This window comes from Kineococcus sp. R86509 (assembly GCF_042466365.1).
In the GTDB taxonomy this organism is placed as follows: Bacteria; Actinomycetota; Actinomycetes; order Actinomycetales; family Kineococcaceae; genus Kineococcus.
This window is the reverse complement of sequence record NZ_JAXHCE010000001.1, coordinates 3,712,603-4,635,348: the sequence shown is the minus strand read 5'-3', so window position 1 is coordinate 4,635,348 and position 922,746 is coordinate 3,712,603. Positions and strand designations below refer to the sequence as shown.

Below are 922,746 nucleotides of genomic sequence, written 5' to 3'. Positions count from 1 at the left end.
CGTCGCGAGCGAGCGGGTCCCGGGGGGCTTCTCCGCGGTGTACCGGGTGCTGGCGGCGTTCGAGGAGGCCGGCCGGGCCCGGCGCGGGTACTTCGTCGAGGGTCTGGGGGCGTCGCAGTTCGCGACGACGGGTGCGGTGGACCGGTTGCGGGACAGCGCCCGTCCCGTCGGGGGGTCGAGTCCGTCCCAGCGTCGCGACGCGCGCAAGGACGTGGGGCCGGGGGCGGTCGTGCTGGCCGCGACGGACCCGGCGAACCCCTACGGGGCGGCGCTGCCGTGGCCGGAACGTCCGGAGGTCACCGCGGGCGCCACGGGGCACCGTCCGGGGCGGAAGGCGGGTGCGCTGGTCGTCGTCGTTGACGGTGACCTCGTCCTCTACGTCGAGCGGGGTGGTCGCTCGGTGCTGTCCTGGACCCAGGAGCTGGAGGCGTTGCAGCCTGCGGCGGACGCGCTGGCGTTGTCGGTGCGCGAGGGGGTCCTCGGACGGCTGACGGTGGAGAAGGCCGACGGCAGCGGGGTGCTGGCCGCGGACTCACCGCTGGGGGCCGCGCTGGAGTCGGCGGGGTTCCACGCGACCCCGCGCGGGTTGCGGATCAGGACGTGACCCGTGCCCGAAGGTGACGTCGTCTGGCGCACGGCCCGGCGCCTGCACCGGGCGCTGGCCGGGCGGGAACTGCTGGAGAGCGACCTGCGGTGGCCGAGCCTGGCGACGGTGGACCTGTCGGGTCGGCGGGTGCTGGAGGTCGTGAGCGCCGGCAAGCACCTCCTGACCCGGGTGGAGGCCGGCGGTGACGACCCACCGGTGACCCTGCACAGCCACCTGCGGATGGAGGGGTCCTGGTACGTCGAGCGGACCGGGGACCCAGGCGGGCGGCGCTCGGCGTCGGGGATCCGGGCGGTGCTGACCACGGCGGAGTGGACGGCGGTCGGGCACAAGCTGGGGATGCTCGACCTGGTCCCGAGCGACCAGGAGGACGACCTCGTCGGTCACCTCGGTCCGGACCTGCTGGGGCCCGGCTGGGACCCCGCCGAGGCGGAGCGCCGCCTGCTGGAGCGCCCCGACCGGGAACTCGGCGCGGCGCTGCTCGACCAGCGCGTCCTCGCGGGGGTCGGGACGTTCTACCTGGCCGAGGCCTGCTTCCTGGCCCGGGTGACCCCGTGGTCGCCGGTGTCCGCGCTGGAGGACCCCGCGCAGTTCGTCGCGCTCGTGCACCGGCTGCTGGACCTCAACAAGGACCGCGCGGACCAGGTGACGACGGGTGACCTGCGCCGGGGCCGGCAGAACTTCGCGCACGCCCGTTCCGGGTTGCCGTGCCTGCGGTGTGCGGGAACCGTCCGGGTAGCCCCCATCGGCACCCCACCGCAGGACCGGACGGCCTTCTACTGCCCGGGCTGCCAGCGCGGGCCGGCCCCGACGGACGACGGCCGGCCGCAGCGCCCGTTGGGGAGCTCCGGCCGGCCGGGGTCGGCGCGCACGTACCGCACGCGACGCTAGGTCAGGCGGCGCTGACCAGACGTCGGCGCAGGATGAGTTCGAGCTCGTCGGGGAGGCCTTCGAGCTCGACGGCGAACTCGCTGCCGGACTCCTCCGTCAGTCCGTCGAGGGCGGAGTCGAGGGCGTGGTCGACGAGGGTGTCCAGCTCGCTGTCCTCGACCGGCGCGTCGGGGACGGCCTCGACGACGGGGACGGTCGGCTCGACCACGGGGGTGGGGACGATGCCTTCGGCGGCGTAGCGGCGGGCGACCGTGGAGACGCCCTCCTCGCGGGCGATGCGACGGGTGACCTCGCCGAGCAGCTGCGAGAGCGGCACGTCGAGAGCGGTGCAGATGGAGGCCAGGAGCTCGCTGGAGGCTTCCTTCTGACCGCGTTCGACCTCGCTCAGGTAGCCCAGGGACACCCGGGCGGTGGAGGACACCTCACGCAAGGTCCGCTGCTGACCGCGCCGTTCGTCACGCAGAACATCACCGATCGTCCGGCGGAGCACGACCATGCGGCGGCCTCCCTCAGGGAGTCGAACTGGCGCGAGGTGGCTGCCAGTAGTGGAGTCACTACCGTACCCCGCCCGGGGCTTGAGGGTCGTGGTGGGAGCAGAGTTGCGCACGTCAGACTCAACTCCCGACGGGACGCGTGTGTTCCGCGAGGGCCGAGAGGATCTCGTCCAGCGCCGCGGCCACCACTCCGGCCCGCACCGCCGGCCGGTCCCCGGGGACCAGCAGCCGCACGTGCCGGGCACCACCCTCGATCCAGTCCCCGGCGATCCCCACGAAGGCCGTCCCGGCCGGGAACCCGTCCGCCGGGCCCGGACCGGCGACCCCGGTCGTGGCGATCCCGACGGCGGCCCGCAGGCGCGAGCGCGCCCCCCGGGCCATCTCCTCGGCCACGAAGCCGTCGACGGGCCCGGTGCGCGCGAGGGCGACCGCATCCACCCCGAGGACCTCGGCCTTCAGCTCGGTCGCGTAAGCCACGACCCCGCCGCGCACGACCGCGGAGGCCCCGGGGACGTCCACGAGCGTCGCGCAGAGCAACCCACCGGTGAGCGACTCGGCGGTGGCGATCGTCGTACCGGCCGCGATCAGCGCGGCCACCACCTCGGGCGCGGAGGTCACCGGCGCAGCAGCTTCGCCCCGGCCACGAAGTAGGCCCAGGCGCTCCAGAGGGTCAGCACGACCGCGACCCCCATGACCGCGAGGCACAACGGGTCCCACGCGGCGGGCAGGGGCAGCACGAAGAGGCCCACGGCGATGATCTGGACCACCGTCTTGATCTTGCCGCCCCGGGCGGCGGGAATGACCCCGCGCCGGATGACGATGAAGCGCAGCAGGGTGACCAGCAGTTCGCGGGCCAGGATGACCACGGTCATCCACCACCACAGCCGCCCCTGCAGCGACAGGACGACCAGCCCGGCGCCGATGAGCGCCTTGTCGGCGATGGGGTCGGCGATCTTGCCGAAGTCGCTCACCACTTCCCACCGACGGGCCAGGTGCCCGTCGTAGCGGTCGGTGATGCTGGCGGCGACGAAGACGGCCAGCGCCGCGGCGCGCCAGCGCCAGTCGGTGCCCCCGTCCATCGCCAGGAACCAGACGAAGACGGGGACGAAGACGATGCGCAGGACGGTCAAGGCGTTCGGCAGGTGCATCTTGTGCCACCCGTGGGAAGAACCGACCTGCCCCTCGACGCTCGTCTTGCTCATGGTCAGACCGTAGTCCTCACCAGCGGTTCCGCCAGCAGGTCCGCCCCGGCGACGCCGGTCACCCGGGCGGTCACCAGGTCCCCCACGTGGACGACGAACCCCGGCGGCAGCTCCAGCTCCGTCTCGCCGTCGACGTCGGGTCCCTGGTGGGCCGCGCGACCGACGACGTGCGGGTCGCCGTCCTCGTCCACGACGCTCTCGACGAGGACCTCGACGACCTCACCGAGGCGTTCCTCGGCGCGCTGGGCGATGAGTTCCTCGACGAGGCGGCTGACCCGCTCGTAGCGGGCGGCGACGACCTCGTCGGGCAGGTGCCCGTCGAGGGTCTCGGCCTCGGTGCCGTCCTCGTCGGAGTAGGCGAAGACCCCCACGACGTCGAGGCGGGCCCGCTCCAGGAACGAGCACAGCTCGTCGACGTCCGCCTCGGTCTCACCGGGGAAGCCGACGATGACGTTGGAGCGGATCCCGGCGAGCGGGTTGCGTTCGCGGACCTGCTCGAGCAGCGCGAGGAAGGGTTCGGTCCCGCCGAAGCGGCGCATGCGGCGCAGCACGGCCGGCGAGGAGTGCTGGAAGGAGAGGTCGAAGTACGGCACGACCCCGGGGACCTTCGTCAGCGCGTCGAGCAGGCCGGGACGCACCTCGGCGGGCTGCAGGTAGGACACCCGGACCCGCTGGATCCCCTCGACGGCCGCGACCCGGGGCAGCATCGCCTCCAGCGCCCGCAGGTCGCCGAGGTCCTTGCCGTAGGAGGTGGTGTTCTCGCTGACGAGGAAGACCTCCTTGACGCCCTGCTCGGCCAGCCACTGCGTCTCGGCGATCACCTCGTCGGCGGGACGGGACACGAACGACCCGCGGAAGGCCGGGATGGCGCAGAAGGTGCAGCGACGGTCACAGCCGGCGGCGATCTTCACCGGCGCCCACGGGCCGGAGCCCAGGCGACGACGGATGACCCGGGGGCCGCTGGCCGGGGCCACGCCCTCGGGCAGGTCCGGCTCCACGATCTTCGCCTTCGCCGCCTGCCGCTCGGCCGGGGCCAGGGGCAGCAGCGTGCGGCGGTCGCGCGGCACGTGGGACTCGCGCTTCTCGCCGTTGAGGATCGCCTCGAGGTGGCTCGAGAGGTCGTTGTAGGAGTCGAAGCCGAGGATCGCGTCGGCCTCGGGCAGCGACTCGGCGAGGTCCTTGCCGTAGCGCTCGGCCATGCAGCCCACGGCCACGACGGCCTGGGTGCGCCCGGCCTCCTTGAGGTCCGCGGCGGCCAGCACGGTGTCGATGGAGTCCTTCTTGGCCTGCTCCACGAACCCGCAGGTGTTCACGACGGCGACGTCGGCACCGTCCGGGTCGTCCACGAGCGTCCAGCCGGCGTCGGCGAGGCGACCGGCCAGTTCCTCGGAGTCGACGTCGTTGCGGGCGCAGCCGAGGGTGACGAGCGCGACGGAACGCGACGGAACAGAGGTGGGGGGCACCGCACCAGGGTACGTGCCCCGGAACCTCAGGCGCTGCGCACCCGCTGGGCCTGCGGCACGGGGACCCGGCCCACCTCGCCGACCTCCGGGGGCTGCGGGTGCGGGCTGTCGTCCGCCTCCGCGGGGTGGGGGTGCTCCAGGGCGACGGCGTCCTCGAGCAGGGCCCGCATCGGCCGGGTCGGACGGAACCACCCGCCGTCGGGCGGCAACGCCGTGAGCCGGGTGCGGCCGAGGGAGACCTGGAACGCGCCGGGCACGTCCTCGAGGTCGACGAACTCGATGAGCGGGGACTCCTGGGCGTACCCGGCGACCTCCGCGAAGGACAGCACCACGCAACGGACCCCGGCGCGGTGCAACTCCTCCAGCGGCTGCAGGAAGTTGCGCCCGTCCCCGCTGGCGACGACGACCCGCCGCAGCCGGTGCGTCGCCTGGCGGGAGGCGATGTGCTGGAGCATCGCGTCGTCGACGTCGTCCTCGGGGTGGACCTTGGGACGGGCGAAGACGGAGTACCCGAAGCTGCGCAGGGCCTCGATCCACCCGCGCAGCGAGACCGCGCTCGTGGGGTGCACGTTGGTGAAGACGGACCCCTCGACCTCGTGGTCGGCCGCCTCGGAGAGGAACCACCGGGCGATCGCGTCGAAGCGCGGTCGGTCCGAGGACGCCGGGCGTGACCCCAGGATCGAGGACAGCGTCATGTCGATGTTGGGCGCGTCCCAGATCAGCAGGTCGAGGTCGCGACGCTCCGTCGGAGTCGGCTGGTCCCGCCGGACCGGCTCGTGGGGGCGCGGCGAGTCCATGTGCACAAAGTTACACGGAGAGTCACCATTGTGCGACGTTGTGCTTGCTCTCCGTGACGTGTCGTGCGCCGCAAGGATTCAGCGCCGGTCGAGCAGTTCCCAGGCGTCCTCGCCGCCCTCGTCCCCGTCCACGACCTCGAGCTCCGCCCCGACCTTCGGCTCCGGCGCCGTCGGCGGTTCGTCGCCGCGCATGAGGGCCAACGTCCCCGCCAGGTCGTCCGGACGCACCAGGACGTCGCGCGCCTTCGACCCCTCGCTCGGGCCGACCACCCCCCGGGACTCGAGGAGGTCCATGAGGCGACCCGCCTTCGCGAAGCCGACGCGCAGCTTGCGCTGCAGCATCGACGTCGACCCGAACTGCGTCGTGACGACGAGTTCCGTCGCCTGCAGCAGCACGTCGAGGTCGTCGCCGATCTCCTCGTCCACCTGCTTCTTCTGCGCCGTGACCACGACGTCGTCGCGGTAGGTCGGCTGCAGCTGCGACTTCACGTGCGAGACGATCGCCTCGATCTCGCTCTCGGTGACCCACGCCCCCTGCACGCGCATGGGCTTCGACGCGCCCATCGGCAGGAACAACGCGTCGCCCTGCCCGACGAGCTTCTCGGCCCCCGGCTGGTCCAGCACGACCCGGGAGTCCGCGAGCGAACTCGTCGCGAACGCCAGCCGCGACGGCACGTTGGCCTTGATGAGCCCCGTCACGACGTCGACGGAGGGACGCTGGGTCGCGAGCACCAGGTGGATGCCGGCGGCCCGGGCGAGCTGGGTGATGCGCTGGATCGAGGCCTCGACGTCGCGCGGGGCGACCATCATCAGGTCGGCGAGCTCGTCGACGACCACCAGCAGGTACGGGTAGGGCTGGATGACCCGCTTCGAGCCCTCCGGCGGGTGGACCTTGCCCGCCTTCACGGCCTTGTTGAAGTCGTCGAGGTGCTTGAACCCGTACTGGGCGAGGTCGTCGTAGCGCAGGTCCATCTCGCGCACGACCCACTCCAGCGCCTCGGCGGCCTTCTTCGGGTTCGTGATGATCGGGGTGATGAGGTGCGGGATGCCCTCGTAGATCGTGAGCTCGACGCGCTTGGGGTCGACGAGCACCATGCGGACCTCGTCGGGGGTCGCGCGCATGAGGATCGAGGTGATCATCGAGTTGACGAAGCTCGACTTGCCGGCGCCGGTCGCCCCGGCGACCAGGAGGTGCGGCATCTTCGCGAGGTTCGCGATGACGAAACCGCCCTCGACGTCCTTGCCGACCCCCATGACCATCGGGTGCTCGGTGCGGGTCGCGACGTTGCTGCGCAGCACGTCACCCAGCGAGACCGTCTCGCGGTCGGAGTTCGGGATCTCGATGCCGATCGCGGACTTCCCCGGGATGGGCGACAGGATGCGGACGTCGGCGCTCGCGACGGCGTAGGCGATGTTCTTGCTGAGCGCCGTGACGCGTTCGACCTTCGTCCCGCGGCCCAGTTCGACCTCGTAGCGGGTGACCGTCGGGCCGCGGGAGAACCCGGTGACGGCGGCGTCGATGTCGAACTGGTTGAGGACCTCGCTCAGCGCCTCGACCACGCGGTCGTTGGCGGCGCTGCGTTCCTTGGGGACCGTGCCCGGGACCAGCGCGGCCGGCTCGGGGAGCGTGTAGGTGACGTCGCCGGCGAGCGCGAGCTGCTCGATCCGCGGCGGCATCGGCGTGTGCGGCGGGGCGGGCAGGTCCTTCGGCGTGCTCGCCGGGACGGAGGCCCCGTCGACGATCGGCGTGTCCCGGGCCTCCAGCGACTCGCGCACGGACGGCGGGTCGGAGGGGACGACGCGCCGCTGCCCCGGTCGGGGTCGGGAGGCGGCCTCCTCCTCGGCGGCCGCCAGCTCCGCCTCGGTGATCGCAGCACGGTCGAAGGCCTCGTCGCCGACGCGCGCCTCGTCCTTCTTCGGACGCCGGCGCTTCGGCTTGTCCTCGGCGGTGTCCCCGGTGGTGTCCCCGGACTCCGGGCCCTCGAGGGCCCGGGCCGCCCGCTGGCGGGCCAGCGCCGTGGCGGGCAGGTCCCGACGGGCGGCCGCCCGCTCCGCGTCGCGCGCGGCGCGCTCGGGGTGGTGGGTGAGACGTTCGTAGGCCTCGTGCACGCGGGTCGGGATGGCGTGCACCGGCGTCGCGGTGAGGACGAGGACCCCGAAGAACCCGAGCAGGACCAGGATGGGAACCATCACGTACGGCGTCAGCGCGGTCGTCAGGGGCCCTGCGACGAGGAAGCCGAGCATCCCGCCCGCGTCGGTGACGACCCCCGCGCCCTCCGGACCGGTCGGCGAGGGCGCCCCGGTCGCGAGGTGGACCAGACCGGCCGCGGACAGCGTCAGCGCGATCGACCCGATGACGGCCCGCGAGGTGGCCTGGGTCTGGTCGGGGTGGCGCAGCAGGTGCACGGCCAGCCCGACGAGCACGACGGGCAGCGCCAGCGCGACCTCACCGAAGGTGCCGGCGACGACGGTGTGGATGACCCGACCGGCCGTTCCGGGCAGTCCCCACCACTCCCGGGCGGCGACGACGATGGCCAGGGCGAGCAGGAAGAACCCGGCACCGTCCCGGCGCAGCTCGGGGTCGAGGTCACGCGCGCCGTCACCCACGCGACGAGCCGTGCCGCCCACGAGGTGCGCGCACCCCATCCAGACGGCGGAGACGGCCCGGACCGGCCACGACGGACCGGAACGCACCGGGGCGGCAGCGGGTCGCTTGGCGACCGCCCTGGCCGGGGCGCGGTTGGCCGCCGGCCGGCTCGTGCTGCTGCGTGCGGGTGCCTTGGCGCCCGCCTTCGTGCCACCCCGTGTTCCGCCGGTCGCCACCTTGGTGGAACCTCCCCTACCGCTGGTCGTGCGCGCGTTCGTCGGGGAGGCCATGCGATCACGGTACCGATGACACGCTGGTCCAGCCCGCGGCGGGCGCGACTGCTCCGACCGAGCGGACGCCCAGCCGGTCCTCAGCGTCCCCCGGCCCGCGGGCGGACCGACGCCGACACGCCGCGCGCACCCGACACACTGGGGCGGTGGGCAGCGCGCGGATCGTCGGAGTGGACCTCGCCCGGGCGATCGCCATCGTCGGGATGATGGCGATCCACGTCTTTCCCGGCGAGGAGACCCCGGGAGCCGGTGGGGTCCTCTACGCCGTGGCCCACGGCCGGGCCTCGGCCCTGTTCGGCGTCCTGGCCGGGCTCTCCCTCGGCCTCTCGACGCGAGCACGCGGCGACCGGCGCACCGCGGCACGAACGTCGGTGGTGGTCCGCGGCCTGCTCGTCGCCCTGCTCGGGTTGCTGCTCGTGGACGCGGGGAGCCGCATCGCGATCATCCTCCCGTACTACGGCGTGGCCTTCGTGGTCGTGCTGCCCTTCCTCTGGTGGCCGGCCCGGCGCCTCGCCGTCCTGGCCGGTGGGTGGCTCGTCCTCGCACCGGTGGCCTCCTTCGCGCTGCGGGCCGTCTACGAGCTCCCGGCCCGCTACGAGCAACCGACCCTGGGCTGGCTGTCCCGGCCGGGGGACCTGCTGCAGACCCTCACCCTCACCGGCTACTACCCCGTCATCGGCTGGGCGGGGTACCTGCTGCTCGGCCTGGCCGTCTCGAAGCTCGACCTGCGAAGCACCGTGGTGGGCACGCGGCTCCTCGGAGCGGGCGCCCTGACCGCCGGCGGGTCCTGGATCGCGAGCGCGCTGCTGCTCGGTCCGCTCGGCGGCCGCACCGCGCTGAGCCAGGTCCAGGACTTCTACGGCACCGTCCCCACCGACACCCGGTGGTGGCTCGCGGTCGCGGCCCCGCACTCCGGAACCCCGTTCGACCTGCTGCACACGGCGGGGACGGCGCTGGCCGTCGTGGGCGCCCTGTGCCTCCTCCCGGCGGCGGTCACCCGCTTCCTGCAGCCGGTCGCGGCGTTCGGCGCCATGCCGCTGACGATCTACACCGCCCACGTGGTCGCCCTGGCCGCCTGGCCGGCGGAGACGACGACCGTGCTCGTCGTCCACGTGTTCGTCGGTGTCGTGTTCGCGACCGGCTGGCGGTTGGCCGTGGGGCGGGGGCCGCTGGAGATCGTCGTCGGCCGGGTGGCGTCCGGGGCCGCGGCGCTGGTGCGGGCCCCGCGCCTACCCTGGGCTGCGTGAGCACCCCCGGCGATCCCGGCCCGTTGTTGCGCAGCCTCCTCGCCGCGCTGGAGGCCACCCCCGACGACGCTCCCCTGCGCCTGCACGTCGCCGAACTCCTGCTGAGCGCCTGTGACGCGGACGCCGCGCTGGCCCACGCGTCGCGCGTCCTCGCCCAGGACCCCACGTCGGGACCGGCCCGCGACCTCGTGCAGCGCTCGCTGAGCCTCCCCGCCCCTCCCCCGGCACCCGTGGCCAAGCACGCCTTCGACTGGGCCAGCGCCGAGGCCGACCTCGGCCCCCTCGACACCAGCGGGCTCACGGCCCACGACGACGAGGTCGACCCCGGGACGACGGCCGAGGTCCAACGCCCCCGCGTCACCCTCGCCGACGTCGCCGGGATGGCCGAGGTCAAGGAACGCCTCGACCTCGCGTTCCTCGGCCCCCTGCGCAACCCGGAGCTGCGGGCCCTCTACGGCAAGAGCCTGCGCGGCGGTCTGCTGCTCTACGGCCCTCCCGGGTGCGGCAAGACGTTCATCGCCCGGGCCGTGGCGGGTGAGATGGGCGCGCACTTCCTCTCCGTGGGGTTGTCCGACGTCCTGGACATGTGGATCGGGAACAGCGAGAAGAACCTGCACGCCCTCTTCGAGGAGGCCCGTCGTCACGCCCCGTGCGTGCTGTTCTTCGACGAGGTCGACGGACTCGGCATGTCCCGCACCGGCAACCGGTCCTCGGGGATGCGGACGACCGTGCAGCAGTTCCTCGGGGAACTCGACGGCATGGACGGCGACAACGAGGGCGTGTTCGTGCTGGCGGCCACCAACGCCCCGTGGGACGTGGACCCGGCGTTGCGCCGGCCGGGACGCTTCGACCGGATGCTGCTCGTCCTGCCCCCGGACGAGGCCGCCCGGATCGCGGTGCTGGAACACCACCTCCGCGACCGCCCCACGCAGGACCTGGACCTCGCCGGGGTCACCGCCCGCACGGACGGTTTCTCCGGGGCCGACCTCGCCCACGTCGCCGAGACCGCGGCGGAACACGCCCTGCGCGACTCGATGCGTTCCGGCACGGTCCGGCCCATCACCACCGCGGACCTCCGGCAGGCCCTCACCCAGGTCCGGCCCTCGACCGGTCCGTGGTTCGACTCCGCCCGCAACGTCGCGACCTACGCCAACGCCGACGGCAGCTGGGACGAACTCCAGGCCTACCTGCGGCGCCGTCGGCGCTGAACTCAGCCGGCCCTGGGTCGGTCGCCGCGTTCGACGGTGATCTCGACCTCCGCCTGGTCCGGCGCCGGGGCCCCGACCTCAGCGGTGACCGTCACGGGGTCGGGCAGGGGGATCCGTACGCTCGTCGAGCCCGTCGGTACGTCCCACCCCGGGGGCAGGTCCGGCAGCGGAACGGTCCCGTGCAGCAGCACGCGCCCCGGCCCGGCTTCCGGCGCCGTGCGCGCAACCGGCGGCGGGGTCCGGCTCGTCGCCGGCGCGGGATCGGGGTCGGGAGTGGGGGCGACGACGGGCGCCGGACCCGGCGCCGACGTGGTCGTCGACGAGACGGCAGGTGCGGGGGCCGACGGGGCCGAGGTCGTCCGGGTCGGGACCGGTTGCGCCGCAGAGCTTCCCGACGGGACCACCGTGGCGAGAACACGTGGCGCCACGGAGGCGGTCACCGTCCCGGTCCCCGTCACGGGCGGGCTGGCTGTCGCGACGACGGCCGCGGTCGGCGCGCTGCTCACCGCGGACGGCAGCACCTGGACCTGTCCGGGGCGGTCGCGCCCCCCGGGCCACACCACCCCGACGACACCGGCGGCCACCACCGCTCCGGCGGCGACGACCCGCACGGCACGGCTGCCGAAGATCCCGCCCGTGGAATGACGCGGGGAGTAGGGAGCGTCGCCGCGCGAGGGGCGGCGGATCGGCACAGCAGGAAACCTAGCACCGCGCCCGCGACGTACCCTGCTCGAGTGACCGACTGGACCCCCGACGTCCGGTTGCGTCGGGCCGAGGCCCTCGCCGACGCGGGACGCTGGGACCAGTCGTTGCGGGCCGTGCACGACGTCCTCGCGAGCGACCCGCACCACGGCGAGGCCCTGCGGTTGGCGGCCATGGCCGAACTCCAGCTCGACCGCCCGGAAGCCGCCGCGCAGGCCGCCACCGCGGCGATCGCCGCGGAGCCCCAGCACGAGCACGGCCACCGGCTGCTCAGCGTGGCGCTGCAACGTCTCGGCCACCACGACGCCGCGCTGCAGGCGGCGCGCGACGGCGTGCGCGCCAACCCGCACCACCCCTACGCCCTGGCCCAGCTCGCCACCGTCCTCAGCGACCGCCGCAGCACCCGCCGCGAGGCCGTCACCACGGCCGAGCGGGCCGTGGCCGCGGGACCGGGGATGGCGCACCCGTTGTTCGTCCTGGGTCTCGCCCTGCAGCAGCGCGGCCGCCGGGGCCGCGCCCGCAGGGCCTACGCCGCAGCGCTGGAACTGGACCCGCAGCACCCCGAGGCGCTGAACAACCTGGGCGTCATCGCGCTGAACTCCCACCGCCTCGGCGGCGCGGCCAGGTTCCTCGGGGACTCGCTGCTGGCCGACCCGCACAGCGCGACGGCGCGGTTCAACGTCGACGTGCTCGCGCTCGCCTTCGCGCGCCGGATCTGGATCGGGAGCGCGCTCGCCGTCCTCGCGCTGCTGGTCGGCGGAGCGGTCGAGAGCGGGACGGGCACGGGCTTCCCGGTGCGCCTCGTGGTGCTGCTCGTCGCCGTCGCCGGTCTCGGCGCCTGGACGGCCAGCGCCTGGCGGAGCACCCCGACGGCGGTGCGGGCCGCGGTGCTCCAGCGTTCCCGGCAGCGTCCGTTGCTGGTGAGCGCCTGGGTCATCGCCGCGCTGCTGCTGCTCGCCTGCGTCGGGATCGCCGTCGCCCCGCTGGAGACCGTCGCCGGTCCCGGCGCGTTCGAGGTCTTCCGGGTGCTGTTCCTGGTGAACGTCGTGTTCGGGTTCGTGGTGCGACGCAGCCGCCCGCGCCGGGACTGAACCCGGCGGGACGGCTGCGAGGGACGTACCGGACTCAGGCGGTGACGACGACCGGCACGATCATCGGCCGGCGACGGTGCGCCTGCGACACCCAGGTGCCGACCGTGCGGCGCACGATCTGCTGGAGCTGGTGGACGTCCACCGGTCCGGTCGAGGCGTCGTTGAGGGCCTTCTCGACGCGGGTCTTGATGGCCGCGAAGCGGTTGGGGTCCTCGCCCATGAAGCCGCGGGCGTTGAACTCCGGCCCGGACACGACCTTGCCGGTGACGGAGTCGACGGCGACGAAGATGGAGATGAAACCCTCTTCGCCGAGGATCCGGCGGTCCTTCAGGTCGGCCTCGGTGATCTCGCCGACGGTGGAGCCGTCGACGTAGACGTAGCCGACGGGCACGTTGCCGACGATGCTCGCCTTGCCGTCCACGAGGTCGACGACGACACCGTCCTCGGCGATGACGACGCGTTCGCGCGGAACCCCCGTCTTGACGGCGAGTTCGGCGTTGGCGAGCAGGTGCCGGATCTCGCCGTGCACCGGCATCACGTTGCGCGGCTTGAGGATGTTGTAGCAGTAGAGCAGTTCCCCGGCGCTGGCGTGCCCGGAGACGTGGATCTTCGCGCTCTGCTGGTGCACGACCGTCGCCCCGAGGCGGGCGAGACCGTTGACGACGCGGTAGACGGCGTTCTCGTTGCCCGGGATGAGCGAGCTGGCGAGGATGACGGTGTCCCCGGCGTCGACGGAGATGCGGTGGTCGCGGTTGGCCATCCGCGACAGCGCGGCCATCGGTTCACCCTGCGACCCGGTGCACATGAGCACGACGCGGTCGTCGGGCAGGTCGTCGACCTGCTTGAGGTCGATGAGGATGTTCTTCGGCACCTGCAGGTACCCGAGCTCGGCGGCGATGCCCATGTTGCGGACCATCGACCGACCGACGAGGGCGACCTTGCGGCCGTGAGCGTCCGCGGCGTTCAGGACCTGCTGGACGCGGTGCACGTGCGAGGCGAAGGACGCCACGATGATGCGGTGCTCGGCGCGGCCGAACAACTGCTCCAGCACCGGGCCGATGTCGCGTTCCGGGGCGGTGAAACCCGGGACCTCGGCGTTGGTGGAGTCGACGCAGAACAGGTCGACACCCTCGTCACCGAGACGCGCGAACGCGTTGAGGTCGGTGATGCGGTTGTCCAGCGGCAACTGGTCCATCTTGAAGTCACCGGTGTGCAGGACGAGTCCCGCGTCGGTGCGGATCGCGACGGCCAGCGCGTCGGGGATCGAGTGGTTCACCGCGATGAACTCGCAGCTGAACGGCCCGAGCTGTTCGACCTGACCCTCGCGCACCCCCAGCGTGTAGGGCTTGATGCGGTGTTCCTTCAGCTTCGCCTCGACGAGGGCGAGGGTCAGCTGCGAACCCAGCAACGGGATGTCCCCGCGCAGCCTGAGCAGGTACGGGACCGCTCCGATGTGGTCCTCGTGCCCGTGGGTCAGCACGACCGCGACGATGTCGTCGAGGCGGTCGGCGATCGAGGAGAAGTCCGGCAGGATCAGGTCCACGCCGGGCTGGTGGTCCTCGGGGAACAGCACGCCGCAGTCGACGACGAGCAGCTTCCCCTGGAACTCGAAGACGGTCATGTTGCGCCCGACCTCGCCGAGCCCACCGAGACCGACGACGCGCAGGGCGCCGTCGGCCAACGGTGGGGGGCTGGTGAGTTCGGGGTGGGGGTGGCTCATGCGGCTCCTCCTGCGGCCTGGGCGGCCGCTGCCGTGGGGTTGGGTCGAGCTGAGTTCTCGGGGGTTTCGAGCCCGGCGAGGGAGAGGTCGGCGGCGATGGCGTCGACCTCCTCGGGGGTGGCCGCCAGCAACGGCTGGCGGACGGCACGTCCGGTGAGGACACCGGTCAGTTCCAGGGCGGCCTTGACGGCCACCGCACCCTGGGTGCGGGTCATGATCCCGCGCACGGCGGGCAGCAGCCGGGTGTGGATCGTCCGGGCCGTCACGAGGTCCCCCGCGTCCAGCGCCGCGATCATCGCGGCGTACTCACGGCCCGCGACGTGGCTGACGACCGAGACGATCCCGCAGGCTCCCTGCGCCAGCAGCGGCAGGTTCACGGCGTCGTCACCGGAGTAGTACGCGAGGTCGGTGCGGGCCAGGACCCACGAGGTCGCCATCGAGTCGCCCTTGGCGTCCTTCACGGCGACGATCCGCTCGTGCGCGGCGACCGCCACCAGGGTCTCGGTGTCGATGGGGACACCCGAGCGGCCGGGGATGTCGTAGAGCATCACCGGCAGGCCGCTCGCGTCGGCCACCGTGGTGAAGTGCTGGGCGAGAGCGGCCTGCGGCGGCTTGTTGTAGTACGGGGTGACGACGAGCAGCCCGTGGGCGCCGGCCTTCTCGGCCGAGCGGGCCAGCTCCACCGTGTGCGCGGTGTCGTTGGTGCCGACCCCCGCGACGACGCGGGCGCGGTCACCGACGGCGTCGAGGACGGCACGCAGCAGGCGGTCCTTCTCGTCGTCGCTGGTCGTGGGCGACTCCCCCGTCGTCCCGCTGACGACCAGACCGTCGTGACCGTGCTCCACGAGGTGCACGGCGAGCGCGGCGGCCGCGTCGAGGTCCAGGGCACCCGTCGCGGTGAACGGGGTCACCATCGCCGACAGCACCGTCCCGAAGGGACGGTGGGGCGCTGCTGCGGTGGCGGTCGACATGCTCCTGAGGTTACCGCCACGGGAAGGACCCGGTCGCTGCCCGCTCGGGGGTCCGGGCAGCGACCGGGTCCTGAGGTGTCATCGGGGCGGCGCGGGCGAGCGTTACACCCGCTCGAGGGTCAGCCTCAGACCACCGTCACCGGGGGTGATCCGCACCGAGCTGAGCAGCGGGACGACGAGGTCGGCGTCCAACGGTCCCTCCGGGTGGGTCGTGCGCACGGCGAGGGTCGCGCAGCCCGCGGCCCGGGCCGCGGCGAGACCCGCGGGGGCGTCCTCGACGACCAGGCAGTCGGCCGGGTCGACCCCGAGACGGGCGGCGCCGAGCAGGAAGCAGTCCGGCGCGGGCTTGCCGTGCTCGACGTCGTCGAAGGTGACCAGCACCCGCGGGTCGGGCAGCCCCGCGGCCCCCCGGCGCGCGTCGGCCAACGGCGACGAGCACGACGTGACGATCGCCCACGCCTGCGGGGGCAACCCGGCCAGCAGGTCCGCCACCCCGGGCAGCTGCACGACCCCGTCGACGTCGAGGATCTCGAGCTCGGTGATGCGCGCCGAGGCGGCGGCGAAGCGGTCGGGCCCGACGAGGTCGGCCACGATCTCCGGGGCGGGACGCCCGTGCGTCCCCGCGAGCTGCTCGGCGGTGATCCCGTGTTCGACCGCCCACGTCGTCCAGCTCCGGTTGATGGCGGCCGTGGAGTCGACGAGCGTGCCGTCCATGTCGAAGAGGACTGCTGCGAACGGGCGGTCCAGGACGGGATCGAGCACGGGGACGGTCACGAGCGCACCCTACGAGCCGGGGTGGGCGTGCGACCGTGGGGGTTGTGCAGACGTCGATCGCCACCGTGAGCCTGGCCGGGTCGCTGCCGGAGAAGCTGCGGGCCGCGGCGGTCGCCGGGTTCGACGCCGTCGAGGTGTTCGAACCCGACCTCGTCGCCTCCCCGCTGGCCCCGAAGGACGTCCGGGCGCTCGCCGCCGACCTCGGGGTCCGCATCGCGCTGTTCCAGCCGTTCCGCGACCCCGACCACGTCGACGCGACGGTGCAGGCCCGCACCGCGCAGCGGCTGCACCGCAAGTGCGAGGTGGTGCGCGAGCTCGGCTGCGACCTGCTGCTCGTGTGCTCCTCGGTCCACCCCGGCGCCGTCCGGGACGACGGGGAGCTCGCCGACCAGCTGCGGACCCTCGCCGAGGTCGCCGCCGGCCACGGTGTCCGGCTGGCCTACGAGGCGCTCGCCTGGGGCACCCACGTGTCCGACTACCGGCACGGCGCGCGGATCGTCGCGGCCGCCGACCACCCCTCGCTGGGGACCTGCGTCGACTCCTTCCACGTCCTCTCCCGCGGGGACGACCCGGCGGCGATCGCGGGACTGGAGAAGCTGTTCTTCTACCAGGTGGCGGACGCCCCGCCGCTGGGCATGGACCTCCTCCCGTTGAGCCGGCACCACCGCCTGTTCCCCGGTCAGGGGGGTTTCGACCTGACGGGTTTCCACCGCGCCGTCCTCGCCAACCCCTACGACGGGCCGGTGTCGCTGGAGGTGTTCAACGACGTGTACCGCCAGGCCGACCCGGGTCGCACGGCGGTCGACGCGCTCCGTTCGCTGCGCCACCTGGCCGACCTCGCCACGCCCGGGACCCTGCCGCAGGCCCCGACCCCGACCGGCTGGGCGTTCGTCGAGGTCGCAGCCTCCGACGTCGCCTCCGAAGGCGCCTCCGACGTCGCGGACCTGCTGCACGCACTGGGTTTCCGGCGCACCGGGACCCACCGCCGCGGCGAGGTCGACCTCTGGGGCAACGCCGGGGTCCGGGTCGTCGTGAACCGCCGGCCGACCAGCGAACGGGCCCGGTTGTCCGCCCTGGGTCTGCAGGCCGCCGCACCGCACGCGTTGGCCGAGCGGTCCCGGGAACTCCTCGCGGCCGTCGTGCACCGTCCCGTCGGCACCGGCGAGGCGGAGATCCCGTCCCTGGTCGCACCGGACGGGACCTGGGTGCAGTTCTGCGGCGAGGACCCCGACTGGCTCGACGACTTCGTGCCGGTCGAGCCGCTGCCCGCGGGGGAACCCGTGGGAGGGTCCAGCCTGGTCGAGATCGACCACGTCGCCCTGCCCCAGCCGTTCGCGGGTTTCGACTCCACGGGACTGTTCCTCACCGCCGTCCTCGGGTTGCGCGGCGGGGAACTCAGCGAGGTCGCCGCACCCGACGGGCTGGTGCGCTCCCGGGCGCACTCCTCCGCCGACGCGGCGATCCGGATCGCCCTCAACGTGGGTCCCACCTCCGCGCACCTCAAGGGACGACCGTTCGCCTCGGGTCACGTCGCGTTCCGGACCACCGACGTCCTCAGCGCCGCGGCCGCGTTCGTCGCCGCCGGAGGTCAGCCGCTGGACGTCCCGCAGAACTACTACGACGACCTCGACGCCCGGTTCGGCCTGGCCCCGGAGTTCCTGGACCGGTTGCGCGCCCACGGGGTGCTCTACGACCGCGACGAGGACGGCGGGGAACTGCTGCAGTTCTTCACCCGTGCCCTCAGCCGGGAGTTCTTCGTCGAGGTGCTGGAACGCCGCGGCGGGTACCACGGGTTCGGGGCGGTCAACACGCCCGTGCGCCTCGCCGCGCAACGGCGCCACCCGCAGGCTTAGGGCAGCAGGACGATCCGGCCCTGCGGGTGGGGCCGTTCCGCCATCGCGAACGCGTCCTGCACCTGCGCCAACGGGAACGAACCGGCGATGGGGACGTGCAGGCGGTCCGCGGCGACGAGTTCGGCGAGCTCGGTGAGGACCTCCGGCCGACGCGCCTGGTCCACGCCGAACTCCAGGTCGGCCTCGAGCGGCAGCGCCGCGGCGCACCGCGCGACGTCCACCCCGAAGGCCCGGGCGAGAGCGTCCACCTCGAAACCCGTGGTGTCGACGATCACGTCCACGGCCACCCCGCGCCGGCGCAGCGTCCGGGCCAGACCGTCGCCGTCCTCGGCGGGGACGACGGCGTCCGCGCCGTGGGCGTGCAACCACTCGTGGTGGACGAGGTCGGCGACGCCTACGACGGTCGCACCGCAGAGCCGGGCCAGCTGGACGGTCAGCGTGCCGACGTCGCTCGTCGCCCCCAGGACGAGGACGACGTCGCCGTCACGCACCCCCGTGCTCTCGACGCAGGAGTACGCGGTGACCCCGGCGACGTAGAGGGCTCCGGCGACCTCCCAGGAGACGCCCGCCGGTTTGGGAACCACGGCCTCGGCCGGGACCACGACGACGTCGGCGTGCCCGCCCCGGTCCGGGCTCCAGCCCAGGACCTCCTCGCCGACGGTGACGCCGCTGACGCCGGGACCGGTGTCGGTGACCACGCCCGCGAACTCGGCGCCGGTGCCGGCGGGGAACGCCGTCGGGTAGAGCTGGGCCAGCGCGCCCTCGCGGGCCGCGGACTCCCCCGCGGTGATGCCGGCGGCGCGCACGGTGACCCGCACCTCCCCGGCTCCGGGGGCCGCGGTCGGCACCTCGACGACGTGCAGGACGTCGGGTCCACCCCATCGCTCGAACCGCACCGCTCTGCTCATCCCGTGAGAGTGTCCTGAACGCAGGCCGAGAGCAAGCCTGTCCGGGTGCAGTCGGGCGGTGCAGCCCGGAGGATGACCACGTGCTCGGCCTACCGGACCACGTGACCGCCCTCCTCTTCGACCTCGACGGGGTCCTCACCGACACCGCCTCCGTCCACGACCAGGCGTGGAAGGCGACCTTCGACGCCTTCCTGCGCGATCGGGACGGACAGGACTACCGCCCCTTCGACCCGGTCCGGGACTACGGCGAGTTCGTCGACGGCAAGCCGCGCGAGGCCGGCGTGCGGGACTTCCTGGCCAGCCGCGGGATCACCGTCTCCGACGAGACGGTGCAGGAGCTCGGGGACCGCAAGAACCGCGACCTGCTGCGCCGGATCGACCAGGACGGCGTCCGCGTCTACGAGGGGTCGCGCCGCTACCTGCAGGCCGCGCAGGCCGCCGGTCTGCGCCGCGCGGTCGTCTCCTCCAGCGCGAACACCCGCCAGGTGCTCGAGGTCACCGAGTTGGCCCGGTTCGTCGAGGAGCGCGTCGACGGGGTCACGTTGCGCGAGCAGCACCTCGCGGGCAAACCCGCGCCCGACAGCTTCCTCGCCGGGGCGAAGGCACTGGGCGTGGACCCGAGCCGGGCCGCCGTCTTCGAGGACGCCCTGTCCGGGGTCGAAGCCGGTCGCGCCGGCGGATTCGGGGCGGTCGTCGGGGTCGACCGCGTCGGTCACGCCGAGGCGTTGCGCGAGCACGGCGCGACCGTCGTCGTGCAGGACCTCGCCGAACTGCTGGGAGGCCGCAGGTGATCGCCCAGGACGCCTTCCCGGTCGAGCCCTGGCACGTGCGCGAGACGCGCCTCGACCTGGACATCCTCGGCAACGCCGAGTCGGTCTTCGCCCTGTCCAACGGCCACATCGGTTTCCGCGGGAACCTGGACGAGGGGGAACCCCACGGTCTCCCCGGCACCTACCTGAACTCCTTCTACGAGGAACGCCCGTTGCCCTACGCGGAGGCGGGCTACGGCTACCCCGAGGTGGGGCAGACCGTCGTCAACGTCACCGACGGGAAGATCGTGCGGTTGTTCGTCGACGACGAACCCTTCGACGTCCGCTACGGAGAACTCACCGCCCACGAACGGGTGCTCGACCTGCAGGCCGGCACCCTGGTGCGGTCGGTGGACTGGACCTCCCCCGCCGGGAAGCGCGTCCGGATCCGCAGCACCCGCCTGGTGTCGTTCGTCCAGCGCGCCGTGGCGGCGATCGAGTACGTCGTCGAGGCCGTGGACCGCGAGGTCCGGGTCACCCTGCAGTCCGAACTCGTCGCGAACGAGGCGTTGCCGGCGCAGTCCGGGGACCCGCGGGTCTCCGCCGTGCTGACCTCGCCGCTGGTGTCGGTGGAGCACGACTCCGGTCGGGCCGGGGCGACCCTGGTGCACCGCACGCGGACCAGCGGGCTGCAGATGGCCGCAGGCATGGAGAACCACGTCGAGGCCCCCGGACGGATCGAGGTCGAGACCCACGACGCCGAGGACTGGGCGCGCACGACGGTCGTCTGCTCCGTCCCGGCCGGGGAGCGCGTCAGGTTGACGAAGTTCGTGGCCTACGGCTGGTCCAGCCTGCGGTCCCAGCCCGCGTTGCGCGACCAGGTGGCGGGTGCCCTCAGCGGTGCGCGCTTCACGGGGTTCGAGGGGCTGCTGCAGGAGCAGCGGGAGTACCTGGCCGAGTTCTGGGACTCCGCCGACGTCCAGGTCGAGGGTGACGCCGAGGTGCAGCAGGCGGTCCGGTTCGCCCTCTTCCACGTCCTGCAGGCCGCCGCGCGCGCCGAGGGACGCGGGATCCCCGGCAAGGGGCTGACCGGTCCCGGGTACGACGGGCACACGTTCTGGGACACGGAGGCCTACGTCCTGCCGGTCCTGACCTACACCGCCCCGGACACGGTCGCCGACGCGTTGCGCTGGCGCGCCTCGGCGATCGAGCCGGCCCGCCAGCGCGCCGGGGAACTCGGACTGCGCGGGGCGGCGTTCCCGTGGCGGACGATCCGCGGAGCGGAGTCCTCCGGCTACTGGCCGGCGGGGACTGCGGCGTTCCACGTGAACGCCGACATCGCGGCCGCGGTCGAGCGCTACCGCGTCGCCACCGGCAGCACGGGCCTGGAGACCGACGGCGGGCTCGTGGTCCTGGTGGAGACGGCCCGGTTGTGGATGTCGCTGGGACACCACGACTCCGCTGGGTCCTGGCACGTCGCGGGCGTGACCGGACCGGACGAGTACACCGCGGTCGTGGCCGACAACACGTTCACGAACCTGGCCGCAGCGCACAACCTGTCCGTCGCCGCGGCCGCGTGCCAACGCCACCCGGACCTGGCCCGGTCCCTCGACGTCGACCTCGAGGAACAGGCGACGTGGCGCGACGCGGCCGAGGCCGTGCACGTCCCCTACTCCGAGGAACTGCGCGTCCACGAGCAGTGCGAGGGTTTCACCCGGCGACCCGAGTGGGACTTCGCCGCGCACCAGGACTACCCGTTGTTGCTGCACTCGCCGTACTTCGACCTGTACCGCAGGCAGGTCATCAAGCAGGCCGACCTGCAGATGGCGCTGTTCTGGTTCCCCGAGCGGTTCAGCGCCGAGGACAAGGCCCGGGCCGTGGACTACTACGAACGCCGCACCGTCCGCGACTCCTCGCTGTCCGCGGCGATCCAGGCGATCACGGCCGCCGAGGTCGGCCACCTCGAACTCGCCCACGACTACGTCTACGAAGCCGCGACGGTCGACCTGCGCGACCTGCACCACAACTCCGCCGACGGGTTGCACATGGCCTCCCTGGCCGGGACGTGGCTCGCCCTCGTCCACGGTTTCGGGGGGATGCGTGACAGCGGCGGTCGGTTGACCTTCGACCCCCGCCTCCCGCACGGCATCTCCCGGCTGCGGTTCTCGATCCGCTGGCGGGACGCGAAGGTGTGCGTCGACATCACGGGTGACGAGGTCACCTACACGATGCGCGACCACGACTCCACCGTGGAACTCGTCCACGCCGGGGAGCCTGTGACGGTGACGACGGGTTCCCCCGTGACCCGACCCATCACCCCCCTCGAACCCCTGCTCCCCCGGCCTCAGCAGCCGCCCGGTCGGGCTCCGGTGCACCGCACCCACTGATGCCGGTCCCGCGCCCCGGGCACTTCGACGCGCACGCGGACGTCTACGACCGGGGGCGTCCGCCCTACCCCGACGTCGTGTGGGCCCGGCTGCGGGAACTCGGGGCGGGGACCGGGCGGGCCACCCGGTCGTCGACGGCGGCCGGGACGTCGGTGACCGCCGTCGAACCCGGTCCGCACCTGGCCCGGTTGCTGCGCCGGGACCTCCCGGACGTCGAGGTGCGGGTGGGTACCGCGGAGACCGCCTCGTTCGCGCCGTCCTCCTTCGACGTGGCCGTCGCGGCGGCGTCCGTGCACTGGTTCGACCTCGACGTCGTCCTGCCCGCGCTGTACCACTGGCTCCGTCCGGAGGGCCACCTCGTCGTGCTCCGGAACGCTTTCGGCGACCCGACGCTCGCCCGCACCCCGTTCCGCGCCCGCGTCGCCGAGGTCACCTCGCGCCACCCTCCTCCGAACCCGGGGAACTGGTCACCGCTCAGTGGGGGACCCGGCTGAGCGCCGACGGGTCGTTTACGCCCCGCCACGTCCCGGCGGAGGTGGAGGAGGTCGCACGAGCGGTCGACGAACTCGGCGGGACTGTCCTGGAGAACTACGTGACCCCTCTCATCGTCCTCCGCCGGCGGTGAGATTGGGCGCGCCACAACAGGTTCATCGCACCCACAACCATTGCCAGACAATCGATCCAGATTTGTTCGAAGTGTTCGAACACGGTAGACTCAGGACATGACGGCAGCGCTCGCGGAGCGGACTGAGGAGGCCCCCACCGGGGTCGCCTTCGGCCTGCCGGGGAAGTACCGCCGCTTCGCCGACGCCGCCCACGCCCTGTTCTACCTCGGCGTCGCCGACGCCGTCACCATCGTCCACGACTCCCCCCACCCCGACCTCGACCAACTCCAAGACCACGGGGTCACCATCCTCCAGCGCTAGCGCGCTGGCTCCAGGAACCGGGTTCGACCGCTGGGAAGCTGCCGTCGACCTCGTCGCCGAGGAGTACTCCCGCGACGAAGGCATGGACGTCGACCGCGCCCGCGCCACCATCCACAACGCCTGGCGCCGAGGACACGAGCACCAGGTTCTCTGGCGAGCCGTCGCCGACGGCAGCGTCACCCGCTACCAGGCCCGCACCATCGAAGACCACGCCGAACGCCTCAGCGCGCGCACCGCCACCCTCACCGACCACCTCGACCCCGACGGACGCGTCACCTCCGTCCACGCCGAGGAGGACGAGAAGCTCCTCCAAGGAGAGGACTACAGCGCGGCCCTGCAGGACTACCTCACCGACGCCGTCCACCACGCACAGGCAGGATTAACCGGGCGGAAACTGGGTATAAAGTGTTCCCGGAAAGTCCGGGAACTGACCCCCGGCTACGAGTCCGTCGTCCTGGAGAAGAACGACGACCCTCGCGGACTGGGACACACCCCCTGCGAGGACGGCCTCCACAGCCACCTCGGGTTCATCACCTCCACCGCCTTCGCCCTGCGACTGGTCGCCCACACCAACGCCGCCGCCGACCAGGCCGCCGACGCCGCCAAGAAGGCCGGCCTCCTCGACACCCGTAGCCACGGGCACCGCGTCCGCGACGTCATCATCGACCTGCTCACCGACGCCATGAACCGCGCCGTCCCCGCCCTCTCGGATCCCAGCGCACCTGCCACCGCTGATTCTCCCGCGGTGATCGGGCGTACCCACCGGCCGGCGACGTCGGTGCAGGTCCACGTCCGCATCGACGCCACCACCCTCCTCGGCCTCGACGACGACGAAGCCACCGTCGACGGCCTCGGACCCGTCCCCGCCCACGTCGCCCGCGAACTCGCCACCACCACCGGCGCGATGTGGCGCAAGGTCATCTGCTCACCCGGAACTCGAGACGTCATCGACATCGGCGCCAAGGCCTACGCCATCACCGACACCATGCGCCGCTTCATCACCGCCCGCGACGAGTACTGCCAAGCACCCGGCTGCCACGTCCCCGCCGTGAACTGCGACCTCGACCACACGATCCCCTGGCCCCAAGGCCAGACCACCGCAGGAAACCTCCGGGCCTACTGCCGGGGTCATCACCGCTTCAAGACCCAGTACGTCTTCGAAGCCACGAAAGCCCACCACGCCAGGCTCACCGCCCGAACCGGAAAGCCCACGGAACTGTGGTCCGGACTCCCCGACGAACCACCGTTCTAGACGCTCACACACGAAACACCCCCGCAGCCGGCAGGCTGCGGGGGCGGACGTTCTGGTTCAGCGCCCTTGGATGACGTCGCGCAGCAGTTCGAGGTCTGCCGACACCGCACCGAGGTCTCGCTCGAACTCGTCATCGCTCATGCCCGGCACCCGACGCACGGTGAAGACGACCTCACACCCGTCGCCGTCGGCCAGCACACGCACCGGCATGTAGACCGTGACCCCGGCCGGCGTCACGACGTGGTGGTCGAGCACACCGAACTCGTTGGTGGGGGCGAAGGTCACTCGTGCCCGGCCCTCTGCCTGTTCCACGTACCACTGACCGTCTTCCTCGACGACCGAGCTGCCCAACCCCGGTGCCCAGTTCGGGATGTTGGTGGGGTCCGCTATGAAGGCGTAGACCTGTTCGACCGGGCGGTCGACGTGCACGCTCAGGTGACGGGACTCGGTGGCCATCACTCCATGCTGTCACTGGGCGAGCCCGAGCACGAGACCCAGTTCCGCCCACACCCGCTCCCCGAGTTCAGCGTCCGCGATGGCGGAACCCCAGCGCGCCATTGCCATCCCGCCCGACGGGGCCGGCTCTCCGGGAAGCACCACTCGGTGGCCGGCGAACCTGTCCGAGGGCCAGACCTGGTCGTCGGCACCGGCGCTCAACAGTACCCGACTCCGGATCCGCTCCACCGGAATCGATGCCGCCGCAACGCGTTCCGGGAACGCGGCGAGGCTCCGTTCGTAGAGGGAACGGAACGCCGGGGGTTCGGCTCGACCGGGGACCGTCCGTGCCCTCGACGCTCTCCCACACCACCGACGTCGGGGACAGGGCGACCACCGTCCGGATCCGGGGATCACGAACGGCCAGCAGCAACGCGGCCTCGGCGCCCTTGGACGTGCCTAGGACGACCAAGTTGGTCGCTCAACCCGGCGAGGTGGTCGAGGGCGGGGGTGAATGTCTCGAGCGGCACCTCGCAGATGCCCGGTGGCGGTCAGCAGCCGGACGCGCTCGTGCTCCACCCGACCGCTGAACCTGACAGCACGAGGACCGCCGCCGGGGTCATGCGGGGTGGACGCGCAGGTCCATCGCCGCGTACGGCGGGGTCTCGTCGTCGAGGGCGACGTTCTCCATCCGAACGAGCAACTCCTCAGCGTCCGAGGTGTCGACGACGATGCGCCAGCGCCACTGGCCGGGGACGTAGTCGTAGCCCACGCTCCACACGCCTGCCTCGACGGAACCCGTGAGCACCTGCGCGGCGGGGGTCTGGTGCCAGGAGTCACCCCACAACGCGACGGCGGAGTCCTCGCGGGCGGGGCCGAGGACCAGCAGACCGTCCTGGGCGCCGTCGTCGGGGTGCAACCAGGTGTAGGCGAGGGAGACCAGGTTCCCGCCGGCGCCCTCCGTCACCTCCGCGGTGGCCACGGCGTCGTGGGCCGCGTCGGTGGGCATCAACCGGAAGGCGTTCGATCCCGTCCACGTCGTCATGGCGCAGGATCGTAGTGTCAGCGGCCCCGGTGCAGCTTGACCGCGTGCCGTGCGGCGGCCCGGCCGCGCTTGCGGTCACCGGCCGCGTCGTAGCCGATCGCCAGCCGGTACCAGGCGCCCGCGTCGTCGGGGCTGGCCTCGACCTCGTCCTTCGCGGCCTGCCACAGGACGGAACCGGCCTCGCGGTCGATGCGCCCGGCCGCGGTGCGGGTCAGGTCGTCCTCGGGCAGTTCCCCGCGCGAGGCGAGTTCGCGGCCGAGGCGTTCCGTTGCGAGCCCGAACATGAGCTCCCGCACGACGGCCCACAACCCGACGACGGGCAGCAGGAACAGCGCGATGCCGAGCAGGATGCCGGCCCACTCACCGGTCGCGGCCAGCTGGTACCCCAGCCGGCCGAGGAACACGAAGTAGAACAGCAGGGCCGCGACGCTGACGGCGATGATGATCTTGACGCGCACAATCAGTCCAGGTCCAGGTAGTGCTCGAGGCCGACGGTGACCCCGGGGCGGTCGGCGACCTGACGCACCCCCACCAGCAGACCCGGCATGTACGCGGCGCGGTCGTAGGTGTCGTCGCGGATCGTCAGGGTCTCCCCCGGTCCACCCAGGATGACCTCCTGGTGGGCGGTCAGCCCGCGCATCCGGACGGCGTGCACGTGGATCCCGTCGACGACGGCGCCGCGGGCTCCGGGGAGTTCCGTGGTCGTCGCGTCGGGCGACGGGCCGAGGCCCGCCTCCGCCCGTGCGGCCGCGATGAGGCGGGCCGTGCGGATCGCGGAACCGCTCGGCGCGTCGACCTTAGCGGGGTGGTGCAGTTCGACGACCTCGACGGACTCGAAGAACTTCGCGGCCTTGGCCGCGAGCTGCATGACCAGCACCGCACCGATGCCGAAGTTCGTCGCGACGAGGACGTTGCGGCTCGCCGCGGTGGCCCACGCCTCGACCTGGGCGATCCGCTCGGCGGTGAAGCCGGTGGTGCCCGTCACGACGTGCATCCCGTGCGCCAGGGCCCACTCGACGTTGGCCATCACCTGGTCGGGGACGGTCAGGTCGACCACGACGTCGGCCCCGGCGGCCGCGTCGAGGGAGTCACCGCGGCCGAGGGCCGCGACGAGTTCCAGGTCGGCGGCGGCCTCGAGAGCCGCCACCGCCTGCGAACCCATGCGGCCCCCGGCCCCGAGGACCGCGACGCGGATCGTCACTGGACGACGCCGGTGAATCCGCTGTCGTCGCTGAACGGTCCGACGACGGTCACCGAACGCGGCCGGGAGAGCAGGTCCGCCGCCAGGACGCGGACGTCCTCGGCGGTGACGGACCGCACGTTGGCCAGCACACCGTCGACGTCGAGGAACTGCCCGTGGGTGAGTTCGGACTTGCCGAGCCGGTTCATCCGCGACCCGGAGTCCTCGAGCCCCAGCACGAGACCACCGGTCAGCTGACCGACGCCGCGCGCGAGTTCCTCCGACTCCATCGGGGTGGAGGCGAGCTTCGCCAGCTCGGCCAGCATCAGGTCGGCGACCTGGGCGGCCTTGGCCGGCGAGCAGCCCGCGTACAGCCCGACGTAGCCGGAGTCGGCGTAGTTGGCGTTGAACGAGTACACCGAGTACGCCAGGCCCCGCTTCTCGCGGACCTCCTGGAACAACCGGCTGCTCATCCCGCCCCCGAGGACGGCGTTGAGCACCGACATCGTGAACCGCCGGTCGTCCGTGGCGGTGATCCCGGTCATCCCGAGCAGCACGTGGGCCTGCTCGGTCTGGCGGTCCACCACGAGCGAGCGCCCCTTCTCCAGCCCGCCGCCGACCTCACCGCTGATGCGGCGCGGACGGGGAGCGGCCTGACCGAGGTCGCCCGCGGCACGGTCCAGCTCACGCTGGACGCAGGCGACGACCTCGTCGTGGTCGAGACCACCGGCAGCGGTGAAGACCAGCGAGGACGGCTGGTAGTGCTCGCGGTAGTGCGCCCAGACGTCGTCGCGCCCGACGGCGCGGATCGTGTCGGGGGTGCCGCCGATGGGCCGGGCCAGCGGGTGCCGGCCCAGGACGAGCTCGGCGAACTTCTCGTGCGCGACGTCGCCCGGGTCGTCGTCGTTCATCGCCAGCTCTTCGAGGATGACCTCGCGTTCGCTGGTGAAGTCGTCGTCGTCCAGGACGGCCGAGGTGACCATGTCGGTGACGACGTCGATCGCCATCGGCAGGTCGGCGTCGAGGACGCGCGCGTAGTAGGTCGTGTGCTCCTTACCGGTGGCGGCGTTCGCCTCACCCCCGACGGCGTCGAACGCGGAGGCGATGTCCATCGCGTCCCGACGTTCGGTGCCCTTGAAGAGCAGGTGCTCGAGGAAGTGCGTCGAGCCGAAGTGACCCTTCGTCTCGTCGCGCGAGCCGACGCCCACCCAGCACCCGATGCTCGCGGAGCGCTGACCGGGCATGGCCTCGGTCAGGACGCGGGCACCGCAGGGCAGGACGGTCCGCTTGACGATCGACCCCTGCTCCACCTGGGCGGGGGTGGACAGGACGGTGGTAGCGGGAACCCCGCCGGCTGCCACGACGGGCAGCTCGACGGGGTTCCCGGGAAGGGTGGACGACACGTCAGGCGTCGGCCGGCTCGCTGGCGGGAGCCTCGTCCGAGGCTTCCTCCGCGACGACGGGGACGAGGGACAGCTTGCCGCGCGGGTCGATCTCGGCGATCTCGACCTGCACCTTCTGGCCCACCGAGACGACGTCCTCGACGTTGTCGACGCGCTTGCCGCCGGAGAGCTTGCGCAGCTGCGAGATGTGCAGCAGGCCGTCCTTGCCCGGCATGAGCGAGACGAACGCACCGAAGGTGGTCGTCTTCACGACGGTGCCGAGGTAGCGCTCGCCGACCTCGGGCATCGTCGGGTTGGCGATGGCGTTGACCGCTGCGCGGGCCGCCTCCGCCGAGGGACCGTCGACGGCCCCGATGAACACCGTGCCGTCGTCCTCGATGGAGATGTCGGCGCCGGTGTCCTCCTGGATCTGGTTGATCATCTTGCCCTTGGGCCCGATGACCTCGCCGATCTTGTCCACGGGGACCTTCACGGTGATGATCCGCGGCGCGGTCGGCGACATCTCGTCCGGGGCGTCGATGGCCTCGGCCATGACGTCGAGGATGTAGAGACGCGCGTCGCGGGCCTGGGTCAGCGCCCCGGCGAGCACCGAGGCGGGGATCCCGTCGAGCTTGGTGTCGAGCTGGATCGCGGTGACGAACTCCTTGGTCCCGGCGACCTTGAAGTCCATGTCACCGAAGGCGTCCTCGGCCCCGAGGATGTCGGTCAGCGCCGCGTAGCGGGTCTCACCGTCGACCGTGTCGGAGATGAGGCCCATCGCGATGCCGGCGACGGCCGCGCGCAGCGGGACACCCGCGTTGAGCAGGGACAGCGTCGAGGCGCAGACCGAACCCATCGAGGTGGAACCGTTGGAGCCCAGCGCCTCGGAGACCTGGCGGATCGCGTAGGGGAAGTCCTCGCGGGCCGGCAGCACCGGCACGAGCGCGCGCTCGGCGAGGGCGCCGTGCCCGATCTCGCGACGCTTCGGCGAACCCACGCGGCCGGTCTCACCGGTCGAGTAGGGCGGGAAGTTGTAGTTGTGCATGTAGCGCTTGCGCGTCACCGGCGACAACGTGTCGAGCTGCTGCTCCATGCGGAGCATGTTCAGCGTGGTGACCCCCAGGATCTGGGTCTCACCGCGCTCGAAGAGCGCCGAACCGTGCACGCGGGGCAGGACCTCGACCTCGGCGGACAGCGTCCGGATGTCGGCCAGACCACGGCCGTCGATGCGGACCCCGTCCTTGAGGACGCGCTGGCGGATGAGGGTCTTCTGCACCGAGCGGTACGCGGCGGAGACCTCCTTCTCGCGCCCGGCGAAGCCCGCGGCGAGCTCGCCCTTGACGCGGTCCTTGATCTCGTCGATCCGGGACTCGCGCTCCTGCTTGCCGGCGATCTGCAACGCGACGACCAGCTCGGTCGCGGCGGAGTCGAAGACGGCCTGGTAGACGTCGTCCTGGTAGTCCGGGAACGTCGGGAAGGCGGCGGTCGGCTTGGCGGCGGTGGCGGCCACCTCGGCCTGCGCGCGCACCAGCTCCGCGATGAACGGCTTGGCCGCCTCGAGGCCCTGGGCCACGATCTCCTCGGTCGGGGCGGTGGCGCCCTGTTCCTTGATGAGGTTCCAGGAACCCTCGGTCGCCTCGGCCTCGACCATCATGATCGCGACGTCCTGCGAACCGTCGGCCGCGGTGACGACACGGCCGGCGACGACCATGTCGAAGACGGCGCGCTCGAGCTCGGAGTAGCGCGGGAAGGCGACCCACTGGCCGTCGATGAGCGCGACGCGCACGCCACCGACCGGGCCGGAGAACGGCAGACCCGAGAGCTGGGTGGACAGCGACGCGGCGTTGATGGCCACGACGTCGTAGGCGTCGTCGGGGTGCAGCGCCATGATCGAGACGACGACCTGGACCTCGTTGCGCAGGCCCTTGACGAAGCTCGGACGCAACGGACGGTCGATGAGACGGCAGGCCAGGATCGCCTCGGTGGAGGGGCGACCCTCGCGACGGAAGAACGAACCGGGGATCTTGCCGGCGGCGTAGCTGCGCTCTTCGACGTCGATCGTCAACGGGAAGAAGTCGAACTGGTCCTTCGGGGTCTTGCCGGCGGTGGTGGCGCTCAGCAGGAAGGACTCGCCGTCGAGGTAGACCGCGGCGGAACCGGCGGCCTGCTTGGCGAGGCGACCCGTTTCGAAGCGGACGGTGCGGGTGCCGAACGAACCGTTGTCGATGACGGCTTCGGCGGCAGTGATTTCGGGACCCTCCAAGGGTTCCTCCTCCAGGTTGCGGTGCGGATGTGCGACACCCGCGCGCCCCGGCCTTCGATCGAGGCCCACGGAAGCCAGAGCTTCCGGAGGCCACTACCGAGGACCGGTGCGACGCTGCGCGGTGTCACGGTGAGTCTGCCGCGAGTGCGGCGGGAACGTGCGACAGGGGTGGCCCCGAGAGTCGGGACCACCCCTGTCGTCAGGCCCCTGACCAGGTCAGCGGCGGATGCCGAGACGCTCGATGATCGAGCGGTAACGGTTGATGTCCTTCTTGGCCATGTACTTCAGCAGGTTGCGGCGCTGGCCCACGAGGAGCAGCAGGCCACGACGGCTGTGGTGGTCGTGCTGGTGCATCTTGAGGTGTTCGGTCAGGTCACGGATGCGCTGCGTCAGCATCGCGACCTGGACCTCCGGCGAGCCGGTGTCACCCTCGGTGAGGGCGTACTCGGTCATGATCTTCTTCTTGACGTCTGCGTCGAGGGGCACTCGTGTCTCCTGAACCTCGTTGCGCGGTGCCACGGGGCTTGTCCACCCGGGCTCTCTGGATCCGCGGCCGATCTAACGGCAACGCTCAGACTACAGCAGGATCTCGCGGCACCTCGCGACGTCGCGCTCCATCTGCTGCACGAGGGGCTCGATGCCCTCGAAGCGCTGGGTGGGACGCAGGTGGGCCACGAAGTCCAGGTCGACGCGCTCCCCGTAGAGGTCCAGACCCTGCTGGTCGATGCAGAACGCCTCGAGCTGACGACGCACCCCGTCGAAGGTCGGGTTGGTGCCGATCGAGACGGCCGCGGGCAGCCGGTCGCCGTCGCGGCGGGTCAACCAGCCCGCGTACACCCCGTCGGCCGGGACCAGCCCGTCGGCGTGCACGGTGTCGAGGTTGGCCGTCGGGTAGCCGAGCTCGCGGCCGCGGTGGTCACCGTGCACGACGGTGGAGCTGACCCGGTGCCGGTGCCCGAGGATCGCCGCCGCCCGCTCGACGTCACCGGTGGCCAGGGCCTCGCGCACGGCCGTGGAGGACCACCGGGAGGAGTCGCCCTGGCCGCCGAGGTCGGCGAGCACGACGACCTCGAACCCGAACCGGGCGCCGAGCTCCTGCATGGTGGCGAGGTCGCCGGCGTTGGCCTCGCCGAAGCGCACGTCGTGGCCGACGACGACGACCGCGGCGTGCAGCGCGTCGACGAAGACCTCCTCCACGAAGCGCTGCGGGCTCCAGCGCGCGAGCTCGCGGGTGAAGGGCATCACCAGGACCGCGTCCAGGCCGGTCTCCTGCAGCAGGTCGAGGCGGCGGGTGAGGCCGGTGAGCAGCCCGGGGGCGCGCTCGGGGTGCAGGACCTGCAGCGGGTGCGGGTCGAAGGTCACCGCGGCGGAGACCAGACCACGGGCGCGGGCCAGGCCGACGACCTCGCCGAGCACGGCCGCGTGCCCGCGGTGCACCCCGTCGAAGTTGCCGATGGTGACCACCGACGGGCCGAACCCGGGTCCGACGTCTGACAGGTCATCCCACCGCTGCACGCGAACACTGTGCCAGCAGCCGGTCGCGCGCTCCGCACACGGGCTGACTAGCGTCACCCTCATGAGCACTGGACCTGTGGACCCGACCACCACCGCGGCGTGGTCGTCGCTGACCGAGCACCGGTCGGGCAGCACCCCCGACCTGCGGGGCTGGTTCGCCGCCGACCCCGAGCGCGCGCGGTCGCTGACCTTCGACGTCGCCGACCTGCACGTGGACCTCTCCAAGAACCTCGTCACCTCCGACACGCTCGCCCTGCTCCTGCAGCTGGCCGAGGAGACCGGGGTCCTCGCCCGCCGCGACGCGATGTTCGCCGGCGAGCACATCAACGTCACCGAGGACCGCGCCGTCCTGCACACCGCGCTGCGCCGACCGGCCGGGGCCACGCCGGCCCTGAGCGTGGACGGGCAGGACGTCGACGCCGACGTGCAGGGTGAGCTCGAGAAGGTCTTCGCCTTCGCCGAGGCCGTCCGCTCGGGTGAGTGGAAGGGCGTCACCGGGAAGCCGATCGCGACCGTCGTGAACATCGGCATCGGCGGTTCCGACCTCGGCCCGGTGATGGCCTACGAGGCCCTCAAGCCGTTCGTGCAGGCCGGGCTGGAGTGCCGCTTCGTCTCCAACATCGACCCCACCGACGTGGCCGAGACGACGAAGGACCTCGACCCCGAGACGACCCTGTTCATCGTCGCGTCCAAGACGTTCGGGACCCTCGAGACCCTCACGAACGCGCGGCTGTCGCGGAAGTGGTTGTGGGAGGGGCTGTCCGCAGCCGGAGTCCTCGCCGACGACGACACCGCCCGCGCGGACGCCGTCGCCAAGCACTTCGTCGCGGTGTCGACCGCGCTGGACAAGGTCGCCGCCTTCGGCATCGACCCGGCCAACGCGTTCGGGTTCTGGGACTGGGTGGGCGGTCGCTACTCCGTCGACTCCGCGATCGGCACCTCGCTGGCCGTCGCCATCGGGCCGGACCACTTCCGCAGCTTCCTGTCCGGCTTCCACACCGTCGACGAGCACTTCCGCACCACCGCGCCCGAGCAGAACGTCCCGCTCCTCATGGGTCTGCTCAACGTCTGGTACGTGAACTTCCTGGACGCCCACACCCACGCGGTGCTGCCGTACTCGCAGTACCTGCACCGCTTCGCGGCGTACCTGCAGCAGCTCACGATGGAGTCCAACGGGAAGTCCGTCCGCTACGACGGCGAGGCCGTCACGACGCACACGGGCGAGGTGTTCTGGGGTGAACCCGGCACCAACGGCCAGCACGCGTTCTACCAGCTGATCCACCAGGGCACGCGGATCATCCCCGCTGACTTCGTCGCCTTCGCGACCCCGACGCACCCGCTGGTCGACGGCGACGCCGACGTGCACGCGCTGTTCATGGCGAACTTCTTCGCCCAGACCAAGGCGCTCGCGTTCGGCAAGACGGCGGAGGAGGTGCGGGCCGAGGGCACCGCCGAGGAGGTCGTCGCGGCCCGGGTGTTCTCCGGCAACCGGCCGACCACCTCGATCATGGCGCCCTCGCTGACCCCGGCGGTGCTCGGTCAGCTCATCGCGCTCTACGAGCACATCACCTTCGTCGAAGGGGCCGTCTGGGGCATCGACAGCTTCGACCAGTGGGGTGTGGAGCTCGGCAAGAAGCTGGCGCTGGAGATCGCGCCGGCGCTCACGGGTGACACCGACGCGCTGCTGGCGCAGGACGCCTCCACGGGTGACCTGATCCGGTACTACCTGTCCCACCGCACGAACTGACGCCGCGGCCACCGCCGGGATGAGGGCAACCTCACCCGGCGGTGTTACGTTGCGCGCGTGAGCAAGAAGCGGGACCTGCCGAAGTCCAAGTGCTGCGAGTCCAAGGACAGGTGCCGCCGCTGCCCGATCCGCATGCTCAAGGAGGGCACCCTGCCCGCCGGCTACACCGTGAAGAAGCGCCGGCTCGTCAAGACCGGCGACTGAGCGGTCGCCGGTCAGTCGCCGGGGGCCGGCGGGGGGAGGACATCGCTGTTCACCCGACCCACCGAGAACTCTGAACGGAGACCACCGTGTCGAAGACCGAACCGACCGACGCCGACGTCGACCTGTCCTTCCGGCTGGAGGGGCGCACCGCCCTCATCACCGGGGCCGCCTCGGGGATCGGGAGCGCCATCGCCGGGGCGTTCGCCGCGGCCGGGGCACGCGTCGTGCTCGTGGACCTGAACGAGGAGGCGGCGCTCGCCCGGGCCGCGGAACTCGGCGAGGACCACGTGGGGTTGCACGGGAACGTCGCCGACCCGGACTCCGTCGCGGCGTTCGCCGCCGCCGCCGGGCCCGTCGACGTCCTCGTCACCTGTGCCGGGATCGTCGACCTCGCCCCGGCCGAGGAACTCGACCCGGCGGTGTTCGTCCGGACGGTGTCCATCAACCTGACGGGGACGTTCCTCACCGCCCAGGCCGTGGGCCGCGGCATGCTGGAACGCGGCCGGGGCAAGGTCATCACCATGGCCTCGCAGGCTGCCTCGGTGGCCCTCGACGGGCACGCCGCGTACTGCGCCTCCAAGGCCGGGGTCGTCGGTCTGACCCGGGTCCTGGCCTCGGAGTGGGCCGGTCGCGGGGTCACCGCGAACTCGATCTCCCCGACCGTCGTGCTCACCGAACTCGGCCGGAAGGCCTGGGACGGACCGAAGGGTGACGCCGCGAAGGCTGCGATCCCGACGGGACGCTTCGCCCTCCCCCGCGAGATCGCCGGCGCCGCGCTGTTCCTGGCCTCCGGAGCCTCGGACATGGTCAACGGCACCGACCTCGTGGTCGACGGCGGGTACACCATCCGTTGAGGCGCACCAACCCAACCGCCCCCGGGCACTGAGGAGAGTCGACGATGACCAGCGTTCCCACCACCATGCGGGCCAGCGTCCTGCTGAAGCAGGGCGTCATCGAGATGCAGGAACGACCCGTGCCCACCCCCGCCGACGGCGAGGTGCTGGTGAAGGTCGGTTCCGTCGGCGTCTGCGGGTCCGACGTCCACTACTACAAGCACGGCCGCATCGGCGACATGGTCGTCACCGCGCCGATCGTCCTGGGCCACGAGGTCTCCGGGACCGTCGTCGGCCTCGGGCGCGGAGTTCCCGAGGAACGCCTCGGTGACCGGGTCGCGATCGACCCGCAGGTCCCGTGCCGGACGTGCCGGCAGTGCAAGACCGGTCGCTCGAACCTGTGCCCCTTCATGGAGTTCTACGCCACGCCCCCCTTCGACGGGACGTTCTGCGACTACGTGACCGCGCCCGCGGACCAGGCCTACACCGTGCCGGACAGCCTCTCGGACGAGTCCGCGGCGCTGCTGGAACCCCTGAGCGTCGGGCTCTGGGCCGCGCACAAGGCGAACGTCGGCCCGGGCGACCAGGTGCTGATCGCCGGGGCCGGCCCGATCGGGGCGATGGCCGCGCAGGCCGTCCGCGCCCGGGGCGCCACCGACGTCGTCGTCACCGACTTCGTCGACTCCCGCCGGGAGCGGATCACCGGGTTCGGGGCGACCCGGGCGCTGCACCCCGTCCAGGACGCGGCCGAGATCGCGCAGATCCGCGCCGACGCGTTCATCGACTGCTCGGGGGCGACGCCCGCCGTCCTGTCGGGCATCAACTCCACCCGCGGTGGTGGGACCGTCGTCCTCGTCGGTCTCGGCGCGGAGGAGATGCCGATCCCGGTGCAGCTCATCGCGACCCGCGAGATCAACCTCACCGGCGTCTTCCGCTACATCGACACCTGGCCCCGGGGCATCGAACTCACCACCTCCGGTGCCGTCCACCTCGACGACATGGTGACGGCCCGCTACCCGCTGGAGCAGGTCGAGGACGCGTTGAACGCCGACTCCGACCCGCTGAGCATGAAGGCCGTCGTCGTCGTCAACCCCGCCGAGAAGTAGGAGCCCCCGTTGTCCGTCCTGCAGAAGTTCTCCCTCGAGGGCAAGGTCGCCCTCGTCACCGGTGGCTACAAGGGCCTCGGCCGTGGTTTCGCCCAGGCGCTGGCCGAGGCCGGTGCCGACGTCGTCGTGGCGGCCCGCAACGAGGCCGCGTCCGTCGCCGCGGCGGAGGAGATCGCCGCCTCGAGCGGGCGCAGGACCCTCGGCCTGCGCCTCGACGTCACCTCCCGGCCGGAGGTCGAGGCGGCCGTCGCCCGCGTCACCGAGCAGTTCGGCCGCTTCGACGTGCTGGTCAACAACGCCGGCACCTGCGTGCACCGCCCCGCGCTGGAGGTGACCGACGACGAGTACGACGACGTCATCACCACCAACGTCAAGGGCGTCTGGCTGCCCAGCGTCGTCACCGCGAAGTGGATGGCGCAGAACGGCGGTGGGGCCATCGTCAACGTCGGCTCGATCAGCGCGAACATCGTGAACCGTCCGCAGCTGCAGCCGGTCTACAACGCCTCCAAGGCTGCGGTGCACCAGCTCACGAAGTCGCTCGCGGCGGAGTGGGCGCCGCTGGGCATCCGCGTCAACGCGATCGCCCCCGGGTACGTCAAGACCGAGATGGCCCCCGTCGACAAACCCGAGTTCCGCCGCATGTGGATCGAGGACGCGCCGATGCAGCGCTACTCCACCCCCGAGGAGATCGCCGCGACGGTCGTCTACCTGGCCTCCGACGCGTCGAGCTTCTCCACCGGGGCCGTCGTCGTCACCGACGGCGGGTACACGCTGTTCTGATCGCCTGACCCCGCCTCCCCGAGGTGCGACACACTGCACCGGTGTCGTCTCGCCGTCTCGCCGCCGTCGCCGGTCTCCTGCTGAGCGGCGGTCTGCTGCTCGCCCCCGCGGCGCCTGCCTCGGCCGTGCCTCCGTTCCGGCTGGCCGGGCAGGTGACCGACCAGGTCGGGGCGCTGGACGGTCGCGACGGGGAGGTGCAGGGGGCGCTCTCGTCGCTGCGCTCCGACACCGGCGTGCAGCTCTGGGTCGTCTACGTGGACTCCTTCGACGGGGCGGACGGGCAGACCTGGGCGGACGAGACGGCGACGACGTCGGGGCTGGGCCAGGACGACGTCCTGCTGGCCGTCGCCACCGGCGACCGCTCCTACGCCTACTTCGTCGACAGCGCGTCCCGCCTGGACGACGCGGACCTCCAGGCGGTGGCCCGCGACACCGAGACCGAGCTCGCCGACGGCGACTGGGCGGGGGCCGCCGTCGCGGGCGCGGACTCCCTCGACACCCACCTCAGCCCCTCGCACACCGTCTGGTGGGTGCTGGGGTTCCTCGCCCTCGCCGGGGTCGTCGTCATCGCCGTCGTGGCCCTGGTGCGGCGGCACCGGTCGCGGCCGGCGGTCTCCACGGCGGACCTGCAGACCCAGGCCGACACGCTGCTGGTGCAGGCCGACGACGCCGTCCGCGCCGCCGCGGAGGAACTCCAGTTCGCGGCGGCGGAGTTCGGGACGGTGTCGACCGCGGAGTTCTCGAGCGTCCTGGAACGTTCCCGGGCCGCGCTGCGGCAGGCGTTCACGGCCCGGCAGTCGCTCGACGACTCCGTTCCCGAGACCGACGCGGAACGGCGCCGGATCCTCACCGAGGTGATCGAGTCCTGCCGCACCACGGGGAAGACCCTCGACGAGGCCTCCGACGCCGTCGACGCGCTGCGCGACCTCGTGCAGCGCGCCCCCGCGGTCCTCACCGAGGTCGAGGCGAAGCTGCCCGGGTTGCGGGCGGGCGTCGAACCGGCCCGGGCGCTGCTCTCGACCCTGGCCGCGGAGTTCGGGGAGACCGCCCTGACCTCCGTCGCCGACACCGTCGCCCAGGCCCGGGACCGGATCGGCCTGGCGGAACGGTCGTGCGCAGCGGGCCGCGCGGCGCTGGCCGACGTGACCCGCTCGGGTGAGGTCGTCGACGCCGTCCGGACCGCGGAAGCGGCGGCCGCCCAGGCCGAGAAGCTCCTGAGCGGGGTGTCGAGGACCGAGCAGGACCTGCGTCAGGCGGTGCAGGAGGTCCCGGTGGCGATCGCCCGGCTGGGGGCCGACGCCCGGACGCCCGTCGAGGCGGCCACCGGAGTGCCCACCGCGGACTTCGCGGCGGCCTCGGCCGCGGCGCTCGCCGTCGTGGAGGCGAGCGCCCGTCAGGCCTCGAACGATCCGCTGGGCGCGCTGCACCGGCTCGTCGAGGCGGAGCGGACGCTGGACGCGGCCCGGGACGCCGTCGAGGAGGCCACGTCCGCGCGCCGGTCCACCGAGGCCGCCCTGGAGCAGGCCCTGGTCGCGGCCCGCTCCGAGATCGCGGCCGCCGACGACTTCGTCTCCGCCCGACGGGGTGCCGTCGGGTCGGCGGCCCGGACCCACCTCGGCGAGGCGCAGCGACACCTCGACCAGGCGCTCGCGTCCCAGGACCCGGCCGCGGCGCTGGAGCACGCCCGCCAGGCGGACTCCCTCGCGGAACGCGCCAGTTCCCGCGCCCGCAGCGACGTGGACTCCTGGCCGGGCGGTCGGGGCGGCGCCTCCGACGACCTCGGGGCGGTGCTGGGCGGGATCCTCATCGGCGGCGGGTCGTCGCGCCGACGGGGCGGAGGATTCGGGGGCGGCTTCGGCGGTGGGGGCTTCGGCGGTGGGGGCTTCGGCGGGGGTTCCGGTGGCGGCGGCTCCTCCGGCGGTGGGCGCAGTGCGGGCGGCCGGTTCTGAGGTCGGACCTGCGCTTCCGGGCCACAGGCCTAAGCTGACCTGGCCCTGGCCCGAGAGGAAGTGTTCGTGACCCTGCTCGATTCGATCCGGTCCCCCCAGGACCTCAAGCGCCTCTCGCACGCCCAGACGGTGCAGCTCGCCGCCGAGATCCGTCGCTTCCTCGTCGCCGAGGTCGCGAAGACCGGCGGGCACCTCGGCCCCAACCTCGGGGTCGTGGAGCTGACGCTGGCGATGCACCGGGTCTTCGACTCGCCGAAGGACCCCTTCGTCTTCGACACCGGCCACCAGTCCTACGTGCACAAGCTCGTCACCGGCCGCCAGGACTTCTCGCACCTGCGCGAACGGGGCGGCCTCGCCGGCTACCCGCAACGGAGCGAGTCCGAGCACGACATCGTCGAGTCCTCGCACGCCTCCTCCTCGTTGTCCTGGGCGGACGGCATCTCGCGCGGCTTCCAGCTCAACGGGCAGTCCCACCGGACCGTGGTCGCCGTCGTCGGCGACGGCGCCCTCACCGGGGGCATGACGTGGGAGGCGCTGAACAACATCTCCCACGACAACGACCGCCGGCTGATCATCATCGTCAACGACAACGGCCGGTCCTACGGGGCCACGATCGGCGGGATGGCGCGCTTCCTCAGCACCGTCCGCACCCGTCGCGAGTACCGCCGGCTGCACGAGAAGAGCCAGGCCGCGGCCGACCGCTTCGGCACCCCCGGGCGGGCCGTGTACCGGGGGCTGCGTGGCGGCATGCGCGGGTTCCTGGCCCGGCTCACCGACAACGAGGCGCTGTACTCCAACCTCGACATCAAGTACGTCGGTCCCGTCGACGGGCACGACCAGCAGGCGATGGAGGAGGCGCTGCGCCAGGCCCGTGACTACGGGACCCCGGTCCTCGTGCACGCCATCACCGAGAAGGGGCACGGCTTCGAGCCCGCCCTGCGCGACCAGGCCGACCAGTTCCACGCCGTCGGCAAGATCGACCCGACGACCGGTGAGCCCCTGGAGACCTCCAGCGCCCAGGGCTGGACGTCGGTGTTCGCCGACGAGCTCGCCGACCTCGGCGACCGGCACCCCCGGCTCGTCGCCATCACCGCGGCCATGTTGCGTCCCACCGGGTTGCACCGTTTCCAGGAACGCCACCCGGACCGCGTCTTCGACGTCGGCATCGCCGAGCAGCACGCCGTCACCAGCGCCGCGGGCCTCGCCTACGCGGGATTGCACCCGGTGGTGGCGCTCTACGCGACCTTCGTGAACCGCGCCTTCGACCAGGTCCTGATGGACGTCGCGCTGCACAAGGCGGGGGTCACGTTCGTCCTCGACCGAGCCGGGGTGACGGGACCCGACGGTCCCAGCCACCACGGCATGTGGGACCTCGCGCTGCTGCAGGTCGTCCCCGGCATCCGCATCGCCGCCCCCCGCGACGCGGGGACCCTGCGGGAGGAACTGGGTGAGGCCGTCCTCGTCGACGACGGGCCCACCGTGCTGCGCTTCCCCCGGGGTTCGGTGGCCGCGGACGTGCCGGCGCTGGAACGGCTGGCGGACGGGGTGGACGTCCTGCACAGGTCCGGCGAAGGCTCCCGCGACGTGCTGCTCGTCGCCGTGGGGTCGATGGCCGGCATGGCGCTGGAGGCCGCGGCCCTGCTGGAGGCCCAGGGCATCGGCGCCACCGTCGTCGACCCGCGCTGGGTCGTGCCGATCGCGACGTCGCTCGTCGAGCTCTCCCGCGAGCACCGCCTCGTCGTCACCATCGAGGACGGGGTGCGGGTCGGCGGGATCGGCACCCGGCTGCGTCAGGACCTGCGCGCGGCGGGCGTCGACACCGGCGTCAACGAACTCGGCCTGCCCGACGAGTTCCTCGACCACGCGTCCCGGGGCGAGATCCTCCAGGACGCCGGACTCACCGCCCAGACCGTCGCGCGCGACATCATCGACCAGGTCATCGGGACCAAGCTCCCGCAGGCCCGTCCGGTGCGGGAGGATCAGCGGCATGGCTGAGAAGCAGACGATCCTGGGACGCATCGCGCAGTTGGCGCGCGCGAACGTCAACGCGTTGATCGACTCCGCGGAGGACCCCGCGAAGATGCTGGACCAGATGGTCCGCGACTACACCAGCAACATCTCCGAGGCGGAGGCGGCGATCGCGCAGACGATCGGCAACCTGCGCCTGGCCGAGGCCGACCGCGACGACGACGTCGCCGCCGTGAGCGAGTGGGGCCGCAAGGCCGCCGCCGCGTCCGCGAAGGCCGACAGCCTGCGCGCCGCGGGTCAGACCCCGGAGGCCGACCGCTTCGACGAGCTGGCCAAGGTGGCGCTGAAGCGGCAGATCACCTTCGAGCAGGAGGTCGCCGACGCCGTTCCCCAGATCGCGGCCCAGACCGAGGTCGTGGTCAAGCTCAAGTCCGGCCTGACCGCGATGAAGGAGAAGCTGAGCGAGCTCAAGACCAAGCGCGACCAGCTCGTCGCGCGCGCGGCGGCCGCGAAGGCCCAGTCGCAGGTGCAGTCCGCGATCGGGTCTCTCAACGTCCTCGACCCCACCTCCGAGCTGTCCCGCTTCGAGGACCGGGTGCGCCGCGAGGAGGCCCGGGTCGCGGGCCAGGCCGAGCTGCAGGCCGACTCCCTCGACGCGCAGTTCGCCTCGCTGGAGGACGCCTCCACCGACCTCGACGTCGAAGCCCGGCTCGCTGCGCTGAAGTCCGGTGGCGCCGCCGGCTGACCGCGACACGCACTGGCCCGCGGTCACCACGACCGCGGGCCAGGATGGGGTGTGCAGCCGCGCAACCTTCTAGAAGATTGGTGGGCTGAACTCGACGAGTTCACCCGGCGTCGGGTGCTGCGACTGCAGCCCGCCGATCTGCTCCCCCCCGATCTCGCGGAAGACCTGCTGCGCAACGGTGTCCACGTCACGCGCTTGCGGTCCTCGACGACCGGCGAGGACGTCTGGGCCCAACCGGAGCAGCTCCTGGAGCTCGTCCAACGCGGTGGCCCCGCCACCTGACGGCGCGAGTGCACGGTCGGGTCAACCGGCGGGCTGCAGCACCAGCAGGGGTTTCGCGCCGCGCGGGGTGTCGCCGAGGAGCGCGACGAGCGTCCCGTCGGGGGCGAACGCCCCGACCGGACCGGCGTCTCCGCCGGCGGTGAGGAACCCGCCGTAGGAGACCGTCGCGGCGTCCTTCTCATCGAGTTCGCGGGCCGGGAAGAGCCTGCGGGCGACGTCGGCGAGCGGCTGCACGACAGGATCCACCTCGACCTGCTCGAGGGTGAGCGCCTCCTCGAGCGTGAACGGACCGGACCGGGTGCGGCGCAACGCAGTCAGGTGCCCCCCGACGCCGAGGGCGGTGCCGAGGTCGCGGGCCAGGGCGCGGACGTAGGTGCCGCTGGTGACCTCCACGACGACGTCGAGGTCGAGGAAGCCCCCGACGGGACGGCGGTCGAGGACCTCGAAGCGGGAGACGGTGACGGGGCGGGCGGGCAGGTCGACCTCCTGCCCGCCCCGGACCCGGGCGTAGCTGCGCTGCCCGTCGACCTTGATGGCGCTCACCGAGCTCGGGACCTGTTGGATGTCCCCCGTCAGCGCGTCGACGGCGTGCGCGACGGCGTGCTCCGCGAGGCCCGTGGCGTCGACGGGTGCGCCCACCGGGTCACCTTCGGCGTCGTCGGTGACGGTGGCGACGCCGAGTCGGATCGTCGCGGTGTAGGCCTTGTCGTGGGCGACGAGGTGGGTGAGGAACTTCGTCCCCCGGTTGGCCCCGAGCACGAGGACACCCGTCGCGGCCGGGTCGAGGGTGCCGGCGTGGCCGACCCGGCGCGTCCCGAGGAGGCGACGACAGCGGCCGACGACGTCGTGGCTGGTCCAGCCGGCGGGCTTGTCGACGACGAGGATGCCGTCGCCGACGCCGGGGCGCGTCGTCCGCTCGCTCACCGGCCCTGCCCCTTCGCCACCAGCTCGGCGGCCGAGGCGGCCGTCGTCGCGAGCGCGGTGAGGTCCGGCAGGTCGGGGTGGTTCCAGGAGTCCAGGCAGAGCAGCACGTTGAGCAGCATGCCCTGTGCGACGAAGTCCGCCGCACGGGCGTCGCTGCCGAGGCGTTCGCGGCAGATCCGCTGGACCGTGTCCACGCAGCCGCGCACGGTGTCGCCGATGACCGGTTCGGACCCGGCGGCGGTGAACCCGTGCATGAGCAGCAGCAGGACGTCGCGGTCCTCGACGAGGCGCATGTAGGCCTGCCCCAGGCACTCCGCGGCGTCGCCCTGCACGGGGGCGTTCTCGAAGGCCGCGACGACGCGGTCGGACACCCGCTGGAAGAGCGCGTCGAGCAGCGGCTGCTTGCCCCCGAAGGTGCGCACCACGTAGGGCTGCGAGACGCCGGCCTCGGCCGCGATGACGTCGGTGCTGGCCCCGGCCAGCCCCACCCGGGCGACGACGCGGGCCGCGGCGTCGAGGATCTGCTCGCGCCGGTCGTCCTTGGACATCCGCTTCGGACTCGTCTCGGGGCTCACGTTGACAAGGTATCAGTCGATGCCTACGGTTAGGTAATCATCCGATGCCTTCTCCGGAGGTCCTTCGTGTCCACCCACACCGCACCCCGCCGGGTGCACCCGGCGCTGGCGATCGTCGCCGCGTCGCTGCCCGTGTTCATGGCCACCCTCGACAACCTCGTGGTGACCGGCGCCCTACCCGTCCTGCACCGCGACCTCGGCGCCTCCCTGGGGCAGCTGCAGTGGGTGGTGAACGCCTTCACCCTCACCTTCGCCGCCCTCATGCTCGGCGCCGCCACCGCCGGGGACCGCTGGGGCCGGCGGCGGGTCTTCCTCCTCGGGCTGGTCGTCTTCACCCTCGGCTCGATCGCCGCGGCGCTCTCCGGCTCCCCCGAGACCCTCATCGCCGCCCGCGCGGTGCAGGGGGTCGGAGCGGCCGCCATCACTCCGCTCTCCCTGGCCCTGGTCGCGGCCGCCGTCCCGCCGGAACGCCGCGCCGCGGCCATCGGCATCTGGGGCGGGGTCACCGGTCTCGGGGTCGCCCTCGGACCGGTCATCGGCGGCGCCGTCATCGACGGCCTCAGCTGGCAGTGGATCTTCTGGGTCAACGTCCCCGTCGCCGTGCTCGCCCTGCCGCTCATCCTCCGGGCCCTGCCCGAGTCGCGCGGTCGCCGCGTCCCCGTCGACGTGGCCGGCACCGTCCTCGGCGCCGCCGTCGTCGTCGGCATCGTCTGGGCCGTCGTGCACGCCGACGCCGACGGCTGGGGATCCACCGCGGTCCTGCTCCCGCTGGCTGTCGGCGTCCTGGCGCTGCTCGCCTTCCTGGTCCGCCAGCGCACCGCACGCTTCCCGCTGCTGCCCCTGCGGCTGTTCCGCTCCCGCAGCTTCACCGCGGCCAACGGCCTGATGTTCCTCTTCCAGCTCGGCGCGATGGGATCGGTCTTCCTGCTGACCCAGGAGCTGCAGATCGCCATGGGCTACACGCCGCTGCAGGCCGGAATCCGCACGCTGCCCTGGACCGCGCTGCCGATGCTCGTCGCCCCGGTCGCCGGGATCCTCGCCGGCCGGATCGGACCGCGGCCGCTGCTGGTGAGCGGACTCGTCCTCACCACCGCCGGCCTCGGCTGGATCGCCGCCCACATCGACCCCGACACCGTCTACCTCGACCTCGTGCCCGGCCTCGTCCTCGCCGGGTTCGGGACGGCGCTGGTCTTCGCGCCCTCCGCGACGGCCGTCCTGCACGGTCTCGACGGCGCCGACCACGCGACGGCCAGCTCCGCCAACACGACGCTGCGCGAGATCGGCCTCGCCCTCGGTGTCGCCGTCCTCACCCTGGTCTTCCAGGACGCCGGCGGATCGCTCACGCCCACGGGGTTCGTCGCGGGTGCCCCGACGGCCGTCTGGGCGGGTGCGGGGGCCGTCGCGCTGGCCGCGGTCGTCGCGCTCTTCGTCCCCGGACGAGCGGGGTTCGTCCCGGCCCCACGGGGAGAGGTGCAGGTCGCGCCGGTCGCCGTCTCCGGGCAGCACCGCTAGAAGACGGAGCGCACCACGTTCGCCATCACCGCGACGAGCACCAGGAACGCGATCCCGAAGACGGCGAGGAACACCCCGCTCGTCCCGCCCCCGAAGACGCTGCCGCCCTCGGCCCGCACGTGGGCGCGGTCGGGGGCGGCAGGGTCGTAGAGGACCTCGGCCGGGCGGCCGGTGACGAAGGACCGGTTCCAGCGCTGGTCCCCCACCACGACGACCTCCCGGCCGTCGGCCTCGAAGCGCACGACCGGAGCGAAGGTCATCCGGTGCTCGTGGTGGCTGTGGACCTGGTTGTCGATGACGACACCGGTGGCCTTGCGGCCCTCCGTCCGCAGCCGGGTCGCGTCGGCCGAACGCCGACGGGCACGGACGGTCATCACGATCCCGCCCACGACGACCGCGACCCCGACCAGGGCGATGACCGCCAGGCCGACGCCGAAGAACGTCGGGAACGCGCCGAAGAACCCGTCGGAGGTCTGGTCGAGGTCGGGGAACGACGGCTGGTCCATCACCTCAGCGTGCCACGCACATCAGGCACGCGGGTCGGCTTCCACGACGTCGTCGTCCTCGGTCTCGTCGTCGTCCCACTCGTCGTCGACGGCGACGGGCTTCTTGTACGGGTCGGCCTCACCGGCGGGCTGGGCGCCCGCGGCCAGGGCGGCGACGCGGGCGTCCTGCTCGGCGGCGACCTTCAGCAGGTCCTGGATCTGCGTCGCCGTCTCCGGGACCTCGTCCAGGGTGAAGGTGAGCGTCGGGGTCAGCCGGATGCCGGTGCGCTTGCCGACCTCGGAGCGCAGCACGCCCTTGGCCGACTCCAGCGCCAGCGCGGTGCCCTGCTTCTCCTCGTCGCTGCCGAAGACCGTGTAGAACAGCGTCGCGTGCTGCAGGTCGTTGGTGACGCGGGCGTCGGTGATGGTGAGGAACCCCAGACGAGGGTCCTTCACGCGCTTCTCGAGCGCGTCCGCCACGATGACCTTGATGCGGTCGGCGAGCTTGCGGGCGCGGGTGGGGTCCGCCACGGGGAACTCCTGAACGTTCGGGGTGTCAGTCGTCCGACGACAGGAACTGCCGGCGGGCGGAGAGGATCTGGAACTCGGGGTGCGCGGCGATCAGCCGTTCGCACCGGTCGAGGACGTCGGTGCAGTGCGCGGCGTCCGGCGCCACCACGGCGAGCGCGACCTCGGCCCGACGGTGCAGGTCGAGGTGCCCGGTCTCCGCGGCCGCGACCTCGAAGGAGCGGCGCAGTTCGGCCACCAGCGGGCGCACGATGCTGCGCTTGCCTTTGAGGGAGTGGACGTCGCCCAGCAGCAGGTCGACGGTGAGCGTTGCAGTGAACATGACTCTCTGGGGGTGACAGCCGGGGCGGAACCCGAAGGGGTTCCGCCCCGGCCACCGGGTAGAGCGCGTGGCCGATCAGCCGCGCGGCTTCTCCTGCATCTCGTACGTCTCGATGACGTCGTCGATCTGGAGGTCGTTGTACGAGCCCAGGCCGATACCGCACTCGTAGCCCTCGCGGACCTCGGTGGCGTCGTCCTTGAACCGTCGCAGCGACTCGATCGTCAGGTTGTCCCCGTGCACGACACCCTTGCGCAGGACACGCGCCTTGGAGTTGCGTCGGATCAGACCCGAGCGGACCAACGTACCCGCGATGTTGCCGAACTTGGACGAGCGGAAGATCTCGCGGATCTCCGCCGTACCGAGCTGGACCTCTTCGAACTCGGGCTTGAGCAGACCCTTCAAGGACGCCTCGACGTCCTCGATGGCCGCGTAGATCACCGAGTAGAAGCGGATGTCGACGCCCTCGCGGTCGGCGTACTCCTTGGTCTGCTGCTCCGGCCGCACGTTGAAGCCGATGATGATCGCGTTCGAGGCGACGGCGAGGTTGACGTTGTTCTTCGTCACCGCACCGACACCGCGGTCGATCACCCGCAGTTCGACCTCTTCGCCGACGTCGATCTTGTACAGCGCGTCCTCGAGGGCTTCGACCGAACCCGCACCGTCACCCTTGAGGATGAGGTTGAGGCTCTCGACCTTGCCCCGCTGCAGCGCGGCGGTGAAGTCCTCCAGCGAGATGCGCTTGCGCGCCTTCGCCAGAGCCGCGTTGCGCTCCTGCGCCTCGCGCTTCTCCGCGATCTGACGGGCCGTGCGGTCGTCCGGAGCCACCAGGAAGGTGTCACCGGCGCCGGGGACCGAGGTCAGACCGAGCACCTGCACCGGACGCGACGGGGTCGCCTCCGAGACGGAGTCGCCGTTCTCGTCGAGCATCGCGCGGACTCGGCCGTAGCCGGTCCCCGCGACGATCGCGTCGCCGACGTGCAGCGTCCCGGACTGGACCAGGACGGTGGCGACGGGACCACGGCCCTTGTCGAGGTTGCCCTCGATCGCGATGCCGCGAGCGTCCTTCTCGGCGTTCGCCCGCAGGTCCAGCGAGGCGTCGGCGGTGAGCAGGACGGCCTCGAGGAGGCTGTCCAGACCCATGCCCTGCTTCGCGGACACGTTGACGAACATCGTGTCGCCGCCGTACTCCTCGGCCACCAGGTTGTACTCGGTCAGCTGCTGACGGACCTTGTCCGGGTTCGCGCCGTCCTTGTCGACCTTGTTGACCGCGACGACGATCGGGACGTCGGCCGCCTGGGCGTGGTTGAGCGCCTCGATGGTCTGGGGCATCACACCGTCGTCGGCCGCCACCACAAGGATCGCGATGTCGGTGACCTTCGCACCACGGGCACGCATGGCCGTGAAGGCCTCGTGACCGGGGGTGTCGATGAAGGTGATCGGACGTTCGATCCCCTCGTGCTCCTTGACGACCTGGTAGGCGCCGATGTGCTGGGTGATGCCACCGGCCTCCTTCGCCACGACGTCGGAGGAACGGATGGCGTCGAGCAGCTTCGTCTTGCCGTGGTCGACGTGACCCATGACGGTCACGACCGGGGGACGCGCCGACAGCTCGTCGTCGCCCTCGGCCTCGAGTTCTGCGTCGAGGTCGATGGAGAAGCCGGCGAGCAGCTCGCGCTCCTCGTCCTCCGGAGAGACGACCTCGACGACGTAGCCGAGCTCGTTGCCGAGCAGCTGGAACGTGTCCTCGTCCAGGGAGGCGGTCGCGGTGACCATCTCGCCCAGGTGGAAGAGGATCGTCACCAGCGCCGCGGGGTCGGCGTCGATCTTGTCCGCGAAGTCGCTGACCGACGCGCCGCGACGGATGCGCAGGACCGTGGTCCCGTCACCGTGACGGACGGACACACCGCCGACGGCGGGCGCCTGCATCGCTTCGTACTCCTGGCGCTTCGCCCGCTTGGACTTGCGCCCACGGACGGGACGACCACCGGCGCGACCGAACGCACCCTGGGTACCGCCGCGGTTGCCGCGGGGACCACCACTGCCGCCACCGGGACGACCGGCGAAACCGCCGCCACCCGCACCGGGGCCACCGGGACGACCGGCGAAACCGCCGCCGCCAGCACCACCACGAGCGCCACCGGGGCCGCCGCGGCCGGGCGCACCCGGACGACCGGCACCCGCACCTGGACGGCCGACCGTCGGGCGCGCCGGCATCATGCCGGGGTTGGGACGGGGACCACCGGGACGGGGACCACCGGGACCGGCCGGGCTGGGACGGGGCCCACCCTGGGGACGGGGCATGCCCTGGTTGGACGCGAACGGGTTGTTGCCCGGACGCGGCGCACCGCCGGGACCGCCCTGGCCACCGGGACCGCCCTGACTGCGGGGCATGCCCTGGCTGGGCGCGAAGGGGTTGTTGCCCGGACGCGGTGCACCGGCACCGGGACGCGGAGCGCCACCGGACGCGCCGGGGCGACCGGGACGCTCACCCTGCGGACGCTCACCCTGCGGGCGGTCGCTGCGGGGACGGTCGCCCTGCGGACGCTCACCACGCTCGGGTCGATCGCCCTGCGGACGGTCGCTGCGCTCGGGACGGTCGCCCGGACCCGGACGACGCGCACCGGGGCCACCCGCGCCGGGAGCACCCGGACGCGCGCCGGGGCCACCGGGACCCGCGGGACGGGCACCCGGACGGGGACCCTGACCGGGACCACCCGCGGCCGGCGGGGTCGAGGGACGACCGGCCGGGGCGGGACGCTGCGGAGCCGGAGCGGACGGACGCTGCGCGGCGGCAGCGGCGGGACGCTCGGCGGGAACCGCGGGCGGCGCCTGGAACGCCGGCTGCGGGATCGAGGGAGCGGGGCTCGCCTCGGTGCTCGGTGCCGGAGCAGCCGGGCTGGGCGTCGGCGCGACCTCGGCGGCCGGAGCCGGCTGCGAGGGAGCCGGCGCCTGGGGACGCGCGGCGGGACCCGGACGGGCGCCCGGGGGCATGCGCGGACCCGGCTTCACCGCCGGGGCCGGACGAGCGGCGGCAGCGCCACCCTCGGTGGGGAACTTGTCCTTCAACCGCCGGATGACCGGCGGCTCGACGGTCGAGCTCGCAGAACGCACGAACTCGCCCATCTCCTTGAGCGTGGCCAGAACGACCTTGCTCTCGACTCCGAACTCCTTGGCGAGCTCGTAGACCCGGACCTTTGCCACTTCACTCCTGTTCTTGGTCCGGGCTCGTCTCTACCGGGCGCGGACCGTCATCAGTCGGGGGGATTCATCGGTGGAGACTCATCGGGTGCTCATCAGCTGTTCGACCCGCTCTCATCGGTGGTGGTGGACACGACGGCTCCGTGCGAGCACGAGTCCAGGTAGGACCGTACGCCAGAGACGTCGAGGGGAGCCGGACGGCGCAGCGCACGGGGCAGGGCCCGTCGCTTCTCCGCCTGCTCCAGGCACGCGCTGCTCAAGTGCAACCACGCGCCCCTGCCCGGGAGCCGGCGCCGCACGTCGACGAGGAGGTTCCCCACCGCGTCCGGTGCCACGACGACCCTCAGCAGCGTCGACCGGGAGTCCCGTTGACGGCACCCCACGCAGGTACGCACCGGGCCTGAAGCCTCGGGCGTCGCGGAGCGCCGGCCAACACCCGAAACGGGGCGACCGGTCGTAGGCAGTGTAACGATGGCGCCAGTGTAGCCCTTCCCGCTCAGGCCTCGCCCGCGGACGGGGCCTTCGCGGACGGCTCGGTGTCGGCGACCGTGTCGGGGCGGATGTCGATGCGCCAGCCGGTCAGCTTCGCGGCGAGACGGGCGTTCTGGCCCTCCTTGCCGATCGCCAGCGACAGTTGGTAGTCGGGGACGATCACCCGGGCGGAGCGGGCCGCGAGGTCGACCACCTCGACGGAGCTCACCCGGGCCGGCGAGAGCGCGTTGCCGACGAACTCCGCCGGATCGTCGGAGTGGTCGACGATGTCGACCTTCTCGCCGCGCAGCTCGGCCATGACGGCGCGCACGCGCTGACCCATCGGGCCGATGCAGGCACCCTTGGCGTTGATCCCCGACCGCATGGCGCGCACCGCCATCTTGGAGCGGTGACCGGCCTCGCGCGAGAGCGCGGTGATCTGCACCGTGCCGTCGGCGATCTCGGGGACCTCGAGGGCGAACAGCTTGCGGACCAGCATCGGGTGGGACCGACTGAGCACGACCTGCGGGCCCTTGGGTCCCTTCTTCACGCTGACCACGAAGCAGCGGATGCGGCTGCCGTGCTCGTACTTCTCACCGGGCACCTGCTCCTGCGGGGGCAGCACGCCCTCGAGGGTGCCGAGGTCGACCTGGACGACACGCGGGTCGCGACCCTGCTGGATCACCCCGGAGACGATCTCGCCCTCGGTGTCGGCGTACTCGCCGAGCACCGCGTCGTCCTCCGCGTCACGCAGGCGCTGCAGGATCACCTGACGGGCGGTCGTCGCGGCGATCCGGCCGAAGCCCGAGGGGGTGTCGTCGAACTCGCCCGTGACCAGACCCTCGTCGTCGCGGTCCTTGGCCAGGACGCGGACCTCACCGCTGGCGCGGTCGAGCTCGACGCGGGCGTCGGGGTGGGCCTTGTGGTCCTCGTGCTCGGTCCGGTGGTAGGCCACGAGCAGGGCCTGCTCGATCGCCCGCACGAGGGTCTCGAACGGGATCTCCCTCTCCCGCTCCAGCATCCGCAGCGCGGCCATGTCGATGTTCACTGCTCGTCCTCGGTTCCCTCGTCGTCAAAGTCGTCGTCCTCGTCCGGCTGGTCGGGGTCGGCCACCAGGTCCTCGACGTCCTCGTCGTGGCGGCGGAACTCGACCTGCACCTCACCGCGCACCAGCTCGGCCCAGGTGAGGTGGCGCAGGGCCCCCACGTCCTTGGCCCGCGGCGGCTTGCCCTTGACCATCTGGGGTTCCCCGACGGTGTGCACCCCGGCCTCGTCGACCGAGTCGACCCGCACCATCAGCGTGGACCCGTCCGCGAGCACCGCGAGGACCAGGCGGCCCTGGGCGCGCGACCAGTGCCGCGGCGTCGTCAGCGGCCGGTCGACCCCGGGCGAGGAGACCTCGAGCGTGTAGGGCACCTCGCCCAGCACGTCGGAGTCGTCGAGGGCCTGCGAGACGGCGGTCGAGGCGGCGGCCACGGCGTCCATGTCCAGGTCGCCGGGTTCGTCACCGGCGCGGTCCACGATCACTCTCACCACCTGGCGGCGGCCGGCGGTCGTGACGCTCACCTCGTCGAGGGCCAGTTCGGCACCGATCTCGGTCCCGGTGGCGAACACCGGGGTCAGCACCGCGGTCACGGCCTCGTCGAGCGTCGGCACGACCGCTCCCTCCCCTGCTCTCGAGTTGTCCTGGCGTGCCGACCCACCGGGCCGGGCACGACGGGTCAGCCTAGCCGCTGCGGGGGCCGTCCCGGACCGGTCGCGGACGGTGGGACGATCGCGGGCGTGCTCGTCCCACCCCGCCACCCCGTGCAGCCCCTGACCCGCCGGACGGCGTTGCGCGGGGCCGTGTCCGGGCTCGGTGCGGGCCTGGCCGTCCTGGGCCTCGGTGGCTGCGACGTCCGCTGGGTCAGCGGCGCGGAGACCACCCCGACGGCGCAGCGGGGCTCCGACGACGACGCCCGGGACGCGGCGGTCGCGGACACCCGGGACCTGCTCGGACTGCTGCTGCCCGCCGCCCGGGCCGCCGAACCCCTGGGGAGCGTGGCGACCCTCGCGGTGCAGGCCTGCGAGGCCCACCTGCGGGCGCTGGGCGAGGAGCAGTTCGGCGTGACGAGCTCGGGCGGGACGGCGGCGGTGGACGCCGCCGCGGTCCTGGACCGCCTCGCCGTGACCACGGGCTCCGCCCTGACCGCGGCGAGCCGCACCGACCGCGCACCGAGTGCCGGGATGGCCCGGCTGCTCGCCGCGGTCGGCGCCTCCCGCGCCGTCCTCCTCGACGACGTCAGCGCCGCGACCGGGGTGGCCGCCCCCGCGGTGGCGCTGCCAGCCGCCGCCCCGGCACCCGCCTCGCCGACCCCCACCCCCTCCGAACCCGAGGACCGGGCGGGGACCGCCGCGCTGCAGGCGGCCCTGGCCGGTGAGCACGCCGCGGTGTTCGGCTTCGCCCTCGTCGAGGGGCGACTCCCCGATCCCCGCCGCGCCGAGGCCGCGGCCGACCTCGCCGCCCACCGCGTCGCCCGCGACGACCTCGTCGACGTGCTCGTCTCCCGCGGTGGCGACCCGGCGCAGGCCGCGGTCGGCTACGACGCCGCCGTGCCCACGGCCGAGGCCGCGACCGCGCTGGCCGCCACGATGACCGAGCGGCTGAGCGGCGCCTACGCCGACGTCGTCGCGACGAGCGCCCCCGACCGGACCCTCGCGGTCTCGGCCCTGGTGCGCAACGCGCGGACGGCCCGGCGCTGGGGGTCGACGGTGACGAGCTTCCCCGGGATGGCCGAGCTCGCCGAGGACGGCACCAGCGTCCCGAGGGCCACCAGCAGCGCCACCGCGACCGCGACGAGCACCCCCTGAGGCGCCGGGGCGAGCGGGTTGGAAGACTGCACGACGAGATGAGCACGCCACCGGAGCACCCCGCCACGGCCCTGCGGGTCATGACCTGGAACGTCTGGTGGCGTTTCGGGGACTGGCGCACCCGCCGGGAATCGATCCTCGCCGTGCTCGAGCAGGAACGTCCCGACGTCCTGGGCCTGCAGGAGGTCTGGGCCGACGCCGACGAGAACCTCGCGCACTGGCTCGGGGAACGCCTCGGGATGCACGTCGCCTGGTCGCCCTCCCCCGCCCCCGAGCGCTGGCGGCGCCGGCTGGTCTGGAACGGCGAGGACCCCGAGCGCGCCGACACCTTCCAGTTCGGCAACGCCGTGCTCAGCCGCTACCCGTTCCTGGCCGAGGACGTCGCGGAACTGCCCGGCGGCGGTCACGAGGACGAGGGCCGCACCGCGCTGCGGGTGCTCGTCGACACCCCACGGCGGCCGTTGCCCTTCACCACGACCCACCTGAACTCCTCCCCCGCCGAGTCCGCGGTCCGCCTCGCCCAGGTCCACGTGCTCGTGCCGTTCGTGGCAGAGGGGTTCCGGCGCGGCGAGCACTACCCGCCGGTGCTGACCGGCGACTTCAACGCCGTCGCGGAGTCCGACGAACTCCGGCTCGCCGCGGGCTACCTCACCCCGGGACCCGTCCCGGGGTTCGTGCTGGTCGACGCGTGGCGGTTCGCCGAGGCCGGTGACCCGGGGTTCACCTGGGACCGGCGCAACCCCTTCGTCGCCCGCGTGCACCAGCCCAGCGCGCGCATCGACCACGTCCTCGTCGGGCTGTCCCCGTTCACCGGCGAGGGGTCGGTCCGCACCGTGCGACTCGTGGCCACCGAACCCGTCGACGGGGTCTGGGCCAGCGACCACGCCGCCGTGGTCGTCGACCTGGAACCCTGACCTCAGCGGGCGAACGGCCCGCTCAGGACGGCCCACTGCAGCAGCAGGACGGTCTTGGCGTCGACGATGCCGGTGCCGATCCGCGACACCGCGTCGTCGACGTCGAGTTCCAGCACCTCGATGTCCTCGCCCTCGTGGCGGACCCCGGTGCGCGAGCCCGCCACCACGTCGCCGTGGGCGTAGGGCGCGGCGAAGAAGTGCAGGCGTTCGGTCACGGAGCCGGGACTGGTCCACAGGTCGAAGAGGTGGGTGACCTCCCCGACGGGGTGGCCGAGTTCCTCCTCGGTCTCGCGCCGGACCGCCGTCTCCGCGTCGTCGGCGTCCAGGAGGCCCGCGGCGGTCTCGACGAGCATCCCGTCGGGGTGGCCGTTGACGTAGGCGGGGAGGCGGAACTGCCGCGTCAGCAGGACCGTCCGGGCCGCCACGTCGTAGAGCAGGATCGTGGCTCCGTCGCCGCGGTCGTAGGTCTCGCGTTCCTCGCTCGACCACGACCCGTCGGAGTGCTGGACGTCGAACGTCGTCGTCCGGGTCACGAACCAGTTCGAGGTGAGCACGCGCACGTCGCGGATCCGCACCCGTGGGTTGCCCGTGAGGTCACGGCCCATCTGGTCGAGGCCGGTGCGGCCGCGGCGGTCGGGTACGTCAACGCCTGGTCCAGTCACCCCGGGATCGTCGCACGGTCCGCTTCCAGTTGGTCCCGAGCTCCCGCAGGTGCACGCGGGTGCGGTCGGCCCGGAAGAAGTCGTGGGCGTACTCGACGGGCCGACCGTCGACCTGGTGGGCCACCCGCCGGGTCTCCAGCAACGCCGACCCGGGCGGGACCTCGAGGAGTGCGGCCCGTTCCCCGTCGGCCGGGACGGCTTCGACCAGGCGGAGCCGCACGACGCGGACGACGGGTTCGTCGGGGGCGAGCCGCCCAGCGCCTGCCTCAGGACGGTCCGGCCGACGCCGAGACGTTCGGCCAGAGCGCGTTCGCTGCCGAGGGGCTCCCCGGGGTGGAACCGTTCCTCGCGCAGCAGCCGCCGCAGCGTCCCGCAGACCCGGTCCGCCGGAGTGTCCACACGCTCAGCGCCCCAGAGCCGTGAGCGAGGCGTCGAGGGCGCCCACCAGCCAGTCGGTGTCCGCGGCCTGGAAGGCCAGCGGCGGGCGGAGCTTCAGGACGTTGCCGTGCGGGCCGGCCACGGAGGTGAGGACCCCGCGGTCGCGCAGTTCCTCGAGCACCGCGAGCGCGAGGTCGCGGTCGGGTTCGCGCGTCGCCGGGTCCGTGACGAGTTCCAGGCCGGTGAACAACCCGGTGCCGCGGACGTCACCGACGGCGGGGTGCTTCTGCCTCAGCCCTTCGAGGTCAGCGCGCATCGCGGTGCCGACCTTCGCGGAGTGCTCCTGCAGGCCTTCGCTGCGGATCGTCGTCAGGACGGCCTGTGCGGCGGCCATCGAGACCGGGTTCCCGCCGAAGGTGTTGAAGTAGGGGATCCGGTCGCTGAACGCGGCCAGCACCTCCTCGCGCGCGACCATCCCCGACACCGGGACGCCGTTGCCCATGGGTTTCCCGAGGGTCACCAGGTCGGGGACGATCCCGTGCCGGGCGAAACCCCAGAACTCCTCCCCGGTGCGGGCGAAACCCGGCTGCACCTCGTCGGCGATGAACACCCCACCGGCGGCGCGGACGACGTCGACGGCCTCGGCGAGGTAGCCGGCCGGTGCCGGCAGCACGCCGTCGGAGGAGAAGACCGAGTCGGCGATGAAGGCGGCGAGCTTCGTCCCGTGCGCCTCCAGGTCGTCGATCGCGGCGCGCACCCGGTCCGCGAACCAGGACCCGATCCGGGCGGGGTCGATGCCGGTGCGGTAGACGTCCGGGGCGGGGACGAGACGGGCGGTGGGGGCGATCGGCTGCCCCGAACCCAGCGCCGGCGAGACTCCCGAGGTGAGTTCGCTGGTGCCGTGGTACGCCTCGGTGGTGGCGATGAAACCCTCGCCACCGCTCCAGGCCTTCGCGACCCGCAGCGCGAGGTCGTTGGCCTCCGAACCCGTGCACATGTACATCGCCTTCCACTCCCCCGTCGGCGGGGCGGGGAACGTGGTGAGCAGGTCGTCGGTGTAGTCGAGGATCCCCTCGTGCAGGTAGCGGGTGTGGGTGTTCAGCAGTTGCATCTGCCGGGTCACGGCCTCGACGACCGCGGGGTGGCAGTGCCCGAGGCTCGCGACGTTGTTGTACATGTCCAGGTACTTCGTCCCGTCGGCGTCGAACAGGTACTGCCCCTCGCCCCGGACCAGGTGGACCGGACGGCGGTAGAACAACCGGTAGGAGCCGCCGAGCACCGCGGACCGGCGTTCGGTGAGGGCCCGCGTCGCCGGGTCCAGGCCCTCGGCGTGCTCGGGCCGGAAGCTGTTCGTGTCCATGATCGTCGAGCGGGTCACCGGGTCACCTCTGGTTCGGCTGGTCCTGTCCTGCGTCTGTTCGCACCGCGTCGGCGCCCAAGCCCTCACGACGGAACTGCTCGACGTCGATCCTGGCGCGACGCGGCGGCCCGCACAGCCCACCCGTGTTTCGTCCAGGTCAACTCTCGGGGCCGCGTGTGAACGGTGTGTTGCGCAGGACACGGGGGTTCCCCGCGCGGACCGCTCGTGCCACACTCGGCGCGGCGCCCAGCCCTCCTCGCACCCCGAGGAGAACCGTGACCACCACGCCCGACGCCCCACCGTTCGCCGCGTTCGCCGCGTTGCGCCGTGGCGATCTCGCCCCGGACTGGATCTCCACGTCGGTGCGCGCCGCCTGGGACCTGCCCACGAGCAGTTCCCTCACCCTCATCGCGGTGTCCGAGAACGCGACGTTCCGGATCGACGTCGACGGCCTCCCGACCGCGGTCCTGCGGGTCCACCGGCCCGGCTACGTCGTCGACCCGACGCAGATCGCCGCGGAACTCACCTGGGTGAGGGCCATCGCCGCGGAGACCTCCGTCCGGGTCCCCGACGTCCTGCCCCTCGCGGACGGTTCCCTCGTCCACGAGGTCCTCGACGGCGCGGGTGCCCGCTGGTTCGCCGTGGCGTTCGCGTTCGTCCGGGGCGAGATCCTCGAGGACACCCTCGCCGGCGCGGGTCTGGAGGACGCCACCCTGCGCCGCACCTACGCCGAGATCGGCGCCACCACGGCCGCCCTGCACGACCACGTCGCCGGGTGGACGCCGCCCGCCGGGTTCAGCCGGTTCGGCTGGGGCCTCGACGACGCGCTGGGGGCAGGGAGCCGCTGGGGCGACTGGCGCGGCGCGGCGTTGTCCCCGGAGCAGCTCGCCGTCTGCGAACGGGCCGAGACCGCCGCGCGGGAGGTCCTCGCCGGGGTCGAGGAGTCCCCCGCGTCGAGCGGGCTCGTGCACGCCGACCTGCGGCCCTCCAACATCATGGTCGACACCACGGGCCGGTTGACCGTCATCGACTTCGACGACTGCGGGACGTCGCGGTTGCTGTGGGACTTCGCCGCGGCGCTGAGCTTCATCGAGCACGAACCGTTCGCCCCGACCATCGCCGCGGCCTGGCTGGAGGGGTACCGCTCCGTGCGCGCGGTCTCCGAGGAGGACCTGGCCGTCGCGACGGCGCTGTCGACGGTGCGCCGGTTGCAGATGCTCGGCTGGACCACGACCCACCGCGAGGACGCGTTGCCGCCGGCGGTGTGGGCCGCGCAGGTGCCGGGCACCGCGGAGGTCGCGCAGCGCTACCTGGACCGCCCGGACTGGCTGCTGCGCTGACGTGCGCAGCGCCCGTCCAGCGGCGAGGATCGGGCGTGACCAGCGACGCGGTGTCCAGCAGCGGTTCCTCCGACGCCCTGCGTCAGGTGGTGGTCGTCACCAGTGCCGTGCTCGGCATCGCCGGGGCGACGGTGGGGTCGGGGGCCTTCGGGGGCACGCCGATCGCCTCGGCCGCAGGCGGTGCGCTCTCCGCCGACGCGACCCTCGTGGCCCCGGCCGGCCCGGCGTTCGCGATCTGGAGCGTCGTCTACACGGGGCTGGTGGGGCTGACGGTGTGGCAGGCGCTGCCCGCGCACCGCGACGACGCCCGACAGCGCTCCACGGGGTGGCTCACCGCCGCCTCGCTGGTGCTCAACGCGGTCTGGATCGGGACGGTGCAGGCCGGGCAGGTCGAACTCTCCGTGCTGGTCATCGTCGTGCTGCTGGTGGTCCTGGTGGCGACCTTCGGTCGGCTGCTGCGGGAGCGACCGGCGTCGCGCGTCGAGGCCGTGCTGGTCGACGGGACGACGGGGTTGTACCTGGGCTGGGTGTCGATCGCGACCGTCGCGAACGTGGCCGCGGTCCTGCGCGACAAGGGCCTCACGTCGGCGGAACCCGCCTGGGCGGTCGGGGTGCTGACGGTGGCAGCCGGGGTGGGGGTCTTCACCGCCGTCCGCGGCCGCGGACGCCTCGCCTTCGGGGCGGGCCTGACGTGGGGGCTGGGCTGGGTCGCGGCGGCCCGCGGCGGCGCCGAGGCGAACACGTCGACGACGGTGGCCGTCGCGGCCGGAGCGGCGGCCGTGGTCGTCGCGGGGGCGACGGTGCTGGCGCGCTGGCGGGGACGGACGCTCCGCGGCTGAGCGCCGCCCCCTCCCCCCGGCCCGTGCCGTTCAGCCCCGGACGGTCCGCACCACGGTGGTGACGGCGTCGTCGAGGGCGATCTGCTCGGAGTCGCCGCTGCGACGGTCCTTGAGCTCGACCTGCCCCTCGGCGAGGCCCTTGCCGACGACGAGGATCGTCGGGACCCCGACGAGCTCGGCGTCCTTGAACTTCACGCCGGGCGAGACCTTGGGACGGTCGTCGTAGAGGACCTCGACGCCCTGCGCCTCGAGTTCCCCGGCGAGGCGCTCCGCGGTCGCGAAGATCTCCGGGTCCTTGCCGGTCGCGACCACGTGGACGTCGTAGGGCGCGAGGGCCCGCGGCCAGACGAGGCCCTTGTCGTCGTGGTTGCCCTCGGCGACGCACGCCATCGCGCGGGTGACACCGACGCCGTAGGAACCCATGGTGACGACGACCTGCTTGCCGTTCTCGTCGAGCACCTTCAGGTCCAGGGCCTGCGCGAAGCGGCGACCGAGGGCGAAGATGTGCGCGATCTCGATGCCGCGGGCCAGTTCCAGCGGTCCGGAACCGTCGGGGGCGGGGTCGCCGGCCTTGACCTCGGCGGCCTCGACGACGCCGTCGGGGGTGAAGTCGCGGCCCGCGACGAGGTCGAAGACGTGCTTGCCGTCGACGTCGGCCCCGGTGATCCAGGCGGACCCGTCGACGACGCGGGGGTCGACGAGGTAGCGGATCCCGCTGGCGTTCTCGGAACCGAGGACGCCGGGCCCGATGTAGCCCTTGACCAGCGCGGGGTTCTTCGCGAAGTCGGCCGCCTCGAAGGCCTCGACCTCGGCGGGCGACACGGCCGCCTCGAGGCGCTTGGTGTCGACCTCGCGGTCACCGGGGACGCCGACGGCCAGCGGTTCCCGGGTGCCGTCGGGGTGCTTGAGCACGACGATGACGTTCTTCAGCGTGTCCGCCGCCGTCCAGGGCCGGTCGGCGCGGGGGTGCTTCTCGTTGGCGACGGCGACGAGGGTGTCGATCGTCGGGGTGTCGGGGGTGTCCTCGACGTGGCTGGCGGTCAGGCCGTCGAAGGGGATGGCGGGCGGCGCGAGCGTGGTCACGGCCTCGGCGTTCGCGGCGTAGCCGCCGGGCGAGCGGACGAAGGTGTCCTCCCCGATGGGCGTGGGGTGCAGGAACTCCTCGCTGCGCGAACCGCCCATGGCCCCCGACACCGCCGAGACGATGACGAACTCCAGCCCGAGGCGGGCGAAGATCTTGATGTAGGCGTCGCGGTGCTGCTCGTAGGACGTCTCGAGCCCGGCGTCGTCGACGTCGAAGCTGTAGGAGTCCTTCATGACGAACTCGCGGCCGCGGATGATGCCCGCGCGGGGCCGCGCCTCGTCGCGGTACTTCGTCTGGATCTGGTAGATCGAGAGCGGGAGGTCCTTGTACGAGGAGTACAGGTCCTTGACCAGGAGGGTGAACATCTCCTCGTGCGTGGGCGCGAGCAGGTAGTCGGCGCCCTTGCGGTCCTTCAGCTTGAAGATGCCGTCGCCGTAGTCGGTCCAGCGGTTCGTCGCCTCGTAGGGCTCACGGGGCAGCAGCGCGGGGAAGTGGACCTCCTGCGCGCCGGAGGCGTTCATCTCCTCGCGGACGACGTCCTCGATCTTGCGCAGGACGCGGAGCCCCAGCGGCAGCCAGGTGTAGATGCCCGGCGCGGCCCGCCGGATGTAGCCCGCCCGCACCAGCAGCTTGTGGCTGGCCACCTCGGCCTCGACGGGGTCCTCCCGCAGGGTCCGCAGGAACAGGGTCGACATCCGCATCAGCACGACCCCAGGGTATCGGCGCGGCTCCACCGGCTTCACCACTGTCGTCGGCGGCCGGGCCGGCACCCACGGCCTCACCCATCGGTGTCACCACGTGGAATGAACCGTCGGTGCGACGATCCCGGCGCCAGGGCACCGGCGTCGTCGCACCGACGGCTCTCCCCATCGACCGGTGATGTGCCTGACCTCGCCGGCCGCACCGCACCACTCAATCGAAGAGGCGCTCGGAACGGGAGGACACCGCCGTGTTGCCCAACACGATCATCGAGCGCCGGAAGCGACCGGCACGACCGTAGCGCTGGACGAAGACGTAGCCGGGTTCGCCGCTGTCGTCGCAGCCGTCGACGAAGACGGCGTCGGTACGCACACCGTCGACGGTCACGTAGCCGTCCCAGGCGACACAGGCCATGCGCACGCCGGTCTCCTGCTGGACGACGAACCGCACCTGCTCCTGGGCCAGCACCAGATCCTGCTCCACGACCTGGTGGAACGTGCTCCCACCCGCTCCGTCCACGATGGCGAAGGGAACGAGCGGACCGCCTCGGGGAACGACACGCGAGGTGGCGTGATCCACAGCCTCCAGGAGAAACTCGAGCAGCTCCTGCCCGGGTAGTTCCACAGCACCGACCTGTTCGACGCCTTCGTCCGACACGCCGTCCCCCAGACCCCGACCCGCGGGCGGAGATCGCCCCCTCTGATCTCGGTCGGTGCAGACAGACCTTGAGCACGTCCGGGCAGCCGCGTCGAGCTGCCGGGAGGGATCAGAACAGGACGGTGGCGAACGAACCCACCTCGCGGAACCCGACGCGGCGGTAGGCGGCGAGCGCCCTGGCGTTGTAGTCGTTGACGTACAACGACACCGAGGTGACCCCGTCGGCGAAGGCGGCTTCGCAGACGGCGGCCATGCCGGGTTCGGAGAGCCCCTCGCCGCGGCGGTGCGGGGGGACCCAGACCCCTTGCACCTGGACGACTCTCGGCGAGACCGCGCCGAGTTCGGCCTTGAACACGACCTCGGGGCCGGAGCGGCCGACGTCGATGCGGACGAAGCTCCGACCCGTGGAGACGAGTTCGGCGATGCGGGCGCGGTAGGCGCCGCCGCCGTCGGGCGGGGCGGGGGCGTAGCCGATCTCCTCGGTGAACATCGCGACGCAGGCGGGGACGACGAGGTCGAGTTCGCGCAGCGTCGCCCTGCGCACGGCCGGGTCGGGCTCCACCAGGGGCGCGGAGTCGCAGACCATCAGCGGCTGGTTGGCGCGGACCTCGCGGACGCCGCGCCAGTGCGGTTCGAGGCGCTGCCACAGGGCCAGGACGGGTTCCGCCGGCCCGACGAGGGAGGAACAGCGTCGGCCCTCGGCGCGGGCGTGCGCGGCGAACGCGTCGAGGGCCGCGGGGGTCGCCTCGACGGGTACGAGGTTCGCCCCGGCCCAGCAGGCGGAGACGAGCCGCCCGTCCTCGAACCAGCCCCAGACCTGCCCGCCGAGGTCGCTGCCCGGACGGGCCACCAGCCCCAGCAGGCGGGCGGAGACGAAGAGGTTCGCGACGGGGTCGCGCTCGCACAACCGCAGCAGGGCCGGAGCGTCGGCCCCCCCGAGCACGCGCAGGGTCCCGGACGCCGAGGTGCCGCGCGCGGCGGCGGAGTTGGTCAGGGACACTCCCGCATCCTGCCCGCTCGAGCCCGGATGGTCGAGACCGGGGCGCTCAGCTGACGGAGACGACCGGGGCCCCGGCGCTCGCGTCGTCCTCGGGCTCGCCCATCTCGGCGGCCAGTCGGTTGGCCTCCTCGATGAGGGTCGCGACGATGTCGTGCTCGGGGACGGTCTTGATGACCTCACCCCGCACGAAGATCTGGCCCTTGCCGTTGCCGCTGGCCACGCCGAGGTCGGCCTCGCGGGCCTCCCCCGGGCCGTTGACGACACAGCCCATGACCGCCACGCGCAGCGGGACCGTCAGGCCTTCCAGGCCCTCGGTCACCGCGTCGGCCAGGGAGTAGACGTCGACCTGGGCCCGCCCGCAGGAGGGGCAGGAGACGATCTCGAGCTTGCGGGGGCGCAGGTTCAGCGACTGCAGGATCTGGATGCCGACCTTGACCTCCTCGACCGGCGGGGCCGAGAGGGACACGCGGATCGTGTCGCCGATGCCCCGGGACAGCAGCGCCCCGAAGGCGGTCGCGGACTTGATGGTGCCCTGGAAGGCGGGACCGGCCTCGGTCACCCCGAGGTGCAGCGGCCAGTCGCCCCGCTCGGCGAGGAGCTCGTAGGCGCGGACCATGATCACCGGGTCGTTGTGCTTGACCGAGATCTTGAAGTCGTGGAAGTCGTGCTCCTCGAAGAGCGAGGCCTCCCACACGGCGGACTCGACGAGCGCCTCGGGCGTCGCCTTGCCGTACTTCTCCAGCAGGCGCGGGTCGAGGGACCCGGCGTTGACGCCGATGCGGATCGAGACGCCCGCGTCCTTGGCGGCCTTCGCGATGTCCTTGACCTGGTCGTCGAACTTGCGGATGTTGCCCGGGTTCACGCGCACCGCGCCGCAGCCGGCGTCGATGGCCGCGAAGACGTACTTCGGCTGGAAGTGGATGTCGGCGATGACCGGGATCTGCGACTTCTTCGCGATGATCGGCAGCGCCTCGGCGTCCTCGTTGGTCGGGCAGGCGACCCGGACGATGTCGCAGCCGGACGCGGTCAGCTCGGCGATCTGCTGCAGCGTGGCGTTGATGTTCGTCGTCGGGGTGGTGGTCATCGACTGCACCGAGACGGGCGAGTCGCTGCCGACGCCCACCTTGCCCACCTGGATCTGGCGCGTCCTGCGACGGGGGGCCAGGACGGGGGGCGGGAGGGCGGGGAGACCGAGGCTGACGCTCACCCCGCCAGTATCAACCCGCACCGGCGCGACCACGACCAGGGGTCGCGGTCTTCACCCGGGGTTCACCGGTTCCGTCACTGGTTGAGCGTGACCGGGCGGACGATGTCGGCGTAGAGCAGCAGGACGCTCATCCCCACCAGGACGATCGACACCCCGTAGGCCAGCGGCATCGCCTTGGCGACGTCGACGGGGCCCGGGTCGGGTCGGCGGCGCAGCCGGAAGATCGCCTTCTTCACGACCTCCCACAGCGCCCCCGCGATGTGCCCGCCGTCGAAGGGCAGCAGCGGGATCATGTTGAAGACGAAGAGCGCGACGTTGAGGCCCGCCAGCAGCGACACGATGCGCGAGGTCCGCTCGGCGAGCTCGTCCCCGGGGATGATCGCGGGCTGGGCGTTGAGCTCCCCCGCCAGGCGACCGATGCCGACGACGCCGATCGGGCCGTTCGGGTCTCGCGGGGCGGAACCGAAGGCGGCCTGGGCGACGTCGTAGAGCCGCTGCGGCAGGCGGACGACGATGTTGGCGACGCCCTCGATCTGGGTGCCGACGACGCCGGGGACCTGGCTGAGCGGCGTCCGCACGACGGCGATGCTGGGCGAGACCCCGAGGAAGCCGACCCGCTCGGTCTCCCTCGTGGCCTTCCCGGTGGCGTCGGTCACGGCGCGTTCGGTGAGGACGGGCGTCGCCGTGATCGGGACCCGCTGCCCGTCGCGCAGCACGACGAGGTCCACGGCCCGGCCGCCGTCGGCGCGGATCTGCGCCGACAGCGCGTTCCAGTCCTGGACGGGCTTCCCGCCGAACTCGACGATCTCGTCCCCGGGCCGCAGACCGGCCGCCGCACCGGGGGCGGCGGGGTCGGAGGCACCGCACGTGGTCGCGGTGCTGCCCGCCGGCAGGACGCACTCGGAGACCGCGGACAGCGTCGGGACGTAGCCGGGCTGGCCGATGGCGCTGGCGGCGACGGCGGTGAGGACCAGCGCCAGGACGAGGTTGACGAAGGGCCCCCCGAACATGATGACGATCCGCTGCCACACGGGACGGCGGTAGAACGTCCGGTGCTCCTCGCCGGGTTCGATCTCGACGAAGCTCGCCTGCCGGGCCTCCTCGGCCATCAGCGCCCAGCGGCCCGTGGTCGAGGCGCGGACGCGACCGTCCTCCCCCGGGGGGAACATCCCGATCATCCGGATGTAGCCCCCGAGCGGGATGGCCTTGACGCCGTACTCCGTCTCCCCCCGCCGGCGGGAGAACAGGGTGGGGCCGAAACCCACCATGTACTGGACGACCTTGACCCCGAACTTCTTGGCGGGCAGCAGGTGCCCCACCTCGTGCAGGGCGATCGAGAGGGCGACGCCGATCGCGGCGGCCAGGATCCCCACGACCCACAGCAGCACCGTGGTCATGCGACGAGCTCGTTGGCGCGGGCCCGGGCCCAGTCCTCGGCGGCCAGCACGTCCTCGACGTCGCGCGGGTCACCGTCCGGGTGGTGTTCGCCGACGACGCGGGCGAGGGTGTCGACGATCCCCAGGAACGGCAGCCGGCCGGCGTGGAAGGCGGCGACGCACTCCTCGTTGGCGGCGTTGAACACCGCGGGGACGGTGGAGCCCCGCCGGCCCGCCTCGCGGGCCAGGTCGACGGCGGGGAACGCCTCCGCGTCGAGGGGTTCGAAGGTCCAGGACGCGGCCCGCGTCCAGTCGATGCCGGCGGTCGCACCGGGGACGCGGTCGGGCCAGGCGATCCCCAGCGCGATGGGCAGGCGCATGTCCGGCGGGGAGCACTGCGCCAGCGTGGAGCCGTCGGTGAACTCGACCATGGAGTGCACGACCGACTGCGGGTGCACGACGACGTCGATCCGGTCGTAGCCGATGCCGAACAGCAGCGAGGCCTCGATGACCTCGAGCCCCTTGTTGACCAGCGTGGCGGAGTTCGTGGTGACGACCGGTCCCATCGTCCACGTGGGGTGGGCCAGTGCCTGCTGCGGGGTGACCTCGGTGAGCTCCTCGCGCCGAGCGCCCCGGAACGGGCCGCCGCTGGCCGTCACGACCAGTCGGGCGACCTCGTCGGCGCTCCCGCCGCGCAGGGCCTGGGCCAGGGCGGAGTGCTCGGAGTCGACAGGGACGATCTGGCCGGGCTTCGCCGCGGCGGTGACCAGTGGCCCCCCGGCGACGAGCGACTCCTTGTTGGCGAGCGCGAGCGTGCGCCCGGTCGCCAGCGCGGCCAGCGTCGGGCGCAGGCCCACCGAGCCCGTCATGCCGTTGAGGACGACGTCGCAGGGGTGGGTCGCGACCTCGCTCGCGGCCTCCGGGCCGGCGACGACGCGGGGCAGCGGCCGCCCGGCCGCCTGCGCGCGCAACGCCTCCTGCAGGGCCGGCAGCGCCTCGCTGCGAGCCACCCCGACGAGGGCGACGCCGTGGTCGAGGGCCTGGCGGGCCAGCAGCTGCACGTCGGCGCCGCCGGCGGCCAGCGCGACGACGCGGAAGGCTCCCGGGGCGGCCGCGACGACGTCGAGGGCCTGGGTGCCGATGGAGCCGGTGCTGCCGAGGAGCACCACCTCGCGGGGGGTTCCGCCGGGCGTCTCAGGGGTCGGGCTCACCCACCCATCATGACCGGTCGAGGGCCTCCGCCACGCCCCGTGACCGGCACACTGGGGCGAATCCTCACCGGATCCGCAAGGATGACCCCAGCACCACCGGCACCGGAAGGACACCCGTCATGCGAAGACTCGTCCGAGCGAGCTCCGCCGGCGCACTCGCGCTGGCCTCCTCCCTCGTCCTCAGCCTCAGCGGGGGCAGCGCCCAGGCGGTCGAGGTGACTGGGACCGGGAGCACCTCGGTGTCGCTGCTCTCCACCACCGACGCGACCGTGCAGCAGGTGGCCACGGAGTACTGGACCCCCGAGCGCATGGCCTCCGCCCAGCCCGCGGACCGGGTCGTCGCCCCGGGTGGTCCAGCCGCCCGCCCGGCCACCCCCGAGGTCGCGCCGGCGCCGTCGACGCGTTCGACCCTCGCCGTGGGCGACGCGGGCGTGGTGGGGCGCAGCACCCGCCGCGCCTCCGGGACGGCTCCCGCCTCCACCGTCGCCACGAGCACTCCGTGGGCGGGCCCGGCCGCGGTGGCGCGCAAGGTCGGCCGGCTGTTCTTCACCCAGGGGCGCGGCAACTTCGAGTGCAGCGCCAGCAGCGTCGCCTCGGTCGCGGGCAACGTCATCGTCACCGCCGGGCACTGCCTGACCGAGAACGGGGTGGTCTCGACCAACGTCGTCTTCGTGCCGGGCCTGCACGGGACGAGCGCCCCCTACGGGACCTTCCCCGCGACGAAGCTGTTCACCACCACCCAGTGGCGCCAGGGCGACCAGTCGAAAGCCGAGGCCCTGAACTTCGACGTCGGGTTCGCCGTCGTGCAGTCGGTCGGTGGCCGCTCGTTGGCCGACACCGTCGGCTCCTTCGCCATCGACTTCACCCCCGCCCTGGACCCGGTGACCGTCTTCGGCTACCCCGGACGCGGCGCCGCGGCCGACGGGACCACCCTGCAGTTCTGCACCGGCACCCGGTTCACCGACGTCACCTCCACCAACGACCCCACGACCGACCGGGCCACCCTGTGCACCATGGCCGGTGGTTCCAGCGGCGGGCCGTGGCTGAGCGGTCTCGACCCCGCCAAGGGCACCGGCACGGTCACCTCGGTCGTGAGCTTCAGCTACAACGACGCCACCCAGGTCCTCTACGGACCGCTGTTCGGGGACGTCGTGGCGGCCGTCTACCACGAGGCCGCGGGGAACTGACCCGCACCACCCGCAGGAGCACGAACGGCCGGTGACCCCGTGGGGTCACCGGCCGTTCGTCGTCGCCCCGTCCTCAGAGGGGGAAGTTCACGTACTTCGTCTCGAGGTACTCCTCGATCCCCTCGGCCCCGCCCTCGCGGCCGAAACCACTGGCCTTGACCCCGCCGAACGGCGCGGCGGCGTTGGAGATGACCCCGGCGTTGAGGCCGACCATGCCGGTCTCGAGCGCCTCGGCGACGCGCATCCCCCGGTCGAGACCCTGGGTGTAGGCGTAACCGATGAGGCCGTACTCGGTGTCGTTGGCCAACGCGACGCCCTCGGACTCCTCGTCGAAGACGACGATCGGGGCGACCGGCCCGAACGTCTCCTCGGTGAGCAGACGGGAACCGAGCGGCACGTCGGTGAGGACGGTCGGGGCGTAGAAGTACCCGCTCTCCCCTACCGTCGACCCACCGACGACGACCTTCGCTCCCGCGTCGACGGCTTCGGAGACCCGCTGCGCCACACCGTCACGGGCGCGGGCGTCGATGAGCGGTCCGACCTGGACGCCGTCCTGCGTCCCCCGGCCGACGCTCAACGACCCCATGCGTTCCGCGAGGCGGCGGGAGAACTCCTCCGCGACGCCGCGCTGGACGTAGAACCGGTTGGCCGCGGTGCAGGCCTCCCCGGTGTTGCGCATCTTCGCGAGCATCGCGCCGTCGACCGCCTCGTCCAGGTCGGCGTCGTCGAACACCAGGAACGGGGCGTTGCCGCCGAGTTCCATCGACACCCGCAGCAGCTGCTGCGCGGACTGCTCGACGAGCTTGCGACCGACCGCGGTGGAACCGGTGAACGTCAGCTTCCGCAGCCGGGGGTCCCGCACGAGGGGTTCGACGACCTCCGCCGTCGACGTCGTCGTGACGACGTTGACGACCCCGTCGGGGACGCCGGCTTCGGCCAGCACCTGGGCCAGCAGCAGCGTCGTGAGCGGGGTCTGCGTCGCGGGCTTCACGACGATGGTGCACCCGGCGGCGAGCGCCGGGGCGATCTTGCGGGTCCCCATGGCGAGCGGGAAGTTCCACGGCAGGATGGCGAGGACCGGCCCGACGGGTTGCTTGAGGGTGAGCAGCCGGGAACCCCCGACGGGGTTCTGGGCGTAGCGGCCGGAGATCCGCGGCGCCTCCTCGGAGAACCAGCGGAAGAACTCCGCGCCGTAGGTCACCTCACCGCGGGCCTCGGCCAGGGGTTTGCCCATCTCGAGGGTCATGAGCAGGGCGAAGTCGTCGGCGCGGGCGGTGATGAGGTCGAAGGCGCGGCGCAGGACCTCGGCCCGTTCGCGGGTCGGGGTGGCGGCCCAGCCGGGGAAGGCCGCGACGGCGGCGTCGAGGGCCGCGGTGCCGTCGGCCACGCTCGCGTCGGAGACCGCGAGCAGGACCTGCCCGGTCGAGGGGTCCTCGACGTCGACGGTGCGCCCACCCTCGGCGGCGCGCCAGGCGCCGCCGACGAAGAGTCCGGTGGGGACCTCGCTCAGGAGTTCCTTCTCGCGCTGTTCGGTGCTCATGGCTCGATCCTGCCTTTCGGAGGGGTTCAGCGTGCGTTCTCGAAGACGGTCCCGAGCACGTCCAGGGCCTGTTCCAGCAGGGCGTCGGGGATGCTCAGCGGCGGCAGGAAGCGCAGGACGTTGCCGTCGGTGCCGCAGGTCAGGACGATGACGCCGTGCTGGGCGGCGTCGGTGGCGACCCGCTTGGCCAGCGCCGCGTCCGGGGTGGTGGTCCCGGGTTCGACGAGCTCGACGGCGACCATCGCACCGCGGCCGCGGACGTCGCCGATGCGCGGGTCCCGGGCGGCCAGGGCGCGCAGCCGGGTGAAGAGGATGCCCTCGACCCGGCGGGCCCGGGCCGGCAGGTCCTCCCGCTCCAGGGTGTCCAGGGTGGCGATCGCGGCGGCGCAGGCGGCGGGGTTCCCGCCGTAGGTGCCGCCGAGGCCGCCGAGGACCGGCGCGTCCATGATCTCGGCGCGGCCGGTGACGGCCGCGAGCGGCAGACCGCCGGCGACGCCCTTGGCGATGGTCACGAGGTCGGGTTCGATCCCCTCGAGGTGGCTGGCGAAGGCCGCGCCGGTGCGGGCGATCCCGGTCTGGACCTCGTCGGCGACGAAGACGACGCCGTTCTCCTTCGCCCAGGTGGCGATGGCGGGCAGGAAGCCGGGGGCCGGGACGATGAAGCCCCCCTCGCCCTGGATCGGCTCGAGCACGACGGCGGCGAGGTTCGCGGCGCCGACCTGCTTCTCGATGGTGTGGATGGCGCGGGCGGCGGCGGTCGGGCCGTCGAGGCCGTCGCGGAAGGGGTAGCTCAGCGGGGCCCGGTAGACCTCGGGGGCGAAGGGACCGAAGCCGTTCTTGTAGGGCATGTTCTTGGCGGTCATCGCCATCGTGAGGTTGGTGCGGCCGTGGTAGGCGTGGTCGAAGACGACCACGGCCTGGCGGCCGGTGTGGGCCCGGGCCACCTTCACGGCGTTCTCGACGGCCTCCGCCCCGGTGGAGAACAGGGCGGTCTTCTTCGCGAAGTCGCCGGGGGTCAGGGCGTTGAGCCGCTCGGCGACCTCGACGTAGGAGTCGTAGGGCGTGATCATGAAGCAGGTGTGGGTGAACCGCGCCACCTGCTCGGCCACGGCTGCGGCGACGGCGGGGTCGGCGTTGCCGACGGTGGTGACGGCGATGCCGGAGCCGAGGTCGGCGTAGGAGTTCCCGTCGACGTCGACGACGACCCCACCGCCGGCGGTGGCGGCGTAGAACGGCATCGACGACCCGACGGCGGCGCTCACGGCGGCGCTGCGGCGGGCGGCGAGCTCGCGCGAGAGCGGGCCCGGCACCTCGGTCCGCAACCGGATCTCCTGCGGGAGGGTGGGGCCGCCGGTGCTCACGTCGTGGCTGAGGGTCGTCATGGCCCGAACCTAGGCGCGTCGCCCCCTCGACGTCAGTGTCAGGAGTGCACTGTCGGCACCGGTCGCGCAGTGCGAGACTGCCACCGTGGTGACCCTGGCCGACCTGGTGGCGACCCCCTCGCTGGCGCTGCGCCTGGTCGGCGGCGATCCCGGCGCCCCCGTGCGCTGGGTGGCGACCAGCGAGCTGGACGACCCCACGGCGTTCCTGGAGGGCGGGGAGCTGCTGCTCACCACGGGGCTGCGGACCCCGCGCGCCGGCTGGGCGGGCTGGGTGGACCGCCTCGTCGACGCCGGGGTGGCGGGGGCCGGCTTCGGGGTGGGCCTGAGCCACCGCTCGGTGCCGCGCGCGCTCGTCACCGCCACCGCCGCACGCGGTCTGCCGCTCCTCGAGGTCCCGCAACCGACCCCGTTCATCGCGATCTCCCGTCGTCTGGCGGACCTGTTGCGGCGCAGCGAGAACGACGCCGAGGCCGCCGCCGCCCGCACCCAGCGCGAGCTGGCCGTCGACGCCGCCGGACCGGAGGGCGTCGACGCCGTGCTGCGGCGGGTGGCCCGCAGCGTGCGCGGGCAGGCCTGGTCGCTGGCCCCCGGCGGAGGGGTCCGCGCCGCCACGACGAGGACCCCACCCCCCGCCGAGGCCGTCGCCGGACTGCACCGGATCCAGGGGCAGGGGGCGCGGGCGAGCTGGACCGACGTGTCGCCGACCCGGTCGCTGCTGCTGCGGGCCACCGGTTCCGACGGGACGGGCTGGCTGCTCGTCTCCCTCGCCCCCGACACCCCACGGGCCGCGCACGCGACGATCGGCACGGCGGCGGCCCTGCTCGGGTTGCTCACGGCCCGCTCGTTCGTCCCCCCGGGGATGGCGAGCGCCGTCGTCGACCTGGTGCTGAGCGACCGGCCCGCGATCGCCGCCCGGCTGGCGGAGGGGGTCGGCCACCCGCTGCCCGACCCGCTCGTCGTGCTCCGCTGGAGCGGGACGCCGCCGCCGGCGGTCTGGTGGGGCGAGGACCACGCCGTCCTGCCCCCGGACGCCGTCGGGACCCCGCCGCCCGGGGCGCGCTGGGGCGTGGGTCGCCCCGTGCCCCTCGACCGGGCCGCGGAGGGGGTCCGCTCGGCCGACGCCGCCCACGCGCGCACCGGAGCGCACCGGCCCCTGGCCGGGACGGGGTCGCTGGACGACGTCCTCGACGCCGACGTGGTCGGGCCCTGGGCCCGGCAGCGGCTGGCGCCCGTGCTGGACTGCGCCGACGCGGACGTCCTCCTCGCGAGCGCCCGTGCGTTCCTGGAGCACCACGGGGCGCGCCAGCCCACGGCCGACGCCCTCGGGGTGCACCGCAACACCGTCCGGCAGCGGATCGCGCGCCTCGAAGGGCTGCTGGGCTCCTCGATGGACTCCGCGGCGGACCGGACCGAGCTGTGGCTCGCACTGGGTGCCCTCGGTGCCTCCCCGGGGAGGGCCGGGCCCCCGGCTGCGAAACTCGGGGCATGGCCCTGAACCCTGACGACCTGCCCGCGAGCGCGCTGGAGTTCCTGACGGAGCGCCACCTGGCGACGGTGACCACCTTGCGCGCCGACGGGTCCCCGCACGTCGTCCCCGTCGGGTTCACGTTCGACGCGGGGACGGTGCGGATCATCACGTCGGGGACGTCGCGCAAGGCCGTGCACGCGCGGCGGGGTTCCCGGGTCGTCGTCGCGCAGGTCGACGGGCGGCGCTGGCTGGCGTTGGAGGGTGTCGGGTACGTCCTGGAGGACGCGGAGTCGGTCGCCGACGCCGAGGGGCGCTACGCCGCCCGCTACCGCACGCCGCGCCCCAACCCGGCGCGGGTCGTCGTCGCGTTCACGGTGGACCGGGTGCTGGGGTCTGTCCCGCCCTGGGAGTGACCCTCAGCGTTCGAAGGTCACCATGAGCTCGACGACGCGGTCGAGGAACGCGTCGACGGGGGCCTCGCGGTAGCCGCGGCGGCCCCGGCGGGGACGGAACAGCGCCGTGCGCACGTCGTCGGCGCTGAGCTTCGTCGTGCCCCGGAAGTGGTCGGCGAGCAGTTCGCACAGCGCGTCGACGTCGCCCGGCCGGTAGCCGCGGCGCAGGCCGCGGGCGCGGGGGAAGCGCTCCCCGCGCGGTTCCTTCAGACGTCCCGAGACCGCCGCGCCGAGCGCGGCCTGCCGCTCGGTGAACGGCCGCTGGTCGCTCTGGGCCAGCGAGCGCTGACGTTCGCGACGGGCCAGACCGTCCTCGATCTCGGCGAGCAGGGCGTCGGTGTCGGCGACGTCGTAGCCACCGAACTGCGAGCCGAAGCCGACGGCTCGGACCTGTCCCGAGGCGACGCGCCCGGCCGGGACGGCCTGGGCGATGTGGTCGAAGAACACGTCGACGTCCTCGACGCGGTAGCCGCGTCGCAGACCCTTGAGGCGCGAGGGCCGCTCCTGCAGCAGCTGCGACAGGGGCAGGCCGTCGACGCTCTGGGTCATGCCTTCGGCTGTTCCGGGCCGATCGCGGCGAGCTGCCCGCAGGCCCCGTCGATCTCGCTGCCGCGGGTGTCGCGCACGGTCGTCGGGATGCCGCGGTTCTCCAGGGCGGCGACGAACGCCTTCTCCACGGCCGGGTCGCTGGCGGTCCACTTCGATCCCGGGGTCGGGTTCAGCGGGATCGGGTTGACGTGCACCCAGCCGCGGCCCCGGGCGTTGAGCAGCTTGCCGAGGCGGTCCGCACGCCACGCCTGGTCGTTGATGTCGCGGATCAACGCGTACTCGATGCTGACCCGGCGGCCCGTCGCCTCGAAGTAGCGGCGCGCGGCGTCGAGGGCCTCCGCGACGTTCCAGCGCTGGTTGATCGGGACGAGGTCGTTGCGCAGTTCGTCGTCGGGGGCGTGCAGGCTCAGCGCCAGCGTCGCCGCGATCCCCTCCTGGGCGAACTTGTCGATCGCCGGGACGAGGCCGACCGTCGACATCGTGATGCCGCGGGCGGAGATGCCGAGGCCGTCCGGGGCGGGCTGGACCAGGCGGCGCACGGCGGCGACGGCCGACTTGTAGTTGGCCAGCGCCTCGCCCATGCCCATGAAGACGACGTTGTTGACGCGGCCGGGACCGCCGGGGACCTCGTCGCGCGCCAGGGCACGGGAGGCCGCGGTGACCTGCTCCACGATCTCGGCCGTCGAGAGGTTGCGGGTCAGACCCGCCTGACCGGTGGCGCAGAACGGGCAGTTCATCCCGCAGCCGGCCTGGCTGGAGATGCAGATGGTGTCGCGGTTCTTGTAGCGCATGAGGACGGACTCGACGAGGGCACCGTCGTGCATCCGGTAGAGCGACTTGATCGTCTTGCCGGCGTCGGCGGTGAGCGTGCGGATCGGCGTCAGCACCGTCGGCAGCAGCGCCGCCGCGATCCGGTCGCGGCTCGCGGCCGGGAGGTCCGTCATCTTCGCCGGGTCGTCCTCGAGGCGCTCGAACCACTGCGTGGCGAGCTGCTTGCCGCGGAACGCCTTCTCCCCCAGCTCCACCATCGCCGGGCCGCGTTCCTCGGGTTCGAGGTCGACGAAGTGGCGCGGCGGCTTGCCGCGGCGGGGGGCGGCCATCACCAGCTTGCCGGGGCCGGCAGGCGCCAGGGGCAGCGGTTCGCGGGTGGGGGCATCCGGAGGAGTCGTCATCGTGACTCCATGGTAAGGGCCCGCGGACGCGGCCGACGCGCGGTCAGGAAGGGACGCGGCCGACGCGCGGTCAGGAAGGGACGAGCCAGAGCAGCAGCAGGTAGACCACCGGCGCCGCCGGCAGCAGCGAGTCGAGACGGTCCATGACCCCGCCGTGACCGGGCAGCAGCGTGCCCATGTCCTTGATGCCGAGGTCGCGCTTGAGCATCGACTCGGACAGGTCGCCGAGGATCGCGACGGCGACGGTGACGACCCCGAGCAGGACCCCGCCCCACCACGGCCCGCCCAGCGCCAACGGCAGGGCGATCGCCCCGGCGAGGGCACCGACGACGACGGAGCCGGCCGTCCCCTCCCACGACTTCTTCGGGCTCACCGACGGCGCCATGGGGTGCTTGCCCCACAGGACCCCCGCCGCGTAGCCACCCACGTCGCTGGCCACCACGAGGATGACGAAGACGAGGACCCGCCAGGGCCCCTGGTCGGCGGCCAGCATGAGCATCGCGAAACCGGCCAGCAGCGGGCCGTAGCTGACGATGAAGATGCCGCCGGCGACGTCGCGCACGGCGGGGACGGTGGTCACCGCCCCGTGGTCGCCGCCGTCACCGAGCAGGCGGTAGACGATGACGGCGAAGACCGTGAGCGCGTAGGCCACGAACAACGTCTCGCCCCCGCCGAGGTAGGCCCCCGGCACCATGGCCAGGGTGCCCGCCACGGGGGGCAGGACCGGGACCCGCAGGTGGCGCGCGCGGAACGCCCGCACCACCTCGACGCAGCCGTAGAGCACCGCGACGCTGGTGAAGACGACGAACGCCTCACGCCGGATGAACAGGCTGGCCACGACCACGGCACCGAGGCCGACGCCGATGCCGATGGCGGCGGGCAGGTTGCGGCCCGCCCGCCGGGGAGCCCTGGGAGGGTGGGGGGTCCCCGTCGTCGGGGTCCCCGTCGTCTCGCCCGTCACGTCGCGCCTCGCGTCCCCGTCGCTCAGACGGCGAGCAGTTCGGCTTCCTTGTTCTTCAGCAGGTCGTCGACGGCGTCGACGTGGCGCTTGGTGACCGACTCGAGTTCCTTCTCCGCCCGCGCGACCTCGTCCTCGCCGGCCTCACCGTCCTTGACGATGCGGTCCAGCTCCTCCTTGGCCCGACGGCGCACGTTGCGCAGCGAGACGCGGGCGTCCTCGGCCTTGGTGCGCGCGATCTTGATGTAGTCCTTGCGGCGTTCCTCGGTCAGCTGCGGCAGCACGATCCGGATGACGTTGCCGTCATTGCCCGGGTTCACCCCGAGGTCGGAGTTGCGCAGGGCCTTCTCGATCTCGGTCATCGCCGCCCGGTCGAAGGGGGTGATGAGCACCGAGCGCGCCTCGGGGATCTGGAAGCTGGCCAGCTGCTGCAGCGGGGTCGGCGCACCGTAGTAGTCGACCATGATCTTGTGGAACATCGCCGCGTTGGCCCGGCCCGTCCGGATGGCACCGAAGTCGCCCTTGGCGACTTCGATCGCCTTTTCCATCTTCTCCTCGGCCTCGAGGAGCGTGTCGTCGATCACGGGTGGTCCCTTTCGTCCTGCGTCCGGCGCGTGCTGTCCGCCTGTGGTGCCGTCGATCCGCCCGGCGGGCTCAGTCGGCGATCACCTGCGTGCCGATCCTCTCACCCCGCAGGGCGCGCGCCACGCCCTGGCCCTCCATCCCGAAGACCATCATCGGGAGGCGGTTGTCCATGCAGAGGCTGAAGGCCGTCTGGTCGATGACGCGCAGGTTCTTGCGCATCGCCTCGGCGTAGCTGATCGTGTCGATCTTGGTGGCGTTCGGGTCGGTGCGCGGGTCGCCCGTGTAGACACCGTCGACACCGTTCTTCGCCATGAGGACCACGTCGGCGCGGACCTCCAGCGCCCGCTGGGCGGCGACGGTGTCGGTGGAGAAGTAGGGCATGCCGGCACCCGCGCCGAAGATCACGACGCGGCCCTTCTCCATGTGCCGGATCGCGCGGCGCGGGATGTACGGCTCGGCGACCTGACCCATCGTGATGGCCGTCTGGACGCGCGTGGAGACGTCCTGCTGCTCGAGGAAGTCCTGCAGGGCCAGGGCGTTCATCACGGTGCCGAGCATGCCCATGTAGTCGGCACGGCTGCGTTCCATCCCGCGCTGGGACAGCTCCGCGCCGCGGAAGAAGTTGCCGCCACCGACGACGATGGCGACCTGCACCCCCTGCTTGACGGGCCCGGCGATCTCGCGGGCCACCTCGGAGATGACGTCGGGGTCGACACCGACCTGACCGTTGCCGAAGAACTCGCCCGAGAGCTTGAGGAGCACCCGTCGGTAGGCCGGGCGCGGTTGCACGGTGCCGGCTTCGAGGTCGACGGTCAGGCTCGGCTCGCTCACGCGGTGGCTCCTCGGGGGGTGCAGGGGTCGGTCGGCGGTGTCGGGGCAGTCTGCCCCAGACGCGGTGCGCGGGTCACGCTCAGTGACCCGCCACTGGTCCGGACGGGACGCCCGGACGCGCGAACGGGGCGGGGAGACCCGACTCTCGTCGGGCTCCCCGCCCCGTCCACGTCACTGCGGTGGTGCTCAGGCGCCGGCGCGGAAGCGCGCGAACGACGTGACGTTCACGCCCGCCGCGGCCAGCAGCTTGGTGATCGTCGTCTTCGGGTCCTTCGCGAACGGCTGCTCCAGCAGGACGTTGTCCTTGAAGAAGCTGTTCACGCGACCCTCGATGATCTTCGGCAGGGCGGCCTCGGGCTTGTTCTCCGCCCGCGAGGTCTCCTCGGCGATGCGGCGCTCGCTCTCGACCTTCTCGGCCGGGACCTCGTCGCGGGTGAGGTAGACCGGGCTCATGGCCGCGGCGTGCATCGCCACGTCCTTGCCGACCTCCTCGTTGGCCCCGTCGAGGGCCACGAGCACACCGATCGTCGGCGGCAGGTCGCTCGCCGTGCGGTGCAGGTAGGCGGAGACGTGCGTGCCCTCCACGCGGGCCACGCGGGCCAGGACGATCTTCTCGCCCATCGTCGCGTTGGCCTCGTCCAGGACCACCTGCACGCTCTTGCCGTCCAGCTCCGAGGCCAGCAGCGACTCGGCGTCGGTGGCCTTGACGGCCACGGCCTGGTCGAGCACCTGCTGGGCGAGGGCGACGAAGCCGGCGCTCTTGGCGACGAAGTCCGTCTCGCAGTTGAGCTGGACCATGACGCCGAGACCGGTCTCGGTGTGCACGACGACCAGACCGTTGGAGGCGTCGCGGTCCTCGCGCTTGGCGACGCCCTTCTGGCCCTTGATGCGGAGCAGCTCGATGGCCTTCTCGACGTCGCCCTCGGACTCCACGAGCGCGTTCTTGCAGTCGAGCATGCCCGCGCCGGTCTTCTCGCGCAGCGCCTTGACGTCAGCGGCGGTGTACGCAGCCACGGTCGTTCCTCTCGTCGTCCATCGGGGTTCTCGGGTGGAGCGGACGCGCAGACGCCCCGGGCCTCACGGCCCGGGGCGTCACCACAGGCGTCCTGTGTCAGGTGCTGCGGGCCTCAGGCCTGGGCAGCGGCTTCGGCGGGCTCGGCCGCAGCGTCGGCCTCGGGGGCAGCGTCGGCCTCGGGGGCGGCGTCGACCTCGGGCGCTTCGGCAGCGACCTCGGCCGGCTGGCCCTCGGCGGCTTCGGCCTCGGCGGCCTCCGGAGCGGTGGAGGCCTCGGCGGTGGCCGTGGACTCGGAGCCACCGGACTGCTCACCCTCGCTGCCGGCGAGCAGGTCCTGCTCCCAGGCCGCGAGCGGCTCGGTGTCGGACTCCGACTTGCCACCGTGGCGGACCTGCAGGCCCGCGGCGACGGCGTCGGCGATGACGCGGGTCAGCAGCGTGACGGAACGGATCGCGTCGTCGTTGCCGGGGATGCGGTAGTCGACGTCGTCGGGGTCGCAGTTGGAGTCGAGGATCGCGACGACGGGGATGTTCAGCTTCTTCGCCTCGTCGACGGCGAGGTGCTCCTTGTTGGTGTCGACGATCCACACCGCGGAGGGGACCTTGGTCATGTCGCGGATGCCGCCGAGGGTCTTGGTCAGCTTGGCGTACTCGCGGCTCAGGACCAGCAGTTCCTTCTTCGTGAGGCCGGAGGCGGCCACGTCGTCGAAGTCGACCTCTTCGAGCTCACGCATGCGCGCGATCCGCTTGGAGACGGTCTGGAAGTTGGTCAGCATCCCGCCGAGCCAGCGCTGGTTCACGAAGGGCATGCCCACGCGGGCGGCCTGCTCCGCGATGGACTCCTGAGCCTGCTTCTTGGTGCCGATGAAGAGGATGGAACCGCCGTGGGCGACGGTCTCCTTCACGAAGTCGTAGGCGCGGTCGATGAACGACAGCGACTGCTGCAGGTCGATGATGTAGATGCCGTTGCGCTCCGTGAAGAGGAAGCGCTTCATCTTGGGGTTCCAGCGGCGGGTCTGGTGTCCGAAGTGCACACCGGACTCGAGCAGCTGGCGCATCGTCACGACGGCCATGGGTGGTCCTCCTCGTGTCGGCCCCGCTCGGGGCCGATCGGTTCGTCCGCAGCGTGCCGGTCGGCTCGCCGCGCCTGGTCCTCGTGGCGCACCCCACCACCCGGTGGACCGGGTGGACCGAAAGGGTGCTTCCCCCCTGCGTCGGAGCAGGGAGCGGGGACGCGATGTCACCCTGGACGCGGCACCGAGGTCGGGAGTCCGAGGACTCCGCTGCCACGGAGCGCGTACCGGGTGCCCCCGTAGTCTACGACGCGTGAGCACTGGTCTCGACCGCGGCGCGTCGGCGCCCTCCCCGGCCCCCGCGACGACTCCGGCGGGGAGTCCCGTGGTCTCCCGCATGCGACGTTTCGGGCCGACGATCTTCGCCGAGATGTCCGCGCTCGCGGTGCGCACCGGGGCGGTCAACCTGGGGCAGGGCTTCCCCGACTCCGACGGCCCCGCCTCGATCCTCGACGACGCCGTCACCGCGATCCGCTCGGGCCACAACCAGTACCCGCCGGGCATCGGCGTCCCCGCGCTGCTCGAGGCGGTCGCCGAGCACCAGCGCCGCTTCTACGGGCTCGCCCTCGACCCCACGTCGGAGGTCCTGGTCACCGCCGGGGCCACCGAGGCGGTCGCCGCGAGCCTGTTGGCGCTGTGCGAACCCGGCGACGAGGTCGTGGTGCTCGAACCGACCTACGACTCCTACGCCGCCGTCATCGCCCTCGCCGGGGCCGTGCAGCGCTCGGTGCCCCTCCTCCCCGGTCCCGACGGGTTCGTCCTCGACCGCGACGGGCTGCGGTCGGCGTTCTCCGAGCGCACGAGGGTCGTCCTGCTGAACACCCCGCACAACCCGACCGGGGCGGTGCTCTCCGCCGAGGAGGTCGCGGCCGTCGCCGCCCTGGCCGTCGAGTTCGACGCCGTCGTCGTGACCGACGAGGTGTACGAGCACCTGGTCTTCGACGGCCGCGTCCACGTCCCCGTGGCGACCCTGCCGGGGATGGCCGAGCGGACGCTGACGGTGTCCTCGGCGGGGAAGACGTTCTCCGTGACGGGCTGGAAGGTCGGCTGGGTCAGCGGCCCGGCGCCGCTGGTCGCCGCGGTCCGCACCGTCAAGCAGTTCCTCACCTACGTCAACGCCGGCCCGTTCCAGCCGGCGGTCGCGGCGGCGCTGGCGCTGCCGGACTCCTTCTACTCCGAGCTCGCCGGCGACCTGCAACGGCGGCGCGACCTGCTCGTCGCCGGGCTGCGCTCGGCCGGGTTCGCGGTGTCCGTCCCGGCCGGGACGTACTTCGTCGTCGCCGACCCGCGACCCCTCGGTCACTCCGACGGCACCGCGCTGTGCCGCGAACTCCCCCACCTGGCCGGGGTCGTGGGGGTCCCCGTGTCGGCGTTCTGCGAACCGGGGAGCGTTGCCGCGCAGGCCGTCGAGCCGCTGGTCCGGTTCACGTTCTGCAAGTCCGACGCGGTGCTGGAGGAGGCCTGCGACCGGCTGCAGGCCCTGCGCTCGCGGTGAGCCTGCGCGAGACGCTGCTGGCGGAACGGGCCGACGCGGCGGTGCGGGCGGCCGGGCTGGAGCGAGAGCTCGCCAGTGCGCTGGAGGCGGCCGCCGAGGGCACGGCCGACGACGAGCACGACCCCGAGGGCTCGACGACGGCGTTCGAGCGGGCTCAGGTCGCGGCCGTGCTGGCGCAGGTGCGCGAGCGCCTCGACGCCCTCGACGACGCGCTCGCACGGGTCGGGGACCCGGGGTTCGGCACCTGCGCGGTCTGCGGGCGGGCGATCGCCCCGGAACGGCTCGCGGCCCGGCCGTGGACCACGACGTGCGTGGAGTGCGCCGGACGACGGTGACGACGACCCGTGCACAGGGTCGTGCCGTCCACAGTCCACGCCCGGCCGGTCCGCCGGGACGCTCGACGGGGTGCTCGGCGGGTGAGGCTGTCCCGGTGCTGCCCTCCGCCGTCCCGACCGGTCTCGTCGCGTTCGCCTCGGCGGTGGGGCTGGCCGGGGGGATGGCCGGGGTGGTGGTGACCACCGTCCCCGCACCGGCGTCCCCGCCGACGACGCTCACGGTCGTCGGGTCCTGGGTGTGGCCGGTGGAGCCGCCGCGGGTGCTGCGGGAGTTCGAGCACGTCGGTCGCTACGAGGCGGGTCATCGCGGGGTCGACCTCGCCGCGTCCCCCGGCCAGCCGGTCGTCGCCGTCGACGGCGGGACGGTCACGTTCGCCGGGCCGGTGGCCGGCCGGGAGGTCGTGGTGGTGCTGCACGCCGACGGACTCCGGACGACCTACGAACCCCTCGCCCCACTGGTGTCGAGCGGGGACGGGGTCAGGGCCGGTCAACCGCTGGGGACGCTGTCGGGGCCGACGCACTGCGCGACCGACTGCCTGCACCTCGGCCTGCGCGACGGTGACCGCTACCTGGACCCGCTGGGCCGGTTGCGGGCCGCCGCGCCCGTCCTGCTGCCGCTGGGTCGGCCGTGAGCTGCCGCCGTGGGCTACTCCGCGTCGGAGAGCTTGCCGCGCAGCTGCAGGACGGCCTTGGTGTGCATCTGGCAGATGCGGGACTCGGTGACCCCGAGGACGCGACCGATCTCGGCCAGGGTGAGGCCCTCGTAGTAGTAGAGCGTGACGACGATCTTCTCGCGCTCGGGCAGCTGGTTGATCGCCCGGGAGAGGAGGAACTTCGTCTCCTCCTTCTCGAAGGACTGCACCGGGTCCTCGGCCTTGGTGTCCTCGAGGGTGTCGACCAGGGAGAGCTTGTCGCCCTTCTCCCCCGAGACGCTGAGGAGTTCGTCCAGGGCCACGACGTTGACGTAGGACACCTGGCTGAAGATGTGGTGCAGGTCGCTGAGGGCGATCCCCATCCGTTCCGCCACCTCGACCTCGGTCGGGGTGCGGTGCAGCTCACCCTCAAGGGAGGCGTAGGTGCGTTCGACCTCACGGGCCTTGCTGCGCACCGAGCGCGGGATCCAGTCGATCGCGCGCAGTTCGTCGATGATCGCGCCACGGATGCGGGAGATCGCGTAGGTCTCGAACTTGATGGCGCGCTCGATGTCGAACTTCTCGATGGCGTCGATGAGCCCGAAGATGCCGTAGGAGACGAGGTCGGCCTGCTCGATGTTGGGCGGCAGCCCCACCCCGACGCGACCGGCGACGTACTTCACCAGCGGTGAGTAGTGCATGATCAGCCGCTCGCGGACCGCGGGATCGGCGTCCGACTTGAACTCCTCCCACATGGCCCGCAACGCCGCTTCGGCCTGCTCCTGCTCGGGGGTCTGCGGACCCTTGCGGGAGGTGAAGCGCGCGTTGGCCTGCGGTCGACCCGCCGGGCGGTTCTCGTCGACCGGCGCCCCGTTGCCGGCCGCTGCGTCCGCGGCGGCCTCCACGGCCCGGTTGGTCTTCTGGTCGGCCTCGGTCGTTCCGGCGGTGTCGATGGTGCGCTCCTGTCCATCCTCGACCACGCGCAGGTCGGAACCGGTGCTGTGGTCCGTCTCCTGCGTGGTGGCACGCTCGCGGCCCGCTCCTGAGTCCACCGTGGTCCTCCCCCGGACGGTCAGGCCCGGGGGTGGGCCTGACGGTGCGATCTCCGCAAGCGGTCCACGGAGACGTGCGTGTAGATCTGCGTCGTTGACAGCGTAGCGTGACCAAGCAACTCCTGTACGCTACGAAGGTCAGCTCCTCCGTCCAGCATGTGCGTCGCGGCCGCGTGCCGCAGACCGTGCGGGGAGATCGCCGAAGGCCCCGGCAACGCCGCCGTCGCCCGGTTCACCACGGCCCGCACCTGACGCTGGTCCACCCGCCGGCCCCGGCGCCCGAGGAAGACGGCCGCACCGGACTCCGGTCCCACCAGGCCCGGCCGCCCCTCCTCCAGCCACCTGCGCACCGCGTCCCGCGCCGGCACCCCGAACGGGACGACCCGCTCGCGGTCGCCCTTGCCCAGCACGCGGGCCGTGCGCTCCCCCAGGTCGACGTCGTCCGTGTCCAGGCCCACCACCTCCGCGACCCGACAGCCCGTCGCGTACAGCAGCTCGAGCAGCGCACTGTCCCGCAGCACCAACGGATCCCGCTGCGGCGCAGCGTCGTGCGCCGCGGCAGCCGCCGCGTCCAGGACTCCCGCCACCTGGCTCGCGCCGAGCACCCGGGGCAGGTACTGGGCCCGCTTGGGCGCCTGCAACCGCAGACCCGGGTCCCCCGGCAGGCGATCCGATCGGTGCGCCCAGGCCGTGAACGTCCGCGCCGCCGCCGCCCGCCGCGCCAGCGTCGACCGCGCGTGGTCCGCGGCGGCCCCCGCCAGCCACGCCCGCAGGTCCGCCAGGCCCAGCACCGTCAGGTCGAGGGTCCCGTCGTCGTCGACCGGCACGGTCAGCTGCAGCAGGTCCCGCACGTCGGAGCAGTAGGCCCGCACGGTGTTCGCCGACGCGTTGCGCTCCGCCCGCAGGTGGGCCGCGAAGGCGTCGAGCAGCTGCTGGGGGCTCTCGGAGCGGACGGGTGACACCCCTGCACCGTCACCCGTCCGGCCGATCCGTGCAACCACGCCACGCGCGCCGGCCGCGTCGGGGGACTCAGTCCCCCTTGACGTTCACCACCTGACGCAGCGTGTGACGCACCTCCACGAGGTCCGCGGCGTCGGCCATGACCCGGTCGATGTCCTTGTAGGCGGCCGGGATCTCGTCCAGGAAGGCGTCGGTGTCGCGGTACTCGATGCCCTTCATCGCCTCCCGCAGCTCCTCGTGGGTGAACCTCCGCCGGGCCGCCGACCGGCTGAACTCCCGCCCCGCGCCGTGCGGGGAGGAGTCCAGCGAGAGCCGGTCGCCCTTGCCCACCACGACGTAGCTCGCGGTGCCCATCGATCCCGGCACCAGTCCCGGTCGTCCCGCGTCGGCCCGGATCGCCCCCTTGCGGGAGAGCCAGACCTCACGGCCGAAGTGCCGTTCCCGCTCGGTGTAGTTGTGGTGGCAGTTGATCCGCTCCTGCTCCACGACCGCCTCCCCGAGGAAGTCGGAGAGGCGGGCCGCGACCCGGTCCATCATCTCCTCGCGGTTGAGCAGGGCGAACTGCTGCGCCCAGCGCAGGTCCGCGATGTAGTCGTCGAACTCCGGGGTCCCCTCGACGAGGTAGGCGAGGTCACGGTCGGGCAGCTCGATGAACCACTGCGCGCACAGCCGCTGGGCGACGGCGATGTGGTGGGTCGCCAGCTTGTTCCCCGGCCCGCGGGACCCGGAGTGCAGGAACAGCCAGACGGCGTCGGTCTCGTCGAGCGACACCTCGATGAAGTGGTTCCCCGAGCCCAGCGTGCCCAGCGCCGTCCGCCACCGGGGGGCCAGCGACTCCCGGAACTCCGCGCGGTCGGGGTGCAGAGCCTCGAGCTCGGCGACCCGCGGGCGGGCGGTCGCCGAGACGTCGCGGTTCGCGGCCCCGGCCGAGAGCGGGACGCTGCCCTCGATCGCCTCGCGCAGCACCGAGAGGTCCCGGCCCGCGAGGTCGTCGGCACGGAACTGGGTGCGGACCGCGATCATCCCGCAGCCGATGTCCACCCCGACGGCCGCCGGGATGATCGCCCCGTCCGTGGGGATGACCGAGCCGACGGTCGCCCCCTTGCCGAGGTGGGCGTCGGGCATGAGCGCGATGTGCGGGAACACGAAGGGCATCGTGGAGGCGGTCTCGGCCTGCCGGCGCGTCTTCTCCTCCAGGATCGACGCCCAGTTCACCAGTTTGCCGTTCAGCCGTTCCACGACGGTTCCCTTCCACTCCTCGTCCGGTGATGAGTCTGCGCGGCAACGATTCCCGCGCCAGGCACGAGGATCGACGGTACCCGCCGCGCTCCGGGGTTCCCAGGGGTTTTCACCCCGCCACCCCCGAACGCCAGCCGTCGGCGTCCCGCACCGCGACCCCGGAGAGCTCGAGGCGGCCGAGGACGGACTGGACGAGCGGCAGGTCGAGGCCCGCCTCGCGCGCCAGCCGCTCCAGGCCGTGGCTCCCCCGGCGCGGCAGGCACTCCGCGACCCGGAGTTCCTCGCGGTCCAGGCCGTCGAAGACCCGTCGCTCGACGCTCGGCACGGCCACCTCCTCCCGGCCGAGCTCGCCGAGGAGTTCCGCGACCTCGTCCGCGCTGGTGACGCAGACCGCCCCGCGCTCGCGCAGCAACCGGTGGCATCCCGCCGACGCGGGCGAGGTCACCGGCCCCGGGACGGCCCCGACGGGTCGCATCAGCCGCTCGGCCCGGTCCGCCGTCGAGAGCGCGCCGGAACGCCACGCGGCCTCAACCACGACCGTCCCGCTGGTGAGCGCCGCGATCAGCCGGTTGCGTTCCAGGAACCGCCAGCGCGTCGGGGTGGAACCGGGCGGGACCTCACTGACGAGGGCACCGCGTTCGGCGAGACGCGCCAGCAACGCGGCGTTGCCCGGCGGGTAGCTGCGGTCCACCCCGCAGGCCAGCACCGCCACGCTGACGCCGTCGACCGCGAGCGCCGCCCGGTGGGCCGCGGCGTCGATCCCGAACGCTCCGCCGCTGACGACGGCGAAGCCCCGGTCGGACACCCCCGCGGCGAGTTCGGAGGTGACGTGCTGGCCGTAGGCGGTGGCGGCACGGGCGCCGACGAGGGCGGCGCTGCGGGCGGTGACCTCGCGCAGGTGCGCGGGTCCGCGGACCCACAGGCAGAAGGGTGCGCCGAGGGGTCGTTCGCCGGTTCCGTCGTGGTCGAGGTCGGCGAGGCGTTGCGGCCACTCGTCGTCGCCGGGGACGAGCAGTCGTCCACCGGACGCGCGGACGGTGGCGAGGTCGGAGGCGGGGTCGACGTCGGGCAGTCGGGTGCGCCAGCGGTCGGGTCCGCGTCCGGTGAGCACGGCCTCGAGCGCGGTGACGGCGCCGACCTCGGCGACGAGGTGGGCGGCGGCCGCGTCACCCGGTTCGGCGAGGCGGCTCCAGGTGGCGCGGGCGAGGCGTTCGTCCGCCAGGGCGGCCCGCAGGACGCTGGGCACGCGACCCGTCGCGGGGAGGGTGTCCTGCCCCGGACCGGGACGGCGGTTCACGCGCCCGCTCCGACGATCAGGGTCCCGCGCAGGGCGAGAGCGCGTCCGACGTCGTCGCGGTCGGGTGCGTCGGCCCCGCGCAGGTCGGCGACGGTCCACGCGACGCGCAGCACCCGGTCGACCCCGCGCAGGGTGAGGACCCCGCGGTCCAGGGCGCGGTCGAGGTCGGAGGTCACGGCGGGGGGCAGCCGCAGGGGGCCCCGCAGCAACGGGCCGCGCAGTTCGCCGTTGGTGGCGACGTCGTGACGGCGCAGCCGCTCCGCCTGGACGGCGCGCGCGGCGGCGACCCGGGCGGCGACGACGGCACTCGACTCCCCGGGGCGGCCGTCGGCCACCTCGGCCCGGGTGACCGCCTGCACCTGCAACTGCACGTCGACGCGGTCCAGCAGCGGGCCGGAGAGCTTCGCGGCGTAGCGGCGGCGGGCCTGTGAGCTGCACGTGCAGTCCAGGCCCTTGCCGGTGCTGCGCCCGCAGGGACAGGGGTTGGCCGCCAGCACGAGCTGGAACCGGGCGGGGTAGCGGGCGGCACCGCGGGTGCGGTGCAGGACGAGCTCGCCCTGCTCCAGCGGTTGGCGCAGGGCGTCGAGGACGCGGGCCTCGAACTCCGGTGCCTCGTCGAGGAAGAGGACCCCGCGGTGGGCGCGCGACACCGCACCGGGCCGCGGGATCCCACTGCCGCCGCCGACGACGGAGGCCACCGACGCCGTGTGGTGGGGGTCCTCGTAGGGCGGGCGGGTGATGAGCGCCGTTCCGGCCCGACCGCGCAGGGTGCCGGCGACGGAGTGCACGGCGGTGACCTCGAGGGCGGACTCCTCGTCGAGGTCGGGCAGCAGCCCCGGCAGACGGGCCGCGAGCATCGTCTTGCCCGCTCCCGGGGGACCGTTCATCAGCAGGTGGTGGGCGCCGGCCGCGGCGACCTCCAGCCCGAACCGCGCCTCGGGCTGGCCGACGACGTCGGCGAGGTCGAGGACGCCCCCGGGACGCCGCGGTGCGGGAGGCGTGAACGCCCGCGGCGCGTCCGGGAGTTCCAGGGCCGGGTCGCCGCGGTAGTCGGCGACGAGTTCGGCCAGCCACCGGACCCCGCGGACGCTGATCCCGGGCACGAGGGCGGCCTCCTCGGCCGTGGCCTCGGGGACGACGACGCGCCGGACCCCGGCGCGGGCGGCGGCGAGCACCGCGGGCAGCACGCCGTCGACGGCGCGGACGCTGCCGTCCAGGCCGAGTTCCCCGAGGTGGACGACCTCGGCGGAGGGTTCCGGCGGCAGGACCCCGGCCGCGGTGAGCGTGGCCACTGCGACGGCGAGGTCGAACCCAGCGATGAAACAGTCCTAAACATGAACGGCCCCGCCGGTGCGCTAACACCGGCAGGGCCTTGATCCAGGAGTCTGCGAAGGAGACCCGGACCCATGTGTAATCGTCCCACGACCACCGCACCTGAACTGTCCGTCACCCGTCCGGCCTGCCCGCCGTGGTGCACCAACGTTGCCGTGGCCGGCAGCTGCCGCCTCGGCGAGCACGAGACGGGGATGACGGACGTCGCCGCCACCGCTGGCGGACCCATCGACGTCGACCTCCCCGGTCAGTTCCCCACCGTGGGCCTTGGCGTCTGGAAGTACGACGACGAGCTCGAGCCCTACGTCATCCTCAGCCTCGACCACCTCAACGTGAACGCCAAGATGCGCCCCCGGGAGCTGCGTCAGCTCGCCGGGCTCGCCACCCGCCTGGCCAACGCCGTCGAGGGCGTGACCCGATGAGCGCCCGGACGCCCCTCGGCCCGCCCCGCGACGGCGGAGCCTTGCAGGCCTTCCGTGAGGACGACGAGATCGTCATCGAGGTCCGCTACCCAGACATCACCCCGTTCGACTTCCGAGTCCCCGCGAACGGCGGCCTGGAGCAGCTCGTCGAGCAGCTGCAGGAGATGTGGTTCCCGGAGACCGTTCGATGAGCGCCCTGCAGGCCCCGGAGCGACGTCGTAGTGCCTGGTTCACCCTCGCGATCGTCTGTGCTGGTGTGGGTCTCGTAGCGAGCCTGTGGCTGCTGGCGCAGGCCGTCGTAGCCGACGCGGTGTGGCTGCCGGCTGCGTGGCTGATCGTGGTCAACGTGTTCATCGGAGCGATCGCCTGGCGCCAGCGCTGACGCGAGCTGCGGGCGTGGACTCACCCTGCCCGCAGCAGTCTTCGCCGTTGCCGCTCATCCACGCCTCGATGCACTCCGGCTTGATGAGCCACTTGCCGCCCTTGACTCGCTGGTGGCCATGGAGCTCGCCGATCTGGAGTGCGGTGAGGACGGTCTCGCGGGAGCGTCGGGACTGCTCGGCGGCTTCGGCCACAGTCCGGCGACGCAGGCCGCTTTCCCGGGCGACGGGCGGGGATGCCGTTGGCTGGGCGGTCGCGTCTCGGATGGCGTCCCGGACGGCCCGGTGGATGACGTCGTACAGGACCTGCTCGAGAGGAGGCAGGGCGGCGACGGTTTGAGCGCTAAGGCGTGGCATGGGCGGGACCGTAGAGGCCTGCCAGCCTGACCGGCGGGAGGTCGAGTGCTTCTGGCTGAAGATGGGTGGTGATGTGCCCAGATGGGCCCACCTCGCGCCGCTCAGCAGTCGATGCAGTGGCCCGAGGCCAGTCGCCAGCCCATCAGGAGGCCTTGCGCTTGCCGCGGTTCATGGCGGCGAACTGGCGTGCGGTCCGGGCGTAGGGGTCACGGCCGGCGCGGTAGGTGGAGGCGACGAACTCGTCGACGTCCTCCTGAGCGAAGCGGAACGTCCTGCCGATCTGGCGGCGGGGGATGGATCCGGTTCGGGCTGCGTCCCGGACCCAGTTCTCGGTGACCTTGAGCTGGGCCGCGACGTCGGCGTAGGTGAGGAGCGCGGACGGGTGCCGAGACTGATCAGCGCGTGCGGCGACCTGTTCGGCGAGCCGGGTCACATGCTCGGTCAGGGCCTGGAGCGCGTCGTCTCGGTCTCCGTTCATGCCTGGAGGGTGCCAGCGTCAGCCGCGTGGGTCGAGATCCGGGATCGCTTGCCGTCGGTGAAGTCGATCTCTTAGCCGGTAGCTCTGGGCCCTCGAAAGGGGGGCGCGCGATCTGTGACGTTCCGTCACCGGATACCGATGCTCCCTGCGACGCTCAGTGAGAGCCCAACTACGTTCCAGGAGACGCCATGTCCACGATCGATCCGACTCAGCCGCAGCCCGCGACCGACAACACCGTCGTCCCCGCCGCGCCGGCGCCTGCCCCCCTTGCTCCTCAGCAGGCGTTCCGGCCGATGGTGCAGCCGGAGTTCAAGAGCATCGGCACCATGTGGCTGCTGTGGTTCTTCCTCGGTGGAGTCTCGGCCCACGAGTTCTACATGGGCCGCATCGGCATCGCCTTCCTACGCCTCTTCACTGCCCAGTACCTCGGCGTGGGCCTGATCATCGACCTGTTCCTCAACACTGCACGCGTGCGCAGGTACAACGAGCAGGTCTCCCTGCTGACCGGTGTGGCCTCACCGACCGCGGTCATGATCAAGGCCTGACCTACCGATCCCGCTCGGCGCGCTTCTCCTCGAGGAAGACGAGGAGCTCGTCGGTAGCCAGGGCGCGAGTGAAGGTGTAGCGACGCCTGTTCTGTAAGGTCTCGCCGACCACCTCGTAAGTCGCGCCGCGGAGCATCGTGACCTTCTGCCCGAGCAGCGGGGCAGGCTCCTCACCCCAGGCCAGGTCGAGCAGCTGCGTGCGCTCCTGCGGGGTCAGCCACGCCCACCAGACGTCCCAGTCGTGCCCACGCCAAAGGTCGTCAGGGTGCCCCTCGAACATGCCCACCACGCCATCAGCATGCGCGAAACCGGGGCACGCCCCCACCGCGAGCCCTCGGCGTGGTCATCCTGGGGGACATGACCAACGAAGTGCCCCAGTGCACCGATGACATTGACCAGGCGACCTTCATCGGCGAAAGCGGCCTCAACCTCGGCGAGGACGAGGAAGGGATGGTCGTGCGCATCACCCGCCCGTTGACGGACACCGAGGTGCAGCGGCTCACGGCCTCATGGAGAGGCCATCGCACGACCGATAACGGGTGGCCGGCAGTGAAGGTGATGGGAGACCGTCTGCTCGTGCCGGTCCTGACGACGAGTGGCAACGTGTTCATCACCTACCGCCGCGACGTAGAGGGCCCGCTCAACGAGGCCCTGGCCAAGTGCATGGACACATGATCTTGTCGGGCCTGGAGAGGGCCGTGCTGGAGGCTGCGGCGGACGGGCACGTCTTGGAGGAGCCGGAGTCCGCGACGGCCGTGGGCGCCGTCTACCGGCGGCTCGACGCCGATGGCTACCTGGCCGCGGAGTGGTGGGCTGGGGACGCCCTGCCCCTGCAGGTGGAGCTGACGGCCGCGGGACGGATGCGGCTGCGCGCACGGTGAGCTCGTGGCGGCGGTCACTCCTCTCGGATGGCCGAGTGGACGATTTTGCGGAATGTTGCCGATATGGCAGCCTCAAGCTTCTTTCGTGTCGAGTCGACGTGGAAGTCATCGAAAGCGTGACACGGCGGTCACGGAGCTGGTTGAGTCAACGGTTGTGGGGGAGATGAGCGGTATGAACGAGTTCGAGAGCTTGATCGTCTCCATCGGAGACCACACCTTCAACGCGATCAAGAGTCACCCAGGCCTCCATCGAGTGCTGGTTGAGGGCGACAGCGTCACCCAGGACGTGCACGTCGAGATCTGCCTGACGGACGCGAACTGGGACCTCGAGGTCAAGCTCATCGCGCGGATGACCGAGGTCCGTGAGCTCTTCGTGGACGATGTCGCCCTGAGCTACGAGTTCACGACGATTGACGAGTGCAAGCCGGCTCCCGAGCACGCGACGCCGACGAAGAACTACGACCGCGTCTTCGCCTGATGCCCCAGCTCAGCGGGCCGGACCACGCTCGCAGGGCGTCCGATCACGCGAAAATCGGTCGCATGATGGCCCAAAGCGGCCACGAGTGGGCGGCAGTGTGTCTGTTCTACTCGGCACACCACCTGGTCAAGCGCGCGCTGCTGCTCGACCCGGTCTTCAACGACCCCACCGCCATGACGGCGTTGGGGATCACACGCCAAGCGCAACACCCTGCCAGCCACACCGGTCACACCCGCAGTGATGGTGGTCGGCTCTTCGGGGTCAACGATCTCGTCCTGAAGCTCTACAAGCCGATCGACGCCCCGTACCAGCGTCTGTCGCAAGCCAGCCATCAGGTTCGCTACCAGAACGGCTTCCGGGGTGGCGTGAAGGGCCTACAGAAGCTCGAGCAGGACCTGGCGTCGATCGAGAACCTATCGGCCGCGAACGCTCTGCAAGGCCCCATGGCCGCTCCCGTCACGGGCGGGCGCTGACCCCCAACGCACGAACGGCCCCCACCACCGCAGGATGCGGAGGTGGGGGCCGTCGTTGTCAGAGAGCTTCGGCGGTTAGGACGAGGCCCGAGAACGAGACGGACCGGGCGGCGCCACCGGTGGCGGTCAGCGTGAGCGTCGGCGTGACGGTCTCGGTGTAGGCGGAGAAGTCCAGCCACGCCCCGCCGAACGGCCCAGACTCGCCCTCCGAGGCGATGAACTGCCCGATCCGCGGGAGGAGCTCGACCCGCAGGTTGCGGCGGGTCTGGGCGTCGTTGTCGTCCTTGAGGACCTTCGCCTTGATGGCCCGGGTGGACGCCCCGTTGCCGACGAAGGCGGTAGCGGCGGATCCGTCCTCGAACAGCTCCTTGGCCGTGGTGGCGGAGAAGCCCAGGCGGTAGGCCAGGGCGCCCGCGCCGGAGAAGGCCGCGTTCTCCAGCTCCAGGCGCAGCAGCTCGAACGCACCAGCGGGGATCGCGGGGAAGGCGACGGTGACGGTGGAGTTCGCGGCCGCGGTGAGAGTCCACCGACGGGTCGACGGGTCCAGGGTCGGCGCGGTGGCCGCACTGAGGAACGAGGGCAGGGTGGAGTCCAGGGGGCCAAGGCGCAGGGTCTGCGCGGAGCGACCGCTGGAGACTCGCCGTCCGTCGTAGCGGCGGAAGATCTTCGGCGCGTCGGTGCGGCGGACGGTTCCTGCGAGGCCGGAGAGCTTGAGGTTGCGCCACTTCGCACCGGCCTTGTTGGGGCGGTAGCGCCACTGGGTGAGCGCCGGCACCCCGGCGGGGACGGTGGTGTCGTCCGTGGCGTCCCACTGCCACGTCGTGGGCTCCGTGGTCCCGTAGGCCCACCAGCGCAGCTGGTAGTTCGTGGCGGCTCGACGGAAGCGGAAGGACCAGCGGTTGCCGACGGCGGTATCCACAGCGGTGTTGGCCATGACGGCGGACACGGCGCCGGCGACGACCTTGACGAGGGTGATCCCGCCGGGGCCGACGCGCATGCCGACCCCGGAGACGCCCGGGAGGCCGCTGCCGACGACGGTGCCGTCGTGGTTGAGCCAGAGGTAGGCGTAGGACTGCGACGTCGCGGCGTCACTCCCCGCCGTGTTCGCGGTGAGCTCGAAGTCACCGGTCCACTCCAGGGAGATGGTGGGCGGGACGATCCCGAACCACGTCTCGTTCTGCGTGGTCGAGGTGCCGGTGCCGCTGGTGGCCGCGAGCACGGGGGTGGTGTTGGAGAAGTCGAACGTGTCGCCACCGGTGATCGTGGCAGCGACCGTCGAGATCTGCCCGTTCGTGGTGACCGTGTTCCGGGCCCACTTGCGGGTGTCGGGGGCGGTCGAGGTGGACTCGGACAGCTTCGCAAGCCAGACGCTCACTGGATGACTCCTTCCACTCGGAAGTTCGCCTTCGCGAACCCGAGCTTGAACCCGTTGGTGATGGTGAGCCAGGCGGTGCCGTCGGTGTCGATGAACACCGAGGAGCCCGCGCCGCCCTGTTCCCAGTCGTACTTCGCGCGCCAGAGGACTTCAGGCGTCGTGATCCAGGAGTTGAGGTCGGCAGCGATCCGGCCGGCGACGGCTACGGGGCTGCCGGAGGCGGCGCCGGAGACGAAGGAGGAGATGACGGAGGTGGCGAAGAGTTCCCCGTTGAGGCGGAACAGGCGCCCCGTGGGGAAGCAGCGGCGGTCGTCGGCGCCGATGCGCGAGAGGGCGCCGGTCTTCTGAGTCGGGTCGGTGATCCAGGTGACACCATCACGGGAGTAGCTCGTCGCGTAGCGGGTGTAGTTCCCGGAGCCGCAGAGGTGGTGGGCGATCCAGTCGCCCTCCGCGCGGCGGGTGACCTGGGCGTAGCCGGTGTGAAAGGTGTTGGTCCCGGTGCCGGGGAACAGGCCAACGGGTGGGTCAATGACGACTCCGACGCGTTCCCAGGTGACGAAGTCGCTGGTGATGGCCAGGCAGGTCTTCTGGGTGCCGTTGATGGATCCGTAGTCCTGCTGGTAGTAGACGTACCACTGCTGCGATAGGGGCTCCCACACGGGCCAAGGAGTCTCCGACTGCTTGCCCTGGGCGGTGTCGGTGAACGCGGCGGTGAGGTCGGTCTTGATGTTCGTCCACGGCCCGGTGACGGCGTCGGCCTCGAGGACCCAGATGCCGCCGGCGTTGGGGTCATGGTCCGTGGAGAGCAGCATGCGGTACTTCTTGCCACTGAGGCCCTTGTCGTCGACGCGGACGATGACGGGGCCGTAGAGGCTGGATCCTGTCGTGAGGCCGATGGCCGAGCCGACGACGACGGGGCCGGCTGCCTGACCAGGGTCAGAGACGAACTCGATACCGGTCGTAGAACGGGACGCAAGGGGCGCCGCGCGAACGTCTTGCGGCTTCGTGGCAGCGAACGCGGTGGCGACCCCTGTGTTGACGGTGGCGCCGATGTCGGCTGTCTTGGCGTAGCCAGTCAAGTCGGGACTCGGGAGGGTCAGGGTCAGCGACCCGTTGGCGTCGGGGGTCGACCCGTTGATGGTTTTCACCACGCCACTGATGTCGACGTCGTCGAGGGCGGCGGTCACGAACGTCTTCGTCGCGTAGGTCGTCAGGTCGACGGGCTCGAGGAACTCGCCGATGTTGTCCTCGGTGATGATGTTCGACGGGAGTTCCGGGATGTCCGTCTTCAGCAGGTAGCGGGTGTTCGCCGCGGCGAGGGTGAGGTACGGGGTCGGGGTTCCCACCGCGGGCGCCGGGAGCAGGTCGTTCAGCTGCGCAACCCCAGCGGCATCGGCGTCAGCGATGCTCAGGGCGAAGTTCTCGCTCTTGGGGACGCTGATCGCGCGGCCGTTGACGTAGGCGGTCACCACGATGTCGACCTTGTAGGTGAACCCGTTTGGGGACACTGCTGGGTCGTCGGTGGCGGGGAGCTTGATTGAGAACTGTCCGTCGGCGTCGAGGGCGACGGTGGTGGGGAGTTCGGGGTAGGTGATGCTGCCGCGCTTGATCTCGCAGGAGGGGGTGAAGGTCACCCGTCCCGAGACCGGTGCGTTGTCGAGGGCGTCGAAGTCGCCGACGACGGTGATGAGGCCGTCAGTTCCGAGACTCATGCTGCTGTCCAATCAGTGGGGGTCCTTGCGTCTGTGGGGTGATGCGAGTCGCTGGGTGGCGCAGGAAGCTGGGTCTCGAGTTCCCTCGAGACGGAAGTCTGGCTACCTTCGCTTCCGCTGTGGCCCCTCCGGCACTCGGGTGGAGGGTGCGGTGACGTTGACGCCACCCAGCGATGTTCAGGGGGCTACGGCGGGTCGAGTTCGCGCATCAGGCCCTCGCCATCCGCGTCGAGAGATGCCGTGCGGTGTTCTCCGCGACTACCTTCCCGTCCAGGGTTGAAGTGATGTGGACGACGATCGGCTGGCCGTCAGCGCCGGCGAGGCTGCCGGACAGGGAACTCTTCAAGGCCTCGTTGCTGATGATCGTGCCGTTCACCTTCGGGACGAACAGCTCCGGCCCACGCTCACCGACCAGACCGACCTTCCCGCCGGCAACCGGGCCACCGTTTGCTCGAGCGGGGTTCGCATCACCCAGCAGACCGCCGGTCAGGGAGTTGACGACGCCCCCACCACCGAGCCAACTCGGCAGCTTCAACCCGCTGATCTTGTCGATGAGCTTCTTCACCCAGGTCCAAGCGTCCTTGAATCCCTCGACCAGCCACTTCACGGCAGCCGTCACGCCCTGGACCGCGGCCGTGAAACCCACCCTGAGTGCCGACCCGAGACCGTCGACGATCGTGCGGAACGTCTCAGACTTCTTGTACGCCAGGATGACGCCCGCCACGAGCGCCGTCAGAGCCACGACGACCAGTCCGATGGGGTTCGCCGCCATGACCGCGTTCAGGATGCTTTGACCGGCCGCCTGAGCCGCCGTGACCGCCGTGATGATCCGCTGGATGGGCGCGATGATGGCCAACCCGAGGGCCCACGCCGCGGTCGCGACCCGGGCAGCTGTCACTGCCGTCGTCACCAGCGCGATCGACGTCGCCATGGCCGAGACGGCGTCCTTGTGGTCCGCCATCCACTTCAGTGACGACTGCACCACGGCCAGGGTCGATACCGGAGCGGCCTGGATCCCCGCCCAGACGGGCGCCAGACCCGCCTTGATGCCGGCCAGTCCAGCCGTGAACGTCGTCATGAAGTTCTGCAGCGTCGTCACCGTCTCAGGCGACAGGGAGAACGCAGCCCCGATGCCGCCGGCGGAGAAGTCCTTCGACCCCATCAACGCGCCGATGCCGTCCGTGAGCTGCTGGACCGTCGGCATGATCGACGCGAACCCTGACTGGATCTTCGGGAGGGCCGAGGAGGCCATCGTCGAGGCGTAGCCCAGGATCTGCTTCAGTCCTGGGATCAGCGGCTGCACCGTTTGGGCCAGCCCCATGTTGATCGTGTCTTTGAACGTTGCCGCCAGGCCACTGAGCGACTCCGACTGCTTGTCCATGAGCCCGGAGAACCGCTCGAGGCCCGCCCCGGACTTCAAGGCGCCCATCAGCTGGTCGAGCTCCTTGGCGCCGAGCTTGCCCGCCTGCGCCAGGTTCGCGACCTCCTGCTTGCTCTTGCCCGTAGCCGCCGCGAGGAGGTCGAACACCGGGATCCCTGCGTCGCGGAGCTGGTTCAGGTCCTCCCCGGTGATGCGACCGGCTGCCGACATCTGCTGCAGCGCCACCGTGGCCCGCTGGACCCCTTCGGAACCCGTTCCCATGCCCGAGGTGGCGTTCCCCAGGCTCGTCATGATGGGGATGACGTCCTTGGCCGCGATCCCGGCGGAGATCAGGGAGGACGCAGCGGTCTGCAGCTCCGGGAACTCGAACGGGGTCTTGGCTGCGAACTGCTGCAGGTCGGTCAAGAACGACTGCGCTGCCTGGCCACTGCCCAGCATCGTGGTGAAGCTGATGTTCGCCTGCTCCATCGAAGCCGCTGTCTTGATGCCAGCGACCACGCCGGCCGCGGCGACCCCGGCCAGTGCCGTCGTCGCCAGACCAGCCGCCTTCAGGAAGGGCCCACCGAACGGAACTGCCTTCGCGATATCCGCGAACGCTCGCCCGACCCGGTTGGCGTCCTCGCTCATCGCGTTCAGCTGTCGCGAGACTGCCCGCTGCCCGTCGAGGAGGATCCGGATCCCGATCGTGCCGCTACTACCGGCCATCAGGCACCTTCCTTCTGTGGCGCTTGTGCGCCGTCCATGTGGTTCTCTCGGGCCGCGAGCAGCCGCCGCGCTGCCCGCTGCTCACGCAGACGGTCGAGGTCGCTGTCCGGGAACAGGCGGGTCTCCTGCCGCTCCCGCAGATCAGCCAGAACAGCCCGCAGCTCACGCACCAGGGCCGCCGTATCGCGCGCCGCCGTGGTCGCATCGATCGTCTCCGCCAAAGCCCTTGCCGCGGCCGTGAGGATCGGCGAGAGCTCCTCGGCCTTAAGGCGCCGGAGCTCCTTCTCGGTGGCCTTCACCGTCCGGTCCTCGTCCGGCGCCAGGCGCGTCACCGGGGGCCCCCTTGGTGGCTGGGGCGAGGAGAGGGAAAGGAGCCTCCCCGTGCGTCTCCAGCCCCTACGACGCCATGGGTCCCTCCCCACCCCTTCGAGTGCGGCGCTCCGCTTCCGGTCGTCATGTCAGCCCTGTGTGGTCTGCAGAGTGGCGCCGTCGGCGATCTTCTGCAGCTGGCCGGGGTTGTGGGCGTAGGCCTTGAGCTCGTCTGGAACCTGCAGGGCGAAGGCCATGTCGCGACCCACGCGCTGAGTGGGGTCGAGCAGATCGTCGATGTCACCCAGCTCGGCAATGAGCTCATGAGTGTCGGGGCGGGTCCTGCTCCACTCATCGAAGGTGTGCCAGTAGCCCCGGTCAGCGCTCACCTGTGCGACGGCTCGAGCGAGGGTCTGATCGCCGATGCGCTCAGCGCGGGCGAGGAGCTTGGAGGCTTCATCGGCGTTGCGGGCGGCTTCAGCGCGGTCCTGGGCGTCTCGGACGGTGATGACGTCGGCAGCGGTGGGCTTGTCGAGGCCGAACAGTCGTCGTTCGAGCTCGGCCCGGCGACCGCGGACAGTCTCGGTTTCCTCCTCGCGGAGATGTTCCATCTGCGCGCGGGCCTTGAGGTACGCCTGCGCCATGAGGCGCTGCCGGCCGATCTCGGAGAGGTTGGTGTCAGCCCGGGCGGCTTCGATGCTCTGGCGGGCGATCGCCGCGGCACGGGCGGCCAGGTCGCGCTGAGCGGTGGTGATGGCCATCGGTTGCTCCTAGGTGTCAGGCCGCGGTGCGTGCGGCTTGGAAGTGGGCGAGGTTTTCTCGTGTGATGCGCCAGCGGCCGTCGACTCGGGTGGCGTGTAGGTGGCCGCGGGTGATGGCTTGGCGGACGCCGCGTTCAGTGATGCCGAGGGTGTCTGCGGCGACACGGGTGCTCATGTCAGGGAACTCTGCCGGTTGTTCCTCGGTGTTCCGCGGGTCGCTTCCCGTTGCGGTACGCCAGGTGAGAGCGGCGAGGTGGACGGCGACGAGGACGGCATCAACTTCGGGGTCAGCGCCGCGGATGTCCATGCGGAAACGGTTCAGACCGGCGCGCGTTTCCAGCAGTGCTGCGACGCGGGCGGGGATGAGGACGACGGGTCCATTGAGGCCGTGGACGAAGTGCTCAGGAGGTCGGTAGGTCATCGGGTCACTGGTCCAGGCCGGCGAGTGCGTAGCGTTCGGCGAGTTCCTGTAGGCGCTGGTGGGCTTCGGGTGTCTGAATGTCGGGGTAGAGGTCGGCGATGACGACGACGAGGCCGGCGATGAAGTGCTCGACGCGCTGGGTTTCGCTGACCTGCGCGAGGACGGCTTCGACGATGTCTGTGGCGAGGTCACGCTCGGGGTCGCGGTAGATCCAGGCGAGGAAGGTCGCTGCTCGCCGCTGGTCCTCGTTCGTCACGGGGGTCATCGATCGCCTCCGATGAAGTCGTTGAGGTGGAACTCGTTGACGCCGTCGTGCGGGCAGTCGGGGCGGTGTGTGATGGATGTGGTCCACACATGCTTGACGGTCCGGTAGACAGGCTCTGCGCCGCAATTGGGGCAGCGGTTGCGGAAGGCCTCGAGGAAGGCCTGGAGGTCGGTCACTTCTCGTTCTCCTTTGCCTCGAGGACGCATTCGGTGCGGGCGGCGGTGAGGATCCGCCAGGGGCCGCCGGAGAGGCGGTAGTAGACGTGGTGACCACACCTGGGGCAGTCCTCGGTCGTGCGTAGCTGGATCACGCGGCGGTCTCCTTCCGGGTGGCGGTGCGGGTTCGATCGCGGCCGGCCCAGACGCCGTGGCGTTCATCGGCGGCCTCGGCGTAGTCCCCGCAGGCCTGGAGGACAGGGCAGCCGGTGCAGAGCTGGGCGACCTGGGCCCGGACGCGGCGGTCGTCGTCGTGGAACTCGTCTCGGTCGCGGCACGGGGTCGCGCCGTCGACGTCGGCCAGGGCACTGGCGAGTCGGTAGAAGACACGCGCGGCTTCGGGGCGGATCACGAGGTCTCCAGGGAGTGGTCGGGTTCGCCGTCGCGGTCCTCGTCGTCGATGGGTTCGAGGGAGGCCCAGTTCCCGGCGTCAGCAAGGTGCGCCGGGATCGACGGGGTTTCGTCGGGATCGGAGCCGTCGAGGTGGTCCGCGGAGGGTGGTTCTTCGTCCTGGGTGACGGAGGTGACGGGACTCGCGGGCACTACGCGCAACGGGCTCCTTTCTCTATCTCTCTCAGGGGTTGGGAGTAGGGAGGACCCGCGTGGTGCGTCACCCTCGTCACCCGGATTGGCCTCCAAGGCGCTGACCTGCGGTGTTGCTGCCCCATCTGGGTGCAAGATTGGGTGCAAGACGGGTGCGGATCCTGCACCCTCGTCACCCGTTCCTGCACCCTCTTCGCACCCTGCCGAGGGCCGCTTGACGGCCGTGAACTCGATGAGTCGTCGACCGTTCACACGGAGCCGTCGAGACTCCACGCCGACTGCCCTGAGGGGCTCAGCGGCGGTGGTGAGGGCGTCCGTGAACCGGGAGGCGTTCTTGGGCCACCAGGCGGCGGAGGTGGACCCCAGGCCTTCGAGGGACTCCCGGTGGCGGCTCGCTTCCCGCCAGGCCTCGGTCGTCTCGCCGCGCCAGGGCAGCTGCCGTTCTGCGAGCCACTCTGTGACGGCAGCGACGAAGGGGTCAGCCTCGGCAGCCTCGACCATCGCCCCTTCCGCGGCCTCTCGGTAGGCCTGGGCGACGTCCTTGTCGAGCGCGAGCAGAACGTCCCAGTAGTCCGCCATCCGCGGTCGTGAACCCTGCCAAGCGCGCGCCTGCGGGAGGCGCTGCAGGGTCCCTGCCAGGTCGTTGCAGAGGTCACCGAGAATCTGTGCGTGTCCTCGCTCGAATGAGGCACGTAGGCCGGCCTCGGAGACGCGGTTGCCTTCGGGGATGCGGTCGACGCCGACGACGACGACCCGCTCGAGAGCGTCGGCACGCAGGGCGGGCATGTTGACCGCAGTGAGCGCCCCCGTTCGCCGGTAGGAGACCGTTGAGAGCTCGTTGTCGGAGTAGAGGACGCGTTTGTCGATCTCGTCGCCGGTGACCAGGCGGCAGAGGTGGTCGGAGATGGCCTCGGAGGCGCCGGTGAGGTTGTCGTAGGAGACGAGGTAGCGACCGAGCGCCTTGGTTTGGTCGTCGGTGATGTTCTTGCCGAAGGAGCTGCCCAGTTCTTGTCGGGGGTCCAGTACGGAGACGATGAGTCGCGCACGGGTCGTCTTGGCGGATCCCGGAGCACCCAGGGCGAGCAGCATGGGCCGCGGGATCTCCGGGAAGCAGGCTGCGACGAGCCATCCTCGGATGAGCAGCCAGCGTCGGTCGCCGGCTTCGAAGGACAGCAGTCTGCGGAGGCCGTCGAGGCCGAAGGTGTTGGCCACCGGTGTGGGCAGAGGACGGCTGGCTGCAGTGCGGCGGAACCAGATGCCAGGCGGTGGGTTCTCCTTGACGCGCCAGGAGCCGGGTCGGATGACGACGCAGGCTGCGGATGCCGGTTGTCCGAGGTCGAGGACCAAGACGTCGTCCCGAAAGGCCACACGCAGGTTGAGTTCGTGTCGCTCCGTGATCTGTCGAGCGCGGGCGATGATGACCCGCATGGCGTCCTCGACGGTCTTGGTCGAGACGACGGCCTCGCTGTTGTCGTAGAGAGCTGCGGCGACCGTCTCGGTGAGCTTCCCGCCCTTCCTCTCCAGCATGATCGGGAGTTGAGCTCCGGTCTTCGGGAGGGCGAACGCTTCGCCTGCCGGCGTCGCGTGGACGTCGTAGCGTTCCTCGACGAATCGCACGACGTGCGCCGCCGACATTCGCTTGGGGCCGCTGTCCTTGTCGGCGGGAGAGTCGATGGGTTCGTCGCCCCATGGGCCGGAGACTGGGCCGTCGTAGGCTTCCTCAGCGAGCTTCACGGCGTTTCCTCCCGCAGCCCGAGCCGTTGCCACTGCTCGCGGATCCGTTGGGCGCCGGCGGGGTTGCCCCGGAGTTCCTCGAGCTCGTCGCGAGGCGGGGTGTTGGCCATGCGGCGGACGACGTCGGCCGCCGCCACCTGGAACTGTCCCGGTTGCTCTCCGAGTGCCTCCTTCCTGCCCTGGAGGTAGCCGAACCAGTAGGCGACGCTCATGTGGAGGTCAACTGTCGCTTGGGCAGCTGGCGGTGCCGTGGTCATGTCGAGGGTGTCGATCCAGGTTCCGTCGGCCGTTCGCCCCTGAGGCATGCGGCCGGCGATGGGGCGGATGAACTCGCCCGGTAGCAGGCTCACAACTCGCCCCCGATCTGCACGGGGACTAGGCGCACGAGCACAACCTCAGCGCGTTGCCCGCGGCTCCAGGCGGCGAGGACGGCGCGTTCCGCGGCGCGGAGCGTGAGGTACGTCCGGGCGCGGTAGCGGACATCGGTGACGTCGTCGGGGTTGCGGACCTCGGTGACCACCGTTGGGGCGAGCCGGTCGGTCACTGCCGCCATCAACGCCGCATGGAGTTTCGCCGTAGACTGAGGCAAGACTTCCGTGGTGGGGGTCGTGGCGGTTCGGGCGGCGCTTCCTGTGGCGGGGGGCGCCGTTCGTCGTTTCCGGGTCACGCCGCAACCCCCCTGAGGAGGACGGCCAGCCGGTCGCGCGTCTCGGGCTTGAGGGGTGGCGCCTGCTGGGCCACCTTCCGCGCGTACTCCAGGAGGTCGTAGGGTCGCTCTTGCCGCTGGTCGGACGCCTTGTTGGGGGCCTGGTTGGTGGTTGCGGCGGGGGCCGTTGCAGCGGCCTCCGTCGCTCTGGTCTTGCTCGGTGGAGCTGTCGTCTTCAAGCGGCCACCGCCTCACGATCCCGGGCGATGAGGTCCGTGAGTTCCAGGCCAAGTAGTTCTGCGATGGCCACGGCCACCTTGAGCGGTGGCTGCGTCCGACCGAGTTCGTAGTCGACGATGGACTGGTAGCCCCGGCCGACCCCGATGCCTACAGCTTCCCGGGTTAGGGCGAGCCGTCGGCGACGGGCGGCCATCTGTTTTCCGTCGAAGTGCATGTGTCGCAACACCTCCGCTGTTGCGCCCCCTCTACTTGGGAGGCGATACAAGGAATGCTAGGCGCGACATCAGAGATTGGGTCGTCGATCACGCTGCCCGACACAAGGCCTAGGCACAGAGCTCGAAGCCCGACGTCGGAAGAACGGACGAGAACGGACGAGAACGTCCGAGTTCGTCAGGATCAGTTGCTCCCGCGTCGCCCTTCTGGCAACAGGTGACTGCGGCGATTCGAAGTTACTCAGTCGCGCCAGGTGATCTGCACTGACTCCGGCCGGAAGTAGGGCTGCCCCGGACGCCATCCCGGGGGGCGCCCCTTGGTCGTCGGCAGCAGGGTGACGATGGCGAGGGCAGACAGGACGGCTCGAGCAAGGCCGAGGGACGCCGGAGACTCACGACTGTCGGCGACGAGCGTCCGCCAAGCGGCGCCGGGGTCCCCCTCGCTCAGCACGGTCGCCAGCGCTGAGTCGGTCCGGCGAGCGGCGACCGCGGCGTGGTGGGAGTCCACGATGCGCCGAGCTGCTTCGGTCCCAGCCTGCAGCGCGGCCAAGCTGATGCGGCCGGCACCGAACTCTTCACCGAGCTGCTCGAGACGCTCCTGGGCTGCTCGCGCGTGGCTGGCCTGCTGCTCGAAGTCGGCCACGTCTTCGTGCACGTCGAGCATGTGCATCGCATCGGGCTGTGACAGGCGGGCGGCGATGACTTCCGTGACGACCTCATCGACATGCGACTGGGAGCGCGTCAGGTGCTTGCGTTCCCGGCAGGCGTAGGCGGGGTGGCCAGCGAAGCCCCCGGAGGTCGAATGAGTCACGCGTACCGTCGTGCCGTCCTCACAGAGACCGCAGCGGTACAGACCGGACCCCAGCCAACGCGGGGGTGCTCCGGCATTGGTGCGGCGGGCGGGGTCGCCGAGGAGGTGGTCCACGGCCCGCCAGGTCGTCTCGTCAAGGATCGGGGGCCAGGTGGCCTGCACTCCGTCGAGGACCGCTCCCCGGTGTCGGACCAGGCCAGCATTGCGCGGCCGTCGGAGGACACGGCTCAGCTCGGTCGGAGTCCAAGCCCCGCCGGTGGACGTGCATGCACCTCGAACCCTGGCCGCCTGCGTCACGGCTCTCAGCGAGGCGCCCGTCAACAGCAACTCAGCGGATTCCCGGATGACAGCGGCCTCGTCCTCGATGACCTCACCGGACGTCGTCCATCCGTAAGGGCGTCGACCTCCAAGCCACTCCCCCTTGCCGGCGGCCTGCTTCTTCGCACGCTGCATCCGCTCAACGGCATGCTCCACCTCGTACCGTGCGACCACCCCCAGCTGACGGGCGATCATGCGGCCAGACGGCGTGGAGAGGTCCAGAGGCCCCGCAGTGACCGTGTGCGTGACGATGCCACGCCGCTCACAGAGGTCGACGAACGACTCCAGCTCGGTCGGTGAGCGATGGAGACGGTCCGTGTGCCACGCCAGGACTCCCGCCCCTTCTCCGGCTTCGAGATCGGCCACCAGTGCCTTGTAGCCGGGTCGGGGCTTGCCGGAGTACGCAGAGACGTCGTTGTCGGTGTACTCCCCCACGATGGTCCACCCGAGGCGCGCTGCCAGCTCTCGGCAGTCAGCGAGCTGACGGTCAACCCCGAGGCCACCGCCGGCCTTGTCGCTGCTGATGCGCGCATACACGAGTGCCTTCACGTCTTAAGTGTGGCATAACCCAGGGGTTGACAGGTCGAACCCGCTGCCGGTCTTGGGCAGCGTCGCCGGTGAGAGGTTGACGGTGATCCGTTGCTGGGGCAGCGGGAACCCGGAGTTCGCCGCGGCCGCGCGGACGCGGTCCTTGGCCTCGTGCAGCGAGGCGTCGGGCAACCCGACGAGGACGAAGGCCGGCAGCCCGGTGGAGATGTCGGCCTCGACCTCGACGAGGTGGCCGTCGAGGCCGACCAGGCCCACGGCGAGGGAGCGCGCGAGGGCCATCAGAACACCCCGCGGACGTGCTGGACCCGGGCCGGTCCCCGCGGCGGCAGGGTGACCGCGACGACGTCGAGGCGCACCTGCCCCGGGTGGACGCCGGGGTGGGCCTTGAGCCACTCCCCGAGGAGGCCGCGCAGGCGGGCGACCTTGTCGGGGGTGACGGCCTCCAGGGCCGTGCCGGCGCTCTCGCTGCGGCGGGTCTTGACCTCGCACACGACGAGGCAGTCCCCGTCCCGCGCCACCAGGTCGATCTCACCGAGCCGGCACCGCCAGTTGCTCTCGAGGACCGTCATCCCGGCCTCGGTCAACCGCCGGGCGGCCACCCGTTCCCCGTACTGCCCCACGGCGTCCTTCGCGCGCACGTGCACCACCTCCGGCGAGAAGGGTGCGTGCCGGGGAGGGCGGGCGTGGGCCGGGCAGGACGCCGGTGTGGACAACGTCGGCGCGGGGCGTCCTGTGGAGACGGCGGCGTCAACGGCCGTCGCGTCGGGAGCTGGGACGCGCTCCGACGACCCCCCGGCAGCGGAGCGCGTCCCGCCGGACCATCGGCACCAGCGTCAGAAGTGTTACGGATCGGACCATCCACCGCGCGGATGGGCGGTCCCGCGCCTCAGCGGTCGCGCAGCTCCGGGGTGTCCGGCACCTCGATGTCGCGCTTCTGCAGCTCCTCGACGTTGACGTCCTTGAACGTCACCACCCGCACGTCGCGCACGAACCGGGCCGGACGGTAGACGTCCCACACCCACGCGTCGTGCAGGGTGACCTCGAAGTACGTCTCGCCGTCGGCCGTCCGCACCTGCAGGTCGACCGAGTTCGCGAGGTAGAAGCGACGTTCGGTCTCGACCACGTAGGAGAAGAGCGACACGACGTCCCGGTACTCGCGGTAGAGCTGAAGCTCCATCTCGGTCTCGTAGTTCTCGAGGTCCTCGGCGCTCACGGGACCATCATGCCTTCCGCGACAGCGTGGTGTCGGAGGTGAGGTCCGAGAGCGCGTCCTGCGCGTCGGCCTGCGCGGGCACGGCGGCCCCGAGACCGGGCAGGCGCCAGCTGCGACGGTGCTGTTCGCAGCTGCCGTGGACGACGAGCGCCTCGAGGTGGTCCGGTGCGCTGTAGCCCTTGTTGCCGGCCCAGCCGTAGTGCGGGAAGTCCTCGTGGCGCGCGGCCATCATCGCGTCCCGGGTCGTCTTGGCCAGCACGCTGGCCCCGGCCACCGCTGCGCACGACACGTCGGCCTTGATGCGGGTGGTCACGGGTGGCGCCGCGCAGGGCAGCAGCGTGGACGGGCCCTCGAGCTCGTCGAAGAGCGACGCGTCCCGCGGGTCGCTGAGCCAGTCGTGGTTGCCGTCGAGGATGACCAGGTCGGGCAGCACCGGCAGCTGCGCCAGCGCCCGGCGCCCGGCGAGACGCAGGGCGGCGATGATGCCGATGGCGTCGATCTCGTCCGGTTCGGCGTGCCCGACCGCCGAGGCGACCGCCCAGCGGGCCACCTTGGGCGCCAACGCCTCACGCGCGGCGGGGCTCAGCAGCTTGGAGTCACGCAGCCCGAGGGGCGCGGTCCGGGTGTCGGCGTCGACGACGAGCACCCCGACGCTGACCGGTCCGGCCAGCGAGCCGCGGCCGACCTCGTCCATCCCCCCGACGAGGGTGTGGCCCTCACGCAGCAGCTGCCGCTCCAGACGCAGCGACGGCGGGACGGAGGGTGAGGGTTTGCGCGGACGTGGCGCGGCGGGGCTCACGAGATCCCCGCTTCGCCGCTGACCTGGTCGAAGTCGGACGGGGTGGACAGCCACGCCCAGTGCGAGACCGGCCAGACGATCGCGTAGGCGCGCCCGACGACGAGGTCGAGCGGCACGAAGCCGTCGTGGGGCTTGTCCTGGTTGTAGCGGGAGTCGGCCGAGCGGGCGCGGTTGTCCCCCATCACCCACAGGTTCCCGCTGGGCACGGTGACGTCGCACATCGGCTCACCCTGCGACGTCGAGGAGACGTACGGCTCGTCGATCGCGGTGCCGTTGACGGTGACCGTGCCGTCGGGCGCGCAGACGACGTGGTCGCCGGGCAACCCGACGACGCGTTTGATGAGGTGGTCGTCGGAGTCCTCGGGCAGCAGACCCACGAACGTCAGGGCCTTCGCGACGACGGTGCCGACCGGCCCGCGCTCGGTCGGCGCGGTCTCGTCGAGCCAGCCCCCCGGGTCGGCGAAGACCACGACGTCCCCGCGGTGCAGGTCGAAGGGTCCCGGCGTCAGCTTGCTGACGATCACCCGGTCACCGACGTCGAGGGTCGTCTCCATCGAGATCGACGGGATGAAGAAGGCCTGCAGCAGGAACGTCTTGACGACGAGGGAGACCACGAGGGCCACCACCACGACCAGGACGACCTCCTTGACCGCGGCGAGCACCCCACCGACCGCGGAACGCGGCGCGCCCGGGGGGCGCTGCGCCGAGTCCTGCACGGCGTCGCGGTCCGCGGTCACGAGCCGCTCCCCCGCGCGACCGTCCCGAGGGAGCCGAACGGCCAGGTGACCGCGACCACGCGCCCGACGACGTCGTCGACGGAGACCGTCCCGCCACCGGGCGAGCCGAGGTGCGAGCGGGAGTCGACGGAGTCGCTGCGGTGGTCACCCATCAACCACAGCCTGCCCTCGGGGACCTCGATGTCGAAGGGGAGCTCGCTGGGCGCGTCCCCCGGGTAGAGGTACGGCTCCTCGAGCGGGACCCCGTTGACCAGCAGCCGGCCCTGCGCGTCGCAGCAGGTGATGCGGTCCCCCGGCAGCCCGATGACGCGTTTGACGTAGTCGGACTCGCCGGGCCGGAACCCGAGCAGCCCCGCGGCGGCCGCGCCGACGGCGGCCAGGCCCTGGGGGTCCGGTGGCGCGTCGTTGAAGGTCCCGGTGCCGTCGAAGACGACGACGTCGCCGCGCTGGACGTTCGCCGCGTCGACGCGCCAGACCAGGACCCGTTCCCCCGGTTCGAGGGTGGACCGCATCGAGTCGGAGGGGATCGAGAACGTCTGCACCAGGAACGTGCGCACCAGCAGGACGAGCAGCAGGGCGATGGCCAGCACGAGGACGGCCCGACCTCCCCGGGAGCGCTGCCGCCCGCTCGTCTGGGGCGGCTGGGTGGTCGTCACGGAACTCCTGCCTGGCGGGGTCGTCACCGCGGTCGCAGGGGTCAGCGAGGCGGCTGGGCGATTGTAGTCAGCCGTGACGGGGCCCCGCCCCGAACGACACGAGCCGGGCCCCGCGAGAGCGGGACCCGGCTCGGGTGCTTGCTGCTGAGGTCAGCCGCGGGGCTCGCGACGTTCCTTGATCTTGGCGGCCTTGCCGCGCAGGTCGCGCAGGTAGTAGAGCTTGGCGCGCTTCACGTCACCGCGGGTCACGACCTCGATCTTGTCGATGATCGGGGTGTGCAGCGGGAACGTGCGCTCCACGCCGACGCCGAAGCTGACCTTGCGGACGGTGAAGGCCTCACGGATGCCGCCGCCGGTGCGACGGATGACGATGCCCTTGAAGACCTGGACGCGGGAGCGGTTGCCCTCGACGACCTTGACGTGGACGTTGAGGGTGTCGCCGGCGCGGAAGTCCGGGACGTCGGTGCGCAGGCTGGCCGCGTCGACGTTGTCGAGCAGGTTCATGGTGGTACTCACTTCCCCTGGTGACGCCACAGGTCATCGCTACAGGCATCTGGTCCCGTGACGGGTGCTCCGGCGGGGCTCGCCCCCTGTGGCAGGCGCACCCTCCGCTGCCCGAGGGCAGCAGTCACCGGCCGTCACGGCTCGTTGGTGTCGACCCAGTCTGCCACAGCGGCGGGCCCGACCTGGAATCCGTGATCGCCGGGGGTCCAGCCGAGCTCGGCGAGGACGGCGAGGTCGCGCCGGTCGCAGCGCGCGGGGTCGAGGCGGGCCAGCACGTCGGGACGGCGGGTCGCGGTGCGGCGCAGGGCTTCGTCGCGTCGCCAGCGGTCGACCGCGCCGTGGTTGCCGCCCGCCAGGACCGCCGGCACGTCCAGCCCCCGCCACGAGGCGGGTTTGGTGTAGGCGGGGTGCTCCAGCAGCCCGTCGTGCTCGGGGGCGTGGCTCTCCTCGGTCAGGCTGGCGGCGTTGCCGATGACCCCGGGCAGCAGCCGGGCCACGGCCTCGGTGATCGCCAGGACGGCGACCTCGCCACCGTTGAGGACGTAGTCGCCCAGGGAGACCTCGCGCACCCGGATGCGGGTGCCGTAGTGCTCCACGACCCGCGCGTCGATGCCCTCGTAGCGGCCGCAGGCGAAGACGAGCCACGGCTCGGCGGCGAGCTCGACGGCCGCGCGCTGGCTGAACACCTCCCCCACCGGGGAGGGGACGACGAGGACGGGGCCGCGCGGGTCGGCGCCCTCCGGCGGGTCGGTGAGGATCGCGTCGAGCGCCTCGCCCCACGGCTCGGGCTTCATCAGCAGACCGGCACCGCCACCGTAGGGCGGTGCGTCGACGGTGCGGTGACGGTCGTGGGTGTGCTCGCGCAGGTCGTGGACCCGGACGTCGAGCAGACCCTCCGCCTGCGCCTTGCCGATGAGGGACAGCTGCAGCGGCTGCAGGTACTCCCCGAAGATCGTGACGACGTCCAGCCTCACTCCTCGGGCTCCCCCGGGAGCTCGACGAACAACCCGCCCGGCGGGGACAGCAGGACCTTGCCGCGCTTCACGTCGACCTTGGGGACGAGCGCGGTGACGAAGGGGACGAGGACGTCGCGGCCGTCGGTCCCGGTGATGACGAGGACGTCCTGCGCACCGCCGGTGAGCAGGTCCTTGACCGTGCCCAGCGGGGTGCCGGTCATGGTCACCGCGGCGAGACCCTGCAGCTGGTGGGGGTACCAGGCGTCGTCCTCGGGGTCGGCCTCGTCCTCGAGGTCGACGACGAGACGGGTGTTGCGCAGGGCCTCCGACCCGGTCCGGCCCTCGACCTCGACGAAGGTCAGCAGCAGGGTGCCGTTGTGCCAGCGCACGGTCGCCACCGTCAGCGGCCCGCGGTCGGGGTCCGTGCGCAGGACCGCGCCGGGCGCGAACCGGGTGTCCGGGTCGTCGGTGCGGACCTCGACGGTCACCTCACCGCGGACACCGTGCGGTCGCCCGATGCGGGCGACGACGTACTCCACCTGGAACTCCTGACTCAAAGGGGGAAAGCAGACAGCGCCGGGGTCGCTCGTGGCGACCCCGGCGCTGCGGGTGGTGCTCAGCTCAGCGCTTGTCCACGTCGACGAGGTCGACGCGGACCGGCTTGCCGCCGGCCAGCGCACCGATGACGGTGCGCAGGGCCTTGGCCGTCCGACCGGCCCGGCCGATGACCCGGCCGAGGTCGTCGGGGTGCACGCGAACTTCGAGCAACGCACCGCGAGACAACGTCTTCGACGTCACCTTCACGTCGTCCGGGTGCCCGACGATGCCGCGCACCAGGTGCTCGAGAGCGTCCGCGAGCACGGGCTCAGGACTCTTCGGCCGGGGTCTCGGCAGCGGCGGCGGGCGCCTCGGCCGGGGTCTCGACGACCTTCGCGGTACCGCCGCCGGGGATGCGCGGGGGCTTCGTGTTCGGGGTCGGGACGCGGTAGGTGCCCTCGGCGCCCGGCAGGCCCTTGAACTTCTGCCAGTCGCCGGTGACCTTGAGCAGCGCCGCGACCTGCTCGGTCGGCTGGGCGCCGACGCTGAGCCAGTACTGGACGCGCTCGGACTTGATCTCGATGGTCGAGGGGTCGGTCATCGGGTTGTACAGCCCGATCTCCTCGATCGAGCGACCGTCGCGCTTGTTGCGCGAGTCGGCGATGACGACGCGGTAGAACGGCGCGCGGATCTGGCCCATGCGCTTGAGGCGAATCTTGACAGCCACGGTGTGGGGTGTCTCCCGGTTCTGGTGTGTTGAGCGGAACCCCTCGGTGTGGGGACGCCGAGCGGTGCAACTCATGGACGCGTAGGTCCCGGGTGAGAGGGTCCCTGGACGAACGAGTGCACCGCCATTGTGCCAGAGGGAACAGAGGCCCCACGACAGGGCGCCCGTCAGACGAGCCGACCGCGCAGCACGACCCGCGGTCGGCGCAGCACCCCGAGGTCGGTCCTGGGGTCACCGTCGAGGACCAGGAGGTCGGCGCTCGCGCCCTCGACGAGGGAGTCGTGCCCGAGCCAGGACCGGGCCGACCACGTCGCCGCGTCCAGGGCCGCGGTCCGCGACAGACCGGCCGCGACGAGCTCGTGCAGCTCGTCGACGATCAGCCCGTGCGGCAGGACGCTGCCCGCGTCGGTCCCGGCGAAGAGCGGCACCCCCGCCTCGTGCAGCGCGGCGACGTTGTCGTGGCGACGGGCGTGCAGCGCGCGCATGTGCGCCGCGTAGCGGGGGAACTTCGCGGCCCCGCGGTCGGCGATCCCGGGGAACGTCGCGATGTTCACCAGCGTCGGCACCACGGCCACCCCGGCGGCCGCGACCCGGCCCAGGAGGTCTAGCGGGAGCCCCGTCCCGTGCTCGATCCCGTCGACCCCCGCGTCGAGCAGGTCCTCGAGACCGTCCGCACCGAACTGGTGGACCGTCACCCGCGCGCCCAGCGCGTGGGCGGCCGCGACCCCCGCGGCCAGCACGTCGGCCGGCCAGCAGGGCGCGAGGTCACCCGTCGAACGGTCGATCCAGTCCCCGACGAGCTTGACCCAGCCGTCGCCGCGCCGGGCCTCGACCCGCACGTGCTCGACGAGGTCCTCGGGTTCGATCTCGTGGGCCAGCCCGCGCAGGTAGCGGCGGGTGCGGGCCAGGTGCCGACCGGCGCGGACGATGCGCGGCAGGTCCTCGCGGTCGTCGATCCAGCGGGTCTCCGACGCCGACCCGGCGTCGCGCAGCAGCAGCGCACCGACGGCCCGGTCGGCGAGGGCCTGGGCTTCGCTGACCTCGTCGGGGACCTGCCCGTGCGGCCCGATCCCGACGTGGCAGTGCGCGTCGACCATCCCGGGGAGGACCCACCCGGGGACGGTCGTCGCGACCCCGGAGGGCTTCGAGAACGTCAGCCGGCCCCCCACGACCCACGCCTGTCCGACCACCTCGTCCGGGCCGATGAGGATCGGCCCGGTGAGGTGGAGGGTCACTGGCCGAGGTACTTGTCGAACCCCTTCGGCAGGTTCAGGTCGGCGGGGTCGAAACCCTTCTCCGGGTCCGGCATCCCGAACGCGGACCCGGGCGCGCTGACCGCCTTGGTGGCGGCCTCCTGCTCCTGCTGGGCGCGCTTGGCGGGGTTGCCGCTCTTGCCCTTCTTGCCCTTGGCCGCGGCGACGCGGGCCTTCTGCTTCTTGGAGGCGCCACCGCCACCCATGCCCGGCATCCCGGGGATGCCCGTCCCGCCGGCCATGCCGTTGCGCAGCGAGCGCATCATCTTCTGCGCCTGGCCGAACCGTTCGAGCATGTCGTTGACCGAGGAGGTCGTCTGCCCGCACCCGGCGGCCACGCGGGCGCGACGCGAACCGTTCATGATCTTCGGCTGACGTCGTTCCAGCGGGGTCATCGAGCGGACCATCGCCTCGATGCGGTCGAACTCGCGCTCGTCGAAGGCGTCGAGCTGCTGACGCATCTGCGCCATCCCCGGCAGCATGCCGAGCATCTTCTTCAGCGACCCCATGTTGCGGACCGCGTTGAGCTGCTGGAGGAAGTCGTCGAGGGTGAAGTCTTCGTCGGCGGCGAACTTGGCCGCCATCGCCTGCGCCTGGTCGGCGTCGAAGGCCTTCTCGGCCTGCTCGATGAGGCTGAGGACGTCACCCATGTCCAGGATGCGCGAGGCCATCCGGTCGGGGTGGAACATCTCGAAGTCGTCGAGCTTCTCGCCGGTGGAGGCGAACATGACGGGCTGGCCGGTGACCTGACGCACCGACAGCGCGGCACCACCGCGGGCGTCACCGTCGAGCTTGGTGAGCACGACCCCGTCGAAGCCGACCCCGTCGCGGAACGCCTCGGCGGTGGCGACGGCGTCCTGGCCGACCATCGCGTCGAGGACGAAGAGGACCTCGTCGGGGTTGACCGCGGCCCGGATGTCGATGGCCTGCTGCATCATCTCGGCGTCCACACCGGTGCGGCCCGCGGTGTCGACGACGACCACGTCGTAGTGGTGGTGGTTCGCGTGCTCGAGCCCCTGGCGGGCCACCGAGACCGGGTCGCCGACGCCGTTGCCGGGTTCGGGCGCGAAGACGTCCACACCCGCGCGCTCACCGGTGATCTGCAGCTGGTTGACGGCGTTGGGGCGCTGCAGGTCGCAGGCCACGAGCAGCGGGCGGTTGCCGTTCTGCTTGAGGTAGCGACCGAGCTTGCCGGCCAGCGTCGTCTTCCCCGCGCCCTGCAGCCCCGCGAGCATGATCACGGTGGGCGGGTTCTTGGAGAACCGCAGCCGGCGCGTCTCGCCACCGAGGATGGCGATGAGCTCCTCGTTGACGATCTTGACGACCTGCTGGGCCGGGTTGAGGTTCTGCTGCACCTCCAGGCCGAGGGCGCGTTCGCGGATGCGGGAGGTGAACTCCCGCACGACGGGCAGCGCGACGTCGGCGTCGAGCAGCGCCCGGCGGATCTCCCGCACGGTCGCGTCGACGTCGGCCTCGGTGAGGCGCCCCTTGCCGCGCAGCGACTTGAACGTGGCGGTGAGACGGTCGGAGAGCGTGGCGAACACGCCCACAGCCTAACGGTCGGATCTAGCCCGGGACCTCCGCCGCGTCGGACAGCGCCCGGATCGCCATGGCCACCCGGGGCGGGGAGAGCCGCTCGCCGGAGGCCTCGGCCAGGTAGAGCACGTCGACGGCCTGCGCGGCGTAGGTCGCGACGTGGGCGGAACGGATGTCGATCTGCTCCTCCGCCAGGGCCCGCCCGAGGGCGTGCAGCAGTCCGGGCCGGTCCGCGGCCCGGATCTCCAGCACCGTGGCCCGTTCGGAGGCACCGGGGAGGATGACGATCCGCGGGTGCGCGACGAGCGAACGCACCCCGCCGGCCGGTTTCGGGGTCTGCGCGTCGCGGGCGGCGAGCCGGTCCAGGAGCGTGACGTCCCCGCCGACGATCCGGTCCAGGCTCTGGCGCAGCAGGACCGCCGACGGCGGATCGCCGCTGGGCGACTCCACCCACCAGGAGTCCACGGCCACGCCCTCCAGCGTCCGCACCAGCGCCGAGCGGACGAGGAAGCGGTGCCCGGCGAGCAGGCCGGCGAGGTCGGCGAAGACCCCCGTCCGGTCCGGGGTGACGACGGTGACGACGAAGAACCCGTCGACCTCGCGCACGGTGACCCGGGTCTCCCCGTCGCGCGCGACGGCGGCGGCGAGTGCCTGCTCGGCCTCGTCGAAGGGCGCCGGACCGGGCGCCTCCTCCCCCGAGAGGCTCTTGCGGGCGCGGGCGACGAGGTCGTCGACGAGGCGGGCCCGCCAGGGCGACCACGCCGCGGGGCCCGCGGCGCGCGCGTCGGCCTCGGTGAGCGCCCGCAGCAGCTTGAGGGTCTCGGCCTTGCCGTCGACGGCGGCCACGAGGGCCGCGACGGTCTGCGGGTCGTCGGGGTCGCGTCGGGTGGAGAGGTCGACGAGCGTGAGGTGCTCGGCGACGAGCCGCTCGACGACGGAGGCGTCCTCGGCGTCGAGCCCGACGCGTTCGGCGACGGCCCGGGCCAGCGGCGCGCCGCGGCGGGAGTGGTCCTGGACCCCGGGCAGCTTGCCGAGGTCGTGGGTGAGCGCCGCGAGCAGCAGCAGGTCGGGTCGCTCGACCTCGCGCAGGAAGGGCTGGGCGTTGACCGCGGTCTCGATGAGGTGGCGGTCGACGGTCCAGCGGTGGACGGCGTTGCGCTGCGGGCGGTTGCGGATCGCCGTCCACTGCGGGATCCACGCCTCGACGAGCCCGACCATGTCGAGCGACTCCCACACCGGCACCTGCGCGGACCCGGCGGCGAGCAGTTCGAGCATCGCCTCGCGGGCCGAGGCCGGCCACGGGAGCGGCAGCGGCGGGCAGGTGGTGACGAGGTGCTCCAGGGTCACCGGGGACAGCGGCAGCCCGGCGCGGACGGCGGTCGCGGCGGCGCGCAGCGGCAGGACGGCGTCGTCGGCGGGGCTGACCCCGGCGCCGAGGACGACCTCGCCGTCGTGCTCGACGAGTCCGTGGCCCAGCGAACGCAGCCGGGGACGCTTGCCGGTGGCCCGGAAGCGTCGGGTCGGCATGGACTGGCGGGCCCGGCGGGTCGTGACGTCGACGGCCGCGGAGATGGTCCGGGCGGCCTGCGCGACGGCGGCCAGCAGCAGGTCGGCGTCGGCGTAGCCGCAGACGACGGCGGTGGCGTCCTGCTCGGGCAGGATCAGCCGGTCGCCGGGGCGACCCGAGGAGGTCTGCAGTCCGTCGCGGATGTCGAGCAGGACGGTGTGGGCCTCGTCGACCGCGCCGTGCGGGCGGTCGGTGAGCCAGCTGGCGGCCAGCGCGCGCAGGGTGATCGCGTCGCGCAGACCACCGCGGGCCTCCTTGAGGTCCGGTTCGAGGAGGTAGGCGAGCTCACCGAAGCGCGCGGCGCGTTCGGCGAGGCCGTCGAGGATCTGGGGCAGGCGCCGGCGGGCCCCGCCACGCCAGTCGTCGAGGAGGTGCCCGCGGGTGCGGGCCACGAGTCCGCCGTCGCCGGCGATGACGCGCAGGTCGAGCAGGCCGGTGCCGGCGGCGAGGTCCGCGGCGGCGACCTCGCGGCACTCCTTGGCGGTGCGCACGGAGTGGTCCAGGCGCAGCCCCTGGTCCCACAGCGGGTACCAGACGCGGTCCGCGAGGGCGGCCACGTCGCCCCGCGGGAGGCGCCGGCCGTCGTGCAGCAGCACGAGGTCGACGTCGCTGGCGGGGCCGCAGTCGCCGCGGGCCAGCGAACCGACGCAGGCCAGGGCGACCCCGGAGGAGTCGTCGAGCAGTTCGGGCGCGTCCTGGGCCAGGGGGGCCAGGGCGTCCGCCCACACGTCGCGCAACCGGGACTCCACGAGCTCGACGAGCTCGGCGCGACGGTGCGGGCCGGGTCTGCCCGCCCGCACCGCCAGCGCGAGTCGCTCGGTGCGCAGGTCGGCGCTAACGCCGACCTGCCCGAGACGGGTTCATCAGGTGGTTCCTCCGTGCCGCTGGGTCAGGGGTCAGAGCGCGTCGGGGCCGTGTTCGCCGGTGCGCACGCGCACGACGTCCTCGACGTGCTGGGTCCAGACCTTGCCGTCACCGATGCGCCCGGTCTGGGCGCTCTTGACGACGACCTCCACGATGTCGGCGATGTCGACGTCGTCGACGAGGACCTCGACGCGGACCTTGGGCACGAGGTCGACGGTGTACTCGGCCCCGCGGTAGACCTCGGTGTGACCCCGCTGGCGGCCGAACCCGGACGCCTCCGAGATCGTGAGGCCCTGGATCCCGTAGGACTCCAACGCGGCCTTCACGTCGTCGAGCTTGTGCGGCTTGATGATGGCGGTCAGGAGCTTCATGCGGAGACCTCCGAGGATCCGGTGGAGGAGTGGCGGGCGTCGGTCGGGCTGGAGGGCGAGCCGATGACCCGGCCACCGCCCGCGGTGAGGGTGCCCCAGTCGTAGCCGGACTCGGCGTGCACGACGGTGTCGATGCCGGTGACCTCGTCCTCCTCGTCGATGCGGAAGCCCATCGTCTTGTTGATGACCGTACCGATGATCCAGGTGACGACGAAGGAGAAGACCATGACGATGACGGCGGCGTAGAACTGCTTCCACAGCTGGCCACCCCCGCCGCCGTAGAGCAGGCCGTCGACCCCGGCGGGCGCGTCGGCGCTAGCGAAGAAGCCGATGGAGATCGTGCCCCAGAGGCCACCGACCAGGTGGACGCCGACGACGTCGAGGGAGTCGTCGAAGCCGAGCTTGAACTTCAGGCCGACGGCCAGGGCGCACAGCACACCGGCGATGACACCGACGACGATCGAGGTCACCGGGTTCAGCGCGGAACAGGCGGGGGTGATGGCGACGAGGCCGGCGACGGCACCCGAGGCCCCACCGAGGGAGGTCGCGTGACCGTCGCGGACCTTCTCGGTGAGCAGCCAGCCGAGGATGGCGGCGCAGGTGGCGGCGAGGGTGTTGACCCACGCGACGGCCGCGGTGCCGTTGGCGGCGGTGGCCGATCCGGCGTTGAAGCCGAACCATCCGAACCACAGCAGACCGGCGCCGAGCATGACCAGCGGCAGGTTGTGCGGGCGCATCGGGTCGCGACCGAACCCGCGGCGCTTGCCGAGGACCAGGGCGAGGGCCAGGCCCGCGGCACCGGCGTTGATGTGGATGGCGGTCCCACCGGCGAAGTCGATGACCCCGCGGCTCGCGATCCAGCCGCCGGTGGCGGAGACCACGTCGTCGAAGGCGAACACCCAGTGCGCGACGGGGAAGTAGACGATCGTGGCCCAGACCCCGGCGAAGACCATCCAGGCGCCGAACTTGGCGCGGTCGGCGATCGCCCCCGAGATCAGGGCGACGGCGATGATGGCGAAGACGGACTGGAAGGCGACGAAGGCCATGGCCGGCAGGGTGCCGACGAGGTGGTCGGCACCGAGGAGGCCGTTGAGGCCGAAGTACTCGAACGGGTCACCGAGCAGGCCGCCGCCGACGTCGTTGCCGAAGGCCATCGAGAAGCCGTAGAGCACCCAGAGGACCCCGATCAGGGCCATGGCGCCGAAGCTCATCATCATCATGTTCAGGACGCTCTTCGCGCGGACCATGCCGCCGTAGAAGAGCGCGAGACCGGGGGTCATCAGCAGCACGAGGGCCGCGGACGTGAGGACCCAGGCGGTGTCACCGGTATCCATGGGCAACAAGGCCTTCCACGAGGCCGGCGGAGCCGGCGGGGAGCAGGGACGGCCGCTTCGCAGCGGCTGGGAGCGGCTCCACCGTGACGTTCCCGCGTTACAGACCTTCGCGCGTCGTGTTTCGGGCACGTGACGAGGGCGGGGCCGGTGTGAACATCGCGTTACGCGGACGTCCCCGGTCGCCCCTCGTCACCCCACCGTGACCACGCTGTCACCGGTTCACGATCAGGACAGGATCGCGTCCACGAACGCCTCGGGGTCGAAGGGCGCGAGGTCGTCCGCGCCCTCCCCCAGCCCGATGAGCTTGACCGGCACGTCGAGCGAGCGCTGGACCGCGACGACGATGCCGCCCTTGGCGGTCCCGTCCAGCTTGGTCAGCACGATGCCCGTCACGTCGACGACCTCGGAGAAGACCGCCGCCTGGCGCAGGCCGTTCTGCCCGGTGGTCGCGTCGAGGACGAGCAGGACCTCGTCGACCGGTCCGTGCCGCTCGACGACGCGCTTGACCTTCCCGAGCTCGTCCATCAGCCCGACCTTGTTCTGCAGTCGCCCGGCGGTGTCGACGATCACCACGTCCGCCTCGGTGTCGATGCCCTGCTTGACGGCGTCGAAGGCGACGGAGGCGGGGTCCGCGCCGTCCTTGTCCGAGCGCACGGTCGGGACCCCGACGCGGTCGCCCCACGTCGCGAGCTGCTCGGCCGCGGCGGCGCGGAAGGTGTCGGCGGCGCCGAGGACGACGTCCTTGTCCTCGGCGACGAGCACGCGGGCGAGCTTGCCGACGGTGGTCGTCTTCCCGGTGCCGTTGACGCCCACGACCATGATCACGGCCGGGCGGCCGTCGTGCCGGGTGGTCTTGAGGCTGCGGTCGACGTCGGTGCCCACGGCCTTCAGCAGTTCCGCGCGCAGCATCTCGCGCAGCGCGGCGGGTTCGCGGGTGCCGAGCACCTTCACGCGCTCGCGCAGGGCGTCGACGATCTCCGTCGTCGGGCCGAAGCCGATGTCGGCCACCAGGAGGGTCTCCTCGACCTCTTCCCAGGTCGACTCGTCCAGGGTGTCGCGCGAGAGCAGCGCCAGCAGTCCCTGGCCGAGGGCGGAGTTGGAACGGGAGAGGCGTTCGCGCAGGCGGACGAGCCGGCCGAGGGCCGGCTCGGGCGTCTCGACGAGCGGCCCGTCGGGGAGGTCGACGGTGTCGACCGCGCGGGAGGGGGAGTCGCGCGGGAACTCGGCGTCGTCGCCGACCCCGGGGAGCGGTTCGTCCTCGTCCAGGCCCGGCTGGCGACCGGGGCGCGGCGGGAGCGAGCGTCGCCGGCTGCGCGGACGGACGAGGCCCACGACCGCCCCCACGCCCCCGAGGGCGATGACGACGACCAGGCCGATGATGACTTCCCAGGTGTCCACGAGCGTCGATCCTCCCAGACGCCGGGGCCACCACCCGTCAGCGCGCTCGGGCCGTGCGGCGTTCCTCGCCCTGGTGGCGGCGCTGGGCCTCCAGGCGTTCGGCGACCCGGACGGCGACGCGTTCCCGGTGGTGGCGCACGACGGGCAGCACGCGACCCGCCCAGGCGTCGATGCGGGCGATGAGCCGGCTCCCTCGTCGGCGCATGGTCGGCGCGGCCACCGAGAGCAGCACCACGAGAGCGAGCCCCACCGTCAGGGCGAACGTCACGAGCAGAGTCGTCACCACGAGAGCACCACCACCCGGATCTTCACCCGCCCAGCGTGCCCCGTGCGTCACGCCCGCACCACTCCACGCGCCCAACGTTGCCGCCCCGTGACCAGATGCTCACCGGGGCGTCACCGGACGGAGACCTCGGCGGGTGCGGGCTCGCGCATCCGCTGACTGACCACGGTGCTGATCCCGTCGCCGCGCATGGTCACGCCGTACAGGGCGTCGGCGATCTGCATCGTCCGCTTCTGGTGGGTGATGATGATCAGCTGGCTGGAGGCCCGGAGTTCCTCGAAGAGCGTGATGAGCCGCGAGAGGTTCGCGTCGTCGAGCGCGGCCTCCACCTCGTCGAGGACGTAGAAGGGGCTGGGGCGCGCCCGGAAGATCGAGACCAGCATCGCGACCGCGGCGAGCGAGCGCTCACCCCCGGAGAGCAGCGACAGCCGCTTGACCTTCTTGCCGGCCGGGCGGGCCTCGACCTCGATGCCGGTGGTCAGCATGTTCGAGGGGTCGGTGAGGACCAAGCGGCCCTCCCCCCCGGGGAAGAGGCGGGGGAACACCTGCTCGTACTGCTCGGCGACCTCGGCGAAGGCCTCGGAGAAGACGCGTTCGACGCGCTCGTCGACCTCCTTGACGATGTCGAGCAGGTCCTTGCGCGAGTTCTTGAGGTCGTCGGACTGGGTGACGAGGAACTGGTGGCGTTCCTCCATCGCCGCGTACTCCTCGAGCGCGAGCGGGTTGACCTGCCCGAGCTGGGAGAGCGCCCGTTCGGCGCTGCGGCGGCGCTTCTCCTGCTCGGAACGGACGTAGGGGCGCGGTGCGGGTTCCGTCTCGGGTTCGGGGTCCCCCGGGGCCGGCGCCGACGGCGGGACGAGCTGGTCGGGACCGAACTCCTGCACCAGGACGTCGGGGTCGGTGCCGAGCTCCTCCAGCGCGCGCTGGCGCAGCTGGTCGATCTTCCAGCGCTGCTGGGCGCGGGCGACCTCGTCGGCGTGGCGGGAGTCACCCAGCCGCTGCTGCTCGTCCTTCAGCGACCCGACGGTCCGCCGGGCACCGGTGACCTCCTCCTCGAACCTCGCCCGCGCGGCCTCCGCAGCGGCGCGCAGGGTCGCGGCCTCGGCGGCGGAGGTCTCCCAGACCACCAGCGCCCTGGCCGCCCCCTCGCGCACGCGGGTGGCGACGCGGGACTGCTCGGCGCGCCGGGCCCGGCGGACGGCGGCGCGTTCGCGGGCCGCGACCTCCTCCCTGGCCTGCCGTTCGAGGCCGTCGGCCCGCCCGGCCAGCGCGCGGGCGCGTTCCTCGGTGGTGCGCAGGGTGAGGCGGGCCTCGGTCTCCGTCGCGCCGAACCCGCGGGCGACCTCGGCGAGGCGGTCGCGTTCGTCGGTGGTGACGTCACCGTCGTCCTCCGGGGCCGCCGAGGCGGCCTCGAAGCGTTCGGTGAGCTCGGCGAGTTCGGCCCGGTCGCCCGCGAGGCGTTCGACGACCTGCGCCCGCGTCGCGCGGAGGCGGTCCGCTTCCGCCGCAGCCGATCGCACGGCGGAGCCGAGCTGGCCCAGTTGTTCCGCGACCGCGGTCATCCGGGCGTCGGAGTCGTGCAGGCGGTCCAGGGTGGCCTCGACGCGTTCGGTCGCGGTGCCCCGGTCGCGCTGCGCCTGCTGCAGCGCGAACTGCGCCCGCTGGGCGCGGTGCTCGGCGGCCGAGAGCGCGTCGGCCGCCTCGTCGACGGCGGCCTGGACCTGCAGCAGGCTCGGGGCCGACCGCGACCCCCCGGCGGCGAGGTGCGCGCCGAGGAGGTCGCCGTCGCGGGTGACGGCGACGAGGTCGGGGTGGGACTCCGCGACCCGTTGCGCCGCAGCGAGGTCTTCGACGACGACGACGTCGCCGAGCAGCCGGACCAGCGCGGGGTGCAGGTCGGCCGGCGCGGTGACCAGGGTCATCGCGGGTTCCGCACCCGACACCGTCACGGCACCCCAGTCGGACGAACCGGCGGAGGCGACGAGCATCCCGGCCCGGCCGGCGTCGTCGTCCTTGAGGTGGGCGATGGCCCGTGCCGCGTCCGCGGGGGTCGAGACGGCGACGGCGTCGGCGGCGGACCCGAGGGCCGCCGAGATCGCCTGCTCGTAACCGTTGCGGACGCCCAGCAGCGCGGCGACCGAGCCCAGCACCCCGGAGACGGCCGACCCGGCGGCGAGCAGCGCCCCGGTCCCGTCCTTGCGGGAGAGCCCGATCTCGAGCGCCTCCTTGCGGGCCGCCCAGGTCGCCCGCTCGCGTTCGGCGGCCGACAGCTCCGTGCGGGCGCTCTCGTGCGCGGCCTCCGCGGTCTCCAGCTGCTCGGCGGCCTGCTCGTACTCGGCGTCGAGACCCTCCTCGCCCTCCTCGACCCCGGCGACCTGGGTCTCCAGCGTCGCGAACTCGGCCTGGGCGCGTTCGCGGCGCCGCTCCGCGTCGGCGAGGGAGCCGGAGAGCCGTTCCAGCTCCGACTCGGCGGCCTCGACCCGGCTGGTGCGGGCGGCGACCTGGCCGCCGAGGCGGGCCAGTCCCTCCCGGCGGTCGGCGGCGGCGCGCAGGGCGGCCGCGACCCGCTGGTCCTCGGCCCGCGCGGCCGCGTCGGCCTCGGCCCGGGCGGCGAGCACCACGTCGAGGGCGGCGCGGTGGGTGGCGACCTGCGCGGTGAGCTCGGCCTCCTCGGCCCGGACACGGTCGGCGGAGGCCTGCAACTCCTCCGGGTCGCGCCGTCCGGTCTGCTCCTCGGGTTCGTTCGCGAGCAGCCGGAGTCGTTCCGCCGCCAGCGCCTGCACCCCCCTGAGCCGTTCCGCGAGGGACTGCAGCCGGTGGTGGGTCTCGACGGCGCGCGCGAGGTCCGGGGCGGCGGCCGCGGCGGCCTTCTCCGCGGCGTCGAGGCGCTGCGCGGCCTCGGTCAGGTCGGCCTCGACCTGGGCCTGGCGCGCCTTCAGCGCCGCCTCGTCCTGCTCGTCGCGCCGCAGCGAACTGCTCGCCTGCACGAGGTCGTCCGCCAGCAGCCGCAGCCGCGAGTCACGCAGGTCCGCCTGCACGACCTGGGCCCGCCGCGCCGCCTCGGCCTGACGCCCCAGCGGCTTCAGCTGACGACGGATCTCGCTCACGAGGTCGGCCACGCGCGTGAGGTTGGCCTCCATGGCGTCGAGCTTGCGCAACGCCTTCTCCTTGCGGCGGCGGTGCTTGAGGACCCCCGCGGCCTCCTCGATGAAGGCGCGGCGTTCCTCCGGCGAGGCGTGCAGGACCCCGTCGATCTGCCCCTGGCCGACGATGACGTGCATCTCGCGACCGATGCCGGAGTCGGAGAGCAGCTCCTGGACGTCGAGGAGACGGCAGGTCTGGCCGTTGATCGCGTACTCGGAACCACCCGTGCGGAACATCGTCCGGGTGATCGTGACCTCGGCGAACTCGATCGGCAACGCCCCGTCGCTGTTGTCGATCGTCAGGCTGACCTCGGCGCGGCCGAGGGCGGAGCGACCCTCCGGGCCGGTCGTGCCGGCGAAGATGACGTCCTCCATCTTCCCGCCGCGCAGGCTCTTCGCGCTGGACTCCCCCATCACCCAGGTCAGGGCGTCCAGCACGTTGGACTTCCCCGACCCGTTCGGGCCGACCACGCACGTGATCCCCGGCTGCAGTCGCAGCGTCGTCGCGGAGGCGAACGACTTGAACCCCTTGAGGGTGAGGGTCTTCAGGTGCACAGGGCAGGAGCCTAACGAGGCGGGCCCCGTGATCCGCGCAGGCGAACGTCGCGCGCGGCGGACCTGCCGGCGGTCATCACGACCCGGAATGACCGAAACCACGACACGCTCGGTACTCGATGCGTGACCGGGTGCCGATGTAGAACGGTGGAACACCCTCGCACCCCGCGCACTCCCCGGAAGGACCTCTGTGCCGACCCGCCCCACCGGCGAGCAGCGAACCAGCCGCCTCACCCGCAGTCCCCGCCCCGCCTCCCGCAACCTCCTCCGCGGCCTTCCCGCCCGGGTCCTGCCCGCACCCCGCCGGGCCCCCTCGGTGCTCGCCGGCCGGGTCGGCGCCCCGAACGCCGTCGCCCAGGGCCAGGAGGTCCCGCTCAAGCTGCTCGTGACGCTGGCGCTGCTGTCCGCGATCGGACCGTTCGCCGTCGACATGTACCTGCCGACGTTCCCCGACCTCGCGGGCGACCTGTCCACCAGCGCGGCCCGGGTCCAGCTGACGCTCACCACCTTCATGCTGGGCATGGCCGCCGGGCAGCTCGTGCTCGGTCCGCTCTCCGACCGGCTCGGCCGTCGCAGGCTGCTGCTGGCCGGCTCGGCCGTCACGTTCCTCGCCGGGATCGTCTGCGCCCTGACGCCCTCCATCGGTGTCCTCGTGCTCGCCCGCCTCGTCCAGGGGCTGGCGGGAGCGGCCGGGCTCGTCATCGGCCGCGCCGTCGTCGCCGACCTCGCCACCGGGCGCGCCGCCGCCCGCGCGTTCTCGACCCTCGGCGTCATCGGCGGCGTCGCCCCCGTGGTCGCGCCCCTGCTCGGAGGGCTCATCGCGGGCCACGGCGGCTGGCGCGGGATCTTCGGGGTCACCGCCCTCGCCGCGCTGGCGATGGTGGTCGCCGCGTACTTCGTCGTGCCCGAGACCCTCCCCCGCGAGCGCCGCCACGCCGGCGGGGTCCGCGACGTCGTGGTCACCGCCAAGGCCGTGCTGTCGCGCCGCGGCTACGTCGGCTACGTCGGAACCCTCGTCCTGGTCTTCGGGACGGTCTTCTCCTACGTCTCCGCCTCGCCTTTCGTCCTGCAGAACGTCGTCGGGCTCTCCACTGGCACCTACTCACTGGTGTTCGCGACCAACGCCCTCGGCATCGCCGCGGGCGGCGCCGTCTCGACCCGCCTGCTGCGCCGCCACGGCCCGTCCCGGATCCTGGCCGCCGGCGTGCTGATCCAGGTCGTCTGCGCCGCGGGGTTGTTCACGACCGTGCTCGCCTTCCACGCCTGGACGCCGGCCGTGCTCGTGCTGCTGTGGTTCACCGTGTTCAGCTGCGGTCTGGTCTTCGGCAACGCCACGGCGCTCGCGGCCGACGAGGTGCGCTTCGCCTCCGGCACCGGGTCGGCGCTGCAGGGTGCGTTGCAGTTCACCATCGGTGCGCTGGTCTCCCCCGTGGTCGGGTTGGCCGGGGAGCACTCCGCGGTTCCGATGGTCACGACGATGCTCGCCTGCACCGGCGCCGCGGCGCTGATGCTGTTCCTCGTCGCGAAGCCGGCCCGACGGGCCCACGCCGACGCCTAACGCGTCTCGAACCCCTCGACGCCCTCGGCGGGTCCCCAGTGGTCGATGACCCGGGTGACCCGCCCGGGGCGTTCGTGCGTGGAGGGGTCGGCGCGCAGCCGGGACAGCAGCGACTTCAACGCGGGACGATCACCCTCCGCGAGGACCTCGACCCGTCCGTCCGGGGTGTTCGTCGCGGATCCGCTCAGCCCGAGCTCGCCGGCCTGGCGCTGCACCCACCACCGGAACCCGACGCCCTGGACGGAACCGGTCACCAGGGCTGTGAGTCGCTCCACCCCGTCACCGTACGACGCCACCTACGACGATCCGACCGCTCAGGCGGCCGGGTCCTGCTCGCCGCGGGATTGCTCCTTCGCGGGCTCGTCGTCCTCGTGCTGGCGCTGGTGCTGCACGGGCATCGCCCGGGTGAGCATCTCGGCGAGGCGCCACGCCTCGGAGCGGTTCAGGTGCAGACCCATCTCCCGGTGGCTGCCGAGGCCGGAGTAGATGGCGACGCCGGCGAGGTTCGGTTCGGAGCCGTCGTCCTCGATGACGCTGAGGCAGAGCCAGGGCTTGATCCCGGGCCGGAAGTGCGCGAGCCGCATCGGCGGGACGTCGCGCTCCCCGATCAGGTAGGGCACGAGCATCCGCACGTAGGAGAGGTCGTAGACCTCGGTGCGCCCGTCGGCGCGCAGGATGACGTCGTTGCCCTTGATGCTCACGGACTCTGCCGCGGTCGCCCCTAGCTGCACCGACCCAGTCCAGTGCATGCCGTGCGTGAACGCACCCCGAGCGGTGTCCCGATCTCGAACCGCGAGACGGGCAACCCCGCGGTCGAGGGGTTCACGCGTAGGTCGTACCGCCGGAGACGCCGAAGAACTCCTCCATCGTCGTGACCCCCTTCGCCGCCATCTGCGCGACGAGGTCGGTCCCCACCCAGCGCCAGTGCCAGGGTTCGGGCGCGTAGCCGGTGACGTCGGTCTTGTCGTCGGGGTAGCGCCGGAGGAAGCCGAACCGGCCGGCGTTGGCGACGAGCCAGTCGTACTCGGGCGTCTGGCCGAAGCAGTTCTCCAGGAGGCACCCGGGCCGGCTGCTGCCGCTGAAGTCGACGGCGAGGCCGGTCTGGTGCTCGCTGTAGCCGGGGCGGGCGGAGACGCTCTCGGCGCTCTCCACGCCGTCGCGGGCGACCGCGTTGTCGTGGACGTCCTGCTGGTGGGCCAGTGAGCGGAACCCGCTGGTCACCCCGAGGGACACCGCGGCCGACGTCGCCGCCGCCAGCAGCCCCTGCAGGTCGGCCGCGATCGTGCTCGCGACCTCCTTGCCGCCCACGACGGCGATCTCCGGGGCGTAGTCGCGGGGGGCGATCGGGTGCTGCTTGTTCACGATGACCCACGGGCTGCCGGCCTCGGTGAGGGAGTGCGCGGGCGGGGTCGCGGACGGAGCGGGCTGCGCGGCCGCGTCGTGGACGGCGGGGTCCCCGCCGGCCACTCCCACGACGCCGGGTGAGTCGTCGACTCCCCCGGCCCGGGTCGCGACGACCCCGATGCTCGTCCCGGCGGCGACGACCCCCACGAGCAGCGTCCGACGGGCCACGACGGCGCGGTGGCTGTAGCGACGCCGGCCGTCGGGCAGGACGTCGGGCGCGAAGGGGGACCGCCCGCTGCCTCGAGTCATGGGGCGATCCTTCCAGCCGCGACGGACAGGGCCCGGCACGGCGCGCGGGTGATCACGCCGTACCGGGCCGTTCGTCACGCTCTGCTCCTCAGCCAGTCACCGTGTGCTCACCGGCCGTGAGTTCCTGCTCGGTCCCGTTCGGCAGCCGCAGCAGCGCGGTCGTCCCGGCCGGCACCGTGACGTCGACGGTGAGCCCGCTCGGCTCGTCGCGCCAGTGCACCGCGAGGCGGCCGTGCGGGGTCTCCAGCGCACCCCGCGCCCACGCGAGGCCACCGCCGGGCTGCGGGGCGACGAGCGAGCGGGCGTAGCCGGGCTCCAGCGGGGACAGACCCGCCACCACCCGGTGCATCCAGTCGGCCACGGCCCCCAGGGCGTAGTGGTTGAAGCTCGTCATCTGCCCCGGGTTGATCGTCCCGTCGGGCAGCATCGAGTCCCAGCGTTCCCAGACCGTCGTCGCCCCCATGGTCACCGGGTAGAGCCAGGACGGACAGCCCTCCTCCAGCAGCAGCCGGTAGGCCTCCTCCAGGTGGCCGGTCGCGGTGAGGGCGTCGGTCACGTAGGGGGTTCCCGCGAACCCCGTGGAGACGCGGTAGCCGGCCTTGGCCACGACCTCGGCGAGCCGGTCGCCCGCCTTCGCCCGAACGTCGCCCTCGAGCAGCCCGAAGTCGATGGCCAGGGCGTAGACCGTGGCGCAGTCGGAACGGACCCGGCCGTCGGCCTCGACGTAGTGCTCGGTGAACGCGGTGCGCAGGCGGTCGGCCAGGGCGCCGAACTCCGCCACGTCCGCCGGCTTCCCGAGGACCTCCGCGATCCGGGCCAGCGTCCGGGCGCTGCGGTGGGCGGCGGCCGTCGAGACCACGCCCTTGTCCGCCTTGGCCGCGGCCGGGTCGTCCGGCGGTGCGTCCGGGTCCAGCCAGTCGGCGAACTGGAACCCGGTGTCCCACAGGTCGGTCGGGGACAGCAGGGACTCCACGCGGCGCACGTGGGCGACCGCGGCGGGGTAGGCCTCGGCCAGCGCCGCCTCGTCGCCGTAGGCCTGGTAGAGCGACCACGGCAGCCAGACCGCGACGTCGGACCAGAAGGAGGTCGTGTCGGGCTCGCCGCGCAGTTCCTTCGGCGGGTTGAACTTCAGGACGTCGGGCACCACGTAGGGCGTGATGCCCTGGTTGTGCGCCTGTTCGGCGTCGAGGTCACGCAGCCAGTCCTGCAGGAACGTCGACACGTCGAAGAGGTAGGCGGCGCTGGGACCGAACACCGCGAGGTCGCCCGTCCAGCCGAGCCGTTCGTCGCGCTGCGGGCAGTCCGTGGGGACGTCGAGGAAGTTCCCCTTTTGGCCCCAGACGACGTTGCGGTGGAGCTGGTTGACGAGTTCGTGCGAGCACTCGAACTCGCCCGTGCGGCGCAGTTGCGAGTGCACGACGACGGCTTCGAGGTCGTCCACGTCGAGGACCCCGGGCCAGCCCCCGATCTCGACGTAGCGGAACCCGTGGAACGTGAACGTGGGTTCGAAGGTGTCCCGCCCCCCGGAGAGGACGAACCGGTCGGTCGCTTCGGCGGTGCGCAGTGGACGGGTACCCAGTTCCCCGTGCTCGAGGACCTCGGCGTGCCGGACGGTGATGGTCGAACCCGCCTCGCCCTGCACGCTGAACCGCAACCAGCCGACGAGGTTCTGGCCGAAGTCGACGAGGGTCTGCCCGCTCGGCGACGTCGTCACCGCGACGGGTCGGACCACTTCCTGGCGACGCACGGGTGGCCCGATGTGCTCGGTGAGCCGTCCGGTGTCGAACTCCGCGACGTGCACCCCGCTCCACCCGTCGGTGGGACCGTCGAGCGCGGCCCAGCGGGGTTCCCGCAACCGCGCGTCGATCGTCTGACCGTCGTAGATCTCGTCGGCGAGAACCGCCGACGGCCGTGCCTGCCAGTCGGCGCCGGTCGCGACGACCTGTTCGTGGCCGTCGGCGAAGGTCACCTCGAGCTGCGCGAAACCGCCGATGTCCTTCGAGTACAGCCCGCTGTTCCCGCTCCAGGCGAGGCGCCCGACGGCCCACCCGTTGCCCAGGGCCAGGCCGAGGACGTGGTTCCCCGCGGTGAGGCGCGAGGTCACGTCGTGGCTGACGTAGCGCAACCGCCACTCGTAGCTGCTCCAGCCCGGGGTGAGGACGTCCTCGCCCACGAGTTCACCGTCGAGCTGGGGTTCCACCACCCCCAGGGCACTGACGTGCAGGACGGCCGAGGTCACCTCCCCGTGGCCCTCGTCGAGGGTGAAGCGCGTGCGCAACAACGGAGCCTGGTCGACCTCGTCGGCGACGATCATCGCCGCCTGCCAGCGTGGGGTCATGGGGTGCTTCCTCCTGCGGTGCGACGGTGGGGCCGGGTTCAGCCCTTCACGGCGCCGGACGTCATGCCGGCGACGATCTGACGGTTGAAGAACAGGTACATGAGCAACGGCGGGATGGTGATGAGCAGGATGTCCATGAACAGCAGGTTGTAGGAGTTCAGGTTCTGGCTCTGGAAGTTGAACAAGGTCAGCTGGACCGTCGCGTTGTCGTCACCGGGCGCGAAGTACAGCGGGTTGGTGAAGTCGTTGAAGATGTTCACCGACTGCACGACGATGATCGTCACCGTGACCGGTCGCAGCAGCGGCAGGATCACGCGGAAGAACAACCGGAAGGGACCCGCACCGTCGAGGATCGCGGCCTCGTCGAGCTCCCGGGGCACCGTGCCCAGGAAGGCCCGGAACAGCAGGATCGTGAACGAGAGCCCGTAGGCGATCTCCACGAAGATCAGGCCCGGCATCCCGCCGAACAACCCCAGCTTCTGCAGCACCCAGATCGTCGGGACGATGGCCGGCGGCATGATGAGCCCGGCCAGCACGAGGAAGCTCACCACCGGGGTCAGCCGGCTCTTGCGGCGCTGCAGCACGAAGGCGACCATCGCCCCGAGGATCACGAGGGCGGTCACCGAGACGACGGTGAGGACCGTGGAGTTGATGAACGCGATGACCAGGATGTAGTCGCGCGTCTGGAGGACCGTCGTGAAGTTCTGCACGAGGTCGAAGTTCCGCGGCCAGGCCAGCGCGAACTCCCCGGCCTGCTGGGCGTCCATCACGGCCGTGAGGACGATGAACGCGAACGGGACGAGGAAGACGACGACACTGGCCACGATGGCCACCCCGCCGAGCCCGTAGCGGGCCAGGGTCCGGTTCACAGGTCCACCTCACGCTTCGCCATGAACCGGGTCAACGGGATCACGATCGCCGTGACCGCGATGAACAGGATCACGTTGCCCGCGGTCGAGAGGCCGTAGAAACCGGCCTGGTACTGCTTGTAGATCACCGACGCGATCACGTCGGAGGTGAAACCCGGACCGCCCTTCGTCATGGCCCAGATCAGGTCGAAGGACCGCAGACCGCCGATGAGCGAGAGCGTCACGACGGTGGACGTCGCGGGCCAGGACAACGGCAGGACGATGTTGCGGAACGACGCCCACGGCCCGGCCCCGTCGACCTTCGCCGCCTCGCGGTACTCGTTGGGGATCGAGACGATCCCGGCCATGTAGATGACCGTGGCGAGCCCGACCCCCTTCCAGACGTCCACGAGCGCGACGGAGAACAGGGCGAGCGAGGGGTTCGTCAACCAGCCCGGCCCGTCGAGGCCGACCATCCCCAGGACGTGGTTGATGACGCCCTTGCTGGGGTGCATGAGGACCTGGAAGGTGATGCCGACCCCGACCGTGGACACCAGCACCGGGAAGAACACGACCGAGCGGAGGTAGCCGCGGCCGACGATCTGCGAGGTCAGCAACAACCCCAGGGCCATCCCCAGCACGACCTTCGCGCCCGAGGTGATGACCGCGTAGACCAGGGTGTTCACGAAGCCCTTCGTCAGCGCGGGTTCGGAGAAGAACTGCCGGAAGTTTTCGAACCCGATGAACTCACTGGTGAAGATCGTCCACCGCGTGAGGCTGAAGTAGAACGACAGCAACGTGGGGATGAGGAAGAGCAGGCCGTAGATCACGGCCGCCGGCAGGTAGAACCAGTTCGGGTAGAAGCTGCGTCGACGCCCGCCACGACGCTCGCCGCGGGGGGCGTGGACGCGCGCCTTCGGCGAGTCCGTGCTGACGGTCGTCGACACGCCCGTCACCAGCCCGCGAGGCCAAGTTGCTGGGCCTGCTTCTCGACGTCCTGGTCGTAGAGCTTCGCGGCGTCGGCGGCCGAGCTGATGCCCGAGCCCACCTGCACGCAGAGCTGCTCCAGGTTCGGCCCCTTGACCGGGGACAGGAACTCCAGCGCCGGGGACTGCTTGTCGGCGTCGAAGTAGGCCTGGACGTCCTTGGTCACCTGGGGGACGTCGGCCGGCAACGTGCACCCCTCGACCAGGTACGGACCGGTGGGCGGACTGGCGGAAGTCTGCGCCTCGCAACCGGCCGGGCTGGCCACGAAGGCCAGGAACTTCTTCGCGGCGCTCAGCTGGTCCCCCTTCGTCGTGGCCGGGATGTAGACGGCGTTCGGGAACCAGGCCGTGAGCCCGTTCGCCGCGGCGTCGGTCCCCGGCAGCGCGAAGAAGCCGATGTCGTTCACCTTGTCCGGCGACGCCGCGGCGAGGGTCGTGATGTTGCTGGAGAGGATCGGGTACATCGCCCCGGTGCCGTCGGCGAGCATCCGCATGCCGTCCGGCACCTTCGCGGAGGCGTAGTCGGAGTTCTCGTACCCCTTCTCGTAGACCTCCTGCAGGTGCTGGAACCCGGCCTCGGCCACCGGGTCGGAGGCGTACTTGGCCTTGTTCGCCGTGTAGTCGGCGGCCCAGTTCGGCTTCGCCGCGGCGACGTTGTGGAAGTCGCCGAGCACGAAGAGCTGCGCCGTCCAGGTCTCGCCGTAGGTCTGGACGACCGGCGTGATGCCGGCGGCCTTGATCTTGTCGCTGACGCTGACGAACTCGGCCCAGGTGGTCGGGACGCTCAGACCGAGCTGCTCGAAGACCTTCTTGTTGTACATGACCCCGCCACCGAAGGCGGTTCCGTAGGGGACCCCGTAGACGTCGTCGCCCACCGACACCTGCGGCGTGAACGCCTCGTCGACCTTCGCCACCGAAGCGTCGCCCGTGAGCTTGGCCAGGTTCTTCTCCGGTGCGATCTGCTGGAACAACGAGCCGGAGTTGTAGTCGAAGACGTCGGGCATGCTGCCGGTCTGCAACCGGGTCTTGACGAGGTTGTCGCCCTCGGTCCCCGCCGGCTTGCCGTCGAGCTTGACGGTGATGTCGGGGTTCTCCTTCTCGAAGGCGGTCACGACGGCCTTCGCGGTGGCCTGCGCCGTCTCGTCGACCCCCGTGAGCCAGGTGATGGTCGTGCCTCCGGCGCTGTCGTCGGAGGTCGAGCCCAGGCTGCCTGCGCTGCAGGCGGTCAGCGGCGCCAGGGTCAGGACGACGGCCAGGGCGAGGGCGCGACGCAACGGTCGGACGCGGTGTGGATCGTGTGTCATGGACGTCTCCTCTTCGAGACTGCAGCCGGCGGCAGTGCCGGCACTTCACCGCCTGACACGATTCAAAGCGGTACCCCGAGTTTGGAGACTGGGGCACCGGGAGTCAAGCACCGAGCCGTCACATTCCCGGATCGTTTGCGCAGGTCAGCTCGGAATGCGCTTACCCACGTCAGTTCGTGGACCGAGGCCCGAAACGACGACCGCCTCGGCGGGCAGCGTGTTCGACGCACCTTGTGAAACGTGTCAAAGTCCCGCTATCGTGACCGGACCCCGATGGAGTGGAGTCCCCATGAACGAGACACAGGTCCTCGCCGCCCTGCGCGAGCAGACGATCGAACTCCCCAGCTGGGCGTTCGGGAACTCCGGCACCCGCTTCAAGGTGTTCGGCACCCCCGGAACCCCCCGCGACCCCTTCGAGAAGCTCAGCGACGCCGCCCAGGTGCACCGCTACACGGGCGTCGCCCCCCGCGTCTCCCTGCACATCCCCTGGGACCTCGTCGACGACTACGGCAAGCTCGCCGCCCACGCGGCCGACCTCGGCGTCACCATCGGCATGATCAACTCCAACCTCTTCCAGGACGACGAGTACAAGCTCGGCTCCCTGACCCACACCGACCCGAAGGTGCGCGCCAAGGCCGTCGCCCACCACGCCCAGTGCATCGACGTCATGCGGGCCACCGGGTCCAAGGAACTCAAGCTGTGGCTCCCGGACGGCACCAACTACCCCGGCCAGGACGACCTGCGGGACCGCCAGGACCGCCTCGCGGAGTCCCTGCAGCAGATCTACGCCCTCCTCGACGACGACCACCGCCTCGTCCTGGAGTACAAGTTCTTCGAACCCGCCTTCTACTCCACCGACGTCCCCGACTGGGGCACCTCGCTGCTGCACTGCCTAGCACTCGGCGAGAGGGCCAAAGTCGTCCTGGACACCGGGCACCACGCCCCCGGCACCAACATCGAGTTCATCGTCGTCCAGCTGCTGCGTCAGGGCCGCCTGGGCGCGTTCGACTTCAACTCCCGCTTCTACGCCGACGACGACCTCATGGCCGGCGCCGCGGACCCGTTCCAGCTGTTCCGGGTCATGTACGAGATCGTCCGCTCCGACGCCCTGCGCGCCGACAGCGGCGTGAACTTCATGCTCGACCAGTGCCACAACGTCGAGGACAAGATCCCCGGCCAGATCCGCTCCGTCACCAACGTCCAGCAGGCCACCGCCAAGGCCCTGCTCGTCGACCGGGACGCGCTGCGCGCCGCCCAGCAGGCCGGCGACGTCCTCGGCGCCAACGACGTGTTCATGGACGCGTACCACACAGACGTCCGCCCCCTCCTCGCCGGACTGCGCGAGGAGATGGGCCTGGACCCGGACCCGATGGCCGCGTTCAAGGCCTCGGGCTACCTCGCACGGATCGCCGCCGAACGCATCGGGGGCCAGCAGGCTGGATGGGGAGCATGAGTCCTGCAGGACGGACCACGGTCGGGGAACTGATCGCCCGCTCGAACGCCCTGGGAGCGGACCCGCGGTTCACCAACTACGCCGGCGGGAACACCTCCGCCAAGGGCAGCGCCACCGACCCCGTCACCGGCACCGACGTGGAACTGCTGTGGGTGAAGGGCTCCGGCGGAGACCTCGGCACGCTCACCGAGCAGGGCCTCGCCGTCCTGCGCCTGGACCGCGTGCGGGCGTTGAAGGACGTCTACCCGGGTCTGGAGCGCGAGGACGAGATGGTCGCCGCGTTCGACTACTGCCTGCACGGCAGGGGCGGCGCCGCCCCGTCCATCGACACCGCGATGCACGCCCTGGTCGACGCCGCCCACGTCGACCACCTCCACCCCGACGCCGGCATCGCCCTGGCCTGCGCCGCCGACGGGGAGAAGCTCACCGAACAGGTCTACGGCGACAAGGTCGTCTGGGTCCCGTGGCGCCGTCCGGGGTTCCAGCTCGGCCTCGACCTCGCCGCGATCAAGGACGCCAACCCCCAGGCCGTCGGGACGATCCTCGGCGGGCACGGCATCACCGCCTGGGGCGACACCTCGGCGCAGGCCGAGGCGAACTCCCGGTGGATCATCGAGACCGCCGAGGCGTTCCTGGCGCAGAACTCCCACCCGCAACCCTTCGGCCCCGTGCTGCCCGGCCACGAGGCCCTGGAACCCGCAGCGCGCCGGGCCCGGGCCGCCGCCCTGGCGCCGGTGATCCGCGGGATCGCCTCCCACGACAAGCCCCAGGTCGGTCACTTCAGCGACGCCGACGTGGTCCTGGACTTCCTCTCCCGCACCGAGCACCCCCGCCTCGCCGCGCTCGGCACGTCCTGCCCGGACCACTTCCTGCGCACCAAGGTGAAACCCCTCCTCCTCGACCTGCCTCCGACGACCGACCTCGAGACCACGATCACGCGGTTGCAGGAACTGCACGAGGACTACCGGGCCGACTACCAGGCCTACTACGACCGCCACGCCGACGAGCACTCCCCCGCCCTGCGCGGCGCCGACCCGCTCGTCGTGCTCGTCCCCGGCATCGGGATGTTCTCCTACGGCAAGGACGCCCAGACCGCCCGCGTCGCCGGCGAGTTCTACGTCAACGCCATCAACGTCATGCGCGGAGCCGAAGGGGTCTCCAGCTACGTCCCCATCGACGAGGCGGAGAAGTTCCGCATCGAGTACTGGGCCCTGGAGGAGGCCAAGCTCCAGCGGATGCCGAGACCGAAACCTCTGGCCACCCGGATCGCCCTGGTCACCGGTGCCGCCTCCGGCATCGGCAAGGCCATCGCCACCCGCCTGGCCGCCGAGGGCGCCTGCGTCGTCGTCGCCGACCTGGACCTGGCCAAGGCCCAGGCCGCCGCAGCCGAGCTGGGATCGTCCGACGTCGCGGTCGGGGTCGCGGCCGACGTCTCCGACCCCGACGCCGTGAAGGCCGCGGTCGATCAGGCCGTCCTGGCCTTCGGGGGTCTCGACCTCGTCGTGAACAACGCCGGGTTGTCGATCTCGAAGCCGTTGCTGGAGACCACCGAGGAGGACTGGGACCTGCAGCACGCCGTCATGGCCAAGGGCTCCTTCCTGGTCGCCCAGGCCGCGGCCCGCGTCCTCATCGCCCAGGGCCTCGGCGGGGACATCGTCTACATCGCCTCCAAGAACTCCGTCTTCGCCGGCCCGAACAACATCGCCTACTCCGCGGTGAAGGCGGATCAGGCCCACCAGGTCCGCCTCCTCGCCGCGGAACTCGGTGAGCACGGCATCAAGGTCAACGGCGTGAACCCCGACGGGGTCGTGCGCGGGTCGGGCATCTTCGCCGGCGGGTGGGGCGCCTCGCGGGCCAAGACCTACGGCATCGAAGAGGAGGACCTCGGGAAGTTCTACGCCCAGCGCACCCTGCTCAAGCGCGAGGTCCTGCCCGAGCACGTCGCCAACGCGGTGTTCGTCCTCACCGCCGGCGAACTCAGCCACACGACAGGTCTGCACGTCCCCGTCGACGCCGGCGTCGCCGCCGCGTTCCTCCGATAGGAGCCCGAACGATGTCCGTCCACATCGCGGTGGACCTCGGCGCCTCGAGCGGCCGGGTGATGCTCGGCACGGCCGCGCCGGGTGTGCTCCACCTGGAGGAGCTGCACCGCTTCCCCAACGGCCCGACCCCGGTCAACGGCGGGCTGGTCACCGACGCCGTCGGCCTGTGGCAGCAGGTCCTCGTCGGTCTGCGCGCCGTCGCCCGCACGAACCCCGGGGCGAGCACCGTGGCCGTCGACACCTGGGCCGTCGACTACGGCCTGCTGGCGGCCGACGGGACGCTGCTGGGGACCCCACGGCACTACCGCGACCCCCGGACCGAGGGGGTCGCCGAGCGTGTCCTGGCCCGGGTCCCCGGGGCGGAGCTCTACCGGCGCAACGGTCTGCAGCACCTGCCGTTCACCACGATCTACCAGCTGATCGCCGAGGCGGACGGGCCGCTGCTGGGCGCGGCGTCCGACGCGTTGCTGCTCCCGGACCTCTTCGGGTTCTGGCTGTCCGGCGTCCGCGGCGCGGAGGCCACCAACGTCTCGACGACGGGCCTGGCCGACGTCGCGACCGGACGCTGGGCCGACGACCTCGTGGACCTCGCCGGGCTCGCGCGGACGCTGCTGCCGCCCGTGCACGACCCGGGAACCGTCCTGGGGACCCTGCGTCCCGACGTGCTCGACGCCACGGGGCTGGACCCCGCGACCCGCCTCGTGGCGGTCGGTTCACACGACACGGCCTCGGCCGTGGTCGCCGTCCCGGCCGCGGACGAGGACTTCGCCTACGTCGCGTGCGGGACGTGGGGCCTGGTCGGCGTCGAACTCGGGCAGCCCGTCGTCTCGGCGGAGTCGTTCGCGGCGAACTTCACCAACGAACGCGGCGTGGACGACCGGATCCGCTACCTGCGCAACGTCATGGGCCTGTGGGTCCTGCAGCAGTGCGTCGCCGAGTGGTCCGCGCGGGACCGGGTCGACCTGGGCGAGCTCCTCGCCGCCGCGGCGGAGGTCCCGCCGGGCGGACCGGTGATCGACATCGACGACGCCCGCTTCCTGGCCCCCGGGCCGATGGTCGAACGGGTCGCCGCGGCGGTGGCGGAGTCCGGTCGCCGTCCCCCGGGGGAACCCGCCGAGGTCGTGCGCTGCGTGCTGGAGAGCCTGGCCGACGCCTTCGCGCGCACCGTCGCCGACGCGGTCCGGTTGTCCGGCCACCCCGTGCGCGTCGTCCACCTCGTCGGCGGGGGGGCCCGCAACGCCCTGCTCTGCCGCCTCACCGCGAACGCCTGCGGACTGCCGGTGGTCGCGGGGCCCGTGGAGGCCACCGCCCTGGGCAACGTCCTGGTCCAGGCCCGCGCGGCCGGGGACCTGTCCGGGTCCCTGGAGGCGCTGCGGTCCCTGGTGCGCCAGACTGCCGACCTCACCACCTACGTCCCGGATCGCACCACCGCAGGAGTGTCGTGAAACGTCAGGTCCCCAACGCCCGCGAGATCCTGGAGCTGGTGCAGTTCAAGAAGCCGGAACTGGACGGCCGCAAGCGCCGCCTCGAGTCCGCGCTCACCATCGAGGACCTGCGTCACATCGCCAAGCGCCGGACCCCGCGCGCCGCCTTCGACTACACCGACGGTTCCGCCGAGGGCGAGATCTCCCTCGCCCGCGCCCGTCAGGCGTTCTCCGACGTGGAGTTCCACCCCTCGATCCTGCACGACGTCTCGACGGTCGACACCTCCACCACGATCTTCGGCGGACCCTCGGCCCTGCCCTTCGGCATCGCCCCCACCGGCTTCACCCGTCTCATGCAGACCGAGGGCGAGACCGCCGGAGCCGGCGCCGCCGGGGCGGCCGGCATCCCCTTCACCCTCTCCACCCTGGGCACCACGTCGATCGAGCACGTGAAGGCGGCCAACCCCACGGGCCGCAACTGGTTCCAGCTCTACGTCATGCGCCAGCGCGAGATCTCCTACGGCCTCGTGGAGCGCGCCGCGAAAGCCGGTTTCGACACCCTGATGTTCACCGTCGACACCCCCATCGCCGGAGCCCGCCTGCGCGACAAGCGCAACGGCTTCTCCATCCCGCCCCAGCTCACCGCCTCCACCATCCTCGACACGATGACCCGGCCGTGGTGGTGGTTCGACTTCCTCACCACCACCAAGCTCGAGTTCGCCTCCCTCACCGAGACCGGCGGCACCGTGGGGGAACTCCTCGACTACGCGATGGACCCCTCCATCGACTACGGCGACCTCGAGACCATCCGCGGCATGTGGCCCGGGAAGCTCGTCATCAAGGGCGTCCAGAACGTCGCGGACGCCAAGAAGCTCGTCGACCTCGGCGTGGACGGGATCATCCTGTCCAACCACGGCGGCCGCCAGCTCGACCGCGCCCCCATCCCCTTCCACCTCCTCCCCGAGGTGGTCCGCGAGGTCGGCCACCACACCGAGGTCGTCATCGACACCGGCATCATGAACGGAGCCGACGTCGTCGCCTCCCTCGCGATGGGGGCGAAGTTCACCCTCGTCGGGCGCGCCTACCTCTACGGCCTCATGGCCGGTGGACGTCAGGGCGTCGACCGCGCGATCCAGATCCTCGCCGAGCAGGTGGTGCGGACGATGAAGCTCCTCGAGGTCGCCGACGTCTCCGAGCTCGGACCCCAGCACGTCACCCAGCTGGAGCGGCTCGTCCCTCGCGCCCGCCCGTGAGGGTCGCCGCGTGGGCGTCGATCACGGCCTGGAGCAGTCCCGGGAAGCGTTCGTCCAGGTCGGCGCGGCGCAGGGTGTTGAGGATGGCCGTCCCGCGGTAGCGCTGATCGATGACGCCGGCCTCCCGCAGGACCCGGAAGTGGTGCGTCGAGGTCGACCTGGTCACGGGGAGGTCGAACGCGATGCAGGCCTGGTCGTCGTGCCCCCCGGCCAGCTGCGCCACGATGCGCCGCCGGACGGGGTCGGCCAGGGCCGCCAGCACGGCGTCGAGGGAGAACCGCTCCTTCTCGGGGTGCTCCAGGGTCCGCACTCTCGCTCCTCTCCGTTCCGCAGGCGGGTGCTACGGTCTTCGTCGTACTACGACAACCATCGTACGACGCCGGGGACCCCGCCCGGCTGGAGGAGGTTCCCGTGAAGGTGTTCCAGATCGGTGCCGCCGGCGGCGTCGGACGTCGACTCAGCGCCCTGCTCGTCGCCCGGGGCGTCGAGGTCAGCGGGATGCACCGCGCCGGGGCGCAGGCCGCGACCATCGCCGAGCAGGGTGCGACTCCCGTCGCCGGCGACCTCGTCGCCGACAGCGTGGACGAGCTCGCCGCGAAGCTGGCCGGGCACGACGCCGTGGTGTTCAGCGCCGGGGCCCACGGAACGGGCCGGGACCAGACCAGCGCCATCGACGGCGAGGGAGTGGTCAAGGCCGCCGCCGCCGCCGCGCAGGCCGGGGTGTCCCGGTTCCTGCTGGTGTCGGTGTTCCCCGAGGCCGGGCGCGGAGGCGAGCTCGGTGAGGGGTTCGAGCACTACGTGCGGGTGAAGAAGGACGCCGACGCGCACCTCGCCGCCACCGACCTCGACTGGCTGATCGTGCGCCCCGGGACCCTGGTGGACTCCCCCGGGACGGGCACGGTCGCCGCTCGGGCAGCCCTGGAGTACGGGGACGTGCCGCGCGACGACGTGGCCGCGTTCCTCGACGCGGCCCTGGCCGAACCCCGACTGAACCGCTCCGTCGTGGAACTCACCGCCGGTCCCACCCCGGTCGCCGACGCCGTCGCCGCACTGGTCCCCCGGGCCGCTCGTCGGTGATCGCCTCGTCGGCGTCCGCGGCGGTCCTCTTCCCGCCCGACCTCGCCGTCCCGACCCTCCTGCTGCTCCTCCTGGCCGCCTTCGCGGCGGGCTGGGTGGACGCCGTGGTCGGCGGCGGGGGCCTCCTGCAGCTCCCGGCCCTGCTGCTCGTCCCCGGCCTCGCTCCCGTCCAGGCCCTGGCCACGAACAAGCTCGGCTCGATCTTCGGGACCTCCACCAGTGCCCTGACGTACTACCGGCGGGCCCGACCCGACCTGCGGACGGCCCTGCCGATGGCGGCGGTCGCCCTCGTGGGCAGTTTCGGGGGCGCCTCGATCGCCGCGGCCCTCCCGGTCGCGGTGTTCAAACCCGTCATCGTCGTCGCCCTGGTCACCGTCGCGACCATCACCCTGCTGCGGCCGGCCCTGGGCGGGACGACGTCGTTGCGCTTCTCCGGACACGCGCACTACCGCGCCGCCGTCGCAGTGGGCCTGGCCATCGGGGTCTACGACGGTGTCCTGGGCCCGGGGACGGGGACGTTCCTGGTCATCGCGATGGTCAGCCTCCTCGGCTACGACTTCCTGCAGGCCAGCGCGAAGGCGAAGATCGTCAACTTCGCCACCAACCTCGGCGCCCTGCTCTTCTTCGTCCCGCACGGATCGGTCGTCTGGGGACTGGCCCTGCTCCTGGGCGCGGCCAACGTGGGCGGCAGCTACCTCGGCTCACGGATGGCCATCGCCAGCGGAACCCGCTTCATCCGCACCGTCTTCCTGGTGGTGGTCGCGGCGCTCATCGTGAAGGTGGGCCACGACGTGTGGGTCGAGAACCTCCGGCCCCTCCTCGACTGAACCACCGCCGCCACTCTCACGGGGTGAGGCGGTGCAGGTCGCGGGGGAACAGGGTCGTGCGCCGGACGTTGTCCGCGCCCGTGAGCTGCGCCGTCCAGCGTTCGAGGCCGATGGCGAAACCACCGTGCGGGGGCATGCCGTGCCGGAAGGCCGCGAGGTACCCCTCGTGCTCGGCGGGGTCCTCCCCGCGCGCGGCCAGGGCCCGCTCGTAGTCGCCGATCTCGTGAAGGCGCTGTCCCCCCGTGACCAGCTCCAGACCCCGGAACAGCAGGTCGAAGGAGTTCGTCCAGCGCGGGTCGTCCGGCTGCGGGTGGGTGTAGAACGGGCGCTTCGCCGCGGGGTAGCCCTCGACGGCCAGGAAGTCGCTACCGTGCTCCCGCAGCGCCCACCGACCGAGTTCGCGTTCGTGCTCGGGGGCGAGGTCGGGTTCGTCGGGGTCGGCGCCCACGAGGCGCAGCGCGTCGCGGAAGTGCACGACGGGGAACTCCGCCGGCAGCGACGGGAGCTGCACGTCACTCACGGACGCGACAGCGGCCAGCATCCCGCCGAGGACGTCGTGCAGCACGGCCAGCACGTCCCGGTGGTCGGTGATGAACCCGAACTCGGCGTCGAGGGAGGTGTACTGGGCGAGGTGGCGGACGGTGTCGTGCGGTTCCGCCCGGAAGACGGGACCCGTCTCGTAGACCCGTTCGAAGGCACCGACCATGGTCTGCTTGAAGAACTGCGGCGACTGCGCCAGGTAGGCCGGGCGGCCGAAGTAGTCCAGTTCGAACACGTTCGCGCCCGATTCGGTGGCGGTGGCGGTGAGCTTCGGGGTGGCGATCTCGGTGAACCCCAGACCGTCCAGCGTGGCGCGGAACCCCCGCAGCGACGCCGCGGAGACCTGCCACAGCGCCTGCCGCGCAGGGTGTCTCCAGGTGGTCGCGGCGTGGTCCAGCAGCGTGGGCAACGCGGCGTCGAGCTGGGGTCGCCACAACTCCACGGGCGGGGTCACCGCCGCTACCCCCAGCGGGGAGATCGACGGCGAGGTCACCTCGAAACCCCCGGGGGCCTGCGGGTTGGCCGTGACGGTCCCCTCGACCCGGACGACGGTCTCCTCGGGCACAGCGTCGAGTCCGCTGCGGGCGGCCTCGTCGGTGACGACCACCTGGGACAGTCCGGTCCGGTCGCGCAGCACGAGGAAGCTCACGGTCGCGAGCCGTCGGCGGCGGTGGACCCAGCCTTCCAGCCGGACGGGTCGTCCGACCTGCGACGGGAGCTCACGGTTCAGGGTTCGTTGCACGGGCACCTCCGGGAGTTCCTACCCCGGGAGGTGTGGGCGATCGGGTTGCTCGCTGTGCCACCACACCTTCACCGACCCGGAACGGGCCGGCCTCACGGCCCGGTGACGGGGACCACCCGACGCGGCTCGGGGTTCGTCACACCCGTCGACGTCGCGCGCCACCCACTGTAGGCAGCCCGACCGCTCACGTCGAGGGAGGACCCGGCTCCAGCGCGCGCAGCAGCAACCGGTGCAGCGTCGCCCGGTCTCGGTCGGACAACCCGCCGAACGACTCCTCGAGGACCTCGTCGAGCAGGGCACCCCCCGCCGCCCGCACCTGCTCGCCCGCGGCGGTGAGGCGGTGCCGGACCGCCCGGCCGGGCCCCTCGACCCGCTCCAGGAGTTCACGTTCGATCATGCGCCGGGCCAGCTCGCCCATCGACTGGTCGGTCTGGAAGGTGAGGACCGCGAGCCGGTGCAGCGAGGCCTGGGGCTCGGCGTCGAGGTGTCGCAGCACGTCCCACTGGACGAGGGAGACCCCGAGCGTGGCCAACTGGCGGTTCGCGTCCCGGTGGTGGCGCCACTGCAGCCGTTTGACGGCCAGCCCGACGTCCTGCAGCGAAGGTTCCACGATCCTAGGGTAGCGGATCCAAGGAACCTGACCTAAGGTTCCTTACATGCCGCTCCTCGACGTCCCCCTCGACACCACCACCGTGCCCGTGACCTGCACCGACCAGGGCCGCGGTCGCCCCGTCCTGCTGCTGCACGGCGGCGGCGGTCCCCTCACCGTCAGCGCCTGGGCGCACCGGCTGGCCACCACCGCGGACGTCCGGGTGATCGTCCCGACCCATCCGGGTTTCGAGGGGACACCCCGCCCGGAGGCCCTGAGCTCGCCCCGGGACCTCGCCCGGCTCTACGCCGGCCTGCTGGAGTCCCTCGACCTGGACGACGTCACGGTCGTCGGCAACTCGCTCGGCGGCTGGATCGCGGCGGAACTCGGGCTGCTCGACACCACCCGGGTCGGTCGTCAGGTCCTCGTGGACGCCGTCGGGATCGAGGTCCCCGGCCACCCCGTCGCCGACTTCTTCGCCCTCACCCCGCAGCAGGTCGCCGAGCGCAGCTACGCCGACCCCGCGACGTTCGGCCTCGACCCCGCCACGCTCCCCGCCGAGCGGCTCGCGGCGATGGTGGGCAACCGCGCCACCCTGCAGGTCTACGGCGGCACGGCCATGACCGACCCGACCCTCGCCGGCCGGCTGGCGGCCACCGCCCGCCCGACCCTCGTCGTCTGGGGCGAGGCGGACCGCATCGGGGACCCCGACTACGGGCGCGCCTACGCCGCGGCCCTCCCCGGGGCCGGGTTCGTCCTGCTCCCCGGGGCGGGCCACCTCCCGCAGATCGAGACCCCGGACGTCCTCGTCGACGTCGTCCGGGGGTTCCTTCAGGAGACCCCGAGGGCTTCCTTCAGCGGGTCGATGGCGAAGTAGACGAGGAACAGCACCGCGACGACCCACAGCACCGGGTGCACGAGCCGGGCCTTGCCCTTGGCCACCTTGAGCACCACGAAGGCGATGAACCCAGCCCCGATGCCGGCGCTGATGGAGTAGGTGAAGGGCATCAGGACGATCGTCAGGAACGCCGGCAGGGCGATCTCCAGGTCCGACCAGTCGATGCCCTTGACCTGGGTCATCATGAGGAAACCCACGACGACGAGCGCGGGGGTCGCCGCCTCGTAGGGGACGATCGACACCACGGGGGCGAGGAACGTCGCCAGCAGGAACGCCACCCCGGTGACCACGCTCGCCAGGCCCGTGCGCGCGCCCTCACCGACCCCCGTCGCCGATTCGATGAAACTCGTGTTGCTGGAGACCCCGCCCGCACCACCGGCGGCCGCGGCGATCGAGTCGACGACGAGGATCCGGCGCATCCGCGGCGGGTTCCCGTCCGCGTCCAGCAGGTCCCCCTCGGCGCCGATGGCGACGACGGTCCCCATGGTGTCGAAGAAGTCGGCGAGCAGGAGCGTGAAGACCAGCAGCAGGACGCTGACCACACCGATGACCCGGAACGAGCCCAGCAGCGAGAACTGCCCGAGCGTCGAGAAGTCCGGGGTGGAGATCCACCGGTCGGGCAGCTCGGGGACGTTCAGCCCCCACGCACGCGCGTTCACGACGGAACCGTCGGCGCCGGTGCGCGGCCCGAGCTTCGCCACGCCCTCCACGACGACCGCGAGGACCGTCGCCACGACGATCCCGGCGAGGATCGCACCCCGGACGCCGCGGACCATCAGGACGATCGTCAGGAGGAGCCCGACGACGAACACCAGGGTCGGCCAGCCGGCCAGGAACCCGCCGATGCCGAGTTCCAGGGGGGTGCCGCTGCCGGCCCGGACGAAGCCGGAGTCGACGAGCCCGACGATGGTGATGAACAACCCGATCCCCACGCTGATGGCGATCTTCAGCTGCGCCGGGACGGCCCGGAACACCGCCTCCCGCAGACCCGTGAGCACCAGGACGAGGATCACCAGGCCCTCGATGACCACGAGCCCCATGGCGTCGGCCCAGGTCATCCTCGGCAGGCTGGCCACGCCGAAGGCCAGGAACGCGTTCAGCCCCAGCCCGGTCGCCAGCGCGAGCGGGTAGTTCGCGACCGCACCCATCAGCAGGGTCACGACCCCGGCCACGAGGGCCGTCCCCGCGGCGACGGCGGCCAGGTCGGGACTGCGGCCACCGCCCAGGAAGCCCCCGGTCCCGTCCGGCTGCGTCCCGATGATCAGCGGGTTCAGGACGATGATGTAGGCCATCGTGAAGAAGGTCGCGAGACCACCGCGGACCTCCCGTCCGACGGTGGAGCCCCGGGCGCTGATCTCGAACCAGCGGTCGAGGGCGGACGGGACAGGGGCGTGCGACATGCGGGACCTCGGGGTCGACGGGGCGGAACCCGGGCGATCCTGCCAGAGCTCAGTGCACCGGGGCGACCGGCGAGATCACCAGCGCCCGGACCGGGGCGTGGACCCCGGCCCAAGTCGAGGACAGCGACTCGTGCAGGACGGCGCTCGCCGCCCCGAGGGCCCCGGCCTGCTCCCCCGCCTCCCCCAGCCGCACGCCGACGGGGTGGACCTCGCGCGTCATGGCCGCACCCAGCCGGGCTGACAACGCGACCCGCAGCCGCTCACCCGTTCGGCGCAACCCCGCGCCGCCGAGGACGACCTCGCTCACGTCGAGGACGTTCACCACCCCGAGCACCACCCGCGCGATGTCGTCGGCCGCCGCGTCGAGCACCTCCGCGGCGACGGTGTCCCCCGCCCCCGCCCGGGTGCCCAGCACGTCGTGGTCGTCCAGGACGGTCCGCTCGGCGAGGCGCAACCCGGCCGCCCGCGCCGCCCGGGGGCCGACCCGCTCCACGTAGCGGCGCACCACGGCGGCCGGTGCGGCGACGGCCTCGAGGCAGCCGACGGAGCCGCAGGGACACGGCGGGCCGGCCGGGTCGGCGACGACGTGGCCGATCTCGCCCGCGTTGCCGGACTCCCCGTGCAGCACCTCGTCGCGCAGCACCAGCCCGCCGCCGATCCCCGCCCCGACGTGGACGTAGAGGAAGCTGCGCCCCGTGCGGCGCGAACGCCACAGGTCCCCGACCGCGGCGGCGGTCGCGTCGTTCTCCACCAGGACGGGCAACCCGGTGGCCCGCAGGAGCAGGTCCGCGATGGCGACCCCGCGCCACCCGGGGAGGTTGATCGCCGAACTGCGCACCGGTCCGGCGAAGTCCAGGGGCCCGGGGACGGCGACACCGACCCCGCGGACCCCCACCGCACCCGTGGTGTCGATCAACCGGCGGACGAGGCCGGCCGCGTGGGCCACCACGAGTTCCACGGGGGCCTCCGGATCGGGCAGGGGTTCGCGGTCGACCCCGACCACCACCCCGGACAGGTCCAGCAGCACGGCGTCGACGTGCTCGCGCTCGAACTGGACGCCCACGGCCAGCGCGGCCCCCGGGCGCACCGACAGGGCCGTGCGCGGCTTGCCCGCCCCGCGCACCGCCCCCGGACCCGTACCGGGGCGCAGCAGGGCCACTCCTTCCTGGACGAGACCGCGCTCCACCAGGCGCCGGACGATGTTCGAGACCGTCTGCAGCGTCAGCCCGCTCGCGCCGGCCAGGTCCGTGCGGGACGTGCCGGGGTGGCGCCGGATGCCGTCGAGCACCACCGCCTGGTTGTAGTCGCCCACCCAGGGCAGGTTCGTGCCACGTCGCACCACGCCTCCTCGCGCTCGGCGACCCCCTTGGGATCGTTCCCAGAATCATGCGTCCGATCCGTTGACACGGTCAATCCACTGGATTTACTTTCCTGACACGGAACGGCGCACCGGAGCTCCACCGGCCGGCGCGCACCATCGGACACCGCCACGAGGGAGTGGGTTGTGCGTCGTCGTAACTTCCTGACAGCTACCGGCCTGGGCGCCGGCACCCTGCTCGGAACCGCAGCCTGTGGTGGCGGTTCCCAGTCCGGAGACGACTCCGGGGGCAAGGGGATCAAGGTCGCCTACCAGCAGTGGGGCTCGGGCACGGTGATGAAGGACTACCTCACCGGCGTCAAGGCCGCCTACGAGAAGGCGAACGCGGGCAAGACCATGGAGCTGCAGCCCATCGTCGCCTCCGAGAACGACTACTACACGAAGCTCCAGCTGATGATGCGCTCGCCGCGCACGTCGCCCGACATCGTGTACGAGGACACCTTCCTCATCAACTCCGACATCACCGCCGGGTACCTGCAGCCGCTGGACAGCTACCTGGACAAGTGGGAGGAGTGGGACCAGTTCCAGGACGTCGCCAAGGGGGCCGCGAAGGCCGCCGACGGCAAGACCTACGGGGTGCCGGACGGCACCGACACCCGTGCGCTCTGGTACAACAAGAAGCTCTTCGCGCAGGCCGGCCTGCCCGAGACCTGGACGCCGGGCAGCTGGGACGACATCCTCACCGCCGCCCGCCAGATCAAGGCGAAACTGCCGAACGTCACGCCGATCAACGTCTACGCCGGCAAGGCCGCCGGCGAGGCCGCGTCGATGCAGGGTTTCGAGATGATCTTCTACGGGACCGGTTCGACGCTCTACGACGCGGACAAGGACAAGTGGAACGTGGGGAGTTCCGACTTCAAGGACGCCCTCACCTTCCTCAAGACCCTCTTCGACGAGAAGCTCGCCCCGGACCCCACGATCGCCCTGGACGCCCAGGTCGGCACCCGGGTCCAGGAGGAGTTCCTGCCCGGCAGCACGCTGGCCATCGACCTCGACGGGTCGTGGGTGTCGAGCACCTGGCTCCCCACCGGCGGCAAGCCGTGGACGGAGTGGAACGACACCATGGGCCAGGCCCCGATGCCCACGAAGGACGGTTCGGGCGAAGGCAGCATCAGCATGTCCGGCGGCTGGACCTGGGCCATGACCAAGAACGCGTCCAACGCCGAGGACGCCTGGAAGGTCATCTCGACGCTGACGTCGTTCGAGAACAACCTCAAGTACAACATCAACTCCGCGGCCGTCGCCGTGCGCAAGGACGTCGCGGCCGACGCCGACTACACCGGTTCCAACCCCACGCTGGAGTTCTTCTCCAGCCTGGTCCCGGTCACGCAGTACCGCCCGCAGAACACCGACTACCCCCGGGTGTCCAACGAGATCCAGGTCGCGATGGAAGCCGTCGTCACCGGCCAGGCCAGCGTCGAGGACGCCGCGAAGGCGTACGACGAGGCGGTCAAGGGGATCGTCGGCGAGGACAAGACCGCGACGCTCTGAGCGTCGTCCCGAGCAGGAAGGAGGTCCCGTGGCCACCATCACCCGTCCGAACCCGGGAACACCCGGAGGGCCTGAACTCCGGCGCAGGACCCACCCGATCTCGGTGGACATCGCCCGGGCCCTCCCCCTGACGCCGGCGGTCCTGCTGCTGCTGGTGTTCCTGGCCGGCCCGATCCTGTGGTGCATCTACGCCGCGTTCACCAACACGGCGCTCACCGGCGCAGGATCGGGCAACACCCAGTTCGTCGGCCTGGACAACTTCCGGGCCGCGTTCAGCAGTGACACGTTCCGCAACTCCGTCGTGCTGACCCTGGTCTTCACGTTCCTGTCGGCCGTCGTGGGGCAGAACCTCCTCGGTCTCGGTCTCGCGCTGCTGCAGAAGCGGTCCGCGAAGGCGGTCCGCACCCTGGTGGGCATCACCGTCATCGGCGCCTGGGTCATCCCCGAGGTCGTCGCCGGCTACGTCTGGTACGCGTTCCTCGCCAAGGACGGAACCCTCAACGAGATCCTCGGGACGCTGGGACTGGGCCAGAACTGGCTCTACACCCTGCCGATCATCGCGGTCTCGCTGGCCAACGTCTGGCGCGGGACGGCGTTCTCGATGCTCGTCTACAACGCCGCCCTCTCCGAGATCCCCCAGGAGATCGAGGAGGCCGCCGAGATGGACGGGGCGACCGGTTGGCGGCGTCTCCGCTGGGTCACGGTCCCGATGATCAAGCGCACCGTGACGACGAACCTCATGCTCATCACGTTGCAGACGCTGTCCGTGTTCGGCCTCATCTACACGATGACCCGGGGCGGTCCCGGCACCAAGAGCCAGACCCTGCCGCTCTACATGTACGAGCAGGCCTTCTCCTTCAGTCAGATCGGCTACGGCACCGCCATCGCGCTCGTCCTGCTCGCGGTCGGCGGCGTCTTCTCCATCATCTACATGCGCCTGCTGCGCGAGGACTGACGCCCATGACCACCGAGACCCCCACCCCTGCGCTCAGCACGACCAAGCTCACGGTCGGCTCGAACAAACCCGTCGGGCCCCGTACTCGGGTCGCCGCCGGCGTCATCAACCTCGTCACGGCCGTCCTCGGGATCATGTTCCTGGTCCCCCTGCTGTGGGTCGTCTTCGCCGCGTTCAACTCCCAGGCCGGCCTCAAGCTGGAGTGGCCGGGGTCGAACTTCAGCCTCGACAACTTCCGGGCCATCCTCACCCCGGAGACGACCTACCGGCCGATGTGGAACGGGCTGGTCCTCTGCGTGGGCTCGACGGTCATCGCGATCGCGGTGGCGACGCTCGCCGCCTACCCGCTGTCGCGGTTCAACACCCGCTACAAGCGCCCGTTCCTGCTGACCATCCTGTTCTCGACCGGGCTGCCGATCACGGCCATCATGGTTCCGGTCTACGGCCTGTTCGTGCAGCTCAACCTCATCGACACCATCAGCGGCACGGTCGCGTTCATGGCGACGACCGCGCTGCCGATGTCGATCTTCCTCATGAAGAACTTCATGGACGGCGTCCCGCTCACCCTCGAGGAAGCCGCCTGGACCGACGGCGCGAACTCGATGCAGACGCTGCGCCACATCGTGCTGCCGTTGATGTGGCCGGGGATGTCGGTCGTCACGATCTTCACGTTCATCGGGATGTGGGGGAACTTCTTCATCCCCTTCATCCTGCTGCTCTCCCCCGACCGACTGCCGGCCTCGGTGAGCATCTTCACCTTCTTCGGCCAGTACGGTTCGGTCCAGTGGGGCCAGCTCGCGGCCTACTCGATCCTCTACACGCTGCCGGTCGTCATCCTGTACGTGCTGCTCTCCCGCCGCCTCGGCGGGGCGTTCAACTTCGGTGGCGCGCTCAAGGGCTGACCCACGACGGAGCCTCCGCACTTCTCGGTGCGGGGGCTTCCGCCTGTCCGGGCCGGGTCACCCGACGGACACCTCACCCACCGACGCTGGACGTCCAGGCGAGGAGGTGCGGGGTCGCCTGCAACAGCGAACCCACGACGACGTGCGCGGCGGCGAGGTCCGCCGCCGGGTGCGACGTCGTCACCGCGACGACCCGCATCCCGGCGGCGCGTCCCGCCTCGATCCCCGCCGGGGCGTCCTCCACGACGAGGCAGTCCCCCGGCGCGACGCCGAGGAGCCGCGCCGCCAGCAGGTACCCCTCGGGGTCGGGTTTGCCCACGTACACGGCCGACCCGTCCACCAGCACCGACGGGACCGGCAGCGCCCCCGCCCGCAACCGCGCCCGCACCGTCCCGGCGTCGCCGGAGGTCACGACCGCCCAGCTCCCGGCCGGGAGCGCGGCCAGCAGCGGCGCGGCGTCGGGGAACACCGGGAAGGCCCCGGGCAGTTCCTCGACGAACTCCCGCAGGCGGGTGTGCTCGGCCACCGGGTCGAGGTGTGGCGCGACGGCGGCGATGGTGTCGACCGGCCGACGGGCGTGGGTCGCGGCGTGCACGAGAACAGGATCGAGAGCGTGCAGCGCGGACCAGCGGTCCCAGACGCTGCGGTAGCCCGCGTGGGAGTCCACCAGGACGCCGTCGGCGTCGAAGAGGACCGCCCGGGCAGGGCTCACCAGTGCGCCGTGCGCGGGACCGGCTGGCACCCGGGGCAGGAGAACGACGACCGGTTCATGAACGCGTCACGGCGCACCAGCGATCCGCACCGCGGGCATGGCCGGCCCAGCTGCCCGTAGACGGCCAGCGACCGGTCGAAGTACCCGCTCGCACCGTTCACGTTGACGTACAACGCGTCGAAGCTCGTCCCACCCGCGTCCAGCGCCGCGCTCATCACCTCCCGCAATCCCGCCAGCAGCGCGGCGGCCTGGGGCCGGGTGATGGACCGGGTCGGCCGGGCGTAGTGCAGCTTCGCCCGCCACAGCGACTCGTCGGCGTAGATGTTGCCCACCCCCGAGACGAGGGTCTGGTCCAGCAGGGCCCGCTTCAGCCCGGTCGTCTTCTCCCGCAGGCGCTTCGCGAAGAGGGCGTCGTCGAAGGCGGGGTCGAGGGGATCGCGGGCGATGTGCGCGACCGGAGCGGGCAGGAACCTCGACCACGAGGCGTCGGAGGACTCCCCGAGCCCACCCAGACCACCGTCGGGCGTCCCCACCAGCGGCACGACGGCGACCCCGCCGAACGTCCGCTGGTCGACGAAGCGCAGTTCCTCGCCGTCGTCGTCGAACGTCCACACGGCACGGAGGTGCTTCTCCGGCGGCGCGTCGGCGGCCTCGACGAGCAGCTGACCGCTCATCCCGAGGTGCACGACCATCGCCTCCTCGGCGTGACCGTCGGCGTCGGCGAGCGGCAACCAGAGGAACTTCCCGCGGCGCACGGCGTCGGCGACGACGAGGCCGTTGGTGCGGGCGGCGGCGTCCTCCGGCCCGGCGACGTGGCGACGGATCGCGCGGGCGTTCAGGAACCTCGTGGTCGAGACCGTCCGTCCGAGCACCCAACGGGCCACCCCACGACGAACGACCTCGACCTCGGGGAGTTCGGGCACGAGATCAGTGCGCGGCGCGCTGCGCGGCCGCGGCCGTGGCCTCGCGCAACGCCTCGACGGCGGCCGAGGCCGCCTTCTGCTCGGCTTCCTTCTTGCTGCGTCCCTCACCGTGCCCCAGCGCGGTACCCCCCACCACCGCGTCGGCGGTGAAGTTCTTCGCGTGGTCGGGGCCGGAGTCGGTGATGGCGTAGGACGGCACCCCGAGGCCCTCGGCCGCGGTGAGTTCCTGCAACGCCGTCTTCCAGTCCGTCCCGGCCCCGAGACGTTCGGAGGACTCCATGAGCGGCGAGGTCAGGCGCAGGACGAAGTCCTGGGCGCCGTCCATCCCGACCGAGAGGAACGCCGCCCCGATGACGGCCTCCATGGTGTCGGCCAGGATCGAGTTCTTGTCCCGGCCGCCGGTGCCGAGCTCGCCCTTGCCGAGACGCACGTGGTCGCCGAGGTCGAGCCCGCGGGCGATGTCCGCGAGGGCGCGGGAGTTCACGACCGCGGCCCGCAGCTTGGCGAGCCGGCCCTCGGAGACGTCCGCGTAGCGGGTGTAGAGCTCGTGGGTCACCACGAGCCCGAGCACCGAGTCCCCGAGGAACTCGAGGCGCTCGTTGGTCGGCAACCCGCCCTTCTCGTACGCGTACGAGCGGTGGGTCAGCGCGAGTTCCAGGAGGTCGGCGTCGATCTCCACGCCCAGAGCAGCAGTCAGCCGGGCGGCGTCACCGACGCCGCCCGGCGTGACTGCGGGCGCCTGCTGAGCGGTCAGCTCAGAGGTCCTTGACCTTGCGGCCCTTGTACTCCAGGTACAGCGGGGTGCCGGCGGAGTCGGTGACGACCCGGGCGGTGTGCGGACGCGAGTACGCGACCTGGCCGCGCACGTTGCTGCGGACCAGCGTCTCTTCGGTCGCCTTCCACTGCGAACGGCGGGCGCGGGTGTTGCTGCGGGACATCTTCCGCTTCGGGACTGCCACGATCAGCTCTTCTCTCTGGTTCCGGACGGGGAGTCGTCACTGCTCTCGAGCAGGGACTGCAAAGCGGCCCACCGGGGGTCCGCCGGTTCTTCGGTGAGCGGCGCCTGCTCGGAGACACCGATCTCGTAGTCCTGCTGGCAGGGGCCGTCGCACACGGGCTGGAACGGCAGTTCCAGCACGATCGCGTCACGGACCGCGGGTTCGAGGTCGACGAGCTCGCCCTGGGCGACCTCACGGATCTCGTCCTCGTCGTCCGCCAGCTCCAGCGGCTTCTTGCCGGGGTAGGCGAACAGCTCCTGCACCGTGACCTCGAGGTCCTGCGTCACCTCGGCGAGGCAACGACCGCACTCCCCGACGGCGGTGCCACGGACGGTGCCCGAGACGAGCACACCCTCCATGACGGCTTCCAGCCGCAGGTCGAGTTCGAGGTCGGCTCCCTCGGGGACACCGATGACGGCGATCCCGAGTTCGGCCGGTGCCGGGACGGTGCGCTGCAGGGTGCGCATCGTGCCGGGCCGACGGCCCAGGTCGTGCGTGGACAGCACGAGCGGAGCGTTCGGGTCCAGCTGACCTTCGTGCACCTTCTGCTTGCTCACGTCCACACCTCCGCTGGAACTCGATCGACACACCACAAGACCCCGTCGCTGGTGGCAGAACCACACGCGCCGAGGTCGCCCCCAAGGGTAACCGAGGGTGTGCCCTGCGACCCAATCGTGCTCAGGACGACGTGCTCTCGTCCTCGGAGGTCTCCGACGACGTCGCGGTGGCCCCCTCGGGGACCTCGTCCTCGCCCCCGCGGACCTTCAGCCGGTCGCGTCCACGGTGGGCCTGCTGCTTGAGCCGGTCCAGCTCCTCTTCGAAGTCGGAGAGCTTGCGGTCGACCCACGCGTCGGCGTCGACCCGCAGGCGCTTGGCCTCGTCGCGGGCGGACAGGACGATGTGGTCGGCGCGTTCGCGCGAGGCCTTCGTGACGGCCTGCGCGTCCACGAGCTCCTCGGCCCGCTCGCGGGCCTGCGCGAGCACCTGGTCGGCGTCGGACCGGGCGGCCGCGAGGACCTCGTCGCGCTGGGCCAGGACGTCACCGGCCTGCTGGACCTCGGCCGGCAGCAGCCGGCGCACCTCCGAGACCAGGGCGAGCAGCTGCTCGCGGTCGACCATCACCGACGACGACAGCGGGACCCCGCGCGCTCCCGACACGAGCGCGGCGAGCTCGCCGAGCTTCTCGTGCACCTCCACAGCCACAGCCTTTCGTTGCTTCTCAGCGTTCTCAGGACGTTCGTCCTCAGGGACGTCCCGGGTCCGCATTCTCCCCCAGCCGGGCGACCAACGCGGTGCGCACCGCCGCAGGCACCAGACCGGAGACGTCGCCGCCGTAGCGGGCGACCTCCTTGACCAGCGAGCTCGACACGTGCTGGACGCGCGGGTCACCCACCAGGAACACCGTCTCCACGTCGGCCAGGTGCCGGTTCATCAGCGCCATCGGCAGCTCGTAGGCGTAGTCGCCGCTACCGCGCAGGCCCTTCACCACGACCGGGGCGCCGAGGCGGCGGCAGTGGTCGACGAGGAGCCCGTCGGCGAACTCCTCGACGAGCACGCGCTCGGCCCGCGGGTCACCGGTCTCCTCCAGCGCGGCCCGCACGAGCTCCACCCGCTCCGGACCGCTGAACAGGCCACGCTTGGAGGGGTTCACCGCGACACCGGCGTAGACGGTGTCGAACATCCCCGCCGCTCGCAGCAGGACGTCCACGTGCCCCAGGGTCACGGGGTCGAAACTGCCCGGGCACACGCAACGGCTCACGGGACCCGACGCTAACAGCGCGCCGTCCACACGCTGGTCTCCCCGTACTTGCGCTGCCGCACGTCGCTGAAGTCCCCCGGCCAGACCGGCTCGGCGGTGCGCGAGGACCGCTCCACCACGACCGTCGCCGCCGGTGCCAGCAGGGGCACGAGAGTGCCCAGCACGGTGGCCACCTCGCTCGACTCGACGGCGTAGGGGGGATCGAGGAACACCAGGTCCCAGCCGCCCTCGAGCGCGGCGCCGGGCGAGGCGAGGAACCTCTCCACCCGCTCGGCCACCACGGTGACCCCGGGCAGCCCGACCGCCGCGACGTTGGCCCGCGCGGTCTGGGCGGCCGCCCGCGCGGCCTCGACGAGGACGACCCGCGTCGCACCGCGACTGGCCGCCTCCAGCCCGAGCGCGCCGGAACCGGCGTAGAGGTCGAGCACCCGGGCCCCCTCGAGGACGTCGGCGGCGTCGAGGGCCGAGAACACCGCCTCGCGGACCCGGTCGCTGGTCGGGCGGGTCGTCTCCCCCGGCGGGACCTTCAGCCGTCGTCCGCCGGCGGTCCCGGCGATGAGCCGGGTCACGAGGACCCGCTCACGAGATCTTCCGAGCACGGTGCGCGGCGTAGGCCCAGCCGATGCCGAACGCGGCCAGCGTCGCCGCGAGCTGGCCCAGCAGCAGCCAGTCGAAGGCGGCGCGCGAGAGCACGGCCAGCAGCACCGGCACGCTGACCAGGACCGCGAGGTCGGGACCGGTCGTCGTCGCGGCGGCCGCCCCGGGCGGCAACCCGCCCATCGCGGTGGAGATCACCGGGCCGGACAGGTCCGGGTCCGGCCGGACGGCGCCCCGCAGCCCCGCGGCGGCGAACCCCGGCCCGGCGAGGGCCCCCAGCAGCGCCCAGGACCACCACGCCGTGCCCTGCGTCTCCCCGTGCAGCAGACCGGAGGTGGTGACGGCCAGCGGCACGGCGACCGCCCCCCACACCGCCATCAGCGCGGCGACGGGGATCCACCGGGCGAGGGCGATGTTCGTCGCCGAGATCGGCAGCGTGCGCGCGGCCGCCGGGGCCAGCGCGAGCCCGCGGGCCGGTTCGGACAGCGTCGTCGCCGCGGCGTACCCCGCGATCCAGATGAGCAGCGCCGCGACCGCGCGGTGCGCGGAGGTCCCCGCGGCCAGCACGAACGGCACGAGCGCGAGCACGCCGGCGGTCACCAACCGGCGGGGCTGGCGACGCAGCAGGACGAGGTCGGCGGCGATGACGGCCCGGACCGGACCGGTGACGCGCTCGAACCGGGCCCGGCGGCGCACCCGGCCACCGGAGTCCGCCGAGAGGGCGCGACCCATCTCGCGGATGTCGAACTGCAGGACCGAGGACGTCAGGCGTTCCAGCCGGGACGCACCGCGCCGCAGCGACGGCGAGGGGATCTCGCCCACCGACGACCACGCCGGGCGACCGACCAGGACGAGGGCGACCAGCGCACCCACCCCGACGACGACCGCCGGGACGACGACCGTCCGCGGGTGCACCGCGTCCACCGAGATCCCCACCACGGCCGAGGCCGCCAGGGCCAGGACCAGTCCGACGCCGATCCCGTCGAGGACCCGCCCCACCCGCAGCAGCGCCTCGACCCCGGCGCCGACGGCCGGTCGCACGACGAGGGCGTAGCCCGCCGCGGCGACGCCCGCCCCGACGGCGAACCCGCCGAGGAGCCCACCGGTGACGGTGCTGCCGCTGAGGTCGCCCGCCACCCCGAAGGCCACCGAGGAGCTCCACGCCGTGAACAGCCCGCCCGCGAGCGCCGTGCCCAGGGCCCGGTTGCGCACGACGGGTCGCAGCAGGTCGGCGCGCGGCACGGGCAGCGGGGTCCACCAGGTGGTGGGGGCGGTGGCGAGGCTGACGGGCCCGAGGCGGCACCAGGCGGCGAGGCCGAAGGCGATGACGCTGCAGGACAGGCCGACCGAGAGCAGGACGGCGGAGGTCTGGGGCAGCCAACCCGGCCCGTCGCCGCTGGTGGCCAGGCCGCTGCGGAGGGCGTTGCGCAGTCCTCCGCTGCCCCCGAGCAGCAGCAGGAACGCGATGCCGACCTGCAGGACGACGGTGTAGGTGTCGGTGAAGGTGGCCCGCAGACCGCGGGCGGCCTTGGAGGGGGCGGCCTCGTCGAGGAGTTCGCGGCGGGTCGGGTAGGGCTGGTCGGCGAACGGCCCGACGAGCTCCGGCCAGGGTTCGACCTCGGGTTCGACGTCCGTCATCGCACGGGTTCGCTGACGATCCGCGCGGCCTCGTCGGCGTCCACGACGCGGCACGCGTCGTCGTCGATGACGACGGCGCGGGTCGCGAGCGCCCGGAGCAGGACGACGTCGTGGGTGGCGAGGACGAGGGCGGTCCCGGCGTCGCGTTCGGCGACGAGCCGTTCCGCGAGCGCCTCGCGCCCGGTGGGGTCGAGGCGCTGCTCGGGTTCGTCGAGCAGCAGGACGGAGCGGGGGCGGACGAGGGCGGCGGCGAGGAGGAGTCGTCGCTTCTGCCCGCTGGAGAGCGACCCGGGGAGCTGGTCGGCGGCGCCGGTGAGGCGTTGCGCCTCGAGTTCGGCGTCGACGACGGCGACGACGTCGCGGACCCCGTGCCCGCGGGCGACGAGCTCGAGGTGCTCGGCCACGGAGAGTTCCGCGAACCAGGCGTCCTCGTCGAAGACGGAGGCGACCTCGCGGCGGAACTGCGCGGAGCGTTCGTCGACGGCCTGCCCCCGCAGGGTCACCTTGCCGCTCAACGGCTTCAGCAGACCGGCGACGGCGCGCAGGACGGTGGACTTGCCGGCGCCGTTGGCCCCGACGAGGCAGAGCGCCTCGCCCGCGGCGACGTCGACGGTGACGGGGGCGCACACGGGTTCGCCGTAGCCGACCCGCAGTCCCTCCAGGGCCAGGACGACCTGGCGGGCGGGACGGGGCTTCTTCTTGCTCACACGCGCTCCAGGAAGGCTTCGGTGTCACCGCTGACCCGGGCCGCGACGGCCGCGGCGAGGGGGCGGGCTCGGGACAGGTCGGGGTCGGCGGCCACGAGGGTCACCGCGGCGGCGCGGGCGTGCGCGATGAGGTCGGCGTCGCGCAGGACCCCGAGCAGCTGCAGGGAGCTGCGCTCCCCGGACTGCGCGGCGCCCAGGACGTCGCCCTCGCGGCGCTGCTCGAGGTCGAGGCGGGCCAGTTCGAACCCGTCGCGGGTGCGGGCGAGGGCGGCGAGGCGTTGTCCGGCCGGGGACGCCTCGGAGGCGCCGGAGAGCAGCAGGCAGGTGCCGGGCAACCCGCCGCGGCCGATGCGCCCGCGCAGCTGGTGCAGCTGGGAGATGCCGAAGCGGTCCGCGTCGACGACGACCATGACGCTGGCGTTGGGCACGTCGACCCCGACCTCGACGACGGTCGTGGCGACGACGACGTCGAGGTCGCCGCCGGAGAACCGGCTCATGACGTCGTCCTTCTCGCCCGGGGTGAGCCGGCCGTGCAGGACCTCGGTGCGCAGGCCCGCGGTCGCGGGGTGGTTGCGGACGATCTCGACGACCTGGCTGACGGCGGCCGCGGGCCGGGGTTTGGGCCGGCCGGGCTTCCCCCCTGGTGTCGAGCGCCGACCCCGGGGTTCGTCCTCGGGCGGTGGTTCTTCGAACTCCTCGGGCTCTCTGGGGTCCCCCGGCTCCGGTGGGGTCCCGTCCTCGCCGCCCTCGTCGTCGGTGTCGATGCGGGCGCAGACGACGTAGGACTGGCGCCCGAGGGCGGCCTCCTCGGCGATCCGCTGCCAGGTGCGGTCGATCCAGGCGGGCTTGTCCTGGGGGACGACGACGGTCTGCACGTCGGCCCGGCCGGGTGGGAGTTCGGTGAGCACCGAGGTCTCGAGGTCGCCGAACAGCGTCATGGCCACGGTCCGCGGGATGGGGGTGGCGGTCATGACCAGCAGGTGCGGGACGCCGTTGCCCTTGGCCCGCAGCGCGTCGCGCTGCTCGACCCCGAAGCGGTGCTGCTCGTCGACGACGACCAGGCCGAGGTCGGCGAACTGGACGTGCTCCTGCAGCAGGGCGTGGGTCCCGATGACGATCCCGGCCTCCCCGCTCGCGGCGGCGAGCAGCGTCTCGCGGCGGGCCGCGGCACCCATCGAGCCGGTGAGCAGGACCACCCTGGTGGCCCGGGGGTCCGCGTCGAAGGTCCCGGCCCCGGCGAGGTCGCCCAGCATCGCGGTGATGCTCCGCAGGTGCTGCGCCGCGAGCACCTCCGTCGGGGCCAGCAGCGCGGCCTGTCCCCCGCCGTCGACGACGGCGAGCATGGCGCGCAGCGCGACGAGGGTCTTGCCGGAGCCGACGTCACCCTGCAGCAGCCGCTGCATGGGGTGGGGTTTCGCGAGGTCGACGGCGAGCTCCTCGCCGACGAGGCGCTGGGAGCCGGTGAGCGGGAAGGGCAGCCGCTCGTCGAAGGCGGCGGCGATCCCGTCCGGGGAGGCCGTGCGGGCGATGGCCCGCTGGTGGGCGGTGGAGGCCCGGCGCAGGGCCAGTGCCGTCTGCAGGACGAAGGCCTCCTCGTAGCGCAGCCGGTGCCGGCCGGCCTCGAGCTCGGCCTCGTCACGGGGGGCGTGCACGGCCCGCAGTGCGGCGACGGGGTCGAGCAGGTCCGCGTCGGCGACGACCGCGGGCGGCAGGAACTCCGGCAGCTGGCCGTCGAGGCCGTCCAGGACCTGGGTGACGCACTGCCGGATCAGCCAGTTGGGGGCCGTCTTCGAGGCGGGGTACAGCGGGATCGGACGGGCCACGGTGCCCGCGCCCTCGGCGGGGTCCTCGAGCACCTCGTAGTCGGGGTGGGAGAGCTGCCACACCTCCTGGAACTTCCCGACCTTGCCCGAGGCGAGGACGAGGCGGCCGGGGACGAGGTCGTCCTTCTGGTGCTGGAACTGCCCGGCGAACTTCGCGAAGAACGTCATGGTCAGGGTGTCGCGGCCGTCGCCCAGGGTCACGACCAGGCGCACGCCGTCCCGGGCGCGCATGCGCTGCGGGTCCCCGTAGTGGGTGACCTGGGCCAGGATCGTCGCGTTCTCGCCCTCGACGAGGTCGCGGATGGGGGTCAGCGAGCCGCGGTCGGCGTAACGGCGCGGCAGGTGCCACAGCAGGTCCCGCACGGTCTCCAGCCCGAGGCCCTCGGACAGGAACTTGGCGGGGTTGGCCTTCTTGCTGTTGCCCTTCCCCCGCGGCAGCCGGCTGGACAGGGGTGCGTCCAGGTCGTCCACGCGGGCAGGTTACCGCCCGCTCCACCCCCCGTTGACGGCACCGACCGGCGGCGCGTCCACGACCCGGTCACGTCCGGCCCGCTTGGCGGTGTACAGCGCGGCGTCGGCCCGGGCGACGAGGTCCTCGGCGCTCTCCCCGACCTCCGCCCGGGCGATCCCGGCGCTGATCGAGAGCCGGTGCGAGCGGTCGCCCGGGACGCTGGAGGCCGCCACCGCCCGGTGGAAGCGGTCGGCGACGGCCCGCAGGTCCCGCTCGGCACCGGCGTCCTGCCCGGAGTCGGGTCCGGAGCGGACCAGGACGACGGCGAACTCGTCCCCGCCGAGGCGCGCGACGACGTCCTCGGCCCGGCAGACCGCCCGCAGCTCGCCGGCCACGATCCGCAGGACGGCGTCGCCCGTGGGGTGACCGTGGGTGTCGTTGACCGCCTTGAAGGAGTCGACGTCCACGAGCAGCAACCCGTCGACGGTCCCCGCCTGCACGTGCGCGGTGAGCGCGCTGTCGTAGGCACGGCGGGAGGTCAGTCCGGTGAGGGCGTCCTCGGCGGCCTGCGCGCGCAACGTCGCGGTCAGGCGCTCCTGGCGTTCCCCGGCCGTGGTGAGCAGCGCGGTGATCAGGCAGAACGTGACGAGGTGGGCCGGGCTGTCGCGGAAGATCCCGACGGTTCCCTCCTCGACGCCCACGAGGACGACGTCGGCGGCCACGGCCTGCGCGGTGAGCAACCAGGCGGCGAGGGGGCGCAGGTGGAAGGCCGCGAACAGCGCGGGCCAGCCCAGGTAGATCTGCCCCCCGAAGGAGGCGTCGTCGGTCCACAGGTCGAGCACCAGGACCATCAGTCCGGCCAAGCCCGCGAGCGCCGCCGGGGCCCAGCCGGGGGCTCGGCGAGGGGCCACGGCGAGGAACAGCCCGCAGCACACGACGACGACCGCGAAGGTTCCCGTCACCACCCAGCCGCCCGGCCGGGTGCCCATCGTCTCGGGCGAGACGATGCCGTTGAGGATGGTGTAGAGGCTCGCTGCGGTGGTCATCACGCCGACGGCCCGGGCCGCCGGGACGTGGTCCCGGGCCGTCCACCAGGCGTGCCGGGGCACGCCGGGGCGCGCGCGGACGTCCGGGTCGCTCGCGGTCCGGCGCTGCTGCGAGGCTCGGGACACGGTGGTGGATCGACGCGTGGGGTCCTCCTCTGTAGCGACCGAGCGGGCGACGCGGGGCCGCTCGGACGGTCCGGTTTCTCGCATCCGCGGGTCTCGGCTATCGTGTTCGTCGGTGTCCGGAAGTCCGGACATCGTGCGCCCCGTCGGGACGCACCACATTTCGTTCGACTTCAGGAGTTCCCCGTGGCTGCCACCTGTGACGTCTGCGCCAAGGGCCCTGGCTTCGGCAAGAGCGTCTCGCACTCGCACCGGCGGACCAACCGCATGTGGCTCCCGAACATCCAGCGGGTTCGGGCCACTGTGAACGGTTCCCCCAAGCGCCTCAACGTGTGCACCTCCTGCCTGAAGGCGGGCAAGGTCACGCGCTGACCACCTTGCACTGATCGACCCCGCGGGGCCGGTTCCCCTCGGGGGACCGGCCCCGCGGTGCGTCGCGGGCCGGTCGGGGCCCGGTCAGCGCGCGAAGTGGTCCCAGCCGGTCCCCCGCCCACCCCAGGGCGCCCCGTCGACGAGGACGGGGTGCTCGCCCCGGGCGAGGACGCGCCCGACGGCGACGAACGGTTCCGGCAGCTCGACGTCGGCGGGGAAGCAGGCGAGCAGGGCGTGGTCCTCGCCTCCGGTCAGGACGAACTCCTCAGCCCGGACACCGGCGGTGCGGACGAGGTCGGCGATCCAGAGGGCCGCCCCGGAGGTCGTGGCCAGGTCCAGCGTGACCCCGCTGGCGGCGGCGATCCGGCCCGCGTCGCGCAGCAACCCGTCGCTGACGTCCATCAGCGCGCTCGCCCCGGCGCGCTGGGCCGCGGGGCCGGCGGCGACCGGTGGGACGGGTCGGCGGTGCGCGCTCAGGAGGTCCTCGGGACCGTCGAGGCGACCGCGCAGCAACAGGTCCAGTCCGGCCGCGGACCGGCCGAGCACCCCCGCCACCGCGACGACGTCGCCCGCGCGGGCCCCCGAGCGCAGCACCGGGTCGGCCCCGCCGAGGTCGCCGAGGGCCGTCACCGAGACGAAGACCTCCGAGGCGGCGGAGAGGTCCCCGCCGACGACGACGGCGCCGAAGGCGGCGCAGGCGGCGGCCACCCCGTGGGCGAGGTCCTCCACCCAGGCCACCTCGAGGTCGGGGGGCAGGCCGAGGGTGATGAGCAGCCCGGTGCAGACCGCGCCCATCGCGGCGACGTCGGCGACGTTCTGCGCGACGGCCTTCCAGCCGACGTCGGCGCCGGTGGACCAGTCGCGCCGGAAGTCGCGGAACTCGACGAGGACGTCGGTGGTGGCCACGACCCGGGCGTCCGGGGCCGCGACGAGGGCCGCGTCGTCACCGGGACCGAGCAGCGCCCGCGTCGGCAGCAGCGGGATCACCCGTGCCAGCAGTGCCGTCTCGTCCAGCTCCCCGACCAGCACCGTGACCACTGGGGCACACTACGGGCGATGTCCGAGCCAGGTCCCGTCACCACCCCGCCCCGCCACCGCCCGCGTCCCCTCGTCGTCGCCCTCGTCGTCGCCCTCGTCGTCGCCGCGGCCGTCTGGGCCTACCTCGCGAACTCCCGGGGGGTGCAGGCCGCACCGGAGGCCTCCGACCCCGCGTGCACGACGTTGCTGGGGGCTCTCCCGCAGACGCTGGGGACCCTCGGGCGGACGCAGCAGGGGGCGCAGGGCGTCGCGTCCTGGGGCGGCGACCAGATCGTCCTGCGGTGCGGCGCGCTGGTCCTGGGTCCGACGACGAAGGCGTGCATCCCCGTCGGTCCCGACGCCGGTCCGAGCGTGGACTGGGTGCAGGACGCGGCCAACGACCGCGCCGTCCGCTTCCTGACCTACGGCCGGACCCCTGCCGTCGAGGTGACGATCCGCTTCAGCTCGACCCTGACCAGCGACCAGGCGCCCTCCCAGCTCGTCGACCTGGCCGACGCCGTCTCCGCGATCCCGCAGACCCGCACCTGCCTCTGAACCGGGCTCACCCTCGTCCCCGGGTCGCCCGGGCGCGGGCCTTGATCGCCACGATGACGTCCGTCTTGGCGTCGGCGTAGGCGTTGGTGTCGTCCCACCGCCCGGTCATCAGGGCCTGCTTGGTGCTCTCGTAGAGGGCACGGTCGCCCGCGTCGGAGCGCAGGTGGTCGCGCAGCAGGAGGTAGTCGGCCACGGCGGAGTCGTCACGCTGCAGGACGTGCACGTGGACGTCACGGGCCGGCGTGCGCACGAGGCGGTGCCCGGGTTCGCGCACCCGCAGGACGTACCCGGCGGCGAGCAGGCCGTCGAGGTAGTCCTCCTCGGCGGTGATGTCGTCCACCGCGACGACGATGTCGACGACGGGTTTCGCGGCCAGTCCGGGGACCGACGTGGACCCGATGTGCTCGACCTCGACGTTCACCCCCGCGAGGGCGTCCCGGATCCGCCGCTCGTGCTCGCGGTAGGCCTGCGCCCACCGTTCGTCGTGCTCGTGCAGCTGGAGGTCGAGGGCTTCGACACCGCCCACCAGCTCGACCGTCGTGACGTCCGCCCGGCGCCGCTCGCTGTTCTCGTCCACCACCTCACCGTACGGGCGACGCGCCGGGCTCAGCCGTGCTGGTAGCCCGTCGCGTCGCGCCGGCTGCGGGCGTGCCAGCGGGCCGCCACGACGTTGACCCCGATGACGACCGACCACAGCGGCGGCACGCGCCGCAACGCGCGCCGGTGGGCCCGCATGACCGCCACCGCGACGGGGGCGACGGCGAGCGCGGTCCGGTGGCGGCGCACACCGAGGGCGTCGGCCAGTTCCTCGCCCTGCATCCGGCGCGACACCGTGTGCACGAGCTGCCCGGCCGCCCACAGCGGTACGCCGCCGAGGTCGTGCAGGGCCTGGGCGATCGCGCCGAGGCCCACTTCGGTCAGCCGTCGCGAGTCCTCGCTGGGCGCTCCGGTGACGGCCGCCAGCCGTCGCTCCAGCCACGCCGCGCCGACCCCGTCGGACACACCGCGCAACAACCCGGGATCGGCTCCGTCACCGACGCCCAGCAGTCGTCCGAGGTGACGCCAGAACCGGTACAGCGTGCGCTGCTCCTCGTCCGTGAGGTCCATGCCGATCGTCGCCGCGGCCTCGATGGTCACCAGGGTGAAGTCCAGCCACGTCCGGGCCAGGTCGACCTGGTGCAGCGGGAGGACGTCGGCCTCGGGGCGGGCCCGGGCCAGCCCGTTGCGGATGCGGGCGTGCAGCAGCCGCACCTCGGCCGTGGCGACGTAACCCGGCGCGCCGCGGCGCAAGCCGCCGGGGAGCATGCAGAGGTTGATCCAGTGGGCGGTGTCGAGCATCCGCCGGTAGGTGCGCTCGACGAGTTCACCCGTGCTCACGAGCAGCGCCGCGGGTTCCGGGGGTGCGTAGGAGCGGATCAGCGCCCCGGCGCCGAGGTCGTAGATGTGGGCCGGGAACGGGATCGTGAAGTAGGGCCGGCTGCCCCGTTCGAGGAGGTCGTCGTCGACGGCGGCGCACGCGGCCTCCAGTTCGCCCAGCAGCGCCGCGATCGCCGGGTGCGGGTCGCGCAGGGCGCGGAGCCCGGCGCGCAGGCCCAGGTCCACCTGGGCTCGCAGCGACGGGTCCGCCGTGAGGGCGGCGGCCGCGGCCTCGGCCAGCGGGTCACCCACCCGCAGGGCGGCGGCGACCTCCGGGTCCGGGGCGGGGCGGGGGATCGCCGAGGCACCGGCAGCTCCCCCGAGGAGGTTCCGCACCGGAGAACCGGGGCCGGCAGCGTTCACTCCCACGTTCACTCCGACATGGTGCCCCGGCTTCGCCGACGTGGCCCGACGGGTCCCCCCGACGTGACCAGGAACTCACCCGGACGTCACCCGGGCGGGGCCGTGGGCTCACCTTCACCGGCGGGGGCGAACAGGTTGTCGCTCACGGCCACCCACTCCTCGTCCCCGGCCGCGTCGGCCGGGTCGAGACCCTCCGGGACCAGGAGCCCCGTGGCGCTCGTCGCGCCGGAGGTCGTCGTGACCGCGAGGCCGGACCGCCGGAACTCCTCGGCGTCCGTGCAGGAGGACCCCAGGACCTGCGTCGCCCGCAGGGACTGCACGAGGCAGATCCGCTCACCGTCCAGACCCACCCAGTACTCGGCCACCTGCGTCCCCCCGAGGTAGCGGGTCGAGTCCGCGGCGATGCCGTCCACACCGGTGCGCACCTGGTCCGTCGGCGTCTGGTCCTGGGCCAGGGCGGGCACCGAGTCGGCGAAGGACGACCCTCCGCACCCGCTCAGCGCGAGGGTGGCCGTCAACACCAGGAGGCCCCGCCGTCGCGACGTCACCGCAACCCGGTGGGCCGCTTCAACGCCAGCTGCAGCAACCGGTGCACGAGTTCGGGGTAGTCGACGCCGGTGGCCGCCCACATCCGCGGGTACATCGAGAACGGGGTGAACCCGGGCATCGTGTTGATCTCGTTGACGACGATCCCGTCCGCGCCCCGGGTCGGGTCGACGAACAGGTCGACGCGGGCCAGCCCCTCGGCCCCCATGGCCTCGAAGACCCGCGCCGCGGTCGAGCGCACGGCCGCCACGACGTCGTCGGGCAGGTCGGCGGGGCACGTCAGCCGGACGTTGCCGGAATCGAGGTACTTCGCCTCGAAGTCGTAGAAGTCGTGACCGCCGACGATCTCGATCTCGCCGGGCAGGCTGGTGAGGGGTTCACCACCGTCGAGGTCCTCGAGAACTCCGCACTCGATCTCGCGGCCGACCAGCGCGGCCTCGACGACGACCTTCGGGTCGTGGGAGATCGCTTCCGCCACCGCGGCTTCCAGGCCCTCGGGCGAGGTGACGCGGGTGATCCCGATGCTCGAACCCGCGCGCGCGGGTTTCACGAAGACGGGGTAGCCCAGCGCCTCGACCTCCGCGACGACGGCGGCGCGGTCGGTGTTCCAGCGGCGCGCGCGGAAGGAGGTCCACGGCCCGACGGGCAACCCCTGACCCGCGAGCAGCAGCTTCATGACCTGCTTGTCCATCCCCGCCGCCGAGGCCAGGACCCCGGACCCGACGTAGCGGGTGTCGGAGAGTTCCAGCAGACCCTGCAGGGTGCCGTCCTCGCCGAAGGGGCCGTGCAGCAGGGGCAGCACGACGTCGACGGCACCGAACTCGGTGACGTCCCCGTCCTCGAAGCGCTGCAGGGCCTTCGAGTCGACGTCGGAGGAGAGCGAGACGGGAGTGCCGGCGGCCGGCACCTCGGGCAGCTTCCCGTCCTCCAGGCTGAACCGGGAGGGGTCCTCGACCAGGACCCACCGTCCGCCGGTGGTGATCCCGATCGGGACGACGTCGTAGACGTCGCGGTCGAGGGCCGCGAGCACGCCCGCCGCGGTGACGCAGCTGATGGCGTGCTCGGAGGACCGACCGCCGAAGACGACGGCGACGCGGGGTTTGTGCTGGCTGCTCATCGGCGCCGACCCTACCCGCGGTGTGGTTGTCTTCGGGCGTGCCCGACAACGTGTCCTCCACCACCCCGCTCTCCCCCGCCACCGCGACACCGCTGTCGCCCGCGACGCTGGCCGTCGTGGCGGGTCGTCCGCCGCGCGGGCTCGACAGCGAGCTCAACACCCCGGTGTCGTTGTCCGCGACGTTCGTCGGGGGCGGCTCGCTGGGTCAGGCCTCGCTCGGCTACGGCCGGTTCGCGAACCCCACCTGGGTCGCCCTGGAGACCGCGATCGGTGAGCTGGAGGGTGGCCGCGCACTGGTCTTCGCCTCCGGCATGGCGGCGGTGTCGGCCGCGGTCCACCTGGTCCCCGCCGACGGGACGGTCCTCGTGCCCCACGGCGCCTACAACGGCACCCACTCCCTCACCGGCCTGCTGGCCGCGCAGGGACGGATCACGGTGCGCCCCGTGGACATCACCGACCTCGACGAGGTCCGCGCGGCCCTGGCGGCCACCGCGGGCCCGACGCTGCTGTGGCTGGAGTCCCCGACGAACCCGCTGCTCGAGGTCGCGGACATCGCCGCGCTCGCCGCGCTGGGCCACGAGCACGGCGCGGTCGTCGCCGTCGACAACACCTTCGCCACCCCGCTGCTGCAGCAGCCGCTCGAGCTCGGCGCCGACGTCGTCGTGCACTCGGTGACGAAGTTCCTCTCCGGGCACTCCGACGTGGTCCTGGGCGCGGTCGTCGCCCGCGACGAGGCGACGCTGGCGGCGCTCTCGTCCCACCGCACCTTCCACGGGGCCATCGCGGGCCCGCTGGAGACCTTCCTGGCCCTGCGCGGCATCCGGACCCTCCCGCTGCGCCTGGAGCGCTCCCAGGCCTCCGCGGCCGACCTCGCGCGGCGCCTGCTCGCCCACCCGGCCGTGACGCGGGTCCGCCACCCCTCGTTGCCGCAGGACCCCGGTCACGCGCTCGCCGCGAGCCAGATGTCCGGGTTCGGCGCGCTGGTGGCGATCGAGGTCGTCGGAGGTGCCGCGGGGGCGGACGCCGTCGTCGACGCCGTCGCTCTGTGGGTCCCGGCGACGAGCCTGGGCGGGGTCGAGTCCCTGATCGAGCGTCGCCGCCGGCACGGCAACGAGCCGGCCGTCGTGCCCGAGGACCTGCTGCGCCTCTCCGTCGGCGTGGAGGACGTCGAGGACCTGTGGCGCGACCTCTCGCAGGCCCTGGACGCCGCGCTCGCCCACCGGGGAACCGTCTGAGGGACACGCGCGTCGCAGGAACGGGAACACCCGGGGCCTGTGTCACGCTGACCACAGCGGTGACACGCCCGGGATCCCGGGGAGCGCAAGCTTTATCTCATCTATGAGATACGGTGCGGACATGGCAGTCTCCACCGAGCAGATGACGTCGAGCAGCGACCACCTGTCGCAGATCGGCGCCCTCATCCGCGACGCCCGCAAGCACCGAGGCCTCACGCAGGTCCAGCTCGCGGAACGCCTGGGTACGTCCCAGAGCGCCGTCCACCGCATGGAACAGGGGCAGCAGAACGTCTCGATCGACATGCTCCAACGCGTCGGTCACGCCCTCCAGGACGACATCGTCTCCATCGGGCGTCCCGGGCCGACGCACCTGCGCGTGCACGGCGGCGTGAAGCTGTCGGGCAGCATCGCGGTGAAGTCCAGCAAGAACGCCGGCGTCGCCCTGCTGTGCGCGGCGCTGCTGAACAAGGGCCGCACCACGTTGCGCGGGGTCGCCCGGATCCTCGAGATCCACCGCATCCTCGACGTGCTCGCCAGCATCGGCGTGAAGTACGAGTGGATCAACGAGGCCGACCTCGTCCTGGACGTGCCGGACACCCTCGACCTCGAGGCGATGGACGGCGAGACCGCCCGTCGCACCCGCAGCATCATCATGATGCTCGGGCCGTTGCTGCACCGCTACGACGAGTTCGCCCTCCCCTACGCCGGTGGGTGCGACCTCGGGACCCGCACGGTCGAGCCGCACATGGTCGCGTTGCGCCCCTTCGGGTTGTCCATCACGGCGACGACCGGTTTCTACCACGCGACGGCCGACCACAGCGTCTCCCCGCAGCGCCCGATCGTGCTGACCGAACGCGGCGACACGGTGACCGAGAACGCCCTCATGGCGGCGGCCCGCGTCGAGGGGATCACCACGATCCGCAACGCGAGCCCGAACTACATGGTCCAGGACCTCTGCTTCTTCCTGGAGCAGCTCGGGGTCCGCATCGACGGGATCGGCACCACGACCCTCGTCGTGCACGGCGTCAAGGACATCTCCGTCGACGTCGACTACGCCCCCTCCGAGGACCCGGTCGAGGCGATGAGCCTGCTGACCGCGGCGATCATCACGCACTCCGAGCTCACGGTCACCCGGGCGCCGATCGAGTTCCTCGAGATCGAGCTCGCGATCCTGTCCGAGATGGGCCTGAAGTACGACCTGACGCCGGAGTACACCGCGGCCAACGGGCGCACCCGCCTGGTCGACATCACGGTCTTCCCCTCGGAGCTCAAGGCGCCGATCGACAAGATCCACCCGATGCCGTTCCCGGGCCTGAACATCGACAACCTGCCGTTCTTCGCCGTCATCGCGGCGAGCGCGGAGGGTTCGACGACGGTCCACGACTGGGTCTACGACAACCGGGCGATCTACCTCACCGAGCTCAACCGCCTCGGCGCGCGGGTGAAGCTGCTCGACCCGCACCGGGTGCTCGTCGAGGGCCCCACCCGCTGGTCCGGCGCCGAGGTGCTCTGCCCGCCGGCCCTGCGTCCCGCCGTGGTCGTCCTGCTGGCCATGCTGGCGGCGAAGGGGACCTCGGTGCTGCGCAACGTGGACATCATCGCCCGCGGCTACGAGCAGCTCGCAGAACGTCTGACGCCGTTGGGCGCGCAGATCGAGACCTTCCGCGACTGACCCCCGCCAGCACGCAGGAGGCCCCCGGACCCAGTGGGTCCGGGGGCCTCCTGCTGTCGCGGGTCAGGCCTTCTTGGCGACCCGACGGGTGGTGGTGGCGGTCTTGGCCGGAGCCGCCTTCTTGGCGGCGGCGGTGGTCGCGGTGCGGGTCGCCGGAGCGGCCTTCTTCGCGGCCGTGGTGGTGGTCCGGGCCGGGGCGGCCTTGACCGGAGCCGCCTTGCGGGCCACCGGAGCGGCCTTCTTGGTCGTGGTGGGGGTGGAGGTCGCGGCGGGCGCGACACCGCCCGTGGCAGCGCGCTCCTTCGCCGCGGCCTGGAAGGCGCGCAGCGCCTTGGTGTCGGAGACGACCTCCTTGAAGGCCGTGCCCGGGCGGAAGCGGGGCACCGAGGTCTTCTTGATCTTGACGGCCTCACCGGTGCGCGGGTTGCGACCGGTGCGGGCGTTGCGGGCCTGCTTCTCGAAGGTGCCGAAACCGCTGATCGCGACCTTGTCACCCTTGGCGACGGTCAGCGTGATGAGCTCGACGACCGCCTCGACGGCCGTGACGGCCTGCTTGCGACCGCCGAGGGTCACCTCGAGCGCGTCCACCATCTCTGCCTTGTTCACGGGGGCTCCTCCAGGGGGGTACGGGTCGTCCGTGGTTGGCCGAGCAGGAGCCCGACGAGGAAACGGTACGACCGACGATCACCTGAGTCCACCACAGGCCCGGCGGCGAGTCGTTGCGCCGCAGCACACCTGGACTTCCCGACGACCGCCCCGACTGTGCCGCAGGGCTTCCGACGGAGCCGACGACGGGTCCGCCCGTGCCGCAAGGGATTTCATCGGAAGGGTTGCCGCGCAACGGGTCAGGACGCAGAACGACCCCGGTCCCGCTGCGCCGCAGCGGGAGTCCGGGGTCGTCCGTGCACGGGTCAGGCGGTCGGCGCGAGGGGGGTCGTGGTGGGCTTGAACGACGGCCGACGGCCTTCGAAGTCGGTGATGGCGTCGGCGTGGCGGAGGGTCAGGCTGATGTCGTCCAGGCCCTCCACGAGCCGCCAGCGCACGTACTCGTCGACCTCGAAGGGGGCGGTGAAGTCGTCGACCTGCACGATGCGCTCGACGAGGTCGACGGTCACCTCCGTCCCCGGGTGCGCCTCCAGGGCCTTCCAGATCAGGTCGATGTCGCTCTGCGCGACGACGGCCGCGAGCAACCCCTGCTTGCCGGAGTTCCCGCGGAAGATGTCGCCGAAGCGGGGCGCGAGGACGGCCTTGAACCCGTAGTCGCGCAACGCCCAGACGGCGTGCTCACGACTGGACCCGGTCCCGAAGTCCTTGCCGGCCACGAGGACGGACCCGGCCCGGTAGGGCTCCTGGTTCAGCACGAAGCCCGGGTCGCCCCGCCAGGCGGCGAAGAGCGCGTCCTCGAAACCGGTCTTGGTGACCCGCTTGAGGTAGACGGCGGGGATGATCTGGTCGGTGTCGACGTCGGTGCGGCGCATCGGCACCCCGACACCGCGGTGGACGGAGAACTTCTCCATGGTGATCCCCTCTCAGAGCGCGGGTTCGAGGTCGGCGGGGGAACTGAGCGTCCCCCGCACGGCCGTGGCGGCGGCGACCAGGGGGCTGACCAGGTGGGTCCGCCCCCCCTTGCCCTGGCGGCCCTCGAAGTTGCGGTTGGACGTGGAGGCGCAGCGTTCCCCGGGGGCGAGCTGGTCGGGGTTCATGCCCAGGCACATCGAGCAGCCCGCGAAGCGCCAGTCGGCACCGAACTCCCTGAAGACGGTGTCGATCCCCTCGGCCTCGGCCTGCAGACGGACCTTCGCCGAACCCGGGACGACCATCACGCGCACGGAGTCGGCCTTCGTGCGGCCCCGGACCACCTCCGCCGCGGCCCGCAGGTCCTCGATGCGGCTGTTGGTGCAGGAACCGATGAAGACGGTGTCGACGGCGATGTCGCGCATGGCGGTCCCGCCCTCGAGGCCCATGTACTCCAGCGCCCGTTCGACGCCCTGACGGACGCCGTCGTCGCCGATCTGCTCGGGGACGGGGACGGAGCCCGACAGCGGGACGCCCTGCCCGGGGTTGGTCCCCCAGGTCACGAACGGTTCCAGCAGGTTCCCGTCGAGGACAACCTCGGCGTCGAACTCCGCGTCGTCGTCGGTGCGCAACGTCCGCCAGTACTCCACGGCCGCGTCCCAGTCCGCGCCCTGCGGAGCGTGCGGACGCCCCTTCAGGTACGCGAAGGTGGTGTCGTCGGGGGCGACCATGCCGGCGCGGGCGCCGGCCTCGATCGACATGTTGCAGATGGTCATCCGACCCTCCATGGAGAGGCTGCGGATGGCCTCGCCGCGGTACTCCAGGACGTAGCCCTGTCCGCCGCCGGTCCCGATCTCCGCGATCACGGCCAGGATGACGTCCTTGGCGGTGGTGCCAGGCTTCAGTGTCCCGTTCACCGTGATCGCCATCGTGCGGAACGGCTTGAGCGGCAGCGTCTGCGTCGCGAGGACGTGCTCGACCTCGCTGGTGCCGATCCCCATGCCCAGGGAGCCGAACGCGCCGTGGGTGGAGGTGTGGGAGTCACCGCAGACGACGGTCATGCCCGGCTGGGTCAGGCCCAGCTGCGGGCCGACGACGTGCACGATCCCCTGCTCGGCGTCACCGAGGGGGTGCAGCCGGACGCCGAACTCCTCGCAGTTGGAGCGCAGGGTCTGCAGCTGCTTGGCCGAGACCTTGTCCTCGAGCAGCGACAGCGGACGGTCGATGTCGGCGGTGGGGGTGTTGTGGTCCTCGGTCGCGATGGTGAGGTCGAGACGGCGCACCGGACGCCCGGCCATCCGCAGCCCGTCGAAGGCCTGCGGACTGGTCACCTCGTGGACGAGGTGGAGGTCGATGTAGAGCAGGTCGGGTTCCCCGTCCTGCCCCTTGCGGACGACGTGGTCGTCCCAGACCTTCTCCGCCAGCGTGCGTGCCATGCTCCGCTCCCCTCACTTGCGTCTCACGTTTTGAGACGCCAGTATCGCTTCGTGGACAAGAGTAGCGGAGTCGGCGTGCTCGACAAGGCGGCGCTGGTCCTGGGCGCGCTCGAGGCCGGCCCGGCGAGCCTGGCCCAGCTGGTATCGGTGACCGGTCTCTCCCGCCCCACGGCGCACCGCCTCGCCGTCGCCCTCGAGCACCACCGTCTCGTGGCGCGCGACCTGCAGGGCCGGTTCGTGCTGGGAGCCCGGCACGCCGAGCTCGCCGCCGCCGCCGGCGAGGACCGGCTGGTGGCCGTCGCGGGACCGCTGCTGAGCGCCCTGCGCGACGCCACGGGCGAGAGCGCGCAGCTCTACCGCCGCCACGGGGAGCACCGCATCTGCATCGCCGTCGCCGAACGGCTGCACGGTCTGCGTGACACCGTCCCGGTCGGCGCCTCCATGACCATGACCGCCGGGTCCGCGGCCCAGGTGCTGCTCGCCTGGGACGACCCGGAGCGGCTCTCGGTGGAGCTCATGGGCGCACGCTTCGACGCGAGCGCCCTCTCGGGCGTCCGGCGGCGCGGCTGGGCCCATTCCAGCGGCGAACGGGAGGCCGGGGTCGCCTCGGTCAGCGCGCCCGTGCGCGGGCCTTCTGGACGCGTCCTGGCGGCCGTCTCGGTGTCCGGCCCCGCGGAGCGCTTCGGTCGCCACCCCGGTCGTCGTCACGCCGACGCGGTGCTCGCCACGGCCGCCGCCTTCGGCGCCGCCCTCGCGCCCCAGACCTGACTGGTTGCCCGGCAACGAAGAAGGCCCCCGGTCAGTGACCGGGAGCCTTGATCTGTAGCCCCGACGGGATTCGAACCCGCGCTACCGCCGTGAGAGGGCGGCGTGCTAGGCCGCTACACAACGGGGCCCTAGCTCAGGAGTTCCGTTCCCGGAACCCGCCTCGGAGAGTCTACCTCCCGGAGCGGTGTGCTCCGGACTGTCGACGTCTGCGACAAGCGCTGGGGTACCAGGACTCGAACCTAGAATAGCTGTACCAGAAACAGCCGTGTTGCCAATTACACCATACCCCATGGTGACTGATCCGAGCGGCGAACCGCCCGAACGAGATGAACTCTAACGCGTCCGCGCCCCGCACCCCAAATCGGCTCCCCGTCGCGCGACCTGAGGCGCGACGGGGAGCCGACGGGGAGCCGACGGGCAGGTCAGAGGGTCGCGCGCAGCCGCCGCAGCCGCGCCAGCGACGACTCGCGACCGAGGATCTCCATCGACTCGAACAACGGCGGGGAGACCCGGCGCCCCGTGACGGCCGTGCGCAACGGGGCGAAGGCGAACTTCGGCTTGATCCCCAGCCCGTCCACCACGGCCGCCCGCAACGCGGTCTCCAGCTCGGCGGTGCTCCACTGCGGCAACGCTTCCAGTGCGCCGAGCGAGGCGTCGAGCACGTCGGCGGCCTCCGGTCGCAGGGCCGTGGTGGCGTCCTCCTCCAGGACGACGTCCGCGTCCGCGACGAAGAGGAACCCGAGCATGCCGGGGGCCTGGCCGAGCAGGGTCATCCGCTCCTGCACGAGCGGGGCGGCCAGGGTGAGCCGCTCCAGCTGCTCCGCGGACGGCTCGGCCGGCAGGACGCCGCCCGTCTGCAGGTAGGGGACCAACCGCTGCCGGAAGTCGTCGGGAGCCAGCAACCGCAGGTGCGCGGCGTTGATCGCCTCGGCCTTGGTCACGTCGAAGCGGGCGGGTGAGGCGTTGACGTCGGCGACGTCGAAGGCGGCCACCATCTCCTCGACGGAGAACACGTCCCGGTCGTCGGCGATGCCCCAGCCGAGCAGGGCGAGGTAGTTCAGCAACCCCTCGCGGACGAACCCCCGGTCGCGGTGGTGGAAGAGGTTCGACTCCGGGTCGCGCTTGGAGAGCTTCTTGTTCCCCTCCCCCATGACGTAGGGCATGTGCCCGAACAACGGGACGGCCTGCGAGACGCCGATGTCCACGAGCGCCTCGTGCAACGCGATCTGGCGGGGGGTGGAGGAGAGCAGGTCCTCCCCGCGCAGGACGTGGGTGATCCCCATCAGGGCGTCGTCGACGGGGTTCACCAGCGTGTAGAGCGGATCGCCGTTGGCGCGCACCAGGACCGGGTCGGGGAAGGACCCGGCCTTGAACTCGATCCGGCCGCGCACGACGTCGTCGAAGGAGTAGTCGCGCCCCTCGGGCAGCCGCAGCCGCAGGGTGGGCTCGCGACCGTCGGCGCGGAACGCGGCGACCTGCTCCGGGGTCAGGTCACGGTCGAAACCGTCGTAGCCCAGGACCTTCGGACGACCGGCGGCCTCGTGGCGGGCCTCGATCTCCTCGGCGGTCGAGAACGACTCGTAGAGGTGCCCGGCCGCGCGCAGTCGTGCGACGACGTCGTCGTAGATCGGGCGGCGCAGGCTCTGCCGGTACGGCTCGTGCGGGCCCCCGACGTCGATGCCCTCGTCCCAGTCCAGCCCCAGCCAGCTCAGCGCGTCGAGGATCTGCGCGTAGCTCTCCTCGCTGTCGCGGGCGGCGTCGGTGTCCTCGATGCGGAACACGAGCTTCCCGCCGGTGTGGCGGGCGTGGGCCCAGTTGAACAGGGCCGTCCGGATGAGGCCGACGTGCGGCGTCCCCGTCGGCGAGGGGCAGAAGCGGACACGGACGGGCGAGGAGCCCGGGGCGGGAGGTGCGGCGATGTCAGTCATGGCGGCCCCAGCCTATTCGCCCACGAGAGTGGTCGCAGAGCGTCACGGGTGGGCCGTTCGGGTGGCACGGACGAACACGCAGCGTCACGCGTGTCAGCGTCGTGGAGACCGCCCCGCTCCCCCGCCGCCCCCTCCGGAGGACCCTCGTGACCCGCCCCTCGCTCCGCCTCGCTACCGCCGCCTTCCTGCTGCCGCTCGCCGCCCTCACCGCCTGCGGTTCGGTGCAGGCCGCCGCCGGCCTGCCCGTGGAGACCGCGACCCCCGCGCGGACCGCCACCCCGACGCCCACCCCGACCGCCACCGTCGCCGTCGAACCCGTCGCCAACGACCTCGCCCTCGGTTCCGCCCACCACGAGCTGCAGGCCGGCGGCATGACCGTGGCCGTCGACTACTGGTCGACGCTGGACATGGGCCGGTGGACCCCGCAGGCCGCGAAGCCGATCCAGCTCGCCGCGACCATCACCGGGCCGAACCTGGGCACCGCGAAGAAGCAGCAGAAGGCCTACGTCAGCGCCTTCACCGTGACCTCCTCCGCCGTCGCGGCCGACGGCACGGTGACCTCCCCGGTCAGCGTCCAGGACGTCTCGCGCCAGACCCCGGGCTACCTGGCCATGGCGCCCTACGCCTACTCGACGTCGTTCGTCATCCCGGCCGTGCCCGTCGGCACCCGCAGCGTGGAACTCCTGATCTCCTACGACGTGCTCGAGCAGAGCGCGCCCGGCGCGAGCGACTACTCCAAGCAGACCGCCAACGACACCATCACCGTGGCGATCGCTCCGGCAGTCACTCCTGGGGTCACTCCTGGGGTCACTCCGGGGAGCTGAACGAGGTCGAGAGGACCCCCAGGCCCTCGATCTCCACCTCGACGCGCTGTCCGGCGCGCACCGGTCCGACCCCGGCCGGGGTCCCGGTCATGATCACGTCGCCGGGCAGCAGCGTCATCGCGGAGGACACGTGGGCGATGATCGCCGGGATGTCGTGGACCATCAGCGACGTCCGGCCGTCCTGGACGACCTCGCTCTGCCCGCCGGTGATGCGACGGGTCTCGATCCGCACGTCGGAGGGGTCGAGGTCGGTCTCGATCCAGGGCCCCAGCGGGGTGAACCCGTCGGCACCCTTCGCCCGCCACCACTGCTTGTCGGGACCCTGCAGCGAGCGCGCGGTGATGTCGTTGGCGATGGTGTAGCCGAAGATCACCTCCTTGACCCGCTCCTTCGGGACGTCCTTGCAGATCCGGCGGATGACGATCGCCAGTTCGCCCTCGTAGTGCAGTTCCTCCCCGGCCCAGGCCGGGATCACCAGCGGGTCGCCGGGACCGGCCACCGAGGTGTTCGGCACGGTGAAGACCAGCGGTTCCTCGGGCACCTCGTTGCCGAGTTCCTCGGCGTGGGCGGCGTAGTTGCGCCCGATCCCGAGCACCTTCGAGCGGGGGATGACCGGCGCGAGCAGCCGGGCGTCGGCCAGCGGGACGCGTTCGCCCGTCGGGCTCAGCGGCGTGAAGAGCGGGTCGCCCGCGACGACGAGGATCTCCTCCTCGCCCGGAGCGCCCTCGACGACGCCGTAGCGCGGGTCGGAACCACTGGAGGAGAACCTGGCGATGCGCATGGCCTCACCCTAGTGACGCGGCGCGACCCCGCCGTCCGACGGGGTGGGAGGGGCCGCCGGGCGGCGGCCCCTCCCCTCAGACCAGTCTGCGCAGCCAGCCGTGGGTGTCCTCGGCCCGGCCGTACTGGATGTCGAGCAGCTTCTCCCGGATCGTCATCGTGACCTCGCCGGCGGAACCGGTCCCGTGCGAGAGTTCCCCGTCCGCCGACACGAGCTTGCCGACCGGGGTGACCGCAGCCGCTGTGCCGCAGGCGAACACCTCGGTGATCCGACCCGAGGCGACCCCCTCGCGCCACTCGTCGATGCTCACGCGGCGCTCGCTGACGTCGTGGCCGAGGTCCTTGGCGAGGTCGATGATCGAGGCGCGGGTGATGCCCTCGAGGATGGTGCCGGTGAGTTCAGGGGTCACGATCGAACCGTCGTCGTGGACGAAGTACAGGTTCATCCCGCCGAGTTCCTCGACGTACTTCTGCTCGGCGGAGTCGAGGAAGCACACCTGGTCGCAGCCGTGCTCGCCCGCCTCGTCCTGCGCGGCGAGGCTGGCGGCGTAGTTCCCGCCGCACTTGGCCGAACCCGTGCCCCCCAGGGCGGCGCGGGAGTAGTTCTGCGACAGCCAGATCGAGACCGGCTTCACCCCGCCGGAGAAGTAGGCGCCGGCCGGGGAGGCGATGACGAGGAACTTCACCTCGTGCGCCGCGCGGACCCCGAGGAACGCCTCGGTGGCGACCATGAACGGACGCAGGTACAGGGAGGACTCCCCACCCGTGGGGACCCAGGCCTCGTCGGCCCGGACCAGCTGGGTGATCGCCTCGAGGAACGTCTCCTCGCCGATCTCGGGCAGCGCGAGACGTCGCGCGGACCGCGCCATGCGCGCCGCGTTGGCCTCGGGACGGAAGGTCCAGACGCTGCCGTCGGCGTGGCGGTAGGCCTTGAGCCCCTCGAAGATCTCCTGCGCGTAGTGCAGCACCGCGGCGGCCGGGTCGAGTTGCAGCGGCCCGTAGGGGACGACGGCGGTGTCGTGCCAGCCCTCGCCCTTCGTCCAGGTGGCGATGGCCATGTGGTCGGTGAAGAACTTCCCGAACCCCGGCGCCCGGAGGATCTCCGCCCGACGCTCCGCCGCGACCGGAGTGGCCGACGGCGTGACGGGGAACGTCAGCCGGGGGGCGGATCCGGTGGGGGTGGCGGTCGGCGTGGCGCTCATGCGCGGTCTCCTCGTGAGCTGACGGTGGTGGATCGACGGTACAGCGCGCTCAGGCGGTCGCGGCGGCGGCCAGCGCGTCGCCGACCTCCGCCGTGGAGCGCGTCCCGACCTCACCGCTCGCCCGGGCGGCCAGGTCCGCGGTGACGGCCGCGTCGACGCGCGCCGCGGCCTCGTCCCGGCCGAGGTGGGAGAGCAGCAGCGAGACCGACAGCACGGCGGCCGTCGGGTCCGCGAGCTGGCGACCCGCGATGTCGGGGGCCGAGCCGTGGACGGGTTCGAACATGCTGGGGGCGGTGCGGTCCGGGTTGACGTTGCCGGACGCGGCGAGGCCGATCCCGCCGGTCACGGCCGCGGCGAGGTCGGTGAGGATGTCGCCGAAGAGGTTGTCGGTGACGATCACGTCGAACCGCGACGGGTCGGTCACCATGAAGATCGTGGCCGCGTCGACGTGCAGGTAGTCGACGGCGACGTCGGGGAACTCCGTCCCGACCGCCTCGACGGTGCGGCGCCACAGGTGCCCGGCGTGCACGAGGACGTTGTGCTTGTGCACCAGCGTGAGCTTGCGGCGCGGACGTGCCGCGGCGCGGGCGAAGGCGTCGCGCACGACGCGCTCGACCCCGAAGGCGGTGTTGACGCTCACCTCGGTGGCGATCTCCTGCGGCGTGCCGACCCGCAGCGCACCGCCGTTGCCGACGTAGGGACCCTCGGTGCCCTCGCGGACGACGACGAAGTCGATGTCGCCCGGGTCACCCAGCGGGCTCGGCACCCCGGGGAACAGCTTCGAGGGGCGCAGGTTGACGTAGTGGTCCAGCGCGAAGCGCAGCTTGAGCAGCAGCCCGCGCTCCAGGACCCCGCTGGGCACGCTCGGGTCACCGACGGCGCCGAGGAGGATCGCGTCGTGACCGCGGACCTCTTCGAGGACGGTGTCGGGCAGCGTCTCCCCCGTGCGGTGGTAGAGCCGGGCGCCGAGGTCGTACTCGGTGGTCGAGACCTTCTGGCCCGCCTGGTCCAGCACCGCGGAGAGCACCTTGAGGGCCTCGACGGTCACCTCCTGGCCGATGCCGTCGCCGGGGATGACCGCGAGTCGCAGGGTGTCCGTCATGCGCGCGAGGCTAGTCGAGACCACGGTCGACCTGTCCAGCATGCGGTCACCTCGTCTCGTCGTGCGGACGGGTCATCCCGCGGGGGGACGGCCCGGATCCCCCCGCGGCCCGACGCCGGCGCCCGCCGGGATCCCTACGCTGTGACGGTGTTGCCGGAACCGAGGCGGAACGTCTTCGACCGCGTCGTGAACTGGACGCGGGCCAACAGCCTGCTCATCGACGCCCTGACCGCCCTCGTCCTGGCGGGGATCGGCTGGCTCAGCAGCCTCTCGGCCGGACTCGCGGGAGGCCTGGCCAGCGCCGTGGTCAGTGCGGGGATGTGCCTGCCGCTGGCGGTCCGTCGACGTCACCCGGAGGTCTCCGGCGGGCTCGTCGCCTTCTTCGGCCTCTCCCAGCTCCTCCTGCCCAGCCCCGCGTTCGGCAACGTCGCGGTCCTCGCCGCGGTGTACGCCCTGGCCGCCTACGCGAAGCCCTGGGCCTCCCGGGGCGGGCTCGCCCTGGGCCTGGCCGGGGCCCTGGTCTGCGCGGTCCGGTTCTTCAGCGGCACCGGGATCGGCGCCGTCGTCCTGCTCAGCGCCTTCATCGGCTTCATGGTGCTGGCCAGCTGGTCGCTGGGGAGCCTGCGCCGTTCCCAGCGCCAGAACGAGGTGGCCCTCGTGGAGCGCGCGCGGCTGCTGGAGAACGAACGGGACAACGAGTCCCGGCTGGCGGCGACCGCGGAACGCCAGCGCATCGCCCGCGAGATGCACGACGTCGTGGCGCACTCGTTGTCGGTGATCATCGCCCAGGCCGACGGCGGGCGCTACGCCGCCCAGGCCGATCCGGCGATCGCGCCGACGGTGCTGGAGACGATCTCCGGCACCGGACGCCAGGCCCTGGCCGACATGCGCAACCTCCTCGGCGTCCTGCGGCAGGGACCCGGCGACGAACTCGCCCCGCAACCGGACGCGCGGATGATCCCGGAACTGGTCGAGCAGGTGCGCACCAGCGGCCTCGAGGTGGAGGCCGAGGTCCTCGGCCCCCCGCGGGAACTGCCGCCGGCGATCGGCCTGGCCGCCTACCGGATCGTCCAGGAGTCGCTGACCAACGTCCTCAAGCACGCCGGTCCGCGGGCCCGGACCCGGGTCGTCGTCCGCTGGGACGACGACGCCCTGCGGCTCGACGTCGAGGACGACGGCCGCGGCGCGGCGTCCATGGTCCAGCCGAGCCCCGGCGGGCAGGGTCTGGTGGGGATGTCGGAGCGGGCCCGGCTGCACGGTGGGTCGGTGACGTCGGGGCCGCGCACCGGTGGGGGTTTCTCCGTGCGGGCGCGCCTTCCCTACAGTTCGTGACGTGAGCGATCCCACCGAACCGATCCGCGTCGTCCTCGTCGACGACCAGCAGCTGGTGCGCGCCGGGTTCCGGATGGTCATCGACTCCCAACCCGACCTGCACGTCGTGGGCGAGGCCTCCGACGGGGCCGACGCCGTGCGGGTCGTCACCTCCACCCCCTGCGACGTCGTGCTGATGGACGTGCGCATGCCCGGTCTCGACGGGATCGAGGCGACGCGGCGCATCACCTCGACCAGCGCCTCGGCGGGCCCCAAGGTCGTGGTGCTGACGACCTTCGACCTCGACGAGTACGTCGTCTCGGCGATCGGTGCGGGGGCGAGCGGTTTCCTGCTCAAGGACGCGCCGCCGGAGGAACTCCTGGCCGCGGTGCGCACGGTGCACTCCGGCGACGCGGTCATCGCGGCGAGTTCCACGCGCCGGCTGCTGCAGCACGTGGGCCCGTTGCTGCGGGCCGGTGCGGCGACTCCCTCCGCTGCGCCGCAGGGGATCCCGACGGACCTGACCCCCCGGGAGCGGGAGGTGCTGGAGTGCATGGCCCACGGGTTGACCAACGGCGAGATCGCCCAGCGCTTCGTCGTCTCCGAGGCGACGGTGAAGACGCACGTCGGACGGGTGCTGGCCAAGACGCACTCGCGCGACCGGGTGCAGGCCGTCGTGCTGGCCTACGCCGCCGGGCTCGTCCAGCCCGGCGACGTGCTGCGCGACGCGCGGTAGGCGCTACGCCCGGGGACGCACCGCGGCGGCCGCACGGGTCGCGCGGTCACGCGCCTGCTCGACGTCGGCCCCCCGGGCCAGGGCGACGCCCATCCGGCGGCGGGTGAAGCTCTCCGGCTTGCCGAACCAGCGCAGGTCGCTGCCGGGCACGGCGAGCGCCTCGGCGGCCCCGTCGGCGGAGATGGCGACGGCGTCGACGCCGCCGTAGATCACGGCGCTGGCGCCGGTGGAGTGCCGTTCGACGTCGACGGGCAGTCCGAGGAGGGCCCGGGCGTGCAGGTCGAACTCGCTGAGGAACTGGGTGGCCAGGGTGACCATGCCGGTGTCGTGCGGGCGGGGGCTGACCTCGCTGAAGAGCACCTCGTCACCGCGGACGAAGAGTTCGACGCCGAACAGCCCGGTGCCGCCGAGGTCGGTGGTGACGGCGGCGGCGATCTCCTGCGCCCGGGCCAGGGCGGTCGGGGACATGGGGTGCGGCTGCCAGCTCTCGACGTAGTCACCCCGTTCCTGGCGGTGCCCGACGGGGTCGCAGAACCGGGTGACGACCTCGCCGTCGGCGTCGAGGGAGCGGACGGTGAGGAGGGTGATCTCGTAGTCGAACTCGACGAAACCCTCGACGATGACCCGGGGTCGCTCGACGCGGGCGCCGGAGCGGGCGTACTCCCACGCCGCCTCGACGTCGGCGGCGGAACGCAGCGTGCTCTGTCCCTTGCCGGAACTGGACACGACGGGTTTCACGACGCACGGGAACCCGATCGTCCCGCCGGTGGCGGCGTGGAGCTCCTCGAGGGAGTCGCAGAACGCGTAGGGGCTCGTGGGCAGGCCCAGGGTCTCCGCCGCGAGGCGGCGGATCCCCTCGCGGTCCATGGTCAACCGGGCGGCCCGGGCGGTGGGGACGACCCGGAACCCCTCGGCCTCCAGCTCGACGAGGACGTCGGTGGCGATGGCCTCGATCTCGGGGACGATCACGTCCGGTCGCTCCTCCCGCAACAGGGCGCGCAGGGCGTCCGGGTCGCTCATCGCGATGGTGCGGGAGTGGTGGGCGACCTGCTGGGCCGGGGCGCCCTCGTAGCGGTCGACGGCGATCGTCTCGACCCCCAGGCGCTGCAGGGCGATGACGACCTCCTTGGCCAGCTCACCGGAGCCGAGCATCAGGACGCGCGTCGCGGACGGGGAGTTCGGGGTGCCGAGGGTGACCACGGGCAGGAGCCTAGGTGCATCGACCACTGGAGTCGGTGGCGTCGGCCCCGCGCCCGGAGCGACGGGAGGACCGTCAGACCACGGGATGACCTCAGGATCCACTCAGGGCCAGACGCTGCGCGGGGCCGCGGTCCCTAGCGTCGAGGGTGTTCGAGAACCCCCGCGATCCTGGGAGAACCACCGTGTCCGAGTTCCACGACAGTTCCGCGGTCCGTGCCGTGGGTCTGCGCAAGACCTACGGCCGCGGTGACGCCGTCGTGCACGCCCTCGCCGGGGTGGACGTCGAGTTCACCCGGGGCGAGTTCACCGCGATCATGGGCCCCTCGGGTTCCGGCAAGTCCACCTTGATGCACTGCCTCGCAGGCCTCGACGTCGCCTCCGCGGGGCAGGTCTTCCTCGGTGACACCGAACTCACCGCCCTGAAGGACGCCGAGCTCACCCGGCTGCGACGGGACCGGATCGGTTTCGTGTTCCAGAGCTTCAACCTGCTGCCCGTCCTCGACGCCGAGGAGAACATGCTGCTGCCGCTGCGCCTGGCGGGCCGGGAGCCCGACGCGGCCTGGCGCGACGACGTCGTCCACCGGCTCGGGCTGACCGACCGGCTCCGGCACCGCCCGCACGAACTCTCCGGTGGGCAGCAGCAGCGCGTCGCCGTCGCCCGCGCGCTGCTCCCCCGCCCCGACGTCGTCTTCGCCGACGAACCCACCGGGAACCTCGACTCCCGCGCCGGCGCGGAGGTCCTCAGCCTGCTGCGCGGCAGCGTTCGCGAGGTCGGCCAGACCGTCGTGATGGTGACCCACGACCCGGTCGCGGCGAGCTACGCCGACCGCGTCGTCCTCATCGCCGACGGCGGTCTCGCGGGTGGGCTGACCAGCCCCACCCCGGACGACGTCATCGACGCCCTGCGCACCCTGGGGGTCTGAACCGTGCTCCGGGTGACCCTGGCCCAGTTGCGTGCGCACGGCGCACGCGTGCTCGCCTCCTGCCTCGCGATCGTCATCGCAGTGGGTTTCGTGGTGGCGACCCTGTCCCTGAACGCGACGGCGAAGGCCGCTGTCCTGCAGGGGGTCGGCGCGCAGTTCGTCGCCAGCGACGTCGTCGTGACCCCGAGCGACCCCTACGCCAAGGACCAGCCGCTCACCGCCCTCGAACCCGTGGTGGCGGCCCTGCCGGGCGTCGCCGCGGTCGCGGGTGACCTCTCCACCTCCGTCGAGGTGCGACTGCCGGACCGGACCGGTGCGACGTCGGCGCAGGCCCGCAGCCTCGGCAGCCCGGGGACGCTGCGGTGGCAGCACGTCAGCAGCGGCCGCCTGCCGCAGGACGCGGACGAGATCGCCGTCTCCGACCGCGTCGACGTCGCGCCCGGGACGCGGATCGCCCTCACGTACTACCCCGTGGGCGACGACGCCTCCGGGTCCCCGGAACCCGTCACCCAGCAGGTGACCGTCGTCGGGACCGTCGACCTCGCCGGGGACCCCCGCGCGGGCCTGGTGCCGACGGTCTTCGGCACCGACGAGGCGGTCACCGCGTGGGGCGCGGGATCCCCCGACCGACTGCGGGTGGCCGCCGCTCCGGGGACCGACCGCACCGGGCTGCTGGAGAGGATCACTGCGGCCGCGCCGGCCTCGGTGACCGTCACCACCGGCGAGCAGGCCGCGCAGGACGTCGCCGACTCCTTCACCGGGGACGCGCAGAGCCTGACCAGCGTCCTGCTGGCCTTCGGGGCGATCGCCGTCCTCGTCGCCGGGCTCGTCATCGCGAACACCTTCGCGGTGCTGCTGGCCCAGCGGACCCGCGAGCTCGCCCTGCTCCGCTGCGTGGGTGCGGACCGCGGCCAGATCGGTCGCAGCGTCCTGGGCGAGGCGTTCGTCGTCGGGCTGCTCGCCTCGGTCGTCGGTGTGCTGGCCGGGTCCGGTCTCGCCCGGGTCGTGGCGGGGCTCGCGGGTCGCGTCGACTCCCCCATCCCGTTGACCGACGTCGTCCTGCCCCCCTCCGCGGTCCTCGCGGGTCTCGTCCTCGGCACCGTGGTGACGGTCCTCGCCGCGCTCGCCCCGGCACGGGCCGCGACCCGGGTCGCGCCGCTGGCCGCGCTGCGGCCGCTGTCCACCGCTCCGGTGCGCTCCCGGGCCGGCGTCGTGCGCCTCGTGCTCGGTCTCGTGGTGACCGTCCCCGCCACCGCCGCCATGGTCGTGCTGGCCGCCGGTGGCCAGCTCCTGGGTGCCCTCGTCGCGGGAGCCCTCAGCTTCCTCGGGTTCCTGCTGCTGGCCCAGCACCTCGTGCCGGCGCTCGTCGCCCTGGCGGGCCGGCCGTTCCGACGCCTGGGCGGGGTACCGGCCCGACTCGCCGCCGGGAACTCGCTCCGCAACCCCCGGCGCACGGCCGCCACCGCCACCGCCCTGGTCATCGGGGTGACGCTGACGACGGCCATGGTCGTCGGGACCTCCTCGACACGGGTCAGCGCCCTGCGCGCCATGGACGCCGGCTACCCGACCGACGTGGTCGCCACCGCCTCGCAGCCCTGGGGGTCCGACGTCGTGGCCGCGGTGCGCGGGGTCGACGGCGTCGCCGGTCTCGCGCTGGTCGAGAACCTGGACCTCACGACCGCGGACGGTTCGCTGAACCTCACGGTCGACGCCGTCGACCCGGCCGCGGCGGGCGCCGTCGTGCGCTCGCAGCAGCGCTCGCCCCTGCCCCGGGCCGGTCAGATCGTCCTCCCGGCCACCCTCGGTGCCGGTCTCTCCGACGGGGACACGCTGGCCCTGCAGGTCCTCGACGACGCCGGCGCGCCGAGCGGCGCCGCCGTCCCGTTCACCGTCCGGGTCGCCCCGGACAGCCAGTCCCCGGCGGTCATCACCCAGGCCGACGCGCAGCGGCTGCGGAGCGACCTCGAGCCGACGGGCGCCTGGATCCGCCTCGCCGACGGGGACACCGGGGCCCAGGCCGCGGCGACGGACCGGATCTCGGAGGCCCTCGCCCAGGTCCTGCCCTCCAGCGACGTCCAGGGCATCGCCAGCCTGCGCAACTCCCTGGACCAGCTCCTCACGACGATGCTCCTCATCGTGACCGGGTTGCTGGCCGTGGCCGTCGTCATCGCCCTCATCGGGGTCGGCAACACCCTCGCCCTCTCCGTCGTCGAACGACGGCAGGAGTCAGGCCTGCTGCGGGCCCTGGGGCTGACCCGCGGCCAGCTGCGCGCCGTGCTGGCCTGGGAGGCGCTGCTCGTGGCCGGGGTCGCCGCGGTGCTGGGGGTGGTCCTCGGCACCGGGTACGGCCTGGCCGGGACGGCCTCGGTGCTCAGCGCCGAGATGCCGGTCGTGCTCGCCGTGCCGTGGGGTCAGGTCGGGGGGATCGTCGTCGTCGCCGCGCTCGCCGGCGTGCTCGCCTCGGTGCTGCCGGCACGACGTGCGGCGAGGACACCCCCGGTCGCCGCCATCGCCGACTGACCCTGAGACGCTGTCGGCATGGCTGTCGTGAAGATCAACGCGATCGAGGTCCCCGAGGACGGCGGGCCCGAGCTGGAGCGCCGGTTCGGCGCCCGCATGGGTGCGGTCGAGGGAACTCCCGGGTTCCTCGGTTTCGAACTCCTGCGCCCCGTCGCGGGCGAGACCCGCTACTTCGTCTACACGAAGTGGGAGAGCGAGGAGGCGTTCCAGGGCTGGGCGAACGGCGGTGCCAAGGCCGCCCACGCGGGTGAGCGGGCCCGACCCGTCGCCACCGGCGCCTCGCTGCTGGAGTTCGAGGTCGTCCTCGGCGCCGACCCGAGCTGATCCCGGACCGATGAGGATCGACTCCGCGGGCCACGTCCCGGGAGCACCCACGCTGGTGCTCCCGGGGCGTGGCTACGACGCCGACCGGCCCGTCCTGCGGGTGGTCCGCGACGAACTGCTCGCCGCCGGGCACCGGGTGCTGACCCTCTCCTGGGACGGTCCCGCCCCCACCGCGGCGGACACCCCCGACCTGGTGCGGGCCCTGCTGCACGACCTCCGCCCGAACTTCGTGGTCGCGAAGTCGCTGACCACGCTGGCCCTGCCCGTGGCCGCGGACCTGGCGCTCGCGGGGATCTGGCTGACCCCGCTGCTGGACGAACCGGCGGTGGGGCTCGCCGCCGCCCGCTCGCACGCGCACACCCTGCTCGTCGGCGGGACGGCCGACCCGTCGTGGAACCGGACCCTGGCTCACGAGAGCGACCGCGAGGTCCTCGAGTTCGTCGGCGCCGACCACGTCCTGGAGTTCCCCGGGGACCCCGCGGCGACCGCCGACGCCCTGGACCGGTTGCGCGCCGGGGTGCGCGAATTCCTGGGCTAGAACTCGAACGGGGCTAGAAGTCGAAGAGGTTGCCCCGCAACCCGCCGCCGCCGTACCCGCTGCGCAGGATCCCCCGCCGGCGCAGCACCGGGACGAGGTCGTCCAGGAACCGGTGCAACGTCACCGGGTGCAGGTCTCCGGAGAGCAGGAACCCGTCGTTGTCGGCGTCCGCACCGAACTCCTCCACGAGGTCGGCGAACTCCTCCGCCGTCCCGACCAACCCGCTGCGGTCGCCGAGACGCCCCTTGCGGGCCTTGCGGGCCAGCAGTTCCCGCAGCGGGGCGTCCGGGGTGTCCCCGCGCAACGCGGTGAGGGTGCCGAGCGAGACGTGGTCGCCGAACACCGCGGGATCGATGGGCGCGTCCAGCGGGAGGGCCGTGAGGTCGGTCTCGAGGTCGCTGGACCAGGCGAGCGCCACCTCGTGCAGGACGGCGTCGGAGGCGTGGCGGGAGGCAGCGACGACCCGGTCGGCTTCCTCCCGGCTGGCGAGCAGTTCCGGTTTGACGACGAACAGCACGCGGACGTCCGCGGGTTTGCGACCGGCGAGCGCGGCGGCCGCCAGCACCTTCGCCCGGTAGGCCCGCACCTCCTCGACCTGCAGCGGCGCCAGCGCCAGCTGCACGTCGGAACGCGACCCGGCGAAACCCAGGCCGCGCGCGGAACCCCCGGGCGAGACGACCACCGGGTCCCCGCCGTCGAAGGGCAGCGCGTTCAGCGGTCCGTCGAGGCGGAAGTGCTCCCCCCGGTGCTGGAACGCGTCGATCTTCGACCCGTCGGCGAAGTGCCCGGTCTCGGCGTCCGCGACGAGGGCGTCCGCGTCCCAGCTGTGCCACAACCGGCGGACGACGTCGATCCACTCCTCGGCGCGGTCGTAGGCGACGTCGTGCGCGACGGGTTCGAGTCCGACGTGGCGGGCGCTGCCGACGTCGGTCACCAGGTTGATCCCGAACCGGTCGCCGGAGAGGTGCTGCAGGGTCGCGGCCTGCCGGGCGGCGAGGTAGGGCGGGGTGATCCCCGCGTTGATCGTGGGGACGACGCCGAGGTGCCGGGTCGCCGCGAACAGGTACGGGGCGAGCAGCAGCGGGTCGTGCTTGGGCCCGCCGTAGGCGGCGCGGACCCGCAGGTCGAGGGTGTCGGGGTTGCCGAGCGAGATGGCGTCCTCGATGACCACGAGGTCGAAACCCGCGCGTTCGAGGTCGCGGACCGCGTGGGCGTAGAGGTCGGGACGCGTCCAGTCGTCGTTCCACGCCTGGTAGTCCCGGCCCCAGCCCTGCGGGCCGAAACCCCGGGAGAAGAAGTACCCGAAGTGCTGCAGGCGCGTCACCTCAGACCGCCACCGGGAGCTCGGCGGGAACCGTGGCGGCGAGGGCGAGCTCCAGGTCGGCGAGCAGGTCCTCGGGTTCCTCCAGCCCGATCGAGAGCCGCACCAGTCCCGGCCAGATCCCGGCGGCGAGGCGTTCGGCCTCGGTGCGGTGGGCGTGCGTCGTGCTCCCCGGGTGGATGACCAGCGAGCGGACGTCGCCGACGTGGGTTATCCGGGTGAACAGCTCGACGGCGTCGACGAAGCGTTGCGCCGCAGCCCGTCCACCCTCGAGGGTGAAGGAGAACACCGCGCCGCTGCCCCGCGGCAGCAACCGCTGCGCGACCGCGGAGGTCCCGTGGCCGGGGAGTCCTGCGTGGTCGACGCTCACGACCTCCGGACGCGCCGCCAACCAGCGGGCGAGTTCCAGGGCCGTCGACGTCTGGCGCGCCACCCGCAACGACAGGGTCTCCAGGCCCTGCTGGACCAGGAAGGCGTTGAACGGGGAGATCGTCGGCCCGAACCGCGAGGCGACGACGGCCCGGGTGTGCTCGACGTAGGCCCGTCGCGGCCCGTGCGCCTCGACCCAGCTGACCCCGGCGAGGACGTTCGCCGGAGCGGTCAGGTGGTCGAACCCGCTCCAGTCGAACGAACCGCCCGTGACGATCGCGCCACCCAGGGCCGCCCCGTGCCCGGCGAGGAACTTGCTCGCGGAGTGCACGACGACGTCGGCGCCGTGGTCGAGGGGGCGCAACAGGTAGGGCGTGGCGAAGGTGTTGTCGACGACGAGCGGGATGCCGTGCCGGTGGGCCACGGCGGCGACGACGGGCACGTCGAGGACGACGTTCTTCGGGTTCGCGATCGACTCGGCGAAGAACACCCGGGTCTCGGGGCGCACCGCCGCCTCCCACGCCGCGGGGTCGGTGCTGTCGGCGACGAAGTCGACGGTGATCCCGAGCCGGCCGAAGTTGTCCACGAGCAGGCCGCGAGACCCCTCGTAGAGGTCCCCCGCGGCGACGACGTGGTCGCCGGCGCCGAGGACGCCGAGCAGGGCCACCGTGATCGCGGCCTGGCCGGTGCCGACGACGATCGCGTCGCTGCCGTGCTCGAGGACGGCGAGGCGCTGCTCCAGCGCCGTCGTCGTGGGGTTGGCCATCCGGGTGTAGACGTAGCCGTCGTCCTCACCGGCGAAGCGGGCACGCGCTTGCTCGAAGTCGTCGAAGACGAAACCGGCGGTCAGGTGGACGGGGGTGACGCGGGAACCGGTCGCGGGGTCGGGTGAGGAACCGGCGTGGACCTGCTGGGTGGCGAAACCGTGCTGGGACGGGACGTGCGGCATCGACGGAACCTTCCGGGGAGCGTGAACGGGGGACCTGGCGGGCGTTCAGGCCCGACAGGTCATCCCGGCGCTGCGCAGGAGGTCGATCACGAGACGGCGCGTCAGGCGGTGTTCAGGCACGGAGCTTCTCCCATCGGTCCTGGCGGAAGCACCAACCCGAAGGCGGTTGCTGCGGCGTCGACGAGCCAGGTCTCTCGGCCGCTCTGGATGGCTCCTCCAGTGAACGGTGACCGCGGGTCCCGTGTCAAGCGCTTCACCCGGTCGGGGCGCAGGTAGCGTGCCCGCTCGTGATCCTCACCGCGATGCTCTTCTACCCCGGGGGCGAGCACCTCACGAGCTGGCGGCTCCCGGGCGGGCGCCCGGACGACTACCTCACCCACGGCTACTACGAGGACTTCGCCCGCACCGCGGAGCGCGGCGGGTTCACGGCGTTGTTCTACGCCGACGAGCTCTACGTGTGGGACCGCTTCCCCTCCGGGGTCGAGCACGTCGCCAACGTCCGCCCGGAACCCTTCGGGCTCCTGGGCGCGCTCACCCGCAGCACGGAACGCATCGGGCTGGTCGCCACCGTCTCCACGACGTGGAACCAGCCCTTCCACACCGCCCGTCAGGTCGGTTCGCTGGACTTCCTGAGCTCGGGGCGGGCCGGGTGGAACCTGGTGACCTCGGCCAGCGACGAGGAGGCGCGCAACTTCGGTCTCGACGTGAACCTGGACCACGCCGCGCGCTACCGCCGGGCGGGCGAGTACGTCGAGGTCGTGCAGGGCCTGTGGGACAGCTGGGACGACGACGCGATCCGGCCCGACGTCACCTCGGGCCGCTACGCCGACCCGGCGGGGATGCACGTCCTCGACCACGAGGGTGAGTTCTTCCGCGTCCGCGGTCCGCTGAACCTGCCCCGCCCGCCGCAGGGCCACCCGGTGCTGTTCCAGGCCGGTTCCTCCGAGGACGGCCGCCGGTTGGCCGGGAAGCACGCCGAAGCGGTCTTCGTCCCCGGCAGCGCCCCGCTGCAGGGCGCTCGGAAGCTCGCCGACGACTACAAGCGCCGCGCCGCGGACAACGGCCGCGACCCCGCCCACCTCAAGGTCCTCCCCGCCCTCTCCCCCGTCCTCGGCGAGACGCCGGAACGCGCCCTCGAACGGGTGGACGAGATCGAGGCGCTGACCCCGGACCGCCTCAGCCTCGACTGGCTCTCCCACCACCTCGGGGTCGACCTGTCGGGCCACCCCCTCGACGAACGGTTCGAGTTCGACTTCAGCGGCGGGTCGAACCAGGTGCAGACGGTGTTCGAGGGGGTCCGCAAGCTCATGGAGCGGCAGTCGGACCCGGAGCGGTTCACGGTGCGCGACCTGTACCGGACGATGCTGCGCCGCCGGTTCCTGCCCGGGACGCCCGAGCAGGTCGCGGACTGGATGGTGGAACGCTTCGAGAACGGGGCCGCCGACGGTTTCACCCTCGCGTTCTCCTCCGTCCCCGCGGGGCTCGAGGAGTTCGTCGAGCAGGTGGTGCCGCTGCTCGTGCGACGTGGTGCGCTGCCGCCGGAACTGCCCGCGGCGACCCTGCGCGAGAACATGGGGCTGCCCGTCCCGCCGAGTCGCTACGCCTGAGAGGCCCGCCATGGCCGACGCCGTCCACGAACACCCGCTCGCCGTCCTGCTCGGGATCGAGGGGCTCGCCCTGCAGCGGGCCACCACGGGCCACGGCCGGCACGGCCGGGAGTTCGTCGAACGCCGCCTCGCCGAGGTGCGCCGGCTGCTCGACGACCCCCGGTTGCGCGACGGTCTCGACGTGGCCCGGGTCCCCCCGGGTGAGGGGTACGCCGAGTGGTCGCGGCGCTACGACGTCCCCAACACCGCCTTCGGCGACGCCGACGTGATCCTGCCCTGGCTCGACGACCTCGCTCCGGGAGACGCCCTCGACCTGGCCTGCGGGACGGGCCGCTGGTGCGCCGAGCTGGCGACCCGCGGACACCGGGTCACCGGCGTGGACGGTTCCCCGGAGATGCTGGCGCTGGCCGGGGTCGCAGGAGTCGAGTTCCTCCCGGGCGACCTGCACGCGGTCCCGGTGGGCGACGCCTCGTCCGACGTGGTGGTCTGCGCCCTGGCCCTCTCCCACGTCCCCGACCTCTCCCCGGTCTTCGCGGAGTTCGCCCGCGTCCTGCGCCCCGGCGGGACCCTCGTCGTCTCCGACGTCCACCCCGACCGGATCCGCCGGGGCTCGATCCCGTCCTCCCCCGGCCCCCGGGGGGAGGCGCGGCGCATCGAGGGTTTCGTGCACCCCGTCGGCACCCAGCTGCGCGCCGCGCTCTCCGCCGGGTTGCGGGTGCTCGACTGCGTCGAACCCGTACCGTCCGGGTCCACGGCCGGTCGACCCGGCCAGGACGGTCCGGGGACCTGGAACGAGTGGCCGTGGTCGCTGGAGGCGCTCGTCCCCGAGGCGAGCGACGCCGCCTACCTCGGGCAGCCCGCGCTGGTGGTGTGGCGGTTCACCCGGTGAGCGCCCGCAGCTGCGCGATCCACTCCCGGCCGAGTTCCCGCCCGTTCGGCAGCTCGTCGTCGCGGTCCCAGCGCCACGTCGTGACGATGGCGAGCACCAGCGCCCGGCAGTCCCGGAGCAGCTCGGGGTCGAGTCCCGGGTAGTGGTCGGCGACGTCGTCGGGCGCGTGGGCGAGGTCGAACTCGACCGGTCCGCGACAGCACGTCTCCAGGTCGACGAACCGTGGTCCCGACTCCGTGGCCAGCACGTTCCCCTCATGCGGCTCCCCGTGGATCACCTGCTCGGGGCCGCGGCCGGCGACGTCGCGCAACCGGGTGAGGATGGCCGCCAGGAACGTGCGGTCGACCTCGGGGACCTCCGGGGTGCGGTCCCGGTCGGCGAGCAGTCGAGACGCCCGGTCGACCCGTTCGGTGACGTGCGGCACGGCGGTGTACGGCAGGGCGAGCCCTCGCAGGTCCTCGTGCAGCCGCTGCAGCGCCCGGGCGTACTCCCCGACCGAGAGAGGGTGTTCCCGGACGGGGTGGAACTCCCAGAAGGTGACGCCGAACCCGTTCCGGGCGTGGACGCGCGGTCGCACCCGGGGGTCGAGCGCCACTGCGGGGCTCCCGACGGCCGCCAGTCGCCGGGCGAGGTCGACCTCGAAGGCCAGGATCCCGTCGGACTCCGGGGCGACCCGGGCCAGGACGTCGGCGGGCAGCAACCGCAGCGTGAGCTTGTTCGAGTTCTGGAGGACGACGACGTCGCCGACCTCCAGGCCCTCGGACCCGGCGACCGCCGACGCCGCACGCACGGCGTCGGCCGTCTCCGCCGGCTGCATCACGTCACCTCGGACCCGTTGGGGAGCAACCGGTCTCCGAGCTCAGAGTTCCGCGAGACGCGGGACGACGGCGTCGCCGAACGACTTCACGATGCCCGGTTCGTAGGTTCCGTACATCCCACCGTGCAGGTGGGTCACGCCCAGCGCGGCGTACCTCTGTGCGCTCTCGAAGAACCCGTCCAGGTCGTTCGGGGTGAACGGGGCCATGACGGTCTTCTCGATCGTGTCGTAGTCGCGGCCGAGGTCGTCGCAGTGCCGTTTCAGGACGTCCAGCTTGTGCGCCACGTCGTCGCCGCCGAAGAGGTTGCACGCGTCCCCGTACTGCGCCACGAGGCGCAACGTCTTCTTCTCCCCACCGCCGCCGATGAGGATCGGCGGGTGCGGACGCTTCACCGGCCGGGGGTTGCCGAGCGTGCGACCCAGCGTGTAGTGCTTCCCCTCGAACGGTTCCTCGGAGTCCGACCACACCTGCAGGCAGATCCGCAGGGTCTCCTCGAGCCGCTCGAAGCGTTCCGCGGTGGGCGGGAACGGCAGCCCGAGCCCGGTCGCCTCCCCCTCGAACCAGGCGGCACCGATTCCGAGCCACGCGCGGCCACCGGAGAGGACGTCGAGGGTCGCGACGAGTTTCGCGAGGAGGCCCGGTTCCCGGTAGGTCACGGCGGTCACCCAGGCGAGGAGTTCCACCCGTTCGGTGCGGGCAGCCAGGAACCCCAGGGTCGTGTAGGCCTCGAGCATGGCCCGTTCGGCGTCGCCGATGGGCGGGATCTGCCAGAGGTGGTCCATGACGCTGACGCTGCGGTAGCCCGATTCCTCGGCCTCACCGACGATGCGGATGAGGTCCTCGCGCAGGGTGGCCGGGCCGCCGGGGTTGGTGAAGTCGGAGACGTGGAGTCCGATGTGCATGGCGGCGAACCTACGCCGTTCCCGTGCTCAGGTCTTGCGCACCCTGATGGGCCCCTTCGCCGTCGAGGGGTCGACGACCTTCCCGCCCTGGGTGATCTCCGCCTCCCCGGCGACGACGAGCCGGCGCGCGGCGGCGCGCGCGGGTTCCATCAGCTCCTGCCAGCCCTCACCGCCGACGGCGCGGGCGACCTCGCTGGGGCAGATCGTCTTCGACCGTCCACGGGCGGCGAGGAGCGCACGCATGGTGGTCTCGAGCTCGGCGTCGACCGCGGACGCGGAGGACTTCGCCCGACGCCGGCAGCCGTCGGAGCAGTAGCGGACCTCATCCCAGTCCCGTTCCCACTTCTTGCGCCAGGTGATGGTGCGACCGCAGACGACGCAGTCCTTCGTCGGCAACGTCTTCCCGCTCACCCGGTCACTGTAGGTCGGTGGCGTGCAGCAGTTGCAGGAGGAGGACCTCCGGCCAGGCCGTGCTCTCCACCGTCACGGTCACCGGCGTCCCGTGGAAGGCCGCCCGGCACCCCAGGAACGTCGTCCGGGCGTCGGGCAGAGCGACGAACGTCGGCAGGCCGCGGACCAGGAGGGTGACCCGGTCGCCGTCGGCCGGGTCGGTGACGAGGCCGGGTTCCCAGGGCTCGACGTCGTGGCCCTGGCGCAGGGTCACCACGACCCCACCGGCGGGGACGAACCCGGCGAGCGACGTCCGGGCGGGAACCATGCCGTCGGCGAGCCCGAGGATCTGGACGCGCCACCGCCCACCCGGCTCGTCGAGGGCGTGGATCCACGTCGCACCGGCCGGCAGCAGGTCGCGGAACAGCACCGACAGACGCCCCAGGCGTGCGGTGACGAACTGCGGGGGGACGAACGGGAACAGATCGACGAGGGGACGGTTCAGGGCCAGCGGGACGGATCGCGGCAGGTACGCCCTCGCCGACGGACGCAGCTCGGCGACGAGACGGTGCAGGTCGTCCCGGGACGGGTCCGGGTCCAGGGTCCAGCGGGTCTCTCGGGAGTCACCGGACACGCGGTGAAGACCACCAGCCCGCCCACGTGCCGTCAAGGCGCCACGGCCCGTGGTGCGTTCCGTCGGCGGCAGGTCTAGGTTGGAAGGTGCAAGTTGTACTTTCAACTACCTGGAGGTTACCGGTGAGCGACGTCAAGCTCGCGATCGTCTACTACTCCGCGACCGGCACGGTGCGCGGCATGGCCGAACGCCTCGCTGCGACCGGCGAGTCCCTCGGCGCCGAGGTGCGGCTCCGGCAGGTGGAACGCACCCCCACCGGCGGGGAGAAGGCGGCCACCGACGAGCAGGCCGCCGAGGCCGAGGAGGCCAAGGGCGCCGCCGGGGTCACCGCGGACGACATCGTCTGGGCCGACGCGGTCCTCTTCGGCTCCCCGACCCGCTACGGCAACATCGCCGGGCAGCTCAAGGTGTTCATCGACTCCCTCGGCGCCCAGTGGGGTGCGGGTCAGCTCGCCGACAAGGTCTACGCCGGGTTCACCTCGACCTCGACCCTGCACGGCGGTCAGGAGTCGACGCTGCTCGCGCTCTACAACACGATCTACCACTTCGGCGGGATCATCGTGCCGCCCGGGTACACCGACCCCTCGAAGTTCGTGGACGGGAACCCCTACGGCGTCGGCCACGTCGCCGGCCAGGGCGACCGGCCGCTGGACGACGTGACGTTCACGGCGCTGGACCACCTCGTGACCCGCGTCGTCGCCACCGCGAAGAAGCTCACGGCCTGAGACCGGGTTCACCGGTCGATGTGCTCCAGCTCCCACGTCCGGGCGTGCCGGTCGTCGGGGGCGGAGCACGTCAACCGGTGCGCCGCAGCTGATCCCACCCGCAGGTGCACCCGCAGCGGACGCCCCTCGTGCTCGAGGTCGACGCGCCAGCGGCCCTCCTCCTCGTCAATGACCGCTCGCGGGCGCAGCGCCTCGAGCACGTCGATCCCGAGTTCCAGCCGGGCGTGGGCCTCCGCGGCCTGGATCACCCCGGGGTCGCAGGAACGACCGCGCAACCGGTGCGGCAGGACGCGACCGGTGCGCAGCGCCGCCACCAGGTCCGGTGCGTCCGCCGGGGACAACCGCCCGTGCGTGACCCCCGTCGGCAGCGACAGCGCGGTCGCGGCGAAGCGGTCCCCGCCGAGGTGGGAGCACTCCCACACCGGAGCGGGGTCGAGGTCGGCGAGCGCCGCGACGACCGGGCGCCCCCGCAGCGCGCAGCACCAGTCCTTGCGACCGTGGGTGCAGACCAGGAGCAGCGGCTCGTCGTGAAGCTCCCAGCCCTCGGTCGCGGCGGCCGCCTCGGCGACCTCTGCCTGCGGGGTCGTCCGGGTCAGGGTGCGGGCCCGCCCGCGGCGGACGTCGACGAGGAAGAGCCGACGGGGACCGTCCGGGTCGAGGTCGCGCGCGGAGGGGCGCCGGATCAGCAGGAGCTTCAGACCGCGTTCCTGCGCGGTCCCGCGGAGGGCGTCGGTCACCACCGGCCCGAGCCGGGACGCCGGGACGGCCCCGGCGCCCCAGGCCCCGGGTTCCTCGACCAGGAGGTAGCCGCGCACCGCGGTGGCGGTGCCGAGCAGGGCGTCGCCCCGCTCCTCCGCCGCCGCGGCGCACGAGAACCGGCGGGCGATGGCCTCCGTGCTCAGGCCGGACCCCCTGCGGGGAGCAGGACGTTCTCGCGCAGCAGACGACGCACGACGACCAGGGCGTCGTCGGCATCGAGGCCGACCGCGGCGAGGTCGCCCGCGGACGTGCGGCCCGCCGTCAGGACGTGGTCCAGGGCGGGACGGAGCCAGCCGGGGAAGGTGATCCGCCGGTCCGGGAGGACGAGGTCCACGGTCTCGCCCGGGCCGCTCAACCGGGGACGCACCCCGCGCCGGACCCGCACCGCACGGTCCGGGGTCAGGGTGCGGGCGGCCTCGTCCTGGGTGAGGACCCCGACCGGTTCCGGTGGCACCGCACCAGCCCGCCGCCGGGCGACGAGGCGTTCGACCGCGTCCTCGTCGAGGGTGTCGAGCCAGCGCTGCGCGGCGGCACGGAACTCCTTGACGTCCTCCGGGGTCGGCACTCCGGGCAGCGGCAGCGCACGACGCAACGCCACGTCCCCGGCGCCGGCGGAGGTCACCGCGTCGGTGAGGACGTCGGCCCACGTCGTGGCGAGCACCCCGATCGTCAGGTGGATGGACCGGTCCTCGGTCGTGCGCGCCGAGTGCAGCCAGCCGCGAGGCAGGTACAGGGCATCGCCCGGTTCCAGGACGGTGTCGATGACGGCGGGCCGCCCGCCGACGGGGTCCGGGCCGAGTCGGGTGGAAGGCTGGGACTTCAGCGGGAGTTCCACCGCGGGTGGGTGGATCGTCCAGTGCTTGCGCCCGTCCACCTGGAGCACCACGACGTCGTGGGTGTCGTGGTGAGGGTTGAAACCCTGCGCCCCCGGCGGGGTCACGTACACGTTGACCTGGCACTGGTGCCCCAGGTCCTCCGCGAGCTGGGAGCAGAACGACTGCAGCGCAGGCCAGGTGCGGTGCAGGGCCTGGAGGACGATGGTCGCCCCGTCCGCGTGGGCCGCGGCGATGCGCTCGGAGTCCGGCAGGTCGGACAGCTGCTGGTTGCCCGCCACCGCGCGACGGGTGTAGCTCGCGCGGGGCAAGGGCGCGCCGTTCTTCACCAGGGAGAAGAACGGGGTCCGCAGCGCCCGCGGGCCGAGGAGTTCGTCCACGTCGGCGGGGGCGAGCAGGTCGTGGACGGAGCCGCGACCGCCCTCGGCGGCGCGGTCGGCGGCCCGGACGAGCAGCGGAGCGGCGTTCCAGTGCTCCTCGGCGACGCGGTCCGCCGCCTCCCCGAAGCACCGTCGCAACGCCGGACCGGCGCTCGTCACGTCAGGATCCCGCGGGGTCACTGCCCGCCGGGTCGCTGCCGCTCGGGTCGACCTGGGTGGAGTCGGAGTCGCCCGAGTCGGAGTCCCCGCCCTCGCCGCCGTCGGGGTCCACCCCGGCCGGGTCGGAACCCGAGGGGTCCACCTGGGTGGCGTCGCTGTCACCGGAGTCCGCGTCGCCCCCGGGGGTCGAGGCGGAGGTCGTCGTCGTGATGTCGTCGTCGCTGAGGTTGCTCATGGGCCCACCCTGGCACCCACCTCCCGGCGGGGCACCTCCGAGCCTCCCGGGGACGTGACGCGATGTGCCTGCGGGGTGAGCGCCCGACTGCCAGACTCGTCCTGCTCCACCCACTCGACGACGAGCCCGCCGGAGGCGCACGTGCCCAGGTCCAGGATCTCTCCCAGGTTTCCCAGCGCGCTCGCGGCGGCGGTGGTGGGGGCTGCGCTGGTGGTGGGCAGCGCCGGGAGCGCGGCGGCCCAGGGACCACCACCGCCCAAGCTGAACCCGGCGGGGGCGAAGGTGGCCACCCTCGGCGACTCCTACGCCTCCGGTGAGGGCGCGCCCGCGGCCGGGACGACGCCGTGGGTCAGCGACGTCTACGGCGACAGCGGTGCCGACGGCTGCCACCGCTCCGCGCTGAGCGGTCACACCGTCTTCGGGACGGGTCTGCTGCGCGGCGACGCCAAGGCCTACGTCAACGCGTCGTGCAGCGGCGCCACCACCGTCAGCCTGGTGCGGGGGTTCAAGGGGGAACGCTCGCAGCTCGACGCCCTCGGGCCGCGCACGAAGACCGTCACCCTGAGCATCGGCGGCAACGACGCCGGGTTCAGCAGCGTCGCCACGGCGTGCAACACCGTGGCGACCGTCCCCGGCGCACCCTCCTGCCAGGCCGCGCTGGCGGGTTCGGCGGCCGCCCTGCGGGCGCTGACCACGGCGCCCGCCGGGGACACCACCCCGCTGGAGCAGACCTACCGCGCGGTGCTCGCGAAGGCGCCGCACGCCGTCCTCGTCGTCACGGGCTACCCGTTGCTCTTCCCCACCGGCGCAGCGTCCCCGCGCTGCGACGTCATCCAGCCCGCGGCCCGGACAGCGATCAACAACGCGACCCTGCAGCTCAACGCGGCGGCGATGGCCGCGACAGCCGCCGTCGGGGGCTTGTACGTGGACCTGGTGCGCCCCTTCACCGGGCACTCCTCCTGCGAGGCCGACCCCGCGGCGTCGTGGATCAACACGATCGTGCCGCGCGACCCGGTGCTCAGCTTCCACCCCGGCGCCACGGGACAGGCGGCCATCGCCGCGCGCCTGCAGGAGATCCGCTGCTTCGTGCGTCCCGGACGCTGACCAGGGACACCCCGGACGCACGAGGGCCCCGCACCACCGTGGTGCGGGGCCCTCGTGACGACGGGGTGCGTCAGCGGGCGGCGGAACCCTCGACGTAGTCGGAGTCGTCCGACTTCACCCAGGACATGAGCTTGCGCAGCTCACGGCCGGTGGCCTCGATGGGGTGCTGCTCGGCGGCGGCACGCAGCTTCTTGAACTCCGGCGCGCCGGCGTCCTGGTCGTCGATGAAGCGCTGGGCGAAGGTGCCGTCCTGGATGTCCTTGAGGACGTCCTGCATGCGGCCCTTGACCGAGGCGTCGATGACGCGCGGGCCGGAGACGTAGTCGCCCCACTCGGCGGTGTCCGAGATGGACCAGCGCTGCTTGGCGATGCCGCCCTCGTACATGAGGTCGACGATCAGCTTCAGCTCGTGCAGGCACTCGAAGTAGGCGACCTCGGGCTGGTAGCCGGCCTCGGTGAGGACCTCGAAACCGGTCTGGACGAGGGCGGACATGCCACCGCAGAGGACGGCCTGCTCACCGAACAGGTCGGTCTCGGTCTCCTCGGTGAACGTGGTCTTGATGCCGCCGGCGCGCAGGCCGCCGATCGCCTTGGCGTAGGCGAGACCGAGGTCCCACGCGGAACCGGTCGCGTCCTGCTCGACGGCGACGATCACGGGGACGCCGCGGCCGTCGACGTACTCGCGACGGACGAGGTGACCCGGGCCCTTGGGGGCGACCATGACGACGTCGACGTCGGCCGGGGGCTTGATGTAGCCGAAGCGGATGTTGAAGCCGTGGCTGAAGAACAGCGCCTTGCCGGCGGTGAGGTTCGGCTCGATCGCCTCGGCGTAGAGACCGCGCTGCAGGTGGTCCGGCACCAGGACCATGATCACGTCAGCGGCCTTGGCGGCCTCGAACGGGGTCAGGACGGTCATGCCCTGCTCCTCCGCCTTGGCGCGGCTCTTCGAGCCCTCCTTGAGGCCGACGACGACGTCGACGCCGGAGTCGCGCAGCGACAGCGCGTGCGCGTGGCCCTGGCTGCCGAAGCCCAGGACCGCCACCTTCTTCCCGGTGATCTTGGACAGGTCGGCGTCGTCGTCGTAGAACATCTCGGCCACGTGGGGTTCTCTCCTCTGGATCTTCTTCGTCGTACAGGGGGTGTTCGGGTTCAGGCGGAGCGGAGCGCCCGGTCGGAGATCGCGCGCCCACCGCGGGCGAGGGCGACCGACCCGGACTGGACCAGCTCGCGGATGCCGAAGGGTTCCAGCACGCGCAGCAGCGCCGCCAGCTTGTCCGGGCTCCCGGTGGCCTCGACGGTCACGGCGTCGGGGGCGACGTCGACGACGTGCGCGCGGAACAGCGCCACGGTGTCGAGCACCTCCCCGCGGGCGGAGGCGTCGGCGCGGACCTTCACGAGCAGCAGTTCGCGTTGGACGGAACCGCCGTCCTCGAGCTCCACGATCTTCAGGACGTTGATCAGCTTGTTGAGCTGCTTCGTCACCTGCTCCAACGGCTGCGACTCCACGTCGACGACGATGGTCATCCGGGAGATGTCGCTGCGCTCGGTCGGTCCGACCGTGAGGGAGTGGATGTTGAAGTTCCTGCGCGCGAACAACGACGTGACGCGCATCAGGACACCGGGTCGGTTCTCGACCAGGACGGACAGGGTGTGCTGGGACATCAGGAGATCACCTTCTCGGGGCCGGACTCGTTGTCGCCCTCTTCCTCGCGGTCCCACTTGGGCGACACCCCGCGGGCGTACTGGATCGCGTCGTTGCTCACACCGGCCTCGACCATCGGCCAGACCATGGCGTCGCGGTGCACGCGGAAGTCGATGACGACGGGCACGTCGTTGATCGCCATGGCCTTCTCGATGGTCGCGTCGACGTCCTCGGCCTTGTCGCAGCGCAACCCGACGCACCCGTAGGCCTCGGCGAGCTTGACGAAGTCGGGGACCGGCGCGGCGTGGGTGCCGTGGTGGTCACCGGAGTTCAGGTCGGTGTTGGAGTAGCGCTCGGAGTAGAAGAGCGTCTGCCACTGCCGGACCATGCCCAGGCTGGAGTTGTTGATGATGGCGACCTTCACGGGGATGCCGTTGAGGGTGCAGGTCGCCAGTTCCTGGTTGGTCATCTGGAAGCAGCCGTCGCCGTCGATCGCCCACACCACGGTGTCCGGTTTGCCGACCTTGGCGCCCATGGCCGCGGGGACCGCGTAGCCCATGGTGCCCAGCCCGCCGGAGTTCAGCCACGTGCGCGGGTTCTCGTACTGGACGAACTGCGCCGACCACATCTGGTGCTGCCCGACCCCGGAGACGTAGATCGCCTCGGGACCGGCGATGGCCCCGATCCGGGCGATGACGTGCTGGGGGGCCAACGTCCCGTCGTCGGACTCGGTGTAGCCCAGCGGGTACGTCGCCTTCCAGGACTGGGTGAGTTCGGTCCAGGCCGTGAGGTCGGCGCGCCCGTTCTCGAACTCGGCGGCCACGGCCGTGGTGAGCTCGGCGATGACGAGCCGGGCGTCGCCCACGATCGGGACGTCGACGGCGCGGTTCTTGCCGATCTCGGCCGGGTCGATGTCGGCGTGGATGACCTTGGCGTGCGGGGCGAAGCTCGGCAGGTCGCCGGTGACGCGGTCGTCGAAGCGCGCGCCGAGGGTGATGAGCAGGTCGGACTTCTGCAGCGCCGTCACGGCCGCGACCGTCCCGTGCATCCCGGGCATGCCCAGGTTGTTCGGGTGCGAGTCCGGCAGTGCACCGCGCGCCATCAGCGTCGTGACCGCCGGGATGCCGGTGAGGTCGGCCAGCGCGGCGAGCTCCGCGGAGGCGTCGGCCTTGATGACACCACCGCCGACGTAGAGGACGGGGCGCTCGGCCGCGGCGATGAGCCGGGCGGCCTCGCGGATCTGCTTGCCGTGCGGCCGCGTCACCGGGCGGTAGCCGGGCAGGTCGATCGTCTCGGGCCAGGCGAAGGACGTCGTCGCGGTCAGCGCGGACTTGGCGACGTCGACGAGGACGGGGCCGGGCCGGCCGGTGGCGGCGAGGTGGAAGGCCTCGGCGATGACGCGGGGGATGTCGGCCGGATCGGTCACCAGGTAGTTGTGCTTGGTGATCGGGATGGTGATGCCGGCGATGTCGGCTTCCTGGAACGCGTCGGTGCCGATGGCCTTGGCGGCGACCTGCCCGGTGATCGCGACCATCGGGACGGAATCCATGTTCGCGTCGGCGATCGGGGTGACGAGGTTGGTCGCCCCGGGACCGGAGGTCGCCATGCAGACGCCGACCTTGCCGGTGGCGACCGCGTACCCCTCGGCCGCGTGGCCGGCGCCCTGCTCGTGGCGGACCAGGATGTGCCGGACGTGCGGGGAGTCCATCAGCGGGTCGTAGGCGGGCAGGATCGCGCCCCCGGGCAGACCGAAGACGACCTCGACCCCTACCGCCTCGAGCGAACGGATGAGGCTCTGCGCGCCGGTGAGCTTGGCGACGGGGAGCTTCGGGTCCAGTGGCAGCTGCTCTGGCATCTCTGGTGTCCTCCTCGGGCGGTGCCGTTCACGGTCGTCGTTCAGTCCCGGACGCCCGGCAGATCGGTCCGCCGGACGCAAAAAGACCCCTCAGCCAGGGAAGGCGTGTGAGGGGTCGCGCGCTCGGCCGAACTGGTCAGCCGGCGCGCTGTCCGATGGCTACGAGGAACCGCATGTGCCGAAGGTAGCCCCTGCGTGGGGAGATGTCAGCCACGGGGTCACCGCGTCTCACATCGTGGACACGTGGTCCACGAGTTGGACGGTCTACCGGCTCGTGCGGTCGCGGCGGGGGGATCGTTGCCTCCACGGTGTCACTAGACGTCTTCGTGGAGGCAACGATCCCGCAGGACGTCACGGCGGAGGCAACGATCCCACCCGGCCGCGCCCCGGGGTCAGAGGCAGACGGCGCCGAGGGAGGCGGACTGGACCTGCTTGGCGTACTTGGCCAGCACCCCGCGCTTGAAGACGGGGGGCAGCGGCTCCCAGCCCTCGCGACGGGCCTCGAGCTCCTCGTCGGAGACCAGGACCTCGAGGGTCTTGCCCGCGACGTCGAGGCGGATCCGGTCGCCGTCGCGCACGAAGGCGATGGGGCCGGCGTCGACGGCCTCGGGGGCCACGTGGCCGACGCAGAGGCCGGTGGTCCCGCCGGAGAAGCGGCCGTCGGTCATCAGCAGGACGTCCTTGCCGAGGCCGGCGCCCTTGATCGCGCCGGTGATGGCGAGCATCTCGCGCATCCCGGGGCCACCCTTGGGGCCTTCGTAGCGGATGACCACGACGTCGCCGGCCGAGATCGTGCCGTCCTCGAGCGCGTCCAGCGCCGCGCGTTCGCGTTCGAAGACGCGGGCGGTGCCCTCGAAGACGTCGGAGTCGAACCCGGCGCTCTTCACGACGGCACCGAGGGGGGCGAGGTTCCCCTTGAGGATGGTGATGCCGCCGGTCTTGTGGATCGGGTTGTCGAGGGCGCGGAGCACGACGCCGTCGACGTCGGGCGGGGCGATGTCGGCGAGGTTCTCGGCCATCGTCTTGCCCGTGACCGTGAGGCACTCACCGTGCAGCAGACCGGCGTCGAGCAGGGCGCGCATGACGACGGGGATGCCGCCGATGCGGTCGACGTCGACCATGACGTGGCGGCCGAAGGGCTTGAGGTCGGCGAGGTGCGGGACCTTCGCCGCGACCCGGTCGAAGTCGTCCAGGGTCAGCTCGACCTCGGCCTCGTAGGCGATCGCGAGCAGGTGCAGGACGGCGTTGGTGGAACCGCCCAGGGCCATGACGACGGCGATGGCGTTCTCGAACGCCTCCTTGGTGAGGATCTGGCGCGCGGTGATCCCCTTCGAGAGCAGGTTCACGACGGCCTCGCCGGACTTGCGGGCGAACCCGTCGCGGCGACGGTCGGTGGCGGGCGGGGCGGCGCTGCCGGGCAGCGACATCCCGAGCGCCTCGGCCGCGGCGGCCATGGTGTTGGCGGTGTACATCCCGCCGCAGGCACCCTCACCCGGGCAGATCGCGCGTTCGATGGTGTCGACGTCCTCGCGCGACATCAGCCCGCGGGCGCACGCCCCGACGGCCTCGAAGGCGTCGATGAGGGTGACCTCGTGCTCGCTGCCGTCGGAGAGCTTCGCCCGGCCGGGCAGGATCGTCCCGGCGTAGAGGAAGACGCTCGCGAGGTCGAGGCGGGCGGCGGCCATCAGCATGCCGGGCAGCGACTTGTCGCAGCCGGCGAGCAGGACGGAGCCGTCGAGGCGCTCGGCGCTCATCACGGTCTCGACGGAGTCGGCGATGACCTCGCGCGAGACGAGGGAGTAGTGCATCCCCTCGTGCCCCATCGAGATGCCGTCGGAGACGGAGATCGTCCCGAACTCCAACGGGTAACCCTGGGCGGCGTGCACGCCGTCCTTGACGGCCTTGGCCAGGCGGTCCAGGGGGAGGTTGCAGGGGGTGATCTCGTTCCAGCTGGAGGCCACCCCGATCTGGGGTTTGACCCAGTCGTCGTCACCCATCCCGACGGCGCGCAGCATCCCGCGCGAAGCGGTCGCCTCCAGGCCGTCGGTCACGGTGCGACTGCGGGGTTTGATGTCGACGGTCACGGGGTGAGTCTAGGCACGCGGCTCACGGTCCCCCGTTGACCCGCCCCCACCGGGATGGCTACCGTGGGCGACGTCGTGAACGTTCACGAGATGACCGTTCCCGATGCGACCGTCACCCCCCGGCTCGAAGGAGCGCCTCCCGTGTCGTCCACCTCCCCCACCCGCTGGGCCGTCGTCGGCCCGGGCAACATCGCCCGGCGCTTCGCCGGCCAGCTCCCCGCGGCGGGCCACGAACTCGTCGCCGTCGGTGCCTCCCCCACCGCGGCCGGCGCCGAGCGCGCCCGGGCCTTCGCGGCGGAGTTCAACCCGGACGCCTTCGTCGGCGACTACGACGCCGTGCTGGCCCGCGAGGACGTCGACGCCGTCTACGTCAGCACCGTGCACGTCACCCACGCGCAGCTCGCCCTGGCCGCGGTCCGCGCCGGCAAGCACGTGCTCTGCGAGAAGCCCCTCGCCCCCAACAACGGCCAGGTCATGGCGATCGTCGACGCCGCCCGCGCCAGCGGCGTGCACTTCCTCGAGGCGTACATGTACGCCCACCACCCGCAGACGGCGACGCTCCTCGACCTCGTGCGGTCCGGGGCGATCGGCACCGTCCAGCACGTCGACGCGAGCTTCGCCTTCGCGACCGGCGGGAAGACCGGGCGCCTCTACGACGCCGACCTCGCCGGCGGCGGGATCCTCGACGTCGGCGGCTACCCCGTCTCGGCCGCGCACCTCGTCGCGGGCGCCGCGCTCGGCCGGCCGGCGGCCGTCACCGGGTTCTCCGCCCAGGGCACCGTGGGCGAGACCGGCGTCGACGAGTGGGCCGTCGCCTCGATCACCTTCGCGGGTGGTGTCACCGCGTCCGTGCGCACGGGCGTCGCGCTCTCCGACCCCGAGACGATCACGGTGTACGGCTCCGGCGGGACGATCCACCTCCCCGACCCGTGGACGATCCGCGGCGAGACCCGCGTCGTCCTGACCCGGCCGGGCCAGGAGACCGAGACCTTCGAGTTCGACCCGGAACTGCCCGAGAACAAGGCCTACGCCCGCGAGGCGCAGGCCCTCGTCTCCGACGAGACCCCCGCGTTCACCCTCGACGACACCCTCGCGGTCTCGGCCGTGCTGAACCGCTGGCGGGACGCGATCGGGCTGCGCTACCCCTTCGAGACCGACACCGCGAACATCCCCACCGTCTCGGGTCTCCCGCTGCAGCGCCGCGAACCCACGGCCATGAAGTACGGGAAGGTCGAGGGACTGGAACGCCCCGTCTCCCGCCTCGTCATGGGGTGCGACAACCAGCCGGACCTCGCCCACGCGTCGGCCATCTTCGACGCGTTCGTGGAGGCCGGCGGGAACACCTTCGACACCGCGTGGCTCTACGGGATGGGCAAGTACGAGAAGCTGTTCGGCACGTGGCTGACCAACCGCGGCATCCGGTCCGAGGTCAACGTCATCGTCAAGGGCTGCCACACCCCGCACAACGACCCGGAGTCGCTGACCCGGCAGTTGTTCGAGTCCTTCGAGCGGCAGGGCCACGACCACGCCGACGTCTACATGATGCACCGGGACAACCTCGACATCCCCGTCGGTGAGTTCGTCGACGTCCTCGACGAGCACGCCAAGGCCGGTCGCATCAGCGCCTACGGCGGTTCGAACTGGTCGCCCGCCCGCGTCGACGAGGCGAACGCCTACGCCGCGGCGAACGGCAAGCAGCCGTTCACGGTGCTGTCCAACCACTTCGGCCTCGCCGAGGCCTACGACGTGCCGTGGGCCGGGTGCCTGCACGTCACCGACCCCGAGTCGAAGAAGTGGCTGACCGAGCGGAACATCGCCCTGCTGCCGTGGTCGTCGCAGGCCCGCGGGTTCTTCGCCCGCGCCGACGTGAACGACCGGAGCGACGCGGAACTCGTGCGCTGCTACTACAGCGACGCGAACTTCGAGCGCAAGGCCCGGGCCGAGAAGCTCGGCGCCGAACTCGGGGTCCCCGCGACGGCGATCGCGCTGGCCTTCGTCCTGGCACAGTCGTTCCCGACGTTCGCCCTGTTCGGTCCCCGCACGATCGCCGAGGCCCGTTCCTCGATGACCGGGCTCGGGGTCGAGCTCGACGCGCAGCAGGTGGCCTGGCTGGACCTCCAGGAGGGGTGAGAACACCGGACACGACGCGGGCCACGACGATCGTCGACGTGGCCCGCGTCGCCGGGGTCTCCCGGCAGACGGTCACCCGTGCGCTGCACGACATGCCGGGGATCAACCCGGCCACCCGGCAACGGGTTCTCGACGCGGCCCGGGAACTGAACTACCACCCGTCCCGGTTCGGACGGGGTCTGGTGAAACCCGCGGCCCGCACCCTGGGCCTCCTCGTCGGCGACCTCACGAACCCCTACTACGGCGAACTCGCCTCCACGGTGCTGCGGCTCGCCGCCGACCGGGGCTGGAACGTCGTGATGGGTGAGCAGGGCAGCATCGCCGACCTCGCGGGCGGGGCGGACGCCGTCATCGGGTTCACCGGTCTGGCCATCGACACCCCCGTCACGGGAGCACCCAACCTGCCCGTGGTGGAGATCGACCCCCCGCGGTTCCACCCCCGCCACGGGCGGGTCGAGTTCGAACGCGCGACGGCCTCGGCGGAGGCCGTCGGGCACCTGCTGGCCCGCGGGACCCGGCGCCCCGTGGTGCTGGACCGTCTCGGCCCGCACGGACGCACCCGTCGCGGCGACGCGTTCGTCGCCGCGTTCCGCGCGGCCGGGGTGGAACCCGTCGTCGCCGACCGCCTGAGTCCCTGGACCGACCTGGCCGCCGGGGAACCCGACGCGGTGGTCGCCTTCAACGACCTCGACGGGTTCCGCGTCCTGCAGGAACTCCGCGTCGCGGGTCTCGACGTTCCCCGCGACGTGCGGGTCGTCGGGGTCGACGGGCTCGCCGTCGGGGAGTTCGTCACGCCCCGGTTGTCGACGCTGGTCATCGACCTCGCCGAGGTCGCGCACGCCGCGCTGGACCTCGTCGTGGAACTATCGAGCAACGGACCGGGCGAAGCCGTCCGCGTCGTGCCGCACCGCTTCGTGGCGCGCGACTCCACCTGACCGCCCGTCAGCGCACCCGCGTCGCAGGTGGGGTCAGGCGCGCTGCAGGCCCAGCTTCTGCAGCGAGGCGCGGACGTCCGCGGCGCTCCAGCCGAGACGACCGTCGGACCAGGTGGGCTCGGGCAGGGCGCGACGGCCGACCATGGCGTGCAGGGCGGCGACGTCGACGTCGTACATGTGGCTGATCTGCATGAGCGTGAGCTTGTCCGTCACCGTGCTGGATCTCCCCCGGCGCCTGCGGGTGGCCGGGCGGACCCCGGGTGACTCACGCAGGCAAACGTCCCGAGGATAGCGGGTCCCGGCGGACACCCGCCACCACCGGTCCACGCCAGCTCGCACCAGGTCACGCCAGCCGCGTGCCAGCGCCGCGCCAGCGGAGCGGGCGACGGTACGACCATGAACTACGCCATCGAGGCCGACGGCCTGCGGAAACGATTCGGTGACACCCAGGCCCTCGACGGGGTCAGCCTGCGGGTGTCGGAGGGCAAGGTGCTCGGCGTCCTCGGCCCCAACGGGGCCGGCAAGACCACGGCCGTGCGCATCCTCGCCACCCTGCTGCGTCCCGACGACGGAGTGGCCCGCATCGGCGGGTTCGACGTCGTCCGCGACGCCGCCGCCGTCCGGCGCACCATCGGGCTCACCGGTCAGTACGCCTCGGTCGACGAGGACCTGACCGGTCTGCAGAACCTCAAGCTCATCGGAACCCTCCTCGACCTCTCCCGCCGCGACGCCCGCGCTCGCGCCGACGAACTGCTCGAGTGGTTCGACCTCACCGAGGCGGCCGGACGCCCCGCCGGCACGTACTCCGGCGGGATGCGCCGCCGCCTCGACCTCGCCGCCTCCCTCGTCGGCCGGCCGGCCGTGGTGTTCCTCGACGAACCCACCACCGGCCTCGACCCGGCGAAGCGCGACGCCATGTGGGACGTCGTCCGGACCCTGGTGCGGGACGGTTCGACGGTCCTGCTGACCACGCAGTACCTCGAGGAGGCCGACCAGCTCGCCGACGAGATCTCCGTCATCGACCACGGTCGCGTCATCGCCCACGACACCCCCCTCGGCTTGAAGCGGCAGGCCGGCAGCCGGACCCTGACCGTCACCCCGGCCGATCCCGCTGACGGCCCGGCGGTCGCCCACCTGCTCTCGGGTTTCTCGTCCGAGGAACCCACGTCGCTGCCGGGTGGTGGGTTCTCCGTACCCGTCCTCGACGAACGGGCCGTCCCCGCCACCGTCACCGGCCTCGCCGAGAGGGGCATCCCGGTCAGCGAACTCTCGCTGCACCTGCCGACCCTCGACGAGGTCTTCTCGACCCTCACCCAGAACACCCAGAACACCCGGAACAAGGAGGTGGCAGCATGAGCACCGTTCTCGAACGCCCCACCCGCACCGCCGTCCAGACGGTCTCCCCCAGCCCGTTCCGCGGTCTGCGCCACGCCGGCGCGCTCGCCGTCCGGAACCTCATCAAGACCGCCCGGACCCCCGAGGCACTGATCGACGTGACGATCCAGCCGATCATCTTCCTGCTCATGTTCACCTACATCTTCGGCGGTGCCCTCGGCGGCGGTGACCGGGGTTCCTACCTGCAGTACCTGCTGCCGGGCCTGCTCGCCCAGTCGATCTCGCTGGCCGGGGTCTCGTTGGGGCAGAACCTGAACAGCGACATCCAGAAGGGGGTCTTCGACCGGTTCCGGTCGTTGCCGATCTCGCGCTCGGCCCCACTCGTGGGGGCCGTGCTGGCCGACGTGGTGCGCTACCTCATCCTCTTCGCGGTCATCATGAGCGCGAGCTACGTCATGGGTTTCCGGGTCCAGACCGGTCTCGTGCCCACGCTCGCCGCCCTCGGCGTCTCGATGCTGTTCGCCCTGTCGTTCGGCTGGATCTCGGTGTTCGTCGGCCTGGTGGTCCGGACCCCGGGCGCCGTGCAGGGTCTGATGTTCCTGCTCGTCATGCCGTTGAGCTTCGGCAGCAACGTGTTCGTGAACACCTCCACCATGCCGGGCTGGTTGCAGGACTTCGTGCACGTCAACCCCATCACCCACCTCGTGGGGGTGGTGCGCGGGTTGATGCTCGGCGGCCCCGTCGCCGGTGACCTCGCCTGGACCGGCGGCTGGATCGCCGTGTTCCTCGCGGTGTTCGTCCCGCTGGCCCTGCGGGCCTACAACCGTCGGGCCTGACGAACCCCCGGAACGCCGCGCGTCACTGCCCGAGCACCCCGAACCCCGCGGCGAGTTCCCGCAGGGCCGCGGAACGGTCCAGCGCCCGTCCACCCGCCACTGCCGACGCCACCGACGCCTCGTCGGTGGCGTCGCGCGCTCCGGCGAGGACCTCGAGCACCGACGGGTCGGTGGCGTCGTCGAACCCCCGCAGCGCCGCCGCGACCCCGAGCCACCGGGCCGCCCGGAGGGGGTCCGCGTCGGCGAGCGCCCAGTGGGCGGCCGACGTGGTCACCAGGGCGATGATCGGCATGTCCCGCGTCTGCAGCGCCGCCTCGAGCGCCACCACCAATCGTGCGCGGGCCTGCGCCAATTCCCCGGCGGCCGTGTGGACGCGGGAGATCGCCGCGGACAGCCCTGCCCGCTCGTGGCCGAAGGCGCCACCCAGCGGCCGCTGCGCGAGGACGGCCTCGTGCTCGACCGCGAGCCGGCGGGCGTCCTCGATCCGTCCCTCCCGGACCGCCGTGGCGACCTCGGAGAGGACCAGCCAGGTGCGGGTCGGGTCGGAACTGCCGGCCGTGAGGGCACGGGTGCGGGCGAGTTCGGCGGCCGCCTCCGCGGACCGCCCCTGACGCTGGTGGACCTCGGCCAACCGGGTCCGCACCAGGACCTCGTCGTCGGCTCCGCCGAACGCGGCGGCCAGGTCGAGGGACTCGACGTAGAGCGCCTCCGCGGCGTCGAGGTCACCACCGTGCACCTGCGCCTGGGCGAGCATCCGCAACGTCGCGGACAGGCCCCAGTGGTCGCCGACCGCGCGGAACCCCGCCTCGGCCCGCGTCGCCGCCTCGAGCATCGTCGTGGCGTCGCCGAAGTTCTCCGCGGCCGAGGCGCGCAGCAACTCGCACGTCGCCACCAGCCAGGGTTCACGGGCGGCGGACAGTTCCGCGGTGAGGGAGGCGAGGGCCGCGTCCTGCTCCGCGGTGGCGGACAGGTCGCGGAAGGGGTCGCCGTCCCAGCCCCCGAAGCGGTCCACGACGAGGGCGATCAGCCGGGTGAAGACGTTCGCGTCGACGGTGAGCAGGGCGTCGACCTTGTCGCGCAGCACGGCCAGCACCGCCATGACCTCACCCGGGCTGCTGGCCGCCTCGACGACACCCATCATCCGGTCGGCCGTCTCGACGACCAGCGCCTCGACGGGCGCGGCCGGGGCGGGGACGGAGGCGGCGAGGCGGACCCACTCGCGGGCCTGGTTCTGCCGGCCGAGGGCTCCGGCCCAGAGGACGACCGGCAGGGTGAGCCGGACGGCGTCCTCCCCGCGTCCGGCGGCGACGAGCTGGCGCAGCACCGCGAGCAGGTCGTCGACCTCCGCGTCCAGCCGCTGCGACCACGCCACCTGGTCACGGCTGCGCAGGCCGCGGCCCGCGCGCGCGACGAGGTCGAGCGCCCAGGCGGTGTGCGCCTCGAGGACGTCCTCGAGGTCCCCCGAGGCGGCGAGGCGTTCGGCGCCGTACTCGCGGATGGTCTCCAGCAGGGCGTAGCGGACGGTCGGGCCCGGACGCAGCTGCAGCAGCGACTTCTCCGTGAGCGAGGCGAGCAGGTCGGCGACTGCGTGCTCGTCGCCGAGGTCGCGGGCGACCGCCGCGGCCGCGTCCACGGCGACGGGCCCCGCGAAGACCGAGAGCCGCTGCAGCAGGACGCGTTCGTCCTCCTCGAGGAGGTCCCAGCTCCAGTCCACGACGGCGCGCAGGGTGCGGTGGCGGGCCACGGCGGTGCGCCGACCGCCGGCGAGGACGCGGAACCGGTCGGAGAGCCGGGCGTCGAGGTCGGCCAACGTCGTGGTGCGCAGGCGGGCGGCGGCCAGTTCCAGCGCCAGCGGCAACCCGTCGAGACGGCGGACCAGGTCGGTGACGACCCCGCGGTCGACGGCGTCGACGACGAACCCGGGGTCGACGGCGACGGCGCGGTCGGTGAACAACCGGACCGCCGCGTCCGTCGGCAGCGGACCGAGGGGGTGCAGGGTCTCCCCCTCCGCGCCGAGCGCCTCCCGGCTGGTGCACAGCACGCTGAGGCCCGGGCAGTGCCGCAGCAGGTCCTCCACCAGCACGGCGGTGTCGTCCAGGACGTGCTCGCAGTTGTCGAGCACCAGGAGCACCGGACGACCCGTCGCCCCGGAGCTCAGGGCCGAGCGGAGGCGGTGCAGCGGTTCGGCCACGTCGCGCGGGATGGCCCGGGTCTCCAGCGCGACGTCGCCGACCCCGACCACGCTGACGACCGCCCCCTGGACGTCCTCGCCCTCGGCGACGGGGGCGAGCGAGACCTCGTGGACGGCCCAGGTGCGCGCCAGGCGCCGGGCGACCTCGGTGGCCAACCGGGTCTTGCCCGCGCCCCCGGGTCCCACCACGGTCACGCACTGCGTGGTCGCGAGCAGGCCGGTCAGGCGCTCCAGGTCACCGTCGCGGCCCACGAACGACGTCAGCGAACGCACCGGCCGCTGCGGCGCCGGGCCGGTGGCGGGTTCGGCCAGCGCGGCCAGGTGCGCCTCCCGCAACGCGGGTGAGGGATCGGCGCCGAGTTCCTCCGCCAGCACCCGTCGGGTCTGCTCGTAGGCGGCGAGCGCCTCGCCGGTGCGGCCGGCGGCCACGAGGACCCGCACCCGCAGTTCGGCGAACCGTTCCCGCAGCGGGTGCGCGGCCACGAGTTCCTCGAGGTCGGCCGGGAGGCCGTCGAGGTCCCCGGCCCGCCACCGCGCCTCGCAGCGGTCGGCGAGGGCGTCGAGGCGGGCGTCCTCCAACCGGACGGCGTCGGGAGAACCGGCGATCTCGACGGGTTCCCCGCGCCAGCGGGCCAGGGCCGCGTCCAGCACCTGGGCGGCGGCGGCCCAGGACCCCTCGCGCAGCAACCGTCGACCGTCGGCGAACCCGGCCTCGACGAGGGGGACGTCGACCTCGACCCCGCTCAACGCGTAGCCGGCCGGGCCGGCGACGACCTCCACCTCCGGCCCCAGCGTGCGGCGCAACCGGGACACCAGGGACTGCAGCGCACCCGGTCCGCTCGCGCCGTCCTCGCCCCAGAGCGCGTCCTCCAGCAGCCCCGTCGGCACCGGACGGCCGCCGCGCAGGGCGAGCTCGGCCAGCAGCCGCCGCAACCGGGTTCCGGGGACGGCGATCTCGGCTCCGTCGTCGGTCCGGACCCGCAGCGGGCCGAGGAGTTCGATCTGCACGGGGACAGCCTGCCACCCGGGCTGCGGGAGCCGTGGCCGAGACGACCTTCAGTAGACGTCGCGGACGTAGCGCCGCTGCGCGGCCATCGTCTTCACGTACAGCGCGGCGTCCTCCTCCCCCATGCCACCGTGCTCGGCGACGACGTCGCGCAGCGTGGCGTCGACGTCCCTGGCCATCCGGGAGGCGTCGCCGCAGACGTAGAGGTGGGCGCCCTCCTCCAGCCAGGCCCACAACTCCGCGCCGTGGCGCCGCACCCGGTCCTGCACGTAGACCTTCTCCGGCTGGTCGCGCGAGAACGCCAGGCTGAGGCGGGTGAGCAGCCCGTCCTCGCGCCAGCCCTCGAACTCCTCGCGGTAGTACCAGTCGGTGGCCGAGCTCCGCTCGCCGAAGAACAACCAGTTCGGGCCGGTCGCGCCGTGGGCGCGCCGGTGCTGCAGGAAGGCGCGGAACGGCGCGACCCCCGTCCCCGGTCCGATCATCACCATCGGCACACCCGGGTCGCCGGGCGGGCGGAACGCCGGAGCGGACTGCACGAAGACGCCCACGTCCTTCCCCTCCGCCCGGTCGGCGAGGAACGTGGAGCAGACCCCGTGGCGGACCGGGTCGCCGAAACGGACGGTCGACATGGTCAGCTGGACCTCGTCGGGGTGGGCCTCGGGGGCCGAGGAGATCGAGTACTGCCGTGGTTGCAGGGGTTTGAGCAGGTTGAGCCACTCCGCGGGTTCGGCGTGGGCCGGGAACTCCCGGAGCACGTCCAGCAGCTGACGACCGCGGGCCCACTCCGCCGTCCGCGACGGGCCGTCGGCGAGGATCCGGGACAGACCCTCCCGCCGTGAGCGCTGGGCGACGAAGCGGAGCAGTCCCGGGGAGGGGCGGGTCACGTCCAGGGCCGCCAGTTCCGCGGGGTCGACACCGGTGGCGTCGGCGACCTCGGCGAGCACGACGGGGTCGTTCTCGGGCCACACCCCCAGGGAGTCACCCGCGTGGTACTCCAGCCCCCCGTCGCGGGCGAACCCGACCTGGCGGACCTCCTTGGTCGACCCCGCGGCGTTGAGGCGGACGTTGCGCACGAGCCGGCTGCGGTAGGGGTTCCCGCGGGTGGGGCGGACGGGGGCCGCTCGCGGTGCGGGGACGAGGGCCGCGGGGCTCCGCTGCGCCAGCAGGCCCAGGACGCGCGCTTCCCACTCCGCGGCGCGCTCGTCCTCCCCCGGCTCGCAGTCGATCCGGTCCAGCAACCGCTGGGCGCCGAGTTCGGCGAACCGTTCGTCGAGGCGGCGGCCGTGGCCGCAGAAGTCGGCGTAGCTGGAGTCGCCGAGGGCGAGCACGGCGAACGTGCGCCCCTCCAGGCTCGGCGCCGCGGGACCGGACAACGCCTCCCAGAACGACTCCCCGTTGTCCGGGGGCCCGCCGTCGCCGAACGTGCTGGACACCACCAGCGTGGTCGCCGCGGAACCCAGCCGGGCGGGGGTCACCTCGTCCATCCCGAACACCCCGACCCGGACCCCGACCGCCTCGAGGGCGGCCGCGGCGGAACGGGCGTGCTCCTCGGCTCCCCCGGTCTGCGAGGCCCACAGGACGAGGACGTCGGGCGCGGCCTCGGGCTCGGGGGCCGAGGTGGCCGCCGCCGGGGCGGTGGTGCCCGCGAACGTCCCGGCGAGGAACCCGTCCACCCAGGCCCGGTGGCCCTCCCCGAAGGGGGCCGACGCCGGCAGGGCCGGTACGAAACCGGGTGCCTCGCCGAGGGCGTGCAGGAACCCGTCGAGGTACCTGCTCTGACGCTCGTCGAAGACCGGCGGCTCCCCGCGTCGCACCTGCGGCCCCGTCCCCACCTCGACGCGGGTCAACCGCACGGCGCACACCTTGAACTCCGGCTGGAAGCTGTCCGGGTCGACCGCGTCGTGGGTCACGGCGTTGATCGCCAGGTCCGCGCCGAACTCGTCGTTCCAGTGGAACGGTGCGAAGCAGCAGCCCGGCAGCACCCGGTCGGTGACCACCGCCGGCAGGACGGCGCGACCCCGACGCGACACCACCTCGACGCGGTCGCCCTCGGTGATCCCCAGCCGCGCCGCGTCCTCGGGGTTCACCTCCAGGAACGGCCCGGGGTTCAGCTTGTTGAGCTTCGCGACCTTCCCCGTCTTGGTCAGGGTGTGCCACTGGTGCTGCACCCGGCCGGTGTTCAGCACGAACGGGTGCTCGTCGTCGGGCAGTTCCGCCGCGGGGACGAAGGGCCGGGGCCAGAACACCGCCCGACCGGTCGCGGTCGGGAACACCACCGGCGGGACGGTCCCGTCGGCGTGGACGAGCAGGTCCTGGCTCACGCCGTCGTTGAGGTAGCGCACCGGGTGGCGGTCGAGGCCGTCCCCGGCCGGTGCCGGCCACTGCACCGGTCCGCGACGCAGTCGTTCGTGGTCGACCCCGCGCAGGTCGTAGCCGGTGCGAGGGTTGGTGAACCGGCGCAGTTCCTCGAACACGTCGGCGGCGCAGCCGTAGGCGAACCGGTCGCCGAAACCCATGGCCCGCGCGACGTCGGCGATGAGCTGCCAGTCCGGGGTCGCGTCGCCCACCGGGTCCGCGGCCTGCGGCAGCAACGTCATGGTGCGTTCGGAGTTCACCGCGACCTGGTCGGACTCCGCCCACAACGTGGCCGGCAGCAGGACGTCGGCGTAGGACGTGGTCTCGGTCTGCGCGAACGTGTCCTGGACCACGACGAAGTCGCAGCGCTGCAACGCCTCCACCACGATCGAACGGTTGGCGACGGAGGCCACGGGGTTGGTGCAGATGATCCAGCAGGCCTTCACCTCGCCCGCCGCCATCCGGGAGAACAGGTCGATCGTCCCCGTCCCGACGTCGGTGCGCAGGGTTCCGGGTTCCAGCCCCCAGACGCTCTCGGTGAAGTCGCGGTCGGCGGGGTCCAGCACCGAGCGCTGACCGGGCAGGCCCGGCCCCATGTACCCCATCTCGCGGCCCCCCATGGCGTTGGGCTGTCCGGTGAGCGAGAACGGCCCGCTGCCCGGTCGGCAGATGGCCCCGGTCGCGAGGTGCAGGTTCACCAGGGCGTTGGTGTTCCAGGTGCCGTGGACGCTCTGGTTCAACCCCATCGTCCAGCAGCTCGTCCAGTTCGCCGCTCCCGCGAGGAGTTCCGCCGCGGCGCGGAGGTCGGCCTCGGCCAGTCCGGTCAGTTCGCAGACCCGCGCAGGCGGGTAGTCGGCGATCACCCCGGCCATGCCCTCCCACCCGGTGGTGCAGGCCGCGATGAACTCCTCGTCGAGTCCACCCGCCTCCACGACCAGGTGCAGCAGGCCGTTGAGCAGAGCCAGGTCCGTCCCGGGACGCAGCTGCAGGAAGACGTCGGCCGCCTCGGCCGTGGCCGTCCGCCGGGGGTCGACGACGATGAGCTTGGCCCCGGCCCGGACCCGGTCCATCATCCGCAGGAAGAGGATCGGGTGGCAGTCGGCCATGTTCGCGCCGATGACGAGGAACACGTCGGCGTGGTCGAGGTCGTCGTAGGAACCGGGCGGGCCGTCGGAGCCGAGCGACTGCTTGTAGCCCGTGCCCGCACTGGCCATGCAGAGCCGGGAGTTCGACTCGATCTGGTTGGTGCCCAGGAACCCCTTGGTCAGCTTGTTGGCCAGGTACTGCGCCTCGATCGACATCTGCCCCGACACGTAGACGGCGACGGCGTCGGGGCCGTGCTCCGCGACGACGGCCCGCAGACGCTCCGCGACGGTCCCCACGGCGTCGCGCAGCGGGACCGGACGCGGCTCCTCGCCCCGGGCGTCGCGGACGGCGGCCTGCGCGAGCCGTCCGGGCGCGGACATGACGTCCGCGCTGGTCGCGCCCTTCGTGCAGAGCCGACCCGCGTTGGCGGGGTGCTCGCGGTCGCCGGTGACCTTGGCGACCCGCCGACGCCCGCTCACCGGATCGGTCTCGATCTGCAGCAGCACCCCGCAGCCCACGCCGCAGTACGAGCAGGCACTGCGCACGGTCTCGCTCACGGGGTCGAGTCAAGGCGACCGTGGTTGCCCCACCGTTTCCCCCGTGTTGCGACCGTGGTGCGGTCTCCTCACAGCCGACGGCGGAGGGCGTGAGGACAACGTCACAGGGCGGCAACGACACGCGCGACCGACTGTAACGCGCCGTCCCTAGCGTCGAGCACGAAGCACACCCCCCAACAGTTCCGGAGGGACACGACATGGCCGTCACCAGCGATCGTGCTGACTCGAACCTCACCACCGTCGGCACCGTTCCCGCCCCGCGCGCCGGCCGCTGGGTGGACCAGTACGACCCGGAGGACACCGTCCAGTGGCAGGCCACCGGACGACGGGCCGCGAAGCGCAACCTCGCGCTCTCGATCTTCGCCGAGTTCCTCGGGTTCTCCGTCTGGCAGCTCTGGACCATCGTCACCCCGTCGCTGAACAAGGCCGGGTTCGCCCTCACCGCCGACCAGGTGTTCTGGCTCATCGCGATCCCCAACCTCGTCGGCGCGACGCTGCGCTTCCCCTACACCTTCGCGGTCCCGCGGTTCGGGGGCCGGAACTGGACCATCGTCTCGGCCCTGCTGCTCGTGGTCCCCTGCGTCGGGCTGGCCGTCGTCGTGCAGAACCCGCAGACGCCGTTCTGGCTGATGGTCCTGGTCGCCGCGACCGCGGGCGTCGGCGGTGGGAACTTCGCCAGCAGCATGGCCAACATCTCGTTCTTCTTCCCCGAGCGGGAGAAGGGTGCGGCGCTGGGGCTGAACGCGGCGGGTGGGAACCTCGGTGTCGCCGTCGTCCAGCTGGCCATCCCGATCATCGTCGTCATCGGCGGCGGGCTCGCGCTGCAGCGCGCGGGTCTCGTGATCGTCCCGCTCGCCGTCCTGGCCGCGGTGCTCGCCTGGCGGTACATGGACAACCTGTCCACCGCCAAGGCCGACCTCGCCGGCTACGCGGCGGCGATGCGCAACAAGCACACCTGGATCGTGTCGTTCCTCTACATCGGGACGTTCGGCTCGTTCATCGGCTACGCCGGCGTGTTCCCGACGCTCATCAACACCCAGTTCCCGCAGGCGGTCTTCGACTGGGGCTTCGTCGGGCTGCCGCAGGTCCCGTTGACGCTGGCGTTCCTCGGGGCCCTGGTGGGCTCGATGGCCCGCCCCTCCGGCGGGCGCATCGCGGACCGGCTCTCGGGGGCGAACGTCAGCATCGCGGCCTACCTGGTGATGGCGCTCGGGGCCCTCGGGGTGATCCTGTCGCTCGCCGCGGGGAGCTTCGCCGGGTTCTTCGCCTGCTTCCTGCTGCTGTTCGTCGCCAGCGGCGTCGGCAACGGCGCGGTGTACCGGATGATCCCGGCCATCTTCCGCGCGGGGATCGACCCCACCGACACCGGCGCCATGGTCCTGGCCAAGCGCAAGGCCGCGGCCTGCATCGGTCTCGCCGCCGGCATCGGCGCCTACGGCGGGTTCATCATCCCCCGCGTGTTCGCCTGGTCGATCTCGAGCACCGGCACGTTGCGCCCGGCCCTCATCGGGTTCATCGGCTTCTACGCCGTGTGCGCCGTCGTGACCACCGTCGTCTACAAGCTCGGCCGCGAACGCCGCTTCGCCGGCACGTCGATCTGAGAAGGAGACCTCCCGTGAGCTCCACCCCCCGTTTCCTGCAGGGCGCCCACCCGTTCACCGGCGCCGGCCTGGAGAAGCTCGTCGTCCTCGAAGGCCTCCCCTCCTACTCCGTGCCCGACGGCGCCCGCGCCCAGGCGGTCTACTTCCGGGGCGGGAACTCCACCGACGAGCTGGTCGTCGTGGCCCTGCTGCGCGACGGGGTGACGATGCGCCTGTTCCCGATCGGTGCGAAGGGTTCGGTGCACGTCCCGCTGCGCATCGTCGAGGACGTCGAGGCACCGTCGACGCTGGAACTGCGGGTCGCGGCGCCGGAGGGTCTGACCGGCACCGTCGTGCTCGACCTCGGACTCGTGGAGGTCTGACGTGAGCGAGGTCCTCGAGCTCAGCGCCACCGTCCCCGCCCAGCGTCGTCCGCGCCGTCGCCTCGTGGTGGTGGGCAACGGGATGGCGGGTATCCGGGCGGTGGAGGAACTGCTGGAACGCGGCGGTTCAGAGCAGTTCGACATCACCGTCTTCGGTGACGAGCCGTACGGGAACTACAACCGCATCATGCTCTCCCACGTGCTCTCCGGCGAGGAGACCGAGGAGGGGATCTTCCTGAACTCCCTGCCCTGGTACGCCGAGAACGGCATCGACCTGCGGGCCGGGGTGCGGGTCGACCGCGTCGACCGCTTCGCCAAGGTGGTCCACGACGCCGACGGGGGCGAGACCCCCTACGACCTCCTGCTCATCGCGACCGGTTCCACGCCCTTCTTCCCCGCCATGGAGGGCCTGCACCGCGAGGACGGGAGCGTCCTGGCGGGGGTGTTCGGCTTCCGCACCCTGGACGACGCGCGGGCCCTGCTGGCCGCGGCCCGCACCCACCGCCGCGCCGTCGTCATCGGCGGCGGGCTGCTGGGCCTGGAGGCCGCGCACGGCCTGGCCACCCACGGCCTGCAGGTGGACCTGCTCCACTCCCCCCAGCACCTCATGAACCAGCAGCTCGGCCCGGAGGCCGGCCGCGTCCTGCGGCGCAGGATCGAGGAACTCGGCGTCCGGGTGCACACCGGGGTCCGGAGCCGGGGCGTGCGGGGCACCGACCGCGTCACCGGGGTGGAACTGCCCGACGGTTCGGTGCTCGACGCCGACTTCGTCGTCGTCGCGGCCGGCATCCGACCCAACACCGACATCGCGCTGCGCTCCGGCCTCGAGGTCCAGCGCGGCATCGTCGTCGACGACCGCATGCAGTGCAGCGCGGGCGAGGAGGGCGAGGAGGGCACCGCCGAGGACGTCTACGCCGTCGGGGAGTGCGTCCAGCACCGGGGGGAGACCTACGGCCTGGTGGCCCCGCTGTGGGACCAGGCCGGTGTCCTCGCGGACCACCTGACGGGTGCCCGTCCCGACGCGGCGTACCACGGCTCGCGCACCTCCACGAAGCTCAAGGTCGCCGGGGTCGACTTGGTCGCGATGGGTCTGCCCGGACCCGAACGCGACGACGACGAGTTCGTCGTGTTCTCCGAACCGCACCGCGGGATCTACCTCAACGTGGTGATCCGCGCCGGGCGCCTGGTCGGGGCGACGCTGCTGGGCGACGTCCGCAAGACGGCGTTCCTCACCCAGGCCTTCGACCAGGGCCTGCCGCTGCCCGAGGAGCGCATGAGCCTGCTCTTCGACCTCGGCTCCCCCGACGAGGCGACCTCGGTCGCAGAACTGTCCGACGACGTCCAGGTCTGCAACTGCAACGGCGTGACCAAGGGGAAGATCGTCGACGCCGTCGCCGGCGGCTGCACCTCGGTGAACGCCGTCATGGCCAAGACCAAGGCGGGCAAGGGCTGCGGTTCGTGCAAGACCCTCGTGGAACAGGTCACCGAGTGGGCGGCCGGGGGGAACCTCACCGTCGACGAGAGCGCGAACTGGTACGTCCCGGGGATCCCGATGGGCAAGCCGGAACTCATGGCCGCGATCCGCGAGCGCCGGTTGAGGTCGGTCTCGGCGGTGTTCCGCGAGCTCGCCCCGGGCGGGGTGGAGGACGCGAAGTCGAAGATGGGCCTGACCTCGCTGCTGCGGATGATGTGGCCGGAGGGGCTGGACCAGGACGAGCGCGACGGCCGGTTCATCAACGACCGCGTCCACGCCAACATCCAGCGCGACGGCACGTTCTCGGTGGTCCCGCAGATGAAGGGCGGGGTGACCACGGCGGAGCAGCTGCGGAAGATCGCCGACGTCGCCGACAAGTACGACGTCGGGATGATCAAGGTGACCGGTGGTCAGCGGGTGGACCTGCTGGGCATCCGCAAGGAGGACCTGCCCAAGGTCTGGGAGGACCTGGGGATGCCGTCGGGCTACGCCTACGGCAAGAGCTTCCGCACGGTGAAGACCTGCGTGGGCACGGACTTCTGCCGCTTCGGCCTCGGTGACTCCACCCAGCTCGGGATCGACCTGGAGACCCGTTTCCAGGGCGTCGAGACGCCCGCGAAGCTGAAGCTGGGGGTCGTGGGCTGTCCCCGCAACTGCGCCGAGGCCTACGTCAAGGACATCGGGGTCGTCGCGATCGGCGCCGGCGCGTGGGAGGTCTACGTCGGGGGTGCCGCGGGCGCCACGGTCCGCAAGGGCGACCTGCTGGCCACGGTGGGTTCCCCCGAGGAGGTCATCGCGCTCACCGGGCGGTTCATCCAGTTCTACCGCGAGTGGGGCAACTGGCTGGAGCGCACCTACGAGTTCGTCCCCCGCCTGGGCCTGGACCGGGTGAAGAAGGTGCTGCTGGAGGACTCCGACGGTCTCGTCGCGGGTCTCGACGCCCGCATGCAGGCCACGGTGGAGAACTACCGCGACCCGTGGCTGGAGGGCCGGGAGCCGGTCACCGAGGGCCAGTTCCGCCCTTCGCTGCCGCTGGTGGACCTGCCACTGGTGCCCGGCCGTCCCGCGGGGGCGCCCGGGGGGACGACCGTCGCCCTGCCGCTGCCCACCGCCCGTCCCGACTCCCTGGAGGTGCCGCGATGACCACCTCCACCACCCACGCGGTGTGCCCCGTCGGCGAACTGCCCTTCGGGGAGGGCCGCACCTACGTCGTCGACGGGCGGCAGGTGGCCCTGTTCCGCCACCGCAGCGGTCGGGTGAGCGCGGTGCAGGCCGCGTGCCCGCACGCGGGAGGCCCGCTGGCCGACGGCCAGGTCGACGAAGGGTCGCTCGTGTGCCCGTTGCACCTCAACGCCTTCGACCTGCGCACGGGTGAGTCCACGACGGGTCAGGACCCGATCGCGGTGCATCCTTGTGCGGTCGGGGACGACGGTGTCGTGAGCGTGGAGTTGTGAGCCCGGACGGAGGGGAGGTCCCGGTGATGACCTACCCGTTGCACCTGGACGTGTCGGGGCGTCGGGTCCTGGTGGCCGGCGGGGGGCCCGTGGCGGCCCGCCGGGCTCGTGACCTGGTCTCCGCCGGGGCCGAGGTCCTGGTGGTCGCGCCGGCGCTGTGCGAGGACCTGCGCGACCTGCTGCCCCACCTGACGTGGGAGCAGCGCGAGGTCGAACCGCGCGACGTGGCCGACGTGTGGCTCGTGCACACCGCGACGGGTGACCCGCGGGTGGACGCGGAACTCTCCGCGGCCGCCGAGGCCCTGCGGGTGTGGTGCGTGCGCGCCGACGACGCCCGCGCCTCCAGCGCGTGGACGCCGTCGGTGGTCCGACGCGGTGAGGTGACGGTCTCGGTCACCGCCGGTGGTGACCCGCGGCGGGCGCGGGGCCTGCGGGAGGCGCTGTCGCGCTGGCTGGACTCCGGGGCCGCGCCGTTGCGCCGCCGCCGGGCCGGGGCCGGGCGCGTCACGCTGGTCGGTGGCGGTCCCGGGGACGTGGACCTGCTGACCCTGCGCGGGCGGCGGCGCCTGGCCGAGGCCGACGTGGTCGTCGTCGACCGGCTGGCCCCCACCGCCGTGCTGGCCGAACTGGACCCCGACGTGGTGGTCGTCGACGTGGGCAAGACCCCCGACCACCACCCGGTCCCCCAGGACGAGATCAACCGGATCATCGTCGAGCACGCCCGCGCGGGGCGACGGGTCGTGCGGCTCAAGGGCGGCGACTCCTACGTCCTGGGCCGCGGCGGCGAGGAGGTCCTCGCCTGCCGGGCCGCCGGGGTGGAGGTCGAGGTCGTCCCCGGGGTCACGAGCGCGTTCTCGGTGCCCGCCGCGGCGGGGATCCCCGTCACCCACCGCGGGCTGTCGCGGTCGGTCACGGTGGTCAGCGGGCACGAGGACGTCGACGCGGAGGTCCTGGCCAGGCTGGACGGCACCGTGGTGTTCCTGATGGGGGTGACGATGCTGCCGCGGTTGAGCGCGGGGCTCGTGGCGGCCGGGAAGTCGCCCGCGACGCCCGTCGCGATCGTCGAGAACGGCTGGAGCGCGGACCAGCGCACCACCCGCGGCACCCTGGCCGACATCGCCGGGATCGCCGCCGAGCGGGGAGTGCGGGCGCCGGCGGTGATCGTGGTCGGCGCGGTGGCGGGCTTGGAAGGGTTGGCGGACGTGGCGTCCGCGGCGCAGGTCGCCTACGGTCCGGATCTGTGACCGACCCCACGCCTGCCCCCGAGGTCCCACCACTGCTCGGAGTGACCGTCGGCATCACCAGCGACCGGCGGTCCTCCGACATGATCGCCACCTTCGAGCGCAAGGGCGCCCGGGTGGTGCACGCCCCGACCATGCGCATCGTCCCGCTGACCGAGGACGAGCAACTGCTCGCCGAGACCCGCGACGTCATCGCCGACCCGCCCGACGACCTCCTCGTCACCACGGGCATCGGGTTGCGCGGCTGGGTGGAGGCCGCCGACGCGGCCGGGCTGGCCGCCCCGCTGCTCGAGGTCTTCGGCCGGGCCCGCATCTTCGCGCGCGGCCCGAAGGCCACGGGGGTCATCCGCGCCAACGGACTGCGCGAGGAGTGGTCGGCCGCCTCGGAGCAGACCGCGGAGGCCGTCGAACGCCTCGTCGCGGGTGGGGTCGAGGGACGCTCCATCGTCGTGCAGCTGCACGGGGCGGCGGACCAGGAGCAGTTGCAGCCGTTGCTCGACGCCGGCGCCCGGGTCCGCGGGGTGTCGGTGTACCGGTGGTTGCCCCCGGCCGACCCGGTCGCGGTGGAACGCCTCGTCGACCTGATCGCCGCCCGCCGCCTCGACGCGGTGACGTTCACCAGCGCGCCGGGGGCGGTGGCCCTGCTCGACGCCGCGCAGCGCCAGGGTCGTCTCGCCGACCTGGTCTCCGCGTGCGGCGAGGGGGTCGTCGCCTGCGCCGTCGGCGACGTGACGGCCGAACCGTTGCGGGGTGCGGGCATCGAACCGCTGATCCCGGACCGGTGGCGGCTGGGTGCGCTGTTGCGGACCCTCACGGCCCACCTCGCGGAGAACCCGCTGGACTGCGTGGCCACGGTCGGCGGGACGCTGAGGTTGCGGGCCCAGACCGCGGTGCTGGAGGACGAGGTGCTCGACCTGGCGCCGGGTCCGCTGGCCGTGCTGCGCCGCCTCGCCGCGGCCCGCGGTGCGGTGCTGACGCGCGAGGACCTGCTCGCCGCCCTGCCCGGGGCGGGCGACGAACACGCCGTGGAGGTGACGGTCGCCCGGTTGCGCACGGCCCTGCCGGACGCGGCCCTGGTGCGGACCGTGGTCAAGCGCGGCTACCGTCTGGAGGTGGCATGACCCCCGGAACGAACCCCGGACCCGTCCTGGTCGCGTGCTCGCACGGCACCCGTTCCCTCGAGGGGAGGGCGGTCGTCGAGGGGTTGCGGGAGGCGGTCCGGGTGGCCCGACCGGGGCTGCGGGTCGTCGCCGCCCACGTGGACGTCCAGGAACCCGAACTGGGGACGGTCGTGGCGGAACTGGTCGCGGACGGGGAACGCTGCACCGTCGTCCCGCTGCTGCTCTCCAGTGGCTACCACGTCCGGGTGGACATCGCGGAAGCGTTGCGGGACACGGGCGGTCGAGCCGTCGCCGCCCCGGCCCTCGGTCCGGACGAGGTCATCACCGAGGCGCTGGTCGACCGGTTGGAGGAGGCCCTGGGAACTGCGGTGGAGGAGTTCGAGGGGGCGATCGTCCTGGCCGCGGCCGGATCCTCCGACGCCCGGGCGGTCGCCGACGTCGAGGCCGCGGTCGCCTCGTTGTCGGCGCGGACGGGACGTCGGGTGACGTCGGGGTTCCTCTCGGCGCAGGAACCGACGGTCGCCGCGGCCGTCGCCGCGGCGAGGGCCGAGGGGGCTCGCTCGGTGGCGGTCGCCGGGTACCTGCTGGCCCCCGGGGTGTTCTCGGTGCGCCTGGGCGGAGCAGGGGCCGAGGTCGTCGCCGAACCCCTGGGGGTGCACCCCGCCCTGGTGGACCTGGTGCTGGCCCGCTACGACGAGGCGACGACGTTGACGGGTTCCTGACCCGCGAGCAGGAGTTCCAGCTGCCGGCGCAGCAGGGCGACCATGCGGGGCCGGAACGCCGTCGAGTTCCCGCCGACGTGCGGGGTGACGACGACCCCCGGCAGCGACCAGAGTTCGTGGTCGCCCGGCAGCGGTTCCGGGTCGGTGACGTCGAGGGCCGCCAGCAGCCGGCCCGTGCGCAGTTCCGCGACGAGGGCCGCGGTGTCCACGACCGGACCGCGGGCCACGTTCACCAGCAGCGTCCCGTCGGGCATCGCGGCGAGGAACTCCGGGCCGACGAGGCCCCGGGTCTCCCCGGTCAGGGGACAGGCCAGGACGACGACGTCGTGCTCGGGCAGCAGCTGCGGGAGTTCCGAGTTCGCGTGGACGTCCACCCCGTCCTGGACCCGGGACCGGGTACCCACCGCGGTCACCGTGCACTCGAAGGGCTCGAGGCGGGCGGCGACGGCGCGACCGACCCCGCCCCAGCCGAGCACGAGGACCCTGCGGTCGGCCAGCGACGTGCGCCGGGAGGGTTTCCACTCCCCCCTCGCCATCGAGCGCACGTCCTCCCCCAGACCCCGCAACGCGAGGATCGCCAACCCCACGGCGAGTTCCGCGGTCGAGGTCTCGTGGACCCCGGCCGCGTTGCACAACCGCACCCCCGGGGGGAGCTGCTCCGCGACCCCGTCGAAGCCGATGGTCAGCAACTGGACCACCTCGGTGCCCACCGGCAGCGTCGAGAGGTCGGGCGTCGCGACGTAGTCGGGGACGACGAGGCGCGGCGCGGGCTCCGGTGCGGGGGACGAACCGTCCCAGACGACGACCTCCACCCCGTCGACGGGACCGAGGGCCCTGACCCAGGACTCGGTGGGCAGGCTCACGACGAAGGGTGCGGTGCTCACCCCGCGCACGCTACCCAGCCGTGCGGGCGGGCCGGACGCGGGTGACGATGGGCCGGTGCACAGCAGACGCGAAGCCCTCGCCGCCGGGAGCGCTCTGGCGCTGGGCCTGCTGGCCGGCTGCTCCGACGGCAGTGGGACACCGGCTCCTCCCGGCACGCCCACCCCCTCCGACCCGCCCGCCCCCGCGCCGACGTCGAGCACCGCGCCGGCCGACGCGCTGGCGGCGGCGACGGGCGTGCCCGGTCAGCCGAGCGACATCGCGACGGGGTTGGACGTCCCGTGGGGTCTCGCGGTCCTGCCCGACGGCACGGCCCTGGTCACGTTGCGGGACGAGGCCCGGGTCGTCCAGGTCGGCCCGGGGGTGCTGAACTCCCTGGGCACGGAGGAACCGGACGGCAAGGTCCCCGACGTGGTGCCCGACGGCGAGGGCGGACTGCTCGGGATCGCCCTGTCCCCGCAGTTCGCGAGCGACGGGTTCGTCTACCTCTACCAGACCGCCCGCGCGGACAACCGCGTCGTGCGCTACACCCTCACCCAGAACCGGCTGACGCAGGCCACGCCGGTCCTCACCGGGATCCCCAAGAACTCCACCCACAACGGGGGCCGCATCGCCTTCGGACCGGACGGGATGCTCTACGTCGGGACGGGAGACGCCCAGAACCGACCCGCCGCCCAGGACGTGAACGCCCTCGGCGGCAAGATCCTGCGGATCCTGCCCGACGGTTCCGTCCCCGCGGACAACCCCTTCCCGGGTTCGCGCACCTGGTCCTACGGGCACCGCAACCCCCAGGGTTTCGGGTGGGACTCCACCGGGCGGCTCATCGCCTCCGAGTTCGGTCAGGACACCTGGGACGAGCTCAACGTCGTCCGCGGCGGCGGGAACTACGGCTGGCCCGAGGTCGAGGGTCCGGGTGACGGGGGCGGGCGGTTCGTCGCCCCGGTCCAGACCTGGGCGACCGACGACGCCTCCCCCAGCGGGGTCGCGGTGACCCCCGACGCGGTCTACGTCGCGGCGTTGAAGGGGCAGCGGTTGTGGCGCGTGCCGTTGAACCCCGACGGCCCGACCGGGACCCCCGACGCCTACCTCGAGGGAACCCTGGGGCGACTGCGCACCGTCGAGGTCGGGCCGGACGGGTCGCTGTGGATCCTCACGTCCAACACGTTCCGCGGGGAACCCCGCGCGGGCGACGACCGGCTCGTCACGGTCCCGCTGGTCTGACCCGGAACCCGGCCGGGCAACGGAACCCGTTCGCGGCGGCCCGCACCTGGCTGCGCGAGGTCGTCGTCGGGATCCTGCGCGAACTCAGTCCGCCCGCAGTTCCGACGGGTGCAGGCTGAGCCGCAGGACGGGGAACGAAGCCACCGTGGCGAGGGCCGCGGCCGCCAGGACGACGACGACGAGGCCGCCGAGGGACCCCCAGGGGACACCGACCGTGGCGACGACCTCGCGGTAGGTCCCGTCGGCCTGCAGGTCCGACCACGTGACGGAGGTGCCGAACAGCCCGCGCGCCGCCACGATCCCCGCGGCCGTGGCCAGGACGACCGCCGGGACCAGGGCCAGCAGGTTCTCGCCGAGGACCGAACGCGCGATCGTGCCCCGCGGTACGCCGACGGCGTGCAGCCCGGCGAGGACGTGGCGGCGACCGAGGACGCCGTCGACGGTGCCCACGAGCAGACCCGCCGCGGCGATGACCGCCCCGAGGACGAGGGCGAGGTTCACCAGGTCGAAGGTGTCCGCGTAGAACGTCGTGCCGTAGTTCTGGGTCTCGGCCAGGAACTTCGCCCGGATCCCCTGGGTGAAGGCGGCCAGCAGCACGACGAGCAGGAGCGTCGAGTTGGCCCGGCTGGTGTGGCTCGGAGCGGACACCATCCGGCGGGCGGCCAGCAGGAGAGCCGGCCGTGCGGTGCGTCGCGCGATGAACTCCCCGACGAGCGAGGCCAGGGTCGTCGTCCCCATCAGCAGCCCCGCGAGGGTCAACCCGATCGGGACGAGGAACAGGGCGACGGCGAACTCCGACGCGAGCACCCGGTGCGGGACGAACCGCAGCAGGCTGTCGAACGTCACCATCACCACCGTGCCCGCCACGAAGAGGATCGCGGGGACGACCCGACGGGGTTCCGGCGGCTGGGACCGGTCGACCCCGAACGGGGTGACCACGACCCGACGCATGGCGAACGTCGCGAACACCGCTGCCGCCAGGGGGATCGCGAGGACGAACACCAGGAGGACCGGCCACGGCGGGAGGACGTCGGTGGGGAACGGCAGCGCCGCCCCGGTCACCGTCTCGACGCTGGTGCTGTCCCCGTCGACGGTGGTCACGTCGTACGTGGCGGTGATCGGAGCGTCGAGCAGGACGCGGAGCCCGAAGAACAGACCGAGCCCGGCGACGGTCCCGAGCCCGGCCGACAACCCCGTCTCCACCACCGCGACGCGGACGACGTCCCCCGGGGTCGCCCCCTGCAACCGCAGCGCGGCCAGCCGGCGGTCCCGGCCCGGCGCACCGATCCGGGAACACTGCCCCACGAAACCCAGCACGGGCAGGCACAGCAGCACCAGCGCGGTGACGACCCCGACGTGCAGACCCGGCTGGTTCAGGACCTCGGAGGTGTAGGGCCCGTCGCCCGGCCCGCTGACCGCGACGCTCGCCGCCGCGCTCAGGGCCACGGTGGCCACGGCGGAACCCGTTGCGGTGAGGGCGATCCGGGTCCGGTCGGCGCGACCGCCGGAGACCGCCAGCCGGAGCAGGGTGGTGAACCGCGCGCTGCCGTCGGCGTGGAGCAGCGGGACGGTCGTCGTCGTCGCGGTCACCGGCCGGCCTCGATCAACCCGTCGCGCACGACGACCTCGCGGTCGGCGTAGGCCGCGATGCGGGCGTCGTGGGTGACCAGCAGCACCGTCGTCCCCACCTCGCGCACCGCCCGGGTCACCTGGATCATCACCTGTTCCCCTGCGAGGCTGTCGAGGGCACCCGTCGGCTCGTCGGCGAACAGGACGTCGGGACGGGTCACCAGCGAACGCGCCGCGGCGACCCGCTGCGCCTGCCCCCCGGAGAGTTCGCCGGGCCGGCGCCCCGCGAGTTCCGCCACGTCGAAGCGGGCCAGCCAGTCCGTCGCCGTGGCGATCGCCGACCGCCGGCGCACGCCCGACAGCAACAACGGCATCGCCACGTTCTCGGCCGCGGTGAGTTCCGCGACCAGGTGGCCGAACTGGAACAGGACTCCGAACCTGCTGCGCCGCAACCGGGAACGCTTCCCCTCCCCCGCGTCGTCGATCCGTCGCCCCCCGAGGGCGACGGATCCGGCGTCGGGGACCTCGATCCCCGCGAGGCAGTGCAGCAACGTCGACTTCCCCGAACCCGAGGGTCCGGTGATGGCGACGACCTCGCCCTGGCGGGCGGCGAAGTCGACGCCCCGCAGGGCCGGGGTGTTGCGGTAGGACTTCACCAGACCCTGGGCACTCAGGTGTGGTTCCACGACGTGACCTCCTCGGTCAGGACGGGCGTGCGGGCCAGGGCGTTCTCGATCCAGAGCAGGTCGGCGTTGAGGTGTTCCAGGGCGTAGTCGGCGGCCAGAAGTTCCGCCACCGTGACCCCCGGCTCGGTCTTGGCCCGGGTGTAGTCCCGCATCCGCTGAAGGTGCGCTGCTCGCTGGCGGCGCAGGTACTCCTGCGCCGCAGGCTCCCCCGCCGTGAGCAGCGCCACCGTCAGCTTCACCGCCAACGGGTTGGCGACGAACGGACTGGGCGGTTCGACCTCGTCGAGCCACCGCCGGAGTTCCTCCCGGCCGTCACCGGTCAACCCGTAGGCCGTCCGGTCCGGTCCACCGTCCCGTTCCGGTTCCCCCTGGACGACGAGACCGTCGCGGGAGAGCCGGGCCAGCGTGGCGTACACCTGAGCGCTGGCCAGCGGCCGGGCGGCCGGGAACTGCTGGTCGTACCGACGTTTCAGGTCGTACCCGTGGCGTTCCCCGGGTACGAGCAACCCGAGGAGCGCGTGGCCGACCGTCACGTGGGCCACTATGCACCACGTGGCTAGTCGGCGGAAGCGATCACCCGAAAGCCGTGTCGTAGAGGGCCTGCAGTTCCGGGGAGGCCGGACCGCTCAGACCGCAACCGGTCAGCCGGCCGCCGTCGGCGCTGAGCAGGTAGTCGGTCCCCGCCGCCAACGGAGCCGCACCGTCCTCGGACGACGGGTCCCCGGGCTGCTCGACCCGCACCTGCTCGGAGACGGAACCCCGGTACCGGTGGGTGACCTCGAGGGTGACCTCACCCCCCGAGACCGCCACGGCCCGGGCCGCGAACGCGGTGTCCCGGTCGGTGAGCAGGTCAGGGCTCAGGACCGCGCAGGAGGCGGTGGGGTCGGTGACGGCGGCGGTCAGCCGGGTCACGGAGGGGTCACCCCGGCCCACGACCCCGAGGACCACGACGGTGGCCGCCACCACCCCCACCCCCGCGCCGAGGAGGATGCGGGTACGTCCGCGGGGCCGGGCCGCGCGTCGTCGCGGTGTCTCGGTGGTCATCGTGTCCTCCGCCTTCGCTCGGACGTGGTGGGTCGACAGGCGCGTCAGGTCCCGGGCCGGGTCGACCTCCTGGAGCAGTGCGCGCAGTTCGTCGTCGGTCACGGTCTTCACCCCCCTCCATCCCGTTCCTGTCCGGCACGCCCGGGGTTCTTGCCCCCTGGCCCAGTCGGGCCCGCAACCGCGCCTTCGCCGGTGCAGCCGGACCGTCGCGGCGTTGACGCTCACCCCGAGGACCACGGCGATCTCGCGGGGGGCGAGCTCTCACCGTGGGACGCGGCGAGGTCTCCTCGGGATCCACAACGGGACCGTCCGTCGGTACCCGGCGTACTCCGCGCCGAAGCGCTGCGCGAGGAACCTCTCCTCGGAGGGGCGGATCACGAACTGCCACAGCAGCGCCCCGGCGGGCGGTACGAGGTAGTACAGCGGCCGGCCCAGCAGGAGCGCGACGCCGACGGTCTGACCCACCCCGCAGACCGCCATCGGGTTCCGCACCCACCGGTAGGGCCCCTCGACGACGAGCCGCGCGGCGGCGTCGAAGGGAACCGGGGTCCCCTCCCCCCGCGCCATCACGACGGCGCACCGGATCCCGGCGATGCTGGCGGCCACCAGGACGGCGGCGCCGAGCACGCGGCCACCGGGCAGCAGGTGACGCTCGATCCCCAGGAGGAGTTCCACGAACCGCAGGACGACCGGCAGCGCGACGAGGGCGAGGAACCAGACGACCACCATCCAGCCGAACGTCTTGGCGAGGTGACGACGGGGCGAGGCCGGTCGCGACACCCGGTAGAGCCTCACCGGGCCCCTCGCGCTACGGAACGCAGCGCGACCGCGCTGGCGAGGGTGGCCAAGGTCATCGCGACGGCACCGACCGCCCCCTCACCCGCGGCGAGCACGTGGCCGAACGTCAGGACGGTGCTGTACCCCACCGCTCCCGTCGTGATCCCCGCCACCGCGACGGCCGCGGGGTGGCCGCTCACGATCAGCCGCGCAGCGAGGAGGGAGGCGAGTCCGAACGCCACGTCGGGGACGAGGAACGACTGCAGGACCTGACGCTCCCCGAGTTCGAAGACGGCCCGGAACGCCGGCCACACCGCCAGCGCCACCCACCACGCGGGCACCGCGAGACCCTGCAGCGCGAACCAGGCGGCTGCCGGTCGGGGCGGGATCACCCGACCATCATCACCTCCCGCGCGACGTCACGACCGTCCCGGGGAAGACCGCCACCCGCTCGGGCCAGAACACCGGCGGGCGCGGTGTCGACCACCCCGGTCCCGCCCCGCGCGGGCGTGCCAGGCTGAGGGAGTGTTCGACCAGCTCAACGCCTTCGTCACCGCCCACGCGGGGGCCCCGTGGGTGCTCGTGGTCGTGCTGGCGCTGTCGGCGCTCGACGCGTTCCTGCCCCCGCTGCCCAGTGAGTCCGTCGTCATCGGCCTGGCCGCCATCGCGGCCGACACCGGCCACCCGAACCGCGTGGTGCTCTTCGTCTGCGCGATGGTGGGGGCGTTCCTCGGCGACAACCTCACGTACACGATCGGGCGGCACTCCCCGCTGCGCGGCTGGATCGCGGGCCACCGCCGCCTCGAGCACGCCTTCACCCGCGCGGCCCGGGAACTGCAGAAGCGGGGGGCGTTCGCGATCCTCGCCGCCCGCTACGTACCGGTCGGGCGGATCGCCGTGAACCTCACGGCGGGCGCGGTGCAGTTCCCGCGGCGCCGGTTCCTGGGGCTCAGCGCCCTCGCCGCCTGCACGTGGGCCGCGTACTCGATCGCCATCGGTTCGCTGGCCGGGCAGTGGATCGAGTCCACCCCCCTGGTCGGGGCGTTGCTGGGCATCGTGATCGCCCTCGTCCTGGGCTTCCTCGTCGATGCGGTGCTGCAACGCGTCGTGCGTCCCCGCCAGGCATGACCCGGGGGAACCGCCGCCTCGCGCTCGCCGCCGCGGTCACCGTCCTGCTCGCGAGCTGCACGACGCCACCCTCGCCGCCCGTTCCCACCACGCAGCCCAGCACGAAGCCCACCGTCACGAGTTCCCCGTCACCGACGGACCCGGGGTTCGCGGCCCTGGAGCAGGAGTTCGGGGCCAGGCTCGGGATCTTCGCCCTCGACACGGGCACCGGTCGGACGCTGGAGCACCGCGCCGACGAACGGTTCGCCTTCGCGTCCACCTACAAGGCCCTCGCGGCGGCCGCGGTGCTCGACTCCGGCGCCGACCTCGACCGGGTGGTGACGTACTCCGCGGCGGACCTCGTCGCGTACTCGCCCGTCACCGCGGACCACGTCGCGACGGGGATGACCCTGGGCGACCTCGCAGAGGCGGCCATCACGGTCAGCGACAACACGGCAGGGAACCTGCTGCTCGACGAACTCGGCGGGCCGGACGGTTTCGAGCGGGACCTGCGGGCCCTGGGCGACGACGTCACGCAGGCCGACCGCGAGGAGCCGGGGGTCAACGACGTGCGTCCCGGCGACGAGCGGGACACCACCTCACCGCGGGCGTTCGGGCGGGACCTGCAGGCCTACGCGCTGGGCGACGCCCTGGAACCGGACGACCGCACGCAGCTCGCGGAGTGGTTGCAGCGCACCACGACCGGCGACGACCAGATCCGCGCCGGGGTTCCCGCGGGATGGGTCGTGGGCGACAAGACCGGCCACGCGGGCGTGTACGGCAACCAGAACGACGTCGCGGTGCTCTGGCCCGCGGACGGCAGGGCCCCGTGGGTCCTCGTGGTGTTCTCCGACCGACCGGAGCCCGACGCCGCGTCCGACGACGCGCTCATCGCGCGCGCCGCCGGACTCGTCCTCACCGGACTGGGCTGAACCGGGCTGAACTCAGCCGACGCGTTCCAGCACGAGTTCGCGGATCCGGGCGGCGTCCGCCTTGCCCTTCATCTCCTTCATGACCTGGCCGATGAGCGCCCCGGCGGCCTGCGCCTTGCCGCCGCGGATCTTCTCGACGACGTCGGGGTTCGCGGCGACGACCTTGTCCACGGCCGCGTTCAGCGCCCCGTCGTCCTGCACCACGATCAACCCGCGCTGCTCGACGACCTCGGCCACCGACCCCTCACCGGCGAGGACACCCTCGAGGGCCTGACGGGCCAGCCCGTCGGTGAGCTTCCCGTCCTCGAGCAGCTTCGCCAGTTCGGCGACGTCGGCGGGGGTGACGGTCAGGTCGGCGAGGGCGACCCCGTCGACGTTGGCGCGACGGGCCAGTTCCCCGGACCACCACTTGCGGGCCGCGGCGGGCGAGGCGCCCGCGGCGACGGTCTCCTCGACGATGTCGACGGCACCCGCGTTGACGAGGTCGCGGAACTCGAGGTCGGAGAAGCCCCACTCGGCGTGCAGCCGCTTACGACGCTCCGCCGGCGGCTCCGGCAGGGTCGCCCGCAGTTCCTCCACCCACGCCCGGTCCGGGACGATGGGGACGAGGTCCGGTTCCGGGAAGTACCGGTAGTCCTCGGCGTCGGACTTCTCCCGGCCCGAGGTGGTCACCCCGGTGTCCTCGTGCCAGTGCCGGGTCTCCTGCACGACCTTCGCGCCGGAGCGCAGCACGGCGGCGTGGCGGGAGACCTCGTAGCGCACGGCCCGTTCGATGGACCGCAGCGAGTTGACGTTCTTCGTCTCCGACCGCGTCCCCAGCGGGGAGGTCGGGGTCGGGCGCAGGGACAGGTTGACGTCCGCGCGGACCGACCCCTGTTCCATCTTCGCGTCGGACACGTCGAGGGCCCGCAGCAGGTCGCGCAGCACCGCGACGTAGGCCCGGGCCACGTCGGGGACGCGGTCGCCGGCGCCCTCCAGGGGACGCGTCACGATCTCGATGAGCGGGATCCCGGCGCGGTTGTAGTCGACCAGGGAGTAGTCGGCACCGTGGATGCGGCCGGTGGAACCCCCGACGTGCAGGGACTTCCCGGTGTCCTCCTCCATGTGGGCGCGCTCGATGAGCACCCGGTAGGTGAAGGCGGGTTTCGTCCCGTCCTCGCTCGCCGGGACGTCGACGTCGAGGTACCCGTCGAACGCGATCGGCTCGTCGAACTGCGACGTCTGGAAGTTCTTCGGCATGTCCGGGTAGAAGTAGTTCTTCCGGGCGAACCGGCAGCGCTCCGCGATGGAGCAGTTCAGCGCGAGGCCGATGCGGATCGCCGACTCCAGCGCCTTGGCGTTCAGCACCGGCATCGCCCCGGGCAGCCCGAGGGACGTCGGGTCGACCTGGGTGTTGGGCTCGGCGCCGAACGCCGTGGGCGCCCCGGAGAACATCTTCGTCGCGGTGTTCAGCTCGACGTGCACCTCGAGCCCGAGGACGGGGTCGAACTCCCCGATCGCCTCGTCGTAGTCGACCAGTTCGACGCTCACGCCGAGACCCCCTGCCACGTCGGAACCTTCGCGAGCAACGGCCCGCCCCACTTGTCGTTCAACCGTGCCTCCAGCGCGGCCCCCACCCGGTACAACCGGTCGTCGGCCTGCTGGGGGGCCAGGATCTGCAACCCGACCGGCAGCCCGTCGGACAGGCCGGCCGGGAGCGACATCCCCGGGATCCCGGCGAGGTTCGCCGGGATCGTCGCGACGTCGCCGGCGTACATGGCCAGCGGGTCGTCGAGCTTCTCGCCCAGCCGGTACGCCACCGTGGGCGCGGTCGGCGAGACGAGCACGTCGACGGAACCGAAGGCGGCGTCGAAGTCGCGCTGCACCAGGGTGCGGACCTTCTGCGCGCTGCCGTAGTAGGCGTCGTAGTAGCCGGCGGAGAGGGCGTAGGTGCCGAGGATGATGCGGCGCTTCGCCTCCTCGCCGAACCCCGCGGCGCGGGTGGCGCGCATGACGGCCTCGGCCGTGACGTGCTCGCCCTCGGGCACGACCCGCAGGCCGTAGCGCATCCCGTCGAACTTGGCGAGGTTGCTCGACGCCTCGCTCGGCAGGATCAGGTAGTACGCGGCGAGGGCGTGCACGATGTTCGGCAGGCTGAGCTCGACGACCTCCGCACCCGCGGCGCGCAGTTCGTCGAGGGACTCGTCGAAGCGGGCCTGGACCCCGGCCTCGTAGCCCTCGCCGGAGAGTTCCTTCACGACCCCGATCCGCACGCCGGTGAGGTCGCCGGTGGCGCCGAGCCGGGCCGCGCCGACGACGTCCGGCACCGCGGACGGGATCGACGTGGAGTCGTAGGGGTCGTGGCCGGCGATGACGGCGTGCAGCAGCGCGGTGTCCATGACGGTGCGCGCGCACGGGCCGGCCTGGTCCAGCGAACTGGCCAGCGCGATGAGGCCGTAGCGCGAGACCGCGCCGTAGGTCGGCTTGACGCCGACGGTGCCGGTGAGGGCCGCGGGCTGGCGGATCGAGCCCCCCGTGTCCGACCCGACGGTCAGCGGGGCCTCGAAGGCCGCGAGCGCCGCCGCGGAGCCACCGCCGGATCCACCGGGGATGCGGGTCGGGTCCCAGGGGTTGCGGGTGTCGCCGTAGGCGGAGTGCTCGGTCGTCGAGCCCATCGCGAACTCGTCCATGTTGGTCTTGCCGAGGACGACGAGGCCGGCGGCGTGCAGTTCGCGGACGACGGTGGCGTCGTAGGGCGGGACCCACCCCTCGAGCATGCGGGACCCGGCGGTGGTCGGCAGACCCTTGGTGGTCAGGACGTCCTTGACCCCGACGGGGACCCCGGCCAGGGGGCCGAGGTCGGCGCCGGCGGCGCGGTCGGCGTCGATCTGGCGGGCGCGGGCCAGCGCGCCCTCGTGGTCGACGTGCAGGAACGCGTGGACCCCGCTGTCGTTGACCCCGGAGGTGGGTCCATCGACGGCGTCGATGCGGTCGAGGTGGGCCCGGGTGACCTCCTCGGCGGAGACGACCTTGCTGCGCAGCCCCTCGGCGAGCCGGACGGCGTCCCACTGCACGAGCTCGTTGACGCTCACGCTTCCTCCCCCAGGATCTGCGGCACGCGGAAGCGGCCGTCCTCGCTGGCGGGGGCGCCCGCGAGCGCCTCCTCGGCGGTGATGCCGGGACGGACCACGTCGGGGCGGGTCACGTTGATCAGGGGCACGGGGTGCGAGGTGGCGGGGACGTCGTCGGTCACCACGGACGACACCTGGGCGACGGCATCGAGGACGGCGTCGAGCTGGCCCGCCATGCGGTCCAGCTCCTCGTCGGTCATGTCGATGCGCGCCAGGCGCGCGAGGTGCTCGACCTCGGAACGGGAGATAGCGGACACGATCGGTGAGTCTATGCGGGGAGCGCGTCGGACTCCCGTGAGCGGTCGGCGAGCCAGGTGCGGAACGCGGCGGGGGCCAGGGGGCGGCTGTGCAGGTAGCCCTGGGTCTCGTCGGCGCCGAGGTCGCGCAGCACGCCGAGGGCCTCGAGGTCCTCGACGCCCTCGGCGATGACCCGCAGGCCGAGGCGGTGGGCCAGGGCGACGGTCCCCTCGACGATGGCGGCGGTGCGGGGTTCGGTGGTGATGCGCAGGGTGAAGGCGCGGTCGAGCTTGAGCTCGCTGGCCGGCAGGTCGGTGAGGTAGGCCAGCGAGGAGTAGCCGGTGCCGTAGTCGTCGATGCTGAGCGAGATGCCGCGGGCGACGAGGCTCTCGGTGACCTGCACGGCGAGTTCGGGGTCGTCCATGAGGGTCGTCTCGGTGATCTCGAGGACGAGGCGGGTGGGGTCGAGCCCGGTGCGCCGCAGGACGGCGTCGACGGTGGGCAGCAGGTCGGGCGAGGCGAGCGAGCCGGCGGAGAGGTTGACCGAGACCCGCAGCGGGACGTCGTCGACCTCCCAGTCGGCGACCTCGCGAGCGGCCCGCTCCAGCAGGTGCGCCGTGAGGTCGTCCATGAGGCCGTTCTCCTCGGCCAGGTCGAGGAAGCGGTCGGGGCCGAGGAACCCGCGTGCGGGGTGCTGCCAGCGGACGAGGGCCTCGACGCCCACCACCCGGCCGGTCCGCACCTCGAGCTGGGGCTGGTAGTGCAGGAGGAGTTCCACCTCGGCGCGCGAGGCGTCGTCGAGAGCTGCGGTGAGGTCGGCGATCAGGCTGAGGCGGTCGCGGGCACGGGCCTCGAGCTCGCCGTCGTAGCAGGCGATCCCGCGCTGGCCGGTCTTGGCCAGGACCAGCGCGGCGCCGGCGCGGTGCACGAGGTCGGCCGTCCTGGGGTCCCCGGCGGCGGTGGTGGCCACCCCGATGCTGGCGCTGATGCCGGTGCCCAGGCGCCCGGGGGTGGGCAGCTCGCGCACGACCCGTTCGAGGCGCGCGGCCAGGCGGAGCGCCACGGCCTCGTCGGCGTGCGCGAGCAGGACCGCGAACGTGTCGCCCGCGCTGCGGGCGACGAGCGCCGTCGGCGGGGCGGCGGCGCGGACGGCCTCGGCGAGGGTGACGAGCAGCTGGTCCCCGTCGTGGTGACCGAGGCGTTCGTTGACCAGGCCGAAGTCGTCGACGTCCACCTTGAGCAGGGCTGCGCCCGATCCGCCGTGCGCGAGTTCCTCGACCTGGTCGACGAGGGCCCGTCGGTTCCCGACCCCGGTCAGGTCGTCGGTGCGGGCCTCCACGCGGGCCCGGGCGAGTTCGGAGAGCTGACCGAGGTGACGGGCCAGGCAGATCGCGCTGCCGAGGGCGGCGAGGGAGCCCCAGAGGATCGCCGTCGGGGTGAGGTCGTGCACGCAGGCGAGCGCGACGACGCAGAAGGCCGTGACGAGGACGAGCATCGCGCCGCCCGCGGAGACCTCGGCGTTGACGATCACCCGGGTCGGTGTGCGGGCCCGCAGGACCGCGGCGCCCATGACGAGGACCCCGGTGGCACCCGCGGCCTGGACGGCGGTGAACCCGGCGCCACCTTCGACGGCGACGAAGCCGTCGACGAGGGCGTAGGCCAGCAGGGACCCCCCGAGCGACCAGATGCGCACGTCGCGGGCCAGCCCGGCGGTGCGGGCGACGACGAGGGTGGTCCCGAGCAGGACGAGCAGGATCCCGACGGTGAGCAGCCACACCTGCACCTGCCACCAGGCCCAGTCGCCGAAGTCGGCGGGCAGGTGCGGGAGCAACAGGTTCCCCGCGGCGACGACGACGAGCACGGCGCTGCCCGAGGTGAGCGCCTGCCCCCCGGCCAGGACGTGGCGGACCTGGGAGTTCCAGTGGAACAGCCCGTGCATGATGAGCGGCCCGGCCACGAAGGTGCCGAGACCGAGGGGCATGCCGGTCCAGAACCCGCGACCGTCCAGGACGCCGACGGCGAGGTCGGCGGTGGCGGTCAGGAGGAGCACGACGCCGGCGGCGCTGAAGGCACGCCACGTGGTCGGCGACATGCCCCGGTCGAACCCCGGGTCCCGCCGCCGACGGTGCAGCAACAGCGTTCCGATGAGCATGGCGAGCAGGAGGCAGGCGCTGATCAGCCGACCGTCGAGGTGTCGCGAGGCCCGGTCGGCCAGCAGGCCCGCCCCGCCGACGACCAACGTCGCGAGCAGTGCGTTACCGGGAAGTCGGTTCACAGTCCCACCTATCGGTGCGCCCGGCGGAACCGTCAACCCCGATGATCGTTGTGTGACCCAGGTCACCAACGATCGCGGGTCACCGTCCCCGGTCCACGAGGCGCGAGAGCACGATGACGGAGTCGGTGGCGGAGATGTTCGCCTCGTCCCGGACCCGCTCCAGGGCCTGCTCGAGGTGCTGGACGTCGCGGGCCAGGACGTGGATCAACGCATCGGCGGGGCCGGTGACGGTGTAGGCACCGACGATCTCGGGGATCCCCTGCCAGGCCCGACGCAGCTCCGCCGGGGAGACGGTCCCGTGGCAGCGGACCTCGACGAAGGCCTCGGTGCGCCAGCCGAGGGCCGCCGGGTCGACGACGGCGGTGAAGGAGGCGATGACGCCGTCGGCGACGAGGCGGTCGACGCGGCGCTTCGCGGCCGGGGCGGAGAGGCCGACCCGCGCGCCGAGGTCGTTGAAGGTCGCCCGGCCGTCCCGGGCGAGCAGGACGAGGAGCTCGCGGTCGACGTCGTCGAGGTCGCGCAACGCATCTCCAGTCCTGCCGCGTCACACGCAAGGAACCTGCGCGTCGACGCAGCGGATCGGCCTTGAGCTGCGTCGTGGCGGATCCTAGCGTTGACGTCGTGACCGCATCGTTGACCGAGACCTCCCGCGCCGACCGCGTGGCCCGCCCCCGCCACTTCGTGATGTGCCGCCCGACGCACTTCACGGTCTCCTACGAGATCAACCCGTGGATGGACACCACGCAGGCCGTCGACGCCGACGTGGCGCTGGCCCAGTGGGAGGAGCTCAAGGCGACCCATGAACGGCTCGGCCACATCGTCGACGTCGTCCCCGGCGTCCCCGGACTGCCCGACATGGTCTACGCCGCCAACGGGGCGCTGCTCACCGCCGGGGGCAACGTCGGGGTCCGCTTCACCCACCCCGAACGCGCCGGCGAGGCCGAGGCGTACGCGAGCTGGCTCGAGGAGAACGGCTTCGGTCCGGTGCACCGCCCCGTCGAGACCAACGAGGGCGAGGGCGACCTACTCGTCGTCGGTGACCACCTGCTCGCCGGGTTCGGGTTCCGCACCGCCCTGGCCGCGCACGCGGAACTGGCCCGCGTCCTCGGTCGTGAGGTCACCTCGCTGGAACTCGTCGACCCGCGGTTCTACCACCTCGACACCGCGCTCACCGTCCTCGACGACGACCCCGCACACCCCGACGTCGCCTACTTCCCGGGCGCCTTCTCCCCCGCCGCCCAGGCCGTCCTGCAGCAGCTGTTCCCGGACGCGCTGCTCACCGACGAGGAGACCGCCGCGGTGCTGGGGATGAACGCGGTCAGCGACGGCCTGCACGTCGTGCTCTCCCCCCGCGCGCAGCGCTACGCCGACCTGCTGGCGGAACGCGGCTACCAGCCGGTGCCCGTCGACCTCTCGGAGCTGCTCAAGGGTGGCGGGGGCGCGAAGTGCTGCACCCTCGTCGTGCGGCGCTGAACGTCCGGGCTGATCCGACCGGTTGAATCCGCCGTGGGTGCGCCTGTCGGTGTGCCGAACCGGGCGCCATGACGCCGTCTTCGTCGCACCGACGGTTCACTCCACGTGGTGACACCGGTGGGTGCGACGGGGACGTCACGAGCCCTCGGGCTCGGCCTCCTCGTCGGGTTCCGCGTCCGGCTCGGGCAGGGCCACCGCGTCGGGCCCACCCTCGAGCAGCGTGACGAAACCCTCCTCGTCGAGGACCCGGACCTTCAACTGCTCGGCCTTGTCGGCCTTCGTCCCTGCGGCCTCCCCGACGACGACGTAGTCCGTCTTCTTCGAGACGCCGCTGGAGGCCTTGCCGCCGCGGGACAAGATCGCCTCCTTCGCCTCGTCGCGGGAGAACCCGGTCAGCGAACCGGTGACGACGATCGACAACCCCTCCAGCACCCGCGGGGTCGTCTCGTCGCGCTCGTCCGCCATCCGCACCCCGGCCTCGCGCCACTTGCGGACCACGTCGCGGTGCCAGTCGATGGCCAGCCACTCGACCACCGCGTCCGCGATCGTGGGGCCGACGCCCTCGGCGGAGGCGATCTCCTCGGAGCTCGCCTCCTCGATCGCGGTCATCGACGCGAACCGGTCGGCCAGCGCACGGGCGGCGGTGGGGCCGACGTGGCGGATCGACAACCCGACCAGCACCCGCCACAGCGGTTGCGACCTGCGCTCCTCGAGGTTCTTCAGCAGGCGCTTGCCGTTGGCGGAGATCGCACCCGCCTTCGTCGTGAACAGCGGGACGCGGGTCAGGTCGTCCTCGGTGAGGGTGAAGAGGTCGCCCTCGTCGGTGATGACCCCGGCCTCCAGCAACGCCGTCGCCGCCTTGTCGCCGAGGGCCTCGACGTCGAAGGACCCCCGACCCGCGAGGTGGAAGACGCGTTCGCGCAGCTGCGCCGGGCAGCTGCGGGAGTTGGGGCAGCGGATGTCGACGTCGTCGGCCTTCTGGTGGGCCAGTTCCGTCCCGCACTCGGGGCAGTGCGTCGGCATCACGAACTCGCGTTCGTCACCGGTCCGGGACTCGACGACCGGGCCGAGGACCTCGGGGATGACGTCGCCCGCCTTGCGGACCACCACGGTGTCACCGATGAGGACGCCCTTGCGCCTGACCTCGTCGGCGTTGTGCAGGGTCGCCATGCCGACCGTCGACCCCGCCACCAGGACGGGTTCGAGCACCGCGAACGGGGTGACCCGCCCGGTGCGACCCACGTTGACCTGGATGTCGCGCAGGAGCGTCGTGACCTCCTCGGGCGGGTACTTGTAGGCGATGGCCCACCGCGGTGCGCGCGAGGTGGAACCCAGCCTGCGCTGCAGGGGGACCTGGTCGACCTTGACGACGACCCCGTCGATCTCGTGCTCGACGTCGTGGCGGTGCTCGCCGTAGTACCGGACGTAGTCCGCCACCTCGGGCAGGGTGTCCACGACCCTGACCCGCGGGGACGTCGGCAGCCCCCAGGCGGCGAGCTTCTCGTAGGCCCCGGACTGCGAGTCGTTCTCCATCCCGCGGCGCGCGCCGATGCCGTGCACCAGCATCCGCAGCGGACGCGTCGCGGTCACCCGGGGGTCCTTCTGCCGCAACGACCCCGCGGCGGCGTTGCGCGGGTTCGCGAACGGGGGCTTCCCGGCCTCGACGAGCCCCGCGTTGATGGCCGCGAAACCCTCCAGGTGGAAGAACACCTCGCCGCGGACCTCGAGGAACTCCGGGACGCCCTCCCCGCGGAGGCGGTGCGGGATGTCGTCGATCGTGCGGACGTTGAAGGTCACGTCCTCCCCCGTCCGACCGTCGCCGCGGGTGACGCCCCGGACGAGGCGGCCGTCCTCGTAGACGAGGTCGATGGCGAGGCCGTCGATCTTCGGTTCGCACAGGTAGCGGGCGCCCGCGCCGACCTCCTTCTCCACCCGGGCCGCCCACGAGGAGAGCTCGTCGGTGGAGAAGGCGTTGTCGAGGCTGAGCATCCGCTCGGGGTGGTCGACGGCGGTGAACTCCGTCGAGAAGGTCCCCCCGACGGTCTGGGTGGGCGAGTCGGGGGTCCGCAGCTGCGGGTGCTCGTCCTCGAGCGCGCGCAGCTCCTTCTCCAGCTCGTCGTACTGCCCGTCGCTCAGCGGCGAGGAGTCGCGCACGTAGTAGGAGAAGCGCGCACCCTCGATCCGGGCGACGAGCTCCTCCCAGCGGTGCCTCGCAGCGGGCGGGACCAGACCGTCGTCGTTCACGGGAGCCATCCTGCCGCGCAGGTCCGACACGTGCCCGGGAGCGGGTCAGGGCCGATCGGTCAACGGCGACTGGTTCCCGTCGGCCGCCGCAGGACCACGAACTCCAGGTCGTCGCGGCGGGGCCGGCCGAACCGTTCGTCGCCGTAGGGGAACGGGCGCCGCTCACCGGTCGCGACGAACCCGAGCCGTTCGTACCAGGCGATGAGGTCCCCGCGCTGGGCGATGACGGTCATCTCCAGCGCGGGCGCGCCCCAGCGCCGCACCGCCTCCGCGTCGGCGTGGGCGAGCAGCCGGGCGCCGATGCCCCCGCCCTGGATCGCGGGGTCGACCGCGAAGGTCCCGAAGTAGCCGAGCTCCCCGACCCGTCGCAGTTCGCAGCAGCCGACGGTCCGGCCGTCGCGTTCGGCCAGCAGCAGGGTCGCGTCGGGCGCCGCGAGCACGGCGGCGATCCCCGCCTCGTCGGTCCGGCGACCGTCCAGCAGGTCCGCCTCGGTCGTCCAGCCGGCCCGGCTCGAGTCCCCCGGTAGGCCGACTCGACGAGGGCCACGACGTCGGCCACGTCGGCGGGTTCCGCCTCGCGGAAGGTCAGGTCAGTCACCGGAGGCCTCCGCCATCGCCCCGGCCGCCTCGCGCAGCCGCGTCAGCAGTCCCCGCACGGCCGCGGGGTCCGTCTGCGACAACCCCTCGGCCGGGGTCACGACGACATCGGCCAACCCGGTCGCGGGCAACCCGATCCGTCGCCACGGCACCCGCACCACGTCGACGAGCGCGGCGACCGCCGGGGCGGTCCCGGTCACGGGCAGGATCCCCGCCCACAGCCGCAGCCCGTCCTCGATCCCCGCCGCGACCGACTCCCAGCCCGCCACGCCGAGGTCGCGGACGTCGAGCGCGATGCCGGCCGCCCCCGCCTCCCGGACCAGCGCCCAGGGCGCGTCCTCGGCCCGCAGCCGGACGACGGGCTCGGCGCCCGCGTCGCGGACGGCGGTGAGGACGTCGCGCAACCCGTCGCGCACGAGCGAGCGGTCCACGGAGCGCAACGTCCCGTACCCGGACTGGGTCGGGACCCGGCCTTCGAGGACGGCGGCGAGGGAGGGTTCCTCGACGTGCACGACGACCTGCGCGCCGGGGACGAGGCGCCGCACGTCGCCGACGTGCACCTTCAACCCCTCGGCCAGTGAGGCGATCACGTCGCGCCGGGCGCCGTGGTCGGAGACGGCGCGCTCGCCGCGGTGCAGCTCGACCGCGGCCAGCAGCGACCACGGCCCCACGACGGCGAGCGCCAGCGGGCCGCTCCAGCCGTCGGCGGCCTCGGCGAGCTCGTCGAGGTCGGCGCGCAGGAACGACGCCGCCCGCCCGGCGTCGCGGCCGGGGGCGTCGACGAAGCGCCACCCCGCGGGTTGCAGGTCCACGTGCAGGTCCACCAGCAGCGACGCCGTGCGTCCCAGCGCGTCCGCCCCGGGCCCCCGGGCCGGCAGCTGCGGCAGGTGCGGGACGTGCGGGGGTTCGCCGAGCTCACCGAAGACGGTCCGCGCGGCCTCGCGCGGGTCCTCCCCCGGCATGGATCCGACGGCGGCGGCCGTTCCTGGTGCGTTCTCTGACACGTCTTCTGGCACGTCGCGACCGTAGCGCGGCGGGGGCGGGTCCCCCGAAGGGAGGATGCGACGATCACCGCTCGCCCGGTGACACCGGGGTTCCGGATGCGGGTGGATGGACGGGCTCACAGCCGACACCTGGGATCCACCGAGGTCCCGGGCGACCCGGGAGGTCCACCCGTGCCCCACCGCCGACCCGCCGTCCTCGCCACGGTGAGCGCCTTCGCGCTCGCCGGGCCCCTGCTGATGGTGGTGCAGCCCGCCGCCGCGCAACCCTCCGTCCCGGGGATCCAGCGCCCCGCCACCGTGGAGGAGGCGCAGCGGGAGTTCGAGGCGCGGACCCCCCAGCGCTACCGGGACCAGGACCTCGCCTGGACCCCGTGCACGCCCGCGCAGATCGGGGTCCTCAACGCCCTCGTCGGGGGTCTGGAGTGCGCGCAGGTGGCCGTCCCGCGCGACTGGAACGCCCCGGAGGAGGGCGACCCGCTGCAGGTGACGATCAGCCGGGTCCCGCACGCGGGTCCCCGCCCGCAGCGGAGCATCATCACCAACCCGGGCGGACCGGGAGGTGCGGGTCTGACGCTGGCCACGCTGGGTTCCTCGATCCCGGCGCTCGCCGCCACCGAGGTCATCGGCCTCGACGTCCGGGGCACCGGGGCGAGTTCGCCCCTCACCTGCGGCGGCGACCTGACCTCGGCCTACGGTGCGCTCCCCGACCCCCACGACCGCTCCCCCGAGGCCCTCGCCCTGACCGCGAAGGTCGTGCAGGCCGCGGCGGACGCCTGCGCGGACGACCCGCTGAAGGACGTGGTGAACACCCGGCAGACGGTGCTCGACGTCGACCTGGTCCGCGACGCGCTCGACCGCGACACCATCGACTGGGTCGGCTACTCCGGCGGGACCTGGCTGGGCACGCAGTTCGCGACGCAGCTCCCGGGCCGGGTCGGGCGCTTCGTGCTCGACTCCACCGTCGACGCGACCGCCGGCTACGAGCAGGTCTTCTCCTACCAGCCGATGGCCTTCCAGCGCCGCTTCGAGCAGGACTACGCCCCCTGGGCCGCGGCCGGGAACTCCTCCTACGGTCTGGGTTCCACCGGCGAGGAGGTCGTGGCGACCTACGACCGGCTGCGCGCGGACCTGGCCGCCCGGCCGCTGGAGATCCCGGGTCTGCCCCTCGACGGCACCGTGCTCGACGCCCTCGTGGCGCAGTCGATGTACGGCAAGTCGAGCTTCGGTCAGCTCTCGTGGTTGCTCTCCGGCGTCCAGCTCCTCCACGACCTGCGGGGTCCCGGTGACGCGCAGGCCCCGGCGGCCCTGAGCTCGAGCGTCGCCGCCCTCGCCCGCGCGTTGGCCCCCGCACCCCCGGCCGCCGAGAGCCAGACGGCGACGTTCGCCGCAACCACCTGCAACGACAGCCCGTGGAACCGCAGCCAGGAGCACTGGAACGCCGTCGGGGACGAGCAGGGCGCGAAGTACCCGCTGCTGGGCTACGGGCAGTCGGCCCAGATCTGCGCGTACTGGGACCGCGCCGACCTGCGCCTGCCGGACGTCGACGGCGCCGACCTGCCGCCGCTGCTCATCGTGCAGTCCCGCCACGACCCGGCCACCGCCTACGAGGGTGCCGTGAAGACGCACGAGGCGCTGGGTTCCTCGATCCTGCTGACCGTCGAGGACGAGGGTGACCACGGCATCTACGGGATGGGCAACGCCTGCGTGGACGACGTCGTCGACGCGTTCCTGACCACCGGGGCGACCCCGGCCGGCGACCTCTCCTGCGAGGGGGTCGGGCTGCCGCCGGTCGCCGGCGGGCCCGGGGAGGACCTGCTGGCGAAGGTGCTGCGCGCGGCCCGCGCCGGCTCCTCGATCTGAGGAACCCCGCCCGGCCCGGGTCCGTCCTCCGACGGACCCGGGTCGAGCCGTCGGCCCGTTGGCAGGAGGCCCTGCGGTGGGCGTTGATGGGGTCGTGACCGCCGGACCGCGCACCCGCGCCAGCGGGTGTGCGGTGTCGACCAGGGGCGGTCCTGGGTGAGGATGAGCCGGTGAGCCCTCGATGACCGACGACGAACGCCGCTCCGCGCTGCGCCGCATGCGCACGATCGCGACGAGCCTGCTCGTGCTGGCCGCGATCGTCTACGCCCTGACCATCGGCGACACCGGGGCGATGGGCTACGTCAACGCCGCCGCCGAGGCCGCGATGGTCGGCGCGGTCGCGGACTGGTTCGCCGTCACCGCCCTGTTCCGGCACCCGCTGAAGCTGCCGATCCCGCACACCGCGCTCATCCCGCGCCGCAAGGAGGCGCTGGGCAAGAGCCTCGAGCAGTTCGTGGCCGAGAACTTCCTCGCCGAGGAGGTCGTGCGCGACAAGGTGGTGCGCGCCGGGATCCCCCGCCGGGTGGGGTCGTGGCTGACCGAGCGCGGCGGCGCGGCCCGCGTCGTCGACGAGGCCTCGACGGTCCTCACCGGGGCGCTGGGGATCCTGCGCGACGAGGAGGTCACCAACGTCCTCGACCAGGTCGTCGTCCGGCGCCTCGGGGCGCAGTCGTGGAGCCCGACGGTGGGCCGGTTGCTGGGCGAGGTCGTCGCCGACGGCACCCACCACCCCGTCGTCGACCTGACGCTGGCCGAGGCGCAGCGCTGGCTGCGGGCCAACGAGGACCGCGTCCGGACGATGGTCACCGGCCGGGCACCGCTGTGGGTCCCGGACTGGCTCAACGACCGGCTCGGCAAACGCGTCTACACCGAGGCCCAGAACTGGGTCGACGAGGTCGTCGCCGACCGCGACAGCGCGGGCCGCAAGGCCATCGACGACCTGCTGGCCCGCTACGCCGACGCGCTGCAGAACGACCCGGAGACCCGGGCCAAGGCGGACGAGTTCCAGCAGCGGCTGCTGAACTCCCCCGGCCTGGCCGACACCGTCGCCGGGTTGTGGTCCAGCGTGCGGGGTTTCCTGCTCGAGGCGCTCGAGGACCCCACGTCCTCGCTGCGGGCCCGCAGCGAGGAGGCCCTGGTCGACCTCGGCCACCGCCTCGTCGAGGACGAGGTGTTCGCCAAGCGGGTCGAGGGGCACGTCTCCGACGCCGCGGGGCACGTCGTGCGCCGCTTCGCCCCGGAACTGGCGACGGTCATCTCCGACACCGTGGCCCGCTGGGACGGTGACGACGCGGCCCAGCGGATCGAGCTGCACGTCGGTCGCGACCTGCAGTTCATCCGCATCAACGGCACGGTCGTGGGCGGTCTGGTCGGGGTCTTCATCCACACGGTCACGGTGCTCGTCAGCTGACTGGGCCGTTCGGGTGGTCCGGATCTCCACCGCGGTACCGCCTGCCGATGCAGGAGGGTGACCTCCGTCTGGGACCTCGTGCGTCGACGGGCCAGTGCTGCCTTCTCGTTGCTGCCGCGCGGGCGGATGCTGCCCGACGAGGTGTGGCACCGCCGCCACCGGGCGATCGTGCGGGTCGCCGGTCTGCAGGCGGTCGCGCTGGTCGTCTTCGGTGCCTTCGCAGGGCAGGGAGTCCTGGTGAGCTTCGCGGGTGGCGCGCTCGTCGCGGCTCCGCTGGTCCTGGCGACCCCGACGTTCTACTCGCGCAAGCTCCGGTCGGCGACCGCCTCGGTCAGCCTGTTCCTCGCCTCCACGGTGCTCGTGCAGTTCTGGCACGGGCAGACCGAGGCGCACTTCCACTTCTTCGTCATGGTGGGCCTCGTCGCCCTCTACCAGGACTGGGTCCCCTTCAGCGTCGGGCTGGCGATCGTCGTCGTCCACCACGGCCTCATCGGCACCCTCTTCCCGGAGGACGTCTACGACCACCACTCCGCGATGACCCACCCCTGGCGGTGGATGGCGATCCACGCCGGGTTCGTCCTGGCAGCCAGCGTCACGCACCTCTCGTCCTGGCGGCTCAACGAGCAGCAGGGGTTGCGCGACCCCCTGACCGGCCTCGCCAACCGCACGATGCTCACCGAGTTCCTCACCCGCGGGCTGTCCCGTCACGACGAGCTCGGGGTGCTCTTCGTCGACCTCGACGACTTCAAGAACGTCAACGACTCCCGGGGCCACGCGGCCGGCGACCAGCTGCTGCTCGCCGTCGCGCAGCGCCTGCGCGCCTCGGTCCGCAGCGCCGACCTCGTCGCCCGCCTCGGCGGGGACGAGTTCGCCGTCGTCATCCACGGCGGATCGGGCCCTGCGCGCCGGGTCGGTGAACGGTTCCTCGCCAGCCTGGCCCAGCCCGTCGACGTCCAGGGACAGCAGATCTACGTCCACGCCAGCCTCGGTACCGCCGACACGGCGACGATGTGCGGCACGGTCAGCGATCTGGACGCCCCCGCGGAACTCCTGCGCAACGCCGACCTGGCGATGTACTGGGCCAAGACCAGCGGCAAGAACCGGCTCGTCGCCTACGCCGAGGGGATGTCGCAGGCCGCGCAGGACAAGGCCTCGTTGCGCGACGACCTCGCGGCCGCGCTGGCCGAGGACCAGTTCGAGGTCTTCTACCAGCCGACGGTGGACTACCGGAAGGGCGGGGAGGAGACCTCCACGAAGGGGTACGAGGCGCTGCTGCGCTGGCAGCACCCGAAGCGCGGCACCGTCCCGCCGCTGGAGTTCGTCCCGCTGGCCGAGGCCAGCGGGGACATCCTCGCCATCGGGGCCTGGGTGCTGCGCACCGCGACGATGCAGGCCGCGACCTGGACGGCCGAACGCGGTCACCCCGTCGGCATCGCCGTCAACCTCTCCGCCGTCCAGCTGGGGTCCGACGAGATCATCGAGACCGTCCGCGCGGCCCTGCGCGAGAGCGGCCTGCGTCCGCACCAGCTCACGCTGGAGGTGACCGAGAGCGTCCTCGTCGACGACCTCGAGGCGGTGTCCGCGCGGTTGGCGCAGCTGCGCGCCACCGGCGTCCTGGTGGCCATCGACGACTTCGGGACCGGCTACTCGAGCCTCTCCTACCTGCGCCGACTACCGGTCGACACGGTCAAGATCGACCGTTCGTTCATCAGCGACCTCGCCCAGGGCGGGTCGGCGACGACGCTGGTCGCGAGCATCATCGAACTCGCCCGCAGCCTGGGCCTCGACGTCGTCGCCGAAGGGGTGGAGACCGAGCAGCAGGCCCAGGTGCTGCGGGACCTGTCCTGCACCTACGCCCAGGGCTACCTCTACGCCCGACCGCAGCCCGCGCACATCGCGGGGCAGGCCCAGGGCGCCCTGTCCGCGGCGCCGGCCCCGCAGGTCGCGTCCGCCTGAGGCGCAGTGGAGACGGGTGGCTCAGGCCGTGGTCGTCCCGGAGATCGTCGCGGAACCGAGCACCTGGGTCCCGCGGTAGACGGCGACCGTCTGCCCCGGCGCGACGCCGGTGAGCTGGGTCCGCAGCCGCACCTGCAGCACCTCGCCGACGAGCTCGGCGACGGCGGGCACGGGTTCGCCGTGGGCACGGACCTGGACGTGGACCTCCACCGGTCCCAGCGGTGCCTCGGTGTTCCAGATCGCGTCGACGGCCTCGAGGGCCTGGACCGCGAGCCGCTCCGCCGGGCCCACGGTGACGGTGCGGCGGACGGGTTCGATGCTCAGCACGTAGCGCGGACGACCGTCGGCGGCGGGCTTGGAGATCCCGAGACCCTTGCGCTGGCCGACGGTGTAGCCGTAGGTGCCGGAGTGGGTCGCGAGCACCTCCCCGGACTCGTCGACGATCTCGCCGGGGACCTCACCGAGGCGGTCGGCGAGGAAACCCCGGGTGTCGCCGTCGGGGATGAAGCAGATGTCGTGGCTGTCGGGCTTGTTCGCCACGGGCAGCCCGCGCCGCGTCGCCTCGGCCCGGACCTCGGCCTTCGTCGGGGCGTCGCCGAGGGGGAACATCGCGTGCGCGACCTGGTCGGCGTCCAGGACGGCGAGCACGTAGGACTGGTCCTTGGCCGCGTCCGCGGCGCGGTGCAGCTGCGCCCGCCCGTCGGCCCCGGTGACGATCTGCGCGTAGTGACCGGTGGCGACGGCGTCGAAGCCCAGGGCGATCCCCTTGTCGAGCAGGGCCGCGAACTTGATCCGCTCGTTGCAGCGCACGCACGGGTTCGGGGTCCGGCCCGCCGCGTACTCGGCGACGAAGTCCTCCACGACGTCCTCGACGAAGTCGTCGGAGAGGTCCCAGACGTAGAACGGGATGCCGAGCAGGTCCGCGGCGCGGCGCGCGTCGAGGGAGTCCTCGATCGTGCAGCAGCCGCGGGAGCCCGTCCGCAGGGTCCCGGGGTTGCGGTTCAGCGCCATGTGCACGCCGACGACCTCGTGCCCGGCGTCGACGGCCCGGGCGGCGGCGACCGCCGAGTCGACCCCACCGCTCATCGCGGCCAGCACACGCATCAGGACACTCCCCCGGTCGATCCCATGGCCAGTTCCTTCGTCGTGCGCGGTCGTCGCCGCGCCCGGGCCGTGCGCGACCCCGTCGCCCGCCGGGCCCGTTCGACCGCCGGCCCGATCGCGGCGAGCGCCGCGTCGACGTCGGCGTCGGTGGAGTTCCAGCCCAGCGAGAACCGCAGGGCGCCGGCCGCCTCGGTCGCGCTCAGGCCCATCGCGAGCAGGACGTGGCTGGGTTGCGGGACACCCGCCTGGCAGGCCGACCCGGTCGAGCACTCGACCCCGGCGGCGTCGAGGAGGTAGGTGAGGGAGTCCCCCTCGCAGCCGTCGAAGGTCACGTGGGCGTTGCCCGGCAGCCGGTCGGGGGCGGCGGCTCCCCGCAGGGTGGCGCCGGGGACCTCCAGCAGGCCGGCGACCAGCCGGTCGCGCAGGACCGAGAGCCGGGCGACCTCCGCCGGCAGGCCCGCGGTCGCCGCGGTGAGCGCGGCCGCGGTCGCCCGGGCCCCCGCCGCGTCCAGGGTCCCCGACCGGACGCCGAGCTCCTGCCCGCCGCCGTGGACGAGGGGGACGAGCGTGGTGCCGCGCTTGACCAGCAGCGCCCCGCTGCCGACGGGACCACCGAACTTGTGGGCCGAGAGGGAGAGCAGGTCCGCGCCGGAGGCGGCGAAGTCGAGCGGCAGGTGCCCCACGGCCTGGACGGCGTCGGTGTGCAGCGGGACCCCGGCCGCGTGGGCGAGCTCCGCGGCCTGCGCGACGGGCTGGACGGTGCCGACCTCGTTGTTGGCCCACATCAGCGAGACGAGGGCCACGTCGTCACCCCCGCCGTCGGCGAGGGCGGCGGCCAGGGCGTCGAGGTCGGTGCGCCCGCTCGCGTCGACGGGCAGCCAGGTCACCTCGGCCCCCTCGTGGGCCTGCAGCCACTCGACGCAGTCGAGGACGGCGTGGTGCTCGGTGGCGCTGAGCAGCACCCGCCGCCGGGCCGGGTCGAGGGCGCGACGGGCGCGCAGCAGTCCCTGCAGGGCGAGGTTGTCGCTCTCGGTGCCCCCGGAGGTCCAGACGACCTCCCCCGGGCGGGCGCCGAGCGCGCTCGCCAGCGCCTCGCGGCTCTCCTCCACCGCCACCCGGGCGCGACGGCCCGCGGAGTGCAGCGAGGACGGGTTGCCGGCGCCGACGCGGGACTCGCCGACGAACGCCTCGAGCGCCTCCGGGCGCAGGGCCGTCGTCGAGGCGTGGTCCAGGTACGCGCTCACACCCGACAGTCTAAGGACTGGCAGACTGCGCCGGTGCCTGTCCCGACCCACCGAGAGCCCACCGCAGCGACGTCGCCCGGTCGCGGCGCGCCGACCCGCGCGCACCCGCTGGGGGTCACGCTCACCGGTGACGGGGCGGACGTCGCGGTGCTGGCGGCCCACGCCGACGGGGTCGAGGTGTGCCTCTTCGACGACGCGGGACGCGAGACCCGCACGGCCCTGCCCGACGTCGAGCTCGGCGTGTGGCACGGTCACGTCCCCGGTCTGGTCGCCGGCACCCGCTACGGCCTGCGCGTGCACGGCCGCTGGGACCCCGAGCGCGGGCTGCGGCACAACCCGGCCAAGCTGCTGCTCGACCCCTGCGCCCGGGGCGTGGAGGGCGAGGTCGCCCTCACCCCCGAGATCTTCGGGCACACCGTCGGCGAGGACCTCGAGGGCGACCTCGCGGTCGCCGACCTCCGCGACAGCGCCCCGCACGTCCCCCGCGGGGTGGTGCTCGCGCCGATGCCCGAGGCGCTGCGGGTGCTCGAGGACGAACGACCGCGGACCCCGTGGTCCGACACCGTCCTCTACGAGGCGCACGTGCGCGGGCTGACCCAGCGGTTCCCGGAGGTGCCCGAGGCCGAGCGCGGGACCTACGCGGCGCTCGCGCACCCCGCGGTCCTGGCCCACCTGAACTCCCTCGGCGTCACGGCCCTGGAACTGCTGCCGGTGCACGCGAGCACCTCCGAGATCGCCCTGCGTCGGCGCGGGCTGTCGAACTACTGGGGGTACAACACCCTCGGGTTCAACGCCCCGCACGCCGGGTACGCCAGCGCGGCGGCCCGGGACGCCGGGGCCGACGCCGTGCGCGAGGAGTTCCGGCGCGCCGTGATGGCCCTGCACGAGAACGGGATCGAGGTCATCCTCGACGTCGTCTACAACCACACCTGCGAGGAGGGGCCGGACGGTCCGCACCTCTCGCTGCGCGGTCTGGACGACTCGACGTACTACCTGCGCGACGCCGGCGGCCGCCCCTTCGACGTGACCGGGTGCGGCAACTCCCTCGACTTCGCCGAGCACCGCGTCGTGCAGTTCGCGCTGGACTCGTTGCGGCACTGGGTGACCGAGTACGGCGTCGACGGGTTCCGGTTCGACCTCATGACGACCCTGGCGCGCGGGCGGGACGGGTACTCCCCCGACCACCCGTTCCTGGTCGCCCTCGGTGCCGACCCGGTGCTGGCCGGCACGAAGCTCATCGCCGAACCGTGGGACGTCGGGCCCTACGGCTGGCGCACCGGCCAGTTCCCGGCCCCCGTCCACGAGTGGAACGACCGGTTCCGCGACGGCATCCGCCGGTTCTGGCTCACCGACGCCCGCGAGATCTCCTGGGGCCACCCGGCCCCCGTCGCCGGGGGCCGGGGCCTGCCGGAGCTCGCGACCCGCTTCGCCGGTTCCGCCGACACCTTCGACGTCGCGCGCGGTCGGCTCACGAGCGTGAACTTCGTGACCGCCCACGACGGGTTCACCCTCGCCGACCTCACCGCCTACGACCGCAAGCACAACGAGACCAACGGCGAGGGCAACCGCGACGGCAGCGACTCCGACACCAGCTACAACCACGGCGTCGAGGGCGAGACGACCGACGCGGCGGTCCTGGAGCTGCGCCGACGCGCCATCCGCAACGTGTTCGCCACGCTGGTGCTCGCCACCGGGGTCCCGATGATCACCGCGGGTGACGAGTTCGGGCGCAGCCAGGGCGGCAACAACAACGCCTACTGCCAGGACGACGAGACGTCGTGGATCGACTGGGAGCTCGAGGGCTGGCAGCGTGAACTGCTCGACGACGTCCGCGAACTCCTGGCCCTGCGCAGGCGCTACCCGGTGCTGCGCGAGGCCGGGGTGCGGCGCGGGTCGCCGATCCGCGACCAGCGCAGCGACCTGATGTGGTTCGCCGAGGACGGCACGCCCATGAGCGGCGAGAACTGGCACGAGGCGGACCGGCGGATCCTGCAGGTCCTGGTCGACGGCCGCGACCGGGGTCAGGCCTCGGTCCTCGTCGTCGTGAACGGTGGACCGCGTCAGCGTGACGTCGTGCTGCCGAGCGTCGAGGGGTTGCCGACGTTCCAGCCCCGCTGGTCCAGCACCGCCGACCGCCGCCACCGGGCCGCCCCGGCCGGTCGCTCGTTGCGGCTGGCGCCGTGGTCGGTGCGGGTCCTCGCCACCGCGTGAACCCGCTGGTCCTGCTCCCGGGCCTCGGCTGCGACACCTCGCAGTTCCGGTTCCTGACCGGGGCGTTCTCCGACGGGTTCGACGTGCGGGCGCTCGAACTCCCCGGCCACCACGGTGCGCCTGCGGTGGCGGGTCGGGCGTCCCTGGACGCCGTGGCCGAGGAGGTGGCGACGCGGGTCCCGGCGGGTTCCGTGCTCGTGGGTCACAGCACCGGCGGGATCGTCGGCCTGGTGATCGCCGCGCGACACCCCTCGCTCGTCGAGCGACTGGTGCTGCTGGACTCCAACGTGCCCGTCACCCCGGAGGCGTTGGCGCGCAAGGTCGCCCGCGCAGCCGACGTGCGGGGACCGGTGTGGCGCACCGTGCTCGAGGAGTCGATGCGCTCCTCGTGGGGTCCTCGCCGGACGGAACTGCGCGAGGAGGTCGTGGCCGGGATCCTCGCCACCCCGGAGGCCGCGCTGCGTCCGTTGTGGTTCGACGTGCTCGCCCTCGACCCGCGCCCGCTCCTGGCCGCGCTGCGGGTCCCGGCGCTCCACGTGCGCTCCAGCCGCGACGTCGACGCCGCGGCCCTGCACGCGCTGAACCCGGGGGTGGGTTCGGTCGACCTGCGCGAACTCTCCCCCGGGCACTGGCCGCACCTCACCGAACCCGACGCGGTGGTCAGCGCCGTCCGGCGTTGGGTCCCCACTTGGCCAGCACCAGCGTCTCCACGATGCTGACGACGGTGTAGAGCAGGATCGAGGTGAACGTCACGACGACGACGATCGACCAGAGCTTGTTGTACTGGACGTTGGCGTTGGCGCGGAAGATCTCCGATCCCAGCCCGGTCCCGCTGAACAGCCACTCGTAGAGCATCGCGCCGATGACCGCGCCGGGCACCGAGATGCGGATCGCGGCGAACAGGTTGGGCAGCGCGGTCGGGACGGCGACCAGGCGCAGTGCCGTCCACTTCGTCCCGCCGTTGACCCGGATCACGTCGATCGCCTGCGGGGAGGCCGAACGCAGACCGATGGCCGCGTTGACCAGGACGGGGAAGAACACGACGACGCCGCCGATGGTCGCCGCACGGAGCAGTTCGGAGTGGAAGGTCATCCCGATGATCGGGGCCATCGCGACGAGCGGGACCGAACGCAGCATCATGGCCAGCGGCATGAAGACGAACTCGAGCGGACGGATCACGGTGAACAGCGACGCGACGACGATCGCGCCCACGACCCCGGCCAGGAAACCCGTGATCGAGTCGGTGAGCGTGACCTTCAGCCAGCCCCACATGTCGCTGCGGTTGGCGGCGGCCTTGTCGTCGGCGAACAGCCACTGGTAGACGTCGAGCGGGCGTTTGCCGACGAACTCGTCGATGGCGAGGATGCGCAGCAGGGCGTACCAGGCGATGACGAGGACGACCGCGGAGATCACCAGGGTCAGCACGGAGATCCCGATGCGCTTGCCCACGGCGGAGGCGACGGAGGCGTTGCTGCGGTTCTCGTGCACCTCGGTGCCCGCGGGTGCACCCGTGGTCGTGGTGGCCATCAGAGACCCGCCTTCCGTTCACCGGTCGAGGACCAGGGCGTGAGGAGCTTCGCGACGAGGCCGATGACGACGTAGGCGAGGCCCGCGATGAGGCCGCAGAGGATCGCCAGGCCCCAGATCTGCGCGTACTTCAGGTTGGTCTGCGCCGCGATGATCATGATGCCGATGCCGGAGTCCACCCCACCGAGGTACTCACCGAGCACCGCGCCGAGGAAGGAGGCCGGGGCGGCGAGCTTGAGGGCACCGAAGACGTTGGGCAGCGCGGCGATGAGGCGCACCTTCACCAGCGCGGTCCACGTCGACCCGCCGTAGGCGTGCACCACGTCGAGGGCGGTGCGGTCGGCGGCGCGCAACCCGAGCAGGCAGCCGACGACGGAGGTGAAGATGACGCTGATCGCGGCGAGGAAGATCGACGCAGTCCGCGCACCCGGGTCGGAGACGATGAGGACGATGGGCCCGATCGCCGTCAGCGGGATGCAGTAGGAGATGACCGCGACCTGGTTCGCCGCCCCCTCCAACGGCGGGATGAGCAGCACGACCACCGCGATGGCGATGGCGGCGAGGTTCCCCCACAGCCAACCCTGCGCCGCCGACGACGTCGTGACCGAGAGGTTGTTCCAGTAGGTCTGGAACCCGGTGTCGCCGAACTGGCGCAGGACGCCCCACGGAGTGGGGACGATCCCGTTGCTGCCGAAGAAGATCGAGCTGACGAGGCTCCAGACCGCCAGCACCGAGACGACGCCGATGACGCCGCCGACCCACGGCGGCATCTCCTTCCCGGCGACGACGCGCCTGCTGCGGGGGGCCGTGGCGCCGGCGACACCGGTGACGGCCGCCTCCTCCTGGACCGAGCTCGCCATCAGTGCTCGTCCCCGCTGCCGCCGCCGAAGAGGATCTCGGACAGCCGGTCGTGGTAGGCGTGGAACTCCGGGGTGCGCATCATCTCCGGCGTGCGCGGGCGCGGCAGGTCGATCTCGACGACCTCCACGACCCGGCCGGGGCGCGGGCTCATGACGGCGACGACGTCGGAGAGGAAGATCGCCTCGGAGATCCCGTGCGTCACCATGAGGGTCGTCGCGGGCTTCTCGGTCCAGATGCGCAGGAGTTCGACGTTGAGGCGCTGGCGGGTCATGTCGTCCAGCGCCCCGAAGGGCTCGTCGAGCAGCATCACCGTGGGCTGCACGACGAGGCAGCGGGCGATGGAGACGCGCTGGCGCATGCCGCCGGAGAGCTGGGCCGGCTTGGCCTTCTCGAACCCCTTCAGGCCGACGAGGCCGATGAGGTCGTCGACGAGGCCCTTCGACGGGCTGACCCCGGCGACCTCGAGGGGCAGCCGGATGTTCTGGGCGACCGTGCGCCAGGGCAGCAACGCGGAGTCCTGGAACGCGACGCCCAGCTCGTGGGCGCGCTGCAGCTCCCGGGTCGTCATGCCGTTGACCAGCGCCTCCCCGCCCGAGGGGGTCTCGAGCCCCGCGAGGATGCGCAGGATCGTCGACTTCCCGCAGCCGGAGGGCCCGAGCAGCGAGAGGAACGCGTTCTTGCGCGTCCCCAGGTTCGTCTGCTCCAGCGCCAGGACGCTCTTGCGGCCCAGGTCGAAGCGCTTGGTCAGGCCCTGGAGGTTGAAACCCGTCGCCGCCTCGGGGTGGCCCTTGGGATCGGTCGTGGCCGAGAGCGTTCCCGCGGCGCCGGTGGTGACGGACAGGGACGGGGTGTCGTACGACACGGTCTGACCTTTCTCGAGGACGGCGACGGGGTACCGCGCAGGGTGTCTCAGCCGGTGGTTCAGCCGGTGATGAGCTCGGGGTTCTCCTGGTAGACCTCTTCCAGCAGGGAGAAGTCGAAGAGGTCCTCCGCTGTGATCTTGGTGCCCATGACCTCGAGCGCCTGGATGTTCTCGTCGATGAGCGCCTGGGTCATCGTGAAGAGCCCCTTGGCCTTGGTGTCCTCGGACACGATGAGCGCGGCCTGCGCGGTCGCCTCCTGGGTCTGCTCGGCCAGGTCGAGGTCCTGGTCCTTGCCGTAGCGCGCGTCGGTCACGGCGAGCGTCGCGGAGGCGGCCGGGTCGGCGACCGCGTCGTTCCAGCCCTGGATCTCGGCCTTGAGGAAGGCCTTGAGCAGGTCGCGGTCCTTGTCGATCGTGGCCTGCAGGACGGTGAAGGTCTCGGAGACGACGGGGAGGCCGTTGTCGGCGAAGCCCAGCGTGACCGGGGTGAGCTTGCGCCCGGCCAGCAGGATCGGCTCGTTGGTCAGGTAGGCCATGAACGCGTCGACCTCACCGGTCTCCACGACGGAGGGGTCGTACTGCACGGGGACGATGGTGAAGGTGGACTTGTCGATGTCGTTGGCCTTGCAGAAGCCGTCGAAGATCGTCTCGTTGCCGCCGGTCTGGATCCCGACCTTCTTGCCGGCGAGGTCGGCGATGGTCGCGACCGGGGTCTTCTCCTTCACCGACACCAGGCAGAACGGGTTCTTCTGGAAGGTCGCACCGATGATCTTCAGCGGCGCGTCCTCGTTCGCGATGGCGGGACCGGTCAGCGTCGGCGACGACAGACCGACGAGGGCCTTCTTGGAGAGGACCATCGCCTCGGCCGCGGTCCCCGAGCTGCCACCGGCGAGCAGGTTGACCTTGGAGAAGCCCGCCGCGGTGTAGTAGCCCTTGCTGTCGGCCATGTACTCGCCCGCGAACTCGATGTTCTTGATCCAGGACAGCTGGACCGAGATCTCGCCGAAACCGTCGGAGGAACCGCCGCTGCTCGAACCGGTGGTCGAGCCGGCGTCGTCGTTGCCGCAGGCGGCGAGGCCGGTGACCCCGGCGACGGCGAGGGCGCCGAGGCCGGTGCCGCGGAGGAAGGTGCGACGGTCGCCGACGAGACGCGGACGGGATTCGTTCATGAGCTGCTCCACGGGTGCTTGGGTGTCCTACGGGTCCGGGACGGATCGGCGCGGACAGACGAGGCCGGCTGACGTTCGGCTCTGATCCGGTACTGAAGCACCTGCGCGCTGCGGGGCTGTCACGTCCGCGTGAACGCGGGGTTACGTGGCGACTCATCGTGTGACAACCGTGTTACGGGACTCCGGGGTGGGTCGACCGGGGGACGAGTGGTCACCGATCCGTCACGGTCGCCCACGGGGAGACACCGCCGGGCGCGGCCACGCCCACCCCGTGTCCCCGGACGCACCTCGCACGAGCTTTACACGCCCGAAACACGCGTGTGCTGTCATCTGAACCAGTCGGTTCAACGAGAGGGGTCACACCAGTGCGCACGATGCACCTGGGAGTTTTCGAGGTCGCGGGGCCGCAGGTCGGTGGCACGCTGAGCTGGTCGCACCCGTACAGCGATTCCGTGCACCACCGGGAACTGCAGCACTGGATCGACGTGGCCCAGCTCCTCGAGGCCGCGGGTTTCGACTTCCTGTTCTTCGCCGACGGCTACGGCTACCCCACCGTGGGCGGTGACCTACCGGCCGTGGCCGCCGCCGGCGGCCTGAACTTCAGCGGGATCGACCCCATGATGATCATCCCGACGCTGGCCCACCACACCTCCACGCTGGGTTTCGTGCTGACCTCCTCGACCGGCGTGGACCACCCGGTGGCGACGGCGCGACGCTTCGCCACCCTCGACCACCTGACGAACGGCCGCATCGGCTGGAACATCGTGACCGGCGCCTCCCAGGACACGATCGCCCAGTTGTTCGGGCACACCGAGATGGTCGCGCACGACACCCGCTACGAGATGGCCCAGGAGTACGTCGACCTCACCCTGCAGTTGTGGGAAGGCTGCTGGGAGGACGCGGCCCTGGTGCAGGACAAGGAGTCGGGGGTCTTCGCCGACCGCGACAAGCTGCACCGCGTGGAGCACGTCGGCAAGCACTTCCGCTCCTCGGGGTTCTTCACCGTCGCGCCCTCCGTGCAGCGCACCCCCGTCCTCTTCCAGGCCGGCAGTTCCGACCGCGGTCGCGAGTTCGCCGCGGGGCAGGCCGAGTGCGTCTTCCTGCAGGGCACCACGTTGCCGCACGCCGCGGCCAACGTCGCCGACATCCGCGCCCGCGCGGCGGCCGCCGGCCGCGACCCGCAGTCGGTCAAGGTGCTCGTCGGCGCGACCGTGACCGTCGCCGCCACCCACGACGAGGCGATCGCGCGGCGGGCCGAGTTCGAGGACATGCAGACCGACGAGGTCGCCGCCGTGATCTACGCCGGCAACACCGGGATCGACCTGTCCGCCCTCGACCCCGACCGCCCGCTCAGCCAGATCCACGAGAGCAGCGACGGCCGCATCGGTCAGATGGGGCAGAGCAACATCGACCGGTTCAGGCGGGCCGACGGGACCTGGCCCCTGGTGCGCGAGGTGCTCGAGGAACTGCGGGGCCGGGGCACCCGCGGCTTCACGGTCGTCGGCGACCCGATCGAGGTGGCCGACCGGCTCGAGGAGATCATGGACGTCACCGGCGTCGACGGGTTCCTGCTCGAGGCGATCTTCTCCCCCTCCGACCACCGCCTGTTCTGCGAACTCGTCGTGCCGGAACTCCGGCGTCGCGGGCGCCTGCTCGCCGAGGAGGACCGCCCGGCGGGTTCCGGGTCCCTGCGCGAACGCATCGGGGGTTCCTCGCCGCGGTTGAGCGCCGACCACCCGGGCGCGCGCTACGTGCCGGAACCCACCACGGTCTGAGCGCCGGTGCGGGCGCAGAAGGCCTCGAGCGCCTGCGCCTGCACCGCGTCCACCCCGGCGCGGTCGGTGGTGATGATCAGCGTCATCTGCAGCCCGCGCCACAACGCGATGAGTTCGGTGGCGCGGGCCCGGGCGAGCGCGGGCGCCAGTCCCTCCCGCTCCAACCGCGCCACGGCGGGTCGCTGCCAGGACCCGATGTCCCCCAGCAGCTCCGCGTACCCGGGCTGCTGGGAGGCCTGGCCGAACACCTCGAAGAACAACCGCAGGAACGCCAGGTTGGCCGGGTCGGCGATCTGGTCCCAGACGTGCTGCAGATCGCCCCGCAGATCGCCCTCACCGTTCTCCAGGGCGACCCACGCGTTCTCGAAGGAGGGGAACGCGTCGCGGCCGACGGCCTGCAGCGCCTCCCCGATCAACTGCTCCTTGCTGCCGAAGTAGTACAACAGCATCCGGTGGTTGGAACCCACGGACCGGGCCAGCCCGCGCAACGTCAGCGATGTGACACCGTGGGCCAGGACGTGTTCCGCCACCAGCCGCAGCAACCGGTCCCGTTCCATCCCGACAGGGTATCCACCCACCAGGAGACACCATGCGCGATCTCGCGACGCTGCCCAAGGCGCACCTGCACATCCACCTCGAGGGTGCGATGCGTCCCGCCACCCTCGTCGAGTTCGCGGCGGAGGCCGGTGAGGCCGCTCCCCCCACCCGGGGTTTCACCTCGTTCCCGCAGTTCGTCGAGCACTACGACGGCGCCGTCGCGTTCATCCGCACCCGCGAACAGCTCGCACGGGTGGTCCGCGAGGTCGTCGAGGACGCCGCGCTCGCGGGCGCGGTCTGGATCGAGGCCCAGGCGAACCCGATGTTCTACGTCCCGCGGTTCGGGACACCCGAGGAGGTCCTGACGTTCGTGCTCGAGGTCGGGCAGACCGAGGCCACCCGGCTCGGCATCGGTTTCGGCCTGATGGCCGTCGCCATCCGCAGTCTCCCCACGAGCGAGGCCGAGACCCTCGCCGTCCTGGCCGCCGAGTTCGCCGGACGCGGTGTCGTCTCCTTCGGGCTCGCCGCCGACGAGGCCCTCTGGCCGCCGGCCCCCTTCGAACGGGCCTTCGACATCGCCCGCGAGGCCGGCCTGAAGTCGGCCCCGCACGCCGGGGAACTGCTCGGTCCGGAGAGCATCGTCGGCGCCCTCGACAAGCTCGGGGCGCAGCGCATCCAGCACGGCGTCCGCGCCGTCGAGGACCCGGAGCTGGTCCGCCGGCTCGCGGCCGAGGGCATCGTCCTCGACGTCTGCCCGACCTCCAACGTCGAGCTCTGGGTCGTCCCGGAGATCGGCGCGCACCCGCTCCCCGCCCTCCTGGAGGCCGGCGTCCGCTGCTCGCTCAACGGCGACGACCCGCTGCTCTTCGGCCCCGGCCTGCTCGAGGAGTACGAGACCGCCCGCACCGAGCTGAAGCTCACCGACGCGGAGCTCGCCGGCGTCGCCAAGGCCTCGCTCGAGGGCTCCGCCGCCCCGGCCGACCTCGTCGCGACCCAGGTCGCGGCCGTCGACGCGTGGCTCGCGGGGTGAGCGCGTCCACCCCGGAGTTCCTGCGCTCGCTGCCCAAGACCGAGCTGCACTGCCACTTCGCCTCCACCATCCGCCCGGAGCGGCTGCTGCGGTGGGCCCGCGAACGCGGGGTGCCGCTGCCCAGCGACGACCCGGCGGAACTGGCCCGCTACACCGGTCTGCAGGACTTCCTCGTCCTGTTCAACGCGGCGCACGCGGTCTTCCGCTCCGGCGAGGACGTGGCCCTCGTCGCGTACGAGGGCGTCCGGGCGGCGGTCGCCACGACGAACCTGCGCTACCGCGAGTACTCCGTGAACCCGCACAACTTCGCCGAGCTGGGCCTGCCGTGGCCGGTCGTGCTCGCCGGGCTGGTGGAGGGCCTGACCCGCGCCGAGGAGGAGTTCGGCGTCGGTTTCGGGATCGTGCCGGCGCTGAACCGTTCCCTCGACCTCGCGGCCGCGCACGCCACCCTCGACGTCGTCCTCGCGAACCCGCACCCGGCGGTCGTGGGGTTCGGTCAGGACGACCTCGCCGCCGACGGGTACGAGTCACCGCTGGCGTGGGAACCCGTCTACGCCCGGGCCCGCGCGGCGGGGTTGCGCCTCACCGCCCACGTCGGCGAGATCGCCACCTCGACCGCCGCGTCGGTGGTGGAGGCCGTCGAGGTGCTGCACCTGGACCGCGTCGACCACGGGTACCACGTCCTCGACGACCCGGCCGTCGTGGAGCGTGCCCGGGCCGCCGGGGTGCACTTCTGCTGCACCCCGAAGTCGGCGCACCTGCTCTCCGGCTGGGCCTTCGACGCGCAGCACCCCGTCGCCCGCATGATCGAGGCCGGGTTGTCGGTGAACCTCTCCACCGACGACGAGGTGTTCTTCGCCACGAGCCTGCAGGCCGAGTTCGAGCACGTCGGCCTCGACCTCGGTTTCGGGGACGACGTGGTCGAACAGCTGGCCCTGAACGGGGTGACGGCGTCGTTCGCTCCCGAGGACGTCAAGGCACGACTCCGCGCGGAGATCCGCGCCCTGCGCGGTGGCCCACCGGGGTGAGGTGACGTCACCCGGGAAACTCCCCGAGGTGGGATCGCGGGAACCCGCCGCCCGGACCGGGCCCGCTATGATGGAGGTCGAGTCGTATCCTCACCACCTCCTGGGAGCCACTGTGTCGGGACGCTCATCGCTGACGATGGCGGATGTCGCGCGGCTCGCCGGGGTGTCGACGGCCACCGTCTCCCACGTCGTCAACAAGTCCCGGCGACACACCCCCGCCACCGAACGCCGTGTGCACGAAGCGATCGAGCAGTTGGGCTACGTCCGTGACCCGTTCGCCCGTTCGCTGCGCACCCGCACGAGCGGGATCATCGGCATCGCGATGTCGGCGATCTCGAACCCGTACTTCGCCACGATCGTGCAGGAGATCGAGCGGAACCTCAGGGGCACCGGAACCTCGATAATCCTCGCCGACACCCACGACGACCCGGTCATCGAGGACCGGGTGGTCGAGGACCTCATGTCCCGCCGCGTCGACGGCCTCGTCCTGGCTCCCAGCCGGTCTCCCGAACGTGCTCTGCGTCTCGCCGCCCGCTACGGCGGCCCCCTGGTGGTCGTGGACCGCATCGACACGGGGATCGACTGCGATCAGGTGGCGGTGGAGAACGTCGAACCGGTCCGTGAGATCACGGCGCACCTGCTGGACCTGGGCCACACGCGCCTCGGGATGGTCACGGGGATTCCCGGGATGACCACCAGCGAGGAACGTCTGCGAGGTTTCCTCCTGGCCCACGAGGAAGCGGGCCTGGACGTCGATCCCGCACTGGTCAGGTCCGGTCGCAGCAGCAGCGTCGGAGCCCGGGAGGCGGTGGAGGAGATGCTGGACCTGAGCAACCCCCCGACCGCACTGGTGGCGGGCAACAACGCCATGACCATCGGGACGCTCCGGGCGCTGAAGACGAGGGGCCGGCGCGTTCCCGACGACATGGCCCTGGTCTGCTTCGACGACTTCGAGTGGGCCGACCTGTTCGAGCCCGCCCTCACCGCGATCGCCCAGCCCGTGCGGGCCATGGCCCAGCGGGCGGTGGAGATGCTGAACAGCCGGCGCTCGGACAGTTCGATCGCCGTCCGGCGGGAAGTTCTGCGCCCCGTCGTCGCACACCGCACGTCGTGCGGTTGCGGGGGTGTCGCACCCGGGCGCCCGGCACGCCCCGGCGGTCTGCACTGGGAGAACACCGGGGCGAGCGGTCACGCGCCGCACGACGCCGGGGAACCCGGCAGCGCCACGTCGAGCCGGTCCCCGTCGACGACCCGGTCGGCGTAGTCCCGGGAACTGCGCAGCACCTCCACGGCGTCGTCCTCGTCGCCGCCCGGCTGGGCAGGTGGTTCCCCCCGGTGAGGACGACGGAAACCTCGGTGGCCGGGGCGATCGCCGCGGCCACGGCCTCCTCGAACTGACGGAGAACCCGGTTCCCGCCGCCCCGCAGGCGTCTCACGCGCCGGACGAGGTCGTCGGCGCGTGAGACCCGCGGTCAGAGTTCTGCGCCGCTCACGACGAGGTGGAGCGCACGGCGAGCACCGGGCAGGTCGCCTCCAGCAGGACCCGCTGGGCGGTGCTGCCCAGCAGGGCCTTGCGGACCGGGGAGAGGCGGTGGAGGCCGACGACGATGAGTTCCGCGCCGATCTCCTCGGCGATCTCCAGGATCACCTCGGCGACCGGGGTGGAGGAGGCGTCCCGGTGCTCGATGCGGAACGGGACGCCCTCGTCCGTCATGCGTTCCTGCAGGGCGTCGAGGTCGCGCTCGTCGGCGGCCGTCGGCCTGGTGTACCCCGCCCGGTCGACGGTGTTCACGATGACGACGTCGCTGCCGCGCCAGCGTGCCTGCTGCACCGCCTCGGTGACGGCGAGGAACCCGGTGCCGTCGGGGACGTAGCCGACGACGATGCTCACGACGCGACCTCCTGCACCGGTTCCGGCGGCGGCAGCGCACCGGTCATGAACCCGACGACCTCGTTCATCTCGTGGTCCTGGGGCCGCACGACGGCGGCCCGGCGACCGAGGCGGTGGATGTGGATGCGGTCGGCGACCTCGAACACGGCCGGCATGTCGTGGCTGATCAGCACCACGGGGATCCCGGTGGCGCTGATGCGGCGGATGAGGTCCAGGACCCCTTGGGACTCCCGCACCCCGAGGGCGGCCGTGGGCTCGTCCATGATGACGACGCGACGCCCGAAGGCGGCTGCCCGTGCGACCGCCACCGTCTGCCGCTGACCGCCGGAGAGGCTGTCGACGGGCTGGGTGATGGACTGCAGGGTCGTGATGCCGAGCTCGTCCATCTGCTGGCGGGACTGGCGGCGCATCTCCTTGACGTCGAGCATGCGCAGGACCGAGCCCAGGGGCCCCTTCCGGCGCAGCTCGCGGCCGAGGAAGAGGTTCGTCGCGATGTCGAGGGCGGGAGCCATCGCCAGGTCCTGGTAGACGGTCTCGATCCCGGCCCGCTGAGCGTCCTGCGGGCTGCGGAAGTGCACGGGTTTCCCGTCCAGCAGGACCTCTCCGGCGTCGGGGACGACGTCGCCGGAGAGCACCTTGATGAGACTGGACTTGCCGGCGCCGTTGTCGCCGATGACCGCCAGGATCTCCCCGGCGCGCAGGTCGAAGTCCGCGCCGGCCACGGCGGTGACGTGCCCGTAGCGCTTGACGATGCCGCGGGCCTCCAAGACGGTGTCGCTCATCGCGCCTTCCTCCGGGTGACGGTGTCGAGGGCCACCGCGGCGATGACCAGGACGCCGGTGACGATGTTCTGGAACAGCGGGTCGATGCCGGCCTGGGTCAGACCGGACTGGAGCACCAGGACGATGAGGGCCCCGATGTAGGTGCCGACGACCGTGCCGCGGCCGCCGAAGAGGCTGGTGCCGCCGATGACGACGGCGGTGATGGTGTCCAGGTTCGCGGTCGGGAACGCGTTGGGGGAGGTCGCCGGGCTGCGGCCGAACGCCTGCAGCGCGGCGAGGGCGTAGAACACGCCCGCCAGCACGTACACCGAGAGCAGGACCCGGTTCACGTTGATGCCGGTGCGCTTGGCCGCGAGGTCGTTGTTGCCGACGGCGTACACGTGCCGGCCCCACGCGGTGCGGGTGAGGGCGTAGTGCAGGACCGCCACGCTGATCAGCACCACGACGACGCCGGTGGTGACCTGGAACTGCCCGAAGAGGTAACCGCCCTTGGACAGGACCGTCAGGGGCCCGTCGTCGACGAGGACGGTCTCCTTGGTGTAGAGGCGCGAGGCGGCCTGCAGGATCGTCAGCAACCCGAGGGTGACGATGAACGGCGGCAGTCCCAGCTTGGAGACGATCAGGCCGGAGACGAGCCCGAGCGCCGCGCAGACGAGCAGCCCCGCGAACAGCGCGGGAACCTGCGCTCCGGTGCTGCCGGCGGCGAGCTTGGCGACCACGAGGGTCCCCAGCACCATGATGGCGCCGTTGGCCAGGTCGATGCCGCCGGTCAGGACGATGAGGGTCTGCCCCAGGGCGAGGGTCCCCACCACGACGGACTGCTGGAGGATCAGCGAGAAGTTGTCCACGCTCGCGAAGTTCTCGGTGAGGATCGAGAACGCGACGATGGCGAGGACCAGGGCGGACAGGGGGCCCAGGACGGGGTTGCGGAAGATGTGGTCCGCGAGGGTCGCGGCGCGGGTTCCCGAGGTGTCGGGTACCTCGGCCGCCTTCTCGCTCGCCACCTGGAGGGAGTCGGACATCGGGACGCCTTTCGGGTCGCTGTTCACGGTCGAGGACCGCGGTCCGGCGCGACGCCGCGCCGGACCGCGCGGGATCAGGAGGCGGTTCCCCAGCAGTTCTGCAGGCCCCACGTGGTGTCCTTCGCATCCAGGCCACCCAGCGGCTTGTCCGTGATCAGCTGCACGCCCGTGTCGATGTACCCCGAGGCCGGGACGGTGGGCTTCGTGCCGTCCTTCGCGAACGCGACGGCCGCCTTCACACCCTCGACCGCCATCTTGGAGGGGAACTGCATGACGGTCGCGGCGATCTTGCCGTCCTTGACGGCCGTGACGCCGGTGCAGCCGCCGTCGATGGAGCCCAGCACCGTGGTCGTGTCCTTGCCCGCGTTCTTCAGCGCGGTGTAGGCGCCGATCGCCGCGGGTTCGTTGATCGTGTAGACGGCGTTGATGGCGTCGTTCTTCTGCAGCAGGTTCTCCATCGCGGTCTGGCCCTTGGCCTGGTCACCGCTGGTGTCCTGCTTGCCGGCGATCTCGGGGCTGTCGTCGGTGAGCCCGATGCCCGTGAGGAAGCCGTCGTGGCGCTGGTCGCCGACCGAGACGCCGGGCTGCAGGTCGAGCATGGCGAGGACCGGGGCCGTGCTGCCGAGGGCCGCCTTGACGTAGGCGCCCTGCTCCTCGCCCGCCTTGGTGTTGTCGGTGGCCCACGTCGCGTCGACCCCCTGGTTGCCCTCGGTCTGGGTGTCGAGGGCGGCGACGAAGATCCCCTTGGCCTGGGCGGCCTTGAGGGTCGGCACGATGGCCTTGGAGTCGTTGGGGGTGATGAGGATGGCCTTGACCCCGGAGGCGATGAGGTTCTCCACCGCGGTGACCTGGCTGTCGTTGTCCCCGTCGGCGGTGCCGGCCTTGGCGATCAGCTCCGCGCCCTCGGCCTTGGCCTCCTTCGTGGCGGCGTCGCGCATGGAGACGAAGTAGGGGTTGGAGTCGGTCTTGGTGACCAGACCGATCTTGAGGGTGCCGCCGCTGTCGCCGCTGGCGCCCGTGTCACCCGTCTTCGTGGCGCTGCAGCCCGCGAGAGCCGTGGGGACGGCGAGGAGCACGGCGGCGAGGGCGATGGTGCGGGACCTGCGGGTGGTGGCGCGCATGACTGTTCCTCCTGGTGACCTCGACGAGGTCTGGACGTTGCTGGGCGGGCCCGTCGGAGACGGGTGGTGCGTCGGGGTGTCCGCCGCGGCGGACCGCGAGCTCGGGACACGGGGTGGACGGGCGCGGTGGGTGCGACCACGGGTGGAGTGCGGTGCCGGTGGAGTGCGGTGGAGATCGACGGCTGATCACTCGCTCATGGGCACCCTTGCCTGTAGCTCGAGACGTAATCCATTGCGCAATGGATTACGTGAGGTTACGACACCCCCCTCGGCGGACGCAAGCACGTTCAGGACACGGAACTCTCACGAAACGCGGGGCCGGGTCCGGCGCGGCCGTGTCGGCGTCGACACGACCCGCTCGGGCTCCCCGGCGCCGCTCGCCACGGCCTGGTCACCCCCCTCGGAGGGGGTGACCAGGCGCCCGGGGTTCAGGCGTTGGCGACGAGGCCCAGCTCGGCGGGGGTGGCCAGACCCGCGTGGCGGGGCAGGACGCGCACGGTGTAGCCGAACGGGCCGGTCTGGCGGAGGGTGAACTCCCCCTCGAACCGGTGCCGGCCGTCGCCGAAGGACTCACCGTGGTGCAGCGACACCGTGCCCGAGGGTCGCAGTTCGTCGGAGTCGTTGACCCGGCCGTGGACGACCTGGACCTCGACGTCGTCGGTGGAGAGCTCCCCCAGCGACACGAAGCCCCGGACGTGGACGACGTCGCCGATCTCAGCGGAGTCGCCGACGCCGGAACTCTCGACGTGGTCCACCCGCACGGACGGCCAGGCCCGGCGGACGGTGCCCTTCCAGGCGGCGAGGTCCTTGGCCGCGGCCCCGGAACCGGCGAGCGCCGCGCGGCCGGCGCGGGCGGCCGGCACGTAGAGCTGCTCGACGTAGTCGGTGACCATCCGGCTCGCCAGCACCTTCGGGCCGAGGGAGGCCAGGGTGTGGCGGACCATCTCCAGCCAGCGGGCCGGCAGACCCCGTTCGTCGCGGTCGTAGAACCGCGCGGCGACGGAGTTCTCGACGAGGTCGTAGAGCGCGGCGGCCTCGAGGTCGTCGCGGTGCTCGGCGTCCTCCACGCCGTCGGCGGTGGGGATCGCCCAGCCGTTGCCGCCGTCGTACCACTCGTCCCACCAGCCGTCGAGGATGGAGAGGTTCAGGCCGCCGTTCAGCGCGGCCTTCATCCCGCTCGTCCCGCACGCCTCGAAGGGGCGCAGCGGGTTGTTCAGCCAGACGTCGCAGCCGGGGTAGAGCGAGAGCGCCATCGTGATGTCGTAGTTGGGCAGGAAGACGATCCGGTGCCGCACCTCGGGGTCGTCGGCGAAGTGGACCATCTGCTGGATGAGGCGCTTGCCGGTCTCGTCGGCCGGGTGCGACTTGCCCGCGATGACCAGCTGCACGGGACGCTGCGGGTGCAGCAGCATCGCCTTGAGCCGCTCGGGGTCGCGCAGCATGAGCGTGAGGCGCTTGTAGGTCGGGACGCGACGGGCGAAGCCGATGGTGAGCACGTCGGGGTCGAGCACGTCCTTGGTCCACGCGAGCTCGGCCTCGGAGGCCCCCCGCTGCAACCAGGACAGCTTCAGCCGCCGCCGCGCGTCCTCGACGAGACGACCACGCAGCACCCGCCGGGTCCGCCAGATCTCCTCGTCGGGGACCTGGCCGACCTTCTCGAAGCCCAGACCGTCGCGGGCGATCTCCTTGCCGATGTACTGCCGGCCCATGGAGATGACCTCGGGCGCCACCCACGTCGGGGCGTGGACACCGTTGGTGATCGAGGCGATCGGCACCTCGGGGGCGTCGAAACCCGGCCAGAGGCCGTCGAACATCCCGCGGCTGACGGCTCCGTGCAGCTGGGACACCCCGTTGGCGCGCTGCGCGAGCCGCAACCCCATGACGGCCATGTTGAAGACGCCGGGGTCCCCGCCCTCGTAGTCCTCCGCCCCGAGCGCCAGGATGCGCTCGACGGGCACGCCCGGCAGCGGGTTGTCGCCGCCGAAGTACAGCTCGATCTGGTCCCGGCCGAAGCGGTCGATCCCGGCCGGGACGGGGGTGTGGGTGGTGAACACCGTCGCGGCGCGGACGGCTTCCAGGGCCTCGTCGAAGCTCAGTCCACGCTCGACGTGCTCGCGGATCCGTTCCACCGACAGGAACCCCGCGTGGCCCTCGTTGGTGTGGTAAACCTCCGGCTGCGGGGTCCCGGTGAGACGGGCGTGCAGGCGCAGGGCGCGCACACCGCCGATGCCGCAGAGGAGTTCCTGCTGCAGCCGGTGCTCGCCGCCGCCGCCGTAGAGACGGTCGGTGACCCCCCGGGCGGCGTCGTCGTTCTCCTCGACGTCGGAGTCGAGGAGCAGCAACGGGACGCGCCCGACCTGCGCCTTCCAGACCTGCGCCCAGAGCCGACGCCCGCCGGGCAGGTCGACGGACACCTTGGCGGCGCTGCCGTCGGTCTCGCGCAGCTGCGACAGCGGCAGCCCGTCGGGGTCGAGCACCGGGTAGGTCTCCTGCTGCCAGCCGTCACGGGACAGCGACTGCTTGAAGTACCCCGTGGCGTAGAACAGGCCGACGCCGACGATGGGGACGGCGAGGTCGCTCGCGGACTTCAGGTGGTCCCCGGCGAGGATCCCGAGGCCGCCGGAGTACTGCGGCAGCGCACCGGTGATGCCGAACTCCATCGAGAAGTAGGCCACGGTCGCCGGCGCGTCGGCCCCGAGCGTGGCGTACCAGCCCGGTCGCTCCAGGTAGGTGTGCAGGTCCTCCGCGCAGGCCTCGACCCGCGCCACGAACCGCGGGTCGGCGGCGAGGGCCTCGAGGCGTTCGGTGCTCAGGGCGCCCAGCAGCGCCCCGGGTTCTCGGTGCACGGCGACCCAGGCCGCGGGGTCCATCGACTCGAAGAGGTCCCGGGTGGGCTTGTGCCAGGACCAGCGGAGGTTGCTCGCGAGCTCACCCAGCGGCGCCAACGGCGCGGGCAGCACGGTGCGGACGGTGAAGCGCCTGATTGCTCTCACGCGCCGGACCCTAGTCCTCGGGATCACGCCACCGCGACGACGCGCGGAGACCTTTCCGACTCCCGCCCGACTCCCCGTGCCCCTCCCGCGCGACGGGAGGCGTGGCCCTCGGTAGGTTCGCCCCGTGACGACCGACCGCGCCGCAGACCTCGAGACGCTGACCGTGCAGAGCACGGCGACCAGCACCCCCGTCGTGGGGCGCATCCCGGTGCTCGGGGTGAGTCCCGTCGTCGACGCCGGCCGCTGGCCCGCCCAAGCCGTTCCCGGTGAGCTGATCCCCGTGCGCGCCACCGTCTTCCGCGAAGGTCACGACGCCGTCGCCGCGACCGCGGTGCTGGTCCGCCCGGACGGCACGGACGGCCCCTCGACGCGGATGACGCTGGTCAACGCCGGCCTCGACGCCTACGTGGCGACGCTCTCCCCCGACGCCGAGGGCGACTGGGGCCTGCGCGTCGAAGGGTGGTCGGACCCCTACGGCACCTGGGACCACGACGCGACGATCAAGGTCGAGGCCGGGGTCGACGTCGCCCTCATGCTGGAGGAGGGTGCGCGGCTGATGGAGCGCGCGGCGGCCTCCCCGGGGCGTCCCGACGGGGACGCGCAGGTGCTGCACGACGCCGCCAACGGCCTGCGCGACACCTCCCGCAGCGACCACGACCGTCTCGACGCCGGGCGCGGCGACGCCGTCCGGGGCGTCCTGGACGCCCTGCCCGTCCGCGACCTGGTCAGCCCGTCGCAGACCTTCCCGCTGCGGGTGGAACGGAAGCTGGCGACGTTCAGCTCCTGGTACGAGTTCTTCCCCCGCTCCGAGGGGGCGCACTGGCTCGAGGACGAGCAGCGCTGGGTCTCGGGGACGTTCCGCACCGCCGCGCAGCGGCTGCCCGCGATCGCCGACATGGGTTTCGACGTGGCCTACCTCACGCCCGTCCACCCGATCGGGCGGATCAACCGCAAGGGCCCCAACAACTCCCTCACCGCCGGCCCGCTCGACCCGGGCTCCCCGTACGCGATCGGCGCGGCCGAGGGCGGCCACGACGCGCTGCACCCCGACCTGGGCACCTTCGAGGACTTCGACTTCTTCGTCGCCCGCGCCCGGGAGCTCGGCCTCGAGGTCGCGATGGACATCGCCCTGCAGTGCGCGCCGGACCACCCGTGGGTGGCGAGCCACCCCGAGTGGTTCACCACGCGCGCCGACGGCACGATCGCCTACGCGGAGAACCCCCCGAAGAAGTACCAGGACATCTACCCGCTGAACTTCGACAACGACCCCGCCGGCATCTACGCCGAGGTCAAGCGGGTCGTCGACGTGTGGATCGAGCACGGGGTGACGCTGTTCCGCGTCGACAACCCGCACACGAAGCCCGTGGAGTTCTGGGAGTGGCTGATCACCGAGGTGCGCGTCGAGCACCCCGAGGTCATCTGGCTGGCCGAGGCGTTCACGAAGCCGGCGATGATGCACACCCTGGCCAAGGTCGGGTTCCAGCAGTCGTACTCCTACTTCGCGTGGCGCAACGCCGCGTGGGAGATCCGCGAGTACGTCGAGCAGCTCTCCCAGGAGTCCGCGCACTACATGGTGCCGAACTTCTGGCCGACGACGCACGACATCCTCACCCCGACCATGCAGTACGGCGGGCCGCCGGTGTTCAAGCTGCGCGCGGTCCTCGCGGCCCTGCTCAGCCCGTCCTGGGGCATCTACACCGGCTACGAACTCGTCGAGCACGCCGCCCGTCCGGGGGCCGAGGAACAGCTCGACAACGAGAAGTACCAGTTCCGTCCCCGCGACTTCGCCAAGGCCGAGGCCGAGGGCTGGTCGCTGGCGCCCTACCTGAAGAAGCTGAACCAGGCCCGCGCCGCGCACCCGGCCCTGCAGCAGTTGCGGGGCACCGTCTTCCACGCCACCGACGACGAGAACGTCCTGTGCTTCAGCCGTCGCCGGGTCGAGGCGGACGGCACCGAGGACCTCGTCCTCGTCGTCGTGAACCTCGACCCGCACGCCGTCCGCGAGACCACCGTCCACCTCGACATGGCCGCGATCGGGCGCGAGTGGTGGGAACGCTTCACCGTGCGCGACGAACTCACCGGTGCGGAGTTCGAGTGGGGCGAGCACGACTTCGTGCGGCTGAACCCCTACGAGGAACCCGCGCACGTGTTCCACGTGCGGTCCTGACGGTGGAAGGTCTCCACTTCGCCGGGCTCGGGGACCGCGGCGGGCTGAAGAACGACCCCCAGTGGTACAAGACGGCGGTCTTCTACGAGGCGCTGGTGCGCGCCTTCGCGGACTCCAACGGTTCCGGCACCGGTGACTTCGCCGGGCTCGCGGCCAAGCTCGACTACCTGCAGTGGCTCGGGATCGACTGCCTCTGGCTGCCGCCGTTCTACGCCTCCCCGTTGCGCGACGGCGGGTACGACATCTCCGACTACAACGCGGTGCTGCCCGAGTTTGGGACCCTGCACGACTTCCAGCGCCTGGTGACCGAGGCCCACCAGCGCGGGATCCGCATCGTCATCGACCTGGTCATGAACCACACCAGCGACCAGCACCCCTGGTTCCAGGCGAGCCGCAACGACCCCGACGGGCCCTACGGGGACTTCTACGTCTGGAGCGACGACGACACGAAGTACCCCGACGCGCGCATCATCTTCGTCGACACCGAGACCTCGAACTGGACGTTCGACCCGGTCCGGCGGCAGTTCTTCTGGCACCGCTTCTTCTCCCACCAGCCGGACCTGAACTTCGACAACCCGGCCGTGGAGGAGGCGATGTTCGACTCCGTCCGCTTCTGGCTGGACATGGGCATCGACGGCTTCCGCCTCGACGCCGTGCCCTACCTCTACGTCCAGGAGGGCACCAACGGGGAGAACCTCCCCCAGACCCACGACTACCTGCACCGGCTGCGGAAGATGGTCGACGAGGAGTTCCCCGGCCGGGTCCTGCTCGCCGAGGCCAACCAGTGGCCCTTCGACGTCGTGGAGTACTTCGGGACCGAGGAGGCCCCGGAGTGCCACATGTGCTTCCACTTCCCGGTGATGCCCCGGCTGTACTACGCGCTGCGGGAGGGGCGGGCGACCCCGATCTCGGAGATCCTCTCGGCCACCCCCGACATCCCCACCTCCAGCGGTCAGTGGGGCACGTTCCTGCGCAACCACGACGAGCTGACGCTGGAGATGGTGACGACCGAGGAACGGGCCGCCATGTACGGCTGGTACGCCCCGGACCCGCGGATGCGCGCCAACGTCGGGATCCGCCGCCGGCTCGCACCACTGCTGGACAACTCCCGACCCGAGATCCAGCTCATCCACGCCCTCGTCCTGTCGTTGCCGGGCAGTCCGTGCCTCTACTACGGTGACGAGATCGGCATGGGCGACAACATCTGGCTCGACGACCGCGACGCCGTCCGCACCCCGATGCAGTGGACCCCCGACCGCAACTCCGGGTTCTCCTCCGCCGACCCCGGCAAGCTCTACCTGCCGACGATCCAGTCGCTCGTCTACCACTACCAGTCCGTGAACGTCGAAGCGCAGCTCGCGACGGGATCCTCGCTGCTGCACTGGGTCCGCGACGTGCTCGCCGTGCGGCGGGCGCACCCGGCCTTCGGGCGCGGGGCCTACGTGCCGCTCCCGACGCGCGCCGAGGCACGCCCCGAGGAAGGCTCCTGCAGCAACGAGGCGGTGCTCGCGTTCCTGCGCGTGCTGCAGCCGACGCACGACGAGGAAGGTGAAACCGTGCTCTGCCTGAACAACCTCTCCGACCACCCCCAGGCCGCCGCTCTGCGGATGCCGGACCACGCCGGAGCCACCGTCCGCGACGTCTTCGGCGGTGCCGCCTTCGGGCAGGTCGACGCCGACGGGTCGCTGGTCGTCACGCTCGGCTCGCGGGGTTTCTACTGGCTGAAGGTGACCTCGTGAGCGCCGACGTCAGGACCTCCACCGCCTCCGACGAGGCCATCGCCTCCCTGCTGCGGGACTGGGCGCCCGCCCAGCGCTGGTTCGCGCACAAGGGGGTCGCCGCCCACGTGCAACGCATCGAACGCACCCCGCTCGACGAGACCGGCGTCGCGCAGCTCGTCGCGCTCACCGTCCGCTCCGGTGAGGCCGAGGATGCCCCCCGCACCGTCTACTCCGTCCCCATCAGCGTCCGGCCCACCCCCGACGAGGCGCTCGCGCACGCCCTCATCGGCGAACTGCCCGACGTCGACGGCGTCCGCGCCTGGATCTACGACGGGCCGCACGACCCGACCTTCACCCGCTCCCTGCTGACCCTCGTCGCCAGCGGCGAGGGTGCCGGTTCGCGCGCCTTCGGCGTGCACGGCCACAGCGCCCACGGCGGTCTGCCCGTCCCCGCGGCGGCCCGCACCAAGGTGCTCAGCGGCGAGCAGTCCAACACCTCCATCGTCGTCTCCGCCGACGAGGGCGAGACCCCGCTCATCGCCAAGGTGTTCCGGGTCCTCTCCGCGGGCGACAACCCCGACGTCGTCGTCCAGACGGCGCTCGCCGACGCCGGCTGCGGCCGCGTGCCCCGCCCCTCGGGCTGGGTGGACGGGCAGTGGACCGACGCGCAGGGTGGCCGCGCCGTCGGGCACTTCGTGCACGTGACGGAGTTCCTCGCCGGTTCCGAGGACGCCTGGCGCGTCGCCACCGCGGCCGTCGCGCAGGGCCGCGACTTCTCGCCGGAGGCGCGCGAGCTGGGTCGGGCCACGGCCGAGGTCCACGCCGTCCTCGCCGTGGAACTGCCCACCGAGACCGCCACCCCCGACCGGTTGGGGGCGCTCGCCGACGGCCTGCTGGAACGGGTCGCCTGGGCGTGCACCGCCGTACCGCAGCTGCGCGACGTCGCCGAGGCGGCCCGCGCCCGCGTCGACGCCGTCCGCCACGTCACCCACGCCCCGGCCCTGCAGCGCGTGCACGGCGACTACCACCTCGGTCAGGTCCTGCACTCCGCCACCCGCGGCTGGGTCCTGCTGGACTTCGAGGGCGAGCCGCTGCGACCGCTCGCCGAACGCAGCGTGCCCGACCTCGCGCTGCGCGACGTCGCGGGGATGCTGCGGTCCTTCGACTACGCGGCCTCGACCGTCCCCGACCCCGGTGGCTGGGGGGAGGCGTGCCGCGAGGCGTTCCTCGCGGGCTACACCGAGGTCGTCGGTGCCGACCCGCGCGCCGGGGACCAGGCGGTCCTGCTGGCCGCGCTGGAACTCGACAAGGCCCTCTACGAGGTCGTCTACGAGGCCCGCAACCGGCCCGACTGGCTGCGCATCCCCCTCGACGCCGTCCACCGCCTGCTCCAGACCGCCTCCACCGACCCGTCCTGAGAGGCGAGGTCTTGATCACCACGGGAGACTCCGACCATGTCCAGTGAAGCCCCCTCCCCCGCCCCGACCCCCCGCCCCGTCGACGCCGACGACCTGGCTCGGGCCGCCGCCGGGGCGCACTGGTCCCCGCACTCGGTCCTCGGCGCCCACCCCGACGGTGACGCGCTCACCTACCGGGTCCTCAAGCCCTTCGCCTCGGCCGTCACCGTCGTGACCGAGGACGGCAGCCGCGTCGGGCTCGTCCACGAGTACGACGGCGTCTGGGTCGGCGTCCAGCCGGGCGGGGCGGTCGGCGACTACCGCGTCGAGGTGACCTACCCCGGCGCGGAACCGGTCCTGCTCGACGACCCGTACCGCTTCCTCCCCACCGTGGGCCAGGTCGACCTGCACCTCATCGGCGAGGGCCGCCACGAGGAGCTGTGGAACGTCCTCGGCAGCCACGTCAAGCGCTGGAACGGGCCGCGGGGGGCCGTCGAGGGCACGGCGTTCGCCGTGTGGGCGCCCGCGGCGAAGGCGGTGCGCGTCGTCGGCGACCACAACCACTGGAGCGGCCGCGAGCACGGGATGCGCTCGCTGGGGTCCTCCGGGGTCTGGGAGATCTTCGTGCCCGGGGTGGCGGCGGGGTCCCGCTACAAGTTCGAGATCCTCGGCGCCGACGACCACTGGCGTCAGAAGGCCGACCCGATGGCCCGCGCCAGCGAGGTCCCGCCCGCGACGGCCTCGGTCGTCACCGAGTCGTCCTACGCCTGGAACGACGCGGCGTGGCTGGAGCAGCGCGCCGCCCGCAGCGCCCAGGACGGGCCGGTCTCGGTCTACGAGGTGCACCTCGGGTCATGGAAGCAGGGGCTGAGCTACACCGACCTGGCGACCGAGCTCGTCGACTACGTGAGCGCGGCGGGCTTCACCCACGTCGAGTTCCTGCCCGTCATGGAACACCCGTTCGGCGGGTCCTGGGGCTACCAGGTCACGGGTTACTTCGCGCCCACCTCACGCTTCGGCTCCCCCGACGAGCTGCGTCACCTCATCGACGCCCTCCACCAGGCCGGCGTCGGCGTCATCATCGACTGGGTCCCCGGACACTTCCCCAAGGACGAGTTCGCCCTGGCGAAGTTCGACGGCACCGCGCTCTACGAGCACCCCGACCCCCGTCTCGGCGAGCACATGGACTGGGGCACCTACATCCCGAACTTCGGGCGCAGCGAGGTCCGCAACTTCCTCGTCGCCTCTGGGCTGTACTGGCTGGAGGAGTTCCACGCCGACGGCCTGCGCGTCGACGCGGTCGCCTCCATGCTCTACCTGGACTACTCCCGCAACGAGGGCGAGTGGGTCCCCAACCGCTACGGCGGCCGGGAGAACCTCGAGGCGATCGCCTTCCTGCAGGAGGCCAACGCCACCGCCTACAAGCGCACCCCGGGCATCATGATGATCGCGGAGGAGTCCACGGCCTACCCGGGTGTCACGGCCCCCACCAGCGGTGGTGGTCTGGGGTTCGGCCTGAAGTGGAACATGGGCTGGATGAACGACTCGCTGCGCTACTTCGCGCAGGACCCGGTGAACCGGCAGTACCACCACGGTGAGCTGACGTTCAGCCTGGTCTACGCGTTCACCGAGAACTTCACCCTGCCGATCTCGCACGACGAGGTCGTGCACGGGAAGGGCTCGCTGCTGCGCAAGATGCCCGGCGACCGCTGGCAGCAGCTCGCCAACGTCCGCGCCTACCTCGGCTACATGTGGTCCCACCCCGGCAAGCAGTTGCTGTTCATGGGCTCGGAGTTCGGCCAGGAGTCCGAGTGGGCGGAGTCCCGCTCCCTGGACTGGTGGCTGCTGGACACCCCGTGGCACCAGGGTCTGCACCGCCTGGTCTCGACCATGAACGCCGTCTACAAGACCCGCCCGGAACTGTGGTCCGACGACTTCACGTCCGAGGGTTTCCAGTGGATCGACGGTGCCGACAACCAGCGCAACCTCATCTCGTTCGTGCGCCGGTCCACCGACGGCAAACCGCTCGTCGCGGTCTGCAACTTCTCCGGTGCCGCCTACGAGGACTTCCGCGTCGGCCTGCCCAGCGCGGGGCCGTGGCGCGAGATCCTCAACACCGACGCCGAGGAGTTCGCGGGGTCGGGTGTGGTGAACACCGGCGTCCTGAAGGGTGAGGACGTGGCCTGGAACGGTCAGCAGTTCTCCACCGCCCTGCGCGTCCCGCCGCTCGGCGTGACCTGGCTGGTCCCCGCCTGACGCTGATCACCGGGACCACCCGGAACTGACGACGGCCGACGGTCCGGCGGGGAGAACCCTGCCGGACCGTCGGCCGTTCGCGTGGGGCGACTCAGGCGAAGGCGTCCACGCCGGTCAGTTCCGCCGACAACGCCCACAGCCGGGCCGCGGCCTCGGGGTCGGTCGCGTGCGGGGCCACCCCGACGGTGAACCGCGGGCGCTCGGCGTCGACGGGCAGGGCGATCTCGCAGTCCTCGCAGAACACCCCGCCGAGGCCGTCGAGCTTGGGGTTCGTCGCCGCCCAGACCTCCGTCGAGGCTCCCCCGGCCGGGGTCTTGAACCCGTCCATCAGGAGGTTCCCGTCGGCGTCGATCCAGCCGAGGTTCACCATCTCCTCGCGGGGGAGGTGGCGCTGCAGAGGTGTGAGGATCCCGCCCGGGTGCACCGAGAAGGCGCGGACCCCCTGCGGCGCAGCGAGGACGTCGAGGTGGAGCGCGAACAGCGCGTTCGCCGTCTTGGCCTGGCCGTAGGCCGCCCACTTGTCGTACTCGGAGTGCTCGAACATCACGTCGTCCCACCGGATGCCGGAACGGTGGTGGGCGGAACTCGACAGCGACACGACCCGTCCACCGCCGGCCGCGATCGCCGGCCACAACCGGTTCACGAGGGCGTAGTGACCGAGGTGGTTGGTCCCGAACTGCGATTCCCACCCACCCTCGATGCGGGTCAGCGGGTTCGCCATGATCCCGGCGTTGCCGATGAAGGCGTCGATGCTGCGGCCGGAGTCGAGGAAGGTGTTCGCGAACCGGGCGATGCTGCCCTGGTCGCCGAGGTCGAGTTCGGCGACCTCGCCGACGCCGCCCAGTTCCGCGGCGGCGTGTTCCGGGCGACGGGCGGGGACCACGACGTGCGCTCCGGCCGCGGTGAGGGCCCGGGTCGCCTCGAGGCCGATGCCCGAGTAGCCGCCGGTGAGGACGACGAGCTTCCCCGTCAGGTCGATGCCCTCGAGGACCTCGGCCGCGGTCGAGTCGTGTCCGAACCCGGAGCCGACCGGTTCCTGCGGGGTGCGTTGGTACGTCTGCGTCATGGCGCAGACGCTACGACCTGGAGTCGACTCCAGGTCAACTCCAGGTCGCAGCAGGCCGGATCAGAGCAGGCCGAGGGAGGTCAGGTAGTCCTTGGCGACGGTGGCCGACGGCTTCTTGTCGACCTGGACCTCCGCGAGGTACTTGGTCAGGTCCGCGGTGGTCAGCTTCGCCGACAGCCCGTTGAGGGCGTCGGTGATCTGCGAGGTGTTCTTGGAGGATCGGATCAGCGGCAGGATGTTCTGCGCGAGGAACAGGTTCTTGGTGTCCTCGAGGGTGACGAACTTGTTCGTCTCGATGGCCGAGTCGGTGGAGAAGATGTTGCCGACCTGGATCGAGCCGTCCACCAGCGCACCGACGGTCAGCGGACCACCCGCGTCGAGGGCCTTGAACTCCTTGAACTTCACGCTGTAGAGCTCCTGGAGCCCGACGAGACCCTGGTAGCGCTCCTGGAACTCCGGCCCGGCTCCGCAGACGAGGTCCTTCGCGACGGGCGCGAGGTCCTCGATGGTCTTGAGGCTGTACTGGCTCGCGGTGGCCGCGGACACCGAGAGGGTGTCCTTGTCCTCGGCCGCAGACTGCTCGAGCACCTCGGTGCCCTGGGGCAGGACCTTCTTCAGCGCGTCCAGGACCTGCTCGGGGGTGGAGACACCCTCCGGGGCGCTGCCGCTGTCGGAGAGGCCGGCGAGCAGGGCGCCGTTGTACTCGGGCAGCAGGTCGATCGAGCCGTCGTCGAGGGCCTTGAGGTAGACCTCGCGGGCCCCGATGTTGAACTTGCGGGTGACCTTCGCGCCGGCCTTCTCGAGGACCTGGGAGTACATCTCGGCCAGCAGTTCGCTCTCGGGGAAGTTCGCCGAGCCGACGATGACCGTCGCGCTGTCGGCCGACCCCGAGGAGGTGTCGGTCGTGGACAACGGGTCGTCCCCACCACCGCACGCGGCCAGGGTCGCGCTGAGGGAGCCCACCAGGGCGAGTCCGAGGAGGTTCCGGCGGTTCATGACGAGCCTTTCGACGATCCAGCACCAACGAGTTCAACTTCTTCGGGGGACTCTGCCACGGATCCCGTGGCCCGTGCGCGGCCCAGACCGCGCCCGGTGATCCCCGGCGAGACGACGTAGCGCTGCACGAGACCGAGCAGCAGGTCGAGCACGATGGCCAGCGCGGCGACCACGACGGCCCCCGCGACGACCCGTCCGTAGTCGTTGACGGCGAGGCCGTCGACCAGCAGGCGACCGAGACCGGACTGCCCGACGTAGGCCGCGACGGTGGCCGTCGCGACGACCTGCAGCACCGCGGCGCGCAGCCCGCCGAACACGACGGGCAGCGCCATCGGCAGTTCGACGCGGAACAGCACCTGGGTGGACGTCATGCCCATCCCCTTCGCCGCGTCGACGGCGTTGCGGTCCACCGAGCGCAGCCCCGCGTAGGTCGAGGTCAAGATCGGCGGGATGACCAGCACGACGAGCGCGATGAGCACGGGGGTGAACCGCAGCCCCATCAGGACCACGAGCAGGCTCAGCAGCCCCAGCGTCGGCAGCGACCGGCCGGCGTTGCCGGCGTTGATGGCCAGGAACGAGCCCTTGCCGGTGTGGCCGATGAGCAGCCCGATGGGGAAGGCGATGACGAAGCCGACGAGCACCGAGATCGCGGTGTAGCCGAGGTGGGTCACCAGCAGGTGCGGGATCGAACCGGTGGTCCCCCAGTCCCAGTGGGCGGGGTCGAGCAGGTACGGGGTGTCGTTCACGTCAGGCTCCTGCCCCGGCTCGGGTCCACGGGGTGACGGCCCGCTGGAACAGCACGATCACCACGTCGGCGATCGCGGCGAGCAGGATCGAGAGCACGATCCCGACCACGATCGGTGCGGTGTAGAAGAGCTGGAACCCGCGGGTGAACAGGGCCCCGAGGCCACCGATCCCCAGCAGGGCCCCGACGCTGACGAGGGAGATGTTCGAGACCGCCGCGACCCGGACCCCGGCGAGGATGACGGGCGCCGCCAGCGGGAGCTCGACCTCGAGGAGGCGACGGGTCCGCTTGTAGCCCATGGCCGTCGCGGCCTCCGTCAGCGCCGGGTCGACGGAGCGCAGACCGTCGGCGACGGTCCGCGACATCAGCGCCACCGTGTAGATCGCGAGCGCCACCACGATGTTCACCGGGGAGAGGATCTTCGTCCCGAGCACGTAGGGCAGGGTGACGAAGATGGCCAGCGACGGGATCGCGTAGACGACGCCGGAGATGTTGAGGATCGGGTGGTAGAGCCAGCCGAACCGCACCCCGAGGTAGCCGATCGGCAGCGCCACGACCACCCCGACGACGAGCGGGATCACGGCGAGCAGCACGTGCTGGCCGAGGGCGTCGAGGACGATCCCGGAGTTGTCGCGGAGGTAGTCGAGGATCGAGTTCACCGGCGCTTCTCCAGCAGGTCGACGACGTCGTGGTGGTGCACGAACCCCGTCGCGCGGCCCTCGTCGTCGACCTGGACGGCGATCCCGTGCGGGGAGGTCAGGGTCAGGTCGATGACGGTGCGCAGCGAGTCGCCGGCGCGGAAGCCGTCGATCCCGACGGGTCGCCCGGCCTCGTCGAGGGCGAGGGTGGTGAAGGTCTCGTCGGTGACGGGCCGCACGGGGAGGTCCTGCAGGCCCTCGAAGGAGAGCCCGCGGTAGCCGCGGTCACGGCCGACGAAGTGGCGGACGAAGTCGTCGGCCGGTTTCGTCAGCAGGTCCCGGGGCGAGCCGACCTGGGCGAGGTGGCCGCCCTCGCGGAAGACGGCGATGCGGTCCCCCAGCGTGATGGCCTCGTCGATGTCGTGGGTGACGATGGCGATGGTCTTGCCGAGCTCGCCCTGCAGCCGGAGGAACTCCTCCTGGAGCTGACCGCGCACGATGGGGTCGACGGCGGAGAACGGTTCGTCCATGAGCATGACGGGCGGGTCGGCCGCGAGCGCCCGGGCGACGCCGACGCGCTGCTGCTGGCCGCCGGAGAGCTGGGCCGGGTAGCGGTCGGCGAAGGCCGTCGGCAGGCCGACGCGTTCGAGCAGCTCGAGGGCGACCTGACGCTGCTTGCCGCGGCCGACGAGCTTGGGGACCGTCATGACGTTGTCGAGGACGGTCTTGTGCGGGAAGAGGCCCGCGTGCTGGATGACGTAGCCGATGCCGCGGCGCAGGGCCGCGGGGTCCTTGCTGCGGACGTCGTCGCCGTCGATGGTGATGCGGCCACCGGTCGGCTCGATCATCCGGTTGATCATGCGCAGGGACGTCGTCTTGCCACATCCGGAGGGCCCCACGAAGACCGTGATCTGGCCCGTGGGCAGTTCGAGGTCGAGCTGTTCGACCGCCACCGTCCCGTCGGGGAACTGCTTGCGGACGGCCTCGAACGTGATCACGGGCGGCTCCTGGGTTGAACCGACGAGCCCACGGGGCGCGCCTGCGGTGCTGCGGTCTCGGGCGGGTACATGGTTGGCGGTGGTCGTGGTCGGGTCAACCAGGCACGGCCAGGCGCGACCAGGCTTTACCTGATCGCAACCTGCACCTGATCGCAACCTGCACCTGATCGAACCGGCCGCGGAGGAAGAGTGGAGCACGAGGCCGTCCCGCCCGCGACTCGCGGGGTCCCGGTGGCGGGGCACACGCTGTCGCTGGAGGACCTCGCCGACCTGGCGTCGGGCCGCGCACGGCCGGTCGTGGACCGGGTCGTGCTCGGCCGGCTGGAGGCGTTGCACGAGGCGATGGGTGCGGCCCGTGACCGCGGAGCCGTCTACGGCGCGACGACGGGCGTGGGCGCCAACAAGGACGTCGAGGTCGACGAGGAGCAGGCCGAGCACCCGCGGGCGCACGGGCTGCGGTTGCTGCGTTCGCACGCGGCCTCGCTGGGTCCGGTGGAGGACGAGGCGACGACGCGCGCCGCGCTGCTGATCCGGTTGAACCAGCTGCTGGCCGGGGCGCACGCCCAGCTCGGGGCGGGGATCAGCCCGCCGGTCCTGGGGGCCCTGGCCGACGCGGTCGAGTCCGACGCGCTGCCGACGATGCACCGCTTCGGCGGGATCGGGACCTCCGACCTCGCGTCGCTGGCCGAGCTGGGGCTGACCCTGGTCGGGGAGCGGCCGTGGGCCCGCGGCGGGGTCGCGCCCGTCGCGCTGGGGGCGGCCGACGCGCTGCCGCTCATCTCCTCCCACGCCCTGACCCTGGCCACGGCGTCGCTGGCGCTGGCCCGATTGCGCCAGCTGCTGGCGGCGGGGGTGGGGATCTCGGCGCTGTCGTTCCTCGCGCTGCGCGGGAACCCGGAGGCGTGGGCCTCCCCCGTGCACGCGGCCCGCGCGCACCCGGGTCAGCGGGGGGTGGCGGCGACGTTGTCCGCGCTGGTCGCGGACGGTCCCGCGCCGGTGCGGTTGCAGGACCCGTTCGCGTTGCGCACCGCGCCGCAGGTCCTCGCGCCCGCGTTCACGGCGGCGCAGGCCCTCGAGGACGTGCTGCTGCTGGAGGCCTCGACGCCCGGGGAGAACCCGCTCGTCTCCCCGCACGGGGTGTTCCACCACGGCCAGTTCCACGCCGCGTCGCTGGCGACGACCCTGGACACGTTGCGCGCGACCACCTTCGGGGTGCTGACGTTGTCCGCCGCGCGGCTCGCACTGCTGCTGCGTCCCGAGCACACCGGCCTGCGGGCGTTCCTCGCGGCGGGCCCGCGCGGATCGTCGGGGTTGATGATCGGCGAGTACGTGGTGCAGGACGTGCTGGCCGAGCTGCGCCCGGCGACGGCGCCCTCGACGTCGGGGACGGTCAGCATCTCCCTGGGCCTGGAGGAGCACGCGAGCTTCGCGACCCAGGGCGCGCGGGCGTTGCGCCAGACCGCGGAGCTGGCTCCGGTGGTGCTGGCGATCGAGGCGCTCGCGGCGGTGCGGGCGTTGCGGGCCGCACCGGACCGGCTCTCCCCCGGCGCTTCGGCGCTGTTCGCGGTGTTCGACGAGTTCCTGGAGCACGACTCCCGCGACATGCCGATCGGGCCGGACGTGGAGGCCGTCGTGGCGCGGGTCGCCGACCTGGCGCTGCTGGTGCGGGTGCCGCCGAGCTGATCGGTCCAGCTAGTCGATCCAGATCGCGACGTCGTCGAAGACGTGGCGTCCGGGGACCCCGCCGGTGCTCGCGGCGGCGGTCACCACGGCGTCGAGCTGGGCGGGGGTCATGGGCAGCGGGGCCTCGCCGTCGTGGCGGGTCGAGCCGCGGGGGTGGTCCACGCCGGCGACGTCGGACATCTCGACGTGGGCTCCGAGCAGGTGCTCGACCCCGGCGTCGCGGACGAGGCGCTGCAGCCGCGCCAGCGACCGGGAGAACGCCGGGAAGTCGTCGACGTACAGGCGGCCCGGGTAGAGCGTGTCGCCGGTGAGGACCGTGCGGGTGGCGGGGTCGTGCACGGCGATCGACGTCGGGTGGTGGCCCGGGATCGGGAGCACGACGAGGTCGCGTCCACCCAGGTCGAGACGCCCGGAACCGTCCGGCCGCTCGATCCCGAGGAACGCGTGCACGGCGGCGACGTCGTGGCCGACGACGAGCGTCGAGGGCCGGCCGCGGAACTGCGCGTCACCGGCGACGTGGTCGCCGTGGGCGTGCGTGTGGGCCACGACGAGTCCGTAGCCGGGGTGCGGGTGCTCGGTGAGCCACTCCGCGACCAACCCGTCGACGGTCTCGCGCACCGGGGAGGCGGCCGGGTCCGCGACGGCCCCGGTGTCGAGCAGGAGCGCCCGGTCCGACCCGAACAGCAGGTACAGGAACGGCGCCTCGAAGTGGGTGGCGATGCTCTGGCGCAGGACGACCGTGTCCGCCCGGGCCCGGTGGATCTGGACGGGCGGTTCGGGGGCTCCGGAGGCTCCGGAGTTCCAGACGACGTCGAGGTCCAGTGCGGGCACGGGAGCAGGCTAGGCGTCCAGGGGGCGCAGCTCGTCGGCGTAGCTGACCGACATCCGGCGCATCACGCCCGAGGGGCTGATCGAGTACTGGCCCATCCGCCACAACGGCGGGGAGTAGGCGTGGATCGAGACGGAACCGTCGACGGCACCGGACATGCGGTGGATGTGGTCGGGGCCGAAGGCGAAGGACCGGCCGGCCTCGACGGTGCGCACGAAGGGTTCCCCGCCCATCCGCGGGTTGGCCTCGACGACGGCACCGCGGGTGACGGCGACGGCTCCGGAGGAGGTGTCGTGGTCGTGCCAGCCGGTGTCGTCGACGGTGTTCCAGCACAGCAGCCAGACGTCGACGTCACCGTCGCGGTAGAGCGAGACGAAGTGGCGGCCACCGGTGTCGTGGCGGACGAGGTGCTCCCAGGCCTGCGGGGTGGCCGCCGCCCGCTCGACCCAGTCCTCGAGCTCGCGGGGGGAGAGGGTGCGCCCCGGTGCGGCGGGTAGACCGGTGGAGCCGGGGGCGGTCGGGGTTTCGTGGGCGGTCGGGGTTTCAAGGGCGATGGTCACCGGGGTGTCCCTTCGAGGAGGTGGGCGGGGTTGGAACGGGTCAGGGCGTGGGCGAAGGCCGCGCCGAAACCCGGGAGGTCGGTGGCGTCGAACGGCTGGGCGTAGGGCCGGTCGGTCCCGAGCACCAACGGGTCGATCCCGACGACACGGACGAGGGCGTCGATCGCGCGCGGTCCGTAGGAACTCGTCTCGTAGTGCACGAGGGGGTCCAGGCGGCCCAGCGCACCACCCCGGGCGGCGAGGCGTTCGTGGTGCAGCGCAGCGAGTCCGGCGAGCGCGACGAACGCGATCCGCAGGGTCGGGTGTCGTTCCCGGCCCCCGACGTGCCACGCCAGCCAGGACGCGTGCAGCTGCTGCACGTAGGGCACCAGCGCCGGCCACCAGGCGGGGAGGTCGCTCGTGTCGCAGACCGGGGCGGGACCCGGGTGGATCAGGACGGGCTTGTCGGCCAGTTCGCACTCGGCCAGCAGGGGTTCCAGCCGCGCGACGGCCCGCGGGTCGTTGAACGCCGTGGCGGGCAGCTGCAGGCCGACGACGCGGTCCTGGCGCAGGGTCTTGGCCAGCGACCCGGGGTCGAGGTCGGTGACCCCCGCAGCGGCCCAGACCTGGAACGGGTCGGGCAGCTCCAGCGCACCGTCGTTCCAGGCCGCGAGGAGCGGGTCGGCGTCCTCCCCCGGCAGGTGCTCGAGACCGAGCGGGGAGGACAGCGAGACCAGCGCCCGTCCGGTGCCGTCGGCGGTCTCGGCGGTCGCGCGCGTCGCCACGTCGTGGGCGGCGGGGTCGATCCGGCAGGGCGGCTCGCCCGGCAGGTGCAGGGTCCAGCCGTCGAGGAAGGGCGGGGTGGTGCGTTCGCGGAGGGCGTCGAGCAGTCGTGCGGGCCACAGGTGCTGGTGGCAGTCGGTGCGCACGGCCCCTCCTCGGTTCGTTCCGTGAAGCGCTTCACTCCCATCGACGAGTGAAGCGCTTCACTCAAGCGTTCGTCAAGTCGGGTCCCTGTCCCGGGGGCGAGCTCACCGTGCGGCGCGGCCGGGCACGACTACTGTCCACTCCGTGCCGAAGGAAGCGCGCCGCACTCTGCAGGACGTCGCCGACGCGGCCGGACTCTCCCTCGCCGCCACCTCCTACGCCCTGCGCGGGACCCGCGGTTCCGCCGCGACCATCGCCAGGGTCCAGACCCTCGCCGACGAGCTCGGCTACCACGTCGACCCCATCGCCCGGGCGCTCGCGAGCGGTCGCACCGGGACGATCGGCGTGAGCGGTTCCCTGCGCGACCTGTGGCAGCAGGACCTCTCGGTGATGCTGACCCGGGCCCTGCGCACCGCCGACCGGGACGCCACCATCGCCGACGCCGACGCCGACCCCGCGGCCGAACGCCGTGTGGTGCAGCGGTTCGCGGCCCAGCGCGTCGACGGGGTACTCGTCTCCCCCGTGGACCCCTCCGCCGACTACTGGTCGCTGCTGCCGCCCTCGACGGCCGTGGTGTCGATCGGCGACGCGCTCACCGGCCGCCCCGCCAGCGGAGCGGTCCTCTTCGACAACCGCGTCGGCGTGACCACCGCGATGGAGCACCTGCGGGCGCTCGGCCACCGACGGATCGCCCTGCTGACCCCGTCGCTGCCCTCCACGCCGGGACGTCCCTCGGAACTGCTGGCCGTGCAGGTCGCCGGGGACCTCGGCCTCGACCTGCTCGTCGTCCCCGCCCCGGCGTCGCCCGCACAGGCCGCCGGGATCGCCGCGCTGCTCCTGTCCGTCCCGGACCGCCCGACCGCGGTGTTCTGCCTCTCCGACTCCCTGGCCTTCGGCGTCTACCGCGCGGCGAGCGACCTCGGGCTGCGGATCCCCGCCGACCTCTCCGTCGTCGGGTTCGACGACCACCAGCTCGCCGGTCTCGTCGCCCCCGGCCTGACGACGATGGCGTGGGACGAGGACGCCATCGTCGCCGCGGCGGTGGAGCAGCTGCTGGCCCTCGAGGGGGACGGCGAGGTGCCCGGGCCCGTGACGTTCCGGCCCGAGCTGGTCGTGCGCGCCTCGACGGCGGCGCTGCACGCCTGACCTCCGGCCCGGCGGCGGCCGGACGGGCGGAAAGGGTCCCGGTACGAGGTCACCGCGCGCCGGCGGTTCCCCAGCCGTGGTTCAGCAGCTCGGTGAGCCGGTCGAGGTCGTGTCCGTAGGGACGGTCGCGCACGTCATCACCCAGCACGGCGGCGACCTCGTCGAGGGCGGCCACGAGCTCGCCCGACAGCCCCGGCAGACCCCCGCGCAGCAACCGGGCGCGGTGCACGGCGAGCAGTTCCACGGCCAGGACCTCGCGCACCCCGGCGAGGCCCTCGGCCAGGCACTCCGCGGACTCCAGCGCGAAGCTCTGCACGTCCTCCTGCCCCAGCGACGTCTCGACCGACCCCAGCGCCGCGGGGACGGCGAAGCGGCGCAGCCGGTGCACGACCCCGACCGCCCGCTTGTGAACGGCGACGAGCCCCGCCTCGACCCCCGGTTGCGGTGAGAGCTGCGGGGGCAGACCGGTCTGGCGGGTGTCGAGCATCCGGTGGGTGCGCGCGGCACCGGTGTCCGCGAGGTGGACCAGGGCCGCGGTGAGGGCGTCGGAGTCGGCGGCCAGGTCGGTCCCGGCGAACCCGGCGGTGCCGGTGAACTCGCCGTCGAGGAACGCGGGCGAGTCGGTCACCCCGTCCAGCGCCCGGTCGACGGCGTCCTCCAGGGCGACACGACGGCGGTGCACCAGCGCGCACGCGGCCGCCCCGACCCGGACCGAGAGCGGGGCCTGCAGGGCGTGGACGTCACCGACCGGCCGACGCGACCGCAACCGCCCGAGCACCCCGGCCAGGACGTCGTCACCGCGCGCGACCCCCTCCCGCACGGGGTCGTGGCTCGCGCGCAGGACCTCGCTCGAGGCCGCGAGGACGAGCTCCGCCTGAGCCAGCAGGGTCGCCGCCTCGGCCTCGTGCAGGGTGGCGAGCGCGGTGGCGACGGGCACTCCCTCGAGGAACGCCACCCCTTCCTTGGTCCCGAACGCGAAGGGGGGCAGCGACCGCCCGTCGAGGGTTCCCGGACCCCCGAGCGCGACGGCCCCGACGTGGGCGAGCGGGATGATCTCCCCCGCCGCGCCGTTGCCGCGCCACGGGACCTGCGGGTGGATCCCGGAGTTCAGCAACTCCACCAACCGCTCGCACAACTCCGGGGAGACCCCGGCCTCGGGGTGCAGGAACGTCCGCAACCGGACGGCCAGCACCGCCCGCGCGGCGGGCTCCGGCAACCACGGCGCCGACCCCACGGCCCGGCCCACGACGAGGTTCGCCTGGTGCCTCGCCCGGGCCCGGGCGTCCAGGGTGATCCCGGCCATCGCGCCCATGCCGGTGGTCACCCCGTAGACCGGCCCCGATCCCTCCAGCGCGGCCAGGACGGCCGCCCGGGAGGACACCAGGGACTCGCGGAGTTCGGGGGCGAGTTCCACGGGAGCCCCGGCCGCGATCGCCAGCACGGCGTCGCGGTCGAGGTCCCCGGCCCGGCGCAGCCGGATCACCGTCGAGAGACCGGATCAGTCACGGACGGGTTTGCGCAGGATCGAGAGCGCGGAGGCGTGCAGCGGGACGGTCTCCCAGGTCGCGGTGAACTCCGAACCGTGGAGACCCAGGTGCAACCGGTGCGGGGTCTCGACGAAGACCACGTCGATCCCGCCCGGCGTCGACGTCACGGCCAGCGGCCCGGTCACGGCCCACTCACCCTCGCCGATCGCGGCCCGCAGTTCCGATCCCGCGTCGTGCAGGACGACCTCGCCGTCGGTGACGACGACCCCCGTCAGTGTCGACTGCTGGTTCCCGGTGGCCGGGGTGAACTCCCCCGTCATCGGCGTCCCGCCCGCGGTGGGCAACGCGAGGTTCGACAACCGTTGCACCAGCTGGTCTTCCACGTCGGCCCCGGGGAGTTCCGCGGCGTCCAGGGCCGGCAGCAGGTGCTCCCAGAGGGCGTCGAGGACGGCCTGCATGTCCGGGCTCTGCGAGGTGACCGCCACGACGGCGTCCTGCTCGGGGAGCACGACGCAGAACTGCCCGTAGGCCCCGTCCCCGCGGTAGCCGTGGCGGGCCATCCAGAACTGGAACCCGTACCCCTGCCCCCAGTCCGGGTTGGTGTTGAAGGAGGAGTTGTCGATGTGCGAGCGGGTCGCCTCGGCGACCCAGGCCTCCGGCAGCAACCGCTCACCGTTCCAGACCCCGCGCTGCAGGTAGAGCTGGCCGAGTTTCGCGATCGCCTCGGTCTGGGCGTGGAAACCCGAGAACCCGAGTTCGCGGTCCTGCCCGTCGAGCAACCAGCCGACACCGGCGGGGTCGATGCCGAGGGGTTCGAGCAGCCGCGGGCGCAGGAACTCCAGCAGCCCCTGGCCGGCCTGGCGCTGCACGATGGCCGACACCGAGAAGGTGCAGGGCTGGTTGTAGCAGAACAGCGTGCCCGGTTCCTCGTCCGGCCGGATCTGCAGGAAGCCGCGGACGATGTCGCCCGACGGGTGCTGCAGGGCCCGCTCGAGGGTCTCCTCGCGGTGGCCGCTGGCCATGTTCGCGACGTGGCGGACGAGGATCCGCCGGGCCCGGTCGTCGGTGACCTCGGCGTCGAACTCGGGGAAGTAGGAGAGCACCGTGGCGTCGAGGTCCACGAGCCCTTCGGCGACGGCGAAACCCAGGGCGGTGGAGGTGAAGCTCTTGCTGAGGGAGTACAGCAGGTGCGGCCGTTCCGGCGCGTAGGGCGCCCACCACCCCTCCGCGACGACCGCGCCGTGGCGCAGGACCTGCAGGCTGTGCGGTTCGACGCCGGGGGTGTTCTCGAGGGCGTCGACGAAGGCGGCGATGCCGCGTGCGTCGACCCCCTGGGCGGACGGCGACGTCCGCGGCAACGTGGAACCTGCGGAGGGACCCTCGGAGGGGCGGACGGTGGTGGCCTCGGTGCTCACGAGGCGACTCTACGACTCGGCCCCGCACCTCCCCGATCGCCCCCGGACCCCTGGAAAAGAGGTTGCGACCGGCGGCCGGGCCGGAGCAGCATCGCCCTCGTCCTGCTGCCGACCCGAGGAGCCTCTGCGGTGCTCGTCTGACGTGCCCGATCCCCCGGACCCGCTGCCGTCGCGCGGGTCCTCCTTCGGCGTACGTCCCTGGAGCCCCCCGTGCCTCTCGTCACCACGACCACCCTCGCCCTGCGCGAGGTCACCAAGAGCTACGACCACGTCGTCGTGCTCGACTCCCTCACCCTCGCCTTCTCCCCCGGCCGGGTCACCGGGGTGATCGGCGAGAACGGCTGCGGCAAGTCCACCCTGCTGCGCGTCCTCGCCGGTGCCGAACCCGCCGACTCCGGCCGGGTCGTCGCGACCGCGGAAGGCGGTATCGGCCACCTCCCCCAGGACGCCGGCGCCCCCTCGCGCACGAGCGTCGGACAGGTGCTCGACGCGGCCCTCGCCGACCTGCGCACCCTGCAACGTCGGATGGTCGACCTCGAGGGACGGATGGCCGCGGGCGGTGACCTCGACGACGTCCTCACCGAGTACGGCGAGGTCCAGACGGCCTTCGAACTCCGCGGCGGCTACGACGCCGACGTCCGGGTGGAACAGTCGCTGGCCGGGCTGGGTCTGCCGTTCCTCGACCGGGCCCGCGAACTCGCCACGTTGTCGGGCGGGCAGCGGTCCCGGCTGCACCTGGCCGCGCTGCTGGCCGCGGCGCCGGAGGTCCTGCTGCTGGACGAGCCGACCAACCACCTCGACGACGGCACCGCCCGCTGGCTGGAGGACCACCTCCGGTCCCGGAAGGGGACGACCGTCGTGGTCAGCCACGACCGGGAGTTCCTCGACGCCGTCGCGCGCGAACTCGTCGAGGTCGACCCGCACCACGAGGACGGGGTGAAGCGCTACCCCGGCGGGTACGCCGAGTTCCTCGTGGCGAAGGCCGCCGAACGGCGGCGCTGGGAAGCGGCCCGGGCCGAGTGGGAGACCGCGGTCGAGCGGCTGGGCACCACCGGGGACACGGTCGCGCGCACCGTGAACCACCAGCGTGCACGTACCGACAACGACAAGGTGCAGTACGACTTCAAGGGTGGCCGGGTGCAGGAGGCGCTGGCGTCGCGGGTCCGCGCCAACGCCGAGAAGCTGCGGCGGTTGCACGAGGACGAGGTTCCCCGACCACCTGAGCCGCTGCGGTTCACCGCCCCGCCCGGGTCCGCAGCGACCCGCGGGTCGCTGCACGCCGAGGGGGTCTCCGTCCCCGGACGGCTGGCGAGCGTCGACGTGCACCTCGGACGGAGCGACCGGTTGCTGATCACCGGTCCGAACGGGAGCGGGAAGTCGACCCTGCTCGACGTCCTCGCCGGAGTGCTGGCGCCGGCGACGGGAACGGTGCGACGGCGGGGCCGGATCGGGTTGCTCCGCCAGGACCCCGCGGACACGGACCTGGACCGTTCGGTGCTCGCGACGTTCGCGACCGGCCGCCCGGGGACTCCCGAGGACAACGCGCACCGACTCCTGGACATGGGGCTCTTCGACCGGGAACGCCTCGGGGTCGCGGTCGGAAAGCTGTCGACCGGGGGCCGCCGCCGCCTCGACCTGGCGCGCCTGCTGGCCGACCGCCACGACGTCCTGCTGCTCGACGAACCGACCAACCACCTCGCCCCGCACCTGGTCGAGGAGCTCGAGGCCGCGATCGACGCCTTCGCCGGCGCGGTGGTCGTGGTGAGTCACGACCGGCGGTTCCGCGCGACGTTCCGCGGTCAGGTCCTGGACGTGGGAAAGGTCGACTGATGCTGCTGCTGGTGACCGGTGCGAGCGGCGTCGGGAAGTCGACCGTGCGGCGCAGGGTGGGACCTCGCGTCGAGGCCCTCGGGGTCGAGGCCGTGGAGTTCAGCGACCTCGTGGACTTCCCGGCCGTTCCCGACACCGCCTGGCGCCAGCGCAGCGCCGAGGTCGTCGTCCGACGTGCCCTCGACCTCGCAGCGCTCGGGCGACACCTCCTGATGGCGGGAGACCCGTTGCCGCCCGGCGAGATCGTGGCCGCACCCTCCGGCCCCGCACTCGGGGGGTTCGACGTCCTGCTGCTCGACGCCGACGAGGAGGTGCAGCGGACCCGGCTCACCGGCCGCGGCCCCGTCGACGGCGACCTCGTGCACCACGTCGCGTTCGCCACCTGGTTCCGCGGGCACGTCCACGACGCCGGGTACCGGCGCGACGTGCTCACCGACACGGGCTGGGACGGCCTGGCCGCGGAACGGCTCACCGGGCGGCCGTGGCGTCCGACCGTCCTGGACACCTCCACGCTCACGGCGTCGGCGGTGGCCGACGCCGTGGAGACGTGGGTGCGGGACTGCCTGGGGACTAGAAGAGGGCGCGGGTGAGCGCCTGCCGTGCCTTGACGACACGGGGATCGGTGGGGCCGACGACGGCGAAGAGCTCCACGAGGTGGGTGCGGGCGAGGTCGCGTTCCTCGCCGACGGTCCGCTGGACGATCCCGAGCAGGCGGTCGAAGGCGTCCTCGACGTGGCCGCCGACGAGGTCGAGGTCGGCCACGACCAGCTGCGCGGCGACGTCGTCGGGGGCCGCGGCGGCCCCGGCGCGGGCGGAGGCGAGGTCGACCCCGTGGACCCGGCGCAGCACGCCGACCCGGGCCAGGCCCTCGGTCGCCGCGGTGTCGCGCGGGTCGTTCGCGAGCGCCTTCTGCCACGCGGCGGCCGCGGCGTCGTAGTCGCCCGCGTCGACGGCGGCGAGCGCCTCCGCGTGCAGGGGCGGCAGCGGCGGGGCGGCGGGCTCCTCGGCCACCTCGACGTCGCCCTCGAGACGACCGGTCACCCCGTTCGCCTCGGCGACGCGCAGGACCTCCTCCAGCACCGGGCGGATCTCCTCGGCGCTGGGGTAGGAACCGGTGAACAACGGGATCGGCTGGCCCTTGACGATGGCCGCGACGAGCGGGATGGCCTTGGCCTGCAACGACTGCACCAGGGACTGCGCCAGCTGGGGTTCGGCCTGGGCGTCGATGCGGCCGAGCAGGAACGCCCCGGCGTACTCCTCGACCAGGGTCTGCAGGGCCTCCGAGCCCTGGTCGTAGCCCTCGGCCCACAGGTCGAGGAGCACGGGGACCTCGACGGAGCGCTGCACGACGTCGGTGAAGGTCTCCTCGGTCACGTCCACGACGAAGGAGGACCGGGGGGCCACGGCGTCGGGGTCGGTGGCGGCACGCCGGGCGACCTCCTCGCGACGGGTGTTGCGAGCGGCCAGGGCACCGAGGTCCACCGCTCCGCGCAGGTTGAGCTGGGCGCCGGGAGGAGTCGGCTGCTGAGTCATGCCGGTCACCTTCTCACGAGGCCCTCACCGGGCCGAAGTCACCGGACGGTGACCGACACGGGACCGCTCTCGGCGGCCAGGGCGAGCGCCTGTCCCTGTCCCGGTGGGAGTCTCAGGACGACGACCTCGCGGTGCACGACCGTGGCGCTCAGCGCGTCCTTCGTCCCGGCCAGGGCGGCGAGCGCCGGTTCCAGCGTCCCGCTGCGCCCGTCGGCGGGGCCCGCCGACGTGGTGGACCAGGAGAACGCGGCGACGACGAGGGCGCCGCCGTCGCGGGTGCGCACCCCGAGGACCCCGTCGGGCAGGACGGAACGCTCCTGGGTGAAGCTGCCGCCGGCGGCGTCGAGGGCCGCGGACTCGGTCCGCGCCGCGTTCGCCACCTCGTCGCGGTAGGCGTCGTCGGCGAACTCGGGGGCGTACCGGCTGTCGCCGCCGTGGGTGAGGACGTCGGCGTAGTGCTCGGCCGCGGCCTGCGGGCTGAGCGGGAGGTTCGTCGTCTCGCCGGCGGCGACGGCGGCCACGCCGCCGGCGGGTGCGGCCAGCGTCGGCAGCGAGGCCCCCGGGAGCAGCGACGGCGTCGCCCACACCGTGTAGGGCTCGCGCGCGGAGGGCGAGCGGAAGACGACGAGCGAGGGGGACTGGTCGGCGCCGGCGTCGGTGACGGTGGCGAACCAGCGGGGGAAGGCCTCCTGGCGCGGCAGGATCGAGGTGAGGGCGCTGAACTCGTCCGCCCCTCCGCTCGGCGGCGGCGTCGCACCGGCGACGGCGATGGTGTGCGCGGCGGTGCGGAGGTCCAGTTCCGGGCCGCTGACGCGGGTGGCGAGCGCGGTGAGGTCGACGGTCGCGGGGTCGGCGGCCGCGGCCAGGACGGTCCCGGCGGCCTCGACGATCCGGTTGGCCTGCACCGGTTGCACGACGAGGGGCTCCCGGTCGCTGCCGGCCGGCGCGGTCACGGCGGGCAACTGGGCGCAGCCGGCGAGCAGCCCCACGGACAGCGCCACGGACAGCGCGCCGCGGAGGGGGGGTCGACCTCGGGTCCTCACGCGCGCCTCCGGGCTCCGGGTCGGGTGGTGCGGGGACGGAGCAGTGCTCCGATCGCGCCGAGCAGCACGAGGACGCACCCCGCGATGACGAGGGGAACTCCCGAGGGGTTCTCGGCGGCCCGGCCCTCGGCCGCCCAGCTGAACGAGACCCGCTGCGGGGCAGCGGAGGTGCCGTCCGTCGCGGCGAACACGACGACTCCCCCGGCGTCGGCGTAGTCACGGTCGGCCGCGGTGGACCAGGTGAGCCGCGCGGAGTCGGTGCCGCTCGCGCTGGCCAGCCAGATGTCGGCGGAGCGGGGGTCGGTCGCCGCTCCGGTGCCCGACGTGGCGGCCACGGCCGTCGGGTCGTCGAGGTCACCCCCGACCCCCGTCACCTCGGTGTGGGCGGCGTCGGCGAGCCAGGCGGTCACGTCGTCGGCGCGGGCGACGGCGAGGAAGACGTCCTTCCCGCCGGACGCGCCGAGCCGCACGTCGGAGCCGCTGAGGTCGAGCAGGCCGGGGGCGCTGACGATCGCCACGCCCGGATCGTCGCCGGTGCGGGTGACGTCGATCCGGTCGGCCGGGGCGAACACGGTCAGGACCAGTGCCCCGGCGACACCGCAGGTAAGTCCCAGGGCGAGCAGGAGCCAGGCGAGCAGGCGTCTCACGTCGGGTCCTTCGTCGTGGCGGAGCGGATCGGGTCGAGGAGTCGAGGGTGGGGGCCTGCGCCACCCTACGGGTCGGGCACCGGTGCTCCGTGCCCGTGAGCGACCCCGGCCACCGCCGACGCGGTGTGGTCCAGACCACTCCCGACGCGGTGAACCCCGGGGCCTGCCCCGTCGTGACGGGAGTGCACCACGACCTCGTGCCCGCCCGAAGAGCCGGAACCAGTGACTGAGCCACTCAGCCCGAACGACTCCCTCCCGACGCAGAGGAACGACTCATGACCACCACGTCCACCGCCGCCCGCACCGACCGTCCCCAGGTCGTGCGCACCACCGCCGCCGTCTCGATCGGCCTGCTCGCCCTGCGGCTCGCCGCCGGCGTGCTGCTCCTCGTCCACGGCGTCCCGAAGCTGTCGGACCCCGGGACGGCCACCGGGATGGCCGCCTCGCTCGACGTCCCCGCACCCGACGTCGCGGGCTGGCTGATGATCCTGGGCGAGGTCGGTCTCGGCTCGCTGCTGGTCCTCGGTCTGCTCACCCGGGCCGCGGGCACCCTGCTGCTCGTGCAGATGGTGGGGGTCTGGGTGCTCGCGCACGCCCCGCAGGGCTTCCTCGTCGACGGCCAGGTGAACGGCGAGAACGCGTTGCTCTTCGCCGCCCTCGGCCTGATGTTCGTCTTCACCGGCGCGGGCCGGTTCAGCCTCGACGCAGCGGTGTTCCGCCGCCGCTGAGGATCACGGGCCGGCTGCGGTCACTGACCGCGGCCGGCCTCCCCCTCGGCACGTTCGACGGCCGCCTCGAGGCGGTCGAGCTTGCCCGTCATCTCCCCCGTGTGCCCGGGACGGATGTCGGCCTTGAGCACCAGCGAGACCCGGGGGCCGTGCTTGCCGACGGCCTCGCAGGCCCGGCGCACGACGTCCATGCACTCGTCCCAGTCCCCCTCGATGCTCGTGAACATCGAGTCGGTGCGGTGCGGCAGACCGGAGTTGCGCACGACGAGCACGGCGTCGGCCACGGCCGCGCTCACGGAGTCCGGTTCACCTCCCAGCGGGGCGGGACCACCGGACGGGGCGACGGAGAAGGCGACGATCACCCTGGGCAACCTAGACCCGCCGTGTCCCGCCCGCAGCGGGACGTCCCGCCGTTACGCTGCGGACGTCCTTTCCGATCCGGCCGGAGGTCCCCACGGTGTCCACCGACTCCCACGAGGCGTTCAGCATCGTCGTCCGCGGTTACGACCGCAGTCAGGTCGACGCACGCCTGCAGCACCTCGACGACTCCCTCGCCGAAGCCCGAGCCCGGGTCGCCCAGCGCGACCACGAGCTCCGCTCGGCCGAGGAACAGCTCGCCGACGCCCTCAAGGAGATCCGCGAGCACGAGAAGCCCTCCTACGCGGGCCTCGGCTCCCGGATGGAGAAGCTGCTGCGCCTCGCCGAGGACCAGTCCTCGGAGATCCTGCGCTCGGCCCGCCGCGACGCCGACCGGCTGCGCGAAGAGGCCCGGGCCGAGGCGTCCTCGACGCGCAACCAGGCCGACGAGGACGCACGCCGCCGCACCGGCGAGGCCAGCCGGGACGCCGAGGAGATCGTGTCCCGGGCCAAGCACCAGGCCGACGGCATGGTCGAGGCCGCCCAGCGCACCGCCGCCGAACTCACCGCCTCGGCGCACCGCACGGCCGACCAGGTCACCGCGAGCGCCCAGCACGAGGCCGCCGAGGCGCTCGCCGCCACCGAACGCCAGGTCGCCGCCCTGCGCGCGCAGGTCGAGCGGGAGGTCATCGAGCTGCGCTCCTCGACCGACGCCGCCGTACGCGAGCAGGAACTCGCGCTGGCCGCGGCCCGCGAACAGGGCGCCGAGGAGGACCGCATGCGCCTCGAGGTCGCCGCCGCGCGCACCGCGGCCCGCATCGCCGAAGCCGAGCAGCGCGCCGTCGAGGCCGAGGAACGGGCGCACGAGGCCGTCGAGGCGGCCGAGTCGATCCGCGCCGACGCGATCGCCCAGGCCGCCCTGCGGGCCGAGACGGCACGCCGGGAGTCCGACGAACTCCTGGCCGACGCGCGCTCACGGGCCCAGCACATGGTGGATTCCGCCCGCGAGCACGCCGAGCAGAGCCGCACCAGCGCGCAGATGCAGGTCGACGAGCTCATGCAGCAGCGCGACCAGATCACCGACCAGCTCGACGACCTGCGGGGTCTGCTGGGCCTGGGCCCCAAGACCGACGCCCGCGCCGTCGACGTGCGCGAGGTCGAAGCGCCGGCTCAGTAGTCGGTGGGCAGGGGTGAGCGCGCGGGGTTGACCCGCGCGACCACCTCGTCCAGCACGCGGCGGACCGAGTTCTCCCCCACCCACAGGTGCTTCGCACCGTCGACGGGGACGATCTCGGCCTGCCGCAGCGGCGCGAACCGCTCCCGCGCCTGCTCGGGACGCAGGAAGTCGTCGAACTCCGGGACGAGCGCCGTGACCGGGCGGCCGAACTCCGCCCAGGCCTCGAGGTCGCCCGGCGTGGACCAGCGCAGCGGCGGGGACAGCAGGATCAACCCTTCGACGAGCGGGTCGCGGCCGTGGACGAGGGCCAGGTCCGTCCCGAAGGACCAGCCCAGCAGCCACACGTGCGGCAGGTCGCGGAACTCCGCGAACTCCAGCGCCGCCGCGACGTCGAACCGCTCGCCGTCGCCCGCGTCGAAGGTCCCCTCGCTCGTCCCCCGCGGGCTGGTGGTGCCGCGGGTGTTGAAGCGCAGCACGGCGAGGTCGGCCAGCGCGGGCAACCGGTAGGACGCCTTCTTCAGCACGTGGCTGTCCATGAAACCCCCCGCCGTGGGCAGCGGGTGCAGGGTCACCAGGGTCGCGACGGGGTCGCGGTCCAGCGGCAGCGCGAGTTCGCCGACGAGGGTCAGCCCGTCGGCGGTGTGCAGCTCGACGTCCTCGCGATGCGCGGGGAGGACCGTCTCGGAACGGATCTCAGTCACGCGCGAGTTCTTCGGTGAGGACCGCGGCGAAGTTCTCGACGTCGCCGTCGGTGGTGTCGAAGCTCGCGACGAGGCGCACCTCCACCCCCTTCTCGGAGTACTCCGGGTCCCAGACGTGGAAGGGGACCCGCGCCGCGGCACGGGCGGCGACGGCGGCCGGGAGTTCCGCGAAGACGGCGTTGGCCTGCACCGGGCGGGTCAGCACGACCCCCGTCGCACTGACGGCCGCGGCCAGCCGGGCGGCGGCGGCGTTGGCCGTCGCGGCGGTGCGCTGCCAGAGGTCGGTGCCGAACAGCGCGAGCAGCTGCGCCGAGACGAACCGGGTCTTGGAGGACTGCTGCATGCTGGGTTTCACCAGCCGCGCGAGGCCGGGCGCGGTCGCGGCGTCGCGGACGACGACGACCTCGGCGAAACCCCCGCCGTTCTTCGTCCCGCCCAGCGACACCGCGTCGACCCCGAGGGCGGTGGTCGTCTCGCCCAGACCGACCCCGAGGGAGACGGCCGCGTTGGAGAGCCGGGCGCCGTCGACGTGGACCCTGACCCCGAGCCGGTGCGCGACGGCCACGAGGTCGCCGAGGTGCTCCAGCGAGTAGGCCGTGCCCAGTTCGGTGCTCTGCGTCAACGTCAGGGCACCGACGGGCGCGCGCATGAGGCTGTCGGCCGCGCTGACGGCACGTTCGACGTCGGCGGGGTCCACGAGACCGTCGCGGGTCGGCAGGGCGATGACCTTGGTCCCCCCGACGTGCTCGAGACCACCGGCCTCGTCGTGCAGGACGTGGGCCTGGTCGGAGCTGAGGACGGACTCCCAGCGCTGGGTGAGGGCCTGCAGGGCCGTCACGTTGGCGCCCGTGCCCGTGAGGACGACGGCGCTCACGACATCGGGGCCGAAGTGGCCGCGCAGGCTCTCCTGCAGGGCGAGGGTGTAGGGGTCACCGCCGTAGCTGACGACGTGGCCACCGTTGGCGCTGCTCAGCGCGGCCAGGACCTCCGGGTGCATGCCGGCGGCGTTGTCGCTGGCGAAACCACGGACGGCGGGGTCGTGGAGGGGGATCACGCTGGCACGGTACCCGGCGCTCGTCACCAGCTGCCGCGGCGTCCACGGGCGTCGAAGCAGGCGCGGTGCCAGTGCCGCCGTTCGGTGGCCCCGTCGGCCGGGCTGAACGTGCCGCGGGAGGGCCAGACCACGAGGTGCGGGACCCCCGGCGGGATCTCCTGGGTGCAGCCGGGACACCGGTAGGTCTTCGTGGAGGACGTCCCGCGGAGCTCGCGCACGACCCAGTCGCCGTCGCTGCCCGAGACGGTGCGGTCGACTCCCGCGCCGAGCGGGGTGCGCGGCGGCGGATCGGGCCGGCGGCGGTTCGAGCGGGGCACGGACGACATCGTCTCAAACCCCGTCGACTCCCCCGGAGGTGAGCCTCCTCGCTGCGGACCGGGCGATGCCGCGGTGGTGTCCCCTCCACACCACCGTGGCCACGCTCGGTTCGACGGGTAGTCGCGCGAGCGCCCCGATTCGTTACACCCACACCCGCGACGGGTCGCCGGCGGGAGCAGCGACCCGTCGGGCGGGGGCCATCGCGTCTCGTAAGCTCGCTCCTCGTGCGTCTCGTCATCGCCCGGTGCTCCGTCGACTACGCGGGCCGGCTCACCGCCCACCTGCCCCTGGCCACGAGGCTCCTGCTCGTGAAGGCGGACGGCAGCGTCCTGGTCCACTCCGACGGGGGCTCCTACAAACCGCTGAACTGGATGAGCCCCCCGGCCAGGCTGACCTTCTCCGTGCCGGAGGAGGACGCCCGCGAGATCGGCGTCACGCAGACGTGGACGGTCCAGCACGCCAAGACCGACGACCGCCTGATCGTGTCGATCCACGAGGTGCTGCACGACAGCGAGCACGAGCTCGGGGTGGACCCCGGCCTGGTCAAGGACGGGGTCGAGGCCCATCTGCAGAAGCTGCTGGCCGAGCACATCACGACGCTCGGCGAGGGCTACCGCCTCGTCCGGCGCGAGTACATGACCGCCATCGGTCCCGTCGACATCCTGGCCCGCGACGGCGCCGGGACCGCGGTGGCGATCGAGATCAAGCGTCGCGGCGAGATCGACGGCGTCGAGCAGCTCACCCGCTACCTCGAGCTCATGAACCGCGACCCGTTGCTCGCCCCGGTGAACGGGGTCTTCGCGGCGCAGGAGATCAAGCCGCAGGCCCGCACCCTGGCGAGCGACCGCGGCATCCGGTGCGTGGTCCTGGACTACGACGCCTTGCGCGGCATCGACGACGTGGACTCGCGGCTGTTCTGAGCGGCTTCCTGCGGGCGCAGGATCGCCTCGGCGCGGGCCCGACGGAGCGCGGCGCGTTCCTGGGCGCTCAGGACCTCGTCGTCGACCTGCAGGACCAGGTGCAGCTTCGTGACCCGCAGCAGGCGCAGGGCCGGCAGCGGGACGTCGCGCAGGACCAGACGGCGTCCGACCCGCAGGGCGCGGCGGTGCGCTCCCACGAAGACGCCGAGGCCGGTGGCGTCGGCCACCACGATGCCGTCCACGTGGACGACGAGTTCACCCGCACCGGCGTCGACCGCCGCGTGCAGGGCGGAGCGCACGTCCGGGACGGTGTGCACGTCGAGGCGACCCACCACGTGGACCACCTGACCGTGGACTTCCTCCCGCACGCTGGCCCCCAGGCCGGGTGCCGAACGGGCCGCCCTGCGGGCTGCCACGTCGTCCGCCGCGCTGGGCGCTGTCGCGATTCCGATCGCCATCTGTTCCTCCCCCGAGGACGCCGGTCGTGATCATCGTCGTGTTCGTCGTGATCGTCACCGGTCTGACGCAGGACGTCGCTCTCCGGTTGCACCCAGGTGCGAAGTCACACCCGGCGCTCACGAGGAACGCGCGTGTGACTCCTGGGGCCACCGGGACGAACGAGCATCCCGCGAACACACTCTGCCACCAATGGGTACCGCTGAGTGGTCAATTCCTGCGCCGTTGCCAGACGGTGACCTTCCGCGGACGCGTGGGCGCACCGCGGGACCCCCGCGCTGGACACGACGGGGATGATGGGGGGGTGAACTTGACCAGCTACCACTACGCCCTCGGGCCGAGCGTCGCCCTGGTCGTCGTCGGTGTGCTGGTGCTGCTGCTGCGGTGGACGTTCTCGCACGGCCGTTCGCTCGTCGAACGTCGCCCCCAACAGGGCGCCAGCGACGATTACGGCCTGCTCGAGGTGGTCTCCTCCCCCGGCACCTTCGTCGAGGCCGAGGTGCAGCGCCGCACCCTCGTGGACGCCGGGATCCGGGCGACGCTCGCCCCCACGACCGAGGGGCCGCGGGTCATGGTGTTCCCGAACGAGGCGGGGTTGGCGCGCCAGATCCTCAAGGGTCCGCGCACTGGCGAGCGGTAGCGCCCTAGGCGACGTTCACGCCTTGCCCGGGTGGGGCGGACTCCAGCCAGGACGCGAAGCCGGTGTAGGCGTCGTGCGACATCGCGAGTTCGATCTCCACGCCTTCGTGGCGGCACTCGACGACCATCGCGCCGGGTTGCACGGCGATCAGCTCGGAACCCTCGGCCTCGCGGAAGAGGGTCACGCCGAGCGCCCGTCGTGCGTAGGTGCACGACGGGCGCGGGGACAACGAGAACGTGCGGTACCAGTCGAGACGGTCGGTCTCGTACCGCGCCACACCCAGGGCCCACCGACGGTGGGAACCCCTGGGCTGGCGGATGGAGCAGTCGAAGGTGCCGAGCCGCGACGTCAGCCGACGCCGCCGCAGGACGACCGCGACGAGGACGACCAGGAGGAGGACGGCACAGGCTCCTGCGATCTCCAGGGAGAGCAGGAACTCGTGCACGCGTCGTCCTCGGTCGTTCTCAGCGCGTTCCGGCGCCGACCTCGACGGATTCGGCGACGATCGTCACCTTGTCGTGGTCGACCGAGAAGAACCCGCCGCTGACGGTGGCGGTGATCCCCTCCGAGCCCGAGCCGGTGATGGCCACGTCACCGGGGGCGAGGATGGCCAGCAACGGCTCGTGGCCGCCCATGATGCCGATCTCACCCTCGGCCGTGCGGGCGCGGACCAGCGAGGCCTCGCCCGACCACACGGAGCGGTCGGCGGCCACCAGTTCGACCTGCAGCGCCACGGGTCAGTTCTCCTTCTGGATCTGAGCCCACTTGCGCTCGACGTCCTCGAGGCCACCGACGTTGAAGAAGGCCTGCTCGGCGACGTGGTCGAACTCGCCGTCCGCGATGCGCTTGAAGCTCTCGACGGTGTCCTTGAGCGGAACCGTCGAACCCTCGACGCCGGTGAACTTCTCGGCCATGTAGGTGTTCTGGGAGAGGAACTGCTGGACACGGCGGGCACGGCTCACCGTCAGCTTGTCCTCCTCCGACAGCTCGTCGACACCGAGGATGGCGATGATGTCCTGGAGTTCCTTGTTGCGCTGCAGGATCTGCTTCACGCGGACCGCGGTGTCGTAGTGGTCCCGCGAGATGTAGAGCGGGTCCAGGATGCGCGACGTGGAGGTCAGCGGGTCCACGGCCGGGTACAGACCGCGCGAGGCGATCTCGCGGGAGAGTTCGGTCGTGGCGTCGAGGTGCGCGAACGTCGTGGCCGGCGCCGGGTCGGTGTAGTCGTCGGCGGGGACGTAGATCGCCTGCAGCGAGGTGATCGAGTGACCGCGGGTCGAGGTGATGCGCTCCTGGAGGGTGCCCATCTCGTCGGCCAGCGTCGGCTGGTAGCCCACGGCGGAGGGCATGCGACCCAGCAGGGTCGACACCTCCGAACCCGCCTGGGTGAACCGGAAGATGTTGTCGATGAAGAGCAGCACGTCCTGGTTCTGCACGTCGCGGAAGTACTCCGCCATCGTCAGGGCGGACAGGGCCACGCGCAGACGCGTGCCCGGCGGCTCGTCCATCTGGCCGAAGACGAGGGCCGTCTTGTCGAAGACGCCGGCCTCGGCCATCTCGCCGATGAGGTCGTTGCCCTCACGGGTGCGCTCGCCGACACCGGCGAACACCGACACACCACCGTGGTTCTGGGCGACGCGCTGGATCATCTCCTGGATGAGGACGGTCTTGCCGACGCCCGCACCACCGAAGAGGCCGATCTTCCCACCCTGGACGTAGGGGGTGAGGAGGTCGATGACCTTGATGCCGGTCTCGAACATCGTGGTCTTGGACTCGAGCTGGTCGAAGGCCGGAGCCTTGCGGTGGATCGGCCAGCGCTCGGTGACCTCGAGCTTCTCGCCCTCTTCGAGGTTGAGGCACTCGCCGATGGCGTTGAACACGTGGCCCAGGGTCACGTTGCCGACGGGCACCGAGATCGGGGCGCCGGTGTCGACGACGGCCGCACCGCGGACCATGCCGTCGGTGGGCTTGAGCGAGATGGCCCGGACCATGTTGTCGCCGAGGTGGGAGGCCACCTCGAGCGTCACAGTCTGGGTCTCGCCCCCGATGGTCACCTGGGTGGTGAGGGCGTTGTTCTGCTCGGGCATCGTGTCGGCCGAGAACTCGACGTCGACGACGGGGCCGATGACTCGGGCGATGCGACCTGTCGCACCCTTGCTGGTGCTGCTCGGCGCTTCGTTGACGGTGGCGGTCATGTCGCTCCTCGGGCTTCCTTCGTCGCGTGAGTTCTGGCTGGAGTGGGTGGGGGCAGAGCGCGAGGTCAGGCGCGCGAGCCGGAGGAGGCCAACGCGTCGGCGCCGCCGACGATCTCGCTGATCTCCTGGGTGATGTCGGCCTGACGGGCGTTGTTGGCCAGCCGGGTCAACTTCTTGATGAGCTCGTCCGCGTTGTCCGTCGCGCTCTTCATGGCCCGCTGACGACCGGCGAGCTCGGAGGCCGCGGCCTGCAGGAGGCAGTTGTAGATGCGGCTGTTGACGTACTGCGGGAGCAGGGCGTCCAGGACCGCGTCCGCACTGGGCTCGAACTCGTACAGCGGCTGCAGGTCACCCTCGGCGGGCGCCTCGACACCCTCGACGACCTCCAGCGGCAGGAGCCGGATGACCCGGGGTTCCTGAGTGACCATGCTGACGAAGTGGGTGTAGACGACGTGGATCTCGTCGACGCCGCCGTCGGCGAACTCCTTCGCGAAGTCGGCCACCAGGCGGTCACCGATCTTCTTCGCGTCCTCGTAGCTGGGCGAGTCGGTGAACCCGGCCCAGGCCTCGACGACCGAGCGACGACGGAAGTTGTAGAACGACGCCGCCTTGCGCCCGACGAGGTACGGGGCGATCTCCTTGCCCTCGGCCCGCAGGGCCGCGGTGAGCCGCTCCCCCTCGCGCAGGACGTTGGAGGAGTACGCACCGGCGAGACCGCGGTCGGAGGAGCACACGAGCACCGCCGCGCGCTTCACCTCGGACTTCTCGGTGATCAACGGGTGGTCGAGCGAGGAGTTCGACGCCGCCGCCGACACCGCGCGGGTCAACGCCCGGGCGTAGGGCGTCGACGCGGCGACGTTCGCCCGCGCCTTGATGATGCGCGACGCCGCGATGAGCTCCATCGCGCGGGTGATCTTCTTGGTCGCCTGGACCGAGCGGATCTGCCGCCGGTAGGCCCTCAACTGGCCTGCCATGTCCTGCTCCTCTTCCTTGCTCCGCTCGGTCCCTGCTGGGGTCGTGCTGCGTGATCTGCCAGGAGCGCGTCAGCGCTTCTGGGTGGTGATCCGCTCCTGCGAGATGTCGTCCGCGTCGGTCGCGCCGTGGTCCTCGTCGCCGGGGACGGCCGCGTCCTGCTTGCCCGCGGAGAACTGGGGCTTGAAGGCGTCGACGGCCTTCTTCAGCTCTTCCTTGGCACCGTCGGAGAACTGCTTCGTCTCGCGGATGCCCTGCATGAGCTCGGCGTGCTGACGCTTGACGTACTCGAGGAACTCGCGCTCGAACCGGGAGACGTCGGACACCTCGACGGAGTCGAGCTGACCGGTGGTGCCGGCCCAGATCGAGACGACCTGCTCCTCGAGGGAGAACGGCGTGTACTGCGGCTGCTTGAGCAGCTCGACGAGACGCGCACCACGGGCGAGCTGGTTGCGCGAGGCCTGGTCGAGGTCGGAGGCGAACATCGCGAACGCCTCCATCGCGCGGAACTGCGCGAGGTCCAGCTTCAGCGTGCCGGAGATGCCCTTGATGGCCTTCGTCTGCGCGGCACCGCCGACGCGCGACACCGAGATGCCGACGTCGATGGCCGGACGCTGGTTCGCGTTGAACAGGTCCGACTGCAGGAAGATCTGACCGTCGGTGATGGAGATGACGTTGGTCGGGATGTACGCCGAGACGTCGTTGCCCTTGGTCTCGATGAACGGCAGACCCGTCATCGACCCGGCACCGAGCTCGTCGGACAACTTCGCACAACGCTCCAGCAGGCGGGAGTGCAGGTAGAAGACGTCACCGGGGTAGGCCTCGCGGCCCGGCGGACGACGCAGCAGCAGCGACACGGCGCGGTAGGCCTCGGCCTGCTTCGACAGGTCGTCGAAGACGATGAGGACGTGCTTGCCGGCGTACATCCAGTGCTGGCCGATGGCCGAACCGGTGTAGGGCGCGAGGTACTTGAAGCCGGCCGGGTCGGACGCGGGGGCCGCGACGATGGTCGTGTACTCCATCGCGCCGGCCTCTTCCAGCGAGCGCTTCACGGAAGCGATCGTGGAGCCCTTCTGGCCGATCGCGACGTAGATGCAGCGGACCTGCTGCTTCGGGTCGCCCGAGGCCCAGTTGGACTTCTGGTTGATGATCGTGTCGATCGCGATCGCGGTCTTGCCGGTCTGGCGGTCCCCGATGATCAGCTGACGCTGGCCACGGCCGACGGGGATCATGGCGTCGATGGCCTTGATGCCGGTCTGCAGCGGCTCCCGCACTTCCTGGCGCTGGACGACCGAAGGGGCCTGCAGTTCCAGCGCACGGCGCGCCTCGGCCTCGATCGGGCCGAGACCGTCGATCGGGGCACCCAGCGGGTCCACGACGCGGCCCAGGAAGTCGTCACCGACGGGGACGGAGAGGACCTCTCCGGTGCGGTGGACCTCCTGGCCCTCCTCGATGCCGGCGTAGTCGCCCAGGACGACCACACCGATGTCGCGCACGTCGAGGTTCTGGGCCAGGCCCAGGGTCCCGTCGCTGAAGCGCAGCAGTTCGTTCGCCATGACGGAGGGCAGGCCCTCGACGTGGGCGATGCCGTCGCCCGCGTCGGTCACGCGGCCGACTTCCTCACGCGCGGCGGTTCCGGGGTCGTACGACGCCACGAAGGCGTCGAGAGCGTCCCGGATCTCCTCCGGGCGGATGGTCAGCTCGGCCATGGAAGCCCTGCTCTCCTTGTCGGTCGTGCGGTGTCGACCGTGCGGTCGATCGTGCGGTTCTCGAAGTCCATTGTCCCCCGCCTGGAGCGGGAGGGGTGTTCGACGGGTGGTCAGCCGGCCAGGCGGCGACGGGCCTCGTCGAGGCGGGTCGAGATCGACCCGTCGATGACGTCGTCGCCGACGCTGACGCGCAGGCCCCCCACCAGGTGGGGGTCGACGTCGACGTTGATGCGGATCGCCCGGCCGTACTGGCGCGAGAGCGAGGCGGCGAGCCGCTCACGCTGGTTCTCGCTCAGCGGGACGGCCGAGACCACGTGGGCCACGAGCTGCTCGCGACGCCTGGCCACGATCTCGACCCAGTCCTCCAGCAGCCGTTCCGCGCGCAGACCCCGCGGGGAGGTCGCGACCCGACGGGCCAGCTGGACGGTCTCGGGCGAGGCCTTGCCGAGCAGCAACCGCGAGGCCAGCGACGCGCGGTTGGCGTCGGGGGCCGTGCGGTCGGCCAGCGCGTCGCGCAGGCCGGCGTTGCCGGCGATGGTCCGCGAGAACCGGAAGAGCTCGTCCTCCAGCGCGTCCAGGTGCCCCGACTTCTCGGCCTGGGTGACGACCGCGACGACGGCGAGCCGTTCGGTGGCGTCGGACAGGTCGCGACCCGCCGTCCAGCGGGCCGAGGCCAGCGCGACGACGGTCTCGAGAGCAGCCGGGGTGATCCGGCCGGACAGCGTGCGGCGGACGAAGTCCGCCTTGGCCGAACCCTCGCGGGAGGGGTCGGTCAGCGCCCGGCGCAGGCCGACCGAGGAGTCGAGCAGGCTGGTGACGGCGAAGAGGTCCTCGCCGGTCTTGCCCGCGTCGGCCCCCTCGGCCGCCAACTGCTGGTCGAGCACCCGCTGCGCGGCGGCGAGGCTCGCCTTCGCGACGCCGGAGTCGAGCTCACCGCTCATCGGGAGGTCACTCCCGACTCGTTGCGCTCGAGGTCGGCCAGGAACCGGTCCACGACGCCGCTCTGACGAGCGGTGTCCTGCAGCGACTCCCCGACGATGCGACCCGCGAGGTCGGTCGCGAGGCGACCGACTTCCGCGCGCAGCTGCGCCGTGGCCTGGACGCGCTCGGCCTCGATGGTCGCGCGCGCCGCGGTGGTGATGCGTTCGGACTCGGCCTGAGCCTGCTCACGCATCTCGGCGAGGATCTGCGCACCCTGCTGGCGCGCCTCCTCACGGATGCGGTTGCCCTCGACGCGGGCGTCGGCGAGCTGAGCCTTGTACTCGGCGAGAGCGGCGGCAGCTTCTTCCTGCGCCCGCTCCGCCTTCTCGACGTTGCCCTCGATGGCGGCACGACGCTCTTCGTACATCGCTTCGAGGCGCGGGACGACCTTCTTGGCGACCACCGCGTAGATGATGATCGCGAAGATGATGCCGACGATGAGCTCGCCGAGGTGCGGCAGGATCGGGTACGTCGGGTTGCCCTCGACGACCTCTTCACCTGCTGCAGCGAAGGCTGCTACGAGCACGATTCCTCCTTCGGACTAGGACGAGTGGGCGAGCCTGGAGAGGCTCGTCACTGCCCCGAGAAGACGAAGGCGAGGGCGATGCCGAAGATGGCCAGCGCTTCCGCGAGGACGAAGCCGAGGATGGCGATGCTCTGCAGCATGCCGCGGGCCTCGGGCTGACGAGCCGCGCCGTTGATGTAGGCCGCGAAGATCAGGCCGATGCCGATGCCCGGGCCGATGGCAGAGAGGCCGTAGCCGACGATGGCGAGGGAGCCAACCATGGTTTCTGGTCTTCCTTTCGTTGCCGGTGCGCACGCCGCGCCCCGGAGTTCTTGGTAGGGCGGTCAGTGCTCGTCAGCGAGGGCGCTGGCGATGAACGAGGCGGCGAGCATCGTGTAGACGTACGCCTGGAGGAACTCGACGAAGAGTTCGAAGAGGGTGAGGACGAAGGCCATGACGATGGTCGGGATCCCGACGATCTTCAGCCCGATCCCGCCGTCGATGAACATGTACTCCGCACCGGAGATGAAGAGCACCAGGATCAGGTGACCGGCGAACATGTTCCCGAAGAGTCGCAGCGTGATCGTCACCGGCTGGATCACGACGATCGACAGCACCTCGAGGAAGAACACCAGCGGGACGATCGGCTTCGGCAACCCGTGCGGCACGACGCCCGCGAAGTAGGCGGCGAAGCCCTTCTTGCGGATCCCGACCACGTGGTAGGTCAGGTACAGCATGATCGTCAGCGCCAGCGGGAAGGCGATGCGCGACATCGTCGGGTACTGGATCGGCGGGATCACGCCGAACAAGTTGTTGACGAGGATGATCGAGAAGAACGTGAACAGCAGCGGGACGTACTTGCGGAAGTCCTTGCTGCCGATCCACTCCCGGGCGATCGAGTTGCGCACGAAGCCGTAGGCGGCCTCGACGACCATCTGCTTCTTGCCCGGGACGACCGCGAGGCGCTTCGTCCCGGCGAGCAGCAGCCAGATGATCAGCACGGCCGACAGCGCGAAGACGATGGCCGGACGCGTGATCGCGAACGGACCGCTCCCGATGAGGGGCTGCCAGAACATCTCCGCGGTGGGCGCGGAAAATCCGTGCTCCTCGGCGGCAGCCAGCAGGGGCAGGCTCACGTCAACTCCTCCGTGCGAACTTCATCGTGGGTACGGGGCCGGAGTGCCGGCCGCGTGGCCCCCTGAACAGTGATCGGGCGTCTCGCGGTCAGTGCGTACCGTACCGGAGCCACACGTAGTACAAAGTCAACGCCTTGCCGACGACGAGACCGATCCCCACGATGAAGTGGGTTCCGAGCAGGTGGTCGAGACCCCAACCCGCCATCGCGCCCATGAGCGCACCGGAGATCAGGTACGACGTGATGCTCCAGGCGATCTTCTCGGTGATGCCGTTGCCCGCGTCCGTCGGCATGGCCGACGGAGCATCGGACGGCTTGGCGAGGCTCACTTCTGGACCTCGTCCGTCATGAAGATGGGGATCCGCAGCTTCATGAAGCCGCGGAGTTCGGCGGCCAGCCACACGACCGCCGTGATGATGACGGTGAACCCCAGCGCGGGACCGGAGATCCCGTCGACCCGGGTGAGCAGCAGCATCGCGATCCCGAGCAGGACCACCTTGACCGAGTAGACGACCATCGCGGTCATCATGATCAGCTGGGGCCGCGCCCGCGTGACCTTGGCCATGACCACCAGGCGGGCTCCGAAGAACGCGACGACGATGGCCCCGCCGATCAGCGCGGAGAGCCCCGAGGCGCTCCCCTGCCAGATCCAGGCGACGACGACGCAGACCAGAGCGACCGCACCCGACACCGCGGACGCGCGGCGGAGCAGGATGCCGAAGGCCTCGGCGGCCTGGACTCCTGCGTCGGTGCTGGTGCTCAAAGGTTTCTCTTCCGTCGTCGGCGGGTCGTCCGGTGGGACAGGCTCACTGGCGGCAACCCCGGGATGTTGGTCACGTTCCGGGGAGACTTCGTGAAAGCTATCACGAGCGGAAGGGTCTCCTACGTCACGTCGTGGACCGTCCGGGCTCACGTGCGGGAAGTCTCGGACGTGGGTGCCGCAACGGCACTCTGCGTGGGTTCCTCGTCGCTCACCGTCGGGTTCACAGGGTCCACCGTTCGTCGGTTGCGTCGCCAGTACACGGGCAGGAACGTCAGGGCCAGCACGACGCAGCCGGCTGCGAAGGCCACGGCGAAGGCCTGGGTCAGCGGGAGGAACGCCGAGGAGGCCACCCCGAAGCTCAGGAACGCCGCCCACGAGTACATGACGAGGACGGCGACGCGGTGGGAGTGGCCGAGCTGCAGCAACCGGTGGTGCAGGTGCTTCTTGTCGGGGTGCCAGAACGCCTTGCCCGCTCGCGTGCGGCGGACGACGGCCAGGACCATGTCGCTGAACGGGACCAGCAGGACCGCGATGGGCAGCAACAACGGGAAGAACGCGGGCGCGATCTTCTCGCTCGCCACGGCCTCGGGGTCGACCGTGCTCGTCGCCGCGATGGTCGAGCTCGCCATCAGCAGACCGAGCATCATCGACCCGGAGTCGCCCATGAAGATGCGGGCCGGGTGGAAGTTGTGCGGCAGAAAACCGAGACACACCCCCACCGTGATCGCCGCGATGAGCGTGGCGAGGGAGGAGAAGTCGTCGGGCGCGCTGCCCCGCTGCAGGGCGTAGGAGTAGCCGAAGAAGGCGATCGAGCCGATCCCGACGATGCCGGCGGCGAGACCGTCCAGGCCGTCGACGAAGTTCACCGCGTTCACCGACACGAGCACCACGAGGATCGTGATGATCATCATGGTCCGGCCGGAGAGCAGGGTGACCCCGCCGATCGGCAGCTGCAGCAGGCTCACGCCCTGCCAGCCCATGATCCCGGCGGCGAGCACCTGCCCGGCCAGCTTGGTGACGGCGTCGAGCTGGACGATGTCGTCGGCGACGCCGACGGCACAGACCACCCCGGCGCCGACGAGGACCCACAGCGGTCCGGGGTCGGCGTGGAAGACGCGGGAGAGGAACGGCACCTGGCTCGCCACGACCAGGGCGGCGACCATCCCGAAGAACATCGCCACCCCGCCCATCCGCGGCACGGGCACCGAGTGCACATCGCGGTCGCGCAGCGGGGTGATCGCGCCGACGCGCTGGGCGAGGCGCCGCACCAGGGGTGTCGTCAGGTACGTGACGGCCGCGGCCACGACGATGACGAGGAGGTAGGCCCTCATCCGCTCGTCTGCGGTGCGCTCGCTCCGGTTCCCTCGGTCTCGAGCTGAGGCTCGGGGTCAGCCTCGGGATCGGCGTCGGGCTCGTCGAGCTCGACCCAGCCCTTGGGCACCGCGGCGCGCAGCTCCGCCTCCGAGATCGCTCCGACGCGCAGGACCCGCAGCGGTCCGTCGGAGGCGTCGACGATCGTCGAGGGCGCCCCCTTCGTCGCCGGACCACCGTCGAGGTAGACCCGGACGGACTCCCCCAGCTGCTCGACGGCCTCGGTGACGAGGTTCGCGGCGGGGTGGCCGGAGAGGTTGGCGCTCGAGACGGCCATCGGGCCGGTGCGCTTGAGCAGCTCCAGGGCGACGGGGTGCAGCGGCATCCGCAGCGCGACCGTGCCGTTGGTGTCGCCCAGGTCCCAGCTCAGCGAGGGCTGGGCGCGGCAGACGATGGTGAGGGCACCGGGCCAGAACGCGTCGATCAGCTCGCGGACCGCGAAGGGGATGGACGACGCCAGGCCGTCGATGGTCCGGGTCTCGGGCACGAGGACGGGTGGCGGCATGTTGCGTCCACGTCCCTTGGCCTCGAGCAGGCGCTGCACCGCGGCGGGGTTGAACGCGTCGGCGCCGATGCCGTAGACGGTGTCGGTGGGCAGCACGACCACCTCACCGCGCTTCACGGCGTTGTGCGCTGCGGACAGACCGCGCTCTCGGATGACGGGGTCGGCGCAATCGAACGGGGGCCTCACACGCAGGAGTCTCCCACTGTCGGCCACGGGGAGGACGACAGCGGCGGGATCGGCGGGGTGTCGACGCTCAGCGACGACGGGCCGTGGTCGTGCGAGGACGGCCGGTGAGGTCGCGGTGGCTGCCGACGTCCTGCCACAGCGACGCCGAGAACATCTCCCGCGCCGAGCGTTCCTGCACCTCGGCGTGCTCGACCACCACGTAGCCCCCGGGCCGCAGCAACCGGGCCGCGGCCGCCACGACCCGGCGCGGGACGAGCAGCCCGTCGTCGCCGAGGCCGTAGAGCGCGATCTCCGGGTCGTGGTGCGCCACCTCGGCGTCGACGGGGACCGCACCCGGCGGGACGTAGGGCGGGTTGCTCACGACGACGTCCACCTCGCCGTCGAGGTCGGCGAAGGCGGTGGCGGCGTCGCCTTCGCGCAGGTCCACCCGCGGCGCGAACTCGTCGACGTTGCGCCGCGCCCAGGCGTGCGCCATGGGATCGAGCTCGACGGCGTGCACGGCGCACCGCGGCACCTCCGTCGCGACGGCCAGGGCGATCGCGCCGGACCCGGTGCAGAGGTCGACGACGGTGGGGAACTCCCCCGCCGCCACCAGACGCCTCGTCTCGTCGACGGCGAGCTGGGCGACGGTCTCGGTCTCGGGGCGTGGGACGAACACCCCGGGCCCGACGTGCAGGTCCAGCTCGCGGAACCCGGCGCGGCCCGTGAGGTGCTGTAGCGGAACGCGCTGCTCGCGCTGGTCGAGCAGGTGCTCGAAGGTCCCCGGCTCGACGCTCTCGCGCAGCGCGAGGAGGACCCCGAGGCGGGAGCGGTCGACGCGCAGCGCGTGGGCCAGGAGGACCTCGGCGTCCGCGCGGGCGGACACCACCCCCACGGTGGCCAGTCGCTGCTCGGCGTCGCGCAGCAGTTCCCTCACGTCGCTCGGCACGTCTCGACCCTACGGGCAGGTCAGACGTCGATCCCGAGCAGTCGGAACGCGATCGTCTGGGTGTCCACGCCGGCCGACCCGCTGGGCGAGGTGACCGCGACCCAGCGGCCGGAGGCGGGTTCGAGCCAGATCGAGCTCTGCACCCCGTAGGTCGCCCCGTTGTTGCCGAGCAGCGTCCGTCCGTCGACCTCCGCCGGGAACCACCCCCACCCCGTCAGGGCGGCTGCGCCCGGAACCTGCCCGGAGACCGCCGCGGCGGCGAGGCGCCCCAGGTCTGCGGCGGTGGAGTAGACGCCGATCCCCGCCGGGACGCTGCCCGTGGAGCTCCAGGGCGTGGTCGCCCGCCCGTCGGCACCCCGCTCCAGCGCCCGACCGGCGGGTAGCGGGTCCGGCGCGGCGACGGTGGCGGTCATCCCCAGCGGTGCGAGGACGCGGTCGGTCAGCAGCTGCGGGTACGGGACACCCGCCCGCACGGCCAGCGCCTGCCCGAGCAGGGCGTACCCGAGGTTGGAGTAGGAGAACTCCCCGCGCGGCGTCCGCAGCCACGTGGAACCGGCGTCGGACAGCAACGACCCGGGGGTGTCCCACTCGTACGGATTTCCGTAGGTGAGGTTCGTGACGAGGCTCCGCAGCTGCGCACGGGTGCTCAGGCGCGGCAGGCCCGACGTGTGGGTGGCGAGTTCGGTCAGGGTCGTGACCGCCAGTTCTCGCGGGAGACCGGGGTAGACCTCCCCCAGCGTCGTCGCCGGGGTCACCTCCCCCCGCTCGACGGCGTCGGCGAACAGCAGACCCGTCATCGACTTCGTGACCGAGCCGATCTCCTGCGGCGTGGTGGCGCTGAGGGGACGACCCGGCGAAGCCTCACCGATCGCTGCCTGCGCCGACGTCGACCCGTCCCCCGTGGCCACGGCGAACCCCTGACCCGGGAGGTCCCCGACGGCGAGCCGCAACCGCCGGGCGAGCGCGGGATCCCCCGTGCTGTCGGCCGTGGGCGTCGGTGGTGTCGCGGGGGTGAAGGCGCTCAGGCCGGCGACGAGCGCCGCGGCGAGGACGACGAGGAGGGTGGGCCTGGGACGGCGTGACACGTTGACGGGCATGGGGTTACCTCAATCCGGCCGTGGCGAGCAGGGTCACGAGCGGGACGACGCGCGCCGGCGGGACGTCGTAGACGCCCCGCCCCGAGGTGGCCAGCCAGCCTTCGGCGACCAGCTGACGCAGGTGGTGGTACAGCTGCCCGGACGTGCCGAGCCCCTCGGAGAGTTCCGCGACGGTGCGTCCGCCGTGCAGCACCCGGTGCAGCAGCTGCAGGCGGACGGGGTGCGCGAGCGCGGACAGCACGGCGACGGCCCCCGTGGGGTCCGCCGCGAGCAGGGAGGAGACCTCGACGGTCTCCTGCCACTCGTAGTGCGCACCCGTGGGCAGCGTGAGGCTGCCGGTGAAGAGGACGTGGGACCGTCCCTCCGCCCGCCGCTTCAGCTCGCGCAGCGCCCAGAACTCGTCGGTCTCGCGCAGGTCCGCCCCGTCGGCCGCTCGGGCCTCCAGGGCCGCGATGCGCTTCTCGAGGACGTCCCACCGTTCGTCGTCCATGCGTAGATCGTACGCACTTCCGTACTCAGTTCAAGAGATCCGTAGCCTGAGTGTTCGTGAGGGCGTCAGACGTCGGAGACGGCGAGCTGCGCGGCTTCGTCGGCGTCGATGGCCGACTGGATGACCGGGTCGAGGTCGCCGTCGAGGACGGTGTCGAGGTTGTAGGCCTTGAAGCCCGTCCGGTGGTCGGCGATGCGGTTCTCGCCGTAGTTGTAGGTCCGGATGCGTTCGGAACGGTCGACGGTGCGGACCTGGGACCGGCGCGCCGCGGAGGCCTCGACGTCGGCGGCCTCCTGGGCCGCGGCGTGCAGGCGGGCCCGCAGGATCCGCATCGCGGACTCCTTGTTCTGCAGCTGCGACTTCTCGTTCTGGCAGCTGGCGACGACCCCCGTCGGCAGGTGCGTGATGCGTACGGCGGAGTCGGTGGTGTTGACGCTCTGCCCACCCGGGCCGGAGGAGCGGAAGACGTCGATGCGCAGGTCGTTGGCGTCGATGGTGACCTCGACCTCCTCGGCCTCCGGCATCACGAGGACCCCGACGGCGGAGGTGTGGACGCGACCCTGGGACTCGGTGAAGGGGACGCGCTGGACGCGGTGGACCCCGCCCTCGTACTTCAGCCGGCGCCAGACCCCCTCGGCCGCCGCGCCGCGGGTCTTCAGCGCCACCGAGACGTCCTTCCACCCCCCGAGGTCGCTGGGGGTGCCGTCGATGACCTCGGTCACCCAACCGTGCTTCTCGGCGTAGCGCAGGTACATCCGCAGCATGTCGGCGGCGAACAGCGCCGACTCCTCCCCACCCTCCCCCGCCTTGATCTCGAGGATCACGTCGCGGGCGTCGTCGGGGTCCTTCGGCAGCAGCAACCGGCGCAGCCGCTCGGCGGCCTCGTCGGCGGCCTCCTGCAGCGCGGGCAGTTCGGCGGCGAAGGCGGCGTCCTCGGCGGCGAGCTCGCGGGCGGCCTCGGCGTCGTCGAGCGCTGCGCGCCAGGTGACGTGCGCCTGCACGACCGCCCCCAGCTCCGCGTAGCGGCGCCCGAGCGTGCGGGCCAGTCCGGCGTCGGCGTGCACGGACGGGTCGGCCAGCCGGCGTTCGAGCTCGGCGTGCTCGTCGAGCAGTGGGATCACGGCTTCGAACACGCAGGAGCTCCAGGGGTCAGGTGCGGACGGGAACGCGACAGCGCCGGCCCCTCCGCGTCTCGTGGAAGCGGTGGGACCGGCGCTGAGGTGATGCTACTTGGCGTCCTTCTTGCCGTAGCGCTGCTGGAAGCGCGCCACGCGGCCACCGGTGTCCAGGATCTTCTGCTTGCCCGTGTAGAAGGGGTGGCAGGCGCTGCACACGTCGGCGCGCATCTCGCCGCTCTTCTCGGTGCTGCGGGTGGTGAACGTCGCGCCGCAGGTGCAGGTGACCTGGGTCTCGACGTAGTCCGGGTGGATTCCGGCCTTCATGGTGATCTCCTCATAGCGCTCAGTCGGTGCCGGGTCGCCGTTCGTGCTGGCGTGAGCCGGTACCTGCGGTGTCGAAGCAGTCTCCCACAGGAGCCGCCGGGTAGTGGAACCCGGCGGCTCCGGAGAGCATTCCCGATCAGTCCTTGTTCACCAAGGGGGTCGAGCTCTGGACCTGCTGCAGGAACTCGAGGTTGCTGCGGGTCTTCTTCAGGCGGTCGAGCAGGAGCTCGATGGAGGCCTGCGCGTCGAGCGCGGTGACGACGCGACGCAGCTTCCAAACGGTCGCCAGCTCCTCGCGGGACATGAGGATCTCCTCGCGACGGGTACCGGAGGCCGGCACGTCGACCGCGGGGAAGATGCGCTTGTCCGCCAGCTGGCGGGAGAGGCGCACCTCCATGTTCCCGGTGCCCTTGAACTCCTCGAAGATGACCTCGTCGGCCTTCGAACCCGTCTCCACCAGGGCGGAGGCCAGGATCGTCAGCGAGCCGCCGTTCTCGACGTTGCGGGCCGCACCGAAGAAGCGCTTCGGCGGGTACAGCGCCGAGGCGTCGACACCACCGGAGAGGATCCGGCCGCTGGCGGGCGCCGAGATGTTGTAGGCGCGGGACAGGCGGGTCAGCGAGTCGAGCAGCACGACGACGTCGTTGCCGAGTTCCACGAGGCGCTTGGCCCGCTCGATGGCGAGTTCGGCGACCGCGGTGTGGTCGGCGGCGGGGCGGTCGAAGGTGGAGGCGATGACCTCACCCTTGATCGTCCGCTGCATGTCGGTGACCTCTTCAGGACGCTCGTCCACGAGCACGACCATGAGGTGGCACTCGGGGTTGTTCGTCGTGATGGCGTTGGCGATGGCCTGCATGACCATCGTCTTGCCGGCCTTCGGCGGGGCCACGATGAGGCCGCGCTGGCCCTTCCCGAGCGGCGACATCAGGTCGATGATGCGCGTCGTCAGGACGTTGGGCTCGGTCTCCAGGCGCAGACGTTCCTGCGGGTAGAGCGGCGTGAGCTTGGCGAAGTCCGGCCGATTGCGGGCCTGCTCGGGCGGGGCACCGTTGACGGTGTCGACGCGGACGAGCGCGTTGTACTTCGACCGCGCGCCGGTCTGCTCGCCCTCGCGGGGCTGACGGACGGCACCCGTGACGGCGTCGCCGGGGCGCAGGTTGTTCTTCTTCACCTGGCCGAGCGAGACGTACACGTCGTTCGCACCGGCGAGGTAGCCGGAGGTGCGGATGAACGCGTAGTTGTCGAGGACGTCGAGGATCCCCGCAACGGGCAGCAGGACGTCGTCCTCGTTGACCTGCTCGTCGATCTCGGGAGCGCCGGGTGCGCCCTCACGGCCACCCCGACGACCCTTGCGGTCGCGGTAGCGGTTGCGACGGCCACGACGGCCACCGGCCTCGTCGTCGTCGTAGCCCGCGCTCGGGCCGTTGGTCGACGCCGCCTGGGGTTCGGGGCGGTTCTCGGTACGCTCGGGACGGTCGGTGCGCTCCTGGCGCTCCTGACGGTCGGTGCGCTCGGTGCGCTCCGTCCTCTCCACGCGCGGCTCGCGGTCCACCCGCGGTTCGCGGGCTTCGCGGTTCTCGCGCGGCTCGCGGTCCACCCGCGGTTCCGTGCGGGCCTCGGACCGGGCGCGCTCGGGGCGCTGCTCGGCCTCGGGGGCGCTGTTCTCGCCGCGGCGGGGCATGTTCGGCAGCTCGACCTGCTGGTCGGGCTCGCGCACCCGGTCACGGCGGGCCCGCTCCCGGCGGGACAGGCGCGGGGTGCCGTCCTGGGACTCGGTGCGCTCCTGGCGCTCCGGGCGGCTCTCGCCACGGGACCCGACGAAGTCGTCCAGCGTCGGCTCGTTGCGCGTGGCGGGCACCTCGACGGCCGGCTGCGCGGGCGTCTCGGACGGCACGGGAGCAGCGGACTCGGCGACCGGCGGGGCGCCGGCGGACGAGCTCGCACGACGGGAGCGGGTCCGCGGCGGGCGGGCGGCGGGGGCTTCCTCCGCCACGGGGGCCTCGACCGCAGCAGCGGCGGGGACCTCGGGTGCCGGAGCGGCGACCGGGGTCTCGGGCGCACTGGCCTGGGCGGTCGGGGTGGTGGTCTCGGCGGCGGCGGCCGGACGGCCCCCGCGCTGCGGCACGACGGACTGGTGCTCGCGGATGGCCGCGAGCAGGTCCACCTTGCGCATCCGCGCGGTGCCCGAGATGCCGAGTTCCGCGGCGAGCGACTGCAACTGCGGCAGTCGCAGGGCGGAGAGGCTGCCGGTACGGCGCGCAGGCGCGTCGGCGGTCGCGCCGTCGGTGGCAGCGATGTCTGTGGTGTCGGTCACGAAGGTCCTTCCCCCTCGTCGGAGCGACTGACCTGCAGAGCCGGCCGAACCGGGTCCGGGGTGTCGCGATGACTGCCCGATCGGGCAGGAATGGGAATCCACGGTCGCGCGGAGGGGCGCACATCAGACGTGGAGACGCGCTCGAGAGCAGGGAGGAGATGAAACTGCAGACGACCCGACAACGAGGTGCGAAGTGGGTACGACTCCAGTGCCCTGCCCGTGAGTGCTGTCCACGACTCTAACACCGTGGGGCCGCCGGACGTTCCACGTCCCCCGTTCGGACGCGTCGGCGGGTCGCGCGCACGAAGCGAGCCGGCGCCTGCACCCGTTGTCCCGCAGCGCGTCTCAGTCTTCGCGCCACTGCACGCCGCACTGGTGCACGGGGCGGTCGTGCACGTCCCAGCCTCCCCGCGACGCCGCGATGCGCTCGACGTCGGCCACCCGGTCGGCCGTCGTCAACGTCAACGCGCTGGGTCCGGCCCCGGAGACGACGGCCGCCAGTCCCTCGGCGCGCAGGGCGGCGAGGAGCTCGGCGGTGCGCGGCATCGCGGGTGCGCGCTGCGCCTGGTGCAGGCGTTCCTCGGTCGCGTCGAAGAGCAGCGACGGGTCCGAGGTCAGGGCGTGCACCAGCAACCCCGCACGACCCGCGGTCAGCGCGGCGTCGGCGTGCGGCACCGTCGCGGGCAGCAGCGCCCGGGCCCGCGACGTCGCGAGCTCCTCGGCGGGCACGCAGACCACGGCCCGCACGTCGGGGTGCACGGGCAGGCGGACCGAGGAGACGGCGTCCGGGTGCGTCGGGTCCTCACCCCGCGTCCAGGCGATGGTGAACCCGCCGTGCACGGCGGGAGCGGCGTTGTCGGGGTGTCCCTCGCGGCGCGTCGACTCGGTCAGCAACCGCTGCCGGGTCTGGACGTCGCTCTCCTGCACGACCCCGGCGGCGCGCAGCAGGGCGCGGGCCGCGGCGAGGCCGGCGACGATCGCCGAGGCCGACGAGCCCAGACCCCGACCGTGCGGGATCACGTTGCGGCAGAGCAGGTCCAGTCCGGGAGCGGAGAAGCCGGCGGCGGCCAGCTCCTCGAGCAGGACCCGCGCCACCAGGTGCCGGCCGTCGGTGGGCAGGGCCTCGGCGCCCTGCCCCTCGACGCGCACCCGGACCCCGGGGGACCCCACCTCGGCGCGCACCTCGTCGCACAGGTCCAGGGCCAGGCCGAACGCGTCGAAGCCGGGGCCCAGGTTCGCGCTGGTGGCCGGGACCTCGACGAGGACGGCCGTCCCCACCGGCAACGGGGTGAGCGCACGCGTCCGGGTGGGGACGGACACCCGCCGGGAGGTCGACACCCGCGCGCTCAGACGTCCAGGCCCATGGCCCGGGCGATGGTGACGGCGTCCGGCTGCACCCGGACCGGCTGCACGGCGTGCCGCTTGCCGTCGGCACCCTCGCCGGCGAGCTCGAGGGCCCACTGGGGGTCCTTCAGGCCGTGCCCGGTGACGGTGATCACGATGGTCTGGTCCGGCTCGACCTCGCCGGCCTCGATCGCGGCGAGCAGGCCGGCGACACCGGCGGCGGACGCCGGCTCGACGAACACGCCTTCGCGGGCCGAGAGCCAGCGGTGCGCGGCGAGGATCTGGTCGTCGGTGACGGCGCCGATGCGCCCGCCGGAGCTGTCGCGGGCGGTGGTCGCCCCCGTCCAGGACGCGGGGTGACCGATGCGGATCGCGGTCGCGATCGTCTCGGGCTCGTCGACGGGGTGACCGTTGACGATCGGCGCGGCGCCGGCGGCCTGGAAGCCCCACATCTTCGGGGTCTTCGTGGCGATGCCGTCGGCGGCGTACTCGGTGTAGCCCTTCCAGTACGCCGTGATGTTGCCGGCGTTGCCGACGGGCAGCACGTGGATGTCCGGGGCGTCACCCAGGACGTCGACGACCTCGAAGGCGCCGGTCTTCTGCCCCTCGATGCGGTACGGGTTGACCGAGTTCACCAGCTCGACGGGGTAGGCCTCGGCGAGCTTGCGGGCCTGGGTCAGGCACTCGTCGAAGTTGCCGTCCACCTGCAGCAGGGTCGCTCCGTGGGCCACGGCCTGCGAGAGCTTGCCCAGGGCGATCTTGCCGTCCGGCACGAGCACGGCGCAGCGGATGCCCGCGGCGACGGCGTAGGCCGCCGCCGAGGCGGAGGTGTTGCCGGTGGAGGCGCAGACGACGACCTCGGCCCCGAGCTCCTTGGCCCGGGTCATGGCCATCGTCATGCCGCGGTCCTTGAAGGAACCCGTCGGGTTGCAGCCCTCGACCTTGAGGTAGACCCGGCCCTTGGCCTTCTCCGACAGCACCAACGCCTGCACGAGCGGTGTGCCGCCCTCGCCGAGGGTGACCACCGGGGTCGAGTCGGTCACCGGCAACCGGTCCCGGTACTCCTCGATCAGACCCCGCCACACGTGCGCCATCAGGCGTCCCCTCCTTCGACCCGCAGCACGCCGGCCACGGAGTCCACGATGTCCAGCTGCTCGAGCTCGTCGACGGTCGTCGACAGGGCGGCGTCGGGTGCGCTGTGCGTCACCACGACCAGGACGGCACGACCACCGTCCTCGGTGGGCACCTGGCGCTGCTGCACGGCCTCGATGGAGACGTCGTGCTTGGCAAAGACGCCGGCCACCTGGGCCAGGACGCCCGGCTTGTCGGCCACGTCGAGGCGCACGTGGTAGCGGGTCACGGTCTCGGACATCGGCTGCACGGGGAGCTGGGCGTAGGCCGACTCCCCCGGCCCGCGACCCCCGACGACCTTGTGCCGCGCCACGGCGACGACGTCGCCCATGACCGCGCTGGCGGTGGGCTGACCCCCCGCGCCGGGCCCGTAGAACATCAGCTGACCGGCGGACTCGGCCTCGACGTAGACGGCGTTGAACGCGCCGCGCACGCCGGCGAGCTGGTGTCCGCGCGGCAGCATCGCCGGGTGCACGCGCACCGAGACGGCCTCGTTGCCCTCGGCGTCGACGCCGCGTTCGCAGATGGCCAGCAGCTTCACGACGCAGCCCTGGAGCTGGGCGGCCCGCACGTCGGCGGCGCTGACCTCGGTGATCCCCTCGCGGTGGACGTCGTCGAGGCTGACGCGGGTGTGGAAGGCCAGCGAAGCCAGGATGGCGGCCTTGGCGGCCGCGTCGAAGCCCTCGACGTCGGCGGTCGGGTCGGCCTCGGCGTACCCCAGGGCCTGCGCCTGCTCGACGGCCTCGGCGAAGCCCATGCCGGTGGTGTCCATCTGGTCCAGGACGTAGTTCGTCGTCCCGTTGACGATGCCGAGCACGCGGGTCACGCGGTCGCCCGCGAGCGACTCCTTCATCGGGCGCAGCAACGGGATCGCCCCGGCGACGGAGGCCTCGTAGTAGAGGTCGACGCCGTTCTTCGCCGCCGCCTCGTACAGCGTGGGGCCGTCGGCGGCGAGCAGCGCCTTGTTGGCCGTGACGACCGAGGCGCCGTGCTCCATGGCGCGCAGGATGAGCCCGCGGGCGGGTTCGATCCCGCCGATGACCTCGATGACGACGTCGGCGCGGGTGACGAGTTCCTCCGCGTCGGTCGTGAACGACGACGGGTCGATGGGCAGACCGCGGTCACGGCCGAGGCGGCGCACCGCGATCCCGACCAGCTCCAGCGGTGCCCCGACGCGCGACGCGAGTTCGGCGGACTGCGTGCTCAGCAGTCGCGCGACCTCGGTGCCCACGACACCGCACCCGAGCAGCGCGACCTTCACCGGCTCCACCGCAGCAGTCCCCTCAGTTCGTCCAGCACGTTCCGGCCCCACCCTCTCACCTGCGCCGGACCGGGCGGTCCGGGCGACCGCCGCTCACCCGGCATCGAGCGCGAGCAGGTCCTCGGGCGTCTCGCGGCGCACCAGGACCTTCGCGGCCCCGTCGCGCACGGCCACGACCGCCGGGCGGGGCACCTGGTTGTAGTTGCTGGCCATGCTCCGGCAGTAGGCCCCGGTGCCGGGGACCGCGAGCAGGTCCCCCGCCGTGGTGTCCTCGGGGAGGAACTCGTCCCGCACGACGACGTCGCCGCTCTCGCAGTGCTTCCCGACGACGCGCGACAGCACGCCCGTGGCGGTGGAGGCGCGCGAGGCGACGGTCGCGGAGTAGTCCGCGTCGTAGAGCGCGGTGCGGATGTTGTCGCTCATGCCGCCGTCCACGGAGACGTAGCGACGACGGGTGCCGCCCTCGAGCTCGACCTCCTTGGTCGTGCCGACCTCGTAGAGGGTGAACGTGCTCGGCGCCGCGATCGCGCGACCGGGTTCGACCGAGACGCGCGGGACGGCGATGCCCTGCACGAGGCACTCGCGGGCGACGATCTCGGCGAGGCGGCCGGCGATCTCCACCGGCTGCAGCGGTTTGTCCTCGGAGGTGTAGGCCACCCCGTAGCCGCCACCGAGGTCGATCTCGGGCAGTTCCACCCCGTGGTCGCGTTCGACCTTCTGGTGCAGTTCGAGCAGTCGACGGGCCGAGACCTCGAACCCGCCCATGTCGAAGATCTGCGAGCCGATGTGGCTGTGCAGACCCAGCAGGTGCAGCTCCGGACGGGCCAGGATCTTCGCGACCGCGGCCTCGGCCCGGCCCGAGGCCAGCGACAACCCGAACTTCTGGTCCTCGTGGGCGGTCGCGATGTAGGAGTGCGTGTGCGCCTCCACCCCGACCGTGATGCGCAGCATGACGGGCGCGACGACACCGCGCTCGCGGGCCATCTCGGCCACGAGGTCGATCTCGGTGAGGGAGTCGAGGACGATGCGCCCCACGCCGGCCTCGAGCGCGGCGGAGATCTCGGCGCGCGACTTGTTGTTGCCGTGCAACGCGATCCGGCCGGGCAGGATCCCGCCCCGGAGGCCGAGGTCCAGCTCTCCGGCGGAGGCGGCGTCGAGGTGCAGCCCGTCCTCGGCGATCCAGCGGGCGATGCCCGTCGCGATGAACGCCTTCGAGGCGTAGTAGACGTCGGCACCGCCGCAGAGGTCGGCGAAGGCGTCGGCGAAGGCGTCGCGGAAGGCGACCGCCCGGGAGCGGAAGTCGAGTTCGTCGACCACGTAGAGCGGCGTCCCGTAGGTCCGGGCGAGGTCACCGACCGCGGTGCCCCCCACGTGCAGGGCCCCCGCCTCGTCGCGGCCGACGGTGCGCGCCCACAGCTGCGGGAGCAGTTCGTTGACGTCCGCGGGCGGCGCGAGCCAGGCCGGGACGACGGCGATGTTCGCCACTCAGATCCTCCCCATCACATGCGGTCCGGCGCCGAGACACCGAGCAGGGTGAGGCCGTTGGCCAGCACCTGCCGGGTGGCGTCGTTGAGCCACAACCGCGTCCGGTGGACGTCGGTGACCTCTTCGTCGGCGCGCGGGGTCACCCGGCACGCGTCGTAGAACTTGTGGAACCGGCCGGCGAGCTCCTCGAGGTAGCGCGCGACCCGGTGCGGTTCGCGCAGCTCCCCCGCCCGGGCGACCACGGCGGGGAACTCCGCGAGGGCGGCCAGCAGCAGGGACTCGGTCTCGTCGGTCAGCAGCGAGGGCTCGAAGGCGTCCTCGCGACGCACCCCGGCGGTGGCCGCGTTGACCGCGACGTTGGCCGTCCGGGCGTGGGCGTACTGGACGTAGAAGACCGGGTTGTCGTTGCTGCGCCTCGTCAGGACGTCGAGGTCGATGTCGATGCTGGAGTCCACGCTGGAACGCACCAGCGAGTAGCGCGCGGCGTCGACGCCGACGACCTCCACGAGGTCCTCCATCGTCACCACGGTCCCCGCCCGCTTGCTCATCCGCAGCGGGACGCCGTCCTTGACGAGGTTCACCATCTGGCCGATGAGGATCTCGAGGTTGACGCCCGGGGTGTCCCCGAACGCGGCGCACATCGCCATCATCCGGTTGACGTAGCCGTGGTGGTCGGCGCCGAGCATGATCACGCAGCGGTCGAACCCGCGCTCGCGCTTGTCGAGGTAGTAGGCGAGGTCCCCGGAGATGTAGGCCGGGTTGCCGTCGCTCTTGAGGACGACACGGTCCTTGTCGTCGCCGAAGTCGCTGGTGCGCAACCAGGTCGCACCGTCGGACTCGTAGATTCGGCCGAGGTCGCGCAGCTTCTGCACGGCGCGGTCGACGGCCCCGGAGGCGTGCAGGGAGTCCTCGTGGAAGTACACGTCGAACTCGACGCCGAACTCGGCGAGGCTCGCCCGGATCTCGGCGAACATCAGCTCCACGCCCTCGCGGCGGAAGGTCTCCTGCTGCTCCTCGCGCGGGAGGTCCATCGTCCCGGGCACCTTCGCCACCACCGCGGCGGCGATGTCGGAGACGTAGCCGCCGCCGTAGCCGTCCTCGGGGGCGGGTTCGCCGTTGGCGCGGGCGAGCAGCGAGCGGGCGAAGCGGTCGATCTGGGCGCCGTGGTCGTTGAAGTAGTACTCGCGGGTGACGGTCGCGCCGGCGGCCTCGAGGACGCGGGCCAGGGAGTCGCCGACGGCGGCCCAGCGGGTCCCGCCGAGGTGGATGGGGCCCGTCGGGTTCGCGGAGACGAACTCGAGGTTGATCCGCTCCCCGCTCGGGGTGGCGGCCCGGCCGAAGGCTGCACCGGCGGTCACGACGCCGCGGGCCAGTTCCCCCGCGGCCGCGGCGTCGAGGGTGATGTTGAGGAAGCCCGGGCCGGCGATGTCGACGGCCTTGACGCCCTCGACGGTGAGCAGTCGCTGCTGGACCAGAGTGGCGACGTCGCGCGGGGGCACGCCGGCCTTCTTGGCCAGCTGCAGGGCGACGCTGGTCGCCCAGTCCCCGTGGTCGCGGTTCTTCGGACGCTCCACGCGGACCTCGGCCGGCACGTCGGCGGGGTCGAGGGACAGCTCTCCGGCGGTCACGGCCGCGGTCAGGGCGTCCCTCAGGGCAGCTGAGAGCTCGGCGGGAGTCACGGGGGTCAAGCCTACCGGCGTGTGGCGTCCTCCCGGTCCGCCCCGTTCGGCGCAGGGGTCCGGGGCGTGGTCGGAGCGGGCCCGGAGGCGCTGGTAGTGTTCGCAGGGCACCGCGGGCCCCCGTAGCTCAGCGGATAGAGCATCGCCCTCCGGAGGCGTGTGCGCAGGTTCGAGTCCTGCCGGGGGCACAGCAGCAGAGGACCTCGCACTGACGTGCGGGGTCCTCTTCGTCGTTCTGGTGCGTCGTTCCGGCCGCCGAGCCGGTCGTGTCGGAGCTCCGTGCTCGGATGCCTCCCGGGTCGAGGGAGAGGATGCGCGGGTGGACGTGGAGGACGCGGTGGCGGTGGCGCGGGGGCTGCTCGCCGAGCACGGGCTGACCGGCTGGAGCGTCGTGCTGGACCGCGCGAAGACGCGGGCGGGGGTGTGCCGGGCGGACCGGCGCGAGATCGGGCTGAGCGCGCCGCTGACCGCGCTGCACTCGCCCGAGGAGGTCCGGGACACGATCCTGCACGAGATCGCGCACGCCCTGGTGGGCCCGCGCCACGGTCACGACGCGGTGTGGCGGGCGACGGCCCGACGCATCGGCTGCTCGGCGCAGCGGCTCTCCTCCGGGCCCCGACCCGAGGGGGCGTGGTCGGGGACGTGCGCCGCGGGGCACGTCCTGACCCGTCACCAGCGGCCGAGCCGGGTGGTGAGCTGCGGGAGGTGCGCGCGGGGTTTCGACCCCGTCAACGTGCTGCGCTGGAGCCACCGCGGCCGGGAGGTCCCGCTGACGGAGATGACGCTCGGCTACCGGCAGGAGTGGGCCCGCCTGCAGGACGGAGAGCCGGGTCGGGTTGCGCTGCAGCGTCTCCCACTGGGGTCGGTGGTGCGGCTCGGCGGGGCCGGGAGGTTCGCCGGAGCCACCGGCCGCATCGTGAAGCTCGGTCGGACCCGGTACCACGTGCAGGTCGGACGCGGCGTGCTCACCGTCCCGTTCCCGCTGGCGCAGCCGGTGCGGGGACGGTGAGGGAGGGGGGTCAGGCGGGGAGCTGGGCCTCGACGGCGGAACGCAGCGCGGCGTCCTCGGGCGTGGTCCGCGAGCGGAACCGGGCGACGACCTCACCCGCGGGCGAGACGAGGAACTTCTCGAAGTTCCAGGCCACGTCGCCGGCCGCACCCTCGGCGTCCGCGGTGTCGACCAGCGCGGTGTAGAGCGCGTCGCGGCCCGGGCCGTTGACCTCGACCTTGCCGGTCATCGGGAAGGTCGTGCCCCAGGTCGCGGAGCAGTACTCCGCGATCTCCTCCTCCGACCCGGGCTCCTGGCCCTTGAACTGGTTGCAGGGCACCCCGAGCACGGTGAACCCGCGGTCGCCGTACTCCTTCTGGAGGTTCTCCAGCCCCTCGTACTGCGGGGTGAAACCACAGCGCGAGGCGACGTTCACGACGAGCACGGCCTTGCCGGCGAACTGGGCGGTGTCGAGCGCGCCACCGGTGAGCGAGGTGAGGGGGGTGTCGAAGGGCGAGGTCGGCGAGGTCATGGCCGGAACGTACCCCGCGGCCGGCGGTCGCCGGACCTCACCGGCCGGCGAGGACCTCGCGCACGGCCTCGCGGGCTGCCCGGCTCGCACCGATCGTGCTGGCCGAGGGTCCGTAGCCGACGAGGTGCAGCCGCGGTTCGCGGACCGCGCGCGTGCCGTCGACGAGGATCCCGCCGCCCGGTTCCCGCAGCTTCAGGGGGCGCAGGTGGTCGACCGCGGGCCGGAACCCGGTGGCCCACAGGATGACGTCGGCGGCCTGCTCGGAGCCGTCGGCCCAGCGGACCCCGTCGGGGAGGACGCGGGCGAACATGGGGTGGCGCTTGAGGACACCGCGGTCGCGCAGCGCCGCGACCTCCGGGGTGAGCAGCAACCCGGTGGCCGAGACGACCGAACCGGGCGGCTCCCCCGCCGCCACCCGCTGGGCCACGACCTCCACGGCCGCCCGACGGGCGTCGACGTCGAAGTCGTCGCGGAAGTCCGGTTCGCGCCGGGTGACCCAGGTCGTGGCGATGCCCAGACCGGAGAGGTCCTCGAGGTGCTGGACGGCGGAGATCCCGCCGCCGACGACGACGACGTGCTGCCCCAGGAAGTCCCGTGGGCCGGGGTAGTCGGCGGTGTGCAGCTGCCGGCCGCGGAAGGTCTCGCGCCCGGGGGCGGTGGGCCAGAACGGTTTCGTCCAGGTGCCGGTGGCGTTGATCACCGCGCGGGCGGCGAAGCTGCCCGCCGTGGAGTCGACGACGAGGCGGGCCCCGGCCGGTCGCACCTCCTGCACGGCGACGGGTCGACGGACCGGCTGCCCGAGCCGGAGCTCGTACTCGGCGAAGTAGGCGGGGACGACCTCGCGGGCCGGTGCGGTCGGGTCGACGGCCCCCAGCGGGAAACCCGGCAGGTCGTGGACGCCGTTGACGCGGTCCATCGTCAGACCGGACCAGCGGTGGCGCCAGGCGCCCCCCGGTTCGTCGTCGGCGTCGAGGACGACGTAGCCGCGACCCGGGTCGAGCCCGGCCCGGTCGAGGAAGAAGGCGGCCGAGAGCCCACCCTGCCCGGCTCCGATGACGACGACGTCGACCGTCGACAGCGCGGGGCTCATGAGCCACCCACCCGGTCTCGAGTCGTCACAGTCAGTGATCGTATGCGCCGGGGCCGGTTCTGCGCTCACCATCGGCCCGGGCAGCGGGGCCCGGGCGGGACGAGGGGGTCGACTAGCCTCCCCGGGTGACGTCCGACGCCCCCGCCCGCGAAGTGCTCACCTGGTCGACCTTCGGGGAGGCCGTGCGGGAACTCGCCTCCACGATCGCCGCCGACGGGGACTACCGCCCCGAGGTGATCCTCGGGATCGCCCGCGGCGGGCTGCCGCTGGCCGCCGGGCTGGCTTACGCGCTGGAGGTCAAGGAGACCGCGACCATCAACGTCGAGTTCTACACCGGCGTCGACTCCCGCCTGCCCGAGCCGGTCGTGCTGGCGCCCTCCGTGGACCTGGCCGAACTGGCCGGCCGCGAGGTCCTCGTCGTCGACGACGTCGCCGACACCGGCCGGACCCTCGCCGTCGTGGTGGGGATGTGCGCCGACGCCGGGATCAGGGCCCGTTCCGTCGTCGTCTACCGCAAGCCCACCACCCGGCTGGCGCCGGAGTACTCCTGGCGCGAGACCGACCGGTGGATCGACTTCCCGTGGTCCTCGGAGGGGCCGGTCCCCGAGGTCGCGCGGCGCTCCGCGTCAGCCTGAGCGGGGTTTCGTCCGCGCGGTCGCGACGGCGGTGAGCGGGTCCTCCGGCCAGGGGTGCTTGGCGTAGCGGGCCCGGTTCTCGGCCCGGACCGCCGGGTAGACGTTGCGCCAGAACGACTCCAGGTCGGCGGTGACGGCCAGCGGCCGACCGGCGGGTGAGAGCAGGTGCAGCACCACGGGCACCCGGCCCTCGACGAGGCGTGGCGTCGCCGTCCACCCGAAGGCCTCCTGCAGCTTCAGGGCGAGCACCGGGGCGGCCGGGTCGGTGTAGTCGAGTCGCACCGAGCGACCGCTCGGCACGGGCAGGTCCACCGGGGCGAGCTCGTCGAGTCGAGCGGCCTGCGGCCAGGGCAGCTGCGCCCGCAGGGCCGCGACGACGTCGATGCGGGCGAGGTCGCGACGCGAACGCACACCCGTCAGCTGGGCTCCGAGCCACTGGTCGAGGGTGGCGAGCAGGTGCTCGTCGCCGAGGTCGGGCCAGGAACCGCCCTGCGCGGCGCGGCAGCACGCCACCCGGGAGCGCAACGACGCCGCCCCCGCCCCGAAGGACAGCAGACGCAGCCCCTCCCGGCGGATCCCGTCGGCGACGGCCGCGGCCACGAGCTCGGCCGGGGGGTGCGGCAGCGGCCGGGCGGCCAGTTCCACCGCCCCGACCCCCTCGACCCGGCGGGCCACGACGTCCCCGTCGCGCCAGACGACCTCGTCACGGACCTCGACCCCCACGACGGAACGGGCGAGGTCCTCGGTCAGCGGCGCCGCCGAGCGGACGCGGGCGGCGGCTCGCCCGGGGGCGCGGTCGGCGACGGCGACCGCGAGCCACGGGGCGGCGCGCAACCCGCTGCCCGGGGCGACCTCGACCCCCGTCCCGCCCGTCGTCGCGTACGCGACACCGTCCGGGGTGCGTTGCCGGGCAACGCGTTCCGGGTGGGCGAGGGCGACGATGACCGCCGCCGCGAGGTCGCGGGGCAGACCGGCGGAACCGCCGCGCCCGGACGCCGGGGGCACTGTGGGCATCGAGGGCACCGAGGAGCGCAGCCGGGACACCTCCCGCCGCCACACCGGGTCCCCCTCCGCCGCCCGCCACGACGCCACGAGGTCGTCACCGCCGCGCAGCAGCGAGTCCTCCGAGAGCAGCGCGACGACCTCGGCCGCCGTCCGGGGCCCGACCCACCCGGCTCCGTCGAGCAGGGCCCGGGCCAGCCGCGGGTGCAGCCCGACCTCGGCCATCGCCCGACCCGAGGGGGTGATCCGGCCGTCCGCGAGCGCCCCCAGCCGTTCCAGCGCCTCCCGGGCCGCCGCGAGCGGGCCGGCGGGCGGCGGGTCGAGCAGGGACAGCCCGTCGGTGTCGCCCCAGCCCGCCGTGAGCAGCGCGAACCCGGTGAGGTCCGCGGTCGCGATCTCCGGCGGGGTGTGGGCGAGCAGCAGTCCGTGCTCGGCGGCGGACCAGGCGCGGAGCACCGTCCCGGGGGCCTCGCGGGCTGCGCGACCGGCCCGCTGGTCGGCCGAGGCGCGCGAGACCCGGACCGTGTCGAGACCGCCGAAGCCCCGGGCGTGGTCGATGCGCGGGACGCGGGCGAGCCCCGCGTCGACGACGGTCCGGACCCCCGGGACGGTCAGCGACGACTCGGCGACGGTGGTCGAGAGCACGACCCGACGCCGGGGACCGGGCCGGAGCGCGGCGTCCTGCTCGGCCCCGGACCGGCCGCCGCTGAGCTCGACGAGGTCGACGTCGGTGAGGAAGGCGCTGCGCTGCAACCGGTTGGTCACCGCGCGGATCTCCCCGGCCCCCGGCAGGAAGACCAGCACGTCGCCGTCGCGTTCCAGGGCCCGTCCCACGAGCCCGCCGACGTGGTCGAGCAGCGCCGGGTCGACACGCAGGCCCTCGGGCGGTCGCACCGGCCGCGGCGGCGGGCACCAGGACACCTCGAGCGGGTGGACGGGTGCGGTCGCGGTCACGACGGGGCCGTCCAGCAGTGCGGCCAGGCGCGGCACGTCGAGGGTGGCCGAGGCAGCCAGCAGCCAGAGGTCCTCGCGGAGCAGGTCCCGGGCCTGCAGGGCGAAGGCGAGGGCGAGGTCGGCGTCGAGCTGCCGTTCGTGGACCTCGTCGAGCAGGACGGTGGCGACACCGGGCAGTTCGGGGTCGTGCAGCATGCGCCGCAGCAGCAGTCCCGTGGTGACGACCTCGACGCGGGTGTCCGCGGAGACCTTGCGCTCACCGCGGACCGCGTAGCCCACGGTGGCCCCGACGGGCTCGCCCAGCAGCGAGGCCATCCGGGCCGCGGCCGCGCGGGCGGCGACCCGGCGGGGTTCGGCGACGACGACCTTCCCGGTGCGCGCGTCGGCCAGCGCGAGGGGCACCAGCGTCGTCTTGCCCGTGCCGGGCGGAGCCTGCAGGACGGCGGTCCCCCGGGAGCGCAGCGCGTCGATCAGGTCGGGCAGGACCGCCGCGACGGGCAGGGCCGAGAGCAGGTGGTGGGGGATCGACGGGACGAGGGACGGCACCCGCTCATCCTGCCCGCCGTGACCGCACCCCTCGGAGCAGCACCCGCCGGAGCGGCACCGCCCCCAGGCCGAGCCCGACGACGATGAGCGCGACGACCTGACGGCCTCCCAGGACGGGTCCGTGGCCGACGTCGACGTAGCCCCCGAGCCGGAGACCGGCGAGGCGCTCGAAGTGGTTGCGGGCCCCGGGGAAGAAGAAGTCGTCGACGCCGTAGGCGACCGGGAAGCCGGCCGGGCCGGCGAGCAACGTGGCGACCGCCCACTGCGGTCGGTGGTGCGACTCGTGCTCGGCGAGGTTCGCCGCGTCGGAGGGGACCGTGGGGAACCGCGGGGAGATCACCATGTCCCCGAAGTTCACCGTCCGCTTGCCGGCCACCGCCTTCGAGACGACCCCGACGTAGTAGTCGGCGGCCGCGTAGCGGCACACGGTGAGACCGCGGGCGTCGGCGTAGAGCATGGCCAGACCCGTCTCGGGCCAGGTCGCGACCTTCTGCGCGAGCAGCGACGGCGTGAGGTCGGGAACGTCGGCGGTGGAGCCCCACTCCTCCCCCGGCGGCGCGGCGCAGACGGGAGCGGCACCGAGGTCGGTGACGCTGCGCCAGGCCGTGCCGAGCAGGATCGAGGTGACGGCCAGTCCGGCGACGACCCCTTGCAGGATGCGGACCGCCGCCGGCCGGACCGGCGCGTGCCGGCCCTTGAACCACCACCAGAGGGCCCCGAGGACACCCGCGACGAGGAGCCAGAAGAACAGGTGGGCCGCGGCGCGGCTGTGCGGGTGGCTGTAGCCCCACCAGCTGGGCGACCCCGGCCTGCCCACCCCACCCGCCCCGCCCACCTCAGCAATCTAGGGCGGGAAGCCTCAGTTCGCCGGGCCGCCCGTGGCGGGCCCGCGACCCTGACCACCACGACGGCGACGGCGGGGAGCCCCGGTCGCCTCCGCGGCGGGTGCCGCGCCCCGACGGGCCGCGGGCTGGCGCGTCGGGGTCTTGGCCCGACGCTGCGCCTGGGGCTGGGCCGGGGCGGTCGGCACCGGCGAGTCCGCCGGGTCGACGTGCGCCGCGGCCGGGCCGACGAGACGGCCGACGAGCTCGTGCTGCGCGGAGACGCTCGTCCACTGCGGCGAGATGCCGGCCTGGCGGGCCAGGGTCCGGACGTCACCCCGCTGGTCGGGCGTCGCGACGGTCACGACGAGACCACCGGCACCGGCGCGGGCGGTGCGCCCGGAGCGGTGCAGGTACGCCTTGTGCTCGGTCGGCGGGTCGACGTGCACGACGATGCTGACGTCGTCCACGTGGATGCCGCGGGCGGCGATGTCGGTGGCGCAGAGGACCTTCACCGAGCCGTCGGAGAACGCACCGAGGTTGCGCTCGCGGGCGTTCTGGCTGAGGTTCCCGTGCAGGTCCACGGCGGGGATCCCGCTCGCGGTCAGCTGCTTCGCGAGCTTCTTGGCCGCGTGCTTCGTCCGCGTGAAGAGGACCGTGCGGCCCTCCCCCGCCGCCAGTTCGCGCACCAGGGAGTTCTTCCCGTCGGCGGCGACCTCGAGGACGTGGTGCTCCATGGTCGAGACCGGTGCGACGGCCGGGTCGACGGAGTGCACGACGGGCTCGGAGAGGTAGCGCTTGACCAGGACGTCGATGCCGTTGTCCAGCGTCGCCGAGAACAGCAGGCGCTGACCGACCACGGGGGTCGCGTCGAGCAGGCGCTTCACGCCGGGCAAGAAGCCCAGGTCGGCCATGTGGTCGGCCTCGTCCAGGACGGTGACCTCGACGGCGTCGAGCTGGCAGTGCCCCTGGCGGATGAGGTCCTCGAGCCGGCCGGGGCAGGCGATGAGAACGTCGACACCGTCGCGCAGCGCGTTGACCTGCGGGTTCTGTCCGACGCCACCGAAGACGACGGTGGTGCTGAGGCCGAGGGCGTGGGCCAGCGGCGTCACGGTCGCCGAGACCTGGTTGGCGAGCTCGCGGGTCGGGACCAGGACGAGCGCGCGCGGGCGCTTGCTGCGGCGCGGGCGGGTCGAGGCGGCGAGACGGGTCACCAGCGGCAGCGCGAACGCGATGGTCTTGCCGCTGCCGGTGCGACCGCGACCGAGGACGTCGCGACCGGCCATCGAGTCGGGCAGCGTCGCGGTCTGGATCGGGAACGGGCTGACCACGCCGGTGCTCGCGAGGACGTCGACGAGGGGCTGGGGGACGAAGAGGTCGGCGAAGCTGCGCCCGTCCTCGACGATCTCCACGGCCGTGTCGGAGAAGCCTTCGGCGCTGGTCGGACGCTGGACCGGGACGCGCTCGGCGGGCGCCTGGCGCGGGGCCGGGTTCGCGCTCTGGTTCGGGTTCTGGCGGCTGCGGGACTGCTGCGCGGCCTGGTCGGTCGCGGTGCCCGAACCGCTGGCGCGACGACGCCGGCGCGGCGGCGGCACCGAACCCTCGGTGCGGGGGGTGGAGCTGGACGTGCGGGGGCCGCGGGACGCGGACGAGTTCACAAGGAGCCTCTCGGAGGACGGACACGACGGGAAGTGGCCGTGGTGCCCGACCACACCCGCCGGCCCGGAGGCCGTGCGAGGGACCTGCGCTCCGGCCCCTGGGGCTCGGTGCTGAACACTCGACCGCGGACGCACTGGCGTCCGCCGACGACCATCCTACCGACCGTCGCCCCCTCCCATCGGCAGCGCCCCCCGCGATCACAGGAGGGAAGCGTCACGATCCGGGTTCGCGCGGGGTCGGGGACACACGTTCCGGATCGGAGGGTGGAGAGGCTAACCTCACTTCCGTGTCCACCTCGTCCACCTCCACGAGTGCACCGCCGCCGGCGGCCGCGCGCACCGGGCCGGCTCCGGCGAAGCGGCGGGTGAACCGCCCCCTCGCCCTGCTCCTCGCCTGCGCCCTGCTCGGTCTGGCCGTGCTCGCGAGCCTCGCGATCGGGTCGCGCGAGATCCCGCTGGGCACGGTCCTGCGCGCCCTCACCGACGGCAGCGGTGGCTCCCAGGACGTCCTCGTCGTCCGGGAACTGCGGATCCCCCGCACGCTCCTCGGCATCGTCGTCGGCGCCGCCCTGGGCCTGTCCGGGGCGCTCATGCAGGCGTTGACACGCAACCCGCTGGCCGACCCGGGCCTGCTGGGCGTGAACTCCGGCGCCGCCGCCGCCATGGTCACGGCGCTCGCCGTGTTCGGCCTCACCTCGCGCCTGCAGCTGGTCTGGGCCTCGATGCTCGGCGCCGCGGTCGTCTCGGTCGCGGTCTACCTGCTCGGCGCCACCGGCCGCGGCGGGGCGACCCCCGTCCGCCTCGCCCTGGCCGGCACCGCCGTCTCGGCCGCGCTGTACGCCTACACCAGTGCGCAGGTGCTGCTCGACACCACGACCTTCGACCGGTTCCGGTTCTGGCAGGTCGGCTCGCTGGCCGGGCACGACATGACGACCTTCTGGCAGATGCTGCCGTTCTTCGCGGTCGGGATCCTGCTGGCCCTCACCCAGTCCCGGGCCCTGAACGCCCTCGCACTGGGCGAGGACTCGGGCCGGGCGCTGGGCGCGAACGTCACCCGGACCCGGGTGCTCACGGCGCTCGCCGTCACCCTGCTCTGCGGCGCCGCCACGGCCACCGCGGGCCCCATCGCCTTCGTCGGTCTCGCCGTACCGCACGTCGTGCGCGCCCTGACCGGACCGGACCAGCGCTGGGTCCTCCCCCTCTCCTGCGTCGTCGCACCGGCGCTGCTGCTGTTCGGCGACGTCCTGGGGCGGATCGTGGTCCGGCCCGGGGAGCTGGAGGTCAGCATCGTGACCGCCGTGCTCGGGGCGCCCGTCCTCGTCGCGCTCGTCCGGCGTCGTCGGCTGGCCCAGCTGTGAGCGCGGGAACGTCGGAGAGACTGGCGAGCGTGCCCCCGCTGCGGACCGCCGACCAGGCCCGCACGGGTCGCACCGTCCGGGCCGGACGCGGGATCTCGCTGCGCATCGAGGGACGCAGCCTGCTCGTCTGCCTCGGCCTGCTCGCGGCGCTCGCCGGCGTGGTGACGCTCAGCCTCACCACCGGCGACTACCCGATCTCGGTGCCGGACGTCGTCCGCACGCTCCTGGGCCAGGGCAGCCGGGCGGACGGGTTCATCGTGCTGGGTCTGCGGCTGCCGCGGGTCGTGACGGGACTGCTCGTCGGTCTCGCCCTCGGGATGGCCGGTGCGGTGTTCCAGCTCGTCACGCGCAACCCGCTCGGCTCCCCCGACGTCATCGGCTTCACCTCCGGCGCCGTGACCGGGGCCCTCGTCGTCCTGCTGGTGATCGGTGGCGGCGGCAGCCAGACCGCGTTCGGTGCCCTGATCGGGGGCGGGGTGACGGCCGTCGCCGTCTACCTCCTCTCCAGCCGCGGCGGGGTCCAGGGCTACCGGCTGATCCTCGTCGGGATCGGCGTCACCGCGGTGCTGCAGGCCGTCAACGACTACCTGCTGACCCGCTCCCGCGTCGAGGACGCCCAGCAGGCGCAGGTCTGGATCACGGGGTCGCTCAACGGCCGCGGCTGGGAGCAGGCGACCCCGTTGGGCCTCGGACTGGCGGTCCTGATCCCGCTCGCGCTGCTGAGCAGCCGCTCGCTGACCATGCTCGACCTCGGCGACGACGCGTCGCGCGCCCTCGGGGTGGACGTCGGCCGCACCCGGTCGACCGTCCTGGTCGTCGCCACCGCCATGACGGCGCTGGCCGCGATGGCCGCGGGCCCGATCGCCTTCGTGGCCCTCGCCGCCCCGCAGGTGGCCCGGCGGATGACCCGCGCCGTCGGGTCCGGGCTGGTGGCCGCAGGGCTCACCGGGGCGCTCATGGTGCTGGTCAGCGACTTCGTGGCGCAGCGCCTCTTCGCGCCGACCCAGCTGCCCGTGGGGGTGGTGACCGGCGCCGTCGGTGGCCTCTACCTGGCGTGGCTGCTGGCCACCCAGTGGCGACGGGGCCGCGGCTGATGCCTCCGACTGCGAGAGAACGGAACGACGTGACCCGGAACCGTCTGCGCGGCGAGAACCTGACCCTCGCCTACGACGATCGCACCATCACCGAGGACCTCGGGATCGAGATCCCCGACGGGTCCTTCACGGTCATCATCGGCCCGAACGCCTGCGGCAAGTCCACGCTGCTGCGGGCCCTGGCCCGGATGCTGAAACCCCGGAAGGGCACCGTGTTCCTCGACGGCGAGCAGATCCACTCGCTACCCAGCAAGGAGGTCGCCCGCCGGCTGGGGCTGCTGCCGCAGACGGCGACGGCCCCCGACGGCATCACCGTCGCCGACCTGGTCGCCCGGGGCCGCTTCCCGCACCAGAAGTTGCTGCGGCAGTGGTCGAAGGACGACGAACGCGCCGTCGACGCGGCGATGGCCTCCACCCAGGTCACCGACCTCGCCGAGCGCAGCGTGGACGAACTGTCCGGCGGGCAGCGCCAGCGGGTCTGGATCGCGATGGCCCTGGCCCAGGAGACCCCCATCCTGCTGCTCGACGAGCCGACGACGTACCTCGACATCGCCCACCAGATCGAGGTCCTGAACCTCTGCGCGCGCCTGCACGAGGAGCAGGACCGCACGATGGTCGCCGTCCTGCACGACCTCAACCACGCCACCCGCTACGCGACCCACCTCGTGGCGTTGAAGGAGGGCCGGGTCGTGGCCCAGGGCGACCCGCACGAGATCGTCACCAGCGAGCTCATCGAGGACGTCTTCGGCCTGCCCTGCGTCGTCATCCCCGACCCCGAGACCGGCACCCCGCTGGTCGTCCCCCGGGCCCGGACGAGCCGGCTCGGCCAGGACGCCGCCACCCGCGGCCACGTCGCCGGGTCGCCCCAGGCACGCCCTGCCGGACGTGTCGGGGGCGCAGGCGTTTAGCGTGTCGGGGATGCAGCCCGCAACGGTCGGACGACTCGGCCTCGTCGTCCACCCCGTGCGCGACACCTCCGCCGAGGCCGACCTCGTGGTGGCCTGGGCCGCGGAGCACGGCAAGGAGGTCGTCGGGCTGCGGACCGACGTCACCCGGCTGCCCGCGGGAGTCCTCGGGGTGGGCGAGGACGAGTTCGCCTCCACCGTCGACGCCGTCGTCAGCCTCGGTGGGGACGGCACGATGCTGGGCGCGCTGCGCCTCGTCGTCGCCCGCGGGGTGCCGGTGCTCGGGGTGAACCTCGGTCACCTGGGGTTCCTCGTCGAGCTCGAACCCCGCGAACTGCCCGGCGCGCTGGAACGCATCGCCGCCGGGGACTTCACCGTCGAACCCCACCTGTGCCTGCGCACCGAACTGCGCACGGGCGACACCCTCGAGCAGGCCGTCGCCTTCAACGACATCGCCCTGGCCCGCACCCCGGGGCGGGGGACGGTGACGGCCGCGCTGTCGGTCGCCGGCCAGCGCATCGGCTACCTGCGCTGCGACGCGATCGTCCTCGCGACCCCGACGGGCTCGACGGCCTACAGCTACGCCGCCGGCGGTCCGGTCGTCTCCCCCGGAGCCGACACCCTGCTGGTGACGCCGGTCGCGCCGATGTCCGGCATCGCCCGGCCCATCGTGCTCGGGGTGGAGGAGACCGTCCGGATCGAACTGCTGGAGTCCTCCGGGCCGCCCGTCGTCGAGATCGACGGGATCGCCTCCGGGGAGCTGCTGCCGGGGTCGGTCATCGAGGTCCGCGCCGAGCGCGACGCGGGGCACGTCATCCGCTTCGACGCCGCGGGCCACGGACGCCGGTCCCGGGTGAAGCTCAGCCTGCTCGACCTGCCGCTGCTCCCGGACGAGATGCTCGAGCTCGTCCCGAAGGAGATGCGGCCCAACGAGTCCACGCGTTCCCGCTGACCCGCGCCGCAGCCTCCCCGGCCCGGATCAGCCGGCGGTGGGGTCGGTCGTGGGGATCCCGCTGGGCCGACTGAGGGCGGCGTCGGAACTGTCCGAGGTCGGTGTCGCCACGGCGGCGGCGTCCTGCTGAGCGGTCGCCTCGCCCGAGGACGAACTGCTCGAGGAACTGCTGGACGACGACCCGCTGCCGGTCGGTGACGAGGAACTCGTCGCCGTGCTCCTCGAGGTCGGGTCGTCGGTGGCCGTCCCGGAGCTCGTCGGGCTGTCGGTGGCCGTCGCGGTGCTCGTCGCGGTGTCCGTGCTGGTCGCGGTGTCCGTGCTCGTCGCGGTCTCGGTCGGCGACGAGGTCTCGGTGGGGGTCGAGGGCGTGCTGGTGATCTCGTTGCCCACGATCCCGGAGTTCACCGTGGCCGTGGACCCCTGACGCTCCGCGGCGACGCTCTGCCCGCTCAGCTGCTCGAAGGCGAAGATCCCGCCCACGCTCAGCACGAACGCCGAGACCCCGAGGAGCACCGCGTGGGCCGGCCGGAACCGCTTGCGGGGCGGGGGAACCGGCGCCGGGGGCGGTGTCGGGTCGTCCTCGCCGGGCACGGGCGGGGCCGGGTCGTCGGGGTGCTGGTCCTGGGCCGGCGGGACCGGGGAGGGTCCGGGGGATCGACCCCGGGCGCGACGGGCGGCCTCGGCGAGCCGTTGCCGGCTCGCGTTGAGGTAGTGCCCGTAGATCGCGGCGGCCGTCGAGGCGATGACGCTGCCCATCGCCGCGCCGACGAGGGTGCCGTAGGAGCCGAGGCTCTTCAGCCCGGCCAGCAGGAACGCCGAGGTGACGGCCGCGAGGGCGCCGCCGGCGATCTGCGCCCAGTTGATGGTCAGGGTGGTCCGCTCAGGGGTCTGTTCGCTCATGCCGTGACCCATCGTCCCATCCGGTTCCGGTGGGTCCTGGCAAGCCCTGGGGTGAGTCCTGTGAAGGCTCGCCCCGCCCCCCGGTAGCGGTCGTGATCGCCGTCGGCCAGAGTGTGGCCATGAGCATCCTCGTCCAGGACCTGAACCAGTGGAAGGGCGCTCCCGTCCTCGACGTCAGCGACGCGAAGATCGGCACCCTCGCCTCGGTCTACGTCGACGCGGCCACCGACGAGTGGCTGTTCGCCTCGGTCGAGACCGGCCTCATGGGCTTCAAGAAGGCCGTCCTCATCCCGCTGGAGGGCGCGGCCGTCGGCCGCCACGACATCCGCGTCGCCTTCTCCAAGGAGAACGTCAAGGCCGCCCCGTCGTTCGGCACCGACGAGGAGCTCGGCCCCGACGACGAGCCGAAGATCTACGTCCACTACGGGATGGACTACGTGCCGCTGGACACCCCCAGCGGCCGCCGCCTCGCCCGCCGCTGACGCCCCTGGCCCGTGGCCTCGCGGTGAACGACCGCGAGACCACGGGCCGGGTCACACCCGGGCGCGCTGCATGGCGTCGCTGACCTCGCCGACGAGCTCCTCGAGGACGTCCTCGAGGAAGACGATGCCGGTGACGGTCCCGGCGGCGTCCACTACCCGCGCGAGGTGGGCGCCGCTGCGGCGCATCGACGCCAGGGCGTCCTCGACCTCCTCGGCGTCCCCCAGGGTGCCGAGCTGACGGATCCGCTTCTCCGGCACGGCCTGGTGGTACCGCTCCGGGTGCTCGTGGGGGTCGGCGTAGAGGATGTCCTTGAGGTGCAGGTAGCCGTGCAGCTCCCCGTCGTGGTCCAGCACCGGGAAGCGCGAGTACCCCGTCCGGGCCACGAGCGCCTCGACGTCGGCCGGTGACGCGCCGAGCGAGAGCGTGCGCAGCTGCGCGAACGGGACGGCGATGTCGCCGACCGTGCTCTCGGAGAACTCCAGGGCCCCGGCCACCAGACCACCGCTGTCGTCGAGGGTCCCCTCGCGGCGGCTCTCGGCCACGATGGACTGCACCTCCTCGACGGTGAACGCGCTGGCGACCTCGTCCTTGGGTTCCACGCCCAGCGCCCGCAGGGCCGCGTTGGTCAGACCGTTCAGCGCCCGGATGACGGGGCCGATGACGCGCCCGAGGGTCACGAGCGGCGGCGCGAGCAGCAGCACCGCGCGGTCGGGACCGGCGATGCTGAGGTTCTTCGGGATCATCTCGCCGACGACGACGTGCAGGTACGTCACGATCGAGAGGGCGATGACCAGCGAGACCGGGTGCAGCAGGAACTCCGGCAGGTGCACCGCGTGGAACAGCGGCTCCAGCAGGTGCGCGAGCGCCGGTTCGGCGACCGCACCGAGGCCCAGCGAGCACAACGTCACGCCGAGCTGGCAGGTGGCCAGCATGAGCGAGACGTGCTCCATGGCCACCAGCGCCGAGCGGGCCCGGGCGCTGGTCTGGGCCAGCGGTTCGATCTGGCTGCGCCGGGCGGAGAGCACGGCGAACTCGGCGCCGACGAAGAACCCGTTGCCCAGCAGCAGGACGACGGCGAGGAGCAGCGAGGCCTGGGCGCTCACCGGGCACCTCCCGCGGCGATGCCGGCGTCGGCGGCCTGGACGGCGTCCGCCAGGGTGATCTGGCGGGTGCGCAGGCGCAACCGCTCGACGCGGCGGCCCTCCATCCGCGCGACGCGCAGGACGGCGCCGTCGAGCTCGATCTCGTCGCCGACGGTGGGGATCCGGCCGAGGCGGGACATGACGAACCCTCCGAGGGTCTCGTAGGCGGGGTCGTCGGGGACCTCGACCCCGGTGGCGTCGCGGACCTCGTCGGGTCGGGCCAGACCGGGGACGGTCCAGGACGCGTCGCGGTGCTGGCGCAGGCCGCCGCGGTCGCGGTCGTGCTCGTCGGAGACGTCACCGACGATCTCCTCGATGAGGTCCTCCAGCGTGACGACCCCGGCGGTGCCGCCGTACTCGTCGACGACGATCGCGAGCTGCAACCCCTTCTGCCGCAACTGCACGAGCAGCGGTTCGAGGGTGAGGGAGTCCGGGACGCGGCGCGCGTCGGCCATCAGCGCGGCGGCCGGGACGTCGTGGCGACGGTCCGGCGGGACGGCGACGGCAGCCTTGACGTGCACGACACCGCGAATGTCGTCGTCGTCGTCCCCGGTGACCGGGAAGCGGGAGTGGCCCGTCGTCCGGGCGCGGGAGACGACGTCGGCGGCGGTCTCGTCGAGGCGGATCGCCTCCATCCGCACCCGTGGGGTCATGACGTCGGCCGCGGTCTGGTCCCCGAAGAGCAGGGACCGGCTGATGAGGTTCGCGGTCCCCTCGTCGAGGGTTCCCATGTCGGCCGAGCGGCGGACGAGCGCCGCGAGCTCGCGCGCGGACCGCGCGCCGGACAGCTCCTCCTGGGGTTCGACCCCGATGCGGCGCAGGAACCAGTTCGCGCTGCCGTTGAGGACCTTGAGCAACGGCCCGGTCGCCCAGGTGAAACCGCGCTGGAGCGGGGCGACGACGCCCGCCGTCGCGAGGGGGACGCTGAGGGCGAGGTTCTTGGGGATGAGTTCCCCCACGACCATCGAGAACGCCGCCGCGACGACGACGCTGACGACGCCCGCGACGGAGTCGGCGAGCGTCTCCCCGAGGCCGAGGGAGGTCAGCGGCCCGTTCAGCAGGGAGGCGAGCGAGGGTTCGGTGAGGTACCCGACGAGCAGGGTGGTGAGGGTGATCCCGACCTGGGCGCCGGAGAGCTGGGTGGAGAGCGTGCGCAGCGCGGGGAGGACACCGGCCGCGCGCTTGTCGCCGTCCTCGACGGCCTTCTCGACGGTGAACCGGTCGAGGGTGACGAACGCGAACTCGGCCGCGACGAAGACCGCGGTGCCGAGGGTGAGGACGACCCCGACGAGCAGGAGGAGCCATTCGGTCAGCACGGGTGGTCCCCGCACGGCTCTCCGGGCGACGCCGGGTGTGGATGGTGACTGGTACTGGGAGGGTCGGAATCGACCCGGGCATCTGAACTCATGGCACCTCGAAGCGTAGACGAGGGACCCCGGGCCCGCGGCTGGAGCGGCGGGTCGGATTCGCGGTCACGGCCGGGACCCGAGGGGCCCGGAGACGGCTAACCGGCGTCCTCCGGCTCCCGGGAACGCGGGACGTACCAGGCGGCGAGGAAGTAGAGCCCCGCGGCGGTGAAGGCGATCTTGACGAGCAGCATGAAGGAGCCGCCGTCGTGGACCACGGTCCACGCCAGCGCGGCGAGGGCCAGGTACACGATCCCGGACCGCTTGGACTGCTCGAGGGTCTTCGTCGCCCGCCACCAGGGTTGTCGCGCCATGACGACAGTGTGGGGCGTGCCCCGGGGTCGCGACGACCTCGCGGCGGCGCCGGCTCCCCCGACGGGACCCCGACCAGGCTCGACGCGGTGGTCGACGCCGCTCAGGGGTGGGCGCCCGCGGGTCGGGGCCGGCTGAACAGGTACCCCTGGGCCAGGTCGCAGCCGAGCTCGAGGAGGACGTCGCGCTGCTCGGCGGTCTCGACCCCTTCCGCCACGCAGTCCAGCCCCAGGGCGCGCGCGAGGTGCAGGCAGGCTCCCGCGATCGCCCGGTCGGCGGGACGATCGACCAGGGACTCGACGAAGGAGCGGTCGATCTTCAGCTCGTGCACCGGGAAGCGCTGCAGGTAGGTCAGGCTCGCGTAGCCGGTGCCGAAGTCGTCGATCGCGATCCGGACGCCCAGGGCCGCCAGGGCGCTCAGCGTGGTCTCGGCCGCGACCGGGTCGGTCATCAGCGCCGTCTCGGTGATCTCCAGGACCAGTTGCGAGGCCGGCACACCGTGCCGAGCCAGCGCCGAGGTCACCAGGAGCATGAGGTCGGGGTCGCTCAGCTGCCGGGCCGAGATGTTGACGCTCATCTGGACGCCCGCGCCGCTCGAGGTCCCGGCCGTGGACTCGGCGGTGGGCTCGGCGTTCCACACCGCGGCCTGCGCGACCGCGGTATCGAGCACCCAGGCACCGACCTCGCGGATCAACCCGGCGTTCTCGGCGACGTCGATGAACGCGGCCGGGCCGAGCAGCCCCCGGGTGGGGTGCTCCCAGCGGATCAACGCCTCCACCCCGGTGGTCACCCCGTCGACGAGGCGGACGCGGGGTTGGTAGTGCAGACGCAGCTGGCCCTCGGCCAGGGCGGCACGCAGCTCCTGGAGCAGCCGCAGGCGGTCCGCGGTCGCGTCCCCGGCCTGCGGGTCGTGCACGGCCCAGCCGCTGCGGCCGTTGTCCTTGACCCGGTACATCGCGGTGTCGGCCCGGCGGAGGACGTCGTCGGCGGCTCGCGCGGCGTCCCCGTCGGTGGGCAGGGGGTCGGCGAAGGCGATGCCCGCGCTCGCGGAGAGGACGACCTCCACCCCGTGGACGACGACCGGTGCCGCGAGCTCGGCCAGCAGGCGGCGGCACAGGGCGACCGCCTCGTCCTCGTCGCGCAGGTGTTCCAGGACGACGAACTCGTCCCCGGCGAAGCGCGCCACGACCGCGCTCTCGCGCACCGCGGCCCGCAGCCGCGCACCGAGCACCTTCAGCAGTTCGTCGCCGCCGGCGTGCCCGACGCTGTCGTTGACGGCCTTGAACCCGTCGAGGTCCAGGAACAGCACCGTCGCTCGACCCGGCTCGGCCTCCGCGCTGGCGAGAGCGTCGGTCAGGACCGCCTGCAAGCCGGTGCGGTTCAGCAGGCCGGTCACGGGGTCGTGGTGGACCAGGTGCTGCAGGTGGCGTTCGGCGGCGGCCCGCCGGGCCTCGGACGTCTCCGCCGTCCGCTTGGAGGCCAACAGCTCCTGCTCGTAGCGGCGGCGTTCCCGGGCGGCGAAGAGGGCGATCAGGACCGGCCCCGCGCCGGCGGCGGGGGCGCCTGCGTGGTCCAGGGAGGTGGCGCTGAGGAACGCCGCGTGCCGGACGCCCCCCGCGCCCAGGACCTGCACGGCGCTCTCGTCGACGCGTCCGGTGGTGGTCAGCTTCGGCAGGCTGTGCGTGGTCCACACGATGCGGTCGCCGACCGGCAGCAGCCGGGCGAACACCGTCCCGACGACGTCCTCGCGCGACAGCCCCGACCACGCCGTGAAGGTGTCGTTCGCGGCCAGGACGAGACCGGTCTCGGGGTCCAGCACGAGGTGGGCGCACGGGGAGTGGCGCCACCACAGCGCTTCCGGCCCGGTGACCGGTTCGATCCAGGTCGCGAGCGCGCGGTCGGTCACGACGGCGGCCCGGAACGGGTCGCACCGGACGCGTCGTGGCGAGCGTGGCGGTCCAGGTGCGCGCGGAGCGCGGCGGCGGTCTCGGCCGGCGCGCTGATGTGCGGGCAGTGCCCGGTGGCCTGCAGCGCCACGAGGTGACCGCGCGGCAACGCCGCGGCCACCGCGGCCCCGACCTCCTCCGGGGCCAGGGCGTCGTGGCGGCACTGCAGCACCAGCGTCGGCTGGTCCACCCGTCCCAGCACGTCCCGGGAGTCGCTGAGGAAGATCGCGCTCGCGAAGGTCGCGGCGGCGTCCGGATGGGTGCCCAGGAAGCTCTCGGTCAGCTCGGCCTCGAGGTCCGGGGACCCGGGGGTGCCCATGACCACCGGCGCCATCGCCGCGGACCAGGCGTAGTAGTTGCTGTCCAGGGACTCCAGCAGTTCGTGGACGTCCTCCAGGCTGAAACCGCCGACCCAGCCGCCCGCGGGGTCGTCGACGTAGCGGGGGGAGGGCGCGAGCAGGGCCAGGGAGGCGAACCGGTCCGGTTGGGCGGCCGCGGCCAGCAGCGCGATCATCGCGCTGACCGAGTGGGCGACCACGTGCACGTCGCGCAGGTCCAGCGCCGCGCAGACCTCCAGCAGGTCCTGGGCGTACCCGCCCAGCTCGGCGTGGCGCTCGTGGTCGAAGTCGGCCAGCCGGGTGCCCCCGGAGCCGGCGTAGTCGAACAGGACGACCCGGTGGTCCTGGAAGAAGGGCAGCAGCCGCGTCCAGGCCAGCTGCCCGGCACCGAACCCGTGGGCCAGCAGCAGCACCGGCCCGTGCGGGTCCCCGACCTCGGTGACGCAGTGCCGGGCCAGGACGGCGGCCGCGTCGGGCACCGTGACCACCGGCGCCGGTGGCGTGCTCGACACGACGCGACCGGCACGCCGGGGCGGGATCGTTCGCGCGGGGTGGTCGGGAGGGGTGGTCGGGTGGTGCACGGGAACCTCACGAGTGGTTGGACGTCCAGGTGATCTCGGCGGGAACCGGCGCCCGGTTGAGCGCGGGACGGCCGGATCACCCCGATGGCCGGTCGTGGGCCGCAGCGCGCGGGTCGATGGGCTCAACGGGCGACCCGGGACCGGGAACGCTTCATGACGTGGGGAAGCTTGCCGAACAGCAAGCATGCCGAAGATGCGTGACCTCTCAATCACCCGCAAGCTCGTCCTCGGGTTCGGGGTGGTGCGCCTCCTCCTGGCCGCGGCGATCGGCCTGGGTCTGAAGACGCTGAACTCCTCGCAGTCCACGGTGTCGGCGATGTCCGGGGTCGTGGTGCCGGGCGTGAAGTACAGCGGTCTGGTCAAGTACTCCTTCGCGCAGAGCCGCCTGGACCTGACGGCGATGGCGCTGGCCGTCGACCCGAGCGCGACCGCGGCGGCCCAGGCGGCCATGACCGCCGACGACACCGAGCTGGACGCGGAGTGGAAGGGCTACCTCGACACCTTCCCCGTCTCGACGCAGGCCGACCGGGACTCCTTCCAGGCCGACCTCGCCACCTACCGGGCCGAGCGCCAGGCCCTGGTGACCGCGGCGGAGGCCAACGACACCGCCACCTTCGTCGCCACCCGCGACCGCGACGTCACACCGCTGGCCACGCGGATCAACACGACGCTCGACCGGATCCAGAAGGCCGAGGTCGACAACGCGAACGCCACCGCCGTCCAGGGTGCGGCGGACTACCGCCGGGCCCTCGCCCTCCTCGTCGGGTTGGGCGTCGCGGCCCTCGCGGTGGCGATGGTCGTCGCCGCGCTCGTCGCCCGCTCCATCACCCGGCCGCTGGCCCGCACCGCCGCCGTCGTGCGGGGGCTGGCGGAGGGGCGCCTGGACCAGCGGGTCGGCTACGACGCCGCCGACGAGATCGGTCAGCTGGCGGCTGCGGTCGACCGCACCATGGACCAGCTGTCCACGACCATGACCGAGCTCACGTCGACCGCGCAGGTGCTGGCCGGGTCCAGCGAGGAGATGTCCGGCGTGGCCACCCGACTCTCCGCGGGGGCCGCGGAGACGTCCTCGCAGACCCACGTCGTCTCCGCGGCGACGGAGGAGATCTCGGCGAACATCGGCACGGTGGCCGCAGCCGGTGAGGAGATGACGGCGGCGATCAGCGAGATCGCGAGTTCCACCTCCGAGGCGTCCACGACCGCGGCCGCGGCCGTCGCCGCCGCCGACGGAGCGGGACGGACGCTGGCGCGGTTGTCGGCGTCCTCGCGTGAGATCGGCGACGTCGTCAAGCTCATCACCTCCATCGCGCAGCAGACGAACCTGCTGGCGCTCAACGCCACCATCGAGGCCGCCCGGGCGGGCGAGCTCGGCAAGGGCTTCGCCGTCGTCGCCGGCGAGGTGAAGGAACTCGCGCAGCAGACGGCGCAGGCGACGGAGTCGATCACCGCGCGGGTCGCGGCCACCCAGGCCGACGTGAGCGAGGCGACCGCGGCCATCGGCGAGATCACGGAGGTCATCACGCGGATCGACGCGCTGCAGGCCACCATCGCCGCGGCCGTCGAGGAGCAGTCCGCCACGACGGGCGAGATGGTCCGCAACGTCACCGAGGTCTCCGTGGGCAGCCGGGAGATCTCGGCGACCATCGCCGGCATCGCCGGCGCCGCTGAGCAGACGACCGACGCCGCCGCCCAGACGGCCCAGACCGCCGCGGGGGTGTCCCGCTCGGCCGCCGACCTGCAGCGCCTCGCCGCCCGGTTCACGCTGTGAGGACGACGCCTCGGAACGGGGGTCACCCCGCGGGACCCCGACCGGCGTCGCGTGGGGGCTTCCCGGTCGAAACGCTTCAGCACCCTGCTCCGGCGGCCGACGATCCACCGTGATCGGTGACGCGAGCCAGCCTGCGGATCGGACGACCCGGCTCCTGCTGCTGGTCGTGGCGGTGGTCAGCCTGACGGCGCTGATCGTGCCGCAGCTGCGCACGCCCGTGATGCTCGTGGCCGTCTGGACCGCCCCCCTGCTGGTCCTGCGGGGTCGCCACCGGCACCACCGGGGCGCCTGGCCCTGGACGGTCGTCGCCGCGATGCTGACCGCCTGGGCGGGGGGTTTCACGGCCGGGGAGGTGCTCGGCCGGCACCATCCCCTGGTCCTGGTCTGCATGGGGACGGGTCAGCTCCTCGGCGTCGTCGTCGTCGCGCACATGGCGCAGCTGGCCGCCCGCCACCGCGGCCGCGCGGGCGCGAGCAGCCCGGGCGGTGCGCTCGACGTCGTCGTCGTGGTGGCCGTGCTGGTCACCGTCACCGCCCAGCTCGCCACGCTCGGCACGATGACCCCGTACTTCGTCCTGGTGGCCGGTGTGGACATCGTCCTGCTGGGTGCCCTCGTGAAGTTCGCCGTCTCGAGCACCGGCCTGGCCCCGTCCTCGCACCTGCTGCTCGCCGGGGGCCTGCTCTCCCTGGCCTACGACCTCTCCACCGCGGTGGAGAACAGCCGGCTGGCGGAGGCCGGCAGCGCGCAGGGGCTGCTGGGAACCCTCGCGGTGCTCGCGCCGGCGTGCGCCGCGACGCACCCCAGCATGCGGACGGTCTTCGATCCCGCCACCTTCACCCGCCGCCGGTCCGCCTCCACCGCGCTGCTGGGCCTGCTCCCGCTGGTCCTGGCCCCCGCCGCGCTCGCCTGGATCACCACCGCCCACCACGGCGGTGGGGGCGGCACGACGCGTGGACTGCCGCCCTGGGTCATCCCGGTGACCGGCGCCCTCGTGGCGGGCCTGTGCCTGGTGCGCGCGGCCCGCGTGCTGCGGGCCACCGAGCACCTCGCCGAACGCGACCCCCTGACCGACCTCGCGAACCGTCGTGGGCTGGCCAGGGCCCACCAGCAGCGGAGCACACCGGTCGGCCTGCTGCTGCTCGACGTCGACGAGTTCAAGCAGGTCAACGACACCCACGGCCACGACGTCGGTGACCTGCTCCTCCTCGCCGTGCGCGACCGGTTGCTGGCCGCCACCGCGGGTGACGGCGTCCCCGCCCGTCTCGGTGGCGACGAGTTCGTCGTCCTCACCGCACCCGCTCACCTGGACGCCGTCGCGGACCGGCTCCTGCACGCCCTGCGTGCCCCGCTGGTCGTGGGAGCCCTGCAGATCCGGGTCGGGGTGAGCATCGGTCTCGCCACGACGGCGACCACCGGGGCGCTCCCCGCCACCGCCGACCTCGCCGAGCTGCTCACCCACGCCGACATCGCCATGTACGCCGCCAAGACCGCCGGTGGTGGACGGGCCGCCACCTTCCACCCCGACATGCGGGCCGAGGTCAGCGCCCGCTACGCCCTGAGCAACGACGTCCGCCAGCTGCTGGCGCAGGACCCCGACGTCGGTCACCTCGAGGTCCACTTCCAACCGGTCGTCGACCTGCTCAGCGGCGACGCCGTCAGCGCGGAGGCGCTGATCCGGTGGCGCCACCCGGTGCACGGTCTGCTCGCCCCCGACGCCTTCCTGGGGTTGGTCGGGAGCAACGACCTCGACACCCAGCTCGACACCGCGGTCCTGCGCGCCACCGTCCACCACCTGCGCCGGTGGCAGGACGAGGGCCGCCCCGTCCTGCCGGTCAGCGTGAACATGACCGGTGCGAGCCTGGACGACCCCGCTCTGGCCACCAGCGTCCTGGCGGTGCTGGCCGACGCCGGGGTGCCCACCAGCTCGGTGCGCCTCGAGATCACCGAGCAGGACGAGGTCGCCGGTGCCGGTCCCGCCGCCGCCTCGCTGCGCGCACTGCGCGACGCCGGGATCCTCGTCCTCCTCGACGACTACGGCACGGGCTACACCTCGCTGGACTACCTGCGCCGCTTCCCGATCCAGGTCCTCAAGCTCGACCGGTCGCTCGTCAGCGCCTCCCCCCGGCCGGACGCCGACGCGATCGGGGCAGCACCGCAGGGCGACGTGCTGGAGCGCTCCGAGATCGTGGCGGCCGTCACCGCCATGGCCGGTCACCTCGGGCTGCAGGTCATCGCCGAAGGCGTGGAGACCACCGCGGAGCGCGACGAGCTCCTCGCGCTCGGCATCCGCTACGCCCAGGGCTACCTCTTCTCCCGTCCCGTCCCCGCCGCGGACTTCGCCGCGCGGTACCTGAGCCACCGCGACGGGTCCACCACCCGCTCCCCGGCGGCCGTCGAGGTGGCGTCGAGCGCCGGGTGAGTCACCGCTCCCCGGCGGCGAGCTGGGCCCGCAGGTCCACCAGACCCCTCGCGTGCACCCGGGGGGAGGTGAACGACGCCGGGTACGGGGTGCCGCGGCGGTCGATCCAGGCCCATCCCGTCCAGCACGTGCTCGACCGCGCTCTCCAGACTGCCGTCCAGACCCGCGGCCGGATCCTTCCGGAGGTCGACGTCGTGCAGCAGGGTCCGCAACGCCTCGGCCCCCAGCTGGGCGAACGGCCGCGCGTCCCCCACCGCGCTCAGGGCGAACCCGTCGCGCAGCACGGTGGCGAACCACAGCGGGGCCCGGTGCGCGGGAGCGCCCACCGCGAGGAACCGCTCGGCCAGCGAAGCGAGGTCGGAGAGCGTCTCGTTGACGTCGAAGACGATCACCGAGGGGGACGGGGTCGGGCTCACGGAGGACTCCTTCACCGGGGACACCGGAGTCATCCTCCGGCCGACGGGCCCCGCGCGCCCGCGACGGGAACCGCCACGCATCCCCCGTGCTCGGGCGATCACCCCGCGTCGCGGTTCCGGGCGATGGGGTGAATCCGGCGCTCAGAGACGTCTGTGCGTCGTCTCAGTTCGCCGATGCGACGCCCACGCGGTCTGATCGAGGCTCATCCCCCACCTGGAGGCACCACATGATCATCCTGGGCATCGTCCTTCTCATCGTCGGTCTGCTCGCCAAGATCTCGATCCTCACCACCATCGGGGTCGTCCTGCTCGTCATCGGCGCGGTCCTGGCCATCCTCGGCGCGGCCGGGCGCGAGATCGCGGGCCGCAAGCACTGGTTCTGAGGTTCCGGCGCCGTCGCCCCTCCGGCGCTCAGAAGCCCGGTCGCGCCTCCGGCGCTCAGAAACCCGGTCGCGCCTCCGGCGCTCAGAAACCCGGTCGCGCCTCCGGCGCTCAGAAACCCGGTCGCGCCTCCGGCGCTCAGAAACCCGGTCGCGCCTCCGGCGCTCAGAAACCCGGTCGCGCCTCCGGCGCTCAGAAACCCGGTCGCGCCTCCGGCGCTCAGAAGAGGGTGTCCCCCAGCAGGAACGTCTCGATCGGCGCGACGCAGCGCCGCGCGGCGCGCAGCAGGGAGTCGTGGCCGCAGCCGCCCGCGACGAGCGCGGTCGCGGTCGGGACGGCCTCGGCCATCGCGAGCGCCGCGGTGCCGAAGTGCCCGGGGCTCCTCTCCCCGAAGAGCAGCAGGGCACGGGCGGGCAGACCGGCGTAGACGTCGGCGGGGCCGTCGAACTGCAGACCGGCGCGGGTCTCGGCGAGGACCTGCGGCAGCCGGGCCGCGGTGGAGCGTCCCCACTCGGTCCGGGCCAGCACCCCGCCGAGCAGTCGCTGCACCCGCTCCGACCGCACGGCCTGCGAGGAGGACCGCAGGTGGCGGTCCAGGTGGGCGAGGGCGAGGTCCGGGGAACCGGTCGCGAGCGCCCGGGCGGCCTGCTCGAGGGCTTCCTCGGGAACCGACCCGTCGATGGGCAGGACCGCGTCGTAGACCGCGACGCGGTCGATGTTGCGTTCCAGCAGCCCGGCCGTGGCGAGCAGGGCGACGAGACCGCCGAGGCCGTGGCCGAGGACGAGCCTCGCTCCGGTGCAGGTCAGCAGCGATCCAAGCAGGGCGACGTCGTCGGCGACGGCGTAGCGTTCCCCGGCGCGGCCGACGGCCTCACGGTCGTAGCGGTGCACGGTGAACCGGGCGCCGAGGCGGTCGGCGAGCTTCGCGTAGTCGCCCGACCCGCGGGCGCCGTGCACGAGGACGAGACCCGGTCCGGCGCCGGAGGTGACGACGTCGACGGGCGAACCGTCCGCCCGCCGCACGCCTTCGAGCATCACGGGGAGGTCACCACCCCGCAGGCAGCGGACGACCCTCGTCGTACCCGGCGAAGGACTGGATCCCGACGACGGCGCGTTCGGCGAACTCGGCCACCGAGCGCGCACCGACGTAGGTGAAGGAGGACCGCACGCCGGAGGTGATCTGGTCGAGGAGGTCCTCGACGCCGGGGCGGGCGGGGTCCAGGTGCATGCGCGAGGAGGAGATGCCCTCCTCGAAGAGTCCCTTGCGGGCGCGCTGGAACGGCGTGTCGGCCCGGGTGCGGGCGGCGACCGCACGGGCCGAGGCCATCCCGAAGCTCTCCTTGTAGGCCCGGCCGGCGGCGTCGTGGGCGAGGTCGCCGGGGCTCTCGTGGGTCCCGGCGAACCAGGAGCCGACCATGACCTGGCTGGCCCCGGCGGCCAGGGCGAGGGCGACGTCGCGCGGGTGCCGGACCCCGCCGTCGGCCCAGACGTGCCCGCCGAGCTCGCGTGCCGCGGCGGCGCACTCGAGGACGGCGGAGAACTGGGGGCGCCCGACGCCGGTCATCATCCGGGTCGTGCACATCGCACCGGGGCCGACGCCGACCTTCGCGATGTCCGCGCCGGCCTCCAGCAGGTCGCGGACGCCCTGGGCGGTGACGACGTTCCCCGCGACGACGGGGACCTGCGGGTCGAGGCCGCGCACGGCGCGCAGCGCCTCCAGCATCTTCTCCTGGTGACCGTGCGCGGTGTCGACCACGATGGTGTCGATCCCGGTGTCCAGCAACGCCTTCGCGGTGGCCGCGACGTCGCCGTTGATGCCGACGGCGGCGGCGATCCGCAACCGGCCGTGGGCGTCGAGGGCCGGGGTGTAGACGGTGGAGCGCAGCGCGCCGGTCCGGGTGAGGGCCCCGAGGAGGACCCCGTCGCGCACGACGGGGGCGAACCTGCGGCGGGAGTCGTGCAGCGTGGCGAAGGCGGCCTCGAGGTCGGCCTCGGCCACCGCGGCCTCGATGCTCACGGGTTTGGTGCTCATGACCGTGCCGACCTGGGTGAAGCGGTCGACGTCGGCGCAGTCCGCGGGGGTGACGACCCCCAGCACGTGCCGGTCGGCGTCGAGCACCACGGCGGCGCCGTGGGAGCGCTTCGGCAGCAGGTTCAGCGCGTCGGCGACGGTGTCGTGCTCGTGCAGCACGACGGGGGTCTCGAAGACGGGGTGGCGGGCCTTGACCCACGCCACGACCTCGGCGACGACGTCGAGCGGCAGGTCCTGCGGCAGCACGGCCATCCCGCCGCGGCGGGCGATCGTCTCGGCCATCCGGCGACCGGACACGGCCGTCATGTTGGCGACGACGACGGGGATCGTCGTCCCGGTCCCGTCACCCGTGGAGAGGTCGACGTCGAGCCGCGAGGTCACGGTGGACCGCGACGGGGCGAGGAAGACGTCGCTGTAGGTGAGGTCGTGCTCGGGCCGGGAGCCGTCGAGGAAGTGCACGGGCACAGCCTAGGCCGACCCCTCCCTCGCGGAGAGCGTGTGCAGGCCTCGTGCACACAGCGGGCGTCCGGGCCGCGTCCGGGTTCGGCGGCGCCCGGCCGTCCTACCCTGAGCGGTATGAGCATCGGAACCACGTCCGCACCCCAGGGCGGGCAGGGCCAGCAGCCGCCGCGGACGGCCGTCGTCGTCGAGGACGAGCCCACCATCGCCGACGCCGTCGCGCGCCGCCTGCGCGCGGAGGGCTACACCGTCGAGACCGCCGGGGACGGCCCCAGCGGCGTGGAGCTGTGCGAGCGGGTGAACCCCGACGTCGTCGTGCTCGACGTGATGCTCCCCGGTTTCGACGGGCTCGAGGTCTGCCGCCGCGTGCAGGCCGCCCGTCCGGTGCCGGTGCTGATGCTGACGGCCCGCGACGACGAGACGGACAAGCTCGTCGGCCTCGGCGTCGGGGCCGACGACTACATGACGAAGCCGTTCTCGATGCGCGAGCTCGTCGCCCGGGTGAACGGCCTGGTCCGCCGGGTGGAGCGGGCCCGCGCCCTCGTCGGCGCCCCCGTCCCCTCGGCGGAGGCCATGCGCTTCCCCGTCTCCGACGGCGAGCTGGAGATCGACCGCGCGCAGCGCCGGGTCCGCCGCGCGGGCGCGGAGGTGCACCTGACGCCGACGGAGTTCGACCTGCTGGTCTGCCTGGCGGAGTCCCCGCGCACGGTCCTGACCCGCGAGAAGCTGCTCGAGGAGGTGTGGGACTGGGCCGACGCCTCGGGCACCCGGACCGTGGACAGCCACGTGAAGGCGTTGCGCCGCAAGCTGGGCGCCGACCTCGTCCGCACCGTCCACGGTGTCGGCTACGCCTTCGAACCCACCGGCGGTCAGGAGACCTCGTGAGCTCCCGGACGCCCGAACCCCTGCAGGGCACCGGTCTCACCGGTCCGATCCCGATCACCGGCGCGGCGCACGACGCCCGCGCCGGTGCGGCCCGGACGGCGACGCGCCGGCCGTGGCCGGACGTGCGTCCGCTCGACCCGGTCCACTCGATCAAGACGAAGCTGGCCGTGCTGGTGGGGGCCTCGGTGACGGTGGCCGCCCTGCTGGTGTGGAGCGGGCTGCGGCTGGCCGAGATCCACATCGGACCCCGCTACACCCTGCCCATCGCCATCGTCGTGACCCTCGTCTTCACCCAGGTGCTGGCGCGGGGCATGACGTCCCCCCTGCGCGACATGACGGCCGCGGCGCGCGCGATGGCCGGGGGTGACTACTCCCGGCGGGTCCGTTCCACCTCCAACGACGAGGTCGGCGAACTCGCCGACGCGTTCAACCGGATGGCCGAGGACCTCGAGGCCGTCGACCGCGAGCGCCGGGAGCTCGTCGCGAACGTGAGCCACGAGCTGCGGACGCCGGTGTCGGCGCTGCACGCGGTGATGGAGAACCTCGTGGACGGGGTCTCGGAGCCGGACCACGAGACGTTGAACACGGCGCTGGCCCAGACCGAGCGCCTGGGCCGGCTGGTGGAGCAGCTGCTGGACCTGTCCCGCCTCGACGCGGGGGCGGTGTCGCTGGACCGCGAGGACCTGGCCCTGGAGCCCTTCCTGGGTCAGGCGACGCGGGCGATGTCGATGACGGGACGCGACGTGCAGTTCGTCCTGGACGTCGAGCCGCGCGGGCTGGACGTCTACGTCGACTCGGCCCGGTTGCACCAGGTGGTGGCGAACCTGCTGGACAACGCGTCGCGGCACTCCCCGCCCGGCGGCAAGGTGTTCGTCTCGGCCCACCCGGTGGGTGACGCGGGGCAGGTCGTGCGCATCAGCGTGCAGGACCAGGGGCCGGGGATCCCGGACGCCGACCGCGAGCGGGTCTTCGAGCGGTTCCAGCGCGGGAGCGCGCGCACCGACGGCGGGACGGGACTCGGGTTGGCCATCGCGCGCTGGGCCGTGCAGTTGCACGGCGGGACGATCCGGGTGGCGCCGACCCCCGAGGAGGGCGGATGTCGGATCGACGTCAACCTGCCCAGGGTGACCGATGCTTCACCGGGTGTGACCGAAGCCGCAACGTCGGGCTGAGGGCGGGCGGCGGGCGCATACCACACGGGGATAGGGTGGAGCAGCGCCCGCAGTCGGATGACAACCTTGAGGAAGAAGGCGACAACGCCGTGCCTCCACAGCCCTCGCACCACGAGGACAAGATCGCAGCGACGTTCGGCCCGAACGAGTGGCTCGTCGACGAGCTGTACGAGCAGTACCTGGCCGACAAGTTCTCCGTCGACGAGGCGTGGTGGGAGTTCTTCGCGGACTACTCCCCCGCGGACAGCCCCGCAGGCACCACCCAGGCCGCCCCGGCCGGCGCGAACGGCACGAGCAACGGGCACGCGAACAGCGCCACGAGCACGACCCCCGCGGTGAGCGCTCCCGCGAAGACCTCGCAGTCCCCCACCGCGAAGGCCCCCGCCGCGAAGGCCCCGGAGCCGGCACCCGCGGCGAAGGCCCCCGAGAAGGCGGTCGTGGCGCCGGCCCCGCAGCCGACGAAGACCGAACCGAAGGTCGTGACCAAGGACGTGTCCGTCACGGACAGCGCACCCGCAGCCCCCCGCACCGACACGGTGACCCCGCTGCGCGGCCCCGCCGCGCGCGTGGTGAGCAACATGGAGGACTCCCTCGAGGTCCCCACCGCGACGAGCGTGCGCGCGATCCCCGCGAAGCTGCTGGTCGACAACCGCATCGTCATCAACAACCACCTCAAGCGCGCCCGGGGCGGGAAGGTCTCCTTCACCCACCTCATCGGGTTCGCCGTCGTCGAGGCGCTGGCGACGATGCCGTCGATGAACGCGGCCTACACCACGGACGCCAAGGGCAAACCGGCTGTGCTGCAGCCGGCCCAGGTGAACCTCGGGATCGCCATCGACCTCCCCAAGCCCGACGGCACGCGGCAGCTGATGGTTCCCGCGGTGAAGGACTCCGGGGGCAAGAACTTCTCGGAGTTCTGGACCGCCTACGAGGACGTCGTGCGCCGCGCGCGTGGCGGCAAGCTCACCGCGGACGACTTCGCCGGCACGACGATCAGCCTCACCAACCCGGGCACGATCGGGACGGTCCACTCCGTCCCGCGCCTGGTGAAGGGCCAGGGCGCGATCATCGGCGTCGGGGCGATGGAGTACCCCGCGGAGTACCAGGGCGCCAGCGAGGAGACCCTGACCCGCCTCGCGGTCAGCAAGGTCATCACGCTGACCTCGACCTACGACCACCGCATCATCCAGGGCGCCGGCTCGGGTGAGTTCCTGCGGATCGTGCACGCGAAGCTGCTGGGCGAGGACGGGTTCTACGACCGCGTCTTCCAGGCGCTGCACATCCCCTACCAGCCGATCCGCTGGACGCCGGACATCTCGATCAGCCACGACGACCAGATCAACAAGACGGCCCGTCTCGTCGAGCTGATCCACGCCTACCGGGTGCGTGGTCACCTCATGGCCGACACCGACCCGCTGTCGTACGAGCAGCGCATCCACCCCGACCTCGAGATCGAGACCCACGGCCTGACGCTGTGGGACCTCGACCGCGAGTTCCCCACCGGGGGTTTCGGCGGCAAGGCGCACATGAAGCTGCGCGACGTCCTCGGGGTGCTGCGCGACTCCTACTGCCGCACCGTCGGCATCGAGTACATGCACATCCAGGAACCGGACCAGCGCAAGTGGATCCAGGACCGGGTGGAACGTCCCTACGCGAAGCCGTCGGCGGCGGAGCAGCTGCGGATCCTGCGCCGCCTCAACGCGGCCGAGGCCTTCGAGACGTTCCTGCAGACGAAGTACGTGGGGCAGAAGCGGTTCTCCCTCGAGGGCGGCGAGTCCGTCATCGCGCTGCTGGACGCGCTGCTGTCCCGCGCGGCGACGAACGGCATGGACGAGGTCTGCCTCGGGATGGCCCACCGCGGTCGCCTCAACGTGCTGACCAACATCGCCGGCAAGAGCTACTCGCAGGTGTTCCGCGAGTTCGAGGGCATGCAGGACCCGCGCACCGTCCAGGGTTCCGGGGACGTGAAGTACCACCTGGGCACCGAGGGCACCTTCACGGGCGAGGACGGCGAGCAGACGAAGGTCTACGTCGCCGCGAACCCCTCCCACCTCGAGGCCGTCGACCCCGTGCTCGAGGGCGTCGCGCGCGCCAAGCAGGACCGGATCAACATGGCGGGCAAGACCTTCCCCGTCCTGCCGGTCCTCATCCACGGTGACGCGGCGTTCGCCGGTCAGGGGGTCGTCGCCGAGACGCTGAACCTCTCCCAGCTGCGCGGCTACCGCACCGGTGGTTCCGTCCACGTCGTCATCAACAACCAGGTCGGGTTCACCACCGCCCCCGCGTCCTCGCGGTCCTCGGTGTACTGCACCGACGTCGGCCGGATGATCCAGGCGCCGATCTTCCACGTGAACGGTGACGACCCGGAGGCCTGCGTCCGGGTGGCGCAGCTGGCCTTCGAGTTCCGCCAGACGTTCGAGAAGGACGTCGTCATCGACATGGTCTGCTACCGCCGCCGCGGTCACAACGAGGGCGACGACCCCTCGATGACGCAGCCGTTGATGTACAACCTCATCGAGAAGAAGCGCAGCGTCCGCAAGGGCTACACCGAGCAGCTCATCGGGCGCGGCGACATCTCCGTCGAGGACGCCGAGGAGGCGTTGCGCGACTACTCCGCCCAGCTCGAGCGCGCGTTCGCGGAGACCAAGGAGTCCAAGTCCGGTCCCGTCGACGGCGACAGCCGCGGTGGGCTGGAGAAGCCGGCCGCGCAGGAGGCCGACGCGCGGACTCCCGCCAGGACCCACCCGACGGCGGTGGACGCGGCGGTGCTCAAGCACATCGGTCAGGTGCAGTCGAACCCGCCCGAGGGGTTCACCGTCCACCCCAAGCTGCGGCAGCTGCTCGACAAGCGCGAGCAGATGTCCACCGACGGCGGGATCGACTGGGGCTGGGGCGAGCTGCTCGCCTTCGGGTCGCTGCTCATGGAGGGCACCCCCGTCCGCCTCGCCGGCCAGGACTCCCGCCGCGGCACGTTCGTCTCCCGTCACGCCGTCCTCACCGACCGCGTCACGGGCGACGAGTGGACCCCGCTGCTCTACCTGGGCCGCGAGGGCCAGGAGCAGGGCAAGTTCTGGATCTACGACTCGCTGCTGTCCGAGTACGCCGCGATGGGTTTCGAGTACGGCTACTCGGTGGAACGTCCCGACGCGCTCGTCCTGTGGGAGGCGCAGTTCGGCGACTTCTTCAACGGCGCGCAGACGGTCATCGACGAGTTCATCGTCGCGGGCCAGCAGAAGTGGGGCCAGCACTCCTCCGTCGTGCTGCTGCTGCCGCACGGCTACGAGGGTCAGGGCCCGGACCACTCCTCCGGTCGCATCGAGCGGTTCCTGCAGATGTGCGCCGAGGACAACATGACCGTCGCGGTCCCCTCGACCCCGGCGAGCCACTTCCACCTGCTGCGCCGTCAGGCCTACGCCCGCCCGCGCCGCCCGCTGGTCGTCTTCACCCCGAAGTCGATGCTCCGGCTGAAGGCCGCGCAGTCCTCCGTGGAGGACTTCACCTCGGGGACCTTCCAGGAGGTCATCGACGACCAGGGCGGCCTCGACCCGGCCGCGGTGACCCGGGTGCTGATGTGCTCGGGGAAGGTCTACTGGGACCTCCTCGCCGAGCGCACCGCGCGCCAGGACACGACGACGGCGATCGTCCGCCTCGAGCAGCTCGCGCCGCTCCCGGTCGAGCAGGCCGTCCGCGTGCTCGGGCAGTACCCGAACGCGGAAGCGGTCTGGGTGCAGGAGGAACCGGCGAACCAGGGCGGTTGGTGGCACGTCGCGATGGGTCTCTTCCCGTCGCTGAACGCGAAGCTCCGCCTCGTCTCGCGTCCCGCCTCCGCCTCTCCGGCCGCCGGTTCGGCCAAGCGTCACCAGGCCGAGCAGCGCCAGATCGTCGAAGAGGCGTTCAACCGCTGATCACGGCACCACGCGGCGAACCCCGTCACCCCTCCGGGTGGCGGGGTTCGCCGCGTGGTGCCCGGTGAGCGCAGCGGGGTCCCCGGCAGCGACTATCCTCGGCCTGCCCCGCCAGTCATTCGTGGCACGACCCCCTGATGAGGAGCACCACCCGCGTGAGCGAGGACCTGAAGTGAACGGCCGCTACGACGTGCGGGTGTGCCTCGTCGGCGACGAGTTCGTCACCGGTGTGGGCGACCCCCGCGCCCTCGGCTGGGTCGGCCGCGTGTCGGCCCGCACCCCGCGCGACGACCGCGACATCACCCTCTTCCCGCTCGGCGTGCCGGGCGAGACGACGACGGACCTGAACAACCGCTGGCGCGAGGAGACCTCGCGCCGCTTCGTCGGCGGCGACGAGCACCGCCTCGTCGTCGGCCTCGGCCACGCCGACCTCGACGCCGGGACGACGCTGGCCCGCAGCCGGCTCAACCTGGCCAACGTCCTCGACGAGTGCGAGGCCCGCGGTCTGCCGACCCTCGTCGTCGGCCCGACGCCGGTCTCCGACGCGGAGCGCAACGAACGCATCGGTGACCTCGCCGACGCCTTCGCCGACGTCTGCGCGCGCCGCCGGATCTCCTACGTCGACACCTTCTCCCCGCTCGCCGAGCACGAGGACTGGTACGCCGACCTCGCCGCCTCCGACGGGATCCACCCGGGCCAGGCCGGCTACGGGCTGCTGGCGTGGCTGGTGCTGCACAGCGGGTGGTACGACTGGCTGGGCGTCCCGCAGCCGTGACGGCTCACGCGACGACTCACAGGACCCGGCGCCAGTAGCGCTGCGGCGCTGGGCACCTCCCGGCGCCCAGGACGAGGGAGTTCCGGAACGACAACGCCGACTCGGGTTCGTCCAGCAGCAGCATCCCGACCGGACGCATCCACGCGGCGCCGACGACGTCGAGGAACGACTCCTCGTGGCTCATCTCGTGCAGGTTCGAGTGCGCCGGCGACCCGGCGTCGCGCAGGAAGCTGTAGAAGCGGTGCATCGTCTCCGCGCGCAGGAAGAACACCTCCCGGGCCTTCGCGACGCCGCGCACGACCTCCAGCCGGGACCCGAGGCTCGAGGCGTCGACGGCGGCCTCCGCCCGGCCGGGGGCGTGGCGGCGCAACCCGCCCTCGGCGTGGACCTCGAGGGCCTCGGCGATCCCCTCGACCAGCGTCGACTTCCCCGCCCCGTTCTCCCCGACGAGGAACGTCACCCCGGCGGGCAGGTCCAGGCCCTCGGTGAGCAGTTGTGTCACAGCGGGTATGGAGTCCGGCCACGCAGTGCCGTCGATCTCGGCATCCGGGCGACGGTGGACACGGCGTACGAGTCGCGGACCTCTCGGCATGGTCCAAGATTGCCCGGTGCCCCAACTCCTGCTCGGACCGATCCTGCGCCACGTCGATGCGACGGGAGCCACGGTCTGGGTGGAGGTCGACTCCCCCGGGTCCGTCACCGTCGACGTCACCCTGCCCGACGGCTCCACCGTGCGGGGCGGGGACCGGACGCTGAGCCTGCACGGGCACCACTTCGCCCTCGTCGTGGTCGACGGGCTGCCGACGGGTCGCTCCCTGCCGTACACCGTCAGCGTCGACGACGTGGGCGTCTGGCCGCTCGTGGGGTCCTCGTGGCCCGCGTCGTGGATCAGCACCCCCGCGCCCGATGACGAACTGCGCCTCGCCTTCGGGTCGTGCCGCCGCGCCGGGGACGACGGGGAGGAGTCCACGGCCCTCGTCGGGGTCGACGCGCTCTCCGCGCTGGCCCGGCGGATGGTCGACGAGCCCGAGACGCCGCGCCCGGACCTGCTGCTCTTCGTCGGTGACCAGGTCTACGCCGACGACCCCAACCCCGGGATCGTCGACCGGCTGCGCGAGCGCAACGAGGGCCGCCCCGAGGGGGCGCGCGAGGTCCGCGACGAGATCGGGGACTTCGAGGAGTACACCTGGCTCTACCACGAGACCTGGGGCCCGGAGGCGGTCCGCTGGCTGCTCTCGACCGTCCCGACCTGCATGCTGCTCGACGACCACGACCTGCGCGACGACTGGAACACCTCCGACGTGTGGCGCCGCCAGGTCAGCGAGCGGCCGTGGTGGGAGGACCGGGTCAAGGGCGCGTTCGCGAGCTACTGGATCTACCAGCACCTCGGCAACCTCTCCCCGAAGGACCTCGCGCAGGACCGGCTCTGGCGGGTGCTGCGCGACATCGAGGACGACACCGAACGCGACGCGGTCCTCGACGAGTTCGCCGCGACCGCCGACGCGGACCCCGCCAGCGCGCGCTGGAGCTTCTCGCGCGACCTCGGCGCGACCCGGCTGGTGGCCATCGACTCCCGCTGCGCGCGCCGCCTCGACCCGGACGACCGGCACATCACCGACGCCCAGGAGTGGGAGTGGGTGCGCGCCCAGGCCCTCGGCGTGGACCGCGAGGAGCCGGTGCAGCACCTGCTGCTGGCCACCACGCTGCCCGCGTTCCTGCTGCACGGGATCCACCACGCCGAGACGTTCGACGCGGCCGTCGCCGACGGCCGCTGGGGCGCCCGGGCCGCGGCGTGGGGCGAGAAGCTGCGCCAGGCCGCCGACCTGGAGCACTGGGCCGCCTTCCACCGCTCCTTCGTCGAGCTGGTGACGCTGCTGGGCGAGGTGGGTCGTCGCGAGCAGCCCCCCGCGAGCGTCCTGCTGCTCTCCGGCGACGTGCACTGCAGCTACACCGCGCAGGTCCACGTCCCCGGGGTGGACGCGGGACGCACCGCGATCCACCAGCTGGTGATGTCGCCGTTCCGCAACCCGCTGGAACGCGGGATGAAGGTCGCGAACCGGATCCTCGACCGCGCGCCCGTCCGCGGGTTCATCCGCGGGCTGGCCCTGTTGGCCGGGGTGCGCGAGCCCGACGTGCGTTGGGACGTCGAGCACGGGCCGTGGTTCGACAACGGCGTGATGACCGTCGTGCTCGACCCCGACGGCCCCGCCGGGGTCGAGGTGGACCACGCCGGGCGCAGCCAGGGCCTGCCGCGCCTGCGCCGGACGCTCACCCGGTCGTTGCGCGCCGTGTGACAAGTGCGTTACGAACGGGCGCGGCACCGGACACGGTGCTTCATCCCCCGGCCACGTGGTCCACACTGTGTCCGCTCGACACCCGCCAACGGAGGTTTCCCGTGCCCGTTCGTCCCACCGCCCGCCGCCCGTTCCTCGGGGCCCTCGGTGCCCTGGCCGTCCTCGGTCTGACCGCGACCGGCTGCGGGTCGGACTCGCTCTCGCCCAGCGGCTCCTCCTCCTCCACCACCAGCTCCGCGGCCGCGAGCGCGACCGGCAGCGCCGACGCCGCGCTGAAGGCGATGCTGCCGCAGTCGGTGCAGGACTCCGGCACGCTGCGGGTCGGCACCAACGCCGAGTACGCGCCGAACGAGTTCCTCGACGGCGACACGGTCAAGGGCATGGACATCGACGTCCTCAACGCCGTGGCCGCCAAGCTGGGCGTGAAGGTGGAGTACTCCAACGCGAGCTTCGACTCCCTCATCACGGGCGTCACGAGCAACCGCTACGACATCGCCATCTCGTCGTTCACCATCAACGCCCAGCGCCTCGGGCAGGTGAACATGGTCCAGTACTACAACGCCGGCACCCAGTGGGTCGTGGCCAAGGGCAACCCGGACGGCATCGACCCCGCCAACGCCTGCGGCAAGACCGTCGCGGTGCAGTCGAACACCACCCAGTCCGACGACGACCTGCCGGTCCGCATCAAGGCCTGCACCGACGCGGGCAAGCCGACCATCACCGTCCTGTCCTTCGACTCCCAGGAGGACGCGACGACCGCCGTCGTCCAGGGCCGTGCGGCCGCCATGCTCGCCGACTCCCCGATCTCGGCCTACGCCGTCAAGCAGACCGGTGACAAGCTGGAACTCGCCGGGGACATCTACGACGCCGCGCCCTACGGCATCGTCACCCCGAAGGAGCAGACCTCCGAGGCCGACGCGATCTCGAAGGCCCTCACCGCGATCGCCGCCGACGGCAGCTACAAGGCCGCGCTGGACAACTGGGGTGGCGCCTCGGGTGCGGTGACGGAGTTCCCGGTCAACCCCTCCGTGTCGTGAGCACGAACTCCGCGGAGGAACGTCCCGGACGGATCGACGCCGTCGAGGTCCGGCACCCCTGGCGCTGGGTCGCGATCGCCGTCGTCGCCGTCCTGGCGCTCATGCTGGTGCACCTGCTGGCGACGAACGACTCGTTCGACTGGCCCTTCACCCTGCAGGTGATGAACCAGAACATCGTCATCCGCGGTTTCCTGGTGGGGACGTTGTTCACCACCGTGTGCGCCATGGTCATCGGTGTGCTCGGCGGGGTGCTGCTCGCGGTCCTGCGACTCTCGGACAACAAGGTCCTCTCCGGCGTCGCGTGGGCGTTCACCTGGTTCTACCGGGCCATCCCGCGCTACGTGCTGCTCTCGATCACCGGCGGCATCGGCGCGCTGTTCGCGACGGGGTTCTCGATCGGGTTCCCCTTCGACTTCCTGCTGACCCACTGGTTCGGGACGCCGGACCTGCGGCTGCTGACCGTCAGCCAGACGACGCTCTTCGCCCTGTTCGGCAGCGTCTTCGGCGGCATCGTCGGACTCGGGTTGTCCGAGGCCGCCTACATGGCCGAGATCGCCCGGGCCGGGCTGCTCAGCGTCGACGAGGGCCAGCACGAGGCGGCCGCGGCGCTGGGGATGTCGAAGCGGCTCTCGATGCGGCGCATCGTCCTCCCGCAGGCGATGCGCGTCATCGTGCCGCCCACGGGCAACGAGGTCATCGCCATGCTCAAGGACACCTCGCTGCTCGCGGCGATCCCCGTCCAGGCCGAACTGTTCTTCCGGGTCGGCCAGATCAAGAACCAGACCTACCAGGTGATGGCGGGCAACATGGCGGCCGTCCTGTACTACCTCATCGCGACGTCGATCCTCATGGTCGGCCAGTACTTCCTGGAACGCCGGTTCGGTCGCGGCTACGGCGGCCAGCCCCGTCGTCGCCCGGCCGCCGCGGGCGTCTCGCTGGGCCCGGGGGGTGCGAAGTGAGCACCCCGCTCGTCAAGGCGCTGAACGTCTCGAAGGCGTTCGGCCACGTCGAGGTCCTCAAGGGCATCGACCTCGAGGTGAACTCCGGTGAGGTCGTCTGCCTGCTCGGCCCGTCGGGTTCGGGCAAGACGACGTTGCTGCGCTGCATCAACTCCCTGGAACGCATCGACGGTGGCCGGATCTGGGTCGACGGCGACCTCGTCGGCCTGGAGGAGCGCAACGGCCGGCTGCACCGGCTCACCGACAAGCGGATCGCCGCCCAGCGCCGCGACATCGGCATGGTGTTCCAGCGGTTCAACCTCTTCCCGCACCTGACCGCGCTGGAGAACGTCGTCGAGGCCCCCATCAGGGTCCGCGGTCTGAGCCGGAAGCAGGCCCACGAACGCGCCGACGTCCTGCTGGAACGGGTCGGCCTGGCCGACCGGGCGCAGAACTACCCGTCGCAGCTCTCCGGGGGGCAGCAGCAGCGGGTCGCCATCGCCCGGGCGCTGGCGATGCAGCCGAAGCTCATGCTCTTCGACGAGCCGACCTCGGCGCTGGACCCGGAACTCGTCGGCGAGGTCCTGCAGGTCATGCGGGAGCTCGCCGCCGACGGAACCACGATGGTCGTCGTGACCCACGAGGTCGCGTTCGCCCGCGACGTCGCCGACCAGGTCGTCTTCATGGACGGCGGGGTCGTGGTGGAGCGCGGCACCCCGGCCGAGGTCATCGGGAACCCGAAGGAGGAACGCACCCGGACCTTCCTGGCCCGGATGCGCGCCCATCAGGACGACTGAGGCAGGACCCGGAAGAACTCCCGCAGGCTCGCGACGACGAGTTCCGGGGCACCGGCGACTCCACCGGTGACGGACGACCGGTCCTCCCACACGACCCGACGGGCGTGCGGGAGGGCCGCCGCGAGAGCCTCCATCCCGGCGGGCAGCGGGGGACGGCTCCGCTCCCCCTGCGCCAGCAGGATCGGCAGGTCGAGGTCGGCCAGCACCGACCAGCGCGTGGTGTCGACCTCGTCGGCGGCCAGGGCCTCGAGGTCGTGGGTCCAGCCCACGGCCTCGCGGGCGGCGGCCACCGGGTCCGGGTCGGCCAGCGTCGACAACGCGGCCAGCACCGGTTCCGGGGTCAGGGTGACCTCCCGGGCGAACAGGTCGGCGGCCGCGCGGAAGTCGCGGTCGGCGACGAGGCCGCGGTAGCGGGTGAGGACCCCCTGCAGGTGCGGACCGACCAGCAGCAGCGGCGGCTCGATCACCGTCAGCGAGCGGATCCCCGCGGGTTCCGCCAGGGCCGTGTGCAGGGCGAGGCTCGCGCCGTAGCCGACCCCGACGAGGTGGACGTCGGACTCGGTGACCGCGCGGATCGTGGCCAGCAGGTCGTGGACGTCGTGCACCTCCTGGACGAAGGTGCGGGTGCCCCGGGCGTCGGGACTCGGTGGGTACCCGCGCCGCGCGCAGCGCCACACCTCGAAGTCGGGCAGTGCCCGGGCGAGCGGGGCGAAGGTGTGCAACCCACCGCCCGACCCGTGCAGGGCGAGCACCGGTTCGCCGGTTCCCGTCCGGCGCACGGCGAGGCCGGCGATGCGGTCCGTCGTCAACGTGTCCACACGAGTGAGCGTGCCACTCCGAGGGCGGGGAAGCCTAGCCTGACGTGCTGAGATGTCCCCCGTGACGTCCTCCCCGCACCCCGTCCACCTGCGCGTGCCCCTCGGCTGGCGCCTCTACCTGGGGTTGTTCGGCGTCGTCTGGCTCGCCCTGCTGTCGACGTTCGCCGTCCAGGCCGTCCGCGGGGGGCAGCCCGGCGGGGTCGCGGTGATCGTCGTGATGTTCCTCGTCGGCGAGGCCCTCGTGCTGCGCTCGGTGCGGGCCCGGGCCACGACGTCGGGATCCACGCTGACCGTCCACAACGTCCTCTCCACCCGCCAGCTGGAACGCGCGCAGGTCGAGAGCGTCCGCGTCGGGCGCCCCACGGGAAACCCGGCCCGGCTCGGGCAGGTCCTGACCGTGCTCGACCGCTCGGGCGGCCTGGTCACGATCGACGCGTCGATGCGCACGACGTTCACCGCCGGCGGCAGGCAGGCGCTGGAGGAGCAGCGCGAGGCCCTGGAGGCCTGGCGCCGCTCCCGCTGAACCGCAGCGGTCAGGGGACGATGAGGCCCACGGTCCGGCTGCGCGCACGCTCGAAGCGCGAGGCCGCGTCCGCCCAGTTCGCGACGTTCCACCAGGCCTTGACGTAGTCCGGCTTCACGTTCTTGTAGTCCAGGTAGAAGGCGTGCTCCCACATGTCCAGCACCAGCACCGGCACCAGACCCAGGGCGATGTTGGACTGCTGGTCGTAGAGCTGGACGTTGACCAGCTTCTGCCCGATGGAGTCCCAGGCCAGGATCGACCAGCCGGAGCCCTGGATGCCCAGCGCGGTGGCGGTGAAGTGCTTCTGGAAGCCCTCGAAGGAGCCGAAGCTGTCGTCGATGGCCGCGGCGAGCTCACCGACCGGCTTGTCGCCGCCGTCGGGGCTGAGGTTGGGCCAGAAGACGGAGTGGTTGACGTGTCCGCCGAGGTTGAACGCGAGGTTCTTCTCGTGCAGGTTCACGGTGGCGAAGTCGTCGCTGGAGCGGGCTTCGGCCAGCTTCTGCAGGGCGGTGTTCGCGCCGGCCACGTAGGTGGCGTGGTGCTTGTCGTGGTGCAGCTCCATGATCGCCCCGGAGATGTGGGGTTCGAGCGCGGAGTAGTCGTAGGGAAGGTCCGGAAGCGTGTAGCCAGTCGTGATCGCCATGCGGACGACCCTGCCCCCTCCAGCGCGCTGGAGGTCAAGCGGGGGCGACGGTGATCTCCGCGGTGAGCGCGCGGGAGACGCACGGCATGACGGAGCGGGCACGTTCGTCCTGGGTCAGGACGAGGTCGCGGTGGTCGGCCTCCCCCGCCACCAGACCCAGCCGGCAGGTGCCGCAGGTTCCGGACTCGCAGGAGGAGTCGACGTCGAGCCCCTCGGCGCGCAGGGCGCTCAGCAGCGACCGGTCGGCGGGGACCTCGACCCGGGCTCCGGTGGGTGCCCAGACGGCGGTGAACGGGACCGGGCGAGCGCCGAGGGCGTCGACGCCGGCGAAGTCCTCGACGTGGATCCGGCTGGGGCGCCAGTGCATCGTCAGGGCGAGGACCTCGTCGATGAGCGCGGTCGGCCCGCAGCAGTAGACGCGGGTGTCCGACGCGTCACCGCCGTGGGGGTCGGCGAGGTACGGCCACAGGTCGAGGCGGCCGTGGGTGGAACTGTGGTGCAGCAGCGACCCGTCGGCGCTGAACTCGTCGAGGAACGCCGTGTCCTCCGCGCTGCGGCTGAGGTAGAGGACCTCGATCTCCGCGCCGCCGCGGGCCCGCAGTTCCCCGACCATCGCGCGGATCGGGGTGATGCCGATGCCGCCGGCGATGAACAGGTAGCGCTTCGCCCGTTTGAGGGCGAAGTTGTTGGCGGGCCAGGTGACCTCGAGGACGTCGCCGACGCGGACGTCGTCGTGCAGGCTCACGGAACCACCCCGGCCACCTGCGTCGCGACGCACGCAGATCGCGTACTCGCACGGGGCCCGGGAACCGGCGTCGACGAGGCTGTAGCTGCGGCGCGGGCCCGCGGGGGTGGTCACGGTGACGTGGGCGCCGCCGCGGTAGCCGGGCAGCGCTCCCCCGGCGGGATCGCGCAGGACGAACCGGGTGACGTCGCGGGTGAGGTCGGCGCGTTCGGCGACGAGCAGGTTCAGGACGTCAGGCAACGCGTTCTCCCACGGTGAGTTCGGCCCCGTCGTGCAGGGTCCCGCCGTCGAGGACCTCGGCGTAGAAACCCATGGACTCGTGGCCGTAGGTGGTCGAGAGCAGTTGCGGGACGGGCAGGTCGCGCTTCCCGGTGCCGGGTTCGACCTCGGTCGCCGCGCACCGGACGGTCCGCTGGGTACCGCGGAACCGGACGTCGCCGAGGGTGAACTCCCGGTCGACGAGGTCGAACTCGCTCCACGCCGCCAGACCCTCGAGGTGGACGTTCGCGCGGAACCGCAGCGGGTCGACGTCGTGCCCGACGCGGGCGGCGAGGTCGCGGACCGATCCCAGGTTGACGAAGGAGACGAACTCCATCGCGCGGTCGGAGCCGTGCGCGGTGTCGGTGAACCGGCGTCCCGGTTCGCGGGCGACCACGGGTTCGGTGCCCGGCGGCAGGTCGAGGACGCGGGCGTAGAAGCTCCGCAGCTCCGCCAGTCCTCCGTCGGTGCCCAGGTCCGCGGTGAGGACCCGGTGGCCGCGGACGTCGACGGTGTAGACGCCCGACGTCGGTTCCAGGTGGGTGCTCAGCCCCGCGAGGCGGGCCTCGGCGACGAGGACGAAGAACTCCTGCTTGGAGATGCCGTGACCCAGCCCGGGTTCGTAGGCCCCGCCCGGCCGGGCCAGCGCGATCGTGCGGTCGAAGGGGACCCCGCACCCGGCGGTCAGGTCGACGTGGGTGAGCGGCTGCGGCGTCATGCCCTTGACCGGGTAGACGAAGAGCCCCTCGACGCGCGCTGCCACGACCCCAGGGTAGCGAGTGTCCGGGGCGCCCCTCAGCGCTCGTGGCGCAGGACGGCCAGCGACGGTTCCCGGTCCCGCTCGATGTGGGCGAAGGCCAGGGCCTCGGACATTCGGACGTCACCTCTGGCGACCGCCGCTGCGAGTTCGACGTGGTCCTGGAAGGCGTTGTGGACGTCCAGCTCGGAGGTCAGGTGGAAGAGCCACTGGACCCGCCCCGACACCGACCGCATGGAGGCCTGCATGAGCACGTTGCCCGTCATCTCGACGACGACCTCGTGGAAGCGGGTGCTCGCCTCGGCGATGCGGTACGGATCGCCCTCCTCGACGACGCGGTGGGAGTGCTCGACGGCGTCCTCCAGCGCCGCGGTCGACGCCCCCGCCGCGACGGCCCGGGCGGCGTGGCCGGCCGCACCCACCTCGAGCACCTCCCGCAGGTCGAAGAGGTCGTTGACCAGCTGGGTGCTCCACGTCGTCACCACCGCCCCGCGCTGGGGGGAGGTGACGACGAAACCCTCCATCTCCAGCATCGGCACGGCCTCGCGCAGCGGAACCCGGGACACGCCCAGTTCCTCGCCGATGCGGCGTTCCACGAGCTTGTGGCCCTGGGGGTAGTCCCCGCGGATGATGAGTTCGCGCAGCCGCGCGTGGATCTGGCGGGAGAGCGAGGGCGGCTCACTGGGTGCGGCAGTCATCAACCTTGTTCTTCCGGGGTCGTCGTTCTTCCGAGGGCCTCGCGCCTGCGACGGCCCGGTCCACCGGACCGGGCCGTCGCGTCGAACCTAGCGGCCCGACGAACTACTTCTCGAGACCGAGCTTGCTGAAGTCGAGCTCGTTGGCCCCGATGTTGTGCGATGCGGCCACCCCGGTGAGCCACTTCTGGGCGAGGACCCAGTCCTTGTTGTAGGAGAGGTTGTAGTAGCACCCCGTCTTGGCGTACTCCTCCGCGGCCTTGACGTAGAGGGCGTCGTCACCGGTGGCGACCGCCTGGTCGAGCTGGGCGTTGACGTCGGCGACCTCGCAGCCGAAGTAGTTGATCCCGCCGGAGGCGTCCCAGAACACGTGACCCCACATGTACGGGGACCCACCGTCGGGGCCGTTGTTGCCGTCGAAGAACGCGTCCGGCCCCTGCGTGGGGTCGTTGATCCAGCCGAAGACCTGCGACGTCGGGTAGGACACCGCGGTCGCCTTCACGCCCAGCGCCTGGAGCTTCGCGGCCTGGATGTTCGCCATCTGCTCCGCGTTGGTGTTCCCGCTCGCGAAACCGATGGTCATGGCCGTTCCCGCCGGCAGGGTCTTGGCGTAGGCGGTGAGGACGCTGGGGTCGTAGGTCAGTTCCTGCTTGTCGGCCCCACCGGGGATCATGCCCTTGGCGTACAGGGTGGTCGCCGGTTCGGACCGGCTGCCGAGGACCTGGTCGACGAGGGACTTCTGGTCGATGCTCTGCAGGAACGCCAGTCGCGCGTCCTGGTCCTTGAAGAAGTCCTTCGAGGGGTTGAGCGTCACGAGCGCGGACTGCAGGGTCGGGAGCATGTAGCTGGCGTAGTCGGTGGACTTCTCGTACTTCTTCAGGCTGGAGGACGGCAGCGCGGCGACGACGGCCGACACGTCCCCCTGGTCGAAGGCCAGCTGCAGGGCCGAGACGTCGGAGTAGATGGGGAGTTTCACCGTGGTGAACGGCGACTTGTCGCCCCAGTACCCGTCGTACTGCTTCAGCGTCCAGGACGTCCCCGGCTGCGCGTCGGAGATCGTGTAGGGCCCGGTGCCGACGTCGTGGGTCTGCAGGTAGGTCTGCGCGTCGTCGGACCCGGCGTTGCTCTGCAACGCGGTCGGGGACTCCATCTTCGGCCCGAACGGCGAGGCGAGGTAGTCCAGGAACGCGGAGTTCGCCGCCTTGAGCGTGACGACGGCGGTGAGGTCGTCGGGGGTCGCGACGTCCTGGACGCCCTCGACCATGTACGCCGCCCCGCCTTCGACGGCGATGCGACGGTCGAAGGCGACCTTCACGGCGGCCGAGGTGAAGGGGGTCCCGTCGTGGAAGGTCACCCCGTCACGCAGGTGGAACGTGTAGACGGTGTTGTCCGCGTTGACGTCCCAGGACGTGGCGAGCCGCGGCGCGATCTCGACGGAGTCCTTGTCGTTCGCGTACTGCACCAGCCCCTCGTAGGTGTTGAGGACGATCGCGAGCCCGTTGTTGGCGTAGTAGACGTCCGGGTCCGGCGGCTGGCCGATGTCCCCGAGCAGACCGACGGTCAGGGTCCCGTCGGTGGGGGCGGCGTTCGCGGCCCCCTGGTCGTCACTGCCCCCGCCGGAACAGGCGGAGAGGGCGATCAGCGGGACGGCGGCGGCGGTGGCCAGCAACGTGCGCGTCCGCCGGCTGAACGAGCTGAACCTCATGGGTTCTCCTCAGGTGGGGGGTGGGGAGTTCGGGGGTGAGGGGGGAAATCAGGCGAGTCGCGGGTCCGCCGCCGTCTGGAGGACGTCGGCGAGGGTGTTCACGACCACGTAGACGGCGCCGAGGACGAGGGTCACGGCGGCGATGGCGGGGTAGTCCGAGGTCGGGATGCTGTTGGCGAGGTAGTTCCCCATCCCGGGCCAGCTGAAGACCTTCTCGACGACGACGGTCCCGGCGAAGAGGAAACCCAGCTGCAGGCCCGCCATCGACACCGACGGGCCGATGGAGTTGCGGACCACGTGCCGCGCGAGGACGCTCGCCTCCCCGAGTCCCTTGGACCGGGCGGTGCGGACGTGGTCGGCGGCCAGGGTGGTCTCCAACCCCGACCGCAGGATCCGGCCGATCGCCAGCGCCGGGGCGATGGCCAGCACGGTGGCCGGCAGGACGAGGTGCTGGAGTTCCGACCCGGGACCGCCCTCACCGCGCCCGGACCCCGGGAGCCAGTCCAGCCGGGCGTAGAACAGGATGATCCCGGCCAGCGCCAGCAGGAACGGTGGAGCCGTGGCGGCCACCAGCAGCACCCCGCGGTAGACGCCGGCGAACCGCCAGCGCAACGCGGCCGAGGCCGCGAAGAGGGTCGCGAGCAGCAGGGCGACGACGAAGGAGGCCAGCACCAGTTCCAGCGTCGCCGGGAACGCCGACGCGAGGTCGGTCGCCACCGGGCGGTGCGTCCGGTAGGAGGTGCCGAAGTCCCCCCGGACGGCGTGCCCGAGGAACCGCAGGAACTGCACGGGCCACGGGTCGTCGAGGCCGAGCCGGTGACGTTCGGCGTCGACGGCCGCGCGGGAGGCGTTGGCCCCCAGCGCGGCCCGGGCCGGGTCCCCGGGGGAGATCTGCTGCAGCGCGAACACGACGGCGCTGAGGACGAGGAGCACGGCGACCAGCGCACCGAGCCGACGGACCACGAAGCGCAGCACGGGGTTCACCTCCGGGTTCCGAGCAGGGTGCGGATGCCGTCGCCGGCGAGGTTCGCGACGAGGCTGAGCAGCAGGACCGCCGCGCCGGGGACGACGGGGACCCACCACGCGCTGAGCAGGAGCTGGGTGTTCGCGGCGGTGTCCGCCCCGAGTTCCGCGGCGGGCGAGGGTTGTCCCAGGCCGAGGAAGGAGAGTCCGGCCAGCAGCAGGACGACGTTGCCGATGTCCAGGCTGGCGGTGACGACGGCGGTGGGGACCGCCCCCGGCAGGACGTGGCGCAGGACGAGGCGTGCCCGCCCCACCCCGGCGACGCGGGCGGCCTCGACGTGCGGACGGGTGACGATCGAGCGGACCTCGGACCGGATCAACCGGGCGTAGTAGGGCCACCAGACGATCGACATCCCGAGCAGGGTGTTGCGCAGACCCGGCCCGAGCGCCGCCACGAGGGCGATGGCGACCAGCGTCGAGGGCAGCGCCAGGAACAGGTCGGTGAGGCGCATCAGCACCGTGTCGACCCAGCCGCCGGCCACCCCCGACGCGACCCCGACGACCCCACCGACGAGCAACCCGATCGCGACGACGGCGAGGGCGGAGAACCACGAGGTCTGGAGACCGAAGAGGGTGCGGGAGAGGATGTCGCGGCCGATGGAGTCGGTGCCCAGCAGGTTGCCCGCCGACCCGAGGGGCAGTTGCGGGGCGGCCACCGGCTGGATCGGGTCGGCCGGGGCGAGGAAGCGGGCGAACACCGCGAGGACGGTCAGCGCGCCCAGCAGGGCGACGAGGAACCAGGCGAGCCGGCGGCCGCTGCGACCGCGGCCGGTGACGACCGGGACCGTGAGCCGGCGGGTGACCAGGACGGAGCTCACGCGACCACCCCGATCTCGGGGACGGAGGCGACGAGCGCCCGGGTGTAGGGCTCGCGGGGGTTTCCGATGACCGCGTCGGCGTCGCCGAGCTCGACGATCCGGCCCGCTTCGACGACGGCGATGCGGTCCCCCATCAGCCGGGCCACCGCGAGGTCGTGGGTGACGAAGAGGACGGTCATGGCGAGCTCCTCCCGCATGTCCCGGATGAGGTTCAGGGTCGTGGCCGCGAGCGAGGCGTCCAGGGCGCTGGTCGGTTCGTCGCAGAGCAGCACGGCGGGGCGCAGGATGGTCGCCCGGGCCAGGGCGACCCGCTGACGCTGTCCGCCGGAGAGGTCCGCGGGTCGTGAGCGGGCGAGCGAGGCCGGCAGCGAGATGGCTTCGAGGGCCGCCGCGACCCGGCGGTCGGCCTCGGCGCGCCCCAGTCGCAGCGGGGCGAGGCGTTCCCGCAGCGTCTCCCCCACGCTCAGCCACGGGGTGAGCGAGGAACCGGCGTCCTGGAACACCATCTGGGCGCCGCCCGCGGCGACGGTGATGCGCCCGGAGCGGACGGGGACGAGGCCCGCGATCGCTCGCAGGATCGTCGACTTGCCGGAGCCGCTCTCGCCGACGATGGCCAGCGCCTCCCCCGCGGGGACGCCGAAACCCACCCCGCGCACGGCCTCGACGCTGCGGCGCCGGCGCCCGTGACCGACGGTGTAGGTGCAGACGACGTCCTCGAGGAGCACCGCGAGGTCGTCCGACACCCGCGCGGCCCGCACCGGGGCGGTCGCCGCGACGGTCACGGACCGCGCCACGTCCTCGGTCGGGAACCAGCACGCGGCGCCGTGGTCCGCGCTCGGCCGGGAGGCGTCGAGGTCCGGGGTGTCGGTGGTGCAGCGCGCCACCGCCAGCGGGCAGCGGCCCCGGTAGGCGCAGCCGTGCAGACGTTCCGCGGGGGTCAGGGTGTCGCCGGTCAGCGTGGGCAGCCGGCGGTCCTTGGCGACCTGCAGCGAGAGCCGCGACCGCAGCAGACCCGCCGTGTAGGGGTGCGAGGGTTCGTTCAGCACCTGCTCGGTGGGGCCCACCTCGGCGAACCGGCCCGCGTACATGACGGCGATGCGGTCGGCGATCTGCGCGGCCACGCCGAGGTCGTGGGTGATGAGCAGGACGCTGCAGCCGTGGTCGTCGCGCAGTTCGCGCAGCAGGTCGAGCAGCTGGGCCTGCACGGTGACGTCGAGCGCCGTCGTCGGTTCGTCCGCGACGACGAGGGCGGGACGCCCCGCCATCGCGATCGCGGCCATGACGCGCTGGCGCAGACCACCGGAGAGTTCGTGCGGGTAGACCCGGAACCGCAGTTCGGGTTCGGGGACACCCATCGCTCCCAGCAGGGCGATCGCCCCCGGACGGTCCTGACCGGCTTCGACGATCTGGCGGCCGACGCGCATCGTCGGGTTCAGCGAGGTCATCGGGTCCTGGAAGATCGCCCCGAGCGCGCTGCGCCGGGCCTGGCGTCGTGCGGTCTCCGTGCCGTGGGCCATGTCGGTGTCGAGGACCCGCACCTCGCCCGTGACGTGCGGGCGAGCGACGTCGGGCAGCAGCCCGAGGACGCTCAGCGCGAGCATGCTCTTGCCGGAACCGGACTCCCCGACGAGGCCGACGATCTCACCGCGGGCGATGTCGAGGTCGACGCCGCGCAGCACCTCCGAGCGCACGCCGTCGCGTTCCAGGGACACGTGCAGGTCCCGCACGGTGGCCGTGGGATTCACGCGACTCCTCCCCCGACCCGTTGCGCCGCACGCAGGTGCGCGGCGATTGCCCGGGGCTGGGTGAACCAGACGCGGTCGCGGTGGGCGCTCAGGTGCCGCAGTGCCCGGTCCAGGGCGCGCAACCGGAACGGGGCACCGGAGATGAACGAGTGCAGGACGACGCTCATGACCAGGGGCTGCTCCTCGGAGCGTTCCAGCAGTTCGTCGAACTCGTCGACGATCATGTCGGCGAACTCCCCGGCCGAGGCGCCGCGGCCGACGACGGTCGTGCTGTCGTTGACCTCCAGGGCGTAGGGCAGGGCGAGGATCGACCCGGACACCGTCGCGATCGGCACCGGCCGGTCGTCCAGGCGCAGGTCGAGCAGGTACCGGTACCCGGTGGCGACGAGGTTGTCGAGCGTCGAGGTCGTGTGGGTCAGCCAGGGGCTGGACCAGCCGCCGGGCGCGGTTCCCTCCTCCGCCGCGATGCGGGCGGCGACGGCCGCGAGGTAGTCCGCCTCGCCGGCGGCAGACATCCCCTCGAGGGAGTCGGAGTTGGAGATCCCGTGGCCGACGAACTCCGCACCGAGGCGCCGCGCGGCCTGGAGGAGTTCCGGGGCGGTGTCGTAGAGGGCGGTGTTCAGCAGGACGGTCGGCGGGATTCCCGCGCGCTCGAGGCGTTCCAGCAACCGGAACGCACCGACGCGGTTGCCGTAGTCGCGCCACGAGGTGTTCACGAGGTCGGGGGCGCCGACCTCGGGGACGATGTCCTCGGTGCGGCCCGCGCCGAACCGGTACTCCTCGAGACCGAGGGCGACGTAGACGGCCAGGCGGCGGCCGTCCGGCCAGTCCGGGCCGGGGGCGGCGGTGATGGGCTGGTACTCCCAGACGGCGTGGCCGGGAGACTTCTCGTCGTGCGTCATGCGATCCACCTGTTCATTCCGACGTCGGTGCGGGCGGCCCGGCGGACCACGGCGTCGTAGGCCGGGAGCAGGGCGTCGGCCGCGGCCCACGTGCGCTGGAGAGCGGGAAGACGGGCGGCGTGCAGTTCACGCGCCTCCGCCAGCAGTTCGGTCTCGTCCACGGAGACCACCCGGCCGGCCTCGGCGACGACGTGACCGGCGACGAGGGTCATGGCGACACTGCCCCCGTTCTCGCAGTAGACGAGCTGGCCGCGGAGGTCGTTGAAGGGGGTGAACGCGGGGGCGTGCAGGTCGAGCAGGAGGAGGTCGGCCTGGGCGCCGACGGCGACGCGACCGACCCGGCCGGTCTGGCGCATGGCCGCCGCACCGCCCTCCCAGAGGGCCTCGAGGACCTCGGTGGTGCTGGGCCAGTCCTCGGCGTCGAGCCCCGAGACGTTGTGCACGAGTCCCGCGGCCTTGACGACGCCCCAGGTGTTCACGGTGTCGTCGCAGATCGCCTCGTCGACGCCGAGCGCGATCGGGATCCCCCGCTCGCGCATGGCCCGGAACGGCATGACCCCGCTGCCCAGGCGCAGGTTGCTGACGGGGTTGTGGGCCACGACGGCGCCCGCGTCGGCGATGAGGTCCAGGTCGTCGTCGTCGACCCACACGGCGTGGATGACGTTGACCCGCTCGCTGAGCAGCCCGAGGTCGGCCGTGTAGCGGACCAGGCTGCGGCCGGCGAAGCGCTCCTGCCCGGTACCCGGCACCGACAGCGCCCGTTGCACCCGGGTCTCCAGGAAGTGGGCGAACAACGGGAGGTCGTGGCGGCGGCTGAGGTCGTCGAGGGCCGCGAAGTACTCGGGGCTGACCCGCTGCGGGGCGGAGATCGACACCGCGGCGGTGAGCCGGCCGCCGTGGCTCCCGTGCCAGTTCCCGACGAGGTGGTCGTAGGCCGCGAGGAGTTCCGGGGCCGCGGCCGGGGCGGGGGTGTTCAAGGCCTGGGCGAAACCCTCGTCGGCCCCGGCCAGGAACGGGAGCTTGTCCGCGTCGGGGAGTTCGGGCTGGTCCAGGGCGACCGAGGCGCGGATCCCGCTGTCGGCGTAGGCCTGCATGACCGCGTCGATGATCTCGGGGTCCGGGGTGGGCATGAGGAACGCGTCGTCCTGCACGCTCGTCGTCCCGGTGCGCAGCATCTCCAGGGCGCCGAGCATCGTGCGCAGGTACGCCTCCCGCGGGGTCGGCGTCAACGCCGGGTCGGCGGGGGACTCGTAGAGCATGAACGTCTCGAGCGGACGGCTGCGGAACGCGCCCTTGAGGTGGTTCGCGGGCGAGTGGAAGTGCGCGTTGACCAGGCCGGGTACGAGGACGTGGTGACCGGCGCCGTCGACGGTGCGGACGTCGGCGGGGGCGAGTCCCCGCGCCTGCTCCCCGATCGCGGCGATCACGTCGCCGTCGACGAGGAGGTCGGTGGGGCCGACCATCGCGGAGGGCTGGGCGGGGGCCCAGACCAGGACGTTGGTGAACAGGACGCTCATCCCCACACCTCGCTCGTGGCCGGGGAACCGACGGGTTCGGCCCAGGTGTTCGCCCGGGAGGTCGTGAGGCCCTGGGCGAGCAACCCTTCGAGCGCCGTGGTCGCGGCGGCGACGCCGTCGATCACGGGGACCCCCAGGGCCGCGCGCAGACCGTCGACCAGGTCGGTGAGGCCGGCGCAGCCGAGCACGACGGCCTCGACCCGCTCCGCCGCGAGGGTCTCGCGGGCCTCGCGGGCGAAGGCGTCGAAGGCGGGTCCGGCGCCGGTCTCGATGTCCGCGACGGAGACGTCGACGGCGCGGACGGTGCAGCGGTGCGCCAACCCGAGTTCCTGCACGACGCGGTCCGTCATGGCGATCGTCCGCGGCGGCATGGTGATGACGCTGAACCGGTGCGCGAGCAGCGAGGCGGCCTGGAGCGCGGCCTCCGTCATGCCGACGACGGGTCCGCGGGCGAGTTCCCGGGCGGCCGGCAGACCGGTGTCCCCGAAGCAGGCGATCACGTAGCCGTCGACGCCGTCGCGTTCGCCCTGCTCGACCTGTTCGAGGATCCCGGCGGCGCCGAACACCTCGTCGACGTGGGTCTCGACGGTGGCGGGGGCGCGGCGGGAGTGCGTCGCGGTGACGGTCGTCCCGGGGCGGGCGACGGCGCGGGCGGCCGCGAGCACGGCCTCCGTCATGGCGACGCTGGTGTTCGGGTTCAGGACCCGGACGTGGCTCACGCGAGGCTCCCCAGATCGGCGAGGAGACCGGCGACGCCGTGGCCGCCGATCGCGACCCGGGCCGCGGCGGCACCCGCGCCCGCCGCCTCGACCGGATCGGCACCGGCGACGTGCGCGGCGGCGAAACCCCCGCAGAACGCGTCGCCCGCTCCGGTGGAGTCGACGGGTACGACGGCCTCGGTCGGCAGGAGGACCGTCCGGTCGGCGGTGGCGATCACGCAGCCGCGTTCGGCGGTCTTGACGACGACGACGTCCGGGCCGGCGTCGCGGAAGATCTCCGCCGCCCGTTCCAGGTCGGTCGTCCCGGCCAGGGCGACGGCCTCGACCTCGCTGGGCAGGAACACGTCGCAGGTCGCCAGCAGGTCCAGGAGTTCCCGCTCGTTCCCCGCGACGTAGTCCTCCTGCAGGTCCAGGTAGATCGTCGCGTCGGTCTGCGCACGCAGCCACGGCCCCAGGGTGAGCTGGGAACGCAGGCTCATGGCGGAGACGAGGATCCCGTTCGCGGACAGCGCTTCACCCGTGACGTCCTCGGGGTACACGGAGAGGACGTCGAAGGCCTCCTCACCGCAGAGCAGGTGCCAGGTGCGCGACCCGTCGGCGGCGTACTCGACGCGGTTGCGCACGGTCGGGATGGTCCGCGGCCGGCTGGTCTCCACCCTGATGCCGAGTTCCGCGACGGTTCCCAGCAACGTCGACGGCAGGTCGGAACCCATCGGCGCCAGCATCCGCACGTCGGTGAGCGTGCGACGCGCGGCGAGCGCGGCGAAGAGGGCGTCGCCGCCGAGGGCGGTCGTCTCCCGTCCGTCGATGACGAGGTCGTCGATCGTGAGGTTCCCGACGCAGAGCAGCGACGCGTCAGTCACCGGGGTTCTCCGCTGCGCGGAACTGCGCCATGGCCAGGAGGTAGCCGGTGAGCTGCGCGGGGAGGACGGTCAGCAGCGGGCTGAGCGCCTCCGGGACCGCCGGAACGGTGATCACCCGGTCCGCGACCTCGTCGAACCCGGTCACCCCCTCGGTCGTGATGACGTAGACGCGACCCCCGAACCGCTTGGCCTCGGCGGCGGTGTGCACGGCGCGCGGCACCGACGGGCCGGCCGGCGCGATGATCCAGATCGGCTCCCCCGCCTTGAGGGAGTTGTAGTGGTGGAACTCCTCGACCTGGACCGCCTCGGCGTGGTCGGGGGTGCACTCCTTGACCTTGGCCGCGCCGATGACGGCGGAACCCCAGCTCGGGCCGGCCGCCGAGAACAGGAACGTGTCGGCGTCCCGTTCCCGTTCGGCGATCACCGCGAGGGGTTCCTCGACGTCGGCGATGACGCGTTCCATGAGGTCCGGGACGCGTTCGAGGTGTGCCGCGAGTTCCTCCGCTCCGGGCCGGCCGGTGGTCCGACCGACCCGGACGGCGAGGTCGAGGAGCAGGGCCAGGGCCGTCGTGGAGGACTGGGTGGGCCAGCCGACCCGCGTGGCCTTGAGCAGCAGGGTCCGGCCGCACTCGGCGTCCAGCGTCGAGCCCGGGGTGTTGGTGATCGCGACCGTGAGGGCGCCGGCGTGCTGGGCGACCAGGGCCGCCTCGACGGTCCGCGTCGTCTCACCGGAGCTGGAGAGGGCGATGACCAGGCTGCGCGGGGTGAGCAGGGGCGCGAGGTAGTAGGCCAGGTCGAGGCTCTGCACGGGTTCGCAGGGGACGCCGAGCATCTGCTCGAGCGTCTGGCGGGCGGCGATGGCGACCGCGAGGGAGTCCCCGGCACCGGTGACGAACACGCGGTCGAGGTCGTGCCCGGCGATCAGCCCGGCGAGCTCGGCGAGGGCCGTGTCGTTGGCGGCGAGGGTCTCCCGGATCCGTGCCGGCTGGGCCAGGAGTTCGGGGTAGGTGGCCTCGTCGCGGGCCCGCCGCTTCGGGTCCAGCGGGTGGTCGCTGGGCAGGGCCACGATCGAGGCGTGCTCGGCGGCGGAGACGCGCTGGACGACCTCCTGCTGACGGGCGTCGAGGGGGCTGTCCGGGCCGATGAAGGGGCTGGGGGGCGTGCTGGTCACAGGGGGCTCCGTCTGGCTGGATCGGTCGTTCACGGGGTTCCCGTCGGGAGGGCGGCGCCGAAGCGGGCGGCGACCTCGGGGTCGACGCGGGCGTCGGGGGCGCTGGAGCGCTTGATGGCGCTGCCGAGGATCGCGCCGTCCGCACCGGCCACGGTGGCGTCGATGGTGGCGAGGGAGACGCGCCCGCCGACGACGAAGGGGACGTCGGGGACGAGCGCGCGCAGCTCGGCGATGTCGGTGAGGGCGTCGGGCACGCCGCTGTCGCGGGTGACGACGAGGACGTCGGCGCGGCCGAAGTCCCGGGCCTCCCGGGCGGCCCACCCGGGGGTGGAGGCGAGGGCGAGGCTCGTGGCCTCGTGGACGTCGGCCCAGACCTCGACGTCGGCACCGATCCGCCGCCTCACCGCGGCGACGTCGTGCGCGCAGCCCTCGATCCAGCCGGTCGGGCCGATCGAGACCCCGGTGAGGACCTTCACCCGCACGAACCTGGCTCCGACGGCGTGGGCGATCGCGACGGCGCTCGGTCCGTCGTTGTGGCCCACGACGACCCCGATAGGGAGGTATACCGAGTTGGTCACGGCGGCACCCACCACCGAGAGCGCGGCGACGGTGGGAGCGTCGACCCGGACGGCCTGCGGCATGTCGCTGGCGTCCTGGACCATCACGTGGGTGAAGCCGGCCCGTTGCAGGGCAAGGGCATCTTCGACGGCGCGAGCGGCGATCTCGCGGACGGGAGTGCCGGCGTAGTTGACGGCACCGGGTAGCGGCGGCAGGTGCAAGACCCCGACGAGGCGGAACGAGGAGGACACGAGCTGGACGGTATACCAGGACGGGTTTCGTGGAGGTTTCATCTGTGTAACACCTGGAATTCCCGTTCAGCGGGTTGCCGTCAGGTGTGACAGTGCTGTTGTATCAGTACTGTGACACCTTCCGACCCGACCCTGGAACCCTCCGGCCCGAAGCCCGTCCTGCGGCTGCTGGCCGCCATGGACGACGAGATCGCCCGGCTCTACGTCGAGCGCGGGATGGGGCACGTCCGGCCACGGTTCGTCCTCCCGCTGCTGCGGTTGCACCACGCCGGACCGATGACGGTGCGGGCCCTCGCCGGCGCCGTCGACGTGACCCAGTCGGCGATGAGCCAGACCGTCGCGGCGATGCGGACGGCAGGTCTGGTGCACTCCTCCCCCGGCGCCGACGCCCGGACCCGGACCGTCGACCTCACCGACGCGGCACGTTCCGTCGTGGACTTCCTGGACGCGGAGTGGCGGGCCACCGAGGCGGCCTGGGACGAACTGCAGGCCGAGATCGCGCACCCCCTGCAGCAGAGCGTCGACGAGATGCACGCGGCCCTGGCCCGCACCTCGTTCGGCGAGCGGATCGCCCGCCGGTTGTGATCGACCTCCGGCCGCTGCGCCACCAGGGTTTCCGGAGCCTCTGGATCTCCTCCACCGCGACGGGGACGACCGCCCAGCTCGCCGGCACCGCACTCCTGTTCCAGGTGCAGACGGAGACGGGGAACACCGTGCTGACGGGGCTGGTCGGGGCGGCGAGCGCCGCAGCCACCGTGGCCGGCAACCTCGTGGGCGGAACCCTGGCCGACCGGTTCGACCGGAGGAGCGTCGCCCTCGCGACCACGGCGGTCTCGGCCGTCGCCGCGCTGGGGTTGGCCGCCGCGTCGGCCCAGGGTGGGGTCGGCGCCGTGTTCTGCCTCGTGGTCCTGCAGACCGTCGCGACGTCGTGCGGCGCTCCCGCCCGACGCACGTTCTTGCGCCGGCTGCTCCCCGACCAGCTCGTCCCCGCGGGGGTCGCCCTGCTGCACCTGTCGTTCCAGGTCGCCCTGCTGGGCGGCCCTGTGCTCGGGGCGCTCCTGCTAGCGAGCACCGGACCCGCACCCGCGTTCCTCGTCGACGCGATCGTGTCCCTGACGGCGCTGTTCCTGCTCCGCAGGTTGCCGGGAGTTCGCGCGAGTTCCGCCCGCGTCTCGCCGTTCGCCGGGATGTCGGAGGTGTGGCGGCGGCCCGTGCTGCGGACCGTCCTGCTCTGCGACCTGCTGGCCACCGTCCTGGCCATGCCCGTGGCCGTATTCCCCGAGATCGCCGCCGCCCGGTTCGGCGACGCGTCGAGGTTCGGGTTCCTCCTGACTGCCCTCGCCGTGGGCGGAGTGCTCGCGGGTCTGCTGAGTTCCCGGATCACCGCCTCGGCACGGCCGGTACGCTTCGTCGTCGGAGGCGGCGTCGCGTGGGGTCTCGCCCTGGCCGGTTTCGGGTTCGTCGACTCCCCTGCACCGTCCCTGCTGCTGCTCGTCGTGGCCGGCGCCGCCGACACGGTCTCGGTCATCGCGCGCGGCTCCCTCGTGCAACTGCACACACCGGACGAGGTGTTCGGGCGGGTGAGCGCGCTGGAAGGTGTCGTCGGGGTCGCCGGCCCCGGACTGGGAAACCTCCGGACGGGCGCTCTCGCAGAGTTCACCACACCTGGGTTCTCGGTCCTGCTCGGTGGACTGACGGCCGCCGGGGCAATCCTGTGGACAACTCGTCGTGGATCCCGGGGTCGTGTCGGAGGGCGGTGGTAGAACTGTTGCGGGTGCTCCGCGAGATCTCTTAGTGTTGCACCGCAAGGGAAGTGCTCTTGCGACACATCATACGTCCGGGTAGCATCGAACACATGGACGGCTTCATCGAATCGCTCGCGGACCTCGAAGCCCGCATCGACTCCGGCCTGCCCCCCACCAAACTCATCGACCTCCTCACCACCCTCGAGAACAGCAAACGCGCCCTCTCCGCCCTCCAGGCCAGAGCCACCGCCGCCTACGCCACCCGACTGCGCAACACCCGGAACACCCGCGACAGCGCCGCCGCGATCTCGCGCGAGATCGCCCTCGCCCGCAAGTGCTCACCCCACACCGGCGGCACCTGGCTCGGCGTCGCCGACGCCCTCACCACAGAGATGCCCCACACCCTCCGGGCCCTGCGCGACGGCAGGATCTGCGAACTCACCGCCCGCGACGTCGTCGCCCAGACCACCCACGTCAGCGCCGAACACCGAGCGATCGTCGACGCTGCCCTCACCAGGGAGTTCCAACGCGCCGGCGCTACCCGCCACGCCATCAGGGGCTCCGCCCGCGCCCTCGCCGACCAACTCGACCCAGCCGCCGCCGTCGAACGCCGCCGCAGGTCCGAAGGCAACCGCTGCGTCACCCTCAGCCCCGGCGAAGACTCCATGACCATCCTGCGCGCCGTCCTCCCCGTCGACCGCGGCATCGCCTGCGAGATCACCCTGCGCCGCGACGCCCGCGCCCTCCTCGAGAACCCCGACGAGGAACGCACCGAATCCCAGATCAAGGCCGACCTCCTCTACGAACGCGTCACCGGCGCCCAGATCGTCACCGACGCCGTCCCCGTCGAGGTCCAACTCATCATGACCGAAGAAACCCTCCTCCGCGGCGGCAACGCGTCGGCCTCCTTCGTCGGCATCGGTCCCCTCGCCGCCGCCCACGCCCGCGAACTCGTCGCCCACGCCGCCGACAGCGACCAAGCCTGGATCCGGCGCGTCTACACCACCCCCGACCACAGCACCCTCCTCGCGATGGACTCCACGAGGCGCCTCTTCACCAAGGGCCTCGCCAGGTTCATCCGGCTTCGCGACCAACGCTGCGCCACCCCCTACTGCGACGCCCCCGTCCAGCACATCGACCACGTCCAACCCTGGTCCCAGGGCGGAACCACCACCCTCGACAACGGCCAAGGCCTTTGCGCCCGGTGCAACTACACCAAGGACCTCCCCGGGTTCAGAACCCTCTACGACCCGGAGACCCGAGTGACGACGTTCATCACCCGCACCGGCCACCGGTACCGTCGAGAACCACCACCGGCCCTCGGGCACCTCACCCTGCCCGAACGCCGGACGTCCGGCCGCCGGGCGAGTGACTTCGTGGTCGCCGCCTGAACTCCGAGAAAGGATCCCCATGGCTCAGTTCACGGTCTACGGCCGCGACGACGTGCTGCGCCCGTTGCGTTCCGCGCTGTCCGACACCCTGCACACCGCAGCGGTGGACGTGCTCGGTCTCCCGGTGACCAAGCGGTTCCACCGCTTCTTCCCCCGGTCGGCCGAGGACTTCCCCACGCCGGAGGGCCGCAGCGAGCGGTACACCATCGTCGAGGTGACGATGTTCGCCGGCCGCACGGTCGAGACCAAGAAGGCGTTCTACCGACGGTTGTTCGCGGACTTCGCCGAACACCTCGCCATCGAACCCGTGGACCTCGAGATCACCATCGTCGAGACCCCACGCCACGACTGGGGGATCCGCGGCCGACCGGGGGACGAGCTCTCGCTCACCTACCGGGTGGAGACGTGAGTCGACGGCGCAACCGGAGGGCGTTCGCAACGTAGAGAGGCCCCAGGACGATCCCCAGGCTCCGCCAGGAGAACTCGCCACCGAGGACGAGGATGGCTGAGATGCAGAAGATGGCGAGGCCGCACACCAGCCACCGCCAGAAGCGGCCCCGGAGGCTGCGTCGTTCCGCGGCGCTGAGCCCGAGCTCCTGGACCGCCCGCAAGCCGGCACCGTCGTGGATGATCCCGTTGAAGGGGGCATTCGTCTGCGGGTCCCACGCGCGCCACCCGGTGATCCGCGACACCACCGCCACGGCTGCTCGCACCTGCGCGTGCAGAGCTGCGGAGTCCTCCTGCTCCCAGTACGGGAACGAGACGAAGGCCTCCTCAGCGAACAAGCTCATCTGCAACCCGTGGTCCAGACAGGTCAACTGGGCCTCCGTGTCGGACACGCCCGACTCGACCGGACCGGGGAGGCTCTCCCGGAGTTCCGCTTCGATCCGCTCCCACTGCGCGAGTCGCTCAGCGTTCAACGCGACACTGCCGGCGTCCGGGTCCTCCTCGGGCTTCGCCGAGAGCACGATGTCGTAACTCACCCCGCCTCTTCGGCAGCCGCGACCCGACACCTCACCACGATCACCCGTTCGGCACCGGCCGGCGTTCCCGACGACCCGCCCGTGGATCACGATGGGACGGTGTGGGAACTGTGGCGGGAGGAGATGCGGGGCTGGGGCGACGCGCGGTGGACCGAGTGGTTCGCCGAGCACGCACGACGTGCCCAGACCAGCAGCGACGAGTCACGCGATGTCCATCGCAGCGGTGATCGGGACGCCAAGCGGGCCATGCTGCGTCGATGGGACGAGAAGCGCGAGACCGGTCGTGCGGCGATCCGAGCTCTCCCACCCGCACCGCACGGGCGCTCCCCGCTGCGTCGGGATCGGCACGACCGGGGAACTCATGGCCGTCTGGCAAGACGACGGGGAGGCCGCCGACGTCGCCAGGTTCGCGCCCGACGGCAGCCTCGAGTCGACCACGCAGGTCGAACTCGGGCCACGGGTCTGGGGCGTTCACCCCCTCACAGACGAACGTTGGCTCGTCACCCCGACGGCACGGCCCCCCACCAGGCACACCGCACCTGCCGCGGCCGGGATCTCCACGTCGTCGCCGGCTCCACCTGGTACCGCACCGACCTCGATGCGCTCTGGCCGTGAGGCCTACCCGGCGTCCTCGATGAGCGTCAACTGGGTCCCGTCGAGGTCGATGAGGGCCCCGGAGCGGAACCCCCAGGTCTGCTGCTCGACGGGTACCAACCGCGGGATCCCCCGCCGGGTCTGCGGCACTCCGGAGGCGGCGATGGCCGACCAGAGCGCGTCGACGTCGGCCACCCGCATCGTGCACGTGAACGAACTCTCGGAGGGCACCAGCGAGGGGAACGGGAAGAACTCCAGCTGCACCTCGCCCCGGCGCAGGATCAACCAGCCCTCGTCGCGGAACGCCACCTCGAAACCGAACGCGCCGTAGAACGCCACCGTGGCGTCGAGGTCACGGGAGGGGAGGTTCGGCAGCGCCCGGTCGGCCATGGTCTCCGTTGTACCCGAACCGCGCGACGCAGTGCCAGACCCGTTTCAGGGTCTGCCCGTCGTGCTCACCCGTCCAGCTCGCGGCGCCGATGACGGTCGGGTCCACCACCGCCGCCAGGGACGCGCCCACCGCCGCGACCTCGGGGCCCCGGAACGCACGGACCTCGGGACGGGAGAAGTCGCTGCGGGACAGCGCGAACCCCGCGTGCCGCTCGACGGGTGCGGGGAACCCGCGGGTCTCGCCGGTGAACGACGGGTCGAGCACCAGCGCCTCGACGTCGCGGTCGAGGCGCAGACCCCCGTGCACGTGGGCCTCGACGTAGTCGTCGAGGACGTCGCGCCCGGACGTGTCCGCGAGCGCCGTGAGGTCGCACCGTTCGCGCACCCCGAGGTCAACCGGTTCCGCGGCGGAGTCGGGGAAGCAGAAGGTGGTGCGCGCCAGCACCTCGGGCCTCAGCCGCAGGTGCGCGGACCCGAACCGGACGGATCCCCCCGCGGGGCGGGAACGGTGGTTCAGCGATCCGTAGACCGGTCGGGCGGTGGGCGGCGCGTCGTCGTAGGCGGCGCTGAAGAGGCGGCTCTCCCAGGTCCACCGCTCCCCGCCGGGGTGAGCGGTGAGCCCGCCGTTGGACGTGCCCGTGACGAACTGGGACAGGTAGGCCCCCTCGTCGAGCAACGCCTGCAGGGTGCTGCGCCCACCGGCGTCGCGGTCGGGGTGGAAGTGCACCGTCACGCGGACCGAGGGGTCGAGCGGTCCACCGCGCGCGAGGCTGCGCACGTGCGCGAGCGCTCTCCCGGCGGGTCCGTCCACCCCGTCATGGTCCCCGACGCGGCACCGGTGGCCCAGCTCCGGGCCGTCTCGTAGATTCCTGGACATGACGCTCGTTCCCTGCACCGCGGGAGAGAAGCCGAGTCTGGTGGCCAGCCTGCAGCGTCACCGCGAGGCGGTCCTCTGGAAGCTCGAAGGCCTCGACGACGAACAACTGCGACGGCGGGTCGTGGGCTCGGACATGACGCTGCTCGGCACGGTGAAGCACCTCGCCTCCACGGAGTACAGCTGGTTCTGCTCGACGTTCGACCGCCCCAGCGACGAGATCCCGTCCGAGGTGCTGGACGAGGACCCGCAGGCCGACTGGCGGATCCACCCGTGGGAGACCACCGAGGGGGTCCTGTCGTACTACGAGCGGGCCCGTGCCGCGGCCGACGAGGCCATCCGAGAGCTGAAGGTCACCGAACGCGGGACGTCCTGGAACGGGAACCGCGTGACCATGCGCTGGGTCCTGATCCACATGATCGAGGAGACCGCCCGCCACGCCGGTCACGCCGACCTCGTCCGCGAACTCGTCGACGGCCGGACGGGCGATCACCGGGAGTTCACCACCGACGTCTCCTGAATCGGGACTGAAGTCCTCAACGCCAGCCGCCGATCAGACCACGTGGCCTTCTCCTTCCGACCCCGAACCCTGCGCTCCCAGCTCCTGCTCCCCGGCGTGGGCGCCGTCGTCGTCACCGCCGGTCTGATGAGCGCGCTGTCGGCGGTGCAGGTCGGTGGCCTGTCGCGGGACACCGCCGCCGACGTGCGCACGCTGTCGGAGCAGTCGCTGCACGACGCCGGGACCCAGGTCCAGACCACCGTGGCGACCCAGGCCTCGGCCGTGCAGTCGATGCTGGACTCCGACCTGCGCGTCACGACCGACCGGCTCGCGCAGCACGGGGCGCCGTCGCTGGTGGACACCGCCACCTGGACGGCCACGAACCAGACCACCAAGGACAAGACGTCGGTCACGCTGCCCCGCCTGGAGTTCGGCGGCACGTGGCTCGGTCAGCAGGCAGACCCGGCGGCCACGGTGCCGGGTCTGGACGAAGCGGCCCGCCTCACGGGTGCGGCGACGACGGTGTTCCAGAAGATGAACGACGCCGGGGACATGCTGCGGGTCGCCACGACCGTCGTCGGCACCAGCGGGTCCCGCGCCATCGGCACGTACATCCCGGCCACGAACGCCGACGGCGCCCAGAACGCCGTCGTCAAGGCACTGATGGCCGGCGAGACGTACCACGGCACCGCGACCGTCGTCGACAAGCCGTACGTCACCGTCTACGAGCCGCTGAAGGTCGGCGACGAGGTCGTCGGCGCGGTCTTCGTCGGCCTCCCCCAGGCCGACGTCACCGCCGAGCTGCGCAAGGCGCTCACGGGCGCGACGGTCGGCTCCAGCGGCTACTACGCGGTGTTCTCCGACGGGGCCGCCTCGAGCGGCACCGCGGTCATCGCTCCGAAGGGCGGCCAGGACGGTGACGCCATGGCCGACGCGACCGACGCCGACGGCGAGCCGTACGTGAAGGACCTGCTCGCGACCGCGAAGGGGTTGCCGGCCGGGGAGTTCACGACGAAGCACGTGACCCTGGACTCCGGCGGCTACACCGTCGGCCTCTCCCGCTACCCGGCCTACAACTGGGTCATCACCAGCTGGCTGCCCGACGCCGACACCGCCGCCGTCACCGACCGCATCACCGCGGGCGGGCACAGCCTGGTCCGCAACACCATCGTGCTGGGCGTCGTGGTGGCCCTGCTCATGGCCGGCGTCATCGCGGCGATGGCCCGCACGCTGGTCCGCCGGATCGGCCGGCTCACCGAGGTCCTGCGCCGCGTCGCCGGCCGCGACCTCTCCGCCGAGGTCCTCGAACCCGGCACCGAGCACGCCGACGACGAACTCGGCGCGATGGGTCGGGCGCTGGACGAGGCCACCGGCGCGGTCCGCGATGCGCTGAGCGCGATGAGTTCGGGCGCCGCCCGGGTCACCGGCGCCGCGGGTGCCCTCGACGGGGCCGGCGACCGGCTGGCGGGTGCGGCCGACTCCACCGCGCAGGAGATCGTCCGGGTCACCGGGGACGCCACGTCCGTCTCCGCCGGGGTCCACGAGGTCTCCGACGCCGTCGAGCAGCTGCGTGCGGCCGCGGACGAGGTGTCCGCGACGACGAGCACCGTGACCGTCGTCGCGGCCGACGCGGTGCAGCTGGCGCACGCCGCCACCGGCACCGTCGAACGGCTCGGGGCCAGTTCGCAGCAGATCGCGGACGTCTTGCGCACCATCACCGCGATCGCCGCGCAGACGAACCTGCTGGCGCTGAACGCGACCATCGAGGCCGCCCGCGCCGGGGAGGCCGGTGCCGGTTTCGCGGTCGTCGCCGACGAGGTCAAGGAACTGGCCCGCCAGACCGCGCAGGCCACCGAGGAGATCGCCCCGACCCTGAACGCCGTGCAGGCGGAGGCAGCGGCCGTCCGCTCCGACATCGCCCGGATCTCCGAGACGATCGCGCACATCGACGAACTGCAGGCCACCATCGCCGCGGCCGTCGCCGAACAGCTCGCGACGACCACCTCGGTCAGCGGGACCCTGCACGCCGCGGCGGAACGGTCCAGCGGGATCGCGGTCGCGCTCGAGGGGACCGCCGGGGCCGTCCAGGGCACGACCGAGGAGGTCCGTTCGGTCCGGAACCAGGTCGACGACCTCGCCGCGGTCGCCGGGACCCTGGACGAGCAGGTGCGTCAGTTCACGTTGCGCTGACCAGTTCCGGGCTGCGGCGGCGCTGGAGTTCCAGCGTGAGCGCGTAGCCGTAGATCGTCAGCGCGGTGAACACCCACAACCACAGACACACCGCCACCGCCGCACCGACCTGGGTGTAACCGCCGAACGGCGACCCCAGGTCGACCGGGATCGCCAGGAACAGCACGAAGCCCTGCAGGAACCCCGACACGAACGCCCCGGTCGAGAACCCTCCCCACACCGCCGCCCACCACCCGGGACGCACCGGGCCGAGCACCCGGTAGACGTAGACCAGGACGGGCGACACGACGAGCCAGTCGACGTTCAGCGCGATGTACACCGCGAGCGTCGACCCCGGGATCCCGGCACCGAACAACCGGACCAGGAACGGCGCGACCTCGAGCACCGCGAGGAAACCCACGGGCGCCAGCAGCAGCAGCGGCAGCGCCTTCACCCTGATCCGCCAGGCCCCGGTCCTGCCCCGCACCGCCGGCGGGGCGGGTTCGGGGTAGCGGACGCTGACGCGGGCGAAACCCCGGCGCAGCCCCTCTCCGTAGACCGTCGCCGGGATGAGGGCGACGAGCACCGGCAGCCACCCGACGTGGACGGCGGTCGCGGCGAGGCCGCGGACCACGTCGCCGGCGCCCTGGGCCGAGGGCAGCGCCCGTCCGACGGAGTCGGCGAGGTCGAGGACCCGGTCCGCGCCGATCAGCGCCGCGAGCAGGCGCACCACGACGACGAGCGAGGGGACGAGCGCCATCGACGCGTAGAACGTCGCGCCCGCCGAGATGAGGAACAGGTCGTGGCCCTGCAGGCGCGTGTGGACGTCGGCGAACAGCGCTCTCAGCCAGCTGCCCGCCCGGGAGCGCCTCACGCGCCGGCCGGGAGGAGGCGGACGGCTTCGGGCGAACGGGACCCGCGGTAGGTGCGCCGGTAGGCCGTGGGGGTCGTCCCGACGAGTCTCAGGAAGTGCTGACGCAGCATCGCCGCGGACCCGAACCCGCAGCGGCGGGCGACCTCGTCGATGGTCTCGTCGCCGTCCTCCAGCAGGTTCCGCGCCGCCGAGACCCGCTGCTCCAGCAACCACCGGTGCGGGGTAACTCCCGTCTCGGCCCGGAAGCGGCGGGCGAAGGTGCGGGCCGACATCGTCGCCGTCCGCGACCAGCCCGCGACGTCGATGTCCTGGTCGAGGTGCGCCACGGCCCAGGTCAGGGCGTTCTGCAGCGACTCGTCGCCGCAGGCCCGGACGGGAGCCTCGAGGTACTGGGCCTGGCCACCGTCGCGGTGCGGCGGGACGACCATCCGGCGCGCGATCGCCGTCGCGACGGCGCTCCCGTGGTGGCGTCGCACCAGGTGCAGCGACAGGTCGATGCCGGCGGAGGTCCCGGCGCTCGTCGCGACCGGACCGTCCTCGACGTAGAGGACGTCGGGCACCACTTCGACGAGCGGGAAGCGCTGCGCGAGTTCGGCCGCGTAGCGGTAGTGCGTCGTCGCCCGGCGCCCGTCGAGCAACCCGGCGTGGGCGAGCACGAAGGCCGCGCTGCAGAAGCTCGCGACGCTCGCCCCGCGGTCGATCGCCGCGTACAGCTTCTCGTGCAGCGCCTCCCCCGCCGGGCCGCGGTGGGCCTTGGTGGGGGTGACGATGATCAGGTCGGCGGTGTCGAGACGGTCGAAGCGGTGGTCGGCGGTGAGGCTGAACCCCTGTCGCGAACCGACCGGGCCGGCACCCTCCGTGCACACCGCGAACCGGAAGGCGGGAACGCCCTCCTCGGTCCGGTCGATGCCGAACACCTCGCAGGCCACCGAGAACTCGAAGGCCGAGAACCCCTCGCCGACGACGACGGCCACGTCGTGGAGGTCACCCGGAACACCCATGGCGGGCAGTCTGCCAGCCTTCGGACGGCTTGGCAGGATCTGGACGAACGTCGGCAGAGCTGCCACTCGGCGGCTGCGGTCGCGCCGAGCACGCTGGAGCCGTGTCCACCGACCTCACCGCCCTGGTGGTGCTCCTCGTCCTCGTCGCCCTCGCCGTCCTGGCGCCCCGCTGGGGTGTCGACAGCCGCCGCTCGCGGGAGTGGTCGCCGGAGGGTCCCCTCGACCACCCCGGTGCCGACCACCCCGGTGCAGATCGATGAGCGTCGACACGATCGTGCCCCTGGACCACCGGGCCGCCCTGGCGCAGACCCAGGCGACCTTCCTGGCGCTGCTCCGCCACGTCGAGCCCACCGCCCGGGTTCCCGGCTGCCCGGACTGGGACGCCGCGCACCTCACGGCCCACCTGACCGGCGTCCACCGCTGGGCCGCGGCCATGTCGCGCACGGCCCCCGGCACCGACGACGTGCCCGACGATGCCGACCCACCGGTGGCGCGCGATGCCGCGCAGGAGTACCGCGCAGCCGCCGCGGACCTGCTCGCCGTCCTGGACGAGGATCCCGACCGGCCCTGCCGCACCCTCACCGGAGCCGGGCGGCGGCGGGACTGGGCCCGTCGTCAGCTGCACGAGACACTGGTCCACACCTGGGACCTGGCCGACGCCGGCGGCCTGCCCCGGTGGGGGCCACCGGAGGTCGTGGCCGACGCCGTCGAGGAGGTCCTCGACACGCTGCACCCGCGCCAGGTCCGGCTCGGCCGGACACCCGGCCCCGACGTCAGCGTCGAACTGCTCGGCTCCCGGCGCTGGGTGCTCGGCGACGGTCCGCCGGTCGCCGCCGTCGCGGGCGCCGACGCCGACCTCCTGCGGCTGCTGTGGCGACGGAGCGACCTCTCAGGGGCCGGGCTCGTCGTGACCGGCGACGCCGCGCGGGCCACGGAGCTCCTCGCCGGCCGCCTCACGCCCTGAGGTCGCCGCGCGGGCCCCACCTCGACGACACGACAGGGTCAGGGCGCGTCCACGCCGAGACCGAGGACCTGCTCGAACGCCGCGCGGGTACCCTCCACGAGGTCTTCGGGGCGGTCGGAGGACGCGCGGGCCGTCGCCCAGCAGGCCGACGCGATCTGTCCGGCGAGAGCGGCGGTGTCCTCGCTCCACCCGTTCTCCGCCAGGAGCACCCCCAGCCGCCGGGCGATGAGCTGGGCCTTCACCGCACTGCGTCCCCGCAGTTCCACGTGTCCCTCGACCAGCCGTTCGTGGCGGTGGTACTCCTCCGGGTCCTCGCAGACGTGCGCGCACAGGCGCAGCACCAGGGGCCGGAGCGCCTGGACGGCACCTCGCGCGGACCGACCGCCGGGAGGGGCGGGGTCGAGGTTCTCCGCGGTGAGGGCGTCGAGCAACGCCTCCTCCCGCGCGAAGACGACCTCCTGCTTGTCGCCGAAGTGCCGGAAGAACGTCGTCCGCCCGACCTCGGCCCGCTCGGCGATGTCGGACACCGACACGTCGTCGAAGCCACGCTCGGCGAAGAGTTCCGCCGCGGCACGCACGATGCGCTCGCGGGCCGCGCGCTGCTTCCGCTCGACGAGGGAGGGGGCCGAGGTCATCGGCGCAGCGTAGAGCACCGCGACCCTGACGGTCTCACGTTCCTGAAGGGCTTGCGTTCAGTCTGGTACTGAGTACCATCCCGAAGGTCGGGTCATCGGGAACCGGCACGAACGGAGGACGGACCATGAACACCGAGGACCGTTGGGCGATCACCGAGACGCTGAACTCGGTGGGCCACGTCTTCGACGAGGGCAGGCTGGACGAGATCGACACCGTCTTCACCTCCGACGTCGTCTACGACATGAGTGCGGTGGGGATGCCGGTGATCCACGGCATCGAGGCCGCGCGGGAGGTGGCCCGGCAGCTCGGAGCCCACGGCCCGATCTCCCACCACGTGAGCAACGTGGTCGTGCTCGGCCGGGGTGACGTGGACAGCGGGGCGGACAGCGGGGCCGAGGACGGCGACGAGGTGGCCGTGGACTCCAAGGGGCTGATGCTCATGGCCGACCGGACCCTGACCGCCGTCGTGCACCACGATGTGCTGCGCCGGGAGCCGGGAGGCTGGCGCGTCGCACGGCGACTCGTCGTCCCTCCGGGCAGCGGGCAGCAGCGGCAGGAGAACTAGGCGACCAGGCCCAGGCGGCGCAGCTCCACCGCGAGGTCGTGCGGGCTGGAGGCGGCCATCTGGGCGTCCTCCAGGGTCACGACGCCGTCGCGGACCAGCGTCACGAGGTGCTGGTCGAACGTCTGCATCTGGTAGTACTGCCCCTCGCGGATGAGGTCGGTGATGAGGTTCGTCTTGTCCGGGTCCGCGATGGCGTCGGCGATGCGCCCGGTGTTCACGCAGATCTCCATCACGACGCACCGACCCGCACCGTCGGCGCGCGGGACCAGCCGCTGGCAGACGATGCCGCGCAACGAACCCGCGAGGGCCAGGCGGACCTGCTTCTGCTCGTGCGGGGGGAAGAAGTCGATGATGCGCGAGATCGTCTCCGCCGCGTCGATGGTGTGCAGGGTCGACATCACGAAGTGACCGGTCTCGGCCGCGGACAACGCCGCCTTCACGGTCTCCTGGTCGCGCATCTCCCCGACGAGGATGACGTCGGGGTCCTGACGCATCGCGGCCCGCAGCGCGGTCCCGAAGTCGGCGGTGTCGAGGCGGACCTCGCGCTGGCTGATCATCGAGCGGTTGTCGGTGTGCAGGACCTCGATCGGGTCCTCGATGGTCACGATGTGGGACTCGCGCACGTTGTTGATGTGGTCGATCATCCCGGCCAGCGTGGTCGTCTTGCCCGAGCCGGTAGGACCGGTGACGAGCAGCAGCCCGCGGTGCTCGAGGGCCAGCTGCTCGATGACGGGCGGCACGCCGAGCCCGGCCAGGGGGACGGCCTGCGCCGCGACGCGACGCAGCACCAGCCCGACGGAGCCGCGCTGGCGGAAGGCGTTGACGCGGAACCGGCCGGCACCACCGGGCAGGCTGTAGGCGAAGTCGGCCTCGTTGGTGCGGGCGAACTCCTCGATGAGGTCGGCGCGCAGGATCTGCTCGAGCATCCGCTCGGTGACGTCCGGGGTCAGGGCGGGGGCCTGCAGCGCCCGCAACCGGCCGTCGATGCGGATCCGGGGCGGGGACCCGGCCTTGCAGTGCAGGTCGGAGCCGCGCAGGTCGACGAGGGCGCGCAGGTACGGCGTGATGAGGGGCTCCACGGGGGCCGCGACGTGGCCCGCCCCCGGCCCGCTCGTCGTGCCGGCGTCGGTCCCCTGCGTGATCGTCACCGTTGCGGCATCGGGTCTCGCGGGCGCGACCTTGAGCACCCCTCACCCCGTGGGACGATGGACGACGAACAGACGCCCGGTTCGCCGGGTACCCACCGAGCGATGGAGGAGGAGCTCATGAGCAAGCGAGGCCGCAAGCGCCGCTCGCGCAAGGGCAACGGCGCGAACCACGGCAAGCGCCCCAACGCCTGAGCGAGCAGCTCACGTACGACGAAGGCCCCGGACCGAACGGTCCGGGGCCTTCGTCGTACGGGCGGGGCGTCAGTGGACGCTGACCTCGGTGATCTGCACCAGGATCTTCGCGCGCAGGGCCTGCGGGGCCTCCTCGCACGGGCACCCGGCGCGGATGGCCTGCTTCAGCTTCTCGTCCTCGGCCAGTTGCGCCAGGCAGCTGGCGCACTCCTCGAGGTGGGCCTGCAGGTGCGCGCAGTCGAGCTCGGCCATCTCACCGTCGAGGTACTCGAAGGCCCGCTCGAGGACTTCCCGGCAGTGGCCGAGTTCCGACGTGCTCGGTTCCGAGGCGCTCACGACGCTCCCTCCGTCTCCGGTACGGCACCCGACACACCACGACCGACGGCGTAGTCGCGCAGCAGCTCCCGCAGCAGTCGACGGCCCCGGTGCAACCGGGACATGACCGTCCCGATCGGGGTGCCCATGATCTCGGCGATCTCCTTGTAGGCGAAGCCCTCGACGTCGGCGAGGTACACCGCCAGCCGGAAGTCCTCCGGCACCTGCTGCAGGGCCCGCTTCACGTCGGAGTCCGGCAGGTGCTCCAGCGCCTCGGTCTCGGCCGAGCGCAGCCCCGTCGACTGGTGGGACTCGGCCCGCGCGAGCTGCCAGTCCTCGATCTCGTCGGCGTGCGACTGCTGCGGTTCGCGCTGCTTCTTGCGGTACGTGTTGATGTAGGTGTTCGTCAGGATCCGGTACAGCCACGCCTTGAGGTTCGTCCCCGGCGTGAACTGGTGGAAGGCGCCGTAGGCCTTCGCGAAGGCGTCCTGGACGAGGTCCTCGGCGTCGGCGGGGTTGCGCGTCATGCGCAGGGCTGCGGAGTAGAGCTGGTCGAGGAAGGGCAGCGCGTCGCGTTCGAAGCGCGCTGCGCGTTCGTCGGTGCTCTCCTCGGACGGAGCCCGATCGGTCTGTTCGGTCATCGCGTTCGAGGGTAGGCCCTGCGCGGGGGCACCGCTCGCGGCCCGGCGGCCACGGACGTCACGACGCGTCGGCGGACCGGCACTGGGGCGCTGCCTGACGCGCGGTTCGACCCGGCGCGCAGGCTCGAGAGGTGGTGCGAACGACATGTCCGGATCAACGCGGGCACCCGGGTGAGCATTCCGTCACACCCCGAGCAGTTCACCCGTGCGCAGGTCCACCGCCCCCTCGAGCTCGTCCGGCGGGACGGGGGCGAGCAGGTCGTCGTCGGTGTTGCGGACGTTGCCGACCCGGCGCGAGACGGGGTGGGCGTCGAGGGTGCCGCCGAGGAAGAGGTCGCGCGGGACGGCGTCGAGGAGGGCCTGCACCTCCTCCGGGTCGTCGAGGGAGGGGTCCAGCCACGCGTCGCGCAGGTCGCGCGGGACGACGAGGGGCATCCGTTCGTGCAGGCGGTCCAGACCGGCCTCGGCCGCCGTCGTGACGATGGCGAAGGACACCAGCCAGCGCGTCGGGTCGTCCGCGGCCTTGGTGTCGTCCTTCCAGAACTCGTAGATCCCGGCCAGCGACAGCACCGACCCGTCGGCGTTGGCCACGGCGAACGGCTGCTTCAGCGGTTTGCCGTCCCCGCCCGTCGCGCTCTCGCTGGTCTGCCACTCGTACCAGGCGTCGACCGGGACGAGGCAGCGCCGGGTGGCCGCCGCCTTGGCGAACGCGGGCTTGGCGAGGAGGGACTCGACGCGGGCGTTGACCATCCGGGCCCCACCCGTGGCGTCCTTGGACCAGCTCGGCACCAGCCCCCACCTCAGCGCCCGCAACGACCGCGTCGGCGGCGCGTCCTCCTCGTCCTTGCGGAAGCGCTCGAGGACCACGGGGGGCGTGGTGGTGGGGGCGATGTTGGTGGACAGGGTGACCACCTGCTCGGAGCCGGACACCGTGTCGTCGTCGACCTCGAACTCCGTCACGAGGTCGTCGAGCTGTCCGGGGTCTCTCCGCAGGGCGTATCGACCGCACATGGGAGACACCCTGGCACGCGGCTCCGACACCGGCCCCGCGGTCGCGGTGATCACCGCAGTGCGGTAGGCAACTCCCATGACTGTGGTGCGACGAGTAGCCCGTCCGATGCTGGCGGCGATCTTCATCAAGAACGGGATCGACCAGGTCCGGCACGCCCAGGACCTCGCCCCCTCGGCCGAGCCGTTGGTGCACCGCGTGGCGGGTCCGCTGCGCCTGCCCGACGACCCGGTCCTGCTGGTCCGCCTCAACGGCGCGGCCATGGCCGGTGCCGGTGTGCTGTTCGCGCTCGGGCGGGCCCCCCGCCTCGCCTCGACGGTGCTGGCCCTCACGGCGGCCCCGAGCGCGTACGTGAACCACCCGTTCTGGTCCGAGAAGGACAAGGCGGTCCGGGCGGAGGTCCTCGACGACTTCCTCACCGACGTCGGGCTGCTCGGTGCGGCCCTGCTCGCGGCCGTCGACACCGCCGGCAAGCCCGGGGCGCTGTGGCGGGGCAAGCGCGCCGGTCGCGACGCCCAGCGCCTGGCCAAGCTCGCCGCCCGCGAGGCCGTGCACGCGGTCGAGGTCGGCAAGCTCGACGTCCAGCTCGCGGCCGCGAAGCTCGGCTGACGACGAACCCGCCCGCCCCTCGGCCACGACCCCGCCCGCGAGGTCGTGGCCGAGGGTCGTCGGGGGCTGCGAGGATGCTCCCCGTGACCCAGGACGACCCGAGCAACCCACCCGAGGACGAGCTGTGGGCAGCGCCCACCGCCGCCGGCCCGTTGGACGCCGTGGTGAGCGTGCCCGGATCGAAGTCCCTCACCAACCGCTACCTCGTGGTGGCGGCCCTGGCCGAACGCCCGTCCCTGCTGCGCGACCCCCTGGCCTCCCGCGACACCCTGCTGATGGCCGACGCGCTGCGCCTGCTCGGGACCGACGTGGTCGAGGGCGGTCACGACGTCGAGGGGGTGGACCCCCGCGACTGGGTGGTCCGGCCCGGCCCCGTCACGGGCGGGGCGCGCATCGACTGCGGCCTCGCCGGGACCGTCATGCGCTTCCTGCCCCCCGTCGCCGCACTGGCCTCCACCCCTGTGCACTTCGACGGGGACGAGCGCGCGCGGGAGCGTCCCATGGGCGCCGTGCTCGACGCGCTGCGTCAGCTCGGGGCGGTCGTGCAGGACGGCGGGAACGGACTGATGCCCTTCAGCGTCCAGGGCCCCGCGGGCGGCCTGCGCGGTGGCACGGTCCGCATCGACGCCTCCGCCTCCAGCCAGTTCGTCTCGGCGCTGCTGCTCATGGGCGCCCGGACCCGGGAGGGTCTCGAGGTCGTCCACGAGGGCCCGCCGATCCCCAGCCAGCCGCACGTCCGGATGACCGTCGAGGTGCTGCGCGACGTCGGGGTGGTCATCGACGACGCCACGCCGGGCCGCTGGTTCGTCGAGGCGGGGGAGATCAACGCCCTCGACGTGCAGGTCGAGCCGGACCTCTCCAACGCGGGGCCCTTCCTCGCCGCCGCGGCCGCCGTGGGCGGCCGGGTGCGGGTCCCGGGATGGCCGCAGTCCACGACGCAGGCGGGTGACGTGCTGCGCGACGTGCTCGACCAGATGGGCGCCGAGGTCAACCTCGACCGCGAGGGCCTGGTCGTGGAGGGCACGGGCGAGCTGTACGGGATCGACCTGGATTTGCACGAGGCCGGTGAGCTCGCCCCCGTGATCACGGCGCTGGCCGCGCTGGCCTCCTCCCCCACCCGGCTGCGCGGGATCGCGCACCTGCGCGGGCACGAGACGGACCGGTTGAAGGCCCTGGTCACCGAGGTGAACGCCCTGGGCGGGCAGGCCGAGGAGACCCTCGACGGGCTACTGGTGCGCCCGCGGGCGCTGCACGGCGGGGTGTTCCGCTCCTACGCCGACCACCGGATGGCCACCGCCGGCGCCGTCCTGGGCCTGGCCGTCCCGGGTGTCCTCGTCGAGGACATCACCACGACGCGCAAGACGCTGCCGGACTTCCCGGGCATGTGGGCGTCGATGCTCGCGGGAGCTCCGGCCTGAGCCCCCGCCAGCGGGGTCCGCTGTCGCGCTACGACGAGGACGACGTCCGGGTCCGGCCCAACCGGAAGGGCACCCGGCCCCGCACCAAGGACCGTCCGGCGCACGCCGACGCCGTCGACGGGTTCGTCGTCGTGGTCGACCGCGGCCGCTCGCACGTCCTCGTCGGTGAGGGGACCGGGCAGGAGCGTCTCGTCACGGCGATGCGGGCCCGCGAGCTCGGTCGTCAGGGCGTCGTCGTCGGCGACCGCGTCGGCCTCGTCGGCGACGTCTCCGGGACCTCCGACACCCTCGCCCGGATCGTGCGCATCGACGAGCGGCGCACCGCCCTGCGCCGTTCCGCCGACGACACCGACCCCATCGAGCGGGTCGTCGTCGCCAACGCCGACCAGCTGGTCGTCGTGACGGCCGTGGCGAACCCGGAGCCGCGCTCGCGCCTGGTCGACCGCTGCCTCGTGGCGGCCTACGTCTCGGGGATGCAGCCGCTGCTGTGCCTGACCAAGGGGGACCTCCGCCCGGCCCAGGAGGTCCTGGAGACGTGGGCCCCGCTGGGTCTCGACGCCGTGGTCACCTCCCGCGGGCCGGACGGCCTGCTCGGTCTCGACGCGGTCCGTGAGCGCCTCGACGGGCGGATCAGCGTCCTCGTCGGCCACTCCGGGGTCGGCAAGTCGACGCTGGTCAACGCGCTGGTCCCCGACGCCGACCGCGCGACGGGGCACGTCAACGTGGTCACCGGTCGCGGCCGGCACACCTCGACGTCGATGGCGGCGCTCACGCTGCCCGCCGGGGGCTGGGTCATCGACACCCCGGGCATCCGAGGGTTCGGCCTGGCCCACGTGGACCCGGAGGCGGTGCTGCGCGCGTTCCCGGACCTGCTGCCCGGCGAGGAGGACTGTCCCCGTGGCTGCTCCCACGACGAGCCGGGGTGCGCCCTCGACGCGTGGGTGGCGTCGGGCCGGGCCGGGGCGGCCGGGCCGGCCCGGCTGGCCTCGTTCCGGAGGTTGCTCGTGGCCCGTCGACCGGCCCGTGAGGACGCGATCGGAGCCGACCAGCCCCGCGAGGCCGACGACGGGTGACGGGTGCGGTCGACCGGCACGGTGACCACTGCCAGTTCACACGCGATGCCCTAGTGTGACGGTCGTTCCCGGTCGGAGATGAGGTGACGGCTGCTCATGGGAGACACCAGCTCGATCCGGCCCGCGGGTCTCGAGGCCACCGGACCCGCCCCCCACGTCCCCGGCCCGGCATCGGCTCCCGGTCCCACCATCCCCCCGGACCCCCTCCGGACCTGGACCGTCCTGCGGGAACTGGGACGCGGCGCGGGCTCGGTGGTGCACCTGGCGGCGCGGGCCGACGTCCGCGAACCCGGCGGGCGCGAGTACGCGATCAAACGCCAGCGGCACGTCACCCTGCCCCCGCTCGACCAGGTCGAGGCCGACCGGACGCTGCGCCGCGAGGCCGCCCTGCTGGCCAGCGTGCACCACCCCGGGCTCACCCGCGTGCACGCCGTCGAGCAGGTCGAGGGTCGCCTCGCCCTCGTCATGGACGCCCACGACGGGACGTCGCTGGCCGACCTGCTGCACACCCCGCCCACCCCCGGCCGCCCCGGACGCGGCGGTGACGCCGTCCCCGCGAGCACCGCGCCGCTGTCGCTGACCACGTCGCTGCGTCTGGCCGTCGACGTCTGCGACGCGCTGCACGCCCTGCACCGCAACGGACTCGTGCACCGGGACGTGAAACCCGCGAACGTCCTCGTCACCCGGGCCGGGCGCGCGGTCCTCGTCGACCTGGGCGTGGCGCACCTCGAGAACTCCGCGCCCGTCCGTCCCGGGGTGCACCCGCCCGGCGAACGGGCCGACGGTCCCGAACGCCGTCGCGAGGAGGACCGGGGCGGCACCGACGCGGCCTCCGAGACCGAGGTCGGTGCGCTGCACTACCGCTCCCCCGAGCAGGCCGGGGTCGTCCGCAGCCCCGTCGACCACCGCTCCGACCTCTACTCCGTGGGCGCGCTGCTGCTGGAGTGCCTCACCGGCCGCACCCCGGTGGAGGGCAGCGACCCGACGCAGGTCCGTCGCCGGCTGGGCCGGCTGCGCCCGCTCGACCCCGCGGTCCTCGGCCCCGACGTCCCGCGCGCCCTCGGGGTGCTGCTGCGCCGGCTGCTCGCCCTGGACCCGGAGGACCGGCCCGCGAGCGCCGCCGCCGTCGCCGACGAGCTCAGCCGGATCGCGGCCGGCACCGCTCCCGACGTCGCCCTCGGGCGACGCAGCTGGGTGAGCCCCGCCGACGGGCCGTTGCTGGAGCGCGGTCAGCAGACCGCGGTGCTGGACGCGGCCTGGGACACCGCGCGCGCCGGCTCCGGCGGGGTCGTGGTCGTCCGCGGCGCGGCGGGGTCGGGTCGCAGTTCCCTCGTCGAGCACCTGCACCGGCGGGCGGGCGGACAGGGCGCGGCGGCGGTGGTGCTGGACTCCACGACCTCGCCCGCCTCCCCGTTGAGCGCGTTGCGCCGGGCCATGACCGCGGGTGGCCTCTCGACGCCACCTCGGGACGGGGCGGTCTCCGGCGACGGCGACGAGCAACGGCCGCAGGCGCTGGCCGAGGAGCTCCTCCAGCACGCCGCCCGGACGGGGCCGCTGCTGGTCGTCCTGGACGACACCGAGCACGCCGACGCCTCGACGCTGGCCGTGCTGCGCTGGGTGGCCGGCGAGTGCGCCGACCTCCCGCTGCTGCTGGTCCTCGTCGACCGGCCCCGGGAGTCCGGTGGGCTGGACCCGGCGCTGGACTCCTCCCGGACCCTCGTGATCGACGTCCCGGCCCTCTCCGACGCCGCCGCCCGCGCCGTCGTGCGCCGTCGGCTGCCCGGGGCGGTGCTCACCGACTCCGTCGCCTCGGCGCTCGTCTCCCGGGCCGCGGGGAACCCCGGGGCCCTGCTCGCGCTCCTCACCGCCCTCCTCGACGACGGCGGTCTGTTGCCCGACTGGGGCCACTGGCGGCTGGAACACGCTGCGCTGGAGGCGGTCCCGGTGGCCCCCGGGCTGCTGGCGGCCCTGCTGCGCCGCGTCGAGGAACTCCCCGCCGGGCACCGCAACGTGCTGCGGCTGGCCGCCGCGTGCGGGCGTTCCGTCGACGACCACCTCGTGCTGCGAGCCGCCTCGCCCCAGCTCCCGGCCGAGGCGGTCCGCGCCGGCCTCGCCGCCGGCGTCGCGGTCCGGCTGCTGCGCCCGCGGCCGCACGGTCGCCACGAGTTCCTGCACCAGCAGGTGGTCGACGCCGTCCTGGACGGGCTCGACGAGGTCGAGCGTCGTGGGCTGCACGCGCGCCTGGCCCGCGTCCTGCGCGTCGACACCCGGGCCGGGACGGAGTGCACCGACCGCGAGGCCGTCTTCGCGTGCGCCCACCAGCACCTGCGCGCCGGGGACGCCGTCGCCCCGGCCGACGTCGTCGCGGCGTGCGCGGTGGCCGGGGTCAGCGCCGCCCGCCACTTCGCACCCGAGGCCGCCGTCGGGTTGCTGCAGCAGGCCGTCGAGACCGCGGACGGGGCGGGTCTGCCGCTCGACCCCCGGCTGCGCCGACTGCTCGCGAGCTGCCTGGCCCGCACCGGTCGCCACGCGTGGGCCCACGACCACCTCGACCACCTCCTGCGCACCACGACCGACCCCCTCGGGAAGGCCGTCGGCCTCGGGGAGATCGCCACCCTGCACCGGCACGAACGGGCGCCCGGAGGACCCGCGCGGGCCCTGGACGCGGCCCGGGAGGGTCTGGCCCAGCTCGGTTCCTCCCGGCCCGGCACCCGGGCCGCCTGGTGGGTCTTCACCGTCGTCACCGTGGCCGGGTTCGTGGCGACCCTGCTCGACCCGCGCCGTCGACGGGCCAGCCGGCACCGCCTGGACTCCCCCCGCGAGGTCGAGGAGAACACCGCCGAGGCCGCCCACGCCGTGCTGCTGCGCGAGGCCGCGGCCACCGACCTGGACCGCGGGTACCCGCTGACCGCCCTGCCCACCGCGCTGGCCTCGATCGCGCACGCCCTGCGGGGCCGGCGCGCCGACCTCGTCCGGGACGGGCGACGCACCCTGGCCGCGGCGCTGCGCCGGCTCCTGACGGGGCGGGCGACGTTGCTGCCGGTCCGCCTCCCCGGGACCTCCTCCCTCGTCGGACGTTCCCTGACTCCCCCCTCCCCCCGCCGCGGCGAGACGGAACCCTCGGTGCAGGCCGGGATCCGCCTGGCCGAGGGGCTGGACCGGTTGCGTTCCGGTGGGACGTGGCGCGAGGTCGCCCAGGTCCTCGAGGACGACGGGCAGTGGCTCGACCTGCCCGAGTACGTGGCCGGGACCCGGGCCGTCGTCCTCGAGCGCCTCGCCGCGGGGCACCTCGCCGCCGCCCGCAGCTGGCACGACCGGGCCCTGCGCCGGGTGCCGGAGGGGGCCCCGGTCCCCGTCGACCTCGACCTGCTCCGGGTCGCGCTGCTGGGGGCCTGCGGTCGGCCCGGGGAGGCCGGGGAGCTGTTGACGAGGGTGCGGGGCGGGCTGTCGGCGACGTCGTCCCCCGAGCACCAGCTCGCGGTGCACCTCGCGACGGTGACGTGGCTGGTGCAGCAGCTCGACCTGTCCGAACGCTTCGACGAGGTCGCCCGACGTTCCACCGCGCTCCTGCACCGCTCCCCGCTGCGGCGTTCGGTGGAGGCCCGCTGGACCGCCGACCTCGTGGTCCGCGGGCGGCTGGCCCAGCTCGCCGCGGCGACCGACGCCGGGGACACCGTCCGGGTGCGCGAGCGGGAACAGGAACTGCGGGAAGCGCTGGGTCACCCCGCCCACCGCGCCGGCGGGGCGGTGCAGGAGGCCCAGTTCGACGTCGTCCGCGCCGCCGCGTGGCACCGCCTGGGCCGTAGCCACCGCGCGAAGGTGTTGCGGCGCAGGGCGGAACGTTGCGCGGCCCGGTTGGACGCCCCGCTCGTGCAGCACCACCTGATGCTGCTGCGGGCCGAGGACCTCGAGGCGAGCGGCGCCTTCGAGGACGCCGAGCGGCTGCGCTGGCTGGCCACGGCCCTGGCCGACCGGCACGGCTGGGCGACCCTGGTGCAGCACGGGCGCGCCGACCTGAACGCGACCCAGCCCGCGGGGAGCGGGACCTGGGGGCCGGCGGCCGGTCGTCGCCGGCGGCTGCTCAGCGCGATGCGCGACGTCGGCGACGCGGCCCAGGTCCTGGACCCGCAGGACGTCGTGCGCCTCGCCCTGGACCAGGCCTGCGGGGTGCTCGGCGCCGACCGCGCGGTCCTCGCCGTCCTCGACGGCGAGGACGAGCTCGTCGTCTTCGCCGGGCGCACCCGTTCCGGCACCGACCTGGCGCTGGGCACCCCCCTGGACCCGGCCGCGGTCCGGGCCGCGCGGACCGGGCGGCCCGTGGTCCGCGGGGTGCTGGACGCGCAGGAACAGCGCAGCGCGCACACCCCCGAGGACGTCGCCCGCAGCGTCGTGGCCGTCCCGCTGCTCATCCGCGGTCGCCGAACAGGAGTGCTGGCGGCGGTCAGCACCGTCGCCCAGGGCGCCTTCGGCCGGGGGGACGTCGAACTGCTGCAGCTCATCGCGGGACAGGTCGCGGCCTCGCTGGAGACGGCCCGGGCGGCCCGCCTGGAGATCGAGGTGCACGGCGCGCAACGCGAGCGCGACCTCGCCGAGGCCGTGCGCCGGCTCACCGAGGAGGTCTCGGGCAGCCTCGACCTGCCCACCGTGCGCCGTCGGCTGCTGCGCTCCGCGCTGACGGAGCTGCGGGCGGGCCGGGCGGCCCTGGTGCCCGTCGCGGTCCGCTCCACCGTCGACGTGGACCCGCCCGCGCTGGTGACGGCCGCGGGCGGTACGGCCGTGCGGGAGGTCCCGTGGAGCCGGGACCGGCAGGGCGACCGCGAGTCCGCGCCACTGCTGGAACGCCCGCTCGCCGCCCACGGCGGCGACCCGCTGCCCGCCCGGCTGCGGGGTCTGCTGGACCTCGGGGGTGACGGCGGGACCGGGGAGGAGCGGTGGCTGGTCGTCCCCCTGAAGGACCGGACCGGCCTGGTGGCCGAGGCGCTGGTGCTCGTCGGGGGTCCCGAGGGGCCCGCCGCCCGGCTGCACGTCGCGGAGGCGCTCGCCGCCCCCGCGGCCATCGGCCTGGAGAACGCGCGGCTCTTCGCCCAGGTCGAGCACCTGGCCCGCACCGACTCCCTCACGGGTCTGGCCACGCGTGGTCACCTGCTGCGCCTGGGTGAGCAGCGCGTGCGGCGGGCCACCCCGGGCCGGGCCGTGGCGGTCCTGATGGTCGACGTCGACCACTTCAAGTCCGTCAACGACACCTACGGCCACGCCGCGGGCGACGAGGTCCTCACGGCCGTCGCGCGGCGGCTGCAGCACGAGGCCCGGGAGAGCGACGTCCTCGGTCGCTACGGCGGGGAGGAGTTCGCCCTCGTCGTCACCAGTCCCGCCCCCGAGGAGGGGTCCGGTCCGCTGGAGGCCCGGGAGGTCGCCGAGCGGCTGCGCCTGGCGGTGCGCCGCAGCCCCGTGCTGGTGCGGGGCGAGCAGCTGCAGGTCACGGTCAGCGTGGGGGTGGCGCTGCTGCGCGAGGGCGAGCAGCTCTCCGACGTCCTGGCCCGCGCCGACAGCGCCCTCTACCGCGCCAAGGCAGCCGGCCGCGACGCTGTCGTCGAAGCCCTCTGACCCCTGACCGCTGGTGGGGGGTCAGACCAGGCTGGACCAGTAGGACCAGAACTTGACCGCGATCATCACGATCACGGCGGCGTAGCTCAGCACGATGAGCAGTCCGCGGAAGTCGACGACCGTGCGGGCCAGGCCGTGCAGGGCCCGCGGGACGGGGACGAGACCGCGGTCGAGGCCGTCGGCGACGTGGACCCAGAAGGTCGGCACGACCACGCTCCACACGACCATGCAGTAGGGGCAGAGGGCGTGGATGGAGTAGAGGCTCTGGGCGATCAGCCAGCCGACGAAGACCGTGCCGAGGGTGATCCCGACGAGGTAGCCGCGTTCCACCCACCGCGGCAGCGCCGTCCGCGACAGGACGAGCAGGCCGATCAGGAGCGAGAGGGAGAAGGCGGCGATCCCGATGAGCGGGTTGGGGAAGCCGAAGGCCGCCGCCTGGTCGGTGGCCATGACGCTGCCGCAGGACAGGATCGGGCTGATGTTGCAGCTGGGGGCGTAGTTCGGGTCCTCGGCGAGCTTGAACCGCTCGATCGTCAGCGTGAAGGCCGCGACGAAGCCGAGGATCCCGCCGACGGTCAGCAGCAGACCGCGGGCGCGCGGGGAGACCGGCAACGCCGACAGGTGCCCCTCGGGGGCGGCGTCGTGGTGCGTGTGGTCAACGTCGTCGTCGTCGAACCCGTCGAAGGTCTCGTCGTCGACCTGGTGCGTCGTGTCGGCCATCTGCGTCCTCACCTCGCGCCTTCCGGGGCAGTGCCCACCCTGTTGCCCACCCTGTCCCAGCATCCTCGACAGCGCTGGACGTCACCTGAACGTCGCGGCCTCGCCGTGGTCACCGGGTCGAACCTCCCACGTCCACGGTCCCACGGGCCCCGGGCGGTAGGTTCGCGGGCGTGTCCGCCCCCACGCAGTCCCCCGCCGCGCACCAGCGTCCGCGCTACGACGACGACCTGCGGCTCGCGCACGTCATCGCCGACCAGGTCGACGGGGTGACCACCGACCGCTTCAAGGCGCTGGACCTGAAGGTCGAGACGAAGCCGGACCTGACGCCGGTGAGCGACGCGGACCGCGGCGCGGAGGAGCTCATCCGTTCCCAGCTGCGCCGGACCCGGCCGCGGGACGCGGTGCTCGGCGAGGAGTTCGGGCTGGTCGGGCACGGGGCCCGGCAGTGGGTCGTGGACCCCATCGACGGGACGAAGAACTTCGTCCGCGGCGTGCCGGTGTGGGCGACGCTCATCGCCCTCGTCGACGACGGCGTCCCCGTCGTCGGGCTGGTCTCCGCACCCGCGCTGGGGCGGCGCTGGTGGGCGGCGACCGGCTCGGGGGCCTGGACCGGGCGCAGCCTCTCCGCGGCGACGCGGATGCACGTGAGCTCGGTGTCGAACCTCTCGGACGCCTCCTTCGCTTACTCCTCGCTCGAGGGGTGGGAGAGCCGCGGTGCCCTCGACGGGTTCCTGGGCCTGACCCGCTCGGTGTGGCGGACCCGCGGGTTCGGCGACTTCTGGTCCTACATGCTGCTGGCCGAGGGCGCGGTCGACATCGCCGCTGAACCGGAACTCGCGCTGCACGACATGGCCGCCCTCGTCCCGATCGTCACCGAGGCCGGGGGCCGGTTCACCTCCCGCGCCGGCGTCGACGGCCCCTTCGGCGGTGACGCCGTCGTCACCAACGGGCTGCTGCACGCGGACGCGCTGCGCTTCCTGGGGACCCCCGCCCAGCCGTGAACCCTGCTGTGAACCCCGTCGTGGACGATCCGCGGGCCCGGCGCCTGCTGGTCTGGGAGGTCGTCGCCGTCTTCGGGGTCTCGCTCGGCATGAGCGGGGTCCGCGCCCTGGTCCGGTTCGTCGGCATCCTCACCGCCCCCGAGGCCATCAACGCCCAGACCTCCACGGTGCTCGGCAGCTACGCCCCCGACCGGCCGTGGCTGGACCTGGCCCTGCAGCTCGTCGCGATCGCGGCGGGACTCGCCCCGGTGTTCCTCGTGGGCTACCTGATGGCCCGGGGCGGGGAGTCCCTGCGGACCCTGGGTTTCGACGGTGCCCGCTTCGGGCGCAACGTCCTCGCGGGTCTGGGTCTGGCCGCCGTCATCGGCGGCTGCGGGCTGGTGCTGTACCTGGGGGCCCGGGGTGCGGGCCTCAACACCAACGTCGCGGCGTCGACGCTGCCCGACACCTGGTGGGCCATCCCGATCTCGGTGCTGGCCGCCGCGGAGAACGGCGTCCTCGAGGAGGTCCTCGTCGCCGGGTACCTGCTGCACCGGCTCTCGCAGCTGGGTTTCCGCTGGCTGCCCGCGCTGCTCGTGAGCGCGCTGCTGCGCGGTTCCTACCACCTCTACCAGGGGGTGGGCGGGTTCGTCGGCAACGTCGCGATGGGGCTGGTGTTCGGCTGGGTCTACCAGAAGTGGGGGCGGACGACGCCGCTCGTCGTCGCGCACACCGCCATCGACGTCGTCGCGTTCGTCGGGTACGCGGCGCTGGTCGGGAAGGTCAGCTGGCTGCCCGGCTGAGCCTCACCCGGGCAGGACGAGGACCGGCACCGGCGAGTGCCGCAGGATCTTCGTGGCCCGCGAGCCCAGGAACACCCGGGCCACCGGACCCTTGGGCCGCGAGCCCACCACGAGGAGTTCCCCGGGTTCCCAGTCGACGGCGTCGACGGCCTCCCGCCACCCCCGCCCGGCCCCCACGACGGCGGTGACGTCGGGCGGCAGGGCTCCCTTGCGGCGCAGCGCCTCGACGCTGCGGTGGGCCTGTTCGAGCCAGGCGTCGAAGACCTCGTCTTCGCCGTCGACGCCGAACCCCGAGCTCCACCCCGTCCGGCTGCGCACCGCGAGGGTCAGCACCCGCAGCCCCGTCCCGACCCGTTCGGCGAACTGCTGGGCGCGGGCCACGACGAGTTCGTCCTCCCCCGCCGCGGCGCAGGTGACCCGCTGCAGCGCGAGCGACCCGCCGCGGTAGCCGCGCGGGGCGAGGGCCACCGAGAGCGGTGAGGAGTGCAGCAGCCGGCCCGCGGTGGACCCCACCGTCACCTGCCCGAGGTGACCGTCGGGCGAGGAGCCGAGCACCAGGACGGCCGCGCCGATGTCGGCCGCGAGGTCGATGAGGCTCGCGGAGACGGACCGTCCCGCGCGGACGTGGAACTGCACGGTGGCCCCGGGGGCGATCTGGTCGAGGTAGGTCCGGGCCGACCTCTCCGCCTGCGCCGCGAGGGATCCGGACCACTCGACGAACTGCGCGTCGGCCTTCGCCGTCGACGGGGTGTCCCAGGGCTTGGGCAGGACCGTCGCGACGGCCAGCGGGACGCCGAGCGCGCGCGCCAGCTGCGCACCGAGGTTCAGGGTGGCGCGGCCGCCCTTCTCGGGCAGGTAGGCGACGAGGACGGTCACCCGTGGCTGCGCGGGTCGGCCGGCGCGGGACGGTGCTGCACGCGACCAGGGTAGCGATCGGCGAACTTCACAGCACGGACACGCTTTCGGCCGCTCCGACGTGCCCGGCTCACCTACCGTGGTGGGTCCGCAGGACATCGACGTCCGTACTCGATCCCTGAGGAGCCGCACCACGTGAACATCAGCACCTCCGTCTGGCTGACCCTGGCCGTCGCCGTCGTGGCCGCCGTCGTGGCCGCCGTCGTCGGCGAGCTCGTCGCCCTCGGTGTCCGCCGCCTCGGCCGCAACCACGAGATCCTCGCCACCCTCGCCCAGCGGGGACGGCGACCCCTCGCGGGGTTCATGGCCACCCTGGCCGCGCAGTGGGCGCTGAAGATCTCCTCCCAGACCGCCGACTGGCAGGGTCCGACGTTCTTCGTCCTGACCCTGCTGACCGTCGCCTTCGGGGCCTGGCTGGCGGTGGTCGCCGCGAACGTCGTCCAGGACGTCCTGCTGCTGCGCTACCGGATCGACGTCAAGGACAACCGCCGCCAGCGCCAGCGCCGCACCCAGGTGCAGCTGGTCAAGCGCGTCGCGGTCGCCCTCATCATCGTCGTCGCCGTCGCCTCGATGCTGCTGACCATCCCCGGTGCGCGCGGCGCGGGCGCCAGCGTGCTCGCCTCCGCCGGCTTGCTCTCGGTGGTCGCCGGCCTGGCCGCGCAGACCTCGCTGGCGAACATCTTCGCCGGGTTGCAGATCGCCTTCACCGACGGGATCCGCGTCGACGACGTCGTCGTCGTCGAGGAGGAGTGGGGCAACATCGAGGACATCACCCTCACCTACGTCGTGGTGAAGCTGTGGGACCAGCGGCGCCTCATCCTGCCCTCCACGTACTTCACGACGACGCCGTTCGCGAACTGGACGCGGAACTCCTCCGACATCATCGGCAGCGTCGACTTCGACGTCGACTGGACCGTCCCCTTCGACGAGGTCCGTGCCCACGCCGAGGCCTTCGTGACGGCCCACCCGCTCTGGAACGGCCAGACCTACGCGCTGCAGGTGACCGACGCGCGGAACTCCTTCGTCTCCTTCCGGGTGCTGGTCAGCGCGGACTCCGGCGGGGAACTCTTCGACCTGCGCTGCGCGGTGCGCGAGGAACTCGTCGCCCTCCTGCGCCGCGAGCACCCGGGCGCCCTGCCCAAGGTCCGGATGGACACCCCGCGGGCGGTCCACATCCCGCAGCAGGACGGTCACCGCACCTCACGGACGGTGTGACGCAGCTCTCAACGCGGCCGGAGCGGTGACCCGCTCAAGGGGTGCCGGGGGGCGCGTCGACACACAGGCACGTGCCCTTCGCCCTGTTGATCCCTTCCCTCGGTCTCGTCGCCGCCGCCATCGGCATCCTCACGGGGGTGCCGCAGGTGCTCCGCCTGCTGCGCAGCCCCGACGCCAGTGGCCTGTCCTTCTCCTCCGCGGTCCTGGGCGTGCTGAGTTCCGGCAGTTGGCTGACCTACGGGTTCCTGCTGCTCGACCCGGCCCAGCTCGTCGCGAACGTCCCCGGGCTCGCCTGCGCGGTCGTGACCGTCGTCCTCGCCGCCCGTCGTCTCGGCGTCGCCCTGACCCCGGCCCTGGTGTGCGTGGCGGCCTGGGTCCCGCTCGTCGCGGTGGCGTTCCTCCTCGGGGGTCCGGCCCTCGTCGGCGTGGTCGCCACCGCGGTCTCGCTGGTGAAGATGCTGCCCCAGGTCCGCACCGTCCTGCGCCGCGAACCGCTGCACGGCCTCGCGCCCGCGTCGTTCGTCCTGACCCAGCTGTCGGCGACGCTGTGGGCGGTCTACGGCCTCGGGACGCAGCAGCCCTCCGTCGTGGTCTGCTCCGTCGTCTCCGCCGTGCTGGCCGGGGTGGTCCTCTCGCGGCGCTGCCCGCCCCTCGCGGTCGCCCGCGCCCTGCACGAGGGCCGCTTCGGCGTCCCGGGCCGCCTCCTCGTCCGCCCGCTGGTCCTGGCGCGGCGGGCCACCCTCACGCTGGCGGCGTGACCGCCTTCACCAGGTGGACCAGGGTGGTGCCGTGGTCGTCGACGGACTCGCCGGCCCGGACGTAGCCGGCTCGTTCGTAGCGGGCGATGGTCGCCGCGGAATCCCCGCCGGTGAACAACCGCAGCTCGGTGATCCCCTGCGGCAGCGCGTCTTCGAGGGCACCGAGCAGGGCGGATCCCAGCCCCTGCCGTTGCTGGTCGGGGGCGACGGCGAGACGCCCCACGTGAGCGGTGCTCCCCTCGACCCGTCCGCGGACGGCCCCGACGAGGCGGGTGCCGCGCAGGGCGACGAGCACGACCTGTTCCCCGATCGCCGCGCGGACCGCGTCGAGGTCCTCGCGCAACGGGGGCATGGAGGGGTCTCCGTAGCGCTGGGCCTCGCTGACGAAGGCCGCGCGCTGGACGGTGAGCAGTTCCCCCGCGTCACCGTCCACCGCGCGCCGCAGGACTACCGCAGGATCCACTGCCCCGGCTCCGCCAGTGCCTCGACCGACGCCGGGCCCCAGGTGCCCGGCGCGTAGGACTCGACCGCCGGACGGTTCGCGGAGAACCGGTCGATGGCGGTCCACGCGGCCCGCAGCCCCTCGACCCCGGTGAACAGCGACCGGTCGCCGGTGAGGACGTGCTCGATGAGGTGGACGTAGGGCAGCGCGGGCTGCTGACCGTCGAGACCCGGCAACGGCAGCGTCGCGGTGCCGTCGACGGTGCCGCCGGCCACGCCGGGGGTGCGCACCGTCATCGAGACGTCGATCGCGCCGCCGTCGAGCAGCGAGAAGCTGACCGTGGCGGGCTGGACGTCGGCCCCCGCGTAGGGGCCGTCGGCCGGGGCCTTCAGCACGAGGGTGACGCGCTGCTCGTCGGCGGTCATCTTCTTGCCCGAGCGCAGCAGGAACGGCACCCCGCGCCAGCGGTCGTTGTCGATCCACACCCGACACGCGGCCAGGGTGTCGGTCTGCGAGTCCTCCGGGACGCCGTCGATCGCGGTGTAGCCCTCGAACTGCCCGAGGACGACCTCGGCCGGGTCGAGTTCGCGGAAGTCCTGCAGCGCAGCGTCGCGCGCGGCCTGCAACGCCCCCGGGCCGAGGTCGGCCGGGGGTTCCATCGCGACGGTCGCGGCCATCTGGAACAGGTGGGTGACGATCATGTCGAGGAACGCGCCGGTCGCGTCGTAGAAGCTCGCGCGCTGCGCGACGTCGAGGGTCTCGGCGATGTCGACCTGGACCTGCGCGACGAACTCGTTGCTCCAGATCGAGGACAGCCACGGGTTCGCGAACCGCGCGTGGATGACGTCCTGCTGGGCCTCGAAGGCGAGGAAGTGGTCGATCCGGAACACCTGCGACTCGTCGAAGACGCGCTGCACCTCGGTGTCGAGCTCCTCGAAGGTCTCCAGCGAGGTGCCGTAGGGCTTCTCGTAGACGACGCGGGCACCCTCGACGAGGCCGTGCGCCGCGAAGGCCTTGGTGGTGGGCAGGAACGCGTCCGGCGGGACGGCGAGGTAGTGCACGACCTGCGCGTCGCCGTCCAGGTCCTCGCGGGCCTGGGCGAGCACGTCGAGCAGCGCGCCCGGGTCCTCCTCGTTGAACCCGCCGCCGGCGAAGAGCAGGTGCTGGGCGAAGTCGTCCCAGGGACCGTCGGCGGGGTGCGGCCCGAACTCCTCGAGCGCTTCGCGGATGAACTCGCGGAACTCCTCGTGGGACAGGTCGCGGCGTCCGCTGCCGACGAGTCGCCACTGCTGCGGGAGCCGGCCGAGGCGGGCCAGCTCGAAGAACGCCGGGGACACGAGCCGGCGGGAGAGGTCGCCCGACGCCCCGTACATGACGAAGATCGTGGGCCGGTCGGTGCTGGACTGCGCTGTCTGCGGTGCGGTGGTCACGTGCGAACGGTACTTGTCCCGGGTCGCGCACCGGGGGCTAAGGTGGTCCCGTGACCACCACTGCGTCCCTCCGGGGAGCCTCCGCCGACAGCGCCCGCGCGCTGTGCAGCGGTGCGTGGTGGTGGGTGTCGGCGGTCGCCTGACGCTTGCCCGTCCCGGTGGCCGCCTCGTCGAGGAGGCCTTCCCGTGACGGTCCCCTCGACGGTCGGCTCCCCCAGCCCCTCGAGGAGAGAACCCCTGATGACACCCGCTGACGAACTGATCGCGGAACTGCTGGCGCCCGGCGCCGGTCCCTTCGCGCTGCTGCGCCGCCTGGACCCGCGCAGCGGCCGGCCCGGCCCTGTCGAGGTCCTGCGCGGACCTGTCGAGGTCGTCGAACACCTGGCCGACATCCCGTTGCGCGAGCGCACCTCCCGCGACGCCCTGGCCCTCGTGCCGTTCCGCCAGATCCGCGAACGCGGGTTCGACGTCCACGACGACGGCACCCCCCTGCAGGTCCTGCGCATCGACGCCACCGAGGACCTCGCGCTCGAGGACGCGCTGCGGGCGCTGCCCGACGCCGAGGTCGCGCTGCGCGACGTCGCGCCCGACCTCTCCGACGAGGACTACGCCGCCGTCGTGCGCCGCATCATCGACGAGGAGATCGCGCAGGGCTCGGGCGCGAACTTCGTCATCCGCCGCGACGTGGACGGCGTCATCGACGGGTTCAGCGCGACGACCGCGCTGAGCCTCTTCCGCCGCCTGCTCGTCGCCGAGCAGGGTGCCTACTGGACGTTCGTGGTCCACGTCCCCGGGGACACCGGAGCAGATCGCAGCACGTCGCGGACGTTGGTCGGGGCGAGTCCCGAGGTCCACGTCCGGATGGCCCGCGGCGAGGTCGTGATGAACCCGATCTCCGGCACCTACCGCTACCCCGCGACCGGTCCCGACGCCGACGGTCTCGTGGAGTTCCTCACCGACCCCAAGGAGGTCGAGGAACTCTTCATGGTGGTCGACGAGGAACTCAAGATGATGTGCTCGGTCGGTGACCTCGGCGGCGTCGTGCACGGTCCGTACCTGCGCGAGATGGCGAACCTCGCCCACACCGAGTTCGAACTGCGCGGTCAGACCACCCTCGACGCCCGGGAGGTGCTGCGCCAGACCATGTTCGCCGCCACCGTGACGGGCAGCCCGTTGCAGAGCGCGTGCCGGGTCATCCGTCGGTTCGAACCCTCGGGACGCGGGTACTACGCCGGCGCGCTGGCGCTGCTGGGCACCGACGACGAGGGCACCCAGACCCTCGACTCCCCCATCCTCATCCGCACGGCCGACGTCCGTGCCCAGGGTTCCACCGCCACCGTCCGGGTCTCGGTCGGCGCCACCCTGGTGCGGGGTTCCACCCCCGAGGGCGAGGTCGCGGAGACGCACGCGAAGTCCGCCGGGGTGCTGCGCGCGCTCGGGGCGCTGCCCCCGTTGCCGCCCCGCACCGGCGCCGACGGGGCACCCGTCCGCCGGGTCCCGCTCATCGCCGACCCGCGGGTCGCGACGTTGCTGGCCTCGCGCCGCGACCGGCTCGCGTCGTTCTGGCTCGAACCGCAGAAGCAGCCGACGGGTTCACCCCTGGGCCGGGCCCTGGTGATCGACGCCGAGGACACGTTCACCTCGATGCTCGTGCACCTGCTGGCCTCGGCCGGGTTGCAGGCCCGGGTGCTGCGCTACGACGACCCGACGCTGGACGTGGAGCTCGCCGCGCACGACGGGCTGGTGCTGCTCGGTCCCGGCCCGGGTGACCCGGAGGACTCGAGCGATCCGCGGATCGCTCGGTTGCAGGAACTCGCCGCGCGGTTGTCGGCCGCCGCGCGCTCCGGCGGGAACCCGTTGCTCGGGGTGTGCCTGGGGCACCAGCTGCTGTCCGGGACTCTGGGTCTCCCGTTGCGCCGCAAGGACGCTCCCCACCAGGGCACCCAGCTCGACGTCGACCTGTTCGGCACGGCGGCGACCGTCGGGTTCTACAACAGCTTCACCGCACGGGTCGACGAGGCGTCCATCGCACGCCTCGCGGGTGAGGGCGTCCACGTCGCGACCGGTCCCGCCGACGAGGTCGTCGCCGTGCGCGGGGAGGGTTTCGCCGGGATCCAGTTCCACCCCGAGTCCGTCCTCACCCTCGGCGGCCCGGACGTCCTGCGTTCCCTGGTCGAACCCCTGCTCACCTCCCCCTGACCAACTCCTGGGAAGTTTTCCACCCTTCCCACAGGGTGGAAGGGTGGGAAATTCCCCAGGAGCGCTCACCACGGGAGCCGGTGCCGGGGACGGGCGAAGTCGGCCGGTCGCAGGTCGTTCATCGGCGGCCACTCGATGGCGCGGGCGATCTCGAGCATGACCCGCTGCGCCGGCCACAGGTTCGCCCAGCGGTACCGCAGCACGGGAAGGTCGGCCTGCACCACGAGCAGCCTCTCGCGGGTGGCGTCGGCGTCGCGCTGGCGGAGGTCGTCGTGGTACCCGCCGTCGAACTCGAGGGCGAACACGCGACGTCGCCCCCGGACCAGGAGGTCGGGAAACCGCAGGAGCGACCCGTCCGGGGTGGTGAGGAGGAGGGACGGGTTCACCCAGGGCTCGGGCAACCCGGCCAGGACGACACACATCCGCAACCGGCTCTCCCCCACGGAGCGGGACGCACCGTGGCAGAGGGACAACGCGGTCCGGGCGTAGTCCACGCCGGGCCATCGACGGTGCCTCTCCAGGTACTCGGCGAACAGGGCCAGGTCCAGCCCGGCGGCGGCGAACGTGTCGAGGACGGACACCCGCTCGACCAGCGGGACGTCGCGGAGGAGGTCGAACACCGTCCGGATCCGGCTGGTGACGAGAACTCCACCGACGACCACCGTGTCGTCGTCCTCCGCGCGCAGCACCTGCCGACGGGACCGGTGCACCGCCCGCTCGATCCCGGCCCCGGCCGGCCCCCGGGTGGTGACGAGCGGCACGTCGACTCCCGGCGGCGGGGTCCACACCCCGTGGATCCACGCCGCGGTCAGACCGGCGAAGACCACCCCGCCCGGGGCCGCCAACCGCAGGGCGTGCACCCGCACCGCGTCGTCGACGGCGACGTCGCGGTGCACGTACACCCCGGCGTGCAACCGACGCCACACCGCGGACTCGAGCTGGCGTCGGGACAGACCCGCGTCGAGGGCCTGAGCCACCGTGAACGGGTGGCGGGCGAGGGCACTGGGTACCCGGGGACGACGCGGCATCCGTCGATGGTGCGAGAGGTCGACGCGACGCTCACCGGTTCGTCCACAGAGCGCCGTCCGCACTCAGCCTGTGCACACCGGGATGACCCCTGCCTCGGCAACTTCTGGGGAACGTTCCACCCTTCACCGACCCCGGAAGGGTGGAAAGTCTCCCAGGAGTTGGTCAGGGGTGGCCGGGGCTGACCAACCCGATCTCGTAGCCGAGCACGACGGCCTGGACGCGGTCACGCAGCCCGAGCTTGGTGAGGATGCGACTGACGTGGGTCTTGGTCGTCTGCTCGGCGATGAACAGTTCCGCGGCGATCTCCTGGTTGGACAACCCGCGGGCGATGCAGACGAGCACCTCGCGTTCGCGCGGGGTGAGGTCGGCGACGGCGGCGGGGACGTTCACGCCGCGGGTGCGGGTGGCGACGAAGTGCTCGATGAGGCGTTTCGTGATCCCCGGTGAGAGCAGCGAGTCGCCCACCGCGACGGCCCGCACGGCGTCGACGAGGACCTCGGGGGTGGCGTCCTTGAGCAGGAACCCGCTGGCGCCGGCCTGCAGGGCCGAGAACACGTAGTCGTCGATGTCGAAGGTCGTCAGCACCAGCACCTTCGGCGCCGGGTTCAGGCCCGCGGCGAGGATCGCGCGGGTCGCGCCGAGCCCGTCGAGGACGGGCATCCGGACGTCCATCAGCACCACGTCGGGGTGCACCGCGGTCACGACCTCCACGGCCTGTTCACCGTCGGCAGCCTGCCCGACGACCTCGATCCCCGGCTGGGCGTCCAGCAGGGCGGAGAACCCCGCCCGGATCATCGCCTGGTCGTCGACGACCACGGCCCGTACCGTTCCCGAGGAGCTCACACCCCAGGTTCCCACGGCAAGGACACCCGCAGGAGGAACCCACCGTCGGGGGTGGGCTCCGCGCTCACCGAGCCGCCCAGCAGCGACGCCCGTTCCCGCACGCCGACCAGCCCGTGCCCGCCGGAATCGGGGACGGGCGGGAAACCTTCGGGAGCGACGCCGTTGTGGACCTCGACGACGACCCCGGGGTCGGTGCGCAGCACGCTGACCTCGACGCCTGCCCCGGTCGCGTGCCGCACGACGTTGGAGAGCCCCTCCTGCACGATCCGGTGCACGGCGATCCCCAGGGCCGACGGCAGCGACGGGTCCCGCAGCGACGGGTCGACGCGCACCCGGACGTCCGATCCCGCCCGGCGGGCGCCTTCGACGAGTTCCACGAGCCCGTCCAGCCCGGACCGCGGGGCGAGTTCGACCCCGTCGGAGCGGCTGCGCAGCACCCCGAGCAGCGTCCGCATCTCGGCCAGCGCGGTGCGCGACTGGGCGGCGATGTCGTCGAACTCGGCCCGGGCCGCCGGGGAGAGGTCCGGGATGCGGTACTGCGCCGTCGTGGCCTGGACGCCGATGACGGACATGCTGTGCGCGACGACGTCGTGCAGTTCGCGGGCGATGCGGTTGCGCTCCTCGACGACGACCCGCCGGGACTGCTCGAGCTCGGTGTCGCGGCGCGAGCGGGCCAGTTCCTCGCGCACCCGTCGACGTGCGCCGACGGCGCTGCCGATCCCCAGCGCCAGCAGGGAGTTCGAGCCGTAGACGACGAGGTTCGCGCCGGAGTCGTCGGAGAACCCGCCGAACAGCCCGGCCACGGCGACGGTGAGCGCGAGGCTGCCCACCCACGCGGTCACCCCGACCCGCCACAACCGCCGCACCCCCAGGACCAGCAGCAGCGCGGCGAACGTCAGCAGCGAGGGAACCGTCCAGGGCCACGGCCCGGCCTGGGGGTCGGCCCCCACCGCGACGAGCAGCACCCCGGTGAGCGCCGCGATGACCCCGAGGTCGGCCCGGAAGAGCACGAGCACGAGACCGCCGCACTGCATCAGGACGGCGGCCAGCGCCCACCCGGCCGGGACCCCGTGCACCGCGGCGTCCACCGGAGCCCCGACGGCGTACAGCGCCACCGCCAGGAGCACCACGGCCACCCGGCCGGAGACGAGCGGCCGCAGCGCCTCGGGGACCCGGGGTGGACGAGGCAGACGCGGCCGGGTCCGGGGCGCCCGGACCGGCGGCTCAGGCCGGCTGGAACGACGCAGCAAGGAGCCCACCTCCCGATCGGATCCTCGCCAGCGCGGCCCCGACGACGGTCTTGACCCCCAGCAGGAGACCGGCGACGGCCAGCCCGGCGAGCACCGCGAGCCAGGGCCGGTCGAGGATCCCCTCCACGCGGGCCGCGAGGTGCTCCCCCGTCAGCATGCCGAGCCCGACGAGGACGCTGACCCGCACGGCGGTCAGCAGCGCGGTCCAGCCGAGGAACCGGCGGTAGCCGACGGCGGCGTAGCCGGCGGCGAGGAAGGCCGGCACGGCACCCACGTCGACGAGCTTCGCCCCGGCGACGACCGTCCCGAGGTGGTCGGAAGCCTTGCGGCACAGCAGGTCCTGACGGTCCGGGGTGAAGCCGAGCTTCGCGCTGAGGCGCGCGACCCACGGGTGGCCCCCGGCCCGGCGACCGGCCCGGCCGAGCAGGTAGAGCCCGCTGTCGAGGAGCAGGTCGATCCCGAAGGCCAGCAACCACACCAGGAGCAGCGCCGCGTGACCGGCCCCGACCAGGGTGCCGCCGGCGAACGTCGCCACCGGCCCCTCCAGCACCATCGCGGGCGCCAGCACCGCGTACGGCGTCCCCACCAGCACGTCCACCTGAACCACCCGACCTCTCGACTCCCGCAGCGACGACGCCAGTCAACCGGCTCGGGCCCACGGGCGTCGTCCCCCACCGGAGCCGCCCGCACGTGCGACCCCGGTAGGGGGTGGTCCTCAGAGGCGGGGGTCCACGGGTTCGGACTCCAGGGCCAGGACGGCGAAGGTGCACTCGTGCACGCGCCACAGCGGCTCGGCCCGGGCGGCCCGTTCCAGCCCCTCCAGGCCGAGGGCGTACTCGCGCAGCGCCAGCGATCGCTTCCGGCCGAGACTGCGCTGCCGGATCCGCTCGAGGTTCGCGGGTTCGGTGTAGTCGGGACCGTAGACGATGCGCAGGTACTCCCGACCCCGGACCTTGAGGCCGGGCTGGACGAGTCCCCGCCGGGTGCGGACCCGGTTGGCGAGGGGTTTCACGACCATCCCCTCGCCCCCGGCGTCGGTGAGCTCGCTCCACCAGGCGACCCCGGCGGCCGTGGACCCCGCGTCGGCGGTGTCGACCACGATCCGCCGGGTCGGCGCGATCCGGTCCGGGGCCACGGCGACGAGGCGGTCGGCGATCCCCAGGTGCCAGTCGTGCGGGCGGTCGGCGAAGGTGTGCCCGGCCGCGCCGAGCAGCGCGAAGGGGGCCAGCCGCACCCCGTCCAGCCCGTCCGTCGGCCAGCAGTAGCGCCGGTAGGCGTCGGTGAAGGCGGCGACGTTGGTGGCGCGGGACGCGGTGCGCGACAGCAGGTCCCCGAGGTCGAGCCCGCGCCCGGCGGCCTGCTCCAGGACGCCCACGGCGAAGGGCAGCGCCGAGCGACCGGCCGCCCCGACGGAGGCGTACTGCTCGCGCAGCAGCGGACCCGCCTTCGCGCTCCAGGGCAGCAGTTCGGCGTCGAGCAGCAGCCAGCCGGTGTCGAACTCCTCGAACAACCCGGCCCCCGCGGCGGCGGTCCGCAGCTCCTCGACGAGCGCCGCGGTCAGCGCGGGGTCGAAGAAGCTGCGCCCGGTGCGGGTCCAGATCGCCCCCAGCGCTCCACCGGGTGCGCCGAAGCGTTGCACGGCAGCTTCTTCGTCCCGGCAGAGCAGGACCAGCGCCCGCGATCCCATGTGCTTCTCCTCGCACACCACGGTGTCGACGCCGTCGGCGGCGAACGCGCTGAACGCCTCGTCGGGGTGCTCGAGGAACCCCTCCCGCTTCGACGTCGCGACGGGCGACATGGTGGGCGGCAGGTGGATCAGCCAGCGCGGGTCGAGGGCGAAGCGGGACACGACCTCGAGCGCGGCGGCGGCGTTCTCCTCCCGGACGCTGATGCGACCGTGGTCGGCGGTCTCCACGACGCGGCGGCCCTGGACGTCGCCGATGTCGAGGACGTCGGGGTCGCGCAGCACCGCGCTCTGCGGTGACAGCGTCCCGGCCACGGGGAACGGGCGGGCCGGTGCGTGGTGGACCGCCCGGGCGGCGACGGAGACGAGTTCCTTCTCCGGCCAGCGCAACGCCGTCAGGTGACCGCCGAAGACGCAGCCGGTGTCGACGCAGATCGTCCCGTTGACCCACTCCGGTTCCGGGACCGGGGTGTGGCCGTAGACGACGGTCGCGCGACCGCGGTAGTCGTCGGCCCACGGGTAGCGGACGGGCAGCCCGAACTCGTCGGTCTCCCCCGTCGTCTGGCCGTAGAGGCAGAAGTCGCGGACGCGACCCGAGGCCCGCCCCTGGTACCTCTCGAGGACCCCGGCGTGCGCGACGGCCAGCCGGCCCTCGTCGAGGACGTAGTGCGAGACGAGGGAGTCCAGGAACTCCACCACGCCCGCGCGGAACTCCTCGGTCTCCGCGGCGAGCTGCTCCAGGGACTCCGCCAGCCCGTGGGTGACCTGCACGTCACGACCTCGCAGGGCGCGCAGCAGCTTGTGCTCGTGGTTGCCGGGGACGCAGAGCGCGTGGCCGTGGGCGACCATCCCCATCACCAGGCGCAGGACGCCGGGAGTGTCGGGCCCGCGGTCGACGAGGTCGCCGACGAACACCGCCCGCCGCCCCGCCGGGGGCAGCGCGTCGACGGCCCGTCCCTCCTCGTCGTGGACGAGGCCGTAGCCCAGCCGCCCGAGCAGGTCGAGGAGTTCCTCGCGGCAGCCGTGGACGTCGCCGACGACGTCGAAGGGACCGGTCTCGTCGCGGCGGTCGGTGTAGAGGCGGGTGCGGGCGATGGTGACGTCGTCGACCTCGGCGGGGTCACGCAGCACGTGCACGGTGCGGAACCCCTCGCGCGGCAACCCCTTCAGGCTGCGCTTGAGGTCGGCCTGCTGGCGGCGCAGGACGTGCGGACCGAAGGCGCGGTCGGCGCGGTGGCGGTTGCGCTCCGCGCTGACCGCCTCGGGCACGTCGAGGACGATCGCGACCGGCAGCACGTCGTGCGCGCGGGCCAGCGCGACGAGCGACTTCCGCGCGGACTGCTGGACGTTCGTCGCGTCGACCACGGTGAGGCGGCCCGCGGCGAGGCGCTTGCCGACGATGAAGTCGAGGACCTCGAACGCGTCCTTGGTGGCGGACTGGTCGTTCTCGTCGTCGGCGACGACACCGCGGGCCCAGTCGCTGGAGACGACCTCGGTGGCCTTGAAGTGGCGGCGGGCGAAGGTGGACTTCCCCGACCCGGTGGTCCCGATGAGGACGACGAGACTCATCGCGGGGACGGTCAGTTCGCGGCTCACGCGGCGACCCCCTTGCTGAACACGGCCAGCTGCGTCGGGGTCCCCACGGCGGGGTCCTCGTCACCGACCCCGAGCGTGGCGACGGAGTAGCCGAACCGGGCGCAGACGCCGCCGGCCCACTGCGCGAACTCGGCGCGGGTCCACTCGAAGCGGTGGTCGGCGTGGCGGAACCCGTTCTCGAACAGGTCGGGGTAGTTCACGTTGTACTCCGCGTTGGGGGTCGTGACGATCACCGTCGTGGGGGCGGCCTCACCGAAGACGACCCGTTCCAGGGCGGGCAGCCGGGGCGGGTCGACGTGCTCGACGACCTCGGAGAGGACGGCCGCGTCGAGGCCGTTCAGCCGTTCGTCGCGGTAGGTGAGGGCGGACTGGAACAGCCGCACGCGGTCGGGGTCCGGCATCCGGTCCAGGTGGAGGCGGCGCGCGGCCTGCTGCAGCGCCCGCACGGACACGTCCGTGCCGAGGATCGAGGTGTACTGCGCGTCGGCGGCCAGGGCGGCCACGAGCTGCCCCTGTCCGCAGCCGAGGTCGGCGACCCGGGCGGCGCCGGACTCGCGCAGGACGGCGAGGATCGCGGCCCGACGGTGCTCCTTGAGCGGAACGCGCACCTCGGCGTTGTCGGGTTCCTCGACGGGGCTGGCGGTGCCGTCGACGTCGACGAGCCGGTCGAGGGCGTCCACCACGAGGTGGCGGCGGTGGGCGAGGTAGCGGGCGGTGATGAGGTCGCGTTCGGGGTGGGCCGCGAGCCAGTCGCCGCCGCGGCGCACGAGCTTGTCGATCTCCTCCTCCCCCACCCAGTAGTGCTTGGCGTCGTCCAGGACGGGCAGCAGGACGTAGAGCTGCGCCAGGACGTCGGCGATCCGGGCGCGGCCGGCGAGTTCGAGGTCGACGTAGCGCGAGGTCCCCCACGTCGGCACCGTCTCGTCCAGCGGCAGGTCGCGGGTGGTGACGCTCCAGCCCAGCGGCTCGAAGAGCCGGCGCACCAGGTCGGCGCCGCCGTGTCGGGCGGGGACGGCGGGGAGGCGGACCTGCAACGGCCAGCGCAGGTCCACGAGCTCCGGACGCGAGGTGCAGCGCGCGGCGAGGGCGGTGGAGAAGGTCCGGCCGAGGGCGACGGCGAGCATGCTGGACGCCGCGTAGGGACGGTCGTTGACGTACTGACCCAGCACGCTCTGCGTGTCCCCGCGGGCGGAGCGGACCAGCCCGACCGGGTCGACCTCCAGCAGCACCGCGAGCGTGGTCTGCTCCGGGGTGTTCTCCGGGTAGAACACGTGCGTGGTCACCGCGCCCTGCTCGGCGGTGAGGACGCGGTCGGGGTGCTTGTGCAGCAGGAACCCGAGGTCGCCCGCGGGCACGTCGGGCGCCGGTCGCTGTGCGGTGAGGGTCAGGATCACCGGTCCAGCTGATCACGGATGGCGGCTCCGGCGCACGGGAAAAGACGAAGGCCCGGACCGTGAGGTCCGGGCCTTCGTCGTACTGGTAGCGGGGACAGGATTTGAACCTGCGACCTCTGGGTTATGAGCCCAGCGAGCTACCGAGCTGCTCCACCCCGCGTCGTGATGACAACGGTACGCCACCTCGGCCGCACGGCCAAATCCGTTGCGGGAGAGCAGCACCGCGAACGACGAAGGCCCGGACCGTCTGGTCCGGGCCTTCGTCCTACTGGTAGCGGGGACAGGATTTGAACCTGCGACCTCTGGGTTATGAGCCCAGCGAGCTACCGAGCTGCTCCACCCCGCGTCGTGGTCCTCACGGTACGCCACGAACGGGGTGAGCCCAAATCGCCGGGGGAACGATGAAGGCCCGGACCGTGTGGTCCGGGCCTTCGTCGTACTGGTAGCGGGGACAGGATTTGAACCTGCGACCTCTGGGTTATGAGCCCAGCGAGCTACCGAGCTGCTCCACCCCGCGTCGTGAACACCACGTTACGCCACGACGGCCGCGGGGCCAAATCCTCCCCCTGGGGTCAGGGGGTGGGGGTGCCGGTCGGGTCCGGCGGCGCGGCCGAGGAGGACGGACTGGCCGACGGGCTGCTGCCGTCGCCGCCCTCGAGGCGGTTCTGGGCCGCGCTCGCGTCGTTGACGGCGGCGGTGAGGCGTTGCTGCGCCTCGCCGTACTTGGTGAAGTCGCCCGCGGCGAGGGCGGCCGAGGAGTCCTGGATGGCCTGCTTGGCCGTGTTCAGCGCCTGCTGCAGCTCGGTCGCGGGGTCACCGGTCGTGGGGCTCCCCGTGGGACTCCCGGTGGGTGTCCCGGTCGCGCCGGCCGTCGGGGTGCCCGTCGGGGTGGCCCCGGTGGACGGGGCGGTCCCCGCGTCACCCGCGGTCGCCCCGGCGTTGCCACCGAACACCTTCTTCAGCGCCCCGTCCAGGGTGGTGTCGATGGCGATGGTGTCGCCGAACACCGCCACGACGCGACTGAGGCGCGGGAAGGAGTTGTCGCCGGTGCTCTGCGCGTAGATCGGTTCGACGTAGAGCAGACCGCCGCCCACGGGCAGCGTCAGCAGGTTCCCGTACTTGACCGTCGACCCGCCGCCGAGGGTCAGCAGCCGGACCTGGTCGGCCACCGCGGTGTCGGAGTTGATGTTGTTCTGGATCTGCACGGGGCCGTTGATCGTCGTCGACTGCGGGAGTTCCAGCAGCCGGATCTTGCCGTACCCGGCGTTCTTGACCCCCGTCTCGGCTCCGGCGTTGGAGTCGACCGCGACGAAACCACGCAGCACCTGGGTGCCCGAGGTGTTCGCGTTCGAGGCCGGCACGTACGTCGTGGTCAGGCTGAACGTCGGCTCCTGCTGGTCCGGCATCGCCAGCGTCAGGTAGTACGGCGGCTGCTTGGGCCGGGTGGCACCGGTCGGCACCTCCACGGTCGGGTCTGCGGGGACGTTCCAGAAGTCCTGACCGGTGAGGAAGGAGGACGGGTCGGTCACGTGGTACTTCTCCAGGACCTCGCGCTGGACCTTGAACATGTCCTGCGGGTAGCGCAGGTGCTGCATGAGCGACTCGTCGACGTCGGCGAGGGGTTTCACTGCGTCGGGGAACGCCTTCATCCAGGCCTTGAGCACCGGGTCGGTGTCGTCCCACTCGTAGAGGGACACCTTGCCGGTGTAGGCGTCCACGGTGGCCTTCACCGAGTTCCGCACGTAGTTGACGGTGCGGTCCTGCAACGCCTGCACGCTGCTGCCCTGGGACTGGGTCAGCGCGTCCGTGGTGGCGTCGCCGAGTTCGGTCGCCGCCGCGTAGGGGAAGGAGCTCGAGGTCGTGTACCCGTCGAGGATCCAGACGACCCGGCCGTCGACGATCGAGGGGTAGGCGTCACCGTCCATGGTCAGCCAGGGCGCGACCTTCTCGACCCGCTCGCGCGGGGTGCGGTCGTAGAGGATCTTCGAGTCCGCGGTCACCGAGCTGGACAGCAGGAGGTTCTGGTCCCCGAATTTCAGCCCGTACACCAGCTTCTGGAGCAGGTTCCCGACGGCGACGCCGCCGGACCCGTCGTACTGGGTCGTGGCGAACCCCGTCGCCGAACCGTCGGGGTAGTCGATCTCGTTGTCCTTGCCGCCGACGACGGAGTAGTCCGTCGTGCCCTCCCCGAAGTAGATCCGGGGCTGGTCCAGGCCGAGGTCACCCGTGGTCGGGACGTTGGCCTCGAGGTAGCTGGGGCTGCCGTCGGGGGCGCGGGAGTTCCCCTGGGCGACGACGACGCCGTAGCCGTGGGTGTAGATGGTGTGCTCGTTGACCCAGGTCCGCTGGTTGGGGGCCAGGCCCGCGAGGTTCAGCTCGCGGGCGGCGACGACCGCGTCCTGGGTCCCGCTCTCGGTGGCGTAGCGGTCGACGTCGAGGGTGTCGCCGAACTTGTAGTACCCGCGCTGCCCCTGGGTCTGCTGGAACGCCTCGCCGACGACCGCGGGGTCGAGCAGGCGGACGCTGGGGATCGTCTGCGCGTCGGACGACAACTGCCCCTGGGTGGCCGTGGTGTTCGCGGCGTAGTCGGAGACCTCGACGTCGGAGAGGTCGTAGGCGTCCCGGGTCGCGTCGATGTTCTTCTTCACGAAGTCCGACTCGAGGCTCTGCCGGTTCGGGGTCACCTGGAACTTCTGCACGGCCCACGGGTAGATGCCGCCGATCGCGATGGCGCTCACCACGAGCAGGCCCGTCCCGATCGCGGGCAGCCGCCACGACGAGCCGACGGCGGCCGCGACGAAGAGCAGGGCGACGACGATGGCGATGAGCGCCAGGATCGCCTTCGCCGGGAGCACCGCGTTGGCGTCGGTGTAGGTCGGGCCGACGACCCCGGTGACGTAGCCGGAGCTGCTCGTCATCACCTCGTAGCGGTCCAGCCAGTACCCGACGGCGCGCAGCAGCAGGAAGGCGGCCGCGAGGGAGGCCAGGTGGATCCGGGCCGCGCGGGTGGTGCGGTCACCGCCGCCGGAGAGGCGCAGCCCGCCGTAGAGGTAGTGGGCGGCCAGCCCGCCGATGCCGGCGAGCACGACGGCCGCGGTGAGGAAGCTCACGAGGAACGTGAACCACGGCAACGAGAAGACGTAGAAGCCCTGGTCCATCTGGAACTGCTTGTCCTTCGTGCCGAAGTCGACGCGGTTCCACCACAGCAGCAGGGTCTGCCAGCGGCTCATCGCCACCGACCCGCCGAAGAGCCCCGCGGCCACCGACAGCACGATCACCACGACGCGGCGCAGCGGTTCCAGCGACTCGCGGTAGCGGTCGAGACCGGCCTGCTCGGTGGAGACGGGCGCGTAGACGGGACGGGAGCGGTACCCGATCGTCAGCGACACCGCGACGGCCGCCGCGAGCAGCCCGCCCCCGACGACGAAGAGGACGATCTGCAGCCACAGCTTGGTCGTGAAGGTGGACAGGAAGCCCAGCTCGTCGAACCACCACACGTCGGCCGTGATGCGGGCGCCGACCATCACGGCGATGACCACCCCCACCAGGATCAGGATGGTCGGCAGGGCTGCGCCACGGCGACGACGCCGGAGCACAGGCCGAGAGGGGCGGCGCGGGGGGAAGCTCACAGTTCTGCAACTTACAAGCCCCCGTCCGGGTGCCCCGAGTCGTCCCGGTTCCACGCATCGTGACCACTTCGTTGTCACCCTCCTGTCACGACCGGGTCGCTGGGCGGTGAACGTGCACGCCCGGTGCAGATCCGGTGACCTGACGGGGCCTTCCCGGGCCGCGAGCGGCGACGTGGAGGCGGCCGGCCGGTCGTTCGTGCCACCATGCGGGCCGTGAGTTCCGACGCGTTGACCTCCCCGCCCCCCTCCTCCGGCCCCTCGGGCCTGTGGCGGACCGTCGCCGAGATCGAGCGCTACGTCGCCTCCGACGGCTGGGGAGCGCCGCTGCGGTTGTTCGCCCTCGTGCGCACCGCGGACGCGCTCCAGCGCGATCCCGGCCTGGAGTGGCGCCTGCCGTCCAACGTCGTCGACGAAGCCCGTGCGGACGCCGACCACCTCACCTCCGTCGAGCAGGAGGGCGTTCCCGACGTCGCCGACCTCGACGACCTGCTCGCGCAGCTCGCCTGGCCCGACGGCGTCGACGGGGCCGCGCTGGTCGTGGAGAAGATCCTCGTCCCGCCGGACGCCGAGGCCGAGGTCCGGGCCGCGACCTCCGCCGACGACGAGGAGGGCCGCGCGAAGGCCCTCGCCGCGCACCCGCTGGCCGAGGACGTCCGGATCGCCGTCGGCGTGCTACGCGACGGTCGCCACGAGTGCGCCGTGCGCTCGCGCTCCAAGGACTCCGACGGCGAGGTCCGGACGGGTGCCGACCTCGTCCCCGGCCTCGTCAGCGCCCTGCAGGCCACCCTCACGGACTGAACCCTCACCGACTCGACCCGCCGCGAGCGGGCCCCCTCAGCGGGCCTGGTCGCAGGTGGTGAGGGTGGAGCCCCGGCCTGCGCCGATCGCCTCGACGGCGGTGCGGGCCTCGTGCAGGGTCGAGATCGGGACGACCGTGATGCCGTCGGGGGTGGCGCCCGCGACCTGGGCGCACTCCGCGCGCGGGGCCAGGAACCACGTGGCTCCGTCGGCCTGCGCCCCCAGCACCTTCTGGCGCAGGCCGCCGATCTGCTCGACCGTGCCGTCGGCGTCGATGGCTCCGGTGCCGGCGATGTGCTGCCCCCCGGTCATCGCGCCCGGGGTCAGCTCGTCGACGATGCCGAGCGCGAACATCGTGCCCGCGCTCGGGCCGCCCACGTCGTCGATGGCGATGTCGATGGTGAACGGGAAGCGGTAGTCGACGTAGGGGGTGATCCCCAGCAGCGTCGTCCCGTTCGCGCTGACCGTCCTCGTCGCGACGGTCAGCGGCTTCCCGCCGCGGGTCAGCCCGATGCTCACCTCGGCGTCACCGGGGAGGGCGCGGATCGCGCTCTGCAGCGCCGGGAAGTCCGCGATGGCGGTCCCGTCGAGGGTCGTGATGACGTCGCCTGCGCGGAGGACCGCGCCGGCCGGGGCGTCGGAGGCCACCGAGTCCACCTGGGTGGTCGTCGTCGCGGGGACCTCGATCCCGAGCTCGGTGAGGGCCGCGACTTTCGCGTTGGTCTGCGAACCGGTCATCTCGGCCGCGCTGGCCGCGTCGGCCTCCTGCTGGGTCTGGGTCGGCGGGAAGTACAGCGCGCGCGGGACGACGTTCACGGCCGGGTCGACCCAGTCGGCGAGCAGCTCCCCCAGCGTCATCTCCAGACCGGGACCCCCGCGCAGCGAGACCGTCGTCAGGTCCAGCTGCCCCGTCGTGGGGTAGGTCTCGCGCCCCGAGATGCTGATCAGACCCTTCGTGTCCTTCGTCGCGCCGGCGATGACGTCCGTGACGGGTCCGGGGCTCAAGGCCACGTACGGGACGTGCACGACGCTCAGCAGCGCGGCGATCAGCACCGCGGTGAAGGCGGAGACGGCCAGCAGCGTGCCCCGCGGGCTCAGCGCGGTGGAGCGCCCCCGGGGCAGCGCCGCGGAGGACCCCCCGGGCTCGGGCGAAGCGATCGACTCACCGGGGGACGCGCTCGACACCACCTCAGCCTACGTTCGCCGAGGGTGAAGAAGACGCGGGAGGCGGAACGCGCACCGCCCGCCGGTCGTCGCTCCGGGTGCGGGGCGTCATCATGGAAGACGACCTGCAGGAGGACCGAGCCGGACCGCGCCGACACGACGCGGGCCGGTCGACGATGCGGAGGACACGGTGGACCAGCGAGACGACGAGGGACGGGAACGTCCCGAGGGCGAGGGCGACGCCGAGGAGACCCGCGGCGAGCAGCTCCCCGAGGAGCGCGGCGGCCAGCCCGGGTTCCGGCCTTCCGGCGCACCGGGCAAGAAGGATCCCGGACCCGGGCCGTCCAGCGGCAACCCGCTCGAGGACCTGCTCGGTCCCCTCTTCGGCGGCCAGTTCCCGGGCGGCCAGTTCCCCGGTGGGCAGATCCCGGGCTTCCCCGCGGGCATGCAGGGCATCCCCGGCTTCGGCGAGGCCGGCTTCGACCCGGCCGTGATGGGCCAGGTCCTCGGCCAGCTGCAGAAGTTCCTCTCCAGCGGCTCCGACGCCCCCGTCAACTGGGACGTCGCCCACGACCTCGCCCGCCAGGCCGCCGCGCAGGACGGCGACCCCACGCCCAACGCCGTCGACCGCCGCGAGGTCGAGGACGCGCTGCGCGTGGCCGACCTCTGGCTCGACGGCCAGACCGACCTCGAGACCGCCGCGGGCACCCTGGAGGCCTGGAGCCGCGCCGAGTGGGTCGAGAAGACCATGCCGGTGTGGCGTCAGCTGGTCGAACCCGTCGCGACGAACGTGGCCGCGGCCATGGGTGACGCGATGGCCGCGCAGGCCCCGCCGGAGATGGCCGCCATGCTCGGCTCGGCCGGTGCCATGCTGCGCCAGGTCGGCGGTGGGGTGTTCGGGATGCAGGTCGGGCAGGCCATCGGCCAGCTCGCCGGTGAGGTCCTCTCCACCACCGACGTCGGGCTGCCGCTGGCGCCCTCCGGGAAGTCCGCGCTGCTGCCGGAGAACGTCCGCAGCTTCGCGCAGGGCCTCGAGGTCCCCCTCGACGAGGTCCGCCGCTACCTCGCACTGCGCGAGGCCGCCCACCAGCGACTCTTCGCGCACGTGCCGTGGCTGCGCAGCCACCTGCTCGGCTCCGTCGAGTCCTTCGCCCGCGGCATCTCCGTGGACGGCGACCGCATCGCCGAGGCGGCCCAGCAGATCGACCCGACCAACCCGGAGTCGCTGCAGGAGGCGCTGTCCTCGGGGATCTTCGAACCCGAGTCCACCCCCGCCCAGCAGGCCGCGCTCGCGCGGCTGGAGACGGCGCTCGCGCTCGTCGAGGGCTGGGTCGACCACGTCACCGACGAGGCCGCGGGCCACGTCCTCCCGCACGCCGCGGCGTTGCGCGAGACGATGCGCCGCCGCCGGGCGACGGGTGGCCCCGCGGAGCACGCCTTCGCGGTGCTCGTCGGGCTGGAACTGCGACCGCGCCGGGCCCGGGAGGCCGCGGCGCTGTGGGAGCTCCTCCTGGCCCGCGGCGGGCGCAGCGCCCGCGACGCGGTCTGGGACCACCCGGACCTGCTGCCCACGGCGGAGGACCTCGACGACGCGGCGGCCTTCGTCGAGCGCCGTCTGGGGGCCGACGACACCACCGCACCCGAGGGGGACGCGATGGACGCGGCCCTGCGGGACCTGCTCGACGGCGGGTCCGGGGACGGGACCGAGGGTCCCGACCAGGAGGGTCCCCGCCCGCAGTGAGGCCGGCGGTGCGGGTCGCTCAGACCCGCACCGGCGCCTCCCGCCCGTCCTGCGCGGCCAGCAACCCCACGGGGTCGGCGAGCAGTGGACTCCAGGCCAGTTCCGCGGCGCCCAGCACGGTGGAGCGCGACCCGAGGGCGGAGAGGCTCACGGTGACGTCGGCCCGCATGGTCGGCATGACCAGGCGGTCGACCCAGGGCAGGACGTCGTCGCTGACCTCCGGCCACAACCGGCGCCACAGACCGTCGCCCAGGATCACCGTCTGCGGGTCGAAGAGGTGCCACACGTTGGCCAGCCCGCGGGCGAAGGCCCGGGACAGCCGGTCCCGGGTGCGTCGGCTGACGACCCCGCCGGAGGCGAGCCGGGCCAGCACCAGGTCGGCGATGTCGGGTGCGGCCGGGTCCAGGTCGAAGGGTTCCGCCCACGCCTCGGCGAGGGTCTCCGACTCCCAGCACCCCCGGCTGCCGCAGCGGCACGCGCGGCCGTCGGGGTCGACGCTCATGTGCCCGACCTCGCCGCCGTAGCCCCGGTGCCCGGTCAGCGGGTGTCCCCCGGTGAGCACACCCCCGCCGAGTCCGTAGGTCCCGCAGAGGTAGACGACGTCGGAGAGCCCGACCGCGGCGCCACGACGGACCTCCGCGATGAGTCCGAGGTCGGCGTCGTTGGCGACGTCGACCCGCAGCGCGCGTCCTGTCCGCTCGGCCAGCGCCGCCGCGGCCAGCGCGCCGAAGGGCACGTCGCGCCAGGCCAGGTTCGGGGCCAGGCCGATCGTGCCGTCGCCGGTGCGCACCGTTCCCGGGACGGCCAGCCCCACCCCCACGACGGGGACGTGCGGGGAGTCCTCGAGCAGTTCCACCGCAGCCCCGGCCACGAGGTCCGCGGCCGCCTCCGGGGTGGGTGGGGTGGAGGTCGGGATGGTGCGCCGGCCGTGGACGGTGCCGCCCAGGCCGACCCGCACGACCTGCACGGCGTGCACGTCGACGTAGCCCGCGAGCACCTCGGCGCCACCCGCGCGCGGTCGCACCTGCAAGGAGGGGCGGCCCACCCGGCCGGGGCTCTGGTCGGCGGGGGGTTCCTCCACGAGCAACCCCGCCTCGACCAGCGCCCCGACGAGGGCGCCGACGGTCGAGCGGTTCAGGCCCAGGTCGCGGGTGACCTCGGCCCGCGTCACCCCACCCCGGCTGTGCACGAGACCCAGCAGCGTCGAGAGGTTGTGCCGGCGGACGTCCTCGGTGCCCTGTCCCCGCGGTCCTCCGGCCCCCGACGCGTCCACGACGTGCTCAGACCGCGGAGGACGCTCGGCGTCGACGCGACACGGCGTCGACCGTCGCGGCGAGCAGCAGGACCACGCCGGTCACGAGGTAGTTGACGTACTGGGCCTGGCCCAGCAGCCCGAGGCCGTTGGCGATCGCCGCGATGACCAGACCACCGATGACCGCGTTGGAGACGCGGCCCTTGCCGCCGAAGAGGCTGGTCCCGCCGATGACCGCCGCGCCCACCCCGAGGAGCAGCGTGTTCGCACCGCCCGACCCGGGGGCCACGGAGTTCAGGCGGGAGGCGTCGATGACCCCGGCCAGCGCGGCCAGCGTCGAGCCGATCATGAAGACGGACATGCGGATCCCGCGCACCGAGATGCCCGCCCGGCGGGCCGCCTCGGGGTTGCCGCCGACGGCGTAGACGTGACGGCCGTAGCGGGTGCGCCCCAGCACCAGGGTGAGGACGACGAGCAGCACGGCGATGAGCGGGACGGAGTACGGGATGCCGGCGAGGTGGATGCTGGCGACCCGGGCCCGGTTCTGGCTGAGCACCGCGGTCACGAGGAGCAGGACGGCCGCGACGACGACGACGCGGAGGACCACGACGCCGAGGTTGTCGCGGGAGAGCCCACGACGGCGCTGCCCGCTCCACCGGAGCAGGCTGACGGCCGCGTACCCGGCGGCGGCCGCGACGGCCAGGACCCACCCGAGCCACACCGGGACGTTGGAGTTGGCGATGGCGACGATGACGTCGTCGCGCACCGCGATCGTGCCGCCCTCACCGATGAGGCGCAGGGTGATGCCCTGCACGCCCAGGAAGAACGCGAGGGTCACGACGAAGGAGGGTATCCCGACCCGGGAGACGAGCAGACCGATGAGGGTGCCCAGCACCAGGCCGGTGACCAGGGCCGCCAGCAGGCCGACGACCCAGTTCACACCGGTCTCGCGCAGCACGAGGGCCATCACGGCGGCGGAGGCGCCCCCGGCGACACCGGCGGAGAGGTCGATGTCGCCCAGCAGCAGGACGAACGTCAGCCCCATCGCGAGCACGATGATCGAGGAGGCCTGCACCAGCAGGTTGGCGATGTTGCCGGGCGTGGGGAAGGTGTCGGGACGCAGCGCGGAGAACAGCACGAAGAGGACGACGAGTCCCGCGATGGCCGGCAGCGACCCGATGTCACCGCCGCGCAGCCGCGCGACGTAGGCGCTGACCCCCTCGCGGAAGGTCGGTTCGGGAGCGGGCTGGGCCAGGGTGCTCCCGCCGCCGGCCGTGGCGCGGGCCAGCTGGACGATGCGCTCCTGCTCGGTGAGCGGGGCGGTGTCCGCGGCCTTGACGGCCGCAGGTTCGGACTCCTGTCCGGTGGTCGACATGGCGATCTCCTCAGACCGGGGCGGAAGCGGTGGCGGGAGCGAGACCGAGATCACCGGATCGCCCCGTCGTGATGAGTTCGACGACCTGGCTGCTCGTGACGTCGCGGGTCCGCACCGTCGCGGCCACCCGGCCGAGGTAGAGGGCGGTGATGTGGTCCGCGACCTCGAACACGTCGCTGAGGTTGTGGGAGATGAGCACGACGCCGAGGCCGTTGTCGGCGAGGCGACGCACCAGGTCCAGGACCTGCCGCGTCTGGGCGACACCGAGGGCCGCGGTCGGTTCGTCGAGCAGCACGACGCGGGAGTTCCAGAGCACCGCCTTGGCGATGGCCACGGTCTGGCGCTGACCGCCGGAGAGGCTGGAGACGAGCTGGCGCACCGAGCGGACGGTGCGCACCGAGAGGCTGGCCAGCGTCTGGCGGGCCAGCTCCTCCATCGTCGGCTCGTCCAGCAGGATCCCGCGGCGCTTCTCCCGGCCGAGGAACATGTTCTGGACGATGTCGAGGTTGTCGCAGAGCGCGAGGTCCTGGTAGACGACCTCGATGCCGAGGTCGGCGGTGTCGCGGGGCGTGCTGATCGAGACGGGGCGGCCCTCGAAGAGGTAGTCCCCGGCGTCGATCGTGTAGATCCCCGCGATGCACTTCACGAGGGTCGACTTGCCGGCGCCGTTGTCCCCGACGAGCGCGGTGACCTCCCCGGGCCGGACGTCGAGGTCGACGCCGTGCAGGACCTGGACGGCACCGAAGCTCTTGTCGATGCCGCGCAGCGAGAGCAGCGTCGTCGCGTCGGTCGTCGCGTCAGTGGTGGTGGAACTCATGCACCCCTCCTCGGGGGGACGTGGTGACGGCCGGCCGGAACCCCGCCGCAGCGGGGTTCCGGCCGGTCCGGTGGGGGTAGGTCAGGAGATGCCGAGTTCGGTGCAGTCCGCGGCGAAGTCACCGGTGCACAGCTCGGAGGCCTTGACGAAACCCGCGTCCACGACGGACTTCACCTTGTCGCGGGTGATCAGCTGCGGGTCGAGCAGGATGGACTTGACGTCACGGTTCCCGGTGGCGTCCTTGGTCGTCCCCGTGGTCTTGGGGGTTTCACCCTTGATGAGGGCGATGGCGATGTCGGACAACGACTTCGCCTCCTGGTCGACGGGCTTGTAGACCGTCATGCACTGGGTCTTGGCGAGGATGTTCTGCAGACCCTGGGTGGTGGCGTCCTGCCCCGTCACCGGAACCTTCCCGGCGAGCCCGTTCTTGGCCAGGATCGAGATCGCGGCGTTGCCGAGGCCGTCGTTGGCGGCCAGGACACCGTCGATCTTGCCGCCCTGCTGGGTCAGCATCTGCTCGAAGATCGTCGCGGCCTGCTGGTTGTCCCAGTCGGGGACGGACTGCTCGGCGACGGCCTTGTAGTTCGTCATCGGGTCCAGCACGCTGTGCGCGCCGGCCGAGAACATCCCGGCGTTGTTGTCGGTCGGGGAACCGTTGAGGTAGACGATGTTCTTGTCCCCGCCGCCCAGGCACTGGGCCAGGCCCTGCCCCTGCTCCTGCCCGACCTTGGTGTTGTCGAAGGAGACGTAGTAGTCGGCCGAACCACCGAGGGTCAGCCGGTCGTAGTCGATGGTCTGGACGCCTTGCTTCTTGGCCTTGGCCTCGATCGCGGCCCCGGAGTCGGAGTCGAGGTTGACGATGGCCAGGACCTTGACGCCCTCGGTGAGCATCTGGTCCGCGATGGTCTGCATGTTGGACGCGTCGCCCTGGGCGTTCTGGATGTCGGCCTTGACGCCGGCGGCGTCGAAGGCCTTCTGGAGCAGCGGACGGTCGAACGACTCCCAGCGGGCGGAGGACTTCGTGTCCGGGAGGATCACGCCGACCTCGGCGGCGGAGGAACCGCCGCTGGGGGACGAGGATCCCGTGTCGCTGCTGCCGCAGGCCGACACGAGGAGGACGCCGGCGACGGTGGTCGCGAGCAGGACTGAGGATCGAATGCGCATGGATGCTCCTTCGCATCTGGCTCTCCCGGCGGTCAGCTCGCCGGGAGTAAGTTGTGAGCCGCAACATATACCCGGGACCGCGCGGACGTGGGCGTTCGTGACCGAGTTGTGACCCGCAGCACCCCTTCGGCGGAAGGGGTCAGCTCGTGCTGACGATGACCTCGACGGCGGGCGGCTGCTCGTCCGCGGCGACGGCGGGACGGTCGTCGGAAGGGGTCGCGACGTCGACGTCGTCGTCGTCCTCCACGTCCTCGTCCTCGTCGTCCTTGTCGTGGTGGTTCGGGCCCTCGTGGCCCGTCGCGTGGTCGATGCCCGCGAGGAAACCGCGCGCCCGTTCGGTCCTGGGGTAGGAGTTCAGCAGTCCCCAGAAGGCCCGCGAGTGGGTCGGGACGAGCAGGTGGGCGAGCTCGTGCAGCAGCACGTAGTCCAGGACCCAGCTCGGCATGCCCTGCAGACGGCTGGACAGGCGGATGCTGCCGTCGGCGGGGGTGCAGGACCCCCAGCGGTGGTGCTGGTTCTCGACCCAGGCCACCGACGTCGGCCGGGCGAGGCCGTCGAGGTGACGGCGGGAGAGTTCGCGGGCGCGTTCCAGCAGGTCGCCCTCGAGCGGGTTGCGGCGCCGGTCGGCGGCCTCGAGCCGGGTGACCATCCGCTCGACCCACTCGCGTTCCTCGGCCGGACTGAAGCGGGCGGGGATGAGCACCACGGTGCGGTCGCCGTCGCGGTAGGCCGAGACCGTCCGGGTCCGGCGGCGGCTGCGTCGCACGTCGACGGCGGGGCGGGGTCGTGCGTCGCCGGGGCGGTCCGGCGATTCGTCGTGGGGCTCGAGCGCCCCGCGGGCAGCATCGAGAGCCGCTGCACCCTCCTGGTGAGCCGTCACCTCCGGCAGGCTACCCGTCCGGGCCCCGGAAGTCCGTCGTGCGGTGATCGACACGGTACGCGCAGTGCCGAACCTGGCCGAACCTGGCCGTTCTGGCGTGCCGACGCGCCTCGCACGGCTGCGCAGGGCACGATGCCGGACAGGACCACCGGAGCCCAGCGACGGGTGAGGGTGGTCACCGGGGGTCCCGCGACGGGGCACCCGCCCGCGAACGAGACACGAGGAGGCACCATGGCCGACGAGACCTGGAGCGGCGAGTTCTACTGCGTCAAGTGCAAGGAGAAGCGCGAGGCGACGGGCAACGTCGTCGAGACCAACGGCCGTCGGATGGCGAAGGGCAAGTGCCCCGTCTGCGACACCAACCTCAACCGCATCCTCGGCAAGGCGTCCTGATCCGGGACTGAGCCTCCCGACCACCGGTCGGTGACCCCGCGTGCCGGGGTCACCACCGGCAGGGTGCGCCTGTGGACGACGCGGTCCACCTCCGGAACACCTGCGGCACAGTGACCGCATGCTCTCCCCCACCACGACGCGGGCCCTCCCCCGCGGGGTGCCCGTCCTCGCCCGGCCCGACGGTCGGTTCCTCGTGGGGTCGACACCGCGCAGCGCGGTCGTGCAGTCCTCGCCCCCGCTGCCCGTTGAAGAGCGGCCCCCCTCCGACGAGGCCGACGCCTGGGCGGCCTACGACCGCGCCGGCTCCCCCGACCGGCTGACCGGGCGCGGCCGCGCGAGCGTCGCCGTCGTGGGGTCCGCCCGGACGGCGGACGTGCTGCTCGAGGTGCTGGCCGCGGCCGGGGTCGGCCGGCTGGTGTGCGACCGCCCCGAGGCCGTCCCCGCGCGCGTGCGCAGGACGGGGAACCCCGCGGACTCGGGGCCGGCCGACGTGGTCGTCCTGCTGGACGAGCACACCGCACGGCCCGTCGCCGCCGACGGGTTGCTGGCCGACGGCGTGGTGCACCTGTCGGTCGTGGTGCGCGACACCGATGCGCTGATCGGGCCGCTGGTGCTGCCGGGTCGTTCGGCGTGCCTGCGCTGCGTCGACCGCTGGCGCACCGACGCCGACCCGTGCTGGCCGGCCACGCGGGACGGCCTGAGCCGCGGGCCCCGCCGCCCGGTGGACGCGGCGACCGCCCACGCCGTCGCCGGACTGGCTGCGCTGCAGGTGCTCTCGCACCTCGACGGCGTTCCCGCGACGACGGTGGGGGCCTGGCTGGAACTGCTGTTGCCGGAGGGACGGGTGCGGGCCCGCGGCTGGGCCCCGCACCCCGGCTGCGGCTGCGTCGACCTCCCCCTCTGACCCGCGACCTCGCCGGGGTTCCCGGTGGGGTCGTGGGCCGGAGGGTCAGACGGCGGCGAGGTCGCGGTCCCCGGCGGTCGAGGCGGCGGCCTCGGCGCGGTCGGCACGCACCGCGAGGACGAGGGCACGCCGGGCGGCGACCTCGGCCTGGCGACGGGCGCGCAGGGCGCGGACCGTCCGGGTGCGGGCGGCTTCACGGTGCAGGCTGAGCAGACGTTCTCGGACGAGGTTCTCCTCGACGTAGGACATGGTGACTCCAGTTCCGTTCACGGTGGGGGTCGCTGCGTCGGACCGGACGAGCCGGTTCACGCGGCGACGGGGTGCTTGCGGGGACGGCCGCGCGGACGTTTCCGCGGAACGACGACCCCGGACAGGACGAGCTGGCCGCCCCAGACGCCCCACGGTTCCGAACGCTCGAGAGCGCCTGCGAGGCAGGCGTTCGCGAGCGGGCAGTCCGCGCAGAGCGACTTGGCGAGTTCGACGTCCTCGGGCTTCTCGGCGAACCAGAGTTCGGAGTCGAAGCGGCGGCAGGGCAGCGGGTCCGGCGTGTGGCGGCGGGTCACGCCGCTCACCTCCTCCTGGGTCACGGTGACGGATCCGGCGTCACCGGTGGTGCGGATGTTCTGTCGGTTGCCTCGACCCGGTCGGGTCGGCGGGGACTGGTGCACGGTCATCTCTCTGCGTTCTCCGGCGAGTGGTTCGGCGTCGAAGAGCCCACGAACGCAAAATGGCCGCGGACCCGAGGTGATCGGGATCCGCGGCCTGAGAGGTCGCCGGTCTGTGGCTAGACCGGTGGACTCAGAGTCGAGGGTCCCGAGAACGGGAAGGAGGTGCTGCCGTAGGCGGGGGCGACCAGACGCCCGGCCGGGGACTTCGTGGCCGGGAGCAGACGCACTCCACCCGTGGTCATGCCGCCGGTGGAGGCGTGGCTGCGCTCCCACGAGCCGCACTGGGCAGCGATCGGGGAGGTCTGGCGCGGGCGCACGGCGAAGGCATCGGCGATGACGCCGTTCTGCGCGGTGACCGCGTTCACGATGCTTTCCATCGTCCTGCCCTCCTCTACGGTGCGTTCGCGCGGGACCGTTGCCCCGTGCTGTCGTGCATCTGACTGTAGGGGCACCCGCACCGGGACGACAACGTCTTTTTCCGCCGGGTTCCGGACGAGTTCCGGTGCGATCCTCAACCACCGCCCGACCCGTTGCCGCGCAACGAATCGGACGGTCGGATCGAGGTCAGTCGGTGGCGAGGACGGCCAGCACCTCGTCGGCGTACTTCTCCAGCTTCGACGGCCCGACCCCGGAGATCTTCGCCAACGAGGCGGTGTCCGTGGGCATCGCCTCGCAGATCGCGACGAGCGTGGCGTCGGTGAACACCACGTAGGCGGGCACCTCGGCGGCCTTGCACGTCGCGCTGCGCCACTCGCGCAGCCTCTCGAAGACCGCCTCGTCGTAGCTGGACGGGCAGTCGCTGCAGCGCCCGAGCTTGCGGTCCACCCCGGCGGTGAGCGACGCGCCGCAGACGCGGCAGAGCATGGGCCCGCTGGTGCGCTTGGTCTTCGCGCCCGCCGGCGTGACCGCACCGCCGCGACGGGCCGTGGGTGCGCCCTGGGGACGGACGGCGTCGAGGAAGCGCGAGGGTTTGCGGGAGGCCCGGCCTCCCGGGGTGCGGGAGTTGGCCCAGGACAGGTGGATCCCCTCGCGGGCCCGGGTCACCCCGACGTAGAGGAGGCGGCGTTCCTCCTCGATGTCGTCGGGGGTCTCGGCGAACGAGATCGGCAGCAGCCCCTCGCTCACCCCCACCAGGAACACCACGTCCCACTCCAGTCCCTTGGCCGCGTGGAAGGAGGCCAGCGTCACGCCGTCGACCGTCGGGGCGTGCTGGGCCTGGCTGCGTTCCAGGAGTTCCTCGACGAGGTCGCTGAGTTGCGCACCGGAGCGCTTCTCGGCGAGCTCGTCGGCGAGGACCACCAACGCCTGCAACGACTCCCACTTCTCGCGCGTCGCGCCACCGGCCGTCGGGGCCTTCTCGCCCCAGCCGGCCGAGGACAGCACCGCACGGGTCTCGGCCCCGAGGTCGTGGCCGGGCACCGCGGACCGGGCGCCACCGCGCAGCAGCACGATCGCGTCGCGGACCTCCTTGCGGGAGAAGAACCGTTCCCCGCCGCGGACGACGTAGCCGACCCCGGCGTCGGCGAGCGCCGACTCCAGGGCCTGCGACTGGCCGTTGGTGCGGAAGAGGACCGCGATGTCCTTGGCGCTGCGACCACCGCGGACCGCGGCGGCGATGCGCGCGGCGACGCCGGCGGCCTCGGCGACGTCGTCGTCGTAGGCGGTGAACGTGGGCGGTGGGCCGGAGGGCCGCTGCGCGATGAGCTCGAGGCGGGCCTGGGCGTGCGTGCCGCTGGCCATCGAGAGGACGGAGTTGGCGAGGCCGACGACCTCGGGGGTGGAGCGGTAGTCCCGCACGAGCCGGACGACCTTGGTGTCGGGGTGGCGCCGGGGGAAGTCGAGCAGGTGCTCGGGGGTGGCCCCGGCGAAGGAGTAGATCGTCTGGCTGGCGTCGCCGACGACGCAGAGGTCCTGGCGGCCACCGAGCCAGAGGTCGAGGAGGCGCTGCTGCAGCGGGGAGACGTCCTGGTACTCGTCGACGACGAAGTGCCGGTACTGCTCACGGACGGTCGCGGCCACGTCGGGGCGCTCGTCGAGGATGCCGGCGGTCAGCAGCAGGACGTCCTCGAAGTCGATGACGGCCCGGTCGGTCTTGACGTCCTCGTAGGTGCGCACGAGGCGCGCGACGGTGGCGAGGTCGAGCCCGCCCGGCTCGCCGCGGCCCGCGGCGGCGGCGAGGCGCACGTAGTCGTCGGGGTCGACGAGCATGACCTTGGTCCACTCGACCTCGGCGGAGAGGTCGCGCACCCGGGTGCGGTCGGCCTGGATGCGCAGCCGGTTGCAGGCGTCGGCGATGAGCGGAGCCTTGTGCTCGACCAGGTTCGGCAGCGACCCGCCGATCGACTGCGGCCAGAAGAACTGCAGCTGACGCAGGGCGGCGGCGTGGAAGGTGCGGGCCTGGACGCCGGCGACCCCGAGGTCGCGCAGACGGGTCCGCATCTCCCCCGCGGCGCGCGCCGTGAACGTCACGGCCAGCACCCGGTTGGGCACGTAGGCGCCGGAGTGCACGCCGTAGGCGATGCGGTGGGTGATGGCGCGGGTCTTGCCGGTGCCGGCGCCGGCGAGGACGCAGACGGGACCGTCGAGCGTGGTCGCGACCTCGCGCTGCTCGGGGTCGAGCCCGTCGAGGACCGAGTCGGCGCTGGGGCGGAGGTCTGTGCTCGTCGTCATGGCCCCGGCATCTTCTCCCACCGGACGGGTGGTCGGTGGCAGGAGGGGCGGCGCGTTGTGGACGACACGCCGTGAGCCGCCTGCGGGAAGATGGCTGTGGATCCCGTGGTTGCACGGGGTGCAGACGATCCACAGCCCGGTGGTGACCTGGAGCGAGGAGCAGGACCGTGTCCACGATGGAGGCCCCCGCGGCCGGCAGCGTCACGATGTTCACGACGACGTGGTGCGGCTACTGCCGACGCCTGAAGTCGCAGATGGACCGTGAAGGCATCAGCTACTCCGAGGTGAACATCGAGGAGGTCCCGAACGCGGCCGAGTACGTGATGCAGGTCAACGGCGGCAACCAGACCGTGCCGACGCTGCTCTTCCCGGACGGGACCGCCGCGACGAACCCCTCCCTCGCCGAGGTCAAGGCCAAGCTCTCCTGACCACGAGCTTCCGGCCCACCGGTCCCCGCGAGTTCGCGGACCGGTGGGCCGTTTCGCTGCCCGCGGGCGCCTGCGTCGGCGTCGACGGCGCCGTCGACGCCGACCGCGCCTGGTTCGCGGAGCACCTGGTGGCAGCGCTGCGAGACCGTGCCCGTCCGGTCCTGCAGGCGGACTGGTCGGGTTTCTGGCGTCCCCGGTCGCTGCGCTACGAGTTCGGTCGCGACGACCCCGACGCGTTCCACGACACCTGGCTGGACGTGCCGGGGCTCTACCGGGAGGTCCTGGAACCCCTCGGTGCGGAGCACGACCGGTGGTGGGTCCCCTCGTTGTACGACCCCGCCACCGACCGGTCCTCCCGCGCGGCCCGTCGCGACGTCCCCGACGACGCCGTCCTGGTGTTCACCGGCCCGTTCCTGCTGCGCGAGGACACCCGCTGGGGTTTCGACGCCGTGCTGCACCTGTCGACCTCGGACAACGCGATCCGTCGCCGGGTCCCGGCCGACGACGCCGACCGGGTCCTCGGCGGGTGGAAGCGCTACCTGGACTCCAGCGAGCCCGTCGACCTCGCGACCGCGGTGCTGCGGTGCGAGGACCCCCGGCACCCGGCGGAACTGGTGCGGGAGTAGCGGATCAGGCCCAGGGCTTGTCGTCGGGAACGGGGATCGGCCCGCCGTACCAGGCCTCGATGAGACGCCGGGCGATGGAGACCCCCGGCGGCGGCAGGACCCGTCCGGCGGCGAGTTCCTCGGCGAGTTCCTCGCGGGTGAACCAGCGGGCGAGGGCGATCTCGTCGCCGTCGACCTTGATCTCCCGGGTCGTGGCGCGGGCGGCGAAACCCACCATGAGGCTCGCCGGGAACGGCCAGGGCTGGCTACCGAGGTAGACGACGTCCTCGAGGCCGGGGCCGATGACGATGCCGGCCTCCTCGAACGCCTCGCGGCGCACGGTGTCCTCGAAGCACTCCCCCGGTTCGACGAAACCGGCGAGGACGGAGTAGCGGTTCTCCGGCCAGACCGGCTGGTGGCCCAGCAGGAGTTCGTCCTCGGGCGAGATGATGGCCATGATCACCGCGGCGTCGGTGCGCGGGAAGTGCTCCTTGCCGTCGGGTTCGACCTTCACCCATCCCGACGACGCGGCGGTCAACGGCTGACCGCTGCGCGGGGAGAACCGCGTCACGGCGTGCCAGTTGCCCATCGAGAGGGCCTCGGTGAACAATCCGGCGTCGCGGGCGGAGAGTTCCTCGCCGACCTCGCGCAGTCCCCGCCACTCCTCGCCGCCGCCGGCGCCGTCGGTGGCCTCGGGTTCGGCGTCGGCCGAGACGACCGCCACGTGGTGGACGCCCTCGTCGACGCCGAGGTAGAGCTGCAGGTCGTCGGGGCCGGGGGTGGGGACCTGGGCCGGGGCCCGCAGCACCAGCTTCAACCCCTCCGGAGTGCTCACGACGGGGGCGCGTCCGGCGTGGACCTGCAGGACGCGGGTGTCCGGCGAGGCCCAGAGCTCCTGCAGGTGCGAGGCCGGGACCCGGTTCACTCCGGCCCGGTCGACGTGCTGTCGGGACAGCGCCAGGTTGCGCAGGGGGGGACTCGGGAGGGGCACGGGGGTCACACCTGCACCTTATGCAGGCCCTCGCGCAATACCGTGGGGGTGTGCCCGTCCGCTCGCCCCGTGTCCTCGCCGCCCTCGCCACCGCTGCCGTGCGGGGTCTGGACGTGGTCGCGACCGGTCCCACGGATGCCGACGGCGCGGACTTCGACGTCGCCGTCGTGGTGGACGGCGAGGGCCGCAGGTTCGTCGTGCGCACTCCGCGCCGGCCCGCGGCGGCCGCCGCGCTGGACGCCGAGGTGGAACTGCTCGCCGGCCTCGTCGAGCCGTTGCCGTTCGCCGTCCCCGAACCCGCCGGGACCCTCGCCCTGCCCGAGGGTGGGCGGTGCGTCGTGCACCGCGAGCTCCCGGGATCCCCGCTCGACCCGGGGGACCTGCGGCCGGGCCCGGGGCTCGCCGCCTCGATCGGCATCGGGCTCGCTGCGCTGCACCAGATCGACACCGGGGTCTTCAGCGACGCCGGGGTGCCCGTGTACGACGCCGAGGAGTACCGCAAGCGGCGGCTGTCCGAACTCGACCGCGCCGCCTCGACCGGTCACGTCCCGCCGCGGTTGCTGACCCGCTGGGAGGTCCTCATGGAGGACGTCTCGCACTGGCGGTTCGCGGCCACCCCGATCCACGGCGACCTCGTCGGTGAGCACGTGCGCACGGACGGCTCCCGGCTCACCGGCATCACCGGCTGGGTCGACGCGAAGATCGCCGACCCCGCCGACGACTTCGCCTGGCTGGCCGTCGGGGCCGACCCCGACGCGCTCGAGTCGGTCCTGGAGGCCTACGCCCACGCGCGCCACGAACCGCCGGACCCCGACCTGCTGCTGCGGGCCCGCCTCGCCGGCGAGCTCGCCCTCGCCCGCTGGTTGCTGCTGGGGTTGCGGATCGAGGACGCCGAGATCGTCGAGGACGCCCGGCGGATGCTGGACGACCTCGACGCGCACGCGGACGCCAACCCGTTGGGTTCCTGACCCCGTGCACCTGCGCATCGCCTCGGTCAACGCGGCCTCCGGTCGCGACCTCGCCTCCGGCGCCGTCGACTCCTTCGTCCTGACCACGGCGGTCGCGGCGCTGGACGCCGACGTCGTCGCGGTGCAGGAGGTCGACCACCTGCTCCCCCGCAGCGCACGGGCGGACCAGACGGCGCTGCTCGCGCAGGCCACCGGGTCCACCGGGCGCTTCGTCGCCACCGTCCACGGCACTCCCGGTACGCCGCAGGGCTTCTACCCGGCCGACGCGACCGTCGTCGAGGAACCGTCCTACGGCATCGCCCTGCTGTCGCGGTTGCCGGTCCTGGAGTGGCGCGAGGAACGGATGGCTCCCGGTCGCGCGAAGCTGCCGCTGCCCGTCCCGGGCGCCGGGTTGCGCTGGATCCCGGACGAGCCGCGGGCCGTCGTCGCGGCCGTCGTGGAGACGGCGATCGGAGCGGTGAGCGTCCTCGGGACCCACCTCTCGTTCTCGCCGCTCCGCTCGGTCGCGCAGTTGCGGGCCGTCCGGCGCTTCGCCGAGTCGCTGCCGCGCCCCCTCGTCCTGCTCGGGGACCTGAACCTGCCGCCGGGCGTCGTCCACCGGGTCCTGCCCTGGCGGCCCCTCGTCACCGGCCCGACGTTCCCCGCCCCCGCACCGAAGGTGCAGCTCGACCACGCCCTCGCCGACGGGCTGCCGGACTCCGTGCGGGTCACGGCGCGCATCGAGCAGGTGGGTGGGAGCGATCACCGGGGTGTGATCGTGGACCTGACCTTCGACTGACGCCCCGCCGCACGGGTCCCGGGCGCGGAGCCCACCTCGAGTCGTCGCTCCCACCCGGGACACGCACGACCCGACGTGCCTCGCCGCGTCCTGGGGCGCCTTGCTGGACCGGCCCGCCACGCCGGACGCCCTCCTCCCCGGCTCGGCCACCCAGCCGGGTCCCCGGTTCGTCCCGGGCAGTAGAGCGCCGGTCTCCTCGTCCACCGCTGGTGCCGCGTCCCCGACGACGAGGACAGCGAGGCCGCTCCCGCCTGACCCGTCGCACCCACCGATGTCACCACCTCCCGTGAGACACGGGTCACACGAGGGCGGGATCCCGGCACCTGGTACGGCGTCGAGTGAGGCGTGGAGGTGACGATCTCGTCGCCAGGGCGCCCGGTTCGTCGCACCCACACCTCACTCCACGTGGTGACACCGATGGGTGTCCCACCGGGGGCCGCCTCGGGCGGACCGGGGAGGGTGTGGAGCTGGCCGACCCCGACGGCGACGGGTTCCGCTACGTCCCCTGAGCACGGATCAGGACCGTGGCGCGAGGCGGAGGACGAGGTCACGCACCTCGGCCGGCCGGGACAGGAACGGGTGGTGGCCGGCGTCGATCTCGACGACGGTGTCCGCGCGGGCGGCGTGCTCGCGTTGCCGCCGCGCCGGGGTCCCGCGGTCCTGGGCACAGACGAGGTAGGTGGTGGGCAGGGCCTGCCACGCGGCGGCGGTGACGGTTGCCGAGGTCACCTCGACGTTCTGCCGGGCGAGGTGGCGCTCCCCCTCGGCCCGGACCTCGGGGTCGCAGTCGTGCAGGAACGTGTCGACGAGGAGTTCCGGGCGCACCCCGAACGTGCCGGCGTCGACGTCCACGTCGAGGAAGGGCGAGGGATCCTCACCGAAGTCGACGAGGCCCTGGCCGACCTCGGGCAGGTAGCTGGAGACCAGCAGCAGGTGGCGGACGGGATCGATCCCGCCGGCCGCCTCCGCGGTGACGATCCCGCCGTAGCTGTGGGCGACGACCACCGTCGGTTCGTCGCTGTCCTGCAGCACGTCCCGCACCGCGGCGACGTCGTCGGCGAAACCACCCGCGCCCCCCTCGCCGCAACTGGGCAGCAGCGGCGAGACGCTGCGGACACCGCGCTCCTGCAACAGGTCCGCGGTCCGGTGCCACCACCACGACCCGTCCTTCACACACGCCCCGTGCACGAACACGACCCTCATCCCGACCTCCACGCTCGTCCGGCGACCAACGCTAGACGTAGCGATCGTTACGCGAAAAGATCCGGGGATGGGCCGTCGACCGCAGCCACAACGGAAGGAGGAACTGCTCGACGCCTGCGCCGACCACGCCCTCGCCCACGGCCTCCCCGACCGGCTCGGGCCGTTCGTCACCGCCACCGGGACCTCGGCGCGGATGCTGATCTACCACTTCGGCACCCGCGACGCCCTGCTGCTCGCGGTCCTCGGCCGGGCCCGGCAGCGACAGCTCGACGGGTTCCGCGACCTGCTCCGGCCACGACCCGACGAGCCGTACCGCGACACCCTCACCCGGGCGTGGACGGCGATCACCGGGGCGGACGGGCAGCCCTACCTGCGGATGTTCGGGGAACTGCGCGAGAGCACCGTCGAGCCGTTGTGGCCGGAACTGCGCCGGGCCGCGACGACCGACTGGCTCCAACCCCTCGAGGACGGACTGCGGACCCTCGAGCGCCCGGAGCTCGCGACCCTGGTCCTGGCCGTGATCCGCGGACTGATCACCGACCTGCACGCCACCGGCGACCGGGACCGCACCGACCGCGCGTTCCGGCAGTTCCTCGCGACCCTGGGCGACTACCCGACCGGGACGGAACGGACCAGTCGTTCCAGGTCGTCCGCGCCCAGCAGGTCGACGGGCCGGACCGTCGCACCCGTCGAGGCGTAGAAGAACGCCGCGCTGACGTCCTCCAGCGGAACTCCCTGCCACCGCGACCAGGCCAGGCGGTAGACCGCGAGCTGGACGTCGCGGGCACGCGCCCCGTCCCCCTCCGGCGGTCGGCCCGTCTTCCAGTCCACGACGTCCCACCGGGTCCTCCCGGCCGAGACCGTCGAGAAGACCGCGTCGATCCGGCCCCGCACCACGAGGTCGGCGACGGGGGTCTCCACCGACACCTCGACGGCGACCGGGTCCCGCGAGGCCCACTCCGAGGCGAGGAAGCGACGCTGCAGCGCCACGAGCTCCGCGTCGTCGGCGGCGTCCTCGTCGGCCGCACCGGGGAGGTCGACGAGATCGAGCAGCGAACTCGCGGTGAAGCGCTGCTCCAGCCAGGCGTGGAACGCCGTCCCCCGACGGGTCGCCGGACGGGGTTCCAGCGGGACGGGCCGTCGCAGTTGCAGGGCCAACGCGTCGGCGTCCTGGGCCAGCGCCACCAGCCGCGACGCGGAGAGGTGCTTGGGCAGGAGCACCCCGGGGGCGTCGTGGGCCCGGGCGCGCTCGGCCAGCAGCAACCGGCTCTGCTCGCCCCAGGACGACGTCTCCTCGTCGACCTCGTCCACCTCCTCGACCTCGTCCAGGGTGGTCGTCGCGGCCATCGCGGCGCGGACGAGGGCGGCCCCCGCGTCCACGTCGCCGCGTCGGGAGGCGAGCGGATCGACCGGCCAGACGACGCGCTGCGGGTTTGCCGTCCGCGGGTTCGGCGCGTCGGACTCCGGCGGGGCCGCCGGCGGCAGCACCACGAGCCCGGGAACGGCGCCGGGCGGGGCCTCGAGGACCTCGCGCAGGAACCGGGAGGGCTCCCGGGGCCTCGTCGCATCGTCCCAGTAGGCCCCGGACAGCAGGAGTTCCTCCTTGGCCCGGGTGAACGCGACGTAGGCGAGACGGCGTTCCTCGGCGAGCTGGTGCTCACCGCAGGCGGCGAGGAACTGCTCGCGGGCGGTGTCGAGCTCCTTCTGGGTGTCGGCACCCTCGATGTCGAAGTGCGGCAGGCTGGAGCGGTCCCCGCGCAGCGGGTAGGGCAGGACACCCAGCGAACCCATGCCGCCCAGCCACCCCGGTGCGGTCTCCCCCGTGGCGGGGAACGACTTCTCGACGAGCCCGGGCACGGCGACGACGTCCCACTCCAGCCCCTTGCTGGCGTGCACGGTGAGCAGCTGGACGGCGTCGGTCGCCACGTCGGAGGCTCCGGGTTCCAGTCCGCGCTCGCGGACCTCGGCCGCGTCCAGCCAGGACAGGAAACCCCCCAGCCCCGGCCGCTGCGACCCCGCCGAGAACGACGCGGCCGCGTCGGCGAGGGCGTCGAGGTTGCTGCGGGCGAAGGCCGGGGAACTGCCCGGCCGGGCCGCCACCTCGACGTCGAGCAGCAGGGCGCGTTCGACCTCGCCGACCAGGTCGGCGACGGGCAGGTGGGTCCGGCTGCGCAACCGGCGCAGGGCGGCGGCGAGCCGGGACAGCCGGGTGTGCGCCCGGGCGGACAACCCGCGACCGTCCGGGCCGGTCCAGCCGGCGCCCGGGAGGTCGTCCAGGGCCTCCACGAGGCTCACCGACTCGACCTCGTCGGGCAGGAGGACGACGTCCTCGCCCGGTTCGTGCTGGTCCTGCGGCAGCGCGTTGCGCTGCCGCTGGAGCTGACGGGCCCACACCCCCAGCGCCGCGAGGTCGCGGGCGCCGAGGCGCCAGCGCGCACCAGTCAGCAACCGCGCGAGGTGGTCGCCACGACCCGGGTCGTGCAGGACGTGCAGGGTCGCGACCACGTCGACGACCTCCGGGGTCGAGAGCAGTCCCCCGAGCCCGACGACCTCGACGGGCAACCCGGCGTCGCGCAACGCGCGCTGCAGCACCACGAACTGGCTCCGCTTGCGGCACAGCACCGCTGCGGTGCGACGGGGTCTGGGGTCGGCGCCCTCCACCCGGCGCTGGACGGCGAGCCGCTCGGAGTCGGCGCGCCACACCTCGGCGAGGCGGGCGGCGACCTCGGCGGCCTCCTCCTCGACCGTCGCGGCGAACGTCGCCCGCACCCGGCCGGTCCCGGCGCCCGGACGCGGGCGCAGCACCGCGACCGTCCCCGCCGTGAGCGCAGCGTTCAACGGCTCGGCGACGACGTTGGCGGCGGCGAGGACGCCCTCGTCGTTGCGCCAACTCGTCGCGAGCGGCAGCTGGGCGGCGGGGGTGTCGTCGAGGCGGCGGAAGTGGGCGGGAAAGCTCACGAGGTTCCCCGCGCTGGCGCCGCGCCAGCCGTAGATGGACTGGTGCGGGTCGCCCACGGCCGTCACCGGGTGCCCGTCCCCGAACAGCGAACGCAGCAGGGCGAGCTGGGCGTAGGAGGTGTCCTGGTACTCGTCCAGCAGCACGATCCGGTGCTTCGCCCGCTCCGCCACGGCGACGGCCGGGACCTCGCGGGCCAGGCGGGCGGCGAGCAGCACCTGGTCGCCGAAGTCGAGCTGCTCCGCGTCGCGCTTGCGGCGCTCGTACTCGGCGAGCAGCGGGACGACGACCTTGCGGGCCTGCTGGACGGCCAGGAGGTCGCGGACCTTGGCGTAGGGCTCCCCCGGGACGTGCGCGCCGAGCTTCGCGATGCTCCTGTCGTCCTTGGGCAGCGTCTTGACGTGGGCGTCGATCCCGTCGACGAAGGACAGCACGTCGGCGGGGTCGACGAGGTGCTCGGCGCACTCCCCCGCCAGCTGGAGCAGCGCCGCGGCCAGGGTGCTCGGTGCGGCCTCGACCCCGGGCAGGTCGCCGCGCCAGGTCTCCACGACGTCGGAGGCCAGCTGCCACGCACCCGCGTCGGAGAGCACGGTGGACTGCGGTTCGATGCCCATCCGCAGCCCGTGGTCGATCACGAGCGACGCCGCGTAGGCGTGGTAGGTCGAGACGACCGGTTCCCCCTCGCCCAGCGCGTCGTCGGCGGTGTCCCCGCCCAGGCCGACCGCCCGCAGCCCCCGCAGCCGGCGACGGACGCGTTCGGCGAGCTCCCCGGCGGCCTTGCGGGTGAAGGTCAGGCCGAGGACGTCCTCGGGGGCCACCAGGCCGTTGGCGACGAGCCACACGACGCGCGAGGACATCGTCTCCGTCTTGCCCGAGCCGGCCCCCGCGACGACCAGCATCGGCTCCACGGGTGCCTCGATCACGGCCACCTGCTCGGGGGTCGGGGTCGGCCGTCCGAGCCGGTGCGCGATCTCCACGGCTCCCAGCAGCTCGCTCACCGGCCACCCTCCTCGACGACGCTGCGGCCGGCGTCCTGGGCCGGGCAGCTGCTGTACACCGGGCAGTACCCGCAGTGCGGACCGACGACCGCCTCGAAGCGGTCGGCGGCCATCCCCTCGGCCGCGCGGGCGACGAGGTCGGACGCCCAGCCGGGCTCGGGGTCCTCGTCCAGAGCGCGTTGGCGCTGCTGCGGGGCCTTCTTCTGGTTGCCGCCGAGCTGGACGAGAGCGGCGCCCCCCGTGCCGCCGGGCACCGTGGGGAACGCGCCCTCCTGGGCAGCGAGCTGGTACACGCCGAGCTGCGGCAGCCGCTCGAGGTCGGCCTTCGACGGCTGGGTCCTGCCCGTCTTGAGGTCGACGATCACGGCGCGGCCCTCGCCGTCGACCTCGAGGCGGTCCACCCGGCCGCGGATGCGGGCGCGACCGACCAGGACGTCGACGTCGAGCTCGACGCCGGCCAGCGTGCGACCCTCCCGGCGCGCCTCGCGGGAGTACTCCGCGAGCTTGTCGACCATCCGCTCGGCCCGGGCGCGCGCGGTGTCCGCGACCCACCCGTCCGGCAGTCCGAGGGTCGGCCAGAGCACTCCCAGGCGACGACGCAGCTCGAACGCGTCGGCCTCGGGAGCCTCGGAGGCGATGCGGTGCACGAGGTTGCCGATCGACTGGCTCGTCGAGTCGCCCGCGCGGGCGCCGGAGCTCTCCAGCAGCCAGCGCAGCCCGCAGCGCTCGAAGCTCTCGACCCGCGACGGCGAGACGGCGACCTCCTCGTGCGGAGCCCGCAACGGGCCGTCGTCGGTGAGGTCGTCGACGCCGTACCACTGCGCCGGGTCAGCGCCGCCGACCCCGGCGCGGGCCAGCTCCGCCAGCCGGGACGCCGCGGCGGCCTTGCGCTGCGGGGACTCGAGCGTGTCCGGCGCGCAGACGACCTGGCGCAGCCGGGCCACCAGCGCCGGCAACGACACCGCCCGCGGCACGGTCGCCAGTTCGCGCTCCTCGTCCTGCGCGCCCTCGTGCAGCCCGGCCGCGTCGGCGACGACGTCGACGAAGGCCGACGGGCGTTCCTCCTCGGCCCGCACGGCGGTCACCGCCAGCTCCTCCCGCGCCCGGGAGACCGCGACGTGGAAGAGCCGCAGCTCGTCCTCCAGCACGGCGCGGCGCGCGCCGGGGCCGTCGGAGTCGCGGCCCTCGAGGACGTCCACGAACGCCTGGGCGCCGAGGAGGGAACCGCGCAACCGCAGGTCGGGCCAGACCCCCTCCTGCACCCCGGCGACGACGACGAGGTCCCACTCGCGTCCCACCGCGCCCTGCGGGGTGGTCAGCGTGACGGCCCCCGCGTCGGGGGCGCGATCGGCGAGGGTGTCGGAGGGCACCTCGGCCGCCATCAGCTGGTCGAGGAAGCGTTGCGCGCTGCCGGACCCGGGGAAGCGGTCCACGAAGCGACCCGCGGCCTCGAAGAGCGCGAGCACGGCGTCCAGGTCGCGGTCGGCGCGCCCGGCGTCGGCCCCCTCGACGACGGCCCCGGCCAGGGCGGCCCGCTGCCAGCGCTCCGCCAGACCACTGGCCTCCCAGATCGCCCAGAGGACCGTCTCGGCGCTCGCGTCGGGCGCCGCGGCCGCTCGTCGACCGGCCTGCAGGACGACCGCCACCCGCACGGCCGGGCGCAAGGCCGGGTCCTCGACGCCGAGCATCGCCAGGTCACCGTCCGCCGCGGCGAGGTCACCGACCTCCGGCGCGGCGAGCGCCCCGGCCAGCGCCCCGGTGAGCACGGCGTCGCTGCTGCGACCGCCACCGGCGGCGACCTCGCTGCGGCGCAACGACTGCCGCAGGCGCCGCAGGGCGACCACGTCGGCCCCGCCGACGGGCGAGGTCACGAGGTCCCTGGCCGTGGCGTCGTCGAGGGCCTGCGGGTCGAGGACGACGGCGAGCGCCGTCAGCAGCGGACGGACGGACGGCTCGTCGCGCACGGGCACCTCCGCGAGCGGCACCGCGAGCGGGACCCCGGCGTGCGCGAGCCCCCGGCGCAGCGCGGCGGTGTGCCCGGCGGAGCGGACGACGACGGCCATCCGCGACCAGGGCATCCCGTCCAGCAGGTGGCGGCGGCGCAACCGCTGGGCGATCCAGGCGGCCTCCTGGGTGGGTGAGCCGAGGACGGCGACCTCGACGTGACCACCGCGGCCGCGACCCGCGCGGGCCGCGCGTTGCCCGGCGCCGCCGAGAGCGCCGATGCGGGTCGAGACCGCCCGGGTCACGTCGTGCAGGACGGGCCGCTGGCGCCAGCCGGTGCCGAGCACGAACGTCGGCGCGTCGACGCCCGGTCGCGGCCCGAACCGCTGGGCCAGCCCGGCGGCGGAGCGCGCGTCGGCGCCGCGGAAGCCCTGGGTGACGCTGTCCGGGTCGGCGGTCAGCACGAGGTCGCGCCCACCGGCGACGACCTCGAGCAGGCGCAGACCGGCGTCGGAGAGGTCGTGGGCGTCGTCGACGGCGACGAGGTCCCAGCGGGCGCGTTCGGCGGCGAGCAGGTCGGGCTGGGCCTGCAGGGCGACGACGGCCTCGTCGACCACGGCGGCCGGGTCGTAGGCCTCGGAGCGGCTGAGGGCGTTCACGTCGAGGTACTCCTCGAGGAGGGCGGCCGCGGCCCGCCACTCGGGCCGGGCCTGGGTCCGGGCGAGGTCGAGCAGGTCGGCGGAGCGCAGCCCCCGTTCGACGACGCGCATCAGCAGGTCGCGCAGTTCGTTGCGGAAGCTGCGCAGCACCCAGGACGCGCGGGGGACGTCGCTGGGCCAGCTCGGGACCTGCAGGGCACCCGTGGCGGTGAGCGCGCCGGTGGCGTCGAGGTCGAAGAGCTCGGTCACGGCCGGGCCCTCCTCGGCGGTGACGGCGAGGTGACCGCGGAGCAGGTCGGCCAGGATCGAGTCCTGCTCGGCGCCGGAGATCAGGCGCGGCGGCGGAGTTCCCTCGTGGACGTGGACGAGGCGCAGCACGCCGAAGGCGTAGGACTGGGGCGTGCGGGCCGCGGGCTGGCCCGTCGTGCGTCGCAACCGCTGCGAGAGGTCGTCGCGCAGCAGGTCGGCGGCACGACGGGTCGGGGCCAGGACGAGGACCCGGTCCGGTTCCAGGCCGTCGCGTTCCACCCGGGTCGCGACGAGTTCGCGCAAGGTACGGGTACGACCGGTCCCCGGGGCACCCAGGACGACCAGCGGGCCGCTGCCGGGCCGGGTGTCGAGCACCCGCTGCTGGCTCGGGTCCGGCTGTGCGGCAGGAGGTTCGACCGGTGCAGCCCGCCGCAACCGCGGCGGCCGCGGCCGTCGGGGCCGTTGGGGGGCACCGTCGCCGCCCCCACCGGGCCCACGGCCCGCACCACCGTCGTCCACGTTCTCCCCGAGCACCTCGTCATCGCACCACAGACCTCCGACACGACCCCCACCGCGACCCCCACCGCGCCCCCCGCCGCCGTCACCCGGCCAGTCCCAGCTCGGCCACCAGCGCCTCGACGTTGGCGGCCTGGTTCAGGGAGTAGAGGTGCAGCAGGGGCACGCCCTCGGCCAGCAGCCGGCGGCCGTCCTCGACCGCGACCCGCAGGCCCTCCTCGCGGAAGGCGCCCCGGTCGTCGAGGAAGGGGTCGAGGCGACGGTGCAGCCAGGAGGGTTCGTGGCCGTCGGTGAGCCGTCGGGTCACCTCGAGGACCCGCGGGCTGGTCACGGGCAGCAGACCCGGGACAAGCGGCACCTGGCAGCCGCCGGCGGCGAGGCGGTCCCGCAGGCGGAGGAAGTCCTCGACGTCGAAGGTCAGCTGGGCGATCGCGAACGAGGCTCCGGCGCGGAACTTCCCCAGCAGGTGGCGCAGGTCGGTGTCGGGGTCGGGAGAGTCGGGGTGGCCGAGCGGGAAGGCCGCCACCCCCACCGAGGACGCGCCCTCGGCCAGGGCCAGCCGCACCAGCTCGTCGGCGTGCTGCAGACCCTGCGGGTGCGGGGTCCAGGGCGCGTGCGGGTCGCCGTCCGGGTCCCCCCGCAGGGCGAGGACGTCGCGCACCCCGCCCGCCAGCAGGTCGCCGACGACACCGCGCAGCCGGTCCGCGGACTCCCCGACGGCGGTGAGGTGGGCGAGCGGACGCAGGGACGTCTCGGCGGCGAGGCGGGAGGCGAGCTCGACCGTCCCCTCCCGGCTGCCGCCGCCGGCGCCGTAGGTGACCGAGGCGAAGACCGGCCGGAACCGGGCGAGCCGTTCGACGCTCGCCCACTGCCGGGTGGCCGAGGCCTCGTCGTGGGCGGGCGAGAACTCCACCGAGAAGCGCCGGTGCGCGCGGGCCAGGTCCTCGGGGAGGCTCACCGCGGGGCCCACGGGGCGACCCAGTCGCTCGCGTCCCAGCGGGCCTGCCCCAGGTCGACCCGGACGTCGGCGGCCTCGTGGGCGAGGCGCCGCAACGGGACCCCCTCCGCCCGCCAGTGCCGCAGGGCCCGGTCCGCGAGCGGCGGGGCGGCGCTCCCGTCGGCCCGCAGCACGCGCCACCAGGGGGCGTCGGACCCGAAGCGGCGCAGCACGTTGCCGACGAAGCGCGGTCCGCGGTCACCGACGAGCTCGCCCACGTCGCCGTAGGTCAGGACCCGCCCGGCCGGGATGGCGTGCACGACCTCGAGGACCTCCTCGGCGCGGTCGGGAAGCTCGCTCGGCACGGGCGCAGCCTCCCACCCGGGGTGCCGCAGCACCCGCCGGACCCCCTGTGCCGGGCCCCTGCCTCAGGGGTTGGGCCAGGGGTTCGGCAGCGCGCCGTCCAGGCCCTTCGTCTGCTGCATCATCACCGGCGCGAGCTTCCCGGCCCCGGGGTTCGGCGCGTGGCCGTGACCGAGGGCGTGGCCCACCTCGTGGTTGACGACGTACTGCCGGTATCCGGTGCGGTCCTCGCCGTAGTCGGGGATCGCCTCCACCCAGCGGTACCACGTGAGGATCGCCGCGTCACCGCTGCGGCAGGAGAGCGTCCCGCCGGTGCGCAGGGGTCGGCAGAGCGCGGCGGAGGTGTCGGGGGTCGCCAGCACGAGGCGGATCTCGGCGTCGCCGTCGGTGCGGGCGAAGCTCGTCGTGCCGCCCGCACCCCAGCTCCGCGGGTCGTTCAGGACGCCCAGCGCGAAGTCCGCGAACGCGACCGGGTCCAGCACGCCCGCGTCGACCAGGTCCTGCTCCACCTCGACGCGGAGGGTTCGGACCCGTTGCGAGGCAGGGGCTTGCGAGGAACCCGGCACGACGACGAGGGATCCCCCACCGGACTGCGGGACCCTGCGCAGCAGGACCCCGGCGCTGACGTCGGCCGCGGTGAGGCCCTCGGGCAGCGGCGGCTGCGTCGGCTGGGTCACCGTGGGTGTCGCGACCTGGGACGGCGTGGCCGTCGAGCTGGTGGGTGCCGGGGTCCCCGGGGCCTGCGACGAGGCACCACCCGCGTCGCCCGTGCACCCCGCGAGTCCCGCCAGCACCCCCGCTCCGCCGAGCAGGACCGCCCGTCGGGAGGTCACCGGGGGGCGGGCGGGGTCGCCGTCGTGAGCACGCAGGAGCACGGCGTCAGCTTCGCACCGGGACCGCACAGCCGGGCGCAGCGACCCGGCCCGCACCTGCGTCCCGTCCGCTGGCGGCGAACCGGAACGCGGTCGCGCCCCGGCGGCGGCTAGCGTGGCCTGACGATCGCGGGCGGCAACCGCCCCACGCGAGGTTCAGGAACGGCGAGACCCGGGAGGGGACTGCGGTGGAGGTTCGGATCGGCGTGCAGAACGTCGCACGCGAGCTGGTGTTCGAGTCGGCCCAGACCAGCGAGGAGATCACCGCGGCGGTCACCGAGGCGCTGTCCGGCGGCACGGTGCTGCGGCTGGTGGACGAGAAGGGACGCCTCGTGGTGGTCCCGGCGGCGTCGCTGGGGTACATCGACATCGGTGCCTCGGAGGTCCGCAAGGTGGGCTTCGGCCTGTCCTGACGGGCGGGCACGAGGTGTGACGTCGCGGTGGAGACCCCACCGCGGCGTCGCGCCGCACCGCCGGGGGCGCTGTGACGGGGTGTGAGGGGGCGACACGCGCCGGGCACGGGGTGGCACGGCTACCATGGTCAGGTTCATGGTTGCCCGGTCGCCAGTCACGATCGGCTGCCGATTGCCGCGATGCGGCCGCACGTCCCGCCTGACGACCTCCTCACGGAGGGTTCGAGCGCTCCCCACCCGGTGAGCTCGTGCGGGTCGTCGACGCCGCCGCCCCCTGCACGGGAGACGCATGACCGACTCGAGCACGACGGACGCCCAGCACGAGACGTCCGACCAGACCACCCCCGAGGCCGCCCCCTACGTGGCCCCGCCCGTCGGCACCTTCGCCGAGCACGGCGTCGACGCGCGCATCGCGCAGTCCCTCGCCGGAGCCGGGATCACCACCCCGTTCCCCATCCAGTCGATGACCCTGCCCGTGGCGCTGACCGGGCACGACATCATCGGCCAGGCCAAGACGGGTACCGGCAAGACCCTCGGTTTCGGCGTCCCGCTCCTGCAGCGCACCGCCGTCCCGGGTGACCCCGACTACGACGCCCTGCCGAACCCCGGCAAGCCGCAGGCGCTGGTCATCGTCCCGACCCGCGAGCTCGCCACCCAGGTCGCCGGCGACCTGACGACCGCGAGCCGCAACTACCCCGCCCGCATCCTCACCGTGTACGGCGGCCGGGCCTACGAACCGCAGATCGCCGCGCTGACCAAGGGCATCGACGTCGTCGTCGGCACCCCGGGCCGTCTCCTCGACCTCGCGCAACAGCGTCACCTCGACCTCTCCAACGTCAAGTGCGTCGTCCTGGACGAGGCCGACGAGATGCTCGACCTCGGCTTCCTGCCCGACGTCGAACGCCTGCTCTCGCAGACCAACCCGGGCCGGCAGACGATGCTGTTCTCGGCGACGATGCCCGGCCCGGTCGTGGCGATGGCGCGCTCCTACATGCGTCAGCCCACCCACATCCGCGCCGTGGACCCGACCGACGACGGAGCCACCGTCGCGGCCATCACGCAGTTCGCCTACCGCACCCACGCCCTCGACAAGGTCGAGGTCCTGGCCCGGTTGCTGCAGGCCGAGGGTCGCGGCCTCACCATCGTCTTCAGCCGCACCAAGCGCACCGCCGCCTCCGTCGCCGAGCAGCTGGAGGAACGCGGTTTCGCGGCCGCCTCCATCCACGGTGACCTCGGCCAGGGTGCCCGCGAGCAGGCCCTGCGCGCGTTCCGCGCCGGCAAGGTCGACGTCCTCGTCGCCACCGACGTCGCCGCCCGCGGCATCGACGTCGAGGACGTCACCCACGTCGTGAACTACCAGTGCCCCGAGGACGAGAAGACCTACCTGCACCGCATCGGTCGCACCGGCCGCGCCGGGAACACCGGTGTCGCGGTCACCTTCGTGGACTGGGACGAGCTCCCCCGCTGGGGCCTCATCGACAAGGCGCTCGGTCTCGGCTTCGGCGAACCCGTCGAGACGTACTCGTCCTCGCCGCACCTGTTCGACGACCTGAACATCCCCGCGGGCACGACGGGACGCCTCCCGCGCGCGAGCCGGACCCGCGCCGGCCTCGAGGCCGAGCAGGTCGAGGACCTCGGGGAGGTCGGCGCCAGCAAGGGCCGACGCCCCCGCAAGGACGGTGGCCGGGAATCCGGGCGCGACGGTGGGCGTGACAGTGGGCGTGGTCCCCGTCGCGACGCCGGCCCCACCGCTGTCGCCGCCGAGGAAGGTGTCGTCGAGGAACGCGTCGAGCGTCCCCGCCGCGACCGTCAGCGCCGCCGGACCCGCAGCGGGGTCGAACTCGACGAGACCCAGGTCGTGGAGACCCCGGTCGGGGCGGACGGAGCGGCGGTGACCCCCGAGGCTCCCGCGGTCGCGGAGACCCCGGCACCCGCCGAGGGTGGCGAGACCGCGGAGCGGCCACGTCGCCGTCGTCGCAGCCGCGCGAAGACCGCGGACGCGAGCGGCGAGCAGGGCAGCGACGAGAGCGCTGCCCCCGCTCCCGCCGTCGACTGACCCGGTCGGACGGGTCCCGCCGCACCACCGGCGGGACCCGTCCGAGCTGCGACCACCCGGACTCGACCGCACCCTGGTGGGGTGACGGCAACCACTCGAGCACCAGTCACCGCCCGACCCGCGGCCCCACCGAGCGTGTCGCAGGTCCTGCACGCCGGGCCGACCCTCGAGGTGGCGCTGCTGGCAGCCGCGCTGGTCGAGGAACGCCACCCCCGGCTGCGACCGGCCCTCGAGGACGAACGCCACCCCTGGCGACGCGTGCTCGACGCGGCCGCACTGCTGCGCGCGGCGTCGTGCGACCCGGTGCGGGCGATGGCGCTCGCGGCGCGCGAACGCGCCCTCGACGGCGGCCGGCACGTCCTGGCCGAGGGTCACGACCCCGACCTGGCGGCCCTGCGGCACGCGCTGCGGGTGCACACCGTGCTGCTGACCGCCGCCGCCGCCGGCGAAGCACCCACCCGAGCGGCCGCGGAGCGCTACGTCCGGGAGCAACGCTGCACGGCCGTCCTGCTCGGTGCCGAACCGGACGACCTGTCCGCGACGTCGGACGAGGTCGCCGCCGACGTCGCGGCGGTCCGGGCCGAGGTCGACCTGGACGCCCCGGCCCGCTCGCTGACCGGTTACGACGACGAGTCGCTGCCCGGTTCCTGGGCGCAGGCCTGCCGTCTCGCCGTCAGCGTGCTGCCGTCGTGGGCCCGCAGGGGCCCCGCCCCGGTGGGCGGGGCGGACCTGAGGGCGCAGCTGCGGGGGCTCTGAGCGGGGTCAGCTCTCGACGACGAAGGTCCGGACCGCGTCGGCTACCAGCTGCACGGCGATCGCCGACAGCAGCAGACCCGCGACCCGGGTGACGAGCAGGACGCCGGAGTCGCCGAGCACCTTGTGGACCAGACCGGCGAAGCGCATCGCGAGCCACAACGTCACGTGCACCGCGATGACCCCGGCGGCGATCGCCGCCCGGTCACCCCAGTCGTGCGCCTGCTGGACGAAGACCATGGTGGCGACGATGGCGCCCGGCCCGGCCAGCAGCGGGGTCCCCAGCGGGACCATCGCGACGTTGACCCCGACGGTGCTCGTCGGCTCGTCGCTCTTGCCGGTCAGCAGTTCCAGGGCGATGAGCAGCAGCAGCAGACCACCGGCGGCCTGCAGCGAGGGCAGGCTGATGTGCAGGTAGTCGAGGATCCGCTGACCGAAGAGAGCGAAGGCGACGATGACGCCGAAGGCCACGAACACGGCCTGGCGCGCCGCCCGGGAGCGCTCGGTGGCGCTGAACGTCGCGGTCAGCCCGAGGAAGATCGGGACGGTCCCCAACGGGTCCATGATGACGAACAGGGTGACGAAGGTCTCCCCGAAGAGCTGCAGGTTCACGCGTTCCCGACCTCGTGCGGGGCAGCGGCGAGCTCGTCGATGCGGACCAGGACCTCGGGATCGGTGGTGTTCTCCCCCAACAGGTTCCGCTTGCCGGTGCCGTGGTAGTCGCTCGACCCGGTGATCAGCAGGTCCAGGGAGGAGGCCAGGTCGCGCAGGTGCGCGCGTTCCGCGTCGGAGTGGTCGCGGTGGTCGACCTCGAGGCCCGCGAGACCGGCCTCGACCATGGCCTCGATGTCGGTGTCGCCGATGCAGCTGCCCCGCTTGGACGCCGCGGGGTGCGCGATGACGGGGACCCCGCCGGCGGCGCGGACCCGCCGGACGGCCTCGACCGGGTCGGGGGCCGTCTGCGGGACGAAGTAGCGGCTGCGACCGGAGAGCAACGTGGCGAAGGCCTCGTCGCGGTCCTCCACGACGCCGAGGCCGACGAGGGCGTCGGCGATGTGCGGACGCCCGATCGTGGCGTCGCCGTGGACGTGCTCGAGGACGTCCTCCCAGCGCAGACCGGTGTCGGGGCCGAGACGTTCGACCATCTGCCGGGCCCGGCTGGCGCGGGAGGTGCGCGACTCGGCCAGCATCCGGACGAGGGGTTCGTCGGTCGGGTCGTGCCGGTAGGCGAGCAGGTGGACGGAGACGCCGCGACGCAGGCAGCTGATCTCCACCCCGGGGACCACGCGAACTCCGAGCCGCTCGCCGGCGGTGACCGCCGCGACCCAGCCGTCACTGGTGTCGTGGTCGGTCAGGGCGACGACGTCGAGGCCGGCCTGCGCGGCGGAGGCCACGACGTCGGCCGGCGACTGGGTCCCGTCGGAGGCGTTGGAGTGCGTGTGCAGGTCGATGCGCACCCCACGAGCTTACGTGCCGTGACCGGTGATCCCGTCCACACGCGTGGCGCGCCCGTTCAGGCGCCTCGGACCGCGGTCTCGGGGCCTGCCCAGGAGACCCGGGGCGACAACGCCCCGCAGGGCACGTCGAGTTCGTGGGCGGGATCGCGCAGGTCGATGAGCTGCAGGTCGTCGAAGAGGGTCAACCCGGCGGAGGCGGGCCAGAGCAACGCCCACAGCCAGACCCCTCCGGCCTCCCCGACCAGGACCGCGCGGTCACCGTCGGCCTCGACCCCCCACAGCGGCGTGGCGGCACCGCCGGCGTGCGGACGCGCTGCGGGACGGCCACTGACGATCCCCTCCCCCGGGTCGACGTCGTCGCGGCCGGCGAGGTGGGCACCGAGACCGGTCCCCGGTTGTTCGGAGACCAGCAGCAGGTCCGCGACGGGCGACCCCCCGACCCCGTGGTTCGGGCCCGAGACCGCGACCACGACGGCCTGCGCCTCGTGCTTCTCGTCCCGCACGCAGCGCGTCCCGGTGACGAGCCAGCCGTCGGGGAGGGGCCACGGCATCCAGACGGGGACGTCGGAGTGCCGGGCGATCCAGGCCAGGTGCTCGCCGTCCGCGCGCTGCGCGGGTTGCAGGGGAACCACCTCCCCGTGGACCGCGCAGGTCGCCGAGGAGTGCCAGATGCTGGGTGCCCGCACCGCTCCGTCGCAGCGGGGGCACCTCGCCGTACCGCCCATGCCCCACCGTGACCCCCCGACCCGGGAATCGTCAACTGCTGGTCACAGGGGGTCACGACCTGCGGGGGTGGCGGGACAACGCGGGCACCGCGGGCGATGATGGTCGGGTGACTCCAGGAGCGACTTCGCAGACGACGCAGCGGCCCGAGGGATCCGTCGAGGAGACCTTCGACGTGCAGGCCCCCGAGACCGACGGCGCCACCGTCACGCAGGGCGACGGGGAGGGCAGCGGGGAGGTCGACGGCGAGAACATGTCGTCGCACCGTGCCACGCCCCGCTCGGCCGCGTTCCGCAAGTTCATCTCCGAGGGCTGGGGGCCGCGCCCCGCCGAGGACCTCGACGCCGCCCCGTCGGCGCCGTTCGCCGCGCGACGCCGCGCGGTGCTGTCCTCCCTGTTCCCGCACGAGGTGCTCGTCGTCCCCGCGGGGACGCTCGTCCGCCGCTCCAACGACACCGACTACCGCTTCCGGCCGCACTCGGCGTTCGCGCACCTCACCGGGCTCGGCAGCGACCGCGAGGCCGACGCCGTCCTCGTCCTGCACCCGCGGGCCGAGGGTCACGAGGCCGTCCTCTACGTCCGCCCGCAGGCCGCGCGAGACACCGAGGAGTTCTTCGCCGACGCCCGCTACGGCGAACTGTGGGTGGGGGTCCGTCCCACGCTCCGGGAGTTCGCCGCGCAGACCGGGATCACCTGCCACGACGTCGCGACCCTGACCGACGAGATCGGGTCCTCGCTGGGCGACGACACCACGACGGGCCTGCGCGTGGTGCCCGACGCCGACCCCGCCGTCACCGCCCTCGTGGCACCGTTGCGCAGCGGCGAGGCGCTGGACAAGGCCGACGAGGAACTCGTCACCGCGCTCTCCGAACTCCGCCTCGTGAAGGACGAGCACGAGATCGGCGAGATGCGGACGGCGGTCGCCGCCAGCATCCGCGGCTTCGAGGAGATCGTCCGGTCGCTGCCGCGCGCGATCGGCCACCCGCGCGGCGAACGTCTCGTCGAAGCGGTCTTCGACGGCAACGCCCGGGTCGAGGGCAACGCCGTCGGGTACGAAACCATCTCCGCCGCAGGCGATCACGCGTGCACGCTGCACTGGATCCGCAACGACGGCGCGGTGACCGCGGGTCAGCTGCTGCTGGTCGACGCCGGCGTCGAGGTCGACTCCCTCTACACCGCGGACGTCACCCGGACCCTGCCCGTCGACGGCACCTTCACCGACGCGCAGCGCCGGGTGTACCAGGCCGTCCTGGACGCGTCCGAGGCCGCCTTCGCCGTCGCGAAGCCCGGGGTGAGGTTCCGCGAGGTCCACGAGGCCGCCATGAAGGTCGTGGCCGACCGGGTCGCGGAGTGGGGCATGCTCCCCGTGGACGTCGCGACCTCGATGGAACCCGGCGGGCAGTTCCACCGCCGGTGGATGCCGCACGGCACGAGCCACCACCTCGGCCTCGACGTGCACGACTGCGCGCAGGCCCGCAAGGAGATGTACCTCGACGCGGAACTGCGCGAGGGGATGGTGTTCACCATCGAACCCGGCATCTACATCAAGACCGAGGACGAACTCGCCCCCGCGGAACTGCGAGGGATCGGCGTCCGCATCGAGGACGACGTCCTCGTCACCGCCGACGGCGTCGAGAACCTCACCGCCGGGCTGGCCCGCACCCCCGACGACGTCGAGGCGTGGATGGCCTCGCTGCGCTGATCCGTCGTCTCCACGCGGGAGCGCGCGGTGACCAGGGTGTCGATGGACGACACCGGGGTCACCGCGCGCCCGGACGGCCGGGGATCACTCCCGGTCGCGCGCCGGGGGGTTCTGCGAGGCGTCGTGCGCAGCCTGCTCGGCGGCCCGACGGGCCCGGCGCTGTTCTTCCACCTTCTCGGCGTAGGTCGGACCCGAGAGATCCATCACCGGCTCCGGGGCGGGCTGCTGCTGCTCACCGGGCGGGGGCGGCGGCTGGTCCGACGGGGCGCTGCCGGGCTGCGGCGGCGGCAGGTGCGCACCACTGGGCGGCGGCGACCACGGGGCGGGGCGCGCACCCGGGTCCGGGGCACCCCACTGCGACTGGCCCGTCGGCTTGGAGAAGTCGGGGCCGGTGCCACGGCCGAGACCGTTGGGCAGCTTGGAGAGGACCTCACGCGCCTGACCGGCCAGTTGCGGCAGGCAGAGCACGGTGTACTCCGAGGCCACGATCTGCGACGAGGAGGTGAAGTCGCGGCGGCCGCCGGTGAGCGCGTAGGAGATGACGCCGAAGAGCATCCCGAACCCGGCCCCGACGAGGATGCCGGTGAACAACGCACCGGAGCCGCCGCTGCCGAAGACGGACAGCATGAGGCCGATGAGCAGACCGAACCAGGCTCCGGACCCGGCACCGGCGCCCGCGGCACGACCGTAGGTCAGGCGCCCCGTGACGCGTTCCACCATCTGCAGGCCGTTGCCGACGATGGTGACGTTCTGCACCGGGAAGTGCTCGTCCGAGAGGAAGTCGACGGCCCGCTGCGCCTCCGAGTAGGTGGCATACCGGCCGATCGCGTCCCCCGACGGCGGGGTGGGGGTGGTGATCCGCTGCGGACCACCCATGGGCCCGAGGTTCGACATCTCTACATCCTCACCGGTCTACCCGTCCCGTGACCTTCGCGCGGGATCGGTCGATGGTCTCAGGTGGAGATCATCGACACCCTGCACAACGTCGGGGAGCCGCGGGACGTGCCCCGCGGCTCCCCGACGGACCTCACGCGGTCTTGCGCTTGACCCCGGCCCGGGCCTGGCCGCGGGCCTCCACCTCGCTGGAGGCCCCGGCGGTGGACAGCGCGCCACCGGAGGTCTCGAGGTGGGCGCGCACGAACCAGTGGAACTGCTCGAGCTGGCCGGACTGACCGATGAGCATGTCCTGGGTCACCGGGTCCAGCTCCTCGGTGGCCGCGATGTCGCGGCGGTAGTCCTCGATGACGCCGACGTAGACGAGGTCGAGGGCGCCGAGGTGCTCGATCGCGCCGGCGCGGCCGATCGAGTAGTCGTTCCAGGAGCGGTCGGCGACGAGCGCACCCGGGGTCCCGATGGGCGAGAGGCCCAGGGTCGAGATGCGCTCGGCCGTCGTGTCGGCCATCTCACGGACGGCGTCGACCTGCGGGTCGAGCATCTCGTGGACGGAGACGAAGTTCGGACCGACGACGTTCCAGTGGACGTGCTTCAACGTGAGGTGCAGATCGGTGAGGGCGTTCAGCCGGTCCTGCAGCAGGGCCGCCACTTCGGCACCCTGTTCCAGCGTCATGCCCGGGATCGTGAAGGAGGGGAGACCCTCCGACTTCATCTTCTTGCTCTCCTTGGCCATGTGGTCACGGTAGGAGGCCGCCCGCGGTGCCGCGCGTTGAAGATCGGGGCCTAGATTGGACGGTGTGAGCGGCCCCACCACACGCGTCTTCGCCGCCCGGCTGGCGGGAACGTCGGTCTTCGACCCTCAGGGCGACCAGGTCGGGCGCATCCGCGACGTCGTCGGCATGATCCGCCCCCGCGGTCCGGTCCGGGTGATCGGCCTCGTCGTCGAGGTCCCCGGCCGGCGCCGGGTCTTCGTCCCGATGACCCGGGTCACCAACGTCGAGGTCGGCCAGGTCCTCACCACCGGCATCGTCAACATGCGCCGCTTCGAGCAGCGCGGCACCGAGACCCTGCTGCTGGCCGAACTGCTGGACCGCACGGTGGACCTGGCCGACGGCAGCGGCGAGGCGACGATCGAGGACCTCGGCCTGGAACCGGTCCGACCGCGCGACTGGCAGTTGACGAAGCTCTTCGTGCGCCGTGGCCGGGCGCCGCGCGGTCTCTCCGGTCGCCTCCGCCGTCGCGGCGAGACGATGACCATCGGCCTCGACGCCGTCGTCGGCGGGGTCGTCGGGCTCGCCGCGCCGGACCTCGACCAGGGCGCGACGAACCTGCTGGCCGCCTTCGAGGAGCTCAAGGCCGCCGACCTCGCCGAGGTCATCCACGAGCTGACGCCCAAGCGACGCCTCGAGGTCGCGGCGGCGCTGGACGACGAACGCCTCGCGGACGTCCTCGAGGAGCTCCCCGAGGACGACCAGGTCCAGATCCTCTCCGCCCTGGCCGGGGCCCGGGCCGCCCACGTCCTGGAGGAGATGCAGCCCGACGACGCGGCCGACCTGCTGAGCGAGCTGCCGGTGGAGCAGGCCGAGCGGCTGATGGCGTTGATGGACCCCGACGAGGCCGAACCGGTGCGACGGCTGCTGGCCTACGACGAACGCACCGCCGGTGGTCTGATGACCTCCGACCCGGTCGTCCTGGCCCCCGACGCGACGATCGCCGAGGCCCTGGCCCACGTCCGCCGCACCGAGCTGAGCGTCCCGCTGGCCACCGCCGTCTACGTCTGCCGGCCGCCGCTGGAGACGCCCACGGGCCGTTACCTCGGGACCGCGCACCTGCAGCGGCTGCTGCGCGAGCCGCCGCAGACGCCGCTGGGCCAGATCCTGGACAACGACATCACCCCCCTCTCCCCCGAGGAGACACTGCAGGGGGTGACGCGCCAGCTGGCTGCCTACAACCTGGTGTCGCTGCCCGTGGTCGACGAGGACGGGCACCTGCTGGGCGCCGTGACGGCCGACGACGTCCTCGACCACCTGCTGCCCGACGACTGGCGCGACGCCGAGGAACCCGTCTTCGAGGAGCCGAGCGCGGGGGGCGTGACCCGTGGCTGAGCGCGAACCCGGCCGGTCCCGCACCGGTCCCCGCCTGGTGCGCAACGACAGCGTCTCCCTGGACACCCCGCGCGAGGCGCGTCGTCAGCTGCTGGCCCGTCCGCAGGTCGACCCCGACGCGTTCGGGCGCGCGTCGGAGAAGTTCGCCCGCTTCATGGGGACGGGGACGTTCCTCGTCTACATGACGGCCTTCGTGGTGGTCTGGACGCTCTGGAACACCCTGACCCCGGGCGCCTTCCGCTTCGACCAGTACCCGTTCGTCTTCCTGACGCTGGTCCTGTCGCTGCAGGCGTCCTACGCCGCCCCGCTGATCCTGCTCGCGCAGAACCGCCAGGACGACCGGGACCGCGTCCTCAACGAGCAGGACCGCTCCCGCGACGAGCGCGGCCTGGCCGACACGGAGTACCTGACCCGCGAGGTCGCCGCGCTGCGCATCGCGCTGCGTGACGTCGCCACCCGCGACTTCGTCCGTTCGGAGCTGCGCTCGATCCTCGAGGAGCTGCGCGAGGAGGACGGCGATCCGAGCGCCTCGCGCGGTTCGCGCGACGCCAAGCGCAAGAACGGGAAGAAGCGCAAGCGCGTCACCGAGACGCCCGCCCCGAACCCCTCGCCGCAGGTCCTGGACGGGCAACCGGCTGAACCGGAGTCCGCGGATTCAGGTTCGGAGGGTGAGGTGCCGACACCCAACGGGTGACGACTCTCGACGAATCGCCCGGGGCCCCCGGTGCTCACGCTGCCCCGCCGGCCACCCAGGTCCGCAAGCGTCTCGGGGACGTCCTCGTCGAGAAGGGCCTGCTGGTCCCCGAGGACCTCGAGGTCGCGCTCTCCGAGCAGCGCAACGTGGAGGGCCCGCGTCGCCGTCTCGGTCAGATCCTCGTCGAGCTCGGGATGGTGTCCGAGGCCGAGCTGGCCCAGTGCCTCGCCGAGCTGCTGCAGCTCGAGCACGTCGACCTCTCCCGCCTGACCCTGGCCCCCGACGTCGTCCGGCTGCTGCCCCGCGCCGTCGCCGAGCGCTGCCGGGTGCTGGTGCTGGACAAGACGCCGGAGTACCTCCTCGTCGCGGCCGCGGACCCGACGAACGTCCTCGCCCTCGACGACGTGAAGTTGTACACCCGCACCCCCGAGCTGCACGTCGTCGTCGCGATGGACTCCCAGATCCGCGACCAGCTGGCCCGCGCGTGGTCGCTGACCGAGGACACCTCGCAGGTCTCGCGGATGGTCGAGGACGCGACCGAGGACGACGACGAGGACCCGCTGGCGGCCCTCAACGGCTCCGTCGACGACGACGCCCCCATCGTCAAGCTGGTGAACCGGATCCTCTCCGACGCGGTCCGCCTGCGCTGCTCCGACATCCACCTGGAGTCCCAGCGCGACCAGCTGCGCGTGCGCTTCCGCGTCGACGGGTTGCTGCGCGACGTCATGTCGGCCCCCAAGCGCGTCGCCCCCAGCGTGATCAGCCGCATCAAGATCATCTCCGGCCTGGACATCTCCGAGCGCCGCATCCCCCAGGACGGCCGGACCCGCGTGGTGGTCGACGGGTCCGCCATCGACTGTCGCGTCTCGACGCTGCCCGCCCTGCACGGCGAGAAGATCGTGATCCGTCTGCTCACCCGCGGCGACGACGTCCCGACCCTGGAGTCGCTGGGCTTCGAACCGGACCAGCTGGTGATCTTCAACAAGGCGCTGTCGGTGCCGCAGGGCCTGGTGCTCATCACCGGGCCGACGGGTTCGGGCAAGACGAACACCCTCTACGCGGCGATCCACGCGACGATGAGCCCCGAGAAGAACATCATCACCCTCGAGGACCCCGTCGAGGTCCAGCTGCCCGGCATCACCCAGGTGCAGGTGCACGCGAAGGTCGGGATGACGTTCTCCGCGGGTCTGCGTTCCGTCCTGCGCCAGGACCCCGACATCGTCCTCATCGGTGAGGTCCGCGACACCGAGACGGCCGAGCTCGCGCTCAAGGCGTCGATGACGGGTCACCTCGTGCTCTCCACCCTGCACACGAACTCGGCCGTGGGAGCCCTGACCCGTCTCGTCGACATGGGGGCCGCGCCGTTCCTGGTGGCCAGCTCGCTGACCGCCGCGATCGCCCAGCGACTGGTCCGCAAACCCTGTGACTCCTGCGCCGACGGCTACATCCCGGACGAGGACACCCTCGCCCTGCTGGACCTCACCATCGAGGACATCCTGGACGCCACCCCGCTCAAGGGCACCGGGTGCCCCGAGTGCGGCGGGTCGGGCTACCGCGGCCGGACCGCCGTCTACGAGGTCCTCGACGTCACCCCGAGCGTGCGCAAGGTGCTCATGCACGACGCGACGGAGGCCGCGCTGCTCGCCGAGGCCGAGCGGATCGGCATGAAGACGCTGCGCCAGTCGGCCCTGGACAAGGCGATGCGCGGCGAGACCACGTTCGAGGAGGTCATCCGCGTCACCGCGGGGTGATCTGCGCGACACCTGTCGTTCAAAAAGTGCTTCAGGAGTAAACTTCTCGACGGACAGACCACTCGTCGAGGAGGACCCACCGTGCGCGCAGTGCAGTACCGGACCATCGGAGCAGCCCCCGAGGTCGTGGAGATCGAGAAGCCCGTCCCCGGCCCCGGCCAGGTCCTCCTCGAGGTCACCGCCGCCGGGATCTGCCACTCCGACGACTTCGTCATGGGCCTCCCGGCGGAGCAGTACACCTACGGACTGCCGCTGACCCTGGGCCACGAGGGCGCCGGTCGCGTCGTCGAGCTCGGCCCGGGAGCCGAGGGCATCGAGGTCGGGACGAACGTTGTCGTCTACGGCCCGTGGGGTTGCGGCACCTGCCACCTGTGCGCGCAGGGCAAGGAGAACTACTGCCCGCGGGCGGCGGAGCTCGGGATCGACCCGCCGGGACTCGGCGCCCCCGGTGCGCTGGCGGACTTCATGGTCGTCGACTCCCCGCGACACCTGGTCCCGATCGGCGACCTCGACCCGGTCACGACCGTCCCGCTGACCGACGCCGGCCTCACGCCGTACCACGCGATCAAGCGCTCGCTGCCGAAGCTGCGGGCCGGCTCCGTCGCCGTCGTCATCGGCACCGGCGGTCTGGGCCACCTCGCCATCCAGATCCTGCGCGGCCTCTCCCCCGCCCGCGTCATCGCCCTCGACGTCAGCGACGAGAAGCTCGCGCTGGCCGCCTCGGTCGGGGCCCACGACGTCGTCCTCTCGAACGCGGACGCGGCGAAGAACGTGCGGAAGCTGCTCGGGGGCCGGGGAGCTCAGCTCGTCCTCGACTTCGTGGGCGCGCAGCCGACGATCGACACCGCGATGTCGGTGGCCGACGTGGAGTCCGACGTGACGATCGTCGGGATCACGAACACCCCCGCCGCCGCGCAGGTCGGGTTCTTCCGCCAGGCCTACGAGGCTTCCGTCACCGTCCCGTACTGGGGTGCGCGTCACGAGCTCATCGAGCTGGTCGACCTCGCCCACCAGGGGGTCTTCGACGTGCACACCGAGACGTTCGCGATGGCCGACGCGCCGAAGGCCTACGAGAAGCTCGCCGCGGGCAGCCTGCACGGGCGCGCCGTGGTCGTGCCGTCGCTCTGACGGAACAACCCCGTGGGATCCGGGGGTTGCCGGAGTGTGGGTGACGAGCTGAGCCGGGTCCTGCGGTGCGTGCGGTGGTCGGTCCTGGACTACCGCCACGAGGTCCTCGACGCCGGCACCGTCCGGGCGGGGACGGGCGACGACGTCCGGTTCCTGTTCGTCCTCAGCGGTGCCGTGCTCGTCGAGGGCCTGGAGGGCGAGGGCCCACGCCGGCTGGAGGGCGGACGGTTCCTGCTGCTGCCCCGTGGCGGCACCCACACCGTCACGGTGCTGGAGCGCGCCGAGCTGCACGCGGGCGAGCTGGTCGCGGAGACCGGCGACGCGGTCCTGCTGGTCCGGGTGATGCCCGCGGCCGTGGTCACCTGCGGGGTGCTCGTGGAGGACCCGTTCGTGGAGCTCGCGCTGCGCCAGATGGCGCTGGAGTCCGCCGCCGGGCGGCCGGGTTCGGTCCCGGTGCTCGCCCAGCTGGCGAACGTCGTGACCACCGCCGCGATCCGGTGGTGGGTGGAGTCGGGCTGCGAGAGCGCGCGGGTGCTCGAGGGCTTCCTGCACGCCGACGACGTCTCGCGGGCGCTGCAGGCGATCCACGACGACCCCGGGGCTCCGTGGACGGTCGAGGGGCTGGCCCGGCTGACGTTCGCGTCGCGTTCCGTGTTCGCGCAGCGGTTCCGCAGCGTCGTCGGGGAGACGCCGGTCCGCTACCTGGCGCAGGTGCGGATGGAGGCGGCGAAGCGCCTGCTGAGCGACGGGGGCGGGGTCACCGACACCGCCGTCCGGCTCGGGTACTCCTCCGACGTCGCGTTCAGCCGGGCGTTCCGCCGCCACACCGGCGCCGCCCCGTCTCAGTGGCGCGAGGTCGACGCGGCCCTCAGCAGCGCCCCACCGGCGATGGCGGCGACGGCCCCGACGACGTAGGTCGTCCCCACCCCGGCGGAGTCCGTGATCAGCCCACCGCTGGCCGCACCGACGGCGATGGCGACCTGGAACATCGCGGTGACCAGCCCGGCGCCCTGCTCCACCCGGTCGGGTGCGGTGCGGGCGAGCCAGGTCTGGACCAGCGTCGGCAACGAGCCGAACGCGAGGCCCCAGACCCCGGTCGCGACGACGACCGCGACGAACTCGCCGGAGAACAGCCCGACGGAGGCGACCCCGAGGCCGATGAGCAGCGGCGAGGTGAGCAGCGCGGCGCGCAGGTGGCGGTCGGCGGCCGCACCGGCGGCGAGGTTGCCGAAGACGGAGGCGACGCCGAGCACCGAGAGCAGCAGGGCGATCTGGCCGGGGGTGATCCCCGGGACCCGCTCCACCGCCGGGCGGATGTAGGTGAAGGCGGTGAAGTGACCACCGGCGACCAGGACGATCCCGCCCAGGCCGAGGAGCAGGACCCGCGAGCGCAGCGTCTCCCCCAGCGAGCGCAGGCTCGGCGAGCCCGTCGGTGCGCTGCGCGGGACGAGCAGCAGCAGCAGGACGAGCGCCACGGCGGTCACGCCGACGGCGAGCCAGAACACCGGTCGCCACCCCCAGGTCTCCCCGAGGAAGGTCCCGACGGGCACCGCGGTGACGGTGGCCAGCGGCATGCCTGCGTTGGCCACCATCATGGCCCGGCCCAGGTGCTGCGGGGCGGCCAGCTTCGCGGTCACCGACGGGGCGAGCCCCCAGAACCCGGCGAGCGAGATCCCGAGCAGCAACCGGGAGAGGAGGACGACCCAGAACGCGGGCGCCGTCGCGACGAGGACGTCGGAGACAATCGCGAGCCCCAGCAGTCCGGCCAGCAGGGTCCGCCGGTCCATCCGCGGGAACAGCAGCCCGACGGTCGGCGCCGCGACGATCCCCATCAGGGCCGTCGCGGTGACCGCCTGTCCCGCGACCCCTTCGGTGATCCCGAGGTCGGCGGCGAGTCGCGGCAGCAGGCTCGCGGGCAGGAACTCGGCGGTGACGAGGGCGAAGATCCCGACCCCGAGGGCGACGACGGCACCCCACGGGGTCCGCCCGTCGGCGGTGGCGGTCCGGCGGGGTCGTCGGGGGGCGGGGACGCGGGGGGTCCGGCTGGTGGTGCTGGTCACGGCCCCAGCATGGGGCCGCGGCGGCGCGGCCACGCGACCCGTCGTCCGCGCGACCCCCACCGTCCGTCCGGGAGAGCGGTCAGGACCTCGTGAGGTGGGCTCCCAGCGCCGCCCGGCCGGCGCCGAGGTCGAGGTCCGCGGTGCGGACCGCCTCACCCGTCTCCAGGGAGCGGTTCCCGGCGATCCCGACGACCACCGACCGCACCCCGTCGCGCCAGGACGCGGTGCGACCCAGCGGGTCGTCGGCGGGTCCCCGGAAGACGTCGCGCAGCAGCAGAGCGTCGCCGCCGCCGTGCCCACCCGCCCCGACCGGGATCTCGACGTCGCGGGCGGTCCCGAACTGCTGCTGGACGACGAGGCGCTCCGAGACCGGACGGGTCTCCTCCTGCGCCACCGCCTCGGGGTGCATGCTCGGATCCACCGTGCCCCCCTCGCTCAGCACGGATCCCCGTTCGACGACGGTCAGCTCGGCCCGGCCGCGGGTGCCGTTGACCCCGACGACGTAGCCCTCCCACGGCGCGTGCGCGGTGAGCGAGTACGACATCGACGAGCGTCCCCCGCTCGCGAGCGCGTGGTCGACGACGAGGGACAGGTTGTCCTCGATGGTGATGCCCGCGTCGAAGACGTCGGCGTCGCGGCGGTAGCCGTCGAACCCCTCGTTCTCCAGGTAGAGCTCGCGGTAGTTCTCGTTCGTGCGCAGGTCGAGGCTGAAGGCGTCGGTCAGCGGGGAGTCGGAGCTCCCCCGCTCCGGGCGCGGCCCCAGCCCGCGGGCGGCCGCGTTCTCCGCCCCGTAGAAGCGCAGACCCCCGCTGGCGAACACCCGGGTCGGGACCCCGGAGATCCACCAGTTGACCAGGTCGAAGTGGTGGGAGCTCTTGTGCACGAGCAACCCGCCGGAGTTCTCCTTCTGCCGGTGCCAGCGGCGGAAGTAGTCGGCGCCGTGCGCGGTGTCGAGCAGCCACTCGAAGTGCAAGGAGGTGACGTCACCGATCTCACCGGAGTCGATGAGCTGCTTGAGGGCGCTGTTGCGGGGCGCGTAGCGGTAGTTGAAGGTCACCAGCACGTCGCGACCCGTGCGTTCGACGGCGTCGGCGATGCGACGGACCCCGTCCTCGGTGGTGGTCAGGGGTTTCTCCACGACGGCGTCCGCGCCGGCCTCGAGCGCGGCCACGACGTAGTCGGCGTGGAAGACGTCCGGGGTGGTGACGATGACCCGGTCGACGCCGAGGCGGCGCACGGTCTCCCCCAGTTCCACCGGGTCGAAGCGCTGCGGGGCAGGCGCTCCCGCGGCGAGCAGACGTCGGGTGTGGACGTCGAGACGGCCGGGGTTGGTGTCGCCGATCGCGACGAGCTCCCCGTCGGCGGCGTGGTCACCGGCGAGGGCGCCGAGGTACATCGACGCGCGGGAACCCGCCCCGACGAGGGCGTAGCGGCGGCGAACGGACACGAGATCCTCCACGGTGAGGCGGCAAGCGCTTTCCTGCGGAACCCTGTCACCGTCGCCCCGAGCGGTCAACCGCACCGGGACCCGCGACGCCGCCACGGGCCACGTACCCTGGGGCCATGTCGCCCACGCAGGATCTCGAGAGCGTGCGCGCAGGGGTTCTGCACGCGCTCGGCTCCGTCAACGACCCCGAACTGCACCGCCCCATCACCGATCTCGGGATGGTCGACGGCGTCGACGTCGACCCCGACGGTCTGGTCGACGTCCGCGTCCTGCTGACCATCGCGGGCTGCCCCATGCGCGACACCCTGACCCGCGACGTCACCGCCGCCGTCCGGACCGTCGAAGGCACCCGGGGCGCCCGCGTGCACTTCGCCACGATGACGCCCGAGCAGCGCCGCGAGGTCACCACCAAGGTCCGCGGGACGACGAGCGCCGCGCCGACCATCCCGTTCAACGAACCCGGCAGCCTCACCCGCGTCTACGCGATCGCCTCCGGCAAGGGCGGCGTCGGGAAGTCCAGCGTCACCGCGAACCTCGCCGCCGCCATGGCCGCCGACGGTCTGCGGGTCGGGGTGCTCGACGCCGACGTGCACGGGTTCTCGATCCCGCGCCTGCTCGGCGTGACCGGGAAGCCGACGAAGGTCGACGACCTGATGATCCCGCCGAGCGCCCACGGCGTGCGGGTCATCTCGATCGGGATGTTCGTCCCCGGCAACCAGCCCGTCGCGTGGCGGGGACCGATGCTGCACCGTGCGCTGCAGCAGTTCGCGAGCGAGGTCTTCTGGGGTGACCTGGACGTCCTGCTGCTCGACCTGCCCCCCGGCACCGGTGACATCGCCATCAGCGTCGGTCAGCTGCTGCCGAAGGCGGAGATCCTCGTCGTCACGACCCCGCAGGTCGCCGCGGCCGAGGTCGCCGAGCGCGCCGGGTCGGTGGCCTCGCAGACCGAGCAGCGCGTCGTCGGCGTCGTGGAGAACATGAGCTGGCTGGAGCTGCCCGACGGGCAGCGCCTCGAGGTCTTCGGTTCCGGCGGCGGCCAGACCGTCGCGACGTCGCTGTCACAGAAGCTGGGCACGGACGTGCCGCTGATGACGCAGATCCCGATGGACGTGGCCCTGCGTGAGGGCGGCGACGTCGGGGTGCCGGTCGTGCTCTCGCACCCGGACTCCCCCGCGTCGATCGCGATGCGCGACCTGGCCCGCACGCTCGCCCGCCGCCCGCGCGGACTCGCGGGCCGGCGGCTGGGCGTCAGCGTCGCCTGAACCTCAGGTGGCGTCCTCGTCGTAGGGGACGGGCGCCGGCGTGGCGGCCGGCGTCGACGACTTCTTGCCGAGGTCGAGTCCGCCGCCCGTGGCGGGCGTGGACTTCTTGGCCGGCGGCTCGTCGTCGTCGTTCCAGGCCTCGGTGAGGGCCTCGCGGACGATGCGACGCGGGTCGTACTGGCGCGGGTCGAGCTTCTGCCAGTCGATGTCGTCGAACTCCGGCCCGAGCTCCTCGCGCATCTGCGCCTGAGCCCCCTTGGCGAAGCGCCGGGCAGACTTGACCAGACCGGCCAGCTGCTCGGCGTAGTGGGGTAGCCGCTCGGGTCCGAGGATCACGAGCGCTACGACGAGCAGGACGAGGAATTCGCCCCCGTTGATGCCGAACACGTGGCGATCCTAACCGTCGGCGTCGAGAGTGACAGGCACGTCCATGGTCCGACCGTCCCTGCGGACGCTCAGGACCACCACTTCGCCGGGTTCCCGGGCCCGGATGTCCACGATGAGCTCGACCGCCACGGTCACCGGGCGACCGTCGATCGAGAGCACGACGTCGCCCGGTCGCAGGTCCGCGCGCTCTCCCGGACCACCGGCGGTGACGGCGCCCGCGGCGTCCACGATCTGCACGCCCTCGCCGGTGTAGGAGTTGTCGAGGGACACGCCGATGATCGGGTGCACCGCCCGGCCGGTCCGGATGAGCTGCTCGGCCGTGCGGCGCGCCTGCTGCGAGGGGATCGAGAAGCCGAGGCCGATGCTGCCCGTCGTCGTCGCTCCGCCGGCGCCCGGCAGGCTGGCGATGGCGGAGTTGATGCCGACCACCTGGCCCGTGGAGTTGAGCAACGGGCCACCCGAGTTGCCGGGGTTGATCGCGGCGTCGGTCTGGATGGCCTGGATGTAGGAGGAGTCGCCACCCCCGTCGCCCGCCGTGACGGGCCGGTTGAGCGCCGAGACGATCCCCTCGGTCACCGTCCCCTGGAGCCCCAGCGGGGCCCCCACGGCCACGACGGGGTCACCCACGACGACGCCCGCGGAGTCCCCAAAGGGCAGCGCCCGCAGCCCGGTGCGCTCGACGCGCACGACGGCGAGGTCGTAGGAGGTGTCGGCCCCGACGACGTCACCGCTCACCTGCACCCCGTCCTCGAAGACGACCGTCACGCCGTCGTCGAGCGCACCCGCGACGACGTGGTTGTTGGTGAGGATGAAGGTCCCCTGCCCGGCGGAGGTCTCGAGGACGAACCCCGAACCGGTCCCGAAGCCGTCCTGGCCCTCGACCTGGAGGGCGACGACGCTGGGCAGCGCGGCCGCGGCGATCCCGGCGACGGACCCCGCGGGACGTTCGGTGCTGCCCGCCGACGGGGACGCGATCGCGACGCTGGGGTAGGTCGCGTCGGAGTCGGAGAGCTCGTCCTGCACCAACCCACCGGCGAAGCCACCGACCACGCCGAGGACCAGGACGGCACTGCCCGCCCCGATCCAGCGGGCGGGCGATCCACGTCGGGGAGCAGCTGCGGGCGGTGCGGTGTGGGGGTCCGAGGGAGCCTGCGGCGGGAAGGCGTCGTGCCCCGCCGGGGGCTGCCACCAGCCCTGCTCACCCGGGATCGGGACGGGGCTCGTGGGTGGCCCCGACCAGGGGTCGCGGGCGGGCGGGGGCTGGTGCGCGCCCTCCTGCGGTCGGTCCCAGCCACCCCCGGGTGGGGACGGGGTGGCCATCAGGGTGTGGCGTTCGCCGGTGCGCTCGCGCCGGGCGTCGTGCTCGCGCTCACCGAGGGGCTCACCGAGGGCACCTGGCGGCTCACGGGAACCTCCGACGGCGCGGCCGACGGCGTGGTGCGCAGTTCGGCGACGGGCGCCTGGGAACTCCCCCCGGGCATCCCGCCCAGGACGAGGACCCCGACGATCCCCGCTCCGAGGAGGGAGAAGGTCCCGGCCAACGCGGCCGCCACGGGGCGACGGCGGGCGCGGCGGACGACCTCACGGGCACCGGGACCCCGCGATCCGGGGGTGCGACGGGCATCGGTGCGCGAGGGCGGGGCGACCCCGACGACGGGCCGGGCCGGCACGGCCATCGGCTTGTCGCGCGGGTGCAGCGGGCCGGAGGGCCCGCCGATGTCGAGCAGCCGGGTCACCAGGTCGTCGGACATCTGCGGGACGCCGAGGGCCTGGACCCGCGCCCGGACGAGGCGTTCGGTCTCGACGGCGTCGGCGCACTCGCTGCACCCGCGCAGGTGCTCCGCAGCACGGGCTTCGGCGTCCGCGGCGAGCCGACCGTCGACCAGCGGGCTGACCCGCGCGCCGAGGTGCGCTCCGCTCACGAGCCGTCCTCTCCGTAGGCGAACTGCGGCGCGCCCGGCGGGGTGGGCCGGGGAGCGCGGTGGGCGAGGGCGGCGCGCAGCTGGGCGCGACCCCGGTGGATGCGGGAGCGGACGGTGCCGAGCTTGACGCCCAGCGTCGCCGCGATCTCCTCGTAGGAGAGGCCCTCGATGTCGCAGAGGACGACGACGGCGCGGAAGTCCGGCGGCAGCGCGTCGAGCGCCTTCTGCACGTCGTCGTCGAGGTTGCGGTGCTCGAAGGCGCGCTCGGGACCGACGTCGGTGCTGGGCAGCTTGTCGTTGACGTCGTCCGCGAGCGCGTCGAAGCGGATGCGCTGCTTGCGCCGCACCTGGTCCAGGAAGAGGTTGGTCGTGATCCGGTGCAGCCAGCCCTCGAACGTACCGGGCTGGTAGTTCGACAGCGAGCGGAACACGCGGACGAACACCTCCTGGGTGAGGTCCTCGGCGTCGTGCCGGTTCCCCGTCAGGCGGTAGGCCAGCCGGTAGACCCGGGCGGAGTGGTCGCGGACGACCTCCTCCCAGGTGGGGGGGACCCACGTCGAGGCCGCGGCCGACGGCGACAGCGCCGCCGGGTCGATCGCCGGTGGAACGGACCGCCCGGCGGTGTCGCCGGTGTCGTCGCTCACGGGGTTCCTCCTGGAACGGGCGGGGAAGGGGGCCGCGAACGGCACCGCCACTGCTCCCATGGTCTCCCACTCCTCACGCTCGAGCCAGTCGCCACCGGGACATCCATCCGGTCGGCGTCACAAGCTCCAACGGAGGTCTGACCTGCGCAGTTCCCACCCCACCCCTGGGCGGTGCCCTTCACCCGTCCTCCCCACTCTCGTGCACGGCGAGTTGCGGGGCGAGCACTCGGGGTGAGATCGCGGCGTGCACTACATTGCGCACGTGCCGACGCCCACGTCCCGCCCGCCCAAGCAGCCCGTCAGCTGGGCCTACACCGAGCAGTTCGTGCCCGAGGACGAGGTGCTGCAGCGGGCCCGTGCCCGCGCCGCCGACCTGGGCGTCGACCCCGTCTCCCCCGGCGTCGCCGCGGTCCTGACCGTCCTGACCGCCGCGACCCGCGCCCGCACCGTCGTCGAGGTGGGCACCGGCACCGGCGTCTCCACCATCAGCCTGCTCCGCGGCATGGGCGAGGACGGCGTCGTGACCACCATCGACTCCGACGGCGAAGCGCAGCGCGCCGCCCGGGAGACCGTGGCCGACGACGGGATCCGCCCCAACCGGGCCCGCCTCATCAACGGCCGCGCCCTCGAGGTGCTCCCCCGCCTCACCGACGGCGCCTACGACCTCGTCCTGCTCGACGGCGACGAGCGCGAGTACTCCGCCTACCTCGAGCAGGCCTTCCGCCTGCTGCGCCCCGGCGGCCTCCTCGTCGTCGACGACGCCCTCTGGCACGGCCGGGTCACCGACCCGGCCGCCCGCGACGCCTCGACCGTCGCCCTGCGCGAGGTCGGGCGGACGGTCCTCGAGGACGGTCACTGGTACCCCTCGCTGCTGCCGACCGGCGACGGTCTGCTGCTCGCCGTCAAGCACGGCTGACCGCCGCCGCGCCAGGGCTGCTCAGGCGCGCGCGAGGCCTTCCAGCCACTCCACGAGCAGCCGCGCACCGAACCCCGTCGCCCCGCGCGTGACCTCGTGCTCGTTGCCGTCGGCCCGCCCGGTCCCGGCGATGTCGAGGTGGGCCCAGCGCCGCTCACCGACGAAGGGGCGCAGGAACAGCGCCGCGATGATCGCGCCCGCGCCGAGGCCGGGGGTCGTGGAGACCTGACGGGCGTCGGCGAGGTCGGAGGCGATCGCCGGCAGGTAGTCGTCCACGAGGGGCATCCGCCACACCCGCTCGCCGGTGCCCTCGGCCGCGGCCGACAGCTCGGCCGCGAGGGCGTCGTCGCTCGCGAAGAGCGCGGCGTGCCGCTTGCCGAGGGCGAGGCCGGCCGCACCGGTGAGGGTCGCGATGTCGACGATCACGTCGGGGTCCATGGTCGCGTCGGCGTAGGCCATCGCGTCGGCGAGGACCATGCGGCCCTCGGCGTCGGTGTTGTTCACCTCGGTGGTGCGCCCGCCGTAGTGCCTCACGACGTCGCCCGGTCGGTAGGAGGAGGCCCCGAGGGCGTTCTCCGCCAGCGCCAGCAGGCCCGTGACCCTGATCGGGAGCTTCAGCGCCGCGACGGCCGCGACGGCCGCCAGCACGGCGGCCGAGCCGGCCATGTCGGTCTTCATGGCGACCATCGACTCGCGGGGTTTGAGGCCCAGGCCACCGGTGTCGAAGGTGATCCCCTTGCCGACCAGCACGACGTGCGGGACGCCGGCGCGGGCGCGGGGCGTCCAGCCGACCTGCACCAGCGCGGGGTCGGAGGCGGAGCCCGCACCGACGGCGACGAGCCCCCCGAACCCCTCGCGGCGCAGCCGGTCGACGTCGCGGACCTCGACCTTCAGGCGCAGCGGGGCGGCGACCTCGTGCACCTGCGCGACCATCCACGCGGGGTCCTTGAGGTTCGACGGGGTCGCGGCGAGGTCGCGGGTCAGGATCGTCGCGCCCGCGGTCACCTCGGCGTGCCGGACGTCGGCCACGGCGACCTCGCCGAGCAGGACCAGCCGGCGCACGGGGGCCTCGGCCGCGGCCTTGCGGCCCGTCACGGGAGGCGAGTACGAGGCGAGCAGGAAGCCCTCGACGAACGCCCGCGTGCCGGCCGACCCGACGCCGTCCGCGAGCGTCGTCGCGACGTCACCGGTGCTCGCGGCGCGGGCGAGCGCCGCCCCGCTGCGTCGCAGGGAGGTGGTGGAGGAGTCCCCGACACCGACGACGACCAGCCGCTGCGGGCTGCCCTCGGGGGCGGGGACGGGCAGGCGGGTCGTGGTCGCCGCCTTGCCGCTGACCTTCTCGGCGGCGCAGAGCGCGGTCAGGTCGATGCCGTACCGGACAGCGGCGTCGGCGGCGCCGGGACGCGGCTGCAGCGGTGCGTCGTCCCCCTCACCGGGGGCGACGGCCACGGCCAGGACGCTCACCCCGGACAGGTCGGCCGAGATCAGGGTGCCGCGGCGCACCTCGACGACGGGTGGGGTCCAGCGCCGCACGTCGGGGGCGGCGGAGGTGGTCGGCGTGCTCACGGTGTCGTCCTGACTCTCGTGCGGCGATCTGGTGCTGGACGACGCGGGGCGGGCACCCCTGGTGCCCGCCCCGCGTCCGTGCCTCAGCCCACGACCGAGGTGATGGCCTCTCCGAGGGCTTTGGCTTCGTCGGGCGTCATCTCGACCACGAGACGACCACCGCCTTCCAGCGGCATGCGAAGGACGATGCCGCGCCCTTCCTTGGTGACCTCCAGCGGACCGTCCCCGGTCCTCGGCTTCATGGCCGCCATCGGCGTGCTCCCTCTCGTCGTCTCGTGCTCGCGCCGGGCCCGCGGCCGGGTGCTGCGGTCGGCGTGTAGGCGTCCATCATCCCCCACCGGGACCCCCTGGTGGGCGCAGGGGCTCACCGGTGATCTCGGGGCCACCCGGGCGCTGCGGGGACGACGATCACGGTGGCCAGTCGGCGGGGGGCGAGAACCGCCACAGCCAGGCGATCCAGACCACCTGCAGGGCAAGGGAACAGACGACCCAGGCGCGCAGGACGGGGCGGCTGCGGGGCCGGAGCGCGACCAGGCCGCCGAGGGGGAAGAGGAAGATCAGGTAGCGGAAGAGACTGGTGAACGGGTCCAGGACGAGGAGCAGGTAGCCGACGTAGGCCAGGCACCACGCCCGCAGCTCGGGGCCCAGGACGGCGGTGCGTCGCGAGAGCAGCCACGCCGCGTAGCCGAGCACCCCGGCGACCAGCAGCAGCGGCCCCGCGTGGTCGCCGAGGACGTACTGCGAGATCCCCCACCACGGCTTGAGGAACTCGACCTGCCCCCCGACCCGCCAGGCCCCCATCGTCGCCGTGTAGGCGTCGAGGCGGTGGGCGATCCGCCCGGCGGCGAAGGGCCACAGCAGACCCGCCGCACCGGAGGCGGCCAGCAGCACCAGGCACCGCAGCGCCTCCCGACCACCGAGCACCGCGCCGGCCCGACGACCCCGCCACCCGCGCACCGCGAGGTGCACCACGACGACGACCGACAACGGCACGGCGACGGGCCTGGTCACCCCGAGCAGCAGGGCGACCAGGACGGCGGGCAGGTACCGCTCGCGTTGCAGGCAGCCCAGGAAGACGACGAGCAGCGCGAGCGCGGGCCCCTCGGTGTAGGGCACCTGGAAGACCAGCGCCGTCGGGGAGACGCAGAACAGCACGGCGGCGCTCCAGGCTCCGCGGCGGGCCACCGCCGGCGTGCTCCGCTCGCCCAGCGCCCGCAGGACGAGGGTGTGCACCCCGACCGCGGCGACCGCCCCCGCCACCAGCGACACGATCGAGCCGGCCCAGGTGAAGGGCAGGCCGAGCAGCATGGGCAGCCGGGCCAGGAAGGGCGCCAGCGGGTAGAAGGCCAGCGCCGACTGCTGGACGTCACCGGTGCTCCCCAGGGGCACCGCGCTCGGGTACCCCGTCTCGGCGATCCGGCGGTACCAGGTGGCGTCCCACAGCCCGAGCATGTCGCCGTAGCCGGGGTGCGCGGGCGTCCAGGTGCTGGCCACCTGGAAGCGGGCGACCTCCGCGAGGACGATCGCGGAGAACACCCGGGCCAGCGCGTAGACGACGAGGACCCGCACCGCCGGCGGCGAGCGCAACCAGCCCAGCAGCAGCCGGGTCCGCAGTCCGAGCCTCTGGGCGGGGACGGCGGCAGCGGTCACGAAGGACCCGACAGGTCCTCGCGGGCCGCTCGGAGCACGAGCTCGAAGGCGGCGCGGCCGACCAGGGCGGGGATCGGCCCACCGCAGGCGACGAGCAGCCCCAGACCCCGCGGGCGGACGACGATGTGCTCGGTCCACTCGACCTGCACCTGCCCGCGGTCGGCGGCCGCGGACACGACGATCTCGACCGTGCCGCCGAACACGTCACCGGTCTTGACGATGGAGACCCGACCCGGCCGGTCCGCGTCCGGCGCCTGCCACGCCACGACCTCCATCGGGTCGACCAGGACGATCGGCCCGAGCGTCGTGGTGCCGACGAAGCGCTCCCCCACCACACCGACGGGTCCACCCTCGGGGCGGGCCACGACGGTCGAGGGGACCCACGCGGTCTGGCGGGGCCAGTCGGTGAGGACGTCGAAGACGTGCCGGACCCGGCCGGTGACGACCACCCGGGAGGTGAAGTCGATCGTGCGGGGGGTCAGTCCTCGACGCTTCGCCACGCGGCCAGCTCCTCGTCTCGTTCTCGGATCTCCTCGCGCAGCCGGTCCAGGACGGCGTCGACCTCGTCCATGCGGTACCCGCGGACGCCCAGCGAGAAGCGGACGGCGTCGACGTCGGTGGCCAGGACCGGCCCTTCGGGCAGGCCGCGGTAGGGCCGGGTGGAGGTGGCGGGAGCCATCCCGCCGCTGATCCGGCCGGTGACGACGGCCACCACGACACCGAGGACGAGCAGCACCAGGACCAGCAGCACCAGCGTCACGACGGGCCTCCCCCGGTCGGGGACTCCCGCCGGTCCTCGCCCGGCTGGCTGGGGAAGTCCACGAAGGTGCCCACGATCTCGGAGCTCGGCAGCGACACCCGCTCGCGCGGGGCCTGCTCGAGGTGCTCCAGGGCGGCCAGCGGGTCGTCGGTCCAGAGGATGCAGTCGAAGACGAGCGGACGGGCGAAACCGGTCGCCACGAGTCCCTCGAGCCAGGTCCGCAACCCCGCGTAGTGCCCGCCGGAGTCCAGCACCGCCAGGGGTTTGGTGTGCAGGCCGATGGTCCGCGCGACCCAGATCTCGAAGAGTTCCTCGAGCGTGCCCAGCCCGCCGGGCAGGACGACGAACGCGTCGGCGCGGGCGTCCATCTGCGCCTTGCGCTGGCGCATGTCGTCGGTGACGACGAGTTCGCTCAGCCCCTCGGGCGGGAGTTCGAGGTCCATGAGCGCCTGCGGCATGACCCCGGTGGTCCGGGCCCCCGCGGCCCGGGCCGCGGCCTCGGCCGCCCCCATGACGGAGGTGCCGCCCCCGCCGTAGACGAGGTCGTGCCCGCGTTCCCCGATGAGCCTCCCGACGGTCGCGGCGAGTTCGACGTGCGCAGGGTCGATGCCCCCGGACGCACTGCCGTACAAGCAGATCGTGCTCACTGCACCCCCTCCAGCAACCAGCCCGAGAGGACCTCGAGGCACTGTTCGACCTCCGCCGTCCGGCAGCGTTCGTCGTCGGCGTGCGCGGTCGCGTTGTCGCCCGGACCGTAGTTCACGGCCGGGACACCGAGCGCGGAGAAGCGGGCGACGTCCGTCCAGCCGTACTTGGGTAGCGGGGTCGTCCCCGTCCGCCGCACGAAGTCGGCGGCCGCCGGCAGGTGCAGCCCGGGTTTCGCGCCGTCGGCGGCGTCGGTGACCCGCACGTCGAAGCCGGCGAAGACCTCGCGCACGTGGGCCTCCGCCCCGGCAGCGTCGATCGCGGGGGCGAAGCGGTAGTTCACCGTCACGACGCAGCGGTCGGGGACGACGTTGCCCGCGATACCCCCGGTGATGCCGACGGCGTTGAGACCCTCGCGGAAGACCAGCCCCTCGACCTCCACCTCGCGCGGGACGTAGTCCGCCAGCCGGGCGAGGACGGGTGCGGCGGCGTGGATGGCGTTGGACCCGCGCCAGGCCCGGGCCGAGTGCGCGGCCCGGCCGTTCGTGGTGACCTCGGCGCGCAGGGTCCCGTTGCAGCCGCCCTCGACGACCGCGGAGGACGGTTCCAGCAGGATCGCGAAGTCGGCGGCCAGCAGGTGGGGGTGGTTGCGGGCCAGTCGGGCGAGCCCGTTCTTGGCGGCCTCCACCTCCTCGTGGTCGTAGAAGACGAAGGTGACGTCGCGCGGGGCGCCGGGCCCGGCGTCGGCGACCAGGCGGGCGAGGGCCAGCTGGACGGCGACGCCGCCCTTCATGTCGCAGGTCCCCCGCCCCACCAGGACGTCCCCCTCGGTCGGGTGGACCTCGCGGCGCACCGGGAGGTTCGGCGGGTCGGTCAGCGGCACGGTGTCCAGGTGCCCCGCGAGCAGCACGCGCTCGGCGCGACCGAGGGTCGTGCGCGCCACGACGGCGTCACCGTCCCGGGTGACCTCGAGACCGGGCAGGGCACCCAGCGCCGCCTCGACGGCGTCGGCCAGGGCGGTCTCGTCGCCGCTCACCGAGGGGATGTCACAGACCCTGCGGGTCAGCTCGACGACGTCCGGCGCAGCTCCCGGGGAAGCGGGCGAGAGGTCGAGCGCGAGGGTGGGGGCGGTCACGTGCTTCACCCTAGCCACGCCCTCCGGCGCGACGTCGGACCGAGGGGCCGGGCGCTTGTAGGGTCACGTGGGTGAGCGAGCAGAGCCCCGTCCTCAGCCCCGAGCAGCAGCCACGACGCGCCTGGGGCCACGGCCTCGCGACCGTCGCCGCCGACGGCACGGTGCTCGACGTCTGGTACCCGTTCCCCGAGCTCGGACCCAACCCGCACACCGGTTCCTACGGCGTCCCGGCCGAGCTCGCCTCCCTCGAGGACTCCGACCCGCACCGCCGGGTCAAGCAGCGCGTGGTGACCACCGAGGTCGACCTGGACTCCGCACCGGTCGACACCGCCGACGCCTACCTGCGCCTGCACCTGCTCTCCCACCGCCTGGTGGCGCCGCACGGTCTCGTGCTGGACGGCCTGTTCGGGGTCCTCGCCAACGTGGTGTGGACCAACCACGGCCCCTGCGCCGTCACGGACTTCGAACGCACCCGCCTCGCGCTGCGCGCGAACGTCGGGCCGGTGACGGTCTACGGGATCGACAAGTTCCCGCGGATGGTCGACTACGTGCTGCCGAGCGGGGTCCGGATCGCCGACGCGGACCGCGTCCGGCTCGGCGCGCACCTCGCCCCGGGCACGACGGTCATGCACGAGGGTTTCGTGAACTTCAACGCCGGCACCGTCGGGGTGTCGATGGTCGAGGGCCGCATCTCCGCGGGGGTCGTCGTCGGCGACGGTTCCGACGTCGGGGGTGGTGCCTCGATCATGGGGACGCTGTCCGGTGGCGGCAAGGAGGTCGTGAGCATCGGCGAACGCACCCTGCTCGGCGCGAACTCCGGCACCGGCATCGCGCTGGGCGACGACTGCGTGGTGGAGGCCGGGACCTACGTGACGGCCGGCACCAAGGTGACCCTGCTGGGCCAGGACGGCGCCCCGGACCGGGTGGTCTCCGCCCGCACGCTGTCCGGCGCGAACGGTCTGCTGTTCCGCCGCAACTCCGTCTCCGGCCAGGTCGAGGCCCTTCCCCGCAAGGGCGTGAAGGTCGAGCTCAACCCCGCGCTGCACGCCAACTGAGGTGCCCGCGAGCCCCCGCGGACGCATCCGACCCGCCTCCCCCGGACGACGTCACACCCGGCGTCTGCGACTCGTGACCACGCTCGCCGTCGTCGCGGTGGTCGCGACGGCCGGGGTGGTGTGGATCACCCGCGACGAGGACGCCCCGGTCGTGCGCGAACGCTGCTCGGCGAGCGTCGACGGGGAGTCCACCTCGATGTCCCCGGAGCAGGCGGCGAACGCCGCCACCGTCGTGGGCCTCTCCGTCCGGCGCGGCATGCCCGCCCGGGCGGCGACCATCGCCGTCGCGACGATCGTGCAGGAGTCGGGCATGCGCAACCTCGACCACGGCGACCGCGACTCCCTGGGGCTGTTCCAGCAGCGTCCCTCCCAGGGCTGGGGCACCCCCGAGCAGGTCCGTGACCCTGTCTACGCGAGCAACGCGTTCTACGACGCGCTGGAGAAGGTCGACGGCTACCGCGACCTGCCCGTCACCGAGGCGGCGCAACGCGTGCAGCGCAGCGGTTTCCCCCTCGCCTACGGCGACCACGAACCCGAGGCCCGACTCGTGGCCTCGACGCTGACCGGCTACGACCCGCGCGGTTTCACCTGCCACCTGCGTTCCGTCGACGTGGGCGTCGAGGTCGGGGGCGACGAGCAGCTGACCCCCAGCGCCCAGTCGGTCGCCGACGCCGCCACGGCCCAGGTGACGACCCTGGCGCCGTCGATCGTGGCCGGGACCGGCGGCCGGGGTTTCCGGTTCCAGGTCGAGGGCACCGACGCCGGACGCACGGCCTGGGCGATCGCCGCCTGGGCCGTCGCGAGCGCAGGCACCCACCCGGTGACCGAGGTGAGCGTGAACGGCTACCGCTGGACCCGCGACACCTCGGGCCGCGGCTGGGTGCAGACCGCCACCGGCCTGCCCGACGGGGGTGTCGAGGTCCGCGTCGGCTGATCCCGGCGCAAAGACTTGTGGGGAGTTTTCCACCCTTCCGGAGCTTTCGAAGGGTGGAAAACTCCCCAGGAGTTGGAGCGTGGGGTCAGCGGCCGGAGATCTCCGTGTAGTCGCGCGCACCCTCGCCGATGTACACCTGGCGGGGACGGCCGATCTTCGTGGCGGGGTCGTTGATCATCTCGCGCCACTGCGCGATCCAGCCGGGGAGACGCCCGAGCGCGAACAGCACGGTGAACATCTTGGTCGGGAAACCCATGGCCTTGTAGATGATGCCGGTGTAGAAGTCCACGTTCGGGTAGAGCTTGCGCTCGACGAAGTAGTCGTCGTGCAGCGCGATCTCCTCCAGGCGCATGGCGATCTCGAGGAGTTCGTCCTGCACGCCGAGGCCGGAGAGGATCTGGTCGGCGGTCTTCTTCACGATCGCCGCGCGCGGGTCGTAGTTCTTGTACACCCGGTGGCCGAAGCCCATCAGGCGCACACCCTTCTCCTTGTTCTTGACCTTCGTCATGAACGTGTCGACGTCGTCGTCGGAGGTGCGGATGGCGTCGAGCATGTCGAGGACGGCGGAGTTCGCCCCACCGTGCAGCGGCCCGGAGAGGGCGTGGATCCCGGCGGAGACGGAGGCGAAGAGGTTCGCCTGGCCGGAGCCGACGAGACGCACCGTCGAGGTCGAGCAGTTCTGCTCGTGGTCGGCGTGCAGGATCAGAAGCTGGTCCAGCGCCTTCGACATCACCGGATCGACCTCGTAGTCCTCGGCCGGGTTCCCGAAGGCGAGGCGGGTGAAGTTCTCGACGAGACCGAGGCGGTTGTCCGGGTAGAGCAGGGGCTGGCCCAGCGACTTGCGGTGCGCGTAGGCCGCGATCGTCGGGAGCTTGGCGAGGAGGCGGATGGTGGAGAGTTCCACCTGCTCCTCGTCGAAGGGGTTGAGGGAGTTGGGGTAGAACGTCGACAGCGCGCTGACGGCGCTGGAGAGCACGGGCATGGGGTGGGCGTCGCGGGGGAACCCGTCGAAGAACCGCTTGAGGTCCTCGTGCAGCAGCGTGTGCCGCTGGATCCGCTCGGTGAACCCGGACAGCTCGCTCGCCGAGGGCAGGTGCCCGTAGATGAGCAGGTAGCTCGTCTCGACGAACGTGGACTTCTCGGCGAGCTGCTCGATGGGGTACCCGCGGTAGCGCAGGATTCCGGCGTCGCCGTCGATGTAGGTGACCGCCGACGTGCAGGAGGCGGTGTTGGTGAAGCCGGAGTCGAGGGTGACCAGTCCGGTCTCCTTGAGGAGACTGCCGATGCCGAAGCCGGCAGCACCCTCGGTGGCAGGGGTCACGGGGAGGTCGAGCTCCCCACCTGCGTGCTTCAGCGTCACGGAGTCAACCATGTCGCCGACCGTACCCGCCCCCGCCGACGGTGCCCAACACAGGTCCGTCACACCTGTGGAGGACACCCGCGTGGGCACGGTCAGGCGAGGTCCGCCAGACGGGTGGGGACCTCGGCGATGCGTTCGTCGGTCGCCGTCAGCGCGATCCGGACGTGCTGCGCCCCGGGCGGTCCGTAGAAGTCCCCGGGGGCCGCGAGGATCCCCCGCTGCGCCAGCAGGTCGATCGTGGTCCGGCTGGGTTCCCCCCGGGTGCTCCAGAGGTACAACCCGGCTCCGGAGTGGTCGACCCGGAATCCCGCGCGCTGCAACGCCGGACGCAGCAGGTCGCGCCGGGCGCGGTAGCGCTCGCGCTGCGCCGCGACGTGCGCGTCGTCGCTCACCGCGGCCTGCAGGGCGACCTGCACAGGCCAGGGCACGATCATCCCGGCGTGCTTGCGCAGTTCGAGCAGTTCGCGCACCAGCGCGACGTCACCCGCCACGAACGCGGCGCGGTAGCCGGCGAGGTTCGACTGCTTCGAGGTGGAGTAGGCGACGAGCAGTCCGGTGTGGTCACCGTCACACACCCGCGGGTCGAGGACGGAGGGCACGAGACCACCGCGGGTCACGTCGTGCGCCTCGTCCCAGCCGAGTTCGGCGTAGCACTCGTCGGAGGCCACGACCACGTCGTGAGCCCGGGCCCAGGCGACGAGGGCGGCGAGCTCCTCGACCGTGCGCACCGCGCCGGTCGGGTTGGACGGGGAGTTCAGCCAGAGCAGCCGGATGCGGGACCCGGTCTCCCAGGCGGCGTCGAGCTCCTCGACGGTGTCGGCGCCCAGCGGGGTGGCCCGGGCCAGGCGCGCCCCGACGTCGTAGGTGGGGTAGGCGACCGACGGGTGGGCGACGACGTCACCCGCCTCGAGGCCGAGGAGCAGGGGCAGCCAGGCGACCAGTTCCTTGGAACCGACCGTGGGCAGGACCCCGTCGGGATCGAGGGTCGCGACACCCCGGCGTCGGGCGAACCAGGCCGCGACGGCTTCGCGCAGCGGGGCGGTGCCGTAGGTCTGGGGGTACCCGGGGGCGTTCGCGGCCGAGCGCAACGCCTCGGCCACGACCTCGGGGGTCGCGTCGACGGGGGTGCCGACCGAGAGGTCGACGATCCCCCCGGGATGGGCCGCCGCGAGGGCCTTGGCCCCCGCGAGGGAGTCCCAGGGGAAGTCGGGCAGGGACGCGCCGACCCGGCGGCGCGGCGGGTGCTGCTGGGTCGGCGCGCTCACCTCAGTGGCCTTCGCCCTGCGGCGGGACCGCGGCGACCACCGGGTGGTCGGAGTCGATGACGCCCATCTTGGCGGCGCCACCGGGCGAACCGACGACGTCGAAGAACTCGACGTTGGCGGCGGTGAAGGCGGACCACTGGTCGGGGACGTCGTCCTCGTAGTAGATCGCCTCGACGGGGCAGACGGGCTCGCACGCTCCACAGTCCACGCACTCGTCGGGCTGGATGTAGAGCGATCGCTTGCCTTCGTAGATGCAGTCGACCGGGCACTCTTCGATGCAGGCCTTGTCCTTGACGTCGACGCAGGGCTGCGCGATGACGTAGGTCACGGGTTGTCCTCCTCCTCCGGCGGACGGGCGGCCGGACGCGCTGCCTAGTATCGCCGACGCACGCCGACCGTCGTGCACGAGGATCGCCAGCTGGAGGAAGCACGTGGCCGAGGTCACCCGCACGCACGTGATCGAGGACCTGCAGGTGGGGTCCCGGGTGGTCGTGCGACACCGTCTCCCCGACGGTGCGGCCTCCGACGCGCTGGGCGACCTGGTGGCCGCCGACGACACCACGCTGCGGGTCGCGACCCGGCGCGGCGAGGTCACGCTCGCCCGCGCGGACGTCCTCGCGGCCAAGGCCGTCCCGCCACCGCCGGCCCGCAAGGGCCCCCCGCACACCGCGATCGGCACCGATGACCTCGAGCGGGTGATGGCGGAGCACTGGCGTCCGCTGGAGCGCCTCGACCTCGGCGGCTGGCGGTTGCGGGCGAGCGAGGGGTTCACCGGGCGCGCCAACTCCGCCCTCGCCGTCGGCGACCCCGGGGTGCCGGACGCCGTCGAGCGGGTCGAACGGTTCTACGTCGAGCGCGGCCTGCCGGCGGTGGTCGCGGTCGCACACCCCGCCGACGGTCTCGGTGAGGGCGACCCGCTGGTCGACGACCTCACCGCCCGCGGGTGGACCGTCCGCACCCCCACGGTGGTCATGACGGCCGCCACGGACGACCTGCCCGCCGCGCGCGAGGTCGCGCTCCCGGACGGCCTGCACGTCGAGACCCGTCCGGAACCCGACGACGCGTGGCTGGCGCAGTACCACTACCAGGGAGCGCCGACGGTTCCCGCGGCCGGCCGTCGCATCCTCGTCTCCGCCGACGAGCAGGTGTTCCTGCGCATCCTCGACGGGACCGAGACCGTCGCCATCGCCCGCGGTTCCCTCTCCCCCGGCTGGGCCGGGGTGACGGCCGTCGAGACCGCCCCCTCGCACCGGCGGCGGGGCCTCGGACGGCGACTGCTGGCCGAGGTCGCCGACTGGGCCCGCGACCGCGGGGCGGCCTCGACCTACCTGCAGGTGCAGGCCGACAACTCCGGCGCCCGTGCGCTGTACGGGGGGACGGGTTTCACCGTCCACCACGGCTACCACTACCGGGTGGCGCCCTCCGCCTGAAGCGCGAGGAGGGCGAGCTTGTCGGCGTCCGCACTGCCGCGGTCGGCGTGGTAGACGGCGACGGTGAGGTGCGGGGCCTCCCCCACGAGGAGTTTCTCCCGGTTGAGGGTGAGTTCCCCGACGACGGGGTGGTTCAGCACCGTCCGGGCGCCGCCCTTGCCGCGGACCTCGTGCCGGGCCCACAACCGGCGGAACCTGGGACTCGCCAACGACAACTGCCCCACGAGTTCCACGCTGCGCGGGTCCTCCTCGGTCCCCACGGACCGCCGGAACACCGCGACGAGGAACTCGGTGACCAGCTCCCACTGCGGGAACATCTCCCGTTCGTCGGGGTCGAGGAACACGTCGAGCAACCGGTTGCGACCCGCCACCAACCGCGGGGAGACGGCCGCCGCCAACGGGTTCGCCGCCAGCACGTCCAGGTGGCGTCCTTCGACGAAGGCCGGCATCCCCAGCCCGTCGAGGAACTTCAGGATCCCGGGCGGGACGGTCTCGCGCTGCCCGCGCCGCACCGGCCGGCGACGCGGTTGCTCCGTGCCCAGGCCGAGCAGGTGCTCGAGGCTCTCGTCGTCCAGCCGCAGCACCCGGGCCAGCGCTTCGAGGATCTGCACCGACGGGTTGCGGTACTTCCCCTGCTCCAGCCGCAGGTAGTACTCGCCGCTGATCCCGGCCAGCATCGCGACCTCCTCGCGGCGCAGACCGGGCACGCGCCGCCGTCCGAGCACCGGGATGCCGGCCTGCTCGGGGGTGACGAGTTCGCGGCGGGCCCGCAGGAAGTCGCCCAGCAGGTTGTCGGCCACACCCCAGGGTAGGCAGCCGGTCGACGGTCCTGCCTGGTCGTGCCACTACCAGGAGCGAGCCGGTACTGGCCCGGGACGCTGCTCGGACGGACGGTGGTGGCCGTCAGTCACCCGATCTGGAGGTCCCCATGCCCACCCGCGTTCTCGTCACCGGCGGTTCCGGCTTCATCGCCGGCCACTGCATCCTGCAGCTCCTGGCCGAGGGCCACGAGGTCCGCACCACGATCCGCTCCCCCGGTCGGGAGGCGGCCGTGCGCGCCGTGCTCCAGGGCGCCGGGACGGCGCACGGGGAGGACCTGACCTTCGTCGCGGCGGACCTGCTGGAGGACGCGGGCTGGGCCGACGCGACGGCGGGCATCGACACCGTCGTGCACGTCGCCTCCCCCGTCCGGCCCGGCCACGTCGAGGACGAGGACGACCTGATCGTCCCCGCCCGGGAGGGCACGCTGCGGGTGCTCGCCGCCGCCCGCGACGCCGGGGTTCGTCGGATCGTCCTGACGTCGGCCTTCCACGCGGTCAGCTGGGGCCACCCGCACGACGACCACGTCTTCACCGAGGAGGACTGGACGGTCCTCGACGGCCCGGGCGTCGACGCCTACGGCAGGAGCAAGACCCTCGCCGAACGCGCCGCCTGGGAGTTCGCCGCCGCGAACGGCCTGGACCTCGTCACCCTGCTGCCGGTGGCGGTGATGGGACCGGTCGTGGGGCAGGACGTCTCCGGCGCGAACCAGATCGTGCAGCGTCTGCTGACGGGCGCGGTGCCGGCGCTGCCGCACCTGTTCTTCCCGATCGTCGACGTGCGCGACGTCGCCGCCGCGCACGTCCTCGCCGTCGGCAGCGCGGAGGCCGCCGGACAGCGGTTCCTGCTCTCCGACGGCCCGACCCTGGAGTTCCCGGAGATCGCCGCGATCCTGCGCTCGGCCCTGGGGGCGGACGCCGACCGGGTCCCCACCCAGGTCCTGCCGAACGATGTCGTCCGGGCCGGCGCCGACGCCGACCCGGCGTTGCGGGCCATGGTGCCCGACCTCGGCTACGCGAAGCGGACCTCGAACGAGAAGGCCCGCCGAGTGCTCGGGTGGGCACCCCGACCCGCCTCCGAGGCCGTCGAGGCGGCGGGTCGGAGCATGGTCGAGCGCGGACTCGTGTGACCTAGCGCCCGGCCGCGGGATCCACCGAGGCGTGGGTGCCGACGTCCCACACGAACGGCGGTTCGGTGCCGTTGACCGACCAGTCGCCGACGATCCGCTGCTTGTAGATCACCGGGTTGTGCGAGGCGACCGTGCGGGCGTTGCGCCAGTGCCGGTCGAGGTCGCGGGCCCGCGAGGTGCCCGACGCGCCGAGGGTGTTGAAGAGCAGCGTCGCGGCGCGCGGGACGGACTCCGAGAGCACGACCTGGGCCTGGGCGGTCCGGATCTCGGCCTCGACGTTCGCCGCCCGGTCCGCCTCCGTCCCCGGCAGGTGTGTCGTGTCGGCGGCGGACTGGACCGCCTGCGACGCAGCGCGGGTCAGGGAGCGGGCGGTGAACGCGATCGAGGAGATCTCGCCGGCCACCGACAGCACCTGGGCGTCGTTCCTGACGAGGGGGGCCAACCCGTGGGTGTAGCTGCGGGTCCGGGTGCGGACCTCGTGCCCGGTGTCGCGTTCGACCGCCGCGGCGATCCCGGCGTGCACGGCCAGCAGGACGAGTTGGTACAGCGCGGTCTGGTAGCGGAACCGGGTGGTGAACGGGGAGACGTCGTCGGCGGCGATCTCGACGTCGTCGAGCTCGAGGGTCCCGGTCCCGGTGAGCTGCTGCCCGAAACCGTCCCAGTCGTCGGAGACGCGAACCCCCCGGCCCCGGACGGGGACCAGCGCGGTCACGACCTCGTGGGTCCCGTCCGGCAGCCGCCGGCGGGCGGTCGCGTCGGTCCAGTCGGCGTAGATCGTGCCGGTCGTGTAGTACTTCCGGCCCGAGATCGCGGTGCGCCCGTCCCGGGTGGTGACGATCGTCTGCTGCTCGCCGGTGACCCCGTCACCGACCTCGCTCCAGGAGTTCCCGACCATCTCCCCCGCCACCAGCCGCGCGATCCAGCGCGAGCGGTACTCCCCCACCGGCAGGCTCAGGACCTGCTCCACCCAGGCGATGTGGCCGCGGAAGATCTGCGGCAGGTTCGAGTCGGCGGCCGCGAGGTCGACCAGCAGGTCGGTGAACTCGACGAGGTCGAGACCGCCACCACCCTCCTCGACGGGGATGCGCAACCGGCCGAACCCGGCGTCGAGGAGTTCCCGGACCTGGTCCCGTGGCAGTTCGTGGTCCTGCTCGCGCGTCACGGTGCCGGCCGCGATCCGTTGCAGCAGCGGCGAGAAACGTTCCCGCACATCGGGTTCGACAGTGGGTTCCAGGGTGGTGCTCACGGAGCTCTCCTCGATCGTGGACGCGTCGGCCTCCGGAACGGGAGGGACAGCGTCCTTACCCGTGCCGGAGCACCAGGTCAGGTCGTCACCCGGGGCACCCCACGACGAGGAGGGTTGCCGGCCAGCGAGCCGGGGCTTGTCGCTGGCGCTCATGACCTGGGACCAGGGAACCACAGGTGGGGAGGGAGGGTCCAGCCCGCTCCGCGGGTGGCCGATCGGGCCGCGGCGGATAGCAGAACGGGAACGCCTGCTCCAGCCCCCCGGAGCAACCGTTCCCGTTCCTGTGTTCCCGCGCCACCGCCCCCGGAGGCCCCCCGGCCTCCCACGGTGCGCGAGTTCCTGCGTCGTGGTCGTCGCTCCCCTCCTGCGGCGACGACCCCGACGAGTTCTAGATCCCCCGGACGACGCCGGAGGTGGTGTCGCGCAGGTCGATGACCCGCGGCGGTGCGGACTGCGGTGCGGACTGCGCCTCGTGGGCGGCCTGCGCCGCCTCGAGCACGTCGGTGATCTCGTGACCGATGAGTTCGTGCCGTTCCAGCAGCGCGTCGCGCAGCGCCGCCACCAGGTGGCGGTTGCGGCCCATGAGTTCGCGGACGAACTCCTTCTGCTCGGTCAGCAGGTTCTCCACCAGCCGCCGCCCCTCGGAGTCACCGAGGACGCGGGAGACGAGGTTCCCGTCGGCGAACGCGCCCTGCTGGACGGCGGCGAAGGAGACCAGGGTCCCGGCCATGCCCGCCGAACCGACCATCTGCGCCGCGACCTGCGTCGCGGACTGCAGGTCGCCGGCCGGGCCGGTCGAGACGTCGCCGAAGAAGAACTCCTCGGCGACCTGACCGCCGAAGGCGATCTTGATCAGCCCGGCGAGTTCGCTGCGGGAACGGGTGTAGACGTCCTCGGCGTCACCGTGGGCGAGCAGCCCCAACGCGTTGGCGCGCTTGATGATCGTGAGGACCTCGAGGCGGCGCTGCGGGGCGACGAGCCAGGCGATCGTAGCGTGTCCGGCTTCGTGGGTCGCGATGAGCCGCGCCTCGTGGTCGGTGTAGCCGACGGGCTGGCCGAGGCCGACCTCGGTGACCAGGCGGGCCTGCTCGACGTCGCTCCAGTTCATCCCGTCGGCACCGCGACGGACGGCGTTGACGAGGGCCTCGTCGAGCAGGCTCTCGATCATCACCGGCGAGTACCCGTTGGTGATCCCGGCGAGCGCGTCACGACGTTCGTCCTCGTCGAGCGGGGCCTCGTGGGCCTTGCGGGACAGGAAGTGGTCGACGAGCTCCCGGCGGCCGACCTTGTCCGGCAGGCCGAAGCTGAGCCGACGGTCGAAACGGCCGGGACGCAGCAGGGCCGGGTCGAGGGAGTCGGCGCGGTTGGTCGCGGCGATGAGCAGGATCTCGACGGGTTCGCTCTTCGGCCGCTGCAGCCGGCGGTGCTGGGGCAGGAACCGGTTGGCGGTGTCGACGAACCAGCCCTGCAGCCGCTCGGACGTGGTGGGTTCGTCGAAGGACTGCATCTGCACGAGCAGTTCGTTGACGACGCCGCTGGCGCCTTCGCTGCTGGCCAGGCGTTCCGTCCGCAGCGCCGTCCGGCCCGTGGCGGGGAAGGACATCGCGAGGTTGGTGAGCCCCCCGCAGCCGACGATCCCGGTGGCGACGTCGGCGTCCACGGGCGTCATGGCGCTCATCCCGCCGCGGGCGCCGGCGATGGCGTCGATCTCCTCGATGAACCCGATGGCGCCGCCCTCACGACGGGCCGCCTTGCGCAGGGCCTTGAAGTAGGAGCGGAGCTTGCGGGCCGTCGCGCCGTACCACATCGACTGGAAGCTGGTCGCGGAGACGAAGAGGAAGGGGACGCCCGCCTCGCGGGCCATCGCCTTGGCCATGTGCGTCTTGCCGGTGCCGGGCGAGCCCTCGAACAGGAGTCCGCGCCGGGGCCGTCCGCCCATCTGCGTCCGGAAGGTGCGGGCCGCGAGGAACAGGTCGAGGCTGCGCTCGACGTCCTCCTTGACCGCGGCCAGACCCTTGACGTCGTCGAGGCCGATGTCGATCTGCTCGGGGCGGTAGACGACGTGCGGCGAGCGGCCGGAGACCAGCGTCTGCCCGAGGAGCAGGCCGATCATGGCGAGGAAGAAGACGAAGACCATGACGTAGATCGGGTCGACGCTCGGCAGCGGCGGCAGGACCGAGCCGGTGAAGGCCAGGCGCAGGTCGACGACGAGCAGCAGCAGGGCCACGACCATGAGCAGCGACCGGGTGCGGCGGCGGCGGTTGCGCTCGCGCTGGCGACCGACGTCCGCGCTGTCCCGTCCGGTGCGGGGCTGCGGACGCGCGCCGCGTTCGGGGTCCTTCTCGGTCCGCGGGGCGTGCTTCACGTGAGCCACGGCCGCTCCTCTCGGTCACGTCCGGGCCGGTGCGCCAGGACGTGGTCCCAGCCAACCCCGTCGTCCGGGCGATGGCTACCGGCGACCACCCTCGGTGACGCGTTCGGACGATCGCGTTCACCCGCCTGGAGCAACGGAGCGTGATCCCCCGAACACACACCACTCCCCCGATTCGGGATCCTGCTGGGATTCCCAGCGGGATCACGGATCGGAGGGGGGTCAGGAGGAGGGGGCGACGCCGGCGAAGAGGTCGGTCTCGAGGCCGTCGGCGTCGAAGGGGCCGGCGGGCACGCCGTGCACCAGGCGGTAGTGCTCGAACGGCCAGATCGGTTGCGGCACACCGTTGCTGAGCCGCATGGCCGGGACGTCACCGTCGAGGTCGAGGCTGACCTGGGTGGCGTGGGCGCGGAGCGCCGCGATCTTGGCCGGGATCTGGCCGGTCCCGTCGACGACGGTGGTGACCTCGCCGGCCGGCACGACGACGCTCGGCAGCGGCCCGTCCGGGTCCCCCGCACCCGCCGCACCGGCCTCGGCCAGGCGACGCAGGGCTTCCCGAACGGGCTGCTCCGGTTGGACGATCTCGTAGACCTTCGCCACCTGCCACGGGGCGGCACCGTCGCGTCGGTCACCCGCCGCGAGCACGAGGGCGCGCATGGTCGCCTCGTGCACCCGGACGTGGTCGGGGTGGCCGTAGCCGCCGCCCGGTTCGTAGGTCACGACGACCTGCGGACGGACCTCGCGCAGGACGGTCGCGATGTCGGCGGCGACCTCCTCGGGATCGGCCGCCGCGAGCGACCGCGGGTCGACGTCGTCTCCGGACAGCGCCGCGTGACCCGCTCGACCCGGCTCCAGCCACACCATCCCGGAGTCGCGGTAGCCGCTGCCGTCGACGCGGGTCAGGAAGCGGTGGTCGGTGACGCCGAGGGCCTCCATGGCCGTCGCCAGCTCGCCCGTGCGGTGCTCGGCGAGCTCGTCCGGGGTCAGGTGCGCCAGCTCGGGCGGGATGACCTCACCCAGCTCACCGCGCGTCGCCGTGAGCAGCACGACCCCCGCCCCTGCCTCGGCGTAGCGGGCCATCGTGGCGCCGCTGCCGATGGTCTCGTCGTCGGGGTGGGCGTGCACGAAGAGCACCCGACGGGGCTGGTCCAGCTGCTCCATGGACGCCAGGTCGGCCGGGTCCAGCTCGCCCAGGACGTCGTCGACGAGGTCCGCGGCGATCTCCAGCGGGTCCCGTCCAGCCGTCGCCGCGCCGGCGGCGCCCTCGGGCGTCTCGTCGGGCTGCTCGGGAGGTCGCGGGGTCGTCGTCATGGCCCCAGTTTGCCCCGTGATCGCAGAAGCGCTCGACCACCACCCCGCGGGGTGGTGGTCGAGCGCTGAGGAGGCTGCGGTCAGGCCTTCTTGGCCTTGGAGGCCGTCTTCGCGCGCATGTTCGCCTCGAGGACGACCTTGCGGATGCGGACGGACTCCGGCGTCACCTCGACGCACTCGTCCTCGCGGCAGAACTCGAGGCACTGCTCCAGCGACAGGTGACGCGGGGGCACGAGGCGCTCGAACTCGTCCGAGGTGGACGAACGCATGTTGGAGAGCTTCTTCTCCTTGGTGATGTTGACGTCCATGTCGTCGGCGCGGGAGTTCTCGCCGACGATCATGCCCTCGTACACCTCGAAGGTGGGCTCGATGAACATCTGCCCGCGTTCCTGCAGGTTGGTCATCGCGAACGCGGTGGCCGCCCCGGCGCGGTCGGCGACGAGCGAACCGGACTGACGGGTGCGGATCTCGCCGGCCCAGTGGTCGTACTGCGCGAAGAGCGCGTGGGCGATGCCGGTACCGCGGGTGTCGGTGAGGAACTCGGTGCGGAAGCCGATGAGCCCGCGCGAGGGGACGTAGAACTCCATGCGCACCCAGCCGGTGCCGTGGTTGGTCATCGTCTCCATGCGGCCCTTGCGGGCGGCGAGCAGCTGGGTGATCGCGCCCAGGTACTCCTCCGGGGAGTCGATCGTCAGGTTCTCGAAGGGTTCGAGGGTCTTGCCGTTCTCGTCCTTGCGGGTGACGACCTGCGGCTTGCCGACGGTCAGCTCGTAGCCCTCGCGGCGCATCTGCTCGACGAGGATGGCCAACGCCAGCTCACCGCGGCCCTGCACCTCCCACGCGTCGGGACGCTCGGTCGGGAGGACGCGGATCGAGACGTTGCCGACCAGTTCCTTCTCGAGGCGGTCCTTCACCAGACGGGCGGTGACCTTCGCGCCCTTGACCCGGCCGGCCATCGGGGAGGTGTTGATCCCGATGGTCATCGAGATGGCGGGCTCGTCGACCGTGATGAGCGGCAGCGGGTGCGGGTCGTCCGGGTCGGCCAGGGTCTCGCCGATGGTGATGTCCGGGATGCCCGCGACGGCGACGATGTCACCGGGGCCGGCCTTCTCACCGGGGACGCGGGTGACGGCCTCGGTGACCAGGAGCTCGGTGATCTTGACCCGCTCGATGGTGCCGTCGTGCTTGCACCACGCGACCTGCTGGCCCTTGATCAGCTCACCGGAGAAGATGCGCAGCAGCGCGAGGCGGCCGAGGAACGGCGAGGCGTCGAGGTTGGTGACGTGCGCCTGCAGCGGGGTCTCGGGGTCGTAGACCGGCGCGGGGATCGTGTCGATGATCGTCTGGAACAGCGGGACGAGGTCCTCGTGGTCCGGCAGACCGCCGTCCTCGGGCTGGTTCAGCGAGGCGCGGCCGTTCTTCGCCGAGGCGTAGACGACGGGGACCTCGAGGAGGCGCTCGACGTCGATGCCCTCGACGTCGCCGCCGAGGTCGAGCAGCAGGTCGATGGTCTCCTCGACGACGGCGCTGATGCGCGCGTCGGGGCGGTCGACCTTGTTGACGAGGATGACGACGGGCATGCCGGCCGCGAGCGCCTTGCGCAGCACGAAGCGGGTCTGCGGCAGCGGACCCTCGGAGGCGTCGACGAGCAGGACGACACCGTCGACCATCGACAGGCCGCGCTCGACCTCACCACCGAAGTCGGCGTGGCCGGGGGTGTCGATGATGTTGATGGTCATGCCGCCCTCGGGCGACCCCGGGCCGTTGTAGCGGACCGAGGTGTTCTTCGCGAGGATCGTGATGCCCTTCTCGCGCTCGAGGTCACCGGAGTCCATGACTCGCTCGTTGACGTCGGCGTTGGCGCGGAAGGCGCCGGACTGCCAGAGCATCGCGTCGACGAGCGTCGTCTTTCCGTGGTCGACGTGGGCGACGATCGCGACGTTGCGCAGGTCTTCGCGGGTGCTCAAGGGCATGAAGTTCTCGATCCGCTCTCGGGGGTCTCGACCGCCCGCAGCTGGATCGCAGCGCGGGCGCTAAGGAGGGTTGACACCACAGTCTATCCGCGCCTGTGGCCACCCGCGTCGAACCCCGGTGCTTGAACCGGGCAGCACCGCCCTGACCTGCGACGACACCGCAAGGATGACTCGTTCTGGTCATGCCCGGTTGGCTCCGGCTAGTCATTTCGTGTCACTCTCGGAGCCATGTCCGCACCGCCTGAACACCGATCCGGCACGTCTTCACCCACCCCCGACGGCACCCTGGGCGCCCGCGACCTCGCTCGCCTGAAGAACCCTCCCGTCGACCGGAAGACCTTCGCCGTCGCCGCGGGTGTGGTCGTGCTCTTCCTCCTCGTGGGGACGATCTGGCCGACCCAGCTGAAGTCCGGCGCGGACGCCGTCCTCGAGGTCGTCGTCGGTGACTTCGGCTGGGCCTTCGTGCTCGGCGCGACCGGCTTCGTGGTCCTCGCCCTCGTCCTGGCCTTCAGCCGCTTCGGCCGCATCCGCCTCGGTCGCGACGAGGACCGCCCGGAGCACTCCCGGGCGTCGTGGATCGCGATGATGTTCTCCGCCGGCATGGGCATCGGGCTGATGTTCTACGGGGTGACCGAGCCCGTCACCCACCTCATGACCGTCCCGCAGAACGATGCGCAGGCCGGCTCTCAGGACGCGGCGCGCGAGGCGATGAACTACTCGCTCTTCCACTGGGGTCTGCACCCGTGGGCGATCTACGCCGTCGTGGGTCTCGCCCTGGCCTACTCCAGCTACCGCAAGGAACGGGCCGGCGGGTTCTCCGCCGCCTTCGCCCCCCTGCTGCGCGGAAAGCGCGGCAAGGGTGCGGCCCGGGTCATCGACGTGTTCGCGATCTTCGCGACGCTGTTCGGCTCGGCCGTCAGCCTCGGCCTCGGCGCCGCCCAGATGAACGGGGGCCTCACCGAGGTCTTCGGCATCCCGAACAGCACCACCGTGAAGGCGATCATCATCGCCGTCCTGACCGTCTGCTTCATCCTGTCCGCGATCAGCGGGATCGAGCGCGGCATCAAGTGGCTCTCCAACACCAACATGGTGCTGGCCCTGGTGCTGCTGTTCTTCCTCTTCGTCGTGGGCCCGACCGTCTTCATGCTCAACCTGATCCCGGCCTCCGCCGGGAACTACCTGGCGGCGCTGCCGACCATGGCCTTCCGCACGGGAGCCTTCGGCGGCACCGACTGGCTCAGCGCCTGGACGTTGTTCTACTGGGCGTGGTGGGTGTCGTGGACGCCCTTCGTCGGCGCCTTCCTGGCCAAGATCTCCAAGGGCCGCACCATCCGCGAGTTCATCGTCGGCGTCATGCTCATCCCGACCGCCGTCAGCCTCGTCTGGTTCTCCGTGCTGGGCGGTGCGGCGATCGACCTGCAGCGCAAGTTCGTCGAGGGCACCGGGGGTGCCGACATCGCGGGCATCGCCAACCAGGAGTCGCAGATGTTCACGTTCCTGCAGCAGTTCCCCTGGGCCGGGGCCACGTCGGTGCTGGTCGTCCTCCTCGTCGCGATCTTCTTCGTCTCCGGCGCCGACGCCTCCAGCATCGTCATGGGCTCGCTGAGCTCCTACGGCGTCGACGAACCGCAGAAGTGGCTCGTGGCGCTCTGGGGCGGGCTGATGGGGCTCGTCGCGATCGTGCTGTTCTTCGCCGGTGGCCTGGAAGCGTTGCAGGACATCACGATCATCGCGGCCGCACCGTTCCTCGTCATCATGGTGCTGATGTGCGTGGCCCTGGTGAAGGACCTGACGCGCGACCCGGCCGTGACGGCCACGAAGCGTCGCCGCGGCGACACCAAGGACCCGCGGATCACGGCCGTCGACCACGACTGGGAGAGCCCGGTCCCCGTGGACGAGAGCCGCTGACCCACCGCGAGCACGAGACCCCCGGGACCGACGTGGTCCCGGGGGTCTCGTCCTGCTCGGGCCCTGGTCAGCCGCCCTGCATCACCGACACCAGCGGGACGTCACCGGGGAGCCAGTCCACGCCCAGCCACTGTCCGCGGGGCAGCCAGCGCAGGTCGTCGTGGTCCTGCAGCGGTTCGGGGGTGCCCTCGACCAGGACGGCCCACCAGACCCGCATCCGCAGGTCCGGGGTCAGCGGCCAGGCGCCGTCGGGATGGACGACCTCGGCGCCGAGCTCGACGCGGACGCCGAGTTCCTCGCGCAGTTCGCGGTGCAGGGCCTCGAGCGGCGTCTCCCCCGCCTCGACCTTGCCGCCGGGGAGTTCCCACCGCCCGGCCAGGGCGGGCGGGGCGCTGCGGCGGGCGGCGAGCAGCCGGGTGGGACCCTCGAGGGAGTCGACGATCGCCGCGCCCACCACGAGTCTCACGAGGTCACCGCCGAGGCGGCCGGCAGGGGTGACGCGCCGCGGGCGGCGAGGTAGCTCTCGAGGAGCTGCGACTCCGAGGTCTGGCTGGTGACGATGGCGCCGGCGAGGTCGCGGACCTCGTCGGTGGTGGCGTGGTCGGCGCCGTAGCGGGCCATCTCGATGCCGCCGGTGTGGTGGCGCAGCATGAGCTGGAGGAAGTCGACCTCGAAGGTCTCCCCCGTCTCGGAGTTCAGCCGGGCCATCTCCGCCGGGGTCGCCATGCCGGGCATGATCCGCCCCTGCCGCTGCTCGACGACGTGACGGGCGTGCAGGTCGGTGCCCGCCATCCACGCCATGACGGCTGTGCCGGAGCCGGAGATCGGCTGGTGCCAGCTGATGAGCAGCTGCTGCATCCGGCCCGCCTGGTTGCCCTGGGTGGAGGCGATGTCGAGGGCGAGCAGACGCACCTCGGCGCTCGGGGCCGCCTCGATAGCCGTGTAGGCCATCGACACCGCCTGGGAGTGGTGGGTCGCCATGTCCCGGGCGAAGCCGACGTCGACGGAGTTGGCCCCCGGAGCGGTCGGCAGGGCCCGGCCCGCGATGATCCCCAGGATCAGCGCGAGCAGCAGCGCGACGAGGCCGAGCAGCACCGCCCGGGCGGAGAGCGCTCGCATCAGCCCGTCGGCGTCCCGACGCCGTTGGAGCACAACGCGCCGGGCTCCGGGGTCTGTGCGCCCTGGACGTACTCGGAGAGGAACGCGCCGATCCTCGGGTCGTCCGCGCTCTGCACCGGCAACTGGTGGTTCCACGCGGAGAGCACGATCGGCGCCGGCAGGCCCTCGTAGGGCGAGAGCACCGTGTACGTCTCGTCGGCGACGTCGTCCTTCAGCTGCGCGACCTGGGCGGTGGGCAGGTCCGGGCGGTAGGTGATCCAGACGGCGCCGTGCTCCATGCTGTGGACGGCGTTCTCGTTCTGGACGGGGGCGTCGTAGACCCCGCAGTTGAGCCAGCGGTCGAAGTGCGAGCCCCCGACGGGTGGGTTCTCCGCGTAGGTGACCGGGGCGCTGACGTGAACACCCCCCTTGTAGGAGTAGGTCTTCACCGCGTCCAGCGAGGGCGGGGACGGCCGGTTCACCAGCACGGCCGTCACAGCGCCTGCGGCGGCGAGGACCACGACGGTCGGGATCGCGATGGTGATCGCCCGGCGGCGTCGTGCGTGGGCCTTCTCCTGGCGCTGCATCGCGGCGACGCGCGCGGCGCGGTCGCCGGCGGAGTTCCGTGGGGGCTCCCCGGAGGTCGAGCCGGCCATGGGGGTGTTCCTTCCCGTCGTGGTGGGGCACCGCCACGGCGGGTGGCGACATCTCTCAGTCTGCAACGTCGCAGACGCGGAGAAGGTTCACCGTGAGCACACTCCGGAGCGTGACCCACACCACAGCACGGCTCACCGGGGGTGTCGCGAGGCCTCCCGGGCCCGACGGGCGCGGTCACCGTGGTCGGCGCGCTCCACAGCGGCGACGCGGTGCCGCGGACTGGTCCGCCAGTAGACGACGGCGAACCCGGCAGCGATGGCGAGGACGACGAGGACGACGTACTGCATCGGACCACCGTAGACCCGGTACCCCGTGCCGCACAGTCCCCCCGGACGACTTCTGGGGAGATTCCCACCCTTCCGGAGGACCGGCGGGTGGGATCTCCCCAGGAGGTCGAACGAGGTTCAGGCACCCAGTTCGAGCTGCGCTCCGGGGATCGCCTCGAGCAGGGCCTTGGTGTACTCCTGCTGCGGGTCGTCGAAGACCGCGTCGACGCTGGAGTGCTCCACGAGCTTGCCCCGCTGCATCACCACGACGTCGTCGGCGATCTCGCGCACGACGGCGAGGTCGTGGGTGATGAACAGGTAGGTCAGGCCCAGTTCGGCCTGCAGGTCGTTCAGCAGCCGCAGGATCTGGCCCTGGACGAGCACGTCGAGCGCCGAGACGGCCTCGTCGCAGACCACGACCTCCGGCTGCAGCGCGAGCGCCCGGGCGATGGCCACGCGCTGGCGCTGACCACCGGACAGCTCGTTGGGATAGCGGCGCAACGAGCTCTGGGGCAACGAGACCTTGTCGAGCAGGTCGCGCACCCGGGCCTCGCGGCTCTTGGCGTCCCCGACGCCGTGCACCCGCAGCGGTTCCTCGATCGAGGAGAAGATGCTCCAGCTCGGGTCCAGGGATCCGTAGGGGTTCTGGAAGATCGGCTGCACCCGGCGGCGGAACGCGAAGGACTGGCGCCGGTCGAGGGTGGTGGTGTCGACGCCGTCGAAGAGCACCTCGCCCTTCGTCGCCGGCAGCAGGTTGAGGACCATCTGCGCCACCGTCGACTTGCCGGATCCCGACTCACCGACGACGGCCAGCGTCGTCCCGCGCTTCACCGAGAAGCTGACGTCGTCCACCGCGAGGAGCTTCTCCCCGCGCGGACCGGCCCCGCGGATGACGAACTCCTTGGTGAGGTTGCGGACCTCGATGACCTCGGGGGTCGCCGCGTCCGGCACCGCGACGGGGGTCTCGGCCGCGACGGCCGCGTGCGCGCCGACGGCCTTCGCCTCGGCCTGCTCGACGATGCGCGCCCGGTGCTCGGACTGCATGCGCCGCGACGCCAGCGAGGGCGCCGCGGAGACGAGGCGCTGGGTGTAGGGGTGCTGCGGCGCCCGGAGGATCTGCAGCGCCGGACCGGACTCCACGACCTGGCCCTTGTACATGACCACGAGGTGCTCGGCCCGTTCCGCGGCGAGGCCGAGGTCGTGGGTGATGAGCAGCACGGCCGTGCCGAGGTCGGCGGTGAGGGAGTCCAGGTGATCGAGGATCCCGCGCTGGACGGTGACGTCGAGCGCCGAGGTCGGCTCGTCCGCGATGAGCAGGCGCGGCCGCGAGGCCAGCCCGATCCCGATGAGCGCACGCTGGCGCATCCCGCCGGAGAACTCGTGCGGGTACTGCTTGTAGCGGCGGGCGGCGTCACCGAGCCCGGCCTCGCCCAGGACCTCGATGGCCCGCTTCTTGGCCGCCGCCCCCTTGGCCAGGCCGTTGGCCTCGATGGCCTCCTTGACCTGGAACCCGATGTTCCACACCGGGTTCAGGTTCGACATCGGGTCCTGCGGGACGAGGCCGATCTGGTTGCCGCGCAGGGCGACGTACTCACGCCGGCTGGCGTGCGCGATGTCCTTGCCGTCGAACAGGATCTGCCCGCCGACGACCTTGCCCGTCCCGGCCAGCAGACCGATGACGGCCATCGCCGAGGTCGACTTGCCCGATCCGGACTCGCCGACGATGGCGACGGTCTGACCCGGGTAGACGGTGAAGCTGGCGTTGCGCACGGCGTGCACGTCCCGCCCGCCGGAACGGAAGTCGACCTGGAGGTCCTTGACCTGCAGCAGCGGTTTGCTGCGGTCGACCGGCTGGGCGTTCTTCTCGGGGCTCATCGGGTGCGGCCCTTCGGGTCGAGGGCGTCGCGCAGGGCGTCGCCGAGCATGAGGAAGGACAGCACCGTGACCGAGAGGCCGATCGAGGGCCACAGCAGGATCCACGGGTCGGTCCGCAACGAGACGCGGGCGTTGGAGATGTCGCCACCCCAGGACACGATGCTGGGCGGCAACCCGAGGCTGAGGTAGGACAGCGTCGCCTCAGCCGCGATGAACGTCCCGAGCGAGATCGTGGCGATGACGATGACGGGACCGATGGCGTTGGGGATGACGTGGCGCACGAGCGTGGCCATCCGGCTGAGCCCCAGCGACTTCGCCGCCGTCACGTACTCGGCGCTGCGCACCTGCAGCACGGCCCCGCGCATGATGCGCGCGACCTGCGGCCAGGCGAAGAGGGCCAGGGTGAGCGCAACGGTCAGGACGTTGCGGCTCTTGAGGGTCTGCAGGAGCACGATCGCGCCGAGGATGAGCGGCACGGCGAAGAAGATGTCGGCGACCCGGGAGAGGACCGCGTCCAGCCAGCCGCCGAAGAACCCGGACAGGGCCCCCACGACACCGCCGATGACCACCACGATGACCGTCGTCAGCAGCCCGACGCTCACCGAGGCGCGGGCGCCGTAGATCAAGCGGGCGAAGACGTCGGTACCGGCCTTGGTCACGCCCAGGGGGTGCGCCGACGACGGTCCCTGCAGCGAGAGCGCGAGGTCGACGAAGCGTGGGTTCTGGTCGGTGAACCACGTCGGGAACAGCGAGACGACGATCAGCACCAGGATGATCAGGCAGGCGATGATGAAGATCGGCCGCTTGCGCAGCTGCTTCCAGGCGTCGGCGAACAACCCGCCCGAGGGGGCGGACTCGTCGACGGCGTCGACGGCCGCGAGCGGGGTCTCCTCCAGCGGGGCGACGAAGTGCTCCTGGCCGGCGCGCACCAGGGTGCCGCCAGGGTTTCCGGTCGCGTGCACGGGCTCAGACATAGCGGATCCTCGGGTCCAGGACGGCGTAGAGCAGGTCGACGACGAGGTTGGCCACCAGGTAGACGACGACCAGGATCGTCACGACCGAGACGACGGTCGGCCCCTCCTGCCGGACGACCGACTGGTACAGCAGGTTGCCGACACCGGGGATGTTGAAGATGCCCTCGGTCACGACGGCGCCACCCATGAGGGCGCCCAGGTCGGTGCCGAGGAAGGTCACGACGGGGATGAGGGAGTTGCGCAGCACGTGGACCGTCATGACGCGCGGGCCGGAGAGGCCCTTGGCCGTCGCGGTGCGGACGTGGTCGGCGGAGAGGCCCTCCGCGACGGAGTTGCGCGTGAGCCTCAGCACGTAGGCGAAGGACAACGCCCCCAACACGACGCCGGGCAGGATCAGATCGGTGAGCGCGGGATCACCACCGACCGTCGGTCGGACGATCCCCCACTTGACCCCGACGGCGTACTGGCCGATGAAGGCGAGGACGAAGACCGGGATGCCGATGACCACGAGGCTGACGAACAGCACGGTGGAGTCGAAGATCCCCCCGCGGCGCAGGCCGGCGATGAAGCCGAAGACGATGCCGAAGACGGCCTCGATGACCAGCGCCACCACCGCGAGCTTGATCGTCACGGGGAAGGCGCGGCCGATCTGGCTGATGACCGGCTGTCCGGAGAAGGACGTCCCGAAGTCCAGGGTGAAGATGCCCTTGATGAACAGCAGGTACTGGACGAGGAACGGCTGGTCCAGGTGGTACTGCGCGGTCAGCGTCGCCCGGGCCGTCGCGCTGACGGGCTTGTCCCCGAACAACGCGAGGATCGGGTCCCCCGGCAGCAGGAACACCAACGCGTAGATCAGGAGCGTGGCTCCGAAGAAGACGGGCACCATCTGCAACAGACGGCGCCCGATGTACCAACCCATCACGAGCCTCCTCGGGGCACGACCATCCGTGGCCGGCCCGGCCATTCACGATTCCGTCCCGGCGGGTCAGTGTGCTCCCGGCCGGCTGTCCACGCGCGAACGGGGGTGGGTCGGAGAGCTCCGACCCACCCCCGGGACCTCACGTCAGGACTTGGTGATCTGGTAGTAGAGCGGAACGCTGTTCCAGCCGAACTGGACGTTCTTGGCGCCCTTGTCGAACCCACCGCTGGCGTTGGAGTACCAGAGCGGGATGACCGGGAGGTCCGCGAACAGGATCGTCTGCGCCTGCTGCAGGATCTTGTTGGCCGCGTCCTGGTCGGTGGTGCCGGAGGCCTTCTTCAGCAGCTCGTCGAACGCCGGGTTGGTGTAGTCCCCGTCGTTGGAGCCCGCGCCCGTGGCGTAGATCGGGGCGAGGAAGTTGTACAGACCGGGGTAGTCGGCCTGCCAACCGGTGCGGAACGCGCCCGAGATGGTGCGGTTGGTGATCTCGGTGCGGATCTGGGCGAAGGTCGGGTACGGCTTGCCCTCGGCCTGGATGCCCAGGACCTGGCGGATCGCTGCGGTCACCGCGTCGACCCAGGCCTGGTGGTCACCGTCGACGTTGTAGGCGATGGTGAAGGTGCTGCCGTTCCAGGGGGCGATGGCGTTGGCCTGCTCCCACAGCTGCTTGGCCTTGGCCGCGTCGAGCGAGAGGACCTCGTTGCCCTCGACGGTCTCCGAGTAGCCGGCGATGACCGGGGAGGAGAAGTCCTTGGCCGGGGTGCGGGTGTCGTTGAAGATCGTCTTGCAGATCTGGGCCCGGTCGAAGGCGTAGCTGAAGGCCTGGCGGCGCAGCTTGCCCTCCTCGCCACCGAAGCCGGCCAGGCCCTCGGGGATGCAGAAGGACTGGAAGATCGCGGCGGGCTGGTTGACCGCACCGTCGCCGAGGTCGTCCTGGTAGGTCGCCAGCGCGGAGGACGGGATGTTGTCCAGCACGTCGAGGTTGCCCGACTGCAGGTCGGAGTAGGCCGCGTCGTACGTCTCGTAGAAGACGAAGGCGAGGCTGTCGTTCTGGGCCTTGCGCGGGCCGTCGTAACCGTCGTTCTTGACGAAGTCGATCCGGACGTTGTGCTGCCAGGCGCCGGTCTCCTTCAGCTTGTACGGGCCGTTGCCGACCGGGTTCTCGCCGTAGGCCTTGATGTCGGTGTAGGCGGTGTCCGGCAGCGGGTAGAAGGCCGAGTAGCCCAGGCGCAGCGGGAAGTCGGACTCCGGCTGCAGCAGCGCGACGGTGAAGGTGGTGTCGTCGACGACCTTGAGGCCCGACATGGTCTGCGCGGTCGGCGGGTCGGCCTGGACCTCGGGGTAGCCGGCGATCGGCTCGAAGAAGTAGCTCGAGAGCTGCGCGTTGGTGCCCAGCGCGCCGTAGTTCCACGCGTCGACGAACGACTTGGCGGTGACGGCGGAGCCGTCGGAGAACTTCTGGCCCGACTTGATCTTGATCGTGTAGTTCTGCGCGTCGGTGGTCTCGATGGAGTCCGCGAGGTCGTTCTCCGGGGTCCCGTCGGCCTTGTAGAAGACGAGACCGGCCCACAGCGAGTCGAGGAGGCGGCCGCCGCCGACCTCGTTGGTGTTGGTCGGGACCAGCGGGTTCTGCGGTTCGGTGCCGTTGGCGACGACGTCGCCGCCGGAGGCGCCGCTGCTGGCGCCGTTGCCGGAGCCCTTGTCGTCGTCGCCGCCCCCGCAGGCGGCGAGGGTCGCCAGGGCCGCGGCGCCCAGGGCGCCCTTGAGGCCGTCACGACGGGTCAGGACGGGTCCGCGGCTCACGATCCCGAAACGCTTGGTGGGCTGCACTTCGTCGTCCTTCTCGAAGCTGCTCAAGGTGGAACTCCTCCTCGCGGGGCATGTCTTCTTGGGCAGGTTGCCCAACTTCGGCGACTCCTGCCGAGCAGGATGTCCACCTCAAAAGGTCGGAACGCACGCTAACACTGGGCCAACCTGATTTCGGACGCGTGCCCGGCCGAAAACGTCGTGGCCTCGAGCACCCGTGCTCCAGTGTCCCCCGCGCCGACCGCGCCTGCACCCTCTTCGGGACGTTCTGCAACCACGGAACCACGCAGAGTCGCAGGTCAGCGCGTTGGGCACCCTCTCGGGCGCCCGAGGTAACGATGTTGTTGCGGTCTGGTCGCTGGTTGCTCCGGTCCGGGGAACCGGCCACCGGCGGAGAGCGAGGAGCGGTGGGATCCCCATCGACCCCACCGCGTCCCCGCACCGTGGCACATCCCGACGTCGCAGCCCAGCTCCGGAAGACATCGAGAGCAAACCGTCACACAACCGTTTCCGAGGCGTGTCGGGATTGTTTCGGACGTGTTTCGGACGTGGTGCGGACGTGGTGCGGAAAGATCAGACGTTGAAGCGGAACTCCACCACGTCGCCGTCGACCATGACGTACTCCTTCCCCTCGATGCGCACCTTGCCCGCGGACTTGGCCTCCGCCATCGACCCGAACGACACCAGGTCCTCGAAGGAGACGACCTCGGCCTTGATGAAGCCGCGCTGGAAGTCGGTGTGGATGACGCCGGCGGCCTGCGGGGCCGTCGCGCCCTGCGGGATCGTCCAGGCCCGCGACTCCTTGGGCCCGGCCGTCAGGTACGTCTGCAGGCCGAGGGTCTGGAACCCCACCCGGGCCAGCTGGTCCAGACCGGACTCGGTCTGGCCGACGGACTCCAGCAGCTCCGCGGCCTCCTCGGCCGAGAGCTCCGCGAGCTCGGACTCGAGCTTGGCGTCGAGGAACACGGCCTCGGCCGGCGCCACGAGGTCACGCAGCTCCTGCATCCGGGCCGCGTCGCCGAGGACGGTCTCGTCGACGTTGAAGACGTAGAGGAAGGGCTTCGTCGTCAGCAGCCCGAGCTCCCTGAGCAGCGGGAGGTCGACGTCGTCGGCCTTCGTCGCGGCGTAGAGGGTGCGGCCGGAGTCGAGCACGGTCTGCGCGGCCAGGGCCGCCGTGAGCACGGCGGGGTCCGCCTTCTTGCCCTTGACCTCCTTCTCCAGCCGCGGGATCGCGCGCTCGAGGGTCTGCATGTCGGCCAGGACGAGCTCGGTGTGCACCGTCTCGATGTCGTCGGCCGGGTCGACGGCACCGGCCACGTGCACCACGTCGGGGTCGGCGAAGGCGCGCGTGACCTGGCAGATCGCGTCGGCCTCACGGATGTTGGCGAGGAACTTGTTGCCCAGCCCCTCCCCCTCGCTGGCGCCCTTGACGATGCCCGCGATGTCCACGAATGAAACCATCGCCGGGACGGTCTTCTCGCTGGAGAAGACCTCGGCGAGCTTGTCGAGGCGCAGGTCGGGCAGGGCGACGACCCCGACGTTCGGCTCGATCGTGGCGAACGGGTAGTTCGCCGCGAGCGCGTCGTTCTTGGTGAGCGCGTTGAAGAGGGTGGACTTGCCGACGTTGGGCAGGCCGACGATGCCGATGGTGAGTGCCACGGGTACAGGACCCTACCCGCTGCGCTCAGCCCGCCTGCTCGACCAGGAAGCGCCGCAGCTCGCCGACGTCCTGGAAGGAGGTCAGCTGCTCGTCGGAGAACTGCACGTCGAACTCCGCCTCGAGGGAGTACATGATGTTGATGTGGGCGAGTGAGTCCCACCCCGGCACGTCGGCCGCCGTGCTGGCGTCGCTCAGCTGGAGGTCGTCGACCGCCAGCACCTCGCGGAAGACCTGCAGCATGCGTCCCTCGACGCCGTCCCCATCCAGCGTTCGGTTCGACTGCTCGCTCACCGGGACACCTCCACCTTCTGCTCGTCGTCCAGACGTGCCGACGGCACGTCCCTGAGGTCGATGACGCGCTGCGCCACCTCGACCTGCACCAGCCCCGGTGTGCTCACCGCGGCCGGCAGTTCCAGCGTCCAGACCGTGGACGATCCGTCCCGGCCCCCCTGCTCGAAGCCGAGGCGCTCGTAGAGCCCCGCCACCTGGGAGTTCTTCGCGCTGGGCACGTGGGTGCCCCGCAGCGACGTGCACCCCAGCGAGTCCGCCGTGCGCACGAGCACCCCGAACATCTCGTCCTCGACCGTGCGCCCGATGACCCGGCAGCTCAGCAGCCAGCTGTCGACGTCGAGGACGTCGCCGTCCCGGCGGGCCAGGAGCACCCCCACGACCCCGTGGTCGGCGAAGCGGTCGCGGACCCGCACGACCTGCGCCGTCCACGCCGGGTCCTGCGCCATCGCCTCGACGTCGGCGAGGGAGTGGCGACGGGTCGTGAGGTTGAACTGGTTCGTCTTGCCGAGCAGCTGCGCCACCCGGGCCAGGTTGTCCGGCCCGAGGTCCGCGACCTCGGCGTGCATGTCCAACGAGGCCAGGTACTCCTCGAGGGTCCCGGCGTTCTCGCGCACCTCCACCGCCTGCGCCCGTGCCTTGTACTGCGCCGTGCGGGCGGCGTCCTCGGCGGTGAGCGCCTCGGTCTCGAAGAACGGGTAGTCGGCGAGCGCCGCGACGTAGCCGGCGGGTTCGCGGGGCAGCGCGACGACGTCGACGTCGGGGAGGAGTTCCCGGACGGCCTCGCGTTCGGCGGGGTTGTCGTCGACGAACACGAGGGAGTCCTCGCCGATGCCCAGCGTGCGGGCGATGGAGCGCACGGCCGTGGGTTTGTCCCCCCAGCCGGCCTCGAGGACGGCGACGTCGTCCAGGGAGAGCAGCATCTCGGGGTTCTGCTCGAACGCCTCGCGGACGTGGGCCTCGTCGTTCTTGGAGCAGATCGCCAGGACGACGCCCTTCTCCTTGAGGTCGAGGACGTAGCGCTGGAAGGCGGTGAACGCCTCGCCGCGGGCGCCGTGCCCGATCTCGATGCCGTGCGGGCCGAGTTCACCGAGGATCCCGCCCCACAGGGTGTTGTCGAGGTCGAGGACGAGGCACTTGCGCGAGCGGCCGTACTGGGCGCCGATGACGGCGGCGGTGTGCTGGGCGAGCAGCGGCACGCACCCCAGCGCGACGGCCTGCTTCGCGGCGTGGACGTAGCGCGCGTCGATCCAGGTGCGCTTGCCGACTGTGGAGGCCAGCCGTTCGCAGTCGACGATCCCGACCCCTTGTCCCGCAGCGGTTCCGGCGAGCTCGCCGAGGCGCTCGGAGAAGCGCCGGAGCATCCAGTGCCGCGACCCCGGGGTCTGGTCGGCGAGGTGGCCGAGGGCCACGTCGGCCGGGACGACGACGTCGTGCTGGACGACGCGGGCCCCGAACCGGGACCGGGCGGTGTCCCACAGCGACGTCCACCGGGCGAGTTCCGCCTCGACGCTCGCCTCGGGGTCGTCGCTGCGTGCGGGCAGGTCGACGGCGCTCTCGTCGACCGCGAGGACGATGACGTCGGGGGCGAAGGTGTGCAACCCGCTGGTGGGGTCGAGGAGTTCCGCGCGGAACAACCCGTACCCGCACTCGTAGACCTCGACGTCGACACCGGCGCGCGCGCAGGCCAGCGGCAGGAGCTGGGTGAACTGCGTCGTGGTGTAGCTGCCCAGGACCGCGACCCGCGCCGTGCGCGGGGCGGGCGGCAGCTGCTCGCGCACCGATCGCCACACCCGGTCGGCGCCCAGCCACGCGGCGAAGTCGGCGCCGGCGCCGCTCGTCGCGGCGTCGGTCGCGGCGAACGCCCACTGCGCGCTGCGACGGGGCGAACCGGCGCTGCGGTGGGCCTTGGCCAGCGCCAGGCAGGCCCGCGACGTCGGCACCGCGGTGGCCCCGATCGCGGCGAGGGCCTCCCGGACCTCGTCCGTGGTGCCGTCCGTGGTGCCGTCCGTGGTGCCGTCCGTGGTGTCGTCCGTGCGCGAAGCGTTCGGCTCTTCGACCGTCATGTCCATCCCCTCGTGGCGTCCCGGCGGAGGACGACTGGAAACTCCCGGAGAACTGCGACCTGCCCGCGCTCAGGACGCGGAGGAGGCCGTGTCGCTCGACTGCGGTCGCGGCTGCTGGGGCTTGAGGATCCGGGCGGGCGGCGCGAACGCGGCGGCCCCGGCCGGGACGTCCATGCTCACGGTGGCGTTGGGCCCGATGGAGGCTCCGTCGCCGATGGTGATGGCCCCCAGCAGCACCGCGCCTGGGCCGATGGAGACGTCGCGCCCGATGTGCGGCACGGCCTCGCGGCGGGTCTCGCCGTTGGTGAACCCCAGGGTGATCCCGGAACGCAACGTCGAGTCGTCGCCGATCACCGCGAACGCGGGGATCTGCACGGCCTGGTGGTGGCCGATGGCGACGCGGCGCCCGATGACGGCCTCGTCGGCGATCTCGGTCCCGTAGACGTTCTGGATGACGAGGCGGTTCACCAGGCGGTGCGCGACCTTGACCAGGCGGCGGACCGGGGCCGGCTGCGACAGCCCCCAGTGACCGACGCGGTGGACGACCAGCGCGTGCAGCCCGGGGTGCACCACCGAGCGGGAGTGCCGCTCGAAGTCCTCGCGCAGCAACGTCCACAACGGTGCCGTCGAGGCGGCTTCACCCGACCCCACCCCGTGCCTGACCCCGCTCGTGCTCTCGTGCCCCACAACGCCCCCTCCGGCAACCCTCACGTCACGTCACTGTAGCGGGAGGAGCGCCCTCCCCGACACGGGCCGGACGCCGCGCGAGGTGGCGACCTGCGGTGGCGACGGCTCGCACGACTCCTCCACAGGCACTCGCCGACGGCTTGCGCCGCACGGGAAGCACCCCGACCCCGCCCACCGCCCGACGCGCCTCCCTCCCCTGCGCGCACCCTCTCGCAGACCGGCCGTCCGGGCCTCCCGAGATCACCCGGTTGCGCCGACCACGACACGCGGAGAGGGCCTGCGCTCCTGGGTGACCGCCCGCGTCGGAGCCGGCTGGCACAGTCCGGACCATGGACGTCTCCGCTCTGCTGCTCACCCTCGTCCTCGGCCTGCTGGCCGGGATCGTGGTGGGTGTGCTCCTCACCCGCTGGGTGCACCGCACCCGCACCGCACCCGAGACCACCGCGCTGAGCACCGAGCGGGACCTGCTGCGGGCCCGGGTCGCCGACCTCGAGGAACGCGTCAGCACCGGGCACGCCCTGACCAGCACCGTCACGCCCGTCACCGCGAGCCTGCAGCGCGTCGAGGCCCAGGTCGCGGCTCTCGAACGCGACCGCGTCGCGCAGTACGCCCGGCTCAGCGAGCAGCTGACCGCCGTCGCGGCCGGCACCGACGCCCTGCGCGACCAGACGGCGACGCTGGCCGGCGCGCTGCGGGCCTCGAGCTCACGCGGTTCCTGGGGCGAGGTGCAGCTGCGCCGGGTCGTCGAGCACGCCGGGATGCTGGACCGCGTCGACTTCACCGAGCAGGCCACGCTGACGACCCGCAGCAGGCCACGCTGACGACCCGCAACGGTCGCACCGTCCGGCCCGACCTCGTCGTGAACCTCCCGGGCGGCAAGCACGTCGTCGTCGTCTGCTTCGTACCGGGCGAGGCCTTTCTCGCCGCGGCGTGCGAGGCCGACCCGATGCTGCTCGAGCACGCGATGTCGCGCCGGGTCGTCCTGGCGACCCCCACGACCCTGCTGGCCCTGCTGGCCCTGCTGGCCCTGCTGGCCCTGCTGGCCCTGCTGGCCCTGCTGCGCACGGTGGCGCTCACCTGGCAGCAGGACGCCGTGGCGGGCAACGCGCGCGAGCTGTTCGAGGTCGGCCGCGAGCTCTACGAACGGCTGGGGACCCTCGGTGGGCACACCGCGTCGCTGGGCCGGACGCTGCACCGAGCGGTGGAGGACTACAACCGCTTCGTGGGGACGCTGGAGCGGCGGGTCCTGGTCTCGGCCCGACGGATCCGCGACCTCGACCTGGCCGACGAGGACCTGGCGACGCCGCAGCCGCTGGAGGAGAGCGTCAGCCCCCTCACCGCGCCCGAGCTCCTCGAGGACGTCCCCGAGGAGGGTGTCGTGCGGATCAGACGGGAGTCACGGGCAGCGAACGGCGGGCCCCTGGGGTGAGGCCGCTCTTGAGGTCACGGCGCAGGTCCGAGGGCAGCGAGAACGTCAGGTCCTCCTGCGCGGTGGTGACCTCCTCGACCTGCCCGTAGCCGCGGGCGGCGAGCTGGGCGAGCACCTCGTCGACGAGGATCTCGGGGACGGAGGCGCCCGAGGTGACGCCGACGGTCGTGACGCCCTCGAACCACTCGTCCTGGATCTCGTGGGCGGTGTCGACGCGGTGGGCCGAGCGGGCTCCCGCGTCGAGGGCGACCTCGACGAGTCGCACGGAGTTGGAGGAGTTCGCCGAGCCCACCACGACGACGAGGTCGGCCTCGGGGGCGATCTTCTTGATGGCCACCTGGCGGTTGGAGGTGGCGTAGCAGATGTCGTCGCTGGGCGGGTCCTGCAGGTTCGGGAAGCGCTGGCGCAGCCGGCGGACGGTCTCCATCGTCTCGTCGACGCTCAACGTCGTCTGGGACAGCCAGACGAGGTTGTCGGGGTCCTTCACGACGATGGTGTCGGCGACGTCGGGGTTGTCCACGACGGTGATGTGGTCGGGGGCCTCGCCCGCGGTCCCCTCGACCTCCTCGTGACCGGTGTGACCGATGAGCAGGATCTCGGCGTCCTGCCGGGCGAAGCGGACGGCCTCCTTGTGGACCTTCGTGACCAGCGGGCACGTCGCGTCGATGGTCTGCAGCGAGCGGGCCTCGGCGGCCGCGCGCACGGCCGGGCTCACGCCGTGCGCGGAGAAGACGAGGTGCTCGCCCTCGGGCACGGCGTCGGTCTCGTCGACGAAGATCGCGCCGCGCTCCTGCAGCGTCCGCACGACGTGCTTGTTGTGCACGATCTCCTTGCGCACGTAGACCGGCGCCCCGTACAGGTCGAGGGCCTTCTCCACGGCGATGACGGCGCGGTCGACCCCTGCGCAGTACCCGCGGGGGGCCGCGAGCAGGACCCGCTTGCCGCCGTCCCAGGCCGCGCGTTCGCGGGCCGAGGCCAGCACCGGCGTGTCGTTGCAGTCGTCGGCGGGAGCCGGGGTCTCGAGCGGTGCGTGCGTCACCGGGCCATGGTAGGTCGGCACTCCGGCCCCGGCCCCACCGATCGGCCCCGGCCCCACCGCTCGGCCCCCACCGCGCGTGCAGGTGCCGGGTCGATCGGGTACCGGCGGCCCGTCCGCACGGCGCCGTCCGCCTACCCTGTGGCGGTGTCGCAGCCCCGCACCCTGGACCCGCCGACCCCGCAGCTGACCGCTCCCGTCCCTCGGGTCCTGTTCGTGGTCGACGCCCTGAGCAACAACGGCGCCGTCAGCATCACCATCGACCTGGCCCGCCGCTGGGCGGGCGCGGGCGCCCGATTGCTGGTCCTGAGCAGCGCCGAGCAGACGGCGAGGATCCCGGCCGGCGCCCCGGTGGAGCAACTCGCGCCCGGTGCCCGCCTGCGCGCCGCCGTGGCCACCGGACTGCCGCGCCTGCTGCGCCGGGCCGCCGCCTCCGACGTCGTCGTCGGCGCCTCCGAGATCGGTCCCGGTCTGCTGCTGGGGTTCCTCGCGGCCCGGCTCACGCGCCGGCCCTTCGTCGTCGCCGTGCACGCCAACCTCGACGACGCGCTGCAGGAGTGGGTCTCCCCGCGGTTGCACCGGCTCTCCTACTGGGTGCACCGCCACGCCGACGGGGCGCTCGCCGTCGCCCCCGCCCTGGTGGACCCGTTGGTGCGCAACGGGCTGCCCGCGTCGAAGGTGCGGGTCATCCGCAACGGCATCGACGTCGCCGCCGTGCGCGCAGCCGCGAACGGGCCGGGGAGCCTGGTGAGCGGGCGGTCCGTGCCGGTGGTCGTGGCGACCGGGCGACTGGCCCCGCAGAAGGGCTACGACCTGTTGATCCGCGCGCACGCGCGCGTCGTGGACCGGCACCAGCACGAGGTGCTGGTGCTCAACGACGGGCCGGAACTCGCTGCGCTGCAGCAGCTCGCCGACGAGCTGGGGGTCTCCGCCACCGTGCGCTTCGCGGGCTCGGAGGTCCCCCCGCTGCCCAGCGTCGCCGACGCCGACCTGTTCTGCCTGCCCTCGCGGCACGAGGGACTGCCGTTGGCCCTGCTCGAGGCGGTCGCGCTGGGCGTGCCGGTGATCGCGGCCGACTGCGCCGAGGGGGTCCGGGTCGCCCTCGACGACGGTCGGGTGGGGCGGCTGGTGCCGGTCGAGGACGTCGACGCCCTCGCGCAGGCGCTGGCCGACCACCTCGCCGACCAGGGCGCGCTGCGCACCCGCGCCGCGCTCGGGCCGGCCCACGCCGACGGTTTCGACCGTTCCGTGATGGCCGACGGCTGGGCCCGCGCGCTGGGCGAGTTCCTCGACCCGCGCTGCTGACCCGTGCCGCTGACCCTCAGGTGAAGAAGCTCCTGACCCCCTCGACGACGCGGTCGAGGACGCCGTCCTCCATGTAGGGGTGCAGCGGGAGGGTGAGCACCTGCTGCGCGGCGAGCTCCGTGACGCTCAGGTCTCCCCGCCGGCAGTCCTCGTAGAACGAGTACTGGTGCGCGCCGTAGTAGTGGATGCCGCTGGCGATCCCGCGCTCGGCGAGGTGCTCGACGAGGGCCGCCCGCCGGGAGGGGTCCCGGACCCGGACGACGTAGATGTAGGGCGCCACGCCCTCCCAGTCGGTGTCGAAGAGCTGCACGCCCTCGACGTCGCGCAGCGCGGCGTCGTAGTAGCGGCAGTAGTCCTGCCGGTTCTTCACGAACTCGTCGACCATGGCGAGCTGCGCCAGCCCGATCGCCGAGGGCACCGAACCGAGGTGGCAGCGGTAGCCCTGCCGGACGACGTCGAAGTCCCAGTTGCGCTGGTTCTTGTAGCGCGCGTCGGTGTCGGAGTTGATGCCGAGGTGACGCAGCTCGTGCAGGGTCTGCACGTCCTCGGGGTTCGGGGTGACGACGGCGCCGCCCTCGAGGGTGGTGATGGTCTTCACCGGCCCGAAGCTGAAGCAGACGAGGTCGCCGAAGGACCCCACGGGACGACCGTCGCTGGAGGACCCGAAGGCGTGCGCGGCGTCCTCGATGATGCGCAGGCCGTGCTCGCGGGCGATCTCGAGCAGTTCGTCGACCCGCGCGGGCAGCCCGGTGTAGTCGACGACCACGATCGCCTTGGTCCGCTCGGTGATGAGTTCGCGGACCCGGGCGGGGTCGAGGGTGAGGAAGTCCGGCTCGACGTCGCAGAAGACGATCTCCGCGCCCGTGCGGCTGATCGCCTGGTGACCGGCCACGTAGGTGAACGCGGGTGCGATGACCTCGTCGCCCGGGCCGAGCCCGATGAGGCGTGCCGCGATGTGCAGGGCCTCGGTGCAGGAGTTGGTCGACACCACCCGACGGTCGGTCAGCCCGAGCCTGGCCTCGATGGCCTCCTCGAACTGCTTGCTCAGCTTGCCCATCCCCAGCCAGCCGACCTCGAGCGCGTCGCGCGCCGCGTCCTGGACCTCCTGACCCAGGTACGGCTTGTAGACCGGAACCTTCTCGTCGATCCCCACCGTGCGTTCCACTGCGGTGCCCCCACCCTCTGCTTCCCCGAACTCCCCCGGAGCGTCCCCCGCCAACTACCCAGAGTGACGCAAAGTCGCTGCACCGGAACGGAATCCGCCGGCACAGCGACACTCATGGTGACACGCGTCGCCGCGCGAGGAGTTCGCTCGGGAAACTTTCCCGGCGACGGATCTCTCCCCGCACGGCAGGGTCTTCGCCGGGACGGAGCAGCCACCGGACGGTCCGTGTCCAACGCAGCACGCCGAGTGCTCACGATCCGCCCGAGGGGGGTGGGAGAGGATGGGGAGGTGCCCGCCGCCGACCCCGCCCCGCGCCGCCGACCCACCACCGCCGGCGAGACGACGGCGGAGAACCCGTGGCCCGTCCGCCTCCTCGCCGCGAAAATGGACGCCTACATCGCCAAGATGCCCTGGACCTGGGTCGAGGGGCAGGTCGTCCAGGTCAGCGACCGCCCCGGTTCCTCCGTCGTCTTCGTGACCCTGCGCGACGCCGACACCGACATGTCGCTGCCGGTCACCATCGCCCGGCGCGTCATGGGCCGCCTGCGCGACGCCCTCCCCGACGGACTGAGCCACGGCACCCGGGTCGTCGTGCACGCCCGGCCGGAGTTCTTCGCCAAGCGCGGCAGCCTCAGCCTCGCGGCCGACGACGTCCGCCCCGTCGGGGTCGGCGAACTGCTCGCCCGCCTCGAGCACCTCAAACGGGTCCTGCGCAGCGAGGGGCTCTTCGACGCCGCCTGCAAGCGCGACCTCCCCTTCCTCCCGCACACCGTGGGACTCGTCTGCGGCCGCGCGAGCGCCGCCGAGCGCGACGTCGTGGAGAACGCCCGGCAGCGCTGGCCCTCGGTCCGGTTCGAGGTCCGGGAGGTGGCCGTGCAGGGCCCGAACGCGGTGCCCGAGGTCGTCGACGCGCTGGCCGAGCTCGACGCGATGGTCGAGGTCGAGGTCATCGTCATCGCCCGCGGCGGCGGTTCCGTCGAGGACCTGCTGCCCTTCAGCAACGAGACCCTGGTCCGGGCGGTGGCCAAGGCCCGCACCCCGGTCGTCTCCGCCATCGGGCACGAGGTCGACGCGCCGCTGCTGGACCTGGTCGCCGACGTCCGCGCCTCGACGCCCACCGACGCCGCCCGCCGGGTCGTGCCGGACGTGACCGAGGAACTCGCCCAGCTGGACGGCCTGCGCCACCGGACCCGACGGGCCATCGCCGCCCGGGTCGAGCGCGAGCAGCACACCCTCACCGCGCTGCGCAGCCGTCCCGTGCTGGCCTCGCCGCACGTCCTGGTGGACCAGCGCGCCGCGGAGGTCGCCGCCCAGCGGGACCGGGCCCGACGCGCTCTGGAGAACCGGCTGGAGCGCGCCCACGTCGACGTGGAGCACCTGCGGACCAGCGTCTCGGCCCTCTCGCCCCGCTCGACGCTGCTGCGCGGCTACGCCGTCGTGCAACGCCCCGACGGCGAACTCGTGCGCACCCCCGAGGACGCCCCCGAGGGGACGCGACTGCGGATCCGGCTGCCGGACGGGGAGGTCGGCGCCACCGCTGGGTAGCCTCGCCCGGTGCTAGCAGCGAGCGAACCCAGCGAACTCACCTACGAGCAGGCCCGCGACGAGCTCGTCGACGTCGTGCGCCGGCTGGAGACGGGAGGCACCGGGCTCGAGGAGGCGCTGGCGCTCTGGGAGCGCGGCGAGGCGCTGGCCGACCGGTGCCAGCAGTGGCTGGACGGGGCCCGCGCGCGCCTGGACGCCACCCGCGCCGAACCCTCCGGGAGCGACCCGGCGGGCGCGCAGGACTGAGCCTCAGGCCTTGGCGCCCCAGGGCGTCCCGGCCTTCGTCCAGCCGTCCAGGGTGGCCGTGACGAGCTCGGTGATCGGGGCGTAGCCGCCCTCGCCGGTGACGAGCACGGTCACGCCATCCTGCGTGCGGACCAGGCTGTACCGCTTGCGGTCCGGCTGCAGGTAACCGTCCCAGGGCTGACCCTGCACGGTCCGGGTCCCGTCGGCGGTGCCGCCCTGGGTCTGGGCCTTCAGCCAGGTCTTCGTGGTGTCCTCGGCGACCTCGAGGGCCAGGTACTGCCCCTCGTCGCTGCGGTAGCCGACGTGCCAGGTCACGACGCCGTCGGTGGAGCGGTTGACGTTGGCCGAGGTGGCCGTCCACCCCGCAGGACCGTCCGGGACGGCCGGGGCGAACGGCAGTGCCGCGGCGTTGCCCTCGGCGGCGTTGGCGACGTCGACGGCGGGCTGCTCGATCTGGTTGGGACGGGGCAGGAGCCAGACGACGACGGCCACCAGCGCGAGGATCACGGCCATCGAGAGGACCATCGACTGCACGTTCCCGCCCGAGCGCGGCGGACGCGGCACACCGCGCGGGTCCTCCCCGGAGTCGGCGGAGGTACCTGCGTCGGGCGAACCGGTCGTGCTCACCCCTCCATGGTGACGGATAGCATCGGCACCCGACGACGCGCACCGGCAGGCCGGCGGCCCAGAGGGGGCTGCGGGCGCCGGTGTTCCAGGAGGTCTCCCTTGTCGCAGAACACCTCACCCCTGCTCCCCCCGGCGCTGGCCGTCGGCACCGAGGCTCCCGACCGCAACCTCGCCATGGAACTCGTCCGCGTCACCGAGGCCGCGGCGATGGCCGGCGGCCGCTGGGTCGGGCGCGGGGACAAGAACAAGGCCGACGGCGCCGCCGTCAACGCCATGCGCACCCTCATCGGGACCGTGAGCATGAACGGCACCGTCGTGATCGGCGAGGGCGAGAAGGACAACGCCCCCATGCTCTTCAACGGCGAACGCGTCGGCGACGGCACGGGCGCCGAGTGCGACGTCGCCGTCGACCCCATCGACGGCACGACCCTGACCGCCCGCGGCATGCCGAACGCGGTGGCCGTCCTCGCCGTCGCCGAACGCGGCACGATGTACGACCCGAGCGCCGTCTTCTACATGGACAAGCTCGTCGCCGGGCCCGAGGCCGCCGACGTCGTCGACATCCGGCTGCCGGTGAAGGAGAACATCCGCCGCCTGGCCAAGGCCAAGAAGCGTTCCGCGGAGGACATCACCGTCTGCATCCTCGACCGCCCCCGCCACGCCAAGCTGGCCGAGGAGGTCCGCGACGCCGGCGCCCGCATCAAGTTCATCTCCGACGGCGACGTCGCCGGCGCCGTGATGGCGGCCCGCGAGGGCACCGGTGTCGACCTGCTGCTGGGCATCGGCGGCACCCCCGAGGGGATCATCACCGCCTGCGCCATCCACTGCACCGGCGGCACCATCCAGGGCAAGCTGTGGCCGCGCGACGACGACGAGAAGCAGAAGGCCCTCGACGCCGGGCACGACCTCGACGCCGTGCTCGACACCCAGGCCCTGGTCAACAGCGACAACGTGTACTTCGTCGTCACCGGCATCACCGACGGCGAGCTCGTCGACGGTGTCCGCTACCTCGGCGACACCATCACGACGTCCAGCATCGTGATGCGCAGCAAGTCCGGCACGATCCGCAAGGTCGACAGCGAGCACAAGCTCTCGAAGCTGCGCGCGTACTCCGCGGTCGACTTCACCGGACCGCGCTGATGGGGGGCCCCTCCACCATCGTCGTCGGAGAGGCCCTCGTCGACGTCGTGCACGCCGCCGGGTCCTCGGCCACCGCCGAGCACCCGGGCGGTTCGCCGCTGAACGTCGCCTACGGTCTGGGCCGGCTCGGGCACGACGTGACGCTGCTCACCCGGTTCGGTGACGACGCGCACGGCGAGCTCCTCCGCAGCCACCTGGAACAGGCTGCGGTGCAGCTGTTCCCGGGCACGGTGGACGACGACCCGACCTCCGTGGCGCGCGCCGAGATCGACGCCGAGGGCAAGGCGAGCTACGAGTTCGACCTGGTCTGGCACGTCCCCGAGGTGACCGTCCCCGACGACGTCGCCCTGGTGCACACCGGGTCCATCGGCGCCGCGGTCTCCCCCGGCGCGGAGACGGTGCTGGAGCTGCTGCGCAGGGTCCGCGGCCGGGCGACGACGAGCTACGACCCGAACGTGCGGTCGTCGTTCTTCGACTCCCGCGAGCAGGCCCTGGCCCTCGTGGAACGGTTCGTCGACGCTGCCGACGTCGTGAAGGCCTCCGACGAGGACCTCGCGTGGCTGCTGCCCGGTGAGGACCCGGAGGTGGTCGCGCACCGCTGGCAGACCCGCGGCCCCGCCCTGGTCGTGGTGACCCGTGGGGGTGCCGGGGCGATCGCCGTCTCCGGCGCGGGCACGCTGCACGTCCCGGCCCCGAAGGTCGACGTCGTCGACACGGTCGGGGCGGGGGACGCGTTCATGTCCGGGCTGCTGCACGCCCTGGCCGAGCACGACCTGCTCGGCGCCCAGGGGTTGCCGCGGCTGCGCCACCTCGGGCTGGGGACGCTGGAGGCCCTGGTGGCCACGGCGATCCGCTCGGCGTCGATCACCTGCTCGCGCGCCGGGGCGAACCCGCCGACCCGGGCGGAGCTCGCGGGCTGATCAGCCGCGGCGGCGCCGGATCGTGCGCAGCGTCTCCCTCGGGTTGGGAAGGGTCAGGCTGGGAAGGCTCGGACGGCGAAGGGTCAGGCTGGGGAGCTTCGGGCTGGGGAACTTCGGCGAGGGCAGCGCCGCCCGCCGCCGGGCGAGGTCGCCGCGCAGGCGTTCGGCGGCCCCGCTGACGGCGTCGAAGCCCCGGCCGAGCCGTTCGTTGCGGCGCAGCTCGTCGCGGTAGGTGCGGCGCAGCAGGCTGATCCGGTCCACCAGCCCGGGGAGGAGTTCTCGCGTGGCGGGGGCGAGCAGCAACCGGACGGTGTGCCGGGTCGTCGGTTCCAGGCGACGCTTGTAGGCCTCGTCCCCGCGCAGCAGGTCCAGTTCCCGGTACCCGCTGAGCAGGGCCCGACGCCGGATGCGCAGCAGCAGCAGCGAGCCGGGGCCGGTGGCGGCGTAGCGGGCCCGGTAGGACTGGACGTAGCCGTGCAGGGCCTTCGGGCCGGCCAGGCAGAACGCGTAGGCGACGAGCTCGCCGTCCAGGCGCAACCCGGAGAGCTGCACGACCCCGGCGGGGGTGGTGCGCAGGACCTCGGTCAGCGTGCGCCCCGACGCCCCGCGCCAGGGCCGCCGCCGGTAGGCGGCCCGGGGGTGGGCGTCGTCGACCTCGGCCAGTTCCGCGACGAGCTCGTCGAGGCGGTCGGCGGCGGCGTCCGGGTCGTGGTCGCGCAGGTCGGAGAGGCCGTCGAGGAGGTCGTCGACGACGACGAGGTCCCCGAGTTCGGCGAGGCGGCGCCACTGCCGCCGTTCCTCGTGCCGGGCGTGACGCCCCAGTGCGGCGTCGTGCTCGGCCACGGTCTCCGGCAGTTCCAGCGCGTGCACCGTCGCCTGGGGCAGGGTGCGGACGGCGTAGCCGCGGCGGTAGGCCCACTCGGTGAGGAGTTCGGGCAGCTCCCCCTCGGCGGGGACCTGTTCGAGGTCGAGCACGGCGCCGGGGGCCTCGCGCACCGCCCCGTCGACGACGGCCGCCAGCAGGCGCCCGGTGGGGATGCCGGCGTCCGGGTCGGCCAGGACGGCGGCGTAGTCGCTGGCGCCGGAGCCCAGGAAGGTGAGCAGCGGCCGGGGTCCCCCGAGGAGGGCGAAGGCGCCGAAGGCCAGCAGCCGCCCGTCGCGGCGCACGCTGACGAGCAGCGGTTCGCCCACGCCGAGGTGGGTGTGGACGGCGCGCAACCAGTCCGGGCCGGTGAAGGGGGGTTGTCCCGCGCGGGTGGCCAGCACGCGCCACTCCGGGACGGGGGCCCCTTCGAGCCCGCGGCGGACGGTGACCGAGAGGCCCTCCGCGGGGTCCTGCACGAGGGCGAGCCCGTCGGTGCGCCGCTGGTCCTCCGTGGGCAGGGCGAGTGCGTCCGTCACCCTCACCGGCCTCCGTCGTGCGACCGCCCTCCCGCGTGGAGGACTCGTGCGCACGATATCCGGGCGAGGCGGGCGCGTCCGGCAGCCCCGGGCTGCGCCACGCCACTATCGACGCAGCGTGATTCGCAATCACTCAACGCCACCCACCCGTGATCTTGCTGGGCCCCCAGCAAGATCACGGGCGGGGCTCAGGCGTGGGCGGGGGTCTTCTGCGCGTTCTTCTGGGCGCGTTCCAGGGAACGCCTGCGCAGGGCCTCGGACTGCTCGCCGATCTTCTTCGCCTTCGCCTCGTCGCGCGTCAGGTTGGCGCCGCTGGAGGGGTCGAAGACGTGCATCCGCTGCGGGTCGAACCACAGCTCCGCGGTGTCGCCGTCGCGCACGCTGCTCATGGCGTCGAGGGTGACGACGAGCTGGCTGCGCATGCTCTCCCCGTCGAGCTCGCGGTCGAGCTCGGCGAGCTGCTGCTTCGTCTCGTCGGCCGCCTCGAAGGGCACGTAGGCGTAGAGCTCGTTGCCCAGCCACTCGGTGACGTCGACCTGCGCCTGGAAGGTCATCGCCCCCGCCGGGGCGTCGGTCACGTCGGCGTCGTCGAAGTGCTCCGGGCGCACTCCGACGATGAGCAGCTTGCCGTCGTGCTCCGCCCCCACCGCGGCCGGCTTCGGGACGTCGCAGAACGGGAGCTTCAGCACGTCCCCCTCCACCCGCGCCGGCAGGAAGTTCATCGGCGGCGAGCCGATGAACCCGGCGACGAAGAGGTTGACGGGCTGTTCGTAGAGCTCCCGCGGGCTCGCGACCTGCTGCAGGATCCCCTTGCGCAGGACGGCCACACGGTCACCGAGGGTCATGGCCTCGGTCTGGTCGTGGGTGACGTAGACCGTGGTCGTGGCCAGCGACCGCTGCATGCGGGCGATCTCGGTGCGCATCTGACCGCGCAGCTTCGCGTCCAGGTTCGAGAGGGGTTCGTCGAAGAGGAAGGCCTTCGCGTCGCGCACGATCGCGCGCCCCATCGCGACGCGCTGGCGCTGGCCACCGGAGAGGTTCGCCGGTTTGCGGTCGAGGTGCTCGTTCAGCTCCAGCATGTCCGAGGCCCGCTGGACGCGTTCCTTGATCTCGCTCTCCGGGACCTTGGAGTGGTTCAGCCGCAGCGGGAAGGCGATGTTCTCCCCCACCGTGAGGTGCGGGTAGAGCGCGTAGTTCTGGAACACCATCGCCAGGTCACGGTCGCGCGGGGCCAGGTCGTTGACGCGCTTGCCGTCGATGAGCAGGTCCCCGGAGGTGATGTCCTCCAGCCCGACGATCATCCGCAGCAGCGTCGACTTCCCGCAGCCGGACGGTCCCACGAGGATGACGAACTCCCCGTCGGCGATGTCCAGGCTGATGTCGTTGACGGCCGGGAACCCGTCGCCGTACTGCTTGACGATGTTCTTCAGTTCGATGCGAGCCATCTGCTGATCAACCCTTCACGGCGCCGTTGGTGAGACCCGCCACGATGCGGCGCTGGAAGACCAGCGCGAGGATGACGACGGGGATGGTGACGATGACGGCGGCCGCCGAGATGGCGCCCGTCGGCTGCACGAAGTAGCTGGACCCGGTGAAGCTGGACAGCGCGGCCGGCACCGGCTGCGCCGCCTTCGTGGAGGTCAGCGAGATCCCGAACACGAAGTCGTTCCAGGCGATGAAGAACGCGATGATCGCCGTCGTGAACACCCCCGGGGCCGCCAGCGGGACGATCACCTTGCGGAACGCCTGCCAGTTCGTCGCCCCGTCGACCTGGGCCGCCTGTTCCATGTCCCACGGGATCCCGCGGAAGAACGCCGACATGGTCCAGATGGAGATCGGCAGCGTCAGGGCCAGGTACGGGATCACCAGGCCGGGGATGGTGTCGTAGAGGCCGATCTGGCGCCACAGGTTGAACAGCGGCGTCACCATCGTGATGACCGGGAACACCGCGACGGCCAGCGCACTGGTCAGGACGATTCGCTTGCCCGGGAAGTTCAGCCGGGCGATGGCGTAGGCCGCGAACATCGCCAGCACCACGGCGATCAGCGTCGCCACCAGGCAGGTGATGATCGAGTTCCGCAGGGCCGGGAGGAACAGGTCGGACCCGTTCCCGGCGAAGATCCCGGAGTAGTTCGTCCAGGTCCAGTCCGAGGGGAAGAACTGCCGGTCGCTGAGCGCCGTCTCGGACTTGAAGCTCATCGAGACGATGTACAGCACCGGCACGATCGCGTACAGCACGATCAGGAGGGCACCGACGTACCAGCCGGTCTTCTCCTTCGTGGACATCGCACCCATCAGCCTTCCCCTCTCGCCCGGGCCAGGTCGACCTTGAACACCTTGATAGCGACGAAGCAGATCGCCAGGACGCACACGAACAACAACACCGAGACCGCCGACCCGAGACCGATCTCGAGCCGGCTGATCGTCTGGTTGTAGGCCAGCGAGGAGACCGTCTCGGTCCCTGCCGCGCCGTTGGTCATGATGTAGACGTTGTCGAAGATGCGGAACGCGTCGAGCGCGCGGAACAGCAGGGCCACCATGATCGAGGCCTTCATGTTCGGCAGCGTCACCTTCCACAGCCGCTCCCACGCCGTCGCGCCGTCGACCTTCGCGGCCTCGGTCATGTCCGAGGGGACCTGGGCGAGGCCGGCCAGCAGCAGCAACGAGATGAACGGGGTGGTCTTCCAGATCTCGGAGAGGCAGATCACCGCCAGCGCGCTCCACTTGTGCGCGAAGACGTCGTAGTCGCCGAGGCCGAGCACGTTGTTCATGAACCCCGTCGTCAGCCCGAACGCGTACTGCCAGGCGTAGGCCGAGACGACCGTGATGACGGCGTAGGGGATGAGGATGGCCGTGCGCACGATCGGGCGCAGCCAGCCGAGCACCTTGTGCATGACCATGGCGAGCGCGAACCCGATGACGAGTTCGACCGCGACGGTGAACACCGTGATCATCGCCGTGTTGCCGAGCGCCTTCCACCACAGGCTGTCGCTGAGGATGACCCCGTAGTTCTTCAGGCCGATGAACTCCCGGTCGGCCGGGGCGGTCAGGCGGAAGCTGAACAGGGACTCGTAGAGCGCCTGCAGGATCGGGTAGCCGGTGACGGCGACGAGGATGACGAACGCGGGACCGGCGAGGTACCAGCCGAGTCGCGCCTCGGCGCGGGTCTTGTCGGTCATGAGGGGCTTGCCGGACACCTGCTTGGTGACCGACACCCCTCCCGTGGAACGGGTCTCCGTCGTGCTCACAGCAGTTTCTCCCCCTTCAGGACCTCGCCGATGTACTTCTGCGACGAGGTGGGGGTGCTGTCCGAGACGCCGGAGACCGGCTGCCACTGGTCGGCGATGCCCTGGCTGACCTCGTTGTAGTACGCGGTCTGCGGTCGCGGTTGCGCGGCCTGCAGGGAGGTGCGGATGGTGTCGTACATCGGGTACGCCTCCTGGACCGTCGGGTCGTCGTAGACCGACTCCAGCGCGGCCGGGTTCCCGTCGGAGACCATGTACGCGGCCTGGTTCTGCTCCGAGACGATGCAGGACACCGCCGCGAACGCGGCGTCCTTGTGCTCGCTGAACGCGCTGACACCGACGTCGATCCCGCCCAGCGGCGGTGCGGCGGCCTTCCCCTCCGCCATGGCGGGGTAGGTCGTCCAGCCGTAGTCGTCGAAGATCGCCTGGTCCATCGTGCCCTCGTCGGCCGCGGACTTGCCCTGTGCGTAGACGAACGGCCAGTTCACCATGAAGTCCGCGCCACCCTGCTGGAACAGGTTCGCCGTCGCGGCCTCGTCGCGGTTGTCGATCCCGGGCCCACCGACTCCGGCCGCGGTGATGTCCTGCATCACCTTGGCGGCCGCCTCACCCGCGTCGGACTCCAGCCCGAGCTTGATGTCGGGGCCCTTCGCGTCGGGGTTCTCGATGACCTTGCCCCCGGCGGAGGCGATCATCGCGTTGACCCAGACCGTCATGGACTCCGCGCGCTGGCCCTGGACGCCGATGGCGGTCTTCTGCGCCTTCGCCGCCTGGATGAGCTGGTCCCAGGTCACGGGTTTCGTCATGTCGAGGCCCGCGGCCTGGGCGACGGACTTGCGGTACCAGAGCAACTGGGTGTTCGCCCAGAACGGGGCGGCGACCAGCTGGTCCTTCCAGGTCGCGCCCGTGACCGCGCCCTCGACGACCCCGTCGGACCACTTCTGCTGCAAGTCCTCGGGAACCGGGGCGAGGAAACCCGCCTCGGACGTCTCGGGAACGAAGACCGGGTCGAGGCTCATCATGTCGATCGACGTGTCGTTCCCGGCCAGGCGACGCATGAGCTGCTCACGCTGCTGGGCGGCGTCGCTCGGCAGGATGGACACCTCGATGGAGTACTGACCGTTCGACTGCGCGCTGCAGTCCTGGGCGATCTTCTGCTGCCCCCCGTTGTCGGGGTTGACGTACCAGTTGAGCGTCGGAGCACCCGACGCCGTGCTCGATCCCCCGCACGCGGCGAGGCTCCCGGCCAGCAGGGCGCCTGCGCCCAACGCCGTCCACCGGATGCGCCTTCGGGATGTCACAGCCCCTCCTTCGACCCCATCGTCCGTTGTTGCTGTGCAGCATCTCTACACCTGCTGTCCACAGGTTGCACGTGGGAGATCACGGTGTCTGCGGATCGTGAGCTACCCGTGATCCCCGCCACCGGCTGCAGCCGCCGGTTCCTGACCCGGCAGGATGGGGTCATGGCCAGTGAAGCCCCCGTCCAGGCGTCCGACACCGAAGCACACGACACCGAGTTCCGCATCGAGCACGACACGATGGGGGAGGTCAAGGTCCCGATCGCCGCCAAGTACCGCGCCCAGACGCAGCGGGCGGTCGAGAACTTCCCGCTGTCGGGGACGGGCCTCGAACGCGCCCACATCGAGGCGCTCGCCCGCATCAAGAAGGCCGCCGCGCTGGCCAACGCCGAGCTCGGCGTCCTCGAGCAGGACCTCGCCCGCGCCGTCGCCGACGCGGCCGAGGAGGTCGCGTCCGGGCGCTGGGACGCGGAGTTCCCCGTCGACATCTTCCAGACGGGGTCGGGCACCAGCTCGAACATGAACGCCAACGAGGTCATCGCGACGCTGGCCACGGAGCGCCTCGGCTCCCCCGTGCACCCCAACGACCACGTCAACGCCTCCCAGTCCTCCAACGACGTGTTCCCGACGTCCGTGCACGTCGCGGCCACCGCCGCCGTCGTGAACGAGCTGGTCCCGGCCCTGCGCCACCTCGAGGCGTCGCTGCGCCGCAAGGCGGACGAGTGGGCCGACGTCGTGAAGTCGGGGCGCACCCACCTCATGGACGCGACCCCCGTGACGCTGGGCCAGGAGTTCGCCGGCTACGCCGCGCAGGTCAAGCGCGGGATCGAGCGCGTCGAGGCCACCGTCGTCCGCGTCGCCGAGGTCCCGCTCGGGGGCACGGCCGTCGGCACCGGCATCAACACCCCGCCCGGTTTCCCGCAGCGGGTCATCGAACTGCTCGCCGCGGACACCGGACTGCCGCTCACCGAGGCCGAGGACCACTTCGAGTCCCAGGGCGCCCGGGACGCGCTCGTCGAGCTCTCCGGTGCGCTCAAGGTGGTCGCCGTCAGCCTGACCAAGGTCTGCAACGACCTGCGCTGGATGGGGTCCGGTCCCCGCACGGGTCTCGGCGAACTCCGCCTGCCCGACCTGCAGCCCGGGTCCTCGATCATGCCCGGCAAGGTGAACCCCGTCGTGCCCGAGGCGACGCTGATGATCTGCGCGCAGGTCGTGGGCAACGACGCCACCGTGACCTGGGCCGGCGCCAGCGGCGCGTTCGAGCTCAACGTCCAGATCCCGGTGATGGCGCGCAACGTGCTCGAGTCCGCGCGGCTGCTGGGCAACGCCTCCAGGCTGCTGGCCGACCGCACCATCGACGGACTCGAGGCCGACGTCGAGGCCTGCCGCCGGTTCGCGGAGTCCTCGCCCTCGATCGTCACCCCGCTGAACCGGGTGATCGGCTACGAGGCGGCCGCCAAGGTCGCCAAGCACGCCGTCGCCACGGGGGCGACGGTGCGCGAGGCCGTGATCGACCTCGGGTTCGTCGAACGCGGCGAGGTCACCGAGGAGCAGCTCGACCGGGCCCTCGACGTCATGTCCATGACCCATCCCTGACCCACCCTGGACGCGCGCCGGCGCTCGGGCGGGTTCGCCTGCCCGAGCACCGGGCCCGCTGGTCGTCGGCTCGGTCCTCGCGGGAGGATCGCGGGGTGTTCGCCCAGGTCCTCGTCGTCATGCTGGCCGCGCTCGCGCTGACCATCGTCGCCGCGCGGCGGGGGTGGCAGGCGCCCCTGGCCCTGGCCCTCGCGGGGGCCGGGATCTCCTTCGTCCCCGGTCTGCCGCGCCTCGAACTCTCCCCCGAGGTCATCCTCTCGGTGGTCCTGCCGCCACTGCTGTTCTCGACCACCCAGGACTTCTCCTGGCGGGGTTTCGTGCGCCGGTGGCGCTCGATCACCAACCTCGGGGTGCTGCTCGTCGTCGTCACGACCGCGGTCGTCGGGTTCGTCGCCAGCCTGATGATCCCGTGGGTGTCGCTGTCGATGGCCCTGGTGCTGGCCGCCGTCGTCTCCCCACCCGACGCCGTCACCGCGGTCGCGATCGGCGGGCGGCTGGGCTTGCCGTCGCGGGTGCTCGACACGCTGAAGGGCGAGAGCCTCGTCAACGACGCGGCCGCCCTCACGTTGTTCTCGGTGACGATCGCGTCGGCCTCGGCGGACAACGACGACATCGTGCAGAACCCGTTCCTGTTCTTCCTCGTCACCTCCGCGATCGGGCTCGCGGTGGGGTGGGCGCTGGGCCACCTCGCGGCGGGGGTGCGAGCCCGCCTGCGCGAACCCTCGCTCATGACGGCCTTCGCCGTCCTGCTCCCGTTCACCGCCTACGCCGTGGCCGAGGCCGTCGAGGGTTCCGGGGTGCTCGCCGTCGTGACCGCGGGTTTCGTGCTGTCCCGGCACTCGCTGGCCGCCGCCTACGCGACGAGGCTCTCCGAACGCGAGGTCTGGAACATCGTCGACGTCCTGCTCGAGGCCTTCGTCTTCGCCTACCTCGGCCTGCAGTTCCACTTCCTGCTGCAGGACGCCGTGACCGACGGCGCCCGGGCCTGGTCGTTGCTCGTCGCGGGGCTGGTGGTGCTGGCCGCGGTCGTCCTCGTCCGCGTCGTCTGGGTCGTGGCCGGTGGCTTCCTCATGCGGAACGTGCTGCACGGCAGGTTCTCCGCGGGTGGTCAGCACTTCACCGTGGCCGAGGACGTCGTCATCGCCTGGACGGGGATGCGCGGGGTCGTGACGCTGGCGGCCGCGGCCGGGATCCCCGAGTCGTTCCCGCACCGGGCCGACCTGCAGGTGCTCGCGTTCGTCGTCGCGGTCGGCACCCTGCTGCTGCAGGGGTCGACCCTGCCGCCGCTCATCCGCCGTCTCGACCTCGACACCTCCCAGGAGCAGCACTGGCGCGCGGAACAGCGCCACAAGGCCCGTGACGTCGCCCGGCAGACCATGTTCGAGGTGCTCCGCAGCGCCCGCGAGGAGGCGACCGACCCGAGCGAACGCGCGGTCGTGGACGCCCTCCTGGAGCGCGCCGACCGGCTGGCGCAGGTCCGCGCCTCGGAACAGGAGGAGAACGAGGGGACGGGTCGGATCGCGAAGCGCAGCGTCGAGGTGCGCCGGCGGATGATCGCGGCCCAGCGCGGCGCGCTGCTCAGCGCGGAGGACAACGGCGAACTCACCGAGGACGCCGTGCGCGAGGCGCTGGAACAGCTCGACCTCGACGAGGCCTCGCTCGCGCACCGCGGTTCCCCGAGGTTGTGATGCACCGGATCCCGCTGCGCTGGATCGACGACGAGCCCCCGGCGGAACTGCCCACCGGGGCGACGCTCGGGGTTCCACCGCAGCGGGAGTTCCTCCGCGACGAGGGTTTCGCCCGGGTCCACCTCGAACCCCCGGAGGTGTTCCGGGCCGCGGACGAGGCGCCTACCCTGTCGACGAACGACGCCGCCCAGTTCTCCCTGGCCGCGATCGCGAAGCTCGCCCTTGTCGGCGACGACCTCGGGCAGCAGGTGGGAACGACGCAGGGCGCCGACCCCCGGGGGGATCGACGCCCTGAGAAGGGTGCGGCAGGTCAGCGCGAGTAGTACTCGACGACGAGCTGCTCGTCGCAGGTCACGGGGATCTGCTCGCGGACCGGGAGGGCGTTCACCGTGGCGGTGAGGTCCTCGCGCTCCACGGCCAGCCAGCCCGGGATCTCGTTGTCGCTCCAGCCGCCCTCACGGGCGACGATGAACGGCGTCTTGGTCTTCGAGCGAGGGGCGACCTCGATCGTCTGGCCGACGACGACGCGGAACGACGGACGGTCGACGCGGCGACCGTCGACGACGATGTGGCGGTGCGTGACCATCTGGCGAGCCTGGTAGATGGTGCGGGCGAAGCCGGCACGCCACACGACGGCGTCCAAACGCGTCTCGAGCAACTGCACCAGGTTCTGACCGGTCTTGCCGGGCTTGCGCTTGGCGAGGTCGTAGGCACGACGCAGCTGGGTCTCGCTGACGTCGTACTGGAAGCGCAGACGCTGCTTCTCACGCAGCTGCGTCGCGTAGTCCGACGCCTTCTTCTGCTTGCGGCCGTGCATGCCCGGGGGGTACGGACGGCGGTCCATGAAGCGGGCGGCCTTCGGCGTGAGGGCCACCCCGAGTGCGCGGCTGATGCGCACCTTGGGTCGGGCGTTGTTCATTCCACTCTCCTGATCGTAAGGTGAGCCTGTCCTCAGTCGAGAAGCACTCGAGAGGGTCAGGACGATCGCGCAACGAGGAGGCACTGTGAACCACCGGATCCAGGGGACCCAGCCGACCACGGCACCAGCCCCCCGAGGATCGGGGGGTTCGGAACGCACCGCCTCCAACCTTACGGCCTCCGAGGGGGTGCCTCCGACGACGGAGGCCCCGCCGACCCCCGGCGCGCTCACCCGGCCCTCCCCCGCGCAGTGGGCGCGCACCCTCGCCGTCGGGACGGTGACCGGGACGCTGCACCTGCCGCGCACCCACCAGGGCTGCCCCCACCACCCGGACGAGGGCCACGACCACCGCCACGGCACGGACGAGGCCGAGGTCTTCGCCGAGGCCGTCCCGCAGCGGCGCGGCCGGGCCGCGCCGTCGCGCACCGAGGCCTACCCCGTGCAGCACCTCACCGACGCCTGGGGCGGCCTACTGCTCCTCCTGGAGGACGGCTCCGCCCTGCACCGGCGCCTGCTCGACCTGGAGACCGACGCCCGCTGGAGCGGCGTCCCCGCCGTCCTCGACGTGCTCGACGTGCCGCCGGGGCAGGCCGCCCTGCCCCGTGCGCGGCTCTGCGTGACGGGCTGGGTCGAGTCGATCCTGCCCGCCGACCAACGGCGCGTGGCCCAGACCGCGGCCGCCGTGCGGCCCCTCGGCGCCCTGCTGGACGTCGGCAGCACCCGGCTCGTCTGGCGCCTCGAGGTCGCCGACGTGCGGGTCACGACGGCCACGGGCGTGCACCTGCTGGAGGACGAGGAGTTCACCGCGGCCGCGCCGGACCCGCTCTACGACGACGAGGACGGGATCGTCGCCCACCTGGAGGACGAGCACCGCGACGCCCTCGTCGGCTGGGTGCTCGACACCCTGCCGGCCGAGCAGGCGCGTGAGACCCGCGAGGTCGCCGTGGTCGGCGTCGACCGCTACGGCCTGGACGTCCTGGCGACGATCGGTTCCGGGACGACGACGCTGCGCGCGGGGTTCCCCGAGCCCGTGCGCCACGAGCACGACGTCGTCCGCGCGCTCTGCGGGCTGTTCCGGTGCCCCTGCGGCGGCGGCCGACCCTCCGTCCACCACGACGGCTGACCCGCCCGGAGTCTCCGGGCGGGTCGGGCGTCACGGGTGGTTCAGCGGGTCGGGCTCAGCGGGTCGGACTCAGTACCAGTTGCTGGACCGCGAGTGCGACCAGGCGCTGCACGGGGAGCCGTAGCGGCTCTCGATGTAGTTCAGGCCCCAGGTGATCTGGGTGACCGGGTTGGTCTGCCAGTCCGCGGCGACCGAGGCCATCTTGGAGCCGGGGAGGGCCTGCGGGATCCCGTAGGCGCTCGAGCCGGGGTTGTCGGCCGTGTAGTCCCAGCCGCTCTCCTTGGTCCACAGCGAGTCCAGGCAGGAGAACTGCTCCTCGCCCCAGCCGCGGTCGGCGACCATGATCCTGGCGATGGACTGCGGGTCGCGCTGGGCGTTGCGGGTGGCCTCGGCGGCCGCCTGCTGGCGGGCCTGCTCCGCGAGGCGCTCGGCCTCGGCGGCGGCAGCGGCCTCCGCGGCCGCCTGCTCCTGGGCGACGCGCTGGTCGCTGCCCGCGCGGACACCGGCCTGCTCGAACCACGCGGTCGACGTCGCCGTCTGACGCTGCGCCTCGGCGGCCTGCAGGATGCGGTCCGGGACGGCCGCTTCGGCCTTCGGTGCCGGACCCGACGTGAGGGCGGCGCCGGCCAGGACGCACGCGGAGACCGCGACGACGCTGGGGGCTGCGACCCAGGCGAAGCGCCGACGCGTCGGAGCAGCGCGGCGTTCCCTGCGGGTGCTCGGTGCGGTGGTGGGGGTCTGCTCGTCCGTGAGCTCACTGGTGCGGTGGGGCGGCAAGCCGGGCCTTCCGACGATCGCCCGGCCCACGCCCGGTCGAGCACGTCCACCTCCCGCGTCGGGTCGCGTCGTTCCGCTGGGAACGTCGCCGTGGGACCCGGTCGACCCGTCGGACGCTGCGTGCGTCCGGTCGGTCGAGCGCTCAGGAGGTGCTGTCGACCAGGACGGTGCCCCGCGGACGGGGGTCGAAGCAAACCGCGATCACCCGTTTCGTCACGGTGAGGTCACGTGACTGCAACGATCCGTAGACTTTTGTGGAACATCTCACACGGTTCGTACCCCTATCGGGGGGTTTGACGCTATGAGCGCCCGGATGGTTCCCGTCACCTGGACGAGCCTGTGGCGGGAACCGCCCGTCACTCCCGTCCTCTCAGGCCCCGAAGTCCGAGAGGAGCTCCGTCACCAGGGCCGCGACGGGCGAGCGCTCGGAGCGGGTGAGGGTCACGTGGGCGAACAGCGGGTGCCCCTTCAGCGCTTCGACGACGGCGGCGACCCCGTCGTGCCGCCCGACCCGCAGGTTGTCGCGCTGGGCGACGTCGTGGGTCAGGACCACCTTGGAGTTCTGCCCGATGCGGGACAGGACGGTGAGCAGGACGTTGCGTTCCAGCGACTGCGCCTCGTCGACCACCACGTAGGAGTCGTGCAGCGACCGCCCACGGATGTGGGTCAGGGGCAGGACCTCGAGCATCCCCCGCTCCACGACCTCCTCGAGGACGTGCGGGGAGACCAGCGCCTCGAGGGTGTCGAAGACGGCCTGGCCCCAGGGCCCCATCTTCTCGGCCTCGCTGCCGGGCAGGTAGCCCAGTTCCTGGCCACCGACGGCGTAGAGCGGGCGGAACACGACGACCTTGCGGTGCTCGCGACGTTCCATGACGGCCTCCAGCCCCGCGGCGAGCGCGAGCGCCGACTTCCCCGTCCCGGCCCGGCCGCCGAGGGAGACGATGCTGACGGTGGAGTCGAGCAGGGCGTCGAGGGCGATGCGCTGTTCCGCCGAGCGACCGCGGACCCCGAAGGCCTCGCGGTCGCCCTTGAGCAGCCGCAGCTGCTTGTCCGCGGTGACGCGGCCCAGCGCGTGCCCACGCGGGGAGGACAGCACGACACCGGTGTTGGCCGGCAGCTGGCGGACCTCGGCGTTCTCCAGGACGCCGTTCTCGTAGAGGGTCGCGACCTCCTCGGCGGTGGCGGTCATCTCCACCACGCCGGTCCAGCCGGAGTCGGGGGCCAGTTCGGCGCGGTACTCGTCGGCGGTCAGCCCGACCGCGGACGCCTTGATGCGCAGCGGGACGTCCTTGGAGACGACGGTGACGTCGTGCCCCTCGTCGGCGAGGTTGCGCGCCACGGCGAGGATGCGGGTGTCCCCCGCCGTCGCGAGCGGACCGTTGCGCAGCGAGGACGGCAGGCTCGAGACGTCGGAGTGGTTCAGCTCCACCCGCAGCGTCCCGCCGAGGTCACCGACGGGGATCGGGGCGTCGAGGCGGCCGAACTCCACCCGCAGGTCGTCCAGGCGGCGCAGGGACTCGCGAGCGAAGTAGCCCAGTTCGGGGTGGTGGCGCTTGCCCTCGAGCTCGCTGACGACGACGAGCGGCAGGACGACGTCGTGCTCGGCGAAGCGGGTCAGGGCGGCGGGGTCGGAGAGGAGGACGGAGGTGTCCAGGACGAAGGTCCGGCGGGTCGGATCGGGCTTCACCGCCCCGGCACGTGCGGGGCTCCCGCTGGTCGGGACTGCGGTGTGCGGCGCGGCGGGGCTGGAGCTGGTGACCACGAACGTCTCCCGTTCTCGGGAGCCCGGAGCGCGTCCACGCCCGGACCCCCCTTCAGCAGCGGCGGACCGGGACCTCAGGTCACCCTGCGGGCGGCCCGGGACCGGGCCTCCCCGCTGCGCTGGACAGCACGCACGGCGACCTCCCGAGCGGGTGGCGGACGCCACCCGGCTGAAGCCGACGCTATCCCCCGCAGGCCGGCGAACGGGGGCGAACACGCTGCCCGACACACGAACGGAGGTGACGAGTCGGTGACCGGCCGGTGACGTGATGGCGCGGTGACGCGGCGGCCGCCGGCCCTCAGGCGCCGTAGCGCCGTTCGCGCGCGGCGTAGGCGCGCAGCGCCCGCAGGAAGTCGACCTTGCGGAAGTCGGGCCAGAGCACCTCGGTGAAGAAGAACTCCGAGTGCGCGCTCTGCCACAGCAGGAACCCGGACAGCCGCTGCTCGCCGGACGTCCGGATGACGAGGTCGGGGTCGGGCTGGCCCTTGGTGTAGAGGTGCGCGGCGATGTGCTCGACGTCCAGGACCTCGGCCAGCTCCTCCAGCGAGGTCCCCTTCGCGGCGTGCTCCAGCAGCAGTGCGCGGACGGCGGCGGCGATCTCCTGCCGGCCGCCGTAGCCGATGGCGACGTTCACGACCCCGGAGGTGATGCCGGCGGTGGCCTCGGCGAGCTCGCGCAACCGGGCCGCGCTCGGATCGGGCAGCAGGTCCAGGGAGCCGACCGGGTGGACCTTCCAGCGCGTGGTCGCGGCCACCCGGGCCACGGCGTCCTCGACGATCTCGATGAGGGGTTCGAGTTCCTCGGCCGCGCGGTTGAGGTTGTCGGTGGAGAGGAGGTAGAGGGTCACGACCTCGATGCCCTCCTCGGCGCACCAGTCCATGACCTCGACGACCTTGTCGGCGCCGGCGCGGTGGCCGTGCGAACTGGGCGCGCCGAAGGCCTTGGCCCAGCGACGGTTCCCGTCGAGGATGATCCCCACGTGACGGGGCAGCGCGTCGGAGTCGAGCGACCGTTCCAGCCGCCGCCCGTACGCGCTGTAGAGGAGATCACGGAGGCCCATCGGCGCTCACCGTATACCTCGGCGTGAACGCTCCCACGCCCGGTCGTGTGGCGATCCTTGACCGCGTGCCGACAGCGTCGACTACGCTCGCAGGACCGACGAGGACGTCGGTCCTCCAGGGGCTGCGGCCCGCGGAGGCGCAACAGCCGCGACGTCGCGGCTCGGCACACCGGAGACCCCATGGCCACGACGTCCCGTCGCTCCCTCCTCACCCTCGCCCTCGCGGCCCCGTTCGGCGTCGGCGTGCTGGCCGCCTGCGGGGACAGCGGCCCCGGGCAGGCCGCCGGCAGCAGCGGCGGGGGGGACGGCACCACCATCTGGATCCTGACCGGCCAGCCCGCCGAGGGGATCCGCACCGACTCGATCAAGGCGTTCAACAAGGCGAACCCCGACAGCGAACTGACGATGTCGTCGTTCCAGAACGACGCGTTCAAGTCGAAGATCCGGACCGCCATCGGGGCGAACCAGGGCCCGACGATCATCTGGACCTGGGGCGGCGGCGGTCTGCGCAACTACGTGGAGGCCTCCCAGGTCGAGGACCTGACGTCGTTCTTCAGCGAGAACGCGGACCTGAAGAGCAAGCTGTTCGAGAGCGCCTTCGGGGCCGCGACGGTGGACGACAAGATCTACGCCGTCCCCTGCGAGAACGTCTCGCCGATCGTCATGTTCTACAACAAGACCCTGTTCGCGAAGGTCGGCAAGGACATCCCCACCACCTGGGAGGAGGTCATGGCCCTCCTCCCCGTGTTCAACGCCGCGGGCATCGCGCCGTTCTCCCTGGGCGGGCAGTCGCGCTGGACGAACATGATGTGGCTGGAGTTCCTCTTCGACCGCATCGGTGGCGCGGAACTCTTCCAGTCGATCTACGAGGGGAAGCCGGACGCCTGGTCGCAGCCCGCCGCGATCGAAGCGCTGACCAAGGTCCAGGACCTGGTGAAGGCCGACGGGTTCATCAAGGGTTTCGCCTCCATCACCGCCGACTCCAACGCCGACCAGGCCCTGCTCTACACGGGCAAGGCCGCGATGATGCTGCACGGAGCGTGGACCTACGCGTCGATGAAGACCGACGGCGGCGACTTCGTGTCCAAGGGGAACCTGGCCTGGTCGACCTTCCCGACGGTCGAGGGCGGTGCGGGCGACCCGACGAACACCGTCGGCAACCCGTCCTCGTACTACGCGCTCTCCTCGAAGGCGAGCGACGCGGCCAAGACCGCGGCGAAGAAGTTCTTCGCGGAGGGCCTGGTCACCGACGCGACGGCCAAGGCCTGGGTCGACAGCGGCTCGGTACCCATCGTCAACGGCTCGGACAGCATGTTCGCCGGGTCGGACGACGAGAAGTGGCTGCAGTTCGTCTACGACACGGCGTCCGGGGCGAAGACCTTCCAGCAGTCCTGGGACCAGGCGCTCTCCCCCACCGAGGCCGAGACGCTGCTCGACAACATCGAGAAGCTCTTCGGCCTGGCGATCACCCCCGAGGAGTTCGCGGCGAACATGAACGCCGCTCTCGGTTCCTGAGCACGGGCGGTCTCGTGGGCACAGGTCCGGCACGTACCGTCGCGACATGACGGTGGACCTCCCCCACGAGACCGCGGCGGCGCGCGCCAGGCTGAAACCCCGACTGCGGGGGTGGCTGCACGCCGGGACGTTCCCCGCGGTGCTCGTCGCGGGGACCGCCCTCGTCTGCCTGGCCCCGACCCCGAGGACCCGGGTCGCCACCCTGGTCTTCGCGCTCACCGCGGCCCTGATGTTCGGCACCAGCGCGGTCTACCACCGCGGGACGTGGTCGCCGCGCGCGGAGGCCGTGCTGCGGCGCATGGACCACAGCAACATCTTCCTGCTCATCGCCGGCACGTACACCCCGCTGGCGGTGGCCACCCTGCCGGAGGGCAGGGCGCGGTTCCTGCTCGTCCTGGTCTGGGCCGGGGCGCTGGCCGGGGTGGCGTTCCGGGTGTTCTGGATCGGTGCGCCCCGGTGGCTCTACACCCCCACGTACGTGGCGCTCGGCTGGGTCGCCGTCGGGTACCTGCCCGCGTTCGGGAGGGGCGGCGGGGTGGCCGTCGCGGTGCTGGTGGCCGTCGGCGGGCTGCTCTACTGCCTCGGTGCCCTCGCCTACGGCACGAAGCGCCCGAACCCGAGTCCCCGCTGGTTCGGGTTCCACGAGGTGTTCCACGCCTTCACCGTCGTCGCCTTCGCGGCGCACTACGTCGCCATCTCGCTGGCGACCTACCGGGTCAGCGCCTGACCCCCAGCACCGCGGCGAGTTCCGCCACCTCCGTGCGGGGCAGGTCGCAGACCTGGCCGCGGCAGACGTAGGCCGCTGCGAGACCGCCGACGAGGGCCCGGTCCTTCAGCAGTTCCGGCACGGAGTCGCCGGGAACCCCGCGGGTGATCACCAGCCCCGGGGCGGTTCCGGCGAGCGCCGTGCGGTGCAGCGCAGCGGTCCCCGCATCGCCGGGTTCGCCGACGACGGCGACCTCGCGGGGACCGTCGGCCAACGCCTCGGCGACGGCGAGGCCCCAGCCGGCGAACCTCGGGGACGCCGACGCGAGCGCCCCGACGGTGGCGAGGGCGCGCAGGGCACCGTCGCGGAACCGGGCCTCGCCGGTGAGGGCGCCGAGGCTGAGCAAGGCGCCGGCGGCCGCGGACGTCCCCGACGGGGTGGCCCCGTCGGAGGGGTCGGAGGGGGCACCCGCGCCACCGCGGGCGGCGGACAGCGCCGGGTCGACGTCGGCGACGTCGAGGAACGACCCGTCCGCCCCGGTGAAGCGGGCGAGGACCTCCTCGCCCAGGTCGCGCGCGACCTCGAACCAGCGGCGCTCCCCCGTCGCCGCGTGCAGGGCGAGGAGCCCCTCGGCCAGGTCGGCGAGGTCCTCGAGGACGGCGGCGGGTCGGCCGACGACACCGTCGCGCGAGACCCGGCGCCAGCCGTCGTCGGTGCGGTGGACCTCCAGGAGGAAGCGGGCCGCCTCGTCGGCGGCCAGCAGCAGGTCCGGGCGAGCGAGGAGCGCGCCGGCCTCGGCGAGGGCGGCGACGGCCAACCCGTTCCAGGCCAGCACGACCTTGTCGTCACGGGCGGGTTGCGGACGGTCGGTGCGGGCCGCGGCGAGCCGTTCCCGCACCCGGTGCCAGCGGCCGGCCTCGTCGCCGGTGAGCTCCCGGGTGAGCCGGGCCGTCGACGTGCCGTGCTCGAAGGTCCCCTGTTCGGTGACGCCGAGGAGGGTGACGGCCCAGGGCCCGTCGTCGAGGCCGAGGACCTCGACGAGGTCGCCCGGGGTCCACACGTAGGTGGCACCCTCGACCGCGTGCTCCGTGCCGTCGGCGTCGAGCACGGGGGTGTCGGCGTCGAGGGACGCGGCGAACGCGCCCTGCGGGGTGCGCAGGTCGGTGAGCAGGAACTCGCACGCCTGCGCGGCGACCCGGCGGTGCTCCGTGGAACCCGTGGCCCGGTAGGAGTGCAGGTAGGCACGGGCCAGCAACGCGTTGTCGTACAACATCTTCTCGAAGTGCGGGACGACCCAGCCGGCGTCGACGGCGTAGCGGGCGAACCCGCCACCGACCTGGTCGGCCATGCCGCTGCGGGCCATGGCGGTGAGGGTCCGCCCGGCCAGCCCGGCCGCGACCTCGGACCCCGTCCGGGCGGCGTGGCGCAGCAGGAACTCCACCACCATCGCCGGCGGGAACTTCGGCGCCCCGCCGAAACCGCCGTGGACGACGTCCTCCTCGGCGGCGAGGGTGTCGACGGCGCGGTCCAGCGCGGCGGCGTCGGGAACCTCCCCGGCGGACGGGGTCATCGACCCGAGGGCCGCCGCGATCCGTCCGCTGGAGGCCAGGACCTCCTCGCGGCGTTCGTGCCAGGCCTCGCCGACCGCGCCGAGGACCTGCCGGAACGAGGGGAGCTGGGGGTGCGGCCGGGGCGGGAAGTAGGTGCCCGCGTAGAACACCTCACCCGAGGGGGTGCAGAACGTCGTCATCGGCCAGCCCCCCTGACCCGTCATCGCCGTCGTCGCGGCCATGTGGACGGCGTCGACGTCGGGCCGTTCCTCGCGGTCGACCTTCACGCACACGAACCCGGCGTTCATCTGCGCCGCGGTCTCGGGGTCCTCGAAGGACTCGTGGGCCATGACGTGGCACCAGTGGCAGGCCGCGTAGCCGGTGGAGACGAGGACCGGGACGTCCCGCGCGGCGGCCTCGGCGAAGGCCTCGGGCCCCCACTCCTGCCAGTGGACGGGGTTGTGGGCGTGCTGGAGCAGGTACGGGCTGGTGGAGCGGTGGAGGCGGTTCGGCACGGGGTTCACGGTGTCACGCCCCTCCCCCGCGGGCTCGCCGACGGCGGCGGGGACGGGCGGCGGGAAGGGCGGGCGCGCAGGGCCCGACCCGCCTCCCGGGGCAGCCGGTAGCGTCTCCCCGTGACCGATCCGCTCCCCGTCGCCGGGCTCACGTTCCACCACGTCGGCGTCGCCTGCCGCGACCTGGACCGGGAGCAGGCCGGGTACGCACTCCTCGGCTACACCCCGGAGGGTCCCGACTTCGAGGACCCGACGCAGGGCGTCCGGGGCCGCTTCCTCGTCGCGCCGGGACAGCCGCGCGTCGAGCTCCTCGTGAACCTCGTGGGCAGCACGACGCTGGACCCGTGGCTGAAGGGGCCGGCCCGGATCTACCAGCAGGCCTACGAGACGCCCACCTTCGACGACAGCGTCGCGCAGTTCCAGGCCGTGGGGGCTCGGGTGGTCTCGCCGCCGGTCCCGGCCGTCGCGTTCGGGGGCCGACGGATCTGCTTCGTCATGCTGCGGACGATGACGCTGGTCGAACTGGTCGAGGCACCGTGAGCGCGCCGGTGCGCTTCGGTGTCCTGGGCACCGGGTACTGGGCCCGCACGTGTCACGGCGCGGCGCTGCAGGAGCACCCGGACGTGGAACTGGTGGGGTTCCACGGGCGCGACCTCGCGAAGGCCCGCGCGGCGGCGGACGAGTACGGCGGCTCCGGGTTCGACGACCTCGACGCGTTCCTCGACGCCGTCGACGCGGTGACCATCGCCCTGCCCCCCGACGTCCAGGCCCCGTTGGCCGCCGCCGCGGCACGGCGCGGCAGGCACCTGCTCCTCGAGAAACCGCTGTCCTTCGACCTGGCCGCGGCCGACGACGTCGTCGCGGCGACCCGGGAGACGGGCGTCGCCTCGATCACCTACCTGACCTACCTGTTCCAGCCGGACATCACCGACTGGCTGGCGCGGATGCGGGAACTCGCGGACGAGCACGGCCCGTGGGAGGGCGGGGTGTTCCGGTGGGCGGGGAGCATCGACACTCCGGGGAACCCGTACGGCGACTCCCCGTGGCGCCGGGCGAGCCTGGGGTCCTGGGACACCGGACCGCACGCGCTGTCGATCGTCCACGAACTCTTCGGCCCGGTGAGCCGCGTCGCCGCCGGACGGGGTGTGCGCGACGCCGTGACCGTCTCGCTGGAACACGCGAACGGGGCCGGCACGCAACTGTCGTTGACCCTCACCGCGCCCCCGGGAACGGGCGGGTCCTCCGCGACCGTCTGGGGCCCGGGCGGCAGGCACGAGCTACCCCGTTTCCACGGGACCCCGCAGGAAGGTCTCCGCCGCGCCGTGGACCGGCTGCGCGCCGCGGCGGAGACCGGGGTCGCCGACCCGCTGGACGTCACCGCCGCCCGTGCGGTGGTCGCGGTGCTGGCCGCGGTCGAGGAGCACCTGGCCCGTCCCGACCACGCGACCGCGGTGCGGGCTCAGCCCTGAGCCGGGGGTTCCTCGTCGCCGGCGGAGGCGTCGGCGGCGTGGGCGCGTCGCACCGCGACCTCCTCGGACTCGGCGGCGGCGCGTTCGGCCTCCGCCTCCTCCTCGAGGCGCGCGCGCTGGTTCACCGAGCGCACCCGCCGGGCCATGCTGCGGCCCAGCAGGTACACGGCGAGCGCCAGGAAGAACAGCGCCAGGAAACCCCACAACCCGGGGTTCACCAGGTTCGGGTCGACCGTCTTCGTCGTCGTCGAACTGGGCGACGGCGTCGCCGCCACGAGCAGGGCGGTGATCACGCGCCGTCCCGCAGCCCGGCGAACAGGTCGTCCTCGGGGGTCGTCGTGGGGACGTGGCTCAACGCGAGGTGGTAGTCCTCGGTCGGCCACAGGTCGCGCTGGAGTTCCATCGGGACCCCGAAGAACCAGCCGTCGGGATCGATCTGGGTGGCGTGCGCGAGCAGCGCCCGGTCCCGGGTCTCGAAGAAGTCCGCGCACTCGATCCGCGTGGTGATCTCGAGTTCGGTGCGCTTCGGGGCGTCGGGGTTCGCGGCCTCGTCGTCCATGCGCTGGATCCACTCCGCGAAGGGCGATTCCTTGCCCTGGGCGAGCAGGGCCTCGTGGAAGGTGCGCATCCGGGCCCGGGAGAAGTTCGCGTGGTAGTAGAGCTTGGAGATCTGCCACGGTTCCCCGGCCTGCGGGAACCTCGCCGGGTCCGCGGCGGCGTCGAAGGCGGCGCGGGAGACGACGTGGGTCATGATGTGGTCCGGGTGCGGGTAGCCGCCCGACTCGTCGTAGGTCGTCATGACGTGCGGACGGAACTCGCGCACGACGTGGACCAGCGCGTCGACGGTGAACTCCTCCGGGGTCAGCGCGAAGCAGCCGCTCGGCAGCGGCGGCAGCGGGTCGCCCTCGGGCAGTCCGGAGTCGACGTAGCCGAGCCAGCGGTGCTGCACCCCGAGGATGCGCGCGGCCTCGGCCATCTCGTGCCGGCGGTACTCGCCCATGTCCCGCAGCAGGGACGCGTTCTCCTTCAGCCGCGGGTTCAGCACGTCGCCGCGCTCCCCGCCGGTGCACGAGACGACCAGCACCTCGACCCCCTCGGAGACGTAGCGCGCCATCGAGGCCGCACCCTTGCTCGACTCGTCGTCCGGGTGGGCGTGCACAGCCATCAGCCGCAACGTCTCCGCCACCTTGATCCCTCTTCCCCGTGTACCTGTCGCCCTCTGCGTCCCCTCCCGCGCCGGGCGGGTGGGACGATCGGGGTCCATCCTCGCCGATCCGTCCCGCCCCGCGAGCACCACCCTCGCCCGTCACCCCAGGAGCTCACCGTGTCCAGCCGCCAGGCGCCCCGGGACCTTCCCCCCGACGTGCTCGCGCAACGCTACGGACGTCGTCCCCGGCGCACCGGCAGGCCCTGGTACCGCAGCCCGGTGCGCCTCGGCGCCGCGATCGTCGGCGCGGTGCTGGTCATCGCCTACGGCGTGTGGATCTCGGTGGCGCAGTCCTCGGGCGCGGCGTACCAGGAGATCAGCCACACCATCGTCGACGACCGGACCGCCGAGATCCGCTTCAGCGTGACCCGCGAGCCGGGGACGGCCGTGCGCTGCCAGGTGCACGCCCTCGACGAGGGGTCCTCCGAGGTGGGGCTGCTGCAGGTCGACGTCCCCGCCTCGAACGAGCGCGACGTCCAGGAGTCGGTGCAGGTCAGGACGACGTCGCGGGCCGTGACGGTGGGCGTGGAGTCCTGCAGCACGGTGGAGTAGCAGTGGAGCCGTCCCGGTTCGAGGACTAAGCTTGACCGTTCGAGTCGCTCGCTCCCGCGGTCGCGGGGCCGGCGACTCGATTGTTTGCGGGAGGGCACCAGGCCCGCCCGGGGCACGTGACAGGGAGCAGACCGTGAGCGAGACGACCACCGGCAGCGTGACGTGGCTGACCCAGGACGCCTTCGACCGGCTGAAGGCGGAGTACGACCACCTCGCCGGGGAAGGCCGCACCGAGCTCGCCAAGCGCATCGAGCAGGCGCGCGAGGAGGGCGACCTCAAGGAGAACGCCGGCTACCACGCCGCCAAGGAGGAGCAGGGCAAGCAGGAGCTGCGCATCCGTCAGCTGCGTCACCTGCTCGAGACCGCGCAGGTCGGCGAGGCCCCGCCGTCGGTGGCCGGCGAGGTCACCCTCGGCTCGGTCGTGACGGTCGAGCTGGCCGGCGAGGAGATGGTCTTCCTGCTCGGCAGCCGGGAGATGGGCGACGGCGCCGGTCTCGACGTGTACAGCGAGAAGTCGCCGCTGGGCGCGGCGATCATCGGCAAGCAGCCCGGGACCGAGGTCGCCTACACCGCGCCGAGCGGCAAGAAGGTGCCCGTGAAGATCCTCAGCAGCGAGCCGTTCCACGCCTGAGGCTTGCGGCTCCCGGTGGGATCGTTGCCTCCCCGAGGTCACCAGACGACCTCGGGGAGGCAACGATCCCACCGCCCCGGGACCAGCCTCAGCGCTTGACGTCCGGCGCGCTCTCGTCGTCGAGGTGCTCGGAGGCGTCGTTGGGTGCGGGGGTGTCGGGGGCCAGCGGCGCGTCCGAGGCGTCGATCTCCGCGACCTCCTCGGTGGGTCTCCCCGAGCGGGCCAGCGCCGAGACGCCGGTGTTCAGCACCGCGACGAGCGGCACGGCGAAGAGGGCACCGACGATCCCGAAGACCGTCGCCCCGCCGGCGACGGCGAGGATCACGGCCAGCGGGTGCACGGCCACGGCCCGGCCCATGAGGAAGGGCTGCAGCAGGTGGCTCTCGACCTGCTGGACCAGGATAATCACGCCGAGCATGATGAGCGCGACGACGGGCCCCTGAGCCACGAGCGCGACCAGCACGGCGACGATGCCGGACAGCAGGGCCCCGACGATCGGGATGAACGCGCCGAGGAACACGACGAGACCGAGCGGCACCGCCAGCGGCACCTGCAGGATGGCCGCCCCGATCGCGACCCCGGCGCCGTCGACGAAGGCGACGATGACGGTGGCGCGCATGTAGTGCACGAGGGTCAACCACGACGAGCGGGCGGCGTCGTCCAGGGGGTCGCGGGCCGGCTGCGGCATGAGGTGCAGCAACCAGGACCAGATCCGACGGCCCTCGAGCAGGTAGAAGAAGGTCGCGAACAGGGTGATGAAGAAGCCGGCCACGAGGTGCCCGGCCGTGGTGGCGACCGAGGTCGCCCCCGAGACGATGGCCTCGCGGTTGTCGGAGATCGCCGTCTCCACCTGGTCGACGTAGCCCGAGATCGCCGACGACGACAGGTGCAGCGGGCCGCTGGAGAGCCAGCGCTCGACCTCGCCGACGCCCTCGGTGGCGGAGTCGGACAGGTCGCCGAACCCGCTGGCGGCCTGGGTGGAGATGAGCGTGACGAGGCCGGCGACGATGGCGAGCGCCAGCAGCAGGATGACGAGGGCGGCGACGGGGCGCGGCACCCCCAGGCGGTTCGCGCGACCGACGAGCGGCCCGAGCAGCGCGGTGATGAGCAGCGCCACCAGGACGGGGATGAGGATCTCGCTGACGAAGCTCAGTCCGTAGGCCAGGACGACCACCGCGCCGACGACGGCGATGAACCGCCAGGACCAGTCGGCCGCGAGGCGGAGCGCCGGCGAGACGTAGGGGCGGGAGGGATCGTGGGCCGGGTGTCTCCCGGCGCGGTCGGCAGCGCGTTGCACGGGATCATCCTGCCCTCCGGCGGGCCGGTCAGCCCGTGCTGGGCACGAACGCCGGTGCGCGTCGTCGCGACCGGACGTAGGTTTCACCTCGTGAGCACCAGTGAGATTCCCACGCTCCCCCTCGAACCCCCTGCGGAGCTCCCCCGCACCCTCGGCGCGCTCCGGGCCTCCGGGCACCGCCACGTCGGGGTCAAGCAGGAACTGCGCGCCAACCTCGTCGCCCGCATGCGGGCGGGTGAGGACCGCTTCCCCGGTGTCGTCGGCTACGAGGACACCGTCGCACCCGAACTGGAACGGGCCCTGCTCGCCGGTCACGACGTCGTCCTGCTCGGCGAACGCGGTCAGGGCAAGACCCGGCTGCTGCGTTCCCTCGTCGGTCTGCTCGACGAGTGGACCCCCGTCATCGAGGGCAGCGAGCTCAACGAGCACCCCTACGCACCCCTCACGCCGGCCTCGCGGCGCCGGGTGGCGGCCGAGGGCGACGACCTGCCGGTCGCCTGGTTGCACCGCTCGCTGCGCTACGGCGAGAAGCTCGCCACGCCGGACACCTCCGTCGGTGACCTCATCGGCGACGTCGACCCGGTGAAGGTCGCCGAGGGTCGGGCCCTGGGCGACCCGGAGACGATCCACTTCGGTCTGGTGCCCCGCACCAACCGCGGGATCTTCGCCGTCAACGAACTCCCCGACCTCGCCGAACGCATCCAGGTGTCACTGCTGAACGTGCTGGAGGAGCGTGACATCCAGGTCCGCGGCTACCAGCTGCGGTTGCCGCTGGACCTGCTGCTGGTGGCGAGCGCGAACCCCGAGGACTACACCAACCGCGGCCGGATCATCTCGCCGTTGAAGGACCGCTTCGGGGCCGAGGTGCGCACGCACTACCCGCTGGAGGTGTCCACCGAGATCGACCTCGTCCGTCAGGAGGCCGACGTCGTCGCGGAGGTCCCGGAGCACCTCCTCGAGGTGATCGCCCGGTTCACCCGCGCGGTGCGCGAGTCGCCCGCCGTCGACCCGGCTTCCGGCGTCTCGGCCCGGTTCTCGATCGCGGCGGCCGAGACGGTCTCCGCGGCCGCCCTGCGTCGGCACGCGTTGTCCGGTGAGACCGGGGACCCGGTCGCGCGCGTGGGGGACCTGCACACCGTCGTCAGCGTGCTCGGCGGCAAGGTGGAGTTCGAGCAGGGCGAGGAGGGCCGGGAGGTCGAGGTCCTCGAGCACCTGCTGCGCACCGCGATCGCCGAGACCTACCGCTCGCTGCTGGGCGGGGCCGAACTGTCCGGGTTCTCCGAACTGGTGACCGAGGGCCGCACCGTCGAGACCGGTGATCTGGTGCCGGCGGAGAAGCTGCTGGAACAGGTCGGGACGATCGCGGGGCTCGCGCAGGTCCTGGACCGGCTGGGGTTGGCGGACGCCACCGCGGGTCGCGCGGCGTCGGGGGTCGAGTTCGTCCTCGAGTCCCTGCACCTGACCCGTCGTCTCGACAAGCTCGTCCTCGACGACGGCCGGACGGTCTACGGCAGCTGAGCCTGTCTGGCCCGGTGGGCCACGAGCGCGAACGTCAGGCCGATCCCGAGGGCGATGAGGTGGCCCACCGCGGTGAAGTCCGGCGCGAGGGCCAGGATCGCGACGAGTGCAACGGCGGGCAGCACGACGTAGGGCAGCCGCACCCGTCGCGGCACCCTGGCCGCGAGCAGACCGATGACGCACGCCAGCCCGTAGCTGACGCCGACGTCGGGGGCGTGCGCGACGCCCGGGTCGAGTCGGCCGTGGGTCAGCTGGGCGGCGAGCACCACGGCGACGGTGAGGGTGGCGCCGACGTGGCCGAACCCGAACGCCAGCAGGGTGGGGACCCGGCCGATCCACCGGGTGCAGGCGGTCAGGGCGAGCACGAGCGGGACGAGGATGAGCAGGCCCTCGCCGTCCGGGACGACGATCGAGGACAGCAGCAGCACCCGGAACGGGAAGCGGCGCAGGTTCGCGAGGTTGGTGCTGGAGTCCTGGACGAACGCGACCTGGTCGCGGTCGGGCTGCACCTTGAGGGCCGCGAACACCGCGAGGACGATGACGGCGTAGACCAGGGCGATCTCGGCACCCCGCAGGTGACGACGGAGGGGGCGCACCCACCCAGTGTGGACGCGCCCCCTGTGAGACTCAGTCGTTCTGCGGGAACCCCAGGTTCAGGCCGCCGTGGCTGGGGTCGAGCCAGCGTTCGGTGACGACCTTGCCGCGGGTGAAGAAGTGGACGCCCTCGACGCCGTGGGCGTGGGTGTCGCCGAACAGCGACTGCTTCCAGCCGCCGAAGGAGAAGTACGCGACCGGGACGGGGACCGGTACGTTGATGCCGATCATCCCGACCTGGACCTCGTTGCGGAACTTCCGCGCGGCCCCGCCGTCGTTGGTGAAGATGGCGACGCCGTTGCCGTACTTGTTGGCGTTGATGAGGTCCAGACCCTCGGCGTAGCTCTCGACGCGGACGACGGAGAGGACCGGGCCGAAGATCTCGTCGGTGTAGATCGACATGTCGGTGCCGACCTTGTCGAAGAGGGTGGGCCCGAGCCAGAAACCGTCCGCATCGCCGTCGGGGACGACCTCGCGGCCGTCGATGACCAGTTCCGCGCCCTCGGTGACGCCGGCGTCGACGTAGCCGGTGACCTTGTCGCGGTGGGCGCCGGTGACCAGCGGGCCCATGTCGCACCCGCGCCGGCCGTCACCGGTGCGCAGGGTCGCGACGCGGTCCTTGATCTTGGCGATGAGCTCGTCGGCGACCGAGTCCACCGCGACGAGGGCGGAGACGGCCATGCAGCGTTCCCCGGCGGAGCCGAACCCGGCGTTGACGGCCGCGTCGGCGGCCAGGTCGAGGTCGGCGTCGGGCAGGACGAGCATGTGGTTCTTCGCGCCGCCGAGGGCCTGGACGCGCTTGCCGTGCGCGGTGCCCGTCTCGTAGACGTACTTCGCGATCGGGGTGGAACCCACGAAGGAGACGGAGGCGACGTCGGGGTGGGTCAGCAGGCCGTCGACGGCGACCTTGTCGCCGTGCAGGACGTTGAAGACGCCGTCGGGCAGCCCGGCGTCCTTCCAGAGCCGGGCGATGAAGTTCGCCGCGGAGGGGTCCTTCTCGCTCGGCTTGAGGACGACGGTGTTGCCGGCCGCGATGGCGACGGGGAAGAACCACATCGGGACCATCGCCGGGAAGTTGAACGGCGAGATGATCGACACGACGCCGAGCGGCTGGCGGATGGAGTAGACGTCGATCTTGGTGGAGGCGTTCTCGGTGAACGCGCCCTTCACCAGGTGGTTGATGCCGCAGGCGAGTTCCACGACCTCCTGGCCGCGCGAGACCTCGCCGAGGGCGTCGGAGACGACCTTGCCGTGCTCGGCGGTGATGATCTCGGCGAGCTCGCCCTTGCGCTCGTCGAGGAGCTGGCGGAACTTGAACAGGATCGTGGTGCGGCGGGCGAGCGAGGTGTCGCGCCAGGCGGGGAACGCGGCCTTGGCGGCGGCGACGGCGGCGTTCACGTCCCCGGGCGAGGCGAGAGCGACGGTCTTGGTGCGCTTGCCGGTGGCCGGGTCGTAGACGTCCGCCGCTCGGTCGCCGGACCCCGCAGAGGCGGCACCGGAGATCCAGTGCTGCACGAGCGGCAGGTCGAGCGCACCAGCGTCGGCGGTGGTGCTGGCGGTGGTGGTGGTCACGAAGCCCTCCTCGGACGTCATCGGCGGGACGACTCCCGCCAAGGTGTCGAACGCGGCCCATCATGCCACCCGGACGACCCCCTTTGTCCAGACAAACTGTCATGGAAATCAGGGGTCGGGCGACGCTCCGTCGAGAAGCCCGTGGCGGATGTCCGAGGTCGGACGTAGCTTCTGAGGCGTGGCAGGACGTGATGCGGGCGGTCGGGACAGCTGGAGCAGGCGACGCGGCGGACGGTACCGCTACGGGGAGTGGGCGGGCGGCCCCGATCCGCTGGCCCCGCCCTACGACGTCCGGGCGGCGCTGGACGAGGTCGGCCAGCAGGTCCTGCGCGGCGGCTCGCTGCGCGACGCCCTGCGCGACCTGCTGCGCAACGGGCCCGACGGCCGCTCCGGCATGGACGACCTGCGAGCCCGGGCCGCCCGGATGCGCCGCGACGCGGCCCGCCGCGGGGACCTCGACGGCGCCCTGACCAAGGCCCGCGCCCAGCTCGACCAGGCCCTCGCCGCCGAACGCGACGAACTCTCCGGCCGCGACGGCGACGACGCCCGCTTCAACGAGGCCCGCCTCGACGCGCTCCCCCGCTCCACCGCCCAGGCCGTCCGCGACCTCGAGGACTACCAGTGGGCCAGCGAATCGGCCCGTCAGCAGTACCAGCAGATCCTCGAGAGCCTGCGCAACGACGTGCTCGACCAGCAGTTCCGCGGCATGAAGCAGGCGCTGGAGAGCGGCGACCCCTCGACCATGCAGGCGCTCAAGGACATGATGAGCGACCTCAACGACCTCCTCGCCAAGAAGGCCCGGGGGGAGGACACCCAGGCCGACTTCGACGAGTTCATGGCCAAGCACGGCGACACCCTCGGCGAGGAGGGCATCGAGAACCTCGACGACCTGGTCGACTCCCTCGCCCGCCGCGCCGCGGCGGCGTCGCGGTTGATGCGCTCGCTCTCGCCGCAGCAGCGCGACGAGCTGTCCTCGCTGATGCAGCAGGCCATGGGCGACGACGTCGACCTCCAGGCGCAGATGTCCCAGCTCAACGACAACCTGCGCGCCCTGCGCCCCGACCTGGACTTCTCCCGCGGGGAACGGGTCCGCGGTCAGCGCGGCAGCGAACCCCTCGGCTACGGCGAGGCGGCCGACGCGCTGCAGGACATCTCCGAGCTCGACGACCTGCTCGACCAGCTCGGCCAGGAGCACCCCGGCGCGACGCTGGACGACGTCGACGTCGACGTCCTGGAACGCCAGCTCGGCCGCGGTGCCGCCGACGACCTGCGCCGGCTGCGCGACCTCGAGCGGGAGCTCCAGCGGCAGGGCTGGCTGTCCCGCTCCTCCGAGGGACTCACGCTGTCCCCCAAGGCGTTGCGCCGGCTCGGTCAGACCGCGTTGCGCGACGTGCTCGGTCGCCTCGACGCGGGTGGTCGCGGCGACCACGACAACCGCGACGCCGGTGCGGGCGGTGAACCGACCGGGTCCACGCGGGGCTGGGAGTTCGGCGACGAACAACCCCTCGACGTCGTCCGGACCGTCTCGAACGCGCTGAAGCGCGGCGCGGCGCAGGGACGCACGGGGGCGGTGAAGCTGTCCTGGGAGGACTTCGAGGTCGTCGAGACCGAACGTCGCGCGGGGGCCGCCGTCGCGCTGTGCGTCGACCTGTCGTACTCGATGGCCGCCGAAGGCCGCTGGGGTCCGATGAAGGAGACGGCACTCGCGCTGTCACACCTGATCTCGACGAAGTTCCCCAACGACGCGTTGCAGATCATCGGGTTCGGGCTGCACGCGCAGCCCATGACGGTCGGCGAACTCGCCGAGGTCGAACCCGACTTCGTGCAGGGCACCAACCTGCAGCACGCGCTGAGCCTGGCCCGCCGCCACGTCCGGCGGCACCCCGACGCCGAACCCGTCGTCCTCGTCATCACCGACGGGGAACCCACCGCCCACCTCGACGACACCTACGGCACCCCCGAGGCGGTGTTCCAGTGGCCGCCGACGCAGGCCACCATCCGGGCCACCGTGCAGGAGGTCGACCAGCTCACCCGGTTCGGCGCGACGATCAACCTGTTCATGCTCGGCGAGGACCCGGGGCTGCGTCGCTTCGTCGAGGCCGTGGCCCGGCGCAACGGTGGGCGCGTCCTCTCGCCCAGCCCCGAACGACTGGGGCGCTACGTCGTCGACGACTACCTGCGCTCGCGGGCCGGGCGCCGGGGGAACCGCCGGGCCTCCTAGAAGTCGCTGGTCCCCGCCGGGAGGGGTGTGCCACGGTGCTCGGGTGAGCAACGCCGCCCGCGTGGTCGAGGTCGTCCTCCCCCGCCGGCTCGGGACGGGTTTCCGCTGGCTCATCGCCTCCAGCTGGGCCAGCAACCTGGGCGACGGACTGGCGCTGGCCGCCGGGCCGTTGCTGGTCGCCTCCCTCACCGACGACGCGTTCCCGGTGGCGTTGGCCGCGCTCGCGGCGTGGCTGCCGCCGCTGCTGTTCGGGTTGAGCGCCGGGGTGCTCTCCGACCGGGTCGATCGGCGGCTCATCGTCCTCACCGTCGACGGTGTGCGGGCCCTCGTCCTCGTCGCGCTGGCCGCGGTCGTCGCGACCGGGCACGCGAGCATCCCGCTCGTCCTCGGCGCATTGTTCCTGCTCGCGACCGCCGAAGTCTTCGCGGACAACACGGCGAGCACGCTGCTGCCGATGCTCGTCGCCCGCGACGACCTGGCGGTCGCGAACGCCCGCATCCAGACGGGTTTCGTCACGGTGAACCAGCTCGCCGGTCCACCGCTGGGCGCCCTGCTCTTCACCCTCGCCCACGCGACCCCGTTCGCGGCCCAGGCCGGGCTCTGCGCCCTCGCCGCGGTGTTCGTCGCCCGTATGCGCCTCCCCGCGCGGGAGGCGGAACGCGCGAGCACCACGCCGTGGCACGACGTCGCGGAGGGGATCCGCTGGACCGCCCACCACCCGGCCGTGCGGGTCCTCGTCGCGACGATCTTCATCTTCAACGTCACCTTCGGTGCCGCGTGGTCGGTGCTCGTCCTCTACGCGCGGGACCGGATCGGGCTGGGCGAGATCGGTTTCGGCCTCGTGACCACCGTCGGAGCGGCCGGCGGCATCGTCGGCGTCCTGGCCTACGGCTGGATCACCCGCCACGTCTCCCTGGGCAACCTCATGCGGATCGGGTTGGTGGTCGAGACCTTCACCCACCTCGGCCTCGCGCTGGCCCGGACCCCGTGGGTCGCGCTCCCCGTGTTCTTCGTCTTCGGCGCGCACGCGTTCGTCTGGGGCTCGACGTCGATCACCGTGCGCCAGCGCGCCGTCCCGCACGGGTTGCAGGGCCGGGTCGGCGCCGTCAACACCGTCGGCACGTTCGGTGGACTGGCGATCGGCAGCGGGTTCGGAGCGGTGCTCTCGCAGCACGTCGGCGTGACCGCGCCGTTCTGGTTCGCCTTCGCCGGGTCGGCGGTCTTCGTCGTCCTGATCTGGCGGCCGCTGCGCCACGTGGCCCACGGCGACTGACCGACGGCGGCTGGGCGGGTGAGTGGGGTGGGATCGTTGCCTCCCCGGGGTCGCTCAACGTCCTCGGGGAGGCAACGATCCCACCCCCAGGAGACTCAGCCCAGCGCCTGCGCGAGGTCGGCGACGAGGTCGTCGGCGTCCTCGATCCCGACGGACAGTCGCACGAGGTCGTCGGGGACCTCGAGCAGCGAACCCGCCACCGAGGCGTGGGTCATCCGGCCGGGGTGCTCGACGAGGGACTCGACCCCGCCGAGGGACTCCCCCAGGGTGAACAGCTCGGTCGCCCCGCAGACCTTCAGGGCGTCCTCGACCGAGGCCAGGCGGAAGCTGATCATCCCGCCGAAGCGCTTCATCTGCCGGGCGGCGACGTCGTGGTTGCGGTGCTCGGGCAGGCCCGGGTACAGGATCCCCGTGACCCGCGGGTGGGACTGCAGGAACTCGACGACGCGTTCGGCGTTGTCGCAGTGGCGTTCCATCCGGACGGCGAGGGTCTTCAGCCCGCGCTGGACGAGCCAGGAGTCGAAGGGACCGGGCACCGCGCCCAGGGAGTTCTGGTGGAAGCCGATGCGCTCGGCGAGGGAGTTCCCCCGCCCGTCCTCGCCGTCGCGCACGACGACGGCCCCGCCGACGACGTCGGAGTGCCCGCCGGCGTACTTGGTGGTCGAGCTGATGACGAGGTCGGCGCCGAGGGTCAGCGGTGTCTGCAGGTAGGGCGTCGCGAAGGTGTTGTCCACGACGAGCAGGGCCCCCGCAGCGTGGGTGATCTCGGCGATGGCCGCGATGTCGCCGACCGTGAGCAGTGGGTTGGTCGGCGTCTCCAGCCACACCAGGCGGGTCCGGCCGGGCTGGACGGCGGCGCGCACGGCGTCCAGGTCGGCCAGGTCGACCGGGGTGTGCTCCACGCCCCACGGTTCGACGACCCGCTTCACCAGCCGGTAGGTGCCGCCGTAGGCGTCGTTGGGGATGACGACGTGGTCGCCGGGCTTGAGCAGGGCCCGCAGGATCCCGTCCTCGGCGGCGAGACCGGAGGCGAAGGCGAACCCGGCGGCACCCTGCTCGAGGGCGGCGAGCTGGGTCTCCAGCGAGGCGCGGGTCGGGTTGCCGGAGCGCGAGTACTCGTAGCCGGCGCCGAGCCCGGTCCGCAGCGCGCCGACGCCGTCCTGCTTGTAGGTGGAGACCTGGTAGATCGGCGTCACCACGGCCCCGGTCGAGGGATCGGCCTCCTGGCCGGCGTGGATGGCTCGGGTGGAGAAGCCTGGCAGCTGCGCATCAGTCACGAGGTCCAGAGTAGGGAACGTCCGGGCCGCGACCGTGGTTGAGGAAGACACGACGGCGGAGAAGGAGCTGGTGACGTGCTGTTCGGCAACCCGTTCAAGACGACGATGGTGACCGCGGACGAGGCCCTCAAGGGCTCGGAGACGCGACGCTTCGAGGTCCCGACGACCCACACGGTCCTCGGTACCCCGCTCGAAGGCCCGTGGCCCGAGGGCACCGAGGTGATCTCGTTCGCCATGGGCTGCTACTGGGGCGCGGAGCGCATCTTCTGGCAGGTCCCGGGCGTCGTGACGACGGCGGTGGGCTTCCAGGGTGGCTTCACGAAGAACCCGACCTACGACGAGTCGACGACCGGGCGCACCGGCCACGCCGAGACGGTCCTGGTCGCCTACGACCCCACCCGGGTCAGCCCCGAGGTCCTGCTGAAGACGTTCTGGGAGAACCACGACCCGACCCAGGGCTTCCGCCAGGGCAACGACCGCGGCACGGAGTACCGGTCCGCGATCTACACGACCACCGACGTGCAGTGGGACGCCGCGCAGAAGACGCGCGAGACGTTCCAGCGCGAGCTCAGCGAGCACAAGCACGGCCAGATCACGACGGAGATCCGCAAGGCCTCCGACGCGGGCCCGTTCTGGTACGCCGAGGACTACCACCAGCAGTACCTGGACAAGGTCCCCAACGGCTACTGCAACCACGGCCCGAACGGTCTGACCTGCCAGATCGGTCTGGTCTCGACGGGCGACTGACCCGTTGACGCCACGAGGGGACGGTGCCCGTGGGCACCGTCCCCTCGTGTGCGTACGCCCCCCAGCGCATGCTCGGCCACCCGTCCCCCCGGCGGGGTGCCTGCAACGATCCTCGCAGAGGGGGGTACCTGGTCGGCACCATCCGGACACCCCCCTTTCGGGGTGCACCGTCGTCCCCGCCCGGCAGCAGGCGGTCCGAGATCCCGGTAGCCTCGGCGCGGAAGGAGGACCGACGTGACCATCTTGCGCATCGCGGCGGTCGACGACCACCCCGCGCTCCTCACCGGTCTCCAGCTCGAGCTGGCCCGGTTGGACGCGGCCCTGCAGTTCGTCGCCACCGCACCGACCGTCCCCGACCTGCTGTTCCAGCTGCAGGGGGCCCCCGGGCCGGACGTCGTCCTGCTCGACCTCAGGTTGGGCGACGCCTCGCGCCCGGCGGACAACGTCCGCTCCCTCCTCGAGGCCGGCAGCCGCGTCCTCGTCTACACCGAGGGACGCGCGCACGCCGAGGCGCTGGAGGCGTTGCAGGCCGGCGCCCAGGGTGTTCTGCTCAAGGACCGCCCGGTCGCGACGGTCGCCGAGGCGCTGCGGTCCATCGCGGACGGCGACACCCTGCAGTCCGCCGAGACCGCGGCCGCGCTGCAGGTCGACGAGACGCTCACGTCGCACCTGTCCCCGCAGGAGCGACGCGTCCTGGAGCTGTACGCGGGGGGCATGCCCGCCCGGTCGGTGGCCCTGCGCCTCGGCGTCACGCTCGAGACGGCCAAGAGCTACCTGAAGCGGATCCGCGCGAAGTACGCCGCACTGGACCGGCCCGCCTACACCCGCATGGAGCTCTACCGCCGTGCCGTCGAGGACGGCGTCCTCGCCCCGCTGGCCTCCCCCGCCCCGGGTCTTCGTGACCTGCGGGACTGACCTGAGGTGACGCGCCGCGGCGTCCACCGGCTCCTGGCGCTCGTCCTGGCCCTGGGTCTGGTCTCGGTCGCGCCGACCGTCGTGACGAACCTGCTCGCCGGGCGGTCGCAGTTCCCCGTCGCCTGGTCCGCCTCGATCTGCGCCGGCTACCTGGTGATCCTGGCGGCGCTGCTGACCCAGGCCGTCCGACGGGGCTCCTGCCAGGTCCCCGCGTGGGGTCTGGTCGTCCTCGGTGACCTGGCCCTGGCCGGCTACCCGCTGCTGGCGACCCGCGCCGACGACGACGTCCCGTGGGTGCTGGCGCTCTCCGCGCTGACCGTGGGCGCCGGGGCGGTGGCCGCGCCGTCGCTGAGGGGGACGCTGGGGCTGACGTTCCTGCACCTCGCCCTGCGGGGGCTGCTGCAGGTCAGCGGCGTCTGGTTCGTCGCCCCCGACGTCGGCGTCCTCGAGGCCGTCGGACTGCTCGTCGTCGCGATCGCCGTGTCCGTCGCCGTCCAGGCCGTGCACGACGCGGCCCACCAGGTCGAGTCGGCCCGCACCACCGCCGATCGCGCCGCGGCCGCCGCGGCCGCGGCCCGCGCGGTGGAGCTGGAGAACTCCCACTGGGACGGCATCGTGCACGACGACGTGCTCGCCTCGCTGTCGCTGACCGCGCACGCCCGTGACGACGTCGCCGACCGGGTGCGCGCCGCGGCCGCCGCGGAGCGGGCGCTCGCGAGCATCGACGCGGGGTCCACCGGTCTGCGCGACCCGGCACCGGTCGGGCTGGGAGAGACGGTGTCGCGCCTGCAGGACACCGTCCTCGCGCTGCACCCGCAGGCGGTGCTGAGCACGCCGCCGGTCCCCGTCGGCCGCCTCGCCCCGGAGGCCCTCGAGGCCCTCGTCGCGGCGACGGCGGAGGCCGTGCGCAACGCGGTGCGGCACGGGTCGTCGGCGGGGGCTGCGCCCACCGTCCGGATCCGGATCCGCGCGGACGTGGCGCGGGGCCGCTTCAGCGTCGAGGTGCGCGACGACGGGGTCGGGTTCGACACCCGTCGCGCCACCCCCCGCCTCGGGCTCGCGGTCTCGGTGCGTCGGCGTGCCGACGTCGTCGGCGGCCGGGCGCTGGTGCGCTCGGTCCCGGGGGTCGGCACCGTCGTCCTTCTCGGCGTCCCGTTGCTGGACGTCACCGCCGAGGTCGTGGGGTGACCGGGGTCCAACGGGCCTGTCTCATCGGCACGGTCATCTGGCTGTTCTCGCACGGGCCGCTGGTGGCGTTGCTGTCCCTGCACCAGCACCGCGCGCCCGCGCTGTCGCTGCTGGCCCTGACCGTCGTCCTGATCGTGAGCGCCGTCGCGGTCCGCCCCCTGCTCGGGCGGCCGCTGGACCTCTCCACCCGCGCCGCCCTGGGGATGGCGCTCGTCGTGCCGCTGAGCGGACTGGCCGTCACCCCGTTCCTCGACGAGTCGCTGTGGCGCACCTACGGCGACTACTGGCCGGGACTGACCCAGATCGTCGTCGCCGCGCTGGTGATGCGCCGGCAGTGGCTGCCGGGGCTGATCGCCGAACTCGCCTCCGCCGCGGTGCTCGGTGTCCTCGTCGCCGGCTCCGACCTGCCGGACCGGGCGGTGGTGTTCGCGGCGCTGAACCAGCCGGCCATCGTCTGGTTCACCGCCTCGGTCGGGGTCCGGTTCGTCTTCGACCGCACCGCCCGCGACGTCGCCCGCTACGACGCCGACACCGGACGGGCGATCGCCGCGCAAGCGAGCACGCAGGCCCGGGACGCGAGCGCCCGGGCACGCCGCGAGGACCTGGAGCACGGTGTCGTGCCGCTCCTGCGGCGGGTCGCGATGACCCGGCCCGGGGCCCCGACGTGGTCGCTGCTGTCCCGGGGCGCCCTGGTGCTGGAGCGGCAGCTGCGCGACGACCTGCGCGCCCGCGAACTCCTCGACGACACCGTCCGGGCCGGCCTGCGCGAGGCCCGGGCGCGCGGCTGCACCGTGGACGTCGTCGACGACCGCGGCACCGGGGTCGAGGACCGACCCGAGTTCGTCGCCGCCGTGCGGGCCGTCCTGGCTCCCGCGCTGCGCGTCTGCACCGACGCCCGGGTCACCCTGCGGCTCACCCCGGGCGGGCGGCACGCGACGTTGTCCGTCGACGGCTCCGCCGCCGACGCCGACGCGGTCGCGACGTCGTTGCGGGCGGCGGAGCTGCGCGGGACCCCGCTCACGGTGGAGACGGAGGTGGACCTGCTCGACGGGGCCGGTTCGCTCTGGGCGGACCTGCGCCCGCCCCGCTGAGGCCCCGCGCGGGGGTGGGGGTCAGACGGGGAAGCCGTGGACGGCGAGGTAGTCGCGCAGTCGACGCGCGGCGAGGTCGGGGTCGCCGAGGACGCCGGCCTCGTCGGCGAGGCGGAACGTCTCGGCCTGGTGCACGGCGCTGCGGGCGGAGTGCAGACCCCCGACCATCGCGTAGCCGGGCTGGCGACCGTCCAGCCAGTTCAGGAAGGCGATCCCGGCCTTGTAGTAGGGCGTGGGCGCCCCGAACACGTGCCGCGCCAACGGGACCGTCGGGTCGAGGGCCGCCCGGAACCCGGTGACGTCACCGGCGTCGAGGCGGACCAGCGCCGCGGCGGCGACGTTCGCGATGCCCGCGAAGATGCCGAGCAGGGCGTCGGAGTGGAACCGCCCGTCGCCCTGGATGAGGTCGGGGTAGTTGAAGTCGTCGCCGGTGTAGAGCCGGACCCCCTCGGGCAGCCGGGCGCGCAACGCCTTCTCGTGGTCCGCGTCGAGCAGCGACACCTTGACCCCGTCGACGTGGGCGGCGTTGGCCCGCACCAGCTCGACGAAGGTGTCGGTCGCCGCGGCGACGTCGCGCGAACCCCAGTACCCGGCGAGCGCGGGGTCGAACACCTCCCCCAGCCAGTGCAGCACGGCGGGCCGGCGGACCTGGGACAGCAGGCCGGAGTACAGCGTGAGGTACTCCTCCGGGCCCTGGGCGCTCGCGGCGAGGTGCCGGCTCGCCATGAGGATGGGCTGGGCGCCGGTGTCCTCGACGATCGCGAGCTGTTCCTCGTAGGCGGCGCGGACGACGTCGAGGCCGTGCGGGCCGGGGGCGAGCTGGTCGGTACCCACCCCCGCGGCGATGGAGCCGCCGACGGCCGCGGCCTCGGCGGCGCTGCGGCGCACGAGTTCCGTCGTCGCGGCGAAGTCGAGGCCCATCCCGCGTTGCGCGGTGTCCATCGCCTCGGCCACCCCGAGACCGAGGGAGAACAGCCGGCGCCGGAACGCCAGCGTCGCGTCCCAGTCGAGGTCGGCGACCGCGCCGGGGACGTTCTCGGCCCCGGCGCGGGGGACGACGTGGGCCGCGGCCAAGACCGTCCGGGACCGGGCCGGCCCGGACGGGACCTCCCACGCGACGGGTTCGTGCACGGCGTGCTCGACGAGTTCCACGGAACCGTCGCTACCCCGACGGGGCAGTCGCAGCACCTGCCCCGTCCGGGCACGGTCCTGCGTCAGCGTGGTCACAGCGACAGCTCCGTGATCTCCACGCGCCGTCCCTGCGCCGAGGACTCCAGTCCGGCCTGCGCGAGGCGCACACCCCGTGCGCCGGAGAGGAAGTCGTAGGGGTGGGGGGTGTCGGCGACGACGTGGCGGACGAACTGCTCCCACTGGACCTTGAACCCGTTGTCCACGGGTTCGTTGTCGGGCACGACGGCCCAGTCGTCGCGGTAGCGGTGCTGCTCGGGCAGGTCGGGGTTCCAGACGGCCTTCGGGGTCACCGAACGCGGCTGGACCCGGCAGGAGAACAACCCGGCCACGGCGCTGCCGAGGGTCCCGTCGACCTGGAACTCGACGAGTTCGTCGCGGTCCACGCGGACCGCCCACGAGGAGTTGAGCTGGGCGATGATCCCGCCCTCGAGCTCGAAGATGGCGTACGCGGCGTCGTCGGCCGTGGCCTTGTACGCCTCGCCCTTCTCGTCGTAGCGGACCGGCACGTGGGTGACGGCCTTCGCCGTCACGGCCTCGACGGGGGCGATGGTCTGCTCCAGCACGTAGTTCCAGTGGCAGAACATGTCGGCCACGATCCCGCCGCCGTCCTCCGCGCGGTAGTTCCAGCTGGGGCGCTGCGCGGGCTGCCAGTCACCCTCGAACACCCAGTACCCGAACTCCCCGCGGACGGAGAGGATCTCGCCGAAGAACCCGGAGTCGACGAGGCGCTTCAGCTTCCGCAGCCCGGGGAGGAAGATCTTGTCGTGGACGACGCCGTTCTTGACCCCCGCGCGGGCGGCGGCGCGGGCGAGTTCGAGGGCTCCCTCGACGCTCTCCGCGGTGGGCTTCTCGGTGTAGACGTGGCGGCCCGCGGCGATCGCCTGCAGGATCGAGCGTTCGCGCGCGGAGGTCACCTGCGCGTCGAAGTAGAGCGGGTAGTCGTCGTCGGCGAGCGCCGCGTCGAGGTCGGTCGTCCAGTGCTGCAGGTCGTGGCGTTCGGCGATCTCGCGGAGCTTGTCCTCGGAACGCCCCACCAGGAGGGGTTCCAGCTGGACCCGGGAACCGTCGGGGAGTTCGACCCCACCCTGTTCGCGGATGGCCAGGACGGACCGCAGCAGGTGCTGGCGGTACCCCATCCGGCCCGTGACGCCGTTCATGACCACACCGAGGCGGTGCACCATCGCTGCCTCCAAGAGAGTTCGGGAATGCGCTTTCCAGAGGCTAGGCCAGGGCGGTCGCCCCGTGCAAGGATCCGGACGTGCTGGTTCCCGGGTTGTGCTCGATCACGTACCGACAGCTCGACGTCGACGGCGTCCTGGAGCTCGCCGCGGCGGCCGGGCTGTCCTGCGTGGAGTGGGGCGGTGACGTCCACGTGCCCGTCGGCGACGTCGCCACCGCGGCCGACGTGGCGCGGCGCACGGCCGACGCCGGCCTGACCGTCGCCTCCTACGGCTCCTACCACCGGGCGGGCGTCCACGACGACGCCGACGCCGTCATCGCGACGGCGACCGCCCTCGGCGCGCCCCGGATCCGGGTCTGGGCCGGCGACCAGGGGTCGGCCGAGGCCAGCCCGGTGGACCGGCTGCGGGTCGTCGCCTCGCTGGCCGAGACCGTCCGGCGCGCCCACGACGCGGGCGTCGAGGTCGGCACGGAGTCCCACGGCGGCACCCTCACCGACACCACCGACTCGACCCGACGCCTGCTCGCCGAGGTCGACGAACTCGTCGGCGCCCGCACCCTCACGACGTACTGGCAGCCGAGCGTCGACGCGGGCGAGGACGCGGCCATCGCCGAGCTCGCGGCGCTGGTGGACCGGGTCAGCACCGTGCACGCGTTCTCCTGGTGGCCGGGCACGACCCGGCTCCCCCTGCGGTCCCGGCACTCGCTGTGGCACCGGGCGTTCGAGCTGGTGCGGGCGGCGGGCGGCGACCACGACGTGCTCCTGGAGTTCGTCCCGGGCGACGACCCCGACCTGCTCGCGGGCGAGGCGGCGACGTTGCGGGGGTGGTTGAACCCGTGACCGTCGACGCGGTTCGTGGAGGTTTCTCGCACGTCCCACGAAGATCACACAGACGCTGCTAGGTTCCGGCCCAGCCGTTCGGGGGACCGGCAGCCTGCAGCGTGCACCAGCGACCCACCCCCGAGAAGACCCGGAGGTGCCGTCGTGGGCGTTGTCCGCACTGTCGTGTTCCCCGCCCTCAGACTGGTCGTCTGGGCCGTGATCGCGATCGCCCTGCTCTACATCGCCTTCGTCCGCCCGTCCGGCAACGACGCCGACGCGGCCGCCAGCCCCTCCGCCGTCGTCGACCCGCCCGCCGCGGCCGTCACCCGGGGGGACGTGACCAACACCGTGTCCCTGCAGGGCAGCATCCAGGCCGACCCCGCGACCACCGTGAAGAACACCACGACCGGGGTCGTCGGCAAGGTCCGCGCCGACGTCGGCGACACCGTCGACAAGGGCACCCCGCTGTTCACGGTCGTGGTCACGACCGACCCGCCGGTCTCCACCGACCCGCTGGCCCCGCCCGCCCAGCCGACCAAGAAGACGGTCACGGTGACCTCCACCGTCGCCGGGAAGCTCGCCACCCTCGACGTGCTCGCCGACCAGGCGGTCACCGTCGGGGACGCCGTCGCGACCGTCAGCCCGGGAACCCTCTCGATCTCCGCCCCCATGACGCAGGCCCAGCAGTTCCGCCTGCTCGCCCCGCCGACGACCGCGCAGGTCACCGTGCCCGGTGGCCCCGGCACGTTCGAGTGCACCGGCCTGCGCACCGGGACCCCCACCACCACCCCCACGCCCTCGGACCCGGGCACCGGCGGCTACGTCGACCCCTACGCCGACCCGTCCGCGTCGATGACCGGCGCCACCGTCTCCTGCGCCGTGCCGCAGGGGGTCCAGGTCTTCGCCGGGCTGAGCGCGACCGTCGACGTCACGGCCGGCAACGCGACCGGCGTCCTGCTGGCCCCCGTCACCGCGGTCCAGGGCAGCGTCGGGAAGGGCAAGGTCTGGGTCGTCGCCGACGACGGTTCCCAGGTCGAGACCGAGGTCAGCCTCGGCCTGACCGACGGCCAGAACGTCGAGATCACCCAGGGGCTCACCGAGAACCAGCAGATCCTGCAGTTCGTCCCGAACACCGACACCCCGAGCGACGGTTCCGGCACGTACGGGATGGGCTACTGATGGAGACCGGCCCCTCCGCCGCGGGATCGGACGACGTGGTGAGCCTCACCGACGTCAGTCGCACCGTCCGCCTGCCCGACGGGAAGGACCTGCACATCCTCACCGGGGTGAACCTGCACATCGCGCGCGGCGAGCACATCGCCGTCGTGGGGCGCTCCGGGTCGGGGAAGTCCACGCTGCTCAACATCGTCGGCCTGCTCGACGCGCCCACCGGCGGTCAGTACCTGCTCGACGGGAAACCCGTCTCGGGGTTGTCCGGCCGACGCACCGCGAAGCTGCGGGGAGCGACGTTCGGGTTCGTCTTCCAGCAGTTCAACCTGCTGCCCGGCCGCACCGCGACCGAGAACGTCGCCAACCCGCTGATGTACGGCACCGGCCGGGACTTCCTGCGGCGCAAGAAGACCGCGCGCGCCATGCTGGAACGCGTCGGCCTCGGCCACCGCCTCGACACCATGCCGGAGAAGCTGTCCGGCGGTGAGCAGCAGCGGGTCGCGCTGGCCCGCAGCCTGGTCCGCCGTCCCCGCGTGCTGCTGGCCGACGAACCCACCGGCGCGCTCGACGTCGACACGGGCTCGGCGGTGATGGACGTGCTCGAGGAACTCGTGCGCGACGACGGCACGACGCTGGTCACCATCACCCACGACCTGTCCGTCGCCTCGCGCGCCGACCGGCAGTTCCGTCTCGACCACGGCGTCCTCACCGAGATCACGACGGACACCCTGGCGAGTGCGACGGCCCACCGGGAGACGATGTGATGGGCTTCTTCGCGGCGATCTCCGAGGCCTGGAGCGAGATCCGCGTCAACCGGACCCGCGTCGTGCTGTCCCTGGTCGGGGTATTCCTCGCGGTGTTCGCGATGACCACGATCACAGCCGTCGGCAACATGGCCCGCCAGATGGTGGGTGAGACCACCGAACGCTCCAGCGGTCGCCCGGCCACCCTGCGGGTCGACGCCTACAGCAACGGCACGAACTCCGCCGACGGTGTGCAGACGGTGGAGACCGCCCTGCGCGAGACGGCCGTGCGGCACGAGGTCGGCTGGTGGGGCCTGGCGTCCTACCAGTACGGCGGCGGCGGGCAGCTCACCGTCCGCTTCCCCGCCGGGACGCAGCTCGTCACGGCCACGACGGTCGACCCGAGCTACGGCACGATGCACCGGGTCATCACCTCCGAGGGCCGCTGGTTCTCCGCGGGCGACGACGACGCGTTCTCGCCCCGCCTCGTCGTGAACCAGGCCTTCGCCGACCAGCTCGGAGGTTTCGACCCCGCGAACCCGTTGACCGTCGTCCTCGGCGGCGACACCCCCGTCACCGCCACCGTCGTCGGGATCTCGTCCTCCGCGAGCTACGACGCGACGACGCCGGGCGCCTACGTCCTCAACGCCGACGCGCAGCGCTGGAACCTGCTGGGCGACCCGGCGAACTCCTCCCCCCGGGTCTGGAGCTGTGGGTCCCGAACGCCGACGCGGACGCCCTCGTCGCCGCCCTGCAGACCGAGGTCCAGGCCAGCCTGCCGGGGTACTCCGTCTCGGTGCAGCGCCAGGACGCCGGCGACGAGCTGAACATCCTCGACACGATCCTCGCCTACGGGGTCCGCGGCGTCGGGATCTTCGCGCTGCTGCTCGGCGGGATCGGGGTGCTGAACGTCGGCCTCGTGACCGTGCGGCAGCGCATCCGCGAGATCGGGGTGCGGCGCAGCTTCGGGGCGACGGGGAGCCGGGTGTTCTTCGCCGTGCTCTTCGAGTCCGTCGCGGCCACGTTCGTGGCGGGATTCCTCGCGGTGATGCTCTCGATCATCCTGATCTCGAACTTCCCGCTGCAGTCCGTGCTGCCGGCGGGGGTGACCCTGGAGGACGTTCCGCCGTTCCCGCTGGAGGCGGCCGTGGAGGGCTTGGTCGCCGCGACCGCCGTCGGCGCCCTCGCCGGCCTCGTCCCCGCCACGATGGCCGTGCGCGCCAAGGTCATCGACGCGATCCGCTACTGACCCTCGACCCACTCCTGGGGGACTTCCCACCCTTCCGCGAACCGGGAAGGGTGGGAAGTTCCCCAGGAGTCGTTCAGTGCGAGATGGCGAGGTAGGCCAGGAGGTCGTGGCGCGTGATGACGCCCACGGGCTTCCCGTCCTCCACCACGACGGCCGCGTCCGCGCTCGAGAACACCGCGCGGGCGTCCTCGACCGACTGCCCCGCACCGACCAGCGGCAGGGCCGGGCCCATGTGCGCGCTGACGGCGTCGGACATCTTCGCCTTGCCGGTGAACAGCGCGTCGAGCAGCTCCCGCTCGTTCACCGCGCCGGCGATCTCCCCCGCCATGACCGGCGGTTCCGCCCCGACGACGGGCAGCTGCGAGACGCCGTACTCGCGCATGATCTCGATGACGTCGTGGACGGTCTCCGTCGGGTGCGTGTGCACCAGCGCGGGCAGCCCGGCCGACTTGGCGCGCAGCACCCCGCCGACGGTCCCGCTGGAGCCGGAGTCGAGGAACCCGTAGGACGACATCCAGTCGTCGTTGAAGATCTTCCCCAGGTAGCCGCGGCCGCTGTCGGGCAGCAGCACCACGACGACGTCGTCGGGGCCGAGGTCCTTCGCCGCGCGCAGCGCCGCAACGACGGCCATCCCGCAGGAGCCCCCGACGAGGAGCCCCTCCTCGCGGGCCAGGCGACGGGTCATCGCGAAGGAGTCCCCGTCGGAGACGGCGATGATCTGGTCGGGGATCGAGGGGTCGTAGGCCGTGGGCCAGAAGTCCTCGCCCACGCCTTCGACGAGGTAGGGGCGGCCGGTGCCACCGGAGTAGACCGAGCCCTCCGGGTCGGCGCCGATGACCTTCACGTCGCCCTGTTCCTTGAGGTAGCGCCCGGTGCCGGTGATGGTCCCCCCGGTGCCGACCCCGGCGACGAAGTGCGTGATCCTGCCGTCGGTGTCGGCCCAGACCTCGGGACCGGTCGTCTCGTAGTGGCTGCGCGGGCCCTGGACGTTGCTGTACTGGTCCGGCTTCCAGGCGCCCTCGATCTCACGGACCAGGCGGTCGGAGACGGAGTAGTAGGACTGCGGGTCCTCCGGCGGGACGGCCGTCGGGCAGACGACGACCTCGGCCCCGTAGGCCTTGAGGACGTTGCGCTTGTCGACGCTGACCTTGTCCGGGCAGACGAAGACGCACTGGTAGCCGCGCTGCTGCGCGACGAGCGCCAGCCCGACCCCCGTGTTGCCGCTCGTGGGTTCGACGATCGTCCCGCCCGGCTTCAGCAGCCCCTCGGCCTCGGCGGCGTCGATCATGCGGGTCGCGATGCGGTCCTTCACGGAGCCACCGGGGTTGAGGTACTCGACCTTCGCGAGCACCGTGCAGGCCAGGCCCTCGGTGACGCGGTTGAGCTTGACCAGCGGGGTACCGCCCACGAGGTCGACGACGGTCTCGGCATAGCGCATGGCCCCATCATCCCGCACGGAACCCGGCCCCCGGGCGCCGCGTCCTCCGCGGGGGCCAGCCTGACGTCCAGCTGCCAGTTGGACGTCGACTGGAGCGTTTCGCGTCTCCGAGGAACCCGGAGAGCCGCGGAACGCTCCAGTCGATGCAGCGGCCGCGGTCTACAGCGCCCGGCGCACCGCCGCGACCACGTCGTGGGCGGCGGCGAGCGCCGCGGCGTCGCCGAAGTGCACGACGTCGTGGCCGACGACGGCGAGCTGGTCGCCGATCCCGTGGGTGGCCAGCCTCGGCAACGGACGGCGGGGTTCACCCTCGGCGTCGGCGGCGAGGTCGGCGAGCGCCTGGGCGGCGGACCGGACGGCGTCCGCAGGGCTGGGCCCGTCCGGGGTCCTGGGCCGGTCGAGCCGCGCGAGGGGGAGGCCCCGGACGCGGTCGGCCTGCAGGTCCAGGAAACGCGAGAGCTCGGTGCGCTGGACCCGCAGGTCCCGCGCACCGAGCTCGTCGTGGTCGGGCACGGTCAGTTGTCGCCGCGCAGGATGGAGATCAGTCGGAGGATCTCCAGGTACAGCCAGACCAGCGTCACCATCAGGCCGAAGCCCGCGCGCCAGGACTCCTTCACCGGCAGGCCGTTCTTGATGCCCTGCTCGATGTAGTCGAAGTCGAGGACGAGGAACAGCGAGGCCAGGACGACGCCGAAGGCGCTGACGAGGATCCCCAGGCCGCCGATGGAGTAGACGTTGGTGCCGCCGAGCAGCGAGAACGCGAGGTTCGCGAGCGCGAAGACGAGGTAGCCGATCCCCGCGATCATCAGGATCTTGGTGAAGCGCGGGCTGTTGCGGACGATGCCCGTCTTGTAGGCGATGAGCATCCCGGCGAAGGCCCCGAGGGTGCCGATGACGGCCTGCCCGACGATGCCGTCGTAGAACGACGCGTACGCGTGCGAGATCGCCCCGACGAAGAGACCCTCGAAGGCCGCGTAGGCGAACATCACGCCCGGGCGGACCTTCTTGGACATCTGCGCCCACAGGCCCAGGACCATCGCGACGAGGGCCGCGCCGATCGCCGGGAGCAGCTTCAGGTCACCGAACCACGCGAGCGCCGCGCCGACGAGCAGCACCGCGAACAGCGAGGCCGTGCGGACGACGACGTCGTCCAGGGTCATCCGGCGCGACTGCGCCGGCGTGGCGGACGGCTTCTGGTACCAGTCCTCCAGCGTGCGGGCGGAAGCGTCGGCCGGCGGTGCCTGACGCTGCGCGCTGCTGGGCGCGTCGAACGTGGCGTAGCCGTTGTTCTTCCATTCCTTGCTGCGTGCGAAGACCGGGTTCTTGCTCTCCATGGCTCCCCTCCGGAGCAGACCTTCAGTGATGGTGGCAACGGCCGAGCAGCTGCCGTGGTTCCCTGCACCGATCACGGATCAGTCACGAAAGTACCCGGGACGGGGATCGAACCCGCACGCCGCGAACGGCCCGGGGGTTTAAGCCCCGTGCGCCTACCAGTTACGCCACCCGGGCCTGGACAGGCCACGGTGTCGCAGCCTGCGCGGGGTCATCCTCTCAGGAACGCGCCGCCCGCTCGAACTCGGCGAAGGGGTCGGACAACGCCGCCATCGCCACGGCCTCGCGGTGGAAGAGCGCCGCCTGCACCCAGCCGAGCAGCACACCGGCCTTGCGCGAGCGGGTCGGCATCTTGGACAGGTGGTAGACGCGGTGCGCCAGCCACGCGGGGTAGCCCCGCACGCGCACCCCGTAGATCTGCGCGACGCCCTTGTGCAGGCCGAGGGAGGCCACGGACCCGGCGTAGGTGTGCCGGTAGTCGGTGGTGGGCCTGCCCCGCAGGTCGGCGAGGAGGTTGTCGGCGAGGCGGCGGGCCTGTCGGACGGCGTGCTGGGCGTTGGGGGCGCAGAACCCACCCGGCCGGGTCAGGTCAGGGACGGCGCAACTGTCCCCCGCACCCCAGGCCCCCTCCACGCCCCGCACCCGCAGGTCGGCGTCCACGACGAGACGCCGCCGCTCGTCGAGGGGGAGGTCGGTCGCCTCCAGCAGCGGGTGCGCCTTCCCCCCCGCGGTCCAGACGATCGTGGCGGCGTCGAGCTCGCGGCCGTCGGAGAGGACGACCCGGCCGTCGACGCAGCTCGTCATCGTGGTGCCCAGCGCGACGTCGATGCCCCGCGAGCGCAGCACGTCGACGGCGTAGCGGCCGAGGCGCGACCCGACCTCGGGCAGGATCCGGTCGGTGGCCTCGACGAGGACGAACCGCAGGTCGGCGGGGCGGATCGTGCGGTGCAGGCGGGTCGCGTAGCGGGCCATGTCCTCGAGCTCGGCGATGGCCTCGATCCCCGCGTAGCCACCCCCGACGAACACGAACGTCAACGCGCGACGTCGCCCGTCCGCCTCGGTGCTCGCCTCCGCGAGGTCGAGCTGCGCGAGCACCCGGTTGCGCAGGTGGACGGCCTCCTCGACGGTCTTGAACCCGATCGCCTGCTCGGCGAGGCCCGGGATCGGCAGGGTGCGCGAGACCGATCCCGGGGCCATGACCAGCACGTCGTAGTCGAGGTCGCGTTCGGCGCCGTCGGCGCAGCGGATGCGGGCGGTGCGGTCGCCGTGGGCGATCTTCACGACGTCGGCGGCGACCACCTCGGCCCCGCCCCCGACGTGCGACAGCGTGCGGCGCAACGAGACCACGACGTTGCGGGCGTCGATGGAGCCGGCCGCGGCCTCCGGCAGGAACGGGTGGTAGGTCATGTAGCCGCGCGGGTCGACGAGGGTGATCTCCGCCTCGCCCGGGCGCAGCCGGTGCAGCAGCCGCAGCGTCGCGTTGAGCCCGACGTAGCCACCCCCCACGACGAGGACGCGGGTCGGGGACTTCGGCACGGAGTGCACCCTAACCTCCCAGCTGCGCCGCGCGTCCGACGACGTCGTCGAGCATCGCGACGGTGAGGCGCCCCGTCGAGGTGTTCTGCTGGCTCACGTGGTAGCTGGCGAGGAGGTGCACCGGACCGTGCGGGCCCTGCAGGACGGCCTCGGCGCCGTGCCCGAACCTCGGCTGCGGCCGGGGCACCACCCACCCGTTGCGGCGGGCCGACCCGAGCGCGGACGCCCACGCGAACGCGCCCAGCACGAGCAGCACCCGCACGCTCGGGGTCACGAGGTCCAGCTCCGCGTCCAGCCAGCCCGCGCAGGTGTTGCGTTCCGTCGTGGTGGGCTTGTTGTCCGGTGGGGCGCACCGCACGGGCGCGACGATCCGGGTGCGCTGCAGTGCGAGTCCGTCCGCGGCGTCCACGGACGTGGGCTGGTTCGCGAGACCCGCGCGGTGCAGCGCGGCGATGATCCAGTCCCCCGAACGGTCACCGGTGAACATCCGGCCGGTGCGGTTCCCGCCGTGCGCCGCCGGGGCCAGGCCGACGACGAGCACCCGGGGGTCGTCCACGCCGAGGCTGGGGACGGGTCGACCCCAGTACGGCTGGTCGCGGTAGGCGCGGCGCTTCTCCCGGGCGACGTCCTCGCGCCAGGTCACCAGCCGCGGGCAGGCCCGGCAGACGCAGGCCCGCCCCACGAGGTCGGCGACGGTGAGGTCGGTGACGGCGAGGTCGGTGACGGCGAGCGCCCGCACCTGCGCCGCGTCGTGCGCGACCGGGGTGTCGGGGGCCGAGGGGTCCCCCGGCCAGCCGCTCCCCGGCGGGACGGGCGAGGGGAAGGGGCGACCCGTCGCGGGGTGCTCAGCGGGCGACGGCGTCGGCGAGGTTGTCGAGGAGTTCACCGTAGATCCGGTCCAGTCCGCGCGGTGCGAAGGTGCGCTCGAAGAATCCACCGATGCCGCTCGCCCCGCTCCACTCACTGGTCACGACGACCTCGGAGGCGTCGGGACCGTCGGTCTCCACGCGCCACGTCGTGACCATCGAGGAGTTCTCGTCGCTCTCGACGAGGGCGTGGCGGTCGGTGGAGGAGACGACGGCCAGGACGTCGCGGACGCGCTTCTTGGTCGCGTGCAGCTTCCAGCGGACCTGGGTGCCCGGTCCCTCCCCGCCCTCGACGACCTCGTAGTCGGTGAACTGCTCGGGCAGCAACCGGGGACGCGTACCGCGGTAGTCGGCCAGCGCGGCGAGGACGCGCTCGGCGGGCGCGTCGATCCGTCGGGTGGTCGTTGCGCTCACGGTGCTCATGCTTCCCACCCTGCCAGATCTGCGATTGGCTGTTGCGCGTGGTGACGAGCGACACCCTGCGCGGCTGGGCTTTGGAGCTGCCCGAGGCCGTCGAGGAGGAGACGTGGGGCGCGGCGACGTTCCGGGTGCGGACGAAGATCTTCGTCATCCTCCGCGCCGAGGACGGCGTCGCCTCCGTCAAGGCCTCGAAACCCGACCAGGCCGAGCTCATCGCCGGTGACGCGGAGACCTACCGGGTCGCCTCGCACGTCGGCCGCTTCGGCTGGGTGGAGGTGACGCTGGCGAGCGCGGACCCGACCGAACTGCACTCCGTCGTGCTGGAGGCCTGGCGCCGCACCGCGCCGCGGCGCCTGCAGAGCGCGCTCCCCGACGAGCTGAGGGAGTTGCTGCCGACCCCTCCCGGCTGAGTACGGCTAGGGGCCTGCGAGGGCGACGGCGATCCCGTCGAGGATGTCGTGCTCGGAGGTGACGACCTCGGTGATCCCGGCCTCGGCCTCGACGCGGTCGAGGACCGTGCGCCAGACCAGCGCGCCGGCGCCGATGACGTCGACGCGACCGGGGTGGACGAAGGGCATCGCGGCGCGTTCGGCGCGGGTCGCGTGCAGCAGCCGGTCGCAGGCCGCGCGGACCTGGTCGAGCGGGAGCCGGACCCCGTGCAGGACACCGGGCACGTACTCGGAGAGCTCGATCGCGGCGGCGGTGATCGTGGTGATCGAGCCGGCCACGCCGACGAGGGTGCGGGCCCGGGCCAGCGGGACGTCGCAGGCGGCGAGGGCCGCGTCGACGTCCGCGCGGGCCGCGGCGATCTGCCCGGGCGAGGCCGGGTCGTCGTGCAGGTGCCGCTCGGTCATCCGGACCGAGCCGATGTCGAGCGAACGGGCCGCCTCGACGTCACGGGCCCCGAGGACGAGTTCCGTCGACCCCCCGCCGAGGTCGACGACGAGGAAGGGAGCGCCGGCGTCGCCGAGTTCACGGGTGGCCCCGGCGAAGCTCAGCGCGGCCTCCTCGTCCCCGGTGACGACGTCGGGCTCGACACCCAGGCGGGCGTGGATCCCGGCGAAGAACTCGTCGCGGTTGGAGACGTCCCTCGACGCGGACGTCGCGACGAAGCGGATCGCCTCCGGCCGGTGCCGCGCGATCAGCGCCGCGGCGCGGTCGACGGCGGAGAACGTGCGCTGCAACGCTTCCGGGGCGAACGCGCCGGTCCGGTCGACGCCCTGGCCGAGGCGGACGACCTCCATCGTGCGCTCGAGCTCCACGCTGGACCCCTGCTCGGCGATGTCCGCGATGTCCGCGATGAGCAGGCGCAACGAGTTCGTCCCGCAGTCGATCGCGGCGACGCGGCGGCTCACGCGATCGGCCCGTGCGGGCAGACGGCGGGCCAGCCACCGTCGGCGGCGAGGCGTTGCAGGGTCTGGTCCCCGAACGGGTTCACCCCCGGGCCGGCAGCCAGGGCGTGCCCGACGAGGGCGTGCAGGCACTTCACCCGCGAGGGCATCCCCCCGGCGGAGATGCCCTCGATCTCCGGGACGTCGGCGTCGCCGAGAGCGGCACGGCGGCGCAGGTAGTCCTCGTGGGCGGCGGCGTAGGCGGTGGCGAGGTCGGGGTCGGCGGCGAGCTGCTCGCTCATCTCGCGCATGACGCCCTCCGCCTCCAGGGTGCTGATGGCACCCGCGGCGGTCGGGTCGACGAGGTAGTACGTCGTGGGGAACGGGGTGCCGTCGGGCAGTCGCGGAGCGGTCTCGACGACGTCGGGGCGACCGCACCGGCAGCGGTGGGCGATGGCGACCACTCCCCGCGGGACCCGGCCCAGGCGTTCGGCGATGCTGTCCAGGTCGGCCTGGGTGGCGGGGGTGGAACCGGTCACGACGATCTCACTTCGGGCTCACTTCGAGGTGGTGGAGCTGGAACTGCCGGAGAGTCCCGGCGTCTTGACCGGGGCGGCGTTGTCGGGGTTGCCCGCCAGGCGCAACGACTCCCAGATGTTCTCGTACCAGGCGGCGGAGGGTTTCGGCACCGTCGTCGCGGCCTGCTGCGGTGGTACCTCGTCGGCGTCGGTCGAGCCGTCGACGGCGTAGGGGACCTCGCCGGGCATCACGAACCGCAGCCGCTCGCGCGCCTGGGTGATGACGTAGGCGTCGTCCTTCCAGCGCTGCTCCTGGGCCTGCGCGGCGCTGAGGTCGGTCTGCTGCTGGGAGATCTGCGCGTTCAGCCGGCCGATCTCGGACCGCTGCTCGAGCCACTTCTGCAGGCTGGGCACGAGGAAGATCGCGAGCAGCAGCGCGACGACGGAGAGCACGAGGACGCGTGGACCGCGGGTGCGCCGCCGCTCGGCCGCCGACATCGTGGCCCCGCTGCGACCGCGGGCGGCGGCGGCGGGACGGGTGGCCGGTGCGGCGCCGGCCGCGCGGCGGGTGCTGCCCGGACCCCGACCGGGGCGGGAGGCAGCACTGCGCCCCGCGGTCCCGCCGGAGCGGGGGCCGCGAGGCGCAGTCGGTCGTCGCGAACCCATGGGTCCAGCTTCTCCCGTGTCCTGCCGGTATCCGGTCAGGCGCGCCCGGTGAAGGCGGCCGAGCGCGGGAAGGCCTTGGCGCCGGCGTAGACCGCGGCGTCGTCGAGCTCCTCCTCGATGCGCAGGAGCTGGTTGTACTTGGCGACGCGCTCGGAACGGGCCGGGGCGCCGGTCTTGATCTGACCCGAGCCCACGGCGACGGCCAGGTCGGCGATCGTGGTGTCCTCGGTCTCGCCCGAACGGTGGCTCATCATGGTGCTGAAACCGTTGCGGTGGGCCAGGTCCACGGCGTCGAGGGTCTCGGTGAGCGAACCGATCTGGTTCACCTTGACCAGCATCGAGTTCCCCGCGCCGAGGTCGATGCCCTTCTGCAGACGCTCCGGGTTGGTGACGAACAGGTCGTCGCCCACGAGCTGGATCTTGCCGCCGAGGGCGTTGTTGATGTGCACCCAGCCGTCCCAGTCGTCCTCGGACAGCGGGTCCTCGATGGAGACCAGCGGGTACTCGGACACGAGGCCCTCGTAGTAGCCGGTCATCCACTCCGCGGAACGCTTCGAGCCCTCGAAGTCGTAGCCGTCCGTGCCGTAGAACTCGGTCGCGGCGACGTCGAGCGCGAGCGCGATGTCGGAACCGGCGGTGTAGCCGGCCTTGCCGATGGCCTCGACGATCAGGTCGAGGGCGTCCTTGTTGCTGGGCAGGTCGGGGGCGAAGCCGCCCTCGTCACCCAGGCCGGTCGAAAGACCGCGCTCCTTGAGGACGGCCTTGAGCGCGTGGTAGGTCTCCGCACCCCAGCGCAGCGCCTCGCGGAAGGACGACGCACCGATCGGGGCGATCATGAACTCCTGGATGGCGACGCCGGTGTCGGCGTGCGCACCCCCGTTGACGATGTTCATCATCGGCACGGGCAGGACGTGCGCGTTCGGGCCACCGAGGTAGCGGAACAGCGGCAGGTCCGCGGCCGAGGCGGCGGCCTTCGCGACGGCGAGGGAGACACCGAGGATGGCGTTCGCGCCGAGGCGGCTCTTGGTGGGGGTGCCGTCCAGGTCGAGCATGACCCGGTCGATGATCCGCTGCTCGTGGGCGTCGTGACCGACGAGCGCCGGCCCGATCTCCTCGATGACGGCTTCGACGGCCTGCTCGACGCCCTTGCCCAGGTAGCGACCCTTGTCGCCGTCCCGACGTTCGTTGGCTTCGTAGGCGCCGGTGGAGGCGCCCGACGGCACCGCCGCCCGGGCGAACGTGCCGTCGTCGAGGAGGACCTCGACCTCGACGGTGGGGTTTCCGCGCGAATCCAGGATCTCGCGGGCTCCGACGGCCTCGATGGTGGCCACACGCACTCCTCGTAATGCTCGACATGCTCGACGACGTGTTCAGGGCTTTGCGGTCCGAGCCTAGTGGCTCGGACGGTGATCACCGCGAGAGCGTCTGCCACCCCAGCCGGCCCGCCCCGACGAGACCGGACATCCGCGGCAACGCGGACGTGCTGATCCGCACGTCGGCGAGGTGCGGGTAGACGGCGAGCTCGGCGTAGGCGCGGCGCAGCGGCTCCATCAGGACGTCACCGGCCGAGGCCACTCCCCCGCCGACGACGACGTCCTCGAGGTCGAAGAGCGCCGCGGTGGACAGGAACGCCGACGCCAGGGCGCGGGTCCCGCGGGCGATGACGTCGACGGCGATCGCGTCACCGGCCCGGGCGTCGGTGGTGAGGACCTTCGCGTCGACCTGCTCGCCCGCGCGCCAGCCCCGCGCCAGGGCGGCGCGGACCATCGCGGGTCCGCTGGCGTAGGACTCCACGACCCCGTGGGCGCCCGAGCCGGGCAGCAGTTCCCCGTCCAGGACGACCCCGACGTGGCTGATGAACCCGGCGTTGCCGGTCTTGCCGGACAGGATGCGCCCGTCCAGGACGATCCCGCCGCCGATGCCGGTGGACACGACGACACCCATCATCGAGTGCGACCCCTCGGCGGCCCCGATCCACTGCTCGGCCGCGGCGAAGCACTGACCGTCCTGGGCGAGCGCGGCGGAGACGGTGCGGTCCAGCGCCTTCGACGCGGTCCGGGCGACGTGCTCGACGAGCGGGAAACCCCGCAACGAGACGATGTTCACGGGGTGCACGGTGCCGCTCACGGTGTCGACGGGACCGGCGGACCCGACGCCGACGACGTCGGCCACCTCGAGGCCCTGCTCCCGGGCCGAGCGCAGGACGTCGGTGACCAGGCCCTCCAGCGCCGACGCGACGGCGCTCGCGCTCGTCTGGTCGGTGGGCACCTCACGATCCAGCCGCACGGTCCCGTCGTCCCCGACGAGGCCTGCGGCGATCTTCGTCCCGCCGATGTCGATGGCCAGCACGTTCGTCACGTCGGGGACCCTACCGAGAGGTCGCCGCGCGCTCGGCCGCCCGTGCGGCCGTCTCCAGTCGCCGGGTGGTCGTGCGCAGCGCCGCCTCCGGGTCCACCCCGGACGCGTGGGCGCGGCGGACCAGGTCCAGCAGTTCCCGGCCGAAGGACTCCTCGTCCCCACCCTCGTCGGGGACCGCGTCGTCCAGCCCGTTGCGCTGGAGCCGCCCCAGGACCTTGTCGGCGCGGGCCAGCGCCGGCAGCGACGACGGGATGCCGTCCAGGACGCTCTCGCGGGCCTTCTCGGTCGCCTTGATCGCGTCCCACCCCGCCTGCAGGTCCTCGGCGACGGCCTCGCCGGCGAAGACGTGCGGGTGGCGGCGTTCGAGCTTGCTGACGATGGCCGCCGCGACGTCGTCGATGTCGAACGGCTCATCGGTGGACTCCTGCGCGACGCGGGCGTGGAAGACGACCTGCAGCAGCAGGTCCCCCAGTTCGTCGCGCAGTTCCTCCCGCGTCCCGTTCTCGACGGCGTCGACGACCTCGTAGCTCTCCTCCACCAGGTACTTCAGCAGGCTGACGTGGGTCTGCTGCGCGTCCCACGGGCAGCCGCCGGGCGAGCGGAGGCGGTCCATGACGGCGACGAGGTCGAGGAGTCGGGATCCGGCCGGGGTCTCGCTCATGGGCTGCACGATACGAGTGCACCGAGGTAGGTGGCCGACCTACACTCGCGTCGACGGCCTGAGGAGGCGAGCGTGATGACCGTGGCCACACCACTCCCTGCTGGCGAGCCCATGTCGTGGGAGCAGTTCGACGCCCTGCCGGAGGATCCCTGCCGTGAGTACATCGACGGAGTCGCCATCGTGACGCCCAGCCCTGACCTGGACCACCAGGACATCTCCCTCGCCTTGGTGGTGATGCTGCGAGCGGTGCTGCCGCCAACCCACCGCGCCATCTTCGCCTGGGCATGGAAGCCGGCGAGGGATGAATTCATCCCCGACGTCATGGTCTGGGCTCGTGAGGACGAGACGGGCACGAAGCGCTTCACCAATATTCCGGCACTCGTCGTCGAGGTGCTCTCGACCAACCGCAGCGACGACCTGCTGCTGAAGATGGCCAAGTACGCCGCGGCCGGGCTGCCGAACTACTGGATCGTCGACCCCCGGGAGCGCACGCTCAGCGTCCACGTCCTCGACGACAGCGGGGTCTTCCGGGCCGATCGCGTCCTGCGGGACGGCGATGCCGCCGTCCCGCTGTCCTTCGGACCCGCCTCGCTGACGATCGACGTGACCGCCCTCCTGCCCTAGGCCGGTCAGCGTGCGTTGGCCGCCGCCACCGCCGCCGACTGGTCCAGCAGCACGGAGTTCACGAACTCCGTCGCCCAGGTCAGCATCTCCGCGTCGCGCAGCGGCTTGCCCCCGATCCGGGCGGTCATCGGGGCCGGCACCAGCGCCACCGACAACGCGGGCTTGAGCAGCGTCCCCGGGTAGAGCCGCTTCAGGCGCAGTTCGCGCGACTCCGGCAGGTCGATCGGCGCGAACCGGACCTGCTTGCCCTGCAGGGACACCTCGCGCAGCCCGGCCTTGCGGGCGGCGATGCGGAACTTCGCCACCTCGAACAGGTTGAGCACCGGCTGCGGCGGGTTGCCGTAGCGGTCGACGAGTTCCGCGTGCAGTTCGACGAGGTCGGTGTCGGAGTTCGCCGCGGCCATCCGCCGGTAGGCGTCGAGGCGCAACCGCTCGGAGGGCACGTAGTCGTGCGGCACGTGCGCGTCCACGGGCAGCTCGATCTTGACCTCGGTGGGTTCCGGCTCCTCGTCGCTCCCGGCCCCGGACACCTGGTTCCGCGCGTCGGCGACGGCGTCGGCCACCATCCGCATGTAGAGGTCGAAACCGACCCCCGCGATGTGCCCGGACTGCTCACCGCCGAGCATGTTCCCGGCCCCGCGGATCTCGAGGTCCTTCATCGCCACCGCCATCCCCGACCCGAGGTCGGTGTGCTGGGCGATCGTCGCGAGCCGGTCGTGCGCGGTCTCGGTGAGGGGCTTCTCCGGCGGGAACAGGAAGTAGGCGTAGGCCCGTTCCCGGCCGCGCCCGACCCGGCCGCGCAGCTGGTGCAGCTGCGAGAGACCCATGGCGTCCGCGCGTTCCACGATGAGCGTGTTCGCGTTGGAGATGTCGAGACCGGTCTCGACGATCGTCGTGCAGACCAGGACGTCGAAGCGCTTCTCCCAGAAGTCGACGACGACCTGTTCGAGGCGGTGCTCGCCCATCTGCCCGTGCGCGGTCGCGATCCGCGCCTCGGGGACGAGTTCCTTCAGCCGGGCCGCGGTGCGCTCGATGGACTGCACCCGGTTGTGGACGTAGAACACCTGGCCCTCGCGCAGGAGTTCCCGCTTGATGGCCGCGGTGATCTGCTTCTCCTCCTGGCCCCCGACGTAGGTCAGGACCGGGTGGCGTTCCTCCGGCGGGGTCGCCAGCGTCGACATCTCGCGGATGCCCGTCACGGCCATCTCGAGCGTGCGCGGGATCGGCGTCGCGCTCATCGCCAGCACGTCGACGTTGGTGCGCAACGTCTTCAGCGCCTCCTTGTGCTCGACGCCGAAGCGCTGTTCCTCGTCGACCACCACGAGGCCGAGGTCCTTGAACTGGATCTCGCCGCTGAGCAGGCGGTGGGTACCGATGACGATGTCGACGGAACCGTCGGCCAGGCCGGCGATCGTCTCCTTCGCCTCCTTGCCCGGGGTGAAGCGCGACAACGGCTTCGCGACGACGGGGAACTGGGCGAAGCGCTCGGCGAAGGTCTTGAAGTGCTGCTGCACCAGCAGCGTCGTCGGCACCAGGACGGCGACCTGCTTGCCGTCCTGCACGGCCTTGAACGCGGCGCGCAGCGCGATCTCCGTCTTGCCGTACCCGACGTCACCGCAGATGAGGCGGTCCATCGGCACCGGTTTCATCATGTCGGCCTTGACCTCGTCGATGCTGGCCAGCTGGTCCGGCGTCTCGACGTAGGGGAAGGCGTCCTCGAGCTCGCGCTGCCACGGGGTGTCGGGGCCGAACTGGTAGCCCTTGGTCGCCATCCGGGCCGAGTACAGCTTGATGAGGTCGCCGGCGATCTGCTTGACCGCCCGGCGTGCGTTGTTCTTCGTCTTCGACCAGTCCGAACCGCCCATCTTGGACAGCGTCGGCGCCTCACCACCGGTGTACTTGGTGACCTGGTCGAGGGTGTCGGAGGGGACGAACAGGCGGTCCCCGGGCTGGCCGCGCTTGCTCGGCGCGTACTCGAGGACGAGGTACTCCCGCGTCGCGCCCTGGATCGTCCGCTGCACCATCTCGATGAACCGGCCGACGCCGTGCTGTTCGTGCACGACGAAGTCGCCGGGACGCAGGGCGAGCGGGTCGACGGCGTTGCGGCGACGACGCGGGGCCATCCGCCGCATGTCCTTGGTGGACTGCCCGCCCACGCCGGTGATGTCGGCTTCGGTGACCAGTGCGGTCTTCAACGTTTCCGCGACGAACCCGTGCTCGACGGTGGCGGTCGTGACCGTCACGATCGACGGCGCGGGTTCCTCGAGGAGGTCGTCGACGAGGCGGGCCGGGACGTCCTCGCCGGAGAGCATCTCGACGAGACGCTTCGCGGGGCCGTGTCCCTCCGTCGTCACGACGATGCGCCAGCCCGCGGAGGCGAGGTCACGCAGTTCCCCGAGCGCCTTCTCCGTCTCGCCGCGGTAGCCGGTGACGTCGCGGGCGGCGACGCGCAGGATCCGGACGTCCTCGAGGTCGCGCAGGTCCCCGTCGGAGTCCAGCGAGGTGATCGACCACCAGGGACGGCCGGTGAGCTCGGCGTGGCCGCGGACCTCGGCCAGCGTCGCGAAGGACGAGGAGCCCAGGTCGACCGGGGTCGCCCCACCGGCGGCGGCGTTCATCCAGGCGGCGTCGAGGAACTCCGCCCCGGTCGCCACCAGGTCGTGGGCGCGGGAGCGGACCTTCTCGGGGTCGGCCAGCACGACGTGGGTACCCGCGGGCAGCACGTCGAGCAGCGGTTCCATCCCGTCGACCAGGGCCGGGGCCAGCGACTCCATGCCCTCGACCGCGATCCCCTCGGCGATCTTGGCGAGGACGTCGGCCGCGCCGGGCAGGGTCTCCATCAGGGCCCGGGCGCGTTCGCGGACCAGGGGCGTCAAGAGGAGCTCCCGGCACGGTGGGGCCCACACCCCGTCGGGTTCGACCTCGAGGGTGCGCTGGTCGGCCACGGAGAAGGACCGGACCTCCTCGACCTCGTCGCCGAAGAACTCCACGCGCAGCGGGTGCGGCCGCGTCGGGGGAAAGACGTCGAGGATGCCACCGCGCACGGCGAACTCGCCGCGCCGCTCCACCATGTCCACGCGCGCGTAGGCGGCGGCCGCGAGCGCCGCGACGGAGGCGTCCAGCCCGGCGTCGTCACCGGCCCGCAGCCGGACGGGTTCGAGGTCGGCGAGGCCCTTGACCAGCGGCTGCAGCACGGCGCGCACGGGGGCGACGACGACACGGACCTCCCCCGTCGTCGGGTCGTCCGGAGAGGGGTGGGCGAGGCGGCGGAGCACGGCGAGGCGCTGGGCGACCGTGTCGCTGCGCGGGGAGAGCCGTTCGTGCGGCAGCGTCTCCCAGGCCGGGAACTCCGCGACCTGGTCGGCCGGCAGGTAGCACCGCAGCCAGGTGACCATGTCCTCGCACTCGCGGCCCGTCGCGGTGACGACGAGGAGCGGGCGTTCGGCGGCGAAGGCCGCGATCAGCGCGGGGCGGACCCCGAGGGGGGCGACGACGTCGAGCGCGGAACTCCCGCCCTCGTGCGCGGTCTCGACGGCGGCGCGGACAGCGGATTCGGTGCGCAGGACGTCGAGCAGGCCGTTGAGGCTCACGAACACTCCGTGTCTTCAGGTGCGGGGGTTGTACAGAGGGGGGAGATCGGGGTGGGAGGGGTGCGGCCAGCCTACGTCCGCCCCCCGACACGAGCCCTCCGTGAGCGTCGCCGGACCGGCCGCGCAGCCGCACTCGCTACTGTCGCGGCGTGTCCGGCTACTCCGAGCAGTCCCCCGACGAGCCGTCGCCGACCCGCCGCGTACTGCCCCGGGAGGGCCGCGGCCGGCGGCGGCGCCCGCTGCGGATCGTGCTCGGCGTCCTGGTCCTGCTCCTCCTGGCCTGGGCCGTCGCGGTCGCCGTCGCCGGTGTGCAGGCCGGCCGGTCGCTGCAGAAGGTCGCCGACGCCGCCCCCGTCCTGGAGCGACAGGTGCGCGACAAGGACTTCGCCGGCGCGCAGGAGCGCGCGGAGGGGGTCAAGGACGACGCGGCCGCCGCGGACCGGGCCACCGGACAGCTTCCCTACCGCCTCGCCGAGCACCTCCCCTGGCTCGGTGCCCAGCTGGCGGCCGTCCGCGGCGGCGCGCACGCCGCGGCCCTGCTCACCGAGCCGCTGCCGGACGCTCTCGGGAGCGCCGAGGCCGTCGTGGGCGACGGTCTCGTCTCGGCGGACCAGACGGTGAACGTCGCCGCGATCGCGGAGCTGACGCCGATCGTCACCGACTACCAGGCTCGGGTCGCCGCCGCGCGGACGGCGCTGGCCGAAGGCGACAGCGCCGCGGTGCTGGGCGTCATCGCGGACCGCCTCGAACCGGTCTCCCGGCAGCTCGACGACGTCGCCGGCCCCTTGGACACCGCGGCGGAGGTGCTGCCGCAGCTGCCCTCCCTGCTGGGGGCGGACGGCGCGCGGACCTTCCTCGTGGCCTTCACCAACCCCGCGGAGATCCGGCCGGTGCAGGGCATCGTGGGCGCCTACGCCTACCTCACCGTGGACCACGGCAAGATCTCGCTCACCCGGACCGGTACCGACGCCGAGCTCTATGACGCCCGCGCGGACGTCTCCGCGGTCGGTACGGAGTTCGCGGCCCTCTACGGGCAGGACGCGGCGATCATCCAGAACGTCACCGCGGGGGGCAGCGCCGACGAGGCGGGTGTCCTCACCTCGTCGCTGTTCACCGACGGGGGGCTCCCCACCCCCGACGTCGTCGTCTTCGTGGACCCGGTCGGGCTCGGCCAGCTGCTGGGCCCCGACCACGCCGCGCTGGGTCTCGGCCCGTTCGGGGACGTCGCCACCGCGGACATCGCCAAGACCCTGATGTACGACGCCTACGTCACGTACGGCGCCGACAACGACGCGCGCAAGGCGTTCCTGGCGGCGACCTCGGCCGCCGCGTTCGAGGCCGTGCTCTCCGACGGACTGTCGACGACGGCGCTGGACGGGGCCCGCACCGCGATCGACTCCGGACACCTCGCGGTGTGGTCCTCCCGGGCGCAGGAGCAGGACGCGCTCGTCGCGGCGGGGGTCGCCGGGGTGCTGGGCGACCCGGCGAGCGCCGGACCGGTGGCCCGGATCGGGCTGACGAACACCGAACCGTCCAAGCTGGACTTCTGGTTGCAGCCGGCGGTCGAGGTCTCCGCGCCGTGCGCGAAGGTCGGCTCGGCGACCTCCTCGGTGCAGCTGACCCTGACGAACACGGTGCCCGAGACGATCCCGGCCTACGTCGCCAATGCGACGGCCCGCTCGGCGATCGGCAAGCGCACCGCGCAGGACACGGTGTCGTTCTGGGTCGCGCCGTGGGTCGGTCTGGACCGGGTGACGGTGGACGGCCAGGTGGTCGGGACCGCGGTGGACGGCGAGGAGGGCTGGCGGCTGGTGCGCCTGACCGTCGACGTCCCCCCGGGTGCGCCGGTGGTCGTGAGGTGGGAGCTGAGCGGTGCGGCCGACGCCCTCCCGCGGACGGTCACGGGACCCAGCACCGCAACCGCGCCGACCCTCACTACCGGTAGCTGTACTCCGTGAGGGTTCACCCGAACGTGTAGAAGTGGTCACTCTCGTCGCAACACGGACCGAGAATGGACCGATTGACTGGACTACAGGGGTGACGTTCCGTCATCCTGGGGTCTGCTCCGCGATCACTGGGTTCTGCGGGGCATTCGAAAGTGGGGGGACCACGTGCGCAAGACCACCGCCCGGCTGGCTGCTGCCGGCGTTCTGACCGTCGCCGCTCTCGGCGCCACCTCCGGGGCGGCCTTCGCCGACAACTACGCCCCGGCGACCCCGACGCCGACCGTGTCGGACGTCGTGACGCCTTCGGCGAGCCCGACCACCGGGGGTTCCACGACCCCGTCGCGCTCCACCACCCCGTCGCGTTCCACCACCCCGGCCGCCGTGGGCAACTCCAACGACGAGCTGGCCTACACCGGCGCCGACGTCCTGCCCTGGGCCGCCGCCGGCACCGTCCTGGTGCTGGGGGGCGCCGCGATGGTCGTCGCGAGCCGCCGCAAGCCGGGTCGCTCGCACTGAGCTGACCCGCAGCAACGCCGAATGGGCCGCCAGGAGATCCTGGCGGCCCCTTCGGCGTTCTCGGGCGCTCAACCGACCGGCAGGGCGGCCACACCCTGCGGGAACAGCGAGTCGACCTGGTTGCGGTCGCGGGCGATGCCTCCCAGGCAGGCGACGACGACGACGAGGATCCACCCAACAGGGTCCGGACCGCTGACCGGCGGGCGCCGCGGGCGCGGCGCTGTCCTGCCACTCAACCCGCTCCCTCTAGCCAGAGAAGAGTCTGGACTTCCAATGCCTCGTGACCTGCCGCGTGACCTGCCGCGCGGGGACCGTCGCGTACTCGACGGGGCTGGACGGCACGGAGCTCAGCACCGCCGACGGGACCCGGTTCCCCTCGCCCAGCTCACCACCACCTCCGGGGTGGCCGCCGGCGAGGGGAACACCACCGACGTCACCGACGTCGCCGGCGCTCTGCGACTCTGCCAGCAGCGCGGTTCCCTGCCGGCCCGCACGTTCTCCTGGGCCGCCACCCCGCTGCGGGAGGATTCTTGCTGATCTTGAGGACCGCCACCTAGCATGACCACGTTGGGTCATCAGATCTTGCCTCAAGTGACTTGAAGGACTCGAACATGCAGCGAGCCGCAGTTGTCATGCCCGTCTTCCACAAGCAGGACGTCACCAGACAAGCTGTCGCTGATTGCCGCCGTGAATCCGAACTCGTCGAGGTGGTGATCGTCGACAACGGAGGTGACCTGGATCCCGCGGAGTTCCCCGACTGCGTCGTGCTGACGCCGGGCGAGAACCTCGGCTGGTTGCGCGGGACGAACCTCGGCATGGAGCACGCCCTCGAGCGGGGGAGCACGAGCCTGGTCGCGCTCAACAACGACATCCGACTGAGCGAAAATTTCTTCTCCGGGCTCCTCACCGCCCTGGAAGCCCGTCCCGGCGACTTGGTCGCTCCCTCGTACGACGACGTCTACAGCCCGCAGAACAGCTACTTCAAGGGCGCCCCGCAGGACTTCACGCCTGCGTCCGAAGAGGTGGAGGCCAGCATCATCGACGGCACCTGCTTCGCGGTGACGGCGTCCCGGTGGCGTCAGCTCGGCCCGCTGGACGAGCGCAACTTCGCCCGTCGCGGCTGGGGCGGGATGACCGACTACGTCATCCGGAACACCCGTGCGGGGGGCAAGAACGTCGTCACCCGGCGGGCGTACCTCACCCACGCGCGGGGCACGACGGCCAAGGCGACGATGTCGAACTACCGGTGGTACGCCGCTTCCGAGATGCGCACCGGACTGCGCCGCAAGTACGGGGCGAACTGGCGGACCGAGGTCTACGAGAACCCCGAACCGCCGGAGGGTCTGAAGGTACGCCTGCACGACCACTACCGGATGGTCAGGGACCGTTTCGATCGACCACGGCCGAGCCGCAGCTGACCCCGCCCGCTCAAGCGGGGGCGTGGAACTTCTGCTGCGCCGCCTCGAGTCCTTCGGCGACGAGCTTCTCGACCGCGTCGGCAGCGTCCATCACCAGGAACGGCAGGTCCTTCTTCTCCGTGGTGGCGAACTCCTTCAGCACGAAGTCGGCCGGGTCCTGGCGACCGGGCGGGCGGCCGATGCCGACGCGCACCCGGGCGTAGTCCTTGTCCGCCAACGACTTCGAGATCGAGCGCAGCCCGTTGTGGCCACCCTCTCCCCCGCCGCGTTTGAGGCGGACGGAGCCGAAGGGGACGTCCAGCTCGTCGTGCACGACGACGAGGTGCTCGACGTCGACGTCGAAGTACTTCGCCAGTCCGGCGACCGGGCCGCCGGAGACGTTCATGTAGGAGGTCGGGGCCGCGAGGACGACCCGCGGTCCCGGCGCACCGCCGGGCAGGACGCCGAGGCGGGCCTCGGCGACCCTGGCTCCGGAACGGTGCTTCTTGAAGGACACCCGCGTGCGTGACGCCAGCTCGTCGAGCACCATCTGGCCGACGTTGTGCCGGGTGCGCTCGTACTCGGCTCCGGGGTTGCCCAGGCCGACGACGAGCCAGACGTCACTCACGGGAGCGATCCTTCAGCAGTCGGGTCTCAGGCCTCTTCGCCCTCGACCGGGGTGTGCTCCTCCTTGACGATGCCGGCCTCGGCCTCGAGGGCCTCCAGCTCGGCCTCGGCCTGCGCGGCGGTCGCGACGGCGGTGATGACCACCACGAGCTGCTCGGGGTCACCGGCGAGGGTCGTGCCCTCGGGCAGCGTGACCTGGGAGGCGGCGACGTGCGAGCCGGCGGTGAGGCCCTCGACGTTGGCGACCACGGAGGTCGGGATGTTCGCGGCGTCCGCCTCGACGGAGAGGGTCGTGAGCTCCTGCTGAACGACGGTCTCCGGCGCGGCTTCGCCCTCGACGTGCAGGGGGACGTCGACGGTGACCTTCTCGCCACGACGCACGACGAGGAGGTCGACGTGCTCGATGAAGCCCTTGATCGGGTCGCGCTGGACGTCCTTGGGCAGAGTCAGGTGCGAGGTGCCGTCGAGGTCGATGTCGAGCAGCACGTTGGCGCTGCGCAGCGCGATCATGGTGTCGTGGCCCGGCAGGGACACGTGGATCGGCGCTTCGCCGTGGCCGTAGACGACCGCGGGGATGCGGTTGGCGCGGCGGATGGTGCGGGCGGCACCCTTGCCGAAGCTGGTGCGGGTCTCGGCGGTGAGCTTGGTCTCGGCCATGGTGGGGCTCCTCGATCTCAGGGTCTGGTGCGTGCACAGGCCCCGGGAGAGAACAGCGACTCATCCACCGCGTCGATCACGGTGACGCTCACGCGTCACCCTCGCCGAGGCAACCGCCGACCAGTCTAACCGGTCGACGGCGGCCTCGGCGCGCGGCAGTGGGATCGTTGCCTCCGCGGTGCCACTAGATGACACCGTGGAGGCAACGATCCCACCCCGCCGACGTCAGCTGTGGCCGTCGAAGAGCGACGTGACCGACCCGTCGTCGAAGACCTCGCGGATCGCGCGGGCCAGCAGCGGGGCGATGCTCAGCACGGTCAGCTGCGGGAACTGCTGGGACTCCGAGATCGGCAGCGTGTTGGTCACGACCAGCTCGGAGATCGGCGAGTTCTTCAGCCGGTCGATCGCCGGACCGGAGAGCACGGCGTGCGTCGCGGTCGCGATGACGTCGGCGGCGCCGTTGGCCATGAGCGCCTCGGCGGCCTGGACGATGGTGCCGGCGGTGTCGATGAGGTCGTCGACGAGCACGCAGGTGCGGCCCTCGACGTCACCGACCACCTCGTGCACCTTCACCTGGTTCGGGACGTTCGGGTCGCGACGCTTGTGGATGATCGCCAGCGGGGCGCCCAGGCGGTCCGACCACAGGTCGGCGACGCGCACCCGGCCCGCGTCCGGGGACACGATGGTGATGTTGGAGCGGTCGACGCGCTTGCCGACGTGGTCGGCGAGCAGCGGCAGCGCCCACAGGTGGTCGACGGGACCGTCGAAGAAGCCCTGGATCTGCGCGGTGTGCAGGTCGACGGACATGAGGCGGTCCGCCCCGGCGGTCTTGAACATGTCGGCGATGAGACGGGCCGAGATCGGCTCGCGGCCACGGCCCTTCTTGTCCTGGCGGGCGTAGCCGTAGAACGGCGCGACGACGGTGATCCGCTTGGCGGAGGCCCGCTTCAGCGCGTCGACCATGATCAGGTGTTCCATGATCCACTGGTTGACGTTCGAGGTGTGGCTCTGGATGACGAACGCGTCGGAGCCGCGGACGCTCTCCTCGAAGCGGACGTAGATCTCGGAGTTGGCGAAGTCGTAGGCGCTGGTCGGGACGAGTTCGGCACCGAGTGCGGCCGACACCTCCTCCGCGAGTTCCGGGTGCGCTCGCCCGGAGATGAGCACCATCCGCTTCTCGCCCGTGGTGGTGATACCGGTCATGACTGGCTCTCCCTGTCCGTGCTGCTCTGCTCGTTCGCCCGCTGCGCCGCTTCGGCCGCGGGAGTTCCTGGGCGCCTGGAGAGGGTCCAACCCTCCATGTTGCGCTGGGGAGCCACGTTGATCGCGAGCGCCCCGGCGGGGACGTCCTTGCGGATCACGGTGCCGGCCCCGGAGTAGGCGCCGTCGCCGACGGTGACGGGAGCGACGTACATGTTGTCCGAGCCCATCCGCACGTGGTCGCCGATGGTGGTGTGGGCCTTGCGGACGCCGTCGTAGTTCACGAAGACGGACGCGGCACCGATGTTGGAGTGCTCGCCGATCGTCGCGTCGCCGACGTAGGACAGGTGCGGCACCTTCGAGCCCCGGCCGATGGTGGCGTTCTTCGTCTCGACGAAGGTGCCGATCTTGCCGTCCGCGCCCAGGCGCGTGCCCGGGCGGAGGTAGGCGAAGGGACCGACCTGGGCGCCCGCGCCGATGACGGCCGAGGAGCCGTGGGTGCGTTCGAGCACCGCGTCGGCGCCGACCTCGACGTCGGTGAGGGTGCAGTCGGGGCCGACGACGGCGCCCGTGGCGACGCGGGTGCTCCCGTGCAGCTGCACGCCGGGGCGGATCGTCACGTCGGGTTCGAGGGTGACGTCGGCGTCGATCCAGGTGGTCGACGGGTCCACGATCGTGACGCCGGCGAGCATCCAGTGCCGCAGCGTCCGGCGGTTGGCCTCGGCGGCGAGGTCGGCGAGCTGGACGCGGTCGTTGACCCCGCGGATCTCCCACTCGTCCTCGAGGGCGAGGGCCTCGACGCGGCCGCCGGCGGAGCGGATGAGCGCGAGGACGTCGGTCAGGTAGACCTCGCCGGCGGCGTTGTCGCGACCGACCCCGGCGAGCGCGGTCCGCAGCGCGGTGACCTCGAAGGCGTAGACGCCGGAGTTCACCTCGCGCACAGCCCGCTGGTCCTCGGTGGCGTCCTTCTGCTCGACGATGGCGCTGACGCCGTTCTCGTCGCGCAGCACCCGGCCGTAGCCGGTGGGGTCGTCCAACAGGGCGGTGAGGACGGTCATGGCGTTGGCGCCCTCGGTGTGGACCCGGGTGAGCCGCTCCAGGGTCTCCCCCGACAGCAGCGGCACGTCGCCGTAGGTGACCAGGACGGTGCCGGTGAGGTCGTCGGGGAGGGCGTCGAGCCCGCACTGGACGGCGCGGCCGGTGCCGGGGACCTCGTCCTGCAGCGCGACCCGCGCCTCGGGGAAGTCGGTGGTGAGCGCCGCACGGACCCGCTCGGCCTGGTGGCGCAGCACGAGCACGAGGTGCCCGGGGCCGGTGGACTGCGCGGCGCGCAGGGCGTGCCCGACGAGGGGACGTCCACCGAGGGGGTGCAGGACCTTCGGGGTGGCCGACTTCATCCGGGTGCCCTCACCCGCGGCGAGGACGATGACGGCGGCGGGCTGGGTGGTCACGCGGGGCGCGCTCCTCGCGGCTGGGGTGACGTCGGCGGACGGTGCCGAGGGTATCGGCCCCTGCAGGTTGCGACGGACACCCGCACGAGCTCCCGGGAGAGGATTCGAACCCCTACTGGACGAGACCAAAACCCGCCGTGCTGCCGTTACACCACCCGGGACAGCTGTCGCGAACCATGATGCCAGTCCCCCACGGGCTCGCGGTCCGCACCCGTGCGACCACCCCTTCGGCCCAGCAGGGCAGGATGGGCCCGTGACGCCAGCCCCCAGCGGACGATCCCGGTCCCGCATGACCGGTGGCGAGCGTCGCGAGCAGCTCATCGGGGTCGGTCGGGCGCTCTTCGCCGCCAAGGGCGTCGAGGGGACCTCGGTCGAGGAGATCGCCGCCGCGGCGGGCGTGTCGAAACCGGTGGTCTACGAGCACTTCGGCGGCAAGGAAGGCCTGTACGCGGTCGTCGTGGACCGTGAGATCGCCGCGCTGCTCGGTGCGATCACCCGGTCCCTGTCCGGTCGCGGGAGTCCGCGCACGTTGCTGGAACGGGCGACGATCGCGCTACTGGACTACATCGAGGGCTCCACGGACGGCTTCCGCATCCTGGTCCGCGACTCCCCCGTCACCCAGGCGACGGGGAGCTTCGCCAGTCTCATCTCCGACATCGCCCGTCAGGTCGAGCACCTGCTGGTCGACGCGTTCGCGGCGCGGGGGTACTCCCCGGAGCGTTCCGGGATGTACGCCCAGATGCTGGTGGGGATGGTCGCGATGACCGGCCAGTGGTGGCTGGACACCCGGGAGCCGGACAAGGAGGAGGTCGCCGCGCACCTGGTGAACCTCGCCTGGAACGGGCTGACCGGCCTGGAGGCCGAACCGCGGCTCGCGTCCCGCTCGCGACCGGCCGAGCCGGAGGAGGCGCCCCGTGACCTCGCCTGACCGGGGTGCGGACGCGACGCAGGACCTGACGCGGAGCTCGGACGAGGTCGACCTGATCGTCGCCGCCTGGCGGCGTGAGGCACCGCAGCTGGACGTCGAGCCCCTGGAGGTCCTCTCCCGGGTCGCGCGCCTGGCCCGCCACCTGGACAGGTTGCGTCGCAACGCCTTCAGCGCCCACGAGCTCGAAACGTGGGAGTTCGACGTCCTCGCGGCCCTGCGCCGGGCCGGCCACCCGCACGAGCTGTCCCCGGGTCAGCTGCTGGTGGAGACCCTGGTGACGAGCGGCACGATGACCAACCGCGTCGACCGGCTGACCTCACGCGGCCTCGTCGAGCGCCGACCGGACCCCGACGACCGGCGCAGCGTCCGGGTCCGGCTCACCCCGGCCGGTTCGGCCGTCGTCGACGCCGCGCTGGCCGACCTCGTCGACGCCGAGCACCACATGCTGGACGTGCTGCCACGCGAAGAGCGCCGGGCACTCGCCACGTTGCTGCGGCGGGTGTCGGCGCCCTTCGAGTGAGCTTCCGGTGAGCGTGGAGCGGAGCGCTCAGTAGGCCCCGCGGCGCGACATCAGTACGCTCCGCGTCCCCGAAGCACGGCCCCGGCGGTCTTCCACAGGATCATGAAGTCGAACGTGAAGGACCAGTTCTCGACGTAGCGGACGTCGAGGCGCACCGACTCGTCCCAGTCCAGGTCGGAGCGGCCGTTGATCTGCCACAGGCCGGTCAGACCGGGCTTGACGAGCAGGCGGCGACGCATGTCGTAGCCGTACTCGTCGACCTCCTTCTGCAGCGGCGGGCGCGGGCCCACCAGGGACATCTCGCCGCGGACGACGTTGATGAGCTGCGGGAGCTCGTCGATGGAGTAGCGGCGCAGGACGCGGCCGATGCGGGTGATCCGCGGGTCGACCTTCATCTTGAAGAGCACGCCGTTGCCGTCGGTGGACTCCCGCAGGTCGATGAGCAGCTTCTCCGCGTCGGTGACCATCGAGCGGAACTTCATCATCGGGAAGGTCTTGCCGTCCTTGCCGACGCGCTGCTGCTTGAAGAACACCGGGCCACGGCTGTCGAGCTTGATGGCCAGGGCGAGGACCAGGATCAGCGGGCTGAGCACGACGAGCGCGGTGGCGGCCGAGACGCGGTCCACGGTGGTCTTCGCCAGTCGGCGCACACCCTCGAGCTCGGGGCGCTCCACGTGCAGCAACGGCAGGCCGCAGACGGGCCGGATAGCGACGCGCGGGCCGATGACCTCGGTCAGGGCGGGAGCCACGACGAGGTCGGCGCGGGTGGCCTCCAGCTCCCAGCCGAGGCGGCGCAGGCCCGGGCCGTCGAGCTCGGGCGAGGCGGTGACGAGGACGACGTCGGCGTCCACGCTGGTGACGGCGTGGCGGACGTCGTCGAGGCTGCCGATGACCGGGATGCCCAGCTCGGTGAGCTCGGCGTCGTCGGCGGCGCTGCCCTGGCCGCCGGGGACGCAGGCCCCGACGATCCGCATGCCGTGGTAGCTGGCGCGGTGCAGCTGGCGGGCCATCGCCGCGACACCGGCGCGGTGGCCGACGGCGACGACGGTCTGACCGGCCTCACCGCGGGTGCGCGCGGCGTGCAGCTGCTGGCGCAGCGCGTAGCGGCCGATGAGCGTGAGGAGCGTCGCGATGGGGAAGGCGACGACGACGTAGCCGCGGGCGATCTCGAGGCCGAAGGCCCACGAGCTCGTCCCGACGAGGGCGACGAAGGCGAGCGCGGCCGTCAGGACGCGGTGGAACTCCTCGGAGCCGACCCCCAGGAAGCGGGGTTCGTAGGTGCGCAGGGCGCCCATGGCCACGACCCAGAGGACGGGCAGCAGGACCGCGCAGGCCACGACGGCGCGACCGGAGGTGGTGGCGAGGTTGGCGGGGCTGTCGTTGAACCGGGCGAAGAAGCCGACGAAGGCGGCGAACGCGGCGGCCAGCGCGTCGACGGCGATGATCTTCTGGACGTAGGTGCGCTGCCAGGCGGGCGTGCGTTCGGCGAAGCCGAAGGTGTTCCGCTGACGAGGGACGAGCAGACGTTCACGCCGGACGGGGTCGGACAGGTCGTCCGCCGGCGAGGTCCCGAGGAGCTGGTCGTCCAACTCCCCTGGTGACGTTCTGGTGCCGGGTACGTCGCTGATGCTCAAAGTCCCCCCTGGACTGGTACGTCGCACCTGATCACCAGGCGCGTCACCGGCGGTCGACGCCCCCACGTGTGGACTACCGGTGCGTGGCTCAGAGTAGGGGAGAGCCACCCGAACGACGCAAGGCGTGGCAGGTCGCGTCACCGTCCTGGTGCAGGAATCGTCCGGTTGGCGTCACCCGTTCGACGCAATGGTCACCAGACGCAACTGTCAGTGATCGAAACGCTCGCCGACCCCGCAGCGCGTCACTCCACCAGCTCGGAGGCCTCCAGCCAGCTCTCCTCGAGGTGCTCCCGCTCCGCGCTCAGGGAGCGCAGCTCGGCGTCCAGCGTGGTCACCGCGGCCACGTCGGTGGCCTTCTCGACCATCTGCGCGTGCAACTCCACCTCGCGCTGGTCGAGCTTCTGCAGCTGCCGTTCGATGCGGCCCATCTCCTTGCGCGCGGCCCGCACGGCGGCCCCGTCGACGACGGTCACCGCCGCACCCTGGGTCTGCGGTGCAGGTCGAGCCTGGCCCGCGGCCTTCAGCACGGCACGGCGCTGCAGGTACTCCTCCACCCCGTTCGGCAGGTCGCGCACGGCCCCGTCGCCCAGCAGCGCCACCTGGCGGTCGGTGATCCGCTCGAGCAGGTACCGGTCGTGGCTGACGACGACGAGCGTGCCCGGCCACCCGTCGAGGAGGTCCTCGACGGCGGCCAGGGTGTCGGTGTCGAGGTCGTTCGTCGGCTCGTCCAGCAGCAGCACGTTCGGCTCGGCCATCAGCAGCCGCAGCAGCTGCAGGCGACGACGTTCACCGCCGGAGAGGTCGTCGACGCGGGTCCAGGCCCGCTGGGCCGTGAACCCGAGCCGCTCCAGCAGCTGCCCCGCCGGCACGTCGCGGTCCCCGAGCCGGACGTGGCTGGCGACCTTGTCCACGGCCTCCAGGGCCCGCAGCTCGCCGACCTCGTCGAGCTCGAGCACCTCCTGGGTGAGCGTGGCGACGACGACGGTCGACCCGCGCTTCACCCGCCCGGAGTCCGGTTCCAGCGTGTCGTTGACCAGGCGCAGCAGCGAGGACTTCCCGGCGCCGTTGACGCCGACGATCCCGATCCGGTCCCCCGGCCCCAACCGCCAGGTCACCTTGTCGAGCAGCGTCTTGCCGCGGAAGGCGAGCGTGACGTCCTCGAGGTCGACGACGTCCTTGCCGAGGCGGGTGGTGGCCATCTTCGCGAGCTCGACGGTGTCGCGCAGCGGCGGGACGTCCTCGATGAGGGCGTTGGCGGCGTCGATGCGGAAGCGCGGTTTGCTCGTGCGGGCCGGCGCCCCGCGGCGCAGCCACGCGAGCTCCTTGCGCAGCAGGTTCTGCCGGCGTTCCTCCGTCACGGCGGCGACGCGGGAGCGTTCGGCCCGGGTCAGGACGTAGGCGGCGTACCCGCCCTCGTAGGGGTCGACGACCCCGTCGTGGACCTCCCAGACGCGCTCGCAGACGGCGTCGAGGAACCACCGGTCGTGGGTGACGACCAGCAGCGCGCCGGACCCGAGCGGCCAGCGGGTGCGCAGGTGCTCGGCCAGCCAGGCCACGCCCTCGACGTCGAGGTGGTTGGTCGGTTCGTCGAGGACGACGAGGTCGTGGTCGTCCGCGAGCAGGGCGGCGAGCGCGACGCGACGGCGCTGCCCCCCGGACAGCGTGGAGACGACGGCCTCCAGGCCCCCGACGTCGGAGGCCTCGAGGTCGCCCAGCAGCCCGGCCACGACGTCGCGGATGCGCGACTGCGAGGCCCAGGCGTGGGCCGGCTGGTCGCCCAGGACGGCCTCGCGGACGGTGGCCCCCGGCGCCAGGGTGTCGGTCTGGGACAGCATCCCCATCCGCAGCCCCCCGGTGTGGGTGACGCGACCGCCGTCGGCCTCCTGGGACTTCGCGAGCAGGCGCAGCAGGGTCGACTTGCCGTCGCCGTTGCGGCCGACGACGCCGATGCGGTCCCCGTCGGAGACCCCCAGCGACACCCCGTCCAGCAGGGTGCGCGAGCCGTGGACGACGGTGAGTTGTTCGGCGCTGATGAGGTTGGCCATCAGGACCTCCCTCCGGGAGTGGGTGTGGAGACGGCTTCGAGGACCCGGGCGCCGGGGACCGGTCCGGTGGCGGTGCGCAGACGCTCGGTCCCGAAGACGGGGGCGAGGTCGAGCGCGAGCCGGCGGGCGGCGGGGGCCGAGGGGGCGAGGAGGGCGACGGTGGGTCCGGAGCCGGAGACGATCCCGGCGAGCGCCCCGGCGCGACGACCGACGGCGATCGTCGCGGCGAGACCGGGGGCCAGGGCGAAGGCGGCGTCCTGCAGGTCGTTGGACAGCGCCGCCCCGAGGGCGTCGGCGTCGCCGCTGCGCAGCGCCGTCTCGACGGCCTCGAGCCGGCCGGGGCGGGGTTCGTACCCGCTCGCGCGCTGCCGGTCGCACTCGGCGAAGACGGTGGGGGTGGACAACCCCTCCTCGCCGAGGACGAAGACCCAGGCGAAGGAGGCGTTGGTCAGGACGGGCGCGAGGTGTTCGCCCCGGCCGGTGCCGACGGCGGTGCGACCGTGCAGGCCGAAGGGGACGTCGGACCCGAGCTCGGCGCCGAGTTCGGCGAGCGCGTCGAGGCCGGAACGCAAGCGCCACAGCGCGTCGCAGGCCACCAGGGCCGCGGCGGCGTCGGCGGAGCCGCCGGCCATGCCGCCGGCGACCGGGACCTCCTTGCGCACGTGCAGGTGGACCGCCTCGGTGACACCGGCCCGCTCGGCCAGCAGTCGCGCGGCCCGCACCGCGAGGTTGCTGTCGTCCAGCGGCACGCCGCGGACGTCGGTGCCGCCCACGCCCTCGACGGTGACGGTGAACTCCTCGGCGGGGGTGACGGTCACCTCCTCGTGCAGCGAGACGGCCTGGAAGACCGTCACGAGGTCGTGGAAGCCGTCGTCGCGTCGGGGGCCGACCTGCAGGAGCAGGTTGACCTTCGCGGGGGCACGCACGGTGACCGAGGGGAGCTCGGGGGGTGCGTTGCGGGGACTGCCGGACACGAGGTCCGACCCTACGGTGTCCGGGACCGCTCCCCCGCCGCGACGGTGCCCTCAGCCCACGCGGTGCGCGGCGATCCGGGCGAAGTCCTCCACGCGGAGCTGCTCGCCCCGCACGGACGGCTCGATCCCCGCCGCCCGCAGCGCCTCCTCGGCCAGCGCGGGCGATCCGGCCCAGCCGGCGAGCGCCGCGCGCAACGTCTTGCGGCGCTGGGCGAAGGCGGCGTCGACGACGGCGAAGACCTCTTCGCGGGTGGCGGTGGTCTCCGGGGCAGGGCGCCCGGTGAAGGCGACGAGGCCGGAGTCGACGCGGGGCACGGGCCAGAACACCGGCGGGGGGACGGACCCGGCGCGCCGGGCCTCGGCGTACCAGGCCGTCTTGACGCTGGGCACGCCGTAGGTGCGGCTGCCGGGTGGGGCGACGAGCCGGTCGGCGACCTCGGACTGGACCATGACGAGGCCGCTGCGCAGGCTCGGGAAGCGCGCGAGCATCGTCAGCAGGACGGGGACGGCGACGTTGTAGGGCAGGTTCGCGACGAGCGCGGTGGGCGCGGGGCCGGGCAGTTCCTCGACCTGGAGCGCGTCGGCGAGGACGACCTCGAACTCGGCGCCCGGGCGGCCGCGGGCCGCGACGGTGGCCGGGAGTTCGGCGGCGAGCACCGGGTCGATCTCGACGGCGACGACGCGGTCGACGGCCTCGAGCAGGGCGAGGGTCAGGGAACCGAGCCCCGGACCGACCTCCACGACGACGTCCTCAGACCTCAGGTCCGCGACCCGCACGATCTTGCGGACGGTGTTGGCGTCGACGACGAAGTTCTGACCGAGGGTCTTCGTCGGACGGATGTCGAGCTTGTCGGCCAGGTCGCGAACGTCCCTGGCCGACAAGAGGGAACTCAGAGGTTCTTGCCGCACACGGGCCATTGTCCGGCACCGGCGCGCTGGTAGAGCAGCTTGGCGCGGTAGGTCTGCTCGCCGGCGGAGGCCTGGCTCGGCAGCCCGCTGCCGCCGACGGCCTTCCAGGTGGAGACGCTGAACTGGTAGAGGCCGTGGTACTTGCCGTTGCTGGAGACGATCGAGGGGTTCCCGCCCGACTCGCAGCGGGCCAGCGCGCCCCAGTTGAGGCCGTCGGCGCTACCGCCCACGGACCCGCCCCCGCCCGAGGAGCTGGAGGCGCCGGAGGAGCTGGGGGCCGCGGCCGGCGCGGCGAGCGGGACGGGCTTGGGCTTGGCCTTCGTCCCGACCTGCACGACCTCCTCGACGGGAGCGTCGTCGACGACCTCACCGGTCACGTCGTGCTGGCTGCGGACGCCGTCGCGGAAGACGTCGGCGTAGCTGAGGGTCTTGGACCCGTCGACGCCGGGCGTGACGACCTTCTTCTCGCCTGTGAAGAGGGTGTCGGTGTTCTCGGTGCGGCTGCCGTGGGCGATGGCCACGGTCTCGGTGCTGGCGGAGCGGTCGACGCGGACGACGGTGACGACCATGCCGGCGCTCAGCGCGTCGGCGCCGGCGTTGGACATCTCGTCGCCCGGGCGCATCGTGACGCCGGCCTCGGCGAGCAGGCCGTTGACGTCGGCGGCGGTGCTGGTGAGGTTCCTGGTCTGACCGTCGGCGAGGACGGTCACGGCCTTGGGGGTGGTGACGTCGAGGGCGAGGCCCGCACGGCCCAGCGGTTCGGAGCGGGAGGCGGAGAGCTTGGCCCCGTCGGCGCGGACGTCGAGGTCGGACAGCGCCGCGTCGACGGTCTGCGCGGTGGTCCAGTAGGTCTTGGTCTGACCGTCGACGGTGAGGGTCAGCTGACGGCCGTAGCGGACCACGATGGTCTGGCCGTCGGAGACGTCGGTGGTCGCGGCGGGGGCGACGAGGTCGTGCTCCCCGACGGTGATGCCCTGCTTCTCGAGCACGTCGGCGACGGTGCCGCCGAAGGCGCTCGCCTGCGTCCGCGCTCCGTCGGCGTCGATGACGACGTCCTTGTCGAAGGCCGTGAAGGCCACGGTGCCACCGACCACGGCGGCGAGGCAGGTGCCTCCCGCGGCGATGCGCACGGTGCGGGAGGAGCGGCGGACCGCGGAGGCGAGGGGGAACGGCACGAGGGATCCTTCGACGATGTGCCCGGGCACGAGTTCCCGGACGCAGGCCCGCGCGGAGGGACCCCCGTCCCCACGTCGAACCGTTCGGTCCGGCCACCTCGATCCGGCCGACAGGAGCGGACCGTAACCGCTCCGAGACCTTCTCGACAAGTCCCCGTGACCGCTTGAGCCGCCGGAACCCCTTCGGCCCCTCACCAGGGACCGTAGACCGCCTCCGTCGTGGCGGTGATCGCGGCGCACAGCTCGTCGAGGTCGCAGTCCAGCGTCGCGGCCATCGAGCGGACCGTCAGGGGCACCAGGTAGCCGGCGTTGGGCCGGCCGCGGTGGGGCGTCGGGGTCAGGTACGGGGCGTCGGTCTCGACCATGATCCGGTCCCGCGGGGCGGCCCGCAGGGCCTCCCGCAACGGGTCGGCGTTCTTGAACGTGACCGTCCCCGCGAACGACAGGTAGTACCCGGCGTCGCCGCAGACCCGCGCCATCGCGGCGTCCCCGGAGAAGCAGTGGAACACCGTCCTCTCCGGGGCACCCTCCTCGCGCAGGACGCGCAGGACGTCGTCGTGGGCGTCGCGGTCGTGGATCTGCAGCGCGAGGCCGAGTTCCTTGGCGAGGCGGATGTGGGCGCGGAAGGACTCCTCCTGGACCTCGACGCCCTCGGGGCCCGTGCGGAAGTGGTCCAGACCCGTCTCGCCGATGACCCGGACGCGCGGGTGCGCGGCGAGGGTGCGGATCTCCTCGAGGGCGGCCTCGTACTCCCCCGCGGCCACGAGGTCGGGGATCTCGTTGGGGTGCAACGCGATCCCCCCGAGCAGCTCCGGGTGGCGGTCGAGGGCCGCGACCGTCCAGCGCGCGGCGGCGAGGTCGCAGCCGATCTGGACGCTGCGCGGCACCCCGGCCGCCGCGGCGGCGGACAACAGCACCGCGACGTCCTCGGGGGTCTCCGAGTCGAGGTGGGTGTGGTTGTCGATCACCGCGACGGCCAGCGGTTGCGGCGCGGGCGGGCGTTCGCCCCTCACTTCTGCAACCGGGCCAGTTCCTCCTCGACGACGGCCGCGACGTCGAGCTTGGTGAAGACCGGCGTCGGGGTGGCCACCGGCGTCCCGGGGACGACCGGGTGCGAGGCCCACTCCGGCAGCGTCTCCCCGCGGCGGTAGTCGCCCGTGAGGATCGGGTAGTCGCGGCCGTCGTCGAGGTCGGTGACCTCGCGCAGCTCCGGCATCGGCGAGACGGTACCGGTGCCGCCGAAGGCCTCGTGCACCTTCTGCGCCGAGTGCGGCAGGAACGGCGAGAGCAACGTCCGGCAGTCGGAGACGGCCTGCGCCGTGACGTGCAGCACCGACTTCATCCGCTCGGGGTCGGAGTTCTTGATCTTCCAGGGTTCCTGCTCGGTCAGGTACTTGTTGACCTCGCCGACGACGCGCATGGCCTCGCCGATCCCGGCGCGCTGGCGGTGGTGGGAGATGAGGTCCCCGACCGTCCCGAACCCGGCGCGGGTGGTGGTGAGCAGGTTGCGGTCGGCGTCGGTGAGCTCACCGGCGGCGGGGATCTCCCCCACGTTCTTGGCGATGAGGGACGCCGTCCGGTTGACCAGGTTGCCCCAGCCGGCGACGAGCTCGGAGTTCGTCCGGGTGGCGAACTCCTGCCAGGTGAAGTCGGAGTCGTTGTTCTCCGGACCGGCCGCGGAGATGAAGTAGCGCAACGCGTCCGGCTGGTAGCGGGCCAGCACGTCGCGGACGTAGATGACGACCCCCCGGCTGGAGGAGAACTGCTTGCCCTCCATCGTGAGGAACTCGCTCGCCACGACCTCGGTGGGCAGGTTGAGGTTCCCGAACTTGCCCGGCGCCCCGCCCTTCGCCCCCCGCCCGTCGTAGGCCAGCAGCTCGGCCGGCCAGATCTGGGAGTGGAAGGTGATGTTGTCCTTGCCCATGAAGTAGTACGACTCCGCGGACGGGTCGGTCCACCAGGCCTTCCACGCGTCCGGGTCACCGCTGCGCCGGGCCCACTCCACCGAGGCGGACAGGTAGCCGATGACGGCGTCGAACCACACGTAGAGCCGCTTGGCGGGGTTGTCCTCCCAGCCCTCGAGCGGGATCGGGATGCCCCAGTCGATGTCGCGGGTCATGGCCCGGGGCTTCATGTCCGCGAGCAGGTTCTGCGAGAACTTCAGGACGTTGGGGCGCCAGCGCCCCGTGTCGGCGCGCGTCTGCAACCACGAGCCGAGGGCCTCGGCCAGCGCGGGCAGGTCGAGGTAGAAGTGCTCGGTCTCGACGAAGACGGGCGTCTCGCCGTTGATCCGGCTGCGCGGGTTCTTCAGCTCGATCGCGTCGAGCTGGTTGCCGCAGTTGTCGCACTGGTCGCCGCGGGCGCCGTCGTAGCCGCAGATCGGGCAGGTGCCCTCGACGTAGCGGTCGGGCAGGGTACGGCCCGTGGACGGGGAGATGGCCCCCATCCCCTTCCGCGCGACCATGTAGCCGTTCTGGTGGACCGTGCGGAACATCTCCTGCACGACGGAGTAGTGGTTCGCGGTGGTGGTCCGGGTGAACAGGTCGTAGGAGAGGCCGAGGCCGTGCAGGTCCTCGGCGATGACGCGGTTGTAGCGGTCGGCGAGCTGCTGCGGGGTCACGCCCTCCTGCTCGGCCTGGACGAGGATCGGCGTCCCGTGCTCGTCGGTGCCCGACACCATGAGGACGTCGTGACCCGCCATCCGCATGTAGCGGCTGAACACGTCGGAGGGGACGCCGAAGCCGGCGACGTGGCCGATGTGCCGGGGCCCGTTGGCGTAGGGCCAGGCCACCGCGGAGAGGACGTGGGTCATGGTCAGGAGTCTAGGCGGGCGGGACGAGCAGGGCGGGCGACCTCCTCCGCGTCGGCAGGGCGAAGAGCCAGCCGGCCCCGACCCGCTGCGCCAGCGTCTGCGCCGCCAGGCAGCACCACGCGATCGCGAGGGTCAGCACGAGCGGGTACACCAGCACCAGCAGCAGCTGCGCCGGGTGCGGCAACGCCCCGAACAGGGGTTCGGTGACGGCGGCCAGCGGTCGCTGCACCACGATGAGGACGAGTCCGTGCAGGGCGTAGACCGGCAGGGTCCGTCGCCCCAGCCGCAGCAGCGGGGACGCCGCCCGCGGGAACCACGTGACGAACAGGACGGCCAGCAGCATCCCGGCGACCACGGCCCCGGCCCGGGTCGGGATCTCCAGGACCGCAGCCGGCACCCGCGAGAGGTCGAGGACGCGGACGGCGCCGAGCACCGCCACCAGGACGACGACGACCGCGAGCAGGGCCAGCGGCCGGGGACGTCGCGACAGTCGCCGGACCTGCTCGGGGAACCGCGCCCCGGCCAGGAACCAGACGAGGTTCTCCAGGACGGAGTGGGTGTCGCCCGACCCGGGCAGGACGCCCGAGAAGGAGGCGACGGCCAGCGCCGCGGCCAGCGCGGTGGGAACGGGCGCCGGCCACGACCGGGTGGCCCGCGCGAGCACGAAGTACACGGCGAGGGCGTAGAGGTACCAGAGCCCCGTCGAGGCGGTCAGCGCCGCACCCGGCAGACCGGAGGCGTGCTCGGGGGCCATGAAGGTCGGGATCCCGACCGCGAGCGCGACCCCGAAGCCCACCAGCATCCACAGGACGTGCAGGTAGAGGTTCTGCCCGACCCGGCCCCGGACCGACGCGCGCCAGGGCCGCGTCAGCGCCCGGGCGGCGAAGAACCCGGACACCGCGAAGAACAGCGGCATGCGCACGGGTCGCAGGACGACGTCGAGGAGGTCCCAGAGCGGCGGGGCGCCGGCCGCCGCGTACCAGCGCGACTCCTCCACGTGGAGGTAGGTCACGTGCCCCAGGACGACCAGCAGGATGCAGACGGCCTTGGCGGCGTCGGGCCAGGCCACGCGCGGTGGCGGTGCAGCGACCAGGGACCTCACGGTCCGTTCCGCCGCGGCGTCGTACGCCACGGTTCCCCCTCCACGACAGTTCGGTGGGCACACGGTATCGGCCGGTGGCGGGGCCGGGAACTCGCGTCACCCGTCGGCGCGCGCACTTCGTACAGGCGTCGTACGGTCAGCCGGTGAGCGAAACCCCCGACCCCACCCAGAACGCCGAGAAGGACCCCGAGACCTGGGTCACCGGCGACGAGCCCATGACCGGTCCGCAGAAGAGCTACCTGCAGACCCTGGCCCGCGAAGCCGGACGCGAGGTCCCCGAGGACCTCGACAAGGCCCGCGCCTCCGAGATGATCGACGAACTGCAGCAGGAGACCGGCCGCGGGAACTCCTGAACGGCTAGCCTCGCGGACGTGGACAGCCGCCTGGTGAACGTGGTCGTGGACGCCGTCGACCCCGGCCACCTCTCCCGCTGGTGGGCACAGGCCCTCTCGTGGCGCGTCGGGTACTCCGACGCGGACGAGATCGACGTCGTCCCACCGGCGGGCGAACCCGGGCTGGAACTCGTGTTCCTGCAGGTGCAGGACGAGAAGGTCGGCCCCAACCGCGTGCACCTCGACCTGGACACCTCCTCGACCGCCGAACAGCGGGAGACCGTGGAGTTCCTGCTCGACCTCGGAGCCCGTCGCGCGGACGTGGGCCAGGGGGAGGTTCCCTGGGTGGTCCTGGCCGACCCCGAGGGGAACGAGTTCTGCGTCCTCGACCCGAGACCGGAGTACGACGGGACCGGCACCGTCGCCGCCGTCGTCTGCCAGGCCCGCGACCCGCAGGGCCTCGCCGACTTCTGGGCCCCCGTCGCCGGTTTCAGCGTGGTCCGTTCCAGCCCGCAGGTGTGCGCGCTGCGGGCCGGGAACCGCGGCCCGTTCCTGGAGTTCGTCTCCTCCCCCACCCCGCACACGGTGAAGAACCGCTGGCACCTCGACGTCCGCGCCACCCGGACCGGCCCCGGTCGGGAACGCGTCATCGCCGACGCCCTCGCGGCCGGGGCCCGCCACGCCGACGTCGGTCAGGGCGACGGTGCGGGCTGGACCGTCCTGGCCGATCCCGAGGGCAACGAGTTCTGCGTCCTGAGCGGCACCGTCGACTAGGGGATCACCAGGAGCTTGCCCGTGGTGCGGCGCGCTTCGAGGTCCTCGTGGGCCCGGCGGGCGTCGGCCAGCGGGTAGGTGTGTCCGATCCGCACGTCGAGGTCCCCGGCCGCGATCCAGCCGAAGACCTCCTCGGTCCGCGACACCAGCTCCGCCCGGTCCCGGGTGTGGGAACCCAGCGTCGGACGGGTCAGGAACAGCGATCCGCCGGTGTTGAGCCGTTGGACGTCGAAGGGCGGGACCTGACCGCTCGAACCACCGAAGAGCACCATCAACCCCCTGGGGCGCAGGGCGTCCAGGCTCGCGTCGAAGGTGTCCTTGCCCACGCTGTCGTAGACGACGTCGACCCCGCGCCCGCCGGTCAGTTCGCGGGCCCGCGCGCTCGCCCCGTCGTAGCCGACGACGTCGTCCGCGCCCGCCGCGCGCGACAACTCGGCCTTCTCCGGCGTCGACACCGTGGTGAGGACCTTCGCCCCGCGCAGCTTCAGCATCTGCGTCAGCAGCAACCCCACCCCGCCGGCCCCGGCGTGCAGCAACGCCCAGGTGCCCTCGGTGACGGCGAAGGTGTCGGTGCAGAGGTAGTGCGCGGTCAGGCCCTGGAGCATCACCGCGGCCGCCGTGGTGGCCTCGACCCCCTCGGGCACCGGGACGAGTTCCTCCTGGGCCACGAGGACCTGTTCCGCGTAGCTCCCGGGCGCCTCCTTCCAGGCGACGAGCTGCCCGACGGTGAACCCCTCGACCCCCGGGCCGAGCCGCGCCACCCGTCCCGCGCCCTCGCTGCCGAGCACCGTCGGCAGCTGCAGCGGGTACACCCCGCTCCGGCGGTAGGTGTCGATGAAGTTCACACCCGCCGCCTCCACGTCGACGAGGACCCGGCCGGACCCGGGTTCCGGGGTGGTCAGCTCGGTGACGGTGAGGACCTCGGGTCCCCCGGTCGCTTCGATCTGCACGGCTCGCACGGGCCGATGCTGCCACCCCACCCCGGTGGCGACCCGGCCGGTGTCAGCCGCCGGAGCTCTCCCGGACCACGAGCCGGCCGGTCACCGTGAGCAGTCGTTCCGGGCCGTCGTGCCCCGCGAGGCGGTCGGCCAGCAGGCCCATGGCCAGGTCGGCCATCTCGGACCGGTCCAGCGTGATCGTGGTCAGGGTGGGCGCGCTGTAGCGGGCCTGCTCGACGTCGTCTACCCCCATGACGGCGACGTCCTGCGGCACCCGCAGTCCCAGCCCGCGCAACGCGTGCATCGCCCCGAAGGCCAGCAGGTCGTTGGCCGCGAAGATCGCGTCGACGTCGGGGCGGGCGGCCATCAGCGCCAGGGTCCCCTCGTAGCCGTACGCGCGGTCCCACTCGGGGAGCGGCCACAGCAGCGACGGGTCGAACTTGAGCTTCGCCCGGCGCAGGGCCCTGCGGTAGCCCTCGATGCGCTGGGCCACCACCGGGGGCCGCGTCGACGTCTGGAGCTTGTCCCCGAGGAAGGCGATGGTGTGGCGGCCGACCTCGGTCAGGTGGCGGACGGCGATGTCCCCGAGGTCGACGGAGTCGATGGTGACGCGGTCGTAGCCCGACCCCTCGCCGTGCTCGCCGATCAGGACGGCCGGCGTCGAGTCGCGGCGCTGCGCCAGCTCCCCCCGGGCATGGTCAACGGGACGAAGACCAGGCCGTCGACCAGTCGCACGGGGAAGCCGTTGGCGACCTCGCGCTCGCGTTCGAGGTCCCCGTCGGTCTGCTCCACGAGCAGCGTGATCCCGCGGGCCCGGGCCGCGGTCACCAGGGCGGAGGTCAGCTCGCCGTAGTAGGGACTCGTCACGTTGGGCAGCGCGAGCGCGACCAGTCCCGTCCGGCCCTGCCGCAGTTGACGCCCGATCCCGTTGGGGCGGTAGTCGAGCCGCTCGATGACGACCTTGACGCGCTCGCGCATCTCCGGCCGCACGTGCGGGTGGTCGTTGACGACGTTGGACACCGTCTTGATGGACACGCCGGCCGCCTCGGCCACGTCCCGCAGCGTCGTGGGTCGCGAACCGGTTCGGGGAGGCACCGGCGCATTCTTGCACCGCGCACCTTGACGGCGCTGCAGCTTTCGCGTTGACTGCCTTCCAACGTTGCAATCGTGCTGACCGACCCTTCACACCGCCGTGGCCATCACACAGTCGTGACCGTCAAAACAGGAGACCAACCGTGCGCACCGCTCGTCTCGCCCTCGACCCCGCCTTCACCGTGGGTCCCGTCCCGCGGAGGCTGTTCGGCTCGTTCGTCGAGCACATGGGCCGCTGCGTCTACACCGGCATCTTCGAACCCGACCACCCGAGCGCGGACGAGGACGGCCTGCGGACCGACGTGCTCGAACTCACCAAGGAGATCGGCCCGACCGTCGTCCGCTACCCCGGCGGGAACTTCGTCTCCGGTTTCGACTGGGAGGACTCCGTCGGCCCCCGCGAGGACCGCCCGCGCCGCATCGACCGCGCCTGGCGTTCCGTCGAGACCAACCAGTTCGGTCTCGCGGAGTTCGACGCCTGGGCCCGCAAGGTCGAGACCGAGACGATGATGGCGGTGAACCTCGGCACCCGTGGGCTGCAGGAGGCCTGCGACCTGCTGGAGTACGCCAACCTGAACTCCGGGACGAAGTTCGCGGACCTGCGCAAGGCGCACGGCAGCAAGGACCCCTTCGACATCAAGCTCTGGTGCCTCGGCAACGAGCTCGACGGTCCCTGGCAGACCGGCCACAAGACGGCCGCGGAGTACGGCCGGCTCGCCGCCGAGACCGGCATGGCGATGCGCTCGATCGACCCCGACATCGAACTCGTCGCCGTGGGTTCCTCCAGCCGTGCGATGCCGACGTTCGGCGAGTGGGAGCAGACCGTCCTGGAACTCTCCTACCACGCGGTCGACTACGTCTCGCTGCACGCCTACTACCAGGAGCACGACGGCGACGCCGCCAGCTTCCTGGCCTCCGCGGTCGACATGGACCTCTTCATCGACCAGGTCGTCGCGACGGCGGACGCGGTGCGCGCCAAGGGCAAGCACTCCAAGCGCATCAACCTGAGCTTCGACGAGTGGAACGTCTGGTACCAGTCGAAGCCCCACCACGCCGAGGGTGTCGAACCCTGGGACGTCGCCCCGCGCGTCATCGAGGACGAGTACTCGATCACCGACGCCGTCGTCGTCGGAACCCTGCTGAACTCCCTGCTCCGCCACTCCGACCGCGTGCACATCGGCGCGCAGGCGCAGCTCGTGAACGTCATCGGCCTGCTGCGCAGCGAACCCGGCAAGGAGGCGTGGAAGCAGTCCATCGCCCATCCCTTCGAGCAGATGCGCCGCCTCGCGACGGGCAACGTCCTGCAGGTCGTCACGACCAGCGAGAAGTACGAGACCGACAAGTTCGGTGACGTCGACGTCGTGGACGCCGCGGCGACCTACGACGACGAGTTCCTCACGCTGTTCCTGGCCAACCGCGACCAGACCGAACCGGCCTCGGTCGAGGTCCCGCTGCGGGGGTTCGACGTGGACCGCCTCGTGTCGGCGAAGGTCCTCGCAGCCACCGAGGGGCAGGACCGCCACACCACCAACCTCGAGGGCGACCACCAGGCCGTCGGTCTGCGCACCCTCGACGAGGTCACCGTGACCGCCGAGCAGGCGACGATCGTGCTGCCCCCGCTGTCCTGGGCCGTCGTCCAGCTCCGCAAGGGCTGACCTACAGCTCGTCCAACCGCAGGCGCAGCAGTTCGGCGAGTTCCACGGACTCGCCGTCGCGGGCGCCGCGACCGACCTGCAGGGGCGGTTCCGAGGGGCTGATCACGGCCCCCCGGAACCGCCCGGCCAGGCTCGGCGCCACGTCGAGGACGTAGTACTCCCCCGCGGGCCCGACCGCGAGGGAACCGTTGGCGCGCAGGTACCACCCCACGAGGTCGGTCCGGTACCGCGCCGAGCCGGCGCGGGCCCGCAGCGCCTCCGGCGCGATCCCCCGGCGGCGCAGTTCGCCGACGAAGTCGCGCAGCAGCTCCTGCGCCCGGACGGTCTCGGCCGCCCGGGCGCGCTCCCACCACTCCGCCGTCACCCGGCCACTACAGCAGCAGGTCCGCGGCCCGGCCAACGGGGCGCCAGAGCGGGACCTCGCCCTCGGCGCTGGAGACCGGGACCAGCCCCGGCATCCGGTCCGCCGCGACGAGCGGCCCGAAGTCGAGCCGGGTGAGGTCGGTGACGTCCGCGACGGGAACCTGGAACGTCCGGAACCCGCCCAGTTCGGGGACCTCCCGGGAACGCGGCGACCCGACGATCTCCTCCACCAGCGGGGTCTGGTCGAGGACGAAACCGGCGCTGGCGAGCACCGACACCTCCTCGGAGGGGTCGAGGTCGAGGGGTTGCGGCAGCAGGTACGCCGCGATCTTGTAGAAGCGACGCGGGATCCGCACACCGCGGTACTCGGGGTCGTCGTCCGCGAACACCGGTCCGCTCACCACGACGAGGCGCTGGTCCCACTGCCTGGCGTAGGCCAGGACGTGGTCCTCCAGCCCGAGCCACAGCTCCAGCGACTGGTTGAACGTCGAGGCCTGCGGGGCCGCGTTGGCGTAGGAGAACGTGTCGGCGTTGGCCCGCACCGCGTCGACCCCCCAGCCGGGGTCGCGGCGGCGCACCAGGTGTCCGCGGTCGAAGTCGTTGCGCGCGTAGAGCTCGGCACCGGCCTGGTCGTCGGGGCCCAGCCGCGGGTCGAGGAACCACTGGTCCCCCGACCGTTCGACGTCCACCAGGGAGGCGCCGTCGACGGCGACGACCGTCGCGGCCGCGAGGCGCCGGTCCGGCCGCTGCACGATGGAGAAGTGCGTGTACGGCAGGACGACGACCTCGGCCCCGTCGAGGGGTTCGGGCAACGGGACCAGCGGACCCGGCGCCAGGAACCGGGGGTCGAACCCCGCCCGGCCGAGAAGTTGCAGTCCCTGCGCCGTCTGCGTCTCGCTCATCCTCCGAGGGTGCACCCGACCTCCGACACGAGGGCCGTCCTGCGGGTGACGGGAGGGTGTCAGCTCAACACACGGTCCGCGAACACGTCCGCCGCCCGGGCCAGGAAGTCGGCCGTGCCCGGTCCGGCGGCGTCGTAGGCCGCGCGGAACCGCCCGTCCTCGACGTACATCCGCACCAACCCGCGGTACGCGGCCGCGTCGGGGGTCCAGAACACCGAGACCCAGGCGTGGTGGCGCCGCACGAGGTCCTGGACGGCCGGGGCACCCGGATCCTCCCCCACGGCGGCGGCCAGGCCGGCGGCGATCGCCTCGTGCTCGCGCTGGTGCTCCGCGCGGCCCTGCGCCCCGAGCTCGGACCACGTCCGGCCGGCGTCGTCGTGGGCGAGGCGCCCCCAGCGCTCGACGACCTCCTCCTCGTACCGTCCTGCGTCGAAACCGTCGAACATCCGAGACACCTCGATCTCCTTCCCGTCGGCCCCGTCGCCACCCTGGGACAACGTGGTGCGCACGCTCGTGGTGAGCCGGGCGATCCGGTCCGCCTGCTCCTCCAGCAGGGCGAGGTGCGTCCGCAGGGCGGCGACCTCGTCGACCCGGGCCTCGAGGACGTCGGCGATGGCCGCCAGGCCCAGACCCAGCTCGCGCAGCAGCAGGATCCGCTGCAACCGGCGCAGGGCGACGGCGTCGTAGTAGCGGTAGCCGTTGGCCCCGGTGCGGCTGGGGGTCAGCAGTCCGACGTCGTCGTAGTGGCGCAGGGTGCGGGCCGTCGCTCCCGTGGCCGTGGCGACCTCGTGGATCGTCCACTCCCGTGTTCTCGCGTGCACGGGACGACGGTAGGAGTTGACGCCACGACAACTGCAAGCCCGGGACTCAAGGGATCGCCGTCTCGTGACGACACGAACGCTCAGTGGACAGGAACGTCCAGGCCGACGGAGGAGGATTTCTCGTGCGTGTCACGCGGGCTGTCGTGCTGCTCCCGGTCCCTGCGGGCGACCTGCCTGCGCTGGACGCCTGCCTGGAGCACCTGGCGGCCGCGGCCGACGAGGCCTCCGCGGCCGGCATCCCCACGACCCTCGTGCTCGCGACGTCCTGCGACGCCCCTGCGTTGGCCCCGCTCCTCGGCGACTGGGGCCCGTTGGTCGACCTGCTGGACGACGTGGAGCTGACCGTCGACCACCACCCCGACGACACGCGCTCCCGCGGGGAACTGCGCGAGCTGACGGCCCACACCCTGGCCGCCCTCGTCGTGGACCCGGCAGAGGTCGTCGTCCTCACCACCACCTGCGACGTCGGCGTGAGCGTCGGGTGGATCACCGAGCACGTCCGTCACCACCGGGCGGGCGCGAAGGCCAGCACCGGTCCGGTCCGCGGGTCCGAGGGTCCGCACGAACCGGGCGCCAACCTCGCCGTCCGGGCGGACCTGCTGTCCACCGGCGCGCTCGCGCCCGACGGCTGGCGGCAGGTCCACCTCGTCCACGCGGTGACCCCCGTCGTGGCGACCCCGCAGGTCATCCTCCGGGCGTTTCCCTGAGGTCCTCGGCGAGGATCCCCAGCAGTTCCCGGCGCGCCTTCTCGAGCACGTCGCCGGCCCGCTGGAGGTCGCCGGGACGACCGGACAGCGCGATCTGCTGGTAGGTCATCGCGATCGAGCCGAGCTGCCTGCGCACCTGGTGCGCGCGCTCCCGGTCGGGTCCGCCGTCGAGGTTCTCCCACGGCGGCGGGGTCTCGGAGTACTCCTGCTCGACGTAGGCGCGACCCTCGTCGGTCAGGGTGAACTGCTTGGCGTCCGCGGGGTCCGCCGCGACGAGCCCCTCGTCCTGCAACTGCTGCAGGATCGGGTAGACCGACCCCGGGCTCGGCTTCCACTCACCGTCGCTGCGGCGGGTGACCTCCCCGATGATGCGGTAGCCGTTGCTCGGCCCCTCGGCCAGGAGCACGAGGACCGCGGCCCGCACGTCACCGCGCGGGCGACGGCCGCCACCCCGGCCGAACCCCCCGAAACCGCGTCCGGGGCCCCGCCCCTCGAACATCTCGCCGAACGCGGCGAACCCGGGGCCGAAACCCCGTCCGGGTCCGCCGAACGGGCCGCCACCGCCGGGGTGGTGCCCCCGGCCGTCCTGACGTCCTTCCCACGCGCCGCCCCACGGGCCGGCGAATCGGTTGCCTCTCATGTCTGCACCTCCGGGTCATCGCGCAGCCTCGTGCTGTCGCGATGCCTCAACGATATATCGCTATGGCTCGGGAGTGAAGAGGTGAGTGGTCAGGAGTTCAGGGACTGGATCTGCAGCAGGTTCCCGCACGTGTCGTCGAGCACCGCCGTGGTGACCGGGCCCATCACCGTCGCCGGCTGGGTGAAGACGACCCCGAGGGCGGCGAGGCGCTCGGCCTCCGCGGCGGCGTCCTCGACGACGAAGGCCGCGCTCGGGATGCCGTCGGCCACGAGCCCCTCGGTGTAGGCGATGGCGACGGGGTGCTCCCGCGGTTCGAGGACCAGCTCGACGCCGTCCGGGTCCTCGGGTGAGACCACGGTCAGCCAGCGGTGCTCGCCGAGCGGCACCTCGACCTTCTTCACGAAGCCGAGCACCTCCGTGTAGAAGGCCAGGGCCTTGTCCTGGTCGTCGACGAACACGCTCGTGTACGCGATCCTCATGCTGGTCGCCACCTCTCCTCGATCTCGGTCAGGAACCTGCGCAGCGGAGACGGGTCCAGGTCCAGGAACGTGTAGCGCCCCTCCCGGCGGAGCACGACGAGCCCGACCCCTTCGAGGACCGCGAGGTGCTGCGAGACGGCCTGGCGGGTCGAACCCGAGCCGTGCCGTTCGATCAGGCGCACCCGCAGCTCGAAGAGGGTCTGACCGCTGCGCCGGGTCAGCTCGTCGAGGATCGCGCGGCGGGTCGGGTCCGCCAGCGCCTTGAACACGTCGTCCACACGTCCGAGTGTTGGCAAGTCCCTACTTGCCTGTCAAGGGAGCGGTGGCGGTGCTAGCGTGTGAGCAAGCGCTTTCCAGTGACGGGAGGACGACCGTGAGCAGGTTCGACGTCGAACCCTGGGGATTCCGCCGCGAGGCGACCGCGGCCGAGCGGGAGGAGCAGCAGGCCTTCCACGACGAGCACCCGAAGTGGTCGCTCGGCGTCGACACGTTCGTCAGCCGGCTGGCCGCCGTCGAGACCGACTCCCTGGTCCTGGGCGACCGCTCCTACGTCGCGGCGAACGCCTACCTCAGCCACGACGTCCGCTTCGGCGCCGACTGCACCGTGAACGTCTTCGCCGTGGTCCGCGGTGACGTCCGCTGCGGGGACGGTGTCCGGATCGGGGCCCACACGTCGATCCTCGGGTTCAACCACGGCATCGAACCCGGGACGCCGGTGTTCCGGCAACCGTTGAGTTCGCGCGGGATCGTCATCGGCGACGACGTGTGGATCGGGTCGAACGTCGTCGTGCTCGACGGCGTCCACGTCGGGGACCACGCCGTCCTCGCCGCGGGCGCGGTCGTCACCCGGGACGTCGCCGCCGGGGCGATCGTCGGCGGGAACCCGGCCCGTCGGATCCGCTGGCGGGTTCCGCCGGCCGGGGCAGGCGACGACCTGGCGACCGCGCTCGGGCAGTTCGAGGAACGGGCCCGGTCCCAGGCCGGCGACGTCCTGGCGAGGTGCTGGAACCCGTCGCTACCCGGTGGCCAGTTCACCGACTCCCCCGGCGCCGGCCCCACCGTCCGCGCCCAGGCCGACGCCCTCGAGATCGCCGCCTACCTGCTCGACGACGCCCCGCCGCAACTCCCCCGCGACGAGCAGTTGGCCCGGCTCACGGCGCTCCAGGACCCGGAGACGGGGTTGGTGCCGTTGTTCGGCGCCGACGGCCTCCCCGTCCCGGGAACCCCGGACGCCGGCGACGGCAACGTGCTCTACCACGCGCTCTCCGTGGGCTACGCCCTCGACGTGTTCGGTGAGCGGTTCTCGCACCCGATCGGGTACTTCGCCCGGATGACCGCACCAGAACTCCTGGAGAACCTCGACGGCCTCCCGTGGGACGGCCGGGCGTGGGGTTCCGGGGCCTGGGTGGACGCGGCGGGGACCGCGTTCCGCTGGAACCTGGCCCGCGGGGAGCGCGGGGTCCCCGGAACCCTGGAGGCGCTCTTCGGCTGGCTCACGACGCGCGCCGCGCCCGGTACCGGCATGTGGGGGACCCCCGCCCCGGGCGAGGGGGTGCTGCAGGTCGTCAACGGTTTCTACCGCGCGAGCCGCGGGACCTTCGCCCAGTTCGGGGTTCCGCTCCCCCACCCCGAACGCGTCGTCGACACCGTCCTGACCCACCTCGGCGACCAGAGGCTGTTCGCCCCCGAACGCCGCAACGCCTGCAACGTCCTCGACGTGGCGCACCCCCTCTGGCTCGCCGGCAAGCAGACCCACCACCGCCGCGAGGAGGTGGTCACGGCCGCCCGGGGGCTGCTCGCCGACGCGCTGCGCACCTGGCAGGACGACAGGGGTTTCTCGTTCCTGGTCGGCCGCGAACCGGGCCTGCAGGGGACCGAGATGTGGCTGGCCATCGTGTGGTTGCTGGCCGACCTCGCCGGCTGTTCCGACGTCCTGCGCTACCGCCCCCGCGGCGTGCACCGCCCCGAAGCGGCGATCTCCGCCGTCCCGCGCTGACCCGACCGTCGAGGGGAACGTTCCGCGGCTCGGGAGGCCGCACGAGCCGCGGAACGTTCCACTTCCCGGCGGTAGCCTGACGACATGCCCTCCCCCAGCGGACGCCGCCGTCTGCCTCTCTGGGTCTGGGCGGTCCTCGCGTTCGTCGCGTACTACGCCTTCGCCGCGTTCGCCGGCTACTACCGCTGGCCGTGGTGGGTGCGGGGCGTCGGGCTCGCGGCGTGCATCGCCGGGTTCGCCCTCCTCGCCCGGCACCGCCGGAGCCGTGCGGACTGACCCGGGGACGCGGTGCGGGCCTCCCGCTAACCCATCGCGGCGACGAAGGCGGCGGCCCGCTCGGTGATGCCCGTCCAGTCCGCGGCGGCGACCAGTTGCGGCGGAACGACTCCGGTGCCCGCGGTGACCGCCGCCGCCCCGGCGGCGAGGTACTCGGCGGCGTTGCCCGCGCTGACCCCACCGGAGGGGACGAGCCGGACGTCGGGGTAGGGGCCGTGCAGATCGGTCAGGTAGCCCGGTCCGAGACGACCCGCGGGGAACACCTTGACCGCAGCCGCACCGGACTCGTGCGCGACCAGGACCTCGCTGGGGGTGAACGCGCCCATGAGGAACGGGATCCCCGCCGCCACCGCGGCCGCCGCCACCGCGGGCCGCAGGCCCGGGGTGACGAGGAACCGGGCTCCGGCGTCGATCGCGGCCCGCGCGTCGTCGTCGTCCAGGACCGTGCCGACGCCGAGGGAGATCCCCTCGGCACCGGCGGCGTCCCGCAGGTGGCGCAGGACGTCGGGGGTCGTGAACGTCAGTTCGACGGTGCGGATCCCGCCCGCGGCGAGCGCCGCGCACAGGGCCCGGGCGTCGGGGATCTCCGGCGCGCGGACGACGGCCACCACCCGGTCGGTGAACAACTGCTCGAGGCTCATGCGGTGACTCCTGTCGAGGGGTGGTGGCGCAGCGCCCGACCGGGCAGCGCATCGGTGCGCCGGCCGTCGGCGACGACGGGCTCGCCGCCGAGCAGGACGTGCGGGATGCCGACGGCCTGGCGTCGGGGGTGCTCGAAGGTGGCCCCGGCGGCCACCGTCGTCGGGTCGAAGAGGACGAGGTCGGCGACCGCGCCCGGCCGCAGGACTCCGCGGTCCCGCAGCCCCAGCCGCCGGGCCGGACGGGAGGTCATGTGGGCGACGCAGTCCTCCAGCCCGAGGACCCCCTCCTCCCGCACGTAGTGCCCGAGGTAGTGCGGGAAGGTCCCCCAGGCCCGGGGGTGCGGGCGGGCACCGACGAGGAGGCCGTCGCTGCCGACGGTGTGGCGCGGGTGGGCCATGATGGCGCGGACGTTCTCCTCGTGGCCGACGTGCTGCAGGATCGTCGTGCCGAGGCGGTCGCGACGCAGGACGTCGACGAACATCTCGAACCCGGTGATCCTGCGCCCCACGAGGTCCGCGAGTTCCGCGATCTCCGGGTGGCGGACCCCGGAGACCTGCACCGTGTCCCAGTCGACCGTGACGCCGTGGCAGCCGTCGGACCCCTCGACCTCGAGGGCGTACCGGATGCGCCGCAACGCCTCCGGGTCCCCGAGGCGGAGCAGGGTCGCCTCCGGGCCACCCTCGCTCGCCCAGCTCGGCAGCACCGCCGCGAGGGTGGTGGACCCGGGCAGGTAGGGGTAGGAGTCCAGGGTCACGTCGACACCGTCGGCGAGCGCCGCGTCGACGAGGTCGAGGAGTTCCCCGCCGCGGCCGGCGTTGACGCCGAAGTTCATCGTGGCGTGGGTGAGGTGCAGGGCGCAGCCGGCGCGGCGGGCGACGTCGACGACCTCGGCGTAGGCCTCGAGGGCGCCCTTGCCGTAGGAACGCTGGTGGGGGGCGTAGAAACCTCCGGCCGCACCGACGACCTGGCACAACGCCACGAGTTCCGCGGTGTCGGCGTACATGCCGGGCGTGTAGGTGAGCCCGCTCGACATCCCGACGGCGCCTTCGGCCAGGCCGAGTCCCACGAGTTCCCGCATACGCTGGAGTTCCGCCGCGGTGGCGGGGCGGTCGGTGGTTCCGACCACGACCATCCGTACCGTGCCCTGGGGGACGAGGTAGCAGACGTTGACGGCGGCGCCGCGGTCGACGCGGTCGAGGTAGGCCCCGACCCCGGGCCACCCGAGGTCGTCGTCGGGGATCCCGTTCCACCCCGCGAGCTGGTCGCGCAGGACGGCGAGGGCGGCGGCGTCGACGGGGGCGTAGCTCAGCCCGTCCTGGCCGACGACCTCGGTGGTGACCCCCTGGGTGGTCTTCGCGAGGTGCTGCGGGTCGGTGACGACCGCGAGGTCGGAGTGGGCGTGCATGTCGATGAAACCCGGCGACAGCACGAGCCCGTCGGCCCGCAGCTCCCGCGCCCCGGCGGTCGTCCCGACGTCCCCGAGTTCCGCGATCCGGCCGTCGACGACGAGGGCGTCACCGCGGCGGCCGGGTCTCCCCGTACCGTCGACGATGGTGGCCCCGCGGACGACGAGGTTCACCCGAACACCGTGCGCACCCAGTCGACGAGCACGGGTTGCGGGGCGAGGGCGTCGTCGACGACGGGCAGGAGCTGCCACTTGTCGAACGTCGTGCAGGGGTGGGACAGACCGAGGCGGACGACGTCACCGACCCGCAGTTCCCGGGCGTCGCCGGTCAGGGACAGGAACGTGTGCTGGTCGTTCATCGCGGTGACGGTGGCTCCCTCGAGGGGTTCGGTGTCGCCCGTGGCCGCGCGGCGCACCGCCTGCACCTCGGGGAGCCCTTCGTCGAAGGCGAGGTCGCGCTTGCCCGCGTCGCCGAGCGCGAGACCCGGTTCGGGGCGGGAGACGATGCGGACCCACCCGTGGAGGGCGGCGCGCAACTCCCCCTCGCTGCCGCGGTTCATCGGGGTGATCCCGCGGTAGAACCCGTCGTCGTGGGCGACGTAGGCGCCGGCCCGCACGACGACGCGCGTCGGGGCTCCCCGCGTCCCGTCGGGGTCGTGCGCCCCGGCGAGCACGTCGGCCACGGCGTCGAAGTAGGCGCTGCCACCGGCGCTGACGACGAGTCCACCGGGGACGTCTCCGTACAGACCCTGGTCCAGCAGCGTCCGGTGCAGCGCGGCGAGGTCGGAGAGGTAGGTGCGGACCACGACGAGGCTCGCGGGGCTCGCGTCGTGAGCCAGCGCTCCCTCGTAGCCCGCGACCCCCGCCAACCGCAGGCCGGGGGTCGCGGCGACGGCCCGGGCGACCTCCACCGCGGCACTGCGGGAGCGGGCTCCGGTCCGGCCCCCGGTGGCCCCGAGTTCCACGAGGACGTCGATGGGCGCGACGGCGTCGGCGACGTGCGGGGCCATCGCCTCGACGACGTCGACCCCGTCCACCCAGGTGAGGACGCGGGCGGTGCGGGGCTTGCCGAGGAACCGCAGCACCTGCGGGTCGAGGACGGGGTAGGCCGCGAGGACCCAGTCCAGGCCCTCGCGCAGGGCCACGGTGAGCTGCCACCCGGTCGCGACGGTGATCCCGATCGCGCCGGCCTCGAGCTGGGCCCGCCAGATCGAGGGGGCCATCGTCGTCTTGCCGTGCGGGGCGAGGTCGACACCGGCCGCGGCGGCCCAGGCGGCCATCGTCGCGACGTTGCGGGTCAGGGCGGTGGCGTCGAGGGTGACGAGCGGGGTGGGGAGATCGGCCAGGCCGGGGCGGGTCGCCGCGAACTCGTCGGCCGGAACCCCCCAGGCGTCGACCGGCACCGCCTTGCCCCCGGCCGGGAGCGCGCCGATCTCCGGGGCGTCGTACACCACACCGACCTCCACTGCGTCGTGACTGCGTTGCGCGCTGCGCAACGGACGTTGCAGCAGCGGTCGACGCCGTTCTAGCATCGCGCCGTGTCCCGGTCAAAGGTCCTGTGCGTCGGCGAGGCGATGGTCGTGCTGACGCCCGCCCGGGACGTCCCCCTGGCCGAGGCGGACCTCTTCGTCCGCACCGTCGGCGGCGCGGAACTCAACGTGGCCCTGACCCTCGCCCGCCTCGACGTGGACGTGAGCTGGCTCTCGCGCCTGGGCGACGACGGGTTCGGTGAGCACGTCCTGGCCCTCGCCGACGGGGTCGGCGTGGACGTCGGCGCCGTCGAACTCGACCCGGACCGGCCGACCGGCCTCTACGTCAAGGCTCCGGGGGTCGCCGCCGACGGGTCCCGGCGTTCGCGCATGCACTACTACCGCAGCGGGTCGGCGGCCTCGGCCCTCTCCCCCGAGTTCCTCGACCGGCCCGCCGCGCGCGCGGCCCTGGCCGAGGCCGACACCGTCCACGTCAGCGGGATCACGCCCGGCCTCTCCGACTCCGCGGCCGCGTTCTGCGCCGCACTCGCCGACCGGGTGCGGGGCAGCGCCACGACGCTGTCGGTGGACCTGAACCACCGCCCCGCGCTGTGGCGCGGACGCAGCGAGGAACCACTGCGCCGGTTGGCCGCCGCGGCCGACGAGGTCCTGCTCGGCGCCGACGAGGCGCGGGTGGTGTTCGGCACCGACGACCCGGCCGCGCTGCGCACGGCCCTGCCGGGCGCCCGGCGGATCCTGCTGAAGCAGGAGGAGCACGGCGTGCTCGTGCTCGAACCGGGGAACCCGGACCGCCACGTTCCCGCCCTGACGGTCGACGTCGTCGAACCCGTCGGCGCGGGCGACGCCTTCGCCGCCGGCTACCTCGCCGGGCGCGCCCACGGGTTCGCCGTCGACGCCGCCGTCGGGTTCGGTCACCGCTGCGCCGCCGCCGCTCTCGTGACCCGGGGCGACCGCCCCGCCGAGGTCCCGGCGCTGACGGGGTGAGCCAGTCACTGCTGCGCGCCCTCGGGCTGCTCGACCTCGTCGCCGGCGGTACGGCGACCCTGGGGGAACTCGCCGAGGGGACGGGGACCCACAAGAGCACCGTCCTGCGGTTGCTGCGGGTCCTCGAGGACGCGGGCTACGTCCACCACGACGAGCAGCACCGCTACGTCCTCGGCTCGCACCTGTTCCGCCTCGCCCAGCAGGCCCTGGACTCCTTCGACGTCCGGGCCGTGGCCGCCCCCCGGTTGCGGCGCCTGCGCGACGACGTCGGGCAGACCGTCCACCTGGCGGCCTTCGACGGTTCCGTCGCCACCTACGTGGACAAGCTCGAACCCCGCAGCGCCGCCGTCCGGATGGCCTCACGCATCGGGAACACCGCCGCGCTGCACTGCACCGCCGTCGGGAAGGTGTTCCTCGCCGACCTGCGGCCCCCCGACCGGGCGGAACTCGTGGCGACCCTGGAGTTCCCCCGGCTGACGACGAGGACCCTCACCGGCCCCGAGGAACTGCTCGCCGAGGTCGCGACCGTCGCCGAGGCGGGCTGGGCGCAGGACCACGCGGAGAACGAGACCTTCGTCAACTGCGTCGGCGCCCCGGTCCGCGGCGCCGACGGACGCGTCCTCGCCGCGGTCTCGATCTCGGTGCCCGACGTGCTGCTCCCCCACGAGGCCGTCCTCGACCTCGTGCCCGCCCTGTTGTCCGCGACCGCGGACATCTCCCGCTCGTGCGGGTTCCTCGACCACCCCGACGAGAAGGAGAACTCCTGATGACCACCCGCACCGCCGTCACCACGACCGACGCCCCCGCCCCGGCGCACACGTTCTCGCAGGGCGTCCGCAAGGGACCGCTGCTGCAGGTCTCCGGCCAGGGCCCGGTGGACCCGGTGACCAACGAGTACCTGCACCCCGGCGATGTGAAGGCGCAGACCCTGCGGACGTTGCGCAACGTCGACGCGATCCTCCGCGCGGGCGGTGCGAGCTTCGACGACGTCGTCATGCTCCGCGTCTACCTCACCACGCGCGACGACTTCGCCGCGATGAACGAGGCCTACGGCGAGTACGTCGGCGCGCACTGCACCTCCGGTGTCCTGCCCGCCCGGACGACCGTCATGACCGGCCTGCCCCGCGAGGAGATGCTCGTCGAGATCGACGCGCTCGCCGTCCTGGACGACTAGGGTCCAGGGCCACCTCGGCGGAGTCGCCGCACACCCTCGTGGTTCAGGACCTCGGGTGGGGGTAGGGCCTCGCCACCTGTCGGGTGGCCGGCCGCAGTCACCGGTCCAACAGCGGGCGCGCCGTCACCCCCACCCCGAGGGCACGCACGGACTTCTCCGTCGACCAGCACCGCGAGAGTGACCTCGCGGTCATCTCGTTGCAGGGCAACCTGACCACCGAGACCACGGACCGGCTCTCCGCGTGCCTCGACACCACGGTGCCCACGACCCGGTCCCTGGTGATCGACCTCAGCCGCACCACCGCGCCGGACGAAGAGGGTCTCTCGGTGCGGCTCGACGCGGGACGCCGGGCACGTCGTCGAGGTGGCGCCGTGCGAGCGGCCGGAGTCCACGGCGCCGTCGAGTACGTGTTCGAGGAGTTCGACGCCTGGCACAGCCTCGGAGGCCGACACAGCCCGGACGAGGAGGTGCGACGTCTCCACGCCCGCGACGCGGCCCGTGACTACTTCCGCCCCGCGGTCCCGGCGGGCCTCGACGGTCACCGTCACCACCACGGCGATCGCGGGCCCGCATGACCCTCGCCGACCACTTCCGCGAGGCATACGTCTTCCACGCCGGCTGGGACGACGCCGACCTGGTGCCCACGACCCTGGCCCGGACCGTCGCCAGCGTGCTGGAGGTCGACGCCGCGAGCATCAGCTTCTTCGGCGGTGACCACCGGGTCCTGCTGGGGGCCAGCACCTCCGAGGCCACCGCCGCCGAGCAGTGGCAGTACACCCTCGGCGAAGGACCCTGCATCACCGCGTTCCAGCACTCCGCGCCGGTCGTGGCCGACGAACCGTCCTTCGCCCGCCGCTGGCCGACTCTGCACCAGCGGGTCCGTCGGCACAGTCCCTACCGCTCCGTGGTCGCCGTGCCCCTGGTGCTGGGGAGCGGCGGCGGCATCGGTGCGATCGACCTCTACTTCACGGATGCCCAGGTGCGCCCGGGTTTCGACGTCGATTCCGCCCAGGCCGTGGCGGGCATGGCCTGTTCGGTGCTGCTGCAGGCCACCCTGCACGGTCACACCCGTGCGGAATCCGCCGACGGCGAGGGCGGAGAGGTCGAACTCACCCTCCCCACCGAGTGGCTGGACACGCACGCGGCGAGCCGGCGCTACCGGGTGTGGCTGGCCGTCGGGATCCTCACCTCGACGCTCCAGACCGACACCTCGAGTGCCTTCGCGTTGCTGCGCGCCACGCCCACTCCCGCGACCAGACGCTGGAGGAGGTGGCCGAGGACGTCGTCAGCGGCCGGACGCCGGTCGCCGACCTCGGGGACCGGCCGCACTCCTGACCCCCGGAGACCGCCGACAGCTCGACCCGGATGGTGTCACCGGACTCGGGGAAACCCTTCCGAACCCGAGCTCGCCACCCGGCGGTAGGCGCTTGCCGGTGACCGCGGGGCCGGGCACGCTGTGCACCGGCTGAGCGGCGACCCGCCGCCGTACTCCGACGTCGTGGAGGAAGAACCCGTGCTGCGCATCCCCTCGTCCCGCCGGCTGGTCGCCACCCTCGCCGCGCTCGCCGCCACCGGTGGCGCCCTGCTGAGCGCCGCCGCACCGGCCACCGCCGCCACCTGTTCCGACGTCGAGGTCGTCTTCGCGCGCGGCACCGGCGAGACGCCCGGTCTCGGCATCGTCGGCTCGCCCTTCGTCCGGGCCCTCACGAGCGAGCTGTCGGACCGGACCGTCACCTCCTACGCCGTGGACTACGCCGCCAACACCTCCCAGACCAGCGCCGGCCCCGGTGCCACCGACATGAGCGCCCACGTGCGCGAGGTGGCCGCGGCCTGCCCTTCGACCCGGTTCGTCCTCGGGGGCTACTCCCAGGGCGCGACCGTCACCGACATCGCGGTGGGCATCCGCACGGGTACCACCACCGGCACGCCCGTCCCCGCCGAGCTGTCCGGTCGCGTCGCCGCGGTCGTCGTGTTCGGCAACCCGCTGGGGCTGAGCGGACGCACCATCGCCACCGCCAGCACCACCTACGGGACGAAGTCGAAGGACTACTGCAACAGCAGCGACACCGTCTGCGGCAGCGCCCCCAAGACCGGGACGGGCAGCCACCTCAGCTACCCCAGCAACGGAGCCACGACGGAGGGCGCCCGGTTCGCGGCGGGTCTGGTGCGCGCCGGGGGCGGACCCACCACGCCCACCCCGACCCCCACCCCGACGAGTTGCGTGCGCGACAGCACCCGGGCCCACGTCGCCGCCGACCGCGCCGTGAGCCTGTACGGCTACGCCTACGCCCGCGGTTCCCGCGACGCCCTGGGCCTGACCAGCAGCTACACCATCGTCTCGCTGCGCCAGGTCGACGGCGGCTGGACCCGCGTCGCCGCCTGCTGAGCGGCACGTCGGTGGACTCCTTCACCCGGGCCGGCCTGGACTTCTCCACCGGCGACCACGGCCCCGCCGACGGGGACGTGGTCGTCTGCCTGCACGGGTTCCCGCAGGGCCCGGAAGCCTACGACGCCGTCGTGCCCCGGCTCGTGGCGGGCGGGCTGCGGGTCCTCGTGCCCGAACAGCGGGGTTACGGCGCGCGCGCCCGGCCCCCGCGCCGCCGCGACTACGCGCTGCCCGAGCTCGTCGCCGACGTCGTCGCGTTGCTGGACGCGGCCACGCCGACCCGGCCGGCCCGGCCGGTGCACCTCGTCGGCCACGACTGGGGCGGGGTGGTCGCCTGGGCCCTGGCCGCGACGCACCCGGAACGGCTCGCGTCCCTGACCGTCCTCTCGCAGGCCCACCCGGCCGCCTACCGGCGCGCGGTGACGTCCTCGACGCAGGGGCTGCGCTCGACCTACGTCGGGTTCTTCCAGCTGCCGCTGCTGCCCGAGCGGCTGCTGCTGGCCCGGGGTGGTGAGCTGCTCTCAGCTTCCCTGCGGCGCAGCGGGTTGCCCGCGGACCTCGCCGCCGGGTACGCCCGCCGGCACAGCGCGCCGGGAAGCCTGCGCGCGGCGCTGGGCTGGTACCGGGCCCTGCCGTTCGCCCGTCCCGTCGGCGACGTCGAGGTGGCCACGACCTACCTCCACGGTCGACGGGACCCGTTCTACGCCCGCGCCGCCGTGGACCGGACCGCCGACCACGTCCGCGGTCCCTACCGCCACGTCGAGCTCGACACCGGCCACTGGGTGCCCGAACTGGCCCCGCAGGCCGTCGCGGACGCGGTCCTGTCCGCCGCGGGCCGGCGGGCCTAGGCCTGCTCGGTGCGAGGCGCGCCGTCGCCGACCGGCGTCAGCCCCCGTCGAGGACCGGCTGTCCGTGCCTCGACGTTCATGACCAGCACCCCCCGGTGCCGGCTCATCGGCGACGTCGCATCGACGATTCGCTATGGTGACGACGTGCCCGTCATCGAGTCCGCCGAAGTGCTGCTGAAGGACGCGCGTCGGCGCGCCGGACTGACACAGGCCCAGCTGGGCCAGCGCGCCGGAGTGACCCAGAGCGTGATCAGCGCCTACGAGTCCGGGCAGCGCCAGCCCTCCCTGCCGACGCTGCTGCACCTGCTGCGCGCCAGCGGTCACCTGCTCGATGCCTCACTGATCACCATCGACTCCCCACCCACCACCGCGCTCTCCGGCCCCCTGGGACAGCGCCTGCGCCGGCACCGGCGCAAGGTCAAGACGATCGCCGCCGCTCACGGCGTGCACCACGTCCGTGTCTTCGGCAGCACCGCCCGCGGCACCGAACGTCCCGACTCCGACGTCGACCTGCTCGTTGACCTACCTGCCGGGACGGGGCTGTTCGCGCTGGGGCGTCTGCGACGGGACCTGGAGGACCTCCTGCACGCACCGGTCGACCTGGTCCCGGAGGACGGACTCAAACCCGAAGTGCGCGCCAACGTCGAAGCGGACCTGGTGCCCCTGTGAGTGCGACGACAGCGACGATGGGCAGGGCCGTGGTGTTCACGTGAGCCGGCACGCCCGCCAGCGACTGTTGGACGTGCAGGCGGCCCTGGACGCCATCGACGCTCACACCCGCCGCGGGGACCTCTCCGACGGTCTCGTCTTCGACGCCGTCCGGGTGCGACTGATCGAGATCGGCGAGGCCGTCAAAGCCGTCTCGGACGAGGTGCTGGCCGGGGAGCCGGACCTGCCGTGGTCGGAGATCGCCCGCATGCGCGATCATCTCGCCCACCGCTACTTCGACACCACCCACGCCATCGTCGCCGCCACCGTCACCCAGGACCTGCCCGAACTTCGGCGAGCTGTCGAACGGCTCCTCGAGAACCTCGGCGACTGACCTCGGAACGCTCGGTCATCCGCCGACCGCGACCTACCGCAGTTCGACGGCGGCGCCGGTCATCCCCTCGGTGCGGGCCCAGGCCAGCGCCTTCTCGGCTGGCAGCGGACGGGCGAAGAAGAACCCCTGGAGTTCGTCACAGCCCAACGCGCACAACCGGTCCGCGGAGGCGAGGGTCTCCACGCCCTCGGCGACGACGACGAGTCCGAGCTGGTGGGCCAGGGCGATGACCGAGGACACGATGACCTCGTCCTCCGGGTGCGCCACCATCTCGGAGACGAACTGCCGGTCGATCTTGAGTTCGTGGACGGCGAGACCGCGCAGGTGGCCGAGGCTCGTCGAGCCCGCCCCGAAGTCGTCGACGGAGACGCGGATCCCGCGCTCGCGCAGCTTCGCGACCGTGACCCGCGCCCCCTCGGGGTCGTTGATGACGGCCGTCTCGGTGATCTCGAGCACCAGCGCGGACGGGGTCCACCGGGTGAGGGCCAGGGCCTCCTCGACCACGCCCAGCAGGCCCGCGTCGAGGGTGACCGCGGAGATGTTCACCGACATCGAGACGTCGACGCCCTGGGCCCGCCAGGTCGCGGCCTGGCGCAACGCCGTGATGAGCACCCAGCGCGTCAGCGGGTGGATGAGGTTGGTGCGTTCGACGAACGGCAGGAAGTCGGCGGGCAGCAGGAAACCCCGCGACGGGTGGTTCCAGCGCACCAGCGCCTCGAAACCCACCAACCGGGAACCGTCACCGGAGACCTTGGGCTGGTAGTGCAGTTCGAGCTGGTCGGCGTCCATCGCCCCGCGCAGCTGCCCGAGGAGTTCCAGGCCCCCGGCCGAGTGCGGGTCGCTCGCGGCGTCGTAGCGCAGGACCCCGACCCGGCTCCGCTTGGCCGCGTACATGGCGATGTCGGCGTGCTGCAGGAGTTCCCCGAGGGAGTTCCCGTCGACCCCCGCGACGGCGATGCCGATGCTGCCCTGGAGGTCGATCGGGACGACCCCGGCGTGGAAGCTCCCGACGGAGAGGGCGGCGAGGAGGCGTTTCGCGACGACCTCGAGGTCGTCGCCCGGGCCGGGCGCGGGGACGAGGACGGCGAACTCGTCCCCACCGAGGCGGGTCACCGGACCCCGGTCGCCGACGGTGGCGGTGAGGACCCGGGCGACCTGGACGAGGACCTCGTCCCCGGCCGCGTGCCCGAGGGTGTCGTTGACGTCCTTGAACCCGTCGAGGTCGAGGAGCAGCAGCCCCAGACCGCGCCCCGAGGCCAGCAGCGGTTCACCCGACTCGACGAGCGCGCGGCGGTTGCCGAGCCCGGTGAGCGGATCGGTGCGGGCGAGTTCGTCACGGGCCCGGTCGCGTTGGCGGACGAGGACGGTCAGGAGGACGGAGGCCACCACGATCACGAGCACCGAGGTGGTCCAGGCGATCGAGGCGGCTGTCACACGAGCCCCATCGGCACACTGAGTGACGACTTGAGCCGTCCGGTTCAGCCGAGCGGTGGAACGCTCCAGCGGACCAGCACGGGACGGCCGTGCTCGCGGCCGAGTTCTCCCCAGGTGCCCGCCTCGAGGGCGAACAACGCCCCGGCGGTGGGTGAGAGCCCCAGCCAGGTCGCGAGCAGGATGCGCAGGAAGTGCCCGTGCGCGACGAGCACCACGTCACCCTCGCCCTCGGCGGCCTGCGCCCGGTCCAGGACCGCGCGGGCGCGGGCGGAGACCGCGTGCACGGTCTCCCCCGGCGTCTGCCCGGGGACGACACCGTCGTGCCAGACCGACCACTCGCGTCCGAGCTCGGCCGAGATCTCGGCCGTGGTGCGGCCCTCGTAGCCGCCGTAGTCCCACTCGACGAGGTCGTCGTCGATCGTCACGTCGCTCAGTCCGGCGAGTTCGGCGGTGCGCCGGGCCCGCTGGCGGGGGCTGACGAAGACGGCCGAGATGCTGCGGTCGGCGAAGACGGGGGCGAGTCCACGGGCCTGCACCTCGCCCGCTGCGGTGAGCGGGACGTCGGTGCTGCCGGTGTGCTGCCCCGAGAGGCTCCACTCGGTCTGGCCGTGACGGACGACGAGGATCGACACACGGTGACGATACGCGCCCCTTGTGCCGCCGGGTCCGACGGGTGAGGATCGTTCGATCATCGCGACGAGGCGGGAGATGCCCATGACGGTCGACGGCCCGGTGGCCAGGCGTGAACGGATCACCGCCCTGGTCACGTCCCGCGGCAGCGCCAGGGTCAGCGACCTCGCCCTCGAACTGGGGATGGCGGCGGTCACCGTCCGTCGCGACGTCGAGGCGCTCGCCGAGCAGGGTCGACTCACCCGGCGGCACGGGATCGTGACCGCCGCGTTGCCCGGTGGCCCGGTCCTGGGCACGGTCGTGGCGGTGTCGTGCTCCTCGGGGGCCTACCTCGGCGAGATCCTGCACGGCGCGCGCGAAGCCGTCGCCGCGCACGGCGGCCGCTACGTCCTCGAGGTCGCCCGCGGGCCGGTGGCGACGCGGGCGGCCATCGAACGGGCGGCGAGCACCCGCGGGGTGTCCGGCATCCTCTACGCCCCGCGGTGGCACTCCCCCGAGGAGGTGAGCGAGGACGTGAGCGTCCCGTCCTGGCCGACGTCACCCCCGCTCGTCCTGCTCGAACGCTTCGCTCCCCGTGGATCCGCACTCGCGCAACGGGACGCCGTCCGCAGCGACCACGCCACCGGGGTCCACCTGGCCCTCTCGCACCTGCGCGCGCACGGCCACCGGCGGATCCTGACCTTCTGCCGCGACGACTCCCCGACCTCGCGCACCGTGCGCGCCTGCCTGCCCGACGCCCTGCGCTCCCTCGGTCTGCCGGTGCTCGCCGAGCCGCTGCTGTCGGCCGACCACGCCGACCAGCAGCACCGGCTGACGGCTCCCGACCCGGTCGAGGCGGTGCGCCGCCACGGGGCGACGGCGATCCTCGTGCACGCCGACCCGGACGCCCTGTCCATGCTCCCGCGGTTCGCCGGCGCGGGGATCCGGGTGCCGGACGACCTCAGCATCGTGACCTACGACGACGTCGTGGCGGGGCTCGGCGAGGTGCGCCTCACCGCCGTCGCACCGCCCAAGCGCGAGGTCGGCCGGGCCGCCGTGGACCTGCTGGGGTGGCGCACGACGGCCCCCGACGCCCCCTGCCGCCACCTGGAGATCGCACCCCGACTCGTGGAACGGCACAGCGTCCGAGCGATCGATCACCGTTGATCGAACGGTCTTGACCTGTCCGGCCCACCGCCGGGACGGTGACCCCGTGCCAGCGAAGATGCGGGCCGCGCTCGCCATGAGCGCCGCCAGTCGCGACCGGGTCGTGGACCGGACCTTCCTCGACCGGCTGCGCGCGGTCGTGGACCTCGACGAGACCCTGCTGAGCGAGTTCACCAGCCCGCGGGCGCTCGGGGTCCTCGCCGGGGTGGACGTCCTCGTCACCGGGTGGGGGTGCCCGGTCCTGGACGCCGACGTGCTCGACGCCGCGCCCCGGTTGCGCGCCGTCGTGCACGCGGCGGGATCGGTGCGTCACCACGTGAGCGCGGCCTGCTGGGAACGCGGGATCCAGGTGTCCTCGGCCGCGGCCGCGAACGCCGTCCCCGTCGCGGAGTACACCCTCGCCATGGTCCTGCTCGCCGGCAAGGCCGTCCTGCCCGCCGCCGACGCCTTCCGCGTCGAGCGCACCCGGACCGCGATGCGGTTCAGCGAGTCGGTCGGGAACTACCGCTCGACCGTCGGGATCCTCTCCGCCTCCCTCGTCGGTCGCCGGGTGCTCGAACTCCTGCGCCCGCACGACCTCGAGGTCCTCGTCCACGACCCGTTCGTCCCGGACTCCGAACTGAGGGCACTGGGTGCCGAGCCCGTGGGCCTGGCGGAACTCGCCCGGCGCAGCGACGTGTTCAGCGTCCACACCCCCCTGCTGCCCGAGACCCGCGGTCTCGTGGACGCCCGGGTCCTCGCGTCGCTGCGGGACGGCGCGACCCTGGTCAACACCGCGCGGGGTGCCGTCGTGGACCCCGAGGCGTTGACCCGCGAGCTCCTCAGCGGCCGGCTCCGCGCCGTCCTCGACGTCACCGATCCGGAACCCCTGCCGCCGGGTTCGCCCCTGTGGTCGTGCCCGAACGTCCTGCTGACCCCGCACGTCGCCGGGTCGCTGGGCAACGAGATGCGCCGGCTCACCGCCGCCGCCGCCGACGAGGTCGAACGTCTCGCGGACGGTCTGCCGCTGGCCCACCCCGTCGCCCACCCCGCCCTGTCCCGCACCGCCTGAAGGAGTTCCGCTGGTGTCCCTCCTCGAGAACGTCCCCGAGGACCGCGTCCTCTCCCCGCTCACCGGCTGGACCCGCGCCCACTGGCTCGCCGTGGCCGACGACCTGCTGCTGGCCGTCCGGCCGTGGGCGACCCCGGAGTTCGGGCGCATCGACCTACCGGGGGAACCCGCCCGTGCGGGGTGGGTCTCCGACGGCCTGGAGGGCTTCGCCCGGACGTTCCTGACCGCGGCGTTCCGGGTCGCCGGCGAGGGGGGCGCAGATCCGCACGGACACCTCGGGAACTACCGCCGAGGACTCCTCGCCGGAACCCGGGACCCCGGTTCCGACGACGCCGAGTCCTGGCCGGTGATCGGCTCCGTCCGGTCCGGCGGGCAGCCGATGGTGGAGTCCGCCTCCATCGCCCTCGCGCTCGACCTCACCCGTGAGTGGTTGTGGGACAGGCTGTCCGGCGAGGAGCAGGACCGGGTCGAGGCGTGGCTGCGAGGCAGTCTGCGCCACGAACCCGCGCCCAACAACTGGTACCTGTTCCCGATGGCCGTCGCCTCGTTCCTGATCGGTGCCGGACGTGGGGACGCCGAGACGGAGGCAGCGATCTCGCGCGCCCTCGACCTGCTGGAGGGCTGGTACCGCGGGGACGGGTGGTACACCGACGGCGACGGGCGGATGTTCGACCACTACGTCGGCTGGGCCATGCACCTCTACCCGGTGCTGTACTCCCACCTGCGCCAGGACGAGGAGCTCGGGAGGCGGTTCGGCGCGCGACTGCGGGAGTTCCTCACGACGTTCGCCCTGACCTTCGACGGCAACGGCGCACCGCTGCACCAGGGCCGGTCGCTCACCTACCGGTTCGCCACCGTCAGTTCGGTGGCCCTCGGGGCGGTCACCGGGAACACCCCGTGGACGCCCGGCGTCAGCCGGACGCTGCTGAGTTCCGGGGTCCGCTACTTCCTGGACCGCGGCGCCACCACCGACGGGCTCCTGACCCGCGGGTTCCACGGCCCGCACCCCGCGAGCGTCCAGGGCTACTCCGGACCCGGTTCCCCGTACTGGTCGTCCAAGGCGTTCTCCGCGCTCCTCGCCGGTCCCGACCACCCGCTGTGGACGGCCACCGAAGAACCCGTTCCCGCGCTCGCCCCGTCGCGGACGACCCCGGTCGCCCCCGCCGGCTGGCTCGTCCAGAACACCGCCGACGGCCTGGTCCGCGTGCACAACCACGGGTCCGACCACCACCGGCCGGGCGGCCCCGACGGGCGCCCCGACCCGTTCTACGCCCGGCTCGCCTACTCCACGAGGACCGGTCCGACGTCGGCCCACAACGTCGCCGACAACACCGTCGTCCTCGGCGCGCGCGGGGTCGAGGGGGTCCGGCACGCCTTCACCCCCGCGGGGACCGGCCCCGGCTGGGCCGCGAGCCGGCACCACCCGGAGTTCGTCGGCACGGCACTCCCCCAGGCGGAGGTCCTCTCCCTCGTCCTCGCCGACGGGGCGTGGGAGGTCCGGGTCTTCCGCCTCGACGCCGTCCCCGCCGGGACCGCCGTGACGGTCACGGGCTGGGCGGTGGCCGCGGACCACCCCGGCCTGCTGGAGCAGCGACTGGACACGACGTCGATCACCCTCACCGCACCCGGTCCGAGCAGCCGGTTGCTCGCCGTCCACGGCGTTCCCGACCTCGACGTCGTCCGCGCGCCCGCGGGCAACGCCTTCGGCGCCTGGGCCCTCGTCCCCCGGGCGCGCGGCCGCGCCGGTGACGGCCTGGTCGTGGTCGCGGTCTCGCTCTCCGGGGTCGACCCCGGCCCGGCCCCGGAGGTCGTCCTCGACGGCGCCCGGGTGCGGGTGACGTGGGCCGACGGCACCCGCTCGCAGGCCGACGTGGACGGGCCCGTTCCGCAGGTCGAGCCGGGATGGTGAGATGTGCGGTGTGGATCCCTTCACCGACGTCCTGACCGCCAACGCCGAGTACGCCAAGACCTTCGTCGACGACGGCCGCCCCGGCGTGGCCGGCTCCGGCCTCGCCGTGCTGACGTGCATGGACTCGCGCATCTCCCCGCTGGAGATGCTCGGTCTGGCCAAGGGGGACGCGAAGATCCTCCGCAACGCCGGCGCCCGGGTGACCGAGGACGTGCTGCGCACCCTCGTCCTCGCGCACTACCTGCTCGGCGTGGACCGCGTGCTCGTCCTCGCCCACACCGACTGCGGCATGACGAAGAACACCGACGGCGACGTGCACGCGAAGGTCCTCGCCCAGGGCGTGGACTCGCGCAGCATCGACTTCCGCACGATCTCCGACCAGCGCACGACGCTCGTCCACGACGTGCAGCGCATCCGGTCGTGGCCGTTCCTGCCGCCGAAGATGCCCGTCGCCGGCGGGATCTACGACGTGCGGACCGGTGCGATCGACCTCGTCGTGGACGCCGACGCCACCGCCGAGGAACCGCCCCGCACCTGACGGGTCAGGGCGACACCCATCGCCGGAGGGCGGACACCTCCTCGCCGTCAGCCCGATCGAGCGCAGGTACCCCGCGCTGGACCCGTGCACGTCCCGGACGCGGTCGAGCATCGCGACGATGTTCCGCGCGTCCGGGGCCGTTCGGTCGCCCGGGCTGAGGTCCGGCGGGGTGTTCGCTCGGACGACCCGCCGGTCGGGCACGCTGGACCCGTCCGGCAGCGGCAGTCCACCGAGGTCGGCGGAGTCGTCGAAACCGGCGAGAACCCCGCGACCCCGGGGAGACTCGGGCTTCATCGACTCTCGTCGACTGCACCCGGTGGGTGCGAAACCCCGTTCGCGGTAGAACGCCTGCGCCCGGCGGTTCGGCTCTGCGACCTTCAGCACCGCGGGTTCGGCCGGCAGCACGCCGTCGACCTCGGCGACGGCGATCCGGTTCACGCTCCACCGTTCGTCGGTGAGGGCGCCGATCCAGAACCGTTCCCGAGAACTCAGCAGCCCCGGGTCGTCGAGCACCGCGTCCGCCACGAGACCCCGGTAGGTCTGCCGCCGAGAGTCGACGTGGACCCGCGCCAGGGCCCGCGCGTCGGCGGCGAGCGCACGTCGGAGGAGGAACCCCGCGGTCACGGGCCGACCCTGGTGCCGTCCCAGCACCGCTGCTACGTTCCGCACGACTGCACGTGCTCGCCCCACCACAACCTGGAGCCGTCGTGACCGCACCGTCCCGTCGTTCGTTCGTCGCCGCGGTCGCGGGGGTGGGTGCCGCCGCCGCCGCGGTGGGCGGCGCACCCGCCGCCTCGGCAGCCGAGGAGACCACCTCGCGCCGCCGGCCGGCCCTGACCGCGTCCGTCACCCTCGCGCCGGGGCTGACGCCGAAGGCCGTCACCGGCCGCGTCTACGTCATCCTCACCACGGACGCCGACAGCGAGCCGCGCGAGCAGGCCGGCGACGTCGCCGACGGGGTGCCGTTCTGGGGCCTCGACGTCACCGGCCTCGCCCCGGGCCGCAGCACCACCGTCCCCCTGGCGGCCCCGGCCGTCGGGTTCCCCCTCGCCGACGCCTCGTCGCTGCCCCCCGGCACCTACCGCGCACAGGCGTTCTTCAACGTCTACACGCACTTCTCCCGCTCCGACGGTGCGGAGATCGACCTGCACCTGCCCGGCGGCGACGGCCACGACGTCTTCGCCTCCACCGGAAACCTCTACGGCCCCGTCGTGGAGGTCACCGTCCCCGCGACCGGGGGCCGGGGAACCGTGCACCTCACGCTGGACACGGTCGTGCAACCCTCCGAACCGGTCCCCGCGGGCGGCACGTCGCAGCAGGGCAACCCCGCGGAGTCGCAGCACGTCAAGCACGTGAAGATCCGCAGCGCGGTGCTCTCGGAGTTCTGGGGCCGCGACATGTACGTGGCCGCCGACGTCCTGCTGCCGCTGGGTTACGACGAGGCGGCGAACCGGACCGTGCGCTACCCGATGGAGCTGAACCACGGTCACTTCCCCGGTGACGCACCGCGGAGGTTCACCGAGGACGGCAGCAACGCGTTCAGCGCGTACTGGCTCTCCGGCACCGCACCGAAGTTCATCACCGTGACCTTCCGCCACGAGAACCCCTACTACGACGACTCCTACGCCGTCGACACCGCGAACATCGGCCCCTACGGCACCGCGCTGAACCGGGAACTGCTGCCGGAGGTCGACCGTCGCTTCCGCACCATCGGCGCGCCGTGGGCCCGGGTGCTCTCCGGCGGCTCGACGGGCGGCTGGGAAGCCGCGGCCACGCAGATCTTCTACCCCGACCTCTACCAGGGCGCCTGGGCCGGCTACCCCGACCCGCTGGACTTCCACGCCCACCAGCTCGTCGACGTCTACGGCGACGACAACGCCTACGTCACGCACCACGCCTACCTCGACGTGCCCGTGCCGTCGGCGCGCGAGGTCAGCGGCAAGTCGCAGTACACGATGGGGCAGGAGAACGGCTGGGAGCGCGCCCTCGGCAGCCGCGGCCGCTCCGGACTCGGGCAGTGGGACGTCTGGCAGGCGGTGTTCTCCCCCCGCGGTGCGGACGGCTACCCGAAGCCGATCTGGGACAAGACGACGGGGAAGATCGACCACGCCGTCGCCGCCTACTGGCAGGACCACTTCGACCTCGCGACCTACGTCGAGAAGCACTGGGACGAACTGCGCGAGAAGCTCGACGGCCAGCTGACCATCTACGTGGGCGACGCCGACACCTACTTCCTCAACGATGGCGTCAACCTGTTCAAGGAACGCGTCGACAAGCTCGCCGGATCCAACGTCACGTACCGGTTCGGCCGCAACCAGCCCCACGGCTGGGAACCCTGGACGACCCGGGAGTTCTACGACCTGCTGGCCGACCACGTCGTCGCCCACGCCCCTGCCGCCCAGAAGGGCTCGCTGACCTCCTGGCGCGCCGCCGCGAAACCGGCCGACGCGACGGGCAACGCAACGCTCGGCTGAGGGACGAAGGGACCGGGCAGAGGGGGCAGCGCCCTGGATCCTCCTCTGCCTCGGATCCGCCACGCCGTGGGTGTCTCTCGATCACCCTCCCTGTCGCGCCGGCATCGGCTCCATCGTCAGCGCACCAGCTCCTCGAAGTGGCGGAGCATCCGCTCCGCGTCGGGTTCCACCCCGGTGAACCAGCGGAACGCGTCGACGGCCTGGAACACCGCCATCCCGCCCCCGGTCAGCACCCGGCACCGGCAGGACCGGGCCGCGACGACGAGTGGCGTCTCGAGCGGTCGGTACACGACCTCCGCGACCCACTGCGCGGGGCGCAGCAGCGACACGTCGAACGGGACTCCCGGGTGCGCGGCCATCCCGGTCGGTGTCGCGTGCACGATCCCGGTGGCGTCGGCCAGGAGTTCCGGCAGGTCGGCCGGGCCGTGGGCGGAACCACCGACCACCGCGGCGACGGCCGCAGCGCGTGAGGGGTCCACGTCGACGACGGCCACCGACCGGACCCCGGCACGTCCCAGCGCGTGCGCCACCGCAGCACCGGCGCCGCCGGCCCCGACGAGCACCACCCGGTCGAGGTCCGCGTCGGGCAGGAACCGGGCCAGCGACCGGCCGAACCCCGAGGTGTCGGTGTTGTGCCCGACCGCCCGCGTCCCGTCGAAGACCACGGTGTTCACCGCGCCGAGTTCCCGGGCGTCGGGGTCGAGCTCGTCGAGGTGGGCGAGGACGAGCTGCTTGCACGGGTGGGTGACGTTGACCCCGGCCCACCCCTGCGAGCGGACCCGGTCCAGCAGCCGCCCGACGTCCCGGGCGGGCACCCGGAGGACGTCGAGGTCGAGACGCCGGTACTCGCAGTGCATCCCGAGTTCAGCCGCCTCGCGTTCGTGCAGGGCCGGGGTGAGGGACGGCCCGATGCCGCTGCCGATCAGCCCGACGAGGTACCTCACCCCTGCGAGAGCTCCGAGAGGTGCTGCCACCGCTTCCACTCCGCCAGCCGCGACTCGTAGTCGGCGGTGGCGATCCCGATCGGGGCGGTGCCGAAGAACACCCGCAGCGGCGGGTTCGGGTCGTCGACGAGGGCGAGGACGGCGGCAGCACTGGCGGCGGGGTCACCCGGCGAGGAGACCCGGCGCTCGCGGGCCTCCGCCGCCTTGACCCGGAACTCGTCGTAGGCCGGGAGCGGTGCGGAGTGCTTGGCGGAGGACCCGCCCCAGTCGGTGGAGAAACCACCGGGTTCGACGAGCGTCACCGTGATGCCGAAGTCGGCGACCTCGGCCGCCAGCGCCTGGCTGAAACCTTCGAGCGCCCACTTGGAGGCGTTGTAGATGCCGATGTTCGGGAACGCCGAGATCCCCCCGATGGAGGAGACCTGGAGGACGTGCCCGCCGCCCTGGGTCCGCATGACGGGCAGCACGGCCTGGGTCACCCAGAGCGCCCCGAACACGTTGGTCTCGAACTGCGCGCGGGCCTCGGCCTCGGTGATCTCCTCGACCATCCCGAACTGGCCGTACCCGGCGTTGTTCACGGCGACGTCGATCCGCCCGAACCGTTCCACGGCCCGGGTCACGGCCGCTTCGACCGCCGCCTTGTCGTCGACGTCGAGGGTCAGCGCGAGCAGGTGGTCGGGGTAGCGCGAGACCAGGTCGTCGAGGCTGGCGGCGTCGCGGGCGGTGGCGACGACCTGGTCACCGCGTTCGAGGGCCGCGATCGTCCACTCCCGTCCGAAACCGCGCGACGTCCCGGTGATGAACCACGTCCTGATCATGCGGGCATCATGCGCCGCTGCCGGAAGGCCGACAACCCCAGGACCGCGAGGATCCCGCCGACCAGCAGCGGGATCCGGAGGTCGACCGCGAGCAGGACGCCGCCGAGCCAGGCCCCGCCGGCGATCCCGACGTTGAACGTCGCGTTGACCACGGCGGGGGCCGCGTCGCTGCCGCTGCTCGCCCGCAGGGCCGCGGTCTGCAGCACCGTGGGCAACCCACCGAACCCGGCGCCCCAGACGACGACCACCACGACCACCGCCGCGGCCACGCCGCTCGACCCGAGCACCGCCGCCGCGGTCAGCAGGCACGCGGCGACCACGAGCACGGCTCCGGCGAGGGAGCGTCCGGGGTGGCGGTCGACGAGGGTTCCGGCCACCACGAGTCCGGCGAGACTGGCTGCGCCGTAGCCGAACAGCACCAGGCTGACGCCGCCCGCGGGAACTCCGGCGCTCAGCACGATCGGCGTGACGTAGGTGTAGGCGGTGTACTGACCGAGGGTGATGACCGCGGTTCCGGCGGCGACGACGAGCAACCGTCGCCCGCGCAACGCGGCCAGGACCGCGGGCGGCGGCTCCGCGTCGACCCGGGTGGCGCCGCGGGGGATCACGAGGAGCGCCGCGACGGCGAACCCCGCGAGCAGCAGGGACGTCGTCCCGAACGCCCACCGCCACCCCACCGCCGTCCCCACCGCGGTGCCGAGGGGAACGCCGACGGCGAGCGCCAGGGTCACCCCCGCGTTCGTGATGGCGAGCGCCCGTCCGCGGCGGGGCGGCGGGACGAGGTCGACGGTCGTCCCGACGACGACGGAGAAGATCCCGGCGTGGGCCACCCCGCCGAGGAGGCGGGCCGCGACCGCCCAGCCGTACCCGGGCGCGACGAGGACGGCGGCGTTGCTGAGGGCGTAGAGCGAGAGCAGGCCGAAGAGCACGCTGCGGCGCGGGAACCGGGCCAGCCACGCCGTGAGCGGGACGGCCGCGGCGGCCACCACGATCGCGTAGGCGGAGACCCACCACCCGATGGCCGAGGCGTCCACGTCGAAGGCGGTCGCGAGTTGGGGCAGCAGCCCGACGGGCAGGACCTCGGTGGTGACGGCACCGAACGACGCGGCCGTCAGGAGGGCGAGCGGTGCGACGGGGAGTCGCTGCGGGGACGGCACGACCGCTAATATACTCGTCCGTCGAGCAAAAGGAGTGGGATGTCGAACCGGCGGAACCTGGGCAGCGAACTGCTGCGGCTGACCCACCTGCGTCCGGGCCTCACCCGCGCCGACGCCGCCCGGGAACTCGGCACCGGGACGGGGACGACCGCGGAGATCGTCGTCCGGTTGCTGGCCGACCACCTCCTGTCCGAGGGCGAGGCCTCCTCGGAGGGCCGGCGCGGGCGACCGACCCGCCCCCTGCTCCCCCACCCCGACGGGCCGCTCGTGCTGGCCGCGGAGATCACCCACGAGGACTGGCGGCTGCGGGTCGTCGAACTCGGCGGCGCGACCCTGGCCGAGGTGGGTGCCCCGCACACCTCGCACTCCCCCGATCCCGTGCTCACCGCGGTCCGGGCGGCAGCGCGCACGATGCTGCGCCGCTTCCCCCGTCGGGTGCGCGGCGCGGGACTGGCCGCTCCGGGCGTCGTCCGCGACGGCCACCTCCTCGAGGCGCCCCTGCTGGGCTGGCGCGACGTCGACCTGCGGACCGCCTGGCCGCGCTCCCCGGACCTGCCCGCCGAGGCCGTGCTCGCGGGCAACGACGCCCGGTGCGCCGCCGCGGCGGAGTCCGTCCGCGGCCGGGCCGTCGGGGCGAGGCTCGCCCTCCACCTGCACCTCGACGCCGGTCTCGGCGGCGCCCTGACCGCCGACGGGGAACTCGTCGACGGCGCCCACGGCAGCGCCGGGGAGTTCGGTCACCTGCCCTTCGGGGATCCCGCCCGTTCCTGCGGTTGCGGTGCCCGGGGTTGCTGGGGCACGGCCCTGGACGGAGCCGCCTTCGCGCGGTCGCTGCAGCAGGACGAACCCCACGACCCGGTCGCCTTCAGCCACCGCGTCCTGGACCGCGCCCGGCGCGGTGACGTCGAGGCGCTGCGCGCGGTCGCGGAGATCGCGACGAACCTCGGCCGCGGCATCGCGGGTCTGGTCAACGCGCTCGACGCGGACCTGGTCACCGTCGGCGGGTTGGCCGCACGCCTGCACGACGCGGCACCCGACACCGTGCGCGCCGCGCTCGAGGAGGGGTCGATGACCCTGCGTCGCAGCACGCCTCCCGTGCTCACCAGCGGGGCCTTCGGCGCGGACGGTCCGCTCGTGGGGGCCGCGGAACTGGTCTGGTCGCGGTCGTGGGAGCGGCTGGAACGCTCCCGGGGTGCAGGATGAGCCCGTGCCGGGGCCCATCCAGTCCATCGAACGCGCAGCGGCCGTGCTGCGGTTGCTGGCGAGCGCGGGGCAGGGTCTCGGGGTCGTCGACATCGGCAACGCGCTGGGCCTGGCGAAGACGACGGCGCACGGGATCGTGCGCACCCTCGTCGACGTGGGTTTCGTCGAGCAGGACGAGTCGGGCGACTACCGCGCCTCCCCCGGGCTGGCGGACCTGGGCCGACCCCGCATCGACGCCAACGACCTGCGCGCCCGGGCGGTGAACTGGGCCGACTCCCTGGCCAGCCGGACGGGAGAATCGGTGCGGTTGGCGATGCTGGCGGAGGGGCGCGCGCTCGTCGTGCACCACGTGTTCCGGCCCGACGACAGCGCGCAGGAACTCAGCACGGGCGCCTCGTTGCCGGCCCACGCGTGCGCGCTCGGCAAGGTGCTGCTGGCCTCGGCCCCGGTCCGTCCCCGGGGACGGCTCACGGCGATGACGGCGCGGACGACGGTGGACCCGGCGGCGCTGCGCCGCACCCTGGCCGCGGTCCGGGAACAGGGCTGGGCGCTGGACGTGGAGGAGCTCGAGGTCGGCGGCGCGGGCATCGCCGCCCCGGTCCGCGACCTCGGGGGGCTGGTCGTGGGGGCGATCGGCATCGACGGCGACGCCGAGCGCCTCGTGGACTCCCACGGGCGACCCCGGGCCGGGCTGGTACCGGCCGTCCGGCACGCCGCGCGGTCCATCTCGCGGGGGCTCGGCGCGCGTGACCGCTGAACGGTCCGCGTCGGGCAGGATGACCGGAGTGACCGAACAGCGCCCGGAACACCGCGGTTACGTCATCGCGATCGACCAGGGCACGACCTCGACCCGCTGCATCCTCTTCGACCACGCCGGCCGGCTGGTGGCGATCGCCCAGCGGGAACACCGTCAGCACTACCCGAGACCCGGCTGGGTGGAGCACGACGCAGCGGAGATCTGGCGCAACGTGGCGCGACTGGTCCCGCAGGCCATGGCCCAGGTGGAGGCCACCGCGGCCGACGTGGTGGCGATCGGGATCGCGAACCAGCGCGAGACGGTCGTCGCGTGGGACCGGCGCACGGGTGATCCGGTGAGCCCGGCGATCGTGTGGCAGGACACCCGCACCACGGAACTCGTCGAGGGTCTGGCGGCCGACGGCGGCGCCGACCGCTACACCGACGTCTGCGGTCTCCCGCTGACGACGTACTTCGCCGGGCCGCGCATCGGGTGGATGCTCGCCCACGACCCGGCCCTGCGGCGCCGCGCCGAGCACGGTGAGGTGCTGTTCGGGACGATCGACTCCTGGCTGGTCTGGAACCTGACCGGCGGTCCCGACGGTGGGCGCCACGTCACCGACGTGACCAACGCGAGCCGCACGATGCTGATGGACCTGGAGACGCTCGACTACTCACCGCAGATGCTGGCGGTCTTCGACGTCCCGCGCCGGGCGCTGCCGGACATCGTGTCGAGTTCGCAGGTCTACGGGAAGGCGACCACGGTCGTGCCGGGTGCCCTCATCGGCGCGGCCCTGGGCGACCAGCAGGCCGCCCTGTTCGGGCAGACCTGCTTCTCCCCCGGGGAGGCGAAGTGCACGTACGGGACGGGCAGCTTCCTGCTGATGAACACCGGCACGGAGATCACCCGGTCGACCCACGGGTTGCTGACGACCGTCGCGCACCGGATCGGCGACGAACCCCCGGTCTACGCGCTGGAGGGTTCCATCGCGATCACCGGTGCCCTGGTGCAGTGGTTGCGCGACAACCTCGGTCTCATCTCGACCGCACCGGAGATCGAGACCCTCGCCCGGACCGTCGAGGACAACGGCGGGTGCTACTTCGTGCCGGCGTTCTCGGGGTTGTTCGCGCCGCACTGGCGCTCGGAGGCGCGGGGTCTGGTCATCGGTCTCACCTCGTTCGTGACCAAGGGCCACATCGCCCGTGCGGCGCTGGAGTCCACGGCCTGGCAGACCCGCGAGGTCGTCGAGGCGATGGACGCGGACTCGGGGCTGCGGTTGGCGTCGCTGCGGGTGGACGGGGGCATGACGTCGAACAACCTGCTGATGCAGACCGTGGCCGACGTCCTGGACGCCCCCGTGGTCCGGCCGATGGTCAGCGAGACGGTGTCGCTGGGTGCGGCCTACGCGGCCGGGCTGGCCGTGGGTTTCTGGCCCGACCTCGACGCCCTGCGCCGACGCTGGCACCGGGCCGGGCAGTGGTCACCGTCGATGGCGCCGGAGGAACGTGAACTCGGCTGGGAGTACTGGCAGCAGGCCGTCCAGCGGACGTTCGACTGGATCCGGCACTGACGTCCGGCACTGACGTCCGGCGCTGACGTTCGGCACCCTGCTCAGCCCGCGTGGATCCGGGGACGCTGCGCGGGTTCCGGGACGGCCCGGCGCACGACCTCGCGGGTGACGGGTGCGACCTCGCCGAGGCCCAGCAGCAGGAAGCGCGCGAAGTTGACCAGCGGGTTCCCCTCCGACCACTCGAACCAGACGTCGGGCAGCACCCCGGTCCGGTCGCGGACGGCGAGCGAGATCGCGGCGACGGAGTTCGCGACGGCCGAACTGCGGACGGTCAGGACGCGGTGGCCGAAGCGTTCCTCCCCGTGGACCTCCAGTTCGGTCTCGAACTCCGAGGCGTCGGTGACGGTGACCTCGAGGAACACGGCGGGCTCGTCGGCGGGGATGTGCTGGTCGCGGCGTTCGTCGTACATCTTCTCGGCGTACTCGGCCTCGTCCCGGGCGTCGGGTTCGTTGGCGATGATGTTGAGCGCACCCCGGGCCGCGGCCTCGTCCAGGAACCTCCGGGCCACCTCGTCGAACTCGACCCCGGTGGCCCGCAGCTCGAAGGCGCGACGGGCCCGGGAGACCAGCGAGACCACGATGATCGCCGTGATGAAGCAGCCGGCGATCTGCACCCCCTCGGGACGTTCGATGACGTTGGCCACGGTGGTGTAGAGGAAGACCACGGTGATGGCCGAGAACGCCACCGTCGCCCCGCGTCGGCCCCGGCGGTGGGCCGACAGCGTCACCGCCACGGTGGCGGAGGTGATGAGGACGAGGACGCCGGTGGCGTAGGCACCACCCTGGGCGTCGACGTCGGCGTCGAACAACCAGGTCACCAGGAAGGCGATCGCCGTGAACACGAGGACGAGGGGGCGCACCGCGCGGGCCCACTGCGGGGCCATCCCGTAGCGGGGCAGGTAGCGCGGGACGAGGTTCAGCAGACCGGCCATGGCCGAGGCGCCCGCGAACCAGAGGATGGCGATGGTGCTGACGTCGTAGGCCGTGCCGAAGGCTCCGCCGAGGTACTCGTGGGCGAGGTAGGCCAGGGCGCGGCCGTTCGCCTCGCCGCCGGGCTGGAACTCCGCGGCCGGGATGAGCACGCTCGTCGCGAAGCTGGACGCGAGCAGGAACACGCTCATGACGATGGCCGCGACGGTCAGCAGGCGTTTCGCCCCGGCGATCCGGTCACCGCTGATCTGCGGCATCACCAGGACCCCGGTCTCGAAACCCGACAACCCGAGCGCGAGCTGCGGGAAGACGATGAGGGCCGCGCCGATCACCGCCCACGGCGACGACCCCTGGTGCAGCACGGCGTTCCACCAGTCGTGCACCGACACCGGGTGTCCCGCGACGTGCATGAGGGCGTCGACCACGACGACGGCGTTCAGCGCCAGGAACACGACGACGAGCACCATCGCGACCCCGATGGCCTCGGAGAAGCCCCGCAGGAACACCGCCCCCAGCGCGGCGAGCAGCACCAGGGTCACCAGCACCTGGTGCCCCTCGAGGAACTGGGGGACGTAGGGGTTCTGCAGGGCGTGCTTCGTCGCGTCGGCGGCGCTCAGCGTCATGGTGATGAGGAAGTCGGTGGCCGCGAAACCCAGGAGCACGAGTACGAACAACTTGCCGCCCCACCAGGGCAGGACCTTCTCCAGCATGGCGATGGACCCCTCGCCGTTCGGGCTCTCCTCCGCCACGCGCCGGTACACCGGGAGCGCACCGAGGAGGGTCACGACCACGAGGACGAGGGTCGCGATCGGGGAGATGACGCCGGCGGCGAGGAAGGCGATGGCCGGCTGGTACCCGAGGGTGGAGAAGTAGTCGACCCCGGTGAGGCAGACGACCTTCCACCACGGGTGGCCCGGGTGCTCGACGCGCCCCTTGCCGTGCGGCCCGGGGTGGCGGCTGGCCCGTTCCTCCGATCCCGACATCAACCACGAACGACAGACCTCAGTGGCACGCACGTCTCCATCAGCGCAGGCGGCGCCGGCGAGAGCAACCGGGACGCACCTCCCGCCACTGATCTTGACGCGATCCTTACGCCGGGACGACCTCCACCCGGACCCCGGCCGCCACCAGTCCCGCGACGACCTCGGCCGGCGCGGAGGAGTCCGTCACCAGCACGTCGACCTCGACGAGACCGCAGACCACGGCCAGCGCGGTCCGGTGGAACTTGGCCCCCTCGGCGACGAGGACGGTCCGCTGCGCGCTGCGGCGCAGGGCCTTCTTGACCGCCGCGTCGGCCAGGTCGTGCGCCGTGACCCCCGCGTCGGGGTCAGCCGCGCAGCAGGTCAGCACGGCGGTGTCGAAGCGGAGCTCGGCCAGCGCCCGTTCGGCGAGCGGGCCGACGATGCTGCCCTCGGGGTGGCGCACGGTTCCCCCGGGCAGCAGGAGGGAGACGCTCGGGCTGCCGGCGAGGGCGGCGATCCCCTGCACGGACAACGGCATCACCGTCAGCCGACGGCCGGCCAGGGCCTGCGCGGTGGCCGCGCCCGTCGTCCCGCTGTCGAGCACCACGGCCTCCCCGTCGCCGATCAGTCCGGCGACGACGGCTGCGAGGCGTGCCTTGAGCGGCGCCTCGTCGACCGCGCGGACCTCGAAGGGCAACCCCTCGCCGCGCAACGTCGAGGGCACCGCCCCGCCACGGACCCGGCGCAGGGCACCGAGACCAGCGAGGACGTCGAGGTCGCGGCGCACCGTGATGGTGGAGGTCTCGAGCCGCACGGCCAGTTCGGGCACCTCGACCCGGCCGCGGGCGCGGAGCAGGTCGAGGATCACGCGGTGTCTCGCGCTCACATCCATGTTCACAAAGTACCTCATCTGTGATCGAATGGTCATCCACCACGATCACAACGAGGTTCAGGACGCGATGCCCAGCTCGATCTCCCGGTGGCGCAACGCCATCACCGTCTCCTTCGGCCTCGGCGGCATCGCCCTCTCCACCTGGGGACCACGACTGCCCGCCCTGAAGGCCGACCTGCAGCTCGACACCGGCGGACTGGGGGTCCTGCTCGCCGGGGTCACGGTCGGCTCGGTCGCCGGTCTGCTCTGCGCCGCACCGGTGATCACCCGGTTCGGGGCCCGCCGGGCGATCCCCGCGGTCATCGTCCTCGTGGCGGCGAGCATCGCCCTCATCGGCTTCGGCGCGGCCCTGCCCTCGGTCCCCGTCGTCGGCGTGGGTTTCGTCGTGGCCGGGTTCTGCATCGGTTCGCTCGACGTGATGATCAACATCGACGGAGCGGCGGCCGAGGAGGCCGCCGGGCGCACCCTCATGCCGCTGATGCACGCCGCCTGGTCCGGTGGGGCGGCGGTCGGTTCCGGGATCGGGGCCGCCTGCGCCGCGCTCGACGTCTCCCCGTCGAAGCAGTTCCTCGGCGAGGCCGTCCTGATCGCCGCCGCCGCGGTCTTCGTCGCCCGCAACCTCCCCGACGGCGTCCGCGCCGGGCAGGAGGCACCGCAAGGACCTGCGTCGCAACGCCTCCGCGCCTGGCTGCGGGGCTGGACGGACGTGCGTCTGCTGATGATCGGCGTCGTCATGCTGGGTGCGGAACTCGGCGAGGGGTCGGCGAACAACTGGCTGACGCTCGCCGCGGAGGACGGGCACGGCCTCGACCCCGCGCTGGCCGCGTTGTTCTTCACCGTCTTCGCCGTCTCCGAGATGCTGACCCGCATCGCGGGCGGCCCGCTCGTCGACCGGTTCGGCCGGGTCGCCACCACCCGCGCGACCATCGCGCTCGGCGTCGTCGGTGTCGTGCTGTTCATCCTGGTCGACAACCCGGTCGTCGTCCTCGTCGGCGTGCTGCTGTGGGCGGTCGGGGTGTCGATGGGGTTCCCGCTCGGCATGACCGCCGCGGCCCAGAGCGGTCCGAACCCGGCGGCGCGGGTCAGCGTCGTCGCCGCGATCGGCTACTTCGCCAACCTCGCCGGCCCTCCGGGGGTCGGTTTCCTCGCCCAGTCGACGGGCCTGCTCCCCGCGCTGTGGCTCATCGCCGTGCTGATGCTCGTCGCCTTCGGGGCCGCGGGCTCGTTCGGAACGCGCACCGGTGAGTCTGTTCAGACCTCGAACCGGTAGCCCATCCCCGGTTCGGTGATGAGGTGGACGGGCGAACCGGGCACCTTCTCCAGCTTGCGGCGCAACTGCCCGACGTAGACCCGCAGGTAGTTCGTCTCGCGCCCGTAGGCCGGTCCCCACACCTCCTTCAGCAGCTGGGTCTGGGTGACCAGCCGGCCGGCGTTGCCGACCAGGACCTGCAGCAGGTGCCACTCGGTCGGGGTCAGCTTCACCGGGGCACCGTCGCGGGTCACGGTGCGCCGGGCCAGGTCGATGTGCAGGTCGTCGACGTCGACCACCTCCTCCGCACCACCACCACCACCGGGCACCTCTCCGCGCCGGACCGCCGCGCGCAACCGGGCCAGGAGCACGTCCATCGCGAAGGGTTTCGTCACGTAGTCGTCGGCCCCCGCGTCGAGGGCGTCCACCGCGTCCGCGGCCGCGGTCCGCGCGGTGAGGACGATGATCGGGACCCGGCTCCAGCCCCGGATCCCGGCGATGACCTCGAGGCCGTCGAGGTCGGGCAGACCGAGGTCGAGCAGCACCACGTCGGGGTGGGTGCTCGCGGCGGCCTCCAGCGCCGACCCACCGTCGGCGGCGACCGTGACGTCCCAGCCGCGGGCGGTCAGGTTGATCGACAACGCCCGCCGCAGACCCGGTTCGTCGTCGACCACCAGCACCCTGCTCACGACGGCGATCCTGCCAGGGGGAGGTCGAGGACCATCGTCAGGCCACCCCCGGGGGTGTCGACCGCCTCCAACCGGCCCCCGACCGCCTCGGTCAGTCCCCGGGCCACGGCGAGTCCCAGACCGAGGCCGGCTCCCGAGCGGTCGCCCAGCCGCTGGAACGGGGTGAACGCCCGTTCCTTCGCCGCGCCCGGCAACCCCGGACCGTGGTCGACCACGAGCAACCGCACCACGCTGCGGGCGTCCTCGGTGGCCACGGCCGCGCCGAGGGCGACCACGCCCCCGCCGTGACGCACCGCGTTCTGCACCAGGTTCGCCACGACCCGCTGCAGCAGCCCGGGGTCCGTCGCGATCGGCGGCAGGTCCGCGGGCAGGTCGAGGCGGACCCGGCCGGGTTCGACGTCGCGCAGCGCCGCACCCACGAGCTCCTCGAGGTCCACGTCCACGACCAGGGCCTCGACGACCCCGCTGCGGACCCGGGTCAGGTCCAGCAGGTCGTCGATCAGCGCCTGCAACCGGTCCGCGGAGTTCCCCACCTCGGCGAGGAGCTCGTCCCGCAGGTCCTGCGAGAGGTCGATGTCGGTGGCCCGCAGGCTGTCCAGCGACGCCTTCAACGTGGCCAGCGGGGTCCGCAGGTCGTGCGAGACCGCGGTCAGCAACGCCCCCCGGACGGCGTCCCCCTCCTCCAGGCGCCGCACCTGGGCGGCCTCGGCCCGCAACCGCTGACGTTGGCGGACGGCCGCGACCTGGGTGGCGAAACCCTCCAGCACCCGGCGGTCGTCGGCGGAGAGCAAGCGCCCCCGCAACGCCAGGCACGTCAGGTCGTCGACGACGACCTCGGCGTCGGAGTCGCTGGGGCGCAGGCAGACCGGGTCCCCCTCGGAGGCGATGAGGTGCCAGGGCGCCGTCGGTTCCTCGCGTTCGAGCAGCGACACCGAGTCGACGGCGAACGTCTCCCGGGTGTGGCGCAGGGCCTGCGTCAACGGGTCGGCCGCGAGCAGCGCGGTGCGGGTGAGCACGGACAACGCCTCCGACTCCGCCCGGCTGCGGGTCGCGTCCCGCGTGCGGCGCGCGGCCGTGTCGACCGTGCTGGACACGGCGACGGCGACCAGCAGGAAGACGACGAGGGCCACCGCGTTCGTGGGCTGGGCGATCGCGAGCTGGTGGTAGGGCGGGGTGAAGAACCAGTTCACCGCGAAGCTCCCCAGCAGGGCCGCGGCCAGCGCGGGCAGCAACCCGCCGACCAGGGCCGCGGCGACCACGACGACCAGGAAACCCAGCAGGTCCGTCGCGAGGTCCTGCGGGGGGACGGCGAGCAGCAACCCGGTGACCACCGCGGGCCCGGCCACGGCGAGCACCCACCCCCACGCCCGCCGGGGCGCGGGCAGTGTCGCCCGGGGGCGTCCGGGCAACCGCAGCGGCCGGGCCTGCGCCTCGTGGGTCACGACGAGAACGTCGATCGCCCCCGAGCCGCGCACGACGGCGTCCCCGACTCCGCGGCGGACCAGCGAGGCGATGGGCCGGTGGCGACTGGCCCCCACGACGAGCTGGGACGCGTTGACGCCGCGGGCGAACTCCAGCAGGGACGCGGCGACGTCGTCCCCGACGACCTGGTGGTAGGTCCCGCCGAGGCTCTCGACGAGGGTCCGCTGGTCGGCGAGGCGCGCCGGCGAGGTCCGCACGAGCCCGTCACCGCTCGCGACGTGGACGGCGTGCAGTTCCCCACCGGCGCCCCGGCCTGCGATCCGTGCGGCCCGCCGCACCAGCGTCGCCCCCTCGGCCCCGCCCGTGAGGGCCACGACGACCCGTTCCCGGGCGGACCACGTCGCCTCGATCCCCTGCTGGGCCCGGTAGCGTTCCAGCCCCTCGTCGACCCGGTCGGCCAGCCACAGCAGCGCGAGCTCGCGCAGCGCGGTGAGGTTCCCCGTGCGGAAGTAGTTCGACAGCGCCGCGTCGACCCGGGCCGGGGCGTAGACGTTGCCGTGCGAGAGCCTGCGCTGCAACGCCTCGGGGGTCATGTCGACCAGCTGGACCTGCTCCGCCGCGCGCAGGACCGCGTCGGGCAGGGTCTCGCGCTGCTGGATCCCCGTGATGTTCTCCACGACGTCGTTGAGGGACTCGAGGTGCTGGATGTTCACGGTGGAGACGACGTCGATCCCCGCCGCGAGGAGTTCCTGGACGTCCTGCCACCGCTTGGGGTTCCGCGAGCCGGGGGCGTTCGTGTGGGCCAGTTCGTCCACGACCGCCACCTGCGGGTCGCGGCGCAGGACGGCGTCGACGTCGAGTTCGGCGAACTCGACACCGCGGTGCACGACGGCCCGGCGGGGCAGGACCTCCAGGCCGCGCACCGCCGCCGCGGTGTGCTCGCGGCCGTGGCTCTCGACGAGGGCGACGACGACGTCCGTCCCCCGCGCGGCACGACGGTGCGCCTCGTCGAGCGCGGCGTAGGTCTTGCCCACGCCCGGTGCCGCGCCGAGGAAGACCCGGAGTCGTCCCCGGCGGTTCTCGTCCACTCCCACAGTGTCGCCGACCCCGGTCCCGCACCGGGGCGGTCGGTCAGGCGGGCAGCGGAACCCGGTGCGTCCCGCGCAGGCGGAACACCCGGTCGGGGGCGCCGTCGATCCCGTCGAAGCCGAGGCGGACGTCGCTCACCCAGGCGGCGCGGATCTTCAGGTCGTCGCAGGTGCTGCGGGGGTTCGGGAACTGGAAGCCGGCGTTCAGCCTGGCGGCGTTCGTGCCCTGCCGGGTGTAGCGGTTCGTGGTGCCGCCGTAGCCGCCCCAGATCCCGGACGGGGCGAGGGTGGTGCTCAGCCACCGGACCCGCGTGCTCGTCCCGCACGTGTAGCGCTCGGTCAGGCGGGCCGAGGAACCGGGACCGCCGAAGCCGCCGAGCTGGTTCTGGCTCGACGGGTCGTCGCTGAGGCCGCCGTAGGCGTCGAAGCCGGAGACCGTCGCGGTGACGTAGACGTAGCCGCAGTCCGAGGACGGCGGGTGGATCGACTGGCAGCCGAAGAAGACCGGGTTGGTAGCGGGACCGTAGACGCCGACGTCCACGGCCGACAGCGTGAGACCGGACCGCGGGCCGGCGGACGCCACCGGCGCCACCCCGACGAGCAGGACGAACGTGGCCGCGAGCGCGGCGAAGACCTTGCGGTACATGGGATTCCCCCCGGAACCAGAGACGTGCGGACGACAGGCGACCACTCCCCCCGGCGGTGGCCGTGGCCATCACCCTGCCACGTCCACTAGGCCGAACGGGTGACTTCCCCGGAACTCGTCCAGGCGTCGCGGACCTGTCGTGCCCGTAGGCTGCCCCGGTGCTGGTCGTCCACGGGCTCTGGACCCGCGCGCAGACGCTCGTCCTCTGGGTCGAGGTGCCGCGCCGGCGTCCCGGCACCGCCCGGCCCGCCGACCTGACGGCCCTGGCCTCCCTCGCACCCCGCGCCACGGCGCTGGCCGACGCCCTCTCCCGCCCGGCCGGCCGGACGGTGACGTTGCTGCTCCCGTGCACCCCGGCGGGGCGTCCGGCCGCCTCCACGGGGCGGGCGCGCGAGGACCTGCGGCTCGCCCCGGTGGAGGTGGACGTCGTGGAGCTCCCGGGGGCCCGGGCCGTCGAGGTCCTCGCCGAGGTCAGCGCGCAGCAGCCGCCCGTCTCCGACGGGTTGCGCTGGATCGCGCACGTCGCGGCGGGCGCCCGGGCGGCCGTCGACGCGGGGCACGTCGTCCCCGACCTCGTCGGCGACGGTGAGCGGTTCACCGCCCGCTGGATCCCCTTCCCGGACCGCGCGTTCCACCGCTGGCGCGCCGCCGTCGCCGGAGCCTGCCCGCCGGTGCTGCGCGCCGAGCCCGGACCGGGACGCCACGACGGACCGCCGGCGGCCACCGCGGTCCTCGACGACGTCTGCACGCTCGTCGTCGACGTCCTCACCGCCGAGCGCACCGAGCGGGTCCGGCTGCACGACGTGCCGGAGGGCCCGAGCGTGCAGGGCTGGATCGGGGCACTGCAGCGGGGGGAACCCGTCCCGGACGCCGGGAACCTGCGGGCACTGTCACGGCGGGTCCGCGAGTGGCACCGCAGCGGTGACGACGCCGGTTACGACGTCGTCCTGCGCGTCGTGGAACCCGAACCGTGGGAGGACGTTCCCGAGGAACTGGCCGACGGGAAGCTCGACACCCGCGAGTCCGACCAGGTCGCGGACCTGAACTGGCGGATCCAGACCCGGCTGCGCCCCTTGGACGACCCGAGTCTGACCCTCACCCTGGACCAGGCGCGGGCCGAGGGGGCGAGTTCCCCCGACGGCGAGGACCCGTTGCTGCTGATGCTCACGGGGACCGCCCGCGCCGGTGCCGTCCACCCGCCGTTGCGGCGCATCCTCGGCGGGACGGCACGACGCGGGGACGCGGCCGCCGAGGCCGGGGTGGAACTCTCGATCGAGGAACTGCTCGACCTCGTCGAGAACGGCGGTCCGAAGCTCGCCGCCGCGGGGATCCCGCTGCAGCTCCCCCGGCACTGGACGAAGAAGGCGCTGTCGCTGTCCCTCAACGCCTCCGCCACCCAACCCGGGATGATCACCGATCCGCAGGTGCGCAAGGACGACCTCATCGCCTTCCAGTGGCAGGTCGCCCTCGGCGACTCCCCGATCACCGAGGCCGAACTCCTGGCCCTGGCCGCCTCCAAGGCCTCGCTGGTCCAGTTCCGCGGGGAGTGGGTCCAGGTCGACCTCGACACGTTGCGGCGCAGCGCGAACTTCCTCCGCACCCGGGGCAACGGCAAGGCCTCGGTGCTGGACGTCCTCTCGATGGTCGGCGCCGGCCGCGACCTGCCGGCCCCGGTCACGGGGGTCGACGCGCGCGGGATCCTCGGGGACGTGCTGTCGGGTGACGCCGCCCAGCGGTTGCCGGAACTGCCCGACCCGCCGGGGCTGCAGGCCGTCCTGCGGCCCTACCAGCGCCGCGGTCTGACCTGGCTCGCGACGATGTCCGACCTCGGCCTCGGTGCCGTCCTCGCCGACGACATGGGACTCGGCAAGACGTTGCAGTTGATCGCGTTGCTGCTGCACGAGAAACCCCGCGAACCGGGCCCGACCCTGCTGGTCTGCCCGATGTCGGTCGTCGGGAACTGGGCCGCGGAGGCGTCCCGGTTCGCGCCGGGGCTGCGGGTGCACGTCCAGCACGGGACGGGACGGCCCCGGGGCGCGGAGTTCGCGGCGGTCGCGGCGCAGCACGACCTGGTCGTCACGACCTACGGGCTGCTGGTCCGCGACGTGGCCGACCTCGCCGCGGCGACGTGGCACCGGGTCGCCCTCGACGAGGCCCAGTACGTGAAGAACGCCAACACCCGACAGGCCCGCGCCGTGCGGGCGATCCCGGCCGCGCACCGGGTCGCCCTGACCGGGACGCCCGTGGAGAACCGGCTGGAGGACCTGCGGGCCGTGCTCGACGCGACGAACCCCGGACTCCTGGGCAGCGCCGCGAGCTTCCGGGACACCTTCGCCGTCCCCATCGAGAAGCTCGGCCACGAGGAACCCGCCCGTCGCCTCGCCGTCGTCACCCGACCCTTCGTGCTGCGCCGGGTCAAGACCGACCCCACCGTCGCCGGCGACCTGCCCGAGAAGATCGAGATGACCGTCCGGGCCAACCTCACCCCGGAGCAGGCGGCGCTCTACCGCAGGGTCGTCGACGAGCTCGTGAAACGGCTGGCGGACAAGGACTCCGACCCGGGCGGGATGTCCCGTCGCGGCCTGATCCTCGCCACGCTGACCCGGTTGAAGCAGATCTGCAACCACCCCGCGCACTACCTCGGCGACTCCTCCGGGGTTCTGCACCGCGGGCGGCACCGGTCGGGGAAGCTGGAACTCCTCGACGACATCGTCACGTCGGCGCGGTCCGAGGGTGAGAAGGTCCTCTGCTTCACCCAGTTCGCCGAGTTCGGCCACATGCTCGGTCCGCACCTCGCCGATCGCACCGGGGAACCCGTGCCGTTCCTGCACGGCGGCGTCTCGCGACGGGGCCGCGACCGGATGGTCGCGGAGTTCTCCGAGTCCGACGGACCGGGGGTCATGCTGCTCTCCCTCAAGGCGGGCGGCACCGGGCTGAACCTCACGGCGGCCAACCACGTCGTGCACGTCGACCGCTGGTGGAACCCCGCCGTCGAGGACCAGGCCACCGACCGGGCCTACCGGATCGGGCAGCACCGCCAGGTCCAGGTCCGCAAGCTCGTCAGCGTCGGAACGGTGGAGGAACGGGTGGACGCCATCATCACGCGGAAACGGGACCTGGCCGACTCCGTCGTCGGCAGCGGGGAGGGCTGGATCACCGAACTCGACGGGGACGCCCTGCGCGAACTCATCAGCCTCGGCGACGACGCGGTGGGCGACTGATGCCCGACTGGGAGCAGTACGGCCGGCGGCGCGCGGGCGGGGGCCCGAAGCTGCGGTCGCAGCGCGGCCGGATCGCGCAGAACTGGTGGTCCCAGCGGTTCACCGCCGCGCTCGAACGCACCGGTGACGCCGGGAGGCTGGCCCGGGGCCGGACGTACGCGCGGGCGGGGCAGGTCGTCGAACTGACCCCGCGACCGGGGGCGGTCGGCGCCCGGGTGCAGGGGTCCCGGCCCCGGCCCTACCTGGTCGAGATCCTCGTCCGCCGGTGGTCGGCCTCCGAGGTCGAGGCCGTCGTCGCGACCGTCGTCGAGAACCCGTTGCTGCTGGCCCCGCTGTTCGAGGGTGACGTCCCGCCGGGACTGGTGGACCTGCTGTCCGGCATCGGGATCGAACTCCTGCCCGAGGACGCCGAGGTCGAGTACGACTGCAGCTGCCCCGACGACGGGGAACCCTGCAAGCACGCCGCGGCCGTGGTCTACGCCCTGGCCGAACGACTCGACGCCGAACCCGCCACGACGCTGACCCTGCGCGGGGTGGAACTCGGGGACCTCGTGCGTCGCATCACTACTGCCGCCTCCGGACCCTCCGAACCCGTGGAGGACCTGTCCCGTCACGTCGCGACGTTCCACCGCAGCAGCGGGCCACTGCCCGAACTGGGGGTCGCACGCCGGATCCCGGGCCGGACCGTGGTCGACGACCTCGACGACCTCGTCCTCGGTCCCGGCGCCGCGGGGATCGCCGACGTCCTGCGGCCCTGCTACGTGGCCTTGAGCTCCCGCTCGTCGCGCCGGTAGCGCCGCACGAAACCCCGGAGCAGCGCCGTCGCCGCCGTGGCCTCGGAGCGGCGCAACTGCGCGACGACCTCGTCGTACTCCGCCGGGTCGAAGTACCCCTCGTGCCGGTAGACCGCGACCCGCTCCAGGATGCCCTCGACGTCGAGTTCGGGGTGGAACTGGGTGGCGTACTGGTGGTCCCCGACGCGGAAGGCCTGCACGGGGCACGTCGGGGAGGACGCCAGGACGACGGCGTGCGGGGGTAGGTCCCGGACCGCCTCCTTGTGACCGACGAAGGCGTCGAACGTCGAGGGCAGGGAACCGAAGAGGGGGTCGGCCCGGCCGGCCGCGGTGAGCGTCACCGGGACCGTGCCGATGGGTTCGCCGTGGGTGTGGTCGACGGTCCCACCCTGGTGCACCCCCAGGGTCCCCACCCCGTAGCAGGCGCCGAGGAACGGCACGTCCTCCTCGATGACCCGGTCCATCAGTCCGGAGAGTTCGCGCTCCACCCGCCGCTGGACCGGGGACTTCGTCTCCTCCGGGTCGCTCGTGCAGAACGGGCTGCCGCCGAGGAGGATCCCGGAGAACTCCGCCAGGTCCAGTTCCGGCAGCGGGTCGCGCTCCAACCGGACCCGCCGCAGCTCCCCCGGCCCGAACTCCCCGTAGCGCAGGAACGCCTCGTACTCCGACGCCGCGACGGCGTCGTCGGCACGGGTGGCCAGCAGCAGGAACGGTCTCACGGATGTGACCCTAGATCGCGCTCCCGCCCGGCGCAGGGTGAACGCCGCAGGCCCCCACCCCGTCGGGGTGAGGGCCTGCGGGCTCAGCGGATCAGACGGGGACGATCTCCGGCGCCTGCAGCCGCACGGCGTCGGCGGAGGCGTCGTCCGGCTGTTCCTGCGAGGCGCGTTCGGCGGCCACGCGCTGCTGGTAGGTCTTGACCTCGGTGGAACGACGTTCGTCGTCCCAGCCCAGCGGCCCGGCCATCAGGTCGGCCGCGAGTTCCGCGGTCTCGGTGCCGCGGTCGTAGGTCTCGATCGAGATCCGGGTGCGGCGGGCGAGGACGTCGTCGAGGTGACGGGCACCCTCGTGGGTCACCGCGTAGACGACCTCGGCCTTCAGGTAGTCGTCCGCGTGCGGCAGGGCCTCACCCAGCGTCGGGTCCGCCGCGACGAGCGCGAGGACCTCGTCGATCGCCGAGCCGTAGCGGTTCAGCAGGTGCTCGACGTGGTCGACGTGGATGCCGGCCTGCGCCGCCAGGGCGTGACGACGGTTCCACATCGCGTGGTACCCCTCGGCCCCGACCAGCGGGACGTTCTCGGTCGTGGAGACCGGGATCTTCCCGTCGAGACCGTCGACGGCCACGTCCACGGCGTCCTTGGCCATGACGCGGTAGGTCGTGTACTTCCCGCCCGCGACGACGACGAGACCCGGGACGGGGTGGCCGACGACGTGCTCGCGGGAGAGCTTGGAGGTCGACTCCGACTCCCCCGACAGCAGCGGACGGAGGCCCGCGAAGACGCCCTGGACGTCCTTGCGGGTCAGCGGGGACTTCAGCACCGAGTTGGCGTGCTCGAGGACGTAGTCGATGTCGGCGCTGGTCGCGGCCGGGTGGGCCTTGTCCATCGTCCAGTCGGTGTCGGTCGTCCCGATGATCCAGTGCCGGCCCCAGGGGATGATGAAGAGGACGGACTTCTCGGTCCGCAGGATCACACCGGTCTTGGACTGGATGCGGTCGCGCGGGACGACGAGGTGGATGCCCTTGGACGCCCGGACCTTGAACTGCCCGCGGGCGTTCACCAGTTCCTGCGTCTCGTCGGTCCAGACACCCGTCGCGTTGATGACCTGCTTGGAGCGGACCTTGATCTCGGCCCCGGTCTCGAGGTCCACGAGGACCGCACCGATGACGCGCTCACCCTCGCGGATGAACTCCTTCACCCGGGTGCGGTTGGCGATCATGGCCCCGTAGGTCGCCGCGGTGCGGGCGATCATCATGGTGTGGCGGGCGTCGTCGACCTGGCCGTCGTAGTACTGGATCGCGCCGACCATGGCGTCCTTGCGCAGACCGGGGGCCTCCTTGGCGACACCGCGCCGCGTGAGGTGGCGGTGCAGCGGGAAGCCCTTGTTGTTGCCCCCCGAGATCGCCATGCCGTCGTAGAGCGCGATGCCCGAGCCGATGTAGGGGCGCTCCACGAGGCGCTTGGACAGCGGGTAGAGGAACGGCACCGGCTTCACCAGGTGCGGGGCAAGCTTGTTGCGCAGCAGACCGCGCTCGCTCAGCGCCTCGTGCACCAGCGCGAAGTCCAGCATCTCCAGGTAGCGCAGGCCACCGTGGATCAGCTTCGAGGACCGGCTCGAGGTACCCGACGCCCAGTCCCGTGCCTCGACCATCGCGGTGCGCAGACCGCGGGTCACCGCGTCGAGCGCGGCTCCCGTCCCGACGACGCCGCCACCGATGACGAGGACGTCGAGTTCACCTTCTGCCATCTCGCGCAGCGCGTCTTCCCGTGCCTGCGGTGACAGTGCCTTGATCTCCACGTCCTGCTCCTCAACCTCTTCGTGCGGGTCCTGCTCCATGGTGTGCGCCGGGCGCGCATCGCGCGCGCCCGACGCGTTCAGGGTGGGTCAGTCGACGTCGACCCAGTTCAGCGTGCGCTCCACGGCCTTCTTCCAGCCGGTGTAACCGTCCTTGCGCTGCTCCTCGTTCCAGGTCGGCTCCCAGCGCGCGCCCTCGTTCCAGTTCTCGCGCAGCTCGTCGAGGTTCTTCCAGAACCCGACGGCCAGGCCGGCGGCGTAGGCCGCGCCCAGCGCCGTCGTCTCGGCCACGACGGGCTTGGAGACGGGGACGCCGAGGATGTCGGCCTGCAGCTGCATGCAGAGCTGGTTGGCGGTGATGCCGCCGTCGACCTTGAGCACCTCGACCTCGACGCCGGAGTCGGCGGTCATGGCCTCGGTGACGTCGCGGCTCTGGTAGCAGATCGCCTCCAGCGCGGCCCGGGCGATGTGCGCGTTGGTGTTGTAGCGCGAGAGCCCGACGATGGCGCCGCGGGCGTCGGAACGCCAGTACGGCGCGAACAACCCGGAGAAGGCCGGCACGAAGTAGCAGCCGCCGGAGTCCTCCACCTGGCGGGCCAGCGACTCCGACTCCCCGGCACCGGAGATGATGCCGAGCTGGTCGCGCAGCCACTGGATGGCCGAACCGGTGACGGCGATCGAGCCCTCGAGGGCGTAGACCGGCTTGTCGTCGTTGAACTGGTAGCAGACCGTGGTCAGCAGCCCGGCCTTGGAGCGCACGAGCTCCTCACCGGTGTTCAGCAGCATGAAGTTGCCGGTGCCGTAGGTGTTCTTGGCCATGCCGGGGTCGAAGCAGACCTGCCCGACCATGGCGGCCTGCTGGTCGCCGAGGATCCCGGTCAGCTTGACCTTGCCGCCCAGGGGGCCGGTCTCCAGGGTCTCGCCGTAGCCCTCGGTGTAGGAGGACGGCTTGATCTCGGGCAGCATCTGGCGGGGGATGCCGAAGATCGCGAGCAGCTCGTCGTCCCAGTCGAGGGTCTCGAGGTCCATCAGCATCGTGCGGCTGGCGTTGGTGACGTCGGTGACGTGGGCGCCGCCGCGCGGGCCGCCGGTGAGGTTCCAGATCAGCCAGGAGTCGGTGTTGCCGAAGATGGCGTCACCCTTCTCCGCGGCCTCGCGCACCCCGTCGACGTTCTCGAGGATCCACTGGATCTTGCCGCCGGAGAAGTACGTGGCGGGCGGCAGACCGGTCTTCTGGCGGATCTTCTGGCCGCGCTCGTCGCGGTCCAGGGCCGAGGCGATCCGGTCGGTGCGGGTGTCCTGCCAGACGATCGCGTTGTAGTACGGGCGACCGGTGGTCTTGTTCCAGACGACGGCGGTCTCGCGCTGGTTGGTGATGCCCAGGGCGGCGAGGTCCTTGTAGGTCAGGTTGGCCTGGCGCAGACCGGACTGGATGACCGAACTGGTGCGCTCCCAGATCTCGATCGGGTCGTGCTCGACCCAGCCGGGCTTGGGCATGATCTGGGTGTGCTCGAGCTGGTACTTGGCGATCTCGTTGCCGCCGTGGTCGAAGACCATGAAGCGGCTGGAGGTGGTGCCCTGGTCGACGGCGCCGACGTACTGGGGTCCGCTGGTGTCTGCCATGTCTTCTCGTCCGTCTCTCTGCGTTGAGTGGTCGGTCAGTCTTCGGTGAGGACGCGGCCCTCGGGCTCCGGGGCGTCCTCGTCGGGCAGGTGGCGCTCGACGAGCACCTTGTACAGCGCACCGCCGATGAGACCACCCAGGATCGGGGCGACGATCGGAACCCAGAAGTAGAACGCCCCACCGGGTTCGCGCATGGCGGTGGAGTACCCGGTCACGAACGAGGCGAGCCGGGGGCCGAAGTCGCGGGCCGGGTTGATGGCGTAGCCGGCGTTGCTGCCCCACGCCATCCCGATGCCGACCACGATGAGGCCGACGATGAACGGCGCGAGGTTCGCGCCCGGGGGCATGGCCTTCGCCTGGGAGACCGCGAAGATCAGGAACACGAGGATCGCGGTGCCGAGGACCTGGTCGAGGAACGCGCCGCCGACGCTGACGTTCGCGCCGGGCAGCGTGGAGAAGATCCCCTGGCTGGTGTACGTGTGCCCCGGGTCGAGCGCGTCGATCGGGCCGGCGTAGACCCAGCGGACGAGCAGTGCGGCCACGAACGCCCCGAGGAACTGCGCCACGCTGTAGGGCAGGACCTTCTTCCAGGAGAAGCCCTGGAAGGCGGCGAGCGCGATGGTGACCGCGGGGTTCAGGTGGGCGCCGGTCGTGCGGCCGGCGACGTAGATGCCGAAGGTGACCCCGAGGCCCCAGGCCCAGTGGATCGAGTCGTCCCCGCCGTTCTTGCCGGCCACGACCTGGGCGACGACACCGACGCCGAAGAGGATGAGGATCGCGGTACCGGCGAACTCCGCGAGGAGCTCACCGGCGAGCGTGGGTTTGCGACGGATCGTGGCCGCGGGCGCGGCGGACTCCGTCGACGAGCTGTGGGACATGGGAACTCCACGTTGAGTCGGGCGTGCAGACGGCGAAGTTGCCGTGGTCTGGAAGGTAGGAGGGGTCAGGACCGGCGTCAACGCGTCTCGTTCGACCATGTCGAACGCTTCTCGTGTGCACCGGACGGTGCGTCACCGTTCACCCGTTCGGGCTCAAGCTCGTGGCCCAGCGTGCCGACGTCGACCGGGTGACCCCGCTGCGCACCGACCCCACGAGCGCGCCCGGCCCTGCGCTCGGGCAGGTGCTGCGCGAGAACGCCCTCCGCTCGGTGTTCCAGACCGTGGTCGACCTCGCCACCGGCGAACCCGTCGCCGTGGAGGCCCTGGTCCGCGGTCCGCACGGTTCCGCCCTCGCCTCCCCGGGGCAGTTGTTCACGGCGGCCGCGGACGCCGGCCGCCTCGCCGACCTGGACGCCGCCTGCCTGCGCACGGCGCTGAGCACGTCGCAGCGGACGGGGGCGGGTGCGGGCACCGTCTTCGTCAACGTCTCCACGGACCTGGTGGACGTCCCGTCCGGAGGCCACGTCCACGTCGTGGCGGACCTCACCGAGCGGGCCCTCACCACGCGGCCGGGCGACGTCTTCCGGCTCGCGGCCCGCCTGCGCGAGCGCGGGTGGGGGATCGCCCTGGACGACCTGGGTGCGGACCCGGCGGCGCTGGCCCTGCTGCCCGCGCTGCGTCCCGACGTCCTCAAGCTGGACCTGCGCCTGCTGGCCGCCCGACCCGAGGCCGAGGTCGCCACGATCGTCCAGGCCGTCGGCGCCCAGGCCGAACGGGACGGCTCGGTCGTGCTCGCCGAGCGGATCGAGAACGCCGCGGACCTGCGGACCGCCCGCGCCCTGGGCGCCACGCTGGGGCAGGGGTGGTTCTTCGGTCGACCGAGGGAGGACGCCACGGCTGCGACCCGCGAGCCGCTGCGCCCGGTCGCGCGACCGGCGCCCCTGACCGGGTCGCCCTTCGCGGCGGTCGCGTGCCGACGGGACGCGCGACGCGTCGACGCGGACGTCGTGGAGGACACCCTCCGGCACCTGGAGCGGCACGCACTGCGCAGCGTCGAACCCACCGCGGTCGTCAGCCTCGGGACGGCGTCGGCCGAGCGCGTCGCCCGGCACGAGCAACTGGCCCGGCGCGCCGGGTTCTCGCTGTCCCTGCCCGGCGCCGACGAGGTGGGCGCGGTCGTGCTGGGGCCGCACTTCGCCTCGATCGTGCTGGCCCGGCCCGTGGGCGCCGAGTTCGACCTCGTCGTCTCCCACGACCGGGAGCTGGTGGTCTCGGTCCTGGCGGGGCTGCTGGAGCAGGCACCGGAGCGGACCCCGGAACGCACCGGCGAGGCGTCCCCCGCGGTCGTGGACCTCGCCCCGGCCGGGCAGCGGGACCTGGTGGCCACGGTGTCGCAGGCGATCGACGACGACCGGCGGGTCGGCACCGGGACGGGTCTGCTGGTGGTCGGCGTCGACGGCTCCGAGGGTTCCTCGACGGCGTCGCGCGCCACGGTCGTGGCCCGGATGCGCCGGGCGGTGCGCTCGGTCGACCGGTGGATCCCGGTCGGCCCCGACCTCTTCGCCGTCCTCCTGACCGGGTTGCCGCGGGCGGGCAGCGAGGGTGTCGTCGAACGCGTCGCCGACGCCCTGCTCATGGCGGTGGAGACGTCGATGGACACCCACCCCGACGTGTCGGTGAGCATCGGCGCGAGCCTCGCCCCGACGCGGGCGGCCACGGGTGCGGAGGCGCAGCGGCAGGCCGTCGCGGCGCTGGACGCGGCCCGACGTGCCGGTGGGCACTGCGCGCGCATCTGGCCCGTCTGACAAGCTCGACCCCCAGGCTGGTGCGGTCGCGGTGCAGCGGACGCCGAGAAGGAACTTGGTGGGGATGTCGGGGTACTTCGCGCTGTTGCGCGATCCGTTGGTGGCGCGTCCGTTCATCTCCTCGGTGGTGGCCCGCATCCCCATCGCCACGGCCCCGCTGGGGCTGGTGCTGCTGGTGCGCGACCAACGCGACTCCTACTCCCTCGCCGGGATCGTCACGGGGCTGTTCGCGGTCGGGCTGGCGCTCGGTTCGCCGTTCTGGGGCCGGGCGCTGGACCGGCTGGGGCAACCGCGCGTCCTGGTTCCCACCGCGGCGGCGAGTGGTGGGCTGCTGCTGCTCCTGACGGGCGCGACGGTGTGGCAGGCGGTCCCGGAGCCGGTCCTGCCCGTGCTGGCCCTGCTCGCCGGGACCGCGTTCCCGCCCCTGAGTCCGGCGATGCGGACGACCTGGCGGGTGGTGGTCCTGGAGGAACGACCGCGTCGGCGCGGGTACGCCCTCGACGCGGCCGCGGTGGAGACGATCTTCGTCGGTGGCCCCCTGCTGCTCAGCGGGTTGCTGCTGCTCGGGGTCGCCGCGCTGCCCCTGCTGGTGACGGTGCTGCTGCTGTTCGGCGGGACGATGGCCTACGTCCGCTCCCCCGGCGCGCGGCGGCCACCGGCCACCCTCGAGGAGGGCGGGTCGCACGGTGCGGGAGCGGCGCTGCTGCACAGCCCGGGGTTCGTCCTGCTGCTGGTCGTCATGGCCGTCATGAGCATCGGCTTCGGCATCCTCGACGTCTCGATCGCCGGGCTGGCCGAGCACCTGCTGGGGTCGGCGGACCGGCTGGGGGTGCTGTTCGCGCCGATCGCCGGCGGCTCGGCCATCGGCGGTCTGCTCTACGGCAGCCGGGACTGGCGCAGTCCGGACCGGCGTCGGCTGCTGGTGACGCTGGCCCTGTTCGGGGTCCTGCTCCTGGCCGTCGCGACGAGCGCCGGGGCGGACGTGCCGCTCGCCGTCCTGATGGTGGTCCTCTTCTTCGCCGGGCTCTTCATCTCCCCGAACCTCATCGCCGCCCAGGGGTTGGTGGACCAGCTGGCACCGGCCCACCGGCTCGGGGAGGCGCAGGCGTGGCTGTCCACGGCGATCACCGCGGGCGCGGCGCTGGGCAACGCCGCCGCCGGCCTGATTCTGGACGCCGCGGGCCCGCGGGAGGCGCTCACCACGGCCTCCTGCGCGGTGCTCACGGCGGCGGTGGTCTGCCTGGCGGCGCAACGCGTGTGGGGTCGGCGCCCGGTCGCCGTCGCCCCGTAGGCTCCCCCCTCGTGACCAGCTCCACGCCTGCCCGCGCGCCGCGTCCGACCGCCCTCGTCACGGGGGCGACCGCCGGTCTGGGGGCGGGGTTCGCGCACTCGCTGGCCCGCCGTGGTCACGACCTGGTGATCGTCGCGCGCGACGAGACCCGATTGGAGTCGACCGCGGCCGCGCTGCGGGCCGAGCACGGGGTCGACGTCGAGGTCATCGCCGCCGACCTGTCCGTGCGCGCGGACCTGCAGCGGGTCGCCGAGCGGGTCGCCAGCCCCGGGGCCCCCGTGGACGTCCTCGTGAACAACGCCGGCTTCGGGTTGAAGCAGCGGTTCTTCGACGGCGTGCCGGGCGACCACGAGCGCATGTTCGACGTGCTCTGCCGGGCGGTGATGGTCCTGTCCCGGGCGGCGACGGGGGCGATGGTCCCCCGCGGTCGCGGTCGGATCCTCAACGTCGGCTCCGTCGCCGGCCTGGTCCCCGGGGGTGGGCACTACTCCGCCGCCAAGGCGTACGTGATCGTGCTGACCGAGACCCTGGCGGGTGAGCTGAAGGGCAGCGGCGTCAGTGCGACGGTCGTGGAGCCGGGCTACGTGCGCACCGAGTTCCACGCCCGTTCGGGGATGCGTTCGGGTGGGGGGTCGGGCCTGACGAACCGGATCTGGCTGGACATCGACGACGTCGTCGACTCCGCGCTGGACGACCTCTTCGCCGGCCGCACGGTGAGCATCCCGACGCGTCGCTGGAAGCTCGTCTCGACGGCTCTCGACGTCGTCCCGCGTCGGCTCGTCAGCCGGGTCTGGAACGCCATGCCGTCCGGGGCGAAGCGCCGCCACCCCGGCCAGCAGTGACTGCGGTTTCTAGAACACGCAGGGTAGTCCGGTAGTAACGTAAATGGCATGAACGGTGCTTCCTCGGCACGGTCCACCGAGGTGGCCCCGGTCGACGACGAGAGTGCGCGCCTCGCGGCGCTGCGCGAGTACGTGGACGTGGCGGCGGCGCCCCCGCACGAACTGCAAGCGGTCGTGCGGTTGGCCCGGAAGGTCACGGGGATGCCCAACGCCGTCGTGAACATCATCGACGACCAGCTCCAGCGGCAGTTGGCCACGGAGGGGTTCGACCGCGCGGACTGCGCCCGCGAGGACTCGATGTGCTACTACTCCCTCGGCTACGGCGGGCTCGTCCACGCACCCGACGCCCGCCGCGACATCCGGTTCGCGGCCAACCCGTGGGTCGACGGTCGCCTCGGTCGGATCCGCAGCTACGCCGCCGCCCCGCTGCTCACCCCCGAGGGCCTGGCCCTGGGCACGCTCTGCGTCTTCGACGAGGTGTCCGCGGAACTGAGCGACCACCAGCGCGCCGATCTCGCCGACCTCGCGCAGCTCGTCGTGTCGATCTTCGACCGCGAGCGCCGGGCCCGCCAGACGGCCTCGCGCGAGGAGCAGCTGCTGCACGCCAACCGGGCCGCCGAGACGGCCCGGGCCATCCAGCTCGCCCTGCTGCCGCACCGGCTGCCGGAGACCGCGGCGGTGCGTCTGACCTCGCGCTACCTGCCCGGGACCGACGGGGCCGAGGTGGGTGGGGACTTCTTCGACGCGATCCCCACGGACCGTGCGTTCGTGCTGTCGATGGGCGACGTGCAGGGCCACAACGCGGCCGCTGCGGCGCTGATGGGCCGCGTCCGCACGGCCGTGCGGGCCTACGTCAGCGAAGGCCACGACCCCGCCGCCGTGCTCGAGCGGACGAACCGGTTGATGCAGAGCTTCGACGGCGACCTGTTCGCGACGTGCTGCCTGGTGTCGCTGGACGAAGGCACCGGTGAGGTCGTCGTCGCCAGCGCCGGTCACCCCGTCCCGCTGCTCTTCGCCCCCGGGCCGGTCCGTGAGCTCGACGTCGAGCCGGGTCCGCCGCTGGGGGTCCTGCCCGACGCGACGTTCCCGCAGGCCCGCCACCGGCTCGCCGCCCGCAGCCGGTTGCTGCTCTACACCGACGGTCTCGTGGAGTGGCCGCGTGACGGCGACGCCGGCGAGGAGACCCTCGAACTGGCGCTGGCCGAGATGGCCGGGGCTCCCGCGGAACTGCTCGCCGACCACGTCCTGGCCCCGGCACGGCGCACCAAGCACGACGACGCCGCCCTGCTCGTCGTCGACTACGCCGGCCCGGCCCCGGGGACCCGGGAGACGAGCCTGGTGCTGCCCGCGGACGGCCGCGCCGTGCGCACCGCCCGCGACTACCTGCGGTCGACGCTGCAGGCGTGGGACCTCGTGGACCGGGCCGACGAGGCCGAGCTCGTGGTCTCGGAACTGGTGACGAACGCGTTGCTGCACACCGGCTCCCCCGCCACCCTGACCCTGCGTCACGACCTGGCCGAATCCCTGCTCTGCGTCGGCGTCGAGGACACCTCCACCCAGCACCCCCAACCCCGCGAGACCACCGACGACGCGACGGGCGGGCGCGGGATGCTCATCGTCCAGATGGTCGCGGAGCGCTGGTGGGTGGCGCCGCGCGGGGACGGCAAGACGGTCTGGGCCGACCTGCTGGTCGCCTAGGGCCTGTCCTGCGGATCACGATCAGCCGTGATCCTGCCCGGATCGCTGCCGCTTGGTTCTCGCCCAGTCGCGGACTCGCCTGCGGGATCGTCAGGGGGTGGCATGACCCCCACGGTGCCGTGACCAGGCCGTTGGGGCGGGTGGGTCTTGGGCTGACGGGCCTGCTCCAGCAGCCGGACACGGCCCTCGACGGTCTGAGCGCGCAGCTCCGGCGGTAGGTGGTCGTGGTGGGGCGGACCGCTGGACTCGGGCGTGTCAGCAGGGTGCTCGTTCGGGACGGAGACCGCCGGCACCAGCTCATCCCGAGGGAGCTCACCGGCTGCAGTGCGCACGGACGGCGGGATGACCGTGACGTCGTCTCCGGCCCATAGTGGGATCACGAGGCCTTCGGGTGGCGGCGGTCGCCCGCCGCAGCGTGTCGGTGGGGATGTGGTCGTCGACCTACAGGAGGGCGCATGTCTGAGCAACCAGGGCCCGGCACGGTGCCGGAGAAGGTCAGCGCCGTCCTGCGCGCCTTGACGCCGACCGACGCCCTCACCTGGGCGTTGCGGCCAGCGTCGCGTGCTCCTGGGCACCTGGCGTGGGCGTGGGCGGTGGTGAGCGAGGAGGAGCTGGCCGCGGTGGTGGGCTTCTCTCCGCTGCGGGTACCGGCGGCAGCGCTCGAGGGCTTGTGTGAGGTGTTCGCCGTGCCCGGACGCGATGGCGAACCTCGCCTCCAACGCGAGAAGTCGGGTAGGCCCTTCACCTCGTCGTTCGCGGTCTTCTACCTGCCGGAGTCCTCGACGTGGCGCAACGCGATGAGGTCCTCGGTGTTGAGCAGCGACACCATGGCTCTCTACGTCCGTGAGGCTGATGAGCAGCAGTGGCCGAGGGACATGGGACGGCGGTGGCAGGAGTTCGCCGCTGACGGTTCGCTGCTTCCCCTGCCAGCGGCGTCGGACTTCACGATCGTGGAGGTCGCCGGTACCGCGGTGGGTGTCCAGGTCGACACCAGTGGAGCCGTGGCCTTGGGGTGGTCCCTGCGCCGGGAGGTCCGGGGGGCTGACCGTCGCTGGGACGTGGAGCTGCACCTGCGACGTGAGCCTGAGGAAGCGCTCCGGTTGGTTCACGAGGCCGGGCTGTTGACCTGAGTCGAGGGGATGGCTTGCCCATCAGGTCACCGGTCGGGGAAACGCTCGGATCGCGGCCAGATGCAGGCGATCGTCGCGCTCAGCTCGACCTCGCTCATCGTCACGAGCGGACGTCGCCGGCAGCTCAGGACCGCGCACACCGCGGGATGACCGTGACGTCGGGGCAGCTGGCGAACCCGTGTCTCTGCCATGGACTTAGTCAGACTTAGTCTTTATCGTGTGGTCATGTCGCAGACGGTCAACGTGCACGAGGCGAAGACGCACCTGTCCCGCCTGCTCGAAGCGGTCGAGCGGGGCGAGGACGTGGTGATCGCCCGCGCCGGCAAGCCCGTGGCCCGCCTGGTGCCCGCTCACTCGCGTGGTACGCGTCGTCCCGGGGCCTGGAAGGGGAGAGTGGTCATCGCCGCCGATTTCGACCAGACCCCCGATGACCTGGTGGCCGCTTTCCACGACGACGTCGACCCGCACCTGTGACGACTCTCCTCCTGGACACCCACGTCCTGCTGTGGTGGCTGAGCGACGACGGACGCCTGCCCGAGCGCATGCGGACCGCGGTCGCCGACGGCGAGAACGAGGTCCTCGTCTCCGCAGCCTCGGCGTGGGAGATGTCGATCAAGGCTTCGCTGGGCAAGCTGACCGCCCCCGATGATCTGCGCGAGGAGATCGAGCGTCAAGGCTTCACCGAGTTGCCGGTCACCGTGGACGACGGCCTGGCCGCTGGCGCCCTGCCGCACCACCACGATGACCCCTTTGACCGCATGCTCATCGCGCAGGCCACCCGGCGGGGGCTGCAACTGCTCAGCGTCGATCGACGTTTCAGCGACTACGACGTCCGGCTCCTGTGACCGGTATGAACTTCCACGACAGCGGGATGACCGTGCGTTCTCCTGGTCTCGCTCGTGGCGGGGCGTGACACATGCTCAGGGCTGCTCCATCGTGGTGAGGTGATCGCAGACGAGCTAGCCGGCAGCGAACTGGGTGTGGTGACAGCCACGTCATGGCCCCCGGGCCTGCAGAAGCTGCTGACGTCCCTGCAGCCGCAGCGCGCTGCCCGCCATGGCAGTGGATCCAGTCGCACGGCGGCATCGCGCAGGTACATCTGGCACAAGCCCGACGTCGTCCGCGAACGGTTGGGCTTCACGATGCCGACGCTTTCGGTGTTGCGTGAGCAGGGCTTGCGCGAGCGCTTCGCCACGATCGCAGGTGATGAGCAGGTGAAGCGACTGGCGGAGCTGAGGCGAGGTGAGAGCGCTGCTGTGCGCGTGCTCTACGTGCCTGCGGAGCAGACGCTGGGCCTTCCGCTGGAGGAGGCCGCGCGCGGCGTCACGGCCACGTTGACGATGACCTACGGCTATCGAGCCTCCTTGCCGGTGGAGCAGCCCAGAACGGTGCGCCTCACCGCGACGGGTGACTACACGGTGGTCGACGTCGGGGGCCAGCTCGTCGGGGTGCAGCATTTGCTGCAGGACCGGACCCGCTTGTCCTGGCGGCTGGTGCGTCCTGAGGCTTCCTACGACGTTGCCGTGTCCCTGAGCTGTACTCCGATGCAGGCCGTGGGCACTCTCGCTGCGTGCGACCTCTTTGGCGCAGGTGAGGACGAACCGACCTGGTGACGATCAGTACGGGCAACCCACGCGGGAGCCTCTCGATCCTCGACAAGAGCGCCACGTAGCTGGCCACCGGTAACCGCCGCGCACCGCGGGATGACCGTGAAGTCGCTGAGGTCCGTCCGACCGTCGATCAGTCCTGCTCACCACGCTCTGGCACGACGACGGCAGGAAGGACCGGCTTCGGCCCCGCGGGGACGATGGGGGTCCCCGCGCTGCTTCCGTCATCGGGCGCATCGCCGGCGGCAGGTTCGTAGGGCCATCTGTTCCCGGGTGTTGGCCAGTGCGCGTTTCGGTTGCGAGTGATGTCGTCGACCAGCTTGTCGATGTCTCGTTCCATGGCAGGAGCATCGCGCCATCGGCGTCACCATGCTCGGACATTGAGGAGTCCACCGGCCGGACTGCGGTCTACCCGTGGCAGTGCGTCCATCGCCAGACGCGCGCACCGCGGGATGATCGGTAGATCGGATGGCTCGCGTTCTAGCCTCGGTGCATGGACTACCTGGTGTGCCCATACGACCAAGAGCAGGTGAAGGTCGTCGAGGTGCGTTGGGGGCCGCAACAGCGACCACTCGTCCACTGTCCCGCTTGCGCAAGGCGATACGTATTTTCTGAGACGGGACTGGACGAGCTCGAATCCTGAGATGCCCTCGACTTCTCGGCGACGCACGACGGAGGTCAACACGCCGCGTATGACCGAACGTCGCGCTGATTGCGGGATGACCGTGCGCTGCGGGGTATGCCCCCGCCAATGTCATCTGCTCCTGGGGGCCAGGAGCCGCCGCAGTCGGCCGCGAGGCCTGCGTCGTGCTTTCCAGGCCGCCTCAGCCTGCTGCTCGTCCTGCGTCAGGTCCTCCATCAGGCGCAGCGCCGAGCGCAACGTGGAGTCGTACTGAGCAGCGTCGAAGGTGAAGGACCCAGCTGAGGAGAGGTCCGGCATCTCCTCAGCCGGAGTGTGAGCGTCTTCGCACCGTAGGTCTGTCCAGCGCACAAGCTCTCGCCCATCGTCTGGGTCGACTTCGCGTGTGACAGCGACGGTGAGTGCGCCGCAGTAGAGGTCACCGCACTCGGGGCAGCCGTAAAGGGGCAGCCGGCCCGGTTCGAGTAGGTCCCAGTCCGCGCCACGCTCTAGCGCGCCGAGCAGCTGCTGGAGGCTCAGCGCGGAGGGCTCGGGCCAGGCGAGGTCCGCGACGCTGACGAACTGGGACCCGTTCAGGCCGTAGGGCAGTGGAAGGTCCACCGAGAGGACTCGTTGCAGCACAGACGTGCCGTCGACGATGAAGTCCAGTTGTGTCAATGGTTCCTGCAGTCGGGGGATGAACCGAGCGCGCTTCTGCAGGCCGCGGCTGCCGGGGCGAGGACGTTCGACTTCTATGAGGTCCAGCCGAGCGAGTACGGGCTCCACGTCTTTGATGATCCTGCAGTTCTCGAGCAGTCGGGAACGATCGACTTGGGCTGACGTACCGGGGATCAGTCACGTCCCTCGGGCTACTTGCTGCCCGGCACGCTAAAGCGTGCGACGGCGTGGTTGGCCAGTCAGCGGTGAGACGGGGTAGTGACGACGTCCCGCCCAGTAGATGACGCCTCAACTCACCGCTTCGCTGATGAACGCATTCGCGCGACCAGCGGGATGACCGGTAAGTCGACTGGAGTCCCTATGGGCCGCCGAGTAGCGAGTAGCTGAGGAAACCGCGCGCTGTTTTGGCGTAGACGCCCACGGGGGCGTACGAGCCGTTGCTCACCCCGTACAGGTGGGTGCCGGCGCTGGTCACCCCCAGCTCGGTGGCACCTGAAGCAGATGCAGGCGAGGGGGGACCTTCATCGCGGCGGTAGTCGCGGTCGTCGAAGCGAATCTTGGGAGGCGTGGCAGACGCCCGCAGCCGCCACTCCCAGGTCTGATCGTGCACCTGGAACACCCGCACGCCGAGGCCGAGGGCGCCGATGCCCACCACGATCAGTGCAGCCACCTTGAGTCGCTGCAGGCTTTGAGAGCGCATCTGCTCACCATGGCAGTTGTCGAACACGGATAGCGATGGTCCGCAACGTCTCCGCAATCGATCACCGACTTCACACGTAGGGGTCTGCTGCAGAGGCGTGAAGTCGCCGGCCGCTCACGACCGTCCGTATCGCGATGATATGTGGGTGATCGGGGGCTAACCTCCGGTCTGAGCCTCACCGGCTCGACGTCCTCAGCGTGGAGGCACCCTCATGACCGTTCTGGATCTTCGACTGACCCAAGGACTGACGCCCTCCGGACTGCCCGCCGTGCGCCTGGGTGAGCCCTGGCTGGACGCCTACCTCGACTTCCTCACCGCCCGCTGTCGACCCAACAGCGTCCTGGCCGCCGGCTACGACCTGAAGGTCTTCTTCACCCTCATCGCCAAGACCCCGGCGGAGGTCACCGCCGCCGACGTGCTGGGTTTCATCACCGCCCAGCGAACAGGATCAGCGGAAGTGCTCGGCCCGGTGATCGCCGTCGTCGCCGACGCCGACGCTGCTGGAGGGGTCAGTGCCCGCACCGTTCGACGCCGGTTGTCCAGCATCAACGGTTTCTACACCTTCCTCCTCGCCCGCGGCGACATCACCGCCAACCCCGTCCCCCTCGGCCTGCCGACACGGCGCGAACACGACCAGCCCCGTAGCAGTCGCGGATCGAGAACCCCGCTGGTCCGCTCCCCGCGGACCCTGCCGGTCATCCTGAACCCCGACGAAGCCGACGCTCTCACCGCTGCCCTGCGCACCCACCGCGACCGCGCCATGGTCGCCGCGATGCTGCTCGGGGGTTTGCGTCGCTGCGAGGTCCTGCGCCTGCGCCTGGAGGACCTGAACGTCGGGGCACGGCGGGTATTCATCGCCGAAGGCAAAGGCGGACACCAACGCCAGATCCCGATCTCTCGACGCTTCTTCACCCATCTCGGCGACTACCTCAGCCTCGAACGCCCAGCCGAAGCCGACCAGTTGGGGCACGGACACGTCTTCTGCGTTCTGAAAGGCCCCCGCCGCGGCCAGCCGCTGTCCGCCTCCGGCCTCGATGAGGTCCTCGACGGAGCACGGCGCCGCGCCGGCCTGGCGCACGTCACCTGCCATCAACTGCGTCACACCTGCCTAACCCGGCTGCGCGAAGCGGGCATGGCCCTGGAAGCGATCCAGGCCCAGGCCGGTCACGCCTCCATCGAATCCACCCGCATCTACCTCCACCTCGGCGATGACTGGCTGGCGGGGCAGTATCGCCGCGCCGCCGAAGCCATCGATGCTCAAGCGTTCGCTGGCCACCGCACTGCTCCACCCACTCCCGAGGTCATCTCACCGATCACGTCAACGGTCATGGGACTGCGAGGTCGGCGATGAAGCAACCCGACCGCTTCCTTAGCTGGGCCGAGATCGACTCTGAGGCAATGGGTGACGCAACAGAGCTGACCGTTCCCATGCACGCCTACCTGAGGCAGATCGCCACCACCTTGCGCTCCGGCAGTGTCCGTAACTCCGACATAGCGCTGCGCTGCTTCACCCAGTTCATGTTCCAGGAACACCCTCAGATCACCCGCTTGGCTGACGTTCGTCGCGTCCACATCGAGGACTACAAGCCCTGGCTGGCCGCCCGCACCAACCAGCGCGGGAAACCCGTCACCGCCGCCACCCGCGCCCACCGCCTGGGCAACCTACGCACCTTCTTCATCCGCATCCGCGACTGGGACTGGCCGCAGGCCCCACCCACGGTTCCCATTCTCTTCGGTGACCTGCCGCGGCAGGAGAAACCCCTGCCGAAGGCCCTGGACGATGCCGCCGCCGCGAAGTTCCTGCGCGCCGCGCAGACCCGACCGCGTCTGCTCGAGCGGGTCATCTGCGAGGTCCTGATCCGCACCGGACTGCGCGTCGGGGAGTTCACCGGTCTGCGCCGCGACGCGGTCCGCCAGATCGGTGCTGGGCACTGGCTGCACGTTCCTGTCGGCAAACTCCTCGACGATCGCTACATCCCGCTGCACCCCCAACTGGTCGAGCTCATCGCCGATTACCGTGACCGCTTCGTCGACCCTGCCCACCCGCTGCTGTTGCCGCGGGAGAACGGCATACCCATGGACCGTTACAGCGTCATCCGCTGCCTGAACAACGTCGCCACCGCCGCCGGCCTCGGCCACGTCCACCCCCATCAGATGCGCCACACCCTGGCCACTCAGGCCATCAACCGCGGCATGAGTTTGGAGGCCATCGCTGCCCTGCTGGGGCATCACTCGATGGACATGACCCTTCGCTACGCCAAGATCGTGAATCGGACCGTCGCTGATGAGTACTTCGCCGTCACCGAGAAGGTCGAAGCGCTCTACGCCGCCCACGACCCCGACAACCTCGACGGCGAGAACACCGCACTACCGGCCTCCGCGGCCGGCCCGGAGATGGCCCGCCTGCACCGCGAGATGCATCAGCGGATGCTGGGCAATGGCTTCTGCACACGACCTCCGGCGCTGGATTGCACCTTCGAGTCGGTCTGCGAGACCTGCACGTTCTTCCAGACCTCGATCGCCTTCCGACCGACGTTGCAGGCCCAGTACGACCACGCCGCCGAACATGATCAACAAGGGCGTCAGCAGCTCTTCGCGGGCCTCCTCAGAGGCCTCGACCAGCCCGCGTCCTGACCCCCTTGACACCGATCACCTGCATAAGCGGGATGACCGTGAAGTCGGCCGGAGCTTTTCGCCACGCCGATGCCCGCGGTTCCTCCTCCGGGGACAGTTCTGCCCTACGTTCAAGATCTGTGACACACGCTGCCGTGGGCACCGAGAAGGCCCCAACCTGGTCCCGCGAGAACAGCCGCTCCCGATGGGGGCTGCTTCTGGCGTTGGCCATCGACAACTTCGGCTCCGGCCTGTTCCTGCCCCTGGTGCTGGTCTACAGCGTCCAGGTCGTCGGCCTCTCCGTAGGCCTCGCCGGGACCCTGTTGTTCCTCGGCACCCTCCTCGGCCTGGGCGCCCCCCTGGTCGTCGGCGCCGTGGTGGACCGCTTCGGGCCCCGCCGCGTCGTCATCACCTCCCAGCTCATTCAGGCCGTCGGCATGACCCTCTACCTCCTCGCCGGCACCGCCGGCAGCGGGGCAGGGTCCAGGCGAGGGGCCGCGGTGACTCTGGCTGTCGGTGGGGCGGTGCTGGTCGCGGCCGGGACGCAGACCTTCTACAGCTCCCTGTTCTCCCTCATCTCCGCCGTAGCCGGCGATGGGCCCAAGGACGGGCCGTTCGCCCACGTCGACATGATCCGCTCCGCCGCCTTCGGCCTCGGCGCCCTGCTCGCCGCCGCCTTGCTGACGTGGCTGGATACCCCGGCCCTGCGCATCGCGGTGGCCGTTGACGCGCTCACCTTCGTGCTGGCCGCCGGCCTGCTGTGGCGCCTTGTCCACGTCACGACCACCCGCGACCGTCAGGCTTCTGCTGCAGCGCAGGCTCCGGTGCACGCCGCCATCTCCGATGAGGCCGGCCCGCACGCCACAGACCTGGCTCACAGCGCCCCCACGACCGATGCCCCCATGGCGGCCGCATCGTCGGAGGCCGCGCCGCGGCCGTGGCGGGATCGTCCCTTCCTGGTCCTGCTGGTGGTGATCGCCCTGACGGGCCTGGCCACCGACGTCCACCTCGTGGGCTTCTCGGTGTGGGCCTTGGACCGACTGCACGCACCGGCGTGGGTGCCGGGGGCCTCCATCGCGCTGCTGACGGGCATCACCTCCACCAGTGCTGCTCTGGTGGTGCGCTGGACGAGTGGGTGGACGCGCACCCGCACCGTGGCCGCCGGGACAGTGCTGACCCTTGTCTGGTGCGCGATGTGTGCGGTGGCTCCGTCCATCGGTGGGGGGTGGCAGCCGGTGTGGCTGTTGGCTTCTACGGTCGTGCTGGCGGTTTCGGTCACGCTGATCGGTGTCCGGGTGATGGCGATGGCCGAGGCGTCGGCGCCGGTGCAGGCGCACGGGCGGTACATGGCGACGGTGCAGTACGGCTTCAACGCGACCGCACTGCTGGCGCCCCTCCTGGTTGGTCTGTTCGCGGTGGCGTTGTGGTTGCCATGGGCGGCGGTCGCGCTGGGCGGCGTGGGGGCGTTGGTGCTGTTGCCGTGGCTGGCCCAACGACTGCCCACTCACGCAGTCAGAGCGCAGTAGGCGCCTGTCGGAGACGCGCCGTGGCTGGCCAGGGCCATGCCGGACATCGCCACGAGCGCGACGTCGCCGGTACTCAGGACCACCCGTATCGCGGGATGACCGTACGTGGCGGCCCTCGTCCATCCGGGGCGGCAGCCATGCGTAGGGCGATGCGCTACGGGAGGCTGTCTGGATGCTCAGCAGGGACAGACCGCGGTCAGGCGCGCACCGCCTCCCACTGGGTGCGTTATTGGCTGCAGAGCTGCTCCTCCTCGCCTTCGCCATCTGGGGGCTGGCCGAGGGACGGGTCGTGCAGACGGTGGTTGGAGCGCTTGGCGCGTTGATCAGCGCTGTTGTCATCGTCGGCATCACGGTGCGCAGTCATGAGACGAGCGCACGGGAGGTAGAGAACCAGCTGCGCTTGAACCGTGCCCTGCTGCCCTACGTCTCGATCTTGAGCGTCGTCTTCGCCGGCGTGATGATCGCCGCCACCGTCGTGAGCTCGCCGTGGTGGCTCGTGGGAGTAGCGCCAGCTGTCGCGCTGCCTCTTGCTTGCGTGGCCCAGATCCGACACCTGAGGCATCTGCACCTGTCCAGGGATCCCGAGGCGGGTACCGCGCAGTAGCCGCTACTGGCGGCCAAGACGGTCTGGGTCGATTACCCGAAGTTCGGCGATATGCGGGTGATCGTCGTACTCAGCTTGCATCCGGACATCGCCAGGACCGTGACGTCGCCGGCCGCTAGCGACAGCGCGCGCACCGCGGGATGACCGTGACGTCGAGGGCGGAGCAGGACTGCGGTCGCTACGACGTGCCGGTGGGGCGCACCCATCGGACCTCGCGCACCCCGTCCTCGATCTTGCTCCGTCCGTCGGGGGCGAAGCGGTGCGTGCGGTAGAAGGCCTGGGCGCGGGGGTTGGGGTCTGTGACCCACAGGGCAGCCGACTCGTCGGGGTCGAGGACGGCGTTGAGCAGTGCTGGTCCTGCTCCGCAGCCGTGGTGGGCTGCGTCGAGGTAGATGAGGTGCAACTGGAACTCCTCGGTAGCGTCGGGATCCTGCGTGGGGCCGGACATGGCGATGCCGACGATGGTGTCGTCCACTTCGGCGACGGCGGTGCGGTTGCTGCTCCACCGCTCATCGGTGAGGGCGCTGGTCCAGAAGCGTTCGCGGGCTGGCAGGAGGTTCGGGTCGTCCAGGACGGAGTCGGGCATCAGGCCGCGGTAGGTCTGCTGCCAGGAGGTGACGTGAACCTGCGCCATCTGTGGCGCGTCGCTGGGTCGTGCCTGGCGAACGGTGACCCCCGACGTCATGCGCTCATCCTAGGAGCCGGCGGCTCGAGTCAATGTGTGCGTGATCTTCCGCCTTCTGAGGACACCGCTGGGTCATGGTGTGAAGGTGAGGGTGGCTTCGAGCCGGCCCCGCCACTGCACCCGCGCGGCCTCACCGTCCGGTGCCCAGCGGATGACGAAGTCCAAGGCCCACTCGCACTTGGCGACCATCGCGGCCTGACGCCGTCCCCAGTCCGGCTCCGTGCCGTAGCCCTCGAACAGGCTCGCCAAGGCGTCGACGAGGTGCGGGTGATGGGTGCGGACGATCCACTCCGCCCACGCGAGGTCGAGGACACCGTCGCCGAGGTGCGCGAACTCCCAGTCCACGATCGCACTCACCTTGAACGTGTCCGGGTCCAGGAGCAGGTTCTGGGGACCGAAGTCGCCGTGGACTAGGACCGCGCCGTCCTCAGCGGGGCCGAGCAGTTCTGGCCTGTCCAGCGCGCTGACGTCGAGGCGGTGGAGGAGGGCGGCGGTGCGCCCGACGCTGTGCAGCACGGCGTCGGGGGCCATCTCCAGTAGTTCCTGGCCGGGGCGGCCGGGCATGAAGGCAGTGCCGATCTGGCCGGCTTCCTCGTGGACCAGACCCGGTACGGGCAGGATGCCGGCGAGGTAGTGCAGGGCGGTGACCTCGGCGTGCTGGCGGGTGGGGGCATCAGGCCCGAGGTAGCGCTTGGTGATGATGCCGGCGTCGTTGCGGGTGGCGTTGGTGTAGCCGTGCGGTAGTCGTTCCTCGGTCATGGAGCTCCTTGCGACGGCTCGTCGTGCGGCCACCGTGGTCGCCGAACTAGGACTTGTCTACGCGATGCCCGGCTGGCGAGGCGACTGCTTTGCGGTGCTCGGCGATCTTCCGACTTTCGTCATGTCCGTGAAGTCGCCGGCCGCCGGGGCAGCGCTCACAACGCGGGATGACCGTGACGTCAAGCTCCGCGATGTGACCGGAAGGTCAGTCGACGATGTGCTAAGCGATGCCCTGAGCGCCGTAGGCGAAGTCCCCGCATCGGTACCGACCCAAGATGTCCTCCGCCACCTGCTCCGGGGTCCCTTCCGGCCCGTCGACCAAGTGCCGATCCGTGATGCCCGCTCGCGTGAACTGCTCGTGCATGTACCGCGTACCAGGCTCGCCATCGCGGTTGCCCTCCCGGGTCGTGACGTTGTGCACGCACCGTTCCACCAGAGGCAGCAGGACGGCGTAGTGCAACTCGTCCAGCCCAGTGGCCTCGAAGAAGGTCGGCAGGAACCAGGGCCCCATCACTCCGTCGAAGACGGTCTCGAAGCCGCCGTGCGTGTACTGGCCAGCCGCGGCGCCCGAGGCTCGGATGACCGTGCGGTTCTGCTCCTCTGCCTCAGGTAGCCACGGCGTCTGCGCCCCCTGATCTAGGAACCGGAAGAAGGCATCCCCTCGGAGCAGGACGCTCGGTGAGAGGCGGGCCGACACCAGGGAGCTGACAGTCGTCTTCCCGGCTCCGGGTGGCCCGGCGATGACAAGCAGCGTGGACATGCGGCCCTGTGTACCGACCCCGGCGTGGCGCAATCAAGGAGGTTTCAGGAGCATCGACGTCACCGACTGACGTCCGGCCATCGTCATGAGAGGGCGTTGCAAGCACTCGTCACGATCCGCAGGACAGACCCTGGTCAAGGATCGCCTCGATCTCGGCGTGCAGCCGCTGGTGGTCGAAGGGTTCGAGGTCCCACCGCGCCGCGAGGCGCTGCGCGAGCCGCGCGAACAACCGCACGCAGGCCCGCAGCGCCCGCGCAGTGTCCGCACCGTCGAAGCGGCCCCAGCAGTCCTCGAGCTCGCGTTGGACGCCGGGGTCCATCCACTCCCGCATCCGGGACCCGAGGAAGCGGACGTCGACCGCCGCCCCGTACCTCGCCCGGTGGTCCCACTCGACGAGCCGCAGCAGCTGCTCCTTCAGGTCCCGGTCCCGGATCTTGGCCGACCACGGTTCGTCGCGCACGACCGCCTTCGCGCACATCAGCGCCGCTGCGTAGCCCCAGTTCAGGGCCTGTTCGACGTCGGCCGCGCTCGGCGGCTCCAGGAGCGGCGGCGACGGTTCGAGACCGGCCGCCAGCCCGTCGGCGTCGACCAGGACCGTGAACGGGCGGTCGCGCACGACGGCCGTCAGCTCCCCCACGGGCAGGACCGTGAGGTCCAGCTTGCCGCCGGCGTAGTAGACGATCCGGGACGGGTACCAGCCGGGTGCGTGCAACCTCTCGACGACGAGGACCTCCCCCAGCTCCGACCACCACGCGTCGTCGGCCAGCAACGGGGTCGGGTCGTCCACGTACACCTCGAGGTCGCGGTCGGAGAGCCGGTGCGTGGCTCCGGCCGCGGCCGAACCGGTGAGGAGGAGCGCCCGCACGTTCGGGTCGTCACCGGCCCACCGCGTCAGCCGGTCGAGCACGTCGTCGTAGTCCACGCACCGACCGTGCCAGGTCCCACGGGCAGGTGTCAGGGCCGGGTGGCACAGTCCACGCCATGACGGACCAGACGCCCCGGCAGAGTCAGTCGCAGAACCCTCGCCGCCCCCTCTCGGGCAGCTCCCGGGCCGCCGCGCCCCGTGCGCGCGACGCGGTCCCCCTCGCCCCCGACGCGTCGATCGACGTGACGCTGGTCCTGCGCCGGCGGGCACCGCTGCCCGCGGAGGTCGTGAACACCCCGCGGGTCCTCTCCCGCGACGAACTCCGGGCCGGGTTCGGGGCGGACCCCGCCGACGTCGCGACGGTGCGCTCGGTCGTCGAGGACGCGGGGCTGCGCGTGGACGCCGTCGACGAGGCCGGGCGGCGGGTGTCGGTGAGCGGTCCGGTCACCGCCGTCACGGCCCTCTTCGACGTCGACCTGCACGAGGTGGTCTCGCAAAACCTTGCGGGAGAGGACGTCCGCCACCGGCAGCGGGAGGGTTCGGTCAGTCTGCCGGAGGGGCTGGACGGGATCGTGACCGCGGTGCTCGGCCTCGACGACCGGCCGCAGGCGCGGGCCCAGTTCCGCGTGGCCCGGGCCGAGGCCGTGACGAGCAGCTTCACCCCGCTCCGCCTGGCCGAGGTCTACGAGTTCCCCACCGACTCCGACGGTTCGGGGACGGAGGTCGCGATCCTCGAGCTGGGCGGTGGGTTCCGCCCGGAGGACCTCGACACCTACTTCCGGGGCCTGGGCCTCGCGACACCCGCGATCCGTGCCATCGGTGTCGACGGAGGGTCGAACTCCCCCGGCGCGGCCGACGGCGCCGACGGCGAGGTCATGCTGGACATCGAGGTCGTCGGGGCGATGGCTCCCGGCGCCGGGCTGGCCGTCTACTTCGCCCCGAACACCGACCGCGGGTTCCTCGACGCCCTCTCCACGGCGGTGCACGCCGACCCCACCCCGGCCGCGGTCAGCATCAGCTGGGGCGGCTCCGAGGACTCCTGGACCGAGCAGGCCCGGGCCGCCTTCGACGACGCCCTCGCCGACGCGGCGGCCCTCGGGGTGACGGTGACGGCCGCCGCCGGCGACAACGGCAGCGGCGACGGGGTCGACGACGGCGCCCCGCACGCGGACTTCCCGGCTTCGAGCCCGCACGCGCTGGCCTGCGGGGGAACGAGTCTGCGCGTCGGCGCGGACGGTGCCGTCGAGCGCGAGGTCGTGTGGAACGGGCGCGGCGCCACGGGTGGCGGGGTCAGCGCGGCCTTCGGACTGCCCGACTGGCAACGGGACGCCGGGGTGCTCGACCGGGTCGGCGGCGGGGCCGGGCGGGGGGTTCCCGACGTCGCGGCCGTGGCCGATCCCGAGACGGGCTACGAGGTCCTCGTCGCCGGCCGGCGCCAGGTCATCGGCGGGACCAGCGCCGTGGCCCCGTTGTGGGCGGCGCTGGTCGCGCGGATCGTCCAGGCCCGCGGCTCGGGACTCGGTCTGCTGCAACCCCTGGTGTACGCGGGGGCCAGGGCCGGGAACAGCCCCGAAGGGTTCCGCGACATCACCGTCGGGGACAACGGCGACTACTCCGCCGGTCCCGGGTGGGACGCCTGCACCGGGCTAGGGGTACCCGTCGGGACGACGCTGGCCCGGCGCCTGACGAGCGCCTGAACGTGCGCGGGGCGAGGACGTGACCGGCTCGGGTCGCGTCCTCGCCCCGCGGACGTGGCTCGGTCCTCAGTCGACGATGGCGCCCGGGTTGAGGTTGCGGCCGGGGTCGACTCCCGTGAACAGCGCACCGATGATCTCGGCCCCCGCCGGCGACACGTCCTCGTTCACCCAGCGCTTGTGCTCACGCCCGACGGCGTGGTGGTGAGAGAGGGTTCCGCCGTTGTCCATGAAGGCCTGCTGGATGGCGCCCTTGACGGCGTCGTAGGCCTCCAGACCGTCGCGGTCCGTCGGCGGCTGGAAGGCGAACGTGAAGTACTGGCACGCCCCGGAGTGGTAGCTGTGGGAGAGGTGGCAGAACACGAAGCCGTTGATGCCGACCTCGGCGAAGGCCTTGTTCGCCGCCGCGACCACGTTGTCGTGCAACGTGTTCAGCGTCGTCCACGACGAGGAGGTCTCGGACACGTCGCCGTAGGCGCCGCGATCGAGGATGAAGTCGCGGATGTAGGGGGTGTCGAACTTCTTCTGGTCGTAGAGGCTCCCCGGACCCGAGCCGACCCCGAAGCCGCCGTGCTTCTTGACGATGTCGCCGACGAGGGCCTTGTTGCGGCGCACCGACAGGGCCGACCCCTCGAACCCGATGAACGACAGGCACATCTGCTCGAGGTCGATGCCCTTGCGCTTGCTCGCGTAGAGCTGGACGCCCTTGTTGAGCAGCTGCCCGAGCGCACTGCCCTTCTTGGAGGTGGCCAGGGTGAACTGGGTCTCGTTCGCGTCCGAGACCCGGGTGATGCTGGGCGTCGCGTCGGAGGCGGCGATGTCGTGCATCGCCTTCAGACCGCTGGCGTAGTCGGGGAAGAAGTAGGCCTGGATGACCCGTTCCTCGGCGATCCGGTGCACCTGCACGGTCGCCTCGGTGATGATCCCGAGGCGCCCCTCGCTGCCGAGGATCATCTCCCGCACCGACGGCCCGACGGACTGCACCGGCACCTCGGAGGTCGCGACGATCCCCTTGGGGGTCACGGCCCGCACGGCCCGGGTGATGTCCGCGATGTCACCGAAGCGGTCGGACTGCATGCCGGAGGACCGGGTGGCGATCCAGCCGCCGAGGGTGGAGTGCTTGAAGCTGTCCGGGAAGTGGCCGATCGTCCAGCCGCGGGCGTTGAGCTGCGCCTCCAGGTCCGGGCCGAGGGCACCGGCCTGGATGCGCGCGGTCTGGGACGTCTCGTCGAGGGAGAGCACCGAGCGCATGCGGCCCATGTCCAGGGAGAGCACCGGACGCGTCTCCTCGCGCGGGGCCTCCAGCGAACCCACGATGTTGGATCCGCCCCCGAAGGGGATGAGGACGGCGTCGGCGTCCAGGGCGATCCGCAGGGCGGTCTCCACCTCGGCCTCGGTGCCGGGGTAGAGGATCAGGTCGGGCACGCGGCCGAAGTCCCCCCGACGGATGCGGACGAGGTCGCGCATGGACTTGCCGTAGCAGTGCACGACGCGGTCCATGTCGTCGTCGTGGACGTGCTCGGCACCGAGCGCCTCGACGAAGGCGTCGCGCAGCTCCTGCGGGGCACGGGATGCGGGGACGTCCAGCTCGGACAGCTCCGGGACCTGCGCGGGCGGGGCGTTGAAGTCGATGCCGGAGACGCGCTTCACGAACGGCGCCAGGTTCGGCTTGTCCTCGTGGTGGAAGGCCACGCCCTCCTGGCCCCAACCCCACCACTTCATGTGCTCGACCACGACGACTCTCCCCAACTGTCCACACGGCACCTCGGTCGCGGGCGAGCCTACGCGCCACCTCCGACACGCGTGGCCAGGAACCGCAGGGCCAGCTCGTAGCCCTGCGTGCCGAGTCCCGCGATCACACCGGTCGCGATCGGCGTGATGTGGGAGTGGCGCCGGAAGTCCTCCCGCGCGTGCACGTTGGAGATGTGCAGCTCCACCAGTCCGGCCGACAGCTCCGCGCAGGCGTCGCGCAGGGCCACCGAGGTGTGCGTCCACGCGGCCGGGTTCAGCACGACCGGGAGGCGGGCGTCGGCGGCGTCGTGGATCCAGGCGAGCATCTCGTGCTCGGCGTCGGTCTGACGCAGTTCGACCTCCACCCCGAGCTCGGCGGCCAGGCGCTGCAGCCGGGCGTCGACGTCGGCCAGGGTCGTCGTCCCGTAGACCTCCGGCTGGCGCTTGCCGAGCCGGCCGAGGTTGGGACCGTTGAGCACGAGGATCTTCACCCGGTGGACGGTAGCGACCCCGTGTCGGAGCCGGGTGCCACGCTCGGCGGGTGAGCGTGCAGACCGCCGGACCGTTCCGGTGCTTCGGTGACGGTGATCCCCTCTACTCCGCCTACCACGACGAGGAGTGGGGTCGTCCCGTCCACGGTGACCGGGAGCTCTACGAACGCATCAGCCTCGAGGCGTTCCAGTCCGGGCTCAGCTGGATCACCGTCCTGCGTCGCCGCGACACCTTCCGGACGGCCTTCGCCGGGTTCGACCCCGAGGTGGTCGCGGCCTACGGCGAGGACGACGTCACGCGGCTCCTGGCCGACCCGGGGATCATCCGCAACCGGCTCAAGGTCGAGGCCACGATCGCCAACGCCCGGACGCTGCTCGCGCTCGCCGAGCGGGGCCGGAGCCTCTCCGACCTCGTGTGGTCCTCCGCCCCGCGACCGCGTCCGGAGGCTCCGCGCAGCCCCGGCGACGTCCCGGCCCTCACCGCGGAGTCGAGCGCCCTGTCGAAGGCGCTGAAGGCGGAGGGTTTCCGCTTCGTGGGCCCCACGACGGCCTACGCCACGATGCAGGCCTGTGGGATCGTGAACGACCACCTGGCGCAGTGCCCGGCCCGGAACGAGATCGAGGCGGATCGACGATGAGCAGCACGACCCCCTGCCTGTGGTTCGACCACGACGGCCTCGCGGCCGCACAGCTCTACGTCTCGCTCTTCCCGGGCTCGGCGATCACGTCGACCTCGCCCGGTGGTCCCGACGGGGCGCCGCTGACGGTGTCCTTCGACCTGGACGGCCGGCCCTACACGATCATCAACGGCGGACCGCTCTACCCGCAGTCGGAGGCGTTCTCGATCCAGGTCGCCTGCGCCGACCAGGCGGAGGTCGACCGCTACTGGGACGGGCTGGTCGCCGACGGCGGCACGGAGGGCCAGTGCGGCTGGCTGAAGGACCCCTGGGGAGTCTCCTGGCAGATCGTCCCGAACCGGCTGTACGAGCTGCTCGGCGACCCCGACCGCGCACGGGCCGGGCGGGCCACGAACGCCATGATGGGCATGAAGCGCCTCGTCGTCGCCGAGCTGGAGGCAGCGGCCGACGCCCCCGCGTGAACGTTCCCGCCCGCGCGGGTGGAAGACTGAGTACCGAAGCGGGAGCCTGTCCCGGCGAGTCCAAGAACAAGAGGTGTTCACATGGTCGATCGACAGCGAGTCGTCATCGTCGGGGGTGGCTTCACCGGCCTTTACGCCGGCAAGAAGCTCGAGAAGCTCCTTCCGGCCTCCACGGCGGAGCTGGTGATCGTCAGCCCGACCGACCACCTCAGCTACGCGCCGCTGCTGCCGGACGTGACCGCGTCCGTCATCGAACCGCGTCACGTCGCGGTGTCCCTGCGCCAGGTCCTCCCCCGTCACAAGCTGGTCATCGGCCACGCCACGTCGGTGGACCCCGAGGCCAAGACGGTCACCATCTCCCGGTCCGAGCGCGGCGTCGTCACCGACGACACCCAGGTGCTGTCCTACGACAAGCTGCTGCTCGCCCCCGGTTCGGTGACCCGCCGGTTCCCGATCCCGGGCGTCTCCGAGAGCGCCCGCGGCGTGAAGACGATCAGCGAGGCCGCGTTCGTGCGCGACCACCTGCTCTCCCAGCTCGACGCGGCCGACTCGCTGCCCGACGACCCCCGCTTCGACGCCGAGCGCGCCGAGCGCATGACCGTCGTCGCCGTCGGTGCCGGCTACACCGGTACCGAGATCGTCGCCCAGACCCACCGCTGGCTCTCCCGCGTCGCCGACCGCTGGTCGAGCATCGACGTGCGCGACGTCCGCTGGCTGCTCATCGACGTCGCCCCCGCCGTGCTGCCCGAGCTCGGGCCGCGTCTGGGCCAGTACGCGCTGTCCGCCCTCAAGGGCCGTGGCATCGACGTGCGCCTCGGGGTCTCCGTGGCCTCCGTCGAGGGCAACGTCATCAACCTCACCGACGGGACCCCGATCCCCTCGCGCACCCTCATCTGGGGCGCGGGCATCATGGCCAGCCCGCTCATGGGCACCATGGGTCTCCCGCTGGACCGCGGTCGCCTCATCGTCGACGCCAAGATGAAGGTCGCCGGCGCCGAGGACGTCTGGGCCGCCGGCGACGCCGCCGCCGTCCCCGACCTCGCCAAGCCGAAGCCGGCCGACGGCCCGCAGCCGATCACCCCGCCCACCGCGCAGCACGCGCAGCGCCAGGGCACCGCGGTCGGCAAGAACATCGCCGCCAGCTTCGGCATCGGCCAGGCTGCCGACTACGTCCACAAGGACCTCGGTCTGGTGGCCGACCTCGGTGGCGGCACCGCCGTCGCCAAGCCGCTGGGCATCGAGATGACCGGCCTGCCGGCCAAGATCGTCGCCCGTGGGTACCACCTCTACGCCCTCCCCGCGATGAGCAACCGCATCCGCGTGCTCACCGACTGGGCGCTGCACCTCGTCCTGCCGCCGCAGGCCGTGGCGCTGAACCAGACCCGTCCGGAGGACGCGCTCATCACCCCGGCGCAGAACACGGACATCTACCCCAAGGCCGCCGAGAAGCCCAAGGTCGGCTGACCACTGCTGTCGTGATCAGCGAGGAGGCGGTGGCCCACGTCGCCGCCTCCCTGCGGATCAGCACGAACCGAGCCCGTCGGCTGGCGCACACCGCGCTGCCGGCGGGTTTCGTGCGTTCGGTGTCGCTGACCTCCGAGGCTCTGCTCGTCGAGGGCCCGACCGACGTGGCGGTGTTCGCCGCGCTGGTGGACGTCCCGGTGCTCGCCGTCGGCGGGAAGAACGTCCTGCCGCTGGCCGTGGCCGTGGCCCGCGCCCACGGGTGCGAACCGCGCGTCGTGCTCGACGCCGACGCCCACCACTACCGGGCTCAACGCGGCAGCGAACGGTTGCTCGACCTGCTCGCCGGGACCGTCGTCCACGTGCTCCCCGTCGACCTCGAGGCGGCGCTGCGCGACTGGCCCTCGTTCCTGGCCGCCCTGCACCGCACCGGGTCGGGACTGGGAGCGAAGGATCCGGCGGCCTACGCCGCCGCGGTCGGGGAGGCTGGACACTATGACCTGCCGGCGGCGCTCGTCCTAGTCTGAGGGCCATGGCCTGCCACCTGAGCGAACTCGTCCTGGAGTGCCACGACCCGGCGAAGCTGTCGGAGTTCTGGTGCGCCGTCCTCGGCTACGTCGAACTCGACGTCGACGACGGCGCCATCGAGATCGGCCCGGCGAGCGGTTTCGGGGGGCCGGCCCCGACGATCGTCCTGTCCCCCACGACCGAGCCGCGGACCGCGAAGTCGCGCCTGCACTTCGACGTCAACGCCACCGACCGCGACCAGGCCGAGGAACTGCAGCGCCTGCTCTCGCTCGGCGCCCGCCCCGCCGACGTCGGCCAGGACGGCACCGAGGGCTGGCACGTCCTGCAGGACCCCGAGGGCAACGAGTTCTGCCTGCTGCGGACGCGGTTGGACGGCGTCGGGTGAGCAGGTCCGACGGCCGCGCTGAGCCCTACCCCCGCAACCGGTCCGCCAACCCCGTCGCCCGCGCCAGCGGACGACTGACGGCCGCGGCCACAGCCTCCGCGGACCCCACCACCCGGACCCGGACCTTCGCGCGGGTCAGGGCGGTGTAGAACATCTCCCGCGTCGCCAGCGGTGAACGCTCCGGGGCGGCCAGTACGGTGACGGTGTCGAACTGCGAGCCCTGGCTGCGGTGGACGGTCATGGCGTGGACGGGTTCGACGGCCGCGAGCCGGGCGAGCGGGACGATCAGCGGTCCCTCGCCGCGGGCGATCGCGGCGACGAGGGTCTCCTCGCGTTCCAGGACCACCCCGGTGTCGCCGTTGTAGACGCCGACGCCCGCGTCGTTGGCGGTGACGATGACGGGGAGGCCGACGTAGCGGCCGTCGGTGCGGGGCTGCACCCCGAGTTCCTCGACCGCCCAGCGCTGGGCCAGCCAACTCCAGTGCGAGACCCCACGGGTTCCCCGCCGGTGGGCGCAGAGCATCCGGTGGGTGTCCAGGGCGATCAGCGCGGCCCGGGCGTCGCCCGCCCGGGCAGCCTCGACGACGGCGCGGGAACGCAGGAGCACGTCGGCGCGGATCGTCTCCAGCGCGGCCCCGGAGACGAGTTCCTCGTCGGGGACCTCGAGGAACTCCACGTCCGGCCCGCCGGCCCGCAGCAGGTCGACGACCTCGTCGGCGGCCCCGGCCCGGACGGCCGCGGCGATGTTGGCGATCCCGCCGCGGTCGGCGAAGCGGTGGGTCCGGGTCAGCATCGCGACCCCGTGGGGGGCGCCGCCGGACCCCGCAGGGGCGACGAGGTCGGCGAGGACGGCGCCGACCTCGACGGAGGCCAGTTGCTGCGGGTCCCCCACGAGCACCAGCCGGGCCCCGGGGCGCAGCGCCGCGAGGAGTCGCGCCATGACGCCCAACCCGACCATGGACGCCTCGTCGACGATGACGACGTCGTGCGGCAACCGGTGCTCGGCGTCGAAGCGGGCCCGCACCGATCCGGGGCGGATCCCCAGCAGCCGGTGCAGGGTCGAGGCGCTGGACCCCTGCAGGAACTCCCGCTCGGCGGCGGTGAACACCTCGGTGCCGGCCGCCTGCACGACGGCCTCGGTCAGGCGGGCCGCGGCCTTGCCCGTGGGCGCGGCCAGCGCGACCCGCGGGGTTCCGGGCGAGAGCGCGTGGACGGCGGCCAGCAACCGGGCGACGGTCGTCGTCTTGCCCGTCCCCGGCCCCCCGCCGAGCACGGAGACCCCGTGCGAGAGGCACAGCGCCGCCGCGACCCGCTGGTCGTCGCCCGGGTCCCCCGGCCACAACCGGTCGAGCACCTCGACGACCAGCGCCGGGTCGTAGTAGGCGACGGCGGCGCTGCGGTCGCGCAGGTCGCGGGCGACGGTGAGTTCCTGGCGCCAGTACCGGTCCAGCCAGATCCCGTCCCCGACCAGGTGCAGCGGTGCGGCCGTGTCCTCGTCGGCACCGGCGGCGTGCTCGACGGTCAACACGCTGCGCCGCACCGCCTCCAGCCACGCCTGCGGTTCGGGCCACTGCACGGGGACCGCGGCGACGGCACCGGAGTCGTCGACGTCCTCGGGGACGACGGTCTCCGGGGCCGTCCGCAGGTGCAGCACGACGGAACCGTGCCGGACGGCGCGGACGGCGAGGGCGACGGCGAGCAGGACCCGTTCGTCCTCCTCCCCCGTCACCGCCCCGAGCCGGCGCGCGACGTGGACGTCGGCGGCGCGCAGGAGCCCGAGGTCGTTGAACTCCCGCAGCAGGCCGGTGGCGCTGCGGGCGAGCGTGACCGAACGGTCGGGTTCCACCTCGGTCGCGGCGGGGCTGGTCACGCGTGCCTCCCGGCGAGCAGTTCGGACAGGGCGACGACGAGCTCGGCCGGTGGCCGCCACGACCAGACGCCGGGCGGCACGCCGTCCGGCCCCACGGGGACGTCCGCCCCGCACATCCCCCGCAGGAACAGGTACAGGACCCCGCCGAGGTGGACGGCCGGGTCGTACCCCGGCTGGCGCCAGCGCAGGAAGCGGTGCAGCGCGACGCAGTACAGCAGCGCCTGCAGCGGGTAGTGCGCGGCGAGGACGGCCTCGTCGAGGGCCTCGCGCCGGTAGTGCCAGGCGGTCAGGACCTCCCCCGGCCCGGCGAGGCGGTTCGTCTTGTAGTCGACGACGAGGAACCGACCGTCGGCGCGCAGGACGGCGTCGATGGACCCGGTGAGGTAGCCGCGCAACCCCTCGGCCGCGAGGACGGGGTCCTCCAGCAGGTCCGCGTAGCGGTGCACGGGGTCACCGACCGGCAGGTGGCGGCGCAGCAACCCGGCGACGTCACCGAGGCGGGAACCTCCGCCGGTGGACTCGTCGCCCCCGGCCAGCGGGAGTTCGAAGTCGAGTTCGGCGAGACGGTCCGCCACGCCGAAACCGTCCAGGGCGCGCCCACCGGCCAGCGGTCCCATCCCCGTGCGCAGCACCGGGTCGAGGGCGAGGGCCAACGGTTCCGCCAGGTGCGGCGCGAACTGCTCGCGGGCCAGCGCCGCGAGGTGCGCCGGGCGGTCCGGGGAGGAGGGGTCGAAACCCTCCAGCACCGAGTGGACCAGGGTCCCGAACCCCGTCCCCGCCGGGAGGTCGGCCATGGGCGATCCGACCTCCTTCCAGCCCAGCGGGTCACCGGCGTCGACCGGTTCGGCGGACTCGGCGTCGACCTCGTCGGTGGTGGCCCCGACCTCGGGTTCGGAGAGCACCGACCGCCCGCTGCCGTGGTCGTCGTGCACGCCCCGGGTCAGGCCGGAGTACGACGTGCGCCGCCAGCCGAGGTCGACGTCCGCACGGAACGTGGCGACCGAGAGGTCGGCGTGGGCTGTCGTCGCGCCCGCCAGCCGCGTCAGCGCCCCGCGGGCGGGCACGTCCTCGACGGCCACCCCGGAACCGGGCGGGAAGAGCACGCCGAGCCGGTCGCGCAGCACCGGATCGGTGGGCAGCGACACCTTCTCGGGCACGTCGAGGACGTCGTCGGCCACCAGCAACCGGTGCAGCGCACCGCGTTGAGTGTTCGTGCTGGGCGCCCACCACACGAGGAGGCGGGAGATCGCCCGGGTCACCGCGACGTAGAACAACCGCAGTTCCTCGCCGAGGTCCTCGGTGTCGGCGGCGCGGCAGGCCGCGTCGTAGCCGGGCGCGGAGGCGCCCCCCACGTGCAGGGCGCGCGGCCCGTCCGGGGCGTGCGCGACGGGGAGCCGGTCCTTGGAACCACCTCCGGTGGAGTCCCAGCCGAAGGGCACGCAGACGACCTCGAACTCCAGGCCCTTGCTGGTGTGGACGGTCGCGATCTGGACCGAGGCGCGGTCGGTGTCCAACCGCCGCGACCGTTCCTGGTCGACGTCGCCCGCGGCCTCGTCGACGCGGCCGCGCAGCCACGACAGCAGGCTCGACACCCCACCGCCGGGGTTCCGCGCGGACTCGGCGTGCAGGACCTCGGCGATGTGGCGCAGGTCGGTGAGGCGGCGCTCGCCGCCCTCGATCCCGAGGAGTCGACCGGCCAGCTGGTGCTGCTCGCCGAGGACGGCGAACATCCCCGACACCCCGCGCTCGGTGAGCACGCCGCCCCAGGCGCGCAGGTCGACGGACAACCGGTCCGTCGCGCGGTCCCCCTGCTCGTCGAGCTCGGCGGCGCCGAGGCCGACGAAGGCGGACAGGGCGACGCGCCGCACCCGCAGCGCGCGGTGCGGCTGCTCGACGGCCTCGAGGAGCGAGACCCATTCCCGGGCGGCGGGGGTGGCGAAGACGCTGGGACCGCGGGAGAGCACGCAGGGCACGTTGCGACGCCGCAGTTCCTCCTGGACCAGCACCGCCTGCGCCCCGGTCCGGACGAGGACGGCGACGTCGCCGGCCGCCAGCGGTCGCGGTGCCCCACCCGTGCGCGCTCGGACCTCGAGCCCCTCCGAGAGCACCGCGACGACCTGTTCCGCGACGTCGCGGGCCACGACCTTGCGCACGTCGGCGACGGCGGGGACCCCCGTCCGGGCCGTGGTGGGCAGTCCGTCGCGCGCCACGACGCGCAACCGGACGGGGGCGGGATCGTCGGCGCCGTCCGCACCGACGAGCGCCGCCGACGCCCACCGCGGGCTCACCGGTCGCACGACGATCCGCCCGTCGCCGAGGGCGGCACCCCGCAGCAGCGCCGCCGTTCCCCGCAGCACGGCGGGGTCGCTGCGGAAGTTCGTGCCCAGCGTCGCCGTCCGTCCCGCGACGCCGGCGGCCTCGAGGTAGCTGCGGACGTCGGCGCCGCGGAAGGCGTAGATGGCCTGCTTCGGGTCGCCGATGAGCACCAGCGGGCAGTGCCCGTGGAAGGCGGTCCGGAGGATGTCCCACTGCACCTGGTCGGTGTCCTGGAACTCGTCGACCAGGACGACGGAGTACCTGCGCCGCAACCGCTCGCAGGCGACGGGACCGGCGACGTCGGCGGTCAGCGCGTCCCTCAACCGGGTCAGCAGGTCGTCGAAGCCCATGACCCGTCGCGAGCGCTTGCGCTGCGCGACCTCACGGCGCACCCCTTCGGCAAAGCGGACCCGGAGGTTCTCCGGCGTCTCGGGGACGGTGCTCTGCGGTTCGATCCGCGCGTCGGGACGGTGCACGGCCTCGCGGGCGATCCGCAGGGCGACGGCGCGCGGGAACGGCGGCGGGGTGGCCCCCGGCCGCACGGCGAAGCGGACGTAGAGGTCGTCGCAGACCTCCTCGACGAGGTCGTCGACGTCCTCGACCAGCGTCGCCGTCGGGTCGACGTCGGCGGCGGTCCCCAGGCTGGTGAGGACCTGCCGGCAGAACTCGTGCAGCGTCGCGACCGTGGCCGAGTCGAAACCCGCGAGGGCCGCGCTCAACCGGGCCTGGCGTCGCGCGACGTCGGCGGTGGCGAGCTGGGCGATGACGGCGTCCTCGGAGCGCAGCGCCGCGGCGGGGTCGGCGAGAGCGTCGCGGGCGGCGACGAGCCGTTCGCGGACGCGTTCGCGCAGTTCCGCCGTGGCGGCCCGGCCGAAGGTGACGACGAGGAGTTCGTCGACGGCGGCGACCCCCTCGGCGACGTAGCGGGTCACCAACCCGGCGATCGTGTAGGTCTTGCCCGTGCCGGCGCTGGCCTCCAGGACGGTGGTCCCGCTCGGCAGCGGGCCGGTGAGTGCGAAGTCCTCGACGGGCATCAGCGTTCGTCCATCCGGTAGGCACCCAGCAACGGTTCCCAGACCCGTTGCGCCGCAGCGGCGAAGTTCTGCGGGCTGCCCGGTGGTGCGCCGGGCGGCGGGGTCCAGTCGAGCAGGACGTCGACGGGCGCACCCTCCCCCCACACGGTGACGTTCTCCTCCTGCTTGTCCTCCTTGTCGAAGGCGTGCTCCGACACCCAGCTCCGGGAGGCGTCGCGGCGGCACACCTCGCCGGGACGCCGGTTCCAGGCGGACTGGGCCCAGGCGAAGGTGGTGTCCACGGGCAGCGGCAGCGGGAACCGCAGACCGTGCGAGCGCAGTTCCAGCAGGTCGACGAGCAGGTCGCGGGCCACCTGCGCCGGGACCGGGCCGAGGGTCAGCAGGCCGACGCTGCCGCCGCCGCCGCGGCCGACGACGACGCTGCGGAACTCCGTGCCGGGGTCGGCGGCGGAGAGGGCGAGCAGCTCGAGCCAGGCGCGCAGCGTCTGCTTGGCCCGGACGCGGGAGAAGGTGGTGGTGACGGCGACGTCACCGGTGGCGCGGCCCCCGGCGCGCACCGGCCTGACCCCGCGGACGTTGCCGGTGAGCCGGACCTCCCCGACGCCCGGGACGGTGAGGTCGAGTTCGACGTCGACACTGCGGGGGTGGCCGGTGTCGAACTCCGCGGCCACCCCGGCGATCTGGTCCACCACCGGCCCGACGTCGCGCAGGACGGCCGTCCCGAGCGGGCCCGGCGGCAGGTCCCCCCGCGCGGACTCCAGCCGGACGATCTCGCCCGGGTCGGTGCCGCGCAGCCGGGCCGCGAGCGCCCGGTCGCCGACGGCCCACTTCTGCAGGGCGTCGAGTTCGACGGGCAGCGCATCGGCGGGTTCCTCCTCCCGGGTGGCCGAGGCGACCTCGAGGCGTTGGCGCAGGAACCCCCGGGCGGGGTGCTGGAAGAACTGCACGAGCTGGTCGAGGTCGAGGTCGGCCGGCGGGGCGGGCGGCAGGCCGACGGGCAGGAACTGCGGGGGCGCGACGGGCTCCCGGTGGCCCGTCGCCGCTCCGCCGAAGGCGGTGCGGTCGTAGCTGAACGCGCCGGGGCGCCCCAGGGCGTAGGCGGTGAAGTTGCGGGGGTCGGTCGGCTGCAGCGGGTGCTGGACGACGATCCGCTGCTTGACGCCGGGGGCCGACGCCTCGAGGGTGTCGAGGAGCTCACCGACGGGGACGGCCGGGGGCAGCTTCGCGCCGGTGCGGACGTCCTTGCCGGAGTAGGTGAGCACGAGGGTGTCGCGCGCGGAGCAGATCGCGTCGAGCAGGACCTGGCGGTCCTCGCTGCGCGGATCGCGGTCCCCGAGGTGGGGATCGCGGGAGAGGACGTCGTCGGCGTCGGGGAAGGTGACCCGGGGGAAGGCGCCGTCGTCCATGCCCAGCAGGCAGACCACGCGGTGCGGGACGGAGCGCATCGGGGTGAGGGTGCAGACGGTCAGCGCTCCGGTGCGGAAGTTCGCGCGCTGCGGGCGGCCGGCGAAGCGTTCGGCGACGAGCGCGGCGACGTCGGCGAGCCCGACGGTGGCCGTCCCGGCCCGCGCGGCGTCGGCCGCGACGACCCCGAGCTCACGACGCAGCTGCGTGGCCTGCCAGGTGGTGTCCGCGGTGGTGTCGGCGAGGTCGAGGACCCCGTCGAGCAGCGCTTCGCACCAGGCCGCGACGCTGTGGCGACCGGACAGGCGGGTCACGGCCCCGTCGAGGCGGTCGACGAGCTCGGCGAAGCGTCCGGCGAGGTCGATCCGGCTGGACTCGACGTCGGCGAGCGGGACGACGGCGGCGTCGAGGGGCCCGACGAGGTCCTCCTCGTGGGCGCCGCCGACGGCGACCCCGACGAGGAGGCGGTCGAGCCCGGCCCGCCAGGACCCCTGGGCGAGGTTGCCCAGCGCCCACGCGCTGCGGTGCCGGGCACTGAGGCCCCAGTGCACGCCCGCGTCGACGGTCCACTCGCGGATCTGCTCCAGCGCCTCGTCGTCGAGGTCGAAGCGTTCGCGGACGGCGGCGGAGCCGGCGAGGTCGAGGACGTCGGTGGCGGTGAGCCTGCTCTGGGCGAGCACCAGCAGGCGGGCGGCGAGGCCGAGCAGCGGGTTGGTCTGCAGCGCGGAGCGGTCGGCCACCGAGACCCGCAGGCCCCCGCCGGGGTGGGAGTCGGTGGGGAAGACCGCGGACACCAGCGGCGCGTAGGTCTCGACGTCGGGGCACATGACGAGGACGTCGCGCGGCTGCAGGGTGGGGTCGGCGTCGAGGAGGCCCAGGACGACCTCGCGCAGGACCTCGACCTGGCGGGCGCGGCCGTGGCAGGAGTGGACCTGGACCGAGGTGTCGCCCGGACCCGGATCCGGTCGCGGGAGGGGGACCTCGTCGTGGGCGAGGGCGTCCTGCAGCCGTCCGAGCAGGGTGTCGCGCGGGGTCGGGGCGGGGTGGTGGACGTCCCCGTGGCCGGGGGCGGCCTGATGCAGGCGCGCCTGCAGTTCGCGCACGTCGCGCGACATCGACTGCAGGAGCGGGTGGGTGACGAGGTCGTCGGCGTCCGGTCCCCGGCGGAGCCCGGTCGGGCCCCGACGGGCGATCGCGTCCCACACCGCGGGGCTCGGGTGCTGGAGGAACAGGTGGACCTCGCGGTGCTCGGCGAGCGCGGCGAGCACCTGCAGCCGGCTCGCGGCGAGGCGCGTCACGACGAAGACCCCGAACCGCGACCCGACGCCGGTCAGGGACGGGTCGGCCTGCAGCGCCGTGCAGACGTCGTCGAGCAGTTCGGCGGGGGCGGGCAGGCCGACGTGCTCCCGCACGGCGCGGAACACCTCCGGCTGCCAGGCCAGGTCGGCGGGCACTCCCCCGTCGCCTCCCGCGGCCCAGTCGCGCAGCAGGTGCGGCCGGGCCCCGCCGTAGCGGGCGAAGAGGCCGGCGAGGCGCGAGGCCGCGGCCGTGCGCCGCACGCGGGGCGTGTCCTCGCCCGGTGCGGTCCCGAGGTGGTGGCGCAGGACGGCGAACCCGGGGCGGTCGTCGGGGGCCGGGCCCTCGAGCGGGGCGATGTCCTCGAGGACCTCGAGGACGTTCCAGGTGAGGGCCTCGGGCGCCCAGCGCTCGACGGCGTCGGCCATCTCCGGGCGGATCCGGGCGAGGGTGGCCCGGATGACGTCGGCGAGGACGCCGTCGAGCAGGGCGGCCGGGGAGGAGAAGTCGACGCGGGCGCAGATCCCGTCGTCCCCGCCCGGCCCGGCGCCGAGGTGGTGGGAGAGGCGTTGCGCGATCCAGCGTTCCGTCCCGCGCGCGCCGACGGCCAGCACGTCGGGGGCGAAGGGGTCCGCCCCGGGAGCCGGGTGGCGCAGGACGTCGGCGAGGCCGGCGACGAGGGCCGTGGCGCTTTCGGAACGGTGGACGTGGAGCACGCCCCCTGTCTATCCGATGGGAACGACACGGCGGCACACGCGTGGTCTGCTGAGGGCGTGCTGCTGTCGCTGCTGGACCGTTCGCGGACCCGGACCGGCCGCTCCGACGCCGACGCGCTGCAGGCGACCCTGCGCCGGGCCCGGCGGGCCGAGCAGCTCGGCCTGCACCGGTTCTGGGTGGCCGAGCACCACGCCGTCCCCGGAGTGGTGGGTTCCGCGCCCACGGTGCTGATGGCCTCCGTCGCGGCGGTGACGTCGCGGATCCGGGTCGGGACGGCCGGGGTGATGCTGCCCAACCACACCCCCTTCGTGGTCGCCGAGCAGATCGCGACCCTGGCGGCGCTGCACCCGAGGCGCATCGACGTCGGGGTCGGGCGGTCGGTGGGCTTCACGGCGCCCGTGCGCCGGGCGCTGGGGGTGAGCAGCGCGGACGGTTTCGAGGACCGCCTCGCGGAGCTGCTCGACTGGTTGCACGGCCGGGGTCCGGTGACCCTGCGACCGCTGGTCCCGCCCCCGCCGGTGTGGTTGCTCGCGACGGGCGGCGGGCTGGAGATCGCCGCGCGGGCCGGGTTGCCGGTCGTCGCGGCGGGGCCGGTGCTCACCGATCCCGAGCCGCTGCACCGCTACCGCGCCGCCTCCCCGCCGGGGCGGGCCAGGGTGACGCTCTCCGTGGACGTGCTCGTCGCGGACTCCGTGGCTGCGGCCCGGCGCGAGCTGCTGCCGCAGGCGGTGGCCCTGGCCCGCACCCGCAGTCGCGGGGAGTTCGGCGCCCTGCCCAGCCCCGAGGAGGCCGCCGCCGCACAGCTCAGCGCCCGGGAACGCGCCGACGTCGAGCGGAACCTCGCGTCGACGGTGCACGGCGACGAGGCCGAGGTCCTCGACCGCCTGCAGGACCTGGTGCAGCGGACCGGCGCGGTGGAGCTGATGACGAGCACGACCCTGCACGACGAAGCGGCCGAGGCCGAGGCCGACACCCGCCTCGCCCGGTTGCTCGCCCGCCTCAGAACTGGCGGTTGAGGCTGCGCCGGCGGACACGACGCTCGATGCGGTCGAACTCGCGGCGCAGCGGCTGCGAGCAGAACTCCCCCAGCGTGACCCCGGCCGCGAGCGCCAGCGCCGTCCCCAGGGCGGTCACGAGCTGGGCGAGTCCGGCCGACGTCCCCCCGCCCACGATCGCGAAGATCGCCCGGTAGATCGCCAGACCGGGCAGCAGCGGCACGATCCCGCAGATCGACACCACCAGGCCGGGGACGTTCCAGCGCCAGGCGGTGCCCTCGGCCAGGAATCCCACGAGCAGCGCAGCGACCCCGGCGGCGGCCACCGGCCCCATACCGAGCAGCACGCAGGCACCCGAGACGCCCGTCGCGGTGGCCCCCGCCAGGGCAGCCAGCCCGACGGCCCGGCCGTCGGCGTAGCCGGAGACGGCCCACGTCACGGCCGCGCAGGTGCCGGCGAGCACCTGCACGAGGTACGGGGTCGACGTGGCGGCCGAGAAGCTGAGGCTGAGCGAGATGCCGGCGCGCTGGCCGAGGTCGAGGACGCCGGCGATGCCGAGGACCAGGCCCGTCGTGAGCAGCACCGTCTCGAAGGCCCGGGCGCCCGCGGTGACGTAGAACCCGGAGATCGCGTCCTCGGCGGAGCCGACGAGGGACAGCCCGGCGAGCAGCACGACGATCCCCGACCCCACGACGAGCGACGGCGGCAGCTCACCGATCCAGTCGGGCAGGTAGGGCTGCCACTCGAGCAGGGCGAGGGCGAATCCGGTGGCGATCCCGGCCCCGGCGACCTGCTGGAAGAACGCAGGCAGCCCGCGCTGGTTCAGGGCGGCGAGGACGAGCTGCAGGACGGTGGTGACGAGGCCGGCACCGACGGCGACGGCCCAACTCCCCCCGAGCAGCACGGCGACGGAGACGGCGAGCCCGATCGCCCCCGCCCCCGACATCCAGGGCCGGTAGGGGCGGCGTTGGGTCAGCAGCCGTTTGAGCCGGGTGTCGACCTCGTCGGGGGCCAGGCCGTCGGCGGCGGCGTGGGCGAGGTCGTAGAGCGCCGAGAGCCGCGAGTAGTCGTTGGCGCGGACCTTCACGACGCGGACGGCCGTCAGCGGGTGCCGGTCGTCACCGGCCGTGGAGACGATGACCGCGGTGAAGGTGATGTCGACCTGGGTGTGCTGCAGGCCGGCGCCGTCGGCGGCGCGCAGGGTCAGAGCGGTGACGTCGGCGGCTGAGGCCCCTGCGGACAGCAGGGCCTCGGCCATCCGCGCCATGGCGTCGAGGACCTCGAGGGCCTCGGACCGGGTCAGTCCCCCCTCGACGAGCGGCTCGGGGTCGGGCAGGGACTCGCCCGCGATGAGGTCCGCCAGCCGGGTACGCAGGTGTCGCACGGTTCGCAGCGCAGGCACGTGCCGACGCTACCGAACCCCCGGCCCCGGCTTCAGCAGGAGATCAGCAGGAGAGGGCGAGCTCCCCCTCGACGGCCGGGGTCAGCAGTCCGCAGCCGACCTGGGCGGTGCCGAGGTCGACGACCTGCCAGGTGCCGTCGACCAGCTGGAGCACGACGGTGGCGGGGTCGAGGACGTCGGCTCCGGCCGCGGTGGGGGTGAGCTGCGCGGCGGCCCACGTGGGGTCGCTGTCGGCGAGGCGGACGTCGGTGACGGAGTAGTCGGAGGCGGGCACCCCGGCCACGGCGGGACTGGTGGTGACGGCGGTGCTGATCTCGGCCGGAGCGCTGGTGGTGTCCGCGCTGGCCGACCCGGTCGTCATCGCGGCGATCGTGACGGCGAGGGCCGGCGCGGCGAGGAGCAGTGCGGTGGAGCGGCGGGCCATGGTCGAACCTCCTGGTCGATCGACCGCACGGTCGTGCGGTCGAGGGTGGGACGCACCGCACCCTCGACCCGTTGCACGATCCGTCGTCCGATCACCTGGAGGTGGTGTGGAGGTCGTGTGCTCACCCCAGGGGGTGGACGACCCCGGCGGCTCCGCCTCCACGGCGCACGGGTTCCGCGACGGCCTGCACGCTGCCGTCGGGGAGGAACTCCAGCGCCACCGCCGCGCCGATCTCCTCGGTGGGGGTGAACACGTGGCCCATCGCGGCGAGGGCCCGACCCCGCGGGGAGTCGACGTAGGCCGGTTCGGCGGAGGTGGCGGCACCGTTCTGCTCCGAGACCCGCGGGTTCGCGACGGCCGTGGGCAGGTCGACCCCCCGGTCGAGACGGTCGACGAGGATCCCGAGCGTGGTGCCGATGATGGTCGCCCCACCCGGGGAACCGGCGGCCAGGAACGGGCGGCCGTCCTTCAGCACGATCGTCGGTGCCATCGAGGACCGCGGTCGCTTGCCCGGGCCGGGCAGGTTGGGGTCGGGCCGGCCCGCCACCGCCGGGGCGGCGGAGAAGTCGGTGAGTTCGTTGTTCAGCAGGAACCCACGTCCGGGCACGACGATCCCGGAACCCCCGGTCTGTTCGATGGTCAACGTGTAGGACACGACGTTCCCGGCGGCGTCCGCGGTGACGAGGTGGGTCGTGGAGGTCCCCTCGTAGGGTTCGGGGGTTCCCGTCCCACCGGTGGTGCACCCCTCGGCGGGTGCGACCGGCCGGGGCAGCACCGAGCCCGGGTCGAGGAGACAGGCCCGCTGCGCCGCGAACTCCGGGGACAGCAGCATCGACTGCGGCACGTCCTGCACGTCGGGGTCACCGACGTAGCGGTTGCGGTCGGCGAACGCGAGCGCCGCCGCCTCGAGCTTGCGGTGTTCGGACTGGACGGGGTCGGAGGTCGCTCCGCGCTGGGCGTCGACGGCGTCGAGCACGTTCAGCGCTTCCCCGACGGTGGTCCCACCGGAACTCGGGGCGGGCATGCCGTAGACGTCGACCGGTCCGCCGGCGCCGGGCGCCTGGTGCACGACGTGGGTCGGGACCCGTTGCCGCGCCTGGTAGGAGGTCAGGTCGTCGAGGGTCATCCCGCCGCGCAGGACCTCGCGCGTGACGCCGTCGGCGAGGGGCGGCGCGGCGACGGTGTCGACGACGGCGCGGCCGAGTTCGCCGCCGTAGAACGCCCCGGAACCCTGGTCGGCGAGCAGTTGGTAGGTGCGGGCCAGGTCGGGGTTGGTGAACACGTCGCCGACCCGGGGGGCGTTGCCGTCGGCGAGGAACAACTGCGCGGTGGAGGTGAAGTCGCGGAACCGTTGCGCGTTCTCGACGGTCTGGTCGTGGAACTCCTGGTCGACGACGAAACCCCGTTCGGCCAGCGACCGCGGCCCGGACAGGACGTCGGCGAGGCTCATCGTGCCCTGGTCGGCCAGCGCCCGCTCCCAGGTGGCGGGAGTTCCCGGGACACCGACCGACAGGGTGGAGTTCACGAGGTCGGCGAAGGGCAGGGGTTTCCCGTCGTCCCCGAGGAACGCGTCCTGCGTCATCGCGGCGGGAGCGGTCTCGCGGCCGTCGAGGGTGTGGACGGTCCCGGTGCGCGCGTCGTAACTGACGAGGAAGCCCCCACCCCCGACGCCCGCTGAGTACGGCTCGGTGACCCCGAGCGCGGCGGCCGTGGCGATCGCCGCGTCCACCGCGTTCCCGCCCCGGCGCAGGACGTCCAGGCCGATGGCCGTCGCGTCCGGGTCGACGCTCGCGACGGCGCCCCCGAACCCGGTGGCCACCGGTTCCCGGGGCGGGGAACCGGCGTGCGCCGGGCTCACGAACCCGAACGTCAGGACGGCGGAGAACACCACGGCAGCACCAGCGCGACGTCGCATGCCGCGCACCCTCTCAGCAACCCCACAGCCCCGCCACCGGAACCGGACGGCTCAGAAGGTCGGTACGACCAGGTCGGCCCGGTCCCGGGTGGCGGCGATGACGCGCGCGTTGGCCTCGTCGCTGCCCAGGGCCCACGCGCGGGCGGCATCGGAGTCCTTGCCGAAGGCGACGTGGCGGGCGATCAGCCGGTCGTGACGCAGCGCCTCCCCCGGGTCGACGAACCAGGTCTCGTCCAGGAGTCCTTCGAGCGCGGCCCACGGACCCTCGCGCAGCAGCAGGTAGTTCCCCTCGGTGATGACCAGGGGCACCTCCCGCGGCACGGGGAGCGCCGAGCCGATCGGTTCCTCGATCTCGCGACGGAACTCCGGGGCGTGCACGACGGCCTCCTCCCCGGAGCGCAGCCGCCGCAGCAGCGAGACGTAGCCGCCGGCGTCGAAGGTGTCGTGGGCTCCCTTGCGCTCGCGCCGGCCGAGCGCTTCGAGCACGACGTTGGCGTAGTGGTAGCCGTCCATGGGCACGACGACGCACAACTGCGGACCGAGGGCGGCGGCCAGTTGCGCAGCGAGGGTCGACTTCCCCGAACCGGGCGCTCCGACGAGGCCCAGCACGCGGCGGGGTCCTGTCGTCATCGAGCGGGCGCGTTCCACGAGGTCGGCGAGGTCCATCAGAACACCGTCCCCGGTTCCGCGGCGGGACCTTCGCCCGCCGCCTCGGCGGCGACGGCGTCCACGACGGCACCCATCCAGCTCTCGCAGGTCCAGCCGTCCTCGGGTGACCCGGTCAGGGCGACGACCCCGGTGTTCTCGAGCCCGGTGGAGATGACGAACTGCGCGGACAGGTTCAGCGTGCGCTCGCCCGCCCAGCAGCGGATCGCGGCACCGTGGCTGACGAGGGCGAGGGTGTCGATCCCGGCGGCGCGGGCGGCCGTGACGGCGTCGAGCACGGCGCGGTCGTAGCGGGCGAAGAACGCGTGACCGTCCTCCGCACCCGGTTCGGCGGCGTCGAGGTCGCCCTCGAGCCAGGCACCGACGACGCCGAGGTAGCGCATCACCGACGGTTCGTCGCCGAGCATCTCCAGATCACCGGCCTGGACCTCGCGCAGGCCGTCGGCGACGTGCACCGGGAGGCCGAGGTGGGCGGCGAGCGGGGCCGCGGTCTGCTGGGTGCGCACCAGGGTCGAGGCCGTGATGGCGCCGATCCCCTGCTCCCCCAGCAGGTCCACCAGCGCGGCGGCCTGGTCGCGGCCCCGGGCGGTGAGGTCCGCACCGGGTACGGCGGTGTCGAGGAGGTGCTCGACGTTGGAGGAGGTCTGACCGTGTCTCACGAGGTAGAGGCGCACGCCTCACCCTCTCAGAACGGGTCGGACCTCGGAGCACCCCTCAGAGCACGACGTCCAGGCGCCCCTGGGTGCTGCCGTTGAGCATCGTCATGAGGCGCAGCTGCACCTCGACCGGGACGGGCTCCTTGGCCGCGAAGGTCATGCGCCCGATCATGCGGCGCAGGTCCTCGGCGGTCAGGTCGCGCTGGTCGGAGACCATGCCGGCCGCGCGTTCGCGGTTGATCTCGCGGGCCAGGGAGGAGACCTGGGTGGAGCCGATCTCGTGGGCGACCCCGGCCTCGTCCTGCCCGTAGAGGTGGCCGAGCAGGGTGCGGTCGGACTGGGTCAGCTCGTCCAACGGGTCCTCGTCGACCCAGTCCGGGTTGATCCGCTGGACGGGGGTGATGCCCGCCGTGCCGTCGAGGCGGGACGCGTTGCGCACCGCGGGTGCCGAGGTCACCGTTCCGATTCGCATGTCCGTCTCCATTCGTAGCCCAGGGTGTCTGCTGTGTGACTCCCAGTGTTACTCGGGGCCAAGATCGACCTGAGGGTCAGTCACCCGGATGGAGCAGTGGACGTCCGGGTGACCCCTGGCTGGGCCACCCGGACGATCCGCTCACGCTGTGCTCACATGGGGCTCACGTGGGGCTCACGTGGGCTTCAGGACACCGGTTCCAGCACGAAGACCGGGATCTCCCGGTCGGTCTTCTGCTGGTAGTCGGCGTAGTCGGGGTAGGCCGCTACGGCACGCTCCCACCAGACCGCCTTCTCGTCGCCGGCGACCTCACGGGCGGTGTAGTCGCGCCTGACCGCCCCGTCCTGCAACTCCACCAGCGGGGTCGCGACGATGTTGTGGTACCAGACGGGGTGCTTCGGGGCGCCGCCCAGCGACGCCACGACGGCGTAGCGCCCGTCGTGCTCGACGCGCATCAGGGCCTGCTTGCGCAGCTTCCCGGACTTCGCCCCCTTCGTGGTCAGGACGACGACGGGCATGCCCCGCAGGTCGCCCGCCTCCTGACCGCCGGAGGCCTCGTACTTCTCGACCTGCTCGCGCACCCAGGCTTCGGGACTCGGTTCGTACTCACCAGTCAACGGCATGTGCGGCAGGCTAATCGGTGCCCGGGAGCTCCGCCGCGCGGGCCACCCCGAGCCGGGTCACGGCCTCCTCGAAGACGCCGGCCAGGTCGAGGCTGAACTGCGGGGACAGCAGCGGGCTGACGGTCAGACCGGCGGCCAGGCACTCGTGCACGTGCTCGAGCATGAAGCGGTGCCCGTCGGCCACGGTGTGGTCGTGGACCTCGACGTGCTCGGCGCCGTCGGGGCCGCTGCGGTGCACGGTGAAACCCGGCGCCGCGGGCAGCACGGGGTGGACCTCGATCCAGCCCTCGCTCGCCTCGATCCACGCCTTGGACGGGGTCCGCGCGGCCATCGTCGTCGACAGCGCGGCGATCGCGCCGGAGGGGAACCCCAGGGCCAGCGCGACCTGGCGGTCCACCCCCGTCGGCCCCAGCGACCCGGCGACCTGCACCTGGTCCGGGGTCCCCAGCAGGGTCAGCGCGAGGCCCACCGGGTAGGGACCGAGGTCGAAGAGGGACCCTCCGCCGATGGCCGGGTCGTGGAAGCGGGTGAGGGAGTCGGGAGCGGGGAAGCCGAAGTCGGCGTGCACCCCGAGCACCTCGCCGACGTCCCCGCGCTCGATGGTCTCCAGCAGCGCGATCGTCCCGGGCAGGAACCGCGTCCAGTACGCCTCGAGCAGGAAGACCGACCGTTCGCGGGCCAGGTCGAGCAGGTCGCGGGTGGCGGCGAGGCTCACGGTCATGGGCTTCTCCACCAGCACGGCCTTGCCCGCGAGCAGGGCGGCCCGGGCGGGGGCGTGGTGCTGCGGGTGGGTCGTCGCCACGTACACCGCGTCGACGGCGGGGTCGGCGAGCATGGCGTCCACGTCGTCGTAGGCGCTGATCCCCGTCCCCTGGTCCGCGGCGAACCCCTTCGCCCGCTCGAGGTCACGGGAGGTGACGGCCACCAACCGGCCCCCCGGGGCGAGCTCCAGCGCACGGGCCACCGTGCGGGCGATGCCCCCGGTCCCGACGAAACCCCAGCCGACGCTCACGCGCTCCTCCTTCGAACCTCAGGCAGGTGTCTCCTGCGGAACGTCAGCTTTGCGCGGCAGCGACTGCGACGCACCCGCACGGCTCACGGTCACCGCGGCGACGCGGGCCGCCCAGTGCGCGGCGTCGAGCAGACCGGCCCCGTCGAGCAGGGCGTCCGCGAGCGCCGCGACGAAGCTGTCGCCCGCCGCCGTGGCGTCGACGAGGTCCGCGCGGACGGCCGCGACCTCGGCGTGCCCGCCCGGGGTGATGACGACCGAGCCGTGCTCACCGCGGGTGACGATCGTGGTGCCGGCGGGCCGGACGCGGCGGGCCTGGGCGACGATCCCCTCGACGTCGCGGGCGGTGGGCTCGCCGGCCAGGACGGCGAGTTCACCCGCGTTGGGCACGAGCAGGTCGGCGCGGGCCAGCAGCTCGGCCGGCAACGGCCGGGCGGGGGCGGGGTTGAGCACCAGCAGACCGGTGCACAGCCGGGCCGCGGCGAGCAGGGCCTCGTCGGGCACCTCGCACTGCAGGAGGACGACGCGGGCGCCGCTGACGGCCTCGGCGGCGGCCTGCACCCGGGCCTCGTCCATCCGGTCGTTGGCCCCGGGGCTGAGCACGATCGTGGACTCCCCGCCGTGCACGAGGACGACGGCGACCCCGGTCGGGACGTCGAGCGCGGCGACGTGCTCGACGTCGATCCCTTCGCCGGCCAGCGCCGCACGCAGGCCGCGTCCCTCGTCGTCGTCGCCGAGCGCGGCGACCATCGCGACGCTGCGCCCGAGGCGGGCGGCGGCGACGGCCTGGTTGGCGCCCTTGCCGCCCAGCCCGCGTTCGGCGTCGGAGCCGCGGACGGTCTGACCGGCGGGCGGCAGCTCGTCGAGCCGGATCGCCAGGTCGGCGTTGACGCTGCCGACGACGGTGACGTCGTGCGTCTTCTCGGCGTGCGGCTTGCCGTGGCTGTCGTAGCTGATGCTCACGCGTGCTCCTGACGGACGGGGAGGACCCAGATGGCGGCGACGGCCGGGTCGCCGAGGTCGACCTCGCGCCCCTCGCCCACCCGGACCACGGTGGTCCCGGCGAACTCCCTGCGGTGCAGGACTTCCAGCGTCAGGTCGAGACCGATGCCGAGTTCGGCGAAGTAGCGCAGGACGTCCGGGTCGGCGTCGGAGATGCGGGCGACGACGCCCGTGCCGCCCTCGGGGACGTCGGAGAGGTTGTGCGCGCCCGGTTGCGGGACGGTCCCGTCGGGACGCGGGATGGGGTCCCCGTGCGGATCGCGTTCCGGGTGGCCGAGGCGGGCGTCGAGACGGTCGAGCAGGCGGTCGGAGACGACGTGCTCCAGGACCTCGGCCTCCTCGTGGACCTCGTCCCAGGAGTAGCCGAGGTCGGCGACGAGGAAGGTCTCGAGCAGTCGGTGCTTGCGGACGACGGCCAGGGCGCGCAGGCGGCCTTCGGCGGTGAGTTCGACCCCGCCGTAGCGCTCGTGGCTCAGCAGGCCCGCGTCGGTGAGCTTGCGCACGGCCTCGGAGGCGGTGGACGGCGAGACGCCCATGCTCGTCGCGAGCATCGAGAGGGTGATCTTGGCGTCGGACCACTCCCCCGCCGCGTAGACGGTCTTGAGGCAGTCCTCGGCCGCCGGGGTGGCCGCAGCGGTCGTCGAGGGGCGGGGCACGGGGAAAGCTTGCCACCCGGCGCGTGCGGGCAGGATCGCAGCACGTCGGCGGTTTCGAGTTCGGCGCGCCGAAAACGTGGTTACAGTGGACCGGTCAGCCGGAGGACCCACCGGAGCAGCACCGACGGAGCAGAGGAGCGACCGTGCGCCGACCCTGGATCGACGTCGCCGACGTGGTGCTGAGCCTCGCCCTGCTGGTGGCCGCCGGTGCCGCCCTCGGCCGGGACCGCCCCCTGGACGCCGGGGCCGCGCTCGTGCTGGCGCTGGCCTGGGGTGCGGTGGCCGCCGTCCGGATCCGCGCACGCCGGCGCGCTCGCCCCGCTCCTCCGGCCGGCCCTGCGGTCACAACCCCATCGGTTCTCCCAGCGGGTGCTCCGGGAACCTCCCGCCCAGCCACTCGCTGACGGAGTTCAGGGCGGGCACCGACCCCGCGTAGCTCTCCGCGTCGTCGACGGGCTCGTAGCCCATCGCCCGGCCCTCCTCGAGGGACCACCACCGGCGCGTGTTGTCCGAGACACCCCAGATGCAGCGGTACCCCGCGGGCGCCGCCACCAGGAACGCCTCGACGAGGCGGGCCACGTCGTCCGGCGACATCCACGTCGCCAGGGCCCGCTCCCCGTTGGGTTCGGGGAAGCAGCTGCCGATCCGCACGGCGAGGACGTCGAGACCGGTCCGCGCGCCGAACAGCCGGCCCAGCGACTCGACCGCCGTCTTGCTCCACCCGTAGTAGGAGTCGGGCGGCGCGATGGCGTCCACGGCCAGGTCGGCCCCGGCGTCCAGGGTCGGGGCCATCCCGACGGCGTGGTTGCTGGAGGCGAGCAGGACCTTCGGGACCCCCGCGGCCCGGGCGGCGTCGAGCAGCACCCAGCTGCCGTGGACGTTGACCTCGAGGATCCGCTCCCAGGTGTCCTCCCCGGGGATCCCCGCGAGGTGGACGACCGCGTCGACGCCGTCGACCGCGCGGGCCACCAGCTCGCGGTCGACGACGGACCCGGTCAGGACCTCGGCGCACGCGGGCACGAAGTCCGGGTCGTGGTCGAGGTCCAGCAGTCGCAGTCGGCGCCCCTCGCGCGCGAGCCGCGCCGTGAGCATGCGTCCGACGACCCCGTTCGACCCGGTGATGAGCAGTCGTTGCTCTCTCTGTGCCACGGCGGCAGCCTAGCCAGTGCGGAAAACGCGTTCCCGGTCACCGCGCGCCCGACGGTGCCAGGATCCCCGGGTGGCTCCCGACGCTCCTGACGCACCCACCTCCGACCTCTCCTCGGCGTGGCGACGCATCCGCCCCCCGCGCACGACGCTCCACCTGGACTCCGCCGCCGCCGGGCGCAGCAGCTGGGCGGTGCTGGACGCGACCGCCCAGCACGCCCGTCGTGAGGCCGAGCGCGGCGGCTACGTCGCCGCCCAGGAGGTCTCGGACCTCCTCGACGCGACCCGCCGGCACGTCCTCGACCTGCTCGGCTGGGCGGAGGGGACCGTCGCCTTCGTGCACAGCGCCGAGGACGCGTGGCGTCAGGTGCTGCTGGGCTGGCCGGGCGACCTGCCCGTCACCGTCGCCCACGCGCGGGGCGAGTACGGCCCGAACCTCACCGTCCTGCGCCGCCTCGGCATCGGCACCAGCGAGGTCGCGGGCCCGCACCGCCTCGACCCCGCCGCCTTCGCGGCCTCCCTCGCCGCGAACCGTCCCGACCTGCTCCACCTGACCTGGCTCGGCAGTCACGTCGGGACGGTGCAGCCGGTGGCGGAGGTCGCGGCGATCGCCCGCGCGGCGGGGGTGCCCGTGGTCGTCGACGCCGCCCAGGCCTTCGGGCACGTCGACACGACCGGCGCCACCGACGTCGACGTCGTCTACGGGACCTCGCGCAAGTGGCTGGCCGGACCGCGCGGGGTGGGCTTCGTCGCGGTCCGCGGCGACCTCGCGGACCGGATGGGCGGGCTGGAGCAGGCGGAGGCGCACGTCGCGGGCCGGGTCGGGTTCGCCGCGGCGGTCGCCGAGCACGTCGCCCTCGGTCCGGCCGCGGTGCACGCCGGGCTGGCGGCCCTCGGGTCGCGGACGCGGCGACGCCTCGCCGACGAGCTCAGCGGGACGTGGGAGGTCGTCGAGGACCTCGACGAACCCTCCGCGACGGTCACGCTGCGACCGCGGGAGGCGATCGACCTGGCCGGTCTGCGCGCCGAGCTCATCGCGCGCGACGGCATCGTCACGACCTACGTCGGTCCCGAACGCGCCCCGGGCGAGATGACGACGCCGACCCTGCGGGTCAGCGGTCACCTCGACACCGTCGACGAGGACGTCGACGCGCTGGCCCGGGCGTTGCTGCGCCGTTCCTGACGCGCGCCCGACGGGCACCGCTGCCAGAGTGGGTGCCGATTCCACGCATCGAGGAGGTACGACGTGAAGGGCAAGACGATCTTCCTGGTCGCCGGGGCCACGGGCTACGTGCTCGGGGCTCGCGCGGGCCGGGAACGCTACGACCAGATCGCCTCGGCGGTCGGCCGCCTGTGGGGCAACCCGAAGGTCCAGTCCCGGGTCGGCGACCTCGAGGACAAGGCCGGCGACCTCGCGAAGCAGGCCGGTTCGCTGGCCCAGGACAAGGTCGGCGCCGCCGCCGGTTCCGTCGCGGGTTCCGTGAAGGACAAGTTCAGCGGCAACGGCGACAACAGCAGCAGCAGCAGCAGCAGCAGCAGCAGCGACGCTCCCCTCGGGGAGCAGCACCACACCCGCATGCCGACGGACTAGTTCCGCGGAGTTCCGGGTGCGACGTGACGACGTGGCGCCGACAGTGGGGGCATGAGTTCTCCCACGGTCGGTGACCACGTCGTCTCGCGTCTGGGGCAGTGGGGCGCGCGACGGTTCTACGGCTACCCCGGCGACGGGATCGGCGGGGTGATCTCCGCCGTCGGCCGCGCCGTCGAGGCCGGCGAGGCGGAGTTCGTGCAGGTCCGGCACGAGGAGACGGCGGGTTTCGCGGCCACGGCGGACGTGAAGTTCGGCGGCTCGCCCCTCGGGGTCGCCGCCGTGACGTCCGGACCGGGTGCCGTGCACCTCCTGAACGGGCTCTACGACGCGAAGCTCGACCACGTCCCCGTGGTGGCCCTGGTGGGTCAGACCGCGACGGCCGCCCTGGGGACCTCGTACTACCAGGAACTCGACCTGGTGCGCCTCTACGGCGACGTCGCCGGGGAGTTCGTCTTCCAGGTGACGAAGCCCGAGCAGGTGCAGCACGCGATCGACCGCGCCGCCCGCACGGCGCTGGAACGGCGCACCGTCACCGCGGTGATCCTGCCGAGCGACGTCCAGGACCTCGACGCCGTCCTGGAGGTTCCCGACGCCCACGGTTTCACCCACACCTCCGCCGTACCGGGGTCGTTGCCCGGCATCCCCCGGCGGGAGGCGCTGGAACAGGCCGCGGAACTGCTGCGCTCGGGCAAGAAGGTCGCGATCCTCGCCGGGGCCGGAGCCCTGGGGGCGACCGCCGAACTCACCGCCGTGGCCGACGCCCTGGGGGCCGGAGTCGCGAAGGCGTTGCTGGGCAAGGCCGTCCTCGACGACACCCTCGACTGGGTCACCGGGTCCATCGGACTGCTCGGCACCCGCCCCAGCTACGACCTGATGCGGCAGTGCGACGTCCTGCTGATGGTCGGGACCACCATGCCCTACACGGAGTACTACCCCGCGCCCGGTCAGGCCCGCGCGGTCCAGATCGACGTCGACGGAACCCGGTGCGGGCTGCGCTACCCCACCGAGGTGAACCTCGTCGGAGACGCCAAGCTCACCCTGCAGGCCCTGCTGCCGATGCTGGCGGGGGCGGAACCGGATCCGGGGTGGCGTCGCGACATCGCCCGGTGGAACACCGCGTGGCGGGAGTGGGGCGAGGAACGCGCTGCGGCGAAGGCGGACCCGGTGAACCCGGAACTCGTCGTCCGCGGCCTCTCGTCCCGCCTGGAGGACGACCACCAGATCGCCGTCGACTGCGGGACCGCGACGAGCTGGTTCGCCCGCGACCTCGACCTGCGCCCGACGATGCAGGCCTCGTTGTCGGGGACGCTGCTGTCGATGGGTGGCGGACTCCCCTACGCGATCGCCGCGAAGCAGGCCCATCCCGACCGGCCGGTGCTGGCCCTGATCGGCGACGGCGCGATGCAGATGAACGGGGTCAACGAACTCATCACCGTGGCCCAGCGGTGGCGGAGCTGGTCCGACCCGCGGTTCGTCGTGGTGGTCCTCACCAACCGGCAGTTGTCGTTCGTCGCCTGGGAGGCACGGGCCATGCAGGGCGAGGTCCCCTTCGACGCCGCGATGGACGTCCCCGACGTCCCCTACGCGGGCTGGGCGGGACTCCTGGGTCTCGGGGGCCGGCGGCTCGAGGACCCCGCTCAGATCGACGACGTGCTCGACGAGGCGTTCGCGGCCGGACGTCCCTACGTGCTCGACGCCGTGGTCGACCCGAACGTGCCGATGATCCCGCCGCACGTCAGCCTGGACCAGCTCCTCGGGACGGCGAAGTCGCAGCTCAAGGGCGACCCGGCGGCGAGGGAGATCGTCGTCGAGGGGGTTCGCGAGACCATCGGGGCCGCAGCGCGGGCGCTCGGCAAGCACCTGCCCGGGACGTGATGCAGTACGTTTCCTCGTCGTGCAGTGGGAACCAGCCCATCGGGACGACGGCCCGTCGATCGCGGAACTCCGCGTGGACGTGCTGCGCGAGAGCCTCGAACGGGTCGGGCGTTTCGACGCGACCCGTGCCCGCGCGTACTTCTTGAGCGCGTTCGCCCCGGAGTTCACCCGGGTGCTCCGTGGCCCGGACGGGATCCTCGGCTCGATCGCGGTGCGACCGAGCCCTGAGGGCACCTGGATCGAGCACTTCTACCTCGCCCGGACCCTGCAGGGAACCGGGCGGGGTGGCGCCCTCCTCGCGGACACGACCCGCGCGGCCGACACGAACGGCACCACCCTGCTCCTCAACGTCCTCGTGGGCAGCGGTGCCCGCCGCCTCTACGAGCGGCACGACTTCGTCGAGGACCACGTGGACGGCGTTGACGTGATCATGAGTCGCCCACCCCGGTGAGGCTAGGCTAAGCTCATGCTGTGTCTCTCCTCCTGAACCGCCGCCGCCTGCTCGCCGGCGCCGGCCTGAGCATCGCCGGCGCCACCCTCACCGCGTGCGGGTCGTCGGAGTCCACCGCGGACGGCGCTGAACCCGCCTCCGCCGCAGCCGGTTTCCCGTTCCGCTACCGCCACGCCTTCGGCGAGACCGTCGTCGAGGCCCCCGCGACCCGGGTCGCGGTGCTGGGGGTCACCGACGCCGACCCGCTGCTGGCCCTCGGCGTACAACCGCTCACCAACACGGGATTCACCTTCTACCCCGAGACGGGCCTCGGACCCTGGGCTGCGGACCTGCTCACGGGTGACCTCGTGAAGATCGACTCCGACACCGAGTTCAGCGTCGAGCAGATCGCGGCGCTGCGACCCGACCTGGTCCTCGCGCTCGTCTCCGGCATCGACCAGGCGCTGTACGACCAGCTCTCCCGGATCGCCCCCGTCCTGGCCCGGCCCGTCGGGAGCACCGACTACGGCACCGACCGCAGCGCGAACACGCTCACCATCGCCGCCGCCCTGGGCCGGACCGAGGCGGGACAGGCTCTCGTCGACACCGCGGACGCGGCCTTCACCGACGCCGCGGCCGCCCACCCGGAGTTCGCCGGCCGGACGGCCCTCGTCGCCCTGCCCTACCAGGGCAGGTACGGGGTGTTCACGCCCGGTGACGCCCGGGGGGCCTTCATGGCCGACCTGGGTTTCGTCCTGCCCCCGGCGGTCGCCGCCCTGGACACCGGGGACAGCTTCTTCATCGACCTCTCCGCCGAGCGTCTGGACCTGCTCGACGCCGACCTGCTCGTGGTGCTGACCGACGACGCCGACCGCGCGGAGGTGCAGGCCGACCCCGTCCTGCAGCAGTTGCCGGTCGTGCGGCGCGGTGGGCTCGTGCTGCCCAACGTCGACGAACGCGGAGCCATGACCTACAACAGCGTCCTGTCCGTGCCCTACGGCGTGAACGCTCTCGTCCCGCAGTTCGCAGCGGCGCTGGCCTAACCCTGGCGAGCCGTCAGCACCTGACGCAACGCCCTGCGCGGCAACACGTACCAGCACACGACGATGAGGGTGGCGACCACGCCGCCGGCGGCCCAGCCGGCGACGCGGCCGCCGATCACGTCCGCGACCAGCAGCACCCCGCCGGACACGACGACCCCCACCGTGGCCAGCCCGGCCTTCGCGAACGCGGTGCCCGCCGCGACGAGACGATCCTTCGAGCGCTGCCGGAACAGTGCCCGGTGGTAGCCGACGGGGGCGATGAACAGGACCACGGCCGTGACGGCCAGCAGCAGGACCACGACGTAGACGGTCAGCTGGTAGCGGTCCAGCGACTCGAACCGGGACTGGAACGGCAGCGTCAGCAGGAACCCCGTGAGCAGTTGGACGCCGGTCTGGACGACGCGGAGTTCCTGCAGCAGCTCGACCCAGTTCCGGTCCATCCGTTCCGTCGGGGTCTCGTTGCGCAGTCCCGCGTAGGGGTCGTCGGGGTCGAGGGGGGTCACGACCGGCCGTCGCTCGAAACGGCGACGAGCTTGTCGACCGTGCGCAGGTTCCGCGTGGTGACCACCGGCTTCCACCGCCTCGCCGCAGCGAGCTTCGCGAACGGGGTGTCGGTGCTCGAGCCCTGGGGGCAGCGCCAGTACGCGACGTCGCCGGCCAGCGCCACGGACTCCTGCTCGTTCGCGGTGTGCGACGCCACGAGTTCCGCGAGCTGCCCCTGGTCCGAGGCGAAGACGCAGTACGGGTGGTCGACGTCGTCGTGGCGTACGAACGGGTACCCCGCAGCGATCTCCGCCAGGCGGTCCGGGGTCAGGACCACGACCCAGGCGTCGTAGCCGAACGCGTCTCGCAGCGCCTCCTCGACCTGCCCCTTCACCGTCTCCCGGTCCTGCGACGGCGCGACGAGCGTGACGTTGCCGCTGGCGAGCACCGAACGGACCCCGGTGAAACCGGCCCTGCCCAGTGCGGCCGAGAGCGGCGCGCTCTTGATCGTCACGCCGTTGACGTTCACCCCGCGCAGCAGGACGACCCACCTCACGAGACCTCCCCCGCCGAGGTCGCCACGTCCGGATCGTCCATGCCCCCCACCCTGCCGGGGCGGACCTCCGGCGGCAACACGTCCCTGGACAGGCCCGCCCCCGTCGCGTCAGGCTCGGCGCATGACCGACACCACCGGTATCCGCCTCGGCATGGTCGTCCTGGACACCCCCGACCCCCGTGGCCTCGCCACCTTCTACGCGGGCCTGCTCGGCTGGGAGCTCGACCCGGAGGACACCGCCGACGACTGGGTGACGATCCGCGGCGACGGCGGCGCCCCGATGGCGTTCCAGCTGGCCCCCGACCACGTCCCGCCGACCTGGCCCGCCGGCGAGGTTCCCCAGCAGTTCCACCTCGACCTCCTGGTCGCCGACTACGACAGCACCGAACCGCACGCCCTGGCCCTCGGCGCGACCCCCGTCCAGGACGACGGCGACCACCCCGGCTTCCGGGTCTACGCCGATCCCTCCGGCCACCCGTTCTGCCTCTGCCTGGACCACTGACTCACCGGATCGGGTGGACCAGCACCTCACGGCGCCCGAACCGGGTCAGCGGTTCTTCGGCCGCCACGTGCCCGAGGAGTTCCGGCCCGGGGTCGGACATGGTCGCGAAACCTCGACGACGGTAGAACGGCCCGTTCCAGGGGACGTCGGCGAACGTCGTCAGCGTGACGCCGGTGAACCCGCTGGCGGCGGCCCGGTCGAGGACCGCCGCCAGCAGAGAACTCCCCACCCCGTGCCGAGCGGCGTCGGGGTGCACGGACACCTGCTGGAGGTGCGCGAGTCCGTCGACCCGTTCGACCCGCGCGAAACCCACCGGCGGTGTGCCGACGACGAGCACGAACCCCGCGGCCTGCAGCTCCTCCACCGAGGAGACGTCGTCGGGAAGCTCGACGCCGAGGTCGCGGAACAGTCCGTCCGCGGCCCGCTCCACCGCGGGCAGCAGGTCCCAGTCGTCGGGTTCCGCGAGACGGACGGCCACGGTGCGGCGGACGGTCACAGCGCGGTGGCCCGCAACGCGGACTCGTACTGACGGCGGGCGAACACGAACCGCACCGCGCCCAGGTCCCCGTCGTCCGGTGTGCCGCGGAACTCCGACCAGGTGACCTTCGCGTCGGTCACCGTGACCTCGGCGGTCAACGGCCCGCACCCGAAGTCGCCGCAGGTGCAGCCGAGGATGCCGGTCCGGCCACCCGCGCCCAGGACCGGCTCACCGAGGAAGTGCCGTGCGGGCCAGCGGACGCCGGGATCGGCCAACCCTGCGTGCAGGTCCGATGCGACGAGTTCGCGGAACGGGACACCGTCGACGACGGGTTCCACGGTCGGCAGCCGTCCGATCCCGAGCTCCTCGACGGCGACCCGGAACTCGACGTGCGACACGACCTCGTCCACCTGCCCAAGCTACGACGTCGGCGCGGGCCGGTCCACGCCGTTTCCCGTCCCCCCGCGGGCCGGGTCGTCGTGTCGGAGGGAACCGGCAGAACGGCGGGACCAGCTCCGGTGGCGAGCGACCGGGCGGTGGCGGCGTGAACCAGTCCCGACGTCGGGCAGGATCGTGGACGTGGAACTCCCGGACGTCGTCGTCGCTCGTGCCCTCGAGTCCGGCCGGGAGGGCAGCGACTGGGTCGCCGCGCTCCCGGCCCTCGTCGCGGAGCTCGAGGACCGCTGGCGGATCCGGGTCACCGAGGCACTGGCCGGGGGGACGGGCGCGTTCGTCACCCGCGCGCTGACCGAGGACGGCACGACGGTCGTCCTCAAGGTCCCCGTCCCGGGTCTGTCCGACGACCGCGTCGTGCGGGTGCTGACCCGGGCCGACGGGGCCGGCTACGTGCGCCTGCTGCGCCACGACGAGCGGGCGATGCTGCTGGAGCACCTCGGGCCGTCGCTGGCCACGGCGGGACGGCCGGTCCGCGAGCAGCTCGAGCGGCTGGGACGGTTGCTGCCGACGGCGTGGCAGCGCCCCGGAGACCACGACACACCGTTCGACAAGGCGGCCGGTCTGCTGGAGTTCGTGGAGGACCGCGTCGACGGGTGGGAGGGCCCGGCGCTCGAGCGGGCCCTCGAGTTCGCCCGGCGCCGCTCGGCGGCCTTCGACCCCGAGCACGCCCTCGTCCTGCACGGGGACCCGGCGCCGGCGAACACGCTGACCGTCCCGGAACCTCGACGCGGTGCCGAACTCGGGGTCGTCTTCGTCGATCCCGACGGCTTCACGGGCGATCCCGCCTACGACCCCGGGGTGGCGTTGCGCGACTGGTGCCCGCAGCTGTTCGTCGCGCGCGACCCGGCGGACCTGCTCCGCGGCTACTGCCGGACCCTGGCCACGGAGTCGGGTCAGGACCCGCAGGCCGTCTGGGAGTGGGGTTTCCTCGAGCGCGTCTCGACCGGCCTGTACGCACGCTCGCTGGGTGCGGAAGACCTGGCCGCCCCGTTCCTCGAGACCGCCGCCCGACTGGCCCCGGACGTCTGAGCCGTACCGTGGCGAGATGGCTCTCGCACAGGTCGCCGGTCTCGCCGTCCGCAGCTGGGGGGACCCTGCACCCGACGGACCGGTGGTGCTCGCCCTGCACGGGCTGACCAGCACCTCCGCGGTGTGGGCGGACCTCGCCGGCCGCCTCGACGTCCCCGTCGTGGCTCCCGACCTGCCCGGACGAGGTTTCTCGGTCGCGGCGGCCGCGGGACCGGGCCTGGCCGGTCTGGCGCGGGAGGTCGTGCGCAGCGTCGACGAGCTGGGCCTGCGCCGCGTCGTCGTCGTGGGGCACTCGATGGGTGCGTTCCTCGCGCCGCTGGTCGTCGAGGGACTGGGTGAGCGGGTGGTCGCCACGGTGCTGCTCGACGGTGGGGTCGCGCCCGAACCGTCGATGCTGCTGAAACCGCTCGTCGTCCGAGGGGTGTTCGGGGTGCAGACCCGGCGCTTGGTCCGGGACTTCCCCGACGTCGACACCTACACGGCCGTCGCCGAGGGCGCGGCCGCGGCGAACCGGCCGGACCTGCAGACGGGTTTCCGGGCGTGGGCGGAGGCGGTGCTGCGGCCGAGCGGTCAGGGGTTCCGGCCGAACCTGGACGCGCGTCGGCTCGTGGCCGACGCCGTCGACAGCCTCACCCGCGCACCGCACCTGGGACTCCTGGTGGCCGCCGGCGCACCGGTCCACCTCGTCGCCGCCGCGCACGGCGCCGACGACACGAGACCCGCGTTCCTCTCCGGGAATGCGATCGCCGCCGGCAACCGGGTCGTCCCCCACCTGACGTGGGAACGCGTCGAGGCGAACCACGCCACGATGCTCTTCGACCCGGCCGCGGCGGCGGCCGTACGGGAACTGCTCAGTTCGTGAGGTCGACCGGGGAGCTGATCGCCTCGGGGCGCTCGCACGTCGTGGTCAGGGTCACCGAGGTGTTCCCGTCCGCGGCCTGCTGCACCGACTCCATGATCTCGAGGACGTGCAGGGCGACCTCGTCGTTCGCGCGGTGCGGACGCCCTTCGGCCACGGCCAGCGACAGGTCGGCCAGACCGTAGCCCCGACCGGAGTCGAGGAAGCCCGCGGTCACGCCGACGTCCTTCCAGTTCGCGTCCGGGGCCGCGTCGGAGCCCGGCGCCGGGGCGGACGCGGCGGAGAACAGCTCCACGGCACCCTCGAACATGTTCGGGTCCGGCACCGAGATCGACCCGCCGGTCCCGTGGACCTCGATGCGGGGCAGTCGGGCCGCCCAGGTGTCGAAGCTCATGATGAGCGTCGAGAGCGCACCCGAGGCGTGCTCGAGGATCCCGGTGATGTGGGTGTCGATGGTGACGTCGAACGACTCCCCCGCCCGCGGCCCGGAACCGATGGTCCGACTCTGGGAGGGACGGGCCGACGCGCCGACGACCCGGACGACCGGGCCGAGCAGGTGCACCAGCGAGGTCAGGTAGTACGGGCCCATGTCCAGCAGCGGGCCGCCGCCGGGCTGGTAGTAGAAGTCCGGCTGCGGGTGCCAGCGCTCGTGACCGGGGGTGGTCATGAACGCCGTCGCGGCGAACGGGGTCCCGATCTCACCGGCGTCGACCAGTGCACGCGCCGTCTGCACCCCGGTGCCGAGCACGGTGTCCGGGGCGCAGCCCACGCGCACCCCCGCCGCGGCGGCGGCCTTCACGACCTCGCGCCCTTCGGCGACGGTCATCGCCAGCGGCTTCTCGCCGTAGACGTGCTTGCCCGCGGCGATCGCCTGCAGCGCCACCTCGGCGTGCGTGCGGGGCAGGGTGAGGTTCAGGACGACGTCCACCTCGGGCGAGGCCAGCAGCTCCTCCAGCGACAGCACCTGCGCGCCGTGCTCGTCGGCCAGGGCCTGCGCACGCTCGGGGACGAAGTCGCTGACCGCGGTGATCTGCAGCTGCGGCAGCTTCTTCAGCGACGCGGAGTACTGGGCGGAGATGACACCGGCGCCGACGACGCCGACCTTCAGCGGGCTGCCCACAAGAGGCCCCTCTCGATGATCGTCTTGACGTTGGGGTTCTTCAGCGTCTCGGGGTCGTGGCCGGGGGTGGCCACGAAGATCCGGCCCTTGCCCCACTGGCGCGTCCAGACCGCCGGGGAGGTTACCGGGCGGTTCCAGGCGTCCCACTCGCGCACGGCCTGCGTCGTGGTGGCCAGGACGTCGATGTAGTCGTCGGACAGCACCCAGTACTGCTCGGTGACGAGGTCGAAGTCCTCGATGCCCTCGGTGATCGGGTGCGAGGCCGCCGCAGGCGCCATGTTGACCCGGTAGGGCATGTAGTTGTCCTGCGGGCCACCCTCGCGCTCGTCGGGGTGCTTGCCGGGGTGGCAACCGAACTGCCCGCCCACCAGCGTCAGGTAGTCGGAGTTGTTGCGGTAGGAGTCGGCGATCCCACCGTGCCAGCCGGCGAAACCGGTACCGGCCTCGACGGCCTTCTGTAGCCCCTCGAACTCCGCCTTCTCGATGGAGTTCATGGTGTTGCACTGGACGATGAGGTCGACCGTGGCGAGGTAGTCGGCGTCGGTGTAGACCTTCGGGGTGCTGGGGGAACTGCCACCGAGCTCGGTCCCGAGGTCCTCGACGCGGACGGTGAAACCGTTCGCCTCCAGGTGCGGGATGAAGAGGTCGGTGGCCTCGACGGGCGAGTGCCCGTCCCAGCCGCCGCGGACGACGAGAGCCTGGCGAGTCACGGAAGAACCTTTCGGATCACTTGGAGAAGCCGGCGGTCAAGCCGGAGAGCAGCTGACGACGCCCGACGATGTAGAGCACGAGGATCGGCAGGGTCGTCAGGACGACAGAGGCGAGCACCGCGGGGATGTTGACGCTGTACTGACCCTGGAAGGTCCACAGCGCCAGCGGCAGGACGCGCAGGTCGGCCCGGTCGGTGAAGATCAGCGGCAGCAGGAAGCCGTTCCAGATCTGCAGGCCCTGGTAGATCGTCACCGTGACCAGCGCGGGGCGGGTCAGCGGGAAGGCCAGGCGCCACATGGTGCCCCACTCGCTGGAACCGTCCATGCGCATGGCCTCGAACAGCTCGTTCGGCACGTCGCGGACGAAGTTGCTGAGGATCAGCACGGTCAGCGGGATGGCGAAGGCGATCGAGGGCAGGATGATCGCGCCGAGGGAGTTGTACATCCCGGACTTGATGATGATCAGGTAGATCGGGATGATCGTCGCCTGCAGCGGGATGGCCAGACCCATGAGGAACAGGGCGTTGACCGCCTTGAGCCAGCGGCCGGCACCCCGGACGATCGCGAACGCCGCCATGAACGAGATGAGCACCGCGGGGATCGTCGCGCCCACCGTGACGATGACGGAGTTCGCGAAGTAGCGGGCGAAGTCGTTCTCGAGCACCAGCTTGTAGTTGTCCAGCGTCGGCGACCCCGACGGGAGCAGCGGGTTGGTGCCGAAGTAGCCGGCGGAGCTCTTGAAGCTCGTGATGACGATCCAGTAGATCGGGATCAGCACGATCAGCAGCCACAGCCAGCCGAACGCGCCGCCGAACCAGTTCTTGCGGGCGGTGGTGCCGTTGGCCGAGGCCCCCGCGGAGCGGGAGGAACCCGTCCGGCGCGTCGCAGTTTCGGTCGCCATCGGTCAGGCACCTTCCAGCTGGGAGTTGCGTTCCTTGCCACCGAGGCGCTGGAGGACCTGCGCCAGGATGAGGCCGACCACGACGAGGATGACGGCGATGGCCGAGGCCAGGCCCATCTGGTTGGCCCGGAAACCGGTCAGGTACATGTCCAGGGCGAGGGCGCGGGTCGCGTCGTTCGGTCCGCCGCCGGTGAGGACGAAGATGAGGTCGAACGTGGTGAGCGAGCCGACGATCATCAGCGTGGAGGACGTGATCATCGTGTTCTTCAACTGCGGCAGCGTGATGGAGAAGAACTGACGCACGCGTCCGGCACCGTCGATCTGGGCGGCCTCGTACATCGAGGTCGGGATCTGGCGGATCGCACCTTGGTAGATCAGGGAGTGGAACGGGATCCACTGCCAGGCGATGATGAAGATCACGACGCCCATGGCCAGCGCGCTCTTGCCCAGCCAGTCCTGGGTCAGGAACCCGAGCTTCAACCCCGGGCCCAGACCGAAGTTCGGGTCGAGCAGCGCCTTGTAGGCGATCGAGACCGCCGCCGCGGACAGCAGCAGCGGCAGGAAGAACAGCACCGCCAGCACCGCCCGGTACTTCTGGTGCCCGGAGATGAAGACGCCGAGCAGGATCGACAGCGGCGTCTGCGCGATCCAGGACAGCACGATGATCAAGAAGGTGACCCACAGCGCGTGCGGGAGACCCGGGTCCGTGAGCACGGCGGTCCAGCTCTTGAGCCCGGTGAAGGAGATCGCGCCGATGCCGTCCCACGAGGTGAAGCTGAGGACGAACACCCCGATCAGGGGGACCACGGCGAAGACGACGAAGAACAGCAGCGCCGGCAGCACCAGCCACCCCAGTCGACCCGTCGACGTGTGGGCCGAGGGCGTGATCTTCGCCGGGGTGGTGCTGGGGGCCGTGCTCACGGACGTGCTCACGAGCCGATCGCCGCGTTCATGTTCGCCGCGAACTCCTGCGGGGTGATGGCCAGGCCGAACAGCTTCTCGATGTTGTCCAGCAGGGTCTCGGCCTCGGTCGGGGACAGCGCCTGGTCCCAGGACTGCGCGAACGACGGCGCGTTGGTGGCGAGGTCGTAGGTGAACTTCAGCCACTCCTCGTCGTCCATGCCGGAGAACTTGGAGTCGATGCCCTTGACGATCGGGACCTCGCCGGCCTCGGTGATGTAGGCCTCGGCCTCCTTGTCCTGCAGCAGGCCGCTCTTGAAGAAGGCCAGCGCGATGTCCTTGGCCTTCTGGGTGGCCTTGGAGGAGATCGACACGTACTGCGCGGGGTTGCCGAACGTGTTCGTCGGGTCGCCCTTGCCACCGGTGACGGCGGGGAAGTTCACGTAGCCGAGGTTGCCGCTGGAGACGAAGTCGCCGCCGTCGGTCTTCATGCCGCCGTAGGTCCAGGTGCCGTGCAGCATCATGGCGGCCTTGTCGGTGTACAGCAGCGCCTGGTCGGCGTTGGAGTCGGCCGTGATGGACGCGAAGCCCTTGATGAAGCCGTCGGCCTTGACGAGGTCCTGCACCTTGGTGAGGGCGTCGATCGCGGAGGGGTCGGTCCAGTTCGGCGTGCCGTTGTAGATGGACTCGAACAGCTCGGGGCCGCCGATGCGGTCGAAGAGCATCTCCAGCCACATCATGTTCGTCCAGCGCGACTGCCCGCCCAGGGAGATCGGGGCGATGTTCGCGGCGTTGAACTTCGGCACCAGCGCCATGAGCTCGTCCCACGTGGTGGGCGGCTCGGCGTTGATCTGCTTGAAGAGCTTCTTGTTGTAGAAGAACACCAGCGGCTGCACGGTCTCGGTGGGGAGGCCGTAGACCTTGTCGTCGACGGTCCCGGCGGCGAAGGCGGCGTCGAAGAGGCGGCTCTTGACGTCGGGGTTCTCCGTCAGCCACGGGGTCAGGTCGTCGACCAGCTTGGACTCGGCGTAGTTGCGCAACGTGCCGCCGCCCCAGCCGAAGATGATGGTCGGGGCCTGACCGGCGCCGATGGCGGTCTTGATCTTGGCCTTGTAGGCGTCGTTCTGGAACGCGCTGGTGGTGATCTTCTGGTCCGAGTGCGCCTTGTTCCAGTCGTCCACGGCGGTCTGACGGATCTTCTCCTTCGGAGCGCCCGTCAGGATCCAGTCGGTGGCTCCGTCGGAACTCGCCGCGCCCGGGCCGGAGTCGCCGCACGAGGCGAGGACCGTGGCGACGAGGGGGGTCGCGGTGGCGAGGGCGATGAAGGACCGACGCGAAGTCCGGTTGTGATCCACTCTGATCTCCGATGTGCCGAGCCGCGTCCCTGCGGCTGCTCCGGGCACCAGACCCTGGTGGGCCAGTGCCGAAACATGATCGAAAAGCTTTCGACCACGTCGTCTGACCGGAACGATAAGAGGACGATCGGGGCTCGGTCAAGCGAGTCGGTGAACTCGAGACCAGTTCGTGCTGTTTCCGCTGCCGCAGTAGGGGCGCGAGGTTGCGATCGCATCACGAAACTTTTCGAGAAGGGCTAGCGTCGGGGCTCGTGCACTCGTACAGTCGCTGCACCACCGAGTCGAGGAGGACCCGTGCTGGACCACCCGCAACGCACCCGGGACAGCCCCAGGGACAAGACCACGCTGGCCACGATCGCCGCGAGCGCCGGCGTGTCGATCGCCACCGTGTCGAAGGTGGTCAACGGCCGTGACGACGTCTCCGCCGAGACCCGGGCCATCGTCGAGGACCTGCTGGTGCGCCACGACTACAACCCCCCGTCGGGCCGGCGCGCGAGTGCGACGACCAGGGCGGTCGAGTTCCTCATCGACGGCGACTTCTCCTCCTACGCGACCCAGGTCGTCGACGGGGTCGTGCAGGCGGCGGCGGAACAGGGGGCCTCGATCGTGGTGGGCGTCCTGCGGGACCGGCGCAACGGCCGTTTCACCGTGCCGCCGAGGTCGTGGGCCCGTTCCCTGGCCGCGTCGGGCCGCACCGGCGTCATCGTCGTCACGGGCGAGCTGACCGGGGCCCACGTCGACGCCCTGGCGGCGGTCAAGATCCCGCTGGTCGTCATCGACCCGCTGAACCTGCCCCGCACCGAGGTCGCGAGCGTCGGGTCCACCAACTTCACCGGGGGCATGAGCGCGACGAACCACCTCATCGCCCAGGGGCACCGGCGCATCGCCTACGTCGGCGGTCCCCCGGCCGCGTCGTGCAACCAGGCGCGGCTGCACGGCTACCGCGCCGCGATGGAGTACGCGGGCCTGGTCCCGGCCGAGAACCACATCCGCAACGAGGACTTCCAGTACGACGCCGGCCGGCGCCTCGGCGCCGAGCTCCTGGCCCTGCCCGACCGGCCGAGCGCCGTCGTCGGGGGGTGCGACTCCATCGCCCTGGGGGTCATGGAGGCGGCGCGCATCCTCGGTCTGCGCATCCCGGAGGACCTCTCCGTCACGGGTTTCGACGACACCGAGCTCGCCCCGATGGCCGCTCCCCCGCTGACGACCGTCCGCCAGCCGTTGCGCGAGATGGGCCGGGTCGCCCTGCGCACCGTCCTGCGGATGGCCGACGGGGAGCAGCTCGACTCCCACCACGTGGAACTGGCGACGGAACTCGTCGTCCGCGGTTCGACGGCGAGGTTCTGACGCCGGTTCAGGTGCGCGCAGCCTCGAGGACCCGCAGGAACTCGCTGACCTCGTCCTCGGCGGCGGAGGTGGTCAGCTTCACGGGGTGACCCGCGATCTCCAGCGTGACCCGGAGTCCGCCGAACACCGGGCGTGCCCGGAAGCCCACCCGTCCGACGTCGGAGAGCGGGACGGAGGCGACGGACGGAGCGCCCACGAGTTGCGGCTGGGCCAGCCACACCGACTGCGCGGTGACGGCGAGCGCGCCCGCCCCGCCCAGCGCCCCGCCGGACAACGGGAGTTCCGCCAGGAGGGTCTCGCCGCTCTGGCTCAGGCGGCCGGCGAGGATCGAGCGGGCCGCGCCCGGGTCGGAGGAGAACACCCCTCCGTCCTACCACCCGGGTCAGGGGGCGGGGGTCGTGTCCCCGCGCACGGACGACGCGCGGCCCGCGACCGCGGCCTGCGCGGACCTCCGCCGGGTGGTGTCGACCAGCAGGTCGACCGAGCTCACCCACTGGTCCACCGACCCCACCCCGACGGGCAGGGCCCGCACCCGCGGGTCCTCGACGGTCTCCAGGACCACCTCGCTCGCCCGTTCCGGGACCCCCTGGAACTCCCGGTCGTGGAACCGTTCGGTGGCGACGTCGGCGACGGGGAGACCGACCTCGCGCTGCCGTTCGCGCAACCCCTCCAGCGCCCAGCACAGGGCGGCCTCCCGCGAACGCCACTCCGGGGCCGTCAAGCAGGCCGTCAACTGCGACCCGGTCCGTCCCGACACCGACCGCGCGAAGACCGTCCCGATCCACTTCGGGTAGGGGACCCAGACCCGGTCGAGCAGCAGACCCAGGCGCACCGCGACGTCGACGAGCCGGGCCGCGACGACCCGCGACCCCAGGTCGTCACCGCGGGAACCCGCCCGTCCCACGAAGGGCAGTTCCTGTTCCAGCTGCTTCCACGAACAGGCCACGAGGTGGCGCCACACGTCGTCGGGGTACCAGCGGAGCCGGTCGCGCAACGCCGCCCAGCGGCCCTCGTCGTCGGCGAAGACGGGTCCCGCGACGACTTCCAGCACCGCCTGTCCCGTGAAGGCGAGCCAGTCGGTGACCGACCAGGGGTCCTCCGGCCCGACCCCGAGGCGGCCGGCGACGAACTCCGCGAGCGGGGCGACCTCCACGCGGTGCCGGGCGGCCGCGTCCCAGGTGGTCGGGAACCGCACGGGAGCGCCGTGGAACTCCTCCGGCAGGTCCTCCTCGAGGAACCGCGCGACGTCGGCGGCGTCGGTCGCCGCGGCGGTGAGGACGGTGAGCCGCAGTCCCCAGTCGTGGTCGGTGGAGACCTCGTCGTCGAGACCGAGGACGTCGGAGCCCCCGCCGAAGCGGCCCGTGACCCAGGACGCCGCCGGGAACTCCCGTCGCAGCAGCGGTGCCACCACCTCGTCGTGGAAGGATCGTGCGAGTTCGGCACCGGACACCCGGTCACCCTGGCAGTCACCGCAGGTGACCGCCAGCGGTGCAGGTCGACTCGGAGGAGGTCCACGTGGAGGTTCGTGCGGAGGCGGTCGCAGCCGCGGTCGACGACGTCGCGCAGGTCCTCGCCGAGCGGGGTGATCCGCTCGACCTCGCCCACCGCGTGGTGCAGCACTGCGCGACGCTGCTCTCGGCGAGCGCCGTGGGCTTCCTGGTGGAGGACGGCACGGGCCGGCTGGGCCTGCTGGCGGCGTCCTCGAGCGAGGCGCGGGTGGTGGAGCTCCTCCAGCTGGAGACCGAGGAGGGTCCCTGCCTGGACTGCCACCGCTCGGGCACGCCCGTGGTCTCCCCGGACGCGGCCGACCTGGCCCACCGGTGGCCCGTCTGGTCGCGGGCTGCGAGCGAGCACGGCATCGTGTCCGTCCACGCAGTGCCGGTGCAGCTGCGCGGACGCACCATCGGCGCCCTCAACCTGTTCCGCGACCACGAGGGTCCCTACTCCACGGTGGAGACGGACGTCGCGCACGCCATGGCGTCCTTCGCGGCCGTCGGCATCAGCCAGCTGGAGGCCAGTGCGCAGGGCGAACAGCTGCGGGACCAGCTCCAGGCTGCGCTGGAGAGCCGCGTCGTGCTGGAGCAGGCGAAGGGTGTCCTCGCCGAACGGCACCGGATCCACCCCGACGAGGCGTTCGGCCTCCTGCGCACGCAGGCCCGCAGCGGACGCCGTCGCCTCCTCGACGTGGCGACCGAGGTCGTCGGGGCCACGCCGGGCGGGGTGGGCGCCGACGCGCGGGCCGGCCAGGCCTGACCGGCCGGGAACCTCAGCGGCGGGTCCACGTCCGCTGCACGAGCTGCTGGGTGTCGACGCTGCCCGACGACTCGCCCCGCAGGTCGGCGAGCAGTGCGCTCGCGAGGTCGAACAGCTTGACGTTGTGGGTCTGCGAGACCTGCGACAGCTGCTTGAACGCCGTGTCGTCGTCGCACCGGGTGAGGGCCATGATGGCGCCCTTCGCCATGTCGATCACCGGTCGTCGGGTGAGCGCGGTCCGCAGCTGCGTCAGCTCGCTGCGCAGGGACTCTACGTCGTCGTGGGCCTCGTACCGGTCTTCGACCTGTGTCCGCGCACCGCGGGGCGAAGCGTCGTGCATCCTCGTGCGTCCTCCACTGGAGCCGTCCCCGTCGCGTCGGTCGACGGCGGGGCGGTTCGCGCAGCGAGGTCTGGGCGGTGCGAATCCGTGATGAATGGTACGGGGACGCGGTCCCCGCGGCACGCCGACGCCGCGGGGACCGCGTCGGACGTCAGCCCGGGAGGTGCGGGGCGAGCAGGCTGAGGTCGGCGGGCGAGAGCCGGTCCGCGGCGGTGGCCGCCTGGTGCCAGTGCGGGTAGCGCAGCGGGACGGCGCTGACCGCGTCGAGGCGGGCCCGCTCCTCCTCGGTGAGGACGAGGTCGGCCGCGGCGAGGTTGTCGACCAGCTGGTCCTCGGTGCGGGCACCGATCACGACCGAGGTGACGCCGGCTCGTCCCAGCAACCAGGCCAGCGCGACCTGCGCGGCCGAGACCCCGTGCGCCGCTCCGACCTCGACGAGGACGTCGACGGTGTCGTAGAGCTTCCCCTCGTCGTGGACGGGGGGTTCGCTCCACTCACCCAGGTGTCGCGAACCGGCGGGTGCGGTGACGTCGCGCCGGTACTTCCCGGACAGCAACCCGCCCGCGAGCGGACTCCAGACGAGGACCCCGAGGTCCTGGTCGAGGGTCAGCGGGACGAGTTCGTCCTCGGCGTCGCGTGACTGCAAGGTGTAGTGGATCTGCTGGGAGACGTAGCGCTGGTAGCCGTGCGCGTCGGAGACGGCGAGCGCCTTCATCAGCTGCCAGCCCGCGTAGTTGGAGACACCGACGTAGCGCACCTTGCCCGAGCGCACCAACGTGTCGAGGGCCTCGAGGGTCTCCTCCAGCGGGGTCTGGCCGTCCCACTCGTGGATCTGGTAGAGGTCGATGTGCTCGGTCCGCAGCCGCTTCAGGCTCCGCTCGGCCGAGCGGACGAGGTGGTAGCGCGAGGCGCCGCCGTCGTTGGGTCCGGCGCCCACGACCATCCGGGCCTTGGTGGCGAGCAGGACGTCGTCGCGGCGGCCCTCGAGGACCTCACCGGTGATCTCCTCGCTGAGACCGTCGGAGTACACGTCCGCGGTGTCGAAGAGGTTCACGCCGGCGTCCAGGGCCAGGTCGACCTGGCGGCGCGCCTGCGCGACGTCGGTGTTCCCGACGGCGGCGAAACCTCCCTGTCCACCGAACGTCATCGTCCCCATGGTGATCGTCGAGACCCGCAGCCCCGACCTTCCGAGTCGTCGGTACTCCATGGGCCGGACGCTACTCCCCCACCGGCACCCGACGTCCCCGGCACCCGGTGAGGGCCGCTCCCGCTCAGGTGGAGACCAACGCCACACCCCACGCGGAGGGAACGCGGTTGGGCCTGCTCGCCCTGAACACCACCGATCCGGTGTCGGGAACGACGAACTCCTCGATCTCGTGGGTCTTCTCGTCGCAGTCCAGGTCCTCCTTCGTACCGTTGAGGTTCAGCTCGACGCTGCCCCCGCCGGTGCAGGCGTAGAACGCGCGGACGGTGCTGTTCGCGGTGAGCCCCAGGGACACGCTGCCGTCGGTCTGCGCGTCACCGGCGGCGGCCCCCACCGACGGGCCCCCTGCGGCGAGCGCCGCGTCGTCGACGATCGTGGTGACCGCGTCGAGGTCGGCCGAAGAGGTGCTCGGTGCGTCGTCGTGAGAACAGGAACTCAGCGCACCCAGCAGGGCGAGCAGGGCCACCGGCCCCGCTGCCTGCACCCGGAACACGCCCCGACCGCGCCGGGATGCTCGGGTGGGCGCCGACGCGACACGGTCCATGATCGAACCGTAGCGAGCCCCACCCGTTCCTCGCAGGCGATCGAGCGTGCGACCTACAGCGTGCGCGTTCCCCGGGCGACCGAGTGCAACGCCACCGCGGTCTTCCCGGTGGCGACGGTGACCGTGCCGCCCTGGAAGTCCTGCTGGAGCCCGCCGGACACCGCGCGGGGTTCGGAGACGGGGTAGCCGAGGGCACCGGTCTCCCACCCGCGGGCGGCCCAGACGGCGCGGACGGCGGTCGGGACGGTGTGCGTACCGGTGGCGGGGCTGGAGTAGATCGAGCCGCCGGTGAAGTGCTGCCCGGAGCCGCCGCCGACGAGGCCGCCGAAGAGGTTCGAACTCGGGTAGCCGAGCGTCCCGCCCTCCCAGCCCTGCGCCCCCCAGGCCGACCGGACCGCACCGGCGACGACGTGGGTGCCGGCCGCGCTGGAGTAGAGCGAACCGTTCTGGAAGGCGGCGTAGGAACCGGCGGGCAGGGCGGTCGCGGTCGACGTCGGGAACCCGAGAGCGCCGTTCTCGTACCCCGTCGCGCCGTAGGCGTCGAGCAGCGCACCACCGAGGGCCTGGGCCCCCGACGCGGACGACCAGTAGACGATCCCGCCCTGGAAGCGCTGCGCGAACCCGTTCCGCACGGCGAACTCCGCACCCGTCGGGTAGCCCAGCCAGGAGTTCTCGAAACCGAGGGAGGCCCAGCGGTCGCGCAGCGCGCCGCGGACGACCTGCGCGCCGGTGACGGGGTTCCAGTAGATCGACCCGCCGGCGAAGCTCTGCGCGTACCCGCCGTCGCGCAGGGGGCCGATCTCGCGCGACATCGGCAGGCCCAGGAAACCGGAGTTCGCCCCGTTGGCCCCGTAGGACTGCAGGATCGCGCCCTTGACGGGGATCCCCACGTAGCTGCGCGAACCGTCGGTGTTCGCGGTCACCAGCGGGGTGCGACGCGGCGAGCCGAAGTCGGCGACCCAGTAGGACCGCCAGACGGTGCGGCCACCGGAGTACAGGGTGGTGTAGACCAGCCCGATGCCGATGGTGTTGTACTGCCCGTCCTGCAGGACGGCGCGGTGCGGGTCGGACTTCATCCAGGTGTCGACGGCGAGGTCGCCGTTCTCGAGGCCGTGGGTGTCGGCGTTGCCCATGTCCGCCGTGGCGACGATCTCGCCCCAGCGCGGGAAGTCCGAGAGCAGCGTGGAGAGGTTCGGGTTGTGCTTCATCCCGTCGCCCTGCCCGAGGACGTCGGCCCAGTTCTGGGCGACGGTCTCCAGCGTCGGGTCGAGGGTCACCGCGGGCGCGCCGACCTTGGCGCGCTCGCGGTTGAGCCCGTCGAGGATCTGCTGCTGCTGGGTGGTGGCGGAGACCACGGGGGTGAGGACCTGCGCCGCTGCGGACGCCGACGAGGCCGTGACCACCTGGGCGACACCCGCACAGGGCAGCGCGACGAGCGCGGCCAGCAGCGGGGCGACGAGTCGAGCACGAGGGTTCTTCACCCCTTAGTGATCGTCCTCGGGTCGGTGTCACGACAGCGACCGCCCGGGGTACCCCCGTCCGGAGTCTTCTAGATGACTCTCGGTGACGGAGAGTCCGCGTCACCCCTCCTCATCGGCGACCTCCCCGGGAAGTCCAGGAAGATCGCCGATCGAACGGGGTCAGAGCTTCTCGATGGCCGCGGGTCGCTGCTGGGCGGCGCGGACGCGGGCGACGTCGAGCTTGTCGCTGCGGTCGAAGGAGTAGACGCCGTTCTGCTCCTGGAAGACGTCGGTCAGCTGCGTGTAGCAGTAGCCGAACATCAGCGGGTCGTTGAGCAGGACGCCCGTCAGCCCCTCGAAGCGGTGGTGGAACTCCTCCTCGGTGCGCGGCGGCTCGCCGTAGCCCCAGGACGAGGTCGCGCCCCGGTCGACCTCGGGGTTGCTGGCGGCGACGTCGGGACGCCACCAGATCCCGCCGAACTCGCTGCAGAACCACGGCTGGCCCTGGTACGGCAGCGACCAGGGGATGCCTTCGACGCCGTAGTCGCCCTCGTGGCCGCCGTAGTTGGTGTGCGGACGGTCCTGGGGCAGCCCGGACACCTCCTCGGCGAACTTCGCGGGGTCCTGGGTGTAGTTGTGCGAGTCCCACACGTCGGACTCGAGCACGCGGTGGGAGTAGCCGGACGTGTCGAGCACCGGTCGCGAGGTGTCCATGGCCTTGGCGGCCAGGAACATCGCCCGGGTCACGTCGTCGAGGACCTGACCGCGGTCGGTGAGCGGCTGACGGGTCTCGTTGAGCCCGCACCAGCCGACGATGGAGGGGTGGGAGTAGTCGCGCTCCAGCTCCTCCAGCCACTGCGACACGAAGTTCGACGTCGGCTGCTGGTGCTCGCCGCGGACGCTGCTGCCCTCCTCGATCGCCCCCCAGTCGCCGAACTCCCCCCACACGAGGTAGCCGAGGCGGTCGGCGTGGAAGAGGAAGCGCTCCTCGAACACCTTCTGGTGCAGGCGGGCACCGTTGAACCCGGCGTCGAGGGAGAGCTGGATGTCCCTGACCAGCGCCTCGTCGCTGGACGCGGTCATCAGGCCGTCCGGGTAGTAGCCCTGGTCGAGGACGAGGCGCTGGAAGACCGGCCGGCCGTTGAGCAGGACGGCCTTGCCGTCGATGCTGACCGAGCGCAGCCCGGCGTAGGTCTCGACGGTGTCGACGACCTCGCCCGCGGCGTCGGTGAGGGTGACGGTGAGGTCGTAGAGGTGGGGGTCCTCCGGGGACCAGAGCCGGACGCGGTCGCTCGACACCACGAGGGTGAGCCGCGGGGAGAGGTCGAGGTCGGCGCGCACGGTGGCGCCGACGACCTCCCCGGCGGCGTCGCGCACCGACGCCGTCAGGGTCCAGCCGGCGCGGTCACCGACGGACCCGGTCCCCGTGCGCCGCAACGGCTGCTCGAGGTGGAACGTCTCACCGGCGACGTCGGGGGTGATCCGGGGTCGGCCCAGCGACACGTCGGCGACCGGTTCGGCCCACACGGTCTGCCAGATCCCCGTCGTGCGGGTGTAGAGGCACTCGTAGTTGTCGTAGCGCGTCGACTGCTTGCCGCGGGCCTGCGGGCCGCGGTGGTCGTCGCGGGCGCGGACGACGACGGTGACGGTGCCGCTGCGGTGGCCGAGGTCCGCGGTGAAGGGGGTGAACCCGCCGCGGTGGCGCACGACCTCCTCGCCGTCGACCCACACGGTGGCGTCGTGGTCGACGGCCCCGAAGTGCAGCAACGTGCGACGTCCGGCCCAGGCGGGCGGGATGCTCACCTCACGGCGGTACCAGACCGCCGCCATGAAGTCGGTGTTCGCGATCCCGGAGAGCTCGGACTCCGGGGCGAACGGCACGGTGATCGTCCCGGCCAGGTCGCGTCCGAGCAGTCCGCGCTCGAGGCCGGAGTCGCCGGCGTCGACCTCGAACCCCCACGTCCCGTTCAGGGTGATCCAGTCGGCGCGGACCACGGAGGGCCGCGGGTACTCCGGACGGGGAACCGGTCCTCCGACGACGACGGCGGTGGTCTGGTCTTCGGGCACGAGCTTCTCCTCAGTGGGTTGCTGCCTGGAGGTCGCTGGCCGCGATCGGCGGGCGTCCGGAGCGTTCCCGGGGGCACGACGCGCCAGCGGTGCGGGCCCCACTCTGCCCCGTCGCCAGGCTCTCCGGCAACCGCGCCACGCCGTCCTGTGCATCGTTGCAAGGCGGGTCTCCCGAAGGTCTATGCAGCGTTGCAAACGGCGTGCTAAGTTCCGCAGCACTGAACGGGACGGTGCGGTTCCTGGCGCTCACGCGTCCGGGCCGCACTGCCACGACCGCCAACGACGGCAGGGACGGATCTCGAGTGAACAGTCATCCCCCGACACCCCCGGCACGGGGTGCCCTCAGCCGGCGCAGCCTGGTGCGCGGCGGCCTCGCCGCCGGTGGGCTCGGCCTCGTGGCCGGCACCTCCGGCTGCGGCTCGGCCCTGTCGGCGGGTCTCGTCGGCAGCGAGCTCGCGCCGGGAACCACGCAGTTCTGGAACCTCTTCGGCGGCGGCGACGGCGCCCGGATGATCCAGATGGAGGACGAGTACCGCAAGCAACAGGGCAGCGAGAAGTCCCTGGAGGCGGCGACCTTCGCGTGGGGCAACCCGTACTACTCGAAGGTCACCCTGGCGACGCTGGGCAACAAGCCGCCGGACGTCGCGGTCTCGCACGCCACCCGCGCGGCGAACCTCGCCGAGGCCGGTCTGCTCTCCCCCATCACCGACGAGGTGCTCGCGGCCGGCGGCCTCACGGCCGACTCCTTCACCGAGAAGGCCTGGGAGTCCGTCAAGGTCGACGGCGTTCCCTACGCGCTCCCGCTCGACACCCACCCCTGGGTCGTGTTCTACAACACCGAGGTCCTCGACAAGGCCGGCCTGGTCGACTCCGACGGGAAGCTCAAGCCGATCGAGGGCACCGACGGCTGGGAGGCCGCGATGACCGCGGCCAAGGAGGCCAGCGGCCAGTGGGGCATGACCACCGGGTCGGTCGGGGACAACTCGAACTGCTGGCGCATGGTCAACACCCTGTACTTCCAGACCACCGGTGCCCCGGAGTTCCTCTCCGACCAGGGCACCAGGCTCAGCTACGACGAGGGCATCCTCCACGACGTCCTCGTGCTGATCCGGTCCTGGGCCGAGAAGGGCCTCATGCCCTCCAACGCCGACACGGCGGGCGCGGAGTCCTCGATGTTCACCGGGAAGTCGGGCTTCTTCCTCAACGGCGAGTGGGAGGTCACCACCGCGCAGGGCATCGAGGGGCTCACGTTCGGCATGGCGGCCTTCCCCACGCTCTACGACGAACCCGCGGCCCACGCGGACTCGCACACGTTCATCCTCCCCAAGATGGACCGGGACGAGGACCGTCTCAAGCGCGCCATGGGCTTCGTCAAGTCGATGCTCGACCAGAGCATGACCTGGGCCGCCGGTGGGCACATCCCCGCGTACGCCGAGACGTTCAACAGCTCCGAGTACGAGAACCTCGAGCCGATGCACGACTACGCGGAGGCCGCGAACTACGCGAAGTACGACTCCCCCGCGTGGTACTCGGGGTCGGGTTCGAACTTCGAGAACGTCATCGGGTCCGAGATCGGGCTGGTCATCCAGGGCCTGTCCAAGCCGGAGGCGGCCCTCGCATCCATCAAGTCGCAGCTGGGCAGCTACGCCAAGACGGCGAACCCCTTGTGAACCGGCCGATGAGCAACCGGACGCTGACGTCCCGGACGACGCCTGGAGGCGATCTGCAGTGAGCACCACCCTCGACCGGCCGGTGACCGGCCACGGCGGTACCCGCCCCAAGGCCGCCGTGTCCGAGAACCAGACCCGGCCCGCCTGGCTCTTCGTGGCCCCCTTCGCCCTGTTCTACCTGGCGTTCCTGCTGGGCCCGTCGATCTACATGTTCATCGCCAGCTTCTTCGACACCAGTCTGGTCAAGACGGGTCTCGGGACGTTCGCCGGCTTCGCGAACTACGCCGAGATGCTCGGGAACCCGTCGTTCTGGTCGTCGATGTGGCACACCCTGCAGTTCACGATCTACACGGTCCCGCCGCTCGTCGTGCTGTCGTTCGTGTTCGCCGTGCTCGCCAACCGGATGACGCGTGGTTCCTGGTTCTGGCGCCTCGCGTTCTTCGTGCCCTACATCCTGCCCTCGGCCACGGTGTCCCTCATCTGGGTCTTCGTCTTCTCCGCCGACACCGGGATCTGGCCCACCATCCAGAAGTGGTTCGGCGCCGAGGCCCCGACGCCGGTCCTCGCCAGCCCGACCTTCGCCATGGTGGGGATCGCGATCACCACGATCTGGTGGACGATCGGCTTCAACTTCATCCTGTACCTGGCCGGCCTGCAGGACGTTCCGCGCGAGCTGTACGAAGCGGCCGCCCTGGACGGCGCCACCCCGTGGCAGCAGATCCGCTACCTGACCATCCCGATGCTCAGCCGCACGACGACGCTGGTCATCCTCCTCCAGATCATCGCCAGCCTGAAGATCTTCGACCAGGTCGCGATCATGACCGACGGGGGGCCCGGCATCAGCACCGAGGTCGCCCTGACGTTCATCACCCGCGCCGGATTCACCGACAACCGCATCGGGGCCGCCGCCGCCGCCTCGTTCCTGCTGTTCATCGTGATCGTCGTGATCGCCGTCGCCCGTCAGCTCATCGAACGTGCCCAGGAGAGGAGGGCGGCCTGATGGCGAGCCCTGACATCACGGGCAGTGCCCGCCCCGCGCGCTCCCGCAACAACGGTCTGTCCGCCGCGGCTCCGGCCGCCAAGGTCGTCAAGACCCAGACCAACGGTGGCCGCACCTTCGGCATCGTCTGCGCCGCGGTCCTGACGGTGTTCGCGGTGCTGTGGCTGCTGCCGAGCCTGTGGGCGATCAAGACGTCCCTCACCGCGAACTCCGTCGCGGCGCTGGGTGCGGAGTCCATCCTCAAGGACCTGCACCCGACGTTCTCGTCCTACGCCACGCTGCTCAAGGGCGGCGACCTGTGGAACTGGTACCTCTCCAGCGCCATCACGTCCGTCGTCAGCGCGGCGCTCGTCGTCCTCTTCGCCTCGATGGCCGGCTACGCCCTGTCCCGCATGCGCTTCCGGGGCCGCAACATCGTGTTCTTCGCGGTCATCGCCGGGATCATGGTGCCGTCCAACGTCCTGATCATCCCGATCGTCCAGCAGTTGCAGGCGGTCCACCTCCTGAACACCTACTGGTCGGTGATCTTCCCGCAGGTCCCCAGCGTCGTGGCCCTCTTCGTCTTCAAGCAGTTCTTCGACGGCATCCCCGTCGAGCTGGAGGAGTCGGCCCGCCTCGACGGCGCCTCGAACTGGCGGATCTACCGTTCCATCGTCATGCCGCTGTCCAAGCCGGTCATCTCCGCGATGGCCATCGTCACGTTCGTCGGCGTGTGGAACAACCTGATCCTCCCCCTGTACACGATGTCGAACCCGAAGCTCATGACCATCCCCGTCGGGTTGGCCTCCGTCCAAGGTTCGTTCGGGCAGCGCTACGCCGACATCCAGGCCTCGGCCATCCTCGGCGCCCTGCCGCTCGTCATCCTGTTCCTCGTCTTCCAGCGCCGCATCGTCGAAGGCGTTGCCGGCACCGGCTTGAAGGGTTGATCCACCTGTGAGCACCGGAAACCTGCACGGCGTCGTGAACCTCGACGTGGCGGGCGCGACCATCAGCCGACACCTCTACGGCCACTTCGCCGAGCACCTGGGCCGGTGCATCTACGAGGGGTTCTGGGTCGGGGAGGACTCCCCGATCCAGAACACCGCGGGGGTGCGCGACGACGTCGTGCAGGCCCTGAAGGAGATCAGCATCCCCAACCTGCGCTGGCCGGGGGGCTGCTTCGCCGACGAGTACCACTGGATGAACGGCGTCGGGCCGCGCGAGGAACGCCCCTCGATGGTCAACACCCACTGGGGCGACGTCGTCGAGGACAACTCCTTCGGCACCCACGAGTTCATGCAGCTCTGCGAGCTGCTGGGGGCGGAGCCCTACGTCTCGGGCAACGTCGGCTCCGGCACCGTCGCCGAGATGAGCGACTGGGTCGAGTACCTCACCCGCTCCGGCGACGCCCCGATGTCGCGGTTGCGTCGTGAGCACGGCCGGACCGAACCCTGGAAGGTGCCCTTCTGGGGCATCGGGAACGAGTCCTGGGGCTGCGGCGGCAACATGACCGCCGAGCAGTACACCCAGCTCGCTGCCCAGTTCGCGACCTACACCCGCAACCACGACGGCAACGAGCTGTACCGCGTGGCGGCCGGTCCGAACAAGGACGACTACCACTGGACCGAGACGCTGATGAAGTCGATCAGCGCCCTCGGCGGGCCGGTGGCCGACCGCAAGCACAACGGCTGGCAGGCCCTGTCCTTCCACTACTACACCCACGCCAGCGACGACTGGCAGCACAAGGGCTCGGCGACGGAGTTCGACGCTGAGGAGTACCACCGCACCATCCTCAACGCCTGGCGCATCGACGAGATCGTCCGCGGGCACGCCCGGGTCATGGACGCCTACGACCCCGAGGCCACCGTCGGTCTCGTCTGCGACGAGTGGGGCACCTGGTGGGACGTGGAACCCGGCACCAACCCCGGGTTCCTGTTCCAGCAGAACACCCTGCGCGACGCGCTCGTCGCCGGTCTGCACTTCGACGTCTTCCACGCCAACGCCCGCCGGCTGGTCATGGCGAACATCGCCCAGACGGTCAACGTGCTGCAGGCGATGGTGCTGACCGACGGCGCGAAGATGGTCCTCACCCCGACGTACCACGTGTTCGCGATGAACGCCGGGCACCAGGACGCCACCAGCCACCCGGTGCAGGTCGTCAGCTCCGACGCCCGCTACCGGGGCGAGGTCGGCGAGTACGCGACGCTGACCACCTCGGTGAGTTCGCGGGAGGGCAGCGCGCTGGTCTCGCTGACCAACCTCGACGCCAACAACGGCGGCACCGTCCGGCTCGACCTGCGGGGACGTGACTGGCAGGTCGCGACCGCGAAGATCCTGGCGGCTCCCTCGCTGCAGGCGCACAACACGGTGCAGGACCCCGCCGCCGTGGCGCCCGTCGCCTTCGACGGCGCCCGTCGCGAGGGCGACACGCTCGTCGTCGACCTGCCCCCGCACTCCTTCGCGACGGTGGAACTCACCCTCGGCTGAGGATCGCGGGAACACCCCCTCGACGCGCTCGGGTGCGGCCGGACAGGTCGCACCCGAGCGCTCTCACGTCCGGCCCAGCCCGTGCGTCCGCAGCACCGTGTCGAGGACGTCGGCGGGCATCCCCCGGCCGTCGCCGCGGGGCCAGTGCACGACGACCTCGTCGAAGCCCGCCGCCTCCAGGGCGGCCGCGAACCGCGGGTAGTCCCGGTAGGCCGCCTCCTCGTCCAGGCTCAGCAGCGCCATCGCCCGGACGCCGGCCGCACCGGGGACCTGCGCGAAGCGGGCAGCGGGCGCGGTGAACCGCTCGACGGTCTCCTCGGACCCCGGACGGCGGTCGCCGTAGGTCACCCAGGTGCCCCCGACGGCGGCGGCGAAGCGTATCCCCCGCGGACCGGCCGCGGCCACCGTCAGCGGGATCGAGCCGGCCACCGGACCGGGGACGTTGCGGGCGTCGAGCGCCGTGTACCGCTCCCCCGCCACGTCGCTGGCCCGCTGCGCCAGGACCGTGCTCAGCAGCGTCGTCCACTCCTCGAAGCGCGACTGCCGCTGCGCGGGGGTGAGTTCCGCGATCCCCAGCACCGTGGCGTCGTGCCTCGCCGTCCCCGCCCCCACGCCGAGTTCGAGGCGCCCCCCGCTCAGCTGGTCGAGGGTCATCACCTCGTGCGCGAAGGTCACCGGGTGACGGAAGTTCGGGGAGGCGACGAGCGTGCCCAGCCGCACCGTGGTCGTGACCGTGGCGGCCGCCGCCAGCAACGGCACGGCGTTGTACCAGGGCCCGTCGCGCAGGGACTCCCAGGACAGGTGGTCGTAGCAGAACACCGTGCGCAACCCCAGGGCCTCGACAGCGCGCGCGGTCTCGGTGAAGGCGGTGGGGTGCAGGTCGTTCAGGACCACGCAGGAGAGTTCGAGCACCCTCGCACCCTACGGAACCGGATCAGCCCAGGTCACCGACGGCGCGCGCCCGCGCCACGGCGGAGGCGGTGCTGTCCGCGCCGTAGCGCTCGCGCAGCAGCGCCAGTTCGTGCGCGAGGTCCGGGAGCGCCAGCCCCACGGTGCGCGCGACCACCACGGCGGGCAACCCGCCGGCCACCAGCCCCAGCACCCGAGCGCCCCGCTCGCTCAACGCGGGGAGGTCGTCCGTGCGGGGCACCAGGATGGGCACGGTGGGTACGGTGCGCCGCACGACGACCGCCCCCGCCGGGCCGAGGTCGAGGAGGACCTCGTCGTCGACCTCGAGCGCCGCCAGGACGGAGGACAACGGGACGGGCCACGCACCCTCCGGAGGCTGCATCCGGTCGTCCACAGGTCCTCCTCACCCGAGCGCCGCGGGTGGCGACGCACGTCAGGATGCGCCCGCCGCGACGGGGTACGCCCACGTTCGGGGGATCCCTCCCCAGGTTGGGCGCACTGCGGCTGCGCTGCGCTGCGGATCACTCACCCGCGGTCGCGGCGGAAGAACCTCCGGCGACGTGGCGGCGGGGTGACCGGGGCCGTCACGACCGGAGCGGGTCGGGCGGCACGCCACGCCTCGAGCACGACGGACTCCTGGAGCAGCGCCACCACGACGAAGGGCCCGTCACTGGGTCGTCGGTAGAGCTCACGCACCCGGTCGTTGAACCCCTCGACCTCGGCCCGCACCAGCGACTCGGAGTGCAGCCGGCCGAGGTCGCGCAGGATGTCCTCCCGCTCGCGACGCAGGGCCAGCGCGGGCGGGAGCATGGCGCTGACGTCGTAGCCCTCGCGGCGGGCCTTGTCCGCCGCCCACTCCTCGGCCGAGAAGTCGCGGTCCAGGCCGCGCAGCGGCGCTCCGGCCCCCGGGAGGTGGTCGAAGTCGCCGCGTTCCTGGGCCTCGCGCACCTGGCGTTCGACCCAGTCCTCGAAGGACGTGCCGGAAGGTTTGCGTTCGCTCACCGCGCCACCCACCTCACCCCTCGTCGTGACCCGTCGTCGTGAACCCTGGTCCCGAAAGTAGTCAGCGCTCCGCCGACGGTCAACGCGGAACGCCAGCGGTGATCCTCAGCACCGGGGAAGACCGGTGGACCGACCCGGCGCGGCTCAGCGCGGGTCGCGGCGCCTGCGCGGGACGTCGGAACGCAACCGGTCACGACCCGCACGCTTCGCGGCGTAGAGGTTCCGGTCGGCCCCGGCCAGCGCGTCGACCAGGGCGGACCCGCCACCGCCGACCGGGACGAGCCCGGCGCTGCAGGTGACGCGCAGGCCGGCGGCGAGGACGCCCCAGTCGTGCGAGCGCACGGCCTCCAGCAACCGGAGGACGGTGACGCGCGCGCCCCCGTCATCGTCATCGTCGTGGTCGTCGCGCAGCAGCAGCAGGAACTCCTCACCGCCCAGGCGGGCGGCGATCTCACCCGGCCCGCAGAACTGCTCCAGGTAGCGGGCGAACTGCTGCAGCACCTCGTCACCGACCTGGTGGGAGTGGGTGTCGTTGACGCGTTTGAAGTGGTCGAGGTCGAGCAGGGCGATCGCCCACCCCCGTCCACCGGACGCCGCCACCCGCGCCGGGACGACGTCCTCGACGTAGCGGCGGTTGAACAGCCCGGTGAGGTGGTCGCGTTCGGCCAGCCGCTGGTAGTGCTCGCCGGCGCGACGGGCCTCGGTCGTCTCGTAGATCGCGGCGAGGACCCGGGCCCGGTGGTGCTTCGCCGCGGAGACGCGCTCCATCGTGAGGTCGTAGAACCTGCGGTGCAGCCGGTAGGCGCCCTCGAAGTCGCCGGTGGCCGCGGCCAGTTCGCACTGCTCGAGCACGAGGTCGCCCCCCACCTCGCCGAAGGAGAGGTCCGCGCACTGCGCGGCCGCGGCGGCCAGGCTCTGCGCCGCCTCGGCGAAGCGCCCGAGGTGGCGCAGGCACCGGGCGAGGTTGACGTGCAGGGTCGCGACGTCCCGGGCCTCGGTGATCAGGCGCGCGTCGGCGAGGGCGTCACGCAGCACGGCCTCCGCGGCGGCCCACCGGCCCGCCCCCATGCGGACGTGCGCGACCGTGTCCCAGGCCGCGGCGCTCAGCGCCAGGCCCGTCCGCCGGGAGTGCTCCAGCAGCTCCGCGGCGAGGGCCGCGGCCTCGGCCGCCCGCCCCGCGCGGAGTTCCAGGTAGGCGAGGTTGTTCAGCGTCCGCAGCCGCAGGTTCTGGTCGCCCTGGGCCTCCGCCGCCCGCAGCAGCCCGGTGAACCGGGTGCGGGCCTCGTCGAAGTCGCCGAGGACCTCGTGGGTGATGCCGAGCCGGGACCGGTGGTCACCGTGCACCCACGCGGGAGCGTCGGCCGGGAGGCGCTCCACGCCCTGCACGGCGTGCTCGAGGGCGAGTCCGCCGTCGCCGAGGATCTCGTGCAGGGTCGAGAGCAACTGGTGGGCGCGGGCGGCGACGAACGCGTCTCCCGCCCCGTCGGCCCACGCGAGCGCGGCCTGCGCGACGACCCCGAGGCGCTCCGCGTCACCGCGGCGGCCCGCGGCGTCGGCGATGACGAGCTCCGCCTGCCACCCGAGCCCCGTCCGCTCCGGACCGGGGACGTGGTGGCGGACCTGGTGCAGGAGGAACCCCGCACGGGTCGCGGCGGCCTCCACGTCGTGGCCGACGAGGAACGCGACGTCGTGCAGGGCGGCCTGCAGCACCGCCGGGGACGGGGAGTCGACGAGCACCGTGGCCGCTGGCCCGTCCACCGCCCGCCCCCTCCGCGCTCGACACCCTCCTCCTGGGTGTCGACCGACCCGGGGGCGGACTGAAGCGCGGGGACGTCCCCTCAGCCGGCGCCGGCGGCTGAGGCCCACTCCGCGACCCGACGGGCGCTCTCCTCCTCGCAGAGGTCCTCAACGCGCGTCATGACCGACCACCGCACCCCGAACGGGTCGCGGACGCTCGCGAAGCGGTCGCCGGAGACGAAGTCGGTCGCCGGTTCGCGGATCGTCGCCCCGGCCGCCTCGGCGCGCGCCACCACGGCGTCGACGTCGGCGCAGTGGAACCCGAGGGAGTAGCAGTCGTCGTCACCGTCCGGGGCCGGGACGAGGTGGTAGTCGGGGTTCGGTTCCCCCAGTTGCAGGCGACCGCCGCCCAGGGCGAGCTCGGCGTGGACGACGACACCACCCATCTCGGTCACGTCGACGACCCGCGCGCCGAAGACGTCGCGGTAGAACTCGACGGCCTCCCGGGCGCGCGCGATCGTCAGGAACGGGGTGATGCCGCTGACACCGTGCGGGACCCCGTGGGTGGTGTGCTCGCCGTGCGCGGCCCGGCGACCGGTCGTTTCGCTCATGGTCGCGACGCTAGGCGCCCCCGCCCGGGTCCGGCTTGGAGATTCGCGCCAACCCCGGCGGTAGCGTGCGGACGTGACCGGAGCGGACCGCGGGATCCTCTACCCCGCGCGCCTGCCCCGCTTCACCCGGGTACCCGCCCCCGAGGCGGTCGACCGGCTGGTGCGCTGGTTCTGGGTCCCGCAGTGGGACGTCGACGCCGGCCGGGTCTCCCGCCAGCACGTCGTGGCCTTCCCGGCCTGCAACCTCGTCGTGGACAGCCGCGAGGGTGGTTTCGTCGGCCTGGCCGGGCCGACGACGCGGCGTTCGCACCAGGACCTCAGCGGGAGCGGCTGGGCCGTCGGTGCGCAGCTGCTGCCGGCGGCGGTGCCCGCCTTCACCGACGACCCCACGGCGTTGCGCGACGACTACCGGCGCCTCGACCTGCCCGACCTGCTGGCGGCCGTCCGGGACGCGACGTCGGGCCCGGCCGACGGTCTCCCCGCCCGCGGGGCCGCCGCGTTCGCCGACTGGCTCGCCGCCCACGTCGGGGAACCGTCCGCGGAGGCGTCGCTGGCCAACGCGATGGCCGAGCTCATCGACTCCGACCCCGAGGTCCTCCGGGTGGAGGACGTCGCCCTCCGGCTCGCGACGTCACCGCGCACCCTGCAACGCCTCGCCCGCCGCTACGTCGGTCTCCCGCCCGCGGCGATGATCCGTCGCCGCCGGTTGCAGGAGGCCGCCGAGCGCGTCCGGAGCGATCCCGGCGCCGACCTGGCCCGCATCGCCGCCGACCTCGGCTACGCCGACCACGCCCACCTGACCCACGACTTCCGCGCGGTCCTCGGCATGGCCCCCAGCGCGTACCGCCGCTCCGGGGCGACCTGACGTCCCGGGTCCGGCGCGAGCCGGGTACGTTCGCCGCATGCACGACGAGGCGTTGCGCCCCGGGGAACGGGCCCGCGACGTGGGCGATCCCTACCGCTACGGCGTCTACCTGCGGCCCGACCCGCGGACGTGCCTGGCCGTCACGACCATCACCACCCAGCTCCGGGCGCAGTACGGGTTCGTCTCGGCCGGGGCGTTCCCGCCGCACGCCACCCTGGTGGGCAGCCAGCACCTGGGCCGCGACGAGGACGCGGTCGTCACCGCCCTCGACGCCGCCCTGGAGGGCCGCCCGGGTTTCGACGTCCACAACCGCGGGGTGCGGCCCAGCGGGGTGGGTTTCGTCTACGACGTGCACCACCGCGCCGACGGGAGCCCGAACGCCGAGTTCGTGGACCTCGCCGCCGCGGTCGACGCCGCCGTGGCACCGTTGCGGCTGCCGATGAACTCCCCGCAGGTCCACGGCTTCGACCGCGCCGGCTTCCTGGCCCACCTGTCCCTGGCCTCGCACGACCTCTACGAACGTCCTGACCTGCACGACGAGGTGGGCGAGTTCGTCACCGGTCTCGACGTCGCGGTACCGCAGGGTTTCCGAGGTCGCACCGTGACCCTGTACCGCACCGCCAGTTCCGACTGGAGCGGGCGGTGGTGGCGCAGCCTGGTGTGCGAACACGTCGCGACGTGGACCCTGGACTGACACGACGCACAGGATCTGCGCAGCGTTCACCGAGGGGTTGTTCGGCGTCAGCTGTGGATTGGCCGAGCACGGGAAGGGTTCGGGGCATCCGGAGTGCACCGCAGCCACCCGCCTCGTGAGGATCCCCGTGACCACGTTCCCCCCCGTCAACACCCCCGCCGGCGGCCTGGGCCGCCGCAGCGTCCTCGCCGGCGCAGCCGCCGGCACCGGCCTGCTCGTGGCCGGTCAGCACAGCGCGTCCGCGACCCAGAGCCCCGACCGGGCGACGAAGTCCTTCGCCTCACGCCTGGGCAACCCCTTCACCCTCGGCGTCGCCTCCGGGGAACCCACGCCCGACGGCATCGTCCTGTGGACGCGACTGGCGCCCTACCCCTACGCCGAGGACGGGCGGGGCGGCATGCCGGACCGCGACGTCCCCGTCGAGTGGGAACTCGCGGAGGACGACGCGTTCCGCCGCATCGTGCGCAGCGGCCGGACGGTCGCCCCGTCCCAGCTCGGGCACAGCGTCCACGTCGAGGTCGACCGCCTGCCCTCGGGGCGGGAGTTCTTCTACCGCTTCCGCCTCGCCGGTCTGGGCGGGGAGGTCTCCCCGGTCGGCATGACCCGCACCGCCCCGGCCCTGAGGTCCTGGGGCACACCGCTGACCATGGCGTTCGCGTCCTGCGCGCAGTACGAACACGGCTGGTTCACCGCCTACCGCCGCCTGGCCGAGGAACAGCCGGACGTGGTCCTCTTCCTCGGGGACTACATCTACGAGTACCAGGCGGACACGTACGTCTCGCCCTCGGGCAGCAACGTGCGCGACCACATGGGCCCGGAGACGGTGTCGCTGGCCAACTACCGCCAGCGCCACGCCCAGTACAAGGCGGACCCGGACCTGCAGGCCGCGCACGCGGTGGCTCCGTGGATCGTCACCTGGGACGACCACGAGGTCGAGAACAACTACGCCGCACTCGTCGCCGAGGAACAGGTCCCCGTGCCGACCCTCGAGGAGTTCACCGCCCGCCGGGCCGCGGCCTACCAGGCCTACTACGAGAACATGCCGCTGCGTGCCGACGCCCGTCCCCGGGGTGCCGACATGCAGTTGTACCGCCGCCTCAGCTGGGGACGGCTGGCGAACTTCCACGTGCTCGACACGCGCCAGTTCCGCGACGACCAGCCCGGTGGGGACACGTTCCCCAGCGCCGGCCCGGAACGCGACGAACCCCAGCGCACCATCATGGGCGAGGAGCAGGAGGCGTGGCTGCTCGACGGCCTCGAACGCTCCGGGGCGACGTGGGACGTCATCGCCCAGCAGGTCATGTTCCACGAGCACGACTACGTCCCGGGTGTCGACCGGGGTTTCAACCCCGACTCCTGGGACGGGTACACCGCCAACCGCCAGCGACTGCTGGACGAGTTCGCGGAACGCGGGGTGGAGAACCCCGTCGTCCTCTCCGGCGACGTGCACAAGCACTACGCGGCGGACCTCTCCCGGGTCGCCACCGACCCGGGCTCCGCGCCCGTGGGCGTCGAACTGGTCGCCACCTCGATCACGTCCGGGGGTGACGGGGGTGACGACTACGCGACCCGCGACAGCGAACTGGCCGACAACCCCGACCTGAAGCTCGCCAACAACCAGCGCGGCTACGTCGTCGCGCGCCTGGACCGGCACGAGATGCGCGCCGAGTTCCGGGTGCTCGACCGGGTGTCGCAGCCGGGGGCCGCAGCGGGCACCCGCGCGACCTTCGTCGTCGAGGCCGGGCGTCCCGGGCTGCAGGAGGCCTGAGCGCCGCCGACGGGGCGGTGTCCTCGTGACACCGCCCCGTTGCCGCGCTCCGTGCTTCGGTGGGCCGGGGACTCACTCCCGGTAGTCGATCGACAGCGCGGAGTGCGCCCGCCGGCCATGATCGTGCGCCGACGTCCGCGGGCGGGTAGACAAGCGGGATGGTCGACGCCCACGAAGAGATCGAAGTGAAGTACGAGTTCGCAGCCGACGCCGAGCTGCCGCCGCTGGCCGCCGTGCTGCCCGAGGACGACGCCAGCGGGCTGCGCGTCGGTGACCGCGACGAGTTCGTCCTCGACGCCGTCTACTTCGACACCCCCGACCTGCGACTCTCCGGGGCGAGGACGACGCTGCGCCGGCGCACCGGCGGCGTCGACGCCGGGTGGCACCTGAAGACCCCCGGCGACAACGGCGCCCGTCTCGAACGCCAGGTGCCGCTGGGACGCGCGGTCCGCACCGTCCCCGTCGCGCTGCGCCGCCTCGTGGAAACCCTGACCGAGGGACAGCCGCTCGTACCGGTGGTCCGGCTGTCCACGCACCGGAGCGTGCAGACGGTCCTCGACGTCAGTGGTCGACGGTTGCTGGAACTCGCCGACGACAGGGTCGAGGCCCACCGGCTGCTGCCGGCCGGGGGTTCCGGGGAGCCGGGCGCGGGGCAGACGTGGCGCGAGGTGGAACTGGAACTCCTCGACGGCGACCGTGCGGTCTTCGACGCCGTCGACGCCGCGCTGCGGGCGGCCGGCCTGGTCGTCTCGACGAGTCCCTCGAAGGTCGGGCGCGTCCTGGCGGGGATGCCGCCGGAACCCGCGACCGACGACCACAGCACCGACACCGATCCTGGCACCGCCACCGCGGAGGTCGTCCCCGTCGAGGTGACCACGCCGTCCGCCGCGACCCCGACGGAACCCCGGACGTTGTCCCGCGGCACGATCCCCCGGCGCAAGGAGCTGTCGACGGCGTCGAGCGCGGGCGACGTGCTCTTCCTGCACCTGCGCGAACAGGTCCAGCAGGTCTTCGACCAGGACGCCCGCGTCCGGGCCGACGAGCCCGACAGCGTGCACAAGATGCGGGTCGCCACCCGCCGCCTGCGCAGCGCGCTCCGCACGTTCCAGCCCCTGCTGGGCGCACCGACGAAACCGTTGCGGGACGAGCTGCGCTGGCTCGCCGCCGAGCTGGGACGGGCACGCGACGCGGAGGTCCTGCGCGACCGCCTGGTGCAGGCGGTCGCGTCGTTGGACGTCACCCCCGAGGACCCCGCAGCGACGGGAGCCGTACCGCAGTGGGTGGCCGAGCAGCTGGGGTCGGACTACCGACGGGCCCACGACCAGGTGCTCCTGGAACTGGACTCCGAGCGCTACCAACGTCTGCTGGACACCCTCCAGGAGTTCGTCGAGAGCCCGGCGACGAGCCCGAAGGCCCGTCGTCCCGCGGGGAAGGAACTCCCGAAGCGCGTCGCCCGGACGTACCGCACGCTGGCAGAGCTGGTCGCCGCCGCGCAGGACGCCCCCGCCGGTCACGCACGGGACGAGCTGTTCCACGAGGCCCGCAAGGCCGCGAAGCAGGTGCGCTACGCCGCCGAGGCGGTCGCCGTCGTGTTCGGGAAGGACGCCAAGCGGTTCGCCGCGGCGACGACCGCGGTGCAGGAGGTCCTCGGTGAGCACCAGGACTCCGTCGTCACCCGCGAGCGGTTGGCCGAGCTGGCCGCGCGGGCGGAGCCCGAGGTGGCCTTCGCCTACGGACGGCTGTTCGCGCAGGAGGAGACCCACGCCCGGCTCAGCGAGTCCGACGTCGAGGAGGCCTGGAAGGCACTGCGGGCCAAGCGCCTCCACCGCTGGCTGCGGTGACCGGATGCGCGCCGGGTCGGGTCGGCACCGGGAGACGCTGACCCGAGCCCCGGTTCCCGCGCAGTGTGGCCTCGGCTACCGACGCCGCCAAGCCGGAGACGTTCGCGGTGAACTCCTGGAACCTGCTGGACCCCTCGGTGACGTTGCGGACCACGTCAGGAGCCACCTGCACCGCCACCACCACCGGGGAGGTCTCCCGCGCCGCAGTGGAGCTGAACGAACTCGTCGCCACCTCCACCCTGTGGGCGTCGGTCGAGCGAGAGACTGCTGACGCCGCCGGCGGTGGTAGGTGCCCCCGATCCAGGTGACGATGGCGAGACGCGGTTCTTCGCGGCCACGCCGTCCGGCGGTTGAGGACGTTCTCCGAAAACGGCTGACGAACGACTCCACGGCCTGGAACCCTCAGCGACTCGAGGGTCGTGGCCCGCTCGGCGAGCGCGTCACGACCCCTGAGGGCCAGGGCAGCGGCAACGTCTCCGCCGGTGCCGGCCGGGCCAGCAGGAAGCCCTGGACGAACACCGCCCGACCGCGGGCCATCTCCTGCAGCATCCCCAGCTGCGGCTCCGTCTCGATCCCCTCAGCGGTCACGGCCAGCCCGGTGCTCAGCCCCAGTTCCAGCAGCATCCGGACCACCGCAGCGTCTCGCTCGTCCTCCAGCATGCCCGCCACGAACCGGCGGTCGATCTTCATCCCGTCCAACGCCAGGTCGGTCAGGTGGTGCAGCGTCGATGCGCCGGCTCCGAGGTCGTCCAACGTCAAGCGCACCCCCGCAGCCCGCAACCGCGCCAGATCCTCCGCGGCGGCCTGCAAGTGCTGCACCGTCGCCACCTCCGGGATCTCCAGGCGCAGCCGCTCAGCCGGAACCTGACAGTCTCCGACCGCAGCCAGGACCGCATCAGCCAGACCGGGCGCCTGCAGCCCCTGCACCGACAGGTTCACGTTGAGGAACGGCGGAGCCTGCAACCCCAGCTCCTGGGTCCAGGACCGCAGCTGGCGCAACGCCATCTCGAGGACGTGGTGGTCCAGTTCGGCGGAGAACCCGGCGTCGGCGACCGCGTCCAGGAACTCCCCCGGCCCCAGGAGCCCCCGGCTGCGGTGCTGCCAGCGGACCAGGGCCTCCACACTGGCCAACTGCCCCGTCGCGACCTCGGTGATGGGTTGGAAGTGCAGGACGAACTCCCCCGCGTCCAGGGCGCGTTGCAGCTCCCGCCGATCGATCACCGAGGAGCTGGTCCCGACCCGATGGGTGACTCCCGTCACCACGTGGGCCCGGTGTCCGCCGGCGACCTTGGCCTGGTACATCGCCAGGTCCGCCTCCCGCAGCAGCACGTCCGCACGGGCGAAGACGTCACCACTCGGTCGGGGTTCTCGGCCGGTGGATCGGTTCGGGCCCGGGTCGCTCTCGAGCCGAGTTCTCGCAGCGGCGTCGTGGATGGCGTCGTCGGCGACGGCGATCCCGATGCTCGCCCGTCCTGGCAGGACCAGCTGCCCCACGGTGACCGTCCCACCCAGGCAGGCCAGGAGGCGCTGTCCCAGACCGTGAGCCGCCTGACCGGCCTCGACGTCGCCCGGTAGGCGAACGATGACCGCGAACTCGTCACCGCCGAGTCGGGCGGGTAGGTCCTGAGGACGGCACGAGGCGCGCAACCGTTCGGCGACGACCTGCAGCACCTGGTCCCCGACACCGTGGCCGTAGCTGTCGTTGAAGGCTTTGAACCCGTCCAGGTCGATGTAGACCACGGCCAACCGCTCACGCCGGTCAGGCTGCTGGAAGCAGCGGTGCAGGTACTGCAGGAAGTGGTCGCGGTTGGCCAACCGGGTCAGCGGGTCGGTCAAGGCGTGCTGCGCCAACTGCGCTGACAGCGCTCGGAAGACCGCCGCCACGGACACCTGACGTGGCTCCTGGTCCTCGTCCACCACGAGGATGTCGCCCACGGCCACACCGGCCGCACCGACGTGGGCGCCGACGTCGCCTGGACGGTCAGCAGCGTCGCGAGACGGACTCTCAGTCCTCCCCCGCTGCGGAGCGGTACCTGGAGCACCTGCTCCGTCCGAGACCTGAGCCTGGTCGTGCTCGAGGACGAGGCGGGCGATGTCGGCGATGTCCGTGGCGGCGTCCACCACCAGCGGGGACCAGTCGGTCATCGCCTGGACGGTCTTGCGGGCGTGCAGGACCCGCCCGTAGCCCAACCGCCCGGTCATGAGCTGCTGGAAACGTGCCCGGGTCAACAACCCCCATCCCGCGGCCCGTCCCTGACCAGCAGCGTCGGCAGGAGGGTTCGAGGAATCGGCGGCGTGGTGAGCGGGCCGCACCGCAACACACGTCAACCGCGGATCGGAGCGGAACCGGTCGTCCAGGTCGGTGACGGGCAGATCCGCCGCGACCGTCTCGAGAGGGCCGGCCAGCACGCCGACCGAGGTGTTGGCGGGCCCCGTGCTGAGCAGGTCGCTGATCCACAGACTCACAGCAGGGGTATCGGATGGATCCTGCACGTTCTGACCATTGCATGATCGACATCATTCGGACAGCCGTACCGGTACGGACGCGCCCCACCCGTGACGCCGCCGCACGAGGTGCTGGACGGAGCCGCGAGAGGTCGAGGTGGAACCGTGGCGGCGAGCTCAGGCCCTGTCCCCGACGACGTCGCAGCACAGGTCGTGACGTTCGTCGCCCGCAGCCACGGTCCCCTGCCGGCCTCCGCGACGACGGAGACCCTCGACGACCGGGTGGCCGTGAGTTGTCTGGACTTCTGGACTAGTTCACGGTTCGGACACCCGACCGGGGGCGGCCTGCCACCTGCCCTCCCTAGCGTCGCGGCTGTGCCCGGGACTTCCCCGTGACCGCGCCCTCCTCCGCGGTTCCGCCGGGCCCCACCCGCCCCGAAAGGTCGCTCCCATGCTCACGTCCCGCACCAGGCGCTTCGGAGCACTCGCCGCCGGCGCACTGCTCACCACGATGGCCGTGACGGGTTGCTCGGCCGCGAGCGACGCCGCGACCGGGTCCGGTTCCTCTTCAGGGTCGTCCGGGGGTACCTGGGCGAAGTCCGAAGGGACGATCGTCTTCGGCGCCACCCCGGACCAGGCCGGCTCCGACTCGAACTGGAAGCCCCTCGAGGACTACATCGCGAAGGAGACCGGCTACGAGGTCGAGTACTACCCCACCGCCGACTACACGGCCCTCATCGCCGCGGCCGCCGCCGGCAAGGTGGACATGGTCACCAGCGGTGCCCTGCAGTACGTCATGGCCAACAACAAGGGCGCCACTCTGGAACCCGTCGCCGCCGTGCTCAGCTCCCCCGACGTCAAGGACCCCGGGTACTACTCCGAGGCCATCGTTCCCAGCGGATCGCCCATCACCTCCCTCGCGGGTGCGAAGGGCCACACCGTCTGCTTCGTCGACCCCAACTCGACGTCGGGTTTCCTCTTCGGGCTCTACCAGTTGTCCAAGGCCGGACTGAACGTGACACCGTCGGGCACCGACGCGAACGGGAACCCCACGTTCAGCGACTTCACGGCCTACTTCGCGGGCGCCCACGACAAGTCGGAACAGGCCGTCGCCTCCAAGCAGTGCGACGTCGGCTTCGCCGAGGACACCATCGCCGAACCCGGTGCGGCCAAGGGCGAGGTGACGGTCATCGGCAAGGAGTACGTCCCGGGGGGTCCGTTGTCGATCTCCACGGCACTGCCCGAGGACGTCAAGGCCAAGCTCACCTCGGCCCTCCAGGGCGCGTCGGTGGAGGCCATCAAGGGTTCCGGCGTCGACGTGACCGACGGTTTCACCTCCGGCTACTTCGGCGTCGAGCCGGAGAACGCGGACTACTACAAGACCATCGCGGACCTGTGCACCGAGATCCCCGCGGCCAAGTGCGCCGGCTGAGCGTGCGGACGAGCTGAGGGAACACAACCGTGACCAGCACGACGATCTCACCGGTCATCGCCGTCTCCGCGGTGACCAAGGACTTCGGCACCACGCACGCACTGCGCGGCGTCGATCTCACGGTGCGCCACGGTGAGGTCGTCGTGCTCCTCGGACTCTCCGGGTCGGGCAAGTCGACGTTGCTGCGCCACCTCGACGGCCTGGAGTTCCCGACGTCGGGTACCGTCCGCGTCCTCGACCAGGACGTGCCCGCGCTGGCTCCCGGTGCGTTGCGCGCCTTGCGTGGACGCGTTGCCATGATCTTCCAGCAGTTCGAACTGGTGCCCTCCCTCACGGTGCTCGAGAACGTGCTGACGGGGGCGCTGGGTCGCTTGCGCGGCCCGCGGCTGGGCCTGTGGACCTACCCTCGCGCGGCGAAGCTCACCGCCCTGAACCACCTCGATCGGGTGGGGCTGCTGGAGAAGGCCTACCAGCGCGCTGATCAGCTCTCGGGCGGTCAGCAGCAGCGCGTCGCGATCGCCCGGGCCCTCATGCAGGACCCGGAGGTCCTGCTGGCCGACGAACCCGTCGCGAGCCTGGACCCGGAATCGAGTGACCAGGTCATGGCCCTCATCCGCGAGATCGCAGCCGAACGGGGACTGACGGTCGTGTGCAGCCTGCACCAGGTCGACCTCGCACTCGGGTGGGCCGACAGGATCGTCGGTCTGCGCGGCGGCGAGGTCGTGCTGGACACCCCCACGGCCGGCCTGTCCAAGGCGCAGGTCATGGAGGTCTACGGCCGGGTGGCCGTCCCGGTCGGTGGCCTCGCAGCCGGAAACCTCCGGTGAGCACCCTCGGCACCGCCGAACGAGCGGTGCCCGGCAACGCCGGGGACCGCAGTCCGCGCCGTCCGGTCCGGATCGCGAAACCTCTCGCTCTGCTCCTCGTGGCGGCCCTGCTCGTCTTCGCGGTCTGGTCGATCAGCACCCTGGAGTTCTCGTGGAACGACCTGCTGCGCAGCACCCGGAACGCAGCCAGGGTGTTCTCCCACATGGATCCCGTCAGCCTGCCGGGCCCCGGCGACCTCGCGTACCTCATCGGACTCACGCTCGGGATCGTCATCACGGGCACCCTGCTCGCCTCGTTGATCTCCATCCCGGTCGCCTACGTCGCGGCCGAGAACACCACTCCTGCCACGTGGTTGCGCTGGGTCGGACGCGCGATCGGCGTCGTGACGCGCGCCGTCCCCGACGTCGTCCTCGCCCTGGCGTTCTCCCTGACGTTCGCCCTGGGCAGTCCGCTGCCCGGCATCCTCGCGATCGGCGTGCACTCCGTCGGGATGATCTCGAAGTTGTTCGCCGACGCCGTCGAGCAGGTCGACCGCGGCCCGCAGCTCGCTCTGCGGGCCTCGGGAGCGGGACGGGCCCAGGAGTTCTGGTCCGGGGTGTTCCCGCAGGTGCTGCCGTCGTGGACGGCCACGGCGCTGCACCGCTTCGACATCAACCTCCGGGGTTCCGCGATCCTCGGGTACGCGGGCGTGGGTGGCCTGGGCTACGCCATGAAGGTCGCCTTCGGGCAGTTCCCCGAGGGGTACGGGCGGGGGCTGGGCATCGCCGGCGTCATCTTCGTGCTCTGCGTCGTGGCCGAGGTCGTCTCCTCCACGATCCGACGCCGGCTGCTGGGCGTCGATCCTGTCGGCAACGGCCTCGGAGGTCGCATCACCCGGGCCGCGACCCGGGGCCGACCGCCTGTCGTGGCGCCCCGGAACCGCTCAGGGGCGACGCTGACGGTGACCGGCCCCACCGTGGCGCAGATGATGCACCGCCCTTGGACCTGGGAGCGCGTCCGCAGTCTGAGCTGGGTCCTGAGCGCCGTCGCGGTGGTCGTCGCCGGCTGGTTCCTCGCCGACGTCGACTTCAGCCAGATCAGCTGGAACCAGGTCGTCCCGACCCTGGAGAGCTTCTGGCCGCCGAGCCTGGGCAGCCACACCGCCACCGAGTTCCTGCAGGCCCTGCTCGTCACGGTCGAGGTCGCCTTCGCCGCCGCCGCCCTGTCGCTCGTGCTCTCCCTGGTCCTCGGCCCTCTCGCCGCCCGGAACGTCGCCCCCAACGGTGTCGTGCGTGGCGTGTTCCGCGTCGTCCTGGTGGTGTTCCGCGACGTTCCGGAACTGGTTCTCGCGATCTTCCTCATCATGGTCACCGGGCTCGGGAACCAGGCAGGTGTCGTGGCTCTGGCGTTCGGGGGGATCGGACTGCTCGGCAAGCTCGTCGCGGACTCCCTCGAGGAGGTGGCCGCCGGTCCGGAACGCGCACTGACGGCCGTCGGTGCCACCCGTGGGCAGCGGTTCCTCGCCGCCACCTGGCCGCAGGGCCTGCCCGCGGTCATCAGCAGTTCGATGTACCTGGTGGACACCAACGTCCGCGCGGCGACGATCCTGGGCATCGTCGGGGGCAGCGGCATCGGCTTCTACCTCACCAACGCCTCCAGCGTACTGACCCTGCACGGTCAGGTGACCACCCTGGTGGCCATGGTGTTCGTGACCGTCCTCCTGGTGGAGGGACTCGCGGTGTGGTTGCGGCGGGTCTACCGATGATCCTCGGCCGTCGGCCGTCCCGGGCGCCGACCCGCGGGGGGTGAGACCTCAGGGTGGTCGACGTCGAGTTCGACACGATCCGCCGCGAACCGCGTGACGTTGAAGAGCAACGGCCGCCCGTCGGGGTGGGTGTCCAGCGCGCGGACGACGAGGACGACGGAACCCGCCGGCAGCTGCAGGTCCTCGGCCTCGGCGGCCGTCGCGAGGCGACCACTCACGCTCGTGGCGGCCCGCACGTAGTCGGGCACACCCGAGTTGCGCAGCGCGACCGTCATGGACCCGACCTCCCGGTACTCCTCCGCGATGCCGGGGAGCGTCCCGGCGTCGAACCAGGACGTCACCCGCGAGATCGGGCGGCCCTCCACCGACCGCACGACCTCGAGCCGGCGCGCGGCACCATCGCCGAGGCCGAGGCGGCGCGCGACGTCCGCGGGCGGGTCGGGTTCGACCGCCGTCTCGATCAGTCGACCGGGCGCCGTCAGCCCTCGCGGGCCCAGGCTGTCGTTGAGGCGGGTGCGGACCCCGATGCGGTGCACCACGACGTCGTGCTCGGCCACGAAGGTCCCGCTGCCGCGACGGGCCACCACCAGCTGTTCGGCCGCCAGCGCCGCCACGGCCTGGCGCACGGTGTGCCGGTGGACCTCGAAGCGCTGCGCGAGCTCGCTCTCGGAGGGCAGTTTCGACCCGACCGGCACGACCCCGGCGACGATCTCGCCGCGGAGCTCCTCCGCGATGAGCCGCCAGGCGGAGTAACCGCTCGGGGTCCGGCCCTGCGCGGGCCTGCTCCGGGTGACCATGGTCCAGGTACTCTACCGGCCCTGCCCGGGGCCGACCCCGCGCGGATCAGCCGCCGTGCTTCTCCAGGAACACCTGGACCTCGAGGTGGCGGAAGTCCTCGAGGTGCCGGCGCAGCACCTCGTGGTCCCAGTCCCACCAGGCCAGGGCCTTCAGCCGTTCGGCGATCTCCGGCGGCTGACGCAGCCGGATCACCCGCGCCGGGACCCCCGCCACGACCGCGTAGTCGGGCACGTCCCGGGTCACGACCGCACCGGCGGCCACCACGGCACCGTCTCCGAGCACGACCTCGGGTTTGACCATCGCGCCGTGCCCGATCCAGGTGTCGTGCCCGATCCTGGTCCGCCGGGCCGCACGTCGCTCGAACCAGTCCGGGTCGTCGGCGACGTCCTCGAAGTAGTAGGAACTCCGGTAGGAGAAGTGGTGCAGGGTCGCGCGGTCCAGCGGGTGGTCGGTCGCGCCGATGCGGACGGAACTCGCGATGTTCGAGAACTTCCCGATGTCGGTGTTCGCGAAGTCGCAGAGCCGGTCGCAGTAGCTGTAGTCCCCGAGAACGGTGTTCAGCAGGCGCGTACCCGCGCCGACCTGCGTCCACCGGCCGAGCGAACTCTCGACCACGCTCACCTCCTCGTCGATCTCCGGGACGTTCTCCGACAGACGCGGTGCGTTCACGCTGTTCCTCCGGTTCCTGGCGGTGGCGGTGTCCTCCCGGAAGGTTTCCGGGAGGTGCGACGGTTCCGCCACCTCGTTCCTGCAACGTTCACCGGCCGTGAAGGGGTTCTTCGCCGACGGGGGTGCCCGGTGTCCGGAACCTAGGCTAGCCTCGAGTTGTCTGCTTCACCAGACAACTCATCCCGGAGCCGCACGACGAGACACGGAGGAGGTCGCGATGCAGGACGACGCGACGAGAACGGCGCGACGCCAGGGGTGGATGCGGACCCTGGGGGCCGCGACGACCACCGAACTCGACACGGCCTGGCGGGATTGGCACCCGAAACCCGAGGTCCAGGACGTCCGCGGTCCTGAGGCGGGGCTCGTCATGGTGCGCGGACGCATCGACGCGGGCGGCGGACGGTTCAACCTCGGCGAGGCGACCGTCACCCGCTCGACCGTGCGGCTCCACGGAACCGGGCTGTCCGGTGACCTGATGGGCAGTTCCTACCTACTCGGCACCGACCTGGAGCACGCGCGGCTCGCCGCGGTCTTCGACGGCCTGCTCACCGACGCGACCCTGCACGACCGCGTGCAGACCGAGGTCGTCGCTCCCCTCGCCCGGCGGCAGGACGCCCGCGACGAGGTTCGGCACCAGGAGGCGCGCAGCACGCTCGTCGACTTCTTCACCGTCTCCCGGGAGCACGCGTGACCACGCGCACCAGCACCATCCCCGCCCCGGGTTTCTCCGAACCCACGCGGCAGGCCCAGCAGACGTTCCGCGCCGTGCTCGACGCGCTCTCGCGACCCACCCGCCCCCTCCCCGTCGCCGGTCCCCCCGAGGCACCCGCGTCACTGGGGCCGGCCCTCGCGGCCGTCCTCCTCACCCTCCTCGACGAGGAGTGCAGCGCGTGGCTCGGTGGCCGGTTCGCCGACGACGCCGAGCTCGACGCCTGGCTGGCCTTCCACACCGGGGTCCGCCGGGCCCGCACCGCGGCCGAGGCCGACTTCGTGGTCGTCGACGCCGCGGCCGCACCGGCCCTCGAGGACCTGGCCCAGGGCAGCGACGAGGAACCGCACCGCTCCGCGACCGTCGTCCTCGACGCACGCGGCTGCACCGGGGACCGCCGGTGGTCGGCGCACGGGCCGGGCATCGAGGGTTCCGCCGTCCTGGTCGCACCGTGGGCCGACGCGGAGTTCTTCGGCCGCTGGACCCGCAACGCGGCGCAGTTCCCCCGCGGCGTCGACCTGCTGGTCCTCGACGCCGGTTCCGTCACGGGGCTGCCGCGCACGACCCGGCTCGGTCCCACCGCACCCACCACCGAGGAGGACTGACGTGTACGTCGCCGTCAAGGGCGGGGAGCGCGCCATCGCCAACGCACACGCCCTGCTCGCCCAGGTCGGACGCGGGGACACCACCACCCCGGCGATCGACCCCGGCCAGGTCGCCGGTCAGCTCGGCGTGCTCGTCTCACGCGTCATGACCGAGGGTTCGCTGTACGACCCCGCCCTCGCGGCGCGGGCCCTGCTGCAGTCGCAGGGCGACGTCCTCGAAGCCGTGACGCTGCTGCGCAGCTACCGCACCACGTTGCCGCGCTTCGGGTACACGCAACCGCTGGACACCGCGGGGCTGCCGCCGCAGCGACGGATCTCCGCTACGTTCAAAGACCTGCCCGGCGGGCAGCAGCTCGGCGCGACCTTCGACTACACCCACCGATTGTTCTCCTCCACTCCCACCGACGGACCGCAGACCCGGGTCGACGACGAGGGATCCGCGGCCATGCCCCGCGTCGCGGACCTCCTCGGCTCCTCCGCGCTCATCGAACCCGATGCCCACCCCGGCCAGGACGACGTCGAACCGGGCGACCTGACCCGGGAACCGACAGTGTTCCCGATGACCCGCGCCGAGCGGCTGCAGGCCCTGGCGCGCGGTGACGAGGGTTTCCTGCTGGGACTCGGGTACTCGACGCAGCGGGGGTTCGGCAACAACCACCCCTTCGCGGGCGAGGTCCGGGTGGGCGAGGTCGAGGTCGAGTTCGACGCCCCGGAACTCGGCTTCGCGGTCCCGCTGGGCCGTGTCGAGGTCACGGAGTGCCAGATGGTCAACCAGTTCACCGGCTCGGTCGACACCCCCGCCCAGTTCACCCGGGGCTACGGTCTCGCGTTCGGGCGCAGCGAGCGGAAGGCGATGTCGATGTCGCTGGTCGACCGCGCACTGCGCGCCGAGGAACTCGGCGAGCGGGCGACCGCCCCCGCCCAGGACGAGGAGTTCGTCATCAGCCACAGCGACAACGTGCAGGCCACCGGTTTCGTCGAGCACCTCAAACTGCCGCACTACGTCGACTTCCAGGCTGAACTCGTCCTGGTACGCCGCCTCAACCGGGAGTTCGCCGAACGCAGCGCGACCGCGCCGGCGACCGCCGAGGAGGTACCCGCGTGAACCCCGGACCCATCGTCTACAACGTCGGCTACCTCGACGAGCAGACCAAACGGATGATCCGCCGGGCGCTGCTCAAGGCCGTCGCCGTCCCCGGTTTCCAGGTCCCCTTCGCGAGCCGCGAGGTTCCGATGCCTCGCGGCTGGGGCACCGGCGGCGTGCAGGTGACCGCAGCCGTCATCGGCGAGGACGACGTCCTCAAGGTCATCGACCAGGGTGCGGACGACACGACGAACGCCGTCTCGATCCGGGCGTTCTTCGCCGACGTCGCCCACGTGCGCACCACCACGCGCACCGACGAGGCGACACTGATCCAGACCCGCCACCGCATCCCCGAGACCCCGCTCGCACCGGGGCAGGTGATCGTCTACCAGGTCCCGCTGCCCGAACCCCTGCGGTTCCTGGAACCCCGCGAGACCGAGACCCGGCGCTTGCACGCGCTCGAGGAGTACGGGCTGATGTACGTCAAGCTCTACGAGGACATCGCCCGGTTCGGACACATCGCCAAGACCTACGACTACCCCGTGCTGGTGGGTGGACGCTACCTCATGGCCCCCTCCCCCATCCCGAGCTTCGACAACCCCAAGATGGACATGAACCCCGCCCTGCAACTGTTCGGCGCGGGCCGCGAGAAGCGCATCTACGCGGTGCCGCCGTTCACGAAGGTCGAGAGCCTCGGTTTCGAGGACTTCCCCTTCGAGCCGCAGCGCTTCGACCGACCGTGCGAGATCTGCGGCTCGAACGGCGTCTACCTCGACGAGGTCATCACCGACGACGCCGGCGGGGCCGTGTTCGTGTGCTCAGACACCGACCACTGCGAACGCACGCTGAGCAGTCACGACCAGGAGGTCCCCGCGTGATCGACGAACTGCCGCTGCTGCAGGTCCGAGGGGCGGGCCACCGCTACGGCGATCGGTTCGGCTGCCGCGACGTCGACCTCGACCTGTGGCCCGGTGAGGTGCTCGCGGTGGTGGGCGAGTCGGGCTCGGGCAAGTCGACTCTGCTCGGGGTCCTCTCCCAGCGCCTCGGACTCAGCGAGGGGAGCGTCGCCTACCGGAACGCCGACGGCGAGACCCTCGACCTGGGCACCCTCGGCGAAGGCGCCGTGCGCCGGTTGTGGCGCAGCGAGTGGGGCTTCGTGCACCAGGACGCCGCCGACGGCCTGCGCATGCACGTCAGTGCGGGCGGGAACGTCGGCGAGCCCCTCATGACCAACGGGTGGCGCAACTACGCCGAGATCCGCGCCACGGCGACCGAGTGGCTGCGTCGCGTCGAGATCCCCGTGGACCGCATCGACGACCACCCCACGACGTTCTCCGGCGGCATGCGCCAGCGACTGCAGATCGCCCGCAACCTCGTCGTCTCGCCCCGGCTGGTGTTCATGGACGAGCCGACGAGCGGGCTCGACGTGTCGGTGCAGGCGCGGTTGCTCGATCTGCTGCGCAGCCTCGTCACCGAGTTCGGGCTCGCCGTCGTCATCGTCACCCACGACCTCGCCGTGGCCCGGCTCATCTCCCACCGCACGATCGTCATGAAGGACGGTCGCGTCATCGAGTCCGGTCTGACCGACCGCGTCCTCGACGACCCGCACGCGCCCTACACCCAGCTGCTCGTCTCCTCGATCCTGCAAGGATGACCCGCCCGTGACCGGAAACCCCGTCCCCCGTCCGGTGTTGACCGTCTCCGCCGTCGACAAGACGTTCACCATGCACCTGCAGGGCGGTCAGCGGCTCGCCGTGCTGAACCACCTCGACCTCGTCGTCCACCACGGCGAGTGCGTCGTGCTCGGCGGCACCTCCGGCGCCGGCAAGAGCACGATCCTCAAGATGGTCTACGGAAACTACTCCGCGGACAGCGGCCGCATCCTGCTGCACCGCGACGGCGTCGACGACGTCATCGACCTGGCGGGGGCGGACGCCCGCGAGGTGCTCGCGGCCCGCCGCGACACCATGGGGTACGTCAGCCAGTTCCTGCGGTGCGTCCCCCGCGTCCCCGCGCTGGACATCGTGGCCGAACCCCTGGTGGAGCGAGGCGTCGACCTGCCCTCGGCGCGCGACCGCGCGGCCCAGGTGCTGACCCGGTTGTCCATTCCCGAGCGGCTCTGGTCCCTGCCTCCCGCGACGTTCTCGGGGGGTGAGCAGCAGCGCGTCAACATCGCCCGGGGTTTCCTGCCCGATCTGCCGCTGCTGCTGCTCGACGAACCCACGGCGTCCCTCGACGCCCGCAACCGCGACGTCGTGGTGGAACTCATCGCCGAGAAACGGGCACAGGGCGTCGGCCTGCTCGGCATCTTCCACGACCTCGAGGTGCGCGACGCGGTCGCCGACCGGGTCGTCGACGTCGAGGCCTTCGCCCCCCACGCGGCGGTTCCGGCGTGACGCAGCGGGTCGCCCTCTACGCCCTGCCCGGAGCGGGCACGGGCGACGACGTCGGTGACCTCCTGCGCGCCCGGGCGGAGTCCTGGCTCGGGCGCCGGGTGGACGGTTCGGTCCCCGACGCCGCGCCCCCACCGGGGTGGAACCGTTCCGAGCTCGACGCCGTCACCGTGCAGGCTCGGCGGTACGGGTTCCACGGCACGCTCAAGGCGCCGTTCCGGCTCGCGCCGGGGCGGACGCTGGAGGAGCTGGCGGACGGCGTGAGCCGGTTCGCCGCGGCCCGGGCAGCCGTCGACGTGCCGGACCTGGCGCTGCTGCGCCTCAGCGGGTTCTTCGCCCTCGTCCCCGGCCGCCCGGTCAGTGCCCTCCACGCGCTGGCCGACGCCCTCGTGACGACGTTCGACGAGTTCCGTGCGCCCCTGACGGAGGCGGAGAGCGCCCGCCGCGACCCTGCCGCGCTCACCCCCCGGCAGCGGGAGCTGCTGGCGAGGTGGGGGTACCCGTACGTGCTGGAGGAGTTCCGCTTCCACTTCACCCTCACCGACCGGATCGACCCCGATCTGGAACCCCGGGTCCGGGACGCCCTGACGGGATGGTTCGCGCCCCTCCTCGGGCGTGGCGTGTGCCTCGACGCCGTCGCGGTGTTCACCGAGGACGAGCCGGGCGCGCCCTTCCTCCTCCGTTCGCTGCACCCTCTCCGGACCGCTTCCGGGACGGAACTCCCCCACCTCGAGACCGGAAGGGTCCGATGAACCACGAGACCGTCCTCACCCACGCCCGCGTCGTCCTCGACGACGGCATCCTCGACGGTTCCGTCCTGCTGCGCGACGGCCTGATCGCCGACATCACCCCGGGCCCGGTCGCGGGCGGTGTGGACCTCGACGGCGACCTGCTGCTGCCCGGTCTGGTGGAACTGCACACCGACCACCTGGAGGCACACGCCCGCCCGCGCCCGGGCACGGACTGGGACCCGGTGCCCGCCGTGCTGGCGCACGACGTGCAGCTCAGCGGGGCCGGCGTCACCACGGTGTTCGACGCCGTCCGCATCGGCTCGGAGGGACACGGCGACACGTTGACGGAACGCGCCCGCTCGCTCGCCGAGGCCGTCGAGCACGCCGAGCGGGCGGGCCTCACCCGAGCCGAGCACTTCATCCACCTGCGGTGCGAGGTGGCGGCACCCCAGACGGTCGCCGAGTTCGAGGCTCTGGAGGACCTGACCTCGGTCCGCCTCGCCTCGCTGATGGACCACACACCCGGTCAGCGCCAGTACGCCGACGTAGAGGCCTTCCGGCGCTACGTCGTCGGCAAGGGGCAGGTCGCCCCCGACGGCGTGGAGGCGCTGATGGCGCGGCTCGAGGTCATCGCGGAGGAGTTCTCCGTGCCCAACCGGAAGGAGATCGCGCGGCGCGCCTCGGCGCGGGGCATCACCCTCGCCGCCCACGACGACGCGACGCTCGACCACGTCGAGGAGTCGCAGTCGTTCGGCGTCCGGATCTCGGAGTTCCCGACCACCGAGGTCGCGGCGAAGGCGGCGCGCGAGCACGGACAACTGATCGTCATGGGCGCGCCGAACATCGTGCGCGGCGGCAGCCAGTCGGGCAACGTCGCCGCCGCGACCCTGCTCGACCAGGGCCTGCTCGACGTCCTGTCCTCGGACTACGTCCCCGCGAGCCCGTTGCAGGCGATCGTGCAGCTGGACGCCGACGGTCGTTGCCCGCTCGTCGAGGGGGTGAAGCTCGTGAGCGGGAACCCCGCGCGCGCGGTCGGCCTGGAGGACCGCGGAACCATCGTCGTCGGACGCCGCGCCGACCTGGTGCGCGTCCACACCCACGCCCTGCCCGCCACCGAACGCCACGTCCGTGGGCGCGTGGTGCCGGTGGTGCGCGGAGTGTTCCGCGGCGGATCGCGCGTGCTGTGAAGCTGGGGCCCGGCGCGTTCATCGCGGTCACCGGGGCCAGCGGGGTGGGCAAGGACGCGGTCCTCGCCGCCGCCCGCGCGGTCGCCGGCGACGACGCGCACTTCCCGACCCGGGTGATCACGCGGCGCCCGGGGGGCGGTGAGGAGTCCACGCCGGTGGACGAGGCCGAGTTCCGGCGTGCCCGGGAGGCCGGGGCCTTCGCCGTCTGGTGGCAGGCGCACGGGTTGTCCTACGCGATCCCCGTCTCGGCCGACGCGGCCGTCCTCGAGGGCCGGGTCGTCGTGGCGAACGTGTCCCGTGGCGCGCTGGACGCGCTCGAGGAGCGGTACGCGCGCCTCGTCGTGGTGGGCGTCACCGTGTCCGACGCCGTGCGAGCGCAACGGTTGCGGGCCCGCGGACGGGAGGACGGCGAGGCCGTCGACCGGCGGTTGTCCCGGCCCGACCCCGCGCCCGGCCGGGTCCCCGACCAGATGATCCGCAACGACGGCACGATCGGCGAGGGGGGCGCGCAGTTGCTGCGCGTCATCTCGTCCGTCCAGCGGGGTTCGACCGCGAGGGCGCGCCTTCGACCGACGGTTCCGGGGGGACGTCCGTGAACCCGAGCGTCGCCGTCGTGGGCCCGGGCGCGATCGGCACGACCGTCGCGGCCGCGTTGCACGAGGTCGGTCGCACCCCGGTGCTGTGCGGCCGCACGGCCCGCGAGCAGCTGGAACTGCGCGACGACGCCGGCTCCGTCGTCGTCCCGGGGCCGGTGCTCACCGACCCCGCGCGCGTGGCGGGTCGCGTGGACCTCGTCCTGCTCGCGGTGAAGACCACCCAGGTCGAGGCGAGCGCAGCGTGGCTGGCGGCGTTGTGCCGCCCGGACACCGTGGTGTGCGTCCTGCAGAACGGAGTCGAGCAGGTGTCGAGCGTCGCCCCGCACGTCCCGGGCGGGCCGGTGCTCCCCGCCGTCGTCTGGTTCCCCGCGCAGACGCAGCCCGACGGTTCCGTGTGGTTGCGCGCCCGACCCCGCGTCACCGTTCCCGACGTGCCGGCCGCCCGGGTGGTCCTCGACGCGTTGCGCGACAGCCGGTGCACGGCGGAGCCGGCCGCCGACTTCACGACCCTCGCCTGGCGCAAACTGCTGCAGAACTCCGTCGCCGGGTTGATGGCGCTCACCGGCCGGCGCGCAGGGATGTTCCGCCGCGACGACGTGGGCGGATTGGCCCTCGCCTACCTGGCCGAGTCCCTCGCGGTGGCCCGGGCCGAGGGCGCACTCCTGGGCGAGGACGTCGCGCAGGAGGTCCTCGACTCCTTCCGCGCCCACCCCGCCGACCTGGGAACCTCGATCCTCGCCGACCGGGACGCCGGACGGCCGCTGGAGTGGGACGTCCGCAACGGTGTCATCCAGCGCCGTGGCCGGTCGCACGGGATCAGAACACCGGTCAGCGACGTCGTGGTGGCCCTGCTGGCGGCCGCCAGCGACGGGCCCGGCTGATCCCGCGCTGTCGCGGCTGATCCGCGCTGTCGCGTCGGGGTCAGTAGCGGAAGACGCTGACCAGACCCTCCAGTTCCCGTGCCGTGTCGGCCACGTCGTTCGCGGTCCTGGCGGTGTCACCGGCGCTGCGGGTCGCCTCGGCGGCCGACGCCGCCATCCCGGAGACGTTCGCGGCGATCTCCTGGGACCCGCCGGACACCTCGGTGACGTTGCGGACCATCTCCGAGGTCGTGGCCGACTGCTCCTCCACGGCCGCGGCGATGGTGGCCTGCAACGCGTCGATGCGGGCGATGACCTCACCGATGTCGGCGATGGCGGCCGCGGCGGCGACGGCGTCGGTCTGCGTGGCCCCGACCCGGCTGGTGATGTCCTCGGTGGCGCGGGCGGTCTGCTGGGCCAGTTCCTTGACCTCCCCGGCGACGACCGCGAAACCCTTCCCGGCGTCGCCGGCCCGGGCCGCTTCGATGGTGGCGTTGAGGGCGAGCAGGTTCGTCTGCTCGGCGATGGAGGTGATGAGCTTGACGACGTCGCCGATCTCCCGGGAGGAGGCGGACAGGCGGTCCAACGTCGCGGAGGCCTCGCTCGCGGAGGCGACCGCAGCCGCGGCCACGGAGGACGCCTCGGCGGTCGAGGCCGCGATCTCGCGGATGGCCGAACTCATCTCGTCGCCCGCGGCGGCCACGGTGCCGATGTTGGCCGAGATCTCCTCCGTCGCAGCGGAGACGACCTGGGACTGGTCAGCCGACTGCTCCGCGCCCACGGAGAGCTGGGTGGACACCTGCGTCAGCTGCACGGCGTAGGCGGCCAGCTGACCGGCGCTACCGGTGATCTGCTGCATGGCGCCGCGGAAGCGGAGCGTGGAGTGGTCGAGGGCGCGGGCCATGGTCCCGATCTCGTCGCGGCTGGACAGGTCGACCGTGGCCCCGAGGTCGCCGTCCGCGACCCGCGAGAGGACGTCGGTGCCACGGGTCAGCGGGGAGACGATGCTGCGACGGACGACGAGGGCGGCCCCGACCGCGACGGCCAGGCTGACCAGCAGCAGCGTCAGGACGACGAGCTGGCCGTGACGCACCGTGGCGGCGAAGTCCTGCCCGGCGGCGAGAGCGGTACCGGCGCGCTCCGTCTCCTTGCTCAGCGCTGCCTCGTAGGCCTTCCGCGCGTCACGGTTGACCCCGAACGAGGCGGTGACCGCCGCGTCCCGGTCGGTGCCGGCGAGGGTGTACTCCGCGCTCAGGGCCTCGAACCAGGCGTCGACGTCCTTCTGGATGGTGTCGACGGTCACTCGCTGCGCCGCACTGTCGGCTGCTGCGCGCGACGTGGCCATCGCGGTGTCGAAACCCTTCTGGCGTCCCAGGCTCTCGTCGACGTACTTCTGCTCGGCGGTGATGAAGAAACCCCGCTCGTCGGTGGCCGCCGACTTCGCCGCCAGGGCGGCCTGCTGCAGACCGGTGATGTAGGGGACGGCGCGGCCCACCTCGCGCTGGCGTTGCGTCTGCAGGCTCTGCATCACCGACAGGCTGACGAGACCGACGACCAGGGCCGCGACGGCGACCAGGGCCGTAGCCGCCAGCAGCCGGGTCCCCACGCGACGGTTGGCGAGCCAGCCGCCCGCTGCACCGACACCCGCTCGATCCGAACGCACCTGCTGCTGACCCATGTTCTCGTTGCCACCCTCCGAACGCCGACCGGTTCAGCGTTGCACCACTGCACATCGACGACGATTCGGGCCGCGCGAGCCGCCGGGACGGAGTTCACGACGTGTTCACCTCCACGGGGCGCGAACCGTCTCGAGTCCTTCACCCCGCTCCGCGGTGACCTTCCGTCCTCCCTTCGCACAGTTCGTGACACCCGACGGGCCGGGAGGGTGATCCTGGAGCCGGGTCCCGGGAACGGGAACCGGCCGGGATCCGGAGCCGCTGCACCGGCGACAGCGTGTCGAGCAGCGGGCCGCCCACCGCGTGCGCCCGACCGTGCCGAACCGAGGAAGAACACCTGTGCGGACCGTCCTCTGCTGCGTCGCCCTGGTCGTCACGGCGGTCTACGCCGCGATCCGCACGGGTGGACGCAGCACGTCAGCTGGAGGCGGTCTCCCGCCCCTCCAGCAGGACGGTCTGAACCGGAGAAACCCACCGCCCGGGTGGAGGCACACCTCCCGGACCGTTCCTCGTTCCGCTCTGAGTTGCGGACGCGCCGGGGAAGGCAACGATGGGCATCGGCAAGACCGGCGAGGAGATCGACCCCGCACAGCACCGATCACGTTCCGACGCTGAAGACGCTGATGAAGACGCTGAGGTCGATCACCTCGACGCCGGGTCCAGACCGAGGGCTCACGCACTGCTCCACGACCCGGGGCGGACGTCTCGGGAAAACGGCCCGGAAGGAAACACCCATGAACCGCGACTACACCCCCGACACCCTGTTCGACGCCACCGTCACCGGTAGCGACGGGGACAAGATCGGCAAGGTCGACGAGGTCTACCTCGACAACCGCAGCGGTGACCCGGAGTGGATCTCCGTGAAGACCGGCCTCTTCGGCTCGAACGTCTCCCTGCTGCCGCTCGCCCAGGCCACCGTGTCCGGTGACACCGTCACCGTGCCCTTCGACAAGACCATGGTGAAGAACGCCCCCCACCACGACCCGGGTGCGGAACTCAGCGAGGCCGACGAGGCCGACCTCTACCGCTACTACGGGATGGACGAAACCCACGGGTCCGTCGGCGACACCTCGGACGCGAACACCCGCACGGGTGAGCACGCGACGGGTGAGCACGCCTCGACCGACCGGGAGAACACCCTCGGGACCGCCGGGCAGACGAGGGGCCGCACCGCGGGAACGACCCAGGAGTTCACCGAGGGCTCGGGCCGCGGGCACGACACGTCCGGCCCCGACACCGACAACGCGATGACCCGCTCCAAGGAAGAACTCCGCGTCGGCACCGAGACCCGCGAGGCGGGCCGGGCACGCCTGCGCAAGTACATCACCACCGAGAACGTCTCCCGCACCGTGCCGGTCTCGCACGAAGAGGTCGTCGTCACCCGGGAACCCATCACCGAGACGAACCGCGGCGCGGCCCTCTCCGGTGGCGACCTCACCGAGGAGGAGCACGAAGTCGTCCTCACCGAGGAGCGCGCCGTCGTCGAGAAGGACGTCGTCCCCGTCGAGCGCGTCCAGGTCGGCACCAAGACCGTCGAGAGCACCGAGACCGTCCAGGCGGAGCTGCGCGAGGAGCGGATCGACCTCGACGCCGACAGCACCGTCAAGACCGGTACCACGGGGAAGCACGACCCCCGCGACTGACCCGTACCGCCTCGCACCGACCTCGACGTCAGGACACACGATGGAGAACCCGAACTCGGCCCAGGAGGGTTTCCTCCCCGGAAACTCCTCCGCCGCAGCCGATGTCGGCGCCGAGGTCGGTGCGGAAGTGGTGCTGCACCAGGAACGACTGAGCATCACCACCCGACGGGTCCCGGTCGAGAGGGTGCGTTTCACGAAGCGGATCGTCACGACCACGCGAACCATCCAGGTCCCCGTCCGGGTGGAGCAACTCGTGGTCACCCACGAGCCCCTGTCGGACGAGTTCCCCGTCACGGGCGGCGAGTTCCCCCCGGAACTCGTCATCGTCCTGCACGAGGAAGTTCCCGAGGTCACCCTCCGGGTCGTCCCCGTCGAACGGGTCTCGGTGGCGGTCAGGACCGTGACCCGGGACGAGGTGGTCGTGGCGGAACTCGCCACCGAGGTGGTCGACGTCACCCGTACGTGACGCGCTCGCCGGCACAGCACGCTGGAGAACACCGGCGCCCCGGACGACACCGCCCGCGAGCACGTGCGCCCTCGCCACCTGGGGCACCTCACGACCCGCGTTCAACTCCGAACTCCTGGCTCAGGACGTCGACCGGCTCGTGCACCGCCTCACCACCGCGTGGTCCGGACCGGACGCGGTGTGGGCGACGTCGACCACCCGGTACCCCGGCCTGGTCACCCACGCCCTGGCCTCCGACGCCTCGGAGTTCGCATCGAGCACCGGGTGCGTCGGGGGCCGGGGGGTCCGCACGGTGGACGGCGACCCCGACCTCGGGCCGGTCGACTGACCCCCCGCAGACCCCACCCAGACCCCACGGCGGAGCACGCCGCGCCGCCGCCGGACGGCGGTCAGGCCTCGGTCACGCCGTCCGCGTCGTCCAGGTCGTCCGCGCCGTCCAGGTCGTCCGCGTCGTCCGCTTCGTCCGCTTCGTCCGCTTCGGGCCCGAAGAACCCGTCGACGACGTCGAGCACCGCACCGGCCAGACCGGGGCGGGCCGTCCACGGCTCCACCGACGACAGCACCCCGAGGTCGACGATCCGCGCGACGAGCGCCGACGTCGTCTCGAACTCGTCCTCGTCGCCGCTCTCGGTGAGCAGTTCCCGCAGCCGGCCCGAGGTCATCGGGTCCAGCACGGAGGCGGTCACGGCGGAGAGCGCACCGACGATCGCGGCCGGCGACTCCGACGCGGCCAGGGCGCCGCTGACGGCCGAGGCCAGGATCGTCGTCGCCACGTCGCAGCGGTGGTCGACGTCGTCCAGCGCCGGCACGGTGGTCTTCCCGTCCACCACCACGACGACCTCGTTCGTCAGCAGCTCGGCCCACTCGACCAGGGGGTCGAGGGCGGGCGCGAAGGGTTCGAGGTGGCGGCGGAGGACGTCGATCGCCGGACTCCCCTCGGGCTCGCCCGCCTCGACGCCGAGGGCCAGTTCGCCGAGGGCGGCGAGTCCGGCCGCCACGACCGGGAGCGAGGAGAGGTCCTCCAGCCGGGTCGCCGTGGGGACGGCGAGCTCCGCGGCCTGCAGGGCGTCGAGGACGGTGCCCCGCCCGGAGGTGGTGCCCGCGACACCCCCGGAGGCGACGTCGAGGCAGTCGGCGAGCTCCTCGGGCTCACCGGCCCACTCCTCCGTCTCCCCGAGGAACATCAGGTAGGACGTCCACGCGACGCGGCTCTCGTCCACGAGTTCCTGGGCGTCGAGCTCGTTGTGCTCGGCCACCGCGGGGACGATCTCGGTGAAGAGTTCCTGGAGCTCCTCGGGGTGGAACCGGCGCGCGGCGGCCGGGGTCAGGTCGAGCTCCAGGGACAGGACCAGCCAGCCCAGGGACTCCATGAGCCTCGCCTCGAGGTCACCGACCTCCAGGGGTGCTTCGCCGGCCTCGGCGTCGTCGAGGAGCTCGGCTTCCAGGAAGCGCCGGAACGGCACCTGCAGGTCGCCGAGGACCTTGCCACCGGCCCGCAACGGGGACATCTGGGTGCCGGTGACGGCCCGCTGCGCGGGGTGGCCGTGGGACTTCTTCTTCTTCGGCACGGGTACCTCTGGGCCGGGGACGGTCGGAGGCCCCAGCGTAGTGGTGGCCCGCGGCGCCACCTCCGCGACGGCGTGGCGCTTCAGCCGGCGGTGCGGACGTCGAGCGCCTCGACCTCGGTGAACCCCAGCCGCGCGTACACCCGGGCTGCGCGGTCGTCGTCGGGTTGCAGGTGGGCCAGTGCGGCGCCCCGGGCGAACGCGCGCCCGAGCAGCCAGGACGACAACCCCGCCGCGATCCCCCGCCGCCGGGCCGCGGGGAGGACGGCCACCCCCGCCAGCAGCACCGCCGGCCCGGCCCGGCCGTCGGAGCGCACGGTGTGGGCGCTCGCCACGGGGACCCCGTCGAGGTGGGCGATCGCGACCTCGACGCGCCCGTTCGCGAGCAGCCCGCCGAGCCACTCCCGGGCCGCCCCGGGCGGGCCGCCGAAGGCCGCGACGTCGATGGCCACGACGGCGTCCAGGTCCCCCGGCTGCCCCGCGGACGCGGTCCGCACCGAGGTCCCGGCCGGGACGCCGACCGGCCGGAAGCTCGCGGGCCACAGGCCCGCGAGGCGTTGGCGGACGATCGGTTCCCCGCCCGGCCACCCGGGCGGCCAGGGCGTCGAGGCCGGCAGCCGCCAGGCCCACGGGGTCGCGCGGGCCGCGAACCAGGCCGCGACGGCGAGGGGGTCGGTCCGGGCGGGGTCGTCCAGGTCGGCTGCGTTGAACTGGGCGAAGTCCGTTCCGCTGCAGGCGGTTCGGGCCCCGCCGAACTCGGCGTGGGCGCCACCGGGCCGGCCGCCGGAGCTCACGGCCCAGGCGTCGGCGTGGGCGGTGTGCACGAGCGGTCCGGGGATCTCCACGGGCACAGCCTGTGCGACGCTGGCGCCGTGGACCAGCGCGTTTCGCAGTGGTGGGCCGAGGCCGACGCACGAACCCGGCGCGCGGTCGCCGGGATCGCCGACGGCCAGCCCCTCCCCCCGCACCTGGCGTGGTCGTTGCAGGCGGCCGGGTTGCACGCCCCCTCGATCGGACAGGGGGCCTACGCCCAGCCCCCGGAGTTCGCCGCGGCTCTCGGGGAACTGCGGGCGGAACCCGGCTGATCGCCCCCACCTGCCTGTGGTGGTGGTGCAGCGCGGTCACGCGGTCCGTGGTCGTTCGGCGGCGGTGATCACCGGGTCGTCGTCGGCGGCGTCCCAGCCGAACTCGCGGGCGGCGACGTCGGTGGCGTAGAAGGACGAGTTCCCCGTCGGGGCGGACCGCCAGGGAACCCCCGGGTGGAACCGCGCCGCGAGTTCGGCGGTCGGGACCGGGCTGACGGTGCGGGCGCCGACGACGTTGGCCACGACGTGCCCGGGCCGGCGGCGTCCCAGCGAGCGCAGGCACGCCGCGGAGGCCGCGGCGAAGGACACCCAGCCCCAGAGGTCCTTGCGCCGCTCGGCCTCCCGTCCCGGGTCGTCCGGCCCGTACCACTCGCGCAGGCCGTGGAAGCGGAGACTGGTGAGGACCGCCGCGCGACGGCGACGGGCGAAGGCGTCGGCCGCCTGCTCGCCGAGGAACTTGGAGATCGCGTAGGGGTCCTCGCTGTAGCTGGGGTGGGACTCCTCGACCGGGAACCAGTCGTAGCGGGGGGCGGCGCTGAACGCGGCGCCGGTGGCGTTGACGCTGGAGGCCAGGCAGACCCGCTCCACCCCGGCGGTCTCGGCGGCCAGCAGCACCGCCAACGTGCCGCCGACGTTCAGCGAGAGGACGTCGTGCGGGTCGTGCCCGAGCGGGCTCGGCCGGGCGGCGAGGTGGACGACGCCACCCGCCCCCGCGAAGGCCTCGGCCAGGGCGACCGGGTCGGTGACGTCCACGGAGCAGGGCTCGACGCCCTCGGACTCCGGCACGGCTCGTCCGGTGTCCAGGGCGAGGACCTCCCACCCGGCCCGGACCGCGCGCGGGACCAGCCGCGCACCCAGCGCCCCGCCGGCGCCCGTCACCACCAACCGTCTGCTCACCGGCCCATCCCACCGCCTCGGCGGGGGGAGCGCACCCGGGTGCGGCCGGGGTCAGACGAGGCGACGCTCGGAGTGGTTCAGCCGCACCCGCAGCACGGTCGCGATGACGTCGCGGGAGGCGATGCGACGTCGCACCCGGCGTCCCTCCTCGACGACGACGACCTCGGGGCAGACGAGTCCGGTCGCGGCGAGCGCTCCCGCCGCCTCCCGGGAGAGCACCTCACCGGGACGCACCGCGGCCAGCGCCGAGCGGGTCGTGATGGGCAACGCCTGCCACCAGGCCGCGAGCGCGGGGTCCAGCTCCTGCCGGACGTAGCCCGTGCCACCCCAGGTACCCGAACCGGGGCCGCGGTCGTGGTTCCCGGTCGCCTGCACGTTCTCACTCACGCCAGCAGTGTGGTCGACGTTCGAACATCGCGCCTCCGGAGCTGGCTCCGGACCCGTTCGGACCCTCAACTCCGGCGACCGCGCTGCCGAGGACGAGGGGACGGGACGACGCACCACCAGGAGGACATCGACGTGTTGGCGGCTCTCATCGTGCTGCGCACCCTCGTCGTCGTCGCGTCGTTCCTCGTCGTCGCCCGGCGGGCGTCGCGGGAGAGCGGTGCACGGACCCAGGTCCGGGGGTCGTGGCGGTCCTACCGCGCCGGTCTGGGCCTGCTGGCCGCGAGCAGCGCGCTCGAGACGGTCTCGGTGCTCCTCGGGCAGTCCGTCGGACGCGTCGGTCTCGGTCTCGTCCTGGTGCTGCGGGTGACCAGCACCACCGGCTGCTTCTTCCTCTACCACGGCATCTCCCGGTGGTACCGGGCACACGACAAGGGGCGTCCCTCCGGACGCGTCGACTGGCTGGTCGGGATCAGCTGCGTCCTGGGGGTCGCCGGACTGGCCAACGTCGTCCTGGTCGTCCCGGACGGCGGCACCGGTCTGGCCCAGCAGCTGCGGATCGTGCACGTCGCCTCGATCGCGGTGCTGCTGAGCGCCGTGGCGTTCTTCGCCCTGACCATGCCGCGCGATCTGCGTGGCCGGTCCACGATGGTCGCCGCGGCCGTCGCGCTCGTCCTGGTCACCCAGGTCGTCTACCTCCTGCACGGGCCGCAGCTCGGAATCGTCCTCGCCTGCTGGACGGCGTGGGCCTACCTGGCCGTCGCCTACGCGATCGCCGCCTGCCTGCCCGCCGTGACGCTGGGCCACCAGCACCACCGCATCCTGTCGGTGCCCGTCGTCAGCTCCGCCGGTCTGGTGCTCGGTCTCGTGAGCCTCCTCGGCGCCGGGCTGGTCCCGCGGCCCACGCACTGGGCCCTGTGGTTCGGGGCCGCGGCCATCGCCGGGTCGGGCGTGCGGCTGGTGCGACTGGTCCGCGATCTCGCCGACCACGACCGGGCCCGCCGCCAGGCCCGCACCGACGACCTCACCGGTCTCGCCAACCGCCGTGAGTTCCTCGACCACCTGCGCCGCGCCGCCGGCGAAGGCGCTCCGTTCGCCGTGCTGCTGCTGGACCTCGACCGGTTCAAGGAGGTCAACGACCAGCACGGTCACGCCGCGGGTGACGAGCTGCTCACCGCCACCGCCATCCGGCTCGGCTCCGTCCTGCCCCACCCGGCCCTGCTCGCCCGCCTCGGCGGCGACGAGTTCGCCGTCCTGCTGCCCGGTGCCGACGCGGCCGAGGCCGTCACGACGGCGGGTTCGATGCTCGCCGCCGTGTCCCGGGTCGACGTCGTGCTCGGTTCCGTCGTCGCCCACACCGTCGGGGCCAGCGTCGGCGTCGCCACCAGCAGCGGTTCCGACGGCCTGAGCGGCGAGGAGCTGCTGCGCCGCGCCGACGGGGCGATGTACACGGCGAAGGTCGGTGGGCTCGGCGTCGCGCTGCACGACGAGGTCACCGACCGCGCCTGGCGCAGCCGGGTGCTGCTGTCGGAGGAACTGCACGACGCGCTGGGCGTGGACGCCGGACCCTGTGCCGCGGACGCGTTCGAGGTGCACTACCAACCGCAGGTCTCCCTGGTCGACGACGAGGTCGTCGGCGTCGAGGCCCTCGTGCGGTGGAACCACCCACGCCTCGGTCTGCTGGCCCCCGGCGCGTTCCTCGACGTCCTCGAGGAACGCGGCATGATGCCCGCCCTCACCGTCCACGTCGCCCGCCGCGCGGTGACCGACCTGGCGGCCTGGCGCGCGGCGGGGTACGACCTGCGGCTCTCCATCAACACGTCGAGCACCTACCTGTCCAACCCGCAGCTGCTGGAACTCCTCGACGAACTGGCCGAGGGGACCGACCCCTCGCGCATCGTCGTCGAGGTCACCGAGACCTCGTTGATGAACGAACCCGAACGGGCCCTCGCGACGTGCCGCGACATCACCGCCCGCGGGTTCTCGCTGAGCATCGACGACTTCGGCACCGGTTACTCCTCGCTGGCCTACCTGGCCAACCTGCCCGCCACCGAGCTGAAGATCGACCGGGCGTTCACCTCCCGGGCCCTCGTCGACGACCGGATCACCGCGATCGTCGCGGGCACCGTGGACCTCGCCCACCACCTCGGTCTGCGGGTGGTCGCCGAGGGCGTCGAGGACACCGGCACCCTGGAGCTGCTGCGCGGGCTCGGCATCGAGGAGTCGCAGGGCTACCTGCACAGCCGGCCCGTCCCGGCGGGCGAGTTCCTGCGGTGGCTGCGCGGGCGCACTCCCGCGGTCGTGTGACGCTCACCCCGTCAACCCGTTCTCGTAGGCGAAGACCACGATCTGCACCCGGTCCCGCAGCCCGAGCTTGCGCAGGATCGCCCCGACGTGCGTCTTCACCGTCGACTCCGAGACGAACACCAGCCGGCCGGTCTCCGCGTTCGACAACCCGCGGGCGACGGCGTCGAACACCTCGCGCTCCTTCGCCGTCAGGGCGAGGAACTGCGGCGGCGGGGGTCTCGTCGCGGTGAGGTCGCGTTCCAGCAGCCGCGTCAGGTCCCCCGGGGCCAGGACGGCGTTGCCGGCGTGGACGGTGCGGATGGCGTCGGCGAGCTGCGCGGGCGTGGTGTCCTTCAGCAGGAAACCGCTGGCCCCGTACCGGATGGCCGTGGCCGCCCGGTCGTCGAGGTCGAACGTCGTCAGCACGATCACCCGCACCGGCGCGGCCCGCCGCGCCACCCGTTCGGGCAGGAAGATCTGCCGGGTCGCCTCGACCCCGTCCATCTCCGGCATCCGCAGGTCCATCAGCACGACGTCGGGCGAGAGTTCCTCGGTGAGGCGCACCGCCTCCAGCCCGTCGCCCGCGGCACCGACGACGTGCAACCCCTCCTGCGCGTCGACGATGACCCGGACCCCGGCCCGGAACAGGTCCTGGTCGTCGACCAGCAGCACCGAGATCACGCGCGCACCGGAACCCGCGCCGTCACCGAGAACCGCCCCGTCGGGCCGGGCGCGACCTCCAGGCCGCCACCGACGCCTTCGAGGCGCCGCCGCATCCCCTCGACGCCCCGCCCACCCGCCGAGGTCGTGCCTCCCGCAGCGGGGATCCCGTTGCTCACGTGCAGCTCCAACCACTGGTTCCCGGGGCCGGAGGACTCCCCCGGCCACCGCTGGACGACGGTCACGGGGGTGTCGCGGTCCCCGTGCCGCAGGGCGTTCGTCAGCATCTCCTGCAGCACCCGGTAGGCGACGGCCGCGAGTTCCGGCGGCAACGGACGCTCGGCCCCCGAGGTCGAGGAGACGATGCGGAAACCCGTCCCCCGCGCGCCCTCGACCAGGCTCTGCAACCGCCCCGGCGCCGGCGGCTCCGCCGAGGCCGAGAGGACCTGCTGGACGTCGCGCAACGACGCCCGGGCCGTCCCGGCGATGGTGCCGAGCGTCGCCTTCAACGCCGCCGGGTCGTGGTCGGGGAGGAACTGACCCGACTCCGCCTGGGCCAGGATCACGGCCAGGGAGTGCCCGACGACGTCGTGGACGTCGCGGGCCAGGCGGGCCTGCTCCTCGCGCAACCGCGCGATCTCGTACGCCTGCGCGGTCTCCAGGTGGGCCTGGGCCGATTCCCGTTCGGCGGCGACGCGTTCCCGCCGCGACGTCGCGGCACTGCCCTGGAAACGCAGCGCGAGCCCCGCCAGCCAGGCGGCGGCCAGCACGAGCAGCAGGACGACCAGCGTCGCCGCCGTCCCGAACAGGTTGAAGGCGAACTCCACCTGACGCCGGACGAGGATCCCCGGGTAGTAGTACCCGCTGAACAGCGCCCCCGCGGCCACGAGGGTGCCCGTGACGATCGAGACGCCGGACAACCCCAGGACGAGGGGACCACCCCACCGCGCCGCCGAGAACGCGACGAAGAGCATGAAGGCCTGCGACAGCAGCATCGGGACGGAGTGGGTCAGCTGCAGCACACCCGTCAGCCAGGTCAGGCCCAACGCGATCCCCGGCAACGGCCGGGCGATCCCCACGGTCAACGCGACGAGGAGGACGAAGAACGGGCTCGCGCTCTCGTAGCCCGAGTCGGTCCGGACCCGGAGTTCCGCCAGCCCCGCGGCGGCGGTGAGGAGACCGAGCAGCACGTCGGGACCGAACCGGCGCACCGGGGTCGTCTCGTCGAGGTCGTCCATCGGGACCACCGTAGTCTCCCGGACCCTCACACCAGGGCGTCGCGGACGAGCACGTCGAGGAGGTCCCCGTAGCCGAGACCACCCGCCGCGAACATCAACGGCGCCGCCGAGCGCGCCGTGAACCCCGGCGTCGTGTTCACCTCGTTCAGCACCACCCCGTCGGCGGTGAGGAAGAAGTCCACCCGGGCCAGCCCCCGGCAGCCGAGGGCGTCGAAGACGGCGACCGCCGCCGCCTCCAGCGCGCCCGCCTCGGACGGGCTGACATCGGCCGGCAGCCGGATGTCGGGGTGGCCGCCGTACTTCGCCGCGTGGTCGAAGATGCCGTCCCGCACGACCTCCTCGATCGGCGCGGTCCGCCGCGTCCCGTCCGGCCGGGCCAGGACCGCGACGCAGAACTCCCGGCCCACGACGAACTCCTCCACGAGCACCCGGTCGTCCAGCGCGACGGCGCTCGCGAGCGCCGCGGGCAGTTCGCCGGGTCTCCGGACCAACGACACCCCGAGGCTGGAACCCGCCGTGACGGGTTTCACCACCACGGGTCCGCCCCAGGGGGCGGCGAGCAGTTCCTCCCGGTCCGCGGAACCGGCCAGCAGCCGGCCGGGGGCGGTGGCGACGCCGACGGCCCCGGCGACCAGTTTCGTCGCCCACTTGTCCAGGGCCAGCGCGCCCGCGCCGACGCCGGAACCGACGTAGCGGACCCCGGCGAGTTCGCAGAGCGCGGCGAGGGTGCCGTCCTCCCCGTGGACGCCGTGCAGGACGGGGAACACGACGTCGCAGGTCTGCAGGACGCGCACGGCCCCGGCGAGGCCGAGCGGGCGCAGTTCGTCGTCGCGCCAGAGACCGTCGCGGTCGACGGTCAACCGGACGACCCGGTGGTGGCCGGTCTCCTCGAGTCCGGCGGCGACGGCGGCGGCCGAGGCGAGGGAGACGTCGTGCTCGCCGTTGCGGCCGCCGCCGACGACCGCGACCCGGATCTGCCCCTGGTCCAGGGTGGAACTGTTCACGTCGGAGAACTCCGTTTCTCTCCCCCGCGGTGCGGGGGTCAGGTGGTGCTGCGATGGACCCGGCGGCCGAGGCCGACGAGGAGTTCGGCGTCGAGGCGGCCGCTCCAGCGCGCCCAGTCCGACAGTTCCGGTTCGCCGTCGTCACCGGGACCGAAGACGGTCACGTCGGCGCCGAGGAGGAGTTCGGGGGCGGGCAGGTCCGCCAGCTGCCCGATGTCCACGACCGTCTGGTCCATCGACACCCGCCCGACGACGCGGCAGCGGCGGCCGGCGACGCTGACCTCGGCCTCGGCGGCGAGGTCGCGCGGGACGCCGTCGGCGTAGCCGAGGGGGAGCAGCCCGAGGGTCGTGTCCCGCGGCGCGTACCAGGTGTGGCCGTAGCCGACGGGGGTTCCCGCCCGCACCCGGCGCACCGCGGTCAGCGGCGCCCGGAACGTGACGGCCCCGCGCAGCGGAACCGTCCCGGTGGGGTCGATCCCCAGCAACCCGGCGCCGATCCGCACGAGGTCGTGGTGCGACGAGGGGTCGGCGAAGGTGCCGGCGGTGGCGGCCAGGTGCGCGTCGGATTCCAGTCCCGCACGTCGCGCGACGCGGAGGCCTTCCTCGAACCGGCTGCGCTGCAGCGCGTTCTCCCGCAGATCCTCGGCGCAGGCGAGGTGCGACATGACCCCGACGACGTGGAGGCGGCCGGAGCGTTGCGCGGCGGCGGCCTGTTCGCACAACCGTGCCCACTCCCCCACCGCGGCGCCGTCGCGGGTCATCCCGGTGTCCAGGTGCAGGTGCACGCGGGCCCCGCGCGGCATGCCGAGCAGGTGGGCGAGACCGGGGACGGCGAGGTCGACGCCGGCGGCCACGGCGGGGCGGAAGTCGGTGCCCGAGGGGTTCAGCCAGCTCAGCACGGGCGCGGTCACCCCCTGCGCGCGCAACGCCAGGGCCTCCGCCACGCCGGTCACCCCGAGCGACGTGGCCCCGCCGGCCAGGGCGGCGCGGGCGACGGCGAGGGCCCCGACGCCGTACCCGTCGGCCTTCACGACCGCCATCACGGCCGCCGACGTGCGGGCCCGGACGAGGCGGGTGTTGCGGGTCACGGCCGCGAGGTCGAGTTCCACGGTCGCCGAGCCCGTGCGGGGTGCCGCGGCGAGGGCGGAGTTCACGACCGCACCTCCTCGAGGGGACCGTGCAGCGCGTGCTCGGCTCCGGTGACGGCGGCCCAGTAGCGGTCCCCGAAGCTCCAGTGCCACCACTCGGTGGGGTAGTTCACGAACCCCGCGGCGAGCAGCACGTCCCCCAGGACCTCGCGGTGGCGGCGGGCGGTCGCACCGACGGGCGCGGCGGTGGCGCACGCGCCGCGGGAGTTCTCGGGCGTCGCGTCGATCGGGGTGCCCAGGTCGAGTTCCCGGCCCCGCTCGTCGACGAGGGTGAGGTCCACGGCGGAACCGGCGACGTGCGGGGCGACCGCGACGGGGGCGACGAACCGGCTGGTGAGGTGGTGCACGAGGTCGTCGTCGGCGTCGGGGTGGGCGGCACGGACCTGCGCGGAGTACCTGGCGATGATCGCCCGCTGGGCGGAGAGTTCCCGGAGACCCTCGACCACCCGCAAGGAGGTGCCCCGGGGCAGGCCGTCCTGGGCGAGGGCGAGCCGGGCCGCGACGGCACGGCGCACCCGGGCGCCGGCGGGCCCGAACCCGGGGCCCAGGACGACCAGCGGGTCGCCGTCTTCCCGCACGGGGACCGCGGCCACCACCGGGTCGCTCATCAGCAGTTCGACGTTCATCACGTCCTCAGCCTGCGGTGAGCACGGGTACCGCGGGATCACCCGCAGGTACCGACGTCCGGTCCTCGAGGTGGAGGCGTCCCCACCCGCCGGTGGGGCAGCGTCGGGCTGTGCTCGAGATGACGCTGCAGCAGATCGCCACCGCCGTGGACGGCCTCGTCGTGGGTGACCCCGACCTCCTGGTCCGCGGGTCCGCCTACCTCGACACGCGTCGTGCCGTCGGGGACGGGCTCTTCGTCGCGGTGGCGGGGACGCGGGTCGACGGCCACGACCACGCGGGCGGGGCCCACGCCGTCCTCGGCTCCCGGCCGACGTCCGCGCCGACGGTGGTCGTCGCGGACACGACCGTGGCGCTCGGCCGGCTGGCCCGCGCGGTCGTCGCGCGCCGGGCGCCCCGGGTCCTCGCCGTGACGGGCTCGCACGGCAAGACGGCGGTGAAGGAGTTCCTGGCCGCGATCCTGCCGGGCGCGACGGCGACGCACGGCAACCAGAACAACGAGCTCGGGGTCGCCCTCACCGCGTTGCGGTTGCCCGCCCACGGCGGCGACCTGGTGGTGGAGATGGGGGCCCGCGCCGTCGGGCACCTGACCTACCTGGCCGGGATCACCCCGCCGGACCTCGGCGCCGTCACGGCGCTCGGGCACTCCCACCTCGAGCGGTTCGGTGGCCCGCACCTGCTGGAGGCGGCGAAGCGCGAACTGCCGCAGGCGACCTCGGGGGTCTGCGTGCTGAACGCCGACGACCCGCGGGTGCTGGCGATGGCCGCCCACACCTGGGCGCGGGTCGTGACGTTCGGAACCCGCGGGGACGTCGGCTGGAGCGCGGTGACGCTGGACGAGGTCGGCCGGGCGAGCTTCCTGCTGCACCCCGGGGGCGCACCGGTGGCGGTGCGCCTGGGGGTGGTCGGCGCGCACCAGGTCGCCAACGCGGCCTGCGCCGCTGCCCTCGCCCTGGCCGCGGGAACCCCGGTGGAGGCGGTCGTGGCCGGTCTGGAACGTACGGGCGCGGGCGAACGCCGGTTGCAGCCCCGACGTCGTGACGACGGCGGGTTGCTGCTCGACGACTGCTACAACGCGGCTCCCGCCTCGATGGCCGCCGCGCTGCGGGCCCTCGCCGCGGTGGCCGGTTCCGGGCACCGGGTGGCCGTCCTGGGCGCCATGCGGGAACTGGGCGAGGCGAGCGGGAGGGGGCACCGGATGGTGGGCGCGCTGGCCCGCCGCCTCGGGGTCGACGTCGTCGGGGTCGGTCCCGGCGCGCAGGACCTCGCGGCGGGCGGCACGTGGGTCGCGGACCCCGGGGCCGCGCTGGAGGTGTTGCGGGAGAGGCTGTCCCCCGACGACGTCGTGCTGGTCAAGGCGTCACGGACGGAACGGCTGGAACGCGTCGCCGACGCCCTGCTCCCCCGGTAGCGCGACGGCGGCGCGCACGGAACCGTCCGTCCGCGCCAGCGCCTCCCGGGCCGCGGCGGGGTCGCGGCCGGTGAGCGCCACGACCAGCGCGGTGGGCAGTTCACCGTCCGCCCGGGCGAGGGTCTCCGCGGCGGCGGCCGCGGTCAGTCCCGTGATCTCCTGCAGGACGCGGACGCTGCGCGCCTCGAGCTTGGCGTTGGTGGCGACCAGGGACACCATCAGGTTGGAGTAGGTGCGGCCCAGCCCGACCATGACGGCGGTCGAGAACCCGTTGAGCACCATCTTCGTCGCCGTCCCGGCCTTCAACCGGGTCGAACCGGTGAGGACCTCGGGACCGGTGTCGACGGCGAGGACGTGGTCGGCGAGCCCCGCGAGGCGCGGGGCGGGGACGTTCGCGACCAGCGCCGTGGTGGCCCCGCGGGCGCGGGCCGCGCGCAACGCCCCGGCCACGAAGGGGGTCCGGCCCGACGCGGCGATCCCGACCACCACGTCGTCGGGACCGAGCGACGCCACCGCCGCGGCTCCGGCGTCCTCGTCGTCCTCCGCGTTCTCGACCGCGTCGGTGAGGGCGCGCTCGCCCCCCGCGAGGTGGGCGACGAACCGGCCGGGTTCGAGGGTGAAGGTGGGGCGCAGCTCCGCGGCGTCGAGCACCGCGAGCCGCCCGGAGGTGCCCGCGCCGACGTAGTGGACGCCGCCCCCGCGACGCAGGGCCGCGACGGTCGCGTCGACGAGGGCCGCGAGCTGAGGGAGCACGGCCGTCACGGCGTCGGCGACCCCGCGGTCGGCGTCGTTGAGCATCCGCAGCACCTCGAGGCTGTCGACCTCGTCGAGGTGGGCGGTGCCGGGGTGGCGCTGCTCGGTCGGCAGGCCTGCGGTCTCGGAGGCTGCGGTCTCGGAGGCTGCGGTCTCGGACGCCGGGGTCGGGCTGGTCACCGGCTCAGGCTCGCACACGCGGGGAGCCCCAGGCCGGAGTCGAACCGGCGACCATCCGCTTACAAGGCGGGCGCTCTGGCCTCTGAGCTACTGGGGCGTGGGTCGTGCCCCTCAAGTCTGGCACACGGGGATCACCGTCCGTGGCCCCTCAGAGCAGGGTGTCGAGGTCCCACTCGGCCAGGTCGAGCAGCGGTTCGGCGTCGAGCACCCGCGGTTCGAACCAGACGACCTTGCCCGGGCCCGGGGACAGCTGCTCCACGCCCCAGTTCGTCGAGAGCGAGGCGACCAGTTGCAGACCCCGGCCGGTGGTCGCGGTCGTGGCGAAGTGCCGCGGTTGCAGGGGCGCCGACGAGGAGTCCCGGACCTCGATCCGGACCCGGCCCGAGGGCAGCGTCCGGACCGCGAGGGAGAAGTCGGTGCGAGCGTGCAGGACGGCGTTGGTGACCAGTTCGGAGACCGCGAGCTCCGCGGCCTCCTCCAGGTCCTCGGCGTCGAGACCGCGCAGCACCCCGCGCACGTAGCGACGGGCCGAGGCGACGCTGCTGGCCATCGACTCCATGACCATCGGTTCCCCCACCAGGTCCCCCGCGCTCTCGCCGACACCGTCGGGCCGGGGGCCGGGGCGCGGGGCGAACGAGTGCGCCGACGGCCGCGGGCCGGGAACGAACGAGGTCCCGGCCGGGGGACGCCAGGCGCGCGGTTCCTCGCCGGCCAGCTGACGCACCGACTCCTCGACGAACCACCGCCGGTAGGCGACCACCTCCTGGGAGGCGGGCAGGCTGAGGAGCTGCTCGGACCGGCAGAAGGCGTCGGCCTCCTCGAGGACCCGGCCCAGCCCCTGGACGAAGACGCCCGCGCTGAGCGGCACGGTGTAGGTGACGTCGCAGAAGTCGTCCCCCGCGGCGAGCGCGGCGGCGATCACGGCGTCCGGCGCCGCCCGGAAGGCGACGTAGGTGGTGTCGAGCTCCGCGGCGATCTGCAGCAACCGCAGCGGCAGGCTCGGATCCTCGCCGTCCTGGGCCGCGATGCGGATGAGGGAGAGCTCGCGCGTGAGTTCCTGCAGGTGCTGGCCGAACCGCACGCGGGCCTGGACGGGGAGTCCGAGCAGGTGCACCTGGACGAAGCGCTCCGGTCCCTCCACCCTCCGAGTGTTGCACGGGGGCACGCTCGACGGTCCGTCGACGTTTCGCCGTGTCGGTCGCGGGGTGCGCGACCCCCGTCGCGGGGTGAGGCTGTCGGGGTGCCCGCCCTGCGAGACCCCTCGCGCCCCACCTCCGACCTCGCCCGGCGCGTTCGTCAGGCCTTCCGCAGCCGCGTCTCCGGCGATCCCACCGGGGCACCGGACTGGGTGCGCGACATCGCCCTCGTCGGGACCGGGCCCGGGTGGTTCGACCCCGAGGGCGTGGTCTGGCGGGTCCACGGCGACCTCTCGACCCTCGTCGGCGGGATCGCGGCCCTGCTCGGGCAGGGCGCGCACCCGCTGGCCTCGGCGGGGGTGCAGCGTCACTCCTCCTACCGCAGCGACCCGTGGGCCCGGCTCGCCGGGACGGCCCGCTGGCTGGTGCTGACGACGTTCGGCTCGGCGGAGCTCGCCGAGCGCGAGGCCGCGCGGGTGCGGGCGATGCACGAACGGGTGCGCGGCACGACGGCGGCGGGCCGGGCCTACTCGGCGTCCGACCCGGAACTGCTGCGCTGGGTCCACCTGGCCTTCACCGACGCCTTCCTCGCCGCGCAGACCGCCGTCGGGCAGGACCTCGCACCGCGGTTCGGCCGGGCCTGGGGCGACGACTACGTCGCGGACTGGGCGCGCAGTGCCCGGGCGCTCGGGGCGCAGGACCTCCCGTCCTCGCGGGCCGGGCTGGCGGAGGCCCTGCGGGAGCTGGAACCGCACCTGGAACCGGTGCCGGCGGAACTACTGGGTTTCATCGCCGACCCGAGCGGTCTGAACCGCGTCGAACGAGGTTTCTACGCCGAGCTGGGGCGGGCGGCGCAGCTGGTGGTCTCCCCGTCGGTGGCGCGCTTCGCCGGGGTCCCCGGCCGGGGTGACCGCTCGCCCGCGGCCCGGGCCCGTCTCCTCCGCGCCCGGTGGGAGCTGCGGGCGCTGCACCTGACCCTCGGCCGGTTCAGCCCCTCGGAGGAGGCGGCCCGGTTCCGCACCGGGTCGGCGCCCCGGCCGGACTGGCTCGACGCACACCCCGCCTGACGGTCCGGAGGGGCGTCGTACGGTGAGGGCCGGCCCACCCCGAGGAGAACTGCCCATGCACGTCGGAGTCGACAACTTCGTCTCGGCCATCACCGACCCGGCGACCGGTCAGGTGGTCGGGCCGGAGGAGCGGATGCAGGACCTCCTCGACGAGATCGTCCTCGCCGACCAGTCCGGGGTCCACGCCTTCGGGATCGGCGAGCACCACCGACCCGAGTTCTACGACTCGGCCCCCGTCGTGGTGCTGGCCGCGGCCGCCGCGCGCACCACCCGCATCCGCCTCGCCAGCGCCGTCCTGGTCCTCAGCGCCGCGGACCCGGTCCGGGTGTTCCAGGAGTTCTCCACCCTCGACCTCATCGCCCACGGCCGCACCGACCTCGTCGTCGGCCGGGGTTCGTTCACCGAGGCCTACCCGTTGTTCGGTCTCGACCTGCGCGACTACGCCTCCCTGTTCGAGGAGAAGCTCGACCTGCTGCTGCGGCTGCGCGCCTCCGAGAAGGTGACCTGGTCCGGCCGCCACCGCCCGGAACTGCTCGACCAGGGCGTCTACCCGCGTCCGGTGCAGCACCCGCTGCCCGTGTGGGTGGGGGTCGGGGGGACCCCGGAGTCCTTCGTCCGCGCGGGGCTCCTCGGGCTGCCCCTGGTGGTCGCCATCATCGGCGGTGAACCGGCCCGGTTCCGCCCGCTCGTCGACCTCTACCGCCGCGCCGGTGCCGAGGCCGGGCACGCCCCCGAGACCCTGCGGGTGGCCCTGCACCTGCCGGGGTTCGTCGACCACACCTCCGCGGCGGCCCGGGACGCGTTCTTCCCCGGCTGGTTCGAGATGATGGGCCGCATCGGGCGGGAACGGGGTTTCGCCCCGCCGAACCGGGCCCAGTTCGAGCAGCAGGCCGGACCCGAGGGGGCCTTCGTCATCGGCGACCCCGACACGGTGGCCGGGAAGCTCACCCGGATCGCGGCGTCGCTCGGCGGGGTGGAACGCATCTCGCTGCAGATGACCAACCCGCAGACCTCGCACGCGAGCCTGATGCGCAGCATCGAACTGCTCGGCAGCGCGGTGGTTCCCGCGGTCGCCTGACCCTCAGGCGGTCGCCGGCGGGGCCGGCGGGGCCGCTCGCTCCCCCGCGCGGACCACGACGACGCCGGTGCGGACCAGCGCCCCGCCGGCGAGCTGGATCCCCCGGGGCAGTTCGTCGAGGAGGATCCAGGCCAGCACGACGGCCGAGACCACCTCGAGCAGGGCGACGAACGAGGCGAGGCGGGACCCGAGGCGAGGACGTTGCGGCGCCGGGGCTCCAGCCGCTGTCGAGGAGGCCGCGCCCACGGGCCGGAGAGCGAGAAGCCGACCGCGGAGAGCCCGGCGAGGGCGAGCCCGCCCGCGGCCCGGGAGTCCGGTCCGGTCACCCGCTGCACGACGGGGCGTGCGGCGCCGTCAGCGCGTTCCGCGCGCGGCCGCGCCCGCCAGCCGGGCGATCCCCGCGTCGCGCAGCAGACGCACCGGCGAGGCCGGGTTGAACGAGCGCGCCGCCTCGGTCAGGGCCGCCAGCGCCGCGGGTTCCAGCCGGACCTGCGCGGCCTCGACGTTGAACTCCAGCTGCTCGACGCTGGAGGCCCCCGGGATCACGACCACCCGGGGCTGGGCCACCAGCCAGGCCAGCGCCGCCTGGGCCGGGCGGACCCCGTGCCCGGCCGCGACCTCGCGCAGGGTGTCGAGCAGCGGCTGGGCGCGCCGCAGGTTGTCGACCGCGAACAACGGGTTCGCCGCCCGGACCCCACCAGGGCGGTTCGCCTCGGAGTACCTCCCACCCAGCAGACCCTGCGCCAGCGGGCTGTAGGCGATGACGATCCGGTCGTTCGCCGCGGCGAAGGGCACCAGGTCCTCCAGCGGCCCGGGGTGGGCCAGGGAGAACTGCACCTGGTTGCTGACCACCGGGACGCCGAGCGCCCGGTCCGCCTGCCGCCAGCGCGCGAGGGAGTAGTTCGAGACCCCCACGGCGCCGATGCGTCCTTCGGCCAGCAGACGCTGCAGGCCGGGCATGACGACGGTGTCCGGGAAGACCGGGTTCGCCTGGTGCACCTGGTAGAGCGGGATCCGGTCGAGACCGAGACGGCGCGCGCTCGCCACCGCCCGCTGGTGGACGACGGCGGGCAGCGGCAGGACCGGGAAGACCTTGCTCGCGACGACGACGTCGCGACGGCTTCCCCCGAGCGCGTCACCCAGGATCCGTTCGCTGCGCCCGAAGGCGTAGACCTCGGCCGTGTCGAAGAGGGTCACCCCGAGTTCCAGGGCCCGGCGCACGATCTCACCCGCGGGACCGTCGGCGTACTGCGCGCCGTAGCCCCACTCCCGCGAGCCGAACTGCCACGTGCCCAGCCCGACGCGCGAGACCGGGCCGAGCCCGGCGACCTCGAGGGTTTCCATGTCCGTCAGTCTCCGCCGCCGGGTGGCCCCCGCAACCCCGGGGTGACGGTCACCAGCCGCGGAGCACCAACCGCCGCTCGGAACCGGTGACGGCCAGCAGCGTCTCCGGGGCGACCCCGGTCATCCAGTCCAGCAGCTCGGCCCCGTGCTCGGCGAACGCCCGGACCAGGACCTCGTGCTCCAGCAACCGACCCGGCGAGTAGCGCGCCCAGCGGGTCACGAACCGCCCCTCGAACACGCCGTAGCGCGCCCCGTCCCGGACGCCCACGACGTAGGCCGCGAGGTCGCCGTCGAGGCGCAGGACCGCGAGTTCACGCCGGCCGAGGTCGCCCAGCGCGGCCAGCCGGTGCCGCCAGGTGTCGCGTCCGGACGGGGTGTCCAGCGCGCACACGAGGCCGTGCGCCGCGTCGCGGTCCCGGTAGGCCGCCTCGAGGTCGGGCAGCGTCGCCTCGAACGTCGCCGCGTCGTCGCTGAACTCGAACTCGAGGTGCACCCCGTCGTGGACGATCCGGTTGTGGGTCTTGCGCAGGTTCTTCCGCATCCCCCCGCTCACCAGCGGGGCGCCGTCCTGCGGGCGCAGCACGAAGGGCACCGGGGCCAGGTCGAGCAGCCGGGCCCCGGCCCCGGCGGCCAGGGCGTGCACGCGCGGGTCGTCGGGCAGTTCGGCCAGGTGCAGTTCGCTCCCCCGCAGTCGCGCGTGCTCCGCCAGGACCACCCCGAGCCGGTCGGCGACCTCCGGGGACGTGGCCGGGAAGGAGGCGGCGTACCCGCCGCCCCCCGCGAGGAGTTCGCTGACCCGGCCGCTGTCGTGCACGCGGTCGACGACGACGACGGCCGCCTCGTCCTGCCCCTGCCGGACGTGCACGGCCCAGACCGAGGCGGGCGGCGCGACGTCGAGGACCCTGCGCAACCAGGCCGTGGTGGCCGTGGCGGGAGTTCCCGGACGGCCGTGCAGGTCGTGGGAACGCGCCAGGTGCGCGGCCACCTCGGCGCGGCCTTCCAGCACGGTGTGGTCGGGTGCGAGCCGGCGCACCGACGACGTGGTCACGAGGAACCTCCAGGAGAAGCGGTCAGGACGGGCGTGGTGAGCGGGTGGCTGGGAACGGTGGCCGGGTCGTGCTCGGTCAGCCACCGTTCGAGTTCGTGCGCGGGGAGGGCCTTGGCGTAGAGCCAGCCCTGCAGGACGTCGCACCCGGCGGCGGCGAGTTCCCGGCTCGTCGCCTCGTCCTCGACGCCCTCGGCCACCAGCCGCAGGCCGAGGGAGTGCGCGAGCATGATCGTCGACTGGACGATCGCCAGCGCCCGGGTGTCCCCCACGAGGTCGGTGAGGAAGGACTTGTCGAGCTTGAGGTCGTCGATGGGCAGTTCCCGCAGGTAGGCCAGCGAGGAGTACCCGGTGCCGTAGTCGTCGACGGCGACCCGGATGCCTCTGGCGCGCAACCCTTCGAGGATCCCCTGGGCCCGTTCCCGGTCCACCATGAGGAAGTCCTCGGTGATCTCGATCTCCAGCAGTCTCGCCGGCAGCTGTCGTTCGGTCAGCAGTTTCGAGACCCGGTCGGGCAGGTCCTGGTCCCCCAACGACGACGCGGAGAGGTTCACCGCGATCGCGAGGGGTTTCCCGGCCCGCCACCACACGGCGGCCTGGTCGAGGGCCTGCTCGAGCACGGCGCGGGTCAGGTCCTCCATCAGCCCCGCGGTCTCCACGACCGGGAGGAACGCGTCCGGCATCAGCAGGCCGCGCCGCGGGTGCTGCCAGCGGACGAGCGCCTCGACGCTGTCCACGGCGCCCGTCGCGACGTCGACCTTCGGCTGGTAGTGCAGGAGGAGGCGGCGAGCGGCGATGTCGGCGCGGAGGAGTTCCGCGGTCTCCAACCGCTCCCCCGACGCGAACTCGTCGACGTCGGCGGTGTAGGCGAACGTGCCGAGGTGGCGGGTCTTCGCGTGGTACATCGCGACGTCGGCCTGGCGCAGCAGGGTGGGGAGTTCCGCGGAACCCACCGGCAGGACGGAGATCCCGATGCTCGTGCGGGCCCGGACCTGCACCCCTTCGAGGGTGTACGCCTGCATCAGCGACGTGTGGATGGCGTCGGCCAGTTCCTGGGCGGGCGCGAGCCCGGCCCCGATCCGTGCGATGGCGAACTCGTCACCGCCCAGGCGGGTCACGACGGTGTCCGGGGCGTCGGCGACCTCGCGCAGGCGCCGGGCGACGTCGCGCAGCAGGGAGTCGCCGGCCTGGTGACCCAGGCTGTCGTTGACCTCCTTGAAACCGTCGAGGTCGAGCAGCAGCAGGGCCACGGGCGTGTCGGGTCCGGCCGCGGCCAGGAGTTCCGGCGTGCGCCGGTACAGGGCCCGGCGGTTGCCGAGGCCGGTGAGTTCGTCCGTCAGCGCGAGTTCGCGGTGCTCGGCGAGGCGGGTGACCTCGCGGAAGGTGAAGAGCAGCCGGCCCAGCGCGCTGAGGACGACGGCGGCGGCGAGGGCGACCGCGACCGGGTGCAGGGGGTGCAGGTGGTCGACGACGAACACGGCGAGGGCGACGAGGGTGGAGAGGACCGGGATCGAGAGCAGCGCCCACCCGGGCAGTCGCGGACCGCTGGGCGCGGAGGGCCAGCCGGGGGTGAAACCCATGAGGACGACGCCGAGGACCCAGACCCCGTCGGTGGGACCGCCGGGGGTGTAGGTGCCCTGGGCGGTGGAGAACAGGTAGGCGAGGTCGGCGACGACGAACACGACGAGTCCCGCCGCCAGCAGCCACAACCCCTTCGGCGGGCGCCAGCCGTGGAGGGAGAGGACCGCGGCGAGGACGAGGAGCAGGACCAGGTCGAGCGCGGGGTAGGCCGACGTCGTCGCGACCGCCGCCCACGAGCCGGAGGCGGAGACGATGGGACCGATCACCGCGGCCGCGGCGACGGCGCCGACCGCGAGGCCGCCGACGACCCCGTCCAGCCACAGGCTGCGCGCGTGCCGCGCGTCGCGGCGCTGGGCGAGCAGGATGAGCAGGACGAAGATCGAGGGGTAGAACAGGAGGAACCCCACGTCGGCCCCGGAGGGGTAGGGCTGGTCGGCGAGGGGACGGACGAAGATCGTCCAGTACACGTTGCCGGAACCGTAGACCGCCAGGGCCGCGCTCAGCAGGTACCCGCCCCGCCGGGAGCCCTGGATCTGCAGGGTGCGGAGGAGGCAGAGCGCCGCGGCCGACTCGTAGGCGAGGTTGTTCAGCAGCCCGTCGAGCAGGAACGAGTACCCCTCGTGGGGTCGGACCCCCGGGATCGTCGAGAGGGCGAAGGCGAGGGGTGGGCTGAGCAGCACGGCGTGCAACGGCAGCGACCAACGCGTCAGCGTGGGCCGGGTCTGCCCGCGTCGAACGAACACGAAGTCCTCCTGGGGTCACAGGAGTTGTCGGTGCCCCGGGCCCCCACCTCGACCCGCCGAACGGGTGCCTCGCTGCACAGGTGTCAGCCCAGGGCGCAGAAGGCGGCACCCACGAGGACCACCACGACCCCACCGGACTGGACGCCGCTCAGTCGCTCGCCGTGGAACCGGCGCGCCAGCAGCAGGGTCACGGCCGGGTAGAGCGAGGCCAGGACGGCGACGACGCTGACCAGTCCGCTGCTGGAGGCCACCGCGTAGGCGGCCGTCGCGGCGAGGTCGAGGACCCCGAGGCCCAGCAGCGGAGGCAGGTCGCCCCGGACGACCGGTGGCGACTGCCGTCGCTTCGCCAGCGCCACCCCGAGGACCACGACGACCGAGGAGAGCCGCATGCCGAGCAGGGAACCCGGCACGGAGACCTCGCTCCCCCGGGCCAGGGCGTAGATCTCGACGCCGAAGAGCACCGCGGCGAGCAGGGCGAGGGTGATCGCCCGGCCCTGCCCCTTCTTCGCGGCCGTGACGTCCGGTCCGGCGGTGGCGACGACGCCGAGGATCGCGAGCGCCGCTCCCAGCACCTGCAGCGTCGCGGGTCGTTCACCGCCGGCCACCGAGATGACGAAGGGGACGAGCATGCCGCAGGAGGCGATGGGGGCGACGACGCCCATGGTCCCGATGGCGAGCGCCGTGTAGAGCGCGCCCATCGCCGCGGCCCACGTCACGCCGGCCAGGACCGACCAGCCGATCCAGTTCCCGTCCGGGACGTGGGCGAGGTGACCGCTCGCAGCGAGGACGACCAGCAGCACGAGCGCCGAGAGGACCTGGGAGACGGCGAGGACCTGGACGGCCCGCAGCCGTCGGCTGACGCTGCCCCCCAGGAAGTCCGACGTGCCCCACAGCACGCTGGCGAGGAGGGCGAGGACGGCGCTCACGAGGGACGGTTCTGCGGCAAGAGGTGCACGAGGGTGCTTCGTCAGCGCGGGGCGCGTCCTTGAGGACCTCCCTCGAGGGTGTGGCTGGCGCGCGCGGTGTCGGCCCCGGCCGAGGTGGACCGGGGGCTGGCGTGGTCCCCGAACCAGTCGACGACGAGGATCGTCGCGTCGTCCTCCAGCGTTCCGCCGGTCTGGCGCAGGACGGCGTCCGCCAGCGCGCGGACGGCCTCGCGGACGTGCAGGGGCGCGGCGGCCGCCACCTGGGCGTCCAGGTCCAGGTGTTCCGCGTTGCGCTCGAGCATGCCGTCGGTCAGCAGCACGATCCGGTCCCCGGGCCGCAGCGTCACCTCGCTCGCGCGGTAGCCGCTGCCCGGGAGGAGGCCGAAGGGGAGGTCCGCCGCGAGGCCCAGTTCGACCACCTTCCCGGCCCGCACGAGCAGGGGCTGGACGTGGCCGGCGTTGACCAGGCTGAGGACGCCCGTCCGCAGGTCGAGACGTCCGAGGATCCCCGTCACGAAACCCTCGGAGGGCTGTGGTCCGGGACCGTCGTGCTCGAGGAGCGCCGCGTCGGCCGCCTGCGCCATCTCGACCAGACCCGCCCCACCGCGCCGCGCCAGGCGCAACGCGTTGACGCACAGGGTGGCCGTCAGCGCCGCGCCCACGCCGTGGCCCATCGCGTCGGTGAGGCTGAGGTGGAGCACGTCGCGCGCCACGCTGTAGTCGAACGTGTCCCCGCCGACGCTGGCGGCCGGTTCGAGCCAGCCGGCCAGGCTGAACGAGGACGCCTCGCACGTGGAGGCCGCGGGCAGCAGCCGGCGCTGGATCTCGGCGGAGAGGGTGAACGGCGTGCTGCGCTGGCTCCACTCGAAGAGGTCGGTGTGGCGCCGGTTCGCGATGACGACGAAGGCGAGGGCGTGCGCCGTGGCCCGGACCTCCGCCACCGTCGCGGCGTCGGGCTCCCCGGGCAGGGTGAGCTGGAGCAGTCCGACGACCTCGCCCCGTTCGGTCACGGGGGCGTGGACCTGCCAGCGGTCCCGGTCCCCCTCCAGCGGCAGCACCCGGACCGTCTGGGTCCGGATCGCCTCGCTCGCCGGGGCGTGGGCCTGCAGCGGCAGGGGCGAGGACCCCGCCCGGGACGGGTCCCCCAGGCGGACGAGGGCCCGCCCGGTGAGGTCGCTCATGAGGAACGAGACGTCGGTGGCGCCGAGGACCGCACCCAGCCGTTCGGTGACGGCCTCGACGGCGTCCACCGGTGCCGCGTCCTCGGCGGCGTCCAGCACGGCCCGCAGCGCCCGTCCGGGCGTGTCCTCGCTCACCCGGTCAACGTAACCGGGGCGGGGTCCGACAACGCTGCCGACGAGCGTCCGCCGCCGGGCTCGTCCTGACATGCTGACGACGTTTCCCTGGACGTTTCCCTGGACGACGCCCTGGACGGGGCCGGAGGAGGTGGGTCGTGACCGAGTCCTCGCCGGCCGGGGCCGGCGTCGCGTACGCGAGCGGTCCCGGGCGCTGGATCCTGCTCACCACGATCCTCGGGTCGGGACTGGCCTCGCTGGACGCCAGCGTCGTCGGGGTCGCCCTGCCCACCATCGGGCGGGAACTGCACGTCGACCTCGCCGCGCTGCAGGGGGTCGTCAACGGCTACACCCTCACCCTGGCCGGTCTGCTGCTGCTCGGCGGTGGCCTCGGTGACCGCTTCGGGCGACGACGGGTGTTCCAGGTCGGGGTCGTGTGGTTCGCGCTGGCCTCGCTCTTGTGTGGGCTGGCCCCGGACGCCCCGGTCCTCGTCGCCGCCCGGGCGTTGCAGGGCGTGGGGGCCGCGTTGCTGACCCCGGGGAGCCTGGCCGTCCTGCACGCGGCGTTCCGCGCGGAGGACCGCTCCCGGGCCGTCGGGGCGTGGTCGGGTCTGGGGGGTGTCGCCGTCGCCGTCGGCCCCTTCCTGGGCGGCTGGATCCTCGGGGTGGGGTCCTGGCGCTGGCTGTTCCTCATCAACCTCCCCGTCGCGGTCGTCGTCGTGCTGGTGTCCTCCCGCCACGTGCCGGAGTCCCGGGCGCCGCACGTCGACGGACGCCTCGACGTGCTCGGCGCGCTGACGATCACCGCCACCCTGGCCGCCCTCACCTACGGACTCGTCGAGGGTCCCGGCCGGGGGTGGTCCTCCGCCGCCGTCCTGGGGAGCCTGCTGGCCGCGGTGCTGCTGTTCGGGGCGTTCCTGCTCCGCGAGGCCCGGGCGCGGAACCCGTTGCTGCCGCTGGGGTTGTTCCGCCGACGGCAGTTCTCCGCGGTGAACGCGGTGACGTTCGTCGTCTACGCCGCGCTGGGCGGGACGTTCTTCCTGCTGCCCGTCGTGCTGCAGACCGCCGTCGGCTACAGCCCGCTGGCCGCCGGGACGTCCCTGTTGCCGGTGACCGTCGTCATGCTGCTGCTGTCGTCGCGGTCGGGGGCGCTCGCCGCGCGTCGCGGGCCCCGGCTGCAGTTGAGCGCGGGGCCGCTGATCGCCGGGGCCGGGTTGCTGCTGCTCACCCGCCTCGACGCCTCGGGGTCCTACCCGACGCAGGTGCTGCCCGCGGTCCTGGTCTTCGGGCTCGGGCTGGCCGTCACCGTCGCCCCGTTGACCTCGACCGCGCTGGACGCCGCGCCGGACGCGCAGGCGGGGATCGCCTCCGCCACCAACACCGTCGTCGCCCGGACCGCGGGCCTCGTCGCCGTGGCGGTGCTCCCCGCCGCCGCCGGCATCAGCGGCGACGACTACCTGCGCCCGGTGGCCCTGCTCGGAGGTTTCCACGCGGCCGTCGTGATCGCCGCGATCGTCTGCGCCGCAGGGGGAGTGCTGGCCGCACTGACGCTGCGCACCGGCGCCGGCACCGACACCGACCAGAGCGAGGCACCCGCCCCGCACGAGATGAGCTGCGCGCTCGACGCACCGCCGCTGCGCCGAGGGGGGCGGTGAGGGCACTCCGGGCGCGGGCGAGGAGGCTCACCCGGTGAACCGCCTGCTCGTCCCCTCCGCGGCCCTGTTCTGGGGTCTGCAGTTCGCCTTCCTCAACCCCGCCCTGGCCCTGCTGCTCGTCGCGCTCTACGACGCCGACGCCCGGCAGGTGGGGTTGGTGCTGGCCCTCTACAACGTCGGCGGTTTCGCGGCCTCCCTGCTGGTGCCCGCCTACGCCGACCGCCGGGGTGACTACCTGCGGCCGATGCTCGGCTGCGGGGTGATGACCGTCGCGCTGGCGGTGGTGCTCGGACTCAGCCGCAGCCTCCCCCTCGCCGTCGTCGCGCTCGTCGTGCTCGGCGGCCCCGCCGGGGTCGGCAACTCCCTGCTCTTCGCCCACCTGCGCCACTCCGGGGCGAGCTCCTCCGACGTCATCGGCACCCGCGCCATCGCGTCGTTCGCCTGGGTGGCGGGTCCCCCGGTCGCCACCCTGGTCATCGGCGCGTTCGGCGACCGGGCCGTGCTGGTCCCGCTGGCCGTCGTCGCCGCGCTGACCGTCGGGACGGCGACGCTGATGCTGCGGGCCGACCGCTCGCGCACCCCCGGGACGAGGTCCGGCGCCGCCGACGACCACGAGCCGACGACGCGCGCGGCCGTGGCCGGCATCGTCGTGGCCTTCGTCCTGCTGCAGGCGACGAACAGCGCCGCCGTCTCGGTCATGAGCCTGTTCACCACCCGGGACCTCGGTCTGCCGGTGGCGTGGGCCGGCGCCGCCCTCGGGCTGGCCGCGGGTCTGGAGATCCCGGCGCTGCTGCTGGTCGCGCGGTTGACGAAGCGCTTCACGAACTTCGCGTTGCTGGTCGCGGGCTGCCTGGCCGGGATCGCGTACTACGCGGCGATGACGTTCGTCGGGGGTCCCGTCACGCTCCTGTGCGCCCAGGCCCTCAACGCCTGCTTCTTCGCCGTCGTCGCCGGGGTCGGACTCACCCTCTTCCAGCAGGTGATCCCGCGCCCGGGGCTGGCCTCGGGCCTCTACGTGAACACCCGCCGGGTCGGCGCCGTGATCTCCGGCCCGCTCATCGCCTTCGGTGCGGGCACCTCGCGCGGGTACGGCGGGATCTACGCCGTCTGCGCGGTGCTCACGGCGCTCAGCCTGGTGACCGTCCTGGTGCTGCGCCGGGGACGTCGTCCGACCGCCACCGCGGGCTGAGCGGACGACCTCCCGGGGTCAGCCGAGGTGCTCGACGTGGGCGAGCAGGCGGCCCGCCTCGTCCACCCACCCCTTGGACCGGGCGTGGCCGAGCATCCCGTCGAAACCCCGCTGCCAGTGCTCGGAGGCCGACGTCCCCGCGGCGAGGCGCAGGAACCCGGGTTCCACGGCGACGTGCTCCGCCGAGTGCCCGGTGCCGGCTCCGGCCGACTCCAGGGCCGCGACGACCGCCGCCACCGTCAGCCCCGACGCCTCGACGTGGAACCGGTCGAGCACCTCGACGTGCTCGACCGTGACGGACCCGTCGTCCCCGACCCGGACGATCATCTCGTTCCTCCTCCTCGACGGGGCTCTCACCCCGGTGGGCACCTCAACCGAGTGCGGCGCCGGCGGCGCGCAGTTCCTCCAGGGCGGCGGACGCGTGCGGCCACAACCCCCCGGCCTCGTCCGGCGCGGCGTCGGCCCACCGGGCGTACCCGAGCTTGAAGGCCATGACGCCCATCTCGGCGGCCAGGTGGGCGGCGGTCGAGGGGACTCCCCGCCCGACGAGGGCCTCCGTCATCGCCGCGGCCATCCCCACGCTCTTGAGCGCGTCCCGCTCCCGCAGTTCCGCGCTGGCCGCCACGGCGGCCTTGAGCCGGGGTCCGAGTTCCCGGTTCGCGGGGCCCATCTCGGCGCAGGCGCGTTCGAGACCCGCGGCGACGGCCGCCAGTGGAGCGGCCTCGGGGGGTGCCGTGGTGATCCCGTCGGCCAGCAGGCCGCTCAGCGTCTCCTGCCCCGCGACGAGCAGTTCCCGCTTGTCCGGGAAGTGGCGGAAGAAGGTGCTCTTGGTGACCCCGGCCCGGTCGGCGATCTGCGCGACCGTCGTGGCGTCGTAGCCCTGCTCGACGAACAGGTCCACGGCCGCGACGACGAGGCGTTCGCGAGCGCCGGGTTCCCATCGAGCCATGACGACATCATAGGTGACGGGACTTTTGTCCCATCAGGCTGTACGGTGATGAGACAAGAGTCCCATCACTCGAGAGGCCCTCCCGTGCGCGTCTTCCTCACCGGCGGAACCGGAACGATCGGATCGGCCGTCACGGCCGAACTGCTGGCCCACGGTCACACCGTCCTCGCCCTCGCCCGTTCCGAGGACTCCGCCCGCGCCCTCACGGCCGCGGGCGCCGAACCCCTGCGCGGCTCGCTGAGCGACCTCGACGTCCTGCGCGCCGGGGCGGCGGCGAGCGACGGGGTGATCCAGCTCGCCTTCAGCCGCGACTACTCCACCGCCGACTCCGTGATCGCCGGGGTCGCCGAGGAGACCGCCGCGCTGACCACGCTCGGCGAGGCGCTCGTCGGGAGCGACCGTCCCCTCGTCACGGTCTCGGGAACCCCGTGGATCCCGGGACGGGCGTCCACGGAGGCCGACCCGCTGCCCACCGACGGCCCGGTCGGCGGTCGCGGCGCGACCGTCACGGCGATCCTGCGCCTCGCCGAGCGCGGCGTGCGGGCCAGCGCCGTGCGGATGCCGCGCACGGTCCACGACCAGGGCCGGGGCGGCTTCGCCGGGATGCTCACCGACGCGGCCCGCCGCACCGGGGTGGCCGGCTACCCCGGCGACGGGACCCAGCGCTGGCCGGCCGTCCACGCGGGCGACGCCGCGTCGCTGTTCCGCCTGGCCCTGGAGGACGCGCCCGGCGGAACCGCCTGGCACGCCGTCGCCGACGAGGGTGACGCGGTGCGCGACATCGCGGCGGTGATCGGTCGCCGGCTGGGCCTGCCCGTCGCCGCGGTGCCGGAGGAGACGTTCGGTCCGTTCGGCCCGATCTTCGCGATGGACCAGCCCGCCTCGAGTGCCGCCACCCGCGCGGGGCTCGGCTGGGAACCGGTGCACCCGAGCCTGCTCGCGGACCTGGAGAACCTCGAACCCTGACGGCTCAGGCCGGCGGCAGGACGCCCGCCGTGCGGTAGCGGTCGACCAGGCGCAGCAGCGCCCGCTCGGTGCTGACGTAGCCGGTGAACCCGGCGACCCGGCTGCGGGTCATGTCGGCCAGCACCTCGACGTCACGGCCGAGGTCGCTGTCGCTGTGCCACCAGGACGCCACCTTGGACAGGTCGGGTTCGACCAGGCCGTGCTCGGCGACGAGCCTGTCCCACACCGGTTCCGCGTCAGCCATCTGCTGCTCCAACGGCAGCGGCGTCTCCTCCGGCCCGGCCGGTTCGACCCCCAGGTGGGCGGCGAGCCGGGGCCAGAGGCGACGCCACCGGATGACGTCGCCGTTGACGACGTTGAACGCGGTGTCCGCCACCTCGGGGGTGGTGGCGGCCCAGAGCTGGTGGTCGGCCAGCTGGTCGGCGTCGGTGATGTCCACGACGCCGTTCCACTGGGTGAGCGAGCCGGGGAACGTGAACTTCCGCCCGCTCGCCCGCACGATCGCGCCGTAGGCCCCGAGGGTGGGCACCAGGTTCATGGCGTTGCCGACGGCGAACCCCACGACGGTGTGCGCGCGGTGGACGGACCAGCCGAAACCGTGAGCCGCTGCGGCGGCGAAGAGTTCGTCCTCCTGCGCGTAGTAGAAGTTCTCCACCGGCAGGCGTTCGGCGTCCTCGAGGAAGGGGGTGTCGGGCAGGTCGCCCTGCCCGTAGGCCTCGAACGGGCCGAGGTAGTGCTTGAGCCCGGTCACGAGGGCGACGTGGCGCACCGAACCCTGCGGGCCGAGCACCGCGAGCAGGTCGCGGACCATGGCTCCGTTGACCCGGACGTTCTCGGCCTCGGTGTCCTGGCGCGCCCACGCCGTGATGAACACGTGGGTCGGGGCCAGCCCGGCGAGCTTCTCCTCCAGGTCGCCGCGGGAGAACAGGTCCGCGGCGACGTGCTCGACCCCGTCGACGGTGGGCGGGCGGCGCGACAGGCCCGAGGTGCGCCAGCCGGAGGCGATCAGGCGTTCCGCCAGGGCGCCCCCGGTGATCCCGGTCGCACCGACGACGAGGGCGTGGGCACCGGGCGGCGGCGTGCGGACCGGGACGGGCGCCCGGTCGGGCAGGGTTTCGGGGGTCGACATGAGCACCACAGTACGCATGCCTGTCGCTATGCTGCCCATCGTGGCCGACGACGAACTCACCCCACGACTCGCCGAGGTGCTCCGTTCGTCCCGGCTGAGCCACGGGTTGAGCACCGCCGCGCTGGCCGAGGCCTCCGGCGTCTCCCGCGCCTCGATCGTGAAGCTCGAACGGGCCGAGTCACAACCGTCGGCGGCACTGCTGGGACGCCTCTGCCCCCCGCTCGGGCTGACCCTGTCGGAGTTGTTCGCGCGCGTCGAACGTCCGCGCGAGGACAGCGGCCGGTTGCTGCGCGCCGGCCAGGCGCCCGTCTGGACCGATCCCGCGTCGGGCTACCGCCGGGTCTCCCGGTCCCCGCTGGCGGGCGGACCGTTGCAGCTGACCGAGATCGAACTCCCCCCGGGCGCCTCGATCACCTACCCCGCCGACGCCTACCGCGACATCCACCAGCAGGTCTGGGTCCTGGCCGGTGACCTGGAACTCGTGGAGGACGGGCGGCGCCACGAACTCGGCGCCGGCGACTGCCTCGAACTGGGGCCGGCCGCCGACTGCACGTTCACCAACCACCGCGACCGCACGACCCGGTACCTGGTGGCCGTGGCCCGCCGCTGACGCCACGCACGAGAGCCCCGGCCGGACGGCCGGGGCTCTCGCGGTCAGCTGAGCGGAGTTCTCACTCGCCGATCTTGCCGTCGGCGGCTTCCTGGGCCTTGTCGACCCGCTCGGCGTGCTTGCCGCCGGTCTTCTCGTCGGCCGCGTCCCCCGCCTTGTCGATCGCGGCGTCGCTGGCCTTCTCGGTGATGTCGCCGAAGTCGGGCATGGTCACTCCTCTGGTCGTCGGGTGGAACTCAGGTCGAACTGTGCGCCCGCACCGGGGGCCCCGCCACTCGAAACGGAACCCTCAGGCGGGCGGGGCGTAGAACTGCAGGTCGTTGCCCTCGGTGTCCTTGAACGGCGCGATGCGACCCCAGTCGTGCTCGCTGATCCCCCCGGTGAAGCGGACGCCCTGGGCCATCAGCCGGGACACCTCCTCGTCGAGGGTTCCGTCGGGCTGGAACGTGATGACCGCCCCGCCGTCCGCGGTGGCGGACGTGCCCTCCCGGGCGTTCAACCCGAGCATCACGCCGTTGGCGTCGATCTCGCTCCAGTCCGGTCCGGTCGAGGTCACCGTCAGGCCGAGCACCTCGCCGTAGAAGTGCACCGCCCGGTCCATGTCGTCGACGGGAACCCACACGCTCGCCACACCAGTCGCCATCTCTGCTCCTCCGCAGTGGTCCCGTTCCTGAGAACGTCCCCAGGGAACGCTCCGGCGGGCTGCTCCACCGGCGGCCGCCGGACGCGGCCAGGGCCACCTTGACCCCGCCCCCGCGACCCTGCACCCGGAAACGGCTGCTCAGCCCGTGTGCGAACCCCGCGGTGCGGGTAGAGGAACACCATGGCTCCTGACCAGCACACCCCGACCGACCCGACCACGCAGCACCCCGACAGCACCCCCGGACAGACCCTCACCCACCCCGGCGCCACGTCGCGGATGACGCCCGCCCCGGACCACGGCGAGGACAGCTACGTCGGCACCGGCAAGCTCACCGGACGCCGGGCCGTCATCACCGGCGGGGACTCCGGCATCGGTCGCGCCGTCGCCATCGCCTACGCCCGCGAGGGTGCCGACGTCCTCATCGTCCACCTCCCCGAGGAACAGGAGGACGCCGACGCCACGGTGGCCCTCGTCGAGGCCGCCGGACGCCGCGGGATCAGCGTTCCCGGCGACCTGCGCCAGGAGGAGTTCTGCCGCAGCGTGATCGACCGCGCCGTCCAGGAGTTCGGGGGCCTCGACCTCCTCGTCAACAACGCCGCCTACCAGATGAGCGTCGAGGGCATCGAGGACCTCACCACGGAACAACTGCTGCGCACGTTCACGACGAACGTCTTCGCCACGTTCTGGCTGTGCAAGGCGGCGGTCCCGCACCTCGCCCCGGGGTCCGCCATCGTCAACACCGTCTCCGTCCAGGCCGACACGCCCTCCCCCGCGCTGCTCGACTACGCGATGACGAAGGCCGCCCTGGTGAACTTCACCCTGAACCTCGCCCAGGAACTCGGGGAGAAGGGCATCCGCGTCAACGCCGTCGCCCCCGGCCCGGTGTGGACCCCGCTCATCCCCGCGACCATGCCCGAGGACCAGGTCGAGGACTTCGGCACCCAGACCCCGCTGGGCCGGGCCGGACAGCCCGCGGAACTCGCCCCCGCCTACGTGTTCCTCGCCTCCCAGGAGTCCAGCTACAGCACGGGAGCCGTGATCCGCGTCGCGGGCGGGAACTGACGCGTCGTGCGGTGACCGCGTCCTGATCGTCAGGACGCGGTGCCGCTGCCGAGTTCTTCGACGTCGAAACGTCGCTGGACGATGTCGTCGGCGAGGTCGTCGTCGAGGTCGTCCAGCGTCGTCGACGTGGCGGAGGCGTGCGCCCGCAGGATCGAGAGGGCCTGCTGGCTGGTCACGGTGAGGCTGAGCCCCACCATCCCGGTGGCCACCCGCACCTGTCGCCGGCGGATCGTCTCGGGGCTGTCGGACCAGTCCACGTGGACCCCGGCCGGAGTTCCCGCCCGTGTCCAGGCTTTCGTGAGCACCTCCCCGGGCGAACCGGAAACGCTCGGCCGACGAGTTCGTGTCCCGGTCCCCCGGTGCCGTCCGTCCGCCGTCGCACCCGGTGTTCGCCGCGCACCACGGCGCAGCCCTCCTCGTCGTCGACCGCCGCGCCCTCGCGGGGCGGCACGGTGGGAGACGGATCGCAGGGCTGCAGCCGGAAACGGGACACGGTGCTGGAGCCCTGTGCAGGACCCTCGCGGGCGCGGTACAACTCTCGGGTGTCGGACGAGCACCCTCTGCGCCATCGCGCCCTGGCCGTACGTGGTCTCCTGGGCGACGTGTGGGGCAACGGGATGCCCGACACCCCGGACCCGTGGCTCACGATGACGACCGACGGGATCGCCTGCGACGACCTGGTGGGACGCGAGCACGGCTACGTCGTGCTCGGCGACGGCCTGGCCCTGGAGACGCTGGCGGCCCTGCTGCGGGCCCACCCCGATCCGGTGGCCGCCCGCGCCGCTCTCCCCCCGGCGCTGCGGGACCGCCTGGAGGTCACTGGTTGACCGGGGACCACTGGTGCCAGACTGGCCCCCCGAAGGGGGCCAGCGACCGGTGAGGTGGGAGATGAGCGGAGAACGTCGGGATCTCGACGAGGACCAGGTGCGCCTGCTGGGCCGGTTCGACGGCGCGAGCGCCGCCGAGGTCGCCGAGCGCCTCGGGTGCAGCCTCTCCGAACTCGCCGAGCGGCTGGTGGCCATCCGCAGCGCCCTGAGCGTGGACAGCACGGCGGCCGCCGTGCAGGCCGTGCGGGCCCGCGGCCTCATCTGAGCTGTCCGAGCCTCAGACCGCGGGGAAGTCCGCGGTCGCCTCGGGGCCGTCGCTCCCGGCGGGGTAGGTCTCCAGCGGCACCTCGTCGGCCTTCCACGCCGCGATCACCGGGGCCAGGATGCGCCAGCAGTCCTCCGCGGTGTCCCCGCGCACCGAGAGCAACGGGTCGCCGTCGAGCACGCCGGCCAGCACCTCCCCGTAGGCGGGGAGGTCGGAGTCCCCCAGGCGGGCGGTCAGCGTCGCCTCGTCGAGGTCGAACGGGTCGCCCGGGGCGTTCACGTTCAGGTCCAGGCTCACGGTGTCGGGTTTGAAACCGAGCCGGAGCCGGGTGGGGACCGATGTGCCCAGCAGTCCGGCCATGAGGTGCGGGACGGGCTTGTAGGTGATGACGGCCTCCTTGCGGGCCCGGCCGAGGGCCTTGCCGGACCGCAGGCGGAACGGGACCCCGGCCCAGCGCCAGGTGTCGATGTGCAGGACGACCTCGGCCAACGTCTCGGTCTGGCGGGCGGGGTCCACGCCCTGCTCGGCGGTGTAGTCGGGCAGGTCGCGGTCCCCGAGGCGACCCGCGGTGTACCGGGCCCGTCGACTGGCCTGCGCGGGAGGACCGGCGAGGCGGGTCGCCCGCAGCAACTGCGCCTTCCGGTCGCGGAACTCCCGCTCGTCCAGTGCCGAGGGGGCGTCCATCGCCAGCATCGCGAGCACCTGCAGCAGGTGGCTCTGGATCATGTCGATGAGGGCGCCCGCGTGGTCGTAGTACCCGGCGCGGCCCTCGAGCGCGAGGTCCTCGTCGTAGAACACGTCGACGCGTTCCACGTGGCCCGCGTTCCAGGTGGGTTCGAAGATGCGGTTCGCGAAGCGCACCCCGACGGTGCCGAGCACCGTGGAGGTGCCGAGGAAGTGGTCGACCCGGTGCACGTGCTCCTCCGGGACCAGGCGCGCGACGACCTGGTTGAGCTCGTGCGCCGAGGCCTCGTCGGAGCCGAAGGGCTTCTCCATGACCAGCCGGGTGCTGGCCGGCAGGTCCCGGCCGACCAGACCCGCGCACGCCTTCGCCGTGATCGCGGGCGGGAGGGCGAAGTACACCGCGACCGGGGCGGTGCAGGAGCCCATCAGGGCCAGGAGGGCGTCGGGATCGGTGACGTCGACCTGCGCGTAGCGGCTGGTGTCGCGCACCGTCCGGGCGGCGTCCGCCGACTCCTCGCCCGCGTCCAGCGCGTCACCGAAGGCCTTCGTCACCACCTCGCGCCACCGGTCGTCGTCCCAGTCCTCCGCACCGGCGCCGACCAGTTCGAGCGAGGAGCCGTGACCGTGCGCGGGGTCCTCGTTGCGTCCGGAGACCAGGAGCCGGGCCAGGCCGGGCATCAGCAGCCGGGAGGCGAGGTCACCACTGGCCCCCAGGATGAGCAGCGTCGCGACGGGGTCCTGCCGGGAGCGCCCGTCCTGAGCGGCTCCGGCCGCGCCGTGGCCGCCGCCGGCCCCCGCCGGGTCGTCGCCGCGGCTCTCGCTGCCGCCGGTGGCCGGGTGGTCGTCGTGGTGCCGGTCGCTGTGGTTGCTCACGCGCACACCCTGCCGAGGTTCCACGTCCCGCGCGCGACGACCCGCCCGGGAGCTCAGCGCGGAACGGGCGGCGTGGCCGGAGGGGTCCGCTCCGGACCGGCCTCGGCCGGGCGGGCACCGTCGAGGCGGTGCAGCCGGACGGCGACGAGGGCGACGTCGTCCTCGTGCTCGCCCGGCAGCATCCGCTCCAGCACCCCGTCGACGAGCTCGTCCAACGTGGCGGCGGCCAGGTCCGCGACGGCCTCGCGCAACCGCAGCAACCCCTCGTCGAGAGAACGGTCGCGGCGTTCGACGAGGCCGTCGGTGAACATGAGGATCGTCGACCCGCGGTCGACCGTGATCGCCGCGTCGGCCCGGGAGGTCGAGGGGTCGATGCCGAGCAGCAGTTGGGCCGGGAGGGAGGCCAGGGAGCTCACCGTGCCGTCGGGGGTGAGCAGCACGGGCGCCGGGTGCCCGGCGTTGGCCCACCGGAACCGGGTGATGTCGCGGTGCCGCTCGTCCTCGGTCTGCTCCAGCCGGCCCACGACCACGGTGGCGGTGGTGTCCACCGCGAGGCCCGCCATGGCCGCGTCCAGCCCGGACAGGACCCCGGCGGGACTCGCGCCCGTCGTGTACGCGATGCCCCGCAGCAGCGAACGGACCTGGCTCATCCCCGCGGCGGCGGTGATGTCGTGCCCCATCACGTCGCCGATGACCAGCACGGTGGCGCCGTTGGGGGTCAGGAACGCGTCGTACCAGTCCCCGCCGACCTCGGCCGCGTGCGCGGCAGGCTGGTACCGCACCACGATCTGCACGTGGTCCGGTTCGACCGGGGACGTCAGGAGGCTGCGCTGCAACGCTTCCGCCATCCGGTGCTGCGCCTCGTAGAGCCGGGCGTTGTCCAGCGCCAACCCGGCGCGGTCGGCGATCTCGGTCGCCAGCAGGAGGTCCTCCGCGCCGAGCTCGCCGCGCTCGACGCCGTGGAACAACGTGATCAGCCCGACGGTGCGCCCGCGCGCCCGCAACGGCACGCACTCGAACGACTCCGGCGCCAGACGCCGGATGAGTTCCCGGGCCGGACTGTCGGCGGCCAGCACCCGGAGGATCTCGGCCGTCGCGCCCCGGGTGACGCCCGCCGGGCGCGCGCTCCGCCAGACCCGGTACAGGTAGGAGTCCTGGGCCAGCGCGGAGAGCCGGGTGTCGCGGTAGGCGAGGACGACGTCGCGCAGCGCCGGGTCCACGTGGTGGCAGCCGACGTCGCGCAGTCCGCCCTGCTCGTCGACCAGCGTCACCAGGCACCAGTCGGCGACCGCCGGGACGAGGTGCTGGGCCAGGCGGGCCACCGCCTCCTGGACGTCGAGGGTCGCCGTGAGGTCCTCGCTGACGGTCACGATGAGGCGCAGCCGCTCGGCCGCCGCGGCCGCCGCCGCGTGTGCGGCCTCGAGCTCCCTGCGCGCCCGCCGTCCGGCGGTGACGTCGAGGAAGTAGACGGAGACGCCGTCCGGGTCCGGCCACGCGCGCACCTCGAACCAGGCGTCCAGCGGGGGCGGGTAGTAGGCCTCGAAGGTCGCCGGCTCACCGGTCGCCGCGACCCCGCGGTAGTGCGTCTCGAACGGCGACCCCACCGCGTCGGGGAAGAGCTCCCACACGCTGCCGCCGAGCAGCTCCTGCCGCGGGCGGCCCAGGACACGCTCGGCCTCGGCGTTGACGTAGCTGAACCGGAAGTCCCGGTCCAGGGAGAAGAACGCGGACGCCATCGACTCCAGCACGCGCGCGACCCGCGCGTCGTCGGTGCGGGTGGCGGTGGTGTCGTAGGCCGCGCCGAGGAGCCGGACGCTGCGGCCGGCCTCGTCGGCCAGCGCCTGCCCCCGGGCCCGCACCCAGCGGGTGGTGCCGTCGGGGCGCACGACCCGGTACTCGGCCTCGAAGGGGCCGCACTCCTCGATCGCCCGCTGCAGCGCCGCCCCGACCCGCGGCAGGTCGTCGGGGTGCAGCCGCGCGTTGAACGCCTCGATGTCGCGGCCGAAGTCGTCGGCGGCGTACCCGAACATCTCGAGCAGCCGCTCGTCCCAGCGCAGCTCCCCGGTGGCGAGGTCCCAGTCGAACGTGCCGATCCCGCCGGCGGCGACGGCGAGCTCCGAGCGCACCCGGGCGGCCTCGAAGTCGACCGCGAGCGCCGTGAGCTCGAGCTCGGTGACCGCGGCGGCGGCCAGGTCGCCCAGCACGGCGACGTCGGTCTCGCTCCAGTCCCGGGCCTGCGGGCCGAAGACGCACAGCGCGCCGACGACGAAGCCGTCCTGCCCGCGCATCGGGACCCCGAGGTAGGCGCGCACGGCGCCGGAGGTGACCGACGGCAGCAGCGCGACGCGGTCGTCGGCGCTCGCGTCGGTCACGACGAGCGGCTCCCCCGCCGTGGCCGTGACGGAGCACAACGAGTCCGCCAGCGCCGTCACGCCGCGGTCCTGCGCGTCGAGACCCGCTGCGGCGGAGATCGTCTGGACGTCGGAGAGGAGCGACACCTGGGCGGCCGGGGCGCCCAGCAGGCGCGCCGCGAGTTCGGCGAGCCGGTCCAGGGCCGGGTTCGCCGTCGTGGTCACCAGCCGTCGCGCCGACCGCAGCCGGGCGGTGTCGGTCTCGAGAGCGGCCAGCGCCCGTCCGTCCTCGTTCACCGACGTCGACCCCTCCACCTGACGGGCGGCGGACGCGCACCCTCCGCCCGATCGTCGCACGCGTCCTGCCCACCACGGACGGGTGGAGTGTGGAACTCTGAGGTGGGGGACGTCGGTCGAGCAGCGGCCGGGGGCTCCGTCGCAGGACGAGGTCGGACCGTGTCCCAGCACCCCCCGCACTCCCGGCCCACCACCGACGACCCGCCGGGTGACCTGAGTCCGCTGCAGGTCGCCGTCGGTCGGATGCTCGTGCTCGGGTACTCGGGTACGGAGATCGCCAGCCGGCTGCGCTGCGACCTCGACGAGGTGGTCGCGGTGACGCGGTCGCTGCGGGCCCGCTACGACGTCGCCAGCACGGCGGAGGCGGTGCGGCGGGCGGTGGTCGGCCAGGACCTCTTCCGGCCCTGACCGCTCCGGGTCCGGCTAGTGCCCGGGACGCCCGGCGGCGTTCTCGACGACCTCCGTCGCGATGTCGCGCAGCTTGCGGTTCTGGTGCTGGGACTGGGTCGCCAGGTGGGTGAAGGCCTCCTCGGGCGTGCAGCCCAGACGGCCGACGAGCACTCCCTTCGCCTGCTCGATGACCGCGCGGCTGTTCATGGCGGTCTGCAGGTTGACCGCCAGGTCGGCCGTCGAGGCGTAGAGCGCCGCGTTGGCCAGCGCGACGGCCGCGTAGCCGGCGAAGGCCGTCGCCAACTGCTCCGCCTCGGCGTCGAGGGGTTCAGCGCCGAAGCGGTAGACGTTGATGGCGCCCAGCACCCGCTGCGGCATGGGGAGGCCGATGCTGAGGGTGCTGCGGACCCCCTGCCGCGCGGCGGCCGCCGCGAAGCCGGCGTAGAGCTCCTCGTGGGCGGTGTCGTCGATGCGCAGGTGCTGGCCGCTCCGCGCGGCGTCCAGGCACGGCCCGAACCCGTCGTCGTACTGCCGTTCGTCCAGCGAGGCCGCCAGCGACCCCGTGAAGGCCGCCGAGGTGGTCTTGTCCCCGTCCACCAGCGTCACCGAGACCTCGTCGGCTCCGGGGATGCACGCGACCACGAGGTCGGCGATCCGCCGCAGGACCACGCCCAGCGGTTGGCCCAGCACGATGGCGCCGAGCTCGGCGAGGGCCTCCTGCGGTTCCATCCGCGGTCGGGTGTCGGACGTGACGTCCTCACCCTGGTCGTCCGTGGTCACGGTGCACCTCCTGCTGCTCGCCCGCCGGCTGCAGACGGCGGGGTGGGACCACCACCCGGGGCGGCGGCCGTGCGCCGGGGCTGCTGGTCGAACCCCTGCAGCCGGTGGCCTCGTGGGGAACGGCTCCGCGCGCGCCGTGGGCCGACCCTAGCCCCGCGGGGCCCCGAGGCAGCGCTCTCGCCAGCCGCGGCCGACCGCGCTAGCGTGACCCCCCGGTCGAACGGTGGCTCCGGTGTCGAGGGTGGGCGCCACCCGCACTGTCCTCCGGGAGCCTCTCGTGGACTCCTCCGTTCGACGTCGCACCGTAGGAGAACTGGGTGTCCTGGAACTGGAGGGCGACGTGGACGCCGAGAGCGTCGCCGCGTTCGAGGCCTGCGCGCTCGACCTCCTCGCCGAGGTCCCTCACGTCGTGGTCGACCTGCAGGACACCGCCTTCGTCGACTGCCGTGGGCTCTCCAGCCTCCTCTCCCCGTCCCGGCTCGCCCGCTCGGCGGGTGGCACGTTGCGGGCAGCCGGGGCCCGGCCCGTCGTGACCCTCTGGTTCGACACCCTCGGCGTGAGGGGTTCCCTCGGTGTCGACGAGGTCGGCCTGTCGGCAGCCCCTTCCCGAGGGGTCGGACCGTGACCGCCTCCGACGACCCACCCCGGCAGTCGCTCCTGGACGCCCTGGCCGCCCTGGCCGGGATCGCGGCGGGCGACGTCGGGACCGAGGACCTGCTGGTCGGCCTGGTCGACCTCGCCGCGCGGCACCTGGCGGTCGACGGGGCCGGGGTCGTGATCTGCGAGGGCGAGGACGTCCGGTTCGTGCACGCCAGCGACCAGGTCTTCGACGGCCCCGAGCTCGTGCAGCAGCTCCACCGGGAGGGGCCCTGCCGCGACGCGATCGCCTTCGCGGTCGAGGTCGTCGTCGACGACCTGCGGGACCCCGTCCAGACGGCGTGGCCGACGTACGTGGACCGGACCCTCGCCGTCGGCTTCCTGTCCGTGGTGGCCGTCCCCCTGGTGAGCGACGGACGGGTGTGGGGGGCTCTGGACCTCTACCGCCGCCAGGCGGGAACCTGGCAGCCCGAGGAGCTGCAGTGGGTCCGGTTGCTGGCGCACCTGGCGGCGTCCTACCTGGAGATCGCCGCCGACCGCGACGCCGCGCGCAGCGCCCAGCGGGAGCTGGCGCACGCCAGCACCCACGACGCGCTGACCGGTCTGCCGAACCGGGCCCTGCTCTTCGACCGGCTCGAGCACGCCCTGCACACCGCGCAGCGCCACCGCCGCGTCGTCGCGGTGATGTTCGTCGACCTCGACCGCTTCAAGGGCGTCAACGACACCTTCGGCCACGCCGCGGGCGACCTGGTGCTCACGACCGTCGCGGCCCGGATGGGCGCCACCCTGCGCCAGGGCGACACGTTGGCCCGGCTCGCGGGCGACGAGTTCGTGCTGGTGTGCGAGGACCTGCCGCAGTCCGGCGCCGCCGAGCTGCAGCAGAGCGTCGAGGCGGTCGTGGCACGGCTGCGTCAGGCCCTGGGGCGCTCCATCCCCGTCGGCGAGGTCGACCTCGTCGTCTCCGCCAGCATCGGCGTCGCCCTCAGCGACCAGCGCACCGACGCCGACGGACTGCTGGCCGACGCCGACGGCGCCATGTACGTCGCCAAGCAGCACACCCCGGGACGGCTGGGCGAGTTCGCCCGCGAGACGGGGCCGAACGGGCAGCCGCTGCGCCCCCCGCTGCGTCTGCTGGAGCACCAGCTGGCCGAGGCCGAGGGTCTGCGGCAGCTGCGGATCCACTACCAGCCCATCGTGGACGCCACCGGTGCGCTGCACGCCGTGGAGGCACTCGTGCGCTGGCAGCACCCCGTCCACGGTCTGCTGCCGGCGGCGGAGTTCATCGACCTGGCCACCCACAGCGGGTCCATCGTGGGGATCGGGCGCTGGGTGATCGCCCAGACCTGCGCGCAGATGGCGCTCTGGCGGGACCGGCTGGGTCCCGCGGCGCCCGCCACGGTCTACGTCAACGTCTGCGCCCGCGAACTGGTCGACCCCCTGCTGGGCCCCACCATCGTCTCGGCCCTGACCCGCAACGGTCTGGACCCCGGGCACCTGGGTCTGGAGCTCCTCGAGAGCAGCTTCATCGACCCCCAGGTCCTCGTCGGCCTGCAGGAACAGCAGCGCCTCGGCCACCCGTTGTCCGTCGACGACTTCGGCACCGGGTACTCCTCGCTGTCCCGGCTCGTGGAACTCCCCGTGCGGCTCGCCAAGATCGACAAGTCGTTCGTCGCCGGGATCACCACCGACCCGCGCCGCCGTGCCCTGGTCGCCGCCGTGGTCACCGTCGCCGCCAGCCTCGACCTGCGGGTGATCGCCGAAGGGGTGGAGACCGAGGCCCAGGCGCTGGAGGTCGCCGCCGCGGGCTGCGACTACCTGCAGGGGTACTGGTGCGGGAAGCCGCAACCGGCCGAGGCCCTCACGGCGCGGTGGCTGAGCTCGACCGCCCACCGCTGAGCGCGGGCGCGGACCGGTCACGCACCCAGGCGGGCACGTCGGCCGGCGCCAACGGGCGGCTGTGCAGGTACCCCTGGGTCTCGTCGACCCCGAGCGAGCGCAGCACCTCCAGCGTCGCCTCGTCCTCCACCCCCTCGGCGACCACCCGCAGGCCGAGGCGGTGCGCGAGTTCCACGGTGCCGGCCACGATCTGGCGCACCCGCTCGTCACCGCAGAGCCGCACCGTGAAGGACCGGTCGAGCTTCACCTCCGTCGCCGGGAGGTCGACGAGGTAGGACAGCGACGAGTACCCCGTCCCGTAGTCGTCGATGCTCAGCCCGAAGCCGCGGTGACGGATCTCCCGGGTCATCTCCACCGCCTGCTCGGGGTTGCTCATGAGCAGCGTCTCGGTGACCTCGAGGACGACGGAGCCCGGGTCCAGGCCCTCGGCGAGCAGTTCGTCGAGCAGGACGAGGAGACCCGGGTCGGCCAGCGAGCTCGCGGACAGGTTCACGGACACCCGGACCTCGCCCGTCCACGGCGCCGCCCTCGCCCACGCCGTCGCCTCCCGCAGCACGAACTCGGTGAGGTCGGCCATGTGACCTCCGCGCTCGACGAGGTCGAGGAAGGCGGCCGGCGCGAGCAGACCGAGGCGGGGGTGCTGCCAGCGCACGAGGGCCTCGACCCCGGCGACCGCTCCGGACGCGAGGTCGAGCTGCGGCTGGTAGTGCACCCGGAACTGCCGGCCGGCGTCCCCGGTGTCGAAGGCGCAGGACAGCTCGTCGGCCATCAGGGCCTCCTCGCGGCCGGCGCGGTCGATGACGTCGTCGTAGAGGCGCACGACCTCCCCCGTCGACTTCGCCTGGTACATGGCGGCGTCGGCGCGGCGCAGCAGCTCGCCCCCGTCCAGCGTCCCCGCCGGGTCCTCGGCGCGGGTCGGGAGGGCGATCCCGACGCTCGCGGACACCTGACCGGTGCCCTCGACCCCACCGGCACCCTGCACGGCGGCCGCCAGCTCGTGCGCGAAGCGCACGGCACCCACCGCGTCCGCACCGGGCAGGAGCAGGGCGAACTCGTCCCCGCCGAGACGCGCCAGCACCGCGCCCGCCGGGACGACGGCCGCCAACCGGCCCGCCGTGCGCTGCAGCAGCCGGTCGCCGACCGCGTGGCCGAACCGGTCGTTGACCTCCTTGAACCGGTCGAGGTCCAGGAGGTAGACGGCGACGTCGTCGCCGCCCTCCGCGGCGCGGTCCAGCTGCTGGCCGAAGGCGCGCCGGTTCGCCAGACCGGTGAGGTCGTCGGTGAGGGCGTCCTGCCGCGTCTGCGCCAACGTCGAGAGGTCCGAGACGAGCCGCACCACACGGGTGCTGACCCCGACCACGGCCAGCCCTCCGCAGATCACGGCGACGCCCGTGGACTGCGGGGGCAGCCGGGTGGCGAGCAGGATGATCGCGACGCTGGCCAGCAGCACGACGAACGTGCCGACGGTGAGCGACTGGGTCGTGGCCTCCTGGGGCCGCACCGGCCGCGCCCGCACCGTCGAGGCCCAGGCCACGACGACGCAGAACAGCCCCCACCCCGACGACGACCACGCGCCGTGCAGGAGGTCGAACGCCGTCGCCACCTCCACCGCCATGAGGAACACCACGCCGAGGGCGATCACCCAGATCCGCGGGTCCCGGACCAGGCCGGCCATGACCGCGACGGTCAGGGTCGTCCCCAGCACGATGAAGAGGGCGGAGGAACGGGCCACCGACAGGTCGAGGACCCACCAGGGCAGCAACTGCTCGCGACCTCCGGCGCGCCAGGCGATCACGAGGTGGAGCAGCGCCGAGACGGCCAGGCTCGCACTGATCCCGTTCAGCCAGTCCCCCGGGTCGGCGAGCCTCGTGCTGGTCCGGTTCCAGACGATGAGCCCCTGGTACACCAGCACGCACGCGAGCAGGCACGACGCGCTCAGCACGACGTCCCCGGGCAGCTCGAGGCCCGCCCGGCCGCTCGCCCCGGCCAGGGCGCTCAGTCCGAACTGCGCGAGCGCTCCCGCGCACACCACCGCGGTGGCCCGCGCGAGCCACCGCCACACCGCGCGCTCGTCGTCGGTCGTCCCCGCCTTGTGACGCAGCACCACGACGGCGAGGCCCACCCCGACCAGGCGCAGACCGGCGGAGACGATCTCCCCGGCGACAGCCGTCGCGGGGAGCAGGACGAGGACAGCGCTCACGAGCAGCACGGAACGGAGCAACGCCGGGCGGCGCGCACCGGTGGGTCGCGGCGACGCGGACGGGCTGCTGGGGTGGCGCACGGGAACCTCACCGACTCGATCGTGATGATCCCCGGCCTGTTGGAGGAACCCTGGTGTCATCGGCGAACCATCTCCGCAGGTGGAGCGCCCGAACCGGTGACGTGGTGCGGAATCCACCCCGCTTGCCCTGCTCGCCCGCAGGTGGTGTTGTGACCTCTACAGCGATGTGTTGCCCCGAACCCTGGTGGCGCGTCGGTCACGACGCGGACGACAGGAACGGCCATGGCACTCGAGCAGTCCCCGACGGCGGGCGCGACGCGCACCGCGCGAGCGGCCCACCGCAGCACCAGCACGTACACGGCGCTCGCGCAGCGCGTGCGCGAGGCGGGGCTCATGCGACGCCGCCTCGGCTACTACTGGCGCCGCATCACCACCCTCGTCGTCGTGCTGGCCGTCCTGGCGACGTCCCTGCAGTTCATCGGCGACACCTGGTGGGTGCTGCTGCTCGCCCCGGTCGTGTCGCTGACGTTGAGCCAGGTCGCCTTCCTGGGCCACGACGCCGCGCACCAGCAGATCTTCAGCACCCCGAAGTGGAACGCCCTCGCCTCCCGGTGCCTGGCCAGCCTGCTCGGCGGGCTCAGCCACGGCTGGTGGCTGGGCAAGCACAACCTCCACCACGCCGCGCCGAACCAGGTCGGGCGCGACACCGACATCAACTCCAAGGTCCTCGCCTTCCACCCGGAGGCGCTGGAGGGGATGGGCCGCACCCACCGCTGGCTGCTGACGCACCAGGGTTTCTGGTTCTTCCCGCTGCTGATGCTCGAGGGCTTCAACCTGCACGTCGACAGCGCCTCGGCCCTGTTGCGACGGGGTGCGATGAAGCGCACCCACGTCGACGTCCTCATGGTCCTGGGCCGGTGGGCGGTCTACGCCACGATCCTGCTGCTCGCGGTGTCCCCGGGGAAGGCCGCCGCCTTCGTCGCGATCGAGGTGTCCGTCTTCGGGGTCCTGCTGGGCGGGGCCTTCGCCCCCAACCACACGGGGATGCCGTTGCTGGCGCGGGGCGCGAAGCTCGACTTCCTCAACCGCCAGGTCCTGTCCTCGCGCAACGTGGGGGGCGGCCGCCTCGTCGACTTCTTCATGGGCGGGCTGAACCGCCAGGTCGAGCACCACCTCTTCCCGAGCATGCCGCGGCCGAACCTGCGCCTCGTGCAGCCCCTGGTGCGCGCGCACTGCGCCGAGGTCGGCATCCCCTACACCCAGACCAGCGTCACCGGCGCCTTCGCGGCCGTCGTCACGCACCTCAACACCGTGGGCCTCGCCGGGCGTCGGCAGAACTCCTGCCCGCTGGCGGCACAGCTGCGCAGCTGAGGCCGCCGGGCGACCCGGCGGGTGCGTGCGGTGGCGCCTCCGTGCGAGCGGCCCCACAGTGGGCACGGACCCGGTCGGGTCCGAGGTGATCGCGCTCCCCCGGGCCGGCGCTCCGACGAGGGACGGATCAGCAGGTGCTCCAGCTCGAACTCCCCACCGAGACCCGGTCGGTGTCCCTGGCCCGTCACCGCGTGCACGAGTACTGCGTCGGTGACGACTGCGCCGCCGCCTCCACCCGCGGTGGGACCGCGGCGCCCGGCGTCGACCTGTTGCAGGTCGTGGCCCTGCTGACCACCGAACTCGTCGCCAACGCCGTCCGGCACGGCGGCGGGGACCGGGTGCGGGTGACGGTGGACTGCTCGGTGGGCGGGGTGCGGGTCACGTGTTCCGACGACAACCCCACCGAGCCGGTCGTGCGCCACGTCGACGCCGACGCGACGAGCGGTCGGGGCATGGCCCTGGTCGACGTCCTCGCCGACAGCTGGGGCAGCGTCCGGGCGGTCACCGGGAAGCAGGTGTGGTTCCAGGTCGGCGGCGACGCCTGAACCTGCGACGCCTGAACCTGCGACGCCTCAGGAGATCCGACCGGGACCCGCCTCGGGCGGACGCGGTCGGTCCTCCGGGTGGGCCCGGACGGCGAGGATCGCGCAATCGTCCTCGGGCGAATCGCCGACGAGTTCCACCACGAGCCGGTCCAGCAGTTCCTCCAGGGTGAGGCCGCCGCAGCGGCCCAGGACCCGGCGGAGGTCGGCGAGGCCATCGTCCAGGCTCCGGCCGCGGTGCTCGATGAGGCCGTCGGTGTAGAGGATCACCGTGCTGCCCGGCGGCAGGAGGTGCACCTGGTCGGTGCGGACGGTCTCCGGGATCAGTCCGATGAGCAGTTCCGGCTCGGACTCCATGACCTCCGTGCCACCGTCGGCGGTCAGGACGACCGGCGGAGGATGGCCGGCGTTCGTCCAGCGGAGCCTGCGCAGCCCCTCCGCGGCGTCCTCCTCGGTCTGCTCGATGCGCGCCAGGACGAGGGTCGCGAGGCCCTCGACGTGCAGACCCGCGAGCGCCCGGTCGAGGCGGGACACGACCTCCGACGGAGGTTCCAGGCGGTCGAAGGCGAACGCGCGCAACAGACCTCGCAGCTGCCCCATGTGCCCCGCGGCGGTCATGTCGTGGCCGGTGACGTCGCCGATGACGACGGTGGTGGCCCCGTCGGGGAGGACGACGGCGTCGTACCAGTCCCCGCCCACGTACTCCCCCACCGCGGCGGGGACGTAGCGGGCGCGGATCTCGAGGTGGTCCGGCTCGGGCAACCGGGTCAGCATCGACTGCTGGAGGATCTCCGCGGCGCTGCGGCGTTCGCTGATGAGGGTCGCGCGCTGCACGGCCTGGGCGGTGTAGCCGGCCAGCGCCTGCAGCGCCGCCCGCTGCTCCGCGGAGAAGTCCTGAGCCTGGTCCCAGTAGAGGAAGACGGCGCCCACGACGTCGCGTCCGACCACGAGCGGGAGGTTCACCGTCGCCCCCAGGGAGGGCAGGACGGCGCGGGCCGGGAGGTCCGGGTGCACCGCGAGCAACTGCTCGCGGTCCCGGTGGAAGACCGCTCGCCGGGTGCGCACCGCGGCGGCCACCGGTGAGTCCTCGTCCCAGGCGACCCGGGCCCAGGAGGGGTTCATGCCGGCCGGCATGTGCTCCAGCGAGCTGAACCGGAGGTGCGTGCGGGCCGCGTCCGCCAGCAACAGTCCACCGCCCGCGGCTCCGAGTTCCGCGGCCACGACGTCGGTGATCGTGGCGGCGACCTGGTCCACGGTGATCGTCGCGGTCAGGGCTTCGCTCAGCGTGAGCAGCAGCCGCCCGAAGCGGCCCGCGTCCTCGGCGGCGGCCTGGGCCGCGCGCGCGGCGGCGGCCTCGGCGAGGGCCGCGTCGCGCTGCTTCGCGGCCACCACCTGGCCGGTCACGTCGCTCTGGACGCTGACCCGGTGGATGAGGCGGCCCTCGGCGTCGAAGACCGGGGACACGACCACGTTGTTGTAGAACGCCGACCCGTCCTGGCGGTAGTTCAGCAGGACCTGGCTCACCGTCCTCCCGGCGGCGATGCCGGCGCGCAGGTTCGCGACGGCCTCGGGGTCGGTGTCCGGCCCCTGCAGGAAGCGGCAGTTGCGCCCCAGCACCTCCGCGGCGTCCCAGCCGGTGAGCTGCTCGAAGTTCCGGCTGACCCAGACGAGCGGTTCGTCCGGCGCGGCCGGGTCGCTGATGGCCATCGCGAGACCGCTGGAGAGCACCGAGCGGTGGGCCCGGTCGACCACGGCGGCGGCCCGGACCCCGGCCACGGCGTCGGGGAAGCGCACCGGCAGCAGCACCAGCAGCGAGCGCGCCCGCAACGGCAGCGGCGCGTCGTGCAACGGCATCCCGATGGCCCACAGCGCCTCCCGGGCCTCGGTCGCCTCCGACCGCAACGCCGCGCTGACCTGGCGGCCGGTATCGGGATCACCCGCGGCGACCCGGGTGAGCGGGGTGCTGCTCGCGCTCAGCGGGCTTCCCGGGTCGACCTCGAGTCCCGCCGCGCGCGACCAGTCCTCGACGTCGAGGGGCAGCCGCACGTCCGGGGCCAGCTGGCGGGCCAGGTCGTTGACGTAGACGACCTTGGTCGACTCGGTGTCGACGAGCAGGACCGCCGCCGGGTAGTCGTGCACCACGGCGGGGAGTTGCCCGACACCGCCCGGCAACGCACCCGCAGGCTGATGACTCACGGTGGGAGCTTACGAGCGTCGCGCCCCGGCCCGCGCCGCCGCAGGCCGCCGGGACCGCCCGACCCGCTGGACCGGCTCGACCGCTGCCGGCGAGGGAGGGTGTGACAGGGCCCCCCGGGAGGGCCGTTCCGGCAGTCCCCGACCGCCCCGGTCGTGTTCGACTGGCGTCGGTCCCGGAGTCGATCCCGGAGTCGATCCCCGGACCCCACCACCCTTTCGCCGTCCGCGAGGAGAACGCACCGCATGACCACGACCGTGAAGGCCTACGCGGCCACCGCCGCCGACCAGCCGCTGACCCCGACCACCATCGAGCGTCGCGACGTCGGGCCGCACGACGTCCTGATCGACATCAAGTTCGCCGGCATCTGCCACTCCGACATCCACACCGCCCGCAGCGAGTGGGGCGCCACGAACTACCCGGTCGTCGTCGGCCACGAGATCGCCGGGATCGTCGCCGAGGTCGGCTCCGAGGTCACCAAGCACTCCGTCGGCGACCGCGTCGGCGTCGGCTGCATGGTCGACTCCTGCGGGGAGTGCGAGTACTGCACGGGCGGCGAGGAGCAGTTCTGCGTCAAGGGCAACGTCGGCACCTACGCCGGCATCGGCAAGGACGGCGAGCCCACCCAGGGCGGCTACGCCCAGGCCATCGTCGTGACGGAGGACTTCGTGCTCCGGATCCCCGAGGGCATCGAGCTCGACGAGGCCGCGCCGCTGCTGTGCGCCGGGATCACCACGTACTCCCCGCTGCGCCACTGGAACGCGGGCCCCGGCAAGAAGGTCGCCGTCGTCGGCCTCGGCGGGCTCGGCCACATGGCCGTCAAGATCGCCGCCGCCATGGGCGCGGAGGTCACCGTCCTGTCGCAGTCGCTGAAGAAGCAGGAGGACGGGCTGCGCCTGGGCGCCACGCACTACCACGCGACGTCCGAGCAGTCGACGTTCCAGGACCTCGCGAGTTCCTTCGACCTCATCGTGAACACGGTCAGCGCCGTCGTCGACCTCGACGCCTACCTCTCGCTGCTGCGCGTGGGCGGCACGATGGTGAACGTCGGGGCGCCGGAGAAGCCGTTGTCGCTCGCGGTGTTCTCGCTCATCATGGCGCGGCGTTCGCTCGCCGGTTCCCCCATCGGCGGGATCCGCGAGACCCAGGAGATGCTCGACTTCTGCGCCGAGCACCACCTCGGCGCCGAGATCGAGGTCATCGGCGCGGAGCAGGTGAACGAGGCCTACGAACGCGTGCTGGCCTCCGACGTCCGCTACCGGTTCGTCATCGACGTCAGCACGCTGGACTGACGCACCGACGTGCGGACGGCCGGTCCTCCCGCGGGAGGGCCGGCCGTCGTCGCGTCGATCAGCCCTGATCGTCCCGCGGGTTGAGGGACGCCGGATCGCCGTCCTGGTCCTGCGCCCCCTCGTCGTCCCGCGCTCCGTCGCCGGACTCCTCGTCCCGCAGATCACGGGGGTTCAGCATCTCGGGGTCCGCGTCGGTGTCCGGCACGGCCGGGTTCTCTCCTGGTTCCTGCATGCGCCCCACTGTGCGCCGCCCGCGCTGCGCCCGCGCGCGGAACACGACGCCGGCCCCGTGTCGGTGCGGGTCAGCGCGCGGTGCGCCGGACGCGCACGGACAGCGCGACCACCGAGACGAGGAACCAGAGCGCACCGACCGCCGAGTACCCGGCGAGCGAGGACAACCCGCTGCTCGCCGAGGTGGAGCTCAGCGCGGTGAACGCGCCCGCGACGACGGACAACCCGCCGCTGGCCACCATCGGCCACTGCGCCCCCACCGTGCGGCGACGTCGGAGCGCCACGGCGAGCTGGACGGCTCCGGACACAAGCGCCCAGACCCCGAAGACGAGCAGGGCCGAGCCGACGCTGTCCCGCACGGCGACGACCATCGCGACGGCGGCGGCGAGCCCGAGGACCACGTTGAGGGTCCGGACCCCGCCCGTCGCGTCGGTCCCGGCCACGCGGCGTTCCAGCAGCGTCGCGACGGCGTCCCACACCGGGTAGACGACGAGCAGGACGCCCGCGACCGCGGTGGGGACGTCGGTGGCCACGAGCGAGGCCGACGTCGTGAGGACGAGCACCACCCAGACGGCCGACACCACCGCCCGGACCAGGTGCAGGGTCCGGAGGCCGTCCGGGGTCACGGTCACGGTGGTCGGGTTCTGCGAGGGGCTGGTCGTCTGCTGGGTCATGGCCTCCACCCTCGGCGTCGCCGGGGAGGAGCGCGTACTCCCGCCGGACCGCTTCCCGCGGGGCGTCCGTCCGCACCGGAGGGGCGTGTACTTCGTCCGTAGTACGCCGCCGGGTGGCCCCGGGCGGAGGATCGGAGCGTGGTCACCCCGACGAACGCCGCCGAGCGACCGGCGACACCGCCCTGGATCCGGCGCCCGCTGCTGCCCCACGCCCTCGCCTACGGCGTCGCGGCGCTGGTGTTCGCGGCGCAACTGGCGGCGGTGGTGGTGACGGGTGCGGGGTGGCCGACGGCGTTCGCGGTCCTGCTGGCCGGGGGCGGGGTCGCGCTCTCGTGGTGGTGGCCGTGGTGCGGCCTGGTCGTGGCGAGCGCTGCCCCCTTCGCCGTCACGGTCGTGGGCCGTGACCCGTTGTCGGTGTGGATGACGGCGGTGCTCGTGCTGTTCTCCGTCACCTTGCGCGGCCGCAACGCGCTCGCGGGCACCGTCGTCACGGCGGTCTGCTTCCTGGCCGCGTTGATGACCGTGGGTGCCTTCCGCGGTGGCGCGTTCGCCGGGTCGGCGGCCCTGTTCTCGGCCGTGGCCGGCGGCGTGGGCGGCGCCGCCCTGCGCCTGCACCGCGAGCACTGGTGGACCCTGGAGGAACAGGCGGCGGCGGCGCTCGCGGCGCGCGAGGTCGACGTGACCCGACGGGTCACCGAAGAACGCCTGCGCATCGCCCGGGACCTGCACGACGTCGTCGGCCACCAGGTCGCGATGCTCAACGTCCACCTCGGCGTCGCGGAGATCGGGCTGCCCCCCGACGCCGAGCGCTCCCGGCAGGCCCTCGTCTCCGCGCGCTCGAGCGCCGCGACGGTGGTGGTCGAGACCCAGCGAATCCTCGCGCTGCTGCGGCGCGGCGACGAGGTCACGACCGAGGAGGCGCTGCGACCGACGCCCGGGCTCAGCAGCCTGAGCGGCCTGGTCGAGTCCTTCGAGGCGATCGGCCTCGACGTCGAACCCTCCCTCCAGCTCGCCGACGGGGCCGCGGAACCGAGCCTCGGGGTGACGGTCTACCGGGTCGTCCAGGAGGCCCTCACCAACGCCCACCGCCACGGCACCGGGCCCACCACGGTCGACGTGCGCGCCACCACGGGGCGGATCTCCGTCACCGTCGAGAACGGCCTCGGGCAACGCCCCCGGAACGACCGTGAGGACGACCGTGAGGACGACGCCGCGGGCGGGCCGTCCACCGCGGTCCCCAGGTCCGGGATGGGACTCGTCGGGATGCGCGAACGCGTCGAGTCGGCCGGCGGACGACTCCGCGTCGGCCCCGTCGGGCAGCGGTTCCGGGTGCACGCGGAGTTCGGTCCCGTCGGGACGGGGCCCCGGTGACCACCGTCCTCGTCGTCGACGACCAGGACGACATGCGCGCGGGGATCCGGGCCATGCTCGCCCACGATCCCGGTCTGCAGGTGGTCGCGGACCTCTCCGACGGTCTGCAGGCCGTCACGTTCCTGCGCGAGCACCCCGTCGACGTCGTCCTGATGGACCTCCGGATGCCGGGCGTCGACGGGGTCGAGGCGACCCGCAGGATCCGGCTGCACCACCCGCCCGAGGAGGTCCGGGTCGTCGTGCTCACCACGTTCGACCAGGACGACGTCGTCCTCGCCGCCCTGCGTGCGGGAGCCAACGGCTTCCTCAGCAAGATGGTCGGTCCCGAAGAACTCGTCGCCGGCATAGCCGAGGTCGTCGGGGGTGGGGGGACGTTGTCGGCGGCCGCGACGTCGGCGCTGATCCACCACGTGGCGCACCGTCCGCAGCAGGAACCCGACCGCCACCTCCTCGACCGCTTCGCGGTCCTGACCCCCCGCGAGCGGGACATCACCCTCCTCGTCGCGGACGGGCTCAGCAACCAGGAGATCGCCGCCCGGTTGTCGCTGTCCCCCTTCACCGTGAAGACGCACGCGGTGCGGGTGATGACGAAGGTCGGTGCGCGGGACCGGGCGCAACTCGTCTCGTTCGCCTTCCGCGCCGGACTGCGCCCCTGAGGCTCCAGCGCGCGACTCCTCCCCCCGGCTCGTAGCGTCGGGACATGCCCACCGACCTGTACACGGCCGACGTCACGGCGTCCGCCGGAACCGCCCGCTCCGACGACGGTCTGCTGGAACTCGACGTCCGCGAGGCGACGTCGAGCGACGACTCCGGCGCCACGAACCCCGAACAGCTGATGGCCGCGGCGCTGAGCACGTGCCTGCTGGAATCCCTGAAGATCGCCACCAGCACCGCCGGGGGCAGCACCGAAGGCGCTCAGGTGCGTTCCCGGGTCACGCTGGCCCAGGACGACGGTCCCGGGTACTCGGCCCGCTACGAACTCCTCGTCACCCTCCCCGACGCGGGCGCCGAGCCGGACGACGTCCTGCAGCAGGCCCTCTCGATCTGCCCCTTCACGAAGACGATCGACGCGACGAGCCTCGACGTGCACCTCGTCTGACGCGTTCGATGCCTGACGCGTTCGATGCCTGACGTGCTCGATCCCGGGGAGGTCCGCCGGGCCGCCGCCGCGATCGCGGCCGAGGACGAGGAACGGGCCGGGGTGGCGATGTTCCTCGGGTTGCAGCCCCCACCGCCCCGTCGCGACGATCCGGCGCACGCCGACGTCGACCTCGGCCGTCGCCTCGGCGTCGTCTGGGACGTCCTGGCCGCGGCGGATCCCGACGTCACCGTGCAGGACGCCCTCGCGGTGCTCGCCGACCTGGAGTTCCGCCCCGTCCGCGCCCGGGCGGGGAGCGAGGTCCCGGGGCGGTTGGCCGCGTGGCGTCCCGAGGGGTGGCGGACACCTCCCCGGGCCGAACGCGACGCCGAGGCGGCCCGGGTCCGGGACGCCCTCGTCGGGGGGCGCCTCCTGCGCGTCGTGAACTACCACGACACCCCGCTCTCGCGGCAGGAGGAGTTCCGGGTGGAGCTCCAGGGCTACGCCGCCCGCTTCGATCCCGTGTCCGCCGCCGACGTCCTCGAGTTCTTCGCCACCGGACGGTGGCGCACCGGGCGACCGGGGATCGTCCCGGCGTTCTTCGACGGTTTCGCCAGCGCGGTGCGCTGCGCAGCCCCGCTGCTGGCCGAGACGGGACTGACCGGCTGGTTCTACCCGCCCACGGAGTTCCTGGACGTGCGCCCGGGCGACCAGCAGGAGTTCGCCCGGACCCACGACTACGGCGTGCTCGAACACCCCGGGGACCGGCTCGCCATGACCTGGGACGAACTCGCCCACCTCGCCGAGGACCACGAGGTGTGCGGGCACACGGCCACCCACGCGGCGTCGCCCGACGTGGTGAGCGACGACGACGTCGACCGGCAGGTGCGTGAACCCGTCCGTCGGCTCACCGAGGTCTGCGGGCGGACGCCCGCGGCGTGGGCCTGGTTGGGCGGTACCCCCTTCGACCCCGGTGCGCCCGGGGACCGCGCGGTGCTGGCCGCGGGGATCCCGTTGCTGACCTCGAACACGACGCTGGAACGCCTACCGTCCTGACGGCCGGACGACCGGAGGGTTCACTTCAGCCCGCTGCGGGAGATGCCGGCCACGAACTGCCGTTGGGCGACGCCGAAGAGGACGAGCACGGGCAGGATCGAGACCAGCGCGCCGGCCATCAGCGCCGGGTAGTCCGTCGTGTACTGCCCCTGCAGGAAGGACAACCCCACCGGCAACGTGTACAGGTCGGGGTCGCGCAACGCGACCAGCGGCCAGGCGAACTCGTTCCACCGGTACATGAACGTCATGACCAGCAGCACCGCGATCAGCGGCCGCGACAACGGCAGCACGATCGACCACAACGTGCGGAACTGTCCCGCCCCGTCCAGCTGCGCCGCCTCGAGCAGTTCGTCCGGCAGCGACAGGAAGTACTGCCGGGCCAGGAACACCCCGAAGGCCTCCGCGGACCGCGGGACGATGACGGCCCAGTAGGAGTTGATCCAGCCCAGGTCGTTGACCAGGTCGAACTGCGGGATGAGCAACGTCTGGATGGGGATCATCAGGGTCGCGAGGATCAGGAAGAACACCACCGAGCGGCCGGGGAACCGGTGCTTGGCCAGCACGTACCCGGCCGTGACGTCCACGACGATGGTGATCACGACGGCCACCACGGCGATCGCGAACGAGTTCTGCAACCACTGCAGGACGGGGAAGTCCGTCAGCGCCCGGCGGAAACCCCCGAGGTCGACGCCGTGCGGCAGCAGGGAGACGCGGCCGGCGACGAGGTCGGCGCGGGAGGAGAGGGCCGTGACGACCATCCAGTACAGCGGGAAGACCCACACCAGGGCCAGGACGAGGACGACGACGAACCGCGGCCACCGCCTGGCCGGTCCCCGCGCGGTCGTCGTGGCCGAGCGCTGGACCCGCAGGTCGTGGGTGCGCGTGGAGGTGCTCACGACTCCTCCTCGCTCCGGGCCTGGATCCGCCACCACAGCAGGGTGGCGAGCAGGATCACGAGGAAGACGACGACCCCGATCGCGGAGCCGTAGCCCTGACGACGGGCCTGGAAACCCTGGGTGTAGGCGTAGGTGACGAGGATGTCCGTCGCTCCCGCCGGCCCACCCCCGGTCATGACGCGGACGACGTCGAACACCTGGAACACCTCGATCACCATGAGGACCGTGACGAAGAACGTGGTGGGGCGCAGCAGCGGCCAGCTCACGAACCGGATCCGTTGCCACCGGGAGGCTCCGTCGAGTTCCGCGGCCTCCAGGAGGTCCCCGTCGATGCCCTGCAGAGCGCTGAGGTAGAGGACCACGACGAGTCCGGTGCGCGCCCAGAAGAGCATCACGAACACCGAGACCGCCGCGGCGGTCCCGCCCGACTGCCAGTCCGGGGCGGGCAAACCCCAGCCGGAGAGGGTGCGGTCGACGATGCCGACGTTCTCGTCGAAGATCCAGCGCCCGGCCATCGCGACCACGACCCCCGAGATCACGTAGGGGGCGAGGAACAGCGCGCGGAAGATCCCGCGGGCCGGCAACCGGTCCCGCAGCAGCAGCGCGATGCCGAACCCGGCCGCGATGCTCGTCGGCACCGAGACGAGCGCGAGCAGACCGGTGTTCCCCGCGGCCCGCCAGAACGACGGGTCGCCCACCATCCGGGTGTAGTTCTGCAGGCCGACGAAGTCGGCGGTGCCGATGCCCGTCGAGTTCGTGAGCGAGATCCGCACGGCCTGCACCAACGGCCAGAGCACGAACAGGCCGAACAGGACGAGCGCCGGCGTGAGCAGCGCGTAGGAGACCCCCCAGCGCCGGACGGCGGCCGCCCGTCGCCCGCGCGCCGGCCGGACCGCGAGCGAGCTGACGCTCTGGCTCACGACGTGAGGACCGACTGCACCCCGGCGACGAGCTGCGCCAGGGCCGCCCGGTCGTCGTCGCTGCCGAGGAAGACGGCGTCGAGGCGGTCGGCGAGCTGGCCGTTGATCGCGCTGAAGTCGGGGACGACGACCTGCTGGACGAGCTGCTCGCGGATGGTGGTCGCCTGCTCCACGAACAGCGGCATCAGGTCGGGGCGGACCGTGTAGTCGAGGGTGGCCGGGTCCACGTCGGTCCGGGTGGGCAGGACGGTCGCGGCGGCGCAGAACGCACCCATCTGCTCCGCACCCGCGCAGTAGGCCAGGAAGTCCAGGGCCGCGTCCTTGCGCGGGCTCGCCTCGACCGCGACGAGGGCGTTCCCGCCGAGGTCGGCGGAGGCGTTGACGTCGCGGGGCAGGAACGTCGCCTGGTAGTCGAACCCGGCGCCGTCGATCTCCTCCAGCAGGAAGTCCCCGGCGAAGACCATGGCGACGGTCTGGTTCACGAAGAGGTCGCTGGCCGGCTGCCCACGGGAGGACGAGGCCTGCGGGACGAGGCCCCGGCGGAAGAAGTCCCGGGTGTGGGTGAGGGCCTTCAGCATCCCGGGGTCGTCGGCCGCGACGCCCTTCAGGTCCTCGGTCAGCAGCCGGCCCCCGGCCTGGTCGACGAAGTTCAGCCAGCGGTAGGCGCCGGCGTTCTGCCAGTTCACCGCGAAGGCGTAGGTGTCCGCGCGCGAGGGCTGCACCCGGCCGGCGGCGTCGAGGAACTGCTCCCACGTCCACGCGGTGTCCAGCGTGCTCGGCAGCGTCCCGAGCCCGGCCGAGGCGACCGCGGCGGTGTTCACCAGGACCATGGAGGTGTCGGTGTGGTGCGGGACGCCGAACGTGCCGTCGTCGTCGCTGACGGCGCTCCAGAACGCCGGGAGGAACGACTTCTGCAGGCTGGACGCGTCCTTCAGGTCGGCCAGCACGTTCTGCGCCCGGTAGGCCGCGACGTCGGTGTAGCTGACCCGGAAGAGGTCCGGCGGGCTGTCGGTGCGCAGGCCGGTGTCGACGGCGGTCAGGACCTCCGAGTACGGCACGACCTGCAGCTTCACGGTCGGACCGCCCTGGGCCTCGAACCCGTCGGCGAGGGTCTGGAACGCCTTGAGCTCGGCGTCACCGGCCCACGTGATCATCGTCAGGGTGCTGTCGTCCCCGCCCGAGGGCGGGTCGTCGGAACCGGTCGAGAACCCGCCGCAGGCGCTGAGGCCGAGGGCGCCGGCGGTGCCGGCGCCGGCAGCCAGGACCGACCGTCGGGTGGGCCGTCGGGTGGGAGTGGTGGAACGCGACATCAGGACTCCGGGGGGCTGCGCGGGCGCTGGGGCACTCGCTGGGTGAGGCAGCGGGGGGAAGGGTGGCGTCACCGTATCGGCGTGCCCTCGGCCGGGCGCGGTCAAACCCACAGGAGTTTCGAGATGCGACGCCGGCCGTCTCGCGGTCCGATGGCGGGGTAGGGCTCGCGCGGGCGAATCCCCGCCCGGTCAGCGCCGTGCCCACCGACGACGAGGAGAATCCTGTGATCAAGTACCTGCACGACGCCGGTGTGAAGTCCGACTGGGCCTACACCGCCGGTTTCGCGAGCATCGGCCTCTCGTTCCTGGCCTGGGGGATCTCCCGTCAGGCGGAGGACGCCGGGACCGACCGCGCCGACCGTTGGGGCATCTTCGTCGGCCACTGGGCCCCCACCTTCTTCGGCGTCGGGCTGGCCCTGCACACCTACGAGAAGTGATCCGCGGGCGTCACCCGGTCCCCGGGTGACGCCCTCACCGCACCGGACGGTCCCGCCCGGGGCGCAGGAGGCTTCGCCTCGCGCGTTCGCGCCGCTCCCGTAACCTCACCTGCACATCGGCGCCACCCGGGCCGTCGTCAGGAAGGTGCAATGTGCAGTCGTGGATCGAGCTCCTCGCAGCGACCCGGCGGACGGCGGTGGTCGACATCGGGGCGAACCCCATCGACGGTGACCCGCCCTACGCCCCGATGCTGGCCGCGGGGTTGTGCACCGTAGTCGGGTTCGAACCTCAGGCCGACGCGCTGGCGAAGTTGCACGCGGCGGCCGGTCCCCACGAGCGCTACCTGCAGCACGCGGTCGGTGATGGTGGCGGCCACGAGCTCAAGGTCACCTGGATGAACGGGATGACCAGTCTCTTCGAGCCGGACGTCGCCCGCCTGTCGGCCCTGAACGAGTTCGCCCGCTACGGCCAGGTGCTGGAGCGCATCCCGGTCGCGACGACGCGACTCGACGACGTCCCCGACCTCGGACCGCTGGACCTGCTCAAGATCGACGTCCAGGGTTCGGAGCTCATGGTGTTCCAGAACGGCCGGAGGACCCTCGCCGACGCCGTCGCGGTGCACACCGAGGTCTCCTTCGTCCCGCTCTACCAGGACCAGCCGTTGTTCGCCGACGTCGACGCGGAACTGCGCGCCCAGGGTTTCCTGCCGCACGCCTTCGCCGCCGTCAAGCGCTGGCCGATCTCCCCCGGGGTCCTGGACGGGAACATCTTCGCGACCCACCAGCAGCTCCTCGAGGCCGACGTCGCCTACGTCAAGGACTTCGGCCAGCTCGGGGAGCTCTCGACGCAACAGCTCACCCACCTCGCGCTGCTCGCCCACCACGTCTACGCCTCGCCCGACCTGGTGGTGCGCTGCCTGGTGGAACTGGTGGGCCGGGGTGACGTGGACGGTGAGGTCGTGCCGGCCTACGGCCGCGAGCTCGGGGTGTCGCTGGGCACGAACGGGGTCCGCAGCGACGTGTGAGGGCGGGGACGCCGGTGGTCCTCGCGGCCCCACGTCCGCTGCAGGTCGCTGTCGACCGCCTCGGCCGCCGTGACGCCGGGGACGTCGAGGACCTCGGCCCCCTCGCCGCGGGCCAGGTCCCGGCTGCGCCGGACCACGAGGTGCTCCCCGACCCGCGCGGGGGCCACGTCCGCGAGGTCGCGCAGGGTGCTCCCCGACAGCAGGACGGGGACGTCGAGGTCGACCCGGAACCGGCAGCGGCGCAGCACGTCCCACGGCGGGCGGCCGCGGTGGACGCGCGGGTCGTCCAGCAGGTCCGCCGCCTCCCCCGAGACCAGCCAGACCCCGGCGTCGGAACCCCGCAGCAGCGAACGGACCGACGCCACGACGTCCGCCGGTTCGCGGCCGCGGTCCTCGAGGGTGACGACGACGTCGGGGTGGGACCAGATCAGGCCCTCCCCGCGGGCCGCGGGGTCGGGGACGAACCGGGCGAGCGTCAGACCCTCGAGATTGCGCGAGGACCGCGCCTGCGCCTCGTCGGTCCGCCCGGCGAAGTCCGGGCCGTCGTGCCAGGCCACGGCGTCACGGGCGTGCACGAACCCGGCGCCCGCGACCCAGCAGCGGTGGGCGAACTCCCAGTCCTCGCCCCCGTAGGCGGTGAACGCCTCCTCGAACCCGGAGACCTCCTCGAACAGTTCCCGCGTGACGCTGAGCACCGCGGAGATGACGAACCGGTAGGCGTCGTCCCCGGCGGCGCGCAGGTCGTCGGTGCGTTCGTAGGCCTCGACCAGCCAGGCGGGTTCGGGGAACTCCCGCGCGGCCGGGACGCCCGTCGCGAACCAGGCGCGGAGCTCGCCCGGGGTCGTCGACGCGAGGTCGGCGTGGCGTCGACGCCCCACCACGAGGTCGGCACCGCCGGCCACCGCACGCACCACGGCCGAGACGTACCCGGGTTCCGGCACGGTGTCGGCGTCGAGGAAGCAGAACAGCGAACCCCGACCGGCCGCCGCCCCGAGGTTGCGGGCGGCCGCGGCCCGGAAACCCCGGTCCGGCTGGGACACGACCCGCACTGGATAGGGACGTGGCCCGGGCTGCGGCTCCACCCGGGAACCGTCGTCGGCGACGACGACCTCGAGGGAGGGGTGGTCCTGGAGTTCCAGCGCGGTCAGCACGAGGTCCAGACCGTGCGGGTCCTCGAAGTAGGGCACCACGACCGTGACGAGCGGGATCCTCACGCGGGCAACCGGTCCGCGATCGCCAGCAGTTCTTGGACGGTCTCCTCCAGCGTCGGTCCGCCCGGGCCGTCGGCCCAGCTGAGTTCCGGTGTCGACCAGACCTCGAGCAGGGCGCTCGCCAGGTCGTCGTAGACCCGGACGCAGTCGGGGTGACGCTCCAGCAGTTCCGTGACGTAGTCGCTGCGCGGCACCAGCGGACGTCGCCCGGCCCCGATCCAGGCGTTGATGGAACCCGAGGCGGAGAGGTGCTCGTGCGGGGCGACCGGAACCACCGCGGAACGCAGCAGCGCGGGGAGCTCCGCGTCGGGCACGTACCCGGTGACCTCGAAGCTGCGTCCCTTCGCGTGGGCCCGGCGGGTGAGTTCCGCCACGAGGTCCTCGTGCCCGTCGGAGGGCCGGCCGAGGGCGGACAGCCCGACCCCGGCGGGCAGGCCGTCGAGGGCGTCCAGGACGAGTTCGTGCCCCTTCCCGGGGTAGAGGAAACCCAGGACGGCCACGGCCACGGGTCGCGCCCACGGGTCCGCCGCGGGCGAGGGGGCGAACCGCGGAACGGGCAGCGGCACCACGTCGGCCAGCCGGCTGACCCCGCAGGCCGCGAGCAGGCGCTGCTCGTGCCGGCTGGACACCACCACGGCGGAGGCCGCCTCCGCCATCCGCCGGTAGGCCCGCGCCCGGCGGGGGTGGTTGACCGGACCGTCGCTGGGTTGCGGCAGGTCGTGCAGGGTCACCAGCAGGTCCCGCGCCGACGCCAGCCCCTCGACGAACGCGGCCGCCTCGTCGGCGTCCCGGCCGTAGAGCCGGTCGGTGACGTGCACCAGGACGGGTCCGGGCCCCACCCCGTCCAGCTCCCGCAGGACGTCGGGGAGGTCGGGACGTCCCCCCCGCCGCACGAGCCGACGGCCGGGATCGCCGCCCACGACCCCCCACTGGGCCAGCGCCGCCGCCGTCACCCCGTGCTCGGCCGGGCCGACGACCAGGGACACCGTCACGACAGCACCGCCGCGACCTCCGCGTGCCGGGCCAACCCCGCCTCCGCCACCCCCGGGTGCTCCCGGTACCAGCGCAGGTGGGCTTCGCGGACCTCCGCGTCGGCGACCTCGCGCCCGGCCACGGTCCAGCCCGGCCGCCCGCTCCCCGCCAGCCCCAGGGCGGACAGGACCTCCGGCAGCACCGGGGCGTGGACGCTGTCCAGCAGGGTGCGGCCCGGGTCGTCGACCGCGGCGGGCAGCCCGCAGGCCCGCAGGACCCGTCCGGCCAGACCGCGCAGGACGTCGTTGCCGGGGTGGTTGATCGTCTGCGTCGCGCGGGCGCCGGCGGCGAGCAGCAGGTCCGCGACCTCGAGCGCCCCGTGCCGGGCGCAGCGCTCCTGCAGTTCCCGCACCGACACCGCGCGCACCTCCCGCACCGCCTCGGGCGAGGGGACCTCGGGCAGCGGCGGACGCCCGGCGGCCAGCGTCAGGGAACGCAGGTCGTGGTAGGGCACGACCGGTGGTTCACCGGACTCCGGACTGCGCACGATCACCTGGAACGGGTGCAGCGCAGCCCACCTCAGCACCGGTACGACCACCACCCGCGGGGTGCGCGGGGCACGCGCGGCCAGCTGCGCCGTGCCGAGCGGCAGGTCGCGGTAGTCGTCGCGCACCGGTTGCGACACGAGGACGTCGACGTGGGCCAGCAGCCGGTCCAGGTGGGGCAGGTCCGCGGCGGTCAGCTCGTGGACCGGCGGCACCCGCACGGTGCGGACCGGGGAGGAGGGCGTTCCCAGCAGGACCCGCAGGGACTCCGCCTGGCAGTTGCCGTGGACGAGCACCAGCGGTCGGCCGTCGTCGACGGGCAGGGGCACCAGCCCGTAGAACCCTCCGTAGTGCTCCTCCCTCGTCACGGGTTGACAATAGGGGCACCAGCCCCAGGGGGCCCCCGGAAGCGGAACCGCGCCGGGCGTGCTGTCATCCTCCTGTGCTCGACACCCACGCCTCCTCCCACCGGTTCCCGGGAGGACTGACCCGTCACCCGGCGCGTCGGACGGCGCAGGCACGGCGCGGACCCTCGGAGCCGCTGCGGATCGCCGTGCTCGGACCGAGCCGTCACCCCGTCGCCGAGCCGTACGCGGGCGGGCTCGAGTCCTTCGTGGGCACGCTCGTCGACGGGTTGCGCGCCCGGGGTCACCAGGTCCTCCTCTTCGCGGGCGCCGGCTCACCGGGGGTCCAGCCCGAGGTCCTCGGGGGTGGGTCGTGGGCGGCGGACGACCTCGCCCGCACCGACTCGTCGATGCCGGCCGCGGAGTTCATGACCGAGCACCACGACCACCTCCGCGTCATGACCGCCCTGCGCACGACCTACGCCGGTCACGTCGACGTCGTGCACAACAACTCGCTGCACTACCTCCCCCTCGCCCTGGCCGACACGTTGCCGGTACCGGTCGTGACGAGCCTGCACACCCCGCCGACGCCGTGGCTCACGTCCGCGCTGGCCGCGGGCGGCGGATCGGCCGCGTTCACCTGCGTCAGCGGTTTCACCGCCGCCCAGTGGTCACCGCACGTCCCGTCGGTGCAGGTCGTCCCGAACGGAGTCGTCCCCCGCCGTTGGCGACTCGGTCCGGGACGCGGTGGACTCCTCTGGTTCGGCCGGATCGTGCCCGAGAAGGCCCCGCACCTCGCCCTGCGGGCCGCGGCGCTCGCCGGCCGGCACCTGGACCTCGTCGGACCCGTCGCCGACCCCGCGTACTTCGCCGCCGAGGTGGAACCCCTGCTGGGCCCGGACGCCACCTACCGGGGGCACCTGGGCGGTCACGACCTCAGCCGGGCGGTCGGCAACGCCTCGGCGGTCCTGGTGACCCCGGTCTGGGACGAGCCGTTCGGGCTGGTCTGCGCGGAGGCGGCCATGTCGGGGACGCCGGTGGTGGCCTTCGACCGGGGTGGGATCCGTGAGGTGCTGAGCCCGGGCGGGACGAGCGCGATGGGTCGCGTCGTGCCGGCCGACGACGTGGCCGCGCTGGCCGCGGCCGTCGACGACGTCCTGGTGCTGGACCGACGTGAGGTCCGGCGCCACGCGCTGGAGCACCTGTCCTTCGACGGGGTGGTCGACGGCTACGAGCGCCTCTACGCGAGGGTGCTCGGACGCTGGTCGGACACCACCGAGGGCCGGGTCGAGGGCCGGGTCGAGGACCAGGTCGAGGTCGCCGCGTCGTAGGCGGCCAGTCCCCTCTCCTGGAACTCCGCCAGCCAGCCCTCCATCGGGAACCACCCCCACCGCCGGTGGAACACCGCGGCGTTGCGCAGGACGGCCTCCAGGTGCTGGACCGGTGGTCGCTGCGTGGGGTGGTGCTGGTGGTAGGCCTGCGCCCCACCCACCCAGTGCAGCGCGCCGCCCATCGACCGCACCGTCGCGGCGACGTCGGTGTCCTCACCGCCGTAGCCGCGGAACTCCTCGCAGAAACCCCCGAACCGGCGCCAGTCCGCCGCCGTCGTGGCGAAGGAGAGCGACCAGAACAACCACCACTGCGACTCGTCGGCGAGGACCACCTCACCGGCCGCCGGGACGGGTCGCGCCGGGTGCGGATCGGCTGCGGCGGAGAGGCCTTCGAGGTCGCGGACGGACCGCACCACGACACCGGGCGGGAGGTAGGCGACGGTCCCGCACCACAACGCGGGCCCCGCGTCGGCTGCGCCGCGGGCGACCGCCCGTTCGTAGGCGGCGAGAGTGCCGGGCGCCGGGACGCAGTCGACGTCCAGCAGGACCAGGAGTTCCGCACCCCGACGCATCGCCTCCGCCGCGGCGGCGTTCCGCGCCCGGGCCAGCGGGAGTTCCCCGTCCGGTCCGACGGGGACGTCGACGACGACGACCTCGCAGGTCCCGGGCCGGTCGAACTCGGCGACGACCTCGCGCACGGCCGGGTCACCCATGGCCGCGACGACGTGCCAGCGCGGCGTGGAGGTGCTGCGCTGCAACCCGATCAGCTGACCGCGGAGGTGGTCGTGGCGACCCGCGACGATGGTGAGGACCGCGGTGGCCAGGACGGCAGTGGCGTTCACGCGCCACCCTCCCGGTCCGCGAGGTCGTCGAGGAACCGCGCCGCCCGGGCCGCCCCGTCGCCGGGCGCCCAGCGCTTCCAGGGTTCCGCGCCGACGGCGCGGGCCTCGACCAGGAGTTCCGGCCAGGCTCGGGGTTCCGGCCACTCGTCGAGGGCCGTGATCCCTTCGGCGCGCAGGAGTGCCGCCCGGCGGCGCTGCTCACCGAAGGGACGTTCCTGGGCCACGACGACGGCCGCCCGCCGCGCGGCCGCGACCTCCGCCACCGCGTTGTGACCGCCGTGGACGACGACGACCTCGTTGCGCTGCAACGCGTCCCAGACGTCGACCGGCCGGTCCCCACGACCGGGAACGAGGTACTCCCAGGTCCAGCCCGGCGTCGCCTCGCGGGCGCGCCGGAAGTCGTCGTCGCTGACGTCGCGGCCTCCGCTGCCCCAGAGGACGAGCACGGTGCCCGGAACGGGTTCGACGGTGGGGCGCCCGTCGAAGCGCGAGAACGCGCCCACGTGCACGACCGGGGTCCCCGACCCCGGGGACGGGTCCGCGGGTTCCGGCCACGGGGCCAGCAGGGCCCGGGCGACGTCGCGGCCCAGCCGGTGCGCGGGGTCGTCACGGTCCCCCAGCATCGCCGCCACGACGACGGGGACCCCGCACAACCGGGCCAGCAGCGCCACCTCGACGGAGACGTCGACGACCACGAGCGCCGGCCGGGCCGTCGCGATCCACGTCGCGATGCGGGCGGTGCGCGCGGCCAGCCCCGGGTGGTGCGCGGGAACCCAGTGCAACCGCCCCCCGGCGTCGACGCGGCTGCGGTCGAGGGGTTCGGTGTCGTCCCGTTCGAGCTGCACCCACTCCCCGTCCCAGTCCGCCGGCCGCGGGGCCGAGGAGAGCGCCGTCACCGGGGTGCGCAGGTGCCCGGCGACCGCCCGCAGCCGCTGCACGTGGCCGGAACCCTGGTGGTGGGCGTACCAGCCGATCACCGCGTCACCCCGACCCCACCCTCGACGACCCCACTCGTGACACGCTCCCGGACGGCCCGGTACAGGTCCCGGTGCGCGCGTGCGATCTCCAGCCGCTGCGCCGACCGACCCGCCGCGGTGGCCCCGGGAACGCCCGCGAGCGCGCGCCGCAACCCCGTCAGCACGGACTCCACGTCGTGCAGGTCCACCTGCTCCAGCGGGTGCTGCTCGGCGAGGAAACCCGCTCGGCCGGCCAGGACGGCGACCCCGAGGTCGTGGCAGAGTTCCAGCCAGCCCGAATGGGTCCCGTGGCCGTAGGCGACGACCGAGACGTCGAGGTCGAGCAGGTAGTCGAGGAGTTCCTCGTCGTCGAAGCGTCCGTGCACCCGCAGGTCGATGCGTCCCTGCTCCGCGGCGGCCCGCAACCACGCCGTGAGTTCCGCGTCGTGGCGGGGGAAGTCGGGGCGCAGCGCCTCGTCGTGGACGTCGACGCGCAACCGGGCCCCGGGAACCCGGGCCACCGCGTCGGCCAGGGTCCGCACCGCGGGCAGGGCCAGCAGGTTCGCCCGCAGGCTCTTGAGGTGCAGCCCGACCACGGGTGCGGGGTGGGCGGGACGCGGGGTCCCGATGCGTTCCGGCGGCGCGAGGTGCGGGTGCGGGACGACCACCGGCGTGCGACCCCACCGGTCCTGGACCGCCTGCGCCGCACCGGGCGTCAACGTCAGGACACCGTCGGCGGCCGGGACCAGGACGTCGAGCAGGCGGTGGTACCCGGACTGGTCCAGGAGGTGCGGGTTCTCCAGGTCGTGCACGGTGAGGACGAGGGCCTTCCCGGTGCCCCGCAGCGCGTCCACCAGGTCCTGGAGCTGCGCCGGGGTGCGCGACTCGAACCCGAAGTGCAGGTGCAGGACGTCGAACTCCTCGGCGTGCCCGACCACCCACGCGGCGTCGAGCGCCCGCGACGGTGCCCAGACGCCCGACGGCGCGGGTTCCGGTACCACGGTGACGTCCGGGACCCGTGCGTCCTGCACGTTGGCGACGTAACCGTGCCCACCCGGGACGTGCAGCACCCGGACGGCCCGCGCGGTCGTCGCCTCGTTGATCTCCACGGCAGTCATGGTGCGGGTTCCCGGGCGCTCGCGCGAGCTCGTCAGGCGGTGCGGCAGGGTGCGGGACAGGAGGACAGAGCGTCGATCAGCTTGCTGATGCGGCGGACGTGGTGCAGCGTCACGCCGTGCGCGAGGAGCGCCGTCGGCAGCAGGGTCCGGCGCTCCGGGGCGATGCGCTCCAGGACCGCGAGGGTGTGCTCCGGTGCCGCGAGCAGACCGTGCTCCTCGGAGGCGAGCAGCGCGACGGTGTCCAGCCACGGCTCGTCGGCGGGTTCCGTGCGCCCGGCGGGTGCTCCGGGGTCGCCGAGGTCCAGGGGCGCCACCACCGAGGCCCAGCCGCGCAGCTGTCCCGCGGCACCCTCGACGACGACCAGCGACGCGCCGTGGGCCCGCTGGACGGCCAGGTGCAGGGCGGCCGGGTCGGGGCAGTAGGCGAGGACCGGCACCCCCCGGGCCCCACCGGTGCTCATCCGCGGCGTCGCCGCGGTGTGCCGCCGGGCGAAGGCGAGCAGACGCTGGTTGACCGTCACCGTGACCTTGTCGTTGGTCACGAGCAGGCTCCGCGCACCGGACTCGGCGCCGCGCTGCTCGATCCAGGCGATCGCCGCGTCCGCGGCGGCGTCCCGTGGCCCGGCCTCGCGGAAGGGGACCCAGGCCGCGCGGTAGGTCGGCGGGATCCGGATCGGCACGACGTCAACCTAACCTCCGCCCGGACCGGCCGCACCCACGACTCACGCGTCCGGCGGCGCGCGCAGGGCGGGCCGGGGACGGGGCGAGCGGTAGCCTCGCGCCACCAGTCCGCGGCTCGAGGGGAACCAGTGCAACTCGCGCAACGCGCCCAGACCGTCCAGCCGTTCCACGCCCTGGCCTTCGGCGAGCAGGCGGCGGTCCTCGAGGCGCAGGGCCACCACGTGGTGCGGCTCAGCATCGGGGAACCGGACTTCGGGGCCCCGCCGGCCGTGCGCGAGGCCATGCGGCAGGTGATGGACGGCCGTCCTCTCCCCTACACCCCGTCGATGGGTTCTCCCGCGCTGCGCCGGGCGATCGCGGGCTTCTACCGGGACCGGCACGGCGTCGAGGTGGACCCCGCGCGGATCGTCGTCACCTCCGGCGCGTCCAGCGCCCTGCTGCTGGTGCTGGCCGCGACGACCGACCCGGGGTCCGAGGTCGTGATGGCCGACCCGTCCTACCCCTGCAACCGGCAGATGGTGGAGACCTTCGGCGGGGTCGTCGTCACGGTGCCCACCACCGCGGCGTCGCGCTACCAGCTCGACCCGGGCGGCGTCGAGCGGGCGTGGACCGAGCGCACCCGCAGCGTCATGGTCGCCACGCCGTCCAACCCGACGGGGACGTCGATCCCGTTCGCGCAGTTGAGCGAGATCTGCGAGCAGGCGCGGGCCCGGGGGGCATGGCGGATCGTCGACGAGATCTACCTCGACCTCTCCGACCCGGCGCCCGACGGCGCGGCGCCGCGGACGGTGCTCTCCGTCGACCCGGACGCGATCGTCGTCAACAGCTTCTCCAAGTACTTCGGCATGACCGGTTGGCGGCTGGGCTGGGCGGTCCTGCCGGCCGGGCTCGTCCCCGCGGTCGAGAAGCTCGCGATGAACTACTTCCTCTGCGCCTCCGCACCCGCGCAGCAGGCGGCGCTCGCCTGCTTCACCCCGGGGACCCTGGCCCTGTGCGAGGAGCAACGCCTCGAGCTCGGGGAGCGCCGCCGGATCGTGCTGACCGGGCTGGCCGGGATCGGGCTCCCCGTCCCCGTCGAACCCGACGGCGCGTTCTACGTCTACTTCGACGTCAGCGGGACCGGCCTGGGCGCCTGGGAGTTCTGCGAGCAGGCCCTGCAGCGGGCGCACGTGGCGCTGACGCCGGGTCGTGACTTCGGGGAGGCGACCGCCGAGACCCACGTCCGGTTGTCCTACGCCGCCTCGCGCGAAGAACTCCGTGAGGGCATCAGCCGGCTGGAACGGTTCCTGGGTCTCCTCGGCGACGCCTCCTGACCACCGGGTCCAGCCCACTGCCGAGGGGCGGGACCGGGAACCGCCGGGGCTGGGTCCCGCGCACCCGGCGTTGCCGGGCTGCCGCCTCGCGCTCGGCGAGGAGCAACGCACGCCGCACGGCCCTCCCGGGGTCCGGCGGGGGCGGGATCGTCAGCATCGTTCTCCACAGGTGCGGTCGGGCGTGGTCACCGAACGGTAGGACGACTTCGGCTCTGCCGCAGGCCGAACGCTCCTGCGTACCAGCCCGGTCACGGAACGCGACGAACACCTCTGGAGTGGTGCGCCGCGCGGGGGCACAGCATGCTCGATCCCGTGACGAACCCTGTGATGCTCCCGTGAGGTACCGCGGCGACGCCCGCCTCGACACCGGCAACGTGCAGGACCGCCGCGGCGGCGGGGGCGGGCGGGCCGTCGCCCTGGGTGGGGGTGGGCTGGGGATCGTGGGCGTCCTCGTCCTCGTCCTGTTCCAGGTCCTCGGCGGGCAGAGCGACCCGACGCCGCAGTCGGCGAGCGTGCTGGACGGGCTCGGGTCGGGCCAGAGCGCCGACGGGTCCGAGCTCGCGGCGTCCTGCCGCACCGGCGAGGACGCGAACCAGAAGGAGGAGTGCGCCCTCGTCGCCGACATCGACTCCATCCAGACGTACTGGGGCGGGGTGCTGGGCGGCAACTACACCGAGACCGACACCGTGTTCTTCTCCGGGTCCGTCTCGACGGGCTGCGGGGCGGCCTCGTCGGGGACCGGTCCCTTCTACTGCCCGGCCGACCGGCTCGTCTACGTGGACCTGTCCTTCTTCGACGAGCTGCGGACCCGGTTCGGTGCCGAGGGCGGGACGTTCGTGAACGCCTACGTGCTCGCCCACGAGTACGGGCACCACGTGCAGGACCTGCTGGGCACCAGCGACTCCGTCCAGGCCGGGGTGAGCGGGCCGGACAGCGGCAGCGTCCGGCTGGAGCTGCAGGCCGACTGCTACGCGGGGACGTGGGCGAACCACGCGACGACGGTGCCGGACGACTCGGGCGGCCCGCTCATCGAGGAACTCACCGACGACGACGTCGCCCGCGCCCTGGACACGGCGGGACGCATCGGCGACGACTTCATCCAGACGAACCTCGGCGACGGCAGCACCGACCCCGGCTCCTACACGCACGGCACCTCGGAGCAGCGGCAACGCTGGTTCACCACGGGTTTCCGGGGTGGGGACCCGGCGCAGTGCGACACGTTCGCCGCGTCGACGCTCTGAGACCGGTGCGGCTCACCCAGGGCCGAGGGCCTTCTCGAACGCCAGCGGCCCGATCGTCTCGGGATCGACGGCCACGTCGAACAGCGGCCGGTAGCCCGTGGTCAGGTACAGGTGCTTCGCCTCGGGCTGGCGCGGTCCGGTCGTGAGGTAGGTGCGGCGGTAGCCCGCCGCGACAGCCCGGCGTTCGAGTTCCACGAGGACCCGGCGGGCGAGTCCCCGCCGACGGTGGTCCGGGTGGGTCCAGATCCGCTTGAGCTCGGCGGTCTGCTCGTCGTAACGGCGGTAGGCACCGCCGGCGACGGGATCGCCGTCCTCGAGCAGCAGGAGCAGGACGCCGTGGGGTTCCACGAACTCGTGCGCCGGGTAGCGCTCGAGCTCCTGCCGGACCTGGTCGGGGGTCCCGCCGTAGCGGGTCCCGTACTCCCGGGCCAGGTCGTCGAAGAGCGGCCGCGCGAGGTCGTCACGGGGCCCGACGACCCGCACCAGCAGGTCCACGGGTTCGGCGGTCACGACACGTCCTCCAGGGCCCGTCGGCCGGGGATGGCCTCCAGCAGTTCCACCGTGTACGAGTGCCGCGGCGCGGAGAACACCTCCTCGGAGGTGGCGAACTCGACGAGCTCGCCGTGGCGCATCACCCCGACCCGGTCGCAGACCTGCCGGACGACGGCCAGGTCGTGGGAGATGAACAGGTAGCTCAGCCCGTGGTCGGCCTGCAGCTGCACGAGGAGTTCCAGGATCTGCGCCTGGACGGAGACGTCGAGCGCGGAGACGGGTTCGTCGCAGACCACGAACTCCGGCTCCAGCGCGAGGGCCCGCGCGATGGCGACACGCTGCCGCTGCCCGCCGGAGAGTTCCGCGGGCCGCCGTTCGAGGGCGTCCGCCGGCAACCGCACCTGGTCGAGCAACTCCACCGCCCGTCGCCGTCGCGAGGCCCCGTTCCCGATGCCGAACGCGCGCAACGGCTCCGCGACGGTCTCCCCCACGGCGACGCGAGGATCGAGCGAGGCGTAGGGGTTCTGGTAGACGAGCTGCATCCGCCGCCGCAGCTCGCGCCAGGCCGAGCCCCGCAGGCCGGCCGTCGGCCTCCCGGCGAAGAGGACCTCACCCGTCGTGGGACGTTCCAGACCCAGGACGAGGCGGGCGGTGGTGGTCTTGCCCGAGCCGGACTCCCCCACCAGCCCGACCGTCTCACCCCGGCCGACGTCGAAGCTGACGTCGGAGACGGCGGTCTGGGTGTTCCCCCGGCCCGGCAGCGGGAACTCCTTCACCAGGTTCCGCACCTGGACGAGCGGTTCCGCGGGTCGCGGTGCCGGCGGCGCGGTGCGCTCGCGGGGTCGGGTGGTGATCCGGGCGCTGGACAGGCTGGGTGCGCTGGCGAGCAACTGCCGGGTGTAGGCGTGCCGCGGTCGGGTGAGCACCTGGTGGGCGGTCCCGACCTCGACGACCTCGCCCTCGGACATCACCACGACGCGCGTGGCCCGGTCGGCGGCCACCGCCAGGTCGTGGGTGATGAACAGCACGGCGGTGCCGGCCTCGCGGGTCAGGTCCTCGAGGTGGTCGAGGACGTGGCGCTGGACGGTGACGTCGAGAGCGCTGGTGGGTTCGTCGGCGACGAGCAGCCGGGGCCCGGCCGCGAGTCCGATCGCGATGAGGACGCGCTGGCGCATCCCGCCGGAGAGTTCGCTCGGGTACTGCCTCGCGCGGAGCGCGGCGTCGGGCAGGCCGGCGGAGGTCAGCAGGTCCACCGCGCGCGCCCGGGCGGCGGCCCCCTTGGCGAGCCCGTGCACGTGCAGCGCCTCGGCGACCTGGTCGCCGATGCGCTTCACGGGGTTCAGCGACAGCGTCGGGTCCTGCGGGACCAGGCCGATGCGCGCGCCGCGGACCCGCCGCCAGGCGGTGTCGCTCAGACCCACGAGTTCGTCACCCTCAAGCCGGACGGAACCGGCGTCGACCGACCCGTTGCCCGCCAGCAGACCCACGACGGCGTGCGCCGTGGTGCTCTTGCCGGAGCCGGACTCCCCCACGACCGCGACGACCTCACCGGGGTGGACGTCGAACGAGACACCGTGCACGACCTCCTTCCTCCCGGCCCGGCCGGTGTAGGAGATCCGGAGGTCCTGCACCTGCAGCAGCGGAGCGTTCACGCGGCGTTTCCCTTCTCCAGGGCCCGGGCGATGCGGTTGGCGGACAGCACGACGGCCGCCACCACCAGACCGGGCAACGTCGTCAGCCACCACGAGGTCGCCAGGTAGTCGCGCCCGCCGGACACGAGCGAACCCCACTCGGGAGCGGGTGGGGGCGCCCCGAACCCCAGGAAGCTCAGCGACGAGACGGCGAGGACGGCGACCCCGAACTCGAGCGCCGACAGCGCCAGGACGGGGCCCGCGGCGTTGGGCAGCACGTGCCGGAAGAGCACACCCGTCGTCCGGACGCCACTGGCCCGGGCCGCCTCGACGTAGACCGCGGAGCTGACCTTCAGCACCTCCGAGCGCATGACCCGGGCGAAGTTCGCGACCGTCCCGATGCCCACGGCGATCGCCACCTTGGTCGTGCCGAAACCCAGCGCGGTGATGAGGGCCATCGACAGCAGCAGCGCCGGGATGGACAGCAGCACGTCCATGACCCGCATGAGCACGTCGTCGACGACACCGCGCACGAAACCCGAGACCAGCCCGACCAGCGTGCCGACGAGGAGTCCGATGAGGACGGCCAGCACCGTCGCCTGCAACGTCAACCGCGAGCCGTGGACGACCCGGGAGAACAGGTCCCGACCGAGGTGGTCGGTGCCGAACAGGTGGGCCGCGGAGGGTCCCTGCAACCGGTCGGCGGGAACGCCGTCGATCGGGCTCTGCGCGGTGAAGAGGTCCGGGACCACCGCCCAGAGCAGCACCAGCAGGAGGACCAGACCGGCGACCACCACGTCGGGACGGCGCAGCCGGCTCGGGACAGCGCGCCGGGGCCTGACCGGTCTGCGGTAGCGGACGTCGATGTCGAGGACGTCGAGGACGTCCTCGGGTGCGGGCCGGCTCACGCGCCGGCCCCCACGACGACGCGGTCCGCGCTGCGGTCCCGGCGCTTCGAGGCGCGCGCGGCACCGATCACCCGGATGCGCGGGTCGAGCACCGGGTAGAGGAGGTCGACGACCAGGTTGGTGACCACGAACACCGTCGCCGCCAGCAGGACCAGGCCCTGCACGAGCGGGATGTCCTGACCGTTGACGGCGGTCACCGTCAGCCGCCCGATCCCGACCCGGGAGAACACCGTCTCGACCACGACGGCCCCCGCGAGCAGGTTCCCCACGACGACCCCGCCGATGGTGAGCGCCGGGATGGTGGCGTTGCGGAACGCGTGGCGCAGGTGTACCCGGGCGCGGGACGCACCCTTGGCCCGGGCGGTCTCGACGTACGGTTCGGCCAGGGCCGTCCGCAGACCCCGGGCGAGGACCTGCGCGATGGAGGCCGAGACCGGGATCGCCAGCGTGACGGCCGGCAGGACGAGGCTGGAGACCCCCCGGTTGCCCAGTGCGGGGAAGACCGGGATCCGGAACGAGAACACCTGGATGAGCAGCAGCCCGACCCAGAACGTCGGCAGGGAGACCCCCAGCGGCGGCAGGGCGAGCAGCAGCGTCCGGGCCCAGGCCCACCGCGTCCACGTCGAGAGGAAGGCGATCCCCACCCCCAGGACGAGGGCGACCACGAAGGCCGAGGCGGCGAGCAGGGCCGTCTGCGGCAACGCGTCGGCGATCGACGTCGACACCGGCGCGCCGTTCTGGATCGAGTTCCCGAGGTCGAGGTGCAGCGTGCGCCAGAGCGCGTGGACGTACTGCACGGGCAACGGGTCGTCGAGTCCGTACTCGGCGCGCAACGCCGCCGCCTGGGCGGGGTCGACCGCGGCCTGCTCCCCGCCCTGACCACCGGCGAGCATGATCGAGACCGGGTCGCTCGGGAGCAGGTAGAGGATGACGAACGTCACGGTGAACGCCGCCCACAGGACCAGCACGGCCTGACCGAGACGGCGGCCCACGTAGCCCACGAGCCCGAGGTTCACGAGGTCTTCCAGGCGTCGTAGAACCACAACCGGGAGGAACCCTCGAACTGCAGGTCGTGCACGTCGTCGCTCGCGGCGATGACGGTGGAGAGTTCGACGAGCGGGATCGAGTGGGCCTGGGTCAGGAGGAGCTTCGACGCCTGGGCGACGAGGTCCGCGCGCTGCGCGGGGTCGGTCGTCGCGGCCTGCCGGGTCAGCAGGTCGTCCACCTCGCTGTGCGCGCGGTGGTTCACGTTGCGCGCCTCGGTGGAGAAGATCGTGCGGGCGACGTCCGGGTCGGAGCGGGTCAGGTTGTAGAAGATCGCGTCGTAGTCGCCGGAGTTCTGCTGGGCCGTCGTCTCGGCCGTCGTGCCCTGCTTCAACTGCAGGTCGATCCCGACCTCGCGCACCTGCTGCTGCACGAGTTCCAGCACCGCCGAGGTGGGCTGCCAGAAGGTGATCGTGAAGGAGAGCTTCTGGCCGTCCTTCGCGCGGATCCCGTCCGAACCCTTCGTCCAGCCGGCCTCGTCGAGGAGGGCGTTGGCCCCGGCGACGTCGTGGGCGAGGACGTCGGAGTCGTCGGGTGCGTCCGGGGTGGACGCCGAGAGCGCCGACGTCACGGCCACGTCACCCGGGTTGAGGATGCTCGCCAGTTGTTCGCGGTCGATGGCCTTGGACAGGGCCTGACGGACGCGTTCGTCCTGGAAGACCGGCCGCGACTCGTTGGGGAAGAAGTTGTAGGGGATGCCCGGGTTCGCGCGACGTTCGGTCCAGAAACCGCCGCCGTCGAACTGCGGGAGGTCCTGCGCGGAGATCGCCGTCGTCGCGTCGATCTGACCCGACTGCAGCGACCCGGTGCGCACGCTCGCCTCGGGGACCACCTGGTAGGTGATCGTGTCGAGGTAGGCGTCACCGCTGTGCTGGGAACCCGTCGGGGCCCAGGCGTACCCGGTGCGCTTCTTCAGCACGACTTCGCTGTCCTTGGTGTACTTCCCGACCACGAAGGGGCCTGATCCGACGAGAGTCGTTCCATCGCAACGGGTCGCGGGATCAGCGGTGGTCGTCGCGACGGAGAGCAGACCGAGGCTCATCGTCGACGTCGCCTGCAGGAACTGCGCGCTCGGCTGCGAGAACGTCACGACGGCCGTCTGCGCGTCCGGCGTCTGCGTCCCGGTGTAGCCCGCGAGGTAGGCCGAGGCCAACGACGCCTTCGCACCGAGTGCGACGATGCCGTCGAGGTTCGCCTTGACCGCCGCGGAGTCGAGCGGCGTCCCGTCGGAGAACGTGGCGCCCTCACGCAGGTGGAACGTGAACGTCCTCGCGTCGGGGCTGACCTCCCAGCTCTGGGCCAGCCACGGCTGGACCTGACCGTCGAGGTCCTGGACCGTGAGGGAGTCGACGAGCTGGCGACCGACGTTCAGGGCGTCGTTGTTGCCGACCTGCTGCGGGTCGATGCAGCCGGAGTCGACCTGGATGGCGAAGGTGAGGTTCCCACCGGCGACGGGTTCACCGTCGGCGGCGGGACTGCCGTCGTCCTGGCTCCCGCCACCGCAGGCGGTGAGGGCGAACAACGCGACGAGGGCGACGGCGGAAAGTGGCGTGCGGGTGCGCAAGGGTCCTCCAGGCTGAGGGGTACGTCGACGACACGTCCGGCCTGCGGCAGGGACGCGGGATGACCGGCACGTTCCCGGTCGGCGGGGGTGCTGGGTCAGCGACAGCCGGTGGAACCGGTGAGGCAGAAGTCGACGATGCGCCTCAGGACGGCGACGTGGGACGTCTTGTTCACTGCGCTCCTCCATCGTTCCTGGCGGAAGCACCCGCGCCCGTTGCCGGGGGGTTGCTGCGACGTCGTCGAGCCAGGTCTCTCAGCCGCTCTGGATGGTGTTCTGCAGGAATCATAGGGACCCCCTGCCGGAATCTCAACCCGGCCGGGTGGGTCGGCGGGAACCCGGGCCGAACGAGCGCCGCCCTCCTGATCTCGAGAGGTCAGGAGGGCGGCGGTCGTCCGGCGGGGTTCCGGTCGGACGGGGGCGTCAGCTCGTCGCGACGGCGTGCGCGGGGAGTTCCGCGCGGACGGTGCGAGCGGCCTCGACGAGGTTGCGCAGCGACTCGGTGGTCTCGGCGTAGCCACGGGTCTTGAGGCCGCAGTCCGGGTTCACCCAGACCTGGCGGGCCGGGACCGCGGCGACGGCGGCGCGCAGCAACCCGACGACCTCCTCGGTCGAGGGAACGCGCGGCGAGTGGATGTCGTAGACCCCCGGCCCGATGCCCCGCGCGAAACCGGCCCGCGCGATGTCGCCGAGGACCTCCATGCGCGAGCGTGCCGCCTCGATGCTCGTGACGTCCGCGTCGAGGCCGTCGATCGCGTCGATGACCTCACCGAACTCCGAGTAGCAGAGGTGGGTGTGGATCTGCGTCGCGTCGGCGGCACCGGCCGTCGCCAGGTGGAACGAGTTCACCGACCAGTCCAGGTAGGCGGGCTGGTCCTGGGTGCGCAGGGGCAGCAGCTCCCGCAGCGCGGGTTCGTCGACCTGGACGATCCCGATGCCGGCGGCCTCGAGGTCGCTGACCTCGTCGCGCAGCGCCAGGGCGACCTGGCGGGCGGTGTCGCCCAGCGGCTGGTCGTCGCGGACGAAGGACCAGGCGAGGATCGTCACCGGGCCGGTCAGCATGCCCTTGACGGGCTTCGTCGTGCGCGTCTTCGTGTACCGGCTCCAGGGCACGGTGATCGGCGCCGGACGGACGACGTCACCCCAGAGGATGGGCGGGCGCACGCAGCGCGACCCGTAGGACTGGACCCAGCCGTGGGCGGTGACGGCGAACCCGTCGAGCTGCTCGGCGAAGTACTGGACCATGTCGTTGCGCTCGGGTTCCCCGTGCACGACGACGTCGAGCCCGAGTTCCTCCTGCAGGTCCACGACGCGGTCGATCTCGGCCCGCAGGAACTCCTCGTAGGCGGCCTCCGTGAGCTCCCCCCGCGTCCACGCGGCCCGCGCCCTGCGGATCTCGCTCGTCTGCGGGAACGAGCCGATCGTCGTCGTCGGCAGCGCCGGCAGACCCAGCGCCTGCTCCTGCGCGAGGCGGCGCACGGCGTAGTCGCTGCGGCCGAAGGCCTCCGGGGTGAGCGCTGCGAGCCGGTCGCGCACCTCGGGACGGACCACGCCGGGGGCACCGACGCGGTCGGCCCGGGCCTGCGCCGACGCGGTGAGCTCCGTCTGGACGGACGCCGCGTCCCCCAGCGCCTTGCCCAGGACGACGACCTCGGCGACCTTCTGGTCGGCGAACGCGAGCCAGCCGCGCAGGCGCTCGTCGAGGGTGGTCTCGCGGGTCACGTCGTGGGGGACGTGCAGCAGGGAGGTCGACGTCCCGGCGACGACGTGGGCGGCGGAACCCTCGAGGGTCCGCAGCCGGGCCAGCGCCTCGACGAGGTCGGCGCGCCAGACGTTGTGCCCGTCCACGACCCCGCCGACGACCGTCTTGCCGTGCAGCAGTTCCGGACGCGCCGGCGTCGCGCCGCGGACGAGGTCGAGGGCGAGACCCTCGACCGCCGTGGCGGCCAGGGGTTCCAGGAGGTCACCCGGGTCGCCGTAGGGCGTCGCGGCCAGCAGACGCGGACGGCCCTCGAGCGCCGCGAGGCGGTCGTAGGCGCGGCGGACGAGGTCGGCGAGACCTTCGACGCCGTTCGTCGCGGAGTCGCTGACGAGCGCCGGTTCGTCCAGCTGCACCCACTCCGCCCCCGCGGCCGCGTAGGCGGTCAGCAGTTCCTCGTAGGCGGCCAGCAGATCGTCGAGCCGGGAGATCGGGGCGAAACCCGCCGGGGAGTCGTCGGCCGCCTTGGCCAGCAGCAGGAACGTCACGGGCCCGACCACGACGGGACGGGTCAGGAACCCGTCGGAGAGCGCCTCGGCGAACTCCCGCACCCCACGGTCGTCGGCGAACCGGAAGGTCGTCGACGGGGAGATCTCGGGGACGAGGTAGTGGTAGTTGGTGTCGAACCACTTCGTCATCTCCAGCGGGGCGTCCGCACCGCGACCGCGGGCGATCGTGGAGTACCCGACGAGGTCGACGCGGCCGTCCTCGCCCACGACGTCGGCGAAGCGCGGCGGGACGGCGCCGACGGCGACGGCGGCGTCGAGCACCTGGTCGTAGGCCGAGAACGCCGACGGGATCGACGCGTCGTGCGCCGGCAGGCCCAGGGCGTTCAGGCGGCGGACCGTGGCGGCACGGACCCCGGCCAGGGCGGCCTCGGTGGTGTCGAGGTCGGCGCGACCGGCCCACAGGGCCTCGAGCGCCTTCTTGGTCTCGCGGTCGGCGCCGATGCGCGGGTAGCCGAGGACGGTGGCGGTCCAGGTGGGGAAGTTCTCGGTGCTCACGGGGTGGGACCTCCTACCGCAGCGATGCGGCTCTGGGTGGATCGGGGCAGGTTCAGGTGGTCGAGCAGGTCGAGCGCGGGTTCCGCCGCGTTGAACGTGTAGAGGTGCAGTCCGGGGGCGCCGGCGTCGAGCAGTCCCGCCGCGAGTCCCGACGAGAACGCCGTCGACGCCCGGCGGCGCTGGGCGGTGTCGTCGGTGTCGAGCGCCGCGAGCAGCTGTTCCGGGGCCGGGACACCGGCCAGCTCACCGATGCGCTGCAACCGGCGGGCGTCGTCCGTCACGGCGATGCCCGGCAGCAGCGGGATGCTCACCCCGGCGGCGCGCGCCCGGCGCACGAAGGTGGCGTACTCGTCGGCCGAGAACGTCACCTGGCAGATCGCGAAGTGCGCACCGGCGTCCTGCTTGGCGCGCAGGGCCGCCAGTTCCGCGTCGCGACCGCGGGGGAAGGCCGCCACGGCGAGGGTCAGGGGACCCTCGTCGACGGGGACGCGACCGCCCCGCAGCGCGGAGCGCCGCCGTTCGGCGACCTGGAGGAGTTCCACCAGGTCCCGCGCGGTCGCCAGACCGTCCGGGTGCGGGGTCCAGTCCGCGCTCCCGACCGGCGGGTCGCCCCGCAGCGCGAGGACGTTGCGGACACCGGCGTCGAGGAACTCGCCGGCGAGTTCCACCACCTCACGTCGCGAGGACCCCACGCACGTCAGGTGGGCCATCGCCGGCACGGCCGTCGAACCCAGGACGTGGGCCAGCAGTTCCCGACTCGGTCCCCTCGTCGCGCCGGCCGCCCCGAAGGTGACCGAGACGAAGTCGGGGTGCGTGTCGAGGAGATCGGAGAGCCTGCGCCACAACGACTCCCGCCCGCTCTCGGAACGGGGCGGGAAGAGTTCGAAACTGACGGTGGGCCTCCCGGTCGCGGCGGCGACGAGGGGAGCCAGCGTCATCGCGGCCGGCCCCGGTCCGGAACCGGGTACGCGTCAGGGACATCGGTGGGGCGCATCACGAACTCCATCGGCCTGGCTTTAGCACCCTCGCCCGGGCTCGGGGGGTTGCTGCGGCGTCGTCGAGCCAGGACTCTCGGCCGCTCTGGATGGTGTTCACCGAATGTAGACCGGGGTCGACGCGATCCACAAGTGCTGTTCCGGGGTTCCCCCGAACGGAGGAACTACCCGACACGTGGGGTTCTGGAGGGAGTTCCGACGGGTTCGCGACACGCCGATCTTGCTCAGCGGGGTCCGACGTGACAACCTCACCGCAGGTCATGAGCGCCAGCGACAAGCCCCGGCTCGCTGGCCGGCAACCCTCCCTCCGCGGCGGGGTGCCCCGGGTGACGACCTGGTCGACGCCGCGGTGGCGCCGGCAAGCGCGGACCTCGCCGGGGTGATCCCGGTCCTCCCGGCAGGGTCCAGTTCCTCCAGGAGACTTCTCGTGACGCTCAGCACCCTCTCCCCCCTCCGCTGCCCGGCGCCCGTCGCGCCGCTGCTGCCCGTGGTCGGCCGGGACACCCGCGTCCCGCTCGCCCAGGGCGGGTCGACCACCTACGCGAACCTGGACAACGCCGCGAGCGCGCCCGCCCTCGTCTCCGTCGCCACCCGCGTCGCCCAGGTCCTCCCCCACTACGCCAGCGTCCACCGCGGCGCCGGGTACCTCTCGCGCGTCTCCACCGCCCTGTTCGAGCAGGCCCGGGCCGAGGTCGGGACCTTCCTGGGGGCACGCCCCGACGACGTCGTCGTCTTCACCCGGAGCACGACCGACGCGCTCGACCTGCTCGCCCGGGCCGTCCCGCAGGGCTCCAGGGTCCTGGTGGCCGACGTCGAGCACCACGCGAACCTGTTGTCGTGGCAGCGCTCAGCCCTGACCACGGTCCTGCGCGGCGGGTCGGACGCGGAGGAGACCGCGACGCTGCTGGAGGCCGAGCTCGCCCGCGGCGGGTACGCGCTGCTGGCCGTCGCCGGTGCCTCCAACGTGACCGGTGAGGTGCTGCCGCTGCGCCGGCTGGCCCGGGCCGCGCACGCGGCCGGCGCCCGCATCGCCGTCGACGGGGCGCAGCTGCTCCCCCACCGCCGGGTGGACCTCGGTCGCGACGGGATCGACTGGATCGCGCTGTCCGGGCACAAGCTCTACGCCCCCTACGGAGCGGGCGCGCTCGTCGGTCGTCGCGACTGGCTCGACGCCGCCGATCCCTACCTCGCGGGTGGAGGCGCCACCCTCGACGTGCGCCACGACGCGGTGCGGTGGGCCACCGGGCCCGACCGCCACGAGGCGGGTTCCCCGAACGTGCTCGGCGCCGTCGCCCTCGCCCAGGCCTGCAGCACGCTCGCGACACTGGCCCCCGGAGCGCTCGAGGCGCACGAGGAGGCGTTGCGCGAACGGCTCGTCGGCGGGCTGACGGCACTGGCGGGCGTCGAGGTCGTGCGCCCGCACCCCGACGACGCCGTGGGGGTCGTGACCTTCACCGTCCCCGGTCGCTCGGTCTCCGAGGTCGCGGCCTTCCTCTCGGCCGAGCACGGGATCGGTGTGCGCGACGGACGGTTCTGCGCCCACCGGTTCGCCGACTCCCTCGGTCTGGCCGACGGCGGGCTGAGGGTTTCCACCGGGGTCGGGACGGGATCGGCCGAGGTCGAACGGCTGCTGGCCGCGGTCGAGCAGTTCGTCGGTGCCGGGCCGGAGCTCGAGTACGGGATCGTCGAGGGGCACTGGGGTCCCACGACCGACGCTCGCCCGGAACCCGCGTCCTTCCTGCCCGCGCCCGGTGCGAACGCGGACCTGGGGTGACCTCGTCCCCGACGCCTCAGCCCGCAGGGACGACGGCCTCGCGCGATCGCCGGGGCCGACCGCACGAACCGAGGAGACACGACGTGAGCGACACCACCGCAGCACCCCAGGCACCGCTCGTCGACGCCGAGACCGCCGGACGCGCCGTCGCCGCCGGTGCGCTGTTCGTCGACGTCCGCAGCGACGCCGGGCGGGCCGCCGCCGGCGACCTGCCGCAGGCCGTCGTCGTGGCCAAGACCGAGGTGGCGGCGAAGTTCGCCCTCGGTTCCGACACCGCGCTGGCGGAACTCACCGGGAAGGACCAGCAGATCGTCGTGATCTGCGGTTCTCCCGCGGGCTCCGGCCCCGTCACCGCCGAACTGCTGGCGTCCGGCTTCACCGACGTCGTGCAGGTCGACGGCGGGTTCCCGGCCTGGAAGGCCTCGGGGCTGACCGTGGGCGAACCCGCTCAGACCTGATCCACCCCGGTCGACATCCACCCCTGTCGACGGGGCAGGACGTCAGGGCATCGGCTCGCTGCTGGGCCGGGACCCGTCGCCGATCCCGCCACGTTCGGCCTCGGCGAAGAGCGCGCGCAGCTCCCCCTCGAACTGCGGCCAGCTCAGCTCGCCGGGGGCCGGCTCGTCGTCGAGCGGCGACCAGGCGTACCCCCACTGCCCCTGCCCCGCGATGGCCAGTCCGGCCACGATCGACGACACCCAGTGCGCCAACAGTTCTCGTACCCGGTCACGCATGGTCGCCTCCTCGTCGATCGGTGGAGAGCACTGTGACACAGACGACGGCTGCCGTACCCACCACTCAGGAGATTTCCATGCCGACCCCCTTCCACGTGTTCCTCGACGTCGACGGCGGCGGGTGGCACCCCGCGGCCTGGCGCCGCTCCCGGGTCTCCCCCGACGCCGTGTTCTCCCCCGCGCGGTTGAAGGAGTTCGCCGTCACCGCGCAGGCCCAGGGCCTCACGGGACTCACCTTCGAGGACTCCACGCTGCCGGACCCCCGCAACCCCCGCGGGCACCTGGACGCGGTGCAGCGGGCGGCCTTCCTCGCCGGGACCACCGACACGATCGGTCTGCTGCCGGTCGCCGCGACCACCTACTCCGAACCGTTCCACGTGGCGGCGCAGATCGCGTCGCTGGACCACTCCAGCGCCGGCCGCGCCGGCTGGATCGCGACGACGTCCACCCCCGCCGTGGCCCGGACGGTGAACCTCCCCGTGCTCGACGACCCGCAGGCGGAACTCACCGACGTGGTCGGGGCCGTGCGGAGGTTGTGGGACTCCTGGGAGGACGACGCGGTGGTCCGCGACGTCGCCACGGGACGCTACGTCGACCGCGACCGGTTGCACCACGTCGACGTCGTCGCCACCAACTTCTCGGTCAAGGGCCCGCTCACCGTGCCCCGTCCCCCGCAGGGGCAGCCGGTCGTGGCCGCCCACGAACGCGACCTCCTCGACCCGGGCGTGGTCGACGTCGTCCTCACGGGCAGCGAGCGGACCCGGCGCAGCGCCGGTGGTCCGCTGGTCGTGCTCGAGGTCGAGTTCGCCCTCGACACCGCGGCCGCCTCGGGTGCGCAGCGGGTCGAGGCGCTAGACGCCGACGCCCCGGCTCCCGCACGGGGCCGGCTGCGCTGGACGGGGTCCGGTGAGGGCTTCGCGCGGTACCTCTCCGGTCTCGCGGGTTCCGTCGACGGTGTCCGGCTGCACGCCGCCGTCCTCGACGAGGACCTCCGCACGCTGCTGCGCACCACCTTCCCCGCCCTGCGCGTCGCCCGGCTGCTGCAACCACCCGCCGCCGGTGCGACGTTGCGCACCACCCTCGGCCGTCCCCGGCCGGTCAACCACTTCGCGACGGCCTGAGGAGTCCCGTGACCGACCTGCGCTACCCGAACGCCGTCGTCCACTTCGGCGTCTTCTTCCAGGGCGTCAACCACAGCACCATCTGGTCGGACCCCCGCAGCGGATCCCAGATGCACCACTCGACCTTCACGCAGCTGATCCGGACCGCCGAACGCGGACTGTTCGACGCGTTCTTCCTCGGCGAGGGTCTCCGCCTGCGCGAACAGCGGGGCAGGATCCACGACCTCGACGTCGTCGGACGACCCGACGCGCTGACCGAACTCGCCACGCTGGCGGGTCTGACCGACCGCATCGGTCTGGTCGCCACCCAGAACACCACCTACAACGACCCCGCCGACCTGGCCCGCCGCCTCGCGTCCCTGGACGTCCTCTCCGGTGGTCGCGCCGCGTGGAACGTCGTCACGACGGACAACGCCTGGACCGGGGCGAACTTCCGCCGGGGCGGCTACCTCGACCACGCCGACCGCTACGAGCGGGCCGAACGCTTCGTGAACCTGGCCCGACGGGTCTGGGACAGCTGGGACGGGTCGGAGTTCGCCCCCGTGGACTCCGACGACCGCTTCTTCGACGTCGAGATCGCCCCCACCGTCCCCCGCAGCCCGCAGGGTCATCCCGTGATCTTCCAGGCGGGCGACTCACCCGCCGGCCGCGACTTCGCCGCCCGCTCGGCCGACGTGATCTTCTCCGCGCACGGGAGCGACCGCCACGACGCGCTGGCCTTCGCCGACGACGTCCGCCGCCGCGTCGTGGCGGCGGGTCGCCCCGAGGACGACGTCCTCACCTTCCCGGGGACCCAGATCGTCGTCGCCGACACCGAGGGCGAGGTGGAGGAGAAGGCCCGTTGGGTCCTGGAGCAGCAGGTGACCCCCGCGACCGCGCTCTCGCTGGTGGGTCAGGTGTGGGGCGAGGACCTGTCGGGCCACGACCCCGACGGCCCGTTGCCCGCGCACGACCCCGTCATCGCGGACATCGACGGGACCCGGGGCGCCGCGCGACAGGGTCACGACCCCCGGGCGATCGCCCGGGAGTGGCGCCGGGTGGCGGAGGAGAACGAGTTCTCGCTGCGCGAACTCGTGCTGCACACCTCGGCCCGGCGCGGTTTCGCCGGTACGGCCTCGCAGTTGGCCGACGAGCTGACCCTCTGGGTGCGCAGCGGCGCCAGCAGCGGGTTCAACGTCACGCCGTTCCTCGTCCCCAGCGGCCTGGACGACATCGTGGACCAGCTCGTCCCGGCCCTGCAGGAACGGGGCGCCTACCCGACCGCGTACGTCGGGACCACGCTGCGCGAGCACCTGGGTCTGCGACCTCCGCTCACGCGTTGCCGCTGAGGAGCCCGCCGAGGTAGCGGGCGATGGCGCCGGGACCCGACACGGGGGCGACGGCCTCGACCGCGGGGTTGTAGTTCGTGTTGGTGTTGATGTCGTAGGTGACCGTCCGCCCGTCCGCCGTCTCGAGGAACTCGATGCCGGCGATCTCGATGCCGGCCGTCCGCAGCAGTTCCTCGTAGCGGCGGACGAGCGGGTGGTCTCCGGTGATCTCCGTCCGCAGCGCGAACGGGACCACGCCCGGCACCTCGCACGCGTCGGCGGGGCACAGTTCGAAGCTGCCCGCGGAGGTGTCCACGCGCACCGCGTAGACGAAGCGCCCGCCCACGAACTCGGCCCGGGTGACGAACGGTTCGGCCGAGCGGAGGAACTCCTGGAGCAGGGTGATCCCGTCGACCGGTTCCTCGAACTCCGGCGAGGCGACGTGGGCGTCGAAGTCCTCGTGGGAGTCGAAGCGCCGGACGCCGAGGCCCTTGCCGCCCTGGTTGTGCTTGGTGATGAACGGCACCTGCAGTTCCCGGGAGCGTGCCGCCAGGTCCCCTCGGCCGAAGACGGCCAGGGTCCGGGGTACGTCGAACCCGTTGCGGTGCAGCAGCGCGTGTTGGGCGACCTTGCTCACCTCGAGCTCGACGACGTGGGTCCCCCCGACGACCCGGCGGCCCCAGCCCTCGAGCCAGGCGAAGAGGGCCCGGGTGAACTCCTTGGTCTGCCCGTGACCGCGGGTGTGCGCGGACGCGCTGAGCCGCGACCAGTAGACGCCCGGGGCCGGTTCGGCGTCGAGGTCCAGGGACCCGCCGGTCAGCAGGACCTCCTGGAAGGGGACGCCCTCGGCGCGCAGGGCGGCTTCGAAGGGCGGGAACCACTCGGGGTTCTCGTGCACCACGTGGACGCGCGGCTCGGTCGGGATGGTCATGCTCTTCCTCCTGGGTTCGTGAGGAGTTTGGCAACGGGTCTCCTCGTGCGATAGTTTCACACCGTCCATCCAGAGCGACCGAGAGACCTGGCTCGTCGACGTCGCAGCAACCCCCTGAACCTTCAGGCGCGGGTGCTTCCGCCAGGACCGATGGGAGTTCGCGCCGTGAAGGTACCCGAGAAGCGCTTCACACGTCGTCGCCACGTCGACCTCGGTCGACTGCAGTCCGCGGTGTGCGCGGGATCCTGATCCCCCGTCCGCTGCGGTGATCCCGCGGACGGAACCCGGCGTCGTCGTCGACGTGATCATCGGAGTTCCCCCGTGCCCTTCTCCATCCCCATCCCCACCCCCACCCGCGTCCGCAGCCTGTGCATCGTCGGCGCGGGTCCTCGCACCCTCGTCCTGCTGCAACGCCTCGGTGCGCACGCCGGCCCCGAGGACCTCGACGTGCACGTCGTCGATCCCTTCGACTCCGGCGCCGGTCGCACCTGGAGGGAGGCCCAGGACCCCCTGCTGTGGATGAACTCCCGGGCCGCCGACATCACGGTGCTGCCGGACGACTCCGTCACCGGGCTGACCGGACCCGTCACCCGGGGGCCGTCGCTGGCGGACTGGATCCGGGAGAACCGGGCCGAACTGGTCCACGACGCCGCGGCCGCCGGTGAGGACCTGCTGCGCGAGGAGGTCCTGCGCAGCGGGCCGGGTTCCTTCGTCTCCCGCCGGCTCGCGAGCCGCTACCTCGGTGCGGCGTGGCGACGCACGCTCGACGGCCTGCCCCCGAACCTGCGGGTCCACCGCCACGCGCGCACGGTCCTCGACGTCCTCGACGCGGACGACGGACGTCAGCGGGTGCAGCTCGCCGGCCCCGGGGAACCGCTGACCGTCGACGTCGTGCTGCTCGTCCAGGGACACCTGGACGTCCGCCCGGGTCCCCGCGAGCGGAAGCTGGAGACGTTCGCCCGCAGCCACGGCCTCGCCTACGTCCGTCCCGGCTACACGACCGACCAGGACCTGGACGTGCTGCGGCCGGGCGCCGACGTCGTCGTCGTGGGGATGGGTCTCGCCTTCGTCGACCTGGTGGTGCTGCTCACCGAGGGCCGCGGGGGCCGGTTCGAGGAACTCCCCGAGGGCCACCTCCGGTACCACCCCAGCGGAGCGGAACCGCGCCTCTTCGCCGGGTCGCGTCGGGGGGTTCCCCACCGCTCGAAGATCGGGTACCCGGCGCCGGCGGGCCTGGGTCTGCCCCACCACTACAGCGCGAGGGTCGTCGAGGAGCGGTTCGGGAGCGCGGAACTCGACCTGCGCTCGGACCTCTGGCCGTTGATCGTCAAGGAGATGGCCGGGGCGCACTACCGGGAACTGTTCCGCACCCACCGGGAACGGACCGTCCTGGCGCCCGCCGAGTTCGACGCCCGGTTCGCCCGGTCGCCCTGGGGCAGCGCGGAACTGGACCACCTGGTGGAACGCGCCGTACCCGACCCGCGCGACCGGTTCGACGTGACCGCACTGGACCGTCCGCTCGAGGGCTGGTGGGGGACGTCGGGGGACGAGGTCCACGAACGCGTCCTGCGCCACCTCGAGGACGACCGGGAACGACGGGCCGACCCGGCGCACTCCCCGGACGCGGCAGCCCTGGCCGCGCTACTGTCCGCGTACGTGGTGACCCTCGGCCTGCACTCCGCGGGCCGGTTGAACGCACGATCCACGGCGCTCGACCTCGACGGCTGGTGGCACGGGTTCTTCAGCTACGTGGCCAGCGGTCCCCCGCCCGAGCGGTTGCGGCAGATGTCGGCCCTGGCCCGCGCGGGGGTCCTGAGGTTCCTCGGGGCCGACGTGCACGTCGAGCCGGACCCGGAGGCCGGCGTGTTCCTCGCCTCCTCGGCCAGTGGTCCGCACCAGGTGCGGGCACGGGGTCTCGTCGAGGCCCGGTTGCCGGTACCGGACCTGGAGCGGACCTCCGACGTCCTGCTCACCCGGTTGCGCGAGCGCGGTGAGGTCCGGGCCCACGAACTGGTGGACGGCGAGGTGCGGTGGTCCAACGGGCGCCTCGTCGTCGACGGAGGCGGGCGCCTGGTGCAGGCGGACGGCTCCGTCCACCCCCGCCGTTTCGCGACCGGCGCCTGGGTGGCCGGTGAGGCGGCGGCCGCTGCCTTCGCCCGACCACGATCGAACGCCGAGCTCTTCCGACGCAGCGACCGCCTGGCCGCGGAACTGCTCCGTGCTGCGGGTTCCGTCCCGACCGCACGACGACCTGTCGAGATCCGCAGCGAACTCCCTGGAGAACGAGGACGATGAGCGAGACCACCCGACCGACCCGGGCACCGGCGCCCGTGCTGACCGTTCCGCCCGCGGTCAGGGTCCTGCCCGCCCGTCACCCCTGGCGCTGGGTCGCCACCGCCGTCGTGGCGGTGCTCGCCGCGATGGCGGTCCACGCGCTGGTCGCGAACCCCGTCTGGGAGTGGCCCACGGTGGGTCGGTTCCTGTTCTCCGCCACGATCCTGCGGTCGCTGTGGTTCACGGTGGAGCTGACGCTCGTGGGGACGGCGATCGGCCTGGTCCTGGGGACCGTGCTGGCCCTCATGCGCATGTCCGACAACCCGCTGCTCACCGGGGTCAGCTTCACCTACATCAGCGTCTTCCGCTCGGTGCCGCTGATCCTGCAACTGCTCTTCTGGTACAACCTCGCGATCCTCTACGAGCGGATCGGCGTCGGGATCCCGTTCGGCCCGCAGTTCTGGTCGATCGGGACCCAGGACCTCATCGGCCCGGTGACCGCCGCCTGCCTCGGGCTCGGGTTGCACCAGGCCGCGTACTTCGCCGAGATCGTCCGGTCCGGGTTCCTCGCGATCGACCCCGGTCAGCGGGAGGCCGCGGCCGCGCTGGGGATCCCCCGGGGGCGGCAGTTCTGGCGGATCCAGTTGCCGCAGGCGTTGCGCATCATCGTCCCCACCACCGGGAACGAGATCATCGGGCTGCTCAAGGGGACCTCGGTCGTCTACATCATGGCGCTGCCCGAGCTCTTCTACCAGGTGCAGGTCGTGTACTCCCGGACCGGCAGGGTCATCCCGCTGCTCGTAGTGGCCGCGGTCTGGTACTTCGTCCTCACCAGTGCCCTCTCGGTGCTGCAGTGGTTCGTGGAACGCCACTACGGACGGGGCAGTTCCCGCTCGCAGGACGACCTCCCCCTGGTGGTGCTCCTCCGTTCCGTCCGCGGCGCCCGCGCCCGCCGACTGGAGGCCTCGCGATGAGCACGTCCACCCCGCCCCGTCCCGTCGTCCGGCTCGAGGGGGTCCACAAGCGGTTCGGCGCGCTCGAGGTGCTGCGCGGCGTCGACCTCTCCGTCGCCGCCGGCACCGTCACCGTGGTGCTCGGTGCGTCCGGGTCCGGCAAGTCGACGCTGCTGCGGACCATCAACCACCTGGAGAAGGTGGACTCGGGCATCGTCGAGGTCAACGGTGAACTGATCGGCTACGAGCGGGCCGGGAACCACCTGCGCGAACTCCACGAGCGTGAGGTGCTGCGCCGGCGTTCGCACATCGGGTTCGTCTTCCAGCACTTCAACCTCTTCCCGCACCTGACGGTGCTGGAGAACGTCGTGGAGGCGCCGGTCTCGGCCCAGAAGCGCCGCCGGTCCGCCGTCGAGGTCGAGGCCCGGGCCCTCCTCGCCCGCGTCGGACTCGCCGACAAGGCCGACGAGTACCCCCGGCGGTTGTCCGGCGGTCAGCAGCAGCGGGTCGCGATCGCCCGTGCTCTGGCCCTCGAACCCTCCCTGGTGCTGTTCGACGAACCGACGTCGGCCCTCGACCCCGAACTCGTCGGCGAGGTCCTCGACGTCATCCGCGACCTGGCGGCCTCGGGAACGACGATGGTCGTGGTCACCCACGAGATCGGTTTCGCCCGCGAGGTCGCCGACCGCGTGCTGTTCGTGCACGACGGCGTCGTCCTCGAGGAGGGAACTCCCACCGAGGTGTTCGACCACCCCCGTCACGAACGGACCCGTTCCTTCCTCGCGAAGGTCCTCTGACCACCCCGTCCCACCCCCGTCCCACCCGCGACCCGGCGACCCGCCGGACCGCCCTGTCGGCCTGCCCGGTGCAGACCGCGACCCCGAGGAGAACCCTGTGATCAGCCGTCGAACCTGGATCCTGTCGCTGGCCGCGAGCCCGCTGGTGCTGGCCGCGTGCGGGAACGGGACCGACCCCGCCACCGTCGCCGTCGCCGCCACCGAGGGTGCGGTCGACACCAGCCCCGAGCAGAGCGGTCGCATCGCGGTCGAGGCCGTGCCGGAGATCGCGGCGACCATGCCGCAGGAGATCCGCGACCGCGGCACCCTCGTCATCGGCACCACGGCCGACGGCAACCCGCCGCTGGGTTTCCGTGCCGACGACGACACGACGGTCATCGGCATCGAACCGGACATCGCCCTGCTCGTCGCCGGCGTCCTCGGGCTGGAGCCCGATCTGCGGGCCACCTCGTGGGAGAACCTGTTCGTCTCCATGGACTCGGGTCAGTTCGACGTGGGGTTCTCGAACATCACCGTCACCGAGGAACGCAAGGAGAAGTACGACTTCGCCTCCTACCGCGTCGACACCCTCGCCTGGGAGGTCGCGAAGTCCTCCGGCACCACCTCGATCCAGGAGCCGAAGGACGTCGCCGGGCTGACCGTCGCGGTCGGTTCGGGCACCAACCAGGAGAAGGTGCTCCTCGACTGGGACGCCCAGAACACGGCGGCCGGTCTGGAACCGGTGACGATCCAGTACTACGCGAAGTCGACCGACGTGTACCTCGCACTGAAGTCGGGGCGCATCGAGGCGTACTTCGGCCCGAACCCGACCGCGGCCTACCACGTGCTCGTCGCCGGCGAGACGAAGATCGTCGGCACCGTCCCCGGCGGTGGCACGATCCAGGCCGACATCGCGGCGACGACGAAGAAGGGCGACGGACTGGTCGAGGCCCTGGCCGCGGCGCTGAACCACGTCATCGAGAGCGGCGCCTACGCGAAGACCCTCGCACGCTGGAACCTCGCGAACGAGTCCGTGCCGACGTCCGAGATCAACCCGCCCGGGTTGCCGAAGACCGACTGATCCGAGGAGAGCAACGTGGTTCTGCGAGTTCCGGTCCCCCGCACCGGTACCCCCGTCCTGCAGGTGCGCGGCACCGTCGAGCACGGCGACCAGCGCGGTCGTCTGCTCGGCTTCCCCACCGCGAACGTGGCGCTGCCCGGGGACGGCCCGGCGGACGGCGTCTGGGCCGCCACCGTGCAGGTCGACCCGGTCCACGACGGCCCCGTGCACATGGCGGCGGTCTCGGTGGGCCGGCGGCCCACCTACTACGCGGACGGGGTGCGACTGCTCGAGGCGTTCCTCCTCGACGTCAGCCTCGACCTCTACGACCGTGAGGTGCTGGTGTCGCTGCACCGCCACCTGCGTCCCCAACTGGCGTTCTCGGGGTCGGCCGACCTCGTGGCGCAGATGCACCGCGACGTGGCGGCGACCCGGGAGTGGGCCGCCGCCACGGTCGGTCGCTGACGCCGCCCGGAGGGCCGGCCCACGGTGTGGAACGGGCGGAGGAGGCGTTCAGGAGGCAGAGTCAGCGGGGTGAGGACCTCCAGCACTCCGCCGACCTCCCCCGCCCTCCCCACCGAGGCGGACCTCGCCGCCGCGGCGCACCGTTCCGACCCGCTCGCGGACGCCCTCGCCGACCGGGTCCTCGCCGATCCCACCGGCTGGCGACGCTTCGACGAGGCGTTGCGCCACGGCGCCGACAGCGCCGTGGACCCCGCCGTGCGCGACCTGGTGCTCGACCTCGAACGCACCTGCGCCGCAGCCGACGACGAGGTCCTGGACGCGGCGGCCGAACCGACCTTCACGGCGTCGATGGGCGTCCACGTCTTCGACGTCGGGGCGGGAGCGCTCATCAGTTCCTACCGGCCGCCGACGACGTCCACGATCCTGGTCCGGACGGGGCGGCTCCTGGGGGAGAACGCCCACGCCCGGCTGCTGGAGACGGCGCAGTGGCTGACGGCCGCGTCGCTGCCCAGCGGGACCCGCCCCGGCCGGCGGGGTTTCGTCTCCACTGCCCACGTGCGCCTCGGCCACGCCGTCGTCCGGCGCCGCGTCCAGCGCGAGGACCCGCCCGCAGACGGGACCGTCCCGATCAGCCAGCTGGACCAGCTCCGCACCTGGCTCGACTTCACCTACGTCGCGCCGCAGTCCGCCGCGGTGCTGGGCATCGACCTCACCCCTGCCGAGTACGCGCGCTTCCTCCGGTTCTGGCGCCACCTCGGAACGCTGCTGGGGGTCGAACCGGGCCTCACGGCGGGAGTGGTCGACCTGGCCGGTGCGCGCACCCTGCACGACCGGATCGACGCCCGCACCGCGGCGCCCAACGACGACGCCCGCGCCCTCACGGCCTCGGGCCTGACCGTGCTGGCCACCACGCTGGCCGAACTCACCCCGATCCCGGCGCTCGTGGCGACCCCCCTCGTCGAGGTGGTCTCCCGGGCCATGCAGGGCGACCCGCTCGCGGACGCGCTGGGCATCCCGCGGCACCCGCTGCTGAGCCGGGCGGTGCCGGTCGTCGCCGCCGTGCAGCGGGCCCGTCGCGACCGGCTGCGGCGCAACCCCACGGCGTGGGCCGCGGCCATCGCGCGGAACACCGCCGCCAACCGGGAGTTCCTCGACGCCGGGTGACGGGAAGCGCCGCGGGCGCGGTGACGTTCGCACCACGGGAACGAGCACGACCACCGAGCACAGGAGGACACCGTGGCAACCGTCGACGACCTCGTCGTCACCCACGACGAGCAGGCCCACCGCTGGGAGGGCCGCCTCGACGGCCAGGTCGTGGCGTTGGCCGACTACGTCCCGCAGGGCTCGTCGATCGCGATGGTCCACACCGAGGTCGTCCCGGCCCACGAGAACGAGGGACTGGCGACGAAGGTCGTCGACGCCGCGTTGGCCGACGTCCGGGCGCGCGGGTTGCGCGTCGTCCCGGCCTGTTCCTTCGTCCGCCTGCACGTGCGGCGGCACGCCGAGGAGTACGCCGACATCCTCTGAGGCCCCCCGCACGGGAGGATGTGGCCCGTGACCCCCGATGCGCCCCGTCGACGTGCCCGCAGGTCCCGTCCCGACGGGCCCGTGACCCTCGACGACGTGGCCCGCGAGGCCGGGGTCTCGTTGGCGACGGCCTCACGCGTCCTCAACGGCAGTTCCCGGGTCGTCGGTGAGGCGCTGCGCGAACGCGTGCACGCCGCGGCCGCGCAGCTGGACTACAGCGCCAACGCGCAGGCGCAGGCGATGGCCCGGGGCCGCTCGGGAGTCGTCGGTCTCGTCGTCCACGACATCGCCGACCCGTACTTCTCCTCCCTCGCCGCCGGGGTGACGGCCCGGGCCGAGGCGTCCGACGTCATCGTCACCCTCGCCGTGACGGGAGGCGATCCCGTGCGGGAACTGCAGCACGTCGCGACGCTGCGCCGGCAGCGCGTCCGAGCCGTGCTGCTGGCCGGGTCGCGCTGGGCCGACGAGGAGTCGACGGACGCCCTGCGCGCCGAACTCGACGCGTTCCGCGCCAGCGGCGGGCAGGTGGCGGCCGTCACCCAGGACGTGCTGGGGGTCGACACCGTCCTCATCGACAACGTCGGCGCGGCGCGACGTCTGAGCGAGGCCATGGTCGGGATCGGCTACCGCGAGTTCGTGCTGCTGGAGGGCCCCGAGGACCTGCTGACCGCACGGGAGCGGACGGCGGGGTTCCTGGCCGGGCTGAGAGCGCACGGGATCGAACCCGTCGCGCACCTGGCGGGCCCGTTCACCCGCGACGGGGCCTACGCGAGCACCGAGGAGTTCCTGGCCCGCGGTCCGCTCCCCCGGGTGGAGGGGCGTCGTCCGCTCCTGATGGCCGCGAACGACGTGATGGCCGTCGGTGCCCTCGCGGCCGCCCGCGACGCCGGCGTCGACGTCCCCGCGGACCTCGCGATCTCGGGTTTCGACGACATCCCCACCCTGCGCGACGTCGCCCCCGCCCTCACCACCGTCCGCTTGCCGTTGCGGGGCATCGGCGAGGCCGTCTTCGACCTCGTCATCGCCGACGGGGACGGGCCGCTGCGCCGGGAACGGTTCGAGGGCGAGGTGCTCGTCCGCGCCAGCACACCGCCACAGACGTGACGGTGTGCCGGCACGGACCGGCTGTCAGAGCATGCCCGCCGCGGCGGACACGACCTTCTTGGCGGCGTCGGCCGGGGTACTCCGCCCGAAGATCTGCTCGGTCGCGATCGTGGAGTAGTCGGTGCTCCACGACGACGCGTTGGCCGGGGTCACCTGCGGCGGGTCGACCAGTTCCGGGGTGATCGCCTGGGTGAACTCCAGGGCGATCTTGGCCTGCGGGTCCAGGACCGGCTTGATGTCCTCCTGCACGGACGGGATCGCCGGGACCCCCCGCTCGGTGGTGAGGATCTTCGTCGCGGCGGGGTTGGTGAGCACGAAGGAGACGAACTTCGCCGCGTTCTCGCTCTGCTTCGAGCGCGCGGAGATCGACCAGTACATCGACGCCTTGTTCACCATCTTCGGGGACTCCCCCGCTGCCTTGGCGGGCAGCCGCAGCAGCTTCAACTCGTTGCCGCTGGCCGCTGCGAACGCCGAGATCTGCGTGTGGAAGAGCAGGTGGAACGCCGCCCGGTTGGTGGCGAACAGCGAGGCGTCGAGCGCGGCGGTCGAGTTCTCGCTCTGCATCGCGGCCGGCGGCGTCGCCCCGGAGGCGATGAGGGCGTCGGCGTACTCGAAGAAGTTGGTGACGGTCGCCTCGTCGGCGGGCTTCTCGTCGTCGCGGGGGAAGACCTCCTGGCCGCGCTGGCGGGCCCAGACGGCCACCTCGTTGGTGCCCACCCCGAACCCGTCGAAGCCGAAGACGCCCTGGGCGCTCAGCTTCGAGGAGATCTGGGTGGCGAGGTCGGCGAACTCGTCCCAGGTCCACTTGGTGTCGTCCGGCATCGCCACGCCGGCCTGCTCCAGCAGCTTCGGGTTGACCCCGAAGGAGTAGTTGCCGGTGCCGATGGGAGCACCGACGAACGTCTTGTCCACCATGCCGGTGTCGCGCACCTTCTCGTCCATCGCCGACAGGTCGAGCTGACCGGAGACGGAGCCGAGGTCGAGCAGGGCGCCCCGCGTCCCGTAGGCGGCGATGTAGGACTCGTCCATCTGGATGACGTCGGGCGAGTCGTTCGCGGCGGTGCCGGTGGCGAGCTTGTCCCAGTACGAGGTCCACTCGGAGTTCTCGACGGTGACCTTGATGCCCGGGTTGGCCTTCTCGAACTCCGCCACCGCCTGCTGGGTGAGCTTGAGCCGGGAGTCGTTGCCCCAGGTCGAGACGCGCAGGGTGCCGCCGCCCCCGGAGGCCTGCGAACCGCCGGAGCTGCCGGGCGCGCAGGCGGCGAGGGCGGCCAGCGACCCGACGGCGGCGAGGCCGGTGACGGCCTGGCGCCGGGACGGACCCCGGTGCGGGGTGGGAGAGGTGTTGGTGTCCGCGTGGTTCATGTCAGCGAGGCCATTCTCGTCGAAGGTGCGCGGGTAGGAGCGGTCGTGCGGACGGTCACTTGCCACCGGTGGTGGAGATCCCCTTGACGAGGAAGCGCTGACCGAAGAGGAACACCACGAACAGCGGGACGAGGGTCACGATGGACATCGCGAACATCGCTCCCCAGTTGCTACCGCTGGTGGCGTCGAGGAACTGCTTGAGCGCGACCGGAACGGTGTAGGCGTTCGGGTCGGTCAGGTAGATCAGGGGGGTGAAGAAGTCGGACCAGGTCCAGATGAACGTGAAGATGGCGGTGGTGGCCAACGCCGGCCCCATCAGCGGGATCATCACGCGCAGGAAGATGCGGCCGTGTCCGCAGCCGTCGATGCGGGCCGCCTCGTCGAGCTCCCGCGGGATGCCGCGGATGAACTGCACCATGAGGAAGATGAAGAACGAGTCGGTGGCCAGGAACTTCGGCAGGATCAGCGGGACGAACGTGTTCACCCAGCCGAGGTTGTTGAACAGGATGTACTGCGGCACCAGGACGACGTGGACCGGGACCATCACGGTGATGAGCATGACGGCGAACCACAGCGTCTTGAACCGGAACCGGCAGCGGGCGAAGGCGTAGGCGGCCATGGAGCAGGCGAAGAGGTTCCCCGCGACGGCCCCGACGACCACGATCGCGGAGTTCACGATGTAGTGACCGAAGGGCTGCGCGAGGGCCGTCCAGCCGCCCGTGTAGTTGCTGGTGATCAGGTCGTTGAGCCACAGCCCGGGGGTCCGGAAGATGACGTCCGTGGGCCGGAACGAGGACACCAGCAGCCACAGCAACGGGTAGATCATGATGACGCTCACGGCGATCAGCACCAGGTGCTTCACCACCGAGCGGGCGTTGCGGTACGCACGTCCCGCACCTTCCACGGGCTTCGGCCCGTGGGTCGCGACCTCGGGAGAGGCGGTCTCCTGCAGTTCAGTCATCGTAGAACACCCAGAACTTCGAGAGGAGGAAGTTGACGGCGGTCAGGACACCGATGATGAGGACCAGCAACCACGCCATCGCCGCGGCGTAGCCCATCTGGAACTGACCGAAACCCTTCTGGTACAGGTACAACGAGTAGAACAGCGTGGAGTCCGCCGGACCCCCGGTGCCACCGGAGACCACGAAGGCCTGGGTGAACGACTGGAACGCGTTGATCAGCTGCAGCACCAGGTTGAAGAACACGATCGGCGACAGCAGCGGAAGGGTGATCCGCCGGAACCGGGTCCAGCGGCTGGCCCCGTCGACAGCGGCGGCCTCGTGGTACATGACGGGGATCTGGCGCAGGCCGGCCAGGAAGATGACCATCGGCGAACCGAACGTCCAGACGTGCAGCAGGATGATCGTCCACAGCGCGTAGCTCGGGTCGGAGACCCAGCCCGTCGTGGACTGGATGCCCACGGCCCCCAGGATCTGGTTGACGAGTCCCTCGGTGCCGAACATCTGGCGCCACAGCAGGGCGATGGCGACGGAGCCACCCAGCATCGAGGGCAGGTAGAAGATGGAGCGGTACAGCGCCAGACCGCGCATCCCGCGGTCCAGGACGATCGCCACGGCCAGGGCGAACCCCAGCTGCAACGGCACCCCGACGACCACGTAGATCAACGTGACCTTCAGCGAGTGGTGCAGACGCGAGTCGGTGAGCATGTCGACGTAGTTCTGCACGCCGATCCACTCCGGGGGCTGCAGCAGGCTGTACTTCGTGAACGAGAGGTACAGGCTGGCCAGCATCGGGCCGATGGTGATGACCACCAGGCCCAGGAACCACGGGGCCAGGAACAGGTACGCGGCCTTGTTGTCGCGGCCGTTCTCGCGCCGCAGGGCGGCCTTCTCCTCACGGGTCCGGGGACGGTCGCCCCGGGCGGTCCGGATGTTGGAGAGTTCGGAGATCGCGCTCACCGCGGCGGCCTTCCGCCGTGGGGTCCATCGAACATGGGAACCACCTTCTCGGTCGTCGTTGAGTCGAGGGGGTGTTGCGGGTGGAGACTACGCCGGAGCGAACCGGCCGGAACCCAGCCGCGCCGAGACCTGCTGCGCGGGAAGTCCTCCGTCGAGGCTGCGGTAGAACTCCAGGTCGGGGGTCAGGTCCTGGCGGGTGATGCTGGTGCCCCCGAGAGCCGACGCGTAGAGCGCCGTCACGAACTCCATCGTCGGCCGCGTGCTGGCCAGGGTCGTGGCGTGCGGGCGACCCGCGAGCAGGTCGTCCACGAGTTCGTCGATCTGCGCCGCGTGCTGCGAGGGCCGGTCCACCCCCGCCGACGCCGTCCACACGTCGGTGCCCCCGTCGCCCCCGGCGGAGTTCCCACCGGCGAGTTCCGGATCGCTCCCGTTGGCGGCGACCCGGTCGGCGCCCGGCAGCGGGAACCAGGACCAGTCCGCGTCGGAGTAGCCGTAGAGGTGGTCGACCTCGAGGGTCCCGGCGGTGGTGTCGATCCGGATGCGGCTGACCTCCTTGGGCGAGAGCAGGCTCGTCACGACCGAGGCCCGCGCACCGTTGGCGAAGGTGACCGTCGCCGTCGCCACGTCCTCGAACTCGACCGGACGGGCGATGCGGGCGGCCATGGCGTCCAGCGTCGTCCACTCCCCCATGAGGTGCAGGAGCAGGTCGATCTGGTGGATGCCGTGCCCGAGGGTGGGGCCACCCCCCTCGCCGGCCCAGTTCCCCCGCCACTCGGGGTCGAAGTAGCTCTCCGGGCGGTACCAGAGCGTCTCGCACACGGCGACGCGCGGAACCCCCAGCGAGCCGTCGGCCAGCAGGCGGTGCGCCCGCTCGGCCCCGGACCCGTGCCGGTGCTGGAAGACGACGTAGACCGATCCCGTGCTGGCCGCCTCGGCCTGCGCGATGAGGTCCATGTCGGCCAGGTTGACCGTCGGCGGCTTCTCGAGGAGGACGGAGACCCCGAGTTCGAGCAGGGCCACGGTCGTCGCCGTGTGCGAACCCGGTGGCGTGCAGACGGAGACGAGCTGCACGTCCTGGGCGACGAGGTCGGCCAGGCTGTCGCACGCGGCAGCGCCGAACTCCTCGGCGAAGCCCTTCGCCGACGCGGGGTTCACGTCGTGGGCCGCCACGAGCTGCACCCGGGGGTTGGCCGCGTAGGCCCGCCCGTGCGAGCGGGCGATGCCCCCGCAGCCCACGACACCGACCCGCAGGGCTCCCGGAACGGCGCTCACGCCGCGAACCCCTTCAGCGTGGCGTTCTGCTGCGCCGTGATCGCGAGACGCATCACCTCGAACGTGTGCCGCTGCGGGCAGGCCGTCTCGGTGCGGTGGCGCACGTCGTGCACGAGGGCCGGGTAGTACGGGAGTTCGACGTCGGAGCAGTCGATGCGTTCGGTCGTGCTCCCGTCGACGAGGAAGAGGTGGTCGCCCCCTTCGCGCCCGGCGAGGTCGACGTACTTGCGGAGTTCGATGAACCCCTCGGTTCCGAGGATCGTCGTGCGCCCGTCCCCCCAGGTGGGCAGACCCTGGGGCGTGTACCAGTCGACGCGCACGTAACCGTGGGCCCGTTCGGCGGCCAGGGTCAGCTCGCCGAAGTCCTGCATCCGGGGCGAGTCCTCGTGGGTGTAGTTCGCGACGGTGCTCGCCACCACCTCGGCGGTCTCGGACCCCGTGTAGAAGAGGAACTGGTCGATCTGGTGGCTGGCGATGTCGGTGAGGATCCCGCCCGTGCGGTCCCGGTCGTAGAACCACGCCGGCCGCCCCGCGCCCCCGGCGAGGTGGGCGCGGTCCCCCTCGCGGTGCGGACCCAGCCCGATGGTCTGCACGACCTGGCCGATGCGACCCGCCTGGACGAGTTCGCCGGCCTTCACCGCGCAGCGGACCTCGAAGCGTTCCGAGAACGTGACCGACCAGAACCGGCCGGACTCCGCCACCGCCTTCTCGACCTCGTCGAGCTGTTCGAGGGAGATGCAGCCGGGTTTGTCGGCCACGACGTCCTTGCCGTTGCGCAGGGCCGTCACGGCGATCGGCCCCCGCCGGTCCGGGACGGCGGCGGTGACGATCAGGTCGACCGAGGGGTCGGTCAGGAGCTGATCGGGGTGCTCGGCCCAGGGGACGTCGGGCCAGCGTTCCGCGACGCCGCGGGCGATCGCGGCGTCGCGGTCGTCCGTGGCGAGACCCACGAGTTCGCAGCCCTGCGCGAGCAGGCCCGCGATCTGACCGAACGCGTGGGCGTGGTCGAGCCCGACGGCCGCGAAGCGCACGGGCCGGTCTTCAAGAGATGTGCTCACCGTTGACCTCATCTGTGGAAGCAGTGCGGACCACGAAAGTGATCGATAATCTTCGTTGACTTCGAGTACTGTAGTTATCGATCACTTCGGGTGTCAACGATGACGCTCGACGGATCGACCACTCGATCCGGAGCACCTCCCGAGAGGCTGACCATGACCCAGGAGATCTCGCCGGTGCGCAAGCGGGCGACCATCTACGAGGTCGCGGCCCTCGCCGGCGTCTCGCACCAGACGGTGTCGCGCTACCTGCGCAACAACGGCGGCCTGAAACCCACGACGACGGAGAAGGTCGCGGCGGCCATCCAGGAACTCAACTACCGCCCCAACCTCATCGCCCGCTCGATGCGGACCCGGCGGACGGGACGGGTGGCGTTCCTGCTGCCGACGACCACGGCCACCCCCGCCCTCCCGCTGCGGCTGATCTCCGAAGCGGTGGGCGTGGCCCACGGCGCCGGCTACACCATCGACCTCATCGGTCGCGAAGGGTCGGCGGGCGAGCAGAGCGAGCGGGTCCAGGAGATCGCCGACTCCGGCGAGTTCGAGGGGATCCTCGCCCTCGGCACGGGGACGCAGGCGCCCACGCCCACGTCGGCCACCCCCGTCGTGACCATGTCGACCTACGATGCGGAACTGCGCGGCACGGGTGCCCTCGCCGACGGCACCGCCTGCGGGGAGGTCGTGCGGATGCTGGTGGGTCTGGGACACCGCCACTTCCTGCACGTCAGCGGCCCGCTCACCTACGCCTCGGCGCGCAACCGCCGCCAGACCTTCCTGGACGTCACCGCCGGACTCGGGGTCGAAGCCACCGTCGTGCAGGGCGACTGGCAGGGCGAGTCGGGGTACGCGGCCATCGCGGCCCTGCCCCGCGACACCCCGGTCACCGCCGTCGTGGCGGGCAACGACTACTCCGCCATGGGCGCCATCCGCGCTGCGACGCAACGGGGGTGGCGCGTCCACCGCGACCTCAGCGTGTTCGGGTGGGACGACAACGAGCTCGGCCGGTTCTGCACCCCGACCCTCTCGACCGTCGCCAACGACCTCGAGCGGCAGGGCCGTGAGGCGATGGAACGGCTGATCGCCGTGATGCGCCACGAGGAACCCCCGGCACCGGACCCCCGGTCGCTGCACCGGCTCCTGCCGCGCGAGTCCATCGGTGCGGCGCCGACCCGACGTCCCCGCCTCCGCGCCGTCCCGCGCTCCTGATCAGTTGAACCAGTCGAGGGGCGAGGAGGACAACGGACGCCAGTCCGGCGCCCCGCCACCGAGGACCATCAGGGCCGCGGCGAAGGCGATGAGGAGCAGCACGCCGATGGCGACGCCCGTCTCGCGCTCCCCGCGCAGGGTGCTGCGGACGGCCTTGCGCGCGCCGCGCTGCAACGACCGACCACCGGGGCCGTGCCAGGCCACCAGCGTCCCGGCGAGGCCACCGAGGGCGAGCGTCCATGAGCTCTGGTAGTCCAGGGCCGCTCCACGTCCGAAGGTCCCGACGATGAAGACGACGCTGATGCCCACCAGCAGCGGGATGATCGCCGAGAACACCGTGGAGACGGCCGCGCGGAAGGCGTGCCACGGGGTGGCCGCACCGACGGCGAGGGCGTCGGTCGCCCGGGGGCCCGCCTCCCACCGACGACGGAACAACCCCGCCGCCGCGCGGTCCACGGTGCGGGCGACCGTGCCACCCACCAGCGAGACGACCACGGCCGTAGCGGGTGCGACCGCGAACACGCCGACGAGGGCGAGCAGCGCGGCGAAGATCGTCCACGAACGTTGCGGACGCGCGGGCTGACCGTTCGTCCCCATCGGCGCCTGCGCGGCGGGCTGCGCGTTCGGGTACGGCTGGTTCGGGAACTGCTGGTTCGGGCGGTGCTGGTCCGGGTACGGCTGGCGGTTCACGACCCCGGGACCGGGCACGGTGGGGATCCACCCGGGCGGGGCCTGCTGCGCCGGCGGGTAGGTCGGCGCGGGCGGGCGGGCGAAGGGCGCCGTCGGCGGTGCGGGTTGCTGCGGCGGCAGGACGGTCGTGGACTCCGCGGGCGCCTCCCACTGCGGGGCCGGGGCCTGCACGCGCGGCAGGGCCGCGGTCTCGTCGGCGATCAGCGACTCGAACCGCGACGGCGGCGCAGCCGGGCGGGAGGGTTCGGGAGCGGGGACGGCCGTGGTGGCCGCGACCGGATCGACGCGGCCCTGGCTGCCGGTCGTCGCGCCGTCGAGAGCGCGCAGCAGCGCGTCGGGGTGCGGCCGGTGGGCGGGGTTGACCGCGAGCGCCGCGAGGATCGGACCGCGCAGGTCGGCGGGCACGGCGGAGAGGTCGACGTCGGCGCGGCGGACGCGGTCGAGGACGACCTCCATCGGGCCGGACCCGTAGGGCGGGCGACCGCTGGCGGCGTAGGCGACGGTGGCGGCCCAGCCCCACCAGTCGGTGGCCGGGGAGACGAGTCCACCGGCGACGACCTCGGGCGAGAGGTAGCCGGGGGTCCCCATGACGAGGCCGGTGGAGGTGAGCCGGACGTCGTCGGCGACGTGGGCGATGCCGAAGTCGATGACGACGGGGAGGCCGTCGAGGAGGAGGACGTTGCTGGGCTTGAGGTCGCGGTGCACGACGCCGGCCGCGTGGATGGCGTGCAGGGCTTCGGCGAGGCCGTGGCCGAGGTCGCGCAACCGACTGCCCTGCAACGGTCCCCGGGTCTGGACGACGTGCTCGAGGGAGGGGCCGGGCACGTAGCGGGTGACCAGGTGCGGCCACTGCCCGTCGACGTCGGCGGAGAGCACCTCCGCGACCCGCGGCGAGCGGACGCGTTCGAGGGTGGACACCTCGCGGGCGAGGCGCTGGCGGGCCTGCGGATCGGCGGCGATGTGGGGTTTGAGGACCTTCAGCGCCACGGCGCGGTGCTCGTCGTCGAGTCCGAGGTAGACGATCCCCATGCCGCCCTGGCCGATCTCGCGGTCGAGGCGGTACTTGCCGAGCTTGTCCCCGGGTGAGGGTGCGTAGGCGTGCGGACGCCACGTCTGCTGGGGGGTCTGCTGAGGGGTGTGCTCGACGCGGAGCCCCTCGACCGCGCCGTCGGGGCCACCCGCGCCGGGCCCGACGGCGCGGGTCCGCGCGTCGCCGGAGGAGTGCGGGTAGGGGGTGACCACGCCCCCACGGTACGGCAGGGACAGGCTCCCACCAGGGTGTGCACCGCTCCTCCACACGGTGGTGACCGGGCGGTGATCGCGATCACGACGGGTGTTCCGGCCCGGGCCCCGGTAGGGTCCGGCGGAGAGCAACCCACGAGGAGGATCACCCCATGGCCGGCGATTACGACCTGGTGGTGGTGGCCAACCGGCTTCCCGTCGACCGTGTGGAGGAACCGGACGGCTCGACGTCGTGGCGCCGCAGCCCCGGCGGTCTGGTGACCGCCCTGGAACCCGTGATGAGGCGTGAGGACGGCGCCTGGGTGGGCTGGGCGGGGACGCCCGGGGACCCACCGGAGCCCTTCGACGCCGAAGGGGTGCGTTGCGTGCCGATCGGCCTGTCGGCCGAGGAGGTCCAGGACTACTACGAAGGCTTCTCCAACGGCACGCTGTGGCCGCTCTACCACGACGTCATCGTCGCGCCGGGCTACCACCGCAGCTGGTGGGAGGCTTACGTGCGCGTCAACGAGCGCTTCGCGGAGGCCACCGCGGCGCAGGCCGCGGAGGGTGCGACGGTCTGGGTCCAGGACTACCAGCTGCAGCTCGTCCCCCGGATGCTGCGGCGACGTCGCCCGGACCTGTCCATCGGGTTCTTCAACCACATCCCGTTCCCGCCCTTCGAGATCTTCGCGCAGCTGCCGTGGCGCAAGGCGATCATCGACGGCCTGCTCGGCGCCGACCTCATCGGCTTCCAGCGGGCGGCGGACGCGAACAACTTCACCCGGGCCTGCCGTCGCGCCTCCAACCTGCCGGCGCGTTCGGGCCGGATCCGGCTCGACGCGGAAGGCGGGCGCGAGGTGCGGGCGGCGTCGTTCCCCATCTCCATCGACTTCAACGCCCTGGACGAACTCGCCCAGCGCGAGGACGTGAAGGCGCGGGCCGCGGAGATCCGCCGTGACCTCGGCAACCCCGAGCACGTCCTGCTGGGGGTGGACCGCCTCGACTACACCAAGGGGATCCTGCACCGCCTCAAGGCGTTCGAGGAGCTCCTGGACGACGGCGGGGTCAGCGTGGAGGAGGCCTCGCTCATCCAGGTGGCGACGCCGTCGCGCGAACGCGTCGAGCAGTACATCCAGCTGCGCCAGGACGTCGAGGTCACCGTCGGGCGCATCAACGGCACGCACGGGACCATCAAGAACACCGCGGTGCACTACCTGCACCACTCCTACGGCCGGGAGGAGATGGCGGCCCTGTTCCTGGCGGCGGACGTCATGCTCATCACGGCGTTGCGCGACGGCATGAACCTCGTCGCGAAGGAGTACGTGGCCGCCCGCCACGACGAGCGCGGGGTGCTGGTGCTGAGCGAGTTCACCGGCGCGGCCGACGAGCTCGGGCAGGCGTTGATGGTGAACCCGCACGACATCGACGGCCTGAAGGACGCGATCGTGCGGGCGTTGCGGATGTCGCCGCGGGAGGCGGGTCGCCGGATGCGGGCGTTGCGCCGTCGGGTCGGGGACCACGACGTGCAGCGCTGGGCGGCGTCGTTCCTGCAGGCGCTGGCCGAGCACCGCACCACCGAGGCGTCGGAGTCGGTCGCCGCGGCGGCCGAGGGGGTGGTGTCGTGAGTCCCTCCCCCGAGGTCCTGACGTCGCTGCGGGAGTTCGCCGCCCGCGGGCGCGTGCTGGTGGCCCTGGACTTCGACGGGGTGCTCTCCCCCCTCGTCGACGACCCGTCGGCCGCGCGGCCGTTGCCGGAGGCGAGCGCCGCGCTGGAACGACTCGTCGCGAGCACGGACGTCGCGCTGGTCTCCGGTCGCGACCTGGACGACCTGCGGGCGTGCGCGAACCCGCCGGCCGGGGTGGTCCTCGTCGGGGGTCACGGGACCCAGAGCTCCCTCGAGGGTGCCGCCGGCGGTCAGAGCCTGAGCGGGGCGGAGACCGATCTGCTGCAGCGTCTCGGGGCCGCGCTCGACGAGATCGCCGCCGGGCGCGACGGGGTGCACGTCGAACGGAAACCGATGTCGGCGGTGCTGCACACCCGGCGCGCCTCCCGGCCCGACGCCGAGTCCGCGACGCAGGCGGCCCTGGCCGGCCCGGCGACGTGGGACGGCGTGCACGCGTTGCGCGGCAAGGAGGTCGTCGAGCTCGGGGCGGTGGAGCTGGGCAAGGGCGCGGGGCTGCTGCGGTTGCGCGAGCGGCTCACCGGCGAGGGTCCCGCGGTCGAGGCGGTGCTGTTCGCGGGCGACGACGTGACGGACGAGAACGCGTTCACGGCCCTCTCTCCCGAGGGCGGGGACCTCACGGTCAAGGTCGGTGACGGCGAGACCGCCGCGGTCCTGCGGGTGGGCTCGCCGGTCGAGGTGGCCGAGCTCCTGAACGCGCTGGCGGACCTGCGTCCCTGAGCGCTCGACGGCTCCCCGGGCGCTCAGCGCTCGACGACGCTCGCGAAGGCGTTGAGGGACTCGATGCGCGAGACGTCCACGTGGTGCACGGGTTCGTTCTCCCGCAGCGATCCGCGCACCGTGACGATCCCGCCCTCGACGCCGAGGACGAGGCCCTGGACCTTGTCACCGCTCACGGTGTGGATGGTCACCCCGGGGTTGTCCCCGTCCCCGGGGGCCCAGGTCTGCGCCGCCTGCGCAGCCGCGGTCAGCAGACGCACGAAGGTCTCGGTCGCGGGGTTCACCCGACCACCCTCCCACCGCGCGGACGTCGCGGACAGTCCCCCGGAGCCGTTCTGGCAGGGTCAGCGGGCGGTGGTGGCGGCGCGTTCGCGCTGGCGACGCACGTAGGCGCGGGCCCACGGGTCGGCGAAGCGGGCGAGCACCGGTCCGAGGACCGCCATCGCCAGCACGTAGGCCGCGGCGAGCGCCGCGAGCCGGGGGTCGACCCCGGCGGCCGTGGCGAGACCGGCGATGACGATCGAGAACTCGCCCCGGGGGATCAACGCGGCCCCGGCCCGGATCCGGCCCGGGATCGCGATGCCGGCGCGCTTGGCCGCGACCCACCCGGTGACGAGCTTGGTCAGGACCCCGACGACGACGAGGGCGAGAGCCGGCAGCAGCACGGGCGGCAGACTGCTCGGATCGGTCGAGAGGCCGAAGGACACGAAGAACACCGCGGCGAAGAGGTCGCGCAGGGGTTCGAGGCGCTGGTGGGTCTCCTGCTCGAGGTCGCTGGAGAGGCTGATCCCCAGCAGGAACGCACCCACGGCGGCGGAGACGTGCAGCTGTTCGGCGACACCCGCGACGAGCAGCGCGAGGCCGAGGACGCGCAGCAGCGTCACCTCGCTGGAGCCCGCCGAGACGAACTTCGAGATGAGCGAACCCCAGCGCAGCGCGACGACGAGAGCGACGGCGAGACAGGCCAGCGCGATGAGGACGGAGCCCGTCGCCTCCCAGACCCCGGACGCGGCGAGCACGGCGGTGAGGATCGGCAGGTAGACCGCCATGCCGAGGTCCTCGAGGACGAGGATGCCGAGGATCGAGGGCGTCTCGCGGTTGCCGAGGCGGCCCAGGTCGGCGAGCACCTTGGCGACGATGCCGGAGGAGCTGACGGCCGTGATGCCGAACATGGCGAGCGCCCCGACGGGCCCGAAGCCGAGGAGCAACCCGAACGCGGCGCCCGGCAGGCCGTTGAGGAACAGATCGAGGACGCCGACGGGTGCCTGCCGGCGGAGGTTGCCGAGCAGGTCCCCGGCGGAGTACTCCAGCCCCAGGAGCAGCAGCAGCATGACGACGCCGATCTCGGAGGCGGCGTCGAGGAACGCGTCGGGCGCGTTGAGCGGGATGACACCGCCGGCCCCGAACGCCAACCCGGCCAGCAGGTAGAGCGGGACCGGGGAGATCCCCAGGCGTCCGGCGAGGCGACCGACGAGACCGAGCCCGAAGATGACCGCACCGAGCTCGATGAGCAGAGCAGCGGTGTGCACCTGTCGAGTTCCGTCCTTCCTCAGATCGCGTCGTCCGCACCGGGAGGGCGCGGGGTCGTCCGGGCCGCGTCAGCCCTGGTGCAGCAGTTCGGCGGTCGCCCGGACCCCTTCCTGGGTCCCGACGACCACGATCTTGTCACCGGAGAGGAACGCCTGGGACGGCGCCGGCGACGGCGTCACCTCGCCGTTGCGCACGAGGGCGACGACGGAGGCGCCGGTGCGACTGCGGATCGCGGCGTCGGCCAACGTCTTGCCCACGTAGGGCGAACCGTCCTCGAGGTAGATGCCCTCGGTGGCGAGGCCTTCGATCTGCTCGCGCAGCCGGGCCAGTCGCTCGATGACCCGCGGCTGCCCGAGCAGCTCCGCCAGCACCTCGGCCTCGTCGCCGTCGAGGTCGATCACGGCGTGGCAGGCGTCGGGGTCGTCCTGGGAGTAGACGAGCAGCTCGCGCTCGCCACCGCGGGTCGAGATGACGCCGATGCGCCGACCGCGAGCGGTGGTGAAGTCGTGCCGCAGGCCCACGCCCGGCAACTTGGTCTCTTCCAGGTCCACGATCTCAGTGTCCTCCACGATCGCGGGAGCCGACGACCAGGGCGCCAGCTGTCCCCCGGACGCCACGCCGTCGCGACGTCCTGCTCTCACAACACCGTGTGACGTCCAGAACATCCCGCGACGTTCGGGCGCGCGGCCCTTGCCCTCTCCCGGTTCGTCGTGCATGATCCGAGCACCGCGACGGAGCGACCCCTTCCTCCTTGGACCCGGCAGTGACGCCGCGGACAACTGAACACCTCGTTCCACAACGGATCGTCCGGCACGTACCTGCCGGTGGAAGGATTGACACGATGGCTACGGTCACGTTCGACAAGGCGACGCGCATCTACCCCGGGGGCGACAAGCCCGCCGTGGACGCCCTGGACCTGCACGTCGAGGACGGCGAGTTCCTCGTCCTCGTCGGCCCCTCCGGCTGCGGCAAGTCGACCTCCCTGCGCATGCTCGCCGGTCTCGAGGACGTCAACGGTGGACGCATCCTCATCGGTGACCGCGACGTCACGACGGTTCCCCCGAAGGACCGCGACATCGCGATGGTGTTCCAGAACTACGCGCTGTACCCGCACATGACGGTCGCCGACAACATGGGCTTCGCGCTCAAGATCGCCGGCACCCCCAAGGACGAGATCAAGCGTCGTGTGCAGGAAGCCGCCAAGATCCTCGACCTCGAGGCGTACCTGACCCGCAAGCCGAAGGCCCTCTCCGGCGGTCAGCGTCAGCGTGTCGCCATGGGCCGTGCGATCGTCCGTCAGCCGCAGGTCTTCCTCATGGACGAGCCGCTGTCGAACCTCGACGCCAAGCTGCGCGTGCAGACCCGCACCCAGATCGCGTCGCTGCAGCGTCGCCTCGCCGTCACCACCGTCTACGTGACCCACGACCAGGTCGAGGCCATGACGATGGGCGACCGCGTCGCGGTCCTCAAGGACGGTCTGCTCCAGCAGGTCGACACCCCGCGTCGCATGTACGACCACCCGAACAACGTCTTCGTCGCCGGGTTCATCGGCTCCCCCGCCATGAACCTGCTCACCCTCGACGTCGCCGACGGTGGCGTGAAGTTCGGTGACACCATCCACCCGGTCGAGCGTCACCTGCTCACCAACGCCGGCGACAAGATGACGCTCGGCGTGCGTCCCGAGGACCTGGAGATCGGGACCTCGGGTCTGCCCGTGCAGGTCGAGGTCGTCGAGGAGCTCGGCGCCGACGCCTACATCTACGGTTCGCTGGCCCAGGCGGGCAGCGAGGCGCACCAGGTCATCGCGCGCGTCGACGGTCGCCGTCCCCCGGAGAAGGGCTCGACGGTGTACTTCACCCCCAAGCAGGGGCACGTGCACCTGTTCGACCACCAGTCCGGTCTGCGCATCGAGAACTGACGTCCGACGTCCACACGGGGGCCGTCACTCCTGCGGGAGTGACGGCCCTCCGTCGTGGGTGGCGCGGAACGGTCCCGATGTTGAGAGGATGAGCACGTGAGCACCCCGACGGCGGCGTCCCTGCAGATCACGGCCGCCCGCCCGTACCCCGGACTCCTCGACCTCCCCTGGGAGATCCCGCTGGAGGAGTGGCCCGAGGAGCACCTCGCGGCCCTTCCCCGAGGCATCTCCCGCCACATCGTCCGCTTCGTGCGGATCGGGGGCCGCGTCATCGCGGTGAAGGAGACCAACGCCGACATCGCGCACCGCGAGTACCGGATGCTGCGCATGCTCAACCGGCTCGACGTCCCCTCCGTGGCCCCGGTGGCCGTCATCACCGGCCGCGTCGACGCCGACGGCGAGCCCCTGAACGCGGTGCTCGTCACCCGCCACCTGCAGTACTCGCTGCCCTACCGCGCCCTCTACAGCCAGACCCTGCGGCCCGACACCGCCAAGCGCGCCGTCGACGCCCTCGCGGTGCTCCTGGTGAAGCTGCACCTGCTGGGCTTCTACTGGGGTGACGTCTCGCTGTCGAACACCCTGTTCCGGCGCGACGCGGGGGCGTTCGCCGCCTACCTCGTGGACGCCGAGACGGGTGAGCTCTACGACGAGCTCTCCACCGGTCAGCGCGACTACGACCTCGACCTCGCCCGCACCAACATCGCCGGCGAACTCATGGACGTCGTGGCCTCCGAGGCGCTGGACGCCGACATGGACGAGGTCATCGCGATCGCGGACCGGATCGTGTCGCGCTACCGCGCCCTGTGGGTGGAGCTCACCGAGGCGGAGTCCTTCGAGCGCGGTGACCGCTGGCGCGTCGAGGCCCGCATCCGGCGCCTCAACGACCTGGGGTTCGACGTCGGGGAACTGGCGATCACGACCGACATCGACGGGACGTCGGTGCGCATCGAACCGAAGGTCGTCGACGCCGGTCACCACTCCCGACGGCTGCTGCGCCTCACCGGCCTGGACGCGGAGGAGAACCAGGCGCGTCGCCTGCTCAACGACCTCGACTCCTACACGGCCGCGACCGGTCGTCAGGGGGAGGACGAGGAGATCGTCGCGCACGACTGGATGGCCGACGTCTTCGAACCCGTGCAGCGGGCCGTCCCCCGCGAGATGCGGGGCAAGCTCGAGGCTGCTGAACTGTTCCACGAGGTGCTGGAACACCGCTGGTACCTCTCCGAACGGGCCGGCCGCGACGTCGGCCTCGAGGAGGCGGTGAACTCCTACGTGGTGGGGGTGCTGCCGCAGAAACCCGACGAACGGGCCGTGCTGGGTGTGGACACCCAGTCGTTCCGGGTCATCGCCGACTGAAGCTCTGGAAGGACCCTCGTGCCTGCTGCCGAGAAACCCCGCGTTGCACTCACCGGCGCGGCCGGCAAACTCGGGCGGGTCGTCTTGCGCGATCTGCTCGACCACGGATACTCCGTCCTCGCCCTGGACCAGGTGCGCCCCGCGAGCCTGCTCGCGGGGGACGACGGGCAGTTCGTCAAGGTCGACCTCGCCGACCACGGCCAGGTCGTGGAGGCGCTGACCGGCCGGATCGAGGAACGCCCCGGCCCCTTCGCCGGGGTCGTGCACCTGGGGGCCATCCCCGCCCCCGGTCTCGCGTCCAACGCCGCGACGTTCCGCAACAACTCCGCCGCGACGTGGAACGTCTTCGACGCGGCGCGCGCCGCGGGCATCGACAACGTCGTGTGGGCCTCGAGCGAGACCGTCCTGGGTCTGCCCTTCGACGCCGCTCCCCCGCCCTACGCCCCCCTCGACGAGGAGTACCGCGTCCGGCCGGAGTCGACGTACTCGTTGGTGAAGGCGCTCGAGGAGGAGATGGCGCACCACTTCTGCCGCTGGAACCCGTCGCTGACGATGACCGGTCTGCGCTTCTCCAACGTCATGCACGTCGAGGACTACGCCCAGTTCCCGTCCTTCGACGCCGACGCGACGCTGCGCAAGTGGAACCTCTGGGGCTACATCGACGCCCGCGACGGCGCCCAGGCCGTGCGCCTGTCGTTGCAGCGCAAGGGTCCCGGCGTCGAGGTGTGCATCGTCGCGAACGCCGACACCGTCATGTCGCGCACGTCGGCGGAGTTGATGGCGGAGGTCTACCCGGGGGTCGAGGTCCGTCACGAGCTCGGTGACCACGAGACGCTGCTCTCGATCGACAAGGCCCGCCGGGTGCTCGGCTACGAACCCGAGCACTCCTGGCGCGACCACGTCTGACCCCGTCCGTGATCTTGCTGGGAGACCCAGCAAGATCACGGTTCGGTCAGGTCTGGCGGGCGAGAGCCGTCGCGGCGAACTTCGCGTCGGGGTCGAGGATGTCGAGCATCTTCACCATCACTTCGTCGAGCGTGGCGAGGTCGCGCTCGTCGAGCGGGTCGAAGACCAGCTGACGGACCCGCTCGACGTGTCCGGGCGCGGCGGTGACGACCTTCTGGAAGCCGGCGTCGGTGAGGACGGCGACCTGACCGCGGCCGTCGTTGGGGCTCTTCTCGCGGCGGACCCAGCCGTCCTTCTCCAGCCGGCTCACCACGTGGGAGATCCGGGAGGGGCTCGCGTTGGAGCGGGCGCCGAGTTCGCTCATCCGCAGGCTGCGCCCCGGTTCCTCGGACAGCATCGCCAGCGTGAGGTAGGCCGTCTTGGTGAGGTCCGCGTCGCGTTGCAGCTGAGCGTCGAGGGCGGCGGGCAGTAGTTCCATGAGCGCGCTGAGCCGCAGCCACACCCGGCGTTCGTCGGTGGAGAGCCAGCGAGGCGTCTGCTCGGTCATCCGGCCATCGTAGCAGATAGTTTCATCTTCAACTAACTCAGACGATGAGGTCCCGGTTGTTCACGGCGGGATCTGACCCAGTGAACACCCCGGACGGACGAACCGCACGTCGTCCCGACGACCCGGCCGGGCCGACGGCGGTGTCCCGCAGCGCGGCTCCGGGGCGGAGAGTGTCCTCTCCACCCCGGAGGAGGATCAGCGGTGGCGCGCGACCTCGTAGAGGGCGATCCCGGCGGCGACACCGGCGTTGAGCGACTCGAAGGCGCCGGCCATCGGGATGCTGACGACCTGGTCGCACTTCTCGCGCACGAGGCGCGACAACCCGGCGCCCTCGGCGCCGACGACGAGGACGATCGGGCCGTCGGCCAGCTTCAGCTGGGGCAGCAGGACGTCACCCTCGGCGTCGAGACCGACGACGAACAGACCGGCCTTCTGGTACTCCTCGATCGCGCGGACGAGGTTCGTCGCCCGCGCGACGGGGGTGCGGGCCGCGGCACCGGCCGACGTCTTCCACGCCGAGGCGGTCATGCCGGCCGCACGACGTTCGGGGACGACGACACCGTGACCGCCGAACGCGGCGACGGAACGGACGACGGCCCCGAGGTTGCGGGGGTCGGTCACGCCGTCGAGCGCGACGATCAACGCGGGACGACCCGAGTGCGAGGCCCGGTCCAGCAGGTCCATCGGGTGCTTGTAGTTGTACGGCGGGACCGTCGCCGCCACGCCCTGGTGGACGGCGTTCTCGGTGTGGCGGTCGAGTTCCTGACGCGACGCCTCGAGCAGGGGGATGCCCTTGTTCCCGGCGGTGGAGAGGATCTCCTTGATCCGCTCGTCCGACTCGACCCCGGACGCCACGTAGATGCCGGTGATCGGCAGTTCCGCGCGCAGCGCCTCGACGATGGAGTTGCGTCCCGCGATCCACTCCGTCTCGCCGGAGGGTTTGCGCCGCGTCGGCGGACGACCGCCGGGACGGGCGTTCGTCGTCGCCGCCCGGTGGGCCGCCTTGCCGGCCGCCTTCGCCGCCGGGTGGTAGGGACGCTCGGTCGCCTTCGGCGTCGGCCCCCTCCCCTCGAGGCTTCGGCGGTTCTTGCCCCCGGAGCCCCCGGTCGGACCCTTCTTGCCCTTGCTGACAGCGCCGCGACGCTGAGAGTTCCCTGCCACTAGTGCTCACCCTCCAGAACCCACCGAGCCCCGGTGGGGGTGTCCTCGATCACGATGCCCGCATCCTTCAGGGAATCGCGCACCGCGTCGGCGGTGGCGAAGTCCCGTGCGGCACGGGCGGTTGCCCGGTCGTCGAGCCGTGCGCGCACCAGCACGTCCAGTGCGGTGCGCGCGGTGTCCGTGCCGCCTGCCTGCGAGGCCCACGGTTCCGCGAACGGGTCCAGGCCCAGCACGTCCAGGCCGGCCCGGACCTGTTCGTAGGCGCTCTCCAGCGCCGCGTCGTCGCCCGCTGCGAGGGCGGAGTTGCCCGCCCGCGCCGTGTCGTGCAGGACCGCGAGCGCCGCGGGGGTCGCCATGTCGTCGTCCATCGCCGCGGCGAACCCGGCGGAGACGTTCGCGACGGCGGTCCGGCCGAGGCGTTCGGCGGCCCGGCGCACGAAACCCTCCAGCCGCGAGTAGGCGGCCTCGGCCTCCACGAGGGAGTTCTCGGAGTACTCCAGGTGCGTGCGGTAGTGCCCGGCGACGAGGTAGTAGCGCAGCACGACCGCGCGGTGGGTCGCCAGCAGGTGCGGGACGCCGAGGACGTTGCCGAGCGACTTGCTCATCTTCTCGCCGGACATCGTGACGAAGTAGTTGTGCAGCCAATAGTTCGCGAACCCGTCGCCGGCGGCACGCGACTGGGCCTGCTCGTTCTCGTGGTGCGGGAAGCGCAGGTCGAGGCCGCCGCCGTGGATGTCGAAGCGGGGGCCGAGGTAGCGCCCGGCCATGGCCGAGCACTCCAGGTGCCAGCCGGGCCGGCCCGGGCCCCACGGCGTCGGCCAGGACGCCGTCGCGGGTTCGCCGTCCTTGCGTCCCTTCCAGAGGGCGAAGTCGCGGGCGTCGCGCTTGCCGCGGGGGTCGGCGTCGCCGGCCGGTTCCATGTCGTCGAGCTTCTGGTGGGTGAGCTCGCCGTAGTGCGGCCAGGAGCGCACGTCGAAGTAGACGTCGCCCGAACCGTCGCCCGCGGCGTAGGCGTGACCGCGCTCGATCAGGCGCCCGATCAGCTCGACCATCTCGGTGACGTGGCCGGTGGCGCGGGGCTCGACCGTGGCGGGCAGGACGCCGAGGGCGTCGTAGGCGGCGCCGAACTCGCGCTCGAAGCGGTACGCGTGGGCCCACCACTCCGTCCCCGCCTCGGCGGCCTTGGTGAGGATCTTGTCGTCGATGTCGGTGACGTTGCGGACCATCGTCACGGCGTAGCCGCTGCGGGTCAGCCACCGGCGCAGGACGTCGAAGGCGACCTGGGCGCGGACGTGGCCGAGGTGGGGTGACCCCTGCGGCGTCGCGCCGCAGACGTAGATGCCGACCTGCCCGGGGACGAGCGGCGCGAACTCGCGCACCGCGCCGGCGGCGCTGTCGTGCAGGTGGAGGGTCACGGACTCCAGGATACCGGGGCTCGCGCTGTCTCCGAGCCCGTCGTTAGTGTCCTTCCCATGGCTTGGACCGTTCCCGGAGTGATCTCGCGCGCCAAGGGCGCCCCCGTCGAGACCGTCGACATCGTGGTACCCGACCCGATCGCCGGTGAGGTCGTCGTCGACGTCGCGGCGTGCGGGGTCTGCCACACCGACCTGCACTACCGCGAGGGCGGGATCAACGACGACTACCCGTTCCTGCTGGGCCACGAGGCCGCCGGCACCGTCTCGGCGATCGGCGAGGGCGTCACGAACGTCACGATCGGCGACACCGTCGTCCTCAACTGGCGTGCGGTGTGCGGGCAGTGCCGCGCCTGCAAGCGGGGCCGGCCGCAGTACTGCTTCGCCACCCACAACGCGTCGCAGAAGATGACGCTGACCGACGGGACCCCGCTCTCCCCCGCGCTGGGCATCGGCGCCTTCACCCCCAAGACCCTCGTCGCGGCCGGTCAGGCCACCAAGGTCGACGCGGGCATCGACCCCGCCGTCGCGGGGCTGCTGGGCTGCGGGGTCATGGCCGGGATCGGCGCGGCGGTCAACACCGCCCCCGTCCAGCGCGGCGACACCGTCGCCGTCATCGGCTGTGGCGGGGTGGGGTGCGCGGCGATCGCGGGCGCCGTCCTGGCCGGGGCCCGTCGGGTCATCGCCGTCGACCTCGACGACAAGAAGCTCGGGTGGGCGAAGCAGCTCGGCGCGACGCACACCGTGAACTCGCGGGGGCTCTCCGAGGACGAGGTCGTCACGGCCGTGCAGGACCTCACCGACTCCTTCGGCGCCGACGTCGTCATCGACGCCGTGGGCCGCCCGGAGACGTGGCGGCAGGCGTTCTACGCCCGCGACCTCGCCGGCACCGTCGTGCTCGTCGGCGTCCCGACGCCGGAGATGCAGCTCGAAGTGCCGCTGCTCGACGTGTTCGGTCGCGGCGGGGCGCTGAAGTCGTCCTGGTACGGCGACTGCCTGCCCGAGCGGGACTTCCCGCAGCTGCTGGAGCTGCACGCGAACGGCCGGCTGCCGCTGGACGCGTTCGTGTCCGAGCGGATCGGACTCGGCGACGTCGAGGAGGCCTTCGCCACCATGAAGTCCGGTGACGTGCTCCGCTCGGTCGTGATCCTGTGAGCGCGCGGATCGAGCACCTCGTCACGTCCGGGACGTTCTCCCTCGACGGGCAGACCTTCGACGTGGACAACAACGTGTGGATCCTCGGCGACGACCGCGACGTCGTCGTCCTGGACGCCCCCCACGACCCGGACGCCATCGCGGCCGCCGTGGGCGAGCGCACGGTCCTCGCGGTGCTGTGCACGCACGCTCACGACGACCACGTCCGGCAGGCACCGGCTCTCGCGCAACGCTTCGGTGCGCCGATCCTGCTGCACCCCGCCGACCGCGAGGTCTGGGAACTCACCCACCCGGGCGTCCCCACGACCGACCTGTCCAACGGGGAGATCGTCACCGTCGCCGGGACCGAGCTGCACGTCCTGCACACCCCCGGGCACACCCCGGGGGCGGTGAGCGTCTACGCACCCGAGCTGTCGACGGTCTTCACGGGCGACACCCTCTTCGCGGGCGGCCCGGGGGCGACCGGACGGTCGTTCTCGAGCTTCGCCACGATCATCGACTCGATCCGCGACGTGCTCTTCGAACTCCCTGCCGACACCCGCGTCCACACCGGCCACGGCGACGACACGACCATCGGCGACGAGTCCCCGCACCTGCAGGAGTGGATCACCCGCGGCCACTGACCCCTCCGGCCTGCGATCGTGCCGAGGACCCGGCACGATCGGAGGTCGGGAGGTGCGGGGTGCCCAACCGTGCTTCTCCTGAGAGCATCCCCGGGTGAGTGATCAGCAGGACAGCCCGCCCACCGCCTCCTCGCGCGGTCCGCGGGAGCGCCCGACCCGGGTCGTCGAACGAGGGATCAACGAGGCGTCGCGCTGGGCGTTGCGCCTGCTGATCCTGGGCATCGGGTTCGCCGGCCTGATCTGGCTGCTCGGCAAGGGGTGGTCGCTGCTGCTGCCGCTGCTGCTCGCGATCCTGCTCAGCGCGATCCTGTGGCCGCTGGCCCAGGTGCTGCGCGCGGTGATGCCGCGCTCGCTGGCCGCTCTCGTCTCGATCGTGCTGCTCATCGCCGTGGTGGTCGGGATCTTCGCCGCGCTCATCCCCAACGTCGCCGGTCAGGCCGGGGACGTCGCCGACTCCGCGGTCGCCGGGTTGGACAAGGTGCAGGTCTGGGTCACCGGACCCCCGCTGAACCTGGGCGACGACCAGATCGGCAACCTCATCGACCAGGGCATCACCGAGCTGCAGACCAACGCGCAGAGCATCGCGCTCAGCGTCGTCGGCGGTGTCGGCACCATCGGGGCGAGCGTCGGGTCCGGGCTGGTGACGTTCCTGCTCGTCCTCGTGCTCGCGTTCTTCTGCCTCTCCGACGGCGACCGGCTGCTGCCGTGGTCGCGTCGGTGGCTGAGCGAGGGCGCGCACCGCCACGTCACCGCGCTGGGCGGCCGGGTGTGGGCGGCGATCCGCGGTTACATCCTGTCCCAGGCGGCCGTGGCCCTCGTGGACGCCGTGTTCATCGGCGTCGGGATGGCCATCGTCGGGGTGCCGTTCGCCCTGCCGCTGGCCGTCGCGATCTTCTTCGCCGCGTTCATCCCCATCGTCGGCGCCGTCGCGACGGGCGTGCTGGCCGTGCTCGTCGCCCTGGTCACCCTCGGCTGGGTGCAGGCGCTGATCGTCCTCGGGATCGTCCTGCTGGTCCAGCAGCTGGAGGGCAACGTCCTGCAGCCGCTGCTGGTCGGCCGTTCGCTCGCGCTGCACCCGGCGGTGGTCATCGGGTCGGTGACCGTCGGCGGGACCCTGTTCAGCATCACGGGGGCCTTCCTCGCCGTACCGGTCGCGGCCATCGTGACCGTGGTCCTGCGCTACGTGCACCACGAGCTCGTCCCCGACGAGCCGGAGAACCCGAACGTCCACGAGGGCTCGAGGAAGCGACGACGTCGCGTCCCGTCGCCGGACGACGCCCCCACCGAGGCGACCACCCCGACGGAACCCGACCCCGCTTAGCGCAGCGAGCCGGCCAGCCCCGAACGCGCCCGGTCGCCGCCCCGAGCGGCGGCCGCGGCGCGTTCGCCGTGCAGGCCCAGAGCGCCGAGGCAGGTGAGCGCGACCTGCTCCGCGAGACCCGGCGTCGGGGGCAGCGTCGCCACCATCTCCACCAGGTGCAGGCAGGCGTGGCCGGCCACCTCCGCCGACACCGGGTGGCCGGCGGGCAGGAGCTCCCGCGCCAGGTCGCAGTAGACCGCCAGCAGCTGCCGGCGGTGCTCGCGGAACTCCTCGAACCGGGGCTGCTGCACCTCCGGCGCGACGTAGAGCGCCGCGATCCCCAACGGTCCCGCCAGCAACGTCGCGACGTCGACGACGACGAGGGCGTGCAGCGCCGCCCCCGGGTCCGGGGCCGCCGAACGCAACGCGTCGACGACGTCCAGGGTCGGGCGGACCGAGGCCTCCAGCAGTTCCAGCAGGATCTCGTCCTTGCCGGCGAAGTGGTAGTACAGCGACGCCTGCCGGATCCCCACCCGGTCGGCGATCGCCCGCGTCGACGTCGCCGCGTAGCCGGACTCCCCGAACAACGCCGCCGCCGCGTCCAGGATCTCCTGGCGCGCCGAGCGACCGGAACCGTCCCCCGCGCGGGTGCGCGGACGACCCACCCGACCCGCACCGCTGCTCACGGCGCCGATGCTGCCACCACCGCCCGCGACGCCGGGCCCCGGGCGTGCTGCGCCGCGGGCCAGGACCCGAACCCGGTGATCTCCTCCGCGCCCTGCAGCGCCGCGGGTTCGGCCAGGAACCCGCGCACGGTCGAGGCGTCCTCGAGGGTTACCGTCCCGATCGTCATCGGTTGCGGCAGCCCCGCCACGAACGTCCCGAACCCGGCCGCGGGCAGGCGCCACACCTCCCCGGCGATGGAGGCCCCGTCGGCGTCGCGCACCATGCCCGGCTTCGGCGGGACGGTGTCGAGGGCGAAGAGCCGGTACTGCGGGGCCGTCCGCACGGCGCGGACCAGGCTGGCGCCCGCGGCGACGAGCTGGTGGTTCAGCGGGTGCCCCGACAGGTGCGCCCCGACCACCAGCAGGTCCACCGACGGGTTCGCCCACCGCGCCGCCAGGACCGCGAGCGAGCGGTCGCTGAACGCCGGACCGGTGAGCATGACCCCGAACGGCAACCCGTCCACGGTCCCCGCCGGGACGGCGAGGGAGGCCAGGTCGAGCAGGTTCGCGAAGTTCGTGAACCGCCCCATCCGGGAGTTCGCCCCCACCGGGTCGGCCGCCACCTCCGCCAGGGTGGGGTGCCACGTCGTCGTCGGGGTGAGCAGGGCGTCGAACCCCGCCAGGAGCTCCCGGGAACGGGCCGCGAGGACGTCGAGGCGCTCGCGGTCGCGGAAGACCTCGATGGCGCTCACCGACTCCCCGGCCGCCACGATCGCCGCGACGGTGGGGTCGAGGTCGGTGCCGACGAGTTCGGGGTGGGCCGCGACGTGCGCGCCCACGGCCGCCGTCCGCTCGGCGACGAACGCACCGCCGTAGAGCAGGCCCGCGACCTCGAGCAGCGGGGCGATGTCCAGTTCCACGACCTCGGCGCCGCTCGCGCGGACCCCCGCGACGCAGGTCGCGAACGCCTCGGCCCAGCCGTCGGCCAGCCCCGCCAGGTGCTCCGGGGTGGGGACGGCGATCCGCGGTCGTGCGGGTGGGGCGGGCAGCGGTTCGTCCACCCGGGCCAGGGGGTCGAGGCCGTCGGGTCCCGTGAGGAGTTCCGCCGTGCGCCGGGCCAGGTCGAGGTCGCGGGCGAAGACGGTGACGCAGTCGATGCTCCGGCACGCCGGGACCACCCCGGTCGTGGGGACCAGACCGCGGGTCGGTTTCACCCCGACGATCCCGTGCAACGCGGCGGGGACCCGTCCCGACCCCGCGGTGTCGGTGCCCAGGGCGACGTCGACCAGCCCCAGGGCGACGGCCACGGCGGAACCCGAGCTCGACCCGCCGGAGATCCGGTCCGGGGCGAAGGCGTGCCGGACCGCCCCGTGCGGGCTGCGGGTCCCCACGAGGCCGGTCGCGAACTGGTCGAGGTTGGTCTTGCCCAGGACGAGCGCCCCCGCGGCCCGCAGCCGGGCGACGGCCGTGGCGTCGCCCGACGGCGCGTAGGCGAAGGACGGGGCTCCTGCGGTGGTCGCCAGACCGGCGACGTCGATGTTGTCCTTCACCGCGACGAGGACGCCGGCCAGCGGCGCGTCCCGGTCGACGCCGGCGGCCTCCGCGAGCACGTCCTCGAGCGGGCGCAGGCTGATCCAGACCTCCGGGCGGTCGACGGCGGCGATGCGGGCGTAGGCGTCACGCACCTTCTGCTCGAGGTTCACGCGGCGACCTCCTGGGCGGGACGGACGGCGAAGAGGACCTGGCCGGCGGTGACGGCCTCCCCGGGTCTCACGTAGACCTCGAGCAGTTCCCCGTCGGCGGGTGCGGTCACGGCGGTCTCCATCTTCATGGCCTCCAGGGCGAGGACGCGGTCCCCGTCGGTGAGGGTCGCGCCGGGTTCGGCGGACACCTGCCAGACGGTCGCGGCGAACGGGGCCGGCACCCCCACCGCACCGGCGGGGAGGTCGACCGGCCCGGCCGCGACGGCGGGAGCGGGTTCGGGGCGGACGTCGAACTCCCCCGAGGCGCGCCAGCGTTCCTTCTCGGCCGCGAACGCGGCGGCCTGCTGGGCGCGGAAGACCTCGATCTCGCCCGCGTTCTCGGCGAGGAAGCGTTCGTGCTCGGCGAGGGAGAACTCGCCCTCCTCCGTCTCGAACTCCCCCCGGCCGGCGTCGGTCTCCGCCCGCAGTTCGAGCAGTTCCTCGGCGGACACCGGGTACCACTCGATGCGGTCGAAGAACCGGAGTGCCCAGGGGGCGTCCTGGAACAACCCACCGCGCCGGAACCGGTTCCAGACCTGGACCGTGCGGCCCACGAACTGGTAACCGCCGGGTCCCTCCATGCCGTAGACGCAGAGGTAGGCCCCGCCGATGCCGACGGAGTTCTCCGCCGTCCACGTCCGCGCGGGGTTGTACTTGGTCGTGACGAGGCGGTGCCGCGGGTCGAGCGGGGTCGCCACCGGGGCGCCGAGGTAGACGTCCCCCAGGCCGAGCACCAGGTACTGCGCGTCGAAGACCGTCCGGAAGACGTCGTCGACGGAGCCGAGACCGTTCATCCGGGCGATGAACTCGAGGTTCGACGGGGTCCACGGGGCGTCGTCGCGGACCCCCGTCATGTACCGCTCGATCGCGAGCTTCGTCGCGGGGTCGTCCCAGGACAGCGGCAGCCGGACCCGGCGCGAGGGGACGACGAGGTCGTGGGTCGCGGGGAGGGCGTCGTCGAGTTCCCGCAGCAGCCCGACGAGCTGCGAGGCCCGCAGCACCGAGGCGTCGGTGTGGACCTGCAGCGAGCGGATCCCCGGGGTCACGTCGAGGATCCCGGCGGGGCGGTGGGCGTCGAAAACCCGCATGAGCGCGTGCACCCGCATCCGCAACCCGAGGTCGAGCACCTGCTCGCCGAACTCCACGAGCAGGTTGTCGTCGCCGTCGCGGCGGTAGGTCACCGCGGGACGCCCGGGGGCGGCCGGAACCCGGGCCAGGACGCCGTCGTCCCCGTCGCCGGCGAGGTCACGCAGGTCGATGCGCTGCAGCCGGGGCCGGGCGGCGTCCACCTCGCGGACGGGGTGGAAGCGCACGCGGTCCCCCGGGCGCAGTTGCCCGAGCTTCCACAGGTCCCCCGAGGCCACGACGGCGGGGCACACGAAACCCCCCAGCGAGGGTCCGTCGGGGCCGAGCAGGATCGGGGTGTCCCCGGTGAAGTCGACGGCACCGACGGCGTAGGGGGTGTCGTGGATGTTGGAGGGGTGCAGCCCCGCCTCGCCGCCGTCGCTGCGGGCCCAGCGCGGGCGTGGCCCGATGAGCCGGACCCCCGTGCGCGCGGAGTTCAGGTGCACCTCGTAGTCGGTGGCGTAGAACTCGTCGAGGTCGGCGCGGGTGAAGAACTCCGGGGCGGCGTGCGGGCCTTCGGTGACCGCGATCCGCCACTCCCCCGTGTACTCGGGGCGGCGCTCGAGCGGGACCGGGCCGGCGATCCGGGAGAACCCGGTCCCCTCGGGAACCCCGGGACGCAGGACGTCACCGGCCTGCAGCGCACGGCCGCCGTGGCCACCGAAACCCCCGAGCGTGAACGTCGAGGAACTGCCCAGGTACTGCGGCACGTCGAGACCGCCCCGGACCGCCAGCGCCAGGCGCAACCCCGGACCCGCCGCCGTGCCGACGCTCAGCACCGAACCGGCGGCCACCTCGAGGGGTTCCCACATCGCGACCTCGACGCCGTCGACGCTCACCGGCGCGGGAGCCCCGGTCACGCACACGACCGACGCGGTGGAGAACCGCAACGTCGGGCCGGTGGCGGTGATCTCGAGACCGGGTGCACCCACGGGGTTCCCGACCGCGAGGTTCGCCTCGCGCAGCGAGAGCGGGTCCATGGGCCCCGACGGCGGGACGCCGACCTGCCAGTGCCCGAGCCGGCCCGGCAGGTCCTGGACCGTGGTCATGGCCCCGGGGGCGAGGACGTCGATGCGCGGGTCCGGGTCCTCGGTGACGTCGAGGGTCGAGGTGGAGTGCGTGGCGCAGCGCAGGGGCAACTCGTCCACGAGGTGACGCAGCAGGCCGAGGTTGGTGACGACGCCGTCGATCCGACTGCCCTGCAACGCCTCACCCAGCAGGTCGAGGGCCGCGTCGCGGCCGGGGGCGGAGGCGATCACCTTCGCCAGCATCGGGTCGTAGAACGGGGTCACCTCCAGCCCGGTCTCGATCCAGCCGTCGACCCGCACCCCGGACAGGTCCGGGAACTCCGCCCGTGTCACCAGACCCGGGCTGGGGGCGTTCTGCTTCGCCGGGTCCTCGGCGTAGACACGGGCCTCGACCGCGACGCCTCGCGGTGCCCACTCGCGCTCGAACGCGTCGGTGACGGCGGGGTCGGTGTGACCGTCGCGGGCGAGGCGGAGCATGAGGTCGACGAGGTCGACGCCGTAGGCAAGTTCGGTCACGGGGTGCTCGACCTGCAGCCGGGTGTTGACCTCCAGGAACGCCGCCTCCTCGCGGACCGGGTCGTAGACGAACTCCACGGTCCCGGCGGAGCGGTAGCGCACCGAGGCCATGAGCCCGGCGGCCGTGGTGGCGATCTCGGCGCGGACCGCGGCGGGCAGCGCGGGGGCGGGAGCCTCCTCGATCACCTTCTGGTTGCGACGCTGCAACGAGCAGTCGCGGTCGCCGATGACGGCGATCCGGCCCTGACCGTCGCCGAACACCTGGACCTCGACGTGGCGGGCCGGGCGGACCAGGCGTTCGAGGAACACCCCGGCCGAGCCGAAACTCGCCGTCGCCTGCCGGACGACGCGGTCGTAGGCGTCGCGCACCTCCTCGACGGTGGCGCAGGCCTGCATGCCGATCCCGCCGCCACCCCCGGTGGCCTTGAGCATGACCGGCAGGCCGACGGTCTCGGCCGCGGCGACGGCCTCCTCGACCGAAGCCAGCAGCCCCGTCCCGGCGAGCAGCGGGACTCCGGCGGCCGCGGCGAGTTCCCGGGCAGTGTGCTTGCTGCCGAACTTCGTGATCTGGTCCGGGGTGGGTCCGACGAACGCCAGCCCCGCGTCCTCGCAGGCCCGGGCGAACCCGACGTTCTCGGAGAGGAACCCGTACCCGGGGTGCACGGCTCCGGCGCCGGTGTCGAGGGCGGCCTGCAGGATCGCGTCGGTGCGCAGGTAGGACTCCCGCGCCGGCGCGGGCCCGAGGCGGACGGCCGTGTCGGCCTCGCGGACGTGCGGCGCGGCCCGGTCGGCGTCGGAGAACACCGCGACGGTGCGCAGCCCGAGGGCGCGGGCGGAGCGCTGGATCCGGCGGGCGATCTCGCCGCGGTTGGCGATCAGCAGGGTGTCGAAGCTCACGAGGGAACCGTCACGATCATGCGCAGGGGCGTGGGGTCGAAGTCGTTGCAGGGGTTGTTGACCTGGGGGCAGTTGGACACCACGACGAGGACGTCGACCTCGGCCCGCACGGCGACGCGCTTGCCCGGACCGGAGATCCCGTCGACGATCCCGAGGGAACCGTCGACCTCGACCGGGACGTTCATGAACCAGTTGAGGTTGGAGACCAGGTCGCGCGCGTCGAGGCCGTTGCGGGCGCCCTCGGCGAGGAAGTTCTCCCGGCACCCGTGCTGGTGGGCCGTGTGGTGGCCGTAGCGCAGGGTGTTGGACTCCTTGCCGCAGGCGCCGCCGATGGTGTCCTGGCGTTCCACCTCGTTGCCGACGACCGTCATCAGCGGGTTCCCGTACTGGCTGCGCAGCACGGTGCCGGTCCGGACGTAGGCGTTGCCCTGCCAGGCCAGGGTGTCGGGAACGCTGTAGCGCTCGGACCGGTCGGCGTCGGCGAAGACCAGGCAGTCCGCGGACTGGTTGCCGCCGACGTCGACGATCGTGAGCACGTGCCCGGCGCGCACGACGGCCGACCACGGGGCACGGGCGGCGACCCGGTCGTCGCGGACGACCTCGCCCTCCACCAGCGGGGAACCCCAGTCCCAGCGGGTTCGCGTCGTGACGGTCATCGTGCCTCCACGTGGTCCAGGGTGTTCAGGTACGCGCGGTGCAGTTCCGGCGTCGCGGTGAACCGCGCGTCGGCCGGGCCGGTGGGGGTGCTGCGCCAGGCGTGCACCCGCAGCGGGCCCACGGTGAACTCCGGGCGCGGGTCCAGCGGGTGCGCGGTGTTCGCGACGAGGACGGTCAGCGGCATCTCGGCCAGCAGGTCCAGGGAGGTCCCCGGACCGGCGGAACCCAGCCAGCGGAAGCTCCCGTCCTCCTCGACCCGCACGCCCTGGAAGAACGACACCGAGGGGGGCAGGTCGCGCGGGCCGAGGCCCTGCTTGCTCGCGGCCAGGGTGAGCAGACCGCGGCCGGAGGGGCTCGGTCCCTCCGGAGCCGCGTCGCCGTACTTGCGCACGTTCCACGCGTCGGAGGTGGTGCCGCAGAACGCGTCGTGCCGGCCGGAGGAGTCGGCGACGACGGTCGCGAGGACCCGGCCGTCACCGGAGAGCAACGGGTGCCCGGCCCCGAGGTAGGCCTGCCACGGGATCTTCTGGGTGTCGGCGACGTTCAGCCGTTCCCACGGGGACAGGGCCGAGAGCAGCACGACGTTCGCGCAGGCGTCGCCGGTGACGTCGGTGAGACGGATCCGGGTCCCGCGGGCCAGCACCTTGGAGGTGTAGCCACCCGGCGCGACGGTCTCGGCCCACGTGAGGTCCGCGGGGTCGACGTCGTCGGGGGCGAACGGTGAGCTCGAGGCGGGCAGGTAGGGCATCCACTCGGCGGTGGCGCCGGCCTGGGCGCGCGCGTCACCGCGGGCGGCCAGCACGGTCGAGGTGTCGCGGATCACGCGGGTTCCTCCACGGGGTGGGGGCGGGCGCCGGCGACCTGCCGGGCGCCCAGGACGATGGGCCCCTGGTGGCGGACCCGGTTGCGACGGTGGACGAAGAACCCGACCACCAGGGTGGTGGCGATGAAGAGCAGCGCGCTGTACTGCAGCCACCAGGTGCCGTCGGTGAGGTCGTAGACGGCGGCGCGCGGCCAGGCGAGGTTCACGACCATGACGACCTGGTAGGCGACGGCCAGGACGTTGACGACGATCCCGAACCGGCCGAGGGAGAACAGCGGCCGGCCGAACTCGTCGACCCCGTCGGGCAGGCCGCCCCGGAACCGGCGCACGAGGAGCGGCACCGTCACCCCGAGGTAGGCCAGGTAGAGCATCGCGATGCAGAGGCTGGCGAGAGCGGTGAAGACGGCGCTCTGGTGCCAGTTCACGGCCAGCGCGATCGCCGCCCCGGCCCCGACGAGCACCGAGGCGCCGATGGGGGTGCCGGTGCGCGGCGACACGCGACCCAGCACGTTCGCGAAGGGGAACGCCCGCTCCCTCGCCATCGAGTAGACCATCCGCGACCCGGAGGTCTGGACGGCCAGGGTGCAGACCGCGACGGCGATCGCGACGCAGACGAGGAGGAGCCGGCCGCCGACGTCGCCGAGGCGGGAGGTGAGGACGTAGGCGAGGCCCTGCGAGGCGAGGGTCCCGTCGGTGAGGCTGGGGGCGGCGACGAGTCCGGCGATCAGCAGCAGCGCCCCACCGACGCCGGAGACGACCAGGGCCCGCACGATCGTCCGGGGCGTCGTGGCCCGCGGGGCGTGGGTCTCCTCGGAGAGTTCCCCGGCGGAGTCGAAACCGACCATGACGTAGGCGGCCATGAGGGAACTCGCGAGCCACATCGAGAGGTAGGGGCCGTCCGCCGCACCCGTCGTCGTGGTGACGACCGCCGGGCCGCGTTCGGCGTGGGCGAAGAGCGCGACGACCAGGGCGATGACGCCGACGATCTCGATGGCGACGCCGGCGGAGGTGATGACGGCCATCAGCCGGACCCCGATGACGTTGATCGCGGTGGTGACGACCAGGAGCAGGAGGCCGAGGACGACCGCGTTCTGCGCCCCTGTCGCGGACGTCGGCGCGGAGTCCGCACCGGGACCGCCGACGAGCTGGAACCCGGACCAGACGCTCGGCAGGACGGCCTGCAGCGCGATGGCGGCGGTGGCCACCGTGAGGACCTGGCCGACGACCATGACCCACCCGGTGAACCAGCCGAAGTCGGTGCCCGCCAGCCGGCTCGACCACTGGAACACCGCACCCGAGATCGGGTACCGCGCAGCGAGTTCCGCGAAGCAGAGGGCGACGAGGAGTTGACCGGCGAACACCGTCGGCCAGGTCCAGAAGAAACCCGCCCCGCCGAAGCTGAAACCGAGACCGAACAGCTGGAACACCGTCGTGAGGATCGACACGAAGGAGAAACCGGCGGCGAACGAGGCGAACGGTCCGACGCTGCGGTGCAGCTGCTGGCCGTAGCCGAACCGGCCGAGGTCACCGGTCTCGGTACCCCGACCGTCGCCGGCGCCGGGGTGCGTGCGTGGTGCGGGAACGGTCATCAGTCGGGCCTTCCGCTCGGTGACTCACCACCTCTACCTGTCGGGTGACAGGTATGGGGACGAGTCTGGCCGGAGCCGTGTTTCGAGCGTGTTTCCCCGTGGTGAAACCTGTGTTGCGGCTCCCCCCGACCCAACTCCTGGGGACTTCTCCACCCTTCCCTGGCTCGGGAAGGGTGGAGAAGTCCCCAGGAGTTGGTCAGGCGAGGGTGAGCTGGGCGCGGCGGAGGCGCACGCCGATCGCGGCGACGTGGGCACTCGCGGCGAGGCGGGCCGCCGCCACGTCGCCGGCCTCCACCGCGGCGAGGATGCGACGGTGCTCGTCGACGGCGAGTTCGCGGTGCCGCTGCTCGGCCCACAGCCCGGCTCCGGACAGGTGGGCACGGACCTCGAGGCGGCGCAGGGTGTCGGCCAGGGTCGCGTTGCCGGACAGTTCCCGCATCGCCGCGTGGAACTCCAGGTCCAGCCCGGCGTCACGCGCGGGTTCCGGGGTCTCGGCCAACGCGGCCTCCTCGGCGTCGACGAGTTCCGCGAGCCGGGTCAGCCCCTCCCGGTCCACGCGCTCCGTCGCCTCCGCCGCGGCGAGGCCGTCGAGGACCTCGCGGACGCGGAACACCTCGGACAGGTCCTCGGCCGTCACCGTCGCGACCCTCGCGCCGGCGTGCGGGGTGGACACCGCGATCCCCTCGGCGACCAGCCGTTGCACCGAGTCGCGCACGGGACTCCGGCTCACGCCGAGTTCCGCCGCGAGCGCGGGAACGCTCAACGACGTCCCGGGGCCCAGGCGACCGTCGAGGATGCGGGCGAGCAGCGCGGTGTGGACGGTGTCGCCCAGCAGTTCGCCGCTCACGCCGCGGGGGTGCCGTAGTTCGCGCGGATCCGCTCGGCGATGTAGTCGGCGGCGGTGATCGGCGGGTAGCTGCCACCGGGGGTCTCGATGAGGACCTCGCGGTTGGCCTGGGCGAAGAACGGCATGCTGTAGCGCGCTCCGGTGTACTCCCCCGCCCCGGGCATCCGCACGCGGTGGAAGGTGGACCGCAACTGGTCGTCGCTCCACCGCATCAGCATGTCCCCGATGTTGCAGGTGATGGCCTCGTCGGAGGGCACGACCGACGTCCACTCCGGCGCGTCGAGGTCCCGGCCCGGGCAGACCTGCAGTCCGCCCTGACCGGTGCGTTGGAACAGCAACGTGAGGCAGTCGAAGTCGGTGTGCGCTCCGGCCCGCCAGACCCCGGGTTCCACGGCGACGTCGCCGGGGAGTTCCGGGTAGTGCAGGATCCGCAGGGTCGACTGGTAGGTGTCGGCGGAGGGGTCGTGGGCGCCGGTGAAGAACTCGCGCGCGAAGCCGAGCTTCTCCGCGAAGCAGGACAGCACCCGCATCGCGAGTTCCCAGCACCGCGTCTCGAACCCGAGCATGAACTCGCGGAACTCCGGGAGTTCCGCGTCGGAGGGGAAGAGCGGGCCCATGTGCGGACGGGTGATCTGGTAGGACTCCTTGCGGTCCGGGGTCCCCACCGAAGGACGGATCTGGGTCCCCGACTCCCAGCCGGAGTTCCTGGGCCGGTCGAGGGGGTACTGCTGCTTCACCTCGACGGGGAGGTCGAAGAACGCCTTCGCCATCGCGAACGCCCGGTCGACGGCGGCCGCCTCGATGCCGTGGTTCACGATCTGGAAGAAGCCGACCTCGGTCGCCGCGGACCACAGCTGCTCGGTGATCTCGCTGCGGCGGGCCTCGAAGTCGGAGAGGTCGATCTGCGGGATGGCCCGGTCGCGTTCCGTCCCGAGGTCGCCCATGCGGGACTCGCGGTCGAGCTCGGTCATCTGCTGGGGCGCGGTCATGACCCCACCGTGTCGGCTGCATGCAATCCGACGCAATAGCCGCCGTGTGAACATCGTGTTGCATGTGATCCCGGGGTCTTCCGCGGGCCACGCTCCTCGGTCAGAGTTCGGGGGTGAACCTCACGACGAACGCCCCCCGCACGTTCCCCACCGCCGTCACCGACGTCACCGTCTGGGACGGCGGGACCTGGCGGGAGCACCTGGACGTACTCCTGCGCGACGGAGCGGTCGTGGCGATCCGCCCGCACGAGAACGGCACCGAGGGTCTCGACGGCACCGGCGCCCACCTGCTCCCGGGGTTCGTCAACACCCACACCCACCTGCAGCAGGCGACGTGTCGCGGGGTCGGCGAGGGGCAGCCGTTGCTGTCCTGGCTGCTGGCCGTCGGGCAGCACATGGCCGCCGTCACCCCCGAGTCGGCCTACCTCGCCGCCGTCGCCGGCGCCCTCGACGGTCTGCGCAGCGGGTCCACCACCCTGGTCGAGCACATGTGGCCGCACCCCTCGGAGGAGGTCCACGCGGCCGTGCTGCAGGCCCTGGAGGACGTCGGGGTGCGCGCGCTGCTCGGCCGCGGTGTCGCCGACCGCCCCGACCCCACCCGGAGGTGGGGTTTCGACCCCCGGCTCATGCAGCCCCTGGACACCGCCCTCGACCACGTGGAGCGGTTGGCGGGCGCCACCCGGGGGACGCGGGTCACCCCTGCCCTCGCGGTGCCGAACCCGCGCAGCCTCACCCCGGAGGGTCTGCGCACGGTCCACGCCTTCGCGCTCGAGCGCGACCTGCGGATCTCGATCCACCTGCTGGAGACGAGCACCGACGAGGACATGTGCCGCGAGCACGCCGGAGTCGGTGCGCTGCAGTACCTCTCGGACGCCGGGTTCCTCAGCGACCGGCTCCTCGCCGTGCACGGCGTCGCCCTCACCGCCAGCGACGTCGCGGCGCTGGCGGCGGCGAGGTGCGCGGTCTCGCACAACCCGGTCTCGAACATGCGGCTGGGTTCCGGGGTCGCCCCCGTCCCCGACCTGCTCGCCGCCGGTGTCGCGGTGGGGTTGGGCGTCGACGGTGCGGCCTCCAACGACCGGCAGGACATGCTGGAGACGATGCGCACCGTCGCCTACCTGCAGCGGGCCACCCACCGCCGCGCGGACCTGCTGGGCTTCGCCGACGTGGTCGCCCTCGCGGTCGACGGGGCCTCCTCGGTGCTGGGCCTGGCGCAGCGGCCCGGCGGGGGCGTCACCGTGGGCACCCCGGCGGACCTCACCCTGGTGCGCTTCGACCGCGACTTCGGGTGCCTGCCCGTCCTGGACCCGGGGGCCGGTCTGCTCACCACGGGAACCCCGCGGATCGTCGACACCGTCCTGGTGGACGGGGAGGTCGTGGTCTCCGACGGTCGCAGCACCCGCATCGACGAGGAGGAGCTCGTCGCGGCGCTGCTGGTGTGAGACCGGTCAGCGCGGGCCGGTCAGCGCGGGCCGGTCAGCGCGGGCCGGTCAGCCCAGGCCGGTCAGCCCAGGCCGGTCAGCGCAGGGCCGGTCAGCGCAGGGCGACGAGGGCGGTGGCGATCGCCGCGATGCCCTCGCCCCGCCCGGTCAGGCCGAGGGCGTCCGTCGTCGTCCCGGCGACGGAGACGGGCGCGCCGCAGGCGGTGCCGAGCGCGGCCTCGGCCTCGGGGCGGCGACGGCCGATCTTCGGCCGGTTGCCGATCACCTGGACCGAGACGTTGCCGATCTCGAAACCGGCCGCCCGCACGAGGCGGGCGGCCTCCGCCAGCAACCGTGCCCCGGAGGCACCGGCGAACTCGGGACGGGCGGTCCCGAAGTGGGCGCCGAGGTCGCCGAGACCGGCAGCCGCGAACAACGCGTCGCAGCAGGCGTGCGCGGCGACGTCCCCGTCGGAGTGACCCTCCGGGCCGAACTCCTCGCCCTCCCACAGCACACCGGCGATCCAGCACGGACGACCGGCGACCAGCCGGTGCACGTCGACGCCGGTCCCGACGCGGGGCAGGGTGGTCACGGGGCCTCCTGGGCCAGCAGCGCGTGGGCGAGGACGAGGTCGACCGGGCGGGTGACCTTGAACGCGTGCTCGTGGCCGGGCACCGTCCGCACAGGATGACCCAGGGATTCGAGCATCCCGGCGTCGTCGGTCGCGGCGGCACCGGGGAGCGCGGCGGCGTGCGCAGCGCGCAGGGGGCCGGCCGCGAAACCCTGCGGGGTCTGCACGGCGACGAGCTCGCTGCGGTCGACGGTCTCGACCACGAGGTGGCCCGCGACCCGTTTGATCGTGTCCGACACCGGGAGCACCGGGATCACCGCGGGCGCGCCGGCGCGCACGGCCTCGACGACGGCCGTGAAGACGTGGGGAGGGGTGAGGCAGCGGGCCGCGTCGTGGACGAGGACGACGTCGACGTCCTCGGCGAGCGCTTCGAGGCCCAGCCGGACCGAGTCCTGCCGCTCGGCCCCGCCGGCGACGACGATGACGTCGCCGTGCAGGGGGGCGAGCAAGGACATGACCTCGTCGCACGCGGCGGCGGGCGCGACTGCGACCACGACGTCGATGACGCCGGAGGCCGCAGCGCGCCGCACCGCGTGCACGAGCAGCGGTTCACCCGCCAGTGGAACGAGAGCCTTGGGACGCGAGGCCCCGAGGCGGTCGCCCCGGCCTGCGGCCGGGACGACGAGCGCGGATCTCAGGAGGCCAGGACCTCGTCGAGCAGCGACTCGGCCTTGTCCTCGTTGGTGTTCTCCGCCAACGCGAGTTCGGAGACCAGGATCTGCCGCGCCTTCGCCAGCATGCGCTTCTCCCCGGCGGAGAGACCGCGGTCCTGGTCACGTCGCCAGAGGTCGCGTACGACCTCCGCCACCTTGACCACATCACCGGACGCGAGCTTCTCGAGGTTCGCCTTGTAGCGGCGGGACCAGTTGGTCGGTTCCTCCGCGTACGGCGTGCGCAGGACCGAGAACACCCGGTCCAGCCCCTCGCGACCCACGACGTCACGAACGCCGACGAGGTCGACGTTGTCCGCAGGAACTTCGATGGTGAGATCGCCCTGGGCCACCTTCAGTACGAGGTAGAGCTTGTCCTCGCCCTTGATGGTCCGGGTCTTGATCTCTTCGATCAGTGCCGCCCCGTGGTGGGGGTAGACAACCGTTTCGCCGACCGTGAAAGCCATAGAAATTGACCCCTTTCCCTGGTTCCAGATTACCACGGCGATCGGGTTGTGGACAGTCTCGATCGGAGCGTTTGTGCAGGTCAGAGGCTCACGGTCGGCGGTCGGGGGCTTGACAGACCCCGCATCGCATGCTTCGCGCACCGGATCACCCCTCGCCCAGGGTGATCGTCGAGACACTCTCGGCACGTCCGCCGCGGGCCCCACGTCGTGACGGGAGCGTGATCGGCACGTGACCGGATCGCACCCCGTCATCGGGCGCGACGCCCCGCTCCGCTGCGAACACGGCTACGACTGCCGGTAGTCTGAACGCGTGAAGCTCCGCCTGCGCCGAACCTCCTCGCGCCGCCCCGTGGCCCAGCGCTCCGCCTTCGCGGTCGTGACCCTCGCCGCCACGATGGGTGTGGCCGGCTGTGCGGTCTTCTCGCCCGCCACGGTGCTCAAGCCGTACGAGCCCAGCGACGGGACGGGCACGACCGTGGGCGGTGTGACCGTCCGCAACACCCTCGTCGTCTCCTCCGGGGTCGACGAGCCGGGCGTGCTGTCCGTCGTGCTGGTGAACCCCGGTCCGGACCCCGCCACCGTCTCGGTGTCGGTCGACGTCGACGCCGGCGCACCCGCGGCGCAGTCGTTCTTCCTCGCGCCCGGTTCGTCCCTGCACCTGGGTGACCCCTCCGCCGTCGCGGACGACGCCGCCGCGACCGACGACGACTCGGGCACGCAGTCCCAGGTCGGCTGGGTCCAGGTCCCGCAGGTCCCCGTCACCCCGGGCGAGACCGTCCCCGTCACCTTCCGCGTGGACGGGCAGGCGCAGGCCGTCCAGGCGCCGGTCGTGCTCCCGTGCTTCGAGTACGCGGTGATCACGCCGACCGCAGCCGCCGACACCCCGACGGACACCGCGAGCGCCTCGGCGACGCCGTCCCCGTCCGTCACCTGCGGCCCGGCCGTGGGCGAGGAGCCGTCGGCCGCCGAGGGCTGACCTCCGCGTCACGCAGGAGAGGGGGTGGCCCGGTGGGCCACCCCCTCTCGCGCGTCCGGGCTCAGCCCTCGAACTTGTAGCCCAGCCCGCGCACCGTCACCAGGTGCCGGGGGTTCGCGGGGTCCGGTTCGATCTTGGCCCGCAGCCGCTTCACGTGGACGTCGAGGGTCTTGGTGTCCCCCACGTAGTCCGAACCCCAGACGCGGTCGATGAGCTGCACCCGCGTCAGGACCCGCCCGGCGTTGCGCAGCAGCAGCTCCAGCAGCTCGAACTCCTTGAGCGGCAACGGGACCCGCTCGCCCCGCACGGTCACGACGTGGCGGTCGACGTCCATCCGGACGCCACCGGCCTCGACCGTCGTCTGCACGAGGTCCTCGGGTTCGGCGCCACGACGCAGCACGGCGCGCACCCGGGCCAGCAGCTCGCGGGAGGAGTACGGCTTGGTGACGTAGTCGTCGGCACCGATCTCCAGGCCGACCACCTTGTCGATCTCGGAGTCCTTCGCGGTCAGCATGATGACCGGGACGCTGGAGCGCGTCCGCAGCTGGCGGCAGACCTCGGTCCCGGGCAGGCCGGGCAGCATGAGGTCGAGCAGCACGAGGTCGGCACCGGCCTTGTCGAACTCCTCGAGCGCGTCGTTGCCGTTCTCGGTGACGGCCACGTCGTAGCCCTCCCGCCGCAGCAGGTAGGACAGCGGGTCGGAGAAGGACTCCTCGTCCTCCACCACCAGGATGCGCGTCACGGTCGGACCTCCAGTTGCGAGTGCGGCGAGGGGTTCTGCGCCGTGTGTTGCTGCGGGTGCGGTTGCGGGTGGGCCTTCGGGGCGTGCGGGGCGGCGTCCCCGACGGCGCCGGCCGTCGTGGACGTGGGGCCGGCGTCGGCCGTCTCCGTCGGCGGCGGGCCCGGCAGTCGCAGCGTGAAGGTCGACCCCTCCCCCTCGGCGCTCCAGACCTTGACCTCACCACCGTGGTTGCCGGCCACGTGCTTGACGATCGACAACCCGAGTCCGGTGCCGCCCGTCGAGCGCGAACGCGCGGGGTCGACGCGGTAGAACCGTTCGAAGATGCGGTCGAGGTCGGCGGCGCTGATCCCGACCCCGCGGTCGGAGACCGCGATGTCCACCGTCGAGAGCTGCTGTCCCGCGAGCTTCCCGGCGATCCCGCCAGAACCCCTGCGCACCTCGACGACCACCCGGCTGCGTTCCGGGGAGTACGCCAGGGCGTTGTGCACGAGGTTGCGCAGCGCCGTGACGAGCAGTTCGCGGTCACCCCGCAGCTGCAGTCCGCGGACACCGGCGACGACGACCTCCGACCCGCGCCCCTGGGCCAGGGTGCCCACCCGGTCCACGGCCTCGGCGACGAGACCGTCGACGTCCATGACCTCCGGCTGCACCACGTTCTCGGCGGCCTGCAGGCGCGAGAGGTCGATGATCTCCTGCACCAGGGCCGTCAGGCGCTTGGCCTCGCGGCGCATCCGGCGGGAGAAGTGCCGGACGGCGTCCGGGTCGTCGGCGGCGTCCTCGACGGCCTCCGACAACAACATCAACGCACCCACCGGGGTCTTCAGCTCGTGGCTGACGTTGGCGACGAAGTCCCGCCGCACGGCCTCGATGCGCCGCGACTCCGTCCGGTCCTCGAGCAGCAGGAGGACGTGGTGCGGACCCAACGGCGTGACCCGGGCCAGCACGACCGCGGGCGGGCGGCCCAGCCCCGCACCCAGGTCCGTCTCGACCTCGCGGACCCGGCCGTCCCGTCGGCAGTTGCGCACCATGTCGCGCAACTGCGCGTCGGTGAGCTCGTTGCCGCTCACGACACCCGTGGCGTAGGAGGCGGCACTGGCCTTCACCACCTGGTCGTCGGCGGAGAGGACCACGGCGGAGGAACGCAGCGCCATCAGGACGTCGCTGACCCCCGGGGGCAGCCCGCTCGCCGGCGGGGCGGGGGGCACGGGCGGGTGCTGGAGGCGTTCGGAGACGCGGAAGGCCAGCACCCCGGCCGCGCCGGTCAGCACACCGACCACCGCGGCGATCGACACGGAGACATCGCCCAGCACCCCGCAAGCCTACGGTGACCGGGGGACCACCCCGAGCCGTCGACGCCCGGACGCGGCCGGCCACGCAGATGTTCACCCACGGGGAGCCGCTCGTTCACCGGGCCCTGCGAGCCTGCCCGGGTCACCATTGACCGAGGCGTCTCCAGAGCACGGGACGACCGGCCGTCACGAAACCCCGGAGGACCTTGCCGTGCGCAACGTGTACCACGACGAGCTGGCAGGTCTCGTCGAGACGCTCGTCGAGATGACCCAGCTCGCCGAATCAGCCATGACCCGCGCGACCAGCGCCCTGCTCGACGCCGACCGCGAACTCGCCGAGACGGTGATCTCCGCCGACAAGCGCATCGACCAGCTCCAGCGCGACCTCGAGGAGCGGGCCGTCGACGTCCTCGCCCGCCAGTCCCCCGTCGCGACCGACCTGCGCGTCGTCGTCACCGCACTGCGGATGAGCTCCAGCCTCGAGCGGATGGGCGACCTCGCCCGCCACGTCGCCAAGCTGGCTCGGCTGCGTCACCCCGAGCCCGTCGTCCCGCCGGAACTGCGGGCCACCGTCCTCGAGATGGGTCAGGTCGCCGAACGGATCGTCGCGAAGGCCGGCAGCGTCATCGCCACCCGAGACGTCGCCATGGCCGCCCAGATGGAGGTCGACGACGACGAGATGGACCGCCTGCACCGCCAGGTCTTCGAGCAGTTGCTCTCCCGCACCTGGGACCACCCCACCGAGGTGGCCGTCGACCTCACGCTGTGCAGCCGCTACTACGAGCGCTTCGCCGACCACGCCGTCTCCGTGGCCAAGTCGGTCCTGTTCATGGTGACCGGCACGCGCGAGGAGGACGTTGCGCCGCAGACGGTCTGACCGTCCCAGCCCGCCGCGACGCCGCGGCGGGCTCGGACGCGCCCACCACTCCACCGGGGTGTAGCGTCCATGCCGTGATCACGCGGCGGGGCGCACGGCGGTCCCTGCTGGGGCTGGTCTGCGGTGTCCTCTCCAGCGGCGCGGTCCTGGCCGGGTGCGGCGGGTCCGACAGTCCCGATCCGGCCCCCACCACCACCACGCGTAGCCCGACCGAGACGACGACGTCCCCCTCCAGCGCCGTGACCGGGAGCCCCACCAGCAGCGGCCCGACCTTCGACTGCGCCTCCGTCGACGCGGCCCAGAAGACCCTCGACGACGCCTACGCGGCCGAGCTGAGCCGACTGGGCATCCGCCGCGGCGACTCCCAGGCGCAGTCCGTGCTCACCCTGGTCACGACGACCGAGGGACCGGGCTACTACGCCGCCGTCCTGGCGGCCTCCCCGCCGGAGGAGTCGCAGGACGCCCAGCTCGTCCTGGACTACTACCAGCGGCTCGCCACCCAGGCGGGTGACCTCACCGCGGGCAGCGGATCGGCGGAGGACCTGGCCGCGGCCATGGACCGCCTCGACGACGCGACCCTGGCGGTGAGCCCCGACGCGAACTCGGCCGCCCAGGTCGTGTCCGCCCAGGAACGGTTGCAGGCCGCCGTCGAGGCCGCCTGCTCGGGCGGCTCGAACGCCAACCCGTCGAACCCGTCGAACCCGTCGAGCTCGCCGAGTCCCTCGGGACCCGCGAGCCCGACGAGTTCTGCGAGTTCCACGAGCGGCTAGCGCCGGACGAGTCCGGCGAGGATGGTCGCGACCTCCAGCGCCGCGGCGTCCTGGTCGAAGTCCCACGCCCGGTTCACTGCACCGGAAGCCTTGCGAAGCAACGGCTCCGGGTCACGGACGAAGGCCGACAGCGCATCGGCGAGGGCGGTCACGTCCTCGGTCGGCACCAGGTCGCCGAGTTCCCCGTCCCGCAGGACGTAGCGGGGTCCCGTGGGGCAGTCGGTGGCGATCACCGGACGGCCGTGGGCCAGGGCCTCGAGCAGGACCAGGCTCCCGTTGCCCTCGTAGCGCGAGGACAGGACGAACGCGTCGGCGCCGGCGAGACGGGCCTGGAGGTCCCCGACGTGACCGGGGAACTCCACCCGGTCCCCGAGACCGAGCAGCTCGGCCTGCGCCTTCAGGTCGGCGTCGAGCTCCCCCGCGCCGACGATCTCCAGCTCGACGTCGTCCCCCGCGGCGACGACCCGGGCGACCGCCTCGAGCAGGACGTCGAAACCCTTCTGCTGCGCGAGCCGGCCCGCGGCGACGAACCGGGTGCGGCCCGACGTCGGACGACGAGGGCCACCCTGGTCGAGCGCGGCCTGCCGGGTGGCGGCCACGTCGATGCCGATGTCGGCGACGTGGATGCGCTCGGCCGGCAACCCGACCTCCACGACGTCGTCGACGAGGCCCGGCGAGACGCAGATCGCCGCGTCGACCCGTTGGTGCACCGACGTCAGCAGGGGGCGCAGCCGCGCCGGGGTCCAGGCCGCCACCGCGCGCGGCAGCGAGCTCTGCACCAGCACGACGAACGGCTTCCCGGCGATCTTCGCTGCGGCCCAACCGATCAGCAGGCCGTAGCCGACCTCGCTGCCGGACACGACGACGTCGGCCCGGCGGGCGTGGCGCACCGTGGTGGCGACGATCCGCGGGAACGCGCTGCGGAAGCGGCGCACCTGCGCACTGCCCCAGCGGGTGTCGAGCGCGGGATCGGGCTGGAGCATGGGCCCGTCCGGCTCGACGTTCTCGAGGACCAGGAACCGGACGCGGGCCCCCATCGCCTGCCAGCGACGGGCCAGGTCGAGGGAGACCCGGAGGCCGCCGTTATCCCGCAGCGCACCCTCGATCAGCAGGACCCGCGGACCGGGCCCCGGGGTCCCCGAGGCCGGCGCGGCCCCCGAGGTCGGCGAGGTCGGCGAGGTCTCCGTCACCGGGCGGCTCAGCGACCCTGGTTCGCGACCGCGGCGACGGCCGCGGCGGCGGCGGCCGGGTCGAGGTACTCCCCGCCCGGGACGAGCGGCTTCAGGTCCGCGTCGAGGCGGTAGACCAGCGGGATGCCGGTGGGGATGTTCAGCCCGGCGATGTCGGCGTCGGAGATGCCGTCGAGGTGCTTCACGAGCGCGCGCAGCGAGTTGCCGTGGGCCGCGAGCAGGACGGTCTTGCCGGCCTGCAGGTCCGGGACGACCTGCTCGCTCCAGTAGGGCAGCATCCGCGCGACGACGTCGGCCAGGCACTCGGTGAGCGGCGCGTCGGCGCCGAGGTCGGCGTAGCGCGGGTCGGCGTCCTGGGAGAACTCCGAGCCGGCCTCGATGGCGGGCGGCGGGGTGTCGTAGGACCGGCGCCAGAGCATGAACTGCTCCTCGCCGAACTCGGCCAGCGTCTGCTTCTTGTCCTTGCCCTGCAGCGCACCGTAGTGGCGCTCGTTGAGGCGCCAGGAACGCTTCGTCTCGATCCAGTGCCGGTCGGCCGCGTCGAGGGCGAGGAACGCCGTGGTGATGGCCCGGCGCAGCAGCGAGGTGTGCACGACGTCGGGCAGGACGTCGTTCTCGACGAGCATCCGCCCGCCCGCGGCGGCCTCGGCCCGCCCCTTCTCCGAGAGGGCCACGTCGACCCAGCCGGTGAAGAGGTTCAGGGCGTTCCACTCGCTCTCGCCGTGCCGCAGGAGGACGAGGGTGTGCGCCGCTTCAGTCATGGGACGAGCCTACCGAGCGCCGCGGGCCCGTTCGAGCGCCCTCTCCTGCGCGGCCCGCCGGTACACCTCGAGCGTCGCCTCCGCGGTGGCGCCCCAGCCGAACCCCTGGGCCCGGCGCGCGGCCCGTTCGCCCATGGCCGTGCGTCGGGCCGGGTCCTCCAGCAGCGTCCGCAGGGCGTGGGCCCACGTGCGCGGGTCGTGGTCGGGGACGAGGAGCCCCGTGCCCCGGCCCTCGTCCTCGCCGCGGTCGTCGCGCACCGCCGTGCGCAGCCCGCCGACGGCCGCGGCGACGACGGGGGTCGCGCAGGCCTGGGCCTCCAGGGCGACCAGGCCGAAGGACTCGTTGTAGGACGGCACCGTGACGACGTCGGCGGCCCGGTAGTGGTCGGCCAGTTCCCCCGGGGGCACCGGCGCGGCGAGGCGGACGACGTCCTCCAGCCCGAGGGAGCGCACGAGTTCGGCGAGGGAGTCGGGGTGCGCCGTCCCCGAACCGCTCGGGCCACCCAGGACGACGACCTTCAGCCGCGAGCGCCGCCAGGGCTGTTCGCGCAGCAGCTCGGCGCTCGCCCGCACGAGCAGGTCCGGGGCCTTCAAGGGCTGGATGCGGCCGACGAAGAGCAGCACCTCGGCGTCCTCGGGCAGCCCGAGGCGACGACGCGCGGCAGCGCGGCCGGGCTGCGCCGTGAACGTCGTGAGGTCGACCCCCGGCGGGACGACGACGACCTTCGCGGGGTCGGCGCCGTAGAGGTCGAGCAGGTCCTGGCGTTCGGCGTCGGTGTTGGCGACGAGGCGGTCGGCGGCGTCGACGACCTGCTGCTCGCCGATGACCCGGCCGGCCGGTTCGGGGGTGTCCCCCTCGGCGAGCGCGGCGTTCTTGACCTTGGCCATGGTGTGCATGGAGTGGACCAGCGGGACGTCCCAGCGGTCGGCGGTGAGCCAGCCGACCTGGCCGGAGAGCCAGTAGTGGGAGTGCACGAGGTCGTAGTGGTGCTCGGCGTGGCGGGCCTCGGCGTGCAGCATCCCGGCGGTGAAGGCGCAGAGCTGGCCGGGGAGGTCGGCCTTGTCGAGCCCTTCGTAGGGTCCGGCGTCGACGTGGCGGCAGCGCAGGCCGTCGGCCAGTTCGACGACGGGCGGCTGGTCGGAGGAGGTGCGACGGGTGAAGACGTCGACCTCGATCCCGCGCCGGGCGAGCTGGCGGGCGACCTCGACGACGTAGACGTTCATGCCCCCCGCGTCACCGGTGCCGGGCTGGGCGAGCGGGGAGGTGTGCACGGACACGAGGGCGACCCGCTGGACCTGCGACGTGGCACGCACCCGTGGTCCTCCCGGCTGAAATAGTCTTCCGACGTGCCCCGGCAGTCTGCCTCCCGCGTCCGCGTGGACGCCTCCGGGGTGCACCCCACCGGCTCCCCCGTCGGTGCGGTGACGCGCGGGACCACCGGTCCGGACCGGCTGCGCCGCGTGGAGCGCTGGCTCGCGCAGACCCAGGACGGGCGGTTGCGCCGGGCCCGGACGCCCTTGGTCGTGGACCTCGGGTACGGGGCGTCGCCGGTCACCGTGACCGACCTGCAGCGCTGGTTGCGCCGGGTCCGCCCCGACGTGCGGGTGGTGGGCCTGGAGATATCCCCCGAACGCGTCGAGTTCGCGCGGGCGGGGACCGCAGGGGTCGCCGGGGCGCCCGAGTTCGCGGTCGGCGGCTTCGAGCTCGGCGTCCCCGGGGGTGGTGCACCGGTGCTGGTGCGGGCCTTCAACGTGTTGCGGCAGTACGAGACCGCGGAGGTCCTGGCCACCTGGGACCTGATGCGCTCGCGGTTGGCGCCGGGCGGTCTCGCCGTCGACGGGACCTGTGATGAACTGGGGCGGCGGGCCTGCTGGGTGGCCCTGGACCGCGACGCCGGTCCGGTGTCGCTGACGATCTCGGTGCGCCTGGCGGGTCTTCCGCAGCCCTCGGTGGTCGCCGAGCGCCTGCCGAAGGTGCTCATCCACCGCAACGTCGCGGGTGAGGGGGTCCACGACCTGCTGCGGGCGGCGGACGCGGCGTGGGCCCGGGCGGCGCCGGCGGGGACGTTCGGGGTGCGTCAGCGCTGGATCGCGACGTGCCGCGACCTGGCGCGGGACTGGCCGGTCCTCGACTCCGTCGCGCGCTGGCGCCTGGGCGAGCTGAGCGTGGCGTGGGAGTGCGTCGTGCCGCGTGGGTGAGACGTCGGGGAGGATGCCGTCGTGACGGGACCGGTGGAGCCGCCCGCGGGGATCCCCGCCCGCCCCACGATCAACGACATCGCCCGGCTCGCGGGCGTCTCCAAGGCCTCGGTCTCCTACGCCCTCAACGACCTGCCGGGGGTCTCGGAGCAGACCCGGGAACGCATCCGGGCCGCGGCCGGCCGGCTCGGCTGGCGTCCCAGCGCCGCGGCGCGGTCGCTCTCCAACGCGAGGGCGGGGGCCATCGGTCTGGCCATCGCGCGCGACGTGCGGCTCTTCGAGGAGGAGCCGTACTACATGCGACTGCTCGCGGGGATCGAGAGCGTCCTGGCCCGGGAGGGGTTCTCGCTGCTGCTGAGCGTCGTCCCGGACGCCGCGACGGCCGTGGAGGTGCTGCGCGACTGGTGGGCCGAACGCCGGGTGGACGGGGTGATCCTCACGGACCTGCTCGTCGACGACCCCCGCCTCGCGCTGGTCACCGCCCTCGGGATCCCCTGCGCGTTCCGCGGCGGCATCGACGACCGGTTGCCGGCGGGCGGGCACCTCGCGTTGACGCTGGAGGCCGAACGCGAGTCGTTCTCCGCGGTGGTCGCCCACCTGGCCGAGCAGGGCCACCGCGACGTCGCCCGGGTCAGCGGGCCGCGGGAGTTCCTGCACACCCGCCGTCGCGACGTCGTCTGGGACGAGGTGACGACGGCCGTCCTCGGTGCGCCGCAACCGGTCGTGGTCTCGGACTACACCTCCCACGGCGGGTTGACGCGCACCCGGGAACTGCTGGCGCGCGCGGTCCCGCCGACGGCGGTGGTCTACGACAACGACGTCATGGCCGCGGCCGTCGTCGCCGAGCGGCGCGCGCTGGGCCTGCGGATCCCGGAGGACCTCGCCGTCGTCGCCGGTGAGGACTCGATGCTGTGCCGGCTCGCGAGCCCGGCGATCACGTCGTTGCAGCGCGACGTCGTGGCCGACGGGGCCCGGACCGCGCGGTTGCTGCTGGACGTCCTGGGCGGCCACCCGTCGACGGCGACGGTCGGTGAACCCCGGCGGCTCGTGGTGCGCGCCAGTTCCCAGGGCTCCGGGGAAACGGGTCTCACGCCTCCAGGAGGATCGTCGTCGGCCCGTCGTTGACGAGTTCGACCGCCATGTCGGCGCCGAACCGGCCGGTCTCGACCTGCAGCCCGTGCCCCCGCAGGGCCTGCGCGACGGCGTCGACGAGGGGCTCGGCGACCGGTCCCGGAGCCGCGGCGTTCCAGGTGGGACGGCGGCCCTTGCGGGTGTCGGCGTAGAGGGTGAACTGGCTGACGAGGAGCACCGGGGCGCCGACGTCCGCGGCGGCCTGCTCACCGCGCAGGATGCGCAGCTGCGCGACCTTGCGCGCGACGAGCTCGACCTGGGCCGGTCCGTCGTCGTGGGTCACGCCGAGCAGGACGAGCAGGCCGGGGCGGTCGAGGGCGCCGACGACCTCGCCGTCGATGGTGACACTGGCGCGGGTGACGCGCTGGACGACTGCCCGCACGGGTTGCTCCTCGGTTGCTCCGTCCGGGTGGACGGATGGTGACGATCCGGTGGACCCGGGCTGAACCTCACCCGACGTGAAGGTTGCGAGCTTACGATCGGCGGGTGCTCCAGACCCTCATCGACGGCCCCGTGGTCATCCCCGTGACCCTGCTGGCGGTGGGGGTCTGCGCCCTGGGGGCCCTGATCCGCCCGCGGGTCGACGTCGCGCTCGTGCTGGGCCTGCTGGCCGCGATCTGGAGCCGGGTCAACACCCCCGTCGAGGGGCGGGTCCTGCACACCTGGACCGCGGACCGGGGTTTCACCGAGGCGGACCTCCTCTCGGTGGCCGCGCTGCTCGTCGCGGGGATCACGCTGCTGCGCTGCGCCTACCGGCTGGTGCGCCGCTCCACCCGCCGCCGCCGCGACGCCGACGGCGCGGTCGTCGCGGCGCGCTGAAGGTCACCAGGGGCCGTAGGGCCCCTGGTTGCGCCCGCCCCGGCCGCCGCCCCGCGGACCGCCGCCGTACTGGCGCACGGCGGGACGGACGTCGGCGAGGTAGACCGCGGCACCGACGACGGCGATGACCCCGAAGATGCCGAGGACCGAGAAGATCGAGACGAACCCGACCGCGGCGGCGACGACCACGATCACCGTCCAGAAGGTCTTCGTCCGCTTGCCCGCGGCGACGAACGCGCCCGCCGGCCGGCGCAGCACGTCGACCAGCGCCCAGACCTCGAGGGCGAAGGCCGCGATCCCGAGGATCAGCAGCACGCCGTTCTGCAGGGTGTTCAGCGTCTCCACACTGGAACTCTACGTGTGATCACGCCGAGAGGTTCCGGCCTTCACCGGAGCGCCGCAGGAGGTCCCCCAACCGGCGGTAGCCGACCTCCTCGGCCTCGTCGAGGGCCGCGCGCGGTCCGGGGAGGCGCCAGTCGTCCTCGCAGAGCCGCGTCCGCGCCTCCCGCAGGCCGAGCAGGTCACGGCGCAGGGCCTGCGGGTCGTGCCCGGCGCTGGAGCGGTGGAGCGCCCCGGCGGCGTCCTCGAGCGCCGCGCCGGCGTGCCGGTTGCGCACCAGGACGGCGACCAGGACCCCCAGGAGGACACCGACGCCGGTGTCGGCGACCCGGTCCGCGATGAGCGTCGAGACCCCCGTCCCGCTCGTCCCCAGCCGGGTCAGCAGCAGCGAGAGGGCCGTGATGGAGACCGAGCCGAGGGCGTAGTTGCGGGGCATGCAGAACTCGACGCCGAACATGCAGACGACGGTGAGCAGCCAGAGCCGGACGTCGTCGGTGGCGAGCGGGACGAGGACGGCGGCCACGCCGACCCCGAGAAGCGTCCCGGCCGAGCGTTGCAGGGCGCGCTGGGCGGTGTTCCGGCTCGACTGCGACTGCAGGGCCGCGGCCGCGCCCACGGCGGCCCAGTAGGTGTGCCCGAGGCCGAGGGCCGAGGCCACGACGACGGCCGCGGTGCAGGCGATCCCGACGCGCAGCGCGGGGACGACCAGCACGCGGTCGGTGCGCAGCGCCCGGACGGCCCGCCAGCGGGGCAGGGCGCTCTCCCGACCCAGCAGCTCCGCCCGGACGCCCCGGGTCAGCGGCGCCGCCGGGAGGCTCCCCCGAGCCTCCAGCGCGCTCAGGGCGGACGAGAGCGGACGGGGGTCGGCGCCCGCGTCGAGCGCCCGCTCGGCGTGGGCGAGCCAGCCCCCGTGCCGACCCGCGCAGCCGAGGGCGCTGAGCGAGAGCACGCCCCAGGCGGCGTGCAGGTCCGCGGAGGCGCGCGGTCGCAGCCGCGGGTCGGCGAGGGCCACCAGCACCGAGCGCAGCGCCCGGGCCACGGCGTTGCGTTCCGGGCCGTCCGGGCGCAGCACCCCGGCCGCGCAGCTCAGGGCGACCGCGAGCGCCGCGCAGGTCAGGGTGACGACGGCGACCAGCGGCAGGTCGGGGAAGCCCAGCGGTTCGACGGTGAGGGTGCCGGCGGCGAAGACGGGGATGAGCCCGCCGGGCGGGCCGGTGCGCACGGCGTCGGTGACGAACTTGGCGACCACGGCGACGACCGCGACGGCCAGGGCGGGGACGAGGACGTCGAGCCAGCCCGTGAGCGGCAGGGCGGCGGCGGCACCGCCGAGGAGCACGGCCCCCGTCAGCCCGAGACCGGTCCAGGCCTGGGTCCGCCAGCGGCGGGCGTAGGGCTCGGTGCGGCCGTAGAGGTTGGCGAGGGCCCCGAAGGTGGCGGGCGCGGCGAGCAGGGGCTGCCCGGCGGCGAGGGTGGCGGCGAGCGGGACGCCCAGGGCCGCGGTCGCCACACCGGCGGCCCACCACGGGTGCGGTCCGGGGGCGATCCGCTGCCACCCGTGGACGGAGGAGCCGAGGTGTCGGAGGAGCACCCGGAAGACGTTAGCAGGTGTTTCACTCGCGAAGCAGTTGAGACTAGGCTGTCCCCGTGAGCACCCGCCGGGACGAGCCGACCGACGCCATCGACGCCATCGATGTGGCCCGACAGGAGTGGGCCCGGGTCCACCCCGACCTCGACACCACCCCGATGGACGTCTCCGGACGGCTGCGCATGGTCGCGGCGGCCCTGGCCCGCGCCACCGAACCGACCGTGCGGGCCGAGGGCCTGACCCGCCCCGAGTTCGACGTGCTGAGCGCCGTGCGCCGCGGCCGCGTCCCGCTGACCCCCACCGGCATCGCCGCCGCGACCCTGTCCTCGGGGGCGGCGACGACCAAGCGTCTCGACCACCTGACGGGCGTCGGCTACCTGCAACGGACCCCGGACGAACGCGACGGCCGGGTGACCCGGCTGTCCCTGACCCCCACGGGGGCCGAGCTCATCGACCGCCTGCTGCCGCAGGTCCTCGCCGCCGAGCACCGCTTCGCCGCCGACCTCGACGAGGACCGGCAGCGCGACCTCGCCTCCGGTCTGCGCGTCCTGTTGCGCAGCAACGGCTTCTGAGAGGCGACTCGTTCAGCGCGTCGCGCGCAGGGCGTCGTCGATGGTGACCACGCCGTCGCGGTAGCGGCGGGTGATCTCCTCGGTGCACGCGTCCATGGCGACCTGCACGCGGTGGCGGTCGGCCGACAGTTCCTGCTCGAGGTCCTCGAGCCGCCCGCGCGCCGCGGCGAGCTGGTCGTCGTCCATGGCGGTGAGGTTCGACATCGTCGGGTCGGCGACGGCGAGCTCCGCGCGACGACGGTGCTCCCCCACCCGGCTCGGCTCGACGGAGGTGTAGCGGCCCATGCCGTGGTCGGTGCGCCGCGGGTCGGCCAGCACGTCGGTCAACGAGGCGACGAGTTCGGCGTCGGTGCGGACGCGGGTGACCGCGGCGGGGGCGCCGTCGGCACCGACCCGGCGGGCCTCCTCGGCCCCGAGCAGGTCCAGGCGCCCCTGCAGCAGACGTCGCGCGTAGGAGAGGTCGGCCTCCTCCTGCTCCGCGACGGTGCGGTGTTCGCGCAGCGTCGGCAGGTCCATCCCCTGCAGGTCCTCGAGGAAATCGGGCGCGAGCACCCGGTCCAGAGCCCGTCGGCCCCCCGCCTGGTACCCGCTGACGTTGTCCCCCGTCATGACCGTCTCCCCCTCGATCGGAACCGCTTCAACACCCTGCGCAACACCTGCACCACAGAGCGTGCTGAACCCGAGTATGACCCACCGGCCGCGGGAGCGGGAGGGGAAGGCGCCTCAGGGCGCGACGACGACCTCCTGGGCCGCGGCCAGCGGACGGCTCTCCCCCTTCGCGGACCCGGCCACGGCGAACAGCTCGGCGTCGACGGGCAGCGAACGCTTCAGCACCGCCAGCGCCACCGGCCCCAGCTCGTGGTGACGGGCGGCCGTCGTGACGACCCCGACCCTCTTCTCCCCCAGCACCACGTCGTCGCCGTGGGCGGGCAGGTCGTGGGAGGAACCGTCCAGGTGCAGCAGGGCCAACCGGCGCGGCGGCCGGCCCAGGTTGTGGACCTTCGCGACGGTCTCCTGCCCGCGGTAGCAGCCCTTGTGCAGGTGGACCGCCGTGCGCAACCAGTCCAGCTCGTGCGGGAGGGAGCGCTCGTCGGTGTCCAGGCCCAACCGCGGACGCCACGCCTCCACGCGCAACGCCTCGCTCGCCCAGGTCCCGGCGAGCCGTCGACCCCCGACCGCGGCGAGCAGGTCCGCCCGCGGCACGAGGACCTCGCGCCAGGGACGCTCGGCGCCGGGGTGCTCGAGCGTGGAGACCGCGGAGTAGCTCGCCGTGTCCGCGCTGCCGCCCTCGTTCGCGGGGGTCGCACCCGGCCACGGGTCGACCCACACCGTGCCGAGCGGGGAGTCCGCGTCCCGGCTCGGCTCGCCGAGCACGGCGACGTCCGCGCTGACGTCGGCGATCTCGACCCGCAGCATGAAGCGCATCCGCTCCAGCCACGTCCGCAGCGCGTCGACCTGACCCGGCTCGACGGTGATCCAGAGGGCCTCACCGTCGTCGACGAGGTGCAGCGAGTGCTCGATGCGGCCCTGCGGGCTCAGGACGAGCGTCTCCGTCGAGACCCCCGGGGCCAACCCCGTCAGCGCCTGGGTGGTGATGGAGTGCAGCCAGCTCAACCGGTCCGGCCCGGACAACCGCAGGACCCCGCGGTGGGAGAGGTCGGCCACGGCCTCCCCGCGCACCAGGGCCCGCTGCTCGCCGTGCGGGTCGCCGTAGTGCCAGGCGACACCGGCGTCGGGCCCCTCCGCGGCGACCGCCCCGGGGGTGTCCAACAGCGGCGACCTGCGCGCCTGCGTGGCTGCGCTCACGGGGTTCCTCCTACTGCTCGCGACACGCGGCGCACCGCCCGCGAAGGGCCAGGTGCCCGGTGTCGACGGCGAAGTCGTTGTGGGACAGGATGTCCGCGGCCAGGGACGCGGCGAGCACCGAGGGAGCCTCACTCACCTGCCCACACCCCTCGCAGACCAGGTGCAGGTGGCCACCGTGCTCCACGGCGTGGAACGAGGGACCCCTGCGGTCCAGCTGGGTGCGGGCCAGCAGCCCGACCTCCTCGAGGACCGCGAGCGCCCGGTAGACGGTCGACGGGTCCACCGGTGACGAACCCGGTTCGCGGGCCAGGTGTTCCGCGACGTCGTCGGCCCCCGCGTGCCCCAGGGCCCGGACGGCGTCCAGGACCCGACGGCGCTGTGGGGTGAGCCGCAGCCCGCGAGCGTGCAGCGCGGACCCCAGGTCGGCGCTCACCCGTGGCTCACCGGGGACCCGTCCGGCTCAGGAGACGCGCTTGAGCCGGGCCGAGGCGTAGCTGCGCATCGGGTGCCCCTCGAGCGTGACGTCCAGCGCCCACAGCAGGTCACCCTCGACCATCCCGTACATGCGCCTCGCCGCGGTGTACTCGTGCGCCGTCGTCGTGCGGGCCACCACGTCGGTGGAGAGGTCGATGCGCGGACCGCGGGCGGTGCCGACGAGCACCTCGACCACACCCGTCGGGTGCGCGAGCAGCACCTCGAGCTCCACGGGACGCGGCCCCTCGGCCGGCGCGGGGCTGTCCAGGTCGACGGCCTGCGGGCGCCAGTAGCCCGTCTCCACGTCGAGGGGTTCGGTGGTGTTCCCCTCCTCGTCCAGGGCCCACGTCGTCGAGGAGTAGGTCAGGAAGTCGCGACCGTCGTGGCCGAACTCGACGACCTGCCCGAAGCGGGTGTCGGCGTCACCGACGGCCGGGTGGCCGAGGACACCGGCCCCCTCCCAGCGGCCGAGCAGCCAGGAGAGCGGGACGAGGGCGAGCGGGGTGTCGGTGCGCAGGGGGAGGACCACGGGTCAGCGCTGACCCTGGAAGAGGCGGTACACCACGTACCCGGCGAACCACATGATCACGATCGAGACGACGATCAGCAGGACGAGGAAGAAGACTTCGAGACCATGCACGGGTCGAGCCTACCCGCGCCCTGCGCAGCCGGGCCTTCGACGTGTGGGGGGTCACGCTCTCGGGCTGGGTCGCGGGCCGGGTGCCGCTGAGGTGGGGTCGCCGGATACTCCGTTCGCGCGAGTGACCGCACCACGCCCGGGGACCGCGTCGGCGCTCACTCCGGACATCCGGCGACCCCACCCCACCAGCACCCTTCAGCGTCACCTCGTGCGTGACTCCCCGCGTCGACGACTCGTCAGACGAGGGTGCGGGTGGGCTGGACGCGGCAGTGGTCCTCAGCGGGGCCGGCCGGTCAGAGCAGGACGAGGCGGCCGACGAGGTAGGCGGCGGCGCCGGAGGCGGCGACGGGGACGGCGGCGACGGCGAGGGCGGCGGGGAGGGAGTGGACGCCGGGGAGGCGGGCGGTGAGGGCGCGCCAGGCCGAGACGAGCAGGCCGACCCCGAGGCCGGCGACGATCCCGGCGACGGCCCAGCGGAGCTCGCTCACGACCCCGCGACCGCCCAGCAGGACCGTCACCGCACCGGCGAGGTAGCCGGTCGCGGCACCCACCAGCAGGTTCACCGGCCCGACGACGCGCAGCGGCCACGTGGTGGCCGACACCGCGCTGGTGGCGACGACGGCCGCGAGGACGACGGGGGCGAGCTGGGCGCCGGCGTAGGTCGTGGGGACGGCCACCCACGCCGCGGCGAGCACGACGACGGCCTGCCCGGCCACCACCGCGGTGACCGACTCCACGAGCCGCGGACGCCCGTCGCGGCGCAGCAGCTGGTGCACGAAGGCCAGCAGCAGCGCCAGCGCGGCCACCACGGGCAGCTGCCCGAGGACCCCCGCGACCTGCGTGCCCAGGTCCCGCGCGTCGAGGGCGGCGACGGCGGCCACGACCACCGCGGCGAGCGCCGCGACCACCACGACGGCGGTGCTCCCGCGCCGCGTCGGCAGGTCCAGCAGGTCCGGCCAGCCGACCGCGACGAACGCGCCCACGAACAGCACGGCGAGCCCCAGGACCCACGTCGGCCCGAAGGAGGCGAGACCCACCAGACCCGCCAGAGCGAGGGTGGTCGTCGCGGTCGCCGAGGAACTCACCGGGTGATCCTCGCAGAGGCGCACCACCGCGGCGGGGGCGCTCTCCGTCGCTTCGGCGACACGCGTAGGCTTCGCCCCGTTATCCTGCACACCTCGTGGGATGCGCCCGCCCGTGCGGCGACGCGCTACCCGCGGTTCCTGACTGGAGACGGAGGGCAGGACGCCGAGTGGCCCAGATCCTCGTGCTGACCAACGCGCTCGCCCCTTCGACGGAGGTCCTCCCCGCCCTCGGACTGCTGCCGCACAGCGTCCGGGTCCTGCCGGCGGAAGCCTCCGTCCTCGTCGACGAACCGACCTCCGACGCCGTGCTCGTCGACGGCCGTCGCGAACTCGCCGCCGCCCGCTCCCTGTGCCGTCTCCTGCGCACGACCGGTCTCTCGCAGCCGTTGCTGCTCGTCGTCACCGAAGGCGGGATGGCCGCGGTCGCCGCCGACTGGGGTGCCGACGACATCCTGCTCGACACCTGCGGCCCCGCGGAGCTGGACGCCCGCCTGCGCCTCGCCGCGGGCCGCGTGCGACGACCGGCCGAGGACCCCGAGGGCGGCACCCCGAACGAGATCCGCGCCGGGGACGTCGTCATCGACGAGGCCGCCTACTCCGCCCGCGTCCGCGGCCGCCAGCTCGACCTGACCTACAAGGAGTTCGAACTCCTCAAGCACCTCGCGCAGCACCCGGGACGCGTCTTCACCCGCGCCCAGCTGCTGCAGGAGGTGTGGGGCTACGACTACTTCGGCGGCACCCGCACCGTCGACGTCCACGTCCGGCGCCTGCGCGCCAAGCTCGGCGCGGAGCACGAGAACGCGATCGGCACGGTCCGCAACGTCGGCTACCGCTTCGTCTCCTCCGGTCGTGGCCTCGACGACGACCTCGGGCTCGAGGACGAGATCGCCGAGGACCTGGACGGGGACCTCCCCGCCGCCCCGCGCCCCGAGGCCGACCTCGACGCGCCGGCAGCGCCGGCCGGACCGAGTGCCGAACTGCCCCGCACCGGCTTCCCGCGCCGCTGAGCACCGTGAGCACCCCACCCAGCGGCACGACCGGCACCACCACGTCCGCCCTGCCCGAACACGACCGGCAGGCCGTCCTCGCCCTGGGCGTCGCGGCCTCGCAGGCGGACGACGCGACGTCGCTGTCCGAGGACGCCGTCCTGCGCCTGCGGGCCGAGGACGGTTCCGTGCGCCACCTCCTGCGGCACGCCGACGGCGCCCTCGTCGGCTACGCCCAGCTCGTCGGCGCGGGGTCGGGCCTCGAGGGCGAACTCCTCGTCGACCCGGCGCACCGGCGCCGGGGTCACGGCGCGGCCCTGCTGCGGGAGGTGAGCGCCCGCGCCGCCGGGGCCGACGTCCGGCTCTGGTCGCACGGCGACACCCCGGGTGCGGCGGCGCTCGCCGCGCGGACCGGCTGGTCGCGCGTCCGGGAACTGCTGCGGCTGGAACGGCCGGTCGCCGGGTTGGCCGAGCTGCCCGTCCCCGCCCTGCCCACCGACGTGAGCGTGCGCGCATTCGTCCCCGGCGCCGACGACGAGGCCTGGGTCGCGCTCAACGCCGAGGCCTTCGCCACCCACCCCGAGCAGGGCCGCTGGAGCGTCGAGGACCTGCGCTCCCGGCTCGCCGAACCGTGGTTCGACGCCTCGCTGCTGCTGCTGGCCGACACCCCGGGGGGCCTGGCGGCGTTCTGCTGGATGAAGGTCGAGGACGACCTCGCCGAGCTCTACGTCCTCGGGGTCGCGCCGGGTCGCGCCGGGGCCGGACTGGGCAAGGCGCTGCTCGTCCGGGGTCTCGCCGCGGTCGCCGGCCGCGCGCGGACCGTCGACCTCTACGTCGACGGGGACAACGTCCCCGCCGTCCGGCTCTACACCGGTCTCGGCTTCCTGCGCGCCTCGATCGACGTGCAGTACGCCTCCCCCCGCGCGTGAGCGTTCACCCGCTGTTGGGCTGAGCGCCACCTCCCCGCCGCCGGCCACACCGGTGGGCACCGACGCCGGTGGCAGACTGACCACATGACCGCCACGACACGCGCTTCCGCTCCCCTGCCTGCCGTGAGTCCGGTCGAGGAGCCCGCCGAGCTGCCCGAGGACCGCTTCGCCGACCGCGAGGTCTCCTGGCTGGCCTTCAACGAACGCGTCCTGCAGATGGCCGAGGACCCCGACGTCCACCTGCTGGAGCGGGCCCGCTTCCTCTCCATCTTCGCGAACAACCTCGACGAGTTCTTCATGGTCCGCGTCGCGGGCCTGAAGCGCCGCATCGCCACCGGGCTGGCCGTCACCGCCGCCAGCGGCCTCGAGCCGCGCGAGGTCCTCGACGCGATCGCCGTGCGCGCCCACGAACTCACCGAACGGCACGCCGCCGCGTTCCTCGGCTCGGTGCGTCCGGCGCTGGCCGAGGCCGGCATCACGATCGTGCGCTGGGACGAACTCGCCCCCGGTGAGCAGGTGCGCCTGCACGGGTTCTTCCGGGACATGGTGTTCCCGGTCCTGACCCCGCTGGCCGTCGACCCGGCCCACCCCTTCCCCTACATCTCGGGTCTCTCCCTGAACCTCGCCGTCGTCGTGCGCAACCCGACGACGGACAAGGAGCACTTCGCCCGGGTGAAGGTGCCGCCGCTGCTGCCGCGGTTCGTCGCGGTGGAACCGGCCGAGGGCGAGGACCCGCGCGCGGCGCGGTTCGTCCCGCTCGAGGACGTCGTCGGCGTCCACCTCGACCAGTTGTTCCCCGGCATGGAGGTCGTGCAGCACCACACCTTCCGGGTCACCCGCAACGAGGACCTCGAGGTCGAGGAGGACGACGCGGAGAACCTGCTGCAGGCTCTGGAGAAGGAGCTCCTGCGCCGCCGGTTCGGGCCCGCCGTCCGCCTCGAGGTCGCCTCCGACATCGACCAGAAGGTCCGCGAACTGCTGGTGCGCGAACTCGGCGTCACCGAGCAGGAGGTCTACGAACTCCCGGAACCCCTCGACCTGCGCGGGCTCGGCGACATCGCCGACATCGACCGCCCGGAGCTGAAGTTCCCGAAGTTCGTGGCCCGCACCCACCGCGACCTCACCGACGGTGCCGAGACGGCGAAACCCTCCGACGTGTTCGCGGCGATCCGCAACCGCGACGTCCTGCTGCACCACCCCTACGACTCGTTCTCCACCAGCGTCCAGGCGTTCCTCGAACAGGCTGCGGCCGACCCGAAGGTCCTGGCCATCAAGCAGACGCTGTACCGCACCTCGGGCGACTCCCCCATCGTCGACGCCCTCATCGACGCCGCCGAGGCGGGCAAGCAGGTCCTCGCGCTGGTCGAGATCAAGGCCCGCTTCGACGAGCAGGCGAACATCACCTGGGCCCGCAAGCTCGAACAGGCCGGGGTGCACGTCGTCTACGGCCTCGTCGGGCTGAAGACCCACGCCAAGCTCAGCCTCGTCGTGCGCCAGGAACAGGGCGGGCTGCGTCGCTACTGCCACATCGGGACGGGGAACTACAACCCCAAGACCGCGCGGATGTACGAGGACATGGGTCTGCTCACCGACGACGCGCAGGTCGGCGAGGACCTGACCCGGTTGTTCAACCAGCTCTCCGGCTACGCCCCGAAGACGGCCTACAAGCGCCTGCTCGTCGCCCCGCGCTCGCTGCGCACCGGCCTGGTCGACCGCGTCGACCGCGAGATCGAGAACCACCGCCAGGGCCTGCCCTCGGGGGTTCGGATCAAGGTGAACTCGATCGTCGACGAGGGGATCATCGACGCCCTCTACCGGGCCTCGAACGCCGGGGTCCCCGTCGACGTCAGCGTCCGCGGGATCTGCGCGCTCAGACCGGGGGTTCCCGGCCTCAGCGAGAACATCCGGGTCCGCAGCATCCTGGGTCGCTTCCTCGAGCACAGCAGACTCTTCTGGTTCGCCTCCGCCGGCGATCCCGTCGTCATGATCGGCAGCGCGGACATGATGCACCGCAACCTGGACCGCCGCGTGGAGGCCGTGGTGCGCCTGAGCGACCCGCGCCACGTGCGCGAGGTCTCGCAGGTGCTCGACGACTGCATGGCCGACACGACGAGTTCCTGGCACCTCGGTCCGGACGGGACGTGGACGCGTCACCACCGCGACGCCGACGGCAACCCGCTCACGGACCTGCAGGAACACATCATCGCCACCCGCCCGGGTCGGCGTCCGAGCACCCGCCGCCGACGGTGACCCCGCCGACCGCGGCCTCCGAACGCGACCCGCAGGTGGACGTCGAGGCCGCGGGGTGCGTCGTCGTGCGCACCGGGGAGCAGGGCGTCGAGGTGCTGCTGGTGCACCGCCCCACCACGGCCGTCCGCGCGGCCGACTGGTCCTGGCCCAAGGGCAAGCTCGAGCCCGGTGAGCACCCCGCCGTCGCGGCGGTCCGCGAGACCGCCGAGGAGAGCGGCGTGCGGGTGCACCTCGGGATCCCGTTGCCCGAGCAGCGCTACGAGGTCGCCGGGGGCCTGCGCAAACGGGTCCGCTACTGGCTGGCCCGCCCTGCGGCGCCGGCCGACCCGGCCGTGGTCGAGGCCGCCGACCCCGACGAGATCGACGACTCCGCCTGGGTCTCCCCGGCCCGGGCGCGGGACCTGCTGAGCTACCCCGCCGACGTGGAGCTCCTCGACGTGGCCCTGCCCGGGGACGCCCTCCCCGGGCCCACGTGGCCGCTCGCCGTGGTCCGCCACGCGCGGGCCGTGAAGCGCACCGACTGGGACGGCTCCGAGGACGAACGCCCCCTGCTGGACCGCGGGCACGCCCAGTCCCGCGACCTCGCCCCGCTGCTCGCCTGCTTCGACCTGCGCCACCTCGTCACCTCGCCGTGGGCGCGCTGCGTGCAGACCCTGCTGCCGTCGGCGGAACTGCTCGACCTCCCCCTCACCGAGGAGGACGCGATCACCGAGGACGGTCACGACCTCGACCCCGCAGGCGCGCGGAAGCTCGTCGGCGAACTCCTCACCGAGGGTTCCGGGGTCGCGCTCTGCTCGCACGGGCCGGTCCTGCCGACCCTGCAGTCGGTCGTCGGCGAGCACGCCGAGGACCCCGCCCTGCGGGGGCGGATCGAGGAGCGGCTCGGCAAGGGTGACGTCGTCATCGCCCACCTGGTCCAGCGCGGTTCGACCGCCCGGGTGGTCGCCGTCGAGCGTCACGGGGTCTGAACGGGGCGGACCGGACGGCAACCCCGTGACGGGGCCGTGACCTGCAGCAACGGTCTCCCCCCGTTCGGGGCGCTTCACCTGCCCGACGCCCGTCCGTCGAAGATCGTCCGGCGACCGGACGGGCGCGGTTCACCGTCCGTTCACCTGCACCGAGCAACCCCGTCACCTGCCCTGCCTACCGTCCGGAACGAACCGGGGCGCGATCCGCCACGGTCAACCGTGGCCGGGGGTACCGGCCGTGACGATCCTCGAAAGGGACCGGACTGTGACGTTCTGGAAGACCTCCCGCCTCTTCGGCATCGCTGCCGTTGGTGTTCTCGCCCTCGCCGGATGCGGCTCCGACGACAACACCAACACCGGCTCGCCGGCCACCGGCGCCAGCTCTTCGTCGGCCTCCGCCGCCGCCATCGACTGCAAGCCCGGCACCCTGAACGGTGAGGGTTCGAGCGCGCAGAAGAACGCCATCGACCAGGTCATCCAGGCGGGCTACCAGTCGCAGTGCACCGACGCGACCATCAACTACAACGCGACCGGTTCCGGCTCGGGCCGCAAGCAGTTCACCTCCGGCCAGGTCGACTGGGCCGGTTCCGACGCCGCCCTCAAGCCCGAGGAGCAGACCGCGGCCACCGCGCGCTGCCAGAACAACCCGGCGTGGGACCTGCCCATGGTCGCCGGCCCCATCGCGATCGCCTACAACGTCGAGGGCGTCAAGGACCTGGTCCTCAACGCCGAGGTGTCCGCCAAGATCTTCTCCGGCGCCATCACCACCTGGAACGACCCGGCCATCGCCGCGCTGAACCCGAAGGCCACCCTGCCGAGCACCGCCATCAGCGTGTTCTTCCGCACCGGCACCTCGGGCACCACCGAGAACTTCACCAAGTACCTGCACGCCGCCGCCCCCGACGCGTGGGCCGCGGAGGGCAACCAGGAGTGGTCCGGCAAGGGCGAGGGCCGCGAGGGCTCCGCCGGTGTCGCGCAGGCCGTCGCCGGCGCCCCCGGCGGCATCACCTACGTCGAGTGGTCCTTCGCGCAGGACAACAAGCTCTCCGTCGCCCAGATCGACAACGGCTCGGGCGCCGTCGAGCTGTCCGGCGAGTCGGCCGGCAAGACCGTCGCCACCGCCACCCAGGTCGGCACCGGCAACGACCTGTCGCTGAAGATCGACTACGCGACCAAGGAAGCCGGCGCGTACCCGATCGTCCTCGTCACCTACGAGATCGTCTGCTCCAAGGGTCTGGACGCGGACAAGACCGCTCTGCTGAAGTCCTTCCTCACGTACTACGCCGAGGACGACACCCAGGCCGGCCTCGCCGACATCGGCTACGCGCCGCTCCCGGCCGAGGTCTCCGCCAAGGTCCGCACCGCGATCGCGGCCATCGCCTGACCTGATCGTCGAACGGGGGCGGACACCAGCACGGACGGTGTCCGCCCCCGCCCGTACGACCGACCCGCACCACACATCCCTTCGCACAGTGCAGGAGCACGATGTCCTCGATCACCGGCCCCTCGGGTGACAAGGCGAGCGGCAACACCCGCGGACGGCGCCTCGGAGACACCCTCTTCGGCGGCGGAGCCGGTCTGGCCGGCATCATCGTCATCGCCATCGTCGCCTTCACCGGGATCTTCCTCGCCATCAGCGCCGTCCCGTCCGTGCTGGACGACAAGGTCAACTTCCTGACCTCCACCGAGTGGTCGGCCGAGGCGGGGAACCTGCGCTTCGGCATCCTGCAGATCCTCTGGACGACGGTCTCGATCTCCGTCATCGCGATGATCATCGCCGTCCCGCTGGGCGTCGCGAACGCCCTCTTCCTGACCCAGTACGCGCCGAAGTGGCTGGCCCGCCCCGCGGCGAGCGTCATCGACCTGCTGGCCGCGATCCCCTCGATCGTCTACGGCCTGTGGGGCATCCAGATCTTCGCCCCGCACGTGACGGGTCTGCAGACCTTCCTCAACGACGCGCTCGGCTGGTTCCCGCTCTTCGGCGGACCGGTCAGCACCGGCACGGTCTTCATCGCCGGCATCGTCCTGGCCGTCATGGTCCTGCCGATCATCACCGCGATGTCCCGCGAGGTGTTCGCGCAGACCCCCGCGGCGAACAAGGAGGGCGCGCTCGCCCTCGGCGCCACGAAGTGGGAGATGATCCGGACCTCCGTGCTGCCCTTCGGCCGCGCCGGCGTCATCTCCGCCTCGATGCTGGGTCTGGGCCGTGCGCTGGGTGAGACGATCGCCATCACGATCATCGTCTCGAGCGTCGCTCCCGGCACCGACTTCTTCGGTTCCTGGCTCCAGGGCGGTGAGACCTTCGCCTCGAAGATCGCCAACAACGCCGCGGAGTTCAACAACCCCGCGTCGACGGGCGCCTACATCGCCGCCGGCCTGGTCCTCTTCATCCTGACCTTCGTGGTCAACGCCATCGCCCGCGTGATCATCAACCGCCGGAAGGCCTTCGTATGAGCGTCGTCGACACGGTTCCGGAGCAGGAGCTGCCCGCCGCGCTGGAGGACTCCCGCGGTCAGACCGGGCGCAAGGTCCGCAACGCCCTGGCGACGACGGTCATGGTGCTGGCCTTCGTCATCGCCGTCATCCCGCTGGTCTGGATCCTCTGGACCGTCATCCAGAAGGGCGCCGGGCTGCTGCCCGACTCCTCCTGGTGGCTCAACTCCCAGCGCGGCATCACCCCGCGCATCGTCGGTGGTGGGGCCTACCACGCGATCGTCGGCACGCTGCTCGAGGCGCTGGCCACGGCGGTCATCGCCGTGCCGCTCGGCATCATGGCCGCGATCCTGCTGGTCGAGTACGGCGCGAGCCGCATCGCCCGCGTCGTGAGCTTCACCGTCGACATCCTCTCGGGGTTGCCCTCGATCGTCGCGGCGCTCTTCATCTACGCCTTCTGGATCACCACCCTGGGCTTTTCGCGCTCCGGTTTCGCGGTGTCGCTGGCCCTGGTGCTGCTCATGGTTCCGGTCGTGGTCCGCTCCACCGAGGAGATGCTGAAGCTCGTCCCCAACGAGCTCCGCGAGGCCTCCTACGCCCTGGGCGTGCCGAAGTGGAAGACCATCGTGCGGATCGTCCTGCCGACGGCCTTCTCGGGGATCCTCACCGGTGTCCTGCTCGGTCTGGCCCGCGTCATGGGTGAGACCGCTCCGCTGCTGATCCTGGTCGGCTACTCGCAGTCGATCAACACCAACCTCTTCAGCGGCAACATGGCGGCCCTCCCGCTCATGATCAACAACGACCGTCAGCAGGCGCTGGCTCCCGCGGTGGAGCGCGTCTGGGCGGCCGCCCTCACACTGGTGCTCATCGTGCTGGTGCTCAACATCGCCGGTCGGGCCATCGCCCGCTTCAGTTCGCTCAAGAAGTAGGAGAACCCGTCATGGCCAAGCGCATCGACGTCAAGGACCTCAACGTCTACTACGGCAACTTCAAGGCCGTCGAGGACGTCTCGATGACCGTGGAGCCCCGCTCCGTGACGGCCTTCATCGGCCCGTCCGGCTGCGGGAAGTCGACCTTCCTCCGCACGCTCAACCGCATGCACGAGGTCATCCCCGGCGGTCGCGTCGAGGGCAGCGTCATGCTCGACGACGACGACCTCTACGGCTCCAAGATCGACCCGGTGAACGTCCGCCGCACCGTCGGCATGGTCTTCCAGCGTCCCAACCCGTTCCCGACGATGTCGATCTTCGACAACGTCGCGGCCGGCATGCGCCTCAACGGAGTCCGCAGCAAGAAGGTGCTGACCGAAGCCGTCGAGAGCTCGCTGCGCGGGGCGAACCTGTGGAACGAGGTCAAGGACCGCCTCGACAAGCCCGGCGCCGGCCTCTCCGGTGGCCAGCAGCAGCGCCTCTGCATCGCCCGCGCCATCGCGGTGAAGCCGCAGGTGCTGCTGATGGACGAGCCGTGCTCCGCGCTCGACCCGATCTCGACGCTCGCCATCGAGGACCTGATCGGTGAGCTGAAGAGCTCCTTCACCATCGTCATCGTCACGCACAACATGCAGCAGGCGGCCCGCGTCAGCGACAAGACGGCGTTCTTCAACCTCGCCGCCACGGGCAAGCCCGGCCGTCTGATCGAGATCGACGACACCGCGACGATCTTCAGCAACCCGACGCAGAAGGCGACCGAGGACTACATCTCGGGCCGCTTCGGCTGAGCCCCCGCCACCCAACTTCTGGGGAGCTCTCCACCCTTCCGCTCGTCGGGAAGGGTGGAGAGCTCCCCAGAAGTCGTTACAGGAAGAGGTGCAGGACGAAGTAGAGGGCCGCGGCGAAGAGGCCGGCGGCCGGCAGGGTCAGCACCCAGGCGGCGACCATCGACCGCGCCACGCCCCAGCGCACGGCGGAGAGCCGCTTCGTGGCCCCCACGCCCATGATCGCGGACGAGATGGTGTGGGTGGTGGAGACGGGGGCGTGGAACTGCAGGGCCGCGACGTAGAGCACCACGGCCGACACCGCCTCGGCGGCGAACCCGCGGGCGGGGTCGAGGTGGATGATCCGGCGCCCCAGCGTCCGCATGATCCGCCACCCACCCGAGTAGGTGCCGGCGCTGATCGCGAGCGCCGCGCAGAGCTTCACCCAGACGGGGATGCTCGTCCCGGTGTGGAACCCGCCCGCGACCAGGGCCAGGACGATGACGCCCATGGTCTTCTGCGCGTCCTGCAGCCCGTGTCCGAGGGACATGGCGGCGGCCGAGACGGTCTGGGCGATGCGGAAGCGCCGGTGGGTCGGAGCGGGCGCCTTGTGCCGCACGATCCACAGGATCGCCACCATGACGAGGTAGCCGAGGACGAACCCGGACAGCGGCGAGACCACCATCGGGACGACGACCTTGTCGAGGATGACGCTCCACTCGATGGTCGAGCTGGACGCGATCCCCGCCCCGGCGAGGGCGCCGATGAGGGCGTGCGAGCTCGAGGACGGCAGCCCGAGGCGCCAGGTGATGAGGTTCCAGGCGATGGCACCGAGCAGGGCGGCCAGGACCACGGTCATGCCGTGGATGCCGAGGTCCACCTTCACGATGTTCGAGCCGATCGTCTCGGCGACGCCGGTGCCGAGGAAGGCCCCGATGAGGTTGAAGACCGCGGCCATCCCCAGCGCGATCCGGGGGGTGAGCGCCCGGGTGGAGACGGACGTCGCGATCGCGTTGGCGGCGTCGTGGAAGCCGTTGGTGAAGTCGAAGCTGAGGGCGACGACGATCACGACGAGGACGAGGGCGAGCTCCACCGGTTCAGGATTCCTTGACGGCGATCGTCTCGACCGTGTGCGCGACGTGCTCGAACGCGTCCGCAGCCTCCTCGAGCGTCTCGATGATCTCCTTGTGCTTCATGATCGCGATGGCGTCGTAGCCGCCGTCGAAGAGCGTCGCGACGAGGCGGCGGTGGATCTGGTCCGCCTGGTTCTCGAGGCGGTTGATCTCGACCCAGTAGTCGGAGAGGTCCGAGAGCGAGCGCAGCCGGGGCATCGCCTCGGCGGTCAGCTCGGCCTGGCGGGTGAGGACCTGGACGATCTCGCTCACGCCGGGGAGCATCTCGCCGACCTTGTAGAGCACCATCAGGTCGACCGCGGCCTGCATGAGGTCGAGGCAGTCGTCCAGGCGCGAGGTCAGCTGGTAGATGTCCTCGCGGTCGAAGGGGGTGACGAACGAGGAGTTCACCCGCCGCAGGACCGCGTGGGCCGATTCGTCGCCGCGGTGCTCGATCTCCTCCATGAGGGCGCCGAGCTCGACCCGACGGGCCTGGTCACTGCCGATCGCCTCGGTGAGGACGGTGGTGGCCTCGACGAGGATCTTGCCGGTACCGGCGAACAGCTCGAAGAACGAGTTGTCCTGAGGGGTCAGTCGGAAACGCACGTCCATGCTCCGGGAAGGCTCGGTTCGTCGGGGGAGGTGTCTCCCGACCCGATCCGCGACTCTAGGCGAGGCGGGTGGCGGGGGCCGACAGCACCCGCTCACTCACGACGCGGTGGAGCCGCCCTCGACACCCAGGACGCGGTCCAGTTCGACCTCGGGCAGCGGCCCGTCGCTCTCGGACGCGGCGACGACGACGTCGGTGTAGAGCTCGATCTCCTCGGCCAGCACGACGTCGGCGAGGGGGGCGCTGGGACCACCAGGACCGACCCCGGGGACCTGGTCTGGTGACGAGTCGAAGTCGTCACCCGGCTGCGGATCGAGCGAGTGCGTCATGGTGAGGCCACCGTACGCCGACTGGCACCCCGACGGGGGGCAGTCGGGAAGCATCACCCCGACGACGACGTCACGGAGCCCGAGGACGAGCCGGAGGCGGAACCAGTGGGGGTCGGGACGCTCAGCGCGGGCCGGTCCTCGTCGCTCAGCACGGTCCGCTGCAGGTTGACCTCGGCCAGGCCCAGCCCGCCGACGGTCACCTCGTCGTAGGCGAGCAGCTTGCCCGCGTCCGGCCCGGTCTTCCCGAAGTAGAGCAGCGTGGCCGACAGCGGCAGCGGCGCGCCGTCGGCGAGGCGGTTCAGGCCGGCGGAGGTGACCCCGGCCCCGCCGGTGGTCCCCTCCACCATGATCCGGGTGCCGGAGGAGTCCAGCGTCACGGACCGCTTGTGCAGGTGACCGGCGAGGACGAGCGGGACCCGGCCGTAGAGGGGCTGCAGACCGCTGGGGTCGTGGACGAGGGCGATGTCGACGGGGTCGTCGGCGTGGGCGTCGTCCCAGGTCTCGATGCCCGCCGCGAGGGTCTCGTTGGCGCTCTCCTGGATCTGCTCGGCGCTGCCGGTGGCGGCCTTGCCCTCGCCGTCGGGGGTGAAGACGGGGTCCCCCTGGCCCGCGAGGACCAGCCCGGCGACCTCCGTCGTCGCGCCCTGGTCGAGGACGATCGCGCCCTGGGCGGCGACCTGGGCCTGGGTGTCGGTGGAGTCGTGGTTGCCGCGCACCCAGACGTAGGGGACGCCGATGCCGCCGATGCGGCCCAGGAAGCTGGCCTCCGCCCCGGTGCCCCAGGTGGTGGTGTCGCCGGTGTCGACGACGGCGTCGACCCCGAACTGCTTCACGAGGTTGTCGGTGAGGTCGTAGCCGAGGGGGTTGAGGTGCAGGTCGGAGATGTGCAGGACGGTGGTGACGTCCTCCCCCAGCCCCGTGGACCCGCTCTGCTCGTCGCCGAGGACCGGCAGGTTGGCCGCCGCGGCGTAGAGCGTGGAGACGCTGCGGACGATGTCGGACAGGCCGCTGCGGTAGCTCTCGAGGCGGTCCAGGGCGTTCTGCGTGCTCGAGACGACGTAGGGCGCGCGGGAGAGCAGACCGGTGAACCGGGGCTGGCGCAACGCGCCGGCGTCGAAGGTGAGGGCGGTCCCCGCCCCGGCGGCGACGACGACGACGAGCAGGGCCGCGCCGGTCTGCAGGGTCCGACGTCGGCCGCGGTAGACCACGACGGCGGCCAGCACCGCTCCCCCGAACCCGCAGGCGAGGCTGTAGGCGGCGGCCCGGACCACCGCGGAGCGCACGGTGTCGGCGGCGGTGAGCTCGAGCGCGAGCAACTGCTGGGGCGAGCGGACGAGGCGGGCGGCGGCGTCGACGTCGACGCTCTCGATGTTGGCGGTGACGATGATCGGCGCCCGGTGGGTGTCGAAGGTGACCTTCCCGACGGGCGGCAGGTCGACCTCTACACCCGGGCTGAGGCTGGGCCGCACGCGGACCTCGGTCTGCAGCGGGCCGACGTAGGTGCTGGAGCCGGGGGCGAGGGCGAAACCGATCGCGGCCCCCACGCCCGCGACGACGAGGATGCCGAACCAGGGGAGGACGTGCCGGCGCGCGAAGCGGGGTGCCCGACGGGCCCAGAAGCCGCGCCAGGCCGCGCCCCACCGCTCGGGCAGGCGCGGGACGAGGGGACGCGAGGGGCGGCGGATCCTGGGAGACATCACGTCGATCTTCGCGCAGCGCCGGCGCGCACGCCGCCTCGGCGGCGGGGCCGGTCCCCGGCGGGACCCCCAGGAGACGAGGCGGGCGACGGATGCCGTTGCGTCGCAGCTGCTCCGGGAGCCCGCGATCCAGGGTCCAGACCGGCGTGGCGGCCACCGCGATCCGAGCTGACGCAGGGTGACCGCGGTCTCGTGCACCGGCGACGAGACGGTGGGGTCGTGGGCGCGACCGCGACGGTCAGGCGTGCGTTCCCGCCGGTCGTCGGCCGTCGAGCGAGGTGCGCACCCACGCGATCGCCGGTTCCGAGAGCGGGTCCACGTCGACGAGGTCCCGCACCCACGTGTCGAGGCGTTCCCGGACGTCGTGCACCACCGAGCGCGCCGTGCGCGCGGTCAGCCGCCAGGAGCGACCCTCGGCGACGAGGTCCTCCAGCCCGACCGCGGGCAGTTCGAACTCGCCGTTGACGCTCAACGCCAGGCGGGTCCGCCCGTACTGGGCGTGCGGGGAGACGTCGTAGCTGGGCGCGAGCCCCACCCGACCGTCGGTGGAGTGCACGAGCGAGATGTTCTTCGCGTGCGCGTCGGTGTTGCCGAGCAGGACGTTGAGCGTGGTCAGCCTCAGGAGCTCGCTCACGTCCCCACCGTTGTCGAGGAGCAACGACCCGATGGAGCGGAGGTTCGCCGCGGGCCGGTGCCACCCGAACTTCGCCTCGATGTCGTCGCTGCTGAGGCCGAGCGCCTGGGCGGCGTCCTCCTGGTGCACCCGGGTCACGACACCGGGATCGGCGGCGTCCACCGACCGGTCGAACCGGGGGACGACGAGCGCGGCCGACCCGTCGAACTGCTCCACGTGCGAGACCGCCGAGCGGAGCCCGACCGCCCGGGCCGCGAGGGAACCGAGCGCCTCGTCGTGGACGAGGGCGGGACGCTCCGGCAGCTGGGGTTTGAGGATGTGGGTACTCGGCGCCCCGGCTCGTGGCACGAACCAGCGCCCGGCCACCAGGGTGAGCGCCGCCTTCGGTTGGACGCCGGGCAGGGAGGAGTCACCCACCCCCACGTGGTCGTCGCTGCGGGTGCGCTCGAGGTGTTCCCGGACGGCCCGCGGGTCCGGCAGGAGGTCGAGACGTCCCTCTCCCGGCGACTGCCCCGCGAGGGTGAAGGTGGCCGCTCCCGGAACGTCCCCGCCTGCGCTCGCGAGGAGGGCCAGGACGTCGGCGCTGTTCGCACCGGCGCGCCGGGCCAGCCGAGATCGGGAGCTCGTCCCGACCTCCGGGAGGAGACCCCCGAGCCAGGCCCGGACGAGAGCCGCGGGCGGGTGCACCGTCGGCGGTTGGGCGTCGAGCCGGACCGAGAGCACGGGTGCGCCGAGCGGTCGACGGTCGAGGAGGTCCGCCGACCAGGTGAGCCGCAGTCGAGCGCCGGCGTCGTCGACCCGGGCGACGAGGTCGCCCTGCAACCGGACGTCGAGGGTCGTCACCGCGGCGCGTGACCGCTGAGGGAGGCGCCCAGGGCAGAGGCCACGAGGAACAAGCGGGACAGCGTCACGTTCGTCCGACCCCGTTCGAGTTCGGAGATGTAGCGCTGGGAGACACCGGTCCGCTCGGAGAGCTGGTCCTGGGTCAACCCGGCCTGCAGACGCAGCCCGCGCAACCACCGGCCCACCTGGGCGCCCGTGGTGAAGGTGACCCCGTCGACCCCCGGGGATGGCACGGCGTCGGTCATGCGCACGCCCTTTCATGACACTGGTGGATATCCACAGTCATCCGCCAGGGTAATGCACGGCGGTCAGCGGGCGTCGTACTCCGCCTGGGCGACACCGACTCGGGGCGCCGAGGCCTCGAGCAGGTCGGCGAGCGCGCGCAGCTTCTCGGCCACCTGCGCACCCATCGGGGTGAGTTCGTACTCGACGCGCGGCGGGATCGCGGTGACGACCTCGCGGGTGACCATCCCGTCGCGTTCCAGCGTCTGCAGGGTCTGCGCCAGCATCTTCTCGCTGACCCCGTCCACCTTGCGGCGCAACGCGTTGAAGCGGAAGGCCCCCTCCCCCAGGGCGATCAGGACGAGCGAGGGCCAGCGGCCGGTGACGTCCTCGAAGGCCGCGCGCGACGTGCACCCGCGGGCGAACACGTCGACGACGAACTCCTGGGTGGGCCCTGCGCTCATGGTCCGAGGATACGCCCGGCACCGCGGGAATGCCTGGCACTGTGGAATAGTTAGTGCCATCGACAACGCAGTGCCCCATCCGGAGGAGAACCCCATGTCCACGACCTACGCAGTCACCGCCGCCAGCGGCAAGCTCGGCCGCCTCGCCGTCGAGGCGCTGCTCGCGAAGGGCGTCCCCGCCGGCGACGTCGTCGCGGTCGTCCGCACCCCCGCGAAGGTCGCCGACCTCGCCGCCCGTGGTGTCGTCGTCCGCGCCGGCGACTACGCCGACCGCGCCTCCCTGGACGCCGCGTTCATCGGTGTCGACCGCCTGCTGTTCGTCTCCGGCAGCGAACCCGGCGCGCGGATCGCCCAGCACACCAACGTCGTCGAGGCCGCGAAGACCGCCGGCGTGAGCCGGATCGCCTACACCTCGATCCTGCGCGCCGACACCTCCACGAGCCCGCTGGCCCCCGACCACCGGGCCACCGAGGACCTGCTGTCGCGCGCCGGTGTCCCCTTCACGGTGCTGCGCAACTCGTGGTACCTCGAGAACTACACCGAGCAGCTCGGTCAGTACCTCGCCGCCGGGGCCGTGCTCGGCTCCACCCACGGTGGACGGGTCAGCGCCGCCGCCCGCGCCGACTACGCCGAGGCCGCCGTCGCCGCCCTCCTGGCCGAGGACCCCGCACAGGTCTACGAGCTCGCCGGGAACAGCTTCGACTTCGCCGGGCTCGCCGCCACGATCACCGAGGTCACCGGCACCACGGTCGTCTCCACGGACGTCTCCACGGAGGAGCACGTCGCCGCGCTGCAGGGCTTCGGCCTCGACGCCGGCACCGCCGGGTTCGTCGCTGCGCTCGACACCTCCATCGCGCAGGGCCAGCTCGCCACCGACCGCACCGACCTGGTGGAACTCACCGGGCGCCCGGCCACCACGCTGGCCGAGGCCGTCCGGGCCGCTCAGGCCTGAGCCCGGGGCGGTTAGCCGTGGCAGCATCACGGGCGTGCCCCGGCTCCCGCGACTGCCCCTGACCGCGGTCCTCCCACCGCCCCCGTCCGCGGGGGTGGTGGGCGACCCCGGGGTCTGCGTCCCCGGTGGTGAGTTCCAGCGGGTCAGCGCCGAACGGGCCGTCGTCCTCGGCGGACCGGCGGCGATCCTGCTCCAGGTCGCGCACCCCCTCGTCGCCGAAGGCGTCGCGGTGCACAGCGACTACACCTCCGGTCCGGCGCACCGGCTGCTGGGCACGTTGCAGGCCGCGCTGACCATCGCCTTCGGGGACACCGAGCAGGCGCACGCGATCGCCCGCCACGTCGGCGCGCAGCACGCCCGGGTCCGCGGGACCACCCGCACCGACGCCCCCGGCACCCCGGCCGGGACCCCCTACCGCGCCAACGACCCCGACCTCGCGCTCTGGGTCCACGCGACGCTGGTGTGGACCGCCCGACGCGTCGCGGAACGCTACGTCGGTCTCGTCCTCAGCCCCGAGCAGCGCGAACGGCACTGGCAGGAGTCGAAACCGTTCGCGCGGCTCTTCGCCGTCCCCGACCGTGCCCTGCCCGGCAGCGTCGAGGAGTTCGACGCCTACGTCGAGCGGACCGTCGCCGGACTGGTCGTGACCGACGCGGCCCGGCGGGTGGCGGGCGACGTCCTCACCCAGCGGACCGCTCCCCCGTTGCCCGGCGTGGCGGCGCTGGCCCGCAGCATCACGGCCGACCTGCTGCCGCTGCGGTTGGCGCTCGACTACGGCATCGCCCCGACGCGGGGACGACGCACCGCCGCCGGCCTCCTCCGCACCGGGTTGCGGGCCGCGAGACCCGTGCTGCCGCAACGCCTCGCCGAGTGGCCGCACGCCGAGGTGTCCCGGCGACGCGTCCGGGCGTCGCCCTCCCGGACGTCCGTCGGACCCGACGGGACCGCGGGATGACCGTGAAGTCGGGACGGCGCGCCGGCCGAAGTCGTCGAGGGTCTCGACCCGAGATGCCCTCACCGTGCCCCGACTCGTCGTCGCAGTTCACGGTGGACCACGCCTGCAGCCGTTCCAGGGCGTTCGGCAGGTTTCCGCTTCCCTCCGGCTGATACGCGCGACGACCGCGGTCGGACACCTCTCCGGCCGTGCACAGCTGGTGTCGACCGTGCAGGCCATCCACGAACCGATCCCCGTCCTCCAGCACCTCGTCACCGGGGTCGTCGTCGACGAGGACGGAGACGACGCCGACGCCGACGCCGACGCGCGGGCGAACGTCACCGCGTACTTCGGCGACGACCAGCACCAGCCGATCCTCGAAGGATCCAGCACCTGGCGAGGCGGGAAAGTCGCTGTCCGCCGGACGCGGCAGCTCCTAGGGTGACTGCGTGGCCGTCATCTCGAGCGTCAACGTCGGCCGGCAGCGACCCATCGCGGCGAAGTCGGGGACCAGTGGCATCGACAAACGCCCGGTCGTCGGCCCGGTAGCGGTGCGAGCGCCCGGCCCCAAGGGCGAAGGTGGCAGCGGCCTGGTCGGTGATCACATCAGCGACACCAAGAACCACGGTGGCGACCACCAGGCCGTCTACGCCTACGCCCGCGAGGACCTGGACCTGTGGCAGGGCGAACTGGGCCGTCCGCTCTCCAACGGCGTCTTCGGGGAGAACCTCACCACCTCGGGGTTGGCCGTGAACGAAGCGGTCATCGGCGAACGGTGGTCCATCGGTGAGGTGGTCCTGCAGGTCTCCTGCCCGCGGATCCCGTGCGTGACCTTCGCGGTGTGGTTGGGAGAGCAGCGGTGGTTGCCGCGATTCACCCGAGCGCGTGTTCCCGGCGCCTACCTGAGGGTGCTGACGCCGGGAACGCTCAGCGCCGGCATGCAGGTCAGGGTTCTGGACGTGCCGGCGCACGGGGTGAGCGTGGCGACGGCCTTCGCCGCGTTCACCACGCAGCCGGATCTGCTGCCGCTGCTGAGCGGCGTCCCGGAACTACCCCCGGAGGATTCCGAGGTAGTCGCTCGTCGCCTCGCTCAGCACTGAGAGGCGTTCGGGGAGCAGCCATCGGGCCATGCGCCACGAGGGTGTCACGGGCGTGCTCGGGCCGGCCGGGCACTGCTCGGGTGACGACCACATCGCGAGACGGTCGTGAACTCGAGTCGCTCCGAGGCTGCTGCGCTCCTGCGGGAGCCCAGCTCCACACCCCCACTGCTCTCGCTCTGGCCGTCACCCGGTTCGCGGCCGCATCGGCGAGGATGGGGACCTGCCCAGAGCCCGCTCCTGAGTTGTCCGGGGGGCGTGGGAGGTGCAGGTGAAGGTGGTGTTCTCGACGAATCCTCGGACGGTCAAGAGTTCTCTGCGAGGCGGGCGATGACCCCGCGCACAGCGTCGAAAGCGCCCGCGCGCACGACCCAACGACTGATCCCCCACCGCTGACGAGCCGCCCGCACCTGCTCGACGATCTCCTCGGCGGTACCGACCCACAGGTAGGGCGCAGCCAGCAGGTCTTCGACGTCCGTCCCGGTCTCCTGCGCCATGTCCGTGACGGCGCCACGTCGGTCATCGGTCACCGTGACCACCTGCACCAGCGCCTCCAGGGGCGGCACCTCACGACCGACCGCGCCGGCGCCGGCGCTCACCGCGGCGATGCTCGCCTCGATCCGCGCCGGCGTCCAGGACACGGTGTGGGAGTGCCCGTCGGGCAGGGTCCGGCCCAGCCCGGACAGGCCCACCGCGTCGGCGTGGGCGCCGGCCCAGGTCAGCAGGTCGGGGTGGTTGCCCCCGACGAGCAACGGCACCTGCTCCTGCACCGGCCGCGGGCCGGACAGGACCACGTCGCGAACGGCGCCGACGTCGGCGGCGGGGACCGTCTCGCCGTCCAGCAGGGTGCGCACGGCGCCGGCGACGTCGATCAGGTGCCGGATGCGACCGGCGGCGTCTGGGCGGGTGCGTCCGGTCATCTCCCACTCCGCGGGGGTGTGACCGGCTCCGATGCCGACGTCGGCGCGGCCGTCGGAGACGACGTCGAGGGTGGCGGTGTCGGCGGCGATGAGCAGGGCGTCGCGGATGCCGGCGTTCAGGACGTAGGTGCCGAGTCGCAGGGTGGTGGTGGCGGTGGCTGCTGCGGCGAGGGCGGTGAAGGGGGAGGGGCCGCTGCCGGGGTGGTCGGAGACCAGGAGGGCGCGGAACCCGGCGTCCTCGCAGCGGCGGGCGAGGTCGACCCAGGACGCAGCGTCCTGGGGCGAGGCCTGCAGGGAGACGTGGATCGGGTGCTCGCTCACGTCGTCACTGTGGTGTCCGGACCGCCCGGGTGCCCAGCCCCGCGACGTGCGCCGAGGGCGAACGGTGACGTGGCGGACGTCGGCACGACCGAAACCGTGCTGACCCCGCGTGGCCCGTGTCCTACCGTGAGCCCGTGCCTGCTCCCACCCTCACGCCCGAGGTCGTCGCCGCTGCGGCCGCCGTCGCCGCCGACTGGATCGAGTTCCGTCGTCGGCGTCTCGACGTTCCCGGTGTCCAGTTCGCCGTCCGGTTGAACGACGACCTGGTGCACTCCAGCGCCCACGGCCACGCCGACCGCGAGGGTGACGTCGCCCTCACCCCCGAGCACGTGTTCCGGGTGGCCTCGCACTCCAAGACCTTCACCGCGACGGCCGTGCTGCGCCTGGCCGAACAGGGCCGGCTCCGGCTCGACGACACCCTCGCCACCCACGTGCCGTGGGTCGCCGAGGAGGACGCCGAACTGGCCCGGGCGAGCCTGCGTGAACTCCTCGGCCACGCCGCGGGCCTCACCCGCGACGGCCTCGACGGCGACTTCTGGCAACTGGAGCACGGGTTCCTCGACGTCGACGGGCTGCGGGCCGCCGTGCGGTCCGGGGGTTCGGTGATCCCCCGCTCCTCGCGGTTCAAGTACTCCAACATCGGGTACTCGCTGCTCGGCCTCGTCGTGGAGGCGGTGACGGGCACCCCCTACGGCGAGTTCGTCGCGAGCGAACTCGTCGCCCCGCTGGGTCTGGCGCGCACGACTCCGGACCTGCCGGCGGCGGGCGAGCTCGTGACGGGGTACTCCCCCGCCTCGACCGGGCCGCGACGTCCGCTCCCGCACCCCTCGACCGCCGGGATGGCCGCGGCGACCGGTTTCTGCTCCACGGCCGAGGACCTCACGGCGTGGTTCTCCGCGCACCGCCACGGACGCACCGAGCTGCTGAGCGAGCACGCGAAACGGCTGGCGCAGCGCGCCGAGTGGCCGACGGAGGGGACCGACCGGTTCTACGGTCTGGGGTTCATCGGCGAGAAGGTCGGTGCACGACAACTGGTCGGGCACTCCGGCGGGTTCCCCGGCCACATCACGAAGAGCCTCCTGGACCCGGAGTCGGGCCTCGCGCTGAGCGTGCTCACCAACAGCGTCGACGGCCCGGCGTCGGAACTCGCGGTCGGGGTCGCGAAGCTCGTCGACCTGTTCCTCGCCGAGTGGGGGACCGAGGAACCCACCGTCGACCTCGACGCGTTCTGCGGCCGGTGGGCCAACCTGTGGGGCCCGCAGGACGTCGTGCGGGCGGGTTCTGCGCTGATCTCCTTCGACCCCGACACGGCGGACCCCGCCGCGAACCCCGTGACGTTCGACGTGCTCGACGGGCAGACCCTGAAGGTCGTGCGGGACGGCGGTTTCGGGTCGTTCGGGGAGGACTGGACCCTGGGCCGGCGCGCCGACGGTACCCCGACGCTGCGCGGCCACAGCGGCATCACGATGGTGCCGCTGGACCGCTACGCGCCGGTCTGACGTCTCGACGGTGACGTCTCGCGTCAGGCGTCGAGCGAGGCCTCGAGGGTGATCTCGACGCCGGTGAGGGCCTTGGAGACCGGGCAGGTCTCCTTGGCCGCCTGCGCGGTCTTGACGAAGGTGTCGTTGTCGATCCCGCTGACCTCACCGGTGACCTTCAACGCGATGCCGGTCAGCTTGAAACCGCCGGCGGCGTCCGGGCCGAGGGAGACGTCGGCGGTGACCTCGAGGCTCTCCGGCGTGCCGCCGGCCTCGGCCAGCAGCGCCGAGAACTGCATGGCGTAGCAGGAGGAGTGGGCGGCGGCGATGAGCTCCTCGGGGCTCGTGGTGCCGCCGGCGTCGTCGGCCGCGCGCTTGGGGAAGGAGACGTCGTAGGTGCCGACCTTGGAGCTGGAAAGCTCGACCTGGCCGGAGCCGGTCTCGAGGGTGCCGTTCCAGGCGGTGCGTGCGGTACGGGTGGGCATGGTTCCTCCGCTGTTCGGGACGTCTGGCGACCCCATCCTCGCCACCTCACCCGCAGCCCGCCACCCCGAGCCGTTCCTCGGGGCGGAGAACGACGACAGGGCCCGTGGGGAGATCCCCACGGGCCCTGTCGTCAGTCAGTCGTGCATCGGTCGTGCGTCAGTCGCGCGGAGCGCTCTCGCGACGCGGACCGCGAGGAGCGCCACCCTGGCCTTCGCGGCGGGGACCGCCACGGAAGCCGCCCTCACGACGCGGGCCGCGGCGCGGGCCACGAGCACCACCTTCGCGGGTCTCGGTGCGACGGGGCTTGATGACCACGATCTCGCCGGACTCGGCGACGGCGCGGACGGTCTCGTCCCCGGCGTTGACGTTCTCGACGTTCTTGGCCTCGACACCCGCGTCCCGGTGCAGCCAGCCGTAACGGCGGACCTGGTCGGGCAGAGCGATCGCGAGGACGGTCCCGGTCGCACCGGCGCGCGCGGTGCGGCCGGAGCGGTGCAGGTAGTCCTTGTGGTCGTTCGGCGGGTCGACGTGCACGACGAGGTCCACGTCGTCGACGTGGATGCCGCGGGCGGCGACGTCGGTCGCGACGAGGACGCGGGTCTCCCCGGCCGAGAAGGCGTCGATCGCCTTGGAACGCTGCGACTGGCGCAGGTCCCCGTGGATCGCCTCGGCCGGCGCACCGGCTTCGCGCAGCTGGTCGGCCAGGCGCTGGGCGCCGAGCTTGGTGCGCACGAAGAAGATGGAACGCGCCGGACGCTTGCTGATCTCCGTGAGGATCGACAGCTTGTCGTGCGGCCGGACCGCGAAGACCCGGTGCTCCATGTGCCCGACGTCGTCGGGGTCGGCCGGCGCGGCGTGGAACGCCGGGTCGGTCAGGAAGTCGTTCACGAGGGCTTCGACACCGCGGTCGAGGGTGGCGGAGAAGAACATCCGCTGCCCGCCGGGCTTGGTGCCCTCGAGGATGGCCCGGACGTTGGGCAGGAAGCCCAGGTCGGCCATGTGGTCGGCTTCGTCGAGGACGGCGATGTCGACCTCGGCGAGGGAGACGGCGTCGCGCTCGATCAGGTCGACGAGTCGACCCGGCGTGGCGATGAGGATGTCGATCCCGCGCTGGAGAGCGGAGATCTGACGGCCGTAGGGGACGCCGCCGACGACCACGGACAGCCGCAGGTCGAGGGAGTCACCGAGGGGACGCAACGCGTCGGCGACCTGCATCGCGAGCTCGCGGGTCGGCACGAGGACCAGACCGCGCGGTGCACCGGTGATGCGGGCCCGCTTCTGCGAGGCGAGACGCGCGAGCATCGGCAGGCCGAACCCGAGGGTCTTGCCGGAGCCGGTGCGGGCACGGCCGAGGATGTCGCGGCCGGCGATGCCGTCGGGCAGGGTGCGCGACTGGATCGCGAACGGCGCGGTCATCCCGCGACGCTCGAGCGCCTGCACCAGCTCGTCGGGCAGACCGAGCTCGGCGAAGGTCGACTCGGCGACCTCGATCAGCTCGGCCGCGGTGAGGGCCTGCTCGGTCGCCGAGGGGGCGAAGGAGCGCGGGCTGCGCGGGGTGCTGTTGCGGCGGTTGCCGCCACCCTGGTAGCCACTGCGGCTGCCGCCACCGGAGGAAAAACCACCGCGGCTGCTGCTGCCGCCCTGGTACCCACCGGAGGACGAGCCGCCACGGCTCTGGTAGCTGCCGCCACCGCCACCCTGGTAACCGCTCGAACGGGGACGGTCGTCCCGGTCGAAGGAGCGGTCGGAGGACGGGCGGTCCTCCGTGCGGTAGCCACGGGAATCGCGGCGCTGGAACCCGCCCTCGTCAGAACGCGAGGGACGGCTGGAACGGTACGAACGGTCTTCGTACTGGGGCATGGAAGAAGAACTCCACGTGGGCTCGTCGGCCGCACGGCGGTCCGCCCCCAGGGCGCGCGGTAGCGCACAGATGCTGAGGTATGGGACTCAAGCGACCTCGCGGGCGGCTCGCCCGCTGAGATGACGGCATCGACACCGTCCTGAGAAGAGTAACAGGCTTGAGCGCTCAACCCTTCCCGGCGTCACCCCGGCGGCCCCGGAGCGGCCCCGCAGTGGGATCGTTGCCTCCCCGAGGTCACTGGACGACCTCGGGGAGGCAACGATCCCGAGGCCGTGCGCCGCAACGGGTTCAGCCGCGCGAAGCCTGGATCGCGGTGAGCGCGATCGTGTAGACGATGTCGTCGACGAGCGCGCCGCGCGAGAGGTCGTTCACGGGCTTGGCCAGCCCCTGCAGCATCGGCCCCACCGAGATGACCCCTGCGTTGCGTTGCACCGCCTTGTACGTCGTGTTGCCGGTGTTCAGGTCCGGGAAGACGAACACGGTGGCGCGGCCGGCGACGGGTGAGTTCGGCGCCTTCGAGGCCGCGACGGAGGCGACGGCGGCGGCGTCGTACTGCAACGGCCCGTCGATGATGAGGTCGGGTTCGCGCTCGCGGGCGATGCGGGTCGCCTCGGCCACCTTGTCCACGCTGGTGCCGGAGCCCGAGGAGCCGGTGGAGAACGAGATCATCGCGACCCGGGGTTCGATCCCGAACGCGCGCGCCGACGCCGCGGACTGCAGGGCGATGTCGGCCAGGTCCTCGGCCCCGGGGTCGGGGTTCACCGCGCAGTCGCCGTAGATGACGACGTCGTCGGGCAGGCACATGAAGAACACGCTGGACACCAACCGGGCCCCCGGTTTCGTCCGGATGATCTGCAGCGCAGGGCGAACCGTCGCAGCGGTGGTGTGCACGGCACCGGCGACGAGACCGTCGACGGCTCCCGCCTGCAGCATCGCCGTCCCCAGCCAGATCGGGTCGGCGAGGGAGTCGCGGGCGACGTCGACGGTCATGCCCTTGTGCTTGCGGGCTTCGACGAGCACGTCGACGTAGGTCTCGACCAGACCGGCCGGGTCGAGCACCTCGACCCCCTCGGGGATCGTCAGCCCCAGCCCGGCCGCCACCGAGGCGACCTCGTCGGGGTCGGCCAGCAGCACGGGTCGGGCGATCCCGCGCTGCGCGCAGATGACCGCGGCCTGGATCGTGCGCGGTTCGGCGCCCTCGGGCAGGACGATCCGCTGCCGGCGTTCGGCGGCCAGCGTGGTGAGGCGACGCCGGAAGGCCGCGGGCGAGAGGCGTGGTGTGTGCGAGGCCGTCGGCAGCTGGGCCAGCCAGCCGGGGTCGAGGGCGTCGGCGACCGTCGAGGAGACCGCGAGCGCCCGTTCCGCGTCGTCGGCGGGCACCTCGGGGTCGAGCCGGTTGACGGCCGTGGCCGTGGCGTAGGTGGAGCGGTCGGAGCGCAGGATCGGCAGCCCGGTGGCAGCCGCGGCCGCGGTGAGCTCCTGCACGCGGGGGTCCATCCCGACGCCGGCGGTCAGCAGCAGACCGGCGAGGCGGTTGCCGTTGAGCGCGGCGAGGCAGGTGGCCATGACGACGTCGTGGCGGTCGCCGGGGACGAGGATGAGGCGGCCCTCGCGCAGCAGCGGGAGCATCCCCGGGACGGCCTGAGCCGCGACGACGACCTCCTTGATGCGCCGGCCCTGGTCGCCGTGGGTGAGCACCTCGACGTCGAGGTCGTGGACGAGGTCGCGCACCCGCGCCCAGGTGAGGTCACCGCGGAAGGGCACGGCCCCCACGAGGGGGATCTCGTGGTGCTCCAGCGCGCCGCGCAGTGCGGAGATCCGGGCCACGGCGGTCTCGGGGTCCTCCGGGACGGGCCAGCGCGAGACGACCCCGCCGATGACGCGCAGCGCCTCGCCGGTCCGGTAGGTCCCGGCGGTGACGGCCATGTCCTCGGCGATGCGTTCGGGTGCGCCGGGGTCGGTGCCGTCGACGCCGGCGGACCCGACGAGCAGCACGTCGGCGTCGAGCGCCGTCGCGAGCGCCTGGTTGACCCGGCCGGAGAACACCTGGTCGGCGGAGGGGGCGAGGCCTTCGACGACGACGACGTCGTGGGCGGCGAGGACCTTCTCGGCGGCGGCGACGACCTCCTCCATCAGGTCGTCGATGTCGCCGCGGGAGAGGCGTTCGACGACGCGGGAGGCCGGGATGGGTTCGGAGGGGTCCAGCGTGGTGGTGAGCCGGACGAGCGCGACGGAGCGGTCGGCCTCGGACCCGCGGGTCGCCTGCGCCAGCGGTTTGTGGAACCCGACGGCGACCCCGCGGGCGTCGAGGGCCCGGACCAGCCCGAGGCAGGTCGAGGTGAGGCCGGCACCGTGGCCGGTGGGGACGACGAGCAGCACGCGGGCCATGGCTTCACCTTCCCCCACGCAGCCCCGGGGGGCGACGGCAGCCCCTGCGGGGGTTCAGCGGTGCTCGACGAGGGCGACCGTGTCCCGCGCGATGAGCAGCTCCTCGTCCGTGGGGACGACCATGGCCAGCGGTCCGCCGCCGGGGACGGTGATGCACCCGGTCGGTGTCGCGGAGCGGCCGTGCCCGTCGTTGGCGGCGGGGTCCTCGACGAGTCCGAGGTGGGCGAGCTTGGCCAGCAGCATCGAGCGGACGTTCTTGGCGTTCTCGCCGATCCCACCGGTCAGGACGAGGGCGTCCAGCCCGCCCAGGGACACCGTCAGCGCGGCGACGTGCTTGGCCGCCCGGTGCACGAAGACCTCCAGCGCCAGCTTGGCCCCGGCGTGCCCCTCCGCGGCCTGGCCGGACAGCGTCCGGACGTCGTTGGAGAGCCCCGACAGCGCCAGCAGCCCCGAGTTCGAGTTCAGCTGCTTCACCACCTCGGTGACGCTCATCCCGGTCCGGGCGACGACGAGTTCGACGACCGCCGGGTCCACGTCACCCGAGCGGGTGCCCATCACCAGGCCTTCCAGCGGGGTGAGGCCCATGGTGGTGTCGACGGAGCGACCGTCGAGGACAGCCGTTGCGCTGCACCCGTTCCCGAGGTGAGCCACGACGAGCTTCAGCCCGCGCGGGTCCCGCCCGGAGGCCTGCAGCAGCTCGGTGGCGCGCTGGCTGACGTAGCGGTGGCTGGTCCCGTGCATGCCGTAGCGGCGGACGCCGAACTCCTCGTACCACTGCGTCGGCACCGCGTAGCGGTAGTTCACCTCGGGCATCGTCTGGTGGAAGGCGGTGTCGAAGACGGCGACGTGCTCCAGGTCGGGCAGGACGGCCCGGGCGGCTTCGATGCCGGAGGCGTTGGCCGGGTTGTGCAGGGGGGCGAGGGCCGACAGTTCGTGGATCTGCGCCAGCACCCGGTCGTC

878 protein-coding genes, 9 tRNA genes, 6 pseudogenes and 6 riboswitches (2 of these 899 cut by a window edge) are annotated in these 922,746 nt (G+C 72.8%); of the genes and pseudogenes, 352 read left to right on the top strand and 541 right to left on the bottom strand.

The features are described 5' to 3' along the window. Together SJY07_RS22610 and SJY07_RS22605 are read left to right on the top strand one after the other, a co-directional pair. A protein-coding gene (locus SJY07_RS22610; RefSeq protein ID WP_380161625.1) for an ATP-dependent helicase crosses the window boundary here: on the top strand, positions 1-604 show its final stretch. It extends 4,148 nt beyond the left edge of the window; the window shows 604 of its 4,752 coding nt (coding positions 4,149-4,752); the start codon falls outside the window, past its left edge; the stop codon is at positions 602-604. A 3-nt stretch (positions 605-607) separates the two neighbouring features. Then, positions 608-1,495, top strand: coding sequence for a DNA-formamidopyrimidine glycosylase family protein (locus SJY07_RS22605; RefSeq protein ID WP_328291987.1), 888 nt, complete (start codon positions 608-610; stop codon positions 1,493-1,495). Between the two features lie 253 nt (positions 1,496-1,748). On the opposite strand, the pseudogene SJY07_RS22600 reads toward SJY07_RS22605, so the two are convergent. From SJY07_RS22600 to SJY07_RS22575, 6 genes and pseudogenes are all read right to left on the bottom strand, one after another. Continuing rightward, positions 1,749-2,102, bottom strand: a pseudogene (locus SJY07_RS22600) (helix-turn-helix domain-containing protein); the annotation flags it as partial. Positions 2,103-2,109: 7 nt separating this feature from the next. Further along, positions 2,110-2,607, bottom strand: coding sequence for a CinA family protein (locus tag SJY07_RS22595; protein ID WP_380161624.1), 498 nt, complete (start codon positions 2,605-2,607; stop codon positions 2,110-2,112). Then, on the bottom strand, positions 2,604-3,191 hold the full coding sequence (pgsA, locus tag SJY07_RS22590) for a CDP-diacylglycerol--glycerol-3-phosphate 3-phosphatidyltransferase (RefSeq protein ID WP_380161623.1): 588 nt from the start codon (positions 3,189-3,191) through the stop codon (positions 2,604-2,606). Before pgsA ends, SJY07_RS22595 begins: the two co-directional genes overlap by 4 nt. 2 nt (positions 3,192-3,193) lie before the next feature. After that, complete coding sequence (gene rimO, locus SJY07_RS22585; protein ID WP_328291990.1) at positions 3,194-4,654, bottom strand: 30S ribosomal protein S12 methylthiotransferase RimO; 1,461 nt, start codon at positions 4,652-4,654, stop codon at positions 3,194-3,196. Positions 4,655-4,680: 26 nt separating this feature from the next. Further along, on the bottom strand, positions 4,681-5,451 hold the full coding sequence (locus SJY07_RS22580; protein WP_328291991.1) for an NYN domain-containing protein: 771 nt from the start codon (positions 5,449-5,451) through the stop codon (positions 4,681-4,683). Positions 5,452-5,529: 78 nt separating this feature from the next. Continuing rightward, positions 5,530-8,328, bottom strand: a complete 2,799-nt coding sequence (locus SJY07_RS22575) for a DNA translocase FtsK 4TM domain-containing protein (protein WP_380161622.1) — start codon at positions 8,326-8,328, stop codon at positions 5,530-5,532. A 146-nt stretch (positions 8,329-8,474) separates the two neighbouring features. Between SJY07_RS22575 and SJY07_RS22570 the strand changes: the two genes are divergently transcribed. The 4 genes from SJY07_RS22570 (at position 8,475) to SJY07_RS22555 (ending at position 12,576) form a co-directional block, all read left to right on the top strand. Continuing rightward, the gene (locus tag SJY07_RS22570) at positions 8,475-9,575 is read left to right on the top strand and encodes a heparan-alpha-glucosaminide N-acetyltransferase domain-containing protein (protein WP_380161621.1); all 1,101 of its coding nucleotides are present in this window, start codon (positions 8,475-8,477) and stop codon (positions 9,573-9,575) included. Continuing rightward, positions 9,572-10,783: an AAA family ATPase gene (locus tag SJY07_RS22565; protein WP_380161620.1), complete on the top strand. Its 1,212-nt coding sequence runs from the start codon at positions 9,572-9,574 to the stop codon at positions 10,781-10,783. Before SJY07_RS22570 ends, SJY07_RS22565 begins: the two co-directional genes overlap by 4 nt. A 216-nt stretch (positions 10,784-10,999) precedes the next feature. Continuing rightward, complete coding sequence (locus SJY07_RS22560; protein ID WP_380161619.1) at positions 11,000-11,428, top strand: hypothetical protein; 429 nt, start codon at positions 11,000-11,002, stop codon at positions 11,426-11,428. Between the two features lie 89 nt (positions 11,429-11,517). After that, on the top strand, positions 11,518-12,576 hold the full coding sequence (locus SJY07_RS22555; RefSeq protein WP_380161618.1) for a tetratricopeptide repeat protein: 1,059 nt from the start codon (positions 11,518-11,520) through the stop codon (positions 12,574-12,576). A 34-nt stretch (positions 12,577-12,610) separates the two neighbouring features. Here SJY07_RS22555 and SJY07_RS22550 read toward each other — a convergent pair whose 3' ends face one another. From SJY07_RS22550 to SJY07_RS22540, 3 genes are all read right to left on the bottom strand, one after another. Continuing rightward, entirely contained in the window at positions 12,611-14,296 is a 1,686-nt protein-coding gene (locus SJY07_RS22550; RefSeq protein ID WP_328291997.1) for a ribonuclease J, read from the bottom strand. Beyond that, entirely contained in the window at positions 14,293-15,267 is a 975-nt protein-coding gene (gene dapA / locus SJY07_RS22545; protein WP_380161617.1) for a 4-hydroxy-tetrahydrodipicolinate synthase, read from the bottom strand. The genes SJY07_RS22550 and dapA overlap by 4 nt, the downstream gene beginning before the upstream one ends. Before the next feature lie 102 nt (positions 15,268-15,369). Beyond that, the gene (locus SJY07_RS22540) at positions 15,370-16,041 is read right to left on the bottom strand and encodes an HAD-IA family hydrolase (RefSeq protein WP_380161616.1); all 672 of its coding nucleotides are present in this window, start codon (positions 16,039-16,041) and stop codon (positions 15,370-15,372) included. A 44-nt stretch (positions 16,042-16,085) separates the two neighbouring features. Between SJY07_RS22540 and SJY07_RS22535 the strand changes: the two genes are divergently transcribed. Then, on the top strand, positions 16,086-17,894 hold the full coding sequence (locus SJY07_RS22535; RefSeq protein WP_380161615.1) for a TIM barrel protein: 1,809 nt from the start codon (positions 16,086-16,088) through the stop codon (positions 17,892-17,894). Here SJY07_RS22535 and SJY07_RS22530 read toward each other — a convergent pair. After that, positions 17,891-18,802: an NADP-dependent oxidoreductase gene (locus SJY07_RS22530; RefSeq protein ID WP_380161614.1), complete on the bottom strand. Its 912-nt coding sequence runs from the start codon at positions 18,800-18,802 to the stop codon at positions 17,891-17,893. The genes SJY07_RS22535 and SJY07_RS22530 overlap by 4 nt on opposite strands. An 80-nt stretch (positions 18,803-18,882) precedes the next feature. Here SJY07_RS22530 and SJY07_RS22525 point away from each other — a divergent pair, with 80 nt between their 5' ends. The 5 genes from SJY07_RS22525 (at position 18,883) to SJY07_RS22505 (ending at position 24,116) form a co-directional block, all read left to right on the top strand. Then, positions 18,883-19,593: a beta-phosphoglucomutase family hydrolase gene (locus SJY07_RS22525; protein ID WP_380161613.1), complete on the top strand. Its 711-nt coding sequence runs from the start codon at positions 18,883-18,885 to the stop codon at positions 19,591-19,593. Beyond that, complete coding sequence (locus SJY07_RS22520) at positions 19,590-21,938, top strand: glycoside hydrolase family 65 protein (protein ID WP_380161612.1); 2,349 nt, start codon at positions 19,590-19,592, stop codon at positions 21,936-21,938. The genes SJY07_RS22525 and SJY07_RS22520 overlap by 4 nt, the downstream gene beginning before the upstream one ends. Beyond that, entirely contained in the window at positions 21,938-22,432 is a 495-nt protein-coding gene (locus SJY07_RS22515; protein ID WP_380161611.1) for a class I SAM-dependent methyltransferase, read from the top strand. The genes SJY07_RS22520 and SJY07_RS22515 overlap by 1 nt, the downstream gene beginning before the upstream one ends. 228 nt (positions 22,433-22,660) lie before the next feature. After that, positions 22,661-22,864: a hypothetical protein gene (locus SJY07_RS22510; protein WP_380161610.1), complete on the top strand. Its 204-nt coding sequence runs from the start codon at positions 22,661-22,663 to the stop codon at positions 22,862-22,864. A gap of 82 nt (positions 22,865-22,946) precedes the next feature. Continuing rightward, a complete protein-coding gene (locus tag SJY07_RS22505) occupies positions 22,947-24,116 on the top strand; it encodes an HNH endonuclease signature motif containing protein (RefSeq protein ID WP_380161609.1) in 1,170 nt (389 codons plus the stop codon). Between the two features lie 57 nt (positions 24,117-24,173). On the opposite strand, the gene SJY07_RS22500 is transcribed toward SJY07_RS22505, so the two are convergent. From SJY07_RS22500 to SJY07_RS22465, 8 genes are all read right to left on the bottom strand, one after another. After that, the gene (locus SJY07_RS22500; protein ID WP_328292006.1) at positions 24,174-24,572 is read right to left on the bottom strand and encodes an SRPBCC family protein; all 399 of its coding nucleotides are present in this window, start codon (positions 24,570-24,572) and stop codon (positions 24,174-24,176) included. 598 nt (positions 24,573-25,170) lie between these two features. Then, complete coding sequence (locus SJY07_RS22495) at positions 25,171-25,596, bottom strand: hypothetical protein (protein ID WP_380161608.1); 426 nt, start codon at positions 25,594-25,596, stop codon at positions 25,171-25,173. A 17-nt stretch (positions 25,597-25,613) separates the two neighbouring features. After that, positions 25,614-26,054: a hypothetical protein gene (locus SJY07_RS22490; RefSeq protein ID WP_380161607.1), complete on the bottom strand. Its 441-nt coding sequence runs from the start codon at positions 26,052-26,054 to the stop codon at positions 25,614-25,616. A gap of 2 nt (positions 26,055-26,056) precedes the next feature. Continuing rightward, positions 26,057-26,797 (bottom strand): 4-hydroxy-tetrahydrodipicolinate reductase, encoded by a 741-nt coding sequence (gene dapB / locus SJY07_RS22485; RefSeq protein ID WP_380161606.1) that lies wholly within the window; start codon positions 26,795-26,797, stop codon positions 26,057-26,059. Further along, positions 26,794-28,179: a pitrilysin family protein gene (locus tag SJY07_RS22480; protein WP_328292010.1), complete on the bottom strand. Its 1,386-nt coding sequence runs from the start codon at positions 28,177-28,179 to the stop codon at positions 26,794-26,796. The genes dapB and SJY07_RS22480 overlap by 4 nt, the downstream gene beginning before the upstream one ends. Before the next feature lies 1 nt (position 28,180). Further along, positions 28,181-30,421, bottom strand: coding sequence for a polyribonucleotide nucleotidyltransferase (locus SJY07_RS22475; RefSeq protein WP_328292011.1), 2,241 nt, complete (start codon positions 30,419-30,421; stop codon positions 28,181-28,183). 216 nt (positions 30,422-30,637) lie between these two features. Next, positions 30,638-30,907 carry a 30S ribosomal protein S15 gene (gene rpsO, locus SJY07_RS22470; protein ID WP_328292012.1) on the bottom strand — a complete coding sequence of 90 codons (270 nt, stop codon included), beginning with the start codon at positions 30,905-30,907 and terminating at the stop codon, positions 30,638-30,640. Positions 30,908-30,997: 90 nt separating this feature from the next. After that, positions 30,998-31,936, bottom strand: a complete 939-nt coding sequence (locus SJY07_RS22465; RefSeq protein ID WP_380161605.1) for a bifunctional riboflavin kinase/FAD synthetase — start codon at positions 31,934-31,936, stop codon at positions 30,998-31,000. A gap of 61 nt (positions 31,937-31,997) precedes the next feature. Between SJY07_RS22465 and pgi the strand changes: the two genes are divergently transcribed. From pgi to SJY07_RS22425, 8 genes are all read left to right on the top strand, one after another. Then, positions 31,998-33,683, top strand: coding sequence for a glucose-6-phosphate isomerase (gene pgi, locus SJY07_RS22460; RefSeq protein ID WP_328292014.1), 1,686 nt, complete (start codon positions 31,998-32,000; stop codon positions 33,681-33,683). A 57-nt stretch (positions 33,684-33,740) separates the two neighbouring features. Then, positions 33,741-33,887 carry a hypothetical protein gene (locus SJY07_RS22455; protein WP_328292015.1) on the top strand — a complete coding sequence of 49 codons (147 nt, stop codon included), beginning with the start codon at positions 33,741-33,743 and terminating at the stop codon, positions 33,885-33,887. Positions 33,888-33,973: 86 nt separating this feature from the next. Beyond that, positions 33,974-34,741 (top strand): GolD/DthD family dehydrogenase, encoded by a 768-nt coding sequence (locus SJY07_RS22450; protein ID WP_328292016.1) that lies wholly within the window; start codon positions 33,974-33,976, stop codon positions 34,739-34,741. A 44-nt stretch (positions 34,742-34,785) separates the two neighbouring features. Then, positions 34,786-35,826, top strand: coding sequence for an NAD(P)-dependent alcohol dehydrogenase (locus tag SJY07_RS22445; RefSeq protein ID WP_380161604.1), 1,041 nt, complete (start codon positions 34,786-34,788; stop codon positions 35,824-35,826). A 9-nt stretch (positions 35,827-35,835) separates the two neighbouring features. Continuing rightward, positions 35,836-36,606, top strand: a complete 771-nt coding sequence (locus tag SJY07_RS22440; protein ID WP_328292018.1) for a glucose 1-dehydrogenase — start codon at positions 35,836-35,838, stop codon at positions 36,604-36,606. 41 nt (positions 36,607-36,647) lie between these two features. After that, on the top strand, positions 36,648-38,555 hold the full coding sequence (locus SJY07_RS22435; protein ID WP_380161603.1) for a TPM domain-containing protein: 1,908 nt from the start codon (positions 36,648-36,650) through the stop codon (positions 38,553-38,555). Between the two features lie 66 nt (positions 38,556-38,621). Next, complete coding sequence (dxs, locus tag SJY07_RS22430; protein WP_380161602.1) at positions 38,622-40,550, top strand: 1-deoxy-D-xylulose-5-phosphate synthase; 1,929 nt, start codon at positions 38,622-38,624, stop codon at positions 40,548-40,550. Next, positions 40,543-41,268, top strand: coding sequence for a PspA/IM30 family protein (locus tag SJY07_RS22425; protein ID WP_328292021.1), 726 nt, complete (start codon positions 40,543-40,545; stop codon positions 41,266-41,268). Before dxs ends, SJY07_RS22425 begins: the two co-directional genes overlap by 8 nt. Before the next feature lie 303 nt (positions 41,269-41,571). Here SJY07_RS22425 and truB read toward each other — a convergent pair whose 3' ends face one another. Further along, positions 41,572-42,474, bottom strand: coding sequence for a tRNA pseudouridine(55) synthase TruB (gene truB / locus SJY07_RS22420; protein ID WP_328292023.1), 903 nt, complete (start codon positions 42,472-42,474; stop codon positions 41,572-41,574). Next, positions 42,471-43,049: a TetR/AcrR family transcriptional regulator gene (locus SJY07_RS22415; RefSeq protein WP_328292024.1), complete on the bottom strand. Its 579-nt coding sequence runs from the start codon at positions 43,047-43,049 to the stop codon at positions 42,471-42,473. Before SJY07_RS22415 ends, truB begins: the two co-directional genes overlap by 4 nt. 66 nt (positions 43,050-43,115) lie before the next feature. Here SJY07_RS22415 and SJY07_RS22410 point away from each other — a divergent pair, with 66 nt between their 5' ends. Then, positions 43,116-44,561: a DHA2 family efflux MFS transporter permease subunit gene (locus SJY07_RS22410; protein ID WP_380161601.1), complete on the top strand. Its 1,446-nt coding sequence runs from the start codon at positions 43,116-43,118 to the stop codon at positions 44,559-44,561. Here the strand turns inward: SJY07_RS22410 and SJY07_RS22405 are convergent. The 7 genes from SJY07_RS22405 to rimP form a co-directional block, all read right to left on the bottom strand. Beyond that, positions 44,558-45,067 carry a DUF3592 domain-containing protein gene (locus tag SJY07_RS22405; protein WP_328292026.1) on the bottom strand — a complete coding sequence of 170 codons (510 nt, stop codon included), beginning with the start codon at positions 45,065-45,067 and terminating at the stop codon, positions 44,558-44,560. The genes SJY07_RS22410 and SJY07_RS22405 overlap by 4 nt on opposite strands. 21 nt (positions 45,068-45,088) lie before the next feature. Beyond that, the gene (rbfA, locus tag SJY07_RS22400; RefSeq protein WP_328292027.1) at positions 45,089-45,577 is read right to left on the bottom strand and encodes a 30S ribosome-binding factor RbfA; all 489 of its coding nucleotides are present in this window, start codon (positions 45,575-45,577) and stop codon (positions 45,089-45,091) included. Positions 45,578-45,602: 25 nt separating this feature from the next. Beyond that, positions 45,603-45,896 carry a DUF503 domain-containing protein gene (locus SJY07_RS22395; protein WP_328292028.1) on the bottom strand — a complete coding sequence of 98 codons (294 nt, stop codon included), beginning with the start codon at positions 45,894-45,896 and terminating at the stop codon, positions 45,603-45,605. 75 nt (positions 45,897-45,971) lie between these two features. Then, positions 45,972-49,097 carry a translation initiation factor IF-2 gene (gene infB, locus SJY07_RS22390; RefSeq protein ID WP_380161600.1) on the bottom strand — a complete coding sequence of 1,042 codons (3,126 nt, stop codon included), beginning with the start codon at positions 49,095-49,097 and terminating at the stop codon, positions 45,972-45,974. A 92-nt stretch (positions 49,098-49,189) separates the two neighbouring features. After that, positions 49,190-49,429 carry a YlxR family protein gene (locus SJY07_RS22385; RefSeq protein WP_380161599.1) on the bottom strand — a complete coding sequence of 80 codons (240 nt, stop codon included), beginning with the start codon at positions 49,427-49,429 and terminating at the stop codon, positions 49,190-49,192. A 161-nt stretch (positions 49,430-49,590) separates the two neighbouring features. Further along, a complete protein-coding gene (gene nusA / locus SJY07_RS22380) occupies positions 49,591-50,613 on the bottom strand; it encodes a transcription termination factor NusA (RefSeq protein ID WP_328292031.1) in 1,023 nt (340 codons plus the stop codon). After that, entirely contained in the window at positions 50,610-51,221 is a 612-nt protein-coding gene (gene rimP, locus SJY07_RS22375) for a ribosome maturation factor RimP (protein WP_380161598.1), read from the bottom strand. The genes nusA and rimP overlap by 4 nt, the downstream gene beginning before the upstream one ends. A 126-nt stretch (positions 51,222-51,347) precedes the next feature. Here rimP and SJY07_RS22370 point away from each other — a divergent pair, with 126 nt between their 5' ends. After that, entirely contained in the window at positions 51,348-52,415 is a 1,068-nt protein-coding gene (locus tag SJY07_RS22370) for a ferritin-like domain-containing protein (RefSeq protein WP_380161597.1), read from the top strand. Positions 52,416-52,453: 38 nt separating this feature from the next. Next, the gene (locus SJY07_RS22365) at positions 52,454-53,329 is read left to right on the top strand and encodes an endonuclease/exonuclease/phosphatase family protein (protein WP_380161596.1); all 876 of its coding nucleotides are present in this window, start codon (positions 52,454-52,456) and stop codon (positions 53,327-53,329) included. Between the two features lie 2 nt (positions 53,330-53,331). On the opposite strand, the gene SJY07_RS22360 is transcribed toward SJY07_RS22365, so the two are convergent. The 4 genes and pseudogenes from SJY07_RS22360 to SJY07_RS22345 all read right to left on the bottom strand — a co-directional run bounded on the left by SJY07_RS22360 (position 53,332) and on the right by SJY07_RS22345 (position 55,729). Further along, positions 53,332-53,934 (bottom strand): NUDIX domain-containing protein, encoded by a 603-nt coding sequence (locus SJY07_RS22360; protein WP_380162478.1) that lies wholly within the window; start codon positions 53,932-53,934, stop codon positions 53,332-53,334. 37 nt (positions 53,935-53,971) lie between these two features. Beyond that, positions 53,972-54,211, bottom strand: coding sequence for a UTRA domain-containing protein (locus SJY07_RS22355; protein ID WP_380162476.1), 240 nt, complete (start codon positions 54,209-54,211; stop codon positions 53,972-53,974). A 47-nt stretch (positions 54,212-54,258) separates the two neighbouring features. Then, positions 54,259-54,390 (bottom strand): annotated as a pseudogene (locus SJY07_RS22350) (GntR family transcriptional regulator); the annotation flags it as partial. A gap of 4 nt (positions 54,391-54,394) precedes the next feature. Continuing rightward, positions 54,395-55,729, bottom strand: coding sequence for an aspartate aminotransferase family protein (locus SJY07_RS22345; RefSeq protein WP_380162474.1), 1,335 nt, complete (start codon positions 55,727-55,729; stop codon positions 54,395-54,397). Between the two features lie 275 nt (positions 55,730-56,004). On the opposite strand from SJY07_RS22345, the gene SJY07_RS22340 reads away from it, so the two are divergent. Then, complete coding sequence (locus SJY07_RS22340; protein WP_380161595.1) at positions 56,005-57,069, top strand: phosphotransferase enzyme family protein; 1,065 nt, start codon at positions 56,005-56,007, stop codon at positions 57,067-57,069. Between the two features lie 35 nt (positions 57,070-57,104). Further along, on the top strand, positions 57,105-57,908 hold the full coding sequence (locus tag SJY07_RS22335; RefSeq protein ID WP_380161594.1) for a tryptophan-rich sensory protein: 804 nt from the start codon (positions 57,105-57,107) through the stop codon (positions 57,906-57,908). A gap of 30 nt (positions 57,909-57,938) precedes the next feature. Here the strand turns inward: SJY07_RS22335 and SJY07_RS22330 are convergent, their stop codons facing one another. The 6 genes from SJY07_RS22330 to dxr form a co-directional block, all read right to left on the bottom strand. Then, complete coding sequence (locus SJY07_RS22330) at positions 57,939-59,699, bottom strand: proline--tRNA ligase (RefSeq protein ID WP_380161593.1); 1,761 nt, start codon at positions 59,697-59,699, stop codon at positions 57,939-57,941. Positions 59,700-59,904: 205 nt separating this feature from the next. Continuing rightward, entirely contained in the window at positions 59,905-60,174 is a 270-nt protein-coding gene (locus tag SJY07_RS22325; protein WP_380161592.1) for a hypothetical protein, read from the bottom strand. A gap of 283 nt (positions 60,175-60,457) precedes the next feature. Then, complete coding sequence (locus SJY07_RS22320; protein WP_380161591.1) at positions 60,458-61,348, bottom strand: GNAT family N-acetyltransferase; 891 nt, start codon at positions 61,346-61,348, stop codon at positions 60,458-60,460. 46 nt (positions 61,349-61,394) lie between these two features. Beyond that, positions 61,395-62,555 carry a flavodoxin-dependent (E)-4-hydroxy-3-methylbut-2-enyl-diphosphate synthase gene (gene ispG, locus SJY07_RS22315; RefSeq protein WP_328292042.1) on the bottom strand — a complete coding sequence of 387 codons (1,161 nt, stop codon included), beginning with the start codon at positions 62,553-62,555 and terminating at the stop codon, positions 61,395-61,397. 74 nt (positions 62,556-62,629) lie between these two features. Continuing rightward, a complete protein-coding gene (locus tag SJY07_RS22310; protein ID WP_380161590.1) occupies positions 62,630-63,952 on the bottom strand; it encodes a M50 family metallopeptidase in 1,323 nt (440 codons plus the stop codon). Next, positions 63,949-65,142, bottom strand: coding sequence for a 1-deoxy-D-xylulose-5-phosphate reductoisomerase (gene dxr / locus SJY07_RS22305; protein WP_380161589.1), 1,194 nt, complete (start codon positions 65,140-65,142; stop codon positions 63,949-63,951). Before dxr ends, SJY07_RS22310 begins: the two co-directional genes overlap by 4 nt. Positions 65,143-65,261: 119 nt before the next feature. Here dxr and SJY07_RS22300 point away from each other — a divergent pair, with 119 nt between their 5' ends. After that, positions 65,262-66,329 carry a hypothetical protein gene (locus SJY07_RS22300; protein ID WP_328292045.1) on the top strand — a complete coding sequence of 356 codons (1,068 nt, stop codon included), beginning with the start codon at positions 65,262-65,264 and terminating at the stop codon, positions 66,327-66,329. A gap of 73 nt (positions 66,330-66,402) precedes the next feature. On the opposite strand, the gene SJY07_RS22295 is transcribed toward SJY07_RS22300, so the two are convergent. After that, positions 66,403-67,869, bottom strand: coding sequence for an NAD-dependent succinate-semialdehyde dehydrogenase (locus SJY07_RS22295; protein WP_380161588.1), 1,467 nt, complete (start codon positions 67,867-67,869; stop codon positions 66,403-66,405). Between the two features lie 26 nt (positions 67,870-67,895). Next, positions 67,896-69,251, bottom strand: a complete 1,356-nt coding sequence (gene gabT / locus SJY07_RS22290) for a 4-aminobutyrate--2-oxoglutarate transaminase (protein ID WP_380161587.1) — start codon at positions 69,249-69,251, stop codon at positions 67,896-67,898. A gap of 85 nt (positions 69,252-69,336) precedes the next feature. On the opposite strand from gabT, the gene SJY07_RS22285 reads away from it, so the two are divergent. Further along, the gene (locus tag SJY07_RS22285; RefSeq protein WP_380161586.1) at positions 69,337-70,746 is read left to right on the top strand and encodes a PucR family transcriptional regulator; all 1,410 of its coding nucleotides are present in this window, start codon (positions 69,337-69,339) and stop codon (positions 70,744-70,746) included. After that, the gene (locus SJY07_RS22280; protein WP_328292049.1) at positions 70,737-71,132 is read left to right on the top strand and encodes a PPOX class F420-dependent oxidoreductase; all 396 of its coding nucleotides are present in this window, start codon (positions 70,737-70,739) and stop codon (positions 71,130-71,132) included. Before SJY07_RS22285 ends, SJY07_RS22280 begins: the two co-directional genes overlap by 10 nt. A gap of 3 nt (positions 71,133-71,135) precedes the next feature. Here SJY07_RS22280 and SJY07_RS22275 read toward each other — a convergent pair whose 3' ends face one another. The 7 genes from SJY07_RS22275 to rpsB form a co-directional block, all read right to left on the bottom strand. After that, entirely contained in the window at positions 71,136-71,720 is a 585-nt protein-coding gene (locus SJY07_RS22275; RefSeq protein ID WP_380161585.1) for a DivIVA domain-containing protein, read from the bottom strand. Next, entirely contained in the window at positions 71,717-72,892 is a 1,176-nt protein-coding gene (rlmN, locus tag SJY07_RS22270) for a 23S rRNA (adenine(2503)-C(2))-methyltransferase RlmN (RefSeq protein WP_328292051.1), read from the bottom strand. Before rlmN ends, SJY07_RS22275 begins: the two co-directional genes overlap by 4 nt. A 70-nt stretch (positions 72,893-72,962) precedes the next feature. Next, positions 72,963-73,853, bottom strand: coding sequence for a phosphatidate cytidylyltransferase (locus SJY07_RS22265; RefSeq protein WP_380161584.1), 891 nt, complete (start codon positions 73,851-73,853; stop codon positions 72,963-72,965). 23 nt (positions 73,854-73,876) lie between these two features. Next, positions 73,877-74,434 (bottom strand): ribosome recycling factor, encoded by a 558-nt coding sequence (frr, locus tag SJY07_RS22260; protein WP_328292053.1) that lies wholly within the window; start codon positions 74,432-74,434, stop codon positions 73,877-73,879. A 70-nt stretch (positions 74,435-74,504) separates the two neighbouring features. After that, entirely contained in the window at positions 74,505-75,266 is a 762-nt protein-coding gene (gene pyrH, locus SJY07_RS22255) for a UMP kinase (RefSeq protein ID WP_380161583.1), read from the bottom strand. A 186-nt stretch (positions 75,267-75,452) separates the two neighbouring features. Continuing rightward, a complete protein-coding gene (gene tsf / locus SJY07_RS22250) occupies positions 75,453-76,280 on the bottom strand; it encodes a translation elongation factor Ts (protein ID WP_328292054.1) in 828 nt (275 codons plus the stop codon). Between the two features lie 113 nt (positions 76,281-76,393). After that, the gene (rpsB, locus tag SJY07_RS22245) at positions 76,394-77,353 is read right to left on the bottom strand and encodes a 30S ribosomal protein S2 (protein WP_328292055.1); all 960 of its coding nucleotides are present in this window, start codon (positions 77,351-77,353) and stop codon (positions 76,394-76,396) included. A 337-nt stretch (positions 77,354-77,690) separates the two neighbouring features. Here rpsB and SJY07_RS22240 point away from each other — a divergent pair, with 337 nt between their 5' ends. The 3 genes from SJY07_RS22240 to SJY07_RS22230 all read left to right on the top strand — a co-directional run bounded on the left by SJY07_RS22240 (position 77,691) and on the right by SJY07_RS22230 (position 79,815). Further along, positions 77,691-78,848 (top strand): pyridoxal phosphate-dependent aminotransferase, encoded by a 1,158-nt coding sequence (locus SJY07_RS22240; protein ID WP_380162472.1) that lies wholly within the window; start codon positions 77,691-77,693, stop codon positions 78,846-78,848. Beyond that, on the top strand, positions 78,845-79,183 hold the full coding sequence (locus SJY07_RS22235; protein WP_380161582.1) for a TraR/DksA family transcriptional regulator: 339 nt from the start codon (positions 78,845-78,847) through the stop codon (positions 79,181-79,183). The genes SJY07_RS22240 and SJY07_RS22235 overlap by 4 nt, the downstream gene beginning before the upstream one ends. Positions 79,184-79,278: 95 nt before the next feature. Continuing rightward, positions 79,279-79,815 (top strand): murein hydrolase activator EnvC family protein, encoded by a 537-nt coding sequence (locus SJY07_RS22230; protein WP_380161581.1) that lies wholly within the window; start codon positions 79,279-79,281, stop codon positions 79,813-79,815. Between the two features lie 14 nt (positions 79,816-79,829). On the opposite strand, the gene whiG is transcribed toward SJY07_RS22230, so the two are convergent. The 5 genes from whiG to SJY07_RS22205 all read right to left on the bottom strand — a co-directional run bounded on the left by whiG (position 79,830) and on the right by SJY07_RS22205 (position 85,682). Continuing rightward, positions 79,830-80,867, bottom strand: a complete 1,038-nt coding sequence (whiG, locus tag SJY07_RS22225; protein WP_380161580.1) for an RNA polymerase sigma factor WhiG — start codon at positions 80,865-80,867, stop codon at positions 79,830-79,832. 20 nt (positions 80,868-80,887) lie between these two features. Then, positions 80,888-81,829, bottom strand: a complete 942-nt coding sequence (locus SJY07_RS22220) for a tyrosine recombinase (RefSeq protein ID WP_380161579.1) — start codon at positions 81,827-81,829, stop codon at positions 80,888-80,890. A gap of 67 nt (positions 81,830-81,896) precedes the next feature. Beyond that, on the bottom strand, positions 81,897-83,066 hold the full coding sequence (locus SJY07_RS22215) for an RtcB family protein (protein ID WP_380161578.1): 1,170 nt from the start codon (positions 83,064-83,066) through the stop codon (positions 81,897-81,899). Between the two features lie 109 nt (positions 83,067-83,175). Next, complete coding sequence (gene dprA, locus SJY07_RS22210; protein WP_380161577.1) at positions 83,176-84,363, bottom strand: DNA-processing protein DprA; 1,188 nt, start codon at positions 84,361-84,363, stop codon at positions 83,176-83,178. Next, entirely contained in the window at positions 84,360-85,682 is a 1,323-nt protein-coding gene (locus tag SJY07_RS22205) for a YifB family Mg chelatase-like AAA ATPase (RefSeq protein WP_380162469.1), read from the bottom strand. Before SJY07_RS22205 ends, dprA begins: the two co-directional genes overlap by 4 nt. Before the next feature lie 168 nt (positions 85,683-85,850). Here SJY07_RS22205 and SJY07_RS22200 point away from each other — a divergent pair, with 168 nt between their 5' ends. From SJY07_RS22200 to SJY07_RS22190, 3 genes are read left to right on the top strand one after another with little or no spacing between them, the layout of a single operon-like run. Then, complete coding sequence (locus tag SJY07_RS22200) at positions 85,851-86,117, top strand: hypothetical protein (protein ID WP_380161576.1); 267 nt, start codon at positions 85,851-85,853, stop codon at positions 86,115-86,117. After that, positions 86,114-86,308, top strand: coding sequence for a hypothetical protein (locus SJY07_RS22195; RefSeq protein WP_380161575.1), 195 nt, complete (start codon positions 86,114-86,116; stop codon positions 86,306-86,308). The genes SJY07_RS22200 and SJY07_RS22195 overlap by 4 nt, the downstream gene beginning before the upstream one ends. Beyond that, positions 86,305-86,499, top strand: a complete 195-nt coding sequence (locus tag SJY07_RS22190; protein ID WP_380161574.1) for a hypothetical protein — start codon at positions 86,305-86,307, stop codon at positions 86,497-86,499. Before SJY07_RS22195 ends, SJY07_RS22190 begins: the two co-directional genes overlap by 4 nt. Here SJY07_RS22190 and SJY07_RS22185 read toward each other — a convergent pair. Together SJY07_RS22185 and SJY07_RS22180 are read right to left on the bottom strand one after the other, a co-directional pair. Continuing rightward, positions 86,468-86,854, bottom strand: coding sequence for a helix-turn-helix domain-containing protein (locus SJY07_RS22185; protein WP_380161573.1), 387 nt, complete (start codon positions 86,852-86,854; stop codon positions 86,468-86,470). The genes SJY07_RS22190 and SJY07_RS22185 overlap by 32 nt on opposite strands. A 142-nt stretch (positions 86,855-86,996) precedes the next feature. Beyond that, complete coding sequence (locus tag SJY07_RS22180) at positions 86,997-87,332, bottom strand: helix-turn-helix domain-containing protein (RefSeq protein WP_380161572.1); 336 nt, start codon at positions 87,330-87,332, stop codon at positions 86,997-86,999. Between the two features lie 188 nt (positions 87,333-87,520). On the opposite strand from SJY07_RS22180, the gene SJY07_RS22175 reads away from it, so the two are divergent. Continuing rightward, positions 87,521-87,877: a TM2 domain-containing protein gene (locus tag SJY07_RS22175; protein WP_380161571.1), complete on the top strand. Its 357-nt coding sequence runs from the start codon at positions 87,521-87,523 to the stop codon at positions 87,875-87,877. A gap of 1 nt (position 87,878) precedes the next feature. On the opposite strand, the gene SJY07_RS22170 is transcribed toward SJY07_RS22175, so the two are convergent. Continuing rightward, a complete protein-coding gene (locus tag SJY07_RS22170; protein ID WP_380161570.1) occupies positions 87,879-88,166 on the bottom strand; it encodes a hypothetical protein in 288 nt (95 codons plus the stop codon). A gap of 68 nt (positions 88,167-88,234) precedes the next feature. Here SJY07_RS22170 and SJY07_RS22165 point away from each other — a divergent pair, with 68 nt between their 5' ends. From SJY07_RS22165 to SJY07_RS22150, 4 genes are all read left to right on the top strand, one after another. Continuing rightward, a complete protein-coding gene (locus SJY07_RS22165) occupies positions 88,235-88,552 on the top strand; it encodes a hypothetical protein (RefSeq protein WP_380161569.1) in 318 nt (105 codons plus the stop codon). After that, complete coding sequence (locus SJY07_RS22160; RefSeq protein WP_380161568.1) at positions 88,549-88,758, top strand: hypothetical protein; 210 nt, start codon at positions 88,549-88,551, stop codon at positions 88,756-88,758. Before SJY07_RS22165 ends, SJY07_RS22160 begins: the two co-directional genes overlap by 4 nt. An 85-nt stretch (positions 88,759-88,843) precedes the next feature. Continuing rightward, positions 88,844-89,236, top strand: a complete 393-nt coding sequence (locus SJY07_RS22155; RefSeq protein ID WP_380161567.1) for a hypothetical protein — start codon at positions 88,844-88,846, stop codon at positions 89,234-89,236. Positions 89,237-89,298: 62 nt separating this feature from the next. Further along, positions 89,299-89,709 (top strand): hypothetical protein, encoded by a 411-nt coding sequence (locus SJY07_RS22150; protein ID WP_380161566.1) that lies wholly within the window; start codon positions 89,299-89,301, stop codon positions 89,707-89,709. 58 nt (positions 89,710-89,767) lie between these two features. Here the strand turns inward: SJY07_RS22150 and SJY07_RS22145 are convergent, their stop codons facing one another. From SJY07_RS22145 to smc, 34 genes and pseudogenes are all read right to left on the bottom strand, one after another. Further along, the gene (locus tag SJY07_RS22145) at positions 89,768-91,084 is read right to left on the bottom strand and encodes a hypothetical protein (protein ID WP_380161565.1); all 1,317 of its coding nucleotides are present in this window, start codon (positions 91,082-91,084) and stop codon (positions 89,768-89,770) included. Further along, positions 91,081-92,796: a hypothetical protein gene (locus tag SJY07_RS22140; RefSeq protein WP_380161564.1), complete on the bottom strand. Its 1,716-nt coding sequence runs from the start codon at positions 92,794-92,796 to the stop codon at positions 91,081-91,083. The genes SJY07_RS22145 and SJY07_RS22140 overlap by 4 nt, the downstream gene beginning before the upstream one ends. Before the next feature lie 208 nt (positions 92,797-93,004). Further along, positions 93,005-94,882 (bottom strand): tape measure protein, encoded by a 1,878-nt coding sequence (locus SJY07_RS22135; protein ID WP_380161563.1) that lies wholly within the window; start codon positions 94,880-94,882, stop codon positions 93,005-93,007. Continuing rightward, positions 94,882-95,214 (bottom strand): hypothetical protein, encoded by a 333-nt coding sequence (locus SJY07_RS22130; RefSeq protein ID WP_380161562.1) that lies wholly within the window; start codon positions 95,212-95,214, stop codon positions 94,882-94,884. The genes SJY07_RS22135 and SJY07_RS22130 overlap by 1 nt, the downstream gene beginning before the upstream one ends. A 126-nt stretch (positions 95,215-95,340) precedes the next feature. Further along, complete coding sequence (locus SJY07_RS22125; protein ID WP_380161561.1) at positions 95,341-95,952, bottom strand: hypothetical protein; 612 nt, start codon at positions 95,950-95,952, stop codon at positions 95,341-95,343. Between the two features lie 16 nt (positions 95,953-95,968). Further along, complete coding sequence (locus SJY07_RS22120) at positions 95,969-96,259, bottom strand: helix-turn-helix domain-containing protein (protein ID WP_380161560.1); 291 nt, start codon at positions 96,257-96,259, stop codon at positions 95,969-95,971. Positions 96,260-96,377: 118 nt separating this feature from the next. Further along, on the bottom strand, positions 96,378-96,638 hold the full coding sequence (locus SJY07_RS22115) for a hypothetical protein (RefSeq protein ID WP_380161559.1): 261 nt from the start codon (positions 96,636-96,638) through the stop codon (positions 96,378-96,380). Further along, positions 96,635-96,814 (bottom strand): hypothetical protein, encoded by a 180-nt coding sequence (locus SJY07_RS22110; protein ID WP_380161558.1) that lies wholly within the window; start codon positions 96,812-96,814, stop codon positions 96,635-96,637. Before SJY07_RS22110 ends, SJY07_RS22115 begins: the two co-directional genes overlap by 4 nt. Further along, entirely contained in the window at positions 96,811-96,948 is a 138-nt protein-coding gene (locus SJY07_RS22105; protein ID WP_380161557.1) for a hypothetical protein, read from the bottom strand. The genes SJY07_RS22110 and SJY07_RS22105 overlap by 4 nt, the downstream gene beginning before the upstream one ends. Continuing rightward, complete coding sequence (locus SJY07_RS22100; RefSeq protein WP_380161556.1) at positions 96,945-97,205, bottom strand: WhiB family transcriptional regulator; 261 nt, start codon at positions 97,203-97,205, stop codon at positions 96,945-96,947. The genes SJY07_RS22105 and SJY07_RS22100 overlap by 4 nt, the downstream gene beginning before the upstream one ends. After that, positions 97,202-99,130 carry a hypothetical protein gene (locus SJY07_RS22095; RefSeq protein ID WP_380161555.1) on the bottom strand — a complete coding sequence of 643 codons (1,929 nt, stop codon included), beginning with the start codon at positions 99,128-99,130 and terminating at the stop codon, positions 97,202-97,204. Before SJY07_RS22095 ends, SJY07_RS22100 begins: the two co-directional genes overlap by 4 nt. Further along, positions 99,127-99,342 (bottom strand): hypothetical protein, encoded by a 216-nt coding sequence (locus SJY07_RS22090; RefSeq protein WP_380161554.1) that lies wholly within the window; start codon positions 99,340-99,342, stop codon positions 99,127-99,129. Before SJY07_RS22090 ends, SJY07_RS22095 begins: the two co-directional genes overlap by 4 nt. Before the next feature lie 134 nt (positions 99,343-99,476). Further along, positions 99,477-99,683 (bottom strand): hypothetical protein, encoded by a 207-nt coding sequence (locus SJY07_RS22085; protein WP_380161553.1) that lies wholly within the window; start codon positions 99,681-99,683, stop codon positions 99,477-99,479. A gap of 328 nt (positions 99,684-100,011) precedes the next feature. Then, positions 100,012-100,230: a helix-turn-helix domain-containing protein gene (locus tag SJY07_RS22080; protein WP_380161552.1), complete on the bottom strand. Its 219-nt coding sequence runs from the start codon at positions 100,228-100,230 to the stop codon at positions 100,012-100,014. A gap of 239 nt (positions 100,231-100,469) precedes the next feature. Further along, positions 100,470-101,906, bottom strand: a complete 1,437-nt coding sequence (locus tag SJY07_RS22075; protein ID WP_380161551.1) for a recombinase family protein — start codon at positions 101,904-101,906, stop codon at positions 100,470-100,472. A gap of 27 nt (positions 101,907-101,933) precedes the next feature. Then, a pseudogene (locus SJY07_RS22070) lies at positions 101,934-102,185 on the bottom strand (magnesium chelatase domain-containing protein); the annotation flags it as partial. Then, a complete protein-coding gene (locus SJY07_RS22065; protein ID WP_328292064.1) occupies positions 102,185-102,544 on the bottom strand; it encodes a YraN family protein in 360 nt (119 codons plus the stop codon). The pseudogene SJY07_RS22070 and the gene SJY07_RS22065, both read right to left, overlap by 1 nt. Before the next feature lie 248 nt (positions 102,545-102,792). Further along, a complete protein-coding gene (locus tag SJY07_RS22060) occupies positions 102,793-103,119 on the bottom strand; it encodes a DUF2469 domain-containing protein (RefSeq protein ID WP_011981967.1) in 327 nt (108 codons plus the stop codon). Positions 103,120-103,126: 7 nt separating this feature from the next. Beyond that, positions 103,127-103,918 (bottom strand): ribonuclease HII, encoded by a 792-nt coding sequence (locus SJY07_RS22055; protein ID WP_380161550.1) that lies wholly within the window; start codon positions 103,916-103,918, stop codon positions 103,127-103,129. Next, on the bottom strand, positions 103,915-104,655 hold the full coding sequence (lepB, locus tag SJY07_RS22050; protein ID WP_380161549.1) for a signal peptidase I: 741 nt from the start codon (positions 104,653-104,655) through the stop codon (positions 103,915-103,917). Before lepB (SJY07_RS22050) ends, SJY07_RS22055 begins: the two co-directional genes overlap by 4 nt. Continuing rightward, complete coding sequence (gene lepB / locus SJY07_RS22045) at positions 104,652-105,311, bottom strand: signal peptidase I (RefSeq protein WP_380161548.1); 660 nt, start codon at positions 105,309-105,311, stop codon at positions 104,652-104,654. Before lepB (SJY07_RS22045) ends, lepB (SJY07_RS22050) begins: the two co-directional genes overlap by 4 nt. Before the next feature lie 150 nt (positions 105,312-105,461). After that, the gene (gene rplS, locus SJY07_RS22040) at positions 105,462-105,815 is read right to left on the bottom strand and encodes a 50S ribosomal protein L19 (protein ID WP_011981971.1); all 354 of its coding nucleotides are present in this window, start codon (positions 105,813-105,815) and stop codon (positions 105,462-105,464) included. A 134-nt stretch (positions 105,816-105,949) separates the two neighbouring features. Then, positions 105,950-106,789, bottom strand: coding sequence for a tRNA (guanosine(37)-N1)-methyltransferase TrmD (gene trmD, locus SJY07_RS22035; protein WP_380161547.1), 840 nt, complete (start codon positions 106,787-106,789; stop codon positions 105,950-105,952). Next, entirely contained in the window at positions 106,786-107,310 is a 525-nt protein-coding gene (rimM, locus tag SJY07_RS22030; RefSeq protein ID WP_380161546.1) for a ribosome maturation factor RimM, read from the bottom strand. Before rimM ends, trmD begins: the two co-directional genes overlap by 4 nt. 82 nt (positions 107,311-107,392) lie before the next feature. Then, positions 107,393-107,632: an RNA-binding protein gene (locus tag SJY07_RS22025; RefSeq protein ID WP_328292070.1), complete on the bottom strand. Its 240-nt coding sequence runs from the start codon at positions 107,630-107,632 to the stop codon at positions 107,393-107,395. A gap of 4 nt (positions 107,633-107,636) precedes the next feature. Then, complete coding sequence (gene rpsP, locus SJY07_RS22020) at positions 107,637-108,035, bottom strand: 30S ribosomal protein S16 (RefSeq protein ID WP_328292071.1); 399 nt, start codon at positions 108,033-108,035, stop codon at positions 107,637-107,639. Positions 108,036-108,202: 167 nt separating this feature from the next. Further along, positions 108,203-109,270 carry an amidohydrolase family protein gene (locus tag SJY07_RS22015; protein WP_380161545.1) on the bottom strand — a complete coding sequence of 356 codons (1,068 nt, stop codon included), beginning with the start codon at positions 109,268-109,270 and terminating at the stop codon, positions 108,203-108,205. After that, positions 109,267-110,832 carry a signal recognition particle protein gene (gene ffh / locus SJY07_RS22010; RefSeq protein ID WP_328292073.1) on the bottom strand — a complete coding sequence of 522 codons (1,566 nt, stop codon included), beginning with the start codon at positions 110,830-110,832 and terminating at the stop codon, positions 109,267-109,269. The genes SJY07_RS22015 and ffh overlap by 4 nt, the downstream gene beginning before the upstream one ends. A gap of 22 nt (positions 110,833-110,854) precedes the next feature. Further along, positions 110,855-113,218 (bottom strand): [protein-PII] uridylyltransferase, encoded by a 2,364-nt coding sequence (locus SJY07_RS22005; protein ID WP_328296216.1) that lies wholly within the window; start codon positions 113,216-113,218, stop codon positions 110,855-110,857. 69 nt (positions 113,219-113,287) lie between these two features. Next, positions 113,288-113,626 (bottom strand): P-II family nitrogen regulator, encoded by a 339-nt coding sequence (locus tag SJY07_RS22000; RefSeq protein ID WP_328292074.1) that lies wholly within the window; start codon positions 113,624-113,626, stop codon positions 113,288-113,290. Next, positions 113,623-114,960 carry an ammonium transporter gene (locus SJY07_RS21995; protein WP_380161544.1) on the bottom strand — a complete coding sequence of 446 codons (1,338 nt, stop codon included), beginning with the start codon at positions 114,958-114,960 and terminating at the stop codon, positions 113,623-113,625. The genes SJY07_RS22000 and SJY07_RS21995 overlap by 4 nt, the downstream gene beginning before the upstream one ends. 225 nt (positions 114,961-115,185) lie before the next feature. Continuing rightward, complete coding sequence (gene ftsY, locus SJY07_RS21990; protein WP_380161543.1) at positions 115,186-116,358, bottom strand: signal recognition particle-docking protein FtsY; 1,173 nt, start codon at positions 116,356-116,358, stop codon at positions 115,186-115,188. Between the two features lie 37 nt (positions 116,359-116,395). Further along, positions 116,396-116,641: a hypothetical protein gene (locus tag SJY07_RS21985; RefSeq protein ID WP_328292076.1), complete on the bottom strand. Its 246-nt coding sequence runs from the start codon at positions 116,639-116,641 to the stop codon at positions 116,396-116,398. 113 nt (positions 116,642-116,754) lie between these two features. Then, on the bottom strand, positions 116,755-120,339 hold the full coding sequence (gene smc / locus SJY07_RS21980) for a chromosome segregation protein SMC (protein WP_380161542.1): 3,585 nt from the start codon (positions 120,337-120,339) through the stop codon (positions 116,755-116,757). 190 nt (positions 120,340-120,529) lie between these two features. Here smc and SJY07_RS21975 point away from each other — a divergent pair, with 190 nt between their 5' ends. After that, positions 120,530-121,897, top strand: a complete 1,368-nt coding sequence (locus tag SJY07_RS21975) for a multidrug effflux MFS transporter (protein ID WP_380161541.1) — start codon at positions 120,530-120,532, stop codon at positions 121,895-121,897. Here SJY07_RS21975 and SJY07_RS21970 read toward each other — a convergent pair. The 7 genes from SJY07_RS21970 to SJY07_RS21940 all read right to left on the bottom strand — a co-directional run bounded on the left by SJY07_RS21970 (position 121,894) and on the right by SJY07_RS21940 (position 129,026). Further along, the gene (locus SJY07_RS21970) at positions 121,894-122,172 is read right to left on the bottom strand and encodes an acylphosphatase (protein WP_380161540.1); all 279 of its coding nucleotides are present in this window, start codon (positions 122,170-122,172) and stop codon (positions 121,894-121,896) included. The two genes, SJY07_RS21975 and SJY07_RS21970, sit on opposite strands and share 4 nt — an antisense overlap. A gap of 39 nt (positions 122,173-122,211) precedes the next feature. Beyond that, on the bottom strand, positions 122,212-122,598 hold the full coding sequence (locus SJY07_RS21965; RefSeq protein ID WP_380161539.1) for a hypothetical protein: 387 nt from the start codon (positions 122,596-122,598) through the stop codon (positions 122,212-122,214). Positions 122,599-122,719: 121 nt separating this feature from the next. Continuing rightward, on the bottom strand, positions 122,720-123,550 hold the full coding sequence (locus SJY07_RS21960) for a D-alanyl-D-alanine carboxypeptidase family protein (protein WP_380161538.1): 831 nt from the start codon (positions 123,548-123,550) through the stop codon (positions 122,720-122,722). A gap of 88 nt (positions 123,551-123,638) precedes the next feature. Further along, positions 123,639-125,888 carry a family 78 glycoside hydrolase catalytic domain gene (locus SJY07_RS21955; protein ID WP_380161537.1) on the bottom strand — a complete coding sequence of 750 codons (2,250 nt, stop codon included), beginning with the start codon at positions 125,886-125,888 and terminating at the stop codon, positions 123,639-123,641. 38 nt (positions 125,889-125,926) lie between these two features. Beyond that, positions 125,927-126,757: a carbohydrate ABC transporter permease gene (locus SJY07_RS21950; protein WP_328292083.1), complete on the bottom strand. Its 831-nt coding sequence runs from the start codon at positions 126,755-126,757 to the stop codon at positions 125,927-125,929. Further along, complete coding sequence (locus SJY07_RS21945; RefSeq protein WP_380161536.1) at positions 126,754-127,683, bottom strand: carbohydrate ABC transporter permease; 930 nt, start codon at positions 127,681-127,683, stop codon at positions 126,754-126,756. Before SJY07_RS21945 ends, SJY07_RS21950 begins: the two co-directional genes overlap by 4 nt. A gap of 5 nt (positions 127,684-127,688) precedes the next feature. Further along, the gene (locus SJY07_RS21940) at positions 127,689-129,026 is read right to left on the bottom strand and encodes an extracellular solute-binding protein (RefSeq protein WP_328292085.1); all 1,338 of its coding nucleotides are present in this window, start codon (positions 129,024-129,026) and stop codon (positions 127,689-127,691) included. A gap of 289 nt (positions 129,027-129,315) precedes the next feature. Here SJY07_RS21940 and rhaI point away from each other — a divergent pair, with 289 nt between their 5' ends. From rhaI to SJY07_RS21920, 4 genes are read left to right on the top strand one after another with little or no spacing between them, the layout of a single operon-like run. After that, a complete protein-coding gene (rhaI, locus tag SJY07_RS21935) occupies positions 129,316-130,479 on the top strand; it encodes an L-rhamnose isomerase (RefSeq protein ID WP_328292086.1) in 1,164 nt (387 codons plus the stop codon). Then, positions 130,467-132,521, top strand: a complete 2,055-nt coding sequence (locus SJY07_RS21930; RefSeq protein ID WP_380161535.1) for a bifunctional aldolase/short-chain dehydrogenase — start codon at positions 130,467-130,469, stop codon at positions 132,519-132,521. Before rhaI ends, SJY07_RS21930 begins: the two co-directional genes overlap by 13 nt. An 11-nt stretch (positions 132,522-132,532) precedes the next feature. After that, entirely contained in the window at positions 132,533-133,966 is a 1,434-nt protein-coding gene (locus SJY07_RS21925; RefSeq protein ID WP_380161534.1) for a rhamnulokinase family protein, read from the top strand. Beyond that, positions 133,963-135,198, top strand: a complete 1,236-nt coding sequence (locus SJY07_RS21920) for an alpha-hydroxy-acid oxidizing protein (RefSeq protein ID WP_380161533.1) — start codon at positions 133,963-133,965, stop codon at positions 135,196-135,198. The genes SJY07_RS21925 and SJY07_RS21920 overlap by 4 nt, the downstream gene beginning before the upstream one ends. Here the strand turns inward: SJY07_RS21920 and SJY07_RS21915 are convergent. After that, complete coding sequence (locus SJY07_RS21915) at positions 135,158-135,508, bottom strand: ArsR/SmtB family transcription factor (RefSeq protein WP_380161532.1); 351 nt, start codon at positions 135,506-135,508, stop codon at positions 135,158-135,160. The genes SJY07_RS21920 and SJY07_RS21915 overlap by 41 nt on opposite strands. Positions 135,509-135,609: 101 nt before the next feature. Here SJY07_RS21915 and SJY07_RS21910 point away from each other — a divergent pair, with 101 nt between their 5' ends. Beyond that, positions 135,610-136,275 (top strand): NAD(P)H-binding protein, encoded by a 666-nt coding sequence (locus tag SJY07_RS21910; RefSeq protein ID WP_380161531.1) that lies wholly within the window; start codon positions 135,610-135,612, stop codon positions 136,273-136,275. Beyond that, positions 136,272-137,102 (top strand): sulfite exporter TauE/SafE family protein, encoded by an 831-nt coding sequence (locus SJY07_RS21905; protein ID WP_380161530.1) that lies wholly within the window; start codon positions 136,272-136,274, stop codon positions 137,100-137,102. Before SJY07_RS21910 ends, SJY07_RS21905 begins: the two co-directional genes overlap by 4 nt. A gap of 16 nt (positions 137,103-137,118) precedes the next feature. On the opposite strand, the gene aspS is transcribed toward SJY07_RS21905, so the two are convergent. Continuing rightward, a complete protein-coding gene (gene aspS / locus SJY07_RS21900) occupies positions 137,119-138,384 on the bottom strand; it encodes an aspartate--tRNA(Asn) ligase (RefSeq protein ID WP_380161529.1) in 1,266 nt (421 codons plus the stop codon). 184 nt (positions 138,385-138,568) lie between these two features. Beyond that, positions 138,569-138,994 carry a MarR family winged helix-turn-helix transcriptional regulator gene (locus SJY07_RS21895; protein ID WP_380161528.1) on the bottom strand — a complete coding sequence of 142 codons (426 nt, stop codon included), beginning with the start codon at positions 138,992-138,994 and terminating at the stop codon, positions 138,569-138,571. 46 nt (positions 138,995-139,040) lie between these two features. Between SJY07_RS21895 and SJY07_RS21890 the strand changes: the two genes are divergently transcribed. Beyond that, on the top strand, positions 139,041-139,850 hold the full coding sequence (locus tag SJY07_RS21890) for an alpha/beta fold hydrolase (RefSeq protein ID WP_380161527.1): 810 nt from the start codon (positions 139,041-139,043) through the stop codon (positions 139,848-139,850). On the opposite strand, the gene SJY07_RS21885 is transcribed toward SJY07_RS21890, so the two are convergent. Further along, the gene (locus SJY07_RS21885) at positions 139,805-141,271 is read right to left on the bottom strand and encodes an NCS2 family permease (protein WP_380161526.1); all 1,467 of its coding nucleotides are present in this window, start codon (positions 141,269-141,271) and stop codon (positions 139,805-139,807) included. The two genes, SJY07_RS21890 and SJY07_RS21885, sit on opposite strands and share 46 nt — an antisense overlap. Positions 141,272-141,320: 49 nt before the next feature. Then, positions 141,321-142,610 carry an ROK family protein gene (locus tag SJY07_RS21880; protein ID WP_380161525.1) on the bottom strand — a complete coding sequence of 430 codons (1,290 nt, stop codon included), beginning with the start codon at positions 142,608-142,610 and terminating at the stop codon, positions 141,321-141,323. A gap of 165 nt (positions 142,611-142,775) precedes the next feature. On the opposite strand from SJY07_RS21880, the gene SJY07_RS21875 reads away from it, so the two are divergent. From SJY07_RS21875 to SJY07_RS21865, 3 genes are read left to right on the top strand one after another with little or no spacing between them, the layout of a single operon-like run. Continuing rightward, positions 142,776-144,140 (top strand): extracellular solute-binding protein, encoded by a 1,365-nt coding sequence (locus SJY07_RS21875; protein ID WP_328292097.1) that lies wholly within the window; start codon positions 142,776-142,778, stop codon positions 144,138-144,140. A gap of 28 nt (positions 144,141-144,168) precedes the next feature. Beyond that, positions 144,169-145,095: a sugar ABC transporter permease gene (locus SJY07_RS21870; RefSeq protein ID WP_328292098.1), complete on the top strand. Its 927-nt coding sequence runs from the start codon at positions 144,169-144,171 to the stop codon at positions 145,093-145,095. Positions 145,096-145,100: 5 nt separating this feature from the next. Continuing rightward, complete coding sequence (locus SJY07_RS21865; protein ID WP_328292099.1) at positions 145,101-145,997, top strand: carbohydrate ABC transporter permease; 897 nt, start codon at positions 145,101-145,103, stop codon at positions 145,995-145,997. Positions 145,998-146,070: 73 nt separating this feature from the next. On the opposite strand, the gene SJY07_RS21860 is transcribed toward SJY07_RS21865, so the two are convergent. The 12 genes from SJY07_RS21860 to SJY07_RS21805 all read right to left on the bottom strand — a co-directional run bounded on the left by SJY07_RS21860 (position 146,071) and on the right by SJY07_RS21805 (position 156,777). Beyond that, positions 146,071-146,709 (bottom strand): HAD-IA family hydrolase, encoded by a 639-nt coding sequence (locus SJY07_RS21860; protein WP_328292100.1) that lies wholly within the window; start codon positions 146,707-146,709, stop codon positions 146,071-146,073. Further along, positions 146,706-147,632, bottom strand: coding sequence for a bifunctional DNA-formamidopyrimidine glycosylase/DNA-(apurinic or apyrimidinic site) lyase (gene mutM, locus SJY07_RS21855; protein ID WP_328292101.1), 927 nt, complete (start codon positions 147,630-147,632; stop codon positions 146,706-146,708). The genes SJY07_RS21860 and mutM overlap by 4 nt, the downstream gene beginning before the upstream one ends. 4 nt (positions 147,633-147,636) lie before the next feature. Then, the gene (gene rnc / locus SJY07_RS21850; protein WP_328292102.1) at positions 147,637-148,311 is read right to left on the bottom strand and encodes a ribonuclease III; all 675 of its coding nucleotides are present in this window, start codon (positions 148,309-148,311) and stop codon (positions 147,637-147,639) included. Positions 148,312-148,387: 76 nt separating this feature from the next. After that, positions 148,388-148,591: a 50S ribosomal protein L32 gene (rpmF, locus tag SJY07_RS21845; RefSeq protein WP_328292103.1), complete on the bottom strand. Its 204-nt coding sequence runs from the start codon at positions 148,589-148,591 to the stop codon at positions 148,388-148,390. 2 nt (positions 148,592-148,593) lie between these two features. Next, positions 148,594-149,187 (bottom strand): DUF177 domain-containing protein, encoded by a 594-nt coding sequence (locus tag SJY07_RS21840; RefSeq protein WP_328292104.1) that lies wholly within the window; start codon positions 149,185-149,187, stop codon positions 148,594-148,596. 121 nt (positions 149,188-149,308) lie between these two features. After that, a complete protein-coding gene (locus SJY07_RS21835; protein WP_328292105.1) occupies positions 149,309-149,827 on the bottom strand; it encodes a hypothetical protein in 519 nt (172 codons plus the stop codon). Between the two features lie 46 nt (positions 149,828-149,873). Then, positions 149,874-150,377, bottom strand: coding sequence for a pantetheine-phosphate adenylyltransferase (gene coaD / locus SJY07_RS21830; RefSeq protein ID WP_380162467.1), 504 nt, complete (start codon positions 150,375-150,377; stop codon positions 149,874-149,876). Between the two features lie 23 nt (positions 150,378-150,400). Next, positions 150,401-150,958, bottom strand: a complete 558-nt coding sequence (gene rsmD, locus SJY07_RS21825) for a 16S rRNA (guanine(966)-N(2))-methyltransferase RsmD (RefSeq protein WP_328292107.1) — start codon at positions 150,956-150,958, stop codon at positions 150,401-150,403. 10 nt (positions 150,959-150,968) lie between these two features. After that, positions 150,969-152,624: a DUF6297 family protein gene (locus SJY07_RS21820; RefSeq protein ID WP_328292108.1), complete on the bottom strand. Its 1,656-nt coding sequence runs from the start codon at positions 152,622-152,624 to the stop codon at positions 150,969-150,971. Further along, complete coding sequence (locus tag SJY07_RS21815; RefSeq protein ID WP_328292109.1) at positions 152,621-153,331, bottom strand: ABC transporter ATP-binding protein; 711 nt, start codon at positions 153,329-153,331, stop codon at positions 152,621-152,623. The genes SJY07_RS21820 and SJY07_RS21815 overlap by 4 nt, the downstream gene beginning before the upstream one ends. Beyond that, positions 153,328-155,625, bottom strand: coding sequence for an ATP-dependent DNA helicase RecG (locus SJY07_RS21810; protein ID WP_328292110.1), 2,298 nt, complete (start codon positions 155,623-155,625; stop codon positions 153,328-153,330). Before SJY07_RS21810 ends, SJY07_RS21815 begins: the two co-directional genes overlap by 4 nt. Before the next feature lie 9 nt (positions 155,626-155,634). Then, positions 155,635-156,777: a diguanylate cyclase domain-containing protein gene (locus tag SJY07_RS21805; protein ID WP_380161524.1), complete on the bottom strand. Its 1,143-nt coding sequence runs from the start codon at positions 156,775-156,777 to the stop codon at positions 155,635-155,637. A gap of 183 nt (positions 156,778-156,960) precedes the next feature. Here SJY07_RS21805 and rpmB point away from each other — a divergent pair, with 183 nt between their 5' ends. Further along, entirely contained in the window at positions 156,961-157,146 is a 186-nt protein-coding gene (gene rpmB, locus SJY07_RS21800; protein ID WP_328292112.1) for a 50S ribosomal protein L28, read from the top strand. An 84-nt stretch (positions 157,147-157,230) separates the two neighbouring features. Here rpmB and SJY07_RS21795 read toward each other — a convergent pair whose 3' ends face one another. Further along, positions 157,231-158,175, bottom strand: a complete 945-nt coding sequence (locus SJY07_RS21795) for a thiamine-phosphate kinase (RefSeq protein ID WP_380162465.1) — start codon at positions 158,173-158,175, stop codon at positions 157,231-157,233. 27 nt (positions 158,176-158,202) lie between these two features. On the opposite strand from SJY07_RS21795, the gene SJY07_RS21790 reads away from it, so the two are divergent. Continuing rightward, entirely contained in the window at positions 158,203-158,718 is a 516-nt protein-coding gene (locus SJY07_RS21790; RefSeq protein ID WP_328292114.1) for a DUF3515 family protein, read from the top strand. 7 nt (positions 158,719-158,725) lie between these two features. On the opposite strand, the gene SJY07_RS21785 is transcribed toward SJY07_RS21790, so the two are convergent. The 4 genes from SJY07_RS21785 to SJY07_RS21770 form a co-directional block, all read right to left on the bottom strand. After that, entirely contained in the window at positions 158,726-159,295 is a 570-nt protein-coding gene (locus tag SJY07_RS21785) for a GrpB family protein (protein WP_380161523.1), read from the bottom strand. A gap of 29 nt (positions 159,296-159,324) precedes the next feature. Then, positions 159,325-160,509 carry an oxygenase MpaB family protein gene (locus SJY07_RS21780; protein ID WP_328292116.1) on the bottom strand — a complete coding sequence of 395 codons (1,185 nt, stop codon included), beginning with the start codon at positions 160,507-160,509 and terminating at the stop codon, positions 159,325-159,327. A 74-nt stretch (positions 160,510-160,583) separates the two neighbouring features. After that, entirely contained in the window at positions 160,584-161,045 is a 462-nt protein-coding gene (locus SJY07_RS21775) for a hypothetical protein (protein ID WP_380161522.1), read from the bottom strand. Further along, entirely contained in the window at positions 161,042-162,160 is a 1,119-nt protein-coding gene (locus tag SJY07_RS21770; RefSeq protein WP_380161521.1) for a D-alanine--D-alanine ligase family protein, read from the bottom strand. The genes SJY07_RS21775 and SJY07_RS21770 overlap by 4 nt, the downstream gene beginning before the upstream one ends. Positions 162,161-162,198: 38 nt before the next feature. Here SJY07_RS21770 and SJY07_RS21765 point away from each other — a divergent pair, with 38 nt between their 5' ends. Together SJY07_RS21765 and SJY07_RS21760 are read left to right on the top strand one after the other, a co-directional pair. After that, entirely contained in the window at positions 162,199-163,395 is a 1,197-nt protein-coding gene (locus tag SJY07_RS21765) for a trans-sulfuration enzyme family protein (RefSeq protein WP_380161520.1), read from the top strand. Positions 163,396-163,537: 142 nt separating this feature from the next. Beyond that, entirely contained in the window at positions 163,538-165,067 is a 1,530-nt protein-coding gene (locus tag SJY07_RS21760; RefSeq protein WP_380162463.1) for a helix-turn-helix domain-containing protein, read from the top strand. Between the two features lie 63 nt (positions 165,068-165,130). Here SJY07_RS21760 and SJY07_RS21755 read toward each other — a convergent pair whose 3' ends face one another. From SJY07_RS21755 to leuC, 3 genes are all read right to left on the bottom strand, one after another. After that, positions 165,131-165,673, bottom strand: coding sequence for an HU family DNA-binding protein (locus SJY07_RS21755; protein ID WP_328292121.1), 543 nt, complete (start codon positions 165,671-165,673; stop codon positions 165,131-165,133). Between the two features lie 305 nt (positions 165,674-165,978). Beyond that, positions 165,979-166,584 (bottom strand): 3-isopropylmalate dehydratase small subunit, encoded by a 606-nt coding sequence (leuD, locus tag SJY07_RS21750; RefSeq protein ID WP_380161519.1) that lies wholly within the window; start codon positions 166,582-166,584, stop codon positions 165,979-165,981. A 12-nt stretch (positions 166,585-166,596) separates the two neighbouring features. Continuing rightward, entirely contained in the window at positions 166,597-168,018 is a 1,422-nt protein-coding gene (leuC, locus tag SJY07_RS21745; RefSeq protein WP_380161518.1) for a 3-isopropylmalate dehydratase large subunit, read from the bottom strand. Positions 168,019-168,069: 51 nt separating this feature from the next. On the opposite strand from leuC, the gene SJY07_RS21740 reads away from it, so the two are divergent. Beyond that, complete coding sequence (locus SJY07_RS21740) at positions 168,070-168,786, top strand: IclR family transcriptional regulator C-terminal domain-containing protein (protein ID WP_328292124.1); 717 nt, start codon at positions 168,070-168,072, stop codon at positions 168,784-168,786. Positions 168,787-168,841: 55 nt separating this feature from the next. On the opposite strand, the gene SJY07_RS21735 is transcribed toward SJY07_RS21740, so the two are convergent. From SJY07_RS21735 to gltX, 3 genes are all read right to left on the bottom strand, one after another. Beyond that, positions 168,842-168,914 (bottom strand) — tRNA-Glu (locus SJY07_RS21735). 90 nt (positions 168,915-169,004) lie between these two features. Continuing rightward, positions 169,005-169,076, bottom strand: a tRNA-Gln gene (locus SJY07_RS21730). 132 nt (positions 169,077-169,208) lie between these two features. After that, positions 169,209-170,714 carry a glutamate--tRNA ligase gene (gene gltX / locus SJY07_RS21725; RefSeq protein WP_328292125.1) on the bottom strand — a complete coding sequence of 502 codons (1,506 nt, stop codon included), beginning with the start codon at positions 170,712-170,714 and terminating at the stop codon, positions 169,209-169,211. 146 nt (positions 170,715-170,860) lie between these two features. On the opposite strand from gltX, the gene SJY07_RS21720 reads away from it, so the two are divergent. Further along, positions 170,861-171,538, top strand: a complete 678-nt coding sequence (locus tag SJY07_RS21720; protein ID WP_380161517.1) for a hypothetical protein — start codon at positions 170,861-170,863, stop codon at positions 171,536-171,538. On the opposite strand, the gene SJY07_RS21715 is transcribed toward SJY07_RS21720, so the two are convergent. The 3 genes from SJY07_RS21715 to SJY07_RS21705 all read right to left on the bottom strand — a co-directional run bounded on the left by SJY07_RS21715 (position 171,522) and on the right by SJY07_RS21705 (position 174,622). After that, entirely contained in the window at positions 171,522-172,319 is a 798-nt protein-coding gene (locus SJY07_RS21715) for a fumarylacetoacetate hydrolase family protein (protein ID WP_328292127.1), read from the bottom strand. The genes SJY07_RS21720 and SJY07_RS21715 overlap by 17 nt on opposite strands. A 76-nt stretch (positions 172,320-172,395) precedes the next feature. Next, positions 172,396-173,520: a branched-chain amino acid aminotransferase gene (locus tag SJY07_RS21710; protein WP_328292128.1), complete on the bottom strand. Its 1,125-nt coding sequence runs from the start codon at positions 173,518-173,520 to the stop codon at positions 172,396-172,398. Between the two features lie 49 nt (positions 173,521-173,569). Then, positions 173,570-174,622, bottom strand: a complete 1,053-nt coding sequence (locus SJY07_RS21705) for a 3-isopropylmalate dehydrogenase (protein ID WP_328292129.1) — start codon at positions 174,620-174,622, stop codon at positions 173,570-173,572. A 147-nt stretch (positions 174,623-174,769) separates the two neighbouring features. On the opposite strand from SJY07_RS21705, the gene SJY07_RS21700 reads away from it, so the two are divergent. Together SJY07_RS21700 and SJY07_RS21695 are read left to right on the top strand one after the other, a co-directional pair. After that, on the top strand, positions 174,770-175,954 hold the full coding sequence (locus SJY07_RS21700) for a sensor histidine kinase (protein WP_380161516.1): 1,185 nt from the start codon (positions 174,770-174,772) through the stop codon (positions 175,952-175,954). 1 nt (position 175,955) lies between these two features. Continuing rightward, positions 175,956-176,669 carry a response regulator gene (locus tag SJY07_RS21695; protein ID WP_380161515.1) on the top strand — a complete coding sequence of 238 codons (714 nt, stop codon included), beginning with the start codon at positions 175,956-175,958 and terminating at the stop codon, positions 176,667-176,669. 3 nt (positions 176,670-176,672) lie between these two features. Here SJY07_RS21695 and purT read toward each other — a convergent pair whose 3' ends face one another. Further along, positions 176,673-177,869: a formate-dependent phosphoribosylglycinamide formyltransferase gene (gene purT, locus SJY07_RS21690; RefSeq protein ID WP_380161514.1), complete on the bottom strand. Its 1,197-nt coding sequence runs from the start codon at positions 177,867-177,869 to the stop codon at positions 176,673-176,675. Positions 177,870-178,051: 182 nt separating this feature from the next. Here purT and SJY07_RS21685 point away from each other — a divergent pair, with 182 nt between their 5' ends. Genes SJY07_RS21685 through SJY07_RS21670 form a run of 4 tightly spaced genes read left to right on the top strand, consistent with a single transcriptional unit; the run spans position 178,052 to position 182,174 of the window. Beyond that, positions 178,052-178,792: an ABC transporter ATP-binding protein gene (locus SJY07_RS21685; protein WP_380161513.1), complete on the top strand. Its 741-nt coding sequence runs from the start codon at positions 178,052-178,054 to the stop codon at positions 178,790-178,792. A gap of 12 nt (positions 178,793-178,804) precedes the next feature. Beyond that, complete coding sequence (locus SJY07_RS21680) at positions 178,805-181,312, top strand: ABC transporter permease (RefSeq protein ID WP_380161512.1); 2,508 nt, start codon at positions 178,805-178,807, stop codon at positions 181,310-181,312. A gap of 18 nt (positions 181,313-181,330) precedes the next feature. Continuing rightward, complete coding sequence (locus SJY07_RS21675) at positions 181,331-181,636, top strand: antibiotic biosynthesis monooxygenase family protein (protein WP_380161511.1); 306 nt, start codon at positions 181,331-181,333, stop codon at positions 181,634-181,636. A gap of 10 nt (positions 181,637-181,646) precedes the next feature. After that, a complete protein-coding gene (locus SJY07_RS21670) occupies positions 181,647-182,174 on the top strand; it encodes an alpha/beta hydrolase (protein WP_380161510.1) in 528 nt (175 codons plus the stop codon). Between the two features lie 13 nt (positions 182,175-182,187). Here SJY07_RS21670 and SJY07_RS21665 read toward each other — a convergent pair whose 3' ends face one another. After that, positions 182,188-183,498: an LLM class flavin-dependent oxidoreductase gene (locus SJY07_RS21665; protein WP_380161509.1), complete on the bottom strand. Its 1,311-nt coding sequence runs from the start codon at positions 183,496-183,498 to the stop codon at positions 182,188-182,190. Between the two features lies 1 nt (position 183,499). Further along, on the bottom strand, positions 183,500-184,813 hold the full coding sequence (locus SJY07_RS21660) for an O-acetylhomoserine aminocarboxypropyltransferase/cysteine synthase family protein (RefSeq protein WP_380161508.1): 1,314 nt from the start codon (positions 184,811-184,813) through the stop codon (positions 183,500-183,502). A 127-nt stretch (positions 184,814-184,940) separates the two neighbouring features. Continuing rightward, positions 184,941-185,027, bottom strand: a riboswitch (SAM riboswitch). A gap of 73 nt (positions 185,028-185,100) precedes the next feature. Here SJY07_RS21660 and SJY07_RS21655 point away from each other — a divergent pair. Beyond that, positions 185,101-186,420, top strand: coding sequence for an NtaA/DmoA family FMN-dependent monooxygenase (locus SJY07_RS21655; protein WP_380161507.1), 1,320 nt, complete (start codon positions 185,101-185,103; stop codon positions 186,418-186,420). Positions 186,421-186,430: 10 nt separating this feature from the next. Further along, complete coding sequence (locus SJY07_RS21650) at positions 186,431-187,309, top strand: class I SAM-dependent methyltransferase (protein ID WP_328292140.1); 879 nt, start codon at positions 186,431-186,433, stop codon at positions 187,307-187,309. Here SJY07_RS21650 and SJY07_RS21645 read toward each other — a convergent pair. Genes SJY07_RS21645 through SJY07_RS21630 form a run of 4 tightly spaced genes read right to left on the bottom strand, consistent with a single transcriptional unit; the run spans position 187,299 to position 190,053 of the window. Next, positions 187,299-188,126, bottom strand: coding sequence for a phosphotransferase (locus SJY07_RS21645; RefSeq protein WP_380162460.1), 828 nt, complete (start codon positions 188,124-188,126; stop codon positions 187,299-187,301). The genes SJY07_RS21650 and SJY07_RS21645 overlap by 11 nt on opposite strands. 42 nt (positions 188,127-188,168) lie before the next feature. Beyond that, positions 188,169-189,029, bottom strand: coding sequence for an LLM class F420-dependent oxidoreductase (locus tag SJY07_RS21640; protein ID WP_328292142.1), 861 nt, complete (start codon positions 189,027-189,029; stop codon positions 188,169-188,171). Positions 189,030-189,056: 27 nt separating this feature from the next. After that, the gene (locus tag SJY07_RS21635; protein WP_328292143.1) at positions 189,057-189,440 is read right to left on the bottom strand and encodes a DUF2256 and DUF3253 domain-containing protein; all 384 of its coding nucleotides are present in this window, start codon (positions 189,438-189,440) and stop codon (positions 189,057-189,059) included. A gap of 4 nt (positions 189,441-189,444) precedes the next feature. Next, positions 189,445-190,053, bottom strand: a complete 609-nt coding sequence (locus tag SJY07_RS21630) for a hypothetical protein (RefSeq protein WP_380161506.1) — start codon at positions 190,051-190,053, stop codon at positions 189,445-189,447. Between the two features lie 122 nt (positions 190,054-190,175). Here SJY07_RS21630 and SJY07_RS21625 point away from each other — a divergent pair, with 122 nt between their 5' ends. Next, positions 190,176-190,778: a flavodoxin family protein gene (locus SJY07_RS21625; RefSeq protein ID WP_328292145.1), complete on the top strand. Its 603-nt coding sequence runs from the start codon at positions 190,176-190,178 to the stop codon at positions 190,776-190,778. 8 nt (positions 190,779-190,786) lie between these two features. On the opposite strand, the gene SJY07_RS21620 is transcribed toward SJY07_RS21625, so the two are convergent. The 3 genes from SJY07_RS21620 to SJY07_RS21610 form a co-directional block, all read right to left on the bottom strand. Continuing rightward, positions 190,787-191,593: a sucrase ferredoxin gene (locus SJY07_RS21620; RefSeq protein WP_380161505.1), complete on the bottom strand. Its 807-nt coding sequence runs from the start codon at positions 191,591-191,593 to the stop codon at positions 190,787-190,789. 83 nt (positions 191,594-191,676) lie between these two features. Further along, on the bottom strand, positions 191,677-192,909 hold the full coding sequence (locus tag SJY07_RS21615; protein ID WP_380161504.1) for a cupin domain-containing protein: 1,233 nt from the start codon (positions 192,907-192,909) through the stop codon (positions 191,677-191,679). Position 192,910: 1 nt separating this feature from the next. Beyond that, positions 192,911-193,144 carry a hypothetical protein gene (locus SJY07_RS21610; protein WP_328292148.1) on the bottom strand — a complete coding sequence of 78 codons (234 nt, stop codon included), beginning with the start codon at positions 193,142-193,144 and terminating at the stop codon, positions 192,911-192,913. Between the two features lie 141 nt (positions 193,145-193,285). Here SJY07_RS21610 and SJY07_RS21605 point away from each other — a divergent pair, with 141 nt between their 5' ends. Then, a complete protein-coding gene (locus SJY07_RS21605; RefSeq protein WP_380161503.1) occupies positions 193,286-194,248 on the top strand; it encodes an SGNH/GDSL hydrolase family protein in 963 nt (320 codons plus the stop codon). A 70-nt stretch (positions 194,249-194,318) separates the two neighbouring features. Here the strand turns inward: SJY07_RS21605 and ilvC are convergent, their stop codons facing one another. The 4 genes from ilvC to ilvD all read right to left on the bottom strand — a co-directional run bounded on the left by ilvC (position 194,319) and on the right by ilvD (position 199,829). Then, entirely contained in the window at positions 194,319-195,347 is a 1,029-nt protein-coding gene (ilvC, locus tag SJY07_RS21600) for a ketol-acid reductoisomerase (RefSeq protein WP_380161502.1), read from the bottom strand. 50 nt (positions 195,348-195,397) lie between these two features. Continuing rightward, on the bottom strand, positions 195,398-195,910 hold the full coding sequence (gene ilvN, locus SJY07_RS21595; protein WP_328292151.1) for an acetolactate synthase small subunit: 513 nt from the start codon (positions 195,908-195,910) through the stop codon (positions 195,398-195,400). Next, a complete protein-coding gene (locus tag SJY07_RS21590; protein ID WP_328292152.1) occupies positions 195,910-197,745 on the bottom strand; it encodes an acetolactate synthase large subunit in 1,836 nt (611 codons plus the stop codon). Before SJY07_RS21590 ends, ilvN begins: the two co-directional genes overlap by 1 nt. A 392-nt stretch (positions 197,746-198,137) precedes the next feature. Next, positions 198,138-199,829 carry a dihydroxy-acid dehydratase gene (gene ilvD, locus SJY07_RS21585; protein WP_380161501.1) on the bottom strand — a complete coding sequence of 564 codons (1,692 nt, stop codon included), beginning with the start codon at positions 199,827-199,829 and terminating at the stop codon, positions 198,138-198,140. A 90-nt stretch (positions 199,830-199,919) separates the two neighbouring features. Here ilvD and SJY07_RS21580 point away from each other — a divergent pair, with 90 nt between their 5' ends. Continuing rightward, on the top strand, positions 199,920-201,959 hold the full coding sequence (locus tag SJY07_RS21580; protein ID WP_380161500.1) for an aldo/keto reductase: 2,040 nt from the start codon (positions 199,920-199,922) through the stop codon (positions 201,957-201,959). Then, on the top strand, positions 201,956-202,894 hold the full coding sequence (locus SJY07_RS21575) for a LacI family DNA-binding transcriptional regulator (protein WP_328292155.1): 939 nt from the start codon (positions 201,956-201,958) through the stop codon (positions 202,892-202,894). Before SJY07_RS21580 ends, SJY07_RS21575 begins: the two co-directional genes overlap by 4 nt. 33 nt (positions 202,895-202,927) lie before the next feature. Here SJY07_RS21575 and SJY07_RS21570 read toward each other — a convergent pair whose 3' ends face one another. Then, positions 202,928-203,107 carry a hypothetical protein gene (locus SJY07_RS21570; protein WP_380161499.1) on the bottom strand — a complete coding sequence of 60 codons (180 nt, stop codon included), beginning with the start codon at positions 203,105-203,107 and terminating at the stop codon, positions 202,928-202,930. Positions 203,108-203,290: 183 nt separating this feature from the next. Between SJY07_RS21570 and SJY07_RS21565 the strand changes: the two genes are divergently transcribed. Both SJY07_RS21565 and SJY07_RS21560 read left to right on the top strand, forming a co-directional pair. Continuing rightward, positions 203,291-204,250 (top strand): ATP-binding cassette domain-containing protein, encoded by a 960-nt coding sequence (locus tag SJY07_RS21565; RefSeq protein WP_328292157.1) that lies wholly within the window; start codon positions 203,291-203,293, stop codon positions 204,248-204,250. Then, the gene (locus SJY07_RS21560) at positions 204,247-205,065 is read left to right on the top strand and encodes an ABC transporter permease (protein WP_328292158.1); all 819 of its coding nucleotides are present in this window, start codon (positions 204,247-204,249) and stop codon (positions 205,063-205,065) included. Before SJY07_RS21565 ends, SJY07_RS21560 begins: the two co-directional genes overlap by 4 nt. A 22-nt stretch (positions 205,066-205,087) precedes the next feature. Here SJY07_RS21560 and SJY07_RS21555 read toward each other — a convergent pair whose 3' ends face one another. Continuing rightward, positions 205,088-208,264, bottom strand: a complete 3,177-nt coding sequence (locus tag SJY07_RS21555) for a BTAD domain-containing putative transcriptional regulator (RefSeq protein WP_328292159.1) — start codon at positions 208,262-208,264, stop codon at positions 205,088-205,090. Between the two features lie 48 nt (positions 208,265-208,312). Next, entirely contained in the window at positions 208,313-212,260 is a 3,948-nt protein-coding gene (locus SJY07_RS21550; protein WP_328292160.1) for a bifunctional nitrate reductase/sulfite reductase flavoprotein subunit alpha, read from the bottom strand. Positions 212,261-212,457: 197 nt separating this feature from the next. Between SJY07_RS21550 and SJY07_RS21545 the strand changes: the two genes are divergently transcribed. From SJY07_RS21545 to SJY07_RS21515, 7 genes are read left to right on the top strand one after another with little or no spacing between them, the layout of a single operon-like run. Further along, entirely contained in the window at positions 212,458-213,861 is a 1,404-nt protein-coding gene (locus SJY07_RS21545) for a nitrate/nitrite transporter (RefSeq protein WP_328292161.1), read from the top strand. A 14-nt stretch (positions 213,862-213,875) separates the two neighbouring features. Then, positions 213,876-214,223, top strand: a complete 348-nt coding sequence (locus tag SJY07_RS21540) for a molybdopterin oxidoreductase (RefSeq protein ID WP_328292162.1) — start codon at positions 213,876-213,878, stop codon at positions 214,221-214,223. A 1-nt stretch (position 214,224) separates the two neighbouring features. Continuing rightward, on the top strand, positions 214,225-216,840 hold the full coding sequence (nirB, locus tag SJY07_RS21535) for a nitrite reductase large subunit NirB (RefSeq protein WP_328292163.1): 2,616 nt from the start codon (positions 214,225-214,227) through the stop codon (positions 216,838-216,840). Next, positions 216,837-217,151 carry a Rieske (2Fe-2S) protein gene (locus tag SJY07_RS21530; RefSeq protein WP_328292164.1) on the top strand — a complete coding sequence of 105 codons (315 nt, stop codon included), beginning with the start codon at positions 216,837-216,839 and terminating at the stop codon, positions 217,149-217,151. Before nirB ends, SJY07_RS21530 begins: the two co-directional genes overlap by 4 nt. A 26-nt stretch (positions 217,152-217,177) precedes the next feature. After that, the gene (gene cobA, locus SJY07_RS21525; protein WP_380162458.1) at positions 217,178-218,395 is read left to right on the top strand and encodes a uroporphyrinogen-III C-methyltransferase; all 1,218 of its coding nucleotides are present in this window, start codon (positions 217,178-217,180) and stop codon (positions 218,393-218,395) included. Then, the gene (locus SJY07_RS21520; RefSeq protein WP_328292166.1) at positions 218,392-219,513 is read left to right on the top strand and encodes a uroporphyrinogen-III synthase; all 1,122 of its coding nucleotides are present in this window, start codon (positions 218,392-218,394) and stop codon (positions 219,511-219,513) included. Before cobA ends, SJY07_RS21520 begins: the two co-directional genes overlap by 4 nt. Continuing rightward, positions 219,510-220,235 (top strand): CbiX/SirB N-terminal domain-containing protein, encoded by a 726-nt coding sequence (locus SJY07_RS21515; RefSeq protein WP_328292167.1) that lies wholly within the window; start codon positions 219,510-219,512, stop codon positions 220,233-220,235. Before SJY07_RS21520 ends, SJY07_RS21515 begins: the two co-directional genes overlap by 4 nt. On the opposite strand, the gene SJY07_RS21510 is transcribed toward SJY07_RS21515, so the two are convergent. After that, positions 220,202-221,119, bottom strand: coding sequence for a 2-hydroxyacid dehydrogenase (locus SJY07_RS21510; protein ID WP_328292168.1), 918 nt, complete (start codon positions 221,117-221,119; stop codon positions 220,202-220,204). The genes SJY07_RS21515 and SJY07_RS21510 overlap by 34 nt on opposite strands. Positions 221,120-221,174: 55 nt before the next feature. Here SJY07_RS21510 and SJY07_RS21505 point away from each other — a divergent pair, with 55 nt between their 5' ends. Further along, complete coding sequence (locus tag SJY07_RS21505) at positions 221,175-222,338, top strand: PQQ-dependent sugar dehydrogenase (protein ID WP_328292169.1); 1,164 nt, start codon at positions 221,175-221,177, stop codon at positions 222,336-222,338. Between the two features lie 84 nt (positions 222,339-222,422). Here SJY07_RS21505 and SJY07_RS21500 read toward each other — a convergent pair whose 3' ends face one another. From SJY07_RS21500 to SJY07_RS21475, 6 genes are all read right to left on the bottom strand, one after another. Then, positions 222,423-223,928, bottom strand: coding sequence for an FtsX-like permease family protein (locus SJY07_RS21500; RefSeq protein WP_328292170.1), 1,506 nt, complete (start codon positions 223,926-223,928; stop codon positions 222,423-222,425). Continuing rightward, positions 223,925-224,593, bottom strand: a complete 669-nt coding sequence (locus SJY07_RS21495) for an ABC transporter ATP-binding protein (protein WP_328292171.1) — start codon at positions 224,591-224,593, stop codon at positions 223,925-223,927. The genes SJY07_RS21500 and SJY07_RS21495 overlap by 4 nt, the downstream gene beginning before the upstream one ends. Further along, positions 224,578-225,126, bottom strand: a complete 549-nt coding sequence (locus SJY07_RS21490) for a PadR family transcriptional regulator (protein ID WP_328292172.1) — start codon at positions 225,124-225,126, stop codon at positions 224,578-224,580. The genes SJY07_RS21495 and SJY07_RS21490 overlap by 16 nt, the downstream gene beginning before the upstream one ends. A gap of 40 nt (positions 225,127-225,166) precedes the next feature. Beyond that, positions 225,167-225,748 (bottom strand): hypothetical protein, encoded by a 582-nt coding sequence (locus SJY07_RS21485; RefSeq protein WP_328292173.1) that lies wholly within the window; start codon positions 225,746-225,748, stop codon positions 225,167-225,169. 150 nt (positions 225,749-225,898) lie between these two features. Then, positions 225,899-226,417, bottom strand: coding sequence for an isoprenylcysteine carboxylmethyltransferase family protein (locus tag SJY07_RS21480; RefSeq protein ID WP_328292174.1), 519 nt, complete (start codon positions 226,415-226,417; stop codon positions 225,899-225,901). A gap of 11 nt (positions 226,418-226,428) precedes the next feature. Then, the gene (locus SJY07_RS21475; RefSeq protein WP_328292175.1) at positions 226,429-226,806 is read right to left on the bottom strand and encodes a hypothetical protein; all 378 of its coding nucleotides are present in this window, start codon (positions 226,804-226,806) and stop codon (positions 226,429-226,431) included. A gap of 133 nt (positions 226,807-226,939) precedes the next feature. On the opposite strand from SJY07_RS21475, the gene SJY07_RS21470 reads away from it, so the two are divergent. Both SJY07_RS21470 and bla read left to right on the top strand, forming a co-directional pair. Then, the gene (locus tag SJY07_RS21470; protein WP_380161498.1) at positions 226,940-227,542 is read left to right on the top strand and encodes a DedA family protein; all 603 of its coding nucleotides are present in this window, start codon (positions 226,940-226,942) and stop codon (positions 227,540-227,542) included. Further along, entirely contained in the window at positions 227,539-228,453 is a 915-nt protein-coding gene (bla, locus tag SJY07_RS21465; RefSeq protein ID WP_328292177.1) for a class A beta-lactamase, read from the top strand. Before SJY07_RS21470 ends, bla begins: the two co-directional genes overlap by 4 nt. Positions 228,454-228,465: 12 nt before the next feature. Here bla and gatB read toward each other — a convergent pair whose 3' ends face one another. The 5 genes from gatB to SJY07_RS21440 all read right to left on the bottom strand — a co-directional run bounded on the left by gatB (position 228,466) and on the right by SJY07_RS21440 (position 234,598). Continuing rightward, positions 228,466-229,983, bottom strand: coding sequence for an Asp-tRNA(Asn)/Glu-tRNA(Gln) amidotransferase subunit GatB (gatB, locus tag SJY07_RS21460; protein ID WP_328292178.1), 1,518 nt, complete (start codon positions 229,981-229,983; stop codon positions 228,466-228,468). Beyond that, positions 229,980-231,524, bottom strand: a complete 1,545-nt coding sequence (gene gatA, locus SJY07_RS21455; protein ID WP_328292179.1) for an Asp-tRNA(Asn)/Glu-tRNA(Gln) amidotransferase subunit GatA — start codon at positions 231,522-231,524, stop codon at positions 229,980-229,982. Before gatA ends, gatB begins: the two co-directional genes overlap by 4 nt. Then, positions 231,521-231,820 carry an Asp-tRNA(Asn)/Glu-tRNA(Gln) amidotransferase subunit GatC gene (gatC, locus tag SJY07_RS21450; protein ID WP_328292180.1) on the bottom strand — a complete coding sequence of 100 codons (300 nt, stop codon included), beginning with the start codon at positions 231,818-231,820 and terminating at the stop codon, positions 231,521-231,523. The genes gatA and gatC overlap by 4 nt, the downstream gene beginning before the upstream one ends. Before the next feature lie 11 nt (positions 231,821-231,831). Continuing rightward, a complete protein-coding gene (locus SJY07_RS21445; RefSeq protein ID WP_328292181.1) occupies positions 231,832-234,075 on the bottom strand; it encodes a bifunctional diguanylate cyclase/phosphodiesterase in 2,244 nt (747 codons plus the stop codon). 79 nt (positions 234,076-234,154) lie between these two features. After that, the gene (locus tag SJY07_RS21440; RefSeq protein ID WP_328292182.1) at positions 234,155-234,598 is read right to left on the bottom strand and encodes an Lrp/AsnC family transcriptional regulator; all 444 of its coding nucleotides are present in this window, start codon (positions 234,596-234,598) and stop codon (positions 234,155-234,157) included. A gap of 98 nt (positions 234,599-234,696) precedes the next feature. Here SJY07_RS21440 and ddaH point away from each other — a divergent pair, with 98 nt between their 5' ends. After that, positions 234,697-235,548, top strand: a complete 852-nt coding sequence (ddaH, locus tag SJY07_RS21435) for a dimethylargininase (protein WP_328292183.1) — start codon at positions 234,697-234,699, stop codon at positions 235,546-235,548. A gap of 135 nt (positions 235,549-235,683) precedes the next feature. On the opposite strand, the gene ligA is transcribed toward ddaH, so the two are convergent. The 3 genes and pseudogenes from ligA to SJY07_RS21420 all read right to left on the bottom strand — a co-directional run bounded on the left by ligA (position 235,684) and on the right by SJY07_RS21420 (position 239,405). Further along, positions 235,684-237,801 carry an NAD-dependent DNA ligase LigA gene (ligA, locus tag SJY07_RS21430; protein WP_380161497.1) on the bottom strand — a complete coding sequence of 706 codons (2,118 nt, stop codon included), beginning with the start codon at positions 237,799-237,801 and terminating at the stop codon, positions 235,684-235,686. A 50-nt stretch (positions 237,802-237,851) separates the two neighbouring features. Next, a pseudogene (locus tag SJY07_RS21425) lies at positions 237,852-238,390 on the bottom strand (GNAT family N-acetyltransferase). After that, the gene (locus tag SJY07_RS21420; RefSeq protein WP_328292186.1) at positions 238,383-239,405 is read right to left on the bottom strand and encodes a methionine synthase; all 1,023 of its coding nucleotides are present in this window, start codon (positions 239,403-239,405) and stop codon (positions 238,383-238,385) included. The pseudogene SJY07_RS21425 and the gene SJY07_RS21420 overlap by 8 nt, the downstream one beginning before the upstream one ends. Before the next feature lie 159 nt (positions 239,406-239,564). On the opposite strand from SJY07_RS21420, the gene SJY07_RS21415 reads away from it, so the two are divergent. The 3 genes from SJY07_RS21415 (at position 239,565) to SJY07_RS21405 (ending at position 244,620) form a co-directional block, all read left to right on the top strand. Further along, on the top strand, positions 239,565-241,253 hold the full coding sequence (locus SJY07_RS21415; protein WP_328292187.1) for an alpha/beta hydrolase: 1,689 nt from the start codon (positions 239,565-239,567) through the stop codon (positions 241,251-241,253). Between the two features lie 181 nt (positions 241,254-241,434). Then, positions 241,435-242,664, top strand: a complete 1,230-nt coding sequence (locus SJY07_RS21410) for a DUF445 domain-containing protein (protein WP_328292188.1) — start codon at positions 241,435-241,437, stop codon at positions 242,662-242,664. Between the two features lie 57 nt (positions 242,665-242,721). Continuing rightward, on the top strand, positions 242,722-244,620 hold the full coding sequence (locus SJY07_RS21405) for a putative bifunctional diguanylate cyclase/phosphodiesterase (protein WP_380161496.1): 1,899 nt from the start codon (positions 242,722-242,724) through the stop codon (positions 244,618-244,620). A gap of 21 nt (positions 244,621-244,641) precedes the next feature. Here the strand turns inward: SJY07_RS21405 and mnmA are convergent, their stop codons facing one another. Further along, positions 244,642-245,724: a tRNA 2-thiouridine(34) synthase MnmA gene (gene mnmA / locus SJY07_RS21400; protein ID WP_328292190.1), complete on the bottom strand. Its 1,083-nt coding sequence runs from the start codon at positions 245,722-245,724 to the stop codon at positions 244,642-244,644. Beyond that, positions 245,724-246,968 (bottom strand): cysteine desulfurase family protein, encoded by a 1,245-nt coding sequence (locus SJY07_RS21395; RefSeq protein WP_328292191.1) that lies wholly within the window; start codon positions 246,966-246,968, stop codon positions 245,724-245,726. The genes mnmA and SJY07_RS21395 overlap by 1 nt, the downstream gene beginning before the upstream one ends. A 33-nt stretch (positions 246,969-247,001) precedes the next feature. Between SJY07_RS21395 and glgX the strand changes: the two genes are divergently transcribed. Further along, positions 247,002-249,179 carry a glycogen debranching protein GlgX gene (gene glgX / locus SJY07_RS21390; RefSeq protein WP_380161495.1) on the top strand — a complete coding sequence of 726 codons (2,178 nt, stop codon included), beginning with the start codon at positions 247,002-247,004 and terminating at the stop codon, positions 249,177-249,179. Next, positions 249,176-249,898, top strand: a complete 723-nt coding sequence (locus tag SJY07_RS21385; RefSeq protein ID WP_380161494.1) for an alpha/beta fold hydrolase — start codon at positions 249,176-249,178, stop codon at positions 249,896-249,898. The genes glgX and SJY07_RS21385 overlap by 4 nt, the downstream gene beginning before the upstream one ends. On the opposite strand, the gene SJY07_RS21380 is transcribed toward SJY07_RS21385, so the two are convergent. From SJY07_RS21380 to SJY07_RS21365, 4 genes are read right to left on the bottom strand one after another with little or no spacing between them, the layout of a single operon-like run. Beyond that, positions 249,840-250,706, bottom strand: a complete 867-nt coding sequence (locus tag SJY07_RS21380; protein WP_380161493.1) for an ABC transporter permease — start codon at positions 250,704-250,706, stop codon at positions 249,840-249,842. The genes SJY07_RS21385 and SJY07_RS21380 overlap by 59 nt on opposite strands. After that, on the bottom strand, positions 250,706-251,566 hold the full coding sequence (locus SJY07_RS21375) for an ABC transporter permease subunit (RefSeq protein ID WP_328292195.1): 861 nt from the start codon (positions 251,564-251,566) through the stop codon (positions 250,706-250,708). Before SJY07_RS21375 ends, SJY07_RS21380 begins: the two co-directional genes overlap by 1 nt. Then, positions 251,566-252,429 carry an ABC transporter ATP-binding protein gene (locus tag SJY07_RS21370; protein ID WP_328292196.1) on the bottom strand — a complete coding sequence of 288 codons (864 nt, stop codon included), beginning with the start codon at positions 252,427-252,429 and terminating at the stop codon, positions 251,566-251,568. The genes SJY07_RS21375 and SJY07_RS21370 overlap by 1 nt, the downstream gene beginning before the upstream one ends. 59 nt (positions 252,430-252,488) lie before the next feature. After that, a complete protein-coding gene (locus tag SJY07_RS21365; RefSeq protein WP_328292197.1) occupies positions 252,489-253,598 on the bottom strand; it encodes an ABC transporter substrate-binding protein in 1,110 nt (369 codons plus the stop codon). Positions 253,599-253,972: 374 nt separating this feature from the next. On the opposite strand from SJY07_RS21365, the gene SJY07_RS21360 reads away from it, so the two are divergent. After that, the gene (locus tag SJY07_RS21360; RefSeq protein ID WP_380162456.1) at positions 253,973-255,373 is read left to right on the top strand and encodes an NtaA/DmoA family FMN-dependent monooxygenase; all 1,401 of its coding nucleotides are present in this window, start codon (positions 253,973-253,975) and stop codon (positions 255,371-255,373) included. Here the strand turns inward: SJY07_RS21360 and SJY07_RS21355 are convergent. Then, a complete protein-coding gene (locus SJY07_RS21355) occupies positions 255,346-255,930 on the bottom strand; it encodes a TetR/AcrR family transcriptional regulator (protein ID WP_380161492.1) in 585 nt (194 codons plus the stop codon). The two genes, SJY07_RS21360 and SJY07_RS21355, sit on opposite strands and share 28 nt — an antisense overlap. A gap of 32 nt (positions 255,931-255,962) precedes the next feature. On the opposite strand from SJY07_RS21355, the gene add (SJY07_RS21350) reads away from it, so the two are divergent. The 3 genes from add (SJY07_RS21350) (at position 255,963) to SJY07_RS21340 (ending at position 259,232) form a co-directional block, all read left to right on the top strand. After that, entirely contained in the window at positions 255,963-256,940 is a 978-nt protein-coding gene (gene add, locus SJY07_RS21350; RefSeq protein WP_328292199.1) for an adenosine deaminase, read from the top strand. Beyond that, positions 256,937-257,968, top strand: coding sequence for an adenosine deaminase (add, locus tag SJY07_RS21345; protein WP_380161491.1), 1,032 nt, complete (start codon positions 256,937-256,939; stop codon positions 257,966-257,968). The genes add (SJY07_RS21350) and add (SJY07_RS21345) overlap by 4 nt, the downstream gene beginning before the upstream one ends. A gap of 136 nt (positions 257,969-258,104) precedes the next feature. Then, entirely contained in the window at positions 258,105-259,232 is a 1,128-nt protein-coding gene (locus tag SJY07_RS21340) for a LacI family DNA-binding transcriptional regulator (RefSeq protein ID WP_380161490.1), read from the top strand. A 225-nt stretch (positions 259,233-259,457) separates the two neighbouring features. On the opposite strand, the gene SJY07_RS21335 is transcribed toward SJY07_RS21340, so the two are convergent. From SJY07_RS21335 to glgP, 5 genes are all read right to left on the bottom strand, one after another. Further along, entirely contained in the window at positions 259,458-259,859 is a 402-nt protein-coding gene (locus SJY07_RS21335; RefSeq protein ID WP_328292202.1) for a universal stress protein, read from the bottom strand. Beyond that, positions 259,856-260,641 (bottom strand): ATP-binding cassette domain-containing protein, encoded by a 786-nt coding sequence (locus tag SJY07_RS21330; RefSeq protein WP_328292203.1) that lies wholly within the window; start codon positions 260,639-260,641, stop codon positions 259,856-259,858. The genes SJY07_RS21335 and SJY07_RS21330 overlap by 4 nt, the downstream gene beginning before the upstream one ends. Further along, positions 260,638-261,663, bottom strand: coding sequence for an ABC transporter permease (locus SJY07_RS21325; RefSeq protein ID WP_328292204.1), 1,026 nt, complete (start codon positions 261,661-261,663; stop codon positions 260,638-260,640). Before SJY07_RS21325 ends, SJY07_RS21330 begins: the two co-directional genes overlap by 4 nt. Before the next feature lie 74 nt (positions 261,664-261,737). Further along, positions 261,738-262,784, bottom strand: a complete 1,047-nt coding sequence (locus SJY07_RS21320) for a substrate-binding domain-containing protein (RefSeq protein ID WP_328292205.1) — start codon at positions 262,782-262,784, stop codon at positions 261,738-261,740. Positions 262,785-263,212: 428 nt separating this feature from the next. After that, positions 263,213-265,777, bottom strand: a complete 2,565-nt coding sequence (gene glgP / locus SJY07_RS21315) for an alpha-glucan family phosphorylase (protein ID WP_380161489.1) — start codon at positions 265,775-265,777, stop codon at positions 263,213-263,215. 124 nt (positions 265,778-265,901) lie between these two features. Here glgP and SJY07_RS21310 point away from each other — a divergent pair, with 124 nt between their 5' ends. From SJY07_RS21310 to glgB, 4 genes are read left to right on the top strand one after another with little or no spacing between them, the layout of a single operon-like run. Further along, on the top strand, positions 265,902-267,944 hold the full coding sequence (locus tag SJY07_RS21310; RefSeq protein ID WP_380161488.1) for an alpha-1,4-glucan--maltose-1-phosphate maltosyltransferase: 2,043 nt from the start codon (positions 265,902-265,904) through the stop codon (positions 267,942-267,944). A 2-nt stretch (positions 267,945-267,946) separates the two neighbouring features. Continuing rightward, positions 267,947-269,683 (top strand): maltose alpha-D-glucosyltransferase, encoded by a 1,737-nt coding sequence (gene treS / locus SJY07_RS21305; RefSeq protein WP_328292208.1) that lies wholly within the window; start codon positions 267,947-267,949, stop codon positions 269,681-269,683. Beyond that, positions 269,680-271,083 carry an aminoglycoside phosphotransferase gene (locus tag SJY07_RS21300; RefSeq protein WP_380161487.1) on the top strand — a complete coding sequence of 468 codons (1,404 nt, stop codon included), beginning with the start codon at positions 269,680-269,682 and terminating at the stop codon, positions 271,081-271,083. The genes treS and SJY07_RS21300 overlap by 4 nt, the downstream gene beginning before the upstream one ends. 36 nt (positions 271,084-271,119) lie before the next feature. After that, positions 271,120-273,318, top strand: a complete 2,199-nt coding sequence (glgB, locus tag SJY07_RS21295; RefSeq protein WP_380161486.1) for a 1,4-alpha-glucan branching protein GlgB — start codon at positions 271,120-271,122, stop codon at positions 273,316-273,318. A 91-nt stretch (positions 273,319-273,409) separates the two neighbouring features. On the opposite strand, the gene SJY07_RS21290 is transcribed toward glgB, so the two are convergent. Genes SJY07_RS21290 through SJY07_RS21270 form a run of 5 tightly spaced genes read right to left on the bottom strand, consistent with a single transcriptional unit; the run spans position 273,410 to position 277,761 of the window. Further along, the gene (locus tag SJY07_RS21290; RefSeq protein WP_380161485.1) at positions 273,410-274,384 is read right to left on the bottom strand and encodes an SDR family NAD(P)-dependent oxidoreductase; all 975 of its coding nucleotides are present in this window, start codon (positions 274,382-274,384) and stop codon (positions 273,410-273,412) included. Between the two features lie 60 nt (positions 274,385-274,444). After that, positions 274,445-275,380, bottom strand: a complete 936-nt coding sequence (locus SJY07_RS21285) for a glycine betaine ABC transporter substrate-binding protein (RefSeq protein ID WP_380161484.1) — start codon at positions 275,378-275,380, stop codon at positions 274,445-274,447. After that, entirely contained in the window at positions 275,377-276,126 is a 750-nt protein-coding gene (locus tag SJY07_RS21280; protein ID WP_328292213.1) for an ABC transporter permease, read from the bottom strand. Before SJY07_RS21280 ends, SJY07_RS21285 begins: the two co-directional genes overlap by 4 nt. Before the next feature lies 1 nt (position 276,127). After that, entirely contained in the window at positions 276,128-276,784 is a 657-nt protein-coding gene (locus SJY07_RS21275; protein ID WP_380161483.1) for an ABC transporter permease, read from the bottom strand. Further along, positions 276,781-277,761, bottom strand: coding sequence for an ATP-binding cassette domain-containing protein (locus SJY07_RS21270; RefSeq protein ID WP_328292215.1), 981 nt, complete (start codon positions 277,759-277,761; stop codon positions 276,781-276,783). Before SJY07_RS21270 ends, SJY07_RS21275 begins: the two co-directional genes overlap by 4 nt. A gap of 189 nt (positions 277,762-277,950) precedes the next feature. On the opposite strand from SJY07_RS21270, the gene SJY07_RS21265 reads away from it, so the two are divergent. Then, the gene (locus tag SJY07_RS21265) at positions 277,951-279,444 is read left to right on the top strand and encodes an aromatic amino acid lyase (protein ID WP_328292216.1); all 1,494 of its coding nucleotides are present in this window, start codon (positions 277,951-277,953) and stop codon (positions 279,442-279,444) included. Between the two features lie 9 nt (positions 279,445-279,453). Here the strand turns inward: SJY07_RS21265 and SJY07_RS21260 are convergent, their stop codons facing one another. Genes SJY07_RS21260 through SJY07_RS21250 form a run of 3 tightly spaced genes read right to left on the bottom strand, consistent with a single transcriptional unit; the run spans position 279,454 to position 281,741 of the window. After that, complete coding sequence (locus SJY07_RS21260) at positions 279,454-280,275, bottom strand: MBL fold metallo-hydrolase (protein WP_380161482.1); 822 nt, start codon at positions 280,273-280,275, stop codon at positions 279,454-279,456. Positions 280,276-280,284: 9 nt separating this feature from the next. Further along, positions 280,285-280,827: a cysteine dioxygenase gene (locus tag SJY07_RS21255; protein ID WP_380162454.1), complete on the bottom strand. Its 543-nt coding sequence runs from the start codon at positions 280,825-280,827 to the stop codon at positions 280,285-280,287. A 2-nt stretch (positions 280,828-280,829) separates the two neighbouring features. Further along, on the bottom strand, positions 280,830-281,741 hold the full coding sequence (locus SJY07_RS21250) for an amidohydrolase family protein (RefSeq protein WP_328292219.1): 912 nt from the start codon (positions 281,739-281,741) through the stop codon (positions 280,830-280,832). A 142-nt stretch (positions 281,742-281,883) separates the two neighbouring features. On the opposite strand from SJY07_RS21250, the gene SJY07_RS21245 reads away from it, so the two are divergent. Beyond that, positions 281,884-282,885, top strand: coding sequence for a LacI family DNA-binding transcriptional regulator (locus SJY07_RS21245; RefSeq protein ID WP_380161481.1), 1,002 nt, complete (start codon positions 281,884-281,886; stop codon positions 282,883-282,885). Between the two features lie 49 nt (positions 282,886-282,934). Here the strand turns inward: SJY07_RS21245 and SJY07_RS21240 are convergent, their stop codons facing one another. Next, a complete protein-coding gene (locus SJY07_RS21240; RefSeq protein WP_380161480.1) occupies positions 282,935-284,368 on the bottom strand; it encodes an aromatic amino acid ammonia-lyase in 1,434 nt (477 codons plus the stop codon). A 15-nt stretch (positions 284,369-284,383) separates the two neighbouring features. Then, positions 284,384-285,787, bottom strand: a complete 1,404-nt coding sequence (locus SJY07_RS21235; protein WP_380161479.1) for a serine hydrolase domain-containing protein — start codon at positions 285,785-285,787, stop codon at positions 284,384-284,386. 210 nt (positions 285,788-285,997) lie between these two features. On the opposite strand from SJY07_RS21235, the gene SJY07_RS21230 reads away from it, so the two are divergent. Both SJY07_RS21230 and SJY07_RS21225 read left to right on the top strand, forming a co-directional pair. Beyond that, positions 285,998-287,617 carry an ABC-F family ATP-binding cassette domain-containing protein gene (locus SJY07_RS21230; RefSeq protein WP_380161478.1) on the top strand — a complete coding sequence of 540 codons (1,620 nt, stop codon included), beginning with the start codon at positions 285,998-286,000 and terminating at the stop codon, positions 287,615-287,617. Continuing rightward, positions 287,617-288,207, top strand: a complete 591-nt coding sequence (locus SJY07_RS21225; RefSeq protein ID WP_380161477.1) for a hypothetical protein — start codon at positions 287,617-287,619, stop codon at positions 288,205-288,207. Before SJY07_RS21230 ends, SJY07_RS21225 begins: the two co-directional genes overlap by 1 nt. Here the strand turns inward: SJY07_RS21225 and SJY07_RS21220 are convergent. The 3 genes from SJY07_RS21220 to SJY07_RS21210 are packed head-to-tail and all read right to left on the bottom strand — an operon-like array spanning position 288,188 to position 290,840. Then, positions 288,188-289,150 carry a tetratricopeptide repeat protein gene (locus tag SJY07_RS21220; protein ID WP_328292225.1) on the bottom strand — a complete coding sequence of 321 codons (963 nt, stop codon included), beginning with the start codon at positions 289,148-289,150 and terminating at the stop codon, positions 288,188-288,190. The two genes, SJY07_RS21225 and SJY07_RS21220, sit on opposite strands and share 20 nt — an antisense overlap. A 38-nt stretch (positions 289,151-289,188) precedes the next feature. Beyond that, the gene (locus SJY07_RS21215; RefSeq protein ID WP_380161476.1) at positions 289,189-290,151 is read right to left on the bottom strand and encodes a hypothetical protein; all 963 of its coding nucleotides are present in this window, start codon (positions 290,149-290,151) and stop codon (positions 289,189-289,191) included. Positions 290,152-290,189: 38 nt separating this feature from the next. Next, the gene (locus SJY07_RS21210; RefSeq protein ID WP_380161475.1) at positions 290,190-290,840 is read right to left on the bottom strand and encodes a hypothetical protein; all 651 of its coding nucleotides are present in this window, start codon (positions 290,838-290,840) and stop codon (positions 290,190-290,192) included. A 275-nt stretch (positions 290,841-291,115) separates the two neighbouring features. On the opposite strand from SJY07_RS21210, the gene SJY07_RS21205 reads away from it, so the two are divergent. Continuing rightward, positions 291,116-291,568 (top strand): DoxX family protein, encoded by a 453-nt coding sequence (locus tag SJY07_RS21205; protein ID WP_328292228.1) that lies wholly within the window; start codon positions 291,116-291,118, stop codon positions 291,566-291,568. A gap of 20 nt (positions 291,569-291,588) precedes the next feature. Here SJY07_RS21205 and SJY07_RS21200 read toward each other — a convergent pair whose 3' ends face one another. Then, entirely contained in the window at positions 291,589-291,930 is a 342-nt protein-coding gene (locus SJY07_RS21200) for an MTH1187 family thiamine-binding protein (RefSeq protein WP_380161474.1), read from the bottom strand. A gap of 95 nt (positions 291,931-292,025) precedes the next feature. On the opposite strand from SJY07_RS21200, the gene SJY07_RS21195 reads away from it, so the two are divergent. Continuing rightward, complete coding sequence (locus SJY07_RS21195) at positions 292,026-293,102, top strand: hypothetical protein (RefSeq protein WP_380161473.1); 1,077 nt, start codon at positions 292,026-292,028, stop codon at positions 293,100-293,102. Here the strand turns inward: SJY07_RS21195 and SJY07_RS21190 are convergent. Genes SJY07_RS21190 through SJY07_RS21180 form a run of 3 tightly spaced genes read right to left on the bottom strand, consistent with a single transcriptional unit; the run spans position 293,096 to position 295,183 of the window. Next, a complete protein-coding gene (locus tag SJY07_RS21190; protein ID WP_380161472.1) occupies positions 293,096-293,803 on the bottom strand; it encodes an alpha/beta hydrolase in 708 nt (235 codons plus the stop codon). The two genes, SJY07_RS21195 and SJY07_RS21190, sit on opposite strands and share 7 nt — an antisense overlap. Next, positions 293,796-294,857 carry a threonine aldolase family protein gene (locus tag SJY07_RS21185; protein WP_380161471.1) on the bottom strand — a complete coding sequence of 354 codons (1,062 nt, stop codon included), beginning with the start codon at positions 294,855-294,857 and terminating at the stop codon, positions 293,796-293,798. Before SJY07_RS21185 ends, SJY07_RS21190 begins: the two co-directional genes overlap by 8 nt. Before the next feature lie 23 nt (positions 294,858-294,880). Beyond that, positions 294,881-295,183: a hypothetical protein gene (locus tag SJY07_RS21180; protein ID WP_380161470.1), complete on the bottom strand. Its 303-nt coding sequence runs from the start codon at positions 295,181-295,183 to the stop codon at positions 294,881-294,883. A 216-nt stretch (positions 295,184-295,399) separates the two neighbouring features. On the opposite strand from SJY07_RS21180, the gene nucS reads away from it, so the two are divergent. Further along, positions 295,400-296,095, top strand: a complete 696-nt coding sequence (gene nucS / locus SJY07_RS21175) for an endonuclease NucS (protein ID WP_380161469.1) — start codon at positions 295,400-295,402, stop codon at positions 296,093-296,095. Positions 296,096-296,175: 80 nt separating this feature from the next. Here nucS and SJY07_RS21170 read toward each other — a convergent pair. Next, a pseudogene (locus SJY07_RS21170) lies at positions 296,176-296,463 on the bottom strand (STAS domain-containing protein); the annotation flags it as partial. Between the two features lie 392 nt (positions 296,464-296,855). Between SJY07_RS21170 and SJY07_RS21165 the strand changes: the two are divergent. After that, positions 296,856-297,191 (top strand): hypothetical protein, encoded by a 336-nt coding sequence (locus tag SJY07_RS21165; protein ID WP_328292236.1) that lies wholly within the window; start codon positions 296,856-296,858, stop codon positions 297,189-297,191. Between the two features lie 4 nt (positions 297,192-297,195). On the opposite strand, the gene SJY07_RS21160 is transcribed toward SJY07_RS21165, so the two are convergent. The 24 genes from SJY07_RS21160 to argS all read right to left on the bottom strand — a co-directional run bounded on the left by SJY07_RS21160 (position 297,196) and on the right by argS (position 320,684). Beyond that, a complete protein-coding gene (locus SJY07_RS21160) occupies positions 297,196-297,636 on the bottom strand; it encodes a DUF2550 domain-containing protein (protein ID WP_328292237.1) in 441 nt (146 codons plus the stop codon). A 19-nt stretch (positions 297,637-297,655) separates the two neighbouring features. Next, positions 297,656-297,925, bottom strand: coding sequence for a F0F1 ATP synthase subunit epsilon (locus tag SJY07_RS21155; RefSeq protein ID WP_328292238.1), 270 nt, complete (start codon positions 297,923-297,925; stop codon positions 297,656-297,658). Between the two features lie 3 nt (positions 297,926-297,928). After that, positions 297,929-299,386 carry a F0F1 ATP synthase subunit beta gene (gene atpD / locus SJY07_RS21150; protein ID WP_328292239.1) on the bottom strand — a complete coding sequence of 486 codons (1,458 nt, stop codon included), beginning with the start codon at positions 299,384-299,386 and terminating at the stop codon, positions 297,929-297,931. 65 nt (positions 299,387-299,451) lie between these two features. Beyond that, on the bottom strand, positions 299,452-300,360 hold the full coding sequence (locus SJY07_RS21145; protein WP_328292240.1) for a F0F1 ATP synthase subunit gamma: 909 nt from the start codon (positions 300,358-300,360) through the stop codon (positions 299,452-299,454). 69 nt (positions 300,361-300,429) lie between these two features. Beyond that, positions 300,430-302,067: a F0F1 ATP synthase subunit alpha gene (atpA, locus tag SJY07_RS21140; RefSeq protein WP_328292241.1), complete on the bottom strand. Its 1,638-nt coding sequence runs from the start codon at positions 302,065-302,067 to the stop codon at positions 300,430-300,432. 110 nt (positions 302,068-302,177) lie between these two features. Next, positions 302,178-303,008, bottom strand: coding sequence for a F0F1 ATP synthase subunit delta (locus SJY07_RS21135; RefSeq protein ID WP_380161468.1), 831 nt, complete (start codon positions 303,006-303,008; stop codon positions 302,178-302,180). Then, positions 303,005-303,574, bottom strand: a complete 570-nt coding sequence (locus SJY07_RS21130) for a F0F1 ATP synthase subunit B (RefSeq protein ID WP_380161467.1) — start codon at positions 303,572-303,574, stop codon at positions 303,005-303,007. Before SJY07_RS21130 ends, SJY07_RS21135 begins: the two co-directional genes overlap by 4 nt. A gap of 47 nt (positions 303,575-303,621) precedes the next feature. After that, positions 303,622-303,834 carry an ATP synthase F0 subunit C gene (gene atpE / locus SJY07_RS21125; protein ID WP_380161466.1) on the bottom strand — a complete coding sequence of 71 codons (213 nt, stop codon included), beginning with the start codon at positions 303,832-303,834 and terminating at the stop codon, positions 303,622-303,624. A gap of 63 nt (positions 303,835-303,897) precedes the next feature. Continuing rightward, positions 303,898-304,689: a F0F1 ATP synthase subunit A gene (gene atpB, locus SJY07_RS21120; RefSeq protein WP_380161465.1), complete on the bottom strand. Its 792-nt coding sequence runs from the start codon at positions 304,687-304,689 to the stop codon at positions 303,898-303,900. 88 nt (positions 304,690-304,777) lie between these two features. Then, positions 304,778-305,017 carry a hypothetical protein gene (locus SJY07_RS21115; protein ID WP_380161464.1) on the bottom strand — a complete coding sequence of 80 codons (240 nt, stop codon included), beginning with the start codon at positions 305,015-305,017 and terminating at the stop codon, positions 304,778-304,780. After that, positions 305,014-305,451 carry a hypothetical protein gene (locus tag SJY07_RS21110; protein ID WP_380161463.1) on the bottom strand — a complete coding sequence of 146 codons (438 nt, stop codon included), beginning with the start codon at positions 305,449-305,451 and terminating at the stop codon, positions 305,014-305,016. Before SJY07_RS21110 ends, SJY07_RS21115 begins: the two co-directional genes overlap by 4 nt. 146 nt (positions 305,452-305,597) lie before the next feature. Next, positions 305,598-306,782, bottom strand: coding sequence for an MraY family glycosyltransferase (locus tag SJY07_RS21105; protein WP_328292248.1), 1,185 nt, complete (start codon positions 306,780-306,782; stop codon positions 305,598-305,600). Further along, a complete protein-coding gene (locus SJY07_RS21100; RefSeq protein WP_380161462.1) occupies positions 306,779-307,513 on the bottom strand; it encodes an L-threonylcarbamoyladenylate synthase in 735 nt (244 codons plus the stop codon). Before SJY07_RS21100 ends, SJY07_RS21105 begins: the two co-directional genes overlap by 4 nt. A gap of 67 nt (positions 307,514-307,580) precedes the next feature. After that, a complete protein-coding gene (gene prmC / locus SJY07_RS21095) occupies positions 307,581-308,441 on the bottom strand; it encodes a peptide chain release factor N(5)-glutamine methyltransferase (protein WP_380161461.1) in 861 nt (286 codons plus the stop codon). Positions 308,442-308,461: 20 nt separating this feature from the next. Beyond that, positions 308,462-309,538: a serine hydrolase domain-containing protein gene (locus SJY07_RS21090; protein ID WP_380161460.1), complete on the bottom strand. Its 1,077-nt coding sequence runs from the start codon at positions 309,536-309,538 to the stop codon at positions 308,462-308,464. Between the two features lie 4 nt (positions 309,539-309,542). After that, a complete protein-coding gene (locus tag SJY07_RS21085; protein ID WP_380161459.1) occupies positions 309,543-310,028 on the bottom strand; it encodes an ArsR/SmtB family transcription factor in 486 nt (161 codons plus the stop codon). Positions 310,029-310,093: 65 nt separating this feature from the next. Then, the gene (gene prfA / locus SJY07_RS21080) at positions 310,094-311,161 is read right to left on the bottom strand and encodes a peptide chain release factor 1 (protein WP_328292253.1); all 1,068 of its coding nucleotides are present in this window, start codon (positions 311,159-311,161) and stop codon (positions 310,094-310,096) included. Between the two features lie 93 nt (positions 311,162-311,254). Continuing rightward, positions 311,255-311,470 carry a 50S ribosomal protein L31 gene (gene rpmE / locus SJY07_RS21075; protein WP_328292254.1) on the bottom strand — a complete coding sequence of 72 codons (216 nt, stop codon included), beginning with the start codon at positions 311,468-311,470 and terminating at the stop codon, positions 311,255-311,257. 136 nt (positions 311,471-311,606) lie between these two features. Beyond that, on the bottom strand, positions 311,607-313,784 hold the full coding sequence (gene rho, locus SJY07_RS21070; protein WP_380161458.1) for a transcription termination factor Rho: 2,178 nt from the start codon (positions 313,782-313,784) through the stop codon (positions 311,607-311,609). Between the two features lie 345 nt (positions 313,785-314,129). Next, positions 314,130-315,104 (bottom strand): homoserine kinase, encoded by a 975-nt coding sequence (gene thrB, locus SJY07_RS21065; RefSeq protein ID WP_380161457.1) that lies wholly within the window; start codon positions 315,102-315,104, stop codon positions 314,130-314,132. A gap of 26 nt (positions 315,105-315,130) precedes the next feature. Continuing rightward, on the bottom strand, positions 315,131-316,222 hold the full coding sequence (gene thrC, locus SJY07_RS21060) for a threonine synthase (RefSeq protein WP_328292257.1): 1,092 nt from the start codon (positions 316,220-316,222) through the stop codon (positions 315,131-315,133). Then, positions 316,222-317,529 carry a homoserine dehydrogenase gene (locus tag SJY07_RS21055; protein ID WP_380161456.1) on the bottom strand — a complete coding sequence of 436 codons (1,308 nt, stop codon included), beginning with the start codon at positions 317,527-317,529 and terminating at the stop codon, positions 316,222-316,224. Before SJY07_RS21055 ends, thrC begins: the two co-directional genes overlap by 1 nt. An 84-nt stretch (positions 317,530-317,613) precedes the next feature. Further along, positions 317,614-319,005: a diaminopimelate decarboxylase gene (gene lysA / locus SJY07_RS21050; protein WP_380161455.1), complete on the bottom strand. Its 1,392-nt coding sequence runs from the start codon at positions 319,003-319,005 to the stop codon at positions 317,614-317,616. A gap of 14 nt (positions 319,006-319,019) precedes the next feature. Next, the gene (gene argS, locus SJY07_RS21045; protein ID WP_380161454.1) at positions 319,020-320,684 is read right to left on the bottom strand and encodes an arginine--tRNA ligase; all 1,665 of its coding nucleotides are present in this window, start codon (positions 320,682-320,684) and stop codon (positions 319,020-319,022) included. A gap of 116 nt (positions 320,685-320,800) precedes the next feature. Here argS and SJY07_RS21040 point away from each other — a divergent pair. Further along, a tRNA-Arg gene (locus SJY07_RS21040) sits at positions 320,801-320,872 on the top strand. A gap of 131 nt (positions 320,873-321,003) precedes the next feature. Next, positions 321,004-321,693, top strand: a complete 690-nt coding sequence (locus tag SJY07_RS21035) for a SprT-like domain-containing protein (protein WP_380161453.1) — start codon at positions 321,004-321,006, stop codon at positions 321,691-321,693. A 10-nt stretch (positions 321,694-321,703) separates the two neighbouring features. Here the strand turns inward: SJY07_RS21035 and SJY07_RS21030 are convergent, their stop codons facing one another. Then, positions 321,704-322,204, bottom strand: a complete 501-nt coding sequence (locus SJY07_RS21030; protein ID WP_380161452.1) for a glutathione peroxidase — start codon at positions 322,202-322,204, stop codon at positions 321,704-321,706. A gap of 37 nt (positions 322,205-322,241) precedes the next feature. Further along, a complete protein-coding gene (locus tag SJY07_RS21025; protein ID WP_328292263.1) occupies positions 322,242-323,294 on the bottom strand; it encodes an FAD-dependent oxidoreductase in 1,053 nt (350 codons plus the stop codon). A 125-nt stretch (positions 323,295-323,419) separates the two neighbouring features. On the opposite strand from SJY07_RS21025, the gene SJY07_RS21020 reads away from it, so the two are divergent. Further along, positions 323,420-323,929 (top strand): phosphoribosyltransferase family protein, encoded by a 510-nt coding sequence (locus tag SJY07_RS21020; protein ID WP_328292264.1) that lies wholly within the window; start codon positions 323,420-323,422, stop codon positions 323,927-323,929. Here SJY07_RS21020 and hrpB read toward each other — a convergent pair. From hrpB to SJY07_RS21005, 3 genes are read right to left on the bottom strand one after another with little or no spacing between them, the layout of a single operon-like run. Further along, entirely contained in the window at positions 323,921-326,431 is a 2,511-nt protein-coding gene (gene hrpB / locus SJY07_RS21015; RefSeq protein ID WP_380161451.1) for an ATP-dependent helicase HrpB, read from the bottom strand. The two genes, SJY07_RS21020 and hrpB, sit on opposite strands and share 9 nt — an antisense overlap. Before the next feature lie 4 nt (positions 326,432-326,435). Beyond that, a complete protein-coding gene (locus SJY07_RS21010) occupies positions 326,436-327,266 on the bottom strand; it encodes a hypothetical protein (RefSeq protein ID WP_380161450.1) in 831 nt (276 codons plus the stop codon). Between the two features lie 24 nt (positions 327,267-327,290). After that, on the bottom strand, positions 327,291-328,910 hold the full coding sequence (locus SJY07_RS21005; RefSeq protein ID WP_380161449.1) for a DEAD/DEAH box helicase: 1,620 nt from the start codon (positions 328,908-328,910) through the stop codon (positions 327,291-327,293). 287 nt (positions 328,911-329,197) lie between these two features. Here SJY07_RS21005 and SJY07_RS21000 point away from each other — a divergent pair, with 287 nt between their 5' ends. Genes SJY07_RS21000 through SJY07_RS20985 form a run of 4 tightly spaced genes read left to right on the top strand, consistent with a single transcriptional unit; the run spans position 329,198 to position 333,219 of the window. After that, entirely contained in the window at positions 329,198-330,268 is a 1,071-nt protein-coding gene (locus SJY07_RS21000) for an iron chelate uptake ABC transporter family permease subunit (RefSeq protein ID WP_328292268.1), read from the top strand. A gap of 20 nt (positions 330,269-330,288) precedes the next feature. Next, positions 330,289-331,362: a FecCD family ABC transporter permease gene (locus SJY07_RS20995; protein WP_380162452.1), complete on the top strand. Its 1,074-nt coding sequence runs from the start codon at positions 330,289-330,291 to the stop codon at positions 331,360-331,362. Further along, the gene (locus tag SJY07_RS20990; protein ID WP_380161448.1) at positions 331,362-332,270 is read left to right on the top strand and encodes an ABC transporter ATP-binding protein; all 909 of its coding nucleotides are present in this window, start codon (positions 331,362-331,364) and stop codon (positions 332,268-332,270) included. The genes SJY07_RS20995 and SJY07_RS20990 overlap by 1 nt, the downstream gene beginning before the upstream one ends. Positions 332,271-332,280: 10 nt before the next feature. Continuing rightward, positions 332,281-333,219, top strand: a complete 939-nt coding sequence (locus SJY07_RS20985) for an NAD(+)/NADH kinase (RefSeq protein ID WP_328292271.1) — start codon at positions 332,281-332,283, stop codon at positions 333,217-333,219. Between the two features lie 27 nt (positions 333,220-333,246). Here the strand turns inward: SJY07_RS20985 and SJY07_RS20980 are convergent, their stop codons facing one another. Continuing rightward, the gene (locus SJY07_RS20980; protein WP_328292272.1) at positions 333,247-334,119 is read right to left on the bottom strand and encodes a hypothetical protein; all 873 of its coding nucleotides are present in this window, start codon (positions 334,117-334,119) and stop codon (positions 333,247-333,249) included. A 119-nt stretch (positions 334,120-334,238) separates the two neighbouring features. Between SJY07_RS20980 and SJY07_RS20975 the strand changes: the two genes are divergently transcribed. Then, a complete protein-coding gene (locus tag SJY07_RS20975; RefSeq protein WP_328292273.1) occupies positions 334,239-334,601 on the top strand; it encodes a PRC-barrel domain-containing protein in 363 nt (120 codons plus the stop codon). Between the two features lie 51 nt (positions 334,602-334,652). Here the strand turns inward: SJY07_RS20975 and SJY07_RS20970 are convergent, their stop codons facing one another. The 5 genes from SJY07_RS20970 to SJY07_RS20950 form a co-directional block, all read right to left on the bottom strand. After that, positions 334,653-335,705, bottom strand: coding sequence for a hemolysin family protein (locus tag SJY07_RS20970; RefSeq protein WP_328292274.1), 1,053 nt, complete (start codon positions 335,703-335,705; stop codon positions 334,653-334,655). Next, positions 335,702-337,060, bottom strand: coding sequence for a hemolysin family protein (locus tag SJY07_RS20965; protein WP_328292275.1), 1,359 nt, complete (start codon positions 337,058-337,060; stop codon positions 335,702-335,704). The genes SJY07_RS20970 and SJY07_RS20965 overlap by 4 nt, the downstream gene beginning before the upstream one ends. Before the next feature lie 188 nt (positions 337,061-337,248). Next, on the bottom strand, positions 337,249-337,464 hold the full coding sequence (locus SJY07_RS20960) for a hypothetical protein (protein WP_380161447.1): 216 nt from the start codon (positions 337,462-337,464) through the stop codon (positions 337,249-337,251). A 101-nt stretch (positions 337,465-337,565) separates the two neighbouring features. Further along, positions 337,566-339,368, bottom strand: a complete 1,803-nt coding sequence (locus SJY07_RS20955; protein WP_380161446.1) for a putative bifunctional diguanylate cyclase/phosphodiesterase — start codon at positions 339,366-339,368, stop codon at positions 337,566-337,568. Next, a complete protein-coding gene (locus SJY07_RS20950) occupies positions 339,365-340,258 on the bottom strand; it encodes an alpha/beta fold hydrolase (RefSeq protein ID WP_380161445.1) in 894 nt (297 codons plus the stop codon). The genes SJY07_RS20955 and SJY07_RS20950 overlap by 4 nt, the downstream gene beginning before the upstream one ends. Positions 340,259-340,520: 262 nt before the next feature. Between SJY07_RS20950 and SJY07_RS20945 the strand changes: the two genes are divergently transcribed. Both SJY07_RS20945 and SJY07_RS20940 read left to right on the top strand, forming a co-directional pair. Next, positions 340,521-342,095, top strand: a complete 1,575-nt coding sequence (locus tag SJY07_RS20945) for a methyl-accepting chemotaxis protein (RefSeq protein ID WP_380161444.1) — start codon at positions 340,521-340,523, stop codon at positions 342,093-342,095. A gap of 109 nt (positions 342,096-342,204) precedes the next feature. Beyond that, positions 342,205-344,514, top strand: a complete 2,310-nt coding sequence (locus tag SJY07_RS20940) for a putative bifunctional diguanylate cyclase/phosphodiesterase (RefSeq protein ID WP_380161443.1) — start codon at positions 342,205-342,207, stop codon at positions 344,512-344,514. Here the strand turns inward: SJY07_RS20940 and SJY07_RS20935 are convergent. Next, a complete protein-coding gene (locus SJY07_RS20935) occupies positions 344,397-344,930 on the bottom strand; it encodes a hypothetical protein (RefSeq protein WP_380161442.1) in 534 nt (177 codons plus the stop codon). The genes SJY07_RS20940 and SJY07_RS20935 overlap by 118 nt on opposite strands. A gap of 227 nt (positions 344,931-345,157) precedes the next feature. Here SJY07_RS20935 and SJY07_RS20930 point away from each other — a divergent pair, with 227 nt between their 5' ends. Then, a complete protein-coding gene (locus SJY07_RS20930; RefSeq protein ID WP_328292282.1) occupies positions 345,158-345,313 on the top strand; it encodes a hypothetical protein in 156 nt (51 codons plus the stop codon). Positions 345,314-345,530: 217 nt separating this feature from the next. Here SJY07_RS20930 and SJY07_RS20925 read toward each other — a convergent pair whose 3' ends face one another. After that, positions 345,531-346,346, bottom strand: a complete 816-nt coding sequence (locus SJY07_RS20925) for an alpha/beta fold hydrolase (protein WP_380162450.1) — start codon at positions 346,344-346,346, stop codon at positions 345,531-345,533. A gap of 10 nt (positions 346,347-346,356) precedes the next feature. Next, the gene (locus tag SJY07_RS20920; RefSeq protein WP_380161441.1) at positions 346,357-347,802 is read right to left on the bottom strand and encodes a GuaB1 family IMP dehydrogenase-related protein; all 1,446 of its coding nucleotides are present in this window, start codon (positions 347,800-347,802) and stop codon (positions 346,357-346,359) included. 117 nt (positions 347,803-347,919) lie between these two features. Here SJY07_RS20920 and SJY07_RS20915 point away from each other — a divergent pair, with 117 nt between their 5' ends. The 4 genes from SJY07_RS20915 (at position 347,920) to SJY07_RS20900 (ending at position 354,539) form a co-directional block, all read left to right on the top strand. Then, positions 347,920-348,687, top strand: coding sequence for a response regulator transcription factor (locus SJY07_RS20915; RefSeq protein WP_328292284.1), 768 nt, complete (start codon positions 347,920-347,922; stop codon positions 348,685-348,687). Continuing rightward, on the top strand, positions 348,684-349,859 hold the full coding sequence (locus SJY07_RS20910) for a sensor histidine kinase (protein ID WP_380161440.1): 1,176 nt from the start codon (positions 348,684-348,686) through the stop codon (positions 349,857-349,859). The genes SJY07_RS20915 and SJY07_RS20910 overlap by 4 nt, the downstream gene beginning before the upstream one ends. Before the next feature lie 89 nt (positions 349,860-349,948). Further along, positions 349,949-353,764 (top strand): multifunctional oxoglutarate decarboxylase/oxoglutarate dehydrogenase thiamine pyrophosphate-binding subunit/dihydrolipoyllysine-residue succinyltransferase subunit, encoded by a 3,816-nt coding sequence (locus SJY07_RS20905; protein ID WP_380161439.1) that lies wholly within the window; start codon positions 349,949-349,951, stop codon positions 353,762-353,764. A gap of 172 nt (positions 353,765-353,936) precedes the next feature. Next, positions 353,937-354,539: a GDSL-type esterase/lipase family protein gene (locus SJY07_RS20900; RefSeq protein ID WP_328292287.1), complete on the top strand. Its 603-nt coding sequence runs from the start codon at positions 353,937-353,939 to the stop codon at positions 354,537-354,539. A 16-nt stretch (positions 354,540-354,555) separates the two neighbouring features. On the opposite strand, the gene SJY07_RS20895 is transcribed toward SJY07_RS20900, so the two are convergent. Next, entirely contained in the window at positions 354,556-355,041 is a 486-nt protein-coding gene (locus tag SJY07_RS20895; protein ID WP_380161438.1) for an ATP-binding cassette domain-containing protein, read from the bottom strand. 106 nt (positions 355,042-355,147) lie between these two features. Here SJY07_RS20895 and SJY07_RS20890 point away from each other — a divergent pair, with 106 nt between their 5' ends. From SJY07_RS20890 to SJY07_RS20875, 4 genes are all read left to right on the top strand, one after another. Further along, positions 355,148-356,833 (top strand): alkaline phosphatase D family protein, encoded by a 1,686-nt coding sequence (locus SJY07_RS20890; protein WP_380161437.1) that lies wholly within the window; start codon positions 355,148-355,150, stop codon positions 356,831-356,833. 101 nt (positions 356,834-356,934) lie between these two features. Next, positions 356,935-357,870: an ABC transporter substrate-binding protein gene (locus SJY07_RS20885; protein ID WP_328292290.1), complete on the top strand. Its 936-nt coding sequence runs from the start codon at positions 356,935-356,937 to the stop codon at positions 357,868-357,870. Next, the gene (locus tag SJY07_RS20880; RefSeq protein WP_328292291.1) at positions 357,867-358,829 is read left to right on the top strand and encodes an amino acid ABC transporter permease; all 963 of its coding nucleotides are present in this window, start codon (positions 357,867-357,869) and stop codon (positions 358,827-358,829) included. The genes SJY07_RS20885 and SJY07_RS20880 overlap by 4 nt, the downstream gene beginning before the upstream one ends. After that, on the top strand, positions 358,826-359,605 hold the full coding sequence (locus SJY07_RS20875; RefSeq protein WP_380161436.1) for an amino acid ABC transporter ATP-binding protein: 780 nt from the start codon (positions 358,826-358,828) through the stop codon (positions 359,603-359,605). The genes SJY07_RS20880 and SJY07_RS20875 overlap by 4 nt, the downstream gene beginning before the upstream one ends. On the opposite strand, the gene SJY07_RS20870 is transcribed toward SJY07_RS20875, so the two are convergent. Beyond that, positions 359,593-360,423, bottom strand: a complete 831-nt coding sequence (locus tag SJY07_RS20870) for an alpha/beta fold hydrolase (RefSeq protein WP_380161435.1) — start codon at positions 360,421-360,423, stop codon at positions 359,593-359,595. The two genes, SJY07_RS20875 and SJY07_RS20870, sit on opposite strands and share 13 nt — an antisense overlap. A gap of 61 nt (positions 360,424-360,484) precedes the next feature. Between SJY07_RS20870 and SJY07_RS20865 the strand changes: the two genes are divergently transcribed. Beyond that, a complete protein-coding gene (locus tag SJY07_RS20865) occupies positions 360,485-360,946 on the top strand; it encodes a hypothetical protein (RefSeq protein WP_380161434.1) in 462 nt (153 codons plus the stop codon). 10 nt (positions 360,947-360,956) lie between these two features. Here the strand turns inward: SJY07_RS20865 and SJY07_RS20860 are convergent, their stop codons facing one another. The 14 genes from SJY07_RS20860 to SJY07_RS20795 all read right to left on the bottom strand — a co-directional run bounded on the left by SJY07_RS20860 (position 360,957) and on the right by SJY07_RS20795 (position 375,316). Beyond that, positions 360,957-361,589: a superoxide dismutase gene (locus SJY07_RS20860; RefSeq protein ID WP_328292295.1), complete on the bottom strand. Its 633-nt coding sequence runs from the start codon at positions 361,587-361,589 to the stop codon at positions 360,957-360,959. A gap of 34 nt (positions 361,590-361,623) precedes the next feature. Next, entirely contained in the window at positions 361,624-362,574 is a 951-nt protein-coding gene (locus SJY07_RS20855; RefSeq protein ID WP_380161433.1) for a PDR/VanB family oxidoreductase, read from the bottom strand. Then, the gene (locus SJY07_RS20850; RefSeq protein WP_380161432.1) at positions 362,567-363,355 is read right to left on the bottom strand and encodes an MOSC domain-containing protein; all 789 of its coding nucleotides are present in this window, start codon (positions 363,353-363,355) and stop codon (positions 362,567-362,569) included. Before SJY07_RS20850 ends, SJY07_RS20855 begins: the two co-directional genes overlap by 8 nt. 32 nt (positions 363,356-363,387) lie before the next feature. Beyond that, the gene (locus SJY07_RS20845; RefSeq protein WP_328292298.1) at positions 363,388-364,047 is read right to left on the bottom strand and encodes a GntR family transcriptional regulator; all 660 of its coding nucleotides are present in this window, start codon (positions 364,045-364,047) and stop codon (positions 363,388-363,390) included. A 103-nt stretch (positions 364,048-364,150) separates the two neighbouring features. Further along, positions 364,151-365,749 (bottom strand): ABC transporter substrate-binding protein, encoded by a 1,599-nt coding sequence (locus SJY07_RS20840; protein ID WP_380161431.1) that lies wholly within the window; start codon positions 365,747-365,749, stop codon positions 364,151-364,153. A 48-nt stretch (positions 365,750-365,797) separates the two neighbouring features. Next, the gene (locus tag SJY07_RS20835) at positions 365,798-366,724 is read right to left on the bottom strand and encodes an ABC transporter permease (protein ID WP_328292300.1); all 927 of its coding nucleotides are present in this window, start codon (positions 366,722-366,724) and stop codon (positions 365,798-365,800) included. Between the two features lie 5 nt (positions 366,725-366,729). Continuing rightward, entirely contained in the window at positions 366,730-367,590 is an 861-nt protein-coding gene (locus SJY07_RS20830) for an ABC transporter permease (protein ID WP_328292301.1), read from the bottom strand. Next, on the bottom strand, positions 367,587-369,335 hold the full coding sequence (locus tag SJY07_RS20825) for an oligopeptide/dipeptide ABC transporter ATP-binding protein (protein WP_380161430.1): 1,749 nt from the start codon (positions 369,333-369,335) through the stop codon (positions 367,587-367,589). The genes SJY07_RS20830 and SJY07_RS20825 overlap by 4 nt, the downstream gene beginning before the upstream one ends. Next, positions 369,332-370,237 (bottom strand): polysaccharide deacetylase family protein, encoded by a 906-nt coding sequence (locus SJY07_RS20820; protein ID WP_380161429.1) that lies wholly within the window; start codon positions 370,235-370,237, stop codon positions 369,332-369,334. The genes SJY07_RS20825 and SJY07_RS20820 overlap by 4 nt, the downstream gene beginning before the upstream one ends. Next, positions 370,234-371,754, bottom strand: a complete 1,521-nt coding sequence (locus SJY07_RS20815) for an amidohydrolase family protein (protein ID WP_380161428.1) — start codon at positions 371,752-371,754, stop codon at positions 370,234-370,236. Before SJY07_RS20815 ends, SJY07_RS20820 begins: the two co-directional genes overlap by 4 nt. After that, entirely contained in the window at positions 371,751-372,473 is a 723-nt protein-coding gene (locus SJY07_RS20810; RefSeq protein ID WP_380161427.1) for an aspartate/glutamate racemase family protein, read from the bottom strand. The genes SJY07_RS20815 and SJY07_RS20810 overlap by 4 nt, the downstream gene beginning before the upstream one ends. Then, entirely contained in the window at positions 372,470-373,336 is an 867-nt protein-coding gene (locus SJY07_RS20805; RefSeq protein ID WP_380161426.1) for a carbohydrate kinase family protein, read from the bottom strand. Before SJY07_RS20805 ends, SJY07_RS20810 begins: the two co-directional genes overlap by 4 nt. Continuing rightward, positions 373,329-374,507, bottom strand: a complete 1,179-nt coding sequence (locus tag SJY07_RS20800) for an SIS domain-containing protein (RefSeq protein ID WP_380161425.1) — start codon at positions 374,505-374,507, stop codon at positions 373,329-373,331. The genes SJY07_RS20805 and SJY07_RS20800 overlap by 8 nt, the downstream gene beginning before the upstream one ends. 29 nt (positions 374,508-374,536) lie before the next feature. Next, positions 374,537-375,316, bottom strand: coding sequence for a BtpA/SgcQ family protein (locus SJY07_RS20795; RefSeq protein ID WP_380161424.1), 780 nt, complete (start codon positions 375,314-375,316; stop codon positions 374,537-374,539). Between the two features lie 111 nt (positions 375,317-375,427). Here SJY07_RS20795 and SJY07_RS20790 point away from each other — a divergent pair, with 111 nt between their 5' ends. The 4 genes from SJY07_RS20790 to SJY07_RS20775 all read left to right on the top strand — a co-directional run bounded on the left by SJY07_RS20790 (position 375,428) and on the right by SJY07_RS20775 (position 378,861). Continuing rightward, entirely contained in the window at positions 375,428-375,901 is a 474-nt protein-coding gene (locus SJY07_RS20790; protein WP_328292309.1) for a MarR family winged helix-turn-helix transcriptional regulator, read from the top strand. Then, positions 375,898-377,079 carry an MFS transporter gene (locus SJY07_RS20785; RefSeq protein ID WP_380161423.1) on the top strand — a complete coding sequence of 394 codons (1,182 nt, stop codon included), beginning with the start codon at positions 375,898-375,900 and terminating at the stop codon, positions 377,077-377,079. Before SJY07_RS20790 ends, SJY07_RS20785 begins: the two co-directional genes overlap by 4 nt. 92 nt (positions 377,080-377,171) lie before the next feature. Further along, positions 377,172-378,452 carry a DUF222 domain-containing protein gene (locus SJY07_RS20780; protein ID WP_380161422.1) on the top strand — a complete coding sequence of 427 codons (1,281 nt, stop codon included), beginning with the start codon at positions 377,172-377,174 and terminating at the stop codon, positions 378,450-378,452. 19 nt (positions 378,453-378,471) lie between these two features. Further along, the gene (locus SJY07_RS20775; protein WP_380161421.1) at positions 378,472-378,861 is read left to right on the top strand and encodes a tautomerase family protein; all 390 of its coding nucleotides are present in this window, start codon (positions 378,472-378,474) and stop codon (positions 378,859-378,861) included. On the opposite strand, the gene SJY07_RS20770 is transcribed toward SJY07_RS20775, so the two are convergent. From SJY07_RS20770 to SJY07_RS20760, 3 genes are all read right to left on the bottom strand, one after another. Next, positions 378,839-379,435 carry a hypothetical protein gene (locus SJY07_RS20770; RefSeq protein ID WP_380161420.1) on the bottom strand — a complete coding sequence of 199 codons (597 nt, stop codon included), beginning with the start codon at positions 379,433-379,435 and terminating at the stop codon, positions 378,839-378,841. The genes SJY07_RS20775 and SJY07_RS20770 overlap by 23 nt on opposite strands. 618 nt (positions 379,436-380,053) lie before the next feature. Then, positions 380,054-380,419 (bottom strand): bleomycin resistance protein, encoded by a 366-nt coding sequence (locus SJY07_RS20765; RefSeq protein WP_380161419.1) that lies wholly within the window; start codon positions 380,417-380,419, stop codon positions 380,054-380,056. Continuing rightward, complete coding sequence (locus SJY07_RS20760) at positions 380,382-381,230, bottom strand: DUF3626 domain-containing protein (protein ID WP_380161418.1); 849 nt, start codon at positions 381,228-381,230, stop codon at positions 380,382-380,384. The genes SJY07_RS20765 and SJY07_RS20760 overlap by 38 nt, the downstream gene beginning before the upstream one ends. Positions 381,231-381,294: 64 nt before the next feature. On the opposite strand from SJY07_RS20760, the gene SJY07_RS20755 reads away from it, so the two are divergent. Together SJY07_RS20755 and SJY07_RS20750 are read left to right on the top strand one after the other, a co-directional pair. After that, a complete protein-coding gene (locus tag SJY07_RS20755; RefSeq protein ID WP_380161417.1) occupies positions 381,295-381,813 on the top strand; it encodes a DinB family protein in 519 nt (172 codons plus the stop codon). Between the two features lie 42 nt (positions 381,814-381,855). Then, complete coding sequence (locus SJY07_RS20750; RefSeq protein ID WP_380161416.1) at positions 381,856-383,982, top strand: methyl-accepting chemotaxis protein; 2,127 nt, start codon at positions 381,856-381,858, stop codon at positions 383,980-383,982. Here the strand turns inward: SJY07_RS20750 and SJY07_RS20745 are convergent. Together SJY07_RS20745 and SJY07_RS20740 are read right to left on the bottom strand one after the other, a co-directional pair. Further along, on the bottom strand, positions 383,969-384,835 hold the full coding sequence (locus SJY07_RS20745; protein ID WP_328292318.1) for a YihY/virulence factor BrkB family protein: 867 nt from the start codon (positions 384,833-384,835) through the stop codon (positions 383,969-383,971). The two genes, SJY07_RS20750 and SJY07_RS20745, sit on opposite strands and share 14 nt — an antisense overlap. Next, positions 384,832-385,836, bottom strand: coding sequence for a GlxA family transcriptional regulator (locus SJY07_RS20740; RefSeq protein WP_380161415.1), 1,005 nt, complete (start codon positions 385,834-385,836; stop codon positions 384,832-384,834). The genes SJY07_RS20745 and SJY07_RS20740 overlap by 4 nt, the downstream gene beginning before the upstream one ends. Before the next feature lie 101 nt (positions 385,837-385,937). Between SJY07_RS20740 and SJY07_RS20735 the strand changes: the two genes are divergently transcribed. Together SJY07_RS20735 and SJY07_RS20730 are read left to right on the top strand one after the other, a co-directional pair. After that, the gene (locus SJY07_RS20735) at positions 385,938-386,096 is read left to right on the top strand and encodes a hypothetical protein (RefSeq protein WP_328292320.1); all 159 of its coding nucleotides are present in this window, start codon (positions 385,938-385,940) and stop codon (positions 386,094-386,096) included. Continuing rightward, positions 386,093-386,800 (top strand): maleylpyruvate isomerase family mycothiol-dependent enzyme, encoded by a 708-nt coding sequence (locus SJY07_RS20730; protein ID WP_380161414.1) that lies wholly within the window; start codon positions 386,093-386,095, stop codon positions 386,798-386,800. The genes SJY07_RS20735 and SJY07_RS20730 overlap by 4 nt, the downstream gene beginning before the upstream one ends. Positions 386,801-386,838: 38 nt before the next feature. Here the strand turns inward: SJY07_RS20730 and SJY07_RS20725 are convergent, their stop codons facing one another. Continuing rightward, entirely contained in the window at positions 386,839-387,435 is a 597-nt protein-coding gene (locus SJY07_RS20725) for a TetR/AcrR family transcriptional regulator (protein WP_380161413.1), read from the bottom strand. A gap of 125 nt (positions 387,436-387,560) precedes the next feature. Between SJY07_RS20725 and SJY07_RS20720 the strand changes: the two genes are divergently transcribed. Next, on the top strand, positions 387,561-388,001 hold the full coding sequence (locus tag SJY07_RS20720) for a nuclear transport factor 2 family protein (protein ID WP_380161412.1): 441 nt from the start codon (positions 387,561-387,563) through the stop codon (positions 387,999-388,001). Here SJY07_RS20720 and SJY07_RS20715 read toward each other — a convergent pair. Beyond that, positions 387,998-389,080 carry a type IV pilus twitching motility protein PilT gene (locus SJY07_RS20715; RefSeq protein WP_380162448.1) on the bottom strand — a complete coding sequence of 361 codons (1,083 nt, stop codon included), beginning with the start codon at positions 389,078-389,080 and terminating at the stop codon, positions 387,998-388,000. The two genes, SJY07_RS20720 and SJY07_RS20715, sit on opposite strands and share 4 nt — an antisense overlap. 186 nt (positions 389,081-389,266) lie before the next feature. Between SJY07_RS20715 and SJY07_RS20710 the strand changes: the two genes are divergently transcribed. Continuing rightward, the gene (locus SJY07_RS20710; RefSeq protein WP_375791718.1) at positions 389,267-389,341 is read left to right on the top strand and encodes a 50S ribosomal protein bL37; all 75 of its coding nucleotides are present in this window, start codon (positions 389,267-389,269) and stop codon (positions 389,339-389,341) included. Positions 389,342-389,410: 69 nt separating this feature from the next. Here the strand turns inward: SJY07_RS20710 and rsrA are convergent, their stop codons facing one another. Genes rsrA through SJY07_RS20695 form a run of 3 tightly spaced genes read right to left on the bottom strand, consistent with a single transcriptional unit; the run spans position 389,411 to position 391,308 of the window. Next, positions 389,411-389,677 carry a mycothiol system anti-sigma-R factor gene (rsrA, locus tag SJY07_RS20705; RefSeq protein WP_328292326.1) on the bottom strand — a complete coding sequence of 89 codons (267 nt, stop codon included), beginning with the start codon at positions 389,675-389,677 and terminating at the stop codon, positions 389,411-389,413. Next, positions 389,674-390,444, bottom strand: coding sequence for a sigma-70 family RNA polymerase sigma factor (locus SJY07_RS20700; RefSeq protein WP_380161411.1), 771 nt, complete (start codon positions 390,442-390,444; stop codon positions 389,674-389,676). The genes rsrA and SJY07_RS20700 overlap by 4 nt, the downstream gene beginning before the upstream one ends. Positions 390,445-390,480: 36 nt before the next feature. Next, positions 390,481-391,308: an SOS response-associated peptidase gene (locus SJY07_RS20695; protein WP_380161410.1), complete on the bottom strand. Its 828-nt coding sequence runs from the start codon at positions 391,306-391,308 to the stop codon at positions 390,481-390,483. 76 nt (positions 391,309-391,384) lie between these two features. Between SJY07_RS20695 and SJY07_RS20690 the strand changes: the two genes are divergently transcribed. From SJY07_RS20690 to SJY07_RS20675, 4 genes are all read left to right on the top strand, one after another. Then, positions 391,385-391,915 carry a DoxX family membrane protein gene (locus SJY07_RS20690; protein WP_328292329.1) on the top strand — a complete coding sequence of 177 codons (531 nt, stop codon included), beginning with the start codon at positions 391,385-391,387 and terminating at the stop codon, positions 391,913-391,915. Between the two features lie 74 nt (positions 391,916-391,989). Continuing rightward, complete coding sequence (aroA, locus tag SJY07_RS20685; RefSeq protein WP_380161409.1) at positions 391,990-393,333, top strand: 3-phosphoshikimate 1-carboxyvinyltransferase; 1,344 nt, start codon at positions 391,990-391,992, stop codon at positions 393,331-393,333. Positions 393,334-393,353: 20 nt separating this feature from the next. Beyond that, the gene (gene rsgA / locus SJY07_RS20680; RefSeq protein ID WP_380162445.1) at positions 393,354-394,406 is read left to right on the top strand and encodes a ribosome small subunit-dependent GTPase A; all 1,053 of its coding nucleotides are present in this window, start codon (positions 393,354-393,356) and stop codon (positions 394,404-394,406) included. A gap of 96 nt (positions 394,407-394,502) precedes the next feature. After that, positions 394,503-400,010, top strand: coding sequence for a diguanylate cyclase (locus tag SJY07_RS20675; protein ID WP_380161408.1), 5,508 nt, complete (start codon positions 394,503-394,505; stop codon positions 400,008-400,010). A 21-nt stretch (positions 400,011-400,031) separates the two neighbouring features. On the opposite strand, the gene SJY07_RS20670 is transcribed toward SJY07_RS20675, so the two are convergent. Beyond that, the gene (locus tag SJY07_RS20670; RefSeq protein ID WP_328292333.1) at positions 400,032-400,730 is read right to left on the bottom strand and encodes a vitamin K epoxide reductase family protein; all 699 of its coding nucleotides are present in this window, start codon (positions 400,728-400,730) and stop codon (positions 400,032-400,034) included. A gap of 170 nt (positions 400,731-400,900) precedes the next feature. Here SJY07_RS20670 and hisN point away from each other — a divergent pair, with 170 nt between their 5' ends. Next, on the top strand, positions 400,901-401,731 hold the full coding sequence (gene hisN, locus SJY07_RS20665) for a histidinol-phosphatase (protein ID WP_328292334.1): 831 nt from the start codon (positions 400,901-400,903) through the stop codon (positions 401,729-401,731). Between the two features lie 8 nt (positions 401,732-401,739). Then, positions 401,740-402,513 (top strand): type II CAAX endopeptidase family protein, encoded by a 774-nt coding sequence (locus SJY07_RS20660; protein WP_328292335.1) that lies wholly within the window; start codon positions 401,740-401,742, stop codon positions 402,511-402,513. 3 nt (positions 402,514-402,516) lie between these two features. On the opposite strand, the gene SJY07_RS20655 is transcribed toward SJY07_RS20660, so the two are convergent. Further along, positions 402,517-403,389 (bottom strand): universal stress protein, encoded by an 873-nt coding sequence (locus tag SJY07_RS20655; RefSeq protein ID WP_380161407.1) that lies wholly within the window; start codon positions 403,387-403,389, stop codon positions 402,517-402,519. Between the two features lie 174 nt (positions 403,390-403,563). Here SJY07_RS20655 and SJY07_RS20650 point away from each other — a divergent pair, with 174 nt between their 5' ends. Further along, positions 403,564-404,643: a mechanosensitive ion channel family protein gene (locus tag SJY07_RS20650; RefSeq protein ID WP_380161406.1), complete on the top strand. Its 1,080-nt coding sequence runs from the start codon at positions 403,564-403,566 to the stop codon at positions 404,641-404,643. Positions 404,644-404,714: 71 nt separating this feature from the next. Further along, a complete protein-coding gene (locus SJY07_RS20645; protein WP_328292338.1) occupies positions 404,715-405,401 on the top strand; it encodes a SemiSWEET family transporter in 687 nt (228 codons plus the stop codon). Here the strand turns inward: SJY07_RS20645 and SJY07_RS20640 are convergent. Next, positions 405,385-405,864: a GNAT family N-acetyltransferase gene (locus SJY07_RS20640; protein WP_380161405.1), complete on the bottom strand. Its 480-nt coding sequence runs from the start codon at positions 405,862-405,864 to the stop codon at positions 405,385-405,387. The two genes, SJY07_RS20645 and SJY07_RS20640, sit on opposite strands and share 17 nt — an antisense overlap. Continuing rightward, the gene (locus SJY07_RS20635) at positions 405,849-407,273 is read right to left on the bottom strand and encodes a glucose-6-phosphate dehydrogenase (NADP(+)) (RefSeq protein WP_380161404.1); all 1,425 of its coding nucleotides are present in this window, start codon (positions 407,271-407,273) and stop codon (positions 405,849-405,851) included. Before SJY07_RS20635 ends, SJY07_RS20640 begins: the two co-directional genes overlap by 16 nt. A 240-nt stretch (positions 407,274-407,513) precedes the next feature. Between SJY07_RS20635 and SJY07_RS20630 the strand changes: the two genes are divergently transcribed. Continuing rightward, positions 407,514-409,472 carry an anthranilate synthase family protein gene (locus SJY07_RS20630; RefSeq protein WP_380161403.1) on the top strand — a complete coding sequence of 653 codons (1,959 nt, stop codon included), beginning with the start codon at positions 407,514-407,516 and terminating at the stop codon, positions 409,470-409,472. Between the two features lie 65 nt (positions 409,473-409,537). Here the strand turns inward: SJY07_RS20630 and SJY07_RS20625 are convergent, their stop codons facing one another. The 10 genes from SJY07_RS20625 to SJY07_RS20580 all read right to left on the bottom strand — a co-directional run bounded on the left by SJY07_RS20625 (position 409,538) and on the right by SJY07_RS20580 (position 420,897). Continuing rightward, positions 409,538-410,500: a hypothetical protein gene (locus SJY07_RS20625; RefSeq protein ID WP_380161402.1), complete on the bottom strand. Its 963-nt coding sequence runs from the start codon at positions 410,498-410,500 to the stop codon at positions 409,538-409,540. 163 nt (positions 410,501-410,663) lie between these two features. Further along, positions 410,664-411,317 carry a response regulator gene (locus SJY07_RS20620; RefSeq protein WP_380161401.1) on the bottom strand — a complete coding sequence of 218 codons (654 nt, stop codon included), beginning with the start codon at positions 411,315-411,317 and terminating at the stop codon, positions 410,664-410,666. Positions 411,318-411,340: 23 nt separating this feature from the next. Then, positions 411,341-412,594 carry a sensor histidine kinase gene (locus tag SJY07_RS20615; RefSeq protein WP_380161400.1) on the bottom strand — a complete coding sequence of 418 codons (1,254 nt, stop codon included), beginning with the start codon at positions 412,592-412,594 and terminating at the stop codon, positions 411,341-411,343. Beyond that, positions 412,569-413,201 (bottom strand): hypothetical protein, encoded by a 633-nt coding sequence (locus tag SJY07_RS20610; RefSeq protein WP_380161399.1) that lies wholly within the window; start codon positions 413,199-413,201, stop codon positions 412,569-412,571. The genes SJY07_RS20615 and SJY07_RS20610 overlap by 26 nt, the downstream gene beginning before the upstream one ends. A gap of 108 nt (positions 413,202-413,309) precedes the next feature. Beyond that, positions 413,310-415,874, bottom strand: coding sequence for a polynucleotide kinase-phosphatase (locus SJY07_RS20605; RefSeq protein ID WP_380161398.1), 2,565 nt, complete (start codon positions 415,872-415,874; stop codon positions 413,310-413,312). Next, positions 415,871-417,268 (bottom strand): 3' terminal RNA ribose 2'-O-methyltransferase Hen1, encoded by a 1,398-nt coding sequence (locus SJY07_RS20600; RefSeq protein ID WP_380161397.1) that lies wholly within the window; start codon positions 417,266-417,268, stop codon positions 415,871-415,873. The genes SJY07_RS20605 and SJY07_RS20600 overlap by 4 nt, the downstream gene beginning before the upstream one ends. An 83-nt stretch (positions 417,269-417,351) precedes the next feature. Then, positions 417,352-417,428, bottom strand: a tRNA-Met gene (locus SJY07_RS20595). A gap of 109 nt (positions 417,429-417,537) precedes the next feature. After that, a tRNA-Met gene (locus SJY07_RS20590) sits at positions 417,538-417,614 on the bottom strand. 94 nt (positions 417,615-417,708) lie between these two features. Continuing rightward, a tRNA-Met gene (locus SJY07_RS20585) sits at positions 417,709-417,785 on the bottom strand. A gap of 55 nt (positions 417,786-417,840) precedes the next feature. After that, complete coding sequence (locus tag SJY07_RS20580) at positions 417,841-420,897, bottom strand: UPF0182 family protein (RefSeq protein ID WP_380161396.1); 3,057 nt, start codon at positions 420,895-420,897, stop codon at positions 417,841-417,843. A 204-nt stretch (positions 420,898-421,101) separates the two neighbouring features. Here SJY07_RS20580 and SJY07_RS20575 point away from each other — a divergent pair, with 204 nt between their 5' ends. Further along, entirely contained in the window at positions 421,102-421,695 is a 594-nt protein-coding gene (locus tag SJY07_RS20575; protein WP_380161395.1) for a PPA1309 family protein, read from the top strand. A 36-nt stretch (positions 421,696-421,731) separates the two neighbouring features. Here SJY07_RS20575 and SJY07_RS20570 read toward each other — a convergent pair whose 3' ends face one another. Further along, complete coding sequence (locus SJY07_RS20570; RefSeq protein ID WP_380161394.1) at positions 421,732-422,880, bottom strand: PDZ domain-containing protein; 1,149 nt, start codon at positions 422,878-422,880, stop codon at positions 421,732-421,734. Positions 422,881-423,049: 169 nt separating this feature from the next. Between SJY07_RS20570 and SJY07_RS20565 the strand changes: the two genes are divergently transcribed. Continuing rightward, the gene (locus SJY07_RS20565) at positions 423,050-424,600 is read left to right on the top strand and encodes a zinc-dependent metalloprotease (RefSeq protein WP_380161393.1); all 1,551 of its coding nucleotides are present in this window, start codon (positions 423,050-423,052) and stop codon (positions 424,598-424,600) included. Positions 424,601-424,619: 19 nt separating this feature from the next. Here the strand turns inward: SJY07_RS20565 and SJY07_RS20560 are convergent, their stop codons facing one another. The 5 genes from SJY07_RS20560 to SJY07_RS20540 all read right to left on the bottom strand — a co-directional run bounded on the left by SJY07_RS20560 (position 424,620) and on the right by SJY07_RS20540 (position 429,974). Further along, positions 424,620-425,873 carry an ROK family transcriptional regulator gene (locus SJY07_RS20560; protein WP_328292352.1) on the bottom strand — a complete coding sequence of 418 codons (1,254 nt, stop codon included), beginning with the start codon at positions 425,871-425,873 and terminating at the stop codon, positions 424,620-424,622. A gap of 7 nt (positions 425,874-425,880) precedes the next feature. Further along, positions 425,881-427,227, bottom strand: a complete 1,347-nt coding sequence (locus SJY07_RS20555) for a sugar ABC transporter permease (RefSeq protein WP_380161392.1) — start codon at positions 427,225-427,227, stop codon at positions 425,881-425,883. A 10-nt stretch (positions 427,228-427,237) separates the two neighbouring features. Continuing rightward, positions 427,238-428,044: an ATP-binding cassette domain-containing protein gene (locus tag SJY07_RS20550; RefSeq protein WP_328292354.1), complete on the bottom strand. Its 807-nt coding sequence runs from the start codon at positions 428,042-428,044 to the stop codon at positions 427,238-427,240. A gap of 81 nt (positions 428,045-428,125) precedes the next feature. Next, positions 428,126-429,208 carry a sugar ABC transporter substrate-binding protein gene (locus SJY07_RS20545; protein ID WP_380161391.1) on the bottom strand — a complete coding sequence of 361 codons (1,083 nt, stop codon included), beginning with the start codon at positions 429,206-429,208 and terminating at the stop codon, positions 428,126-428,128. Between the two features lie 139 nt (positions 429,209-429,347). Then, on the bottom strand, positions 429,348-429,974 hold the full coding sequence (locus SJY07_RS20540) for a M48 family metallopeptidase (protein WP_380162443.1): 627 nt from the start codon (positions 429,972-429,974) through the stop codon (positions 429,348-429,350). Positions 429,975-430,319: 345 nt separating this feature from the next. Here SJY07_RS20540 and SJY07_RS20535 point away from each other — a divergent pair, with 345 nt between their 5' ends. Continuing rightward, positions 430,320-430,481, top strand: a complete 162-nt coding sequence (locus SJY07_RS20535; RefSeq protein WP_328292357.1) for a DUF5679 domain-containing protein — start codon at positions 430,320-430,322, stop codon at positions 430,479-430,481. Between the two features lie 118 nt (positions 430,482-430,599). Then, the gene (locus tag SJY07_RS20530) at positions 430,600-431,385 is read left to right on the top strand and encodes a hypothetical protein (RefSeq protein ID WP_380161390.1); all 786 of its coding nucleotides are present in this window, start codon (positions 430,600-430,602) and stop codon (positions 431,383-431,385) included. Positions 431,386-431,430: 45 nt separating this feature from the next. On the opposite strand, the gene SJY07_RS20525 is transcribed toward SJY07_RS20530, so the two are convergent. The 4 genes from SJY07_RS20525 to SJY07_RS20510 all read right to left on the bottom strand — a co-directional run bounded on the left by SJY07_RS20525 (position 431,431) and on the right by SJY07_RS20510 (position 434,723). Further along, positions 431,431-431,634: a hypothetical protein gene (locus SJY07_RS20525; RefSeq protein WP_380161389.1), complete on the bottom strand. Its 204-nt coding sequence runs from the start codon at positions 431,632-431,634 to the stop codon at positions 431,431-431,433. 56 nt (positions 431,635-431,690) lie between these two features. Then, positions 431,691-432,059 (bottom strand): WhiB family transcriptional regulator, encoded by a 369-nt coding sequence (locus tag SJY07_RS20520; RefSeq protein ID WP_380161388.1) that lies wholly within the window; start codon positions 432,057-432,059, stop codon positions 431,691-431,693. Between the two features lie 110 nt (positions 432,060-432,169). Continuing rightward, positions 432,170-432,430, bottom strand: a complete 261-nt coding sequence (locus tag SJY07_RS20515) for a hypothetical protein (protein WP_328292361.1) — start codon at positions 432,428-432,430, stop codon at positions 432,170-432,172. A 187-nt stretch (positions 432,431-432,617) separates the two neighbouring features. After that, positions 432,618-434,723: an ATP-dependent DNA helicase UvrD2 gene (locus SJY07_RS20510; RefSeq protein WP_380161387.1), complete on the bottom strand. Its 2,106-nt coding sequence runs from the start codon at positions 434,721-434,723 to the stop codon at positions 432,618-432,620. 176 nt (positions 434,724-434,899) lie between these two features. Between SJY07_RS20510 and SJY07_RS20505 the strand changes: the two genes are divergently transcribed. Together SJY07_RS20505 and SJY07_RS20500 are read left to right on the top strand one after the other, a co-directional pair. Next, positions 434,900-435,151 carry a mycoredoxin gene (locus tag SJY07_RS20505; RefSeq protein WP_380162441.1) on the top strand — a complete coding sequence of 84 codons (252 nt, stop codon included), beginning with the start codon at positions 434,900-434,902 and terminating at the stop codon, positions 435,149-435,151. Between the two features lie 128 nt (positions 435,152-435,279). Then, complete coding sequence (locus SJY07_RS20500; protein ID WP_328292363.1) at positions 435,280-435,777, top strand: hypothetical protein; 498 nt, start codon at positions 435,280-435,282, stop codon at positions 435,775-435,777. A 4-nt stretch (positions 435,778-435,781) separates the two neighbouring features. Here SJY07_RS20500 and nudC read toward each other — a convergent pair whose 3' ends face one another. Beyond that, positions 435,782-436,756: an NAD(+) diphosphatase gene (gene nudC / locus SJY07_RS20495; RefSeq protein ID WP_328292364.1), complete on the bottom strand. Its 975-nt coding sequence runs from the start codon at positions 436,754-436,756 to the stop codon at positions 435,782-435,784. Between the two features lie 41 nt (positions 436,757-436,797). On the opposite strand from nudC, the gene SJY07_RS20490 reads away from it, so the two are divergent. Next, a complete protein-coding gene (locus SJY07_RS20490) occupies positions 436,798-437,715 on the top strand; it encodes a macrolide 2'-phosphotransferase (RefSeq protein ID WP_328292365.1) in 918 nt (305 codons plus the stop codon). 4 nt (positions 437,716-437,719) lie between these two features. After that, on the top strand, positions 437,720-438,493 hold the full coding sequence (locus SJY07_RS20485) for an endonuclease/exonuclease/phosphatase family protein (protein ID WP_380161386.1): 774 nt from the start codon (positions 437,720-437,722) through the stop codon (positions 438,491-438,493). 516 nt (positions 438,494-439,009) lie between these two features. Here SJY07_RS20485 and SJY07_RS20480 read toward each other — a convergent pair. After that, the gene (locus SJY07_RS20480) at positions 439,010-439,696 is read right to left on the bottom strand and encodes an alpha/beta fold hydrolase (RefSeq protein ID WP_380161385.1); all 687 of its coding nucleotides are present in this window, start codon (positions 439,694-439,696) and stop codon (positions 439,010-439,012) included. 67 nt (positions 439,697-439,763) lie between these two features. Here SJY07_RS20480 and SJY07_RS20475 point away from each other — a divergent pair, with 67 nt between their 5' ends. Further along, on the top strand, positions 439,764-440,396 hold the full coding sequence (locus SJY07_RS20475; protein WP_380161384.1) for a TetR/AcrR family transcriptional regulator: 633 nt from the start codon (positions 439,764-439,766) through the stop codon (positions 440,394-440,396). Here the strand turns inward: SJY07_RS20475 and SJY07_RS20470 are convergent. The 5 genes from SJY07_RS20470 to SJY07_RS20450 form a co-directional block, all read right to left on the bottom strand. Further along, positions 440,306-443,650 (bottom strand): UvrD-helicase domain-containing protein, encoded by a 3,345-nt coding sequence (locus tag SJY07_RS20470; RefSeq protein WP_380161383.1) that lies wholly within the window; start codon positions 443,648-443,650, stop codon positions 440,306-440,308. The two genes, SJY07_RS20475 and SJY07_RS20470, sit on opposite strands and share 91 nt — an antisense overlap. Continuing rightward, the gene (locus tag SJY07_RS20465; RefSeq protein WP_380161382.1) at positions 443,647-446,877 is read right to left on the bottom strand and encodes an ATP-dependent helicase; all 3,231 of its coding nucleotides are present in this window, start codon (positions 446,875-446,877) and stop codon (positions 443,647-443,649) included. Before SJY07_RS20465 ends, SJY07_RS20470 begins: the two co-directional genes overlap by 4 nt. A 226-nt stretch (positions 446,878-447,103) precedes the next feature. Then, entirely contained in the window at positions 447,104-447,976 is an 873-nt protein-coding gene (locus SJY07_RS20460; RefSeq protein ID WP_380161381.1) for a methylenetetrahydrofolate reductase, read from the bottom strand. Then, entirely contained in the window at positions 447,973-448,320 is a 348-nt protein-coding gene (locus SJY07_RS20455) for an MGMT family protein (protein ID WP_380161380.1), read from the bottom strand. The genes SJY07_RS20460 and SJY07_RS20455 overlap by 4 nt, the downstream gene beginning before the upstream one ends. Positions 448,321-448,383: 63 nt before the next feature. Continuing rightward, on the bottom strand, positions 448,384-449,193 hold the full coding sequence (locus tag SJY07_RS20450; protein WP_380161379.1) for a DUF3152 domain-containing protein: 810 nt from the start codon (positions 449,191-449,193) through the stop codon (positions 448,384-448,386). 185 nt (positions 449,194-449,378) lie between these two features. On the opposite strand from SJY07_RS20450, the gene SJY07_RS20445 reads away from it, so the two are divergent. The 3 genes from SJY07_RS20445 to SJY07_RS20435 all read left to right on the top strand — a co-directional run bounded on the left by SJY07_RS20445 (position 449,379) and on the right by SJY07_RS20435 (position 452,415). Beyond that, positions 449,379-449,603, top strand: a complete 225-nt coding sequence (locus SJY07_RS20445) for a DUF3107 domain-containing protein (RefSeq protein WP_328292374.1) — start codon at positions 449,379-449,381, stop codon at positions 449,601-449,603. A 289-nt stretch (positions 449,604-449,892) separates the two neighbouring features. Beyond that, the gene (locus tag SJY07_RS20440) at positions 449,893-451,659 is read left to right on the top strand and encodes a DEAD/DEAH box helicase (RefSeq protein ID WP_380161378.1); all 1,767 of its coding nucleotides are present in this window, start codon (positions 449,893-449,895) and stop codon (positions 451,657-451,659) included. Positions 451,660-451,740: 81 nt separating this feature from the next. Beyond that, the gene (locus tag SJY07_RS20435; RefSeq protein WP_380161377.1) at positions 451,741-452,415 is read left to right on the top strand and encodes an oxygenase MpaB family protein; all 675 of its coding nucleotides are present in this window, start codon (positions 451,741-451,743) and stop codon (positions 452,413-452,415) included. A gap of 6 nt (positions 452,416-452,421) precedes the next feature. Here the strand turns inward: SJY07_RS20435 and SJY07_RS20430 are convergent, their stop codons facing one another. The 3 genes from SJY07_RS20430 to SJY07_RS20420 are packed head-to-tail and all read right to left on the bottom strand — an operon-like array spanning position 452,422 to position 454,594. Then, on the bottom strand, positions 452,422-453,024 hold the full coding sequence (locus SJY07_RS20430; protein ID WP_328292377.1) for a MarC family protein: 603 nt from the start codon (positions 453,022-453,024) through the stop codon (positions 452,422-452,424). Further along, positions 453,021-453,869, bottom strand: a complete 849-nt coding sequence (locus SJY07_RS20425; protein WP_328292378.1) for a PHP domain-containing protein — start codon at positions 453,867-453,869, stop codon at positions 453,021-453,023. The genes SJY07_RS20430 and SJY07_RS20425 overlap by 4 nt, the downstream gene beginning before the upstream one ends. 56 nt (positions 453,870-453,925) lie before the next feature. Next, positions 453,926-454,594 (bottom strand): DUF6758 family protein, encoded by a 669-nt coding sequence (locus tag SJY07_RS20420; protein WP_328292379.1) that lies wholly within the window; start codon positions 454,592-454,594, stop codon positions 453,926-453,928. Positions 454,595-454,845: 251 nt separating this feature from the next. Here SJY07_RS20420 and SJY07_RS20415 point away from each other — a divergent pair, with 251 nt between their 5' ends. Continuing rightward, positions 454,846-456,294 carry an aminopeptidase P family protein gene (locus tag SJY07_RS20415; protein WP_380162439.1) on the top strand — a complete coding sequence of 483 codons (1,449 nt, stop codon included), beginning with the start codon at positions 454,846-454,848 and terminating at the stop codon, positions 456,292-456,294. An 84-nt stretch (positions 456,295-456,378) separates the two neighbouring features. Here SJY07_RS20415 and SJY07_RS20410 read toward each other — a convergent pair whose 3' ends face one another. Further along, the gene (locus tag SJY07_RS20410) at positions 456,379-457,188 is read right to left on the bottom strand and encodes a general stress protein (protein WP_380161376.1); all 810 of its coding nucleotides are present in this window, start codon (positions 457,186-457,188) and stop codon (positions 456,379-456,381) included. Positions 457,189-457,321: 133 nt separating this feature from the next. Continuing rightward, on the bottom strand, positions 457,322-457,921 hold the full coding sequence (locus SJY07_RS20405) for a Dps family protein (RefSeq protein WP_380161375.1): 600 nt from the start codon (positions 457,919-457,921) through the stop codon (positions 457,322-457,324). Positions 457,922-457,985: 64 nt separating this feature from the next. Between SJY07_RS20405 and SJY07_RS20400 the strand changes: the two genes are divergently transcribed. The 5 genes from SJY07_RS20400 (at position 457,986) to SJY07_RS20380 (ending at position 463,781) form a co-directional block, all read left to right on the top strand. Beyond that, a complete protein-coding gene (locus SJY07_RS20400; protein WP_328292383.1) occupies positions 457,986-459,293 on the top strand; it encodes a magnesium transporter MgtE N-terminal domain-containing protein in 1,308 nt (435 codons plus the stop codon). Further along, the gene (locus tag SJY07_RS20395; RefSeq protein WP_380161374.1) at positions 459,286-459,987 is read left to right on the top strand and encodes a DUF1003 domain-containing protein; all 702 of its coding nucleotides are present in this window, start codon (positions 459,286-459,288) and stop codon (positions 459,985-459,987) included. Before SJY07_RS20400 ends, SJY07_RS20395 begins: the two co-directional genes overlap by 8 nt. After that, positions 459,984-461,738 (top strand): ATPase, T2SS/T4P/T4SS family, encoded by a 1,755-nt coding sequence (locus SJY07_RS20390; protein ID WP_328292385.1) that lies wholly within the window; start codon positions 459,984-459,986, stop codon positions 461,736-461,738. Before SJY07_RS20395 ends, SJY07_RS20390 begins: the two co-directional genes overlap by 4 nt. A gap of 81 nt (positions 461,739-461,819) precedes the next feature. Continuing rightward, a complete protein-coding gene (locus SJY07_RS20385) occupies positions 461,820-462,866 on the top strand; it encodes an NAD(P)-dependent alcohol dehydrogenase (protein WP_380161373.1) in 1,047 nt (348 codons plus the stop codon). A gap of 36 nt (positions 462,867-462,902) precedes the next feature. Then, a complete protein-coding gene (locus tag SJY07_RS20380; protein WP_380161372.1) occupies positions 462,903-463,781 on the top strand; it encodes an AraC family transcriptional regulator in 879 nt (292 codons plus the stop codon). On the opposite strand, the gene SJY07_RS20375 is transcribed toward SJY07_RS20380, so the two are convergent. Both SJY07_RS20375 and SJY07_RS20370 read right to left on the bottom strand, forming a co-directional pair. Continuing rightward, positions 463,709-464,926, bottom strand: a complete 1,218-nt coding sequence (locus tag SJY07_RS20375) for an MFS transporter (RefSeq protein WP_380161371.1) — start codon at positions 464,924-464,926, stop codon at positions 463,709-463,711. The genes SJY07_RS20380 and SJY07_RS20375 overlap by 73 nt on opposite strands. 79 nt (positions 464,927-465,005) lie before the next feature. Then, entirely contained in the window at positions 465,006-466,373 is a 1,368-nt protein-coding gene (locus SJY07_RS20370) for a Gfo/Idh/MocA family protein (RefSeq protein ID WP_380161370.1), read from the bottom strand. A 116-nt stretch (positions 466,374-466,489) separates the two neighbouring features. Here SJY07_RS20370 and SJY07_RS20365 point away from each other — a divergent pair, with 116 nt between their 5' ends. Continuing rightward, positions 466,490-467,635: a P-loop NTPase gene (locus SJY07_RS20365; RefSeq protein ID WP_328292390.1), complete on the top strand. Its 1,146-nt coding sequence runs from the start codon at positions 466,490-466,492 to the stop codon at positions 467,633-467,635. A 3-nt stretch (positions 467,636-467,638) separates the two neighbouring features. Here SJY07_RS20365 and SJY07_RS20360 read toward each other — a convergent pair whose 3' ends face one another. From SJY07_RS20360 to sigE, 4 genes are read right to left on the bottom strand one after another with little or no spacing between them, the layout of a single operon-like run. Beyond that, entirely contained in the window at positions 467,639-468,022 is a 384-nt protein-coding gene (locus SJY07_RS20360) for a Sec-independent protein translocase TatB (RefSeq protein WP_380161369.1), read from the bottom strand. 9 nt (positions 468,023-468,031) lie between these two features. Next, complete coding sequence (locus SJY07_RS20355; protein WP_380161368.1) at positions 468,032-469,342, bottom strand: S1C family serine protease; 1,311 nt, start codon at positions 469,340-469,342, stop codon at positions 468,032-468,034. Next, positions 469,342-469,944, bottom strand: coding sequence for a hypothetical protein (locus SJY07_RS20350; protein ID WP_328292393.1), 603 nt, complete (start codon positions 469,942-469,944; stop codon positions 469,342-469,344). Before SJY07_RS20350 ends, SJY07_RS20355 begins: the two co-directional genes overlap by 1 nt. Further along, positions 469,941-470,648: an RNA polymerase sigma factor SigE gene (gene sigE / locus SJY07_RS20345; RefSeq protein WP_380161367.1), complete on the bottom strand. Its 708-nt coding sequence runs from the start codon at positions 470,646-470,648 to the stop codon at positions 469,941-469,943. Before sigE ends, SJY07_RS20350 begins: the two co-directional genes overlap by 4 nt. A gap of 202 nt (positions 470,649-470,850) precedes the next feature. Between sigE and SJY07_RS20340 the strand changes: the two genes are divergently transcribed. Beyond that, on the top strand, positions 470,851-471,504 hold the full coding sequence (locus tag SJY07_RS20340; RefSeq protein ID WP_328292395.1) for an O-methyltransferase: 654 nt from the start codon (positions 470,851-470,853) through the stop codon (positions 471,502-471,504). A 21-nt stretch (positions 471,505-471,525) separates the two neighbouring features. Here the strand turns inward: SJY07_RS20340 and SJY07_RS20335 are convergent, their stop codons facing one another. The 7 genes from SJY07_RS20335 to dapE all read right to left on the bottom strand — a co-directional run bounded on the left by SJY07_RS20335 (position 471,526) and on the right by dapE (position 477,260). Then, positions 471,526-473,070 (bottom strand): leucyl aminopeptidase family protein, encoded by a 1,545-nt coding sequence (locus SJY07_RS20335; protein ID WP_380161366.1) that lies wholly within the window; start codon positions 473,068-473,070, stop codon positions 471,526-471,528. Positions 473,071-473,153: 83 nt separating this feature from the next. After that, positions 473,154-473,321 (bottom strand): DUF3117 domain-containing protein, encoded by a 168-nt coding sequence (locus SJY07_RS20330; protein ID WP_106210338.1) that lies wholly within the window; start codon positions 473,319-473,321, stop codon positions 473,154-473,156. A 157-nt stretch (positions 473,322-473,478) separates the two neighbouring features. Then, a complete protein-coding gene (locus SJY07_RS20325; protein ID WP_380161365.1) occupies positions 473,479-474,720 on the bottom strand; it encodes a hypothetical protein in 1,242 nt (413 codons plus the stop codon). Further along, positions 474,717-475,220: an SRPBCC family protein gene (locus SJY07_RS20320; protein WP_328292398.1), complete on the bottom strand. Its 504-nt coding sequence runs from the start codon at positions 475,218-475,220 to the stop codon at positions 474,717-474,719. Before SJY07_RS20320 ends, SJY07_RS20325 begins: the two co-directional genes overlap by 4 nt. Then, positions 475,199-475,480, bottom strand: coding sequence for a DivIVA domain-containing protein (locus SJY07_RS20315; RefSeq protein ID WP_380161364.1), 282 nt, complete (start codon positions 475,478-475,480; stop codon positions 475,199-475,201). Before SJY07_RS20315 ends, SJY07_RS20320 begins: the two co-directional genes overlap by 22 nt. Further along, positions 475,477-476,127, bottom strand: a complete 651-nt coding sequence (locus SJY07_RS20310; protein ID WP_328292400.1) for a TIGR00730 family Rossman fold protein — start codon at positions 476,125-476,127, stop codon at positions 475,477-475,479. The genes SJY07_RS20315 and SJY07_RS20310 overlap by 4 nt, the downstream gene beginning before the upstream one ends. Then, on the bottom strand, positions 476,124-477,260 hold the full coding sequence (gene dapE / locus SJY07_RS20305) for a succinyl-diaminopimelate desuccinylase (RefSeq protein WP_380161363.1): 1,137 nt from the start codon (positions 477,258-477,260) through the stop codon (positions 476,124-476,126). Before dapE ends, SJY07_RS20310 begins: the two co-directional genes overlap by 4 nt. A gap of 71 nt (positions 477,261-477,331) precedes the next feature. Between dapE and dapD the strand changes: the two genes are divergently transcribed. Both dapD and SJY07_RS20295 read left to right on the top strand, forming a co-directional pair. Beyond that, the gene (dapD, locus tag SJY07_RS20300; protein WP_380161362.1) at positions 477,332-478,315 is read left to right on the top strand and encodes a 2,3,4,5-tetrahydropyridine-2,6-dicarboxylate N-succinyltransferase; all 984 of its coding nucleotides are present in this window, start codon (positions 477,332-477,334) and stop codon (positions 478,313-478,315) included. Positions 478,316-478,388: 73 nt separating this feature from the next. Next, a complete protein-coding gene (locus SJY07_RS20295; RefSeq protein WP_328292403.1) occupies positions 478,389-479,249 on the top strand; it encodes a hypothetical protein in 861 nt (286 codons plus the stop codon). A gap of 85 nt (positions 479,250-479,334) precedes the next feature. On the opposite strand, the gene SJY07_RS20290 is transcribed toward SJY07_RS20295, so the two are convergent. The 3 genes from SJY07_RS20290 to fdxA all read right to left on the bottom strand — a co-directional run bounded on the left by SJY07_RS20290 (position 479,335) and on the right by fdxA (position 482,202). Then, positions 479,335-480,621 (bottom strand): citrate synthase, encoded by a 1,287-nt coding sequence (locus SJY07_RS20290; protein WP_328292404.1) that lies wholly within the window; start codon positions 480,619-480,621, stop codon positions 479,335-479,337. 80 nt (positions 480,622-480,701) lie between these two features. After that, positions 480,702-481,874 (bottom strand): succinyldiaminopimelate transaminase, encoded by a 1,173-nt coding sequence (gene dapC, locus SJY07_RS20285; protein ID WP_380161361.1) that lies wholly within the window; start codon positions 481,872-481,874, stop codon positions 480,702-480,704. 1 nt (position 481,875) lies between these two features. Then, positions 481,876-482,202 carry a ferredoxin gene (gene fdxA / locus SJY07_RS20280; protein WP_328292406.1) on the bottom strand — a complete coding sequence of 109 codons (327 nt, stop codon included), beginning with the start codon at positions 482,200-482,202 and terminating at the stop codon, positions 481,876-481,878. Positions 482,203-482,305: 103 nt separating this feature from the next. Here fdxA and SJY07_RS20275 point away from each other — a divergent pair, with 103 nt between their 5' ends. Beyond that, positions 482,306-483,304: a GNAT family N-acetyltransferase gene (locus tag SJY07_RS20275; RefSeq protein ID WP_380161360.1), complete on the top strand. Its 999-nt coding sequence runs from the start codon at positions 482,306-482,308 to the stop codon at positions 483,302-483,304. Here the strand turns inward: SJY07_RS20275 and SJY07_RS20270 are convergent. Further along, on the bottom strand, positions 483,280-484,104 hold the full coding sequence (locus tag SJY07_RS20270; RefSeq protein ID WP_328292408.1) for a helix-turn-helix transcriptional regulator: 825 nt from the start codon (positions 484,102-484,104) through the stop codon (positions 483,280-483,282). The genes SJY07_RS20275 and SJY07_RS20270 overlap by 25 nt on opposite strands. Before the next feature lie 128 nt (positions 484,105-484,232). Between SJY07_RS20270 and SJY07_RS20265 the strand changes: the two genes are divergently transcribed. Next, entirely contained in the window at positions 484,233-485,252 is a 1,020-nt protein-coding gene (locus tag SJY07_RS20265) for an NAD-dependent epimerase/dehydratase family protein (RefSeq protein WP_380161359.1), read from the top strand. A 1-nt stretch (position 485,253) separates the two neighbouring features. Here the strand turns inward: SJY07_RS20265 and SJY07_RS20260 are convergent, their stop codons facing one another. The 4 genes from SJY07_RS20260 to typA all read right to left on the bottom strand — a co-directional run bounded on the left by SJY07_RS20260 (position 485,254) and on the right by typA (position 492,153). Continuing rightward, on the bottom strand, positions 485,254-486,498 hold the full coding sequence (locus SJY07_RS20260) for an acyl-CoA dehydrogenase family protein (RefSeq protein WP_380161358.1): 1,245 nt from the start codon (positions 486,496-486,498) through the stop codon (positions 485,254-485,256). Positions 486,499-486,544: 46 nt separating this feature from the next. Then, a riboswitch (SAM riboswitch) is annotated at positions 486,545-486,655 on the bottom strand. Positions 486,656-486,886: 231 nt separating this feature from the next. Beyond that, complete coding sequence (locus SJY07_RS20255; protein ID WP_380161357.1) at positions 486,887-488,872, bottom strand: AAA family ATPase; 1,986 nt, start codon at positions 488,870-488,872, stop codon at positions 486,887-486,889. Between the two features lie 219 nt (positions 488,873-489,091). After that, positions 489,092-490,030 (bottom strand): N-acetyl-1-D-myo-inositol-2-amino-2-deoxy-alpha-D-glucopyranoside deacetylase, encoded by a 939-nt coding sequence (gene mshB / locus SJY07_RS20250; protein ID WP_380162437.1) that lies wholly within the window; start codon positions 490,028-490,030, stop codon positions 489,092-489,094. A 230-nt stretch (positions 490,031-490,260) separates the two neighbouring features. Continuing rightward, entirely contained in the window at positions 490,261-492,153 is a 1,893-nt protein-coding gene (gene typA / locus SJY07_RS20245) for a translational GTPase TypA (RefSeq protein WP_380161356.1), read from the bottom strand. Between the two features lie 228 nt (positions 492,154-492,381). Here typA and SJY07_RS20240 point away from each other — a divergent pair, with 228 nt between their 5' ends. Then, a complete protein-coding gene (locus SJY07_RS20240) occupies positions 492,382-494,061 on the top strand; it encodes a BCCT family transporter (protein WP_380161355.1) in 1,680 nt (559 codons plus the stop codon). A gap of 67 nt (positions 494,062-494,128) precedes the next feature. On the opposite strand, the gene SJY07_RS20235 is transcribed toward SJY07_RS20240, so the two are convergent. From SJY07_RS20235 to SJY07_RS20180, 12 genes are all read right to left on the bottom strand, one after another. Continuing rightward, complete coding sequence (locus tag SJY07_RS20235) at positions 494,129-494,527, bottom strand: (deoxy)nucleoside triphosphate pyrophosphohydrolase (RefSeq protein WP_380161354.1); 399 nt, start codon at positions 494,525-494,527, stop codon at positions 494,129-494,131. Continuing rightward, entirely contained in the window at positions 494,524-495,180 is a 657-nt protein-coding gene (locus SJY07_RS20230) for a DUF305 domain-containing protein (RefSeq protein WP_380161353.1), read from the bottom strand. Before SJY07_RS20230 ends, SJY07_RS20235 begins: the two co-directional genes overlap by 4 nt. Beyond that, complete coding sequence (locus tag SJY07_RS20225) at positions 495,180-495,815, bottom strand: DUF3105 domain-containing protein (protein WP_380161352.1); 636 nt, start codon at positions 495,813-495,815, stop codon at positions 495,180-495,182. The genes SJY07_RS20230 and SJY07_RS20225 overlap by 1 nt, the downstream gene beginning before the upstream one ends. 132 nt (positions 495,816-495,947) lie before the next feature. After that, a complete protein-coding gene (locus SJY07_RS20220; protein ID WP_380161351.1) occupies positions 495,948-496,103 on the bottom strand; it encodes a hypothetical protein in 156 nt (51 codons plus the stop codon). 117 nt (positions 496,104-496,220) lie between these two features. Next, positions 496,221-497,957: a dipeptide ABC transporter ATP-binding protein gene (locus SJY07_RS20215; protein WP_380161350.1), complete on the bottom strand. Its 1,737-nt coding sequence runs from the start codon at positions 497,955-497,957 to the stop codon at positions 496,221-496,223. Beyond that, entirely contained in the window at positions 497,954-498,931 is a 978-nt protein-coding gene (locus SJY07_RS20210) for an ABC transporter permease (protein WP_380161349.1), read from the bottom strand. The genes SJY07_RS20215 and SJY07_RS20210 overlap by 4 nt, the downstream gene beginning before the upstream one ends. Continuing rightward, entirely contained in the window at positions 498,924-499,850 is a 927-nt protein-coding gene (locus tag SJY07_RS20205; RefSeq protein ID WP_380161348.1) for an ABC transporter permease, read from the bottom strand. Before SJY07_RS20205 ends, SJY07_RS20210 begins: the two co-directional genes overlap by 8 nt. A gap of 144 nt (positions 499,851-499,994) precedes the next feature. Next, positions 499,995-501,635: an ABC transporter substrate-binding protein gene (locus SJY07_RS20200; RefSeq protein WP_380162435.1), complete on the bottom strand. Its 1,641-nt coding sequence runs from the start codon at positions 501,633-501,635 to the stop codon at positions 499,995-499,997. Between the two features lie 594 nt (positions 501,636-502,229). Then, on the bottom strand, positions 502,230-503,315 hold the full coding sequence (ychF, locus tag SJY07_RS20195) for a redox-regulated ATPase YchF (RefSeq protein ID WP_380161347.1): 1,086 nt from the start codon (positions 503,313-503,315) through the stop codon (positions 502,230-502,232). A 25-nt stretch (positions 503,316-503,340) separates the two neighbouring features. Then, positions 503,341-503,607: an acyl carrier protein gene (locus SJY07_RS20190; protein WP_380161346.1), complete on the bottom strand. Its 267-nt coding sequence runs from the start codon at positions 503,605-503,607 to the stop codon at positions 503,341-503,343. Next, entirely contained in the window at positions 503,604-505,670 is a 2,067-nt protein-coding gene (locus SJY07_RS20185) for an HAD-IIIC family phosphatase (RefSeq protein ID WP_380161345.1), read from the bottom strand. The genes SJY07_RS20190 and SJY07_RS20185 overlap by 4 nt, the downstream gene beginning before the upstream one ends. Before the next feature lie 69 nt (positions 505,671-505,739). Next, positions 505,740-506,357 (bottom strand): serine O-acetyltransferase, encoded by a 618-nt coding sequence (locus SJY07_RS20180; RefSeq protein WP_380161344.1) that lies wholly within the window; start codon positions 506,355-506,357, stop codon positions 505,740-505,742. Positions 506,358-506,686: 329 nt separating this feature from the next. Between SJY07_RS20180 and rmuC (SJY07_RS20175) the strand changes: the two genes are divergently transcribed. Both rmuC (SJY07_RS20175) and rmuC (SJY07_RS20170) read left to right on the top strand, forming a co-directional pair. Continuing rightward, the gene (gene rmuC, locus SJY07_RS20175; protein WP_328292427.1) at positions 506,687-507,178 is read left to right on the top strand and encodes a DNA recombination protein RmuC; all 492 of its coding nucleotides are present in this window, start codon (positions 506,687-506,689) and stop codon (positions 507,176-507,178) included. Positions 507,179-507,216: 38 nt separating this feature from the next. Further along, positions 507,217-507,786 carry a DNA recombination protein RmuC gene (rmuC, locus tag SJY07_RS20170; RefSeq protein ID WP_380161343.1) on the top strand — a complete coding sequence of 190 codons (570 nt, stop codon included), beginning with the start codon at positions 507,217-507,219 and terminating at the stop codon, positions 507,784-507,786. Here rmuC (SJY07_RS20170) and SJY07_RS20165 read toward each other — a convergent pair. Beyond that, positions 507,743-508,768 carry a 4-hydroxy-3-methylbut-2-enyl diphosphate reductase gene (locus SJY07_RS20165; RefSeq protein WP_380162433.1) on the bottom strand — a complete coding sequence of 342 codons (1,026 nt, stop codon included), beginning with the start codon at positions 508,766-508,768 and terminating at the stop codon, positions 507,743-507,745. The genes rmuC (SJY07_RS20170) and SJY07_RS20165 overlap by 44 nt on opposite strands. Before the next feature lie 201 nt (positions 508,769-508,969). Between SJY07_RS20165 and SJY07_RS20160 the strand changes: the two genes are divergently transcribed. Then, on the top strand, positions 508,970-510,127 hold the full coding sequence (locus tag SJY07_RS20160; RefSeq protein ID WP_380161342.1) for a glycosyltransferase: 1,158 nt from the start codon (positions 508,970-508,972) through the stop codon (positions 510,125-510,127). Between the two features lie 16 nt (positions 510,128-510,143). On the opposite strand, the gene SJY07_RS20155 is transcribed toward SJY07_RS20160, so the two are convergent. Continuing rightward, entirely contained in the window at positions 510,144-511,292 is a 1,149-nt protein-coding gene (locus tag SJY07_RS20155) for a DegT/DnrJ/EryC1/StrS family aminotransferase (RefSeq protein WP_380161341.1), read from the bottom strand. A gap of 288 nt (positions 511,293-511,580) precedes the next feature. On the opposite strand from SJY07_RS20155, the gene xseA reads away from it, so the two are divergent. Further along, positions 511,581-512,837, top strand: coding sequence for an exodeoxyribonuclease VII large subunit (gene xseA / locus SJY07_RS20150; protein ID WP_380161340.1), 1,257 nt, complete (start codon positions 511,581-511,583; stop codon positions 512,835-512,837). Positions 512,838-512,846: 9 nt separating this feature from the next. Continuing rightward, positions 512,847-513,083: an exodeoxyribonuclease VII small subunit gene (locus tag SJY07_RS20145; protein ID WP_380161339.1), complete on the top strand. Its 237-nt coding sequence runs from the start codon at positions 512,847-512,849 to the stop codon at positions 513,081-513,083. Between the two features lie 3 nt (positions 513,084-513,086). Here the strand turns inward: SJY07_RS20145 and SJY07_RS20140 are convergent, their stop codons facing one another. After that, complete coding sequence (locus SJY07_RS20140; RefSeq protein WP_328292434.1) at positions 513,087-513,710, bottom strand: DUF4245 domain-containing protein; 624 nt, start codon at positions 513,708-513,710, stop codon at positions 513,087-513,089. A gap of 174 nt (positions 513,711-513,884) precedes the next feature. Between SJY07_RS20140 and glpX the strand changes: the two genes are divergently transcribed. Then, entirely contained in the window at positions 513,885-514,850 is a 966-nt protein-coding gene (gene glpX / locus SJY07_RS20135) for a class II fructose-bisphosphatase (RefSeq protein WP_380162431.1), read from the top strand. Continuing rightward, positions 514,850-515,770, top strand: coding sequence for a carbohydrate kinase (locus SJY07_RS20130; RefSeq protein ID WP_380161338.1), 921 nt, complete (start codon positions 514,850-514,852; stop codon positions 515,768-515,770). The genes glpX and SJY07_RS20130 overlap by 1 nt, the downstream gene beginning before the upstream one ends. On the opposite strand, the gene SJY07_RS20125 is transcribed toward SJY07_RS20130, so the two are convergent. The 5 genes from SJY07_RS20125 to SJY07_RS20105 form a co-directional block, all read right to left on the bottom strand. Then, the gene (locus tag SJY07_RS20125; RefSeq protein WP_380161337.1) at positions 515,771-517,171 is read right to left on the bottom strand and encodes a GNAT family N-acetyltransferase; all 1,401 of its coding nucleotides are present in this window, start codon (positions 517,169-517,171) and stop codon (positions 515,771-515,773) included. Positions 517,172-517,359: 188 nt separating this feature from the next. After that, the gene (locus tag SJY07_RS20120; RefSeq protein WP_328292438.1) at positions 517,360-518,616 is read right to left on the bottom strand and encodes a sn-glycerol-3-phosphate ABC transporter ATP-binding protein UgpC; all 1,257 of its coding nucleotides are present in this window, start codon (positions 518,614-518,616) and stop codon (positions 517,360-517,362) included. Positions 518,617-518,623: 7 nt separating this feature from the next. After that, a complete protein-coding gene (locus tag SJY07_RS20115; protein WP_380162429.1) occupies positions 518,624-519,457 on the bottom strand; it encodes a carbohydrate ABC transporter permease in 834 nt (277 codons plus the stop codon). 8 nt (positions 519,458-519,465) lie between these two features. Further along, positions 519,466-520,350 carry a carbohydrate ABC transporter permease gene (locus SJY07_RS20110; protein WP_380162427.1) on the bottom strand — a complete coding sequence of 295 codons (885 nt, stop codon included), beginning with the start codon at positions 520,348-520,350 and terminating at the stop codon, positions 519,466-519,468. A gap of 65 nt (positions 520,351-520,415) precedes the next feature. Further along, positions 520,416-521,717 (bottom strand): extracellular solute-binding protein, encoded by a 1,302-nt coding sequence (locus SJY07_RS20105; protein ID WP_380161336.1) that lies wholly within the window; start codon positions 521,715-521,717, stop codon positions 520,416-520,418. A gap of 162 nt (positions 521,718-521,879) precedes the next feature. On the opposite strand from SJY07_RS20105, the gene SJY07_RS20100 reads away from it, so the two are divergent. The 3 genes from SJY07_RS20100 (at position 521,880) to SJY07_RS20090 (ending at position 525,321) form a co-directional block, all read left to right on the top strand. After that, the gene (locus tag SJY07_RS20100) at positions 521,880-523,310 is read left to right on the top strand and encodes a class II fumarate hydratase (protein WP_380161335.1); all 1,431 of its coding nucleotides are present in this window, start codon (positions 521,880-521,882) and stop codon (positions 523,308-523,310) included. A gap of 95 nt (positions 523,311-523,405) precedes the next feature. Next, on the top strand, positions 523,406-524,998 hold the full coding sequence (locus tag SJY07_RS20095) for a cation:proton antiporter (RefSeq protein ID WP_380161334.1): 1,593 nt from the start codon (positions 523,406-523,408) through the stop codon (positions 524,996-524,998). Beyond that, positions 524,998-525,321, top strand: coding sequence for a hypothetical protein (locus tag SJY07_RS20090; RefSeq protein ID WP_328292444.1), 324 nt, complete (start codon positions 524,998-525,000; stop codon positions 525,319-525,321). The genes SJY07_RS20095 and SJY07_RS20090 overlap by 1 nt, the downstream gene beginning before the upstream one ends. Here SJY07_RS20090 and rpsD read toward each other — a convergent pair. Beyond that, on the bottom strand, positions 525,309-525,917 hold the full coding sequence (gene rpsD, locus SJY07_RS20085) for a 30S ribosomal protein S4 (RefSeq protein ID WP_328292445.1): 609 nt from the start codon (positions 525,915-525,917) through the stop codon (positions 525,309-525,311). The genes SJY07_RS20090 and rpsD overlap by 13 nt on opposite strands. A gap of 187 nt (positions 525,918-526,104) precedes the next feature. Here rpsD and SJY07_RS20080 point away from each other — a divergent pair, with 187 nt between their 5' ends. Continuing rightward, positions 526,105-527,040, top strand: coding sequence for a DUF2470 domain-containing protein (locus SJY07_RS20080; RefSeq protein ID WP_328292446.1), 936 nt, complete (start codon positions 526,105-526,107; stop codon positions 527,038-527,040). Between the two features lie 69 nt (positions 527,041-527,109). On the opposite strand, the gene SJY07_RS20075 is transcribed toward SJY07_RS20080, so the two are convergent. The 3 genes from SJY07_RS20075 to SJY07_RS20065 all read right to left on the bottom strand — a co-directional run bounded on the left by SJY07_RS20075 (position 527,110) and on the right by SJY07_RS20065 (position 530,639). Further along, positions 527,110-527,817, bottom strand: coding sequence for a lytic transglycosylase domain-containing protein (locus SJY07_RS20075; RefSeq protein WP_380161333.1), 708 nt, complete (start codon positions 527,815-527,817; stop codon positions 527,110-527,112). Between the two features lie 370 nt (positions 527,818-528,187). Beyond that, entirely contained in the window at positions 528,188-529,579 is a 1,392-nt protein-coding gene (locus tag SJY07_RS20070) for a PhoH family protein (RefSeq protein WP_380161332.1), read from the bottom strand. A 298-nt stretch (positions 529,580-529,877) separates the two neighbouring features. Beyond that, a complete protein-coding gene (locus tag SJY07_RS20065; RefSeq protein ID WP_328292449.1) occupies positions 529,878-530,639 on the bottom strand; it encodes an isoprenyl transferase in 762 nt (253 codons plus the stop codon). A gap of 180 nt (positions 530,640-530,819) precedes the next feature. On the opposite strand from SJY07_RS20065, the gene SJY07_RS20060 reads away from it, so the two are divergent. After that, positions 530,820-532,154, top strand: a complete 1,335-nt coding sequence (locus SJY07_RS20060; RefSeq protein WP_380161331.1) for an extracellular solute-binding protein — start codon at positions 530,820-530,822, stop codon at positions 532,152-532,154. A 46-nt stretch (positions 532,155-532,200) separates the two neighbouring features. Next, positions 532,201-532,881, top strand: a complete 681-nt coding sequence (locus SJY07_RS20055; RefSeq protein WP_380161330.1) for a hemolysin III family protein — start codon at positions 532,201-532,203, stop codon at positions 532,879-532,881. Here SJY07_RS20055 and SJY07_RS20050 read toward each other — a convergent pair. Next, positions 532,871-534,925, bottom strand: coding sequence for a thioredoxin domain-containing protein (locus SJY07_RS20050; protein ID WP_380161329.1), 2,055 nt, complete (start codon positions 534,923-534,925; stop codon positions 532,871-532,873). The genes SJY07_RS20055 and SJY07_RS20050 overlap by 11 nt on opposite strands. A gap of 120 nt (positions 534,926-535,045) precedes the next feature. Here SJY07_RS20050 and SJY07_RS20045 point away from each other — a divergent pair, with 120 nt between their 5' ends. Together SJY07_RS20045 and SJY07_RS20040 are read left to right on the top strand one after the other, a co-directional pair. Beyond that, positions 535,046-535,465 (top strand): VOC family protein, encoded by a 420-nt coding sequence (locus SJY07_RS20045; RefSeq protein ID WP_328292453.1) that lies wholly within the window; start codon positions 535,046-535,048, stop codon positions 535,463-535,465. Continuing rightward, positions 535,462-536,394 carry a Gfo/Idh/MocA family protein gene (locus SJY07_RS20040; RefSeq protein WP_380161328.1) on the top strand — a complete coding sequence of 311 codons (933 nt, stop codon included), beginning with the start codon at positions 535,462-535,464 and terminating at the stop codon, positions 536,392-536,394. The genes SJY07_RS20045 and SJY07_RS20040 overlap by 4 nt, the downstream gene beginning before the upstream one ends. On the opposite strand, the gene SJY07_RS20035 is transcribed toward SJY07_RS20040, so the two are convergent. Together SJY07_RS20035 and mca are read right to left on the bottom strand one after the other, a co-directional pair. Further along, positions 536,385-536,687, bottom strand: a complete 303-nt coding sequence (locus SJY07_RS20035; protein WP_380161327.1) for a hypothetical protein — start codon at positions 536,685-536,687, stop codon at positions 536,385-536,387. The two genes, SJY07_RS20040 and SJY07_RS20035, sit on opposite strands and share 10 nt — an antisense overlap. Further along, complete coding sequence (gene mca, locus SJY07_RS20030; RefSeq protein WP_328292456.1) at positions 536,684-537,580, bottom strand: mycothiol conjugate amidase Mca; 897 nt, start codon at positions 537,578-537,580, stop codon at positions 536,684-536,686. The genes SJY07_RS20035 and mca overlap by 4 nt, the downstream gene beginning before the upstream one ends. Positions 537,581-537,718: 138 nt before the next feature. Between mca and SJY07_RS20025 the strand changes: the two genes are divergently transcribed. Together SJY07_RS20025 and greA are read left to right on the top strand one after the other, a co-directional pair. Further along, positions 537,719-538,153, top strand: a complete 435-nt coding sequence (locus SJY07_RS20025; RefSeq protein WP_380161326.1) for a DUF4307 domain-containing protein — start codon at positions 537,719-537,721, stop codon at positions 538,151-538,153. Positions 538,154-538,286: 133 nt separating this feature from the next. Further along, positions 538,287-538,784 (top strand): transcription elongation factor GreA, encoded by a 498-nt coding sequence (greA, locus tag SJY07_RS20020; RefSeq protein WP_328292458.1) that lies wholly within the window; start codon positions 538,287-538,289, stop codon positions 538,782-538,784. Between the two features lie 88 nt (positions 538,785-538,872). On the opposite strand, the gene SJY07_RS20015 is transcribed toward greA, so the two are convergent. After that, positions 538,873-540,081: an AI-2E family transporter gene (locus SJY07_RS20015; protein ID WP_328292459.1), complete on the bottom strand. Its 1,209-nt coding sequence runs from the start codon at positions 540,079-540,081 to the stop codon at positions 538,873-538,875. Between the two features lie 90 nt (positions 540,082-540,171). Between SJY07_RS20015 and SJY07_RS20010 the strand changes: the two genes are divergently transcribed. After that, positions 540,172-541,599, top strand: a complete 1,428-nt coding sequence (locus tag SJY07_RS20010) for a sigma 54-interacting transcriptional regulator (protein WP_328292460.1) — start codon at positions 540,172-540,174, stop codon at positions 541,597-541,599. On the opposite strand, the gene SJY07_RS20005 is transcribed toward SJY07_RS20010, so the two are convergent. Together SJY07_RS20005 and SJY07_RS20000 are read right to left on the bottom strand one after the other, a co-directional pair. After that, complete coding sequence (locus SJY07_RS20005; protein ID WP_380161325.1) at positions 541,587-542,195, bottom strand: rhomboid-like protein; 609 nt, start codon at positions 542,193-542,195, stop codon at positions 541,587-541,589. The genes SJY07_RS20010 and SJY07_RS20005 overlap by 13 nt on opposite strands. A gap of 31 nt (positions 542,196-542,226) precedes the next feature. Beyond that, positions 542,227-543,786: a CoA-acylating methylmalonate-semialdehyde dehydrogenase gene (locus SJY07_RS20000; RefSeq protein WP_380161324.1), complete on the bottom strand. Its 1,560-nt coding sequence runs from the start codon at positions 543,784-543,786 to the stop codon at positions 542,227-542,229. A 157-nt stretch (positions 543,787-543,943) separates the two neighbouring features. On the opposite strand from SJY07_RS20000, the gene SJY07_RS19995 reads away from it, so the two are divergent. Together SJY07_RS19995 and SJY07_RS19990 are read left to right on the top strand one after the other, a co-directional pair. Next, the gene (locus SJY07_RS19995) at positions 543,944-545,986 is read left to right on the top strand and encodes a VWA domain-containing protein (RefSeq protein WP_380161323.1); all 2,043 of its coding nucleotides are present in this window, start codon (positions 543,944-543,946) and stop codon (positions 545,984-545,986) included. Positions 545,987-546,029: 43 nt separating this feature from the next. After that, positions 546,030-547,259 (top strand): MFS transporter, encoded by a 1,230-nt coding sequence (locus tag SJY07_RS19990; protein WP_380161322.1) that lies wholly within the window; start codon positions 546,030-546,032, stop codon positions 547,257-547,259. Positions 547,260-547,354: 95 nt separating this feature from the next. On the opposite strand, the gene SJY07_RS19985 is transcribed toward SJY07_RS19990, so the two are convergent. Then, positions 547,355-548,536, bottom strand: a complete 1,182-nt coding sequence (locus tag SJY07_RS19985; RefSeq protein WP_380161321.1) for a cystathionine gamma-synthase — start codon at positions 548,534-548,536, stop codon at positions 547,355-547,357. A gap of 105 nt (positions 548,537-548,641) precedes the next feature. Here SJY07_RS19985 and msrA point away from each other — a divergent pair, with 105 nt between their 5' ends. The 4 genes from msrA (at position 548,642) to SJY07_RS19965 (ending at position 552,477) form a co-directional block, all read left to right on the top strand. Next, positions 548,642-549,283, top strand: coding sequence for a peptide-methionine (S)-S-oxide reductase MsrA (msrA, locus tag SJY07_RS19980; protein WP_380162425.1), 642 nt, complete (start codon positions 548,642-548,644; stop codon positions 549,281-549,283). 234 nt (positions 549,284-549,517) lie between these two features. Beyond that, positions 549,518-550,198 (top strand): response regulator transcription factor, encoded by a 681-nt coding sequence (locus SJY07_RS19975; protein WP_328292468.1) that lies wholly within the window; start codon positions 549,518-549,520, stop codon positions 550,196-550,198. 6 nt (positions 550,199-550,204) lie between these two features. Further along, positions 550,205-551,386 carry a sensor histidine kinase gene (locus SJY07_RS19970; RefSeq protein ID WP_380161320.1) on the top strand — a complete coding sequence of 394 codons (1,182 nt, stop codon included), beginning with the start codon at positions 550,205-550,207 and terminating at the stop codon, positions 551,384-551,386. Then, positions 551,383-552,477 (top strand): hypothetical protein, encoded by a 1,095-nt coding sequence (locus SJY07_RS19965; protein WP_328292470.1) that lies wholly within the window; start codon positions 551,383-551,385, stop codon positions 552,475-552,477. Before SJY07_RS19970 ends, SJY07_RS19965 begins: the two co-directional genes overlap by 4 nt. A 21-nt stretch (positions 552,478-552,498) precedes the next feature. Here SJY07_RS19965 and SJY07_RS19960 read toward each other — a convergent pair whose 3' ends face one another. Both SJY07_RS19960 and SJY07_RS19955 read right to left on the bottom strand, forming a co-directional pair. Further along, complete coding sequence (locus tag SJY07_RS19960) at positions 552,499-553,656, bottom strand: dihydrodipicolinate synthase family protein (protein ID WP_380162423.1); 1,158 nt, start codon at positions 553,654-553,656, stop codon at positions 552,499-552,501. A 44-nt stretch (positions 553,657-553,700) separates the two neighbouring features. Then, complete coding sequence (locus tag SJY07_RS19955; protein ID WP_380161319.1) at positions 553,701-554,849, bottom strand: Gfo/Idh/MocA family protein; 1,149 nt, start codon at positions 554,847-554,849, stop codon at positions 553,701-553,703. 77 nt (positions 554,850-554,926) lie between these two features. On the opposite strand from SJY07_RS19955, the gene SJY07_RS19950 reads away from it, so the two are divergent. The 5 genes from SJY07_RS19950 to SJY07_RS19930 all read left to right on the top strand — a co-directional run bounded on the left by SJY07_RS19950 (position 554,927) and on the right by SJY07_RS19930 (position 558,832). Then, complete coding sequence (locus SJY07_RS19950; RefSeq protein WP_380161318.1) at positions 554,927-555,688, top strand: sugar phosphate isomerase/epimerase family protein; 762 nt, start codon at positions 554,927-554,929, stop codon at positions 555,686-555,688. A 144-nt stretch (positions 555,689-555,832) separates the two neighbouring features. After that, positions 555,833-556,849 carry a hypothetical protein gene (locus SJY07_RS19945; protein WP_328292474.1) on the top strand — a complete coding sequence of 339 codons (1,017 nt, stop codon included), beginning with the start codon at positions 555,833-555,835 and terminating at the stop codon, positions 556,847-556,849. Further along, complete coding sequence (locus SJY07_RS19940; protein ID WP_380161317.1) at positions 556,849-557,604, top strand: ABC transporter ATP-binding protein; 756 nt, start codon at positions 556,849-556,851, stop codon at positions 557,602-557,604. Before SJY07_RS19945 ends, SJY07_RS19940 begins: the two co-directional genes overlap by 1 nt. After that, positions 557,604-558,410, top strand: a complete 807-nt coding sequence (locus SJY07_RS19935) for an ABC transporter permease (protein ID WP_380161316.1) — start codon at positions 557,604-557,606, stop codon at positions 558,408-558,410. The genes SJY07_RS19940 and SJY07_RS19935 overlap by 1 nt, the downstream gene beginning before the upstream one ends. Further along, positions 558,380-558,832, top strand: coding sequence for an ABC transporter permease (locus tag SJY07_RS19930; protein WP_380161315.1), 453 nt, complete (start codon positions 558,380-558,382; stop codon positions 558,830-558,832). Before SJY07_RS19935 ends, SJY07_RS19930 begins: the two co-directional genes overlap by 31 nt. A 73-nt stretch (positions 558,833-558,905) precedes the next feature. Here the strand turns inward: SJY07_RS19930 and SJY07_RS19925 are convergent, their stop codons facing one another. The 7 genes from SJY07_RS19925 to SJY07_RS19895 form a co-directional block, all read right to left on the bottom strand. Beyond that, positions 558,906-560,270 carry a cystathionine beta-synthase gene (locus tag SJY07_RS19925; protein ID WP_328292477.1) on the bottom strand — a complete coding sequence of 455 codons (1,365 nt, stop codon included), beginning with the start codon at positions 560,268-560,270 and terminating at the stop codon, positions 558,906-558,908. Positions 560,271-560,429: 159 nt separating this feature from the next. Continuing rightward, a complete protein-coding gene (locus SJY07_RS19920; RefSeq protein ID WP_380161314.1) occupies positions 560,430-560,783 on the bottom strand; it encodes a hypothetical protein in 354 nt (117 codons plus the stop codon). Between the two features lie 2 nt (positions 560,784-560,785). Continuing rightward, positions 560,786-561,604, bottom strand: a complete 819-nt coding sequence (locus SJY07_RS19915) for a Bax inhibitor-1/YccA family protein (RefSeq protein WP_380161313.1) — start codon at positions 561,602-561,604, stop codon at positions 560,786-560,788. A gap of 91 nt (positions 561,605-561,695) precedes the next feature. Further along, positions 561,696-561,779, bottom strand: a tRNA-Leu gene (locus SJY07_RS19910). A gap of 42 nt (positions 561,780-561,821) precedes the next feature. Further along, positions 561,822-563,147 carry an NAD(P)/FAD-dependent oxidoreductase gene (locus tag SJY07_RS19905; RefSeq protein ID WP_380161312.1) on the bottom strand — a complete coding sequence of 442 codons (1,326 nt, stop codon included), beginning with the start codon at positions 563,145-563,147 and terminating at the stop codon, positions 561,822-561,824. A 1-nt stretch (position 563,148) separates the two neighbouring features. After that, positions 563,149-564,024 carry a uracil-DNA glycosylase gene (locus SJY07_RS19900; protein WP_328292482.1) on the bottom strand — a complete coding sequence of 292 codons (876 nt, stop codon included), beginning with the start codon at positions 564,022-564,024 and terminating at the stop codon, positions 563,149-563,151. Then, positions 563,984-564,427: an SRPBCC family protein gene (locus tag SJY07_RS19895; RefSeq protein ID WP_380161311.1), complete on the bottom strand. Its 444-nt coding sequence runs from the start codon at positions 564,425-564,427 to the stop codon at positions 563,984-563,986. Before SJY07_RS19895 ends, SJY07_RS19900 begins: the two co-directional genes overlap by 41 nt. A gap of 38 nt (positions 564,428-564,465) precedes the next feature. Here SJY07_RS19895 and SJY07_RS19890 point away from each other — a divergent pair, with 38 nt between their 5' ends. Beyond that, positions 564,466-564,834, top strand: coding sequence for an MmcQ/YjbR family DNA-binding protein (locus tag SJY07_RS19890; RefSeq protein ID WP_328292484.1), 369 nt, complete (start codon positions 564,466-564,468; stop codon positions 564,832-564,834). 6 nt (positions 564,835-564,840) lie between these two features. On the opposite strand, the gene SJY07_RS19885 is transcribed toward SJY07_RS19890, so the two are convergent. The 6 genes from SJY07_RS19885 to SJY07_RS19860 form a co-directional block, all read right to left on the bottom strand. Next, positions 564,841-565,779, bottom strand: coding sequence for an exopolyphosphatase (locus SJY07_RS19885; RefSeq protein WP_380161310.1), 939 nt, complete (start codon positions 565,777-565,779; stop codon positions 564,841-564,843). After that, a complete protein-coding gene (locus SJY07_RS19880) occupies positions 565,776-566,294 on the bottom strand; it encodes a DUF501 domain-containing protein (protein WP_328292486.1) in 519 nt (172 codons plus the stop codon). Before SJY07_RS19880 ends, SJY07_RS19885 begins: the two co-directional genes overlap by 4 nt. Before the next feature lie 18 nt (positions 566,295-566,312). Continuing rightward, complete coding sequence (locus SJY07_RS19875) at positions 566,313-566,939, bottom strand: septum formation initiator family protein (protein ID WP_328292487.1); 627 nt, start codon at positions 566,937-566,939, stop codon at positions 566,313-566,315. Positions 566,940-566,974: 35 nt separating this feature from the next. After that, positions 566,975-568,270, bottom strand: coding sequence for a phosphopyruvate hydratase (gene eno, locus SJY07_RS19870; protein WP_328292488.1), 1,296 nt, complete (start codon positions 568,268-568,270; stop codon positions 566,975-566,977). Between the two features lie 79 nt (positions 568,271-568,349). Next, complete coding sequence (locus SJY07_RS19865) at positions 568,350-569,297, bottom strand: ROK family protein (RefSeq protein WP_380161309.1); 948 nt, start codon at positions 569,295-569,297, stop codon at positions 568,350-568,352. A gap of 10 nt (positions 569,298-569,307) precedes the next feature. Next, a complete protein-coding gene (locus tag SJY07_RS19860) occupies positions 569,308-569,958 on the bottom strand; it encodes a MazG family protein (RefSeq protein ID WP_380161308.1) in 651 nt (216 codons plus the stop codon). Between the two features lie 81 nt (positions 569,959-570,039). On the opposite strand from SJY07_RS19860, the gene SJY07_RS19855 reads away from it, so the two are divergent. After that, entirely contained in the window at positions 570,040-570,582 is a 543-nt protein-coding gene (locus tag SJY07_RS19855) for a Uma2 family endonuclease (RefSeq protein ID WP_328292491.1), read from the top strand. 5 nt (positions 570,583-570,587) lie between these two features. Here the strand turns inward: SJY07_RS19855 and mfd are convergent, their stop codons facing one another. Next, positions 570,588-574,172 carry a transcription-repair coupling factor gene (gene mfd, locus SJY07_RS19850; RefSeq protein WP_380161307.1) on the bottom strand — a complete coding sequence of 1,195 codons (3,585 nt, stop codon included), beginning with the start codon at positions 574,170-574,172 and terminating at the stop codon, positions 570,588-570,590. Between the two features lie 149 nt (positions 574,173-574,321). Here mfd and SJY07_RS19845 point away from each other — a divergent pair, with 149 nt between their 5' ends. Both SJY07_RS19845 and SJY07_RS19840 read left to right on the top strand, forming a co-directional pair. Next, entirely contained in the window at positions 574,322-576,130 is a 1,809-nt protein-coding gene (locus tag SJY07_RS19845; protein WP_380161306.1) for a DUF4012 domain-containing protein, read from the top strand. 153 nt (positions 576,131-576,283) lie between these two features. Next, positions 576,284-576,634, top strand: a complete 351-nt coding sequence (locus tag SJY07_RS19840) for a hypothetical protein (RefSeq protein ID WP_328292494.1) — start codon at positions 576,284-576,286, stop codon at positions 576,632-576,634. Positions 576,635-576,702: 68 nt separating this feature from the next. Here the strand turns inward: SJY07_RS19840 and SJY07_RS19835 are convergent, their stop codons facing one another. Then, the gene (locus tag SJY07_RS19835; protein ID WP_380161305.1) at positions 576,703-576,870 is read right to left on the bottom strand and encodes a hypothetical protein; all 168 of its coding nucleotides are present in this window, start codon (positions 576,868-576,870) and stop codon (positions 576,703-576,705) included. 37 nt (positions 576,871-576,907) lie between these two features. Here SJY07_RS19835 and SJY07_RS19830 point away from each other — a divergent pair, with 37 nt between their 5' ends. Beyond that, positions 576,908-577,171, top strand: a complete 264-nt coding sequence (locus tag SJY07_RS19830; RefSeq protein ID WP_380161304.1) for a hypothetical protein — start codon at positions 576,908-576,910, stop codon at positions 577,169-577,171. Positions 577,172-577,245: 74 nt separating this feature from the next. Beyond that, positions 577,246-578,052 (top strand): glycosyltransferase, encoded by an 807-nt coding sequence (locus SJY07_RS19825; protein ID WP_380161303.1) that lies wholly within the window; start codon positions 577,246-577,248, stop codon positions 578,050-578,052. A 10-nt stretch (positions 578,053-578,062) separates the two neighbouring features. Here SJY07_RS19825 and pth read toward each other — a convergent pair whose 3' ends face one another. From pth to SJY07_RS19800, 5 genes are all read right to left on the bottom strand, one after another. Beyond that, positions 578,063-578,659 carry an aminoacyl-tRNA hydrolase gene (gene pth, locus SJY07_RS19820; RefSeq protein ID WP_380161302.1) on the bottom strand — a complete coding sequence of 199 codons (597 nt, stop codon included), beginning with the start codon at positions 578,657-578,659 and terminating at the stop codon, positions 578,063-578,065. A gap of 26 nt (positions 578,660-578,685) precedes the next feature. Beyond that, complete coding sequence (locus tag SJY07_RS19815; protein WP_380161301.1) at positions 578,686-579,315, bottom strand: 50S ribosomal protein L25/general stress protein Ctc; 630 nt, start codon at positions 579,313-579,315, stop codon at positions 578,686-578,688. 225 nt (positions 579,316-579,540) lie between these two features. Then, entirely contained in the window at positions 579,541-580,518 is a 978-nt protein-coding gene (locus SJY07_RS19810; protein WP_328292500.1) for a ribose-phosphate diphosphokinase, read from the bottom strand. After that, entirely contained in the window at positions 580,515-581,966 is a 1,452-nt protein-coding gene (glmU, locus tag SJY07_RS19805; RefSeq protein WP_380161300.1) for a bifunctional UDP-N-acetylglucosamine diphosphorylase/glucosamine-1-phosphate N-acetyltransferase GlmU, read from the bottom strand. The genes SJY07_RS19810 and glmU overlap by 4 nt, the downstream gene beginning before the upstream one ends. Positions 581,967-582,055: 89 nt before the next feature. Continuing rightward, positions 582,056-582,127, bottom strand: a tRNA-Gln gene (locus SJY07_RS19800). Between the two features lie 128 nt (positions 582,128-582,255). On the opposite strand from SJY07_RS19800, the gene SJY07_RS19795 reads away from it, so the two are divergent. Both SJY07_RS19795 and SJY07_RS19790 read left to right on the top strand, forming a co-directional pair. Next, positions 582,256-582,894 (top strand): TetR family transcriptional regulator, encoded by a 639-nt coding sequence (locus SJY07_RS19795; protein ID WP_380162421.1) that lies wholly within the window; start codon positions 582,256-582,258, stop codon positions 582,892-582,894. A 25-nt stretch (positions 582,895-582,919) separates the two neighbouring features. Continuing rightward, positions 582,920-583,414 (top strand): MarR family winged helix-turn-helix transcriptional regulator, encoded by a 495-nt coding sequence (locus SJY07_RS19790; protein ID WP_380162419.1) that lies wholly within the window; start codon positions 582,920-582,922, stop codon positions 583,412-583,414. A 50-nt stretch (positions 583,415-583,464) separates the two neighbouring features. Here SJY07_RS19790 and SJY07_RS19785 read toward each other — a convergent pair whose 3' ends face one another. From SJY07_RS19785 to SJY07_RS19750, 8 genes are all read right to left on the bottom strand, one after another. Further along, positions 583,465-585,003, bottom strand: coding sequence for a sugar transferase (locus SJY07_RS19785; protein WP_328292504.1), 1,539 nt, complete (start codon positions 585,001-585,003; stop codon positions 583,465-583,467). Positions 585,004-585,290: 287 nt separating this feature from the next. Then, the gene (locus SJY07_RS19780) at positions 585,291-587,093 is read right to left on the bottom strand and encodes an ABC-F family ATP-binding cassette domain-containing protein (RefSeq protein WP_380161299.1); all 1,803 of its coding nucleotides are present in this window, start codon (positions 587,091-587,093) and stop codon (positions 585,291-585,293) included. After that, positions 587,093-588,067 (bottom strand): 4-(cytidine 5'-diphospho)-2-C-methyl-D-erythritol kinase, encoded by a 975-nt coding sequence (locus SJY07_RS19775; RefSeq protein ID WP_380161298.1) that lies wholly within the window; start codon positions 588,065-588,067, stop codon positions 587,093-587,095. The genes SJY07_RS19780 and SJY07_RS19775 overlap by 1 nt, the downstream gene beginning before the upstream one ends. Before the next feature lie 51 nt (positions 588,068-588,118). After that, complete coding sequence (gene rsmA, locus SJY07_RS19770) at positions 588,119-588,985, bottom strand: 16S rRNA (adenine(1518)-N(6)/adenine(1519)-N(6))-dimethyltransferase RsmA (protein ID WP_380161297.1); 867 nt, start codon at positions 588,983-588,985, stop codon at positions 588,119-588,121. Then, positions 588,958-590,151: a ubiquitin-like domain-containing protein gene (locus SJY07_RS19765; RefSeq protein ID WP_328292508.1), complete on the bottom strand. Its 1,194-nt coding sequence runs from the start codon at positions 590,149-590,151 to the stop codon at positions 588,958-588,960. Before SJY07_RS19765 ends, rsmA begins: the two co-directional genes overlap by 28 nt. A 191-nt stretch (positions 590,152-590,342) precedes the next feature. Then, complete coding sequence (locus SJY07_RS19760) at positions 590,343-591,164, bottom strand: TatD family hydrolase (protein WP_380161296.1); 822 nt, start codon at positions 591,162-591,164, stop codon at positions 590,343-590,345. After that, positions 591,161-592,963 (bottom strand): methionine--tRNA ligase, encoded by a 1,803-nt coding sequence (gene metG, locus SJY07_RS19755; RefSeq protein WP_380161295.1) that lies wholly within the window; start codon positions 592,961-592,963, stop codon positions 591,161-591,163. The genes SJY07_RS19760 and metG overlap by 4 nt, the downstream gene beginning before the upstream one ends. Positions 592,964-592,973: 10 nt before the next feature. Beyond that, positions 592,974-594,095, bottom strand: coding sequence for an acyltransferase family protein (locus tag SJY07_RS19750; protein WP_380161294.1), 1,122 nt, complete (start codon positions 594,093-594,095; stop codon positions 592,974-592,976). Positions 594,096-594,208: 113 nt separating this feature from the next. Between SJY07_RS19750 and SJY07_RS19745 the strand changes: the two genes are divergently transcribed. Both SJY07_RS19745 and SJY07_RS19740 read left to right on the top strand, forming a co-directional pair. Beyond that, the gene (locus SJY07_RS19745) at positions 594,209-594,418 is read left to right on the top strand and encodes a DUF3072 domain-containing protein (protein WP_328292512.1); all 210 of its coding nucleotides are present in this window, start codon (positions 594,209-594,211) and stop codon (positions 594,416-594,418) included. Between the two features lie 18 nt (positions 594,419-594,436). Beyond that, on the top strand, positions 594,437-595,171 hold the full coding sequence (locus SJY07_RS19740; protein WP_380161293.1) for a VOC family protein: 735 nt from the start codon (positions 594,437-594,439) through the stop codon (positions 595,169-595,171). On the opposite strand, the gene SJY07_RS19735 is transcribed toward SJY07_RS19740, so the two are convergent. Genes SJY07_RS19735 through SJY07_RS19725 form a run of 3 tightly spaced genes read right to left on the bottom strand, consistent with a single transcriptional unit; the run spans position 595,168 to position 597,204 of the window. Beyond that, positions 595,168-596,130 carry a quinone oxidoreductase family protein gene (locus SJY07_RS19735; RefSeq protein WP_380161292.1) on the bottom strand — a complete coding sequence of 321 codons (963 nt, stop codon included), beginning with the start codon at positions 596,128-596,130 and terminating at the stop codon, positions 595,168-595,170. The genes SJY07_RS19740 and SJY07_RS19735 overlap by 4 nt on opposite strands. Positions 596,131-596,173: 43 nt before the next feature. Then, positions 596,174-596,755, bottom strand: coding sequence for a LacI family DNA-binding transcriptional regulator (locus tag SJY07_RS19730; protein ID WP_380162417.1), 582 nt, complete (start codon positions 596,753-596,755; stop codon positions 596,174-596,176). Beyond that, entirely contained in the window at positions 596,755-597,204 is a 450-nt protein-coding gene (locus tag SJY07_RS19725) for a LacI family DNA-binding transcriptional regulator (protein WP_380161291.1), read from the bottom strand. The genes SJY07_RS19730 and SJY07_RS19725 overlap by 1 nt, the downstream gene beginning before the upstream one ends. 140 nt (positions 597,205-597,344) lie before the next feature. On the opposite strand from SJY07_RS19725, the gene SJY07_RS19720 reads away from it, so the two are divergent. Then, positions 597,345-598,856: an alpha-N-arabinofuranosidase gene (locus SJY07_RS19720; RefSeq protein ID WP_328292516.1), complete on the top strand. Its 1,512-nt coding sequence runs from the start codon at positions 597,345-597,347 to the stop codon at positions 598,854-598,856. A 1-nt stretch (position 598,857) separates the two neighbouring features. On the opposite strand, the gene SJY07_RS19715 is transcribed toward SJY07_RS19720, so the two are convergent. From SJY07_RS19715 to SJY07_RS19705, 3 genes are read right to left on the bottom strand one after another with little or no spacing between them, the layout of a single operon-like run. Further along, complete coding sequence (locus tag SJY07_RS19715) at positions 598,858-599,220, bottom strand: hypothetical protein (RefSeq protein WP_380161290.1); 363 nt, start codon at positions 599,218-599,220, stop codon at positions 598,858-598,860. Positions 599,221-599,227: 7 nt separating this feature from the next. Then, positions 599,228-600,121, bottom strand: a complete 894-nt coding sequence (locus SJY07_RS19710) for a DNA/RNA non-specific endonuclease (RefSeq protein WP_328292518.1) — start codon at positions 600,119-600,121, stop codon at positions 599,228-599,230. A 59-nt stretch (positions 600,122-600,180) separates the two neighbouring features. Continuing rightward, positions 600,181-600,942, bottom strand: coding sequence for a TipAS antibiotic-recognition domain-containing protein (locus SJY07_RS19705; protein ID WP_380161289.1), 762 nt, complete (start codon positions 600,940-600,942; stop codon positions 600,181-600,183). A gap of 122 nt (positions 600,943-601,064) precedes the next feature. Between SJY07_RS19705 and SJY07_RS19700 the strand changes: the two genes are divergently transcribed. After that, positions 601,065-601,649: a hypothetical protein gene (locus tag SJY07_RS19700; protein ID WP_328292520.1), complete on the top strand. Its 585-nt coding sequence runs from the start codon at positions 601,065-601,067 to the stop codon at positions 601,647-601,649. On the opposite strand, the gene SJY07_RS19695 is transcribed toward SJY07_RS19700, so the two are convergent. The 3 genes from SJY07_RS19695 to SJY07_RS19685 form a co-directional block, all read right to left on the bottom strand. Continuing rightward, on the bottom strand, positions 601,627-602,289 hold the full coding sequence (locus SJY07_RS19695) for a PadR family transcriptional regulator (protein WP_328292521.1): 663 nt from the start codon (positions 602,287-602,289) through the stop codon (positions 601,627-601,629). The genes SJY07_RS19700 and SJY07_RS19695 overlap by 23 nt on opposite strands. A gap of 89 nt (positions 602,290-602,378) precedes the next feature. After that, positions 602,379-602,768: a VOC family protein gene (locus tag SJY07_RS19690; protein WP_380161288.1), complete on the bottom strand. Its 390-nt coding sequence runs from the start codon at positions 602,766-602,768 to the stop codon at positions 602,379-602,381. Continuing rightward, positions 602,765-603,046, bottom strand: a complete 282-nt coding sequence (locus SJY07_RS19685) for an ArsR/SmtB family transcription factor (RefSeq protein WP_380161287.1) — start codon at positions 603,044-603,046, stop codon at positions 602,765-602,767. The genes SJY07_RS19690 and SJY07_RS19685 overlap by 4 nt, the downstream gene beginning before the upstream one ends. Before the next feature lie 470 nt (positions 603,047-603,516). On the opposite strand from SJY07_RS19685, the pseudogene SJY07_RS19680 reads away from it, so the two are divergent. Both SJY07_RS19680 and SJY07_RS19675 read left to right on the top strand, forming a co-directional pair. Further along, positions 603,517-603,675 (top strand): annotated as a pseudogene (locus SJY07_RS19680) (DapH/DapD/GlmU-related protein); the annotation flags it as partial. Positions 603,676-604,848: 1,173 nt separating this feature from the next. Beyond that, positions 604,849-605,040, top strand: coding sequence for a hypothetical protein (locus SJY07_RS19675; protein ID WP_380161286.1), 192 nt, complete (start codon positions 604,849-604,851; stop codon positions 605,038-605,040). 26 nt (positions 605,041-605,066) lie between these two features. Here the strand turns inward: SJY07_RS19675 and SJY07_RS19670 are convergent, their stop codons facing one another. The 3 genes from SJY07_RS19670 to SJY07_RS19660 are packed head-to-tail and all read right to left on the bottom strand — an operon-like array spanning position 605,067 to position 608,538. Beyond that, a complete protein-coding gene (locus tag SJY07_RS19670) occupies positions 605,067-605,681 on the bottom strand; it encodes a bifunctional 4-hydroxy-2-oxoglutarate aldolase/2-dehydro-3-deoxy-phosphogluconate aldolase (RefSeq protein ID WP_328292526.1) in 615 nt (204 codons plus the stop codon). Next, positions 605,678-607,261 carry an amidohydrolase family protein gene (locus tag SJY07_RS19665; RefSeq protein ID WP_380161285.1) on the bottom strand — a complete coding sequence of 528 codons (1,584 nt, stop codon included), beginning with the start codon at positions 607,259-607,261 and terminating at the stop codon, positions 605,678-605,680. Before SJY07_RS19665 ends, SJY07_RS19670 begins: the two co-directional genes overlap by 4 nt. Continuing rightward, complete coding sequence (locus SJY07_RS19660; RefSeq protein ID WP_380161284.1) at positions 607,258-608,538, bottom strand: amino acid deaminase; 1,281 nt, start codon at positions 608,536-608,538, stop codon at positions 607,258-607,260. Before SJY07_RS19660 ends, SJY07_RS19665 begins: the two co-directional genes overlap by 4 nt. 87 nt (positions 608,539-608,625) lie before the next feature. Here SJY07_RS19660 and SJY07_RS19655 point away from each other — a divergent pair, with 87 nt between their 5' ends. The 9 genes from SJY07_RS19655 to SJY07_RS19615 all read left to right on the top strand — a co-directional run bounded on the left by SJY07_RS19655 (position 608,626) and on the right by SJY07_RS19615 (position 615,011). Further along, complete coding sequence (locus SJY07_RS19655; RefSeq protein WP_380161283.1) at positions 608,626-609,561, top strand: sugar kinase; 936 nt, start codon at positions 608,626-608,628, stop codon at positions 609,559-609,561. Then, positions 609,558-610,328, top strand: a complete 771-nt coding sequence (locus tag SJY07_RS19650) for an IclR family transcriptional regulator (RefSeq protein WP_380161282.1) — start codon at positions 609,558-609,560, stop codon at positions 610,326-610,328. The genes SJY07_RS19655 and SJY07_RS19650 overlap by 4 nt, the downstream gene beginning before the upstream one ends. Continuing rightward, on the top strand, positions 610,328-610,735 hold the full coding sequence (locus tag SJY07_RS19645; RefSeq protein ID WP_328292531.1) for a RidA family protein: 408 nt from the start codon (positions 610,328-610,330) through the stop codon (positions 610,733-610,735). Before SJY07_RS19650 ends, SJY07_RS19645 begins: the two co-directional genes overlap by 1 nt. 83 nt (positions 610,736-610,818) lie before the next feature. Continuing rightward, positions 610,819-611,310 carry an STAS domain-containing protein gene (locus SJY07_RS19640; RefSeq protein WP_380161281.1) on the top strand — a complete coding sequence of 164 codons (492 nt, stop codon included), beginning with the start codon at positions 610,819-610,821 and terminating at the stop codon, positions 611,308-611,310. Then, positions 611,307-612,158: a GAF domain-containing protein gene (locus SJY07_RS19635; protein ID WP_380161280.1), complete on the top strand. Its 852-nt coding sequence runs from the start codon at positions 611,307-611,309 to the stop codon at positions 612,156-612,158. The genes SJY07_RS19640 and SJY07_RS19635 overlap by 4 nt, the downstream gene beginning before the upstream one ends. A 33-nt stretch (positions 612,159-612,191) precedes the next feature. Next, complete coding sequence (locus SJY07_RS19630; RefSeq protein WP_380161279.1) at positions 612,192-613,121, top strand: cutinase family protein; 930 nt, start codon at positions 612,192-612,194, stop codon at positions 613,119-613,121. Positions 613,122-613,132: 11 nt separating this feature from the next. Then, positions 613,133-613,969, top strand: coding sequence for an alpha/beta fold hydrolase (locus tag SJY07_RS19625; RefSeq protein WP_380161278.1), 837 nt, complete (start codon positions 613,133-613,135; stop codon positions 613,967-613,969). 144 nt (positions 613,970-614,113) lie between these two features. After that, positions 614,114-614,638 carry a nucleotidyltransferase domain-containing protein gene (locus SJY07_RS19620; RefSeq protein ID WP_328292535.1) on the top strand — a complete coding sequence of 175 codons (525 nt, stop codon included), beginning with the start codon at positions 614,114-614,116 and terminating at the stop codon, positions 614,636-614,638. Between the two features lie 40 nt (positions 614,639-614,678). Beyond that, on the top strand, positions 614,679-615,011 hold the full coding sequence (locus SJY07_RS19615) for a HepT-like ribonuclease domain-containing protein (RefSeq protein WP_328292536.1): 333 nt from the start codon (positions 614,679-614,681) through the stop codon (positions 615,009-615,011). 33 nt (positions 615,012-615,044) lie between these two features. Here SJY07_RS19615 and SJY07_RS19610 read toward each other — a convergent pair whose 3' ends face one another. Further along, positions 615,045-616,445, bottom strand: a complete 1,401-nt coding sequence (locus tag SJY07_RS19610) for a putative bifunctional diguanylate cyclase/phosphodiesterase (protein WP_380161277.1) — start codon at positions 616,443-616,445, stop codon at positions 615,045-615,047. A 44-nt stretch (positions 616,446-616,489) separates the two neighbouring features. Then, positions 616,490-617,077: a histidine phosphatase family protein gene (locus SJY07_RS19605; RefSeq protein WP_380161276.1), complete on the bottom strand. Its 588-nt coding sequence runs from the start codon at positions 617,075-617,077 to the stop codon at positions 616,490-616,492. A gap of 76 nt (positions 617,078-617,153) precedes the next feature. Here SJY07_RS19605 and SJY07_RS19600 point away from each other — a divergent pair, with 76 nt between their 5' ends. The 5 genes from SJY07_RS19600 to SJY07_RS19580 all read left to right on the top strand — a co-directional run bounded on the left by SJY07_RS19600 (position 617,154) and on the right by SJY07_RS19580 (position 624,193). After that, positions 617,154-618,221, top strand: coding sequence for a substrate-binding domain-containing protein (locus SJY07_RS19600; RefSeq protein ID WP_328292539.1), 1,068 nt, complete (start codon positions 617,154-617,156; stop codon positions 618,219-618,221). A gap of 58 nt (positions 618,222-618,279) precedes the next feature. Then, a complete protein-coding gene (locus tag SJY07_RS19595) occupies positions 618,280-619,272 on the top strand; it encodes a hydroxyacid dehydrogenase (protein WP_380162415.1) in 993 nt (330 codons plus the stop codon). 13 nt (positions 619,273-619,285) lie between these two features. Then, positions 619,286-621,181: a DUF2264 domain-containing protein gene (locus SJY07_RS19590; protein WP_380161275.1), complete on the top strand. Its 1,896-nt coding sequence runs from the start codon at positions 619,286-619,288 to the stop codon at positions 621,179-621,181. Between the two features lies 1 nt (position 621,182). Further along, a complete protein-coding gene (locus SJY07_RS19585) occupies positions 621,183-621,719 on the top strand; it encodes a beta-class carbonic anhydrase (RefSeq protein WP_380161274.1) in 537 nt (178 codons plus the stop codon). Positions 621,720-622,426: 707 nt separating this feature from the next. After that, on the top strand, positions 622,427-624,193 hold the full coding sequence (locus tag SJY07_RS19580; RefSeq protein WP_380161273.1) for an enterochelin esterase-like enzyme: 1,767 nt from the start codon (positions 622,427-622,429) through the stop codon (positions 624,191-624,193). A gap of 116 nt (positions 624,194-624,309) precedes the next feature. On the opposite strand, the gene SJY07_RS19575 is transcribed toward SJY07_RS19580, so the two are convergent. From SJY07_RS19575 to SJY07_RS19565, 3 genes are read right to left on the bottom strand one after another with little or no spacing between them, the layout of a single operon-like run. Continuing rightward, positions 624,310-625,137 carry a shikimate dehydrogenase gene (locus SJY07_RS19575; RefSeq protein WP_380161272.1) on the bottom strand — a complete coding sequence of 276 codons (828 nt, stop codon included), beginning with the start codon at positions 625,135-625,137 and terminating at the stop codon, positions 624,310-624,312. Then, complete coding sequence (locus SJY07_RS19570) at positions 625,134-625,955, bottom strand: SDR family oxidoreductase (protein ID WP_328292546.1); 822 nt, start codon at positions 625,953-625,955, stop codon at positions 625,134-625,136. Before SJY07_RS19570 ends, SJY07_RS19575 begins: the two co-directional genes overlap by 4 nt. Beyond that, positions 625,952-627,112, bottom strand: a complete 1,161-nt coding sequence (locus tag SJY07_RS19565) for an MFS transporter (RefSeq protein WP_328292547.1) — start codon at positions 627,110-627,112, stop codon at positions 625,952-625,954. Before SJY07_RS19565 ends, SJY07_RS19570 begins: the two co-directional genes overlap by 4 nt. Positions 627,113-627,151: 39 nt before the next feature. Between SJY07_RS19565 and SJY07_RS19560 the strand changes: the two genes are divergently transcribed. The 3 genes from SJY07_RS19560 to glpK (SJY07_RS19550) are packed head-to-tail and all read left to right on the top strand — an operon-like array spanning position 627,152 to position 630,621. Next, complete coding sequence (locus SJY07_RS19560) at positions 627,152-628,315, top strand: ROK family protein (protein WP_380161271.1); 1,164 nt, start codon at positions 627,152-627,154, stop codon at positions 628,313-628,315. Positions 628,316-628,319: 4 nt separating this feature from the next. Next, the gene (locus SJY07_RS19555) at positions 628,320-629,072 is read left to right on the top strand and encodes an IclR family transcriptional regulator (protein ID WP_328292549.1); all 753 of its coding nucleotides are present in this window, start codon (positions 628,320-628,322) and stop codon (positions 629,070-629,072) included. 19 nt (positions 629,073-629,091) lie between these two features. Further along, on the top strand, positions 629,092-630,621 hold the full coding sequence (gene glpK, locus SJY07_RS19550; RefSeq protein WP_328292550.1) for a glycerol kinase GlpK: 1,530 nt from the start codon (positions 629,092-629,094) through the stop codon (positions 630,619-630,621). 41 nt (positions 630,622-630,662) lie between these two features. On the opposite strand, the gene SJY07_RS19545 is transcribed toward glpK (SJY07_RS19550), so the two are convergent. After that, positions 630,663-632,534: an amino acid transporter gene (locus tag SJY07_RS19545; protein WP_328292551.1), complete on the bottom strand. Its 1,872-nt coding sequence runs from the start codon at positions 632,532-632,534 to the stop codon at positions 630,663-630,665. A gap of 106 nt (positions 632,535-632,640) precedes the next feature. Continuing rightward, the gene (locus SJY07_RS19540) at positions 632,641-633,405 is read right to left on the bottom strand and encodes a DeoR/GlpR family DNA-binding transcription regulator (protein ID WP_380161270.1); all 765 of its coding nucleotides are present in this window, start codon (positions 633,403-633,405) and stop codon (positions 632,641-632,643) included. Positions 633,406-633,472: 67 nt separating this feature from the next. Here SJY07_RS19540 and SJY07_RS19535 point away from each other — a divergent pair, with 67 nt between their 5' ends. Beyond that, complete coding sequence (locus SJY07_RS19535; protein ID WP_380161269.1) at positions 633,473-634,675, top strand: MFS transporter; 1,203 nt, start codon at positions 633,473-633,475, stop codon at positions 634,673-634,675. Here the strand turns inward: SJY07_RS19535 and SJY07_RS19530 are convergent. Genes SJY07_RS19530 through SJY07_RS19520 form a run of 3 tightly spaced genes read right to left on the bottom strand, consistent with a single transcriptional unit; the run spans position 634,657 to position 638,499 of the window. Then, positions 634,657-635,343, bottom strand: a complete 687-nt coding sequence (locus SJY07_RS19530) for a response regulator (RefSeq protein WP_380161268.1) — start codon at positions 635,341-635,343, stop codon at positions 634,657-634,659. The two genes, SJY07_RS19535 and SJY07_RS19530, sit on opposite strands and share 19 nt — an antisense overlap. After that, positions 635,340-637,853 (bottom strand): DUF4118 domain-containing protein, encoded by a 2,514-nt coding sequence (locus SJY07_RS19525; protein ID WP_380161267.1) that lies wholly within the window; start codon positions 637,851-637,853, stop codon positions 635,340-635,342. The genes SJY07_RS19530 and SJY07_RS19525 overlap by 4 nt, the downstream gene beginning before the upstream one ends. Positions 637,854-637,896: 43 nt before the next feature. Beyond that, on the bottom strand, positions 637,897-638,499 hold the full coding sequence (locus tag SJY07_RS19520; protein ID WP_328292556.1) for a hypothetical protein: 603 nt from the start codon (positions 638,497-638,499) through the stop codon (positions 637,897-637,899). A 158-nt stretch (positions 638,500-638,657) separates the two neighbouring features. On the opposite strand from SJY07_RS19520, the gene SJY07_RS19515 reads away from it, so the two are divergent. Both SJY07_RS19515 and SJY07_RS19510 read left to right on the top strand, forming a co-directional pair. Next, positions 638,658-641,720 (top strand): DEAD/DEAH box helicase, encoded by a 3,063-nt coding sequence (locus tag SJY07_RS19515; RefSeq protein WP_380161266.1) that lies wholly within the window; start codon positions 638,658-638,660, stop codon positions 641,718-641,720. Further along, positions 641,720-642,514 carry an SWIM zinc finger family protein gene (locus SJY07_RS19510; RefSeq protein ID WP_380161265.1) on the top strand — a complete coding sequence of 265 codons (795 nt, stop codon included), beginning with the start codon at positions 641,720-641,722 and terminating at the stop codon, positions 642,512-642,514. The genes SJY07_RS19515 and SJY07_RS19510 overlap by 1 nt, the downstream gene beginning before the upstream one ends. Here the strand turns inward: SJY07_RS19510 and SJY07_RS19505 are convergent. The 4 genes from SJY07_RS19505 to SJY07_RS19490 form a co-directional block, all read right to left on the bottom strand. Continuing rightward, complete coding sequence (locus SJY07_RS19505; protein ID WP_328292559.1) at positions 642,478-643,233, bottom strand: glutamine amidotransferase; 756 nt, start codon at positions 643,231-643,233, stop codon at positions 642,478-642,480. The genes SJY07_RS19510 and SJY07_RS19505 overlap by 37 nt on opposite strands. A gap of 91 nt (positions 643,234-643,324) precedes the next feature. Beyond that, on the bottom strand, positions 643,325-645,031 hold the full coding sequence (locus SJY07_RS19500; RefSeq protein WP_328292560.1) for a glycerol-3-phosphate dehydrogenase/oxidase: 1,707 nt from the start codon (positions 645,029-645,031) through the stop codon (positions 643,325-643,327). An 87-nt stretch (positions 645,032-645,118) separates the two neighbouring features. Beyond that, complete coding sequence (gene glpK, locus SJY07_RS19495) at positions 645,119-646,651, bottom strand: glycerol kinase GlpK (RefSeq protein ID WP_380161264.1); 1,533 nt, start codon at positions 646,649-646,651, stop codon at positions 645,119-645,121. A gap of 35 nt (positions 646,652-646,686) precedes the next feature. Next, on the bottom strand, positions 646,687-647,529 hold the full coding sequence (locus tag SJY07_RS19490) for an MIP/aquaporin family protein (RefSeq protein WP_380161263.1): 843 nt from the start codon (positions 647,527-647,529) through the stop codon (positions 646,687-646,689). Positions 647,530-647,690: 161 nt separating this feature from the next. Between SJY07_RS19490 and SJY07_RS19485 the strand changes: the two genes are divergently transcribed. From SJY07_RS19485 to SJY07_RS19450, 8 genes are all read left to right on the top strand, one after another. After that, the gene (locus SJY07_RS19485; protein ID WP_380161262.1) at positions 647,691-649,334 is read left to right on the top strand and encodes an EAL domain-containing protein; all 1,644 of its coding nucleotides are present in this window, start codon (positions 647,691-647,693) and stop codon (positions 649,332-649,334) included. A gap of 64 nt (positions 649,335-649,398) precedes the next feature. After that, positions 649,399-650,625: an MFS transporter gene (locus SJY07_RS19480; RefSeq protein ID WP_328292564.1), complete on the top strand. Its 1,227-nt coding sequence runs from the start codon at positions 649,399-649,401 to the stop codon at positions 650,623-650,625. 11 nt (positions 650,626-650,636) lie between these two features. Beyond that, the gene (locus tag SJY07_RS19475; RefSeq protein WP_380161261.1) at positions 650,637-651,467 is read left to right on the top strand and encodes an SDR family NAD(P)-dependent oxidoreductase; all 831 of its coding nucleotides are present in this window, start codon (positions 650,637-650,639) and stop codon (positions 651,465-651,467) included. Positions 651,468-651,515: 48 nt separating this feature from the next. Continuing rightward, entirely contained in the window at positions 651,516-653,165 is a 1,650-nt protein-coding gene (locus SJY07_RS19470; RefSeq protein ID WP_380161260.1) for a SpoIIE family protein phosphatase, read from the top strand. Positions 653,166-653,620: 455 nt separating this feature from the next. Then, entirely contained in the window at positions 653,621-654,295 is a 675-nt protein-coding gene (locus tag SJY07_RS19465) for a hypothetical protein (protein WP_380161259.1), read from the top strand. A gap of 225 nt (positions 654,296-654,520) precedes the next feature. After that, positions 654,521-654,769 carry a type II toxin-antitoxin system Phd/YefM family antitoxin gene (locus SJY07_RS19460; RefSeq protein WP_328292568.1) on the top strand — a complete coding sequence of 83 codons (249 nt, stop codon included), beginning with the start codon at positions 654,521-654,523 and terminating at the stop codon, positions 654,767-654,769. After that, entirely contained in the window at positions 654,766-655,140 is a 375-nt protein-coding gene (locus SJY07_RS19455; RefSeq protein WP_380161258.1) for a type II toxin-antitoxin system VapC family toxin, read from the top strand. The genes SJY07_RS19460 and SJY07_RS19455 overlap by 4 nt, the downstream gene beginning before the upstream one ends. A 99-nt stretch (positions 655,141-655,239) precedes the next feature. Further along, positions 655,240-655,908: a hypothetical protein gene (locus SJY07_RS19450; protein ID WP_380161257.1), complete on the top strand. Its 669-nt coding sequence runs from the start codon at positions 655,240-655,242 to the stop codon at positions 655,906-655,908. A 748-nt stretch (positions 655,909-656,656) separates the two neighbouring features. Here the strand turns inward: SJY07_RS19450 and SJY07_RS19445 are convergent. Both SJY07_RS19445 and SJY07_RS19440 read right to left on the bottom strand, forming a co-directional pair. Beyond that, a complete protein-coding gene (locus SJY07_RS19445; RefSeq protein ID WP_380161256.1) occupies positions 656,657-657,307 on the bottom strand; it encodes a hypothetical protein in 651 nt (216 codons plus the stop codon). A gap of 250 nt (positions 657,308-657,557) precedes the next feature. Beyond that, positions 657,558-657,926: a hypothetical protein gene (locus SJY07_RS19440; RefSeq protein WP_380161255.1), complete on the bottom strand. Its 369-nt coding sequence runs from the start codon at positions 657,924-657,926 to the stop codon at positions 657,558-657,560. A 184-nt stretch (positions 657,927-658,110) separates the two neighbouring features. Between SJY07_RS19440 and SJY07_RS19435 the strand changes: the two genes are divergently transcribed. The 4 genes from SJY07_RS19435 to SJY07_RS19420 all read left to right on the top strand — a co-directional run bounded on the left by SJY07_RS19435 (position 658,111) and on the right by SJY07_RS19420 (position 662,642). Then, positions 658,111-659,250 carry a tyrosine-type recombinase/integrase gene (locus tag SJY07_RS19435; RefSeq protein ID WP_380161254.1) on the top strand — a complete coding sequence of 380 codons (1,140 nt, stop codon included), beginning with the start codon at positions 658,111-658,113 and terminating at the stop codon, positions 659,248-659,250. Then, the gene (locus SJY07_RS19430) at positions 659,247-660,533 is read left to right on the top strand and encodes a tyrosine-type recombinase/integrase (protein WP_380161253.1); all 1,287 of its coding nucleotides are present in this window, start codon (positions 659,247-659,249) and stop codon (positions 660,531-660,533) included. The genes SJY07_RS19435 and SJY07_RS19430 overlap by 4 nt, the downstream gene beginning before the upstream one ends. 134 nt (positions 660,534-660,667) lie before the next feature. Continuing rightward, the gene (locus tag SJY07_RS19425; RefSeq protein ID WP_380161252.1) at positions 660,668-662,038 is read left to right on the top strand and encodes an MFS transporter; all 1,371 of its coding nucleotides are present in this window, start codon (positions 660,668-660,670) and stop codon (positions 662,036-662,038) included. A gap of 229 nt (positions 662,039-662,267) precedes the next feature. Beyond that, complete coding sequence (locus tag SJY07_RS19420) at positions 662,268-662,642, top strand: hypothetical protein (RefSeq protein ID WP_380161251.1); 375 nt, start codon at positions 662,268-662,270, stop codon at positions 662,640-662,642. 178 nt (positions 662,643-662,820) lie between these two features. Here SJY07_RS19420 and SJY07_RS19415 read toward each other — a convergent pair whose 3' ends face one another. The 4 genes from SJY07_RS19415 to SJY07_RS19400 all read right to left on the bottom strand — a co-directional run bounded on the left by SJY07_RS19415 (position 662,821) and on the right by SJY07_RS19400 (position 665,768). Then, on the bottom strand, positions 662,821-663,276 hold the full coding sequence (locus tag SJY07_RS19415; RefSeq protein ID WP_328292575.1) for a GNAT family N-acetyltransferase: 456 nt from the start codon (positions 663,274-663,276) through the stop codon (positions 662,821-662,823). A gap of 123 nt (positions 663,277-663,399) precedes the next feature. Further along, complete coding sequence (locus SJY07_RS19410; protein ID WP_328292576.1) at positions 663,400-664,086, bottom strand: phosphotransferase; 687 nt, start codon at positions 664,084-664,086, stop codon at positions 663,400-663,402. Between the two features lie 220 nt (positions 664,087-664,306). Next, a complete protein-coding gene (locus SJY07_RS19405; protein WP_380161250.1) occupies positions 664,307-664,846 on the bottom strand; it encodes a hypothetical protein in 540 nt (179 codons plus the stop codon). 109 nt (positions 664,847-664,955) lie between these two features. Then, positions 664,956-665,768 carry an aminoglycoside 6-adenylyltransferase gene (locus SJY07_RS19400; RefSeq protein WP_380161249.1) on the bottom strand — a complete coding sequence of 271 codons (813 nt, stop codon included), beginning with the start codon at positions 665,766-665,768 and terminating at the stop codon, positions 664,956-664,958. 59 nt (positions 665,769-665,827) lie between these two features. On the opposite strand from SJY07_RS19400, the gene SJY07_RS19395 reads away from it, so the two are divergent. Further along, positions 665,828-667,408, top strand: a complete 1,581-nt coding sequence (locus SJY07_RS19395) for a protease pro-enzyme activation domain-containing protein (RefSeq protein ID WP_380161248.1) — start codon at positions 665,828-665,830, stop codon at positions 667,406-667,408. 66 nt (positions 667,409-667,474) lie between these two features. Here the strand turns inward: SJY07_RS19395 and SJY07_RS19390 are convergent, their stop codons facing one another. Next, positions 667,475-669,139 carry an FAD-binding oxidoreductase gene (locus tag SJY07_RS19390; RefSeq protein ID WP_380161247.1) on the bottom strand — a complete coding sequence of 555 codons (1,665 nt, stop codon included), beginning with the start codon at positions 669,137-669,139 and terminating at the stop codon, positions 667,475-667,477. 47 nt (positions 669,140-669,186) lie between these two features. After that, on the bottom strand, positions 669,187-669,627 hold the full coding sequence (aroQ, locus tag SJY07_RS19385; RefSeq protein WP_380161246.1) for a type II 3-dehydroquinate dehydratase: 441 nt from the start codon (positions 669,625-669,627) through the stop codon (positions 669,187-669,189). Between the two features lie 50 nt (positions 669,628-669,677). On the opposite strand from aroQ, the gene SJY07_RS19380 reads away from it, so the two are divergent. The 5 genes from SJY07_RS19380 to SJY07_RS19360 all read left to right on the top strand — a co-directional run bounded on the left by SJY07_RS19380 (position 669,678) and on the right by SJY07_RS19360 (position 673,100). Continuing rightward, on the top strand, positions 669,678-670,265 hold the full coding sequence (locus SJY07_RS19380) for a DNA-3-methyladenine glycosylase I (protein WP_380161245.1): 588 nt from the start codon (positions 669,678-669,680) through the stop codon (positions 670,263-670,265). Next, a complete protein-coding gene (locus SJY07_RS19375; protein ID WP_380161244.1) occupies positions 670,262-670,726 on the top strand; it encodes a VOC family protein in 465 nt (154 codons plus the stop codon). The genes SJY07_RS19380 and SJY07_RS19375 overlap by 4 nt, the downstream gene beginning before the upstream one ends. A gap of 81 nt (positions 670,727-670,807) precedes the next feature. Continuing rightward, positions 670,808-672,190 carry an NAD(P)/FAD-dependent oxidoreductase gene (locus SJY07_RS19370; RefSeq protein WP_380161243.1) on the top strand — a complete coding sequence of 461 codons (1,383 nt, stop codon included), beginning with the start codon at positions 670,808-670,810 and terminating at the stop codon, positions 672,188-672,190. 11 nt (positions 672,191-672,201) lie between these two features. Further along, on the top strand, positions 672,202-672,714 hold the full coding sequence (locus tag SJY07_RS19365; protein WP_380161242.1) for a hypothetical protein: 513 nt from the start codon (positions 672,202-672,204) through the stop codon (positions 672,712-672,714). Between the two features lie 5 nt (positions 672,715-672,719). After that, a complete protein-coding gene (locus SJY07_RS19360; protein ID WP_380161241.1) occupies positions 672,720-673,100 on the top strand; it encodes a VOC family protein in 381 nt (126 codons plus the stop codon). 25 nt (positions 673,101-673,125) lie between these two features. Here SJY07_RS19360 and recD read toward each other — a convergent pair whose 3' ends face one another. Genes recD through recC form a run of 3 tightly spaced genes read right to left on the bottom strand, consistent with a single transcriptional unit; the run spans position 673,126 to position 681,736 of the window. Next, positions 673,126-674,970: an exodeoxyribonuclease V subunit alpha gene (gene recD, locus SJY07_RS19355; protein WP_380161240.1), complete on the bottom strand. Its 1,845-nt coding sequence runs from the start codon at positions 674,968-674,970 to the stop codon at positions 673,126-673,128. Continuing rightward, complete coding sequence (locus tag SJY07_RS19350) at positions 674,967-678,320, bottom strand: UvrD-helicase domain-containing protein (RefSeq protein WP_380161239.1); 3,354 nt, start codon at positions 678,318-678,320, stop codon at positions 674,967-674,969. Before SJY07_RS19350 ends, recD begins: the two co-directional genes overlap by 4 nt. After that, entirely contained in the window at positions 678,320-681,736 is a 3,417-nt protein-coding gene (gene recC, locus SJY07_RS19345) for an exodeoxyribonuclease V subunit gamma (protein WP_380161238.1), read from the bottom strand. Before recC ends, SJY07_RS19350 begins: the two co-directional genes overlap by 1 nt. A 57-nt stretch (positions 681,737-681,793) precedes the next feature. Between recC and SJY07_RS19340 the strand changes: the two genes are divergently transcribed. Next, complete coding sequence (locus tag SJY07_RS19340) at positions 681,794-682,753, top strand: MsnO8 family LLM class oxidoreductase (RefSeq protein WP_380161237.1); 960 nt, start codon at positions 681,794-681,796, stop codon at positions 682,751-682,753. Here the strand turns inward: SJY07_RS19340 and SJY07_RS19335 are convergent. The 11 genes from SJY07_RS19335 to SJY07_RS19285 all read right to left on the bottom strand — a co-directional run bounded on the left by SJY07_RS19335 (position 682,737) and on the right by SJY07_RS19285 (position 692,706). Further along, the gene (locus SJY07_RS19335; protein WP_380161236.1) at positions 682,737-684,134 is read right to left on the bottom strand and encodes a threonine/serine exporter ThrE family protein; all 1,398 of its coding nucleotides are present in this window, start codon (positions 684,132-684,134) and stop codon (positions 682,737-682,739) included. The genes SJY07_RS19340 and SJY07_RS19335 overlap by 17 nt on opposite strands. Before the next feature lie 43 nt (positions 684,135-684,177). Then, positions 684,178-684,558 carry a hypothetical protein gene (locus tag SJY07_RS19330; RefSeq protein ID WP_380161235.1) on the bottom strand — a complete coding sequence of 127 codons (381 nt, stop codon included), beginning with the start codon at positions 684,556-684,558 and terminating at the stop codon, positions 684,178-684,180. 121 nt (positions 684,559-684,679) lie between these two features. Continuing rightward, on the bottom strand, positions 684,680-686,473 hold the full coding sequence (ggt, locus tag SJY07_RS19325) for a gamma-glutamyltransferase (protein ID WP_380161234.1): 1,794 nt from the start codon (positions 686,471-686,473) through the stop codon (positions 684,680-684,682). 51 nt (positions 686,474-686,524) lie between these two features. After that, positions 686,525-687,139 (bottom strand): nucleoside/nucleotide kinase family protein, encoded by a 615-nt coding sequence (locus SJY07_RS19320; protein WP_328292595.1) that lies wholly within the window; start codon positions 687,137-687,139, stop codon positions 686,525-686,527. Beyond that, entirely contained in the window at positions 687,139-687,813 is a 675-nt protein-coding gene (locus SJY07_RS19315; RefSeq protein WP_380161233.1) for a histidine phosphatase family protein, read from the bottom strand. The genes SJY07_RS19320 and SJY07_RS19315 overlap by 1 nt, the downstream gene beginning before the upstream one ends. 40 nt (positions 687,814-687,853) lie before the next feature. Beyond that, positions 687,854-688,267 (bottom strand): hypothetical protein, encoded by a 414-nt coding sequence (locus SJY07_RS19310; RefSeq protein WP_380161232.1) that lies wholly within the window; start codon positions 688,265-688,267, stop codon positions 687,854-687,856. A 185-nt stretch (positions 688,268-688,452) separates the two neighbouring features. Next, on the bottom strand, positions 688,453-688,890 hold the full coding sequence (locus SJY07_RS19305; protein WP_380161231.1) for a nitroreductase family deazaflavin-dependent oxidoreductase: 438 nt from the start codon (positions 688,888-688,890) through the stop codon (positions 688,453-688,455). A gap of 10 nt (positions 688,891-688,900) precedes the next feature. Further along, a complete protein-coding gene (locus tag SJY07_RS19300) occupies positions 688,901-689,902 on the bottom strand; it encodes a Gfo/Idh/MocA family oxidoreductase (protein ID WP_328292599.1) in 1,002 nt (333 codons plus the stop codon). Between the two features lie 18 nt (positions 689,903-689,920). Then, on the bottom strand, positions 689,921-690,862 hold the full coding sequence (locus SJY07_RS19295; RefSeq protein ID WP_380161230.1) for a ribokinase: 942 nt from the start codon (positions 690,860-690,862) through the stop codon (positions 689,921-689,923). Next, entirely contained in the window at positions 690,859-691,557 is a 699-nt protein-coding gene (locus tag SJY07_RS19290) for a metal-dependent transcriptional regulator (RefSeq protein ID WP_380161229.1), read from the bottom strand. The genes SJY07_RS19295 and SJY07_RS19290 overlap by 4 nt, the downstream gene beginning before the upstream one ends. A 342-nt stretch (positions 691,558-691,899) precedes the next feature. Beyond that, entirely contained in the window at positions 691,900-692,706 is an 807-nt protein-coding gene (locus SJY07_RS19285; protein WP_380161228.1) for an NAD-dependent epimerase/dehydratase family protein, read from the bottom strand. Positions 692,707-692,776: 70 nt separating this feature from the next. Between SJY07_RS19285 and SJY07_RS19280 the strand changes: the two genes are divergently transcribed. From SJY07_RS19280 to SJY07_RS19260, 5 genes are all read left to right on the top strand, one after another. Beyond that, the gene (locus SJY07_RS19280; protein WP_328292603.1) at positions 692,777-693,886 is read left to right on the top strand and encodes an aminotransferase class V-fold PLP-dependent enzyme; all 1,110 of its coding nucleotides are present in this window, start codon (positions 692,777-692,779) and stop codon (positions 693,884-693,886) included. Positions 693,887-693,949: 63 nt separating this feature from the next. Next, the gene (locus tag SJY07_RS19275) at positions 693,950-694,294 is read left to right on the top strand and encodes a YtxH domain-containing protein (RefSeq protein WP_380161227.1); all 345 of its coding nucleotides are present in this window, start codon (positions 693,950-693,952) and stop codon (positions 694,292-694,294) included. A gap of 51 nt (positions 694,295-694,345) precedes the next feature. Then, positions 694,346-696,169 carry a thiamine pyrophosphate-requiring protein gene (locus SJY07_RS19270; RefSeq protein WP_380161226.1) on the top strand — a complete coding sequence of 608 codons (1,824 nt, stop codon included), beginning with the start codon at positions 694,346-694,348 and terminating at the stop codon, positions 696,167-696,169. A 19-nt stretch (positions 696,170-696,188) separates the two neighbouring features. Then, positions 696,189-696,620 (top strand): GNAT family N-acetyltransferase, encoded by a 432-nt coding sequence (locus SJY07_RS19265; protein WP_380161225.1) that lies wholly within the window; start codon positions 696,189-696,191, stop codon positions 696,618-696,620. A gap of 20 nt (positions 696,621-696,640) precedes the next feature. Beyond that, positions 696,641-697,642 (top strand): ABC transporter substrate-binding protein, encoded by a 1,002-nt coding sequence (locus SJY07_RS19260; RefSeq protein ID WP_380161224.1) that lies wholly within the window; start codon positions 696,641-696,643, stop codon positions 697,640-697,642. On the opposite strand, the gene SJY07_RS19255 is transcribed toward SJY07_RS19260, so the two are convergent. Continuing rightward, positions 697,639-698,145, bottom strand: coding sequence for a DUF6328 family protein (locus SJY07_RS19255; RefSeq protein WP_328292608.1), 507 nt, complete (start codon positions 698,143-698,145; stop codon positions 697,639-697,641). The two genes, SJY07_RS19260 and SJY07_RS19255, sit on opposite strands and share 4 nt — an antisense overlap. Next, the gene (locus tag SJY07_RS19250; RefSeq protein WP_380161223.1) at positions 698,142-698,681 is read right to left on the bottom strand and encodes a DUF1697 domain-containing protein; all 540 of its coding nucleotides are present in this window, start codon (positions 698,679-698,681) and stop codon (positions 698,142-698,144) included. The genes SJY07_RS19255 and SJY07_RS19250 overlap by 4 nt, the downstream gene beginning before the upstream one ends. Positions 698,682-698,802: 121 nt before the next feature. Between SJY07_RS19250 and SJY07_RS19245 the strand changes: the two genes are divergently transcribed. Continuing rightward, a complete protein-coding gene (locus tag SJY07_RS19245; RefSeq protein ID WP_328292610.1) occupies positions 698,803-699,183 on the top strand; it encodes a VOC family protein in 381 nt (126 codons plus the stop codon). A 1-nt stretch (position 699,184) separates the two neighbouring features. On the opposite strand, the gene SJY07_RS19240 is transcribed toward SJY07_RS19245, so the two are convergent. Both SJY07_RS19240 and SJY07_RS19235 read right to left on the bottom strand, forming a co-directional pair. Further along, complete coding sequence (locus tag SJY07_RS19240) at positions 699,185-699,661, bottom strand: GNAT family N-acetyltransferase (RefSeq protein ID WP_328292611.1); 477 nt, start codon at positions 699,659-699,661, stop codon at positions 699,185-699,187. Positions 699,662-699,675: 14 nt separating this feature from the next. Continuing rightward, positions 699,676-700,071, bottom strand: a complete 396-nt coding sequence (locus SJY07_RS19235) for a hypothetical protein (RefSeq protein WP_380161222.1) — start codon at positions 700,069-700,071, stop codon at positions 699,676-699,678. Positions 700,072-700,240: 169 nt separating this feature from the next. On the opposite strand from SJY07_RS19235, the gene SJY07_RS19230 reads away from it, so the two are divergent. Next, on the top strand, positions 700,241-701,146 hold the full coding sequence (locus SJY07_RS19230) for an aminoglycoside phosphotransferase family protein (protein WP_380161221.1): 906 nt from the start codon (positions 700,241-700,243) through the stop codon (positions 701,144-701,146). 16 nt (positions 701,147-701,162) lie between these two features. Then, positions 701,163-702,008, top strand: coding sequence for an alpha/beta fold hydrolase (locus SJY07_RS19225; protein ID WP_380161220.1), 846 nt, complete (start codon positions 701,163-701,165; stop codon positions 702,006-702,008). On the opposite strand, the gene SJY07_RS19220 is transcribed toward SJY07_RS19225, so the two are convergent. The 5 genes from SJY07_RS19220 to SJY07_RS19200 are packed head-to-tail and all read right to left on the bottom strand — an operon-like array spanning position 701,998 to position 706,991. After that, a complete protein-coding gene (locus tag SJY07_RS19220; protein WP_380161219.1) occupies positions 701,998-703,125 on the bottom strand; it encodes a Gfo/Idh/MocA family protein in 1,128 nt (375 codons plus the stop codon). The genes SJY07_RS19225 and SJY07_RS19220 overlap by 11 nt on opposite strands. Continuing rightward, entirely contained in the window at positions 703,110-703,835 is a 726-nt protein-coding gene (locus tag SJY07_RS19215) for a ThuA domain-containing protein (protein WP_380161218.1), read from the bottom strand. The genes SJY07_RS19220 and SJY07_RS19215 overlap by 16 nt, the downstream gene beginning before the upstream one ends. 16 nt (positions 703,836-703,851) lie before the next feature. Further along, complete coding sequence (locus tag SJY07_RS19210; RefSeq protein WP_328292617.1) at positions 703,852-704,736, bottom strand: carbohydrate ABC transporter permease; 885 nt, start codon at positions 704,734-704,736, stop codon at positions 703,852-703,854. A gap of 3 nt (positions 704,737-704,739) precedes the next feature. Further along, entirely contained in the window at positions 704,740-705,624 is an 885-nt protein-coding gene (locus tag SJY07_RS19205) for a carbohydrate ABC transporter permease (protein WP_380162413.1), read from the bottom strand. Positions 705,625-705,665: 41 nt separating this feature from the next. Then, positions 705,666-706,991 (bottom strand): extracellular solute-binding protein, encoded by a 1,326-nt coding sequence (locus tag SJY07_RS19200; protein WP_328292619.1) that lies wholly within the window; start codon positions 706,989-706,991, stop codon positions 705,666-705,668. A 294-nt stretch (positions 706,992-707,285) separates the two neighbouring features. Between SJY07_RS19200 and SJY07_RS19195 the strand changes: the two genes are divergently transcribed. Continuing rightward, positions 707,286-708,338 (top strand): LacI family DNA-binding transcriptional regulator, encoded by a 1,053-nt coding sequence (locus SJY07_RS19195; protein WP_328292620.1) that lies wholly within the window; start codon positions 707,286-707,288, stop codon positions 708,336-708,338. A 7-nt stretch (positions 708,339-708,345) separates the two neighbouring features. On the opposite strand, the gene SJY07_RS19190 is transcribed toward SJY07_RS19195, so the two are convergent. Both SJY07_RS19190 and SJY07_RS19185 read right to left on the bottom strand, forming a co-directional pair. Next, a complete protein-coding gene (locus tag SJY07_RS19190) occupies positions 708,346-708,699 on the bottom strand; it encodes a hypothetical protein (protein ID WP_380161217.1) in 354 nt (117 codons plus the stop codon). Positions 708,700-708,720: 21 nt separating this feature from the next. Continuing rightward, positions 708,721-709,788, bottom strand: coding sequence for a DUF4037 domain-containing protein (locus SJY07_RS19185; protein ID WP_380161216.1), 1,068 nt, complete (start codon positions 709,786-709,788; stop codon positions 708,721-708,723). 65 nt (positions 709,789-709,853) lie between these two features. On the opposite strand from SJY07_RS19185, the gene SJY07_RS19180 reads away from it, so the two are divergent. Further along, positions 709,854-710,591 (top strand): ANTAR domain-containing protein, encoded by a 738-nt coding sequence (locus tag SJY07_RS19180; RefSeq protein WP_380161215.1) that lies wholly within the window; start codon positions 709,854-709,856, stop codon positions 710,589-710,591. Between the two features lie 13 nt (positions 710,592-710,604). On the opposite strand, the gene SJY07_RS19175 is transcribed toward SJY07_RS19180, so the two are convergent. The 5 genes from SJY07_RS19175 to SJY07_RS19155 form a co-directional block, all read right to left on the bottom strand. Continuing rightward, positions 710,605-710,931 carry an ANTAR domain-containing protein gene (locus tag SJY07_RS19175; protein WP_380161214.1) on the bottom strand — a complete coding sequence of 109 codons (327 nt, stop codon included), beginning with the start codon at positions 710,929-710,931 and terminating at the stop codon, positions 710,605-710,607. Between the two features lie 151 nt (positions 710,932-711,082). Further along, positions 711,083-712,138 (bottom strand): aldo/keto reductase, encoded by a 1,056-nt coding sequence (locus SJY07_RS19170; protein WP_380161213.1) that lies wholly within the window; start codon positions 712,136-712,138, stop codon positions 711,083-711,085. A gap of 64 nt (positions 712,139-712,202) precedes the next feature. After that, positions 712,203-712,679 (bottom strand): hypothetical protein, encoded by a 477-nt coding sequence (locus tag SJY07_RS19165; protein WP_380161212.1) that lies wholly within the window; start codon positions 712,677-712,679, stop codon positions 712,203-712,205. Between the two features lie 53 nt (positions 712,680-712,732). Next, positions 712,733-714,160: a CAP domain-containing protein gene (locus SJY07_RS19160; protein ID WP_380161211.1), complete on the bottom strand. Its 1,428-nt coding sequence runs from the start codon at positions 714,158-714,160 to the stop codon at positions 712,733-712,735. 159 nt (positions 714,161-714,319) lie between these two features. Continuing rightward, on the bottom strand, positions 714,320-716,206 hold the full coding sequence (locus SJY07_RS19155) for a glycoside hydrolase family 2 protein (RefSeq protein WP_380161210.1): 1,887 nt from the start codon (positions 716,204-716,206) through the stop codon (positions 714,320-714,322). 302 nt (positions 716,207-716,508) lie between these two features. Between SJY07_RS19155 and SJY07_RS19150 the strand changes: the two genes are divergently transcribed. The 4 genes from SJY07_RS19150 to SJY07_RS19135 are packed head-to-tail and all read left to right on the top strand — an operon-like array spanning position 716,509 to position 721,342. Beyond that, positions 716,509-717,876 carry an extracellular solute-binding protein gene (locus tag SJY07_RS19150; protein ID WP_328292629.1) on the top strand — a complete coding sequence of 456 codons (1,368 nt, stop codon included), beginning with the start codon at positions 716,509-716,511 and terminating at the stop codon, positions 717,874-717,876. A gap of 58 nt (positions 717,877-717,934) precedes the next feature. Next, positions 717,935-718,876: a sugar ABC transporter permease gene (locus SJY07_RS19145; RefSeq protein WP_328292630.1), complete on the top strand. Its 942-nt coding sequence runs from the start codon at positions 717,935-717,937 to the stop codon at positions 718,874-718,876. After that, entirely contained in the window at positions 718,876-719,802 is a 927-nt protein-coding gene (locus tag SJY07_RS19140) for a carbohydrate ABC transporter permease (protein ID WP_328292631.1), read from the top strand. The genes SJY07_RS19145 and SJY07_RS19140 overlap by 1 nt, the downstream gene beginning before the upstream one ends. Positions 719,803-719,809: 7 nt before the next feature. After that, entirely contained in the window at positions 719,810-721,342 is a 1,533-nt protein-coding gene (locus SJY07_RS19135; protein ID WP_380161209.1) for an alpha-N-arabinofuranosidase, read from the top strand. Between the two features lie 63 nt (positions 721,343-721,405). Here the strand turns inward: SJY07_RS19135 and SJY07_RS19130 are convergent, their stop codons facing one another. From SJY07_RS19130 to SJY07_RS19110, 5 genes are all read right to left on the bottom strand, one after another. After that, positions 721,406-722,254, bottom strand: a complete 849-nt coding sequence (locus SJY07_RS19130; protein WP_380161208.1) for an LLM class flavin-dependent oxidoreductase — start codon at positions 722,252-722,254, stop codon at positions 721,406-721,408. A 22-nt stretch (positions 722,255-722,276) separates the two neighbouring features. Further along, complete coding sequence (locus tag SJY07_RS19125; protein WP_380161207.1) at positions 722,277-722,633, bottom strand: hypothetical protein; 357 nt, start codon at positions 722,631-722,633, stop codon at positions 722,277-722,279. Positions 722,634-722,776: 143 nt separating this feature from the next. Further along, entirely contained in the window at positions 722,777-723,253 is a 477-nt protein-coding gene (locus SJY07_RS19120; RefSeq protein ID WP_380161206.1) for a DUF1992 domain-containing protein, read from the bottom strand. 144 nt (positions 723,254-723,397) lie between these two features. Continuing rightward, positions 723,398-725,011 carry a GGDEF domain-containing protein gene (locus SJY07_RS19115; RefSeq protein ID WP_328292636.1) on the bottom strand — a complete coding sequence of 538 codons (1,614 nt, stop codon included), beginning with the start codon at positions 725,009-725,011 and terminating at the stop codon, positions 723,398-723,400. An 80-nt stretch (positions 725,012-725,091) separates the two neighbouring features. Further along, the gene (locus SJY07_RS19110) at positions 725,092-725,601 is read right to left on the bottom strand and encodes a VOC family protein (RefSeq protein ID WP_380161205.1); all 510 of its coding nucleotides are present in this window, start codon (positions 725,599-725,601) and stop codon (positions 725,092-725,094) included. Between the two features lie 73 nt (positions 725,602-725,674). On the opposite strand from SJY07_RS19110, the gene SJY07_RS19105 reads away from it, so the two are divergent. The 5 genes from SJY07_RS19105 to SJY07_RS19085 all read left to right on the top strand — a co-directional run bounded on the left by SJY07_RS19105 (position 725,675) and on the right by SJY07_RS19085 (position 731,077). Beyond that, complete coding sequence (locus SJY07_RS19105) at positions 725,675-726,466, top strand: helix-turn-helix domain-containing protein (protein WP_328292638.1); 792 nt, start codon at positions 725,675-725,677, stop codon at positions 726,464-726,466. A 37-nt stretch (positions 726,467-726,503) separates the two neighbouring features. Further along, on the top strand, positions 726,504-727,160 hold the full coding sequence (locus tag SJY07_RS19100) for a heme utilization protein (protein WP_380161204.1): 657 nt from the start codon (positions 726,504-726,506) through the stop codon (positions 727,158-727,160). 127 nt (positions 727,161-727,287) lie between these two features. Next, positions 727,288-728,928 (top strand): alkaline phosphatase D family protein, encoded by a 1,641-nt coding sequence (locus SJY07_RS19095; protein WP_380161203.1) that lies wholly within the window; start codon positions 727,288-727,290, stop codon positions 728,926-728,928. A 158-nt stretch (positions 728,929-729,086) separates the two neighbouring features. Further along, positions 729,087-730,769 (top strand): CHAD domain-containing protein, encoded by a 1,683-nt coding sequence (locus tag SJY07_RS19090; RefSeq protein WP_380161202.1) that lies wholly within the window; start codon positions 729,087-729,089, stop codon positions 730,767-730,769. Between the two features lie 65 nt (positions 730,770-730,834). Continuing rightward, the gene (locus SJY07_RS19085) at positions 730,835-731,077 is read left to right on the top strand and encodes a hypothetical protein (RefSeq protein WP_380161201.1); all 243 of its coding nucleotides are present in this window, start codon (positions 730,835-730,837) and stop codon (positions 731,075-731,077) included. A 94-nt stretch (positions 731,078-731,171) separates the two neighbouring features. Here the strand turns inward: SJY07_RS19085 and SJY07_RS19080 are convergent, their stop codons facing one another. Next, complete coding sequence (locus tag SJY07_RS19080; RefSeq protein ID WP_380161200.1) at positions 731,172-733,235, bottom strand: putative bifunctional diguanylate cyclase/phosphodiesterase; 2,064 nt, start codon at positions 733,233-733,235, stop codon at positions 731,172-731,174. A gap of 430 nt (positions 733,236-733,665) precedes the next feature. Between SJY07_RS19080 and SJY07_RS19075 the strand changes: the two genes are divergently transcribed. Genes SJY07_RS19075 through SJY07_RS19065 form a run of 3 tightly spaced genes read left to right on the top strand, consistent with a single transcriptional unit; the run spans position 733,666 to position 737,218 of the window. After that, positions 733,666-734,646 carry a phosphate/phosphite/phosphonate ABC transporter substrate-binding protein gene (locus SJY07_RS19075; RefSeq protein ID WP_380161199.1) on the top strand — a complete coding sequence of 327 codons (981 nt, stop codon included), beginning with the start codon at positions 733,666-733,668 and terminating at the stop codon, positions 734,644-734,646. Positions 734,647-734,675: 29 nt separating this feature from the next. Beyond that, positions 734,676-735,473 (top strand): phosphonate ABC transporter ATP-binding protein, encoded by a 798-nt coding sequence (phnC, locus tag SJY07_RS19070; RefSeq protein WP_380161198.1) that lies wholly within the window; start codon positions 734,676-734,678, stop codon positions 735,471-735,473. Further along, positions 735,470-737,218 (top strand): PhnE/PtxC family ABC transporter permease, encoded by a 1,749-nt coding sequence (locus tag SJY07_RS19065; protein WP_380161197.1) that lies wholly within the window; start codon positions 735,470-735,472, stop codon positions 737,216-737,218. Before phnC ends, SJY07_RS19065 begins: the two co-directional genes overlap by 4 nt. On the opposite strand, the gene phnF is transcribed toward SJY07_RS19065, so the two are convergent. Together phnF and SJY07_RS19055 are read right to left on the bottom strand one after the other, a co-directional pair. Further along, positions 737,209-738,015 carry a phosphonate metabolism transcriptional regulator PhnF gene (gene phnF, locus SJY07_RS19060; protein WP_328292646.1) on the bottom strand — a complete coding sequence of 269 codons (807 nt, stop codon included), beginning with the start codon at positions 738,013-738,015 and terminating at the stop codon, positions 737,209-737,211. The two genes, SJY07_RS19065 and phnF, sit on opposite strands and share 10 nt — an antisense overlap. A gap of 46 nt (positions 738,016-738,061) precedes the next feature. Beyond that, a complete protein-coding gene (locus SJY07_RS19055) occupies positions 738,062-738,685 on the bottom strand; it encodes a chloramphenicol acetyltransferase (protein WP_380161196.1) in 624 nt (207 codons plus the stop codon). Positions 738,686-738,902: 217 nt separating this feature from the next. Between SJY07_RS19055 and phnG the strand changes: the two genes are divergently transcribed. From phnG to SJY07_RS19005, 10 genes are all read left to right on the top strand, one after another. After that, positions 738,903-739,376: a phosphonate C-P lyase system protein PhnG gene (gene phnG / locus SJY07_RS19050; RefSeq protein ID WP_328292648.1), complete on the top strand. Its 474-nt coding sequence runs from the start codon at positions 738,903-738,905 to the stop codon at positions 739,374-739,376. Further along, positions 739,373-739,999 (top strand): phosphonate C-P lyase system protein PhnH, encoded by a 627-nt coding sequence (phnH, locus tag SJY07_RS19045; RefSeq protein ID WP_380161195.1) that lies wholly within the window; start codon positions 739,373-739,375, stop codon positions 739,997-739,999. Before phnG ends, phnH begins: the two co-directional genes overlap by 4 nt. A 1-nt stretch (position 740,000) precedes the next feature. Next, the gene (locus SJY07_RS19040) at positions 740,001-741,104 is read left to right on the top strand and encodes a carbon-phosphorus lyase complex subunit PhnI (RefSeq protein WP_380161194.1); all 1,104 of its coding nucleotides are present in this window, start codon (positions 740,001-740,003) and stop codon (positions 741,102-741,104) included. Further along, the gene (locus SJY07_RS19035; RefSeq protein ID WP_328292651.1) at positions 741,101-741,961 is read left to right on the top strand and encodes an alpha-D-ribose 1-methylphosphonate 5-phosphate C-P-lyase PhnJ; all 861 of its coding nucleotides are present in this window, start codon (positions 741,101-741,103) and stop codon (positions 741,959-741,961) included. Before SJY07_RS19040 ends, SJY07_RS19035 begins: the two co-directional genes overlap by 4 nt. Next, positions 741,961-742,737 carry a phosphonate C-P lyase system protein PhnK gene (gene phnK, locus SJY07_RS19030; RefSeq protein ID WP_380162411.1) on the top strand — a complete coding sequence of 259 codons (777 nt, stop codon included), beginning with the start codon at positions 741,961-741,963 and terminating at the stop codon, positions 742,735-742,737. Before SJY07_RS19035 ends, phnK begins: the two co-directional genes overlap by 1 nt. Positions 742,738-742,807: 70 nt before the next feature. Beyond that, a complete protein-coding gene (phnL, locus tag SJY07_RS19025; protein WP_380162409.1) occupies positions 742,808-743,479 on the top strand; it encodes a phosphonate C-P lyase system protein PhnL in 672 nt (223 codons plus the stop codon). Then, positions 743,476-744,228, top strand: coding sequence for a DUF1045 domain-containing protein (locus SJY07_RS19020; RefSeq protein ID WP_328292654.1), 753 nt, complete (start codon positions 743,476-743,478; stop codon positions 744,226-744,228). The genes phnL and SJY07_RS19020 overlap by 4 nt, the downstream gene beginning before the upstream one ends. After that, entirely contained in the window at positions 744,225-745,394 is a 1,170-nt protein-coding gene (locus SJY07_RS19015; RefSeq protein ID WP_380161193.1) for an alpha-D-ribose 1-methylphosphonate 5-triphosphate diphosphatase, read from the top strand. The genes SJY07_RS19020 and SJY07_RS19015 overlap by 4 nt, the downstream gene beginning before the upstream one ends. Further along, positions 745,391-745,990, top strand: coding sequence for a phosphonate metabolism protein/1,5-bisphosphokinase (PRPP-forming) PhnN (gene phnN, locus SJY07_RS19010; protein WP_328292656.1), 600 nt, complete (start codon positions 745,391-745,393; stop codon positions 745,988-745,990). The genes SJY07_RS19015 and phnN overlap by 4 nt, the downstream gene beginning before the upstream one ends. Then, complete coding sequence (locus tag SJY07_RS19005; protein WP_380161192.1) at positions 745,987-746,871, top strand: oxidoreductase; 885 nt, start codon at positions 745,987-745,989, stop codon at positions 746,869-746,871. The genes phnN and SJY07_RS19005 overlap by 4 nt, the downstream gene beginning before the upstream one ends. Positions 746,872-746,911: 40 nt before the next feature. On the opposite strand, the gene SJY07_RS19000 is transcribed toward SJY07_RS19005, so the two are convergent. Beyond that, entirely contained in the window at positions 746,912-748,528 is a 1,617-nt protein-coding gene (locus SJY07_RS19000; protein ID WP_380161191.1) for a methyl-accepting chemotaxis protein, read from the bottom strand. A gap of 732 nt (positions 748,529-749,260) precedes the next feature. Here SJY07_RS19000 and SJY07_RS18995 point away from each other — a divergent pair. The 3 genes from SJY07_RS18995 to SJY07_RS18985 all read left to right on the top strand — a co-directional run bounded on the left by SJY07_RS18995 (position 749,261) and on the right by SJY07_RS18985 (position 750,963). Further along, positions 749,261-750,169, top strand: coding sequence for a DUF2382 domain-containing protein (locus tag SJY07_RS18995; RefSeq protein ID WP_380161190.1), 909 nt, complete (start codon positions 749,261-749,263; stop codon positions 750,167-750,169). A 40-nt stretch (positions 750,170-750,209) separates the two neighbouring features. Continuing rightward, complete coding sequence (locus SJY07_RS18990; protein ID WP_328292660.1) at positions 750,210-750,635, top strand: YsnF/AvaK domain-containing protein; 426 nt, start codon at positions 750,210-750,212, stop codon at positions 750,633-750,635. 139 nt (positions 750,636-750,774) lie between these two features. Further along, positions 750,775-750,963, top strand: a complete 189-nt coding sequence (locus SJY07_RS18985; protein WP_380161189.1) for a hypothetical protein — start codon at positions 750,775-750,777, stop codon at positions 750,961-750,963. A 61-nt stretch (positions 750,964-751,024) separates the two neighbouring features. Here the strand turns inward: SJY07_RS18985 and SJY07_RS18980 are convergent, their stop codons facing one another. Then, complete coding sequence (locus SJY07_RS18980) at positions 751,025-752,203, bottom strand: hypothetical protein (RefSeq protein WP_380161188.1); 1,179 nt, start codon at positions 752,201-752,203, stop codon at positions 751,025-751,027. Between the two features lie 80 nt (positions 752,204-752,283). Continuing rightward, complete coding sequence (locus tag SJY07_RS18975) at positions 752,284-753,045, bottom strand: GNAT family N-acetyltransferase (RefSeq protein WP_380161187.1); 762 nt, start codon at positions 753,043-753,045, stop codon at positions 752,284-752,286. 27 nt (positions 753,046-753,072) lie between these two features. Between SJY07_RS18975 and SJY07_RS18970 the strand changes: the two genes are divergently transcribed. Next, a complete protein-coding gene (locus SJY07_RS18970; RefSeq protein WP_328292664.1) occupies positions 753,073-753,285 on the top strand; it encodes a hypothetical protein in 213 nt (70 codons plus the stop codon). Between the two features lie 36 nt (positions 753,286-753,321). Here the strand turns inward: SJY07_RS18970 and SJY07_RS18965 are convergent, their stop codons facing one another. Beyond that, positions 753,322-754,182, bottom strand: coding sequence for an NAD-dependent epimerase/dehydratase family protein (locus tag SJY07_RS18965; RefSeq protein WP_380161186.1), 861 nt, complete (start codon positions 754,180-754,182; stop codon positions 753,322-753,324). Between the two features lie 51 nt (positions 754,183-754,233). After that, positions 754,234-754,569: a hypothetical protein gene (locus SJY07_RS18960; protein WP_328292666.1), complete on the bottom strand. Its 336-nt coding sequence runs from the start codon at positions 754,567-754,569 to the stop codon at positions 754,234-754,236. Positions 754,570-754,701: 132 nt separating this feature from the next. Here SJY07_RS18960 and SJY07_RS18955 point away from each other — a divergent pair, with 132 nt between their 5' ends. Continuing rightward, on the top strand, positions 754,702-756,873 hold the full coding sequence (locus SJY07_RS18955; protein ID WP_380161185.1) for a putative bifunctional diguanylate cyclase/phosphodiesterase: 2,172 nt from the start codon (positions 754,702-754,704) through the stop codon (positions 756,871-756,873). A gap of 3 nt (positions 756,874-756,876) precedes the next feature. Here SJY07_RS18955 and SJY07_RS18950 read toward each other — a convergent pair whose 3' ends face one another. The 5 genes from SJY07_RS18950 to SJY07_RS18930 are packed head-to-tail and all read right to left on the bottom strand — an operon-like array spanning position 756,877 to position 761,528. Next, positions 756,877-757,533 (bottom strand): response regulator, encoded by a 657-nt coding sequence (locus SJY07_RS18950; protein ID WP_380161184.1) that lies wholly within the window; start codon positions 757,531-757,533, stop codon positions 756,877-756,879. Further along, positions 757,530-758,750, bottom strand: coding sequence for a sensor histidine kinase (locus SJY07_RS18945; protein ID WP_380161183.1), 1,221 nt, complete (start codon positions 758,748-758,750; stop codon positions 757,530-757,532). Before SJY07_RS18945 ends, SJY07_RS18950 begins: the two co-directional genes overlap by 4 nt. A gap of 26 nt (positions 758,751-758,776) precedes the next feature. Next, entirely contained in the window at positions 758,777-759,754 is a 978-nt protein-coding gene (locus tag SJY07_RS18940; RefSeq protein ID WP_380161182.1) for a D-alanine--D-alanine ligase, read from the bottom strand. 38 nt (positions 759,755-759,792) lie between these two features. Next, a complete protein-coding gene (alr, locus tag SJY07_RS18935) occupies positions 759,793-760,908 on the bottom strand; it encodes an alanine racemase (RefSeq protein ID WP_380161181.1) in 1,116 nt (371 codons plus the stop codon). Next, on the bottom strand, positions 760,905-761,528 hold the full coding sequence (locus tag SJY07_RS18930; RefSeq protein WP_380162407.1) for a M15 family metallopeptidase: 624 nt from the start codon (positions 761,526-761,528) through the stop codon (positions 760,905-760,907). Before SJY07_RS18930 ends, alr begins: the two co-directional genes overlap by 4 nt. A 119-nt stretch (positions 761,529-761,647) precedes the next feature. Here SJY07_RS18930 and murF point away from each other — a divergent pair, with 119 nt between their 5' ends. After that, on the top strand, positions 761,648-762,937 hold the full coding sequence (murF, locus tag SJY07_RS18925; protein ID WP_328296225.1) for a UDP-N-acetylmuramoyl-tripeptide--D-alanyl-D-alanine ligase: 1,290 nt from the start codon (positions 761,648-761,650) through the stop codon (positions 762,935-762,937). Here the strand turns inward: murF and SJY07_RS18920 are convergent. From SJY07_RS18920 to SJY07_RS18910, 3 genes are all read right to left on the bottom strand, one after another. After that, the gene (locus SJY07_RS18920; protein ID WP_380161180.1) at positions 762,887-763,870 is read right to left on the bottom strand and encodes an N-acetylmuramic acid 6-phosphate etherase; all 984 of its coding nucleotides are present in this window, start codon (positions 763,868-763,870) and stop codon (positions 762,887-762,889) included. The two genes, murF and SJY07_RS18920, sit on opposite strands and share 51 nt — an antisense overlap. A 24-nt stretch (positions 763,871-763,894) precedes the next feature. Beyond that, positions 763,895-763,967: transfer RNA gene (locus tag SJY07_RS18915), tRNA-Thr, on the bottom strand. Between the two features lie 51 nt (positions 763,968-764,018). Next, on the bottom strand, positions 764,019-765,011 hold the full coding sequence (locus tag SJY07_RS18910) for an ATP-binding protein (RefSeq protein WP_380161179.1): 993 nt from the start codon (positions 765,009-765,011) through the stop codon (positions 764,019-764,021). A gap of 99 nt (positions 765,012-765,110) precedes the next feature. On the opposite strand from SJY07_RS18910, the gene SJY07_RS18905 reads away from it, so the two are divergent. Beyond that, positions 765,111-766,073, top strand: coding sequence for an oxygenase MpaB family protein (locus tag SJY07_RS18905; RefSeq protein ID WP_380161178.1), 963 nt, complete (start codon positions 765,111-765,113; stop codon positions 766,071-766,073). Positions 766,074-766,128: 55 nt separating this feature from the next. Then, positions 766,129-767,151 (top strand): Atu2307/SP_0267 family LLM class monooxygenase, encoded by a 1,023-nt coding sequence (locus SJY07_RS18900; RefSeq protein ID WP_328292675.1) that lies wholly within the window; start codon positions 766,129-766,131, stop codon positions 767,149-767,151. A 3-nt stretch (positions 767,152-767,154) separates the two neighbouring features. On the opposite strand, the gene SJY07_RS18895 is transcribed toward SJY07_RS18900, so the two are convergent. The 6 genes from SJY07_RS18895 to SJY07_RS18870 all read right to left on the bottom strand — a co-directional run bounded on the left by SJY07_RS18895 (position 767,155) and on the right by SJY07_RS18870 (position 774,106). Beyond that, positions 767,155-767,397 (bottom strand): hypothetical protein, encoded by a 243-nt coding sequence (locus tag SJY07_RS18895; protein WP_328292676.1) that lies wholly within the window; start codon positions 767,395-767,397, stop codon positions 767,155-767,157. A gap of 108 nt (positions 767,398-767,505) precedes the next feature. Then, positions 767,506-768,495, bottom strand: a complete 990-nt coding sequence (locus SJY07_RS18890; protein WP_380161177.1) for an aldo/keto reductase — start codon at positions 768,493-768,495, stop codon at positions 767,506-767,508. Positions 768,496-768,544: 49 nt separating this feature from the next. Then, positions 768,545-769,543: a GNAT family N-acetyltransferase gene (locus SJY07_RS18885; protein ID WP_380161176.1), complete on the bottom strand. Its 999-nt coding sequence runs from the start codon at positions 769,541-769,543 to the stop codon at positions 768,545-768,547. Beyond that, positions 769,540-771,864, bottom strand: coding sequence for an EAL domain-containing protein (locus tag SJY07_RS18880; protein ID WP_328292679.1), 2,325 nt, complete (start codon positions 771,862-771,864; stop codon positions 769,540-769,542). Before SJY07_RS18880 ends, SJY07_RS18885 begins: the two co-directional genes overlap by 4 nt. An 83-nt stretch (positions 771,865-771,947) precedes the next feature. Next, positions 771,948-772,790, bottom strand: coding sequence for an EamA family transporter (locus SJY07_RS18875; protein WP_380161175.1), 843 nt, complete (start codon positions 772,788-772,790; stop codon positions 771,948-771,950). Positions 772,791-772,831: 41 nt separating this feature from the next. Further along, the gene (locus SJY07_RS18870; RefSeq protein WP_328292681.1) at positions 772,832-774,106 is read right to left on the bottom strand and encodes a PP2C family protein-serine/threonine phosphatase; all 1,275 of its coding nucleotides are present in this window, start codon (positions 774,104-774,106) and stop codon (positions 772,832-772,834) included. Positions 774,107-774,243: 137 nt separating this feature from the next. Between SJY07_RS18870 and SJY07_RS18865 the strand changes: the two genes are divergently transcribed. Beyond that, positions 774,244-775,740: a DHA2 family efflux MFS transporter permease subunit gene (locus tag SJY07_RS18865; RefSeq protein ID WP_380161174.1), complete on the top strand. Its 1,497-nt coding sequence runs from the start codon at positions 774,244-774,246 to the stop codon at positions 775,738-775,740. Between the two features lie 34 nt (positions 775,741-775,774). Continuing rightward, on the top strand, positions 775,775-776,929 hold the full coding sequence (locus SJY07_RS18860) for an MFS transporter (RefSeq protein WP_328292683.1): 1,155 nt from the start codon (positions 775,775-775,777) through the stop codon (positions 776,927-776,929). Positions 776,930-776,947: 18 nt separating this feature from the next. Here SJY07_RS18860 and SJY07_RS18855 read toward each other — a convergent pair whose 3' ends face one another. After that, entirely contained in the window at positions 776,948-777,256 is a 309-nt protein-coding gene (locus SJY07_RS18855) for a hypothetical protein (protein ID WP_380161173.1), read from the bottom strand. 43 nt (positions 777,257-777,299) lie between these two features. Further along, positions 777,300-777,878, bottom strand: a complete 579-nt coding sequence (locus SJY07_RS18850) for a TetR/AcrR family transcriptional regulator (RefSeq protein ID WP_380161172.1) — start codon at positions 777,876-777,878, stop codon at positions 777,300-777,302. Between the two features lie 84 nt (positions 777,879-777,962). On the opposite strand from SJY07_RS18850, the gene SJY07_RS18845 reads away from it, so the two are divergent. Continuing rightward, on the top strand, positions 777,963-778,844 hold the full coding sequence (locus tag SJY07_RS18845; protein ID WP_380161171.1) for an SDR family oxidoreductase: 882 nt from the start codon (positions 777,963-777,965) through the stop codon (positions 778,842-778,844). 4 nt (positions 778,845-778,848) lie between these two features. Here the strand turns inward: SJY07_RS18845 and SJY07_RS18840 are convergent, their stop codons facing one another. Continuing rightward, positions 778,849-779,973: an SDR family oxidoreductase gene (locus SJY07_RS18840; protein ID WP_380161170.1), complete on the bottom strand. Its 1,125-nt coding sequence runs from the start codon at positions 779,971-779,973 to the stop codon at positions 778,849-778,851. Between the two features lie 16 nt (positions 779,974-779,989). Between SJY07_RS18840 and SJY07_RS18835 the strand changes: the two genes are divergently transcribed. Further along, the gene (locus tag SJY07_RS18835) at positions 779,990-780,583 is read left to right on the top strand and encodes a helix-turn-helix domain-containing protein (RefSeq protein WP_380161169.1); all 594 of its coding nucleotides are present in this window, start codon (positions 779,990-779,992) and stop codon (positions 780,581-780,583) included. A gap of 61 nt (positions 780,584-780,644) precedes the next feature. Here SJY07_RS18835 and SJY07_RS18830 read toward each other — a convergent pair whose 3' ends face one another. Both SJY07_RS18830 and SJY07_RS18825 read right to left on the bottom strand, forming a co-directional pair. Beyond that, on the bottom strand, positions 780,645-780,791 hold the full coding sequence (locus tag SJY07_RS18830; RefSeq protein ID WP_380161168.1) for an antitoxin: 147 nt from the start codon (positions 780,789-780,791) through the stop codon (positions 780,645-780,647). Between the two features lie 81 nt (positions 780,792-780,872). Then, positions 780,873-781,226: a VOC family protein gene (locus SJY07_RS18825; RefSeq protein ID WP_328292690.1), complete on the bottom strand. Its 354-nt coding sequence runs from the start codon at positions 781,224-781,226 to the stop codon at positions 780,873-780,875. A gap of 180 nt (positions 781,227-781,406) precedes the next feature. On the opposite strand from SJY07_RS18825, the gene SJY07_RS18820 reads away from it, so the two are divergent. Beyond that, positions 781,407-782,288: an SDR family oxidoreductase gene (locus SJY07_RS18820; protein ID WP_328292691.1), complete on the top strand. Its 882-nt coding sequence runs from the start codon at positions 781,407-781,409 to the stop codon at positions 782,286-782,288. 29 nt (positions 782,289-782,317) lie between these two features. Here the strand turns inward: SJY07_RS18820 and SJY07_RS18815 are convergent, their stop codons facing one another. Continuing rightward, positions 782,318-782,545: a hypothetical protein gene (locus SJY07_RS18815; RefSeq protein WP_380161167.1), complete on the bottom strand. Its 228-nt coding sequence runs from the start codon at positions 782,543-782,545 to the stop codon at positions 782,318-782,320. A 285-nt stretch (positions 782,546-782,830) separates the two neighbouring features. Between SJY07_RS18815 and SJY07_RS18810 the strand changes: the two genes are divergently transcribed. Both SJY07_RS18810 and SJY07_RS18805 read left to right on the top strand, forming a co-directional pair. Next, positions 782,831-783,115: a hypothetical protein gene (locus SJY07_RS18810; protein WP_380161166.1), complete on the top strand. Its 285-nt coding sequence runs from the start codon at positions 782,831-782,833 to the stop codon at positions 783,113-783,115. Positions 783,116-783,176: 61 nt separating this feature from the next. Beyond that, positions 783,177-783,380, top strand: a complete 204-nt coding sequence (locus tag SJY07_RS18805) for a hypothetical protein (RefSeq protein ID WP_328292694.1) — start codon at positions 783,177-783,179, stop codon at positions 783,378-783,380. A gap of 12 nt (positions 783,381-783,392) precedes the next feature. On the opposite strand, the gene SJY07_RS18800 is transcribed toward SJY07_RS18805, so the two are convergent. Both SJY07_RS18800 and SJY07_RS18795 read right to left on the bottom strand, forming a co-directional pair. Next, entirely contained in the window at positions 783,393-784,937 is a 1,545-nt protein-coding gene (locus tag SJY07_RS18800) for a glucose-6-phosphate dehydrogenase (protein ID WP_380161165.1), read from the bottom strand. 53 nt (positions 784,938-784,990) lie between these two features. Beyond that, on the bottom strand, positions 784,991-787,585 hold the full coding sequence (locus SJY07_RS18795) for a SpoIIE family protein phosphatase (protein ID WP_380161164.1): 2,595 nt from the start codon (positions 787,583-787,585) through the stop codon (positions 784,991-784,993). Between the two features lie 159 nt (positions 787,586-787,744). Between SJY07_RS18795 and SJY07_RS18790 the strand changes: the two genes are divergently transcribed. Beyond that, entirely contained in the window at positions 787,745-787,993 is a 249-nt protein-coding gene (locus SJY07_RS18790; RefSeq protein ID WP_380161163.1) for a hypothetical protein, read from the top strand. Positions 787,994-788,008: 15 nt separating this feature from the next. On the opposite strand, the gene SJY07_RS18785 is transcribed toward SJY07_RS18790, so the two are convergent. Next, the gene (locus SJY07_RS18785; protein WP_380161162.1) at positions 788,009-788,755 is read right to left on the bottom strand and encodes a GAF and ANTAR domain-containing protein; all 747 of its coding nucleotides are present in this window, start codon (positions 788,753-788,755) and stop codon (positions 788,009-788,011) included. A 277-nt stretch (positions 788,756-789,032) separates the two neighbouring features. Between SJY07_RS18785 and SJY07_RS18780 the strand changes: the two genes are divergently transcribed. Beyond that, complete coding sequence (locus SJY07_RS18780; protein ID WP_380161161.1) at positions 789,033-789,380, top strand: STAS domain-containing protein; 348 nt, start codon at positions 789,033-789,035, stop codon at positions 789,378-789,380. Further along, complete coding sequence (locus SJY07_RS18775) at positions 789,377-791,248, top strand: putative bifunctional diguanylate cyclase/phosphodiesterase (protein WP_380161160.1); 1,872 nt, start codon at positions 789,377-789,379, stop codon at positions 791,246-791,248. The genes SJY07_RS18780 and SJY07_RS18775 overlap by 4 nt, the downstream gene beginning before the upstream one ends. Here the strand turns inward: SJY07_RS18775 and SJY07_RS18770 are convergent. Beyond that, entirely contained in the window at positions 791,211-793,448 is a 2,238-nt protein-coding gene (locus SJY07_RS18770) for a putative bifunctional diguanylate cyclase/phosphodiesterase (RefSeq protein ID WP_380161159.1), read from the bottom strand. The two genes, SJY07_RS18775 and SJY07_RS18770, sit on opposite strands and share 38 nt — an antisense overlap. Before the next feature lie 303 nt (positions 793,449-793,751). Between SJY07_RS18770 and SJY07_RS18765 the strand changes: the two genes are divergently transcribed. Then, positions 793,752-794,840, top strand: a complete 1,089-nt coding sequence (locus SJY07_RS18765) for an acyl-CoA desaturase (protein ID WP_328292703.1) — start codon at positions 793,752-793,754, stop codon at positions 794,838-794,840. Between the two features lie 134 nt (positions 794,841-794,974). Beyond that, the gene (locus SJY07_RS18760) at positions 794,975-795,385 is read left to right on the top strand and encodes an ATP-binding protein (RefSeq protein ID WP_380161158.1); all 411 of its coding nucleotides are present in this window, start codon (positions 794,975-794,977) and stop codon (positions 795,383-795,385) included. A gap of 27 nt (positions 795,386-795,412) precedes the next feature. Here SJY07_RS18760 and SJY07_RS18755 read toward each other — a convergent pair whose 3' ends face one another. Beyond that, positions 795,413-797,578 carry a SpoIIE family protein phosphatase gene (locus SJY07_RS18755; protein WP_380161157.1) on the bottom strand — a complete coding sequence of 722 codons (2,166 nt, stop codon included), beginning with the start codon at positions 797,576-797,578 and terminating at the stop codon, positions 795,413-795,415. 243 nt (positions 797,579-797,821) lie between these two features. Between SJY07_RS18755 and SJY07_RS18750 the strand changes: the two genes are divergently transcribed. Further along, entirely contained in the window at positions 797,822-798,868 is a 1,047-nt protein-coding gene (locus tag SJY07_RS18750) for an NAD(P)-dependent alcohol dehydrogenase (RefSeq protein ID WP_380161156.1), read from the top strand. 58 nt (positions 798,869-798,926) lie between these two features. On the opposite strand, the gene SJY07_RS18745 is transcribed toward SJY07_RS18750, so the two are convergent. After that, entirely contained in the window at positions 798,927-799,100 is a 174-nt protein-coding gene (locus SJY07_RS18745) for a hypothetical protein (RefSeq protein WP_380161155.1), read from the bottom strand. 70 nt (positions 799,101-799,170) lie between these two features. Continuing rightward, a complete protein-coding gene (locus SJY07_RS18740) occupies positions 799,171-799,773 on the bottom strand; it encodes a DUF308 domain-containing protein (RefSeq protein ID WP_380161154.1) in 603 nt (200 codons plus the stop codon). 138 nt (positions 799,774-799,911) lie between these two features. On the opposite strand from SJY07_RS18740, the gene SJY07_RS18735 reads away from it, so the two are divergent. Genes SJY07_RS18735 through SJY07_RS18720 form a run of 4 tightly spaced genes read left to right on the top strand, consistent with a single transcriptional unit; the run spans position 799,912 to position 803,278 of the window. Beyond that, complete coding sequence (locus SJY07_RS18735) at positions 799,912-801,144, top strand: sensor histidine kinase (protein ID WP_380161153.1); 1,233 nt, start codon at positions 799,912-799,914, stop codon at positions 801,142-801,144. Beyond that, positions 801,141-801,800, top strand: coding sequence for a response regulator (locus tag SJY07_RS18730; protein ID WP_380161152.1), 660 nt, complete (start codon positions 801,141-801,143; stop codon positions 801,798-801,800). The genes SJY07_RS18735 and SJY07_RS18730 overlap by 4 nt, the downstream gene beginning before the upstream one ends. A gap of 44 nt (positions 801,801-801,844) precedes the next feature. Continuing rightward, positions 801,845-802,243, top strand: coding sequence for an OsmC family protein (locus tag SJY07_RS18725; RefSeq protein ID WP_328292708.1), 399 nt, complete (start codon positions 801,845-801,847; stop codon positions 802,241-802,243). A gap of 33 nt (positions 802,244-802,276) precedes the next feature. Next, positions 802,277-803,278 (top strand): hypothetical protein, encoded by a 1,002-nt coding sequence (locus tag SJY07_RS18720; protein ID WP_380161151.1) that lies wholly within the window; start codon positions 802,277-802,279, stop codon positions 803,276-803,278. Positions 803,279-803,298: 20 nt separating this feature from the next. On the opposite strand, the gene SJY07_RS18715 is transcribed toward SJY07_RS18720, so the two are convergent. From SJY07_RS18715 to SJY07_RS18705, 3 genes are read right to left on the bottom strand one after another with little or no spacing between them, the layout of a single operon-like run. Next, positions 803,299-804,174, bottom strand: coding sequence for a carbohydrate ABC transporter permease (locus SJY07_RS18715; protein ID WP_328292710.1), 876 nt, complete (start codon positions 804,172-804,174; stop codon positions 803,299-803,301). After that, the gene (locus SJY07_RS18710; RefSeq protein WP_380161150.1) at positions 804,171-805,094 is read right to left on the bottom strand and encodes a carbohydrate ABC transporter permease; all 924 of its coding nucleotides are present in this window, start codon (positions 805,092-805,094) and stop codon (positions 804,171-804,173) included. Before SJY07_RS18710 ends, SJY07_RS18715 begins: the two co-directional genes overlap by 4 nt. Next, positions 805,091-806,404 carry an ABC transporter substrate-binding protein gene (locus SJY07_RS18705; protein ID WP_380161149.1) on the bottom strand — a complete coding sequence of 438 codons (1,314 nt, stop codon included), beginning with the start codon at positions 806,402-806,404 and terminating at the stop codon, positions 805,091-805,093. Before SJY07_RS18705 ends, SJY07_RS18710 begins: the two co-directional genes overlap by 4 nt. Positions 806,405-806,628: 224 nt before the next feature. Here SJY07_RS18705 and SJY07_RS18700 point away from each other — a divergent pair, with 224 nt between their 5' ends. Together SJY07_RS18700 and SJY07_RS18695 are read left to right on the top strand one after the other, a co-directional pair. Beyond that, complete coding sequence (locus SJY07_RS18700) at positions 806,629-806,841, top strand: hypothetical protein (RefSeq protein WP_380161148.1); 213 nt, start codon at positions 806,629-806,631, stop codon at positions 806,839-806,841. Between the two features lie 152 nt (positions 806,842-806,993). Then, complete coding sequence (locus SJY07_RS18695) at positions 806,994-807,866, top strand: FkbM family methyltransferase (RefSeq protein WP_328292714.1); 873 nt, start codon at positions 806,994-806,996, stop codon at positions 807,864-807,866. Here the strand turns inward: SJY07_RS18695 and SJY07_RS18690 are convergent. The 3 genes from SJY07_RS18690 to SJY07_RS18680 are packed head-to-tail and all read right to left on the bottom strand — an operon-like array spanning position 807,809 to position 810,962. Further along, positions 807,809-809,080, bottom strand: coding sequence for a glycosyltransferase family 2 protein (locus SJY07_RS18690; RefSeq protein ID WP_380161147.1), 1,272 nt, complete (start codon positions 809,078-809,080; stop codon positions 807,809-807,811). The two genes, SJY07_RS18695 and SJY07_RS18690, sit on opposite strands and share 58 nt — an antisense overlap. Further along, a complete protein-coding gene (locus SJY07_RS18685; protein ID WP_380161146.1) occupies positions 809,077-810,069 on the bottom strand; it encodes a hypothetical protein in 993 nt (330 codons plus the stop codon). Before SJY07_RS18685 ends, SJY07_RS18690 begins: the two co-directional genes overlap by 4 nt. Next, the gene (locus SJY07_RS18680; RefSeq protein ID WP_380161145.1) at positions 810,066-810,962 is read right to left on the bottom strand and encodes a WcbI family polysaccharide biosynthesis putative acetyltransferase; all 897 of its coding nucleotides are present in this window, start codon (positions 810,960-810,962) and stop codon (positions 810,066-810,068) included. The genes SJY07_RS18685 and SJY07_RS18680 overlap by 4 nt, the downstream gene beginning before the upstream one ends. 74 nt (positions 810,963-811,036) lie before the next feature. Here SJY07_RS18680 and SJY07_RS18675 point away from each other — a divergent pair, with 74 nt between their 5' ends. Next, positions 811,037-812,269 (top strand): glycosyltransferase, encoded by a 1,233-nt coding sequence (locus SJY07_RS18675; protein ID WP_380161144.1) that lies wholly within the window; start codon positions 811,037-811,039, stop codon positions 812,267-812,269. Here the strand turns inward: SJY07_RS18675 and SJY07_RS18670 are convergent. The 4 genes from SJY07_RS18670 to SJY07_RS18655 are packed head-to-tail and all read right to left on the bottom strand — an operon-like array spanning position 812,179 to position 815,865. Next, positions 812,179-813,111 carry a glycosyltransferase family 2 protein gene (locus tag SJY07_RS18670; protein WP_380161143.1) on the bottom strand — a complete coding sequence of 311 codons (933 nt, stop codon included), beginning with the start codon at positions 813,109-813,111 and terminating at the stop codon, positions 812,179-812,181. The genes SJY07_RS18675 and SJY07_RS18670 overlap by 91 nt on opposite strands. After that, entirely contained in the window at positions 813,108-814,088 is a 981-nt protein-coding gene (locus SJY07_RS18665) for a hypothetical protein (RefSeq protein WP_380161142.1), read from the bottom strand. The genes SJY07_RS18670 and SJY07_RS18665 overlap by 4 nt, the downstream gene beginning before the upstream one ends. Beyond that, positions 814,085-815,176, bottom strand: coding sequence for a hypothetical protein (locus SJY07_RS18660; protein ID WP_328292721.1), 1,092 nt, complete (start codon positions 815,174-815,176; stop codon positions 814,085-814,087). Before SJY07_RS18660 ends, SJY07_RS18665 begins: the two co-directional genes overlap by 4 nt. Before the next feature lie 41 nt (positions 815,177-815,217). Beyond that, positions 815,218-815,865 (bottom strand): hypothetical protein, encoded by a 648-nt coding sequence (locus SJY07_RS18655; RefSeq protein ID WP_328292722.1) that lies wholly within the window; start codon positions 815,863-815,865, stop codon positions 815,218-815,220. A 129-nt stretch (positions 815,866-815,994) separates the two neighbouring features. On the opposite strand from SJY07_RS18655, the gene SJY07_RS18650 reads away from it, so the two are divergent. Next, positions 815,995-817,179 (top strand): aminotransferase class I/II-fold pyridoxal phosphate-dependent enzyme, encoded by a 1,185-nt coding sequence (locus SJY07_RS18650; RefSeq protein ID WP_380161141.1) that lies wholly within the window; start codon positions 815,995-815,997, stop codon positions 817,177-817,179. Positions 817,180-817,514: 335 nt separating this feature from the next. Next, complete coding sequence (locus SJY07_RS18645; protein WP_380161140.1) at positions 817,515-818,420, top strand: neutral zinc metallopeptidase; 906 nt, start codon at positions 817,515-817,517, stop codon at positions 818,418-818,420. A 12-nt stretch (positions 818,421-818,432) separates the two neighbouring features. On the opposite strand, the gene SJY07_RS18640 is transcribed toward SJY07_RS18645, so the two are convergent. The 7 genes from SJY07_RS18640 to SJY07_RS18610 all read right to left on the bottom strand — a co-directional run bounded on the left by SJY07_RS18640 (position 818,433) and on the right by SJY07_RS18610 (position 827,757). Next, the gene (locus tag SJY07_RS18640; protein ID WP_380161139.1) at positions 818,433-818,930 is read right to left on the bottom strand and encodes a GNAT family N-acetyltransferase; all 498 of its coding nucleotides are present in this window, start codon (positions 818,928-818,930) and stop codon (positions 818,433-818,435) included. Continuing rightward, entirely contained in the window at positions 818,927-820,564 is a 1,638-nt protein-coding gene (locus SJY07_RS18635; protein WP_380161137.1) for a dipeptide ABC transporter ATP-binding protein, read from the bottom strand. The genes SJY07_RS18640 and SJY07_RS18635 overlap by 4 nt, the downstream gene beginning before the upstream one ends. Further along, positions 820,561-821,409: an ABC transporter permease gene (locus tag SJY07_RS18630; protein ID WP_380162404.1), complete on the bottom strand. Its 849-nt coding sequence runs from the start codon at positions 821,407-821,409 to the stop codon at positions 820,561-820,563. The genes SJY07_RS18635 and SJY07_RS18630 overlap by 4 nt, the downstream gene beginning before the upstream one ends. A gap of 38 nt (positions 821,410-821,447) precedes the next feature. Beyond that, entirely contained in the window at positions 821,448-822,467 is a 1,020-nt protein-coding gene (locus SJY07_RS18625) for an ABC transporter permease (protein ID WP_380161135.1), read from the bottom strand. After that, positions 822,464-824,059, bottom strand: a complete 1,596-nt coding sequence (locus tag SJY07_RS18620; protein ID WP_380161133.1) for an ABC transporter substrate-binding protein — start codon at positions 824,057-824,059, stop codon at positions 822,464-822,466. Before SJY07_RS18620 ends, SJY07_RS18625 begins: the two co-directional genes overlap by 4 nt. A gap of 179 nt (positions 824,060-824,238) precedes the next feature. Next, positions 824,239-824,331, bottom strand: a riboswitch (SAM riboswitch). Between the two features lie 148 nt (positions 824,332-824,479). Beyond that, positions 824,480-826,819 (bottom strand): 5-methyltetrahydropteroyltriglutamate--homocysteine S-methyltransferase, encoded by a 2,340-nt coding sequence (gene metE, locus SJY07_RS18615; protein WP_380161132.1) that lies wholly within the window; start codon positions 826,817-826,819, stop codon positions 824,480-824,482. Further along, complete coding sequence (locus SJY07_RS18610; protein WP_380161130.1) at positions 826,816-827,757, bottom strand: methylenetetrahydrofolate reductase; 942 nt, start codon at positions 827,755-827,757, stop codon at positions 826,816-826,818. Before SJY07_RS18610 ends, metE begins: the two co-directional genes overlap by 4 nt. 61 nt (positions 827,758-827,818) lie before the next feature. After that, a riboswitch (SAM riboswitch) is annotated at positions 827,819-827,910 on the bottom strand. Positions 827,911-828,070: 160 nt separating this feature from the next. Further along, positions 828,071-828,185, top strand: a riboswitch (SAM riboswitch). 56 nt (positions 828,186-828,241) lie between these two features. On the opposite strand from SJY07_RS18610, the gene SJY07_RS18605 reads away from it, so the two are divergent. Next, a complete protein-coding gene (locus SJY07_RS18605; protein WP_380161128.1) occupies positions 828,242-829,588 on the top strand; it encodes an aminotransferase class V-fold PLP-dependent enzyme in 1,347 nt (448 codons plus the stop codon). Positions 829,589-829,671: 83 nt separating this feature from the next. Continuing rightward, on the top strand, positions 829,672-830,046 hold the full coding sequence (locus SJY07_RS18600; RefSeq protein ID WP_380161126.1) for a rhodanese-like domain-containing protein: 375 nt from the start codon (positions 829,672-829,674) through the stop codon (positions 830,044-830,046). A gap of 42 nt (positions 830,047-830,088) precedes the next feature. On the opposite strand, the gene SJY07_RS18595 is transcribed toward SJY07_RS18600, so the two are convergent. Then, the gene (locus SJY07_RS18595) at positions 830,089-830,322 is read right to left on the bottom strand and encodes a hypothetical protein (protein ID WP_328292737.1); all 234 of its coding nucleotides are present in this window, start codon (positions 830,320-830,322) and stop codon (positions 830,089-830,091) included. A gap of 77 nt (positions 830,323-830,399) precedes the next feature. Between SJY07_RS18595 and SJY07_RS18590 the strand changes: the two genes are divergently transcribed. Further along, positions 830,400-831,443 (top strand): LLM class flavin-dependent oxidoreductase, encoded by a 1,044-nt coding sequence (locus SJY07_RS18590; protein ID WP_380161125.1) that lies wholly within the window; start codon positions 830,400-830,402, stop codon positions 831,441-831,443. A gap of 8 nt (positions 831,444-831,451) precedes the next feature. Continuing rightward, positions 831,452-832,771, top strand: a complete 1,320-nt coding sequence (locus SJY07_RS18585; protein ID WP_380161123.1) for an NtaA/DmoA family FMN-dependent monooxygenase — start codon at positions 831,452-831,454, stop codon at positions 832,769-832,771. Here the strand turns inward: SJY07_RS18585 and SJY07_RS18580 are convergent. Next, complete coding sequence (locus SJY07_RS18580; RefSeq protein WP_380161121.1) at positions 832,755-833,681, bottom strand: RimK family alpha-L-glutamate ligase; 927 nt, start codon at positions 833,679-833,681, stop codon at positions 832,755-832,757. The two genes, SJY07_RS18585 and SJY07_RS18580, sit on opposite strands and share 17 nt — an antisense overlap. 62 nt (positions 833,682-833,743) lie before the next feature. After that, a riboswitch (SAM riboswitch) is annotated at positions 833,744-833,838 on the top strand. 164 nt (positions 833,839-834,002) lie between these two features. On the opposite strand from SJY07_RS18580, the gene SJY07_RS18575 reads away from it, so the two are divergent. From SJY07_RS18575 to SJY07_RS18540, 8 genes are all read left to right on the top strand, one after another. Beyond that, positions 834,003-835,976, top strand: a complete 1,974-nt coding sequence (locus tag SJY07_RS18575) for an FAD/NAD(P)-binding protein (protein WP_380161119.1) — start codon at positions 834,003-834,005, stop codon at positions 835,974-835,976. Continuing rightward, complete coding sequence (locus SJY07_RS18570) at positions 835,973-836,929, top strand: amino acid ABC transporter permease (protein WP_380161117.1); 957 nt, start codon at positions 835,973-835,975, stop codon at positions 836,927-836,929. Before SJY07_RS18575 ends, SJY07_RS18570 begins: the two co-directional genes overlap by 4 nt. Beyond that, entirely contained in the window at positions 836,926-837,705 is a 780-nt protein-coding gene (locus SJY07_RS18565) for an amino acid ABC transporter ATP-binding protein (RefSeq protein ID WP_380161115.1), read from the top strand. The genes SJY07_RS18570 and SJY07_RS18565 overlap by 4 nt, the downstream gene beginning before the upstream one ends. Before the next feature lie 97 nt (positions 837,706-837,802). Beyond that, positions 837,803-838,765 (top strand): ABC transporter substrate-binding protein, encoded by a 963-nt coding sequence (locus SJY07_RS18560; protein ID WP_380161114.1) that lies wholly within the window; start codon positions 837,803-837,805, stop codon positions 838,763-838,765. A 15-nt stretch (positions 838,766-838,780) separates the two neighbouring features. Then, the gene (locus SJY07_RS18555) at positions 838,781-839,209 is read left to right on the top strand and encodes a riboflavin kinase (RefSeq protein WP_380161113.1); all 429 of its coding nucleotides are present in this window, start codon (positions 838,781-838,783) and stop codon (positions 839,207-839,209) included. A gap of 69 nt (positions 839,210-839,278) precedes the next feature. Beyond that, on the top strand, positions 839,279-840,373 hold the full coding sequence (locus SJY07_RS18550) for an oxygenase MpaB family protein (RefSeq protein WP_380161111.1): 1,095 nt from the start codon (positions 839,279-839,281) through the stop codon (positions 840,371-840,373). Positions 840,374-840,445: 72 nt separating this feature from the next. Beyond that, positions 840,446-840,736, top strand: coding sequence for a GNAT family N-acetyltransferase (locus SJY07_RS18545; protein WP_380161109.1), 291 nt, complete (start codon positions 840,446-840,448; stop codon positions 840,734-840,736). A 27-nt stretch (positions 840,737-840,763) separates the two neighbouring features. Further along, positions 840,764-841,840, top strand: coding sequence for a LacI family DNA-binding transcriptional regulator (locus SJY07_RS18540; protein ID WP_380161107.1), 1,077 nt, complete (start codon positions 840,764-840,766; stop codon positions 841,838-841,840). A gap of 24 nt (positions 841,841-841,864) precedes the next feature. On the opposite strand, the gene SJY07_RS18535 is transcribed toward SJY07_RS18540, so the two are convergent. From SJY07_RS18535 to SJY07_RS18515, 5 genes are all read right to left on the bottom strand, one after another. Beyond that, positions 841,865-843,205 carry an extracellular solute-binding protein gene (locus SJY07_RS18535; RefSeq protein WP_328292744.1) on the bottom strand — a complete coding sequence of 447 codons (1,341 nt, stop codon included), beginning with the start codon at positions 843,203-843,205 and terminating at the stop codon, positions 841,865-841,867. A gap of 55 nt (positions 843,206-843,260) precedes the next feature. Further along, on the bottom strand, positions 843,261-844,166 hold the full coding sequence (locus tag SJY07_RS18530) for a carbohydrate ABC transporter permease (protein WP_380161105.1): 906 nt from the start codon (positions 844,164-844,166) through the stop codon (positions 843,261-843,263). Next, positions 844,159-845,124, bottom strand: coding sequence for a sugar ABC transporter permease (locus SJY07_RS18525; protein ID WP_328292746.1), 966 nt, complete (start codon positions 845,122-845,124; stop codon positions 844,159-844,161). The genes SJY07_RS18530 and SJY07_RS18525 overlap by 8 nt, the downstream gene beginning before the upstream one ends. Before the next feature lie 87 nt (positions 845,125-845,211). After that, positions 845,212-846,396 (bottom strand): Gfo/Idh/MocA family protein, encoded by a 1,185-nt coding sequence (locus SJY07_RS18520; RefSeq protein ID WP_380161102.1) that lies wholly within the window; start codon positions 846,394-846,396, stop codon positions 845,212-845,214. Continuing rightward, the gene (locus tag SJY07_RS18515) at positions 846,393-847,454 is read right to left on the bottom strand and encodes a Gfo/Idh/MocA family protein (RefSeq protein WP_380161100.1); all 1,062 of its coding nucleotides are present in this window, start codon (positions 847,452-847,454) and stop codon (positions 846,393-846,395) included. The genes SJY07_RS18520 and SJY07_RS18515 overlap by 4 nt, the downstream gene beginning before the upstream one ends. 153 nt (positions 847,455-847,607) lie before the next feature. On the opposite strand from SJY07_RS18515, the gene SJY07_RS18510 reads away from it, so the two are divergent. Further along, the gene (locus SJY07_RS18510) at positions 847,608-848,657 is read left to right on the top strand and encodes a LacI family DNA-binding transcriptional regulator (protein WP_380161098.1); all 1,050 of its coding nucleotides are present in this window, start codon (positions 847,608-847,610) and stop codon (positions 848,655-848,657) included. Here the strand turns inward: SJY07_RS18510 and SJY07_RS18505 are convergent, their stop codons facing one another. Continuing rightward, on the bottom strand, positions 848,658-850,589 hold the full coding sequence (locus tag SJY07_RS18505) for a protein kinase (RefSeq protein ID WP_380161096.1): 1,932 nt from the start codon (positions 850,587-850,589) through the stop codon (positions 848,658-848,660). 152 nt (positions 850,590-850,741) lie between these two features. Here SJY07_RS18505 and SJY07_RS18500 point away from each other — a divergent pair, with 152 nt between their 5' ends. Together SJY07_RS18500 and otsB are read left to right on the top strand one after the other, a co-directional pair. Continuing rightward, positions 850,742-852,193, top strand: coding sequence for a trehalose-6-phosphate synthase (locus SJY07_RS18500; protein ID WP_380161094.1), 1,452 nt, complete (start codon positions 850,742-850,744; stop codon positions 852,191-852,193). Further along, positions 852,190-852,969: a trehalose-phosphatase gene (gene otsB / locus SJY07_RS18495; RefSeq protein ID WP_328292752.1), complete on the top strand. Its 780-nt coding sequence runs from the start codon at positions 852,190-852,192 to the stop codon at positions 852,967-852,969. The genes SJY07_RS18500 and otsB overlap by 4 nt, the downstream gene beginning before the upstream one ends. A 23-nt stretch (positions 852,970-852,992) precedes the next feature. On the opposite strand, the gene SJY07_RS18490 is transcribed toward otsB, so the two are convergent. From SJY07_RS18490 to SJY07_RS18480, 3 genes are all read right to left on the bottom strand, one after another. Beyond that, on the bottom strand, positions 852,993-853,253 hold the full coding sequence (locus tag SJY07_RS18490) for a hypothetical protein (protein ID WP_380161091.1): 261 nt from the start codon (positions 853,251-853,253) through the stop codon (positions 852,993-852,995). Positions 853,254-853,313: 60 nt separating this feature from the next. Continuing rightward, on the bottom strand, positions 853,314-854,498 hold the full coding sequence (locus SJY07_RS18485; protein WP_328292754.1) for a cation:proton antiporter: 1,185 nt from the start codon (positions 854,496-854,498) through the stop codon (positions 853,314-853,316). Positions 854,499-854,567: 69 nt separating this feature from the next. Continuing rightward, a complete protein-coding gene (locus SJY07_RS18480; RefSeq protein WP_328292755.1) occupies positions 854,568-855,050 on the bottom strand; it encodes a cation:proton antiporter regulatory subunit in 483 nt (160 codons plus the stop codon). Positions 855,051-855,340: 290 nt separating this feature from the next. Between SJY07_RS18480 and SJY07_RS18475 the strand changes: the two genes are divergently transcribed. The 3 genes from SJY07_RS18475 (at position 855,341) to SJY07_RS18465 (ending at position 858,679) form a co-directional block, all read left to right on the top strand. Continuing rightward, on the top strand, positions 855,341-856,417 hold the full coding sequence (locus SJY07_RS18475) for an ABC transporter ATP-binding protein (RefSeq protein WP_380161089.1): 1,077 nt from the start codon (positions 855,341-855,343) through the stop codon (positions 856,415-856,417). Between the two features lie 96 nt (positions 856,418-856,513). Continuing rightward, a complete protein-coding gene (locus tag SJY07_RS18470) occupies positions 856,514-857,773 on the top strand; it encodes a DUF4032 domain-containing protein (RefSeq protein WP_380161087.1) in 1,260 nt (419 codons plus the stop codon). Positions 857,774-857,791: 18 nt separating this feature from the next. Continuing rightward, positions 857,792-858,679, top strand: a complete 888-nt coding sequence (locus SJY07_RS18465; RefSeq protein ID WP_380161085.1) for an NAD-dependent epimerase/dehydratase family protein — start codon at positions 857,792-857,794, stop codon at positions 858,677-858,679. A 46-nt stretch (positions 858,680-858,725) separates the two neighbouring features. Here the strand turns inward: SJY07_RS18465 and SJY07_RS18460 are convergent, their stop codons facing one another. From SJY07_RS18460 to cysS, 3 genes are all read right to left on the bottom strand, one after another. After that, complete coding sequence (locus SJY07_RS18460) at positions 858,726-859,226, bottom strand: MarR family winged helix-turn-helix transcriptional regulator (RefSeq protein WP_380161083.1); 501 nt, start codon at positions 859,224-859,226, stop codon at positions 858,726-858,728. Between the two features lie 195 nt (positions 859,227-859,421). Continuing rightward, positions 859,422-860,387, bottom strand: a complete 966-nt coding sequence (gene rlmB, locus SJY07_RS18455; protein WP_328292760.1) for a 23S rRNA (guanosine(2251)-2'-O)-methyltransferase RlmB — start codon at positions 860,385-860,387, stop codon at positions 859,422-859,424. Next, positions 860,387-861,802: a cysteine--tRNA ligase gene (gene cysS / locus SJY07_RS18450; protein ID WP_380161081.1), complete on the bottom strand. Its 1,416-nt coding sequence runs from the start codon at positions 861,800-861,802 to the stop codon at positions 860,387-860,389. Before cysS ends, rlmB begins: the two co-directional genes overlap by 1 nt. 57 nt (positions 861,803-861,859) lie before the next feature. On the opposite strand from cysS, the gene SJY07_RS18445 reads away from it, so the two are divergent. The 3 genes from SJY07_RS18445 (at position 861,860) to SJY07_RS18435 (ending at position 864,898) form a co-directional block, all read left to right on the top strand. Then, positions 861,860-862,954, top strand: a complete 1,095-nt coding sequence (locus tag SJY07_RS18445) for an S-(hydroxymethyl)mycothiol dehydrogenase (protein ID WP_380161079.1) — start codon at positions 861,860-861,862, stop codon at positions 862,952-862,954. Continuing rightward, on the top strand, positions 862,951-863,577 hold the full coding sequence (locus SJY07_RS18440; protein WP_380161077.1) for an MBL fold metallo-hydrolase: 627 nt from the start codon (positions 862,951-862,953) through the stop codon (positions 863,575-863,577). The genes SJY07_RS18445 and SJY07_RS18440 overlap by 4 nt, the downstream gene beginning before the upstream one ends. 94 nt (positions 863,578-863,671) lie before the next feature. Further along, on the top strand, positions 863,672-864,898 hold the full coding sequence (locus SJY07_RS18435; RefSeq protein ID WP_328292764.1) for an AI-2E family transporter: 1,227 nt from the start codon (positions 863,672-863,674) through the stop codon (positions 864,896-864,898). Here the strand turns inward: SJY07_RS18435 and SJY07_RS18430 are convergent. The 8 genes from SJY07_RS18430 to SJY07_RS18395 all read right to left on the bottom strand — a co-directional run bounded on the left by SJY07_RS18430 (position 864,895) and on the right by SJY07_RS18395 (position 875,755). Beyond that, entirely contained in the window at positions 864,895-865,563 is a 669-nt protein-coding gene (locus SJY07_RS18430; protein ID WP_380161075.1) for a TetR/AcrR family transcriptional regulator, read from the bottom strand. The two genes, SJY07_RS18435 and SJY07_RS18430, sit on opposite strands and share 4 nt — an antisense overlap. Then, on the bottom strand, positions 865,560-867,245 hold the full coding sequence (locus SJY07_RS18425; protein WP_380161073.1) for an allophanate hydrolase: 1,686 nt from the start codon (positions 867,243-867,245) through the stop codon (positions 865,560-865,562). The genes SJY07_RS18430 and SJY07_RS18425 overlap by 4 nt, the downstream gene beginning before the upstream one ends. Further along, complete coding sequence (uca, locus tag SJY07_RS18420; protein ID WP_380161071.1) at positions 867,242-870,850, bottom strand: urea carboxylase; 3,609 nt, start codon at positions 870,848-870,850, stop codon at positions 867,242-867,244. The genes SJY07_RS18425 and uca overlap by 4 nt, the downstream gene beginning before the upstream one ends. Beyond that, positions 870,847-871,506: an urea amidolyase associated protein UAAP2 gene (locus SJY07_RS18415; RefSeq protein WP_380161070.1), complete on the bottom strand. Its 660-nt coding sequence runs from the start codon at positions 871,504-871,506 to the stop codon at positions 870,847-870,849. The genes uca and SJY07_RS18415 overlap by 4 nt, the downstream gene beginning before the upstream one ends. Continuing rightward, positions 871,503-872,330 (bottom strand): urea amidolyase associated protein UAAP1, encoded by an 828-nt coding sequence (locus tag SJY07_RS18410; RefSeq protein ID WP_380161069.1) that lies wholly within the window; start codon positions 872,328-872,330, stop codon positions 871,503-871,505. Before SJY07_RS18410 ends, SJY07_RS18415 begins: the two co-directional genes overlap by 4 nt. Next, a complete protein-coding gene (locus SJY07_RS18405) occupies positions 872,327-873,919 on the bottom strand; it encodes an APC family permease (protein ID WP_380161067.1) in 1,593 nt (530 codons plus the stop codon). The genes SJY07_RS18410 and SJY07_RS18405 overlap by 4 nt, the downstream gene beginning before the upstream one ends. Positions 873,920-874,115: 196 nt before the next feature. Continuing rightward, entirely contained in the window at positions 874,116-874,766 is a 651-nt protein-coding gene (locus SJY07_RS18400) for a GntR family transcriptional regulator (RefSeq protein WP_380161065.1), read from the bottom strand. Next, positions 874,763-875,755, bottom strand: a complete 993-nt coding sequence (locus SJY07_RS18395) for an isopenicillin N synthase family dioxygenase (RefSeq protein ID WP_380161063.1) — start codon at positions 875,753-875,755, stop codon at positions 874,763-874,765. The genes SJY07_RS18400 and SJY07_RS18395 overlap by 4 nt, the downstream gene beginning before the upstream one ends. A gap of 113 nt (positions 875,756-875,868) precedes the next feature. Between SJY07_RS18395 and SJY07_RS18390 the strand changes: the two genes are divergently transcribed. Next, a complete protein-coding gene (locus SJY07_RS18390; protein ID WP_380161061.1) occupies positions 875,869-877,197 on the top strand; it encodes an amidohydrolase family protein in 1,329 nt (442 codons plus the stop codon). Positions 877,198-877,288: 91 nt separating this feature from the next. Here the strand turns inward: SJY07_RS18390 and ispF are convergent, their stop codons facing one another. Genes ispF through SJY07_RS18375 form a run of 3 tightly spaced genes read right to left on the bottom strand, consistent with a single transcriptional unit; the run spans position 877,289 to position 878,924 of the window. Then, positions 877,289-877,768, bottom strand: a complete 480-nt coding sequence (ispF, locus tag SJY07_RS18385; RefSeq protein ID WP_380161059.1) for a 2-C-methyl-D-erythritol 2,4-cyclodiphosphate synthase — start codon at positions 877,766-877,768, stop codon at positions 877,289-877,291. Then, positions 877,765-878,445 carry a 2-C-methyl-D-erythritol 4-phosphate cytidylyltransferase gene (gene ispD / locus SJY07_RS18380; protein ID WP_380162402.1) on the bottom strand — a complete coding sequence of 227 codons (681 nt, stop codon included), beginning with the start codon at positions 878,443-878,445 and terminating at the stop codon, positions 877,765-877,767. Before ispD ends, ispF begins: the two co-directional genes overlap by 4 nt. Then, entirely contained in the window at positions 878,442-878,924 is a 483-nt protein-coding gene (locus tag SJY07_RS18375; RefSeq protein WP_012084764.1) for a CarD family transcriptional regulator, read from the bottom strand. Before SJY07_RS18375 ends, ispD begins: the two co-directional genes overlap by 4 nt. A gap of 310 nt (positions 878,925-879,234) precedes the next feature. On the opposite strand from SJY07_RS18375, the gene SJY07_RS18370 reads away from it, so the two are divergent. Next, a complete protein-coding gene (locus SJY07_RS18370; RefSeq protein WP_380161058.1) occupies positions 879,235-879,900 on the top strand; it encodes a hypothetical protein in 666 nt (221 codons plus the stop codon). Between the two features lie 61 nt (positions 879,901-879,961). Here the strand turns inward: SJY07_RS18370 and SJY07_RS18365 are convergent, their stop codons facing one another. Both SJY07_RS18365 and SJY07_RS18360 read right to left on the bottom strand, forming a co-directional pair. Further along, positions 879,962-880,642: a response regulator transcription factor gene (locus SJY07_RS18365; RefSeq protein ID WP_328292776.1), complete on the bottom strand. Its 681-nt coding sequence runs from the start codon at positions 880,640-880,642 to the stop codon at positions 879,962-879,964. Then, positions 880,639-881,952, bottom strand: coding sequence for an ATP-binding protein (locus SJY07_RS18360; protein ID WP_328292777.1), 1,314 nt, complete (start codon positions 881,950-881,952; stop codon positions 880,639-880,641). The genes SJY07_RS18365 and SJY07_RS18360 overlap by 4 nt, the downstream gene beginning before the upstream one ends. Positions 881,953-882,142: 190 nt before the next feature. On the opposite strand from SJY07_RS18360, the gene phoU reads away from it, so the two are divergent. Further along, a complete protein-coding gene (phoU, locus tag SJY07_RS18355) occupies positions 882,143-882,808 on the top strand; it encodes a phosphate signaling complex protein PhoU (RefSeq protein ID WP_328292778.1) in 666 nt (221 codons plus the stop codon). 74 nt (positions 882,809-882,882) lie between these two features. After that, the gene (locus tag SJY07_RS18350) at positions 882,883-883,578 is read left to right on the top strand and encodes a hypothetical protein (RefSeq protein WP_380161056.1); all 696 of its coding nucleotides are present in this window, start codon (positions 882,883-882,885) and stop codon (positions 883,576-883,578) included. Here SJY07_RS18350 and SJY07_RS18345 read toward each other — a convergent pair. Genes SJY07_RS18345 through mshA form a run of 3 tightly spaced genes read right to left on the bottom strand, consistent with a single transcriptional unit; the run spans position 883,575 to position 886,843 of the window. Further along, entirely contained in the window at positions 883,575-884,768 is a 1,194-nt protein-coding gene (locus SJY07_RS18345; protein ID WP_380161054.1) for a glycosyltransferase, read from the bottom strand. The genes SJY07_RS18350 and SJY07_RS18345 overlap by 4 nt on opposite strands. A gap of 8 nt (positions 884,769-884,776) precedes the next feature. Then, positions 884,777-885,529, bottom strand: coding sequence for a phosphoglyceromutase (locus SJY07_RS18340; RefSeq protein ID WP_380161052.1), 753 nt, complete (start codon positions 885,527-885,529; stop codon positions 884,777-884,779). Positions 885,530-885,538: 9 nt separating this feature from the next. After that, complete coding sequence (mshA, locus tag SJY07_RS18335) at positions 885,539-886,843, bottom strand: D-inositol-3-phosphate glycosyltransferase (RefSeq protein WP_380161051.1); 1,305 nt, start codon at positions 886,841-886,843, stop codon at positions 885,539-885,541. 33 nt (positions 886,844-886,876) lie between these two features. Here mshA and SJY07_RS18330 point away from each other — a divergent pair, with 33 nt between their 5' ends. Both SJY07_RS18330 and SJY07_RS18325 read left to right on the top strand, forming a co-directional pair. Beyond that, complete coding sequence (locus SJY07_RS18330) at positions 886,877-887,728, top strand: class I SAM-dependent methyltransferase (protein WP_380161049.1); 852 nt, start codon at positions 886,877-886,879, stop codon at positions 887,726-887,728. Between the two features lie 21 nt (positions 887,729-887,749). Beyond that, positions 887,750-888,853, top strand: a complete 1,104-nt coding sequence (locus SJY07_RS18325) for a LacI family DNA-binding transcriptional regulator (RefSeq protein ID WP_380161047.1) — start codon at positions 887,750-887,752, stop codon at positions 888,851-888,853. On the opposite strand, the gene dtd is transcribed toward SJY07_RS18325, so the two are convergent. After that, positions 888,816-889,241 (bottom strand): D-aminoacyl-tRNA deacylase, encoded by a 426-nt coding sequence (gene dtd / locus SJY07_RS18320; RefSeq protein WP_380161045.1) that lies wholly within the window; start codon positions 889,239-889,241, stop codon positions 888,816-888,818. The two genes, SJY07_RS18325 and dtd, sit on opposite strands and share 38 nt — an antisense overlap. Positions 889,242-889,345: 104 nt before the next feature. Here dtd and SJY07_RS18315 point away from each other — a divergent pair, with 104 nt between their 5' ends. Continuing rightward, positions 889,346-889,678, top strand: coding sequence for a hypothetical protein (locus SJY07_RS18315; RefSeq protein ID WP_380161043.1), 333 nt, complete (start codon positions 889,346-889,348; stop codon positions 889,676-889,678). A gap of 3 nt (positions 889,679-889,681) precedes the next feature. Here the strand turns inward: SJY07_RS18315 and SJY07_RS18310 are convergent, their stop codons facing one another. Together SJY07_RS18310 and SJY07_RS18305 are read right to left on the bottom strand one after the other, a co-directional pair. Then, positions 889,682-890,023, bottom strand: a complete 342-nt coding sequence (locus SJY07_RS18310) for a DUF2516 family protein (RefSeq protein ID WP_380161041.1) — start codon at positions 890,021-890,023, stop codon at positions 889,682-889,684. Between the two features lie 19 nt (positions 890,024-890,042). Continuing rightward, positions 890,043-891,605 (bottom strand): FUSC family protein, encoded by a 1,563-nt coding sequence (locus SJY07_RS18305; protein WP_380161039.1) that lies wholly within the window; start codon positions 891,603-891,605, stop codon positions 890,043-890,045. Between the two features lie 56 nt (positions 891,606-891,661). On the opposite strand from SJY07_RS18305, the gene SJY07_RS18300 reads away from it, so the two are divergent. After that, entirely contained in the window at positions 891,662-892,174 is a 513-nt protein-coding gene (locus tag SJY07_RS18300; protein WP_380161037.1) for a MarR family winged helix-turn-helix transcriptional regulator, read from the top strand. A gap of 12 nt (positions 892,175-892,186) precedes the next feature. Here SJY07_RS18300 and SJY07_RS18295 read toward each other — a convergent pair whose 3' ends face one another. From SJY07_RS18295 to SJY07_RS18275, 5 genes are all read right to left on the bottom strand, one after another. Beyond that, positions 892,187-892,783 carry an aerial mycelium formation protein gene (locus tag SJY07_RS18295; protein ID WP_380161035.1) on the bottom strand — a complete coding sequence of 199 codons (597 nt, stop codon included), beginning with the start codon at positions 892,781-892,783 and terminating at the stop codon, positions 892,187-892,189. A gap of 114 nt (positions 892,784-892,897) precedes the next feature. Then, complete coding sequence (locus SJY07_RS18290; RefSeq protein WP_380161033.1) at positions 892,898-893,980, bottom strand: YgfZ/GcvT domain-containing protein; 1,083 nt, start codon at positions 893,978-893,980, stop codon at positions 892,898-892,900. Positions 893,981-893,990: 10 nt separating this feature from the next. Continuing rightward, complete coding sequence (locus tag SJY07_RS18285) at positions 893,991-894,413, bottom strand: Fur family transcriptional regulator (protein ID WP_328292792.1); 423 nt, start codon at positions 894,411-894,413, stop codon at positions 893,991-893,993. Between the two features lie 27 nt (positions 894,414-894,440). Then, positions 894,441-894,983 (bottom strand): FABP family protein, encoded by a 543-nt coding sequence (locus SJY07_RS18280; RefSeq protein ID WP_380161031.1) that lies wholly within the window; start codon positions 894,981-894,983, stop codon positions 894,441-894,443. 404 nt (positions 894,984-895,387) lie between these two features. Beyond that, the gene (locus SJY07_RS18275; protein ID WP_328292794.1) at positions 895,388-896,179 is read right to left on the bottom strand and encodes a hypothetical protein; all 792 of its coding nucleotides are present in this window, start codon (positions 896,177-896,179) and stop codon (positions 895,388-895,390) included. Positions 896,180-896,346: 167 nt separating this feature from the next. Here SJY07_RS18275 and SJY07_RS18270 point away from each other — a divergent pair, with 167 nt between their 5' ends. The 8 genes from SJY07_RS18270 to pstB all read left to right on the top strand — a co-directional run bounded on the left by SJY07_RS18270 (position 896,347) and on the right by pstB (position 905,462). Next, the gene (locus tag SJY07_RS18270; protein WP_380161028.1) at positions 896,347-897,186 is read left to right on the top strand and encodes a winged-helix domain-containing protein; all 840 of its coding nucleotides are present in this window, start codon (positions 896,347-896,349) and stop codon (positions 897,184-897,186) included. A 5-nt stretch (positions 897,187-897,191) separates the two neighbouring features. Beyond that, the gene (gene mshD, locus SJY07_RS18265) at positions 897,192-898,094 is read left to right on the top strand and encodes a mycothiol synthase (protein ID WP_380161026.1); all 903 of its coding nucleotides are present in this window, start codon (positions 897,192-897,194) and stop codon (positions 898,092-898,094) included. Between the two features lie 84 nt (positions 898,095-898,178). Then, complete coding sequence (locus SJY07_RS18260; RefSeq protein WP_328292797.1) at positions 898,179-900,344, top strand: RNA degradosome polyphosphate kinase; 2,166 nt, start codon at positions 898,179-898,181, stop codon at positions 900,342-900,344. Beyond that, positions 900,341-901,312 (top strand): NUDIX domain-containing protein, encoded by a 972-nt coding sequence (locus SJY07_RS18255; RefSeq protein ID WP_380161024.1) that lies wholly within the window; start codon positions 900,341-900,343, stop codon positions 901,310-901,312. The genes SJY07_RS18260 and SJY07_RS18255 overlap by 4 nt, the downstream gene beginning before the upstream one ends. Positions 901,313-901,577: 265 nt before the next feature. After that, positions 901,578-902,696, top strand: a complete 1,119-nt coding sequence (gene pstS / locus SJY07_RS18250; RefSeq protein WP_380161022.1) for a phosphate ABC transporter substrate-binding protein PstS — start codon at positions 901,578-901,580, stop codon at positions 902,694-902,696. Between the two features lie 101 nt (positions 902,697-902,797). Then, complete coding sequence (pstC, locus tag SJY07_RS18245; RefSeq protein WP_380161020.1) at positions 902,798-903,766, top strand: phosphate ABC transporter permease subunit PstC; 969 nt, start codon at positions 902,798-902,800, stop codon at positions 903,764-903,766. After that, positions 903,763-904,674 (top strand): phosphate ABC transporter permease PstA, encoded by a 912-nt coding sequence (gene pstA / locus SJY07_RS18240; protein ID WP_380161019.1) that lies wholly within the window; start codon positions 903,763-903,765, stop codon positions 904,672-904,674. Before pstC ends, pstA begins: the two co-directional genes overlap by 4 nt. A gap of 11 nt (positions 904,675-904,685) precedes the next feature. After that, on the top strand, positions 904,686-905,462 hold the full coding sequence (gene pstB / locus SJY07_RS18235) for a phosphate ABC transporter ATP-binding protein PstB (protein ID WP_328292802.1): 777 nt from the start codon (positions 904,686-904,688) through the stop codon (positions 905,460-905,462). A gap of 76 nt (positions 905,463-905,538) precedes the next feature. Here pstB and SJY07_RS18230 read toward each other — a convergent pair whose 3' ends face one another. The 7 genes from SJY07_RS18230 to SJY07_RS18200 all read right to left on the bottom strand — a co-directional run bounded on the left by SJY07_RS18230 (position 905,539) and on the right by SJY07_RS18200 (position 911,349). Then, the gene (locus SJY07_RS18230; RefSeq protein WP_328292803.1) at positions 905,539-906,531 is read right to left on the bottom strand and encodes an inorganic phosphate transporter; all 993 of its coding nucleotides are present in this window, start codon (positions 906,529-906,531) and stop codon (positions 905,539-905,541) included. Between the two features lie 4 nt (positions 906,532-906,535). Next, the gene (locus SJY07_RS18225; protein WP_328292804.1) at positions 906,536-907,156 is read right to left on the bottom strand and encodes a DUF47 family protein; all 621 of its coding nucleotides are present in this window, start codon (positions 907,154-907,156) and stop codon (positions 906,536-906,538) included. A 102-nt stretch (positions 907,157-907,258) separates the two neighbouring features. Further along, positions 907,259-907,489 carry a hypothetical protein gene (locus SJY07_RS18220; RefSeq protein ID WP_380161018.1) on the bottom strand — a complete coding sequence of 77 codons (231 nt, stop codon included), beginning with the start codon at positions 907,487-907,489 and terminating at the stop codon, positions 907,259-907,261. Positions 907,490-907,542: 53 nt separating this feature from the next. Then, on the bottom strand, positions 907,543-909,186 hold the full coding sequence (locus SJY07_RS18215) for a metallophosphoesterase (RefSeq protein ID WP_380161017.1): 1,644 nt from the start codon (positions 909,184-909,186) through the stop codon (positions 907,543-907,545). 238 nt (positions 909,187-909,424) lie between these two features. Beyond that, the gene (locus SJY07_RS18210; protein WP_380161016.1) at positions 909,425-910,663 is read right to left on the bottom strand and encodes a type II toxin-antitoxin system HipA family toxin; all 1,239 of its coding nucleotides are present in this window, start codon (positions 910,661-910,663) and stop codon (positions 909,425-909,427) included. Then, positions 910,660-910,908 carry a helix-turn-helix domain-containing protein gene (locus SJY07_RS18205; protein ID WP_380161015.1) on the bottom strand — a complete coding sequence of 83 codons (249 nt, stop codon included), beginning with the start codon at positions 910,906-910,908 and terminating at the stop codon, positions 910,660-910,662. Before SJY07_RS18205 ends, SJY07_RS18210 begins: the two co-directional genes overlap by 4 nt. 63 nt (positions 910,909-910,971) lie before the next feature. After that, a complete protein-coding gene (locus SJY07_RS18200) occupies positions 910,972-911,349 on the bottom strand; it encodes a winged helix-turn-helix transcriptional regulator (protein ID WP_380161014.1) in 378 nt (125 codons plus the stop codon). Positions 911,350-911,443: 94 nt separating this feature from the next. Between SJY07_RS18200 and SJY07_RS18195 the strand changes: the two genes are divergently transcribed. The 4 genes from SJY07_RS18195 (at position 911,444) to SJY07_RS18180 (ending at position 914,335) form a co-directional block, all read left to right on the top strand. Beyond that, on the top strand, positions 911,444-912,301 hold the full coding sequence (locus tag SJY07_RS18195) for an NAD(P)H-binding protein (RefSeq protein ID WP_380161013.1): 858 nt from the start codon (positions 911,444-911,446) through the stop codon (positions 912,299-912,301). A 34-nt stretch (positions 912,302-912,335) separates the two neighbouring features. Further along, complete coding sequence (locus SJY07_RS18190; RefSeq protein ID WP_328292811.1) at positions 912,336-913,256, top strand: oxygenase MpaB family protein; 921 nt, start codon at positions 912,336-912,338, stop codon at positions 913,254-913,256. Positions 913,257-913,320: 64 nt separating this feature from the next. Continuing rightward, positions 913,321-913,680, top strand: a complete 360-nt coding sequence (locus SJY07_RS18185) for a nuclear transport factor 2 family protein (protein WP_380161012.1) — start codon at positions 913,321-913,323, stop codon at positions 913,678-913,680. A 4-nt stretch (positions 913,681-913,684) separates the two neighbouring features. Next, on the top strand, positions 913,685-914,335 hold the full coding sequence (locus SJY07_RS18180; protein WP_380161011.1) for an MOSC domain-containing protein: 651 nt from the start codon (positions 913,685-913,687) through the stop codon (positions 914,333-914,335). 302 nt (positions 914,336-914,637) lie between these two features. Here SJY07_RS18180 and SJY07_RS18175 read toward each other — a convergent pair whose 3' ends face one another. Then, a complete protein-coding gene (locus tag SJY07_RS18175; protein WP_380161010.1) occupies positions 914,638-915,573 on the bottom strand; it encodes a TIGR03621 family F420-dependent LLM class oxidoreductase in 936 nt (311 codons plus the stop codon). A gap of 134 nt (positions 915,574-915,707) precedes the next feature. On the opposite strand from SJY07_RS18175, the gene SJY07_RS18170 reads away from it, so the two are divergent. Next, positions 915,708-917,072 carry a serine hydrolase domain-containing protein gene (locus tag SJY07_RS18170; RefSeq protein WP_380161009.1) on the top strand — a complete coding sequence of 455 codons (1,365 nt, stop codon included), beginning with the start codon at positions 915,708-915,710 and terminating at the stop codon, positions 917,070-917,072. A 23-nt stretch (positions 917,073-917,095) separates the two neighbouring features. Here SJY07_RS18170 and SJY07_RS18165 read toward each other — a convergent pair whose 3' ends face one another. The 4 genes from SJY07_RS18165 to SJY07_RS18150 form a co-directional block, all read right to left on the bottom strand. Further along, on the bottom strand, positions 917,096-917,536 hold the full coding sequence (locus SJY07_RS18165; protein WP_380161008.1) for an OsmC family peroxiredoxin: 441 nt from the start codon (positions 917,534-917,536) through the stop codon (positions 917,096-917,098). 157 nt (positions 917,537-917,693) lie between these two features. After that, positions 917,694-919,397, bottom strand: coding sequence for a DEAD/DEAH box helicase (locus SJY07_RS18160; protein WP_328292816.1), 1,704 nt, complete (start codon positions 919,395-919,397; stop codon positions 917,694-917,696). 289 nt (positions 919,398-919,686) lie between these two features. After that, on the bottom strand, positions 919,687-921,786 hold the full coding sequence (gene pta / locus SJY07_RS18155) for a phosphate acetyltransferase (RefSeq protein WP_328292817.1): 2,100 nt from the start codon (positions 921,784-921,786) through the stop codon (positions 919,687-919,689). Positions 921,787-921,840: 54 nt separating this feature from the next. After that, positions 921,841-922,746 carry the 3' portion of an acetate/propionate family kinase gene (locus SJY07_RS18150; RefSeq protein ID WP_380161007.1) on the bottom strand. The gene runs 321 nt beyond the window's last position, so 906 of the gene's 1,227 nt are visible here — the last part of the coding sequence; its start codon lies off the right edge, out of view — the gene reads right to left on this strand; it ends in the stop codon at positions 921,841-921,843.

What these genes read in the sequence shown, in the direction of transcription:
- pgsA (WP_380161623.1), bottom strand. Translation starts at nt 3,191, where the DNA reads ATGAGCAAGACGAGCGTCGAGGGGCAGGTCGGTTCTTCCCACGGGTGG.
- SJY07_RS22580 (WP_328291991.1), bottom strand. Translation starts at nt 5,451, where the DNA reads ATGGACTCGCCGCGCCCCCACGAGCCGGTCCGGCGGGACCAGCCGACT.
- SJY07_RS22575 (WP_380161622.1), bottom strand. Translation starts at nt 8,328, where the DNA reads ATGGCCTCCCCGACGAACGCGCGCACGACCAGCGGTAGGGGAGGTTCC.
- SJY07_RS22550 (WP_328291997.1), bottom strand. Translation starts at nt 14,296, where the DNA reads ATGAGCCACCCCCACCCCGAACTCACCAGCCCCCCACCGTTGGCCGAC.
- dapA (WP_380161617.1), bottom strand. Translation starts at nt 15,267, where the DNA reads ATGTCGACCGCCACCGCAGCAGCGCCCCACCGTCCCTTCGGGACGGTG.
- SJY07_RS22530 (WP_380161614.1), bottom strand. Translation starts at nt 18,802, where the DNA reads ATGAGCAGAGCGGTGCGGTTCGAGCGATGGGGTGGACCCGACGTCCTG.
- SJY07_RS22515 (WP_380161611.1), top strand. Translation starts at nt 21,938, where the DNA reads ATGCCGGTCCCGCGCCCCGGGCACTTCGACGCGCACGCGGACGTCTAC.
- SJY07_RS22510 (WP_380161610.1), top strand. Translation starts at nt 22,661, where the DNA reads ATGACGGCAGCGCTCGCGGAGCGGACTGAGGAGGCCCCCACCGGGGTC.
- SJY07_RS22505 (WP_380161609.1), top strand. Translation starts at nt 22,947, where the DNA reads ATGGACGTCGACCGCGCCCGCGCCACCATCCACAACGCCTGGCGCCGA.
- SJY07_RS22500 (WP_328292006.1), bottom strand. Translation starts at nt 24,572, where the DNA reads ATGGCCACCGAGTCCCGTCACCTGAGCGTGCACGTCGACCGCCCGGTC.
- SJY07_RS22495 (WP_380161608.1), bottom strand. Translation starts at nt 25,596, where the DNA reads ATGACGACGTGGACGGGATCGAACGCCTTCCGGTTGATGCCCACCGAC.
- pgi (WP_328292014.1), top strand. Translation starts at nt 31,998, where the DNA reads ATGAGCACTGGACCTGTGGACCCGACCACCACCGCGGCGTGGTCGTCG.
- SJY07_RS22445 (WP_380161604.1), top strand. Translation starts at nt 34,786, where the DNA reads ATGACCAGCGTTCCCACCACCATGCGGGCCAGCGTCCTGCTGAAGCAG.
- SJY07_RS22425 (WP_328292021.1), top strand. Translation starts at nt 40,543, where the DNA reads ATGGCTGAGAAGCAGACGATCCTGGGACGCATCGCGCAGTTGGCGCGC.
- SJY07_RS22405 (WP_328292026.1), bottom strand. Translation starts at nt 45,067, where the DNA reads ATGGACCAGCCGTCGTTCCCCGACCTCGACCAGACCTCCGACGGGTTC.
- SJY07_RS22395 (WP_328292028.1), bottom strand. Translation starts at nt 45,896, where the DNA reads ATGTTCACTGCAACGCTCACCGTCGACCTGCTGCTGGGCGACGTCCAC.
- SJY07_RS22365 (WP_380161596.1), top strand. Translation starts at nt 52,454, where the DNA reads ATGAGCACGCCACCGGAGCACCCCGCCACGGCCCTGCGGGTCATGACC.
- SJY07_RS22360 (WP_380162478.1), bottom strand. Translation starts at nt 53,934, where the DNA reads ATGGGCCGTGACCTCACGGGCAACCCACGGGTGCGGATCCGCGACGTG.
- SJY07_RS22345 (WP_380162474.1), bottom strand. Translation starts at nt 55,729, where the DNA reads ATGGACACGAACAGCTTCCGGCCCGAGCACGCCGAGGGCCTGGACCCG.
- SJY07_RS22310 (WP_380161590.1), bottom strand. Translation starts at nt 63,952, where the DNA reads ATGACCACGGTGCTGCTGTGGGTCGTGGGGATCCTGGCCGCCGCGATC.
- SJY07_RS22300 (WP_328292045.1), top strand. Translation starts at nt 65,262, where the DNA reads ATGCGAAGACTCGTCCGAGCGAGCTCCGCCGGCGCACTCGCGCTGGCC.
- SJY07_RS22295 (WP_380161588.1), bottom strand. Translation starts at nt 67,869, where the DNA reads ATGAGCACCGAACAGCGCGAGAAGGAACTCCTGAGCGAGGTCCCCACC.
- gabT (WP_380161587.1), bottom strand. Translation starts at nt 69,251, where the DNA reads ATGACGACCCTCAGCCACGACGTGAGCACCGGCGGCCCCACCCTCCCG.
- SJY07_RS22280 (WP_328292049.1), top strand. Translation starts at nt 70,737, where the DNA reads ATGGCCCTGAACCCTGACGACCTGCCCGCGAGCGCGCTGGAGTTCCTG.
- SJY07_RS22275 (WP_380161585.1), bottom strand. Translation starts at nt 71,720, where the DNA reads ATGACCCAGAGCGTCGACGGCCTGCCCCTGTCGCAGCTGCTGCAGGAG.
- rlmN (WP_328292051.1), bottom strand. Translation starts at nt 72,892, where the DNA reads ATGACGACTCCTCCGGATGCCCCCACCCGCGAACCGCTGCCCCTGGCG.
- rpsB (WP_328292055.1), bottom strand. Translation starts at nt 77,353, where the DNA reads ATGGCCGTCGTGACGATGCGCCAGCTGCTCGAGTCCGGTGTGCACTTC.
- SJY07_RS22240 (WP_380162472.1), top strand. Translation starts at nt 77,691, where the DNA reads ATGCGACGTTTCGGGCCGACGATCTTCGCCGAGATGTCCGCGCTCGCG.
- SJY07_RS22195 (WP_380161575.1), top strand. Translation starts at nt 86,114, where the DNA reads ATGAGCGCCCGGACGCCCCTCGGCCCGCCCCGCGACGGCGGAGCCTTG.
- SJY07_RS22190 (WP_380161574.1), top strand. Translation starts at nt 86,305, where the DNA reads ATGAGCGCCCTGCAGGCCCCGGAGCGACGTCGTAGTGCCTGGTTCACC.
- SJY07_RS22185 (WP_380161573.1), bottom strand. Translation starts at nt 86,854, where the DNA reads ATGCCACGCCTTAGCGCTCAAACCGTCGCCGCCCTGCCTCCTCTCGAG.
- SJY07_RS22180 (WP_380161572.1), bottom strand. Translation starts at nt 87,332, where the DNA reads ATGAACGGAGACCGAGACGACGCGCTCCAGGCCCTGACCGAGCATGTG.
- SJY07_RS22175 (WP_380161571.1), top strand. Translation starts at nt 87,521, where the DNA reads ATGTCCACGATCGATCCGACTCAGCCGCAGCCCGCGACCGACAACACC.
- SJY07_RS22165 (WP_380161569.1), top strand. Translation starts at nt 88,235, where the DNA reads ATGACCAACGAAGTGCCCCAGTGCACCGATGACATTGACCAGGCGACC.
- SJY07_RS22160 (WP_380161568.1), top strand. Translation starts at nt 88,549, where the DNA reads ATGATCTTGTCGGGCCTGGAGAGGGCCGTGCTGGAGGCTGCGGCGGAC.
- SJY07_RS22150 (WP_380161566.1), top strand. Translation starts at nt 89,299, where the DNA reads ATGATGGCCCAAAGCGGCCACGAGTGGGCGGCAGTGTGTCTGTTCTAC.
- SJY07_RS22140 (WP_380161564.1), bottom strand. Translation starts at nt 92,796, where the DNA reads ATGAGTCTCGGAACTGACGGCCTCATCACCGTCGTCGGCGACTTCGAC.
- SJY07_RS22135 (WP_380161563.1), bottom strand. Translation starts at nt 94,882, where the DNA reads ATGGCCGGTAGTAGCGGCACGATCGGGATCCGGATCCTCCTCGACGGG.
- SJY07_RS22125 (WP_380161561.1), bottom strand. Translation starts at nt 95,952, where the DNA reads ATGGCCATCACCACCGCTCAGCGCGACCTGGCCGCCCGTGCCGCGGCG.
- SJY07_RS22120 (WP_380161560.1), bottom strand. Translation starts at nt 96,259, where the DNA reads ATGGACATCCGCGGCGCTGACCCCGAAGTTGATGCCGTCCTCGTCGCC.
- SJY07_RS22115 (WP_380161559.1), bottom strand. Translation starts at nt 96,638, where the DNA reads ATGACCCCCGTGACGAACGAGGACCAGCGGCGAGCAGCGACCTTCCTC.
- SJY07_RS22090 (WP_380161554.1), bottom strand. Translation starts at nt 99,342, where the DNA reads ATGAGCGTCGCCTACTGGTTCGGCTACCTCCAGGGCAGGAAGGAGGCA.
- SJY07_RS22085 (WP_380161553.1), bottom strand. Translation starts at nt 99,683, where the DNA reads ATGGCGGCAGTGACCGACCGGCTCGCCCCAACGGTGGTCACCGAGGTC.
- SJY07_RS22080 (WP_380161552.1), bottom strand. Translation starts at nt 100,230, where the DNA reads ATGCACTTCGACGGAAAACAGATGGCCGCCCGTCGCCGACGGCTCGCC.
- rplS (WP_011981971.1), bottom strand. Translation starts at nt 105,815, where the DNA reads ATGAACCTGCTCGACAACGTCGACGCGGCCAGCCTGCGCACCGACGTC.
- SJY07_RS22000 (WP_328292074.1), bottom strand. Translation starts at nt 113,626, where the DNA reads ATGAAGCTCCTGACCGCCATCATCAAGCCGCACAAGCTCGACGACGTG.
- SJY07_RS21995 (WP_380161544.1), bottom strand. Translation starts at nt 114,960, where the DNA reads ATGGATACCGGTGACACCGCCTGGGTCCTCACGTCCGCGGCCCTCGTG.
- SJY07_RS21960 (WP_380161538.1), bottom strand. Translation starts at nt 123,550, where the DNA reads ATGACTCGAGGCAGCGGGCGGTCCCCCTTCGCGCCCGACGTCCTGCCC.
- SJY07_RS21955 (WP_380161537.1), bottom strand. Translation starts at nt 125,888, where the DNA reads ATGACCCCACGCTGGCAGGCGGCGATGATCGTCGCCGACGAGGTCGAC.
- SJY07_RS21940 (WP_328292085.1), bottom strand. Translation starts at nt 129,026, where the DNA reads ATGACACACGATCCACACCGCGTCCGACCGTTGCGTCGCGCCCTCGCC.
- rhaI (WP_328292086.1), top strand. Translation starts at nt 129,316, where the DNA reads ATGAACGAGACACAGGTCCTCGCCGCCCTGCGCGAGCAGACGATCGAA.
- SJY07_RS21930 (WP_380161535.1), top strand. Translation starts at nt 130,467, where the DNA reads ATGGGGAGCATGAGTCCTGCAGGACGGACCACGGTCGGGGAACTGATC.
- SJY07_RS21925 (WP_380161534.1), top strand. Translation starts at nt 132,533, where the DNA reads ATGTCCGTCCACATCGCGGTGGACCTCGGCGCCTCGAGCGGCCGGGTG.
- SJY07_RS21890 (WP_380161527.1), top strand. Translation starts at nt 139,041, where the DNA reads ATGCCGCTCCTCGACGTCCCCCTCGACACCACCACCGTGCCCGTGACC.
- SJY07_RS21885 (WP_380161526.1), bottom strand. Translation starts at nt 141,271, where the DNA reads ATGTCGCACGCCCCTGTCCCGTCCGCCCTCGACCGCTGGTTCGAGATC.
- SJY07_RS21865 (WP_328292099.1), top strand. Translation starts at nt 145,101, where the DNA reads ATGACCACCGAGACCCCCACCCCTGCGCTCAGCACGACCAAGCTCACG.
- SJY07_RS21820 (WP_328292108.1), bottom strand. Translation starts at nt 152,624, where the DNA reads ATGACGGACGTCGAACCCGAGGTCGAACCCTGGCCGGAGCTCGTCGGG.
- SJY07_RS21790 (WP_328292114.1), top strand. Translation starts at nt 158,203, where the DNA reads ATGTCCGAGCCAGGTCCCGTCACCACCCCGCCCCGCCACCGCCCGCGT.
- SJY07_RS21770 (WP_380161521.1), bottom strand. Translation starts at nt 162,160, where the DNA reads ATGAGCAGCCAGCACAAACCCCGCGTCGCCGTCGTCTTCGGCGGTCGG.
- SJY07_RS21760 (WP_380162463.1), top strand. Translation starts at nt 163,538, where the DNA reads ATGACGTCGAGCAGCGACCACCTGTCGCAGATCGGCGCCCTCATCCGC.
- leuD (WP_380161519.1), bottom strand. Translation starts at nt 166,584, where the DNA reads ATGGAGAAGTTCTCCGTCCACCGCGGTGTCGGGGTGCCGATGCGCCGC.
- leuC (WP_380161518.1), bottom strand. Translation starts at nt 168,018, where the DNA reads ATGGCACGCACGCTGGCGGAGAAGGTCTGGGACGACCACGTCGTCCGC.
- gltX (WP_328292125.1), bottom strand. Translation starts at nt 170,714, where the DNA reads ATGACTGACATCGCCGCACCTCCCGCCCCGGGCTCCTCGCCCGTCCGT.
- SJY07_RS21715 (WP_328292127.1), bottom strand. Translation starts at nt 172,319, where the DNA reads ATGCGCATCGCCAGGTTCTCCTCCAGTGGTTCCGACCCGCGCTACGGC.
- SJY07_RS21710 (WP_328292128.1), bottom strand. Translation starts at nt 173,520, where the DNA reads ATGAGCGCCACGCCGACCGCCACCCCCACCGGATCCGCCCCCCGGCTG.
- SJY07_RS21705 (WP_328292129.1), bottom strand. Translation starts at nt 174,622, where the DNA reads ATGACGGACACCCTGCGACTCGCGGTCATCCCCGGCGACGGCATCGGC.
- SJY07_RS21675 (WP_380161511.1), top strand. Translation starts at nt 181,331, where the DNA reads ATGGCTGTCGTGAAGATCAACGCGATCGAGGTCCCCGAGGACGGCGGG.
- SJY07_RS21670 (WP_380161510.1), top strand. Translation starts at nt 181,647, where the DNA reads ATGAGGATCGACTCCGCGGGCCACGTCCCGGGAGCACCCACGCTGGTG.
- SJY07_RS21660 (WP_380161508.1), bottom strand. Translation starts at nt 184,813, where the DNA reads ATGCCGCACGTCCCGTCCCAGCACGGTTTCGCCACCCAGCAGGTCCAC.
- SJY07_RS21650 (WP_328292140.1), top strand. Translation starts at nt 186,431, where the DNA reads ATGGCCGACGCCGTCCACGAACACCCGCTCGCCGTCCTGCTCGGGATC.
- SJY07_RS21645 (WP_380162460.1), bottom strand. Translation starts at nt 188,126, where the DNA reads ATGCAGCCGGCGGAGACGGCCGACGCCGTGCGTGCGGCGTCGGCGGTC.
- SJY07_RS21640 (WP_328292142.1), bottom strand. Translation starts at nt 189,029, where the DNA reads ATGCACATCGGACTCCACGTCTCCGACTTCACCAACCCCGGCGGCCCG.
- SJY07_RS21610 (WP_328292148.1), bottom strand. Translation starts at nt 193,144, where the DNA reads ATGAGCAACCTCAGCGACGACGACATCACGACGACGACCTCCGCCTCG.
- ilvN (WP_328292151.1), bottom strand. Translation starts at nt 195,910, where the DNA reads ATGTCCCAGCACACCCTGTCCGTCCTGGTCGAGAACCGACCCGGTGTC.
- SJY07_RS21590 (WP_328292152.1), bottom strand. Translation starts at nt 197,745, where the DNA reads ATGCCAGAGCAGCTGCCACTGGACCCGAAGCTCCCCGTCGCCAAGCTC.
- SJY07_RS21580 (WP_380161500.1), top strand. Translation starts at nt 199,920, where the DNA reads ATGACCGTTCCCGATGCGACCGTCACCCCCCGGCTCGAAGGAGCGCCT.
- SJY07_RS21565 (WP_328292157.1), top strand. Translation starts at nt 203,291, where the DNA reads ATGAACTACGCCATCGAGGCCGACGGCCTGCGGAAACGATTCGGTGAC.
- SJY07_RS21560 (WP_328292158.1), top strand. Translation starts at nt 204,247, where the DNA reads ATGAGCACCGTTCTCGAACGCCCCACCCGCACCGCCGTCCAGACGGTC.
- SJY07_RS21545 (WP_328292161.1), top strand. Translation starts at nt 212,458, where the DNA reads ATGGCCGTCACCAGCGATCGTGCTGACTCGAACCTCACCACCGTCGGC.
- SJY07_RS21530 (WP_328292164.1), top strand. Translation starts at nt 216,837, where the DNA reads ATGACCACCTCCACCACCCACGCGGTGTGCCCCGTCGGCGAACTGCCC.
- cobA (WP_380162458.1), top strand. Translation starts at nt 217,178, where the DNA reads ATGACCTACCCGTTGCACCTGGACGTGTCGGGGCGTCGGGTCCTGGTG.
- SJY07_RS21515 (WP_328292167.1), top strand. Translation starts at nt 219,510, where the DNA reads ATGACCCCCGGAACGAACCCCGGACCCGTCCTGGTCGCGTGCTCGCAC.
- bla (WP_328292177.1), top strand. Translation starts at nt 227,539, where the DNA reads ATGACCCGGGGGAACCGCCGCCTCGCGCTCGCCGCCGCGGTCACCGTC.
- ligA (WP_380161497.1), bottom strand. Translation starts at nt 237,801, where the DNA reads ATGGCTCCCGTGAACGACGACGGTCTGGTCCCGCCCGCTGCGAGGCAC.
- SJY07_RS21410 (WP_328292188.1), top strand. Translation starts at nt 241,435, where the DNA reads ATGACCGACGACGAACGCCGCTCCGCGCTGCGCCGCATGCGCACGATC.
- mnmA (WP_328292190.1), bottom strand. Translation starts at nt 245,724, where the DNA reads ATGCGTGTGCTGGCCGCGATGAGCGGTGGGGTCGACTCGGCGGTCGCC.
- SJY07_RS21380 (WP_380161493.1), bottom strand. Translation starts at nt 250,706, where the DNA reads ATGGCCACCACGACCACGGGTGCACCCGCGGGCACCGAGGTGCACGAG.
- SJY07_RS21375 (WP_328292195.1), bottom strand. Translation starts at nt 251,566, where the DNA reads ATGGCGAGCTCGGTCCAGGAGGAGGCGGCCGTCACCGGTGTCGCCGGC.
- SJY07_RS21365 (WP_328292197.1), bottom strand. Translation starts at nt 253,598, where the DNA reads ATGAACGAATCCCGTCCGCGTCTCGTCGGCGACCGTCGCACCTTCCTC.
- SJY07_RS21360 (WP_380162456.1), top strand. Translation starts at nt 253,973, where the DNA reads ATGCACCTGGGAGTTTTCGAGGTCGCGGGGCCGCAGGTCGGTGGCACG.
- SJY07_RS21355 (WP_380161492.1), bottom strand. Translation starts at nt 255,930, where the DNA reads ATGGAACGGGACCGGTTGCTGCGGCTGGTGGCGGAACACGTCCTGGCC.
- add (WP_328292199.1), top strand. Translation starts at nt 255,963, where the DNA reads ATGCGCGATCTCGCGACGCTGCCCAAGGCGCACCTGCACATCCACCTC.
- SJY07_RS21340 (WP_380161490.1), top strand. Translation starts at nt 258,105, where the DNA reads ATGGCGGATGTCGCGCGGCTCGCCGGGGTGTCGACGGCCACCGTCTCC.
- SJY07_RS21330 (WP_328292203.1), bottom strand. Translation starts at nt 260,641, where the DNA reads ATGAGCGACACCGTCTTGGAGGCCCGCGGCATCGTCAAGCGCTACGGG.
- SJY07_RS21325 (WP_328292204.1), bottom strand. Translation starts at nt 261,663, where the DNA reads ATGTCCGACTCCCTCCAGGTGGCGAGCGAGAAGGCGGCCGAGGTACCC.
- SJY07_RS21320 (WP_328292205.1), bottom strand. Translation starts at nt 262,784, where the DNA reads ATGCGCGCCACCACCCGCAGGTCCCGCACCATCGCCCTCGCCGCCGTG.
- glgB (WP_380161486.1), top strand. Translation starts at nt 271,120, where the DNA reads ATGTCCAGTGAAGCCCCCTCCCCCGCCCCGACCCCCCGCCCCGTCGAC.
- SJY07_RS21290 (WP_380161485.1), bottom strand. Translation starts at nt 274,384, where the DNA reads ATGACGCAGACGTACCAACGCACCCCGCAGGAACCGGTCGGCTCCGGG.
- SJY07_RS21285 (WP_380161484.1), bottom strand. Translation starts at nt 275,380, where the DNA reads ATGAACCGCCGGAACCTCCTCGGACTCGCCCTGGTGGGCTCCCTCAGC.
- SJY07_RS21225 (WP_380161477.1), top strand. Translation starts at nt 287,617, where the DNA reads ATGCTGCTGCTGGTGACCGGTGCGAGCGGCGTCGGGAAGTCGACCGTG.
- SJY07_RS21220 (WP_328292225.1), bottom strand. Translation starts at nt 289,150, where the DNA reads ATGACTCAGCAGCCGACTCCTCCCGGCGCCCAGCTCAACCTGCGCGGA.
- SJY07_RS21205 (WP_328292228.1), top strand. Translation starts at nt 291,116, where the DNA reads ATGACCACCACGTCCACCGCCGCCCGCACCGACCGTCCCCAGGTCGTG.
- SJY07_RS21180 (WP_380161470.1), bottom strand. Translation starts at nt 295,183, where the DNA reads ATGTCGTCCGTGCCCCGCTCGAACCGCCGCCGGCCCGATCCGCCGCCG.
- atpD (WP_328292239.1), bottom strand. Translation starts at nt 299,386, where the DNA reads ATGACCGCCACCGTCAACGAAGCGCCGAGCAGCACCAGCAAGGGTGCG.
- SJY07_RS21145 (WP_328292240.1), bottom strand. Translation starts at nt 300,360, where the DNA reads ATGGCAGGCCAGTTGAGGGCCTACCGGCGGCAGATCCGCTCGGTCCAG.
- atpA (WP_328292241.1), bottom strand. Translation starts at nt 302,067, where the DNA reads ATGGCCGAGCTGACCATCCGCCCGGAGGAGATCCGGGACGCTCTCGAC.
- SJY07_RS21135 (WP_380161468.1), bottom strand. Translation starts at nt 303,008, where the DNA reads ATGAGCGGTGAGCTCGACTCCGGCGTCGCGAAGGCGAGCCTCGCCGCC.
- atpE (WP_380161466.1), bottom strand. Translation starts at nt 303,834, where the DNA reads ATGGTTGGCTCCCTCGCCATCGTCGGCTACGGCCTCTCTGCCATCGGC.
- SJY07_RS21105 (WP_328292248.1), bottom strand. Translation starts at nt 306,782, where the DNA reads ATGAGGGCCTACCTCCTCGTCATCGTCGTGGCCGCGGCCGTCACGTAC.
- SJY07_RS21090 (WP_380161460.1), bottom strand. Translation starts at nt 309,538, where the DNA reads ATGCCCGTCAACGTGTCACGCCGTCCCAGGCCCACCCTCCTCGTCGTC.
- SJY07_RS21085 (WP_380161459.1), bottom strand. Translation starts at nt 310,028, where the DNA reads ATGGACGACGAACGGTGGGACGTCCTCGAGAAGCGCATCGCGGCCCTG.
- rpmE (WP_328292254.1), bottom strand. Translation starts at nt 311,470, where the DNA reads ATGAAGGCCGGAATCCACCCGGACTACGTCGAGACCCAGGTCACCTGC.
- thrC (WP_328292257.1), bottom strand. Translation starts at nt 316,222, where the DNA reads ATGGCGCACGTGTGGCGGGGTCTGATCGAGGAGTACCGGGACCGGTTG.
- SJY07_RS21030 (WP_380161452.1), bottom strand. Translation starts at nt 322,204, where the DNA reads ATGACCTCGCCGACCTCGCCCTTCGACACCCCCCTCACCTCGCTCACC.
- SJY07_RS21025 (WP_328292263.1), bottom strand. Translation starts at nt 323,294, where the DNA reads ATGAGCCCCGCGCTGTCGACGGTCGACGTCGTCGTCATCGGAGCCGGG.
- SJY07_RS20990 (WP_380161448.1), top strand. Translation starts at nt 331,362, where the DNA reads ATGCCTCCGACTGCGAGAGAACGGAACGACGTGACCCGGAACCGTCTG.
- SJY07_RS20985 (WP_328292271.1), top strand. Translation starts at nt 332,281, where the DNA reads ATGCAGCCCGCAACGGTCGGACGACTCGGCCTCGTCGTCCACCCCGTG.
- SJY07_RS20980 (WP_328292272.1), bottom strand. Translation starts at nt 334,119, where the DNA reads ATGAGCGAACAGACCCCTGAGCGGACCACCCTGACCATCAACTGGGCG.
- SJY07_RS20975 (WP_328292273.1), top strand. Translation starts at nt 334,239, where the DNA reads ATGAGCATCCTCGTCCAGGACCTGAACCAGTGGAAGGGCGCTCCCGTC.
- SJY07_RS20960 (WP_380161447.1), bottom strand. Translation starts at nt 337,464, where the DNA reads ATGGCGCGACAACCCTGGTGGCGGGCGACGAAGACCCTCGAGCAGTCC.
- SJY07_RS20945 (WP_380161444.1), top strand. Translation starts at nt 340,521, where the DNA reads ATGCGTGACCTCTCAATCACCCGCAAGCTCGTCCTCGGGTTCGGGGTG.
- SJY07_RS20930 (WP_328292282.1), top strand. Translation starts at nt 345,158, where the DNA reads ATGATCATCCTGGGCATCGTCCTTCTCATCGTCGGTCTGCTCGCCAAG.
- SJY07_RS20925 (WP_380162450.1), bottom strand. Translation starts at nt 346,346, where the DNA reads ATGCTCGAAGGCGTGCGGCGGGCGGACGGTTCGCCCGTCGACGTCGTC.
- SJY07_RS20915 (WP_328292284.1), top strand. Translation starts at nt 347,920, where the DNA reads ATGAGCATCGGAACCACGTCCGCACCCCAGGGCGGGCAGGGCCAGCAG.
- SJY07_RS20860 (WP_328292295.1), bottom strand. Translation starts at nt 361,589, where the DNA reads ATGGCGATCACGACTGGCTACACGCTTCCGGACCTTCCCTACGACTAC.
- SJY07_RS20845 (WP_328292298.1), bottom strand. Translation starts at nt 364,047, where the DNA reads ATGACTGCCGCACCCAGTGAGCCGCCCTCGCTCTCCCGCCAGATCCAC.
- SJY07_RS20840 (WP_380161431.1), bottom strand. Translation starts at nt 365,749, where the DNA reads ATGAGGTTCAGCTCGTTCAGCCGGCGGACGCGCACGTTGCTGGCCACC.
- SJY07_RS20820 (WP_380161429.1), bottom strand. Translation starts at nt 370,237, where the DNA reads ATGACGCACGACGAGAAGTCTCCCGGCCACGCCGTCTGGGAGTACCAG.
- SJY07_RS20815 (WP_380161428.1), bottom strand. Translation starts at nt 371,754, where the DNA reads ATGAGCGTCCTGTTCACCAACGTCCTGGTCTGGGCCCCCGCCCAGCCC.
- SJY07_RS20780 (WP_380161422.1), top strand. Translation starts at nt 377,172, where the DNA reads ATGGACGGCTTCATCGAATCGCTCGCGGACCTCGAAGCCCGCATCGAC.
- SJY07_RS20775 (WP_380161421.1), top strand. Translation starts at nt 378,472, where the DNA reads ATGGCTCAGTTCACGGTCTACGGCCGCGACGACGTGCTGCGCCCGTTG.
- SJY07_RS20765 (WP_380161419.1), bottom strand. Translation starts at nt 380,419, where the DNA reads ATGGCCGACCGGGCGCTGCCGAACCTCCCCTCCCGTGACCTCGACGCC.
- SJY07_RS20755 (WP_380161417.1), top strand. Translation starts at nt 381,295, where the DNA reads ATGACGCTCGTTCCCTGCACCGCGGGAGAGAAGCCGAGTCTGGTGGCC.
- SJY07_RS20740 (WP_380161415.1), bottom strand. Translation starts at nt 385,836, where the DNA reads ATGGGTGTTCCGGGTGACCTCCACGACGTGGCCGTCGTCGTCGGCGAG.
- SJY07_RS20730 (WP_380161414.1), top strand. Translation starts at nt 386,093, where the DNA reads ATGAGCGTCGACACGATCGTGCCCCTGGACCACCGGGCCGCCCTGGCG.
- SJY07_RS20725 (WP_380161413.1), bottom strand. Translation starts at nt 387,435, where the DNA reads ATGACCTCGGCCCCCTCCCTCGTCGAGCGGAAGCAGCGCGCGGCCCGC.
- SJY07_RS20720 (WP_380161412.1), top strand. Translation starts at nt 387,561, where the DNA reads ATGAACACCGAGGACCGTTGGGCGATCACCGAGACGCTGAACTCGGTG.
- SJY07_RS20700 (WP_380161411.1), bottom strand. Translation starts at nt 390,444, where the DNA reads ATGTCGTTCGCACCACCTCTCGAGCCTGCGCGCCGGGTCGAACCGCGC.
- SJY07_RS20695 (WP_380161410.1), bottom strand. Translation starts at nt 391,308, where the DNA reads ATGTGCGGTCGATACGCCCTGCGGAGAGACCCCGGACAGCTCGACGAC.
- SJY07_RS20690 (WP_328292329.1), top strand. Translation starts at nt 391,385, where the DNA reads ATGACTGTGGTGCGACGAGTAGCCCGTCCGATGCTGGCGGCGATCTTC.
- aroA (WP_380161409.1), top strand. Translation starts at nt 391,990, where the DNA reads ATGCTCCCCGTGACCCAGGACGACCCGAGCAACCCACCCGAGGACGAG.
- SJY07_RS20675 (WP_380161408.1), top strand. Translation starts at nt 394,503, where the DNA reads ATGGGAGACACCAGCTCGATCCGGCCCGCGGGTCTCGAGGCCACCGGA.
- SJY07_RS20670 (WP_328292333.1), bottom strand. Translation starts at nt 400,730, where the DNA reads ATGGCCGACACGACGCACCAGGTCGACGACGAGACCTTCGACGGGTTC.
- SJY07_RS20630 (WP_380161403.1), top strand. Translation starts at nt 407,514, where the DNA reads ATGACACCCGCTGACGAACTGATCGCGGAACTGCTGGCGCCCGGCGCC.
- SJY07_RS20625 (WP_380161402.1), bottom strand. Translation starts at nt 410,500, where the DNA reads ATGCCGCGTCGTCCCCGGGTACCCAGTGCCCTCGCCCGCCACCCGTTC.
- SJY07_RS20575 (WP_380161395.1), top strand. Translation starts at nt 421,102, where the DNA reads ATGCGGGCCGTGAGTTCCGACGCGTTGACCTCCCCGCCCCCCTCCTCC.
- SJY07_RS20555 (WP_380161392.1), bottom strand. Translation starts at nt 427,227, where the DNA reads ATGTCGACCACCGGACAGGAGTCCGAACCTGCGGCCGTCAAGGCCGCG.
- SJY07_RS20550 (WP_328292354.1), bottom strand. Translation starts at nt 428,044, where the DNA reads ATGAGTTCCACCACCACTGACGCGACGACCGACGCGACGACGCTGCTC.
- SJY07_RS20545 (WP_380161391.1), bottom strand. Translation starts at nt 429,208, where the DNA reads ATGCGCATTCGATCCTCAGTCCTGCTCGCGACCACCGTCGCCGGCGTC.
- SJY07_RS20535 (WP_328292357.1), top strand. Translation starts at nt 430,320, where the DNA reads ATGGCCGACGAGACCTGGAGCGGCGAGTTCTACTGCGTCAAGTGCAAG.
- SJY07_RS20530 (WP_380161390.1), top strand. Translation starts at nt 430,600, where the DNA reads ATGCTCTCCCCCACCACGACGCGGGCCCTCCCCCGCGGGGTGCCCGTC.
- SJY07_RS20525 (WP_380161389.1), bottom strand. Translation starts at nt 431,634, where the DNA reads ATGTCCTACGTCGAGGAGAACCTCGTCCGAGAACGTCTGCTCAGCCTG.
- SJY07_RS20520 (WP_380161388.1), bottom strand. Translation starts at nt 432,059, where the DNA reads ATGACCGTGCACCAGTCCCCGCCGACCCGACCGGGTCGAGGCAACCGA.
- SJY07_RS20515 (WP_328292361.1), bottom strand. Translation starts at nt 432,430, where the DNA reads ATGGAAAGCATCGTGAACGCGGTCACCGCGCAGAACGGCGTCATCGCC.
- SJY07_RS20510 (WP_380161387.1), bottom strand. Translation starts at nt 434,723, where the DNA reads ATGACGACGAGCACAGACCTCCGCCCCAGCGCCGACTCGGTCCTCGAC.
- SJY07_RS20505 (WP_380162441.1), top strand. Translation starts at nt 434,900, where the DNA reads ATGGAGGCCCCCGCGGCCGGCAGCGTCACGATGTTCACGACGACGTGG.
- SJY07_RS20480 (WP_380161385.1), bottom strand. Translation starts at nt 439,696, where the DNA reads ATGAGGGTCGTGTTCGTGCACGGGGCGTGTGTGAAGGACGGGTCGTGG.
- SJY07_RS20475 (WP_380161384.1), top strand. Translation starts at nt 439,764, where the DNA reads ATGGGCCGTCGACCGCAGCCACAACGGAAGGAGGAACTGCTCGACGCC.
- SJY07_RS20440 (WP_380161378.1), top strand. Translation starts at nt 449,893, where the DNA reads ATGACCGACTCGAGCACGACGGACGCCCAGCACGAGACGTCCGACCAG.
- SJY07_RS20420 (WP_328292379.1), bottom strand. Translation starts at nt 454,594, where the DNA reads ATGGGCGGTACGGCGAGGTGCCCCCGCTGCGACGGAGCGGTGCGGGCA.
- SJY07_RS20415 (WP_380162439.1), top strand. Translation starts at nt 454,846, where the DNA reads ATGTCGTCGCACCGTGCCACGCCCCGCTCGGCCGCGTTCCGCAAGTTC.
- SJY07_RS20410 (WP_380161376.1), bottom strand. Translation starts at nt 457,188, where the DNA reads ATGTCGAACCTCGGGCCCATGGGTGGTCCGCAGCGGATCACCACCCCC.
- SJY07_RS20405 (WP_380161375.1), bottom strand. Translation starts at nt 457,921, where the DNA reads ATGGCCAAGGAGAGCAAGAAGATGAAGTCGGAGGGTCTCCCCTCCTTC.
- SJY07_RS20365 (WP_328292390.1), top strand. Translation starts at nt 466,490, where the DNA reads ATGTCGCCCACGCAGGATCTCGAGAGCGTGCGCGCAGGGGTTCTGCAC.
- SJY07_RS20355 (WP_380161368.1), bottom strand. Translation starts at nt 469,342, where the DNA reads ATGGCCACCCCGTCCCCACCCGGGGGTGGCTGGGACCGACCGCAGGAG.
- sigE (WP_380161367.1), bottom strand. Translation starts at nt 470,648, where the DNA reads ATGGGAGCAGTGGCGGTGCCGTTCGCGGCCCCCTTCCCCGCCCGTTCC.
- SJY07_RS20330 (WP_106210338.1), bottom strand. Translation starts at nt 473,321, where the DNA reads ATGGCGGCCATGAAGCCGAGGACCGGGGACGGTCCGCTGGAGGTCACC.
- SJY07_RS20290 (WP_328292404.1), bottom strand. Translation starts at nt 480,621, where the DNA reads ATGGTTGACTCCGTGACGCTGAAGCACGCAGGTGGGGAGCTCGACCTC.
- SJY07_RS20265 (WP_380161359.1), top strand. Translation starts at nt 484,233, where the DNA reads ATGCCCACCCGCGTTCTCGTCACCGGCGGTTCCGGCTTCATCGCCGGC.
- mshB (WP_380162437.1), bottom strand. Translation starts at nt 490,030, where the DNA reads ATGGAGCAGCTGGACCAGCCCCGTCGGGTGCTCTTCGTGCACGCCCAC.
- typA (WP_380161356.1), bottom strand. Translation starts at nt 492,153, where the DNA reads ATGCCCTTGAGCACCCGCGAAGACCTGCGCAACGTCGCGATCGTCGCC.
- SJY07_RS20240 (WP_380161355.1), top strand. Translation starts at nt 492,382, where the DNA reads ATGTCCGCACCGCCTGAACACCGATCCGGCACGTCTTCACCCACCCCC.
- SJY07_RS20230 (WP_380161353.1), bottom strand. Translation starts at nt 495,180, where the DNA reads ATGCGAGCGCTCTCCGCCCGGGCGGTGCTGCTCGGCCTCGTCGCGCTG.
- SJY07_RS20225 (WP_380161352.1), bottom strand. Translation starts at nt 495,815, where the DNA reads ATGGCCGGCTCGACCTCCGGGGAGCCCCCACGGAACTCCGCCGGCGAC.
- SJY07_RS20220 (WP_380161351.1), bottom strand. Translation starts at nt 496,103, where the DNA reads ATGCAGTACGTCGTCCTCGTCGTCCTCGCCATCGCTGCCGGGTTCGCC.
- SJY07_RS20215 (WP_380161350.1), bottom strand. Translation starts at nt 497,957, where the DNA reads ATGAGCCCCGAGAAGAACGCCCAGCCGGTCGACCGCAGCAAACCGCTG.
- SJY07_RS20210 (WP_380161349.1), bottom strand. Translation starts at nt 498,931, where the DNA reads ATGTCTGAGCCCGTGCACGCGACCGGAAACCCTGGCGGCACCCTGGTG.
- SJY07_RS20205 (WP_380161348.1), bottom strand. Translation starts at nt 499,850, where the DNA reads ATGGGTTGGTACATCGGGCGCCGTCTGTTGCAGATGGTGCCCGTCTTC.
- SJY07_RS20185 (WP_380161345.1), bottom strand. Translation starts at nt 505,670, where the DNA reads ATGACGGTCGAAGAGCCGAACGCTTCGCGCACGGACGACACCACGGAC.
- rmuC (WP_328292427.1), top strand. Translation starts at nt 506,687, where the DNA reads ATGGACGTCTCCGCTCTGCTGCTCACCCTCGTCCTCGGCCTGCTGGCC.
- glpX (WP_380162431.1), top strand. Translation starts at nt 513,885, where the DNA reads ATGGAACTCGTCCGCGTCACCGAGGCCGCGGCGATGGCCGGCGGCCGC.
- SJY07_RS20130 (WP_380161338.1), top strand. Translation starts at nt 514,850, where the DNA reads ATGGGGGGCCCCTCCACCATCGTCGTCGGAGAGGCCCTCGTCGACGTC.
- SJY07_RS20120 (WP_328292438.1), bottom strand. Translation starts at nt 518,616, where the DNA reads ATGGCTCGCATCGAACTGAAGAACATCGTCAAGCAGTACGGCGACGGG.
- SJY07_RS20115 (WP_380162429.1), bottom strand. Translation starts at nt 519,457, where the DNA reads ATGTCCACGAAGGAGAAGACCGGCTGGTACGTCGGTGCCCTCCTGATC.
- SJY07_RS20110 (WP_380162427.1), bottom strand. Translation starts at nt 520,350, where the DNA reads ATGACCGACAAGACCCGCGCCGAGGCGCGACTCGGCTGGTACCTCGCC.
- SJY07_RS20100 (WP_380161335.1), top strand. Translation starts at nt 521,880, where the DNA reads ATGGCCAGTGAAGCCCCCGTCCAGGCGTCCGACACCGAAGCACACGAC.
- SJY07_RS20090 (WP_328292444.1), top strand. Translation starts at nt 524,998, where the DNA reads ATGCACCGGATCCCGCTGCGCTGGATCGACGACGAGCCCCCGGCGGAA.
- rpsD (WP_328292445.1), bottom strand. Translation starts at nt 525,917, where the DNA reads ATGAACAACGCCCGACCCAAGGTGCGCATCAGCCGCGCACTCGGGGTG.
- SJY07_RS20065 (WP_328292449.1), bottom strand. Translation starts at nt 530,639, where the DNA reads ATGGGCCTCCGTGATCTCCTCTACAGCGCGTACGGGCGGCGGCTGGAA.
- SJY07_RS20060 (WP_380161331.1), top strand. Translation starts at nt 530,820, where the DNA reads ATGGCCACGACGTCCCGTCGCTCCCTCCTCACCCTCGCCCTCGCGGCC.
- SJY07_RS20055 (WP_380161330.1), top strand. Translation starts at nt 532,201, where the DNA reads ATGACGGTGGACCTCCCCCACGAGACCGCGGCGGCGCGCGCCAGGCTG.
- SJY07_RS20000 (WP_380161324.1), bottom strand. Translation starts at nt 543,786, where the DNA reads ATGACGTCCGAGGAGGGCTTCGTGACCACCACCACCGCCAGCACCACC.
- msrA (WP_380162425.1), top strand. Translation starts at nt 548,642, where the DNA reads ATGGTGACCGCGGACGAGGCCCTCAAGGGCTCGGAGACGCGACGCTTC.
- SJY07_RS19955 (WP_380161319.1), bottom strand. Translation starts at nt 554,849, where the DNA reads ATGGTGCACCGCCTCGGTGTGGTCATGAACGGCGTCACGGGCCGGATG.
- SJY07_RS19940 (WP_380161317.1), top strand. Translation starts at nt 556,849, where the DNA reads ATGGAGACCGGCCCCTCCGCCGCGGGATCGGACGACGTGGTGAGCCTC.
- SJY07_RS19935 (WP_380161316.1), top strand. Translation starts at nt 557,604, where the DNA reads ATGGGCTTCTTCGCGGCGATCTCCGAGGCCTGGAGCGAGATCCGCGTC.
- SJY07_RS19925 (WP_328292477.1), bottom strand. Translation starts at nt 560,270, where the DNA reads ATGCGCTATGCCGAGACCGTCGTCGACCTCGTGGGCGGTACCCCGCTG.
- SJY07_RS19915 (WP_380161313.1), bottom strand. Translation starts at nt 561,604, where the DNA reads ATGGAGAGCAAGAACCCGGTCTTCGCACGCAGCAAGGAATGGAAGAAC.
- SJY07_RS19895 (WP_380161311.1), bottom strand. Translation starts at nt 564,427, where the DNA reads ATGAGCACCGTGAGCGCAACGACCACCCGACGGATCGACGCGCCCGCC.
- SJY07_RS19875 (WP_328292487.1), bottom strand. Translation starts at nt 566,939, where the DNA reads ATGGGTTCGCGACGACCGACTGCGCCTCGCGGCCCCCGCTCCGGCGGG.
- SJY07_RS19860 (WP_380161308.1), bottom strand. Translation starts at nt 569,958, where the DNA reads ATGAGCGAGACCCCGGCCGGATCCCGACTCCTCGACCTCGTCGCCGTC.
- SJY07_RS19830 (WP_380161304.1), top strand. Translation starts at nt 576,908, where the DNA reads ATGCCTCGTGACCTGCCGCGTGACCTGCCGCGCGGGGACCGTCGCGTA.
- SJY07_RS19825 (WP_380161303.1), top strand. Translation starts at nt 577,246, where the DNA reads ATGCAGCGAGCCGCAGTTGTCATGCCCGTCTTCCACAAGCAGGACGTC.
- SJY07_RS19815 (WP_380161301.1), bottom strand. Translation starts at nt 579,315, where the DNA reads ATGGCCGAGACCAAGCTCACCGCCGAGACCCGCACCAGCTTCGGCAAG.
- SJY07_RS19810 (WP_328292500.1), bottom strand. Translation starts at nt 580,518, where the DNA reads ATGACCGGTATCACCACCACGGGCGAGAAGCGGATGGTGCTCATCTCC.
- SJY07_RS19795 (WP_380162421.1), top strand. Translation starts at nt 582,256, where the DNA reads ATGACCGGTGGCGAGCGTCGCGAGCAGCTCATCGGGGTCGGTCGGGCG.
- SJY07_RS19780 (WP_380161299.1), bottom strand. Translation starts at nt 587,093, where the DNA reads ATGGCCAACCTCATCAGCGCCGAACAACTCACCGTCGTCCACGGCTCG.
- rsmA (WP_380161297.1), bottom strand. Translation starts at nt 588,985, where the DNA reads ATGGCCCGTGTGCGGCAAGAACCTCTGAGTTCCCTCTTGTCGGCCAGG.
- metG (WP_380161295.1), bottom strand. Translation starts at nt 592,963, where the DNA reads ATGACCCACGTCCTCTCCGCGGTGGCCTGGCCCTACGCCAACGGGCCC.
- SJY07_RS19710 (WP_328292518.1), bottom strand. Translation starts at nt 600,121, where the DNA reads ATGAGCGAGACGCAGACGGCGCAGGGACTGCAACTTCTCGGCCGGGCG.
- SJY07_RS19695 (WP_328292521.1), bottom strand. Translation starts at nt 602,289, where the DNA reads ATGAGAGGCAACCGATTCGCCGGCCCGTGGGGCGGCGCGTGGGAAGGA.
- SJY07_RS19690 (WP_380161288.1), bottom strand. Translation starts at nt 602,768, where the DNA reads ATGAGGATCGCGTACACGAGCGTGTTCGTCGACGACCAGGACAAGGCC.
- SJY07_RS19675 (WP_380161286.1), top strand. Translation starts at nt 604,849, where the DNA reads ATGCCCTCCCCCAGCGGACGCCGCCGTCTGCCTCTCTGGGTCTGGGCG.
- SJY07_RS19670 (WP_328292526.1), bottom strand. Translation starts at nt 605,681, where the DNA reads ATGAGCCTCGAGCAGTTGTTCACCGACCGGGTGGTGGCCGTCGTCCGC.
- SJY07_RS19645 (WP_328292531.1), top strand. Translation starts at nt 610,328, where the DNA reads ATGACCACCCGCACCGCCGTCACCACGACCGACGCCCCCGCCCCGGCG.
- SJY07_RS19635 (WP_380161280.1), top strand. Translation starts at nt 611,307, where the DNA reads ATGACCCTCGCCGACCACTTCCGCGAGGCATACGTCTTCCACGCCGGC.
- SJY07_RS19600 (WP_328292539.1), top strand. Translation starts at nt 617,154, where the DNA reads ATGCCCATGACGGTCGACGGCCCGGTGGCCAGGCGTGAACGGATCACC.
- SJY07_RS19595 (WP_380162415.1), top strand. Translation starts at nt 618,280, where the DNA reads ATGCGGGCCGCGCTCGCCATGAGCGCCGCCAGTCGCGACCGGGTCGTG.
- SJY07_RS19585 (WP_380161274.1), top strand. Translation starts at nt 621,183, where the DNA reads ATGTGCGGTGTGGATCCCTTCACCGACGTCCTGACCGCCAACGCCGAG.
- SJY07_RS19570 (WP_328292546.1), bottom strand. Translation starts at nt 625,955, where the DNA reads ATGATCAGGACGTGGTTCATCACCGGGACGTCGCGCGGTTTCGGACGG.
- SJY07_RS19560 (WP_380161271.1), top strand. Translation starts at nt 627,152, where the DNA reads ATGTCGAACCGGCGGAACCTGGGCAGCGAACTGCTGCGGCTGACCCAC.
- glpK (WP_328292550.1), top strand. Translation starts at nt 629,092, where the DNA reads ATGACCGGAGTGACCGAACAGCGCCCGGAACACCGCGGTTACGTCATC.
- SJY07_RS19545 (WP_328292551.1), bottom strand. Translation starts at nt 632,534, where the DNA reads ATGTCGGGATCGGAGGAACGGGCCAGCCGCCACCCCGGGCCGCACGGC.
- SJY07_RS19540 (WP_380161270.1), bottom strand. Translation starts at nt 633,405, where the DNA reads ATGGATGTGAGCGCGAGACACCGCGTGATCCTCGACCTGCTCCGCGCC.
- SJY07_RS19535 (WP_380161269.1), top strand. Translation starts at nt 633,473, where the DNA reads ATGCCCAGCTCGATCTCCCGGTGGCGCAACGCCATCACCGTCTCCTTC.
- SJY07_RS19520 (WP_328292556.1), bottom strand. Translation starts at nt 638,499, where the DNA reads ATGTACCGCAAGGTCTTCGCCGCGCTCGCGGCCACGTTCGTCCTGCTC.
- SJY07_RS19510 (WP_380161265.1), top strand. Translation starts at nt 641,720, where the DNA reads ATGCCCGACTGGGAGCAGTACGGCCGGCGGCGCGCGGGCGGGGGCCCG.
- glpK (WP_380161264.1), bottom strand. Translation starts at nt 646,651, where the DNA reads ATGGCAGACACCAGCGGACCCCAGTACGTCGGCGCCGTCGACCAGGGC.
- SJY07_RS19490 (WP_380161263.1), bottom strand. Translation starts at nt 647,529, where the DNA reads ATGTCCCACAGCTCGTCGACGGAGTCCGCCGCGCCCGCGGCCACGATC.
- SJY07_RS19480 (WP_328292564.1), top strand. Translation starts at nt 649,399, where the DNA reads ATGTCGGGGTACTTCGCGCTGTTGCGCGATCCGTTGGTGGCGCGTCCG.
- SJY07_RS19470 (WP_380161260.1), top strand. Translation starts at nt 651,516, where the DNA reads ATGAACGGTGCTTCCTCGGCACGGTCCACCGAGGTGGCCCCGGTCGAC.
- SJY07_RS19465 (WP_380161259.1), top strand. Translation starts at nt 653,621, where the DNA reads ATGTCTGAGCAACCAGGGCCCGGCACGGTGCCGGAGAAGGTCAGCGCC.
- SJY07_RS19460 (WP_328292568.1), top strand. Translation starts at nt 654,521, where the DNA reads ATGTCGCAGACGGTCAACGTGCACGAGGCGAAGACGCACCTGTCCCGC.
- SJY07_RS19435 (WP_380161254.1), top strand. Translation starts at nt 658,111, where the DNA reads ATGACCGTTCTGGATCTTCGACTGACCCAAGGACTGACGCCCTCCGGA.
- SJY07_RS19430 (WP_380161253.1), top strand. Translation starts at nt 659,247, where the DNA reads ATGAAGCAACCCGACCGCTTCCTTAGCTGGGCCGAGATCGACTCTGAG.
- SJY07_RS19415 (WP_328292575.1), bottom strand. Translation starts at nt 663,276, where the DNA reads ATGGCGCAGGTTCACGTCACCTCCTGGCAGCAGACCTACCGCGGCCTG.
- SJY07_RS19410 (WP_328292576.1), bottom strand. Translation starts at nt 664,086, where the DNA reads ATGACCGAGGAACGACTACCGCACGGCTACACCAACGCCACCCGCAAC.
- SJY07_RS19405 (WP_380161250.1), bottom strand. Translation starts at nt 664,846, where the DNA reads ATGTCCACGCTGCTTGTCATCGCCGGGCCACCCGGAGCCGGGAAGACG.
- SJY07_RS19395 (WP_380161248.1), top strand. Translation starts at nt 665,828, where the DNA reads ATGACGGACCAGACGCCCCGGCAGAGTCAGTCGCAGAACCCTCGCCGC.
- SJY07_RS19375 (WP_380161244.1), top strand. Translation starts at nt 670,262, where the DNA reads ATGAGCAGCACGACCCCCTGCCTGTGGTTCGACCACGACGGCCTCGCG.
- SJY07_RS19370 (WP_380161243.1), top strand. Translation starts at nt 670,808, where the DNA reads ATGGTCGATCGACAGCGAGTCGTCATCGTCGGGGGTGGCTTCACCGGC.
- SJY07_RS19360 (WP_380161241.1), top strand. Translation starts at nt 672,720, where the DNA reads ATGGCCTGCCACCTGAGCGAACTCGTCCTGGAGTGCCACGACCCGGCG.
- SJY07_RS19350 (WP_380161239.1), bottom strand. Translation starts at nt 678,320, where the DNA reads ATGCCCGTCGAGGACTTCGCACTCACCGGCCCGCTGCCGAGCGGGACC.
- SJY07_RS19330 (WP_380161235.1), bottom strand. Translation starts at nt 684,558, where the DNA reads ATGGCCCGCCGCTCCACCGCACTGCTCCTCGCCGCGCCGGCCCTCGCC.
- ggt (WP_380161234.1), bottom strand. Translation starts at nt 686,473, where the DNA reads ATGCGACGTCGCGCTGGTGCTGCCGTGGTGTTCTCCGCCGTCCTGACG.
- SJY07_RS19320 (WP_328292595.1), bottom strand. Translation starts at nt 687,139, where the DNA reads ATGGACCTCGCCGACCTCGTGGAACGCGCCCGCTCGATGACGACAGGA.
- SJY07_RS19310 (WP_380161232.1), bottom strand. Translation starts at nt 688,267, where the DNA reads ATGCGAATCGGAACGGTGACCTCGGCACCCGCGGTGCGCAACGCGTCC.
- SJY07_RS19305 (WP_380161231.1), bottom strand. Translation starts at nt 688,890, where the DNA reads ATGCCGTTGACTGGTGAGTACGAACCGAGTCCCGAAGCCTGGGTGCGC.
- SJY07_RS19270 (WP_380161226.1), top strand. Translation starts at nt 694,346, where the DNA reads ATGAGTTCTCCCACGGTCGGTGACCACGTCGTCTCGCGTCTGGGGCAG.
- SJY07_RS19245 (WP_328292610.1), top strand. Translation starts at nt 698,803, where the DNA reads ATGACCGACACCACCGGTATCCGCCTCGGCATGGTCGTCCTGGACACC.
- SJY07_RS19225 (WP_380161220.1), top strand. Translation starts at nt 701,163, where the DNA reads ATGGCTCTCGCACAGGTCGCCGGTCTCGCCGTCCGCAGCTGGGGGGAC.
- SJY07_RS19210 (WP_328292617.1), bottom strand. Translation starts at nt 704,736, where the DNA reads ATGGCGACCGAAACTGCGACGCGCCGGACGGGTTCCTCCCGCTCCGCG.
- SJY07_RS19175 (WP_380161214.1), bottom strand. Translation starts at nt 710,931, where the DNA reads ATGCACGACGCTTCGCCCCGCGGTGCGCGGACACAGGTCGAAGACCGG.
- SJY07_RS19170 (WP_380161213.1), bottom strand. Translation starts at nt 712,138, where the DNA reads ATGGAGTACCGACGACTCGGAAGGTCGGGGCTGCGGGTCTCGACGATC.
- SJY07_RS19165 (WP_380161212.1), bottom strand. Translation starts at nt 712,679, where the DNA reads ATGGACCGTGTCGCGTCGGCGCCCACCCGAGCATCCCGGCGCGGTCGG.
- SJY07_RS19140 (WP_328292631.1), top strand. Translation starts at nt 718,876, where the DNA reads ATGGCGAGCCCTGACATCACGGGCAGTGCCCGCCCCGCGCGCTCCCGC.
- SJY07_RS19125 (WP_380161207.1), bottom strand. Translation starts at nt 722,633, where the DNA reads ATGCAGCCTCCGGAGGGTGCGTGGCCCGTCCCGTTGTCCTCCGTCCTG.
- SJY07_RS19110 (WP_380161205.1), bottom strand. Translation starts at nt 725,601, where the DNA reads ATGAGCGAAACGACCGGTCGCCGGGCCGCGCACGGCGAGCACACCACC.
- SJY07_RS19100 (WP_380161204.1), top strand. Translation starts at nt 726,504, where the DNA reads ATGCACGACGAGGCGTTGCGCCCCGGGGAACGGGCCCGCGACGTGGGC.
- SJY07_RS19090 (WP_380161202.1), top strand. Translation starts at nt 729,087, where the DNA reads ATGGTCGACGCCCACGAAGAGATCGAAGTGAAGTACGAGTTCGCAGCC.
- SJY07_RS19075 (WP_380161199.1), top strand. Translation starts at nt 733,666, where the DNA reads ATGCTCACGTCCCGCACCAGGCGCTTCGGAGCACTCGCCGCCGGCGCA.
- phnF (WP_328292646.1), bottom strand. Translation starts at nt 738,015, where the DNA reads ATGGTCACCCGGAGCAGGCCCGCGCAGGGCCGGACCCCGAGCGGTTAC.
- phnG (WP_328292648.1), top strand. Translation starts at nt 738,903, where the DNA reads ATGCAGGACGACGCGACGAGAACGGCGCGACGCCAGGGGTGGATGCGG.
- phnL (WP_380162409.1), top strand. Translation starts at nt 742,808, where the DNA reads ATGCACCTGCAGGGCGGTCAGCGGCTCGCCGTGCTGAACCACCTCGAC.
- SJY07_RS19015 (WP_380161193.1), top strand. Translation starts at nt 744,225, where the DNA reads ATGAACCACGAGACCGTCCTCACCCACGCCCGCGTCGTCCTCGACGAC.
- SJY07_RS19000 (WP_380161191.1), bottom strand. Translation starts at nt 748,528, where the DNA reads ATGGGTCAGCAGCAGGTGCGTTCGGATCGAGCGGGTGTCGGTGCAGCG.
- SJY07_RS18995 (WP_380161190.1), top strand. Translation starts at nt 749,261, where the DNA reads ATGAACCGCGACTACACCCCCGACACCCTGTTCGACGCCACCGTCACC.
- SJY07_RS18990 (WP_328292660.1), top strand. Translation starts at nt 750,210, where the DNA reads ATGGAGAACCCGAACTCGGCCCAGGAGGGTTTCCTCCCCGGAAACTCC.
- SJY07_RS18945 (WP_380161183.1), bottom strand. Translation starts at nt 758,750, where the DNA reads ATGGACGACCTCGACGAGACGACCCCGGTGCGCCGGTTCGGTCCCGAC.
- SJY07_RS18930 (WP_380162407.1), bottom strand. Translation starts at nt 761,528, where the DNA reads ATGAACGTCGAACTGCTGATGAGCGACCCGGTGGTGGCCGCGGTCCCC.
- murF (WP_328296225.1), top strand. Translation starts at nt 761,648, where the DNA reads ATGACGCTGCAGCAGATCGCCACCGCCGTGGACGGCCTCGTCGTGGGT.
- SJY07_RS18900 (WP_328292675.1), top strand. Translation starts at nt 766,129, where the DNA reads ATGCACGTCGGAGTCGACAACTTCGTCTCGGCCATCACCGACCCGGCG.
- SJY07_RS18890 (WP_380161177.1), bottom strand. Translation starts at nt 768,495, where the DNA reads ATGGAAACCCTCGAGGTCGCCGGGCTCGGCCCGGTCTCGCGCGTCGGG.
- SJY07_RS18855 (WP_380161173.1), bottom strand. Translation starts at nt 777,256, where the DNA reads ATGATCGTCCGGGTCGGGGACGACGGGTCCGTCACGGTCGAGCACGTC.
- SJY07_RS18850 (WP_380161172.1), bottom strand. Translation starts at nt 777,878, where the DNA reads ATGGCTCGATGGGAACCCGGCGCTCGCGAACGCCTCGTCGTCGCGGCC.
- SJY07_RS18840 (WP_380161170.1), bottom strand. Translation starts at nt 779,973, where the DNA reads ATGTCGACCCCCGAAACCCTGCCCGACCGGGCGCCCGTCCCGGTCCGC.
- SJY07_RS18835 (WP_380161169.1), top strand. Translation starts at nt 779,990, where the DNA reads ATGCCTGTCGCTATGCTGCCCATCGTGGCCGACGACGAACTCACCCCA.
- SJY07_RS18830 (WP_380161168.1), bottom strand. Translation starts at nt 780,791, where the DNA reads ATGCCCGACTTCGGCGACATCACCGAGAAGGCCAGCGACGCCGCGATC.
- SJY07_RS18825 (WP_328292690.1), bottom strand. Translation starts at nt 781,226, where the DNA reads ATGGCGACTGGTGTGGCGAGCGTGTGGGTTCCCGTCGACGACATGGAC.
- SJY07_RS18820 (WP_328292691.1), top strand. Translation starts at nt 781,407, where the DNA reads ATGGCTCCTGACCAGCACACCCCGACCGACCCGACCACGCAGCACCCC.
- SJY07_RS18805 (WP_328292694.1), top strand. Translation starts at nt 783,177, where the DNA reads ATGAGCGGAGAACGTCGGGATCTCGACGAGGACCAGGTGCGCCTGCTG.
- SJY07_RS18765 (WP_328292703.1), top strand. Translation starts at nt 793,752, where the DNA reads ATGGCACTCGAGCAGTCCCCGACGGCGGGCGCGACGCGCACCGCGCGA.
- SJY07_RS18750 (WP_380161156.1), top strand. Translation starts at nt 797,822, where the DNA reads ATGACCACGACCGTGAAGGCCTACGCGGCCACCGCCGCCGACCAGCCG.
- SJY07_RS18745 (WP_380161155.1), bottom strand. Translation starts at nt 799,100, where the DNA reads ATGCAGGAACCAGGAGAGAACCCGGCCGTGCCGGACACCGACGCGGAC.
- SJY07_RS18740 (WP_380161154.1), bottom strand. Translation starts at nt 799,773, where the DNA reads ATGACCCAGCAGACGACCAGCCCCTCGCAGAACCCGACCACCGTGACC.
- SJY07_RS18725 (WP_328292708.1), top strand. Translation starts at nt 801,845, where the DNA reads ATGCCCACCGACCTGTACACGGCCGACGTCACGGCGTCCGCCGGAACC.
- SJY07_RS18705 (WP_380161149.1), bottom strand. Translation starts at nt 806,404, where the DNA reads ATGTCGCGTTCCACCACTCCCACCCGACGGCCCACCCGACGGTCGGTC.
- SJY07_RS18610 (WP_380161130.1), bottom strand. Translation starts at nt 827,757, where the DNA reads ATGACGCTGGCTCCCCTCGTCGCCGCCGCGACCGGGAGGCCCACCGTC.
- SJY07_RS18595 (WP_328292737.1), bottom strand. Translation starts at nt 830,322, where the DNA reads ATGCGTGACCGGGTACGAGAACTGTTGGCGCACTGGGTGTCGTCGATC.
- SJY07_RS18590 (WP_380161125.1), top strand. Translation starts at nt 830,400, where the DNA reads ATGCCGACCCCCTTCCACGTGTTCCTCGACGTCGACGGCGGCGGGTGG.
- SJY07_RS18580 (WP_380161121.1), bottom strand. Translation starts at nt 833,681, where the DNA reads ATGACCATCCCGACCGAGCCGCGCGTCCACGTGGTGCACGAGAACCCC.
- SJY07_RS18570 (WP_380161117.1), top strand. Translation starts at nt 835,973, where the DNA reads ATGAGCGAGACCACCCGACCGACCCGGGCACCGGCGCCCGTGCTGACC.
- SJY07_RS18565 (WP_380161115.1), top strand. Translation starts at nt 836,926, where the DNA reads ATGAGCACGTCCACCCCGCCCCGTCCCGTCGTCCGGCTCGAGGGGGTC.
- SJY07_RS18535 (WP_328292744.1), bottom strand. Translation starts at nt 843,205, where the DNA reads ATGAACCACGCGGACACCAACACCTCTCCCACCCCGCACCGGGGTCCG.
- SJY07_RS18530 (WP_380161105.1), bottom strand. Translation starts at nt 844,166, where the DNA reads ATGACTGAACTGCAGGAGACCGCCTCTCCCGAGGTCGCGACCCACGGG.
- SJY07_RS18510 (WP_380161098.1), top strand. Translation starts at nt 847,608, where the DNA reads ATGACCCAGGAGATCTCGCCGGTGCGCAAGCGGGCGACCATCTACGAG.
- SJY07_RS18500 (WP_380161094.1), top strand. Translation starts at nt 850,742, where the DNA reads ATGGCCGGCGATTACGACCTGGTGGTGGTGGCCAACCGGCTTCCCGTC.
- SJY07_RS18475 (WP_380161089.1), top strand. Translation starts at nt 855,341, where the DNA reads ATGGCTACGGTCACGTTCGACAAGGCGACGCGCATCTACCCCGGGGGC.
- SJY07_RS18460 (WP_380161083.1), bottom strand. Translation starts at nt 859,226, where the DNA reads ATGACCGAGCAGACGCCTCGCTGGCTCTCCACCGACGAACGCCGGGTG.
- SJY07_RS18445 (WP_380161079.1), top strand. Translation starts at nt 861,860, where the DNA reads ATGGCTTGGACCGTTCCCGGAGTGATCTCGCGCGCCAAGGGCGCCCCC.
- SJY07_RS18415 (WP_380161070.1), bottom strand. Translation starts at nt 871,506, where the DNA reads ATGACCGTCACGACGCGAACCCGCTGGGACTGGGGTTCCCCGCTGGTG.
- SJY07_RS18405 (WP_380161067.1), bottom strand. Translation starts at nt 873,919, where the DNA reads ATGACCGTTCCCGCACCACGCACGCACCCCGGCGCCGGCGACGGTCGG.
- SJY07_RS18395 (WP_380161063.1), bottom strand. Translation starts at nt 875,755, where the DNA reads ATGACCGCGCCCCAGCAGATGACCGAGCTCGACCGCGAGTCCCGCATG.
- SJY07_RS18375 (WP_012084764.1), bottom strand. Translation starts at nt 878,924, where the DNA reads ATGGCTTTCACGGTCGGCGAAACGGTTGTCTACCCCCACCACGGGGCG.
- SJY07_RS18340 (WP_380161052.1), bottom strand. Translation starts at nt 885,529, where the DNA reads ATGACTGAAGCGGCGCACACCCTCGTCCTCCTGCGGCACGGCGAGAGC.
- SJY07_RS18295 (WP_380161035.1), bottom strand. Translation starts at nt 892,783, where the DNA reads ATGACGGGGGACAACGTCAGCGGGTACCAGGCGGGGGGCCGACGGGCT.
- SJY07_RS18260 (WP_328292797.1), top strand. Translation starts at nt 898,179, where the DNA reads ATGACCGCCACGACACGCGCTTCCGCTCCCCTGCCTGCCGTGAGTCCG.
- pstC (WP_380161020.1), top strand. Translation starts at nt 902,798, where the DNA reads ATGTCCTCGATCACCGGCCCCTCGGGTGACAAGGCGAGCGGCAACACC.
- pstA (WP_380161019.1), top strand. Translation starts at nt 903,763, where the DNA reads ATGAGCGTCGTCGACACGGTTCCGGAGCAGGAGCTGCCCGCCGCGCTG.
- pstB (WP_328292802.1), top strand. Translation starts at nt 904,686, where the DNA reads ATGGCCAAGCGCATCGACGTCAAGGACCTCAACGTCTACTACGGCAAC.
- SJY07_RS18220 (WP_380161018.1), bottom strand. Translation starts at nt 907,489, where the DNA reads ATGACGCACTCGCTCGATCCGCAGCCGGGTGACGACTTCGACTCGTCA.
- SJY07_RS18215 (WP_380161017.1), bottom strand. Translation starts at nt 909,186, where the DNA reads ATGTCTCCCAGGATCCGCCGCCCCTCGCGTCCCCTCGTCCCGCGCCTG.
- SJY07_RS18205 (WP_380161015.1), bottom strand. Translation starts at nt 910,908, where the DNA reads ATGACCGACGCCGTGCCATCCCCGGGGGTCGACGGGGTCACCTTCACC.
- SJY07_RS18200 (WP_380161014.1), bottom strand. Translation starts at nt 911,349, where the DNA reads ATGAGCGCAGGGCCCACCCAGGAGTTCGTCGTCGACGTGTTCGCCCGC.
- SJY07_RS18195 (WP_380161013.1), top strand. Translation starts at nt 911,444, where the DNA reads ATGTCCACGACCTACGCAGTCACCGCCGCCAGCGGCAAGCTCGGCCGC.
- SJY07_RS18165 (WP_380161008.1), bottom strand. Translation starts at nt 917,536, where the DNA reads ATGCCCACCCGTACCGCACGCACCGCCTGGAACGGCACCCTCGAGACC.
- SJY07_RS18160 (WP_328292816.1), bottom strand. Translation starts at nt 919,397, where the DNA reads ATGCCCCAGTACGAAGACCGTTCGTACCGTTCCAGCCGTCCCTCGCGT.
- pta (WP_328292817.1), bottom strand. Translation starts at nt 921,786, where the DNA reads ATGGCCCGCGTGCTGCTCGTCGTCCCCACCGGCCACGGTGCCGGCCTC.